This window comes from Pasteurella atlantica, from assembly GCF_963693435.1.
Lineage (GTDB): Bacteria > Pseudomonadota > Gammaproteobacteria > Enterobacterales > Pasteurellaceae > Phocoenobacter > Phocoenobacter atlanticus.
The window spans coordinates 403,700-1,326,445 of the sequence record NZ_OY856306.1 but is presented as its reverse complement, the minus strand read 5'-3'; the positions used below and the strand labels follow the sequence as shown (position 1 = coordinate 1,326,445).

Annotated in this window: 843 protein-coding genes, 16 tRNA genes, 6 rRNA genes, 6 pseudogenes, 1 CRISPR repeat array and 2 riboswitches (2 of these 874 only partly in view); of the genes and pseudogenes, 398 read left to right on the top strand and 473 right to left on the bottom strand. The window is 34.5% G+C overall.

The window, feature by feature from the left end; all coding sequences use genetic code 11:
- On the bottom strand, positions 1 to 637 hold the 5' portion of the coding sequence (gene asd / locus U9966_RS06225) for an aspartate-semialdehyde dehydrogenase (RefSeq protein ID WP_306347430.1). 473 nt of this gene lie to the left of the window's left edge; the window shows 637 of its 1,110 coding nt (coding positions 1-637); the start codon lies at positions 635 to 637; its stop codon lies off the left edge, out of view.
- Between the two features lie 192 nt (positions 638 to 829).
- On the opposite strand from asd (U9966_RS06225), the gene alr reads away from it, so the two are divergent.
- The 8 genes from alr (at position 830) to rluA (ending at position 11,772) form a co-directional block, all read left to right on the top strand.
- The gene (alr, locus tag U9966_RS06220) at positions 830 to 1,918 is read left to right on the top strand and encodes an alanine racemase (protein ID WP_306347429.1); all 1,089 of its coding nucleotides are present in this window, start codon (positions 830 to 832) and stop codon (positions 1,916 to 1,918) included.
- Positions 1,918 to 2,628: a DNA repair protein RecO gene (gene recO, locus U9966_RS06215; protein ID WP_306347428.1), complete on the top strand. Its 711-nt coding sequence runs from the start codon at positions 1,918 to 1,920 to the stop codon at positions 2,626 to 2,628. The genes alr and recO overlap by 1 nt, the downstream gene beginning before the upstream one ends.
- A 154-nt stretch (positions 2,629 to 2,782) precedes the next feature.
- On the top strand, positions 2,783 to 5,590 hold the full coding sequence (gene ileS / locus U9966_RS06210) for an isoleucine--tRNA ligase (protein ID WP_306347427.1): 2,808 nt from the start codon (positions 2,783 to 2,785) through the stop codon (positions 5,588 to 5,590).
- A gap of 118 nt (positions 5,591 to 5,708) precedes the next feature.
- Positions 5,709 to 7,082, top strand: coding sequence for a CDP-diacylglycerol--serine O-phosphatidyltransferase (gene pssA / locus U9966_RS06205; RefSeq protein WP_306347426.1), 1,374 nt, complete (start codon positions 5,709 to 5,711; stop codon positions 7,080 to 7,082).
- Between the two features lie 33 nt (positions 7,083 to 7,115).
- Complete coding sequence (locus U9966_RS06200; protein WP_211598802.1) at positions 7,116 to 7,376, top strand: YfhL family 4Fe-4S dicluster ferredoxin; 261 nt, start codon at positions 7,116 to 7,118, stop codon at positions 7,374 to 7,376.
- A gap of 19 nt (positions 7,377 to 7,395) precedes the next feature.
- Positions 7,396 to 8,103, top strand: a complete 708-nt coding sequence (locus U9966_RS06195; protein ID WP_306347425.1) for a ribonuclease T2 family protein — start codon at positions 7,396 to 7,398, stop codon at positions 8,101 to 8,103.
- Positions 8,104 to 8,203: 100 nt separating this feature from the next.
- Positions 8,204 to 11,098, top strand: coding sequence for an RNA polymerase-associated protein RapA (gene rapA, locus U9966_RS06190; RefSeq protein ID WP_306347424.1), 2,895 nt, complete (start codon positions 8,204 to 8,206; stop codon positions 11,096 to 11,098).
- A gap of 8 nt (positions 11,099 to 11,106) precedes the next feature.
- On the top strand, positions 11,107 to 11,772 hold the full coding sequence (rluA, locus tag U9966_RS06185) for a bifunctional tRNA pseudouridine(32) synthase/23S rRNA pseudouridine(746) synthase RluA (protein WP_306347423.1): 666 nt from the start codon (positions 11,107 to 11,109) through the stop codon (positions 11,770 to 11,772).
- Between the two features lie 76 nt (positions 11,773 to 11,848).
- Here rluA and era read toward each other — a convergent pair whose 3' ends face one another.
- Genes era through lepB form a run of 3 tightly spaced genes read right to left on the bottom strand, consistent with a single transcriptional unit; the run spans position 11,849 to position 14,456 of the window.
- Complete coding sequence (gene era / locus U9966_RS06180) at positions 11,849 to 12,757, bottom strand: GTPase Era (RefSeq protein ID WP_211598814.1); 909 nt, start codon at positions 12,755 to 12,757, stop codon at positions 11,849 to 11,851.
- Positions 12,758 to 12,777: 20 nt separating this feature from the next.
- Positions 12,778 to 13,458, bottom strand: a complete 681-nt coding sequence (rnc, locus tag U9966_RS06175; protein ID WP_306347422.1) for a ribonuclease III — start codon at positions 13,456 to 13,458, stop codon at positions 12,778 to 12,780.
- A gap of 29 nt (positions 13,459 to 13,487) precedes the next feature.
- Positions 13,488 to 14,456: a signal peptidase I gene (gene lepB, locus U9966_RS06170; protein WP_306347421.1), complete on the bottom strand. Its 969-nt coding sequence runs from the start codon at positions 14,454 to 14,456 to the stop codon at positions 13,488 to 13,490.
- A gap of 319 nt (positions 14,457 to 14,775) precedes the next feature.
- Here lepB and U9966_RS06165 point away from each other — a divergent pair, with 319 nt between their 5' ends.
- Positions 14,776 to 15,441 (top strand): SPOR domain-containing protein, encoded by a 666-nt coding sequence (locus U9966_RS06165; RefSeq protein WP_306347420.1) that lies wholly within the window; start codon positions 14,776 to 14,778, stop codon positions 15,439 to 15,441.
- A 59-nt stretch (positions 15,442 to 15,500) separates the two neighbouring features.
- Here the strand turns inward: U9966_RS06165 and nagB are convergent, their stop codons facing one another.
- From nagB to aspS, 3 genes are all read right to left on the bottom strand, one after another.
- Positions 15,501 to 16,295 carry a glucosamine-6-phosphate deaminase gene (nagB, locus tag U9966_RS06160; RefSeq protein ID WP_306347419.1) on the bottom strand — a complete coding sequence of 265 codons (795 nt, stop codon included), beginning with the start codon at positions 16,293 to 16,295 and terminating at the stop codon, positions 15,501 to 15,503.
- A 20-nt stretch (positions 16,296 to 16,315) separates the two neighbouring features.
- Positions 16,316 to 17,185 (bottom strand): MurR/RpiR family transcriptional regulator, encoded by an 870-nt coding sequence (locus U9966_RS06155; RefSeq protein ID WP_306347418.1) that lies wholly within the window; start codon positions 17,183 to 17,185, stop codon positions 16,316 to 16,318.
- A 214-nt stretch (positions 17,186 to 17,399) separates the two neighbouring features.
- The gene (aspS, locus tag U9966_RS06150) at positions 17,400 to 19,169 is read right to left on the bottom strand and encodes an aspartate--tRNA ligase (protein ID WP_306347417.1); all 1,770 of its coding nucleotides are present in this window, start codon (positions 19,167 to 19,169) and stop codon (positions 17,400 to 17,402) included.
- A gap of 369 nt (positions 19,170 to 19,538) precedes the next feature.
- Between aspS and U9966_RS06145 the strand changes: the two genes are divergently transcribed.
- A complete protein-coding gene (locus U9966_RS06145; protein WP_306347416.1) occupies positions 19,539 to 20,042 on the top strand; it encodes a hypothetical protein in 504 nt (167 codons plus the stop codon).
- 157 nt (positions 20,043 to 20,199) lie between these two features.
- Here U9966_RS06145 and U9966_RS06140 read toward each other — a convergent pair whose 3' ends face one another.
- Both U9966_RS06140 and U9966_RS06135 read right to left on the bottom strand, forming a co-directional pair.
- Entirely contained in the window at positions 20,200 to 22,044 is a 1,845-nt protein-coding gene (locus U9966_RS06140; RefSeq protein ID WP_306347415.1) for a TRAP transporter large permease subunit, read from the bottom strand.
- 84 nt (positions 22,045 to 22,128) lie between these two features.
- A complete protein-coding gene (locus U9966_RS06135) occupies positions 22,129 to 23,115 on the bottom strand; it encodes a sialic acid TRAP transporter substrate-binding protein SiaP (RefSeq protein WP_306347414.1) in 987 nt (328 codons plus the stop codon).
- Between the two features lie 215 nt (positions 23,116 to 23,330).
- Here U9966_RS06135 and U9966_RS06130 point away from each other — a divergent pair, with 215 nt between their 5' ends.
- From U9966_RS06130 to nanA, 3 genes are read left to right on the top strand one after another with little or no spacing between them, the layout of a single operon-like run.
- Complete coding sequence (locus tag U9966_RS06130; RefSeq protein ID WP_306347413.1) at positions 23,331 to 24,020, top strand: N-acetylmannosamine-6-phosphate 2-epimerase; 690 nt, start codon at positions 23,331 to 23,333, stop codon at positions 24,018 to 24,020.
- A gap of 26 nt (positions 24,021 to 24,046) precedes the next feature.
- Positions 24,047 to 24,928 carry an N-acetylmannosamine kinase gene (locus U9966_RS06125; RefSeq protein ID WP_306347412.1) on the top strand — a complete coding sequence of 294 codons (882 nt, stop codon included), beginning with the start codon at positions 24,047 to 24,049 and terminating at the stop codon, positions 24,926 to 24,928.
- A gap of 15 nt (positions 24,929 to 24,943) precedes the next feature.
- Positions 24,944 to 25,822 (top strand): N-acetylneuraminate lyase, encoded by an 879-nt coding sequence (gene nanA, locus U9966_RS06120; RefSeq protein WP_211598836.1) that lies wholly within the window; start codon positions 24,944 to 24,946, stop codon positions 25,820 to 25,822.
- Positions 25,823 to 25,952: 130 nt separating this feature from the next.
- Here nanA and U9966_RS06115 read toward each other — a convergent pair whose 3' ends face one another.
- The 7 genes from U9966_RS06115 to dhaK all read right to left on the bottom strand — a co-directional run bounded on the left by U9966_RS06115 (position 25,953) and on the right by dhaK (position 34,840).
- Complete coding sequence (locus tag U9966_RS06115) at positions 25,953 to 26,693, bottom strand: MIP/aquaporin family protein (RefSeq protein WP_306347411.1); 741 nt, start codon at positions 26,691 to 26,693, stop codon at positions 25,953 to 25,955.
- A gap of 9 nt (positions 26,694 to 26,702) precedes the next feature.
- On the bottom strand, positions 26,703 to 28,196 hold the full coding sequence (gene glpK, locus U9966_RS06110) for a glycerol kinase GlpK (RefSeq protein WP_306347410.1): 1,494 nt from the start codon (positions 28,194 to 28,196) through the stop codon (positions 26,703 to 26,705).
- Between the two features lie 66 nt (positions 28,197 to 28,262).
- Positions 28,263 to 29,825: a glycerol-3-phosphate dehydrogenase/oxidase gene (locus tag U9966_RS06105; protein ID WP_306347409.1), complete on the bottom strand. Its 1,563-nt coding sequence runs from the start codon at positions 29,823 to 29,825 to the stop codon at positions 28,263 to 28,265.
- Between the two features lie 274 nt (positions 29,826 to 30,099).
- Positions 30,100 to 32,370: a class 1a ribonucleoside-diphosphate reductase subunit alpha gene (gene nrdA, locus U9966_RS06100; protein ID WP_306347408.1), complete on the bottom strand. Its 2,271-nt coding sequence runs from the start codon at positions 32,368 to 32,370 to the stop codon at positions 30,100 to 30,102.
- 355 nt (positions 32,371 to 32,725) lie between these two features.
- Entirely contained in the window at positions 32,726 to 33,133 is a 408-nt protein-coding gene (gene dhaM, locus U9966_RS06095; protein WP_306347407.1) for a dihydroxyacetone kinase phosphoryl donor subunit DhaM, read from the bottom strand.
- Entirely contained in the window at positions 33,134 to 33,766 is a 633-nt protein-coding gene (gene dhaL, locus U9966_RS06090) for a dihydroxyacetone kinase subunit DhaL (protein WP_306347406.1), read from the bottom strand.
- A 3-nt stretch (positions 33,767 to 33,769) separates the two neighbouring features.
- Positions 33,770 to 34,840, bottom strand: coding sequence for a dihydroxyacetone kinase subunit DhaK (gene dhaK / locus U9966_RS06085; protein WP_306347405.1), 1,071 nt, complete (start codon positions 34,838 to 34,840; stop codon positions 33,770 to 33,772).
- Positions 34,841 to 35,293: 453 nt separating this feature from the next.
- On the opposite strand from dhaK, the gene prfB reads away from it, so the two are divergent.
- From prfB to U9966_RS06000, 18 genes are all read left to right on the top strand, one after another.
- Positions 35,294 to 36,392, top strand: a protein-coding gene (gene prfB, locus U9966_RS06080) for a peptide chain release factor 2 (protein WP_306347404.1) whose coding sequence is annotated in 2 segments (ribosomal slippage) — positions 35,294 to 35,368 and positions 35,370 to 36,392 — 1,098 coding nt in all. Because the reading frame shifts where the segments join, the coding sequence is not laid out codon by codon here.
- 15 nt (positions 36,393 to 36,407) lie between these two features.
- Positions 36,408 to 37,181, top strand: a complete 774-nt coding sequence (locus U9966_RS06075) for a Fic family protein (RefSeq protein ID WP_306347403.1) — start codon at positions 36,408 to 36,410, stop codon at positions 37,179 to 37,181.
- Positions 37,181 to 39,094, top strand: a complete 1,914-nt coding sequence (locus U9966_RS06070; RefSeq protein ID WP_306347402.1) for an ABC transporter ATP-binding protein — start codon at positions 37,181 to 37,183, stop codon at positions 39,092 to 39,094. The genes U9966_RS06075 and U9966_RS06070 overlap by 1 nt, the downstream gene beginning before the upstream one ends.
- Positions 39,095 to 39,449: 355 nt before the next feature.
- Positions 39,450 to 40,976, top strand: coding sequence for a Re/Si-specific NAD(P)(+) transhydrogenase subunit alpha (gene pntA / locus U9966_RS06065; RefSeq protein WP_306347401.1), 1,527 nt, complete (start codon positions 39,450 to 39,452; stop codon positions 40,974 to 40,976).
- A gap of 12 nt (positions 40,977 to 40,988) precedes the next feature.
- Entirely contained in the window at positions 40,989 to 42,362 is a 1,374-nt protein-coding gene (gene pntB / locus U9966_RS06060) for a Re/Si-specific NAD(P)(+) transhydrogenase subunit beta (protein ID WP_306347400.1), read from the top strand.
- A 486-nt stretch (positions 42,363 to 42,848) separates the two neighbouring features.
- Positions 42,849 to 44,636: a ShlB/FhaC/HecB family hemolysin secretion/activation protein gene (locus U9966_RS06055; RefSeq protein WP_306347399.1), complete on the top strand. Its 1,788-nt coding sequence runs from the start codon at positions 42,849 to 42,851 to the stop codon at positions 44,634 to 44,636.
- 39 nt (positions 44,637 to 44,675) lie between these two features.
- Complete coding sequence (locus U9966_RS06050) at positions 44,676 to 56,150, top strand: two-partner secretion domain-containing protein (protein WP_322631686.1); 11,475 nt, start codon at positions 44,676 to 44,678, stop codon at positions 56,148 to 56,150.
- 2 nt (positions 56,151 to 56,152) lie between these two features.
- A complete protein-coding gene (locus U9966_RS06045; RefSeq protein ID WP_306347137.1) occupies positions 56,153 to 56,623 on the top strand; it encodes an SMI1/KNR4 family protein in 471 nt (156 codons plus the stop codon).
- 108 nt (positions 56,624 to 56,731) lie between these two features.
- Positions 56,732 to 57,205: an SMI1/KNR4 family protein gene (locus U9966_RS06040; protein ID WP_306347136.1), complete on the top strand. Its 474-nt coding sequence runs from the start codon at positions 56,732 to 56,734 to the stop codon at positions 57,203 to 57,205.
- Between the two features lie 112 nt (positions 57,206 to 57,317).
- The gene (locus U9966_RS06035) at positions 57,318 to 57,656 is read left to right on the top strand and encodes a hypothetical protein (protein WP_306347135.1); all 339 of its coding nucleotides are present in this window, start codon (positions 57,318 to 57,320) and stop codon (positions 57,654 to 57,656) included.
- Between the two features lie 139 nt (positions 57,657 to 57,795).
- Entirely contained in the window at positions 57,796 to 58,044 is a 249-nt protein-coding gene (locus tag U9966_RS06030; RefSeq protein ID WP_306347134.1) for a hypothetical protein, read from the top strand.
- A 179-nt stretch (positions 58,045 to 58,223) separates the two neighbouring features.
- Positions 58,224 to 58,376, top strand: coding sequence for a TNT domain-containing protein (locus tag U9966_RS10235; RefSeq protein WP_407675205.1), 153 nt, complete (start codon positions 58,224 to 58,226; stop codon positions 58,374 to 58,376).
- Between the two features lies 1 nt (position 58,377).
- On the top strand, positions 58,378 to 58,626 hold the full coding sequence (locus tag U9966_RS06025; RefSeq protein WP_306347133.1) for a hypothetical protein: 249 nt from the start codon (positions 58,378 to 58,380) through the stop codon (positions 58,624 to 58,626).
- Positions 58,627 to 59,019: 393 nt separating this feature from the next.
- Positions 59,020 to 59,541, top strand: coding sequence for a TNT domain-containing protein (locus U9966_RS06020; protein ID WP_306347131.1), 522 nt, complete (start codon positions 59,020 to 59,022; stop codon positions 59,539 to 59,541).
- A gap of 1 nt (position 59,542) precedes the next feature.
- Positions 59,543 to 60,142, top strand: coding sequence for a hypothetical protein (locus tag U9966_RS06015; protein ID WP_306347130.1), 600 nt, complete (start codon positions 59,543 to 59,545; stop codon positions 60,140 to 60,142).
- 140 nt (positions 60,143 to 60,282) lie between these two features.
- The gene (locus U9966_RS06010) at positions 60,283 to 60,792 is read left to right on the top strand and encodes a hypothetical protein (protein ID WP_306347129.1); all 510 of its coding nucleotides are present in this window, start codon (positions 60,283 to 60,285) and stop codon (positions 60,790 to 60,792) included.
- 300 nt (positions 60,793 to 61,092) lie between these two features.
- A complete protein-coding gene (locus U9966_RS06005; RefSeq protein ID WP_306347128.1) occupies positions 61,093 to 62,406 on the top strand; it encodes a hypothetical protein in 1,314 nt (437 codons plus the stop codon).
- 405 nt (positions 62,407 to 62,811) lie between these two features.
- A complete protein-coding gene (locus tag U9966_RS06000; RefSeq protein ID WP_306347127.1) occupies positions 62,812 to 63,834 on the top strand; it encodes an SEL1-like repeat protein in 1,023 nt (340 codons plus the stop codon).
- A 360-nt stretch (positions 63,835 to 64,194) separates the two neighbouring features.
- On the opposite strand, the gene U9966_RS05995 is transcribed toward U9966_RS06000, so the two are convergent.
- The 10 genes from U9966_RS05995 to U9966_RS05950 all read right to left on the bottom strand — a co-directional run bounded on the left by U9966_RS05995 (position 64,195) and on the right by U9966_RS05950 (position 71,612).
- Positions 64,195 to 65,595: a WG repeat-containing protein gene (locus U9966_RS05995; RefSeq protein ID WP_306347126.1), complete on the bottom strand. Its 1,401-nt coding sequence runs from the start codon at positions 65,593 to 65,595 to the stop codon at positions 64,195 to 64,197.
- A 59-nt stretch (positions 65,596 to 65,654) separates the two neighbouring features.
- Complete coding sequence (locus U9966_RS05990; protein ID WP_306347125.1) at positions 65,655 to 66,323, bottom strand: hypothetical protein; 669 nt, start codon at positions 66,321 to 66,323, stop codon at positions 65,655 to 65,657.
- The gene (locus U9966_RS05985) at positions 66,320 to 66,625 is read right to left on the bottom strand and encodes a hypothetical protein (protein WP_306347124.1); all 306 of its coding nucleotides are present in this window, start codon (positions 66,623 to 66,625) and stop codon (positions 66,320 to 66,322) included. Before U9966_RS05985 ends, U9966_RS05990 begins: the two co-directional genes overlap by 4 nt.
- Positions 66,626 to 66,633: 8 nt before the next feature.
- Positions 66,634 to 67,068 (bottom strand): hypothetical protein, encoded by a 435-nt coding sequence (locus U9966_RS05980; RefSeq protein WP_306347123.1) that lies wholly within the window; start codon positions 67,066 to 67,068, stop codon positions 66,634 to 66,636.
- Positions 67,069 to 67,080: 12 nt separating this feature from the next.
- Positions 67,081 to 67,515 (bottom strand): SMI1/KNR4 family protein, encoded by a 435-nt coding sequence (locus U9966_RS05975; protein WP_306347122.1) that lies wholly within the window; start codon positions 67,513 to 67,515, stop codon positions 67,081 to 67,083.
- Positions 67,516 to 67,604: 89 nt separating this feature from the next.
- A complete protein-coding gene (locus tag U9966_RS05970; RefSeq protein ID WP_306347121.1) occupies positions 67,605 to 68,681 on the bottom strand; it encodes a hypothetical protein in 1,077 nt (358 codons plus the stop codon).
- A 14-nt stretch (positions 68,682 to 68,695) separates the two neighbouring features.
- Positions 68,696 to 69,223: a hypothetical protein gene (locus tag U9966_RS05965; protein WP_306347120.1), complete on the bottom strand. Its 528-nt coding sequence runs from the start codon at positions 69,221 to 69,223 to the stop codon at positions 68,696 to 68,698.
- A gap of 3 nt (positions 69,224 to 69,226) precedes the next feature.
- Positions 69,227 to 69,745, bottom strand: coding sequence for an SMI1/KNR4 family protein (locus tag U9966_RS05960; RefSeq protein WP_306347119.1), 519 nt, complete (start codon positions 69,743 to 69,745; stop codon positions 69,227 to 69,229).
- A gap of 97 nt (positions 69,746 to 69,842) precedes the next feature.
- Positions 69,843 to 70,226, bottom strand: a complete 384-nt coding sequence (locus tag U9966_RS05955) for a hypothetical protein (RefSeq protein ID WP_306347118.1) — start codon at positions 70,224 to 70,226, stop codon at positions 69,843 to 69,845.
- Positions 70,227 to 70,400: 174 nt separating this feature from the next.
- Positions 70,401 to 71,612, bottom strand: a complete 1,212-nt coding sequence (locus U9966_RS05950) for an aromatic amino acid transport family protein (protein WP_306347117.1) — start codon at positions 71,610 to 71,612, stop codon at positions 70,401 to 70,403.
- Positions 71,613 to 71,803: 191 nt separating this feature from the next.
- On the opposite strand from U9966_RS05950, the gene rlmE reads away from it, so the two are divergent.
- The 4 genes from rlmE (at position 71,804) to U9966_RS05930 (ending at position 75,481) form a co-directional block, all read left to right on the top strand.
- Entirely contained in the window at positions 71,804 to 72,430 is a 627-nt protein-coding gene (gene rlmE, locus U9966_RS05945) for a 23S rRNA (uridine(2552)-2'-O)-methyltransferase RlmE (protein WP_306347116.1), read from the top strand.
- Between the two features lie 101 nt (positions 72,431 to 72,531).
- Complete coding sequence (gene ftsH, locus U9966_RS05940; RefSeq protein WP_306347115.1) at positions 72,532 to 74,448, top strand: ATP-dependent zinc metalloprotease FtsH; 1,917 nt, start codon at positions 72,532 to 72,534, stop codon at positions 74,446 to 74,448.
- A 157-nt stretch (positions 74,449 to 74,605) separates the two neighbouring features.
- Positions 74,606 to 74,824, top strand: coding sequence for a cell division protein ZapB (gene zapB / locus U9966_RS05935; RefSeq protein WP_306347114.1), 219 nt, complete (start codon positions 74,606 to 74,608; stop codon positions 74,822 to 74,824).
- Positions 74,825 to 74,899: 75 nt separating this feature from the next.
- Positions 74,900 to 75,481 carry a thymidine kinase gene (locus U9966_RS05930; protein WP_211598403.1) on the top strand — a complete coding sequence of 194 codons (582 nt, stop codon included), beginning with the start codon at positions 74,900 to 74,902 and terminating at the stop codon, positions 75,479 to 75,481.
- Between the two features lie 200 nt (positions 75,482 to 75,681).
- Here the strand turns inward: U9966_RS05930 and U9966_RS05925 are convergent, their stop codons facing one another.
- Entirely contained in the window at positions 75,682 to 76,119 is a 438-nt protein-coding gene (locus tag U9966_RS05925) for a methyltransferase family protein (RefSeq protein ID WP_306347113.1), read from the bottom strand.
- Between the two features lie 67 nt (positions 76,120 to 76,186).
- Positions 76,187 to 78,799: an aminopeptidase N gene (gene pepN, locus U9966_RS05920; protein ID WP_306347112.1), complete on the bottom strand. Its 2,613-nt coding sequence runs from the start codon at positions 78,797 to 78,799 to the stop codon at positions 76,187 to 76,189.
- A 167-nt stretch (positions 78,800 to 78,966) separates the two neighbouring features.
- Here pepN and pgsA point away from each other — a divergent pair, with 167 nt between their 5' ends.
- Positions 78,967 to 79,512, top strand: a complete 546-nt coding sequence (gene pgsA, locus U9966_RS05915) for a CDP-diacylglycerol--glycerol-3-phosphate 3-phosphatidyltransferase (RefSeq protein ID WP_211598397.1) — start codon at positions 78,967 to 78,969, stop codon at positions 79,510 to 79,512.
- A gap of 60 nt (positions 79,513 to 79,572) precedes the next feature.
- Here pgsA and U9966_RS05910 read toward each other — a convergent pair whose 3' ends face one another.
- The 8 genes from U9966_RS05910 to gltX form a co-directional block, all read right to left on the bottom strand.
- On the bottom strand, positions 79,573 to 80,427 hold the full coding sequence (locus U9966_RS05910) for an RsiV family protein (protein ID WP_306347111.1): 855 nt from the start codon (positions 80,425 to 80,427) through the stop codon (positions 79,573 to 79,575).
- An 11-nt stretch (positions 80,428 to 80,438) separates the two neighbouring features.
- A complete protein-coding gene (gene holA / locus U9966_RS05905; RefSeq protein WP_211598393.1) occupies positions 80,439 to 81,458 on the bottom strand; it encodes a DNA polymerase III subunit delta in 1,020 nt (339 codons plus the stop codon).
- Between the two features lie 10 nt (positions 81,459 to 81,468).
- On the bottom strand, positions 81,469 to 81,966 hold the full coding sequence (lptE, locus tag U9966_RS05900) for an LPS assembly lipoprotein LptE (RefSeq protein ID WP_306347110.1): 498 nt from the start codon (positions 81,964 to 81,966) through the stop codon (positions 81,469 to 81,471).
- Between the two features lie 73 nt (positions 81,967 to 82,039).
- Positions 82,040 to 84,625 (bottom strand): leucine--tRNA ligase, encoded by a 2,586-nt coding sequence (gene leuS, locus U9966_RS05895; RefSeq protein ID WP_306347109.1) that lies wholly within the window; start codon positions 84,623 to 84,625, stop codon positions 82,040 to 82,042.
- A gap of 545 nt (positions 84,626 to 85,170) precedes the next feature.
- A tRNA-Leu gene (locus tag U9966_RS05890) sits at positions 85,171 to 85,256 on the bottom strand.
- A gap of 19 nt (positions 85,257 to 85,275) precedes the next feature.
- On the bottom strand, positions 85,276 to 85,611 hold the full coding sequence (gene secG, locus U9966_RS05885) for a preprotein translocase subunit SecG (RefSeq protein WP_306347108.1): 336 nt from the start codon (positions 85,609 to 85,611) through the stop codon (positions 85,276 to 85,278).
- A 602-nt stretch (positions 85,612 to 86,213) separates the two neighbouring features.
- A tRNA-Ala gene (locus U9966_RS05880) sits at positions 86,214 to 86,289 on the bottom strand.
- Positions 86,290 to 86,354: 65 nt separating this feature from the next.
- Complete coding sequence (gene gltX, locus U9966_RS05875; RefSeq protein WP_306347107.1) at positions 86,355 to 87,797, bottom strand: glutamate--tRNA ligase; 1,443 nt, start codon at positions 87,795 to 87,797, stop codon at positions 86,355 to 86,357.
- 171 nt (positions 87,798 to 87,968) lie between these two features.
- On the opposite strand from gltX, the gene U9966_RS05870 reads away from it, so the two are divergent.
- The 3 genes from U9966_RS05870 (at position 87,969) to U9966_RS05860 (ending at position 88,532) form a co-directional block, all read left to right on the top strand.
- Positions 87,969 to 88,044, top strand: a tRNA-Val gene (locus U9966_RS05870).
- A gap of 159 nt (positions 88,045 to 88,203) precedes the next feature.
- Positions 88,204 to 88,279: transfer RNA gene (locus U9966_RS05865), tRNA-Val, on the top strand.
- A gap of 177 nt (positions 88,280 to 88,456) precedes the next feature.
- Positions 88,457 to 88,532 (top strand) — tRNA-Val (locus U9966_RS05860).
- A gap of 192 nt (positions 88,533 to 88,724) precedes the next feature.
- On the opposite strand, the gene U9966_RS05855 is transcribed toward U9966_RS05860, so the two are convergent.
- The 5 genes from U9966_RS05855 to U9966_RS05835 all read right to left on the bottom strand — a co-directional run bounded on the left by U9966_RS05855 (position 88,725) and on the right by U9966_RS05835 (position 93,718).
- On the bottom strand, positions 88,725 to 89,573 hold the full coding sequence (locus U9966_RS05855; RefSeq protein ID WP_306347106.1) for a co-chaperone YbbN: 849 nt from the start codon (positions 89,571 to 89,573) through the stop codon (positions 88,725 to 88,727).
- Between the two features lie 176 nt (positions 89,574 to 89,749).
- Positions 89,750 to 91,396, bottom strand: coding sequence for a chaperonin GroEL (groL, locus tag U9966_RS05850; RefSeq protein ID WP_306347105.1), 1,647 nt, complete (start codon positions 91,394 to 91,396; stop codon positions 89,750 to 89,752).
- A gap of 49 nt (positions 91,397 to 91,445) precedes the next feature.
- Positions 91,446 to 91,736: a co-chaperone GroES gene (locus tag U9966_RS05845; RefSeq protein ID WP_306347104.1), complete on the bottom strand. Its 291-nt coding sequence runs from the start codon at positions 91,734 to 91,736 to the stop codon at positions 91,446 to 91,448.
- Between the two features lie 146 nt (positions 91,737 to 91,882).
- Positions 91,883 to 93,043 carry a chorismate mutase gene (locus U9966_RS05840; RefSeq protein ID WP_322631685.1) on the bottom strand — a complete coding sequence of 387 codons (1,161 nt, stop codon included), beginning with the start codon at positions 93,041 to 93,043 and terminating at the stop codon, positions 91,883 to 91,885.
- 174 nt (positions 93,044 to 93,217) lie between these two features.
- The gene (locus U9966_RS05835; protein WP_249111423.1) at positions 93,218 to 93,718 is read right to left on the bottom strand and encodes a single-stranded DNA-binding protein; all 501 of its coding nucleotides are present in this window, start codon (positions 93,716 to 93,718) and stop codon (positions 93,218 to 93,220) included.
- 165 nt (positions 93,719 to 93,883) lie between these two features.
- On the opposite strand from U9966_RS05835, the gene uvrA reads away from it, so the two are divergent.
- On the top strand, positions 93,884 to 96,712 hold the full coding sequence (gene uvrA, locus U9966_RS05830) for an excinuclease ABC subunit UvrA (RefSeq protein ID WP_306347102.1): 2,829 nt from the start codon (positions 93,884 to 93,886) through the stop codon (positions 96,710 to 96,712).
- Positions 96,713 to 97,001: 289 nt separating this feature from the next.
- Here the strand turns inward: uvrA and U9966_RS05825 are convergent, their stop codons facing one another.
- On the bottom strand, positions 97,002 to 98,705 hold the full coding sequence (locus U9966_RS05825) for a protein-disulfide reductase DsbD (RefSeq protein ID WP_306347141.1): 1,704 nt from the start codon (positions 98,703 to 98,705) through the stop codon (positions 97,002 to 97,004).
- 174 nt (positions 98,706 to 98,879) lie between these two features.
- Between U9966_RS05825 and U9966_RS05820 the strand changes: the two genes are divergently transcribed.
- From U9966_RS05820 to U9966_RS05780, 9 genes are all read left to right on the top strand, one after another.
- Positions 98,880 to 101,312, top strand: coding sequence for a class I adenylate cyclase (locus U9966_RS05820; RefSeq protein ID WP_306347101.1), 2,433 nt, complete (start codon positions 98,880 to 98,882; stop codon positions 101,310 to 101,312).
- A gap of 150 nt (positions 101,313 to 101,462) precedes the next feature.
- On the top strand, positions 101,463 to 102,731 hold the full coding sequence (locus U9966_RS05815; protein ID WP_306347100.1) for a NupC/NupG family nucleoside CNT transporter: 1,269 nt from the start codon (positions 101,463 to 101,465) through the stop codon (positions 102,729 to 102,731).
- 112 nt (positions 102,732 to 102,843) lie between these two features.
- On the top strand, positions 102,844 to 103,617 hold the full coding sequence (deoC, locus tag U9966_RS05810; RefSeq protein WP_306347099.1) for a deoxyribose-phosphate aldolase: 774 nt from the start codon (positions 102,844 to 102,846) through the stop codon (positions 103,615 to 103,617).
- A gap of 78 nt (positions 103,618 to 103,695) precedes the next feature.
- Positions 103,696 to 104,409 (top strand): purine-nucleoside phosphorylase, encoded by a 714-nt coding sequence (gene deoD, locus U9966_RS05805; RefSeq protein WP_306347098.1) that lies wholly within the window; start codon positions 103,696 to 103,698, stop codon positions 104,407 to 104,409.
- 580 nt (positions 104,410 to 104,989) lie between these two features.
- Positions 104,990 to 105,886 carry a helix-turn-helix transcriptional regulator gene (locus U9966_RS05800; RefSeq protein WP_306347097.1) on the top strand — a complete coding sequence of 299 codons (897 nt, stop codon included), beginning with the start codon at positions 104,990 to 104,992 and terminating at the stop codon, positions 105,884 to 105,886.
- A gap of 135 nt (positions 105,887 to 106,021) precedes the next feature.
- Complete coding sequence (locus U9966_RS05795) at positions 106,022 to 106,930, top strand: GTPase family protein (RefSeq protein ID WP_306347096.1); 909 nt, start codon at positions 106,022 to 106,024, stop codon at positions 106,928 to 106,930.
- Positions 106,931 to 106,940: 10 nt separating this feature from the next.
- Positions 106,941 to 107,732 (top strand): GTPase family protein, encoded by a 792-nt coding sequence (locus U9966_RS05790; RefSeq protein ID WP_306347095.1) that lies wholly within the window; start codon positions 106,941 to 106,943, stop codon positions 107,730 to 107,732.
- A gap of 72 nt (positions 107,733 to 107,804) precedes the next feature.
- A complete protein-coding gene (locus U9966_RS05785; RefSeq protein WP_306347094.1) occupies positions 107,805 to 108,458 on the top strand; it encodes a HEPN domain-containing protein in 654 nt (217 codons plus the stop codon).
- 19 nt (positions 108,459 to 108,477) lie between these two features.
- Positions 108,478 to 108,687 carry a hypothetical protein gene (locus tag U9966_RS05780; RefSeq protein ID WP_306347093.1) on the top strand — a complete coding sequence of 70 codons (210 nt, stop codon included), beginning with the start codon at positions 108,478 to 108,480 and terminating at the stop codon, positions 108,685 to 108,687.
- Positions 108,688 to 108,756: 69 nt separating this feature from the next.
- On the opposite strand, the gene tdeA is transcribed toward U9966_RS05780, so the two are convergent.
- The 10 genes and pseudogenes from tdeA to U9966_RS05730 all read right to left on the bottom strand — a co-directional run bounded on the left by tdeA (position 108,757) and on the right by U9966_RS05730 (position 120,583).
- The gene (tdeA, locus tag U9966_RS05775) at positions 108,757 to 110,151 is read right to left on the bottom strand and encodes a toxin/drug exporter TdeA (RefSeq protein ID WP_306347092.1); all 1,395 of its coding nucleotides are present in this window, start codon (positions 110,149 to 110,151) and stop codon (positions 108,757 to 108,759) included.
- A 382-nt stretch (positions 110,152 to 110,533) separates the two neighbouring features.
- Positions 110,534 to 111,460: a tRNA 2-thiocytidine(32) synthetase TtcA gene (gene ttcA / locus U9966_RS05770; protein ID WP_306347091.1), complete on the bottom strand. Its 927-nt coding sequence runs from the start codon at positions 111,458 to 111,460 to the stop codon at positions 110,534 to 110,536.
- A gap of 152 nt (positions 111,461 to 111,612) precedes the next feature.
- Positions 111,613 to 112,143 (bottom strand): inorganic diphosphatase, encoded by a 531-nt coding sequence (locus tag U9966_RS05765; protein WP_306347090.1) that lies wholly within the window; start codon positions 112,141 to 112,143, stop codon positions 111,613 to 111,615.
- Between the two features lie 51 nt (positions 112,144 to 112,194).
- Entirely contained in the window at positions 112,195 to 112,968 is a 774-nt protein-coding gene (locus U9966_RS05760; protein WP_306347089.1) for a Zn-ribbon-containing protein, read from the bottom strand.
- Positions 112,968 to 113,912: a cation diffusion facilitator family transporter gene (locus U9966_RS05755; RefSeq protein WP_306347088.1), complete on the bottom strand. Its 945-nt coding sequence runs from the start codon at positions 113,910 to 113,912 to the stop codon at positions 112,968 to 112,970. Before U9966_RS05755 ends, U9966_RS05760 begins: the two co-directional genes overlap by 1 nt.
- 204 nt (positions 113,913 to 114,116) lie before the next feature.
- A complete protein-coding gene (locus U9966_RS05750; protein ID WP_306347087.1) occupies positions 114,117 to 114,446 on the bottom strand; it encodes a DUF496 family protein in 330 nt (109 codons plus the stop codon).
- A gap of 208 nt (positions 114,447 to 114,654) precedes the next feature.
- Positions 114,655 to 114,943: pseudogene (locus tag U9966_RS05745) on the bottom strand (endonuclease domain-containing protein).
- Between the two features lie 250 nt (positions 114,944 to 115,193).
- Positions 115,194 to 115,343 (bottom strand): DUF559 domain-containing protein, encoded by a 150-nt coding sequence (locus U9966_RS05740; protein ID WP_306347140.1) that lies wholly within the window; start codon positions 115,341 to 115,343, stop codon positions 115,194 to 115,196.
- A gap of 274 nt (positions 115,344 to 115,617) precedes the next feature.
- Positions 115,618 to 118,179, bottom strand: coding sequence for a bifunctional uridylyltransferase/uridylyl-removing protein GlnD (glnD, locus tag U9966_RS05735; RefSeq protein WP_306347086.1), 2,562 nt, complete (start codon positions 118,177 to 118,179; stop codon positions 115,618 to 115,620).
- A 76-nt stretch (positions 118,180 to 118,255) separates the two neighbouring features.
- Entirely contained in the window at positions 118,256 to 120,583 is a 2,328-nt protein-coding gene (locus U9966_RS05730; protein WP_306347085.1) for a DNA internalization-related competence protein ComEC/Rec2, read from the bottom strand.
- A gap of 214 nt (positions 120,584 to 120,797) precedes the next feature.
- Here U9966_RS05730 and sucA point away from each other — a divergent pair, with 214 nt between their 5' ends.
- From sucA to U9966_RS05710, 4 genes are all read left to right on the top strand, one after another.
- Entirely contained in the window at positions 120,798 to 123,614 is a 2,817-nt protein-coding gene (gene sucA / locus U9966_RS05725; protein ID WP_306347139.1) for a 2-oxoglutarate dehydrogenase E1 component, read from the top strand.
- 21 nt (positions 123,615 to 123,635) lie between these two features.
- Positions 123,636 to 124,844, top strand: coding sequence for a 2-oxoglutarate dehydrogenase complex dihydrolipoyllysine-residue succinyltransferase (gene odhB, locus U9966_RS05720; RefSeq protein ID WP_306347084.1), 1,209 nt, complete (start codon positions 123,636 to 123,638; stop codon positions 124,842 to 124,844).
- A 352-nt stretch (positions 124,845 to 125,196) separates the two neighbouring features.
- The gene (locus U9966_RS05715; RefSeq protein ID WP_306347083.1) at positions 125,197 to 126,717 is read left to right on the top strand and encodes an alanine/glycine:cation symporter family protein; all 1,521 of its coding nucleotides are present in this window, start codon (positions 125,197 to 125,199) and stop codon (positions 126,715 to 126,717) included.
- Positions 126,718 to 126,794: 77 nt separating this feature from the next.
- The gene (locus U9966_RS05710) at positions 126,795 to 127,349 is read left to right on the top strand and encodes a hypothetical protein (RefSeq protein ID WP_306347082.1); all 555 of its coding nucleotides are present in this window, start codon (positions 126,795 to 126,797) and stop codon (positions 127,347 to 127,349) included.
- Positions 127,350 to 127,520: 171 nt separating this feature from the next.
- Here U9966_RS05710 and lpxA read toward each other — a convergent pair whose 3' ends face one another.
- From lpxA to rpsB, 16 genes are all read right to left on the bottom strand, one after another.
- Positions 127,521 to 128,315 (bottom strand): acyl-ACP--UDP-N-acetylglucosamine O-acyltransferase, encoded by a 795-nt coding sequence (gene lpxA / locus U9966_RS05705; protein ID WP_306347081.1) that lies wholly within the window; start codon positions 128,313 to 128,315, stop codon positions 127,521 to 127,523.
- 9 nt (positions 128,316 to 128,324) lie between these two features.
- A complete protein-coding gene (gene fabZ, locus U9966_RS05700; protein ID WP_306347080.1) occupies positions 128,325 to 128,783 on the bottom strand; it encodes a 3-hydroxyacyl-ACP dehydratase FabZ in 459 nt (152 codons plus the stop codon).
- Between the two features lie 7 nt (positions 128,784 to 128,790).
- Positions 128,791 to 129,831: a UDP-3-O-(3-hydroxymyristoyl)glucosamine N-acyltransferase gene (gene lpxD / locus U9966_RS05695; RefSeq protein WP_306347079.1), complete on the bottom strand. Its 1,041-nt coding sequence runs from the start codon at positions 129,829 to 129,831 to the stop codon at positions 128,791 to 128,793.
- 13 nt (positions 129,832 to 129,844) lie between these two features.
- On the bottom strand, positions 129,845 to 130,513 hold the full coding sequence (locus U9966_RS05690) for an OmpH/Skp family outer membrane protein (protein WP_306347078.1): 669 nt from the start codon (positions 130,511 to 130,513) through the stop codon (positions 129,845 to 129,847).
- Positions 130,514 to 130,601: 88 nt separating this feature from the next.
- Positions 130,602 to 132,986 carry an outer membrane protein assembly factor BamA gene (gene bamA / locus U9966_RS05685; RefSeq protein ID WP_306347077.1) on the bottom strand — a complete coding sequence of 795 codons (2,385 nt, stop codon included), beginning with the start codon at positions 132,984 to 132,986 and terminating at the stop codon, positions 130,602 to 130,604.
- Positions 132,987 to 133,042: 56 nt separating this feature from the next.
- Entirely contained in the window at positions 133,043 to 134,356 is a 1,314-nt protein-coding gene (rseP, locus tag U9966_RS05680) for an RIP metalloprotease RseP (RefSeq protein WP_306347076.1), read from the bottom strand.
- Between the two features lie 17 nt (positions 134,357 to 134,373).
- The gene (locus U9966_RS05675) at positions 134,374 to 135,243 is read right to left on the bottom strand and encodes a phosphatidate cytidylyltransferase (protein WP_306347075.1); all 870 of its coding nucleotides are present in this window, start codon (positions 135,241 to 135,243) and stop codon (positions 134,374 to 134,376) included.
- A 20-nt stretch (positions 135,244 to 135,263) separates the two neighbouring features.
- Entirely contained in the window at positions 135,264 to 135,998 is a 735-nt protein-coding gene (locus U9966_RS05670; RefSeq protein ID WP_306347074.1) for an isoprenyl transferase, read from the bottom strand.
- Positions 135,998 to 137,188, bottom strand: a complete 1,191-nt coding sequence (gene ispC / locus U9966_RS05665) for a 1-deoxy-D-xylulose-5-phosphate reductoisomerase (RefSeq protein WP_306347073.1) — start codon at positions 137,186 to 137,188, stop codon at positions 135,998 to 136,000. Before ispC ends, U9966_RS05670 begins: the two co-directional genes overlap by 1 nt.
- 96 nt (positions 137,189 to 137,284) lie before the next feature.
- Entirely contained in the window at positions 137,285 to 137,842 is a 558-nt protein-coding gene (frr, locus tag U9966_RS05660; RefSeq protein WP_306347072.1) for a ribosome recycling factor, read from the bottom strand.
- 118 nt (positions 137,843 to 137,960) lie between these two features.
- Positions 137,961 to 138,509 carry a hypothetical protein gene (locus tag U9966_RS05655; protein WP_306347071.1) on the bottom strand — a complete coding sequence of 183 codons (549 nt, stop codon included), beginning with the start codon at positions 138,507 to 138,509 and terminating at the stop codon, positions 137,961 to 137,963.
- Positions 138,510 to 138,523: 14 nt separating this feature from the next.
- Entirely contained in the window at positions 138,524 to 139,414 is an 891-nt protein-coding gene (locus U9966_RS05650) for an OmpA family protein (RefSeq protein ID WP_306347070.1), read from the bottom strand.
- 86 nt (positions 139,415 to 139,500) lie between these two features.
- Positions 139,501 to 140,127: a LysE/ArgO family amino acid transporter gene (locus tag U9966_RS05645; protein WP_306347069.1), complete on the bottom strand. Its 627-nt coding sequence runs from the start codon at positions 140,125 to 140,127 to the stop codon at positions 139,501 to 139,503.
- A gap of 194 nt (positions 140,128 to 140,321) precedes the next feature.
- On the bottom strand, positions 140,322 to 141,035 hold the full coding sequence (gene pyrH / locus U9966_RS05640) for a UMP kinase (protein ID WP_306347068.1): 714 nt from the start codon (positions 141,033 to 141,035) through the stop codon (positions 140,322 to 140,324).
- A gap of 230 nt (positions 141,036 to 141,265) precedes the next feature.
- Positions 141,266 to 142,114, bottom strand: a complete 849-nt coding sequence (tsf, locus tag U9966_RS05635; RefSeq protein WP_306347067.1) for a translation elongation factor Ts — start codon at positions 142,112 to 142,114, stop codon at positions 141,266 to 141,268.
- A 108-nt stretch (positions 142,115 to 142,222) separates the two neighbouring features.
- Entirely contained in the window at positions 142,223 to 142,960 is a 738-nt protein-coding gene (rpsB, locus tag U9966_RS05630; RefSeq protein ID WP_306347066.1) for a 30S ribosomal protein S2, read from the bottom strand.
- Positions 142,961 to 143,341: 381 nt separating this feature from the next.
- On the opposite strand from rpsB, the gene rep reads away from it, so the two are divergent.
- From rep to glnE, 3 genes are all read left to right on the top strand, one after another.
- On the top strand, positions 143,342 to 145,360 hold the full coding sequence (gene rep / locus U9966_RS05625) for a DNA helicase Rep (protein ID WP_306347065.1): 2,019 nt from the start codon (positions 143,342 to 143,344) through the stop codon (positions 145,358 to 145,360).
- A 214-nt stretch (positions 145,361 to 145,574) separates the two neighbouring features.
- The gene (gene queA / locus U9966_RS05620; protein ID WP_306347064.1) at positions 145,575 to 146,660 is read left to right on the top strand and encodes a tRNA preQ1(34) S-adenosylmethionine ribosyltransferase-isomerase QueA; all 1,086 of its coding nucleotides are present in this window, start codon (positions 145,575 to 145,577) and stop codon (positions 146,658 to 146,660) included.
- Positions 146,661 to 146,685: 25 nt separating this feature from the next.
- Positions 146,686 to 149,583 (top strand): bifunctional [glutamate--ammonia ligase]-adenylyl-L-tyrosine phosphorylase/[glutamate--ammonia-ligase] adenylyltransferase, encoded by a 2,898-nt coding sequence (glnE, locus tag U9966_RS05615; RefSeq protein ID WP_306347063.1) that lies wholly within the window; start codon positions 146,686 to 146,688, stop codon positions 149,581 to 149,583.
- A gap of 57 nt (positions 149,584 to 149,640) precedes the next feature.
- On the opposite strand, the gene cspE (U9966_RS05610) is transcribed toward glnE, so the two are convergent.
- Positions 149,641 to 149,850, bottom strand: coding sequence for a transcription antiterminator/RNA stability regulator CspE (gene cspE / locus U9966_RS05610; RefSeq protein ID WP_211598857.1), 210 nt, complete (start codon positions 149,848 to 149,850; stop codon positions 149,641 to 149,643).
- A gap of 335 nt (positions 149,851 to 150,185) precedes the next feature.
- Positions 150,186 to 150,395, bottom strand: coding sequence for a transcription antiterminator/RNA stability regulator CspE (gene cspE / locus U9966_RS05605; protein WP_211599326.1), 210 nt, complete (start codon positions 150,393 to 150,395; stop codon positions 150,186 to 150,188).
- A gap of 318 nt (positions 150,396 to 150,713) precedes the next feature.
- On the opposite strand from cspE (U9966_RS05605), the gene U9966_RS05600 reads away from it, so the two are divergent.
- The 19 genes from U9966_RS05600 to U9966_RS05510 all read left to right on the top strand — a co-directional run bounded on the left by U9966_RS05600 (position 150,714) and on the right by U9966_RS05510 (position 171,323).
- Positions 150,714 to 151,838, top strand: a complete 1,125-nt coding sequence (locus U9966_RS05600) for an ISAs1 family transposase (protein WP_306347859.1) — start codon at positions 150,714 to 150,716, stop codon at positions 151,836 to 151,838.
- Between the two features lie 173 nt (positions 151,839 to 152,011).
- The gene (locus U9966_RS05595; protein ID WP_322631684.1) at positions 152,012 to 153,118 is read left to right on the top strand and encodes an ISAs1 family transposase; all 1,107 of its coding nucleotides are present in this window, start codon (positions 152,012 to 152,014) and stop codon (positions 153,116 to 153,118) included.
- 149 nt (positions 153,119 to 153,267) lie between these two features.
- Positions 153,268 to 153,846, top strand: coding sequence for a 5-formyltetrahydrofolate cyclo-ligase (locus U9966_RS05590; protein WP_306346926.1), 579 nt, complete (start codon positions 153,268 to 153,270; stop codon positions 153,844 to 153,846).
- Between the two features lie 93 nt (positions 153,847 to 153,939).
- Positions 153,940 to 155,403, top strand: a complete 1,464-nt coding sequence (gene guaB / locus U9966_RS05585) for an IMP dehydrogenase (protein WP_306346925.1) — start codon at positions 153,940 to 153,942, stop codon at positions 155,401 to 155,403.
- Positions 155,404 to 155,479: 76 nt separating this feature from the next.
- On the top strand, positions 155,480 to 155,791 hold the full coding sequence (locus U9966_RS05580; protein ID WP_322631683.1) for a type II toxin-antitoxin system Phd/YefM family antitoxin: 312 nt from the start codon (positions 155,480 to 155,482) through the stop codon (positions 155,789 to 155,791).
- Complete coding sequence (locus U9966_RS05575) at positions 155,791 to 156,219, top strand: type II toxin-antitoxin system VapC family toxin (RefSeq protein ID WP_306346923.1); 429 nt, start codon at positions 155,791 to 155,793, stop codon at positions 156,217 to 156,219. The genes U9966_RS05580 and U9966_RS05575 overlap by 1 nt, the downstream gene beginning before the upstream one ends.
- 8 nt (positions 156,220 to 156,227) lie before the next feature.
- Entirely contained in the window at positions 156,228 to 157,799 is a 1,572-nt protein-coding gene (gene guaA / locus U9966_RS05570) for a glutamine-hydrolyzing GMP synthase (protein WP_306346922.1), read from the top strand.
- Between the two features lie 36 nt (positions 157,800 to 157,835).
- A complete protein-coding gene (gene cas2 / locus U9966_RS05565) occupies positions 157,836 to 158,120 on the top strand; it encodes a CRISPR-associated endonuclease Cas2 (RefSeq protein ID WP_306346921.1) in 285 nt (94 codons plus the stop codon).
- 9 nt (positions 158,121 to 158,129) lie between these two features.
- Positions 158,130 to 159,203, top strand: a complete 1,074-nt coding sequence (gene cas1, locus U9966_RS05560; protein WP_306346920.1) for a CRISPR-associated endonuclease Cas1 — start codon at positions 158,130 to 158,132, stop codon at positions 159,201 to 159,203.
- Positions 159,204 to 159,211: 8 nt separating this feature from the next.
- Positions 159,212 to 159,502, top strand: coding sequence for a CRISPR-associated endonuclease Cas2 (cas2, locus tag U9966_RS05555; protein ID WP_306346919.1), 291 nt, complete (start codon positions 159,212 to 159,214; stop codon positions 159,500 to 159,502).
- A gap of 162 nt (positions 159,503 to 159,664) precedes the next feature.
- A CRISPR array of direct repeats spans positions 159,665 to 160,683; the repeat unit is 36 nt; unit sequence GTAGAAATACATGCCCTGTTTTAAAGGGATTGAGAC.
- A 108-nt stretch (positions 160,684 to 160,791) separates the two neighbouring features.
- Positions 160,792 to 163,149: a type III-A CRISPR-associated protein Cas10/Csm1 gene (gene cas10, locus U9966_RS05550; RefSeq protein WP_306346918.1), complete on the top strand. Its 2,358-nt coding sequence runs from the start codon at positions 160,792 to 160,794 to the stop codon at positions 163,147 to 163,149.
- Positions 163,150 to 163,158: 9 nt separating this feature from the next.
- A complete protein-coding gene (gene csm2, locus U9966_RS05545; RefSeq protein ID WP_306346917.1) occupies positions 163,159 to 163,617 on the top strand; it encodes a type III-A CRISPR-associated protein Csm2 in 459 nt (152 codons plus the stop codon).
- 19 nt (positions 163,618 to 163,636) lie between these two features.
- Positions 163,637 to 164,332 carry a type III-A CRISPR-associated RAMP protein Csm3 gene (gene csm3 / locus U9966_RS05540; RefSeq protein ID WP_306346916.1) on the top strand — a complete coding sequence of 232 codons (696 nt, stop codon included), beginning with the start codon at positions 163,637 to 163,639 and terminating at the stop codon, positions 164,330 to 164,332.
- A gap of 9 nt (positions 164,333 to 164,341) precedes the next feature.
- Positions 164,342 to 165,283 carry a type III-A CRISPR-associated RAMP protein Csm4 gene (gene csm4 / locus U9966_RS05535; RefSeq protein ID WP_306346915.1) on the top strand — a complete coding sequence of 314 codons (942 nt, stop codon included), beginning with the start codon at positions 164,342 to 164,344 and terminating at the stop codon, positions 165,281 to 165,283.
- Positions 165,283 to 166,830 carry an RAMP superfamily CRISPR-associated protein gene (locus U9966_RS05530; RefSeq protein ID WP_306346914.1) on the top strand — a complete coding sequence of 516 codons (1,548 nt, stop codon included), beginning with the start codon at positions 165,283 to 165,285 and terminating at the stop codon, positions 166,828 to 166,830. Before csm4 ends, U9966_RS05530 begins: the two co-directional genes overlap by 1 nt.
- A 2-nt stretch (positions 166,831 to 166,832) precedes the next feature.
- Positions 166,833 to 167,747: a CRISPR system precrRNA processing endoribonuclease RAMP protein Cas6 gene (gene cas6, locus U9966_RS05525; protein WP_306346913.1), complete on the top strand. Its 915-nt coding sequence runs from the start codon at positions 166,833 to 166,835 to the stop codon at positions 167,745 to 167,747.
- 51 nt (positions 167,748 to 167,798) lie between these two features.
- Positions 167,799 to 168,209, top strand: coding sequence for a hypothetical protein (locus U9966_RS05520; protein WP_306346912.1), 411 nt, complete (start codon positions 167,799 to 167,801; stop codon positions 168,207 to 168,209).
- A gap of 1,145 nt (positions 168,210 to 169,354) precedes the next feature.
- Positions 169,355 to 169,537, top strand: a complete 183-nt coding sequence (locus U9966_RS10265) for a hypothetical protein (RefSeq protein WP_475737363.1) — start codon at positions 169,355 to 169,357, stop codon at positions 169,535 to 169,537.
- Between the two features lie 187 nt (positions 169,538 to 169,724).
- Positions 169,725 to 171,323, top strand: coding sequence for an ABC transporter substrate-binding protein (locus tag U9966_RS05510; RefSeq protein WP_407675167.1), 1,599 nt, complete (start codon positions 169,725 to 169,727; stop codon positions 171,321 to 171,323).
- Positions 171,324 to 171,490: 167 nt separating this feature from the next.
- On the opposite strand, the gene U9966_RS05505 is transcribed toward U9966_RS05510, so the two are convergent.
- Entirely contained in the window at positions 171,491 to 172,297 is an 807-nt protein-coding gene (locus tag U9966_RS05505) for an alpha/beta hydrolase (RefSeq protein ID WP_306346911.1), read from the bottom strand.
- 270 nt (positions 172,298 to 172,567) lie between these two features.
- Between U9966_RS05505 and U9966_RS05500 the strand changes: the two genes are divergently transcribed.
- Positions 172,568 to 172,708, top strand: a complete 141-nt coding sequence (locus tag U9966_RS05500; protein WP_322631682.1) for a hypothetical protein — start codon at positions 172,568 to 172,570, stop codon at positions 172,706 to 172,708.
- A 14-nt stretch (positions 172,709 to 172,722) separates the two neighbouring features.
- Positions 172,723 to 172,848, top strand: a complete 126-nt coding sequence (locus U9966_RS05495) for an SEL1-like repeat protein (protein ID WP_322631681.1) — start codon at positions 172,723 to 172,725, stop codon at positions 172,846 to 172,848.
- Positions 172,849 to 173,064: 216 nt separating this feature from the next.
- Here the strand turns inward: U9966_RS05495 and U9966_RS05490 are convergent, their stop codons facing one another.
- From U9966_RS05490 to apt, 4 genes are read right to left on the bottom strand one after another with little or no spacing between them, the layout of a single operon-like run.
- Positions 173,065 to 173,829, bottom strand: coding sequence for an ABC transporter permease (locus tag U9966_RS05490; RefSeq protein WP_306346910.1), 765 nt, complete (start codon positions 173,827 to 173,829; stop codon positions 173,065 to 173,067).
- A 1-nt stretch (position 173,830) separates the two neighbouring features.
- A complete protein-coding gene (locus tag U9966_RS05485; RefSeq protein ID WP_306346909.1) occupies positions 173,831 to 174,730 on the bottom strand; it encodes an ABC transporter ATP-binding protein in 900 nt (299 codons plus the stop codon).
- 41 nt (positions 174,731 to 174,771) lie between these two features.
- Complete coding sequence (gene dnaX, locus U9966_RS05480) at positions 174,772 to 176,766, bottom strand: DNA polymerase III subunit gamma/tau (protein WP_306346908.1); 1,995 nt, start codon at positions 176,764 to 176,766, stop codon at positions 174,772 to 174,774.
- Between the two features lie 44 nt (positions 176,767 to 176,810).
- A complete protein-coding gene (apt, locus tag U9966_RS05475) occupies positions 176,811 to 177,353 on the bottom strand; it encodes an adenine phosphoribosyltransferase (protein WP_306346907.1) in 543 nt (180 codons plus the stop codon).
- A 378-nt stretch (positions 177,354 to 177,731) separates the two neighbouring features.
- On the opposite strand from apt, the gene U9966_RS05470 reads away from it, so the two are divergent.
- Genes U9966_RS05470 through rpe form a run of 3 tightly spaced genes read left to right on the top strand, consistent with a single transcriptional unit; the run spans position 177,732 to position 179,459 of the window.
- A complete protein-coding gene (locus tag U9966_RS05470; RefSeq protein WP_306346906.1) occupies positions 177,732 to 178,256 on the top strand; it encodes a hypothetical protein in 525 nt (174 codons plus the stop codon).
- Entirely contained in the window at positions 178,256 to 178,729 is a 474-nt protein-coding gene (gene greB, locus U9966_RS05465) for a transcription elongation factor GreB (RefSeq protein ID WP_306346905.1), read from the top strand. Before U9966_RS05470 ends, greB begins: the two co-directional genes overlap by 1 nt.
- A gap of 55 nt (positions 178,730 to 178,784) precedes the next feature.
- Positions 178,785 to 179,459, top strand: a complete 675-nt coding sequence (rpe, locus tag U9966_RS05460) for a ribulose-phosphate 3-epimerase (RefSeq protein WP_306346904.1) — start codon at positions 178,785 to 178,787, stop codon at positions 179,457 to 179,459.
- 79 nt (positions 179,460 to 179,538) lie between these two features.
- On the opposite strand, the gene lexA is transcribed toward rpe, so the two are convergent.
- The gene (lexA, locus tag U9966_RS05455; protein WP_306346903.1) at positions 179,539 to 180,171 is read right to left on the bottom strand and encodes a transcriptional repressor LexA; all 633 of its coding nucleotides are present in this window, start codon (positions 180,169 to 180,171) and stop codon (positions 179,539 to 179,541) included.
- 147 nt (positions 180,172 to 180,318) lie between these two features.
- Here lexA and plsB point away from each other — a divergent pair, with 147 nt between their 5' ends.
- Complete coding sequence (plsB, locus tag U9966_RS05450) at positions 180,319 to 182,736, top strand: glycerol-3-phosphate 1-O-acyltransferase PlsB (protein WP_306346902.1); 2,418 nt, start codon at positions 180,319 to 180,321, stop codon at positions 182,734 to 182,736.
- A 102-nt stretch (positions 182,737 to 182,838) separates the two neighbouring features.
- On the opposite strand, the gene U9966_RS05445 is transcribed toward plsB, so the two are convergent.
- The 5 genes from U9966_RS05445 to U9966_RS05425 all read right to left on the bottom strand — a co-directional run bounded on the left by U9966_RS05445 (position 182,839) and on the right by U9966_RS05425 (position 187,939).
- Entirely contained in the window at positions 182,839 to 184,176 is a 1,338-nt protein-coding gene (locus U9966_RS05445; protein ID WP_306346901.1) for a replication-associated recombination protein A, read from the bottom strand.
- Positions 184,173 to 184,664, bottom strand: a complete 492-nt coding sequence (mreD, locus tag U9966_RS05440) for a rod shape-determining protein MreD (protein ID WP_306346900.1) — start codon at positions 184,662 to 184,664, stop codon at positions 184,173 to 184,175. Before mreD ends, U9966_RS05445 begins: the two co-directional genes overlap by 4 nt.
- Positions 184,654 to 185,646, bottom strand: coding sequence for a rod shape-determining protein MreC (gene mreC / locus U9966_RS05435; RefSeq protein WP_306346899.1), 993 nt, complete (start codon positions 185,644 to 185,646; stop codon positions 184,654 to 184,656). The genes mreD and mreC overlap by 11 nt, the downstream gene beginning before the upstream one ends.
- Before the next feature lie 75 nt (positions 185,647 to 185,721).
- Positions 185,722 to 186,789, bottom strand: a complete 1,068-nt coding sequence (locus U9966_RS05430; RefSeq protein ID WP_306346898.1) for a rod shape-determining protein — start codon at positions 186,787 to 186,789, stop codon at positions 185,722 to 185,724.
- Positions 186,790 to 187,099: 310 nt separating this feature from the next.
- Positions 187,100 to 187,939, bottom strand: coding sequence for a DUF817 domain-containing protein (locus U9966_RS05425; RefSeq protein ID WP_306346897.1), 840 nt, complete (start codon positions 187,937 to 187,939; stop codon positions 187,100 to 187,102).
- A 231-nt stretch (positions 187,940 to 188,170) separates the two neighbouring features.
- Here U9966_RS05425 and U9966_RS05420 point away from each other — a divergent pair, with 231 nt between their 5' ends.
- Entirely contained in the window at positions 188,171 to 188,938 is a 768-nt protein-coding gene (locus tag U9966_RS05420; protein WP_306346896.1) for an FNR family transcription factor, read from the top strand.
- A gap of 56 nt (positions 188,939 to 188,994) precedes the next feature.
- Entirely contained in the window at positions 188,995 to 189,366 is a 372-nt protein-coding gene (locus U9966_RS05415; RefSeq protein ID WP_211597441.1) for a YacL family protein, read from the top strand.
- 71 nt (positions 189,367 to 189,437) lie between these two features.
- Here U9966_RS05415 and U9966_RS05410 read toward each other — a convergent pair whose 3' ends face one another.
- The 5 genes from U9966_RS05410 to U9966_RS10230 all read right to left on the bottom strand — a co-directional run bounded on the left by U9966_RS05410 (position 189,438) and on the right by U9966_RS10230 (position 191,751).
- The gene (locus U9966_RS05410) at positions 189,438 to 189,716 is read right to left on the bottom strand and encodes a Txe/YoeB family addiction module toxin (RefSeq protein WP_306346895.1); all 279 of its coding nucleotides are present in this window, start codon (positions 189,714 to 189,716) and stop codon (positions 189,438 to 189,440) included.
- Complete coding sequence (locus U9966_RS05405) at positions 189,716 to 189,946, bottom strand: hypothetical protein (protein ID WP_306346894.1); 231 nt, start codon at positions 189,944 to 189,946, stop codon at positions 189,716 to 189,718. The genes U9966_RS05410 and U9966_RS05405 overlap by 1 nt, the downstream gene beginning before the upstream one ends.
- A gap of 64 nt (positions 189,947 to 190,010) precedes the next feature.
- Positions 190,011 to 191,039: a DUF1176 domain-containing protein gene (locus tag U9966_RS05400; RefSeq protein WP_306346893.1), complete on the bottom strand. Its 1,029-nt coding sequence runs from the start codon at positions 191,037 to 191,039 to the stop codon at positions 190,011 to 190,013.
- Between the two features lie 108 nt (positions 191,040 to 191,147).
- Complete coding sequence (locus tag U9966_RS05395) at positions 191,148 to 191,549, bottom strand: hypothetical protein (protein WP_306346892.1); 402 nt, start codon at positions 191,547 to 191,549, stop codon at positions 191,148 to 191,150.
- Between the two features lie 115 nt (positions 191,550 to 191,664).
- Positions 191,665 to 191,751: an ESPR domain-containing protein gene (locus U9966_RS10230; RefSeq protein WP_407675204.1), complete on the bottom strand. Its 87-nt coding sequence runs from the start codon at positions 191,749 to 191,751 to the stop codon at positions 191,665 to 191,667.
- Positions 191,752 to 191,940: 189 nt separating this feature from the next.
- Between U9966_RS10230 and fruB the strand changes: the two genes are divergently transcribed.
- From fruB to U9966_RS05375, 3 genes are read left to right on the top strand one after another with little or no spacing between them, the layout of a single operon-like run.
- Positions 191,941 to 193,044, top strand: a complete 1,104-nt coding sequence (gene fruB / locus U9966_RS05385) for a fused PTS fructose transporter subunit IIA/HPr protein (RefSeq protein WP_306346891.1) — start codon at positions 191,941 to 191,943, stop codon at positions 193,042 to 193,044.
- 1 nt (position 193,045) lies between these two features.
- The gene (fruK, locus tag U9966_RS05380; RefSeq protein WP_306346890.1) at positions 193,046 to 193,990 is read left to right on the top strand and encodes a 1-phosphofructokinase; all 945 of its coding nucleotides are present in this window, start codon (positions 193,046 to 193,048) and stop codon (positions 193,988 to 193,990) included.
- Between the two features lie 32 nt (positions 193,991 to 194,022).
- A complete protein-coding gene (locus U9966_RS05375) occupies positions 194,023 to 195,675 on the top strand; it encodes a fructose-specific PTS transporter subunit EIIC (RefSeq protein ID WP_306346889.1) in 1,653 nt (550 codons plus the stop codon).
- Positions 195,676 to 195,880: 205 nt separating this feature from the next.
- Here the strand turns inward: U9966_RS05375 and U9966_RS05370 are convergent, their stop codons facing one another.
- From U9966_RS05370 to seqA, 28 genes are all read right to left on the bottom strand, one after another.
- Positions 195,881 to 196,165 (bottom strand): hypothetical protein, encoded by a 285-nt coding sequence (locus U9966_RS05370; RefSeq protein WP_306346888.1) that lies wholly within the window; start codon positions 196,163 to 196,165, stop codon positions 195,881 to 195,883.
- Between the two features lie 563 nt (positions 196,166 to 196,728).
- Positions 196,729 to 197,601 carry a c-type cytochrome biogenesis protein CcmI gene (gene ccmI / locus U9966_RS05365; RefSeq protein WP_306346887.1) on the bottom strand — a complete coding sequence of 291 codons (873 nt, stop codon included), beginning with the start codon at positions 197,599 to 197,601 and terminating at the stop codon, positions 196,729 to 196,731.
- A 2-nt stretch (positions 197,602 to 197,603) separates the two neighbouring features.
- The gene (locus tag U9966_RS05360) at positions 197,604 to 198,071 is read right to left on the bottom strand and encodes a cytochrome c-type biogenesis protein (protein ID WP_306346886.1); all 468 of its coding nucleotides are present in this window, start codon (positions 198,069 to 198,071) and stop codon (positions 197,604 to 197,606) included.
- The gene (locus U9966_RS05355; protein WP_306346885.1) at positions 198,071 to 198,613 is read right to left on the bottom strand and encodes a DsbE family thiol:disulfide interchange protein; all 543 of its coding nucleotides are present in this window, start codon (positions 198,611 to 198,613) and stop codon (positions 198,071 to 198,073) included. The genes U9966_RS05360 and U9966_RS05355 overlap by 1 nt, the downstream gene beginning before the upstream one ends.
- 6 nt (positions 198,614 to 198,619) lie before the next feature.
- Positions 198,620 to 200,569: a heme lyase CcmF/NrfE family subunit gene (locus U9966_RS05350; RefSeq protein ID WP_306346884.1), complete on the bottom strand. Its 1,950-nt coding sequence runs from the start codon at positions 200,567 to 200,569 to the stop codon at positions 198,620 to 198,622.
- Complete coding sequence (gene ccmE, locus U9966_RS05345) at positions 200,566 to 201,084, bottom strand: cytochrome c maturation protein CcmE (RefSeq protein WP_306346883.1); 519 nt, start codon at positions 201,082 to 201,084, stop codon at positions 200,566 to 200,568. Before ccmE ends, U9966_RS05350 begins: the two co-directional genes overlap by 4 nt.
- Positions 201,081 to 201,278: a heme exporter protein CcmD gene (gene ccmD / locus U9966_RS05340; RefSeq protein ID WP_090922737.1), complete on the bottom strand. Its 198-nt coding sequence runs from the start codon at positions 201,276 to 201,278 to the stop codon at positions 201,081 to 201,083. Before ccmD ends, ccmE begins: the two co-directional genes overlap by 4 nt.
- A gap of 97 nt (positions 201,279 to 201,375) precedes the next feature.
- A complete protein-coding gene (locus U9966_RS05335; RefSeq protein ID WP_306346882.1) occupies positions 201,376 to 202,368 on the bottom strand; it encodes a PDDEXK nuclease domain-containing protein in 993 nt (330 codons plus the stop codon).
- Positions 202,369 to 202,372: 4 nt separating this feature from the next.
- Entirely contained in the window at positions 202,373 to 203,104 is a 732-nt protein-coding gene (locus U9966_RS05330; RefSeq protein ID WP_306346881.1) for a heme ABC transporter permease, read from the bottom strand.
- Positions 203,105 to 203,118: 14 nt separating this feature from the next.
- Complete coding sequence (gene ccmB, locus U9966_RS05325; RefSeq protein ID WP_306346880.1) at positions 203,119 to 203,784, bottom strand: heme exporter protein CcmB; 666 nt, start codon at positions 203,782 to 203,784, stop codon at positions 203,119 to 203,121.
- Positions 203,774 to 204,430 carry a cytochrome c biogenesis heme-transporting ATPase CcmA gene (gene ccmA, locus U9966_RS05320; protein WP_306346879.1) on the bottom strand — a complete coding sequence of 219 codons (657 nt, stop codon included), beginning with the start codon at positions 204,428 to 204,430 and terminating at the stop codon, positions 203,774 to 203,776. The genes ccmB and ccmA overlap by 11 nt, the downstream gene beginning before the upstream one ends.
- 108 nt (positions 204,431 to 204,538) lie before the next feature.
- Positions 204,539 to 204,760, bottom strand: a complete 222-nt coding sequence (tatA, locus tag U9966_RS05315; protein WP_306346878.1) for a twin-arginine translocase TatA/TatE family subunit — start codon at positions 204,758 to 204,760, stop codon at positions 204,539 to 204,541.
- A gap of 93 nt (positions 204,761 to 204,853) precedes the next feature.
- Positions 204,854 to 205,441 (bottom strand): molecular chaperone TorD, encoded by a 588-nt coding sequence (torD, locus tag U9966_RS05310; RefSeq protein WP_306346877.1) that lies wholly within the window; start codon positions 205,439 to 205,441, stop codon positions 204,854 to 204,856.
- 3 nt (positions 205,442 to 205,444) lie between these two features.
- Entirely contained in the window at positions 205,445 to 207,925 is a 2,481-nt protein-coding gene (torA, locus tag U9966_RS05305; protein WP_306346876.1) for a trimethylamine-N-oxide reductase TorA, read from the bottom strand.
- An 11-nt stretch (positions 207,926 to 207,936) separates the two neighbouring features.
- Complete coding sequence (torC, locus tag U9966_RS05300) at positions 207,937 to 209,085, bottom strand: pentaheme c-type cytochrome TorC (RefSeq protein ID WP_306346875.1); 1,149 nt, start codon at positions 209,083 to 209,085, stop codon at positions 207,937 to 207,939.
- 244 nt (positions 209,086 to 209,329) lie between these two features.
- A complete protein-coding gene (locus U9966_RS05295; protein ID WP_306346874.1) occupies positions 209,330 to 210,373 on the bottom strand; it encodes a HesA/MoeB/ThiF family protein in 1,044 nt (347 codons plus the stop codon).
- A gap of 3 nt (positions 210,374 to 210,376) precedes the next feature.
- On the bottom strand, positions 210,377 to 210,802 hold the full coding sequence (locus tag U9966_RS05290; RefSeq protein WP_306346873.1) for a molybdenum cofactor biosynthesis protein MoaE: 426 nt from the start codon (positions 210,800 to 210,802) through the stop codon (positions 210,377 to 210,379).
- A 2-nt stretch (positions 210,803 to 210,804) separates the two neighbouring features.
- Positions 210,805 to 211,062 carry a MoaD/ThiS family protein gene (locus U9966_RS05285; RefSeq protein WP_306346872.1) on the bottom strand — a complete coding sequence of 86 codons (258 nt, stop codon included), beginning with the start codon at positions 211,060 to 211,062 and terminating at the stop codon, positions 210,805 to 210,807.
- On the bottom strand, positions 211,046 to 211,522 hold the full coding sequence (moaC, locus tag U9966_RS05280) for a cyclic pyranopterin monophosphate synthase MoaC (RefSeq protein ID WP_306346871.1): 477 nt from the start codon (positions 211,520 to 211,522) through the stop codon (positions 211,046 to 211,048). The genes U9966_RS05285 and moaC overlap by 17 nt, the downstream gene beginning before the upstream one ends.
- Before the next feature lie 4 nt (positions 211,523 to 211,526).
- Positions 211,527 to 212,159: a molybdenum cofactor guanylyltransferase gene (gene mobA / locus U9966_RS05275; RefSeq protein ID WP_306346870.1), complete on the bottom strand. Its 633-nt coding sequence runs from the start codon at positions 212,157 to 212,159 to the stop codon at positions 211,527 to 211,529.
- 18 nt (positions 212,160 to 212,177) lie between these two features.
- A complete protein-coding gene (moaB, locus tag U9966_RS05270) occupies positions 212,178 to 212,696 on the bottom strand; it encodes a molybdenum cofactor biosynthesis protein B (RefSeq protein WP_090922710.1) in 519 nt (172 codons plus the stop codon).
- Between the two features lie 4 nt (positions 212,697 to 212,700).
- The gene (moaA, locus tag U9966_RS05265; RefSeq protein WP_306346869.1) at positions 212,701 to 213,708 is read right to left on the bottom strand and encodes a GTP 3',8-cyclase MoaA; all 1,008 of its coding nucleotides are present in this window, start codon (positions 213,706 to 213,708) and stop codon (positions 212,701 to 212,703) included.
- A gap of 8 nt (positions 213,709 to 213,716) precedes the next feature.
- Positions 213,717 to 214,949 (bottom strand): molybdopterin molybdotransferase MoeA, encoded by a 1,233-nt coding sequence (gene moeA / locus U9966_RS05260; protein ID WP_306346868.1) that lies wholly within the window; start codon positions 214,947 to 214,949, stop codon positions 213,717 to 213,719.
- 398 nt (positions 214,950 to 215,347) lie between these two features.
- Complete coding sequence (locus U9966_RS05255) at positions 215,348 to 217,258, bottom strand: DNA topoisomerase III (protein ID WP_306346931.1); 1,911 nt, start codon at positions 217,256 to 217,258, stop codon at positions 215,348 to 215,350.
- A 13-nt stretch (positions 217,259 to 217,271) separates the two neighbouring features.
- Complete coding sequence (gene mepA, locus U9966_RS05250) at positions 217,272 to 218,078, bottom strand: penicillin-insensitive murein endopeptidase (protein WP_306346867.1); 807 nt, start codon at positions 218,076 to 218,078, stop codon at positions 217,272 to 217,274.
- A 213-nt stretch (positions 218,079 to 218,291) separates the two neighbouring features.
- Positions 218,292 to 219,374 (bottom strand): chorismate synthase, encoded by a 1,083-nt coding sequence (gene aroC, locus U9966_RS05245; RefSeq protein ID WP_306346866.1) that lies wholly within the window; start codon positions 219,372 to 219,374, stop codon positions 218,292 to 218,294.
- A gap of 100 nt (positions 219,375 to 219,474) precedes the next feature.
- Positions 219,475 to 220,902 (bottom strand): o-succinylbenzoate--CoA ligase, encoded by a 1,428-nt coding sequence (gene menE / locus U9966_RS05240; protein ID WP_407675202.1) that lies wholly within the window; start codon positions 220,900 to 220,902, stop codon positions 219,475 to 219,477.
- Position 220,903: 1 nt separating this feature from the next.
- Positions 220,904 to 221,473: a replication initiation negative regulator SeqA gene (seqA, locus tag U9966_RS05235; protein WP_306346864.1), complete on the bottom strand. Its 570-nt coding sequence runs from the start codon at positions 221,471 to 221,473 to the stop codon at positions 220,904 to 220,906.
- Positions 221,474 to 221,572: 99 nt separating this feature from the next.
- On the opposite strand from seqA, the gene U9966_RS05230 reads away from it, so the two are divergent.
- The 6 genes from U9966_RS05230 (at position 221,573) to U9966_RS05205 (ending at position 227,651) form a co-directional block, all read left to right on the top strand.
- Positions 221,573 to 222,373, top strand: coding sequence for an alpha/beta fold hydrolase (locus U9966_RS05230; protein ID WP_306346863.1), 801 nt, complete (start codon positions 221,573 to 221,575; stop codon positions 222,371 to 222,373).
- A gap of 172 nt (positions 222,374 to 222,545) precedes the next feature.
- On the top strand, positions 222,546 to 223,211 hold the full coding sequence (locus U9966_RS05225; protein ID WP_306347900.1) for a SanA/YdcF family protein: 666 nt from the start codon (positions 222,546 to 222,548) through the stop codon (positions 223,209 to 223,211).
- A gap of 280 nt (positions 223,212 to 223,491) precedes the next feature.
- Positions 223,492 to 224,496 (top strand): ornithine carbamoyltransferase, encoded by a 1,005-nt coding sequence (locus U9966_RS05220; RefSeq protein ID WP_211599314.1) that lies wholly within the window; start codon positions 223,492 to 223,494, stop codon positions 224,494 to 224,496.
- A gap of 28 nt (positions 224,497 to 224,524) precedes the next feature.
- Positions 224,525 to 225,454: a carbamate kinase gene (arcC, locus tag U9966_RS05215; protein ID WP_306346861.1), complete on the top strand. Its 930-nt coding sequence runs from the start codon at positions 224,525 to 224,527 to the stop codon at positions 225,452 to 225,454.
- A 102-nt stretch (positions 225,455 to 225,556) separates the two neighbouring features.
- Positions 225,557 to 227,074, top strand: coding sequence for a YfcC family protein (locus U9966_RS05210; RefSeq protein WP_306346860.1), 1,518 nt, complete (start codon positions 225,557 to 225,559; stop codon positions 227,072 to 227,074).
- A 109-nt stretch (positions 227,075 to 227,183) separates the two neighbouring features.
- The gene (locus tag U9966_RS05205; RefSeq protein WP_211599311.1) at positions 227,184 to 227,651 is read left to right on the top strand and encodes an Lrp/AsnC family transcriptional regulator; all 468 of its coding nucleotides are present in this window, start codon (positions 227,184 to 227,186) and stop codon (positions 227,649 to 227,651) included.
- A gap of 26 nt (positions 227,652 to 227,677) precedes the next feature.
- Here the strand turns inward: U9966_RS05205 and yacG are convergent, their stop codons facing one another.
- The 6 genes from yacG to U9966_RS05175 form a co-directional block, all read right to left on the bottom strand.
- Entirely contained in the window at positions 227,678 to 227,869 is a 192-nt protein-coding gene (gene yacG, locus U9966_RS05200) for a DNA gyrase inhibitor YacG (RefSeq protein ID WP_211599310.1), read from the bottom strand.
- 20 nt (positions 227,870 to 227,889) lie between these two features.
- Positions 227,890 to 228,498 carry a dephospho-CoA kinase gene (gene coaE / locus U9966_RS05195; RefSeq protein ID WP_306346930.1) on the bottom strand — a complete coding sequence of 203 codons (609 nt, stop codon included), beginning with the start codon at positions 228,496 to 228,498 and terminating at the stop codon, positions 227,890 to 227,892.
- Between the two features lie 268 nt (positions 228,499 to 228,766).
- Entirely contained in the window at positions 228,767 to 229,444 is a 678-nt protein-coding gene (locus U9966_RS05190) for a prepilin peptidase (RefSeq protein WP_306346859.1), read from the bottom strand.
- Complete coding sequence (locus tag U9966_RS05185) at positions 229,444 to 230,634, bottom strand: type II secretion system F family protein (RefSeq protein ID WP_306346858.1); 1,191 nt, start codon at positions 230,632 to 230,634, stop codon at positions 229,444 to 229,446. The genes U9966_RS05190 and U9966_RS05185 overlap by 1 nt, the downstream gene beginning before the upstream one ends.
- Positions 230,621 to 232,018 carry a GspE/PulE family protein gene (locus U9966_RS05180; protein WP_306346857.1) on the bottom strand — a complete coding sequence of 466 codons (1,398 nt, stop codon included), beginning with the start codon at positions 232,016 to 232,018 and terminating at the stop codon, positions 230,621 to 230,623. The genes U9966_RS05185 and U9966_RS05180 overlap by 14 nt, the downstream gene beginning before the upstream one ends.
- A gap of 25 nt (positions 232,019 to 232,043) precedes the next feature.
- The gene (locus tag U9966_RS05175; protein WP_306346856.1) at positions 232,044 to 232,502 is read right to left on the bottom strand and encodes a prepilin-type N-terminal cleavage/methylation domain-containing protein; all 459 of its coding nucleotides are present in this window, start codon (positions 232,500 to 232,502) and stop codon (positions 232,044 to 232,046) included.
- 178 nt (positions 232,503 to 232,680) lie between these two features.
- Between U9966_RS05175 and radA the strand changes: the two genes are divergently transcribed.
- The 3 genes from radA (at position 232,681) to U9966_RS05160 (ending at position 236,340) form a co-directional block, all read left to right on the top strand.
- Entirely contained in the window at positions 232,681 to 234,057 is a 1,377-nt protein-coding gene (gene radA / locus U9966_RS05170; RefSeq protein WP_306346855.1) for a DNA repair protein RadA, read from the top strand.
- A 77-nt stretch (positions 234,058 to 234,134) separates the two neighbouring features.
- Entirely contained in the window at positions 234,135 to 234,785 is a 651-nt protein-coding gene (locus tag U9966_RS05165; RefSeq protein ID WP_211599304.1) for a YchE family NAAT transporter, read from the top strand.
- 7 nt (positions 234,786 to 234,792) lie between these two features.
- Complete coding sequence (locus U9966_RS05160) at positions 234,793 to 236,340, top strand: peptide ABC transporter substrate-binding protein (RefSeq protein ID WP_322631725.1); 1,548 nt, start codon at positions 234,793 to 234,795, stop codon at positions 236,338 to 236,340.
- Positions 236,341 to 236,347: 7 nt separating this feature from the next.
- On the opposite strand, the gene ndk is transcribed toward U9966_RS05160, so the two are convergent.
- A complete protein-coding gene (gene ndk / locus U9966_RS05155; protein ID WP_306346853.1) occupies positions 236,348 to 236,764 on the bottom strand; it encodes a nucleoside-diphosphate kinase in 417 nt (138 codons plus the stop codon).
- 182 nt (positions 236,765 to 236,946) lie between these two features.
- Between ndk and pckA the strand changes: the two genes are divergently transcribed.
- The 6 genes from pckA (at position 236,947) to U9966_RS05125 (ending at position 241,483) form a co-directional block, all read left to right on the top strand.
- Positions 236,947 to 238,554, top strand: a complete 1,608-nt coding sequence (gene pckA / locus U9966_RS05150) for a phosphoenolpyruvate carboxykinase (ATP) (RefSeq protein WP_306346852.1) — start codon at positions 236,947 to 236,949, stop codon at positions 238,552 to 238,554.
- Positions 238,555 to 238,579: 25 nt separating this feature from the next.
- Positions 238,580 to 238,936 carry a hypothetical protein gene (locus U9966_RS05145; protein ID WP_322631724.1) on the top strand — a complete coding sequence of 119 codons (357 nt, stop codon included), beginning with the start codon at positions 238,580 to 238,582 and terminating at the stop codon, positions 238,934 to 238,936.
- 26 nt (positions 238,937 to 238,962) lie between these two features.
- Positions 238,963 to 239,451 carry a hypothetical protein gene (locus tag U9966_RS05140; protein ID WP_306346850.1) on the top strand — a complete coding sequence of 163 codons (489 nt, stop codon included), beginning with the start codon at positions 238,963 to 238,965 and terminating at the stop codon, positions 239,449 to 239,451.
- A 114-nt stretch (positions 239,452 to 239,565) separates the two neighbouring features.
- Positions 239,566 to 239,922, top strand: a complete 357-nt coding sequence (locus U9966_RS05135; RefSeq protein WP_090922653.1) for a DsrE/DsrF/TusD sulfur relay family protein — start codon at positions 239,566 to 239,568, stop codon at positions 239,920 to 239,922.
- Position 239,923: 1 nt separating this feature from the next.
- Positions 239,924 to 240,436, top strand: a complete 513-nt coding sequence (locus tag U9966_RS05130; protein ID WP_306346849.1) for a DUF805 domain-containing protein — start codon at positions 239,924 to 239,926, stop codon at positions 240,434 to 240,436.
- A 906-nt stretch (positions 240,437 to 241,342) separates the two neighbouring features.
- Positions 241,343 to 241,483, top strand: a complete 141-nt coding sequence (locus tag U9966_RS05125; RefSeq protein WP_306346929.1) for an antitoxin VbhA family protein — start codon at positions 241,343 to 241,345, stop codon at positions 241,481 to 241,483.
- 141 nt (positions 241,484 to 241,624) lie between these two features.
- Here U9966_RS05125 and U9966_RS05120 read toward each other — a convergent pair whose 3' ends face one another.
- From U9966_RS05120 to thrC, 6 genes are all read right to left on the bottom strand, one after another.
- On the bottom strand, positions 241,625 to 242,140 hold the full coding sequence (locus U9966_RS05120) for a DUF4760 domain-containing protein (protein ID WP_306346848.1): 516 nt from the start codon (positions 242,138 to 242,140) through the stop codon (positions 241,625 to 241,627).
- A 152-nt stretch (positions 242,141 to 242,292) separates the two neighbouring features.
- Positions 242,293 to 243,216: a TrmH family RNA methyltransferase gene (locus U9966_RS05115; protein ID WP_306346847.1), complete on the bottom strand. Its 924-nt coding sequence runs from the start codon at positions 243,214 to 243,216 to the stop codon at positions 242,293 to 242,295.
- A gap of 24 nt (positions 243,217 to 243,240) precedes the next feature.
- Positions 243,241 to 244,095 (bottom strand): 3-deoxy-8-phosphooctulonate synthase, encoded by an 855-nt coding sequence (gene kdsA, locus U9966_RS05110; protein ID WP_306346846.1) that lies wholly within the window; start codon positions 244,093 to 244,095, stop codon positions 243,241 to 243,243.
- Between the two features lie 26 nt (positions 244,096 to 244,121).
- A complete protein-coding gene (locus tag U9966_RS05105) occupies positions 244,122 to 244,946 on the bottom strand; it encodes a SirB1 family protein (protein WP_211597956.1) in 825 nt (274 codons plus the stop codon).
- Between the two features lie 5 nt (positions 244,947 to 244,951).
- Positions 244,952 to 245,818 (bottom strand): peptide chain release factor N(5)-glutamine methyltransferase, encoded by an 867-nt coding sequence (gene prmC, locus U9966_RS05100; protein ID WP_306346845.1) that lies wholly within the window; start codon positions 245,816 to 245,818, stop codon positions 244,952 to 244,954.
- 97 nt (positions 245,819 to 245,915) lie between these two features.
- Positions 245,916 to 247,190, bottom strand: coding sequence for a threonine synthase (gene thrC / locus U9966_RS05095; protein WP_306346844.1), 1,275 nt, complete (start codon positions 247,188 to 247,190; stop codon positions 245,916 to 245,918).
- Between the two features lie 556 nt (positions 247,191 to 247,746).
- On the opposite strand from thrC, the gene ffh reads away from it, so the two are divergent.
- The gene (ffh, locus tag U9966_RS05090; RefSeq protein WP_306346843.1) at positions 247,747 to 249,129 is read left to right on the top strand and encodes a signal recognition particle protein; all 1,383 of its coding nucleotides are present in this window, start codon (positions 247,747 to 247,749) and stop codon (positions 249,127 to 249,129) included.
- A 118-nt stretch (positions 249,130 to 249,247) separates the two neighbouring features.
- On the opposite strand, the gene lolE is transcribed toward ffh, so the two are convergent.
- The 7 genes from lolE to U9966_RS05055 form a co-directional block, all read right to left on the bottom strand.
- Positions 249,248 to 250,498, bottom strand: coding sequence for a lipoprotein-releasing ABC transporter permease subunit LolE (gene lolE / locus U9966_RS05085; protein WP_306346842.1), 1,251 nt, complete (start codon positions 250,496 to 250,498; stop codon positions 249,248 to 249,250).
- A complete protein-coding gene (gene lolD, locus U9966_RS05080; RefSeq protein ID WP_211597154.1) occupies positions 250,498 to 251,181 on the bottom strand; it encodes a lipoprotein-releasing ABC transporter ATP-binding protein LolD in 684 nt (227 codons plus the stop codon). The genes lolE and lolD overlap by 1 nt, the downstream gene beginning before the upstream one ends.
- Positions 251,182 to 251,468: 287 nt before the next feature.
- Positions 251,469 to 253,040 (bottom strand): phosphoethanolamine transferase, encoded by a 1,572-nt coding sequence (locus U9966_RS05075; protein ID WP_306346841.1) that lies wholly within the window; start codon positions 253,038 to 253,040, stop codon positions 251,469 to 251,471.
- A gap of 70 nt (positions 253,041 to 253,110) precedes the next feature.
- A complete protein-coding gene (locus U9966_RS05070) occupies positions 253,111 to 255,975 on the bottom strand; it encodes a valine--tRNA ligase (RefSeq protein WP_306346840.1) in 2,865 nt (954 codons plus the stop codon).
- Positions 255,976 to 256,211: 236 nt separating this feature from the next.
- The gene (locus U9966_RS05065; RefSeq protein WP_306346839.1) at positions 256,212 to 256,808 is read right to left on the bottom strand and encodes an ATPase; all 597 of its coding nucleotides are present in this window, start codon (positions 256,806 to 256,808) and stop codon (positions 256,212 to 256,214) included.
- On the bottom strand, positions 256,798 to 256,968 hold the full coding sequence (locus U9966_RS05060; protein ID WP_306346838.1) for a hypothetical protein: 171 nt from the start codon (positions 256,966 to 256,968) through the stop codon (positions 256,798 to 256,800). The genes U9966_RS05065 and U9966_RS05060 overlap by 11 nt, the downstream gene beginning before the upstream one ends.
- A gap of 315 nt (positions 256,969 to 257,283) precedes the next feature.
- The gene (locus U9966_RS05055; protein WP_306346837.1) at positions 257,284 to 257,721 is read right to left on the bottom strand and encodes a DNA polymerase III subunit chi; all 438 of its coding nucleotides are present in this window, start codon (positions 257,719 to 257,721) and stop codon (positions 257,284 to 257,286) included.
- Between the two features lie 153 nt (positions 257,722 to 257,874).
- Between U9966_RS05055 and rsmH the strand changes: the two genes are divergently transcribed.
- From rsmH to gntR, 12 genes are all read left to right on the top strand, one after another.
- A complete protein-coding gene (rsmH, locus tag U9966_RS05050) occupies positions 257,875 to 258,816 on the top strand; it encodes a 16S rRNA (cytosine(1402)-N(4))-methyltransferase RsmH (protein WP_306346836.1) in 942 nt (313 codons plus the stop codon).
- 9 nt (positions 258,817 to 258,825) lie between these two features.
- Positions 258,826 to 259,137 carry a cell division protein FtsL gene (gene ftsL / locus U9966_RS05045; RefSeq protein ID WP_306346835.1) on the top strand — a complete coding sequence of 104 codons (312 nt, stop codon included), beginning with the start codon at positions 258,826 to 258,828 and terminating at the stop codon, positions 259,135 to 259,137.
- Between the two features lie 16 nt (positions 259,138 to 259,153).
- Positions 259,154 to 261,130 carry a penicillin-binding transpeptidase domain-containing protein gene (locus U9966_RS05040; protein ID WP_425325396.1) on the top strand — a complete coding sequence of 659 codons (1,977 nt, stop codon included), beginning with the start codon at positions 259,154 to 259,156 and terminating at the stop codon, positions 261,128 to 261,130.
- 2 nt (positions 261,131 to 261,132) lie between these two features.
- The gene (murE, locus tag U9966_RS05035; RefSeq protein ID WP_306346833.1) at positions 261,133 to 262,623 is read left to right on the top strand and encodes a UDP-N-acetylmuramoyl-L-alanyl-D-glutamate--2,6-diaminopimelate ligase; all 1,491 of its coding nucleotides are present in this window, start codon (positions 261,133 to 261,135) and stop codon (positions 262,621 to 262,623) included.
- Positions 262,617 to 263,096, top strand: coding sequence for a tRNA (uridine(34)/cytosine(34)/5-carboxymethylaminomethyluridine(34)-2'-O)-methyltransferase TrmL (gene trmL / locus U9966_RS05030; RefSeq protein ID WP_306346832.1), 480 nt, complete (start codon positions 262,617 to 262,619; stop codon positions 263,094 to 263,096). Before murE ends, trmL begins: the two co-directional genes overlap by 7 nt.
- 3 nt (positions 263,097 to 263,099) lie before the next feature.
- Positions 263,100 to 264,290: a BaiN/RdsA family NAD(P)/FAD-dependent oxidoreductase gene (locus tag U9966_RS05025; RefSeq protein WP_306346831.1), complete on the top strand. Its 1,191-nt coding sequence runs from the start codon at positions 263,100 to 263,102 to the stop codon at positions 264,288 to 264,290.
- Positions 264,291 to 264,602: 312 nt separating this feature from the next.
- Positions 264,603 to 265,097 (top strand): SprT family zinc-dependent metalloprotease, encoded by a 495-nt coding sequence (locus U9966_RS05020; protein WP_306346830.1) that lies wholly within the window; start codon positions 264,603 to 264,605, stop codon positions 265,095 to 265,097.
- A gap of 63 nt (positions 265,098 to 265,160) precedes the next feature.
- Entirely contained in the window at positions 265,161 to 265,961 is an 801-nt protein-coding gene (locus U9966_RS05015) for a class II glutamine amidotransferase (protein WP_211597143.1), read from the top strand.
- A gap of 42 nt (positions 265,962 to 266,003) precedes the next feature.
- On the top strand, positions 266,004 to 266,393 hold the full coding sequence (locus U9966_RS05010; protein ID WP_306346829.1) for a RidA family protein: 390 nt from the start codon (positions 266,004 to 266,006) through the stop codon (positions 266,391 to 266,393).
- A gap of 8 nt (positions 266,394 to 266,401) precedes the next feature.
- On the top strand, positions 266,402 to 267,178 hold the full coding sequence (pgeF, locus tag U9966_RS05005; protein WP_306346928.1) for a peptidoglycan editing factor PgeF: 777 nt from the start codon (positions 266,402 to 266,404) through the stop codon (positions 267,176 to 267,178).
- 147 nt (positions 267,179 to 267,325) lie between these two features.
- A complete protein-coding gene (locus U9966_RS05000; RefSeq protein ID WP_306346828.1) occupies positions 267,326 to 268,153 on the top strand; it encodes a D-hexose-6-phosphate mutarotase in 828 nt (275 codons plus the stop codon).
- Positions 268,153 to 269,151, top strand: coding sequence for a gluconate operon transcriptional repressor GntR (gntR, locus tag U9966_RS04995; RefSeq protein WP_306346827.1), 999 nt, complete (start codon positions 268,153 to 268,155; stop codon positions 269,149 to 269,151). The genes U9966_RS05000 and gntR overlap by 1 nt, the downstream gene beginning before the upstream one ends.
- Before the next feature lie 7 nt (positions 269,152 to 269,158).
- Here the strand turns inward: gntR and U9966_RS04990 are convergent, their stop codons facing one another.
- On the bottom strand, positions 269,159 to 269,647 hold the full coding sequence (locus U9966_RS04990; protein ID WP_306346927.1) for a gluconokinase: 489 nt from the start codon (positions 269,645 to 269,647) through the stop codon (positions 269,159 to 269,161).
- A 308-nt stretch (positions 269,648 to 269,955) separates the two neighbouring features.
- Between U9966_RS04990 and U9966_RS04985 the strand changes: the two genes are divergently transcribed.
- The 14 genes from U9966_RS04985 (at position 269,956) to U9966_RS04920 (ending at position 287,381) form a co-directional block, all read left to right on the top strand.
- A complete protein-coding gene (locus U9966_RS04985; protein WP_306346826.1) occupies positions 269,956 to 270,966 on the top strand; it encodes a TRAP transporter substrate-binding protein in 1,011 nt (336 codons plus the stop codon).
- 61 nt (positions 270,967 to 271,027) lie between these two features.
- Positions 271,028 to 271,558 (top strand): TRAP transporter small permease subunit, encoded by a 531-nt coding sequence (locus tag U9966_RS04980; RefSeq protein WP_211597138.1) that lies wholly within the window; start codon positions 271,028 to 271,030, stop codon positions 271,556 to 271,558.
- On the top strand, positions 271,551 to 272,873 hold the full coding sequence (locus tag U9966_RS04975) for a TRAP transporter large permease (RefSeq protein ID WP_211597137.1): 1,323 nt from the start codon (positions 271,551 to 271,553) through the stop codon (positions 272,871 to 272,873). Before U9966_RS04980 ends, U9966_RS04975 begins: the two co-directional genes overlap by 8 nt.
- Before the next feature lie 131 nt (positions 272,874 to 273,004).
- On the top strand, positions 273,005 to 273,439 hold the full coding sequence (locus U9966_RS04970) for a type II toxin-antitoxin system RatA family toxin (protein ID WP_306346825.1): 435 nt from the start codon (positions 273,005 to 273,007) through the stop codon (positions 273,437 to 273,439).
- Positions 273,429 to 273,722 carry an RnfH family protein gene (locus U9966_RS04965; RefSeq protein WP_306346824.1) on the top strand — a complete coding sequence of 98 codons (294 nt, stop codon included), beginning with the start codon at positions 273,429 to 273,431 and terminating at the stop codon, positions 273,720 to 273,722. The genes U9966_RS04970 and U9966_RS04965 overlap by 11 nt, the downstream gene beginning before the upstream one ends.
- Before the next feature lie 394 nt (positions 273,723 to 274,116).
- Positions 274,117 to 275,121 carry a glyceraldehyde-3-phosphate dehydrogenase gene (gene gapA, locus U9966_RS04960; protein WP_211597134.1) on the top strand — a complete coding sequence of 335 codons (1,005 nt, stop codon included), beginning with the start codon at positions 274,117 to 274,119 and terminating at the stop codon, positions 275,119 to 275,121.
- 169 nt (positions 275,122 to 275,290) lie between these two features.
- Positions 275,291 to 277,018 carry an autotransporter assembly complex protein TamA gene (gene tamA, locus U9966_RS04955; protein WP_306346823.1) on the top strand — a complete coding sequence of 576 codons (1,728 nt, stop codon included), beginning with the start codon at positions 275,291 to 275,293 and terminating at the stop codon, positions 277,016 to 277,018.
- Positions 277,019 to 277,066: 48 nt separating this feature from the next.
- Positions 277,067 to 280,984 (top strand): autotransporter assembly complex protein TamB, encoded by a 3,918-nt coding sequence (gene tamB / locus U9966_RS04950; protein ID WP_306346822.1) that lies wholly within the window; start codon positions 277,067 to 277,069, stop codon positions 280,982 to 280,984.
- Positions 280,985 to 281,018: 34 nt separating this feature from the next.
- Complete coding sequence (cydD, locus tag U9966_RS04945) at positions 281,019 to 282,779, top strand: heme ABC transporter permease/ATP-binding protein CydD (RefSeq protein ID WP_306346821.1); 1,761 nt, start codon at positions 281,019 to 281,021, stop codon at positions 282,777 to 282,779.
- Positions 282,780 to 282,781: 2 nt separating this feature from the next.
- The gene (gene cydC / locus U9966_RS04940; RefSeq protein WP_306346820.1) at positions 282,782 to 284,443 is read left to right on the top strand and encodes a heme ABC transporter ATP-binding protein/permease CydC; all 1,662 of its coding nucleotides are present in this window, start codon (positions 282,782 to 282,784) and stop codon (positions 284,441 to 284,443) included.
- Positions 284,444 to 284,692: 249 nt separating this feature from the next.
- Positions 284,693 to 285,199 carry a YcxB family protein gene (locus tag U9966_RS04935; protein ID WP_306346819.1) on the top strand — a complete coding sequence of 169 codons (507 nt, stop codon included), beginning with the start codon at positions 284,693 to 284,695 and terminating at the stop codon, positions 285,197 to 285,199.
- 10 nt (positions 285,200 to 285,209) lie between these two features.
- Positions 285,210 to 286,184, top strand: a complete 975-nt coding sequence (locus U9966_RS04930; protein ID WP_306346818.1) for a DMP19 family protein — start codon at positions 285,210 to 285,212, stop codon at positions 286,182 to 286,184.
- A 15-nt stretch (positions 286,185 to 286,199) separates the two neighbouring features.
- The gene (locus tag U9966_RS04925) at positions 286,200 to 286,679 is read left to right on the top strand and encodes a hypothetical protein (RefSeq protein WP_306346817.1); all 480 of its coding nucleotides are present in this window, start codon (positions 286,200 to 286,202) and stop codon (positions 286,677 to 286,679) included.
- 321 nt (positions 286,680 to 287,000) lie between these two features.
- Complete coding sequence (locus U9966_RS04920; RefSeq protein WP_322631723.1) at positions 287,001 to 287,381, top strand: hypothetical protein; 381 nt, start codon at positions 287,001 to 287,003, stop codon at positions 287,379 to 287,381.
- An 18-nt stretch (positions 287,382 to 287,399) separates the two neighbouring features.
- On the opposite strand, the gene U9966_RS04915 is transcribed toward U9966_RS04920, so the two are convergent.
- The gene (locus U9966_RS04915) at positions 287,400 to 288,227 is read right to left on the bottom strand and encodes a transferrin-binding protein-like solute binding protein (RefSeq protein WP_306346815.1); all 828 of its coding nucleotides are present in this window, start codon (positions 288,225 to 288,227) and stop codon (positions 287,400 to 287,402) included.
- Between the two features lie 110 nt (positions 288,228 to 288,337).
- The gene (locus tag U9966_RS04910) at positions 288,338 to 289,081 is read right to left on the bottom strand and encodes a LicD family protein (RefSeq protein ID WP_306346814.1); all 744 of its coding nucleotides are present in this window, start codon (positions 289,079 to 289,081) and stop codon (positions 288,338 to 288,340) included.
- Positions 289,082 to 289,140: 59 nt separating this feature from the next.
- Between U9966_RS04910 and U9966_RS04905 the strand changes: the two genes are divergently transcribed.
- Positions 289,141 to 289,503, top strand: a complete 363-nt coding sequence (locus U9966_RS04905; RefSeq protein ID WP_306347869.1) for an IS630 transposase-related protein — start codon at positions 289,141 to 289,143, stop codon at positions 289,501 to 289,503.
- Positions 289,400 to 289,981: an IS630 family transposase gene (locus U9966_RS04900; RefSeq protein WP_322631722.1), complete on the top strand. Its 582-nt coding sequence runs from the start codon at positions 289,400 to 289,402 to the stop codon at positions 289,979 to 289,981. The genes U9966_RS04905 and U9966_RS04900 overlap by 104 nt, the downstream gene beginning before the upstream one ends.
- A gap of 61 nt (positions 289,982 to 290,042) precedes the next feature.
- Here U9966_RS04900 and U9966_RS04895 read toward each other — a convergent pair whose 3' ends face one another.
- Genes U9966_RS04895 through U9966_RS04885 form a run of 3 tightly spaced genes read right to left on the bottom strand, consistent with a single transcriptional unit; the run spans position 290,043 to position 292,467 of the window.
- Positions 290,043 to 290,750: an NTP transferase domain-containing protein gene (locus U9966_RS04895; RefSeq protein WP_306347600.1), complete on the bottom strand. Its 708-nt coding sequence runs from the start codon at positions 290,748 to 290,750 to the stop codon at positions 290,043 to 290,045.
- On the bottom strand, positions 290,747 to 291,661 hold the full coding sequence (locus tag U9966_RS04890; RefSeq protein ID WP_306347599.1) for a DMT family transporter: 915 nt from the start codon (positions 291,659 to 291,661) through the stop codon (positions 290,747 to 290,749). Before U9966_RS04890 ends, U9966_RS04895 begins: the two co-directional genes overlap by 4 nt.
- On the bottom strand, positions 291,661 to 292,467 hold the full coding sequence (locus U9966_RS04885) for a choline kinase family protein (protein ID WP_306347598.1): 807 nt from the start codon (positions 292,465 to 292,467) through the stop codon (positions 291,661 to 291,663). Before U9966_RS04885 ends, U9966_RS04890 begins: the two co-directional genes overlap by 1 nt.
- 253 nt (positions 292,468 to 292,720) lie before the next feature.
- Here U9966_RS04885 and rdgC point away from each other — a divergent pair, with 253 nt between their 5' ends.
- The 3 genes from rdgC to U9966_RS04870 are packed head-to-tail and all read left to right on the top strand — an operon-like array spanning position 292,721 to position 294,832.
- On the top strand, positions 292,721 to 293,629 hold the full coding sequence (gene rdgC / locus U9966_RS04880; protein ID WP_306347597.1) for a recombination-associated protein RdgC: 909 nt from the start codon (positions 292,721 to 292,723) through the stop codon (positions 293,627 to 293,629).
- Positions 293,629 to 294,072: a dihydroneopterin triphosphate diphosphatase gene (nudB, locus tag U9966_RS04875; protein WP_211599353.1), complete on the top strand. Its 444-nt coding sequence runs from the start codon at positions 293,629 to 293,631 to the stop codon at positions 294,070 to 294,072. The genes rdgC and nudB overlap by 1 nt, the downstream gene beginning before the upstream one ends.
- Before the next feature lie 19 nt (positions 294,073 to 294,091).
- Complete coding sequence (locus U9966_RS04870) at positions 294,092 to 294,832, top strand: YebC/PmpR family DNA-binding transcriptional regulator (protein ID WP_306347596.1); 741 nt, start codon at positions 294,092 to 294,094, stop codon at positions 294,830 to 294,832.
- A gap of 216 nt (positions 294,833 to 295,048) precedes the next feature.
- Here the strand turns inward: U9966_RS04870 and U9966_RS04865 are convergent, their stop codons facing one another.
- Positions 295,049 to 295,732, bottom strand: coding sequence for a 2,3-diphosphoglycerate-dependent phosphoglycerate mutase (locus U9966_RS04865; RefSeq protein WP_211597091.1), 684 nt, complete (start codon positions 295,730 to 295,732; stop codon positions 295,049 to 295,051).
- A gap of 159 nt (positions 295,733 to 295,891) precedes the next feature.
- Between U9966_RS04865 and envC the strand changes: the two genes are divergently transcribed.
- Together envC and U9966_RS04855 are read left to right on the top strand one after the other, a co-directional pair.
- Positions 295,892 to 297,082: a murein hydrolase activator EnvC gene (envC, locus tag U9966_RS04860; protein ID WP_306347595.1), complete on the top strand. Its 1,191-nt coding sequence runs from the start codon at positions 295,892 to 295,894 to the stop codon at positions 297,080 to 297,082.
- A gap of 14 nt (positions 297,083 to 297,096) precedes the next feature.
- A complete protein-coding gene (locus tag U9966_RS04855; RefSeq protein WP_306347594.1) occupies positions 297,097 to 297,951 on the top strand; it encodes a divergent polysaccharide deacetylase family protein in 855 nt (284 codons plus the stop codon).
- Positions 297,952 to 298,123: 172 nt separating this feature from the next.
- On the opposite strand, the gene U9966_RS04850 is transcribed toward U9966_RS04855, so the two are convergent.
- The 6 genes from U9966_RS04850 to recB form a co-directional block, all read right to left on the bottom strand.
- Positions 298,124 to 299,914: a BCCT family transporter gene (locus U9966_RS04850; RefSeq protein WP_306347593.1), complete on the bottom strand. Its 1,791-nt coding sequence runs from the start codon at positions 299,912 to 299,914 to the stop codon at positions 298,124 to 298,126.
- Between the two features lie 2 nt (positions 299,915 to 299,916).
- The gene (arsC, locus tag U9966_RS04845; protein WP_306347592.1) at positions 299,917 to 300,285 is read right to left on the bottom strand and encodes an arsenate reductase (glutaredoxin); all 369 of its coding nucleotides are present in this window, start codon (positions 300,283 to 300,285) and stop codon (positions 299,917 to 299,919) included.
- A gap of 103 nt (positions 300,286 to 300,388) precedes the next feature.
- The gene (betA, locus tag U9966_RS04840; RefSeq protein ID WP_306347591.1) at positions 300,389 to 302,059 is read right to left on the bottom strand and encodes a choline dehydrogenase; all 1,671 of its coding nucleotides are present in this window, start codon (positions 302,057 to 302,059) and stop codon (positions 300,389 to 300,391) included.
- Between the two features lie 23 nt (positions 302,060 to 302,082).
- Entirely contained in the window at positions 302,083 to 303,546 is a 1,464-nt protein-coding gene (gene betB / locus U9966_RS04835) for a betaine-aldehyde dehydrogenase (protein WP_306347590.1), read from the bottom strand.
- Positions 303,543 to 304,127, bottom strand: coding sequence for a transcriptional regulator BetI (betI, locus tag U9966_RS04830; RefSeq protein WP_306347589.1), 585 nt, complete (start codon positions 304,125 to 304,127; stop codon positions 303,543 to 303,545). The genes betB and betI overlap by 4 nt, the downstream gene beginning before the upstream one ends.
- A 346-nt stretch (positions 304,128 to 304,473) precedes the next feature.
- On the bottom strand, positions 304,474 to 308,061 hold the full coding sequence (gene recB, locus U9966_RS04825; protein WP_306347588.1) for an exodeoxyribonuclease V subunit beta: 3,588 nt from the start codon (positions 308,059 to 308,061) through the stop codon (positions 304,474 to 304,476).
- A 165-nt stretch (positions 308,062 to 308,226) separates the two neighbouring features.
- Here recB and U9966_RS04820 point away from each other — a divergent pair, with 165 nt between their 5' ends.
- The 5 genes from U9966_RS04820 to U9966_RS04800 all read left to right on the top strand — a co-directional run bounded on the left by U9966_RS04820 (position 308,227) and on the right by U9966_RS04800 (position 313,938).
- Positions 308,227 to 308,769: a hypothetical protein gene (locus tag U9966_RS04820; RefSeq protein ID WP_306347587.1), complete on the top strand. Its 543-nt coding sequence runs from the start codon at positions 308,227 to 308,229 to the stop codon at positions 308,767 to 308,769.
- A gap of 97 nt (positions 308,770 to 308,866) precedes the next feature.
- Positions 308,867 to 309,676: a leucine-rich repeat domain-containing protein gene (locus U9966_RS04815; RefSeq protein ID WP_306347586.1), complete on the top strand. Its 810-nt coding sequence runs from the start codon at positions 308,867 to 308,869 to the stop codon at positions 309,674 to 309,676.
- A 71-nt stretch (positions 309,677 to 309,747) separates the two neighbouring features.
- Positions 309,748 to 311,142 carry a DUF262 domain-containing protein gene (locus tag U9966_RS04810; RefSeq protein ID WP_306347585.1) on the top strand — a complete coding sequence of 465 codons (1,395 nt, stop codon included), beginning with the start codon at positions 309,748 to 309,750 and terminating at the stop codon, positions 311,140 to 311,142.
- Entirely contained in the window at positions 311,135 to 313,051 is a 1,917-nt protein-coding gene (locus U9966_RS04805; RefSeq protein ID WP_306347584.1) for a GmrSD restriction endonuclease domain-containing protein, read from the top strand. Before U9966_RS04810 ends, U9966_RS04805 begins: the two co-directional genes overlap by 8 nt.
- Positions 313,052 to 313,173: 122 nt before the next feature.
- Complete coding sequence (locus U9966_RS04800; protein WP_306347583.1) at positions 313,174 to 313,938, top strand: SpoIIE family protein phosphatase; 765 nt, start codon at positions 313,174 to 313,176, stop codon at positions 313,936 to 313,938.
- 117 nt (positions 313,939 to 314,055) lie between these two features.
- On the opposite strand, the gene ribH is transcribed toward U9966_RS04800, so the two are convergent.
- From ribH to U9966_RS04775, 5 genes are all read right to left on the bottom strand, one after another.
- Positions 314,056 to 314,517 (bottom strand): 6,7-dimethyl-8-ribityllumazine synthase, encoded by a 462-nt coding sequence (ribH, locus tag U9966_RS04795; protein WP_306347582.1) that lies wholly within the window; start codon positions 314,515 to 314,517, stop codon positions 314,056 to 314,058.
- Between the two features lie 121 nt (positions 314,518 to 314,638).
- Positions 314,639 to 315,838: a bifunctional 3,4-dihydroxy-2-butanone-4-phosphate synthase/GTP cyclohydrolase II gene (locus U9966_RS04790; RefSeq protein WP_306347581.1), complete on the bottom strand. Its 1,200-nt coding sequence runs from the start codon at positions 315,836 to 315,838 to the stop codon at positions 314,639 to 314,641.
- Between the two features lie 13 nt (positions 315,839 to 315,851).
- A complete protein-coding gene (ribE, locus tag U9966_RS04785) occupies positions 315,852 to 316,490 on the bottom strand; it encodes a riboflavin synthase (protein ID WP_306347580.1) in 639 nt (212 codons plus the stop codon).
- Complete coding sequence (gene ribD / locus U9966_RS04780; RefSeq protein ID WP_306347579.1) at positions 316,490 to 317,581, bottom strand: bifunctional diaminohydroxyphosphoribosylaminopyrimidine deaminase/5-amino-6-(5-phosphoribosylamino)uracil reductase RibD; 1,092 nt, start codon at positions 317,579 to 317,581, stop codon at positions 316,490 to 316,492. The genes ribE and ribD overlap by 1 nt, the downstream gene beginning before the upstream one ends.
- Positions 317,582 to 317,745: 164 nt before the next feature.
- Positions 317,746 to 317,872: riboswitch (FMN riboswitch) on the bottom strand.
- 34 nt (positions 317,873 to 317,906) lie between these two features.
- Complete coding sequence (locus tag U9966_RS04775) at positions 317,907 to 318,779, bottom strand: DMT family transporter (RefSeq protein ID WP_306347578.1); 873 nt, start codon at positions 318,777 to 318,779, stop codon at positions 317,907 to 317,909.
- Positions 318,780 to 319,028: 249 nt separating this feature from the next.
- Positions 319,029 to 319,155, bottom strand: a riboswitch (FMN riboswitch).
- Between the two features lie 136 nt (positions 319,156 to 319,291).
- Here U9966_RS04775 and U9966_RS04770 point away from each other — a divergent pair.
- The gene (locus U9966_RS04770) at positions 319,292 to 320,152 is read left to right on the top strand and encodes an acyl-CoA thioesterase domain-containing protein (protein ID WP_407675201.1); all 861 of its coding nucleotides are present in this window, start codon (positions 319,292 to 319,294) and stop codon (positions 320,150 to 320,152) included.
- 471 nt (positions 320,153 to 320,623) lie between these two features.
- Here the strand turns inward: U9966_RS04770 and U9966_RS04765 are convergent, their stop codons facing one another.
- The 4 genes from U9966_RS04765 to nfuA all read right to left on the bottom strand — a co-directional run bounded on the left by U9966_RS04765 (position 320,624) and on the right by nfuA (position 325,093).
- Positions 320,624 to 321,637 carry an ABC transporter ATP-binding protein gene (locus U9966_RS04765; RefSeq protein WP_306347576.1) on the bottom strand — a complete coding sequence of 338 codons (1,014 nt, stop codon included), beginning with the start codon at positions 321,635 to 321,637 and terminating at the stop codon, positions 320,624 to 320,626.
- Positions 321,624 to 323,291: an ABC transporter permease gene (locus tag U9966_RS04760; protein WP_306347575.1), complete on the bottom strand. Its 1,668-nt coding sequence runs from the start codon at positions 323,289 to 323,291 to the stop codon at positions 321,624 to 321,626. Before U9966_RS04760 ends, U9966_RS04765 begins: the two co-directional genes overlap by 14 nt.
- A 148-nt stretch (positions 323,292 to 323,439) precedes the next feature.
- On the bottom strand, positions 323,440 to 324,408 hold the full coding sequence (gene dusA / locus U9966_RS04755) for a tRNA dihydrouridine(20/20a) synthase DusA (RefSeq protein WP_306347574.1): 969 nt from the start codon (positions 324,406 to 324,408) through the stop codon (positions 323,440 to 323,442).
- A gap of 103 nt (positions 324,409 to 324,511) precedes the next feature.
- A complete protein-coding gene (gene nfuA, locus U9966_RS04750; RefSeq protein WP_211597107.1) occupies positions 324,512 to 325,093 on the bottom strand; it encodes a Fe-S biogenesis protein NfuA in 582 nt (193 codons plus the stop codon).
- A 372-nt stretch (positions 325,094 to 325,465) separates the two neighbouring features.
- On the opposite strand from nfuA, the gene U9966_RS04745 reads away from it, so the two are divergent.
- The 7 genes from U9966_RS04745 (at position 325,466) to parE (ending at position 333,488) form a co-directional block, all read left to right on the top strand.
- Positions 325,466 to 326,806, top strand: coding sequence for a Na(+)-translocating NADH-quinone reductase subunit A (locus U9966_RS04745; protein WP_306347601.1), 1,341 nt, complete (start codon positions 325,466 to 325,468; stop codon positions 326,804 to 326,806).
- A gap of 1 nt (position 326,807) precedes the next feature.
- Positions 326,808 to 328,040 (top strand): NADH:ubiquinone reductase (Na(+)-transporting) subunit B, encoded by a 1,233-nt coding sequence (locus tag U9966_RS04740; RefSeq protein ID WP_306347573.1) that lies wholly within the window; start codon positions 326,808 to 326,810, stop codon positions 328,038 to 328,040.
- On the top strand, positions 328,033 to 328,806 hold the full coding sequence (locus U9966_RS04735; RefSeq protein WP_306347572.1) for a Na(+)-translocating NADH-quinone reductase subunit C: 774 nt from the start codon (positions 328,033 to 328,035) through the stop codon (positions 328,804 to 328,806). The genes U9966_RS04740 and U9966_RS04735 overlap by 8 nt, the downstream gene beginning before the upstream one ends.
- Positions 328,806 to 329,432: an NADH:ubiquinone reductase (Na(+)-transporting) subunit D gene (locus tag U9966_RS04730; RefSeq protein WP_090919215.1), complete on the top strand. Its 627-nt coding sequence runs from the start codon at positions 328,806 to 328,808 to the stop codon at positions 329,430 to 329,432. The genes U9966_RS04735 and U9966_RS04730 overlap by 1 nt, the downstream gene beginning before the upstream one ends.
- A 2-nt stretch (positions 329,433 to 329,434) precedes the next feature.
- Entirely contained in the window at positions 329,435 to 330,031 is a 597-nt protein-coding gene (gene nqrE / locus U9966_RS04725; RefSeq protein ID WP_090919218.1) for an NADH:ubiquinone reductase (Na(+)-transporting) subunit E, read from the top strand.
- A gap of 12 nt (positions 330,032 to 330,043) precedes the next feature.
- On the top strand, positions 330,044 to 331,270 hold the full coding sequence (gene nqrF, locus U9966_RS04720) for an NADH:ubiquinone reductase (Na(+)-transporting) subunit F (RefSeq protein ID WP_090919221.1): 1,227 nt from the start codon (positions 330,044 to 330,046) through the stop codon (positions 331,268 to 331,270).
- Between the two features lie 286 nt (positions 331,271 to 331,556).
- A complete protein-coding gene (parE, locus tag U9966_RS04715; protein WP_306347571.1) occupies positions 331,557 to 333,488 on the top strand; it encodes a DNA topoisomerase IV subunit B in 1,932 nt (643 codons plus the stop codon).
- A 146-nt stretch (positions 333,489 to 333,634) separates the two neighbouring features.
- Here the strand turns inward: parE and rplI are convergent, their stop codons facing one another.
- From rplI to rpsF, 4 genes and pseudogenes are all read right to left on the bottom strand, one after another.
- On the bottom strand, positions 333,635 to 334,084 hold the full coding sequence (rplI, locus tag U9966_RS04710) for a 50S ribosomal protein L9 (RefSeq protein ID WP_306347570.1): 450 nt from the start codon (positions 334,082 to 334,084) through the stop codon (positions 333,635 to 333,637).
- Positions 334,085 to 334,100: 16 nt separating this feature from the next.
- Positions 334,101 to 334,328, bottom strand: coding sequence for a 30S ribosomal protein S18 (gene rpsR, locus U9966_RS04705; RefSeq protein WP_005598105.1), 228 nt, complete (start codon positions 334,326 to 334,328; stop codon positions 334,101 to 334,103).
- Positions 334,303 to 334,681, bottom strand: a pseudogene (gene priB, locus U9966_RS04700) (primosomal replication protein N). Before priB ends, rpsR begins: the two are co-directional and overlap by 26 nt.
- Entirely contained in the window at positions 334,653 to 335,018 is a 366-nt protein-coding gene (rpsF, locus tag U9966_RS04695; RefSeq protein WP_306347568.1) for a 30S ribosomal protein S6, read from the bottom strand. The pseudogene priB and the gene rpsF overlap by 29 nt, the downstream one beginning before the upstream one ends.
- A gap of 198 nt (positions 335,019 to 335,216) precedes the next feature.
- On the opposite strand from rpsF, the gene U9966_RS04690 reads away from it, so the two are divergent.
- Positions 335,217 to 336,608, top strand: coding sequence for an MATE family efflux transporter (locus tag U9966_RS04690; protein WP_306347567.1), 1,392 nt, complete (start codon positions 335,217 to 335,219; stop codon positions 336,606 to 336,608).
- A gap of 144 nt (positions 336,609 to 336,752) precedes the next feature.
- On the opposite strand, the gene U9966_RS04685 is transcribed toward U9966_RS04690, so the two are convergent.
- Positions 336,753 to 337,568, bottom strand: a complete 816-nt coding sequence (locus U9966_RS04685; RefSeq protein ID WP_306347566.1) for a Cof-type HAD-IIB family hydrolase — start codon at positions 337,566 to 337,568, stop codon at positions 336,753 to 336,755.
- Between the two features lie 113 nt (positions 337,569 to 337,681).
- Positions 337,682 to 338,248, bottom strand: coding sequence for an elongation factor P (efp, locus tag U9966_RS04680; RefSeq protein ID WP_090923181.1), 567 nt, complete (start codon positions 338,246 to 338,248; stop codon positions 337,682 to 337,684).
- Between the two features lie 118 nt (positions 338,249 to 338,366).
- Here efp and epmB point away from each other — a divergent pair, with 118 nt between their 5' ends.
- On the top strand, positions 338,367 to 339,374 hold the full coding sequence (gene epmB / locus U9966_RS04675) for an EF-P beta-lysylation protein EpmB (RefSeq protein ID WP_306347565.1): 1,008 nt from the start codon (positions 338,367 to 338,369) through the stop codon (positions 339,372 to 339,374).
- Positions 339,375 to 339,430: 56 nt separating this feature from the next.
- Here the strand turns inward: epmB and pgi are convergent, their stop codons facing one another.
- Positions 339,431 to 341,071 carry a glucose-6-phosphate isomerase gene (gene pgi, locus U9966_RS04670; protein ID WP_306347564.1) on the bottom strand — a complete coding sequence of 547 codons (1,641 nt, stop codon included), beginning with the start codon at positions 341,069 to 341,071 and terminating at the stop codon, positions 339,431 to 339,433.
- A gap of 256 nt (positions 341,072 to 341,327) precedes the next feature.
- Between pgi and U9966_RS04665 the strand changes: the two genes are divergently transcribed.
- Positions 341,328 to 342,209 (top strand): ORF6N domain-containing protein, encoded by an 882-nt coding sequence (locus tag U9966_RS04665; RefSeq protein ID WP_306347563.1) that lies wholly within the window; start codon positions 341,328 to 341,330, stop codon positions 342,207 to 342,209.
- 57 nt (positions 342,210 to 342,266) lie between these two features.
- On the opposite strand, the gene ubiK is transcribed toward U9966_RS04665, so the two are convergent.
- Together ubiK and der are read right to left on the bottom strand one after the other, a co-directional pair.
- Positions 342,267 to 342,515: a ubiquinone biosynthesis accessory factor UbiK gene (gene ubiK / locus U9966_RS04660; RefSeq protein WP_211599369.1), complete on the bottom strand. Its 249-nt coding sequence runs from the start codon at positions 342,513 to 342,515 to the stop codon at positions 342,267 to 342,269.
- A gap of 93 nt (positions 342,516 to 342,608) precedes the next feature.
- Positions 342,609 to 344,111, bottom strand: a complete 1,503-nt coding sequence (gene der, locus U9966_RS04655) for a ribosome biogenesis GTPase Der (protein ID WP_090923171.1) — start codon at positions 344,109 to 344,111, stop codon at positions 342,609 to 342,611.
- A 166-nt stretch (positions 344,112 to 344,277) separates the two neighbouring features.
- Here der and U9966_RS04650 point away from each other — a divergent pair, with 166 nt between their 5' ends.
- The 3 genes from U9966_RS04650 to U9966_RS04640 all read left to right on the top strand — a co-directional run bounded on the left by U9966_RS04650 (position 344,278) and on the right by U9966_RS04640 (position 350,645).
- On the top strand, positions 344,278 to 347,571 hold the full coding sequence (locus U9966_RS04650) for a YadA-like family protein (protein WP_306347562.1): 3,294 nt from the start codon (positions 344,278 to 344,280) through the stop codon (positions 347,569 to 347,571).
- 273 nt (positions 347,572 to 347,844) lie between these two features.
- A complete protein-coding gene (locus tag U9966_RS04645) occupies positions 347,845 to 349,170 on the top strand; it encodes an NCS2 family permease (RefSeq protein WP_306347561.1) in 1,326 nt (441 codons plus the stop codon).
- Positions 349,171 to 349,343: 173 nt separating this feature from the next.
- On the top strand, positions 349,344 to 350,645 hold the full coding sequence (locus U9966_RS04640; RefSeq protein ID WP_306347560.1) for an ATP-grasp domain-containing protein: 1,302 nt from the start codon (positions 349,344 to 349,346) through the stop codon (positions 350,643 to 350,645).
- 287 nt (positions 350,646 to 350,932) lie between these two features.
- On the opposite strand, the gene rrf (U9966_RS04635) is transcribed toward U9966_RS04640, so the two are convergent.
- From rrf (U9966_RS04635) to U9966_RS04535, 21 genes are all read right to left on the bottom strand, one after another.
- Positions 350,933 to 351,048: ribosomal RNA gene (gene rrf, locus U9966_RS04635) — 5S ribosomal RNA — on the bottom strand.
- 150 nt (positions 351,049 to 351,198) lie between these two features.
- Positions 351,199 to 354,322 (bottom strand): 23S ribosomal RNA (locus U9966_RS04630).
- A gap of 261 nt (positions 354,323 to 354,583) precedes the next feature.
- Positions 354,584 to 354,659: transfer RNA gene (locus U9966_RS04625), tRNA-Glu, on the bottom strand.
- An 87-nt stretch (positions 354,660 to 354,746) separates the two neighbouring features.
- Positions 354,747 to 356,287, bottom strand: a 16S ribosomal RNA gene (locus U9966_RS04620).
- Together the 16S, 23S and 5S rRNA genes with 1 tRNA gene alongside form the textbook arrangement of a ribosomal RNA operon.
- A 373-nt stretch (positions 356,288 to 356,660) precedes the next feature.
- Complete coding sequence (gene ribF, locus U9966_RS04615; RefSeq protein WP_306347276.1) at positions 356,661 to 357,638, bottom strand: bifunctional riboflavin kinase/FAD synthetase; 978 nt, start codon at positions 357,636 to 357,638, stop codon at positions 356,661 to 356,663.
- 12 nt (positions 357,639 to 357,650) lie between these two features.
- Positions 357,651 to 358,076 carry a Holliday junction resolvase RuvX gene (gene ruvX / locus U9966_RS04610; protein ID WP_306347277.1) on the bottom strand — a complete coding sequence of 142 codons (426 nt, stop codon included), beginning with the start codon at positions 358,074 to 358,076 and terminating at the stop codon, positions 357,651 to 357,653.
- On the bottom strand, positions 358,076 to 358,636 hold the full coding sequence (locus tag U9966_RS04605) for a YqgE/AlgH family protein (RefSeq protein ID WP_306347278.1): 561 nt from the start codon (positions 358,634 to 358,636) through the stop codon (positions 358,076 to 358,078). The genes ruvX and U9966_RS04605 overlap by 1 nt, the downstream gene beginning before the upstream one ends.
- Positions 358,633 to 359,370: a 16S rRNA (uracil(1498)-N(3))-methyltransferase gene (gene rsmE / locus U9966_RS04600; protein ID WP_306347279.1), complete on the bottom strand. Its 738-nt coding sequence runs from the start codon at positions 359,368 to 359,370 to the stop codon at positions 358,633 to 358,635. Before rsmE ends, U9966_RS04605 begins: the two co-directional genes overlap by 4 nt.
- A gap of 25 nt (positions 359,371 to 359,395) precedes the next feature.
- Positions 359,396 to 360,235, bottom strand: coding sequence for a GIY-YIG nuclease family protein (locus U9966_RS04595; RefSeq protein WP_306347280.1), 840 nt, complete (start codon positions 360,233 to 360,235; stop codon positions 359,396 to 359,398).
- A gap of 273 nt (positions 360,236 to 360,508) precedes the next feature.
- Positions 360,509 to 362,155, bottom strand: coding sequence for an ATP-binding protein (locus U9966_RS04590; protein ID WP_306347281.1), 1,647 nt, complete (start codon positions 362,153 to 362,155; stop codon positions 360,509 to 360,511).
- Between the two features lies 1 nt (position 362,156).
- Positions 362,157 to 362,612 carry a restriction endonuclease subunit S gene (locus U9966_RS04585; RefSeq protein ID WP_306347282.1) on the bottom strand — a complete coding sequence of 152 codons (456 nt, stop codon included), beginning with the start codon at positions 362,610 to 362,612 and terminating at the stop codon, positions 362,157 to 362,159.
- Positions 362,602 to 363,657 (bottom strand): PDDEXK nuclease domain-containing protein, encoded by a 1,056-nt coding sequence (locus U9966_RS04580; protein WP_306347283.1) that lies wholly within the window; start codon positions 363,655 to 363,657, stop codon positions 362,602 to 362,604. Before U9966_RS04580 ends, U9966_RS04585 begins: the two co-directional genes overlap by 11 nt.
- Before the next feature lie 47 nt (positions 363,658 to 363,704).
- A complete protein-coding gene (mraY, locus tag U9966_RS04575) occupies positions 363,705 to 364,787 on the bottom strand; it encodes a phospho-N-acetylmuramoyl-pentapeptide-transferase (RefSeq protein WP_306347284.1) in 1,083 nt (360 codons plus the stop codon).
- A gap of 9 nt (positions 364,788 to 364,796) precedes the next feature.
- The gene (murF, locus tag U9966_RS04570) at positions 364,797 to 366,179 is read right to left on the bottom strand and encodes a UDP-N-acetylmuramoyl-tripeptide--D-alanyl-D-alanine ligase (protein ID WP_306347285.1); all 1,383 of its coding nucleotides are present in this window, start codon (positions 366,177 to 366,179) and stop codon (positions 364,797 to 364,799) included.
- A 35-nt stretch (positions 366,180 to 366,214) separates the two neighbouring features.
- Positions 366,215 to 368,065 carry an ABC transporter ATP-binding protein gene (locus U9966_RS04565; protein ID WP_306347286.1) on the bottom strand — a complete coding sequence of 617 codons (1,851 nt, stop codon included), beginning with the start codon at positions 368,063 to 368,065 and terminating at the stop codon, positions 366,215 to 366,217.
- A 90-nt stretch (positions 368,066 to 368,155) separates the two neighbouring features.
- Positions 368,156 to 370,801 (bottom strand): PqiB family protein, encoded by a 2,646-nt coding sequence (locus tag U9966_RS04560; protein WP_306347287.1) that lies wholly within the window; start codon positions 370,799 to 370,801, stop codon positions 368,156 to 368,158.
- Between the two features lie 105 nt (positions 370,802 to 370,906).
- Positions 370,907 to 371,359, bottom strand: coding sequence for a ferric iron uptake transcriptional regulator (gene fur / locus U9966_RS04555; RefSeq protein ID WP_211597755.1), 453 nt, complete (start codon positions 371,357 to 371,359; stop codon positions 370,907 to 370,909).
- Positions 371,360 to 371,382: 23 nt separating this feature from the next.
- Positions 371,383 to 371,907: a flavodoxin FldA gene (gene fldA / locus U9966_RS04550; RefSeq protein ID WP_306347288.1), complete on the bottom strand. Its 525-nt coding sequence runs from the start codon at positions 371,905 to 371,907 to the stop codon at positions 371,383 to 371,385.
- Positions 371,908 to 371,934: 27 nt separating this feature from the next.
- Positions 371,935 to 372,219, bottom strand: a complete 285-nt coding sequence (ybfE, locus tag U9966_RS04545) for a LexA regulated protein (RefSeq protein ID WP_306347289.1) — start codon at positions 372,217 to 372,219, stop codon at positions 371,935 to 371,937.
- A gap of 148 nt (positions 372,220 to 372,367) precedes the next feature.
- Positions 372,368 to 373,099, bottom strand: coding sequence for a 3'-5' exonuclease (locus U9966_RS04540; RefSeq protein WP_306347290.1), 732 nt, complete (start codon positions 373,097 to 373,099; stop codon positions 372,368 to 372,370).
- An 8-nt stretch (positions 373,100 to 373,107) separates the two neighbouring features.
- A complete protein-coding gene (locus tag U9966_RS04535; protein WP_306347291.1) occupies positions 373,108 to 374,994 on the bottom strand; it encodes a DUF294 nucleotidyltransferase-like domain-containing protein in 1,887 nt (628 codons plus the stop codon).
- A 239-nt stretch (positions 374,995 to 375,233) separates the two neighbouring features.
- Here U9966_RS04535 and truA point away from each other — a divergent pair, with 239 nt between their 5' ends.
- Complete coding sequence (gene truA, locus U9966_RS04530; protein WP_306347292.1) at positions 375,234 to 376,013, top strand: tRNA pseudouridine(38-40) synthase TruA; 780 nt, start codon at positions 375,234 to 375,236, stop codon at positions 376,011 to 376,013.
- Between the two features lie 59 nt (positions 376,014 to 376,072).
- A pseudogene (locus U9966_RS04525) lies at positions 376,073 to 376,333 on the top strand (hypothetical protein); the annotation flags it as partial.
- Positions 376,334 to 376,410: 77 nt separating this feature from the next.
- Here U9966_RS04525 and iscX read toward each other — a convergent pair.
- From iscX to hpf, 11 genes are all read right to left on the bottom strand, one after another.
- Entirely contained in the window at positions 376,411 to 376,614 is a 204-nt protein-coding gene (gene iscX, locus U9966_RS04520) for a Fe-S cluster assembly protein IscX (protein WP_306347294.1), read from the bottom strand.
- 9 nt (positions 376,615 to 376,623) lie between these two features.
- Positions 376,624 to 376,965, bottom strand: coding sequence for an ISC system 2Fe-2S type ferredoxin (fdx, locus tag U9966_RS04515; protein ID WP_211597744.1), 342 nt, complete (start codon positions 376,963 to 376,965; stop codon positions 376,624 to 376,626).
- A 15-nt stretch (positions 376,966 to 376,980) separates the two neighbouring features.
- Positions 376,981 to 378,834, bottom strand: coding sequence for a Fe-S protein assembly chaperone HscA (gene hscA / locus U9966_RS04510; RefSeq protein WP_306347295.1), 1,854 nt, complete (start codon positions 378,832 to 378,834; stop codon positions 376,981 to 376,983).
- A 26-nt stretch (positions 378,835 to 378,860) separates the two neighbouring features.
- Positions 378,861 to 379,538 (bottom strand): DUF2625 family protein, encoded by a 678-nt coding sequence (locus U9966_RS04505; protein ID WP_306347296.1) that lies wholly within the window; start codon positions 379,536 to 379,538, stop codon positions 378,861 to 378,863.
- 61 nt (positions 379,539 to 379,599) lie between these two features.
- Positions 379,600 to 380,655: a PDDEXK nuclease domain-containing protein gene (locus tag U9966_RS04500; RefSeq protein ID WP_306347297.1), complete on the bottom strand. Its 1,056-nt coding sequence runs from the start codon at positions 380,653 to 380,655 to the stop codon at positions 379,600 to 379,602.
- Between the two features lie 25 nt (positions 380,656 to 380,680).
- Positions 380,681 to 381,202, bottom strand: coding sequence for a Fe-S protein assembly co-chaperone HscB (gene hscB / locus U9966_RS04495; protein ID WP_306347298.1), 522 nt, complete (start codon positions 381,200 to 381,202; stop codon positions 380,681 to 380,683).
- Positions 381,203 to 381,216: 14 nt separating this feature from the next.
- Complete coding sequence (gene iscA / locus U9966_RS04490; protein ID WP_211597740.1) at positions 381,217 to 381,540, bottom strand: iron-sulfur cluster assembly protein IscA; 324 nt, start codon at positions 381,538 to 381,540, stop codon at positions 381,217 to 381,219.
- A gap of 118 nt (positions 381,541 to 381,658) precedes the next feature.
- Positions 381,659 to 382,039: a Fe-S cluster assembly scaffold IscU gene (gene iscU, locus U9966_RS04485; RefSeq protein ID WP_306347299.1), complete on the bottom strand. Its 381-nt coding sequence runs from the start codon at positions 382,037 to 382,039 to the stop codon at positions 381,659 to 381,661.
- 30 nt (positions 382,040 to 382,069) lie between these two features.
- Positions 382,070 to 383,284, bottom strand: a complete 1,215-nt coding sequence (locus U9966_RS04480) for an IscS subfamily cysteine desulfurase (RefSeq protein ID WP_306347300.1) — start codon at positions 383,282 to 383,284, stop codon at positions 382,070 to 382,072.
- A gap of 48 nt (positions 383,285 to 383,332) precedes the next feature.
- Positions 383,333 to 383,749, bottom strand: coding sequence for an Rrf2 family transcriptional regulator (locus tag U9966_RS04475; RefSeq protein ID WP_211597737.1), 417 nt, complete (start codon positions 383,747 to 383,749; stop codon positions 383,333 to 383,335).
- Positions 383,750 to 383,922: 173 nt separating this feature from the next.
- Complete coding sequence (hpf, locus tag U9966_RS04470) at positions 383,923 to 384,243, bottom strand: ribosome hibernation-promoting factor, HPF/YfiA family (protein WP_211597736.1); 321 nt, start codon at positions 384,241 to 384,243, stop codon at positions 383,923 to 383,925.
- Positions 384,244 to 384,560: 317 nt separating this feature from the next.
- On the opposite strand from hpf, the gene glgP reads away from it, so the two are divergent.
- The 5 genes from glgP (at position 384,561) to fbpC (ending at position 392,533) form a co-directional block, all read left to right on the top strand.
- The gene (gene glgP / locus U9966_RS04465; protein WP_306347301.1) at positions 384,561 to 386,960 is read left to right on the top strand and encodes a glycogen/starch/alpha-glucan family phosphorylase; all 2,400 of its coding nucleotides are present in this window, start codon (positions 384,561 to 384,563) and stop codon (positions 386,958 to 386,960) included.
- Positions 386,961 to 387,198: 238 nt separating this feature from the next.
- A complete protein-coding gene (locus tag U9966_RS04460) occupies positions 387,199 to 388,236 on the top strand; it encodes an ABC transporter substrate-binding protein (protein ID WP_306347302.1) in 1,038 nt (345 codons plus the stop codon).
- A 15-nt stretch (positions 388,237 to 388,251) separates the two neighbouring features.
- Entirely contained in the window at positions 388,252 to 389,289 is a 1,038-nt protein-coding gene (locus U9966_RS04455) for an ABC transporter substrate-binding protein (protein ID WP_211597733.1), read from the top strand.
- An 87-nt stretch (positions 389,290 to 389,376) separates the two neighbouring features.
- Positions 389,377 to 391,458 carry an ABC transporter permease gene (locus U9966_RS04450; RefSeq protein WP_306347303.1) on the top strand — a complete coding sequence of 694 codons (2,082 nt, stop codon included), beginning with the start codon at positions 389,377 to 389,379 and terminating at the stop codon, positions 391,456 to 391,458.
- Positions 391,459 to 391,474: 16 nt separating this feature from the next.
- Positions 391,475 to 392,533 carry a ferric ABC transporter ATP-binding protein gene (fbpC, locus tag U9966_RS04445; RefSeq protein WP_306347304.1) on the top strand — a complete coding sequence of 353 codons (1,059 nt, stop codon included), beginning with the start codon at positions 391,475 to 391,477 and terminating at the stop codon, positions 392,531 to 392,533.
- Positions 392,534 to 393,017: 484 nt separating this feature from the next.
- Here fbpC and U9966_RS04440 read toward each other — a convergent pair whose 3' ends face one another.
- The 10 genes from U9966_RS04440 to U9966_RS04395 all read right to left on the bottom strand — a co-directional run bounded on the left by U9966_RS04440 (position 393,018) and on the right by U9966_RS04395 (position 404,549).
- A complete protein-coding gene (locus U9966_RS04440) occupies positions 393,018 to 393,716 on the bottom strand; it encodes a hypothetical protein (protein WP_306347305.1) in 699 nt (232 codons plus the stop codon).
- A gap of 29 nt (positions 393,717 to 393,745) precedes the next feature.
- Positions 393,746 to 396,010 carry a hypothetical protein gene (locus tag U9966_RS04435; protein ID WP_306347306.1) on the bottom strand — a complete coding sequence of 755 codons (2,265 nt, stop codon included), beginning with the start codon at positions 396,008 to 396,010 and terminating at the stop codon, positions 393,746 to 393,748.
- 79 nt (positions 396,011 to 396,089) lie between these two features.
- Positions 396,090 to 396,563 carry a low molecular weight protein-tyrosine-phosphatase gene (locus U9966_RS04430; RefSeq protein ID WP_306347307.1) on the bottom strand — a complete coding sequence of 158 codons (474 nt, stop codon included), beginning with the start codon at positions 396,561 to 396,563 and terminating at the stop codon, positions 396,090 to 396,092.
- 44 nt (positions 396,564 to 396,607) lie between these two features.
- On the bottom strand, positions 396,608 to 398,002 hold the full coding sequence (cysS, locus tag U9966_RS04425) for a cysteine--tRNA ligase (RefSeq protein WP_322631721.1): 1,395 nt from the start codon (positions 398,000 to 398,002) through the stop codon (positions 396,608 to 396,610).
- A gap of 124 nt (positions 398,003 to 398,126) precedes the next feature.
- Positions 398,127 to 398,840: a tRNA pseudouridine(65) synthase TruC gene (gene truC / locus U9966_RS04420; protein WP_306347309.1), complete on the bottom strand. Its 714-nt coding sequence runs from the start codon at positions 398,838 to 398,840 to the stop codon at positions 398,127 to 398,129.
- Positions 398,840 to 399,151 (bottom strand): YqcC family protein, encoded by a 312-nt coding sequence (locus U9966_RS04415; RefSeq protein ID WP_211597728.1) that lies wholly within the window; start codon positions 399,149 to 399,151, stop codon positions 398,840 to 398,842. Before U9966_RS04415 ends, truC begins: the two co-directional genes overlap by 1 nt.
- Positions 399,152 to 399,245: 94 nt before the next feature.
- Positions 399,246 to 400,199, bottom strand: coding sequence for a 23S rRNA pseudouridine(2605) synthase RluB (gene rluB / locus U9966_RS04410; protein ID WP_407675193.1), 954 nt, complete (start codon positions 400,197 to 400,199; stop codon positions 399,246 to 399,248).
- Positions 400,200 to 400,250: 51 nt separating this feature from the next.
- Positions 400,251 to 400,871: an L-threonylcarbamoyladenylate synthase gene (locus U9966_RS04405; protein WP_306347310.1), complete on the bottom strand. Its 621-nt coding sequence runs from the start codon at positions 400,869 to 400,871 to the stop codon at positions 400,251 to 400,253.
- Between the two features lie 17 nt (positions 400,872 to 400,888).
- Positions 400,889 to 402,337, bottom strand: a complete 1,449-nt coding sequence (thiI, locus tag U9966_RS04400) for a tRNA uracil 4-sulfurtransferase ThiI (protein ID WP_306347311.1) — start codon at positions 402,335 to 402,337, stop codon at positions 400,889 to 400,891.
- 160 nt (positions 402,338 to 402,497) lie between these two features.
- Positions 402,498 to 404,549 (bottom strand): hypothetical protein, encoded by a 2,052-nt coding sequence (locus U9966_RS04395; protein ID WP_306347312.1) that lies wholly within the window; start codon positions 404,547 to 404,549, stop codon positions 402,498 to 402,500.
- A gap of 491 nt (positions 404,550 to 405,040) precedes the next feature.
- Between U9966_RS04395 and sbcB the strand changes: the two genes are divergently transcribed.
- The 6 genes from sbcB to U9966_RS04365 all read left to right on the top strand — a co-directional run bounded on the left by sbcB (position 405,041) and on the right by U9966_RS04365 (position 411,461).
- Entirely contained in the window at positions 405,041 to 406,582 is a 1,542-nt protein-coding gene (sbcB, locus tag U9966_RS04390; protein ID WP_306347313.1) for an exodeoxyribonuclease I, read from the top strand.
- Positions 406,583 to 407,776, top strand: a complete 1,194-nt coding sequence (gene sucC, locus U9966_RS04385) for an ADP-forming succinate--CoA ligase subunit beta (RefSeq protein WP_306347314.1) — start codon at positions 406,583 to 406,585, stop codon at positions 407,774 to 407,776.
- The gene (gene sucD / locus U9966_RS04380) at positions 407,757 to 408,629 is read left to right on the top strand and encodes a succinate--CoA ligase subunit alpha (protein ID WP_306347315.1); all 873 of its coding nucleotides are present in this window, start codon (positions 407,757 to 407,759) and stop codon (positions 408,627 to 408,629) included. Before sucC ends, sucD begins: the two co-directional genes overlap by 20 nt.
- 72 nt (positions 408,630 to 408,701) lie before the next feature.
- Positions 408,702 to 408,926, top strand: coding sequence for a YejL family protein (locus tag U9966_RS04375; RefSeq protein WP_211597704.1), 225 nt, complete (start codon positions 408,702 to 408,704; stop codon positions 408,924 to 408,926).
- Position 408,927: 1 nt separating this feature from the next.
- Entirely contained in the window at positions 408,928 to 410,622 is a 1,695-nt protein-coding gene (locus U9966_RS04370) for a DUF3413 domain-containing protein (protein ID WP_306347316.1), read from the top strand.
- Positions 410,623 to 410,690: 68 nt separating this feature from the next.
- Positions 410,691 to 411,461: a Nif3-like dinuclear metal center hexameric protein gene (locus tag U9966_RS04365; protein ID WP_306347317.1), complete on the top strand. Its 771-nt coding sequence runs from the start codon at positions 410,691 to 410,693 to the stop codon at positions 411,459 to 411,461.
- A 5-nt stretch (positions 411,462 to 411,466) separates the two neighbouring features.
- Here U9966_RS04365 and U9966_RS04360 read toward each other — a convergent pair whose 3' ends face one another.
- From U9966_RS04360 to yajC, 5 genes are all read right to left on the bottom strand, one after another.
- Positions 411,467 to 412,045: an ABC transporter ATPase gene (locus tag U9966_RS04360; RefSeq protein ID WP_306347318.1), complete on the bottom strand. Its 579-nt coding sequence runs from the start codon at positions 412,043 to 412,045 to the stop codon at positions 411,467 to 411,469.
- Between the two features lie 283 nt (positions 412,046 to 412,328).
- Positions 412,329 to 413,135: a peroxide stress protein YaaA gene (yaaA, locus tag U9966_RS04355; RefSeq protein ID WP_306347319.1), complete on the bottom strand. Its 807-nt coding sequence runs from the start codon at positions 413,133 to 413,135 to the stop codon at positions 412,329 to 412,331.
- A 94-nt stretch (positions 413,136 to 413,229) separates the two neighbouring features.
- Positions 413,230 to 414,198, bottom strand: a complete 969-nt coding sequence (secF, locus tag U9966_RS04350) for a protein translocase subunit SecF (protein WP_306347320.1) — start codon at positions 414,196 to 414,198, stop codon at positions 413,230 to 413,232.
- A gap of 11 nt (positions 414,199 to 414,209) precedes the next feature.
- Positions 414,210 to 416,054, bottom strand: a complete 1,845-nt coding sequence (gene secD / locus U9966_RS04345) for a protein translocase subunit SecD (protein WP_306347321.1) — start codon at positions 416,052 to 416,054, stop codon at positions 414,210 to 414,212.
- Between the two features lie 29 nt (positions 416,055 to 416,083).
- Positions 416,084 to 416,374, bottom strand: a complete 291-nt coding sequence (yajC, locus tag U9966_RS04340; RefSeq protein WP_090922563.1) for a preprotein translocase subunit YajC — start codon at positions 416,372 to 416,374, stop codon at positions 416,084 to 416,086.
- A gap of 166 nt (positions 416,375 to 416,540) precedes the next feature.
- Between yajC and U9966_RS04335 the strand changes: the two genes are divergently transcribed.
- The 7 genes from U9966_RS04335 to U9966_RS04305 all read left to right on the top strand — a co-directional run bounded on the left by U9966_RS04335 (position 416,541) and on the right by U9966_RS04305 (position 429,994).
- The gene (locus U9966_RS04335) at positions 416,541 to 417,086 is read left to right on the top strand and encodes a YtfJ family protein (protein ID WP_306347322.1); all 546 of its coding nucleotides are present in this window, start codon (positions 416,541 to 416,543) and stop codon (positions 417,084 to 417,086) included.
- A gap of 1,600 nt (positions 417,087 to 418,686) precedes the next feature.
- Positions 418,687 to 419,016: an ArsR/SmtB family transcription factor gene (locus U9966_RS04330; RefSeq protein ID WP_306347324.1), complete on the top strand. Its 330-nt coding sequence runs from the start codon at positions 418,687 to 418,689 to the stop codon at positions 419,014 to 419,016.
- Between the two features lie 10 nt (positions 419,017 to 419,026).
- The gene (locus U9966_RS04325) at positions 419,027 to 420,160 is read left to right on the top strand and encodes an SO_0444 family Cu/Zn efflux transporter (RefSeq protein WP_306348772.1); all 1,134 of its coding nucleotides are present in this window, start codon (positions 419,027 to 419,029) and stop codon (positions 420,158 to 420,160) included.
- Between the two features lie 152 nt (positions 420,161 to 420,312).
- Complete coding sequence (gene hrpA / locus U9966_RS04320) at positions 420,313 to 424,266, top strand: ATP-dependent RNA helicase HrpA (RefSeq protein WP_306347325.1); 3,954 nt, start codon at positions 420,313 to 420,315, stop codon at positions 424,264 to 424,266.
- A 268-nt stretch (positions 424,267 to 424,534) separates the two neighbouring features.
- Entirely contained in the window at positions 424,535 to 429,181 is a 4,647-nt protein-coding gene (locus tag U9966_RS04315) for a BapA/Bap/LapF family prefix-like domain-containing protein (protein ID WP_306347326.1), read from the top strand.
- 191 nt (positions 429,182 to 429,372) lie between these two features.
- The gene (locus tag U9966_RS04310) at positions 429,373 to 429,675 is read left to right on the top strand and encodes a type II toxin-antitoxin system RelE/ParE family toxin (RefSeq protein ID WP_306347327.1); all 303 of its coding nucleotides are present in this window, start codon (positions 429,373 to 429,375) and stop codon (positions 429,673 to 429,675) included.
- Position 429,676: 1 nt separating this feature from the next.
- The gene (locus U9966_RS04305; RefSeq protein ID WP_306347328.1) at positions 429,677 to 429,994 is read left to right on the top strand and encodes a helix-turn-helix domain-containing protein; all 318 of its coding nucleotides are present in this window, start codon (positions 429,677 to 429,679) and stop codon (positions 429,992 to 429,994) included.
- 210 nt (positions 429,995 to 430,204) lie between these two features.
- Here U9966_RS04305 and U9966_RS04300 read toward each other — a convergent pair whose 3' ends face one another.
- Complete coding sequence (locus U9966_RS04300; RefSeq protein WP_306349920.1) at positions 430,205 to 431,437, bottom strand: hypothetical protein; 1,233 nt, start codon at positions 431,435 to 431,437, stop codon at positions 430,205 to 430,207.
- Positions 431,438 to 431,788: 351 nt separating this feature from the next.
- Between U9966_RS04300 and U9966_RS04295 the strand changes: the two genes are divergently transcribed.
- From U9966_RS04295 to U9966_RS04285, 3 genes are all read left to right on the top strand, one after another.
- The gene (locus U9966_RS04295) at positions 431,789 to 433,624 is read left to right on the top strand and encodes an RHS repeat domain-containing protein (protein WP_306354430.1); all 1,836 of its coding nucleotides are present in this window, start codon (positions 431,789 to 431,791) and stop codon (positions 433,622 to 433,624) included.
- 307 nt (positions 433,625 to 433,931) lie between these two features.
- Positions 433,932 to 434,183: a type II toxin-antitoxin system prevent-host-death family antitoxin gene (locus U9966_RS04290; protein WP_306347819.1), complete on the top strand. Its 252-nt coding sequence runs from the start codon at positions 433,932 to 433,934 to the stop codon at positions 434,181 to 434,183.
- Entirely contained in the window at positions 434,173 to 434,460 is a 288-nt protein-coding gene (locus tag U9966_RS04285) for a type II toxin-antitoxin system RelE family toxin (protein ID WP_306347820.1), read from the top strand. Before U9966_RS04290 ends, U9966_RS04285 begins: the two co-directional genes overlap by 11 nt.
- A 154-nt stretch (positions 434,461 to 434,614) precedes the next feature.
- Here the strand turns inward: U9966_RS04285 and U9966_RS04280 are convergent, their stop codons facing one another.
- A complete protein-coding gene (locus U9966_RS04280) occupies positions 434,615 to 436,303 on the bottom strand; it encodes a hypothetical protein (protein ID WP_306349428.1) in 1,689 nt (562 codons plus the stop codon).
- Positions 436,304 to 436,739: 436 nt separating this feature from the next.
- Here U9966_RS04280 and U9966_RS04275 point away from each other — a divergent pair, with 436 nt between their 5' ends.
- A complete protein-coding gene (locus U9966_RS04275) occupies positions 436,740 to 437,741 on the top strand; it encodes a hypothetical protein (protein WP_306347330.1) in 1,002 nt (333 codons plus the stop codon).
- A 223-nt stretch (positions 437,742 to 437,964) separates the two neighbouring features.
- Complete coding sequence (locus U9966_RS04270; protein WP_306347331.1) at positions 437,965 to 439,173, top strand: IS256 family transposase; 1,209 nt, start codon at positions 437,965 to 437,967, stop codon at positions 439,171 to 439,173.
- Between the two features lie 51 nt (positions 439,174 to 439,224).
- On the opposite strand, the gene U9966_RS04265 is transcribed toward U9966_RS04270, so the two are convergent.
- From U9966_RS04265 to U9966_RS04255, 3 genes are all read right to left on the bottom strand, one after another.
- On the bottom strand, positions 439,225 to 440,487 hold the full coding sequence (locus U9966_RS04265) for a type II toxin-antitoxin system HipA family toxin (protein WP_306347332.1): 1,263 nt from the start codon (positions 440,485 to 440,487) through the stop codon (positions 439,225 to 439,227).
- A complete protein-coding gene (locus U9966_RS04260; protein ID WP_306347333.1) occupies positions 440,484 to 440,792 on the bottom strand; it encodes a helix-turn-helix domain-containing protein in 309 nt (102 codons plus the stop codon). Before U9966_RS04260 ends, U9966_RS04265 begins: the two co-directional genes overlap by 4 nt.
- Before the next feature lie 264 nt (positions 440,793 to 441,056).
- A complete protein-coding gene (locus U9966_RS04255; RefSeq protein ID WP_306347885.1) occupies positions 441,057 to 442,226 on the bottom strand; it encodes a hypothetical protein in 1,170 nt (389 codons plus the stop codon).
- A gap of 691 nt (positions 442,227 to 442,917) precedes the next feature.
- Here U9966_RS04255 and U9966_RS04250 point away from each other — a divergent pair.
- Positions 442,918 to 444,912 carry a hypothetical protein gene (locus U9966_RS04250; protein WP_306355451.1) on the top strand — a complete coding sequence of 665 codons (1,995 nt, stop codon included), beginning with the start codon at positions 442,918 to 442,920 and terminating at the stop codon, positions 444,910 to 444,912.
- 243 nt (positions 444,913 to 445,155) lie between these two features.
- Here U9966_RS04250 and U9966_RS04245 read toward each other — a convergent pair whose 3' ends face one another.
- Together U9966_RS04245 and U9966_RS04240 are read right to left on the bottom strand one after the other, a co-directional pair.
- On the bottom strand, positions 445,156 to 445,455 hold the full coding sequence (locus U9966_RS04245; RefSeq protein ID WP_306351674.1) for a Txe/YoeB family addiction module toxin: 300 nt from the start codon (positions 445,453 to 445,455) through the stop codon (positions 445,156 to 445,158).
- Between the two features lie 3 nt (positions 445,456 to 445,458).
- Positions 445,459 to 445,698, bottom strand: a complete 240-nt coding sequence (locus U9966_RS04240) for a hypothetical protein (RefSeq protein ID WP_306354361.1) — start codon at positions 445,696 to 445,698, stop codon at positions 445,459 to 445,461.
- 133 nt (positions 445,699 to 445,831) lie between these two features.
- Here U9966_RS04240 and U9966_RS04235 point away from each other — a divergent pair, with 133 nt between their 5' ends.
- Complete coding sequence (locus tag U9966_RS04235) at positions 445,832 to 445,984, top strand: hypothetical protein (protein WP_306347874.1); 153 nt, start codon at positions 445,832 to 445,834, stop codon at positions 445,982 to 445,984.
- Here U9966_RS04235 and U9966_RS04230 read toward each other — a convergent pair.
- The 3 genes from U9966_RS04230 to U9966_RS04220 form a co-directional block, all read right to left on the bottom strand.
- The gene (locus U9966_RS04230; RefSeq protein ID WP_322631720.1) at positions 445,977 to 447,410 is read right to left on the bottom strand and encodes a hypothetical protein; all 1,434 of its coding nucleotides are present in this window, start codon (positions 447,408 to 447,410) and stop codon (positions 445,977 to 445,979) included. The genes U9966_RS04235 and U9966_RS04230 overlap by 8 nt on opposite strands.
- Positions 447,411 to 447,579: 169 nt before the next feature.
- Positions 447,580 to 448,155 (bottom strand): IS630 family transposase, encoded by a 576-nt coding sequence (locus U9966_RS04225; RefSeq protein WP_306355425.1) that lies wholly within the window; start codon positions 448,153 to 448,155, stop codon positions 447,580 to 447,582.
- Complete coding sequence (locus tag U9966_RS04220; RefSeq protein ID WP_306347869.1) at positions 448,058 to 448,420, bottom strand: IS630 transposase-related protein; 363 nt, start codon at positions 448,418 to 448,420, stop codon at positions 448,058 to 448,060. The genes U9966_RS04225 and U9966_RS04220 overlap by 98 nt, the downstream gene beginning before the upstream one ends.
- A gap of 338 nt (positions 448,421 to 448,758) precedes the next feature.
- Here U9966_RS04220 and U9966_RS04215 point away from each other — a divergent pair, with 338 nt between their 5' ends.
- Positions 448,759 to 449,913 (top strand): hypothetical protein, encoded by a 1,155-nt coding sequence (locus U9966_RS04215; protein WP_322631719.1) that lies wholly within the window; start codon positions 448,759 to 448,761, stop codon positions 449,911 to 449,913.
- A 23-nt stretch (positions 449,914 to 449,936) separates the two neighbouring features.
- Positions 449,937 to 450,488 (top strand): hypothetical protein, encoded by a 552-nt coding sequence (locus tag U9966_RS04210; protein WP_322631718.1) that lies wholly within the window; start codon positions 449,937 to 449,939, stop codon positions 450,486 to 450,488.
- A 170-nt stretch (positions 450,489 to 450,658) separates the two neighbouring features.
- On the opposite strand, the gene U9966_RS04205 is transcribed toward U9966_RS04210, so the two are convergent.
- On the bottom strand, positions 450,659 to 452,491 hold the full coding sequence (locus U9966_RS04205) for a hypothetical protein (protein WP_322631717.1): 1,833 nt from the start codon (positions 452,489 to 452,491) through the stop codon (positions 450,659 to 450,661).
- A 753-nt stretch (positions 452,492 to 453,244) separates the two neighbouring features.
- On the opposite strand from U9966_RS04205, the gene U9966_RS04200 reads away from it, so the two are divergent.
- The 3 genes from U9966_RS04200 to U9966_RS04190 all read left to right on the top strand — a co-directional run bounded on the left by U9966_RS04200 (position 453,245) and on the right by U9966_RS04190 (position 455,361).
- Positions 453,245 to 454,363: a hypothetical protein gene (locus U9966_RS04200; RefSeq protein ID WP_306347817.1), complete on the top strand. Its 1,119-nt coding sequence runs from the start codon at positions 453,245 to 453,247 to the stop codon at positions 454,361 to 454,363.
- A 501-nt stretch (positions 454,364 to 454,864) separates the two neighbouring features.
- A complete protein-coding gene (gene relB, locus U9966_RS04195) occupies positions 454,865 to 455,086 on the top strand; it encodes a type II toxin-antitoxin system RelB family antitoxin (RefSeq protein WP_306347816.1) in 222 nt (73 codons plus the stop codon).
- Between the two features lie 38 nt (positions 455,087 to 455,124).
- The gene (locus U9966_RS04190) at positions 455,125 to 455,361 is read left to right on the top strand and encodes a type II toxin-antitoxin system RelE family toxin (RefSeq protein WP_322631716.1); all 237 of its coding nucleotides are present in this window, start codon (positions 455,125 to 455,127) and stop codon (positions 455,359 to 455,361) included.
- A 153-nt stretch (positions 455,362 to 455,514) separates the two neighbouring features.
- Here U9966_RS04190 and U9966_RS04185 read toward each other — a convergent pair whose 3' ends face one another.
- The 3 genes from U9966_RS04185 to U9966_RS04175 form a co-directional block, all read right to left on the bottom strand.
- On the bottom strand, positions 455,515 to 456,945 hold the full coding sequence (locus U9966_RS04185; protein WP_306347964.1) for a hypothetical protein: 1,431 nt from the start codon (positions 456,943 to 456,945) through the stop codon (positions 455,515 to 455,517).
- 169 nt (positions 456,946 to 457,114) lie between these two features.
- Entirely contained in the window at positions 457,115 to 457,690 is a 576-nt protein-coding gene (locus U9966_RS04180; protein ID WP_306355425.1) for an IS630 family transposase, read from the bottom strand.
- The gene (locus U9966_RS04175) at positions 457,593 to 457,955 is read right to left on the bottom strand and encodes an IS630 transposase-related protein (protein WP_306347869.1); all 363 of its coding nucleotides are present in this window, start codon (positions 457,953 to 457,955) and stop codon (positions 457,593 to 457,595) included. The genes U9966_RS04180 and U9966_RS04175 overlap by 98 nt, the downstream gene beginning before the upstream one ends.
- Before the next feature lie 326 nt (positions 457,956 to 458,281).
- Here U9966_RS04175 and U9966_RS04170 point away from each other — a divergent pair, with 326 nt between their 5' ends.
- On the top strand, positions 458,282 to 460,285 hold the full coding sequence (locus U9966_RS04170; protein WP_306349425.1) for an RHS repeat domain-containing protein: 2,004 nt from the start codon (positions 458,282 to 458,284) through the stop codon (positions 460,283 to 460,285).
- 173 nt (positions 460,286 to 460,458) lie between these two features.
- Here U9966_RS04170 and U9966_RS04165 read toward each other — a convergent pair whose 3' ends face one another.
- Positions 460,459 to 461,868, bottom strand: coding sequence for a hypothetical protein (locus tag U9966_RS04165; protein ID WP_306373344.1), 1,410 nt, complete (start codon positions 461,866 to 461,868; stop codon positions 460,459 to 460,461).
- 291 nt (positions 461,869 to 462,159) lie between these two features.
- On the opposite strand from U9966_RS04165, the gene U9966_RS04160 reads away from it, so the two are divergent.
- The 3 genes from U9966_RS04160 (at position 462,160) to U9966_RS04150 (ending at position 464,556) form a co-directional block, all read left to right on the top strand.
- Positions 462,160 to 463,653 carry an RHS repeat domain-containing protein gene (locus U9966_RS04160; RefSeq protein ID WP_322631715.1) on the top strand — a complete coding sequence of 498 codons (1,494 nt, stop codon included), beginning with the start codon at positions 462,160 to 462,162 and terminating at the stop codon, positions 463,651 to 463,653.
- A gap of 223 nt (positions 463,654 to 463,876) precedes the next feature.
- Positions 463,877 to 464,128, top strand: coding sequence for a type II toxin-antitoxin system Phd/YefM family antitoxin (locus U9966_RS04155; protein WP_306347833.1), 252 nt, complete (start codon positions 463,877 to 463,879; stop codon positions 464,126 to 464,128).
- A complete protein-coding gene (locus tag U9966_RS04150; RefSeq protein WP_306347832.1) occupies positions 464,125 to 464,556 on the top strand; it encodes a type II toxin-antitoxin system VapC family toxin in 432 nt (143 codons plus the stop codon). The genes U9966_RS04155 and U9966_RS04150 overlap by 4 nt, the downstream gene beginning before the upstream one ends.
- Before the next feature lie 167 nt (positions 464,557 to 464,723).
- Here U9966_RS04150 and U9966_RS04145 read toward each other — a convergent pair whose 3' ends face one another.
- Positions 464,724 to 466,697 carry a hypothetical protein gene (locus tag U9966_RS04145; protein WP_322631714.1) on the bottom strand — a complete coding sequence of 658 codons (1,974 nt, stop codon included), beginning with the start codon at positions 466,695 to 466,697 and terminating at the stop codon, positions 464,724 to 464,726.
- A 298-nt stretch (positions 466,698 to 466,995) separates the two neighbouring features.
- Between U9966_RS04145 and U9966_RS04140 the strand changes: the two genes are divergently transcribed.
- The 3 genes from U9966_RS04140 to U9966_RS04130 all read left to right on the top strand — a co-directional run bounded on the left by U9966_RS04140 (position 466,996) and on the right by U9966_RS04130 (position 469,848).
- Positions 466,996 to 468,951, top strand: a complete 1,956-nt coding sequence (locus tag U9966_RS04140) for a hypothetical protein (RefSeq protein ID WP_322631713.1) — start codon at positions 466,996 to 466,998, stop codon at positions 468,949 to 468,951.
- Positions 468,952 to 469,265: 314 nt separating this feature from the next.
- Positions 469,266 to 469,544, top strand: coding sequence for a DNA-binding protein (locus U9966_RS04135; protein WP_322631712.1), 279 nt, complete (start codon positions 469,266 to 469,268; stop codon positions 469,542 to 469,544).
- Positions 469,537 to 469,848 (top strand): helix-turn-helix domain-containing protein, encoded by a 312-nt coding sequence (locus U9966_RS04130; protein WP_306347825.1) that lies wholly within the window; start codon positions 469,537 to 469,539, stop codon positions 469,846 to 469,848. The genes U9966_RS04135 and U9966_RS04130 overlap by 8 nt, the downstream gene beginning before the upstream one ends.
- Positions 469,849 to 469,958: 110 nt before the next feature.
- On the opposite strand, the gene U9966_RS04125 is transcribed toward U9966_RS04130, so the two are convergent.
- The 3 genes from U9966_RS04125 to U9966_RS04115 all read right to left on the bottom strand — a co-directional run bounded on the left by U9966_RS04125 (position 469,959) and on the right by U9966_RS04115 (position 471,903).
- Positions 469,959 to 470,255, bottom strand: a complete 297-nt coding sequence (locus U9966_RS04125) for a HigA family addiction module antitoxin (protein ID WP_306347824.1) — start codon at positions 470,253 to 470,255, stop codon at positions 469,959 to 469,961.
- 8 nt (positions 470,256 to 470,263) lie between these two features.
- Positions 470,264 to 470,539 carry a type II toxin-antitoxin system RelE/ParE family toxin gene (locus U9966_RS04120; RefSeq protein ID WP_306347823.1) on the bottom strand — a complete coding sequence of 92 codons (276 nt, stop codon included), beginning with the start codon at positions 470,537 to 470,539 and terminating at the stop codon, positions 470,264 to 470,266.
- A 212-nt stretch (positions 470,540 to 470,751) separates the two neighbouring features.
- Positions 470,752 to 471,903, bottom strand: a complete 1,152-nt coding sequence (locus U9966_RS04115; protein ID WP_306347922.1) for a hypothetical protein — start codon at positions 471,901 to 471,903, stop codon at positions 470,752 to 470,754.
- 1,042 nt (positions 471,904 to 472,945) lie between these two features.
- Between U9966_RS04115 and U9966_RS04110 the strand changes: the two genes are divergently transcribed.
- The 3 genes from U9966_RS04110 to U9966_RS04100 all read left to right on the top strand — a co-directional run bounded on the left by U9966_RS04110 (position 472,946) and on the right by U9966_RS04100 (position 474,735).
- Positions 472,946 to 473,962, top strand: coding sequence for a hypothetical protein (locus tag U9966_RS04110; RefSeq protein WP_306347959.1), 1,017 nt, complete (start codon positions 472,946 to 472,948; stop codon positions 473,960 to 473,962).
- Between the two features lie 161 nt (positions 473,963 to 474,123).
- Positions 474,124 to 474,357, top strand: coding sequence for a type II toxin-antitoxin system Phd/YefM family antitoxin (locus tag U9966_RS04105; protein ID WP_306347812.1), 234 nt, complete (start codon positions 474,124 to 474,126; stop codon positions 474,355 to 474,357).
- The gene (locus U9966_RS04100) at positions 474,358 to 474,735 is read left to right on the top strand and encodes a type II toxin-antitoxin system VapC family toxin (RefSeq protein WP_306347811.1); all 378 of its coding nucleotides are present in this window, start codon (positions 474,358 to 474,360) and stop codon (positions 474,733 to 474,735) included.
- 137 nt (positions 474,736 to 474,872) lie between these two features.
- On the opposite strand, the gene U9966_RS04095 is transcribed toward U9966_RS04100, so the two are convergent.
- Positions 474,873 to 476,795, bottom strand: a complete 1,923-nt coding sequence (locus U9966_RS04095; protein WP_306347810.1) for a hypothetical protein — start codon at positions 476,793 to 476,795, stop codon at positions 474,873 to 474,875.
- Between the two features lie 421 nt (positions 476,796 to 477,216).
- On the opposite strand from U9966_RS04095, the gene U9966_RS04090 reads away from it, so the two are divergent.
- From U9966_RS04090 to U9966_RS04080, 3 genes are all read left to right on the top strand, one after another.
- Positions 477,217 to 478,743 (top strand): RHS repeat domain-containing protein, encoded by a 1,527-nt coding sequence (locus tag U9966_RS04090; protein ID WP_306354326.1) that lies wholly within the window; start codon positions 477,217 to 477,219, stop codon positions 478,741 to 478,743.
- Positions 478,744 to 478,950: 207 nt separating this feature from the next.
- Positions 478,951 to 479,229, top strand: coding sequence for a type II toxin-antitoxin system RelE/ParE family toxin (locus tag U9966_RS04085; RefSeq protein ID WP_306347842.1), 279 nt, complete (start codon positions 478,951 to 478,953; stop codon positions 479,227 to 479,229).
- Between the two features lie 11 nt (positions 479,230 to 479,240).
- On the top strand, positions 479,241 to 479,561 hold the full coding sequence (locus U9966_RS04080) for a HigA family addiction module antitoxin (RefSeq protein WP_306347841.1): 321 nt from the start codon (positions 479,241 to 479,243) through the stop codon (positions 479,559 to 479,561).
- Between the two features lie 114 nt (positions 479,562 to 479,675).
- Here the strand turns inward: U9966_RS04080 and U9966_RS04075 are convergent, their stop codons facing one another.
- The 3 genes from U9966_RS04075 to U9966_RS04065 form a co-directional block, all read right to left on the bottom strand.
- Entirely contained in the window at positions 479,676 to 479,912 is a 237-nt protein-coding gene (locus U9966_RS04075; protein ID WP_322631711.1) for a type II toxin-antitoxin system RelE family toxin, read from the bottom strand.
- 38 nt (positions 479,913 to 479,950) lie between these two features.
- Entirely contained in the window at positions 479,951 to 480,172 is a 222-nt protein-coding gene (gene relB / locus U9966_RS04070) for a type II toxin-antitoxin system RelB family antitoxin (RefSeq protein WP_306347839.1), read from the bottom strand.
- Between the two features lie 218 nt (positions 480,173 to 480,390).
- Entirely contained in the window at positions 480,391 to 482,229 is a 1,839-nt protein-coding gene (locus U9966_RS04065) for a hypothetical protein (RefSeq protein ID WP_306353498.1), read from the bottom strand.
- A gap of 436 nt (positions 482,230 to 482,665) precedes the next feature.
- On the opposite strand from U9966_RS04065, the gene U9966_RS04060 reads away from it, so the two are divergent.
- From U9966_RS04060 to U9966_RS10225, 7 genes and pseudogenes are all read left to right on the top strand, one after another.
- Entirely contained in the window at positions 482,666 to 484,474 is a 1,809-nt protein-coding gene (locus U9966_RS04060) for a hypothetical protein (RefSeq protein WP_306347927.1), read from the top strand.
- A 274-nt stretch (positions 484,475 to 484,748) separates the two neighbouring features.
- Positions 484,749 to 484,988 carry a hypothetical protein gene (locus U9966_RS04055; protein WP_306354361.1) on the top strand — a complete coding sequence of 80 codons (240 nt, stop codon included), beginning with the start codon at positions 484,749 to 484,751 and terminating at the stop codon, positions 484,986 to 484,988.
- A gap of 3 nt (positions 484,989 to 484,991) precedes the next feature.
- A complete protein-coding gene (locus U9966_RS04050) occupies positions 484,992 to 485,279 on the top strand; it encodes a Txe/YoeB family addiction module toxin (RefSeq protein ID WP_306347926.1) in 288 nt (95 codons plus the stop codon).
- A gap of 208 nt (positions 485,280 to 485,487) precedes the next feature.
- Positions 485,488 to 485,817 carry a UPF0175 family protein gene (locus U9966_RS04045; RefSeq protein ID WP_306347860.1) on the top strand — a complete coding sequence of 110 codons (330 nt, stop codon included), beginning with the start codon at positions 485,488 to 485,490 and terminating at the stop codon, positions 485,815 to 485,817.
- The gene (locus U9966_RS04040; RefSeq protein ID WP_306347861.1) at positions 485,817 to 486,062 is read left to right on the top strand and encodes a PIN domain-containing protein; all 246 of its coding nucleotides are present in this window, start codon (positions 485,817 to 485,819) and stop codon (positions 486,060 to 486,062) included. Before U9966_RS04045 ends, U9966_RS04040 begins: the two co-directional genes overlap by 1 nt.
- Positions 486,063 to 486,097: 35 nt before the next feature.
- Positions 486,098 to 487,205 (top strand): annotated as a pseudogene (locus U9966_RS04035) (ISAs1 family transposase).
- A 25-nt stretch (positions 487,206 to 487,230) separates the two neighbouring features.
- Positions 487,231 to 487,527: a PIN domain-containing protein gene (locus U9966_RS10225; protein WP_407675199.1), complete on the top strand. Its 297-nt coding sequence runs from the start codon at positions 487,231 to 487,233 to the stop codon at positions 487,525 to 487,527.
- 146 nt (positions 487,528 to 487,673) lie between these two features.
- On the opposite strand, the gene U9966_RS04030 is transcribed toward U9966_RS10225, so the two are convergent.
- The 3 genes from U9966_RS04030 to sixA form a co-directional block, all read right to left on the bottom strand.
- Entirely contained in the window at positions 487,674 to 489,425 is a 1,752-nt protein-coding gene (locus tag U9966_RS04030; protein ID WP_306349296.1) for a hypothetical protein, read from the bottom strand.
- Between the two features lie 142 nt (positions 489,426 to 489,567).
- Complete coding sequence (locus U9966_RS04025) at positions 489,568 to 490,845, bottom strand: tyrosine-type recombinase/integrase (protein WP_306346185.1); 1,278 nt, start codon at positions 490,843 to 490,845, stop codon at positions 489,568 to 489,570.
- Between the two features lie 773 nt (positions 490,846 to 491,618).
- Positions 491,619 to 492,104 carry a phosphohistidine phosphatase SixA gene (gene sixA, locus U9966_RS04020; protein ID WP_306346186.1) on the bottom strand — a complete coding sequence of 162 codons (486 nt, stop codon included), beginning with the start codon at positions 492,102 to 492,104 and terminating at the stop codon, positions 491,619 to 491,621.
- A 147-nt stretch (positions 492,105 to 492,251) separates the two neighbouring features.
- Between sixA and pyk the strand changes: the two genes are divergently transcribed.
- The 4 genes from pyk to trxA all read left to right on the top strand — a co-directional run bounded on the left by pyk (position 492,252) and on the right by trxA (position 496,339).
- Positions 492,252 to 493,694, top strand: a complete 1,443-nt coding sequence (pyk, locus tag U9966_RS04015) for a pyruvate kinase (RefSeq protein ID WP_211598008.1) — start codon at positions 492,252 to 492,254, stop codon at positions 493,692 to 493,694.
- 56 nt (positions 493,695 to 493,750) lie between these two features.
- A complete protein-coding gene (locus tag U9966_RS04010; RefSeq protein ID WP_306346187.1) occupies positions 493,751 to 494,782 on the top strand; it encodes a glycosyltransferase family 9 protein in 1,032 nt (343 codons plus the stop codon).
- Complete coding sequence (gene tyrA, locus U9966_RS04005) at positions 494,782 to 495,903, top strand: bifunctional chorismate mutase/prephenate dehydrogenase (RefSeq protein ID WP_306346344.1); 1,122 nt, start codon at positions 494,782 to 494,784, stop codon at positions 495,901 to 495,903. Before U9966_RS04010 ends, tyrA begins: the two co-directional genes overlap by 1 nt.
- Before the next feature lie 112 nt (positions 495,904 to 496,015).
- Complete coding sequence (trxA, locus tag U9966_RS04000) at positions 496,016 to 496,339, top strand: thioredoxin (protein WP_306346188.1); 324 nt, start codon at positions 496,016 to 496,018, stop codon at positions 496,337 to 496,339.
- A gap of 85 nt (positions 496,340 to 496,424) precedes the next feature.
- Here trxA and U9966_RS03995 read toward each other — a convergent pair whose 3' ends face one another.
- From U9966_RS03995 to U9966_RS03910, 18 genes are all read right to left on the bottom strand, one after another.
- Entirely contained in the window at positions 496,425 to 497,405 is a 981-nt protein-coding gene (locus tag U9966_RS03995) for a porin (RefSeq protein WP_306346189.1), read from the bottom strand.
- A 302-nt stretch (positions 497,406 to 497,707) separates the two neighbouring features.
- Positions 497,708 to 498,718 (bottom strand): glycosyltransferase family 9 protein, encoded by a 1,011-nt coding sequence (locus U9966_RS03990; protein ID WP_306346190.1) that lies wholly within the window; start codon positions 498,716 to 498,718, stop codon positions 497,708 to 497,710.
- A 19-nt stretch (positions 498,719 to 498,737) separates the two neighbouring features.
- Positions 498,738 to 499,487 carry an SDR family NAD(P)-dependent oxidoreductase gene (locus U9966_RS03985; protein WP_306346191.1) on the bottom strand — a complete coding sequence of 250 codons (750 nt, stop codon included), beginning with the start codon at positions 499,485 to 499,487 and terminating at the stop codon, positions 498,738 to 498,740.
- A gap of 33 nt (positions 499,488 to 499,520) precedes the next feature.
- Positions 499,521 to 499,952: a type II toxin-antitoxin system VapC family toxin gene (locus tag U9966_RS03980; protein ID WP_306346192.1), complete on the bottom strand. Its 432-nt coding sequence runs from the start codon at positions 499,950 to 499,952 to the stop codon at positions 499,521 to 499,523.
- Entirely contained in the window at positions 499,952 to 501,097 is a 1,146-nt protein-coding gene (locus U9966_RS03975) for an AAA family ATPase (protein ID WP_306346193.1), read from the bottom strand. The genes U9966_RS03980 and U9966_RS03975 overlap by 1 nt, the downstream gene beginning before the upstream one ends.
- Positions 501,098 to 501,114: 17 nt before the next feature.
- Complete coding sequence (locus tag U9966_RS03970) at positions 501,115 to 501,780, bottom strand: NAD(P)H-dependent oxidoreductase (protein ID WP_306346194.1); 666 nt, start codon at positions 501,778 to 501,780, stop codon at positions 501,115 to 501,117.
- A 95-nt stretch (positions 501,781 to 501,875) separates the two neighbouring features.
- Positions 501,876 to 502,520 (bottom strand): lysophospholipid acyltransferase family protein, encoded by a 645-nt coding sequence (locus U9966_RS03965; protein WP_306346195.1) that lies wholly within the window; start codon positions 502,518 to 502,520, stop codon positions 501,876 to 501,878.
- Between the two features lie 11 nt (positions 502,521 to 502,531).
- A complete protein-coding gene (locus U9966_RS03960; RefSeq protein WP_306346196.1) occupies positions 502,532 to 503,467 on the bottom strand; it encodes a phosphatidate cytidylyltransferase in 936 nt (311 codons plus the stop codon).
- Between the two features lie 52 nt (positions 503,468 to 503,519).
- Positions 503,520 to 505,169, bottom strand: coding sequence for a bifunctional UDP-sugar hydrolase/5'-nucleotidase UshA (gene ushA / locus U9966_RS03955; protein ID WP_306346197.1), 1,650 nt, complete (start codon positions 505,167 to 505,169; stop codon positions 503,520 to 503,522).
- Between the two features lie 40 nt (positions 505,170 to 505,209).
- Positions 505,210 to 505,821: a protein adenylyltransferase Fic gene (gene fic / locus U9966_RS03950; RefSeq protein ID WP_306346198.1), complete on the bottom strand. Its 612-nt coding sequence runs from the start codon at positions 505,819 to 505,821 to the stop codon at positions 505,210 to 505,212.
- Entirely contained in the window at positions 505,808 to 506,023 is a 216-nt protein-coding gene (locus tag U9966_RS03945) for a DUF3791 domain-containing protein (protein ID WP_306346199.1), read from the bottom strand. The genes fic and U9966_RS03945 overlap by 14 nt, the downstream gene beginning before the upstream one ends.
- 1 nt (position 506,024) lies before the next feature.
- A complete protein-coding gene (locus tag U9966_RS03940; RefSeq protein WP_306346200.1) occupies positions 506,025 to 506,273 on the bottom strand; it encodes a hypothetical protein in 249 nt (82 codons plus the stop codon).
- A 9-nt stretch (positions 506,274 to 506,282) separates the two neighbouring features.
- Positions 506,283 to 506,408 (bottom strand): DUF3990 domain-containing protein, encoded by a 126-nt coding sequence (locus tag U9966_RS03935; RefSeq protein ID WP_306346201.1) that lies wholly within the window; start codon positions 506,406 to 506,408, stop codon positions 506,283 to 506,285.
- Positions 506,409 to 508,733 (bottom strand): Tex family protein, encoded by a 2,325-nt coding sequence (locus U9966_RS03930; protein WP_306346202.1) that lies wholly within the window; start codon positions 508,731 to 508,733, stop codon positions 506,409 to 506,411.
- Positions 508,734 to 508,950: 217 nt separating this feature from the next.
- The gene (gene apaH, locus U9966_RS03925) at positions 508,951 to 509,772 is read right to left on the bottom strand and encodes a bis(5'-nucleosyl)-tetraphosphatase (symmetrical) ApaH (protein WP_306346203.1); all 822 of its coding nucleotides are present in this window, start codon (positions 509,770 to 509,772) and stop codon (positions 508,951 to 508,953) included.
- A gap of 2 nt (positions 509,773 to 509,774) precedes the next feature.
- On the bottom strand, positions 509,775 to 510,389 hold the full coding sequence (locus U9966_RS03920; RefSeq protein WP_306346204.1) for a TIGR04211 family SH3 domain-containing protein: 615 nt from the start codon (positions 510,387 to 510,389) through the stop codon (positions 509,775 to 509,777).
- Positions 510,390 to 510,448: 59 nt separating this feature from the next.
- Positions 510,449 to 511,708, bottom strand: a complete 1,260-nt coding sequence (locus U9966_RS03915; RefSeq protein ID WP_306346205.1) for an inorganic phosphate transporter — start codon at positions 511,706 to 511,708, stop codon at positions 510,449 to 510,451.
- 13 nt (positions 511,709 to 511,721) lie between these two features.
- Positions 511,722 to 512,402 (bottom strand): TIGR00153 family protein, encoded by a 681-nt coding sequence (locus U9966_RS03910; RefSeq protein ID WP_211597876.1) that lies wholly within the window; start codon positions 512,400 to 512,402, stop codon positions 511,722 to 511,724.
- A gap of 245 nt (positions 512,403 to 512,647) precedes the next feature.
- Between U9966_RS03910 and clpP the strand changes: the two genes are divergently transcribed.
- The 9 genes from clpP (at position 512,648) to cmoA (ending at position 520,438) form a co-directional block, all read left to right on the top strand.
- Positions 512,648 to 513,253, top strand: a complete 606-nt coding sequence (gene clpP, locus U9966_RS03905) for an ATP-dependent Clp endopeptidase proteolytic subunit ClpP (RefSeq protein ID WP_211597877.1) — start codon at positions 512,648 to 512,650, stop codon at positions 513,251 to 513,253.
- A complete protein-coding gene (gene clpX, locus U9966_RS03900) occupies positions 513,253 to 514,512 on the top strand; it encodes an ATP-dependent protease ATP-binding subunit ClpX (protein WP_306346206.1) in 1,260 nt (419 codons plus the stop codon). Before clpP ends, clpX begins: the two co-directional genes overlap by 1 nt.
- Before the next feature lie 80 nt (positions 514,513 to 514,592).
- Positions 514,593 to 515,582: a tetraacyldisaccharide 4'-kinase gene (gene lpxK / locus U9966_RS03895; RefSeq protein ID WP_306346207.1), complete on the top strand. Its 990-nt coding sequence runs from the start codon at positions 514,593 to 514,595 to the stop codon at positions 515,580 to 515,582.
- The gene (locus U9966_RS03890) at positions 515,575 to 515,745 is read left to right on the top strand and encodes a Trm112 family protein (protein WP_306346345.1); all 171 of its coding nucleotides are present in this window, start codon (positions 515,575 to 515,577) and stop codon (positions 515,743 to 515,745) included. The genes lpxK and U9966_RS03890 overlap by 8 nt, the downstream gene beginning before the upstream one ends.
- Position 515,746: 1 nt before the next feature.
- On the top strand, positions 515,747 to 516,511 hold the full coding sequence (gene kdsB / locus U9966_RS03885; RefSeq protein ID WP_306346208.1) for a 3-deoxy-manno-octulosonate cytidylyltransferase: 765 nt from the start codon (positions 515,747 to 515,749) through the stop codon (positions 516,509 to 516,511).
- Positions 516,512 to 516,641: 130 nt separating this feature from the next.
- Complete coding sequence (locus U9966_RS03880; protein ID WP_306346209.1) at positions 516,642 to 517,046, top strand: YidB family protein; 405 nt, start codon at positions 516,642 to 516,644, stop codon at positions 517,044 to 517,046.
- 176 nt (positions 517,047 to 517,222) lie between these two features.
- Positions 517,223 to 518,080, top strand: a complete 858-nt coding sequence (locus tag U9966_RS03875) for a CYTH domain-containing protein (protein WP_306346210.1) — start codon at positions 517,223 to 517,225, stop codon at positions 518,078 to 518,080.
- An 11-nt stretch (positions 518,081 to 518,091) separates the two neighbouring features.
- Entirely contained in the window at positions 518,092 to 519,483 is a 1,392-nt protein-coding gene (locus U9966_RS03870) for a YdgA family protein (protein WP_306346211.1), read from the top strand.
- A 229-nt stretch (positions 519,484 to 519,712) separates the two neighbouring features.
- The gene (gene cmoA / locus U9966_RS03865; RefSeq protein ID WP_306346212.1) at positions 519,713 to 520,438 is read left to right on the top strand and encodes a carboxy-S-adenosyl-L-methionine synthase CmoA; all 726 of its coding nucleotides are present in this window, start codon (positions 519,713 to 519,715) and stop codon (positions 520,436 to 520,438) included.
- A gap of 87 nt (positions 520,439 to 520,525) precedes the next feature.
- On the opposite strand, the gene U9966_RS03860 is transcribed toward cmoA, so the two are convergent.
- Together U9966_RS03860 and U9966_RS03855 are read right to left on the bottom strand one after the other, a co-directional pair.
- Entirely contained in the window at positions 520,526 to 522,397 is a 1,872-nt protein-coding gene (locus U9966_RS03860) for a SurA N-terminal domain-containing protein (RefSeq protein ID WP_306346213.1), read from the bottom strand.
- Positions 522,398 to 522,504: 107 nt separating this feature from the next.
- Complete coding sequence (locus U9966_RS03855; protein ID WP_306346214.1) at positions 522,505 to 523,803, bottom strand: nucleobase:cation symporter-2 family protein; 1,299 nt, start codon at positions 523,801 to 523,803, stop codon at positions 522,505 to 522,507.
- Between the two features lie 145 nt (positions 523,804 to 523,948).
- On the opposite strand from U9966_RS03855, the gene nagK reads away from it, so the two are divergent.
- Together nagK and gloB are read left to right on the top strand one after the other, a co-directional pair.
- Positions 523,949 to 524,875, top strand: coding sequence for an N-acetylglucosamine kinase (gene nagK, locus U9966_RS03850; RefSeq protein WP_306346215.1), 927 nt, complete (start codon positions 523,949 to 523,951; stop codon positions 524,873 to 524,875).
- A gap of 9 nt (positions 524,876 to 524,884) precedes the next feature.
- Positions 524,885 to 525,589 (top strand): hydroxyacylglutathione hydrolase, encoded by a 705-nt coding sequence (gloB, locus tag U9966_RS03845; RefSeq protein ID WP_306346216.1) that lies wholly within the window; start codon positions 524,885 to 524,887, stop codon positions 525,587 to 525,589.
- 416 nt (positions 525,590 to 526,005) lie between these two features.
- Here gloB and mpl read toward each other — a convergent pair whose 3' ends face one another.
- From mpl to malK, 8 genes are all read right to left on the bottom strand, one after another.
- Positions 526,006 to 527,322 carry a UDP-N-acetylmuramate:L-alanyl-gamma-D-glutamyl-meso-diaminopimelate ligase gene (mpl, locus tag U9966_RS03840; RefSeq protein WP_322631729.1) on the bottom strand — a complete coding sequence of 439 codons (1,317 nt, stop codon included), beginning with the start codon at positions 527,320 to 527,322 and terminating at the stop codon, positions 526,006 to 526,008.
- A gap of 136 nt (positions 527,323 to 527,458) precedes the next feature.
- Entirely contained in the window at positions 527,459 to 530,398 is a 2,940-nt protein-coding gene (ptrA, locus tag U9966_RS03835) for a pitrilysin (protein WP_306346218.1), read from the bottom strand.
- Positions 530,399 to 530,878: 480 nt separating this feature from the next.
- A complete protein-coding gene (malT, locus tag U9966_RS03830) occupies positions 530,879 to 533,578 on the bottom strand; it encodes an HTH-type transcriptional regulator MalT (protein ID WP_306346220.1) in 2,700 nt (899 codons plus the stop codon).
- Positions 533,579 to 533,649: 71 nt separating this feature from the next.
- Positions 533,650 to 534,960, bottom strand: a complete 1,311-nt coding sequence (locus U9966_RS03825) for a Na+/H+ antiporter NhaC family protein (protein ID WP_306346221.1) — start codon at positions 534,958 to 534,960, stop codon at positions 533,650 to 533,652.
- A 475-nt stretch (positions 534,961 to 535,435) separates the two neighbouring features.
- Positions 535,436 to 537,475 (bottom strand): alpha-amylase, encoded by a 2,040-nt coding sequence (locus U9966_RS03820; RefSeq protein WP_306346222.1) that lies wholly within the window; start codon positions 537,473 to 537,475, stop codon positions 535,436 to 535,438.
- A gap of 18 nt (positions 537,476 to 537,493) precedes the next feature.
- Positions 537,494 to 538,354 carry a maltose operon protein MalM gene (gene malM / locus U9966_RS03815; RefSeq protein WP_306346223.1) on the bottom strand — a complete coding sequence of 287 codons (861 nt, stop codon included), beginning with the start codon at positions 538,352 to 538,354 and terminating at the stop codon, positions 537,494 to 537,496.
- Positions 538,355 to 538,475: 121 nt separating this feature from the next.
- Positions 538,476 to 539,684, bottom strand: coding sequence for a maltoporin (locus U9966_RS03810; protein WP_306346224.1), 1,209 nt, complete (start codon positions 539,682 to 539,684; stop codon positions 538,476 to 538,478).
- A gap of 67 nt (positions 539,685 to 539,751) precedes the next feature.
- Complete coding sequence (malK, locus tag U9966_RS03805; RefSeq protein WP_306346225.1) at positions 539,752 to 540,867, bottom strand: maltose/maltodextrin ABC transporter ATP-binding protein MalK; 1,116 nt, start codon at positions 540,865 to 540,867, stop codon at positions 539,752 to 539,754.
- A gap of 331 nt (positions 540,868 to 541,198) precedes the next feature.
- On the opposite strand from malK, the gene malE reads away from it, so the two are divergent.
- The 5 genes from malE (at position 541,199) to U9966_RS03780 (ending at position 548,289) form a co-directional block, all read left to right on the top strand.
- Positions 541,199 to 542,383 carry a maltose/maltodextrin ABC transporter substrate-binding protein MalE gene (malE, locus tag U9966_RS03800; protein WP_090922869.1) on the top strand — a complete coding sequence of 395 codons (1,185 nt, stop codon included), beginning with the start codon at positions 541,199 to 541,201 and terminating at the stop codon, positions 542,381 to 542,383.
- Positions 542,384 to 542,480: 97 nt separating this feature from the next.
- Positions 542,481 to 544,037 carry a maltose ABC transporter permease MalF gene (malF, locus tag U9966_RS03795; protein WP_090922867.1) on the top strand — a complete coding sequence of 519 codons (1,557 nt, stop codon included), beginning with the start codon at positions 542,481 to 542,483 and terminating at the stop codon, positions 544,035 to 544,037.
- A gap of 12 nt (positions 544,038 to 544,049) precedes the next feature.
- Positions 544,050 to 544,940, top strand: a complete 891-nt coding sequence (malG, locus tag U9966_RS03790) for a maltose ABC transporter permease MalG (protein ID WP_211597898.1) — start codon at positions 544,050 to 544,052, stop codon at positions 544,938 to 544,940.
- A 10-nt stretch (positions 544,941 to 544,950) separates the two neighbouring features.
- Entirely contained in the window at positions 544,951 to 546,969 is a 2,019-nt protein-coding gene (gene malQ / locus U9966_RS03785) for a 4-alpha-glucanotransferase (protein WP_407675192.1), read from the top strand.
- Positions 546,970 to 547,341: 372 nt separating this feature from the next.
- Positions 547,342 to 548,289, top strand: a complete 948-nt coding sequence (locus tag U9966_RS03780; protein ID WP_306346226.1) for a Kdo(2)-lipid IV(A) acyltransferase — start codon at positions 547,342 to 547,344, stop codon at positions 548,287 to 548,289.
- Between the two features lie 89 nt (positions 548,290 to 548,378).
- On the opposite strand, the gene U9966_RS03775 is transcribed toward U9966_RS03780, so the two are convergent.
- From U9966_RS03775 to lolB, 3 genes are read right to left on the bottom strand one after another with little or no spacing between them, the layout of a single operon-like run.
- Complete coding sequence (locus U9966_RS03775; protein WP_306346227.1) at positions 548,379 to 549,329, bottom strand: ribose-phosphate pyrophosphokinase; 951 nt, start codon at positions 549,327 to 549,329, stop codon at positions 548,379 to 548,381.
- 21 nt (positions 549,330 to 549,350) lie between these two features.
- Positions 549,351 to 550,196 carry a 4-(cytidine 5'-diphospho)-2-C-methyl-D-erythritol kinase gene (ispE, locus tag U9966_RS03770; RefSeq protein WP_306346228.1) on the bottom strand — a complete coding sequence of 282 codons (846 nt, stop codon included), beginning with the start codon at positions 550,194 to 550,196 and terminating at the stop codon, positions 549,351 to 549,353.
- A gap of 1 nt (position 550,197) precedes the next feature.
- Positions 550,198 to 550,833 (bottom strand): lipoprotein insertase outer membrane protein LolB, encoded by a 636-nt coding sequence (gene lolB, locus U9966_RS03765; protein WP_306346347.1) that lies wholly within the window; start codon positions 550,831 to 550,833, stop codon positions 550,198 to 550,200.
- Positions 550,834 to 551,049: 216 nt separating this feature from the next.
- Here lolB and U9966_RS03760 point away from each other — a divergent pair, with 216 nt between their 5' ends.
- The 8 genes from U9966_RS03760 to asnS all read left to right on the top strand — a co-directional run bounded on the left by U9966_RS03760 (position 551,050) and on the right by asnS (position 556,149).
- Positions 551,050 to 551,646 (top strand): opacity family porin, encoded by a 597-nt coding sequence (locus tag U9966_RS03760; protein WP_306346229.1) that lies wholly within the window; start codon positions 551,050 to 551,052, stop codon positions 551,644 to 551,646.
- 209 nt (positions 551,647 to 551,855) lie between these two features.
- Positions 551,856 to 552,125, top strand: a complete 270-nt coding sequence (gene rpsO / locus U9966_RS03755; RefSeq protein WP_090921316.1) for a 30S ribosomal protein S15 — start codon at positions 551,856 to 551,858, stop codon at positions 552,123 to 552,125.
- Between the two features lie 79 nt (positions 552,126 to 552,204).
- Positions 552,205 to 552,792 (top strand): LemA family protein, encoded by a 588-nt coding sequence (locus tag U9966_RS03750; protein WP_306346230.1) that lies wholly within the window; start codon positions 552,205 to 552,207, stop codon positions 552,790 to 552,792.
- A 96-nt stretch (positions 552,793 to 552,888) separates the two neighbouring features.
- Positions 552,889 to 553,335, top strand: coding sequence for a TPM domain-containing protein (locus U9966_RS03745; protein WP_306346231.1), 447 nt, complete (start codon positions 552,889 to 552,891; stop codon positions 553,333 to 553,335).
- A complete protein-coding gene (locus tag U9966_RS03740) occupies positions 553,332 to 554,096 on the top strand; it encodes a TPM domain-containing protein (protein ID WP_306346232.1) in 765 nt (254 codons plus the stop codon). The genes U9966_RS03745 and U9966_RS03740 overlap by 4 nt, the downstream gene beginning before the upstream one ends.
- A 24-nt stretch (positions 554,097 to 554,120) precedes the next feature.
- Positions 554,121 to 554,273, top strand: a complete 153-nt coding sequence (locus tag U9966_RS03735) for a YoaH family protein (protein ID WP_211599408.1) — start codon at positions 554,121 to 554,123, stop codon at positions 554,271 to 554,273.
- 19 nt (positions 554,274 to 554,292) lie between these two features.
- Complete coding sequence (locus U9966_RS03730) at positions 554,293 to 554,724, top strand: hypothetical protein (protein ID WP_306346233.1); 432 nt, start codon at positions 554,293 to 554,295, stop codon at positions 554,722 to 554,724.
- 21 nt (positions 554,725 to 554,745) lie between these two features.
- Positions 554,746 to 556,149, top strand: a complete 1,404-nt coding sequence (gene asnS / locus U9966_RS03725) for an asparagine--tRNA ligase (protein WP_306346234.1) — start codon at positions 554,746 to 554,748, stop codon at positions 556,147 to 556,149.
- A 74-nt stretch (positions 556,150 to 556,223) separates the two neighbouring features.
- Here the strand turns inward: asnS and U9966_RS03720 are convergent, their stop codons facing one another.
- The 6 genes from U9966_RS03720 to U9966_RS03695 all read right to left on the bottom strand — a co-directional run bounded on the left by U9966_RS03720 (position 556,224) and on the right by U9966_RS03695 (position 559,444).
- The gene (locus tag U9966_RS03720; protein ID WP_306346235.1) at positions 556,224 to 556,985 is read right to left on the bottom strand and encodes a phosphotransferase; all 762 of its coding nucleotides are present in this window, start codon (positions 556,983 to 556,985) and stop codon (positions 556,224 to 556,226) included.
- Positions 556,986 to 556,990: 5 nt separating this feature from the next.
- Positions 556,991 to 557,359, bottom strand: a complete 369-nt coding sequence (locus U9966_RS03715) for a DUF1425 domain-containing protein (RefSeq protein ID WP_306346236.1) — start codon at positions 557,357 to 557,359, stop codon at positions 556,991 to 556,993.
- Between the two features lie 17 nt (positions 557,360 to 557,376).
- On the bottom strand, positions 557,377 to 557,730 hold the full coding sequence (locus U9966_RS03710) for an HIT domain-containing protein (RefSeq protein ID WP_211599414.1): 354 nt from the start codon (positions 557,728 to 557,730) through the stop codon (positions 557,377 to 557,379).
- A 10-nt stretch (positions 557,731 to 557,740) separates the two neighbouring features.
- Positions 557,741 to 558,604 (bottom strand): protease HtpX, encoded by an 864-nt coding sequence (gene htpX / locus U9966_RS03705; protein WP_306346237.1) that lies wholly within the window; start codon positions 558,602 to 558,604, stop codon positions 557,741 to 557,743.
- Positions 558,605 to 558,755: 151 nt separating this feature from the next.
- Positions 558,756 to 558,929 carry an anti-sigma factor family protein gene (locus U9966_RS03700; protein WP_306346238.1) on the bottom strand — a complete coding sequence of 58 codons (174 nt, stop codon included), beginning with the start codon at positions 558,927 to 558,929 and terminating at the stop codon, positions 558,756 to 558,758.
- A gap of 2 nt (positions 558,930 to 558,931) precedes the next feature.
- Entirely contained in the window at positions 558,932 to 559,444 is a 513-nt protein-coding gene (locus U9966_RS03695; RefSeq protein ID WP_322631728.1) for a sigma-70 family RNA polymerase sigma factor, read from the bottom strand.
- Positions 559,445 to 559,626: 182 nt separating this feature from the next.
- Here U9966_RS03695 and msrB point away from each other — a divergent pair, with 182 nt between their 5' ends.
- Genes msrB through U9966_RS03680 form a run of 3 tightly spaced genes read left to right on the top strand, consistent with a single transcriptional unit; the run spans position 559,627 to position 561,824 of the window.
- Positions 559,627 to 560,694: a peptide-methionine (R)-S-oxide reductase MsrB gene (msrB, locus tag U9966_RS03690; RefSeq protein ID WP_407675191.1), complete on the top strand. Its 1,068-nt coding sequence runs from the start codon at positions 559,627 to 559,629 to the stop codon at positions 560,692 to 560,694.
- 1 nt (position 560,695) lies between these two features.
- The gene (locus tag U9966_RS03685) at positions 560,696 to 561,346 is read left to right on the top strand and encodes a cytochrome c biogenesis protein CcdA (protein WP_306346240.1); all 651 of its coding nucleotides are present in this window, start codon (positions 560,696 to 560,698) and stop codon (positions 561,344 to 561,346) included.
- Positions 561,347 to 561,356: 10 nt separating this feature from the next.
- Complete coding sequence (locus U9966_RS03680; protein WP_306346241.1) at positions 561,357 to 561,824, top strand: redoxin family protein; 468 nt, start codon at positions 561,357 to 561,359, stop codon at positions 561,822 to 561,824.
- 68 nt (positions 561,825 to 561,892) lie between these two features.
- Here the strand turns inward: U9966_RS03680 and U9966_RS03675 are convergent, their stop codons facing one another.
- The 3 genes from U9966_RS03675 to U9966_RS03665 form a co-directional block, all read right to left on the bottom strand.
- Complete coding sequence (locus tag U9966_RS03675; RefSeq protein ID WP_306346242.1) at positions 561,893 to 562,678, bottom strand: enoyl-ACP reductase FabI; 786 nt, start codon at positions 562,676 to 562,678, stop codon at positions 561,893 to 561,895.
- A gap of 165 nt (positions 562,679 to 562,843) precedes the next feature.
- Positions 562,844 to 563,608: a PDDEXK family nuclease gene (locus U9966_RS03670; RefSeq protein ID WP_306346243.1), complete on the bottom strand. Its 765-nt coding sequence runs from the start codon at positions 563,606 to 563,608 to the stop codon at positions 562,844 to 562,846.
- Complete coding sequence (locus U9966_RS03665) at positions 563,601 to 564,869, bottom strand: DNA cytosine methyltransferase (protein WP_306346244.1); 1,269 nt, start codon at positions 564,867 to 564,869, stop codon at positions 563,601 to 563,603. Before U9966_RS03665 ends, U9966_RS03670 begins: the two co-directional genes overlap by 8 nt.
- Positions 564,870 to 565,164: 295 nt before the next feature.
- Here U9966_RS03665 and gorA point away from each other — a divergent pair, with 295 nt between their 5' ends.
- Positions 565,165 to 566,520, top strand: a complete 1,356-nt coding sequence (gene gorA / locus U9966_RS03660) for a glutathione-disulfide reductase (RefSeq protein WP_306346245.1) — start codon at positions 565,165 to 565,167, stop codon at positions 566,518 to 566,520.
- A gap of 68 nt (positions 566,521 to 566,588) precedes the next feature.
- On the opposite strand, the gene U9966_RS03655 is transcribed toward gorA, so the two are convergent.
- Together U9966_RS03655 and U9966_RS03650 are read right to left on the bottom strand one after the other, a co-directional pair.
- A complete protein-coding gene (locus U9966_RS03655) occupies positions 566,589 to 567,362 on the bottom strand; it encodes a M48 family metallopeptidase (RefSeq protein ID WP_306346246.1) in 774 nt (257 codons plus the stop codon).
- Between the two features lie 86 nt (positions 567,363 to 567,448).
- A complete protein-coding gene (locus U9966_RS03650; RefSeq protein ID WP_306346247.1) occupies positions 567,449 to 568,123 on the bottom strand; it encodes a 7-cyano-7-deazaguanine/7-aminomethyl-7-deazaguanine transporter in 675 nt (224 codons plus the stop codon).
- A 226-nt stretch (positions 568,124 to 568,349) separates the two neighbouring features.
- Between U9966_RS03650 and U9966_RS03645 the strand changes: the two genes are divergently transcribed.
- The 4 genes from U9966_RS03645 to U9966_RS03630 are packed head-to-tail and all read left to right on the top strand — an operon-like array spanning position 568,350 to position 571,902.
- Positions 568,350 to 569,267 carry a heme/hemin ABC transporter substrate-binding protein gene (locus U9966_RS03645; RefSeq protein WP_306346248.1) on the top strand — a complete coding sequence of 306 codons (918 nt, stop codon included), beginning with the start codon at positions 568,350 to 568,352 and terminating at the stop codon, positions 569,265 to 569,267.
- A gap of 1 nt (position 569,268) precedes the next feature.
- Positions 569,269 to 570,045: a HugZ family pyridoxamine 5'-phosphate oxidase gene (locus tag U9966_RS03640; protein ID WP_306346249.1), complete on the top strand. Its 777-nt coding sequence runs from the start codon at positions 569,269 to 569,271 to the stop codon at positions 570,043 to 570,045.
- A gap of 4 nt (positions 570,046 to 570,049) precedes the next feature.
- Positions 570,050 to 571,099 carry a FecCD family ABC transporter permease gene (locus U9966_RS03635; RefSeq protein WP_306346250.1) on the top strand — a complete coding sequence of 350 codons (1,050 nt, stop codon included), beginning with the start codon at positions 570,050 to 570,052 and terminating at the stop codon, positions 571,097 to 571,099.
- Complete coding sequence (locus tag U9966_RS03630) at positions 571,096 to 571,902, top strand: heme ABC transporter ATP-binding protein (protein ID WP_306346251.1); 807 nt, start codon at positions 571,096 to 571,098, stop codon at positions 571,900 to 571,902. The genes U9966_RS03635 and U9966_RS03630 overlap by 4 nt, the downstream gene beginning before the upstream one ends.
- Before the next feature lie 27 nt (positions 571,903 to 571,929).
- Here the strand turns inward: U9966_RS03630 and mnmA are convergent, their stop codons facing one another.
- The 4 genes from mnmA to U9966_RS03610 form a co-directional block, all read right to left on the bottom strand.
- Complete coding sequence (mnmA, locus tag U9966_RS03625; RefSeq protein WP_306346252.1) at positions 571,930 to 573,084, bottom strand: tRNA 2-thiouridine(34) synthase MnmA; 1,155 nt, start codon at positions 573,082 to 573,084, stop codon at positions 571,930 to 571,932.
- 5 nt (positions 573,085 to 573,089) lie between these two features.
- Complete coding sequence (gene nqrM / locus U9966_RS03620; protein ID WP_090919227.1) at positions 573,090 to 573,335, bottom strand: (Na+)-NQR maturation NqrM; 246 nt, start codon at positions 573,333 to 573,335, stop codon at positions 573,090 to 573,092.
- Between the two features lie 20 nt (positions 573,336 to 573,355).
- The gene (locus U9966_RS03615; RefSeq protein WP_306346253.1) at positions 573,356 to 574,396 is read right to left on the bottom strand and encodes an FAD:protein FMN transferase; all 1,041 of its coding nucleotides are present in this window, start codon (positions 574,394 to 574,396) and stop codon (positions 573,356 to 573,358) included.
- Between the two features lie 171 nt (positions 574,397 to 574,567).
- Positions 574,568 to 576,559 carry an LTA synthase family protein gene (locus U9966_RS03610; protein WP_306346254.1) on the bottom strand — a complete coding sequence of 664 codons (1,992 nt, stop codon included), beginning with the start codon at positions 576,557 to 576,559 and terminating at the stop codon, positions 574,568 to 574,570.
- Positions 576,560 to 576,662: 103 nt separating this feature from the next.
- Between U9966_RS03610 and U9966_RS03605 the strand changes: the two genes are divergently transcribed.
- Complete coding sequence (locus U9966_RS03605) at positions 576,663 to 577,502, top strand: DUF5718 family protein (protein WP_306346255.1); 840 nt, start codon at positions 576,663 to 576,665, stop codon at positions 577,500 to 577,502.
- 13 nt (positions 577,503 to 577,515) lie between these two features.
- Here the strand turns inward: U9966_RS03605 and U9966_RS03600 are convergent, their stop codons facing one another.
- From U9966_RS03600 to U9966_RS03540, 13 genes are all read right to left on the bottom strand, one after another.
- The gene (locus U9966_RS03600; RefSeq protein ID WP_306346256.1) at positions 577,516 to 578,313 is read right to left on the bottom strand and encodes a peptide ABC transporter ATP-binding protein; all 798 of its coding nucleotides are present in this window, start codon (positions 578,311 to 578,313) and stop codon (positions 577,516 to 577,518) included.
- Positions 578,314 to 578,395: 82 nt separating this feature from the next.
- Positions 578,396 to 579,475: a class II fructose-bisphosphate aldolase gene (fbaA, locus tag U9966_RS03595; RefSeq protein WP_306346257.1), complete on the bottom strand. Its 1,080-nt coding sequence runs from the start codon at positions 579,473 to 579,475 to the stop codon at positions 578,396 to 578,398.
- Between the two features lie 77 nt (positions 579,476 to 579,552).
- Positions 579,553 to 580,716 (bottom strand): phosphoglycerate kinase, encoded by a 1,164-nt coding sequence (pgk, locus tag U9966_RS03590; protein ID WP_306346258.1) that lies wholly within the window; start codon positions 580,714 to 580,716, stop codon positions 579,553 to 579,555.
- A gap of 125 nt (positions 580,717 to 580,841) precedes the next feature.
- Positions 580,842 to 581,201: a fluoride efflux transporter FluC gene (locus U9966_RS03585; RefSeq protein ID WP_306346349.1), complete on the bottom strand. Its 360-nt coding sequence runs from the start codon at positions 581,199 to 581,201 to the stop codon at positions 580,842 to 580,844.
- A gap of 73 nt (positions 581,202 to 581,274) precedes the next feature.
- The gene (locus tag U9966_RS03580; RefSeq protein ID WP_306346259.1) at positions 581,275 to 583,554 is read right to left on the bottom strand and encodes an NADP-dependent malic enzyme; all 2,280 of its coding nucleotides are present in this window, start codon (positions 583,552 to 583,554) and stop codon (positions 581,275 to 581,277) included.
- A 134-nt stretch (positions 583,555 to 583,688) separates the two neighbouring features.
- Complete coding sequence (lysA, locus tag U9966_RS03575) at positions 583,689 to 584,900, bottom strand: diaminopimelate decarboxylase (RefSeq protein WP_322631710.1); 1,212 nt, start codon at positions 584,898 to 584,900, stop codon at positions 583,689 to 583,691.
- Positions 584,901 to 585,036: 136 nt separating this feature from the next.
- Positions 585,037 to 586,296, bottom strand: coding sequence for a tRNA lysidine(34) synthetase TilS (gene tilS, locus U9966_RS03570; RefSeq protein ID WP_306346260.1), 1,260 nt, complete (start codon positions 586,294 to 586,296; stop codon positions 585,037 to 585,039).
- Between the two features lie 33 nt (positions 586,297 to 586,329).
- Positions 586,330 to 587,058, bottom strand: a complete 729-nt coding sequence (gene fabG, locus U9966_RS03565) for a 3-oxoacyl-ACP reductase FabG (protein WP_306346261.1) — start codon at positions 587,056 to 587,058, stop codon at positions 586,330 to 586,332.
- Positions 587,059 to 587,068: 10 nt separating this feature from the next.
- Positions 587,069 to 588,010, bottom strand: coding sequence for an ACP S-malonyltransferase (gene fabD / locus U9966_RS03560; RefSeq protein ID WP_306346262.1), 942 nt, complete (start codon positions 588,008 to 588,010; stop codon positions 587,069 to 587,071).
- A gap of 178 nt (positions 588,011 to 588,188) precedes the next feature.
- Positions 588,189 to 589,079 carry an archaetidylserine decarboxylase gene (gene asd, locus U9966_RS03555; protein WP_306346263.1) on the bottom strand — a complete coding sequence of 297 codons (891 nt, stop codon included), beginning with the start codon at positions 589,077 to 589,079 and terminating at the stop codon, positions 588,189 to 588,191.
- Positions 589,080 to 589,153: 74 nt separating this feature from the next.
- A complete protein-coding gene (gene crr / locus U9966_RS03550) occupies positions 589,154 to 589,654 on the bottom strand; it encodes a PTS glucose transporter subunit IIA (protein ID WP_306346264.1) in 501 nt (166 codons plus the stop codon).
- 87 nt (positions 589,655 to 589,741) lie between these two features.
- Positions 589,742 to 591,469 carry a phosphoenolpyruvate-protein phosphotransferase PtsI gene (gene ptsI / locus U9966_RS03545; protein ID WP_306346265.1) on the bottom strand — a complete coding sequence of 576 codons (1,728 nt, stop codon included), beginning with the start codon at positions 591,467 to 591,469 and terminating at the stop codon, positions 589,742 to 589,744.
- Between the two features lie 76 nt (positions 591,470 to 591,545).
- A complete protein-coding gene (locus U9966_RS03540; protein WP_306346266.1) occupies positions 591,546 to 591,803 on the bottom strand; it encodes an HPr family phosphocarrier protein in 258 nt (85 codons plus the stop codon).
- Between the two features lie 250 nt (positions 591,804 to 592,053).
- Here U9966_RS03540 and thiP point away from each other — a divergent pair, with 250 nt between their 5' ends.
- Both thiP and thiQ read left to right on the top strand, forming a co-directional pair.
- Positions 592,054 to 593,637, top strand: coding sequence for a thiamine/thiamine pyrophosphate ABC transporter permease ThiP (thiP, locus tag U9966_RS03535; RefSeq protein ID WP_306346267.1), 1,584 nt, complete (start codon positions 592,054 to 592,056; stop codon positions 593,635 to 593,637).
- Complete coding sequence (gene thiQ, locus U9966_RS03530) at positions 593,630 to 594,262, top strand: thiamine ABC transporter ATP-binding protein (RefSeq protein WP_306346268.1); 633 nt, start codon at positions 593,630 to 593,632, stop codon at positions 594,260 to 594,262. The genes thiP and thiQ overlap by 8 nt, the downstream gene beginning before the upstream one ends.
- 23 nt (positions 594,263 to 594,285) lie before the next feature.
- On the opposite strand, the gene rraB is transcribed toward thiQ, so the two are convergent.
- From rraB to U9966_RS03515, 3 genes are read right to left on the bottom strand one after another with little or no spacing between them, the layout of a single operon-like run.
- On the bottom strand, positions 594,286 to 594,684 hold the full coding sequence (rraB, locus tag U9966_RS03525) for a ribonuclease E inhibitor RraB (protein WP_306346269.1): 399 nt from the start codon (positions 594,682 to 594,684) through the stop codon (positions 594,286 to 594,288).
- Between the two features lie 4 nt (positions 594,685 to 594,688).
- Positions 594,689 to 595,327, bottom strand: a complete 639-nt coding sequence (gene yihA, locus U9966_RS03520; protein WP_211597673.1) for a ribosome biogenesis GTP-binding protein YihA/YsxC — start codon at positions 595,325 to 595,327, stop codon at positions 594,689 to 594,691.
- Positions 595,328 to 595,747 (bottom strand): DUF805 domain-containing protein, encoded by a 420-nt coding sequence (locus U9966_RS03515; protein ID WP_306346270.1) that lies wholly within the window; start codon positions 595,745 to 595,747, stop codon positions 595,328 to 595,330.
- 330 nt (positions 595,748 to 596,077) lie between these two features.
- Between U9966_RS03515 and typA the strand changes: the two genes are divergently transcribed.
- The 3 genes from typA (at position 596,078) to U9966_RS03500 (ending at position 598,850) form a co-directional block, all read left to right on the top strand.
- Positions 596,078 to 597,910 carry a translational GTPase TypA gene (gene typA, locus U9966_RS03510; protein ID WP_306346271.1) on the top strand — a complete coding sequence of 611 codons (1,833 nt, stop codon included), beginning with the start codon at positions 596,078 to 596,080 and terminating at the stop codon, positions 597,908 to 597,910.
- A 204-nt stretch (positions 597,911 to 598,114) separates the two neighbouring features.
- Positions 598,115 to 598,681, top strand: a complete 567-nt coding sequence (locus U9966_RS03505; protein ID WP_306346350.1) for an elongation factor P hydroxylase — start codon at positions 598,115 to 598,117, stop codon at positions 598,679 to 598,681.
- Positions 598,682 to 598,773: 92 nt separating this feature from the next.
- Positions 598,774 to 598,850, top strand: a tRNA-Ile gene (locus U9966_RS03500).
- Between the two features lie 25 nt (positions 598,851 to 598,875).
- Here U9966_RS03500 and pflA read toward each other — a convergent pair.
- The gene (gene pflA / locus U9966_RS03495) at positions 598,876 to 599,613 is read right to left on the bottom strand and encodes a pyruvate formate lyase 1-activating protein (RefSeq protein ID WP_306346272.1); all 738 of its coding nucleotides are present in this window, start codon (positions 599,611 to 599,613) and stop codon (positions 598,876 to 598,878) included.
- 133 nt (positions 599,614 to 599,746) lie between these two features.
- Here pflA and lpxH point away from each other — a divergent pair, with 133 nt between their 5' ends.
- Positions 599,747 to 600,481 (top strand): UDP-2,3-diacylglucosamine diphosphatase, encoded by a 735-nt coding sequence (gene lpxH, locus U9966_RS03490; RefSeq protein WP_211597574.1) that lies wholly within the window; start codon positions 599,747 to 599,749, stop codon positions 600,479 to 600,481.
- A 105-nt stretch (positions 600,482 to 600,586) separates the two neighbouring features.
- On the opposite strand, the gene tuf is transcribed toward lpxH, so the two are convergent.
- The 5 genes from tuf to U9966_RS03465 all read right to left on the bottom strand — a co-directional run bounded on the left by tuf (position 600,587) and on the right by U9966_RS03465 (position 602,273).
- The gene (tuf, locus tag U9966_RS03485; RefSeq protein ID WP_090921093.1) at positions 600,587 to 601,771 is read right to left on the bottom strand and encodes an elongation factor Tu; all 1,185 of its coding nucleotides are present in this window, start codon (positions 601,769 to 601,771) and stop codon (positions 600,587 to 600,589) included.
- A 119-nt stretch (positions 601,772 to 601,890) separates the two neighbouring features.
- Positions 601,891 to 601,966, bottom strand: a tRNA-Thr gene (locus U9966_RS03480).
- A 5-nt stretch (positions 601,967 to 601,971) separates the two neighbouring features.
- A tRNA-Gly gene (locus tag U9966_RS03475) sits at positions 601,972 to 602,046 on the bottom strand.
- A 37-nt stretch (positions 602,047 to 602,083) separates the two neighbouring features.
- Positions 602,084 to 602,168: transfer RNA gene (locus U9966_RS03470), tRNA-Tyr, on the bottom strand.
- Between the two features lie 29 nt (positions 602,169 to 602,197).
- Positions 602,198 to 602,273 (bottom strand) — tRNA-Thr (locus U9966_RS03465).
- A 221-nt stretch (positions 602,274 to 602,494) separates the two neighbouring features.
- Between U9966_RS03465 and coaA the strand changes: the two genes are divergently transcribed.
- Positions 602,495 to 603,433 carry a type I pantothenate kinase gene (gene coaA / locus U9966_RS03460; RefSeq protein WP_249111410.1) on the top strand — a complete coding sequence of 313 codons (939 nt, stop codon included), beginning with the start codon at positions 602,495 to 602,497 and terminating at the stop codon, positions 603,431 to 603,433.
- A gap of 73 nt (positions 603,434 to 603,506) precedes the next feature.
- On the opposite strand, the gene U9966_RS03455 is transcribed toward coaA, so the two are convergent.
- The 3 genes from U9966_RS03455 to U9966_RS03445 all read right to left on the bottom strand — a co-directional run bounded on the left by U9966_RS03455 (position 603,507) and on the right by U9966_RS03445 (position 606,800).
- Positions 603,507 to 604,943, bottom strand: a complete 1,437-nt coding sequence (locus tag U9966_RS03455; protein WP_306346273.1) for a surface lipoprotein assembly modifier — start codon at positions 604,941 to 604,943, stop codon at positions 603,507 to 603,509.
- 115 nt (positions 604,944 to 605,058) lie between these two features.
- Positions 605,059 to 605,880: a transferrin-binding protein-like solute binding protein gene (locus U9966_RS03450; RefSeq protein WP_306346274.1), complete on the bottom strand. Its 822-nt coding sequence runs from the start codon at positions 605,878 to 605,880 to the stop codon at positions 605,059 to 605,061.
- Positions 605,881 to 606,065: 185 nt separating this feature from the next.
- On the bottom strand, positions 606,066 to 606,800 hold the full coding sequence (locus U9966_RS03445; RefSeq protein WP_306346275.1) for a transferrin-binding protein-like solute binding protein: 735 nt from the start codon (positions 606,798 to 606,800) through the stop codon (positions 606,066 to 606,068).
- 235 nt (positions 606,801 to 607,035) lie between these two features.
- Here U9966_RS03445 and glnB point away from each other — a divergent pair, with 235 nt between their 5' ends.
- The 10 genes from glnB (at position 607,036) to rne (ending at position 614,955) form a co-directional block, all read left to right on the top strand.
- Complete coding sequence (glnB, locus tag U9966_RS03440; RefSeq protein WP_306346276.1) at positions 607,036 to 607,374, top strand: nitrogen regulatory protein P-II; 339 nt, start codon at positions 607,036 to 607,038, stop codon at positions 607,372 to 607,374.
- A gap of 12 nt (positions 607,375 to 607,386) precedes the next feature.
- Positions 607,387 to 607,878, top strand: a complete 492-nt coding sequence (lspA, locus tag U9966_RS03435; RefSeq protein ID WP_306346351.1) for a signal peptidase II — start codon at positions 607,387 to 607,389, stop codon at positions 607,876 to 607,878.
- A complete protein-coding gene (ispH, locus tag U9966_RS03430; RefSeq protein WP_306346277.1) occupies positions 607,879 to 608,823 on the top strand; it encodes a 4-hydroxy-3-methylbut-2-enyl diphosphate reductase in 945 nt (314 codons plus the stop codon).
- On the top strand, positions 608,820 to 609,068 hold the full coding sequence (locus tag U9966_RS03425; RefSeq protein WP_211597664.1) for an FAD assembly factor SdhE: 249 nt from the start codon (positions 608,820 to 608,822) through the stop codon (positions 609,066 to 609,068). Before ispH ends, U9966_RS03425 begins: the two co-directional genes overlap by 4 nt.
- 25 nt (positions 609,069 to 609,093) lie before the next feature.
- Positions 609,094 to 610,188 carry an A/G-specific adenine glycosylase gene (mutY, locus tag U9966_RS03420; RefSeq protein WP_306346278.1) on the top strand — a complete coding sequence of 365 codons (1,095 nt, stop codon included), beginning with the start codon at positions 609,094 to 609,096 and terminating at the stop codon, positions 610,186 to 610,188.
- A 14-nt stretch (positions 610,189 to 610,202) separates the two neighbouring features.
- Positions 610,203 to 610,475, top strand: coding sequence for an oxidative damage protection protein (locus U9966_RS03415; protein ID WP_306346279.1), 273 nt, complete (start codon positions 610,203 to 610,205; stop codon positions 610,473 to 610,475).
- Positions 610,476 to 611,546 carry a membrane-bound lytic murein transglycosylase MltC gene (gene mltC, locus U9966_RS03410; RefSeq protein ID WP_306346281.1) on the top strand — a complete coding sequence of 357 codons (1,071 nt, stop codon included), beginning with the start codon at positions 610,476 to 610,478 and terminating at the stop codon, positions 611,544 to 611,546.
- A gap of 126 nt (positions 611,547 to 611,672) precedes the next feature.
- Positions 611,673 to 611,748 (top strand) — tRNA-Phe (locus U9966_RS03405).
- Between the two features lie 5 nt (positions 611,749 to 611,753).
- Positions 611,754 to 611,829 (top strand) — tRNA-Asn (locus U9966_RS03400).
- Positions 611,830 to 612,147: 318 nt separating this feature from the next.
- Positions 612,148 to 614,955, top strand: coding sequence for a ribonuclease E (gene rne, locus U9966_RS03395; RefSeq protein ID WP_407675197.1), 2,808 nt, complete (start codon positions 612,148 to 612,150; stop codon positions 614,953 to 614,955).
- 118 nt (positions 614,956 to 615,073) lie between these two features.
- Here the strand turns inward: rne and U9966_RS03390 are convergent, their stop codons facing one another.
- Positions 615,074 to 615,925: a thymidylate synthase gene (locus U9966_RS03390; protein ID WP_306346283.1), complete on the bottom strand. Its 852-nt coding sequence runs from the start codon at positions 615,923 to 615,925 to the stop codon at positions 615,074 to 615,076.
- A 69-nt stretch (positions 615,926 to 615,994) separates the two neighbouring features.
- Between U9966_RS03390 and U9966_RS03385 the strand changes: the two genes are divergently transcribed.
- Both U9966_RS03385 and rho read left to right on the top strand, forming a co-directional pair.
- Positions 615,995 to 616,501: a hypothetical protein gene (locus U9966_RS03385; RefSeq protein ID WP_306346284.1), complete on the top strand. Its 507-nt coding sequence runs from the start codon at positions 615,995 to 615,997 to the stop codon at positions 616,499 to 616,501.
- 257 nt (positions 616,502 to 616,758) lie between these two features.
- Positions 616,759 to 618,018 carry a transcription termination factor Rho gene (rho, locus tag U9966_RS03380; RefSeq protein ID WP_306346285.1) on the top strand — a complete coding sequence of 420 codons (1,260 nt, stop codon included), beginning with the start codon at positions 616,759 to 616,761 and terminating at the stop codon, positions 618,016 to 618,018.
- Positions 618,019 to 618,094: 76 nt separating this feature from the next.
- Here the strand turns inward: rho and U9966_RS03375 are convergent, their stop codons facing one another.
- The 3 genes from U9966_RS03375 to U9966_RS03365 form a co-directional block, all read right to left on the bottom strand.
- Positions 618,095 to 618,772, bottom strand: coding sequence for a 3-keto-L-gulonate-6-phosphate decarboxylase UlaD (locus tag U9966_RS03375; RefSeq protein ID WP_306346286.1), 678 nt, complete (start codon positions 618,770 to 618,772; stop codon positions 618,095 to 618,097).
- A gap of 15 nt (positions 618,773 to 618,787) precedes the next feature.
- Positions 618,788 to 619,264, bottom strand: a complete 477-nt coding sequence (locus tag U9966_RS03370; RefSeq protein WP_090921409.1) for a PTS sugar transporter subunit IIA — start codon at positions 619,262 to 619,264, stop codon at positions 618,788 to 618,790.
- Positions 619,265 to 619,378: 114 nt separating this feature from the next.
- The gene (locus U9966_RS03365; RefSeq protein WP_306346287.1) at positions 619,379 to 621,160 is read right to left on the bottom strand and encodes a PTS ascorbate-specific subunit IIBC; all 1,782 of its coding nucleotides are present in this window, start codon (positions 621,158 to 621,160) and stop codon (positions 619,379 to 619,381) included.
- A gap of 370 nt (positions 621,161 to 621,530) precedes the next feature.
- Between U9966_RS03365 and ulaG the strand changes: the two genes are divergently transcribed.
- The 4 genes from ulaG to araD all read left to right on the top strand — a co-directional run bounded on the left by ulaG (position 621,531) and on the right by araD (position 625,039).
- A complete protein-coding gene (gene ulaG, locus U9966_RS03360; RefSeq protein WP_306346288.1) occupies positions 621,531 to 622,622 on the top strand; it encodes an L-ascorbate 6-phosphate lactonase in 1,092 nt (363 codons plus the stop codon).
- An 86-nt stretch (positions 622,623 to 622,708) separates the two neighbouring features.
- Positions 622,709 to 623,464, top strand: coding sequence for an HTH-type transcriptional regulator UlaR (gene ulaR, locus U9966_RS03355; protein ID WP_211597557.1), 756 nt, complete (start codon positions 622,709 to 622,711; stop codon positions 623,462 to 623,464).
- A 25-nt stretch (positions 623,465 to 623,489) separates the two neighbouring features.
- Positions 623,490 to 624,350, top strand: coding sequence for an L-ribulose-5-phosphate 3-epimerase (locus U9966_RS03350; protein ID WP_306346289.1), 861 nt, complete (start codon positions 623,490 to 623,492; stop codon positions 624,348 to 624,350).
- Positions 624,344 to 625,039: an L-ribulose-5-phosphate 4-epimerase gene (gene araD, locus U9966_RS03345; RefSeq protein ID WP_306346290.1), complete on the top strand. Its 696-nt coding sequence runs from the start codon at positions 624,344 to 624,346 to the stop codon at positions 625,037 to 625,039. The genes U9966_RS03350 and araD overlap by 7 nt, the downstream gene beginning before the upstream one ends.
- A 528-nt stretch (positions 625,040 to 625,567) precedes the next feature.
- Here the strand turns inward: araD and U9966_RS03340 are convergent.
- A complete protein-coding gene (locus U9966_RS03340; RefSeq protein WP_306346291.1) occupies positions 625,568 to 626,281 on the bottom strand; it encodes a tRNA1(Val) (adenine(37)-N6)-methyltransferase in 714 nt (237 codons plus the stop codon).
- A 249-nt stretch (positions 626,282 to 626,530) separates the two neighbouring features.
- On the opposite strand from U9966_RS03340, the gene slyD reads away from it, so the two are divergent.
- The 7 genes from slyD (at position 626,531) to U9966_RS03305 (ending at position 634,402) form a co-directional block, all read left to right on the top strand.
- Complete coding sequence (slyD, locus tag U9966_RS03335; RefSeq protein ID WP_306346292.1) at positions 626,531 to 627,127, top strand: peptidylprolyl isomerase; 597 nt, start codon at positions 626,531 to 626,533, stop codon at positions 627,125 to 627,127.
- Positions 627,128 to 627,137: 10 nt separating this feature from the next.
- On the top strand, positions 627,138 to 628,472 hold the full coding sequence (glmM, locus tag U9966_RS03330) for a phosphoglucosamine mutase (protein ID WP_306346293.1): 1,335 nt from the start codon (positions 627,138 to 627,140) through the stop codon (positions 628,470 to 628,472).
- Between the two features lie 107 nt (positions 628,473 to 628,579).
- Positions 628,580 to 629,239 (top strand): ribose-5-phosphate isomerase RpiA, encoded by a 660-nt coding sequence (gene rpiA, locus U9966_RS03325; protein WP_306346294.1) that lies wholly within the window; start codon positions 628,580 to 628,582, stop codon positions 629,237 to 629,239.
- 61 nt (positions 629,240 to 629,300) lie between these two features.
- A complete protein-coding gene (gene serA, locus U9966_RS03320) occupies positions 629,301 to 630,533 on the top strand; it encodes a phosphoglycerate dehydrogenase (RefSeq protein WP_306346295.1) in 1,233 nt (410 codons plus the stop codon).
- A gap of 50 nt (positions 630,534 to 630,583) precedes the next feature.
- Positions 630,584 to 632,290 (top strand): proline--tRNA ligase, encoded by a 1,707-nt coding sequence (gene proS, locus U9966_RS03315; RefSeq protein ID WP_306346296.1) that lies wholly within the window; start codon positions 630,584 to 630,586, stop codon positions 632,288 to 632,290.
- A gap of 21 nt (positions 632,291 to 632,311) precedes the next feature.
- Positions 632,312 to 633,037 carry a 1-acylglycerol-3-phosphate O-acyltransferase gene (locus U9966_RS03310; RefSeq protein WP_306346297.1) on the top strand — a complete coding sequence of 242 codons (726 nt, stop codon included), beginning with the start codon at positions 632,312 to 632,314 and terminating at the stop codon, positions 633,035 to 633,037.
- A 108-nt stretch (positions 633,038 to 633,145) separates the two neighbouring features.
- Entirely contained in the window at positions 633,146 to 634,402 is a 1,257-nt protein-coding gene (locus tag U9966_RS03305) for a DUF2254 domain-containing protein (RefSeq protein WP_306346298.1), read from the top strand.
- A gap of 133 nt (positions 634,403 to 634,535) precedes the next feature.
- Here the strand turns inward: U9966_RS03305 and U9966_RS03300 are convergent, their stop codons facing one another.
- Both U9966_RS03300 and U9966_RS03295 read right to left on the bottom strand, forming a co-directional pair.
- On the bottom strand, positions 634,536 to 635,828 hold the full coding sequence (locus tag U9966_RS03300; protein ID WP_306346299.1) for an aromatic amino acid transport family protein: 1,293 nt from the start codon (positions 635,826 to 635,828) through the stop codon (positions 634,536 to 634,538).
- Positions 635,829 to 635,927: 99 nt separating this feature from the next.
- Positions 635,928 to 637,067, bottom strand: coding sequence for a trans-sulfuration enzyme family protein (locus U9966_RS03295; protein ID WP_306346300.1), 1,140 nt, complete (start codon positions 637,065 to 637,067; stop codon positions 635,928 to 635,930).
- A gap of 175 nt (positions 637,068 to 637,242) precedes the next feature.
- Between U9966_RS03295 and U9966_RS03290 the strand changes: the two genes are divergently transcribed.
- Positions 637,243 to 637,704: an Lrp/AsnC family transcriptional regulator gene (locus tag U9966_RS03290; RefSeq protein WP_306346301.1), complete on the top strand. Its 462-nt coding sequence runs from the start codon at positions 637,243 to 637,245 to the stop codon at positions 637,702 to 637,704.
- Positions 637,705 to 637,831: 127 nt separating this feature from the next.
- On the opposite strand, the gene hslU is transcribed toward U9966_RS03290, so the two are convergent.
- From hslU to U9966_RS03275, 3 genes are all read right to left on the bottom strand, one after another.
- Positions 637,832 to 639,160 (bottom strand): HslU--HslV peptidase ATPase subunit, encoded by a 1,329-nt coding sequence (gene hslU / locus U9966_RS03285; RefSeq protein WP_306346352.1) that lies wholly within the window; start codon positions 639,158 to 639,160, stop codon positions 637,832 to 637,834.
- Positions 639,161 to 639,166: 6 nt separating this feature from the next.
- On the bottom strand, positions 639,167 to 639,691 hold the full coding sequence (gene hslV / locus U9966_RS03280; RefSeq protein ID WP_306346302.1) for an ATP-dependent protease subunit HslV: 525 nt from the start codon (positions 639,689 to 639,691) through the stop codon (positions 639,167 to 639,169).
- Positions 639,692 to 639,793: 102 nt separating this feature from the next.
- A complete protein-coding gene (locus U9966_RS03275; protein WP_306346303.1) occupies positions 639,794 to 640,402 on the bottom strand; it encodes a YigZ family protein in 609 nt (202 codons plus the stop codon).
- Positions 640,403 to 640,609: 207 nt separating this feature from the next.
- Here U9966_RS03275 and U9966_RS03270 point away from each other — a divergent pair, with 207 nt between their 5' ends.
- The 8 genes from U9966_RS03270 to U9966_RS03235 all read left to right on the top strand — a co-directional run bounded on the left by U9966_RS03270 (position 640,610) and on the right by U9966_RS03235 (position 653,983).
- On the top strand, positions 640,610 to 641,572 hold the full coding sequence (locus tag U9966_RS03270; protein ID WP_306346304.1) for a TAXI family TRAP transporter solute-binding subunit: 963 nt from the start codon (positions 640,610 to 640,612) through the stop codon (positions 641,570 to 641,572).
- A gap of 145 nt (positions 641,573 to 641,717) precedes the next feature.
- Positions 641,718 to 644,330 carry a TRAP transporter permease gene (locus tag U9966_RS03265; RefSeq protein WP_306346305.1) on the top strand — a complete coding sequence of 871 codons (2,613 nt, stop codon included), beginning with the start codon at positions 641,718 to 641,720 and terminating at the stop codon, positions 644,328 to 644,330.
- Positions 644,331 to 644,348: 18 nt separating this feature from the next.
- On the top strand, positions 644,349 to 644,774 hold the full coding sequence (locus U9966_RS03260) for a universal stress protein (RefSeq protein ID WP_306346306.1): 426 nt from the start codon (positions 644,349 to 644,351) through the stop codon (positions 644,772 to 644,774).
- A gap of 470 nt (positions 644,775 to 645,244) precedes the next feature.
- Complete coding sequence (locus U9966_RS03255) at positions 645,245 to 648,340, top strand: TonB-dependent receptor domain-containing protein (protein WP_306346307.1); 3,096 nt, start codon at positions 645,245 to 645,247, stop codon at positions 648,338 to 648,340.
- A gap of 147 nt (positions 648,341 to 648,487) precedes the next feature.
- A complete protein-coding gene (locus tag U9966_RS03250) occupies positions 648,488 to 649,273 on the top strand; it encodes a Slam-dependent surface lipoprotein (RefSeq protein WP_306346308.1) in 786 nt (261 codons plus the stop codon).
- 143 nt (positions 649,274 to 649,416) lie between these two features.
- A complete protein-coding gene (locus tag U9966_RS03245) occupies positions 649,417 to 650,880 on the top strand; it encodes a surface lipoprotein assembly modifier (RefSeq protein WP_306346309.1) in 1,464 nt (487 codons plus the stop codon).
- 95 nt (positions 650,881 to 650,975) lie between these two features.
- Positions 650,976 to 652,835: a DNA mismatch repair endonuclease MutL gene (gene mutL, locus U9966_RS03240; protein WP_306346310.1), complete on the top strand. Its 1,860-nt coding sequence runs from the start codon at positions 650,976 to 650,978 to the stop codon at positions 652,833 to 652,835.
- A 5-nt stretch (positions 652,836 to 652,840) separates the two neighbouring features.
- The gene (locus tag U9966_RS03235) at positions 652,841 to 653,983 is read left to right on the top strand and encodes a glycerate kinase (protein WP_306346311.1); all 1,143 of its coding nucleotides are present in this window, start codon (positions 652,841 to 652,843) and stop codon (positions 653,981 to 653,983) included.
- Positions 653,984 to 654,048: 65 nt separating this feature from the next.
- Here the strand turns inward: U9966_RS03235 and U9966_RS03230 are convergent, their stop codons facing one another.
- The gene (locus U9966_RS03230; RefSeq protein WP_306346312.1) at positions 654,049 to 655,935 is read right to left on the bottom strand and encodes a PTS fructose transporter subunit IIABC; all 1,887 of its coding nucleotides are present in this window, start codon (positions 655,933 to 655,935) and stop codon (positions 654,049 to 654,051) included.
- Between the two features lie 264 nt (positions 655,936 to 656,199).
- On the opposite strand from U9966_RS03230, the gene tehB reads away from it, so the two are divergent.
- A complete protein-coding gene (gene tehB, locus U9966_RS03225; protein WP_306346313.1) occupies positions 656,200 to 657,060 on the top strand; it encodes an SAM-dependent methyltransferase TehB in 861 nt (286 codons plus the stop codon).
- A 176-nt stretch (positions 657,061 to 657,236) separates the two neighbouring features.
- On the opposite strand, the gene aroQ is transcribed toward tehB, so the two are convergent.
- The 3 genes from aroQ to ruvA form a co-directional block, all read right to left on the bottom strand.
- Positions 657,237 to 657,674, bottom strand: a complete 438-nt coding sequence (gene aroQ, locus U9966_RS03220) for a type II 3-dehydroquinate dehydratase (RefSeq protein WP_306346314.1) — start codon at positions 657,672 to 657,674, stop codon at positions 657,237 to 657,239.
- A 2-nt stretch (positions 657,675 to 657,676) separates the two neighbouring features.
- Positions 657,677 to 658,561, bottom strand: a complete 885-nt coding sequence (prmA, locus tag U9966_RS03215) for a 50S ribosomal protein L11 methyltransferase (protein ID WP_306346315.1) — start codon at positions 658,559 to 658,561, stop codon at positions 657,677 to 657,679.
- Positions 658,562 to 658,647: 86 nt separating this feature from the next.
- Positions 658,648 to 659,253, bottom strand: coding sequence for a Holliday junction branch migration protein RuvA (ruvA, locus tag U9966_RS03210; RefSeq protein WP_211597359.1), 606 nt, complete (start codon positions 659,251 to 659,253; stop codon positions 658,648 to 658,650).
- A 141-nt stretch (positions 659,254 to 659,394) separates the two neighbouring features.
- On the opposite strand from ruvA, the gene U9966_RS03205 reads away from it, so the two are divergent.
- Positions 659,395 to 660,975 (top strand): BCCT family transporter, encoded by a 1,581-nt coding sequence (locus U9966_RS03205; RefSeq protein ID WP_306346316.1) that lies wholly within the window; start codon positions 659,395 to 659,397, stop codon positions 660,973 to 660,975.
- Positions 660,976 to 661,053: 78 nt separating this feature from the next.
- On the opposite strand, the gene U9966_RS03200 is transcribed toward U9966_RS03205, so the two are convergent.
- The 3 genes from U9966_RS03200 to hemL all read right to left on the bottom strand — a co-directional run bounded on the left by U9966_RS03200 (position 661,054) and on the right by hemL (position 663,829).
- Complete coding sequence (locus U9966_RS03200; RefSeq protein ID WP_306346317.1) at positions 661,054 to 661,677, bottom strand: ubiquinone biosynthesis accessory factor UbiJ; 624 nt, start codon at positions 661,675 to 661,677, stop codon at positions 661,054 to 661,056.
- Positions 661,678 to 661,686: 9 nt separating this feature from the next.
- On the bottom strand, positions 661,687 to 662,460 hold the full coding sequence (ubiE, locus tag U9966_RS03195) for a bifunctional demethylmenaquinone methyltransferase/2-methoxy-6-polyprenyl-1,4-benzoquinol methylase UbiE (protein ID WP_211597356.1): 774 nt from the start codon (positions 662,458 to 662,460) through the stop codon (positions 661,687 to 661,689).
- Between the two features lie 76 nt (positions 662,461 to 662,536).
- Positions 662,537 to 663,829: a glutamate-1-semialdehyde 2,1-aminomutase gene (gene hemL, locus U9966_RS03190; protein ID WP_306346318.1), complete on the bottom strand. Its 1,293-nt coding sequence runs from the start codon at positions 663,827 to 663,829 to the stop codon at positions 662,537 to 662,539.
- 305 nt (positions 663,830 to 664,134) lie between these two features.
- Between hemL and asnC the strand changes: the two genes are divergently transcribed.
- The 4 genes from asnC (at position 664,135) to nudC (ending at position 666,843) form a co-directional block, all read left to right on the top strand.
- Complete coding sequence (asnC, locus tag U9966_RS03185; RefSeq protein ID WP_370685830.1) at positions 664,135 to 664,623, top strand: transcriptional regulator AsnC; 489 nt, start codon at positions 664,135 to 664,137, stop codon at positions 664,621 to 664,623.
- A 24-nt stretch (positions 664,624 to 664,647) separates the two neighbouring features.
- On the top strand, positions 664,648 to 665,403 hold the full coding sequence (gene udp / locus U9966_RS03180; RefSeq protein WP_306346319.1) for a uridine phosphorylase: 756 nt from the start codon (positions 664,648 to 664,650) through the stop codon (positions 665,401 to 665,403).
- A 186-nt stretch (positions 665,404 to 665,589) separates the two neighbouring features.
- Positions 665,590 to 666,066, top strand: a complete 477-nt coding sequence (gene ybaK / locus U9966_RS03175) for a Cys-tRNA(Pro)/Cys-tRNA(Cys) deacylase YbaK (protein ID WP_211599060.1) — start codon at positions 665,590 to 665,592, stop codon at positions 666,064 to 666,066.
- The gene (gene nudC / locus U9966_RS03170; RefSeq protein ID WP_306346320.1) at positions 666,067 to 666,843 is read left to right on the top strand and encodes an NAD(+) diphosphatase; all 777 of its coding nucleotides are present in this window, start codon (positions 666,067 to 666,069) and stop codon (positions 666,841 to 666,843) included. It begins immediately after the preceding gene.
- Between the two features lie 66 nt (positions 666,844 to 666,909).
- On the opposite strand, the gene pdxY is transcribed toward nudC, so the two are convergent.
- From pdxY to serB, 4 genes are all read right to left on the bottom strand, one after another.
- A complete protein-coding gene (gene pdxY / locus U9966_RS03165; RefSeq protein ID WP_306346321.1) occupies positions 666,910 to 667,773 on the bottom strand; it encodes a pyridoxal kinase PdxY in 864 nt (287 codons plus the stop codon).
- Between the two features lie 49 nt (positions 667,774 to 667,822).
- Positions 667,823 to 668,773: an acetyl-CoA carboxylase carboxyl transferase subunit alpha gene (gene accA, locus U9966_RS03160; RefSeq protein WP_211599063.1), complete on the bottom strand. Its 951-nt coding sequence runs from the start codon at positions 668,771 to 668,773 to the stop codon at positions 667,823 to 667,825.
- A 115-nt stretch (positions 668,774 to 668,888) separates the two neighbouring features.
- The gene (locus U9966_RS03155; protein WP_211599068.1) at positions 668,889 to 669,380 is read right to left on the bottom strand and encodes a YajQ family cyclic di-GMP-binding protein; all 492 of its coding nucleotides are present in this window, start codon (positions 669,378 to 669,380) and stop codon (positions 668,889 to 668,891) included.
- A 16-nt stretch (positions 669,381 to 669,396) separates the two neighbouring features.
- Complete coding sequence (gene serB, locus U9966_RS03150) at positions 669,397 to 670,266, bottom strand: phosphoserine phosphatase SerB (protein WP_306346322.1); 870 nt, start codon at positions 670,264 to 670,266, stop codon at positions 669,397 to 669,399.
- Between the two features lie 119 nt (positions 670,267 to 670,385).
- Here serB and infA point away from each other — a divergent pair, with 119 nt between their 5' ends.
- The 3 genes from infA to recQ all read left to right on the top strand — a co-directional run bounded on the left by infA (position 670,386) and on the right by recQ (position 672,792).
- Positions 670,386 to 670,604, top strand: a complete 219-nt coding sequence (gene infA, locus U9966_RS03145; RefSeq protein WP_211599070.1) for a translation initiation factor IF-1 — start codon at positions 670,386 to 670,388, stop codon at positions 670,602 to 670,604.
- Positions 670,605 to 670,672: 68 nt separating this feature from the next.
- A complete protein-coding gene (gene cyaY, locus U9966_RS03140) occupies positions 670,673 to 670,981 on the top strand; it encodes an iron donor protein CyaY (RefSeq protein ID WP_306346323.1) in 309 nt (102 codons plus the stop codon).
- A complete protein-coding gene (recQ, locus tag U9966_RS03135) occupies positions 670,981 to 672,792 on the top strand; it encodes an ATP-dependent DNA helicase RecQ (RefSeq protein WP_306349834.1) in 1,812 nt (603 codons plus the stop codon). Before cyaY ends, recQ begins: the two co-directional genes overlap by 1 nt.
- Here recQ and rluD read toward each other — a convergent pair.
- A complete protein-coding gene (gene rluD / locus U9966_RS03130) occupies positions 672,789 to 673,766 on the bottom strand; it encodes a 23S rRNA pseudouridine(1911/1915/1917) synthase RluD (protein WP_306346325.1) in 978 nt (325 codons plus the stop codon). The two genes, recQ and rluD, sit on opposite strands and share 4 nt — an antisense overlap.
- 113 nt (positions 673,767 to 673,879) lie before the next feature.
- Here rluD and U9966_RS03125 point away from each other — a divergent pair, with 113 nt between their 5' ends.
- Both U9966_RS03125 and tsaD read left to right on the top strand, forming a co-directional pair.
- Complete coding sequence (locus tag U9966_RS03125) at positions 673,880 to 674,656, top strand: outer membrane protein assembly factor BamD (RefSeq protein ID WP_306346326.1); 777 nt, start codon at positions 673,880 to 673,882, stop codon at positions 674,654 to 674,656.
- 98 nt (positions 674,657 to 674,754) lie between these two features.
- The gene (gene tsaD, locus U9966_RS03120; protein ID WP_306346327.1) at positions 674,755 to 675,783 is read left to right on the top strand and encodes a tRNA (adenosine(37)-N6)-threonylcarbamoyltransferase complex transferase subunit TsaD; all 1,029 of its coding nucleotides are present in this window, start codon (positions 674,755 to 674,757) and stop codon (positions 675,781 to 675,783) included.
- A gap of 9 nt (positions 675,784 to 675,792) precedes the next feature.
- On the opposite strand, the gene U9966_RS03115 is transcribed toward tsaD, so the two are convergent.
- On the bottom strand, positions 675,793 to 676,698 hold the full coding sequence (locus U9966_RS03115) for a 1,4-dihydroxy-2-naphthoate polyprenyltransferase (RefSeq protein ID WP_211599075.1): 906 nt from the start codon (positions 676,696 to 676,698) through the stop codon (positions 675,793 to 675,795).
- Positions 676,699 to 676,804: 106 nt separating this feature from the next.
- Here U9966_RS03115 and tsaA point away from each other — a divergent pair, with 106 nt between their 5' ends.
- The 4 genes from tsaA (at position 676,805) to agaD (ending at position 679,847) form a co-directional block, all read left to right on the top strand.
- Entirely contained in the window at positions 676,805 to 677,557 is a 753-nt protein-coding gene (gene tsaA, locus U9966_RS03110) for a tRNA (N6-threonylcarbamoyladenosine(37)-N6)-methyltransferase TrmO (RefSeq protein WP_306346328.1), read from the top strand.
- A 211-nt stretch (positions 677,558 to 677,768) separates the two neighbouring features.
- A complete protein-coding gene (gene agaB, locus U9966_RS03105; protein WP_090920488.1) occupies positions 677,769 to 678,233 on the top strand; it encodes a PTS galactosamine transporter subunit IIB in 465 nt (154 codons plus the stop codon).
- Between the two features lie 29 nt (positions 678,234 to 678,262).
- On the top strand, positions 678,263 to 679,063 hold the full coding sequence (agaC, locus tag U9966_RS03100) for a PTS galactosamine transporter subunit IIC (RefSeq protein ID WP_218061366.1): 801 nt from the start codon (positions 678,263 to 678,265) through the stop codon (positions 679,061 to 679,063).
- Entirely contained in the window at positions 679,053 to 679,847 is a 795-nt protein-coding gene (gene agaD, locus U9966_RS03095) for a PTS galactosamine transporter subunit IID (protein ID WP_090920479.1), read from the top strand. Before agaC ends, agaD begins: the two co-directional genes overlap by 11 nt.
- A gap of 111 nt (positions 679,848 to 679,958) precedes the next feature.
- Here the strand turns inward: agaD and thrB are convergent, their stop codons facing one another.
- The 6 genes from thrB to U9966_RS03065 all read right to left on the bottom strand — a co-directional run bounded on the left by thrB (position 679,959) and on the right by U9966_RS03065 (position 688,171).
- A complete protein-coding gene (gene thrB / locus U9966_RS03090) occupies positions 679,959 to 680,906 on the bottom strand; it encodes a homoserine kinase (protein WP_211599078.1) in 948 nt (315 codons plus the stop codon).
- An 11-nt stretch (positions 680,907 to 680,917) separates the two neighbouring features.
- Positions 680,918 to 683,359, bottom strand: a complete 2,442-nt coding sequence (gene thrA / locus U9966_RS03085) for a bifunctional aspartate kinase/homoserine dehydrogenase I (RefSeq protein WP_306346329.1) — start codon at positions 683,357 to 683,359, stop codon at positions 680,918 to 680,920.
- Between the two features lie 256 nt (positions 683,360 to 683,615).
- Positions 683,616 to 685,079, bottom strand: coding sequence for a TrkH family potassium uptake protein (locus U9966_RS03080; RefSeq protein ID WP_306346330.1), 1,464 nt, complete (start codon positions 685,077 to 685,079; stop codon positions 683,616 to 683,618).
- 37 nt (positions 685,080 to 685,116) lie between these two features.
- Entirely contained in the window at positions 685,117 to 685,875 is a 759-nt protein-coding gene (locus tag U9966_RS03075; RefSeq protein WP_306348624.1) for an MlaA family lipoprotein, read from the bottom strand.
- A gap of 250 nt (positions 685,876 to 686,125) precedes the next feature.
- On the bottom strand, positions 686,126 to 687,442 hold the full coding sequence (gene srmB / locus U9966_RS03070) for an ATP-dependent RNA helicase SrmB (RefSeq protein ID WP_306346331.1): 1,317 nt from the start codon (positions 687,440 to 687,442) through the stop codon (positions 686,126 to 686,128).
- A 108-nt stretch (positions 687,443 to 687,550) separates the two neighbouring features.
- Complete coding sequence (locus tag U9966_RS03065) at positions 687,551 to 688,171, bottom strand: LysE family transporter (RefSeq protein ID WP_306346332.1); 621 nt, start codon at positions 688,169 to 688,171, stop codon at positions 687,551 to 687,553.
- A gap of 325 nt (positions 688,172 to 688,496) precedes the next feature.
- Between U9966_RS03065 and U9966_RS03060 the strand changes: the two genes are divergently transcribed.
- The gene (locus U9966_RS03060) at positions 688,497 to 689,411 is read left to right on the top strand and encodes a YiiG family protein (RefSeq protein ID WP_306346333.1); all 915 of its coding nucleotides are present in this window, start codon (positions 688,497 to 688,499) and stop codon (positions 689,409 to 689,411) included.
- 51 nt (positions 689,412 to 689,462) lie between these two features.
- On the opposite strand, the gene U9966_RS03055 is transcribed toward U9966_RS03060, so the two are convergent.
- The 8 genes from U9966_RS03055 to U9966_RS03020 all read right to left on the bottom strand — a co-directional run bounded on the left by U9966_RS03055 (position 689,463) and on the right by U9966_RS03020 (position 694,653).
- On the bottom strand, positions 689,463 to 689,945 hold the full coding sequence (locus U9966_RS03055) for a phosphatidylglycerophosphatase A family protein (RefSeq protein ID WP_306346334.1): 483 nt from the start codon (positions 689,943 to 689,945) through the stop codon (positions 689,463 to 689,465).
- A 21-nt stretch (positions 689,946 to 689,966) separates the two neighbouring features.
- The gene (gene thiL / locus U9966_RS03050; protein ID WP_306346335.1) at positions 689,967 to 690,920 is read right to left on the bottom strand and encodes a thiamine-phosphate kinase; all 954 of its coding nucleotides are present in this window, start codon (positions 690,918 to 690,920) and stop codon (positions 689,967 to 689,969) included.
- Positions 690,921 to 690,930: 10 nt separating this feature from the next.
- Entirely contained in the window at positions 690,931 to 691,344 is a 414-nt protein-coding gene (nusB, locus tag U9966_RS03045) for a transcription antitermination factor NusB (RefSeq protein WP_211599085.1), read from the bottom strand.
- A 231-nt stretch (positions 691,345 to 691,575) separates the two neighbouring features.
- Entirely contained in the window at positions 691,576 to 691,782 is a 207-nt protein-coding gene (locus tag U9966_RS03040) for a hypothetical protein (protein ID WP_211599086.1), read from the bottom strand.
- 49 nt (positions 691,783 to 691,831) lie between these two features.
- Complete coding sequence (gene pilQ, locus U9966_RS03035) at positions 691,832 to 692,905, bottom strand: type IV pilus secretin PilQ (protein WP_306346336.1); 1,074 nt, start codon at positions 692,903 to 692,905, stop codon at positions 691,832 to 691,834.
- 4 nt (positions 692,906 to 692,909) lie between these two features.
- Positions 692,910 to 693,269 carry a hypothetical protein gene (locus U9966_RS03030; protein WP_306346337.1) on the bottom strand — a complete coding sequence of 120 codons (360 nt, stop codon included), beginning with the start codon at positions 693,267 to 693,269 and terminating at the stop codon, positions 692,910 to 692,912.
- Positions 693,270 to 693,415: 146 nt separating this feature from the next.
- The gene (locus U9966_RS03025; RefSeq protein WP_306346338.1) at positions 693,416 to 693,928 is read right to left on the bottom strand and encodes a hypothetical protein; all 513 of its coding nucleotides are present in this window, start codon (positions 693,926 to 693,928) and stop codon (positions 693,416 to 693,418) included.
- The gene (locus U9966_RS03020) at positions 693,910 to 694,653 is read right to left on the bottom strand and encodes a hypothetical protein (RefSeq protein ID WP_306346339.1); all 744 of its coding nucleotides are present in this window, start codon (positions 694,651 to 694,653) and stop codon (positions 693,910 to 693,912) included. Before U9966_RS03020 ends, U9966_RS03025 begins: the two co-directional genes overlap by 19 nt.
- Before the next feature lie 109 nt (positions 694,654 to 694,762).
- On the opposite strand from U9966_RS03020, the gene U9966_RS03015 reads away from it, so the two are divergent.
- Together U9966_RS03015 and U9966_RS03010 are read left to right on the top strand one after the other, a co-directional pair.
- Positions 694,763 to 697,342: a penicillin-binding protein 1A gene (locus tag U9966_RS03015; RefSeq protein ID WP_306346340.1), complete on the top strand. Its 2,580-nt coding sequence runs from the start codon at positions 694,763 to 694,765 to the stop codon at positions 697,340 to 697,342.
- 59 nt (positions 697,343 to 697,401) lie between these two features.
- Positions 697,402 to 698,157 carry a class I SAM-dependent methyltransferase gene (locus U9966_RS03010; protein WP_306346341.1) on the top strand — a complete coding sequence of 252 codons (756 nt, stop codon included), beginning with the start codon at positions 697,402 to 697,404 and terminating at the stop codon, positions 698,155 to 698,157.
- A 42-nt stretch (positions 698,158 to 698,199) separates the two neighbouring features.
- Here U9966_RS03010 and U9966_RS03005 read toward each other — a convergent pair whose 3' ends face one another.
- The 10 genes from U9966_RS03005 to U9966_RS02960 form a co-directional block, all read right to left on the bottom strand.
- Positions 698,200 to 698,694 (bottom strand): helix-turn-helix domain-containing protein, encoded by a 495-nt coding sequence (locus tag U9966_RS03005; RefSeq protein ID WP_322631709.1) that lies wholly within the window; start codon positions 698,692 to 698,694, stop codon positions 698,200 to 698,202.
- 91 nt (positions 698,695 to 698,785) lie between these two features.
- Positions 698,786 to 699,079, bottom strand: a complete 294-nt coding sequence (locus tag U9966_RS03000) for a DUF5389 family protein (protein ID WP_306346342.1) — start codon at positions 699,077 to 699,079, stop codon at positions 698,786 to 698,788.
- A 3-nt stretch (positions 699,080 to 699,082) separates the two neighbouring features.
- On the bottom strand, positions 699,083 to 699,976 hold the full coding sequence (gene xerD / locus U9966_RS02995) for a site-specific tyrosine recombinase XerD (protein WP_306346343.1): 894 nt from the start codon (positions 699,974 to 699,976) through the stop codon (positions 699,083 to 699,085).
- A 169-nt stretch (positions 699,977 to 700,145) separates the two neighbouring features.
- Positions 700,146 to 700,261 (bottom strand): 5S ribosomal RNA (gene rrf, locus U9966_RS02990).
- Between the two features lie 150 nt (positions 700,262 to 700,411).
- Positions 700,412 to 703,425, bottom strand: a 23S ribosomal RNA gene (locus tag U9966_RS02985).
- A gap of 326 nt (positions 703,426 to 703,751) precedes the next feature.
- Positions 703,752 to 703,827 (bottom strand) — tRNA-Ala (locus U9966_RS02980).
- 36 nt (positions 703,828 to 703,863) lie between these two features.
- Positions 703,864 to 703,940 (bottom strand) — tRNA-Ile (locus tag U9966_RS02975).
- 73 nt (positions 703,941 to 704,013) lie between these two features.
- A 16S ribosomal RNA gene (locus tag U9966_RS02970) occupies positions 704,014 to 705,554 on the bottom strand.
- 495 nt (positions 705,555 to 706,049) lie between these two features.
- Positions 706,050 to 706,577: a bifunctional 3-hydroxydecanoyl-ACP dehydratase/trans-2-decenoyl-ACP isomerase gene (fabA, locus tag U9966_RS02965; RefSeq protein ID WP_306346606.1), complete on the bottom strand. Its 528-nt coding sequence runs from the start codon at positions 706,575 to 706,577 to the stop codon at positions 706,050 to 706,052.
- Between the two features lie 110 nt (positions 706,578 to 706,687).
- The gene (locus U9966_RS02960) at positions 706,688 to 708,313 is read right to left on the bottom strand and encodes an AAA family ATPase (protein WP_306346607.1); all 1,626 of its coding nucleotides are present in this window, start codon (positions 708,311 to 708,313) and stop codon (positions 706,688 to 706,690) included.
- 85 nt (positions 708,314 to 708,398) lie between these two features.
- On the opposite strand from U9966_RS02960, the gene matP reads away from it, so the two are divergent.
- A complete protein-coding gene (matP, locus tag U9966_RS02955) occupies positions 708,399 to 708,845 on the top strand; it encodes a macrodomain Ter protein MatP (RefSeq protein WP_306346608.1) in 447 nt (148 codons plus the stop codon).
- Positions 708,846 to 708,862: 17 nt separating this feature from the next.
- Here the strand turns inward: matP and fmt are convergent, their stop codons facing one another.
- From fmt to dapF, 5 genes are all read right to left on the bottom strand, one after another.
- Positions 708,863 to 709,813 carry a methionyl-tRNA formyltransferase gene (gene fmt, locus U9966_RS02950; protein ID WP_306346609.1) on the bottom strand — a complete coding sequence of 317 codons (951 nt, stop codon included), beginning with the start codon at positions 709,811 to 709,813 and terminating at the stop codon, positions 708,863 to 708,865.
- A gap of 93 nt (positions 709,814 to 709,906) precedes the next feature.
- Positions 709,907 to 712,237 carry a ribonuclease R gene (gene rnr, locus U9966_RS02945; protein ID WP_306346610.1) on the bottom strand — a complete coding sequence of 777 codons (2,331 nt, stop codon included), beginning with the start codon at positions 712,235 to 712,237 and terminating at the stop codon, positions 709,907 to 709,909.
- A gap of 128 nt (positions 712,238 to 712,365) precedes the next feature.
- Positions 712,366 to 713,127: a biotin--[acetyl-CoA-carboxylase] ligase gene (locus tag U9966_RS02940; protein ID WP_306346611.1), complete on the bottom strand. Its 762-nt coding sequence runs from the start codon at positions 713,125 to 713,127 to the stop codon at positions 712,366 to 712,368.
- Positions 713,124 to 714,149: a UDP-N-acetylmuramate dehydrogenase gene (gene murB / locus U9966_RS02935; RefSeq protein WP_306346612.1), complete on the bottom strand. Its 1,026-nt coding sequence runs from the start codon at positions 714,147 to 714,149 to the stop codon at positions 713,124 to 713,126. Before murB ends, U9966_RS02940 begins: the two co-directional genes overlap by 4 nt.
- Before the next feature lie 12 nt (positions 714,150 to 714,161).
- Positions 714,162 to 714,986 carry a diaminopimelate epimerase gene (gene dapF / locus U9966_RS02930; RefSeq protein ID WP_211597290.1) on the bottom strand — a complete coding sequence of 275 codons (825 nt, stop codon included), beginning with the start codon at positions 714,984 to 714,986 and terminating at the stop codon, positions 714,162 to 714,164.
- Between the two features lie 264 nt (positions 714,987 to 715,250).
- Between dapF and glyQ the strand changes: the two genes are divergently transcribed.
- From glyQ to ubiH, 7 genes are all read left to right on the top strand, one after another.
- A complete protein-coding gene (glyQ, locus tag U9966_RS02925) occupies positions 715,251 to 716,168 on the top strand; it encodes a glycine--tRNA ligase subunit alpha (protein ID WP_306346613.1) in 918 nt (305 codons plus the stop codon).
- A 24-nt stretch (positions 716,169 to 716,192) separates the two neighbouring features.
- Entirely contained in the window at positions 716,193 to 717,383 is a 1,191-nt protein-coding gene (locus U9966_RS02920; RefSeq protein ID WP_306346614.1) for an FRG domain-containing protein, read from the top strand.
- Positions 717,376 to 717,639: a hypothetical protein gene (locus U9966_RS02915; RefSeq protein WP_306346615.1), complete on the top strand. Its 264-nt coding sequence runs from the start codon at positions 717,376 to 717,378 to the stop codon at positions 717,637 to 717,639. Before U9966_RS02920 ends, U9966_RS02915 begins: the two co-directional genes overlap by 8 nt.
- A gap of 33 nt (positions 717,640 to 717,672) precedes the next feature.
- Entirely contained in the window at positions 717,673 to 718,686 is a 1,014-nt protein-coding gene (locus tag U9966_RS02910; protein WP_306346616.1) for a PDDEXK nuclease domain-containing protein, read from the top strand.
- A 57-nt stretch (positions 718,687 to 718,743) separates the two neighbouring features.
- Entirely contained in the window at positions 718,744 to 720,810 is a 2,067-nt protein-coding gene (gene glyS / locus U9966_RS02905) for a glycine--tRNA ligase subunit beta (protein ID WP_306346617.1), read from the top strand.
- Positions 720,811 to 721,071: 261 nt separating this feature from the next.
- Positions 721,072 to 725,505 (top strand): S6 family peptidase, encoded by a 4,434-nt coding sequence (locus U9966_RS02900; RefSeq protein ID WP_306346618.1) that lies wholly within the window; start codon positions 721,072 to 721,074, stop codon positions 725,503 to 725,505.
- Between the two features lie 42 nt (positions 725,506 to 725,547).
- Positions 725,548 to 726,759 carry a 2-octaprenyl-6-methoxyphenyl hydroxylase gene (gene ubiH, locus U9966_RS02895; RefSeq protein ID WP_306346619.1) on the top strand — a complete coding sequence of 404 codons (1,212 nt, stop codon included), beginning with the start codon at positions 725,548 to 725,550 and terminating at the stop codon, positions 726,757 to 726,759.
- Between the two features lie 48 nt (positions 726,760 to 726,807).
- Here the strand turns inward: ubiH and xylB are convergent, their stop codons facing one another.
- Both xylB and mak read right to left on the bottom strand, forming a co-directional pair.
- A complete protein-coding gene (gene xylB / locus U9966_RS02890; RefSeq protein ID WP_306346620.1) occupies positions 726,808 to 728,280 on the bottom strand; it encodes a xylulokinase in 1,473 nt (490 codons plus the stop codon).
- A 48-nt stretch (positions 728,281 to 728,328) separates the two neighbouring features.
- The gene (mak, locus tag U9966_RS02885; protein ID WP_306346621.1) at positions 728,329 to 729,240 is read right to left on the bottom strand and encodes a fructokinase; all 912 of its coding nucleotides are present in this window, start codon (positions 729,238 to 729,240) and stop codon (positions 728,329 to 728,331) included.
- A gap of 190 nt (positions 729,241 to 729,430) precedes the next feature.
- On the opposite strand from mak, the gene U9966_RS02880 reads away from it, so the two are divergent.
- Complete coding sequence (locus U9966_RS02880) at positions 729,431 to 730,168, top strand: response regulator transcription factor (protein ID WP_306346622.1); 738 nt, start codon at positions 729,431 to 729,433, stop codon at positions 730,166 to 730,168.
- Positions 730,169 to 730,220: 52 nt separating this feature from the next.
- Here the strand turns inward: U9966_RS02880 and U9966_RS02875 are convergent, their stop codons facing one another.
- Genes U9966_RS02875 through U9966_RS02865 form a run of 3 tightly spaced genes read right to left on the bottom strand, consistent with a single transcriptional unit; the run spans position 730,221 to position 733,700 of the window.
- Positions 730,221 to 731,150, bottom strand: coding sequence for an ABC transporter substrate-binding protein (locus tag U9966_RS02875; RefSeq protein WP_306346623.1), 930 nt, complete (start codon positions 731,148 to 731,150; stop codon positions 730,221 to 730,223).
- Between the two features lie 41 nt (positions 731,151 to 731,191).
- Entirely contained in the window at positions 731,192 to 732,169 is a 978-nt protein-coding gene (locus U9966_RS02870) for an ABC transporter permease subunit (RefSeq protein ID WP_306346624.1), read from the bottom strand.
- Positions 732,170 to 732,191: 22 nt separating this feature from the next.
- Positions 732,192 to 733,700 (bottom strand): sugar ABC transporter ATP-binding protein, encoded by a 1,509-nt coding sequence (locus U9966_RS02865; protein ID WP_306346625.1) that lies wholly within the window; start codon positions 733,698 to 733,700, stop codon positions 732,192 to 732,194.
- Positions 733,701 to 733,868: 168 nt separating this feature from the next.
- On the opposite strand from U9966_RS02865, the gene U9966_RS02860 reads away from it, so the two are divergent.
- The gene (locus tag U9966_RS02860; RefSeq protein ID WP_306346626.1) at positions 733,869 to 736,442 is read left to right on the top strand and encodes an ATP-binding protein; all 2,574 of its coding nucleotides are present in this window, start codon (positions 733,869 to 733,871) and stop codon (positions 736,440 to 736,442) included.
- Between the two features lie 67 nt (positions 736,443 to 736,509).
- On the opposite strand, the gene U9966_RS02855 is transcribed toward U9966_RS02860, so the two are convergent.
- Positions 736,510 to 737,301 (bottom strand): helix-turn-helix domain-containing protein, encoded by a 792-nt coding sequence (locus U9966_RS02855; RefSeq protein ID WP_322631708.1) that lies wholly within the window; start codon positions 737,299 to 737,301, stop codon positions 736,510 to 736,512.
- Between the two features lie 81 nt (positions 737,302 to 737,382).
- On the opposite strand from U9966_RS02855, the gene manA reads away from it, so the two are divergent.
- The 12 genes from manA to cpdA all read left to right on the top strand — a co-directional run bounded on the left by manA (position 737,383) and on the right by cpdA (position 749,744).
- On the top strand, positions 737,383 to 738,567 hold the full coding sequence (manA, locus tag U9966_RS02850) for a mannose-6-phosphate isomerase, class I (protein ID WP_306346628.1): 1,185 nt from the start codon (positions 737,383 to 737,385) through the stop codon (positions 738,565 to 738,567).
- A 399-nt stretch (positions 738,568 to 738,966) separates the two neighbouring features.
- A complete protein-coding gene (gene rsxA, locus U9966_RS02845) occupies positions 738,967 to 739,548 on the top strand; it encodes an electron transport complex subunit RsxA (RefSeq protein WP_090923003.1) in 582 nt (193 codons plus the stop codon).
- On the top strand, positions 739,548 to 740,144 hold the full coding sequence (gene rsxB / locus U9966_RS02840) for an electron transport complex subunit RsxB (RefSeq protein WP_306346629.1): 597 nt from the start codon (positions 739,548 to 739,550) through the stop codon (positions 740,142 to 740,144). The genes rsxA and rsxB overlap by 1 nt, the downstream gene beginning before the upstream one ends.
- The gene (rsxC, locus tag U9966_RS02835) at positions 740,134 to 742,194 is read left to right on the top strand and encodes an electron transport complex subunit RsxC (protein ID WP_306346630.1); all 2,061 of its coding nucleotides are present in this window, start codon (positions 740,134 to 740,136) and stop codon (positions 742,192 to 742,194) included. The genes rsxB and rsxC overlap by 11 nt, the downstream gene beginning before the upstream one ends.
- Positions 742,187 to 743,284 carry an electron transport complex subunit RsxD gene (rsxD, locus tag U9966_RS02830; protein WP_306346631.1) on the top strand — a complete coding sequence of 366 codons (1,098 nt, stop codon included), beginning with the start codon at positions 742,187 to 742,189 and terminating at the stop codon, positions 743,282 to 743,284. Before rsxC ends, rsxD begins: the two co-directional genes overlap by 8 nt.
- Position 743,285: 1 nt before the next feature.
- Entirely contained in the window at positions 743,286 to 744,011 is a 726-nt protein-coding gene (rsxG, locus tag U9966_RS02825; protein WP_211597278.1) for an electron transport complex subunit RsxG, read from the top strand.
- A gap of 8 nt (positions 744,012 to 744,019) precedes the next feature.
- On the top strand, positions 744,020 to 744,709 hold the full coding sequence (locus U9966_RS02820) for an electron transport complex subunit E (RefSeq protein WP_306346632.1): 690 nt from the start codon (positions 744,020 to 744,022) through the stop codon (positions 744,707 to 744,709).
- Positions 744,710 to 744,803: 94 nt separating this feature from the next.
- The gene (rsmB, locus tag U9966_RS02815) at positions 744,804 to 746,111 is read left to right on the top strand and encodes a 16S rRNA (cytosine(967)-C(5))-methyltransferase RsmB (protein WP_306346633.1); all 1,308 of its coding nucleotides are present in this window, start codon (positions 744,804 to 744,806) and stop codon (positions 746,109 to 746,111) included.
- A gap of 9 nt (positions 746,112 to 746,120) precedes the next feature.
- Positions 746,121 to 747,494, top strand: a complete 1,374-nt coding sequence (gene trkA / locus U9966_RS02810; RefSeq protein ID WP_211597265.1) for a Trk system potassium transporter TrkA — start codon at positions 746,121 to 746,123, stop codon at positions 747,492 to 747,494.
- A 17-nt stretch (positions 747,495 to 747,511) separates the two neighbouring features.
- On the top strand, positions 747,512 to 748,213 hold the full coding sequence (locus tag U9966_RS02805) for a 4'-phosphopantetheinyl transferase family protein (protein WP_306346634.1): 702 nt from the start codon (positions 747,512 to 747,514) through the stop codon (positions 748,211 to 748,213).
- Complete coding sequence (gene nudF / locus U9966_RS02800; RefSeq protein WP_306346635.1) at positions 748,213 to 748,827, top strand: ADP-ribose diphosphatase; 615 nt, start codon at positions 748,213 to 748,215, stop codon at positions 748,825 to 748,827. The genes U9966_RS02805 and nudF overlap by 1 nt, the downstream gene beginning before the upstream one ends.
- A gap of 92 nt (positions 748,828 to 748,919) precedes the next feature.
- Positions 748,920 to 749,744 carry a 3',5'-cyclic-AMP phosphodiesterase gene (cpdA, locus tag U9966_RS02795; RefSeq protein WP_306346636.1) on the top strand — a complete coding sequence of 275 codons (825 nt, stop codon included), beginning with the start codon at positions 748,920 to 748,922 and terminating at the stop codon, positions 749,742 to 749,744.
- A gap of 77 nt (positions 749,745 to 749,821) precedes the next feature.
- Here the strand turns inward: cpdA and hfq are convergent, their stop codons facing one another.
- The 8 genes and pseudogenes from hfq to tatA (U9966_RS02755) all read right to left on the bottom strand — a co-directional run bounded on the left by hfq (position 749,822) and on the right by tatA (U9966_RS02755) (position 755,801).
- Positions 749,822 to 750,112: an RNA chaperone Hfq gene (hfq, locus tag U9966_RS02790; RefSeq protein ID WP_211597261.1), complete on the bottom strand. Its 291-nt coding sequence runs from the start codon at positions 750,110 to 750,112 to the stop codon at positions 749,822 to 749,824.
- Positions 750,113 to 750,203: 91 nt separating this feature from the next.
- A complete protein-coding gene (gene miaA / locus U9966_RS02785; RefSeq protein ID WP_306346637.1) occupies positions 750,204 to 751,136 on the bottom strand; it encodes a tRNA (adenosine(37)-N6)-dimethylallyltransferase MiaA in 933 nt (310 codons plus the stop codon).
- 87 nt (positions 751,137 to 751,223) lie between these two features.
- Positions 751,224 to 752,240 (bottom strand): porphobilinogen synthase, encoded by a 1,017-nt coding sequence (gene hemB, locus U9966_RS02780; RefSeq protein WP_306346638.1) that lies wholly within the window; start codon positions 752,238 to 752,240, stop codon positions 751,224 to 751,226.
- An 11-nt stretch (positions 752,241 to 752,251) separates the two neighbouring features.
- Complete coding sequence (locus U9966_RS02775) at positions 752,252 to 753,388, bottom strand: hypothetical protein (RefSeq protein WP_306346639.1); 1,137 nt, start codon at positions 753,386 to 753,388, stop codon at positions 752,252 to 752,254.
- A 117-nt stretch (positions 753,389 to 753,505) separates the two neighbouring features.
- Positions 753,506 to 754,411 carry a hypothetical protein gene (locus U9966_RS02770; RefSeq protein WP_306346640.1) on the bottom strand — a complete coding sequence of 302 codons (906 nt, stop codon included), beginning with the start codon at positions 754,409 to 754,411 and terminating at the stop codon, positions 753,506 to 753,508.
- Positions 754,412 to 754,463: 52 nt separating this feature from the next.
- A complete protein-coding gene (gene tatC, locus U9966_RS02765; RefSeq protein ID WP_306346641.1) occupies positions 754,464 to 755,183 on the bottom strand; it encodes a twin-arginine translocase subunit TatC in 720 nt (239 codons plus the stop codon).
- A gap of 139 nt (positions 755,184 to 755,322) precedes the next feature.
- Positions 755,323 to 755,610 (bottom strand): annotated as a pseudogene (tatB, locus tag U9966_RS02760) (Sec-independent protein translocase protein TatB); the annotation flags it as partial.
- Positions 755,611 to 755,618: 8 nt separating this feature from the next.
- Positions 755,619 to 755,801 (bottom strand): twin-arginine translocase TatA/TatE family subunit, encoded by a 183-nt coding sequence (gene tatA / locus U9966_RS02755; protein WP_211597255.1) that lies wholly within the window; start codon positions 755,799 to 755,801, stop codon positions 755,619 to 755,621.
- Between the two features lie 234 nt (positions 755,802 to 756,035).
- Between tatA (U9966_RS02755) and U9966_RS10220 the strand changes: the two genes are divergently transcribed.
- The 3 genes from U9966_RS10220 to U9966_RS02745 all read left to right on the top strand — a co-directional run bounded on the left by U9966_RS10220 (position 756,036) and on the right by U9966_RS02745 (position 757,488).
- Complete coding sequence (locus tag U9966_RS10220) at positions 756,036 to 756,122, top strand: hypothetical protein (protein ID WP_407675196.1); 87 nt, start codon at positions 756,036 to 756,038, stop codon at positions 756,120 to 756,122.
- Positions 756,123 to 756,471: 349 nt separating this feature from the next.
- On the top strand, positions 756,472 to 756,825 hold the full coding sequence (locus U9966_RS02750; RefSeq protein ID WP_306346642.1) for a hypothetical protein: 354 nt from the start codon (positions 756,472 to 756,474) through the stop codon (positions 756,823 to 756,825).
- Between the two features lie 18 nt (positions 756,826 to 756,843).
- Positions 756,844 to 757,488: a tetratricopeptide repeat protein gene (locus U9966_RS02745; protein WP_306346643.1), complete on the top strand. Its 645-nt coding sequence runs from the start codon at positions 756,844 to 756,846 to the stop codon at positions 757,486 to 757,488.
- 80 nt (positions 757,489 to 757,568) lie between these two features.
- Here U9966_RS02745 and ubiB read toward each other — a convergent pair whose 3' ends face one another.
- The 4 genes from ubiB to U9966_RS02725 are packed head-to-tail and all read right to left on the bottom strand — an operon-like array spanning position 757,569 to position 762,181.
- Positions 757,569 to 759,191, bottom strand: a complete 1,623-nt coding sequence (gene ubiB, locus U9966_RS02740) for a ubiquinone biosynthesis regulatory protein kinase UbiB (protein ID WP_306346644.1) — start codon at positions 759,189 to 759,191, stop codon at positions 757,569 to 757,571.
- Positions 759,181 to 760,161 (bottom strand): lipopolysaccharide heptosyltransferase RfaC, encoded by a 981-nt coding sequence (gene rfaC, locus U9966_RS02735; RefSeq protein ID WP_306346645.1) that lies wholly within the window; start codon positions 760,159 to 760,161, stop codon positions 759,181 to 759,183. The genes ubiB and rfaC overlap by 11 nt, the downstream gene beginning before the upstream one ends.
- Entirely contained in the window at positions 760,158 to 761,198 is a 1,041-nt protein-coding gene (waaF, locus tag U9966_RS02730) for a lipopolysaccharide heptosyltransferase II (protein ID WP_306346646.1), read from the bottom strand. Before waaF ends, rfaC begins: the two co-directional genes overlap by 4 nt.
- 53 nt (positions 761,199 to 761,251) lie before the next feature.
- Complete coding sequence (locus U9966_RS02725) at positions 761,252 to 762,181, bottom strand: LysM-like peptidoglycan-binding domain-containing protein (protein ID WP_306346647.1); 930 nt, start codon at positions 762,179 to 762,181, stop codon at positions 761,252 to 761,254.
- 236 nt (positions 762,182 to 762,417) lie between these two features.
- On the opposite strand from U9966_RS02725, the gene U9966_RS02720 reads away from it, so the two are divergent.
- Complete coding sequence (locus U9966_RS02720; RefSeq protein WP_306346648.1) at positions 762,418 to 762,768, top strand: ComEA family DNA-binding protein; 351 nt, start codon at positions 762,418 to 762,420, stop codon at positions 762,766 to 762,768.
- A gap of 66 nt (positions 762,769 to 762,834) precedes the next feature.
- Here U9966_RS02720 and U9966_RS02715 read toward each other — a convergent pair whose 3' ends face one another.
- From U9966_RS02715 to murJ, 3 genes are all read right to left on the bottom strand, one after another.
- The gene (locus U9966_RS02715; protein ID WP_306346649.1) at positions 762,835 to 763,398 is read right to left on the bottom strand and encodes a biotin transporter BioY; all 564 of its coding nucleotides are present in this window, start codon (positions 763,396 to 763,398) and stop codon (positions 762,835 to 762,837) included.
- A gap of 89 nt (positions 763,399 to 763,487) precedes the next feature.
- On the bottom strand, positions 763,488 to 764,021 hold the full coding sequence (gene hemG, locus U9966_RS02710) for a menaquinone-dependent protoporphyrinogen IX dehydrogenase (RefSeq protein ID WP_306346650.1): 534 nt from the start codon (positions 764,019 to 764,021) through the stop codon (positions 763,488 to 763,490).
- Complete coding sequence (gene murJ, locus U9966_RS02705) at positions 764,021 to 765,550, bottom strand: murein biosynthesis integral membrane protein MurJ (protein ID WP_306346715.1); 1,530 nt, start codon at positions 765,548 to 765,550, stop codon at positions 764,021 to 764,023. The genes hemG and murJ overlap by 1 nt, the downstream gene beginning before the upstream one ends.
- 274 nt (positions 765,551 to 765,824) lie before the next feature.
- Between murJ and rpsT the strand changes: the two genes are divergently transcribed.
- The 3 genes from rpsT to xerC all read left to right on the top strand — a co-directional run bounded on the left by rpsT (position 765,825) and on the right by xerC (position 767,516).
- Positions 765,825 to 766,088 carry a 30S ribosomal protein S20 gene (gene rpsT / locus U9966_RS02700; RefSeq protein ID WP_090919987.1) on the top strand — a complete coding sequence of 88 codons (264 nt, stop codon included), beginning with the start codon at positions 765,825 to 765,827 and terminating at the stop codon, positions 766,086 to 766,088.
- A gap of 69 nt (positions 766,089 to 766,157) precedes the next feature.
- Positions 766,158 to 766,556: a large-conductance mechanosensitive channel protein MscL gene (gene mscL / locus U9966_RS02695; RefSeq protein WP_211597245.1), complete on the top strand. Its 399-nt coding sequence runs from the start codon at positions 766,158 to 766,160 to the stop codon at positions 766,554 to 766,556.
- Positions 766,557 to 766,595: 39 nt separating this feature from the next.
- Positions 766,596 to 767,516, top strand: coding sequence for a tyrosine recombinase XerC (gene xerC / locus U9966_RS02690; RefSeq protein ID WP_306346651.1), 921 nt, complete (start codon positions 766,596 to 766,598; stop codon positions 767,514 to 767,516).
- 67 nt (positions 767,517 to 767,583) lie between these two features.
- On the opposite strand, the gene U9966_RS02685 is transcribed toward xerC, so the two are convergent.
- The 12 genes from U9966_RS02685 to secM form a co-directional block, all read right to left on the bottom strand.
- The gene (locus U9966_RS02685) at positions 767,584 to 769,083 is read right to left on the bottom strand and encodes a Wzz/FepE/Etk N-terminal domain-containing protein (protein ID WP_306348941.1); all 1,500 of its coding nucleotides are present in this window, start codon (positions 769,081 to 769,083) and stop codon (positions 767,584 to 767,586) included.
- A gap of 62 nt (positions 769,084 to 769,145) precedes the next feature.
- Positions 769,146 to 770,000 (bottom strand): RNase adapter RapZ, encoded by an 855-nt coding sequence (rapZ, locus tag U9966_RS02680; RefSeq protein ID WP_306346653.1) that lies wholly within the window; start codon positions 769,998 to 770,000, stop codon positions 769,146 to 769,148.
- Positions 770,001 to 770,003: 3 nt separating this feature from the next.
- Positions 770,004 to 770,552: a PTS sugar transporter subunit IIA gene (locus U9966_RS02675; RefSeq protein WP_306346654.1), complete on the bottom strand. Its 549-nt coding sequence runs from the start codon at positions 770,550 to 770,552 to the stop codon at positions 770,004 to 770,006.
- Between the two features lie 37 nt (positions 770,553 to 770,589).
- Entirely contained in the window at positions 770,590 to 771,315 is a 726-nt protein-coding gene (gene lptB, locus U9966_RS02670; protein ID WP_211597240.1) for an LPS export ABC transporter ATP-binding protein, read from the bottom strand.
- Between the two features lie 17 nt (positions 771,316 to 771,332).
- Positions 771,333 to 771,833 carry a lipopolysaccharide transport periplasmic protein LptA gene (lptA, locus tag U9966_RS02665; protein ID WP_306346655.1) on the bottom strand — a complete coding sequence of 167 codons (501 nt, stop codon included), beginning with the start codon at positions 771,831 to 771,833 and terminating at the stop codon, positions 771,333 to 771,335.
- An 8-nt stretch (positions 771,834 to 771,841) separates the two neighbouring features.
- Entirely contained in the window at positions 771,842 to 772,420 is a 579-nt protein-coding gene (lptC, locus tag U9966_RS02660; protein WP_211597238.1) for an LPS export ABC transporter periplasmic protein LptC, read from the bottom strand.
- Positions 772,421 to 772,514: 94 nt separating this feature from the next.
- A complete protein-coding gene (locus tag U9966_RS02655) occupies positions 772,515 to 773,540 on the bottom strand; it encodes an N-acetylmuramoyl-L-alanine amidase (protein WP_306346656.1) in 1,026 nt (341 codons plus the stop codon).
- A 4-nt stretch (positions 773,541 to 773,544) separates the two neighbouring features.
- Positions 773,545 to 774,039 carry a tRNA (adenosine(37)-N6)-threonylcarbamoyltransferase complex ATPase subunit type 1 TsaE gene (tsaE, locus tag U9966_RS02650; protein ID WP_211597236.1) on the bottom strand — a complete coding sequence of 165 codons (495 nt, stop codon included), beginning with the start codon at positions 774,037 to 774,039 and terminating at the stop codon, positions 773,545 to 773,547.
- A 10-nt stretch (positions 774,040 to 774,049) separates the two neighbouring features.
- The gene (gene orn, locus U9966_RS02645) at positions 774,050 to 774,610 is read right to left on the bottom strand and encodes an oligoribonuclease (protein WP_306346657.1); all 561 of its coding nucleotides are present in this window, start codon (positions 774,608 to 774,610) and stop codon (positions 774,050 to 774,052) included.
- A 3-nt stretch (positions 774,611 to 774,613) separates the two neighbouring features.
- Positions 774,614 to 775,054 (bottom strand): 8-oxo-dGTP diphosphatase MutT, encoded by a 441-nt coding sequence (gene mutT / locus U9966_RS02640; protein ID WP_306346658.1) that lies wholly within the window; start codon positions 775,052 to 775,054, stop codon positions 774,614 to 774,616.
- An 80-nt stretch (positions 775,055 to 775,134) separates the two neighbouring features.
- Positions 775,135 to 777,813: a preprotein translocase subunit SecA gene (gene secA, locus U9966_RS02635; RefSeq protein ID WP_306346659.1), complete on the bottom strand. Its 2,679-nt coding sequence runs from the start codon at positions 777,811 to 777,813 to the stop codon at positions 775,135 to 775,137.
- 66 nt (positions 777,814 to 777,879) lie between these two features.
- Positions 777,880 to 778,206: a secA translation cis-regulator SecM gene (gene secM, locus U9966_RS02630; protein WP_306346660.1), complete on the bottom strand. Its 327-nt coding sequence runs from the start codon at positions 778,204 to 778,206 to the stop codon at positions 777,880 to 777,882.
- Between the two features lie 120 nt (positions 778,207 to 778,326).
- Between secM and U9966_RS02625 the strand changes: the two genes are divergently transcribed.
- Both U9966_RS02625 and U9966_RS02620 read left to right on the top strand, forming a co-directional pair.
- Positions 778,327 to 778,635, top strand: a complete 309-nt coding sequence (locus U9966_RS02625; protein ID WP_211597231.1) for a DciA family protein — start codon at positions 778,327 to 778,329, stop codon at positions 778,633 to 778,635.
- A gap of 23 nt (positions 778,636 to 778,658) precedes the next feature.
- Positions 778,659 to 779,048, top strand: coding sequence for a copper resistance protein NlpE (locus tag U9966_RS02620; RefSeq protein WP_306346661.1), 390 nt, complete (start codon positions 778,659 to 778,661; stop codon positions 779,046 to 779,048).
- Positions 779,049 to 779,062: 14 nt separating this feature from the next.
- Here U9966_RS02620 and U9966_RS02615 read toward each other — a convergent pair.
- Positions 779,063 to 779,152 (bottom strand) — tRNA-Ser (locus tag U9966_RS02615).
- A 71-nt stretch (positions 779,153 to 779,223) separates the two neighbouring features.
- Between U9966_RS02615 and lpxM the strand changes: the two genes are divergently transcribed.
- Together lpxM and U9966_RS02605 are read left to right on the top strand one after the other, a co-directional pair.
- The gene (lpxM, locus tag U9966_RS02610) at positions 779,224 to 780,162 is read left to right on the top strand and encodes a lauroyl-Kdo(2)-lipid IV(A) myristoyltransferase (RefSeq protein WP_306346662.1); all 939 of its coding nucleotides are present in this window, start codon (positions 779,224 to 779,226) and stop codon (positions 780,160 to 780,162) included.
- Positions 780,163 to 780,239: 77 nt separating this feature from the next.
- Complete coding sequence (locus tag U9966_RS02605; RefSeq protein WP_306346663.1) at positions 780,240 to 781,733, top strand: WG repeat-containing protein; 1,494 nt, start codon at positions 780,240 to 780,242, stop codon at positions 781,731 to 781,733.
- Positions 781,734 to 781,766: 33 nt separating this feature from the next.
- Here the strand turns inward: U9966_RS02605 and yccS are convergent, their stop codons facing one another.
- Positions 781,767 to 783,920 carry a YccS family putative transporter gene (gene yccS / locus U9966_RS02600; RefSeq protein WP_306346664.1) on the bottom strand — a complete coding sequence of 718 codons (2,154 nt, stop codon included), beginning with the start codon at positions 783,918 to 783,920 and terminating at the stop codon, positions 781,767 to 781,769.
- 3 nt (positions 783,921 to 783,923) lie between these two features.
- Positions 783,924 to 784,616, bottom strand: coding sequence for a 5'-methylthioadenosine/S-adenosylhomocysteine nucleosidase (gene mtnN / locus U9966_RS02595; protein WP_306346665.1), 693 nt, complete (start codon positions 784,614 to 784,616; stop codon positions 783,924 to 783,926).
- Between the two features lie 239 nt (positions 784,617 to 784,855).
- Between mtnN and rbsD the strand changes: the two genes are divergently transcribed.
- The 11 genes from rbsD (at position 784,856) to dtd (ending at position 792,033) form a co-directional block, all read left to right on the top strand.
- Positions 784,856 to 785,275 carry a D-ribose pyranase gene (gene rbsD / locus U9966_RS02590; protein WP_306346666.1) on the top strand — a complete coding sequence of 140 codons (420 nt, stop codon included), beginning with the start codon at positions 784,856 to 784,858 and terminating at the stop codon, positions 785,273 to 785,275.
- A gap of 21 nt (positions 785,276 to 785,296) precedes the next feature.
- Positions 785,297 to 786,220, top strand: a complete 924-nt coding sequence (gene rbsK, locus U9966_RS02585) for a ribokinase (RefSeq protein ID WP_306346667.1) — start codon at positions 785,297 to 785,299, stop codon at positions 786,218 to 786,220.
- Positions 786,221 to 786,369: 149 nt separating this feature from the next.
- Entirely contained in the window at positions 786,370 to 786,939 is a 570-nt protein-coding gene (locus U9966_RS02580) for an SMI1/KNR4 family protein (RefSeq protein ID WP_306346668.1), read from the top strand.
- A gap of 165 nt (positions 786,940 to 787,104) precedes the next feature.
- Entirely contained in the window at positions 787,105 to 787,458 is a 354-nt protein-coding gene (locus U9966_RS02575) for a DUF6678 family protein (RefSeq protein WP_306346669.1), read from the top strand.
- Between the two features lie 137 nt (positions 787,459 to 787,595).
- On the top strand, positions 787,596 to 788,153 hold the full coding sequence (locus tag U9966_RS02570; RefSeq protein WP_306346670.1) for a hypothetical protein: 558 nt from the start codon (positions 787,596 to 787,598) through the stop codon (positions 788,151 to 788,153).
- 148 nt (positions 788,154 to 788,301) lie between these two features.
- Complete coding sequence (locus U9966_RS02565; protein ID WP_306346671.1) at positions 788,302 to 789,528, top strand: ATP-binding protein; 1,227 nt, start codon at positions 788,302 to 788,304, stop codon at positions 789,526 to 789,528.
- Positions 789,529 to 789,619: 91 nt separating this feature from the next.
- A complete protein-coding gene (locus tag U9966_RS02560; protein ID WP_306346672.1) occupies positions 789,620 to 790,093 on the top strand; it encodes a DUF1203 domain-containing protein in 474 nt (157 codons plus the stop codon).
- A 39-nt stretch (positions 790,094 to 790,132) separates the two neighbouring features.
- Positions 790,133 to 790,465: a hypothetical protein gene (locus U9966_RS02555; protein ID WP_306346673.1), complete on the top strand. Its 333-nt coding sequence runs from the start codon at positions 790,133 to 790,135 to the stop codon at positions 790,463 to 790,465.
- Between the two features lie 18 nt (positions 790,466 to 790,483).
- Positions 790,484 to 790,690: a chondroitinase family polysaccharide lyase gene (locus tag U9966_RS02550; protein WP_475737352.1), complete on the top strand. Its 207-nt coding sequence runs from the start codon at positions 790,484 to 790,486 to the stop codon at positions 790,688 to 790,690.
- Between the two features lie 63 nt (positions 790,691 to 790,753).
- Positions 790,754 to 791,602 carry a virulence factor BrkB family protein gene (locus U9966_RS02545; RefSeq protein WP_306346674.1) on the top strand — a complete coding sequence of 283 codons (849 nt, stop codon included), beginning with the start codon at positions 790,754 to 790,756 and terminating at the stop codon, positions 791,600 to 791,602.
- Positions 791,599 to 792,033 (top strand): D-aminoacyl-tRNA deacylase, encoded by a 435-nt coding sequence (gene dtd, locus U9966_RS02540; RefSeq protein WP_211597216.1) that lies wholly within the window; start codon positions 791,599 to 791,601, stop codon positions 792,031 to 792,033. Before U9966_RS02545 ends, dtd begins: the two co-directional genes overlap by 4 nt.
- A 58-nt stretch (positions 792,034 to 792,091) precedes the next feature.
- Here the strand turns inward: dtd and recG are convergent, their stop codons facing one another.
- A complete protein-coding gene (recG, locus tag U9966_RS02535) occupies positions 792,092 to 794,185 on the bottom strand; it encodes an ATP-dependent DNA helicase RecG (protein WP_306346675.1) in 2,094 nt (697 codons plus the stop codon).
- Positions 794,186 to 794,526: 341 nt separating this feature from the next.
- On the opposite strand from recG, the gene U9966_RS02530 reads away from it, so the two are divergent.
- Positions 794,527 to 795,582, top strand: a complete 1,056-nt coding sequence (locus tag U9966_RS02530; RefSeq protein WP_306346676.1) for a YadA-like family protein — start codon at positions 794,527 to 794,529, stop codon at positions 795,580 to 795,582.
- Between the two features lie 63 nt (positions 795,583 to 795,645).
- Here U9966_RS02530 and U9966_RS02525 read toward each other — a convergent pair whose 3' ends face one another.
- A complete protein-coding gene (locus tag U9966_RS02525; protein WP_306346677.1) occupies positions 795,646 to 796,038 on the bottom strand; it encodes a YchJ family protein in 393 nt (130 codons plus the stop codon).
- 116 nt (positions 796,039 to 796,154) lie between these two features.
- Between U9966_RS02525 and prfA the strand changes: the two genes are divergently transcribed.
- Complete coding sequence (gene prfA, locus U9966_RS02520; RefSeq protein ID WP_306346678.1) at positions 796,155 to 797,231, top strand: peptide chain release factor 1; 1,077 nt, start codon at positions 796,155 to 796,157, stop codon at positions 797,229 to 797,231.
- A gap of 24 nt (positions 797,232 to 797,255) precedes the next feature.
- A complete protein-coding gene (locus tag U9966_RS02515; RefSeq protein WP_211598689.1) occupies positions 797,256 to 797,768 on the top strand; it encodes a DUF2569 domain-containing protein in 513 nt (170 codons plus the stop codon).
- A gap of 411 nt (positions 797,769 to 798,179) precedes the next feature.
- On the opposite strand, the gene rpmG is transcribed toward U9966_RS02515, so the two are convergent.
- The 3 genes from rpmG to radC form a co-directional block, all read right to left on the bottom strand.
- Positions 798,180 to 798,350: a 50S ribosomal protein L33 gene (gene rpmG, locus U9966_RS02510; RefSeq protein ID WP_090921417.1), complete on the bottom strand. Its 171-nt coding sequence runs from the start codon at positions 798,348 to 798,350 to the stop codon at positions 798,180 to 798,182.
- Between the two features lie 11 nt (positions 798,351 to 798,361).
- Positions 798,362 to 798,598: a 50S ribosomal protein L28 gene (gene rpmB, locus U9966_RS02505; protein ID WP_211598691.1), complete on the bottom strand. Its 237-nt coding sequence runs from the start codon at positions 798,596 to 798,598 to the stop codon at positions 798,362 to 798,364.
- Positions 798,599 to 798,765: 167 nt separating this feature from the next.
- Entirely contained in the window at positions 798,766 to 799,434 is a 669-nt protein-coding gene (radC, locus tag U9966_RS02500) for a RadC family protein (RefSeq protein WP_211598693.1), read from the bottom strand.
- 172 nt (positions 799,435 to 799,606) lie between these two features.
- On the opposite strand from radC, the gene coaBC reads away from it, so the two are divergent.
- From coaBC to crp, 5 genes are all read left to right on the top strand, one after another.
- The gene (gene coaBC, locus U9966_RS02495; RefSeq protein WP_306346679.1) at positions 799,607 to 800,812 is read left to right on the top strand and encodes a bifunctional phosphopantothenoylcysteine decarboxylase/phosphopantothenate--cysteine ligase CoaBC; all 1,206 of its coding nucleotides are present in this window, start codon (positions 799,607 to 799,609) and stop codon (positions 800,810 to 800,812) included.
- A complete protein-coding gene (gene dut, locus U9966_RS02490) occupies positions 800,812 to 801,267 on the top strand; it encodes a dUTP diphosphatase (protein WP_306346680.1) in 456 nt (151 codons plus the stop codon). Before coaBC ends, dut begins: the two co-directional genes overlap by 1 nt.
- Positions 801,268 to 801,276: 9 nt before the next feature.
- Complete coding sequence (gene slmA / locus U9966_RS02485) at positions 801,277 to 801,888, top strand: nucleoid occlusion factor SlmA (protein ID WP_211598699.1); 612 nt, start codon at positions 801,277 to 801,279, stop codon at positions 801,886 to 801,888.
- A gap of 7 nt (positions 801,889 to 801,895) precedes the next feature.
- Complete coding sequence (locus tag U9966_RS02480; protein WP_306346681.1) at positions 801,896 to 802,114, top strand: YheU family protein; 219 nt, start codon at positions 801,896 to 801,898, stop codon at positions 802,112 to 802,114.
- A 69-nt stretch (positions 802,115 to 802,183) separates the two neighbouring features.
- On the top strand, positions 802,184 to 802,849 hold the full coding sequence (crp, locus tag U9966_RS02475) for a cAMP-activated global transcriptional regulator CRP (RefSeq protein WP_306346682.1): 666 nt from the start codon (positions 802,184 to 802,186) through the stop codon (positions 802,847 to 802,849).
- A 93-nt stretch (positions 802,850 to 802,942) separates the two neighbouring features.
- Here the strand turns inward: crp and rplS are convergent, their stop codons facing one another.
- Genes rplS through rpsP form a run of 4 tightly spaced genes read right to left on the bottom strand, consistent with a single transcriptional unit; the run spans position 802,943 to position 804,930 of the window.
- Positions 802,943 to 803,296: a 50S ribosomal protein L19 gene (gene rplS, locus U9966_RS02470; protein ID WP_090921372.1), complete on the bottom strand. Its 354-nt coding sequence runs from the start codon at positions 803,294 to 803,296 to the stop codon at positions 802,943 to 802,945.
- 37 nt (positions 803,297 to 803,333) lie between these two features.
- Positions 803,334 to 804,086 carry a tRNA (guanosine(37)-N1)-methyltransferase TrmD gene (trmD, locus tag U9966_RS02465; protein ID WP_306346683.1) on the bottom strand — a complete coding sequence of 251 codons (753 nt, stop codon included), beginning with the start codon at positions 804,084 to 804,086 and terminating at the stop codon, positions 803,334 to 803,336.
- Positions 804,087 to 804,123: 37 nt separating this feature from the next.
- On the bottom strand, positions 804,124 to 804,651 hold the full coding sequence (rimM, locus tag U9966_RS02460; RefSeq protein ID WP_306346684.1) for a ribosome maturation factor RimM: 528 nt from the start codon (positions 804,649 to 804,651) through the stop codon (positions 804,124 to 804,126).
- 30 nt (positions 804,652 to 804,681) lie between these two features.
- The gene (rpsP, locus tag U9966_RS02455; RefSeq protein WP_115316374.1) at positions 804,682 to 804,930 is read right to left on the bottom strand and encodes a 30S ribosomal protein S16; all 249 of its coding nucleotides are present in this window, start codon (positions 804,928 to 804,930) and stop codon (positions 804,682 to 804,684) included.
- Between the two features lie 583 nt (positions 804,931 to 805,513).
- On the opposite strand from rpsP, the gene glpT reads away from it, so the two are divergent.
- Positions 805,514 to 806,896: a glycerol-3-phosphate transporter gene (glpT, locus tag U9966_RS02450; RefSeq protein WP_306346685.1), complete on the top strand. Its 1,383-nt coding sequence runs from the start codon at positions 805,514 to 805,516 to the stop codon at positions 806,894 to 806,896.
- 553 nt (positions 806,897 to 807,449) lie between these two features.
- Here glpT and rplQ read toward each other — a convergent pair.
- The 33 genes from rplQ to U9966_RS02285 all read right to left on the bottom strand — a co-directional run bounded on the left by rplQ (position 807,450) and on the right by U9966_RS02285 (position 830,066).
- Entirely contained in the window at positions 807,450 to 807,833 is a 384-nt protein-coding gene (rplQ, locus tag U9966_RS02445; RefSeq protein WP_306346686.1) for a 50S ribosomal protein L17, read from the bottom strand.
- 34 nt (positions 807,834 to 807,867) lie between these two features.
- Positions 807,868 to 808,857 (bottom strand): DNA-directed RNA polymerase subunit alpha, encoded by a 990-nt coding sequence (locus U9966_RS02440; protein WP_306346687.1) that lies wholly within the window; start codon positions 808,855 to 808,857, stop codon positions 807,868 to 807,870.
- 35 nt (positions 808,858 to 808,892) lie between these two features.
- Entirely contained in the window at positions 808,893 to 809,519 is a 627-nt protein-coding gene (gene rpsD / locus U9966_RS02435; protein WP_306346688.1) for a 30S ribosomal protein S4, read from the bottom strand.
- Between the two features lie 28 nt (positions 809,520 to 809,547).
- Positions 809,548 to 809,937, bottom strand: coding sequence for a 30S ribosomal protein S11 (rpsK, locus tag U9966_RS02430; protein WP_306346689.1), 390 nt, complete (start codon positions 809,935 to 809,937; stop codon positions 809,548 to 809,550).
- Positions 809,938 to 809,952: 15 nt separating this feature from the next.
- On the bottom strand, positions 809,953 to 810,309 hold the full coding sequence (rpsM, locus tag U9966_RS02425) for a 30S ribosomal protein S13 (protein WP_115316074.1): 357 nt from the start codon (positions 810,307 to 810,309) through the stop codon (positions 809,953 to 809,955).
- Positions 810,310 to 810,454: 145 nt separating this feature from the next.
- Positions 810,455 to 810,568 (bottom strand): 50S ribosomal protein L36, encoded by a 114-nt coding sequence (gene rpmJ / locus U9966_RS02420; RefSeq protein WP_090920061.1) that lies wholly within the window; start codon positions 810,566 to 810,568, stop codon positions 810,455 to 810,457.
- 34 nt (positions 810,569 to 810,602) lie between these two features.
- Complete coding sequence (secY, locus tag U9966_RS02415; RefSeq protein WP_306346690.1) at positions 810,603 to 811,925, bottom strand: preprotein translocase subunit SecY; 1,323 nt, start codon at positions 811,923 to 811,925, stop codon at positions 810,603 to 810,605.
- 3 nt (positions 811,926 to 811,928) lie between these two features.
- Complete coding sequence (gene rplO / locus U9966_RS02410; protein ID WP_211597201.1) at positions 811,929 to 812,363, bottom strand: 50S ribosomal protein L15; 435 nt, start codon at positions 812,361 to 812,363, stop codon at positions 811,929 to 811,931.
- Positions 812,364 to 812,367: 4 nt separating this feature from the next.
- A complete protein-coding gene (rpmD, locus tag U9966_RS02405) occupies positions 812,368 to 812,547 on the bottom strand; it encodes a 50S ribosomal protein L30 (protein WP_211597200.1) in 180 nt (59 codons plus the stop codon).
- Positions 812,548 to 812,553: 6 nt separating this feature from the next.
- A complete protein-coding gene (rpsE, locus tag U9966_RS02400; RefSeq protein WP_306346691.1) occupies positions 812,554 to 813,054 on the bottom strand; it encodes a 30S ribosomal protein S5 in 501 nt (166 codons plus the stop codon).
- 14 nt (positions 813,055 to 813,068) lie between these two features.
- The gene (gene rplR, locus U9966_RS02395; RefSeq protein WP_211597198.1) at positions 813,069 to 813,422 is read right to left on the bottom strand and encodes a 50S ribosomal protein L18; all 354 of its coding nucleotides are present in this window, start codon (positions 813,420 to 813,422) and stop codon (positions 813,069 to 813,071) included.
- Positions 813,423 to 813,434: 12 nt separating this feature from the next.
- Positions 813,435 to 813,968 carry a 50S ribosomal protein L6 gene (rplF, locus tag U9966_RS02390; protein WP_211597197.1) on the bottom strand — a complete coding sequence of 178 codons (534 nt, stop codon included), beginning with the start codon at positions 813,966 to 813,968 and terminating at the stop codon, positions 813,435 to 813,437.
- A 15-nt stretch (positions 813,969 to 813,983) separates the two neighbouring features.
- Positions 813,984 to 814,376: a 30S ribosomal protein S8 gene (gene rpsH, locus U9966_RS02385; protein ID WP_115316081.1), complete on the bottom strand. Its 393-nt coding sequence runs from the start codon at positions 814,374 to 814,376 to the stop codon at positions 813,984 to 813,986.
- A 36-nt stretch (positions 814,377 to 814,412) separates the two neighbouring features.
- Positions 814,413 to 814,718, bottom strand: coding sequence for a 30S ribosomal protein S14 (gene rpsN / locus U9966_RS02380; RefSeq protein ID WP_211597196.1), 306 nt, complete (start codon positions 814,716 to 814,718; stop codon positions 814,413 to 814,415).
- A gap of 11 nt (positions 814,719 to 814,729) precedes the next feature.
- Positions 814,730 to 815,269 (bottom strand): 50S ribosomal protein L5, encoded by a 540-nt coding sequence (gene rplE / locus U9966_RS02375; RefSeq protein WP_211597195.1) that lies wholly within the window; start codon positions 815,267 to 815,269, stop codon positions 814,730 to 814,732.
- Positions 815,270 to 815,286: 17 nt separating this feature from the next.
- A complete protein-coding gene (gene rplX / locus U9966_RS02370; protein WP_211597194.1) occupies positions 815,287 to 815,598 on the bottom strand; it encodes a 50S ribosomal protein L24 in 312 nt (103 codons plus the stop codon).
- 10 nt (positions 815,599 to 815,608) lie between these two features.
- Positions 815,609 to 815,980 carry a 50S ribosomal protein L14 gene (gene rplN, locus U9966_RS02365; protein WP_090920031.1) on the bottom strand — a complete coding sequence of 124 codons (372 nt, stop codon included), beginning with the start codon at positions 815,978 to 815,980 and terminating at the stop codon, positions 815,609 to 815,611.
- Between the two features lie 221 nt (positions 815,981 to 816,201).
- Positions 816,202 to 816,462: a 30S ribosomal protein S17 gene (rpsQ, locus tag U9966_RS02360; protein ID WP_211597193.1), complete on the bottom strand. Its 261-nt coding sequence runs from the start codon at positions 816,460 to 816,462 to the stop codon at positions 816,202 to 816,204.
- Positions 816,463 to 816,654 carry a 50S ribosomal protein L29 gene (gene rpmC, locus U9966_RS02355; protein ID WP_211597192.1) on the bottom strand — a complete coding sequence of 64 codons (192 nt, stop codon included), beginning with the start codon at positions 816,652 to 816,654 and terminating at the stop codon, positions 816,463 to 816,465.
- Positions 816,654 to 817,064, bottom strand: coding sequence for a 50S ribosomal protein L16 (gene rplP, locus U9966_RS02350; protein WP_211597191.1), 411 nt, complete (start codon positions 817,062 to 817,064; stop codon positions 816,654 to 816,656). The genes rpmC and rplP overlap by 1 nt, the downstream gene beginning before the upstream one ends.
- A 12-nt stretch (positions 817,065 to 817,076) precedes the next feature.
- Entirely contained in the window at positions 817,077 to 817,784 is a 708-nt protein-coding gene (gene rpsC / locus U9966_RS02345; RefSeq protein WP_211597190.1) for a 30S ribosomal protein S3, read from the bottom strand.
- 17 nt (positions 817,785 to 817,801) lie between these two features.
- A complete protein-coding gene (gene rplV, locus U9966_RS02340; protein WP_115316023.1) occupies positions 817,802 to 818,134 on the bottom strand; it encodes a 50S ribosomal protein L22 in 333 nt (110 codons plus the stop codon).
- A 10-nt stretch (positions 818,135 to 818,144) separates the two neighbouring features.
- The gene (gene rpsS, locus U9966_RS02335; protein ID WP_115316024.1) at positions 818,145 to 818,420 is read right to left on the bottom strand and encodes a 30S ribosomal protein S19; all 276 of its coding nucleotides are present in this window, start codon (positions 818,418 to 818,420) and stop codon (positions 818,145 to 818,147) included.
- A 30-nt stretch (positions 818,421 to 818,450) separates the two neighbouring features.
- A complete protein-coding gene (gene rplB / locus U9966_RS02330) occupies positions 818,451 to 819,272 on the bottom strand; it encodes a 50S ribosomal protein L2 (RefSeq protein WP_211597189.1) in 822 nt (273 codons plus the stop codon).
- Between the two features lie 18 nt (positions 819,273 to 819,290).
- Positions 819,291 to 819,590 carry a 50S ribosomal protein L23 gene (gene rplW / locus U9966_RS02325; RefSeq protein WP_211597300.1) on the bottom strand — a complete coding sequence of 100 codons (300 nt, stop codon included), beginning with the start codon at positions 819,588 to 819,590 and terminating at the stop codon, positions 819,291 to 819,293.
- Complete coding sequence (gene rplD / locus U9966_RS02320) at positions 819,590 to 820,195, bottom strand: 50S ribosomal protein L4 (protein ID WP_211597188.1); 606 nt, start codon at positions 820,193 to 820,195, stop codon at positions 819,590 to 819,592. The genes rplW and rplD overlap by 1 nt, the downstream gene beginning before the upstream one ends.
- A 15-nt stretch (positions 820,196 to 820,210) precedes the next feature.
- A complete protein-coding gene (gene rplC / locus U9966_RS02315) occupies positions 820,211 to 820,843 on the bottom strand; it encodes a 50S ribosomal protein L3 (RefSeq protein ID WP_211597187.1) in 633 nt (210 codons plus the stop codon).
- Between the two features lie 26 nt (positions 820,844 to 820,869).
- Positions 820,870 to 821,181 (bottom strand): 30S ribosomal protein S10, encoded by a 312-nt coding sequence (rpsJ, locus tag U9966_RS02310; RefSeq protein WP_001181005.1) that lies wholly within the window; start codon positions 821,179 to 821,181, stop codon positions 820,870 to 820,872.
- Between the two features lie 353 nt (positions 821,182 to 821,534).
- On the bottom strand, positions 821,535 to 822,947 hold the full coding sequence (gene glnA / locus U9966_RS02305; RefSeq protein WP_306346692.1) for a type I glutamate--ammonia ligase: 1,413 nt from the start codon (positions 822,945 to 822,947) through the stop codon (positions 821,535 to 821,537).
- A gap of 134 nt (positions 822,948 to 823,081) precedes the next feature.
- A complete protein-coding gene (locus tag U9966_RS02300) occupies positions 823,082 to 824,491 on the bottom strand; it encodes an FAD-dependent oxidoreductase (RefSeq protein ID WP_306346693.1) in 1,410 nt (469 codons plus the stop codon).
- Positions 824,492 to 824,581: 90 nt separating this feature from the next.
- Positions 824,582 to 829,048 (bottom strand): glutamate synthase large subunit, encoded by a 4,467-nt coding sequence (gene gltB / locus U9966_RS02295; protein ID WP_306346694.1) that lies wholly within the window; start codon positions 829,046 to 829,048, stop codon positions 824,582 to 824,584.
- Between the two features lie 303 nt (positions 829,049 to 829,351).
- Entirely contained in the window at positions 829,352 to 829,432 is an 81-nt protein-coding gene (locus U9966_RS02290) for a hypothetical protein (protein WP_322631727.1), read from the bottom strand.
- Between the two features lie 169 nt (positions 829,433 to 829,601).
- Positions 829,602 to 830,066 carry an outer membrane lipoprotein gene (locus U9966_RS02285; RefSeq protein WP_306346695.1) on the bottom strand — a complete coding sequence of 155 codons (465 nt, stop codon included), beginning with the start codon at positions 830,064 to 830,066 and terminating at the stop codon, positions 829,602 to 829,604.
- Positions 830,067 to 830,239: 173 nt separating this feature from the next.
- On the opposite strand from U9966_RS02285, the gene argS reads away from it, so the two are divergent.
- Positions 830,240 to 831,967 carry an arginine--tRNA ligase gene (gene argS / locus U9966_RS02280; RefSeq protein WP_306346696.1) on the top strand — a complete coding sequence of 576 codons (1,728 nt, stop codon included), beginning with the start codon at positions 830,240 to 830,242 and terminating at the stop codon, positions 831,965 to 831,967.
- Between the two features lie 208 nt (positions 831,968 to 832,175).
- On the opposite strand, the gene U9966_RS02275 is transcribed toward argS, so the two are convergent.
- From U9966_RS02275 to lptM, 4 genes are all read right to left on the bottom strand, one after another.
- Positions 832,176 to 832,562 (bottom strand): DUF805 domain-containing protein, encoded by a 387-nt coding sequence (locus tag U9966_RS02275; RefSeq protein WP_306346697.1) that lies wholly within the window; start codon positions 832,560 to 832,562, stop codon positions 832,176 to 832,178.
- Positions 832,563 to 832,655: 93 nt separating this feature from the next.
- Entirely contained in the window at positions 832,656 to 834,938 is a 2,283-nt protein-coding gene (gene pflB / locus U9966_RS02270) for a formate C-acetyltransferase (protein WP_306346698.1), read from the bottom strand.
- A gap of 135 nt (positions 834,939 to 835,073) precedes the next feature.
- Positions 835,074 to 835,898 carry a formate transporter FocA gene (gene focA, locus U9966_RS02265; RefSeq protein ID WP_306346717.1) on the bottom strand — a complete coding sequence of 275 codons (825 nt, stop codon included), beginning with the start codon at positions 835,896 to 835,898 and terminating at the stop codon, positions 835,074 to 835,076.
- Positions 835,899 to 836,172: 274 nt separating this feature from the next.
- Entirely contained in the window at positions 836,173 to 836,280 is a 108-nt protein-coding gene (gene lptM, locus U9966_RS02260; protein ID WP_211597837.1) for an LPS translocon maturation chaperone LptM, read from the bottom strand.
- Between the two features lie 117 nt (positions 836,281 to 836,397).
- On the opposite strand from lptM, the gene hemH reads away from it, so the two are divergent.
- Positions 836,398 to 837,348, top strand: a complete 951-nt coding sequence (hemH, locus tag U9966_RS02255; RefSeq protein WP_306346699.1) for a ferrochelatase — start codon at positions 836,398 to 836,400, stop codon at positions 837,346 to 837,348.
- 145 nt (positions 837,349 to 837,493) lie between these two features.
- Positions 837,494 to 838,114: a TfoX/Sxy family DNA transformation protein gene (locus U9966_RS02250; RefSeq protein ID WP_211597835.1), complete on the top strand. Its 621-nt coding sequence runs from the start codon at positions 837,494 to 837,496 to the stop codon at positions 838,112 to 838,114.
- Positions 838,115 to 838,119: 5 nt separating this feature from the next.
- Here U9966_RS02250 and rsmI read toward each other — a convergent pair whose 3' ends face one another.
- A complete protein-coding gene (gene rsmI, locus U9966_RS02245; protein WP_211597834.1) occupies positions 838,120 to 838,980 on the bottom strand; it encodes a 16S rRNA (cytidine(1402)-2'-O)-methyltransferase in 861 nt (286 codons plus the stop codon).
- A 60-nt stretch (positions 838,981 to 839,040) separates the two neighbouring features.
- Between rsmI and U9966_RS02240 the strand changes: the two genes are divergently transcribed.
- The 15 genes from U9966_RS02240 (at position 839,041) to U9966_RS02170 (ending at position 849,564) form a co-directional block, all read left to right on the top strand.
- Positions 839,041 to 840,804, top strand: coding sequence for a penicillin-binding protein activator (locus tag U9966_RS02240; protein ID WP_306346700.1), 1,764 nt, complete (start codon positions 839,041 to 839,043; stop codon positions 840,802 to 840,804).
- 1 nt (position 840,805) lies between these two features.
- Positions 840,806 to 841,150, top strand: coding sequence for a YraN family protein (locus U9966_RS02235; RefSeq protein WP_306346718.1), 345 nt, complete (start codon positions 840,806 to 840,808; stop codon positions 841,148 to 841,150).
- Between the two features lie 53 nt (positions 841,151 to 841,203).
- Positions 841,204 to 841,782, top strand: a complete 579-nt coding sequence (locus U9966_RS02230) for a D-sedoheptulose-7-phosphate isomerase (RefSeq protein ID WP_306346701.1) — start codon at positions 841,204 to 841,206, stop codon at positions 841,780 to 841,782.
- 24 nt (positions 841,783 to 841,806) lie between these two features.
- The gene (dolP, locus tag U9966_RS02225; protein ID WP_306346702.1) at positions 841,807 to 842,415 is read left to right on the top strand and encodes a division/outer membrane stress-associated lipid-binding lipoprotein; all 609 of its coding nucleotides are present in this window, start codon (positions 841,807 to 841,809) and stop codon (positions 842,413 to 842,415) included.
- A complete protein-coding gene (ruvB, locus tag U9966_RS02220; protein ID WP_306346703.1) occupies positions 842,412 to 843,413 on the top strand; it encodes a Holliday junction branch migration DNA helicase RuvB in 1,002 nt (333 codons plus the stop codon). The genes dolP and ruvB overlap by 4 nt, the downstream gene beginning before the upstream one ends.
- Before the next feature lie 13 nt (positions 843,414 to 843,426).
- On the top strand, positions 843,427 to 843,843 hold the full coding sequence (locus U9966_RS02215) for an Imm6 family immunity protein (protein ID WP_090920164.1): 417 nt from the start codon (positions 843,427 to 843,429) through the stop codon (positions 843,841 to 843,843).
- A gap of 103 nt (positions 843,844 to 843,946) precedes the next feature.
- Positions 843,947 to 844,438 (top strand): hypothetical protein, encoded by a 492-nt coding sequence (locus U9966_RS02210; protein WP_306346704.1) that lies wholly within the window; start codon positions 843,947 to 843,949, stop codon positions 844,436 to 844,438.
- A gap of 27 nt (positions 844,439 to 844,465) precedes the next feature.
- Complete coding sequence (locus U9966_RS02205; RefSeq protein ID WP_306346705.1) at positions 844,466 to 845,173, top strand: SDR family NAD(P)-dependent oxidoreductase; 708 nt, start codon at positions 844,466 to 844,468, stop codon at positions 845,171 to 845,173.
- 112 nt (positions 845,174 to 845,285) lie between these two features.
- A complete protein-coding gene (locus U9966_RS02200; protein WP_306346706.1) occupies positions 845,286 to 846,011 on the top strand; it encodes a hypothetical protein in 726 nt (241 codons plus the stop codon).
- Positions 846,012 to 846,025: 14 nt separating this feature from the next.
- Positions 846,026 to 846,463, top strand: a complete 438-nt coding sequence (locus U9966_RS02195; RefSeq protein ID WP_306346707.1) for a hypothetical protein — start codon at positions 846,026 to 846,028, stop codon at positions 846,461 to 846,463.
- Between the two features lie 245 nt (positions 846,464 to 846,708).
- Entirely contained in the window at positions 846,709 to 847,053 is a 345-nt protein-coding gene (locus U9966_RS02190; protein ID WP_306346708.1) for a hypothetical protein, read from the top strand.
- Between the two features lie 69 nt (positions 847,054 to 847,122).
- Positions 847,123 to 847,623, top strand: coding sequence for a hypothetical protein (locus tag U9966_RS02185; RefSeq protein WP_306346709.1), 501 nt, complete (start codon positions 847,123 to 847,125; stop codon positions 847,621 to 847,623).
- Between the two features lie 91 nt (positions 847,624 to 847,714).
- Positions 847,715 to 848,767: a PDDEXK nuclease domain-containing protein gene (locus U9966_RS02180; protein ID WP_090923133.1), complete on the top strand. Its 1,053-nt coding sequence runs from the start codon at positions 847,715 to 847,717 to the stop codon at positions 848,765 to 848,767.
- Between the two features lie 57 nt (positions 848,768 to 848,824).
- Entirely contained in the window at positions 848,825 to 849,070 is a 246-nt protein-coding gene (locus tag U9966_RS02175; protein ID WP_306346710.1) for a hypothetical protein, read from the top strand.
- Complete coding sequence (locus U9966_RS02170) at positions 849,058 to 849,564, top strand: type VI immunity family protein (RefSeq protein WP_306346711.1); 507 nt, start codon at positions 849,058 to 849,060, stop codon at positions 849,562 to 849,564. Before U9966_RS02175 ends, U9966_RS02170 begins: the two co-directional genes overlap by 13 nt.
- Before the next feature lie 51 nt (positions 849,565 to 849,615).
- Here the strand turns inward: U9966_RS02170 and sfsA are convergent, their stop codons facing one another.
- From sfsA to U9966_RS02140, 6 genes are all read right to left on the bottom strand, one after another.
- On the bottom strand, positions 849,616 to 850,314 hold the full coding sequence (gene sfsA / locus U9966_RS02165; protein WP_306346712.1) for a DNA/RNA nuclease SfsA: 699 nt from the start codon (positions 850,312 to 850,314) through the stop codon (positions 849,616 to 849,618).
- Between the two features lie 44 nt (positions 850,315 to 850,358).
- Positions 850,359 to 853,463 (bottom strand): D-2-hydroxyglutarate dehydrogenase YdiJ, encoded by a 3,105-nt coding sequence (ydiJ, locus tag U9966_RS02160; RefSeq protein ID WP_306346713.1) that lies wholly within the window; start codon positions 853,461 to 853,463, stop codon positions 850,359 to 850,361.
- A 235-nt stretch (positions 853,464 to 853,698) separates the two neighbouring features.
- Positions 853,699 to 861,114: a YopT-type cysteine protease domain-containing protein gene (locus tag U9966_RS02155; RefSeq protein WP_306355507.1), complete on the bottom strand. Its 7,416-nt coding sequence runs from the start codon at positions 861,112 to 861,114 to the stop codon at positions 853,699 to 853,701.
- Between the two features lie 24 nt (positions 861,115 to 861,138).
- Positions 861,139 to 861,315 carry a hypothetical protein gene (locus U9966_RS02150; RefSeq protein WP_306355506.1) on the bottom strand — a complete coding sequence of 59 codons (177 nt, stop codon included), beginning with the start codon at positions 861,313 to 861,315 and terminating at the stop codon, positions 861,139 to 861,141.
- A 674-nt stretch (positions 861,316 to 861,989) separates the two neighbouring features.
- Positions 861,990 to 869,174, bottom strand: coding sequence for a YopT-type cysteine protease domain-containing protein (locus U9966_RS02145; protein ID WP_306355505.1), 7,185 nt, complete (start codon positions 869,172 to 869,174; stop codon positions 861,990 to 861,992).
- Positions 869,175 to 869,198: 24 nt separating this feature from the next.
- Entirely contained in the window at positions 869,199 to 870,914 is a 1,716-nt protein-coding gene (locus U9966_RS02140) for a ShlB/FhaC/HecB family hemolysin secretion/activation protein (protein ID WP_306347271.1), read from the bottom strand.
- A gap of 655 nt (positions 870,915 to 871,569) precedes the next feature.
- Here U9966_RS02140 and glgB point away from each other — a divergent pair.
- The 5 genes from glgB to U9966_RS02115 all read left to right on the top strand — a co-directional run bounded on the left by glgB (position 871,570) and on the right by U9966_RS02115 (position 881,187).
- Positions 871,570 to 873,759: a 1,4-alpha-glucan branching protein GlgB gene (glgB, locus tag U9966_RS02135; RefSeq protein WP_306347275.1), complete on the top strand. Its 2,190-nt coding sequence runs from the start codon at positions 871,570 to 871,572 to the stop codon at positions 873,757 to 873,759.
- Positions 873,760 to 873,769: 10 nt separating this feature from the next.
- Positions 873,770 to 875,734: a glycogen debranching protein GlgX gene (gene glgX / locus U9966_RS02130; protein WP_306347270.1), complete on the top strand. Its 1,965-nt coding sequence runs from the start codon at positions 873,770 to 873,772 to the stop codon at positions 875,732 to 875,734.
- A 53-nt stretch (positions 875,735 to 875,787) separates the two neighbouring features.
- Entirely contained in the window at positions 875,788 to 877,095 is a 1,308-nt protein-coding gene (gene glgC / locus U9966_RS02125; protein WP_306347269.1) for a glucose-1-phosphate adenylyltransferase, read from the top strand.
- Between the two features lie 112 nt (positions 877,096 to 877,207).
- Positions 877,208 to 878,635: a glycogen synthase GlgA gene (gene glgA / locus U9966_RS02120; protein ID WP_306347268.1), complete on the top strand. Its 1,428-nt coding sequence runs from the start codon at positions 877,208 to 877,210 to the stop codon at positions 878,633 to 878,635.
- An 89-nt stretch (positions 878,636 to 878,724) separates the two neighbouring features.
- A complete protein-coding gene (locus U9966_RS02115; protein ID WP_306347267.1) occupies positions 878,725 to 881,187 on the top strand; it encodes a glycogen/starch/alpha-glucan phosphorylase in 2,463 nt (820 codons plus the stop codon).
- 103 nt (positions 881,188 to 881,290) lie between these two features.
- On the opposite strand, the gene dnaJ is transcribed toward U9966_RS02115, so the two are convergent.
- From dnaJ to U9966_RS02015, 20 genes are all read right to left on the bottom strand, one after another.
- Positions 881,291 to 882,415 carry a molecular chaperone DnaJ gene (gene dnaJ / locus U9966_RS02110; protein ID WP_306347266.1) on the bottom strand — a complete coding sequence of 375 codons (1,125 nt, stop codon included), beginning with the start codon at positions 882,413 to 882,415 and terminating at the stop codon, positions 881,291 to 881,293.
- Between the two features lie 128 nt (positions 882,416 to 882,543).
- Positions 882,544 to 884,454: a molecular chaperone DnaK gene (dnaK, locus tag U9966_RS02105; protein ID WP_306347265.1), complete on the bottom strand. Its 1,911-nt coding sequence runs from the start codon at positions 884,452 to 884,454 to the stop codon at positions 882,544 to 882,546.
- Positions 884,455 to 884,791: 337 nt separating this feature from the next.
- Entirely contained in the window at positions 884,792 to 886,030 is a 1,239-nt protein-coding gene (locus U9966_RS02100) for a beta-ketoacyl-ACP synthase (RefSeq protein ID WP_306347264.1), read from the bottom strand.
- Positions 886,031 to 886,039: 9 nt separating this feature from the next.
- Positions 886,040 to 886,768, bottom strand: coding sequence for a 3-oxoacyl-ACP reductase FabG (gene fabG, locus U9966_RS02095; protein ID WP_306347263.1), 729 nt, complete (start codon positions 886,766 to 886,768; stop codon positions 886,040 to 886,042).
- A 15-nt stretch (positions 886,769 to 886,783) separates the two neighbouring features.
- Entirely contained in the window at positions 886,784 to 887,227 is a 444-nt protein-coding gene (locus U9966_RS02090; protein WP_306347262.1) for a hotdog family protein, read from the bottom strand.
- Complete coding sequence (locus U9966_RS02085) at positions 887,220 to 888,440, bottom strand: beta-ketoacyl-ACP synthase (protein WP_306347261.1); 1,221 nt, start codon at positions 888,438 to 888,440, stop codon at positions 887,220 to 887,222. The genes U9966_RS02090 and U9966_RS02085 overlap by 8 nt, the downstream gene beginning before the upstream one ends.
- 1 nt (position 888,441) lies before the next feature.
- Positions 888,442 to 888,933, bottom strand: a complete 492-nt coding sequence (locus U9966_RS02080) for a hypothetical protein (RefSeq protein ID WP_306347260.1) — start codon at positions 888,931 to 888,933, stop codon at positions 888,442 to 888,444.
- Between the two features lie 9 nt (positions 888,934 to 888,942).
- Positions 888,943 to 890,181, bottom strand: coding sequence for an NAD(P)/FAD-dependent oxidoreductase (locus tag U9966_RS02075; protein ID WP_306347259.1), 1,239 nt, complete (start codon positions 890,179 to 890,181; stop codon positions 888,943 to 888,945).
- Positions 890,182 to 890,202: 21 nt separating this feature from the next.
- Positions 890,203 to 892,479 carry an MMPL family transporter gene (locus U9966_RS02070; protein WP_306347258.1) on the bottom strand — a complete coding sequence of 759 codons (2,277 nt, stop codon included), beginning with the start codon at positions 892,477 to 892,479 and terminating at the stop codon, positions 890,203 to 890,205.
- Positions 892,480 to 892,491: 12 nt separating this feature from the next.
- Positions 892,492 to 893,076, bottom strand: coding sequence for a LolA family protein (locus U9966_RS02065; protein WP_306347257.1), 585 nt, complete (start codon positions 893,074 to 893,076; stop codon positions 892,492 to 892,494).
- Complete coding sequence (locus tag U9966_RS02060; protein ID WP_306347274.1) at positions 893,076 to 893,528, bottom strand: acyl-CoA thioesterase; 453 nt, start codon at positions 893,526 to 893,528, stop codon at positions 893,076 to 893,078. The genes U9966_RS02065 and U9966_RS02060 overlap by 1 nt, the downstream gene beginning before the upstream one ends.
- Complete coding sequence (locus U9966_RS02055; protein ID WP_306347256.1) at positions 893,518 to 894,447, bottom strand: LpxL/LpxP family acyltransferase; 930 nt, start codon at positions 894,445 to 894,447, stop codon at positions 893,518 to 893,520. Before U9966_RS02055 ends, U9966_RS02060 begins: the two co-directional genes overlap by 11 nt.
- The gene (locus U9966_RS02050; RefSeq protein WP_306347273.1) at positions 894,444 to 895,166 is read right to left on the bottom strand and encodes a glycosyltransferase family 2 protein; all 723 of its coding nucleotides are present in this window, start codon (positions 895,164 to 895,166) and stop codon (positions 894,444 to 894,446) included. Before U9966_RS02050 ends, U9966_RS02055 begins: the two co-directional genes overlap by 4 nt.
- A 2-nt stretch (positions 895,167 to 895,168) precedes the next feature.
- A complete protein-coding gene (locus tag U9966_RS02045; RefSeq protein ID WP_306347255.1) occupies positions 895,169 to 896,482 on the bottom strand; it encodes an AMP-binding protein in 1,314 nt (437 codons plus the stop codon).
- Complete coding sequence (locus tag U9966_RS02040; RefSeq protein WP_306347254.1) at positions 896,469 to 897,026, bottom strand: COG4648 family protein; 558 nt, start codon at positions 897,024 to 897,026, stop codon at positions 896,469 to 896,471. The genes U9966_RS02045 and U9966_RS02040 overlap by 14 nt, the downstream gene beginning before the upstream one ends.
- Before the next feature lie 2 nt (positions 897,027 to 897,028).
- Entirely contained in the window at positions 897,029 to 897,373 is a 345-nt protein-coding gene (locus U9966_RS02035) for an ApeI family dehydratase (protein WP_306347253.1), read from the bottom strand.
- Entirely contained in the window at positions 897,363 to 897,611 is a 249-nt protein-coding gene (locus U9966_RS02030; RefSeq protein WP_306347252.1) for an acyl carrier protein, read from the bottom strand. Before U9966_RS02030 ends, U9966_RS02035 begins: the two co-directional genes overlap by 11 nt.
- 1 nt (position 897,612) lies before the next feature.
- A complete protein-coding gene (locus U9966_RS02025) occupies positions 897,613 to 897,873 on the bottom strand; it encodes a phosphopantetheine-binding protein (RefSeq protein WP_306347251.1) in 261 nt (86 codons plus the stop codon).
- Positions 897,874 to 897,875: 2 nt separating this feature from the next.
- Positions 897,876 to 898,637 carry a lysophospholipid acyltransferase family protein gene (locus tag U9966_RS02020; protein WP_306347250.1) on the bottom strand — a complete coding sequence of 254 codons (762 nt, stop codon included), beginning with the start codon at positions 898,635 to 898,637 and terminating at the stop codon, positions 897,876 to 897,878.
- A complete protein-coding gene (locus U9966_RS02015; protein ID WP_306347249.1) occupies positions 898,622 to 899,362 on the bottom strand; it encodes a beta-ketoacyl synthase chain length factor in 741 nt (246 codons plus the stop codon). The genes U9966_RS02020 and U9966_RS02015 overlap by 16 nt, the downstream gene beginning before the upstream one ends.
- Before the next feature lie 117 nt (positions 899,363 to 899,479).
- Here U9966_RS02015 and mioC point away from each other — a divergent pair, with 117 nt between their 5' ends.
- Positions 899,480 to 899,917, top strand: coding sequence for an FMN-binding protein MioC (gene mioC / locus U9966_RS02010; RefSeq protein ID WP_211597814.1), 438 nt, complete (start codon positions 899,480 to 899,482; stop codon positions 899,915 to 899,917).
- A 36-nt stretch (positions 899,918 to 899,953) separates the two neighbouring features.
- Here mioC and U9966_RS02005 read toward each other — a convergent pair whose 3' ends face one another.
- On the bottom strand, positions 899,954 to 900,178 hold the full coding sequence (locus U9966_RS02005) for a SlyX family protein (RefSeq protein WP_211597813.1): 225 nt from the start codon (positions 900,176 to 900,178) through the stop codon (positions 899,954 to 899,956).
- A gap of 113 nt (positions 900,179 to 900,291) precedes the next feature.
- Between U9966_RS02005 and fkpA the strand changes: the two genes are divergently transcribed.
- The 5 genes from fkpA to tusB are packed head-to-tail and all read left to right on the top strand — an operon-like array spanning position 900,292 to position 902,775.
- Positions 900,292 to 901,032, top strand: coding sequence for an FKBP-type peptidyl-prolyl cis-trans isomerase (fkpA, locus tag U9966_RS02000; protein WP_306347248.1), 741 nt, complete (start codon positions 900,292 to 900,294; stop codon positions 901,030 to 901,032).
- A 52-nt stretch (positions 901,033 to 901,084) separates the two neighbouring features.
- On the top strand, positions 901,085 to 901,741 hold the full coding sequence (locus tag U9966_RS01995; protein ID WP_211597811.1) for a helix-turn-helix transcriptional regulator: 657 nt from the start codon (positions 901,085 to 901,087) through the stop codon (positions 901,739 to 901,741).
- Entirely contained in the window at positions 901,741 to 902,121 is a 381-nt protein-coding gene (gene tusD / locus U9966_RS01990) for a sulfurtransferase complex subunit TusD (RefSeq protein WP_306347247.1), read from the top strand. The genes U9966_RS01995 and tusD overlap by 1 nt, the downstream gene beginning before the upstream one ends.
- A gap of 1 nt (position 902,122) precedes the next feature.
- Complete coding sequence (gene tusC, locus U9966_RS01985; RefSeq protein ID WP_306347246.1) at positions 902,123 to 902,494, top strand: sulfurtransferase complex subunit TusC; 372 nt, start codon at positions 902,123 to 902,125, stop codon at positions 902,492 to 902,494.
- Between the two features lie 8 nt (positions 902,495 to 902,502).
- Positions 902,503 to 902,775, top strand: a complete 273-nt coding sequence (gene tusB / locus U9966_RS01980; RefSeq protein ID WP_306347245.1) for a sulfurtransferase complex subunit TusB — start codon at positions 902,503 to 902,505, stop codon at positions 902,773 to 902,775.
- 116 nt (positions 902,776 to 902,891) lie between these two features.
- Here tusB and rfaD read toward each other — a convergent pair whose 3' ends face one another.
- A complete protein-coding gene (gene rfaD, locus U9966_RS01975) occupies positions 902,892 to 903,818 on the bottom strand; it encodes an ADP-glyceromanno-heptose 6-epimerase (protein ID WP_306347244.1) in 927 nt (308 codons plus the stop codon).
- 10 nt (positions 903,819 to 903,828) lie between these two features.
- Positions 903,829 to 904,341: a peptide deformylase gene (gene def / locus U9966_RS01970; RefSeq protein WP_306347243.1), complete on the bottom strand. Its 513-nt coding sequence runs from the start codon at positions 904,339 to 904,341 to the stop codon at positions 903,829 to 903,831.
- 94 nt (positions 904,342 to 904,435) lie between these two features.
- On the opposite strand from def, the gene dprA reads away from it, so the two are divergent.
- The 16 genes and pseudogenes from dprA to U9966_RS01895 all read left to right on the top strand — a co-directional run.
- On the top strand, positions 904,436 to 905,560 hold the full coding sequence (gene dprA, locus U9966_RS01965) for a DNA-processing protein DprA (RefSeq protein WP_306347242.1): 1,125 nt from the start codon (positions 904,436 to 904,438) through the stop codon (positions 905,558 to 905,560).
- A gap of 167 nt (positions 905,561 to 905,727) precedes the next feature.
- Positions 905,728 to 905,910: a hypothetical protein gene (locus U9966_RS01960; protein WP_306347241.1), complete on the top strand. Its 183-nt coding sequence runs from the start codon at positions 905,728 to 905,730 to the stop codon at positions 905,908 to 905,910.
- 2 nt (positions 905,911 to 905,912) lie between these two features.
- Positions 905,913 to 906,020, top strand: coding sequence for a hypothetical protein (locus U9966_RS10210; RefSeq protein WP_407675188.1), 108 nt, complete (start codon positions 905,913 to 905,915; stop codon positions 906,018 to 906,020).
- 117 nt (positions 906,021 to 906,137) lie between these two features.
- Positions 906,138 to 906,863, top strand: a pseudogene (gene rhuM, locus U9966_RS01955) (RhuM family protein).
- Positions 906,864 to 906,890: 27 nt separating this feature from the next.
- Positions 906,891 to 907,904, top strand: coding sequence for a virulence RhuM family protein (locus U9966_RS01950; RefSeq protein WP_306347240.1), 1,014 nt, complete (start codon positions 906,891 to 906,893; stop codon positions 907,902 to 907,904).
- Positions 907,905 to 908,434: 530 nt separating this feature from the next.
- Positions 908,435 to 909,391: a magnesium/cobalt transporter CorA gene (corA, locus tag U9966_RS01945; protein WP_211599135.1), complete on the top strand. Its 957-nt coding sequence runs from the start codon at positions 908,435 to 908,437 to the stop codon at positions 909,389 to 909,391.
- 97 nt (positions 909,392 to 909,488) lie between these two features.
- Complete coding sequence (locus U9966_RS01940; RefSeq protein WP_306347239.1) at positions 909,489 to 910,028, top strand: pilus assembly FimT family protein; 540 nt, start codon at positions 909,489 to 909,491, stop codon at positions 910,026 to 910,028.
- Complete coding sequence (locus U9966_RS01935) at positions 909,985 to 910,686, top strand: PilW family protein (protein WP_306347238.1); 702 nt, start codon at positions 909,985 to 909,987, stop codon at positions 910,684 to 910,686. The genes U9966_RS01940 and U9966_RS01935 overlap by 44 nt, the downstream gene beginning before the upstream one ends.
- Entirely contained in the window at positions 910,670 to 911,326 is a 657-nt protein-coding gene (locus U9966_RS01930; protein ID WP_306347237.1) for a DUF2572 family protein, read from the top strand. The genes U9966_RS01935 and U9966_RS01930 overlap by 17 nt, the downstream gene beginning before the upstream one ends.
- Positions 911,326 to 911,619 (top strand): DUF5374 domain-containing protein, encoded by a 294-nt coding sequence (locus U9966_RS01925; protein ID WP_306347236.1) that lies wholly within the window; start codon positions 911,326 to 911,328, stop codon positions 911,617 to 911,619. The genes U9966_RS01930 and U9966_RS01925 overlap by 1 nt, the downstream gene beginning before the upstream one ends.
- Positions 911,620 to 911,671: 52 nt before the next feature.
- The gene (recC, locus tag U9966_RS01920) at positions 911,672 to 914,938 is read left to right on the top strand and encodes an exodeoxyribonuclease V subunit gamma (RefSeq protein WP_306347235.1); all 3,267 of its coding nucleotides are present in this window, start codon (positions 911,672 to 911,674) and stop codon (positions 914,936 to 914,938) included.
- Between the two features lie 12 nt (positions 914,939 to 914,950).
- Positions 914,951 to 915,370 (top strand): hotdog fold thioesterase, encoded by a 420-nt coding sequence (locus U9966_RS01915; protein WP_306347234.1) that lies wholly within the window; start codon positions 914,951 to 914,953, stop codon positions 915,368 to 915,370.
- A 34-nt stretch (positions 915,371 to 915,404) separates the two neighbouring features.
- Positions 915,405 to 917,750: a penicillin-binding protein 1B gene (mrcB, locus tag U9966_RS01910; protein WP_306347233.1), complete on the top strand. Its 2,346-nt coding sequence runs from the start codon at positions 915,405 to 915,407 to the stop codon at positions 917,748 to 917,750.
- 80 nt (positions 917,751 to 917,830) lie between these two features.
- Positions 917,831 to 920,065, top strand: coding sequence for a WG repeat-containing protein (locus U9966_RS01905; protein WP_306347232.1), 2,235 nt, complete (start codon positions 917,831 to 917,833; stop codon positions 920,063 to 920,065).
- A 245-nt stretch (positions 920,066 to 920,310) separates the two neighbouring features.
- A complete protein-coding gene (gene ald, locus U9966_RS01900; protein WP_306347231.1) occupies positions 920,311 to 921,420 on the top strand; it encodes an alanine dehydrogenase in 1,110 nt (369 codons plus the stop codon).
- A gap of 110 nt (positions 921,421 to 921,530) precedes the next feature.
- Positions 921,531 to 922,746, top strand: partial view of a sodium-dependent transporter gene (locus tag U9966_RS01895; RefSeq protein WP_306347230.1) — the 5' portion only. Its footprint extends 146 nt past the window's final position; 1,216 of the gene's 1,362 nt are visible here — the first part of the coding sequence; it begins with the start codon at positions 921,531 to 921,533; the stop codon falls past the right edge of the window.

Here is a 922,746-nt window from a genome sequence, read left to right as displayed (position 1 = left end):
TATCTTGTTGCATTCTTGCGGTTACTTTACGTTCAATATCTAAAATAGCACTGGCTGGATTATCTAATTCATCTGAAACGACATTTTTTAATTCGCCCATTTGAGTTAGTAATTCACGCATATTTTTAGCCCCTGCACCACTCGCCGCTTGATAAGTTGCTACAGAGACCCATTCCACTAAATCTTTTTCAAATAAACCACCTAATGCCATCAACATTAAACTTACGGTACAATTTCCGCCCACAAAGGTTTTCACCCCTTTGTTAACTCCTTCATCGATCACTTTTTGATTGACAGGATCAAGAACAATAATTGCTTCCTCTTTCATTCGCAATGTTGAAGCCGCATCAATCCAATAGCCATTCCAACCTGTTGCACGTAATTTAGGATAAATTTCTGAAGTGTAATCCCCTCCTTGACAAGTGACAACAATATCTAATTTTTTTAATTCTTCAATATCAAAGGCATTTTTTAATTGACCAGCTTGTTTACCACCAAATTCTGGAGCGGATTGCCCCGCTTGTGATGTCGTGAAATAAATAGGATTAAAGCGAGCAAAATCTTGCTCTTGTTCCATTCTATCCATTAACACCGAGCCAACCATTCCACGCCAACCAACTAAACCCACATTTTGCATTTGTTATACTCCTTAAATTTTTTATTGTGTTTGCAACTTTCGATTGTATAAGATTTTTGATTAAAAACAATACTCTTATGTTATTTACAATAAAAATCTTATTTAGTTTGGTTTGTATTTCTATAAAATTTTATTTTGAAGTATAATTCTTTATCTAACCCAAATTCTAAAAATACACAAATGGAATGATAAATGAAATCCGCAATACTTACGCTTAATACAACAGCATTGCATAATAATATAAAACGTATCAAAAGCTTAGCACCAAACAGTAAGCTTTGTTCCGTCATTAAAGCGAATGGTTATGGTCAAACTATTCCTCATTTAATTAACACTTTAAAAAATAAAGTTGATGCTTTTGCTGTCGCACGTATTTCTGAGGCAATGACTATTCGTCAACTTGATTATCAAGGTACGGTTTTATTATTAGAAGGATTTTTTAATGAAAGAGAATTACAACAAGTTGTTAAAAAAAATTTAGATACAGTAGTTCATAATTTTGAACAAATTGAGATGATTGAAAATTTGCAAAAAGTAAATAAAATCATACCGCTTCCTATTAATGTTTGGATAAAAATTGATACAGGAATGCACCGTTTAGGTTTTCAACCTGAAGATGTCGATAACGCCTTTCAACGTTTAGAGAAATGTGAATTTGTAGGTCAAATTCGTTTTATTTCTCATTTCAGTTGTGCTGATGAACCTGAAAATGATTATTCTAAAAAACAAATTTGTTGTTTTGAAAAAGCGACTGAAGGTTATACCAATGAACGCAGTATGGCAGCATCAGGGGGGATTTTATATTGGTCACAATCCCATTATGATTGGATCCGAGCTGGAATTATTCAACAGGGGATTTCACCTAACTATACCCCTATTAAAGAACTCGGTTTTCAACCAACAATGACCCTTTCCTCGACACTGATTGCGGTGAGAAAACACCGTGCGGGTGAGCCAGTAGGCTATGGTAACTATTGGGTCAGTGAAAAAGATACAAAACTTGGTGTAGTTGCCATTGGTTATGGAGATGGTTACCCTCGCAATGCACCTTATGGAACACCAGTTTGGGTGAATGGTCGTAAAGTACCTATTGTGGGGCGAGTTTCAATGGATATGCTTACCGTAGATTTAGGCATTGATAGTACCGACAAAATGGGAGATAAAGTTATTTTATGGGGCGAAGAATTACCCATTGAAGAAGTTGCAAAAGCGATTGGTGTGATTAATTATGAATTGGTGACTCAAATTACCCCACGAGTAGATATTGAGTATAAAGCGTAATGAGTATTGAAAATTGGCAACGTGGGTTTGTCTTACATCGTAGAGAATATAGCGAAAGTAGTTTATTGGTTGATTTTTTTACTGAGCATAGTGGACGTATTACCTTATTAGCCAAAGGCGCAAGACGAGTACGTTCACCATTAAAATCCGTATTACAACCTTTCACTCCTTTATTATTGCGTTGGAGTGGCAAAGGGGAACTGAAAACATTAACCAAAGCAGAACCCGCCTCATTGAGTTTACCAATGCAAACAATGGCTTTATATAGTGGCTTTTATGTTAATGAAATTTTGGTAAAAACCTTAGAAAATCATACCGCTTACCCTGAATTATTTCAGCATTATTTAAGTTGTATTACTCAGCTAGCAGTACAACCTCAACAAATTGAAGCGACTTTACGTACTTTTGAATTTCAACTTTTAAAAGCGTTAGGATATGAAGTGAGCTTTAGTCATTGTGCTGCAACAGGTAAACCGATAGAACCAACGATGAGCTATCAATTTCAAGAAAAAAAAGGCTTTATTGCCTCATTATTACAAAATAATCAAAGTTATCTAGGCAAAGATTTATTAGCATTTAATCAACTTGATTTTAGTGAGCAATCCACTCGACAAGCTGCAAAATATTTCACTCGAACCACACTAAAAGCCTTTTTAGGTTCTGGTCCTCTGAAAAGTAGAGAATTATTTCAACAAATCATAAAAAAATAGTGAAAATTTTAAAATTATTATTTTTCTAAAGTATTGCAAAATCAATCTTTTAATACGAATAAAATTCTGCAAGATATAGATTTTTATTCCATTCTTCTTTACAATGGTCAGATCAATTTTAACTTTTTAAATTTTATATCTACAGGAAAACACAATGACTGATTATAAAAATACTTTAAATTTGCCTGAAACAGGCTTTCCAATGCGTGGCAATCTTGCTAAGCGTGAACCTGAAATGTTGAAAAACTGGTATGACAAAGGTTTATATCAAAAAATTCGCGAGTCAGCGAAAGGTAAAAAAAGCTTTATTTTGCACGATGGCCCTCCTTATGCGAACGGTAATATCCATATCGGACACGCCGTAAATAAAATTTTAAAAGATATGATTATTAAATCCAAAACCGCGTTAGGTTTTGATTCGCCTTACATTCCAGGTTGGGATTGTCACGGCTTACCGATTGAATTAAAGGTAGAAGGTATTGTAGGTAAACCAAATCAGAAACTTTCTGCTGCAGAGTTTCGTAAAGAATGTCGTAAATATGCAACTGAACAAATTGAAGGTCAGAAAAAAGATTTTATTCGTTTAGGTGTATTAGGGGATTGGGATAATCCTTATCTAACAATGAATTTTGACACCGAAGCAAATATTATTCGTGCATTCGGAAAAATGGTGGCAAATGGTCACTTATATAAAGGTTCAAAACCAGTTCACTGGTGTTTAGATTGTGGTTCATCATTAGCAGAAGCAGAAGTTGAGTATGAAGATAAAACCTCTCCGTCAATTTATGTGCGTTTCAGTGCGGTAAACGAGCAAGAAATCGAACAAAAATTTAATGCTAAGGGCGAAGGTAAAATTTCAGCGGTTATTTGGACAACCACCCCTTGGACAATGCCATCTAACCGTGCGATTGCATTAAGTGCAGAGTTAGAATATCAATTAGTACAATTCGGCGATGAGCGTGTAATTTTAGCGGCTGAATTAGTTGAAGAAGTCGCAAAAGAAGTCGGTGTTGAAGAGTATCAAGTACTAGGTTCAGCAAAAGGTAAAGAATTAGAATTATTACGCTTTAACCACCCATTCTATGCCTTTGATGTGCCATTTATTTTAGGCGATCACGTTACCACTGACGGCGGTACGGGTTTAGTACATACTGCTCCTGATCACGGTCAAGATGACTATGTGATTGCTCGTCAATACAACATTGAAATGGCAGGCTTAGTGGGTAATGACGGTAAATTTATCCCTAGCACTGAATTTTTTGCAGGCTTAGGCGTATTTGAATCAAACGGTGCGGTATTAACCAAATTAGACGAAACGGGTGCGTTGATGAAAATGAAAAAAATTCGTCATAGCTACCCACACTGTTGGAGACACAAAACACCGATTATCTTCCGTGCGACACCGCAATGGTTCGTGGGAATGGAAACACAGGGCTTGCGTAAATTAGCCTTAGGCGAAATCAAAAATGTACGTTGGATTCCAGATTGGGGTCAAGCTCGTATCGAAAAAATGGTTGAGAACCGTCCTGACTGGTGTATCTCTCGTCAGCGTACTTGGGGCGTGCCAGTTACTTTATTTATTCACAATGAAACCGAAGAATTGCATCCACGCACAGTTGAGTTGATCGAAGAAGTAGCGAAACGTGTTGAAAAAGACGGAATTCAAGCGTGGTGGGATTTAGATCCAAAAGAATTATTAGGCGAAGACGATGCTCAAAATTACCGTGCAGTAAAAGATACCTTAGATGTATGGTTTGACTCAGGATCAACTTACTCATCTATCGTTCAAAATCGTGCTGAATTTAACGGTAACGAGATCGATCTTTACTTAGAAGGATCGGATCAACATCGTGGTTGGTTTATGTCATCGTTAATGCTTTCTTGTTCAACAGACAATAAAGCACCATATAAACAAGTATTAACGCACGGTTTCACGGTGGACGGCCAAGGACGTAAAATGTCTAAATCGATCGGAAATATCGTGACACCACAAGAAGTAATGGATAAATTTGGTGGCGATATCTTACGTTTATGGGTGGCTTCAACGGATTACACGGGCGAAATGACAGTATCTGATGAAATCTTAAAACGTTCAGCAGATTCATATCGTCGTATTCGTAATACGTCACGCTTCTTATTAGCAAATTTAAATGGTTTTGATCCAAAAACAGATTGTGTGAAACCAGAAGAGATGATCAGCCTTGACCGTTGGGCGGTAAGCTGTGCATTAGACGCACAGAAAGAAATTATTGAAGCTTATGATAATTACCAATTCCATACGGTGGTACAACGTTTAATGCGTTTCTGTTCAATCGAAATGGGATCGTTCTATTTAGATATTATCAAAGACCGTCAATATACAACTAAAGCGGACAGCATTGCTCGTCGTAGCTGTCAAACAGCGTTATGGCACATTTCAGAGGCATTGGTTCGTTGGATTGCTCCAATTCTTTCATTCACAGCGGACGAAATTTGGAATTGTTTACCTGAAATTGAGCGTGCGGAATTTGTGTTTACCGAAGAATTTTACACAGGTTTATTTGGTTTAGATGAAGCAGATCAGTTGGATAATGCTTACTGGCAACAGCTTTTAGCCGTACGAACAGAAGTAAACCGAGTATTAGAACAAGCTCGTAATGATAAAGTGATTGGTGGTGCATTAGAAGCCAAAGTGACCCTTTATGTAAATAAAGGGCTTCAAGAGTCATTGGAAAAACTACGCAATGAGTTACGTTTTGTGTTAATTACATCACAAGTAATTTTGAAACCTCTTGCTGAAGCTGATGTCCAAGTCGGTGAATTAGATGGCTTAGCCGTGAAAGTGGAACGTGCCGAAGGTGAAAAATGTCCACGTTGCTGGCATTTTTCAACAGATATCGGCTCACACGCAGAACACAGTGCGATTTGTGGTCGTTGTGTAGAAAACGTAGCGGGTGCAGGCGAACAACGTCATTTTGCGTAATAAAACTGATAATTATTGTAAAGACGTAGTGTGCTACGTCTTTACATATTTTAATAGATACAAGCGGTCACATTTGATAAAAATTTTACAAATATATAATGATTTATTGGAGAGAAAAATGCTTACGTCATTGAAAATAAACAAGGCAAGATCTCACGTAAAAAATTTAGATTACATACCAACAAAGGCTGAAAACATTGAGTTTCTATTAGAAACCCCTCAATTTAAACAGCATATTCTAAATTTAATTCATCAAGCAAAAGAGCGAATTTATATTACCTCCCTCTACTGGGAAAAAGATGAAGCAGGTCAAGAGATTTTAGACGCACTTTATCAAGCAAAATTATCTCGTCCTGAATTAGATATCAAAGTACTGGTTGATTGGCACCGTGCTCAACGAGGACGAATAGGTGAAAAAGAAGCAGGAAGTAATGCTGACTGGTATTATGAAATGCACCAGAAATATGCCAATGATAAACAAAATGAAATTCCTTTTTATGGCGTACCGATAAATGGTAGAGAACTGTTCGGTGTATTGCATTTAAAAGGTTTAGTCTTTGATGATACCCTGCTATATAGTGGTGCGAGTATTAATAATGTTTATTTACATCAATTAGATAAATATCGTTGCGATCGTTATCACCAAATTAAAAATCAAGCCTTAACCGATTCAATTGTTCATTTTACTAATGAACATATTTTAAGCCAAGAAGCTGTAAATCGTTTAGATGTATTAGAACGAAGAAAAACCACCGAAATTCGCCCTCAAATAAAAGCATTCCGTAAATATTTAAGTCATCAGCAGTACCAACTTTCAAAACCTTATCAAGAAGAGGGATTGGGGTTAGGTATATCTTTGCTATTGGGGTTAAAACGTAAAAAAAATCAATTAAATAAAACCATTGAAGCTCTATTTTGTTTAACAGAACAAAAATTAACAATTTGTACTCCTTATTTTAATTTCCCAATTACTATTAGAAATCGTATTGCGTGGTTATTAAAAGCAGGTAAACAGATTGAGATTGTAGTGGGAGACAAAACAGCCAATGATTTTTATACTAAGCCTGAAGAGAAATTCACTCTAGCTTCTGCATTACCTTATCTTTATGAAAAGAACTTACGTGCTTTTTGTAAGCGTCATCAACGCTACATTGATAATGGGCAATTAATTATTCGTTTATGGAAAAATGAGGAAAATACTTATCACCTTAAAGGCGTGTGGATTGATCATCAATATATTTTATTAACAGGAAATAATTTAAACCCAAGAGCTTGGCGATTAGATGCCGAAAATGCGGTATTAATTTCAGATCCAAAAGAGGAATTAAAACCAAAAGCCGTTCAAGAATTGACAAAAATTCGAGAACATACACAAATTTTAAAACATTATACAGATTTGGAAATAGTGCAAGATTACCCTAAAGATGTACGTAAAGTTTTAAAACGATTTGGTCGTATTAAATTAGATAAAGTAATTAAAATGCTACTTTAAGCGGTCACATCAAATCAAAAATTTACAAATTTTATGGCATTATTGATAACAACAAAATGTACTAACTGTGATATGTGCGAGCCTGAATGTCCCAATCAGGCAATCTCAATGGGCGATGAAATTTATGTTATTGATCCTGCACTCTGTACAGAGTGTGTCGGTCATTATGAAATACCCACCTGTCAAAAGGTTTGTCCTATTTCAAATTGCATAAAAAAAGATCCCGATAATGAAGAAACACAAGAGCAATTATGGGAACGCTTTGTGATGATTCATCATTTTAATGAAATTTAACTCGGCGTAAGGAAATAAAATGAATAAGAAAAAATTAGTAACAAGTGTCGTTTCTCTTGTGATTGGAGCAGGGATTATGTTATTTTCAAGTAAAGAAACTGTGTCAGCAAAATCTCAACACAATAATCAAACAAAAACCACCCAATATTCAAATCAACATTTGGATTATGATACAGATATGCGCCGAGATAAATATGGGCAGAATAAAGTATCTGTTGATTATTATATGCTAGCTCTTTCTTGGTCACCCGGTTTTTGTGAATATAAGAAAAAATCAACACAGGGAAATCTACCAAGAAGTTTACAATATCAATGTGCGAACCCTCATAAATTTGGTTGGGTTATTCACGGATTATGGCCTCAAAATCGTTCAGCTCGTCAAATTGATCAGCATCCTCGTTTCTGTCAAGGAGATTTACCGCCAGTTGATGAGCGTATTATTGAAAAATATATGCGAGAAGCACCTGGAAAACCTTTATTGCAAGGCGAATGGGAAAAACACGGTGCTTGTGCATTTAAACAACCACAAGATTACTTCAATATGCAAAGAGCATTGTATAACGATTTAAAATTACCTAATAAAAAATTAAATCGTAAAGCCTTATTCCGTTGGATGCGTGATAATAATCCCAAATTAAGAAATGTCTATTTAGGTGCATCTCGTAATGAACTTTATATTTGCTACAATAAAAAATGGCGACCAATAAACTGCCCTAAGCATCATTAAATATATTGTAATCACCTATCTTTAGGATGGGCATTTTTACAGAAACTAAAAACATAAGAATAATAGATCAATTTATTATCAATATAGGTAAATAAAAGATATGAGTTTTGTAATTGGACAACGCTGGATCAGTGAAAGCGAAAGTAGTCTAGGACTAGGAATTATAACAGCAATAGATAATCGCACAGTGACGGTGATGTTCCCTGCAGCTGATGAACAGCGAGTATATGCAATCGATGTTGCACCGTTAACCCGTGTGACTTTCAAAAAAGGCGATACCGTAACCAGTGAAGAAGGCTGGATGCTTGAAATCACCGATTTAATGGTTAATCAAGATGTAATCATTTATTTTGGGATCCGTAGCGACACCAACGAAGAAACCGTATTAGCGGAAATGCGATTAGATCATAAAATCAGTTTTAGTCGCCCACAAGATCGTCTGTTTACTGCTCAAATTGATCGTAGCGATCGTTTTGCGTTACGCTATCGTTCGTTACAACATCAACAAGCTCAATACCTTTCCCCGCTACGTGGAATGCGTGGCATTCGTGCCAGTTTAATTCCGCACCAATTACATATCGCCAAAGAGGTCGGTAAACGTCTTGCCCCTCGTGTATTATTAGCAGATGAAGTAGGGTTAGGTAAAACCATTGAAGCGGGAATGATTTTACAACAGCAACTTTTTTCAAGCCGTGTAAACCGTGTTTTAGTGCTAGTGCCTGAAAGTTTACAACATCAATGGCTGGTGGAAATGCTACGTCGTTTTAACTTGAAATTTTCACTGTTTGATGAAGAACGTTGTGGCGACTTCTTCGATGAAGAAATGGGCGTAGAACTTAATCCTTTTGAAAGTGAATCTTTAGTGATTGCCTCAATTAACTGGTTAGAAAAATCGCCTAAACGTTCAAAACAAGTACTTGAAGCTGAGTGGGATATTTTAATTGTTGATGAAGCCCATCACTTAGAATGGAATAATGAAAAGCCAAGCGTAGCGTATCAATTCGTTGAACAGCTTTCTGCACAAGTGCCATCGGTATTATTACTTACCGCCACCCCTGAACAATTAGGGCAAGAGAGCCATTTTGCACGCTTAAAATTACTGGATAGCGACCGTTTCTACGATTATCAAGCCTTTGTACAAGAACAGGCACAATATCAACCTGTGGCAAGTGCGGTTAATACCTTATTGAATGATCAACCTTTAAGTACACAAGAGCAAAATAGCATCAGCGATTTATTGCCAGAAGAAGACGTTGAGCCAATGTTCCGCATTATCAACGCCAAAGATTGCGATAAAGAACAGCAAACCGCAGTTCGCCAAGAGTTAATCAAAGAACTTATCGACCGTCACGGCACAAGCCGAGTGTTATTCCGTAATACACGAGCTGGCGTAAAAGGCTTCCCACATCGTGTGTTCAACCAAATTACGGTGGCAATGCCAGAGATTTATCAACACATCGTTGATGATTTAATCGAGCCAAGCCTTGAAGAATTACTTTACCCTGAAAATATCTTGCTCAATGATGATCCAGAAGCTAAATGGGGCGAACTTGACACTCATATCGAATGGTTAATTTCATTCTTGCAACAACACCGTGATGAAAAAATCTTTGTGATTTGTAAACACGCCAATACAGCGATTGAGCTTGAACAAATCCTCCGAGAAAAAGAAGCAATCCGTTGTGCGGTATTCCACGAGAGAATGTCGATTGTGGAACGTGATCGTGCGTCGGCTTACTTTGCTCAGCAAGAAGAAGGGGCGAATGTCTTAATCAGTTCAAGTATCGGTTCAGAAGGGCGTAACTTCCAATTTGCACACCATTTAGTGCTGTTTAATTTACCAGATAACCCTGATTTATTAGAGCAAAGTATCGGACGTTTAGACCGTATCGGACAGCGTTGTGATATTCAAATTTTCGTGCCTTGTTTTGAAAATTCTGCCCAAGCACGCTTAACCCAGTGGTATCACGAAGGATTAAATGCCTTTGAAGAAACTTGCCCAATGGGAAGTGCGATTTTTGCAGAATTTAAACAAAATCTGACCGCTTATTTACAAAATCCAACCCAAGATGGCTTTGAAGATTTATTAAATCAAACCAAACAACGTCAGCAACAGCTTAAATTAGAGCTAGAAACAGGACGTGATCGCCTATTAGAAATCAACTCAAACGGCGGCGATGAAGCCCAACAATTAGCCCTTGATATTGCCTCAGAAGATAACTCGCCAGAGCTTGTGAGCTTTATTTTGCACCTGTTTGATATTATCGGCTTAGAGCAAGAAGATTTAGGCGAGCAAAGTATCGTCATCAAACCAACAGGGCATATGGTTGTGCCTGATTTTCCAGGATTATCAGAAGAAGGGAACACTGTTACCTTTAACCGTGATCTTGCCCTAATGCGAGAAGAAATCGAGTTCTTAACGTGGGATCATCCAATGGTGCGTAATGGTATCGATCTAATTACCTCAGGGGACATCGGTAAAACCGCCATTTCTCTGCTTATAAATAAACACTTACCAGCAGGCACACTGTTGCTTGAAGCGATTTATGTGGTTGAAGCCCAAGCACCAAAATCCTTGCAATTAACTCGTTTCTTACCACCAACCCCAGTGCGTATTTTAGTGGATAAAAACGGCAAAAATATGGCAGAGCAAGTGTCGTTCTTTGGGCTTGAAAAACAGTTAAAACCATTGAAAAAACAGATGGCAAATAAAATTGTGAAAATGGCACGCAATGACATTGAAAACTTAATCAAATTAAGTGAACAGGCGATCGTCAGCCAAGCACAATCATTGATTGACGAGGCGAAACACAATGCCGATCAAACCCTAACCGCTGAATTGCACCGTTTAACCTCACTTCAAGCGGTTAATAAAAATATCCGTGCCGATGAAGTGCAAGCGTTAGAGCAAATCAGAGAGCAGTCTCTGGCTGAATTAGAGCAAGCAAACTGGCGTTTAGACAGCCTGCGTGTGATTGTCAGCAACCAAGGGTAAGATGAAGAATGGCATTGATCGAATACAATCCCCCACTCGAACCTTATTTAGAAGAAGTGTACCGTGATGATTACATCACGGTTATCAACAAACCAAGCGGACTGCTTTCTGTTCCGGGTGCAAGACCAGAATATCAAGACAGTGCGACTTTTCGAGTGTTGCAAAAATACAAATTCGCCCAGCCAGTACACCGTTTAGATATGGCAACAAGCGGGCTAATTTTATTCGCATTAAGCAAAAATGCAGAAAAAGAACTCAAACGCCAATTCCGAGACCGTGAACCGGAAAAGCATTATCAAGCATTATTATGGGGAAAATTTGGGGAAGTCGGCGAGACAGGGACAATCAGCTATCCACTGATCTGCGACTGGGAAAACCGCCCACGCCAAAAAATTTGCTACGAACGTGGCAAACAAGCGGTCACATTTTATGAAGTTCTTGCACATTACCCAAATAACACCACAAGGGTTAAACTCACGCCCCACACTGGGCGTTCACACCAATTGCGATTGCACTCTCTCGCACTCGGACACCCAATTATCGGCGATAAGTTTTATGCTAATCCCTTAGCTAAAAGCCTCTCCCCAAGATTGTGCCTTCACGCCCAAATGCTGACGATTACCCACCCCGTCACAGGGGAAAGAATGCAATTTGAGAGTGACGTGCCGTTTTAGAATTTGTACCGTAACGTCAAGGCACCCTTGACGAATAAATACATAATAATTAAATTGAACAGGGCATACCCTATTCCTACTGTTCGATGTAACCTAAACTGCGTAATGCTCGTTCATCATCTGCCCAGCCTGCTTTCACTTTAACCCAAAGTTCTAAATAGACTTTAGCATCGAATAAACGTTCCATATCGTGACGAGCTTCTGTACCCACTGTTTTAATTCGGCTTCCACCATTTCCAATGACCATTTTTTTCTGACCATCACGTTCCACTAAAATTAAACCGTTGATTTCATAAATACCACGTTCATTAATATTAAATTTTTCAATCTCTACAGTCACTGAATAAGGTAATTCTTCACCTAAAAAACGCATTAATTTTTCACGGATAATTTCTGATGCCATAAAACGTTGTGAGCGGTCTGTGACGTATTCTTCTGGAAAATGATGAATACCCTCACGTAATGATTTTCTAACAATACTTTTTAACGCATTAACATTTTTTCCACGTTCTGCTGAAATAGGTAAAATGTCTTTAAAATCAAATTTTTGAGAAAGTTCTGTAATATGAGGAAGTAAAATTTCTTTATCTTTAATATTATCTACTTTATTTATCGCCAATACCACTGGAGCTTTCGTCGCACGAAGTTTATTTAATACCATTTCATCATCATCATTCCATTTTGTGCCTTCAACCACGAAAATGACTAAATCCACATCACTAATTGCACTACTTGCGGCTTTGTTCATTAAACGGTTAATAGCACGTTTCTCTTCAATATGAAGCCCTGGTGTATCAACATAAACAGCTTGATACTGTTCTTCTGTATGAATACCTAAAATACGATGACGAGTCGTTTGTGCCTTACGAGAGGTAATAGAGACTTTTTGCCCTAAAATCTTGTTTAAAAGGGTGGATTTACCTACATTTGGTCGTCCTACAATAGCAATAAATCCACAATATGTTTTTGTTTGAGTTTCTGTCATTTTATTTCTTCTATAAATAATTATTTTTTTAATTTTAGCATTTCAATTACTTGATTTGCTGCATTTTGTTCCGCTTTACGGCGACTTGTTCCAGTACCAATAAATTCTTGATCTAAATTTTGAATTTTACAGAGCACTTTAAACGTTTGATTATGTGCCTGCCCTTTAATATCAAAAACTTCATAACTTGGTAGTGATAATTTTCTACCTTGTAAATATTCTTGTAAACGTGTTTTTGGATCTTTTTGTGCATCTCCTGGTGAAATTTCATCGAGTAATGCACTGTACCAATCCCATACTCGTTCAACAACTTTATCCATATTCTTTTCAGAATCAAGAAAAATGGCAGCAATAATCGCCTCCACACAGTCTGATAAAATAGAGTCTCGACGAGCCCCCCCACTTTTCAACTCACCTGATCCTAATTTTAGGTATTCCCCTAAATTAAACTTACGGGCAATAATGGCTAAGGTTTTTTCACGCACCAAGGTGGCTCGCATTCGGCTCAATTCTCCTTCTTGAGATTGAGGGAATTTATTATATAACGCATAGCCAATCGCAAAATTTAAAATTGAATCACCTAAAAATTCTAAGCGTTCATTATTTTTAGCACCTGCACTTCTATGTGTTAGAGCTTGTTTCAAATTGTCAATATTTTCAAATTGATAACCTAACTGCTTTTGTAATTGTTCTAATTTCATTTTACCTTTATGTCTTCCTATAATAAGGGTTATTTAATTTTAGTGAAAAATCTGTTCCATCTTAATCCCGTTGGGTATTTATCTTGTTTTTTGTCTAAACTTAGCCAAATAAATACCGCTTTACCCACTATATTTTTTTCTGGTACAAAACCCCAAAAGCGACTATCTTGACTATTATCACGATTGTCTCCCATCACAAAATAATGCCCTTGTGGTACTTTCCATTCACCATCTGCCATCCCCTCTTGTTTAAAATAATAAGGTTCATAATTAAATGCTTGTGGGTTATTTAAAATTTGATGAGTTATGTCTCCCTGCTCTGTTCTTTCAAGTTGCATAGTGCCATAATAAAAGAACTCAGGATTTGGTGTTCCGCCACTATATTTAAATACGTGTTTTTCTTCCCCTGACTTTTTATCGTGAATAACAGTTAATTGACGAGTCAAAGCATCAAACTTAACGGTGTCCCCACCTACTCCTACAACACGTTTAATATAATCAACATTTGGTTGTGGTGGTGCTTTAAATACAATGATATCCCCACGCTTAGGATGTCCTGTTTCAATTAAAGTATTTTGCCAAATTGGATCTTTAATACCATAAGCAAATTTTTCAACTAAAAGAAAATCGCCTACCCGCAAAGTTGGTTCCATTGAACCAGACGGAATTTGAAAAGGCTCAAAAATAAAAGAACGGAAAATAGTGACTATAGTTAAAACACCAAATAATGAGGCTAAAAATTCGCCTATCATTGATTTTGGTAAAATTGCCTGCTTTTGTTCTTCCGTTAAAGTTGTCCCTAATCGAGTTTCTTCTTGTGTAATTCTAGCTTGACGGCGAGGGGATAAAATAAATGTGTAATAGCACCAAAAAGCACCACAAATCACCACTAATCCAACAAGTATAATTGATATTGTATTAGGAAGTTGCAACGCATCTAACCCTAACCAAACTCCATATAAAACAACAAGAAAAACAATGAGAAAAAGGTTTTCCATTAAAAATAATCTCCTAAAATTTCAAGTGACGGCGATTTTGTAAAAAATAAATAAAATCTTACCGCTATAACCGAACTATTGTACGTTATTTTTGACCTTAGAGAAACATTAGCGTTCATTTTATATTGTGCTAATCTAAAAATAAGTATTATATAAATAACAAAATATCCTCTAATCTTCTCTATCAGATAGATATTATACTACGCTCTTTTCTGCAAATTTTTTATTTAATGTCACCGCCTACCCTACTCATTTCTAGCCAATTTGTTTTTTTTAACGTAGAATAATGAATATTTTCAATTTTCAATAGGTTTTCTCTGTGAAAAAACGTGATTATATTCGCCCTCAAAAAAAAGTAGCTAATAATAAGAAAAATATTATTATCGCCTCAGTTGTTGTAATTCTACTTTTTGCAATCGCATTACTTTGGTTTTTAAAAGAAAAAGCACCAATACAACCTGTTATCCCTATAATATCTCAAAAATCAGAAAACATTCCATCATTGCCGAGTTATCCTGAAAAAAGTTATAGCTATATCAAAGAGTTACAAACTCACGAAATTTCAATTGATAATAGTGAAGCAGCATTAACTGAACAAGCTAAATTAAGTAAGGCTCAGCAGACTCTTTTAAAAGAGAGACAATTACTAGAAATAGAAAAGGAAGAAAAAAGAAATTCTACAGTTCAAAAGGTTCAACAGGCTCAAGCATTAGATAAGCTTATTTTAGAAAAGTCTCAGCCAAAAACACAGGATAAAAAAAATAAAATAGTGAAACAATTTGGTATTCAGTGTGGTGCATTTAAAAATAAAGCTCAAGCAGAAAATATGTATGCGAGACTTACTATGGCAGGATTTGAACCACAAATTACAACCAACTCTGGTTGGAATCGTGTAATTGTAGGACCTTTGGGTAATCGTGATGCAGCAAATAAAGCAATGAAAAAAGCGGGAAAAGTAGCAGATTGTTTGGTTATCGGAATGTAATATTATAGACTCATACATAAACCCCATAATTTGTATTAAATTATGGGGTTTAATCTTATTTAATGTGCAACATTTTCTTCAAGTTGTTTAAAATATTTCACTGTTTTTACTTTAAGCTCTTGCGTTGCTGGTTCATCACAAACCACTACGGCTCTTCTATGCATCTGCAAGCTACTTACCGTCCATAAATGATTAATTGGTCCTTCAACACAAGCCTGTAGAGCTAAGGCTTTATTATAACCTGTTACAAGTAATAGAACCTCTTCAGCATCCAGCAAGGTATTTACCCCTATTGTTAATGCAAATTTAGGTACTTTGTTAATATCATCATCAAAAAAACGAGAATTTGCAATAAGGGTGTCTTCCGTTAATGTTTTAATTCGAGTATAGGATGAAAGTGAAGATGCAGGTTCATTAAAAGCAATATGACCATCAACCCCAACGCCTCCCATAAAAAGATGAATTTTACCATAAGAACGAATTTTTTCTTCGTACTCTTGGCATTCTTTATCAACATCCTGTGCCATTCCATCTAGAATATGGACATTGTCAGGATTAATATCAATATGCTTGAAGAAGTTTTCAAACATAAAGTAGTGGTAACTTTGAGGATGCTCTTTTGGTAATCCCACATATTCATCCATATTAAAAGTCACCACATTTTTGAAACTCACTTTACCCGCTTGATAATATTCAATCAGTTTATTATAAGTTTTTAACGGTGTGCCTCCCGTTGGTAAACCTAATACAAATGGTTTTTCTGCTGTTGGATTAAATTGATTAATGCGATCAACAATATATTTTGCAGACCACTCGCTCACTTCTTCACTGGTTGTTAAGGGTATTAATCTCATAATTTTTCCTTTTTAGTAATTTATTTTATTTTAGTACGCTGTTTCAAAATAACATCTAATGTTTTTTGCTTATTCTTTGTGGCGTTTTTCTCATCTTCTTTCACAATTAACATATAGAGTAAATCTAATACAAATAATTGTGCAATTTTAGTCCGAAGAGAATCACCTTGCAACTGCCCCTGTTTATTTCCGTTAATCAATACTAAATCTGAAACTTTAGTAATTGGAGAACGTAAATTATGCGTAAGAGCAACCGTTTTTGCACCATTTTCCTTAGCTATAGTAAGGGCTTGTACAATTTCTTGCGAAAATCCAGAGTGACTAATACCAATAACCACATCTTTATCATTCATTAATGCTGCTTGCATATACATAAAATGATTATTTGTAATAGCATCAACGGGAAGACCAATTCGCATAAATTTAGTTTTTGCGTCTTCTGCACTTAATCCTGAAGTCCCGACACCAAACAAAAAAATTCGTTTTGCTCTCTGTAATACTTTTACTACTCTCTCTAATTCTTCAAAGTCTAAAAGATTAATTGTCTCTTCCGTCACTCGGTTAATATTATTTTGTAACTTCTTTGCAATTTCAAAATAAGAATCTTTTGCACAAACATCTTCTTCAAAGATGATATTTTTTTCTTTAATTTTTGTTGCTAATTCAATAGCCAAAGCTAACTTAAAATCAGTAAATCCTTTAAAACCTAAAGTTCGACAAAAACGAATAAAAGTAGCCTCGCCAATATTCAAAATATCAGCAATTTCAGATAACGAACATTGTGCTAACTGCTCTGGTGTATGTAGTAAAGTATCCGCTATACGTTTTTCTGTTTTTGTTAAACTGTTATATAGCGAACTAATAATATCCAAAATATTACTGCTAACCATTGATTTTTCTCTACAATTTTATACGAATGACGATTAAGATTAAATAATTTTTGAAGTGTTACTTATTTTATGGATAGTTGAAGTGGAGTCAATTAATCAAAAACAGAAGTGTGATCTAGATCACTTTTATTTGCAAAAAATGACTAAAATGTTACCGCTTAAAATACTATTGTAGAGGCATAATACTATGCCTCTACAAATTCCAAAGATAAAACTACTCCTCTTTAGCTTTAACACGCACACCCAATTCCGCCAACGCTTGTGGATTTGCAAAGCTTGGTGCTTCGGTCATTAAACAAGACGCTGTGGTTGTTTTAGGGAATGCGATGACATCACGAATATTTTCTGTGCCTGTCAGTAGCATTGTTAAACGGTCTAAACCAAAAGCTAAACCTGCGTGTGGTGGTGTACCATATTTTAATGCTTCAAGTAAGAAACCAAATTTTTCTTTTTGATCTTGCTCTGAAAGACCTAACAGATTAAATACCGCTTGTTGCATTTCAGGTCTGAAAATACGCACTGAACCGCCGCCCACTTCGTAACCGTTGATTACCATATCATACGCGTTCGCTACCGCACCTTTTGGATCTTTCATCAACTCTTCTGCGGTTAAATCGCGTGGTGAAGTGAATGGGTGGTGCATTGCTGACCAGTTACCTTCATCATCTTTTTCAAACATTGGGAAGTCAATAACCCAAAGTGGTTTCCATTCGTCTAATTTGGTTAATTCTAAATCACGTCCTACTTTTAAGCGTAATGCCCCCATTGCGTCGGTCACAATATTTGCTTTATCTGCACCGAAGAAAATGATATCGCCATTTTGTGCATTGGTTCTTTCAAGTAAGCCTTTAACCACGTCTTCATTTAAGAATTTAGCGACTGGACTTTGTAAACCTTCAAGTCCTGCTGCAACGTCATTGACTTTTGCCCACGCTAAGCCTTTTGCACCATAAATGCCGACAAATTTAGTGTAATCATCAATATTTTTACGGGTTAAGCTCGCCCCATTTGGTACACGAAGTACGGCTACTCGTCCATCTTCATCGTTCGCAGGACCGCTAAATACTTTGAAATCAACGTCTTTCACTAAATCCGCTACGTCCACTAATTCTAATGGGTTACGTAAATCTGGTTTATCTGAACCGTAACGACGCATTGCTTCTTCAAAAGTCATAATTGGGAAATCACCAAGATCCACATTTAAACGATCTAACCATAAGCCACGAATCATTTTTTCCATCACTGCACGCACTTCTTCGGCAGTCATAAAGCTGGTTTCCACATCGATTTGGGTAAATTCAGGCTGACGATCCGCTCGTAAATCTTCATCACGGAAACATTTTACGATTTGGTAATAACGGTCAAACCCCGACATCATCAACAACTGTTTGAATAGCTGTGGCGATTGTGGAAGGGCGTAGAATTTACCGTTATGCACACGGCTTGGTACTAAATAATCTCTCGCACCTTCAGGGGTTGCTTTAGTTAGCATTGGGGTTTCAATATCTAAGAAACCGTTGTCATCCATAAAACGACGTACAAAGCTGGTAATTTTAGCACGTGCTTTGAAACGCTCAGCGATTTCAGGACGACGTAAATCTAAATAACGGAATTTTAAACGCTGTTCTTCACTGTTGTTTTGGTTAAAATCTAACGGTAAATTAGCTGCATTGTTATAGACTTCTAACTCTTTGACTAAAACTTCGATTTCGCCCGTTGCCATTTCTTTATTGATTTGACTTTCATCACGAGCAATCACATCGCCTTGAATTTTCACACAAGCTTCGTTACGTAAACTTGACGCTTGTTTGAAAAGTGCTTCATTTTCTTTATCAAAAAATACTTGCACAATACCTTCTCGGTCACGAATTTGTACAAAAATAAATTGCCCTAAGTTGCGTACACGATGTACCCAACCACTTAAAGTTACACTTTGCCCAACGTGGCTGGCATTTAATTGCCCACAATAATGAGAACGCATCATAAAAATTATTCCTTTTAAATTAAAAATTAAGTCAGATAACTAAGTTATATAGTTATGATTATAACGGAAAAGCGGTAAGATTTAAGGGAAAATTTGCAAATTTATAGGGATTTTAATGAATTTTTTATTTTAACTAGAATTAGTTATACTGCCATTTTGTAAAAAAGTCTGTTTTTATAAAAAACCAACGATTTAAATTGTAGCGACAAAGCATCCTTTGTCGAATAAATACATCGTTTTGTAGTTTATTAAAATTTTTTCATCAATGTATGCATTAACGCTACATTTTGGGAATATTTTAAATATATAGCTAAAGTAAATCTTATGTCATAATATTTTATAGTCTATTTGTTCATACGGAGATTTTTTATGGATATTAAAAAGTTAATTATTCCTACGATCGCAGCATTAACTATCGGTTATCTAAGTTACTATTACAGTAATTATTATAAACAAGATAAAGTTTCAGATATAGGAAATCAGATTATTGGGCAATGGGATTGTAATCTGCATATTGGAGCAAAAAATGGCAATGTAAAATTTCAATATAACTTTAAAGAAGATCATTCTTTTTCAAATATCATCTCTCTTGCTATATTTAGTAACCCAAATAAATATTATTCCATTAAGGTAACAGGTCATTTTCAAGCTGAAAAAGAAAATTTACGCTTAAATGAAGAAGCTTGTGAGGTTGTAAATCGTAGTACAGATACACAATATACTCCATCTAATATAGAAGAAAAATTATCAGGCTGTGAAAACAATACTTCATCAGATAATGCAAGTGTATTTCCTGTGCTTTCTCTCAATGATACTGAAATGTCATTAAAAGCTACCCCAAAAGGAAGGTGGATTTGTGAGAAGATAAAATAAACTTTATGACTCAAATGTAGATACTATTAAGAAAACAAGCGGTAACATTTCAATAAAAATTGACAAATTGCAAAATTTTATAAAAATCTCACCGCTTAAATAAAAAAATGGTGACCAATTTAATCGATCACCATTATTGATTTTGTTACTCGGAAAATTACGGCATTATCAAATTAGGAATAAAGGTAATAATTTGAGGGAAGATCGTAATCAACACAAGGGTAATAAATATTGGAATAATAAATGGAATTACCCCTTTAGTTACCGTTGATACCGTCATATTTCCGACTCGAGCCACCACAAACAATGCCATTCCCATTGGTGGTGTTAAGATACCAATCATCATATTTAATGTCGTCAAAACTCCGAAGAAGACAAGATCGATTCCAAAATGAATCGCAATTGGAATAAGCATTGGTAATACTAGGAATTGCAACGCCAAAGCATCAATAAACATACCTAGAAATAGCAATAGCAAGTTTATCATCACTAATACACCAAGTTGAGAATCTGCTACTGCAACAAAAATTTCTGCAATTCTCATCGCTACTTGTTCACGTGCAATCATATCTCCAAAGAAAGTAACGGTCATCACCATTAGTACTGTTACCCCTGTGATTGCTATGGTTTCAATACAACCTTCAAAAAGAATTTTTAAGGTTAACTCTTTATAAACAAAGAACCCAATAATCATTGAATATAAGGCTGCAATTACTGCTGCTTCTGTTGGTGTAAAATAACCTGAGAAAATACCGCCAATAATGATAATTGGGGTTAAAATTGCCCAAATAGCACTTTTAAACGCTTCCCAACGCTCTTTCTGACTAGCTTTAGGTGTTGGTTTATAACCACGCTTTTTAGACACAAAGTAGTTCATTATCATCAAAGCGATAGTAATCAATACGCCTGGTACAAAACCTGCAACGAAAAGTTTTGCAATAGATTCATTGGCAATTACACCATAAATAATCATTGCAATAGACGGCGGTACAAGAGGACCGATAATACAAGATGCTGCAGTGATCCCACCACAAATGTCATCATCATAACCCGCATCTCGCATTGCTTTAATTTCAAGTTGCCCTAAGCCTCCTGCATCTGCAAGTGCTGACCCAGACATTCCTGAAAAAATTAAACTTGCTCCAATATTTACGTGCCCCATACCACCAATATGATGACCTAACATTGCTTTGGCAAAATGGAATATTCTTTCTGTAATTCCCCCTGTATTCATTAATACACCAGTAAGAATAAAGAAAGGCACGGATAATAAAGTAAAACTGTTCAAGCTATCAATCAGTTTTGGTGCAGCATCTAAAACAATTTCCCAACGTGTAAGAGAAAAATAAACCACACTTGAGATAAAGAGAGACCAACCTACTGGCACACCTAAGAACATTATGATTAGCCAAAAGATCAGTGCAACATAAACGGCATCTTCACCAAAATCAACATATTGTTGAAAATCTAAAAATGAGAAAATATCAGGTGTTACTACAATAAGAGAAAGTACCAATACACTGATAAGAATAAAAAAGGTACCTGAAATATAAGAAATATTATGTTTAACATTTTGATATTGAATTTCAATAAATCGGATAAGTACTAAAATAGATAAAAATGGCAATGGAGCATAAAGCCATTTTTCGCTAATCCCTAAATCATCTAAGGTAAAAAACGCATCATTAAAGACATAAAATCCAAATTTAATAAATAGAATTAAACAAACCCAAATAATGAATTGAGTACAGGTATAAGTAATTTTACGTACCCTTTCAGACATAAAGTTAGTAATAAAATCAATAAAAATATGCTGTTGTTTTTTTACACCTATACTAATTCCAAGCAAAGAAGCATAAGTAAAAATTAAACGAGATAACTCTTCTGTTCCCACAATTGGCACATTAAAAAGACGAGAAATGATTTGTACCAATAAAATACCAAAAATTACAAGTAATAAGAATGCTCCCGTATATTCTTCTAATTTTTTTATTAAGTTCATAATATCTCCGAGATAAAATCATAAATAAAAGCAATCCCCATCGAAGTGAAGATTGCTTATAAATGCATCGTTAAAATTTTTAAATTATTTTAATTTAAGAATTTCTTCAATCGCTTTTTTACCTTCTTCACCTTGTGCTTTGATATACTCATCATAGAATGGTTTCATCGCATTTTGGAAAGGTTTAGTATCTGGATAAGTAACTTTAATACCTTTAGCTTTAAATGATTCTACAAGTTTTTGCTCATCACCTTGGAATAACTCAGTGTGATATTTAGCCGCTTTAACTGCAGCATCTTTCACAACTTTTTGTAAATCTGCTGGTAATTTATGCATTGTTTTACTACTTGCAAGATACAATTGGTCATTTAAAATGTGATTAGTCATTGCTAAATAAGGTTGAACCTCATAGAATTTTTTCGCATCAATTAATGATAATGGATTTTCTTGAGCATCCACTGCATTAGTTTGTAATGCTAAATAAACTTCAGAGAAAGCCATTGAAACTACGCTTGCACCAGTATATTTACCATAGGCTTTATTTGCTGGAGCACCTGGTACACGAAGTTTTAACCCTTTCATATCTTCAATAGAATTAATTGCTCGGTTTGAAGTTGTTTGACGAGTTCCATTATAACCATCTGCCAACACTGTAATTCCAAGTTTTTTGTTAATTTTTTTCAATAAACCTTGACCAAATTCAGTCTCAAAAACAGCTTTTTTAGAAGTTTCAAAATCTTTGAAAAGGTAAGGGAGTGCAAATACTTGTGCCTCTTCAAATCCTGGGAAAGAAGCGAAACGACCAGATTCAGCAAAAGTGAAATCTAAGCGACCTTTTGAAAGTGATTTCATCATTTTCAAGTCATTACCAAGAACACCATCTGCTAGTAATTTAACTTCAATTTTTCCTTTTGAATTTTTTGCGACTTCATCTGCAAATAATTTTGCTGCTTTATATTCATTAGAATTTGTACCTGCTTGCATACCAAATTGCAGATCATAATCTGCAGCAAATGCAGTACCAACAAAACCAGCACATAATGCAACTAATAATGATTTTTTAAATTTCATTTGTATTTCTCCTTATGGGTTAATGACAGTGCTATTCTATAAACAAAAAATTCATTTTTAAACACAAAAATGAATTTTTATTTCAAAATTGAGAGGTTCATCACAAAATAAAAAATAGATTAGTCGAAATTATAAAAATTCACTACCTTTTTTAAAAGAATTTTATATATAATATGAAGTAATTATTTTTTAGAATAGAAAATTATGGAGTTATAATGTCAAAATTAATAGATAACCCTGTTTTAGCCCAAATCAAATATGGATTAATCGCTTCTTGCCAACCCGTTGATGATGGTCCAATGGATTCACCAGAAATTGTTGCCGCAATGGCTCAAGCCTCAGTAATTGGTGGAGCAAAAGGAATTCGTATTGAAGGCGTTGAAAATCTTAAAGCTGTACGTAAAGTGGTTGATGTGCCAATTATTGGAATTATAAAAAGAGATTTGCCTGATAGCCCTGTGCGAATCACCCCTTTCTTAGAAGATATTGAAGAACTCGCAAAAGCGGGGGCAGATATTATCGCTGTTGATGGTACAAACCGTCCTCGTCCAGTTGAAATTGAGCAAGCTATCAAAAAAATCAAAGAAGTGGGCTGTTTAGCAATGGCGGATTGCTCCAATCTTGAAGAAGGCTTGCATTGTCAGCAACTAGGTTTTGATATTGTGGGCAGTACGATGTCTGGCTACACAGGGGGCGAAATTCCAAAAGAACCTGATTATCAACTTGTTAAAGATCTCAATGCGGCAGGTTGCTTTGTGATGGGTGAAGGACGTTATAATACCCCTGAATTAGCAAGAAGTGCCATCGAAGCAGGGGCGCATTGTGTCACAGTAGGTTCAGCGTTAACCAGACTAGAACATATTGTAAGTTGGTTTGCTGATGAAATTAAATTAGCAAATAAATAATTTATAACAAAATATAAGGATAGTTTATGCGTTGTCTTGCGATAGATATTGGTGGCACAAAAATTGCCTCGGCACTGGTTGAAAATAATGAAATTAGTCAGCGTCAGCAAGTGGCGACACCAACGAAAAATGTTAGTGTAGAGATGCAAAAGACCTTAGCCTCTATTGTAGATAGTTACAGAAATCAATTTGATTTTGTGGCGGTTGCCTCAACTGGTATTATCAATAAAGGTATTTTAACAGCACTAAATCCAAAAAATTTAGGGGGATTAGATCAATTCCCACTGAAAAACGCCATTGCAAATCATACAGACAAACCTGTTTTACTATTAAATGATGTGCAAGCAGCTGCTTATGCGGAGTTTCAAAATGAACGTGAAAACGACATTCAAAATTTTGCGTTTATTACCGTATCCACTGGTGTTGGAGGCGGAATTATTTTAGATAAAACCCTGCTCACTGAACCAAATGGAATTGCTGGACATATCGGACACTCACTTGCTGATCCGAATGGCGAAATCTGTGGCTGTGGACGACAAGGCTGTGTGGAGTCTGTGGCATCAGGGCGTGCAATACAAGCTGCAACAGCAAATTGGGAAACACCTTGCTTGCCAAAACAAGTTTTTGAATTATTTAGACAAAATGAACCAAAAGCAACACAAATTATTCATCGCAGTGCAAAAGCGATCGCTAATTTAGTGGCGGATTTGGTTATCAGTTTAGATATACAAAAAATCGTTATCGGAGGAAGTGTTGGACTGGCAGAAGGCTATCTTCCTTTGGTTAAGAACTATATCAATCAAATGCCAAACATTTATTGTTGCGAGATTGAACCTGCTTACTATCAAGGTGATGCAGGGTTAATCGGTGCTGCAAAATGGGGCGAAAATAAATTACAAAATCACTAATATTTGGAGAAAAAAATGAAAAACTTAAAAGGGTTATTTTCAGCATTACTTGTATCATTTAACGAAGATGGCACAGTAAATGAAAAAGGTTTACGTGAAATTATTCGCCACAACATTGACACAATGAAAGTGGACGGCTTATATGTAGGTGGTAGCACTGGGGAAAACTTTATGCTCTCAACCGCAGAGAAAAAAGAAATTTTCCGCATTGCCAAAGATGAAGCGAAAGATGAGATTGCATTGATTGCACAAGTTGGTAGCGTAAACTTAAAAGAAGCGGTGGAATTAGGTAAATATGCCACTGAATTAGGTTACGACAGCTTATCAGCCGTAACACCTTTCTATTACAAATTTAGCTTCCCAGAAATTAAACATTACTACGACACCATCATCGCTGAAACAGGCAACAATATGATTGTTTACTCAATCCCATTCTTAACAGGGGTAAATATTGGTGTTGAGCAATTTGGTGAGCTTTATAAAAATCCTAAAATTCTTGGTGTGAAATTCACAGCAGGCGATTTCTATCTATTAGAACGCTTGAAAAAAGCTTATCCAAACCACTTAATCTGGGCTGGCTTTGATGAAATGATGTTACCAGCGGTTTCACTTGGTGTGGATGGTGCGATTGGTAGTACCTTTAACGTAAATGGTATCCGTGCAAGACAAATTATGGAATTAACTCGTGCAGGAAAACTGGACGAAGCCTTAGCCGTTCAACACACCACAAATGATTTAATCGAAGGTATCTTAGCGAATGGATTATATTTAACCATTAAAGAAATCTTGAAGTTACAAGGTGTGGATGCAGGTTTCTGCCGTGAACCAATGACATCAACTGCAACACCAGAACAAGTTGCTAAAGCAAAAGAATTAAAAGAAAAATTCTTATAAATTATAAACTTAAGCGGTACGATTTTAATCACAATTTGCAAATTTTTATCAAAATCGTACCGCTTAAAATAAAAAAAATGACGTGATAATCACGTCATTTTTTATTACTTCTTTATTCTAAGTAAATCAATTAAGATAATACTTTAAATAAAAGAGCGGCGATGACACCACCAACAATTGGTGCTGTTAGTGGCACGATACCATAAGCCCAATCTGGTTTTGCTCCCACTTTTTTGCTTAACAATGTTAAAACAATACGTGGACCACCATCACGAGCAGGATTAATTGCATAACCTGTTGTACCCCCTAAGCTTAGACCGATAACCCAAACTAAGATTGCTACAGGTAATGCACCGATTGAACCTAAGCCGATTGGCGCTGCTGTTTCAATATTTGGTAATGTGACTGATGCACCAGTAATATAGAAAATAACGAACATTAATACAAATGTACCAAGTATTTCATTCATATAATTTACTTTCAGATTACGAATAGCTGGTTCAGTTGAGAAACACGCACGTTTTGCACCTTCATCATCCGTCACTTTAAAGTGATCAATAAAGAAACAATACACTAATGTCGCCCCAATCATTGCACCAATAAATTGTGCGATAATATAAGGACCAACGCTTACCCACGCAAATTTACCTGCAACAGCTAAACCAACTGTTACCGCAGGGTTCAGATGAGCACCTGAATAAGGACCTGCAACCACAACACCAATAAATACCGCAAATGCCCAAGCGGTGGTAATCACCATCCAGCTTCCGCCCCCTGTTTTAGTGTCTTTTAAAACACAGTTCGCAACAACGCCATTACCAAGTAAAATTAATAATGCTGTGCCTACAATTTCTGCAACAAATGGACTCATAACTGCCTCCTATTCTTCAATCCAATGACGCGCAGCATTCACTGCTTTGTGCCAATATTTCAACATATGATCAACTTTTTGTTGTTCCAATTCTGGTGTAAATACACGATCTTTTTGCCATTGTGCTGAGATATCATCGGTATCTTTCCAGAATCCAACCGCTAAACCAGCAAGATAAGCAGCACCAAGAGCGGTCGTTTCTAACACTTGTGGACGTACGACATTAAACTGGAACACATCTGACTGAATTTGCATTAACAAGTTACTTGCTGCTGCACCACCGTCCACACGTAATTCTTTGGTTGCAACACCTGAGTCGGCTTCCATTGCTTTTACAATATCATATACTTCAAATGCAATACCTTCTAAGGTTGCACGAGCAATGTGAGCATCGGTTGTACCACGAGTAATACCCATAATCGTACCACGTGCATATTGATCCCAGTATGGTGCACCCATACCTGCTAGTGCTGGCACAAAATAAACACCGCCGTTATCTTCAACCATTGACGCTAAACCATTGATTGCATCTGCGGTACGAATTGTACGTAAACCGTCACGAACCCACTGAATTGCTGCACCACCAACGAACACACCCCCTTCTAGTGCATAAGTGGTTTTACCGCCAATTTGCCACGCCACAGTAGTTAATAGATTATTTTTAGATTCAACGGCTTCTTCACCTGTGTTCATCAATAAGAAACAACCTGTTCCATAAGTGGTTTTAACCATTCCTTTTTGAGTACACATTTGACCAAATAATGCTGCTTGTTGGTCACCTGCAATACCTGCGATAGGCACTTTTCCACCTTGAATATAACGAGAATCTACATAGCCATAAATTTCACTGCTTGATTTTACTTCTGGTAATAATGATTTTGGTATATCAAATAATGCTAATAACTCTTCATCCCATTGCATATCGTGAATATTATAAATCATCGTACGGCTTGCATTAGTTACATCTGTAATATGAACTTTTCCTTCGGTTAAACGCCACACCAACCAAGAATCCATCGTACCAAATGCTAGCTCGCCTTTTTCAGCACGCTCTCTTGCCCCTTCAACATTATCTAATAACCATTTAATTTTACTTGCAGAGAAATAAGCATCGATCACTAAACCTGTTTTTTTACGAATGACTTCGCCATATTCTTCTTTTAAGGTATCACAATAACGAGCAGTACGACGATCTTGCCATACGATTGCACGAGCAATAGGTTCGCCTGTTTTTCTATCCCAAATCATAGTGGTTTCACGTTGGTTTGTGATCCCCACAGCTGCAATTTCATCTTCTTTAATTCTCGCTTTGGTAATCGCTTCACTCATTACCGAAATTTGGGTACTCCAAATCGCTTCTGGGTTATGCTCTACCCAACCTGTTTCTGGGAAATGTTGAGTAAATTCTTTCTGAGCAACATTCACAATTTCACCACTGTGATTAAAAATAATCGCACGAGATGAAGTTGTACCTTGATCTAAAGCAATAATGTATTTTGACATACTGTACTCCTATGTTTGAGATTTAATAAAAGGGCTAACAATATAATATGCCAGCCCTAAATTACATTATAATAAGTACTGTTTAACTAATTGAGTAAATGTACTTACTTCTTGGTTTACACGTTCTTCATTCCAGCCTAAGTGTAATGCCATAAACTCAGCCACACTTTGAGCCACTTCCTCTGCTGCACGAGCGTCAAGGAAGAGTAAACGTATTCTTCTTGCTAACACGTCTTCTAACGTGGTCGCTAATTCATTATCCATTGCCCATTTTACTTGTGCGTAAATATAAGGGTGGTCTTTATGAATTAATTCTGCTAATTTTTTATCACTTTGTGCAAGCGCTTCAATTTCCTTAGCATCTGTTCCATAAGGAGAAAGATGAGAATCATCTAAGTGAATATTTGGATCATAACCGTGCAAAGGTAAATCAACGGTTTTGCAAGATTTTGCAAAAATCAGACCGCTTTCAATCGCTGCATCAACGGTATCTTCCGCCATTTGACGATAAGTTGTCCATTTACCACCAAGAATATGTACTAAGCCTGAATCTGAAACCTCTACTTTATGGCTACGAGATACTTCTTTGGTTGATTTACCTTCTTCTTTTGGTGCAGCAAGTGGACGTAAGCCAGCAAACACACTGCGTACATCAGCACGTGTTGGGGCTTTGGTTAGATAGTCTTTTGCTGTATCTAAGATAAATTGCACTTCTTGGTCGATTGGTTTTGGTTCATAATCCGCATCTTTTACTAATGTATCCGTTGTTCCAACTACGATTTTATTATGCCAAGGCACAGCAAATAACACACGACCATCGCTAGTTTTTGGTACCATTAACGCATCATCATTTGGTAAGAACTCACGATCTAACACCAAGTGAATACCTTGACTTGGTACGATACGTGCTTTGCTACCTGGTTCGTCCATCGCCATAATATCATTCGCAAATACACCCGTTGCATTCACAACCGCTTTTGCTTTTAAGGTATATTCTTTATCACTAATCGTATCTTTACAACAAACACCGCTTACTTTACCTGCTGCATCTTTTTGTAAATCTGTAACACGGCAATAATTTAATACTGTACCGCCATTATCGACAATAGATTGTGCTAATGTTGTTGCTAAACGAGCATCATCAAATTGACCGTCATAATAACAAACACCCGCATTTAATTTACTCGCTTTTACGCCTTTTAAACGTTGACGAGATTCGTCTTTTGATACATAACTTGTATGTCCAATACTTAGTTTGCCTGCCAATAAATCATAAATCATTAACCCAAAAGTATAATAAGGTGCTGTCCACCATTTTTCCCCAGGAATAATAAAAGATTGCGTTTTAAATAAATGAGGGGCGTTTTTTGCTAAACGACCACGTTCTCTTAATGCTTCACGCACTAAGGCTACATTACCTTGTGCTAAATAACGCACCCCACCGTGCACTAATTTCGTTGAACGACTTGATGTTCCTTTTGCAAAGTCATTTGCTTCTAATAATAATGTTGAGTAACCACGAGTAACAGCGTCTAATGCAACGCCTAATCCTGTTGCACCACCACCGATCACAATGACGTCCCAAGCATCTGTTGTTTCAATATTTTGTACTAGCTCTACTCTTTTCATAATGTTATTCTCCCAAAAAACAAATAATTTCTAAAGAATAAAATAATCCATAAAAAAACCAAAAACAACCATCTTTGTTTATTTTTGTGATGTTAATCACAAATAATTTGAGCGTTTTAGAAAATTAATTAGACAATTACTTATGTTATAGCGTTATGCATACATATTTAAGGAAAAAAATATAAAAAAATGCAGTAAAGACAAATCAATATTTATCTTTACTGCATTTTATAAAAATTGTAAATTTTAAGTAAAATGATACCGCTTAAAGTACCTAGATCTTACAGGCTCCACCTTCACAACCATCATCCAGATCATTTTGTTGATCGTCAGCACCATCACGAGTATTCTGATAATATAAGGTTTTTAAACCATATTTATACGCAGTAAGTAAGTCTGCTAAAAGCTGTTTCATTGGTACCTTACCATCTGCAAATTTTTGCGGATCATAATTGGTATTCGCAGAAATTGCTTGATCCACAAATTTTTGCATAATACCTACTAATTGTAGATAACCGTCATTATTTGGCATATCCCACAATAATTCATAATTAGGACCTAGATTTTCATAATCAGGTACTACCTGTTTTAAAATACCATCTTTCGAGGCTTTTATACTGACATAACCACGTGGAGGTTCAATACCATTAGTCGCATTTGAAATCTGTGATGATGTTTCCGATGGCATCAATGCTGTTAATGTTGAATTACGTAATCCAAATTCTTGAATATCCTTACGTAAACTTTCCCAATCATAATGTAATGGTTCCTGAGTTAAAGTATCAACCGTTTTTTTATAAGTATCAATAGGTAAAATACCTTGTGCATAAGTGGTTTCATTAAAATATTCACACGCCCCCTGCTCTTTTGCTAAATTCATTGACGCTTTTAATAAATAATACTGAATTGCCTCAAAGGTACGGTGTGTTAAATTATTGCCACTACCGTTTGAATAACGCACACCATTTTTTGCTAAATAGTAAGCGAAGTTAATCACGCCAATACCTAATGAACGGCGAGCTAATGAACTTATACGAGCAGCTATCACTGGATAATCTTGATAATCTAACAATGCATCTAAAGCTCGTACTGCAAGATCTGCTAGATTTTCTAGTTCATCAAGATTTTCAATTTTACCTAAATTAAAAGCAGAAAGAGTACATAATGCAATTTCGCCTTTTTCATCGTGAAAATGTTCTAACGGTTTGGTTGGTAGTGCAATTTCTAAGCATAAGTTAGATTGACGCACAGGAGCCACTTTTGGATCAAAAGGTGAATGGGTATTACAGTGATCCACATTTTGAATATAAATACGCCCTGTTGAGGCACGCTCTTGCATTAACAATGAAAACAATTCCACCGCTTTAATTGAACGTTTACGAATAGTTGGATCTTGCTCATATTTGGTATAAAGTGCTTCAAATTTATCTTGATCCGCAAAGAATGCTTCATATAAACCTTCAACGTCAGAAGGGCTAAATAACGTAATATTGCCACCTTTAATCAAACGTTGATACATTGTTTTATTAAGCTGTACACCATAATCTAAATGGCGAACACGATTATCTTCAACACCTCGATTATTTTTAAGTACCAACAAACTTTCTACTTCTAAATGCCAAAATGGATAATAAACTGTTGCGGCACCACCACGAACACCACCTTGTGAGCAAGATTTAACGGCGGTTTGAAAATGTTTATAGAATGGAATACAACCCGTGTGGAACGCTTCTCCACCACGAATTTGGCTTCCCAATGCACGAATTGCTCCTGCGTTAATCCCAATTCCTGCTCGCTGTGAAACATATTTCACAATTGCTGAAGAAGTGGCATTAATAGAATCTAAGCTATCCGCACACTCAATCAACACACAGGAACTAAATTGACGAGTTGGAGTACGCACCCCTGACATAATCGGTGTTGGTAGTGAAATCTTAAAAGTGGAAGTTGCATCATAAAAACGTCTCACATAATCCAAACGGGTTTCTTTTGGATATTGGGCAAATAAACTTGCTGCGACTAGCAAATATAAAAACTGTGCTGATTCATAAATTTCACCCGTCACACGGTTTTGTACTAAATATTTTCCTTCTAACTGTTTTACTGCAGCATAAGAAAAATTCATATCTCGCCAGTGATCTAAATAGCTATCCATTTCATCCCACTCTTCACGAGAATAATCCATTAGTAGTGCATTATCATATTTGTTCATTCGCACTAATTTTTTAACGTGATCATATAAACGAGGAGGATCAAAATGCCCATACGCTTTTTTACGTAAATGGAATACCGCAAGACGAGCTGCCAAATATTGATAATCAGGTGTTTCTTTGCTGATTAAATCTGCGGCTGATTTAATAATAGTTTCGTGAATATCTGAAGTACGAATACCTTCATAAAATTGAATATGTGCTCGTAACTCAACTTGAGATACCGACACATTATTCAGCCCTTCCGCTGCCCACGTAATGACACGATGGATTTTGTCTAAATTAATTGGTTCTTGCTTACCATCACGTTTGGTTACCATTAACGTATTTGTCATTTAATTATTTCCTTTTTAATCGCTATTTACATAAATTTATTTATTAAAATCATAAGGTTATAAAAAGCCACAACTTTAAACCATCAGAATATAACTTCAAAATAAGTAGAGTAATATTAGCATAAAATGATGAAAATACTCACGTAAAAATTTAATAAATTTAACTTCTGCTGAAAGATTAATAACTTAACAAAAATCAAGTTTTTTTTGCAAATTTTTCTTACAATCTTACCGCTTAATCTCAATTACAAAAGTAAACAAAATAAAAAAACAAAGCCACTAATTATTTTTTCTTTTTACCTATAGCATTAAAAGAAAAATAAATTAGTGGGCTTATTTAAATATCTGATAAATATTATGCTGTAAAACTCAATTTCAATTCTGCACTTGCATTGGCTTCAGCAATCACTTCATCAATAGAATCACCAGCAGAAGCCGCAACTACAGCGGCAATCGTACCCTCAACTAAAGGGGCATAACAAATTTTTACTTTTTCGCTGATCTCAGGATCAAGTAAATCTAATGCTGTTTCTGCACTTAAAATTGCACTGCCTAAATCAACTAAAACAACAACTCCGCTAGGTGAAGAGACATCTTCAATAGCCTGCATAATTTTTACCGCATCCGTTCCTATCGGATTATGAGGATCATCAATTCCGCCTGCTGCAACAATTTTACAATTCTCTACTTTCATTTGTGATGCAAGCTCCACCACACCTTCAGCAATTTTTATACTATGAGAAACAATGACAAAATTGACCATTTACTCCTCCATAACCTGAGATAATGCTAGAAATAGATAGCTTACTGAGGTTGCACCTGGATCTTGATGTCCAATGCTGCGCTCATTTAAATAACTTGCTCGTCCTTTTTTCGCTTTTAAAGGAATAGTTGCTTCAGCATACTTTTGTGCTTTTTCAGATAAGGTTGCAAAAATGGTCGTTGGATTGCTGTTCTCCTCTATCATTGCTTCAAAATCATCAAGGATAGGAAGCCACACATCGCACATTGTTTTATCATCTCGCACTGCTCGACCTCGACTAACAATGCCCTCAACCCCCGATTTTAACAACTGATGAAATTCACTCAATGAAAGTGTTTCTTTGCCATTAGCAACAAGACTTGCTTTTATGTAAAAACTCCCAAACAATGGACCGCTTGCTCCCCCTACTTGTGATAACAACGTCATTCCAGTAGTTTTTAAAATTGTACCAATATCTTTATCTTCCACCGTTGGCAATTTTTCGAGTACCTTAGTAAAACCACGCTGCATATTCAAACCGTGATCAGCATCGCCAATTTCACGATCAAGCTGAGTTAAGTAATCCTGATGTTGTTCAAACAACTGTTGGCTATTCTTGATCCATTGAATAATCTGCTGTTTTGTTATTTCCATTGACTACTCTCCCCAACGCATTGCTGGTGTATTTACAGGGCTATCCCATAATGCTAAATCATCGTCATCTACTTTTAATAATGTAATCGACATTCCTTGCATATCTAATGAAGTACAATAAGAGCCGACAAGATTTCGTTCAATAGTTAAACCAAATTCTTCACAGCACGCTGCTAATTTATTGTAAACACCATATAATTCAGACAATGGAACCGCACCTAAATTATTTACCAATGCAATCACACGATCACCTTTTTGTAGTGCTTGTTTAGACACTTGCTCTTCTAACCACGTTGTATTTTCACTATCCCAGCGACGAATGGTACGTTCATAATCACCATTTTCAATCAAAGTAGTAAACATCTGTTCAACGGTAGTATCTAAATCTTTATATTCTCGACGTTCAATACCTGGTTCACCGTGAATACCAACTCCAAACTCCATTTCATTCTCTGCTAAAGTAAATGAAGGTTTGCCTGCTGCTGGCACAGTACAAGCCCCTAATGCAATACCCAATGAATGACCATTGTTATTTAATTTCTGCCCTAATGCTTCTAATTGAGCTAATGAATACCCTTTTTCAGCCGCAGCACCTAAGATTTTTTCCATTAGTACGGTATTCGCCACACCACGACGACCAGCCGTATATAAACTATCTTTTACAGCGACATCATCATCAACCAATACTGTTGCAACTTTTGTACCACAATCTGCTAATAATTCAGCGGCTGTTTCAAAATTCAACACATCGCCAGTATAATTTTTAATTAACAGCAATACCCCTTCACCACTATCCACAGCCATACCACATTCAAACATTTGATCAGGAGTTGGTGACGTAAAAATTTCTCCTGGACAAGCGCCATCTAGCATACCTTTTCCAACAAAACCTGCGTGCATTGGTTCGTGACCACTACCACCACCCGAAATAATTGCTACTTTTCCCTGTACAGGACTATCTGCACGCTTCACAAATACTGGCTCTGTATTTAATACGAGTTGAGGACAAGATTTGATTAAACCTTGAATTTGCTCTTTTAAAACGATCTCAACAGAATTGATTAATTTTTTCATAGCAATGCTCCTTTGATTTATATAAATTAGGAAGTAATAAACAGATGTTTTCAATGTCTTTAGTATTACTCTTACTGATATTTTAATCAAATAGAGAAAAATAAAAATGTGAAGTTATACGCATTTTTTTATTACAAAATGAATATTTGTCAAAATTTTCAACAAAAAAGAAACCTAAATTTAGTTAAAAATCCTAATAATGGATTTTTTCGCCAACAAAACATATAACTTTTTTAAATTGTTACTACTGATTTTTTAAAATCAATAATTAAAGTATATACTTCCCATTAATACTTTCTCTGAACAATATATTTTTTATTATAACAATGATAGAATTAGACAGAAATTAAGAAGGCTAAGTCTTACTCAATACGGACTTAATGCAATCTATCATCTAAAAACTCAAGACCGATATATATCGGGTCTCTACCAAATTATTATAAAGGAATAAAAATGTTTGAAGTAAACCCAATTAAAAACCAACTTGCTGATTTAACCGAACGCACCCAAGTTATCAGGGGGTATCTTTGACTTTGATGTCAAAGTTGAGCGTTTAGAAGAAGTAAACGCAGAATTAGAACAACCAGAAGTGTGGAATAATCCTGAAAAAGCCCAAGCCTTAGGTAAAGAGCGAGTTGCCCTAGAAGAAATAATCAATACAATCAAAGAATTAGAACAAGGTGTTGATGATATTGAAGGCTTGATTGAGCTTGCTGTTGAAATGGAAGATGAAGACACCTTCAATGAAGCAACACAAGAAGCGGATACATTAGAACAAAAATTAGCAAAATTAGAATTCCGCCGTATGTTTAGTGGCGAGAACGATCCGAATGATTGCTACATTGATTTACAAGCAGGATCAGGCGGGACAGAAGCCCAAGACTGGACAGAGATGTTGCTACGAATGTATCTACGTTGGGCAGAAAGCAAAGGCTTTAAAACTGAATTGATCGAAGTATCAGACGGCGATGTAGCTGGCTTAAAATCGGCAACAGTAAAAGTCTCTGGCGAATATGCCTTTGGTTGGTTACGTACCGAAACAGGGATCCATCGCTTAGTGCGTAAAAGCCCGTTTGACTCAAATAACCGCCGTCATACCTCATTTAGTGCGGCATTTATTTACCCTGAAATCAACGACAACATCGATATTGACATCAACCCTGCCGATTTACGTATTGACGTTTATCGAGCATCAGGGGCGGGTGGTCAGCACGTGAATAAAACGGAATCGGCAGTGCGTATTACTCATTTACCGACAAATACAGTGGTGCAATGTCAAAACGGACGCTCACAGCACCAAAATAAAGACAGTGCAATGAAACAACTGCGTGCGAAATTATTTGAATTAGAAATGCAAAAACAAAATGCTGAAAAACAAGCCCTTGAAGAAAGCAAATCGGATATCGGCTGGGGCAGTCAAATTCGTTCTTATGTACTTGATGATAGTCGTATCAAAGATTTACGTACAGGCGTTGAAAACCGCAATACCCAAGCGGTGCTAGATGGCGATTTAGATCGCTTTATTGAAGCAAGTTTAAAGGCTGGGTTGTAATTTTTAGGAAATTATATGAATACTATTGCTTACTTAGAAAAATTGAAAAATTTTCTTAATGATCGCAGACCGTTACCGCAATTGGTGTTAAAAAGATTATTTGAAAGTTTAAAGCAAGAATATATCTACCACTCTAATGCGATTGAGGGAAACTCGTTAACATTAAGAGAAACGCAAATTGTGTTAGAGCAAGGGATCACAATCAATGGTAAGCCATTAAAGGATCATATTGAAACCCAAAATCAAAGTTATGCGATTGATTATTTACTTGAAGAAATTGCGTTACATCGAGCATTGGATATTCGCTTGATTAAAGAATTTCATCAGATTGTAATCGGTAGTATTGATCGTGAAATTGCAGGTGTTTTTAGAAATCACGATGTTGTGATTAGCCATAGTAAAACCGAAACTTCTCGTCCTTTTCATATTGAAGAAGATTTGCAGGCACTTTTAGATTGGTATAATCAAAGTGATCGCCATATTATTGAAAAAGTCGCAATTTTTCACGCACGTTTTGAAAAAATCCACCCTTTTTCTGACGGTAATGGAAGGACAGGACGACTTTTAATGAATTTAGAATTGATGAAGCAAGGTTATCCGATCACAATCATCAAGAATGAAGATAGAGAAAAATATTATCAAGTTTTAGAAAATTCACAAATAAATGAAGATTATCAAGAAATTATTGATTTTATTGCGAATAATATTCAAGTGAGTATTGAACGCAATTTAGAAATACTTGATAGAGATTGGAAAGATGCTTTTAACGCTCAGGAATTGACACCATAATGATAACCTTAACAAATTTAACCCTTACTCGTGGTACACAAACACTATTAGACAATGCGAATGCCACGATCAATCCTCAGCAAAAAGTCGGTCTTGTAGGTAAAAATGGCTGTGGGAAATCGTCACTATTAGGTTTACTTAAAAGTGAATTTACCCCCGAAGGCGGCGAGGCGAAATATCCGAGTAGTTGGTCAATAGCGTGGGTAAACCAAGAAACGCCCGCCCTTGATATCTCTGCGTTGGATTATGTGATTTTAGGGGATCGTCAATATACCGAGCTGAACAAAGCCTTAGAGCAAGCAAATTTAGATAATGATGGACATTTAATCGCGACGATTCACGCTCAATTAGATACCATTGATGCGTGGACGATCCAATCTCGTGCCGCAACCTTGTTAAACGGTTTGGGTTTTAGTACCGAACAACTTGATGAGCCAGTGAAGGCCTTTTCAGGTGGTTGGCGTATGCGTTTGAATTTAGCTCAAGCGTTGTTGTGTCGTAGTGATTTATTATTGCTTGATGAACCGACTAACCATTTGGATTTAGATGCCGTCATTTGGTTAGAACGTTGGCTCACGCAATATAAAGGCACCTTGATTTTGATCTCACACGACAGAGATTTTTTAGATCCGATTATCAATCGAGTGATCCATATTGAAAATCAGCAGTTGCACGAATACACAGGGAATTACAGCTCTTTTGAAATTCAACGAGCGACTAAATTAGCCCAACAAAATTCGGCGTATCAGCAACAGCAACGTAAAGTAGAACATTTACAAAGTTTTATTGATCGCTTTAAAGCCAAAGCAACCAAAGCAAAACAGGCACAAAGTCGTATTAAAGCACTCGAAAAAATGGAAATGATTGCACCAGCACATATTGATAGCCCATTTTCCTTTGAATTCCGTCCGCCATTATCTTTGCCAAGTCCGTTGCTTTCAATGGAAAAAGTGAGTGCAGGATATGGCGATAAAACAATTTTAGAATCGGTAAAACTTAATTTAGTACCCGGTTCTCGCATTGGTTTATTAGGACGTAATGGTGCAGGGAAATCAACCTTAATCAAATTACTTTCAGAAGAGCTACCACCTAAAACTGGGAAAATTAAGTTAGCAAAAGGCGTAAAACTAGGCTATTTTGCTCAGCATCAAGTAGATACCTTGCGTGTAGAAGAAAGTGCTTTGTGGCATTTGACCCATATTGCCCCAGAAAAAACGGAACAAGAATTGAGAAACTATTTAGGTGGATTTGATTTTCACGGTGATAAAGTCAAACAAGCGGTAAAAAGTTTTTCAGGGGGCGAAAAAGCCCGTTTGGTGTTAGCCTTAATTGTATGGCAACGCCCTAATTTATTATTACTCGATGAACCGACCAACCATTTAGATTTGGATATGCGACAAGCCTTAACCGAAGCCTTAACACAATATGAAGGCTCGCTTGTGGTGGTATCGCACGATCGCCATTTATTGCGTAGTACCGTTGATGAGTTTTATTTGGTGCATAACAAAAAAGTGGAAGAATTTAAGGGCGATTTAGAGGATTATCAAAAATGGCTCAACGAACAAAATCAGCTTGAACTTGCAAAAAGATCCCAAAATCAGACCGCTTATACTGACACATCAAACAGTGGCATAAACCGTAAAGAACAAAAACGCCAAGAAGCAGAATTGCGTAAACAAACCGCCCCACTGCGTAAGAAAATTGAAAAACTTGAAAAAAGTTTAGAGAAACTGACCGCTACTCTCTCTCAGATTGAACAACAATTAAGTGATAGTTCACTTTATGAAACAGAAAATAAAATCAAACTAAATGAAGTATTAGCTCAACAAGTTAAAACCAAACAGCAACTTGAAGAGGTTGAAATGCAGTGGTTAGAGTGCCACGATGAACTTGAAATATGTCTGAATGAGTAAGATAAGAACTATACGAATAGTACCGAAATGTTCGTATTTACTCTAATATGCAAATTTTTGATAAAAAGATACCGCTTAATCACCGATAAGTTATGAAAGTATCTTAAAAAAATATTTTTACTATTTTTCCGTTTCAGATATTACAAATATCAGAATTTCATAAAATAAATTGTAAATGTTATTCAAAATTAGAGTGTTTAATATATTAATATCATTTTTTCTTTCAATGTTATTATCATTTTCTTTTACAAAATTTTACACTTTCAGTCAAAAAAATGGTAAATTTATACTGTTTTTCTAAAACATTTAGAATGGTTAATTACTAGTCATTTTTTTATTATTATAAGGAGTCTTTATGCTTATTGGTGTACCAAAGGAGCTGTTAAGCGGTGAAAATCGTGTAGCAGCAACGCCTAAAACCGTTGCACAGATCCTAAAACTTGGTTTTGAAGTTATCGTTGAACACGGTGCTGGCTTTAAAGCGAGTTTTGAAGATAAAGCATTTGTACAAGCAGGTGCGTCTGTCGGCGATCAAAAAACAGTATGGAATGCGGATATTATCTTTAAAGTAAACGCACCTACTGACGAAGAAATTGCATTAATGAAAGAAGGAGCGACCCTAGTTAGCTTTATTTGGCCTGCTCAAAATGAAGAGCTAATGAAAAAACTTTCTTCTAAAAAAATTAATGTTCTGGCAATGGATAGTGTGCCTCGTATTTCCCGTGCTCAAGCCTTAGATGCGTTAAGCTCAATGGCAAACATTGCAGGTTATCGTGCAGTGGTTGAAGCCGCTCACGAATTTGGTAGCTTATTCACTGGTCAAATTACGGCTGCGGGTAAAGTGCCACCTGCGAAAGTATTGGTTATCGGTGCAGGTGTTGCTGGTCTTGCAGCCATTGGTGCAGCAAGTAGCTTAGGGGCAATCGTTCGTGCTTTTGATTCTCGTCCTGAAACCAAAGAACAAGTGGAAAGTATGGGCGCTTCTTTCCTTGAAATTGATGTAGAAACAGAAGTCAGTTCTGACGGTTATGCAAAAGTAATGTCTGAAGAGTTCAATAGAAAATCTTTAGAACTTTATGCTGAGCAAGCAAAAGAAGTCGATATTATTATCACAACAGCGTTAATTCCAGGTCGCCCTGCTCCTCGCTTAATCACAAAAGAAATGGTGGATTCAATGAAACCAGGTTCTGTGATTGTAGATTTAGCCGCAGCAACAGGCGGTAACTGTGAATATTCAAAAGCTGATGAAGTGGTTATCACAGATAATCAAGTAAAAGTGATTGGTTATACTGATTTACCTGGGCGTTTACCAACCCAATCCTCACAACTTTACGGAACAAACTTAGTTAATTTATTAAAACTACTTTGTAAAGAAAAAGACGGTAATATCAATATTGATTTTGAAGATGTGGTTCAACGTGGTGTGACTGTGGTGCGTGACGGTGAAATTACATGGCCAGCTCCACCAATCAAAGTATCAGCACAACAGCAACCAAAAGTGAAAGAGCCTGTTGCGAAAAAAGAAGAAAAACCAGCAGATCCTCGTATCAAATATGGTGTAATGGCGGCAGCTGGAGTTGCATTCTTAGGCTTAGCCTCTGTTGCTCCACAAGAATTTTTATCCCATTTCTCTGTGTTCGTGTTAGCTTGTGTTGTAGGTTATTATGTGGTTTGGAATGTCAGCCACGCATTGCACACACCGTTAATGGCGGTAACCAATGCAATTTCAGGGATCATCATTGTCGGTGCATTATTGCAGATCGCACAAGGTGGTGTATTTATTAGTGTCGTTGCATTTATTGCAATTTTAGTCGCAAGTATCAATATTTTCGGTGGCTTTAAAGTTACCCAACGTATGCTTGCAATGTTCAGAAAAGGTTAAGGAGAAAACGATATGTCTTTAGGTTTTGTACAAGCTGCTTATATTATATCGGCTCTACTTTTCATTATGAGCTTAGCAGGACTTTCTAAACACGAAACAGCCAAAGCAGGTTGTTGGTATGGTATTGTGGGTATGGGAATTGCATTATTTGTAACCATTTTTGGACCACAATCTCACGGTGTATTTTGGATCATCATTGCAATGGCAATCGGTGGTGCATTAGGTATCCGTCAAGCATTAAAAGTTGAAATGACTGAAATGCCTGAACTCGTTGCAATCTTACACAGCTTTGTAGGCTTAGCAGCGGTATTAGTCGGCTATAACAGCTACGGTTTACACGAAGCATCAACCCCTGTTTTAGAAAATATTCATAATGTTGAAGTATTTTTAGGTATCTTCATCGGTGCGGTAACCTTCACAGGTTCATTGGTAGCCTTTGGTAAATTAAACGGTAAATTAAATTCAAAAGCGTTAACTTTACCACATCGCCATAAAATGAATTTAGCTGCAATTGTTGTTTCATTCTTATTAATGATTGCCTTTGTTAAGCATCCAGAAAACTTATTCCCAGTGTTATTGATGACAATGATCGCACTTGCATTCGGTTGGCACTTAGTGGCGTCAATCGGTGGTGCAGATATGCCAGTGGTTGTATCAATGCTAAACTCTTACTCTGGTTGGGCAGCAGCAGCAGCAGGTTTTATGCTAAACAACGACTTACTTATCATCACTGGTGCATTAGTAGGTTCATCAGGTGCAATCCTTTCTTACATTATGTGTAAAGCAATGAACCGCTCGTTCATTAGCGTCATCGCAGGTGGATTTGGTAACGATGTTCAAGTTTCTTCTGATGAAGAACAAGGCGAACACCGTGAAACCACTGCAGAAGAAGTGGCTGAAATGCTTAAAAATGCAAGCTCGGTGGTTATTACTCCAGGATACGGAATGGCGGTTGCACAAGCACAGTACCCTGTTGCAGATTTAACACAACGTTTACGTGATTTAGGCGTTGAAGTACGCTTTGCAATACACCCTGTTGCTGGTCGTTTACCAGGTCATATGAACGTGTTATTGGCAGAAGCAAAAGTGCCTTATGATATTGTTCTTGAAATGGACGAAATCAACGACGACTTATCTTCAACAGAAGTAGTATTAGTTATCGGTGCAAACGACACTGTAAACCCTGCGGCAATGGAAGATCCAAACAGCCCAATCGCTGGTATGCCTGTGTTAGAAGTTTGGCACGCAGCGAATGTTGTGGTATTTAAACGCTCAATGGCTGTAGGTTATGCAGGAGTTCAAAACCCATTATTCTTTAAAGATAATACCCAAATGTTATTCGGCGATGCAAAAGATCGTGTCGATGATATTTTAAAAGCCTTATAATCAAAGAGTTTTAAAGTAAAATAAAATGCCGTTATTGGAAGATAGCGGCATTTTTATAGCGGTATGATCAAATCGAAAATTTACAAATTTAATTCTTTAATACAAAGAAAGAAAAAGTATACTTTAATGAAGGGAGATTTTGATAGATTGATATTTGAAAATAATGAATAAATGTAAGAATAGTACAACTGTACAAAACATAAGACAACAAGATATACCCTGCCACCACAATATATTTACATATCAATGAGTTACATAAAAATATGATCAAATATAGCGGTTACATCTAGTTAAAAATTTACAATTTTTATCCTTACTTTTCTTAATGGAGTCTGCATAATAATTATTAATTTATAAAACTCAGTAGATAAAAGTTTACTAAAGCTCTGATAAAAATGTGATCTTCCCTACAAAAGTCACAAAAAATGTGAAAATATGATTTAAAATAAGATAGAATTAAAGTTAATTTTGAAACAGAGTATTGTTATGAAAATAAAACTGCTATTTTTAACCTTATTTTATGGTACTTCTTCACTAGCACAAAATCTTCCAGTATCAGATAATATCTTAAAACAGTCTGAGTTACGGCAAGCAACTATTAATCGTCAATTAGAAAAAACACCAAATAAGCCTACTACTTTATCTGTACCACGCTCTCAACATATCTCTCAAAATAATCATTCAATATGTTTTCCAATTAAAAAAATTGATTTTAATGTGTTAGGTAATACAGCACCTATTTCAGATTTTTATTCTATCATTACTAATGCATTAAATTCACAGAATTTAACATACCAGAAAATAACATCGTTGAAGTTTGAATTATTTGAACAGCCCCATTTTATTCCTTGCTTAAGCCTAAATGATATACGTATGTTAAATACAACTATTCAAAATAATATCATTACCAAAGGGTGGATTACCAGCCGCCTATTTATACCTAATCAATCATTAACTGATCGTACTTTAGAATTCTCTTTAATGCAGGGATTACTGAATAATATTGTTATCGATAAAAATAATATAGAAAAGACTTATGCGAATAGAGCAAATTTATTTACAGCATTTCCAAATGATAAAAATAAACCATTAAATTTACGTGATTTAGAGCAAGGGTTAGATAATTTACGTCGCTTACAAACTGTAAAAGCTGAAATTAATATTATCCCAAGCACACAACAAAATATGAGTGATGTAAAAGTACTTTGGCAACAACAAAAATATCCTATCCGAGTTAATTTTTCTTTTGATGATAGTGGTAGTAAATCAACAGGTAAGTATTTAGGCACAATTTCTATAGTGTGGGATAATCCTCTACACCTTAATGATATATTATCGGTAAGTTATACGCATAATTTAACATCAGGAAAAAAAGCAACAGATCCTAATGGTAAAGTAGACAAAGGAAAAACATCAAGTTATTCCATTGGGTACAGCGTTCCTTTTGGTTATTGGTTAGTTGATATGGGTATTAACCATTATTTTTATGACCAAGCAGTTATAGGAGTTAATCGTAATTATCATTATACTGGTACCAGTAATCAAGCTCACCTTAATTTATCAAAAGTGATATACAGAGATAATCAGCATAAAATAACTGCCCAATTAGGCGGTTGGTTTAAAGAGAATAAAAGCTATATTGATGATGTGGAAATTGATGTTCAACATCGTCGTACAGCAGGTTGGCAAGCAAATATTTCAAGTCACAGTTATTTTAAACTTGGGACACTTATTAGCAGTTTAACTTACAAACGAGGTACTCGAGCATTTAATGCTATTACCGCACCTGAAGAGTTATTTAATGAAGGTACTGCTAAATCTAAAATATGGATAGCGAATATTGATTGGCAAATGCCGTTTAAAGTTGGACATCAACAGTTTAGCTGGCATAGTCAATTACAAGGACAGTTCAATCAAACAGCACTGACCATACAAGACAATTTTAGTATAGGTGGTCGTTACAATGTACGAGGTTTTACTGGTGAACAAACATTATCAGCAGAACAGGGTTGGTATTTAAGAAATGATATTGTATGGCAATATAATGATAATCATCGAGTTTATCTTGGGTTAGATGTTGGAAAAGTTTTTGGAGATAAAAATAAAAATTTAGTAAGTGATACTCTTAGCGGTATGACATTAGGTTTTAATGGACAATACAAACATTATGGTAATTGGCATTATGATCTATTTATTTCCACACCTTTGAAAAAACCAACAAAATTTGACACTGATAAAGTGGTGACTGGTTTTAATATTTCTTATAGTTTTTAATAATTGTTAAAGACCGATCGTCAAGAGAGGATAAAAATAATGAGCAAACGTAAAATGAAATTGAATAGTATATTTAATGGATTAATTATAGTATCACTTTATCTCGCCCCTCAAACTACACTTTCAAGTGATGTGGTTGCAGACTACAATGCACCAATAAAACAACAAGCCATTATTTTGCCAACCAAAAGTGGGGCAATTCAAGTTAATGTTAGAACACCGAGTGCTGCTGGAGTTTCTGTTAGTCAATTCTCTAAGTTTGATGTTGATAATAAAGGTGTGGTGATTGCGAATAACCGTAAAGCTACAAATACAAAAATAGCAGGTTGGGTCTCTGCAAATCCTTATATGGTTCGTGGTGAAGCAGATGTTATTGTTAATCAAGTAAATAGTAACAATCCCTCTCAATTAAATGGTGTAATTGAAGTTGCAGGTAAGCGAGCGGATATCATTATTGCAAATCCTAGTGGTATAGCAGTTAATGGCGGTAAATTTTTAAATACGAATAAAACAATTTTAAGTACAGGTAAAACCCAATTACAACAAGGAAAAGTTGTTGGACATCAAATTCAGCAAGGTCAAATTGTTGTTACTGGTAAGGGATTGGATGTTCAAGAGGGAAATTACACAGCCTTATTGGCTCGAAGCGGTAAGATTAATGCAAAAATTTACAAAAATAAAGGTCAATTAGATATTATCACGGGTGTGAACACGGTAGATACTAAGGGAAACATTGTTAATAGTAATCCAACTCCGAATGATGATAAAACACCTGTTTTTGCAATTGATACTGGTGCATTGGGTGGTATGTATTCAGATAGCATCCGTTTGGTAGGTACAGAACAAGGTATTGGCATAAATAATGCAGGGATCATTCAAGCAAATGAACTTACTTTAACAGCTGATGGCAAGTTAAGTAATAGTGGTAAAATACAATTTAAAAAGTTAAAAACAAATATTAAGAAATTTGAGAATAAGGGTGAAATAGTTAGTAATAACCCACTGAAATTAAAATTAAAACAGTTACATAACAAGGGAAAAATTCGAACTTCGGGTAAATTAAATATTAATACTAAAGAAGGTTTAACGAATAGCGGAGAATTATTTTCTTCAAAAGATATTGAAATTCATAGTAAAAATATAAAGAACACAGGGGAGATTACCAGTACTCAAAATCTACAGCTATCTGCTGATAAACTTAATAATACCGGTAAATTAACCAGTGGCATTAATCAAAAACTAAGTACAACAATATTAGAAAATGAAGGGACTATTCAAAGTATTAGTGATCTAAAAATTGATACTAAAAATATCCTCACTAATAATGGTAAAATTGCTACTGCCAAATCTCTCTCCATTAATAGTAAAAATATAATCAATTCTGGTAACATTATAAGTGATAGAACACAAACAATTACCACCAATCAAATTAATAATAATGGTAATATTCAAAGTGCAGATAATTTAACCATTGAAGCAAAAGATGATCTCATTAGTAGCGGTAAAATTGTTACTGCCAAAACTCTCACTCTTAACAGTAACAATATTATTAACGAAGGGGAAATTGCTAGCGATGAAAATCAAACACTAACTACTGGAAAAATTACTAATAAAGGGGCTATCCAAAGTTCTGGTAATTTAACCGTTAAAGCGAAAGATGATTTAATTAGTAGTGGTAAAGTTGTTACTGCAAAAGCTCTCACCATTAACAGCAAAAATATTGTTAACGAAGGAGAAATTGCCAGCGGTAAAGATCAAACACTAACTACTGGAAAAATTACTAATAAAGGGGCTATCCAAAGTTCAGGCAACTTAACTGTTAAAGCTAAAGATAATCTGACTAGTAACGGGAAAATTATTACTGCAAAAGCTCTCACCCTTAACAGTAAAAATATTGTTAACGAAGGGGAAATTGCCAGTGGCGAAGATCAAACACTAACCACTGGAAAAATTACCAATAAAGGGGCTATCCAAAGTTCTGGTAACTTAACTATTAAAGCTAAAGATGATTTAATTAGTAGTGGCAAAGTTGTTACAGCTAAAGCTCTCACCGTTAACAGCAAAAATATTGTTAACGAAGGGGAAATTACCAGCGGTAAAGAGCAAACACTAACCACTGGAAAAATTACCAATAAAGGGGCTATCCAAAGTTCTGGTAACTTAACTGTTAAAGCGAAAGATGATTTAATTAGTAGTGGTAAAGTTGTTACTGCAAAAGCTCTCACCGTTAACAGCAAAAATATTGTTAACGAAGGGGAAATTACCAGCGGTAAAGAGCAAACACTAATCACTGGAAAAATTACTAATAAAGGTACTATCCAAAGTTCTGGTAACTTAACTGTTAAAGCTAAAGATGATTTAATTAGTAGTGGCAAAGTTGTTACAGCTAAAGCTCTCACCGTTAACAGTAAAAATATTATTAACGAGGGAGAAATTGCCAGTGGCGAAGCTCAAACACTAACCACTGGAAAAATTACTAATAAAGGTACTATCCAAAGTTCTGATAATTTAACCATTGAAGCTAAAGATAATCTCATTAGTAGCGGTAAAATTGTTACTGCCAAAACTCTCACTCTTAACAGTAAAAATATTATTAACGAAGGGGAAATTGCCAGCGGTAAAGAGCAAACACTAACTACTGGAAAAATTACTAATAAAGGGGCTATCCAAAGTTCAGGCAACTTAACTGTTAAAGCGAAAGATGATTTAATTAGTAGTGGCAAAGTTGTTACAGCTAAAGCTCTCACCGTTAACAGCAAAAATATTGTTAACGAAGGGGAAATTACCAGCGGTAAAGAGCAAACACTAACCACTGGAAAAATTACCAATAAAGGTACTATCCAAAGTTCAGGCAACTTAACTGTTAAAGCGAAAGATGATTTAATTAGTAGTGGCAAAGTTGTTACAGCTAAAGCTCTCACCGTTAACAGCAAAAATATTGTTAACGAAGGGGAAATTACCAGCGGTAAAGAGCAAACACTAACCACTGGAAAAATTACCAATAAAGGTACTATCCAAAGTTCAGGCAACTTAACTGTTAAAGCGAAAGATGATTTAATTAGTAGTGGCAAAGTTGTTACAGCTAAAGCTCTCACCGTTAACAGCAAAAATATTGTTAACGAAGGGGAAATTACCAGCGGTAAAGAGCAAACACTAACTACTGGAAAAATTACTAATAAAGGGGCTATCCAAAGTTCAGGCAACTTAACTGTTAAAGCGAAAGATGATTTAATTAGTAGTGGCAAAGTTGTTACAGCTAAAGCTCTCACCGTTAACAGCAAAAATATTATTAACGAGGGAGAAATTGCCAGTGGCGAAGCTCAAACACTAACTACTGGAAAAGTGGAAAATAAAGGCTCTATTCAAAGTTCTGGAAATTTAACTCTTGATGCTAAAGATGATCTGATTAATAGCGGTAAAGTAATTACTAAAAAATTACTTACTATTAACAGTAAAAATATCATTAATGATGGAAATATTGCCAGTGAGTTAGATCAAACCTTAAATGCGGGTAATATTGATAGTATTGGAAATATTCAAAGTTTAGCTAATTTGGTCATCAAAGTTACAGAAAACCTTACAAATAGTGGCAAGATTATTACTGAAAAAGTACTCACTATTAATAGCAAAAATATCATTAATGAGGGTGAAATTGCTAGTGGTAAAGATCAAATACTAACCACTGAAAAAGTTAATAATAAAGGTACTATCCAAAGTATAGGCAACTTAACTCTTGATGCTAAAGATGATCTCATTAGTCGTGGTAAAGTTGTCACTGCCAAAGCTCTCACCGTTAACAGCAAAAATATTATTAACGAAGGGGAGATTGCCAGTGGCGAAGCTCAAACGCTAACTACTGGAAAAGTGGAAAATAAAGGCTCTATTCAAAGTTCTGGTAACTTAACTGTTAAAGCGAAAGATGATTTAATTAGTAGTGGCAAAGTTGTTACTGCCAAAGCTCTCACCGTTAACAGCAAAAATATTATTAACGAAGGGGAGATTGCCAGTGGTGAAGATCAAGCACTAACTACTAGAAAAGTAGAAAATAAAGGCACTATCCAAAGTACAGGCAACTTAACTGTTAAAGCGAAAGATAATCTAATTAGTAGCGACAAAATCGTTACTACAAAAAAACTCACTATTAACAGCAAAAATATCATTAATAACGGTGAAATTGCCAGTGGCGAAGCTCAAACACTAACTACTGGAAAAGTAGAAAATAAAGGCACTATCCAAAGTTCAGGCAACTTAACTGTTAAAGCGAAAGATGATTTAATTAGTAGTGGCAAAGTTGTTACTGCCAAAGCTCTCACCGTTAACAGCAGAAATATCATTAATGAGGGTGAAGTTGCCAGTGGTGAAAATCAAACACTAACTACTGGAAAAGTGGAGAATAAAGGCACTATCCAAAGTACAGGCAACTTAACTGTTAAAGCGAAAGATAATCTAATTAGTAGCGACAAAATCGTTACTACAAAAAAACTCACTATTAACAGCAAAAATATCATTAATGACGGGGAAATTGCCAGTGGTAAAGATCAAACACTAACTACTGGAAAAGTAGAAAATAAAGGCACTATCCAAAGTACAGGCAACTTAACTGTTAAAGCGAAAGATAATCTAATTAGTAGCGACAAAATCGTTACTACAAAAAAACTCACTATTAACAGCAAAAATATCATTAATGACGGGGAAATTGCCAGTGGTGAAGATCAAGCACTAACTACTGGAAAAGTAGAAAATAAAGGCACTATCCAAAGTACAGGCAACTTAACTGTTAAAGCGAAAGATAATCTAATTAGTAGCGACAAAATCGTTACTACAAAAAAACTCACTATTAACAGCAAAAATATCATTAATGACGGGGAAATTGCCAGTGGTGAAGCTCAAACACTAACTACTGGAAAAGTAGAAAATAAAGGCACTATCCAAAGTACAGGCAACTTAACTGTTAAAGCGAAAGATGAGCTAACTAATAATGGCAAAGTTGTTACAGCCAAAGCTCTCACCGTTAACAGTAAAAATATCATTAATAATGGTGAAATTGCCAGTGGTGAAGATCAAGCACTAACCACTGGAAAAGTGGAAAATAAAGGTACTATCCAAAGTTTAGGCAACCTAACTGTTAAAGCGAAAGAGGATTTAGCCAATCACGGTAAAGTTATTACTGCCAAAGCTCTCACCATTAATAGTAAAAATATTATTAATAAGGGAGAAATTGTCAGTGGTGAAACTCAAACACTAACTACTGGTAAGATTGAGAATAAAAACACCATCCAAAGTAAAGGCAACTTAACTGTTAAAGCAAAAGATAATCTGACTAATAGTGGCAAAATCATTACAGAAAAATCTCTCACAATTGATAGTAAAAATATCACTAATGATGTTGAAATAACTAGTGGTGAAAATCAAACGCTAACAACAGGAAAAGTCGAAAATAAAGGTAAAATTCAAAGTTCTGGAAATTTAACTGTTAAAGCGAAAGATGATCTCATTAGTAGTGGTAAAATTGTTACTACAAAATCACTTGCCATTAACAGCAAAAATATGATTAATAAAGGGGAAATTACCAGCGATAAAGATCAAACACTGACCACTGGAAAAGTGGAAAATAAAGGCACTATCCAAAGCTCAGGTAACTTAACTGTTGATGCTAAAGATGATCTAACTAATAGCGGTAACGTTCTTACTGCCAAAGCTCTCACCGTTAATAGCAAAAATATTATTAATGAGGGGGACATTTCCAGTGGCGAAGCTCAAACCCTAACCACTGGAAAAGTGGAAAATAAAAGCACTATCCAAAGTACTGGCAACTTAACTATTGATGCTAAAGATGATCTGACTAATAACGGAAAAATTCTTACTGCCAAAGCTCTCACCGTTAATAGCAAAAATATTATTAATGAGGGAGACATTTCCAGTGGCGAAGCACAAACACTGACCACTGGAAAAGTGGAAAATAAAAGCACTATCCAAAGTTCTGGCAACTTAACTGTTGATGCTAAAGATGATCTGACTAATAACGGTAACCTTCTTACTGCCAAAGCTCTCACCGTTAATAGCAAAAATATTATTAATGAGGGGGATATTTCCAGTGGCGAAGCACAAACACTAACCACTGGAAAAGTTGAAAATAAAGGCACTATCCAAAGTTCTGGAAATTTAACTGTTAAAGCGAAAGATGATCTAACGAATAGCAGTAAAATTATTACAACAAAATCACTTGCCATTAACAGTAAAAATATCATTAATGATGATGAAATTGCCAGTGGTGAAGATCAAACACTAACCACTGAAAAAGTGGAAAATAACGGCACTATTCAAAGTACAGGCAATATAACTGTAGAAGCTAAGGGGGATTTAGTTAATCGTAATAAGATTGCCACGACAAAATTACTTACCGTTAAAAGTAAACATATTATTAATAATGGTGAAATTATTAGTAATAAGGATCAAAAACTGATAACTGAAAAAATTGAAAATACCAAAACTATTCAAAGCACAGGTAACTTAATTTTAAAAGTACTAAATTCTTTAGAGAATAGTGGTCAGTTAATGGCTAAACATTCACTTAATATTGATAGTCAAGACTTAAACAATAAAGGGCAAATATTTAGTGAAGGAAATCAATCTTTAGCGACTAATAATATTGATAATACAGGCATTATTCAAAGTTTAGAAAAATTAAGTGTTAAAGCAAATGCAATTACTAATCAAGGATTGATTAAAGCTAAACAATTAGATTTAAAATCTCGTCAAGATATTACCGTGACGGCAGGTGTTATTGAGGCGGAAAAAGACTTATCAATAATTTCTCAAGGTGCGGTAAATCTTCTTCCTATTTCATCGAAAAAAACAATAACACGCAATACACCTAAAACCTATACAGATGAGCAAGGGCATTCAGTAATTGAAACCTCCTATAAAAAAATCAAAACAAAACATCATCAAGGAAAAATAACAAGTGGTGGCAATTTATCCATTTCTGCTGATAAAACAATCAATATCACGAGTGGTATTGTAAGTGGGAAATCATCAGTAACGCTTGCGTCATCAGGAAATATTAATTTTCTCCCACAAGCAGATTTACTTGTTGAGGAAAGTGAAAGTAAAACAAACTATACAAATGAAAAAGGTCATCAGGTTACTGAAAAAACACATAAGAAAATCATTGAGACTCAATATACTGGTAGTCAAATCCTAAGTGATGGTAATATTACGGTATCCGCAGGAGAAACTTATCAACAAAAAGGTAGCGTAGTAAAAAGCAAAAACGGCACAACTACTATTGGTGCAAAAAATTATGATATTACTCATAGTACCAATAATCATATAGAAATAAGTGAAAAAACAACCATTACAAAAGGGCAAATAACTGAAGAACATAGTGATAAACTTGATTCACAAAAAGAGTTAAATTTATCAAAAGAACTTGCAGGTAAAAGTAGTGAATCTCGTATTAATAAAGTTACTGATGCAAATATTGAACACTTAACCAAAGAAGTGGACACGATTTCAGAAACAAAAGATAAACGTACTATTGTTAAAGATTTTGTTGAAACAACGGTAACAAAAACAGAAACACAAGATGAAACACCTGTTCATTCTGTAATTGCAGGTAACAAAGTTAAATTATTAGCAACTACTGGTAAAGCTAAGTTACAAGGTGTTGATTTTGACTCTAAAACGGATATGGCGTTAGAGCGTAATTTCCATTTTGCAGCAGCAACAGAAATGGATAAAAGTATTACTCATACACGCAAAGAATATGAAGCAACAGGGTCTGTCTCTTATACCGATGGTCGTCCAACAGCAGAGTTAAAAGAATTAGGGTTACATCAATTCAGTGAAGCGAAAACAACAATCACAAAAGGCAGTGATGTTAAAGTAGATTATCATCAACAAACCAATCATCAAGAGCTACAAGCAATATCAGGTGAATTTGGTGGAACAACGGTTAAAGATACCAATATTAAACTAGATAAAACTAAAGACTCCCCTAACTATACGGGAATGATGACCTTAATTGAGCGTTATTTACCTAACTCAGATAACCACATTGTTTCTACAAGAGATAACCGAGTGGGTTATGGTGGTATAAAGGGTGAAGCTGAAGGCAAACAGTTTAATGTAAAAAATCTACTGAAGGAATTAAATACCCAAGCACAGATAACCAAAATTGCAGGAGGTTGGTTACCTCATTCTGTTGCTGAATATGCCGAAAAGCAAATGGCTCTTTATGATAAAGCCGTATTGAAAAAAGCAGAAATTAAAGCATTATTAGAAAAAAACTTGAGATCAACAGATAGAGAAAAACTAGAAACTGCACTAACCAAAATCAGTGCAATAGCAGATGATAAAGCAAGTAATTACGATGCTTGGCAAGAAGGGGGTGAAAAACGAGTACAAATGCACGCTCAAATTGGTTGGTTATTAACAGGGACGGAAGCAGGTGCAAAATCTGCTGCTAAACTAGCCGCTTTAGCGAAGAAATTATCTTCAGAAAGTAAAAAACTATCACCAAGAGAAAGTGATTTATACGATATTAGTAAACCACTAGAGATTAGTAGTGCGGTAATTGAAAGCCCAGAGGGAATAGTTGGAGCAAATATTCACTATAATAATTCTGTGGTTGGTGCAGCTGCTGGTGCAGCTATTGGAGGAGCAGTAGCAGGTCCTGTTGGTGCTGTAGTTGGTGCTGTTGTAGGAGCTATTGTAAGTGGTAGTGGCAGTTCAAGCTCTGGAAGTTCAAACTCAGGTCATTCAAGTTCTGGTGGTCATTCAAGTTCAGGCGGTTCTTACACACCATCTAGACCTAATTATAAAGATGTAGATTATGAAAAATTAGGACTTGAGAAATTTAATGAAAAATCTAATTTCACTGACATAGATATTGATACACCAAATACCAATATCACAGGTGAAATCAGTATTGGCAATGCTAGTTGGGAAATGAGTGAGTTACAAAGTGAAGATGTAGTAGCTAAAAATACTCACACCGCTTCACCAAATGAATTAATGGATTCAGCTAAAAATAATTTAGCCAATCAATCCTCTACTTTAAGTCATTTAAATGTTAATTTTGATGATAGCAAAAAGGACTATTTAACGCCGAGTTTAGCAGATAAAAGAAATGAGTATTTGAATAAAATTTCAGAGAAAGATTATTCATTTAATCATAAATCATCAAAAATAAATTGGTCTTCAAATACTAAAGAGATTAAGATAAAGGCGATACCTTCAACCTCATTCGAGCCATCAAATAACTCGTTACAAAAAGTTGGAAAAATCACAACAGAAGCTATCCCATCAACTTCATTGGAACAATCAACTGATACACAATTAAGTGTCAATATATCATCCACTCATTCTCCAAAATTGGATGGAGTTAAAGCAGATGTCTCCTCTATCGCATCGTTGATTAATACGCCACAAAAAGTGAATTGGTCTTCCATTACTTCACCAAAATTTGATAGCGGTGAGTTGAAGATAAATACATCTAAAATCACTTCTGTTGAAAAAAATAATGGGAATAGTTTATCAATTGATGAAATTTCACCTATTACACCTTCAAAAGATTATATTCCTAATATCAAACTGAATATAGATAACAGTATCAGTATAAATACCAGTTTAGAAAGAAAACTACATCAAAAAATTAATGCTGATATTCATTTTGATAAAAATAATGTTGATAGTATTGATAGTCAAAGTAAAGTAAATGGTTTTAAAGATGACTACTCTGCTGGTCAGAAACAGCCAAAACCAAAGGCTTTTGAAGATATTAATGGAATAAATGTTCACAGCGGATTAGCCACAAGCAATATTAATACTTTTATAAAAAGGCTAAAAGATAAAAAATACAATTATAATGAACTTAAAGATATCACACGAGAAATAGCCACCTTCTCAGATGAAATGACAGCACAAGGAATTAAAGGATTTGAAGAAGGTGGAAAATACCGAGTTGCCTTGCATGAAAAAACAGGTCGATTATTAGCAGGTGAAGGCGGTGCAAAAGGGGCTAAAGCAGTCGCAGAAGCGGCTCCAACATTAAATAAAATAGAGAGCTGGATACCCGGTAGTTTCTTGAAGGGAATTTTTAATGCCATAGCACCAAAAGTGGTTGGTTTTTTTGCAGGTGGTTTTGATGGGGCAAAAGCTGCCACATTGATTGATGAAAATAATCGACAGTTAAATCATCAAGAAGTGAGTGCTATCAGAACGAATGCGAGAAGATATGCAAAAAAACGAGGGATTAGCGAAAAAGAAGCAATAAAAGAATTAACGTCTGAAAGTTTAAGGGGTGTTTCAGATGATTTTGCAGAAGTTGAAAAAAATCAGACCGCTAGAGCGTTTTTAAATGAATTGCAAAAAGAGCAAGATGATAAAACGTTGTTTGCTGAGTTGGATAGAAATTCTGATGAGTATAAAAATAGTTTTATAAATTCAGATACTATTGCAAAAAACCAAGATATTTACAATAGCGTTGTATTGCCTAATAGAGGTAAAGATTCAACAGTACCTTTACTGTATGATGTTATTAATCACGAAATTGGCACAGGTACAACAAAACCGACCTTACCAGAAATGGATCAATATATCAAGGGAGCAGGAGAGGTTATTGCAGGGTATCAAGATAGAATTCATCAGTTGGAGCAAGAACATTTGAATGGAAAAGGAGATAACACTGGAGAAATAGGAAGGTTAAAGAATAAAATTTGGGCAATTGAGTCTTATTTATCGGCAGCAGCTAGTCATTCAAAACATTATACGATTTTTGGTACAGATGAAGGTTCTAGATTATTAGCTCAGGATCTTGCTGTTGCGTTAGGTGGAATGAATGTCCGCATGACTAAGGGAGTTAAACCTGGTCTGATTAAAGGAAAAAGTAATTCAGGTAAGCAATTACCACCTGTTGGAAAAATTACTGATTATGGAAAACCAAAAGCAAAATTATCTGTTGGTGATGATGTTGTTAAAAAGGCGATAGAAAAATCAAAAGGAATATATGAGCCAAAAGAACAGCGTATTAATTTAGAGATTGCTCACGGTAGTGATAATATAACATCAACAAGCATACCAAAGAAACCACATCGGGCAAGTGTTAAGCGAAGTGATGTTATTACTGATACTAACGGTAATAGAGCGGTTAGATTAACACTTGATGATGGTAGTGTAAAACATATTCCTTATGACAAGCGTGGTCTTCCTGTTTTTGATGATGTTGCCGTATTTACTGCAAAAATTGATCATACTAAAAGTTATAAAGATCAAATGAAACAAGCATCAAGAGATATGTGGGAAGCTATTAAAGATGATCCGATTGCGAAAAGTAGGTTTAGTCAGGAGCAGTTAAATGACTTAAGAGAAGGGAGTCAAAAAATAGAGGGATTTACATGGCATCATAATGCTCAGTCAGCCCCTAATAATATGCAACTTGTACCTGAATGGGCACATAAAAAATCTAAAGTACCACATACAGGTCAAAAATCACTAAAAACAGGTAGGTAAATATGAAATTAAACATTTATAGAGATAAAGGAACAATTGATATTTGTGTAATAAATTGTTTTGGAAGAAAATTAGGATATGATTTTCCTGAGTATTTTAAAGAAATTGTTTCTCATCATGATGGATTAAGGCTTAAAAATAACTATTTTGATTTTACTAATATTTACGGTGAAGCTGATGAGAGAGATCTGAATTTTTTGAGTTTTAAAGAAGATGAGATAGAAAATATTTTTGATGAGCAATACGTATCAGATCCCGAATATGCAGGAATACCTCACTTGGTCGCATTTGGTGTTTGTGCCAATGGTGATTATATTTGTTTTGATTATCGAGATGACCCAAAAGGAAATAATCCTAAGGTGGTATTGATGTATCATGACGATCATATAGAAAATGAAGATGGAACAGATTCTATGGTAGTAAACTTTGTCGCAAATAGCTTTGATGAGTTTATGGAAATGTTGTATGAGTAATATTTATTTAAGCGGTAAGATTACACTTAAAATTTGCAAAAAGTGGTTCTTATCTTACCGCTTGGTGACTTGGTGTTACAGGACAACAATCATTAAAAAAGACAATAAATGAAAAATTTAACCCCAAATTGGTATAAAGAGCCAGTATCTTGTAGCGAAATAGAGAAAGTAGAAAGTGATATTGGTTATATATTTCCATATAGATATAAAGAAATAGTGTCTATATATGATCAACTAATGCTTGCAGAAAATATTTTTGATTTTACTAATGTGTACGGTAAAGATGATGAAAGAGATCTTAATTTTATAAGTTTGAGTCAGAAGCAGGCTACTACTATGTATGATTATAAGATAACATCAGATCCTGAATATGCAGGAATACCTCACTTAGTCGCATTTGGTGTTTGTGCCAATGGTGATTATGTTTGTTTTGATTATCGAGAAGACCCAAAAGGAAATAATCCTAAAGTGGTATTGATGTATCATGACGATCATATAGAAAATGAAGATGGAACTTTATCAATGGTAGTAAACTTTGTGGCAAACAGTTTTGATGAGTTTATGGAAATGTTGCACGAGTAATGTTTATTCAAGCGGTAAGATTAAACTTAAAAATTGCAAATTTTAGTTTAAATTATATCGCTTTACACGTATTTTTATTGTAGGTGTCTTTTATTCTATTAAGATAGCTAATATGTTCTTTAAAAACTTAGTAAACTTAACGCTTATTTTGGCTATTTTTTCTCAACATACTAAAACAGAACGAGAGCTATTGGCTAAACAGCAAGCTAAACAAGATCACCCTAATAATATAGGGAAAAATAATCGTGAATTTAATAAAGAACTACATGAAAAAATTAATTTTAGAGGTAGAGTAGAGAAACTATTATTATCAGCCAATAAACCTATTTCTAAAAATGGTCTAAGTGCAGCAGCCCGTAAACTATCAAGTCACGCACAAAGATCAAGAGGAACATTTACAAAACCTATTGGGGGAGTTCAAGCTCAAAATAGGCAAGCAGAGAGATATTAAAGGATATTTTATTAGATCCCCAAGCAGTAGAAATTCCTTTGTCTAGAGGAGGCTTTGAGTTTAGAAAACCTAATGGGCAAGGTGTAAGATTTAATAAAGGTGGAGATTTTAGTGGATTTTTGGATCCTAAGAGGTAAAAATGATTACAGTTGATTATATTAATCAAGGAAATAAGGACTATCTTGGTGCAGAAATTTCTATTAATGATCAAATTATATGTTTAATAGGAATAAGTGATGAATTAACTTTATTTATTGAGTTTTTTCATGAAATACGAATATTAAAAATGAAAGATAAACCTTCTGTTGATTTGAATAATTTTTTAGAAATTATCAAAGAGTGTGAATGTGAACTCAACGATGTAATTAAGTTATTAAAGGAAGAGTAATGACTAAACGAGATATAATTTTGATGGGATACCAAATTCAACAATCCCTCAAGGGGCTTATATAGATCGATATGGATATACTGGTGGTCAGTTTGTTTCTCCTGCTAATTCTCCCTTAAAATCAGATAACTTACCATTTGAGATGAGATCTCTACTATCGAGTAAAAAAGACGGACCTTATAAGGTATAAAGTAGAAAAAGCAATCGAAAACGTTACCGAGGGTAAAGTATTACCATGGTTTGGTCAACCTGGTAAAGGTATACAATATGAACTACCTCAAAAAGTTCAATGGTATTTGGACAAAGGATATTTAAAAGAAATTGGAGATTAAAATGACTAAAGATGAATTGATCAGTAAACTAGATGAGAAAAAAGTTCCTAAATGTGACTATTATTTAGATGGTTGCTTGAACATTTGTTTAAGAAGAATTTATGATGGTTATTGTATTATAGAGGATGATGGAATATGGAGACTTTTATATACGGAAAGGGGGAGGAAAAATTATATTTCAGATTGGCAATCTGCAGAAGAAGCATATGATGCATTATATGAAGAATTTGTATATCAATATAAATGGTAATTTATTCTAATTGAATAAAACTAATTGGAGATGGAAAATGACAAAAGATAAATTAATAAAAAAGCTTGATGAAAAAAACATACATAGAAAATTTTATAGTTTAAGTGGTTGTTTAGACTCATGTTTCAAAGAGGTTTATGAAGGTTTGTGTCATAAAAGATAAAGAAGTTTGGAAGCTTATATATAACTCAAGAGGAAGTGTTTTATATTCTATAGATTGTGAAAGTGAGGGAGATGCATATGATAAGTTGTATAAAGAATTCGCATATCAGTATAAATGGTAATTTATTCTGCCTGAATAGTGTTTACTTGAGACTATAAAATATTGCTAAAAGTCGTGTCGCTCGTAAATCTTCTAACTTTTCTCAACATACTAAAACAAAACGATAGTTATTGGCTAAACAGCAAGCTAAACAACACTACCCTAATAATATAGGGAAAAATAATCGTAAATTTAATAAAGAGTTACATGAAATAATTAATAAACGAGGAGAGATTGAGAAAGCTAGAAATCAAGCAAAAACACAAAATTGGAAGGATGAAAAAGGTTGGGATATATATCCTGATAATACTAAAAATTTTGATGGATTACCAGGTACATATAAGAAGCAGCAATTTCAAGAGGGAGATATATTAACGAGGTATGTTCATAAAAAAAGGAAAAATTATAATCCAATAGAAGATACAGGTAGATATACTGCTCCAGAAGGCGTTCCTTTTGAGAAAAGAGCGATGCCAGGTAAAGAATCTGATTATGAAATTTTTAAATTCAAGGTTAAAAAACCTTTTGATAGTTCAAGAAGTAAGGTAACTCCTTGGTTTGATAAAAAGGGGTTGGGAATACAGGATCATCATACTCCTATTAATAAGTTGGTAGATCCTGATAGAGGTTATTTAGAATTTATAGGAAAGTAGTATGAAAACAGAAGAATTAATGCAGTTTTATTTGCTTGATTTTATGAAAAAATCAACTCAAGAGTGGTATTCAATGGTTGCTAATACCTTATGTATTTTTGATGATGCAGACGAATATGGTTTCTATGATTATGTAAATTGTTTTTTTATAGATGAAAAACAGTTAATTATTAAAAATAAATCTCCTCGAGATAGTTTTCTTTTGCTCTGTTTTCTTGCCCAAAAAGAAAATTGTAAAGCCCCTGATATTATGCAGTGGCTTAGTGGGATATCTTCAAAAGAAGAATATATTCAGCGAGCAAAATATATCAGGAAAAAAATAGCGTACCTTCAGCCTTGTAGCGTAGTATTTGAAGAAGAAGGAAAAGATATTTTTGAAGAGGATATAAGCTATGATTGGTATGGACCGACTCTTTTTGTAAAGGAAAAAGCAGACAGCTATGAAATTTATCATGATTATTACCCAGAAAGAAGTAATCATAGAATACAAGAGACTGTCGCAATTATTTATGATAAATCTTTGCTTTATCCTTACCTATTAAATAAGCAATTTTTTCTGTTACTTAATCGTGCTAGAGGTGAGTTACCATTACTTGATTAATAAACTAAATTATTATGCTTATTTTATGACCCAAAGAGTAGATAATACTATTTTAATAGCGGTTAGATTTACTTTATTTTTTGTAAAATAGAGTGAGTTATTTAACTTAATTATTTCTGATAAATTAGGAGATTAGAGAAATGAAGAAAACACAAATAATTTTATTGCTCGCATTATTTACTACTATTGGTAATAGTGTACAGGCAGTGATAAAAAAATTAACTGATGAGACTATTGATGGAGTTCGTGTAATATCTTTTACAAATGATAAGAATATACCAAAAGAAGAGTATAATAAAAAAAAGGCACATTCAGAGGCTAAGTTTTTGGCAAAAACAAATCTTATTGATATTAGTAATTTGTATGAAATAGATAAAACTAAAATAGGAGGAGGTTATTCTGGGAATATAGTGAAAGTTAGAAATCGGAAGTTTGTATTTTTGTATGCAAAGACAGATTTTTATTTAAAAAATGAAGAGGGAATGATTACAGTTTATAAATCTGCTTTTATCGGTCAGACTCTAAATAAAGCTAATGATTATTTAGTTGTATGTTCTAGTTATGAAGAAATGAATCCTCTAACAGGAGCTTGTTTTAAAAAAGTAGAAGAAGTTTTTGATATTAAGAGAAAAGATATGATTATGGAATAAGAGTATTTTTAGCAAATTCTTTTAGATTTTAATGGTAGTTTTCAAAATTTACTTCAAAAATCTAGGTTTTGAGTATAACTATTCCCTGTTTTTGAGGACAGTTAAAAATTGCAAAATTTTATTTAAATCACACCGCTCTACACGTATCTTTATTATAGATATTTTTTATTCTATTAAGATAGTTAATATGTTCTTTAAAAACTTAGTAAACTTAAAGCTATTCATTTTGCATATTTAGATATTGATACACCAAATACCAATATCACAGGTGAAATCAGTATTGGCAATGCTAGTTGGGAAATGAGTGAGTTACAAAGTGAAGATGTAGTAGCTAAAAATACTCACACCGCTTCACCAAATGAATTAATGGATTCAGCTAAAGATAATTTAGCCAATCAATCCTCTACTTTAAGTCATTTAAATGTTAATTTTGATGATGGCAAAAAGGACTATTTAACGCCGAGTTTAGCAGATAAAAGAAATGAATATTTGAATAAAATTTCAGAGAAAGATTATTCATTTAATCATAAATCATCAAAAATAAATTGGTCTTCAAATACTAAAGAGATTAAGATAAAGGCGATACCTTCAACCTCATTCGAGCCATCAAATAACTCGTTACAAAAAGTTGGAAAAATCACCACCGAGGCTATCCCATCAACTTCATTGGGACAATCAACTGATACACAATTAAGTGTCAATATGTCATCCACTCATTCTCCAGAATTGGACGAATTTAAAGCAGATGTCTCCTCTATAGCATCGTTGATTAATACGACACAGAAAGTGAATTGGCCTTCCATTACTTCACCAAAATTTGATGGCGGTGAGTTGAAGATAAATACATCTAAAATCACTTCTGTTGAAAAAAATAATGGGAGTCGTTTATCAATTGATGAAATTTCACCTATTACTCCTTCAAAAGATTATATTCCTAATATCAAACTGAATATAGATAACAGTATCAGTATAAATACCAGTTTAGAAAAAAAACTACATCCAAAGATTAATGCGGATATTCATTTTGATAAAAATAATGTTGATAGTATTGATAATCAAAATAAGATAAATGGTTTTAAAGATGACTACTCTGCTCGTCAGAAACAGCCAAAGGCAAAGGCTTTTGAAAGTGATGGTGGTGTGGATTATGAGAGTGGGTTGGCCACGAGTAATATAAATCGGTTAGCCATAGATAGGGAACCAAGTGATATAAGATGGAAACAAGCAAAATTTGCTTTTTTTAATCCAATTGAAGCACTAGGAATTAATGGTAATATTACTAGTTCTAAGAATTTTTTATCCCCCGACTTAACCACAATTGCAACAACGTTTCAAATTAATCTAATTAGTAGGCACAATAAAGTCGCACAGGAGTTATACACAAAGGAACAATTGTGGGGTGATGGGGGAAAAGGTAATGCTTATAGACATACTATATTTCAATCATTAATAGCTCAGAAATATGGTAAAGAGATTGCTATTGATGCTGGAGATGCTCATGAAACACGTGTATTAGCATCGGATTTATCAAATATTAAAAAGTGGCAGAATACTTTTTTGATAATAAAAATGATTTTGAAGTGGCTAAGTTTTGCCCTATTGAAAAAGAAATAATTGAGTTTTCACAAGGGCTTCATTGGATTAGTCATCTTGACAGTTTTATTTTTAGTGATTATCCATTAAGATTTTTAATCATGAGACCTGTTTTTACGGAGTATAATTTCTTATATATTTTAGGAGAAGAAAGTTTTATTAGAGAAGTAATCAAGTTTAAACAAGGTTGGTCGATTAAATATTTTGATCAAAAAGCTATTAAGTTATGAAATTTTTGTTAAAATAAAAAGAATTTAAAAAATTCATGAAAAATACTCTTATTGTAAGAACATTTGAATTTAAGTGGCTAGATTTTATTTAGAATTTGCCTTATTGTAATAAGATTAAAATAATACAGATATTTTGAATGCTCTCAAAGTATCTAAATTTTTAAATAACCTTAAGTATAAAAATAAGGAGTAACTAATGAAAAAATATTTTAGTTTAGTAATAATGTTATTTGTGGTGAGTGTAACCACTTCGGTACAATCAAATGCGAATAATATTACTATTGATGAAATACGCGCCAAAGCGAATAAAGGAAGTGTTGATGATCAGTTTCGATTAGGGCTTATGTATTATAATGGAATTGGTGTTGAGCAAAATTATCGTAAAGCAGCTAATTGGTATGAGAAATCCGCACAAGGTGGGTTAGTCGACGCACAGTACAATATTGGAGTTATGTACAATAATGGTGTTGGTGTTAAACGAAATTTTTCTAAAGCAGTAAAATGGTATGAAAAAGCGGCTAAAAAAGGACTAAAAGAAGCACTGTATAACTTAGGGTTGTTATATCAAAAAGGGCAAGGGGTTTCAAAAGATTTATCAAAGGCAATTAAACTTTTTACTCAATCAGCAGAACAAGGCTATCCATTAGCTCAATTAAATTTAGGTTTTATTTACGGTTTAGATGGCTATAATCGGAAAAATTATAAGCAAGCCGTATATTGGTATAAGAAAGCAGCGGAGCAAAATCAACCTATTGCACAATTATATTTAGCGAAAATGTATGAGCTGGGTAAGGGCGTGCCAAAAGATATACAAAAAGCTGTGCATTGGTATACATCTTCCGCTAAATTAGACGAACCACAAGCACAATTTATTTTAGGTGTACTTTATAAAAATGGAGAAGGTGTTAAGAAAAATCCAACCATTGCTCTGAAGTGGTTTTCGAAATCTGCACAGCATAATTTTGTCCCTGCTAAATATTCCTTAGGGTTAGCTTATCGTGATGGAATGGGGGTGAAAACAGATTATAAACGTTCAGTTCATTTTCTAAAACAAGCTTCAGAAAATAATTATACTTTTGCTCAATATGATCTAGCACTTATGTATTACTTTGGAAAAGGAATTAAAAAAGACAGAGCAAAAGCAAAATATTGGTTTGATAAATCATGTAACGGTGGCTATAAAACTGCTTGTGGTCAGTTTGAAAAATTAAAAAAATAGAAAAAAGTCATAGTTATGGCATAGTAGTGATTTTATAAGGGAGATACTCTCTTATCTTACTAACATAGATACTCATCCTAACAAGGTGAGTAAGTATTAACAATCTCAGTTAGAAATGGATGAACTACAAAGTGGAGACGTATTAGCTGAAAATAATCACTTCATTTCACAAATAAACTCATTGATGTATAAATAATGTTGTAGGTACATAAGGACAAGGTAACTTGCACTAGCCCTATTTCCTTGTCTCTTGCCACCAGCTTATCCAGTTAAACTAGTAAATTGGGTAAGCAATGAGTAAAGTAAACTTGGCTTGTCGCTAAAGGCTATAAATATGCTTGATAGGACGAAATCATACACTTACCTATTTTTATCTATCTGTTTTGCAATCACTACATTACCTTGCATATTCACAAATCCCCATTGATCATCAGGCGTATAAACTTTGGCTAACCCATTTGAAAAAGGGCTGATTTTTTCATAAATAATGTCTGTGGTGTGTTGCCCTTGACGATTAACGAAACCTTTTAATCCTTGTTTATTTTCTACGATAAAGAGCTGTTTATTGATAATCTGAACATCTTTATATTGTGGTTTCACTAACTCTTTGCCTGCTTCATCAACAATCCCTTTTTGTTCATCACAACCCATAACAAGAATGGCATTTTCAATACTTTTATCATCATAAGCACAATAATCTAAATTTAACACTTTGCCTGAATAATCCATTAAATTTAGTTTATAATTATCTCGAACCATAAAATAAGGGGCTAACGGTAAGGCTTCAATTTCAACATAAATTGGTTGAGAAAGTTGCTTTCCTTTGGGACTAAATAGAGCCATTCTGTAATCAAGCGGGGGAAGCTCTCCTATAATAAATTGATTTTTGGTGTAGGTGATTTTATAAAATTGTGTAGGAATTAATACTTCCCCTTTTTCATTAATTGCTCCTTCAAGCCTATTCTTTTTAACAAAAATCAGCCCATTATCCTCATCTTTATACAACAGATCATCATAACTATTCGGTGGTAGCACTTGTTGAAATTTATCATTAACAAAAATACGTTCATCCCCTGTTGTTAACATCGCTAAACCTTTAAGTTCATCAGGCATATCATATTTTATCGGAGTGACTTTCTCTCCTTGTAAATTGATATAGCCATAACGTCCTGATTTAACTATTAATAAATCATCAGATAAATTTGAATTGTGAATATATTGATATTTAGCAGGCAAAATTTCATTACCTTGTGGATCTAATAATCCCCACAAATATTCATCAAAATCATCACTTCTAAAGCTGATCATTTTATTTTTATGAATTTTAATTGCAGGGTATTTACGACGAATGGCTTGATAATCAACAGTTGCAACTTCAGGTGAGGTATTTTTGACTATTTTTTGTTGTTGTTTTTGTGGTTGCTCTGTTCTTTTTTCAACAGAATCAAACTGCTTTGGGTCAACCTTTTCCCCTGTTTGATCAATAAACCAATTTTTATATTCATCACCGATTTGCTTTTCTACGTAGATTGCACCATTATCGTCTATTCGCATAAAATCATATTGAGGCTTAATTAACTCCTTTCCCTGAATATCTATCAATCCATAGTTGTAATCCTTATCCACCACCACAGATAAACCTTGCTTAAATTCAGTGACATTCAAATAAGGCAAATACACCACATCATTTTTTGCAAAAAGTTGTGAAGAAGTGACCGCTATTAATAGTGCTATCAATGTATTTGTGAGTTTTTTAAACATTTTAAGTTCCTATACCTCTGTTGGTGATGATTTACGATCTATGATTTTTTAATCAGGTTTTACTGTAAACTATCGATTAGTTTATTCCAAAGTTCAAAAGGAAAGCTACTCTCTTTTGATTGGTGTTGTATATTTCTTAAAGAATAGCAGTTATAATCAGCAGAAAATTCATCACCAACATTAGTTGTTATCCAAGAGTAATCTTCTTGTAAAAAACAGGTAGATAAGAGTTTACTATTTTTAATTTTAAAAGAATCTAAAATATTCTTCGATCTCGTGGTAAGCTCTTTACACTCTCTTTGCTCATCAGATCCAAATCCTACAAAATCCTTTAATAATAACAACGGAACATCTGAGTTTTTCCAATTTGCATCATATTTTTGGATATTTTCTAATAATAAATTCAATTCATCATACTTTAAACAATATGGATGCCACATTGCCAAATCCCACCAGCCCAATAAATATTTTTCTTCTTGATAGCACAGGTATAAATAGTTGCTACAACCAAATCGGCTTTCTATTAATAATTCAAAATTGTTTAATTGAAAATAAAAGTGAACAATATCAGAATGAACCGAAAAATCAGTGGATAATTGTGTCAGAATATTTTTATAAGTTATCTCTTCAATTTCTTTGAGTATATTTCCATTTTCATCATACAACACATTTTCCAAAGTAAGATATAAAACCCAAAAATCTTCATTTCCAAATACATCATTTCTCATAAATATTCCTTATGTATTAAATGAAAATCATCTAACGTAGCGAATAATTTTTCATTTTCTACACTTAATCGACTGACTTCTAAAAGCACTGAAAATGGCACATCTTTTAATGGTTCATTATCATCAAAATCACGATTATGATGTAGTTGAAAAGATTGTCCGTCATACTTATCTCCTACACAATAATAGACACCAAAATATAAACTTTCTCGCTCTTGTAAAGCCAAACCAGATAATATTTCTATTTTCTTTCTCGCCTCAACAATTTCAAGGTTAGTGGCATAAGTTGCGTAAATATTCACAATTTTTCCTATCCTTTAGCTAAAACTCTAAATTCAAAAAAATGCTCAGCCAGATGAATATCAACTAATTTAGGTTGATCTGAAAAAAATAACGTCACATCTCTTGAACTATATATATCATTAAGGCTGTTTAAAAATGCTGAAAATGATGTGATAGAAAAAATAAGATAAAGCTCACCAAAATCTAAAATAAATGTTGTTTGTGGATAAACAATTTCTTGTAATTTTTTAGCAATGGTATTTTTTTCTTCAAGATATGAAATCTCGGCGATAATAGGAATGTTACGTTCTATTTTATTGAATTCATTTCTTAACTCATCATCAAACCACTGTAAAATTTCTGGTTTTTGATAAACAATTTCTTGAATATCAATCCCTTTTATTTCTGATATTTGTTGTTTTATTTTAAGTAGATACAGCTTTTGTTGTAGTGTTTTATTCATTTTATCTTTGCCTTATATTTTTGTGAGTAAAGTTTTTAAACCAATATCATAAAAGAGCAAATCACTTATACTCGTTGAGATTTTAGTTGCTTCTGCCATATCTAAATCTTCTAATCTGCAAAAATAAAGGTTCAATTCATCATCGTTTTTTATATACAACAGTACGCCACCACCGCCATCATCGGCAATTGCCCAAGCCTTTGGTAAATAGTGTTGAATTTTATAGGCTTCATTCATCTCTATACAACCAGCAGCATTCCAAAAGCGTAAATATTTTTCTGCTACTCCAATTTCTATTTCTGCGTTTTCACTTAATAATTCAATATAATCCACAGGAAGAATTATAGGGCAGTGGTTTTTTAATAAAAGAATATCTTGCTCAGATAAATCTATTTTAATTGAATAGATATGGTATGACTGACTTAAATTCTGCCATTTATTTGTCATTTAATAATCCTTATTTATACTTGTACGCTGAATACTTAATTTGTAAATTTTTATGTAAATGTGACCGCTAATAATGTTATAAATACATTTTATTCTATTTCGATCTCAAGTATTTTTGATTTTCTATCATAATAAAGCAATTGAACTTTATACTGTCCTTTTTCTAATCCTTTCTTTTTTAGATTATTATTTTGAAAAAAGGGAACTTCCATTAAATTTATCGTATATTTTTTTGTTTCATTAGGCTTTAATATTACTTTCCTATCTAAAATTTCATCAGCAGTGAAAAATTTTGAAGAATAAAACAATTTTGACGGTTTTTCCGTGATTACCTCATTTTTATCATTAAAAACCAAAGCCCCTAATCCAATAAGACTATTTTTATAATCATATATAAGTATTGTTTCATTTTCATCTGAGTTATTTTTCCATACAAGATCAATATCAATCACTTTACCTTGTTTATATTTCTTTTTGGCATTGATAGAAAACTCTACCTCTTTTGAACTTGGGAATACAAAAAAGTTATGTTTTTCTCTAAAAACTTTGTGATTTTCGAAACTATTCTTTTTACTTTCTAAAAAAAGTGGGTCTTGTGGTTTTGTTATTTCAAACTCCAGCATTTCTGATTTTTTATCAAAATAAAACACTTGGAATTGATATTTTCCTTTTTCTAAACCTAACTCACTCAATTTATAATCAAATTCTGGAATTTTCATTAAATCAAAGGTCTGTTTTTTAATCTCATTCGGTTTTAATATTACCTCTTGATATGCTAATTCACCTTTACTAAATACTTTTGATGATAAAGATATATAGCTATTGATAGATGCAGTATTAATTATTGAATTATTTTCATCTATCACCACAGCACCTAAACCTATCATTCCCTCACCATACGGAAATATCAAAATGGTTTCATCTTTATCAGAATTATTTTTCCAAACAAGTTCAATATTAATGGCTCTGCCTTGTTCGTATTTCTTTTTTGCATTGATAGAAAATGCTACTTTTTCTGAAGTGGGATATTGCCTGCAATATTCGGGGCAATGAACCCCTCTATATTCATAATAATATTTTTCTATATTGTTTTTCATCACCATATCCGTACTCGCATAACAAAAATTGATAAGTGAACTTATTAATAACATTACATATTTTTTCATAATAGCCCTTTTTATTACTCTTTTATATATTCTTGTATATACTCCTGTATATAGTCTTCTAATGATACTCCTCGCTTATATTCATACAGATTATATCCATCAACATAAAGACTAAAACAAAAAATACAATGATTATCGCAAGTATAAGTTATGTATATTCTAAATAACTTTTCCAACTCATAAACCACTAATTTATATTTCCCCATATCATCATTATCTATATGATCGGTTTCACTTAGCTTTGTGGCAATGTTATTTAGATAATCTAGAACCGTCAGTGCGTAACCCTGTTTATTGATTTTTGTTTTATTAAAATATAAATCACCTAAGGACATTACATCAATTCGATAATTAATATCTTCACAATCAAACCAAAAATGCATATTAGAAGTGTTGATAATATTAAATCCATTATCAATTTGCTCTTGAGGAAAATGTTCAAACTTAATAGCATTTTGTTCCAAATACTCAATCAATTCAGTCTTACTTTTACCTAAAAATAGCTTAGGATTTTTCTTTATATCAAAGGTTATATTAAACATCGCTTATCCTAATTTTTCCTCAAAAATCACTTTATACTCTTTTGTCCAAAGTAATGAAAAATAATAGTCAATCCATTCAAAAAGAGTCGTCATTATCACTTCTTCTTGCCAGTTCTCACAAAAAATATCCGCATAAGTAACTGCAAAATTTGGTGAGTCTTGGTTTGTTATATCATAAAGACCAAATCCCGTACCAAGAGCAATTTCAGAAATAACATAAAGTGTATTGGGAAATAAATCTAATTCCAGTTGTTCAAATAACTCATTTGAAAAAGACATAATTTGGTTGGGCGGAATAATTTCAAACGTCATATCACCTAACACCTCAAAATGCCCACAACAACGCCATAACTCTTTTAGGTCACAAGGTAAGATAAGATTATAGGTTGTTTCAAAATCATTAATTTCATCAAGGGTGATTTTTCTTTTTTGTAAAACTTGTATTGATCTGTCATTTACAATAAGAGGGTTATCTTTTGTATATACTATTAATTTATTAATAAGGTCAGTTATTTCTTTCATTTTACAATCCTCTAAGCGGTATGATTTTGTTATTTTTTTGCAAAAATTTGTCAAGATGTGACCGCTAATAATAGCGGTTAAAATAAATATTTTTCTCTTATGAAGTAAATAAAGATATTAAAACAATCATCGTAAAAAATAGCACAAAAAATAAAGAAAAGATAAACACAAAGGTAAAAGGTATATAGGATTTTATGGCACTATATAATTTTGATGAAATAAACATCATTACCAAACTTATACATAGTAAATAAACAAAAATGGGAATAAATATTTCTATGAGCCAATTATCGATGGGGATACCACCAAACAAATATTGTTCTTCTGCTCCATAAGTAAGAATAATACTGTTAAGTAAGGTAACCCCTAAATAACAATACAGTTTTTTATTCCATTTAGAAAAATATTTCTCAATAAAAAAGGCATTACCTATCAAGGCTAAATTTATAAGTAGTAATAGATACAATATAATTTCTTTCATAAATTCTATCTCTAATTGAAGCTATTTTTTATTTGTATAGAGTATCATAGTGAGCTTGAGAATAACGGAAATAAAAAACAAGCAAACTAAATACAAATATATTTTGTTTTCTCATTTTTTATTTTCCTTTTAATTATTTTTCTCAATAATTGATTTTTTTCTCAATCATACTACTTATCCAACAACTTTTGGTAAATAACCTGCTTGAATTAAGAATGGTACACTCATAATCAATAAACCTAAAATCAGGGCTATAACTAATGAAATATTTCCACCAAATACTCGGTATGGTAGATCTGGATAAAGTTTTCTCATTCTCCATACCATTCCGATTGGTAATACCAACCCATAGAAAGTAAACATTTGCCCTGCGTAACCCAATGCCATAATAAAGCCTTCTGGATAAAATAATGCAAATGCAAGTGGGGGTAAGAATGTTAATAAACTTAATACGCTTTGTCCTGCTTTGATATTAACTCGTTTTAACAAATCATCTAAACAATGTAATAAACTTAATGCAACGCCTAAAAATGAAGTGACTAATGCTAATGTGGAAAATAAACGTACCGCTTCACCAATAAAGTTACTACCTGTAATATGTTTAGTGGCATTTACTAGACCATTTAATGTCGGTTCATTGGTTAAAATTTTCACAAATTCTGCTTGGCTTAGCGTTCCGTGAGTCGCCATTTGCCACAAAATATAGGCAACTAATGGAATACCGGTACCAATAATAATAGCGGAACGTAAACGCTTTACATTTCCCTCAAGGTAGCGATTTAAACTTGGAATAACTACGTGAAAGCCAAAAGAGGTGAAAAATACAGGGCTTGCGGAAATAATGACAAAATCTTTTAATGGCATTGCACTTAAATTTGCTGTTGTCACTTTTGGCAACATCATTAATAATACAAAAAAGAAAGCAATTAATTTTATAATAAATAACACTCGAGTAAGAAAATCAACGCTTCTAGTTCCAATGCTGACAAATAAACCTAAAATGATGGTAAATACCACAATTGCAACAGGTGTTGCTTTATCCCCTAAAAAAGGCAATAATCCAGATAGAAGTGAACCGCCACCAGAGACGTAAGCGGCAATAATTGCATACATAAAAACCACTAATGCAATAGTTGCGATCACACGACCAGCTATACCAAAATACTGTTCTGCAAGAGTCGCTATTCCTGCATTTGTTCTAGGTGCTTTTTGATATACTTCCACAAAAAGTAAGCCACTATAAGAGAGTAAACCCCATAATAAAAAAAGCAAAATAAGCGTATAGCTAAATCCCATTTCAGCAGAGGTTAGTGGCATTGCCAACATTCCTGCCCCTATTGTGGTTCCTGCAACAATCAAGGCACTTCCAAATGTATTGCTCTTCATAAATTCTCCCGAAAAATACAAAATATGTAAGTTTTCAACCCTAGCAGAAAATTTTATTTCTCGCAATACTCTGACTGCAACAATTTTTTATTTTTATTGATTAAATTTACAATAAACACTAAATTGTACTTGAATTAAATAATTTCACCCTTATTATTAGGGAATAACTTTAGAAAAAGAAGAAGTAATTAATGAGTAAAAAACGAAGTGCGAGTTCATCACGATGGCTTGCTGAACATTTTAAAGATCAATTTGTCCAAAAAGCACATAAACAAAAGTTGCGTTCACGTGCTTATTTTAAAATTGATGAAATTCAACAAACCGACCGTTTATTCAGACAAGGAATGACTATTGTTGATTTAGGGGCAGCCCCTGGTGGCTGGTCGCAGTATGCTGTTTCTCAAATTGGAGGAAAAGGGCGGGTCATTGCCTGTGATATTTTGGATATGAACCCTATTGCAGGTGTTGATTTTTTACAGGGTGATTTTCGAGAAGAAACTGTTCTCCACGCATTACTTGAAAGAGTAGGTGAAAAGAAAGTGGATGTAGTAATGTCTGATATGGCACCCAATTTTAGTGGTTTACCATCAGTGGATATTCCTCGTTCAATGTATTTAGTTGAACTGGCACTTGATATGTGTCGTCAAGTTTTAACTAAAAATGGAAGCTTTGTCGTAAAAGTATTTCAGGGAGAAGGCTTTGATGAATATTTAAAAGAAATTCGGTCGATGTTTACGAAAGTTAAAGTGCGTAAACCTGAGGCTTCTCGCGGACGATCTCGTGAAGTTTATATTGTCGCAATGGGATACAAAGGATAGGTTTTGTAAATTTTTAAATAAATCTGACCGCTTAGCATAGTTTAAATATGCATTTTGTAGTACCCTTATACATAATTTATTACATATAGAGGAAATTAACCTTGAACGATATGGTTAAAAACGTTTTACTTTGGGTGGTAGTCGCCGTTGTTTTGATGACTGCTTTTGAAGGATTTAATTCTATTAATAGTTCAGCAAATACTGTTGAGTACTCCACCTTTATCAATGATTTAAAAGATAATCGTCTAAAAGGAGTAGATTTTAAATCTAATGATGAAGTAATTTCTGTTACAAAAAAAGATGGTAATACATACCAAACTGTAATGCCAATGTATGATCGTGATTTATTAAATGATCTACTCAAAAAAGAAGTCACTGTCTCTGGGCAACCACAAGAACAAAGAAGTTTCTTATCTCAAATCTTTATTTCTTGGTTCCCAATGATGTTGTTGATCGGCTTTTGGCTATTTTATATGCGTCAAATGCAAGGCGGTGGCGGTAAAGCTATGGGCTTTGGAAAAAGTAAAGCCAAAATGCTTTCACCAGATCAAGTCAAAACAACTTTTGCTGATGTTGCTGGTTGTGATGAGGCAAAAGAAGAAGTGAGTGAAGTCGTCGATTTTCTAAGCGATCCATCTAAATTCCAAAAGCTGGGTGGACGAATTCCAAAAGGTATTTTAATGGTTGGACCACCAGGAACAGGTAAAACCCTTCTAGCAAAAGCTATCGCAGGTGAAGCGAAAGTGCCATTCTTTACTATGGCAGGTTCTGACTTTGTCGAAATGTTTGTTGGTGTAGGGGCATCTCGTGTTCGTGACTTATTTGAGCAAGCAAAGAAAAATGCACCTTGTATCATCTTTATTGATGAAATTGATGCAGTAGGTCGTAAACGTGGTGGTGCAGGTTTTAGTGGTGGACACGATGAACGTGAACAAACCTTAAACCAAATGCTCGTTGAAATGGACGGTTTTGAAGGAAATGAAGGTGTAATCGTCATTGCAGCTACTAACCGTTCTGATGTGTTAGATAATGCCTTAACTCGTCCAGGGCGTTTTGACCGCCAAGTGATGGTTGGGTTACCTGATGTACGTGGTCGTGAGCATATTTTAAAAGTACATATGAGAAAAGTGCCAATCGCTGCTGATGTTGATCCAATGATTATTGCTCGTGGTACACCGGGTTATTCTGGTGCAGATTTAGCAAACCTTGTAAATGAAGCAGCTCTCTTTTCTGCTCGAGCAAATCAAAAAACCGTAACAATGGAAAATTTTGAAAAAGCGAAAGATAAGATCAATATGGGACCTGAGCGTCGTTCAATGATTATGACGGAAGAACAAAAAGAATCGACCGCTTATCACGAAGCTGGACACGCTATTGTTGGGTATTTGATGCCTGAACACGACCCTGTTCATAAAGTAACTATCATCCCGCGTGGACAAGCCTTAGGAGTAACCTTCTTCTTGCCTGAAGGAGATCGTATTAGTATGAGCCATAAACAGATTGAAAGTAAACTTGCAAGTGTTTACGGTGGACGCTTAGCGGAAGAAATTATTTATGGTAAAGAAAATATCTCAACGGGTGCATCTAGTGATATTCAGGTCGCCTCTGGTTTAGCTCGTAGAATGGTAACTGAATGGGGATTTTCAGAAAATCTTGGTCCTATTCTCTATAAAGATGATGAAGGTTTTGGTGCACCAAAAGTTGTCTCTGAAGAAACGGCTAAACTTATTGATGAAGAAGTTCGTAAAATTGTTGAACGTAGCTACGAACGAGCGAGAAAATGTCTATCTGATAATATGGATATTCTTCACTCAATGAAAGATGCATTAATGAAATATGAGACGATTGATATGCCACAAATTAAGGCATTAATGGAACGTCGTCCAGTTGAAGATCCTGAAGGTTGGAATGATGATAATAATTCCACATCATCAAATAATGATTCCGATGAAAAAGGACAATTAAAAGATATAGAAACAGAAGAAAGTTCAGATAATTCTGTACCTAATATGTTATAAGATAATGGTTTTAAAGCCCTAACTAAGTAATTAGTATAGGGCTTTTTATAAAAATTAATCACTTAAACATAATTTTCAGGTCTAAATAAACTTTTAGCTGAAAAGGTAAATTAATTCGATTATAATCCCTAATCATCATCAAACTAAGGAAAAAATTATGTCTGTTGAAATTCTTGATCAATTAGAGAAAAAGATTAGAGAAACGGTTGAAACCATTCAATTGTTACAACTTGAAGTTGAAGAGCTCAAAGGGAAAAACAACGAACTAAATTCGGTTAAAGAAAAACTCTCTCAAGAAAATGAAGAGTTAAAAGCAGAGCAAGACAAATGGCAAGATCGTGTACGCTCTCTACTTGGACAGATTGATAATATCTAATATTATTTACGACTAAACGGCTGATTATTATTAGCCGTTTTTTTACATACAACTCCTTTTTACATACAAATTATTATGGCAAAACTCTATTTTTACTATTCATCAATGAATGCAGGAAAATCAACGACCCTGCTACAATCCTCTTACAACTATCAAGAAAGAGGAATGAGTACCCTTGTTTATACTGCTGCGATTGACGATCGCTTTGGAGTGGGAAAAGTCTCTTCTCGCATTGGTATTTCACAAGAGGCGTTATTATTTAGATCAGACTCTGATTTATTTGAAGAAATTGCTCAATATATTAAAGAAAATCCACTACATTGTGTACTCATTGATGAAGCACAATTTCTAAGTAAAGCACAAGTTTATCAGTTAACAGAAGTGGTAGATAAACTCAAAATTCCTGTTCTTTGCTATGGCTTACGCACCGATTTTCAATCTGAATTATTTGAAGGAAGTCGTTATCTCCTTTCTTGGGCAGATCAACTTAAAGAGTTAAAAACAATTTGTTATTGCGGCTCAAAAGCAAATTTTGTGATCAGAATGAACGAAAAAGGTGAAGCCATTACTCAAGGTGCTCAGATCCAAATTGGTGGTAATGATAGCTATTTAGCGGTCTGTCGTCGTCATTATAAAGAGAAAACAGGTCAGTTATAATATAACTATTCTATTAAATAAATAGGGTAAAATCGTACTTGAAGTTCATCCCCCCCTCCTAACCTCCCCCCGCCAAAGTGGAGGGAAAGAAAGATTGTTATATAAGATCCCCTCCTCCGTTTACGGGGGAGGGTTAGGGATGGGCATAAAGACCCCTATTTTTGCAAATTCTTAAAGTAATGTAACCGCTCTTTTAATCTCTAAATCCAGCGTCTTACTCTTTTTTTGTATTGGCGATACATTTCACCAAATTGTTTTTCTAAATAACGTTCTTCAGGGTAAATCTGAAAATAGGTAATATAAAGGCAAAACAATACAATACCAACTAAGCTTACACTATTACCAAGCCATAATCCCCAAGCAAATAAATACATTGCAAGGCTTAAATACATTGGATTGCGAGTGATACTATAAATACCATAAGTAACTAAAGTTGAGGTTTTATTTGGATTAAAAGGACTCGCCGTTGTTTTTTCTTTGAAAAAGCCCCATAAACTCATTATATCAATTATAATAGCAACACAAATAACCACAATAATTATGCTGATATGACAATTGAATACTCCCCATTTAGGCATAAACTTCATTAATAATGCACAGCTTAAAAATATCACTGGTGGTGGGATTTTTAATTCCATTCTCTTTCCTTAATATTATTATTTTTTAAATATAAAAAAGGAGAATAGATATTCTCCTTTTGGATGATTATTGTTGTAATGCTTTATCTATTTTTTCAAAAAGTGCATCAGATAAGTTATCTATATCCAATAAACGTTTTAAGCCTCGACGCATTAATGTTTGACGTTGAGTATCGTAACGAGAAAACTTAATTAACGGTTCAATCAGACGAGCACCCACTTGAGGGTTAATTTCATTTAGTTTAATTAAAATTTCCACAAGGAAACGATAACCAGAACCATCAATTTTATGGAATGCTTTTAAGTTGTGTGAACTCAAGGTTCCAATAAGCGATCTCACTCGATTTGGATTTTTAAAATTAAAACTACGATGTTCCAGTAAATCTTGAACAATCTCTAATACATTATCATCTGGACGGCTTCCTTGAATAGTAAACCATTTATCCATTACCAAACCATCGTGATGCCATTTTTCTTCAAAATCATTTAATAATTGATCTCTACAATCAAGTTGAGCTTTCGCACTTAAACTTAATGCAGCTAATGTATCCGTCATATTATTGGCTGATTGATAATGCGATAAAACTAGCTTATTTCCCTCTGAAGTAAAGGCTAAATAAGACAAGCACGTATTACGCAATGCTCGTTTTGCAATATCTTGAACAGCAACTTGATAAGCCTCTGTTTTGTTTTGGTGATAAGTATTGATTAATTCATTTCTTAAGTTTTTGGCAATAGTACGCTGCATAAATTGGTGTACCGCTGCAATTCCTTCAGGATCAATTACCGTAAATAACTCGGCAAATTCTGTTTCTTTTGGTAAAGTGAGCATTAAAGCAGTAAGCATTGTATCTTTTTGATCGGCTAAAACTAAATTTAATGCGTCTAATATTGTTTCAGATAGAACTAATTCTTCATCCTGTTGGTAACGAATTAAGTTTTGATGTAATTCATTATTAAACAATGTTTGTATCGTATTCCAACGTACAAAATCATTTTCTGTATATTTTAGCAATGCAATAAGCTGTTCATCAGAATAATTATACTCTAATCGTACAGGTGCTGAAAAATCACAAAGTAGTGCTGGAACTGGCTGATGTTTTACATTATGAAACTCAAATACTTGATGATCTTGAGTGACATCTAATACATCATTTACCCTTTTTCCATTATACTGTAATTTAATTTTTTTCCCTTTTTCTTGGGAGTATAACTGTATTTTAAGTGGAATATGTAAACACACTTTATCCAATTGATCCGCTGTTGCAGGTGTTTTTTGTGTCACTTTAAGGCGATAAATATAATTTCTTTCATCATACTCATCACTAATCGTTAATTCTGGGGTACCAGATTGACTATACCAACGTCGGAATTGTGTTAAATCGATACCTGATGCTCGTTCCATTGCAGAAACAAAATCTTCACAAGTTGCCGCAGTACCATCATTTTCGCTCACATAAAGTTGCATTCCTTTTTGAAATAATTCTTCACCTAATAACGTATGGAGCATTCGAATTACTTCTGCCCCTTTTTCATACACAGTCACCGTGTAGAAATTATTCATTTCAATTACTTTTTCAGGGCGAATTGGATGAGACATTGGGCTAGCATCTTCAGCAAATTGGACTAAGCGTAATAAACGCACATCTTCAATACGTTTCACAGGGCGAGACCATAAATCTGAGGTAAACTCCTGATCTCTAAATACGGTTAATCCTTCTTTTAGACTAAGCTGGAACCAGTCACGGCAGGTAATACGATTGCCCGTCCAGTTATGAAAATATTCGTGAGCAATCACACTTTCAATATCAATATAATCAGTATCCGTCGCAGTTTGCGAATTAGCCAACACGTATTTAGAGTTAAAAACATTTAAGCCTTTGTTTTCCATCGCACCCATATTGAAAAAATCGACGGCTACAATCATATAGATATCTAAATCATATTCTAGTCCAAAACGTTCTTCATCCCATTTCATTGCACGTTTTAAACTTTCCATTGCCCAAGAGGCTCGATCTAAATTGCCACGATCCACATAAATTTCTAATGCAACCTCTCGTCCACTCATTGTGGTAAAAGTATCTTGAAGTAAATCAAAATCCCCCGCCACTAAAGCAAAAAGATAACTTGGTTTTGGATAAGGGTCTTGCCATTCAACCCAATGACGCCCATTCTCTAACTCACCCTGTGCAACACGATTCCCATTTGAAAGTAGGAAAGGAAATTGTGATTTTGAAGCGGTTACTTTTGTCGTATATTTTGCAAGTACATCAGGGCGATCAAGCATATAAGTAATTTGACGAAAACCTTCAGCTTCACATTGTGTACAAATGCCATCACCAGATTGATATAGCCCCTGTAAAGACGTATTTTGTGCAGGGTTAAGTTTGGTTTTAATTTCTAGTTTAAATTCCCGATTTGGGTAATCGGCTAAATCTAATGTAAGAGATTCTTTATCTTGTGTAAACTGTTTAAATTCAGCATCATTATATTTTAATGATAAAAATTCAAAACTATGACCATCTAAACGTAGCTGTATTGCCTGTGTATTTTTACGCTCAATAGTTAAAGTAGAGGTCACGACAGTCTCAATAGAATCAAGTTGAAAATCAAGATAGATTTCATTAATAGTAAAATCTGGATATTGATAATCCTTTCTATGTTTCGCTTTAGGTTGCATACAATTTCCTTAGAAAATTAGATTATATGCCTAGTTTAAATATATTTGAGGTAAATTACAAAAAATTTAATAAAAGTGACCGCTTATTTTTGTTTTTCTCTTTCATCATTCGCTCCGATAGAATAGAATATAGTCAATACTGGTTCCACTTGACTATTGAGCAAAAAATGAAGTTAAACTTACCGACCTACTTAACTATTTTTAGAGTGATTTTAATCCCTCTTTTTATTATTACGTTTTATTTGCCATTCAAATATGCCCCTGAAATTACGACATTACTCTTTTTTATTGCAGGGCTTACAGATTGGTTTGATGGATATTTAGCTCGAAAATGGAGTCAGGTGACTCGTCTGGGGGCTTTTTTAGATCCTGTTGCAGATAAAGTATTAGTTGCTGCAGCACTAGTGTGTGTGGTTGAACATTATCATACTTGGTGGATTACTATTCCTGCGATTGTGATGATTTCCCGTGAAATTATTATTTCAGCATTACGTGAATGGATGGCTGAAATTGGAGAGCGTGCAAATGTTGCAGTCTCTTGGATGGGTAAAGTCAAAACGACGGCTCAAATGCTCTCTTTAGGCGGATTATTATGGCGATACAATTTTGCAATGGAAGTCGCTGCTTTTATTGCTCTGTATATAGCCTCTATTTTAACAATATGGTCAATGATGCAATATTTAAAAGCATCAAAAAATAGTCTAATCCAATAAAAATAAAACGGTGGTCAAATAAGCCACCGTTTTTTTATTCTTCAAACAACCCGTTTCGAACTATTCAGAAATTAATCCTCTCATCACTTTATACTGTTCATTAATTAACGGCATTATATCTGCCCAATGTAATATCAGTTCTTTTTGTCCGTCTGCATACGAACCAATTTCATAAACAGGATAGACTAAATTAAGTCCCACTCCTGAAAAATAGAAATTTTCAGGTAAATATAATTTCTGCTTAGTGGCAAAGAAAAAGCCCATATTCCCATCTGCTTTACGATACTGTGGTTCATAACGTTCCCATAGCATTTCTTTTAATTTAGTTTGATTTTCTTTATTAAATAAATCATCAAGAGAAAGAACTTTTTTACTGTTTAAGTCAAAATTGAGATAGGTCACATTATGTATGCCATGAGCACCACCAATATAATTAAAATCATATAAAGTGAAAGTAGCAATATTTTCTCTTTGTCCAACATAATCAATATTAGAATGATATATCGCACTAAAATAAGTACCGCTAATTTTATCTTGTGGTGTATCTGCAAAAATATCTTTAGCTTCTGTTAATTCACTTTGATATTTTTGTGTAAATTCATCTATTAATTGCTGTTTCGGATTATTTATTTTTAATGTGTCTTTGTTTTTTGAATGATGTTTTAACAACGCAACCAAAAGCTGGTTGTTTAGCCATTCTTTATTGGTTTTAAGTGTAAAGATAGAAAAATCAAGAGGATATTTGGTATCTTTTTTATCAAACACCACTTCATTTTCTACCTTGATCATTTGTGACTTTTCTAACAATTTAATTTGAGATTTAAGATCTTTAATTTCTTGCATTGCTTGTTCATCATTACATCCAACTAAAAAGAATGCCAGTATAAGTAAAGGGCTTAAAAATATTTTTTTCATTTATATCTTCCTTATTTGAATTTAAAAGAAAAACGTTCTAATTCTAACCAAATTTCATCACTAAAATCTTTTTTGATTTTACGCTCAAGTTCGGCTAATTGCTGACATAAGTGAAATAATTGATAATATGTTAATCGACTTATTGCACTTTGATAAAAACTTCTCTTATTTTGCCATATCTTTAAACGATCAAATTCCATACGCAAATTATCACTTATAAGCGGTTGGTTTAAAGCAACATTTTGCAAATTTGTTCCAGTAAGATCAAGTAAAATTAATAATTCTTTTTGAATAATACGCAATAAAATAATAGGAGAGACATCTTCATTTTTTAAATGTGACAGAATACGTAAAGCTCGACTTATTTTTCCTTCCAATAGTGCATCAATCCATTGAAATGGCGTAAATTGAGCAGACTGCTCTATCACTTCTTTGACTTTATTAAAACTAATTTTTCCCTCAGGAAAACGAAGTTGTAATAACTGTAATGCCTGTTTTAATGCTAATAAATTTCCTTCATAGCTATAACACAGCAATTGATTAGCCTCACTATCTAACTGCAAATTCATCACTTTTGCTCGTTGAGTCAGCCACGCTGATAATTTTGTGCCATCAGGCGTTTGACAATTAATCGCAAGAGGAGAAATTTGTGCTATCCACGGCTGTTTCTCAATTGTTTTCGTAAATCGAGGAAAATGAAAAATAATCAATAAATCAGAATGAATTAAAGAAACAAATTCCTGTAATTTTTTTTGATAAGCTGCATTGATATTTTCAGGCAAATTTAAAATAACAATTTGACGATTAAAAAATAGTCCGATTGATTGCATTTTTTCAAATAAATCTTCCCAATTTGTTTCATTAGAGACCGTCATTTCAATTTGCTCGTCAAAATCATTTTTTCGAGCAAATTGAATAATTAACTCTTTTGTTTCATTTACCAATAGAAGATCTTGACCTATCAAAAAATAAACAGGTCTTAATTCTTTATTTAATATAACCTCTAACGCTTCAGGTAAGATTTTTTGCATATTTTTATATTTATTTTATGCTTTTATGTAATGCAACCATCTTTATAGTAATACGACGAGCCGCCTGCTTATACATATCGGTAACCATCATCTCTTGTTCAGCTGATTTTGCAAGCGCTGCACGTGAGTCATCAAAAAAGGTTCTGTGAACAACCACCTCAAGTGGATAAACTCCTTTATTTGGGATATTCAGACTTGCAGAAACTTTTACACTTAAAATCTTCTCAGCTTCACGAGCGTGCTTAAAAACAGAAGCAACGTGAGAACTATTTGAGGTAGAATTCAAGCGTAATACTGGAATATTTTTTTGTAACGAAACTAAATTAACATTCTGTAATAATAACTCATTACGTAATGCTCTTGCCATATCCCCATAAGGATCACTAGTAGCAAACGTAAGCGTTTGTAATTCTTTTGGCAGTACTTCGGTATTTTTAAAGTGCCAACCACAAGCAGTGAGCATTGTTGCCATAAAAAATACAACAATAAACGAAAATTTTTTATACATAATTTTACCTATTTTTAATCCATAATATAGCGACAGGGTTATACTCTGTCGTATGTGAATTTACAAAATTATTTTATGGTTTTACAACCACATTTAATAATTTACCTCGTACATAAATGACTTTAACAATGTTCATACCATCAGTAAAACGTTTTACATTTTCATCGTTTAAGCCAAGCTCTTTAACTGTTTCTTCATCCGCATCCGCAGCAACAGTGACTTTACCACGTACTTTACCGTTTACCTGAACCACAACCAATTTTTCATCTTCCACCATTGCAGATTCATCAAAAGTTACCCACTCTGCATTATCAATGGTGGTTTCATTACCTAAAACTTTCCATAATTCAAAACAGATATGAGGTGTGATTGGGTAAAGCATACGCACCACAGCACTTAATGCTTCGCTCATAATGGCTTTATCTTGTTCATTTTCAAGGGATGCTTTGGTTAATTTATTCATCAACTCCATTACTGCGGCAATGGCAGTATTGAATGTTTGACGGCGACCAATATCATCACTCACTTTTGCAATGGTTTTATGAACTTCACGACGTAATGCTTTTTGTTCTGCATTAAAGGTAGCAGGATCTAATTCTACCGTTGCAGGCGATTGTTGATAGCTAAAGACTAAATTCCAAATACGCCCTAAGAAACGTTTCGCCCCTTCCACTCCAGATTCTTGCCATTCCAGTGTCATTTCAGCAGGAGCCGCAAACATCATAAATAAACGTACCGTATCTGCACCGTATTTTTCTACCATCTCTTGTGGATCGATACCATTATTCTTAGATTTTGACATTTTTGTCATACCAGTATGAACTAATTCACGTCCTTCTTTATCAACAGCTTTAGTTATACGCCCTTTTTCATCACGTTCAACCGTTACTTCTGTTGGGGAAACCCAAATGCGTTCATTATTTGTTCCTGTATAATAAAAAGCGTCCGCCAATACCATACCTTGACATAATAATTTCTCTGCAGGTTCATCACTGGTTACAAAGCCTGCATCACGTAATAATTTATGGAAGAAACGGAAATACAATAAGTGCATTATTGCGTGTTCAATTCCACCAATATATTGATCCACTGGTAACCAGTAATCCGCCTCATCAGGATCAAGCATTCCACTTTCATAATGTGCAGAAGTATAACGAGCGTAATACCAAGAGGATTCCATAAAGGTATCAAAGGTATCCGTTTCACGAGTCGCCGCTTGCCCATTAATGGTCATTTTAGCCCATTCTGGATCGGCTTTAATTGGGCTTTTTACACCGTCCATTACAACATCTTCAGGTAATTCTACTGGCAAATCTTCCATTGGAATAGTGACGGTTTCACCATTTTCTAAAGTTGCCATTGGAATAGGTGCCCCCCAATAACGTTGACGAGAGACACCCCAATCACGTAAGCGGTAATTTACTTGGCGTTTTCCACAGCCTAAGTCTTCTAATTTATCTGCAATGGCATTAAATGCAGCCTCAAATTCTAACCCATCAAACTCACCTGAATTAACCAGTTTACCGTGATCAACAAAGGCTTCGTTATTTAAGTCAATTTCAGTGCCATCAAGCGGTGCGATCACTTGATTTATTTGCAAATCATATTTTTTAGCAAATTCAAAATCACGTTGATCGTGTGCGGGTACTGCCATTACTGCCCCAGTTCCATAATGCATTAATACAAAATTTGCGACCCAAATTGGTACTTCTTTTCCTGTTAAAGGGTGAATAGCATATAAACCCGTTGCCATTCCTTTCTTTTCCATTGTAGCAAGTTCAGCTTCTGCCACTTTGGTATTTTTAATATCATCCACAAATTTTGCAAGTTTTGGATTAGATCCTACCGCTTGTTGTACTAATGGATGTGCTGCCGCTACGGCAACATAACTGACGCCAAAGAAAGTATCAGGACGAGTGGTATAAACAGGTAATTCTTCATCACTGTCTTTTACTTTAAAGGTAATTTCAACCCCTTCTGAACGCCCAATCCAGTTACGTTGCATAGTTTTAACCATATCTGGCCATTGTGGAAGATTGTCTAATCCACCGAGTAACTGCTCTGCATAATTTGTAATTTTAATAAACCACTGTGGAATTTCTTTTTGTTCTACAGGGCTATCACAACGCCAACAACAACCATCGTGTACCTGCTCATTTGCGAGTACAGTTTCATCATTTGGACACCAGTTTACTGTTGAGGTTTTTTTATACACTAAGCCTTTTTTATATAGTTCTGTGAAAAACCATTGTTCCCATTTGTAATATTCAGGACGACAAGTGGCGATCTCACGATCCCAATCATACCCAAAACCTAACATTTTAAGTTGGTTTTTCATATATTCAATATTGCTATACGTCCACGCTGCTGGAGCTGTTTTATTTTTAATTGCCGCCCCTTCAGCGGGTAAACCAAAAGCGTCCCAACCAATAGGTTGTAACACATTTTTACCTTGCATTCGTTGATAACGAGCGATGACATCACCAATGGTATAATTACGCACGTGTCCCATATGTAGACGACCAGATGGATAGGCAAACATTGAAAGACAGTAATACTTTTCTTTTGATGCGTCTTTCACTGCTTTAAATACTTTATTTTCTGCCCAGTAATGCTGAACATTTTTTTCAATTTCTTTTGGGTTATATTGTTGTTGCATAATGATTTACTGCCTTAAAAATTTAATAGAAAAAATTATCTGATAGAATAGCTTAAATTTCGTTTTTTTTAAATAAAAAGCAATGAGTTTCAAGTAATTTTTTAGAATAATGTCAATCTATGGCTTATTGATAATGGAGAATTATACAGTAAAGTTGTTGATTGTATCTAGGATTAAACTAATATTATCTGATCATAAAAAATATTAATTCAAGCACAATTACATCAGTAACCTATCGTTAATACAAAGCAACCACAAACTTTTATCTATTAATTTGTAGAAATTAAAAATTATTATGTAGATACCGTTAAGAAAAGTAAATAAATTTGGGATTTGATCTACCCATTATTTATGCCTAATAGTGTTGTGGAAATGTTTATATAGAGTGAAAAACTGTATTTTCTAACATTCTCCGTGTTAATAAATATGGTAATCTTTTGATTTTTATTAGATTTTACACTGTTCAATTACTATTTTTAAACATTAGTATTTTAAATCCAAACAACGAAAAACGACAATCTATAAAAGATTATCGTTTCTGTATATGGTGCTCTGAGCGAGACTTGAACTCGCACGTCCTACGGACACTACCCCCTCAAGATAGCGTGTCTACCAATTCCACCACCAGAGCATAAATTTATTTATTGAGCCTATTGAGGAATATCGTTATTTTCGTCTTTAGTTGGTAATACTGGCTGAATTTCTACTTTTTGTTGAACATTACTTAAATCTTCAAACTGACTTTGTGATTTTGTGCTGTGTGAATTTAAATTACCAATAACTAAACTAATTCCAAAAAAAACAATAGTCAATAACGCAGTTGTTCTTGATAAGAAATTCGCTGAACCTGCAGAACCAAATACCGTACCTGATGCACCAGCACCAAATGAAGCTCCTGCATCAGCACCTTTACCTTGTTGCATTAAAATAAATCCAATTAGGATGACTGCAACTACTAAATATACAATTGTCAAAATATTAATCATTATTTTTTCTCAAAATTCCATTATAAAAACAAAATTCTGCAACTCTTTAGCTACAGAATCTATCAAACTCTGCGTATGATAGCCGTTTCAAATTTTCCTTGCAAGTAGAAATTTTATTTCTCTCTATGCACTTGCTTTATTTTTCAACATTTTACATTTTTTATTAAAATCTTACTGCCTGTTCAGGAAAGAAATCATTGTATTTCCCCATTTGTATCACCTTACTCTTTTTTTGAGATAAATAACCCCATTTTAGTAACACGGTTTAATAAAAATAAATATTTACATATAAAAAATAAAACGCTACAAGCCACTATTATCAAGAGTTTTAACGTTCATAGTAACTCGCTTATTTTATGCTCCATTTTCACAAAAACTCTGCAGGTATTGATATATAAGGGTTTATAGTGGTTTTAGTAACACAAATTTTCACGTAATATTTAGTAAATTTCGGGATATAGTATCACTGTGTTACTATTTGTGTTACTAAAATCTTGCGTTATGGTGGGTTAGTATGATTTAATTTGAGACAGGTAAAAGGGCTTAAAGCATTGGTATTAAAGGGTTTGTGAGGTAATTTGAGGCAGTATGATTTAAGGATTTGGTGGAGACAATCGGGATCGAACCGACGACCTCTTGAATGCCATTCAAGCGCTCTCCCAACTGAGCTATGTCCCCACGTGGTTTCTGAGAAGAAAACGCTGGGAATAATAATACCCAGCGTTTTTTATGTCAATAGAAAATTAGAGGTTTTGAGCATTAATAAAGCAAATAGCTTTCTGAATACGCTCAAGCGTACGTTCTTTACCCACTAAATAAGCCGTTAAATCCATTGACGGCGATTGTCCTGAACCTGTTACTGCTAAACGGAACGGCATTCCTACTTTACCCATTCCCACTTCAAGCTCAGCAGCTGTTTCATTCATTGCAATATGAATATTTTCCACATTCCACTGGGTTAAAGCGGTCAGTTTTTCTAACAATTTTGCAAGTGGTTCAACCGCCGCTGGTTTAAAGTTTTTATTCGCTGCTTTTTCATCATATTCATTAAAATCTTCAAAGAAGTAACGGCTTGCAGTTGCCATTTCTTTTAACGTTACGCTACGCTCTGCCAAAGCTGTGATCACCTCTTCTAATTTTGGACCATTTGAATAATCAATATGTTGATCTTTCATATGCCAATCTAAATGTTTTGCTACATAGCTAGGATCTAAGGTTTTAATGTAATGTTGGTTTAACCATTGTAATTTTTTGGTATTAAATGCACTCGCTGATTTGCTCACGTGATCCAATTCAAATAAATTGATCATCTCTTCCACAGAGAACACTTCCTGATCGCCGTGTCCCCAACCTAAACGCACTAAATAGTTTACCAACGCTTCTGGTAAATAACCTTCATCACGGTATTGCATTACACTCACTGCACCGTGACGTTTTGATAATTTTTTACCATCATCGCCGTTAATCATTGAAACGTGCGCATAAGTTGGTATTGGTGCATTCAACGCTTTTAAAATATTGATTTGACGAGGCGTATTATTGATATGATCTTCACCACGCACCACGTGAGTAATTCCCATATCCCAATCATCAACAACTACACAGAAGTTATAGGTTGGCGAGCCATCAGTACGACGAATAATTAAATCATCTAACTCACTATTTTTAATTTCAATTGTGCCACGCACCGCATCATCAAAAATAACCGAACCTTCTGTTGGATTTTTAAAACGCACCACGTGAGGCTCATCAACAGAATGATTATGCCCATCTAAACAATGTCTATCATAACGAGGTTTCTCTTTATTCGCTTCTTGGTTTTCACGCAATTCTTCTAAACGCTCTTTTGAACAATAACAACGATAAGCTAATCCTTGCTCGATCATTTGATCAATTACTTGATTATAACGATCAAAACGCTTTGTTTGGTAGAAAGGACCGTGTTCCCACGCTAAATTTAACCATTCCATACCTTCGATGATAGCCGCTGTTGCCTCTGGCGTTGAGCGTTCTAAATCGGTATCTTCAATACGAAGTACAAATTCGCCATTATTATGTTTAGCATAAAGCCAAGAATAAAGTGCTGTTCTTGCACCTCCAACGTGCAAATAACCTGTTGGACTTGGTGCGAAACGAGTTCGCACTTTTACATTTGGATCAAAAGGGAAAAGATTTTCAATTTGCATTATAAATAACCTATTAGTTTCAAATAAAATGTTTTACTATTCTACTACGCAAAATGGCGAATAATAGTAAAAAATTCACTTTTTTGATGATTTTTAAAACAAACAAACTTTTTTTTACAAAAATTGATTGACTGAAAAGATTAGATCTCTATAATTCAACCCCACAACAGCGGGCGATTAGCTCAGTTGGGAGAGCACCTCCCTTACAAGGAGGGGGTCACTGGTTCGAGACCGGTATCGCCCACCACTTTTTTTAACCAACATTAAAGTGCCACTGTTGAGAATTTTAATCTTGAATATTTTTAAGGTTAAATTTTGAAGTTTATGCTAGGAAAATTTATGCAGGCATACATAAGTATGTCAAATAAATTTGACAACGCAGAAACAAGAAAATTTAGAATTAAAAGGGCGATTAGCTCAGTTGGGAGAGCACCTCCCTTACAAGGAGGGGGTCACTGGTTCGAGACCGGTATCGCCCACCACTTTTTTTACCAACATTAAAGTGCCTTTTTATTCTAAATAATTCTTTAAATAACCTAATTTAAAGAATACCTTTGAAATTAAATTTTGAAGTTTATACTAGGAAAATTTATGCAGGCATACATAAGTATGTCAAATAAATTTGACAAAGTAGAAACAAAAAAATTTAAGAATTAAAAGGGCGATTAGCTCAGTTGGGAGAGCACCTCCCTTACAAGGAGGGGGTCACTGGTTCGAGACCGGTATCGCCCACCACTTCTTTATTATTAACACTGCCCTGTTCAATTCATATTTTATTACTGCTACAAGCGGTATGATATTAGCAATTTTTTGCAAATTTTTTATATAATGTACCCGCTATATTATTGTGCTTCTGATAAAAATAATGATCAAAAAAATTTTGACCACTATTTATTATTACCCTAATACTATCCATTAATACAATGATTAATACAACAGCGAATATAGTTGTCGTCTAAATTTTGGCACTAATGGATCATTATTCCCCATTGCGGATAGAATAGATAAAAATTGAGAACGTACATCTCCATTTGAAATAGTCAAATCTTGTTTTAACCAATCAAATAATAGGGTCAAAGCCTCTTCATTTCTTGATACTTGATGTAATTGGATCGCTAATTTAATGGCTATTTCTGGGGTTTTCTTTTTATTATAGTCATTTTGTAGTTGCTGAATTTCTGGAGAGTCTGCGGCTTGCTCTAATAATAAAATTTGATCTTGTAATCCTTGCCAGCGGCTATCTCGATCTTGTAGTGGAATTTGAGCTAAAATATCTTTTGCTGCTTCCACTATTTTCATTGCAATATAAGTTTCTGCATACAGTAATCCAAAATCACTGTTTTTCTTATCTGTAAGTTCCCACGCTGATTTCAATAGAGGTAATGCCTTATCAAACTCTTCATTTTGTAAAAGGGTTAAAGCTTCATTAAATTTTAATTCCTCTTCTTTCGGCAAGATATTGGCTAAACGAATACGTAAATCTTGTTCACTAATAGGTTCTAAGATAGCATCAACAGGCTGCCCTTCATAGAAAAAATAAGTGGTTGGAATGGATTGTAAACGAAATTGAGCAGCAACCATTGGTTGTTCATCACAATTAATTATTGCAAGTATAAACTGATCTGAATACTCTTCTGAAAGTCTTTTTAATGTCCCTTCTAACTCAATAGAATAGGGTTCATTTGAGGAAGTAAAGTGAAAGACAGCAGGAGTTGTTGCTGTCATTTGTAATACTTCTGTTAAGTTGTTTTCATTGATATTGATAATATAATTCATAATATAAGCGGTTAGTTAAATAATATATTTTGCAAATTCTAACAGAAAATCAAAAATGATGTGTAGTTCGATTTTAAATAATTATTTATTCAAAGTATTAGAGACAACAAAAGCCAGTTTTGTATCGCAATACACAACTGGCTTTTTAAGATTTTAAGAAAATTAATAGGGGAAGATTACATCATTCCGCCCATTCCTCCCATACCGCCCATTCCAGCAGCACCTAAATCAGGTGCATCTTCTTTTGGAAGATCGGTAACCATACATTCTGTGGTAATCATTAAACCTGCGATTGAACCTGCAAATTGTAATGCACTACGAGTGACTTTAGTTGGATCTAAGATACCCATTTCTAACATATCACCGTAAGTTTCTGTACTTGCATTGTAACCGTAATTACCTGAACCGTCTTTTACATTACGAGCAACAACAGAGGCTTCTTCGCCTGCATTTTCAACGATTTGACGAAGTGGTGATTCCATTGCTCGTAATGCGAGTTTAATTCCTACATTTTGGTCTTCATTGTCACCTTTTAAGCTTTCTGCGACTTTTGACGCTGCACGCACTAACGCAACACCACCACCTGCAACGATACCTTCTTCAACCGCAGCACGGGTTGCGTGAAGCGCATCATCAACACGGTCTTTTTTCTCTTTCATTTCCACTTCTGTCGCTGCACCCACTTTGATTACAGCTACACCACCCGCTAATTTAGCCATACGCTCTTGAAGTTTTTCTTTATCGTAATCAGAGGTTGATTCTTCAATTTGTTGACGAATTTGAGCAACTCGACCTTTGATTTGCTCTTCATCACCAATACCATCAATAATAGTGGTGTTATCTTTGTTGATCACTACTCGTTTCGCTTGCCCTAATTCTTCAAGACCTGCTTTTTCTAACTCCATACCGATTTCTTCTGAAATTACAGTACCCGCAGTTAGAATAGCGATATCTTGTAACATTGCTTTACGACGGTCACCAAAACCCGGTGCTTTCACTGCTGCCACTTTCACAATACCACGCATATTATTCACCACTAAGGTTGCTAAGGCTTCGCCTTCAAGATCTTCTGCAATAATTAACAATGGTTTGTTTACTTTCGCAACCGCTTCTAATGTTGGCAATAATTCACGGATATTTGCAATTTTTTTATCGACTAAAAGAATAAATGGATTTTCTAACTCAACCGTACCTGCATCTGGTTTATTGATAAAATATGGCGATAAGTAACCACGATCAAATTGCATACCTTCAACTACGGCTAGCTCATCTTCTAAGCCAGAACCATCTTCAACAGTGATAACGCCTTCTTTACCCACTTTTTCCATTGCTTGTGCAATTAATTGCCCTACTGTTGAATCAGAGTTTGCAGAAATTGTTCCTACTTGCTCAATTTCTTTTGATGTTTCACAAGGTTTAGAGAGATTTTTTAACTCTTCGACAACTGCAATTACCGCTTTATCAATTCCACGTTTTAAATCCATTGGGTTCATACCCGCAGCCACAGATTTTAAGCCTTCGCTGATAATTGATTGTGCTAGAACTGTTGCTGTTGTTGTACCGTCCCCTGCTTCATCATTGGCCTTAGAGGCAACCTCTTTCACCATTTGAGCACCCATATTTTCAAATCTATCTTCTAATTCAATTTCGCGTGCTACAGATACCCCATCTTTTGTGATTGCAGGTGATCCAAATGATTTATCTAACACAACATTACGCCCTTTAGGACCTAAGGTTACTTTTACTGCATCAGCTAAAACATTTACACCTTTAAGCATTTTGATACGTGCATCATTTCCAAATTTTACATCTTTTGCTGCCATTGTTTATTCCTTATATTTTGTTTGATTTTATTCTATTTTTATATACCAATTATTCTACAATTGCCAAAATATCATCTTCAGATAAAATTAATACTTCTTCACCATCAATTTTTTCTGATTTTAGGTTATAACCATCATTAAAAATAACAGTATCCCCTACTTTTACTTGCATAGGAAGTACTGAACCATTTTCTAAAATACGACCTGTTCCAACCGAAATCACTTTACCACGTGTTGATTTTTCTGCCGCACTACCTGTTAAAACAATTCCACCTGCTGATTTTGTTTCAACTTCTTCACGCTTTAAAATTACTTTATCGTGTAATGGACGAATATTCATTGATTTTACTCCTAAAAAAGAAAATTAAAATCTACACCTATTGTGTAGCTCTGGATATATGGGGATTATTTTGTTGCTTTCAAGAAAAAAGTCGTCTTTTTTTATAAAATTTCTTTTTATTTCAGTATGTAATGACTTTTTATTAATTACTCAACTTTCGTGGGTTCAATAATTTCACTAGGATAACAACCCAAAATATTGATATAACGAGTAAATTTTTTCAGTTCTGCTAACGCATCTTGAGTTGCTTTATTGTGAATATTTGCTCTTAATTCAATATAGAACATTTCTTCCCAAGGTTTGCCATAAATGGGGCGAGACTCTAATTTTGTCATCACGATATTATGTTTTTTAAATACCATTAACGCATCAACTAACGCCCCCGCTTGCTGAGTGGTGTTCATTAATAATAACGTTTTAGTTTCAATTTGGGGAGACACTTCAATCGGTTCTTTAGCAAAAACAACAAAGCGAGTGATATTATTTTTCTGATTGGCAATATCTTGTTTTAATACTTCTAATCCATAAATACGCCCCCCTTCTTGATTACCTAGTGCAACGATATTAGGATTATTTAAACTCGCTACAAGTTTCATTGCGTGGGAACTGCTTTCACAATATTTAATATGGACTTTATTCAAACGTTGGATAAACTGACTACATTGTTGAATAACTTGTGGATGACTATATAAGGTTTCAATTTTATCTAAATCAACGGGTGTTATACCTAAAATACAGTGGTTAATAGTGTAAACTAACTCTCCGACTAAAGATAAATCCGTATGCTGCAATAAATCATACACATCATTAATAGAGCCTGAAGTTGTGTTTTCTAACGGAAGAATACCATAATCGGCTTCTCCAGATTTTACTCGCTCTAAGACATCTTTAAAAGAATTACAACTAAGCTCAATCAAGGTTTCTTTATGTTGTTTAGCAAATTGTCTCGTTGCTAAATGTGAGTACGAACCACGCATTCCTAAAAAAGCAACGGTTATTGTGCTCTGTTTTGTTTTATTAATTTTACTTTGTAAATAATTTTGTTGTGTTAACACAGAATCTTCCATTATTTTTTGAAATATTTGTGTAATATACAAAGGATCTAAAGCATAATTTTCATTTTCTGCAAAAAGAATTAATTCTTTTAAAACTTCTCTTTCTCGTTCAAGATCTCTTAATGGTGTTTGCGTTAATTCTTTACTTCGAACGACGTCATAAGCTAGCTGATGACGTTCTGATAATAATTTTAACAAATTACGATCTATTTGAGTAATTTGCTGACGAATTTCTGATAAATCTAACGGCATTGCGTTCTTCCCAATAGTATTATTTATAATGATTTTTTTGGCTCAATTTAAATAATAGACCAAGAAAAATATTAGGCTACCAAACATCACTTGAGGTAAATTCAAAATTTAGATGAATGGTACCTCAAGCTTGAATTTACCAATTTAAATTACAACTAATAGATACGATATACGTTAAAATGGAATATCATCATCAAAATTATCCATCGGAGGTGCAGATTGTTGCGGTGCTGACTGAGATGGAGTAGATGATTTTGGAGCAGAACTAAAACTATTTTGTTGCTGTGGTGCGGAGTAACCACCTTGTTGTGTTTGAGGAGCAAAGCCTCCTGCTTGACCATTACGGCTATCTAGCATTTGCAATACATCACCTACAATTTCAGTTGTATAGCGATCTTGCCCTGCTTGATCCTGCCATTTACGGGTTTTTAATTTTCCTTCGACATAAACTTTTGAACCTTTACGTAAATATTCACCCGCTACTTCTGCTTGACGACGGAAGAATACTATTCTATGCCATTCTGTTACTTCACGGCGTTCACCTGTGTTACGATCTGTCCAACTTTCTGACGTTGCAACACTTAAATTTGCTACCGCTTCACCATTTGGCATTGTTCTCATATCTGGATCATTTCCTAGATTGCCAACAATAATTACTTTATTTACACCTGCCATAAAAATTCCTCTTCTTAATTTATTGGTTATTTACAATTCTGTGTATTTTGCCTGAAATTAAAAAGAAAATCACTAGTAAAACTGATTTTTTGTACAGTTATTTTAAAATTATGCGATAATGATCGAATAATTGATTTTTAACCTTTTACTTTTTAAGCTTTTTATATGAAAAACATTGATGTACGTGGGGCAAGAACCCATAATTTAAAAAATATAAATGTGATTATTCCTCGTGATAAATTGATTGTCGTCACAGGTTTATCTGGTTCTGGCAAATCTTCTTTGGCATTTGATACCCTTTATGCCGAAGGACAACGCCGTTACGTAGAATCCCTTTCCCCTTATGCAAGACAGTTTTTATCGTTAATGGAAAAGCCTGATGTGGATCATATAGAAGGGCTTTCACCAGCAATTTCTATTGAGCAAAAATCGACGTCACACAACCCACGTTCAACAGTAGGAACAATCACAGAAATTCACGATTACTTACGTTTACTTTTTGCTCGTGTGGGTGAACCTCGTTGTCCTGAGCATAATACTACTTTACAAGCTCAAACGATTTCTCAAATGGTGGATCGTGTTTTGGAAGAGCCAGAAGGTAAACGTTTAATGTTACTGGCTCCAGTGGTTAAAGCTCGTAAAGGTGAGCATATAAAATTATTAGAAAATCTGACCGCTCAAGGTTATATTCGAGCAAGAATTGATGGCGAAATTTGTGATTTATCGGATCCCCCAACCTTAGAATTACAGAAAAAACATACCATTGAAGTGGTCGTGGATCGTTTCAAAGTACGTACTGATTTAAAAACACGTTTAGCAGAATCCTTTGAAACCGCATTAGATCTTTCAGGCTCAACGGCGATTGTGGCAGATATGGACGATCCAAACGCAGAAGAATTAGTGTTTTCTTCTAGCTTTGCCTGTAAAGAATGTGGTTATTCTTTAACAGAATTGGAACCTCGTTTATTCTCATTTAATAACCCAGCTGGGGCGTGTTCAACCTGTGATGGTTTAGGTATTCAGCAATATTTTGATGAAACAAAGGTAATTCAAAATGCTGAAATTTCATTAGTTAATGGGGCAATTAGAGGTTGGGATCGCCGTAGTTTCTATTATTTCAGTCTATTGAAATCATTAGCTGCACATTACAAATTTGATATTGAAAAGCCATTTAATCAGCTACCTAAAAAGATCCAACATATTATTTTAAATGGTTCAGAAGAAGAGATTAAATTTAATTATATCAATGATAAAGGTGATACCGTTACTCGTACTCATACCTTTGAGGGAGTGTTAAATAATATGGCACGCCGTTATCAACAAACAGAATCTAATTCAGTGCGTGATGAACTGGCAAAATATATTAACAACCGTCCTTGTAAAGCCTGCAATGGTTCTCGTTTATGCAAAGAAGCCCGTAATGTGTTTATTGAAAAAACCAATTTACCTGAGATTTCAGAAAAAAGCATTGGTGAAGCGGCTGAATTTTTTGAAAATCTGACACTTTCAGGTCAAAGAGCCAAAATTGCCGAGAAAATTTTAAAAGAAATTCGTGAGCGTTTACAATTTTTAGTCAATGTTGGATTGAATTATTTATCCCTGTCTCGTAGTGCAGAAACCCTTTCAGGAGGAGAGGCACAGCGTATCCGTTTAGCCAGTCAAATTGGGGCAGGTTTAGTGGGGGTAATGTATGTGCTTGATGAACCTTCTATCGGTTTACATCAACGAGACAATGAACGATTACTTCAAACATTGGTGCATTTGCGTGATTTAGGTAATACCGTAATTGTAGTTGAACACGATGAAGATGCCATTTTAATGGCGGATCATATTATTGATATTGGACCCGGAGCAGGGGTTCACGGTGGTGAGGTGATTGCAGAAGGAACGGCAAAAGAGATTATGCAAAATGAACACTCTTTAACGGGTAAATTCCTTTCTGGTAAAGAAAAAATTGACATTCCAACTAAACGAGTAAAACGTGATCCTAAACGTATTCTCAGTTTAAAAGGTGCATCAGGAAATAACCTTAAAAATGTCAATTTAGAGATTCCTGCAGGTCTATTTACTTGCGTAACAGGTGTTTCTGGCTCAGGTAAATCAACCTTAATTAATGATACCTTATTCCCACTGGCTCAAAATGAATTAAATCGTGCCGATAAACGCAATATTGCGCCTTATAAAAGTATTGAAGGCTTAGCCCACTTCGATAAGGTGATTGATATAAACCAAAGTCCGATTGGGCGAACACCACGTTCCAACCCTGCCACTTATACAGGTGTATTTACCCCAATTCGTGAACTCTTTGCTGGTGTACCAGAGTCTCGAGCAAGAGGCTATAACGTGGGACGTTTTAGTTTTAATGTGCGAGGTGGACGCTGCGAAGCTTGTCAGGGCGATGGCGTAATCAAAGTTGAAATGCACTTTTTACCAGATGTTTATGTGCCTTGTGACCACTGTAAAGGAAAACGCTACAATCGAGAAACCTTAGAAATCCGTTATAAAGGGAAAACCATTGATCAAGTGTTAAATATGACAGTGGAGGAAGCACGAGAATTTTTTGATGCGATCCCCGTTTTAGCACGTAAATTACAAACTCTAGTTGATGTTGGACTTTCTTATATTCGCTTAGGACAAGCTTCAACTACGCTTTCTGGTGGGGAAGCACAACGTGTTAAATTAGCAACTGAATTATCAAAACGAGATACAGGAAAAACCCTTTATATCCTTGATGAACCAACCACAGGCTTACATTTTGCAGATATCAAACAGTTATTAACTGTGTTACACAAATTACGTGATCACGGTAATACCATTGTAGTGATTGAGCATAATTTAGATGTCATCAAAACTGCTGACTGGATTATCGATTTAGGTCCAGAAGGCGGTAGTGGTGGTGGCGAAATTATCGTACAAGGAACACCTGAACAAGTAGCTAAAGATAAAAAATCCTATACTGCACATTTTTTAAAAGCAGTGTTAGAGAAAGGGTAAGGGTAAGAGCAAGATTAAGATCATATATTTGAGTATCCTCCTAGCCTCTCCCCAAAAATGGAGGAAGGATTTTTTATAATTAAGGAAAAATTTTCTTTTGAGTGAAAAGGCTAGAGACTATTCCAATTCCCTCCTCCACTTGTGGGGGAGGGTTAGGGAGGGGGTTAAGGCCAAATGACTGAATCATTTTCATATTTAATAGGAATAACATTATATTCTTTGTTCTTTTGTTGCGTTTGCCATAAATCGTATCGCCACTCTTTACAACTGTCAATTAAGATACCCAATTTTACAAATCATTTAACTTTTTCAAAAAATCTTCAGCATCCATAAATCCGTTAATTCGTTTATGGGGTTGTTCTTGACCTTGTTCATCAAAGAATAAAATAGAGGGTAAGCCTAAAATGTTTAATTTTTTCATTAATTCTTTATTTTTTATAGTATTTTTAGTTAAATCTGCTTTTAAAACAACCATCTGTTGTAATTTTTGTTTTACTTTTGGAGCGGAAAAGGTTTCTTCTTCTAACATTTCACAGGCGACACACCAGTCTGCGTAAAGATCTAACATTATTTTTTGACCTTTATAAGCGGTCACTTTTTGTTGTAAATCTGCAAAACTGTCTACATAAATAACGGATGATGATGATTGTTTTTGTGATGAAATATTGGGATTAAAGAATAAATCTAAATAAGGTTTTGAACTCACTGCTAAACCCATAAATAACAAAATATGTAATAATTTATGCCATATTTTGTTTTTTGGAAGTTGAAAACTTAACCAAGCTAAAAAGACCAAAGCTAATGAAGACCACATAAAAGGTTCAATATACTGTGGCAATATGCGATTTAATAAAAAAATAGGTAAAGCTAACATTACGAAGCCAAAAGCAATTTTTACTTTAATTAACCATTCTCCTGATTTTGGTAGTATTTTATTACCGAATAAGGTAATAAAAATCAATGGGATACCCATACCTAATCCTAATAAATAAAGTGCAGTCCCACCAATAAGAAAATTTCCTGTTTGAGCAACATAGAGCAATGCACCTGAAAGAGGTGCAGAGGTGCAAGGTGAGGCAACTAAACCTGCAACCATTCCCATTACAAAAGCACCTTTTATTGACCCGCCTTGCTGATTTTGACTGATATTATTCAGTTTTTGTTGCCAGTTATTAGGGAGTGTAATATCAAATAAACCAAACATTGAAAAAGCGAATAATATAAAAATAATACTTAAACTAATTAATACAGGAGCACTTTGCAATGCGACTTGAAAAGGTAAGCCAATGCTGACGACAAGCAAGCCCAATAATGTGTAGGTAAGTGCCATTCCTTGCACATAGCTAAAACTTAATAAGAATGCTTTTTTGGTATTGGGTCTATTTTTTTGTCCAATTACGATGGCGGAAAGCAAAGGCAACATTGGCATTACACAAGGAGTAAAGGCTAATCCTAAGCCTAAAATTAAAAACCAAAAGAGAGAAATGGGGTTATTTTCAAGCTGATTAATATCTGTTGAAGCGGTAAGATCTTTTGTGAAATTTGCAAATTTTTGATCAGATGTGACCGCTTCATTTTTTATAAAATGGACAGTTTGTTTTTCAGGAGGATAGCAAAAACCTTTGGTACACCCTTGATATTCAATCGTTAAATTAAAATCAGGTTGTGTTGAAACAGCATTAACATTGATTTCAAGCTGCTTTGTATAAATTTCAGTATTACCATAAAATTCATCAAAATATGGTTCACCTTGAGGAAGTACAATCGGTTTAATTTCACCATTTTCAGGTGTAATACTCATTTTATTTTTATATAGATAATAGTTAGGTGAAATTTGCCACAATAATTTTAATGTATTGGTCTTTTGTTCAGATGAAAAAATAAATGCTTGTTCACTGGGTAAATATTGAGGTTTATTCTGTTTAAATAAATTTGCTGAGCTAGAAAAAGTCAGCACTAAACTTAACATTAAGGTTAAAAATCGAATCAGCATAAGTTTTAAAAGTGTAAAGTTTTTATCAGAAAGCATTTTACTTGGTTATAACATACTTTAGCAATCATTTTATTTGTCCTTAAATTCACCGATAAAAATGGAAAATACTTCATCTAAAACTTTACTTTTTTTCAAAAAATGATACATTGATCACAGTTTTTTATGGAGTGAACTGTGCCTCAATTAAATCTACAATCTCAAGATTATTCGAGTATTTCGCAAATAGATATTGCGATACAGAGAGTTAATGCACTTGATGAATTACGGATAGAGCGTACGCTTACTGCAACCACAAATAATACTGATTTTCAGCACGTTTTCCAGTTACTTACCTTACTTATTCATTGTAATCATCCGAAGTTACCCGCTTATGTACCCTCTGCACCAAAAGGAATTTGGCAATTTTCATTGACCTCTTATCAAAAACAATTTTTAACCAAAAATATTTATGATGATACATTGTTGGAAGTGGATGAACCAAGTTTTGATGCTGTGTATGCAATGGGAAGTACAGGATCAATTTCACAAACCCCTACTTCTGATTTAGATATTTGGGTATGTAGTGAAAAATATTTTAATTTACAACAGCAATCATTAATCGAAAGTAAGTTTAGTTTAATTCAAGAATGGGCAAATAAATTCAATGTAGAAATTCATTTTTATTTAATGAATCCTAATCAATTTAAAAAACAATTTTATTATAATAAAGTAACCAAAGAGAATAGTGGTTCAGCACAACACTTTTTTTTGTTAGATGAATTTTATCGTTCCGCTATTCGTCTTACAGGAAAAAGACTATTGTGGCTTCATCTTTTAAAAGAAGAAGGGCAATCTTATCAAGAAGCCATTGAACAACTTATTTCCGATGGAGTAGATCTTGATGAATGGTTAGATTTTGGGGATTTTTCAGCGCTTTCTATTGATGAGTTTTTTGGTGCGAGTTTATGGCAACTTTATAAAAGTATTAATTCTCCTTATAAATCAGCTATCAAAATTTTATTGCTAGAAAGTTATACAAAAACCTATCCTGAAACAAATTTAATTTCTAAACAATTCAAAAAAATGTTATTGCAAGATAAACGTTCGGATTATCATTTTGACCCTTATTTAGCAATACTTGAGCAAGTTACTGCCTATTTAACTAAAGAACAAGAATTTGAACGTCTTGAAAACATTCGTCGCTGTTTTTATATTAAGGTGACAGAAGGAATACCACAAAATAATGGTAGTTGGCGTTTAAATCAATTACAGGAATTGATTTCAAAATGGCAATGGTCTCCAGAACAGGTGAAAGAATTATCTTGTCGAACAGAGTGGAAAGTTAAACAAGCAATTTTGCACCAACAAACATTGGTTGGTATTTTTATGCAAAGTTACCATAAATTGGTTAACTTTGTGAGACAACAAAATATTACCCCTACTATTCTTTCTCAAGATAGCGACATATTAGTCCGTCAGCTATATTCCACATTTGAAGTTTTACCAGGAAAAGTGACATTATTAAATAATAAAATAAAATGGAATTTAGCGGAGGATGCCCTCACTTTTGTGGAAGCGAAAGCACCTAAAAAAGGATGGTATTTACTGAATCATCCCCCTAAAATTATGTACGATTCTAATTCTCGTTATGTACAACATTTTCCTTATCTTATTCAACTGATTTCTTGGGCGTATTTTAATGGATTGATTACCCCTAAAACGGATTTACATATTATTAGTAAAACCGTTAATTTAGTTCAGTTACGTCAATTTATTGCGGATATTCGTTTAAATATACCTATTAGAGTGCCTTTACCAAGTAGTGAAGCGTGGCATCATCCTAATGAAATACAACATTTAGTGGTAGTCGTTAATTTAACCAAAGATCCGACAAAAGAAATGAATGAGATGTCATTTAAACCTTCATCAAAAGAATTATTTAATTTAGGATATTCTCAACAAAAGGTTGTAGGTAGCATTGGGTTAATTTATCGTAATATGTGGAGTGAAATTAGAACAGAGTATTTTGAGGGTGAAAATGCCGTTTTAGATGCATTAAAGCTTTTATCTAACAAACTTTACCAAAGTACTTTTGCACCTCATTCATTAAATGTATTTTGTTATTCTCGACATTTTAATCAACAATTACAATCTTTAATTAGTACTTTGGTTAACCGTTGTATTGTTATACAAACTGGTGTTAATTATCAAAAACAACTATTAATGCGTTCTGAGATTTCTAATCAAAAATGGCAGTTTTTATTTGAAAATATTGAAGTAGAATCAGAACAAGCGGTAGGATTATCTCAAAAATTTACAGAAAAAGAGCATTTATTAAAAAAACATTTGCTCCCTAAAGAAATTGGAGAGTTTGCGATTGAGGGTTTTACCCAATTCTTTTTTGAAGATCAAACAGAAACTACCTTTAATGTTTATATTTTAGATGAAAAAAATCATTTAGATTGTTATTTAAACTGTAAGGGAAATAAAGATAAAAAAGTGAAACTAATTAATGCCACTTTTGCAGAAAAAAAAGCACAAAAACTCAGCTTTAATTTTCCCCAGTTTTATCAGTTTATTGAAAAGGAGGGAAAAAAACATATTGAACTGTTTGAAAGTATTGCATAATCTTGTAAAATAATTATCATATCGTATTGTTGGAATAACGTTTATTTATAAATGTGAGAAAGTTCACATTTTTGAATATATTTTGAGATTTTTTATAAAAAACTCAGTAAAATTTACACACTTTTAATTTAACTTAATGAGGTCTTATCTATGAATGGTTTATTAAACAGCTTGTTAGGGATTTTTGTCCTTTTAGCAATTGCTTTCGTATTTTCCAATAATAAAAAAGCAATTAATTATCGTACCGTTTTTGGTGCATTGGCAATTCAAATTGGTTTAGGAGCATTAATTCTTTATGTACCAGCTGGACGCGACGCACTAGGAGCTACTGCAACTGGTGTACAACACGTTATTGATTATGGTAACGAAGGGATTAAATTCTTATTTGGTGGTTTAGTATCAGGTAAGATGTTTGAAGTATTTGGCGGTGGCGGTTTTATTTTCGCATTCCGTGTACTTCCAACAATCGTATTCTTCTCTGCATTAATTTCAGTACTTTATTATGTGGGTGTGATGCAAATCGTGATCAAACTACTAGGTGGTTTATTACAAAAAGCATTAGGTACTTCAAAAGCAGAATCAATGTCAGCAGCAGCAAACATCTTCGTTGGTCAAACAGAAGCACCATTAGTGGTTAAACCATTCGTTAACAAAATGACAGAATCAGAATTGTTTGCCGTTATGAGTGGCGGTACAGCCTCAATCGCTGGTGCGGTAATGGCTGCATATGCTGGAATGGGTGTTCCACTAACTTACTTAATCGCTGCGTCATTTATGGCTGCACCAGGTGGATTACTATTTGCTAAAATTATTCTTCCTCAAACAGAGAAATTCCAAGATGAGTTAGAAGCAGTTGATCTAGAAAAACCTGCAAACGTATTAGAAGCAGCTGCTTCTGGTGCAAGCACAGGTTTAGGACTTGCTGCTAACGTGGGTGCAATGTTAATCGCATTTGTTGCGTTAATCGCGTTAATCAATGGTCTTTTAGGTGGTATTGGTGGCTGGATTGGCTATCCTGAGCTTTCATTAAACTTGATCTTTGGTTATGTGTTTAAACCATTAGCTTGGGTAATTGGTGTGCCTTGGAATGAAGCAGCAGTCGCTGGTGAAATGATTGGTATTAAATTAGTTGTAAATGAATTTGTGGGTTATTTAGAATTCCTTAAATATATTGGTCCTGAAACTCCACAAGTATTAACTGATAAAACTCAAGCAATTATCACCTTTGCATTATGTGGTTTTGCAAACTTCAGTTCAATCGCGATTCTAATCGGTGGTATTGGTACAATGGCACCAAATCGTCGTAGTGACATCGCTCGCTTAGGTATGAGAGCAGTATTAGCTGGGTCATTATCTAACTTAATGAGTGCAACAATCGCAGGTCTATTTATCGGACTTGGTGGTGCAATCATTGCTTAATTAGGCGTTTGCATAATTAACATCAACACCACTGCTAGTCAGTGGTGTTGGTATTTTAGGAATTGAAAAAACGATTGCGTTTTTTATTTTTAGTGAAAGTAAGGAAAATAAAATGTCTCAAAAAGAAGTGGCAAAGCAAGCATTATCTTTAATGGATTTAACTACTTTAAATGATAATGATACAGATGAAAAAGTGATGACATTATGTCATCAAGCAAAAACAGAATTTGGTAGTCCTGCTGCTGTTTGTATTTATCCACGCTTTATACCTGTAGCACATAAAACATTAAAAGCATTAGGTTTAGACGTAAAAGTGGCAACAGTGACTAATTTCCCTCATGGTAATGATGATGTTAACATTGCAGTAACAGAAACTAAAGCCGCAATCACTTATGGTGCTGATGAAGTGGATGTCGTATTTCCATATAAAGCATTAATCTCAGGTAATGAACAAATTGGCTTTGAATTAGTCAAACAATGTAAAGCTGTATGTAAGCAGGCGAATGTTTTATTGAAAGTTATCATCGAAACAGGCGAATTAAAAACAGAACAACTTATTCGTAAAGCAAGTGAAATTGCAATCAATGCAGGGGCAGATTTTATTAAAACATCAACGGGTAAAGTACCCGTGAATGCAACCTTAGAATCTGCAAGAATTATGTTAGAAGTTATTCGTGATTTAAATGTGGCAGATAAAGTCGGTTTTAAAGCGGCTGGTGGTGTAAAAACAACCGCAGAAGCTGAACAATATTTATCATTAGCGGCAGATATTTTGGGTAAAGATTGGGTAAATTCAACTCACTTCCGTTTTGGTGCATCAAGTTTATTGGTTAATTTATTAGCAACATTAAATGGAACAGAAGAGCAATCGGTGACAGGTTATTAATTACAAAATAATTTTGTAAATTTATAATGAAATCATACCGCTTAAACTTTTTATTACAAACTAAATGAGGAAAATAAAATGGCAACTCCACATATTAACGCACCAGAAGGTGCATTTGCAGATGTAGTATTAATGCCGGGTGATCCACTTCGTGCTAAATATATTGCAGAAACTTTCTTACAAGATGCAAAAGAAGTAACCAATGTTCGTAATATGCTTGGTTATACGGGAACTTACAAAGGACGTAAAATCTCTGTAATGGGACACGGAATGGGTATTCCATCTTGTTCAATTTATACTAAAGAATTAATCACAGAATACGGAGTAAAAAAAATTATCCGTGTTGGTTCTTGTGGTGCAGTACGTGAAGATGTGAAATTACGCGATGTTATTATTGGAATGGGTGCTTGTACCGATTCAAAAGTAAACCGTATACGTTTTAAAGATCACGATTTCGCTGCGATTGCAGATTTTGATATGACAGTAGCAGCAATTCAAACCGCTAAAGCCAAAGGTGTTAACGTTCGTGTTGGTAACCTTTTCTCTGCTGATCTTTTCTATACCCCAGATTTTGAAATGTTTGATGTAATGGAAAAATATGGCATTTTAGGTGTTGAAATGGAAGCGGCAGGTATCTATGGTGTGGCTGCAGAATTCGGAGCAAAAGCATTATCGATTTGCACAGTTTCAGACCATATTCGCACAGGTGAACAAACTACGGCAGAAGAACGCCAATTAACCTTTAATGATATGATTGAAATTGCATTAGAGTCAGTTTTATTAGACGACTAATTTTTTATTTCATATTTATAATAAGGTATAGTAAACAAAATAGTTGGTAAAAAGTGGGAAAAAGCCTTACATTGTAATGCTTTGCCCCACTTTTCTTAAAAAGAAATAAATAATCCAACTGCTTCAAAATAAGTTCACCCCTTATTTAATCTGACCCACCAGTTGCTTTCAATTAAAAATAATCATATTTGCTTATTCATAATTTTGAATGATAGCATTATTCTCCCCTACTTCTATAAATAGCCTTCTAAATTTTCAAAAAAAACAAAACAACGTGTTCATTTTTATACCTCTTGATTATCTAATAAACAAATAGGTACTTCCAGATAATTTTTTTAATAAAAGTGTGATCTTGATCTCTAATCTACTGATTTTTAAACAAAAAACCCTTGACATCGTGCGGGGGGGGGGGGGGGGGGGGGGGGGGGGGGGTAACATATAATACTGTTTATTGTCAATACATTATTTTTCATTTATTGGGTTATTTTGAAAAATTTTTCAATGCGACACAACCTGACGTGATTAGGTTATTCGCCTTTGTTAAATTATCTTCATTGATTCACAACATAGTGATTATATTATGAATAAAACAGAAAAATTAGCACGAAGAATTAGTCGAATACTTGTTTACCTTAATCAAGGTAAGCGTCTTAATATTGATGACCTAGCGAGTGAATTTGATATAACATCTCGTACTATTCAGCGAGATTTTGAACGCTTAAGTTTCTTAGAATGGGAAGAATATGGCAATGGTTATTATAAAATTAACCGTAATAAAATGGGATTTTTAAGTGATGAAGATATTGACCGTTTTTCATTATTTGCCAGTATTTCTAACCTATTTCCTAAAATTGATCGTGATTTTTTTCAAGAAAAATTAACCCAAAGTGTACAAATTAAAGGCTTTCAATATGAACAAATCAATCATCTTGAAAAAGAGTTTAATTTACTGAAACAAGCCATTGATAATCATCATTTTGTGAGTTTTAAATACACAAAACGTCATCCAAGCGGTCAGATCGAGAACAAATTTTACCAAATTGCCCCTTATAGCTTAATCAATAAAAATGGCGTGTGGTATTTAATTGGTACCGATCACGACAAACAAAAAACATTCTGTTTTACTCAAATCACCGCGTTACAACGGCTAAATAATACATTCACACCAAATAATCAATTATTAAATGAAATTAAAAAGAATGACAGTATTTCATTTGGTAATCAATTATCCGAAGTGGTCGTGCAAGTATCCGCCTTTGCCGCCCCTTATTTTACAAGACGCAAATTATTACCCAATCAAGAATTAGTGCGTAAATTGGAAAACGGCGAATTATTACTAGCGTGCAAAAATGTGCATTCCCTAGATATTGTACCCATTGTGCAATATTGGATTCCTCACTTAACCATCATTAGCCCAGCTGAACTACAAACTGAAATGGTTAAGAAATTACAGCAATATATTGCAGAAAGTATTTAGGAGAATTTGATAACAATTAAATTACAAATTAAAAATCAAAAATATTTAACAAGATTGAATTTCAATCAAAAGACAACAATCAAACTGATTACAAAAAAGAACTAATTTTATTAACTTATCAAAGGAGCAATAACTATGTCCCAATTAAACAAAAGTCAAATTAATGAAACGCTGGATAAATTATTAGAAAGCTTACCTAGTGAATTTCAAGAAGCAATAAAATCAAAACTAGAAGAAACCATTTATTATACTCCCACTATTGGAATAATGGGGAAATCGGGTGCAGGAAAGTCATCACTAATTAACTCCATTGTAGGACAAAAAATTTGTGAAACTAGTGGAGCTGCAGGTTGTACAAGAGAAGATAAAGAAATCATTGTTCCTGTTGGAAATCGAGAATTAAAATTTGTTGATTTTCCTGGTGTTGCAGAGAATAACCATAGAAACAGTGAATATACTCAAATGTATGCTGATCGTTTAAAAGATTTAGATATCATTTTATGGGTAATTAAAGTGGATGATCGTGCAAATGTAAATGATGAACAATTTTATAATTGGCTAACGAAATATTATAAAAAAGAGCAAATTTTATTTGTATTAAGTCAAGTTGATAAAGCGGAACCATCGAGGGGATGGAATTATGATGCTTATCAACCAAGTGAGCAACAATTAAAAATTATTGATGAGAATAAACGCCGAATTGAAATCGATTTTGATGTTTCCCCTAATTTAGTTATTCCTGTTGCTTGTGATTATTATGAAAACAAGTTTGATCGTTACAATATAGAAACCCTAATTTCTCGTATTATTAAACAAGTGCCAAAAGAAGCTAAAAGTAGTTTATTATCAAGTATTGATAAAAAGAATGTTTCAACAGAAGCTAAAAAAGATGCGAAAAGTGGCTTCCGCTCTGTTGTTGAAGATATTATTGATGTTGTCATTGACTATATCCCTGTGCCAACACCTGTAAAAACAGTGGCAAGAGCAGCCAAAGAATGGGTTGCTGAAAAAGCAGAAGCAGTTTGGGATTGGTTCTTCGGCTAGGACAAATATTATGCAAAATTCGATTAAATCAACAGACTTAAAGTCTTACTTAGCAAATGTAACAAAGTATTACTCAAAGCCTTATTTTAATATTGGTATAATGGGAAAGTCAGGTGCAGGTAAATCATCTCTTATTAATGCGTTAATCAGTAAACCTGTTTGCAAAACAGGTTCTGTTGGAGGCTGTACTAGAGAAATACAAACTATCAATTCACAACTTTACTCTACAAGAATTAATTTAATTGATTTTCCTGGAATTGCTGAAAATGAAAAATGGGATCAAAAATATAAAAATTTATACAAAGAACATCTTGATGATTTAGATTTAATTATTTGGTTAATTAAGATAGATGATCGTGCATTATTTGAAGATGAAAATTTTTATAATGATTGTTTACAAGTACACAGCAATAAACTGCTTCTTGTTTTAAGTCAAACAGATAAAACTGAGCCTAAGAGAGAATGGAACAACTATTCTTTTGAACCATCAACTAGTCAACAAGAAAATATCAATCGTAATTTGTATAGAATATTCAGCGAGTTTTATGAAGATAAAATAATTCCGATTGCTCATTATTACGATGGTTCTTCTTATCAACGATACAATTTTGATAAGATTTTTGATCAGATTTTATTTAAAATAGTACAAGATTCAAATGTAACTAATAATATCTCTGTTTCTGAAAATTGGGCTATGATGAAATATGAGATTAATACAAATACTGAGATGCAGAAAATGATTTTTGCTTTTTTGGAAGAGGATACAAATAAGATACTGGAGGAACTTAATTCCTTTTTATAATCATTATCATATAAATCCCAAAAATTAGCTTAAACTTTGGAGAATTTTTCTATATCGTATTAAGGAGTAGTAATGAATATAATGAATCTAGAACAACAATTTAAACAAAATCGTGAACAACAGCATTATTCTGATCATTTTTGTTTACGTATTCATCGTGCATTAAGTTGGCTAAAAAAAGCTGAAAACAGTGAAGATTTAGATACTAAATTTATTACTCTTTGGATTGCATTTAATTCTGCTTATGCAAGAGAAATTAAAGATTTTGGTATCAAAGATCGTATCAGTTTTAATGAGTTTTTATTACGTATTTGTAGCTGTGATAATGACAACGTAATTTATAATTTGGTATGGAAAGAATTTACACAATCTATCCGTTTATGGTTAGACAATAAATTTGTGTTTCAGCCATTTTGGGATTTTCATAATGGAAAAATGACAGAAAATGAATATATCAAGGAAGAAACCAAAGAGCGTGAAAGATTTTTTTCAGCATTAGAAAATCAGAAAACATCTGTTATTTTAGATGTAATGTTTAGCCGTTTATATACACTACGTAACCAAATTATACACGGAGGGGCAACATTTAATAGTTCGGTTAATCGTGAGCAATTAAAAGAGGGCTGTACAATTTTGTCGTTACTTATTCCAGCTATGTTAGATATTATGATGAAAAATCATAATGAAATTGATTGGGGTAAACCGTTTTATCCTGTGGTTAAGTAGTATTAAATAGGGAATAAAAATGTCATTACTAACAGGACAACCACATCTGCAATATTGTAATAAATGTGGTTGGAAAAATAAGAATATTATCGTATCTGATTGTTTGTTTATACGAGATTGTCCGAAGTGTAATTCTCATTTATCTTTGAAACCACTTTCTAGTTTATCTTGGATTGAGAAAACTTATTTGAAAGTATTAAAAACATATAAAGGTAACGAGTTTTTATAAAAATACCAATCAAAAACGGTATGACTTTATTTTGCAAAAAATAAAAAGATCATACCGCTTAAAAATCAACTACTTACTATACTTTCCTGCCATTGCCTGATAAACAAGGTTTTCATATTGTAGGGTATTATATTTGGCTTGAATAATTGCCAGTTTTGAACCATTTTCAGTATTGATTGCATTTAACCAATCTCGTAGTTCAGAGACACCCTCTTTATAGCGGTTTTGATAGTAGCGACTAATTCTCTTGTTGTAGAAATAGGTCTTTTTCAGATTGCTCAAACTTTTTTTCGATTGCTTATAAGTATAGTAATAGGTACTAATTTCATTTAGTGCTTTAGTACCAATTTGTTCATAATTTAGCTTCGCTAATTTATAATTTTGTTCTGAAATTTTGATGTTTAACTTCACTCTATTCCAATCTAAGAAAGGTAAATTAAAAGATAACGTACCACCTAGTAGCTGGTTATTTGCAATATCGCCCACCAATGGAGCTGAACCAGATAAACTCGCCCCTAAACTGAGGGTTGGATACCAACTGTTTTCCGTTGCTTGTAGGCTTTTAAAACCGCTTTGTAAACGGAATAAAGCAGATTTTAGATCAGGACGGTTTGCAATAGTTGAAACAGGTACATCGGTGTTCACTTCTTGTAATTTCACTTTTAATAAATTTGGATATGTAACAGGAATGCTGTCATTTGGTTTTAAATTCAATAAATTACGCAGTGTTTGTTCAGCAGTTTTTTGTGCTGTTTGTAAATTAATTAAACTGTTTCTCGCTTGTAAGACCGCTTGCATTGATTGATCAACATTAAGTTGTGTGATCATTCCTGATTTGTATTTATTATTCATTACTCGACTGATTTTAGTATAATTATTAATACTTTGCTGAGTAATATGAATGGCTTCATTAAAATACGCTAAGTTGTAGTATGTGTTAATCACAGCATTAATTAAAGCCAAACGTGTTGCTTCTAAATCTTCCGCTGTTGCATTTTTTTCCCACTCCGCCGCACTGGCACTGTTTGATAAACGTTGCCATAGGTCGAGGGTATAACTTAAATTGAGATTTGCACTATGTGTCACCACAGAAGTACCTGTTGAGCGTGGATTTTTCGCAGAATGCCCTGCTCCTTTTACGGCTGAAGACTGCCCTGTTGCACTAAAAGTAGGGACTAAATTTGCTCCCAATAGGTTTGCGTTATAAAGGGCTTTATTAACTAAAATTGCACTTTTTGCCAAATTTTTATTATTAGCTAAAGCTGTTTCAATTAATTGATTTAATTGCGAATCTTGATATCCAAGCCACCATTGAGTATCAATTTTATACTGCTTTACGATCTCTTTATAACTGTTATAATTTTTTTGAACTTGTTCAAGACTACCATCTTGGCTCATTTTATTCGCACAACCTGTGATTGCAACGGCAACAAATAAGCTCAATGTGATTTTGGATATTTTCATCATCTGTCCTTTAAATAGCGTATTTAAAAATAATTAAAGCATATTCTAAACAAATATGACTTAAAGGGCTAGTGAAAAATGAACGAACGTTCACAGTAGTGTTGAACAGTGTAAATTTGTGCTTTAATCTACTCGCTATGCTTTGTCAACTTATCGCATAACTCATTGATATATAAATATATTATAGAGGTAGGGTATGCCCTGCATCCACGTAAAAAATTAAATTTGTAAATTTTCAATTTGATCTACCCGCTATATTTATGTCTAATAATGTGTTGTGAGAATTTGATATCGAGCAACGGGCGGATATACACAAACTACGTTTATTAATCCGCACCCTACAATCCATTTTTATAGCTTATTGAATAATATTCTAAAACCCTTAAGAAACCGCTTTAAATTGAATTAGACCACTTTCTACATACTGCTCAACATCATCTTCATTAAAAATAGGTGTAACAACATCTTCTTTATCAAACGCCATATCCCCTTCAATGCCCTCTAATTTTACGCCGTGTTTAATCCCTTTAAAATCAAACAATGAAGTATCACACAAATGCGAGGGTGTAATATTTTGCAAGGCACTAAACATTGTTTCAATTCGACCTGGATATTGACGATCCCAAGTTTGTAGCATTTCTTTTATAACTTGACGTTGTAAATTAGGTTGTGAACCACATAAGTTACACGGAATAATAGGAAACTGTTTTGCATCAGAATACTTAATAATGTCTTTTTCTTTGCAATAAGCCAATGGACGAATAACAATTTGCTTACCATCATCACTCATTAATTTAGGTGGCATAGACTTCATTTTTCCGCCATAAAACATATTTAGAAACAAAGTTTCTAACATATCATCACGATGATGTCCTAATGCGATTTTTGTTGCCCCTAACTCTGTTGCTGTGCGATATAAAATGCCTCGACGTAAACGAGAACAAAGGGAACACGTGGTTTTACCCTCTGGAATTTTTTCTTTCACAATACCGTAAGTATCTTCTTGTACAATTTTATATTCTACTCCGATACCCTCTAAATACTCAGGTAAAATATGTTCAGGAAAGTCAGGCTGTTTTTGATCTAAATTCACTGCGATAATATCAAAATGGATCGGTGCATTAATGCGAAGATTTAATAAAATATCTAGCAAGGTATAGCTATCTTTCCCACCGGATAGACATACCATTACTCTATCGCCCTCTTCAATCATATTAAAATCGGCGATTGCATTTCCCACATTACGGCGAAGGCGTTTTTGTAATTTATTAAAATTATAGGTTTGTTTTTTGTTTAATTCGTTATTCATTGTTTTTCTATTTAAAAATAAAACTTCTCGGATTATAGTCCGAGAAAATCCAAGATATCTCGTATTATAATCCGAGAAAATAAATTTTGTAAAAAAAGAGTACAAACTGACCGCTTGTACTCCTTATATTACTAACATAAAAAACTATTTTTTTATTTATCTTTCCAACGCTGAATGGCTTCTTTAATCACTTTTTTCGCTTCTTCTGCACCACCCCAAGTTGTTACTTTGGTTGTCCCTGCTTTTTTAAGGTCTTTATAGTGATTAAAATGGAATTCAATTTGTGAAATGAGCTGTTTTGGTAAATCTGATAATGTTTTGTACGCATTACCGTTGTTACGATCATCTGCGGGTACACAAACGATTTTATCATCCACTTCATCATCATCCACAAATTTCATTACACCAATAACACGTGCTTCTAAGAAAACCCCTGTTGCTAATGGTTGTTCAGTAACTAATAACACATCTAATTCATCACCATCTTCATCTAAGGTTTGTGGAATAAAACCGTAGTTAGTTGGTTTTGCAAAAATGATTGGTTCAACACGATCTAACTGAAAGCAAGCAAGCTCTCTGTTCCACTCAATTTTATGATTACTACCCGCTGGAATTTCATTTACTACGTTAATAATACCGCTGTTTACATCGCCAGCATCTAAAATTTTATTAAAATCTGCCATAAAAATTATCCTTAAAAAATGATTAGAAAAGTTGTTCAATTATAACAGCTATTACAAAACTTCCCAACTCAAATTAGAAATCAAACGGCATTTATCACACTTAAAATAAAAAATACTGTGCATTGGTTCATTTAATTTCCATTCTTCATTACAATTTGGGCATTTTCGGTTATGTTCAATATCTTCATCTTTCCCTAAACGGTATAAATAATAGTACGTGGGTGTTTGGGTTATTTGTTCTATTCTTTGACAAAGTGTTCTTCCTTGTTGTGCCAATTCACTTGTATGATCGGAAATTTGTTGTAATGCAGATTGTTCAAGAGTTGAACCATTCATTTGTAATTGATCACAAGCCTGCCAATCTTCTTGCCATTTTAAAATATCCGCAGAAAAAGGTTGATTTGATTGTGTAATTTCATAGAGAGGCAAAGGTAAAAAATCAGCACCATTAAAGACCGGTGAGCAAGAATCTAAATGCGTTGTGTATAAAAGTAAAAATTGTCCTTCAATTTGATAGCTGGTGACATCTGCTCGATAATCTTTTCCAACTAATTCAAAACTTGCAAATTTTACACCATAACTATCCGCTTGAGATAAGGCTTTATTCACTTCATCACTATTATATTTTGCCATTAAACTATCTTGACGAGGTATCGATAAATTCACTTGAAAAAAGGCTTCATCAATACACTGAAAATGGGTGATCCCCGCTTCTCGCCCAATCATTTGTCCATTTTCTCGCCATTGATTCACAATTTTAAAAATCAATGACGTAAAGTTTTCATCAAAATAAGGATAACTAAATTTTGCAATAGCTTGATACATTATTTTTTCTGTTCCTTCATTTGTTGCATTTCAACCTCAACAACAGATGTTGGTTCTTGATGAAGAATAACTTCTGAAAGCGGAAAAGCACGTAATAATTTTTTCTCTAAACTATCCGTAATTTCGTGTGCTTTCACAAGGGAAAGATGATCATCTAATTCCATATGTAATTGAATAAAACGAACCGCCCCAGCTTGACGAGTTTTTATATCGTGAATACTCAATACATCAGGATGATGTTCTGCAATATCCTTGATTTTATTAATTTCTTCTTCAGGTAAGGCTTGATCTAACAACATTTGTATTGCTTGCCATGCCACTTTAATTGCATTAATCATAATATAAAGTGCAATCGCAATGGCAAATAGAGCATCAGCATAAACAATGCCATAAAGAGATAATCCCATTGCAATAAGAATAGCAATATTCATTAAAATATCTGTTTTATAATTAAGAATATCCGCCTGAACAATAGGGCTATTTACAACTTTTAACACCTTTTGTTGATATAATACAAGGACGCCAGTTAAAACAATAGAGATAACACTAACGATAATCCCTAGCTCTGTTTGATAAATAACTTGTGGATTATATAAACGCTGTACACCGTGTAAAAGTAGAAATAGTGCTGAACCTGTAATAAAAGCCCCTTGTACTAAAGCCGCTAATTCTTCAGCTTTACTATGCCCAAATGTATGATTATCATCAGCGGGTCGTAACGCAAAGCGTAGCACTAATATATTAGTGACAGACGCAAACACATCCAGTAAAGAGTCGGTCATTGCAGCTAAAATAGAAACCGAGCCAGTAATCCACCATACTATCACTTTTAACAATAACAACATTCCTGCCACAATTACCGCAAAGGTTGTAGCACGATTAACTAAAAGTTTATATTGCTCTGCAACTTGTCTATTTATTTCATTATGATTATTTTTTGTCATCTTTACAGTTTTTTAAGTTAATATTCCTCCTAGCCCTCCCTCCGTAAACGGAGGCAGTATAATTCCCTCCTCCGCTCGCGGGGGAGGGTTAGGGTGGGGGTACAATTTGTTGACTCTATTTCTTAAACCCAAATAAACAAAAATGACTTGTTGAATATGTTTTAATATTCAACAAGTCAGTATTAAAAATTAATCTATTTTAAATTAACTTTCTTTTGTTTGCTTTTTACCTGCGTGAACCGCCATTTTTTGACGAATAATACGACGCTCTTTAGAAAGATCCGCATTACGGATAGTAATATCATCCACACGGCTTTCATAGTCATCACGCATATTTGCAATAATTGCTCGAATTTCCTCAATTGTCATTGAATCCGTAATATATTGATTTAGATTATCAAGTAATAATACTCGTTTTCTGTTATCTCGAATTCTACGATCATTTTCTGCCGTTTCTCGTAATAATTTATTTTTTAAACGATATAAATGAACGTAATCAAGCATATCTTGAAAAGATTGTGTATGTTTTCCCATAATAAACTCCTGTGAGTAAGTTGAAAATAATAAATTCTAAACTGCTGGTAATCCTAAATCCTTTGACTGCTTTCGTCAAAGGATTTTTAATACTTATTTATAATTATTTTTGCAAATGCATATTTTTAATCCTCACCTCTCTAGCACTCTTCTGAAAAAAAATCCTCCCTCCTCTTGCGGGGGGGAGGCTAGGAGGGGGGGAAGGTTTTCATTCTTCAGTTGTTGTTAAATTCCACAATATTTCTAGAACCATATCCATTTCATACACAACCTCAGAGTTCCAAAAACGTACTACTTGAAACCCTTGCTGTTTTAAAAATGAAGTTCGTTTATTATCATATTGAATGTTGACTTCCATCAAGCTCTATAATTAATTTCTTTTCTAATGAAACAAAATCAACAATATAATTCCCAATAACTTTTTGTCTTAAGAACCTTACTCCATTAATTTGTCTCCTTCTTATTTCTTGCCAAAGTAAATATTCTTCTTGTGTCATTTCGTTACGTAATTTTTTTATTGAGAAATGTATGAAGTTGAATTTAGTTTTGGAATGGAGATCGTAAAATTTTGCCCCCTCCCTAGCCCTCCCCCGCAAGCGGAGGAGGGAATTTACAGAAAAATATCTCCATACAAAATCCCTCCCCCGCTTACGAGGAAAGATTAAGAGGTGGGAATTTAAAAAAACATCCTCATAAAAAATCCTCCCTCCGCTTGCGGGGGGAGGCTAGGAGGGGGGGGGGAGGTTTTCATTCTTCAGTTGTTGTTAAATTCCACAATATTTCTAGAACCATATCCATTTCATACACAACCTCAGAGTTCCAAAAACGTACTACTTGAAACCCTTGCTGTTTTAAAAATGAAGTTCGTTTATTATCATATTTCTTGCCAAAGTAAATATTCTTCTTATGTCATTTCGTTACGTAATTTTTTAGCAAATTGTTTTAAACGAGGAGATTCTTTTTTTCTCATTTTTTACCCTTTAATAGTGAAAGGTAAAATTGTAAAGTTTTTATTAAGAAATGTATGAAATTGAATTTAATTTTGGAATGGAGATCGCAAAACTTTACCCCCTCCCTAGCCCTCCCCCGCAAGCGGAGGAGGGAATTTACAGAAAAATATCTCCATACAAAATCCCTCCCCCGCAAGCGGAGGAGGGAATTTATCAATTTTTTAAAATTCTTCCAAAAGTCTTTGCATTAGTAAGGCTTTTTGCTCTTCTGACAAGGCTTTGTTTTCGCTATTCGCCACAACAAAAAAATCTTCTACTCGTTCACCGATAGTGGTAATTTTGGCATTAAGAAGTTGTAAATTAAGTTCATTGAAAATATCACTAATATGAGCTAATAACCCTTCTCGATCAAGCGTTTTAAATTCAAATTCTGTTTGTTCTAAATGGGTATTATCTAGAAATTTAACTTTTGTTTTATGTTTAAAAGGGGGAAATTTAATTGGTTTTTTAATCAATTTAAATCGTAATTTCGGCTGATTTAATATGTTAAATAACGCATTTTTTAATTGTTCACGGCGCGTTTCTGACAATGGTTCGCCATTATATTCTGCCACCACAAAACTATCGAATACCAATTGATTATTGGTTAAAATTTGTGCTTCTAAAATGGTCATTTTCTTTTGTGTTAATAATTGTGCGACAGTAGAAAAGAAATGGGGCATATCCTGACAATGTATGAATAATTGCGTCATATTTTGCTGATTAATATTTGAAACAAGTATTAATGGTAGTTGCATTTCTGCCTGTAAATAACCTTGAATATGCCAATTTAGTTGCTCTGTATTATGGCGAATAAAATAGCTATCAGGACAACTATTCCAAAAAGTATTGATCTGTTTAATTTGTATTTCATCATAGATAGCGGGGAGTTTTTCGGCAACACGTTGTCGATTAACCAAACTTAACTGTTGATAATCGATACACTGCTCTTCTCCTCGTTCTATTTGCTCTTTGGTTGCAGTATAAAGTTGTGTAAAGAGTTGTTCTTTCCATTTATTCCAAAAGGTTTTGTTGGTAGAAGACATATCTGCAAAAGTTAAACAAAGTAACGCAGATAAAGCGGTATGATTTTTAACAGTTTTTGCAAATTCTGAAATTACTTGTGGATCATAAATATCTCGTCGCTGTGCTGTCATTGACATTGTTAGATGCTCTGCGACAAGCCACGTCATTAGTTTAGTCTGTTCATCATCTAAATTGTGCAATTTTGCAAATTGGTAAACTTCCATTGCCCCTTTTTCGCTATGACAACCGCTCTGCCCTTTCGCAATATCGTGAAACATTGCGGCTAAATAAAGTACGCTCGGATCTTTAAAATCTCGAAATAGTTCGGAACACAATGGATAACTTGTTTCATTTGGATCAAGTAATTTCTCTAATTTTCGCATTACTCGAATGGTGTGTTCATCAACAGTATAAATATGCAGCATATTAAATTGCATTAAACCTGTGATATTTTTCCACTGTGGTAAATAGGCTTTTAATACTCCTAGATGGTGCATTGGTTTAATGGCTCGTTCTATACAATTTGGTTGTGAAAAAAGTGAAATAAATCGCTCTCTAGACTGAGAATATTCACAAAGTGGAGTGGTTAATTTTCCTATTGCAAGACGTAAATAACGCAATGCGGATATACTTGGTTTTGCATTAGGATACTGCGTTAAATGGTAAAAAAGATCTAAAATAGAACGAGGTTCATCTTCAAAAAATTGATAGTTATTTGTTCCAAAAATCAGGTTGTTTTGTAAATAAAAATGGTTGTCTAACTGAATTTTATCACTTTTTAATTTTGCTTTCTTTAAGATTACTTTCTCAAAATTTTTTAATAATAGATAACTTAATTGTACAATGGATTGTGTTGCTTGAAAATACTCTCGCATCATTTTTTCAACAGGTTGATTACCTTCTCCTTGATAACCCAATCGTTGGCTTAAAACTAATTGACGGTCAAATCTCAAACGATTGTCATAACGTTTTAGCTGTAAATGTAAGCCAAATCGCATTTTAAATAAGACTGCTTGTGCCTGTTCTAATTCACTATATTCTTCTGCAAATAATAATTGTTGTTCAAAAAGTTCTGATAAGGAATACACGCCATAATGTCTTAACATTACCCACATTAATAAATGTAAATCTCGCAAACCACCTGGACTATGTTTTAAATCGGGTTCAAGGTTATAGCTGGTATTATGATAACGTGCATAACGTTCTGTTTTTTCAGTAATTTTAGCCCGTAAAAAATCTTCTGTTATCCAAAAATCATTTTGATGAATTCGTTCTAGTAGATCATAAAAATCTTGACTATTTCCTGTTAAAAAACGTCCCTCTAACATATTGGTTGCAATAGAAATTTCTGCTTTCCCCATTTCAATACATTCATCAAAAGTACGAATGGCTGAACCAACTTGTAATTTCAAATCCCAAAGTAAGGTAAAAAAAGCATTAAATTGTGTTTGAGTTTCTTCGTCTAACGGCTCTTTTACTAAAACTAAAATATCTAAATCTGACAACGGAAACATTTCACGACGACCATAGCCTCCCACTGCAATTAAAGTGAGATCCTCTCTTTTATCAAAACCAAAATATTGCCATATATCTAATAGTCGCTGATCATAAAAGTCACTGCGTTGATGAATAAGATTTAACGTATCCACTTGTGGAAAATCATTATTTTGAATTTGATTAAATTCTATTAGTTGTTGTTTTAGTTCAGTTAAATTCATCGCTTTAATGTATTTAAAAATAGTTGTTTATACCTTATCACACTCTTTTATAAAATAAAGGCTCTCCTTGCATTTTCTATCTAAAAAAATCATTATACCAACTACTGTTCTCTCCTCTCGCTACTTTAACTTTATATTTTTGATCATAAAAATTGACTGTAATCATTCCCACTTTTGCAGTATCTAACACTTTAATATTTCTCTTTTCTAATCGTTTTATTATATTCTTATTCGGCAAATGCCAAATATTCCAACGCCCTGTTGAAACCATTGCAAATTTAGGTTTTGTGTAGTTAAGTAAAGTATAACTGGTGCTGGTTTTACTGCCGTGATGTGGAACTTGTAAAAAATCGACTCGACCTATTTTTTGTGAAAAATAAGGTTCTTCATTTTGAGTAATATCTCCCGTTAGCAAAATTTTAAAGTTTTGAATTTTCACTAAAATTACGCAAGAATTTGCATTTTTTGCTTTAAATGTCACCGCTTTAGGATAGTAAACTTGTAAATGAAACTTGCCAAATTGCCATTGTTTTCCTTGAATACAAGGCTCTGTTTGCCGATTGGCATATTTTCTGTTACTTGATGAAATTAACCTTGCTTTTGGATAAGCTTTTAAAATATCGACTATTCCCCCTGAATGATCTTTATCATCGTGACTTAAGAATATAGCGTCTACTTTAATACCATTGCGTTTTAAATAAGGCAGAATTTCTAATTTTGCCATTGAATTTTGTGCCTTTCCTTTGCCCCAACTTACTCCTGTATCATATAATACAGCTTTAGTTTGTAAACCGTGTTGATATACTAAGGCATTCGCTAAACCCTGACCTACATCAAAGGTAATCCATTGTGTTCGTGGCTTTGTGAAATAATAGGCATAAAATAGACTATTAAATATCACAGTCGCAATAATAATCTGCTTCCAGTATTGTCTAAATTTATAATTTAACCAAGTGTATAAAATAAGTAGAATAAATAAATTCACGGTAAGATATTGCCATTGTTGATATTGACTTAAGAAAAACCAAGAATGGGAAAGAGGGGTTAATAGATCAAGGCTCATTTGCAATAAATCATCAACGATTTGCCAAGTATCAAAAAGATTATCCGTGACCAGTGAAAACAAAATAAAAGGGACAATGATTAAACTATAAAAAGGGACAATAATTAGATTTGCAATAAAACCAAACGGCGATAAACCTTCAAAAAAATAAAATTGTACAGGTGCAAAAAGTAATAAAATACCGATTTGTAAATGTAACAACTTGAGAATAAAGCGAACACTTTTTGCCTTTAACCATTTATCATTAAAAGGTAATACCTCAAGTATTTTTTTTAATGGAAAATAACGATACCAAATAATCAAACACAGTACTGCCAAGATAGAAAGCCAAAAGCTACTGGATAATAAGGCGATCGGATTACAAATTAACAACACCACTACTATTCGCCACCAAAATTGCATTGGCGTGTAATGACGACGAGCGAATTGGAAACATAAAACAAAACTAATGGCAAGTAACGCTCTTAACGTAGGCGTAGAAAAATTGGCTAAAAAAGCATATCCCAAGGCACAACATAACCCCAATAAGAATGGCAAGCGGTAAGATAATGCTAACTTTTTGCAAAATTTTATAAAAATGTGACCGCTTGTTTTATTCAAAATCAACAATATGACATACTGCCCCAATTTTGCTAACCCAAATCCCAGCCACATTACTAAACCAATATGTAAACCTGAAATGGCAATTAAATGTGCCGTTGCTGTTTGCTTAAAAGGTTGCCACGTTTGATTATTCAACCACGCTCTTTCACCAAAGCTAAGTGCCAACATTAACCCTTGTGTAGCAAATTTCTCCGTTTGTTGTTTTACTCTCTCCAACCATCGTGTTCGAGTTGATAAATGATCACGTGACTTTTGTATTAAATTTGCTTTTTTGACTGTCGCTATTGCATTAATATTATTTGCAAAATACCATTGTTGACGATTAAAATTCCCAGTGTTTAATCGACTTGAAATAGGACGAATTTTTAAACTTGCTTGATAGTTTCTTTCTAATTCTAAGGGCGTATCCGTTTGCCATTTTAAATATAATTTAATACTATTTTCCAATTGAGCAATTGCTGTTTGATAGCCTATCTGGTGCAAAATTTGAATGATCTTAATGTTCTCCGTCGTTTGATAAGCGGTGACATTTTGAGTATTTTTTGCAATTTGTTGTACTTGATAAAAACTCACTGAGAGTATAATAAAAAATGCCCCCCACATTCTTTTTCTAATGCTAAAGACAATTATTGCACCTAAACTACTCCCCCAAATCGCCCAATAAAAATAATCTAAGGGAAACCAGAAAATACTTAATAATAAAAAACAAAATAAAATACAAAATCGGTCTAAATTCATTGCTAAATTTCTATTTTAATAACCATATATTGGATCGTAGAATGCGATTACTTGATGAATTTAGCTAAACATTACTTAAAATTTATCGATCTAGATCACAAATTTTGTTTTTGCTTTGTTAAAAAAATGTATTTTTTGTAATAATTTAAGTTTTTTAATTAAGTTTAAGGCATAATATATGGCACTAAAAAGCTTAAAATCAGGTACAAGTTATATGGCAAATAATACAACTCATACAAATTTTGAAGAGTGGCTGGCATCTTCAGCACTTAATGGAGCAAGCCAATCTTATATTGAAGATATTTATGAACAATATCTCGATGATCCTACTTCGGTAGAAGAAAGCTGGCGTGGTATCTTTGATGCCTTACCTCAATCTCAAAAAATAGAACAAGCACACTCTTGTGTGAGAGATTATTTTCGTCATTTAGCAAAAACTAGCCATCTAAATGGCACAACAGCTATTGCTCCTGATGCAAGTGCAAAATTAGTTAAAATATTGCAATTTATTAATGCTCACCGTTTTCGTGGTTATTTGGAAGCCAATTTAGACCCACTCAATTATTACCGTTGGAAAACATCACAAGTGCCTGAATTAGACTATCGTTTTCACGGCTTTAGTGAATCCGATTTAGATGAAACCTTTACGATTAATCGTTACGTTTATAATCAAGAAACCATTACATTACGTGAATTAGATAAAAAATTAAAAGAGACTTATTGTGGTACTATTGGGCTTGAATTTATGCACGTACAAGATCAAGAACAAAAAATATGGTTACAAAAAAAAATAGAAAGTCTATTAAATAAACCCCTTTTCTCTCCTCAACAACGTATCAATTTTTTAGAAGAATTAACTGCCGCTGATGGATTAGAACGTTATATCGGGGCAAAATTCCCTGGTGCTAAACGCTTTTCTCTAGAAGGAAGCGATGCGTTTATTCCAATGATGAAAGAGATTATTCGCCACGCTAGTCGTCAAGGAATGTCTGATGTCACGATGGGAATGGCACATCGTGGACGTTTAAATATGCTAGTCAATGTACTAGGAAAAAAACCGACTGAACTTTTTGATGAATTTTCAGGTAAACATTCTGGCGATAGAACTGGGGATGTAAAATATCATCAAGGTTTTTCTTCTTATTTTGCCGCAGACGATAAACTAATGCATCTTGTTCTTGCTTTTAATCCTTCTCATTTAGAAATTGTAAATCCAGTGGTTATTGGTTCAACTCGAGCGAGACAAATTCGTAAAAATGACACTAAACACAACAAAGTATTAGCCGTCACTGTTCACGGTGATTCAGCCATTGCAGGACAAGGTGTAGTACAAGAGACATTGAATATGTCTCACGCTCGTGGTTATAGCGTGGGAGGTGCCATTCGTATTGTCATTAATAATCAGATCGGTTTCACTACCTCTAACCCTCTTGATACTCGTTCAACCGAATTTTGCACTGATATAGCAAAAATGGTGCAAGCACCAATTATTCACGTTAATGGAGATGATCCTGAAGCAGTAGCATTTGCAGCCCAAATGGCAGTAGAATATCGTGCTTTATTTAAACGTGATATTTTTATTGAGTTGATTTCTTATCGTCGTCACGGTCACAATGAAGCCGATGAACCAATGGCTACACAGCCAATAATGTATAGCATTATCAAAAAACATCCAACTCCTCGTAAAATTTATGCCGATCGTTTAATTGCAGAAGGGATTGTTACAGAAGAACAAGTGACTGAAATAATCAATCTCTATCGTGATGCCTTGGATAATGGTGAATGTGTTGTTCCTGAGTGGCGTAAAATGGATAAAACAAAAGCGGATTGGGTCTCCTACCTTAACCACGAATGGACAGATCCTTATGAAAGTAAATTTGATCAAGAGCGATTTATCAGCCTTGCAAAACGTGTTGCTAGCTATCCAGAAAGCGTTGTTCCGCAATCTCGTGTTGCCAAAATCTATCAAGATCGCCAAGCAATGGCAAAAGGTGAAAAGTTATTTGATTGGGGTATGGCTGAAATAATGGCTTATGCGACTTTATTAGACGATGGTACGCATATTCGCCTATCTGGAGAAGATGCGGGACGTGGTACATTCTTCCATCGACACAGTGTTATTCATAATCAAAAAGATGGTACAGGCTATATTCCATTAGTTAATCTTCATTCTAGTCAAGGGCATTTTGAAGTCTGGGATTCAGTACTTTCTGAAGAAGCGGTATTGGCGTTTGAATATGGTTATGCAATCACATTACCAAAAACCCTTACTATTTGGGAAGCCCAATTTGGTGATTTTGCAAATGGTGCTCAAATCGTTATTGACCAATTTATTAGTTCTGGTGAACAAAAATGGGGACGTATGTGTGGTTTAGTAATGCTACTCCCTCACGGTTACGAAGGACAAGGACCTGAACACTCTTCAGCTCGTTTAGAACGTTATTTACAGCTTTGTGCTCAACACAATATGCAGGTGTGTATTCCTTCTACTCCTGCACAGGTTTATCATATGCTACGTCGCCAAGCCATTCGTAAAATGCGTCGTCCATTGATTGTGTTATCGCCAAAATCATTGCTTCGCCACCCACTTGCGGTGTCGAAACAAGAAGAATTAATTCACGGTACATTCCAAAATGTGATTGATGAAATTGATGATCTCGATCCTAAAGACATAAAACGAGTGATACTTTGCTCGGGTAAAGTTTATTATGACTTACTCGAACAACGCCGTAAAAACAAACAAAATGATGTGGCGATTATTCGTATTGAACAACTTTACCCTTACCCACTTGAAGATGTGCTGCATATTCTCAAACGCTATAAACACGTAAAAGATTATGTATGGTGCCAAGAAGAACCTCAAAATCAAGGGGCGTGGTACTCAAGCAATCATCATTTTACAGAGTCTATTCCTCCAAAATCAACGTTACGTTATGCAGGAAGAGAAGCGTCTGCATCACCCGCAGTCGGAAGTATGGCTCTACATACACAACAACAGCAGCAACTCGTTGATGATGCATTAACCCTTTAAAAGAAAGAAAAGGAAAATATTATGACTATTGAAATTCTTACTCCTGATTTACCAGAATCTGTTGCAGACGCAATGGTTGCGACTTGGCATAAAAAAGTAGGAGATAAGGTTCAGCGAGATGATATTCTTGTTGAAATTGAAACAGATAAAGTGGTACTTGAAGTCCCTGCTGAAAAAGAGGGAATACTTGAAGAAATTCTTCAACAGGAAGGCGCAACAGTAACCAGCAAGCAACTTCTTGGAAAACTAAGTACGATACAAGATAATGATGGTAAAATAACAACAGCAACAGTCGATAAAAATGAAGCCACGCCATTAGATCGTCGTACTGCAGCCATTGAACACGACAATCATTTAGCCAATGCTCAGGGACCAGCAATTCGTCGTTTATTAGCCGAGCACGACTTAAATGCTGATGAAATTACAGGTTCTGGTGTAGGTGGGCGAATTTCTCGTCAAGATGTTGAAGCAGTTATCAAAACAAAAAATAAACCAGTAAAACCAGAAACGCATTTTTCTGTTGACACAAATCGTAATGAAAAACGTGTTCCAATGACTCGTTTACGTAAACGTATTGCAGAACGTTTATTGGAAGCAAAAAATACTACCGCAATGCTTACTACTTTTAATGAAGTAAATATGCAACCTATTATGAATTTACGTAAAACCTATGGGGATGCTTTTGAAAAACAACATAATGTTCGCTTAGGTTTTATGTCATTTTATATTAAAGCCGTGGTTGAAGCATTAAAACGCTACCCTGAAATCAATGCATCTATTGACGGAGATGACGTAATTTATCATAACTATTTTGATATTAGTATCGCAGTTTCAACCCCAAGAGGCTTGGTTACACCTGTATTACGTGATTGTGATAAGCTAAGTATGGCAGAAATTGAAAAAACGATTAAAGCACTAGCCATTAAAGGACGTGATGGTAAATTAACTGTTGAAGATTTAACAGGGGGGACTTTTACCATTACTAATGGGGGGATATTTGGTTCACTGATGTCCACACCTATTATCAATCCACCTCAAAGTGCCATTTTAGGAATGCATACGATAAAAGATCGCCCAGTAGCAATTGATGGTGAAGTCGTTATCTGCCCAATGATGTATCTTGCCCTTTCTTATGATCATCGTTTAATTGATGGTAAAGAATCTGTTGGATTTTTAGTTACAATTAAAGATTTATTAGAAGACCCAACAAGATTATTGTTAGATATTTAACCTATTAAAAAAACCTAAGCACATATTGTTTTTCCAAATGATGTGCTTGGGTTTTCGTCTATATGACGCAAATCCAAACACCAATAGTATGATATTTAGCAAAATTTCAAAGCATCATAACAAAAAACAAAATGTTACAAAAAAAATAAAAAAGTTAAAAAATAGTTGCAAAATAAATCGAGCTATATAGAATGAAAAGATGACTTTTAAAATTTTAATGGTTTTATTTAATCTAACTTATTGAAAAACATTAGTTTAATTGTCATTGATACGACTAGCTCTACCCTATTTTATAATAAATATTCAATTGTAGATTGCTAGATTTATTTTTTAATTACTTGGAGTGATTTATATGAACTTTAAAAAAATGATGGCATTTTTAGTGCTATTACTTCCCCTTTCTGCTAGTGCAGAATCTTGGCTTACAACATTAAGTCATAATGTTGATAGTACGATGGCTACTGTTTTTGGTCCTTTTGTTAGCACCATCTTCTATTCAGTAGATATTAATGGAACAAGTTTCTTATTAATTGCAGGCTGGTTACTTGTTGCAGCATTGATCTTTTCTTTCTATTTCGGCTTCGTTCAATTTCGTAAATTTGGTTTAGCAATTGATATTTTACGTGGTAAATACACGAATCCAGATAAAAAAGAAGCTGGTGAAGTTAGTCACTTTCAAGCATTAACCACAGCTCTTTCTGGAACGGTTGGTTTAGGTAATATTGCGGGTGTGGGTGCAGCTCTTGCTATTGGTGGTCCAGGTGCAACATTTTGGATGATTATAGTAGGTCTTTTAGGAATGGCTTCTAAATTTGTGGAATGTACTCTTGGGGTTAAATACCGTACTATTTTACCTTCAGGTGTAGTTTCTGGCGGTCCAATGTACTACTTAAGCCAAGGCTTAAAAGAACGTGGTTTTGGTGGTTTAGGTAAATTCCTTGCTGTTGGTTTTGCTATTATGGTTATCTTAGGTTCGTTAGGTGGCGGTAATATGTTCCAAGCAAACCAAGCACACGCAATGTTAAATTATGCCTTTGGCGTTCCTGCTGAATATGGTGTAGTAACTGGTATTATTTTAGCTGCTCTTACATTCTCTGTTATCTTCGGTGGTATGCCATCAATTTCTTCAGTAACTGAAAAGCTTGTACCTTGGATGGCATTTTTATATATCGCGATGTCTCTTTTTGTTATTGGCTCAAACGTCGATCATATTGGTCCTGCTTTCTCATCTATTATTGATGGTGCATTCTCAGCGGATGGTGTAACTGGTGGTTTTATCGGTGCATTAATTCAAGGTTTAAAACGTGCGACATTCTCTAATGAAGCAGGAGTTGGTTCAGCGGCAATTGCTCACTCAGCAGTTAAAACAGATGAACCTATTACAGAAGGATTAGTTTCATTACTTGAACCATTAATTGATACTGTTGTTATCTGTACAATGACTGCTTTAGTTATCACTATTGCAGGACAAAATACAGCACCATTTGATGGTTCTGGTTTAACTGGTGTTCAATTAACCGCTGAATCATTTACTCATACTGCAGATTGGTTTAAATATCCATTAGCTGTTGCTGTTATCTTATTTGCATTCTCAACTATGATTTCGTGGTCTTACTATGGTCTTAAAGGCTGGACTTACTTAGTGGGTGAAGGCGCGAATAAAGAAATGGTTTATAAAATTGTTTTCTGTTTATTCGTTGTTATCGGTGCAACTGTTAAGTTTGGTTTTGTTATCGACTTCTCTGATGCCGCAATTTTTGCAATGTCTATCTTTAACATCATTGGTCTTTACTTTTTAATGCCTGTTGTTAAAAAAGAATTTGTATCTTTTGTCGCTCGAGTGAAATCTGGTGAGATTAAAAAATATAAATAATTCTATCAAATAAAACACAACTATTATAGAATGAGCCTATCCTTTGATAGGCTTATTTTTTATCAGTGAGGTATAGTATGAAAAAAGTAATTCAGCACGAGATTAACTTAAGTAAGCATTTATTAAAAAATGGTCCTAAATTTTGTACTCATTATGCTATCGTTGAAGATGAGTTATTCTATTTCAAACCTACAAGAGAATCCATCGGCTACTCAATGCTCTACTTTGTTTTAGGAGGATTGCTATTTGTTATTGCTTCTATCATTTATTATTACACTTCACAACTTGATCTTTTTTTATTTATTACGCTCTTCGGTATAAGTTTGATTATACTGGGATTTTACGTCTCTAGCGATTATATTGCTAAAATTAAATTTGATAAGAAAATAGGTGTTTTTTCAAAAAAACCATATCGATGTGTTAAATTAGAAAATATTGTAGGGCTACAAATCAATCAGAAACAGCAGCTAAGTTACGTTTGCTATGAGATGAATATGCTCACCAAAGGTGGACGTCGTATTAATATTTTGAATCATAATGGACTAGAACAAATGCGAAAAGATATGCAGATGTTAGCAGACTTTTTAGCATTACCAAGTTCTGCAATTAGAGATTATTCAACACTCAACTAATAGTTTCGTAAACCTTATTTCAATCTTTAAGCGGTAACATTATTGTTGTTTTTTGCAAATTCAGACCAAACCTCAAAAGTTAACCGTAACTTCTAAGGTTTTTATTAAAAATGAGACCCTAGTTAATTAAATCACTCTAATTCTGGGAGTTATCCCTATTTTAAATATAAATTATCGAATAATTCCACGAGTTGAGTTTTTAAAGAAATCTAAAAATAGGCTAATTGCAGCTTCTGTTTTAGCATAATGTTCAATATCCTGTTGCACTTCTTCTACTTTTTTTCCACTGCGATAAATCAATTTATATACATTCCGAATTGCATGCATTGTTGCTTTTTCAAAGCCTCGACGCTTCAAGCCTTCAAAGTTTACACCAAATGGACGTGCGTGATTTCCTTGTGCCATTACATAAGGAGGAATATCTTGAACAACAATAGAACCACCACCAAGCATTACGTGTGAGCCAATTACAACAAATTGATGTATTGCTGACATTCCACCTACAATAACAAAATCATTAAGAGTTACGTGCCCACCAAGAGTAGCATTATTTGCAAGAATACAACGATTTCCAATTTGACAATCATGTGCTATATGAGTATTGATCATTAATAAATTATCATCACCAATCTTAGTCACTCCACCACCTTGTACAGTACCTCTATGAATAGTCACACTTTCACGAATACGATTACGATCACCAATGATTGTTCTAGTGGGTTCATCTTTATATTTAAGGTCTTGATTTTTCTCACCTATTGTTGCAAATTGATAAATTTCATTTTCTTTACCAATCTGAGTATGACCATTAATAATGACATGAGAATGAATTTTAGTTCTTGCTCTAATCTCTACATTCTTACCAATGATTGTATATGCACCAATTTCGACGCTTTCTCCAATTATTGCACCTTCTTCAATAATAGCCAATGGACTAATTTTAGCCGTACGATGAATTAATTGCATAAATACTCCTTAGGATTGACGACGAGCACACATTAATTCTGCTTCACAGACTGTTTTTCCTTCAACGGTTACAGTACCAGTAAAACGAATTACTCCTCGCATTTCTTTTAAAATGTTAACCTGTAATTTCATTTGATCTCCAGGCAATACTGGTTTTTTAAAACGAGCATTATTAATTCCTGCAAAATAAAATATTTCACCACCTTCTAATTGGTGTGTTTTAAATGCTAAAATTCCCATTGCTTGAGCAAGAGACTCCATAATTAACACACCTGGAAAAATAGGTTGTTTAGGAAAATGACCTGTAAAACAAGGTTCATTCGCCGTCACATTTTTTATTGCTGTAATCCATTTTCCTTCTTCAAAATCAATAACTCTATCAACCAATAAAAAAGGGTAACGATGTGGTAGAAGTTTCATTATCTCTGTTGTTTCAATAATTCTAGACTCTCTACTTTGTTGTTCCATATCCAACTCAATTGTCCTCTTCAATACTTAATTTTTGTTTTTCAATACTTTTCAGACGTTTATTTATTCCATCAATATTCATCATTAAAGTAGCTGTTTTTCGCCATTGTGTATTTGGTTGTACTGGCATACCAGATGAGTAAGTTCCTTTCTCAGTGATTGAGCGAATAACCATACTCATACCCGTAATAGTCACACCATCACAGATCTCCATATGCCCATTAATAGCACTTGCCCCACCAATTAAGCAGTAACGTCCTACTTTTAAACTTCCTGCCATTATCACACCGCCTGCAATTGCAGTACCTGTACCAATGTGTACATTATGGGCTATCTGACATAGGTTATCAATAATAACATTATCTTCAATTACTGTTGAATCTAATGCTCCTCGATCAATACAAGTACAAGCACCTATTTCAACATTATTTCCAATAATTACACCACCAGTTTGTGGGATTTTAATCCATTTCCCTTTACTATTTGCATAACCAAAGCCATCACTACCAATTACCGTAGCAGACTGTATTAGACAATTTTCACCAATTTGAACATTATGATAAACCGACACATTTGCCCACAGTTGAGTATTTTTACCAATTTGAGTATGTTTACCAATAAAACAACCAGCACCAATAATTACGCCATCTCCAAGTGTTACACCTTCTTCAATAACGGCATTTGCACCAATTGAAACGTTTTCACCTAAAACAACATTGGATGCAATTACTGCACTAGGTTCTATGCTTTGAGCTGATTTTGGTGTTGTATCCATACATTGTGCTAATAATGCATAGGCAACATAAGGATCTTCAACTATGATTAAATTCTGACTTTCTGAGCAAAATTCAACATCATTTCGGCTAACAATAATTGCACCAGCTTGACTTTCTTTTAACTGAGTACGAAACTTAGGATTTGAAATAAATGTAATATGCTCTTTCTTTGCATTTTTAAAAGGTGCAATACCTGAGATCACCAAATCGGCGTTTCCCCGAAGAGAACCACCGATTTGATTAGTTAAATAACCTAAAAGAAATTTTTCCATTAATTACTCATCATTATTTTTTAGCTGGTAATTTAGGCATTGTTCCACCTACTGCTTTAAGAACTTCTTCATCCAAATTATTTTCTTTTTCAGAAGCAAACACAACCGAATTTGCATTTAAAATTATTGTATAACCTTTGTCTTCAGCTATTTCTTTAATCTTACCATCAATTTGTTTAATAATTTGACTACGAACTTTTGCTTCTTCCATTGCTAGAGTTTGACCAACTTCTTTTGATTTTTTACGGTAATTAATCACTTTTTCTCTAAATGCTACCTCTTTTTTATTAAATGCTTGTGCTTTCTTTTCAAATGCATTGGCTAATGTGGCAATCGCTTCTTGACGTTTTTTAATCTCTTTACTACGAAGTCTTGGCGCTTGTTTACTCAACGCTTCTCTTTTTTCTTTTATTTGTTCAATAACTTTTTTTTCTTCTTTTTTCAATTCTTCTGCTTGAGCAACTAATGATTTCTCTTCTTCAGATAATCTCTGATCTTCAATTTCAAGAGCTTTTCTTTCCTGTTGCACTTTTTTCGAGAAATCAGAAGATTCTGCAAATAAAGGATGGTTTTGAATAACAAACTGTGGTGTAACAAAACCAATCTTATCTTCAGCGCTTGCTGTATTTACTACAATGACTAAGCTTGCTACAACGCTAGCGATTTTAAATACTTTTTTCATTAATAATTCCTTATAAAATTTTAATTAATATCAATAAGCGGTAAGATAATATAATAAATTTACTATCTTACCATTTCTTATTTTAACTTTAGAACGAACCACCAATACTAAATTGGAATTGTTCTACATCATCATTTTTATACTTGCGTAACGGTTTTGAATAAGATAACAATAATGGTCCAATTGGTGAATTCCATTGTAACCCAATTCCCGCAGAAGCTCTAAATCGTTTGTAATCACCATAGTCTGGCACATTTTTATTGAATTTCTTAGCATCCCATTTGGTGTTCCAAACGGTTCCTGCATCTACAAACAATGTCGTTCTTACTCTATGCTGATATTTCTGTGCTACAAATGGCGTTGGCATAATTAGTTCTAAATTCGCCACTGCCATTGCATTACCACCAATGATATCATTAGATAATTGATCAAATTTACCCGTTGTTTTTCCTAAGTAAATTGCATTAGGACCAATAGAACCATAAGAAAAACCTCGAACAGAACCTATTCCACCTGAACTATATGTTTGGAAGAATGGAATTTCCTTACCACTAATACCACTCGCATAACCAAGTTTTAAACGAGAACTAATGACCCAACTATGTTCTCTATTTAATGGATAATAATGTGCAAATTTAGTATTTAATTTATAGTACTTATTATCTGATCCAGGAATAGTTACATTACCACCGAAACTTGCTTGCAAGCCTTCGGTTGGCATAAAGCCTCGATCTAAACTATTATAATTCCAGCCAAAACTAAAGTTAAAATCTGTTGTTTTAATTTTTGCATATTTTTCAACACCATTTGGTATCTTAATATCCATCGCTTTTACATATTTTTCACGTGTAAATTCACGATCAACATTATTAATTTTATCTTTAGTTGCACCAAGACCTAAATAGTAACTATTATATTCATCAACAGGAAATCCTAAAGTACCATCAATTCCTAAAGTTGTTCTTTTATAGCCTGAAGATGATCCATTTTTAGAATAGTCATACTTACTATAATAAACATCTCCCCCTAAACTTACTCCATCTTTCGTGAAATAAGGTTCTTCATAACCAAATCGCAATGTTGTACTATAATCATTACGTGTTCCATCTAGGCTAATTGTTGATCCCATACCTAAGAAATTTTTCTGTTTAATTCCAGCCTGATATGTAAAACCACTACCAGTACCATAGCCAATACTAAAATTAATACTTCCGGTATTACGCTCTGTGATGGTGTACACTACATCCACTTGGTCAGTGGTATTTGGTACATTTACTGTCTTCATTTCTACAGCTTCATAAAAACCAGTTCGCTCTAAACGTGCTTTACCTGTTGCAATGGCACTGGTTGACAACCAAGTACCCTCTTGCTGACGCATTTCACGACGTAACGTTGAATCAGCTGTCACATTATTTCCTTCAAAACGAACACGACGAACATAAATTCGCTTTCCTGCTTCTACGACATAAGCAATGGCAACGGTATTATTTTCTTCATCAAAAGAAAAAGACATCTGTATTTTTGCTGAACCATAACCATCTTCGCCTAAACGATACTCTAGTTTAGATTTTAGTGCATCAATATCTTTTGCTCGAAAAATATCACCCGTTTTATATTCTTTTAAAATTTTATTTAATTCATTATCTAAGTTTGCCGTATCGCCAATAACACGAACCTTACTAACTTTATACTGTTTACCTTCACTAATTTTATAAGTTAATTTAACGTCTTTTTTATTATTGCTAAAGTCAGTTTTAACATCATTAATCGCAAACTTAACATAACCACGATTTAAGTAAAAATTACGTAATGCATCTAAATCTTTTTTAAAAACTTGCTGCTCATATTTACTACTTGAAAAAATATTCCACCAAGAAACATCTGGTTGAATATCTAATATTTTAATTAATTCATCTTCCTCAAAAGCTTTATTTCCTTGAAAATGAATTTGCTTAACATAAGCTACTTCATCTTCTTTAATATCTAATTTTATTTTTATTTGACCATTAGCTAATCGCTGAACAATAGTATTCACTATTGCATTATAGCGACCAACAGAGTAATAGTGTTCAAGTAATCCGTCTTTAAAAGATTTTAATTTTTGAGCATTATAAATTTCACCCTTAACAATTAAATTTGCTTTCAAGTTTTCTTTTAATGCTTTTGTTGGAATAATCTTATTTCCCACTATTTCTATATCAGCAATAAATGGTTTCTCAACCACTTCGATCACTAAAGCATTCCCTTCTCGTTTTGCAATTACATCATCAAAACGTTGTTGAATATATAATTGCTGAACAACATTAGTAAGATCTCTATCCGTTACTCTTTGCCCAACTCTTACGGGCAATTTTGAAAGAATTGAACGTTGAATTTCAGGAGAAACTCCATCAATACGTATATCTTTTACAACAAAAGGTGAGGCAATTACACCATTTGCTAACAAAAGACTTGAAAGTAATAATTTTTTCATTAAAAAATCCCTATGTATTTTATAAAATATTTATCTAAAGTTATCGCTTTATTTAATTAAAAATGAATTAAATCATTAAACAAAGCAAAAACCATTAACCCTATTACAAATATCATCCCTAACTGCTGAAATCGCTCTTGTAAATTTTTTGACGTGGCTTTTCCTCGAATTGCTTCAACACTTAACAAAATAAATTGTCCACCATCAAGAGGCAAAAGAGGAAATAAATTCATTACGCCTAAATTTACACTAATCAATGCCATAAAGCTAAGATAATAAATAAAACCCACTTCTGCACTTGCAACCGCACCCTTAGCCATTGCAATAGGTCCTCCCATATTCTTTATTGAGAGATTACCTGTTATTAAATTTACTATAAATTGAAACACCGTATGAATAAGTGAAGTCACTTTTTCAACACCTTTTTCAAAGGCTTCAAGAATACCATATTCTAGCACAACACGATACTTTTCCGCTAGTGGTTGATACTGTGGAGTAATACCAATAACATATCTTTTACTTTCTTTTGATTGTTGAGGTAACAAATTGAACGTCAGTATTTCTGTATCACGTTTAATTTCTAATTGTAATTGTTTTCCTGTTTGAACGACTTCAATCAAATGATGCCAATCAAAGGGAGCTTGGTTTACCTTACGTATTATATCTTTCGCCTGTAAACCTACTTTTTCAGCAACCGAATCTTTGACTACTGTTTTAATTATTGGTTCAACAATGGCTCTTTTTGGAATAATTCCCAATGCCGTTAGCGGATTGTCTTTATTACCATTAAATTGCCATTGTGATAAATCCAACTGAAAAGATTGCGGATATTGGCTATCAATTAAATGCCCTTTAACTTCTACCTTTTCTGAACCCACATTACCAATAAAAGCTAATGCCACTTCTTCCCAATCTTGTACATTTCTACCATCAATTTGTGTAAATTCAAATTCTGTCGGTATCTTCGCCATTGCCACAATGCTGTTTGGTACTACTTCGCCAACCACTGGTTTTAGTGTTGGTACACCTGAAACAAATACTGCCCAATAAGCAAAAATGGCAAAAATAAAGTTGGCAACAGGTCCAGCTAAAATAATTAACATTCTTTGCCAAACGGCTTTGTTATCATAACGTTCGCTATCCGCAAAGCCTTGTTCATCATTAAGCATTTTGACATAACCGCCAAGTGGAATTAACGAAATTACCCACTCTGTGCCTTTTTTATCGGTTCTTTTCCACAACACTTTTCCAAAACCAATAGAAAAACGTAACACTCTCACGCCACAGGCACGAGCAACGGCAAAGTGACCATACTCGTGTACCGTCACTAACACACAGATTAAAAATAGAAAAGACAATGTCGCTGTCACAATTTACCTACTAAATCCTATAAAAAGAAGAAAAATGCTACGGCAAAGAAAGGCACTGCCGCCGTTAGGCTATCAATACGATCTAAAATCCCACCGTGTCCTGGAATTAAATTACTGCTGTCTTTCACACCCGCTTGACGTTTAAACATACTTTCTGTTAAATCGCCTAAAATTGAGATCGCAACGGTCAGGATAGAAACCACAATAAAGGCAGCCATATTTAATTTAGCACTTAACATATCACTCGGATTCACTTGCAAGAAGATAAATGACACCACCCCAGCAGTCACTAAGCCCCCAATCGCCCCTTCAATCGATTTACCAGGGGATACTTTTGGGGCTAATTTATGTTTACCCAATGCTCGTCCAAAGAAATACGCTCCTGAATCCGCCGACCAAACAAGCACTAATACATAAAGTAATAAAAATGCCCCTTGATAAGGATTTGAATGGTAGTGATAAAAACGTAGTGCTGGCATTGCGATTAAAAATGGGACTAAGGTCAAAAAGCCAAAAATAAATTTAGCACTGATGGATTTTGCCCAAAACTTGGCTGTTTTTGGGTAACCGATCACTAAAAATAACGCTACTAACCACCAAATTACCCCAACAAATAACAATGGCGTGGTAACATCATTAAGAAAATCTGCTTTTTTAATGGAATAAGTGCCAGCCATTATCGGAAATAATAAAATCCCCAAAGTAACTAAGGCAACAATTATTCGTCCAATAGAGCGTTTAATACCCGCAAATTGTGCCCATTCCCACATTCCTAATACGACTAAAACCGATATCGCAAGAAAGAAAGGAAGTGGCGAAAGAAAAAATAATCCCAATAACGCAAGTGGAATCATAATCAGTGCAGAGAGTATTCGTTGTTTAAGCATTTTGTTTCCTTATTTGTTGTTCACGATTCACAGCCACCAAAACGGCGTTCACGCTGTTGGTAAGCCATTATCGCTTGTACAAAAATTTCATCGTTAAAATCAGGCCATAATACAGGGGTAAAAAACAGCTCCGCATAGGCAATTTGCCACAACAAAAAGTTACTAATTCGTTGTTCACCACTGGTACGGATCAAGAGATCTACCTGTGGTTGCTCTGCTGTAATTAAATTCTGTTGTAGCTGTTGTTCAGTAATTTCATTTAAGGCAATTTCGCCCAATTTTACTTGTAACGCTAATTTTTTTGTCGCCTGTGTGATATCCCACATTCCGCCATAATTTGCGGCAATATTAAGAATTAAACCATCATTATTTTGGGTTAATTTCTCTGATTCAATAATTTTTTGTTGTAACTCATCACTAAATGCCGATGTATCGCCGATCACTTTTAAACAGATATTATTTTTATGTAATTTTTTTACTTCACTGTTTAACGCTTTCATAAAAAGTGACATCAAGGCAGACACTTCATCTTGTGGGCGACACCAATTTTCGCTACTGAACGCATAAAGTGTTAGCACCTTAATTTGATGACGAGCGGCAAAATTTACCGCAGTTCTGACCGCTTTCATTGCATTTTGATGACCAAAAACTCGCAGTTTACCCTGCTGTTTTGCCCAACGTCCATTGCCGTCCATAATAATAGCAACGTGTTGTGGCATTCTGTCTAAATCAAAACGTATGTCTAATTCATTCATTATATTTGTAATATCTGTTGTTGTGCTAGCTCTCTCGCTAACTTATCTATATGTAATACGTCCGCAATTTCAGTCATTTTTACTGGTGCAATATTTTCTACAACTGAGCGATTAACCTGTTCAATATCCGTAAAACGAATTTGATTATTTAAAAAAGTCTCCACCGCAATTTCATTCGCTGCATTCATTGCTGTTGTCGCATACTGCCCTTCTCTAAATGCATCAATGGCTAATTTTAAGTTTGGATAACGAGCGAAATCTGGTTCAACAAAGGTTAATTCTTTGAGTTTAAAAAAGTCTAAGGGGGCAACGTTAGAATAGATACGCTCTGGATACGCCATTGTATGAGCAATCGGGGTTCGCATATCAGGATTTCCCATTTGAGCAATCACACTGCCGTCAATATAACGCACCATTGAGTGAATAATGGATTGTGGGTGGATAATAATTTCCATCTCCTCTTCACTGGCATTAAATAACCAACGTGCTTCAATATATTCCAAGCCTTTATTCATCATCGTTGCTGAATCAACGGAGATTTTTTGCCCCATAGACCAGTTTGGGTGTGCGACAGCCTGAGCAGGCGTAATACTTGAAAACTCACTTAACGGTTTGGTTCTAAATGGACCACCCGATCCTGTTAAAACAATTTTACTGATCCCTAATTCTGCCAACGGACAAAATCCGATTTGATTTTGTGCTTGTGGCGGTAAAGATTGAAAAATCGCATTATGTTCACTATCCACAGGCAACAACTTTGCCCCCGATTTTTTCGCTTCATCAATAAAAATCTGCCCACAAGTCACTAACGATTCTTTGTTCGCTAACAGTACTTGCTTACCTGCTTTTACCGCAGCAAGGGTCGGCAACAAGCCCGCCGCCCCAACAATCGCCGCCATTACCATATCCACATCAGCGTGAGCCGACAATTCACAAATCGCTTGGCTACCCGCTAATACTTCGGTTTTAATTGAATGAGATTGCAAAGCGATTTTTAATTGTTGAGCGGCATTTTCATCGTCTAAGGCGACAAATTGAGGTTGGAATTTTAAGCATTGTTGAAACATTAACTCAACATTTCTGCCCCCAACGAGTGCAAAAATTTGATAACGCTCTGGGTTACGTTCAATCACAGAAAGGGTACTTTTTCCGATTGAACCTGTTGAACCTAAAATAGTGATTTTTTTCATAATAGTAAATATAAATGAAGCGGTAAGATTTTATATAAAATTTACAAAAATTTAAAAAATTGCAAAAAACAACTAAAATCCGACCGCTTTAAAAAATTAGAAATCCAATAATTCTTTTTCTTTACCTGCTAACACTTCATCAACTTGTTTAATGAATTGATCGGTAATTTTTTGAATTTCGTCTTGTGCTTTACGCTCTTCATCTTCACTGATTTCTTTATCTTTTAATAATGCTTTGATTTTATCGTTCGCATCACGACGTACATTACGCACCGCCACTTTACCTTGCTCTGCTTCGCCTTTTACGATTTTAATTAAATCACGACGACGTTCTTCTGTTAATGGTGGAAGTGGTACACGAATTGTGGTGCCTGCTGTCATTGGGTTTAAACCTAAGTCTGAACTCATAATTGCTTTTTCAACATCACTGATTAAACTACGATCAAATACGCTTACCGCGAGTGTTCTTGCATCTTCTGCCACCACATTTGCTAATTGGCGAAGTGGGGTTAATGCACCGTAATAAGAAACTTGGATACCATCTAATAAAGCAGGTTGCGCACGACCTGTACGTACTTTAGAAATATGATCTTTAAACGCTTCTAAGCTTTTAGTCATACGTTGTTCTGCATCTTTTTTTATTTCATTAATCATTTAATCGTCCTTTTTGATAAATAGCTAAAAAATTAAGGCAGATTGTACCGAATCTGCCTTAATTTTCCTAGTGTTATTTTATAACTCAAATATTAAAGTTATATTATTTATATGATGATTACTCTTTTCCACCATCAAGTTGATCTTGCCAATCAAATAATTTTTGCCATTCTCCCTCAGCTGCCAATTTTGCTTGACGAGGCCAAGTACCAGGTTTATGAACTTTAAAGCGATCTCCTCCTTTTTTAAGGATTTCTTGACACTCTTCTACGCTAAGTTCTCCAAGCTGTTTCCAAGTTGTAATATTTGATTGGTTAAATAATTCTGCAATCTTAACACCAATTCCCTCAATAATAGTTAAGTCATTTTCCTTAATTCTTTTACCAAAAACAGCTTTTGCTTTATTTGCATCAAATGTAACGCTCGCAGTTTCTTTCTCGGCACTAGAGCTAAAAGCAGTCACTTCAGGTTCTGATGCTGAAACCAAGTCATCAGTTTTAGATGATGCCAAACTTTTCTCACAAGTACTCAACTTTGATTTCAGAGTATTATTTTCCTCAGTTAACTGCTTAATCACTCTGTTATGCTCTTCACATTTGCTTTTACCAATCAGATAACCTAATAAGGCACTAAGCAAACCAACAATTAAAGGAATAATCCAACACATAAATTTTTTCTCCGTTATTGTGACATTTTATCAATAGAAATAGTAACTCGGCGATTTTTCGCTCGCCCCTCAGCACTACTGTTATCTGCAATAGGTTCATCAGAACCTTTAGAATCGATATCAAGTTGTGATTTTTTCAAACCATTTTTTTCTAAGTAATTTGCAACAAATGTTGCTCTTTCTTTACCTATCAAAATATTTTTTTCAGGGTCACCCGTATTATCTGTATGTCCTGTAATTGAAACTTTTGCTGATGGAGAATAATCCAAATAACTCGCAATTTTCAACAATCCTTGACGTTGTAATTCTGATAATTTTAGATTTGTTGCACCTGTTTCAAAATATAACATTAGTGGGTTTTTACTTACATCTTCCAACAATGCTTGCATCATTTTATCACGAGAAGATAGCGCATCTTTATCGAGTTCTTTTACTGAAAATTCTGCCATACCTAAATACTGATTATTTTGACTTTTAACTGCCTCAGGATAAGCTCTACTTGCTATCATAATTTGCTGACTATTTGCACCCAACGAACCAAAATGATCTTTAATTTGTTTAGCTCGAGCGAGTCCTAAATCAGGAAATACTGATGAATTAACTTCATTGGGATTAAATAGACCAGTAACAGTAAGTTGTCTTGCTGAATTATCCTTAAGATAGTTAACTGTTTTAGTTAAATTTGATTGTAATTCTTCTGAATAAGGTTGCACAGGAACATACTCAGATTCAACAAAATTGAACCCATCTTTGCCATCGAGCTCAAAATTATCTCCAACTAAATTGAAGCCTACATTTGTCCCTTGTTTTACATCACTTCCACAACAGACACAACTCTGTAATAAGCAACCAACTATCCATAAGACAATCAGCATTATCAAATACTTTTTAGTCGTCTTTCTCATTTAATTTATACCCTCCAATGATGATGACCTGATTGATAAATCTACTACATACTTTACAAAAAGTAAAGCTACCCAAATAACAAATATTAAGAAATAAACAATTGATACGCAAACAAAAGTAACTTATAGACAATAAAAAACATTAACATTGCAACAATCACATCTAAAATCTTCCACATATAAGCTTTAGCAAATAATGGGGCTAATTTCTTACCACCATACCCCAATCCTAAAAACCATATTAATGATGCGAAAAGAGCTCCTATCAAAAAATAAATTTTTTGTGAAAAATTCAAATTCGCGGCGATACCTCCCACAATAACGACTGTATCTAAGTACACGTGAGGGTTAAGCAATGTAATAGCCAGTGTTGATAGAACTGCCACTTTTTTACTGATATGTGTTTTATCGATCACCACTTCCATCGTATTATTCTGAAATGCACTTTTTAATGAAGAAATCCCATAAAAAAGTAAAAACATCGCCCCTAATAACGACAACCCAAGTTTTGCTATGGTATTATCAATGATTAGCTGCCCCAATCCTAAAACCCCTATACTCATTAATACAAAATCACATAAAAAACAGACTAAAATTGTAATAAAAATATGACTATTACTGATAGCACGTTTTAGAACAAACGCATTCTGAGCACCGATAGCAATAATCAAGGTGGCAGAAGTTAAAAAACCCGTTACAAATATATCAAACATAGGTCAACCACTCCTTTAAAAAATAAATAACAAATTCGAAAGTAACAAGAATATATAACAAGATCAAGGTAATTTAATAGTTGAAATACTGCCACAAAGTTAAATGCAACAATCTAGAAATGGTGTTATTGAAAAAGAAAGGGAGAAACGCAATTGTGTCACTTTTCAGTGACACAATTTTAAAATATTGATACTTAAGAAATTGTTGTTCCTTCTTCTGTACTTAAAACTACTTTTTTCAATGCTCCAGCCTTACCCATATTAAATACACGAATTGGTATTTTATGATCACGAGCTAACGTAAAAGCAGCTAAATCCATTACTTTTAATTCTTTATCAATCACTTCTGCATAAGTTAATGTATTAAACAGTATTGCATTAGGATTTTTTTCAGGATCACAATCATACACACCATCAACTTTAGTGGCTTTTAGCACTACATCCGCTTCAATTTCGATACCACGTAAACAAGCGGCTGAATCAGTGGTAAAAAATGGATTACCTGTACCTGCTGAGAAAATCACAACTCGTCCTTCACGCAACATTTTAATGGCATCTGACCAATTATAATTATCACAAATACCCGTTAAATCAAAGGCAGACATCAATTTTGCATTTACATCTTCACGGTGTAATGCATCACGCATTGCTAAACCATTCATCACCGTTGCAAGCATACCCATATGATCGCCGACTACACGGTTCATTCCTGCTTGAGCCAATTTCGCTCCACGAAATAGATTTCCACCACCAAGAACAATCCCAACTTCAACACCCATTGCAACGAGTTCTTTCACTTCACTTGCCATTCTATTTAAAATAGAAGGGTCAATACCAAATCCTTCATCGCCTTGCAAGGCTTCACCGCTTAGTTTTAATAAAATTCTTTTATAAATTGGCTTGCTCATATCTACCTCTTAATTTATATCATTTCATAAAATGGAATATTTTATATGTAGAAATAGACAGGGCATGCCCTGTCTCTACAATACATAAAAATGTTATAACAAGCGGTATGATTTTTTCAAAAATTTGCAAATTCTTACTCTAATCTTACCGCTTATAATAAAATTCTATTTTATATCCAAATATTATAACCAAACAAAAGGCGAACATTTTGTTCGCCTTGTTTAAGCTATTATGCTTTAGACATTGCAGCAACTTCTGCTGCGAAGTCTGTTTCTTGCTTCTCAATACCTTCACCCACTTCAAAACGGATAAAGCTAGAAACATCCGCACCTTTCTCTTTTAATAAATCGCCGACTGATTTAGAAGGATCCATAACAAAAGGTTGTCCTGTTAATGACACTTCACCAGTGAATTTCTTCATACGACCTTCAACCATTTTCTCAGCAATTTGCTGTGGTTTACCCGATTGCATTGCGATATCAATTTGAATTTGACGCTCTTTTTCAACAACTGCTGCTGGAACATCTTCAGGTTTAACAAAGTCTGGACGACTTGCTGCAACGTGCATAGCGATGTGTTTAACTAACTCATCATCTGCATTTTTAGCTGCAACGATAACACCAATTTTTGCACCGTGTAAGTATGAACCTAAAACATCACCTTCGATGGTAGCAACACGACGAATATTCATATTTTCGCCAATTTTAGCCACTAATGCTGCACGTTGATCTTCAAATTTTGCTTTTAACACTTCAACATCAGATACTTTGTTTGCAACTGCATAGTCAGCAATTTCATTTGCTAAGCTTAAGAAACCTGCATCTTTTGCAACAAAGTCTGTTTCACAGTTCATTTCAAGTGAAAGACCAAAAGTACCATCAATGCGGTTGATAATTACACCTTCAGCTGCAACACGACCTGCTTTTTTAGCCGCTTTTGCTTGACCAGATTTACGCATATTGTCAATTGCTAATTCAATGTCGCCATCTGCTTCAACTAATGCTTTTTTACACTCCATCATACCTGCGCCAGTACGATCACGAAGTTCTTTTACTAATGATGCTGTAATTTGAGCCATTTTTTAATCCTCGATTATAAATAAGTTAAAATAAAGCAGGGATATCCCCGCTTCACTAATGTTTTAAAGACTAACCTATCAATTAAGTTAGTCTTAGCTAACGATGAATTACTCTGCTACTGGAGCTTCTGCTTCAGCGGTGAAAGTTTCTTCACTTACTTTTTCTTGACCACGACCTTCTTTAACTGCTTCTGCTGCTGCAGTTAAATAAAGTTGGATCGCACGAGTCGCATCATCATTTCCAGGAATAATGTAATCAACACCATCAGGATCTGCATTCGTATCAACAATTGCAAATACAGGAATACCAAGATTGTTGGCTTCTTTTACTGCGATGTGTTCATAATCTGCACCGATAACAAAAATTGCGTCTGGAAGACCAGCCATATTTTTAATACCGCCTAAGCTTAATTCTAATTTTTCAAGCTCACGAGTACGCATTAACGCTTCTTTTTTAGTAATTTTATCAAAAGTACCATCTTGAGTTTGAGCTTCTAGCTCTTTTAAGCGTTTGATTGATTGACGAACTGTTTTCCAGTTAGTAAGCATACCACCTAACCAACGGTGATTTACATAGAACTGTTGGCAATCTAGTGCTGCTGCTTTAACTGCTTCACCTGCTGCACGTTTAGTTCCTACAAAAAGAACTTTACCGTTATTACGTGAAATACGAGTTAATTCGTTTAACGCTTCATTAAACATTGGTGCTGTTTTTTCAAGGTTAACGATATGAACGCCATTACGTGCTCCAAAGATGAATGGTTTCATTTTTGGGTTCCAGTAACGAGTTTGGTGACCGAAGTGAACGCCAGCTTTTAGCATATCTAGCATAGAAACTTGTGCCATAAGATTTTTTCCTTTAAATTGTTTGCCCTATTTAATATTACATTATTACATAGAGCGGGGTTTAGCCTCCACATATTCTAATAATTTGACCTAAAAAGTGACGTATCACCTTGTTCAGCACCCCAATTATTAACTAAAAATATGTGTGTGATTTCGAATTAAAATTAAATTGTTTTGTTTGTTTTTTTGAACGAAAGTTTTTCGCACACAAAAAACGCCGTATTTATACCAAAATTTAGGATAAATTGCTAGTATTTTTTCGTATATTAATTAAATTGTATTTACTGATTTTTATGCTAGAATTTTTTATATTCTCTATTACATCATTATTGTAGAGACAGGATATGTTCTGTCTTTATGGTATTCAAACAATGATCATCAATGAAACTAAATACACAACAACAACAAGCCGTAGAATATACCCAAGGGGCGTGCTTAGTACTTGCTGGAGCAGGTTCAGGCAAAACAAGGGTTATAATCAATAAAATCGCTCATTTAATCAGCCATTGTGATTATTCCCCAAAGCATATTGCTGCGGTTACGTTTACCAATAAAGCCGCTCGTGAAATGCGAGAGCGTGTGGCCCATTCAATCGGTAAAGAAAAATCCAAAGGGCTGACGATTTCTACTTTTCATACCTTAGGGTTTGATATTATCAAACGTGAATATAAATCTCTCGGTTTTAAATCTGGGATGACGCTGTTTGATGATCACGATCAGATTGCTTTACTCAAACATTTATTGCCTGAAAATGTCACCGAAGATAAAGATTTACTGAAACAACTAATCAGCCAAATTTCAAATTGGAAAAATAGCCTGTTGTTACCAGAGCAAGTGATTGCACAGACAAATGATGATCGCTCTCGGGTATTTAGTTATTTTTATCAGCAATATCAAAATCAATTACGATCTTATAATGCCCTTGATTTTGATGATTTGATAATGCTTCCAACCTTACTTTTTCAAAAAAATGACGAGGTAAAACAGCGTTGGCAACAGCGTATTCAATACTTATTAGTGGATGAATATCAGGATACCAACACCAGTCAGTATGAACTAATAAAATTATTGGTGGGCGAGCAAGCAAATTTTACTGTTGTGGGCGATGATGATCAGTCTATCTACTCGTGGCGTGGTGCAAAACCAGAAAATATGCAACGCTTAAAAGCCGATTTTCCGAATCTGAATGTGATTAAATTAGAACAAAATTATCGCTCAAGTCAGCGAATTTTACATTGTGCCAATATCTTGATTGATAACAACCCTCACGTTTTTCAAAAACGTCTTTTTTCACAGCTTGCTCAGGGCGAGAAGCTTAATGTAATCGAAGCAAAAGATGAAGAGCACGAGGCAGAACGTATTGTTGGCGAGTTGATTGCACACCGTTTTTCTCGTAAAACAAAATACAAAGAATATGCGATTTTATATCGAGGTAATCATCAATCACGTTTGATGGAAAAAATGCTCGTACAAAACCGCATTCCCTATAAAATTTCAGGAGGAACCTCCTTTTTCTCACGTGTTGAAATCAAAGATATGATGGCGTATTTGCGTTTGTTGGTAAATCAAGATGATGATGCCGCATTTTTACGTATTGTAAACACCCCACGCCGAGAGATCGGGGCGACAACCTTAGAGAAACTGGGTAATCTTGCGAATGAAAAACAAGTGAGTTTATTTGAGGCGATTTTTGATTTTGATTTAATTCAACGGATCACGCCAAAGCCTTATCAGGCCTTGCAAGATTTTGGACGTTGGGTCGTGGAATTATCGGATCAAGCGGTTAGATCTGATCCAATTTTTGCAATAAAAGATATGCTTGCCAAAATTCAGTATGAGGCTTATTTATACGAACACGCTAACAATCCAAAAGCCGCAAAAATGCAAAGTCGCAATGTGGAAACCTTGTTTGAATGGGTAGAGGGAATGCTAGCAGGCGATGAAATCAACGAACCAATGAACCTTGCCCAAGTCGTCACTCGCTTAACCTTACGAGATATGTTAGAGCGTAGCGAAGATGATGACGAGAGTGATCAAGTGCAACTAATGACTTTACACGCCTCAAAAGGTTTAGAGTTCCCGCACGTCTTTTTAGTCGGAATGGAAGAGGGATTACTCCCTCACCAAACCAGTATGGACGAAAATAACGTTGAAGAAGAACGTCGTTTAGCCTATGTTGGCATTACTCGAGCCCAACAGACTTTGACATTTTCACTGTGTAAAACACGTCGTCAATATGGCGAAATTATTAAGCCTGAACCTAGCCGTTTTTTAATGGAATTACCCCAAGATGATTTACAGTGGGAACGAGATAAACCCTCTATGACGGAACAGCAAAAACAGGAAAAAGTGTCGGATAATGTGGCGAGATTAAGGGCTATGTTGCAGGGGAATAAGTAAATGTAAGTGGTATCACAAAAAAGGAATAAAATAGATCTTTTGGGATTTTTTAACTATTAATGTTAAAAAATCAATAGTTAGAATAGTTAAAAATGAGCTATTGTCCTGAATATAAAATTAAATGCCTTCTTTCTCTCATAGTCAAAGTACAGCAAATACGTTAAAATGAGGAAGTATTTTATACTTTTTCATAACACTAAATAAAGGAAATAACGTGTTACTTTCGGATTTTCATTTTGATTTACCTAACGAGTTAATTGCTCGTTATCCAACTAAACAACGTACAGCAAGTCGTTTACTTTATGTTAATGGCAAAACAGGTCAATGTTCAGACCAACAATTTATCAATATTTTAGATCATATTGACGAAGGTGATTTACTTATATTCAATAATACTCGTGTTATCTCTGCTCGTTTATATGGTAAAAAATTAAGTGGTGGCAAACTTGAGGTTTTAGTCGAGCGCGTACTTGATGAACATCGTTGCTTAGCACATATTCGTTGCTCAAAATCACCCAAAGAAGGTTCAACCATTATTTTAGGGGAAGATAAACTAGGAGAAGGAAATGGCTTTAATGCCACAATGGTTGCTCGTCACAACACCTTATTTGAACTTAGATTTGAAGAGGAACAGCCTTTATTTGAATTATTAGATCGTGCAGGTCATATGCCATTACCTCCTTATATTGATCGCCCCGATGAAGAAACCGATCAAGAGCGTTACCAAACCGTATATAGTAAGGAGCTAGGTGCTGTAGCAGCACCTACAGCTGGGCTTCATTTTGATGATGAATTATTAACAAAATTAACGCAAAAAGGGGTTCAAACTGCTTTCGTTACTTTACACGTGGGAGCGGGTACTTTCCAACCTGTTCGTGTAGAAAATATTGAAGACCATAAAATGCACGCAGAATATGCGGAAGTAAGCCAAGAAGTTGTAGATAAAATTTTGACTACTAAAGCGAATGGAAAACGAGTTATTGCAGTAGGAACAACCTCTGTTCGATCTATTGAAAGTGCCGCACAACACGCTGAAAAATCGAATCAATTAATTGAACCCTTTTTCTCAGACACCTCTATTTTTATTTATCCTGGGAAAATATTCCGAGTAATTGATGCGTTATTGACCAATTTTCATTTGCCAGAATCTACTTTAATTATGCTAGTGTCTGCATTTGCTGGATATTCAACCTGTATGAAAGCCTATCAACACGCAGTGGCGAAGCAATATCGTTTCTTTAGTTATGGCGATGCGATGTTTATCGATAAAAATTCCAATGCGATAAATGATGTACCATAATATGATATAAAACAAGGGAATTACTATGTTTATTAAACTTAATAATCAATTTAAACAACAACTTAATCAATTATTCCAACAGCATAGTATTCCTGAAAATTTGCAAAATTCTGAAAAAATCACACCGCTTATAACCAGTATTGCAATGTCTGATTTTGTTTTTAAACAGCTTCAAAAACAACCTGATTTATTACAACATTGGTTGCAGCACCTCCCTATTCTTAAAGTTCAAAACGACTATCACAGCGAACTAACTCAACGCCTTACAACCATTACCGATAAAGCCCTTTTTCATAAAGAATTACGTTTGTTCCGTAATCAAGAAATGGCAAATTTAATCTTTTTACAGTCAAATAAACTCGCTTCTGTAGAGCAAGTCTTTATTGCTTTATCTGAATTAGCAGAATGCTTAATTTTAAATGCCAGAAATTGGTTATTTACACGTTTATGTGAAGAAATCGGTACACCTAAAAATTCACTGGGAGAAACACAAGAACTGATTATTTTAGGAATGGGAAAATTAGGCGGTGGCGAACTCAATTTTTCTTCGGATATTGACTTGATTTTTTGCTATCCCGATCAAGGTCAGACGGAGGGAGGGCGTAAATCACTTACCAATTATCAGTTTTTTACTCGTTTAGGACAGCGTTTAATCCAAGCCTTAGATCAAATTACCATAGACGGTTTTGTATATCGTACCGATATGCGATTACGTCCTTTTGGTGAAAGTGGGGCGTTAGTATTCAGCTTTGACGCACTGGAAGATTATTATCAAGAACAAGGGCGAGATTGGGAACGTTATGCGATGATCAAAGCAAAAATTCTAGGTGAAGATCCAAAGAACCCTGATCATCGCTATCTTGCTCAACTGCTTCGTCCTTTTGTGTATCGCCGATATTTAGATTTTAGCGCTATTCAATCACTACGAGAGATGAAACAAAAAATCAGCCGTGAAGTGATTCGCCGCAACCTAACAGATAATATCAAACTTGGTGCAGGCGGAATTCGTGAGATTGAATTTATTGTGCAAACTTTTCAAATGATACGTGGAGGGCGTAATAAAACTTTGCGTTCTCGTAGTTTGTTACAAAATCTGTGTGAATTTGAACAGCAGCAGGTTCTTAACCAAGAGCAAATCACACAACTTTATCACGCCTATATTTTTTTTCGTCAAATAGAAAATGTATTGCAAGCTATTGATGATAAACAGACTCAAACATTACCGAGTAATGAGACGGATCGTTTACGTCTAATTTTAGCTTGTCAGCATTTTATACAAGGCAAACAGCAGGTTGATTATCCAATTGCCGACTGGCAAAGTTTTATGATAGTTCTAAATCAGCACCAAGCAAATGTTAGAGCTATTTTTAATCAAATTATTGGTGAAGAATCACAGGAAATGGAACAAGAAGATGAACCTCATTTAGTCTTTTGGAAAGATATTTTACACTACCCTATCCCTGAAAAAGAGCTTGATAGCCTTGTTCATCATTATTCCGTTAAAGCTGATGATATTCCTGAAATTTTGCAATATTTAAACAATACCCTTCAAGAATGGCGAAAAAAACCGATTGGGGTGCGTGGCAGAAATGTGTTAAATAAACTAATGCCAAGAGTAATGGACGACATTTTTCAGCAAAGCGAATATTTAATATTACTCCCTAGATTGCTTAATATTATTGACAAAATCACACTTCGTACTACCTATTTAGAATTATTATTAGAAAATAAACACATTTTACCTCGCCTAATTCTACTCTGTGGTAAATCGGTAATGGTTGCAGAGCAAATTGCTCGCCACCCAATATTATTAGATGAGTTTATTTTAAAAGAAAAAATTGGCTGTTTAAATACCAAACTAGCCTATCAACAAGCCTTATCTGAATATCTACTGCGTATTCCAGAAGATGATGAGGAGCAAATTATTGATGCGTTACGCCAATTTAAACAAACTCAAATTTTAAATATTGCCACCGCCGATATTCTAGGGGAATTACCTGTGATGAAAATTAGCGATCAACTGACTTACTTGGCAGAAACAATTGTTTATTCAGTAGTTAATATCGCTTGGAAATTGCTCACGAAACGCTTTGGCTATCCAAATCATCTCACCGAAAATCAATGTGATTTTACCGTGATCGCTTACGGGAAATTAGGGGGTATTGAGCTAGGCTATAATTCTGATTTAGATTTAGTCTTTCTGCATCAAGCTCCGATAAATGGGATAACGGTTAATGGGAAAAGATCTATTTCCAGCCAGCAGTTCTATTTAAAATTAGCTCAAAAAATTAACTCTATTTTCAGTTTAAACACCACTTCTGGTATTTTATACGAAATTGATATGCGATTACGTCCATCTGGCGAGTCTGGATTACTTGTCAGCTCTTTCGAGGCTTATGATAACTATCAACACAATGAAGCTTGGACTTGGGAAAATCAAGCATTAGTACGCAGCCGTTGTGTTTATGGTACGGAGAAAAATAATCAGAAATTTGAGAAAATTCGTCAAAATGTTCTAAAAAAAGCAAGGGTAAGCGGTCACTTAAAACAAGAAATTTGCAATATGCGAGCAAAAATGTATCAACATTTAGCCTCTCATTCAACAGAACAATTTCATTTGAAACAAGATCAAGGTGGAATTACAGATATTGAATTTATTGCCCAATATTTAGTTTTAAATTATGCCAACCAATATCCCAAAATGGCTGTGTGGTCGGATAATGTTCGTATTTTTGATACTGCAATGGAATGTGATATTTTAACGACAGAGCAAGGGGAAAGGCTTAAAGAATGCTACACCACTTTGCGAAATCAAATTCATCATCTTAATTTACAAGGGAAAAATAGTCTTGTTAACGAAAATCAGTTTAGATTAGAGAGAGAATTTGTGATTGGAATTTGGAATAAATTATTTAAAGCATAACCATAAAAAAAGCCCCTTATTAAAAGGGGCTTCTTAAGAAATCTATTTAGTAGCTAATTAGACTAATTTTACATCAATTGCAGATGGTCCACGTTGGCTATCTTGAACGCTGAATTCTACATTATCATTTTCATTTAATGATTTATAGTTATCACCAAGAATTCCAGAGAAATGTACGAATACATCTTTTCCACCATTAGATGGAGTGATGAAACCAAACCCTTTATCAGAGTTAAACCATTTTACGATACCAGTTAATTTAGACATATGTCTTCCTTATTTTTAAAATTTATTTGAATGCTTGAAAATTCAAGCGGCAAAACTAATCACTTTATAAATGGAGATGGATATTAAAAGGACTATCAAGAAATAAAGTAAAAACTTTGAAATGATGAGGAAGAACTATAATAACTAACTTTTTTAAACTGCTCTTAGCTAGGTTTGTATTAGAACATACTTATAAAATAAAAGCAACTACTTCTAACATTTATTTTTGTATTTCTTAAAAATATTAGCTCTCAGTTACATAATAGATAATTTTTCAATCATAAAAAAAGCCCCTTATTAAAAGGGGCTTCTTAAGAAATCTATTTAGTAGCTAATTAGACTAATTTTACATCAATTGCAGATGGTCCACGTTGGCTATCTTGAACGCTGAATTCTACGTTATCATTTTCATTTAATGATTTATAGTTATCACCAAGGATACCAGAGAAATGTACGAATACATCTTTTCCACCATTAGATGGAGTGATGAAACCAAAACCTTTCTCAGAGTTAAACCATTTTACGATACCAGTTAATTTAGACATATGTCTTCCTTATTTTTTAAAATTTATTTGAATGCTTGAAAATTCAAGCGGTAAAACTAATCACTTTATAAATGGAGATGGATATTAAAAGGACTATCAAGAAATAAAGTAAAAACTTTGAAATGATGAGGAAGAACTATAATAACTAACTTTTTTTAAACTGCTCTTAGCTAGGTCTTTATTAAAACACACTAATAAAATTAAAGCAAGCAACTTTTAATATTTAATTTATAGTTACCAGGGCAAGATCATTTTAAATTGAACTAAATACTATTTTTACGATCAGATCAGTAACAAATGTAAAAAAGGTTTACTGATATGACAAATAATTTTATTACTCACTTTTCAATTATCAAAGATCCTAGAATTGAACGATGTAAAAAGCATGCACTTATAGATATTTTATTTCTATCTATCTGTGCAGTCCTATCTGGTGCAGAAGGTTGGGAAGATATAGAAGACTTCGGTCACGTAAAACTAGACTGGTTGAGACGTTATTTACCTTTTCATAATGGAATTCCTAAACATGATACTATAGCAAGGGTAATGAGTCGCTTAGAACCTGAAGCTATTCAAACTTGTTTTATCAATTGGGTTAAAGAACTCATAACAGAAGTAGATGGAGAAATTATTGCCATTGATGGAAAAAGTGCAAGAGGCAGTTTTTCTACAAAAAATAGAAAAGATAGTCTACATATGGTTAGTGCTTGGAGTTGTGAAAATGGCTTAGTGTTAGGACAACAAAAAGTAGAGGGTAAATCAAATGAAATTACAGCAATCCCTAAACTATTAGATTTACTTGATGTAAAAGGAGCCACTATTACACTTGATGCAATGGGATGTCAGCATGCTATTATCAATAAGATTCATTCTAAAGGTGCGGATTATGTGGTGTCATTAAAAGGTAATCAAGGACAGTTAAATAAAGAAGTTAAGGCTTGGTTTCACAAATGTCATAGAGAACAGTTTGCAAATGTTGGTCATTCTATTTATGAGCATATTACTAGTGGTCATGGACGAATAGAAGAGCGAAGATGTATTCAATTAGAAATTGATAAAAATTGGCTTACAGAACATAAAAAATGGGCGAATATCCAAACCGTAATTTGTATAGAAGCTAAATGCCATATTGGTGAAAAAGTGACAATAGAAAACCGTTATTATATAAGTTCTCTTAGCCTTAATGCAGAAAGATTAAATAGTATTATTCGTAATCATTGGGCGATAGAAAATAGCTTACACTGGACTTTAGATATGACTTTCCATGAAGATAATTCAAGGATTAGGCGAGGGAATGCAGCTGAGGTAATGAATGCTTTTAGAAAACTAGCATTAAATATTGTTAAAACTGATACAACTCGTAAAGCAAGTATGAAACGTAAGCTAAAAATGGCTGCATTGGATGATAATTTTAGAGCTCAATTACTTCTAAATATAAATTAAAATGCTCTTGCCCTGATAGTTACTCTTATAGAAAAAATTCGTTTCATTCAACATTAGGTCTAAAAGTAAAAAATGAGAATAAAATATCTTATGAAATAATCAGGGCAAGATCGCACTTTTCTTAAAAATATGATCTAATAGCACCTATTATTCAATAACAAATAGGTGTAAAAATGAATATATTATCAGCTTTTAAAGATTTGGAAGACCCTCGCAAAGATATAAACAAAAAACATGACTTCTTAGATGTTATTTTTCTTGTCGTAAGTGCGGTAATATCAGGTGCAGAAGGATGGAGTGAAATTCATCAGTTTGGTAAATTGAATATAAAATGGTTACGAAAATACCGAGATTTTGAAAATGGTATTCCTGTTGATGATACGATTGCTCGTATTGTAAGACGGATAAATCCTGAGAAATTAAATTATATTTTTATTAATTTTATCAATGAGATACGAAAATCACAAGGCAAAGAGTGTATTGCAATAGATGGTAAAACATTAAAAAACAGTTCACATTTAGAGCCTCATAATGCGCTACATAGTATTACGGCTTGGAGTTGTTCAAGAGGATTAATTTTAGCTCAAAATAAGTCCAAAGGTAAGAAAAATGAGAATGAAAGCATTCTAGAAATGATAGATATTTTAGAGCTAAATCAAGCCGTCATTACGGTAGATGCGATGAATACGCAAAAGAAAATAACGAAGAAAATCATAGAAAAGAAGAGTGATTATGTGATGCCATTGAAAAATAATCATAAGAAATTTAGAAACGAAATAGAAAGTTATTTTCATAAAGTAGTGCGAGAAAAATCAATAAAAATAGATAAGTTTCAAGAAGTTAACTGTGAAAGAAGTCGAATAGATCAACGGTATTATTCAAAATTACCAATAAGTGATTGGCTTTTGGAATCTCAAGGTTGGACAGGAATTAAAAGCCTTATTCAAGTTCATAGGATAAGAGAAGACAATGGCAAGAAAAGTGAAGAAAAAGTATTTTATATCAGTAGCTTAGATGTTCCTTGCGAAGACTTTGCGAAATATATTAGGGGTCATTGGGAAGTTGAAAATAAAGCGCATTGGGTACTTGATGTTGTTTTTAAAGAAGATGATAGTACGATTTATTTGGGGGATGGCGTTGAAAATATGGCAATAATTAGGCGTTTAGGGCTTAATTTAGCACGACTACATCCAGCTAAAAATAGTATGAAAAGCAAGCTGAAATCAGCTGGCTGGTCTGATGAAATGAGGTCTGAGCTTATTTTTGGTGTGTGTGATTAATTTATAGACAAAGTACGCGGTTGCCCTGATGAAATAATTGATTTATATATCTAGCCCAAGTATAGCGGTTACATTTCTTTTAAAATTTGCAATTTTATCTCTTTTTGTTATATTCAAAATAATCTAAATTTATAAATAACAATAAGGTTATGGATAATAATCATATCACTAATCAACGCCAACGATTACGCCAAGAAATGAAAACTAAACGGCTTGAATTATCACAACAGCAACAAAATCAAGCTGCACAAAATATTATTCAGCCAGCACTTAGTTTGATTGAAAAACATTCTGCCACTAGATTGGCGTTTTATCTCCCTTTTAATGGTGAAATTTCTCCATTACCGCTCATTGATAAACTAACAAAACAAGGGAAAAAAATTTACCTGCCTGTTTTACACCCATTTTCAAAAGGTCATTTATTATTTATTGAATATAATAAAAATTGCAAAAAATCATTAAAATCTAACCGCTTTGGTATTCTAGAACCTCAGTTAGATGTCAGAAAAGTGTTACCATTAAATAAATTAGACATTATTTTTACGCCTTTAGTCGCTTGTGATAAACAAGGTAACCGTTTAGGAATGGGGGGCGGATTTTATGATCGTACTCTTGCCCAGAATTCTGAAACATTAATTAGTGTAGGATTAGCTCATCGATTTCAACAATTAAACCAATTACCTGTTGAACACTGGGATATGCCATTAGATTATATTATTTTAGGCTAGTGTTATAATTATCTTTTCAATAACAATAATTATCTGTATAATTCTCTCGCAATCTTTCCAACTCATTTTTTATCTATTATAAGGAATTTTGCAATGTTACGAATTAAACAAGAAGCATTAACTTTTGACGATGTCCTTCTCGTTCCTGCTCATTCTAAGGTATTACCAAATACCGCTAACCTTTCCACCCAACTCACCAAAGATATTCGTTTAAATATCCCAATGCTTTCAGCCGCAATGGATACGGTAACCGAAACAAGATTAGCTATTTCTCTTGCTCAAGAAGGAGGAATTGGGTTTATTCATAAAAATATGTCTATTGAGCGTCAAGCCGATAGAGTCAGTAAAGTGAAAAAATTTGAAAGCGGTGTTGTTTCAGATCCTGTTACTGTAACCCCTGATTTACCATTAAGAGAATTATCTAAACTTGTGACTAAAAATGGCTTTGCCAGTTTCCCTGTTGTAAATGAAAATGGGCTTTTAGAAGGCATTATAACGGGAAGAGATACTCGCTTTGTTGATGATATGAATACCTGTGTTTCAGCACTAATGACACCAAAAGAAAAACTTGTTACCGTGAAAGAAGGGGCAACAACCCAAGAGATTTTCCATTTGATGCATACCCATAGAGTTGAAAAAGTACTGATTGTTGATGATAATTTTAAATTAAAAGGTTTATTTACATTAAAAGATTTCCAAAAAACCGCTGAAAAACCAAATGCGTGTAAAGATGAATTTGGACGTCTGCGTGTTGGTGCGGCTGTTGGAGCTGGCGAAGGTAATGAAGAACGTATTGAAGCCTTAGTTAAAGCGGGGGTTGATGTACTTTTAATCGACAGCAGTCACGGTCATTCCGAAGGCGTATTACAACGTGTGCGTGAAACCCGTGCAAAATACCCAAATTTACCAATCGTTGCAGGTAATGTTGCAACCGCAAGCGGTGCGATTGCCTTAGCAGATGCAGGGGCAAGTGCGGTGAAAGTGGGGATTGGTCCAGGTTCAATTTGTACCACTCGTATCGTAACAGGTGTTGGTGTACCACAAATTACCGCTATTTCAGAAGCCGCAGAAGCATTAAAAGATCGTGGAATCCCTGTGATTGCCGACGGTGGTATCCGTTTCTCAGGCGATATCGCAAAAGCAATCGCAGCAGGTGCGTCTTGCGTAATGGTCGGTTCAATGTTTGCGGGAACAGAAGAAGCACCGGGTGAGATCGAATTATATCAAGGACGCTCATTCAAATCTTATCGTGGAATGGGATCCCTTGGAGCAATGTCAAAAGGCTCATCGGATCGCTACTTCCAATCAGATAATGCGGCGGATAAATTAGTACCAGAAGGTATTGAAGGACGCATTCCTTACAAAGGCTATTTAAAAGAAATTATCCACCAACAAATGGGCGGTTTACGTTCTTGTATGGGCTTAACAGGCTGTGCGACCATTGACGAATTACGCACCAAAGCAGAATTTGTACGCATTAGCGGTGCGGGTATTAAAGAAAGCCACGTTCACGATGTGAGTATTACTAAAGAAGCACCGAATTATCGTTTGGGTTAATATTTAAGAAAATTAAGCGGTTAAATTTTGTATTAAATTTGCAAATTTATTGTTTAATAAACTTATCGTTGCTACAATGCTAAAAATTGTAGCAACAAAAGAGGGCTTTATGTTTATTACAAGTAGAGAATTTAATCAAAATTTAGCGAAAGCAAAACAGCTCGCAGCAAATGAACCTGTTATTATTACTAATCGTGGTAATCCTGAATTTGTGCTAATGCGTTATGATGATTATCAAGTTCAAAAACAGGAAAAAAAACAAAGTGCTTACGAGTGGCTTTGTTCACAAGAAGATTATGGTGAGGCAGATATTGAGTTTGATATTCCGCCACGCTGTAAAGCTAATCGCCCTATTCCATTTGTAGATTATGGTTTAGAGGATGAATAATGTTTTTACTTGATACTAACCTTATTTCTGAAATCCGAAAAATCAAACAAGGGAAAGCAAATCCCAATGTTGTAGATTGGTTTAGAAGCACTTCCATAGAAGACTTTTATACTAATCCAACCGTTTTAATGGAAATACAACGTGGAATTTTAAGAAAAAAGTATAAAGATCCAAAACAATTTACAGCATTAACAAATTGGTATCAAAATAATGTGCTGAAAATGCTTAATGGACGCATTTTAAACATTACGCCAAAAACTGCTGAAATTTGTGCAAAATTGCATATTCCTGATCCTTCGCCTGAAAATGACGCTTGGATTGCAGCGAGTGTGATTGAACACAATTTAATTTTAGTCACACGCAATACCAAAGATTTTGAAGGATTAGGTATAAAATTATTTAATCCTTTTGTAGAACATTCAAAATAGAGAACAAAATGAACAACATACACAACCATAAAATTTTAATTTTAGATTTTGGATCACAATATACCCAACTTATCGCTCGTCGTGTGCGTGAAATAGGAGTCTATTGTGAGCTTTGGGCTTGGGACGTTACCGAAGAGCAAATTCGTGAATTTAATCCAACAGGGATTATTCTGTCTGGTGGACCTGAAAGCACCACAGAGCAAGGTAGCCCACGAGCCCCTGAATATGTATTTAATGCAGGCGTGCCAGTACTTGGTATCTGCTACGGAATGCAAACAATGGCAATGCAACTTGGTGGCTTAACCGAAGGATCAAATCATCGTGAATTTGGTTACGCACAGGTTGAATTAAAAGGACAAGATCAATTATTTGCAAAATTAAATGATGATCTTACCGCTTCAAATCCTCAGCTTGATGTATGGATGAGCCACGGCGATAAAGTGACTCAATTACCACAAGGTTTCCAAGTAACAGGCTTAACCCCAACTTGCCCGATTGCGGCAATGTCAGATGAAAACCGTCAATTTTACGGCGTACAATTCCATCCAGAAGTCACCCATACCAAACAAGGTTTAGGCTTATTAACTAATTTTGTGGTCAATATTTGTGGCTGTGAAACCAAATGGACGGCTGAAAATATTATTGAAGATGCTGTGGCTCGTGTTAAAGCACAAGTGGGTGATGACGAAGTCATTTTAGGCTTATCTGGTGGTGTCGATTCATCGGTAGTCGCATTATTACTACACCGTGCTATCGGCAAAAAATTACACTGCGTTTTCGTGGATAACGGATTATTACGTTTAAACGAAGCCGAACAAGTTATGGAAATGTTTGGTGATAAATTTGGATTAAACATTACCAAAGTTGATGCAGAGCAACGTTTCTTAGATCGCCTTGCAGGGGTTGATGAGCCAGAGGCAAAACGTAAAATCATTGGTAATGTATTCGTGGAAGTGTTTGATGAAGAATCTCACAAACACGACAACGTAAAATGGTTAGCACAAGGTACGATTTATCCTGATGTGATCGAATCTGCCGCAAGTAAAACCGGCAAAGCCCACGTGATCAAATCCCACCACAATGTCGGCGGATTACCTGATTATATGAAACTTGGCTTAGTTGAGCCGTTGCGTGAATTATTTAAAGACGAAGTGCGTAAAATTGGTTTAGCCTTAGGCTTACCTGCACAAATGCTCAACCGCCACCCATTCCCAGGACCAGGTTTAGGTGTGCGTGTTTTAGGCGAAGTAAAAAAAGAATATTGCGATTTACTCCGTAAAGCAGACGCTATTTTTATCGAAGAATTACACAATGCTGATTGGTACTACAAAGTCAGCCAAGCCTTTACGGTATTTTTACCTGTAAAATCTGTTGGCGTAATGGGTGATGGACGTAAATACGACTGGGTTGTGTCATTACGTGCCGTTGAAACTATCGACTTTATGACCGCACACTGGGCTCATTTACCTTATGACTTATTAGGTAAAATCTCAAACCGAATTATCAATGAGGTTGGAGGTATTTCTCGTGTCGTTTATGATGTGAGTGGTAAGCCGCCAGCGACGATTGAGTGGGAATAATTTTTACTTTTTATTAGAGATTTTGAGTATCAAACAATGCAAGTATCAAGGCTACGCTACCTTATTGCTTATGACATTTGTGATTCAAAGCGATTGTACAAGGTACATAAAAAAGTTGAAACTTATGCAATTGGAGGGCAAGAGTCTTTTTACGAGTGTTGGTTAACAGAATCTGAATTAATTACATTTAAACAAGAATTGGTAGAGTTATTGGATCTTGATGAAGATCGCATTTTCATTTTTCAAATTCCGCTGAGTACAAAACCTTTATTATTTGGAAAGGCAGAATTACAATCTATTTCCCCTTTTTTGATTGTATAGTGAGGAATTATGTCTAGTTTATATATTGATCGCAAAGGAGTAGAGCTAAAATTAAGTGGAGAAGTGTTAATTTGTTATGAAAATGAAGAGCGTATTGGCACTATTCCTCTTGTTTCGGTTGATCGTATTTATTTGAAAGGTGATGTAAAGTTACAAGCATCATTACTTGCTAAATTAGGAAAACGAGGTATAGGAATTATTTTTTTATCCGGGAGAAAAAATATACCCTCTTTATTTTTACCTCAACCCCATAATGATGCCCATCGTAGAGTCATACAATATGAACTTTCACATAATGAGCCTTTTTGTTTAGCTTTTTCAAAGAAAATTATTCAACTTAAATTAGAAACACAAAAAAATTGGTTATCACAAGCTTTAAATTTGAGAGAAGATAAACAATCTTTATTAACACCTAAAGTAAAGGAATTAAATGAGTTGATTACAAAGATCAACCAGCAGACTAATCTTGCTTCATTACGAGGCGTTGAAGGACGAGCTGCTTCTGTTTATTTTATGGCATTAAGTCAATATTTACCCAAGTCATTGGATTTTAATGGAAGAAATCGCCGTCCACCACGAGATCCTTTTAATGCGGTACTCTCATTAAGTTATACTCTGTTACATAGTGAAGCCGTCTTAGCTAGTTATGGTGCAGGACTTGACCCCTATATTGGATTTTATCACTCTCTTGATTTTTCTCGAGAGTCTTTTGCATGTGATTTGGTTGAGCCAATTCGTCCACTTGTAGATAATTGGTTAATAGGGTTATTTCGTAGTAAAGAATTGAGAATTGAATACTTTTCAACAACTCAATCAGGATGTATGTTAGGTAAAACAGGAAGAATAAACTTTTATAAAGCGTATGAAGAACAAGCGGAACAATGGCGAAAAATACTTACAGAAAATTGTCATGATATTATTCAAGTATTGAAAGAAGTTGAGTTACCTAATTTACCACAACGTAAAGAAAGTATAGAACCTTCATCTCCTCAGCAACTAACAGAATTACAATGGCAAGAATTGTTAGAACATTATTATTTTAATCAACACACAATGATGCAAAATATTGAATTTTCATTTTGAGGTAACAAATGAAAAAATATTTGATTGGTTATGATATTGCTGATGAAAAACGTTTACAACGTATCTATCGTAAAGTACTCAAATATGCGACTCCTATTCAATATAGCCTTTTTATTTTTGAAGGAGAAGACGTCTTATTACAAAAGTGCATTAATGATATATTGACTGTTTTTGATGAAAAAGAAGATGATTTACGGATCTATCCATTATCCACAAGAGGGTTACAATGGACAATAGGCAAACCATTATTTCCTGAAGGTATTATTTGGACTGGGTTACCTGCTGGATTTATAAGTTAAATTTAGGTAAAATATAACAGTTTTCTATTGTTGCTCTAAACAATACAATAAATATTTTGTGTGTTTTTTATACAATTAAGAGGTTAAGTTTATAATGCGATTAAAAAATTGGAAACGATATTCTGTAAGCATTGTAAAACAAGGCTTAGCGTTATTGCCACAGTAGAAATACATGCCCTGTTTTAAAGGGATTGAGACTGAGATTCATATTGAACATCAACTTACGAGTAATCGTAGAAATACATGCCCTGTTTTAAAGGGATTGAGACATTAAATGTACTTCCTGCACGGTATAGATGTAACCGTAGAAATACATGCCCTGTTTTAAAGGGATTGAGACTGTTTCTCCTATGAGATTAGTTAATAAAAGTGTATGTAGAAATACATGCCCTGTTTTAAAGGGATTGAGACTTATAATACGCAATTTGCTCATTAATGTCACATTCGTAGAAATACATGCCCTGTTTTAAAGGGATTGAGACTACTTGTTATCTATGTCTTTCTCCCATCTTTGTACGTAGAAATACATGCCCTGTTTTAAAGGGATTGAGACTTATCTATATTTAAGATATCTCAAATGTCTAAAATGTAGAAATACATGCCCTGTTTTAAAGGGATTGAGACGTATCTACGTATATTAGGATCTCCATTAGATTCTGTGTAGAAATACATGCCCTGTTTTAAAGGGATTGAGACTTTAATGGTCTTTATTACAAAGAGGGTCAGAGTAGAAATACATGCCCTGTTTTAAAGGGATTGAGACTTTCTTCAGACATATTTTCTCCTCTAATCTAAAAAGTAGAAATACATGCCCTGTTGAAAAGGGATTGAGACTCGTTTTAATGTACTCTTTCATTTCTTTTTGTCGTAGAAATACATGCCCTGTTTTAAAGGGATTGAGACTTAAAACTATACCTACTATACCTTTAGGATTAGTAGAAATACATGCCCTGTTTTAAAGGGATTGAGACTTTCTTCAGACATATTTTCTCCTCTAATCTAAAAAGTAGAAATACATGCCCTGTTGAAAAGGGATTGAGACTCGTTTTAATGTACTCTTTCATTTCTTTTTGTCGTAGAAATACATGCCCTGTTTTAAAGGGATTGAGACTAAAGCTATTCATCATGCTTTTTTATTTTTGTTTGTAGAAATACATGCCCTGTTTGAAAGGGACTGAATTATTTCCATAATAAAAGTGTGATCCATCTCAAAATATAGCCGTATATTTTTGATTTGTTTTTTCTAAGTGATATACAATCTAGCTATCTGTATTAAGAAGAGGATAGTTATGACGACATTAATTTCCACATCTTGCCAAGTGGCTTTTACTGCGATGATTTATCATTTGGAGCAGTTGGCTAATGAAACAAATACTCCCTTTCCAAAAGAACAATTTCAAACAGTATTACTGCCTTTAGAGAATCACGATTTTTTACGGCGAATTATTGATAGGGCACAATCTATTACCTTAGGCTCTGATAATGATAACAATCACCCTTTTACTTATTCTCAAGAAAAATTGTATAGTTTATTTAAAACAGTTAACCTTTCTGAAAAACCTTCACAAGATATAAATAACCAACCTGAATATGCTTATCCTTTAGAACAAATATCGGCAGATAATATTTTTCCTAAAAAAGCAGAAGAAGTGCAGGTGGATTATGCCAATTTATGGACTTCTTTTTTTGAGAGTATCTCTTTGATTCCAGCAGATCCCAAACAAAATATGGATTTATGGTTAGATCATTTTGATACGCTATATCAATGTTTTATGAGTAATATTCCTTCTCGCACTTATGGTGTTCCTTTCTATGATTACAGTAAAACAATAACAGCTTTGGCAACAGCTCTTTGGCGTTGGCATAATGATGATAATATTCAACTTAGTAAGTTAAAAGAGAGAAATAAAAATGGAAATGATGATAATGAAAAACCATTTTTACTTATTTCTGGAGACTTCTTTGGTGTTCAAGAGTTTATTTTTGCAGGGAGTAAGGAAAGTAATAAACAGGTTGCAAAATTATTACGGGGACGTTCGTTTCAAGTATCTCTTTTCACAGAGTTGGCAGCACTTAAAATTTTACAGACATTGGAGCTACCAAGTACAAGCCAAATTTTAAATGCCGCAGGTAAATTTTTAATTATTGCACCAAATACACAGCAAACAGAAGATCATTTAAAAGACATAATAAAAAATTTTAATCAATGGTTTATTCAAAATACCTGTGGTTTAGCAGGTATTGGTATTGCAACAACAATTGCAGGAATTGACGAATTTGAAGGTGAGAAGTTTAAAGCATTACAGGATAAATGCTCTTTAGATCTTGAAAAAATAAAATTACAACGGCTTGGTCTAACTACTTTTAAAAATCCTGTTCAAGATATGCAATATTCTTATGGCTGTTGTAAATTAAATCAATATTTTCCTGCTTTAGAGGAATCAGAAAAATTATCTTTAATGTCAAAATCTCAAATTAAAATTGGTGAAAATTTAGTTAAAAAAGATCGCTTATTTGTATGTGATTGTAGTACAGATATTAAAAAATTTGAAAGCACACAAATATTAGATCTTGACATTTTTGGCTATAAAGTCGTTTTTACTAGTAATAAAGAAGAAACAGGAGAATTGGGAGACGTTAATATTCATCGTTTTTGGGATTTTTCTTTACCAAAAGATTTAAAAACACCAGTTTGGAATGGTTATGCCCGCCGTTATATTAATGGTTATGTATCTGTTTTTGATGAAAATTCACAATTAGAAAAGGATAAATATCAAAATATTGATGAAGAGAATAAAATTGAAAAAGGGGTAATAAAAACGTTTGATTATTTAGCTTGTGAAGATCGTAAAGAGCGTATTTCTGACACTGAAACTAAAAATTATATTGGACAATCAGCATTAATGACACTTAAAGGTGATGTGGATAATTTAGGTTCGATTTTCAAGCAAGGATTAGGAAATACAACTTTAGCGAAAATGACAACCCTTTCTCGTCAGATGAATCAATTTTTTAGTTTGTGGCTACCTGCTTATTGTAATGAGAATAAGGAAAATATTTATACTGTATTTGCAGGAGGTGATGATTTCTTTTTAATTGGTTCTTGGCATAGCACACAAAAAGTTGCTTTTGAAATGCAAAAGCAGTTTAAAAAATATGTGGCTAATAATGAAGAAATTCATTTCTCTGTGGGAATGGTTATGTCAAAGGTGGATTACCCTGTTTCTCGTTTAGGTGAGTTGGCAGAAGAGACACTTGAAAAATCTAAAGAAATGAAAGGAAAAAATGCCGTCACTATTTTTGATCTCTCTGTTTCTTGGAATGAATGGGATGATTTTGTTAAGTTAGAAGATGAAATTAAACAATTAGCAACGGAATATAATATTTCAACGTCTTATTTATATTCTTTAATTCATTTATCAAAACAAGCAGAAATTGCAAAAAGTGATAAAGATCTAACCGCTACAATGTGGCGAAGTCATTTTTATTATAAAACAGCTCGTTATGTGGTGGATAAATTACCAAAAGAGAAAAAACAACAGGCGTTAGAACGTATTTCTAAAAAACTAGGGGAAAGTGGTATTGCCAAATATGATCAAAACTTCCAAATACCATTATTTAATTATTTCTATAAACAACGTAAATAAGGAAATCTTATGGATACAAATAAAATTGATTTCAAAATAGTAGATAGTGAACTTTTTGGCAATATAGCACAAGAAGCCGCTAAATATATTAAACATACTGATAAATGTAATAAACATACATTTTATGATAAAAAATTAAGAAAAGAGAAAAAACAATGTAATGAAAAATCTAATAAACAAACCCAGTTGCGTAAATTTTATGATGAGTTAGCAATGTGGAATGAGAAGGTGCAACTTAATCGTGAAAACCGAGATGAAGAATATAAAAAGCAAGAGGTTTTTATCAAGATGTTAAAAGCGAAGGTTGCCTATGCAGAAGGTAGGGGGCATATAGATATTCATTTTAGTGAGGTTTTTAACCAAGTGATGGATCAAATAGAAAATGCAATAACATTAAAATATGCCAAATTATTTATGGAAGCCGTGATGGGATATTGTAAATATTTTGAAGAAAAAAATAAAAACTAAAATTGTTAAGGAGCAAATTATGAAACTAGAAAAGATTATAGAAATTACAGCAACATTAAGACTTGAAACAGGGCTACACATTGGGGCTGGTGATAGTGAAATGCACATTGGTGGTATTGGTAACTCAGTAATTAAACATCCATTTACTCAATCACCTTATATTCCCGGTTCTAGTCTTAAAGGAAAGATTCGTAGTTTATTAGAATGGCGTAGTGGTAAAGTTCAAGAAACCCCATTATCTTTAAATGATTTTAAAGATGGTAATAAAGATGTAAAACAGATTTTACAGCTATTTGGTATTGGGGCAGATAGTGAAAATGATGAAAAAAAATTACAAGAAATTGGTGTTTCTCGTCTTGCTTTTTGGGATTGTTCTTTGAATAAAGATTGGGAAGATAAAATTCGTGAAGATAATTTACTTTTAACAGAAGCTAAAAGTGAAAATACCATTAATCGTATTACAGCAACAGCAGATCACCCTCGCCAAACAGAGCGTGTGCCAGCAGGAGCGAAGTTTGATTTTAAATTAACAATGCGTAAGTTTGAAAGTGATGATGGTAAAGGATTATTAGAACTTGTTTTAAAAGGCTTACGTTTATTAGAACTTGATAGTCTTGGTGGAAGCGGTTCTCGGGGCTATGGTAAAGTGAAATTTGAAAAATTAATGGTAGATAATGTAGAAAAAGATTTAACTACAATTAATCCTTTTGAATAAGGAGTTGTAATGAAAACTTATCGTATAACGATTGAAACATTAACGGCTTTCGGTACGCCAATAGTGGGCGATACTTTATTTGGGCAAATTTGTTGGGGTATTCGTCATCAATTTGGTAATGAGTGTTTAGAAACTTTGCTACAAGGTTACACACAACATAATCCTTTTCTTGTGGTTTCAAATGCAATGCCAAGTGGTTATATTCCATTGCCGACTATTCCTTCAAATTTATGGCAAGAAGGTGATGAAAAAGATCGTAAAAAACTGAAAAAGAAAAAGTGGTTAGAGATAAATACTATTAAAGAATTTACAAAACTTTGGCAACAAAAAGCAGTGGCTGAAAGTGATATTAAAAATTTCAAAATGGAAAATAGTACACAACCACATAACAGTATTAACCGAGCAACAAGTACTACAGATGATCAAAGTTTTGCACCATTTTCGCAAAGTCAGATTTGGTATGATAAAGACACACAACTTGATTTCTATGTTGTTTTAGATGAACAGCGTTTTAGCATTGATGAACTAAAACAAGTATTAGAGAATATGGGCAAATTTGGTTATGGACGTGATGCAAGTGTTGGGTTGGGCAAGTTTCTCATTGTAGATGAAAGCATACAAGCAGTTCAATTATCACAAGAAAATGCAAATTGTTATTTAACCTTAGCAAATTGCTCGCCTGTGAATAATGGACTAGATTCACAAAGAAGTTTTTATCAAGTTGAAACTCGTTTTGGTCGTCACGGAGATATGGATGCACTGAGTGGGAAGCCTTTTAAAAAACCGATCATACTTGCCAAAATGGGGGCTATTTTTACGCCGTTAAGTTTTGAAGAAAAATTATTTATTGGTAATGGCTTAGCAGGTGTTTCTCATTCAAATGATAAAGCGGTTCATCAAGGTTATGCTCCTGTTATTGCTTTACATATAGACTTTAAGGAAGATAAATAATGAAAGAATTTATGAAAACTCATCAAGTTTATTTAACCCCTTTAACGCCTATCCATATCGGTTGTGGTGAAGAGTTTGAACCGACTAATTATGTGATTGATGATAATGTTTTGTATCATTTTGAGCCGAGTAAACTTCCATTAAATGAGTATCAACAAGATGATTTATATCAAGCAGTTCAACGGAATGATTTATTGTCTGTTCAAAAGTTTTATAAAGATAATGCAAAGCAATATTCTGGTATTTCACATTATTTTTCTAAAATAAGTGATAGCTTTGCAGATGAGTGGCAAAATCTTGGAAAAGTTGCACAGCGTGAAAAAAATGGTAATAAGGTTATCAATAATTTTGTCATTGAGCGTCAAAGTTATTCCAGTCTTTTAAATCAACCTTATATTCCTGCAAGTAGTGTAAAAGGAGCATTAGTTACAGCTTATTTGGATTATTGTCATCAGCAAAAGGGAAATCCTAAATATGTAAATAAACGAGATGATAAAGATTTAAAAAAAGAATATGTGGGTGATTTTGCAAAGAGTCGTTATAGACATCTTTCATTCGGTGATTTTATGCCAACTTATAAGGAAGTAGGAACGAAGATTTACTATGCCGTAAATCACCAAAGAAAATTATCAGATAAAAAAAGAGAAGGCAATCCTTATCAAAGAAGAGAAAGTATTTTAGGTGGACAATATCGTTCTTTTAAAGCTGAAATTAGTATAAAAAATGAAAAATTTAATTTTATTAAAGAGTTAGATATTTTACAAAAATATTCTCTTGATCTTTTTGAAGAAGAATTAAACGTGTTATTTGAAAGAAATCTTATTTCAGTAGATACTAAAAAAGCATTATCAAATATAGTAACTATAAAAAATACTTATTTGGTAAGACTGGGTAAAAATGGTGCTGATAGTAAAATTTATCGTGGTCAAGATGTGGCAAAAATAAATATTCCACAATTAAGAAAATCATTAAATCGTCCACTTACGTGGTGGCTTGCAGGAGATAATAAAACACAGTCTACTGATTTATTACCTTTTGGTTGGGCATTATTAGAAATTGATCCAAATTCTGATAATAATGATCTCAAAGAATGGTGCAATAAGAATAAAGTAAATAGTGTAAATTTTGATGAAATCTACCAAAATCAAAAACAAGTTCAAGAGCAAATTAAACTTATTGAGCAAGAACAACAGCAAAAATTGGTACAAGAGCAACAAGCATTAAAAGAAGAACAAGAAAGACAAGCAAGTCTTTCAGAAAATCAAAGAAAGATTGAGCAAACACTTAAGGCTTGGGACGATTATGAAGTAAAAAGATATACTGATAATTCACAAGTTTTTGTTGAAGCACAAGAACTTGTAAAAACTGCTATTTCGGAAAATTGGGATCAAAATGATAAGGCTCTTTTACGTGCTATTTTTGATTATAGTGACGAAAAAAGTGTATTTAATCGTAAAGTAGAGGGTTTAGATTTAAGTAAAAGTGCTGGTAAGTTAAAAGGCAAAGCAAAAGAATTTAAACAACTTCTTAATCAATTACAAGAGTAATAATGTTATTAAACACAATGCAACTGGCTCGTTATCGCTTTATTTTCAGAGTGACAGAGCCAATTTTCTTGCCTGATTATGCAGGTTCAACATTACGAGGCGTATTTGGGCAGGCGTTACGCAAAATATCTTGTATGACAAAGCAGGATAATTGTAAAGCGTGTCCGCTTTATCAAACCTGTCCTTATACTAATATTTTTGAAACACCTCCTAAAGAGCATCAAATTCAAAAATTTAGTCAAGTGCCAAATGGATATATTATTGAACCTCCACAGTGGGGAAGAAAAACATATCAAATAGGTGAGGAACTTAGTTTTGAGCTAGTTTTATTTGGAAAATTAATCGAGCAACTTCCACTTATTGCATTTGCTTTTCAGCGAGCATTTCAATATTCCGTTGCAAAAGGTAAGGGGGAATTAGTCGATATTCAACATCAATTAAATAATCAGTTTGATTCTATTTATTATGATAAAAAATTATTGGATCATAAAACAGTAATACAAATGATTGGACAACTGTCAGACTCTATACAGTTGATGATAACAACACCTTTAAGGTTACAATCAGATGGTAAACCACTAAATGAAAAAAGTATTACTATTGAACGTTTTTTAATCGGATTAGCAAAGCGGATTTCACTATTAAGTGAATTTCACGCTCAGCCACTTGAATTAGATTTTGTAAGATTACAACAAGAACTGACCGCTATTGATGATCACAAACAGCTTAAATGGTTAGATTGGAAACGTTATTCTTCTCGTCAAAATCAAAAAATGGCACTAGGTGGGGTAGTAGGTAAGTGGACATTACACAATGTGTCAGAAGATTGGTTAAAATTACTTTATTGGGGACAGTGGTTACATTGTGGTAAAAATGCTACATTTGGACTTGGTAAATATGAAATGACAAATTTATAGTTAATAGTTTACTTAATAAATCACTTCAAAATACATAATAGGAGTATAAAAATGTTTAATTTTTGGAATGAAATTCATAATAATTATACCAGTATAATTACATTTTTTGATGATATTGGCATTATTATTACATTTTCAACATTAGTCTTCACTTTATGGAATTTTCTTTCTAATTATAAAAATAATAAGAAGCTGAATAAAAATATTCAAATCAAATTATTATGTGAAGGGAAAAAACCTAAAATTTTGTCACAGACGATTAAAAGAAGATATTTTACACGTTCAGAAGTACAAGGTATTTTAGGAAATTGTTATGCAAAAGCTCAACGGTATGACAGTTCATTCCTATCAACTAGAATTTTTTCAAAACAATTAGAAAAAGTACAAAATGGAGAGAGTGATATTTTAGAAATTACGATTACATCTTCAGAAGAGTTTGATAAATTTCAAAGTAGTGAGTAGTAATAGTTTAATCACTATTTAGGTAAGTAGAAACATAGATAGAGAACGACATCTTTCTAAAGTTCTCTTTAATGCTGTTTTATCATTAAGTTATACTTTATTATATAGCGAAGTGGTATTAACAGCTTATGGTACAGGGCTACCAACTGGATTTATTAGTTAATTTTAGGTAAAATATGACCACTTTCTATTGTAGGAATGGTAAATAAAAGATGAATATTTTTGTTTTTTTAATCAATTTAGGAGTTAAGTCTGCAATGCAATCAAAAAATTGGAAACACTATTTTGAAAGCCTTGTGGCACAACGCTTAGGGATATATCCACAGTAGAAATACATGCCCTGTTTTAAAGGGATTGAGACCAAGCTGCAGCTCTTGGACTTGGTGCAACTATTGGGGTAGAAATACATGCCCTGTTTTAAAGGGATTGAGACGGATTTTATTGCGGATTGTTTTAGTTAAAGTTTTGTAGAAATACATGCCCTGTTTTAAAGGGATTGAGACAAAATTATGAGCTATACTCTCTTTCTTTAATCTGTAAAAACACATGCCCTGTTCATGCCTTGATGAATGGATATTTTGATGGGTTGATAGTCGGAAATGATAAATAAATGTAAAAATAGTATAGTTAGTAAATTAAACTTAAATTAGTACTATGATTTTGTAAGGAAGCATTAGTAAACGTAGTTTACGTATATGTTCCCAAATGCACGGGATAACATATTTTGCAAATTATTCATTTTATTTGACCGCTATCTTTTAGACTTTATAGTGTTTTAGATTATTTTATATCGAGCAACGGGTGGATATACGCAAACTAACGTTTGCTAATGCCACCCCTACGATCCAAATAGCTATTTATGTAAATTATTAGTAAAGGTAAATTACATAAAAAATATGAATTTGGCGTGAAAGCAAGTTTTGTTATAAGCCAAAATGGAAACTGAAACTGGATATTAGGTGCTTTGCATTATTGTCCTGGTAATCCTTATGATGGGAATACACTATTGCCCCAAGTTGAACAAATAGAGAAATTAACAGGCATAGCAGTTAAAGTTTGTAGAGTAAGCAAAGGCTATAGAGGAAAATCAAGTAAAGTTGAAGGTATAGACATTCTTCATACAGGTTTAAACAAGAAGAAGTGCGATTGAACCAATTATTGGGCACATGAAATCTGATGGAAAATTAGAAAGATGCTATCTTAAAGGCTGTCTTGGTGATGCAATGAATATTATTCTTAGTGCAGTTGGACAAAATATCCATAAATTACTAAAGGAGTTCGCTTCCTTTTTGACTAAATGTTTTATTTTATTTTTTCTCACCCAATAGTATAGGTTATACTTTTGGGTGAGTTGTTCAGGGATGGCTATTAATTATCATTTTATGTAATTGAAGGATAAAATAGACAAACCACTACTTATTTATAACTTTTTAACATAAGATAGAACTTTTTATTATTTATAAAATATAGATTGAACAGGTATCCTCAGCTTATCTTTACACTTTGGGAGATTTTATGAAACTAAGTACCAAATTTTCTTTAATGGCAACAGTATTGTTATTTACTGGTGTAGCTCAAGCCTCTGGTAAAACTTTTTATTATTGTACAGATAAAGCACCAAAAGGCTTTAGCCCTATTTTACTAATAGATGGCAAAACCTATAATGCAACATCACAGCAGGTTTATAATCGTTTAGTTGAGTTTAAACGTGGAACAACAGATATTGAGCCTGTATTAGCTGAAAGCTGGGATATTAGCGATGATGGTTTAACTTATACTTTTCATTTACGTCAAGGGGTTAAATTTCATTCTAGTAAAATATTTACCCCAAGCCGTGATTTTAATGCTGATGATGTGATTTTTTCATTTCAACGTATGTTAGATGACAAACATCCATTCCATAATGTTTCAAATGGTATTTATCCTTATTTCAAAGGAATGGGATTTCCTAAGTTAATTAAATCTCTCAAAAAAGTAGATGATCATACTATCGAGTTTGTATTAAGCAAACCAGATTCAACGTTTTTATCTAGTTTAGGTATGGATTTTACTTCAATTCATTCGGCTGAATATGCTGATAAAATGATGAAAGAAGGAAAACCAGAAACTATTGATAAACTTCCTATTGGAACAGGTCCTTTTGTTTTTGCTGGATATAAAAAAGATCAAAAAATTCGTTATTTTGCCAATAAAGAATATTGGAAAGGAAAAGCTGATTTTGATCGTTTAATTTTTGATATTGTCCCTGATGCGACGACTCGTTATGCCAAATTAATGAAAGGCGAATGTGATCTTATTGAGTTTCCAAATCAAAATGATATTCCAGCAATGGATAAAAATCCAAAAATTAATTTATTAAGATATAAGGGTATGAATGTCTCTTATATTGCGTTTAATAATGAAAGACCTATTTTTGATAATGTAAAAGTACGTGAAGCATTAAATTATGCAGTGGATAGAAAAGCCATTATTGATATTGTCTATAAAGGCTTTGGTGTTCAAGCTAAAAATCCATTAGCACCAACTGTTTGGGGCTATAATGATGATATTCAGCCTTACACTCAAGATATTGCAAAAGCAAAACAATTGCTTAAAGACGCTGGTTATCCAGATGGTTTTACAATGAAAGTGTTAATGAATGATCATAAAAAAGGAGCTTCATTACCTGAACCAAGCAAATTAGCAACGCTCATTAAATCTGACTGGGAAAAAATCGGTGTTAAAGTTGAACTAGTCAATGAAGTTCTTGATTATAGAAAACGTGCTAGACAAGGTAATTTTGATGCTATTATCGCAGGTTGGTCTGGTGATAATGGTGATCCTGATAACTTCTTATCACCTCTTCTAGGTTGTGAAAATATTGGCATCAATAATTATGGTCGCTTCTGTAATAAAGAATTTGATGCGTTACTCACCAAAGCAAAAGGTTTATCAAATAAAGAAGAACGAGCAAAACTATATAAACAAGCTCAAGTGATTGTTAGACAACAAATGCCTTGGGTAACAGTTGCGCATTCCATTATTGCAGTTCCAACAAGTACACGAGTAATGGATTATAAAACTAGTCCATTTGGCTATGTTTATTTATATGGAACAAAATTAAAAGATAAATAATTCTTTATAAAAAAGAAAAAAGCATAGATTATTTCTATGCTTTTTTTATTTGGTGAATTCAAATTTTTAATGCAATTTTTTGTCCTTTATACCCATATTACTCATAAAATATGGGCTATTATAGATATATAATAGCCCTAAAATATATGACAAGAAATACAATTTTATTATTTCAATACACGCTCAATAAAGTCGGTTACCCAAGTAAGGACTTCTGCTTTATTTATTTCATTAAAGCTTTCGTGCTGTCCATTTGGATTTAGTTTATGTTCAAAATATTTACCCTGTAATTTATCAAGAGTTGTTTTGGTTTCATTTAATAACACCAATCTATCGTCACTTCCGTGAATCCACAATGTTGGTAATTCACCAAAATTAGATCCCGAATCAATAATAGGAAGTATATTTTGCATCGCTCGTAAAGTAGTATGTTTAAATGCACCATGCCATACTAACGGATCATTTTGATAATCAATACCGACGGCTGGATCACGTGATAACGTCGCTGTATCTAATGGAGTATCAGGAATACTCTCTAATTCTGCTAAATCAGAAATCATTGTTCGTTTTCCAAGTAAAGGAGCAGATAGTATCAATGCATTCACATCATTACCATAACGTTGCACATAACGAGCCGCTATCATTCCGCCCATTGAGTGTCCAATAACAACGAATGGAAGCATTGGATATTTTTGTCGCATCTGTTTAACTACACAATGTACATCATCAACAACAGCTTCATAATCATCAATCAGAACTCGTTCTCCATCAGATAATCCGTGTCCTAGATGATCAGGTCCGAATACTCTTGCTCCATTTTGTGTAAGCGTATCTGCTACGTATTGATAACGCCCTAAATGCTCTCCATAACCGTGTATTAATAACGCCAAATAACGTGGCTGTTCATTACACCAGTCATATACGGCAATATTACTATTACTTCCTTGAATAAAACTCACTTGTTGTTTGCTCATAATTCTTTACCTCGCTTATCATAAAAATCCCCTAAAAAATAGCATAAAAGAGTAAAAAATAAAATGATATTCTTAAGCAAAAATCAGTCAGTTTTTATTCTAATTTGTAAAAAAATCAAACAATCCTACCGCTTGTTTATTACATTATTATTTTATAGAATAATCGTTTTATAAAAAGATAAATTTATCACTTGATCGGAACAAATATTTTTGTCTCTAATTTAAATTAAAGTTTCACCTTTTTTATAAAACATATAACTACTGCACTGATTGGAAATAAGGAGACAATTTTATGTTAAAAAACTTCTTTCAGTTTCTATTATCACACTTTCTGTTTCAACTTATTGTTATGCTACTGATGATTATTCAAAAAAAGTAGAAACATTAACCATACTTGCTCAACAAGGTTAGCTAATCTTGGTTATATGTATGAAATGGGCTATGGCGTGGAAAAATCATACTCGAAAGCAATTGAGCGGTATCGTAAAGCGGCTAGACAAGGCAATGAAACTGCAAAACGAAATCTAAAAGGACTGGGAGAAAAAGAATAATTTAATATTTTATTACTATCAAACGGTTAGATTTTTTTAAAAATTTGTAAATAATCATCCCCCCTCCCTAACCCTCCCCCGCAAGCGGAGGAGGGAGTTTTTGGATTGTATTGTTATTCCTCTTTGTACTTGCAGGGCGAGGTAAGGAAGAAAGAGATAACGAATTTCAAATACAATTTTGCCCTGCCACTCAGAATACAAACTTACTAAATAACCTTAGGTTCTTAACCCTACTCCCTTTTCCAGTAAACGATAAACAATGCTATATAACACTGCTATAAAAATCGCTAAAATTGAAAAAGTATAGTAAATCGAAACATCACTAATTCCTAAAAAACCATAACGAAAACCATTAACCATATACATAATTGGGTTGAATTTTGATACACCTTGCCAGAAATCAGAGAGTAATGAAATAGAATAAAATACGCCGCCTAAATAAATTAGAGGCGTTAAAATAAAGGTAGGGATAAGGTTGATTTCATCAAAACTTTTGGCATAAATCGCATTAATTAATCCTGCTAAAGCAAACATTATGATGGTCATTAGCATAATCGCAATAATCACTAACCACGAGTAAATATCATAAGAAACAAAACACAATGCAACAGTAGTGACAAGAATACCAACAATCCCTGCTCTCACAATACTTCCTGCCACATAACCACCAATAATAGTATGAGTGGAAAGAGGAGAAACCAATAATTCTTCAATATGTTTGGAATATTTACTTAAAAAGAATGACGAGGCTGCATTGCCATAAGCAGAGGTAATGGCAGACATCATTATTAAACCCGGTGCAATAAATTGAACATAATTCACGCCATCCATATCACCAATACGCGTACCGATTAATTTACCAAAAATAAAGAAATAAAGTGTGGTAGTAATCATTGGTGGAATTAGTGTTTGTCGCCAAATTCGAAATATTCGTTTTGTTTCTTTGCGGACTAATGTATAAAAACCTGTTAAATTTTGCATTTTATTCTGCCATATCAATAAATAATGTTTCAAGACGGTTTGCTTTATTTCGCATACTCACAACTTCTACATTTTGTTCATTAAGCTGTTGAAATAATTGATTTAAACCCTGTGTTCTCGTTACTTCTACTTCAATAGTATTGTCATCTACCCATTGAAAAGGATAATTTGGTAGTTCAAGGGAGCATTTTTTATTCAAATCAAGTAAAAATAGTTCACTTTTTAATTTAGTTAATAGTGCTTTCATTGAGGTATTTTCTACAATTTCACCATTTTGCATAATACCAATATTACGACATAAACTTTCTGCTTCTTCAAAATAGTGAGTAGTTAAAATAATAGTGGTGCCTTGTTGATTAAGTTCTTTTAAAAACTCCCACAGTGAACGACGTAATTCAATATCTACCCCTGCTGTGGGCTCGTCTAAAATAAGTAATCTAGGATTGTGCATTAAGGCACGTGCGATCATTATTCGGCGTTTCATTCCGCCAGAAAGGGCATAAGAAAGCGTGTGACGTTTCTCCCATAGTTCTAATTTTTTTAACCAGTACTCTGCTCGTTTTATTGCTTCTTTACGTGGTACACCATAAAACCCTGCTTGATTAACTAAAATATCTTCTACTTTTTCAAAAGTATTAAAATTAAACTCTTGTGGCACTAATCCAATTTGTTGTTTTAATTTCTGTTTTTGAGTATCTAAATCATAGCCAAATACTTTCACAGTCCCACTGGTTTTATTAACCAATGAGCTGATAATTCCAATAGTCGTTGATTTCCCTGCTCCGTTATGTCCTAACAAAGCATAAAAATCTCCCTGTTCTACAGTTAAATCAATACCCTGAACCGCTTTTACACCTGAGGCATATTGTTTAACAAGTTGTTTAATTTCTAATGCGTACATTTTTTCTTTTCAGTAATAAGTAAATGGGAAACCAGTGAGCATTAAGCCACTGGTCGAATGGTCGATTCATCAATTTCTGCATTAAATGTACGGCTTAATAAATTAAGTTTAGGATCATTTATTAATGTACTTTTTGCTTCATTGGTTAATTGCTCAAAGATTTCTCGCTTAATTTCTAAGGCTGTTTGGTGTTTCTGACTTTCAGGAATAGTTTCAGCAATGGTTAATGAATAACTAAGATCTTGTTCTTTCAATGCCTCAATTAATGCTTGATGAATTTCTGGTTTATCTAAATGAGCCATTGCAGGAGTTAATACCAATTGCAGTTTATCCTCTTTTTGGTCAGCGATATAGCAATTTAACGCCATTAAACGCGATAAACCAGAAACTCTTGAATTGTAAATAATTTGACACCAACGATCTCTTTCACAAGAAAGTTGCGTGATTTTTTCGGTTAATTCAGGGGTTCGCTGTTGTAAGATCGCTTGTTTAATATCTGAAGGCTTAGCTGTTTCAATCTCATTACCTAATTCAGGATCGAGCCACTGCCAGCGATAATGTTCATCATCTTCCTGTCTCTCGCCTTGTTTTTCTACAATTTCAGCCGTTGAATTGGCTTGTGTTAAACTGGCTAAACGTTGTTGTAAATCTGATGCGCTTTGTGTTTTTTTCTTTTCTGTAATAGCAGGCTTTACTTCAACCTTTTTTTTTTCTGTTTCGTTTAATTTTGCTTTACGATTTTTAAGTTGTTCACGTGCTTGTAATGCAGCTAACGCAGGTGATAAAGAGTTTTTTTCTATCTTTTTCTCATCAACAAGCTCTACCATAGCGGTAACTTGTTGATCAGAATTTGCAAATTGTTGTGAAGATGTAACCGCTTGTTTTGATACGTTTTCTACGACGGCTATCTGAGATTGATTATTTTGCTGAATAGTTGCAACTGAAATAACTTCATTTTCTATACGTTTTGGGTGAAATGCTAAAGCCCGCAACATCGTCATTTCAACGCCTTCTCTCGGTTCACTGGCAAAAGGAAGATCTTTTTTTCCCATTAGCATTAATTGATAGAAAAATTGTATATCTTCAGGAGAAAGTCGTTTCGCTAAAAAATGCAAAGGCGTTTCTTCCATAGCGGTATTAGGTAGTAATTGTAAGATTGCAATTTGATGGAGAGTTTCTGCAACAGCACTTAATAGCGATTGCCAATCCACTCCTCTATGTGCCACATCATCAATGACTGCCATTAATTTTTCACCATCCGCAAGTGCGAGAGCTTGTACTAATTCTAATGGCTGGTTATCATCTAATAGCCCTAACATTTGTTGCACAATAGGAAGAGTAATATTGGCATTGCTTACCGCAATGGCTTGATCTGTTAAACTCAAGGCATCGCGGATACTCCCCTGTGCTGATTTAGCTAATTTCTCTAATGCTAATTCTTCAAAAGGAATATTTTCTTGATTAAGAATAAAAGCAAGATGATCACTAATCTGATGTTGATCTAAAGCACGCAAATGAAATTGCATACAGCGAGAAAGAATAGTAATCGGTAATTTTTGAGGATCTGTTGTAGCCAATAAAAATTTTACATACTCAGGTGGCTCCTCTAAGGTTTTAAGTAAAGCATTAAAACTATGACGAGAAAGCATATGCACTTCATCAATTAAATAGACCTTAAAACGTCCCACCGTTGGCTTATATTGGACATTATCCAATACTTCCCTAGTATCTTCCACTTTAGTACGAGAGGCTGCATCAATCTCAATTAAATCAATAAAACGCCCCTCTTCAATGGCTTTGCAATTTTCACATTCACTACAAGGTGTCGCACTAATGCCTTTCTCACAATTTAAGCCTTTCGCTAACAAACGTGCAATAGAAGTTTTACCCACACCACGAGTGCCAGAAAAAAGATAAGCGTGATGTAATCTCTCTTCTCGCAATCCATTTTCCAGAGCCATTAAAACGTGTTTCTGCCCTACAACATCTTGAAATCGTTGTGGTCGCCATTTACGAGCTAAAACTTGATAAGACATTTTTTACCTTAAAAGACTGACTTTAATATACAAAAAAATAAAAATTAATGTCCGTCAAAATCGATGATTGTCATTGATTTTACGCCTATTTTTTTAAGACGTTCCGCCCCTTGTAAAGCAGGTAAACCAATCACAAAAGCAGCATACTCTACTCTTCCACCTAAGCGATTAATGAGTTTTACTGTTGCTTCAACAGTTCCTCCCGTTGCCAATAAATCATCAATAACCAAAACATTATCGTTTTCTTTTATCGAATCAGTATGAATTTCTAAAGTATCTTGACCATATTCCAATTCATAAGATTGAGAAATTACTTCACGTGGCAATTTATTTGGCTTACGCACTAAAACAAAAGGTAATTCCAATGCTAATGCCACAGGTGCCCCAAAAATAAAACCACGAGATTCAGTTCCCACAACTTTAGTAATCCCTTTATCTTTAAATTGCTCAACCATAATATCCACTGCGGCTTGAAATGCGGCAGGAACTTCTAAAAGTGATGTGATATCACGAAAAACAATCCCTTCCTTTGGGTAATTTGGGATAGATTTAATCGATGATTTAATTAGTTCTAATTTCTGGTTCATAATTCAACCTAATATTTAGTTATACAAAACCTGCTAAATCTATCAAAAATGAGTAAAATTACAAGGAAAATAATTAATTTATCTCAACAAATTCGATAACAAAATTATAATTGAATAAAAATTAATCAAATATAAATATTATAATAAAAAGAATAGCATCACATTTTCCCCTCTTTTTAATGCCATATAAAACTATACCACCTCAGCAAGATAAACTCATACCCTAATTAGATCAAGGTATCTACAATCGATAACTTTATCATTCTGTGTAAGTTTTCATAATAGAATAAAGTTTTACATTTTGTACAACAATGGGAGTGTGTTAAAATTAAATAATAATTTATCGTCTCCAGCATAGCCTCAAAATAGGAATATATAGTGAAAAATAATTTAGCAATATTATTGCTTTTAAGCCTTAGCTTAGTAGCTTGTAATGAAGAACAGAAAAGTACAGTTAATACTGAACAACCAAAAGTTGAGCAAGCCCAACCACAAATTCAGAAACAAGATAAAATAGAAGCGGTCACTTCTGAACAAGAATTTGCAAAAACTGAAAAACAACAAACTCCTGCAGATTTAACCACTGAAAATAAAACACCGAGCTATGACCAAAAAGTGGAAGAGGCAAAAAAAGCAACACTTGATGCCGCAAATAAATTGGCAGGTGTGATGGAAAGTAAAGTGGAGCAAGTCACAAAACAATTATCAGATAAAATTAATCAAATTGATGTTGCTAAAGCGACTGAAAAATTGACTGATAAAATCAATGAAATTGATATCGATAAAGTAACCGAACCATTAAAAAAGCAAATGGATAAATTCAATCAATTTTTAGATAAATTAGACACGAATAAAGCGCCTGAGCAAAAAAAGAAAACAAAGATTGAGGAAGGCTATTTATAATGGCAAAATCGCCTTATATTACTCGTGAAGGGTGGCATACTTTAGATCAAGAACTTAAATTCTTATGGAAAGTAGAACGCCCTCAAGTTACTCAAGCAGTATCTGATGCTGCTGCATTGGGAGATCGTAGTGAGAATGCAGAATATATTTATGGAAAACGTCGCCTACGTGAAATTGATCGCCGAGTAAGATTTTTAAGTAAACGCTTAGAGGCATTAAAAATTGTCGATTACTCTCCTGCTCAAGAAGGAAAAATCTTTTTTGGTGCTTGGATTGAACTTGAAAATGACGATGCTGAAATTAATCAATATCGTATTGTAGGCTGTGATGAATTTGATCCTGCAAAACATTGGATTTCAGTAGATTCTCCTGTTGCTCGAGCCTTAATTGGTAAGCAGGTTGATGATGAGGTTCAAGTTGAAACACCATCAGGAAAAGTAACCCTTTATGTAAATAAAATTTGGTATAAATAAGTATTAATAAATACTATTTTACCTAAATCCCAGTTTAATTATTTTGGAGAAAAAAATGAACCAAAAACCTTTTTTAATTGCACCTTCAATTCTTTCAGCTAATCTGGCTCGTTTAGGTGATGATGTAAAAGATGTCTTAAATGCAGGGGCGGATGTTATCCATTTTGATGTAATGGATAATCACTTTGTACCTAATTTAACTTTTGGTGTACCGATCTGTAAAGCATTACGTGATTATGGTATTACAGCACCGATTGATGTCCATTTAATGGCAAGCCCTGTCGATCGTTTAATTCCTGAGTTTGCACAGGCAGGAGCAAATTATATTACCTTTCATCCAGAAGCGGCTGTTCATATTGATCGTACCTTACAACTGATTAGAGACAATGGCTGTAAATCAGGCTTGGTATTTAATCCAGCCACTCCTCTAAGCTATTTAGATTATGTAATGGATAAGGTCGACGTTATTTTATTAATGTCAGTCAATCCAGGATTTGGAGGTCAATCGTTTATTCCTGCAACCTTAGATAAACTAAAACAAGCTCGTAAAATGATTGATGAAAGCGGCTTTGATATTCGTTTAGAAGTAGACGGTGGAGTTAAAATTAATAATATTGCTGAAATAGCAAAAGCAGGAGCAGATATGTTTGTTGCTGGATCTGCTATTTTTGACCAACCTAATTATAAAACTGTTATTGATGAAATGCGTCAGCAACTGACAACCATTTAATCTATTTATTTTTCTTAAAAAATCATCTCTTCTAAGAATAATTTAGAAGAGATGAATAAAATAGAAAAGATCAAATACTTTACATCCAAGAATTATTACGAATAATACCTACTGCTAGCCCTTCAATTTCAATATATTGTTGTGAAGGATCGACAACGATGGTTTCAAGCTCATCATTTTCAGGATGCAAATAAAGTATATTACCTTTCTTTTCTAACCGTTTCACGGTAACTTCATCATCAATTCTAGCCACAACAACCTGACCGTTACGGACAGTATTAGTTTTATGTACAGCCAGTAAATCACCATCTAATATACCAATATTTTCCATTGAATTACCATTAACTTTTAATAAGTAATCCGCACTAGGTGAAAACATTTCTCCATTAACTGGATAATGATTTTCAATATTTTCAATAGCTAAAATAGGTTCCCCAGCAGCCACTTTTCCAATTAAAGGTAATCCAATTTCTTCACTTTCTTGCTCTTTTTCATCAACTAATAAACGAATACCTCTTGAAGTACCTGATAAAATCTCAATGTACCCCTTACGAGCTAAAGCTTTCAAATGCTCCTCTGCAGCATTAGGTGATTTAAAACCAATCTCACGAGCAATTTCTACTCGTGTTGGTGGCATTCCTGTTTCTTCAATATGATATTTAACAAAATCAAAAATTTGTTGTTGACGTTGTGTTAAGGGTTGACGTTGCATACTAGTTTTCTCCCTACTGTTTTTATATACAGATAATATTGGCATTATATACAGTATAATAATATTTGCAACCAAGAAATTACAGATCAAAATAAATTTTTATGCTAATATTTACAGGATTTATTTTTATATAAAAAGGATGACTGAATGTCTAAATTATTCACTCTTTATCGTAAAGTATTACAACTACCTCTTTCTTTATTAGTGAAATCTCGAGCAATTCCAGAAGATCCAATAAAGGAACTAGGGTTAAACCTAGAACAACCATTTATTTATGTTTTACCCTATTCTTCTCAAACTGATTTGTTAATTTTACAAAAGCATTGCTTAAGTTTAAATCTTCCAGATCCCTTACAAAATAATAATTTAAAAGGCTTATCTTTACCTCGTTTTGTTTTTTTAGATCAAGGCTGTTCATTTTTTAAAAATAAAGAAAATGTAAAAACACAAGTTATTTTTAATCAATACTTAACTTTACATCAAGATAATAAAGAACTTGATGTACAAGTTTTACCAACTTCAGTACTGTGGGGACGATCTCCAGGTAAAGAAAATGCTGCAAATTTACGTTTTTTAAGTTTCTTTCAACGTATAAACGCAATGCTGTGGTTTGGTCGTGATAACTTTATCCGTTTTTCACAAGCAGTTTCACTACGCTATATGGCTAATGAACATGGTTCTGATACTAAAATTGCCCATAAGCTCTCTCGTGTAGCTAGAATGCATTTTGCTAAGCAACGTTACTCTGCAACAGGACCTCAACTGCCAAATCGCCAAGCAATGTTTAATAAATTATTGCAAACGCCAAGTATTTTAGCGGCAATTGAAGAAGAAGCAAAGAAACCAAAAAGTTCACCTGAAAAAGCACGTAAAGAAGCAGAAAAAATAATGAATGAAATCGCTGCAAAAGTAAACTATAACAGTTTACGAGCTGCAGATCGGTTCTTAAGTTGGCTGTGGAATAAACTTTATCAAGGTATCACTGTGCAAAATGCCGATCGTGTGCGTAAATTAGCCTTGGATGGACACGAAATTGTGTATATTCCTTGCCATCGTAGTCATATGGACTATTTACTACTCTCTTATTTATTATACCACGAAGGTTTGGTCCCTCCGCATATTGCCTCTGGTATTAATCTTAACTTTTGGCCTGCTGGACCACTATTTCGTAGTTGGGGAGCATTCTTTATTCGTCGAACGTTTAATGGTAATCGACTGTATTCTACTATTTTCCGTGAATATTTAGCTGAATTATTCCATAGAGGTTACTCTGTTGAATATTTTATTGAAGGAGGGCGATCTCGTACTGGTCGCTTACTTTCACCAAAAACTGGAATGATGGCAATGACATTAAGAGCGGTTCAAGGTGCGACTCGCCCTATCTCAATTGTACCTGTTTACATTGGTTATGAACACGTACTCGAAGTAGATACTTATGCCAAAGAGTTAAGAGGTGCAAAAAAAGAAAAAGAAAATGTAGCTTTAGTATTTAGAGTAATTAAAAAATTACGTAATTTGGGACAAGGATTTGTTAATTTTGGTGAACCTATTCAACTTAACCATTATCTCAATGATCACCATCCACAGTGGAAAGAAGAGTTTGGAAATGAACGTCCACAGTGGTTCAATAGTGCCGTAACTGATGTTGCAGATCTCGTAATGACTCATATTAATAATGCTGCAGCTGTTAATGCAAAAAATTTAGTAGGAACCGCATTACTTAACTCTCGTCAACGTTCATTAACCAAAGAGCAATTACTAGAACAAATAGAAAGTTATTTACAATTATTACAAAATGCTCATTATTCAACGGATATCACTATTCCTTTAGAATCTGCGACTGAGTTATTAGAACACGTAATTAGTTTACCTCGTTCAGGTATTTTAGTTGAAAAAGATAGTTTTGGAGATATTCTTCGTCTCGATCGTGAGTCAGCCGTATTGATGACCTACTATCGTAACAATATTCAACATTTATTTGTATTACCTTCTTTAGTGGCTAATATCGTATTACACCACGAAGCTGTATCTAAAGATCTTGTTATTCAAATTATCAAACGTATTTATCCATTCTTAAAAGCGGAACTCTTTTTACGTTTTGATGAAATCTCACTGAATGATTATGTTGAAGCTATTATTCGTGAATTTACTCGTCAGGGAGTAATCAGAAATGAAAGTGATATGTTAATGATTAACCGTCATCAAGTTAGAACATTACAGCTCTATTCTGCTGGAGTTCGAGAACAATTACAACGTTACTATATTAGCTTAACAGTATTAATGGAGCAGACAGAAATTAGTCGCTCTGAATTAGAAGCAAAAAGTTGTTCTATTGCACAACGTTTATCTGTATTACATGGTATTAATGCACCAGAATTTTTTGATAAAGCATTATTCTCAACCTTTATTTCCAGTTTAAAAAGACAAGGTTATTTTGATAATGAGAATAAACCTAATTTTAATAAAGCTGAAGAAACCATTACTTTATTACAAGGACTCATTTCAAGTGAAATTCAATTCTCTATTCAAGGAACGATGGCTAAGTTAGATGAAAATAATCAATAAAAAATTCTCTTACTCTATCTTTATTTGAGAGTAAGAGAATATGAGTAAATAAAAATAGTTCAAGCGGTATTATAATATTAGTTAAATTAGAAATGATACCGCTTACTTATAACGCTTTTCATTACTTTGCTGATCTTCTCTCTTCAACCAGTCTAATTTTTCTTTGATTTGTTTTTCTAAACCACGCTCTGTTGGATGATAAAATTGAGTATCTTTTAATTCAATAGGAAAATAGTTTTCACCTGCTGCATAAGCATTAGGTTCATTATGTGCATAGCGATACTCTGCCCCGTAACCAAGGTTTTCCATTAATTTTGTTGGTGCATTGCGTAAATGAGGAGGTACATCGTAGTCTTTCGTTTCCTCAACAAGGCGTTTTGCTTCATTGAAAGCAGTATAAACTGCATTACTTTTTGCAGAAACTGCTAAATAAATAACCGCTTGTGCAATCGCTCTTTCACCTTCATAAGCACCCACTCGAGTATAACAATCCCAAGCATTAATCGCAATTTGCATTGCTCTTGGATCGGCATTGCCAATATCCTCTGAAGCAATTGCCAATAATCGACGTGCGACGTAAAGAGGATCACCGCCTACTGTTAAAATACGGGCATACCAATATAAAGCGGCATCCGGTGATGAACCTCTAATCGATTTATGGAGTGCAGAAATTAAATCATAATAACGATCACCGCCTTTATCAAAACGAGCCTGTCGCTCTCCTAATACTTCTGTTAGCAATATTTTATCTAAAATTTTATCTTTGCCTTGCTGTGTTGCCATATCTGACATTAACTCTAAGCAATTCAATGCAAAACGAGCATCTCCATTTACATAATCAGCTAATAAAGTGAGCACGTCATCTTTAATCAAAAAAGATTGTCCACCGAAACCTCTTTCTTTGTCATTTAAAGCAGTAGTCAATACTTGTAGAATTTCTGTATCCGTAAGAGATTTTAGAATATAAATTCGAGTACGTGAAAGCAAGGCATTATTTAGCTCGAAAGAAGGGTTTTCAGTAGTTGCTCCAATAAAAATAATAGTGCCATCTTCAATATGAGGTAAAAAAGCGTCTTGCTGACTTTTATTAAAACGATGAACTTCATCAACAAAGAGCAATGTTTGTCTACCTGTTTGTTTATTTATTTTAGCTGTTGCTATCGCTTCTCGAATTTCTTTTATACCGCTGGTTACTGCAGAAAGTCTTTCAACTTCAGCATCTAAATGATGAGCTATAATTTCTGCTAAGGTTGTTTTTCCTGTACCGGGAGGTCCCCAGAAGATCATAGAATGAGCATAACCTTTTTCTATCGCTTTATATAAAGGCTTATCTTTATTAATAAGATGAGATTGTCCAATATATTCACTTAAATCACGAGGACGCATTCTTGCGGAAAGAGGACGAAAATCATCTGAAAAATCAAAGGCTAAACTACTCATTCTGTTAACCAAAGACCTCGACGAATTTGTCGCATTAAAAGATAAATCCACGGCCATAGTAAACCACTAATAACAGCACCGAGTAATTCTTGAGAATGAAAACTCACATTATGTAAAATTAATTCTACAAAGAATATCATTATTTTAATAAGAGCCACATAACCCATTACTAGTATTGCTTGAAGTAATAATGACATATTCCGTAGAATAAGATGGTGTTTTGCAATTACATAAATGGCAATAGAAAGTACCAGAGCATGGATGCCAAGTACCGAACCAAGAACAAGATCCCACACAATGCCAATAACAAAAGCAGTACCAATATTAATTTTTTGAGGCAATGCAAGAACCCAATAAATAGTTAATAACACAACCCAAGCAGGTCTAAACCCCTGTAAATTTGTTGGCCATGGCATTATTTCTAGAATAAAAGCTATGATAAAAATAATAAACAATACAGATAACTTAAAAATAATATTAGTTTTCATTATTCGTTATTCCTTGTCCTTTTTCTGGCTCTGGTAATTTCACCTGTATTTTTATTTTTTTTGTTGGTTTTGAATAAGATAGTGGATTAGCGAAAGTACGACGTTCATTAACTACATTTCTTACATCTTGTGCAGAAAGCTTTTTAATGTTGCGTAACTCTTCGTTTGTTGGCCATAAGAGTAATAAATGACGCAAATGATTAAATGAAGCCAATGGACGAGCAACAATTCGGGCAAAATGTGCTTTTCTTGTATTTGAAACTGACTCAATCACCGCAACAGGATATCCTTCTGGAAAACGTCCACCTAAACCTGAGGTGACTAAAATATCACCTTTTACTATATCTACAGTTCGAGGTAAAGCATCAATGAATAATTCGTTATTCTGCCCCGAACCATTAATAATAGTACGCACATCGTTTCGTAATACCTGTACAGGAATTGAATGTAAAGAATCGGTAATCAATAACACTCGACTAGTCGTTTCCCCTACAGAAATCACTTGTCCAACAATACCTAACTCATCAATAACAGGTTGTCCTATAAATACACCACTTTGTCGCCCTTGATTAATCACAACTTGCTGACGATAGGTATCTATTTCAGCTGTAAGCACTTCAGCTACTTTTTTGTATTCATCTTGACGTAGCGGAGAGCTTAAGAGTAACCGTAAACGTTGATTTTCAACTTTTAATTGTTCAAAACGTAATAAACTCGCATTTTTCTCTCGAAGTTGTTCTTTTAACATTTTATTTTCTAGCTGTAATTTGGAACTATCAATAAAATTATTACTGACTCCATCAAGAATAATTCGAGGGGTATTTGCAAAATAATACAACACACTCACTGTTGTTTCCAACACGTTACGTACTTGAATTATCATATTACTACGACCATCAGATACAATTAACGCAATAGAAAAAACAATGGCAAAAAATAAACGAACGCCTAGTGAAGGCAACTTGGAAAATATTAGCTTCATTACAATAGAGAAATGAAATTATAAAAGGAGTTGGTAATGGCGATTTTTCCACTACCAACTACTGTTAATAATAGTTTAATTATCATCAAGGAAAATATCACCACCGTGCATATCAATGATATCTAATGCTTTTCCACCACCAAGTGCAACACAAATAAGAGGATCTTCAGCAACAATAACAGGGACACCACAAGCTTCTGAAAGTAAAATATCTAAGTTTTTCAACAATGCTCCACCACCAGTTAATACCATTCCTCGTTCAAAAATATCTGCAGCAAGCTCTGGAGGGCAACGTTCTAACACGCCTTTCACCGCATCAACAATACCATTTAAAGGTTGCTCAATCGCTTCAAGCACATCTTTAGAGGTTAATTCAAACTTTCTTGGAGCCCCTTCTGCGAGGTTATGACCGTGAACATCTGTGGTACTAATTTGACTACAACCACCATCCTCATCTTTGATAATATAAGCCGTTGCAAGCTCTTTTTTAATTCTTTCAGCCGTTGTTTCACCAATTGCAGAACCAAAATTACGACGAACATAAGCGATAATAGCATCATCAAACTTATCACCACCAATTCTTACTGAAGAAGAATAAACAATGCCATTTAATGAAAGTACTGCAACTTCTGTTGTTCCACCACCGATATCAATAACCATTGAACCCGTTGCTTCGTGAACAGGTAGTCCAGCGCCAATTGCCGCAGCCATAGGTTCTTCAATAAGATGAACTTCTCTTGCTCCCGCTCTAATCGTGGCCTCTTTAATTGCTTTACGCTCAACTTGTGTTGCACCTGCGGGTACACAAACAACAACGCGAGGACTTGGACGTAAAAAATTGCTACTGTGTACTTGCTTAATAAAGTATTGCAACATTTTTTCTGTCACATCAAAATCTGCAATCACACCATCTTTCATTGGTCTAATGGCATTGATACTTTTTGGTGTACGACCTAACATTAGTTTTGCATTTGAGCCCACCGCTGCAATACTTTTAGTTGACATCGCTCTGTCTTGACGCACTGCAACTACTGATGGTTCATTAAGAACAATGCCTTGTCCTTTTACATAAATAAGGGTATTTGCTGTTCCCAAATCAATGGAAAGATCATTTGAGAATAATCCACGAAACTTTTTTAACATATTTTAGCATCCGTTTTAATTAAGAATAGGTAAATAATAACCCGCTAAATATACAGAAATTTAACCATAAATTCAATGAAATAATTGTGTTATCTTGAGCTTAATTAGGGTTGTTCATAAGGTTTTAACTATTGATTTTGAAAAAATTAATAGCAATGACATCGCAAAAGGTACAAGCTCCCCCCTCCCTAGCCCTCCCCCGCAAGCGGAGGAGGGAACTTCGTGAAAAAAATCCTCCCTCCGTTTGCGGGGGAGGGAACTTCGTGAAAAAAATCCTCCCTCCGCTTGCGGGGGGAGGCCAGGAAGGGGGCTAAATTCCTTTAATGGTTTTTTTAATATGTTTTAAATTCGCAACAATAGTAAAAGTCATAATCACTAATAATGCCCACGCTCCCCATTTGCCGATATGTACCATAGACCAATGATTTAATTGATTTGGGTAACGCCATATTCCTGCAAATGTTCCTATATTTTCAGCCAACCAAATAAAAAATCCAATTAATCCAAAAGAGACTAACAACGGCATACTTCGCTGTTTATCATAAGACGTAAAATATACTTTTGTTTGAGCATATAACCCTAATACAAAACAGGCTAAATACCAACGATAATCACCGATATAATGATGAGTGAAAAAGTTAATATAAATACAGACTGAAGCTAACGTCGCTAACCAGTATGGAGGATAATTTATTACTTTAAGATCAAGTAAACGCCACGCTTGAATAATATAACTTCCGACTGCTGCATACATAAAGCCACTAAAAAGGGGGACGCCAAATAATTTGGTATATCCAAAATCAGGATACGCCCAAGATTGGACACTACTTGATGTTTTAAAGACTTCTAAGGCAAAACCGACAATATGAAATATAGTAATCGCTTTTAATTCATCAAATGTTTCCAGTTTAAAAAATAGCATTAATGCTTGTAAACTAATCGCAAAAATCAGCAACAGATCATAACGAGGAATGCCCAGTAATCCAGCTCTTGGAATGATAAATATTGCAATAAAAAATAATCCAGCAAATAGACACGCCCTTAACTCTTTTAAACAAAAAAAGCATAATTCGACAAAAAAACGTTTTATTCCTGTTAACGCTTTGATTTTGTGTGGCATCATTAACCAATGATCAATTTGATTAAGCATTTTTATATCCTAATGAGGGTAATAAGTACGATAAATAAAAGCACCTACAAGAATAATCAATATTATAATAATTTGAATTAATCTTTTCTTTGTTAATTTTTCTGCTGGCATTTTATTCTCCTGAAATAATATTTCATTAAATTAATAAAAATCATACTTTCATTATACCCTAAAATAGTGTTAAAATTTGTTCTAAATCAAATTTTTAGTATTTAGGGAAAGCTTAATTTTATGAAAATTATATCAGAATCGAAAATATCTAAACATAAATACAGCTCGATCCACTGTCAAAATTGTAATATTAGTCAGTTATGTTTACCTTTTACCCTTAACGATCACGAATTAAATCAACTAGATAATATTATTGAGCGAAAAAAACCTATCCAAAAATCTCAAATTATCTTTAAATCAGGCGATCCCTTACAATCACTCTATGCTATTCGTTCAGGTACAATTAAAAATTACACATTAAGCGAAAATGGTGAAGAGCAAATTACCGCTTTTCATCTTCCCGGAGATTTAATTGGTTTCGATGCTATCAATACAATGACTCATATCGGCTTTGCCCAAGCACTTGAAACCTCAATGATTTGTGAAATCCCCTTTGACATTTTAGATGATCTTTCAAGTAAAATGCCAAAAATTCGACATCAAATTATGCGTTTAATGAGTAATGAAATAAGAAATGATCAAGAGATGATTTTATTACTTTCTAGAATGAATGCAGAAGAAAAATTAGCCGCTTTTTTATACAATCTATCTCAGCGTTACTTTGCTCGAGGCTTCTCTGCTCGCGAATTTCGTTTAACAATGACTCGAGGTGACATTGGTAATTATCTTGGCTTGACTATTGAAACCATTAGCCGTTTACTTAGTCGTTTTCAAAAATCAGGAATGATTTCTGTTCAGGGAAAATACATTACTATTAATGAGATGGAACAATTAACTGAGATGGCAGGTTCTACTAAACCTCAAATCCCTATTGTTCAAACTGCATAATAAAATTTGTAAAAAATAACAACAATCATACCGCTTAAAAATATGAGGAATAAAAAATGGATTATCAATTTACTCGAATGGCGTATAACATTGTCGCAAAATGTTCAATGGAATATGAGGCTTTTGCTTCTTGGCTAAATAATGAACTTGAAGAAGCCCATCTTCCCATTATTTTAGATAAAATTACTCAATGTAAAGCAACTTATCCAAGCCCTTTTGAATGGCATTTAATTGGAAAAGAATACAGTCTTTATATTAATGATGATGAAGTAATGGCGAAAGCAAACAGTTTAATGCTTGATAATTATTCTGATGATATTGAAGAGGATTTTCAACTTTATACCCAAGAAAGCATTGCCGTATGCGGGATTGATGATTTTGAAAAGTTTATACTAGATTATCAATCTTTTTTAAATACTTTTCATTAATAAATAGAGAACAAGCGGTATCTTTATTTTTTAAATTTGCAAAAAACTCAAAATAAGTGACCGCTATCCTCTCAATTTTCATAATGTCCATAGGCACTGATTAGAATAACAATCACTTTATCATCTCTAATTTCATAAACTAAACGGTGCTCTTTATCAATTCTTCGTGAATAAATTTCACGTTCACTATAATGTTTTAAACGCTCAACCTGTCCTGTACCAGTTCTAGGGTGAATTGTAATTTCCTCTAAAAAATGTTGAATTTTTTTGAGCAATTTTTTATTACCATATTTTTTATGCTTTTTTAGATCCTTCTCTGCATCAGGTGTAACTATTATTGTATAAGTCATTAACCAAATAATTCCTTTTTATATTCTCCGTTCAATTCTCGACACTGTTCCAAAGGCGTGTTTAATCCTCTGTCAATTTTTGCATAAAAGGCTTCTTTGCTCATTTTGGTCTCACTTTCAGATAGCTTCTTCTCTGCTCGTTCAACGCCAATATTCATTGCTTCTAGCACCCGTACCGCCATTTGATATTGCTCTTCAGAAATATTGTCTTTTAAATATATTGCTTGCATATTTTCCCCTTTTATTACTTATAAGCTAAAAATAATTATACTCAGCTTAATTATTGAGTACAACTTATTTCAATCGTTTAACTTCACTCAAATAACTCGGTAAATCCCAAACACCACCAGGAAAACCACGACACATTCCAGCATAAGAGTCATTACTTAAAACAAACTTTTCACCATTCCAAGCGTACTCATTTGAATACCAACAATCCCCTACGCCACGTCCTTTCCAATAACCTGAAATAATGCCATTCTCATAACCATTCCCCTCACCTACAGTAGCCTGTACTTCATTTAATTGCTTATCAACCACCACATAATAAGCAGAATAATTATAAGCTCCCATCATACAAGGTATTTCTAACAGTGACTGTTTATCATTTAAAGCATAAGCCCAAATATCGGTATTTTTATTTACGAAATCACAAGGAAGTTTATTTAACTGTTTTTTTAGGTTACTTTTTAATAAACCAAACGTTAAGTGTTTTTTAGCTTTTGGCATCACAGGAATAGTAATAATTGGCTTGGCTTTTGGTTGTAAAACTGCTTCTTTACTTTTACCTTTTTTAATTAAGGCAGACGGCTTACCTACTCGTTTCTGATATTCGTCCATTTTTAATAATACTGCTGTTGCCCCTTGATCGGAAAGGATAAAGGTATCTCTCTTTGTTCCAAATTTGATGACACTTACCTTTTTCAACGCATTTAATAATGCTTGAGTTTGCTTTTTATTCAACTTACCAGTACAGGCTTTCGATAGGCGAATATCACCTTGTCCTTTACGATTTATAACAAAATAGACCTCTCTAGGACAAAAATCACCGCCATAAGAAGCAGTTGTCCTAAATTGAATCTCTGCACTTACTTTTTGTTTATTTCCTGCTTTTCGAGTCAACATAACAGAAACAAGATTTTCATATTCACTTTCAGGGTTATACCCTGCTGCTCGACAAGTTCCTGTATTATCACAAGCCAACTCCCAATCTTTATGTTGAAAATTTGGCATTTCTTTAGTAGTTTCATCACTCAATTCATTTGCCATTGTGGTTGGTGAAAAGAAGCATAATAAAACTAAGAGGCTTTGTATTATTTTCATTTGAGATCCTTTTTAAAGGTGTTGCATTTAGAAACTAAGGAAAGTTGGGATTTCTCCATTATAAGAAAGCGGTACGATCTTTGCAAATTTTTGCAAAAATCATACCCTTTAGCTACAGGGCAAAAAATTTTCACCTTTGGTAAAAAAATAATTTCCCATTGCCACAGAAACATTACCTGAAGCTAAAGATGTGTCATGATCTACACCATGTTTTTCAAACTCACTTATAAGATTATGATATTTTCCAGAACTTAAAGAAACAACTCCAGCACCTATTGCTTTACTGCCTTTACCAATAGCGATAGATCCTAATTCTAAAGCCTGTGTGCCTTTACCTGCTGCGATAGGATAAAAGCCTTTTACGTCACCAATTTCACTGTTCATGTTTAAATTGGTGTCATTTCCTGTTTGGGTTTCTGTTTTGGCATTTGTTTGAAAATAGTTTTTCTGCGCTTTAAGTGCTTCTACTTTAAGAACATCAAAAGCTTGTTCTTCTGTAGTGAATGCCATTGCTTATAAAGCATATTTCAAACACAATTAAAAATGCCAAGGCAATTTTTGCAAATTTAAATAAAAATGTACCTATTTGTGATGTTGCGAGGGACGTTGATGTTGTGCCAGTTTGCTATTTTGTTCTTCCTTTGGCTAATTCTGATACAACCGTAAAAGTTTGTGTGCTTTGGTTGAAGACAATTTTATAAATTTTATTCATGATTAAAGTTCCATTAGTTAAATTAGATTAACCTTTCCTTAGGCTTGCTCGGTGCGATAAATTCCTTTTATCATTTGTAATAATTTTTTGAAAAATTTCCCTATTCTCAAAATCAAAGTTTGAATGATTGTTATTTTTATTTTTTTCTACTATACTCGTTGCAATTTTTTTATGATGATTGAGGATCTTATGTTAGCACTTTCAACAAATAATATTCAGCTTAATGCTGCGGTGGACAATAAGGCAGATGCAATTCGTCTTGTTGCATTAGGTTTAACACAAAATGGTTATGTAAACACAGATTATGAAGCGGGTATGCTTGCTCGTGAAACACAAACTTCTACCTACTTAGGTAATGGTATTGCCATTCCCCATGGTACATTAAATACACGTCACTTAGTTCAAAATACAGGTGTTCAGGTATGTCAATTCCCTAAAGGGATCGATTGGGGCGAAGGTAATATTGCTTATGTAGTTATTGGAATTGCGGCAAAATCTGATGAGCATCTAACATTATTACGTCAACTAACAGGTATTTTAGGTGATGATAATGCAGCCGCTCAGTTAGCAAAAACCCAAGATGTTGAAGAATTTATTGCAATATTAAGTGGTAAAAAATTATTACCATCAACATCTGAAGCTCTTATTTCTTTAGATGTTGATACGTCTAATTTATTAACTTTAACTGCAATGAATGCAGAAAAATTACAACAACAAGGTTATGTGGATAATGATTTTATTAGTGAAATATTAGATACAACACCTTTAGCATTAACCAATAACTTATGGTTGAATGATACTAAATCAGGTAATCAAGTAAATGGTATCGCGGTTGCTCGTGCAAAAACAGGACAAACTATTGTAACAGTAGCAAGTGTTGATAGTGCAATGGATTCTCAAGTAGAGAAATTAATTAATGCAGATATACAGCAAAAATTAATAACAGGTTCTGTTGCAGAGATTGTTTCGCTATTTACAGAGGAAAAACCTCAACAAGCAGAAGCTGAAACGGTGGAGGGCGGCGTTGAAGCAACTTTTGTGATTCAGAATGAGCATGGCTTACACGCTCGTCCAAGTGCAGTATTAGTAAATGAAGTGAAAAAGTATGATGCTGAAATTTTAGTGCAAAATTTAGATAGAAACACACCGCTTGTGAAAGCAAAAAGCTTAATGAAAGTCGTAAGTTTAGGTGTTCAAAAAGGACATAAATTACGTTTTGTTGCAACAGGTAATGAAGCAAAGAAAGCTCTAGAAGAAATTGGTTTAGCTATTCAATCTAAATTAGGGGAATAAAATGTCGCAAGCATTGCGTATTTTAACGGTTACATTAAATCCTGCCCTTGATCTTGTTGGGCGAGTAAATCGTATAGAGATCGGTGAAGTAAATACCGTTGAAACATTAGGGCTTTATCCTGCAGGTAAGGGGATTAATGTTGCAAAGGTATTGGCAGATTTAGGTATAAATCTAAGTGTATCTGGCTTTCTGGGTAAGGATAATCAAGGGGATTTTGTACAACTTTTTGAACAAAATAAACTTAATGATCACTTTCAGCGTATTGAAGGTAAGACAAGAATAAATGTTAAAATTACAGAAATAGAAAATGATGTAACAGATCTTAATTTTCTTGGTTTTAATGTGTCTGAACAAAATTGGCAGAATTTTGTTCAGTATTCTCAACAATGGCATACACAGTATGATTTAGTAGCTGTCTGTGGTTCATTACCACAAGGAATTCGTGCAGAGCAGTTTGCTGATTGGTTGAAATCATTAAAAAATCAGGGGCTAAAAGTAGTCTTAGATAGTAGTAATGCAGCACTAACTGCAGGCTTAAAAGCAAGCCCTTGGTTAGTTAAACCAAATCATAGAGAATTAGAAACGTGGGTCGGACGTCAGTTAAATAGCATTAATGAAATTATTGATGCAGCTAAAGAATTACAAGCCCAAAATATTGAGAATGTAATTATTTCAATGGGTGCAGAAGGTTCAATTTGGTTAAATCATGATAATGTTATTCAAGCACAACCACCACGTTGTCAAGATATTGTAAGTACTGTTGGCGCTGGAGATTCTATGGTTGCAGGACTAATCTATGGATTCTCTCAGGGTTTAAATCAAGAGCAAACCTTAGCTTTTGCAAGTGCTACTTCAGCATTAGCAGTTTCACAAAGTAATGTGGGCGTAAAAGATAGAACTAAACTGGACTCAATTTTACAACAAGTAAAAATTACTCAGTTATAACGATTTTTTAATCAAAAAATAAGGAAACTAAAATGAAGTTATCATTTATTTATCCAAGTGATATGGGTAAAGCTCGTCAGCTTGTTATTGATAAAGTATTATCAAATACAGCTCAACAACAAGGTCACAGCATTGTTTCTACAGCAGAAGCAGAGCGTGTGGTGTTATTTAATGATCAAGTGCCAGCAGAAGCTACAGGTAAACAAGGTTGTATCTTAAATTTAAATGAAGCCTTTAACCAGCCTGAACAAGCGATTGCACAAGCGGTTAATTCTTCACAAGTTTTTGCAAAAGCAACAGCGACAGCATCAACAAGTGCCGTTAAAAATGTAGTAGCAGTAACCGCTTGTCCAACTGGGGTTGCTCATACATTTATGTCTGCTGAAGCAATAGAAAAATATGGTAAAACACAAGGCTGGAATATTAAAGTTGAAACACGTGGGCAAGTGGGAACGGGTAATACTATTACGGCTGAAGAAGTTGCAGCTGCAGATTTAGTATTTATTGCTGCTGATGTTGATGTTGATTTATCTAAATTTAAAGATAAACCAATGTATCGTACTTCAACAGGTGCTGCATTAAAGAAAACAGCAGAAGAGTTTGATAAAGCTTTTAAAGAAGCAACAATTTATGAAGGTAAAACACCTGCATCAAGCCGTTTTCAAAAGAAAGAGCGTAAAGGATTATATAAACACTTAATGACAGGGGTTTCTTATATGTTACCCATTGTTGTTGCAGGTGGTTTATTAATTGCTATTTCATTTATGTTTGGTATTGAAGCCTTTAAAGATCCAAATATTGCTTACGGCTTACCAAAAGCATTAATGGATATTGGTGGCGGTGGTGCATTCCACTTGATGATTGCTGTATTTGCAGGTTATGTTGCATTTTCTATTGCTGACCGTCCAGGGCTTGCTGCAGGTTTAGTTGGTGGTATGTTAGCAACAACAGGTGGTGCAGGGATTTTAGGTGGTGTAATTGCAGGGTTATTAGCAGGTTACATTGTTAAATTCTTAAACGATAATATTCAGTTACCAGCAAGTATGAGTTCATTAAAACCAATCTTAATCTTACCTCTTCTTGGTACAGCAATTGTTGGTTTAATTATGGTTTATGCAATTAATCCCCCTGTTTCAGCGATCATGGAATCATTAAAAGCGTGGCTAACTTCAATGAGTGGCACAAATGCGATTTTATTAGGTGCAATTCTTGGTGGAATGATGTGTGTAGATATGGGTGGTCCTGTGAATAAAGCCGCTTATACTTTCTCTGTTGGTATGCTAACTTCTCAAGTTTATACGCCAATTGCGGCTGTAATGGCAGCGGGTATGGTTCCACCAATCGCTATGACTATTGCAACTTTAGTGGCACGTAATAAATTTGATAATGAAGAAAGAGAAGCGGGTAAAGCATCGTTTGTGTTAGGTTTATGCTTTATTTCAGAAGGTGCGTTACCATTTGTCGCTGCAGATCCTTTCCGTGTAATCGGAACATCAATTGTGGGTGGCGCAGTTGCTGGTGCATTATCAATGATGCTTGCAATTGAACTTCAAGCACCACATGGTGGTTTATTTGTGATTCCATTTGTATCGGCACCATTGTTATATATTGGAATTATTGCGTTAGGTAGTGCAATTACTGGTATTACTTATGCAATTATTAAGCCAAAATTAGAAACAATGTAAATTAATGTTATTTTAATCATTGAGTAACCAAAGCACTTTCTTTTACAAGAAAGTGCTTTTTTATTTTGTTTATGTGCGTTAAAAGGGATTATACTAGCAAAGTTCCTAGGTATTTTAATGTTTCTTGAGCTTTAGCATTTTCAAGGTATTCTTTTAGAATACTCACTAGTTTTTCAAGATTTTGAACCGTGTCTCTTGCCACAAATTATTTATAAAAACGTAAGTTATTGATGGTTATTTCAAGAATGATGAAGCTTAGATCATTTAGAAGAACATGTTTACAGCAATCATAACCTAATTGAAAATTATCCACATAATAGCTACAAATAGATAGTTCATAAAATATCCAAAATTGATAAACTCGGAGTGGAACAAATAAGATATCTTTTTCTGGATAAGGGATTGCTTTTTCAATTAAGCATAATTGATATGCCAAGCGGTAATTTTCCTGAATACGTAATAATCTTACAGCGTGATATAAGCATTCCATGCTAGATGGATCATAATCATAACCCATTAACCAAGTGTTTAGCGCTTTCTCTGGGCCTTGTAGTTCTTCATAACATATCCCTAAGTTTTTATAAGCACAAGTTACCTCTTCTCTCCAACTACCGTCTTGAATGCGTTTTTCATACCATTTGGCAGCATTTTCATAATCATCGATATCTCGATAGGAGTTAGCTAAGTAAAACTTATAACGAGAGTTATCTGGTTCATCAATCAGTGCGGTTTCTAATAATATTATATCTCTTTCAAATTTATCCTGTTTACAACCACCATCTTTTAGATCAAGGATAGAGATTGTATTTATTTTTTACTCTATCTAAACAACGCTTTATTACTCTAGATTCATTTCGTACAATCATCACTAAGCATAATGTTCTTTTATCCGTCATAGAAATTTCTTAATATCAAATTAATGAAAGCTTATATACCATTAGTTGTTGTGTCGATGAGCATAATAACGTGAAATTTTGTTTGATTCAAATGTTAGTAAAGCCCTCTCTTAATGAGCAATATAAACATAGTTTACATTTTAATTTATAATTACTTTTATTGTTGCTCTAATTTTTCTTTTGCGATTAAAATACTTTTTTCAATAATACTTACTTTGGGATCATCCTTTGGAAGTAAACGCAACATCATTATCCAGGTTGTCATTGCTCTTTCATAATTCTCTTTTTCAAAATACTGAAAAGCTAATAAACTCAATGCTTCCAGATTAGTATGCTCTACTCTTAATATTTCTTTCAATAATTGCATTCCTTTCACATTCTCCACTTTATCCTGAGAAAACAGTAAAAAACGTACATAAGAAAGTTTATATTTTATATTCTCAGGCTCAAATTTATGGGCTTGTGCAAAGCTATCAAAAGCGAGTTGCCCTTTTTCCTGCACCATTGCAATCTGCCCTAACTTCCACCAGTTCTGTGCATTTTCAGGCTCTTTTTGTAATTTTAAACGTAATGCAATGGTTAATTGTTGTAGTTCACTTTTATCCAGTGGTTTAGTTTCGTCTTTTAACCTTTCATAAAAGTAAGGCAATTTTTGATAGGTCATTTCAAGCATTGCTTGTTGTTGCCACGATCCAACTTGTATATAACTTAAGGTTGCTAAAATAAGTAAAGTTAAAAAACCTGAAATACCCCAAATTTTCCCAAAACTTTTTTTATCTTCAGGAGCTTCTTCCTGCTCTGGAATATCTTGTAATAAAGCTTGCTGTAATTCGGTTTTAATTTGCTTGCTATTATCTAACAACCCCTGCTCTTCATCATCATTTAACTCTCGTAAACGATTAAAATAAAAGGCTTTGTTAAGTTTATTACGATTAATACCTTTATCTTTAGCGGTATGCCAAAATAATGGATAGAAAGCAATCAATCCTATAATTGCAGTAATAACAATGGCGATTATCCAAAAACTCATTTTTATTCCTTTTCTTTAAGTAATGTGGCTAAACGTTGTTGCTCGGAAGCGGTCAGATTTTCATTACTTTTTGCAATTTTTTGTGTTTTACTTTTTCTTGAGTGATGGCTGAAAATAAAAAATAAACCAAATAAAATTAATAGTACTGGTGCAATCCATAAGATTGCTGTTGCCGTTGTAACAGGCGGATCATAAGTTACAAAATGACCATAACGCTCCACCATATACTGAATAATATCTTGTTTCTGTTTACCTTCTTGAAGTAACTCAAATACTTTGGCTCGCATATCTACAGCTATGGTTGCGTTGGAATCTGCAATATTATTATTTTGACATTGTGGACAACGTAATTCCTGTGTTAATAAATGATAATCTTCCTCTTGCTGTGGTGAGGAAAAATCTAACGCATCAATAGCCGCAACAGCTGAAAGGCTAAAACAAAAAAGAAGTAAATAGACTATTTTTTTCATTATTTTTCACTTAATTTATTATAAATAGGTTGTAATTTTTGTTGCCAAACTTTTGAATTGATATCTCCAGTATGACGATAATGAATAATCCCCTTACCATCTACAATAAAGGTTTCAGGTGCACCATATACTCCTAAATCTAATCCAAAAGAACCCTTTTCATCGATAATCACTGTTTGATAAGGATTACCTAATTTTTTAAGCCATTGTCGTGCTTTTTTAGATTCATCTTTATAGTCCACACCAATAATATTAATTCCTTGCTTAGCTAATTGATTTAAATATTGATGTTCTGCATAACACGTTGGGCACCACGTCGCCCACACATTCACTAACAAAGGTTTACCTTGTTTAAAAAGTTCATTGCCGTATATTTTGTCTTCAAAGAGATCGTTTAATTCTTTAGCTGGCACTGGTTTACCAATTAAGGCACTTTCTAATGCCCTAGGATCATCACCTTGAGCATTGTGTTGTAATTGTACAAAAAATGCGATCATTAAAACCAAAAAGAGGATCAGTGGAATATAACGTTTTTTATTCATAATAATTTACTTCTCTTTTAACAAGGTTGAAAAACGATAACGGCGATCAAAAATACACAGCAAACCGCCAAATACCATAAATATACCACCAAACCAAATCCAGCGAATAAACGGCTTATAATATAAACGTAATGCCCACGCACCATCTGAAAGTTGTTCACCTAAGGCTACATATAAATCACGGCTAAATCCCCAATCAATGGCTGCTTCCGTCATCGACATTTTGCTGACCGTATAAAAACGTTTTTCTGCAAATAATGTGGTTTCAAATTGCCCATTTTTGGTAATATCAATTTGAGCCTTACCACCGATATAGTTTGCCCCGTTTGCCTCTGAAATACCTTTTAAAGTAAAATTATAATCAGCAATTTGTACACTTTCACCTACTTTCATTCGCACATCCCGTTCAACGCTATAATTTTGGCTAAATGCGATGCCCCATACTGTCATTGCGACTCCTAAATGAGCCAATATCATTCCCCAATGAGAACGAGATAATTTGGTTATTCCCACTAAGAAACTGTGTCTATGAGTTGATCGTTGATGCAATCCATAAAGACTAAATAACACAATAAATACCGATATCATTGACCCTAATACGGATGTTGCGGTAATTTTACTTTGTAGTACAAGCGGTAACATAAAACCTAAAATTAGCATAATAATTAAGCTGATAATAAAAGGTTTACGAATGGTACAAAATTGATCTCGTCGCCATTTTATTAAAGGACCCACACCCAGTAATAGGGCAAAAGGAATCATAATATAGAGGAACATTTGGTTAAAGAAAGGTGCACCAACCGAAATAGTACCTAATCCTAATTGCTTATGTACTAAAGGTAATAATGTTCCTAAAAAAACCACTGTTAATGCAGTCATTAAGAAAATATTATTTAAAAACAGGGCTGTTTCTCGTGAATAATGTTCTGCATTATGACGAGAGCGAATTTGATTTCCTTTGTAAGCATATAATCCAAAAGATCCTCCCACAACAACGATTAAATAAGCTAAAATATATAAACCACGAGTAGGATCAGAAGCAAAACTATGCACAGAAACTAAGATACCTGAACGTACTAAAAAGGTACCTAATAAACAGAGTGAAAAAGCTAAAATTGCGAGCAACACTGTCCACGCTTTGAATGATCCTCGTTTTTCGGTTACTGCCAGAGAATGCAATAATCCTGTTCCAGCCAGCCAAGGCATTAATGAGGCATTTTCAACAGGATCCCAGAACCACCATCCACCCCAGCCAAGTTCGTAATATGCCCACCAAGAACCTAATACAATTCCTAAGGTAAGAAAAATCCACGCCGCCATTGTCCAAGGTCTTGACCATCTCGCCCACGCAGTATCTAATCGTCCTGTCATCAATGAGGCAATCGCAAAGGCAAACGCTACAGAAAAACCAACATAGCCCATATAAAGTAATGGGGGATGAAAAATTAGTCCTATATCTTGTAATAATGGATTAAGTTCTCGCCCTTCTACTGGAAAATCAGGGAAGGTACGATCAAAAGGATTTGAGGTAAATAATACAAAGATTAAAAATCCAATCGCGACAATACCTAAAATACCTAGCACACGAGCGACCGCTTCTTGTGGTAAAGGTTTACTAAAAAAGGCAACCGCTGCACTCCAAAGAGAAAGTAACCAAATCCATAATAAAAGTGACCCTTCGTGAGATCCCCACACTGCCGATAAACGGTATTCTAAAGGTAAGTTAGTATTAGAATTATTGACAATATATTGTACGGAAAAATCATTAGTCGCAAATAAATAGAATAATGCCCCAAAAGATAAGGTTAAGCTTAAAAATAAGCTGTATGCCATTGGACGAGCCAACGCCATTAGCTGGGCATTACCTTTTTCTGCTCCCCATAGGGGGAAAATGGCTAATAATAATGAAATCGCTAAACTGAGCGATAACGTATAGTTCCCTAATTCAGCAATCATTGAGAACCTTCTTTAGATTGTTGACGATCTCTTTCACTCTCACTCGTTAAATTAGACACGCCCATCGGTTTATGAATTTTTTTCATCTGGTCATTTAATTCAGGTGGTACATAATTTTCATCGTGTTTTGCTAATACTTCTGTTGCTTCTAACACTGTTGGTGCAACAAGCACCCCTTGAGCAACTATTCCCTGCCCTTCACGGAATAAATCAGGCAAGATACCATCATATTTAACCGTCATTGAAGGTCCTATATCATTCAGTTCAAAGGTAACTTTTAAACTTTTATTATCACGTTCAACAGAACCAACCACAACCATTCCGCCCACACGGATACGTTGCCCTACTTTAGGTTTAGTGGAAACATCGTCGTTTTTACCATAAATTACTTCTGATGGTGTATAAAATAAATCAATATTTTGACGCAGTGCATAGAGCATCAAAGTGGACGCAATAGTCACGCCCACTAATACAAAAATAATGATGGTTAGTCTGGATTTACGTCTAGGGTTCATAAGCTCCCTCTTATTGTTTGTTGACGTTGTTTACGCTGTTGTTCTCGTTTTATTTCTTTAAATAGTGCTTTCTTACTGCTAATACTTTGCAAACCTAAAACTAAAATTGCGACAAAAGAAATCCCATAAGCGAGCCAGACATAAAAACCGTAGCCTCCCATATTAAAAAAATCACTCCAAGATTGAAAAAACATTGTTGTTCTATTCTCCATATTTGTATATTCGTAGACAGGGCATGCCCTGTCTCTACAAAAGTATTAAAATGTGTAAATTTTTAATTAAATATAACCGCTATTCGTTATAGAATAACTCATCTAATTTACTTCTTAATAATTTCTTATCTATTAATTTTGTTTCATATTGACTAATAATTGTCGGTGATGTACTTCTATTTAAAGAAATTTCAACAATATTTTCATCTTTTGTCCTGCATAAAATAATCCCAATACTAGGATTTTCGTGCGGTTTTTTGACATATTTATCCAATGCTCCAAGATAGAAATCCATTTTTCCCATATACTCAGGTTTAAAGTCTCCAACCTTTAATTCCAAAGCAACTAAACAATTTAATTCTCTATGATAGAACAATAAATCAATGGCATAATCTTTCGAGCCTACTTGCAATTTAAACTCTTCACCAACAAATAAAAAATCTTTACCAAATTCAAGAATGAAATCTTTTAAATTATGAATAATTGATTTTTTTAATCCAAATTCTGAATAACTATTTTGTAATCCTAAAAATTCAAGTGAATAATAATCTTTAATATGCTCATTAATATTTGGATAGATTTCTCTCGCCAATGGTGAGATATTTTTATCCGAAAGTAATACTCTCTCAAATAACCCACTTGCTAATTGTCTTGAAAGCTCTTTTTTCGTGTATTTTTCTTTTGCAGTGAGATTTAGATAAAATTCTCTTTCTTCATCACTTTTAGTTTGAGAAATAATAAGTATGTTATTTGTCCAACTAATTTCTCTCACCAGCAGTGAGAGTTTTGGATTTTTATGATAAGTTTCATAAAATTGTTTCATTCGCCATAAATTTTGAGCAGAAAAACCTTTCGAATTAAGTTCACTCTGCTTCAAAAAATCAGCCAGATTTTGAACTACTTTATTTCCCCAACCATCTTGTTTAACCTTATTAGTAATGTATTTACCAATATTCCAATAAAGCTCAATTAATTCACTATTAATCGCTTTAATTACATTTTCTCTAGCGCTTTTTATCATTGAGCTTATTTCAGTAAACTCTAATAAATAATTTGGTTGAATACTTGTCATAAATCTACCCTACTAAATTCTGTACCCAAGCACGATTTTTCTCACTTCTCACTAATTCTACTCGGTAACGTACTAAGGTAAACCAAATATAAAGCATCATAAAACCAAAAATACATAAAATTAATGGTATTAACATTGGGGTAGCAATGGATGGTTTTTCAAATTTTGTAATACTCGCTCCCTGATGTAGCGTATTCCACCACTCTACTGAAAAATGAATAATTGGTAAATTAATTACACCCACAATACTTAAAATACCCGCTGCTTTTGCTCCTACCCTTTCATTTTGAAAGGCTGAATAAAGTGCAATTACACCAATATAAAGAAAAAATAAAATAAGTTCAGCCGTTAAACGAGCGTCCCACACCCACCACGTTCCCCACATTGGTTTGCCCCAAATTGCTCCTGTGACCAGTGCAATAAATGTAAAAGTTGCTCCAATCGGTGCCATTGCAATCATTGCAATATGGGCTTGTTTAATTTGCCAAACTAATGCCACAACAGCCGCAATTGCCATTGAACCATAAACAGCCATAGACCAAATTGCACTTGGAACGTGAATATACATAATTCTAAAACTATTCCCTTGTTGGTAATCTGCTGGAGCGAAAGCCAACCCCCATACAATTCCAACGCCTAATAATGCAATACTTAGTACTGCAAATAATGGAATAAATTTTCCACACAAATAATACTGAGTTTCTGATTTAGCATAAGGGTGTAACCATTTCCACATTCTTTGTTATCCTTTTATTGATCTAAACTAATTCTTAATGCAGTGGCAATTGCAAAAGGTGATAAAGTGATTGCTATTGTTAAAAATGCCCCTAAAATAGCCAGTTGACCGTGATAAGGTAATTGTAAATTTGCTGCATCTAATACTGAGGCGGAAAAAATTAATACTGGAATAAAAAGAGGAAGGACTAATAAACTTAATAGTACACCTCCTTTTCTGAGCCCAACAGTTAGTGCTACACCTATTGCACCAATGCAACTTAAAATCGGTGTGCCAAGTAATAATGTAAGTACCAATGCCCACCAAACCTGAATTTCCAAAGAGAGTAATAATGCCGCAATAGGGGATAATAAAATCAAGGGTAAACCTGTTAATAGCCAATGAGCAATCACTTTAGCCAATACGATAATTGGTAATGGTTGTGAAAGTAATATTATTTGTTCTAATGAACCGTCCATAAAATCATCACGAAATAGACGTTCAAACGAGAGTAATGCTGAAAGTAATGCTGCTACCCATACAATTCCAGTGGCTATTTTTGAAAGTAATACAGGATCTGAGCCCATCGCAAGGGGAAACAAAGTTAAAACAATCAGAAAAAACCATAATGGGTTTAGAATTTCTGCTTGCTTTCGCATTGCAATTTGTAATTCTCTTTTAATAATTTGACTAAATATCATCATCATTATCCTGATATTTATACTTTTCTAGTTGAAGTATTTTTAATTTTTCACTCGGAACTTCTTGATGACTGGTTAAAATCACAATGCCGCCTTTTTGAGTGTGTTGCTCAAATAATTGCGTTAAAACCTGAACACCTTGTTTATCAATCGCATTAAAAGGTTCATCTAAAATCCATAAAGGTGCATTTGATAACCATAATCTTGCTAAGGCAATACGTTTTTGTTGCCCCGCTGAAAGCTGGCTTGCGATAATGTCTTCACGCCCAAATAAACCCACTTTTTTTAAAATATCCCAAAGAATATCATCACTCGGCTTACTATCCGTTACTTTTTGATAGAATTGTAAATTTTCCCAAGCGGTCAGTTCTTGCTTAATTCCTGTAAGGTGTCCTAAATAAAGTAAATTATGGTGATACTCTTCTCGATTTTTATGAATTTTGCAATTATTCCAAAAGATCTCACCGCTTAAAGGTTGAGCTAATCCAACTAAAATACGTAATAAGCTGGTTTTTCCAATACCATTATGTCCTTCAACTTGCACAAAATCACCTGCATTCCAGCAAAAATCTAAATGACTGAATAGTCGTTTATTTCCTCTCTGGCAACAAAGTTGCACAACTTTTAATTGATTATTGTTTGACATAATATATTGATTAATCTTTATTTTTTATAAAAATACTAATAACAAGAAACCCTGTGAAAATAAATTTATCACAGGATCTTAAAAATAGCCTTTATTTATAAGAAAATTTTATTTTTTCTCTTGCTTTACTGTATCTTGTTTAACTTCATCTACAATTTTTTCAAATTCTGCATCTTTAGCTTCGGTTTCTTGTCCTTCATCTTTCATTGCCTTTTTGAAATCTTTCATTGCTCCACCAAGATCAGAACCCATATTTCTTAATTTTTTTGTTCCAAAAAGTAATATAACGACAACAACAATTGCTAATAACTGCCAAGGACTAATTCCCATTTTCATCTCCTAAAAATAATACTCTAAATAGAATAAAATGTGGTTGAATGTTTTTATCCAACCACACTTCGTTATAAATTTAACGCTACCTTATTAACTGAATATCGCAACAAGTACCGCTACAATATTTTGGTAAAACATTGTTTTGGTTTTAACTTTTTGTACTTTTTCATTAAATGGAATTAACCATATTAATAAATAATTTTGTATAAAATCTTGCTGTTTTTCAGAATCAGATTCTGTCACTAATTTATTCAAGATTTCCAAATAAACACCAATATGATCGCTGGGTTCTTTACTTTCTTGATTAAATTGCAGTCCAAATTGTGTTAACAATGAATCCATATAGTCAAGGTTCGTTGCTAAATCCTCTTCTTCTAAATAAGCAGAGGCATACGGCAATGCACTACTTTCTCCATCAAGTAAGAAAAGTTGCGTAAAATCAGCAGCTAGCTCTAACTGACCATAAGGCATTTCATTGATTTGAGTTATATCAGATTTAATCTGTTGAACCTGTGATGAAAATCCTCGTTCAGATAACAGCTCAGATAATAATTCAAATAATGGCTCAAACGTACCTTGCTGATATTGTTTAAGCTGCTCTTCTGTAAGCTCGTGGCTTAGCAAACTACCAAACCACGTGCAAAGAAATGCCTTTTCTTCTTTTGCTAAGTTAATCATATTTTATGATAACTTAACTTCTGTTGGACCAGTAAAGCCATTTGGTGCTGGTGCATCACCTTGATATTTTTCAACATTCACAATACAAGTATTTGCCGATACTGCTTGAGCAAGCTCAGATGTACCAATATCTAATGTCATTGTATTTGGTGAACCATAGGTATCAATAGCACCGTCTTCTGCTCCTAATGGAGAGAACCAAGCCCCTTCTTGTAAACGTAATACACCACTTGGGAAATTATCAGATAAATGTGCACCTACAATTGCTTGACCACGATCATTAAATACACGAACCAAATCACCGTGAGCAATACCTAATTTTTTCGCATCTTCTGGGTTCATAAATAATGGCTCACGACCTTGAATTGCGTAAGTTTCACGTAACTCTTTTGATTGACACATTTGTGAGTGTAAACGTTTATCAGGGTGGCAAGATTGTAACCAGAATGGATATTTATCTGATTTAGGACCGCCGTGTGAACGTTCTTCTTTTTCGAACCACATAGGGTGACCTTTACAGTTATTATAGCCATACTCAGCAATCTTATTACTAAATATTTCAATAAAGCCTGATGGTGTACCTAATGCGTGTAATTCTGGATCTTCAATGAAGTCAGCGTGACGTACCCAAGGTTTACCTTCTGGGAATAATACATAACCTTTTTTCCAGAATTCTGCAAATGGAGGCATTTCAAATTTGCCATTATTCTCTTTACGACAATCTTCGTAAAGTGACTCAACCCATTGCATTTCATCCATACCACGCGTATATTCTTTTTCTTTACCAAAACGTTTACAAAGATCTTTAAAGATCTCAAAGTCTGGACGAGATTCATATAATGGCTCAACTAATTTTTCCATTTTAATCACACCACGTGCACTGTATGAACCATAACCATCAATATCGTTACGTTCAAATGGGGTACAAGCTGGTAATACAATATCAGCAAAACGACAAGTTGCAGTCCAAGCATAATCAACAGAAATAACGGTTTCTAATTTTTTGAACGCTTCTTTCATTTTATTATGTTGTGACTGACGGTGCCATTGGTTACAACCTGAGAAAATTACCATTTTATATGGTGCATAAACCACTTTTTTACCATTGTAATTAATGGTTTCGCCAGCGTGAAGAATCGAATCTGTTGCTCTTGCCACAGGAATAACCGCACTATAACCTTTATAATCTTTGTTATCGTAAACAGGTTTTTGACCTTCATCAATATTAAGTGGAAATGCACCTGGCATTGCTGCACCTGAGCTTGATACACCAACAGAACTATAATGGTGTGCATAACTGATACCACCACCAGGTAAACCAATTTGTCCTAGCATTGACGCTAATACCGCAGCCATCCAATATGGTTGCTCACCATGTTGCTGACGTTGAATTGCCCAACCAAAGATAAATTGTGTACGTTTACCCACTAATGAACGCGTAAATTCACGAATTTTATCCGCTGGAATACCACAGATTTTTTCTGCCCATTCTGGTGTTTTCGCTACTTTATCTTCTGTTTTTCCCATTAAGTATGGTACAAAATCTTCAAAACCGACAGTATAAGTATCGATAAAGTCTTCATTGTATAATTTTTCAGTATAAAGCACATACGCCATTGCCAACATCATCGCAACGTCTGTTTGTGGGTTGATATACTGATGTTCACAACCTAAGAAATTTTGTGTTTTTGTTTTAACTGGGTCAACAGAAATAACGTTTACGCCTTTCGCTGCTACTTTTTGTTTTAACTGCTCTAAATAAGCATAAGCTTCGTGAGTTTCACAGTTCCAACCTACTTGTAAGTTTTTAACAGGATCGCTTGACCAGAAAATGATATTTTCACTTTCTTTTAAGATTACGTCCCAAGACGTACCTTGTGAATAAACTTCGGTTGAACCTAATACGTAAGGAAGAATAACTTGTCCTGCACCAGTAGAATAGTCCCCAGCAGAAGTCACACTATGTCCAAACATACCCACAGCACGGTTCATATGGTTACCACAACTGTGGAATTGACCTGTTGAACGCCAACCTACGTTTGCCGTGTGTAATGCCCAAGGACCATAATTTTTTTGAACACGATCTAATTCTTGATAGAAATAGTCTAACGCATCGTCCCAAGATACACGTACAAAACGGTTATCACCACGGTTTTCAACACCGATTAATTTTTCAGGATTTTTACGGTTTTTAAGCCAATCTAAACGTACCATAGGATAGCGAACACGGGCTTCACTATAAATTAAACCTTTGATGCCTTTAAGCATTTCTGTTGGGTTTTTATCATACTCAAATGCTTTAACCGCACTTACTTTTCCATTTTCAACTTTGGCACGAAATGCCCCCCAGTGTGAACCGGTTAATTTCCATTCTGATGACTCTGCATTTGCAAACGCACTTCTTGAAACAAGAAAGCTTGGCATTGAAAGAGTTGCAGCCATTGCCGAAGCACTGGTTAAAAACTGACGACGAGATTGTTGCATAATTTTTCTCCTTATTTAGTAGGATGTTTTTCAAAATCTGATGAGTGCATTTGTAAATAACGTAATACTTGTTTACCAGTCGTTTCATCTATACTGGTAAAGCCAACCATTCCATTAAATAAACCAATCCAAGTATTTGCATCAAAATGTGCAACATCTGGTTGCTTATGACAAACGCTACATTGTGTTTTATATACGCCTTCTGCTTTCGCCCAAAGTGTATCAATATTCTCTATTAACTGTGATTTTGTCACCCACGCTTGTAATTTAATCTTTTGCCATTTTAAGCGAGTAACAGAATCTTTATATTTTTCAATAACTTCATATTGTTTTGGCTTCGTTTTCATAAACGCTTTGGTTAATACCGCATCGGTAATATTTTTACCCATTTCGTGATAACCAATACGTCCAAAACCTTTTGCTTTACGCCATACGGTAAACTCAACTAAGTCAGACTTATCGCCTGATTTAACAAATTTCACAGGTACGGCCGTTTCTAAATAACCAATTTCTTGTTGCATTGCTTCATCAGAAAATAATTTCGCACTTTCTTTTGTGAAATATGTTGTTCCTGCGGTTAAATCACTTACCGCTTCCACTTCTTTTGGTTTTGGTAAATGGTGTGAAATGCCTTTGTGACAATCAATACAACTTTGATCTTTGGCTGCTGCCGCTTTCATTGCTTCACGTGCTGCAGGTTTCATTTCATCAAACTTCATACGATCATAACGGTGGCAATTTTTACACGCTTGAGAACCATTTGCAGACATTCTTGCCCACTCTCTTTCCGCCATCTCTAAACGATGTTTTTCAAAAGAACCTTCTTCATCATATTTACCCGTCACTTCTGCAAACACTTCTTTAAGCGCTTCAATTTTACGAATATATTTGTCAATTTTTTTGTGTGGTACGTGACAATCTCCACAAGAAGCACTTACACCGAATTTATTTGAAAAATGAGATTTTTCTTTCAATTCTTCTAAAGGTTGTTGCATTGAGTGGCAACTTACACAAAATTCTTCGGTACTGGTTTCTTCCATTACCGTATTAAAAACTATCCAAGCAATAATACCTGCAATAGCACCTGTTACTAACAATACGCCTAAACCTAATTTAGACGGTTTAAAGAAAAAATTCTTTAACCAATGAAATACTTTCATTGAACACCCCAACTTAAAAATAAAAAATAAACTTACTGGCTAAAACCAGTAATAAAAAATAAATAATATTAACTTTGCATTATACAGTTATAAGTATAAATATATAGTTAGATACCTTAATAAAAGTTGTTTAAAATCAAATAATCTTTGTTTAATAATAAAGTATCGCTTCTATTATAAGCGGTTACATTTTGAATAAAATTTGCAAATTTTATGGAAAATATTACCGCTTACTCTACAAACTTTACCAATCTTCTTGATAAGTAAACGTTTGACTAAATCCACTATATTGTAAATATTTCACAAGACTTTTACTTCTTGTACCATTGCTACAAATAAAAATATAGGATTTAGACTTTGATAGAAAATCACTTGGATTATCTAATAATTGATCTGGCGTAAAATGGGCTGTCGCATACTCACAAGGATTTACTTTAATTTCATTTTCTCGACGAATATCAATAATTTCATAGCCCTGTTCCAATGCTTCGCTTAATTCCCCTTGAAAAACTAAATTTGCTGTATATCGCTCAACAATCGCTTTATCATTCTGCGAATGACAACAATCGTGATCAAAAGGAATAGTAATTTTATTTAAACTCAACGAATAAAAATCAAAATGATAAAGTGTACTTTCTGCCACAGGATAAAATCCTGAAAGTAGCTTAATCGCTTCTAAGGCTTGCAAACAACCCATCGTACCAGGAACTGGTCCTAATACGCCAAGAATATCGCAACTTCCTGTTACTTCTACACCTTCTGGCCACATACAACGGAAACAGCTAAATGGCTGATCTTGTTGTGGGATCATCGTAAATAGTTGCCCTGTCATTGCAGAGGCATTTGCAAAAATAACGGGGATTTGGCGTAAAATCGCGACATCATTTAGCATATAGCTAAAAGACAACATATCGGTACAATCTAACACCACATCATATTGTGAGATTAAACGTAATAATGTTTGCACATCTAATGACGAACCGATGGCTTTTACATCTAACTGCGGATTACGTGCCAATAAATATTGCTTAACCGTTTCTGCTTTATTGTTACCTAAATCATTTTGGGTAAACAACGTTTGACGGTGCAAATTACTTGGTTCAATATCATCATAATCGACAATCGTAATATGCCCAATACCTGACATTGCTAAATAACTGACCGCCGTTGTTGCTAGCCCTCCAGCACCAATGACTAATACTCGACTGTTATTTAACTTCTGCTGTTTTTCTTGCGTCATTCCTTTTACAAGTAATTGACGAGAAACATCAAGGGTTGAATGTTGCATAAACTAAGGTCGGCTCTCAATATTTGAAACCCACTCGTGCGTTTCTTTGTCTAAATAAAACTCTTTTTTCCAAATCGGCACATCGGCTTTCAAAGTATTGATAATATACTGACAAGCCTCAAAGGTTGCCCCACGATGTTTGGCACTCACGCCAACCCACACCGCTAAATCGCCAATCGCTAATTTACCCACGCGATGAATACAAATTGCCTCTTCAATATCAAATAGCTCTTTTGCTTTGGCAACAATTTTCTCGCCTGTCACAACGGCTAATTCTTCATACGCACTGTATTCCAATCCACGCACTTGATTGTCGTTATTATGATTTCTTACCCAACCTTCAAAACTACAATAACCGCCACATTCATCTAAACGTAGCGCTTTTTTATAGCTTTCAATATCAAATTCTTCGGATTTAATTAAAAACATTGTTAACCCCCTGCTACTGGTGGAATAAACGCTACGATATCATTTGGCATAATTACCGTATCCCAAGGGGTAAACTGATGATTCACGCTCACTCGCACTTGTTTTTGAGATAATTCAACACCTAGCTCTGCACAAATATTGCTAAACAACATTTCAGCGGTTAGGTTGTCACTTAACGGGCGTATTTCTTCTGCTTTATTCGCTTTTTCTTGAAAAACAGCAAAATATAAAATTTTAAAGGTATTATTTGATACAGACATCTTTTTTGCCCCCTGTTTTTTCTAATAAGCGAATATCTTCAATAATCATATTGTGTGTCAATGCTTTACACATATCATAAACCGTTAAAGCCGCCACGCTAGCAGCGGTTAAGGCTTCCATTTCAATCCCTGTTTTATGGGTAACTTCCGCAGAGGTATAAATGGTTAAAACAGGCTCTGTTTCTGAATATTCAAAAGAGACTTCGCATTTTTCCAAAGGTAATGGATGGCAAAGTGGAATTAAATTTGACGTCTGTTTTGCCCCCATAATCCCCGCAATTCGTGCAATACCTTCGATTGAGCCTTTTGGGGTTTGACGATCATTTTCCAAAATAATTTGATAAATATCTTGTGGAAAACGGATTTTGGCCATCGCTTTGGCTGTGCGGTGTGTGGCAACTTTATTGCTCACGCCCACCATATTTGCATTTCCATTATTATCTAAATGCGTAAAATTCATTATTTTAACCTATATTTTTTCTATATTGCGTGTACTGTTGCTTTGCATTCTCAAACTGCTCTGGCGTATTAAAATTACAACATAAACTCACAGAATCTGGCAATTCAATTTCTTTCATCTTAAATTGATCACAAAACGGCATTACTCGACGATTGCCAGCTAACAAATAATCTTTTAAATCCTTTGCCAACGATGTGTGATATAAACCCACCAATGGCAATAATTTGTGATTTTTTAATAAAATGGTTTTAGTTTGCGTATCTTGATTTGCATCGATTTCATCGATCGCTTGCTGAAATAAATCAATAATTTCTGATGGTAACAACAACGCATCACAACTATATACCCACAACCACTGATGATTTGCTAAATAGCTCTGCTCTAACACAGGTTGAATGGCAGATAATGCCCCTGATTTATTCAATAATAGATCAGGGGATAACGTAATATGATGTGTTGCAATTTCTGAATAAGTGTAATCATCAGCACATACAAAAGTGGCTAAGCCTAATTGACGAGCGTCTTGCACCAATCTTGAAAGCAAAGTTTCACCTTCAAAAAGTAGCTGTGCTTTGTTCTGCCCCATTCGGCGGCTGTTGCCACCTGCTAAAATGGCGATATGTGCTAATTTATTCATTATTACTCTTTACGACAATTATTTGATAAATCTAACGTGTGGTACAAAGTTGCAAGGTTTAGTTCTTGCATCTAATTGATTTTCTAAAATATCGCCCCACGCTGTTTTACACGCCCCCGTTGAACCCGGAATGGCAAAAATCAAGGTACGATTTGCCACACCTGCTACGGCACGTGATTGAATCGTTGATAATTGAACGGTATTTTGTGAACATTGACGGAATACTTCGCCAAAGCCATCAACGGTTTTATCAAATAAAATGCTTACTGCCTCAGGGGTAATATCTTTATCGTAAAAACCTGTACCTCCTGTGATAATCACCACTTGGCATTCTTTATCCGCAATCCATTGACTTACGATTGCACGAATATCATAAAGATGATCGGTACACAATTTACGTTCATATAAATTATGCCCCGCTTTCAATAATGACTCTTGCAAGTAATCGCCTGACGTATCTTCCGCAAAAGTGCGAGTATCCGATACCGTTAAAATTGCAATATTTAATGGTTCAAATTGTTTTCCACCATCGTGCATTTTGTTATCCTCCAATCATAGATAAATTTGTAATTAAGCCAGAATTGTTTTCGTGTAAATGGTGCATTTCTGGTTTTTGTGGCATTAAATTTTGTAAATAATTGATCAAATCTGACCGCTTACCATCCGCCAAATAAGGACGAATATTAAACGCACAACTGTCAAACAAGCATAAATGCAAGTTCCCCATTGCTGTTACTCTTAAACGATTACAATTTTTACAAAAATCTTTGCTATAAGGTGCAATCACGCCCATTCTTCCCATATAATCAGGGTGAGCATATTCTACGGCTGGACCTGCGTCTTTGCCTCGTGGCAATGCCGTCCAACCTTCTCTTTCTAAAATTTTTACTATGCGACTCGCACTTAAATGCGAATTTTCAAACAATAAATTATTTTCTGCGGTTTGCATTAACTCAATAAAACGAAAGCTAATCGGTTTATCCTTAATAAATGCCAAAACACTGTGAAGTTGCTGAACGCCACTTTCTTTCAACAATACCGCATTCAATTTAATCGGTAACGGCTTATAATCCATTATCAAATCAATTGCTCTTAAAATCGATCCCAAAGAACGTCGCCCCGTGATCTGCTCAAAGGTATCTTCGTCTAAACTATCCACGCTGATATTGATCTGATTCAGTCCTGAGTCGATCCACTTTTTATAATGTTGCTCCAACTTCCAACCGTTAGTCGTTAAAGCGACTTTTTCAATATTCTCTGGTCGCTGACAAACTTGGATAATCTCGTTAATGTCTTTTCTTAACGTTGGCTCGCCCCCTGTTAAACGGATCTTCTTTGTGCCTAAATCCGCAAAAGTTGAAACCAAATTATCAATTTCAGACACCGTTAATTCATTCTTCGGCTTCTTTCCTTGATAACCATCAGGCAAGCAATAATTACATTTAAAATTACATAAATCGGTTACTGACAAGCGTAAATAACTCAATCTCCGCTGAAATAAATCAGTTAAAGGGGCTGATTTATTATCAGACTCGGTAAGATTTTTCATTTACACCTCTACAAAAATTTGCCGTTTAAAGGGAAAATCTCAACATATTCCTCTTTTTCAAATTCAGCTTTCTCTGCTGGCAAATAGACAAATGCATTTGCTTGGCTTAACTGATAAATACGGTGTGAATCTTGTGAGAATTGCGTGTAAACCACCCAATCATTATTTGCGTCTTTCTCAACAAAACCACGTTGTAATTCAGTACGACCTGAACGACGTTTAATTTCATTGCCTAATTTTGCTTTTACACTTAATTTCGGTAAAGTTACACCAAAATATTGATAAATAGCGGGTAATAAGAATAGGGTTGCACTGATTGTGGTTGAAAGTGGATTACCCGGTAAGCCAAAGTAGCGAGCCTTGCCTAAATGACCAAACACAAAAGGTTTGCCTGGTTTTAATGCAACTTTATATTGCACGATATTACCCAGTTTGCTCACGCAATCTTTTAAGAAATCATAATCCCCAACAGACACGCCACCAGAGGTTACCACGATATCATTTTCGCTCGCTGCTTTTTCTAAAATACGACTGATTTCATCAGGGTTGTCTTTGATAATGCCGTAATCATTGATGATCACAGGGAAAGATTGTAATAATGCTTTCACGGTTGGACGGTTTGAATCGTAGATTTGCCCTTTTTGTAATACTTCGCCCGCTTCACGCAATTCATCGCCTGTTGAGAAAACCGCGATTTTTAATGGCTTATAAACATTGACTGAACCACAGCCCACACTTGCTAATAACGGAATGTCGGTAACAGAAATACAATGCCCTGCTTTTAATACCGCTAACCCCTTAGACACTTCCTCGCCTTCACGACGGATATTATTGCCCAAAGGTTGCGTTTTCATTAGCTTAATTGTGATTTTATTTTCTGTTTCTTCACGCTGAACATTCTCTTGCATTACCACGCAATCAGTATTTTCAGGAATAACCGCCCCCGTCATAATACGTACGCATTCACCAGAACCTAGCACGCCACTAAATGGTTTTCCTGCGATAGATTCTCCAATACACACAAATTCACTTTTTTCTTGAAAATTTTGCTCACTTGAATGTAATGCATAGCCATCCATTGCGGATACTGATGACGTTGGAATATTGATGTCTGACACAATATCTTCGCTTAACACACTCCCAATCGCATTTAACAATGCTACACTTTCTGATTCGGTTTTCTTTGGAATACTGTTTATATCTTCAATAATAATGCGACGCAGATCTTCAACGTGAATCATATTTATTTATCCATATTTGAAATTAAAAAATTTTCTTAGAAACTTGTCTACTAAATCTATTTATTATTTGAGTAAATTAAATCAGCAAACAAAGGAGCATAATTATATCAAATTAGAACAAAATATGTAAGTTCATTGCTAAGGATGTTCAGAACAAGATCATTTTAAATTGAACTAAATGCTATTTTTACGATCAGATCAGTAAATAACATGCCCTTATGGATACCTATTTTTTTCTATCTGTTACAAAAGGCTGGGAATATAAAAAATTTTGGTTATGTAAAATTAGACTGGTTAAAGCATTATTCACCTTTTGAAAACGGTATAATTTATATTATTATCCTTTTTGAAAAGTTACCGCTATTAATCTTAAAAAATAAATAATTAAAAGTATGTATCTACCCTAACCGCTTGTTAGATTTTTTAGTGCTATATCTGGGTTTAGTACGCGGTGTGATTTTACTTAAATTTTGCAAAATTTGTTGATTTGGGCTGTTCAATAAATGAGGTAACTTTTGCGTAAGATCAGACATAAAGTTTTGATAAGTGGTCTGTTTTTTACTTATTCCGTTTAGTTGCATTTCCCAATATGCAGTCATATCAGGAATAGTTGCCACTTCTGGTAAGGCTTGAATTAAAATTCGTCCTGCTTCTGTGCTGTGAATTTGTCTGCCTTTTTTGGTTAAAAAACCACGTTTAAACAATAATTCAATGATCCCTGCTCTGGTTGCTTCTGTGCCTAAACCATCCGTTTCTCGTAAGATTTTTTTTAACTCTTTATCTTGTACAAAACGTGCGATACCCGTCATTGCTGAAAGTAAGGTGGCATCAGAAAAATAGCGTGGCGGTGTTGTCTTCTTACTTAAAACTTCGCCTTTTTCACAATGTAATTCTTGTGATTTTTTAACTATAGGTAACGTATTTTCATTGATTTCATTGTTGTCTTCTTTTCCTTGCAATGCTTTCCAACCTGCTACCACTAAATTTCGTTCTTGAGCAATAAAAGTACCGCCTGCAATTTCTAACGTAATTTTTGCTTTGCGATATTCTGCCTCAGGGCAAAATTGCATTAAGTATTGTCGAGCAATAAGCTGATAAACCTGTTTTTCATTTTCAGTTAAACGAATATTACCCGTACGAGCCGTTGGAATAATAGCGTGGTGCGCTTCTACTTTTTTATCATTCCAACAACGATTTTTAATTTCTAAATCAACTATTTCTGGTAAATTTTGGTATTCAGTCAGATGTTGTGAAATCGCATTAGTCACTTTAAAACGATCACCATAATGCTCTTTTGGTAAATAACGGTTATCAGAACGAGGGTAAGTGATCAATTTATGGGTTTCATACAATTTTTGGCAAATATCAAGTACGGATTGAGCAGAAAGACCAAAACGGCGTGCTGCTTCAATTTGCAATACAGAAAGGGAATAAGGTAAAGGTGCGGTTTCTTTTTCAAGTTTATTTTGATAATCCGTTACTATGGCAGGCTGATTGGCAATACGTTTTACTACGTTTTCAGCTAATCCAAGAGAAAGCACTCGTCCTTCCTCATCTTGATAATCTTCACAGGCTTTACTTGGTTTCCATTGTGCGGTAAAACATTCTTGAGTCTCAGGTACTATCACGTGAGCTAGCACTTCAAAATAGTCTTTTGGTACGAAATTTTCAATTTCTAAATCACGTCGCACAATCAAACCCAATACAGGGGTTTGTACTCGTCCAACTGACAATACTCCTTTATAACCTGATCGTTGCCCTTGAAGGGTATAAGCTCGTGTCATATTAATACCATAAAGCCAATCTGCCCTAGCACGTGCCAATGCTGAAGTTGATAGCGGTATGAAGTGAGTATTATTTTGCAATTTTTCTACGGCTTTCTTAACTGCACTAGGGTTAAGATCGCTGACTAAACAGCGTTGAATTTGTGAGCGTTTTTCAGCAGAAAAATTCATATAGCCAAAAATTTCATCAACTAATAATTGCCCTTCTCTATCAGGGTCACCTGCGTTAACCAAAATATCCGCTTTTTTTACTAGCCTTTCTACCACTTTAAACTGTTTTACGGTATTTTTTTTAGGAAACCATTGCCATTTTTGAGGAATGATCGGCAAATGTTCCATTCGCCATTTTTTATAACGTTCATCGTAAGCATCAGGTTCAGCCTGCTCCAACAAGTGACCGATACACCAAGTAACCACATCATTTTCTCCACACGTAATAAAGCCATCCCCTCTTTTATGAGGCTTAGGCAAGACATCAGCAATGGCTCGTGCAAGGCTAGGTTTTTCTGCTATAAATAAACGCATCATCAAATAAAAACTAATTTAAACCTTTTGAAGATAATACCATTTGACACTGAAATGGTGGTGTTGGTAATGCTCTTTTCTTTTTGTGCTTAGACGGTTTTCGTGGTTTAAACCACGAGTAAAGCGTTGCATCACAACCTTCTCCTGCGGGTATAACTGATTGATTTTTACAATCTTTTGAATTTTCAGGACAAGTTAAACGTACGTGCATATGTGCCGTGTGTCCAAACCAAGGGCGAACTTTACGTAACCACGAACGATCACCTTTTGCGGTTTGACACAGTTTTACTTTAATTGCAGGATTCACAAAAATTCTTGCGACATTACTGTCTTGTGCTGCAAGACGAATTAAGCTTGCTTGATTTTCAGTCCAATTACTATTTACTTGCTTTCCTGTTACCATTACTGTTGCGGTTGGGTGTTGGGCTTCTTTATCACTCAATGCACCAAAACGTAACCAAATATCTGCATCTAACCCTGTTTGATGACTTGCGTGTCCTGAAGAAAATCGTCCTCCTGCAGGCATTCCCATATCACCAACTAAAACAGTTGATAGCCCTTCTTTTTTTGCATTTTTGCCTAACCGCTGAATAAAATTGACTAAGTTTTTATGTCCATAAAAACGATTTTTATAAGAACGAATAACTTGGTAACCCTGCCCTTTTAAGGCAAGAGGAGTGGCACCAATAATGCAACCATTAGAATAACTTCCGATAGATTGCATTTTACCTTGTACTGGTGATGTTATTTTTTCCCAGTCACTCGCATTCACGGAGGTGATCACTGCCATTGTAATGGCAAATATTTTTAATAATTTCATTTAATTTCCTATTGTTCTTCCCCCCTCCTAGCCTCCCCCCGCAAGCGGAGGGAGGAATTTTAAGATCCTTTCCCTCACAAGCGGAGGGAGGAATTTTAAGATCCTTTCCCTCACAAGCAGAGGGAGAAATTTAAGATCTTCTTCTACAATGAGAGAGCGATTTTAAAATCCCCTCCTCCGCTTGCGGGGGAGGGTTAGGGAGGGGGTATATAATTATCTACACTGTGCTTTAAAACGTAATAAATGGTCTAACAATACTATCGCTGTCATTGCTTCTGCAATGGGGACAGCACGAATCCCCACACAAGGATCGTGGCGACCTTTCGTCACTATTTCAACAGGCTGATTATCTAAATTTACGGTATCTCCCGAAATAGCAATGCTTGAAGTCGGTTTTAAGGCAATATGAGCAACAATTGGTTGCCCTGAACTTATCCCACCTAAAATTCCACCTGTATGATTAGATTTAAATCCTTGTGGGGTAATTTCATCACGATGTTGGGTACCTGTTTGCTCAACCACATCAAAACCATCACCAATTTCTACTCCTTTTACGGCATTGATCGACATCAATGCGTGGGCAAGATCAGCATCTAAACGATCAAACACTGGCTCACCTAAACCTACTGGAATATTTTCTGCAATCACCGTTACCTTCGCACCAATAGAATTCCCTTCTTTTTTGAGAGAGCAAATTTGCTGTTCAAACTCACTAATTATATTTTCATCAGGGCTGAAAAATGGATTGCTATTCACTTTTTCCCAATCAATTTTCTCAATATCTGCCACAGATTGCGGATTAATTTTCACTGTTCCCATTTGAGACAAAAAGCCTCTTACTTCAATACCAAACTGCTCTTTGAGATATTTTTTTGCTATCCCGCCAGCCGCCACTCGCATTGCAGTTTCACGAGCTGAAGAACGTCCACCACCACGATAATCACGAATGCCGTATTTATGTTGATAAGTGTAATCGGCGTGATTAGGACGAAAACGGTCTTTAATATTGGCGTAATCTTGTGAACGTTGGTCGCTATTTTTAATTATTAACCCAATGCTGGTACCTGTAGTTTTCCCCTCAAAAACACCTGATAAAATTTGTACTTTATCCTCTTCGTTTCGAGGTGTCGTATAGCGTGAACCTTTCGGTCTGCGACGATCTAAATCAACCTGTAAATCAGCCTCACACAATGCCATATTGGGCGGTACGCCATCTACAATACAACCCAATGCTTCACCGTGAGATTCACCAAAGGTCGTTACTTTAAAAAGTGTTCCAATGCTATTGCCTGCCATTATTTCCTTCCTTTTGTTATATTTTCCCCCTCCCTAGCCCTCCCCCGCAAGCGGAGGAGGGGACTTTAAAATTCCTTCCTCCGCTTGCGGGGGGGGGAGGCTAGGAGGGGCTACTTATAATCCTACCCTGTGCTACATATTCTATCAGTGCTTTGCGAGAAATTTTAATTCCATTTTTCTGTAAGTGTTTTACTTCTTCCAAAGAAAAATATGCAATCGGCTGTTTAAATTTTTCTAATCGATCTTTTGCAAATTTTTGTAAAGATCGTACCGCTTGCTCATTAAATGGTTGCTTAAATTCCACAAATGCAACAGGTTTTGCACCAAATTCTTGATCGTCTACTGGTACAACAAAGACATTTTGCACTAAATCAGACAAAAATAACACTTTTTCTATCTCTTCAGGTTGAATATTTTCTCCCCCTGAAATAAACATATAATCTAATCGTCCTGTCACAATAAGTTGATTGTTCTCTAAAACTCCACCATCTTTTGTTGCAAACCAACCTAATTTATTTGTTAAAGGATGAAGACTATTTTCTATCCAATAACCCAACGCTAAGGTTTTACCTCGTACCCAAATTTCATTATTTACTAGTTTGATCTCACGATTTAACAAAACTTGCCCAACATTATCTGTTTGATTTGTTGCTGCTGTCACTGTTGATGCCATTTCTGTTAAACCGTAACTTGCAAAAGTAGTCATTCCTCTAGCGTTCGCCTGTTCGATAAGGTTAGCTGGAATATTTGCACCTCCTAACAATATTTTTTGATTTACTTTACGATCTTCAAGCCAAGTTAAATAACGTTGTAATTGTATTGGTACAAGAGAGCTGTGAGTGACTTTTGAAAGTGTTTGCCAAAATGATTGTTTATTTTGATCAATATAAAGCGTGGATCCCTGTAACAACCAACGCCATACTATTCCTTGTCCTGAAACGTGAAATAGTGGCAAACTTAATAACCAGCTATGTTGTTGTTTAAAATTCATCAGTTCACATACTCCTTCTGCACTTGCCAGATGGTTTGCTATTGAATGCACCACGGCTTTTGGTTGCCCTGATGAGCCAGAAGTTAAGGTAAAAGTTGCAGGGTTAGTTAAGCTAAAACTGCTTACTATTTTTTGAGAAGTATCAAAACTTGATAAAGATAAAAAATCCTTATCTGTAATAAAAAAATCAACTTGATTTTGTTCTAAGATTTTCTGACGTTGAGACTGTGTTAACAAGGGGTTAAGCATTAAAATTTTTGCCCCCATTGTTAATACCGCACAATAACAAAGTAAATTAATAAATCTATTTTTTCCTGAGTACGCAACCAGCTGTGATGATTGCACACCACAAGCGGTAAGATGTTGAGTAAATTTTGCAATTATTTGATCAAGCAATTGCCACGAAATTTGTTGTGGCAAATTTTTAAAAAAAGGCGCTAAATTCAATCCTCTTATTTCAGATTTATTCCATACCACTGCTATTTGAGAGGTATGTTTTTCAGCCCAAAAGGTGGTAGGAAAAACAGAAAAAGTCATTTTAACGGATAAAAAAAGTTTTAATACGTTCAATGCTCTCTTCTGGAATATCCATTGCTTCCATTAATTTAGTTAAAATAATGCCTTTGCGAGCGGTATTATTGTTAGTGATAACCCAAAATGGTGAACTTGGTATTTGTTTAGCTCGTACACCACTGCCTGTTGCTAAGATAGTCTCCTCATTTTTTGCAAAATAAACACGTTCACTTCCTTGAATATTTTCTGTTCCATAAGTAAAACGATCGGGTGCAGCAAAATAAAGGGCAGATAAAATCATCAAAAAGCGTTTTACCGCTTTTGTTTCATCAACAAATTCATCTGAATTTAACACTTCATCTAAATGTTTTAATAAGAAAGTCAGCTCGTTAACTTGCTCTTTTTTGATATTTGATGTATTTTCAAACTCTTTTTTAATTTTTTTGTTAATATTTTCTTTTGTTGGTACAACAGATTGAGAAAGTTCAGACAGTTTTAATAAACGTCTTAAAATATCAGAGGCTGTTTCACCAATAAATTGTGTTTGACTGGCAATGTAATGATATAATTCATCATCGATTTCAATTTTTTTCATTATTTTTCCTTTATTCTCTTGATTCGCAAAAAATTATTGGCATTATACTTAAGTTTGAGTTTTTTCTCATCTTTAAAGATTACATATTTGGACAAAATTATGACAAAAGAAACAAATAAATCCGTTTTTTTAAATTATAAATTACAAACAGCAAAAAATTGCAAAAACACTGAACAATCACACCGCTTGTTAGTTTTTATCCACGGATTATTTGGTGATCTTCATAATTTAGGACGTATTGCAAGAGCCTTTGAAGATGATTATGATGTTTTGTGTTTAGATTTACGTAATCACGGTCATTCTTTTCATAGTGATGAAATGAATTTTGAGTCAATGGCAACAGATGTAAAAGAGCTACTTGAACATTTAAATCTTTCTCCTGCAATTGTTGTGGGGCATTCAATGGGTGGCAAAGTTGCAATGAAATTGGCGGATATCGCTCCTCATTTAGTAGAACAATTAGTGATTATTGATATTGCCCCCGTCAAATACACGGAAAGTCGTCACGATGCTATTTTTGCTGGCTTATTTGCTGTAAAAAATTCTGATGCTCAAAATCGTATTCAAGCTCAAAAAGCAATGCAACCTTATATCAAGGAGCAAGGTGTCCAACAATTTATGTTAAAATCATTTGCACCCACTGAAGATGAACGCTTTTTATTTAACCTAACTGCACTGCAACAAAATTATGATAATATCAGTGATTGGAGTGATGTTAAGGTAGAGAAACCAACATTATTTATTAAAGGGGATTTATCTGATTACATTAAAAAAGAGCATAAACAAATTGTATTAAATCAATTTCCACAAGCTAAATTATTTATTGTGAGTAATGCTGATCATTGGGTACACGCAGTTAAACCAGAAGCTGTCATTCGTGCGATGAAGAGAGTGTTATAACATACTTAACAAGAATAATATTCATACACTTATTCTTGTCACCAACAAATAGCATATTTGCAAATTTTTATAAGTAAATCACCGCTTAGTGATTGACTATTTTGAAGACTATATTATGCTAGGAAAAGTAATCTAATAACTGAGAATAACAATATTTAGCCGAAACTCAATAATGAAACTATTTAATACCTTTTCGTACATTATCAAAATAATAATAAAAGTTACCACTATAGGTATCTTGTTACTTGTTGCGTTTGTTATTTTAATTGATTTTATGACAGGATATTTGGTAGAAGATAAAATTTATACTGATATTAACACTGTTCCTCAACGTGAATATGCGGTGGTACTGGGTACTGCAAAATACTTTCCTTCAGGGCGAGACAATCTTTATTATAAAAATCGCTTGGAAGCAGCAACAAAACTTTTTAAAAATAAAAAGGTAAAACAATTTTTATTAAGTGGTGACAATACTACTCCCTATTATAATGAACCTAAAAATATGACAAAGGATTTACGTAAAAAAGGCATTCCTCGTCAATTTTTACATCAAGATTATGCTGGTTATAATACTCAATCTTCAGTTATTCGAGCGAATAAAACCTTTCATCTGCAAAACTTTACTATTGTAAGTCAACGATTTCATTGTGAACGGGCACTATTAATTGCACAATTCCATCATATTGATGCGATTTGCTTTGCCGCAGAATATCCCCAAAAACATTACAAAGTAAGAATTCGTGAATACTTTGCTCGAGTAGGTATGTTTGTTGATTTTATTACTGGAAAAATGCCTAAAACATTGAAAAAAATAAAAGAAGCGAAAAAGAATTCCTAGTTTCCATATTGTTTCTGCTAAAAATTATTTATCCCCTCTCATTATTTCATAATAAGTTTCCTCTAAAACAGTAAAATTTTTTCTAAGTTTTTTTTATCTTTTTAGAATTTTATGCGAAAAATTCTTATTTTTAATTGAAAAAAGGTCACAAATTCTAAATGATCTTTTGTATCATTTTACTTGAGCAATAAGCATAAACTTGCTTAACCAGATAAAATGTAACTTACTATTTTTATTACATTTTATTTTTTATCTATACTTCAATTTAGGAGAAAATATTATGGCTTTTAATATGAAAAACAGACATCTTTTAAGTCTTGTTCATCACACTGAACGTGAAATTAAATATTTGTTAGATTTATCACGTGATTTAAAACGTGCAAAATATGCAGGTTGCGAACAACAAGTATTAAAAGGTAAAAATATTGCGTTGATTTTTGAAAAAACCTCTACTCGTACTCGTTGTGCGTTTGAAGTTGCCGCTTATGATCAAGGTGCTCAAGTCACTTATATTGATCCTACTTCTTCACAAATTGGTCATAAAGAAAGTATGAAAGATACCGCTCGTGTATTAGGGCGTATGTATGATGGTATTGAGTATCGTGGCTTTAAGCAAAGTGTTGTTCAAGAGTTAGCAGACTATGCAGGCGTGCCTGTTTGGAATGGTTTAACCGATGAATTCCATCCAACTCAGATGTTAGCTGATGTACTTACAATGATTGAAAACTGCGACAAACCATTAACTGAAATAAAATATGTTTATATTGGTGATGGTCGTAATAATGTAGGCAACTCTTTATTGCTTATCGGTGCTAAATTAGGTATGGATGTACGTATTTGTGCACCTAAATCATTACTTCCAGAGGCTGAATTAGTTGAAATGTGTGAAGGATTTGCCAAAGAAAGTGGTGCGAGAATTACGGTAACAGAAGACATTGATAAAGCAATGAAAGATGTTGATTTTGTTCACACAGACGTTTGGGTTTCAATGGGTGAACCATTAGAAAGCTGGGGCGAACGCATTAAGATCTTATTACCATACCAAGTTACCCCTGAATTGATGGCTCGTAGTGGTAATCCAAAAGTGAAATTTATGCACTGTTTACCAGCATTCCACAATAGTGAAACCAAAGTGGGTAAACAAATTGCTGAAAAATATCCAGAACTTGCAAACGGTATTGAAGTTACAGAAGATGTATTCGAATCACCAATGAATGTGGCATTCGAACAAGCAGAAAATCGTATGCATACGATTAAAGCAGTAATGATTGCAAGTTTAAGTTAAGCCTAATTTTATAATTTAAGGAGTTATAATGAGAATTGTTATAGCACTAGGTGGTAACGCATTATTGCGTCGTGGCGAACCTTTAACTGCTGAAAATCAGCGTCAAAATGTGAAGATCGCTTGCGAACAAATTGCAAAAGTTTACCCAAATAATGAGTTGGTTATTGCTCACGGGAATGGTCCACAAGTTGGTTTGTTGGCTCTACAAGGTGCCGCTTATAAAGATGTCCCAACTTATCCATTAGATGTATTAGGTGCAGAAACTATTGGTATGATTGGTTATATGATTCAACAAGAATTAGGTAACTTAGTGCCTTTTGATGTGCCATTTGCGACTTTGTTATCACAAGTTGAAGTGGATAAAAACGACCCTGCATTCAAAAATCCAACTAAGCCAATTGGTCCTGTTTATAGTAGAGAAGAAGCGGAAAGATTAGCTGCTGAAAAAGGTTGGGCGATTAAGCCTGACGGGGATAAGTTCCGTCGTGTTGTACCAAGTCCATTACCAAAACGCATTTTTGAAATTCGTCCTGTGAAATGGTTACTTGAAAAAGGCAGTATTGTAATTTGTGCAGGTGGTGGCGGTATTCCAACCTACTACGATGAGCAAGGTAACCTTCAGGGCGTTGAAGCGGTTATTGATAAGGACTTATGTTCTGCTTTACTTGCGGATAATCTTGATGCGGATCTCTTTGTAATTGCAACAGATGTTTCTGCTGTGTTCGTTGATTGGGGAACGCCTGATCAAAAAGCGATTGCAAAAGCACACCCTGACGAAATTAGTAAAATGGGCTTTGCAGCAGGCTCTATGGGACCAAAAGTTCAAGCAGCGGTTAATTTTGTTAAACAAACAGGTAAAGATGCTGTGATTGGTTCATTATCAGATATTGTTGATATTGTGAAAGGTAAAGCTGGAACAAGAATTACAACAGATGTATCAGGTATTGAATATTTTTAAATTTTACACATTCAAGTAATACAAAAGGTAATAAGGTGGAGTGAAATTTTGCTCTACCTTATCAAATAAACCTTTTTAATCCTTATAAAAAAGGAGTTTCTTATGACTACGAAGAAAAAAGGGTTCAAATTCCCAACCGCCTTTACAATCTTATTCGCTATTATCATTATAGCAGTTGGTCTAACTTGGATAATCCCAGCAGGTGCTTATTCAAAACTTACTTATGACAAAGCACAAAATGTGTTTGTGATTAAGAAATACCAACAAGAAGATAAAATTCTACCCGCAACCGAAGAAACCTTAAAAGAACTTAATATTAATATTGATATTGGCAATATTACTAGTGGAAAAATTTGGAAACCTATAGCGGTTCCTGGTTCTTATACCCGAGTAGAACAAAATCCAAAAGGTATTCAAGATATCGCTATTAGTATGGTTAAAGGGACAATTGAAGCTGCTGATATTATGGTATTTATCTTTGTACTCGGTGGTATGATCGGGGTTATCAATAAAACAGGATCATTTGCAGCGGGACTTTCAGCATTAGCAGAGCGAACTAAAGGAAAAGAGTTCACTATTGTTTTTGCCGTTTGTGTGTTGATGGCAATTGGTGGTACAACCTGTGGTATTGAAGAAGAAGCGGTTGCTTTTTATCCGATTTTAGCCCCTGTCTTTATCGCTTTAGGGTATGATGCCATTATTACGGTTGGTGCAATTTTTCTTGCTGCATCAATGGGTACTGCATTCTCAACCATTAACCCATTCTCTGTAGTGATTGCATCAGATGCTGCAGGTATTGCATTTACTGAAGGGATTACTTGGCGTTCTATTGGTCTTGTTATTGGCGAAATTATGGTTATTTCTTACCTTTATTGGTATGCGAAAAAAATCAAAGCTGATCCAACTTCTTCTATTGTTTATGAAGAAAGAGAGAAGTTTTATCATACCTATCGTGATGATTCAAATACAGAAATCCCAGCGTTTACATTTAAAAGAAAACTGATTCTAGCACTATTCTGTGCAGGTTTCCCAATTATGATTTGGGGTGTTATGTATGGAGGTTGGTGGTTCCCAACAATGGCTGCATCATTCCTAACCATTACTATCATTATTATGTTCATTTCAGGTCTTTGCGAAGAAGATATTATTAATGCCTTTAATAAAGGTGCGTCAGAACTGGTTGCAGTGTCATTAATTATCGGTTTAGCACGTGGTGTAAATATGATTCTGGATCAAGGAATGGTTTCTGATACAATTCTTGCTTCATTATCTGATATGGTATCTGGAATGTCTGGTAGTGTATTTATTATCGGTCAGTTATTAGTCTTTGTGGTATTAGGACTATTTGTTCCTTCCTCATCAGGATTAGCAGTACTTTCAATGCCTATTATGGCACCGCTTGCAGATACTGTGGGTATCCCTCGTGATATTATCGTATCCGCTTATAACTGGGGACAATATATAATGCTCTTCCTAGCTCCAACAGGATTAGTGTTAGTAACCTTACAAATGCTTCATATTCCATTTAATAAATGGGTTAGATTTATTATGCCAATGGTTGGTGGATTATTCATAATTTCATCAATATTACTCTTAATTCAAGTGCAGTTATACGCATAATTAATCTAAGAATATGTTAATATAATCAAAAGCTAGTTTTCTAGTAAAACTAGCTTTCAAATCAATAAGTCAGAAATTATTTCAAATATTGAGAGAGTGGTAAACTTATATGAAAAACGAAAAATTAGATAACATAGATACTCGTATTTTACGTGCATTACAACGAAATGGACGCTTACAAAATACTGAACTTGCAGAAGAAGTCGGATTATCTAATTCAGCTTGTTTACGTCGAGTCAATATTTTAGAAGAAAAAGGCATTATTGACCGTTATGTAGCCTTACTTAATCCCGCTAAAATAAATTGTAATTTTATGATTTATGTTCTTGGCTCTTTTTTTGAAGAAGATTATAAAAAAAGAGAACGCTTTATTTTTGAAATGAAATTACTCCCTCAAATCGCAGAATGTCACCTTATGGCGGGTGATTATGATTTTATTCTTAAAATCTTTGTGTCCGATCTTGAAGAATTTAACAAACTCAAAGTAAATTATCTCAATAAAGAAATCGGTATTAAAAATATTAAATCAGAAATTATTTTAAATACAATTAAACAATCAACAGAACTTCCTCTTTAAAATATTTTTTAAACTCAATAAGTTGTTTAATGTTGTTCTAACTCTAGGCTCATTACCTCATTTTCATCGTCGCTACCTGCAATATATTTTTGTTCACTTGCCCATTCACCTAAGTCGATCATTTGACAACGTTTACAACAGAATGGTCGATATTGATTTTCTTTTGACCAAATCACTTCTTTTTCACAGGTTGGGCAGTTCACGATAGTTTCTGTCATTTAATTTTCCTTTTATTAAGTTATTGTGCCAATAATAAATATTGTTGATGTAGTTGGCTGACTTGCTGTTCTAAATTTTGACTATTCTCACTTAATTCAAGATTATTTTCAATAACATCCTGAGCATAGCTTAAACGTTCTTCTCGACTAACCTGTGCTTTCATTATATTTTTAATCATTTCAATCTTATTTTTATCTCGTTTTGTTGCTCGTTCAATTTGAATTTCGGGTAACACATCTATGACCAGTATGCGATCACAATATTGAATGAGATTACTTTCAATTAACAAAGGCACAACCCAAAGTACATAAGGTGCCTGCGTTTGGTTAAGTTGTCGTAACATTTCTTTACGAATTGCAGGGTGTAATAAATTATTTAACCATTGTGTATTTTGCTGATGATTAAAAATAATTTGGCGTAATTTAGATCGATCTAACTCACCATTTTGTAATAAAACCTGTTTGCCAAATTTTTCTACAATTTGCTTAAGTAATGGAGAGCCTTTGGCGACGACCTCTCTTGCGACAATATCTGCATCAACAACAGGAACACCGAGTTGTTGAAACATCTCAGCAATTGTACTTTTCCCACTGCCTATTCCGCCTGTTAGCCCTACAATATAATTCATTGTATTAGATTTCATTTAAATCTTTTCACCTTTGCATTACAAGGCAAGCCCCCCTCCTAACCTCTCCCCGCAAGCGGAGGGAGGAATGGTTACACAAACTTCCTCCAAAGAATCCCCTCCTCCGCTTGGCGGGGGAGGGCTAGGGAGGGGGTATATTTATATTTTTCACATTATTTACCATCAACTTAAAAAAATTGACCAATAAAAGTATGTTCTTGCCCCATTACTCCAATCAATCTAAACAGTCTAATTTTGTTACTAAAATTCGTCAATAATTTTTCATCATAAACAAAATAAAAAAGGCACAGCTAATAAATGGAATAAAAGGTAAGCATTGAATTTTGCATTTTTTGATAAAAAAGTAACCGCTTGCAAATAATATTCCTAAAGAACTGGCGTAAAGTAACAGTTGTAATAATTGTTCTAAATTAAAAAGTGGCGATAGTGCAATAATTAATAAGCTATCGCCCATTCCTAACAACTCTTTTCTTAATATTATTTCACTTATAAAATGAAGAGTGAAAAAAAAGATTATGCTAAATAATAGTGAAAATATATTTTCATCTATCTGCATATTTTTGTAAAAAATTAAATAAATCATACCGCTTATAAAAATAATAATGATATATTTAATATCTGTTAAATAATAATTAAGATCTAAAATTGATAAATAAATTAAAATAGATAGAATAAAAATAATAATAAAATGCTCATTTTTAAATACTAAGAGTATTATTGGAAATAATAGATATAGCCATTTAATTGATTTTATTTCTTTATATTGAAGTGTTGAATGCTTGATAAAATCATAAAAAAGAGATTTTTGATTAATCAGTTGATGATACTCTTGAAAAACTTGTTGGTTAATTTTAAAAGGAAATTTTTTTATTTCTTTTGCAAACCAATAAGGTAAAATCATCATTAATAATAATTGAAGAAAGATCATTAGACTAAGGCTCCCATATCAAAAATAGGAAGATAAAGTCCCATAATAATGGTACCTATAATAGAACCAATCACTAACATTAATGTAGGTTCTAACATTTGTGAAAGTATATCTATTTTATGATCTAATCGCTGTTGCGTGATTTCTGTAATATGCTCTAACATTTGAGATAACTGACCGCTCTGCTCTCCTATACTCACCATTTGAATAACTTCATCGCCAAATAACGCGGAATTTAAAGAGTGAGAGAAAGAAAATCCTTGATTTAAACTTTCAATTATTTTGACGATTTCTTGCTGTAAAATAAAATCATTATCTTTGGATGAAATAAAAGAAGAGAGTGCAACATTAAGTGGTACACCAGATTTCTGCATTAATGCAATATTTTGACAAAAGAAAATAATTCTATTATCACTTATTATATTTTTAAAAATAGGAGTAACAGATAATATCTTGGATTTTAATTTAGCGATGATTGTTGTTTTTTTCTTTAAAATAAAAATAATGATAAAGGTTAACAAACTCATACTGATAATCCTATTTTTATCTTGCTGTAAAAAATGAGAACTATCGAATAATAACTGAGTAATAAATGGAAGGGTTTTATCTTTAGCTTGATAGAGTTCTGCAAATTGAGGCACAATAAAAACAAGCAGTAATATAGAAAGAACAATAGAAATAATCAGCACCACAACTGGGTAAAATATAATCTTTTTTACTTTTTTAGCCAATTTTTCGGACTTTTCTTTCGTTTTAGCAATATTGTAAAAAATGGTTGATAACTGACCGCTTTGTTCTGCAATTTTAATTAACTGTATTTCTTGAGGTTTAAAATATTTCCCTAAAATTTCCAATGAATTAGAAAATGAATGCCCTGTTTCAAGCAATTGAATAACTTGTGTTAACCATTGATAAAATTTAATATTAGTAGTTGTTTCTAAAACAATATTTAACGCTTGTTTTAAGGTTATTTTAGCATTGAGTAATAATGATAACTGGCTAATAAATTGCGTAATTTGTTCACTCTTTGGCTGTGTTGCAATAACAAAGTTTCGTTTTATTTTTATATCTTTATAGCCTTTCTGCAAAAGCTTATTTTCTACTTCCTGATGATTAGTCCCTAACAATATCCCTTTTTGACGTTGGGAGAAACGATTAATGGCTTTATATTTAAATTCATATACTTTCATTACCGATCACCCTCATTACTTCGGTTAGATTTGTTTGATTTTGTGCCACTTTCTGTTTTGCACTGTCATATAAAGTTTTAAAATCTAAATAAGCGGTCTCTTTATCAAAGGTTTTTGCATTTTTTGATAAACATTGAAACACCCCAATTCTGCCTTTATAGCCTTCAAAACAATTTTCACACCCTGTACCATTACAATTAGAACATAATTTTCTAATTAAGCGTTGTGCAATCACTAATTGTAGTGAATGCTTAATCTCATACTCTTTAATACCCAGTTGTAATAAACGCTCTATTGCAGAGGGCGCATCATTGGTATGTAATGTCGAAAGTACTAGATGTCCAGTTTGAGCTGCTCTTAATGCGATTTCTGCACTTTCTTGATCTCGAATTTCACCAAGCATAATGATATCAGGATCTTGACGTAAAAATGTACGTAACAATTGACTAAAATCAATCCCAATACTTCTGTTTACTTGAGTTTGGATAATACCCTCAATCACAATTTCAATGGGATCTTCAGCAGTTAAAATATGTTTATCGGTTTGATTAAGATAATTTAATGCACTATAAAGAGTAATACTTTTCCCACTTCCTGTTGGACCTGTAACTAAAATTAATCCTTGTGGTTTATTTAAAGCATTAGTTAAAATTTTCCTTTGAGATTGGGTAAACCCTAAGGTAACAAAATCTAAATTTGTTGGATTATTTTTTTGTAAACGTAAAACTAATTTTTCACCATAATAAGTGGGTAACGTTGAAACCCTAAAATCTAATCGCTCATTTAATTGTGTTTGGAAATAAAATTGCCCATCTTGAGGCAAGCGAGTTTCACTAATGTCTAATTTTGCTAATAATTTAATTCTGGAAATAATTCTAGATGCCATATTTTGAGAAATAGTTTGATAACGCTGTAGAACGCCATCTATTCTTAAACGAATAACCAAAAGATCTTTTTGAGGTTCAATATGAATATCAGATACCTCTTTTTGTAAACTGTATTTAAAAATATTATCTAATAGCTGGATAATAGGATCTTGATAATCAATAATTTCATCACTGTTTTTTTGATTATAAAGTGCAATTTGTGGTTCATTAATTTGATCATTCATCCTATTTGGAGAGAGTTCATTTAAAAAATATTTTAATTCATCAGAGGAAATTAATATTGGTTCAATATGTTTATGAGTTAAAAATGAAAATATTTCACAAGCATTGAGATTGTTTTCATCATCCAGTGCCAACCATAATGTATGTTCATCTTCTTTTAGTGGTAACACAAGATAACGTAATAAAAGCTGACTATCATTGCAATTCTTCTGCCACCTTTGTTCAGAAATAGTCCATACTTTTTCATTGTTCAAATCATAAACATTATATTGCATTATTTATTCCTCTGATAAAGCATCATTAATTTGAACAAAAGCCTGCAGGGAAAATACTAATATCACTATCTTTACCCGTACAACTTGTTGCCCAAGTAATAGTATTATTTGAATAAGTTGGGGTTAGCGTATAGCCATAACCCTCTAATGAACCTTTACCTTGCACAGAAATCACACCCGTGGCAGCTGAAATAGACTTAAGATATTTCATTGTTGTGCTGGTTTTATTGGCTTGAATACCGTTTGAACCACCATTACAGTTAGTTAAAGTACCTTCATTATAAATGCAGATTTCTACATCTGATTTATAAGGTGCAGAAGCACTTAATAACTCTGATAGTGCCGCTTTTTGGGTATAACTGGTATAAGAAGGGATAGCAATAGTTGCTAAAATAGCAATAATGGCTATCACGATCATTAATTCAATTAACGTAAAAGCTTGTGAAAGTTTGAAGTAATTTTTTTGTAATGTACTTTTTGTCATAGATTTCCTTAAGTTTTAAGTGTGATAAATTCCAGATAGATACTCTAGGTTTCTATAATAAAGATCGAACACTTAACCTAATTTTCTCGATCTCGATCGCAAAAATCATTATTAAATACTGTCTATTTAAACAGTGTTTTGATAAAATGTTCGAAAATTCTAAAAATAGAGGTATCGAATGGCAAAAGCCCCTAAAACAGCTTATGTATGTAATGATTGTGGTGCTGACTACTCTCGCTGGTTAGGTCAATGTAAAGCCTGCTTGGCTTGGAATACAATTAGTGAAGTACGTTTAGTTTCTACGAAAGAGACTAAAAATGATCGACTTCGTGGCTATGCAGGTGAAACCACAGGTAAAATTCAAACTCTTTCAGAAATTAGCCTAGAAGAATTACCTCGTTTAAGTAGTGGATTTAAAGAATTAGATCGTGTGCTAGGTGGAGGGATTGTACCTGGTAGTGCTATTTTAATTGGAGGACATCCGGGAGCAGGAAAAAGTACACTATTATTACAAGTAATGTGTGGCTTAGCAGATAAATTACCTACACTATATGTTACTGGGGAAGAGTCATTACAACAAGTTGCAATGCGAGCAAAACGCTTAAATTTACCTACCAACAACTTAAAAATGCTTTCTGAAACCTCAGTAGAACAAATTTGTAATCTTGCCGATCAACAAAAACCTAAAGTGATGGTGATTGATTCCATTCAGGTTATGCACCTTGCTGATATTTCCTCTTCACCCGGCAGTGTATCTCAAGTACGTGAATGTGCTTCGTTTTTAACCCGTTATGCCAAAATGCACCAAGTGGCTATTATTATGGTTGGACACGTGACCAAAGATGGTTCTTTAGCTGGTCCTAAAGTATTAGAACACTGTATTGATTGCTCCATATTACTTGAGGGCGAAGCTGACTCTCGCTATAGAACACTGCGTAGTCATAAAAATCGCTTTGGTGCAGTCAATGAGCTTGGTGTTTTTGGAATGACAGAACAGGGGCTAAAAGAAGTCAAAAATCCCTCTGCTATTTTTTTAAGTCGTAGTGAAGAACAAACAGCGGGCAGTTCGGTAATGGTTCTTTGGGAAGGAACTCGACCTCTTCTTGTAGAAATTCAAGCACTTGTTGATCACTCAATGTTAGCCAATCCAAGACGAGTAGCGGTTGGGTTAGAACATAATCGCTTATCTCTTTTATTAGCAGTACTTCATCGCCACGGTGGTTTACAAATGTCTGATCAAGATGTTTTTGTTAATGTAGTGGGAGGAGTAAAAGTCACTGAAACTAGTGCTGATTTAGCCTTATTACTCGCTTTAATTTCAAGTTTTAGAAATCGCCCTTTACCACAAGACCTTGTTATTTTTGGTGAAGTTGGATTAGGAGGAGAAATTCGTCCTGTCCCCAGCGGTCAAGAGCGTATCAGTGAAGCCGCTAAACACGGTTTTAAACGAGCCATTATTCCTTACAATAATGCTCCGAAGAAAAAGATACAAGGAATGGACGTATTCACGGTTAAAAAACTTACTGACGCATTAGAAATACTAGATAATATTTAAAATTGTATTTATTGATTTCATAGTTATCAAATAGCATATATAATGCCGAAATATTATTAAATTTTAAAATTTACCTTATGGAAATAGTTTTTCACTTTTCAATTTATTTGCAATTTTTTATCGGATTATTTGCAGTAGTTAACCCTGTCGGTTTTCTACCTATTTTTTATAGTATGACAGAACATCAATATGAAGCAGAGCGTAACCACACAACTTTTGTTACCTCTATTTCTGTATGTATGATTCTGCTTGTTTCTCTCTTTTTTGGAAAGCTAATTCTTGATGCTTTTAGTATTTCTCTGGATTCTTTTCGTGTTGCAGGTGGTTTTTTAATTACAACAATTGCGATCACAATGATCAACGGAAAACTGGGTGAACACAAACAAAATAAAGAAGAAAGAAATACTGATGTCTCTGAATATGACAATATTGGTGTTGTTCCTCTAGCAATGCCAATGATGGCAGGTCCTGGAGCAATCGGTTCAACCATCGTTTGGGGAAGTAATCACCATCAATGGACTGATTATATTGGCTTTAGTCTCGCCATTATAGCCTTTGCGATAATTTGCTATATCTCCTTGCGTTTTTCTGCCCCTGTTGTAAAGAAATTAGGAAAAACAGGCACTAATGTTATCACTCGTATTATGGGACTAATTTTGATGTCTCTTGGTATTGAATTTATTGTAAATGGATTAGGAAATATTTTTCCCTCTCTAGTTAATGTTTAAATTTAAAATGAAATATTTTATTAAAAAAATATCAATACATTATTTATTTAAAACGACAAAGTATTGGGGCTGCTTAATAGTGGCTCTGTTACTTGTTGCTTGCGATCAAAGTAATTTTAGTACAACAAAACAAAATAATCGTTCAATGGATACTCTTACCCGTGTAATATATGCTAAACAATTTTATGTTGATCCTATTTTTACTACCTCAGCAAAAGATACTGCCCCATTAAGAGACTTACTCACTGGCTTGATGATTTTTAATAAAAAAGGGGATGTTATCAATGGCGTTGCAGAAGACGGGCAAACTGAAGATGGAAAAACGTGGATTTTCCATCTAAAAAATGAGGCAAGATGGTCAAATAAAGCACCAGTAACCGCTCAAGATTTTGTGGCTAGTTGGCAACGTTTAGCATCCAATCAGAATAACTCTCCTCTTGCTGATTATTTAATTTATATGGGAATAAAAAATGCTCAAGCGGTCACTTCTGGTAAAAAATTTGCAACTGAATTAGGTGTAATGGCAATTAATGAGAAAACGTTAAAAATAGAGCTCAATCGTACTAATTTTCAACTTCCTTTAATGCTCACTCACTCCGCATTGTTGCCAACTTATCAAGGAAAAAGTCCTCTCTTAGATCTCTCTTTTATAAGTAATGGTCAATATCAAATTGAACATATTAATGGTAATAAATTAACATTAAAAGCCACCGATCCCACAGTCAAATTTCAAAATGTGATCTATGTTTTACAAAATGAGATTAAAACAGTGAGCGATTTTGATATTATCGAAAATCCAACACAAACAAATACCCAATATGCTTTCAAGCTACCAAAACTTTGTACCTATTTTTATGAGTTTAATTTTGCTGACCCAATTATCCAAAATAAAAATATCAGAAAAGCCATTAAAGGTATGATTTCTGTAAATGATACAGTCTCAAATTTTGGTATTCCAAATGCCTCTATCTTACCGAGTAGTATGAATATAGAAAGTCAAACTCAATGGCAACCTATTGTTGTTGAGCAACTTCTACACAATGAAGGAATTACCTCCCAAAATCCAATTCACCTTACTCTAACCTATGATAAACAAGGTATTCATCAAGATATAGCAAGCAGTATCATTAGATCTCTTAGTCGTTCAGATCTTTTTAAAGTTAGCCCTCAAACGGTTGAATGGCAGGATTTATTAAAAACAAGAGAACAAAAACAATTTCAAATGATCCGATCTGGTTGGTGTACCGACTACGTTGATCCTGCTCAATTTTTAGTCCAGTTTCATTCAAAGAGTCCTGAAAATAAAATAAGCTATAAAAATGAAAAAGTCGATCAATTACTCGAACAATTAGAACATACCCAACAAAGCAAAAATGAACGACAAGTTCTTATCCACCAAATAATGCAATTGTTGGAAGAAGATGTCGTTATTCTGCCTCTTTTTCAATACCAACGAACAATCTCTCTTAACAATAGTATCAAAGGTATTGACAAAGAGAATGCAAGCGAAGTTATTTATAGTAAAGATTTATATCGAGCTTCAAAAGAGAAATAACCTCCAATTAATCAATAATTTCATCATCACTAAAGAAATAGGCAATTTCTTGTATCGCAGCCTCTTCAGAGTCCGAACCATGTACAGAGTTTTGTGTTTTATCTAAAGCATATAATTTGCGAATTGTACCTTCTGCTGCTCCAGCTGGATCGGTTGCCCCCATCAGTTCACGATATTTACAAATTACATTCTCTCCTGAAAGTACAGCCACCACCACTGGTGCAGAAATCATATAATTGACCAATTTTTCAAAATAAGGTCTCCCTCGATGCTCCGCATAAAAACCTTCGGCTTGTTCTTTTGTAAGTTGAATTTTTTTCAAACAGCAAATAGTGAAACTATTTTTCTCTAAGTAAGCTAAAATTTCACCAATTAAATGGCGTTCTGTCACATCTGGTTTAAGAATAGAAAGTGTTTTTTGCATAAAAGTTTCCTCTGTTAATTGACTTGCTTTATATATTAACCAATATTGTAAAAAAATAATCAAATTTTTTATGATCTATGACAAAATTTTTGTAAAAGTTTGAAGCAGATAACATTTTTTTCTAAAAAAATTATTTATAATTACGCCATCAAAATAATTTAATTAACTATAGGGAGACTTTTATGTCAAATATTATCAAAGAACTAGAACTTGTTGGAATCACTGGTGTATCAGAAGTGATTTATAACCCAACTTATGAGCAACTTTTCGAAGAAGAAATGAAACCTGAATTAGAAGGTTTTGAACGTGGTGTTTTAACAGACACTGGCTGTGTTGCTGTTGATACGGGTATTTTTACAGGCCGTTCTCCAAAAGATAAATACATTGTTTTAGATGATACAACAAAAGATACTTTTTGGTGGACTAATGAAGTTGCGCCAAATGATAACAAACCAATGACTCAAGAAACTTGGGCTAGCTTAAAAGGTTTAGTAACAAAACAATTATCTGGTAAACGTTTATTCGTTATCGACGCGTTCTGTGGTGCAAACCCAGATACTCGTTTAGCTGTTCGTATCGTTACTGAAGTTGCGTGGCAAGCACACTTTGTGAAAAATATGTTTGTTCGCCCTTCTGAAGAAGAATTAAAAGGCTTTAAACCAGACTTTACTGTAATGAATGGTTCTAAATGTACTAACCCTAACTGGAAAGAACAAGGTTTAAATTCTGAAAACTTCGTTGCATTTAACATCACAGAAGGTATTCAATTAATCGGTGGTTCTTGGTACGGCGGTGAAATGAAAAAAGGTATGTTCTCAATGATGAACTACTTCCTTCCATTAAAAGGCATTGCAGCAATGCACTGTTCTGCAAACGTAGGTAAAGATGGCGACGTTGCAGTATTCTTCGGTTTATCAGGAACAGGTAAAACAACGCTTTCAACTGATCCAAAACGTCAATTAATCGGTGATGATGAACACGGTTGGGACGATGATGGTGTATTCAACTTTGAAGGTGGCTGTTATGCGAAAACAATTAATCTTTCTGAAGAAAATGAACCAGATATCTATCGTGCAATCCGTCGTGATGCATTATTAGAAAACGTTGTTGTTCGTGAAGACAGTTCTATCGACTTTGACGATAACTCAAAAACAGAAAATACACGTGTTTCTTACCCAATTTACCACATTGATAACATTGTTAAACCTGTATCTAAAGCAGGACACGCTAAAAAAGTGATTTTCTTAACCGCTGATGCATTTGGTGTATTACCTCCTGTTTCTAAATTAACGCCTGAACAAACTAAATACTACTTCTTATCTGGATTTACTGCTAAATTAGCAGGTACAGAGCGTGGTATTACTGAACCAACACCAACATTCTCAGCGTGTTTTGGTGCGGCATTCTTGTCATTACACCCAGCTCAATATGCAGAAGTATTAGTTAAACGTATGGAAGCAGCGGGTGCAGAAGCATACCTAGTAAATACAGGTTGGAATGGTACGGGTAAACGTATTTCAATCAAAGATACTCGTGGAATTATTGATGCAATCTTAGATAGTTCAATTGATAAAGCAGAAATGAGCAAATTACCAATCTTTGATTTATCAATCCCAGCTGCATTGCCAGGTGTTGATCCTGCAATCTTGGATCCTCGTGATACTTATGCAGATGTTGCACAATGGCAAGAAAAAGCTGAAGATTTGGCAAACCGCTTTGTTAAGAACTTCGAAAAATATGCAACTAACGAAGCAACAGTTGCATTAAAAGCTGCAGGTCCAAAACTTTAAATAAAAGTTTAAATCTAAACTGATTATGCGGTACGATCATATTCAAAATTTACAAATTTTTGAAAAGATCGTACCGCTTTGTTTTGATATGAACTACAAAAACCATTGTGATGTTCCGCTCGTATACGATGCTATTATTTCTAGTGCTTATGACATTGCTATTTGGATGATAGAGGATTTAGGCGTAGAAACGAATGGATATAGCAAAGCAGGTCAAAGTGTTGCTCATTTAGTACAAAGTCAATATAAACGCAAATGGGGTAAAGAAAAACGACAATTAGAGAAAATAATTGAGCTATTAAAAGTACGAGGAGCAAAATTCCCTGCTATTTCACCACCAAAATATAGAAAACGACATAATATTAAAAAGGTATGTTTATAATAGTTCTGTAAACAAGCGGTAAGATAATGTTCAAAATTTGCAAAAAATTAAAAATAGATAAAATAAAAATATTAATCCTTTTATTTTTATTCATTTTTTTATGCTCCTTTTACTATAAAAATCCCAATATTAATAGTATTAAAATTGATAAATTCCTAGCAGATCATCTAAATTATAATACAGTCTTCGGAAATTATAGATTTAAGCAACTCATAGAAAAATCTTTGAATAAAGATATCAATGCATTGATTGAAATAAAAAATGTGGATTGTGGTGGTGGCTCATATTGTTATTCGTTAGGCTATGTTATAACTCAAATTATTAAGCGTATCGGAGAGCAAGAGTTTATTAAAATTTATGAACAAATGCCAAAAAAAGACCAAAAAGAAATCATTCATTTTATCTATGCTGGGCTTGAATATGGAGATAATGACTATGACGGCAAAATGGATAACGAGAAAATAGAAAATGTATATCCTAATTTATATAAAATTGTTCACCAAAATAACGATTAGATAAAAATCAAAATTTGCAAATTTCTAACAAAATCATACCGCTTTACATTTTGATACTTAACGTGTTAGATTGAATTGCAAATTATTCTTATCTGATAACCAAAGAGAGGAAAAATGAAAACATTAATTATCTTTAATCGTGAACCTTATGATAGCACTGATGTAACTTGGAATGGGTTACGTTTGGCTAACACTTTAACCAATAAAGATGTAGAAGTACGTATTTTTCTAATGAATGATGCGGTGGATATGGCTCGTGATAGCTGCACTCCCCCACAAGGCTACGATCAAGATTTATCTCAAATGCTTAAAAACTTAATTGCTAAAGGTGTGCCAGTAAAAGTATGTGGCTCTTGTATGTCTCGTTGTGGTATTTATAAAAACCAACCTTATTTTGAAGGGGCTGAAAAATCCACAATGGATGCTTTAGCTGACTGGGTAATTGATAGCGACAAGGTTCTCACTTTTTAAAATGCTTAATACGATAATAAACCATTATTTACACTCGTTAAAAAATACCTTTAATTATAAAGGTCGAGCCACACGAACTGAGTTATGCTGGTTTAGTGTAATTAGTGGTTTACTATTTATATTACTTCTGCACACAGCATTAGTCACAAATATTTATCTCACTTATTTTATTCTCAGTGCTATTCGCAAATTATATAGTTTTATCATTATTTTTCCGAGTATCAGCCTTGTTGTACGAAGACTACACGACTTAGGAAAATCTGGCTGGTGGCTTTCTGCTGTAGCAATACCATTTTTCGGTAGTTTTTTCTTCTACGCATTAGCCGTTATAAAGCTTGATGATAGTTATGGTACAGATAATTACGATGAAAAAACGGTTTTTTTATATATGGGAGCCTTTCTTTTTATTGCGTTTATCTCTTTTATTTTAAGTCTTTTTCTTTATTTTAAAGGTAGTCAAAAATCACCAAATAAATGGGGAGACTGCCCGACTACATACATTAAAAATAAATAAGCGGTATGATTTTATCAAAAATTTGCAAATTTATATTCACATCATACCGCTTTGTTTTTTATTCCCCTATGGAATAACTAAAAATACCCTTTATTTTTTAGCGATTTAAAATCACTTTATTATCAATAAGTTACAAACACTCTCAAAAAAAGGGTATTTTTGCTAATTTTTCACTTAAGGTATTGCAAAATCAGGGTTTTATGAATAAAATCTCTTGGGTGAACCATCGTGTAGATGGCTTAGAAAATAAGAACAGTACTTGGTGCTTATGCTAGAGCGTGAACCATCGTGTAGATGGCTTAGAAAAAACGTGGAACTGTAGCTCTACAGTCGTTTGCGTGAACCATCGTGTAGATGGCTTAGAAAAAACGTCGACCAATTAGCCCTCCAACTAATGAGTGAACCATCGTGTAGATGGCTTAGAAAAAGTGGAGCGATTGCTGAATGGGTGGTGAACCATCGTGTAGATGGCTTAGAAATTGTTGATAATTGCTAGAATGTGAATAATCTAGTGAACCATCGTGTAGATTGTTTTTCCATTCTGATATCCACATTTATGCGTGAATAATCTAGTGAACCATCGTGTAGATGGCTTAGAAAAGGATTTGATGCGTTAAGACACGCATTACCGAGTGAACCATCGTGTAGATGGCTTAGAAACAAATTCACTAGAACGATAAGTATAACCAACTTGAAATCAAAAATATCAAATTGACTATTGAATAGAGAACACAAGAAAGTGGTAATAATAGTGTAGTTGTGAATAACTTAATATTCTATAATATTATTGCCTCAAAATAACATTGTAATACAACGATATATTTACTATAACCTAAATGTAAAGTACACAAAAGGATATTAAGATGGAAACAACAATTTCATTCGCAGAACAAAAGAGAATAAACTATTGAATACGCAAAAGCTAGCGTAGGTTTAGAGGGGATTTATTTATCTGATGAATTATTAGAGTTATCCGACAACTATATTGCGGGCTACCTAACACCAGATGAATATAAAAAAGTTTTTTTTGAAATAGTTGATCGTTAGAATATATATATTTGTCTAAACAATAATACTCTTGAAGAAAAGAAAAATATGAAATCTTTCTTTAGAATACAGGAATTAAAAATGGCTCCTGTCATCGTGTAGATAGCTCGGAAATCCATTTTTACCTAGTGTAAATTTCGGTTATTTATCTTCTTCTATCCATTTTATAGCTAGCCATTCAAACTCACAAAATAGCTTGTCATTGTTGTTATTAATTCGTCGTAGCTCCATAATATAAGGCTTAAGAGTTTTCCAATCTCTTATTACGCTACTTTTACTCAATCTTTTATAAACAGCCTCATCAAATAAGTTTTCTTTAATTCCAACACAAATAAATTCAATAGCATTGAGTACATCTAATACAATAAAATTTTGTCTTTTTGTTTCATCATTAGAAGGGGAGTTTTGATCTAACGAACAAGCAAGAACTGTAAAATTAACTTTTTGATCTCGCATTTTGATATATGCTTGTCGGCGTTTTCTGTAGTAAGAATTGCTGTTATTACTAATCATTAAATCAATCGTAGATTTCTGTTTATGCTGTCTACGTAACTCTTGGAGCTGAGACCACGCAAAAAAGGCTAGGTAACCCGTAAATAAACACGTTCCCAGCCCTGCTATTAAACTTAATAAGTTAGATTGTTGTTCTAAACCCATTAAATTTCCCAACCTTCATTGAACCTTTTCATAACTAACATTCCCCAACAGTTGTAAAACTACGACTATGATTATACATTTAGTAATTACTAAAGTAAACTTTCCATTTTTGCTAAAAACTTAAATAAACCTCTACTTTTAAAAATTTATTATTAAACCCTATTTAAATGATACCAATGAGAAAGTAGCACACCTGTATTCACCGCAACATTTAAGCCATTTTGTAAAGGATTCACAACAGAAAGTTGGACGGTTGTGTCCTCAATATATTCAATATCATTAGATATCACTTCACTCAATACAAAAACAATTTTATTACCTAAATTAATTTTAGGCAAAAGTGAGGCTTTTTTACTATGGGTTAAATGCACAATTTGATAACCTGCTTTTCTTAATTGAGTAAAAGCGATCTGTTTATGCTTAGTTTCTAGCATTCTAATAAACTCAAATCCACCCTCAGCAACACGTGCTGCACTACTTGAATTGAGCTTATCAGTATTCTCGGTAATCACACCTTTAATTCCATAAAAGCTACAAGTTCGAATAATACCGCCAACATTTTGAGCATTATGAATATTGTCTAAAAATACCAGACAATCATTTTGCTTTGGAGTGCTTAAATAACCTTCCAAACTGAATGTTTTTGCTTTTTTAACTAAAAGACAAATTCCACCATGATGCTCTGTACCTGTCACAGTAGTTAATTCTTCTTTATCCACAATATGGTAAGCTTTTTTATTTTCAGCAAGGTAGCTTAATAACTCTCCCTGCTTTTTTGCCACTTCAATGGTTGCCCATAAACGAACAATCGACTCTGGTCGTTGTGTAAAAAGTGTATGGCAACTATTTTCACCATACACTTTCATCTCTTCATTACGATTTTTACGGATTTTTTCAGGTGCTCTTGGGGATAATGCTCCCGTTTGCGTTTCACTGCCTTTTACTCTGATCTTCACACTCCCCTCTTTTTCACCTGATTTTTTAGCAAAACGTGGATAGACTGCCTGTGGTTTCTTTTCTGACTTTGGTTGAAACGATTTACGTTCAACGGTTTTAAACTTAGGTTTATCTTTCATTTTATTTTCTTTTATTTCTTATCTCTAATGAGAAGTATCTAATTCAGGAAATGATTTTACTAAATCATCAATCGCTTTCATTTGTGCAACAAAAGGTTCTAAGGCGGAAAGTGGTAAAGCCGAAGGACCATCACATTTTGCTTTATTTGGTTCAGGGTGAGCTTCGAGGAATAAGCCCGCCAGACCTATCGCCATTCCTGAACGAGCCAATTCAGTCACTTGATCACGACGACCCCCAGAGGCAGCACCAAATGGATCACGACATTGTAATGAGTGAGTGACATCAAAAATCACGGGGGCTCCTTTTGAGGCTTTTTTCATCACTCCAAAACCTAACATATCTACTACTAAATTATCATAACCAAAGTTTGCACCACGATCACATAAAATCACTTTATCATTACCACATTCTGCAATTTTTTCGACGATATTCCCCATTTGACCAGGGCTTAAAAACTGTGGTTTTTTTACGTTGATAATCGCACCTGTGCGAGCCATTGCTTCCACTAAATCTGTTTGACGAGCTAAAAATGCAGGAAGTTGAATAATATCAACCACTTCTGCGACAGGCTGACATTGATAAATTTCGTGTACATCAGTAATAATTTTTACGCCAAATGTTTCTTTAAGCTCTTGAAAAATCTTTAAACCTTCATCCATTCCTGGTCCACGATAAGAGTGGATGGATGAACGATTGGCTTTATCAAATGAAGCTTTGAAAACGTAAGGTACATTTAATTTTTGGGTTACTTCGACATATTTTTCACAGGTTGCCATTGCCATATCACGGCTTTCTAATACGTTTACACCACCGAATAACACAAAAGGTTTATCGTTGGCAATTTGAATATTATCTAATTGAATAAGTTTATTTTTCATACATAATTCCTTAAATTTTTACAAAATCAATGCAGTTGATTATGATGTGTGTGTTTTAATAATGTTGGCATTTCCAGTTTTAACATTAATGCTGAAGGATCTTCAGGGCATTGCTCAATAAAATAATTAAGATCTTTCGCCGCTGCATCAAAGCAATCCAAACTGGCTAATACCATTCCTCGGTCTCTAATTTCATAAGGATCATCAGGCATAAAAATGAGACGATACTCAATCAAAGCTAACGCTTTTTCATAATTACCTTCACGAGTTAATGCCATTTTAGCAATGGTTTCCAAACGTTCTAATAACTCATTAATTTCAGCAACTTTGGTAAATTCAAGTGATAGCTCTGTTTCAAATCCAAATTCACCCTCTAACCATTTTTGTAATTGCTCCAATGAAAGCGTTTGCCCTCCCCAAGGATTGATAAAACGAGTTTTAGGTTGATTATTATCATCAATATAGTCTGCTCGTAAAATTAATTGTGTTGGGAAATTCACAGGATAAATTGGAAGCTCTAATGCTGCTGCCAAATAAAGAACGACTGCACCAATTGAAACAGGCATTCCTCGTCTATCAGATAGAACATAATTCATCAAAATATTTTCAATATTAAAATAGTCTCGATCACAATAAAATCCCCATTCATTATAAACCAAATCTAATAGTTGATTTATACGTTGCTCCTCTGTTTCGGCATTCACTAATTTTTTTACTTTTCTGACTAAACTAGACATATATCCAAAAACCTGAGGTGAATGAAAACTATCATCAATAACCAATGAAAGTCTTAATAATTCTTTATAGAGAAACTGTTTTAACTCTCTTTCCTGTTTTGTTTGTTTATTCATAATTATTACTTTAATATTGCCCAAGTTACTCGATCATTATTTGCATAATCCTGTTCAGTACAAGGTTTATTCCACAAAGTGAGATCAAATAATTGTTGTACCTGTATTGCTTGTTGCCAACCGTGTTCAAGAAACAAGCCCCCTTTAGATGCTAAATAAAGCGGTGCGTTACTCACAATTTTTTGCAAATCACTCAATCCTTGTTGTTCAGCAACCAATGCTGAAAGTGGTTCAAACCGAACATCCCCTTGTTGTAAATTTTGGTCTTGTTTATCAATATAAGGAGGATTACTTACAATAAGATCAAATTGTTTATTTTGCAAAGAACTAAACCAATCGCTTTGTAAAAAATGTACCTGCTCAAATCCTAAGCTTTTTCTATTTTGTTCTGCTAATTGTACTGCATTTAATGATTTATCAACACCGATAATTTGTACTTTTTTGCCTAATTCACTTGCCAGTGCCAATGCTATTGCACCCGTTCCAGTACCCAAATCCAAAATTTGTAAATTTTCACAAAAATCTAACCGCTTCAAAGCAAACTCTAATGCAACTTCCACTAATCTTTCTGTATCAGGGCGAGGAATTAAGGTAGAGGTTGCCACTTTTAATGGTAACGACCAAAATTCTTTTTTACCAATAATATAAGCTATTGGTTCACCTTTTAAACGACGGGATAATAACACCTTAAGTTGCTGTTGTTCCGCCTCTAGTAATTCTGTTTCAGCAAAGGCAAACAAACGAGACTTAGATTGTCTCGTTACAAATTGCAACAATACCCGTGCATCAGATTTTGGATTAAGATAAGGGTCTTGTTTACAATTCTTTGATAGCAATGCCTCTGCATCATTAAGCCATTGGGCATAGTTCATAATAATATTACATTCAAAAATAGATAAGTATTAAGTATATTGTAACAAACTCTATTTAAATGTTTAGAATTATTTATTCTTGTTTAATAGATAATCTTTATTTCAACAAATAGCCCTTTAACTGTTCAAAATTATTATCCATTTCATCAGAAAGCAATGGCATTTTATTATGCTTATCTAATGCTTCTGGTAATGGAAGATCAATATTTAAAATACGATCGACACTTTCTTTGAATTTAGCAGGATGAGCAGTGCAAAGGAAAACACCTGTTTCATTTTCTGCTAATTGATTTACCAACATTTGATAAGCAATGGCACCGTGCGGTTCGCATAAATAACCTAATTCATTCATTGCTTGTAAACTTTGCTCTGTTTGAAGATCGGTCAACATTCCTGATGCTAATTCTTTAAGTGACCAGTTGTTACGTTTAAACAATTCTTCTACACGAGGCCAGTTATTTGGACGGCTTACATCCATTGCATTAGAAAGAGTTGCAACCGTTGGATTAGGTTGCCATTCTCCTGATTGTAAGTAACGAGGTACAGTATCGTTACTATTGGTTGAAGCAATAAAACGTTTAATAGGTAAACCTAAACTTTTGGCGATTAATCCTGCTGTTAAATTCCCAAAGTTACCACTTGGTACGGACACGACAAGATTTTGTCGTTTTTCTTTTGGAAGTTGTGCCACTGCTTCAAAATAGTAACAAATTTGAGCCAACAAACGGCTGATATTGATGGAATTGGCTGAATTTAAGCCGATGGTTTCTCGTAAATATTTATCATCAAAAGCCTGTTTAACTAAGGCTTGGCAATCATCAAAATCGCCCTTGATTGCAACGGTGCGAATATTTTTACCTAACGTACAGAATAACTTTTCTTGCAGTGGGCTGATTTTTCCTTTTGGATATAAAATAACCACTTCAATATTTTCTAAACCATAAAATGCGTGTGCTACTGCCGCTCCAGTATCACCAGAGGTTGCGGTCAAAATGGTAATTTTTTGATCAGAAGTAACCGCTTTCAAAGCTTGTGCCATAAAACGTCCGCCGAAATCTTTAAAAGCTAAGGTTGGACCGTGAAAAAGTTCTAAGGCATAAATATTCTCTGTGACTTTTTCAAGGGGAGCAGGAAACGTGAAGGCATTTTTAATGACATTATTTAAGGTCTCTGTTGGTAATTCATCGCCGATAATCGCCCCTAAAATCGCTTGGCTACGCTCTACCAACGGCATTGCTAACAGTTCATCAATATTATCTAATTTGGGTAAAATCTCAGGAAAAAATAGTCCTTGATCCTTTCCCAATCCTTGACGCACAGCTTGAGCAAAATTAACATTTTCTTCTGGGTGTTTGATGTTGTATAAATTCATTTCAGTTCCTTTTTGTTTTAACAGTGCAAAGAGCAATTCGCCCCCCTCCTAGCCTCCCCCCGCAAGCGGAGGGAGGAATGATTACATAAACTAAAAATTCTCTCCTCCGCTTGCAGAGAGGAATAGTTCATAAACCAAAAATTCCCTCCTCCGCTTGCAGAGAGGAATAGTTCATAAACTAAAAATTCTCTCCTCCGCTTGCAGAGAGGAATAGTTCATAAACCAAAAATTCCCTCCTCCGCTTGCAGAGAGGAATAGTTCATAAACTAAAAATTCCCTCCTCCGCTTGCAGAGAGGAATAGTTCATAAACTAAAAATTCCCTCCTCCGCTTGCAGAGAGGAATAGTTCATAAACTAAAAATTCCCTCCTCCGCTTGCGGGGGAGGGTTAGGGAGGGGGAATGTTGCATTTCCCTGCTTATTTTAATTTTTACGCTAAAAATGATTTTAGCCATTCAAAGATAACTAGTAAACTGAAAAATGATTATTTTTTATGTATAATGTAGGGATAACCCTATTTCAATTAAAATTTACCATTTTTAAATAACGAGAAAATTATGTTTGAAAATTTATCCGATAGACTTTCCCAAACCCTTAAAACTATTAGTGGCAAAGGGCGTTTAACTGAAGACAATATTAAAGACACCCTCCGTGAAGTGCGTATGGCATTGCTTGAAGCGGACGTGGCGTTACCTGTAGTACGTGAATTTATCAGCAAGGTAAAAGAGCGTGCGATTGGCGTTGAAGTCAATAAAAGCCTTACTCCGGGGCAAGAATTCGTTAAAATTGTTCAAGCTGAACTTGAAAATGCAATGGGTGAAGCCAACGAAGGACTAAACCTTGCAAGCCAACCACCTGCGGTCATTTTAATGGCGGGTTTACAGGGGGCTGGTAAAACCACCTCTGTGGGTAAATTATCTAAATTCTTAAAAGAAAAACATAAGAAAAAAGTCTTAGTGGTGTCTGCCGACGTTTATCGTCCTGCGGCGATCAAACAGTTAGAAACCCTAGCCAGTGATTTAGATATCGCTTTCTTCCCAAGTGAAACCAGTCAAAAACCGACTGAAATTGCGACGGCAGCCCTAAAATACGCAAAATTAAATTTCTTTGATGTGTTGATTGTGGATACGGCAGGGCGTTTGCACATTGATAGCGAAATGATGGACGAAATCAAACAAATTCATCAGGTGCTAAATCCAATCGAAACCTTATTCACTGTGGACGCAATGACGGGGCAAGATGCGGCGAATACGGCGAAAGCCTTTAATGAGGCGTTGCCTTTAACGGGTGTAATCTTAACCAAAGTGGACGGTGATGCACGTGGTGGTGCGGCGTTATCGATTCGTCAAATCACAGGTAAACCGATTAAATTCTTAGGTGTGGGTGAAAAAACCGACGCCTTAGAACCTTTCCACCCTGATCGTATCGCTTCTCGTATTTTAGGAATGGGTGATGTGCTTTCTCTAATCGAAGATTTAGAAAAATCTGTTGATCGTGAAAAAGCTGAGAAAATGGCAAAAAAATTCAAGAAAGGTGATGCGTTTACCCTTGAAGATTTTCGTGAACAACTGATCGAAATGAAAAAAATGGGCGGAATGGCATCAATGCTTGATAAATTACCGGGAGCAAAAAATCTACCTGCTCACGTGAAAGGTCAAGTAGATGATAAAATGTTCCATAAAATGGAAGCCATTATCAACTCAATGACGTTAAAAGAGCGTGCTAATCCATCCATTATCAAAGGATCACGCCGTAAACGTATCGCAATGGGTTCAGGAACGAAAGTACAAGATGTGAATAAATTACTCAAACAGTTCGACGATATGCAAAAAATGATGAAAAAAATGCGTAAAGGCGGAATGAGTAAAATGATGAGAGGTATGCAAGGAATGATGGGCGGTGCTGGCGGAATGGGTGGTATGTTTGGTGGTCGCCGTTAGTTTTTTTTAAATTAATCCCCCCTCCCTAGCCCTCCCCCGCAAGCGGAGGAGGGAATTTTTAATTTATCTGGTCATTCCTCCCTCCGCTTGCGGGGGGAGGCTAGGAGGGCGGGTGAGCTTAATGCCCACTTAACACTTTAGCTGGCTCTAATTTAGAGGCTCTAATGGCAGGATACAAACTAGCAACTAAACTTAATATCACCGTTGCTAATAACACCCATACAATATCTAACCAGTGTAATTCACTCGGTAAAAAATTCACGAAATAAATCCCATCTGAAAGTAATTTTATTCCAATAAAACTTTCTAAACTTTTAATAATAGCGGTAAGATTAAGGGAAATAATTACACCTAAAATAATTCCTGAAATCGCCCCTTTCATTCCTGAAATCAATCCATACCAAAGAAATATTTTTTGAATGAAATAGTTATTTGCACCAAGGGTTCGCTGAATGGCAATATCCCCTTGTTTATCTTTCACTGCCATTACCAAAGTAGAGATGATATTAAAACACGCCACACCGATTACCAAGACCATTGCAATATACATAATAGTTCGGATAAGGTGAATATCGTTATACATATACCCAAATTTATCGATCCACGTTTGTAAATAGAGAGCTTGAGGAAATTGCTCCAATTCAGGCATAGTCAGATTTTTTACATTAAAAGGTGACTTAACAGAGAGTTCAATTCCTGAATACTGAGAAGTACTATAAGCAAGTAACTCTTGAGCTTTTTCAATAGGAATTAAAGCATAACTATGATCAAGCTGACCATCTAAGCGTAAAATACCAGTCACGGTTAAACTAAAATGTTGTGGTTGAGCAAATTTGTTATCACTTTGGGTTTCTGGCAATAATAAAGTAATCTCATCACCAGTATTAATACCTAAATCACGAGCAATGCCTGCCCCTAAAATTAAGCCACCATTTTGCTTGAAGGTTTGCCATTGTGATTGTTCAATAAATTGGTGTAACGCACTGACTTGTTGCTGTTTATCCGCTGAAACCCCTTTTACCTGTACAATTTTTAATTTTGAACCATTTTCAATCAATGCGGTAAAACTGACAAAAGGGGCTGAAGCGGTCACATTTGGATTATTTTTTACCAAATTTTCTAATTCTTTTCCCTTTTCAATCGGCTGTAATTGCCCATTTTGATAAGATAATAATTCAGCGTGAGGAACCACAGAAAGCACTCGCTGATTGAGTTCTCGTTCAAACCCATTCATTGCACTTAATCCAATAATCAACACAGCAACGCCAAGAGCAATCCCAATGCTAGAAAATAATGAAATAAGAGAAACAAGGCGATTTTTTTGTTTGGTTGCTTGGTATCGCCAACTAATAAAAAAAGGCGTATTCATTATAATTCCTCTTTCAACACGCCATCTTGCATACAAAGTTTGCGAGAAAATTGACTGGCAAGATTTAAGTCGTGAGTAACCAATAAAAACGCAATATTTTGTTCTTCATTGAGTTGTTTAATCAACTCAAAAATACTTTCTGTTGTTTTGCGATCTAAATTCCCTGTCGGTTCATCAGCTAGTACTAAAGCAGGTTCATTTACTAACGCCCTCGCTATTGCAACACGCTGACGCTCTCCTCCTGAAAGAGCAGATGGACGATGACTTAAACGATGAGCCAGCCCTACTGCTTGTAGCATCTTTTCTGCACGATCTTTTGCTTCCGTTTTATTTTTTTTACCAATTAACATTGGCATCATTACATTTTCAATCGCACTAAAATCTGCCATTAAATGATGAAACTGATACACAAATCCAAGGTATTGATTACGTAAGCGAGCCAATTTATTACTGTTTAGTTTTTGTAGTAATTCCTCTTTAATAAATACTTTACCACTACTTGGTTGATCTAATCCGCCGAGTGTGTGTAATAAAGTACTTTTCCCTGAGCCTGAACTTCCAACAATCGCCACAAGTTCTCCCTCATTCATTGAAAAAGAGATATTATTTAAAACCTGTGTTTTTTGTTCACCTTCTTGATAAAATTTGCTGATATTTTCACAGTGAAGTAATTGAGTTGTCATTTTAAAATCTAGTTAATAAAACATTACTGCTATTTTGCGGAATTTTGAGCAAAATTACAAATAAAAGCAGCTACTTTCTCTCAACTTTCAAAAAATATCTACTCTTCTTAAAAATAAGGTATAAATTATACTGTTCACAATCTAATTTTTTCCCTCTATGCTCTCCTCTGCAAACAGAGGAGAAAATATTTAGTTTATTTTCTCATTTCTCCTTCCGTTTGTAGGTGGAGATAAGGAGAGAAATGATGAATTTCAAACACTACATCATAAATGAAATTTTATAAAATTTAATGTGAAGGATAAACTTTTTCTACTTTATTCTCAGATATTTTCAAATAACCATCATCTCCGCTTAATGTTTCAGAATTGATCACTCCTGTTTTACAACCACTAATCGGCATATCATAGCCCATAATATTGATCATAAAGGTTGCCAATTGATGATGAATAAGTTTCCCACATTGATTAAAACTTTGATCAACAAACTGTTTTAAAGCTTTATTTGGTGTATAAATGAAAACAGGTACATTATAATTTGCTTCTCTATTGGTACCTTGATGGTAGTTTTCATTGGTAACATATTGACCATGATCCGATGTATAAATTAAAACCCAATCTTTATTTGGTAATGTTTGTAACTTATCAAATACTTTTTTAATTAATAAATCGGTGTTATAAATTGTACTGTCATAGTTATCAACAGGCGTATTTCCTTTAAACATTTTTTCATCTTCAGTTAAATATTCAGCATAGTTCATATGTGAACCACGTTGATGTAAGACAAAAAAATGTTTGTTATTAGTAAAATCAATCTTATCTAAATAAGGCAATAATTTGTGATCATTCATTCCTTGATGTAATGAGCCTGTTTGTTGTGTTGGTAATGTTAAAGTATCTATCCAACGTTTTCCCATAATATCTAAAATACTCATCGCCCACTCTGGCTGTGATGTGTGATAATTGGTTGTATAACCTTGTTCTTTAGCCAATCTAAAGAAATTTGTATTACCACTATCAATCTGTTTAAGTCCATTTGGATAAGGTATAGCATTAAAGAAAGCAGGCAATGATAATGCAGTAAGCAAACCAGTAGAATAACTTGTTTTAAGCATTGCATTTTCATTATTCAGCATTTTATCTAAAAAAGGCGTCGTATTTCTTGGGTAGCCAAAGACGTGAGCATGATTGGCACTAAAACTTTCACCTGTAATAAAAATAATATTATTAATTTTAGGTTTATTCGCTGTAGGCTTAGGATGTAAATACAAAGGAACATCACTTAAATGAAAGAATTCATAAGGTAACGTTCTGCCAAAAAAATTAGTAAAAGCATAAGTATGAACTTTAATTCTAGAGTAATTACTTCTTAACACTGAGCCGTTGTCATTTTTTGTTTTAAAGGCTCGTGCACATAAAAAGATAATAATGGAAAAGAAAAGAATATCAGCAAAAATAAATTTAGTATTTTTACGTCTAAAGCGTGCAATTGAAAGAAAGAACAGCAATTCTACTCCCCCCCATAACATAGGGATTGCAACTTTATCAATCATATTAATACCTGCACTAGCTACTTCTTTAATTTCAGAAAACATCAGTAAATAATTACGACTAGTGAGCCAAGTTTCGTACACTGCGTAGTGAACATTATTAACAACAAGACTAAATGCAACAAAGATACCAATAATGATTTGCGTAAAACGATATTTAGCAAAAAAGAAAAGAGAAAGAATCAAAAAAATAAGCGCAAAAGTTTCTGCCAGTTTTCCTAAAGGAGGAAGATTAAAAAGATAACGATATAAAATCTCACTGGCAAACAAAACCAATGAATAAATAGTTAAAATTAAAAGATTACGTTTCATTTAGTTTATCCTTAAATAATAGATATAAAAAAATAGGCGCACTTTGATACGCCTATCTCGTTCTACTTAATTACAGATCTTCAATTTCTTTATATTGAACTTGTAATTTTTCTAAGCCGGTTTGGTAATCTGCCATTTTGGCTTTTTCTTTTTCAATAACCTGAGCTGGAGCTTTGGCAACGAAGGCTTCATTACCGAGTTTTTTCTCAATACGACTGATTTCGTTATGATATTTCTCGATCTCTTTGTTTAAGCGAGCAAGCTCCGCATCTTTATTGATGAAATCTGCCATTGGGACTAACACTTCGGTATTACCCACTAATTTTGCTACGCTAAGCGGTGCTTTTTCATCAGTATTTAGCAAATTCACTTCATCAAGTTTAGCGATTGCTTTTAGTAACACTTCATTTTCAGCTAACATTAAGCGGTCATTTTCAGTCGCATTTCTGAATAATAAAGTTAATGCTTTGCTTGGTGCAATGTTGCTTTCTGCACGGATGTTACGCACTGCCGTTACCACATCTTTTAACCAGTTCATTGATTTTTCTGCATCAAGATCGGTTAATTCAGATTCCACTTGTGGGAATGGTTGTAGCATAATGGTGTCTGCTTCGATATCCGCAAAACCTTTCACTTTTTGCCAAATTTCTTCGGTAATAAATGGCATCATTGGGTGTGATAAACGTAATAATTTTTCTAAAACGTTAATCAAGGTGTAACTTGCACCACGAATTTGAGCTTGTGTGCCGTTTGCGAAAACAGGTTTAGTTAACTCTAAATACCAGTCACAGAATTGATTCCACGTAAACTCATAAATAGCTGTGGCACATAAATCAAAACGGAATTGTTTTAAGCTATTTCTGAATGTTTCAATAGTGCGGTTAAATTCAGATTCGATCCAACGATCAGCGACTGAATATTCGATCTCGCCTTCACTTAAATCTAATTTTTCATTAGTTAGTACAAAACGGCTCGCATTCCATAATTTATTACAGAAATTACGGTAACCTTCAAGACGTTTCATATCCCAGTTAATATCACGTCCGTTGGTTGCTAAGGCTGAAAGGGTAAAGCGTAAAGCGTCCGTTCCGTGAGCGGCAATACCGTCTTCAAACTGCTTACGAGTTGATTTCTCAATTTTCGCTGCCATTTGTGGTTGCATCATATTGCCAGTACGTTTTTCAACAAGCGACTCTAAATCAATACCGTCAATCATATCTAATGGATCAAGCACGTTCCCCTTAGATTTTGACATTTTTTGACCATTTTCATCACGAATTAAACCTGTTACATACACAGTTTTGAATGGTACTTGCGGTTTGCCATTTTCGTCTTTCATAAAGTGCAACGTCATCATAATCATACGAGCAACCCAGAAGAAAATAATGTCAAAACCAGTGATCAATACGTCCGTTGAGTGGAACATTTTTAGCTCAGGGGTTTGTTTTGGCCAACCTAAAGTTGAGAATGTCCAAAGTGCTGATGAGAACCACGTATCAAGCACATCATCATCTTGACGTAATGCGATATTTTCAGCAATATTGTGTTTTTGACGCACTTCTGCTTCATCACGACCAACGTAAACATTACCTTGCTCATCATACCACGCAGGAATACGGTGTCCCCACCATAATTGGCGAGAAATACACCAGTCTTGTAAATCACGCATCCACGAGAAATATAAGTTTTCATACTGTTTTGGTACAAATTGAATATCGCCATTTTCTACTGCTTCAATTGCAGGTTTTGCTAATTCTTGCACCGCAACATACCATTGATCCGTTAGCATTGGCTCAATCGGCACACCACCACGATCGCCATAAGGTACTTTTAATTCGTGTGGCTCAATTTTTTCTAATAAGCCTAATGCGTCTAAATCAGCAACGACTTTTTTACGAGCCACAAAACGCTCTAAACCACGGAAATCCGCAGGAATTTCAGCGTCAAAATCCGCTAATTCTTTACCGTTTGATCCCACCACTTCTGGCACATCACGGATATCCGCATTGATGGTCATAATATTGATCATCGGTAAATTATGGCGTTTACCCACTTCGTAGTCGTTAAAATCGTGAGCAGGGGTAATTTTAACCACGCCTGTTCCAAATTCTTTTTCTACATAATCATCGGCAATAATTGGAATTTCACGGTTTACTAATGGTAATAATACCGTTTTACCGATTAACGCTTGATAACGCTCATCTTCTGGGTGTACCGCAATCGCCGTATCGCCAAGCATTGTTTCAGGACGAGTAGTGGCAATAATCACATAATCTTTACCGTCTGCGGTTTTCTCGCCATTCGCTAATGGATAGCGGAAATGCCACATAGAGCCTTTTGATTCTTTGTTTTCAACTTCTAAATCTGAAATCGCAGTGTGAAGTTTTGGATCCCAGTTTACAAGGCGTTTACCACGATAAATCAAGCCTTCTTCGTGTAAACGAACGAACACTTCTTTTACCGCTTCTGATAAACCATCGTCCATTGTAAAACGCTCACGCTCCCAGTCTACCGAGTTGCCTAAACGTTTCATTTGTTCAGAAATTGTGCCACCTGATTGTGATTTCCATTCCCAAATTTTATCAATAAAAGCATCACGTCCATAATCGTGGCGTGTTTTGTTTTCTTCCGCTGCGATCTTACGCTCAACTACCATTTGAGTTGCGATACCCGCGTGGTCAGTTCCTGCTTGCCAAAGGGTATTATTGCCTTCCATACGATTAAAACGGATCAAGGTATCCATTAAAGTTTGTTGGAATGCGTGTCCCATATGTAAGCTACCTGTTACATTTGGCGGTGGGATAGCGATTGAAAAACTTGGATTATTTTCCGTCATTGTCGGTTTAAAATAACCACTTTCTTCCCAGTGTTTATAAAGTGCTTGTTCTACTGCGCTGGCATTAAAACGATCTGCCATTTCAAATTTTTGTGTCATTGTGGTTTCTCTGTTTTCTGTTTTTTAAATTATTAGTTTAATCTTGATGGTTTTATAATACAAGGGGAGCATTAGCAAACTTATTTGCGTGTATGCTCCCGCTCGTTAATCTACATTTTTCGGGAGGATATTCCATTCGCTACGCTCATTCAATCCTCCCCTACGGTGTTAGTTTTTAAGCGGTCACATTTTTGTAATATTTTGTAAATTTTTATAAAAAGGTAACCACTTATTATTTAATCTAAATTTAATCCTTTTACTAACAGGATTTTTAGTAAATTCTGACACCAAGTTGGAATAATGTCAGATAGCTGAATAATTGTATTGTCTGAAATATAAAAAATAACTTTCGGTAATTCTTGTGAATTATCATAAATAAAAATTTCATCACATAATGAAATAACCTTTATCAAATTATCATTGCTTATGTCATAACGATTTTTTATTGTTTCTTCATCAATAAAATGGCCACCTAATTGTACCCTTGCTTTAACTCGTTCAATGTTAATGAAATAATTATTTACACCTACATAATTCAATTTAACATTAAATCCTTCATTTTTTGCTTTTTCTATTCGCTTAATAATGGACTTTCCTGAAAGAGTAGATTCCATTGAAAATGGAATTTTCTCTTTTATTGCAAAATTAAATAATTGTATTGCTTTTCTACCTGCTTCCAAATCTGCAAGACGTGGATTATCTGGGTTGATACGTTGAGCAATATGATCAGAGTCAATTAAAATCTGTACGGGATCTTGATTAAAATCTCGTAAAGTTGATTTTCCAGCACCGTTTGTACCACAATAGAAAATTGCACTAATATTATTTTGCATAAGCCACAACTTCAATTTTTCCATTTGGGTAATGTTTTATAATTTCGCCATTATCTCGTTGAAAAGTCAAAACCTCGTGTTTTTTCTTTTCTTTAATAAAAGCAGAAAATAGTACGTTTAGTTGGTGTTGTTTGGCTAGTAACTCTTCTCGTGTTTTCATATTGTTTCTTCATTTTTTTAGACAGGGCATACCCTGTCTCTACGTTATTTTGTAGTAATTTTGCAAATTTTTATAAAAATGTAACCGCTTGTTATTTAATTTATAAATCTATATTTTTAATTTAGAACAATCTGATAAATTATTTTATATAAGCCACAACTTCAATTTTTTATTTGGATAGTGTTTTATAAATTTCTTGTAAATCCTCCACCCTACCCCTCCCCCGCAAGCGGGGGAGGGAATATGTCGTTTCTCTCTCCACTTGTGGGCACTACCATTCCTCCCTCCGTTTACGGGGGGAGGCTAGGAGGGGGGCTATATTTTTTCTGTATCCAACTGCCAACCCATTTGGCGAAGTTGTTTATAGCGTTCTCTTGCTTGTTCTTTTTGTGTTTCTTCAACAGGGACAAAGTCAATAATTTGGTTAAAGCTACTAATAAAATCAGGTACTTGATTTTGTAAGTTAATCAATAAATCTCTGCGTTGTGTATTGCGTTTTTCTTTCCAACTGATTTCAACAGGTGTCGCATAAGTGGTGCTTTCGCCTGATAGATTGTGTGGCACAAACTGGTTGGGATCTCTTTCCCATAACACTTCATCAATATCTAAAGCCTGCTCTTCAGTTTCGCAACTGATTAATACTCGTTTACCTGAACGCCACGCAGTTGCGACTAAATCACAGGCTACAGAAATAACTGCATCATAGTCGCCTATTTTTTGTTGCTGAAGTAGGTAAAACGTTGCTTTTTTCACAGATTTTTTAACCCGTTTAAAATAAAAGAGTAATTTTAACGGAATAGAATAAAAAAGTACATACGCAGATAATGATAAAACCGCTTGTCGTATCTAGTGTAAAACGTTAAAATTTCTAGTTCTGAATTTACTTTTAACTAATTGGTACACAAAATGACGAGCAATGCCCCTCAACATATCACTGTTTTATTAAATGAAGCAGTAGATGGATTAGCAATTAAGCCTGATGGTATCTATATTGATGGTACGTTTGGGCGTGGTGGTCATTCTCGATTAATTTTGAGTCAATTAGGCGAAAAAGGGCGTTTGATTGGTATCGATCGTGATCCTCGTGCGATTGCTGAAGCTCAAACGATTTCTGATCCTCGTTTTCATATTGAACATAATGCGTTTTCTTTTATTCCTGAAATTTGCGAAAAATTACAATTAACGGGCAAAATTGATGGCATCTTACTCGATCTTGGCGTTTCTTCGCCACAACTTGATGAGGCTGAACGTGGTTTTAGTTTTATGAAAGATGGTCCTTTGGATATGCGAATGGATACCACAAAAGGGTTATCCGCAATGGAATGGTTAGCACAGGTGTCTATTGAAGATTTAAGTTGGGTATTAAAAACCTTTGGTGAAGAGCGTTTTGCAAAGCGTATTGCAACAGCGATTGTGAATTATAATAAATCGAATATTGAAAAAATTTCTCGGACTCTACAATTAGCTAAAATTATTGCAGAGGCAGTGCCTTTTAAAGATAAGCATAAACACCCTGCTACTCGTTCTTTTCAAGCAATTCGTATTTATATCAATAGTGAATTGGATGAACTAGAAAAGGCGTTAAATTCAGCGTTAAGTGTACTTAATCAAGCAGGGCGACTTTCTATTATTAGTTTTCATTCGTTAGAAGATCGAATAGTGAAACAATTTATGCGTAGAAATAGTAAAGGAAAAGTGATTCCCAAAGGCTTGCCGATTTTAGAAAGTGAATTGAATAAAGATATTCCATTAAAAACGATTGGCAAAGCGATTAAACCCTCACAGCAAGAAATTAATCTCAATCCTCGTTCACGTAGTGCCGTGTTGAGAATAGCAGAAAAGCGATAAGGTATAAAAATGACAAATAAACATTATCCATTAAGACAGGTGATTTTCGATGATTTAGTCAATAATAATAAATTGGCAATTTTGCTTTTATTATTATTAACAGGAACAGCGGTTATTACCGTTTGGATTACTCACCAAACTCGTTTATTGATTACAGAAAAAGAAAAATTAATTAAACAGCAACATCAATTAAATAACCAATATTTGCATTTACAATTAGAAGAGAATTCAAAAACACAAAAACCTCGAGTTGTGGCTGCAGCAAAAAAATTCGGTTTACAATCAATACAAAAAGAACAAGAAATTATCATCATTGAATAAATATAGAGTTGAATAAATAATGGCATCAGTAAAGTTAAAATCAAATGACCCAGAAAATAAACAAAAAGAAAAGAGCTATTTGCCTTTTCGATTTTATAGTGTTTATTTTACCCTTTTTCTAATGGTATGTGCTTTAATTGGAAAAGTTGCCTATATTCAAATTTTTGATTCAGAAGAATTAATTAAAGAAGCCAATAATCGTTCTATTCGAACTCAAAAACTCAGTTTTACACGAGGACGTATTCTGGATCGTAATAACCGTTTACTTTCTGTCAGTGATCCTCGTTATTCAATCACTTTTGATCCTAAATTATATTTTGATACACAAATTAAACGCAATCGTACTCGTTGGAAAATTCTCGCAATGGAAGTAGGCGGATCAGCAAGTGCCATCCAATCTAATTTAAGTCATTTTTTAAAACCACAGACCAAATCTAAATACAGTCCTCGTGCTATTTTAAATCCTAATGATAATAAGTATTGGACATTACTCGCCAGAGTCACAGGGCTTGATTACAACTTATTATTACAAAAAGTACATAATAACCCTAATTCAGAATTTGTCCGTTTAGATAAAGAAGCCGCAAAGATTGAAAAAATCAAAATGCGGGCATTAGCAAGAAGCCTCCACAAAAGTTATGGGCATTTAATGACTAAAATATATAAATATTCGCATCGTCGTTTTATGTATATCGATCGTCATCGTTCCGAAGCAATAGGTAACTACGCAAAAGATCTCAATATTACCGCCTTATTTTTAAAAACAGAATACCTACGCGTTTATCCACTATCAGAGGCTATTTCTCAATTAGTGGGCTTTACTGATATAAATGACAAACACGGAATAGAAGGGTTAGAAAGAAGTTTTGATCTACTATTAATTGGTAAAAATGGTAAAAAAGTTATTCGTAAAGATTTTAGAGGTAATGTCATTGAAAATATTCATAATGAAAAACAATACGATCCTCAAGATGTAATATTAAGTATTGATGAAGAATTACAAACAATGGTGTATCGAGAAATTAAAACAGCCGTAATAGAAAATAATGCAAAATCTGGTACCGCCGTGTTGGTTGATATTCTTACTGGTGAAGTATTGGCAATGGCAAATGCACCTTCTTTTAATCCAAATAATCGTAAAACATATAAACCTGAATTAGCGAGAAATCGTGCCATTACCGATACCTTTGAACCCGGTTCAACAGTAAAACCTTTTGTGGTATTAACCGCATTACAAAATGGGGTGACTTATAGAGACGAGGTGATTAATACTCGTCCATTTAAAGTAAATGGACATACTATTCACGATGTTGCACCAAGGGATCAGTTATCAATTGAAGGTATTTTACAAAAATCCAGTAACGTCGGAGTAAGCCGTTTAGCGTTAAGAATGTCACCAGCAACTTTAATGAATACTTATACCAAAGTTGGCTTTGGTCAAGATACTGAATTGGGATTAGGTGAAAGACAAGGTACCAATGGTGAGCGTAGAAGATGGTCAGATATCGAGCGTGCGACTGTTGCTTATGGTTATGGCTTACAAGTCACGCCATTACAACTAGCAAGAGCTTATGCCACTTTAGGTAGTTTTGGAATTTATCGACCGCTCTCTATTACTAAAGTGACTCCACCTATTATTGGAGAACGTGTTCTTCCTGAAAAAATCACTAAAGATGTGGTCAGAATGATGGAAAGTGTCGCTAAAAAAGGCGGGGGTGGTGTTCGAGCGGCTGTTGATGGCTATCGAGTGGCAGTAAAAACAGGAACTGCTCAAAAAATTGAAAATAAACAATACGTTAAAAAATACCTTGCTTATACGGCAGGCGTTGCTCCTGCAAGTGACCCTCGCTTTGCTTTAGTAGTACTAATCAATGAGCCTCGAGGTAAAAAATATTATGGCGGAGCAATTTCTGCTCCCGTATTCTCAAAAATTATGGGCTACACATTAAGAGAACGTAATATTAAACCAGATAATTTAGAAAGTGAAAAATAATAATGAAACGATTAATTCATCTCATTCCAGAACTTAAAAAATGTGAGCCAATCACATTAAATCAAATAAGATTAGATAGTCGCCAAGTTCAACAAGGCGACTTGTTTATTGCATTAAAAGGACATCAAGTTGATGGACGAAATTTTATCCCAGTGGCAATATCACAAGGGGCAAAGTTAATTTTAAGTGAAGCAGAAGCAGATCAACAAGCGGTGACATTTTCTGAAAAATTTGCAAAAAATGAAAAAGATCTTACCGCTTGCCCTATCCTTGAGATCCCTAATTTGGCAAAAAAAGTGTCACAAATTGCAGACGAATTTTATGCTCATCCTTCAAAAAAACTCACCTTAGTGGGTATAACAGGAACCAATGGCAAAACAACTGTGGCACAGATTTTAGCTCAATGGCATAACTTAGCAGGGGGTAAATCAGCAGTAATGGGAACAATTGGAAACGGTTTGTATCCTGATATGCAAGAAGCCATTAATACCACAGGTTCTGCGGTAGAAATTCAGCAATACTTATCTCAATTTATGGAACAAAAAGCAGATTTTTGTGCAATGGAAGTTTCTTCACACGGTTTAGTTCAACACCGAGTTGAAGCACTAGATTTTGATGTTGCCATTTTTACCAATTTAAGCCGTGATCATTTAGATTATCACAACACAATGGATGAATATAAAGCGGCAAAATTTCGTCTATTTAATGAATTAACTACACAACATAAAGTTATTAATTTTGATGATGAAGTAGGTAAAAAATGGCTTGAAAATTTACCCAATGCCATCGCTGTTAGTTGTGATCCAACAGTAAAAATAACTCAACAACAATGGTTACAAGCAACGAATATTACCTTTACTCAACAGGGTGCAAGCATTGAATTTTCCTCAAGCTGGGGCAATGGCAAAATTGACAGTAAATTAATTGGTGCATTTAATGTGAGTAATTTATTAATCGCACTAGCAAGTTTATTGGTGCTAGGACATAATTTGCAAAATTTAATTAAAATCGTACCGCTCTTAACAGGCGTTCGTGGACGAATGGAATCTTTTAGTACAGAAGGATATCCAACCGCCATTGTTGATTATGCTCATACACCAGATGCCCTTGAAAAGGCGTTGCAAGCTGCTCGTTTACATTGTGAAGGTGACTTATGCTGTGTGTTTGGCTGTGGCGGTGATCGTGATACAGGGAAACGCCCTCAAATGGCAGAAATTGCTGAGCGTTACGCCGATAAGGTGATAGTGACCGATGACAACCCTCGCACTGAAGATCCTGAAGTTATCACTAACGATATTTTAAAAGGCTTTATTAAGCCAAAAAAAGTAAAAATCATACATATTCGCCAATATGCCATACAAGAAGCCATAGCAAAAGCTGATCCGAAAGATGTCGTACTAATTGCAGGTAAAGGACACGAAGATTATCAAATTATTGGTTTGAAAAAATACCCTTTTTCAGATCAAGAAGAAGTGAAGAAAAATTTATGTTAGATATCGTTTTATTTGAACCTGAAATTCCACAAAACAGTGGTAATATTATCCGTTTATGTGCCAACTGTGGCTTTCGTTTACATATGATCGAACCCTTTGGTTTTACGTGGGATGATAAAAAATTACGCCGTAGTGGATTGGATTATCGGGAATTTGTAGATATTCAAAGATATATTTCCTTTGATGACTTTATGGCACGAGCTAAACCTAAACGTTTATTTGCTTTAACCACCAAAGGTGAACCTAATCATAGCGAAGTAAATTATGAATTGGGTGATTTTTTGATGTTTGGACCTGAAAGTCGTGGCATTCCAAAAATAATTTTAGACAGCTTACCAATGAGCCAAAAAATCCGTATTCCGATGTGTAAAGACAGTCGCAGTATGAATTTATCCAATTCTGTTGCTGTGGTGGTTTATGAAGCGTGGCGACAATTTGGCTATCAGAACTGTGTTCCAAAACAGGATATTTAATTGATGAAAAATGTTGATGTCGTCATTATCGGTGCAGGTGCAGCAGGGCTTTTTTGTGCAAGTCAGTTAGGGCAAGGTGGCAAATCCGTTGTTGTGCTAGACAACGGTAAAAAACTAGGTCGCAAAATTTTAATGTCTGGTGGTGGAAATTGTAATTTTACCAATATGGAAATTTCACCGCACCATTATCTGTGCAAAAATCCCCACTTTGTGAAATCAGCCCTTGCTCGCTATACGCAATGGGATTTTATCTCAATGGTGGCAAGCTACGGCATTGCCTATCACGAAAAAGAGTTAGGTCAACTTTTCTGTGATGAGGGTGCAGAGCAGATCGTAGCGATGTTGAAAGCCGAATGCGATAAAAGTGGCAAAGTGGATATTCAGCTTAGACAAGCGGTAACATTAATTGAAAAATTTGCAAATTTTTATCATATTCATACCGCTAGTGGAACTTATCAAACAGAAAATGTAGTGATTGCAACAGGTGGACTTTCAATGCCAGCCCTTGGGTCGACACCTTTTGGTTATCAAATCGCGGAGCAATTTAATATCCCTGTATTGCCACCACGAGCAAGCCTTGTGCCTTTCACTTATAAAGAAAAAGATAAAATATTGGTTGCTCTTTCGGGGATCGCATTGCCAGTCACCGTGACTTGTGGTGAGCAATCTTTTTCAAATCAAATGCTCTTTACACATCGTGGATTGTCAGGTCCTGCAATGCTACAAATCTCAAATTATTGGGAATTGGGGGACAGTGTTGAAATTGATTTATTACCGACAGCGTCTATCATTGACGTCTTGAATGAACTTCGTCAATCTTCGCCTAAATTACAGTTAAAAAGCGTGTTATGTCGACATCTTCCTAAAAAATTAGTTGAATTATGGTTTGAACAAAAATTATTAAAAGAAAAAATTATTGCCGATTTAAGTAAAGTCGAATTAACTCACTTAGAGCAATTTATCCACCATTGGCAATTTGTCCCAAATGGAACGGAAGGTTATCGCACCGCCGAAGTCACCAAAGGGGGCGTAGATACCGATTTTATCTCTTCAAAAACAATGGAAACCAAACAAACGAAAGGGCTTTATTTTATCGGCGAAGTGCTTGATGTCACAGGTTGGCTTGGGGGCTATAATTTTCAATGGGCGTGGTCATCGGCTTTTGTCTGTGCGAAAGGGATTTTAGGGGATTAAATTTATTGTAATATAATAATCTTGAGGCCCCCCCTCCACTCCTCCCCCCGCAAGCGGAGGGAGGAATGGTTAAATAAGCTAAAAATTCCCTCCTCCGCTTGCGGGGGAGGGTTAGGGTGGGGGCTAACTATTAATTAAAAAAATCAATAGATAAAAGTTTACAGCACCCTGTAAATAACCTAAACATAGGAATATAAAATATTGAAACAACATCAAAAAATTCGCACATTTTCTCATAAGTGGCAACGAGAAAAAAGCCTAACAACAGAAGCAAAGCAATTACTGGCTACTTGTATAAATAGCAATTAAATAATGACAGAATTGCGAATATTAAAAATACAAGTTCAGCGTAAATTAAAGCAAACCCTTGTCTTAGCGAATACGTATTTTGAGAAAGAATTTATTACACCAAAAGTGAATTATAATGTGCGTGGTGCAAAGGCAGGCGTAGCCTATTTGCAACGCAATGAAATTCGCTTTAATCCGATTTTGTTGCAAGAAAACAGCGATGAATTTATCAAAAATGTCGTGCCACACGAACTCGCTCACATTATTGTTTATCAGCAATTCGGCAAAGTAAAACCACACGGCAAAGAGTGGCAAGCCTTAATGGAACAGGTTTTTGGTGTACCAGCTGAAACGTGCCATCAATTTGAATTGGGATCAGTTAGACAAAATTTTCAATATAAGTGTGACTGCCAAACTCATTTATTAACCATAAAACGCCATAATGCGATACAACAAAAAGGACGACGTTATATTTGTAAAAATTGTCGAAAAGCATTGAAATTAATGATTAATGTTTAATTATTCCTGTTGTATAATGCTTTCATATAATAAAAATAAATTTTTAATCAATGGAAACAATAAATGTGTCAATTATTAGGAATGAACTGTAACAGCCCAACAGATATTTCATTCTCTTTTGAAGGATTTAGACTGCGAGCAGGTATAACTGATAAACATTCAGATGGTTTTGGTATTGCTTTTTTTGAAGGAAAAGGAGTCCGTGTATTTAGAGATAATCAACCTGCGGCTTTTTCACCTCTTGGAGATGTCGTCAAAAATTATCGAATTAAATCCTTTAATGTTATTGCACATATTCGTCAAGCAACAGAAGGCGCAGTAAATATTGAAAACACTCACCCTTTTATTCGTGAAATTTGGGGTGAAAATTGGGTATTTGCACATAATGGTACAGTAGAAAATTTAGAAGTATGTGTAAACAATCATTACCAACCTATTGGAACAACAGACTCTGAACGTGCTTTTTGTTGTATGGTTGCTGCACTAAAAAAACGCTTTCCTAACAAACCATCCGAAATGGAAATCTTTAATGCTGTTGTCGAGATTTCTGAAAAAATTGCAGAAAAAGGGGTATTTAATTTTATTCTTTCTAATGGTGAATGGATGATTGCTCGCTGTGCCACAAAATTACATTATGTGACACGTAAATATCCATTTTGTAAAGTATTTCGTGAAGATGATGTTGTGATTGATTTTAGTCAATATACAACAGAAAAAGATAAAGTTACTGTTATTACTACTCAACCGTTAACCAAAAATGAAAATTGGACAGAAATGAAAAATGGCGGTTATGTTTTCTTTAAGGATGGTGATAAACTATTCGAAATTATTGGAACACTGCCACCTTGTAAGTCCCATGTTTAACACATTAATTATTAAAAATTATTTATACTAAGGAGAATTCTAATGACTCAATTTATCCATACTGAAAAAGCACCTGCTGCAATCGGTCCTTATGTACAAGCAGTAGATTTAGGCAATATGATCATTACTTCTGGTCAGCTTCCTATTGATCCTGCAACAGGCGAATTCCCCGCTGATATCGTAAAACAAGCACGTCAATCTCTTGAAAATGTGAAAGCAATTATCGAACAAGCGGGCTTAACGGTTGCTGATATTGTGAAAACCACTATTTTTGTAAAAGATTTAAATGATTTTGCTGCAGTAAATGCTGAATATGATGCTTTCTTTGAAGAAAATAATCATCCACAATTCCCTGCTCGCTCTTGTGTGGAAGTGGCTCGTTTACCAAAAGATGCAGGTATTGAAATTGAAGCGATTGCCGTTAGAAAATAATGACTGATATTCGTGTGATCCAACCTAGTTGGAATATACCTAAACACATTAAGGCTTTCACTACCTTGCGACAAGGTGGCGAAAGCCTTTTCCCTTTTGATAGCTTAAATTTAGGGGATCACGTAGGAGACAATCCTATTGCCGTAGCCAATAATCGCAAGCGGTTAGTTATTGCACAAAATTTACCAAATTCTCCTCTTTATTTAACTCAAACTCACAGCACTCGAGTAATCACACTCCCCTACTCAGACAATAATTTAGAAGCAGATGCAGTCTATACCAATCAACCTAATCAAGTATGCCTTGTAATGACAGCTGATTGTTTACCTGTACTATTTTGTAATAAAGAGGGGACAGAAGTGGCTGCCACTCACGCAGGATGGCGAGGATTATGTGATGGTATTTTAGAAGAAACCGTAAAAAAATTTCACAGCCCTACTTCAGAAATAAATGTTTGGCTCGCTCCTGCCATTAGTCAAAAAGCCTTTCAAGTAGGTAAAGACGTGGTGGAACAATTTTGTGATATAGATCCTAATGCTATTCAATGTTTTAAAAATGACCCAAGTGAAAAAGAAAAATACTATGGTGATCTGTATAAACTTGCGACTCAGCGTTTAAATAAATTAGGTATTACTCAAATTTCAGGTGGAGAGCATTGTACCTATACAGAAAAAGATAAATTTTTCTCTTATCGCCGTGATGGGAAAACAGGTAGAATAGCAACGCTTATTTGGATTTGCCCCCACCCTAACCCTCCCCCGCAAGCAGGGGAGGGAAATTTTTAGTGGTGTATACACAGTATATACTCACTCCTCCGCTTGGGGGAGGAAAATTTTTAATGTATTCATTCCTCCCTCCGCTTGCGGGGGGAGGCGAGGAGGGGGGGCTTGGGGCTTCAAAAATTTGCAAATTAAAAAAGAAGGACAAACAACGTGTTAAACCCTCAACTTAATTTTATTAAACAGATAACACCTGAACTTAGCCTTCAGCAGTGTAATGAAATTCCCATCATTGTATTAAAACACAAGCTGGGGCACGCATTTATTTCATTGCAAGGGGCTCATTTATTAAGCTGGCAACCAAAAGATACTGCTCAAAATGTGCTTTGGTTAAGTGATATAGAACCTTTTAAATTGGGTACTGCAATTCGTGGTGGCATCCCTATTTGTTATCCTTGGTTTGGTGGTAAGCAATCGCCCTCACACGGTTATGCTCGTATTTCATTATGGCAATTAAGTGGCTATGACATTAATGAAGAAAAGGCAAAACTTGAATTTTCCCTTTTTTCTGATGATGATATTATCGAAGCTAAAATAACAATGATATTCTCCGATATTTGTGAGATTACCTTTAAACATTATGGCAATGAGCAAGCTGAAGTTGCATTACACAGTTATTTTAATATTGCAGATATTAATAATATTTCAGTAACGGGTTTACCTACACAATGTTTCAATTCTCTGACTCAACAACCTGAACAAGTCCCTTCGCCACGTCAAATTACAGAAAATGTTGATTGTATTTATAAAATTGTCTCTCCTGCAACACAGCATATTACTGATCCAACTTATCAGCGTAAAATTGAGATTACGCATAATAATGCAAGTAATACGGTATTTTGGAATCCTTGGCATAAAGCAACCAGTGGTATGAGTAAGCAAGGGTATAAAACAATGGTATGTGTTGAAACCGCTCGTCTTGATAAACCACTCTCACAAGGTGATCAAGTTTCAGTGACAATTAAAGTAGTAGATGAATAATGATAAAAAATAAACGCCCAACATTACAAGACATTGCCTCTCATCTTGGCATTACGAAGATGACTGTGAGCCGTTATTTACGAAATCCAAACTCTGTTGCGGTGGCAACTCAACAAAAAATTGCTACTGCACTTGAGGAATTTGGTTATATTCCAAATCGTGCACCTGATATTCTTTCCAATGCCAAAAGTCACGCTATTGGTGTACTGGTGCCTTCTTTAACCAACCAAGTTTTTGCTAATGTAATCAAAGGCATTGAAACAGTCACTGATCCTGCGGGCTATCAAACAATGCTTGCTCACTATGGTTATAGTATAAAAAAGGAAGAACAACGTATTGAGAGTTTGCTCTCTTATAATGTGGATGCGTTAATTTTGTCTGAAAATCATCATAGCCCTCGTACTTTGAAAATGCTTAAAGTGGCAAATATTCCTATTATAGAAATTATGGAATGCAGTGAAATTGGCTCTTATCAAGCAATTGGGTTTGATAATGTAGCTGCGGCACAATCTATGACAGAAACAATGATAAATCGAGGACATAAACAGATTGTTTACTTCTCTGCTCGAATGGATAAACGCACCCAACTAAAAATGCAAGGCTATACACAAGCAATGCAAAAATATGGGTTAACTCCACATTGTATTACAACTGAAGAATCTTCTTCTTTTAGTCTTGGAGCAAAACAGTTACATCAAACTTTAGAAAAATATCCAGATACTAATGGTATATTTTGTACCAATGATGACCTTGCTATTGGAGCATTATTTGAGTGTCAGCGTTTAGGAATTAAAGTACCAGAACAAATTGCTATTGCAGGATTTCACGGTCACAATGTCGGTCAGTCAATGACGCCACAGCTAGCAACAGTCATTACACCTCGTTTGGAAATAGGAAAAGTAGCTGCGACACAGCTATTAGAACGATTAAATAACCAACCCCAGCAAAGCCATATTATTAATTTAGGATATCGTATTCATTTAGGAGAAAGCATTTAACCAGTTGTTAAATCAGAGGTTTTATCTGAGCAATACAATTTTCAACAACTTCTTCAAATGTACAATCAATACTAATATGAAAAACATCATCTTCATCCGCTTGTGGTACTTCTAAGGTTGCAAACTGGCTTTTTAGCATATCCGTTTTCATAAAATGTCCTTCCCTCTGTTGCATTCTCTCCAAAATAAGATCAAAGCTACCCGATAAGAAGATAAATTTTACATTCTGATTACCATCTCGAATTAAATCTCGATACTGTTTTTTTAATGCCGAACAGATGATGATCCCCTTTTCTGATTTCTGCTCAAGACTAAAAGCTGCATCTCGAATACGCTCTAACCAAGGAGCACGATCTTGATCATTTAACGGCTGACCTTGTCCCATTTTTATTATATTGGCTCTTGGGTGTAGATCATCACCATCGATTAACTTTAAGCCAAGTTGTCGTGCAACAGCAGTTCCAACACTAGTTTTACCTGTGCTAGAAACCCCCATTAAAACAAAACTTTTCCCTATGTTCGACACAACTCACCTCCTAGAATTAGACATTCTGAAAATATTCTACCTTTTTATGTTATCGGTAACAAGACATAAAAACGGAAAATATTATCTTAAAAAGAAAATTTTGAATAAAATTAAAGCGATTTTGCGATTAAAATCTTTATTTGTGAGCTATGTCACAAATTTCAAAAATAGCATTTGCAACGAATTACTGTTACTGGTAACTTTTAGTTATCTTAGGTAAGGATAATGAATTATTATTGCTTACTTTCTTTCTAACTACTTTCATTGAGGGTATTCTTATGAACAAAAAGCTAGTTTCTCTTTTAGTTGCAGGTGCATTTTCATTGTCTGCATTATCAGCATCAGCACTTACATTAAAAATACAATCATCAGATCCATCTGGTGACCAAAATTTCCAAATTCAGAAAAAATGGGTGGAAAAACTTAAAAAAGATTCTAACGGTCAAATTGAAATTGATCTATTACCTGTTGGTAGTATTGTAAAACACACCGAAACCTTAGATTCTATCAAAATGGGAATTATTGATGGTCACGTAACGGCATTAAGTTATTTCTCAGGAAAAGATCCTGCCTTTGGTTTACTCGGTAATATGGTGGGAGCGTGGTCTGATACTTCCCAACTACTTGATTATATGAATAATGGTGGTGGTAATGAGTTACTGACTGAATTATATAAACCTTATGGTGTAAAATTTGTTGGAGCATCAACTACAGGTGTAGAATCTTTTGTTTCAAAAATACCTCTTAATGGTGTAGCAGACTTAAAAGGTTTGAAATTACGTGCACCTGAAGGCTTAATTCAACAAGTTTTTGCAGCCGCAGGTGCAGCACCTGTTAATTTACCGGGTTCAGAAGTCTTTACTGGATTAAGCAAAGGAGTTATTGATGCAGCGGATTATACCGTATTCTCAACAAACCATAAAAATGGCTTGAATGATATTGCTCCACACCCTGTTCAACCAGGTTTTCACTCTTTACCTTTAATTGACGTTTCTATTAGTCAGAAAAAATGGGATGAGATGACCAAAGAACAACAAGAATTATTAGTTAAATCGGTAAATGATTTTGCAATAGATATTACTTCAACATTGAAAAAAGCAGATGAAGAAGCGGTGAAAGAAGCAATGAAAAATCCAAAAATCACGATTCATAACTGGTCAGCAGAAGAACGTAAAAAATTCCGTGCTATTGCTAAAACACAATGGGAAAAATTTGCGAAAAGTTCGCCAAATGCACAGAAAGTTTATGACTCTGTAACAAAATATCTAAAAGCTAAAGATTTATTATAATAGCTGAAATAATAGAGGTGGGGAGAGATTTTCCCACCTTATGGATATTAGGAGCAATATTATGGATAACACACCTGAAATTAAAACTCGTTTAGACAAAGTGATTGAGTGGATTGGAGAAAAACTCAGTCTCATTTTTTTATTTATTGTGGCGATTACTTTTTTTGAAGTATTTGTTCGCTATGTACTAAATTCTCCAACCATTTGGGTTCACGAAACCGCAATGTTTTTAGGTGGCTCACTTTTCGTATTTGGTGGGGCTTATGCACTTGCCACAGATAAACACGTGCGTGTTGTACTGATTTACGATAATGTTTCAGTAAAAACTCGTCATTATCTTAATATCTTTCATCATATTATGGGATTGATTTTCTCAGCAATGATGACTTGGGCAGCTTATCAAATGGCAAAAGAGGCTTGGGTCAAACCTTGGGGAGCATTTCAACTTGAAACCTCTGGTACTGCGTGGAATACCAATTTCCCTGCTTATCTAAAAGCCATTATTCTTATCACAATGATCATTGTCTCTATCCAATTTATTCTAAAACTTATTGCAGAAGTACGTTTATTACTCGGAGGTAACAATGTTTGATTTAGCCTCGCTCGGATTGGGCTATGGTAGCCTTTTAATGTTAATAATGATGATTGGATTATTATTAACAGGAATGCAGCTCGCTTTTGTAACGGGTTTTGTTGCTCTGTTTTTCCTTTTTGGTTGGTTTGGAATGGATGCTGTACCACTTATTACCAGTCGAATGTATAGTTTTGTGACCAGCTTTGTTTTCCTTGCCGTACCGATGTTTGTGCTAATGGCGGCAATGCTGGATCGGTCAGGTATTGCCCACGATCTTTTTGATGCAATGCGATTATTTGCCAAACGCTTACGTGGTGGCTTAGCCGTTCAAACCTTAGTGGTTGCTGTGATTTTAGCCTCAATGTCAGGCGTTGTAGGCGGAGAAACCGTCTTACTTGGTATGCTAGCACTTCCACAAATGTTACGTTTAGGCTACGATAAAAAATTAGCGATTGGCACGTGCTGTTCAGGTGGTGCGTTAGGTACGATGTTACCGCCAAGTATCGTACTCATTATTTACGGTTTAACTGCTAGTGTTTCTATCGGTGATCTCTTTAAAGGGGCATTTATTCCAGCATTAATTTTAGCCTCATTCTATATTGTTTATGTTTTAGTACTCTCTTACTTAAAACCAGAGCTTGCTCCACTTCCATCAGCAGAAGAATTAAAAGCAAACGAAGAAAAACCAGTTAATTATTTTAAAGCCTTATTCTTCCCTGTTCTGTCAGTTGTTGTGGTATTAGGAAGTATCTATGGTGGTGTTGCTTCTGTAACCGAAGCCTCTGCACTTGGTGTGGTGGGTATTATGATCAGTGCATTCATTCGTGGTGAATTAAGCTGGGAAATGTTAAAAGAAAGTGCATTATCAACAATGCGAACCTGTGGAATGATCATCTGGATTGGTATTGGTGCAACAGCATTAGTGGGCGTTTATAACTTAATGGGAGGCATTAAATTTGTTGAACAAACTATTCTAACATTAAGTAATGGTAGCCCAATTGGTACATTACTGATTATGATGGTTATCTTGCTTGTTCTTGGAATGTTCCTTGATTGGGTGGGTGTGGCACTTTTAACTATGCCAATTTTTGTACCAATCATTACAGGTTTAGGTTATGACCCAGTATGGTTTGGTGTAGTATTTTGTATGAATATGCAAGTCTCATTCTTATCACCCCCATTTGGACCTGCCGCATTTTACTTAAAATCGGTGGCTCCACCAGATATTTCATTAGGGCTAATTTTCCGTTCATTAGTACCCTTTATCGTACTACAAATTATTGCCCTGTCATTGTTAATCATCTTCCCTGATTTAGCAATTTGGTGGAAATAGTTAAAACAACCAAATAAAAAAACAGCGATTATTCCCTCGCTGTTTTTTTATGGGTACAAGCGGTAACTTTCTATTAATTTTTTGCAAATTTTTGATACAATCATATCGCTTATAATTTTAATATAAAAACTATGCCAATAATCAATCAATCCACTTTAGTGCCTTATAGTGCCAAACAGATGTATGATCTTGTCAATGACTACGAACGCTATCCTGAATTTCTCTCTGGTTGTGTGGGAGCAAAGACCCTTACCACTGCTGAGAATGAATTAGAAGCAGAATTGCATATTCAAAAACTAGGGATTAGTCAGCGTTTTAGTACCCATAACACAATGGTTAAAAATCAAAAAATTGAAATGACATTATTGAATGGTCCTTTCAGCTATTTACAAGGCACTTGGGCTTTTACTCCTTTTGATGAACAAAGTTGTAAAATCGCATTGTATTTAGAATTTGAATTTTCAAATCCCGTCATTGCAATGGTATTTGGAAAAGTGTTTAATGAACTCATTAATAAAATGATCCGTGCATTTAAAAAACGAGCGAAAGAGGTATATGGTGTCTAACAAAATAAGAGTTGAAGTACTTTATGCTTACCCAGAACATTATTTTTTGAAAAAAATAGAATTAAAGTCACCGCTCACTATTGAGCAAGTTATTCTGCAATCTGGTGTTTTAAGTAAGTATCCTGAAATTGATCTTAAGGTCAATAAAATTGGAATTTTTAGTCGCCCAGCTAAGTTAACCGATCTTGTTAATGATGGCGATCGTATTGAAATTTATCGCCCACTGCTCGCCGATCCTAAAGAAATTCGTCGTAAACGTGCTGAACAGCAAAAAAATAAATAGAAGCAGTTAGAGACTGCAGAGCAAGTTCGCACTTGCCCCCCTCCTAACCTCCCCCCCGCGGTGGGAGGAATGATGTACTGTACAACCATAATATAACAAAAAAATCCCCTCCTCCGCTTGCGGGGGAGGGTTAGGGAGGGGGATAAAATATTATTACTTTTAAAAAATCAATAATGTGTGATTATCCTGTTAAAAACTAAACAGAATTAACATATTTATACAAATCAATGAATAACAAAAAATTTGACATAGATCAGCCAATTTTAATCTGACCCCTCTCTTTTCTAACTTTTAGACTTAGAAATAGAAAAAAGTGTGATATAATTCACAGTATCTTTTACACTTTAGGTGTAAAAGTAAAATTTTGTTTAACTTAATATAGGTAAAAAAATCTATGGCTATTAAAATTGGTATTAACGGCTTCGGTCGTATTGGACGTATCGTATTCCGTGCAGCACAACTTCGTGATGATATCGAAGTTGTTGCAATCAACGACTTAATTGATGTTGATTATATGGCATATATGTTGAAATATGATTCAACTCACGGTCGTTTCAATGGAACTGTTGAAGTTAAAGACGGTAAATTAGTAGTAAACGGTAAAGCTATCCGTGTAACTGCTGAGCGTGATCCTGCAAACCTAAAATGGGATGAAGCTGGTGTTGAAGTTGTTGCTGAAGCAACTGGTATCTTCTTAACTGATGAAACAGCACGTAAACACATTCAAGCAGGTGCGAAAAAAGTTGTTTTAACTGGTCCTTCTAAAGATGCAACTCCTATGTTTGTTAACGGTGTTAACTTCAATGAGTATGCAGGTCAAGATATCGTTTCTAACGCATCTTGTACAACTAACTGTTTAGCACCTTTAGCTAAAGTAATTAATGACAAATTTGGTATCAAAGACGGTTTAATGACAACTGTTCACGCAACAACAGCAACGCAAAAAACTGTAGATGGTCCTTCATCTAAAGACTGGCGTGGTGGTCGTGGTGCTTCTCAAAACATCATTCCTTCATCAACAGGTGCTGCTAAAGCAGTAGGTAAAGTATTACCTGCATTAAATGGTAAATTAACAGGTATGGCTTTCCGTGTACCTACGACTAACGTTTCTGTTGTTGACTTAACAGTAAACTTAGAAAAACCAGCAACTTATGAAGAAATCTGTGCAGAATTAAAACGTGCATCAGAAAACGAAATGAAAGGTGTTTTAGGTTACACAGAAGATGCAGTAGTTTCTACTGACTTCAACGGTGCAACTGAAACTTCAGTATTTGATGCTAAAGCAGGTATCGCATTAACTGATACTTTCGTTAAATTAGTATCTTGGTACGATAACGAAGTAGGTTATTCAAACAAAGTGTGTGATTTAATCGCTCACGTTTATAATTACAAAGGTTAATTTGTAAATTTCATTTTAAAAAGCACCGCTTGTTGAGTGGTGCTTTTTTATTATGTTAAAAAATTCAACAAACATCTAAAAAATCATACATTCATATTTAAAATTTTAACATTTCACGCTATCATACCTTACTGTTATTCCTTTTACAGAACTTTAGAGGTTTTTTACTGTGAAAATTAAAATTCGTTTGATTGCTTTTTGTTGTTTAGTGCTATCTAGCTCTTCGTGGGGAGCAAGACAATTAATTAAAACAGAAGTAAAAGGAATTAAAAATTCTGTATTACTCAAAAATATTCAGCTTCACTTATCTCAAATTGATAACGAAGAAGCAGATGGTTCTGATCGTTATAAATATTTAGTTACTCAAAACGTTGATAAAGCCTTACGAGCAGAGGGGTACTATAATTCAACATTTAATTTTACATCTAAAAAAAATAATAAATTAACACTTGATATTAAATTAAATAACCCCGTTAAACTGAATAAAAGAAATATTGATATTAAAGGGAAAGCAAAACAAGATGCTGATTTTATTTCTCTAATAAAGGAAGAGGTACCAAAAAAAGGAACCATTCTTAATCATAGTACTTATGATAATTTTAAAAGTAAACTTGAAAATCTTGCTCAAAATAAAGGTTATTTTGATAGTCACTGGTTATATCACCGCTTAGAAATCTATCCTAGAGAATACCTAGCAAACTGGCAACTTGGTTATGATAGTGGTGAACGCTATCATTATGGAAAAATTAGTTTTAAAAACAGCCAGATAGACCCATCTTATCTTGATAATATATTAAAAATAAAACAAGGTAATCCTTATTTAATGTCCGATTTGTCAGATCTGGCTAATGATTTATCTTCCAGTAAATGGTTTTCTACTGTCTTGGTTGACCCTAAAATGGATAAGACATCAAAATTAGTTAATTTAGATATTTTATTGCAGCCCAAGAAAAAAAATCAAATTGAAATAGGTATTGGTTATGAAACAGATGTAGGACCTCATTTACAATTGAACTGGAAAAAACCTTGGATTAATGACGCAGGTCGTAGTATTGAAAGCAGTATGTATATTTCAAAACCTAAACAAACTTTTGCTGCAGCTTATAATATGCCCATTAAATCTAATCCATTAAATTATTATTCTCAGCTTGCAACCAGTTTGGAACACGAAGACCAAAATGATACTCGATATACTGCTGCAACGCTAGGTTTTCAACGCTTTTGGAATAAACCTCACAGTTGGTCTTATTCTGCAGGGTTAAAACTGCGTTATGATAAATTTGAGCAAGGGAATGATAACTACAAAACTTTTTTAGTTTATCCAACCTCTTCATTTAAACGTATTCGTTCTGATGGGAAACGCTTTCCGAAATGGGGAGACTCTCAGAAAATCACCATCAATTATGGAAATAAAATATGGAAATCTGATGTCAATTTTTACAGTATTAAAGCCTCTAGTGCTTGGGTTAGAACTTATTATGATAATCACCGTATTTATTTGCGTGCTGAATTAGGATATTTAAAAACGAAAAACTTTAATCGCATTCCTTCTGCTTTACGTTTTTTTGCGGGAGGAGACAATAGTGTTAGAGGGTTTAGTTATAAAAGTATTTCTCCTAGAGATAAAGAAAATAAATTAATTGGTGGATCACATTTAGTAACCGCAACAGCAGAATATCAATATCAGGTTTATCCAAATTGGTGGGGAGCTGTTTTTTATGACACAGGCTTTGCTGCAGATAATTTTAATAAAACAAACCTCCGTTCTGGTGCAGGTGTAGGTATTCGTTGGGCATCCCCTATTGGTGCCATTAAATTTGATGTGGCAACCCCCTTAAAATCACCAGATGATAAAAAAGGGATACATTTTTACATTGGATTAGGTTCGGAACTTTAATTAAAAAAGAAAGCCAAATAATATAAAATTAAATAGAATAATCATAAAATGAACAAAATAACAAAATCAGAACAAACTACTTCTGTAGTAAAATCAAAAAATAAAAGTAAATGGCGTTGGCTTTACTACATTGCTGGCTTATTTGCCGTCTTGCTCATTAGCCTTACTCTTGTTTTAAGTACAGGTTATGGGCAACGCTCTATTATTCAACTTGTTGATAAATACCTTGATGAACTTTCTATCGGAAGTGTTTCTGGAAATTTACAAGAAGGGCTTAAACTTAAAAATACTCATTTTTCTATGCAAGGAGTAAATGCTAAGCTTGAAGAAACCCAGCTTAAAATTAAAATAGGTTGTCTTTTAGAACGTAAACTATGTGTGGAAAATATCACAGTAAAAAATCCATTAATTGATATTGATACCTCTCAATTAACAACACAGCAACAGCCGTCAAAAAAAGAGAAAAAACCATTTGAATTACCTTTAGTGATCTCCGCCAATCAATTAGCGGTGGAAAATTTATTATTAAATATTGATGGTACTGCTATCTCTTTAAAACACTTATCTTCAGGTATTCACGGAGAAGGGAAAAATCTACAACTTGCCCCTACAGATCTTGATCATTTAGACATTATCTTGCCACAAGCGGTCACTTCCGAACAAAAAAATGCAAATTCTTCAAATAATGTGACCGCTCAATCTGATAAAATCGATTGGAATGCCATTAAAGATAGATTAAATCAACCATTATTAACCTCTCCAGAAGACTTAGCGCTTCCTTTTAATCTCGCCCTTCCTCGATTTAATGCACAAAATATCGTGATTAAACAGAAGGTAAAAAAAGATAACCAAGTTACTACTGAACCTTTACTCACTATTTCTTCTCTTTTGATAGAAAAAGGTGAATTGAAAGATCAAAAAATGCAATTAGCAAAACTTGTCATTCTTAGTGATAAGGGAAATATCAGTGGTTCAGCAATGTTAAATTTAGTGAATAATTTACCGATTAACGGTAAGTTCAACGCTCAATTACCCTTACTCAAAAAACTTAAAATTCCGAAATCAAACGCAGAGTTAAAACTTTCAGGAGAGTTATTAGGATTAACACAATTAGAGCTGACAACTCAAGGGGTGGCTAATGCACATTTGATTGGAAACCTAAAACTTGCTGAAGCAAAAACACCTTTTAGGGTAACATTAACAAGTGACAAGGTTCACTATCCTTTTATACCTGAAAAAAATCAAAAAGTATTAACCTTAAAAGATATTGCTCTTTCCCTCTCTGGTGATTTATTGAATTATCAATTAAATGCCAAAATGAACGCATCTGGAATGGATTTACCGAAAAGTCAATTAGATGTAATAGGAAACGGAGAACTCACCTCTTTTAATGTTGAAAAGCTTAAGCTTGATGCTCTTAATGGAACAGCACTACTCTCTGGTAACATTGATTGGCAAGAAGGATTAAAATGGCAATCTAATGCTCACTTAACCCATATTAAAACCCATTCGCTATTGCCTCAATGGGCAGCCACACTTTCAGGCAACTTAACCTCTACAGGTTATGTTGGAAAAGGAGAGAAAGGTGAATTGTGGTCAGTCGATATTAGTCAATTAGATTTAAAAGGTAAACTTTTTAATCAAACATTATTATTAAAAGGTGAATTAACGGCTAATAATAAAACACTGCTTGATATTAAAAACACCAAACTGATCTATGGTAAAAATCATATTTCAATGCACGGAATATTAGGAAAAACCTCTCAGTTTAATGCTGATATAACCGCCCCTAATTTAAAAGGACTGATTCCTCATTTAAGTGCAAGTATTAATGGTAAAGTCAATTTAACAGGTGATATTATTAAACCTAATTTAGATATGGATTTAATCGCAAATAATGTCCACTATCAAGATTTAAACCTACAGCACTTAACGGCTAAAGGCACTATTTCAACAGATAAACAAATTAAAGGTGATGTAAAAATTAATCTCTCACAACTTGCTTATGGGGATATTAAAGTACAAAAAGCCGATTTAACCGTAACTGGCGATGAAAAAAATCATCATTTAACTCTCCACTCTTCAGGTGAACCTTTTGCGGCAAATTTGCAAATTTCTGGGACATTTAACCGCTTGTTAGAAAAATGGTCAGGACAACTAAGCAAGGCAACGCTCCAATCTCCTATCGGAGAATGGAAAAATGATAAAAATATTCAAATTAGCTATAATAATAAAAAAATTGAGGCGGATATTTCTGCTCATTGTTGGAAAAATACAAACGCCTCCGCTTGTTTTCCTACTTCCTTTAAAGCTGGAAAAACGGGAAAAGTACCTTTTGAAATACAACAATTGGATCTCTCGTTCTTAAAACAATTTCTAGATAAAAAAACACAATTAGATGGATTAGTAAACCTCAAAGGTGATGCTCAATGGTTTGAAAATAAAGCACCTCAACTAGATCTAGAGGCAAATGCTAATACAATACAATTAAAACAAAAAATTGATTATCGTACATTTCCTCTCACCTTAGAACCTGTAAAACTAACCGTGAAATTAATTAATAATACTTTAAATTTAAATTCATTGGTTAAAATCAAAAATAATGGTCAGTTAGTCAGTCAATTAACTGTTTCTGATATTGTACATAAAAGAGCATTATCTGGTCATATTAATATTGAGAATATTAATATAAAACTACTCAAACCGCTTATTGCAAAAAGTGAAAAAATAGATGGAAATATTAATGCCAATCTGCATCTTGGTGGAACAGCTTTAGCACCATTATTAAATGGCGATTTAAACTTAACTCAACTTAAAGCTCAAGCTTATACTATGCCATTTGATATAACTGACGGAGCATTAAATATTAAATTTAATGGTACTAATTCTACTCTAACAGGACATATTCAAGCACCTAATGGTGAATTAACGCTAACAGGTGATGCAAATTGGCAAGACTTAAATAATTGGCATACTCATATCCAAACTAAAGGTAATAACTTCAGATTAAAAATTCCTAATATAGCTAAATTAGATATTAGTCCTGATATTGAAGTGACTGCTACACCTAATAAATTAATATTAGGGGGAAATATTGATATTCCTTGGGCGGATATTGAAATTGAAGAATTACCTGAGAATACTGTAAATGTAAGTAGTGATGAAGTGATTATGGATGGATCTGCAAAGAAAAAAGGTGATTTTCTCAAAAAATTAGCAAAAACGAATAAAAATAAGAGTATGGTGATTCAAGCGGATGTGAATATTCGCCTTATAGAAGATAAAATAAACCTGAGTGCGTACGGTTTAAAAACACAATTATATGGTTTAGTTAAAGTTTCACAAGGAAGTAAAGGATTAGGGCTGTATGGTCAAATTCATTTGAAGAAAGGCACTTATAATTCTTTTGGACAAAATCTAATTATTCGTAAAGGAAATATTATTTTCTCTGGTATTCCTTCCCAACCAACATTGAATATTAAAGCAATTCGTAATCCTGAAGCGATTGAAAATACCAACATTACTGCAGGTGTACATATAACAGGTGTTGCTGATAGCCCTAAAGTCTCCATATTTTCTGAACCTTCTATGCCAAACGCACAAGCACTTTCTTATATACTTACTGGTCGAGGATTAGAAAATAGTGGTGAAAATGGCTCTCAAAACTCTATTGCTGCAGTCGCTATTGGATTAGGACTCTCTCAAAGTAGTAAACTTATTGGAAATATAGGAAATACTTTTGGTATTCACGATCTTAATGTAACCACTGCGGGTATTGGAGATAACACCAAAGTCGTAGTAAGCGGTAGTTTAACACCGAAATTTAAGGTAAAATATGGGACTGGGATTTTTGCTTCTCTCACAGAATTAACATTACGTTACCGTCTTGCTCCACAACTCTATTTACAATGGGTTTCAAGTATCAACCAAACCATTGATTTGATGTATAAGTTTGAATTTGATTAATTTTTTGCCTTCAATTTTTTAATAGGTTTTTAATATGGATAAACAACGCCAACAATATTTACAAAAATGGCTTAATAAACAACAAAATACAGTTAAAAAATGGATTTATCTTAATATTTTATTAGGTTTTATATGTGGATTACTTATTATTATACAAATGGGCATTCTTGCACATATATTACACAATATTATAAAAGTACAACAATTACCTGAATCTTTTTATTTATTACTTATTACTCTGCTTCTATGTTTTATTGGACGTGCCATTTTGGTTTGGATCCGCCAAAAAATTGGCTTTCAAGCAGGATTACAACTTCGACAACATTTAAGAAAACAAATTATTGATAAACTTAATACTGTTGGTCCAATGACTATTTCACAAAAACCTGCAGGAAGTTGGGCTATATTAATGCTTGAACAGGTTGAAAACCTACATAATTTTTATGCTCGCTATTTACCACAGCAAAAAATAGCAATGCTAATTCCTATTGCTATTCTTGGTGTGGTATTTTCTCTGAATTGGGCGGCTGGAATTATCCTATTTGTAACTCTCCCTTTACTTCCATTATTTATGATCCTTGCAGGAATGAAAGCCGCAGAAGTCAATCAACGTCACATTAGCATTTTATCTCGTTTAAGTGGTCAATTTCTTGATAAACTAAAGGGATTAGAGACGATTCGTCTATTTGGACAAGTAGAACAACAAACTAACCAAATTTATCAAAGTACCGAAGATTTTCGTGTCAGCACAATGGATGTATTAAAAATGGCATTTCTTTCTTCTGCGGTTTTAGAATTTTTTACTGCAATCTCTATTGCTGTTACTGCGGTCTATTTTGGTTTTACCTATTTAGATCAGATCGATTTTGGTGGCTATAGTACAGAAGTGAGTTTATTTATTGGTTTCTTCTGTTTAATGCTCGCCCCAGAATTTTATCAACCTCTACGTGAACTCGGGACTTATTATCACGACAAATCTACCGCTATTGGTGCAGCAGATAGTATTGAAACGTTTCTAAATACTGAAGTATCAACGCAACAATATGGTTCACAATTATTAGAAAAAGATGAATTACAAATCAGTGTTAAAGATTGTATTGTTCTTTCACCACAAGGAACCCCGTTAAGTAAACCATTGAACTTTGACATAATGCCACAGCAACATATTGCGATTGTAGGACAAAGCGGAGCGGGTAAAACCTCTTTAATTAATATGTTTTTAGGTTTTTTACCCTATCAAGGTTCAGTAAAAATTAATGGCATTGAACTAAAAGAATTAGATATCACCCAATGGCGTAAAAAATTAGCGTGGGTAGGGCAAAATCCTCAACTTATCAAAGGATCTTTAAAAGAAAATATTTTACTTGGTAGCCCTAATACCACTGAAGAAGAGCTTAATAAAGCACTCGCACTCTCTAATGCTGATGAATTTGTTAATACCTTAGGGTTGGATTATCAAATCCAAGATCACAGTATTGGACTTTCTGGCGGGCAAGCACAACGTATTGCTATTGCAAGAGCTATTCTTCGCCCTGCTGCATTACTATTACTTGATGAACCCACAGCTAGCCTTGATGGGAAATCAGAGCAACAGGTATTACAAGCACTAAATACATTAAGTGAAAAACAAACAACTTTAATGATTACTCATAGAGTAGAAGATCTCAAACAGAGCCACAATATCTTAGTAATGAAAAATGGGGAAATTGTGCAACAAGGTTCATTTAATCATATAAAAAATCAAGGCTATTTTAGTCAATTGATTGACTCTCAAATTATAGATAAGGAAATATAATAATGCGTTCACTTTTCCCTTTTCTTTCTCTTTTAAAACATCACTATGGTCACCTAGCATTAGGGATCATTCTTGCTATTACGAGTTTAAGTGCCAGTATTGGTTTACTCAGTTTATCTGGTTGGTTTTTAGCAGCTTCTTCTCTTTTTGGATCCGTGCTTACTTTTAACTTTTTCTACCCTTCATCTGGAGTAAGAGGCTTAGCCATTGGGCGAACCGTTACTCGCTATTTTGAACGCCTTGTAACTCACGATGCAACCTTTAGAGTGTTAGCCACATTACGAGTTGCAATTTTTAAAAAAATCATACCGCTTAGTCCAGCACAATTAAATCAATATAGAAACAGTGAGCTACTTAATTTTATGGTTGCGGATGTTGATACATTAGATACCCTGTACCTTAATCTAATCTCTCCGTTTCTCAGTGCTATTGCCGTTATTCTCTTTATGGGATTTGGATTATGGCTTGTTTCACCATTAATTAGCCTTGTTGTTTGCGGTAGCTTAACGGTTCTTTTATTGATTTTTCCTACCCTTTTTTATCATTTAGGAAGAAAAACAGGGAAAGATATTATTCAAGCAAGAAGCCAATACCGTTCACAATTTATTGAGTGGGTACAGTTACATTCAGAATTTTTACTATTTGGCGTTCAGCAACAAGCCACTGAAAAATTACAGAAAACAGAACAGCAATGGTTACAAAGTCAAAGCAAACAGCATCAACTCAGTGATTTATCCAATGCCCTACTGATTGCTTGTAATGGTGTACTTGTTACTGTCACATTATATCTTTGTGCTACTGCAATTCAGCTTCCAAATATTGAAAATAGTGAAGCCCTTATTGCCCTCGTTATCTTCTGTACCCTTGCCTCTCTTGAAATTTTAACCCCTATCGGTGTGGCTTTTTTACATTTAGGGCAAGTGATTACTGCAGCAGAACGTCTCACCAATATTACGACTCAACCGCCTATTGTGTTTGGAAAAGAAGAGTTTTTGCAAAAAGTTGATCCAAAGTCACCGCTTATTCGATTTGAAAATATCTCTTTTAGCTATACAGATCAACCTGTTTTAAATCACCTCTGTTTTGAAATTAAACAAGGTGAGAAAATTGCTATTTTAGGAAAAACAGGTAGCGGAAAAACGACAATTTTTCAATTATTAAACCGAAACTATGCCTCAACAAGCGGTCAGATTTGGTTAAATAATTGCAAAATTGAACGTTATTGTGAAAATGCTTTACGTCAAAATATGATCACACTAAATCAAAGAGTACATATTTTTAGTGCTTCATTACGGGATAATTTATTAATTGCAAAACCTAACGCCACCGAATTAGAACTTATCCACTCATTAACCAAAGTTGGGTTAACTCACCTACTTGAACAGTCTGAAGGATTAAATTTATGGCTTGGTGAGGGGGGGCGTCCCCTCTCTGGTGGTGAACAACGTCGTTTGGGATTAGCCAGAACACTGCTCCACCCTGCTCAAATCGTATTACTTGATGAGCCAACGGAAGGACTAGATCGTGAAACAGAACAACAAATTTTAGAACTTATCCTCAATGAATGTAAAAACAAAACAGTACTTATGATCACACATCGATTAAGCCAACTCTCTCGTTTTGATCATATTTATCATCTTGAAAAAGGGATTATTTTAAAATGAGTATTTACCTATACCATTCAATATATTCATCAATTATGGATTAAATAAGAACAAATTAGATTTAATATAATAATCACCACAATCTTTTCTATTGAGTAATGCTCTTTATAGTGTATAGATAGTTAAACTACAGGGTAAGAATTCACCCTTGCCCTGTATAGTAACAATACTATAATTTCGTATAATCAAGATATTTGAACGCCTTTATAAGTTATAGTATCGTACTAAAAACACTCAAAGGATATAAATATGCATATACAAATTAAAGGCAAAGCAACTTTTGATGAATATTTAGAAGTACAAAAAATCTTAAAAGGAAAAAGAATGCTGATAAGCCAAAGTATTATTTTTGTCATTGGTATCGCTTTATTCGGTATTGCTTTATCATTAGGAGAATTATCTGGATTTTCTATCGCATTTGGATGTATGGGATTAGTTTATATTCTGTATGCCTTGATTTTTATTCAAATCAGATTTCGTTATGCGATTAAGAAACATTGGAAAAATTATCCTAAAATGCATAAAGAAATGAATATGACGATTCTTGATGATGGAGTTCAATCCCTAGATGATAAAAATAACCCGTCACATCTTAATTGGAATAACTTTATCAATATAAAAGAAAGTGAGCATCTTTTCTTACTTTATCTATCACCCTCACTTTGTATTTTTATTCCTAAAAGACTTATTTCACCACAGGAAATAGAACCACTACGCCTATTTCTGTTTTCACAAATTACACCTCAATCTAACTAAGGAGATATTTATGACTGTTATCGGTAAAAGAGATGAAAAGCTTGAAGCGAAATTGCTTGAATTAGATCTGCTCGCAGATGAGCCTTATGAAAATAAAGATTGGGATAAATGTATCGAGATTTATCAACAAATGTATGACTTAATCCCAGAACCCAAAGATGAATATGAAAATGCACATTGGGTTTATAGTGGGTTAGGTAATTTTTATTATGAAAAAGGCGATATCGATAATGCTAAAATTTTTAACCAAAAAACCCTTTCATTAAATGTTTATACGGGTAAATATAAACAAGAAATGAACTCGTCAACAAACTGGGAAATGGGAAAAATTATTTTTGATGAAGGTGATGAAGAAAAGGCATTAGAATATTTTGCAGCAGCGTGGGGATTACGTGATCTAAACAAAAAAGAGAAAAAATATAATGATTTTGTTAAGCGCAATATTGAAAAAGTAAAAGAATTACAAGCCAGCCTTAATAAAGCAACGCCGACTCAAACAGCACAAACGCCGAGTTTAAGCTTAGATTTTTTAAATACCCAATATAAAGATGAATGGGTTGAACTCATTTATGAAAATATTGATAAAAAACTCAAAGAATTTGCCACCAATGAAGATGGATTTAACGCCATTACCCCTGCAGAACGCTTACTTTGTACTGTAAAAAATTTCGATGACCAAAGAAGTGTCGGCGGACTTTATGATTTTTATGAATGGCAATATTATTTAGTAGATCATATAGAAGAAAGCCTAAAAATCATTGGGGCGAAAAAACATTTAACTGTAGTAAAAAAAGCAAACAAAATTTATAAACAAATCCAAAAAATTATCTATGATAATAATTTAGAAGATAATGAATATATCGAAGTAGGTGGTAATTATGAAGAGTTTGACGAAGCACTAGATAAGATAGAAGAAAAACAATTACTTGCAGATATTTTAGATGACTATGTGAAGAAAAATATTGAAAAATTTGTTTGTAGTTAAAAATGGGAAAGAATAATGAAAAATTTATTTTTAAACTTACAAGGAATAATAGGGATAGCTCTTCTATTCGGGTTTATTTTACTTTTTATATCTAATAAAAGGCAAAATAAATCTATCAATAAAGGTATAAAAGCATTAGAAAAACAATTTAATGAAAATCTAGAAAAGTATAATGGACAAAATTTTTTCTGTTATAACGAGAGAAAACAGCAACATTTTTTTATAGAAAATGAAATTTTACCCTATTTAACCCCTAATATTTCTATCATCTATTTGGATAAAAATAAACAAATACATTCAACAAAAAATCAAAATTTAGCATCCAATCTACTCTTTCATTTAAAAAACTATACTAAGTTTCCACATTTATTAAAAATAAGAGAGGGCAAAATAATTGATAAATCTATCAATAATATGTTTTTTAGTGTCGTTAATCAGACGTTAGATAAAAAAGTGTTGTTTAATGAAATAAATGATTTTTATAACGATAAATGAATAAACAAGCGGTAAGATAATGTTCAAAATTTGCAAATTGTATGATTTCGTGAAGAATGAGTGATTTTAAACTTATGATCTCGTGAATTATTAATTGTGTCGGAAAGAAAAAGTTTATAAACAAATACCGAAAAAAGACTAAACAGAAATCATGTATTTTATCTATGCAAGACTTAAATATAGAGGTAATGACTATAACGGTAAAATAGATAACGAGAAAATATGTATCCTCATTTATATAAAATAATTCATCAGGATAGCGGTAAGATAACAATCAAAATTTGCAAAATCAGGGAATAAAAAATGAAAATAAGTAAAAAAATGATAAAAATATACGAAGAGTGTATTGAAGTAATAAATTTTCCTTTTTCATTAGATGAAGTAATTAAAATAATGGAAGCCTATAAAAAAGGTGATAAGAAAGCTATTTTACCATTAATTACTAATATTGGGAGTTATTGTGAATTTAGTTATATAAACGATTTCTTTAAAGCAGGAAAAATAAAAATTGATGTCTATCAGTTAGTTAAAGACACTGAAAATATCGATTTTTTAGGGGTTGTTATAAAAAGTTGTCTTTTTAGTGAAGTTATTGCAGGGGTCATCAATAATAATGATTATTCGGTACTTGATAAATTTAGAGAGTATTATTTACAATCTAATGAACAAGTTACTTTTATTGAATATCTGCCATTTCGCTAAATAACGACCCGCTTACTTTTATTGTTTTTTAGCACCAAACACTGCTCCTTCCATACGCGTTGGATCATAATAAACGCCACCTATCTCAGCTGCTTTATTTCCAAAGAAGTTTCCTTTTACATTCTTACCTTCAAATTGATTTCCTGTGATTTTAGCATTAAAGATCATTACTGGTGTCTTTTCTGCTATAAAATCATAATCTTGCCATTCGGAAAGAGTCCCTTTTAGGGTTTTATTACCAAAATTTACCTCAATATTACTTTTACCTCTAGCAAATTCTCGACTTGCTCCGTAAGCATCACCAATATAGGTTACAGTTCCTGTTTTTGGCATATTATTAGTCACATAACCTTGAACAAAAATACCAAAAGTATGTGGTATTTTTTGAGGTTTACCCAAATAAGGGTCATAATCATCATTAATACCAAAACGAACATATTTATAAGCTAAACCACTGACTACTTTTTGTAAAACTTTCCCTACTTCTGGTCTTCCTGGGGCTTTTTCATTAAGAAATCTTCTTTTTGTTTCGTAGTTTTCTTGTTTATTATATCCATCAGGTAACAGCTTAACATTGACCGTGTTGATTTGAATAGTGTTGATGTCTTGATCATTTGTAATACGTTTCATTTTAAACTCATAGTCATTATATTCCCTGCCAGTATCTGGATCTTTCTTAGGAATAGGGTTGGTATCATCTTTTGCGACAAGAACACCTGCTATTTTGGTTGTATTAATAGGACTAGAATTAGAACTAGAGTTAATGTTGGAATGAGAACTAGAACCACCACTACCACAAGCAGTTAATACCGCTGAAACACCAATGACCCAAAGTATTTTTTGCATAATAATCTCCTTTTAATTAATCTAAGACCAACCGTATTATGCAAAGAAAGAGTACAATTTTGCAACTATAATTTGTGAAGAATGTGAATTTGAGAGCAAATTTTCATTTTTTATTTTTCTAAAATATAAACTTCCGTTGTGTGATGAGGCTTCTGTTCTTCCTCTGGAGGAAGGGTCATATAATCGCCATAATACATTGTTAAATGTTCGTGGTACCCTTTCATTACAGGGTATTTCTTACCCTCAAAGTCAACATAAATTACATCATCAAAATAGTTTTTCGGCATATAAGATTTTTTCCAACCACCATAATCAGATAGCACTAAACCGATATATTCAGCTTTTTCAATAGGATAGGTTTTTTGAAACAGAGTTAAATTTTCTGTCATTTTATTAAACAAATAATGGGATAAAGTTGAAAAGATCTTACCGCTTATAGATCCCTCTTTTGCTCTTTTCCACCTTTTTTTACAAGAAGAAAACCGTAATTTAAGGCGTCTGTGCTTTTTCATCATTTTGTAAAGAATATCTGGATTATTTGGTACAGCATCGTAAATGAAAATATCAATGAAAATACCTGATTTTCTACCTTTAGGATCAACTAAGAGGGTGTTTTCATCAAAAATTTTAGTCATTTCTCCACAAAATTGGCCCTCAATATCTTCCGCAAGAGAAATACTATACTGTTTATGGTCATTTTGACTTTGCCAAATATCCACAAACTTTTGATATTCATCACGACACATATAAACATCAATATCGTCATCCCAAGGAATAAAACCGTTATGACGAATTGCACCTATTAAGGTTCCTCCAGCTAAAGAATAGGTAATATTATTCTCTCTACAAACCATATAGCAAAAGTAAAATTATATGGCATAATATAAACTACCAACTATTTAAGGTATAAAATATGAGCTATTCATTAGATTTCCGCCGAAAAGTATTTGAAATAAAGGCGAAGAAAGGTTTAACCTTTGAAGAAACAAGTCAATATTTTAATATTGGTATCAGAACGTTGTTCCGTTGGAAAAAGAAAATTGAGCCTTGTACAACTCGTAATAAGCCTGCAACAAAGATTGATATGGACGCATTACTCAAAGATGTTGAGTTATATCCTGATGCTTATCAGTATGAAAGAGCGGAACGTTTTGGTGTAACTCAAAGGGCAATTGGTTTTGCCCTTAAACGATTGGGTATTAGCTATAAAAAAAACACTAAAACATCCCAAAGCAAACGAAGATGCTCGTATCAAATTTCAGGAAAAAATGAATGATTTTTCTAAGCAAGGAAAAACAATTATTTACTTAGATGAAAGTGGCTTTGCAAAAGATATGCCTAGAACACATGGCTATTGTAGGAAAGGACAGCGATGTTATGGACATCAAGATTGGCATGCAAAAGGGCGAATTAATGTGATTGGTGCAATTATAGGTTTTACTTTTCTAACGGTATCCTTATTTGAAGGCAATATTAATTCAGACACGTTTTATGCTTGGCTAAAACAGGATTTATTACCTAAAGTGAAACCTGATTCTGTTTTAGTGATGGATAATGCGACGTTTCATAAACGTCAGGATATGATAACAGCTATCCAAGATAAAGGTATAATTTTAGAATTTCTTCCACCTTATAGTCCTGACTTGAATCCCATTGAAAAAAAGTGGGCTCAAGCCAAGTCTATTAGGAAGAAGTTAAGATGTGATGATATTGACTTTTTATTTCAGGAATATTTTAACTATGTCAAATTATAATACTTTAGATATATCAAAATATTTCAATATATCTAATGCAATGAGTTGATGCTCTCTTAAATTAATTTTTTTCATTCTTTTTTCCTACTAAATTATTCAAAATAAAATTATATTGAATTAAATTATCCATTTCATATCCTTCTGATAACGGTATTTGCTCAGTAGTGACATTGAGTTCTTGAATTATTTCCATTGGAATGTTATCCCAATAAAGTTTAGGGTTTAATAAGGTATCTTTTTCAAGATAATTCATAAACTCGTCCTTTATTTTGTCACAATCAGGTTTTGCCCAATAAGAAATACCGAGTAAACTTGGTTCGCACTCGTTGGTTACTTTAATTTGTCTCACCTTGTTTGATGATAATACTGGCACCCATTCTTTATCACTACGATTAGGGCGTTCTATTACAAAATAACAACTTTGCTCTCGTTGTTTTTTAAAGATATTTTTAAATAACACAACATCGGAATCGATCACATAGCTATTATTAAAATAATTCATTGCCTGATAAAAAGAGTAAATATTATTATATTCACGGTATTTATCATTTTTTAACAAGTGGCAACCATATTTATCGGATAAATAACTAAATTGCTCTGCAAGATGTCCTGTAACAATATAAATATCCGTAATTCCTGCTTCGTGTAGATATATAATCGTTCTTTCAATATTAGGAATACCATTGATAGGTAACAGTGCTTTATGTGTTTTTTGTGTAATATCTTTAAAGCGACTGCCTAATCCTGCTGCTAATATAATCGCATTCATAATTTTTCTCGCTTATCTTTGAGGGTAATAGTTGTACCTACAACAACTCCTATTGTGAGCAGTACTATTGATATATTCATTTCTGTTCTTCCCAATATCACACTTAGTAACACAATCCAAAATCCATAAGTGATATTTAACATCATTGCTCTAATTGGTTTAATCAAATAAATGGCTTGATAATAAAGCAAATAAGAGAGCATTGAAGAAGCAAATATAAGACATAACAGAAAAACAAAATGAGACTCTGTAAAGGATTTAAACAGTGTGGCGGTATCTAATTCAAAAAAGAACAACAAAAACAAATAACCTAAACTCGCCCCTAGCTGTCTAAAAAAATACACAACAGTAGAGGGTAAAAACTGCATTACATAAGATGAAAGCACAATCTCTGCTCCCCAACTTAATGCACTAATAAAGGCAAGCCCTACGCCGAATAATAAAATTTGTGAAGAACTCAAATCAAGGCTTAATAAAAGTGTGCAAAATATCGCTATACTAAAACCGATAATTCCCCACTTTGTCATACGCTCTTTTAAAAATAGAAAAGATAATAATGCCCCAAATACAGGATAAAGAGATGAAATAGGGGCTGCATAGCCCACACCAATATAACTAATTGCTTGTAAGTAGCAAAACATTCCAATTGGACCACCGATTAAGCCAGCAATTACTGCTAGTATACTCACTTGTTTATGCGTTATTAATTTACGGTGTTGCGGTACTTTTTTATAGCAAAGCAACCCCGCTAATAGTAAAGAACCACTTTCAATTAAAAAAAGCAGAGATAATATAATCACTAAAGAAGCAACAAAGGGATAATCTTTATTTAATACTTCATATAGAATCCCAGTTACACTCCAGAGCAAGCCTGATAATAGTCCAAATATATAACCTTTATATTTTACCATTAATTATTTTCTCGCTCTTTCCAGTTTTTCATAAATTGAATGGCTCTCTCAATTCTGATTTGTCCATAATCATCAAAAAATTCATTATTTTCTTCTTTTACTAACGTCCAAATAAACCATAAAATATCTTGTGTAAATTGATATAAATGAATTTTTTTCAATAACTCATCATCTTCTTTTCCATCAAAGTAGTGGTGTAAGAAAAAGGCTTGCTCTTCTTCATTTAATTTTGATTCAAGTAAAAAAGCAGCAATATCAAACATAGGATCATTCATTCCTGAATATTCCCAATCAATAAAATAAACGGATTGTTGTTTAAGTAAAATATTTTCAGGCACAAGATCATTATGACAAGGCACCAGTACTTTGTTATTAGTTAAGTAAGAACTAATAGACTTCAAAAATAAAAGTAAATCAGGAATATCTTTACTATATTCATAAAATGAGTGCTTATTTTTTAATAACCCGACATATTTATCCAATTCATTAAAAACATTGAATTCATTAGCAAATATCACAGTGCTACAATGCAATTTTTTTAAAGTTTTGGCAATAAGTTCTAAATTAGAATATGCTTTAATTGTTGAATGATCTAATGCTGTGCTATTTGATAAATATTTAGTAATTTTAATACCTGAATTAGCATCAATAAAGCAGGTTTCAACATTAAATTGTTGTTCTGACATTAATAAACTATTAACAGATTCATAATCTCGTTCAATAAGTCTTTCTGTCATAGCCCCAGGGACACGAAGTACATAATTTAGTTTGTTTTTTGTGCAAACTAGATAATTTTGGTTTGTCATTCCTCCTAAAAAGGAAATGTTTTTTATTGACGATAGTGGTAGAGACAAACATCCTTGTACTATTCTTATAATTTTATCCATATAATTATAATGTTTTTTTGAAATAAAAAATCAGATAATCCTTCTGATACAATCAAGCAGTATAACATAGATATTTTTAATTATATAACCATAATAATATAAATTTTTTATGCGTTATTTCACTAACTTTGTTACTATATATCCCATAAAAAGATAACCTCAAGGAATAAAAATGTATTGGTTTAAAAATGTGATGATTTATCGTTTAACCTCACCGCTTGAAATAAACAGTGATGAGTTGGAAACAAAACTGCAGACAAATAAATATCACCCTTGTTCGCAAAGTGAGATGAGTAAATTTGGCTGGGGAACGCCATTAGTTACCAGTGATTTGTTGCATTTCAATTTACAAAAGCAATTTTTATTAGTTTCACATAAAGAAGAGAAAATCTTACCAGCTCCTGTAATTAAAGCAGAAATGGAAGAACGCATTGCTGTGTTGGAAGAAAAAGAAAACCGTAAATTGAAAAAAACAGAGAAACAAGCAATTAAAGATGATGTAGTCGCAATGTTATTACCTCGTGCATTTAGTAAACATCAACATACGGCAATTTGGTTAGATTTAGAAACCCAATTAGTTTACGTGGATAGTGCTTCAAGTAAGCGTGCGGAAGATACCTTAGCATTATTACGCAAAACCCTAGGTTCTTTACCCGTTGTGCCAATCTCGTTTACTTTACAACCTAGTGAAGTAATGACAAATTGGGTTGCGAAAGGACATACACCAAATTGGCTCACGTTGTTAGAAGAAGCAGAGTTAAAATCCTTTGATACTGAAAGTGTTATTCGTTGTAAACGCCAAGATTTAGAAACTGAAGAGATTGGTTTACATTTAACTGCAGGCAAATATGTCACCAAATTAGCATTGGAATGGGAAGAACATTTTTCTTTTGTACTCAATGATGATGCGACCCTTTCTCGTGTAAAATATGCCGATGACATCAAAGAAAAAAATGATGATATTTTAAAAGAAGATATAGCACAACGTTTTGATGCTGATTTTGTGTTGATGACAGGTGAGTTAAAGCAATTTACTCAAAATTTAATTGAAGAATTTGGTGGCATTAAAGAGCGTTTATAATGGCATATAAAAATAATCAGTCTGTTCTTGTGGTTATTTATGCAACAACGACTAATCGAGTATTAATGTTACAACGCCAAGATGATCCTACTTTTTGGCAATCAGTAACAGGCACGATTGAAAAGGGTGAAGAACCTTTTCAAACAGCATTAAGAGAAGTCAAAGAAGAAACAGGAATTGATATTATTGCTCAAAATTTATCACTTTATGACACAAAAAAGAGTATAAAATTTGAGATTTTTCCTCAATTCCGTTATAAATATGCCCCAGATGTAACGCATTGTACCGAACATTGGTTTTTATTGGCACTTGAACAAGAAATTGAGCCAGCATTAACCGAACATTTGGCTTTTCAGTGGCTAAATATGAATGATGCAATACAATTAACCAAATCGCCGAATAATGCACAGGCGATACAGCAATTTTTAAATCAAAGTAATTAAATTAAAAAAAGGAAAATTTATGGCAGGTCATAGTAAGTGGGCTAACATCAAACACCGCAAAGCAGCACAAGATGCACAACGTGGTAAAATTTTTACAAAATTAATTCGTGAATTAGTAACAGCAGCAAAAATAGGGGGGGGCGATCCTGCTGCCAATCCTCGTTTGCGTGCGGCAGTGGATAAAGCATTATCAAGTAATATGACACGTGATACGATCAACCGTGCGATTGAGCGTGGTGTCGGTGGTGGTGATGACACGAATATGGAAACCAAAATCTATGAAGGTTACGGTGCTGGCGGTGTTGCGGTGATGGTTGAGTGTTTAAGTGATAATGCAAATCGTACCATTTCACAAGTGCGTCCAAGTTTTACAAAATGTGGTGGTAGCTTAGGAACGGAAGGTTCAGTAGGTTATTTATTTACTAAACAAGGCTTAATTTTAATTGCAGAAGCAGATGAAGATAGTTTAACCGAAGCAGCAATTGAAGCGGGGGCTGACGATATTCAGTCACAAGACGATGGCTCTTTTGAAATCTATACAGCGTGGGAAGACGTAAGCTCAGTAAAAGATGAAATTGAAAAAGCTGGCTTTAAAATAGAATCTGCGGAAGTGACGATGATCCCTTCAACCTCAGTGGATTTAGACGCTGAAACTGCACCAAAATTATTACGTTTAATTGATATGCTAGAAGATTGTGATGATGTTCAAAATGTTTATCACAATGGTGAGATCAGTGATGAGGTAGCGGCAACGCTTTAATTTTTACTTGTTGGGATTCCCCCCTCCTAGCCTCCCCCCGCAAGCGGAGGGAGGAATGTAAAGTAATTAATAAAAATTAAAATCCCCTCCTCCGTTTGTAGGGAAGGAATGATTAATAAGATTAAAATCCCCTCCTCCGTTTGTGGGGAAGGAATGATTAATAAGATTAAAATTCCCTCCTCCGCTTGCGGGGGAGGGTTAGGGTGGGGGTAAAAGTTAAAGGTAGCGTTTACTTACTACTTTTAAATCTTTATCTAAAGTATAAACCAATGGTTGACCAGTCGGGATTTCTAAATCCATAATATCTTCATCAGAGATACCTTCAATGTGTTTTGCTAATGCACGTAATGAATTACCGTGTGCAGCCACTAAAACACGTTTTCCAGCAATAATTGCAGGTGCAATTTGATCTTCCCAGAAAGGAAGTACACGCTCTAAGGTTACTTTTAAGTTTTCACCATCAGGGATCACATCGTGTGGAAGGTGTGCATAACGACGATCATTATGGGCTGAATTTGGGTCATTACGATCTTGTAATGGTGGTAAAGTATCGTAAGAACGACGCCAGATATGAACTTGCTCTTCACCGTGTTCTTCAGCCGCTTCTTTTTTATTTAATCCTTGTAAACCACCATAATGACGCTCATTTAAACGCCAAGATTTAATCTGTGGTACAAACAATTGATCAGATTCTTCTAATACAAAGTTACAGGTTTTAATTGCACGTTTTAATACAGAAGTAAACGCGATATCAAATTCAAAGCCTGCTGCTTTTAATTTACGACCTGCTTCTTTTGCTTCTTCAACGCCTTTTTCAGCTAAATTAACATCGTGCCAACCAGTGAAAAGGTTTAATTGGTTCCACTCACTTAAACCGTGACGAATAAATACTAATTCCATAAAGGACTCCTATTTTGTTTATATTTAAATTAAAAACACTGTTATTTTACAACAAAAATTGTTTTTTTTTAAAGATAAAGCCTGAATTATTTAAGAAAAGCTGATTTTTCTCAAAGAACAGATTAAAATAGGTTCTTTTTTTAGGTATTAGGGCTTTTTGTGAAGTTATTACATTTGTATAAAATAGTCATTGTTATTTTATTGGGTGGTTTATGTTTATTTCAGCCAGTGGTAGCAAGTGATCTTTCTAAAATTCAGCATAAAATAAAGAAACAACAAGATAAGATCTATTTACAACGTAAAAAGCGTAATGAATTACAAGCAACATTGAAAAAGCAAGAACTTAAAATAAGTGAAGTAAGCCAGCAATTACAAAAAACAGAAGCAACTCTTATAGAATTAAAGCAAATAATCAGAAAAACAGAACAACAAATTGAGCAACTTGAGAAGCAAGAGAATAAACAGAAAAATCGTTTAAGAGAGCAATTAGATTCAGCATATCGTTCAGGTATTCATCCTTCTGCATTCAAAAGATTATTGTCAAAAGAGGCCAAAGATGCAGATAGAATGGCAAAATATTATGAACATATGAATCAAGCTCGAATAGAACTAATAGAAGATATCCGTCATACTCAAAGTAAACTTATAGAACAGAGAAACTTTTTAGAGAAACAAAAAGAAGAAAATATAGCACAACTTACTGAACAAAAATCACAAAAAAATAAATTAGAAAGAGTGACTTCACAACGAGAAAAGACTATTTCTTCTATTAATGAAATGATTGAAAAAGATAAAACACAATTAATCACATTAAAGAAAAATGCAAAAGCACTACAAGATAAAATTGCAAAAGCTAATCGTGAGGCAAAACAAAGAGAAAATCGTGAAATTGCAGAATTAAAAGTACAAAAAGAAAGATCTGGTAAAGGAACACTGACTCAAGCTGAAATTCAAAAAGTACGTGCAGGTAATGGATTAGGGGTAGCAAGAAAGCAATATCAACAACCTGTGAAAGGACGAATAATACAGCATTTTAATCCAACTCAAAGTTGGAAAGGAATTGTAATCAAAGCATCAGCAGGACAAAATGTGACAGCTATTGCTTCAGGACGAGTGATTTTATCGGACTGGCTACAAGGTTATGGAAATGTTGTTTTTATTGATCACGGAAAAGGCTATTCTTCAATTTATGGCTACAATAACAGTGTTTTAGTTAAAAGAGGTGATAGAGTTGTGAAAGGAGAAGTGATAGCTAAAGTGGGAAATTCTGGTGGGCAAATACAGTCAGGATTATATTTTGGCATTACTTACAAAGGGCAAGCAAAAAACCCATTACTTTGGGTTAAATAGAAGGTAAATATTTAATGTATAAAGTTAAAATAAACAAATATAAGCGGTTAGTTATTATTCTTTTTTTGCAAATTTTTATATGGATGATACCGCTTGCCAATGCAGGAAAGTTAGTTATTGTTATTGATGATATTGGCTATCGCAGTCAAGATCAGGCGATTTATCATTTACCTAAAGCGGTAAATGTTTCAATTATTCCTGCCGCCCCTTATGCAACAGTAAGAGCAAAACAAGCTTTTGAGCAACAACGTGATATTTTAATTCATTTACCGATGCAGCCATTAAGTAATATTCCCATTGAAACAGGAGCATTAAAAATTGGGATGTCGAAAGAAAAAATTAAAAATTTAATTGTGAATGCAAGAAAAAAAGTACCTTATGCCATTGGCTTAAATAACCATATGGGAAGTGCAGCAACAGCGGATAGAACGTCAATGAGCTATTTGATGGATATATTAGCGGAAAATAAATTATTTTTTTTGGACAGTGTAACCAGTGGAAAAACAGTTGCAGCAGATATTGCTAAGAGTTTAGGTATTCCTACTTTAAAGCGTAATGTATTTTTAGATGACAGTAATAAATTAGCAGATGTTCAAAATCGTTTTGATTATGCTGTTCGTTATGCACAAAAAAATGGACTAGCAATTTTAATTGGGCATCCTAGAAATAATAGTATTAAAGTTTTACAACAAGGACTGAAAAATTTACCTGATGATGTACAACTGGTCAATATTGGCAGTTTATGGCGTAATGAAAAAATAGTCACAGAAAAAGATTTTATTTTATTTTTTGAAATAAAACCTTCACAAACGTCAAAAGGAAGCAATCCTACTCATATTCCTTTATTAAGAGGCGTGCCAAAAGAATAATAGCAAGCGATACAAGTTTTAAAAATTTACAAATTAAATATCTAGTATGGAGGCGTAGTATACTACGCCTCTTGTATCTTGCCAGCTTATCCAATTAAACCAGTAAATTGAGTAGGCAAGATGGTATCTACAAATACAATGATTAAGTTATATATCAGCTGTACTGTAAATTTTATTTTGAATTTTCTTCTACCAATTCATCTAATTCATTTTGCTGACGGATTTCTTCATATTCCGCTTCTTGAGCGTGAACTGAACCTTCAGGAGCCTCTGATGTTTCTCCCTCTTCCCAAGGGGCAACATCTGGCACTTCTTCAATATGAATAGTACTTAATGAATAATCAGGTTGATAATATAAATCGTATTTTGCCGCTTTAATTGTTGAAAGCATAATTAATGACATTATCACTAATAGTGGTGCACCCGCAAAAATAGAGGCTGTTTGTAAGGTACTTAAATCGCCGATGAGCATTAAGGTTGCTGGCATAAAGCACAACGTGAATGCCCAAAATAGTCTATTCCAACGTTTTGGCTCATCATCAACTTCGTGTTGTACAACAGATGCTAAAATGTAAGAAATACTATCAAAAGTGGTGGCAGTAAAGATAATGGCTAAAATAGTAAATACGGCAATGGCGACTTTAGCTATTGGTAAGGTATGCAAAATAGCAAAGATAGTTGCTGTTGCTCCTTGAGTATTCAGCACATTAATAACATCTAATTCTCCAGAAAGGTGCATATATAAACCATAGTTACCTAAAACCATAAAGAATACAGAACAACCAAGAGAACCAAAGAAGATTGAACCAATTGCCATTTGACGGATAGTACGACCTCTTGAAATTTTGGCAATAAATAGCCCAATAGTTGGTGCAAATACTAACCACCACGCCCAGTAGAACACTGTCCAATCACCAGGGAAGTTAGTATCTTTAAAGCCTAATTCTGTAAATTCACCAAAGGCTTCTGTCCAAGTCATCATTGAAATAATATTGGTTAATGAGCGACCTAAGGCTTCTAAACCAGTGTCAAACATAAAGACGGTTGGTCCTACGCAGAATACAAAAATTAAGAAACCAATGGCTAAATAGAAATTGATATTAGAAAGGAATTGAATTCCACCTTTTAATCCTTGATAAGCACTGTAAGCAAAAATTAGCGTAGTAACAAAGAGTACAACCAATTGCATTGTTGTGTTATTTGGTGTGTTAAAGAGTTCGTGTAAACCTTGAGTTATCATAGGAGATGCAAGACCTAGTGAAGTCGCTCCACCACCAATCATACCAAAAATAAAGAATACATCGACTAAACGTCCCCAATTACTTTTAGCAAATTTTTCTCCTAATAATGGCATTAAACTTTGACTTACTTTTAAAATAGGGGAATTTCGTACGTGAGCAAAATAAGCAATAGAGACAGCTGGAACTAAATAAATTGCCCAAGCCACAGGTCCCCAGTGGAATAATCCATAAGTACTTGCCCATTTAATCGCATCAGGGGTTGCCGCTTCAATACCAAATGGAGGTCCTTGATAATAGTATGTCCATTCTAAAATACCCCAATAAAGGATACCAGCTCCAATACCTCCACAGAACATCATTGCAGCCCAAGAGCTCGTTTTAAACTCAATGTCATCTTCTGGTTTACCTAACTTAATGTTACCAATATCTGAGAAAGAAATATAAATAACAAAAATAACAGCAAGTACACCAAACATTAAGTAAGCACCACCGAGTTTATCTGTTACAAAACCTTTGATTTCATCAACCCAATAAGCACCTTGCTCAGGGAAGAAAATTAACGGAAGAGTAACAGAAAATAAGATGACTAATACACCAAAGAACGTAAATTTATCAATTCGAGTATCAAATTGTTCTACTTTAGGTTCTGAGGTTTTGTCTGAATTAAAACTACCAATAGATTGGTTAGTTTTTTGTGAATTTTTGTTGAGTGAGTCGTTCATAATTATTTATCTCCATTGTTAGATAAAATACATTCAATATTTTCTAATGGTCGTCCTAATTTTGTACCAAATTCTGTTTGTACAATTGGGCGGTTTATTAAGACTGGATTTTCTACCATTGCTTGAATAAGTTGTTGTTCTGACAGTTTTTTATCTGCAAGATTAAGTGTTTTATAAGGTTCTTCATTGGTACGTAGTAAATCACGTGCAGACATTCCCATTTCAGTTAAAAGTTGTGAAAGTGTATCTGCGTTTGGAGGAGTATCTAAATAGAGAATGACCTCAGTATTAAAACCTCTTTCTTCAAGTATCGCTAATGCACCACGAGACTTACTGCATTTGGGGTTGTGATAAATAGTTGCTTTTTTCATTATTTTTTCCTAATTTAAAATATGTAAAAAATGAAAATAATCTCACCGCTTTAAAATATAGTTTAATATCTAAGCGGTTAGATATCATCAAAAATTTGCAAATTTATTTACTTTTTGGTGGTAAACCATTTGCTTTAAAATAAGGCACTTCTGCACGTGGTAATGGTTCAATGCCACGAATATGATCCGCAATTTTTTCTGCCATCATAATGGTTGGGGCATTTAGGTTACCTGTGGTAATTATTGGCATAATTGAAGCATCAATTACACGCAAACTTTCCACGCCGTGTACGCGTCCAAAATTATCAACAACGGCATCTTCGCCTGAGCCCATTTTATTACTACAAGATGGATGGAAGGCGGTTTCTGCGTGTTCACGAATAAAGTCATCTAATTGTTCATCTGTTTGACAGTCAATTCCCGGTGATAACTCTTTTCCGACATAAGGTTTTAGTGAATCTTGGGTAAAGATATCACGAGTGATACGAATGGCGGATCTAAACTCTTCCCAGTCTTGCTCTGTTGCCATATAGTTGAACAGAATACTTGGGTACTCGTGTGGATCTTTTGATTTAATTCTAATTCTTCCACGACTTGGAGAACGCATTGAACCGACGTGAGCTTGGAAACCGTGACTTTCAATCGCATTCGAACCATCATAGTTTACAGCGATTGGTAAGAAGTGATATTGTAAGTTTGGCCATTCAAAACGTTCATCAGAACGGATAAATCCGCCTGCTTCAAACTGGTTACTTGCCCCTAAACCTGTGCCTTTAAACATCCATTCTGCACCAATCATTGCTTGGTTGTGTAATTTTAAACTTGGTGCAATACTTACAGGTTTTATACATTCAAACTGAACATAAAGCTCTAAGTGGTCTTGTAAGTTTTCGCCCACCCCTTTTAATTCGTGAACAACAGGAATATCTAACTCTTTTAATAACTCAGCATTACCAATACCTGAACGTTGTAAAATGGTTGGCGATGCAATTGCACCAGAGCAAAGTAATACTTCTTTTTTCGCAGACGCTTTAATTGATTGATCGGCTTTTAAATAGCAGACACCAACCGCTTTTTTACCTTCAAATAAAATACGATCGGTGGTTGCTTTTGTGACAATTACTAAATTTTCTCTTGCTCTGACTTCATCAGATAAATAACCACGAGCAGTACTACAACGGCGACCATTTGGGCTGACGGTACGATCCATAGGACCAAAACCTTCTTGTTGATAGCCATTTAAGTCTTCCGTTTTTGGATAGCCTGCTTGCACACCCGCTTCCACCATTGCGTGGAATAACTCATTATTACCAGTTTTTGGGGTTGTTACGTGTAAAGGACCTGAATCGCCGTGATAGTCATTACCGCCAATATCACGAGTTTCTGCTTTTTTGAAATAAGGTAAACAATCCTGATATGTCCAGTTAGCTAATAAAGGATCTTGCTCAGCCCAATTATCGTAATCCATTGCATTACCACGAATATAGCACATACCATTGATCAACGATGAGCCACCCAGCCCTTTACCACGTCCGCATTGCATACGACGGTTATTCATAAATGGTTCAGGATCGGTTTCATAACCCCAGTTATACTGTTTAGTTTGAATAGGAAAGGCTAAGGCGGCTGGCATTTGTGTACGCCAGTCTAAGCGATAATCTGGACCTCCCGCTTCTAATAATAAAACATTAGTTTCTTTATCTTCGGTTAAGCGAGCCGCTAATACACCACCTGCTGAACCTGCACCGATAATAATATAATCAAATTCTCTCATTGTGTTCTCCTTTTTCTTTAAGATTAGAATACAGATTCAAATCTGCCTAATTCAACTTGGATTGATTTTGTCTGGGTATAATGTTTTAAGGTTTCGATCCCATTTTCACGCCCAATACCCGATTGTTTATAACCCCCGACAGGCATTTTAGCGTCAGATTCGCCCCAAGTGTTGATCCAACAAATACCTGCTTCAAGCTGATGAATAATGCGGTGTGCTTTGTTTAAATCTTTGGTTACCACACCTGCTGCTAAACCATATTCCGTATTATTTGCTCGTTCAATGACTTCTTGCTCTGTTTCATAGCTTAAAATACTCATTACAGGACCAAAAATCTCTTCTTTGGTAATCGTCATTTCATCAGTACAATCGGTAAAGACCGTTGGTTTTACATAATAGCCTTGTGGCAAACTCATCTCACGTTCGCCACCAATTAAGCATTTTGCCCCTTCTTTTTTACCAAGCTCAATATAATTTAATACTCGGTTCATATGCGGTTCGCTAACCAATGGACCAAAGTTTGTTTCAGGATTTTGAGGATCGCCTATTTTAAAACGTTGTACACGCTCTAATACTTTTTGCTCAAATTCGGCTTTAAGTTTCGCTGGAACAAAAACACGAGTACCATTCGTACAAACTTGACCTGAACTATAAAAGTTCGCCATTACCGCAATATCTGCTGCTAAATCTAAATCGGCATCATCACAAATGACCACAGGCGATTTGCCTCCTAATTCCATTGTGACTTCTTTTAAATTAGAGGTAATCGCACTGGCACACACTTTTTTACCCGTAGCAGATCCACCAGTGAAAGAGACTTTGTCAATATGTGGATGTTGGGTTAAGAAATCGCCAATATCAGCTCCCGTTCCGTTTACCACATTAAAGACACCATCTGGCACACCTGCTTCGGTTAAAATTTCTGCTAATTTTAAGGTAGTTAGAGGGGTTACCTCACTTGGTTTAAAGACAACGGCATTCCCTGCGGCTAAAGCTGGGGCTAACTTCCACATTGCAATTTGGATCGGATAATTCCACGCACCAATGCTTGCAATTACGCCCAATGGCTCACGGCGAGTGTAAATAAAACTGTCTTCACGAAGCGGAATTTGTGTACCTTCAATAGATGTGGCTAAGCCTGCATAATATTCAATCACATCAGCCCCAGTTACAATATCGACATACATTGTTTCACTGACAGGCTTACCTGTGTCTAAGGTTTCTAAAAGGGCTAACTCATCATTACGTTCACGTAAAATAGCTACCGCTTTATTTAAAATTCTTGCACGCTCTACGGCGGTTAATGCTGCCCATTTTTTTTGAGCTTTAACGGCACAATCTACCGCAAAATCAATATCCTCTTTTGAAGCAACTTGAATTTCTGCTAGGGTTTCGCCTGTGGCTGGATTGATTGTGGTAAAGGTTCGCCCACTTGTAGCCTTGTGGTATTTACCGTTGATATAAAGTTGTTGAGTGGGAAATTTCATTGTTCCTCCAATAATTTGTTTAGAAATTGTTTTGCGATAAATCGAGCCTGATAATGATCAAACTCCTCGCTACGTAAACTACCGTGTAGCCATAAGCCATCAATTAAGGCAGCTAATCCTCGTGCAGCATTTTTTGCTTGTTGATTTGGTAATAATTTTTTGAAATGAAATAATAAATTTGAATGTAAGCGACTGTCATTGATTTTTTGTAAACGATTCAAATCATCTTGGTGCATACTCATCGACCAAAATGAAAGCCATACTTTCATTCTTGCAGAGTCAGTATCGGGGTCAAAATTACAATCAATAATAATTTCAATGGCTTGATAGGGGGTTAAATTAGTTTCGGACTTACTTTTTTCAGTGATGGTGACACGTAATTCTCTCATTAAATCACGCATTGTTTCATACAACAGCCCCATTTTTCCGCCAAAATAATGACTAATTATTCCAGAAGATAAACCTGCTTGTTGTGCGATTTGAACAATCGTTGTATCTGCTACCCCATATTTTTCAACACAAATTAATGTTGCTTCAATAAGTTGTTGTCGCCTAATTTCTAACATACCAACTTTAGGCATAAAGAGATCCTTTAATTGACGGTAATTAAGATTACGTTATTTTAATTTATTTTGATTGAACGTTCAATTAAAATAAAAAGCAGTTAAAAAACAAGCGGTGACTTGTATGAAAAAATTTGCAAGATATTTTTAATAACTATCAACCAAGCTCTATTGTTTCTTGTTACATAGGCAAAAAACTTATTGCACCGATGATTTATGAAAATATCAAGATTAGCACTTCATCTGAAGCGTGGTTTGAAAAAACTGGCAAAATATTAAATGATATTTACGCAAGATACCGCTTAAATTTAGTTTATTTTTGGATGTTTTATTGTCTTATTTTTCATACTTTCTCCTCTTTAATTTATCCAAACAGTTCATCCATTTTTTCAATTAATTCTTTACTTGGTTTATCAAAAAATACCCCATTTTGTGGTGAACCATCCATTGCTCGTAAGAATAAATAGGTTATACCACCAAAATCTCGATCATAATCATAATCTTCTAAACGAGAGTTTAAATAACGATGTACTGCCAAAGTGTAAAGTAAATATTGCAAATCATAACGATATTGCCCTATTACTTTCTCTAAATTTTGAATAGAGTAATCTTCAGCAAAATTGCCTAAAAAATTAGATTTGTAATCCAAAATATAAAATTTTCCATCCACTTTAATAATACAATCAATAAATCCTCGTACAAAACCATTGAGTTTGGGTAAAGATAATGAGGGTAAATCTTTTAATTTTGCGTGTTTTTTTATCAATTCATTTAGTTTTGGTAAGGCATTACTATTTTTTAAGTTTAAGTAAAATTGTAATTCATTTAAGCGTTGTGAATTTGGAATATCTTTTAGGCAAAACTCGTTTTCAATAATTGGCGTCGTTAAAATTTGTTCAAACCATTGTATTGTTGGTTCAATCCAATTTTCCTCTAAATGTAATTGCTCACAGAGTATTGCTACTTTTTCACTGTTAATCGGTTGCGTAAAATCACAATGCTCAAAAAAACTGTGTAAAATTGTTCCTACTTTGGTGCTATGTGGAAAAGTAAAAGGTGAATAAAGGCTTTGTATCTCTTCATTCGGTGTTATTGCAGCATTTTGATAATCATAATCTTGTACTAATTCAGAATGCTTTTCTTCTTGCCATTGATGATAGGAATGCAATGCACTAAAACTCGTGATTTGACCATCACGTTTAATTTTTTGAGTAAAGGTTTTGGCACACAAATTTTGATAGTTTTCTTCATTTGGCGACCAATCACAAGCGGTAGGATTTTTATCTAAATTTACAATTTTTCCAGTAAGTTGTTTTTTCTCTAATAACGTTTTTGTGGGTAATAATTCTAAATTACTCGTTGTCTCACCAATTTCGCCGTTACTTAATAAATATGCCATTGCATTCCAACTATTTGTAGCTTTAAATTGTTGCGGCAAAATAAAGTTTATTTGAAAAACAGCACGCGTAATAGCGACATAAATTAAACGTAAATCTTCCGCAAATTCTTCTTTGGCAATTGCATTTTTGATTTCATCAGAATAATCACCAAATACCCATTGTTGTTGATTATTTTGATCCCGATATACCTGCCCAAGTTTGAAACTGGTTGTTTTACCCACAAAAGGTAGCCAAACAATGGGATATTCCAACCCTTTTGAACCGTGAAAAGTAATAATTTTAATCAATTTTTGCTCTGTTTCTAAACGCAGCACTTGTTCTTCTTGATTATCCTCTGCATTGTCTAATTGCATTTCATACCAACGCACTAAAGCAGTTTCATTTTCTAAACTTGGCATTGCATTTTGTAACAATTCCGCCAAATGTAATAAATTGGTAATTTTGCGATCACCATTGTCTGAGTTTCTTAATTTGGCAATTAAATTTTCACTAATAAAAATATGGTGTAACATAGGTAATACGCCTTGCTTTAACCATATTTCATTGTAGTGAGCAAATTTTTCTAACCATCTATCCCATTTTATTTCATTATTTTTAAGTTCAAAAATTTCACTGGCATTTAGTTGCCATAATGCGGTACCCAGTGAAGTCAAAATGGCTTTTTGATTATTAAAATGTAAACAAGCATTTAGTAGCCATAATACTTGCTGTGCTTCTTCAGAATTATAAACACTGTGTTTTTCTGATAAAAATACAGATTGAATATTACGCTCTTTTAATGCTTCTTGAATAAGTTTTGCTTCTTTGCCACTTCTCACTAAAATAGCAATATCTTGTGGTTTAAGCGGTAACTTATTTTGTTCTTTTTGCAAAAAAAGTTCACCTTGTTGTGCCAGTTTTAATTGTTGCTGAATTTCACTTGCACAATGTTCAGCACTGGCTTGAGCATACAAAGTATCAAATCTCTCTTTTCCTTTTCTTTGACTTTCTACAAATTTATTATCGAGTAAAAAATAATGAATACTATCTTGTCCAATAACCTGCTGTTTTTTATCATTAAATTCAACAGATTGAAATAAAATATCTTGATAGATAAAAGGGGAGAGTTCATTTTTCAAATCAAACAGCTGATTAGTTTCACAGACAATAGTCGGTTGTGATCGCCAGTTTTTATTTAATGTTGCTTGCTCTTGTGCTTGTTTCGATGCTTTAAGATAAGTAAAAATATCTGCTCCACGAAATTTATAAATAGATTGTTTGGGATCGCCAATCATTATAAAGCCCTGATTTTCACTTTTTTGCTCTATAAAAATGGCATTAAATACTTGATATTGGGCAAGGTTGGTATCTTGGAATTCATCAATCATCGCAAAAGGATAACGCTGACGAATTTGAGTGGCTAATTTTTGTCCTTTTTCACTTTGCAAAGCAAGGTTTAATTCATTCGTAAAATCGCTGAAATTTCGTTCTTTATGGGTACGTTTATACTCTGCTAATTTTTGACGTAAGGCGAGTAAAAATTTTAATTCTAAAATAATAACTTGTTGCTTAAGCCAAAGCTCAAATTCTTGTTGATATATATTCCAATATTTTTCATTTTTTACAAAAAATTCACTGTATAAGGGATCTTTTCCTTTTAATGTTTTATTATTAATATGAAACTGACAAAAGCGATCAAAACAAGTAGGAACTCCATTTTGATGAGTATTTGCCCACGTTTCAAGAATAGCCGTCCAAGAATCCACATAACCTTCTTGATAAGAAGTACCATTCAATGATTTTTGTTTATTTTTAGCTAAATCATCATAAATTAGCTGTGCAATCTCTTTTCCATTCTCTCGCCAATATTGTTTAATTTCATTCAAAAAAGATTGATATTTTAAATTATCACTTAAACAATTTTCTAATTGACTTTTTTGTATCTCAGATAAAGAAGGTAAAGTATCATTCAACTGTGTACGAACTTTCTTGAAAATAGTTTGTGGTGATTTAAGCTTATCCAAAATAAAATCAGCTTCCATCTCTGAACAAGAATAAAACAGCTCACGCCATACCTCTTCACTTAAACCTGTTAATAATTCTGTTTCATCGGGCTGTAATTCAATATCAAATCGCATTCCAGAATCAAAGGCAAAACTGGATAACATTTTTTGACAAAAACTATCAATGGTAAAAATGCTCGCTACATCAATCTCTTGTTCTGCAATACGTAAACGTAACAATGCTACAGCTAACTGGTGTTCAATATTTTGGTAAATTTCCCACAAAAACTTATCGCTTGTTAGTGCTTCACACTTTCCTTTTTCGCCATATTCCTGAAAATACTTTGACACTTCCGCCACTTTGACGCGAATACGATCTCGCAATTCTTGAGTTGCAGCACGCGTAAAAGTTACCACCAAAATTTGCTCCACCGTCAAAGGCTGACAGCCCACACCGAGCAATAATCGGAGGTAAAGATTTACCATTGTATAGGTTTTACCCGTACCAGCAGATGCCTCAATTAAAGCGACTTTATTTAAAGGAAGTGAGATAGGATCAAGCGTTTTCATAAGTAACCATTTTTGTTTAATAAGCGGTATCATTTTATAGAAAATTTGCAAGTTTTTATAGAGAAAATAATTTTTAAATTTTGACTTTTAATTTGGGGGATTAGCCTGTTAATATAGATATTAAAAAATAAGTTTTAATCCACTATAACTTTAGGAGAGTTTATTATGAAATATGACAAAAAAATTGAACGAATCAAAAATACAAAAATGACTCGTTCAGAATTAGCAAGACTAAAAGTTAATGCTGAAAATATATATAAAAAGGGAGATTTAGATGCTAAATATGTCATTGATGTAATTGATGCAATAACCCCCACTGATACTCATATTTTATTTATGGGATTTTGCCCTGATGCTAATATTCATAACCGACTTGATCTTGAATGGAAATCAAAAGGAATTTGTGAATTTGATTTTTTTAAAAGTCAAATTCAAATGGAACAATTTTACAGTATATGTAAAGGAGATTTAGTTATATTAAAGAAAAGAGAAAAATTAGGAGAAACAATGAAGTTATATGGTCATGGACGAGTAACAGATATTGCTTATGATGAACATAATGTTAGATATTTAAAAATGCAATGGTCTTCCCAAGAAGAAATTATTGAAGTCCCTTTAATGGGTTGTAATTCAACTGTTAATATTAGAGAAATAGACGTTGTAGAAGCACAAATGCCAGAAGAATTTTACTCTTGGCTAAGTAAATAATAATTATAAATTTTTATTAGAATATAACTACTTATAATAAAATATTATTACTAAAAGTATCTTTCTATATCAACTAGTTATAACAGAATTACTAATAATGACATATACTACAAATAAAAATCTACAATCTATTATCAATTGGGGAATTGAAAATAATATTCCAAATTCTCGTTTGCCAAAAAATAGCAAAAAGTTAGCTCAACTACGCAAACTTAATCTCTCTCATTTAAATATTTACAATTTACCTAAAGAAATCAGTTTATTAAGTTCTGTAATAAAATTAGATTTAAGTACGAATAAAATAACGAATTTACCGAATGCTATAAATAAAATGAAAAGGCTAAAATATTTAGATCTAAGTAACAATCAATTTGATAAATTACCGAATAGTTTGAGGGATCTTCAACAATTAAGAACACTGAATATTAGTCATAATCCTATTTATCAGTTACCGAGTTATATTGAAGAATTGACTAACTTGAAAGAATTTACTGCGATAAATTGTAATATCCCAACACATATTTTGGCTGATTTTATTGAACAAATAAATCCTGAAATAAGACGTAAAAAGGTAATAAAAAGACAGCCTATTAAGAAATCTATCAAAAATGAAAAAGATATAAAATATTTGGCAGAAGAAAAAGCCAAGAAATTAGCTTATTTAAACCATATTATTGATTTTATCAAAGTAAAAGACTCCGTTCATCATTCGCAAGATATTCTGCTAAAAAGTGCGATTGAATGTATCGTTGAATATAACAAGGAATTTGGTGCACCACTATTACAACGTCAGCTATCCATTGGCTTTCCAAGAGCTACTAATATATTAGATCAGCTCACAGGATTGGGAGTGATTTCGTGGGATATTCACAGTGGAAGAAGAAAAATAATCTTTCAAAGTGTATAATTTAATAAGGTTATAAAATAAGCGGTAATATTTTTATAAGAATTTGTAAAATGAAAGGATAGGAATAAGAAATGGCTAACCCAAAAGAAGAAATAGCAACGGTAGAAAAAATAGAGAATATTTTTGAAAAAGAACTTAATATTCCCGATTATCAAAGACCCTATAAATGGCAAACGACACATATTGAGCAACTTTTAGATGATTTAATCACGCATTTTCAAGAAAACAAAGTTTATCGTATTGGTGCAGTGGTTTTTCATGATAATGGAAAATTAGATATTGTTGATGGACAGCAACGATTAACAACTTTAGCTTTAATATTATTTTTCCTAAATAAAGAAAAAATGGATATTACAATTCATCTTAATGAAAAAACAATTAGTATTAAAAATTTTCTTGAACAAGAAGTAAAACATAGTATTAGCCATTTTAATATTGCAAATAATTATAAATTTATTGAGAACAGATTAGAAAACACCAAGAAGAAAGAACAATTTTCAGACTATATTTTAACTCAATGTGAAATGGTCTGTATTACATTAAATGACATTGATGAAGCCTTTCAATTCTTTGATTCTCAAAATTCAAGTGGTAAAAAATTAGAAACTTTTGATTTACTTAAAGCCTATCATTTAAGGGCTTTTTCAGAAAATACTCATACGCCAAAAGTACTAAAATATGTTGAACAATGGGAAGTAGCCGCAGAAAAAGAACCAAAAGATGATTTACCCAATCTAAATACGATTATTGATAATCAATTATTTAGGTTAAGACAATGGCGTAGAAATAAAGATGCTGAAATTTTTACAGGTAAAGATATCAATGTGTTTAAAGGTATTAATTTTGATGAAAATTATCCAAATGCAAATATTTATAAATTTGCACGTTTCTTTTATCAAAATAATCAAAATTTACTACATAGTCTTTCACAAAAAATAACTATGCCATTCAATATTCAACAACCTTTATTTAATGGCGAATATTTCTTTGAATTTATTCAATATTATAGAAAACTATATTCATCGCTATTTAATCCACAAAAAATAAAATATGAAGTCATATTTGAAAGAAAAAATACACATATCCTTAATTTTTTACAGTCTTATAAAGGTGCTTATCGTATCGGTGATCAATATTGCAAAATGCTTTTTGAAACAACCTTATTGGCTTATTACGATAAGTTTGGCGATGAGTTATTAGATATCGCAACAGAAAAAGTATTTAAGTGGGCATATCAAACACGTTTAGAAAATTCCCGTGTTAGCTTTCCAACTATTCAAAATCATGCTTGGAATTCGAATGGATTATTATTTTGGATTGATAATATGAATCACTCAAAAGACATTTTACATTTTCATACAATATTTAATCATACTTACATAGAAAAAAATGCAACTGAAATTACAGATTTAAAATCTGTTTTTAATATTCAAGAAAAGAATGAAAAAGGAAAAAATAATGAGTAACCAAGAAAATTTATCAAAATCACTTACAATCAATGACATATTTAAAGATCGCTACATTATTCCCCTTTATCAACGAAATTATGCTTGGGGAAAAGATGAAATCGAACGATTACTCGATGATATTAGTAAGGCAAGTGAAAATACAGAGAATAACTATTATATTGGCACACTTGTGGTTTATAAAAGAAATGATGATAGATTTGAAGTTATTGATGGGCAACAACGATTGACCACACTCTATATTTTATTATCTTATTTAGGTAAAAATAATATAGATGAGAAATTAGGATTTGAACATCGTGAACAATCAACATCTAGTTTAAAAAAATTAAAAGATAAAACTATTCCTAATGATAATATCGGCAATGCCTATAAAATAATTGAGAATTTCTTTAAAAATAAAGATAAGACTAAATTTCAAAATTTCTTATTAAATAATGTCATTATTATTCGTACTGAAGTACCACCACAAACAGATCTCAATCATTATTTTGAAATAATGAATAATCGTGGAGAACAATTAGAAAAACACGAAATATTAAAAGTTCGTTTAATGAATAAATTAAACAAAGAGGATAAAGCACAAAAACTTTTTGCAAAAATTTGGGATTGTTGCTCTGATATGAATCGTTATGCGGTGATGTCTTTTGTAAGTGATTTTAGAAAAGTAATAATAAATGAAAATCTCGATCTTAATAATGAAGGTATTGATCTTAATGGTCTATTTAAAAAATTACTAGGGCAATATAAAGATGACAGTAACAATAATGAAGATAAATCAATTAGTGAAATCATAAAAAAAGCAGACAAACTTTTAAATAATATAGAAGAAGATAATGATGAGCAAAAAGAACTATTCCATTCTATAATTGATTTTGAAAACTTCTTAATTTACGTATTAAAAATTTACCTTGAAAATAAAAAAAATGAAAATTTTAAAGATATTCCTTTGGATAATAAGAAGTTATTAGAAATATTTAATACATATTTTAAAAATAATGATGAAACATCTAACAATATAAAAGAATTTTCAATTATTCTTCTTAAAACTAGAATTCTTTTTGATAATTATATAATTAAATCAAAAATTGGAGATCAAGAAGATGATTGGTCTTTACAACAGCCTAAATATTACTCTGAAAGTAAAAATAAAAAATGGAATTACATCAATTCTCTCTTTAATCAAAAAACTCAAGAAGATAAAACAGCAAATCATAATCAAATTATTATGTTACTTTCCATGTTCCATGTTTCTTATCCACAAAGAATATATAAAAATTGGTTATATGCTGTTTTAAGAGGATTAACTATAAAGAATTGGGCAGAAACAGAAGAAAATTATATAACAGAGCTTGAAAAATTAAGTGATAAATTTTACATAGACATATGTAAACGCCTCAAAGATCAAAATTCTGATATTATGGAAACTATTTTAGATGCTCAATTTAAATATAATCGACCTGATAATGAATCATTATTTAATAACGGAACATCAGTACAAAACTTTATATTTAATCGTCTAGATTATATTCTTTGGAAAAATAAAGTTAAAAGTAAAAACGGTGAGACAGTTAATCAGCAATATCGTTTTAGAACGAGCAATAATTCTGTGGAGCATTATTACCCACAAAGTTATATCGGAGAAAAAGTGGATAAAGAAAGTTGTAATAATTTTGGAAACTTATGTTTAATCCCTAGAAGTAGAAATTCTAGCTTAAATAACTACTCCATAGAACAGAAACAAGCACATTATAAGCCTAAAAAAGATAAGTCTACAATTCCATATGATAGCTTAAAACAACAAATAATGATGAGCTATGAATTTTGGGGAAAAGACGAAATACTTGAACACGGAAAAGAAATGAAGGAAATTCTCAATAATGAACTAACCAAATATAAAAATGAATAAAACTTAATCTCTTAATAGCGAAATACCCAAAATATTTCGCTATTTTCTTATCATTAACTTTTAATTTCTCCCATAAACCTATTTTAAAGCGAACTATTAACTTTAAAAACACAGGAGAAACTATGAAAAGTTGTCAGCTTATTTTGGCTCAATATTGCAAAGACCCTCATCCATTTTATTTTAGAAATAATGATGCTTTATTTAATGGTGGAAAGGTTTTACAACATAAGTTCTTGGCTACTCATAGTCTAACAAGAACAAAATCTCGTCTTATTTTAGGGGTTGCTGATGCACTTTATGATGAACTTCATTCTTATAAAGCAAGCCATTTCTGGATGGAACAATTAGGAGTATGTCAGAAAAATCAGCAAGCGTTAAATTATCAATGGCTTTGTGAAACTCAGCAAAAATTTAATAAAGCCTTTGCTCAGGAGAATCTGGGGATAGCGACCGTATTTTCCGCCGTTGAAATTGATTTGGAAAATCAAATCGCAACATTATTAAATGTCGGAAATTGTCGTGTTTATCTTGTTAATTCACAAGGAGAATGGACGAAAATCAGCCAAGATCACGTTTTATTACCTAAAAAGAATAATCCTAGAGTAAAATATTTTCAGAACTCAACAGAAAGTTTATCTTCTTACTTAATTGCAAATAATCAACCTTTTCAGACCGCTTATTTTCATCAGAAAATAGACATTCAGGCAGATGATACGCTTTTATTATTTACCGCAGGAATAATGAACGAAACGGCAATTCAACAGTGTAAAGAAATTTGGAATAAATTTAATTGCAATAAGAAAAGAGTCAATTTTATAAAACAAATGCTTATTTCTAAAAAATATATCTGTGATGATTTTTCTATGATCTGTTGTTCGTTTTTATAAAATTTGTAAAATCTACATAAAACGACGGTTGGTAGTTATAGCGAAATATTGTCTATATATTTCGCTATGTTATTTGCTTCAAATAATTAAAAAGAAGAAAAATTTTTAATAAGTACTTCAAACTACCTTTAATAAGTTTACCATCTCAATTGCACTTAATGCACATTCGGCTCCTTTATTGCCCGCTTTAGTACCAGCACGTTCAATTGCCTGTTCAATATTTTCAGTGGTGAGAATACCAAAGATAACAGGTACACCAGTTTGGAGTGAAACATTGCCAATACCCTTTGCCGCCTCGTTACATACATAATCATAGTGAGTCGTTGAACCTCGAATAACAGTACCAATACAAATGATGGCATCATATTTACCACTTTTTGCCATATTATTTGCAACTAATGGAATTTCAAATGCACCAGGTACCCAAGCCGTGTCAATATTTTCTGTGTTTGCTCCGTGACGGATTAATGTATCTATTGCTCCGCTTAATAATTTGTCATTGATAAAGTCGTTAAACCTTGCACATACAATGCCAATTTTCATCTCTGTTGCAACTAAGTTTCCTGTAAATGTTGTCATTTTAAAATCCTTTTTGGTTATAAATGTAATAAAAATTGTTGAGCGTTAAGCGGTACATTTTTTCAAAATTTAGTAAATTTTGATAAAGATCTTACCGCTTGGATAGAGATACCTCTACCATTTATAAATTAAACAAATGCTGCATTTTAGTTTGTTTAACTTTTAAATAATTTAAATCATACTCTGTGGGTTCGATTTGAATGGCTTCACGTTTAGTAATATTAAGACCAAATTGTGTTAATTCTTTGATCTTTTTAGGGTTATTGGTTAATAAGCGGATGTCTTTTACATCAAGTGATTTTAAAATTTGTGCAGCAATATAGTATTCACGCTCATCATCTTTGAAGCCTAATGCTAAATTGGCTTCAACCGTATCCATCCCTTTGTCTTGTAACTCATAAGCCCGTAACTTATTGACTAATCCAATTCCACGTCCTTCTTGGCGGAGATAGAGTAGTATGCCTTGCCCTTCTTTTTCAATTTGAGCCATTGCTTGAGAGAATTGCTGCCCGCAATCACAACGTAGTGAACCAAAAGCATCACCTGTTAAACATTCTGAATGAATACGACATAATATGTCTTGGTTGCTATCAATTTCACCTTTTACCAAAGCGATATGCTCTTTGCCCGTTAGTTTTTCTACAAAACTGTGAGCGATAAAATTGCCATATTTAGTTGGCATTTCTACTATAGAAATACGTTCAATTAAATTGTCGTGCTTGCGACGATAGGCTTGTAGCTGAGCAATGGTAATAAATGGCATATTATGTTTAGTTGCAAAGGCTTGTAGTTCTGGCATTTGCATCATCGTGCCATTTTCTGCCATAATTTCACAACATAATCCTGCTTCTTTTAAACCTGCTAAACGAACCAGATCAACTGTCGCCTCAGTGTGACCATTACGTCTTAGCACTCCACCATTTTTTGCAACTAATGGAAACAGATGTCCGGGACGGCGAAAATCACTTGCTTTTGCAGTATCTTCTACTAGTTTTAAAGCAGTAACTGAACGTTCATAAGCAGAAATTCCTGTTTCCGTATCAATATGATCAATACTTTCTGTAAAGGCTGTTTCGTGATTATCCGTATTATTTGTTACCATTGGTGTGAGCATTAATTTATCGGCAATTTGTTGTGAAATTGGCATACAAATTAAACCTTTGCCGTATGTTGCCATAAAATTGATATTTTCAGGGGTAGCAAATTCAGCAGCACAGATGAGATCACCTTCATTTTCACGATCTTCATCATCTGTTACTAAAATAATTTCACCACGAGCAATTGCGTTTAATGCATTTTTAACACTTGAAAATTGAAACATTTTTTTCCTTTTTTTAAAATCCAACTTTTTCCATAAAGTCTTCGGTTATATTACGTTGAGTAGTTTGTGATAAGAGCAATTTTTCGACATATTTACCGATAATATCATTCTCTATATTGACAATACTTCCTCGTTGTTTTGTTGCTAAATTAGTGTGAGAAATAGTGTGAGGAATAACAGATAGGCTAAAAGTTGTATCATCACAATCTATTATGGTTAGGCTAATACCATCAATAGTAATTGAGCCTTTTTCAATAATATAACGCATTAATTTTGGAGATGTTTTAATTTGATAATAAGTACAATTGTTACCACTAGTAATGTGATGAATTACACCTGTGCCATCAATATGTCCTGAAACAATATGCCCGCCAAAACGACCATTGACTATCATTGCTCTTTCTAAATTGACAGGGCTATTAGGTTGTAATTCGCCTAATGAAGTACGCTTTAGGGTTTCCTCCATCACATCTGCACAAAAATGATTAGTACTAAATTCTGTGACTGTTAAACATACACCATTAACCGCAATACTGTCGCCTAAGTGTATGTCATTGAACAGGGTATTTGCGGTAATTTTTAATTGTGCAAATTGTCCTTTTGTGTGAATTTGAGCTACTTTACCGACTTCTTCAATAATTCCTGTAAACATTATTTTTTCACCTCAAAGGTTAAGCGTATATCTTCGCCAAACATTTCTGTTTTTGTTAATTTTAATTGTGTGGCATCACTTAAAGACACCACGCCTTTACCACCAATTGGGGTTTTTGCTGTTTTACCACCAATTAATTTGGGGGCAATATAACAATGAATTAAATCGACTATACCCATTTGTAAGGCACTAAAATTTAAATTTGAACCTCCTTCTAACAACACACTGTCAATCCCTCTATGACCTAAAATTTGCAAAATGACATTTAAATCACACCGCTTATTTTTATCTGCGGAAACCGTAATAATCTCTACACCCAGCTCTTGATATTGTTGATGACGTTTTAAATCAGTACTAAGGGTAGCAATGATGGTGGGAAATTGTGGAGCGGTTTGTACTAATTTACTGGTTAATGGTGTACGCAATTGACTATCGCATACTATCCGTACAGGTTGTTTGGTATTTTCTAAACGGCAATTTAACATTGGATTATCGGCTAAAATGGTATCTACACCTACCATAATGGCACTATATTGATGACGAGTTTGTTGCACCTGATGGCGTGCTATTTCTCCAGTAATCCATTTAGAATCACCTGTAATAGTGGCAATTTTTCCATCTACGGTCATTGCATATTTCAATAATACATAGGGACGTTTGGTTTGAATATAATGAAAGAAAATAGAATTTAACTCATCACACTGTGCTTTCATTATATTTTCAATGACTTCAATCCCTGCTTCTCGTAGTTTTTTAATTCCCTTTCCAGCCACTAAAGGGTTAGGATCACTTGAACCTATCACAACAGTATTGATTCCTTTTTCGATTAATAGATCACAGCAAGGTGGTGTATGACCAAAATGACAACAGGGTTCAAGGGTGACGTAAGCAGTGGCTCCAGATAGATCTTTAGTACAATTTAAAATGGCATTACGTTCAGCGTGCCATTCACCATATTTTTCGTGATAACCCTCTGCAATAATGTGATTGTTTTTTACAATTATACAACCTACAAGAGGATTTGGATTTGTCCAACCTCGTCCACGCTCTGCCAATTCAATGGCTTTTTTCATATAATCTAAATGTGTCATTGTGTTTATTCTTATAAGTGGAGAGCAGACAGAAATTATTTTTATTTTATCGTTATTTAGAACTAACAATAAAAATAAAAAAGCCTTGAAATCCAGAGATCTCAAGGCATTAGAAAGCACACAGAAAAGCACTTAAGAAAACTCAAGTGTATTTATTTCTATCTGTTTTTCTTCTTCCATCCAGACTTTAACTGTCGGTATAAGAATTTCACTTATTCCTGCATCCGCTTTCGCCTCCGCTCGTGGACTGTCACCACCGATCGGGAATTTCACCCTGCCCTGAAGATTAAATATGTACTAATTTTAGTTTAAAACTTATTTGTTATTACTCTTGCATTTTTTTATTTTTCTCAACACGAGAAACCATTGTAACAGCAAAGATAATCAATAATGCACCAATCCATAATTCTCCTGGTGGAAGATAGCCAAACACTAACCAACCAGCTAATACATTAAATGGTAGTTTTAAATGATCAAAAGGTTGTACAAAAGAAGCATCTGCAAGATTATAGGATTTCGCAATAGCAAATTGTGCCATTGCAGTCACCGCACCTAATAAAATCAAAATTCCCCAAGTGGATAAATCACTCGGCATTAAAATATGAGAATAACCAAATAGGTAATTTACTGGTAGTAATAACACCAATAAATAAGCCACGATAGTAATAGGGTTATCATCTTTTGAGGTATATTTAGTAATAAGTGAAGCAAATGACCAAAATACTGCCGCTGCAATAGGTAAGAACGCATAAATATTAAAATCATCAGACCAAGGGGAAAGAATAATAAAGCCACCTAATAAACCAATTAAGGTTGCAATATAGCGGATTTTACTCACATTTTCTTTTAGGAATAAACCAGACCCAATAGTAGTAAAAAGAGGCGAAAGCATTACTAACGCAATAGCTTGCCAAATTGGTACATAAGCCAGTCCATAAGTCCAAAGTTGCACCCCAAAGACAGAAAATGCTACTCGTACAAAATGCAATAGTCGGTGCTTGGAATTTATGGCTTTTTTACTTCCTCTTATTCCTAGAAAAGGAATAATAAAAATAAAGGCTAACGCATATTGGAAAAAAGCGATAGCAGAGGGATCAATGGTTGCACTTAAATATTGTACACTGGTATTTGTGATAGCAAAAAGAAGACCTGCTAGAACCATAAATAGCCCGCCGAGTAAAGAATTACTGCTTTTCATAATTATTCCTTATATGAAGATAAATTTTTTATGGTTTTTACCATAACCTAAAAATGTCAGTTTTTAATTTAATCGGTTTATGGGCGAGGGATAGCAGATACTATTCTTCTTCGCTTTTACCCATTGCTTTATAAAAACAATTGATAAAAGTTAAGAAAAATAAAAATGCCCTGAAATCCTAAGATCTCAAGGCATTAGAAAGCATACAGAAAAACACTTGAGAGAACTCAAGTGCATTAATTTCTATTTGTTTTTCTTCTTCCATCCAGACTTTAACTGTCGGTATAAGAATTTCACTTATTCCTGCATCCGCTTTCGCTTCCGCTCGTGGACTATAACCACCGATCGGGAATTTCACCCTGCCCTGAAGATTAAATATGTGCTAATTTTGGGAGTATTTTGTTAAAAAGTCAATAATTATGTTGTTAATATATCAAGATAGAATGTGTTCACTATATTTGTTACTATGACAGAAATAAACAGTTTAAAAAATAATTAATACACAAGGATAAATAATGAAAGCATTACAAAAATTAATCGAATTATTAACGTTAAAAAAGCTTGGTAGTCATCAATTTCAAGGCGAAGTAGAAGATTTAGGATTACCAAAAGTGTTTGGCGGGCAAATAATGGCACAAGGATTGTTTGCAGCAATGCAACAAGTTGAATTAGAAAGAATTTTGCACTCTTTTCATTGTTATTTCATTAATGCAGGAGATATCCATTCACCAATTATTTATGAAACAGAAATATTGCGAGAGGGGAAGAGTTTTACTTCTGTGAGTGTATTAGCGAAACAAAAGAATACTTTACTTTGTCGAATAACTGCTTCATTTCAGCTTAAAGAGCAGGGGTTTGATCATCAAAGTGTAATGCCAGAAGTGGCAGAACCGACTGATTATTATTCAGAAAATGAATTAATTAAATCAATGGCAGAACTTTTACCTACTCACTTAAAAGAAAAATTTCAAGCAGAGCGTCCTTTTGAAGTTAGGATTAAATATGCAAATGATCCTTTTAGTGGTGTAAAACTTCCACCTAAGCAATTTGTATGGTTTAAAACCAATGACGAAATAGAAGCACAAAATCAACGTTTACAACAATGTTTATTTACTTATTTTTCAGATTTCCACTGTTTACCAACGGCGTTACATCCACACGAAAAAGGCATAATGCAACAAGGAATGCAATTTGCAACTTTAGATCATGGTATCTGGTTTCATCGTGATTTTAATCTTAATAACTGGACGTTATACGCCTTAGAAACAAATAATGCCTTTGGTGGACGAGGTTTAACAAAAGGACAGGTTTTTGATCAACAGGGGAAATTACTGGCAAGTGTACAGCAAGAGGGGTTAATTAGAGCAAGATAGTATTTAGAATCTAATAAAAATGCCAACAACATCTTATTAGGTACAAATATAGCGGTGTCCTGTCCACACTACGGACAGCTTTTTATTTAACCATAATTGAGTAATTTTCAATCTAAATCTGCCTGTTTTTTACGGACAGTTTAAATTTGCAAATTTTTATTTAAATCATACCGCTTATTTATGCCTGTATTTGTTATTTTGAGACCAAACGTCATTTGGCATTTTTCCCCTTTAAATTTTGGTGAGAGCGTTGGTTGTTGTACCAAAATTTACACTGCGTTAAAAAGCTGTTTAACGTAAAATAACTTTCAATATAATACGTTTTAATCATTGGTTTAAGCGTTCTATTCTACCGTTACACCAAGGTGAAGCTATAGGAGTGTTTTTTTGATATTGACTAATTTAAAAAAGCCTAGATTTACAAATCTTAGTATAAATGAAAGGGGAACAAAACTCCCCTTTTGTTTATTTTTAAAAGTTCAACAACACGACCTCATCACAAATAACCCCAATATCAACCATTGTTCCAATAGGGATATCTTGACGGTGGTAAGCGGTAAGATGTAACTCATTTATTGCAATATTATAGCGATATTGTTGCCCTAGAAATAATTTTTTAATCACTTTCCCTTTGCCTTGAGAATTAAGATTTATCGCAATTTGTTCAGGGCGAACAAGCCATTGATACTTTCCTTTTAGATAAGTAATTTTATCAAAATAGTGTTTATCTAAAATGGTATTTAAGTGATGTTCATCTATCACTTCACAATCTAAATAATTCGTTTCACCTAAAAAATCCGCCACAAACTTATTATGGGGCTTACTATAAAGGGTTGTTGGTGTTTCATATTGTACGATTTTTCCTTGATCCATAATCGCAATTCGATCCGCAAAAGCAAAAGCCTCTTCTTTACTGTGAGTCACAAAAATAGCGGGGACATTTTGAGTTTTTAAAATCGCTTTAATTTCATCAATCATCTCATAACGAGTTTGGGTATCAATATTGGAAAAAGGTTCATCAAGTAACAGTAATTTAGGATTACACACTAATGAACGAGCAATTGCCACTCGCTGTTGTTGTCCGCCTGATAACTCGTAAGGATAACGTTGTTCAAAACCTTGTAATTTAACGGTTTCTAACACTCGCTCAGTAGCAAATTGTTGCTCTTTTTTGGAAAGTTTGCTTAATCCAAATTGAATATTTTCAGCTACCGTTAAATGTGGAAAAAGTGCATAATCTTGAAAAATAAAGCCAATTTGTCGATTTTCCACCGCAACAGTATTCAAATTTTGATTGGCAAGAGTAATAGTGCCTTGCTTAATTTCCAGTAAACCTGCAATGGCTTTTAAAAGCGTTGTTTTTCCACAGCCACTTGCACCAAGCAAACAAATAATCTCATTTTCTTCCACTTGTAAATCTAAGTTTTTTAATACTTCTGTTGTACCAAATTGATAGCTAAGTTGTTGAATATCAAGTAATGTCATTGTGATGCTCTTTTTGTGATTGTGAAATAAGGGAACGAGTTAGCCAAATAACGGGAATGATACCAATAATGACCAAAATTACTGCAGACAGTGCTGCTTCTTCCAGTTGCTCTGTTGAAGTTAAATTAAACAAATAAGTGGCAAGGGTTTCAAAGTTAAAAGGACGTAATAATAGTGAAGCATTAAGCTCTTTCATACACTCAATAAACACCATTAAACCTGCAGTAATAATGCCCTTTGATATAAGGGGGAAATGCACTTTTGTGAGCATTTTTATGCCATTTTTACCCATTGTTTGGCTTGCCATATCTAAGGATGGTGAGATTTTACTTAGGGAGTTATCGATACTCCCAATTGCCATTGCTAAAAATCGGATGACATAAGCAATAATTAACGCAAAAATCGACCCTGAAAAAATTAATCCAACAGGGGGAAGATCTAATAATTTGAGTAACCAATGCAATTTATGATCCGCCAAATTTAAAACTGACAATAACCCTATCGCCAAGACTGTACCAGAAATCGCATAGCCCATTGAGGACACTTGTAATGATAATCGAGATAAATTCTGTTCAACAGGGGTTCTTTGTGAAAACCGTGCAGTAAAATGTAAAATTAATGCCAATATAATCGCAATTATCGAAGCGATAGCGGATACTTGTAAACTATTTTTTGCAAATTCTAAAAAGCCTGAGTTCCAAGACTGCTCAAAATAATGAAATGACCAATAAAGTAAACGTCCAAAAGGAATAAAAAAAGCAAGGCTTAGCAATGAACCACACCATAAATAAGCAAAAAATAACCCTTTACCACGCAACTGTTTTTGATGCACTTTTTGTTCATAACCACGTTGATAAATTTTTTGTTTACGGCGACTGTAATTTTCTACTGAAATCAGTAAAAAAATAATAAATAACATAAATACAGCAATACGACTTGCCGTACCAAAATCACCAAAACCTAACCAAGAATCATAAATGGCGGTGGTTAAAGTGGAAACAGCAAAATAAGAAACAGTGCCAAAATCCCCTAAGGTTTCCATTGCAACTAAACTTATTCCTACCACAATTGCTGAACGAATAAGAGGAAAAGTCACTTTTGTAAATAAACGTAAATTTTTTGCCCCTAAAATTTTAGCGCTTTGTAATAAGTTTTCAGACTGCTCAAGCAGTGCTACTCGTACCACTAAAAAAATATAAGGATACAACACAAGAGCTAAAATAAAACACGCCCCATACATTGTTCTCGCTTGTGGAAACCAATAATCCTGAGCATTTTGCCAACCAAAAATATCTCGCAATAGGGTTTGAATTTCACCTGAATAATCTAATAAATCCGTATAAATATACGCACTTAAATACGCTGGAATAGCAAGAGGCAAACACAGAAGCCATTGTAAACTTTGTTTACCTTTAAATTGGTAACTGGAAACAATCCAAGCAGAGGGAAGAGCAAAAAAAAGTGCAAACCCTACCGTTCCAAGCACTAATAAACCAGAATTAACCACATAAATTCCCAGTGTGGTATTCCATAAGTGAATTAGGTTATCGATCTCACCATCAAAGGAGTTATAAACAATAGCAACCAAAGGTAGCAAAACCATTGTGGTAATAAGAAGAGAGCTAAATTTCCAAATAAAATAGGGGTTTTTCATAGTGTTAAATCACAAAATTTTAAGATACTTGGCTATAAAAGATTCATAGTTTAAAATGAAACTTAATCGCAAAATGACGATTATACTATAAAAATGACTAAAATTTATTTTTCAATATTAAACTTTACTTTGTCAATAAACTTGATTTTCATTTTACAAAATTTAATGCCGTTTCAACCACTTCTATTCCCGCTCCCTGTTTATGAGCATTTTCACTGAGGTGACGTCGCCACTGCTTAGCACCTCGACAACTTTGAAACGCATTTAACATTGGTCGAATCATATGATTTAAAAAAACACCTTTAGAAAGTTGTTGTTCAATATAAGGAAACATTTTTTCTACCGCTTCCATTGGTGTGACAATAGGAGCAGTTTCATCAAAAATAGTTTGATCAATATAACCTAATAAAGTGGGATTTTGAAACGCTTCTCGCCCTACCATTACACCATCAACAAATTGTAAATGGCGTTTGATTTCTTCAATGGTTTTAATTCCTCCATTGATGCTAATATTCAAATGAGGAAACGCTTTTTTGAGTTGATAGACTCGCTCATAATCTAAAGGAGGCACTTCACGGTTCTGTTTGGGGCTTAACCCAGACAGCCAAGCCTTACGTGCGTGAACAATAAAATCATCACAAACAGGCTCTACTTTTTCAATAAAATCACACAAAAATTCATAACTATCTAATTCATCAATACCAATACGGTGTTTAACGGTAACAGGGATAGCAACTTCATTTTTCATTGCTTCAATACATTGTGCTACCAATTTAGCGTTTGCCATTAAACAAGCGCCAAACATTCCATTTTGAACACGATCTGAAGGACAACCTACATTAAGGTTAATTTCAATATAACCTCGTTGCTCCACTAACTTTGCACACTGTACAAGTTGTTGTGGATCACTTCCCCCAAGTTGTAATGCAACAGGGTTTTCTGCAGGATCAAACGCCAGTAAATCGTATTTTGCGTTTAAAATAGCGGGAGCTGTGATCATCTCGCTATAAAGTAAAGCGTGCTGAGTAAATTGTCGATGAAAATAGCGACAATGGGAAGTTGTCCAATCAAGCATTGGTGCAACAGAAAAACGTCCACGATAGTTGTTGTTTAGCATATATTTAGTATTGTGTTTAGTATTGAGATCGATTAAGCGGTGACATTTAATCAAAAATTTGCAAATTTTTATTCAAATGTGACCGCTTGTTTATTCTGAAAAATTAGTAATAAGAATGCTCACCCGCTTGATGTTCAGTCGCATCTTGTACACCTTTGATTTCATCACCAAAAAGACTAATTAGTTGTTTTTCGATTCCTTCTTTTAAGGTCACATCAATCATTGAACAACCGTTACAACCACCGCCAAATTGTAATATAACAATTCCATCATCTGTCAGCTTGACTAACGTTGCCATTCCACCGTGATTGGCAAGTTGTGGATTAATTTGAGTTTGAAGAACATAATCAATACGTTCAATAAGTGGTGCATCATCTGATACTTTGGGCATTTTGGCATTAGGGGCTTTCATTGTAAGCTGAGCACCAAGTTCATCAGTCACATAATCAATTTCTGCATCGTCTAGAAAATTAATACTGATTTCATCAATAAAAGCAGAAAAAGGTGCAAATTTTACTTCTGTATCAGATTTTTCAACAGCATCAGCTGGACAATAAGAAACCCCGCATTCTGCACGTGGTGTCCCTGGGTTGACAACAAAAATACGAATGTTTGTTCCCTCTTCTTGCTGTGCTAATAATTTTTTAAAATGATTTTGTGCGGCTTCCGAGATATTAATATTCATTTAAATTCCATCATTACTTTAAAAGATATATCATTCTACCTGTGAATATTAAATTTGACCAGTATCAAATTTTAAGTATTTTTGTTGATATATTGTTACGTATTGTTAAAATTTTTCATTAAAAAAGAGAAAAAAGTGACTTTTTAAGTGGAACTCTAAGGGCTTTTTTAGGTAGAATAGCGTGTTTATTTTTATTTTATGATTTTATCAGGAATATAAATAGTAAGATAAAAAATCAGAGTTTGAGAAATTAACAGGGTGATTTAAGAGTAAGTGGGGAAATGTTTATTCTTATTTTTAACTTTGGCTCAATAGTGGGATTGCAATTTTGCAATCATTGTATTAACCCAACAAAAAGTAGTGCAAATAATGATGATTACAATTAAACAAGGCTTGGATCTTCCTATTAATGGAAAACCAGCACAGGTAATCCAAGACGGTAATACCGTGAATGAAGTTGCGATACTGGGTGAAGAGTATGTGGGAATGCGTCCTTCGATGAAAGTTCGAGTGGGCGATGTTGTAAAAAAAGGTCAAGTTCTTTTTGAAGATAAGAAGAATTTAGGCGTTGTTTTTACAGCTCCAGCAAGCGGTAAAATCACAGCGATTAATCGTGGTGAAAAACGTGTTCTTCAATCAGTTGTAATTAGCGTTGAGGGTTCGGAGCAGATTACTTTTTCTCGTTATGATGTATCAGAACTTAGTACATTAAATGCAGATCAAGTGAAACAAAATTTAGTAAATTCAGGTATGTGGACAGCATTTCGTAGTCGTCCATTTAGTAAAATTCCGGCAATTGACAGTAAACCTTCCTCAATTTTTGTGAATGCAATGGATACTAATCCATTAGCCGCAAATCCTGAAGTGATCTTAAAAGCACATTGGCAAGATTTTATCAATGGTTTAACTGTATTAGGTCATTTAGATGAGAGCCCTATCCATCTTTGTAAAGCAGGTGGAAGTAATATTCCAACCGTCGATTTACCCAATTTAAAAATTCACGAATTTGAAGGTCCACACCCAGCAGGGTTAAGTGGTACACATATTCACTTTATTGATCCTGTCAGTATTTCTAAATCAGTTTGGTATATTAATTATCAGGATGTAATTTCTATCGGTCGTTTATTCACGAGCGGTGAATTATGTGCTGAACGTATAATTTCTTTGGCTGGACCTCAAGTAAAAGAACCTCGTTTAGTGAAAACGTGTGTGGGAGCAAACCTTTCTCAATTGACTCAAAATGAGTTAAAAGAAGGAGATAATCGAGTTATTTCAGGTTCTGTATTAAGCGGAGCAAAAGCAGAAGGTCCTGTTGATTATTTAGGGCGTTATGCTTTGCAAGTTTCAGTGCTAGCTGAAGGACGTCAAAAAGAATTATTTGGTTGGATTATGCCAGGTAAAGAGAAATTCTCTATCACACGTACAACCTTAGGTCATTTCAGTAAAAAATTATTTAATTTTAATACTGCTTTACACGGTGGTGAACGTGCAATGGTGCCAATCGGTGCTTATGAACGCGTGATGCCATTAGATATCATTCCAACATTATTATTACGTGATTTAGCTGCTGGCGACACTGATTCTGCACAGAACTTAGGCTGCTTAGAGTTGGATGAAGAAGATTTGGCACTTTGTACCTTTGTTTGCCCAGGTAAAAATGAGTACGGTCCTCTCTTGCGTCAGGCGTTAGAAAAAATTGAGAAGGAAGGTTAAGATGGGATTAAACAATCTTTTTGAAAAAATGGAACCTGCCTTTCATAAAGGTGGAAAGTATGAAAAATTCTATACTTTATTTGAAGCAGCTTATACCATTTTTTATACACAAGGAACAGTAACCAAAAAAGATTCTCACGTTCGTGATGCATTAGATTCAAAACGAATGATGATTATTGTTTGGTTAGCTCTGTTTCCTGCAATGTTTTATGGAATGTTCAATGTAGGTGAACAAGCCATTGCTGCTACACATCATTTGGGATCATTAGCAGATAGTCTTGTAAATAACTGGCACTACGGTTTATCAAATATGTTAGGGGCAACCTTAAGCAATGATGCTGGTGTATTTAGTAAAATGCTGTTAGGCGCAACCTATTTTCTTCCTATTTATTTAACCATTTTCTTAGTGGGTGGTTTCTGGGAAGTCGTATTTGCAATGGTGCGTGGTCACGAAATTAATGAAGGTTTCTTCGTTACTTCTATTTTACTCGCATTGATTGTTCCACCAACATTACCATTATGGCAAGCAGCATTAGCCGCAACCTTTGGTGTGGTTGTAGCCAAAGAAGTATTTGGCGGTGTAGGTAAAAACTTTATGAACCCTGCATTAGCGGGTCGTGCATTTTTATTCTTTGCTTATCCAGCTCAAATTTCAGGGGATATGGTTTGGACTGCTGCAGATGGTTTTTCTGGTGCAACTGCTCTTTCCCAATGGGCGGCTGGTGGTCAAGGCGCATTAACGCATTCAGTAACAGGTCAATCTATTACTTGGATGGATGCATTCTTAGGCAACATTCCAGGTTCTATGGGTGAAGTCTCAACCTTAATGCTTATAATTGGTGCCGCAATCATTGTCTTTACACGTATTGCTTCTTGGCGAATTATTGCTGGTGTAATGATCGGTATGATTGCAACATCGACATTATTCAATTTTATTGGCTCAGAAACTAACTCAATGTTTGCAATGCCTTGGTATTGGCATTTAGTATTAGGTGGTTTTGCACTTGGTATGTTCTTTATGGCAACTGACCCTGTGTCTGCATCATTTACCAATAAAGGCAAATGGTGGTATGGAGCATTAATCGGTACAATGTGTGTCATTATTCGTGTAGCAAACCCAGCATACCCAGAAGGTATGATGTTAGCCATTTTATTCGCTAACTTGTTTGCACCATTATTTGACTATGTTGTTGTTCAAGCTAATATCAAACGTCGGAGAGCTCGTAATGTTTAAGAATAAAGATAGCATTGGCGGAACAATTTCAATTGTTGTTCTGTTAAGTTTAGTTTGTTCAATTATTGTAGCTGGATCGGCAGTATTATTAAAATCAGCACAAGAAGAACAAAAAGCATTGGATAAACAAAAAAACATTTTAAATGTGGCAGGTTTGTTAAAAGGCGATGTAACTAAAAAAGAAGTGAAGCAAATTTATACTAAAAACATTGAACCTCGAATTGTAGATTTGGCAACAGGGGACTATGTTGAAGGTATTAAAAACTTTGATGCAAAAGTGGCAGCAAAAGATCCTGCTCAAAATGTTAAAATTTTACCTAATGATGATAAAGCCAGCATTCGCACTCGTGCAAAATATGCAGAAGTATATCTTGTAAAAGGTGAAGATAATCAATTAAACCAAGTTATTGTTCCTATTTATGGAACAGGCTTATGGTCTGTGATGTATGGTTTTATTTCTATTCAACCAGATGGAAATACTATCAATGGTATTACATACTATGAGCAAGGTGAAACACCAGGATTAGGTGGTGAGATTGAAAATCCAAAATGGCAAGCTCAGTTTAAAGGTAAAAAATTACTGAATGAACAAGGTGAGTCTGCTATCACTATCGCAAAAGGTGGTTCATCAGACAAAGAGCACGGAATTGATGCATTATCAGGTGCAACCTTAACGTCTCGTGGAGTTGATGGTACATTTAAATACTGGTTTAGTAAAAATGGCTTCGGTCCATATTTAGCAAAACTCAAAGCAGGAGCTAACTAATGGCAGATAAATCAAATATGAAAAAGTTATTGTTATCACCAGTAATGGATAATAACCCAATTGCATTGCAAATTTTGGGTATCTGTTCTGCGTTAGCAGTAACGACAAAATTAGAAACTGCAGTGGTAATGACATTTGCGGTAATTTTTGTAACAGCATTCTCAAACTTGTTTATTTCAATTATCCGTAACTATATTCCTAATAGTGTGCGTATTATTGTGCAAATGGCAATTATTGCATCATTAGTAATTTTGGTTGACCAAATATTACGTGCTTATGCTTATGGTTTGTCTAAACAGCTTTCGGTATTCGTTGGTTTGATTATTACAAACTGTATCGTAATGGGACGTGCAGAAGCCTTTGCAATGAAATCTGCACCATTAGAAAGTTTTGTGGATGGTATCGGAAATGGTTTAGGTTATGGTGCAATTCTTGTGACTGTTGCCTTTATTCGTGAGCTAATTGGTTCAGGAAAATTATTTGGAATGACTGTTTTCCAAACCATTCAAGATGGTGGTTGGTATCAAACAAATGGCTTGTTCTTACTTGCTCCAAGTGCGTTCTTTATCATCGGTTTTTTAATTTGGGGGCTTCGTACTCTCAAACCTGAACAAGTGGAGAAATAATAATGGAACATTATATTAGTCTATTTGTAAAATCTGTATTTATTGAAAATATGGCACTGTCTTTCTTCCTTGGTATGTGTACATTCCTTGCGGTATCTAAAAAAGTATCAACTGCTTTTGGTTTAGGTATTGCAGTAATCGTGGTTTTAGGTATTTCAGTACCTGTAAACCAATTAGTTTATGTTCACGTACTAAAAGAAAATGCACTTGTTGAAGGGGTTGATTTAACCTTCCTTAACTTTATTACCTTTATCGGTGTTATCGCTGCATTAGTACAAATTCTAGAAATGTTTTTAGATAAGTTTGTACCAGCACTTTATAATGCATTAGGTATTTTCTTACCGCTAATCACTGTAAACTGTGCAATTTTTGGTGGTGTATCATTTATGGTACAACGTGAATATAATTTTGCAGAATCAGTGGTTTACGGTATTGGCGCTGGTACAGGTTGGATGTTAGCCATCGTTGCTCTTGCAGGGATCACAGAGAAGTTAAAATATGCGGATATTCCAGCAGGACTTCGTGGTTTAGGAATTACCTTTATTACCGCTGGTTTAATGGCATTAGGATTTATGTCATTTTCAGGTATTCAACTATAAGGAGCATATCGAATGAGTAATTTTATTTTCGGTATTATCGTATTTACTGCAATCGTATTTGCATTAGCCGCACTTATTTTAGTGGCTAAATCAAAATTAGTAGATTCAGGCGATATTACCATTTCAATCAATGATGATCCTGAAAAAGCAATTACATTACCTGCTGGAGGAAAACTACTAAATGCACTAGGTAGCAAAGGTATTTTTGTTTCTTCAGCTTGTGGGGGCGGTGGCTCTTGTGGTCAATGTGTGGTTAAAGTAAAAAGTGGTGGAGGTGAAATCCTACCAACTGAGCTTTCGCATATTACTAAACGTGAAGCACAAGAGGGTTATCGCTTATCTTGTCAAGTTAGTGTAAAAAGCAATATGGATGTTGAGTTACCAGAAGAGATCTTTGGTGTAAAAAAATGGGAATGTACCGTTATTTCTAACGATAATGAGGCAACCTTTATCAAAGAGCTTAAGTTGGCAATTCCTGATGGTGAAGATGTGCCATTCCGCGCGGGTGGTTACATTCAAATCGAAGCTGAACCACATACTGTGGCTTATAAAGATTTTGATATTCCAAAAGAGTACCACGAAGATTGGGACAAATTTGATTTATGGCGTTATGTATCTAAGGTTGATGAGCCTATCGTACGTGCTTACTCAATGGCTTCATACCCAGAAGAGAGAGGCATTATTATGCTAAACGTACGTATTGCAACGCCTCCTCCTCGTAACCCAGATGTTCCACCGGGTCAAATGTCATCATACATTTGGTCACTTAAAGCAGGTGATAAAGTCACAATTTCAGGTCCATTTGGTGAATTCTTTGCGAAAGACACCGATGCTGAAATGGTATTTATCGGTGGTGGTGCGGGTATGGCACCAATGCGTTCACATATCTTTGACCAACTAAAACGTTTGAAATCAAAACGTAAAATGTCATTCTGGTATGGTGCAAGATCAAAACGTGAAATGTTCTATGTAAATGATTTTGATACGCTTGCAAAAGAGAATGAAAACTTTGAATGGCACGTAGCACTTTCAGATCCACAACCTGATGATAATTGGACTGGTTACACGGGCTTTATTCACAATGTGCTTTATGAAAACTACTTAAAAGATCACGAAGCACCAGAAGATTGTGAATACTATATGTGTGGACCTCCAATGATGAATGCAGCTGTAATTGGTATGCTAAAAGATCTAGGTGTTGAAGATGAAAACATCCTACTTGATGATTTCGGTGGCTAATTAAAAAATAATTATTTATTGAAATTTAATAGTATTATCACAACCCCAAAATTTAAATATTATTTTGGGGTTCTTTGTATCAATAAATAATAAGATAGCGGTAAGATATTTATTATTTTTTGCAAATTCTTACATTTATCTACCCGCTATAGTCACAAAAAATAAGTTTATTACAAAAAATAAAATTTAATAATTAATCAGTAGCAACTAATGATTGTGACTTTTGTCGCAATTCGTTAAAATCGCGTTCTACTTTCAATAATACAAAAATCAGAGAAAATTTTTTATGGCAGAAAAACGTTACGATGCAGATGAGATAACCGTTCTTAAAGATCTTGAACCTGTTCAGCTTCGTCCAGGAATGTACACTGATACCACTCGTCCTAATCATTTAGGGCAAGAAGTGATTGATAATAGTGTCGATGAAGCATTAGCAGGATTTGCAACCCAGATTGATGTTATTCTACATAAAGATAATTCTCTAGAAGTCATTGATGACGGACGTGGTATGCCTGTGGATATTCATTCCTCTGAAAAAATTTCAGGGGTGGAATTAATTCTAACCAAACTTCACGCAGGCGGTAAGTTCTCCAATAAAAATTACACTTTTTCAGGTGGTTTACACGGTGTAGGAATTTCAGTGGTAAATGCCCTTTCAGAACGTGTTGAAGTAACAATCAAGCGTGATGGTAAAGTGCATACTATTGCATTTTCAAATGGTGCAAAAATTGAAGAATTACAAGTGATTAAAAAGTGTTTAAAGCGTGATACGGGAACAACGGTTCGCTTTTATCCAAATCCAAAGTATTTTGATTCTGCTAAATTCTCCGTAAGCCGTTTACGTCATTTATTACGTGCCAAAGCAGTACTTTGTCCTAAACTAACTGTTAATTTCACAGATCATATCAACGATATTCAAGAAACTTGGTATTATGAAGATGGTTTATCCGATTATTTAACCGATGCCCTCAATGAATATGAAACATTGCCAAAAATACCTTTTACGGGAGATATTGTAGAAGAAACGGATGCATTAAGTTGGGCATTAAGTTGGTTGCCTGAAAATGGTGAATTGATTGCAGAAAGTTATGTAAACTTAATTCCAACATTGCAAGGTGGCACACACGTTAATGGGTTGCGTCAAGGATTATTAAATGCAATGGTAGAGTTTTGTGACTTCCGTAATCTTTTACCTCGTGGAGTAAAACTAACAGCAGATGATGTTTGGGGACGTTGTAGTTATGTACTTTCTCTAAAAATGCAAGATCCTCAATTTGCAGGGCAAACCAAAGAGCGTTTATCTTCTCGTCAAGCAGCGAGTTATGTTTCAAATATTGTAAAAGATGCTTTTAGTTTATGGCTTAACCAAAATGTGCAAGCAGGACAACAAATTGCAGAATTAGCCATTAGTTCAGCACAACGCCGTTTACGTGCCTCAAAAAAAGTGGTGCGTAAAAAATTGGTCAGTGGTCCTGCTCTACCCGGTAAACTCGCTGATTGTACCGCTCAAGATTTAACTCGCACCGAACTTTTCCTTGTGGAAGGAGATTCTGCAGGGGGGTCAGCGAAACAAGCTCGTGATAAAGAATTTCAAGCTATTTTACCGCTACGAGGTAAAATTCTAAATACGTGGGAAGTATCACCAGAGCAGGTGTTGGCCTCCAATGAAGTACACGACATTGCTGTGGCGTTAGGAATTGATCCTGATAGTGATGATTTAACTCAACTACGTTATGGCAAAGTGTGTATTCTTGCTGATGCAGATTCTGATGGTTTACATATCGCTACTCTACTTTGTGCCTTATTTTTACGCCATTTTCCAAAATTGGTTAAACAAGGACACGTTTATGTGGCAATGCCCCCTCTTTATCGTATTGATATCGGTAAAAACGAAGTACATTATGCTTTAGATGAAGTGGAAAAAGAAGCAATTTTAACACGTCTGGCGAACAAACGAGGCAAACCTAATGTACAACGCTTTAAAGGATTAGGTGAGATGAATCCAAGTCAATTACGTGAAACCACAATGGATCCAAGTACACGCCGTTTAGTACAGCTTACTTTTGATGAAACAGCACAAGCACTTGACATAGCAAGTGAAATTGAAGATGAACCAAATACTTTTGAGATAATGGATATGCTATTAGCAAAAAAACGCTCAGAAGATCGTAAGCAGTGGTTACAACGTCGAGGTGATGAAGCAGATTTAGCCGTTTAACCTATAAGATAAAGATAGATAAGTATATTTTTTGATACTTATTAAATAAAAAGGTCTAGATGTTTATCTAGACCTTTATCAGAAACCTTAAAACCATCTAGTCTAAACTTAGACAGTTCTTAAAGCATTTTGTTTATTGTTAAAGATTACTCTGCAACAACAACGATAGTCACTTCAGATGCAACTTCTGCGTGAAGTTGAACTTTAACAGTGTATTCGCCCAATGCACGAAGTGGACCTTCGCCTAAACGAACTTCACTCTTCGCTAATTCAACACCTGCTTTAGATACTGCATCAGCAATATCACGCGCACCAATTGAACCGAATAAACGACCATCTTCACCAGCATTAGATGCAACGGTAATTGCTTCTAGTGCATTCATTTGATCTGCTCGAGCTTGTGCTGCTACTAATACTGCTGCTGCTTTTGCTTCTAATTCAGCACGACGTGCTTCAAAATGTTCAATGTTTGCTTTAGTTGCCATAACTGCTTTACCCTGTGGGATTAAGTAGTTACGAGCAAAACCTGATTTAACATCTACTTGATCGCCCACACTACCTAGGTGAGCAATTTTGTCTAATAAAATAACTTGCATTTACTGATTCCTCTTCTTACTGATGATTGTCAGTGTATGGTAACAACGCAAGGTAACGAGCGCGTTTGATTGCACGTGCTAATTGACGTTGATACTTCGCACGAGTACCAGTGATGCGGCTTGGTACAATTTTGCCGCTTTCTGAAATGTAGTTCTTTAATGTAGCGATATCTTTGTAATCGATTTCAACAACATTTTCCGCTGTAAAACGGCAGAACTTACGACGACGGAAATAACGTGCCATAGTGGCTTCTCCTAATCTATAAATTCAATTTGCTCGGTATGTAAAACTAACTGGTTTAAACCGTTATAGTCTTTGTGAGTATGAATAAAACCTTTAATTCTCACTTTACAACCGACCGTAATATGTTTTGTTTGTGTACTAAATTGTTCTCCTGCCAATACTACCTTTATTTTACACCACACTTGGCGTTGTAAATTAACTTCTGTTCGATTAGAACGATGTTCTAAATAAAAACTATAAGTTGGTATTTTAGCTGGACTTAAGTTTTGTTTAACTCCTGTAACAACATTGCCAGTGAGTGTTAAACAATTCTCAACAAACAACTTACTCGCCCGCACCTTCTGGTTTAGCATCAGAAGCTTTACGCTCATCTTTTGCTTTAGCCATTGGAGATGCTTCTGTTACGGCGTGCTTAGTACGAATGATAACGTTACGAAGAACGGCATCATTAAAACGGAAGTTTGTTTCTAGCTCGTCGATTACTGCTTGAGGCGCTTCTACATTCATTAACACATAGTGTGCTTTGTGTAGTTTATTAATTGGGTACGCTAATTGACGGCGACCCCAATCTTCTAAGCGATGAACTTGACCATTTGCTTCTTTAATAGAAGTAGTATAACGTTCGATCATACCTGGTACTTGTTCGCTTTGGTCCGGATGAACCATAAAAACGATTTCGTAGTGACGCATATTGATCCTTACGGGTTAATCAGCCTTCGAGATAGCTCAGTCACAACGCTTTCGAAAGCAAGGATAAAAAATAAAAGTGTGACTGAAGGCAATATTATACGGATTATTTCTTTTTTCACAAGTAAAAATTTTGCAAAATGTTTAGTTAAACTGACCGCTTAGGAGTATAATGCGTCGTCAAATTTAAGGAACATAGAGATGAAATTCAACCGCCAACATTATTTAGAAAATATCCAAAAACTATTCAAACTATCCACCCCCATTTTTATCGCCCAGCTTTCAATGTCTGGAATGGGATTGTCTGATATTATTATGGCAGGATTAGTGAGTGATAATGATGTTTCCGCACTGGCGGTGAGTAACTCCATCTACTTCCCTCTTTTTCTTTTTGTGATTGGCGTAATTTATGCAATCACACCTATTGTTTCATATCTGAACGGCTCAGGACAACGTGAACTTATTGCACAACAAATTCGCCAAGGTTATTGGATTGTTTTTATATTAAGTATTCCTCTTATTATTATTTTTACCCATAGTCATTGGATTTTAGATTTTATGGAAACACCACCTGAATTTTCTATAAAATCACAACACTACCTTACTATTATGGCAATTGGCGTTATTCCTGCATTGCTAATGGTGAATTTACGTTGTTTAAACGATGGACTTTCCACCACCAAACCAGCAATGTTTATTACCTTTATTGGATTATTAGTCAATGTCCTCTTAAATTATATTCTTATTTTTGGAAAACTTGGCTTTCCAGAAATGGGGGCGGTTGGCTGTGGCGTGGCGACGACCATTGTAAACTGGGTTATGTTTTTACTCCTATTACACTATTGCTACACCACACCAAGTCAAAAAGATATTCACTTATTTGATAAATGGTTTGAACGCCCAAATAGCGCTATTTTATGTAAAATCACACGTTTAGGCTTACCTATTGCCTTTGCAACATTTACGGAAGTAATGCTATTTTCTGCCTCTGCATTATTGCTTTCTCCCCTTGGTGCTCAAGTGGTTGCCAGCCATCAAGTTGCCTTACAAACAAGCTCTCTGTTCTTTATGATCCCATTTTCATTTGGTATCGGTGTCAGTATTATGGTTGGGCAAGCTTTAGGTAGAAAAGATGTGGAAGAAGCAAAATATTTAAGCTACTACGCCATCGGTACAGCACTTATCTTAGCAAGTATTACGGCAGTTATTATTATTTTATTCAGTCACTGGATCCCTTATCTCTTTACCCAAAATGAAGTGTCGGTTGCAATGGCATCTTACTTACTTATTTTTGCTGCAATTTACCAACTTCCTGATGCTGTGCAGGCTGTATGTAATGGTATTTTAAGAGGCTATAAACATACTCGCTCTATCACTTACATAACCATATTTTGTTATTGGGGAATTGGAATGCCATTTGGGTATATTCTTTCTCGTACTAATTGGATTGTTGAACCTCTTGGAGCAAAAGGTTTTTGGATGATGTTCTGTGTTTCATTATTGATTGTTGCAGGATTATTTTTTTACCAAATGCGAAAAATTCAACGTATTCCTGCAAATGAACTAATTGATAAGCTAGAAAATATGAAATAAATAGTCAAAAATAAGCGGTTACATTGTAAGAAAAATTTGCAAATTTTTTCATACAAGTTACCGCTTTAATATAGAAACTTTCGCCTTCCACTTTAAATTTTATCCCATTTATCCAGTATTTCATTTCACAGCTTTATACTTTAACTAGCCAAACAATTTCTGTAAATAGTGTGCAACTGCTTCGTCTTTATTTGAACCAATAATTTCGTTTTGAGGGAGTTTGATTTTTAAATTTTGATCTGCATTACTCATAATACAGCCTTTACCTACTCTTGAAAGCATTTCAATATCATTTAATCCATCTCCAAATGCAATACAATCTGCCATAGTATAACCTTTTAATTTAACTAATTTTTCAAGAGCATTGGCTTTACAAACCCCTTTATTCATTACTTCTAAACAATAAGGTAATGAGCGAGTAATTTGTACTTGGTTACTATATTGTTGAATAATATATTGTTCAATTTGGTTTAAGTCATCTGCTTGTTTTGCTAAATAACATATTTTTTCAGTTTGTTTACTATGATGTGTAGAAAAATTGACTACTTTATAGCAGTAGCCAGATTCTATATGAAATTGTTTTAATTCTGGTATATCTTTATTAATAAACCAATCATCTCCTTGATAGGTATTAATACATACTTTTGTTTCATCAAAATCAATATTCATTAATTCAAAAGCAATTGTTTCAGGCAGATATTCGTTAGATAAAACCTCACCAGATAATTTATTTGTTCTCGCTCCATTTGAGGTAATTAACATTGCATCATCAAGATTAATTTTACTAATAATGTGTTTTACATCAGGATAATTTCGTCCTGTTGCTAAAAAAATATCTACACCTTTTTGAGCCAGCTGTTCAAGAATCTCAGTAGTAAAATTACCTATTTTATGATGAGTATTAAGAAGTGTTCCATCTAAATCTGAAACAATAGCTCGGAATGGGAGTGAATTTAACATATAAAATCCTTTTAAAAGGAATCAACATAAAAGAGCACGAATAGAAATACTCGTGCTATATTTTTTTGTTTAATAAAAATAAAGTTGAGTATTTTCATACTCAACCTAAAAAACTATTTTACACGAGATACATATTCACCAGAACGAGTATCTACTTTTATGACTTCTCCAATCTGGATAAATAATGGAACTCGAACTACAGCACCAGTACTTAAGGTTGCTGGTTTGCCACCTGTTCCTGCAGTATCGCCTTTCAAACCTGGATCTGTTTCAATTACTTCTAATTCAACAAAGTTTGGAGGTGTAACCACAATTGGGCTATCATTCCATAAAGTAATCACACAATCAGCTTGATCTACAAGCCATTTGTCATTATCCGCCACAGCTTTTGCATCGGCAGCAATCATATCAAATGTTTCTGGGTGCATAAAATACCAAAAATCTTCATCTTTATATGAATAATTATAGTTAGTATCCATTACATCTGCCGCTTCGACTGTTGAACCTGATTTAAAGTTGATTTCTAAAACCTTACCTGAAATCAATTTACGAATTCTTGTACGAGTAAAAGCTTGTCCTTTTCCTGGTTTTACAAATTCATTTTCAACGATGGTGCAAGGTTCACCGTCTTGAATAAATTTAAGACCTGGTTTGAAATCAGTTGTACTATAAGTTGCCATTTTATCCTCAAAATTAACTATCTAAATATATAAAAATTTATTATTAATACTATCTTAGTTTATACAGCTAGTATAAACTTTATGCTTTTGGAATGAAAGCTAAAATATTAACGTATATATGATACATCAAAATATAAAAATTGGCGAAAAAAAACCGCTATGGTTACAGGATTTAGCACAAGCATTTAATGATCCTATCGATCTCTTAAACTATTTAGAGTTCGATCCTAAAGAGTTTGAACAAGATTTATTAGCTCGCAAACTCTTTGCAATGCGAATACCACGTCCTTTTGCCCAAAAGATGCAAAAAAAAGATAAAAATGATCCACTATTTTTACAGGCGGTCACATCTTTGGAAGAATTTACAAAAATGGAAGGATTTACTACCGATCCACTTGAAGAGCAGGAATCCCCCGCTCCTAATATTTTACATAAATATCAGAACCGCTTGTTATTAATGATAAAAAATAGCTGTGCTATTAATTGTCGTTACTGCTTTCGTCGTCATTTTCCTTATGATGAAGTAAAAAATGGAAAAACGGTATGGGTAGAAAGTTTAAACTATATTCGAGAGCAGAGTGAGATCGAAGAAGTCGTGCTATCTGGAGGTGATCCGATGATGGCAAAAGATGAAGAATTTGATTGGCTAATTACTCAATTAGAAAAGATAACTCACATTAAAACACTGCGTATTCACTCTCGTGTACCAGTGGTTATTCCAAATCGAATTACTGAAAAATTATGCGATATATTTAAACAAACTCATTTAAATATTGTATTAGTTACCCATATCAATCACGCAAATGAAATAGATGAATACTTTGCTGAAAAAATGAAAATGTTACGTGATACGAATGTCACTTTACTTAATCAATCGGTATTGTTGAAAGGAGTAAACGATGATGCAAAAATTCTTAAAGCATTAAGCGATAAATTGTTTTCTATGTCTATTTTACCTTACTATCTACACGTATTAGACAAGGTTGAAGGAGCAAGTCATTTTTATATTGATGATAATCAAGCCTTTAAGATTTATAAGGAGCTACAACGTATTTCATCTGGCTATCTTGTGCCAAAGCTCGCAAGAGAAGAAGCGGGAAAACCAAATAAAACACTACTTGGATAATGAGCATAAAAAAGCCTCAACTATTTTAATATAATTGAGGCTTATTATTTAAATAATTAACGCCAAGCCTTAAACTGATTGATCAAGCCATTGGTTGAACTATCGTGGCTTGCGATCGTTTCATCATTTTCAAGTTCTGGAAGAATACGGTTCGCTAATTGTTTACCTAATTCAACCCCCCATTGGTCAAAGCTATAAATGTTGAAAATAACGCCTTGTACGAAAATTTTGTGTTCATACATCGCAATCAATGCCCCTAAGCTATAAGGTGTGATTTTTTGTACTAAAATTGAGTTGGTTGGACGGTTACCTTCAAACACTTTAAATGGTACGATTTCCGCCACTTCTTCAAGGGTTTTACCTGCGTCTAAAAATTCTTTTTCAACTACTTCTTTTGATTTACCAAAAGCCAACGCCTCTGTTTGTGCGAAGAAGTTTGAAAGTAATTTACTGTGATGATCCGATACTTGGTTGTGTGTTTGTGCTGGTGCAATAAAATCACAAGGAATAATTTTAGTTCCTTGGTGGATCAACTGATAGAACGCGTGCTGACCATTTGTACCCGGTTCGCCCCAAATAATTGGGCCTGTTTGGTGTGTCACCACTTTGCCATCACGTCCAACATATTTACCGTTTGATTCCATATTTCCTTGTTGGAAGTAGGCTGCAAAACGGTGTAAATATTGGTCGTAAGGTAAAATTGCTTCAGTTTCAGCCCCTAAGAAATTGCTGTTCCAAATACCAATTAAGGCTAAAAGTGTTGGGATATTTTGCTCAACAGGTGCAGTTAAGAAATGCTGATCCATTTTATGCGCCCCTTCAAGCAACTGCTCGAAGTTTTCAAAACCGATAGATAACGCAATAGAAAGCCCGATTGCTGACCATAATGAATAACGTCCGCCAACCCAGTTCCAGAATTCAAACATATTTTCAGTATCAATACCAAATTTTGCCACTTCGGTTGCATTGGTTGAAAGTGCCACAAAGTGTTTTGCTACCGCACTTTCATCTTTCGCACTGGCTAATAACCAATCACGTGCTGAATGTGCATTTGTCATTGTTTCTTGTGTCGTAAAAGTTTTTGATGCCACTAACACAAGAGTCGTTTCAGGGTTACATTTTTTCAAGGTTTCTGCGATATGCGTACCGTCCACGTTAGACACAAAGTGCATTGTTAAATGATTTTTATATGGACGTAACGCTTCGGTAACCATATAAGGGCCTAAATCTGAACCACCGATACCAATGTTAATCACATCAGTAATCGCTTTATCTGTATAGCCTTTCCACTCGCCAGAAATTACACGCTCACAAAAACCTTTCATTTTTGCTAATACCGCATTTACCTCTGGCATTACATCGTTACCGTCCACCATAATTGGCGTATTAGCACGATTACGCAATGCAACGTGTAACACCGCACGATCTTCGGTACGGTTAATTTTTTGACCAGAGAACATCGCTTGTTTTGCAGATTCAAGCTGACACTCTTCCGCTAATTTATACAACAAATCTAAGGTTGTTTGATTGAGCGCATTTTTTGAAAAATCCACTAACATTTGATCTTCAAATTGACGTGAATAGCTATCAAAACGCTGATTATCCTGTGCAAATAACTCTGCGATAGTTAAATTTTCCGCTTTATGTTGCTCTAATTGAGCCCATGCAGTTGTTTGAGTTGGATTGATATTTTTCATTTAATTTCCTTATACGAGATTTAATATTGAAATTGGTACTTATATTTTGATAGTGCATAATTTTAGCTGAATTAGCGCATAATTGTAAGGTATTAATTCAATCAATAATTTCAATCAATAATTTCAATCATTATTCTTTTTTGAATGAAATGGCGATCATAATATTAAAAAGTAAAAATGCGATGAGGATCGCAAAAATTAAAAAATATTTATTGTTCTTTTAGATATACTGTCATAAAAAATCAAGGATAATCCAATGAATAAAATAGCTGAGCACTTTGATATCAAATCCAAAATCTACACCATAAGAAATAAACAAGTAATGTTAGATAGAGATCTCGCTTCACTTTATGGTGTAGAACTCAAAAGATTAACAGAACAAGTTAAAAGAAATATTGCTCGATTTCCTGAACATTTCAGATTTCAACTCACTCAACAAGAATATGAAAATTTAAGGTCGCAATTTGCGACCTTAAGATCTGGCGAAGAAAATAATACTTGGGGAACTCACACAAAATATTTACCCTATGTTTTTACCGAACAAGGTGTGTCAATGCTAAGTGCTGTTTTAAGAAGTAGTACCGCAATAGAAGTCAGTATAAAAATAATTGATAGCTTTGTTACAATGAGAAAATTTATTGCTCAAAATGGTGATATTTTTAAACGAATTGAAACACTAGAACAAAGCCAACTTATTACCAACACGAATATCGATAAGATTTTCAAAGCACTAGAAAATAAAGAGCAAATTCAACAACAAGGTATTTTCTTTAATGGTCAAATTTTTGATGCACATAAATTTGTATCTGATTTAATTAGAAAAGCACAAAAACACATTGTACTCATTGATAACTATATTGATGATTCAACTTTGACACTTTTTCAGAAAAACCAACGTATAAATGTCACTATTTATACTCATTCAATGAACAAAACCTTAAAACTTGATTTAGAAAAATATAATCAGCAATACAAAAAAATAGACATTCAAATAAATAAAAATTTTCACGATAGATTTTTAATTATTGATGATAAAGATATTTACCTTATTGGTGCGAGTTTAAAAGATTTGGGTAAAAAAGTGTTTGGGTTTTCATTATTAAAGGATATTGACGTGAATTTTTATAAAAAAATATAGACAGGGCATCCCCATCTATATCTTAAAATTTGTAAATTCTACAAAAAATCTACCCGCTTATTTCTGCTCTGCTGAATTTATTTCATCCAAACGTTTTTCTAATTCATTTAATTTTTCACGGGTACGCAATAAAACCTGTGATTGCACATCAAATTCTTCACGAGTAACCACATCTAACTTTGATAATTGTGCTTGTAAAATTTGTTTGAATTTTTCTTCTAAATCGCTACCGACATTTTTTAGACCTTGTGGTAATGAATTATGAAGTTGTTGTGCGATATTTTCTAATTTTTTAGGATCTAACATTCTTTTCTCCTTACTTAATTTGAGAGATAAGCGGTTACATTCTTGTAAAAATTTACAATTAACGTACCGCTTACCTTTTTCGTTCTTTACTTTTTATTTTTTACTTTTCTTAATAAACTTCATCAAACGCTTACGTTTTCTTAATTGGTTTGGTGTTAATTTATTACGTTTACCTGCAAAAGGATTTTCCCCTTCTTGGAATTGAATACGTATCGGCGTACCAATTACTTTCAGACTTTTACGGAAATAGTTTGATAAATAACGTTTATAAGAATCTGCTAATTTTTCTACTTGGTTGCCGTGTACCACAATGATCGGCGGATTGTAACCACCGGGGTGAGCATACTTTAATTTCACACGGCGACCATTGACCAATGGAGGTTGATGATCATCAATGGCAATTTTTAAGACACGAGTCAGCATAGATGTCGTCATTTTTTGGGTTGCACAACCATAAGCCTCTTTAATTGAACCAAATAAACTACCCACACCACTGCCGTGCAATGCAGAAATAAAATGCACTCGAGCAAAATCAATAAAATTTAAACGGCGATCCAGTTCTGATTTTACAAATTCTTTATCATCGTGGCTCATTCCATCCCATTTATTGACCACAATCACAAGTGAACGTCCTGCATTTAAAATAAAACCTAACAGTGATAAATCTTGATCTGAAATACCATCACGTGCATCAATGGTTAATAACACCACATTCGCATCTTGAATGGCTTTTAAGGTTTTAATAACAGAGAATTTTTCAACCGCTAAATTGACCTTTCCACGCTTACGTACACCAGCAGTATCAATAATAGTGTATTTCTGATCATCGCGTTCCATTGGGATGTAAATACTATCGCGTGTCGTACCCGGTAAATCATAAACCACTACACGATCTTCACCCAAAATTCGGTTAGTTAAGGTTGATTTCCCTACATTTGGACGACCAACAATTGCAATTTTAATATTTTGATCATATTCTTGCTCTTCGTTTAACGCTTCATCTAATAATGCCGTATCTTCTTCATTATTAAAATCAAAATCACGTTCCCATTCATCAATTTCTTGGCTTTCTACTTCTTCCGCTTCAACGCCTTGTTCAACCTTTTCAGCCAAAGGAATAAGTACTTGTTCGATAAGTTGGTTTACGCCACGCCCTTGTGATGCGGCAATTTGTTCAATTTCGCCTAAGCCCAGTTGATAAAATTCGGCACAATGTGAATTTGCATCAATACCATCAACTTTATTTGCTACCACAACAGTCGTTTTTTCACGAGCTCGCAAATATTGTGCGATACCAATATCAGCAGGCACCAAACCCGCTCGGGCATCCACCATAAAGAAAACAACATCGGCTTCATCAATCGCAAGTAACGATTGTTCCGCCATTTTTTCTTCCACGCCCTCTTCCGTACCGTCAATACCGCCAGTATCAATTACGATAAAATCGTGTCCATTGATATGAGCTTGACCATATTTACGATCTCGGGTTAAACCGGGAAAGTCTGCAACTAACGCATCACGAGTACGGGTTAAGCGATTAAAAAGTGTGGATTTTCCCACATTTGGACGCCCAACGAGCGCAATAACAGGTGTCATATAGATTTTTACCTTTAGAGTTTCTTTAATAGTTCGACATTATAACAAAAATCACTAAATTATATACGACCATTTTTAACAAATTGTTTTTAGTTGAATTTTAGACAGGGGGGGTATAATAGTTTGATTAAATTGTCAATACCTAAAATGAAGGAATTTCATATAAATGAATACTAAAAATAACAAGAAAACAACAGTTGCAACACTATTATTTTTATCACTCACAACGAGTTTTGCTTTTGCGGAACCAAGTCAACAAGAACAAATAGATGCTCTTATAAAACAAGTAGAAGGATTGCAAAAGCAACTGCAAAAGCTAACGGCACAACCGAAAATACAAACTTATGCAACTACGACACCTGACAGTACTGATGACCCAGCCAAAAATGGCACAGGCACAGGTTCGATTGTTTTAAACAATGGAACAGCAGAAGGAACAAATTCTATTGTTGGTGGAAGTTCTAAAAACAGTATTGAGGGCAACGATAATATAAATTCTGCTGTTATTGGTGGAAATAAAAACAAGATTATAGGTAGCAAACAATATAATGGTATTTTTGCAGGATATAATAATACCATTACTAATGCCAATCATCGTAATGCTATTATTGGTGGACAAGAATCAGAGATAATAGGGACTGATAATAAGCAAGGCTTTGACAATGTTATTATCGGTGGAGGTAATACTGATGGTGGTGGAAATTCAATTACCGATGGAGATAATAATTCGATTATAGGCGGATACAACAATAAAATTACTGGTGTTGCAGATAGAAATTATCAAGATGATAATATCATATTAGGTGGACATACGAATGCAATAACTAAAACAGCGAAGGACTCTGCTATCTTAGGAGGAGCTGGAAATGTTGCAAGTGGAAAAGCTTCTGTTGTTATCGGCGGTGGCTTTTATGAAAGTGGAAAAGTTGTAGGAAATACAGCCGCAGGATTAAATTCTTCTGTTATGGGTGGTGTTGAAAATAGTGTAAGTGCAACAGGTTTTCGTTCTAGTGTTATTGGTGGTTACAAAAATAGCGTATCTAGTGAGGATTCTATAACTCTAGGTGGGCAGAAAAATACCATTACAAATAGTGGAATATCTAATGCTATTTTTGTGGGAGAAGATAATACTATTGAGAATGTTAATAAAGGAAATGTTATTATTGGAGGAGCAAAATCAAAGATACACGGTGGTACAGGTTATGATAATTTTATTCTCGGTGGTGGTGATAGACATGCTGATGGAAATGAAATTATAAATGGAGATAATAATGTAATTATAGGCGGATATGGAAGTAAAATTGTTAGTGATGGAAAGTACTATGATAATGCTATTATATTAGGTGGACGTCATAATAAAATAGACAAAAAGACTAAAAATGGTTTTATTTTGGGTGGGACAAATAATACTGTTAATGGTTTACTAAGTGGTTCACTTGGTGGAAGAGGAAATAATATAACAGGTAATGGTTCTTATGCTATAGGAGGTTTCAATCCAGAAGATACTAAATCTAAGAGTGTAGATAAAACATACGGTAATACCATTTCAGGAAATAATTCTTATGCTATGGGGAACAAGAATAATATTTCAGGACATAATTCTTATGCTTTTGGTTCAGATAATAAAATAAATTCAGAAAAAATTTATATTTTAGGTTCGGGTGTAGATGCAAGAGGGAAAAAAGATGCAGTAGTTTTAGGAAATAATTCTACAGCTGAAAATTATGCGATTTCAGTAGGAAGTGCGGGAAGTGAAAGATATATAAAACACGTAAAAGCTGGACTTGCTGATACAGATGCTGCAAATACCACACAATTAACTCAGATAGATGAAAATGTAGCTGGAAGTGAGATTGCTGTTAACAAAGAGTTTTTAGATGGGAATGGTGCTAATACTTATAAAGGAAGAAAATATAAGTTAAGTTTAAAAGATAACAGTATTGCAGAAAGAAAACTTACCATTTCGTTAAAAAATAAAATAGATAATATTGAGAAAAATACCACTAAGATTGGTGAAAATACTACTAAGATTGGAGAGAACACCACTAAGATTGGTGAAAATACCACTAAGATTGGAGAGAACACTACTAAGATTGGTGAAAATACCACTAAGATTGGAGAGAACACCACTAAGATTGGTGAAAATACCACTAAGATTGGAGAGAACACCACTAAGATTGGTGAAAATACCACTAAGATTGGAGAGAACACTACTAAGATTGGTGAAAATACCACTAAGATTGGAGAGAACACTACTAAGATTGGAGAGAACACCACTAAGATTGGTGAAAATACCACTAAGATTGGTGAAAATACCACTAAGATTGGAGAGAACACCACTAAGATTGGTCAAAACACCACTAAGATTGGTCAAAATACTACTAAAATTGGAGAAAATACAAAAGCCATCGCATCTAAATTAAGTAAAGATGATATGAAAGGTGTTTTAAGCTCGAAGACTATTTCTGTGACAGGTAATGGAGCAAATCAATTATTAGATAATATCAAAATTGAAGTCAAAACAGACGGACAAGTGGCTGATGGTGATAAAAAAGTAGTTAATGGTGGCACGGTTAAAAAATATTTAGATGATAACCATTACACCAAAACAAAAACGAATGAGTTGCTAGATAAAAAAGTAAATTCTGATGATATGAATAAATCTATCACAGGAAAAGGGATTAAAGTTGGTGGAGCGGGCAGAAGTCAATTATTAGGTGCTGTAACATTAGAAATTGAAGATAATGCAATTACTACTGCAAAAATCAAAGATAAAAATGTGACAAAAGATAAATTATCAGATGATGTTCAAACAACTTTAACACAAGTTGAAACAAACAAATCTGATATTGCAAATAATTCTAAAAATGTGACCGCTAATACTAAAAATATAGCGAGCAATAAAGCAGCAATTGATAAAAAACTTGATGCTGATAAGATGAAGGGTGAATTAACCTCAAATAAAGACAGTATCAAAGTAACAGGTAAAGGCAAGAAAACGTTATTAAATGATGTAAATGTTGAAGTCAACCCAACTCTAACTGGTATGCAAAATATTTCATTTAACAATGGCGTTTCTATTGGTCAAACAGGCTTAAATAATGGTGGACATAAAATTACCAATGTTGCTGCAGGTGAAGTTTCTGCAACATCAACGGATGCAGTAAATGGAAGCCAATTATATAAAATAGCATCACAATTAAATCAGAACAGTAATGAAGCTAAGAAAAGAGCTATTTCAGGTGCGGCTATTGCTGGTGCAATGGCAAACTTACCACAGGAATACTTACCGGGTCGCTCAATGGTAGCAGTGGGTACGGCACATTATCGTGGTACAACTGCCGTTTCTCTAGGGCTATCAACGATTTCGGATAATGGTAAATGGATCTTAAAAGGTTCCGTCAGTTCCGACTTAAGAGAAGAAACAATGGTCGGTGCAGGTGCTGGGTATAGCTGGTAATCACCATTAAAATTTGAGGTATGCACCCCAAAAGTTGAACACAACTTCTGGGGTGTTTTTTATTTATTTTTCACATAGACTGGAAAGCAGATTTGTAGTACTTTTTAAGCGGGTACATTTACGAAAAAATTTACAAATTTTAAACATTCTGTTTATTTCCCAAATAGATATAAAAAATAAGCAAACGTTTACGCAAACGGTTGCTTTTTATTTTTTTTATAGTAAAATTTAACTTTCTTCACTTAATCTTTAACTTAAACAGGAAAAAATGCTATGAATTTTATTAAATCCTATTTTGGTATTGATGGCAAAAATACCACCATTAGAAAAGAAGTTATCGCTGGCTTAACCACTTTTTTAACAATGGCATATATTATTTTTGTTAATCCGAATATTTTATCTACCACTGGAATGGATAAAGGGGCGGTTTTTGTTGCCACTTGTTTAGCTGCGGCAACAGGCTGTTTTATTATGGGATTTGTGGCTAAATTGCCCGTTGCATTAGCACCAGGTATGGGCTTAAATGCGTTCTTTACTTATAGCGTCGTACTGGGAATGGGATACACTTGGCAAACGGCATTAGGTGCTGTGTTCCTTTCAGGCTGTGTATTCTTATTATTGGGGATATTTAAGGTTCGTAAATGGATTATCAATGCTATTCCAAGAGGTTTAAAACAAGGAATTGTGGCTGGGATAGGTGCATTCCTTGCTTTCATTGCAATGCAAAACTCTGGTATTATTGTAGATAATCCTGCCGTACTTGTTGGACTTGGACCATTTACTTTTTCATCATCAATGGCATTACTTGGTTTTCTGCTCATTACGGCGTTAAGCCATTTTCGTGTTACTGGTGCCGTCACTATTGGTGTTATTTCTATTGCAATTATTAGTTTATTGGCAGGTTACACTAATTATTCTGGCGTTATCGCTATGCCACCGTCTATTATGCCAACACTATTACAACTTGATATTGCAGGTGCATTTAATGTAGGAATGATCAGCGTTGTTTTTGCTTTCTTATTTGTTGATTTATTTGATACCAGTGGAACGCTCATCGCCGTTGCCAAACAATCTGAATTGATGAATGAAGAAGGAGAAATCAAAAATTTAGATAAGGCATTATTAGCAGATGCAACCGCAACCATAACTGGAGCATTATATGGTACTTCATCAACGACCAGTTACATTGAAAGTAATGCAGGGGTTGCTGCGGGTGGTCGCACAGGGTTAGTGGCTGTTGTTGTTGGCATACTCTTTCTATTAAGTCTATTTTTTGCACCTCTAGCTGGAATGATTCCTGCTTATGCAACGGCTGGTGCAATTTTATATGTTTCGGTGTTAATGTTGGAATCATTAACTGATCTGGATTGGAAAGATATTAGAGAATTTGCTCCTGCCGTTGTTTGTACAATTACAATGCCGCTTACTTATTCTATTGCAGATGGTATTACTATTGGCTTTATATCTTATACGGCACTACAAGTTTTGACAGGTAGATATAAAGAAATTAATGCTGTCGTGTGGGTATTAACCGCTATTTTATTACTTAAAATTACAGGTCTATTAGATATGCTTTTTGCTACATTAAATGTGATGTAAGCGTAAACAAACACTGATAAAAAACCAAAAAGCTGTTGTAAAAACAGCTTTTTTTATTGCTTAAAATTGATCTTGTTCACATAAATACACTTCACAATGTGCAATTTATACGACTATTTGCTAAACTTCTTTAACGAATTTAAAATTTTTTTAACAATACGAAGGAGTATCTTATGTCTAAACCGCATATTGGATTTTTAGGTCCACAGCCTTATATGAAACAGGCAATCGATGAAATGAATAAACACCTTGTGGTACACGAACTAAATCCAACCACTTGGAAAGATGAAGAAATGGATGCCATTGCTCAGAAATGTCGAGATAAAAATATTACTGCTGTTGCTGGTTTTGCACAGAAAGATGCGTTTCATCATATTTTAATCAACGAACGTTTAGGTAATACCGTTCCTTCTCGTCTTGCGTTTTTATATTGTATGAACAAATATTTAATGCGTACCCTTGAAGCAAATCCATTCTGGTTTGATTATGTTGATCCATTAACAGAAACTGATGAAGAAATTATCGCAAAAATCGCAGAATGGCCATTTATGTTGAAAAACACCTCCCTTTCATTAGGTCGTGGTATTTTCAAAATCAAAAATGAAGATGATTTACGTGCCGTTTTAAAAAGCTACCGTGAAGATACAAAATTACAAGAACTGATTGCTTATCAAAATGAAGAGTATATGAAAGGTATTCCTGAAAGTGAATTACCGCCAGTTATTCCACCATTTATCGCAGAGCATATGGTTGATATGAACGTGGCGATTGAATATTGCTACGAAGGTTATATTACCGCAGAAGGCGAAATTGTTCATTATGCGTTAACTGAAGAAGTGTATTTCTCAAATCATCAAGCATTAGGTTATGTTACCCCACCGATCAGCATTGACGCTGATATGGCAAACAAAATCGAAGCGTGGGTTGATGATTATATGGGACGCTTTGCTGATCTTGGTTATAAAGGTCAATTCTTTAATCTTGAATTCTGGATTATGCCAGATGGCACGATTGCATTAACCGAAATCAATCCTCGTGCAGCACACAGCTACCACTATAACTATCTATATTCATTTGGCGACTCACTTTATGAAGATAACTTAAAACTTGCTGCGACAGGTAAAAAAGTCTCTGATGAAACCCCTTGGACAAAATGGCGTCAAGGTGGTGACTTCCTTTATACCTTAATCGTGTTAATTACCTCAAACGAAATGGGTAACGTAAGTGATATTTTAGATTACGATTATGTTGCACAATTAGAGCAAGAAGGCGTGTTAATTCGTCATACTCGTCAAAAAGATGACGTGCTAACCGCAGAAGATATGACCGCAGCGGGTGTAATGTTGCAACAAATGTGGATTACAGGTAAAACCAAACAAGATGTGATTGCCCGTGAACACGAAATCCGTGCGAAGATCTTTAAAAATAAAGAGAAAGTGGCAGGGTGTGATTATCCAGAGTACTGGTCTTTATAATCTATAACTTTTTATGGTTACAAATCTAGAATTTAGATACTATTCCACACTGTGTAAGTTCTAAAAATAGGGTTTAGGGTTATCTAATAGGCACCCCAAAAGTTGAACACAACTTCTGGGGTCTTTTTTTATGCGTAACCCATAACAGTTAAACTGTTGTGTTATAGCTAAAGTTTCGTAGTTCAAATTATTTAACAAAAATTGATAAGTCATTGTTATTTTTCACTGTCTTTTAAATACAAAAAAGCCGTAACTATTTCTAGCTACGGCTCTTTCTTCTTATAAAACCCTGATGGTGTCCTACTCTCACATAGGGAGACCCTACACTACCATCGGCGTTACAACTTTTCACTTCTGAGTTCGGTATGGAATCAGGTGGTTCCGTTGCACTATGGCCATCAGGAAAATCTGTCGATATTTATATCTAATCTTTTCTTCATTCTTTAAATTAAAAACAAGCTTCTACTTTAACTTTCTTAAACTTCAAACTCCAACCTTACAGTCTTCTGTCTTCCGTCCTCTGTCTTCTGAAACAAAAACACTTGAGCGTTGTATGGTTAAGTCTCTCGGGCAATTAGTACAGGTTAGCTCAACGTCTCACAACGCTTACACACCCTGCCTATCTACGTCTTAGTCTCAAACAACCCTTACAATCTTATAGATTGGGAGAACTCATCTCAAGGCTAGTTTCGTGCTTAGATGCTTTCAGCACTTATCTATTCCGCATGTAGCTACCCAGCAATGCTTCTGGCGAAACAACTGGAACACCAGTGATGCGTCCACTCCGGTCCTCTCGTACTAGGAGCAGCCCCTTTCAATTCTCCAACGCCCACGGCAGATAGGGACCGAACTGTCTCACGACGTTCTAAACCCAGCTCGCGTACCACTTTAAATGGCGAACAGCCATACCCTTGGGACCTACTTCAGCCCCAGGATGTGATGAGCCGACATCGAGGTGCCAAACACCGCCGTCGATATGAACTCTTGGGCGGTATCAGCCTGTTATCCCCGGAGTACCTTTTATCCGTTGAGCGATGGCCCTTCCATTCAGAACCACCGGATCACTATGACCTACTTTCGTACCTGCTCGACATGTCCGTCTCGCAGTCAAGCTTGCTTATACCATTGTACTAACCTCACGATGTCCGACCGTGATTAGCAAACCTTCGTACTCCTCCGTTACTCTTTGGGAGGAGACCGCCCCAGTCAAACTACCCACCAGACACTGTCCGAACACCCGTTTCGGGTGCTTCGTTAGAACATCAAACGTTAAAGGGTGGTATTTCAAGGTTGACTCCACAATAACTGGCGTTACTGCTTCTAAGTCTCCCACCTATCCTACACATTAAAATTCAAGGTTCAGTGTCAAGCTATAGTAAAGGTTCACGGGGTCTTTCCGTCTAGCCGCGGGTACACCGCATCTTCACGGCGATTTCAATTTCACTGAGTCTCGGGTGGAGACAGCCTGGCCATCATTATGCCATTCGTGCAGGTCGGAACTTACCCGACAAGGAATTTCGCTACCTTAGGACCGTTATAGTTACGGCCGCCGTTTACTGGGGCTTCTATCAGAAGCTTCTCTTTCGATTACATCATCAATTAACCTTCCAGCACCGGGCAGGCATCACACCCTATACGTCCACTTTCGTGTTTGCAGAGTGCTGTGTTTTTAATAAACAGTTGCAGCCAGCTGGTATCTTCGACCGGTTCAACCTTCACCCGTAAAGGGCTACAATCTACGCCGGCGCACCTTCTCCCGAAGTTACGGTGCTATTTTGCCTAGTTCCTTCACCCGAGTTCTCTCAAGCGCCTGAGTATTCTCTACCTGATCACCTGTGTCGGTTTACAGTACGATTTATAATAACCTATGCTTAGTGGCTTTTCCTGGAAGCGTGGTATCAGTTACTTCAGCTCCTTAGAGCCTCGTCATCACTTCTCGGTGTTATTCAGAATTCCGGATTTGCCTAGAATTCCCACCTACCGGCTTAAACAGGGATATCCAATACCCTGATAACCTAACCTTCTCCGTCCCCACATCGCAGTTATTACAAGTACGGGAATATTAACCCGTTTCCCATCGACTACGCTTTTCAGCCTTGCCTTAGGGGTCGACTCACCCTGCCCCGATTAACGTTGGACAGGAAACCTTGATCTTCCGGCGAACGAGTTTTTCACTCGTTTTATCGTTACTTATGTCAGCATTCGCACTTCTGATACGTCCAGCAAACCTCTCGATTCACCTTCATCCGCTTACAGAACGCTCCCCTACCCAACAGGCGTATCACAAATAATCCTCAACTTCTACTTTATTCCAACTCAACGTGTTGGAACGCTTTGCCGTCTTTCACTTTGTGAAAGCCGTCAATCGTAAATCCTAAGGCGTATTTGTGATACGCCTGATGCCGCAGCTTCGGTGCTATATTTGAGCCCCGTTACATCTTCCGCGCAGGCCGACTCGACTAGTGAGCTATTACGCTTTCTTTAAATGGTGGCTGCTTCTAAGCCAACATCCTAGCTGTCTAAGCCTTCCCACTTCGTTTCCCACTTAATATAGACTTTGGGACCTTAGCTGGCGGTCTGGGTTGTTTCCCTCTTCACGACGAACGTTAGCACCCGCCGTGTGTCTCCTGAGTATCACTCTTTGGTATTCGGAGTTTGCATCGGGTTGGTAAGCCGGGATGGCCCCCTAGCCGAAACAGTGCTCTACCCCCAAAGGTGTCCGCTCAAGGCTCTACCTAAATAGATTTCGGGGAGAACCAGCTATCTCCCGGTTTGATTGGCCTTTCACCCCCAGCCACAAGTCATCCGCTAATTTTTCAACATTAGTCGGTTCGGTCCTCCAGTTAGTGTTACCCAACCTTCAACCTGCCCATGGCTAGATCACCGGGTTTCGGGTCTATACCTTGCAACTACACGCCCAGTTAAGACTCGGTTTCCCTACGGCTCCCCTATTCGGTTAACCTTGCTACAAAATATAAGTCGCTGACCCATTATACAAAAGGTACGCAGTCACCCCATCACTCAATCACACTGTTTATTTAGCGGTTGACCCACTTATTCATTTCATTCATAAGTGGTTAACTACTTTTGTGTGCTGAATCATCCTCACCACTCAATATGTTTGAGTGATGGGGCTCCTACTGCTTGTACGTACACGGTTTCAGGTTCTATTTCACTCCCCTCGCAGGGGTTCTTTTTACCTTTCCTTCACAGTACTTGTTCACTATCGGTCAATCAGGAGTATTTAGCCTTGGAGGATGGTCCCCCCATCTTCAAACAGGATATCACGTGTCCCGCCCTACTTATCGTTAGCTTAGTTCCACAATTGTATTTTCAGATACGGGATTATCACCCTCTTTGATTGAGTTTCCCAACTCATTCTCTTAATACAAATGCTAAAACTAACTGGCTCTTCCACTTTCGCTCGCCGCTACTCACAGAATCTCGGTTGATTTCTTTTCCTCGGGGTACTTAGATGTTTCAGTTCTCCCGGTTCGCTTCAATGACCTATGTATTCAGTCATTGATAATAGGTTCTTCACCTATTGGGTTTCCCCATTCGGAAATCTTGGAATTATCACGTTTCTTATCAACTCTTCCAAGCTTATCGCAGATTAGCACGTCCTTCTTCGCCTCTGATTGCCAAGGCATCCACCGTGTACGCTTAGTCACTTAACCATACAACCTCAAGTATTCTTAAATTAAAGAAAACCCAACGTTGTTACATTAAACAACTCAAGTTCGTATGTTGCTTTTGTTCAACATACTATTTTTTAGTTTCTTACTCAGACTTCTTCTCAAAAAACAGCCACTTTAACAAATTACAGTTTTAATTCCTGTCATCTGTCTTCCGTACTCTGTCTTCTGAACTTGAAAGTCTTCAGTTTTCAGCTTGTTTCCAATTTTTTAAAGAACAATAAGATAATAAATATCTTTAAATGGCGTCCCCAGGGGGATTCGAACCCCCGTTACCGCCGTGAAAGGGCGATGTCCTAGGCCTCTAGACGATGGGGACAACATTTAGAGATACTCTTATCTCTTTATTTGTCTCTTATATTTCTATCAAACAATCTGTGTGAGCACTCATTGTCGCTTATTCAGGTAAGGAGGTGATCCAACCGCAGGTTCCCCTACGGTTACCTTGTTACGACTTCACCCCAGTCATGAATCATACCGTGGTAAACGCCCTCCCTAAGGTTAAGCTATCTACTTCTGGTACAACCCACTCCCATGGTGTGACGGGCGGTGTGTACAAGGCCCGGGAACGTATTCACCGCGACATTCTGATTCGCGATTACTAGCGATTCCGACTTCATGGAGTCGAGTTGCAGACTCCAATCCGGACTTAGACGTACTTTCTGAGATTCGCTTACCTTCGCAGGTTCGCCGCCCTCTGTATACGCCATTGTAGCACGTGTGTAGCCCTACTCGTAAGGGCCATGATGACTTGACGTCGTCCCCACCTTCCTCCAGTTTATCACTGGCAGTCTCCTTTGAGTTCTCAGCATTACCTGCTAGCAACAAAGGATAAGGGTTGCGCTCGTTGCGGGACTTAACCCAACATTTCACAACACGAGCTGACGACAGCCATGCAGCACCTGTCTCATAGTTCCCGAAGGCACAAGACTATCTCTAGTCTCTTCTATGGATGTCAAGAGTAGGTAAGGTTCTTCGCGTTGCATCGAATTAAACCACATGCTCCACCGCTTGTGCGGGCCCCCGTCAATTCATTTGAGTTTTAACCTTGCGGCCGTACTCCCCAGGCGGTCAATTTATCGCGTTAGTTACGGGCGCCAGGCTTAAAGCCCAACCCCCAAATTGACATCGTTTACAGCGTGGACTACCAGGGTATCTAATCCTGTTTGCTACCCACGCTTTCGCACCTCAGCGTCAGTCTCTCTCCAAGGGGCTGCCTTCGCCTTCGGTATTCCTCCACATCTCTACGCATTTCACCGCTACACGTGGAATTCTACCCCTCCCTAGAGGACTCTAGTCGCCCAGTCTCAAATGCAATTCCCAAGTTAAGCTCGGGGCTTTCACATCTGACTTAGACAACCGCCTGCGTGCCCTTTACACCCAGTTATTCCGATTAACGCTCGCACCCTCCGTATTACCGCGGCTGCTGGCACGGAGTTAGCCGGTGCTTCTTCTGCGACTAACGTCAATGTTTGCACCTATTAGATACAAACCCTTCCTCATCGCTGAAAGAACTTTACAACCCGAAAGCCTTCTTCATTCACGCGGCATGGCTGCATCAGGGTTTCCCCCATTGTGCAATATTCCCCACTGCTGCCTCCCGTAGGAGTCTGGACCGTGTCTCAGTTCCAGTGTGGCTGGTCATCCTCTCAAACCAGCTAGAGATCGTCAGCTTGGTGAGCCTTTACCTCACCAACTACCTAATCTCACTTGGGCTCATCTCGTGGCATATGGTCCGAAGATCCCATACTTTAGTCCGTAGACATTACGCGGTATTAGCTACAGTTTCCCGTAGTTATCCCCCTCCACAAGGCAGATTCCCAAGCATTACTCACCCGTCCGCCACTCGTCAGCAAGAAAGCAAGCTTTCTCCTGTTACCGTTCGACTTGCATGTGTTAAGCCTGCCGCCAGCGTTCAATCTGAGCCATGATCAAACTCTTCAATTAAAAGTTTAATCGCTCAATAAACTGACATAGAATTTTTATTAAATAAATTTTCAGTGACACTTATTAAGACTTCTTTATTTCAAATATTTTTTTCAAATAAGTCAATCAACAAGTGCCCACACAGATTGTCTGATAAATTGTTAAAGAGCAAAAAACAACGACGCACCAGTTAAAACTTCGTTTCACAACAGTGCGTCGTTGTGTGTGGCGTATTATAGAGATTTTTAAAGGTGACGCAAGTACTTTTTGGAAAAATATTTAATTTTTTTGCTATCCGATGTTTTTTAATTCAATTTGAATGTTTTTTGTAAATTTTTATCAAAATGTCACCGCTATTGCTGACAATTTTCACAATAAAACATATTCAATTACTCTATAATTTTAAATTTAATGAATCAAATATCTTTCTTACTTGCTTTACATCTTTCTGAATTTGTTTTTTAAGATTTCCGAAACTAGAAAATTTTACTTCTGAACGAATTTTTTTGAGAAAAATAACCTCCATACTTTTACCATAAATGAATTGATTAAAATCAAAAATATGTACTTCTAATAATGCCGTTGTTCCATTGATAGTTGGTCGATTACCAACATTTGCAATGCCTTGTAATTTTTGTCCATTCAAATTTACTTTAACGGCATACACCCCGTGAATCGGCACCACAAAGCGATCGAGCATTATATTTGCGGTGGGAAAATTGATGGTTCGTCCCAGTTTTTTGCCGTGAACCACTCGTCCACGAATGGAATAAGGCTTGCCGAGTAACTGCTCTGCAAGGTGCAAATTATCCTTATGTAACGCCTCACGAATAAGAGTACTACTCACTCGTTGCTCTTCAAAACAGTGGCTCTGGCTATCTTCAACAATAAAATTAAACGTCTTACCCGCCTGTTGTAAGGTTTCAAAATTGCCCTGCCTTGCTTGACCAAAACGGAAATCATCGCCAATACTTAAATATTTTACCTTTAATTTTTCTACCAAAAGTTGAGAAATAAAATCTTGGGGCTGTAATGAGGCAAAATTTTCATTAAAACGCAAACAAAGGACAAAATCGATCTGTTGCTGTTTTAAATAATGCAATTTATCACGCAAACGCATTAAACGAGCAGGGGCAGAAGCGGTAATGTTTTGATCAGATTTTGCAAATTTTTGTGCAAAAAATTCTCGTGGGTGGGGTTCAAATAACATCACAACGGAAGGTACATTTAACTGTTTGGCTTGTTGCTTTAAGCGTTGTAAAATATGTTGATGTCCGATATGCACACCATCGAAATTACCAATAGTTAATACACAACCCTTTGATAATTCTGTATTTTTATTAAGATTATAAAGTCCTCGAATCAGTCGCATTTTTGTCTTCTTCTAATTATTTTCAAACCAACTTTCTAAAATCAAACACGCTGAAATAGAATCCACTTTGCCTTTGGTTAAGGCTTTATAACCACCTCGTGCAAAGATTTCTTCTTTTGCGGCAACGGTGGTTAAACGTTCATCTTGCAATTCAACAGGTAAATTAAAGCGTCCATTTAAACGGTTCGCAAATTTTTTGGCTCGTTGCGTTAAAGGTTGCTCTGTGCCGTCCATATTCAAAGGCAATCCGACCACTAATAAATCAGGTTTCCATTCTTTCAGTACTTGTTCGATTTGTTGCCAATTTGGTATGCCGTCTTGGGCTTTGAATGCAGGTAAACCTTGTGCCGTGCCAGTAATACTCTGCCCTACCGCACAACCAATACTTTTTGTACCAAAATCAAAGGCGATGATTGTTTGCGTTGCTGTTTGTCCCATTATGCTCGCCCCGCTTTTGCTAAAATACCATCAATTCCGAGTAAGCCTTTCGCCTCGCTCCAACGATCCATATAACCTGTTTCAAACAAGATTTTTTCATCAGCTGGGGTAACTAGCCAATAATTTTTTGCAATTTCGTGTTCTAATTGTTCCGCTTGCCACGTTGCACAACCTAAACAGACTAAAAAATGCTCAGGCGATTTCGGTGTACCGAGTACATCTAAAATATCGCCAGACGTCGTCAGGTAAATATTCGGCGTGATTTCTTGGCTATTCATAAAATCTTGTTGCGTTTTGGTATGCAAAATAAAGCCACGATCCGTTTTAACTGGTCCGCCACTTAATACAATTTGATCTTTGGTATAATCACGTTGATTTGCCATCATAAAATCCATTTTGGCAAGTAATTCCATTACCGATAAATCCGTTGGCACGCTAACAACCAGCCCCATCGCCCCTTCATCGTTATGCTCACAAAGATAAATGACAGTGCGAGAAAAATAGTCATCGTCCATATCTGGCGTAGCAATTAAGAAATGATTTTTGAAATGTGTCGTCATTCGCTGAGATCCCCAAAGCAAAGTTGCAATGCGGTAATTGCAGCTAATGACGCAGTTTCCGTTCTTAGCACTCGCTTACCTAGTAACACTTCGCTAAATCCTTGCTGTTCGGTCATCGCAATTTCGTCCGCCGATAAGCCCCCTTCTGAACCAATCAACAGACGCACACCCTCTTTTGGCACGTTGGTTAATTGCTTAATGCCTTGCTTGGCACGAGGGTGTAAGTTTAATTTCAGCATTTCATCTTGTTCTTGACACCAATCTGTCAGTTTCATTATCGGACGAATTTCAGGGATTGTATTGCGTCCACACTGCTCACAGGCTGCAATCGCAATTTTTTGCCACTGCTGTAATTTCTTGCCTTGACGATCGCCATCAAGCTTGACACCACAACGCTCCGACCAAAGTGGCGTAATCACATTTACACCTAATTCAACGGATTTTTGAATGGTAAACTCCATACGATCGCCACGAGAAATCACTTGCCCCAAATGGATCGGCAAATGAGATTCACGATCATCAAAAGTTTGCGATAAAATCTCAACCTCAACACGTTTTTTAGTGCTTTCCGTAATCACAGCGTCAAAAGTATGATTCGAGCCATCAAATAAAATCAGTTCCTGCCCCACATTCATACGCAACACACGCCCAACGTGATTCGCTGCGTCCTCACTCAAACTACATTCTTTTTTCCCTGCTAATGGTTCAGGGTGATAAATTCTTGGTTTTCTCATTTTTGTCTATTTTTCTCTAAATTTCTTATTTTCTATAAATCTCATCTAAGGTTTTACCGTCACTATTTTTCCACTCAATCCAGCCATTGCTATTACTTCCAATACAGAATGTCGCTGCGGAACTTGGGCTCGTAAAAGTATAATCGACTTTTAATACCCATTCATACCCAGTTTTATCTACAATTTGCTCTATTAATTGATGACGTTTTTCTAATGCGTTTTTATTTTTAAATGATGGTGTTTCCTTCTGAGAAATTATACTCCCTTTCACAACAGTAAACCCATTTTCATCATAAAAGCCTTTTGAACGGCTATTTCTAGCGGTATAAAAATAATCAATATTTGCAATTTTTTGATTATGTTGTTCCGCCGTTTTAAAAAGTGGATAATTTAAAAATTCAGTGATAAATCTGACATCAATAAAAAAATCATTTAACGTATCTTTAACGTGGCGTTGCAGTTTAGGCTCTTTTGGATTTTGTTTATTTTCATTAAGGATATAAGTGCCATTCTCTTTGGCATATTGCAACGCTAAATATTCCAAATACAAAACTTCTGCTTTATTCAGGACTGTTTGACTAATAAAAACAAGGGCTTTATTCCAAAAATCTTTTTTCTGATTATGGTCAATAATACGAGCAAGAAAATCATCGGTTTGTCCAATATAGGCTTGTGGCTCAGCATTTTTCCCTTCGCCAATTAAAATATACAAACTCGGCGAACCAATCAATTCATCTATCTCTTGGGCTTTTTTTAGAGCCACTCTTGGAATTACAAAGCCCATAATGGTTTTATTGCTGATTTGTACACTTTGAATGCCTTTTGGCGTACCTTCTAAAAAGTGTGTGATTATTGTTTTGCCCATTGTTTGTTCCATATTATTATTATAATTTTTTAATTTGAGAATAAGACTATTCCGTTGTCAGCAGTACCTTGTAAGCAGTAAGATTTTTATAAAAATTCACACAACACATCAAGTATTAACACTTCATCATTCTTGTGTGAAAATTTTGTTATTACTTGTTCTAGCTTGGTTTCTGTAAACTTTTTCATTTTTATACTATCTTTAATGAATCTATATCGGACATTCTCTCGGACATTCTCTCGGACATTCTCTCGGACATTAAGCCCTTATTTATTAATTTTTGTCCGAGATGACTAGTTTATATTTAGTCCACCTATGCTGTCCTTCTTTTATAACTTCTCCTTCTAATATCATCTTATCTAATAGTCTCTTTATTTTTTTCTGATTTATCTCACTACCTATTCTTTGATTAATATCTGCTATTGAACAAGGCTGATAAATCATTAAATCTTCTATAATCAAATGCTGTAATCTATGATTTTCTATTTTTTTAAGATCTGTCTGTCCTTTAAAATCAAGTTCTTTAAGTAATTTTGGATTAATGTAATATTCTGTTGCTTTAGTTCTACCTTTCTTTAAAACAACATCATTTTTTAGTAATTTCTTTAACCAAGTAGCCAATACTTCATCATTCCGAATGCTTAATTTATCTTTCAAATTAATTCCTGAAATACTATTGTTCTGTGCAATAATTCCCAATGCAATAATTTCTCTTTGGGTAAGATGTATTTGTTCGTGTACTTTACTCATTAATTTTACAACTTCTTTACTAATAACTGCTTTTTTTACTGTAACAATTACACGATCATCAACTTCTTCAACAAGAGGTTCTTGTTTACCATTAAATAAAAGTATTTCATAAACAGCATCATAACCACTACCTTCTTTTTCCATTAGTTTTAAATCGTAAAATAATTTTGCTAACTGTGTATTTCTATATTCTGATTTACTAATAATATTTTGCGGCGTAACACCAAGAGGCAAAAGACCTGGTGAATGAATTTCTAATTTATCGTGATACATATTGATAAAAATATCACCATTCATTGTATATATTCTATGAACAAGGGCATTGACAACCAATTCTCTAATAACATCAATATGATAATTGGGAATATTTTTTCTAAAAAGACCATCTGATATTTCTATTGATTCTTTCCATTCAGACAGATTAATTATTTCTAACATTATTTCTTTAGGATTTAAGCTATAATCGTCCCATACATACTTATTAACTTTTTTACCTTCTTCATCATATTTAATAAATTGAACAGAGGGTGCATAGTGAATTCTTGCTCTATCTTGTCGTTTCCCTATCCACAAAACACCTAAATTTGTTAATTTGCCTTCATCGACTAAGAAGTAATATTCCAGTAATTCTTCATCAGATTTTTGTTTAACAAACTCACTTACTCTTTCAGATTTTCTGATTTGATTTATAAACTCGTTTCGTTTAACAATATCAACATCTTCTAATGATAATCTTGAATGTCTGACAAGCTCCCAATTAAAAGCATCTTTATCAGCTAAAACTCTTGACATTTGATCAGGGTGAATGGGTTTGCAATTATCAGCAATCCTTATAAAATATTTACCATCAGTGGTACAAGCAAGAGTTTTTGCATTTCTAATAATTCTAAGATTAATAAACTCATCGCCCACATAATTACATACTTTTTCAGCAACAATGGCAACACCAATGGTAAGTTGAGGTATTTTTTTATTTATGTTATCAATGATTTCATCATCCACTCTTTGACCTATAGGGCAATCATCTGCATCATCTTCAATACCAATTAAAATTGTTCCACCTTTACCATTAGCAAATGCCACACAATCTTTTGCTAGTTCTTTCCAATTTGCTGTTTTTCCCTGCACAACTTTCAAGGATTTTTTATCAAGTAACGTATTTTCCTGCATATTATTCACTCCCCATCTTCGCCAACAACAAACCTTTTAATTCTGCTAGCTGTTTATTTTGCTCTGCATTATTTTTTATCAAATTAAAAACAGATTTTACTTGTTGTTCAAACTCTTTAAAAATACTCAAACCTTCTATATCTATAATCCTAAATTGTTTTAAATAACTTGCTTGTACTCTCTGTCTACCATCAGAACCTGTCATACTTAATAAAGCATAGTCTCTAAATAATTTATTTTTAGCAAAGCAATATACAAAATATGGATTACTATGCTCTGTTGCTCTCATAACAATAAATTCCGTAGAACCAAAAGCAACCTCATCATTTTTAAGTTCATTAATAAATGCAATTTTACCATTTTCAAAACAAGGTGTTATTCTAGTTAATAGTGTATCATTATTTCTTACATTAACTGTTTGGATATAGTCGCCTAACTTTTTGTAATTAGTTTTCATTAAACTCCGCCTCTATCTGCTCGATACTAGGAATTGCTGACTGATAGTCCTTCGGCAATACATCAATAAGCTCATATTTACTCACACCAAGTGGCTTGTTAATATCTTTAAGTGCATATTCCACAATAATATCTTTTTTTGATTTACAAATTAAAATACCGATAGTCGCATTGTCTTGTTCGGTTTTGAGTTCATTGTCTATCGCTGTGGTATAAAAACTTAATTTTCCTGCAAATTCTGGCTTAAAATCTACTGCTTTAAGCTCAATAACTACATAACAACGCAACTTTAAATGATAAAACAGCAGGTCTATTCTAAATTCTTCGCCACCTACATTTAATTTATATTGCTTACCCATAAAGGCAAAACCATTGCCAAATTCAAGTAAAAATTTAGTGATATTTTCACACAAGGCATCTTCTAGCTCTTTTTCTTTATAGCTATCGGTAATGGTGAGAAAATCAAAATTATACGGATCTTTGGTAATCTGTTTTGCTAAATCAGACTGTATCGGTGGTAGCGTTGTATCAAAATTCGTAATCGCCTTGCCTGAACGCTGATACAAATTACTTTCTATTTGATGAATGAGAACTGCTCGACTAATGCCATTCTCCAAAGTGTTGGTTACATAAAACAAAGCCTCATCACTGTTTTTACACTTTTGAATAATAGCAATATTATGCCCCCAAGGGATTTGAGTTAATTGCGAAACAACTTGTTTCCCAATTTCATTATCTAATTTGGCAACAAGTTGTTGCCAAAATTCAACCCATTGTTTTATCGCCCTTAAATTACGATATGAAAAACCTTTTACATCAGGAAATTCTGCTGATAAATCTTTACTTAATTGCTCTAAAAAACCACTTCCCCAAGCAAAATCTTTTTGTTTTTGAATTATATCCTTGCCCATTTGCCAATAAAATTCAAGCAAGGTTGTGTTTACTTTAATATGTGCTTTTATTTGGGCTTTATGAAAATCTTGCTTTAAATCTTGTAACCAAATTTTATATTGGGTATTTACAACATTATTATTTTTCGTATCCATTATTCATTCTCCCTTATAAAAGCATAATCAATAAATTTTCAAACAACCTATCTCAACTTCAACGTCACTAACCCCACCAACACCAACATCAGCGTAATAATCCAAAATCGCATAATCACGCGTGGTTCTGGCCAGCCTTTGAGTTCAAAGTGATGATGAATAGGTGCCATTCTGAAAATGCGTTTTCCACGTAATTTAAATGACCCAACTTGTAAAAGAACAGAAAGGGTTTCTACGACAAACACACCGCCCATAATAACAAGTAACAATTCTTGACGAACTAAAATTGCGATAACGCCCAATGCTCCGCCTAATGAAAGTGAGCCGACATCTCCCATAAAGACTAATGCGGGGTAGGTGTTGTACCATAGGAAACCAAGTCCTGCTCCGACAATGGCGGTACAAACAACCGCTAATTCACCACTAAATTTGATAAATGGAATGTGTAAGTATTGTGCGAAGTTGATATTCCCTGTCGCCCACGCAATCAAGCCAAATGCGGCTGCAACCATAATAGTTGGGACGATAGCTAAACCGTCTAAGCCGTCTGTTAAGTTTACGGCATTACTCGTACCCACGATCACAAAATAGCCTAAAACAATGTAAAAAATCCCTAACTGTGGCATAAATTCTTTAAAGAATGGTACGACTAATTGTGTTGCGGCGGTGTCTTTACCGATAGCGTACATACCAAAAATTGCCACTAATGCGATGACTGAAAGCCAAAAATATTTCCAGCGAGCGATTAAACCATCAGTGCTTTGACGTGTGATTTTCCAGTAATCGTCCACAAAACCGACTACGCCATAGCCAAATAACACGAACATCACAAACCACACATAAGGGTTGGCTAAATTTGCCCATAATAAAGTACTTACGCCAATCGTAAACAGAATGATAATTCCACCCATTGTCGGTGTACCACGTTTTTTATAGTGACTTTCAGGACCGTCATTACGTACTTCTTGCCCAAATTTTAAGATTTGCAAACGGCGAATTACCTTTGGACCAATCCATAAACCAATTCCCATTGCGGTTAATAACGCCATAATGGCACGAAATGTGATGTATGAAACCACGTGAAAAGCGGTGTTATATTGCACTAAATATTCTGCAAGCCAAACTAACATTGTTTATCCTTATTTTTCTAATTGTTCAACTAAAAGAGCGATAAGCTCTTCCATCTTCTGACTACGTGAGCCTTTTGCTAATAATACAAGCGGTTGTTTTTGTTGTGATTTTTGCAAAATTGTCGGTATTAAGAAATCACACATTGCTTGTTTATCGGTAAAATGATGTTCTGAATTATTGCTGATTACTGCACTTTCTTTCCCAAAAGAAACCACTAAATCAAGCTCAGCTTCTTTAACAAAATCCGCCACTTGCTGATGACAAGCTTTGCTCTCTGTTCCCAATTCGCCCATATCAGCAACGGCTAAAATTCTAAACGCAGGGTAATTTTTTAATACAGAAACCGCCGATTTTAACGAGCCAACATTTGCATTATAAGTATCATCAATCAACAATAAATCCTCATTGATTTCAATCGGATACAAACGACCTTTTACTTTTGATTGTTGTTCAAGCCCTGATTTAACTGCTTGCAAATCTGCTCCAACCGCCATCGCTAGCGAAGTTGCCGCCAATGCATTGCTGATATTATGTTCGCCTAAATAAGAGGAATGAATGTCAATCTCGCCTTGTGGCGTGCCTAAAACAAAGTTCGCCCCCGTTAAGGTTAATTGAATATTTTTCGCATAAAAATCAGCGGATTGATTATTTGCTGAGAACGTCTGTGTTTTTCTGTTTGCGATCGTTTGTTGCCATAAATTTTGCCACTCTGGGTAATCTAAGTTAACAATCGCTACGCCATCATCTGCCAAGCCTTGATAAATCTCGCCTTTGGCTTTTGCAACACCTTCTAGCGAACCAAAACCTTCTAAATGGGCAGAAGTGATATTGTTAATTAAGCACGCATCAGGTTTGACTAAATTCGTGGTGTAAGCAATTTCGCCCAGATGATTAGCCCCTAACTCAACCACTGCAAATTTATGGTTTTCATTTAGACGTAACAAGGTTAACGGCACACCGAGATCATTGTTTAAATTACCAAAGGTAAACAATACTTCATCAGAACAAGCGGTTACATTTTGCAAGATTTTTGCAACCATTTCTTTCACCGTTGTTTTGCCCGATGATCCCGTCATCGCGACCGTTTTCGGATTGATTTTTGCTTTGAGCCATTTTCCCAACTGACCTAAGGCTAAGCGGGTGTCTTTCACGATAAGCTGTGGGACATCAATTTCTATTTCTCGCTCAACCACAACTGCCACACAACCTTGTTCAACGGCTTGGGCTAAGTAGTTATGGGCATCAAAATTTTCACCTTTTAATGCAAAAAATAGTCCTTTTTCCACCGCTTGACGAGTGTCGGTACTAATGTGTTCAACACAGATATGCTCATCGCCAACCAAACGTGCATTGAGAATATCGGCGAGGGTTTTTAAATTTAGTTTAATCATTACTTTCTTATATTATCCCACTTTATATTTAATATTTATTCTACGTTTTCATCATCTGCTAAAAATCCACCACTTTGATGATTCCACAGTTTGGCATAGACACCTTTTTTAGCCAATAATTCATTATGAGAGCCTTGCTCTATAATTTTCCCTTGATCCAGTACAATTAAACGATCCATTGCCATAATGGTCGATAAACGATGAGCAATCGCTAACACGGTTTTACCTTCCATTAATTCGGCTAAATTCTCTTGAATAGCTGCTTCAACTTCAGAATCTAAAGCACTGGTTGCCTCATCCAATAATAAAATTGGTGCGTCTTTTAACATTACCCGAGCAATTGCAATTCGCTGACGTTGTCCTCCTGATAACTTAACACCACGTTCTCCAACATAAGTATCATAACCCGTTCTGCCTTTGGCATCACTCAGTGTAGCAATAAACTCATCAGCAGCGGCTTTTTGTGCTGCTTTTTCCATTTCTTGTTCCGTAGCCTCTGGTCGTCCATAAAGTAAATTTTCTTTCACTGAACGATGTAATAATGAGGTATCTTGAGTTACTAAACCAATTTGTGATCGTAAACTATCTTGAGTTACATCATAAATATTTTGACCATCAATTTTGATATCTCCATTTTGAATATCATAAAAACGTAATAATAGATTAGTGAGTGTCGACTTACCTGCACCACTTCGCCCAACTATTCCTACTTTTTCGCTCGCTTTAATATGCAGATTAAAATCTTGTAATAGTGGATTTTCTTTATCATAAGCAAAGTCAATATGTTCAAAGGTAATCTCACCCTTAAATACTTTAAGTTCTGTGGCATTTTCTTTATCTTTAATAAAATGAGGTTTTGAAATGGTGTTCATTCCATCTTGAACTGTCCCTAAATTTTCAAATAAACGAGCGGCTTCCCACATAATCCATTGTGATAATCCTTTAATACGTAACGCCAATGCCGTTGCTGTTGCAATGGCTCCAGCTGTCACAAAGCCATTATACCAAAGCACTAACCCCATTGTTGCCGTTGAAACCACGAGCCACATACTATTGATATAATGCAATGCCTCAATTGAAGTGACTAAACGCATTTGTTTATGTACGGTTAGCATAAATTCCTGCATTGAGGTTTTTACATATTTTGCTTCTCTTTGACCGTGCGAAAACAATTTTACTGTTGCAATATTGGCATAAGTGTCTGTTATACGACCAGTCATTAAACTTCGTGCATCTGATTGCTCTTGAGAGGCTTTTCCCAACTTAGGAATAAAATTTCGCATAATGAGAAGCAGTCCAACTAGCCATACGCCAAAAGGCAGTAAAAACCAACTATCAAATTGAACTAAAATAATACTGGAAGTAATCAAATAAACAGAAATTTGAACAATCACGCCTGAAAGCGTAATCACAGAATCACGTACGGCTAAGGCAGTTTGCATTACTTTGGCTGAAACACGACCTGCAAACTCATCTTGATAAAATCCCATACTTTGCCCAAGCATTAAACGATGAAAATTCCATCGTAAACGCATTGGAAATACGCCTTGCAATGTTTGAAAACGTAAACTCGCATTAAAGAAAGTAAACAAAAATCCTAAACAAACCACAAACAACATAAATAAAATCGATGTTTTTTTAGTCTGCCATACTTGGGAAGGAGAAAGGGTGCTGACCCAATCGACTAAGTTACCAATAAATTGAAACAACAATCCTTCTGTGACGCCAATCCCCGCCGTCATTAGCATCATTAAAAAAATATAAATCCGCATACCCTTAGTGGCATCAAAGATAAAAGGTACTAACCCCGACTTTGGTGTTATAGGATCATTTTTAGGATAAGGTTCAATACGATTTTCAAACCACTCAAATAATTGCTTTATCATTGAATACCCTTATAGCGGTATGATTTTTGTAATAATTTGCAAATTTTCATTCTCATCTGACCGCTTGTTACTCTCCCAATTTTACAAATGTTAATATGCACCTTGATTCCACTCTGCCACACCTTTAGGTGGGTTAGGTTGTAGAATAAAATGCTGATTAGCTTTAGCTTTTGAACTCACTATTTTACCTGATGGTGTAGAAAATGAAATACCACCATTCATTAATTGGGACATTGTGCCAGAACTAATGGTTGCTCCATTTAATCCTACGTTCATTGTGTAGCCAGAAGATTCCCAGAACTGACTATTTTTACGCACTAAATGACGATATTTATAACTAATTCGTACATATAAAAAGACACGATCACCTAATTCACTTAATTTTACACGATCAACAATCCCCACTTGTAAGCCTCGATAAAATACAGGCGTATCTACACTCAAACCATTGGCATTACTGGTTTCTAATACAATAGGGAAGCCACCTTGATATTCTGTTTTAGTGACATCATTATCCACTAAGGTAAACCAAGTTTTACGTTTTCCCGTACCTGCATTAACATCAATATAATTTTGTAGTACTGCATCTAAATGCTTAAATCCTGAACTATTAATTTGTGGAGAGATCGCCTTAAATACACTGCCTGATCGTGCCACGATCCCATAATATTTACTCTTAATGGAAGCGGTCACTTTAATACGTTTTTTTGCATTTTCTAATTTTAAGGTTTTAATGTGACCAATGGTTAATCCCATATATTTAATTGGCATACCTTCACTTAATTTAGCGGCATCTTTGGTAATTAAGGTAATATAAGAATTTCCAGCAAAGACTTTATCATAATTTTCATAAAGGGTATTACTTTGCTTACGTCCTTTATTATCAAAACTAATTGCTCCCTTTAAAGTTCGCATAAAAGGAGCAGCTTGAATATTTATGCCTTTTGTTGAAATATCAATCGCTGTGGCAGGCTCAATCCAAAAGCGACTTTTATTAGTAAGTAAATGACGATATTTAGGTATGATAAACAGTCCAATCTCAAATTTCTCTGCTTTTGGTGTAATATCTAATACCTCACCAACCTGAAAATCATTATAAAGTATCACCGAACCTTTATTTATTCCTGATACTTTTTTGGCAGACAATACCTTTGTTACACGCTTTTGTGTATCAATAATCCCTTGTTGTGCATTTTCTCTATTTTCATAAAGAGGATAAGAATCAAGAGGCTTACCTTTTGGTTCTTCAACTAACATTCTAATCCCCCCCTTTAACCATTCTGTTGGTGAAGCGGATTTAAACTGCACGCCATCCATATTAGCAGAGAGATCAAAATGAGAAATAGAGACAAACTGACTGTTTTTAGCAATAAAACGACGATATTCTGGATAAATCATTACTTTAAAACTGACATTTTTCAAGGTGACATTTCGTTCTAAAATTTCACCAATTTGAATATCGTTATAGTAAATACCTTGCCCTTTGTCTACCCCATAAGATTGCGAAGCAACTAAGGTTAAACCCAACACATCTGGACGGCTTAATAAATAATCAGCTTCTTTTTGAATGCTAAATGTATTTAATTCCTCACCCTCACCCACTTTTACAACATCAAAAAAATTGCCTCTCACTAATTCATTTAATTTTGTTATCTGTTGTTTATTTAAACCAAATTTAGGTTCTTTTAATAAAATAGTGGTTCCTGAACGTAATAAGTGTGTATAGTTTGGATTAAGTAATAATTTACCCTTTAATACTTTTTGTTCCATACTAGTATCAATAGGATCTAATTCAGCTAACACCCCAATTTTCGTATTTTGGTAAAAGAGTGCCGTTTCATTAACTTTAACAGAAGAATGAAGAGGCAATAGAACATCCACTTCAATCCCTCTGTTTGCTGCTTTTAAATTTTTATACAAAGTATAATGCTGATTTTGAACAGCTTGTTGTGTATCATCCTTAGGAAAATCAAAGGCAATTGCACCTTGAACAACAGATTGAATACTATCTATTGCAATAGATAATCCTGATAAATCTAATGTTGCATTAATGCCACTAATATTCCAAAAATGGCTATTTTTCTTCACCAAGTTGGCATATTTTTTCTTTATCATTACATCAATCTCAACTTGTTGTTGATCTTCAGTAAAACGATAACTTAAAATACTTCCAACGGGTACTTTTTTAAAATAAACATTTGATCCGATAGAAATAGAGCCTAAATCATCAGAAACTAGCTTAATCAATAAATCTCCTGCCGTAACAGGAGCAACAGGAGGTTCTAATTCCGCAATAAATTCATCTGCCTCATCTCCTGTTCCAGGTAAAAGCGTAATATAATTTCCTGATACAATAGAATCTAATCCAGAAACACCCGCTAAAGAAACAGAAGGTTGAACTAACCAAAACTTAGTATCTTCACGTAATAATGATGATGCTTCAGGTGTAATTTCAGCAATCACATCAACATTTTTCAAATCTTCAGAAAAACTGACTTTCTTTACCAATCCAATTTGCAATCCTTGATACCTAATTGGTGTTTTCTTTGCTGTAATACCTGCACCATCGGTGAAATGAAGAGTGATAATTTCGCCTCTTTCTTTCAAAATCTGAAAAAATAATAATGCACCAATAATAAAGGCAATAACAGGGAGTAACCAAAATATCGAAATTTTACGAGGAGGACGAACTTTGGCTGTTTCAACTTGAGGAGTAAGGGTTGTATTTTCTGACATAAATGGGTACCAAATAAAACAATAGAAGCGGTACGATCTTGTAATTTATTTACAAAATCTCACCGCTTATGCTCAAATAATTAAGTATAAAGAGAATAAAAAATACTATTTTTCTTTATTATCACAATGACTTAGATCACTGCAAGTTCCATAAAGATAAAGACTATGTTTTTCAAGTTCAATACCGTGTTTTTGACTAATTTCTCTTTGACGACGCTCAATCTCGTCATCTTTAAATTCAAACACCTTACCACAATCTTTACAAATAATATGATCGTGTTGATGATCATAATTCAACTCAAAAACGGCTTTATTAGAATCAAAACTATGACGAGTTAAGATACCGACCTCTTCAAATTGATTTAACACTCGGTACACGGTCGCTAAACCAACCTCAGATTTATGTTCTAAGAGAAGTTTATAAATGTCTTCTGCTGCAAAATGTTGCATATTTTCACGAGAATCTTGCATTAATGCAAGAATAGTTAATCGTGGTTCTGTAATTTTCAGACCCACTTTTTTCAGTAGCTCTTTATTTTGTTCAGATTGTTCCGACATTTTATGCTCCTTATTTATAATCATTAAGCTAATGATGAAAGACACATTTCATCATTTAATTGTTCACACCATTTCTGTACTCGTTGTTCTGTTAATTCTGGTTGACGATCTTCATCAATACATAATCCAACAAAGGTATTTTCATCCACTAATGCTTGAGAAACTTCAAAATTATAACCTTCTGTTGACCAATGCCCAACAATAACACCGCCATTTTGTTCAACAACATCACGCACCGTGCCCATCGCATCACAAAAATATTCCGCATAATCTTCTTGATCGCCACAACCAAAAATACCAATGATTTTTCCTGAGAAATCAATTTCCTGTAAAGTTGGCATAAAGTCATCCCAATCCGCTTGAGACTCACCATAATACCAAGTTGGAATACCAATTAATAAGAAATCATAGGCTTCTATATCTTCCTTAGTACTTTTTGCAATGTCGTGTACTGCAACAAGATTTGCACCTAATTGCCCTTGAATCATTTTTGATACGGCTTCAGTATTACCCGTATCACTACCGTAAAATAAACCAACAACTGCCATTTTATTTCCTATTTATTCTATTAACCTTTAATCAACACACTGTTTATCAATATAGTCATTCAAAATATTTTGAATGAGCTGACTACGAGTTACATTTTGCTCATTTGAGAGTTTTTCTAACGCTAAAACAAGATCAGAATGCAACTTTAACTCCACTCGCTTTAAACCACACGAGCGATCTCGTCTCAATTGATTACGTTTATTCACTCTTATTTGCTGCTCTCGACTTAACGAACTACAACGAGGACGTCCTACTTTGGGAGATGATGCAAATAAGTCTAACGTGATACAATCTACATCTTGTTTTGCCATTATACCATAATACTACTTAACTATTCTCATTTACAAATGAAAATGAGAATATTATAAACAATTTTTAAATATACCATATTCTTTATTTATTGAAAATAAAGCATTACAAATTTTTAACTTTATTGATTATTTTATCCACATAAAAAAACTACCGCCACAATTCCCCGACCGTCATATCAGGCGAGAAATGATGGCTGATTTGGGCTTGGAATAATTCGGCGGTGGCGATGGAATCAATTAACGCATTGTGAGCCGTATAGGGCGGTAAACCGTAGCGAGTACGGCTGTTAGCAAGGCGGACTGAGGGCATTTTTTTGCTGAGTAATTTATCCAACCACGTTCTTTTTTCATATTGAACATTACCTTCGATCTGCATAGTATCAACAACGGGAAACAGAATTCCCTCCTTAATTCTCACCATTAAAGCAGAATTAAAAAACTGACGTTCAATTGGACGGTAATGCACCACCACAATTTTATTGGCAAGGATTGTTAGCAAATCATCTAACACTTTGCGTAAATCAGGCGCGTCAGAAATGTCGCTGTGGGTAATGCCGTGAATTACCACTGATTCTTCTTCAAGTTCTTGTTTTGGGCGGACAATCCAATGTTTGGCTTGGTTACAATAAATGCTTTTCAAGTCAAAAGGAATTAAGCCGATACTCACAATATCATCAACGGTGGCATCTAAGCCGGTAGTTTCAAAATCGAGTGCCACAAAATCTACGTCTTTGAGAGGTGTGTTTTCGTCGATTACGCCTGCTTGGTAAAATTCTTTTAGTAGTGGATTTTTTACCTGTTGGGCTTGCTGTTGATAATAATCCTGCCAATTGTCAGGGATTTGGCTATCAGGGATAATCAAGTTTTGTTGTGCTGTCATATTTCCCCTTAATATTTACGTCTTGGCGGATAGCGGAATTTAATGAATTTTTGGGCATTACTTAGCACCAAAAAGGCATCTTTTAAATTACGGCGTTCAAAATCTGACATTGCTTCAGGTTCGATATTATTATCAGGTTCAAGATCTTCTAAGATATCATTGGCTTGATGACGAATACGTACAATTGACAATAATTCTAACGCATTTTGTAAATCTTGCCCTTGATTACGTGGCAAAATACCTGCTTCAATAATATTTTCTAAACGCTCAAAGGAGTTTTTAGCTAATGATCCGATGGATAGAGCGTGAACACGTATTAAGTCTGCCAGTGGGGCTGTGCCTCGACGTTTTAGGTTGATCGATTTTTGATGACGACCGTCATTTTCCATTACAAAATTTTTAAAGAAACCCAGTGGTGGAGTGCGTAGCCCTGCTGTGTGAGCTAATGCCCCTAAGAAAACATTATTTTTTCTGGCACGTTGTACGACGAAGCTATATAGCTGTTCTGCCCACTTAGTACGACCATAAACGCCGTCTAAATCAAAGAAAATTGAGCTATTTAGTAAGGCTTTTGGATTGGGATTATCGATCCAATCGACAAAGGTTTCTTTCCATTCGCTTAGGGTTTTACGCCATTCAGGGTTGGTTGCCATAATATCGCCAGTGCAATAAGTATAGCCACAAGCCGCTAAGCCGTCGCAAATAAAATGTGAGAATTGTTCAAAATAATCATTATGTAATTTTGGATCGTAGCTCTCATCAAGGATCAACGCATTATCTTGATCGGTAACAATAAGCTGTTCATCACGAGCCATTGAACCTAAGGCTAATAGGCAATAAGGAATTGGTGCTGTACCTAATTTTTCTTCGGCAAGTTCAGCTAAACGCTGTTTGAAACTACGTCCAATCACTGCCATTGCAGATCCAACCATATGTGAATTGGCTTCTTCTTGTACCATTCGTACAAAGCAATCTTTCACTTGCCCTGCAATAATAGCTAATTCTTCAATACTATTCTGTTGGAAAATGCTGTTTACAATCAACAGACTATTTTGCGATTCGTGACGGAGTAAATCGGTATTGGAAATAATACCAATTGCCTCACCTTTATTCATAATAGGCAAGTGGTTAATATTATAACGGAGCATTGTCATCATTGCTTCATACACATAAGCATTACCATCTAGACAGTATAAGCTTGGTGATACGACTTCACTAATGGATGTGGCAGGATCAATTTTTTCTGCTAACACTCGAGTACACAAATCTCGATCGGTAATAATACCCACAAATGGATCGATATCATCATCTTCATTCGTCTCTTTAATTGCTGAATTTGCGATTAATACGGCTGAAACATTTTCTTCTTTCATACAAGCCGCGGTATCTGTAATTGATGTATTTTGATCTACAATAACTGCTGGGCGAGTAATTAAGGTTTTTACTTTAGATTGGGTAAGATCATTTTCACTATTAGAAATCACTTGGCTTAAACGCTGAGTACCTTCCACTTCCATAAAATCAGCGAAGACTTCATAATCATTGCAATAGCGATGAAAAATTTCAGCAGGAATGCAATAAGCAAGGGTATCTTCAATCGCCGTAACAGGAAAACGCACTTTATTATTCATAAAGAGTCCCATTTGACCAAAGATTTGTCCTTCTGTCATTCGGTTATACAGTTTGCCACTGCGACGATAAACCTCAACTACACCACTACGCATTACATAGAGTGAGTCAATGTCTGCATTATAAGTTAAAATCGGTGTTTCAGCACGAAAATAACGAATTTCTATATTATGGGCTAATTCATTGAGTGCTTCTTCTGGCAATTCATCAAAAGGAGCGAGCTGTGCTAGAAAGTTTTTGATTTCAAGTAGTTCAATTTCCATCATATTTCTGTCCTAAAAAGTAACAAATAAAGTATAGTATAACGATCTTTTCATAACGAGACTATTTTTAGATTAAATTTAATTTAATGTTGTTTTTCTCAAGACAAGATCGTATGTGAAAGTCGTTATTTCCCCCTCCAATTGGTATACTCAAAAAGTGAGGTAAAAAATTGCAAAAATCTCAAAAAATCATACCGCTTGTAGTACAATATCTTTTATTGTTAATAATTTAATAAATTCAAATGAAAATTGCATTAGGTATTGAGTATGACGGAAGTCGTTATTTTGGTTGGCAGAAGCAACAATCTGTTATCAGTGTTCAAGAACAATTAGAAAAAGCATTATCTATTATTGCCAATTCTCCAATTGAGGTATTTTGTGCAGGACGTACTGACTCTGGAGTTCACAGTACAGGACAGGTAGTGCATTTTGAAACAGATGTGAATCGTCCTTTAAAAAGCTGGTGTTTTGGAACGAATGCTCACCTACCTGATGATATTTCTGTTAAATGGTCTATTGACGTTGAACCCGATTTTCACGCTCGTTTTAGTGCTACAGCTCGCCGTTATCGTTATATTATCTATAATAATAACCTTCGCTCTGCAATCCTGCCAAAGGGGATATCCCATTATAATGTTCCACTTGATCATCAAAAAATGCACCAAGCGGGACAATTTCTGTTGGGTGAAAATGATTTTAGCTCATTTCGTGCCGCACAGTGTCAGTCAAATAGCCCAAATCGTAATATTCATCATTTAATTGTCACTCATAATGGGCAATTTGTGATTATTGATATCCAAGCGAATGCTTTTGTACATCATATGGTCAGAAATATTGTGGGGAGTTTAATTGAAGTAGGTTGTGAAAATCAAGAACCTGAATGGATCAAATGGTTACTTGAACAAAAAGATCGACAATTAGCTGCTCCAACCGCAAAAGCAGCAGGGTTATATTTGGTTGATGTGCATTATCCAGAACAGTTTAATATCCCAAAAACGCCATTAGGTCCATTATTTTTATAAGTTTTTATTACGCAAACCTTTGCTATTTTGTATAACTATTTCAATATGTTACAAATGTCTTTATAATGGTCACCTATTTTTTATTAAGAGAATTAAAAATGAACTATATTGAAATTTTAGGCTATGCGGCAATGCTTACCGTGTCTTGCTCTTTCTTACTTAAAGATGTGACTAAATTACGTTTTGTTAATACTATTGGGTGTATTTTATTTATGATTTATGGGTTACTACTTAAATCTTACCCAGTGGTAGGCTTAAACATTTTTGTTGCCTGCATTAATAGTTATTATATATTTAAAGAATTAAAAGCTAAAAAATAATTCTTTGTAATCACAGGGAGACAGGGTATCGTTATACCCTGTCTCAATACTGAATACTGAATATTGAATTTACAAATTTACTCATCATATTCATCAAGCCATTTTAATAAAATAGACTCTAAAATTTTCTCATTCGATTTTTGTGGATCATCATCAAATCCCTCTAACTCACAAATCCAACGGTGCATATCCGTAAAACGTACTGTTTTTGGATCTAAATCAGGATCGCGTTCATAAAGTTCGATTGCTATGTCTTGTGTATCTTGCCAAGTTAATTTCATTACTCTTCCTTAGTGATCCGCTTCTTTGGCGTGATTTAAGGTATATTTTGGAATTTCTACCACTAAATCTTCATCGCCCACAATACATTGACAACCCAAACGGCTATCCATTTCCAAGCCCCACGCTTTATCAAGCATATCTTCTTCCAGATCGCTGGCTTCATTTAATGAATCAAAGCCTTCACGAATAATCAAGTGGCAAGTAGTACAAGCACAGGATTTTTCACAGGCGTGATCCACTTCAATATGTTTATCTAACATTAAATTGAGTAAGTTATCGCCCTCTTTTGCTTCAATTACATCACCCTCTGGGCAAAGATCTTCGTGGGGTAAAACGACTATTTTTGGCATTTTCTTTCCTTTATACTATTCAACTTCACTAACAGATTTTCCTGTTAATGCTTTATTCACAGACGCATTCATTCGTCGTGCCGCAAATTCTTGCGTGGCTAAATCGACTTTTTTAATTCCCTGAGCAATCAAACTACGATCTTCGCCTTTTTTAATTTCAATCAATTCGGCTAACACCTGTTCAATTTGATGAAATTCAGCTTCACTTAATAATTCCACACCGTCTGCTTTTAATGCGTTAATCACGCTTTCAATCACACGATCCGCCTCTACTCGCTGTTCTGCTAATTCACGAGCCGTAATGTCTTGTTTCGCATTCTCAAAAGACGATTTGATCATCTGGGTGATTTCATCATCGCTTAACCCATAAGAGGGTTTAATTTGAATTGAGGCTTGTACTTTGGTGGATTTCTCCATTGCGGTTACACTTAATAAGCCATCAGCATCCACTTGATAAGTCACACGAATATGTGCTGCACCCGCCACCATCGGTGGAATGCCATGCAATGTAAAACGCCCTAATGAGCGACAATCTGCCACTAACTCACGTTCGCCTTGCACCACATGAACCGTCATTGCAGTTTGTCCATCTTTAAAGGTGGTAAATTCTTGGGCTTTTGCCACAGGAATGGTGGTGTTGCGTGGAATGATTTTTTCCACTAATCCGCCCATTGTTTCAATGCCTAATGAAAGTGGTACAACATCAAGCAATAACATATCCGAATCAGGTTTATTACCCACTAAAATATCCGCTTGAATTGCTGCCCCAAGTGCCACTACTTTATCAGGATCGATGGAGGTTAGCGGTGTTTTTCCAAAAAATTCGCCCACTTTTTCACGTACATAAGGCACACGGGTTGAACCGCCCACCATTACGACTTGTTGCACTTCATCATTAGAAATTTGAGCATCTTTTAACGCACGACGACAAGTCATCAATGAGCGTTTTACAAGCGGTGCGATTAGATCAGAAAATTGCAATTTTAATAATTCGCCTTGCCACGCTTTCCAACTAATCGTTGCGGTTTCTTGCTCACTTAATGCGATTTTAATTTGGGTTGCAAGGGTTAATAAATCTCGTTGTTCAGTATTATTTTGTGGTGCAATCTGAGATTGTTCCACGATCCAATTTGCAATTAGATGATCAAAATCATCGCCACCTAATGCGGTATCGCCCCCCGTCGCTAGCACTTCAAATACGCCACGAGATAGGCGTAAAATCGAAATATCAAAAGTACCGCCGCCTAAATCGTAAACGGCAATCACACCTTCTTGTCCGCTATCCAAACCATAAGCAATCGCTGCTGCCGTTGGTTCATTTAACAGACGTAATACATTTAAGCCTACTAAACGAGCGGCGTCTTTGGTGCTTTGACGTTGTGCATCATCAAAATAGGCTGGCACAGTAATTACCACGCCGGATAATTCGCCCGCTAAACGCTGTTCAGCAATATAATTAAGATGACTTAAAATATCACTTGAAATCTCAACAGGGCTTTTGTTACCTTGACGGGTTTGTAATAACGGTAATCCATTATCGCTTTCTGTAAACTGATAAGGTAATTTAGGGTAACGTTGCTGAATATCGCTTAGACTACGCCCAATCAAACGTTTCACAGAAATAACTGTATTTTGTGGATCGACACTCGCTTTTTCAAAGGCTTCATAGCCAATCAATTTTTTCTCATCCGCATAATGTACGATAGACGGAATTAACGCTCGCTCTTGTTTATCATTTAAAATCGTTGCTTGCCCACTGCGTACACTTGCCACCAACGAATTTGTTGTGCCTAAATCAATCCCCACCGCCAATTTTACTTGATGTGGTTCAACACTTTGACCCGGTTCTGTAATTTGTAATAATGCCATTATTTTCTCTTATTTCTTTTTTATTCTTAACTGACGGAATACGCCCCACCAAATTTATCGTCTGTTTTAAAAGTGGCTTGGTAATGACGTTCAATCGGCACAACCTGTGAGTGACGTTGATTATCGGTTTTAACAGATAATTCAGGCGTAAAAATTAGCACTTGATTACCACTTAACTCGCCCACTTGCTGTTGCCAATTATCCCAAAATAGCCCTTGATAAAAACTATCTAAATCCGCATTTAACGCCCAACCTAAAAATTCTGAATAGCCTAAATTTAAGTCTTTCCATTGTTCTGTTACTGGCGAAAAATAATGAATTTTGCCTAATCCACCGGCTAAACCACCAGAATTTAATGCAAAATAGCCACCAATAACATCATCAGCCACTAATAAATAACTCGGCTTTTCGCCTGATTCAGCAAAGGTTTTGCCATAGTTCCATTCCGTTAAACCACGATCCATTTTTTTTGATCCTGAACCTAACAAACGCAACCAACCATTTTTAACTAAAATGCCACCTGTTTCAAAAATAACTGCACCCAATGGTGTACCAATATTTAGTTGCAAGGTTAATAATTCTTGTGCTGCTCGCTCATCATCTTTTTCTAAAATTTCAAAACTATTTCTTGTCTGTGCAAACCACGTTTCCAAAATATCCCACGCAGGTTTTGGCACGTTAATGAGCTGTTCTAAATCTTGCATTTTAATCCCCAACTTCTAAATTAATTTTATATTTATTTTGGAGACAGGGCATACCCTGTCTCTACGGTGTTAATTCTTTCTCAATTTCTTCTATTGTTGGTAAACTATTTTTCAACTTACTTTCTAAATACTCACTGATTTCATATTCTGCGACACCTATTGGCTGATCAATTCGGTTTAAAGAATATTCAGCAACAATATTATCTTTATCCTTACAAATCAGAATACCAATGGTTTCATTATCGTAATCTGTTTTAAGTTGCTTATTAACCGCTGTAATATAAAAATTTAATTTGCCTGCAAATTCTGGCTTAAACTTCTCTGTTTTAAGCTCGACAACAACATAACAATGTAATTTTACGTGATAAAAAAGTAAACCAATATAAAAATCACTTTCTCCCACTTTTAAATGTACTTGTTTACCAATATAAGAAAAACCTGCACCAAGCTCCAATAAAAATTCAGTAATCTGGCTCGTTAAGGCATTTTCTAATTCCTTTTCATTATGATGTTCTGACAAAGTCAAAAAATCAAAATTATAAGGATCTTTCAGGGTTTGCTTGGCTAAATCCGATTGAACCTCTGGTAATCTATTATCAAAGTTAGTAATTGCTTTACCATTTCTAACATATAAATTACTTTCAATTTGATGTTCTAAAACAGCTCTGCTCCAACCATTATCAATCGTCTTTTGCACATAAAACAAGGCTTCTGCTACTGTTTGGCATTTATACATTATTCTTTGGTTATGTCCCCAAGGAATACTTTTTACCAAGTTTTTTACTTTTTCTAATTCGCTTACAGCTTGTAAGCCAATTAAATATTCACTATAAAAAGAGAACCAATAACGAATACTTCTTAAATTTTGCTCTGAAAATCCTTTCATATCAGGAAATTCTTTTTTCAAATCATTAGAAAGTTCTTTTAAAAAAGCTTCGCCCCATTTATATTCTTTCTGTTTTTTAACAATGAGTTCGCCTAACTCCCAGTACAAATGAAGTAGTTCATAATTAACACTTATTGCTGCTTTAAGTTGTGAATGTTTAATTTTATCTTTTATTTCAACAATAAAATTTTTATATTCACTATCTGCCACACTTAAAAGTTGTTTTTTCATTTCGCTACTCCCTCGCTGATTTCACTTACAACTCAAAAATAATCTCTTCTACTCGCTCGATTTCGACATTTAATTTTTTGATAAAACGTAATTTATCGCATAATGCTTTGGCGTGTTGCCATTGTTCATTTGCTAAGGTTTCTGTAAGCTGATTAAGTATTTCTTTATTTTGTTGTTCAATTTCAGCTGTGAAAGCGGTTAGATTTTCTTCATTTTTTGCAATTTCGATCTGTTCTAAGGTTTCTCGCCACTGCATTTGTTGCATTAAAAATTCGATATCATTATTGCTTTTTTGTTCGATATTCTCTGCTTTTCCTGTGGCAATTTCGATGATCGCTTCGGCACGTAAAATCGGATCTTTTAAGGTTTGCAATGCGTCATTCAGTTGTGCTGATTTTTGCATTGCTTGGCGTTGTTCCTGAGCCGTACCCGTTGCAAAATTATCTGGGTGTAATGCTTTCTGTAAGGCGAGATAATTTGCGGATAATTTTGCATTATCGATCTCAAATTTAACCGCTAGATCAAAGAGTTCAAAAGGATTATTCATTATTATTTTATCCATTACACATAAAAACTTTCGCCACAACCACATTCGTCTTTTACATTTGGGTTAGTGTATTTAAATCCTTCATTTAAGCCTTCTTTGACATAATCAAGTTCTGTGCCTTCTAAATGAATTAGGCTTTTGGGATCAACAATAATTTTGATACCGTGCTGTTCAAACACCTGATCTTCTTCATTTAATTCATCAACAAATTCCAATACATAAGCTAAACCAGAACAACCTGATGTCTTAACACCTAAACGTAAACCAATACCCTTTCCTCGTTTTTCTAAAAATAATTGAACACGGTTTGCAGCTGCTTCCGTTAATGTAATTCCCATTGTTATTCCTTAAAATTCAAATTCTTAATCAATTTTAATTACCAACAAGCGGTAAGATTTTGTTAAAAATTTGCAAAATCCTACCGCTTTATTTTTATTTTTCATAACATTATGAAAATTAACGTTTTTTCTCTTTGTAGTCAGAAATTGCTGCTTTGATCGCATCTTCTGCAAGAATTGAGCAATGCACTTTTACTGGCGGTAATTCAAGTTCTTGTGCAATATCACTGTTCTTAATAGATTGTGCTTCATCAAGGGATTTCCCTTTTACCCATTCAGTAATTAGCGAGCTTGATGCAATCGCACTGCCACAACCGTAAGTTTTGAATTTCGCATCTTCAATAATTCCATCATCGCTGACTTTAATTTGGAGTTGCATTACATCGCCACACGCAGGTGCACCCACCATTCCAGTCCCAACGTGGCTATCTTGTTTATCTAATATCCCTACGTTACGTGGGTTTTCATAATGATCGATCACTTTATCGCTATATGCCATTTTAATATCCTTTTTTATTTAAATTATTGATTAATGTGCAGACCATTCAATGGTACTTAAATCAATGCCTTCTTTGTACATATCCCAAAGTGGCGAAAGTTCACGCAATTTCACCACCGCTTTTTTAACCACTTCAATAGTATGATCTATTTCTTCTTCCGTTGTCCAACGACCCAAAGAGAAACGAATTGAGCTGTGTGCTAATTCATCATTACGCCCTAATGCACGCAATACGTAAGAAGGTTCTAAACTTGCTGATGTACAGGCTGATCCTGATGATACCGCTAAATCACGTAATGACATCATCATTGATTCGCCTTCCACAAAGTTAAAACTGATATTTAACAATGAGCCAATACCTTGTTCCATACAACCATTGATATACACTTCTTCCATATCTTTGAAACCGTCTAATAGGCGATTGCGTAATACTATCAAACGTTCCATTTCTGTTGCCATTTCTAGCTTCGCGATACGGTATGCCTCGCCCATTCCCACGATTTGGTGAACAGGTAATGTGCCTGAACGCATTCCTCTTTCGTGTCCGCCACCGTGAATTAACGCCTCTAAGCGAATACGTGGACGGCGTCCTACATATAAACCACCGATACCTTTTGGCCCGTATAATTTATGGCTTGAAAACGACATTAAATCGATATTCATCGCTTTCACATCAACAGGTAATTTACCCACACCTTGCGTACCATCAACGTGGAAAACGATTTTTTTGCTACGGCAAATTTTACCCATAGTTTCAATATCTTGAATCACACCGATTTCATTATTCACCAACATAATTGAGACTAAAATCGTGTCTTCACGAATCGCTGCTTCAAATTTTGCTAAATCAATCAAGCCGTTAGTTTCTGGCTCTAAATAGGTGATTTCAAAACCTTCACGCTCTAATTGACGACAAGTATCTAACACCGCTTTATGCTCGGTTTTACAAGTGATGATATGCTTACCTTTGGTTTGATAGAAATGTGCAGCCCCTTTAATTGCAAGGTTATCAGATTCCGTCGCACCTGAGGTAAACACGATTTCACGTGAGTCTGCACCAATTAAATCGGCAATGTGATTACGAGCAATATCAACCGCTTCTTCGGCTTCCCAACCAAATTTATGCGAGCGAGAAGCAGGGTTACCAAAGATACCATCCTTAGTCATATATTTCATCATTTCATCTGCAACACGCTGATCCATTGGTGTAGTTGCTGCATAATCCAAATAAATCGGTAATTTCATTTTTTCTCCTAATATAAAAGAGGGATAATCCACTTTTTTAATAAATTTCTAATCCTGACGAGCCAAATGCTCTGACACTAATTCTTCAATTGAGATAGTATAAAGAAAATCAGCAATCTGATCTTCCAAGCGCTCCCAAAGTGAGTGCGTTAAACATCTTGATTCATTATTGCAATTTCCATTACCTTTACATTTGGTTACATCAAGATTTTCATTTACGGCATTTACCACCATTCCAACACTAATATCTGAAACCGCTTTATCTAATTTATAGCCGCCACCCGGTCCTCTCACACTAGATACAATGCCTTCCCTACGCAACTGCCCAAAAAGTTGTTCTAAATAAGATAATGAGATCGCTTGACGCTCTGAAATATCTGCCAAACTAACAGGCTTGGATTTTCCATAAAGTGCAATATCAAGTATTGCAGTAACGGCATAACGACCTCTTGATGTTAATTTCATAAAATGCCCTAACAATTTTTCTATAATTAAGGTGTAATTTTATATACCTGACTATTTTAGTCAAGTAATTTTATATCTATTAGAATGATAGGATTTGAATTATTAACTTGAAAGGTTTAATGAACAGAAAACCCACAATGGAATTGTGGGTTAAAATTATAATACAAAAATATTTATTCTACAGCTAAATTTAAACTGCGATCTGTACGACGTGCTTCTGTTTTTGTTTTCTGTTTATTAAGTTGTACTTCTAACTTATGTTCAACCTCATTGATTGCTTTATAAAGATCTTCATTTTGAGCTTTTGCAAATAAATCCCCATTTGGTGTACCAATAGCCACCTCTACTTCATAATCTTTTGGTAATTTATGGATCATAAAATGGGGATTGATTAACTGAGTATGCCATTTTCTCAATTTTGCTAAGCGATCTTCGATATGGCTACGAATGGCTGGAGTGATATCCATTTGTTTACTTGAAATATTAATTGTCATAGTTGTTACCTCTTTAATGATGACCTTTTTAGGTCGTTTCAAGATAGTCCTAACTTAAGCCTTCTAGTTAAAAATATCAAGAGTAAAACGATAAAAAACTTTAAAAATTTGAAGTAGTTAACATTTTTGTATAATTACGTCCTATTATACTAGTTCAATTTTTTTAGCGATGAATATTATTATGAAACTTTTGAATTAGATAACTCTTAATCCCCCCTTATCATCCTTAAATAGTTTGAATAGGGGGGATTTTTATTACCTTAATATCCTAAATAATGTCATCAACTTTTTTATGATGGACTTTTTAGGAGATGATTATGTCTTTTCAGACGCAATTTAAAACATTATTTGAACAATCATTAGCACAATATTGCCAAACTCGTTATCTCACACCACAACAACTTTCAACAACACAGTGGTATCAACTTATTGCAAAGGTTAGCCAACAGGCAATTTTGCAAAAATCACAAACAAACACACCGCTTACCAATGTTCGCCACGTCAATTATTTATCAATGGAATTTCTGGTGGGTCGTTTACTGGGTAACAATTTGCAAAATCTTGAAGTTTATGATTTTATCGTTCAACAAGTAAAACAATACGGTATCGAACTCGTTGATATTTTAGAACAAGAAACCGATCCTGCCTTAGGAAATGGTGGATTAGGACGTTTAGCTGCTTGTTATTTAGATTCAATGGCGAGCCTTGCACAACCAGCAACAGGCTATGGTTTACATTATCAATATGGCTTATTCAAACAATCTTTTTCTGAGCAAGGCAAGCAAAAAGAGCAAGGTGATGCGTGGGGACGTGATTTTTATCCACAACAACAGCACCATTTAGATTTTACCCAACAAGTGGGCTTTGGTGGTAAAGTAAGCTTGATTTCGAATGATAAATATCAATGGCAACCAGAATGGGTAGTAAACGGCGAAGCCTTTGATCTACCTGTCGTAGGCTATAAAGGCATTCAACAGCCATTACGCTTATGGCAAGGATATAGCGAAAGTAGTTTTGACCTTACAAAATTTGATGCGGGAGAATATCTTTTCTCAGAAGAGAACGTGATTGATGCCTCAAAACTGACCAAAGTGTTGTACCCAAATGATAACCATCAAAATGGTAAGGCGTTACGCCTAATGCAACAATATTTCCACTGTGCTTGCTCTGTAGCAGATATTATCAAACGCCATTTAGCACAAGGGCGTAAACTGGAACAGCTTGCTGAATATGAAGTCATTCAACTGAATGATACCCACCCAGCGATCGCTATTCCTGAATTAATGCGTATATTGTTAGATGATTATGATTTTTCGTGGCAACAAGCGTGGCAAATTTGTAGTAAAACTTTTGCCTATACTAACCATACCTTGCTACCAGAAGCATTAGAGCAGTGGGATCAAAATCTCCTAGCGAATTTATTACCACGTCATTTTATCATAATTGACCGTATCAATAACGAGTTATACCAGCAAGTGAAAGCCCATTTTAGTGATGAAGAATTTTCAGATGTATGGCAACAAACCGCAGTTCTTTTTGGCTATCGTGTCAGAATGGCAAATCTTTGTGTGGTCGGATCTTTTGCAGTTAACGGTGTCGCAAAAATTCACTCAGATTTAGTGGTTAGCGATCTTTTCCCTGCTTATGCTCGTTTATTTAAAGATCGTTTTTATAATGTCACAAATGGAATTACGCCACGTCGCTGGATCCGTCAAGCCAATCCACAATTAAGTGCATTACTGGATAAACATATCAAAGGCGATTGGACGAAAGATTTATCCTTATTACAACAAATTGAAAAATTTGCAAAAAATGAAAAATTTCAGACCGCTTATACACAAATAAAACAAGCGAATAAGCAACGTTTAGCGGATAAAATCAAGCAAGAATTAGGCTTAGACGTGGATACAAATGCAATTTTTGATGTGCAAATTAAGCGTTTTCACGAATATAAACGCCAGCAACTTAATCTGTTAAATATCATTGCGACTTATCAAGAATTAAAGGCAAATCCAAATCAAGAATTCGTACCAAGAGTCTTTATTTTTGCAGGTAAAGCCGCTCCAGGTTATTTTATGGCGAAACAAATCATTCACGCTATTAACTGTGTCGCTGATGTGATCAATAACGATCCTGAAATGAAAGGTAAATTACAGGTTGTCTTCTTACCTGATTATCGAGTGAGCCTTGCGGAAATTATTATTCCTGCGGCTGATGTATCAGAACAGATTTCTCTTGCAGGAAAAGAAGCATCTGGAACAGGAAATATGAAATTAGCCTTAAATGGGGCGATCACCTTAGGTACATTAGACGGTGCCAATGTGGAAATTGCAGACTATGCAGGTAATGAAAATGTGGTTATCTTTGGGCATACGGTAGAGAGCATTAACCAAGTATTAAAAGACGGTTATGAGCCAATGGCATATTATCAAGAAGATAAAGTATTAGCTCAAGCTATAAATTCTCTTGCTAACGGCACATTCTCAAAAGGTGATACCACAACTTTTGAAGCCTTAGTGAAAGAGTTATTAACAAAAGACAGCTTCTGCACTTTGGCGGATTTTGCAAGCTATCGTCAAGCACAACAAAAAATTGCAAATTTCTATCAAAATCGTACCGCTTGGATTGAAGCAACGATTTTAAATACTGCAAGATTAGGGACTTTCAGTTCCGATCGCTCAATTACAGATTACCAAACTCAGATTTGGAAAAAATAATACCTTTCTCCTAAGAAAATACTTCTTATTCTGATTTTACTTTAAACAGTTCATCAGTTTAAGAAGTATTTTATTTTCTATAATTTTTGTGATGATAATCACATTTTTAAACAATTTCAGTTTAAATAAAAACAAAATGTGAGTAAAGTGAGCCATAGCATTTTATTTTATGTTCAATTGTTTTCGTTTTAGAAAATCAATTATCAAGTTCTTTACATATAAAAATGAGGTTCTCACAATGAAAAAATCCAAATTTCAGTTACTCAAAACTGTTTCTGCAGTAGCATTAGGTTTAGCGATTTGCAACACCGTTGCAGCTAAAGGGCGTTTAGTTATCTATTGTAGTGCAACAAATGCGATGTGTGAAAATGCAGCGAAAACATTTGGTAAAAAATATGGTGTCAAAACACAGTTTATCCGCAATGGTTCTGGTAGCACTTTTGCAAAAGTGAAAGCGGAAGCCAGTAATCCACAAGCTGATGTTTGGTATGGGGGTACTTTTGATCCTCAATCTCAAGCGGGCGAAGTCGGTTTATTAACACCTTATAAATCAAAAAATCTTGATCAAATTGTAGAGCGTTTCCGTGATCCAGGTAAGAAAAAAGGCAATTATACCTCTGCTATCTATATGGGTATTTTAGGTTTTGGTGTCAATACAGAACGTCTTGAAAAATTAGGAATTAAGCAAGTTCCACAATGTTGGAATGACTTATTAAAACCAGAATTTAAAGATGAAATTCAGGTTGCCGATCCACAAAGTTCTGGTACAGCCTATACTGCAATTGCGACTTTCGTTCAATTATGGGGTGAAGACAAAGCCTTTGATTATTTCAAAAAATTAGATCCAAATATTTCTCAATACACAAAATCAGGTGTTACGCCATCTCGTAATGCGGCACGTGGTGAAACATTAGTTGGAATTGGTTTCTTACACGATTATATGCTAGAAAAAAGTAAAGGTGCGAAGTTAAAATTAGTTGTACCTTGTGAAGGAACGGGTTATGAGTTAGGCGGTATCAGTATTCTTAAAGGTGCAAGAAACTTGGATAATGCAAAATTATTTGTTGATTGGGCGTTATCAAAAGAAGGGCAAGAATCTGCGTGGCAAAAAGGTCAATCTTTACAAATCTTAACTAACACTACCGCAAAACAACACCCTGCAGCACCAAATCCTGATGAGCTTAAATTGATCAATTATGATTTTGAAAAATATGGTTCAAAAGATGAAAGAAAACGCTTAATTAACCGCTGGGTTGATGAAGTAAAAATGAAATAGTAAGTGGAGGAAAAAATGAAGAAATTTCAAACAAAATTAACCGCAGCTGGTTTATTAATTTCAGGACTTTTAGTCACTGATATGGCGATGGCATCAGGACGATTAACCGTTTATTGCAGTGCAAGAAATACAGTGTGTGAACAACAAGTTAAAACATTCCAAGAAAAATTTGGTGTAAAAACCGCTTTTATTCGTAATAGCTCTGGAACAACACTTGCGAAACTTCAAGCAGAAAAAAACAACCCTCAAGGTGACGTTTGGTATGGAGGTACATTTGATAGCCACTCACAAGCTGCTGAAATGGGATTATTACAACAATATAAATCTAAATATTTAGATGATGTGATCCCTGAATTTAAAGACCCAGGCAAGCTAAAAGGAAATTATAGCTCTGTGGTTTATATGGGAGTATTAGGTTTTGGTGTAAATACAGAACGTTTGAAAAAACTAGGAATTAAAAAAGTGCCGAAATGCTGGAAAGACTTAACCGATCCTCGCTTAAAAGGTGAAGTACAAGTTGCGGATGCACAAAGTTCTGGTACAGCATATACCGCAGTTGCTACTTTCGTACAACTTTGGGGTGAAGACGAAGCCTTTAAATATATGAAGAAATTACATAAAAACATTTCTCAATATACCAAATCAGGTACAGCACCATCAAAAAATATTGCTCGTAATGAAACCACCATTGGTATCGGTTTCTTACAAAACTACTCTTTTGAACGTGAAAAAGGTGCTCCTCTTGATGTCATCGTACCTTGTGAAGGAACGGGTTATGAATTGGGTGGCGTAAGCTTAATCAAAAATGCACGTAATGAGAAAAATGCGAAACTATTTATTGATTGGGTAATGTCAAAAGAATCACAAGAATCTTTATGGAGAGATACTGCAGATCATCACATTTTAACTAATGTGAAAGCAGAAGCTTCACCATTTGCATTAAAACCAAGTGAACTGAATTTAATTAATTATGATTTCAGCAAATATGGTTCTAAAGATCTTCGTGGTCGTTTAATTGATAAATGGTTAAATGAAGTAAAACTTGCTAAATAATAGCATTCATCTCGCCACTGTATTGTTACTTTAAGTGAATGAAATATGGTGGCGAAAATCCATTATTTATAATAAAAAAACAACATTATGAAAAAACAAACAACTTTATCATCAATAACAAGCAATAGCTTTTTTTGGATAGCTTTTGCTTTGGTTGCCTTTGTTTTCTTACCGACTTTTGCCTTATATTACGGCTTTACAGAATCTACTCAAGAAGAAGTATTTGAAGCAATGGGATGGTATGGTGAAAATGGTGGCATTGGATTTAATATTAGCTGGCTATGGTTTACTTCACTTTTTTCTGTGCCTTTAATTTCTCATTATCTTAAGCCGAAAGGTAAAGAAGCACAAGGAATGGGAGAATTATTTGCAATTGTTGGAGTATTTGCCTTTGTATTTATTTCAGCCATTATTGCAAAAATTAGCTTAGGATTTTCTATTTTAGTGCTGGTTTTAGTACTTATTGCTTTAGCAACTAACGCACTAGCAAAATTATCGGTTTTACAAGGTGATAAATTTATTATTGCTTCACTGTTAAGTATTGCTTTAATTATCTTTTTCTTTATTGTCTATCCGATAATTTCTATTTTTATCTCAATGTTCTATGATGGTACCGAGTTCGTACCCAGCCAAGTCATAGATACGATAAAACAACCTTATATTTTACGTATCATTACAAACTCATTAAGTGTTGCAGCGACAATCGGAGTATTAGCCACTTTCTTCGGCTTACTCTTTGCGTTATATACTACTCGTATTGCAAAACGTACTGCCTTTATCGGTAAACTCTTTTCTATTTTGCCTATCGTTACCCCACCTTTTGTGGTGGCATTAGGGATTACCTTAATGCTTGGACGTTCAGGGTATGTTACTGAGTTTTTAGTCGAATATTTTGGTTTTAGCAGTAACTGGTTATATGGTTTTGCAGGAATTGTGATTGCTCATACACTTGCACTAACGCCATTATCCTTTATGATTTTAGAAGGGGCATTAAAATCAATTCACCCTTCAATTGAAGAAGCTTCTTATACAATGCGAGCTAATCGCTATAAAACTTTCTTCAATATCATTTTCCCACTATTAAAACCAGCATTAGCAAACTCTTTCTTAGTGGTTGCAATTCAATCGTTAGCAGATTTTAGTACCCCATTAGTGTTAGGGGGAAGCTTTGATGTAATTTCATCACAAATTTATTTCTATATTGCAGGTTCGCAGTTAGATTATGCTTCAGCAAGTACTTTAGGGACATTATTGTTAATTTTCTCTTTAGGTATTTTTGTTATTCAATATATATGGATCGGTAACCGCTCTTATGTAACAGTTTCAGGAAAATCTTATCGTGGCGAAGTACAAGATTTACCAAAAGCAATGAAATCTATGATTGTGTTTTTCTTAGGTTTTTGGACGCTTTTCAATGCAGTACTATACGGTAGTATTTTCTACGGAAGTTTCACTGTGAACTGGGGTGTTGACTATTCTTTAACACTTAAAAACTATGAATTATTATTTGGTAATGGCTTTGATAGTGGTGCATGGCCATCTTTAATTCAAACGTTCTTATTTGCAATTACTGCTGCACCTATTACCTCAATATTAGGATTACTACTTGCCTATATTACTGTGCGGCGAGAATTTAAAGGGAAGAAAACCTTAGAATTTTTAACCTTACTCTGTTTTGCCGTACCAGGTACGGTAGCTGGGGTGGCATATATCCTTGCCTTTAATAATGCACCAATTTATATTACGGGAACAGGAATAATCATTATTTTATCAATGGTCACTCGTAATATGCCAATCGGTATGCGTGCAGCGATTGCAGGGTTAGGACAACTCGATCAATCTCTAGATGAAGCGTCACTTTCACTAAAAGGTAGCTCATTTAAAACACTGCTCTATGTGGTATTACCACTCTTAAAACCTGCGTTACTGTCGTCATTAGTCACCAGCTTTGTGCGTGCAATGACCACCGTATCCGCAATTATTTTCTTAGTAACCGCAGATACTCGTGTGGCAACCTCTTATATTCTAAACCGTGTAGAAGACGGCGAATATGGTATTGCAATTGCCTATGGTTCAGTGTTAATTGTTGTGATGATGTCAATTATCTTATTCTTTGATTGGATTGTGGGCGATACTCGAATTGCCAAATCTAAGGCGAAAAAACAATAATATTTAGGAATAAATTATGAATAAAACAAATGATAAACAATTTTTAGTATTAAAAAATGTTACCAAAGCCTTTGGTAAAGCGGTGGTTATTGATGATCTAAATTTAGAAATTGAGCGTGGAACAATGACAACTTTACTCGGTCCATCTGGCTGTGGTAAGACAACAATTTTGCGTTTAGTTGCGGGATTAGAAACACCAACCTCTGGACAAATTTTTATTGATGGCGAAGACGTAACAAAAAGTTCTATCCAAACCCGTGATATTTGTATCGTATTCCAATCTTATGCACTTTTCCCACATATGTCTATTGCAGATAATGTGGGATATGGCTTAAAAATGCTGAATGTTCCACAAGAAGAGCGTAAGCAACGTATTGAAGAAGCATTGGAATTAGTTGATTTGGCAGGATTTGGTGATCGTTATGTAGATCAAATCTCTGGTGGACAACAACAACGAGTCGCTTTAGCTCGTGCTTTAATCCTTAAGCCAAAAGTCTTGTTATTTGATGAACCACTAAGTAACCTTGATGCAAACTTACGCCGTAGTATGCGTGAAAGTATCCGTGAATTACAACAACGTTTAGGCATCACCTCACTATACGTTACCCACGATCAAACAGAAGCCTTTGCGGTATCAGATCAAGTTATCGTTATGCACAAAGGTAAAATAATGCAAAAAGGTACTGCTAAAGAGCTGTATTTACGTCCTAATTCATTATTCCTCGCAAACTTTATGGGCGAATCTAGTATGTTTAAAGCCCATTTAAACGGCAATGTGGTCTCTGTAAATGGTTATGATATTACCTTAGATGACGCTACTCAATTTAACGTGCCAGATGGCGAATGTTTAGTTTGTGTTCGTCCAGAAGCAGTATCTTTAAAAGCGGAAGGTACAGAAGCACAAAAATGCCAAATTAAAACTGCAATTTATATGGGAAATCACTGGGAAGTTGTCGCACTTTGGCACGGTGAAGAACTGCTTATTAATTTAAGTCCAGAAGATTTTGAAGATAGTATCACTGAAATATATTTACACTTCTCTGATACAGGTTTGTGTTTATTACCAAGAGAATAAAATCTAACTTAGATTTGTAAATCCCCTCTCCTAACTTCCTTTAATAAATGGAGAGAGGGATTTACAAAAACAACACTATTTCAAACAGTGTTAATGTCATCAAATCATAAATATTCTTGCAAATTTAACTCACTAACTGACCGCTTGTTTGTTTTGATTTTGGATATCTTACTGGGAAAATATAACTTATCAAGACCATTAAAAAGACCAGTAAAATCAATATATCACCACATAAAACCGCCAAAGATATACGGCTTTGTATTTCATTTGGTTCAATAAGATTAATCTTTAATGTCCCCTTTGCTGTTGAAGAAACACTACTGACGACACCTGAAATATTGCCTTTGGCAGATTGTGTTTTTTGGATATTTTCAAAAACACTTTTATAAAAATTATGTGGTACAATTTTATCTAAAATATCTCAGAAAGAGCATAACATCCTGTAACACAGAATGTTGAACTGCCTCTGTAATATTATTTCTATTTATAAATCACCATTATATCTAAGCCTTAATGTATTTATTGCTCTATTTTTAATAGCTTCTTTATGAAAATCTCTTGCTATTCTACAATATGTTGTTTTATCTTTAAGGACATAAGTTGGATCAACCCAAGCTTTAAGGTCATTGCCATAAATAGATACTAACTTCTCAAATATAACTTCTAATTCATCTTTTACTTGTAATTCCGTTGGCAGAGCCATATCTTTATTATAAGTAACTACGACCTCATTCATTAATTGAAATAATTCATCTTCTTTTAAGATTTTTTCATTTACTCCATTTAATGCTTTCAAACAAGCCTCTTCACTTTTTGATTGTGCCAAATCAAATGTTTGAACAGATAAATTAGCAATCTTTATAATTGTTTCATCTGATGATTTAGGGTACTGTTTTACTATCAAATTACTTAAACGCCCCACTAGTTCATCACTATTTTCAATAGACATTTTTTTATTACCAAAAGCATTACATACTTTGTTATATTCTTCTGGTGAATATTTTTTTAGATTAGTAAATACCTTGGGCATTTTATTAGCATTTTCTTCAAAAAAAGTACAATTAACATACTTAGGTAGATCATTTTTAGGAAAAATGAGATGGATAACCTTAGACCCTATAAAATGAGTAAAAAAAACAGTAAAACCAAAAATTACTATATTCCTAAATAATTTTTTATTCATTATAATTTTTCCTTATAATTTTTGAAAATTTAACTCACTAACTGACCGCTTGTTTGTTTTGATCTTGAGCGTGGATAAAAACTTGGTAATAAATACCCAATGAATGTTATTAAGAAAACCAGTAAACTTAAAAGCCCACTAAGAATAATCGCAAAACCTTGACGTTGTAGATAAGGGTATTTTCTATCAGCAATAAAATTAATCACTAATGTATCCTTTTCTTTAGCAATATTCGTTACTACACCTTTAAAGCTTTGAGGTTGCTTTTGGATTTTTGCGATTTCATCACTAATTGTCCAATGTTGCAAACCGTGATAATCAGAGACAAAGCCAGAAGTATAATCAGATGCAAAGGATTGTTTACTGCCTGTTAAAATAACGCCACCACGATTTTTACCTAAATCAAATTTACCATTTTCTTTAATTTGCTCGATATTTTTCTTTGCCCAATATGCAATCTCATATTTAAAGCGGTCAATGGTTCTTGGCATTATTAAAAGATGATCTTGTTGCAATAATTTTTTAAATTCTTCAACAGGAATGGTATTTCCTTGATAGGTTTTATAAAGCCCTGCTAAATAGTTATTTGACGGATTAGAAAATTTCTTTGCTAATTCTTCATATAATTTATCACAAGATTTTGGCAGGGTATCAATACACGCCTGATCCAATAATTTCACTAAACGCTTAGGATTTTTAATCACTGCTACACTTTTATCCTTATTAAAATATTTTCTAAGAAGCTCACTATTTAGCTTTCTTGAATAATCTTCAACACCTGCATACTTTTTCTCAAAATATTCCACAATTTCTTCTGCCACTTGTGCTTCTTTCTGTTTATCATTCGGATAAGTAATTGGGTGTTTTTTGTAATAATCAGGTAAGTAATAAAAGCCCCATACAGCGTGATTTAACATATCAAATTCAGGAATTTGCTCAAATTTATGATTATTTGCCTTAATTAAAACGTCTAAAATTTCAGGCACGACAGGACGAATATATTTTTGAGTAGGATTAAGATGAATTTTATTTTCAACAATATGAAATCTCTTTTTCTTATATAGATTTTGTTCAGATCTTAGAACGACATCCAGATTATCAATATTATACAGTGAAAGCTTATCACCAAATTTTGGAGGTTGAGCAATAAGTTCATCAACACTTTGATAAGTTTTGGTTTCACTATCAAGCAAAGGAACAACCAAAGGTTTGGTGATTTCATTATTTAATAAATAGCTTCTTGCATAAGCCAAATTTTCTAACAAAGTATAATCAGAATTAAAAAATCCAATTGAACCACTCAATGCTATTAGAGTAAATACAATTAAACATTTATGTGGGCGGGGTATTTTATTTTTATAAATATTATCAATGGATTTATCATCTGAAAGTGAAATTAGCTCGTATGGTTGCCCTTTTTTTGTAGGCATTAACTCAACGATTGCCAAATTTTCTGGATAATAAGTATTTTGAGCCAATTCAAGTAATTTTTTATCTTTTACAATATAAGGATGATTTAAACCAATAAAAGCGACTTCCTTTACAATATTGATATTCTGTAATGCGTTTGCAGATACTATTTGTAATGTTCCTTTGACCTTTTCTATATTTTTAAGTGATGAAATTTTAAATTTACGTTTAATAATTGCAAACAGCATTAATACTAGCATTACGCCACTCAAAATCATTGTGCTGTTAAACCACAGTAAATCTTCCATATTACTGGCACATAAAAGAGCAATTAATGTCAGTAAAAAGGCAATCGCTCCTAAAACGTACACTTCTTTGCTTTGTCTTACTTTATATTCTGTTGCGGTTTCATAACGTGTCGAAAGTATTTGTTCATCAGGTTGTGGTTTCCAACGATATATACTATTTGACAACAAATCTTCACCATTAATAGCAATGGCGACCGCAACAATACCCACTCCAAACTTAGCCACAACATACTCAATTGTATTGGAATTGCCACAGAATAAATTTAACGGTTCAGGAATGGAAATATCAATGCCATTTGCACGCATTTTAAAAATTTCTGTGCCACGATAACGATAGCCATCAGCGGTAATTATTGCATTATCTAGCTGATAGACCTCATCAGAAACCAAAGACAAATTAAGGACTCTTAAATGCGGAGCAAGATACTTTTTCTCTTGTGGGGAAATCGTACGAATGGCACTTTCAGGGTGTTTGAGTTTATGACGACTTTTTATATCTCGACCTAAATGCTTAACACCAATATATAAAGCATACAAAGCCAATAATAACGTAACAATAAATATAATATTTTGCATTTTAATTCCTTAGTTATCTGCTGAGGATATCAGTTTCAGTTATTTTTATAAAATAGTTAACAATCCACCCTATTTTGTGCTAAATATAATTACCTCTTACTCTCTGCAACAAAACTTCACAACATTGAGCCAATAATTGATAAGTTTCATCAAAATTCCCTGTGTACCACGGATCAGGAATATGATCGTAAGCTAAATCAGGGCAAAGCGAAGTAACATTAAATAACTTATCTCTATTTTTACCAAATAATCGCTCTAAATCTTTAAGATTTTGGTTATCCATTGCAACAATATAATCAAATTTTTCCCAATCTTGTTTTTGTACTTTACGGCTTACAAAACCAGAGTTATCAATTTGATGTTTAGCGAGTTGCTTTTTTGTTTCTTTGTGCATATCTTCGCCATCGTGCCAGCCTGATGTCCCCGCACTATCCGTAGATATACAATTTTCAAGATGAGCCTGTTTAATTTTGTGTCGCATAATATATTCCGCCATTGGCGAGCGACAGATATTACCCAAGCAGACAAATAAAATATTGGTTTGTGGTTTCATTTGATGTCCCCTAAATTTGCAAATTTATAATCAAATATAACCGCTTATGCTTTACGCCACGTTGTCCCGTTTGCACCGTCTTCTAACACAATACCCATTGCCGTTAATTTATCACGGGCTTCATCGGCTTTTGCCCAGTCTTTATTCGCTCGTGCGTCATTACGTTGTTTAATTAAGGCTTCGATTTCCGCCACTTCATCATCGTTGCTATCGCCTTGTAAGAAGGTTTCAGGATCTTGTTCTAATAGCCCAAGTACGCCTGCTAACTCTTTTAATCTAACCGCTAAATAATTCGCTTGTTGTGGATTTTCTTTTTTCAATTTATTCAATTCACGAGCCATTTCAAACAACACCGCTAATGCTGCTGGTGTATTGAAATCATCATCCATTGCGGTTTTGAAATTTGCAATATAATGATCAAATATAACCGCTTGTTCTTCTGATAAAGAAACAGCAAGATCACAACCACGCAATGCGGTGTATAAACGCTCTAAGGCGGTGCGAGCTAAATCTAGGTTTTCTACACTGTAATCAAGTAAGCTACGATAATGAGCGGTAAGGAAGAAATAGCGTAAACTTTCCGCATCATAGCGTTCTAACATTGTGCGAATGGTAAAGAAATTCCCCAGTGATTTTGACATTTTTTCTTTATCAATGGTGAGCATTCCTGTGTGTAACCAATAGTTCACATAATCGCCACCGTTCGCACAGCAAGATTGAGCAATTTCATTTTCGTGGTGTGGGAACATTAAATCGGCACCGCCACCGTGAATATCAAAATGCTCGCCAAGTTCCTTGCTGTTCATTGCCGAACATTCAATATGCCAACCTGGACGACCTTTACCCCACGGAGAATCCCAGCTCGGTTCATTTTCCTTAGACATTTTCCAAAGCACGAAATCCATTGGGTTGCGTTTGATACTTTTGATTTCAACTCTTGTACCTGCTTGTAATTGCTCTAAATCTTGGCGAGATAATGCCCCGTAATTTTTAAAACTTGGTACGCTAAACATCACATCGCCATCTTCTGACACATAAGCGTGTCCTTTGGCGATTAAGCGTTCCACCATTGCGATAATTTCAGCAATATGTTGCGTGGCGCGTGGTTCAACATCAGGGCGTAAAATATTTAATGCATCAAAATCTTTGTGCATTTCTACGACCATTCTTTCCACTAATTCATCACAGGTTTCGTTATTTTCAAGGGAACGTTTGATGATTTTATCGTCCACATCGGTAATGTTACGCACATATTTCACATCATAGCCTAAATAACGTAAATAACGCACCGCCACATCAAAAGAAACAAAGGTTATACCGTGTCCAAAATGACAAAGATCATAAACCGTTACACCGCAGACATAAATGCCAATTTTATTTGGGTTGATAGGTTTAAATTCTTCTTTTTCACGTTTTAAAGTGTTGTAAATTTTGAGCATAGTATCCTCTTGCTGGTTAGATAAATTATTAAAATAAGATTTGGTACTAAGTATAACAAAATAAGCGGTAACATTTTGAGGATTTTTTGCAAATTTTATCACCCTTCATTTAAATTCTGGTTATTTACGTCCACCCAAAAAACTCAAATGCGTTTTGCCACTGTTGATCAAGCGGGGCGATAATTTCAATTTTTTGCAACGTTTTAGGGTGTACAAAACTTAAAGAATGAGAATGTAGGAAAAGACGATGACAGCCACTGTTTTCTGAAAATGCCCTATTTTGATGTAGGTCACCATAACAGGTATCCCCAATAATAGGATGAAATAAATGTTTTAAATGACGTCTTAATTGATGTTTTCGCCCTGTTTTTGGAAATAATTTAACAAGAGAATAACGAGCGGTTTGATGCTTGCCCGCAGGATAAGGCATTTCAACTTGTTTTAAACTTTGATAGTCCGTTATCGCTTCTTGTGGCTCTTTAGGTTGTGAAAATTTATCTGCAATTTTATCTAATTGTACTTTAAGAGGATAATCAATTCTTCCTTCATCGTGAAGATAACCTCGTACCAGTGCCAAATAACTTTTTTGAACTTGATGTTGTTGAAATTGTTCACTTATTAAACGAGCCATTTCACTGTTTAATGCAAAAAGTAATACGCCAGATGTTGGACGATCTAAGCGATGAATAGGAAATACGTGTTGTCCGATTTGATCTCGTAAGGTTTGCATTGCAAACACCGTCTCGTGTTTATCTAACCAACTACGATGCACTAACATTCCTGCTGGTTTATTGATTGCGACAAGATCATTATCTTGATATAAAATATCTAATTCCATTAACGACTTAATTTCTTTTCAATATGTTGAATTGGCTCACATAGTTGAGTTAAATATTTTTCATTTTTCAATGCTTCTTCTAAGTAAGGAGTAATTGAAAAATTAACAGGTAATTCTGCATTTGCATCAAGTAACGCATTCATTCTTGGAATAAAGATCCATTGTAACCACTGTGTTGCAGACAATGTTCCAATACAAAAAGGTTGATCGTTCGCTAAATCTTGTGGAGAAGGACTGATGCTTTCCCATAGATGATGTAATTGCATCGCAATTTGTAGTTCATTCAAATGTTGGCGAATTTGTGTTTTCATCTTTTTTACCTAATAAAACAAAAAAACAAGCGGTAACATTATTTCAAAAATTTGCAAATTCTTTGAAGTAAGTGACCGCTTATTTATAACTTAATTATTTTCTATATTTTTGATGCTGTTTCACTGATTTTCTAATTTGGCGAATATTCGTTCTACGACGATTTTTAGTCACATCTATTTTTGATTCTGTTTCAGGAGGTAAGCCTACTAACTCACGTAAATAATTGACTTTTTGTAAATCCATTTCCTCCCAACCGCCACGAGGTAAGCCCTTTTGTAATTTAATATTACCATAACGAATACGGATCAAACGGCTCACCTGAACCTCTTGAGATTCCCATAAACGACGAACTTCTCTATTTCGCCCTTCCGTTAGTGTCACATCAAACCATTGGTTGATACCTGCACCGCCTGTTGCTTTGATTTGTTTAAAGTTTGCCATTCCATCTTCAAGTTGAACGCCTTTACGTAAACGTTGTAACATTGCGTCATCCACATTTCCAAACACACGTACTGAGTACTCACGTTCCACTTCTTGGCTTGGATGCATTAAACGATTAGCTAATTCACCGTCGGTAGTAAAGAGTAATAATCCTGAAGTATTAATATCTAAACGCCCAACCGCAATCCATCTTGAACCTGTTAAACGAGGCAAACGATCAAAAACCGTCGCACGACCTTCTGGATCAGATCGAGTACAAAGTTCTCCCTCTGGTTTGTAATACATTAAAACACGGCAAACCTCTTTCTCGGTATTTTTTAAGTAAACAATGTGACCATCCATACGGATTTTTGTACCATTACTTAATTGAACTCGATCGCCTAATTGTGCAATTTTTCCATCGACACTAACTCGCCCCTGCTCAATCACTTTTTCTAATTCACGACGAGAACCCTTACCTGCTCTCGCTAAGATTTTTTGCAGTTTCTCTCCCTCTGCTGCCTTTTCTTTAGTCTTCTTCTCTAATGGCACTTCTACTTTTTTCACTGCTGTTTTTGGTGCAGATCTAAGCGGTCGGTTTGTGGTCTTTTTTTGCAAATTTTTCATTTGTCTTTCCTTTTGGTTGTCGCTTTCACAAGCGTCGGTTATTAATTATTTTTATGCTAAGAAAGGCGTTAAATCGCCCATTCCTTCACGAATAATCATTGGTGTATCGTCTGTTAAATCAATCACTGTCGTGGGGGTTTGTCCTAAATACCCTCCGTGAATAATCAATTCTACTCGACGTTCTAAATAATTTCTGATTTCATCAGGATCAGATTGGGTAATCTCTTCATCTGGTAACATTAGTGAACAAGATAAAATCGGCTCACCCAAGGTTTGTAATAAAGCCAATGCAATATTATTTTTAGGCACTCGAATACCTATAGTTTTACGCTTCGTCCATAAACGACGTGGTACTTCTTTGGTCGCAGGAAGAATAAAAGTGTAGGGATTTGGCACGTTATTTTTAATTAAACGATAGGAAACATTGGTCACTAACGCATAATTTGATAGCTCTGATAAATCACTGCAAACCAATGTAAAATTATGATTTTGAGGTAATTTACGAATTTCTACAATTTTATCTATCGCTCGTTTCTCTCCGATACCACAACCTAATGCATAGCCTGAATCTGTTGGATATACAATTACTCCACCTTGCTTAATAATTTCCACTGCCTGATTAATCAAACGTTGTTGTGGATTATCTGGATGGATATAAAAAAATTGACTCATTGGATTTCCTTTATTAATTAAATGATGAACACTTTCACATTCATAAAACCTTTCTCTTTTAAGTAAAGTGCCTGTAATTTACTCATCACTCCTCTACTACAATAAAGCAAATAGTTTTTAGACTGATCTAACTCACCAAACTGACTTGATAATTTATAAAAAGGTAAATGTTTCACTTCCACACCCTCCAATTCAAAAGCGACTTCATCCACTTCTTCAGGGCTACGAATATCTAAAACAATATCATTGTCACTAAATTCAGAAGTTGTTTCAACCGCCACAACTTCTTTTTCTGTTTGAGCTGCAATTTCTCGAATATCTAACACATCAGCATTCTCAACGGCTTGATTTAAAATCTCAAAATTAAAGTGATTTTCTTCTTCTAAAATTTTACTTTCAATGGCTTTTACGGTTGGATTTTTAGAAATCACGCCACAAAATTCTGGCATACTTTTGGCAATATCATCTGTGCCAATTTGTTTCGCCATTGCAATAATTTGTTCTTTATCGTGAGTGATTAACGGACGCAACACTAAACGCTCGGAGGCTTTATCAATTAAACGTAAATTGGTTAAGGTTTGGCTTGAAACTTGTCCTAAGGCTTCTCCTGTCACAATAGCCTCAATATTAAAACGTTCAGCAACTTTACTTGCTGCTCGCACCATCATACGTTTTAAAATTACCCCCATTTGACCATTTTCAACTTTTTCTAAGATTTCACCGACCACATCTTCAAAATTAACCGCAATAAAACGCACTTTGTGAGATGTACTATAACGGCTCCAAATATGATACGCCATTTGTTTCACTCCGATTTCGTGAGCTACTCCACCTAGATTAAAGAAACAATAATGCACACGAGAACCACGTCTTAATAGCATATAACTTGAAACACCTGAATCAAAACCGCCAGAAATCAGAGAAAGCACATCTTCTTGGGTACCGATAGGATAGCCACCTAGCCCTTGATAGCGTTCTCTAATAAATAGCATTTTATCGTGATCAATATCCACACGAACCGTCACGTCTGGCTTGGTTAATTTTACTTTTGCTGATTCAATACGCTGATTTAATCCACCGCCAATATAACGCTCTAAATCAATCGAACGGAATTCGTGTTTTCCTTTGCGTTTTACACGTACACAAAAGGTTTTATTTTCTAACTGATCTTTTACAGCAAGATACGTTTGTTCAAAAATATCGTGCATATCGGTGAAAGGCGTTTCTTCCACTTCTAAAATATGATGAATACCAGGTGTGCGTTGCAATAAATCTAACACAAGCTGTTTTTTTGTTTCATCTTTGGTGCGGACTTCAATAAAATCCCAATTACGCACAACTGTCACAGTTTCATCGTGTTTAATTAAGGTATTACGGATATTGCTGGTTAAAATTTTGATAAAGCGTTTACGAACCGAATCACTCTTAATCATAATTTCAGGAAAAAGTTTAATAATAAATTTCATAATCTGTTGTTTGTTTTCTAATTGTTGTTCTGTAAATAATAAAGCGGTACGATCCTACCATAAATTTGCAAATTTAGGGGAAAATCGTACCGCTTAAATAGAAAAGAATACCGCTTCACCTCATTCTAAATTTGGTAAATTTATTCAATTAAGTGACCGCTTATTTTTTAATATTGCTTTTAGGATACCTTGCTGGAAAAATATAAGATAAAAGCACCAATAACATTACGATAAAAATCAAACATTTAGCCACAACTATGGTTATAGAATGTCTGTTATATACTTTGGTTGGTTTTATGAGATCAAGAGTTAAAATACCTTTTGTAGTAGAAACCTTACTGATCACGCCTGCAATACTCTTTTTAGTATTCTGCCTCTTTTGTACCTTTTGAATTTTGTCCATTATGGTATCAAAAGAACTATAAGGCACAATTTCATTTAAAATACCTTCTCTTTTTAAAATAATCCCCCCACGATCCTGAGTAAGATTAGCAATATCTTTAATTTGTTTATTTTTTTGTCTATGTTGATTTGCCCAGTGCATAACCGTATTACGTAAAATATTTACAGTTTGTTGTAATGTTAATAATCTTTCATAACCAAAATACTGTTTAAATTCTGCAACAGGAAGTGGCTTATTTTTATAGTCTTGATAAAGATGAATTAAATACAAATTTTGGGGTGTTGAAAATTGTTGTGCTAAATCTTGATATAGCTGTTCACAAGAATTTGTGAGTTTCTCTGAACATACTTTATCTAATAAATTCAGCAGGTTATTTGGTTCAATAATTTTAACCACAGGTGCAGAACCCATTGAATAGCTAGATATAATTTCTTGTTCTGGTGGTTGAGATAAATTATTTTTCAATCCACTGTATTTTCTTGAAAAATAAATATCCTTTAAACGTGAGTAACTGTTTTCTATTTCAAAAAAATCACCTTCTGCTAAAGCAATGAGTTCATCAGAATCTTGTGGTAGTTGTAGTCGCTCTTTAGGGAAAATACGAATAGCATTAGGGTCGAGTTGATTTGAATGATCAATTTCTACATCCACATTATTTGTTAAATCGATAAAATCAACATAATCCCCCCTTTTTGCATTTAATAATTCCTTAGGTTGAGAGAGTATTTTATGATTATTTTTCAATAAATAATGCTCTACAGCAGTAATATTTTCTAATAATGGCGGTGTGGTGAAATAAAATAGAGCAAACCATAACATAGCAAAAAAAGAAAATGCCCCTAAACGATCATTTGGTCTTGGTGGATGTTTTTTATAATGTTCTTCAACGGATAAACCATTTGCAACACTTAATAAGGTGTAATGCTTACTCTTTTCATCAAATACCACTTCTGCTTCGGTACTCTCTTGTTGGCTTTTATTTTTATCATTTAATTGATTTTTATAACCTTCTGTAGTCGGAAAATTTAAACCAACAAAGTAAGTTGATAGGGTTACTCTGACATCTTCTAAGTGTTTAGTTGGCAAAAATTTTGGTGTGCCTTTAATCCTTTTTACTTCTTTTATAACAGCATTTTTGGATTTTGTTTTTAGTACACTATAAATCATCAACACTATGCTAATCACCGCTGCACTTTGCCATATATTTAAAAAAAGCATTTGTTCAGACATTAAACTCATCAAACAAAATAACAACGCTAAACAGAAATAAAACAGCCCCCAACCATAACTTATTTTGCTTTGTCTAACACGATATTCTATTTTGCTTTCATTACGAGTAGATAAAACTTTTGCTTCTGGTTTAAATCCCCATAATTCAATATTTGGTTGTAAAAAATTATGCCCATTCACTGATATAGCGGTCGCATACAGTTCACGCCCAACTTTAGTCACCACGTATTCAATGGTATTTTCTGCTATCAAAAAATTATCTAAAGGATAAGGAAAAAAGATATTAATGCCGTCAGCCTGTATTTTAACGCTTGTTTTCTTCATTCTTGGAAGAAATAATTTTGCAAAGGTAATTTTTGCATTATTGAGTTGATAAATCTGATCAGAAACCAGTGACAAAGAATGAATAGTTAAATGGGAGGATAAAAACACTTTTTCTTGCTCTGTTATTTTACGAATAGGATTAGTTGGATGTTTTAATCGATTTTGGCTTTCTAGAGACAAAGTTAAGTATTTAAGAGCAGAAAATGCCCCATAAGTCGATGTAATAATAACAATAAGTATTAATAAGCTTTGCATTTTAATTTCTCTTATGATCTCTTTTTATATTAACTTCCAACATTTGCGAATTTAACTCCGCTAACTACCCGCTTATTTATTTTAAATATCTTACTGATAAAATATAACTAATCAAGAGCATAAAAATGTAATCATATTGTAGAAGCTGGGGATACCCTGTTTTCTATCTATTTTGCACAATTATAATATCATCACATTTATCCCAAATTTCTGAATATCCATTCGTCAATGCATACTTTGACGCTACGTTTTGTGTATCCACCCTACGTATATATGTGAAATTATTAAATTTGTAAATTTTTGATTTGATCTACCCGCTATATTTATGGCTAATAATATTTTGTGGGAATTTTTATATCAAGCTATGGGAGGATATACGCAAACTACGTTTGCTAATCACTCCCCTACAACAAATATATCAGTTATTTTTATAATTTTTACCGTTATAAATTTATGCTACAATTCCTCCAAATTTACTATCAAAATAAGCAATGAATAAACAGACCTTTTTTATTTACGACTACGAAAGTTTTGGAATTAATCCAGCCAGTGACCGCCCTGCTCAATTTGCAGGTATTCGTACTGACAGTGATTTTAATATCATCGGCAAACCAGTAATGTTTTATTGCAAGCAAACACCTGATTATTTACCTTCACCTGAAGCAGTAATGGTAACAGGTATTACACCTCAACACTGCAATAAAGAAGGCTTGGTTGAACCTGAATTTAGTGAGCGTATTCATCAAGAATTTAGCCAACCGAATACTTGTGTAATGGGCTATAACAATATTCGTTATGATGATGAAATGACACGTTATACTTTCTTTCGTAACTTTTTTGATCCTTATGAATATAGCTGGAAAAATGGTAACTCTCGTTGGGATTTGCTTGATGTAGTACGAGCCTGTTATGCGTTACGTCCTGATGGTATAAATTGGGCGTATGATGAGGAAGGTAATCCAAGCTTTAAATTAGAAAATTTAACTAAAGCCAATGGTATTGAGCATAGTGATGCCCACGATGCGATGGCAGACGTGTATGCAACCATTGGAATGGCAAAGTTGATTAAACAAAAACAACCAAAATTATTCCAATTTTTCTTTGAAAATCGTGGCAAAAAAGCCATTGAAAAAATGATCGACACAGGTGAAATGACGCCTCTTGTTCACGTATCTGGAATGCTGGGCAATTATCGTGGAAATACTGCGTGGGTGGTACCTATTGCGTGGCATCCAACCAATCAAAATGCCGTAATTGTGTGTGATTTAGCGGGTAATGTTGATGATTTGCTTAATGAAGATCCTCGTGTTTTACAAGAACGACTTTATACGAAAAAAGCATTATTAGAAGAACAAGGCTTGTATTCTGTTCCGTTAAAATTAGTGCATATTAACAAATGCCCTATTATTGCACCTGCAAAAACCTTATTACCTGAAAATGCCGATCGTTTAGGGATCGATCGTAGCTACTGTTTAGAAAATTTAAAACGTTTAAAACAACATAAAAATTTAATTCGAGAGAAAGTAAGCGATATCTTCAGTGAAGAGCGAACCTTTGCAGAAGCGACCAATGTTGAACTTACGCTGTATGAATCCTTTTTTTCTAATGCAGATAAAAATAATATGGCAATTTTACGCACCCTTAAACCTGAAGAATTAGCCAATCACGGCTTAAAATTTAGTGATCCTCGTGTAGAAAAATTACTATTCAATTATCGTGCCAGACACTATCCTCACACACTCACTCGTAGCGAACAAATTCGTTGGCAAAAATATTGTGATCAACAAATTAATGAAAAGGCACAACAATTCAGTCAATCAATTAATGAGCTATTTAATCAATATCACGATGATGAAGAAAAGGTAAAATTATTAGAAGATCTGACCGCTTATGCTGAGCAAATTTCACAAATTCAGCCTGTCAGTTATATTAAAGAAGATAAAAATGATGATTTAATTGATAAGTTAAATAAAGTGGCGGAGCAAGATTGTGATAAGCAACAAAAACTTAAAGTATTGAGAGAGTTAATCTAAATGAACTTACACGAATATCAAGCTAAACAACTGCTAGCTCAATATGATATTGCTATTCCTAAAGGAATAGCTTGTCAGAATTTAGCACAAATAAAACAAGCGTTACAACATATTCAATCATCACAATGGGTATTGAAATGCCAAGTGCATACTGGTGGACGAGGTAAAGCAGGTGGAATAAAAGTAGTAAGCAATGAAGCGGATGCATTAACCTTTGCCAATCAAAGATTTGGAAGGCAATTAGTGACTTATCAAACTGCTCCTATGGGGTTGCCTGTACACACCATTTATGTAGAAGAAAATACAGCAATTGAACGTGAAATTTATATCAGTGTTGTCATTGATCGCTCATTACAAAAAATTGTATTTATTGCCTCAAGTGAAGGAGGAGTAAACATTGAAGAGATTGCTCAAGCACACCCTGATTTAATTTATAAAACGATTATTGACCCCTTAGGTGCAATGCCTTATCAAGGACGTGAATTAGCATTTAAATTAGGATTGCAAGGCAATCAAGTTAAACAATTTACACAATTTTTTATGCAGCTCGTGACCTTATTTAAGCAAAAAGATTTATCCTTATTAGAAATTAACCCTCTTGCCATTACTCAAACAGGGGATTTGGTCTGCTTAGATGCCAAAATGATTGTGGATGATAATGCTCTCTACCGCCAAACTGAATTACAACAATTTAATGATCCTACTCAACAAGATCCTCGAGAAGTCATTGCAGAATCTTATCAGTTAAACTATGTTGCCCTCAAAGGTAATATTGGCTGTGTGGTCAATGGTGCTGGGCTTGCAATGGGAACAATGGATAGTATAAAAGCCTTTGGTGGACATCCTGCTAATTTTCTTGATGTGGGAGGTAAAATTACGGCTGAACGAGTAACAGAGGCATTTAAGTTAATTTTATCAGATCACGATATTAACGTTATTTTAGTCAATATTTTTGGCGGTATTGTACGTTGTGATTTAATCGCAAAAGGAATTATTGCCGCAGTCAATGAAATCGGAATTGAAATTCCCGTCATTGTACGTTTAGAAGGTAATAATGCTGAAATTGCTCATCATATTCTTTCTGAATGTCACTTAAATATTATCAGTGCAACAAACCTTACACAGGCAACACAACTTGCCGTAGAGGTTGCAAAAAAAAATAAGGAAATCAATAATGGCAATTTTAATCGATAAAAATAGTAAGGTAATTTGTCAGGGATTTACGGGTAGTCAAGGCACCTTACATTGCACCGATGCACTGGCTTATGGTACACAGCTTGTGGGTGGCGTATCTCCAAATAAAGGAGGAACTACGCATTTAGGCTTACCGGTTTTTAATACTGTGCGTGATGCCGTAAACAATACGGGAGCAACAGTGTCTGTTATTTACGTACCTGCAAGTGGCTGTAAAGATGCTATTTTAGAAGCAATCGATGGCGGTATTAAACTCATTATTTGTATTACAGAAGGTATCCCTGTATTAGATATGCTTGAGGTAAAACAACGTTTGAACCAAAGTGAGACAATGATGATAGGTCCAAATTGTCCGGGAGTCATCACGCCAGATGAATGCAAAGTTGGGATTATGCCTGCTCATATTCACAAAAAAGGCAAAATTGGGATTATTTCTCGCTCTGGAACACTGACCTATGAAGCAGTAAAACAAACCACGGATGCAGGATTAGGGCAATCGACTTGTGTCGGCATTGGTGGAGATCCTATCTCAGGCTCTAGTTTTATTGATATTTTAAAACTCTTTGAGCAAGATCCACAAACAGAAGCAATAGTAATGATTGGGGAAATCGGAGGAACTGCCGAAGAAGAAGCCGCTGAATTTATTAAACAGCATATCACCAAACCAGTGATTGGCTACATCGCAGGAATAACTGCCCCAAAAGGAAAAAGAATGGGACACGCAGGGGCAATTATTAGCGGAGGAAAAGGAACCGCAGAAGAGAAATATCGAGTATTACAAGAAGCAGGTGTCATCACTGTCAATAGCTTAACGGATATTGGAAGAATACTGAAAGTTACCCTCAAAAAATAAGCGGTAAGATCTACATAAAAATTTACAAATTTATGTTATTATTATTCCAATTATCTTACAAAAATTTTTACTATGGCTATAAAATCTAAATATAACAATGAACAATTAGATACACTACTCAATGAATTGATTACTGTATTAGAAAAAAATAAAACCCCTGTTGATCTTTCATTAATGGTGCTTGGTAATATGGTCAGCAATATTTTACTGAATAATATCAATGACCCTGAACAACGTGAACATTTGGCAGACACCTTTTCACAAGCTTTAAAAAACTCATTAATGACTAAACACTGATATGTTTAAATTATTTCAACAACGACCTGAAGCTGAAGCACTTTCTCAACGTATCACGTGGGGACACTGGTTTAGTTTTTTTAATATTGGTATTGTCCTTTTTATTGCTTCTCGTTATGCATTCAATGCTGACTGGCCAAATACCTTGTTAGGAAAATTGTATTTCTTTATCAGTTTATTTGGGCATTTTAGCTTTATCGTTTTTGCTGTTTATTTATTACTACTGTTTCCATTAAGTTTTATTATCAGAAACCAATTAGCTTTCCGAGTTACCTCAGTAATTATTGCCACGATTGGAATGGTAATACTGTTAATTGATACGGAAATATTTAAAACACTCTATTTACATTTATCTCCTCTGGTTTGGAAAATTTTTATTCGCCCCAAAGAACTGACGTCTTTAATTCATTGGCAAATGATCATTCCTATTCTAGCCATTTTAATGGCAGAAATTATCAGTTCTTATTGGATATGGCATAAGCTACGTCGCTTTGCTCGTCAAAGATGGGGAAAATTTGTTGCACTGTTTTTCATTTGTTGTTTTACTGCAACACATCTTTTTTATGCGTGGGCAGACATTACTTTCTATCGTCCAATTACCGCACAAAAATCAAACTATCCGCTCTCTTATCCAATGACAGCAAAAACATTTTTTGAAAAACACGGTTTAGCCAATCATTCTGTTTTAGAGCAACAGATCAAAGAACACGGTCGCCCAGAAGCCTTTTATTTAGATTACCCTAAAAAAATACTAAACGCAGATAAAATAGAAGAGAAAACAAATGTAATTATTGTAAATATTTCGAATTTAAGTAATAAGGCAATTTCTTTAGAAAAGATGCCAAATTTAGTCGATATTCGTCTAAATTCACTTAATTTTACTCAACATTACATTGCAGGTGATAGTGCAATGGCGAGTATTGTTAATTTATTTTATGGATTAACAGGGCAATATGTTGATTCTATTTTAAATGAACAAAAATCATCACCATTAATTGATATTTTAAAACAAAACCAATATAAATTTGGACTGTTTTCCGCCAAAGGATTTAAAGCACCTATTTATCACCGCTCATTATTCAACCAATTAAAATTACATACTCCCCACTCTAATCAGCAAATGATTATTCAATGGAAAAAGTGGATAGAAAATTATCATACCGCTCCATTTTTTAATTATTTAGATCTTAAAGTAGCCAAAGAACAAATTCTTGATAAACAAATTGCTCAGATTTGGAGTACCCTAACAGAACAAAAATTGCTTCAAAATACGGTGGTAATTATTACCTCAGATTTAAGCAAAAAGACGGAAATGAAGAATTCATTTGATAAATTACGCACTCAAGTACCTATGATTATGTATTGGAAAGGGCAAACAGAGTCCTATGAACAGCTATCCAGCCATTTAGATATTTTACCAACACTTTTAAACAATCTCTTTGGCGTAACAAACTCAACGAAAGACTACTCTCAAGGTATTGACCTAATAAATGAAAATAATCATAAGTGGCTATTAAGTGCGAATAGTAAATGGCGAGTGGCAATAATGCCAGATGGTAAACAATACCAGATACAGCCAAGTAAAGGGCGTTTTAAGTACTTTGATATGACTGGAAAACAGCAAAATAACGTAGATATTCCGCTTAATTTATTCTTACAACTTACTCTTGATAGTAATTATTTTATGGAAAAATAGCGGTCACATTTAAATAAAAATTTGCAAATTTATCTCAAAATCATACCGCTTAATAAAGGAAAAAAGTAATGTTAAATAATTTAGAATTAGAACATATTTTAAACATAAAATTAAATAGCCAAGCAATTAAAGACTATGCCCCTAACGGTTTACAAGTTGAAGGAAAATCTAATATTACTAAAATTATTACAGGGGTAACTGCCTGCTTACCTTTAATTGAAGAAGCCATAAAACGCAATGCAGACGCTATATTGGTTCATCACGGCTACTTTTGGAAAAATGAAGAACCTTCTATTCGAGGAATGAAAGGAAAACGTATAAAACAGTTACTCATCAATGATATTAACTTATATGGTTACCACTTACCTGTTGATATTCACCCTGAACTGGGCAACAATACACAGCTGGCACAAAAATTAGGGATTACACAACTACACGGATTAGAAGATACTCCCTACTCTATCCCTGTTTATGGTGAATTAGATACACCCATTTCAGCCAATGAATTAGCGGATAAACTTGAGAAAATATTAAATCGAAAACCAACCCTATGTGGTGACTTCACTGCTGAATATCCTCAAAAATTAATTAAAACTATTGGGATTTGCACAGGTGGTGGGCAGGATTATATTGATCTTGCTGCTCAAAAAGGATTAGACGCTTTTATTTCAGGTGAAATATCAGAGAGAACTTACCATTCTGCCTGTGAACAAGGTATTTACTACTTTGCAGCAGGACATCACGCCACAGAGAGAGATGGCATAAAAGCAGTGGGGGAATGGCTAGCAAAAGAATATAATTTGATTGTTGAATTTGTTGATATTAATAATCCTGCTTAATATCTTTATTTACACAAAATTTGCCAATCTAATTGTTTAAATCGATCTGCAAGTTTAATTATCTCTTTTTTATAAGCGGTCACATTTGGTAAATTTTTTGCAAAATCTAACCGCTTAATTGCATATTGTATTTCACCAAATCCACATTGTGAATTACGTCCTCGAGAAACTTCTAATAAAATATTATGCTCTCTTTCTGTGGGAGGAGAAATAATTTTACTTTGTAATTCCGCATTATTAATGATTAAATCTGCTAATATTTTATGCTGTGACTTATACACATTTTCACGTATATGAATACGCTCTTCTAAAGAAATTGCAGGTCTCACTGCTACACTATTATCTAAAAAGATAAAAATAGCCTGTTGCCAATTTTTAGTATTTACCTTTTTATTGTGAGGTAAATACACAATATGCTCCATACCTTCTAATCGGCTATAATTTGATTTTATATATTCTTGTCCATCAAAAGTGATTTTTTGTGGGACTTGAAAAAACATCGCTCTAGGCGCTGCATAGCTATTCACACAAGCGGTAAGATATAAACAAAAATTTACAAAAATAAAAAGTTTTAATTTTTTCATCTTTTAGGGAAAGCTCGTATTTGAAATCCCCCCCTCCTAGCCTCCCCCCCGCAAGCGGAGGGAGGAATTTTTTGCATCGAAAGAAAAGTTTCTCTCACCTACATTTACATAAAAGAGCGATGACGACCAAAAGTCTGCACATCCTCTTATACAGTCCCCTCCTCCGCTTGCGGGGGAGGGCTAGGGAGGGGGTATTATTTATATTTTTTGTACCTTTTTGAATATTATTACTATTAATTTTTTAAAGTCAATAGTTAAAAGTTTACTGTTGCCCTGTTTCATTTTAACTACTTTTCATTTCTTTATAAGCAAGCGCTTCAATTTCAGTACGTTTAAAGACCCATTCTGTTTCCGTTGAGCTATCTTCATCAAACCAATAGCCACCTAAATTAAATTCTTTTAATTTTTCAACTTCCGTTAATTGATTTTTCAAAATATAACGCACCATCATTCCACGTGCTTTTTTGGCATAAAAACTAATGGTTTTGAATTTTCCCTTTTTTTCATCTAAAAAGATCGGTTTGATTATTGTTGCTTTTAACTCTTTGGTTTTTACTGAATTAAAATATTCGTCAGAAGCAAGATTAACCAAAATATTATCCCCTTGTTTATCAAGGGTTTTCTGTAATTGTTGTGTAATTACACTGCCCCAAAAATCATATAAATTTTTACCTTTAGGGTTAGTTAATTTTGTTCCCATTTCAAGACGATAAGGTTGCATTAAATCTAGAGGTTTAAGTAAACCATATAACCCTGATAAAATAGCTAAATGAGATTGAGCAAACTCAATTTCAGTTGTGGTTAAACTCGTTGCATCAAGTCCTGTATAAACATCCCCTTTAAAGGCAAATAGTGCTTGTTTAGCATTATTCTCATTATGTTCCAACTGCCATTCTGCAAATCGTACTGCATTTAAGGTTGCCAATTTATCACTGATTTTCATTAAACTCGCAACATCTTGAGGAGAAAGCTGTTTACAAATATCAATTAGCTGTTGGCTATAAGCGGTCAGTTGTGGTTGAGTTTTTGCAAAACTAGGGAGTTGTGTTTTGTAATCTAATGTTTTTGCAGGAGAAATAATCGCTAGCATAATATTTTCCAATTTGAATAAACTTTAATAACAATGTTGATAATAAAAGAAAGGCAGAATTAATCTGCCTTAATTACACATTGATCATTAAACCTTAATAATTAATAAAGGCTTCTTGATCTGCACCTTCTTTTTCCACAACAGGTGGGATCATATGATCACGAGTTAAACCTAATCTTAATGCAATGCCAATTGCAATGTAGATTGAGGAATAGGTACCAAATGCGATACCGATTAATAATGCTAATGAGAAGCTATGTAAGGTTGAACCACCCAGCCAAAATAGAGCTAATACCACAACTAAGGTTGTTAATGAGGTCATCAAGGTACGAGATAGCGTTTGGCTTAATGAAATATCAACAATTTCAATGGTATTTGAACGACGTACTTTACGGAAGTTTTCACGTACACGGTCGAATACCACGATACTATCATTCAGTGAGTAACCCACAACGGATAAGATCGCCGCCACAAAGGTTAAATCAATCTCAATTTGTAGTAATGAGAAAAAGCCAATTGTGACAATAACATCGTGGAATAGTGCTGCAATTGCCCCTACTGCTAAACGCCATTCAAAACGTAATCCAACATAAAGCAATAACATTGCTAATGTTGCTAATGTTCCGTAAATAGCACTTTCTGTTAATTCTTTACCCACATTTGGTCCGACAAACTCCGCACTTTTAATTTGTGCTTTTGGATCAATATGTTGATGAATAACATTAATGACATTAGTACTTACTTTGCTGTCTGCTTCCGCAGCAGGTAGACGGATCATTAAATCTTTTGTACCACCTAAAGTTTGTACTATTGCACTACCATAACCATTTTTATCTAACTCTGAACGTACTTTTCCCAAATCTGCTGATTGTGAAAAAGTGGTTTCAATCACTGTACCGCCTGTAAAATCTAATCCCCAGTTTAAGCCTTTAGTCACAATAAAAAATAAGCTAAAAGCAATTACAACCAAAGAGAAGAGATAACCCGTCATTCGGTATTTCATAAATGGGATTAGCTTATAAGGAAGCTTAATCTCTGCTGCATTTTGTTCTTTTCTTGCCATTTTATTCTTCCTTAAATCCACAATTTACTCACTCGTTTACCACCATATCGCCAGTTAACTAGCATACGAGTTCCAATAATTGCAGTAAACATTGAGATCATCACCCCTAACGAAAGCGTGATTGCAAAACCTTTAATTGGACCTGTTCCTACTGCATAAAGAATAACAGCAGTTAAAATAGTGGTTAAGTTTGAGTCAAAAATACTGGAAAACGCACCGCTATAGCCCTCGTGGATTGCGTGTTGAATTGAACGACCATTACGAATTTCTTCTTTAATACGCTCATAAATCAATACGTTAGCATCAACAGACATACCAACAGAAAGCACAATCCCTGCAATACCCGGCATTGTTAAGGTTGCACCAATTAATGACATTAAACCGATTGTTAATACCATATTTGCTAATAAAGCTGCAGTTGCAAATAAACCAAATATTTTGTAATACACTAAGCAGAAAAAGACGGTTAATGCTAAACCAAGTAACGCAGCATTCATACCTTGTGCCACATTATCAGCCCCCAAAGATGCACCAATAGTACGCTCTTGCACGATCACAATTGGTGCAATTAATGCCCCTGAACGTAATAATACGGCTAAGTTTTGCGCTTCTGCTGAAGAGTCAATCCCTGTAATTTGGAATTGACTACCAAAACGTCCTTGAATGGTTGCTACATTAATCACTTCTTCGTGCTTATCCAAAATCACTTTACCATTCGCATCTTTTTTCCCTGAATCTTTGTATTCACGGTAAAGAGTTGCCATTGGTTTTTTTAATGCTCGTTTAGTGGTTTCTGCCATTAAATTACCACCTTCACTATCTAGTTTGATACTAACTTGTGGTAACCCTCTGTCATCTTTTCCAGCCGTAGCATCAATAATATGCTCCCCTCCCACTTCAGCTTTACGATAAAGTAGTACTGGACGATTATTTTTATCTATTTTCAGCTCAGAATTGGCAGGAATAATTCCTTGAGAAACTAAGGCTTGATTGGCTTCTGTATTCACTAAACGAAATTCTAACGTTGCTGTTGCACCTAAAATTTCTTTTGCTCGAGCAGTATCTTGAACCCCTGGTAATTCAACCACAATACGATCTGCACCTTGTCGCTGAATTGTTGGTTCTGACACCCCTAATTCTTCAACACGTTTACGTAAAATTGATAAGTTTTGTTCAATTGCTGCACTACGAGAATCTGCTAACCCTGCTGCTGATGGTTTTAATAACAACACATTAGAAGAAGCATAGGTTAAATCTAAGTTATTATGATAATCACGAATAAAGCGGAATGCTTTATCTGCGGTATCGGAATCCACAAAGACAATCTCTGTTGCAAAATCTTCTAATTTTCTGACCGCTTTATATTTTAATTTTTCTTTACGCAATTCGGTACGCAAGCTGTCTTGCAACATTTCTTGTTGTTTTGCTAAGCTGGTGTTCATATCTACTTCCATTAAGAAGCGAACACCACCTAATAAATCTAACCCTCTTCGCATTGGCTTTCCGCCAATATCGGCTAACCAACTTGGTGTTGCAGGGGCTAAGTTTAATGCGACTGAATAATCATTCCCTAACACATCAGCAATTTTTTCTTTTACTGGAAGCTGTTCATTTTCTTTTTCAAGACGAACTAAAATTGCCCCTTTTTCAAGATTAATGCCTTTTGGATTGATTTTCATTGAAGATAAAACACTTTGTACTTTAGCAAGTGTTTCAGTAGTTGCGGTTTGTCCTCTAGTACCAGAAATTTGTACTGACGGATCTTCACCATATAAATTTGGAAGTGCATATAATGCACCAATGGCGACCATAAAGATCACCATCAGGTTCTTCCATAAAGGAAAACGATTTAACACAATTTAATCCTGTATTAAAATGAAAAAAATTAAAGTGATTTAACTGAACCCTTAGGTAAAGTTGCCACAACGAAATCACGACGAATCGTTACTTCAGTTGTCTCATTTAATGCCATAACGATATTTTCATCAGCAACTTTAGTAATTTTGCCCATCAAACCACCACTAATTAACACTTCATCGCCTTTTGAAAGACTATCTAAAAGTGCTTTTTGTTCTTTTTGACGTTTGGCTTGTGGACGATAAACCATAAAATAGAAAATCCCACCAAAAACGACTAACATTAAAATCATTTGCATTGTGCCACCTTGAGCGCCCATATAAAACTCCTTAAAAAATTAAATTAAAAAATACGGTGCTAAAATATCACAAAATCGACATTTAGACGAGAAAAATCTACCAAGAGGTAAAACCACTCTCCCTATCACACCTTTTAATGCTAAAATGGGTGCTTAATTTCATAATTCAATAGTAAAAGGTTAAAAAATGAAAAAATTATTTGTTTTGCTCGCTCTCTTTTCACCACTCACAATGGCTCACAATATTCAATTAAATCAAGGATTACCGAATGTTACCGTAGTTGAAGATGGTGAACTTATCAAAAAAAATAATGATATTATTTATCAAGAGTGGAACTCTCGCTCTTTAGCGGGGAAAGTAAGGGTAGTCAATCATTTTGCTGGTAGAAGTGATGCTAAAGAGAAAAATAGTGCATTAATTGAAGCAATTCGTAACGCTCACTTTAACCGTTCAACTTATCAAACTACAACTATCATTAACGTTGATGATTCAACCTTTGGTACTGGTGTATTCGTAAAAAGTAAAGCCAAAAAAGGTAAACTAAAAAATGCACATAGTCAGGTAGTGTTAGATCAAAATGGTACTGTTAAGAAAGCTTGGAATTTAAAACCAAAAGATAATTTTGTGGCAGTTCTAGATAAAAATGGTAAGGTTCAATTTGTATTCGATGGAAAACTCTCTGATAATCAAATTAATGAAGTAATTCAATTGGTTAGAAAACTTAGTTACTAGTTTTTTCGTTATATTTAAAAGCCCTTTAAACCTATAAAACTTTGAGGGGCTTGCCTTAGTTATTCCTAAGCAAAAGCATACTTAAGCCCCCCTCCTAACCTCCCCCCGCAAGCGGAGGGAGGAATTTTTTTGTACATAGGAAGAAATGCTCACCTTCATTTGTATAAAAATCCAAATTCCCTCCTCCGCTTCGCGGGGGAGGAATTTTTTTGTGCATAGGAAGAAATGCTCACCTTCATTTGTATAAAAATCCAAATTCCCTCCGCTGCTTCGCGGGGGAGGAATTTTTTTGTGCATAGGAAGAAATGCTCACCTTCATTTGTATAAAAATCCAAATTCCCTCCTCCGCTTCGCGGGGGAGGGAATTTTTTGTACATAGGAAGAAATGCTCACCTTCATTTGTATAAAAATCCAAATTCCCTCCGCTGCTTCGCGGGGGAGGAATTTTTTTGTGCATAGGAAGAAATGCTCACCTTCATTTGTATAAAAATCCAAATTCCCTCCTCTGCTTCGCGGAGGGAGGAATTTTTTTGTGCATAGGAAGAAATGTTCACCTTCATTTGTATAAAAATCCAAATTCCCTCCTCCGCTTCGCGGGGGAGGGTTAGGGAGGGGGGAATACTGTTAATTTCTAAAAATCAATAGATAAAAATTTACAGTTTTCCAGTAATTATCCCTCAATTTATAAATATTATTATTGACTTTATTTAATTAACATTCTATCACTTGAAAGAATGATTGATTATTTAATAACAATGGGGTTAAATTCGATGGAAAACTCTCTGATAATCAAATTAATGAAGTAATTCAATTGGTTAGAAAACTTAGTTACTAGTTTTTTCGTTATATTTAAAAGCCCTTTAAACCTATAAAACTTTGAGGGGCTTGCCTTAGTTATTCCTAAGCAAAAGCATACTTAAGCCCCCCTCCTAACCTCCCCCCGCAAGCGGAGGGAGGAATTTTTTTGTGCATAGGAAGAAATGCTCACCTTCATTTGTATAAAAATCCAATTCCCTCCTCTGCTTCGCGGAGGGAGGAATTTTTTTGTGCATAGGAAGAAATGTTCACCTTCATTTGTATAAAAATCCAAATTCCCTCCTCCGCTTCGCGGGGGAGGAATTTTTTTGTACATAGGAAGAAATGCTCACCTTCATTTGTATAAAAATCCAAATTCCCTCCTCCGCTTCGCGGGGGAGGAATTTTTTTGTGCATAGGAAGAAATGTTCACCTTCATTTGTATAAAAATCCAAATTCCCTCCTCCGCTTCGCGGGGGAGGAATTTTTTTGTGCATAGTAAGAAATGTTCACCTTCATTTGTATAAAAATCCAAATTCCCTCCTCCGCTTCGCGGGGGAGGAATTTTTTTGTGCATAGGAAGAAATGCTCACCTTCATTTGTATAAAAATCCAAATTCCCTCCTCCGCTTCGCGGGGGAGGGTTAGGGAGGGGGGAATACTGTTAATTTCTAAAAATCAATAGATAAAAATTTACAGTTTTCCAGTAATTATCCCTCAATTTATAAATATTATTATTGACTTTATTTAATTAACATTCTATCATTTGGAAGAATGATTGATTATTTAAAACAATGAGGTTAAAAGTGAATAAAACTATGCCATCTTCTCTTTTAAATTCAATATCACTAGAGCAAGCCGCTAAAATGTTTAATGCCTTAGGTGACCCTGCTCGCCTTCAACTATTACTGCATTTACAACAAAAAGAATGCTGCGTAAATGAGTTAGCAGAATTAGAAAACTCTAAGATTGGCACAATTTCTGCACGACTAAAAATTTTATTTGAATCTAATCTCGTTAAAAAAAGACGAGAAGAAAAATATATTTTTTACTCATTAGCAGATCATCACGTTGCACAATTGCTAGATAATATGCTAGCTCATACAAATGAGTGTTCTCACCCAACACCTTATTAAGGATACGACTATGAATAACCTAACCCTTTTTATTCAAAATTTCTTTATGCTTTTATTTGAATCAGCTCCTTGGCTTTTGTTTGGATTTCTAATGTCTGGACTAATAAAATTTGCACTTCCACCTAATTTTCTACATAAACATTTAGGAGGGAAAAATGTGATTTCGGTTGTTAAAGGCGCATTAATTGGTGCACCTATTCCTCTCTGCTCCTGTAGTGTTATTCCTGTTGCATTAGGTATTCGTCGCTCTGGTGCCTCTAAAGCGGCAACAACTTCATTTTTGATTGCTAGCCCTGAAACTGGTGTAGATTCTATTGCCGTTACTTATGCATTATTAGGTCCTTTTATGGCGGTAATTCGCCCAATTGCTGCAGTGACAACAGCAATTATAACGGGCTTAACCGTTATGTTTTTTGAAAAAAAAGAGATTGATAGTAAAGAAACGGAGTCTCATCCCCTTAAGCATTCTCATCATAATAAACAATGTTGTAGCACTAAAGAAGAACCTAAAACACATTGTTGTGCTTCTCAACAAGTGGAGCAACCAAAGAAAAGTTGTTGTTCTTCTAAACAAGAACCTCAAGACGCCCTCTCTTTTTCTAAAAAAGTGTACCGTTGGTTTCAATTTAGTTTAATTGACTTGGTTAATGATACTGCAATGTGGTTATTAATAGGATTAATTATTTCTGCAGCTATTATTACTTGGATACCTTCTGAATTTTTAGAAACTTGGGGAGCAAGTTCTTATGCTTATTTGATTATGGCATTAATGGGTGTGCCAATGTATATTTGTGCAACCTCTAGTACACCTTTAGCAGTGGGACTACTCTTTGCAGGAGTTTCACCAGGTGCAATTTTAGTCTTTTTACTTGCAGGTCCCGCAACGAATGTGGCGACCTTAGCCATTGTTAAACAAGAATTAGGTAAAAAAATATTAGTTATTTATTTAAGCTGTTTGATTTTGATAAGTTTTGTTTTCGGTTGGATTACTGATTATTTAGCCAATTTCTTTCATATAGGTTTAAAAAATCAAATGATTCAAGCGCATAGTATGGCAGCATCTCCTCTTTCAATTGTCTGTGGATTGATCTTATTAATATTAATGGCTTACGTATTATATTTTAGAAAATATTTGAAGAAATAGGTATGTAACAGGGCACCTTTTGGTGTCCTTACTATTTAGAAATAGCGATGAATGGCTAAAATGCGCCATCCAAAAATTCAGATAAAAAAGATATAATTATATATCACAAAGAAATTGTAGAAACGATAATGGAAAAACTACTTTAATTTATTATGAAAAAAAATTTACAACAAAGTCATTTACAACAAAGCCATTTGCAAAAAAACAAAAAAATCCGACCGCTTAGTGATGAACAAAAAGCGTTAATGAAAGAGTTACAAAAAATGACGATTAGTGACAGTCGTCGTTTAAGTGGTCGTATTCGTGGTTTAGCTAATATCCATAAAGAAGACGCAAAACAAGCGGTCACTTCTGAGATAAAAAATGCAATTTCTACAGCACAGGCTTTTTTTAGTCATAAAAAATCATTATTACAAAATTTAAAAATTTCCTACCCTAGTTTACCTGTCAGTAGTCGCCGTGATGAAATCCTAAAAACCATTCAAGAAAATCAAGTCGTGGTTATCGCAGGAGAAACCGGTTCAGGAAAAACAACTCAGCTACCAAAAATGTGTTTGGAATTAGGACGTGGGGTCAAAGGGTTAATCGGTCATACTCAGCCTCGCCGAATTGCAGCACGCTCGGTGGCAAATCGTGTTGCCGAAGAGTTAGAAACAGAATTAGGCGATATTGTTGGTTATAAAGTGCGTTTTAACGATCAAGTAAGCGATAATTCCCTGATTAAATTGATGACGGACGGTATTCTGCTTGCGGAAATTCAAACGGATCGTTACCTTAATCAGTACGATACTTTAATCATCGATGAAGCCCACGAACGTAGTCTGAATAATGATTTTATTTTAGGTTATTTAAAACAAATTCTAAAAAAACGTCCTGATTTAAAAGTGATTATTACCTCTGCGACCATTGACGTTGAGCGTTTTTCAAAGCACTTTAACAATGCACCGATTATTGAGGTGTCAGGTAGAACTTATCCTGTGGAAGTGCGTTATCGTCCTGTGTTGGAAGAAGAGGATCAAGACCAGCTACAAGGTATTTTGAATGCGGTTGATGAACTGCAAGCCGAAGGACGTGGCGATATTTTGATCTTTATGAATGGCGAACGAGAAATTCGTGATACCGCTGACGCACTTGAAAAACAGAATTTGCACTTAACTGAAATTTTGCCCCTTTACGCACGGTTATCGTCTAGCGAACAGCAACGTATTTTTCACCCAAGTAATTTAAACCGCATTATTTTAGCAACCAATGTGGCGGAAACGTCCTTAACCATTCCGAATATCAAATATGTGATTGATACGGGAACGGCTCGCATTTCTCGTTATAGCTATCGCACCAAAGTGCAACGCTTACCGATTGAGCCGATTTCACAAGCGTCCGCCAATCAGCGTAAAGGACGTTGTGGGCGTATTAGTGACGGGATTTGTATCCGTTTATACTCCGAAGACGATTTCAATTCTCGTCCTGAATTTACCGATCCTGAAATTTTACGCACTAACTTAGCGGCGGTTATTTTGCAAATGACTTCGCTTGGTTTAGATGATATTGGGGCATTTCCTTTTGTTGATCCACCCGATTCTCGTAATATCCAAGACGGAATTAAGCTATTAGAAGAATTACAAGCATTCCATTATCGTAAAACTAAGTATGGACAAAAACGTGAACTTACACCTATCGGTCGTCAGCTCGCTCAGTTACCTATCGATCCACGCTTGGCAAGAATGGCTATTGCGGCAAGTCAAAATGGATCGTTACACGAAGTGATGATGATCGTTTCTGCCTTATCGATCCAAGATCCAAGAGAGCGTCCACAAGAGAAACAGCAATCGGCAGACGATAAACATCGCCGTTTTGCCGATAAAGAATCGGATTTTCTCTCTTTTGTGAACCTGTGGCATTTTATCCGTAAAAATCAGAAGGAATTAACTCAAAATAAATTTAGACGCTTATGTCGTCAGGATTATTTGAACTATTTGCGTGTCCGTGAATGGCAGGATATTTATCATCAACTGCGTTTAACGGTGCGTGAATTAAAAATGCCGATCAACAGCGAACCTGCAAATTATGTACAAATTCACACCGCTTTATTGACAGGTTTATTGTCCCATATCGGTATGAAAGAGCCTGAAAAAATGACTTATTTGGGGGCGAGAAATTCCCATTTTTCAATCTTTCCAAGCTCCTCGCTATTCAAAAAGCAACCAAAATGGATTATGGCGTCGGAATTGGTAGAAACCTCAAAATTATGGGGGCGAATGGTCGCAAAAATCGAGCCAGAATGGATTGAGCCGTTAGCCTTGCACCTTATCAAATCCAATTACAGCGAACCCCATTGGGAAAAATCCAAAGGGGCAGTAATTGCCGCTGAAAAAGTCACCCTTTATGGATTGCCGATTGTGGCAAAACGTAATGTCAATTTTGGCGGTATTGATCCTGTTGTTAGCCGTGAGATTTTTATTCGTTCTGCGTTGGTGGAAGGCGAATGGCTGAATAATTACAAATTCTTCAAACAAAATACCCGCTTAGTGCAAGAAGTAGAAGACTTGGAACACAAAACCCGTCGTCGTGATATTTTGGTGGATGAAGAAACCCTGTTTGAATTTTATGATCAGCGTATCGGCACAGAAGTGGTATCGAGCAAGCATTTTGATACGTGGTGGAAAAAAGCCAGCAAAAAAGATCCTGAATTGCTGAATTTTGAAAAGTCCTTTTTGATCAACGAAAATGCCAATAATGTTAGTGAATTAGATTTTCCTAACTTTTGGCATCAAGGCAATCTCAAATTAAAATTAAGCTATCAATTTGAGATAGGTAAAGAAGCAGATGGTGTGACAGTTCATATTCCTCTACCACTATTAAACCAAATTGAACCACAAGGATTTGATTGGCAAATTCCGGGATTACGCCGTGAGCTTGTGATTTCTCTCATTAAATCGCTACCAAAAGCCACTCGCCGTAACTTTGTGCCAGCACCGAATTATACGGAGGCATTTTTAGCAAAAGCCGTGCCTTTTGAAAAGCCTTTGCTTGAAAGTCTAACCTACGAACTGCGTCGAATGACAGGCGTGAGTGTTGATCCTGAACTATGGAATTTAGAGCAACTTCCTGCTCACTTAAAAATAACCTTTAGAGTAATTAATGATAAAGGGAAAAAAATTGCCGAAAGTATGAATTTAGATGAATTAAAATTTATGCTAAAAGATAAAGTACAACGCAGCCTTTCTGCAGTGGCGGATGATCGTATTGAACAAAGTGGCATTCATATTTGGAATTTTGATCAACTTCCACAATTTTATGAGCAAAAGAAACGAGATTTTACCGTCAAAGCCTATCCAGCTATTGTTGATGAAAAAGATGCGGTAGGGATTAAATTGTTTGAAACAGAATACGAGCAACAAGTTGCAATGCAACAAGGTTTACGCCGCTTACTGTTGTTAAACGTACCTTCCCCAATTAAATATTTACACGAAAAACTACCAAATAAAGCTAAACTTGGTTTGTATTTCACGCCTTTTGGTAATGTATTAAGTTTAATTGATGATTGTATTGCCTGTGCAGTGGATAAATTAATCGAAGACTTTGGCGGATTTGTGTGGAATGAAGATGATTTTGATAAACTCAAAGCGTATATTCGTGAAAATCTCAATGAAATGACGGTAGATATTGCCCAACAAGTCGAAAAAATCTTAACCTTAACCTTTGATTTAAACAAACGCTTAAAAGGTAAGTTAGATTTCACAATGGCGTTTGCAATGTCGGACATTAAAAACCAAATCAACCACTTAATTTACCCAAATTTTGTCACGGAAATGGGGTATACCAAACTTGCAAATTTACAACGTTATCTTACCGCTATAGAGAAGCGTTTAGACAAACTTGGTATCGATCCAAACCAAGATCGTGCCAAAATGTTACGTGTCGAACAGGTACAAAATGCTTATCAACAATTACTTGCTAAGTTACCAAAATCAAAAGCCATTCCTAATGAAATTTTAGAAATTCGCTATATGATTGAGGAGTTAAGAGTGAGTTTATTCGCCCAACAGTTAGGTACGCCGTATCCGATTTCAGATAAAAGGATTTTGAATTTGATTAGGGAGTTTTAGCATAAAGATTTTTAAATCAGCTATTAGCGGTTACATTTTAATAAAACTTTGCAAAAAACTTACTCAAATTCTCATTTTGATTATTTTTGGTTACAAAATCGCTTATTTTACAAACAATTTTGTTAAATATTGCACTAGATTGTTATCTTTCGCTTGTTTTTTTTTTTTTTTTTTTACAATGAGTAGTCTTTATTCTATGTTTGGCTTAGTAAATATAATATTTATGGAGAGAAATAGAGCTTTTTATGAATTAATGAGGAAAACTCTTATGAACACAATCAGAAACTTAGGATTAACAAAATACGTTGTTCTTCCATTCAGTAAAGAAAGTATCGCTTCTACCAGTAGAAAGGGCGATGACTTGCTAGTTAAATTACGTAATGGCAAAGAGGTAACAGTTGAAGATTACTTTGATATCCCACGCAATTTACTTTTAAATCCAGAAGAAGGTAAATCAATCTACTTACTTGAAATAGATAATTTCTCAGGCAACATTGTTAACAGTAAAGCACTAACTTACGGCGAAGTATCAGAATTATTAGGTGATGACCTAGCAATGTTAAGCTCACAAACTTCAGAAGATGTATTGTTATCTAACGGTTTATACGTAGATGCAACAAGTGAAGCTGGCGTAGTTGCTGCAGGCGGAGAAGGTACTATCCTTAGTGGTGTTTTATTAGGTTTAGGAGCATTTGGTGCCGCTCTAGGTGTGGCTTCAGCACTTAAACACAAAGATGGTGACGGAGTTGCATACAAACCTGACACAGGTAACGGTAACACAACAACTAATCAAGATGGTACAACAACCGATACCACAAAAACAGATACAACAGGTGATGGTAAATTAGATACCACAACCACAGTAACAAAAGATTCTACAGGTAAAGTAGTTAATACAACAACGACTGTAGATAAAAATAATGATGGTAAACCAGATTCAGTTACAACAACTGTAACAAACAAAGATGGTTCAACCACTACAACAACCAAAACTGACACCAATGGTGACGGTACATTAGATACAACAACTGTAACTACAACTGATTCTACAGGTAAAGTAACTGACGTAACAACAACTGTAGACAAAAATGATGATGGTAAACCAGACTCAGTTACAACAACAGTAACAAACAAAGATGGTTCAACCACTACTACAACTAAAACTGACACCAATGGTGACGGTACGTTAGATACAACAACTGTAACTACAACTGACTCTACAGGTAAAGTAACTGACGTAACAACAACTGTAGACAAAAATGACGATGGTAAACCAGATTCAGTTACAACAACTGTAACTAATCCAGACGGTTCTACTACCACAACAAATAAAACTGACACTAACGGTGACGGTAAATTAGACACTACAACAGTAACTGAGAAAGATCCTAAAGGTGAAACTACAAAAGAAACTGTAACTGTAGATAAAGACGTTGATGGTAACCCAGAAAAAACAACTGAAACAGTGAAAAATGATGATGGTACAACCACCACAACTGTAACAGAAGACAAAGATGACAATGGTAAACCAGATTCAGTTACAACAACTGTAACTAATCCAGATGGTTCTACTACTACAACAAATAAAACTGACACTAACGGTGACGGTAAATTAGACACTACAACAGTAACTGAGAAAGATCCTAAAGGTGAAACTACAAAAGAAACTGTAACTGTAGATAAAGACGTTGATGGTAACCCAGAAAAAACAACTGAAACAGTGAAAAATGATGATGGTACAACCACCACAACTGTAACAGAAGACAAAGATGACAATGGTAAACCAGATTCAGTTACAACAACTGTAACTAACCCAGACGGTTCTACTACTACAACAACTAAAGAAGATACTAACGGTGACGGCATTTTAGATACTGAAACAGTAACTGAAAAAGATCCTAAAGGTAACACTACTAAAGAAACTGTAAAAGTAGATAAAGACGACGATGGTAACCCAGAAAAAACCACTGAAACTGTGAAAAATGACGACGGTTCAACAACGACTACAACCAAAGTTGATGAAAATGACGATGGTAAAGTAGACAGCACAACTGTTGCAGAAGATAAAGACAGTGATGGAAATCCAGAAAAAACAACTGAGTCTAAAGACACAGATGGCGACGGTAAAGATGATACTAAAACAGTAACTGAAGATACCAACGATGATGGAAAAGCAGACAAAGTAACTACAACTGTTGACTTAGATGAAGATGGTAACCCTGAGAAAACGACTGAAACAGTGACTAACGAAGATGGTTCTACTACTGAAACTGTAACTGAAGATACAGATGATGACGGTAAACCAAACAAAGTAACTGAAACAGTAACTAAACCAGACGGTTCAACTGTAACTACAACTAAAGAAGACACTAATGGCGATGGCATTTTAGATACTGAAACAGTAACTGAAAAAGATCCTAAAGGTGAAACTACTAAAGAAACTGTAACAGTAGACGCAGATGACGATGGTAACCCAGAGAAAACTACTGAAACTGTGAAAAATGACGATGGTTCAACTACAACAACAACTAAAGTTGATGAAGATGACGACGGCAAAGTAGACAGCACAACTGTTGCAGAAGACAAAGACAGTGATGGTAACCCAGAAACTACAACAACAGATGCAGATACCGACAAAGATGGTAAAGACGATACTAAGACTGTATCAGAAGATACTAACGATGACGGAACAGCTGACAAAGTAACAGAAACTGTTGACTTAGATGAAGACGGTACACCAGAAAAAATTACTGAAACAGTAACAAATCCAGATGGTTCTACTAAAGAAACTGTAACTGAAGATACAGATGATAACGGTAAACCAAACAAAGTAACTGAAACAGTAACTCAACCAGATGGTTCAACTGTAACAACAACTAAAGTTGATACTAATGATGATGACATTTTAGATACTGAAACAGTAACTGAAAAAGATCCTGAAGGTAACACAACGAAAGAAACTGTAACAGTAGACGCAGATGACGATGGTAACCCTGAAAAAGTCACTGAATCTGTGAAAAATGATGACGGTTCAACAACTACTACAACCAAAGTTGATGCAAATGACGATGGTACGTTAGAAAGTACAACTGTTGCTCAAGATAAAGACAGTGATGGCATCCCAGAAACTGCAACAACAACATCTAAAGATAAAGATGGTAACGATGTAGTAGCGGTAATGACTGATGCTGATGACGATGGTTTAAATCTTGAAACTGTAATTACTACTACAGATAAAGACGGTAATGTTGTATCAACAGTCACTGAACTAGACAAGGATGGAGACGGCACGCCAGAGCTTATAACGACTAAAAAAGATACTGACGGTGACGGCAAAGACGACACAATTACAGTATCAGAAGATATTAACGATGATGGTACCATTGATAAGGTCACCATAACTGTTGATATGAATGAAGACGGTAAACCAGAAAAAGTCACTGAAATAGTGAAAAATGCGGATGGCTCTACTATTACCACAACTCAAGAAGATACAAATGGTAATGGGACGTTAGAAACTAAATCTATTGCAGAAGATAAAGACAGTGATGGAAATCCTGAAAAAACAGTCACAACTATTGAAGACTCAAAAGGTAGAGTTAAGTCTGCAGAAACAACGACAGACCAAGATAGTGATGGACATCCTGAAGAAATAATCACTGTTAAAACTGCTTTTGATGTAAAATCAGGTGTAAACCCTAAAACGACCACTACTGTGGAAAGAGATTCTAATGATGATGGAGAATTAGACAAAACCATTGATGTTACTCATGTTAGTCGAGCTGGGTTTGTAACGACAGAAAAAGGAGAAGTTCTTTATCGTGCAGCAGACGGTTCAAAAGCTATCAAGTATACCAATGACGAAAATAATGAGGTCAGAACAGAGGTTGTAGATAAAAACGGTCACACCACAAGAATTGAAACTGATTATCAGGGTGATGGAAAAATTGATAGTATTACTACAATTGAGCATGATGAAGAAAATCATCAAGTAAAATATCTCCATGATAGTAATGGTAACGGAACAATCGATAAGGATGAAGTTATTGAGGTTTATACTATGGATGAGAATAACGAATACAGAGTTAGTAGAGTTCGTAGTATTGGAACCGAAGAGAATATCAACCAGATAAATGAGTTTACTAATGGTGAATTATGGAATTTACGCACCTATGACTATAATAACGATGGTCAGAAAGATTGGTATAACTTCTCACTTTATAATGAAAAAGGACAATTTGTAGAGCAACGTAGAGGAAAATACTACGACGGACTTGAAGATATTACGGATATTAAAGATGTGGTGGGAACGGATACTATTTCAGTAACAGGTAATACATATGAATATAATGATGAAGGACGTATGTCTGTTCGTTCTAATTATGCATCTGTTAAAGATATAGCTACTGATAAAGTATCTATTGAGCATTTTTATGAGTATGATAATTCAACAGGTCTATTTATAAAAGAAACCGTATATAATGGGCATATAGAAGATAATAAGGTATCAGCTATATCGCATTATGAATACAATAACTCTGAAGAAAAAGTTGCCCGCTATTATGATAATCTCACGGATGGTGAAAATATAGATTACGTAAATATCTATGGAAATCATACAGTATCTGAATCAGAAAAATTTGATATATCTGGAGTGAAAAATATCCTCTTCAATAAAGAGGATGTAACACTCACTATCACTGATGACACACTAGATAAAATTGCCAATGATGAAAATAGTCATAAAGTGATTGTAAAAAGCTGGGTTTCAGGTGATGAATTAAGATTAGAGGGTAACTTCACCAAAACCACTGAAACAGAATCTCACAGCGGTCAAGACTATGTGAAATACACGGACGAGGCTGGCAATGCAATCATTGTAGACCCAGATATCTCTGTCGCTATTGTGTCATAATATTGAATCAACTTCACCTTAAACAAGCGGTAAGATGTTTAGAATATTTTGCAAGTTTGTTTGAGGTTGAATAAGACATTGAAAAACCTGTATTGTTTTTGGCAATATAGGTTTTTTGTTTAACTTATACAGATTTTAGTATGGTATCTAAAAAGATTTGTTTTAATACGGATAACCAGTATAATATAAGTATGAAAACAGTAATTGAATTACCTACCTTTATTAAAACATCTCGCCAAATATGGAGTGATGATGAAATTGATGAGCTCATTAATTATATTGCAATTAATTATGAGGACGGTGATGTGGTTCCACAAAGTGGAGGATTTAGAAAACTACGCTGGGCGAGTAAACATTCTGGCAAGCGTGGGGGTAATCGTGTTATTTATTATAATTCATCTGAATTTGAGGTAACACTTGTATACGCATATAGTAAAAATAAGCAAGAGAATACGACTGCCAAACAATTAAAATATCTTAAAAATGAGGTTTAAAATGGATATTAATAATTTAAATATTGATAGTGTTGTGAAAGCGTGTGAGTTAGATGCAGGACAGTCATTACCAGAGCTTGCAAATGCTTTACAGGAAATGAACGAGGGAAAAGGTGTGAAACATTCCCCTGAAAGCATTTTATTAAAGAGCACTCGTACTAAGCTAACAATGACACAAAATGAGTTTGCTAAATTAATCAGAACACCTATTGGTACTTTACGAGATTGGGAACAAGGTAGAGTCGAACCATCTGGCGTTGCAGTGACCCTTGCAGGGCTTTTAAATAAACATCCTAGTTTGGTTAGAGAAATGTTGTAAATTTAACCGTCAACTTATTTTAGAATGGTATTTTATAGAACATAAACAAAACCTGTATTGTTTTTAGCAATACAGGTTTTTTGAAGATAGGATTCAAGAATAATCTTAAACCCTATTTTTAGAGCTTACACAGTTTATGGAATTCTGTCATTTGGGTGCGTTGCACTTCAAATTTGAATTCTTCATATTGACTATCTATTTAAAGTTTACTTAAATAACATCGATATCAGGTTCAACAATCACAGTCAGTCCTGAGTCATCCGCATATTTAATATAATTTTTACCTTCATAAATTTCTTTTTCACCTGTTTTTATAAAGCTATCACCTAAATCCAAAGTACTATGTTCTCTCGATGTTTTAATAACTAACTTATCTGCTCCATTATTAGTAATGATATTAGTTAATGTCTCATCTGAAATAGTTAATAGATTATTATTTACATCTGAAATCTGGATTTCCTTAACAGTAGCATATTCATCTTGGTAATCTAATGTTAGTGATCTTTGAACAAAAATTTTATCAATAGAACCATCTACATTATCGTCTCTTACATCCATTATTTTACTTGATTTTTCATCATTATATTTATGATAGTCTATGTAAGAACGATTAGCAGATTCATATTGACTAGAAACATGAATATGCTCATCATAATTGTATGTTAGAGAATAATCTTTAGCATCGTTTTGTTTATGATCATAAATAAATTTAACTTTATGCTCCATGTCGTCATAAATATTAATATAGTAACGAAGATCATTGATATCATTAGATTTGATCAAATGTCCATCCTCATTATTATACAGATAGTTCAGATCTTCAATTACTGCACCATCTTTTTTCGATATTTTTGAAACTTTTTTCCCATCCTCAAATATTTGTTCTACTGAGATCTCATTACCATTAGTGTAACTTAAATCATATGATTTTATGAGACCATCTTCAACAATATTATTAGTTTGCACATGATCCCATTTATCATGATTTATATAATCATGCTTTTCAGTTTTTACATCACCTTCAGGAGTATAAGTATAGGTGATTGTTAGATCCCTCTCTTCTCCTACATTATCAATAGATTTTGTTTTAACCATACCATCTTCATATGTATAAGTAGTAACAATCTCTTGTTTAAGACCAGAAAGATCATTATGTTCATAAGTTATAGATTTAGATACATTATCATCGCCATCAATAGTATCAATACGATCTTGAACAAGTTTGCCATTACCATATTTATCTATTTTATAAGTAATAGTTTTCGTACCATCATCATTATATGAAATAGTCGCATTCTCTATAGTAGTTGCTCGAGATTGACCATCATCCTGAGTAAAAATAATATTATCTTGAATTACTTTTTTAAATGTTTCTGGATTACCATCTCCATCCGTATCATTTTCAGTGACTGTTGATACAGCGGAGAAGAGTATGTAACACATTGATTTAAATGCATTTTATTTAAATTTTAAAATTAACTGTAAGTCCCTTTTTTCTCTAAGATGACACTATCTTTGGGAAAATAGTCGTATTAAAAATAAATGAAAAAATACTTAGATTTAAAGAAATAATCAGTATAAATTTAAATATCAAACGCCCTATCATTAGAATATCTCATCCAAATGGATGATTATCTAAATCATTAAAATCCATAAATGACACTAAAAGAATAAAAATTCTACGTATTATTGTTTTTAAAACTCCTTTAAAAAAGTATGTTTTTTACACAAAAATGTACAGCCTACATATTTTAATACTGCAATTAAACAAAACTTAAAAACATAGTTAAATCAATGTGTTACAACCTATCCTCCGCTGTATCAACAGTCACTGAAAACGATGCAGATGCAGACGGTACTCCTGAAGTGATAAAAACCGAGTTAGATACGGATGGAGATGGTAAAGTTGATACCGTCACAGTCGCTAAGGATTTGGATGACGATGGAACTGTTGATATCAGTAGAACTACTGTTGATATGGATGGCAACGATACACCTGAAAAAGTAATTGTGACCACAAAAGATGCTATTACAGGTGAAATTGTTGAAACCACCTACATTGATAAAAACCAAGACGGTAAACCTGAAAGAACCATTGTTTCAGTCGATAAAGACCATGATGGAACCTTTGAAACCGTGACTGAATCTACCACTGAAAGAGATGGAACCAAAATCACTAAAGAGTTTATTAACACAGATGATGAAGGTGCATTGGATGAAGTGGTTGTCACCATTGAACATCCAAACAAAACAGTGACAACAGAAACAGGTAAAATCACTGAAGGTAAAGATGGCAATCTAGTAATCGACTATGACGTAGATAAATACTCGAATGGAAAAGCCATCAGCGGTAGAACCGATACGTTAGATAAAGACGGTAATGTGCTTAAATCAGAATACGATGTGAATAATGATGGTACAACAGACAGCATTACTACACGTGAGTTTGATAAACTCGGTAATAACACTGTTGAAAACATTGATAAAAATGCCAATGGAAAACCTGATGTTATTAAGACTAACAAATTCGATGAGCATGGTAATGCTGTTGAAACAGACATTGATTTAGATGCGGATGGAAAAACAGACCAAATCATTACTCGTGAGTTTGATGAAAAAGGTAATGCGACTAAAGCATCAACAGACCTTGATGCTGATGGTACTCCTGATAAATCTTCTACTTATGAATTTAACGACAAAAATCAGCTCATAAAATCAAATAGTGATAAAAACAATGATGGTAAAGTTGATAGTACATCAGAGTATGAATATGATATTTATGGTAACTTAATTAAAGCATACGATGATAATAATGCTGATGGGATCATAGATAGTGTTAAAACTTATGAACCAAATGATAAGGGTAAAACTATTAAAAAAGACTTTGATAATGATAATGATAATATTACTGATGAAGTCAGATATTATGAATATAATGATAAAGGTCTGCTTATTAAAAGAGAGTTTGACACAGATAATGATGGAGAAATAAATAAATCTGAAATCAGAGAATACAATGACAAAAATCAGCTTATTAAAAGACTGTATGACAAGACTAATGATGGAGAAATAGATAGTAATGAATCATTTGAATACAATGATAAAGGTCAAGTTATCAAAATATCTTTTGATAAAGATAATGATGGAGAAATAGATAGCTATCATATCAGAGAGTTCAATGATAAAGGACAACTCATTAAAAAAGAGTATGATAAAGATAATGATGGTACATTTGATGCCGTATATAATCGAAACTATGATGATTTTGGTAATTTAAGTCAAGAGTCTAGAGACACTAATAATGATGGATATGCTGACAAGTTATATTTTTATGAAAATATAGAAAACGTTGAACCAGAGTATTTGTCTGGTCTTAAAAATATCTACATTCACAAAGATAATCTTTCAGTTACAATTTCTGATAATGTACTAGATGAAATCGCTAATGATAACAATAGCCATAAAGTAATTGTAAATAGCTCAAAATCAGGTGATAAGCTACACCTAGACGGCAACTTCACCAAAACAGCAGAAACAGAATCTCACAGTGGTCAAGATTATGTGAAGTACACAGATGAGGCTGGAAATGCGTTGATCGTAGACCCTGATATCACGGTAGATATTATCTAGTTTGGTAACATCATATTCACCTTAAACAAGCGGTAAGATTTTTCTTAAAATTTGCAAGTTTGTTTGAGGTTGAATAAGAAAATTAAAAACCTGTATTGCCTATGTTATTTTAGGCAATACAGGTTTTAACTTATGTAGAGATAGAATACCCCCTATCTCTATTTGAATACTACATCCAAAATCTGTGTTATTTATGATAAGTAGCACAGATTTTTTATATCAACCAATACAGTTAAAAAAATAGTAATTTAATTTATTTAGTACTATAATAAGCCCTAAATTAAATGCTTTATTAAGGTCTTATATTATGATGAAAGTATTAGCTGAAAATTCAGCCAGCATTTCTGAATTAAAAAAGAATCCTACCGCTTTATTAAATGAAGCGGAAGGTACCGCAATTGCAATTTTAAATCACAATAAACCGACAGCTTATTTGGTGCCTACTGAAATGTATGAGTTTTTAATGGATATTTTTGATGAGTATGAATTATCTCAGATAGTAGATAAACGTAGAGCAGAATTATCCACTGCGATAACGGTAGATATTGATGAGCTATAGTTTAAAGTTTTTACCAATTGCATTAAAAGAATGGAAAAAGACGCCTCCCAATATTCAAGCACAATTTAAACAAAAATTACGGGAACGTCTTGAAAATCCACATGTTCCATCCGCAAAGTTAAGTGGTTATCGTGCAGTTTATAAGATTAAACTGAGAACGGTGGGCTATCGTCTTGTTTATGAAGTAATTGATAATGAGCTTGTTGTTTATGTTTTAGCTGTTGGACGACGAGATAAAAATGCGGTGTATCAGAATTTAAAATCAAGGGTTGATTAGCCTTTGGTGGATTGTTTTTTTTGAGAATATTTGAGACATAAAAAACCTGTATTGCCAAAACAATACAGGTTTTTATTTTCTTATTCAACCTCAAACAAAGTTGCAAAATATTCTAAACATCTTACCGCTTGTTTAAGGTGAAGTTGATTCAATATTATGACACAACAGCGACAGAGATATCTGGGTCTACAATCAATGCATTACCAGCCTCATCTGTGTATTTCACATAGTCTTGACCACCGTGGCTTTCGGTTTCAGTGGTTTTGGTGAAGTTACCCTCTAATCTTAATTCATCACCTGATTTCGAGCTACTTATAACTACTTTATGACTATTTACATCATTAGCAATTTTATCTAGTGTGTCATCGGTGATAGTGAGTGTTACATCCTCTTTATTGAAGTAGATATTTTTCATTCCAGATATATCAAATTTTTCCGACTCAGATACTGTATGATTTCCATAGACATTTATTTGATCTACATTCTCACCATCTTGGAGATTATCATAATAACGAGCAACTTTCTGTTCAGAGTTATTATATTCATAATGCGATATAGTTGATACCTTATTATCTTCTATATGCCCATTATATACGGTTTCTTTTGTAAGTAGATCTGTTGAATTATCATACTCATAAAAATGCTCACTAGATACTTTATCAGTAGCTATATCTTTAACAGATGCATAATTAGAACGAACAGACATACGTCCTTCATCATTATATTCATATGTATTACCACTTACTGAAATAGTATCCGTTCCTACCACATCTTTAATATCCGTAATATCTTCAAGTCCGTCGTAGTATTTTCCTCTACGTTGCTCTACAAATTGTCCTTTTTCATTATAAAGTGAGAAGTTATACCAATCTTTTTGACCATCGTTATTATAGTCATAGGTGTATAAATTCCATAACTTGCCATAAGTAAACTCATTTATCTGGTTGATATTCTCTTCGGTTCCAATACTACGAACTCTACCGATTTCGTATTCGTTATTCTCATCCATAGTATAAACCTCAATAACTTCATCCTTATCGATTGTACTGTTACCATTACTATCATGGAGATATTTTACTTGATGATTCTCTTCATCACGCTCAATTGTAGTAATACTATCAATTTTTCCATCACCCTGATAATCAGTTTCAATTCTTATGGTGCGACCATTTTCATCTACAACCTCTGTTCTGACCTCATTATTTTTGTCATTGGTATACTTGATAGCTTTTGAACCATCTGCTGCACGATAAAGAACTTCTCCTTTTTCTGTCGTTACAAACCCAGCTCGACTAACATGAGTAACATCAATGATTTTGTCTAATTCTCCATCATCATTAGTATCTCTTTCCACAGTAGTGGTTGTTTTAGGGTTTATACCTGACTTTGGACTAAAAGAAGTTTTAACAGTGATTATTTCTTCAGGATGTCCATCACTATCTTGGTCTGTGGCGGTTTCTGTAGACGTAATTCTGCCTTTTGAGTCTTCAATAGTTGTGACTGTTTTTTCAGGATTTCCATCACTGTCTTTATCTTCTGCAATAGATTTAGTTTCTAACGTCCCATTACCATTTGTATCTTCTTGCGTTGTGGTAGTGGTAGAGCCATCCGCATTTTTCACTATTTCAGTGACTTTTTCAGGTTTACCGTCTTCATTCATATCAACAGTTGTGGTGACCTTATCAATGGTACCATCATCGTTAATATCTTCTGATACTGTAATTGTGTCGTCTTTGCCGTCACCATCAGTATCTTTTTTAGTCGTTATAAGCTCTGGCGTGCCATCTCCATCCTTGTCTAGTTCAGTGACTGTTGATACAGCGGAGAAGAGCATGTAACGCATTGATTTAAATGCATTTTATTTAAATTTTAAAATTAACTGTAAGTTCCTTTTTTCTCTATAAAATGACACTGTTTTGAGAAAATAGTTGTGGTAAAAAATAAATGAAGAAGTACTTATATTTACATAAATAATTAGTATAAATTTAAATATCAAACGCCCTATCATTAAAATATTTCATCCAAATACTGATTATCTAAAAAATTAAAATCCATAAACGACATTAAAATAGTAAAAATTTTATTTTTCATTAATCAAGAAAATCCCTTTAAAAAGGATGTTTTTTGCACAAACATATCCAACCTACACATTTTAATACCACTATTACACAAAACTTTAAAACATAATCAAATCAATGGGTTAGGGCGTCTTCTCCGCTGTATCAACAGTCACTGAACTAGATAAGGATGGGGACGGTATTGCAGACACCACAACTGAGATGGCTACTATATTAGATGATGGTGGAAATGACACTATAAAAACTAAAATTTTTACAGACATGGATGATAATGGAGAACAAGACTCTGTAGTGGTGACTATTCAAAAACCTAATGGTGGACGATTAACAACAGAAGCAGGAACAATCATTAATAATTCTGATGGAACGCAAACTATTAAATTTGAAATTGATAAATATTCTGATGGTAAGGTAATTATGTATCGTACTGATACAATAGATGGTTCTGGTAATACTATTAAATCAGAAGAAAGAGACTATCCTTTACAGGCAGATCGTGATATTTATTATACTTATGATAGTAGTCATAAAGTGATCAAAAGTGAGTATGATAAGAATCTTGATGGTAATATTGAGCATACTCATTACCTAAAATATGATGGTAACCGTCAAATAGGCGTTGATGTTGATACTAATGGTGATACCAAAAGTAATTATACTGAAAGCTATCAATATAATGATAAGGGAGAATTGATCAAGGCTTTTATTGATTTGGGAGGGAATGGTTCGATTAATCAAATTCATAGTTATGTATATGAAAAAGGTGAAAGAGTTCAAATAAATTATGATCTCGATGCTAATGATACGGTAGATAAAATGGAGTTCTATAAATATAATGATATAGGCAAACTCACCTATATGAAACAGGATATTGGTGCTGATGGAAGCATAGATAAATTGTGGTTTTATGATGAAATTAAAGTACCAACTGGTAGTGATCTTACTAATATTAATGAATTAATTATTAATAGACCTGATATTTCAGTAACTATTTCTGATCATATATTAGATCAAATTGTTAGTAATAATACGCATAAAGTAGTTGTGAGTAGCCATTCGACAAAAGATGGGCTGAACTTAGAAGGCAGCTTCACCAAAACCACTGAAACCGAAAGCCACGGTGGGCAAGACTTTGTAAAATATACTGATGAGGCTGGAAATGCGTTGATCGTCGATCCAGATATCACAGTAGATATTATCTAGTTTTATAACATAAAATTCACCTTAAACAAGCGGTAAGATTTTTCCAAAAATTTGCAAGTTTGTTTGAGGTTGAATAAGAAAATGAAAAACCTGTATTGCCTATGTTATTTTAGGCAATACAGGTTTTAACTTATGTAGTTTGAGGTATAGTGTAATAATTGAGACTATAAAAATAACTGTGTATCTGCTTTAATATACAAAAAACATTAAGGTGGATACCAATATGAAAAAAGCAAATTTAACCAACCAAATCGATGCACTACTTGAGCAACTAGATTCACAAGAAGATATCGCAAATGCAACTCAGCTATTGCATAAACGTTTCTTTGAGAAATCACTCAATACTGAATTAGATGCACATCTAGGCTATCAAAAGAATGGTACTCGTAAAGGAAGTAACGCTAGAAATGGCGTTACAACCAAAACAGTATATTCTGAAGAGGGTAAGTTTTCTATCGATACTCCACGTGATAGAGAGGGAACTTTTGAGCCTGAAATCATTAAAAAACGACAAACTAGAGTACCGACACTAGACTCAAAAATTATCTATTTATATTCACAAGGAATGAGTACCCGTGAAATCACTGAAACCGTGTCAGACCTGTATGGGACTGAAGTCTCACCTACACTGGTATCACGTGTGACAGATGCACTATTAGATGATGTTATAGAGTGGCAATCTCGCCCGCTTGATGATGTCTATCCTATTGTTTATTTGGACTGCATCGTTGTTAAAGTCCGTCAAGATAAACGTGTGATTAATAAGGCAATTTACCTTGCCTTAGGCATTAATATGCAAGGACAAAAGGAGCTTTTAGGCTTGTGGATGTCTGAAAATGAAGGGGCTAAATTTTGGTTAGGGGTGCTGACTGAATTACAAAATCGAGGCGTGAAGGATATTCTTATTGCTTGTATAGATGGTTTAACGGGCTTTCCTGATGCGATAAATACCGTTTATCCAAAAACCAAAATCCAGCTTTGTATTGTTCATATGGTGCGTAATTCTATGAAATATGTGCCTTATAAGGATTATAAAGCAGTTGCTCGAGATTTAAAGAAAATTTATCAATCTGTGACAGAAGATGAAGCCTTGCAGGAATTAGAGAATTTTGCGAATACTTATGATGATAAATATCCGCAAATATCACGGTCTTGGTATAAACACTGGGATAAGCTGAATACCTTGTTTAACTACCCTGAAGATATAAGAAAAGCCATTTATACGACGAATGCTATTGAGTCTGTAAATAGTGTTATTCGCAAAGTCATCAATAAGAGAAAATTATTCCCAACGGATGACTCTGCGAAAAAAGTCGTTTATCTGGCTATTCAAAATGCCTCTAAAAAATGGACAATGCCAATTAGGGACTGGAAATTAGCACTCAATAAGTTTATGATTGAGTTTGATGATCGCTTAGCTGATTATCTTTAACTAACTTTAATAAAGTGCAGTTACACAGTTTAGGAGACAGTCTCTAATAATTTATTTTATGATAGAAAAATCCTTGTGCAAGCTTTTCCAATGTTGTTGTAATATTTGTTTATGAGAGTCAAGCATTGGTAACTCTTTTAATGCTGTATGCCACTGTATACGCGCTTTATCTAATGTATCTATCAAATGAGGTTTGATTGCTCGCCAAGGAATATCTGCTTTTTTTGACCAATATTCAAAATGAGAGAAATTTACATCATACCAGTATTTAGTCCTACCCAAATTAAGTGCAAAACTTTTTTCATTCTCTATATAGGCTCTTGTCATCACAATATCGTAAGCAGGAGATAGTCTCGGCGTATATTTATTATCATACAGTAAACTCCAGTTCTTTAAATGAGCATCACCATTCGCTAATAAAATATTCACTAACAAACGCCGTGCAAATTGCTGCACATCCGCTAAACCATTACCTGAATACTGATAGAGTACTCTGCCAATTTGTTCATAATTGGCTCCCTGATATTTTTCGTGTGGGTATTTAACGAGAATTTGAGCAAAATCTTCACTGTGAATACGCTTGTCATTATTCCTATCAAAACGTTTAATCATATAAGCAAATTCTTCATCAGGTAAATTAATTGAGGGTAAATTATTAAGTTTTCCGAGTTGAATAAGGCGAACCTCTGGAATATCTATACCAGTTAAGGTGGCTAATTTCATCGTTGAATATTCATTTTGTGGAACAGCCTGATGTTGTATTGAGGGCGTTTTTATAATCCAATCACCACCTTGCTTACCTGAGTGAGTAACAGTATATCGACCGTTAATCTCTTGCATAGAAAATTTCATCTGTACACCAGCGAGGGAAAAACGTTTCTCTAATGTTGTATCCATAGTTGGTGAAATTTGGCAATGCTCACATTGAGAAAGGATATAAGGCGGGACTTCATCAGGATGTAATGGTGTTGCAATTAATGCTCCGGGTAAATCCTGACCCAAGTGGGAGAATAGCATAAACTCATTATCTAGATGAATTTTTAGCGAATGAGAAATTAAACTACGCAATGCTCCTTCTGGTAATAAATTCGAAAACAATGGATGCAATCTTTGATGTTGTTTCCATTGTGTCGAAAGTAACTTACTTGCATTAGGAAAATTGGGATGGGTAATTAAACTGAGAGTAGGACGTTGCTCATTGTGATAAAATACAGGATCGAATATCAGTATATTTTTACCACTTTGAAAACCGATTAAATAACCAACCAATTGATTATGCAGTGATAATTTTAAAAAACCGATGATCTTATTCATTCATCCTCTCCTAATAAATTTTTCCAAGGGTTGTTAATAACATCATCCATTTTTTGTTGAGAAGATGGGATGTCTGCTTCATTATTTAAAATTGCTTTTACTAAAGGTAATTTTTCGTTAGAAATTAACATCAATTCACATTCTAATCCTTCTGCAATCAGTTCTAGAGTATCTAAGCGAGGATTACCTTTTGATTCTAAACGTTGATATTGTTGTCGTGTAATCCCTGCACGTAAAAGCATATCTTTTTGTCGTAAATTTAGTTGAAGACGACGATTTTTGATTTGTGTTAATAGATTATCCATAGTATATATTTAGTTACCCTCTAAATAAGAAACATATTAATTTCTTTTTTATAAATTAGCAACCAATATGTTTCTTTTTAAGATTAAATTAAATGGCTTGATTAACAAACAGAATATGATTTGAGCTAAAGCAGAAACGAGTTGGTGAGTAAAAAAACCTGTATTGCCAAAACAATACAGGTTTTAATTTTTTTATTCAACCCTAAATAAAGTTGCAAAATATTCTAAACATCTTACCGCTTGTTTAAGGCGAATAGTAATTATCTAGACGATATTAACTGTAATATCTGGATCTACAATTAATGCATTTCCAGCCTCATCAGTATATACTCCCGCTCCAGTCTTAGTAAAGTTACCTTCTAAACTAACACTTGCTGAATCAGCATGAGTCGAATAGTATTTATTATAAATATACAATTTATGACCAGAATTATTAGATATTGAGTCTAATGCTTCTTCAGAAATTGTGAGAACATCATCAGTCTGAATCCATAGTTTACTTAATCCTTTAAATACTTCATCCTTAGGTAATGAGAAATCTTCATATGTAAATAGCCAGTCATAGTGCCCATCAACTTCAGCTAAATCTCTACCGATATATGATAGTTCGTGAGCACTATTATAAAAACGCTCTTGTTCCGAGTGCATCGTAAAAGTAGAATCTTCATTACTCGCATCTCTCTTTATCATTGTTACATTTTTAGTATTTTGATCAAATTGATTATATTCAAAGTTATTAATAGCTATAGTATCACTAGATAATATATTATTTTCAACTTTAATCGTACGTCCTTGTTCATCATATTCCTTTTTAACAATATTTGTATGAGTCTCTTCACCATTTTCATTAAGAGAATAATGATTTCTCACTACATATTGATTATGGTCATTATATTCATATTTTGTTAACTTTTCAGGTTGTGCATCACCATCCAAATCTTCATACATCTTAACGGTACGTCCTTTGGAATCCACTTCATAGCTTACAATCTTATTAGGTTGTCCATCACCATCAGTATCAGTAATCGCTTTAGTAACATAATTGTTAGCATCATATTCAAAAGTTTCGACTTTTTCTGGTTTCCCATCATTATTATTATCACTAGATACTGTTTTAATATTTTCACTACCCTCATAATAGGTATAAGTTTTTGATGATTCTGGCACCCCATTATTATCTTTATCATAAAATACTTTATGCAATGTGCCATCATCATTATATACATACATTTCAGATGAAACATCACCTCCTACGGTTTTCGTTTTTTTATAAAGCTCACCATCTTTATATTCATAAGAGATTAATTCTTCAGGAACACCATCTACATTAAGATCAATATATTCCTGTTTAATAGTACCATCATCATTGTATTCATAACTTATTTTTTTATCCTGTGTTCCATCATCATAAAAATCAAATGAAGAATCTAGCACTTCTCCTTTACCATCACGAGTTATTCTATCAGTACGTCCTGAAATACCTTTTCCATCATCAAATTTATCTACGTCAAACTTAACCGTGATTATACCTTCTTCACTAGATAAAACTGTACCTTTCTCAACAGTAGTTTGATTATGCTTATCAACAATAGTGTTGGTTATTGTGTCAGGCGTTCCATCATCATCAGTATCTTCAAGTACCGTTACTATATCAATATTTTTTCCATTTTCATCAGTATCTGTCTTCTTGATAGTTGTGGTGTCTGCAATACCGTCTCCATCCTTGTCTAGTTCAGTGACTGTTGATACAGCGGAGGACAGGTTGTAACATATTGATTTAATTGCATTTTATTTAAAGCTTAAAATTAACTGTAAGTCCCTTTTCTCTCTCTAAAATGACACTATTTTGGGAGAATAATCGTATTAAAAATAAATGGAAAAAATACTTAGATTTGAAGAAATAATCCGTATAAATTTAAATATCAAACTCCCTATCATTAAAATATTTCATCCAAATGGATGATTATCTAAAAAATTCAAATTCATAAACGACACTAAAAGAATAAAAATTCTGATTTTTATTAATCAAGAAAACGCCTTTAAAAGGATATTTTTTACACAAAAATGTACAGCCTACATATTTTAATACTGCAATTAAACAAAACTTAAAAACATAGTTAAATCAATGTGTTACAACCTATCCTCCGCTGTATCAACAGTCACTGAAAACGACGCAGATGCAGACGGTACTCCTGAGGTGATAAAAACTGAGTTAGATACAGATGGAGATGGTAAAGTTGATACTGTCACAGTTGCTAAAGATTTGGATGACGATGGTACTGTTGATATCAGCAGAACTACTGTTGATATGGATGGCAACGATACACCTGAAAAAGTAATTGTGACCACAAAAGATGCCATTACAGGCGAAATTGTTGAAACAACTTACATTGATGAAAACCAAGATGGTAAACCTGACAGAACCATTATTTCAGTCGATAAAGACCATGATGGAACCTTTGAAACCGTGACTGAATCTATCACAGAAAGAGATGGCACCAAAATCACTAAAGAATTTGTAAATACTGATGATGAAGGTGCACTTGATGAAGTGGTTGTAACTATTGAACATCCAAACAAAACAGTGACGACAGAAACAGGTAAAATCACTGAAAATGAAGATGGTAATATGGTCATCGACTATGACGTAGATAAATACTCGAATGGAAAAGCTATCAGTGGTAGAACCGATACGTTAGATAAAGACGGTAATGTGCTTAAATCAGAATACGATGTGAATAATGATGGTACAACGGACAGTATCACTACACGTGAGTTTGATAAACTCGGTAATAACACGGTTGAAAACATTGATAAAAATGCAGACGGTAAACCTGAAGTCATTAACACTAACAAATTCGATGAGCAGGGTAATGCTGTTGAAACAGACATTGACTTAGATGCTGATGGAAAAGTAGATCAAATCATTACTCGTGAATTTGATGAAAAAGGCAATGCGACTAAAGTATCAACAGACCTTGATGCAGATGGTACAGTTGACCGCTCTACCATCAATGAGTTTAATGCTAAAAATCAGCTAACTAAAGCGAGTATCGATAAAGACAATGATGGTAAAATAGATAGTGCCACTGAAAATGAGTATGATATTTATGGTAATTTAGTTATGATTAAAAGGGACAGAGAACATAATGGGGTATCTGATCAAACTATCTATAGAAACTATGATGATAAGGGGTTATTACAGCAACAAATCATAGATGATGATAGTAATGGCACATATGATCGTTTATATACTTATGAATATAACGATAAAGGAAATATGGAAAAAGTCACTTTTGATAGAGGTATAGATGGTTTAATTGATAAAGTTGTTACTAAGGAGTATGACGATAAGAATTTACTGATAAAAGAATCTATTGATAGAGGAGGTGATGGTATAATTGATTCCATACACACCTATAAATATAATGTTAAAGGGCAAAGAATAGAAAATGTTTATGATAAAGATGCAGATGGTACAGCTGATGTTATATATACTTATGAATATAACAGGTCTGGTCAAAATGATATAATACACATAGATAGGGCTGGAGATGGTACAATTGAGGAAATACAATATAAAGAATATAATTCTAAGGGGATCATATCCAAACGAAGTTACGATGTAGACAATGATGGTTCAATAGATAAAATTGAATTTTATGAGTATAATCAATATACTCAACAAAGTAAAATTAGTTATGATACAAATGGAGATGGTGTTTTAGATAAAATAGAATTCAAATCATATGATGGTGAAATACAAAATACATTAGCAAGAGATCTAAAGGCTGATGGAACTATCGACCAATTATTTGTGTATACTGATGTTGAGACTCCTATTCAGGAAAGCTTTATAGGACTTCAAAATATCTACTTCCAAAAAGATAATATTTCAATCACCATCTCCGATGATGTACTAGACAAAATTGCCAATGATGATAATAGTCATAAAGTGATTGTAAATAGTAAAAAGTCTGGTGATCAACTACATCTAGACGGAAACTTCACCAAAACCGCTGAAACAGAATCTCATAGCGGTCAAGACTATGTGAAGTATACTGATGAAGCTGGAAATGCGTTGATCGTCGATCCCGATATCACGGTAGATATTATCTAATTTGATAACAGCAAGTTAAACTTAAACAAGCGGTAAGATTTTTCTAAAAATTTGCAACTTTGTTTGAGGTTGAATTAGACAATAAAAAACCTGTATTGTTTTTAGCAATACAGGTTTTTAATCATCTCAAATTTTTGAATACTAATTATAGCAATAGCATTATAATTTGACATAACAATTCCTCCTCTCTCATTACGAAATAATCTAAAACAAAGTGGCACAGAATTATTTTATTATGCCACTTTATACTATCTTTGCTATATATTTAGAATTGCTACTGTAATGCCCAAATGCTGTCAGTAAAATCACAATAGTTTTATCTTCTAAAATTTCGTAAACAAGTCGGTGTTCTCGGTCAATCCTGCGAGAATATATTTCACGAGTACTATAGTATTTTAAACGTTCGGGCTTTCCTATGCCTGTACGTGGATTTTGTTTTGTATCAATAAGTAAATTATCTATTTTTCGTAGTAATTTCTTATTGGTTTTTTCTATTTTATCTAAATCAGCATTAAATTTATCCGTTACTTTTAGCTGATACATATTTTAACTCCGCAGACGAGTAAATAGTTCATCTTCACTTATATTCAATATTGGCGATTGCAATGCCTTATCAATATGAGCATAAAAATCAGCATCATAATTATCGGTTGAACCATTGTTTAAATAACTTTTCATTAGTTCTCGAAGAACCACGCTGACAGGGATATCCTGACTTTGGCACTTTGATGCAAAGCTATTCCGCAATTGCTCATCCACTCTAAAATGCATTCCTACTTTACTCATTTTTTCTCTCACTTTATATTAAAATAGATTAAATTGTGTATCACAGTTGTATCATATATCTATAATTTATTTATGTCAAATTCACAATAAATCTAGCCACTAAAATTCTCTGTTTTACCTAGGTTTTCGAAAAATGTGGTTACCTAATTCACTAATGCAAAAAACCTGTATTGCCAAAAACAATACAGGTTTTAAATTTTCTTATTCAACCTCAAACAAACTTGCAAAATATGATAAACATCTTACCGCTTGTTTAAGGCGAATTTGGCATCATCAAACTAGATAATATCTACCGTGATATCAGGATCTACAATTAACGCATTTCCAGCCTCATCCGTGTATTTCACATAGTCTTGACTACCATGAGCTTCGGTTTCAGCGGTTTTGGTGAAGTTTCCGTCTAGGTGTAGTTTATCACCTGATTGAGCACCATTAATAATCATTTTATGATTGCTTGTACCATTAGCGACTTTGTCTAGTATGTCATCAGAGATAGTGAGGCTCATATCATTTTTTTGGAAGCTGATATCTCTAAGACCAGTAATATCATACTTATCTGATTCAACAAGCACAAAATCATCATATGTCCATATAATATCACAATGTCCATCGTTATCGATATCGGTAGCTACTGTTTTCTTTATTCCAATCTGTAATTCTCTATTCTCAGCTATTTTGTAGTCATAATATTTTTTATAATCAACACTAACATTGCCATCTATACGTTGAGAATAAACATCCACAGTTCCAACATCATTATAAGTGAAATTTTCTACTTTCTCAAAAGTTCCATCATTATCACTGTCCGTGCGAATTTCACTTACTAAATCCCTCTCATTGTAACTGTATTCCTTCACGACATCAGTACTTCCATTTGCATCTGAATCAATAAGTTCTTTGAGTTTATGATGTTTATTGTCATTATCGTATTCAGCATGAATAATCGTATCAATACTTCCGTCATTGCCTTTATCAATTTTAGTTTCAATAATGTGTCCTTTATTATTATATTTATAGAACTCTGTGTGAATAGGTTTATCATCACCTTTTTTGAACACTACCTCAGATTCTTGACCAAGTTCATTATAAGAATATTCTCTTATTAAAGTAAAACCATCAGGATTATCTACAGGAGTTCTTTTCAAAATATGTTTATCATCAGAATCTTGGGAGAAGTATGTTGTTTCTGTTGTACCATTCATATCTCTATCGTAATACTGATACAATCCACCATCTTTGTGTTCCCATGTCAAAACTAAATTAGGTAAACCATCATTATTATAATCATATTCAGATTTAGTCACTTTTCCATTCTCATCATACTCATAACTGACCGTTCTATTTATTATTCCATTATTGGTGTAATCTTCTTCTGATTTAATTACATTGCCTTTAGCATCAATGGTATCAGTATGAGCAGATGATACATGACCCAGAGAATAAGGATCTACTTCATACTTAATAGTTTGAGTGCCATCACTGTTATGAGTAATTGTTCCTGTTTCTGTTGTTACTCCACCCTGAGGTTTAGCATTTTGGGTTGTTTTCACAATAGAATCTTGTGTTCCATCATCATTACTATCAGTATAAGCCTTAGTAACTACCGTACCATCAGGTTTAGTTATCACTTCTGTAGTAGTGTCTGCAATACCGTCTCCATCCTTGTCTAGTTCAGTGACTGTTGATACAGCGGAGGATAGGTTGTAACGCATTGATTTAACTATGTTTTTAAGTTTTGTTTAATTGCAGTATTAAAATATGTAGGCTGTACATTTTTGTGTAAAAAATATACTTTTTTAAAGGAGTTTTAAAAATAATAATACGTAGAATTTTTACTATTTTAATGTCATTTATGGATTTTAATGATTTATATCTAAAGTATTATAATTTGACATAGTTAAAATATTCCTGAAATAAAAAGTCAATATCATCACATCTTAACTTCTTCCTAATAGACTTGGCTTGAGCCCACTTTTTTTCAATGGGATTCAAGTCAGGACTATAAGGTGGAAGAAATTCTAAAATTATACCTTTATCTTGGATAGCTGTTATCATATCCTGACGTTTATGAAACGTCGCATTATCCATCACTAAAACAGAATCAGGTTTCACTTTAGGTAATAAATCCTGTTTTAGCCAAGCATAAAACGTGTCTGAATTAATATTGCCTTCAAATAAGGATACCGTTAGAAAAGTAAAACCTATAATTGCACCAATCACATTAATTCGCCCTTTTGCATGCCAATCTTGATGTCCATAACATCGCTGTCCTTTCCTACAATAGCCATGTGTTCTAGGCATATCTTTTGCAAAGCCACTTTCATCTAAGTAAATAATTGTTTTTCCTTGCTTAGAAAAATCATTCATTTTTTCCTGAAATTTGATACGAGCATCTTCGTTTGCTTTGGGATGTTTTAGTGTTTTTTTTATAGCTAATACCCAATCGTTTAAGGGCAAAACCAATTGCCCTTTGAGTTACACCAAAACGTTCCGCTCTTTCATACTGATAAGCATCAGGATATAACTCAACATCTTTGAGTAATGCGTCCATATCAATCTTTGTTGCAGGCTTATTACGAGTTGTACAAGGCTCAATTTTCTTTTTCCAACGGAACAACGTTCTGATACCAATATTAAAATATTGACTTGTTTCTTCAAAGGTTAAACCTTTCTTCGCCTTTATTTCAAATACTTTTCGGCGGAAATCTAATGAATAGCTCATATTTTATACCTTAAATAGTTGGTAGTTTATATTATGCCATATAATTTTACTTTTGCTATAGATAATCATCCATTTGGATGAGATATTCTAATGATAGGGCGTTTGATATTTAAATTTATACTGATTATTTCTTTAAATCTAAGTATTTTTTCCATTTATTTTTAATACGATTATTCTCCCAAAATAGTGTCATTTTAGAGAGAGAAAAGGGACTTACAGTTAATTTTTTATTTTAATAAAATGAAATTAAATCAACTAGTTACGCACTCTTCTCCGCTGTATCAACAGTCACTGAATTAGATAAGGATGGAGATGGTATTGCGGACACCACTACAGAAGTGATTACCAAGCCTGATGGTACTGTAATTACCACTGTTCACACAGATAGTAATGATGATGGAACACAAGATTCTGTTGTAAATACAAGTGTAGAACGATGTGGAGTAACTGCTACAGAAACAGGTGCAATTACTAATAATCCTGATGGTACACAGACGATCCAATATGAAGTAGATAAATATTCTGATGGTAAGGCAATCAGCGGTCGTACGGATACAGTTGATGCCGATGGCAATGTTATAAAATCAGAATATGACCTAAACAATGATGGTGTGGTAGATAAAATTATCACTCGTGAATTTGATGATAAAGGTAATGCCCTTAAAGAAACTGTGAATATTGAACCTGATGATACTCAAGATCATATTCTTTCTCATAAATATAATGATAAGGGTGAAGTGATTGAAACTGTTGTAGATTACACAATAGGCGATGAAAACGATAAAACCATTACAAATAAATACAATGAGAAGGGGGAAAATATTGAGTCTATCATCGATTATAAAATTGGTGTCGAAAAAGACTTAACTGCAACAAATGAATTTGATAGTAAAGGACACATCATTGAGAGAGTTGTCGATTATAAAATTGGTGATGCCAAAGACTATACTGCAACAAAAGAATATAATGCTCAATGTGAGCAAAGTAGAGTTGTTGTAGACTATAAGATTGGAGATGAAAAAGACTTTACTGTGAACACCAAATATAATGATCAAGGTCAACCTATTAAGCAAGTTTTTGATTATAAAGAAGGCTATGATAGGGATTATACTGTAACTTTTGAGTATGATGACAAAGGTTCAATGATTAAGAGAAATGTAGATTACTCGCTAGGTGAGAAGAAAGATTACAATGCGACTTATACGTATGATGATTTAGGTCAAAGAACGTCATATACCGTAGACTATATGAAAGATGATAGTCGAGATTTCACCATAAGTTATAAACATAATAGTAATGGTCAACAAACAGATCTTAATATGGATTATAAAAATAGTGATGATAAGGACTACTCTACAGTAGCTACATTCAATGACAAGGGAGAAAAAGCGACATATAGTGTAGATTACAAAGATAATGTCATAATGATTATACTGCTTCTTACACATACAATGAGCAAGGTTTCAATACTTCTATTATTCAAGAATATGTAGAGAATACAAGTAGAAACTTCACTGTGAATAAAGAATACAATGAAGCGGGTCAAGAGGTTAAATACACCATAGATCATCCACAAAATCATGCTAGCGATTATACGGCTACTTCCATCTATGATGAGCAGGGTCTCCAAATTAAAAGAGTTGTAGATTATGTAGAAAATGATAGTAGAGATTTCACTGCTACTTTTGAATATGACAATCAAAATGAAATGGTTAAGCAGTTTGTCGATATGGAAAGTAATGGAGGAGTTGACAAACTATATGTTTATGAACCTACAACTATCTCTAATAACAACAATATTCTTGGTACTACTTTTAAAGATATTTATATACTAGAAGATGATGTTGCAATCAATATCGCTGATACAGTTTTAGATGTCATTGCTAACGACCAGAATGGTCATAAAGTATATGTTAATAGTACTAAGACTGGCGATGTAATTAATCTAGAAGGTAACTTTGTCAAGGCTGAAACAGAATCTCACGCAGGGCAAGACTATGTGAAATATACAGATGAGGCTGGGAATGCGTTAATTGTAGATCCAGATATTACAGTTAATATCGTCTAGATTAATTACGTAAATTCACCTTAAACAAGCGGTAAGATGTTGATCATATTTTGCAACTTTTTAAGGCTGAATAAAAATTTAAAACCTGTATTGTTTTTGGCAATACAGGTTTTGTTTTTGAATGATAGTAAAAAATATAGGCAAGTAAACTCACCTATATTCTTTTGTAGCTAGATAACTTCTACAGTCACATCAGGGTCAACCGTTAATGTTCCCCAGTCTCCAGTATAGGTATCTGCAGCATCCCCACCTTCTACTTTGGTATCAAATAATGCTTGGCTAAGCTTCACTGTATCTTCTTTGCCGCCATTTACAGTGATTGCATGATCTGTTTTACCATTAGCAATAGAGGTCAACACATCATCAGTAATGGTTAACACAATTTTGGTACCGTCATCTAAATTGATAGTTTCAAGCCCTTGTGTGTGCTCATTTGTTAATGTATGTTTACCCGGTTGAGAAGATACATAGGTGATAGACTCATAAATACCATCAGCTTTAGCATCATCTAAGTAAGGCATACCCCAACCTTCTCCAACATATAATCGAACCCAGTCACCAGCATCAATGGTATCATTACCATCATAACTCCATACATCCTTAGATTTTTGATAGTTATTATCATATTCTGTTAGAATGACCTGCTTGATAGAATCATCAGGGTTATAGTCTATTGTCTTAGATACAAAGGTAGTTTTACCGAGATATTCCATTTTAGAATGCATTATTTGTACATCATTACTGGTAGTGATAGTTTCCATTATCCTACCATAATCATCGTACGATTTGGTTAGTTCTGTCACATCAGAGCCATCTGCTTTTTTATCATCGATTTGTTTAGTAATATAACGTGCATCGTTGTACTCATAAGTTGTAATCCAGTCAACCCCTGCTTCTATTTTTCCATCCTTATTCATATCATACTCAGTTTTAGTGTTTACACTGTTTTCATAGTACTTGATTGTATCATAAGCAGTACCAATCATTTTTTGTTGACCACTTACAGTAGGTAAATTCTCGCTAGGTTCAACGATAGTTTCTGAAAGCATTGCACTAAAGTCACCAGGTGTACCATAAACTTTACTTGTATAGCCATTGCTATCAGCCTCATATTCATTATGAGTCTTGAAAAGTTCTTTTGTAGCATCATCAGTATCAAGATAAATTCTATCTACCTCTCGACCTGATTCATCACGATTATACACAATGTCATATTTTGCATTAGGATTACTCAAATCTAGAATGCTAGTATGATGTGTCACATTCCCTTTGCTGTCATACTCAAAGGTAGCCATAATATCATTAACATCATCAGCATTTTTATCTGTATAGACTTTTTGTTGATTACCTGTTTCATCGTATTCGAAAGTTTTAATCGTATCAGGGTTACCATCGTTATCGTAATCAATATACTCTTTAGTTACATTACCATCTTTATCAAATTCACGAGTAGTAGATTCTTCAAACTGATGACCATCAAATTTATTAACTGTTTTAACTCTGTTTCCATCACTATCATAACTATGCTCTAGAATTTTATCAGGTGTACCATCATTATTGTAATCGAAGACTTCCTTCACAATATTACCATCTTTATCTACGGTATCTGTTCGTGTGATTTTCTTCGCTTTTATAACTTCGTCACCCATACCTTCACGTAATTCAAAATTGTCATTTGTAACAGTATATTTTATTTCTTTTGAACCATCAGGATTATGGGTAATATCTCCCTCAGCTGTTGTTACATTACCATTCTGAGAGGTCGTTGTAGCAATAACCTTCTCTGATTTACCATCGCCATTTGCATCCGTTTCTATTGCGACATTCTCATTACTTCTCCAGACTCCATCTTTATCAGGTATCGTGGTGGTAGTTGTAATAGAACCATCATCATTATTTACTGTTTCAATAATTTTCTCTGGATTTCCATCTTCATTCATATCAACAGTCGTAGTTACCTTATCAATGGTACCATCATCGTTAATATCTTCTGATACTGTCACTGTGTCGTCTTTGCCGTCACTATCAGTATCTTTTTTAGTCGTTATAAGCTCTGGCGTGCCGTCTCCATCCTTGTCTATTTCAGTGACTGTTGATACAGCGGAGAAGAGCGCATAACATATTGATTTAACTATGTTTTTAAGTTTTTGTTTAATTGCAGTATTAAAATATGTAGGCTGTACATTTTTGTGTAAAAAATATCCTTTTAAAGGCGTTTTCTTGATTAATAAAAATCAGAATTTTTATTCTTTTAGTGTCGTTTATGAATTTGAATTTTTTAGATAATCACCATTTGGATGAGATATTCTAATGATAGGGCGTTTGATATTTAAATTTATACTGATTATTTCTTCAAATCTAAGTATTTTTTCATTTATTTTTAATACGACTACTCTCCCAAAATAGTGTCATTTTAGAGAGAAAAAAGGGACTTACAGTTAATTTTTTTATTTTAATAAAGCGTAATTAAATCAACTAGTTACGCACTCTTCTCCGCTGTATCAACAGTCACTGAAAATGACAAGGATGGAGATGGTCATCCAGAGAAAATAGTTGCAACAGTTCACAATGAAGATGGAACTACAACTGAAAAAATCACGTATGATCCTAATACAGATGGTACTCCAGATAAAGTTATTGAGAAGTATAGAGATGCTGAAGGTAATCTTACTAAAATAACAACGGATGAAGGAGCTGATGGAGTTATAGAGAAAACACAGCTATTCCTTGAAGAAGAGTTTGAGCGTTCAGCAATAGTGAAACCAAATGAATTAGAAAAGACTCTTTCAAATCCTGATGAAGAGGGAAGACCAACAGAGGAGATTGTTAAGATTATTAGGCCTAATGGCACAGTTACCACAAAAACAGGTACTATAACTTATAATGATGATGGAACTCAGACAATAGAATATAAAGTAGACAAATTCTCTAATGGCACTATTGTTACTAATACTGTCGAGACATTAGATGATCAAGGTCGGGTTATCTATAGAGATAGCACAAATGCTAATGGCACTCATTCTGTTAATGAATATAAGTATGAAGGTAATAGCAACAATGCAATAGAATATATAGATATATCAAAGAATGCTAATGGTTTTGAGACTAAGAAGACTATTTGGACCTATGAATATGATAAAGAGCATCCTCAAGTTAAGAAAGCTTATCAAGATAAAAATGGTGACGGTTCTGTAGAATATGTAAATGATTATAATGAAGGAGATAATTGGAGTATTCATATTTATACTAAAGGAGATGGTACTGATCCAAATGTATCACCTTATTGGTTTACCTTTACTACTTATAATGATAAAGGGGAAGTTTTACAACAAACTCGAGGTAATTGGTATGATGGAGTGAAAGATGTTACTTCTCATGATCAAATAGATATGGCGCTGACTGGTTATAAAACTACTGATATTTATGAATATAATGAGTTTGGTATGTCTGGTCGTAAAGTATTAGATAGAGAAACTGGGGAGTTCACGCTTGATTCTAAATGTATTTATAGTGATTTAGGTGTAAAAGAATTTATTGGAGTAGATCGTTCTAGTAAGGATAAACTAGACGGATTTGTAGATGGAGGATTTGTCTATGATGAGTTTGATCTTAGTTCAGTAGATAACCTTGTAGGAATGCAAGCTCTTACTTTATATGAGGGTGGTAAGGCAATAATCTCAGATGAAACTTTAGATAAGATAGCTAATCCAGAGAATGGAAATCATCTTCTTGTTGCTAAAGCAGGTAAATATGTAGAACTTGTTCTAGATGGCTTTACTGATACAGGCAGAACTGATGCAAATAATAATGTTTATGCTGATGCAGCGGGTAATGAGATAATGGTTTTTCCTGATATAACTGTAACTATGATCTAAATTAGTCAATATAAATATCATGTAGGATAGCTATTTTTTATAAAATACTATTCTACAAACTGTATAAATTCTAAAAAATAGGATTCGAGGTTATCCTTGAATCCTATCTCCCAAAATGGTCAAAAATGGATTCAAAATTACTCCTCAGTCTCTAATTGGTTGTGTTCATTTTTTGTCCCCCTCAAAGATAATAAACTGATTTTATTACTGCTTCATTCGTTGATTAGAAAAAATAGTTTTGGTGAATTTCCTTAATTTTACCATTTCTTTTCAATCAGATTTGTTGTGTAAATGATTGTCCTAATTTCAACAGGATAATCCAAAAGGTCTATCGATTCCTTCCAATTTCGCTCTCAGCTTAAAGCAGCATAAGAATATTCATTGTTCTACTTTTCTTTAAATACTTAAAGGCTGCGCTTAAAATTTATCTCATTTAAATTTGAAAAATTATAAAAACAAGATTACAATGTATTACAAATGTAAGACATTAAGGGGTTTATTATGGCATCTGTTAGTATTAGATTAAACGATAGTGAGAAAGCATTTATTGAAGATTTTGCTAAAATGAACAATAAAAGTATTTCAGAGCTTATTAGGGAGACCGTTTTCAAATCATTAGAAGAGGAATATGATTTGATTGAGTTGAAACAAGCAATCGAAGAATTTAATACAGATAAAAGCACTTACACACTTGAAGAAACATGGGAACAATTAGGAATATGAAGTACCAAATAGTGACCTCAAGGACTTTTATCAAGTCAATGAAAAAATTGGATATTCATACACAAAAACAAATCAAAAGCTGGATTATTAAAAATAATGATTTAATCGCGAGTAATCCGAGAATAATAGGTAAAAACCTCAAAGGAAACTTAAAAAACTATTGGAGGTATCGTATTGGCAATTATCGATTACTTGTACAAATTGAAGATGATAAGTTAATATTGATATTACTTAGCGCAGGACATAGAAAAAATATTTATAATCAACAAAAATAAAATATTATATTAGGTGTTCTGAAACCAGAAAAATAAAACCTGTATTGCCAAATACAATACAGGTTTTTAATTTTCTTATTCCACCTCAAACAAACTTGCAAATTTTTTGGAAAATCTTACCGCTCGTTTAAGGTGAATATGATCTTGCTATAACTAGATAATATCTACTGTGATATCAGGATCGACAATCAATGCATTTCCAGCCTCGTCTGTGTATTTCACATAGTCTTGACCAGCGTGGCTTTCGGTTTCAGTGGTTTTGGTGAAGTTTCCGTCTAAGTGTAGTTTATCTCCGGATTTTAAGCTATTTACAATCACTTTATGACCGTTATTGTCATTAGCAATTTTGTCTAGTGTATCGTCGGAAATAGTTACTTCAAGATTGTCTTTCTTTATGTAGATATTTTCAAGACCTGCAATATCATATTTGTCTGATGCTTGCATCGTATGATCATCATAGATATCGAATCGCTCATACCCATTATTACCCCAATCAATTGCAACTGCAGAAAGAATTCCTGCCTCTACTTCTCCATTTTTAGCGATTGCATATTCTCGATATTGTTTATAGTCAATACTGTGGTCATTACCATCATCACGAGAGTAAGTCACTATATTACCTAAATTATTATAAGTAAAATATTCTACTTTCTCGAAAGTTCCATCATTATCACTATCTGTGCGGGTTTCACTTACTAAATCTCTCTCATTGTAACTATATTCCTTCACAATATCAGTGCTACCATTTGCATCCGTATCAATAAGTTCTTTTAGTTTATGATGTTTATTGTCATTATCGTATTCAGCATGAACAATGGTATCAATACTTCCGTCATTGCCTTTGTCAATTTTAGTTTCAATGATATGCCCTTTATCATTATATTTATAATACTCTGTACGAATCGGCTTATCATCGCCTGTTTTAAGTATAGTTTTAATATTTTGACCTAGTTCATTATAAGAATATTCTCTTATTAAATTAAAATCATCAGGATTATCTACAGGAGTGTTTTTAACAATATGTGTATCATCTGAATTCTGATAGAAATATGTTGTTTCTGTTGTACCATTCATATCTCTATCGTAATAATGATATTCTCCTCCATCTTTAGCTTCATGAATTATTACTAAATTTGGCTTACCGTTATTATCATAATCATAGTTAGATTTAGTTACTTTTCCACTCTCATCATATTCATAAGTAACCGTTCTATTGATTACCCCATTATTGGTATAATCTTCTTCTGATTTAATTACATTGCCTTTAGCATCAATAGTATCAGTACGAGCAGATGATACATGCCCTAAAGAATAAGGATCAATTTCATATTTGATAGTTTGTGTACCATCATCATTATGAGTAATTGTTCCTGTTTCTGTTGTTACTCCTCCTTTAGGTTTAGCATTCTTGATTGTTTTCACAATAGAATCTTGTACTCCGTCATCATTACTATCTGTATAAACCTTAGTAACTACTGCACCATTTGGCTTTGTAATTACCTCTGTAGTAGTATCTGCAATACCATCTCCATCCTTGTCTAGTTCAGTGACTGTTGATACAGCGGAGGATAGGTTGTAACGCATTGATTTAACTATGTTTTTAAGTTTTGTTTAATTGCAGTATTAAAATATGTAGGCTGTACATTTTTGTGTAAAAAATATACTTTTTTAAAGGAGTTTTAAAAATAATAATACGTAGAATTTTTACTATTTTAATGTCATTTATGGATTTTAATGATTTATATCTAAAGTATTATAATTTGACATAGTTAAAATATTCCTGAAATAAAAAGTCAATATCATCACATCTTAACTTCTTCCTAATAGACTTGGCTTGAGCCCACTTTTTTTCAATGGGATTCAAGTCAGGACTATAAGGTGGAAGAAATTCTAAAATTATACCTTTATCTTGGATAGCTGTTATCATATCCTGACGTTTATGAAACGTCGCATTATCCATCACTAAAACAGAATCAGGTTTCACTTTAGGTAATAAATCCTGTTTTAGCCAAGCATAAAACGTGTCTGAATTAATATTGCCTTCAAATAAGGATACCGTTAGAAAAGTAAAACCTATAATTGCACCAATCACATTAATTCGCCCTTTTGCATGCCAATCTTGATGTCCATAACATCGCTGTCCTTTCCTACAATAGCCATGTGTTCTAGGCATATCTTTTGCAAAGCCACTTTCATCTAAGTAAATAATTGTTTTTCCTTGCTTAGAAAAATCATTCATTTTTTCCTGAAATTTGATACGAGCATCTTCGTTTGCTTTGGGATGTTTTAGTGTTTTTTTTATAGCTAATACCCAATCGTTTAAGGGCAAAACCAATTGCCCTTTGAGTTACACCAAAACGTTCCGCTCTTTCATACTGATAAGCATCAGGATATAACTCAACATCTTTGAGTAATGCGTCCATATCAATCTTTGTTGCAGGCTTATTACGAGTTGTACAAGGCTCAATTTTCTTTTTCCAACGGAACAACGTTCTGATACCAATATTAAAATATTGACTTGTTTCTTCAAAGGTTAAACCTTTCTTCGCCTTTATTTCAAATACTTTTCGGCGGAAATCTAATGAATAGCTCATATTTTATACCTTAAATAGTTGGTAGTTTATATTATGCCATATAATTTTACTTTTGCTATAGATAATCATCCATTTGGATGAGATATTCTAATGATAGGGCGTTTGATATTTAAATTTATACTGATTATTTCTTTAAATCTAAGTATTTTTTCCATTTATTTTTAATACGATTATTCTCCCAAAATAGTGTCATTTTAGAGAGAGAAAAGGGACTTACAGTTAATTTTTTATTTTAATAAAATGAAATTAAATCAACTAGTTACGCACTCTTCTCCGCTGTATCAACAGTCACTGAAAACGACGCAGATGCAGACGGTACGCCTGAGGTGATAAAAACTGAGTTAGATACAGATGGAGATGGTAAAGTTGATACTGTCACAGTTGCTAAAGATTTGGATGACGATGGTACTGTTGATATCAGCAGAACTACTGTTGATATGGATGGCAACGATACACCTGAAAAAGTAATTGTGACCACAAAAGATGCTATTACAGGCGAAATTGTTGAAACAACTTACATTGATGAAAACCAAGATGGTAAACCTGACAGAACCATTGTTTCAGTGGATAAAGACCACGATGGTACTTTTGAAACAGTGACTGAATCTACCACTGAAAGAGATGGAACCAAAATCACCAAAGAGTTTATTAACACAGATGATGAAGGTGCATTGGATGAAGTGGTTGTCACCATTGAACATCCAAACAAAACAGTGACAACAGAAACAGGTAAAATCACTGAAGGTAAAGAGGGTAATTTAGTTATCGACTATGACGTAGACAAATACTCGAATGGAAAAGCCATCAGTGGCAGAACCGATACGTTAGATAAAGACGGCAATGTACTGAAATCAGAATACGATGTGAATAATGATGGTACAACAGACAGCATTACTACACGTGAGTTTGATAAACTCGGCAATAACACTGTTGAAAACATTGATAAAAATGCAGACGGTAAACCTGAAGTCATTAACACTAACAAATTCGATGAGCAGGGTAATGCAATTGAAACGGATGTTGATTTAAATGCCGATGGTAAAACAGACAAAATCATTACTCGTGAGTTTGATGATAAAGGTAATGCGACCAAAGTATCAACAGACCTTGATGCAGATGGTACAGTTGACCGCTCTACCACCAATGAGTTTAATGCTAAAAACCAAGTTGTAAAAGCAAGTAATGATAGAAATAATGATGGAACACCAGAAAAAATTACTGAAAATGAGTATGATATTTATGGTAATCTAGTTAAAACAACATATGATAAAGATGCTGATGGTAAATTTGATTCGGTCACATATCGAGAATATGATGATAGAGGTAATACTATTAAAGTTTCATTTGATTTAGATTTAGACGGTAATATTGATAAGTCCGAAACCAGAGAGCATGATGATAAAGGAAATATTATCAAAATTGATGTAGATGACGGCGCAAATGGTAGTATTGATAGTACCACTACTAAAGAGTATAACAATAAAGGGCAAGTTATAAAGTCATTAGTAGATAATAATTACGATGGTGTTGTAGACCAGGTTGATACATACGAATATAATGATAAGGGACAAACAATTTACTTATATCGTGATTTCACAGCAGAAAATAAGGTAGATAAGGCTTATTATTATGAATTTAACAATAAAGGGGAGTTGATAGGATTAAAACGTGATGATGGTTTAGATGGTGTAATAAATTCTGATCAAGAAATGTTCTACAATAGTTTTGGTAAATATCGTACTGTTATGACTGCATACAATTCAAATGGCAAAATTATTAATAAATCAGCTCTGGAGTATAATGAACAAGGAGAATTGTATGAATTCAGTATAGATAAAGGAGGAGATGGCTCAATTGATACTATATATAAATATGCTTATAATTATCTTGGATTAAGAGATTACTTTACTGTAGATGATAATGGAGATGGAAAACCTGAGTATGAAAAGAAATTTTATTATGATGAAAATAATAAGACAACTATGATTACAGTAGACAAGTTAGTTGATGGTAATATTGATAGCGCATTAATTGTTCAGGATATGTCTATAAATAGTAAAAATCTATCAGGCATCGAAAATATCTATTTTGATGAAGATAATCTTTCATTAACAATCTCTGATAAAGTCCTAGCTACGATAGCTAATGATAAAAACAGTCATAAAGTAATTGTAAATAGTACTAAAAAAGGTGATGTGTTAAATATTGATGGAAACTTCACCAAAACAGGTGAAACAGAATCTCATGGTGGCCAAGACTATGTGAAATATACCGATGAGGCTGGAAATGCGTTAATCGTTGACCCTGATATCACTGTAAGTATTATCTAATTTGATAACAGCAAATTCACCTTAGACAAGCGGTAAGATTTTTCCAAAAATTTGCAAGTTTGTTTGAGGTTGAATAAGAAAATTAAAACCTGTATTGTTTTTGGCAATACAGGTTTTGTTTTGAATAACAGTAAAAATATAGGCAAGTAAACTCACCTATATTCTTTTTAGGATTAGATAACCGATACTGTCACATCAGGGTCAACCGTTAGTGTCACGTTACCTGCGGTATAAGTGTCATTACCTGCACCACCATCAACTAAGGTATCAATTACTTCTTGACTTAGTTTTAATGTATCACTTTCATCACCTACTATTTTCAGTTTATGGTTTGTTGCACCTTTACCAATAGTTGCTAATGCATCATCACTGATAGTGAGTTCAGTATCTCCATTTTTTGATAGGCGTATATAAGATAATCCTTCATAAGAAGCATTTAAAGGGGGTGTATCCAGATTGTCCACAAAATCATTCTCATAGTCAACACCATTAATTAGACCATCAGCATCGCTATCGTATGCGCTTTCAACTCTTTGCCCTTTAGCATTTACCTTGTAATACGTGATACGATCAATTTCAGCATCCCCATCCCTATCTGTACTATATTTAACTAAGTTACCTTTAGCATCATACTCACGACTAACAGTCTGATCTATTGTATAATCACCATTTGTATCATAATTAGTCTTTATTTCTTGCCTTTTTTGATTATACTCATAAGTTCTAGTAGCATCAATTTCACCATCGTTATTTTTGTCTAATTCAAGCAGAACCAACAAACCTTTATCATCATACTTATAAGTCTTAATTGCATCAATTTGACCATCATTATCTTTATCATAACTTTGTTTAACCAAATTGCCTCTATCACCATATTCTCTAGTTATTAAACTATCTACAGTACCATCTCCATCCTTGTCAGCATTGAGTTTAATGATTTGATTTTTGTCATTATACTCATAAGTATCAATGGCATCGACTTTACCATCATTATCGCTGTCATAACTTTTTTTAACTACGTTACCTCTATCATCAAATTCACGTGTTACAGAACTATCAGGCTGACCATCTCCATCTGAGTCAGTTTCTGTTTTAATCTTGTTACCATTTTCATCAAAACTATTCGTGTCGATTTTATCTGGAGTACCATCTACATCTAAATCAGTAGAAACTTTGGTTGCATTACCTTTATCATCAAATTCACGAGTGATGACTTTATTTACTACACCTGTATCTCCAGTATCAATTTCTGATTTAACAACATTACCATCTTTATCTACAGTGTCTGTACGAGAATCAATAGATTTTCCATCACTAAATCTATCTATTTCATATTTGATAGTTTGTGTACCATCATCATTGTTGGTAATAACTCCTGTTTCTGTAATAGTAACACCATTAGGTTTTTCAATAGTATTGACAACAGTATCTTGTTTTCCATCATCATTGCTATCAGTATGAACTGTAGTAATTACTGTGCCATCTCTCTCTGTAATCACTTCTGTTGTAGTGTCCGCAACACCATCTCCATCCTTGTCTAGTTCAGTGACTGTTGATACAGCGGAGAAGAGTGTGTAACACATTGATTTAAATGCATTTTATTTAAATTTTAAAATTAACTGTAAGTCCCTTTTTTCTCTAAGATGACACTATCTTTGGGAAAATAATCGTATTAAAAATAAATGAAAAAAATACTTAGATTTAAAGAAATAATCCGTATAAATTTAAATATCAAACTCCCTATCATTAGAATATCTCATCCAAATGGATGATTATCTAAATCATTAAAATCCATAAATGACATTAAAATAGTAAAAATTCTACGTATTATTGTTTTTAAAACTCCTTTAAAAAAGTATGTTTCTTACACAAAAATGTACAGCCTACATATTTTAATACTGCAATCAAACAAACTTAAAAACATAGTTAAATCAATATGTTACAACCCATCCTCCGCTGTATCAACAGTCACTGAACTAGACAAGGATGGAGACGGTATTGCAGACACTACTACAGAAGTGATAACTAAACCTGATGGTACGGTAGTTACTAAGGCTTATACTGATAGTAATGATGATGGAACACAAGATTCTATTGTGAAAACAACCCAAAATGCTAAACCTCAGGGTGGAGTAACAACAGAAACAGGAACAATTACTCATAACAGTGATGGTACTCAAACTATTAAGTATGAAGTAGATCCTTATTCTCTGGGTCATGTATCATCTGCTCATACTGATACCATTGATGCTAAAGGCAATGTAATTAAATCAGAAGAAGATTACACCAATAATGGAATAATAAATAGAACGGTCAGTTATGAGTATGATGAGAATGGAAAAGTGACTAAATCTGAATATGATTATAATAATGATGGTTTACCTAATTTAGTTTTGACATGGGAACACAAAGATGGTGGATTGTATCAGTATTACGATAGAGATATGAATGGTACAACAGAAACAACATACTTCTCCCAAGATTCTGATGATAAACATATTTTGAAAAGAACTCCTGTAGATAATCCTGATGGTTTTACTTTAATAAGAGAATATTCTTATAATGAACTTGGTCAAGAATCTGAGGTAGTGTTCAAAAAAGGTGATGATAAACCTATTCACACAGAGTTCTATAAATATAATAATAAAGGACACATTATTGAAACTAAAATTGATAAAGGCAATGACGGAAGTATTGATACGATTATTCATGCTGAATACGATAATGACAATAAACATCATAAACTCAAAGAACTTATTGATTCAGATGCAAATGGAAGTACTGATGTCGTGAAGGAATACAGTTACAATGAGAGGGATTTAGTAAGTGAAATTCGCACGGACAGTGATAATGATGGAACTTTTGAGAAAGTAGAAAATTTCACTTATAATGATGTTGGAGTTGTGGATGTTTATTCTCAACGTATAGATGGCAATGTTAGTGTTGATTATAAAAAATATTATGACTACAAAATAGCTGAGAATGGAGAATTACAGATTGGAATAAAGAAAACAGTAGCTACCGATATCGATAACGATGGACATTGTGATATTATATGGACATATGATGATTTTGTGCTTGTTGAATCAGATAAGTATGATATTACTGGTCTTAGAGATATCAGCTTCCAAAAAAATGATATGAGCCTCACTATCTCTGATGACATACTAGACAAAGTCGCTAATGGTACAAGCAATCATAAAATGATTATTAATGGTGCTCAATCAGGTGATAAACTACACCTAGACGGAAACTTCACCAAAACCACTGAGACAGAATCTCACAGAGGTCAAGACTATGTGAAATACACGGATGAGGCTGGAAATGCGTTGATCGTTGATCCAGATATCACAGTAGATATTATCTAGTTTGATGATACTAAGTTCATCTTAAACAAGCGGTAAAATGTTGATCATATTTTGCAACTTTGTTTAAGGTTGAATAAGAAAATTTAAAACCTGTATTGTTTTTGGCAATACAGGTTTTTAACTTACACACGTTAAAGTACCTAACCTGAAATTTTAATAGCCAATTGACATATTTTTATCATCTGACTATACTGACTATATTAGGTTGCAAAGGTGAGGAATTATGCAAACATTATGGAAACTACAAGAGGCTAAAGCTAAATTTAGTGAGGTTGTTAATAATGCCATTTCAACTGGACCTCAACATATAACACGTAGAGGTCAAGAAGTTGTTGTGATATTGTCAGCTGAAGAATATAGAAATATTACTTCTCCAAAGCCGACTTTCAAAGAGTTTTTGTTAGATTGCCCAAAGATCGAGGAGGAATTTATTTTTGAAAGACAACAAGATTACTCACGGGATATTGAATTTTGAATTATTTATTAGATACTTGTGTTATATCTGAGTTAGTTAAACATACGCCAAATGAGAATGTAATTACTTGGTTGAATGAACATGCGGATGAAACGCTATTTTTATCTGTGGTAACAATTGGTGAAATTCGCAAAGGTCTAACAAAACTGCCCGAATCAAAAAAGAAACAAATGCTCACACATTGGTTACTGGCTCTCACCGAAAATTACCGTTCACGAATTTATTCTGTTAATTTAGATGTAGCAGAAAATTGGGGGATTATTCAAGGTCAAGCAGAAAAATGCGGCACTCCACTGTCTTCTATTGATAGCTTAATAGCCGCAACAGCACAAACATATAACCTTGTTGTCGTCACTAGAAATGAGAAAGATTTTGTTTCAAGCAATGTTCCTATTCTCAATCCTTGGAAAAGTAACCCTCACGCTTAGTTTATACAAACATAACTCTGGTTCTGTCTCATAGGCGGTGTGAGTTCAAAAAAACCTGTATTGCCAAAACAATACAGGTTTTTAATTTTCTTATTCAACCTCAAACAAACTTGCAAAATATGATCAATATCTTACCGCTTGTTTAAGGTGAATTAACTGTTATCAAACTAGATAATATCTACTGTGATATCAGGGTCTACGATTAACGCATTTCCAGCCTCATCCGTGTACTTCACATAGTCTTGACCGCTATGGCTTTCTGTTTCAGCGGTTTTGGTGAAGTTTCCATCTAGGTGTAGCTGATCACCTTCCTTACTACTATTTATAACTAATTTATGACTATTTTTGTCAGAGGCAATCTTATCTAGAGTAGCTTCAGGAATAGTCAAGGCGATATTATTTTCTACGAGATAAACAGATGAAATCCCAATAAAACTATCATCAGAAGGAAGCTCCATATTCATATAACTTTGGAAAAAATCAATGCTACTATCTGCTTTTAGATCAACACTTGTAGTTTCCCATATTCCATGTTCTGAATAAGTTCTGGTATCAATACGATCAAGATTGCCATCATTATTTGTATCATAGTTAATTTTTGTAACTAAACCAAAATCATTATTTTCATAAGTGTTTACTTGATCAATGGTACCGTCATTACCTTTATCTATTGAAAGTTTAGTTAATGCTCCTTTTGCATCATATTCTCTAATCTGAGAAGAATCTACAACACCATCACCATTACTATCAACATCAAAGTTAGTTAATCGTCCACCTTTATCATACTCTCTAGATGTATAAATAAGATCTGGTTTACCATCGCCATTATGGTCTACAGATTCTGTGGTACTGTACCCTTTATCATCACGAACATAGCTAATTGTTAGTCCCGTATCTTTGGTATATTTAATAATATTTCCTTTATCATCAAATTCACGTATAGCGCTGTTATCAAAGGTTCCATCACCATCATTATCATAATTTGTTTTAATGTTATTCCCGAGTTCATCATACTCACTCGTTTGAATAAGATCAGGCTGACCATCATTATTTTTATCTAATGTCCATTTAGCAGTACGACCTTTATCATCAAATTCTCGAGTAGCAACACTGTCAATCTTACCATCTGCATTCTTATCATATTCAGATTTAATTTGGTTTCCATAAATATCATACTCATTTTCAGTAGTACTATCTACTTTACCATCATTATTCTTGTCGATACTTGCTTTAGTGAGCTGATTTTTAGCATTAAACTCATTGGTAGTAGATTTGTCGATAGTACCGTCAGCATCTAAATCCTCAGAGACTTTAGTCGCATTGCCTTTCTTATCAAACTCACGACTGATGATTTGATCTACTTTTCCATCCGCATCTAAGTCAATGTCTGTTTCAATCGCATTACCATGCTCATCGAATTTATTAGTCTTAATTACGTCAGGTTTACCATTAGCATTTTTGTCAATGTTTTCAATCGTGTTATTGCCGAGTTTATCAAACTCACGTGTAGTGATACTGTCCGTTGTACCATCATTATTTACATCGTATTCTGATTTAAGCACATTACCGTCTTTATCTAACGTATCTGTTCTACCACTGATGGCTTTTCCATTCGAGTATTTATCTACGTCATAGTCGATAACTAGATTGCCATCTTTACCTTCAGTGATTTTACCTGTTTCTGTTGTCACTGTTTTGTTTGGATGTTCAATGGTGACAACCACTTCATCCAATGCACCTTCATCATCTGTGTTAATAAATTCTTTAGTGATTTTGGTTCCATCTCTTTCAGTGGTAGATTCAGTCACGGTTTCAAAGGTACCATCATGGTCTTTATCGACTGAAATAATGGTTCTGTCAGGTTTACCATCTTGGTTTTCATCAATGTAAGTTGTTTCAACAATTTCGCCTGTAATGGCATCTTTTGTGGTCACAATTACTTTTTCAGGTGTATCGTTGCCATCCATATCAACAGTAGTTCTGCTGATATCAACAGTACCATCGTCATCCAAATCTTTAGCAACTGTGACAGTATCAACTTTACCATCTCCATCTGTATCTAACTCAGTTTTTATGACCTCAGGAGTACCGTCTGCATCTGCGTCGTTTTCAGTGACTGTTGATACAGCGGAGAAGAGCACGTAACCAGTTGATTTAATTACGCTTTATTAAAATAAAAAAATTAACTGTAAGTCCCTTTTTTCTCTCTAAAATGACACTATTTTGGGAGAGTAGTCGTATTAAAAATAAATGAAAAAATACTTAGATTTGAAGAAATAATCAGTATAAATTTAAATATCAAACTCCCTATCATTAGAATATTTCATCCAAATGGTGATTATCTAAAAAATTCAAATTCATAAACGACACTAAAAGAATAAAAATTCTGATTTTTATTAATCAAGAAAACGCCTTTAAAAGGATATTTTTTACACAAAAATGTACAGCCTACATATTTTAATACTGCAATTAAACAAACTTAAAAACATAGTTAAATCAATATGTTACAACCTATCCTCCGCTGTATCAACAGTCACTGAAAACGACGCAGATGCAGACGGTACTCCTGAGGTCATAAAAACTGAGTTAGATACAGATGGAGATGGTAAAGTTGATACTGTCACAGTTGCTAAAGATTTGGATGACGATGGTACTGTTGATATCAGCAGAACTACTGTTGATATGGATGGCAACGATACACCTGAAAAAGTAATTGTGACCACAAAAGATGCCATTACAGGCGAAATTGTTGAAACAACTTACATTGATGAAAACCAAGATGGTAAACCTGACAGAACCATTGTTTCAGTGGATAAAGACCACGATGGTACTTTTGAAACAGTGACTGAATCTACCACTGAAAGAGATGGAACCAAAATCACCAAAGAGTTTATTAACACAGATGATGAAGGTGCATTGGATGAAGTGGTTGTCACCATTGAACATCCAAACAAAACAGTGACAACAGAAACAGGTAAAATCACTGAAGGTAAAGAGGGTAATTTAGTTATCGACTATGACGTAGACAAATACTCGAATGGAAAAGCCATCAGTGGCAGAACCGATACGTTAGATAAAGACGGTAATGTACTTAAATCAGAATACGATGTGAATAATGATGGTACAACAGACAGCATTACTACACGTGAGTTTGATAAACTCGGTAATAACACGGTTGAGAACATTGATAAAAATGCAGACGGTAAAACTGAAGTCATTAAAACTAACAAATTCGATGAGCAGGGTAATGCAATTAAAACGGACGTTGACTTAAATGCCGATGGTAAAACAGACAAAATCATTACTCGTGAGTTTGATAAGAAAGGTAATCCAACCAAAGTATCAACAGACCTTGATGCTGACGGTACACCAGATAAATCGACTACCAATGAATTTAATGAGAAAAATCAACTTGTGAAATCAAGCAATGATTTAAACAATGACGGGACACCTGATAATATCACTGAAAATGAGTATGATATTTATGGAAACCGAGTTAAATCTGAATATGATTATAATGCGGATGGTACAGTTGATATGATCGATAACGGTGTTTTTGACGATAAAGGTAATCAAATTAGAATTGTTCGAGATACTGATGGCGATGGTACTATTGATCGTATTTATCATAACTCTTATGATGATAAAGGTATACTTTCTTCTGCAACGTGGGATACGAATGCAGATGGAAAAGCTGATGACCTATATAACTATGTTTATCTTCATAAAGAAAATTCAGAATTATTCAGAATATTTACGTATGATGCTACTCCTGATGATGGTATTAATAATCCTGTATGGTATATTGCCTCACAATTCGACGATAAAGGCAACATTATAGAAGAACGTAAAGGTGCATACTACGAGGGAGTAATGGAACATACTGATATTAAAGAGGTAAGTTCTTATTCCACAACAATCTATGAACGTGATATCTATGGTAATATCACAGAAAGAACAACATACAGAGTCGCTGATGGTGAGACAATACAAAAAGTATCACATGGTCTCAACAGCCTAGGAGCTACTGTTTATGAGGAAATAGATTCTTCCACTCATGACAGGGTTGATGGTAATGCAGATAAACTATTTGTATATAAAGATTTCACAATATCAAATACAGATCATTTAATCGGTCTGCAAAATATTGACGTTAAACAAAATAATATTGAAATGACTATCTCTGACGACGTATTAGACAAAATCACTAATGACGATAACAGTCATAAAGTGATTGTAAATAGTAAAAAATCAGGCGATGTGTTAAATCTTGATGGTAATTTTGTTAAGACTACTGACACAGAAGCTCACGACGGTCAAGACTATGTGAAATACACGGATGATGCAGGTAATGCATTAATTGTTGACCCTGATGTAACCGTTAATATTATCTAACCTGTATTAGATAATCTTCACCTTAAACAAGCGGTAAGATGTTGATCATATCTTGCAACTTTGTTTAGGGTTGAATAAGAAAATTTAAAACCTGTATTGTTTTTGGCAATACAGGTTTTTTGTATATACATAAGAGTACATTACGCATAGCCTTATCCTTGTAACTCTAAATAAAAAACTTTATTACACATATCCTTCACATTATTTTATTAATAATAATTGCACATAAAACACAAAAATACTACAATGCAGTATGATTTTTTTGATTTTAATGTTATATGCTTACACTTAGAGAGACCCCTATTTATTCTAAAATGATTGATTCTTTGTTACCAAAGGATATGCAGGGTGAGTTACATTCTTATATTGCCAATAATGTCACTAAAGGAGATGTCATTCCCCATAGTGGTGGCTGTCGTAAAATACGCTGGACTTTACAAGGAAAGGGGAAAAGTGCGGGGATTAGAGTCATCTACTATAATCAACTTGAAAATGGCGTCATTAATTTGTTATTAGCTTATGCAAAATCAAAACAAGAAAATATCCCGAGCCATATTTTGAAGCAAATTGTTAAGGAGTTAGATAATGATTGATATTGATAATATAGATATAAAAACACACGAATTTACTGGTCAAGAATTGGGTGAATTATTACTACAAAGCGTTAAGCAAATGAAAAGTAATGAGGTTGCTAAAGAGCATACCGTAACAGTTAATAATGCTGTAGAAGCCCGACAAAAAGTTGGATTATCTCAACGTGAATTTGCCAAAATTATGGGCGTTTCTGTAAGAACATTGCAAGCATGGGAACAAGGGAAGAGACAACCGAGTGGCTCTGCAATTACTTTATTAAAGATCGCAACACAAAAACCACAAGTACTTTTATCTGTTTTGTAACCTATTAAAAAATAATATAAATTTTTAAGATAGTTCAAAAAAACCTGTATTGCCAAAACAATACAGGTTTTATTTTTGAACTTTACTTAATTTGAAATTCGTATAGCTATCTAAACTAAAACCATATTATCAAAAATAAAAGGTTTAATTGGGTCACCAACTCGTTTCTGCTTTAGCTCAAATAAGTCATACTCAGTTTGTAAATCAAGCCATAATCTCGCTGTACTAATCCCTGCTTCTTCAAGTTTCAACGCTAAATTAGCGGTCATTGGGGTTTTAGCGTGTAATACGCGTGACAATGTTTCACGAGAAAATCCTAAATGTTGTGATAAATCTTTAATCTTAATATTATTTGGTTCAATAAATCCATCTAATAAAATTTCACCTGGATGTGCTGGTTTACGCATGATTTCTCCTAATGATAATCTTCATAATTTAAAATATAAGCATTGCCATCAATAAATTTAAAGGTAATCCGCCAATTACCACTGACAGTCATTGAATAAATGCCTTTACACTCGCCTTTTAATTCATGACACTTAAATAATTGATTAAAATCTTCAACGGCTTTCGAACGATCTACTAAGGTAAGGATACTGTTTATTTTTCTCACATGATCAGCTCGTAATCCTTTTGTCGTTCCTTTTTCAAAATATTGCTTCAACCCTTTGTGTTTAAAACTTTTTATCATTTTAATCCCTAATATTTGTGATGTAATTATATCACATAAAAGCAGGCTTACAACTATTTTGAAATATTTTATTTTTTCCTGATTAAGTATGTAAAAAAACCTGTATTGCCAAAAACAATACAGGTTTTAATTTTCTTATTCAGCCTTAAACAAAGTTACAAATTTTTGGAAAAATCTTACCGCTTGTTTAAGGTGAATTTGCTGTTATCAAACTAGATAATATCGACTATGAGATCTGGATCTACAACAACTACATGTCCAGCTTCATCACTATATAATTCATAAGATTGATTTTGGCGTATTTCCGTTTCACCTGTTTTTTCAAAACTTCCCTGTAAAACTAATTTATTCTCACGATAAGAATCAACATAAAATTTATGATTATCAGTATTACCCACCATTTTATCTATCATCTCATCTGATAAAGTTAATATTACTGGTTCCTGCTGATGTACATTTAATATTGTCATGTTAGTTAATCCAGAGAATACATCCTTACCTTCAGAAGGGTTATCATCATAAAGGGCTTGTAAATCAGCATCATAATAGAGATAAGATATAAATCTTCCATGACCATTAGTATCCCTAATGATTAGAGCTTGATCTCTCTCCTCTGTAAATGAATAGTAATCTATTTGTTCATAGCCATTGCTTAAATCACCATCTCTATTAAATCCTTGCCAGATCTGTTGTTTAATATCATTAAACTTCAAATCATTAAAAGCTTGGCCATTATTATAATAGAGTTTTTCATATAAATGTTGGTCGTTCATATTATCAAATCTAACAAAACGATCAAAAGGAGTATCTGGATCACCATCCTTATCATAATATCTTTTAATCAGAGTTCCATATTGATCATATTCATTAACTACAAATGAATCAATAGGGGTGCTAGGATCTCCATCATTATCATAACTTACTTTGGTTGTATTTCCTGTTTCATTGTCATGTTCATAATATTCATTTTTAAGACTACCATTTTTTTCTACGGATTTTTCTTCTAGTTGTCCTTTATCATTATATTTATATGTCTCGGTTGATTTAATATTGCCTTCTGAATCCTTAAATATTGTTTTAGCTTCTTTTGTTTGATCTGAAGCATTAGCATACTCTATCTCTTGAGTTTCAAAGATTCTACCAGCCCTAATCTTAGTTAATGTAGCTGTTCCGTTGGCAATATCAAAAATTTTAATATTGCTTGGTTGACTTAATCCACCTATATAAGTACGCTCTTCTTGGATCAATCCATTGTCATCAAAACTTCTCTCTACAATAGTCTCCATTTTCCCATCTAGATTAAGATCATGTTTTTCTTCGGTAATATTTCCTTCAGCATCAAGCTTATCAATCCTAACATGCATATCTTTTCCATCAGAATAATGATCTATATTATAATTTATAACTTGAGTTCCATTATCTTTATGAGTAATTGTCCCTGTTTCTGTTGTGGTAACACCGTTAGATTTTTCAATAATATTGACAACAGAATCTTGTTTTCCATCATCATTACTATCTGTGTGAACCGTAGTAATTACCGTACCATCAGGCTTCGTAATTACCTCTGTTGTGGTGTCTGCAATACCATCTCCATCCTTGTCTAGTTCAGTGACTGTTGATACAGCGGAGAAGAGTGCGTAACATATTGATTTAACTATGTTTTTAATTTTTAGTTAATCGAAGAATTAAAATATGTAGGCTAGATAGATTTGTGTAAAAAACATCCTTTTCAAAGGCGTTTTCTTGATTAGTAAAAATCAGAATTTTTATTCTTTTAATGTCATTTATAGATTTTAATGGTTTAGATAATCATCCATTTGGATGAGATATTCTAATGATAGGGCGTTTGATATTTAAATTTATACTGATTATTTCTTCAAATCTAAGTATTTTTTCATTTATTTTTAATACGACTATTCTCCCAAAATAGTGTCATTTTAGAGAGAAAAAAGGGACTTACAGTTAATTTTTTTATTTTAATAAAGCGCAATTAAATCAACTGGTTACGTACTCTTCTCCGCTGTATCAACAGTCACTGAACTAGACAAGGATGGAGACGGTATTGCAGACACTACCACAGAGGCGACTACGAAGCCTGATGGTACGGTCGTTACTACTGTTCACACAGATAGTAATGATGATGGTATTCAAGATGGAGTAACAATTATCACTCAAGAACCAGGCAATGGAGCTAAAACAACCTCAACAGGAACCATTGTTAATCATTCAGATGGAACACAAACTATTACGCTTGTAAAAGATAAATTCTCAGATAACGGATGTCTTACAAATGAAATTCAAACTCTTAATGAAAATGGGTTAGTGACTAAGACTGAATATGATTTCGATAGAGATGGGAAAGCTGATCAAATAATCTATTATGAACATGATACTGATGGAAATGTCGTGAAGGAATCCCTTGATAGATATGCTTTAGGCAAAATAGATACTGTTAACCGTTATGAAGACTTTAATGAAAATGGACAAGCTAGAGTACGTCAACTTGATAGAGATGCGGATGCTAAGATTGATAATATTTCCTATAGTACTTATGATGAAATGGGACGTGTAACTAGAGTAGATATTGATCAAAATGCAGACGGCAGAATTAATGAAACCAATTTATACAGTGATTTTAATGCACAAAATAGAGCATTGACGGTATCAGTGGATAAGGATCGTGATGTTAGCACTATAGAACGTATTATTCACCGTACGTATGATGATGAAGGCAGACTACTTTCATGGGGTTCTGATAATGATGGCTCTGGTGACAAAATGGATTATGTAGCATACTACAGTGAGTTCACTCCATGCGGTAAAGCACAGCTAATGGAATTAGATAGAGGGAATGACGACAGTATTAACTCAAGAAATAAAGCAACATACGACAAATATGGTCGTGCAGTAGAAGAACTTCTTGACCAAGATGGTGACAATACTTATGAAAGAAGAATTGAAACTCACTACGATAATTATGGAAGAAGAATTGCTTGGAATAGTGATGACAATAATGACGGTACAATAGATCAAGGAAACTACTATAAAGATTTTGATGCCTTTAACAAAGCGACTGTTATATTCCAAGATAAGGGGGATGATGGTAAAGTTGAAAGTATTCAGTATAAAGAATCTTCTATTGGAAGCCTAGAATTAGACAGCTATGAAGGATTTTCTTATGAAAACTTATCTACAATTTGGTTGTCTCAAAAGGATAGTACCGTATTGACTATTAGTGATGATGTTCTAAATTCTATTGCTGGAGACACACTAACAATCAGAAGTAGCACTAAAGATGATGTTTTGAAATTAAGTCAAGAAATTATTGATACGAAAGTTGAAGGAGACACCAATCCAGATACTTATACGATAGGAGATCTATCAATAGTGGTTGATCCAGATGTTATTGTTATTGCTGGATAATAGATAAATTATGGGATCTAAAAGGGGTAATATAGTTACCCCTTTTTTTATGAAAAACCTCTGCTTTTTGTCCTTTATATCCATTTTCCAATTCACAGATTGATTTCTTTTTTATATAGTTTATACTTCAAAATGAAAACTTTACATAGCGGGAGTATTTTATGATAGCAACAGCAAAAGACTTACGGTTTCATTCTAAAAAGCTTATCGAATCAGTCAATCGAGGTGAAGACGTTATAATCACCTACCGAGGACAGCCTTGTGCGAGACTTGTTCCTTATGAAGCCAAAGAAAATATGAATGACAGCCATCAATTATTTGGTATGTGGAAAGACAATGAAATGATGGATGATGTCCAAGCATATGTTCGTCACCTTCGCAAAGGACGGTTTTAAATGCTTATAGATACTGATGTTCTTATTTGGTATTTACGAGGAAACGAAAACGCATATAAGACAATCGAAACAGCAGGGAACTTTCAAATTTCTGTGATAACCTATATGGAGCTGGTTCAGGGTATGAGAAATAAACAGGAATTAGCCCAATTACATAGAGCATTTAAGCTGTGGGGAACCAAAATCTTATATGTTTCTGAAGACATATCGACAAAAGCAATGTTTTATGTTGAGCAATACTACTTAAGTCACTCAATTCAACTTGCAGATTCCCTTATTGGCGCAACTGCAGCCGCTTATAATATTCCTCTTTTAACGGGTAATGACAAACACTATAAAATGATGAAGGATATTGAAATACAAGTATTTAGACCCTAAGGATATTTTGAGACTATAAAAAAACCTGTATTGCCAAAACAATACAGGTTTTAATTTTTCTTATTCAGCCTTAAACAAAGTTGCAAAATATGATCAACATCTTACCGCTTGTTTAAGGTGAATTTGGTGTTATTAAACTAGATAATATCTACTGTGATATCAGGATCTACGATTAACGCATTTCCAGCCTCATCCGTGTATTTAACATAGTCTTGACCATCGTGAGCTTCTGTCTCAGTGGTTTTGGTGAAGTTTCCGTCTAGGTGTAATTGATCACCTGATTTCTTGCTATTTACAATCACTTTATGATTATTATCGCTGTTTGATATTTTGTCCAGAGTCTTGTCTGAAATAGTGAGGCTAACATAACCCTCATAGAAATGGATATATCCAAGACCTAAAAGATGATCAACTGTTGAAATATCGCTATCTTTATAGACGAAAAGTGCCTCCGCATTACCATCAGAATCAGCATCTTCAGTTACAAAAGTGAGATCATTTATATCATATAAATAAGTAAGAACACCATCAATTACATCATCTGCATTTTTATCCTGCTCAATTTTTGCCACCTGAGATTTGTCATTATACTCTTTAATATAAATACCATCTGCCTTTCCATCATTATTGTTATCATAACTAACCTTAACTAACTGACCTTTGTCATTATACTCGTGGATTCTATTACTATCAACTATACCATCAGCATTTTTATCCACATTCGCCTTGATTACTCTACCAAAATTGTCAAACTCTTTAGTAAGAATACTATCAATTTGACCATCACCATTTTGATCAATACTGACCTTATTTATAAGACCTTTTTCATCAAACTCTCTAGCCTCAACACGATCTACCTTCCCATCATTATTGTAATCATAATTAATCTCAACCAATTGATTTTTATCATTAAATTCATAGGTTATATTTTGATTTATTACTCCATCAGCATTTTTATCCACATTCGCCTTGATTACTCTACCAAAATCGTCAAACTCTTTAGTAGTAATACGATCAATCTGACCATCAGCATTTTGATCAACACTGACCTTATTTATAAGACCTTTTTCATTAAACTCTCTAATCTCAATAATGTCCACCTTTCCATCAGCATTTTGATCAATTTTTATCTTGGTTCTATTGCCATAAATATCATACTCATATTCACTGATATTTTCAGGTATGCCGTCATCGTTTAAATCATTACTTGATTTCACAAGTTGATTTTTAGCATTAAATTCATTAGTTGTAGAACGGTCGACTTTACCATCATTATCTAAATCCTCTGATACTTTAGTCGCATTACCTTTCTCATCAAATTCACGAGTAATAATTTGGTCTGTTTTTCCATCAGCATCTAAATCAACATCTGTTTTAACAGCATTACCCTGCTCATCAAATTTGTTAGTCTTAATAACATCAGATTTTCCATCAGCATCTTTGTCAATATTCTCAACAGTATTATTGCCAAGTTTATCAAATTCACGTGTAGTAATGCTGTCCGTTGTACCATCATTATTCACATCGTATTCTGATTTCAGTACATTACCGTCTTTATCTAACGTATCGGTTCTGCCACTGATGGCTTTTCCATTCGAGTATTTATCTACGTCATAGTCGATAACTAGATTGCCATCTTTACCTTCAGTGATTTTACCTGTTTCTGTTGTCACTGTTTTGTTTGGATGTTCAATGGTGACAAGCACTTCATCAAGTGCACCTTCATCATCTGTGTTAATAAACTCTTTGGTGATTTTGGTTCCATCTCTTTCAGTGGTAGATTCAGTCACGGTTTCAAAGGTACCATCATGGTCTTTATCGACTGAAATAATGGTTCTGTCAGGTTTACCATCTTGGTTTTCATCAATGTAAGTTGTTTCAACAATTTCGCCTGTAATGGCATCTTTTGTGGTCACAATTACTTTTTCAGGTGTATCGTTGCCATCCATATCAACAGCAGTTCTGCTGATATCAACAGTTCCATCGTCATCCAAATCTTTAGCAATTGTTACAGTATCAACTTTACCATCTCCATCCGTATCTAACTCGGTTTTTATCACTTCAGGAGTACCGTCTGCATCTGCGTCGTTTTCAGTGACTGTTGATACAGCGGAGAAGAGTGCATAACCAGTTGATTTAATTGCTCTTTATTAAAATAAAAAATTAACTGTAAGTCCCTTTTTTCTCTCTAAAATGACACTATTTTGGGAGAATAGTCGTATTAAAAATAAATGAAAAAATACTTAGATTTGAAGAAATAATCAGTATAAATTTAAATATCAAACGCCCTATCATTAGAATATCTCATCCAAATGGTGATTATCTAAAAAATTCAAATTCATAAACGACACTAAAAGAATAAAAATTCTGATTTTTATTAATCAAGAAAACGCCTTTAAAAGGATATTTTTTACACAAAAATGTACAGCCTACATATTTTAATACTGCAATTAAACAAAACTTAAAAACATAGTTAAATCAATGTGTTACAACCTATCCTCCGCTGTATCAACAGTCACTGAAACTGACGAGGACGGAGATGGTAATCCAGAGTCTACAATTATCAAATCAGATACTACTGATGATGGCAAACTAAACAAAACAACAGAGATAATTGATAAAGAGAGCGATGGAACTCCAGATGCAATAACCAATACTATTATTGACAAGCACAATATAACTACTATTGAAAAAGGCACCATTACTAATGTTGATGAAGAAGGTATCATCACTGTTAAGTTTGATGTAGATAAACGAGGTGATGAAAAAGGTATTAGTGGTCGCACCGATAGAATTACTCGTGATGGTCGAGGAGAAGTGCTAGATTCTGAATATGATTTCTATAATGATGGTGATAAAGATTATAAATCATCTTTTGAATATAATTCCGATGGTACTATCAAGAAAGAGAAAATCGACCTTAATATGGATGGAGCTGACGATAAAGTAATATCTTTTGACTATAATCCTGATGGGTCAGTTGCTAAGGAAATGACTCAGTTTGGTGGTGCTTTATCATCGAAGACTTATGAATATTATGATAATGGCTTGGTGAAGAAAGTACATCATGATAAAAATGATGATGGAGAACCTGATTCATCAACTATTTATACTTATTATGACAATGGCAATATTAAAACAGTTGCAGTAGATAATGATAATGATGGAACTCTAGAAACAACAAAATTACATTTCTACGATGATAATAATAACCTTATCAAGGCAACTACTTTATCTGCAAATCATAAACCAATCAGAAATGACAGATATACTTACGATGAAAATGGGAACCAGGCTACATGGGAAGAGGACTTTAATGGAGATGGAACATACGATCAATTAAGAGAGTATCCAGCTATTAATGATTGGGATCAAACAGTTGAAAGAAAAATATCTAAATTGGATGCAGAAGGAAATAAATCGCCTATCAATAGTATGGAATATACTTATAATGAAGAGGGACGTTTCGTTGAATCGCTTGTTACAAGACCAAGTGGAAGTCAGTGGGGTAACGAAATGTCGTACAATGATCTAGATCAGCTAATTGGCAGAAAAGAATTCTCAATTGATAAACAAGGAAATAAAGTGATAACTTTCTCAGAAGAGAATTTCTATAACAATGCTAATGAGAAATTGTTTATAGCTAGGGATAATAGAGCATCAGACAGTGATGGTATTATTGATGGTAATGCAGATCTCTTATTCATCTATGAGCCGGTGTCACTAACTAAGATAGGTACACTTGCTAGTTTAGATGGTTTAACACATATTTATTTACAGGATAATGAAAAATTTACTTTCTCAGCTGCAGAGATTGACAAAATAGTTAGTGCATCTAAGAATATTAGAGTAACAGACCATTATTATTCTAATCACTCTGAAGAGGCTACTCTTAAGCTAACAGGTGGTTTCACAGAAACAGCTACGAACGATAAGTATGTTACATATACTGATGGTGCTGGAAATAACTTAATAGTTGATGCTGATATTACCGTTAATATTATCTAGTTTGGTAATATCACCGTCACCTTAAACAAGCGGTAAGATGTTGATCATATTTTGCAACTTTGTTTGAGGTTGAATAAGAAAATTAAAAACCTGTATTGTTTTTGGCAATACAGGTTTTTTTATTAGTAATACTGAAATAGACCTCTTGATAAGCGTATCTATACAGCTTACAATAACTCAAATTTAAAAGTAAATAGGTCAACTTTTGTGATTATTTCATTTAAACATAAAGGATTAGAAAAGTTTTTTAAAACAGGTTCTACAGCTGGGATTATCACATCCCATAAAAATAAACTTAATCGTATTTTAACCATTTTAGAGAAAGCAAAAGATGTTCAAGAGCTTAATTTACCTAGCTATAATTTACATAAGTTATCAGGTAATTTACAAGAACATTGGAGTGTCAAAGTAAATGGAAATTGGCGTATTACTTTTAAATTTGAAAATGGTGATGCAGAAATTGTAAATTATCAAGATTATCATTAAGGAATGAAAATATGAGAATGTATAGTCCCGCCCACCCGATGGCAATTATTAGAGAAGATATTTTACCAGAGCTTGGTTTAACAATAACAGAAGCCGCAAGACAGCTCGGGATTTCACGAGTAACTTTATCAAGATTACTTAATGAAAAGTCTGCCATTACCCCTGATATGGCAATTCGTTTACATAAATGGTTAGGACGAGGTCCAACCCCTGAAACTTGGTTACAAATGCAGTTAGCTTATGATTTGTGGCAAGTAGAACAAATGAATAGAGAGTATAACGTTATTCCTGTTAAATACAAAAATGAGGATACGATTTCACGAACTGTGTAAATTTCATATAATCTCAAAATATAGGTGAGTTTACTTGCCTATATTTTTTACTATCATTCAAAAACAAAAACCTGTATTGCCAAAAACAATACAGGTTTTTATAGTCTCAAAACTTTATTTTTGTTGATTGTAAATATTTTTTCTATGCCCTGCACTCAGTAATATTAGGACTAACTTATCATCCTCAATTTGCGTAAGTAGTCGGTAATCGCCAATACGATATCTCCAATAGTTTTTTAAGTTTCCTTTGAGGTTTTTACCTATTATTCTCGGATTACTCGCGATTAAATCATTATTTTTAATAATCCAGCTTTTGATTTGTTTTTGTGTATGAATATCCAATTTTTTCATTGACTTGATAAAAGTCCTTGAGGTCACTATTTGGTACTTCATATTCCTAATTGTTCCCATGTTTCTTCAAGTGTATAAGTGCTTTTATCTGCATTAAATTCTTCGATTGCTTGTTTCAACTCAATCAAATCATATTCATCTTCTAATGATTTGAAAACGGTCTCCCTAATAAGCTCTGAAATACTTTTATTGTTCATTTTAGCAAAATCTTCAATAAATGCTTTCTCACTATCGTTTAATCTAATACTAACAGATGCCATAATAAACCCCTTAATGTCTTACATTTGTAATACATTGTAATCTTGTTTTTATAATTTTTCAAATTTAAATGAGGGGATGTTAAGCTTGATAGATGAATATTTTTATAGTCTCACTGAATAAGAAAATTAAAAACCTGTATTGTTTTGGCAATACAGGTTTTGTTTTTGAATGATAGTAAAAATATAGGTAAGTAAACTCACCTATATTCTTTTTAGGATTAGATAACCGATACTGTCACATCAGGGTCAACAGTTAGTGTCACATTACCTGCAGTATAAGTGTCATTACCTGTGCCACCATCAACTAAAGTATCAATCACTGATTGACTTAGTTTTAATGTATCACTTTCATCACCTACTATTTTCAGTTTATGGTTTGTTGCACCTTTACCAATAGTTGCTAATGCATCATCACTGATAGTGAGTTCAGTGTCACCGCTAGTTGATAGTTTGATTGTAGATAGTCCTTTATAAGAAACTCCAGAAGGTGATGTATTAAGGCTATCAAGTAAATCACTATTGTAAATAAGGGTGTCAATATCACCATTATTATCAAAGTCATAACTTATTTTAATCCTTTCTTCTCGAACATTGAGTTCATAATAACCAACAGAATCTATTTTACCATCAGCATTTTTATCAGATAAGGTTTTAATATGCTGATCTTTATCGTTAAACTTGAGGATATCTATATGATCAACTTTATCATCAGCATTTTTGTCATAACTAAATTTATCTCGTTTACCTTTATCATCGTATTCATAAGTAGTTATAGAATCTACTACGCCATCAACATTTTTATCATACTCTGATCTAACTAGTTGTCCTTTGTCGTTATATTTTTGGGTAATTACACGATCAATATCACCATCATTACCAAAATCATAGTCTATTTTAATTCTTTGATTCATATCATTAACTTCATAATAGCCAATAGCATCTATTTGACCATCACCATTTTTGTCAGATAAGGTCTTAATATGATGGGCTTTATTATCAAACTCCATATAATCTATATGATCAGCTTTACCATCAGCATTTCTATCATATTCTACTTCAGTATTATTACCAAAAATATCATATTTAAAGTCTCGAACTTCATCAATTGTTCCATCATTATTTTTGTCGACACTCGTTTTAGTTAGCTGATTTTTAGCATTAAACTCATTGGTAGTAGATTTATCAACAGTACCATCAGCATCTAAATCCGTTAATACTTTAGTTGCATTACCTTTATCATCAAACTCACGAGTAATGATTTGGTCTGTTTTTCCATCCGCATCTAAGTCAATGTCTGTTTCAATCGCATTACCCTGCTCATCGAATTTGTTAGTTTTAATGACTTCAGGTTTACCGTCTGCATTTTTATCAATAAGCTCTTTGGTGTTGTTGCCTTTATCATCAAACTCACGTGTAGTAATGCTGTCCGTTGTACCATCATTATTCACATCGTATTCTGATTTAACCACGTTACCGTCTTTATCGACAGTATCGGTTCTACCACTGATGGCTTTTCCATTACTGTATTTATCTACTTCGTATTTGATGGTTTGGGTGCCATTTTCATCCGTAGTAATGGTGCCTGTTTCTGTTGTGGTTGTTTTGTTTGGATGCTCTATTGTCACTACAACACTATCAAGCTTGCCATCATCATCGCTATCCACAAAGGCTTTCGTGATTTTGGTTCCATCTCTTTCAGTGATAGTTTCAGTAATGGTTTCTGGGATACCATCCGCATCTTTATCTACCGCGACTGTTGTTTTGTCGATAGTACCATCATCATTTTCATCTTCTGTGGTAGTGGTAACAATTTCACCTGTGAATGGGTCGGTACTGGTAATGGTTACTTTTTCAGGATTACCGTCGTTGTTTATATCAACGGTAGTTTTACTTGCATCTACCTTTCCATCGTCATCAAAGTCTTTAGATACAGTAATGGTGTCGTTATTTCCATCACCATTGGTATCTTTCTTAGTCGTTATGGTCTCTGGCGTGCCATCTCCATCCTTATCTAGTTCAGTGACTGTTGATACAGCGGAGGATAGGTTGTAACACATTGATTTAACTATGTTTTTAAGTTTTGTTTAATTGCAGTATTAAAATATGTAGGCTGTACATTTTTGTGTAAAAAATATCCTTTTAAAGGCGTTTTCTTGATTAATAAAAATCAGAATTTTTATTCTTTTAGTGTCGTTTATGAATTTGAATTTTTTAGATAATCATCCATTTGGATGAAATATTTTAATGATAGGGAGTTTGATATTTAAATTTATACGGATTATTTCTTCAAATCTAAGTATTTTTTCCATTTATTTTTAATACGATTATTCTCCCAAAATAGTGTCATTTTAGAGAGAGAAAAGGGACTTACAGTTAATTTTAAGCTTTAAATAAAATGCAATTAAATCAATATGTTACAACCTATCCTCCGCTGTATCAACAGTCACTGAACTAGACAAGGATGGAGATGGTATTGCGGACACTACAACAGAAGTGATTACAGAGAGAGATGGCACAGTAATTACTACAGTTCATACTGATAGCAATGATGATGGAAAACAAGATACTGTTGTCAATACTATTGAAAAACCTAACGGTGTTACTACAACGGAAACAGGGGTTATTACTCATAACTATAATGGTTCAGATACTATTGTCTATGAAGTAGATAAATATAGTGATGGTAATGCTATTAGTGGGCGTACTGATACATTAAACTCTGATGGTAACATTGTTAAATCAGAAATTGATCTTGATAATGACGGTATTACAGATCAAATCATTACACGTGAATTTGATGATAAAAGTAATGTAACTAAAGTATCTACTGATTTAGATGCAGATGGCAGTGCTGACAAAATTGATACAAACACGTTTGATGAAGACGGTAATAGAGTAAAAACAGAAACTGACCTAGATGCGGATGGTAAAACCGATAGCTCTGTAACACGCGAGTTTAATGATAAAGGTAATGTAGTTAAAGAAAATTTTGACAAAAATAATGATGGTCAAATCGATGCGATTAATACTTATGAGCGTAATGATAAAGGTCAAATTGTTAAAGTTGAGTTTGATAGAGACGCAGATGGAAAAGTTAATAGTTCTGAGACCCGAGAGTATGATGATAAAGGAAATTTAGTTAAACAAAATTATGATTATCATAATGATGGTAAGATTGATGCCATGAAAACTTATCAATTTGATGAAAAAGGTAATCAAATTAAGATGAGCTATGATAAAAATGCAGATGGAAAAGCTGATAGTTCAACTAATTATGAGTTTGATAATAAAGGGAATAAAACCAGAACTAATATTGACAAAGATAATGATGGTGAAGTAGATGCTATTGAAACCTATAAACATGATATGAAGGGACAAATAGTTAAAATTAACTATGATAAAAATGCTGATGGTGAGATTGATGAGGTTGAATATTGTAAATATAATGATAAAGGGCAGTTCATTAAAATTTCATCAGATATCAATAATGATGGTGAAATTGATACAGTTCAAACTCGAGAGTATGATAGTAGTGGTCAATCAGTTAAATGGTCATATGACGATGATAATGATGGTACTATTGATAAAATCTATTTAAGAGAGTACGATGATCAAGGTCGTCTTATTAAATTTTCCAAGGATCTGAATGCAGATGGAAACGTAGATGGTTATAGCACTTATGAGCGTAATGCTAAAGGTAGCTATATTAAAATATCTGATGATAATGATAATAACGGTACAATAGATGATGTTTATTCTTATGTACGAGATGATAAGGATCGAATTATTGAATCTCGTGTAGATAAAGGCAATGATGATATCATTGACAGAATTACTATTTACGAATACGACAATCGTGACAATGCAATAAAAGTCACTAATGATTATAATGGTGATGACAAGGTTGATCTAGTAATCACTACTCAATTTGATGATATGGATGATAGAGTTCTAGTAATGAATGATTCTGATGCTAATGGAACTGTAAATTGGGTAGATGTTCGTAAAACTTGTAACATTCAAACCCCAGATAATTTAGCAGGAGTCCAAAAAATCTATTTTGAAGAGGACAATATTGAACTTACTATATCTGATAAAATCTTAGACAAAATCGCCACTGACGATAACAGTCATAAAGTGATTGTAAATAGTAAGAAGTCAGGTGATCAACTACACCTAGACGGCAACTTCACCAAAACCACTGAAACGGAAAGTCATGGTGGTCAAGACTATGTTAAATACACGGATGAGGCTGGAAATGCGTTAATCGTAGACCCTGATATCACAGTAGATATTATCTAGATGATACTAAGTTCACCTTAAACAAGCGGTAAGATTTTTCCAAAAATTTGCAAGTTTATTTGAGGTTGAATAAGAAAATTTAAAACCTGTATTGTTTTTGACAATACAGGTTTTTTGCATTAGTGAATTAGGTAACCATATTTTTCGAAAAACTAGGTAAAACAGAGAATTTTAGTGGCTAGATTTATTGTGAATTTGACATAAATAAATTATAGATATATGATACAACTGTGATACACAATTTGATCTATTTTAATATAAAGTGAGAGAAAAAATGAGTAAAGTAGGAATGCATTTTAGAGTGGATGAGCAATTGCGGAATAGCTTTGCATCAAAGTGCCAAAGTCAGGATATCCCTGTCAGCGTGGTTCTTCGAGAACTAATGAAAAGTTATTTAAACAATGGTTCAACCGATAATTATGATGCTGATTTTTATGCTCATATTGATAAGGCATTGCAATCGCCAATATTGAATATAAGTGAAGATGAACTATTTACTCGTCTGCGGAGTTAAAATATGTATCAGCTAAAAGTAACGGATAAATTTAATGCTGATTTAGATAAAATAGAAAAAACCAATAAGAAATTACTACGAAAAATAGATAATTTACTTATTGATACAAAACAAAATCCACGTACAGGCATAGGAAAGCCCGAACGTTTAAAATACTATAGTACTCGTGAAATATATTCTCGCAGGATTGACCGAGAACACCGACTTGTTTACGAAATTTTAGAAGATAAAACTATTGTGATTTTACTGACAGCATTTGGGCATTACAGTAGCAATTCTAAATATAATTAGTATTCAAAAATTTAAGATGATAAAAAACCTGTATTGTTTTTGGCGATACAGGTTTTTTGCTTTGAATTTACACTGTTTGAAGAATAGAGCCAAAAAATAAATCATACAAATTTTTCAAAAATCTTACCTATTATTTTATGATTTGAAACGTGATGTTTTTAATTTGTTGTGCTATCATTTTGTGGAACATAAATAGTGAGGTAATGTTATGAAAACGGTAGGTATCAGAAGTTTAAGAGAAAACCCAAGCATACTCAATCAGTGTGCAAGTTTAGGCGAATATGTTTTATTGACTAATCGCAATCAACCAATGTCGTTGTCTATCCCTTTTACTCAAGGGTTGTTAGATAATGGGGTACATATCAGTATGGCTGTTTCTTTGTTTGAACAAGGGCAGATTACCTTAACAAAAGCTGCAAAAATTGCCAAAATGTCAGTGCAAGATTTTTTATTGTGTCTTAATGATTGCGGTGTTACTGTAGTTGAGCAATCACAAGAAGAATTACAAAATGATTTAAAAACATTGGGTTTAGAGTAATGTCTCATATTATTGTTGCAGACACAGGACCTCTCATCGCTTTGTCTATTCTCGATCTTATACCTAAAATGGCAACATTGTTTGATCGAGTTTACATCCCCAATGCAGTACTTACAGAAGCAACTCACGACAAAACAAAGGCAGGTGTAAATAATATTGTGTCTGCAATGGAACAAGGTCTGCTAACCCCTTGTTATGCTAAGCGCACAGGGCAAGATCGCACTTTTCTTAAAAATATGATCTAATAGCACCTATTATTCAATAACAAATAGGTGTAAAAATGAATATATTATCAGCTTTTAAAGATTTGGAAGACCCTCGCAAAGATATAAACAAAAAACATGACTTCTTAGATGTTATTTTTCTTGTCGTAAGTGCGGTAATATCAGGTGCAGAAGGATGGAGTGAAATTCATCAGTTTGGTAAATTGAATATAAAATGGTTACGAAAATACCGAGATTTTGAAAATGGTATTCCTGTTGATGATACGATTGCTCGTATTGTAAGACGGATAAATCCTGAGAAATTAAATTATATTTTTATTAATTTTATCAATGAGATACGAAAATCACAAGGCAAAGAGTGTATTGCAATAGATGGTAAAACATTAAAAAACAGTTCACATTTAGAGCCTCATAATGCGCTACATAGTATTACGGCTTGGAGTTGTTCAAGAGGATTAATTTTAGCTCAAAATAAGTCCAAAGGTAAGAAAAATGAGAATGAAAGCATTCTAGAAATGATAGATATTTTAGAGCTAAATCAAGCCGTCATTACGGTAGATGCGATGAATACGCAAAAGAAAATAACGAAGAAAATCATAGAAAAAGAAGAGTGATTATGTGATGCCATTGAAAAATAATCATAAGAAATTTAGAAACGAAATAGAAAGTTATTTTCATAAAGTAGTGCGAGAAAAATCAATAAAAATAGATAAGTTTCAAGAAGTTAACTGTGAAAGAAGTCGAATAGATCAACGGTATTATTCAAAATTACCAATAAGTGATTGGCTTTTGGAATCTCAAGGTTGGACAGGAATTAAAAGCCTTATTCAAGTTCATAGGATAAGAGAAGACAATGGCAAGAAAAGTGAAGAAAAAGTATTTTATATCAGTAGCTTAGATGTTCCTTGCGAAGACTTTGCGAAATATATTAGGGGTCATTGGGAAGTTGAAAATAAAGCGCATTGGGTACTTGATGTTGTTTTTAAAGAAGATGATAGTACGATTTATTTGGGGGATGGCGTTGAAAATATGGCAATAATTAGGCGTTTAGGGCTTAATTTAGCACGACTACATCCAGCTAAAAATAGTATGAAAAGCAAGCTGAAATCAGCTGGCTGGTCTGATGAAATGAGGTCTGAGCTTATTTTTGGTGTGTGTGATTAATTTATAGACAAAGTACGCGGTTGCCCTGGCTAAGCGCACTCAAATATTCTCTCATCTTTCTCAACTACTTGATTTAGGCGAGGCTGAGGCGTTATCTATTGCTCAGCAGTACAATGCTATTGCTCTTATTGATGAACGCAAAGGACGTCGTGTAGCCCAACATCGCAATATAAAAATTACTGGTACAATTGCGATTCTTATCAAACTGAAAAAAGAAAAACAAATTTCATCTATTCGTCCGTTATTGGAACAGCTAAATACTCATGGTTATCGTATTAGTGATAGTTTAGTTAAACAAGCTCTGGATATTTGTGGCGAATAAAATTTTGCAATCTTTTGATATATAATAAAAAAACCTGTATTGCCAAAGCAATACAGGTTTTTAATTTCCTACTTCAACCTTAAACAAAGTTGCAAAATATGATCAACATCTTACCGCTTGTTTAAGGTGAATTTGGTGTTATTAAACTAGATAATATCTACCGTGATATCAGGGTCTACTATTAACGTATTTCCAGCCTCATCTGTGTATTTCACATAGTCTTGACCACTGTATTTTTCTGTTTCAGATGCTTTTGTGAAATTACCTTCTAATATCAATTCAGAGTTGAACCTAGAACTAACCAAGGTCAATTTATGACCAGTTACTGTATTTAAGCTTTCATCAGAAATAGTAAGCGAGACATCATCGTCTAACCATCCAATCTGTTTAAGAGCTGCAAGATGACCATCACTTGACATTTTATAATCATCATAAAGATACAACTTTTGAATATTATTATCACCAGATTGATGAAATTCTCTTATTTGTAAGAGATGTTTATCGTTATAAATCCAATCATTGTAATGATCAATCGTACCATCATTATTCAGATCAACACTAACTTTAGTTAGCATTTGAGTATCTTTATATTCAAGATAATGGATTCTATCAATATTACCATCATGGTCATAATCATAATCTTCTTGAATTCTATTCCCCATATCATCATATTTTAGATACTGATATTCGTCAATAACATTATCATCATGCTCATCATAGGTTCTCACAATAACCTGCCCTTTATCATTATACTTATAATTGAAGGTTCTATCTATAATTCCATCACCATTATTATCCATCTCAACTTTAATTCTATAGCCATAATCATTATAGTCATAGGTATTAACACTATCTACTATACCATCAGCATTACGGTCAGTAGATAATTTAATGAGATGTCCTTTTTCATCAAATTCACAAGCAGTGATTTTATCTATTACTCCATCAGTATCTGTATCACTTTCTGCTTTAATTCGGTTTCCATAAATATCATACTCATTTTCAGTGATATTATCAGGTGTGCCGTCATTGTTTAAATCATTGCTTGATTTCACAAGTTGATTTTTCTCATTAAATTCATTGGTAGTCGATTTATCTGGTGTACCGTCAGCATCAAGGTCTGTTGATACTTTAGTCGCATTGCCTTTTTCATCAAATTCACGAGTAATAATTTGGTCTGTTTTTCCATCCGCATTTAAATCAACATCCGTTTTAATTGCATTACCCTGCTCATCGAATTTGTTAGTTTTAATGACTTCAGTTTTACCGTCTGCATTTTTATCAATGCTCTCAACCGTGTTATTACCGAGTTTATCAAACTCACGTGTAGTAATGCTGTCCGTTGTACCATCATTATTCACATCGTATTCTGATTTAAGCACATTACCGTCTTTATCTAACGTATCGGTTCTACCACTGATGGCTTTTCCATTCGAGTATTTATCTACGTCATAGTCGATAACTAGATTGCCATCTTTACCTTCAGTGATTTTACCTGTTTCTGTTGTCACTGTTTTGTTTGGATGTTCAATAGTAACAACTACTTCATCAAGAGCACCTTCATCATCTGTGTTAATAAACTCTTTGGTGATTTTGGTTCCATCTCTTTCAGTGGTAGATTCAGTCACGGTTTCAAAGGTACCATCATGGTCTTTATCGACTGAAATAATGGTTCTGTCAGGTTTACCGTCTTGGTTTTTATCAATATTGGTGGTTTCAACGATTTCACCTGTAATGGCATCTTTTGTGGTCACAATTACTTTTTCAGGTGTATCGTTGCCATCCATATCAACAGTAGTTCTACTGATATCAACAGTTCCATCGTCATCCAAATCCTTAGCGACTGTGACGGTATCAACTTTACCATCTCCATCCGTATCTAACTCGGTTTTTATCACTTCAGGAGTACCGTCTGCATCTGCATCGTTTTCAGTGACTGTTGATACATTAGGCTTTATTCATTGCTATTACATAGTTAGTATGGTGTTAATATAAAAAACTTATACTAAAAGCTATACTTGGTTTAACTAAATATTGATGTTACGTAATTAATTTATCTAAATAATTTCCCCAAGTTTGTAGCCATTTTTTACACTCTTTATCGTAAGTATGCAGATTATAAGTTCCTTCTATTCCTTTTTTAGAGTGACCTAAAATAGCCTCACCAACATCATTTGGGCAACCTAATCGGGCCAATCCTGTACGAACAGTTCTTCTTAAATCGTGTGGTGACCAATGTTCAAGATCTATCATTAGCCCTCTTCTTCTGAGACTCCAAGTGCACTCGGTTAAATATTTTTGGTTCATTGGTTCTTCTTTTCTTTTTATTTGAAAAACATATTTACCTGAATTATCTATTGATTTTAGCAATATTATTGCTTGAGAAGATAGTTGTACATATCTTGATGTTCCTGTTTTGGTTTCTTTTAGAAAAATAGTTTTCTTTTTTAAATCAACATCATTCCAAGCAATAGCACATATCTCTCCCGTTCTACAACCAGTGAATAAGGTTAATAAAAAAACATTTTGAATTTTTTGACTAAAACTAGATTGAGGGAGCCATTTCATAAAGAGCTTAATTTCTTTTTCACTAAATGTTCTAGTTGCTTTATTTCCAGTCAATTTAATTGTAGACATTTTTAGTGTTTCTTTGGCGGAAAATGCTGGATTGATAAAAGTTTCTGGAAATTTATTTAAACTGATAGCAAATTTATAAGCTAAATTTAATTCGTTTAATACACGTCCTGCCTGTACTCTAGCTCCTCTTTCATCAACAATATTTTGTATGTGTTTCGTTATTTCCTTTCTTGTTAGTGAAGAAGCAACTCTCTTTCCAAGAGGCTTTACAATATCATAATATAGTGTTCTTCGTGTTTCTTTTTGTCCTTTAAGCTTACGTCTACCTGCAATAAATGTACCATTATCACTATAGTGATCTTCAATATATTGCTGTAAATAAAGATCAATCATTTCTTTAACAGAAAAACAAGCATCTTTTTGCCTTTCTTCTTGTTCTTTTTTAGATTGCTTATACTCGGTTGTAGGGCAACGTCCAAGTGAGCGAATATGTTTTAAGTCTTGTAGTTTTTGCCTTGCATCATTTAGACTTGTTTTTGGAAAAACACCAATTTTAATTTGGAGAAGTTTTTTTTCATAGGAAATAGGACTTCTATAACGATAAATAAATGTTTTTCTGCCTGTTTTACCACAAACTACTCTTAATCCAGAGTTTTCACCAGTATCAATTATATCTTTATCTCCAGGTTTCATCAGTTGGATATCTTTCGTTGTTAATATTTTTTTTGTATTGTTAATCATTAAAATAACCTTGTTATTAAATCTCTTTGTAATGCTCTTTTTATAACTAGCATAAATACCCTCAATTTAAGAATGAAGGGCATTGGATTATACAACAAAAGGGCTTTTTAGTTCTTAAAAAAGCTATACTAAAACTTATACTTTTGTAAAAAAAATATTATTTTCCTATACTATATAATTATTAAAATTTACCTTGAAGAAGATATTAAAATTACCATATAAAAAGTGTATTTTTATAAATTTAGATATATAAAAAATATAACAACTTTAGGAGATAAATTACAGTTCGCATAAATATATTTCAATTGACAGCATTTGATTTTTATGATTGGAGATATTTTCAAATTCCAAGATCTTGATGTGTTTAGTTGTAAATAGATATGAATAAGTGTTAAAGGAAAGAAAACTATGAAACCAAATGATTTGTTTTGAATTTAGAACACTTGATGGAATTTAAAATCTATGAATAATGGTGATAACGCAAATTTGTTTGAATTAACTTTATAGAATATATAGGCATCAAAAGAGTCAGTCTTTATTTTTTAGAAAAAAGAGAAGATAGGTTGGAGAATAAGAGACTATAAAAATATTACATAGATAGAGCATATGCCCTATCTATAAAAAATTAAATTTGTAAATTTTTGATTTGATCTACCCGCTGTATTTGCGTCTAGCTGTATTTACGTCTAAATAATGTAATTCATTTTTTTATTAGATTTCAAGTACTGTCTTGCCTTAGTATGAGTCAATCTTGAACAGTTTAATTAAATAGTTTATGGTCTTTCTGATGTAATCAATTTCCCACAATCAATTGTCCAATCAATTTCTGCAATAACAGCAGGATAAAAATGAACAGAGGATTGGTGTTGTGTTAGGGTTGATACGAGTTCATAGACCAGTGGTAAATGAGAGACAATAAGTAAATTTTTTACATTATTTTCACGTAGTACTCTCATATAATCCAGTACCGTTTGAGGGTGTCCAGCAGGGGTAATTCCATTCCAAGTTTCAACATTTGTAAAAAGTTGATCAGATGTGACCGCTTGAAATCCTTTTTGTACCTCTTGCCAAGTTTGTTGAGCTCGCAAATAAGGACTAACAAGGATATGATCTAATTGATCATTTTGAATAATTAAACGTTTAGCTAACCATTGACCTTGTTGGAAAGTGGTTGTTTTTCCATATTCAGTTAAACTACGTTGATTATCCATTGTTGCGTTAAAAGCAGCTTCACCGTGTCGCATAATCCAAATATTCATATTTTTCCTCTTATTTATCTATAAACTGATTAAAATTAGGTGTATAATGCCTCTCGTTTTATGTAGATGCAACTACAAAAAGAATTTAGAATTTAGAATTTAGAATTTAGAATTTAAATAAATTATATAAAAGTATGGAGTAAATAGATGTTTAGAAAGATCAGAAGAACCAAAATTGTTTGTACAATGGGACCTGCAACTGAGCGTGGTAATAATTTAGAGAAAATCATTGTGGCTGGTGCAAATATGGTTCGAATGAATTTCTCACACGGCACACCTGATGATCATATTGATCGTGCAAATAAAGTTCGTGAAATTGCAGCAAAATTAGGTAAACACATTGCAATCTTAGGTGATTTACAAGGACCTAAAATTCGAGTGTCAACATTTAAAGATGGAAAAGTTTTCTTAAATATTGGTGATAAGTTTGTGTTAGATGCCGATCTTCCAAGAGGAGAAGGAACAAAACACGCAATAGGCTTAGATTATAAAAAATTACCATCAGATGTCGTTCCTGGTGATATTTTATTATTAGATGATGGACGAGTTCAGTTAAAAGTAATTTCTACCGAAGGTGCAAAAGTGCATACAGAGGTTACTGTTGGTGGACCGCTTTCAAATAATAAAGGTATTAATAAATTAGGTGGTGGATTATCTGCGGATGCGTTAACTGAAAAAGATAAAGCAGATATAAAACTTGCTGCACAGATTGGTGTGGACTATTTAGCTGTTTCTTTCCCTCGTTCAAGTGCTGATTTAAATTATGCTCGTGAACTTGCTAAAGAAGCGGGTTTAGATGATGTAAAAATTGTCGCAAAAGTTGAGCGTGCAGAAACGGTTGCAACGCAAGAAGCAATGGATGATATTATTAATGCTTCTGATGTGGTGATGGTTGCTCGTGGAGATTTGGGTGTTGAAATTGGTGATGCTGAATTAGTAGGTGTTCAAAAACGTTTAATTAAGCGTTCACGTCAATTAAATCGTGTTGTTATTACTGCAACACAAATGATGGAATCGATGATTAATAGCCCTATGCCAACTCGTGCTGAAGTAATGGATGTCGCAAATGCGGTATTAGATGGTACCGATGCGGTAATGCTTTCAGGTGAAACAGCAGCAGGTCAATATCCAGCTGAAACGGTTAAAGCAATGGCTGAAGTATGTGTTGGTGCTGAAAAAATGCCAAATGTAAATAACTCTAAACATCGTTTAGATCGTACATTTGATGATTCAGAAGAAGCAGTAGCAATGTCAGCAATGTATGCAGCCAATCATATGGAAGGTGTTTCAGCAATTATTGCTTTAACAAGTTCTGGCAATACTGCTCGTTTAATGAGTCGAATTAGTTCTGGATTACCTATTTTTGCACTTTCTCGTAATGACAAAGCATTAAGCCGTTGTGCATTATATCGTGGTGTCACTCCTGTGCTATTTGAAGAAGATAGTCGTACAATTGAAGGGGCGAGAAAAGCCATTCAATTGTTAAAAGAGAGCGGTAGTTTAATGAGTGGTGATATTGTGTTATTAACACATGGTGATGAACAAAAAACTGGCACAACCAATACAACTCGTATTCTAACGGTGGAATAATTTACAGAGATTCAATAAAATCCACGTTGCGACGTGGATTTTTTATAGGTAAAACAATGAATAAACCCCTTTCTATTTGTGTTCTAAGGTTATCTGCAATTGGTGATGTTTGTCATACATTAGCCGTTATTCAGGCAATTCAGCGATCTTACCCAGATTATAAAATTAGTTGGATTATAGGTAAGACTGAAGCTAAACTAATGAAAAACATTCCTAATGTTACACTGATTTCATTTGACAAACAGCAAGGCTGGAAAGGTTTTTTTTCTTTGTGGAAACAATTAAAAACACAAAAATTTGATGTTTTACTAAATATGCAAACTGCATTTAGAACATCCATTTTATCTTTGGGTATTAAAGCAAATACAAAAATGGGGTTTAATAAAGATAGAGCCAGAGAAGGGCAACAATTTTTTACAAATTGTAAAGTAAAACAAACCACTTCCCCTCACGTATTAGATGGTCAAATGATGTTTGCACAAGCTCTGGGAGTTACAGATTTAACCCCCACTTGGGATCTTGGTATTTTACCAATAGACATTGAATTTACTGCACAATTTATAGATAAAAAAACAAAAAATGTTTTAATCGCCCCTTGTTCTAGTAAAAAAGAAAAAGATTGGTCTCCTGAAAATTATGCTCAAATTACGCAATATTTAATAGAAAAAGGAATGAATGTTATTCTTGCAGGTTCGTCTGCAATATATGAATTAAATACTGCTGCCAAAATTCACGAATTAGCCCCTAAATGTATTAATCTTGCAGGGAAAACAAATTTACAGCAACTTACTGCATTAATTTCACAAGTTGATCTCGTATTATCTTCTGATTCTGGTCCAGCTCATATTTCGACAACACAAAATACCCCTATTATTGGTTTATACGCAATACATAATCCAAGAAGAACAGGCCCTTATAATGATCTTGATAAAGTGATTTCTATTTATGATGATGCAGTTTTGGAAAGTTATGGAAAACCTTGGACAGCACTTCCTTGGGCTACCAAAGCAAAGGGTAAAAATCTAATGGAAAGAATAACTGTTGAGCAAGTCAAACAAAAATTGATTAAAATCTTAGAAATAAAATGATAAATCCACTCGATCCAATTAGAAATAAAATTGATGATATTGATCAACAATTAGTTGAGTTATTTTCACAACGTTTAAAGCTTGTGGAAGACGTAGGTAAAATAAAATCAGAATATGGATTGCCCGTTTATGATCCTGAGCGTGAAGATCAAATGATTTTAGCTCGTCGAACTGAGGCTGAAAAACAAGGTGTCCCTGCTACCTTAATAGAAGATGTATTGCGTCGTTTGATGCGAGAGTCTTATGCTAATGAGCACCATCACGGTTTTAAAACAGTTAATCCTAATATCAAAAAAATAGTGATTGTTGGTGGTAAAGGAAAATTGGGAGGACTGTTTGCTCGTTATTTTGATTATTCTGGTTATAAAGTGGAGATTTTAGATAAAGAAGATTGGCATAATGCAACAATAATACTAGCGAATGCAGATGTTGTGATTGTTTCTGTGCCAATTGCACATACCCTTAATGTGATTGAAGCATTACAACCTTATTTAACGTCAAATATGATTTTAGCTGATCTCACATCCGTAAAAGCAAAACCTGTAGAGAAAATGCTTGAAATTCATAATGGAGCAGTGGTTGGTTTACACCCTATGTTTGGAAGTGATATTACAAGTTTTGCAAAACAAGTTATCGCTTGCTGTGACGGTAGATTAAGTGAAAGCTATCAATGGTTGTTAGAACAAATACAAATTTGGGGTGCAAAAATTGAATTTATTGATGCAAAAGATCACGATCATACAATGACATATATTCAAGCATTACGCCACTTTTCAACTTTTGTAGCAGGTTTTCATTTATCACAACAACCAATAAAATTATCCCAATTATTAGCCTTATCTTCGCCTATTTACCGTTTAGAATTAGCAATGATTGGGCGACTATTTGCACAAGATGCTGAATTATATGCAGATATCATTGCGGATAAGCCTGAGAATTTAATCGTTATAAAGTCTCTTGAAGAGAGTTTTCAACAGTGTTTTGAGTATTTTGAAACGCAAGATAAACAAGGTTTTGTTGATGCTTTTGAAAAAGTACATCAATGGTTTGGTGATTATTCTGATCAGTTTTTGAAAGAAAGTAGTACTTTATTACAACAAGCAAATGATTACAGAAAGTAATCAATATAATAGTTAACAACTATTGCAATTTTGCAGAGAACATTTTATCTTGTACCCCACACATCTTAATTTAGAGATGTTTTATATTTATTAACATAAGGAAAGAAAAATTATGAGTAATTTAATTCAAACAAATGATGCAACATTTGAACAAGATGTTTTAAAATCAGAAGTTCCAGTATTATTAGATTTTTGGGCACCTTGGTGTGGACCTTGTCGTGCGATTGGTTCAGTATTAGAAGAGCTATCAGAAGAATTTGCAGGTAAAGTTAAGATCGTTAAAATGAATGTTGATGAGAATAAAACTACTCCAATGCAATTTGGTGTACGTAGCATTCCATTTTTATTATTATTTAAAAACGGTGAAGTTGTTGCACAGCAAGTGGGTGCTTTACCAAAGGCACAATTAGCAAAATTTGTAGAGCAAGTGCTTTAGTCAATTGGATCGTTAAACAAAAACAAAACCCCATAAGCCTAAGCCTATGGGGTTATTTTAGCAATTAAGTTGCTAGGTAATTAGATTACCATTCAACTTTCATACCAACGCCGAAAGCTTTATCAGCTTTATCAGCATCTTTAACTTTTACATAGTTAAACTCAGCAAATACTTTCGCATTTTTAACTAATTGGTATTCAGTACCTAAGTTAAAGCCATGTTTTTTAGTTTTAGCATCACCTGTTTTTGATTTGTAGTAGTTATAGTTACCATAAACTGCTGCATCACCAAATGCTGCTTTCATACCTGGAGAAACATAGTATGCTTTAGTTTTATCCATTTTCAAATAACCAACATCAAATGCAAATGTTAAGTTATCCATTTGATAAGCTAAACCTAAGTCAAAGGCATTAGTTTTTTTCTGATGTCCATAAGCAAAACCTACAGTTAAATCATTAGCACTATATTTTGCACCAAGATCAAAGGCTGCTTTGTTTTCTTCAAATACTACTTCTCCCGCCGCGTTATAACCTGCAAATTCTTGTGTTTTTAATACATAATCAGCACCAAATTCCCAGTTTTCTAAACCAGTGAAACGGTAAGCAATTGAGTTATCCGCGTCACCTGAAAGGAATTTTTTGCGAACACCCCAGATATTATCAAAAGAAGATTCACCAACATTGTCAGCAAAAGTGTTTTGAAGACCGAAAGTTACTTGGTGTCCTGCATTATTTCCTAATCCTACATACGCTTTTTTCGCTGTAGAACCTAAGAAATCATACTCATAGAAACCTAACGCATAAGCATCACCGAAAGCATATTTTGCTTCAACATTGATTTTAGCATCATGTTTACGCATTTTTGTTTTTTTACCAACATCTGCTTTAGCACCATCTTCGGTAACTCGCTTAGCAATAGTACCTTTAGATAAAGATTCTTTTTGAACAGATAATTTAACAGCACCACCAACTTTAATTGTTGATCCGTTTTCTTCAAATACTGTTAATGCTGAAGCTGAAGTTGCTGTTAAAGCCGCAACTGTTAATGCTACAAGAGTTTTTTTCATAATAATCACCTTAAATTATTTAAATAATTCACTGAAAAGTTGTTTCTGTTAAGGTCTAAAACAACCAGTTAACATCAATAGTTCTAAAATGACAGAACATTGAATACGCAAATGATGGCAAAAATATCAATTTATGTCAAACGACAAAGTTCACACTTTTTACAAAAATCATATAAAAAACGATTGATTGATTGTTTTTTGTCCTACTTTTGGCTATTTCATTATAACAAATCTATCATTCACTCAGCAAGCGGTAATTTATATACAAATTTTAATCAAAATATTACCGCTATATTCATTAATTATTGCCACATTCTGCCAATAAATGGCTGAATTTCTCTCAATGCTTTTTCTATTGAAATCACCGTCAAATCTCTCTCGGTTTCTTTTGTCGCAGGTGGACAAAACGCAATATGACAAGCAGGATCGTTAGTAGGTTGCCAACGAATGGGTAAAGCACTACGACGACTTGGATAAAAGCCAATGGTTGGAATATTTAATGCTCCACTAATATGCAAAGGACCTGTTGAACCTGAAATAAACAAATCGGCACAAGCTAACGATTGTGCAAAATCAACCATTCCCTCATTTTTATCGTATACGACAACGCGTTGATCATTAATTAATTCCGCTAACGCATTCACTCTGTCACTTTCATTCGGACCTGCGGTCAAAATCACTTGGCAATCGTGATGGTTTAATATGGCTGTTATTAACTCGGTGTATTGTTCGAGAGATAAACTATTTGCAGAACCGCCAGTACTCGAATGTACAAATAACCATTTTTTATTTGGGTCAAGATTAAGCTGTAAACATAGCTTCTCTTTTTGCTGTTTGAGTAAAGTATTATCAAAACGTAAAAAAGGGCGTTGTGGCTCAATAATCTGAATGTGATGCTTGGTTAAAAAAGCACGCACTAGATCTAAATTATATTCAAACTCTGCTTTTTCAGAACGTGAACGACGCTGTGTTACACGATGATTATAAAGAAATTGAATTAATTTTGTTGCAGGGGCTAAACGATAAGGAATGTTGGCTTTCCATACCAATTTTGCATTATAAATATCCGAAACAAAACTAATCACCCCATCAAACTGCTCTGCTTTCACTTTTTTAACCGTTTCTGTTAACTCTTTTGTATCAATAATAATATCATCTAAATAAGGGCAAATTTGTGCCATTTTAGCCGTATAAGGTGGTACTAACGCCACTAATTTAGTGTTAGGCATTGATTTTTTTAACATAGCAAAAGACGGCCACGCTAACATAAAATCTCCTAATTTATCATTTCTAATCACCAGTAGTTTTTTCATTATCTTTATATCTTTTTTATTAATTATTTTTAACCACATTCAACGCAGAAAACGACTGTGCTGTTGGCATTACTTCAATAGCATTAATATTCACGTGTTGAGGCTGTTCACTGACCCAAGAAACAATATTGGCAATATCTATCGGTTTGATAAATTCCACATCGTTATAGAGGGCATTGACTTTTTCTGTATCACCTTTAAAGCGTATATGTGAAAATTCAGTATCTCCACATAAACCTGGTTCTATATTGCACACTCGTACACCTGTACCCGCCAAATCAGCACGTAAATTTAAACTAAATTGTCTGGTAAATGCTTTCGTTGCACCATACACATTACCACCCGGATATGGATAAGTGCCTGCTATCGACCCCATATTAATAATTAATCCAAATTTTCTAGCAACCATTTGAGGTAAAATTAAATGCGTCATATAACAAAGTCCTAACACATTGGTATTGATCATTTTTTCCCAATCTTCAAAAGAGGCGGAATGAGCAGGCTCTAACCCAAGCCCTAAGCCAGCATTATTGACTAACACATCAATTTGTTGCAAATGTTCTGGTAGTGAGTTTATCGAATTTTTCGTTTCTTCTTTTGAGCTAATATCAAAACAAAGTGGATAAAATTTATCTCCTAACTCTTCTTGTAATTGAACCAGCTTTTCCTTTCTTCTTGCCGTTCCAATAACACTATGCCCTTTTGAAACCAATACTCGACTAATCTCTGCACCAAAACCTGCACTTGCTCCTGTGACTAGAAATAACATCACCACCTCCTTTAATAATTTAAACTAATTTCTTTACATTCTACTATATAAATCATCAAGCGATTTCATATCTTTATCTTTTGATAAAATCTCTAAATGATTTACTTTAGCTGTTGCAAAATGAAAAGTATCAAAGCGTCTTTTATCAAAATTTCTATCTACACTTTTTTGTTGACTTTCATACATATCAAAACGGTATAGATTTGCTGCAAGCTCTGAAACTTCATTTTCTACATCAAGCATTTCAAAACTATTCAAGATTGCTTTTAGTTCTGATAACTTTTGTTCGTCTTGCCACTCTACGCCACGTAAAACTTCATAAGAAATCAGTGGTGTTGTAAATAATTTTGAATAAGGATCTTCTAAAATACTTTGCATCTCTTTTAAGATTTCTTGTTTATCAGGATCATCATTATTTTTTGATAAATAAATTAAAAAATTAGTATCTAATAAATATCCTTTCATTATTTACTCTCCATCTTATCCAATTCATTTTTAATCAAATTTAATAAGGCTGCTTTGCCTTGCTCCTGATTAGATTGATTTTCTCGATCAATTTTTAACTGATTTAAATCTACACTAAACGCATTTTGCATTAAATCAACAAAAGTAATTTTATTTGGATTTTTAATCTCTTTGCCATAAACAACGCCATCATCAGCACGTTCTAAACGGTAAGCTTCACCTTGCTCTAACTGACTAATCACTAACGATGAATGAGTAGTAATAACAAAAGTGGTATTTGGGAATAACGTTTTTAATAATGGCACTATTTTTACTTGCCACTCATTATGCAGATGGCTTTCAATTTCATCAATTAATACAAATCCACGAACATTTTGAATTTGGGTTTCATTAGTGAAATAACTATAACCTGCAATAATTCCCTGTAATAACTTTAAAATAGCAGTAAAACCGCTGGATAATTCTGATAATTCTCGTTTTTGATTTTCAACTTTAATAAATACTCGATTATCTCCTGAAATTTCTAAAAACGAACCGTCAATACGGTTATCCATTTTATTTAATAAGGTCAATAATGTATGTATTTCAATTTCTCGATTATCTTCTTTAGTTTGATATTTATTGGACGATTGGGCTCGTTGGATAATCCATTCTTCCAAATTAACTTTCATATTTAAATTTTTTAATTTACTTTCTCTATAAGAAAAACAACCTATTAAATATTCTAAATACTCTTCTCGTCTAGTTTGGTTGCTCCCCATATTTTTAACAGATGAGTCAACTCTATCAATATTACTTCGATTAGACGCTGAAAGGTAAACAATAGGAAATGGATTAATTATGAAATTCATAAAATCTTCTTTAGTTGGGCAAAACCCTTCATCATTATTTTTTTTAAATTCTTTCCCATTAATTTTCACCCCGCTAAAAGGTAGGCGTTGATTTAAGATATAAGGTTGTTTTATTAATACTTGCTGATTACTAAGTAGCAAAGTCGTAAATAAACTTTCTAAAAACTTCGTTTTGCCTATTCCATTTTCACCAATTAATACATAAGTATTCTTATCTTTGGCAAAATTAATATCCATTGTGCCTACGCCTTGCATTTTTTCAAAACGTAGGTTTCCTGCAATTAAATTATCCATTCTTGTTACCTCTCAATTCACTCAGCCCAAATCACAATATCGTCCATTTTTTTACGGCTTTTTGCAGGTAATGGTTTATCACTTCGATAACCAAAAGTCACTGCCACAGAAACACCGTACTCATTTGGATTAAATAATCCTGCTTCCACTAAAATATCAGTCACCGCTTTATAATTCATTCCTTCAACTGGGCAAGAGTCAATACCCATCATTGCTGCACCATTCATCATATTGCCAAGTGCAATATAAGTTTGTTTACTCGCCCAATCAAATAAAGTGCGTTCACTGTCTAAAATATCTATATCACTTTGTTGAAAGCGTTTGTAATCTTGTAATTTTTGTTCTAGTTTCTCACCACTTAAACCACGACTTTGCAATTTTTGACGGAAGAAATCAGTGTCATAACGCATATTTTTATGGGCTAATAAAAACACCAAATGACTCGCATTATCCAGCTGTGTTTTCATTCCCCAACTCACAGGTTTGAGTTGTTGACGAAGTTCAGGGTTTTGTATTACTAAAAACTTCCACGGCTCTGAGCCTACTGAGCTTGGTGATAAACGTGCTAACTCTAAAATTACGTTAAAATCTTCTTCGCTAATTTTTTTAGTGGGATCATAATCACGAATTGCACAGCGATACAAAGCTGCATCTAAAATTTGTTGTTTAGTTATTTTTGACATATCTTTTCCTTATCCGTATAGAAATCAAGCGGTGAGATAAAGTAAAAAATTTGCAAATTTTCATCAACATCTTACCGCTTGTTTGATTGATCTTTTTATTTAGTTAAGCAATTCTCTGCAAGTTGATTATATCTCTCAAACAGTATTGTGACAAACTGTTCACTACTATTTTGAGGAGGTAAAGGTTCGCCAATAATTACATCACAATTAAAAGGTACAAATAAGGCTTCCCCTCGTGGTAACGCATTGCCCAAACCTCGCAAAATTACAGGATAGACTTTCACATTGTGCTGACGCTCTTCCAATAAATAATATAATCCTTTCTTGATGGTTCCTATTTTTTCAGGTTCTCCACGACTGCCTTCAGGAAATAAAATCAAAATATCACCGTTATCCAGTGCTTGATGACAATCTTTAAAAATTTGATCATATTGCTGACTTTTTCTCTCTAAGGGAATAATCCCAATGCAATTTAACGCAAACCACGCCATATAGCGATTTTTTAAAAAATAATCCGCTGCTGCGACAGGGCGGACTAAATGTATTTGAGAAAGAGGAAATAAACTCATCAATACCAGTGTATCTAAATGACTATTATGATTAGCAGCAATCACCGCAGATTTGGTGGGCAAAGAACGTTTACCTTGAATATTTAATCCTAATAGAAATAAAACAACAGGTTTTACAATCAAGGCAAAAAATAAGATTTTTGGTAAATATTTAAAATTAATTTTCATCATTGCCTACCTAATCACACAAACAGATAATAGTAAAAATGGAAAAATAACGGGGCTGAAAAGGTCAAACTATCCATTCGATCCAAAATACCGCCGTGACCCGGAATTAAGGTACTGCAATCTTTAATCGATAAATCTCGTTTAACCGATGACATTACAACATCACCTAAGAATCCTGCTACAGCAATCACAATCCCTGCGATAAAACTTAACCAAATTGGCATTGGGGTTAATATCATTCCTAATAGTGAGGCTAATATAGAGGTCGATAATATCCCGCCTAAAAAACCTTCCCACGTTTTATTTGGGCTGACTTTAGGGATGATTTTATGCTTACCAAAGGATTTTCCCCACACATACTGCATTACATCATTAAATTGTGTTAATAAAAGAATAAATAACACTAAACCTAATCCTCCTGCATTGGGGTGTGTTGCTGGTAATCCGACTAACATTGCCAAATGACCAATACAGAAAATGGTGAGCATTGCTCCCCATTGTAATATCCCTACGGAGCGAATAAAGCCCTTTACTTCACCGAGTAACACAAGGCGAATTGGAATAAATAAGAATAGATAAACAGGAATAAAAATTAATGACATTGTGTGCCATTTTATTGCAATAAAATAATATTGAATCGGAATGGTTAAATAGACCCAAAATATCACACGGCGATCAATTAATCTTAATGGCACAATGGAGAAAAATTCTTTTAATGCTAAGAAACTAATCACCGCAAATAAGACAATAGTTGTGGTAAAACCTAAACTAAAACAGATAAACAGAATACCAATCATATACCACCACGAAATCACTCTTTGCTTAAGTTCGGTGTAATCTTTCTCTGGATTTTGGTTAATTTTCTTGGTGGTAATAAAAGAAGCGATAAGTAGGAAAATAACTACTAATCCCATAATTATTAACGCATTTTGAGGTAAATTAAATAGCATAAACTTCTCCTAAAAATACAAAACAGCCTCCCAAAAGGAGGCTGTAATCAAATTATTGATTTTCAAATACTACTTCATTTTTGGGTTCATAATCTGCCACTTTTAATGGAGAGTGTGATTGAATATAGCTTTTTAATACTTCCGCATCTACAAAACCTGTATTAATGAAGTCTGTTAATTTTGGATAACCATCTCCACCAGCAGCATTAAAACTTGGAACGGTAAAGGTATAAACTTTATCATTATCTAATGCTTCCCCGTTAATTTTTACATTATGTATTCCATCATTTTTAACCGTCATTGAAATGCCAGAAAATTGAGGATATGCCCCTGCACCAACGGCTTTAGGTACGGCAATAACTTCAAGATATTTTTTAAGTTCTGCCCCTTTCATATTTGCTTTTACTACCGTATTTGCAAAAGGTTGCACTTTTAACACATCTTTATAAGTAATATCACCTGCTTCAATAGAATCACGCACACCACCAGAATTCATAATACCTACATCAGCCTGTACTTTTTCTTTTTGAGCGGTTGCAATTAAACGCCCTAAATTAGTTTGCTGTGTTCTAACAATATCTCTATCTCCAATTAATTTTGCATCACTTTGACCAATTTTTACATTCAGTGCTTTTTCCCCTTTTTCTTGATATGGAGTGAGGAAACTTAACATTTCTTGATCTTCTTTGATTTCATCCGCCACTAATTGACGTACTTTTTTACCATCAATTTTTACTTTTTTCTTCAAGTTCACAGGAATCAGTTTGTACTCATTGAGTACTAATTTACCCTCTTTAAAATTGAAATCTGCACGCCCTACATATTTACCCCATTCGTGCGCTTGCACAATCCAAGTCCCATTTTGTCTATCAGGACGACAATCTTTGCCTGGTTTAAAGTTTGGATCGTAAGTTTCTAGATTTGGTTCCATACACACAGGATTTTGTGAGTGTCCACCAATAATCATATCTAAATAACCTTCAGGTAATGAACGAGCTAAAGTTACATCACCTGGTGCATTAATACCGTAATTTGCATTTTGATAATGCCCCATATGAGTGACCGCAAAAATTAAATCAGGGTTTTCTGTTTTTTTGATTTCAGGGACTAATTGTTTTACTGTTTCAACAGGATTACGGAATTCTAAACCTGAAATATACTCAGGATTACCTATTTTCATAGTATCTTCAGTCGTTAAACCAATTACCGCAATTTTTACCCCACCTTTAGTGAAGATTTGATAAGGTTTAAATACACGTTCACCCGTTTTCTTATCATAAATATTTGCACCTAAGAAAGGAAAGTTTACCCATTCTTGTTGCTGTTTTAACACACTTAATGGATTATCAAACTCGTGATTACCTAATGCCATTGCATCATAACCGAGTTTTGTCATTCCTTTAAAATCTGGTTCTGCATTTTGCATATCAGACTCAGGAACACCAGTATTAATATCTCCACCAGAAAGCAATAGACTATACCCACCTTGATCTGCCACTTCTTTTCTAATACTGTCAATCAAAGTCTTGCGAGCTGCCATACCGTATTCACCGTGTTTATTACGCCAAAAATGACCGTGATGATCATTAGTATGTAATACGGTTAATTCCACACCTGCATCTTTATCGGTTGCATTTGCTACACCGATAAACCCTGCGGTTAATGCACTAAATAAGAATGAAATTGCTAACTTGTTTTTCATTTTTGGTTCTCCTGATTAAAAAATCATAGTAATAAAAATCTTAATAATTTTTAAGATCTTTAGTTTTAAAGACACTGTAACCTTCATAGTGGTAACTTGCATCAATTCCTTTCATATAAACTTCACGATCGTTAATTTTATCCGTTAATGCTTGTTGAAGTAGAAATTTAATTTCGAGATCTTTCACTGGGCTACGTTCCATCGCCAATAAATAATCCTCTTTATTTACCTTACTCCAATCAATCACCTGCTTTAATTCTTTCTTTAAAATCGTATCAAGCCAAATTCGAGTACTACGTCCATTCCCCTCTCTAAAAGGGTGTGCCACATTCATCTCAACATATTTTTCAAAAATTTCATTGAAATTACTTTGTGGCATTTTGTCAATACTTTTTAAAGCAGGTTCAAGATACATCACAGGTGCAAAGCGAAAATTGCCTTTTGCAATATTGACCTCTCGCATTTTCCCTGCAAAATCATAAATATCATTAAATAAATAATGATGAATTTGACACAAGCCTTGAAAAGTTCCCACTTCAAAAGTGTCTAATACCTTTTCTTCAAAAAGTGCCAGAGCTTTTATTTTAGTTTGCTTTTCTTCGGCTTTTGCTAATTCTAAAATATCTGTGATACCAAGTTTATTTGCTAACATTTTGATCCTTTTTGGCAACTAAATTATCAATATCTTCAAAGGCATTTTCTAATCGCTCACTGTGATACATTTCATACATATCATAAATAAAATCCGTCAGTGCTAATCTATCCCAAGTATGTAATATTTCCGTTGCGGTTGTCCTTTTATAATGTGCATAATGTTCTAGCAAATAAATAAAAAATTGCATTTCTTTTTTCATTTTATGCTCCTTTGATATAAATAGAATGTCTAGGATTACCAGTTATTTTTTCACATTCCCATAAATCAAAAATAATTTTTGGAGAGAAATTCCACATTTTCAGTTCAGTATCTGCAAGCATTTGATAGGTTTCAGATTGAATAAAATCACGCAGTGCTTCCATCTCACCAAAGCCATATTTTTCAACAATAAGTGAAATCACTTCTCTATCATAATAATCAAGAAATCTTACAAAATCTTTATCTGTCATTTTATTATCTCAAATAAGAGTTGCTTGTTGTAAACTTGAAGTCAAATAAAAGCCTGAACCAAAATCAAGTAATCTTTGATTAGTAAGCAACTTTGGTTCTGCCACTTCAATATTACTACCGTGATATAATTTCATTTATCTTCTCTTTAACTTCGCAAAAGCATCTGCCATTGCTGAATTTGTAGCGGTTGTTTTTTGTGAATTTTTTGCAAATTTTGGATTATTTGCTGTTGTTCTGCTTCTTGGCGCTTGTTCATCTCTATTTTGATCTTTTTTAGGGGCAGATTTTTCATCTAATCGCATTGTTAAGGCAATACGTTTACGTGCAATATCCACGTCTAAGACTTTAACTTTAACAATATCGCCCGTCTTAACCACTTTGTGAGGATCGTCCACAAAAGTATTTGCTAACATTGAAATATGCACTAAACCGTCTTGGTGTACGCCCACATCCACAAACGCACCGAAGTTCGTTACGTTGGTTACCGTACCTTCTAAGATCATTCCTTCAACAAGATCTTTAATTTCTTCCACCCCATCCATAAAGGTCGCTGTTTTAAACTCGCCTCGAGGATCACGCCCTGGTTTCTCAAGCTCTTTGAAAATATCGCTTACTGTTGGCAATCCGAATTTATCGTCCACAAATTGTGATGCATTCAGCTGATGAATGCGTGTGCTATTGCCCATTAAGTCGCTTAAACTTAATTCCGTTGCTTGCAAGATTTTTTCTACCACAGGATACGCTTCAGGATGGACACTTGAACGATCAAGCGGGTTCTTTCCGTCTAAAATTCGCATAAATCCTGCACATTGCTCAAAGGCTTTTGGTCCTAAACGAGCCACTTTTTTAAGCTGACTACGAGCCGTAAAACGTCCATTTTCATCACGGTATGCCACAATATTTTGTGCAAGGGTTTTATTCATACCCGCCACACAGGTTAAAAGTGGTGCAGACGCCGTGTTAATATCCACACCTACCGCATTCACACAATCTTCCACCACCGCATTTAATTTACGGGCTAATTGCGTTTGGTTGACATCGTGTTGATATTGCCCCACGCCGATCGCTTTTGGTTCAATTTTCACTAATTCCGCTAACGGATCTTGCAAACGGCGAGCAATAGACACCGCCCCACGCAATGAAACATCTAACTCAGGAAATTCTTGAGCGGCAAATTCAGAGGCAGAGTAAACCGATGCCCCAGCCTCGCTAACCACAACGGTTTGAGCTTTCCAATCGCTATATTTTTTATGGGTTTCTGCCACAAAACGTTCTGTTTCACGAGATGCCGTACCATTACCAATCGCAATCAAATCCACATTGTATTTTTTGCCTAAGGTATAAATGCTGTGAGCCGCTTTATCTGCCTGACCTGTATGCGGATAAATAGTATCCGTTGCTAATAATTTACCCGTATTATCCACCACAGCAACTTTCACCCCTGTTCGTAAACCTGGATCAAGCCCCATTGTATTTCTTGCCCCAGCAGGTGCCGCCATCAATAAAGCGGTAAGATTTCGAGCAAAAACATCAATCGCCTCTTCTTCGGCTTTTTCTCGCAAGGTCGTCATCAATTCTGTTTCTAGATGCAATGATGTTTTAATTTTCCACGTCCACGCAATCACTTGTTTACGCCACGTATCCGAGGCTAAACCATTAAATTGTACTCCTAAATGATCACGAATAATCTCTTCACAATAACTGGTACGGATTGCGTCATCTTGTTCAGGATCGGCATTTAAAGAGACATTTAAAATGCCTTCATTTCGCCCACGTAAAATGGCTAAGGCACGATGAGAAGGAATTTTTTTAAACTGTTCAGAATAGTTAAAATAATCACGGAATTTTGCCCCTTCAACTTCTTTTCCATCAATCACTTTTGCTTCAAGGGTCGCATTTTGGGTGAGATGATGACGTAATTTAGCCAGTAGTTGAGCGTCTTCGGCAAAACGTTCCATTAAGATATATCTTGCACCATCTAAGGCTGATTTCACATCTTTCACTTCATCATTCAGATAAGTTTCTGCAAGGCTTTCAGGTGTTTGATTTGGCTCGTCCCAAAGTGTTGTGGCTAATGGTTCAAGTCCATTTTCAATCGCAATTTGCCCACGAGTTCGGCGTTTTGGTTTATAAGGTAAGTAAAGATCTTCTAATTCTGTTTTGCTTTGGGTATTTTCAATTTTATGGCGTAAATCGTCATCAAGTTTACCCTGTTCTTCAATCGATTTTAAAATGGTTTGACGGCGATCGTTCAATTCTCGTAAATAAATCAAACGTGTTTCAAAGTGGCGTAATTGCGTATCATCAAGTCCGCCCGTCACTTCTTTACGATAACGAGCAATAAAAGGAATCGTATTTCCTTCGTCTAATAAGTTCATTGCAGATAAAATCTGCTTTGGTTGCACCGTTAATTCTGATGCAATAATTTGGCTAATTTGGGTATCTAATTCGTTTGACATTTTTATTTTTAATAATTTTCTAAAACAAAACTCGGTAACTAAATATTATCATAATTATAAAGAGCAACATACTGAATTATATTGATTTAGAGATAGCGGTCACATTCTGACAATTTTTTGCAATTATGTAGATATCTACGACCGCTTATGAAGATGTGTCTTTAACAAAGCATAGCGGTAGGATAATTTGATCTTTTTGCACATTTTAAATGAATAATTAAGTAATTTTATTTAAATGCGGTTGAGTAAATATTTGTTGAGTTTCCCAACAGATCATCGTTAAATGATGCCCCCAAACACAACCTGTATCTAGTGAGTAAATATGAGGAGGAGTACTATAACCAAGTAACGCCGCCCAATGCCCAAATAGAATATTATGTTGTTTATAAAGAGGATTATCCAATAAAAACCACGGTTTCAATGTGGGTGGTGCATCTTGAGGTGAAAGTTTACATTGAAAATCTAATTGTTTTTTTTCATTACAAAAACGCATTCGAGTGAATGCGTTAATAATATAACGATAGCGTTCCATTCCTGATAAATTTTCATTCCAAGCAAGCGGTGAGTTATCATACATATTTTGCAATAAATATTGATAATCCTCACTTTGCAATAGAGTTTCTACTTCTTTCGCACATTGTTGGGTTGTTTTTAGATCCCATTCAGGGCTAATCCCTGCGTGACTTAATAAAAAACCATATTTAGGATGTTGGACAAATAGAGGCTGATGGCGAAGCCATTCGAGTAATTCTTCTTTATCTTCTGCCATCAATAATGTATCTAATTTATCCCTTGCATTGACTTTTTTTATACCAAGATTAGTGGCAAGTAAATGCAAGTCGTGGTTACCTAATACCGTAGTTGCTTTGTCCCCGAGAGATTTAACGAAACGCAAACACTCTAACGATTTGTCTCCCCGAGCAATAAGATCGCCAGTTAGCCATAATTCATCTTTATTAACATCAAAACTTACTTGTTGTAGTAATTGTGTTAATTCATCGAAACAGCCGTGTAAATCTCCTACGATATAGGTCGCCACCGTTAACTCCATCCATTATTTTGTTTTTTTCTTGGCAAAATAAATGGAATTAAGAGCCCTAACAGTAAACCGATTCCTAATACTGTGCCTCCGTACATAAACCATTTGATCATTATTTCACGCTGTTCAACATCTTGCATAATCTCAAGCTCTTTATTTTTATTCTTTAAGATGCTGACTTCTCGTTTTAATTGTGCATTTATGTCTAACAGCGTTCTACTTTGTTGTTCTGCTTGAGTTAATCGACGGCGGATTTCTCCTGTTCGATGTTGCCAATCACTTTCTATCTTATTCAGTTTTAATGTTAATTCCTCAATTTGTCTTTCTAAAACAGGAATTTTTTGTTTTGACGGTGGTTCTGTGGTTAACTTATTATTTAAGATCCAAACCTGACGATTTTTTGTATCTTGAATAAGTGAGTAATTATTTTTTCTTTCCAGAACAATCACTTTTTCACCCGCTTTTACCGTTCCTGCAATTTTATAATCATTCCCCGCACCTTTTCTTACATATTCACTTAGAGCATCGGTAACGTAATAAAAATTTTCTGCCTGCCCAGACAAAGGTAGTAGAGTTCCTAATAATATTAAAATAAATGGTATAATTCGTAAACGCATTGTTTTATTCCTTTATGTAAAAAAGAAAGTGCTAAGCACTTTCTTTTGTTGTTTATATCCTAACGAAAAATAGTATTTAAAATATGATAAATAATAATCGAAATAAACGCACCTGCAGGTAAGGTAATAACCCAAGAAGCAACAATATTTCTAATTACATTTAAGTTTAATGCTGCAATTCCTCGAGCAAAACCAACTCCTAAAATTGCCCCTACTAGGGTTTGAGTGGTTGAAATTGGTAATCCTGTTCCTGAGGCAATAACCACAGTAGTCGCACAGGAAAATTGTGCTGCAAAACCACGACTTGGCGTTAATTCGGTAATACCTGTTCCAATGGTTCCCATTACTTTATAACCTAATACAACTAACCCCACTACAATTCCAGCACCACCAAGAGGTAAAATCCAAGGAGCAAGGGCTGTTTTACCCGCAACTTGACCACCTGTTTCCACAATAGAAGCTACCGCAGATAAAGGTCCTATTGCGTTAGCAACATCATTTGAACCGTGAGCAAATGCCATTGCACAAGCGGTAATGACCATCAAAATGCCAAATACTTTTTCCACACTTTCAAAACTACCATCATCTATTTTATCAAAAGCGGATTTTTTAAAATAAAAATGACAAGCAATTGTTGAAATAATTGCAATAATTAAGGAAATAAGGAAAACCTCTGACCATTCTAAATGTAATCCAATATGCTTTAATCCTTTTTTCATTGTGACCACACACAATACAAATGCAGTTAATCCCATATAATAAGGACCATATTTTTTAGCATTCTCAACAGGTTTTGATGTATCAAAAATTAAACGTTGTGTACTAGAAAAAACAATATAAGCGACAACACCAGCAACAAAAGGAGTAACAAACCAACTACCGACAATTCCTAAGATTTTACTCCATTCAACCGATTCTGTTCCAGCTGTAACACAACCAAAACCAATAATTGCACCAATAATAGAATGAGTAGTTGAAACTGGCCATCCCATACGAGATGCAATTAAAAGCCAAGTTCCTGAAGCAAATAGCGATGCCATCATCCCAAGTACTAATACATCAGGCATATCAGCATATAAACTAACATCAATAATCCCGCCTTTAATCGTTTGTGTAACCTCTCCTCCTGCAAGATAAGCACCTGCAAATTCAAAAATAATTGCAATAAAAATGGTTTGTTTAATAGTTAAAACACCTGAACCAACAGACGTTCCCATTGCATTAGAAACATCATTAGCCCCAATTCCAAACGCCATAAAAAAACCAAAAATAGCGGTAATAATAATTAATATATGACCATATTGTTGAATTAATTCCATTACTTCCTCCGAGCTATGATTTAGCTAACATTAGTTCAATTCGAGAACCAACACGTTGAGCCTGATCAGCTAACACACCAACCCACTCAATAATTTTATATAGGAACATCACATCAATCGGATTTAATTGTGATTCAATCTGTAATAATTCTTTACGTAGAACTCGTTGTAATTGATCTGTGTCGTCTTCAATGGTATCTAACTCTAAAATCATTTTATTAACAAAATTCAATTCTCTCCCTCGAAAGCCTGTTTCAAGTAATTCATCCATTTCGTGAATAACCTTATGAGCTTGATGAACGGCATCAATACTACGCTTAACAAAGTAGTTAAAATCTTCTTGAATCTGTTTAGGTATTAGTAATTGACGACCAATTACACGCCCTGCAATATCCTTAGTAAAATTAGCCAATTTATCTTGTTGTGTAACAAGCTCTAATAAATCAGTACGTTCAATTGGCATAAACAATCCTCGAGGAAGTTTTAAGCGAATTTCTTTTTTTAAATCATCTGCTTGATGTTCAAGTAATCCTATCTGAGCGCGATAATCTTCCGCATTATCCCAATCTTCTTTAAAGGTTTGTTCAAAAAAAGGAACTAATAATTCACAACACTCTGTTACTTTCGTTGAGTGTTTCTGAAGGGGTTTAAGGGGGGATTCAGCGAATAATCCAAGAATATTATTCATAGCCATAAGAACGTCTCCATAGAGGTTAAAAAATTCATTTTTATTTAAAATACAGACACATTTTACTTGAAGTAATACTAAAGATCATCTATTAAAATATAAATGATTAAGAAATCACTTATTATTTCTTTATTTGGAAAGAATGACAATCTATAACTCACTCTCTTTAAAAATTACATAACTCGTTTTTATTCCTTATTAAAGTCTGGTAAAATGAGCTGTTTTTATCAATTTATAAAAAGGAAAAAAATATGATAATTCCTAACAATGCTCTTATTCCAACAGTGGTAGAGCAAACGTCAAAAGGCGAAAGAGCCTTTGATATTTATTCTCGCTTACTAAAAGAACGCATTATTTTCTTAAGCGGTGAAGTTGAAGACAATATGGCAAATTTGATTGTCGCTCAATTATTATTTTTAGAGTCAGAAGATCCTGAAAAAGATATCAGTATTTATATTAATTCACCAGGTGGTTCTGTTACTGCTGGTATGGCAATTTTTGATACAATGAACTTTATCAAACCTGATGTTAGCACTGTGTGTATTGGTCAAGCTTGTTCAATGGGTGCTTTTTTACTTTCAGCAGGAAAAAAAGGCAAACGTTTTGCGTTACCTCACGCTCGTGTGATGATCCATCAGCCTTTAGGGGGCTTTAGAGGACAGGCTTCTGATATTCAAATCCACGCTCAAGAAATTTTAAAAATTAAACAAACCTTAAATGAGCGTTTAAGTGAACATACAGGACAACCGCTGTCTGTTATTGAACAAGATACTGATCGTGATAATTTTATGTCAGCAGAAGCAGCTCAAAAATATGGTTTAGTTGATGAAGTCGTCCACTCTCGAGGGAGTAAATAATGTCTGATTTTGAAAAAATGCCACATTGTAGCTTTTGTGGTAAACAAAAAAATGAAGTTGAAGGGCTAATTGAAGGCACTGAAAGTTTTATTTGTATTGAATGTGTTGAAGATGCTTATGCAGTAGTCAATTCTCAAGGATCTTTTTCACAGGATGAAATAAATGAAAAAGTAAAAGAACAAAGTTTTTTTGAAAATATTCCTACACCAAAAGAAATACATCAACATTTAGATGATTATGTTATCGGACAAGAACACGCTAAGAAAGTACTTTCTGTTGCAGTTTATAATCACTATAAACGTTTACGCAATGCATTAAGTGATAATAAAGAAACTGATGGTGTAGAGCTTGGTAAAAGTAATATCCTATTCATTGGTCCAACTGGTTGTGGTAAGACATTACTTGCTGAAACAATGGCTCGTCATTTAAATGTACCTTTTGCTGTTGCTGATGCAACTACACTGACTCAAGCAGGTTATGTCGGTGAAGATGTCGAAAATGTCATTCAAAAATTATTAATGAGTAGTGACTATGACGTAGAACAAGCAGAACGTGGGATTATTTTTATTGATGAAATTGATAAAATCACCCGTAAATCTGAAAATCCGTCATTAACACGTGATGTATCAGGTGAAGGTGTACAACAAGCGTTACTTAAATTGATTGAAGGTACAGTCGCAAGTATTAACCCTCAAGGTGGACGCAAGCACCCACAAAAAGAAACCATTCCTGTGGATACCTCGAAAATCCTGTTTATTTGTGGCGGAGCATTTGCTGGTTTAGATAAAATTATCGAACAACGAGCAAATAAAAAAGGGGGCATTGGTTTTAAAGCTGAATTGAAAAAAGATAAAGATCGCCAAGCTCTCACTGAATTATTTAAACAAGTTGAGCCTGAAGATTTAGTTAAATTTGGTTTAATTCCAGAGTTAATTGGTCGTTTACCTGTGGTTACACCTTTGGAAGAGTTAGATGAAAAGGCACTAGTACAGATCTTAACAGAACCTAAAAATGCAGTCATTAAACAATATCAAGCTCTATTTAAAATGGAAAATGTGGCGCTTAAATTTACTCGTGATGCTCTGCTTGCTATCGCTAAAAAAGCGATGGATCGTAAAACAGGGGCAAGGGGATTACGCTCGATTGTAGAAGAATTATTGCTTGAAACAATGTATGAATTACCATCTTTAGAGAATAAATCTAAGGTGACTGTTGGTAAAAATTGTGTTGAAAAAGGCGATAAGCCGAAAATTGATTAATCATCAATGTGCGAATTTGTAGAGATGTAGTATGCTACGTCTCTACAGCGTCATCCACCCATCAATTTAAAATTTATAAAATGAAAATCTGGCAAAATCGTTCTACTATTACGTGGATTTTATCCCCCTTATCACTGCTCTTTTACCTAATTAGTCGTCTACGCCATTGGCTTTTTTGCAAAAATCTCTTAACATCTTACCGCTCGCCTGTTCTCGTTTTAATTGTGGGGAATATTAGCGTAGGTGGAAACGGAAAAACACCATTAGTGATTTGGTTAGTAGAACAATTACAACAAAAAGGCATTCGAGTTGGTGTTATTTCTCGTGGTTATGGGGCGAACACAAAAGACTTTCCACAACTCGTTACCCCTGAAAGTTCCGCTGAGCAAATGGGTGATGAACCAGTATTAATTGTGCAACGTACTCAGGTTCCTCTTGCAATATCACCCAACCGCCAACAAAGTATTGAATTATTATTGAAAAATTATTCATTAGATTTAATTATTGCTGATGACGGCTTACAACATTATAAATTACAACGGGATTTTGAATGGGTGGTGATTGATGGTGAGCGTCGTTTTGGTAACGGTTTTGTATTGCCTGCCGGTGGTTTACGCGAACTTCCCAGTCGCTTAAAACGTGTTAATGCATTAATTTGTAATGGTGGAAAGGCTTTACCAAATGAACATCAAATGACCTTGCAAGCAGACTATACGATTAATGTAAAAACTAATCAGAAAATAGCACTAAGTGATCTTAAATCACAACAGATTGTCGCAATGGCAGGTATTGGCTATCCGCCTCGTTTTTTTAATATGCTTGCAAATTTAGGTTTTAATGTGACCGCTTGTCACAGTTTTGCCGATCATCAGCCTTACTCAAAAGAACAACTACTTCCCCTTGCAAATCAAGATCAAATTTTATTAATGACAGAAAAAGATGCCGTAAAATGTCGTCATTTCGCACAAGATAACTGGTTTTTCGTGCCAATTGATGCAACTTTTACACCAACATCAACAAAACAATTACTTAATCCAATTTTAAAAAAGTTAGGAAAAAATGATGAATGAAAAATTACTCAATAACCTTGCCTGCCCAAACTGTAATGCAAAATTAGAGTGGGATAAAACCAATAACCGTTTAATTTGCAAAGAGCAAAACGTGGCTTATCCAATCGAAAATGGCATTATCGTGTTACTGCCAGAAAGTGGTCAATCATTAGAGGAATGTTAAAATGAAATTTACTGTTATTATTCCTGCACGTTATTCCTCTACCCGTTTACCTCGTAAACCATTGCTTGATATTTGCGGTAAACCGATGATCCAACACACGTGGCAACAAGCAATTCAAGCTGGAGCAAGTCGTGTCATTATTGCTACGGATCATAACGAGATTTTACAGGTTGCTGAGAGCTTTGGTGCAGAAGTTTGCTTAACCTCGGAAAAACATAATTCAGGGACAGAGCGTTTAGCAGAAGTTATTGAGAAAATGGCAATTGCTGATGATGAGGTTATCGTTAATGTACAAGGCGATGAGCCTTTAATTCCCCCTGTGATTATCAATCAGATTGCTGAAAACTTAGTAAAATCAAAGGTGAATATGGCAACGTTAGCCGTTAAATTAACCACAAAAGAAGAGTTATTTAATCCCAATGTTGTGAAAACCTTAGCTGACAAAAATGGCTTTGCACTCTATTTTTCACGTGCATCTATTCCTTACGCTCGTGATCATTTTTCCAATTGTGATGATGATTTTGTGGCACAGCAAAATTACTTACGCCATATTGGTATTTACGCCTATAGAGCTGGGTTTATTAAACAATATGTAAATTGGCAACCTACTCAACTGGAACAATTGGAATCTTTGGAGCAATTACGTGCCTTATGGTATGGTGAAAAAATCCATTTAGATGTTGCTAAACAAGCCCCTGAAGTTGGTGTTGACACACAAGAGGATTTAGAAAAAGTGAGACAAATTTTATCCATACTGCCTAAATAACACGCCTTGAGCAATTATTATCATTATGTTAAAGTAAAAAGGCACTCTTGGATATTCACACATAAACGCCTGAAGTAAGTAGATACCCAAGGCTATTTTAATTTCTATCTATTTTAACTAAGGAGAATTTATGTTAAAAGGTATTTTAAGTTCAGTGGTCTCATCTCTAATTGGTGGGAATAAACAAAATCAAGCAATTCCACAACTACTGCAATCACTGCTTTCATCACAAGGTGGTGTTGAAGGGTTAATGGGAAAATTACAGCAAGGTGGTTTAGGTGATGTAGTTTCATCTTGGATTGGTACAGGTGAAAATCAAGAGGTTTCATCACAACAAATTAAAGAGGTCATCGGTGAAGATGAACTTCGCAATGTTGCACAACAAGCGGGTGTTGATGAAAATGAAGTGCCAAATTTACTTTCTCAATATTTACCACAAGTTGTTGATAAATTAAGCCCTAATGGTGAATTAGATACCAATAATTTGGATCTTGAATCTTTAGCAAAATCTACGTTAAGTAATCTATTTAAATAAGAAATAATAGCGGTCAGATGTTGTAAGTATTTTACAACATCTTACGACACGCTATTTTAATTTTAACTAAACCTTTTCTCAACAACACTGTTACCATACCATTATGATTATTTAACTTTGTGTAAATAGACAAAATTAAACATACCGTAAATCACTACCTAAATAAAGAATAAAAAATGCAAAACGAAATTGAATTAAAAATGATGCTTGAGCCTCATAATATTGAGGCAATAAAAAAATGGTTAGTAACCCAACCCATTCTTAAACAACAAACAGATGAATTAATCAACACTTACTACGATACCCCTTCGCTGTTTTTTGCTAATCAAAAAATGGGATTACGAGTACGTAAAGTCAATCAGCACTGTGAAATGACGTTAAAAACCAAAGGAGAAATTGTAGGAGGGCTACATATTCGTCCTGAATACAATATGGATTTACCCAATGATAAACCTGATTTTAAGCGGTTAGATGATCACTTTAATTTGCAATTTTCTGATGTTGAAGATATTCATCACTCCCTTGAAAAAGTATTTAGTACTGATGTCACTCGTACCTGTTGGCTGGTTCAATATCAAAACGCTGAAATTGAAATCGTTTTAGATCAAGGTTGGGTAAAAAATAAATGGGGAGAAGATCCTATTTGTGAAATTGAATTAGAGCTTAAAAACGGTGAATTAGGTGATTTAATGCAATTTCTAAATTATCTACCCATTCTTGATGGAATGTATTTTAGCGCATTAAGTAAAGCAGAAAGGGGATATTTTGTAGGACGTCCTGAAAAAATTGCAAAAAAAGTAAATGATCTTACCGCTTGTGATAGCTCAACAATGACAAAAGCAGAAAAATATCAATTTGAACAAAATTTAGCAGACATTATTCGTATTCTTCCTACTGAAAATGCGATATTATTAGAACAATTTATTACGTTAAGTAATATAGGTATTTTGAATTGGCAACAACTGAAAGACTACTTAAAAAGTCAAGGTTATCTAAAACAAAATATTCGCTTAATTCAACAACTCTATTTATAAAGGATAAAACAATGAAATTATCAAAAATTGCCCTCTCATTAGTTGTGGTAGTTGGTATCGCACAAATAGGCGGTGCGTGGTATACAGGAAAACAAGTTGAAGCTCGTTATGGTGAACTCGTTAATCTTGCCAATAAAGAACTTAAAGTACTTAAAGCATACGGCGTTAATGCCGAGTATAAAGACGTCAAAATCGAACGTGGTTTCTTTAGCTCTGATATCAATTATAACTTAGTCGTTAAAAATTATGATGGTGAAAACTATATCTTTAAAGGTGCCGACACACTTCATCACGGTCCTTTCCCACTAAACCGTTTAATCAAAGGTAAATTATTGCCGGTTATGGCAAGTGATGAAGGCATTTTATATAGCCCAGATTCCCTCAAATCGGTATTTAAAGATGGTGTAGTGCTTACGACTAATATTGATATTGATTACAACACTAATTTAAACGGTAGTGCAAAAACGAATGCGGCTAAATCAACTGACGGAAACTTTGAAATATCAGAAGTGGAAGCAGAATTTGATACAGATAAAAATGGCATTGGAGATGTGAATTTAGCACTTGACTCTGTTGCATTTTTCAATGGAGTAAACGTAAAATTTGCGGCTAAAAATATGGAATATAAATTCACCTCAGAGAAAAGTGAATACCCATATTTAGGATTGGGAGATTATGTTTTTAATGTTGAAAAGTTTTATGTTGGAGATAATAAAAATAAATTTGCTATGAATAATCTTGAAATGGAAGGAAAAGGTTATCTTGATAAAGTATCTTACTCAAGCAACACTAAAATGAAAACAGATATTTCAATGACCAAAAATGAAATAACACAAAATTTTGGTGAAATGAAGCTAAATGCAGATTTTGTTGGAGACGCTAAAATGTGGAATAATGCCATAGAAAAAATGTATGATGATCCTGAAAATTCGGATTATGCCACAAAGTTATTTCTTGAAGCGATCTCAAAAGGTTCATCATTAAAAATTAATGATCTTTCATTGAAAAATAAACAAGGAAAAAGTGATATTAAATTGGATTTAAATGTAAAACCATTTGATCCTGATTTAATACAATCAGAAAATGATGTTATCAATACACTGAGTCAATCATTATTGGATATGAAATTCAGTATCCCTGCAACTCATCTAATGATTGAACAATCAGAATTGCTGAATGGTGAAACAAAACAAGATGCAAAGCAGTTGGCTGATATAAAAATTGGGAATATAACCTCTCAAGCTAAAGAAAGTGACTTTTTTGTCGTAGATGATAAAAATATCAAAATGAAACTAGCCATTGATAATGGCAAAGTGAAACTCAATGATCGGGAAATGTCAGATCGAGAAATAGGTCAAATGCTAATGATCGCTACGTTTATGTTTATGGGTGCAGGTTTTTAATTTCTAAGTATTAAACCTCTAAGTATTAAACTAAAGAAAAACCCCGATATCAATGTGATATCGGGGTAACTTAATCTACTAAGGAAATTATGAAAAAACTACTCACTTCAGTAAAAGCATTTAGCACTTACTCAGACTTTGTCAATTTTAAAAAGTTCAAAAAAAGTATAACTTTTCTAGTAAGTAATTATTCACATTGCCATTTTTCAACTTTTAACTAACAAATTTTATGTCTAAAGATACTTTATTTTCAGCCCCTATCAATAAATTAGGGGATTTTACTTTTGATGAATCTGTTGCAGAAGTCTTTCCAGATATGATTCAACGTTCTGTCCCAGGTTATTCTAATATTATTACTGCTATCGGAATGCTTGCAGAACGCCTTGTCACAGAAAATTCAACTATTTACGATTTAGGTTGCTCTCGTGGGGCGGCTATTTTAGCTATTCGTCGTAATCTAAAATATAACAATGTCAATATTATTGGGGTCGATAACTCACCTGCAATGGTAGAACGTTGTCGTAGCCATCTCAACACTTTTCACTCAATAATCCCCGTTGAAATTTTATGTGATGACATTCGTAATATTGAAATTAAAAATGCCTCAATGGTAATATTAAATTTCACTTTGCAATTTTTACCACCAGAAGATCGTTTACTATTACTCACTAAAATTTATCAAGGATTAAATCCAAATGGCGTATTAGTACTTTCAGAAAAATTTAGATTTGAAAATTCATCGATGAATGAATTGCTGATTGATTTACACCATAGCTTTAAACGAGCCAATGGCTACAGCGAACTAGAAATTAGTCAAAAACGTACTGCGTTAGAAAACGTTATGCGAACAGACACCATAAAAACCCATAAAGCACGTCTTCAGCAAGCTGGATTTAATAATATTGAGTTATGGTTTCAGTGTTTTAATTTTGGTTCAATGATTGCAGTAAAATAAATAACAATAAACAAAGCGGTATGATCTATTTAATTTTTTGCAAATTTATTAAAAGATCATACCGCTTGAATGTTATTATCGAGAACGTTAAGGTTCTTGTTGTCTTAAAAATGCGTCATTATATTCGATCGTTGCTCGGTTACGTAAATCACTTAACATTTCATCACGTAATTGAAGTTGATCAGATTGAGAAAGTACCATTTCAAATGCCTTAAAGCCCTCTTCTTTACCCTCTGTCACTTTATCTAATGCAATAATAACCGCATTGCCCATTCGATCCATTGTAACTTGATAAGTCGTTTTATCTACTGGTTTTGGCATTGCAAATACATCTTTTGTTAGTGTTGGTTGTTGCATTAAATTTTGGATATAAACCAGTGTTTGAGGCTCACTAAAACTGACATCAACGGCTTGTCCTTCATTTAACCCTTTCACAATCGCTTTTGAATTTTCAGCTAACACTTGCTGTGCTTTTTTCGCTTTAATTAAGTTTTGCACCGTTTCTTTTGCTTCTTCAAATGTTTGTGGACGAGCTTCTTTATAGTTAATAACTCGAATAAAGGCTGTTTTTGCATTATTCCCATCAGTTAAATCAATCGCTTCCGACACCTGACGACTACGACGGAAATCGCCTTTCATCAAAGCAGATTGAATTTTAGGATTGCTTAATAATTCAGGGATGGCATTTTGTGAAAATTCTTGTGTCGTTTGTACTTTTGCATTAGCCACTTGTGCCACATCCGTTAATGAATCTGGTGATTCAAATGCTTTATTCGCCATTTCATTGGTCACTTTTCCATAATTTGCCAAACTGGTTGTTTTAATCAACGTTTGCTTAATTGTTGGTGTGGCTTGCTCAAGTGTCATTGCTACATCAGGTTTACGTTCCAATACTTTGATAATATGATAATTTCCGTTAATTTCTACTGGCTTACTTACTTTTCCAGCTTCAAGAATATTGGCTACCTGTTCAAAAATTTCAGGGAATGTCCCTGCTTTAGCCCAACCTAAATCGCCTCCATTTTGAGCTGAGATCATATCTTTTGAATACTCTTTTGCTAAAACAGAAAAATCTTCACCCGCATTTAATTTTGTTTCAACTTCTGCTGCTTTCTCTTTAGTTGCCATTTGAATGTGAGCTAAATGCGTTTCACCTTTAGTGATAAATTTATCTCGATTTTGTTGATAATAATCTTCTACATCTTGATCGGTAATTGAACTAGCATCAGCAAGATCCTCTGGTGTAACAGTAACAATTTCAACTTGCATTCTTTCAGGCTCTACAAACTGTGCCTTATGTTCATTATAGTAGTTTTGTAATTCAGTTTCAGATACTGTCTGTTTTTCCACTTCTTTTGCAAGTGGCAACACAGCGGTTCTAATAGTACGTTGCTGCAATAATAATTTTGCCAATAATGTATTCTGAGCAGGAACACTAAATTGAGAGTCTAAAATACCTTGTTGCACCTGTCCATTTAATATATCCCCTGCTACCATAGAGGCATAATAATCTGGCGATATATTATTGTTTCTTAATACATTTTGATAAAATTCGTTATTAAATTTACCGTCTTGTTGAAAATCAGGCGTATTCACAATTTGCTGTTTAATCTGCTCAGCACTTACCCCTAAATCTAAGGTTTTTATATATTGTTTTAATAATTCATCATCTATCAACCCATTGAGAACTTGTTGATTAAACTGAGCTGCATATTCAGGCGTATCTAATAAATCCCAGAATTTTGCGCCTAATTTATCACTTTGAATACTTTGCTGACGATTTTTAGTATAAGTAAAAGTGCGTTGTGAAATAGATTCACCATTTACTTTCGCCACATAATCATCTTTACTGTACATTAAAGAGCCACCCACACCCCCTAATACAAAAGAGAGTGCGACAAACGCAAAAATAGCTTTAAATGCAAAACTATTTGTTTTCTCGTGCATTTTTTCAATCATTGTAAGTTATCCTAAAAATAAAAAATATCTTACGGATTATACTGAAAAAACCCTTATTCTCAAAACTGTAATTTAATAAATGAGTGAATTCTTAATAAAATCATCTTTTATTCTTCTTTTTCTTTAGGAAGAATTAAATTGAGTGAAAGTGCTAATACTGCGCCTACGGTAATACCAGAACCAAAAATTTCTTTAAAGAATGCAGGTAATTTACCCAATAACTCTGGTCGAGTGGTAACCGCTAATCCGCCACCAATAGCAATCGCAATAATTAAACCATTACGGCTAGTGCGTTCTACATTGTTAAGCATTTGAATACCTGCAGCAATAATCATTGCAAACATAATAATTCCCGCCCCACCTAATACAGGAAGAGGAATAGAAACAATTAACGCACCAAATACAGGGAAAAGTCCTGCTAATACTAACAATACGCCTGTTAATGCCACAACATAACGACTGGCAACCCCTGTTAAGGTGATTAAACCGATATTTTGTGAAAAGGTTGAAAAAGGTGTGGTAGACATAATGGCGGCTAACGCAGACCCTAATCCTTCTGCCAAAATACCTTGTTTAAATTGCTGTGGTGTCACCTCTGTTTTGGTGGCTTCACCCAGTGCAAGAAAGTTACCACTGGACTCCACAATAGTCACCAAATAGGCAATGCTCATTCCAATTATCCCTGAAAGAGGGAAAGATAATCCAAAATGAAGAGGCTGGGGAATAGAAAAAAGTGGGGCTGATTTCACACCTGAAAAATCCACCCAACCTAAACAGAGAGCCGTAATATAGCCAATCATCATACCAATCACAATGGCTGCTGCAGAAAAAATACCTCGTCCCCATTGCACCAATGTCACAACAATAACTAATACAAAGGTTGCCATCATCAAGTTTTTGGGTTCAGCGTAATTAGGATCACCGACTTGAGCACCAGCAAACCAATCTACGGCAACTGGAATTAAGCTAAGTCCAATCATCATTACGACTGTCCCCGTTACCACAGGTGGAAATAATTTACGAATATGTGGCATAAAGAAACTACCAATGATCATTACTAAAGAAGCAACAAGTGATGAACCTAAAATCCCACCCACACCCGCATCACTAAAGCCAATCGCTAATGCTGCCGCCACAAAAGTAAAACTTGTTCCCATTACAGCGGGTAAACGTATGCCAATGTGTCCTATTCCTCGACATTGTATGATAGTAACAATACCAGAAACCAATAAGGCTGCATTCACTAATACAATAGTATCTTCCGTCGATAATTTCAGTACATTACCGATAACCAAAGGAACTGCAACAATTCCACCAATAGCGGCAAGTAAATGCTGCAAAGCCAGTAATAAACTCAACCCTATAGGTGGTTTGTCTTCAATCGCATAAAATAATTTACTGTTCATAAATTTTCCTTAAAAAGTGTGAGATAAAGTAAAGAATCGTGTAAATTATATCTAACGCAAACGTTTGCGTAAATATTTTTTTCACTATTTTTAGATAATTTCTTATATAATTCCTCCATAAAAATATTAACAAGGAGAATTAAGAATGACCTATTATTACGGATTAGATATTGGCGGTACAAAAATTGAGCTTGCTGTATTTAATGAGCAACTTGATAAACTCTATTCTGAACGCACACCCACTCCTCAAACTAGCTATGAAGATTGGTTAGATACCATTAAAACCCTTGTGCTTAACGCAGATAAAAAATTCAATACTAAAGGAATGGTTGGATTAGGTTTACCGGGATTTGTCAATCACGAAACAGGTATTGCTGAAATTACCAATATTCGAGTAGCAGATAATAAACCTATTTTAAAAGATCTCAGTAAATGTTTAGATCGTGAAGTAAAAGCCGAAAATGATGCCAACTGCTTTGCTCTTTCAGAAGCGTGGGATAAAGAAAATCAACAATATTCTACAGTATTAGGCTTAATTATCGGCACTGGTTTTGGCGGCGGTTTGATTTTTGATGGCAAAGTGCATTCAGGCAGAATTGGTATGGCTGGAGAGGTGGGTCATCAACAATTAAATTATCACGCTCTACAATTATTAGGTTGGGATAACGCTCCTATTTTTGATTGTGGCTGTGGCAATAAAGCGTGTTTAGATACTTATATTTCAGGACGTGGTTTTGAAATGTTGTATAACGAGTTAGAGGGTGAGGGCTTATCCGCCAAAACCATTATCGAAAACTTTTATAATCAACAACCACAAGCGGTACGATTTGTTGAAAAATATGTAAAATTAATGGCAATTTGTATTAGCAATCTGATTACGGTGTTAGATCCTGATATGATTGTTTTTGGTGGTGGTTTATCTAATTTTGATTATATTTATGAAGCTCTACCAAAAGCATTACCGCCTTATTTAATGCGTTCTGCAAAAGTGCCTGTGATTAAAAAAGCAATTCACGGTGACTCGGGTGGTTCACGTGGTGCAGCTGCTCTTTTCTTAAAAAAAGACGACTAGGAAAATAAAATGAAAGTGACCCCTATTCCTGTATTATCCGATAATTATATTTGGTTAATTCAAAAAGCGGATAAAGTAATCATCATCGATCCCTCACAAGCGGTCACTTTATTAGATTTTTTTGCAAAAAATCAGTTACAACCTACCGCTATATTATTAACACACAATCACGCTGATCATACTGGAGGGGTTGCAGAATTAGTGGAGCATTACCCTCATTTAACTGTTTATGGTTCTGCAGAACTTTCTCAATTTACCACTCAAATTGTCGAACATAATCAACATTTTGAATGCTTAGGTTATAATATTCAAGTGATTGACAGTGCAGGACATACAGCACAACATATTAGCTATCTGGTTGATGAAAAATACCTTTTCTGTGGTGACTCACTGTTTTCAGCAGGTTGTGGACGTGTATTTACAGGGGATTATGTTGCACAATTTAACACTCTGCAACGCTTTCGATTATTAGCCGATAATGTAAAAATCTACCCTGCTCACGAATATACTTATAGCAATCTTCAATTTGTGGAAAGTGTTCAACCTAATAATCAAACCGTACAACAATATAAACAGCAAGTTGAAAAACTACGCTCTCAAAACAAACCAACACTCCCCTCTTCTATTGCCTTAGAAAAAGAAATTAATCCTTTTTTGATAGCTAATTCGTTAGAGGAGTTTATTGAGTTAAGGAAAGGGAAGGATTGTTTTTGATGGTAGTTAATAGGGTTAAGTAGCATTGACAATCGTTAGATTAAACCTATTCGCAAAAAATATACCATTGAAGAATAATATATTGTAGAAACAGGGCATGTATTTCTACAAATTCAAGATTTCAAAAACATCTACCAAATTGAGGTCTCAATCTCTTTAAAACCGGGGAAAACAATCGTAAACTTTTACTTATTAATTTCAGGAATTAACAATTATTATGTAGATACTATTAAGAAATAGCAAGTATAAAAATCGCAAATTTTGAACTAGATGTAACCGCTATATTTTATCAACTTCTCACATAACTCATTGATGTATAAATATATTGTATCGACAGGGCATGCCCTGTCGCTACGTAAGGAATTAAATTTGCAAATCATCAAATTCTATTTTTAATCCAATTATCACTAAAGCCATTATTTCAACTTCTCTAACAGCTTGTTATGAATTCCACCAAAAGCACCATTACTCATTACTAAAATATGATCCGTTGGTTTTGTTTGTGTGGTAATCATTTGTACCAGTTCATCTAAATTTTCACTCCATTGTGCAGGCTGAGTGAGATTTTTTGTGATTTGTTCAACGTGCCAATCTATATTATCAGGTTGCAAAATAAATACCTGATCGGCATCGGTAAGTGCTGGGGCAATTTCATTTTTATGTACCCCCATTTTCATTGTATTTGAACGTGGTTCTAATACGGCTAAAATACGTTGCTCTTTGCCGACTTTCCCTCGCAATGCCTCAATAGTTGCTTTAATTGCTGTTGGATGGTGAGCAAAATCATCATAAAGAGTAACGCCATTTATTTGTCCTTTTACTTCTAAACGACGATTGGCATTCACAAATGAACTCAACGCATTACAGGCGTCAGCCACACTAACACCTGTATGATAACTACTCGCAATCGCCATCAACCCATTGTGCATATTATGTTTACCCACCACATTCCACTGCACTTCACCTTGTTTCTGTTGTTTGTGGTAAACCGCAAAATGGGAATAATCTTGATTTAATGGCTCGGCATACCATTCTTGCTCTTTGCCCACAAATTGCAATTCACTGTAATTGCCCATACCCAACATTTGCTGGACATTTTGTTCCTCTTTGTGAGATAAAATCACGCCATTTTGTGGCATTGCTCTAACAAGATGATGAAATTGGCGTTGAATGGCTTTTAGATCATCAAAAATATCCGCGTGATCAAACTCCAAATTATTCACAATTAAAGTTTTGGGATTGTAATGCACAAATTTAGATCGTTTATCAAAAAAAGCACTGTCATATTCATCGGCTTCAATCACAAAAAACTTGCTTGATCCCAATCGAGCTGAAATCCCAAAATTTCCTGCAATTCCACCGACTAAAAAGCCTGTATCAATGCCATTTTTGTCTAAAATCCACGTTAACATACCTGTTGTGGTCGTTTTACCGTGCGTGCCTGACACTGCTAAAACCCAACGATCTTTTAATAAATGATCGTGCAACCATTGAGGTGCTGAAGTAAAATTCAACTGATTATTTAACACATACTCTACACAAGGATTTCCACGGCTCATTGCATTGCCGATAATGACCATATCTGGCTTTGGATCAAGTTGTGCCACATCATAATTAGGAATAATCTCAATACCACTCTTCTCTAAAAAAGTACTCATTGGTGGATAAACATTAGTATCTGAACCTGTGACTTTATAACCTAATTCACGGCCAATAATCGCAATACCGCCCATAAAAGTGCCACAAATACCTAAAATATGAATATGCTTTTTCATTAAAAATTCCTAAATATGATTATTTTTTCTTGGTGGTTATTTTACATTGTAATTATTAAAATAGTCAGTAATTTTCATCACTGACTATATAATATTACCAATGTGAAACAGGCAATGTTTTTTGTAACTCTTCAATACTTGTTACTGTTTTGAAGTTATCCAAACTTACCTTATCCTCAGCTTTTGCTTTTGTACCTAATGCTTGGCTTATCAAGACAAAACCCGATTGCTCTATCACTGCTCGTTTATAAAAATCGATAATTTGCTGTTTTGTTATTTTCTTTGTAACTTTAATTAACTCTTCACGACTATCAAAACGTAAATTATTGTGATTAAAATCAGTCACAAAGTGACTAAATTCTTGCTCCAAAGACTCTGGTTTACGTTGTAATTTTTCTAACAAGCTCGCACGATATTGTTCAAATTCTTTATCTGTTAAAGCATTGAGTTTCTGCTCACTTTCCTTAAAAAAGCGTTCATTGTGTTGCATTATCCCTTTTGGTGTTGTATTTGGACTTTGCACCATAAATGATAAGCCAGAAGTTTTTCCAGTATAAATACGTCGAGAAGCAACAACATAACCAAGCTGCTTATCTGTACGCAAATCATTAAAATACCAGCGAGAAATAATGTCATTTAATAACATAGAACGAACATTATCCATTAATCTGTCATTTCCTTTTACCAAATAAATTAATACTAATGCGTTATCTTCATTGGGTACTTGTTGCACATAATTAATCTTTTGTGTGACATCACGAAAATCAACAAAATAATTATAATTTAATGCTGTTTTACTATTGGCTACTATTTTTTCTGCGGTTTTAGTTAAGTTTTTTACCTGCTTATCTGTTAAATTTCCGACAGAAAGCACTTCAATTCCAGTCGTATCATTCAATAAATGATTTCGCATTTGCTTAACATCTTCTAACGACACCTCCGCAAGTGCTTTTTTCTGCTTCTCTCTATCAAAATAAGGATAACTTGCTAACTTGTAAAAAACTCCAGCTGCTTGATTTAAACTATTCTCTTTTTTCTCACGAGCTAACGCCTCTAAAATTTTCTGCTTCCCTTGTTGCAAATCAGCCTCTGTTAAAGCAAAGGTTTTCATTTGTATTAAACCGTCTTGTAATAGTTTTTCAAAATTTTGTGTATAGCCCGATAGATTAGCACCGACTCCATTTTCACCGTAATAAAATGAGGTCTCAATACCCGCCACAGAAGATTGAAATGCTAGCTTAGTTTGAGCTAAGCCATTCATATAGTTTAACAACGCCACCGTCATTTGAGGTTTTAATGCTTTATTTTTAGGGGAAATTCCAAAACTTAAACTAATAATCGCTTTAGGTTCTTTTGGAAAATAATGACTGCCCATTGCATAAATTTTTTCACCTTTATCATATTTCAGTTTTTGTGGTTTTACACGAAACTGTTCCATTTTATTTAGTGAAAAATCTTCCACGAAATAAGGATTCAACTTAGGTAGTTTAATGGTTGGGTTATGACTAAAGTCTAACCATTTTGATTTTTGTTCAGGGCTAAATTTCATCACAGAATAAGGGGCATTCATATAAGGTGTTTGTTTATCTGTTTTCACCTTTTTATTCATCAACAAAATACGTGCATTATCTAATGTCATTTCTGCTAATTTTTCAGCAATTTCTTTTTGATCCATTGCTTGGGTTTCAAAACCTGCATTGATCACATTTTCTAATGGATAAGAAAGCATTGCATCTGTAATTTGTTCCACAAAGCCTAAATGCTTTTCTACCTGTAAATGCTCAAAAGATTGAGCTAAACTTTGCTTCATTTCTTTAAAATAGCTTTCTTGAATGCCTGCTTTTTTAAGCTGTTCAATTTGTTGAAAAATCAATGAAATAATCTGATCTTTTTGCTCTAAACCTTTCTCGGTCAGTTCAACATAAATCGTTAAATCACCACGATTGCGACTTACATTTGGATCAGCCCCTGCTTGAATACCACTTGAAGACAAGCCTTGTGTAATTAAATAATCAGACAATGTGCCTTCTGTATTATTATTTAGCATATAACTAATATAGGTATTTGTTTTAGATTTAAATTTGTCTTCATTATTAGGAAAATCAAAACTCACCGCCAATAATTTACGTGGTTTAATTGGCTTATAAGAAATCATTATCCCTTTATCCTGTTCACGATAAAGCGGTACGTTTATAGTTGGTTTTTGCAAATGTTTGTTTTTCATTAACCCTAATGTTTTAACGGCTAATTGCTGTAATTTTTCGATTGACTGGTCAGAATAAAGCACTGCTTTAACTAAATTTGCAGAATAATATTTTTGATAAAATTGCTGTAATTCATTTTGTAATTTACTTTCTGGTTTATTAGATAAACTCTCTTTATTACCCACTGCAAATTTAGTAATGGGATGGTTCGGATTTGACGTGGCTAAATTCACGCTATACATCAAATAACCATCACTTGATTTGGCTCGAACCATTTCAGCATTAACCGCATTCAATTCTTTTTTTGCATTTACTTCTGACAATAGAGGCTCCGCCAACGCATCCGCTAAGCGAGTAACGGCTTCATTAAAAGCATTATTATTTACTTCTAGATAATAAGCGGTACGAGATTTTGACGTAGAGGCATTATTTCTGCCTCCATTCTTACTTAAAAAATGATCTAACCCATTGGTTTCTGGGAATTTTTTTGAACCCATTAATGCCATATGCTCCAAATAATGAGCTAAACCTTGTTGGGAAACAGGATCTTCCATTGAACCTATTGGTAACGCCGCTGACATTAACGATTTATTCGCTTTTGGATCAGAAATCAACAACACTGTCATTCCATTATCAAGCTGAATGCCTTGATAAGTCGCATTATCTGCTGGGCTTTTTTTAATATTATTACTAATAATTTTAAAACCAGACAGTTGTTGATTTTGAAAAATAGAGCTTTCAGTATTTTTTATTTCATCACTGACTGCTTGTGAAGTCACTGTCACCGCAAATACTGTTGAAATAAGATAACTTAAAAATGATTTTTTCATTATATTTTCCTTAATATTAATATAAACATTAGCTAGCATAAGACAGATAAAATAAAAAATAATTCACTGTTCCACACCTTAAGAACGCCATAAAAACCTTAAATTTCCTTTATCTAGTTTTAAGGATAATCGTAAATTTTAAACTGGATGTAACCGCTATGCTTTACCAGTTTTTTATCTAACTCATTGATATAAATATTAAAGAAACTGGGATACCCTATCTCCACGTAAGTAATTAAATTTGTTAATTTTAGTCCCCCCTCCTAACCTCCCCCCGCAAGCGGAGGGAGGAATTTTTTTGCACAGAGGAGAAATCTCTCCTCCCCATTTGCGAGAGAGCTAAAGACTTATCAAAATTCCCTCCTCCCCATTTGCGAGAGAGCTAAAGACTTATCAAAATTCCCTCCTCCGCTTGCGGGGGAGGGCTAGGGAGGGGGGAACGATTACAGTTGTCTATCTAGATTTAAGGTTTACCTCTTGTTAATGGTATCCCATTAACACCAATAAATTTTTAGTATATTCAATGGCTTCACTGCGATTATTTACCCCAATTTTTTGGTATAAATTACGAATATGGGTTTTAATTGTTGTCATTGCTACTACAAGTTCTTGAGAGATTTGTTCGTTGCTATAACCTGAATAAATTAACCCTAACACTTGCCATTCACGAGCAGTAAGAGGACTAATTTTCAACAGTTCAGGCACTTGTGGATTTTCAAGGAGCCTTTGAACAAATTGTTGATCAAAGTGTGCAAATTTATGACGATTATGTTGATTGATACTGCGTAAAATAAATTGTGTTTTAGGCGTTGAAAACTCATCCAAAATATTCATTTGTAAAAGTTGGCGGATTTGTTGTGCCATCACATCGCCTTCAATCACAAAAGCACTAATAAAATTCGTTTGTTGACTCATTTCCAATGCTCGAATTAAATCTTTTTGAGCTAACTCTTTTTTGTTTTTATGAACAAAAACTAAATTTCTTAAAATTAACGCACGTTGGATATCGCTGGTTAATTTTAAACTTTCTGCCGTATGTAAAATGGTATTTAAGATATCAAGTGCTTGTTCTGGTTTATTTTGTAATAAATAAGCACGTGCAATATTACGAGATTGACGCTGTGTAAAGTGGTTTGAGGATCTGGTTGGTAAAGTTGTTTTTACTAACCAGCTATCTAACTGAGAAGGATCATTGGTCATTTGAGCATAAAGCACCTGAATTTCATCCAATGTGGCAATCCAATCCTTATGCACGGGAAAATGATTAATCGAATGCTGGCACTGTTCAATTAAGCGTTTAGCATTATTGAGATCGCCACGTACTAATGAAATTTTAGTAAGCAAGGCGAGACATTGTAGCTTTTCATCTTCTTTTTCTAAAATATCAATCCCTGCATTTGCCATTGCTTCTGCTTGGTCGAGGTTGTGCCATTCCCATTGAATTTGTCCTTTTAAACGTAATAAAAATTCGTGCATCGGAATTTGATGAAAATTTTCTGCTTGCAGGGTGGTTTCTTTCAATAAATCATAGGCAGATTGTAAAAAGCCTTGAGCAGATAGAATTTCAGCTTGTTGCAACTTAGACCATAACCAATGATGATAAGTACGTTGTGAAAGTGCCATTTTTTCGACTTGCTTCATTTGTATCATTGCTTCTTTTAAATTACCACGACAATGTTGCGCTTCTGCAATAACAGAAATTGCCACAATTCGAGCATAGCTAAATTCTTGAGGAATAGTTAAAAGAGCATTACTTGCCAGTTTATAAGCTAGCTCATCATCTCCTTCATTAATAGCGACTTGTCCTCTTAATGCATAAAATTTTCCTTGATAAGGTTCAGCAAGCGGTGAGTTTGTATTAAATTTTTGCAAAATACCACTGACTTCTTGATGACGATGCTGACTTTGTACTACCCAAGCTTTAAGTAAGACTAACGTTGGATCTTGCCACATTAATTCTGTAGGAAGGTGGTTTAAGCTATCTTCTAATAATTTTAATTGCCCCTGATGAAATAATGACCAGCCATATTGTTGAATAATTTTATATAATACTTGTGTATCAGTAACTTGTTGAGCGTGATAAATCGCCTCTTGGCAGAACCCTAATTTTAGCCATTCCATTGCCGCACATTGATTGAGTTTTTGCCATTCATCGGGTAATTCTAAACGACAACTTTGAGTTAAATAAGAGGATAAAATAGGGTGAAACTTCCACCAGATACCGCCATCATTACTATCTATTCGCTGAATAAATAGTCCTTGTTTTTCTAATTCATCAAGCTTTTTAGCACTATTTTTATCTTGGGTAATCGCAATTGCTAAGCCCTCATTCATAGAATGTAAAATCGCACAGCGTTGCATAAATTGTTTAAGTTCAGGATCGATATAATGAAAAATTTCTTCATTAAGATAATCCGCAATATGATGTTGATTAAGTTTAGCAAACAGTTTTTGTGGTGTTTTGATAAGATCGGTATTTTGTTTCAAAATAAAACTAATTAATTGTAATCCTGTTGCCCAACCTTCAACTTGTTCACATAAAGTAAATATCGCTTCTTGTGAGAAAGTATCATTTAACTTTAATTCAAGAAATTGTTTTGCTTCTTTATGTGTAAAAGCAAGCTGACTCATATTGATTTCTAATAACTGTTCGTGAATACGTAAGTTAGTAATACTAAGTGGTGGCGTTAAACGAGAAAGAATAATTAAATTCATTGTACTTGGCTGATTTTTTAACCAAAATCGTAACGCATTGTGAATTTCAGTGTTTTCAATATGGTGATAATCATCAATAATTAAACTAAAATTTGTGTCGATGTTATTTAATTTAACCAGTAATTGCGAGAAATAATCAGTTAAGTCATTTTGATAGTTTAAATCATCGGTTTCCATTCCACAGGCTTGTACCAATGCTGCAGTAAAATAGCGAGAAAATTGTTCTGTTTTATTATCACTTTTATCCAACGCATACCAACCAGTATGAGATTGACGCTCTTTCCATTGAGAAATTAGGGTAGTTTTACCATAGCCAGCAGGGGCAATAATAAGTGTTAGTGGATAGCGATGAATGCTATCTAGTTCGGTTAATAACAGTGTCCGTTCAATATTATGATTAGAATGAGTTTGGTTTTGTTTACTTGAAATCAGTTTCGTTGGAATCAATTTTGCTAGTGACTGCATTTTACCTCCATTGTATTAATATTATGACTGCAACAAAATACAGCCACTAAACAAGTATAAATTTTTTTAGCTTACTTCTTTCTTTTAATATTTGGCCAACCAATCATAATAAAGAAAATACCAAAGACTAACATTAGCATACAATACCAAACATAGGGAATAATATCTATCGGAGAAATCGAGCATAATCCCGCCATTACCAATAATTGCCCACCAAATGGCGATAAACCACTAAATGCCGAAGAAAAGAGATCTAAAATTGCCGCAATTCGACTTCTATTTATTCCGATTTCCTTACCGATATTTTTTGCGATAGGACCTGAAACAATGATTGAGATGGTATTATTCGTGGTCGCAATATCTAATAAACTGACAAGCGTTGCGATACTAAATTCACCTGCTCTTACACTTTTTACATTTTTGGTTAAGTGATAAAGTAGGTAATCAATCCCACCTAAATATTTCATCAATGCCACCATACCACCAACTAATACGGCAATTAACGCCATATCTTCCATCCAAACCATTCCAGTATGAATTACTTTAAAACTTTCAAGCAGAGTGAAATCTTGATGAATAACACCAATAATTAAGCCTGATAAAATCCCCAATCCCATTACAGGAATCACGTGCATCCCCACCAAAGAAAGTACGATAATAATTGCATAAGGTAGGATATTCAGTAAATTAAAATCAAGGTGTTCCGTAGCAGCAGTTGTATTTACATCAACAAGCAATAATAAGGCAATATTGATAATAATCGCAGGCAGTACCATTAAGAAATTGACTTTAAATTTCTCTTTCATTGTGACTTCTTGGGTTCGAGTTGCTGCAATGGTGGTGTCCGAAATGAAAGAAAGGTTATCCCCAAACATTGCCCCACCAATTACGAGACCCGCAACTAATGGAATATCAATCCCAATTTTAGTTGCTATACCAATGGCAATCGGTGCCAAAGTTGAAACCGTCCCCATTGACGTTCCCATTGCAAAGCTCAGGATACAAGATACCACGAACAAACCCGGTAAAATAATATTTGAAGGCAAGATACTTAATCCAATATTAACAATTGAGTCAACCGCGTGCATTGAATTTGCCACACTATAAAATGCCCCTGCCAATAGGAAAATAATCACCATTAAAATAAGGGTTTCTTCGCCACCACCTTTACAAAAAATAGCAACTTTTTTAGTGAAAGAAATTTTATGATCTTTATCATTTAAGAAAAAAGCAACTAAACACCCAATAGAAATACCGATCATAATCGGCATTGTTTCAAAACTTCCCGAGATTACCCTAACAAGGATATAAGTGATTAAAAAAGCAAATAAAGGAAATAAGCCTTTAATATTACCTTTATTTAGATTTGTGCCATTTGGCATTGTGTTTTTTCTCCATTGATTAAATTTTATTTAAGACTATGCTTAAATCAAACCGTACAAGATAGTCAAAAATGCTATTAAAATCAAGTTGTGATTGTTTATTTTTCAGCAGGTAAGATCTTGAAATTTATGCCCCCCTCCTAGCCTCCCCCCGCACGCGGAGGGAGGAATTTTTTGCATAAAGAGGGATAATTTTCATCTCCACTTGCGTGAAAGTGCTAAGCTTTCAGATCCTCTCCTCCACTTGCGTGAAAGTGCTAGGCTTTCAGATCCCCTCCTCCGCTTGCGTGAAAGTGCTAGGCTTTCAGATCCCCTCCTCCGCTTGCGTGAAAGTGCTAGGCTTTCAGATCCCCTCCTCCGCTTGCGTGAAAGTGCTAGGCTTTCAGATCCCCTCCTCCGCTTGCGGGGGAGGGCTAGGGAGGGGGAATTATTACGATTAATTTTATAAAATCAATAATTAAAAGTTTACGATTGCCTATTTCCCAACCCAAACAACCATTACTTTGTCTTTATCATACTGACGACTAAATGCAAAATAATTTTGAGTTTCAAGTGTGATATTTTTTCCTTTTCCAACTGCAATATGTTTTTTTCTGAAATGGGTTAATTTTTTCCAATGGTTAAATAATGCTTGATGCTCTGGCTTGGTTAGATCTTCCCAGTTCATATCTGAGCGTGTGCCTTGCAATGGATCTGATCCTGTTGCACCAAATGGACGAGCGGTTTCATCACCATAATAAATTTGTACTGCACCCGGAGAGAGCATTAATAAACTGCCTGCTATTTTTTGTTTGTTTAAATCTTGTTTACTCGCTTTATCAAAAAACAGCTCTGTATCGTGGGAAGAAAGATAACTTAACACATTAAAATCGGTTAATTTGTTGCTCATTAATTGATAGGTTTCTCCAATATTTGCAAAACAATCTAAGGATTTTTGAGCTTCATTTTGGAACTCAAAATTGATCATCGCATCAAAGCCATTTTGATAATAATCATTTTTCATTACACCTAAGCCCCACGCTTCTCCTGTCATCCAAAAATTATTACCAAAATTTTTGTGATTTTTTTGCCATTCTTTTAAAGCTTTTGATGAAGCATTTTTTAAAGCGAGCCACGTACTTTTTTCAACGTGTTTCGCCGTATCAACACGAAAACCGTCAATACCATATTCACGCACCCAATCACTTAACCAAGTAATCAGATAATCACGTACTTTGGCATTGTCTAGCTTTTTAGCATTAGTTTCTTTTTTTGCAAAAAATGCAGGTAATGTTACCGCTTGTTCCGCCTCTGTTTTCAAATCAGGTAATGAGGTAAGTGACATTTGCAGATCATTAAATTTTGCTCCATCATAATCGCCAATATCGGAACGCACCCAAGCCTTTCCCCACCAGTTTTTCCAGCCTTCTTTATGACCAAAATGAATATACTCATTAAATTTATGCCAATTTTCATTGGCTTTTGGCGTCCAATCTGTCCATTTTTTACCAAATGTTTTTTCGGCTTCTTGAGCATCTAAATAAAGTTTACCAAACTTAAACTGTTGCATATCCGCCAACGTTGCATAGCCAGTATGGTTCATTACGATATCAAATAGTACACGAATACCTTTTTTATGAGCTTGATCAACAAATGCTTTTAACTCTTGCTCTGTCCCCATATTAGCATCGAGTTTTGTCCAATCTAGATGATAATAACCGTGATAACCATAGTGTGGAAAATCCCCTTGAGAGCCACCACCAACCCAACCGTGAATTTGCTCTAAGGGTGAGCTGATCCAAATAGTATTGATACCAAGTTCTGATAAATAATCTAATTTTTGGGTTAAGCCTTTGAGATCACCACCGTGAAAAGTACCGATTTCCTGCATTCCATCATTTTTACGTCCATAACTATGATCATTGGCAGTATTGCCATTATAAAAGCGATCCGTCAGTACAAAATAAACAATGGCATTATGCCAATCAAAAGTAGGTTTAATCGTCGAATTAGCAAGTTCTAAAAGTAGTAATCCGTTCGCATTTGGATCGGGTAACATTGTTACTTTCCCCTGCTCTACGGTCGCGACTTGCCCTGAATAGAAATCTCGTATTTTTTCACCATTTTTAAAGGTAGAGGATACATCAATAATCACTGGTTTTTTATTCCAGACAGGGCAGGTTTTTACTATTTTTTTAGGTGGTTCGATAGGTTTAACCGTTACTTTTAATGTAGGAGTTGTCGCTTGCATATTGATAGTGGCGATATATTGCCCTTTTCTAAAAATACGCAAATTTACCTTTTTATCCTTACAAGGAACAAGGGATAAAGCGGTATTTAACTTGATATTTTTTTCAGGCTGATAGCACTTTTTATCAAAATGAAATTGTAGTGGATAATTACCTTTTTCCAAATCTGCTCTAGCTTGAAAAACAGACTTTTGCTGTTTTTCAAAATGAGGAAACAGTGTGTTTTGCCATTGTTCAGCATAGGCAATGCTCGATATAACGGCAGGTAATAATAACCATTTTTTCATTGTGCCACTCCTCGAATATTATTTCTTAGCAGCAACTTTTTTAAGGAATATTTTACGTGGTTGCGTTAATCCTAACTGTTCTGCTTCATTCACTAGGTTCATTGCTTTACTAATATCGTTATTTTTCAATGCACTAAGAACGGCATTATTAAAATATTGTTCAGTGCTGTTTTCTACTTTTTGAGTGCGTTTTGGGGTTGCTTTTTGTTGTTTCCCTACAACCGTTGCTTGTGGTTGTTTGGCTTCAAAAAGTGGACCATTTAACCCAATAAATTGGCTGGTTTGTACACCATCAATTTCAATTTTGATTTTTCCAGAATTAGTATGTTTGACTTGAAGATCATTAATTGCTGGCGGTTGATTACCTTTTGCTTTTGCATAAAGTTTGGCTGGGTGAGTAATAGTGGTTGTTTTTTCTAAATCTTGTTTTGTAGTATAGATCAATAAGTAAAGGTAATCTTGATTTGCTGTTGGGGTTAAACTTAATTGTGCCGTTAATTGAGGTTCATCCAAACCACGAGCCTCAGCAAGTTTAAAGGTTGAAGCAGGATAGGTAACAGATGGATTAAAATTTGCATCAAATACTAACATATTAGGCACAAAAATATGATCGTTATCCACCACTAAACTACTGAGATTTACTTTTATTGTTCCTTGATTAGCAGGAATTTTATAGCCAATAACTGCACTATCAAAACCTGCAATAGAAGAAATAAAATGTTTAACTTGATTTGATGTAATATCTGTCACTTGTTGTTGTGATAAATTCACATTTTGCCAATTAAGATTTTGTAACTTAGTTTGATCTAACTGAGAAGGACTTGCTAATACTGATACAGCAAAAAAGGTTGAAATCAAAAGAGTAATTTTATTTTTCATAATATTTCCTATGGTTTTGTAGTATTTATACAAAATAAGCGGTTAGATCTTATCAATTTTTTGCAAAAAAATGGAAGAATGTAACCGCTTATTATTTACTTAAAGGTGTATTGTGGAAATATTACCACCACGCTTCAAATTGAACACCGTAAACAAATTGGTGATCTTTACCATTTAATTTTTTATCATTTGCTTTTGCATAGGTTCCAAATACACGAATTGCTGGTCTTGCCCAAATGCTGTCACCTGCTTGCCATTGTTGTGCTAAAGTTGTTTTAAATAGGCTATCTTTTTTCCCATCTTTTTGTTGTTTAACACGATCATAACCCAATTCAAGCAATGTACTCATTGTTTTATTCCATTTATACATTGGGCGAATACCTGCTGAATACCAAGTATTACCATTATCATTATCTAGATCTGTTTTTTGATAAATTAAGGTATACATTGTTTCAACTTTATCACTAAACTTAACCACTCCTTGATCAATTAGGCGTAACATTGAACCTTTGTTATCAACTCTTGATCCTTGTGAATGACCAGAGTTCCAAGAAGTCATTGCATCTTTTGCATATTGAATAGTAAATTTATTAAAGCCACCGAAGAAATTACCTTGAGTGTGTTCTGCTGTTAGCATATAACCATTTTTAGTGGCTCCATCAACAAATTTAGCACCATCTTTAGCATGAGCTCTACCATAATCAACACCCAATTCTAATGAACCATTTTCATTGGTCTTGATACCTGCCAAACGTACATCAAAAACATCATTATATACATCAGCTTTTTCAGCACCAAGTACAGCACCGCCACTCTCTGTATTACGAGTTACAGCTAAAGAGAGTTTACCAGCACCTACATCAATATTTTCAACCCCTGCACCCGGACCTGAAATATCCCAGTAGTAGAAGTCATTCATGTGGACATCGTGGCGTTGATAGAAACGTTTACCTGCCCATAAGGTTGCACCCGGTAAGCTATCCGCAAAGTTTTTAAATTGTACATTAACTTCACGAAATGCTGGGCTAGTCGATTCCCAATCAACTTTTTGGCTAGTTTTGTAAGCAAGATTAGAGTCAAAATAAATTGATTTTTCACCATCTTTATATAATTCTTGACCTAATTTAAGCTCCATATAAGTATCTGCTTCATTTCCTAAACGGTATTTAGGAGCAAAAGGGTTATTGGTTACTTGTAATAAAGGTTGTCCACCCCCTCCATTTGTCCAGCCAATACCTGAACGAGCATAACCGTGAAAATCTACCGCAAAAGCAGAACTTGACATAATCGCACCAGAAATAACCGCTGCAAGTAAAGTTTTTTTATTCATAACAGACTCCTTATGATTAAGTAAATAGAATAAAGTTTTTGTTTTTGTGATTACTATGAAAAAATACTTACACCCCAAGCTCTTTAAATAATCGCTTGCAAGCTGTACCATCTTCCTTAAATAGATGGCAACGATTTGGATCAATCCCAATAGCCATTTCATCGTCTTCTGAGACTAATACAATATCATTTTGGCGATAAACAAGGTTTTGTTTAATCGGTGGCATTTCAATATGAATTTGGGTTTCATTACCAAGCTGTTCCACCACTTTTACTTTTCCTTTAATACAAATTTCAGCTTGATCAGAAGGTAATAAATGCTCAGGGCGAAGTCCAAGTGAAAGATTATCACCCACTTTTACTCCTGCACTTTCAACTGGCACCCAGAAATTAAGGTGTGTAGAATCTGGTAATTCAATTTTTACGCCACCTTCACGCACATCAATGACTTTCACAGGTAAGAAATTCATTTTTGGTGAACCAATAAACCCTGCCACAAAGCGATTAGCTGGATAGTGATAAAGCTCTAATGGTTTACCGACTTGTGCCACGCCTCCTGCTTTTAAAACGACAATTTTATCCGCAAGGGTCATCGCTTCAATTTGATCGTGAGTAACGTAAATCATTGTGCGGTTTAAACGTTTGTGGAGCTTTGAAATTTCGACACGCATTTGCACACGTAATGCCGCATCTAAATTAGAAAGTGGTTCATCTAACAAAAACACTTCTGGTTGAGAAACTAAGGTTCGCCCAATCGCCACACGTTGACGTTGTCCCCCTGAAAGCTCTTTTGGTTTACGTTCTAATAAGTGAGCAAGTTGCAAGATTTCAGACACTTGATTAACTCTTTTATCAATATCTGTCTTACTTGCTTTCGCTAATTTCAATCCAAAAGACATATTCTCAGCCACACTTAAATGAGGGTAAAGGGCATAAGATTGAAACACCATACCAATATTACGTTTAGCAGGTGGAATATCATTCATTCTTGTATCACCAATAAATAGATCACCTGTTGTAATATCTTCTAAGCCTGCTATCATACGCAGTAACGTTGATTTTCCACAACCAGAAGGTCCAACGAAAACCACAAATTCGCCTTCTTTTATCTCAAGATTTACATCTTTTGAAATATGGATATCGCCATAAGATTTACTTACATTTACTAATCGAACATCAGCCATTGTATTTATCCTCTCTTTTTTTATTGAAAACTAATATAATAATATTATCTAGGGAAAACATCATACTTGGATAAAAAAAATCATAAAATATAAGCGGTCTTTTTTTGTGCAAATAAAGTATTTTTTTGTGATATAGATCACGAAATTAAATTGTTTTTTTGTGATCACTGTCACAAATATTCGATAATAATGTAAGAAGTATGATCAAGTTCACAAAAAAAATAATAGGGGATGAGAGGGGGGGATGAGGTCTTTTAAATATAATTATTTCATTATACCGCTCGAATTATCTTAGTTTCTTTATATATCAACAAACAAAGAGGAAAATGTTATGAGAAATTTAACAAAAACAGCCCTTGCCGTATTAGCAGGTTTATCTGTGGCACAAGGTGTGTATGCAAAAATGGTTGAAGGTCAAATCAACATTTGGATCAATGCAGATAAAGGTTACAACGGATTAGCCGAAGTGGGTAAAAAGTTTGAAGCGGATACTGGTGTAAAAGTTGTTGTCGAGCATCCTTCTAAATTAGAAGAAGTGTATCCACAAGTTGCCGCTTCTGGTGATGGTCCAGATGTGATTATTTTTGCTCACGACCGTTTTGGTGGCTATGCACAAGCAGGTTTGCTTGCAGAAATTCAACCAAGTGCCGAGTTTAAAGCAAAATTATCTGACATTGGTTGGAAAGCAACAAGCTATAAAGGTAAACAAATTGCTTACCCAATCGCAGTGGAATCTTTATCTTTAATCTATAACAAAGATTTAGTACCAACCGCTCCTAAAACGTGGAAAGAAGTCATTGAGTTAGATAAAAAACTTAAAAAAGACGGTAAATCAGCGATTATGTGGAACTTAGCTGAACCTTACTTCACTTGGCCAATTATCTCTTCACAAGGTGCTTACGCGTTCAAATTAACTGATAAAGGTTATGATGCAAAAGATATTGGCGTGAACAATAAAGCAGCACAAAAAGGGTTACAGTTTGTGGTTGATTTAGTGAAACAAAAAGTCATCAACAAAGATACTGACTATGCCGTTGCAGAAGCGGGCTTTAATAAAGGTCAAACCGCGTTAACAATTAATGGTCCTTGGGCTTGGGCAAATATTGAGAAAAGCGGTATCAACTATGGCGTAGCAGTATTACCTAAATTAAACGGTAAAGCAGGTAAACCATTTGTTGGCGTATTAAGTGCTGGGGTGAATGCAGCAAGTCCAAATAAAGATCTGGTTAAAGAGTTTATGGAAAACTATTTATTAACAGATAGCGGTTTAGAAACCGTAAACAAAGATGTTGCATTAGGTGCGGTGGCATTGAAAAGCTATCAAAAAGTGTTAGCCAAAGATCCACGCATTGCGGCAACAATGGAAAATGCGGAAAATGGTGAAGTAATGCCTAATATCCCTGAAATGAGCCGTTTCTGGTATTCAGAAAAAGCAGCGATTACCAATGCGGTAACAGGTCGTCAAAGTGTTAAAGCAGCACTTGATGAAGCACAAGCGAAAATTGAAAAAGAGTAATTAATTTATTCAAATACTAAAAATTTTGCATAGAACTGTAGAGACGTAGCATGCTACGTCTCTACTCCTCATAATAATAAAAATTTAGGACGAAAATATGCTTACTTCCATTGAAACACCACCAACAAATCTTCAAATTTGGGGAAAACGCCTCTGCATTGGTTTGCTTTATTTATTAGCCTTTTATCTTGTTTTTACCATTTATTTACAAGGTGAGATTATATTTGCACTGCTGGTGTTGGTTGTTTTAACCTCTGGTATTTATGTGTTCAGCAATGGCAGAGCATATCGTTGGCGTTATCTTTACCCAGGTGTATCCGCAATTGGAATTTTTATTATTTTTCCATTATTGATGACCGTTATTATTGCATTTACTAATTATAGTGGTGCAAATAGATTGAGCTTTGAGCAAGTTGTTTCACAATTACAATCACAAAAATTTGCTTTTGGAGAGCGTTTTAATTTTAAATTATTAGCAATCGAAAACAATAAATATCAACTCACACTAAATAACAGCAAATTACAAAAAAATTATCTTTCTGCACCACTTGATCTCACAAAATTACCAAAAGAATTATCCGTCAATGAAGTGGCAAAATTACCAGAAGGTAAAGTTGCACCATTAAAAATTATCATAAAAAATCGTACTAATTTACAAGCGGTTAATGTTGTACTACCATCAAATGAAAGCCTAACAATGAGTTCATTACGCCAATTTACGGAACAGAAGAAGCGGTATGATTTTGATCAAAATTCGCAAATTTTAATCAATAATGAAACAGGCGAAAAATATAAAGCAAATAATGAAATTGGTTTCTTTCAAAAAATTGATGAACAAGGGCAGTTTGTTGAACAGCGTTTAGAACCGGGTTATATCGTTGCGGCAGGTTGGAGTAATTACATTAAAATTTTAACTGATAAAGGTGTACAAGAGCCTTTTGTTAAAATCTTTATTTGGACAGTGATTTTTGCTTTCTTAACTGTTATTTTTACTGTATTTTTAGGAATGATTTTTGCCTCACTGGTGCAGTGGGAACCTCTGAAAGGTAAAGCTGTTTATCGCTTATTGCTAATTTTACCTTATGCCGTACCGGGTTTTATTTCCATTCTGGTATTTAAAGGATTGTTCAACCAAAGTTTTGGGGAAATAAACTTAATTCTTAACCAATTATTTGGTATTCGCCCTGAATGGTTTAATGATCCAACTTTAGCCAAATCAATGCTATTAATTGTAAATACGTGGTTGGGTTACCCTTATATGATGATTGTTTGTATGGGCTTACTCAAAGCCATTCCAAATGATTTGTATGAAGCCTCTGCCATTGACGGTGCGACAATGTGGCAAAATTTTACCAAAATCACAATGCCAATGTTATTAAAACCACTGATGCCATTGATGATCGCCAGTTTTGCCTTCAACTTTAATAACTTTGTACTGATTCAATTATTAACCTTAGGTGGTCCAAATATGGTTGGCACAACCACCCCAGCAGGGCATACTGATTTACTTGTAAGTTATACTTACCGTATCGCCTTTGAAGGTAGCGGATCACAAGACTTTGGCTTAGCAGCGGCAATTGCAGTGATTATCTTCTTACTGGTCAGTATTCTTGCCTTGTTCCAAATTCGTTTAACCAAATTACAGCAAGATTAGGAGGAAGATAAAATGGCAATGGTTCAAGAAAAATCCATAAAAGTACGTTTATTTTCAACACACTTATTTTTAATTTTATTTTGTGCATTAATTTTGTTCCCAATGTTGATGATTATCGGCATTTCATTAAGACCGGGTAATTTAGCACTAGGAGAAATTATTCCTAGTACGATCTCTTTTGAGCATTGGAAGTTGGCATTAGGACTTCCTGTGACACACGCTGATGGAACAGTCACGCCACCTCCTTTTCCTGTTTTATTATGGTTATGGAACTCTGTGAAGGTGGCGACAGTGACCGCTGTTCTAACATTAATTTTTTCCACAACATCAGCTTATGCTTTCGCTCGTTTAAAATTTGCAGGAAAAGGTGTATTGTTACAAGGAATGTTGATTTTTCAAATGTTCCCAGCGGTACTTTCATTAGTGGCATTATATGCGTTATTTGACCGTTTAAGTGATTACATTCCATTCTTAGGATTGAATACGCACGGTGGCGTAATTTTTGCTTATTTAGGTGGAATTGCAATGCACGTTTGGACAATTAAGGGATATTTTGAAACCATTGATGTTTCTTTAGAAGAAGCGGCAGCCTTAGATGGAGCAACCCCTTGGCAGACTTTCCGCTTAATTTTATTGCCATTATCAGTCCCTATTTTAGCGGTGGTGTTTATTTTATCTTTTATTTCTTCTATTATTGAAGTACCCGTTGCCTCATTACTATTACGAGATGTGGACAATTATACTTTAGCAGTGGGTATGCAACAGTATTTAAATCCTCAAAATTATTTATGGGGCGATTTTGCCGCTGCTGCTATTCTTTCTGCTATTCCAATTACCTTAGTCTTTATTTTGGCACAACGTTGGTTAGTGGGTGGTTTAACATCTGGTGGTGTAAAAGGTTAGGAGAATAAAAATGATAAAACAACAACACCCATATATTTACCCTTATTTTATTGATGAAAAAGGAGAGCGTAGTTATTCAACGCCAGAAGTGTATCAACGCATTGCCAACTTGTTGGGTGAGCCACAATCTCAACGGGCAGTACCTTTTGTAAAAGTAGTCAAACAAAATCAAGCGGTCACTTTTGATCTTAATTTTACTAAAAATGAAAAAGTGGACGACTATTGGCAACTGACATTAGAAAATGGCGAAACACGTTCAGGTTATATTTTTAATTATTCAGTCAATTTGCCGAGAAATCTTCCATTGGGCTATCACGTTTTAACTATTAAAGCGGAAAAGCAGACCTTTGAATGTCAAATTATCGTTACCCCAGAAAAAGCCTTTCAACCAGTTGAATTGCAACAGGGTAAAAAACTGTGGGGATCGATTTTACAGCTTTATACTTTACGCTCAAAAGAGAACTGGGGAATCGGTGATTTTGGGGATCTGCAACAATTTTTAACGAAAATCGCACAACAAGGTGGCGATTTTGTGGGCTTAAATCCTATTCATTCTTTATTCCCTGCAAACCCTGAAAGTGCCAGCCCTTATAGTCCTTCTTCTCGTTTATGGCAAAATATTATCTATATTGACGTAAACAAAGTGACCGCTTTTCAACAAAGTAAAAAAGCACAAAGTTGGTTTAATTCACAAGAAATTCAGCAACAGTTGGCAGATGTCAGAAATGCCGATTATGTAGATTACACAAAAGTTATACAGCTAAAATTACAAGGCTTAAAACTCGCTTTTGAAACTTTTAAAACCCAAAATCAAGCTGATTTTGAAGGCTTTATTCAACAAAATGGTGAAAATTTGCTTATTCAAGCGACCTTTGATGCACTTCATCAATACCGTTGTGAACAATTAGAAAATCAATGGGGCTGGGATTCTTGGGACAGCGAATATCACGATTATCATTCCCCAGCGGTTGCAAAATTTAAACAAGAACACCCCGATTTAGTACGTTTTTATATGTGGCTACAATTTATCGCCCAACAGCAATTAGCTGAGTGCGATAAATTAGCGAAAAAATTAAAAATGCCGATAGGTTTTTACCGTGATTTAGCGGTGGGCGTTTCAGCCAATGGTGCAGAAACGTGGGCAGATAAAGCACTTTATGTATTAGATGCCTCTGTTGGTGCACCGCCTGATATTATGGCACCACAAGGACAAAATTGGGGATTATCACCAATGCACCCAGATGTGCTACAACAACGTGGTTATCAGCCTTTTATTGATTTATTGCGTGCCAATATGCAACATTGTGGCGCATTGCGAATTGACCATATTTTAGGTTTTGCACGTTTATGGTGGGCAACCAAAGGTGTACCAGCCAAAGACGGGGCTTATGTACGTTATCCACTAGACGATTTACTGGGAATTCTAGCCCTTGAAAGCCAACGTCATCAGTGTTTAATTATTGCCGAAGCATTGGGGATTGTACCTGATGGAATGCTTGAAGCCTTAGAACAAAAAGGCATTTTGGCGTATAACATTTTCTATTTTGAATTTGATGAAAATGGTAGCAAGCGATTACAAGATTACCCTTATCAAGCAATGACAACCCTAAGCACTCACGATTTGCCAACAGTAAAAGGTTACTGGCAAGATTATGATTTTGAATTAGGCGAAAAATTTGGGATCTATCCGAATGAAGATCTACTTAAACAACTAAGAAAAGATCGTGTAGTTGCGAAGCAAAAAATCCGTCACGCTGTAGAAACAAGCGGTCACATTTTAGAAGAAACTTGCAAAAATGTGAGCCAAAATTTCACACATCAATTACAACATTATGTGGCGGATACCAACAGTGCGTTATTTGGTACACAACCTGAAGATTGGTTGAATATGCTTGAACCAGTGAATATTCCAGGGACGAGTGATGAATACCCAAACTGGCGTCGGAAATTGAGTAGAACGATAGATGAAATTTTTGCTGATGAAAAGGTAATTTCTCTGTTAAATAAAATAGATAGTACTCGTCAGTAATGGGGTAAGATTGTATTTCGAAATTCATTACCCCCCCTCCTAGCCTCCCCCCGCAAGCGGAGGGAGGAATAATAGACTAAAAAAGAAGAAAGTTTAACTCGTGACCTAGCCTCCCCCCGCAAGTGGAGGGAGGAATAATAGTGAAGAAAGCCCTTATGATGTGCTGAGTGCCTAGCCTCCCCCCGCCACAAGCGGAGGGAGGAATAATAATATACACCGCAACTCCCCTCCTCCGCTTGCGGGGGAGGGCTAGGGTGGGGGGTAAAAACATACCGTACCCCATATCAATAATAATCTTTCTACATACAATTTATTACAATAATGACGAAATTCAGGTAAAATTGAGGAAATTTTATTTAATAAATAATAAAAATGGCAAATAAAACACAGTTTCCTCCTTTTCAAATGCAATTTTTACACCCCAAATATTGGGGACTATGGCTTGGATTAGGTTTTTTTCACCTAATCTTATTGCTTCCTTATCCTATTTTATTAAAAATCGGTAAAGGACTAAGTGCTATTTTCAAAATTGCAAAATTCGGAAAATATCGTACCGCTATTGCAAAACGTAACCTTGAACTTTGCTTTCCTAATTACTCAAAACAAAAAATCGAACAGCTTGTTGAAAAAAATATTGAATCTGTCGGAATGGCTATCATTGAAACAGGAATGGCGTGGTTTTGGTCGGATAAACGGATTCTAAAATGGTCAAAATTTGAAGGAATAGAACACCTTAAACAAGCTGAAAAAGATCAAAAAGGGATTATTTTAGTTGGCGTACATTTTTTAACCTTAGAGTTAGGAGCAAGAATTATGGGATTACACCATCAAGGTATTGGTGTTTATCGCCCTAATGATAATCCTTTGCTTGATTGGATTCAATTTCGTGGACGAGTGCGTTCTAATAAAGCAATGTTAAACCGCAATGACTTACGAGGAATGATTAAAGCACTGCGTCAAGGAGAGATGATTTGGTATGCACCTGATCACGACTATGGTAGAAAGTCTAGCGTATTTGTTCCTTTCTTCAACGTAAAAAAAACAGCAACAACGACTGGTACGAGAATGTTACTACGTTCTGCTCCCAACGCTGTTGTTATTCCATTTTCACCTATTCGTAATACTGATGGAACAGGTTATACATTAACGGTCAGCCCCCCTGTCGATTTCAGTCACTGTACAGATGATATTGACACAGCTACCTTAATGAATAAGGTGGTAGAAAAAGAAATAATGAATGCTCCTGAACAGTATATGTGGCTACATAGACGCTTTAAAACTCGTCCAAATGAAGAAGATCCGAGTTTGTATAAAGGGTAAAATAAGCGGTATGATTTTGTGAAAAATTTGCAAAAATAAAAAAGTCCGACAATGCTCGGACTTTTTTTATTATGAAGTATCAATCTTCTTTAAGCACCAAACATTGCTGAAATTGACTCTTCATTGCTAATACGACGAATCGCTTCTGCAAGCATTCCTGATAAAGTTAATTGTCTTACTTTACCCAAAGCAAGGATTTCTGGTGTTAAACCAATAGTATCCGTCACCACAATTTCATCTAATGCAGGATTACTTAAATTCTTAACTGCATTACCAGATAGAACAGGGTGTGTTGCATAAGCAAATACTCGTCTTGCCCCACGTTCTTTTAAGGCTTCCGCCGCTTTACCTAATGTGCCACCAGTATCAATCATATCATCAACCAAAATACAATCACGATCGTTAACATCACCAATAATATGCATAACCTGTGCGACATTTGCTTTTGGACGACGCTTATCAATAATCGCCATATCAGTATCATTTAACAGTTTTGCTACTGCTCTGGCACGTACCACACCGCCAATATCAGGAGAGACGACAATTGGATTAACTAAGTCATTTTTCTTTAAAATGTCATCAATTAATACTGGTGAACCAAATACGTTATCTACTGGCACATCAAAGAAACCTTGAATTTGCTCTGCGTGTAGGTCACAAGTTAACACTCGATCGACGCCTACACTTGAAAGAAAGTCTGCCACTACTTTTGCGGTAATTGGAACACGCGCTGAACGTACGCGACGATCTTGTCTTGCATAACCAAAATAAGGGATAACTGCGGTAATACGACCTGCGGATGCACGGCGAAGGGCATCAATCATTACCACTAATTCCATTAAATTATCATTAGTTGGTGCACAAGTGGATTGAACAATAAAAATATCTCCACCACGTACATTTTCATTAATTTGTACTTGAATTTCACCATCACTGAAACGGCTAACCGTTGCATTTCCTAGCGAAGTATAAAGACGGTTTGCAATTCGGTTTGCAAGTTCAGGAACCGCATTCCCTGCGAAAATTTGAAGATCGGACATTGTGTAAGAACCTCTAGTAGTTTAAAAAAATAAATTCAGTTTTTGATGCAAAGGAGAGATGTTTTTCCCCCTTGCAATAAAGCCAGTCACTCCTTCTGGCTTTAATAAAAAGACTTTCTCTGCTGCTTCTTTTGTATCAAATTCAGCGAAAATACAAGCACCTGTACCTGTAAGCCTAGTCGGGGCATATTGTACCAACCAGTTAATAAGATATTCAACCTCTGAATAGTGATCTTTAACAACTTTTTCGCAATCGTTTTCCCATTTTTTTATTAATAATTGATCTAACGTAAATTTTGGGGTATTTCTTGGAAGATTAGGATTACTAAAAATTGTTTTAGTCGAAATGTGTACATCTGGTTTTAAAACTAAATACCACTTTTGTTGGGGTTCACAAAAAGTTAATCGCTCCCCTACTCCTTCAGCAAAAGCTGCTCGCCCTTGCACAAAAATGGGTACATCAGCACCTAAAGTCAAACCTAAATCAGCTAATTCTTGTAATGAAAGCCCTAATTTCCATAAATAGTTTAAACCCACTAAGACTGTTGCTGCATTGGATGAGCCTCCCCCCAATCCTCCACCCATTGGTAACCTTTTAGTAACAGTCATTCTTGCACCCAATTTAGGATTATTGTAAGCGGGATGATTTTGTAATAATTTTGCCGCTTTATAAATTAAATTTTGCTCAGTAGGGACATTTTCAATTTCATTTAGTAATTCAATTTTACCCTCTTGAGTAACCTCTATCTCAATCTCATCACCAAAATCTAAAAATTGGAAAAGGGTTTGTAACTCGTGGTAGCAATCAGGTCGTTGACCATTAATATATAAAAATAAATTTAGCTTGGCGGGGCTTGGTAAAATCATCTTAATATTTCCAGTTATCTATACGAATTTTTAAGGTTTGTTGACTGTTTTGTAGAATGATTAATTTAGGTAAATTCGGTTGTTTATCTTCGTGATATGCCACATAACTCACTTGCCAACGTTGCCCATTCAACGCATAGTTAAATTGAGATAACTGACGTTTTTCATTCACAATATAATCAGAAGTGGCACTTGGTAAGCCTTTTAACCAATCACCAAATTGTTCAATGGGAAAACTAAATCCTACCATATTTTTAATAAGTTGATTTGTATCCTTGCCTGTTCGTGTTCGACCCTTATTATCTGAAATTGTCAGACCTTGTGGGTGACGATTGAGAGAGAGAGATTGACTGGATAAACTTGAAGAAAGAATAAAATTAAAATGTTGAGTATCTTGATATTTCCAATTAAATAAAGAAGAAAAACGTTCTTTCGGCTGTGTTGAAATATACCCAAATTGTCCTTTGGTTTGGTATGATTTTATTTTTTTAAGTTGAGTTAGTTGTGCCTTCCATTGAGAATCGGAATGTGAAATTGTGACTTTATTTTTAACCTGCGTAGGCGCATCTAATATTGATGTACAAGCAGAAATAATCCAAATACTACTAATTAAACTTAACTTTAAAATTGATTGAATATTCATTATTTTTCTAAACAAATGAGAATAACTATAATAATAACAGATTTTTATTTAAAGATCAGCGGTAACATTTTTATAAAATTATGCAAAATACAACGTTCTATCAACCATACGCTGAATTATTATGCTAAATAGCAAAAATTATTGTTGTATGATTAAGATTACTTCTGCATAATGCCTCCGCTTTTAACTTTTAACTAATGGAGTAAACAAATGAAAAAAGCATTTTTAATTACAGCGTTATCTTTAAGTCTAACTGCACCTGTAGTTGCACAACAAGGAATTTATGTGCAAGGTGATTTAGGTTATTCATCAATTAAAATAAAATCTGGTGATTACAAAGAAAAATCAAAAGGTTTATCACCTCGTCTTAGTCTTGGTTATAACTTTGGTGATGTTCGTGTAGCGTTAGACTATACACATTACAAAAATAAAACGGCCTCTGAAAAATTAGATAATAATAGAATGGATAAACTTACTCAAAAATTTAATAGTTTTGGTGTATCTGCTATCTATGACTTTGCTCTTGATCTACCAGTAACACCTTATATCGGTGCAAGAATTTCGTCAAATCATTGGAAATTGATTTCTAAAGAGAGCAATACACGTAACCAAAATATCAATATTTACAAATATAGTAAATCGAAAGTTGGTTTAGGTCTTTTAGTTGGTACAAGTTACAACTTAATGCCAAATTTAGATCTTGATGTAGGTTATCATTACAACTATTGGGGTAAATTTAAAACAGAGAATAGTAAGGTAAAAATTAATAGCCACGAGTTTTCAACAGGTTTACGCTATACTTTCTAATTTTAGTTATTATCACTAATCTAATATTATCGTCATCATATATGGGAATATTAAATTTAATATTTCCATAAATATACGTTTTCAAACTAATTTCAATATTACTCATTGATTTTTTATCATATTACTTTAAAATTAGCTATTCCGTGTCATAGCTGAATTAGAGATCGGCTATTGATGAATTTTAACTTACTTATTTTAGGAGTAAAAATATGTCTCTAAGTGCAGAAGCAAAAGCAAAAATCGTTGCTGAATTTGGTCGTGATGAAAAAGATACTGGTTCATCTGAAGTTCAAATCGCTCTTTTAACTGCTCAAATTAACCATTTACAAAATCACTTTAAAGAACACAAAAAAGACCATCACGGTCGTCGTGGTCTATTGAAAATGGTTTCACGTCGTCGTAAACTTTTAGATTACTTAAAACGTACGGATCTAAATCGTTATGCAGACACTATCGCACGTTTAGGTTTACGTCGTTAATTTCAAAACTTAATACGAAGCGAGCGGTTAAATGCTCGCTTTTTTTCTATGTATTTTCTATATATTGGGAGTTTAATTTATGAAAAAGTGGATTTTAATCGGCTTAGTCGTTATCACTGTTTTGGGTGGTTTTACCTTAAAAAATAGTTATAACGGTTTAGTTACAGCAGAAGAAGATATCAATTCTGTTTGGGGAAATGTGGAGTCAGCTTATCAACGCCGTGCAGACTTAATTCCTAATTTAGTGAATACCGTCAAAGGGCAAGCTAATTTTGAAAAAGAGACCTTAAGTGCAGTGATTGAAGCTCGTGCGAAAGCAACGCAAACTACTATCGACCCAAGCAAAGCAACACCAGAGCAGATGGAAAAATTCCAACAAGCTCAACAAGGCGTAAACTCAGCATTAGCTCGTTTATTAGTTAGTGTAGAAAGATACCCTGAATTAAAAGCACACGAAGGATTTTTAAATTTACAAGCTCAACTTGAAGGTACGGAAAACCGAATTAATGTTGAACGTAATAACTTTAATAATGCCGTAAAAGAATATAATAAAAAAGTACGTCAATTCCCAACTAAATTGTTTGCAGCTTTATTTGGTTTTCAATCAAAACCACAATTTAAAGCAAGTGCAGGTGTGGAAAATGCACCAACAGTAAACTTTAATTAAAATGATTGACTTAGCAAGCGGTAAGATCTGATGAAAAATTTGCAAATTTTTGTAAACATCTAACCGCTTGATGTCATTTATACCAATGGTAACACGATGAAACTCTTTTCTTTTTTTAGTAAAAAATTACCTGTTGATACACAACAAATTGAACAAGCCATTGCTCATTTAGAACAACACACCTCCGCTGAATTACGGGTTGTGGTGGAACGTAAAGCGAAAACCCATTCTGCGATTGAGCGTGCTGAACAACTGTTTAATGAATTAGAAATGTATCAAACGGCACAACACAATGCGGTGTTAATCTATTTATCTTTTAAACCGCATTATGTGGCAGTAATTGGTGATAAAGGTATTCATCAGAAAGTCGGTGATGAGTTTTGGCAAGCAGTGTATGATGCAATGAAACAGCAATGTCAACGCGGTAACTTTACCCAAGCAATTTGCAATGGGATTAAAGAAGTGGAAACTCAACTCATAAAATATTACCCAATTCAAACTGATGATATTGATGAACTTTCAAATGAGGTCATTATAAAATGATAAAGCGTATTTTATTACATATTGGCATTATCTTTGCTCTTTTTATCAGTTTATCTGCTCAAGCAAATTACCCTGATGTGCCTAAACCTTTTCAATATGTCTCTGATTACACCAAAACATTAACCCAACCGGAACAACAACAATTAGAAACTGCCCTTGTCGATTATGGTCAAAAAACCAGTTCACAAATTGCAGTCGTGATTATTCCTTCCACTGAGGGAGAAGACGTTTCTAGTTATAGCTTTAATTTATTTAATAAATGGGGAATTGGACGCCAAAAAGAAAATAATGGCGTATTATTACTGATTGCCAAAAATGATCATAAACTTTTTATTGCAACAGGTAGAGGCTTAGAAGGTGCTTTGCCTGATGCTATTGCTTCGACTATTATTCGCCATAATATTGTTCCCTTTTTTAAACAGAACAAATATGCAGAAGGTATTGCAAGTGGCTTATCTGCCATTATTCAAGCTACAAAGGGAGAATATAAACCACTAGAATCAGAAAAAGAGAAAGCCGATCCTTTTGATGGTTTCTTTATTTTTTTAGGCGTTGCATTCCTATTATTTGTTATTTTTAATAGTATTGGACGTAAAAATCACTATGTAAGTCCAAGCTCACTAGGGGGTATTGGCTCAATGTCTCATCATTCTGGTAGATTTGGTGGAGGCAACAGTGGTTTTGGAAGTGGAGGCTTTGGCGGAGGCGGTGGCTTCGGCGGAGGAAGTTCTGGTGGCGGTGGTGCTGGCGGAAGTTGGTAATACTAGAAAAAGAGGAAAGAAAAGATGTATAATGATACTCAGCTTGAGTTAACCCACGAACAACAGCAACAAGCAGTTGAAAAAATTCAACAACTCGTACAGCAAGGAATGGCACACGGAGAAGCAATTAATCTCGTTGCAAAACAGTTACGTGAACAATCTAGCAAACAAATTTAACTCTATAATGGAAATCACTATGAAAAAATTAAACTTAGCAACACTCATTACTGGTCTTATTTTACTATTTAGTACTCAAACAAGTTTTGCAGAACCGAACGTAAAAATACACATTGATAATTCTTCAGAAACAAATACTATTTCTATTTCAAAGAAAAAGACTCGTTTATGTTGGGATATCAGTGATCTTGAAGCTAATACTCAGTATGACATTGTAGAGGAATTTACCTCTCCTCCAAATGGCTATTTTGATAATGGAACCAGTACAACAGTAACAAATAGTAATAAAACAAAACACACTCTTCTTTCAAAAAAAGAAAGCTCTCAAGATGGTTTTATCAGTAATAACTGTTGGTATTTTTCAAAAGAAGACCCTTTAGGGGACTATACTTTAACAATAAAAGTAAATGGTATGCCATATTCCAATTTTCCATTTAAACTAACAAAATAATTAAAATATATTGAGGTAATAATGTCACAATTTTCTTCTATTTCTGATGTGTTATCAGAAAAAATTACCGTTGGTAAAACAATTACTGTTCGTGGTTGGGTACGTACTCGCCGTGATTCTAAAGCAGGATTATCTTTCCTTGCGGTCTATGATGGGTCTTGTTTTGATCCTATTCAGGCTATCGTTAATAACGATATTGAAAATTATCAACAAGAAGTATTAAAACTTACCGCAGGTTGCTCTGTCGAGGTAACTGGGACGGTTGTTGAATCACCTGCAAAAGGGCAAGCTGTCGAACTTCACGCAACACAAGTTAAAGTGGTGGGTTGGGTTGAAGATCCTGATACTTACCCAATGGCAGCAAAACGTCACTCTATGGAGTATTTACGTGAAGTTGCCCACTTACGCCCTCGTACAAATTTAATTGGTGCGGTGACTCGTGTTCGCCACTGTTTGGCGCAAGCCATTCACCGCTTCTTCCACGAAGAAGGGTTTTATTGGGTAGCAACACCATTAATCACAGCGTCTGACACCGAAGGTGCGGGCGAAATGTTCCGTGTTTCTACCTTAGACTTAGAAAACTTACCTCGTACAGAAAAAGGTGAGATTGACTTTAATGAAGATTTTTTTGGTAAAGAAGCATTTTTAACGGTATCTGGTCAATTAAATGCTGAAACCTATGCTTGTGCATTAAGTAAAGTATATACTTTTGGTCCAACATTCCGTGCGGAAAACTCAAATACCACACGTCATCTCGCTGAATTTTGGATGGTGGAACCTGAAGTGGCTTTTGCTAATTTAGCAGACAATGCAGCCCTTGCAGAAAGAATGTTGAAATATGTATTTAACGCCGTTTTAACAGAACGTGCTGATGATTTACAATTCTTCGCTAAACACATTGATAAAAGCGTTATTGAACGTTTAGAAAGTTTTGTCAATTCTGATTTTGCTCAAATTGATTACACTGATGCGATTGATGTATTATTAAAATCAGGCAAAAAATTTGAATTTGCCGTTGAATGGGGAATTGACCTTTCATCAGAACACGAACGCTATTTAGCAGAAGAACACTTTAAATCGCCAGTGGTGGTGAAAAACTATCCAAAAGATATTAAAGCTTTCTATATGCGTTTAAATGATGACGGTAAAACCGTTGCTGCAATGGATGTTTTAGCACCTGGAATTGGCGAGATCATCGGTGGTTCACAACGTGAAGAACGTTTAGAGGTGTTAGATGCACGTATGGAAGAAATGGGATTAAACCCTGAAGATTACTGGTGGTACCGTGATTTACGTAAATACGGTTCAGTACCTCATTCAGGATTTGGATTAGGGTTTGAACGTTTGATTGTTTATGTAACAGGTTTACAAAATATTCGTGATGTTATCCCATTCCCACGTGCACCACGAAATGCGAATTTTTAATTAAAAGTCACCACTTGGTTGGATTTATAATAATTTACTCCCTCATCATTCTATTAGAAAGATGAGGGATTTTTTTATTTCGCTACTTCTTCCCACACTTGGTTTAATAGGTTAACCACTATTTGGTATTCATTAATTTTTGATTTAAATGCCTGTTGATTAAATTTGGTTAGCACCAGATAATAATCAAAAAAATAATTTTTCTGTTCTATTGTAAGCTCATTAGCATTGAAAAAAAGAGCGATATCCAACGCAGGATCTGAAACAGCGGCATATTCCCAATCAATTAAAAATAATTGACCATCATTTTCTATAAAATTACCTAAATGTAAATCGTGATGACAGATACTCTTTGCAAAAGGTTTGATCGGTTTTAATATAGAGATATCAATACATTGCTTTTGTTGTAAAGTAAGTTGTTTGTATAAAAAATGACAACGCTCTACAATATCAAAATTTGCAAATTTTTGTAAAAATCGTACCGCTTGTGGATCATTAAATTGATGTAACTTAGCAAGATGCTGTGCTAATTGAGAGAGTAAGGGGAGCGTAAATTGAGTAACTTCTGCACCTTGAATATAGCTTAATATAGTGAAGTGTTGATTATGGTAAAGCACGTTAGGGGCAATATTAAGCGGTGTGATAGTATTTAAAATTTGCCATTCTAATCCATAATTAATCCCTAAGTTTGTTGCCCGTTCACTTTGTTGATGAAGAATATAACACTCGCCATTCTCCAGCTCAATTATTTGACTACAAGCGGTTAGATTTGCAGAATTTTTTACAAATGTGACCGCTTGTTTAAAATAGTTTTCAAGCCAATTTTCTAGGTTCATTTAAATTAGTTTTTACGTATATAAATACGATAATAATAACTTTGCTGTGTTGGTTTATTTAGCTCAATCTGTTGTTTTTGGGAAGGCTTTAACGCTAAATTATGCCATTCATCTGTTCCAACTTGGGTTGTACCTCGTTGACTATACCAAAACAATTTATAAGCTAAATTCACTTCTTTAGTTGAGCTATTTTTTATAGCCAAATACTCTACTTCTGCATCTACATCAAGCTGTGAGGCAATATTCTCTGCAATATTAACTAATGGTCGATTGGTTGCCACACCTAGTGAATCGGTATGTTTACTAATACAACCACTTAACACTATCAAAGACGTGAATATGGTGACTATTTTGAATAAGATTGCTTTTTTCACTGAATTTTACCTATTTTTTAAACCATTTTTCCCAGTTGCTCACCACCAATAAGATGTAAATGAATATGAAACACTTCTTGTCCGCCGTGTTTATTACAATTCATTACTAAGCGATAACCCTCTTCTGCAATTCCTTCTTCTTTGGCAATTTTTGCAGCTACCGTCATTAAGCGTCCTAGTACCAACTCATCTTCTGTAGTCACGTGATTGACTGTTGGAATAAATTTGTTAGGAATAATTAAAATATGAGTTTTAGCTTGAGGAGAAATATCTCTAAAAGCCGTGACTAACTCATCTTGATAGACGATATCTGCTGGAATTTCTTTGCTAATGATTTTACTAAAAATTGTTTCTGGATACTGTTTTTCCATTTTATTTTCCTTACTTTGCTTGTTCAAACTGAGATAAATTTCTTAATGCTTCAATTCGTTTTTCTAATGGTGGGTGGCTACTAAATAATTCTTTGCTTGTTACATTAATCATAAAAGCAGACAATGAACCTTGCATTTCTTGTGGTTCGTGAATAGATTGTAACCGTTGCAATGCTGCAATCATTTTTTCTTTCCCAACTAAACTGGCTGAACCTGCATCTGCTCTAAATTCACGATAACGTGAAAACCACATTGCAATCATACTCGCTAATATACCTAATGCAAATTCTAATACCATTGAAACAAGAAAATACATACCTGTACTACGGCTTTGCCCATTTTCTCCTCGAGAAATCACACTCGCAATCACTCTAGAGATAAAAATCACAAAAGTATTTAACACACCTTGTAATAAAGTCATTGTCACCATATCACCATTGGCAATATGCGATACCTCGTGAGCAATCACCGCCTCTGCTTCCTCTTGTGTCATTGTATTAAGTAACCCTGTACTTACTGCAACAAGTGACCCTTTTTTAGTTGCCCCAGTTGCAAAAGCATTCACATCGGCAGAATGATAAATAGCAACATCAACCATTGGAATACCTGCTTGCTCTGTTTGACGTTGTACGGTATCCATTAACCACTGCTCTGCATTGTTGCGAGGGGTTTGAATAATTTCCGCTCCCACAGAACGCAGTGCCATTGTTTTGGATAAAAATAACGAAATAATAGAACCCGCAAATCCAAACATTGTTGCCATTAATAACAAGCCAGTTAAACTGCTACGCTCAATTCCTGTTAAACTTAAAATAATTCCTAAAACAATCATTACACCCATATTGGTTGCTAGGAATAAAAACATTCTCATCATAACTTAATCTCCAACTCTATTTTAAATATATCAATAATAAAACCCTAATATGGGGGGCTTTTCTGTTATTTCAATAAAATGAATACAATAACCCTAGCGGTAAGATAAAACACAAAATTTGCAAATTTTTCTTTTTATCTTACCGCTTGTTTTACTCTTCATTCGCAAATTTTTTCATAATTTCACTCATTTGTTGACAATTTTTTTTAAAATGACGACATTGAGGACAAATAACTAAATGAGCCATCACTCCACACTTTTCATTGAATTTTAATTTTCTTTCGCGGGATTGTGAAACTAATTGCGTGACTTGTAAACATTTCATTTTTAATCCTCCAATTTTAACTTTCTAGACAAACAATGCTGTAATTGTAATCTGGCACGATATAACAAAATATGTAAATTACTCGTTGTGATTTTAACGGTTTCACAAATTTCTTTTGATGGAAAGTCTAAATACTCCCTCATCATAAAGACCTGAGCTTGCTTGGCAGGTAAATAAGTTAAACAGGCTTCAAAAATCAACCAAAATTCTTTTGAGTAAATTTTATCTTCATTATCTTGCCACGACGTTTGGCTATATTGTGGTTTCCAGTGATCTTTTTGATCAAAAAATGTATTTTCATTCTCTTCTGTGATTAAATCACTTTCTAGCACTAAGCGATCTTTTTGACGCAGATAATCAATAATCTTATTTTTTAAAATTGCAAAGATCCATGTCTTAAGTGCTGCTTGACGTTTAAAGTGAGTAATATTATTTAAAGCACCTAATAATGCCTCTTGAACCATATCTTCTGCAATATCACTATTGTTAAGTTGTAAGTAAGCAAATTTTAACATCTGCTCTCGAATTTCGTTTAATTGCTGATCAGAAAAGGAATTATTGATTGCATTATTTATCACTATTTTTACTTCCTTAAAAAATATAAAAAAATGTGTAAGCATTTTGTGATTACTACGACTAACATTATAAAGGATAAAAACTTTTAAGCAGAAATTATTTTTAAATAAAAGGATACTCAATGAAATTAAGCTATTTATTATTCATTCCTTTAACGCTATTATCGTTAAAGGTAACCGCAAATAATGAAAACGAAAAAACAATGGAGCATACAATGATGACGCAAACACAAACGGAAAATCTACAACAGATTTACTTAGCAGGTGGCTGTTTTTGGGGTATTGAAGCCTATATGGAAAAAATATATGGTGTAAAAGATGCGGTTTCAGGCTATGCAAATGGCAAAACATCTCAGACTAACTACCAGCTTATTGGAAAAACCGATCACGCTGAAACGGTAAAAGTCACTTATGATGCTAATAAAATTTCGTTAGAAAAATTATTGAAATACTATTTTCAAGTTATCGATCCAACAAGCGTAAATAAACAAGGCAACGATCGTGGCAGACAGTATCGCACTGGCGTTTACTACCAAAATGAGATGGATAAAGCCGTTGTGTTAAACGTGATTGAGCAACAACAGAAAAAATATCAAGATAAAATTCAAGTAGAAGTTGAGCCGTTAAAAAATTATGTATTAGCGGAAGACTATCATCAGGATTATTTAGCAAAAAATCCGAATGGTTATTGCCATATTGATCTAGAGAAAGCGAATAAGGTCATCATTGATCCAAATGATTATCCAAAGCCAAGCGATAAAGAACTCAAAGCAAAATTAACACCGTTACAATACAGTGTTACCCAAAAGAAAAACACAGAGCATTCGTTCAGTAATGAATATTGGGATAATTTTAAAGACGGTATTTATGTCGATGTAACCACTGGCGAACCGTTATTTTCATCAATGGATAAATTTGAATCGGGCTGTGGTTGGCCAAGTTTTACCAAGCCAATCGATAAAGATGTCGTAAATTATGATGACGATACCAGCTTTAATATGGTCAGAACCGAAGTTTTAAGCCGTAGCGGTCAAGCACACTTAGGGCACGTTTTTGATGATGGACCAAAAGACAAAGGTGGCTTACGCTATTGCATTAACAGTGCCGCAATTAAATTTATTCCATTAGAACAAATGGAAGCCGAAGGATATGGCTATTTAATCAACCAAATAACAGGACAAGCAAAATAAAATGATTGAACAACAATTAGTAATTAGTAGTGTATTTTTAGCGGGGCTCGCCTCTTTTTTATCGCCGTGTATTTTTCCGATTATGCCGATCTATTTTGGTATTTTAAGTAAAGGGGGCAAAAAAATCCTCAATACATTTCTATTTATTTTAGGCTTATCTGTTACTTTTATTGGACTCGGATTTAGTTTTAGTTTTTTAGGTGACCTGCTCTTTAATGATACCACTCGTGTTGTCGCAGGGGTAATCGTCATTATTCTTGGTATTCATCAATTAGATATCATTAAATTCGGCTTTTTAGAAAGAACCAAAACCGTAGAAATTAAAACCTCAGGCAAAAGTGCCTCGATTGAAGCCTTTATTTTAGGACTAACATTTAGCTTAGGTTGGACACCCTGTATCGGTCCCATTCTAGCTTCAGTATTAGCTCTATCAAGCCAAGATAGTTCGGCATTTTATGGAGTAACAATGATGTTTGTATATGTACTTGGACTTGCCACACCTTTTGTGATTTTCTCATTCTTCTCAGAAGAATTATTGAAAAAAGCCAAAGTATTAAATAATCATCTTGGTAAATTCAAAATTTTTGGTGGCGTACTGATTATCTTAATGGGTATTTTGCTGATTACGAATAACTTAAATATCTTTATGTAAGGAACAAAAAATGAAAAAATATTTTTCTATATTGCTGGCACTATTCTCAATCACTGCCAATGCACAAATAAGCTTAGCGGATATTCCACTTAAAGATTTGAATAATCAGCCTATTTCTCTTAATCAATATAAGGGTAAAGACGTTTATGTGAAAGTTTGGGCATCGTGGTGTCCATTCTGTTTAGCTGGATTAGCTGATATTGATAAATTAAGTGCAGAAAAAGGCAAAAATTTTGAAGTAATTACCCTTGTTTCGCCAACTCACAGAGGTGAAAAATCAACGGAAGATTTTATTCGCTGGTATAACGGATTAGATTACAAAAATATCACTGTACTGCTTGATGAACAAGGAGAAATTATTAAACGAGCCAGAATTCGTGGTTATCCTTCAAGTATCATTTTAGATAAAGAGCTTAACATCAAAAAATCTCAAGCTGGGCATTTAACTAATGAACAAATTGAACAGCTCTTTCAATAGTCCTAGTGATATATTTTGATAAAAATTGTGTAAAGACATAGCCTAATGCTATGTCTTTACCCTCATACTTACTCACTTAAATTTGACATTGCTGTAGTACTAAAGCCTGCATCAACGTGTAAAATTTCGCCAGTTACACCAGAGGCTAAATCAGAGCATAAAAATGCAGCTGAATTACCCACATCTTCAATAGTCACAGTACGTTTCAGTGGTGCTGATTTTTCAAAAGTAGAAAGCATTTTTTTGAAATCTTTAATGCCAGAAGCCGCTAATGTACGAATTGGACCTGCTGAAATTGCATTGACACGAATGCCTTCTTTACCTAAATCTGCCGCCATCACACGTGTACTCGCCTCAAGTGACGCTTTTGCTAAACACATCACGTTATAGTTAGGAATTGAACGTTCCGCACCCAAATAAGACAGGGTTAATAATGCTGAATTTGGATTTAACATAGGACGAGCTGCTTGAGCCATCGCAACAAAACTATATGCACTAATATCGTGTGCAATTTTAAATCCTTCACGAGTGGCAGCATTGACATAATCACCCTCTAATTGATCCGCTGGAGCAAAACCAATTGCGTGAACAAAACCGTCAAATTTATCCCAATGTTTATTTAATTCTGAAAAACATTCCGTGATATTTTCATCACTCGCCACATCTAAAGACAATACAATTTTTGCTCCAAACTCTTGTGCAAATTTTTCCACACGAGGTTTTAATTTATCGTTTAGATAAGTGAAGGCTAACTCAGCCCCCTCACGAGCAAAAGCTTGAGCAATACCATAAGCAATAGAACGATTACTTGCTAAACCTGTGACTAAAATACGTTTACCTGCTAAAAAACCCATATTGTTTCCTTAAAATGATGTAGTATAAAATTTTTTGAAATTATAGCTGAAAAAAGTAAAAAAGAGAAAAAAAGCAGTCAGATCTTATAAATTTTTTGCAAAAAAAGAAACAGATCCGACCGCTATCTGATATGGGGTTAACCATAATTAAATAATTAACATTATTTAGTTTAAGGTATTATCTTTATAGATTTGTTCAAAAATTGTCAATTTATTTTTTGTATCCTCATCCATTTTTTCATCAAAATAAATGACTTTTATTCTTGAAGGCTTGCCATCCAATAATTCAAATTTATTTACTTCCTTAATATTAAATCTAGTTTTATCTAAGTTTTTGCCCGCTTTCAATACTCGCTCTTTATAGTGACTTTCAAGCTCTCCATTTGGCATACAATCAATAGTAATTACTAATATATCTAAGTTTTTTCTGTCATAAAGAATAGTAATGAAATAAGATAAACAGATTTTTTGATTTTCCTTATTTTTATTATAGAACGTCGGAAGAGCTGGTTCATACGCTCTAACTTCACCTCTTACAATCATATTACCTTTATAACTATTTTGATTTCTTCCTACAAATATACTTGTTGTAAAGTCACCTATATTATCCTTTTGTACCGTTTTCAAATCTATATGAATATACGCATCTTCAACTTCAAAAAATAAATCAGCACCTACTGGAGATGAATTAGGTTGTCCAATACCTTTCCCATTCAGTAATGAATAAACTATTCTTTCTGCTCCAACCGCAAAATCACTGATGCCTTTTCCATTCTCATCACCATAAAGACCAAACCAATCATCTTTTATGGCTTCTTTTGTTTTGAAACCATAAAACATTTCATCTTCCGCAAATTTTAAGAAATGATAATATTTTTTTAAATATTTTAACTCAAGCTCTTCAATATTTTTTAATGTCTTATCATTCATTATTACACTCCTCTAAATTTAACGTTTGTAAAATAACTTCCCCAATCTTCTTAGCGAGTAAAACAGGAACAGCATTTCCAATTTGTCGATACATTAAATTTAATGAGCCTTCAAAAATGAAATCATCTGGAAAAGTTTGTAAGATTGCACATTCTCTTGCTGATAGTCGTCTTTCTTTATTGATATGTATCTCTGGTGATGTTGCTGTTATAGTATCACTCGCTCTATTCCAATTTGTTATTCTAAGTGATTGCTCAAATTTAATAGGTTTCTCTACAAACTCTGTTACTTCTTTATCATATTTATTATCAAATCCAAGAATTTTTTTTAATTCCCACCAATCAGATGGTTTAGGAATACTGCCTGAGTTATTATCTTTCCTAAACCAATGCCCAGCAGTATGTTTATATCCAAAGTGTTCATCAACTCTTTTCGTTGACCAACCTGATTTATTTCTCCAATATTTTAAATAATCACAAATATCAGCCTGATTTACTTGGTATTTTCTTCCCCAAAATGTATCTTGAACACTAGTACTTGCAATATGATTATATATTTTTCTATCATCAACTTTAATAAAATTATTTATAGTATTATTCTGTAAAGGTATATCTTTTAAAAAACTAATACTTTCTTCGACAGTTACGTAAGGTAATAAGTTAGTATTCTGATATTTTTCAGATGGATTATTATAATTATTTTCCCCTTCATAAATATCTGCGTGAGTAATTTCAGGAAAAGGATTTTCTAAATTAAGTCTATTTCCAATAATGATCACCCTTTCTCTCTGCTGAGGAACCCCATAATCTGCAGCATTTAATAGTTTAATATCTACTTTATAACCTAAACTAGCAAAATCATCTTTTATCATCTTGATAACTTTTCCTTTTTCCAGGTTCAAAATACCTTTAACATTTTCTGCTACAAAAAATTTTGGATATTTATCTTTAATTATTCTTAACATTTCTTTATATAAAAAATTTCTCTCATCTTTAATTGTTCTATTTTTATTTGCAATAGAAAAACCTTGGCAAGGAAACCCGCCAATAATGAGATCAAGTTCTCCTTTTTCAAAGGGAATATCATTACTTTTTATATTTCTAATATCCCCAAGAATAATATGTTTACTTATATTTCTTTTATATGTTTCTACTGCAATAGGTTCAAAATCATTTGCCCAATGTATTTCAAAACCTGCTTGGATCATACCTAAATCCATTCCACCTGCACCAGAGAATAAAGAGATAGCCCTTCTTCTCATATATTTGTAACCCCTATATTTTTTTATAATTTACTTAGAATTTTTATTTATATTTCTTAATAGCCTAAATATCATTAAAATTAATTTAGTTATGTAAAATCTTTGTGAAATTATAGCTGAAAAAACCCAAAAACTAAACTAAACAATTTCATCGTGACTTCCTATACGCTCTATTTTCCATATTCATAATCAATCAATAAATCCTATCAAATTAAAAGGGTTCTTTTCTATTTTAAATTTGGTAAAATCTTTATCAAATGTTACCGCTTATACACTTATACAACAGGAACAAACTATGACAAAACATTATGATTATATCGCTATCGGTGGTGGTAGCGGTGGTATTGCCTCAATTAACCGTGCAGCAAGCTATGGCAAAAAATGTGCGATTATTGAGGCACAAGATTTAGGTGGTACTTGCGTGAACGTGGGCTGTGTGCCGAAAAAAGTGATGTGGCACGGGGTTCAAATTGCAGAAGCAATTAAACTTTATGCACCTGATTATGGTTTTAATGTTGATTTGAAAGACTTTGATTTTTCAAAATTGATCGAAAGTCGTCAAGCTTATATTGGACGTATTCATCAATCTTATAACAATGTGTTAGCAAAAAATAATATTGATGTGATCAATGGTTTTGCGAAATTTGTGAATAAAAATACCATTGAAGTGAATGGCGAACAAATCACGGCGGATCATATTTTGATCGCAACAGGTGGTCGTCCAACACGTCCAAATATTAAAGGGGCGGAACACGGTATCGATTCTAACGGTTTCTTTGAATTAACCAAATTACCTAAACGTGTGGCTGTGGTGGGTGCAGGTTATATTGCCGTAGAACTTGCAGGCGTATTAAATAGCTTAGGTGCTGAGGCTCATTTATTTGTGCGTAAGCATAGTCCATTGCGTACTTTTGATCCGTTCATTGTGGATACCTTATTAGAAGTGTTAGCCCAAGAGGGCATTCAATTACACACCCAAGCAATCCCACAAGAAGTGGTTAAAAATGCAGATGGTTCAGTAACCTTAAAATTAGAAGACGGTCGTGAACAAACCGTAGATTGCTTAATTTGGGCAATCGGTCGTCAGCCAGCAACGGACGTGATCAACCTTGAAGCAACAGGTGTGGAAACAAACGCACGTGGCTTTATCAAAGTGGATAAATTCCAAAACACCAATGTTGAAGGCATTTATGCGGTCGGCGATATTATCGAAGGTGGTGTGGAATTAACTCCTGTGGCAGTGGCGGCGGGACGTCGTTTATCTGAGCGTTTATTCAATAACAAACCAAACGAGCATTTAGATTACAGCTTAATCCCAACAGTAGTATTCAGCCACCCAGCTATTGGTACGATCGGTTTAACTGAGCCACAAGCGATTGAGCAATATAGCGAAGAAAACGTGAAAGTTTATACTTCATCATTTACGGCAATGTACACCGCCGTAACTCAACACCGTCAGCCTTGCAGAATGAAGTTGGTTTGTGCAGGTAAAGATGAAAAAATTGTCGGCTTACACGGTATCGGCTTTGGTGTGGATGAAATGATTCAAGGTTTTGCGGTGGCAATCAAAATGGGTGCAACAAAAGCAGATTTTGATAACACAGTGGCAATCCACCCAACAGGTTCGGAAGAATTTGTAACGATGCGATAATAATTGTATAAAATTAAAATGACAAATAAAAAGCCCTTAGTTAATAAGGGCTTTTTTCATATTAAGAATTATTTTTTTGATGCTTTATAAAGCTTCATCGCTTCAGGTAGCAAGCGTTGTAAGTTAGCTTGACGATCAGCATTGGTTGGGTGAGTTGAGAAAATCGAAGAGCCTGATCCCCCTGTAACTTTACTCATTTTTGTCCATACATTTGGAGCAGCACTTGGATTATAACCAGATTGAGCCATCAACATTAAACCAACTTCATCAGCTTCTGTTTCGTGGTGACGAGAAAAAGGTTTATCTAATGCAAGATCCTTAGTGATATCAACGATATCAAAGCCGCCTACATTTGTTGAAATACCTTGCGTTGAAAGTGCGACCTTACCAATAGTTGCGGCAATACCAGTAACCACACTTACAGAACGAGATGATTTACTATGCTCTTTTAATGCGTGAGCCATTTCGTGCCCAATAACAGTCGCAATTTCAGGATTAGAAAGGTTTAATTTATCAACCAATCCAGTATAAACCATCATTTTCCCACCTGGCATCGCCCAAGCGTTTAGCTCTTTAGATTTGACCACTGTCATTTCCCAACTAAATGGCACACCAGTTTCATTCGCCTTTCTAGCATAAGGTACCATACGGTTAAAAATAGCTTTAATTCTTTTAGCGGTTCTAGAGCTAGTATCCAAAACACCTTTTGATTTAGCTTGTGAAACCACTTTCATATAGCTGTTGGCTGCTTCGTTGTTGATTTGGCTTGTTGATGTACAGCCTGTTATACCAATCGCAGATATTGATAAAGTAGCGATACAAATGTATTGTCTTAATTTCATAAAATACTCCCTTTTGTTTAGCAAAATATATTTATAGTTTATAGATAATATCATAAGCGGTTACTTGTTGTATAATTTTTGCAAATTTATTCCGCTGTTGCTAAATCAAACTTCTTAATAATAATGGTCAATAATACGCCGTAAAGCGGTAAGAAAAGTGCCATACTCACCGAGATTTTGACAAAATAATCGACAATACCAAGATCAAACCAATGCTCTGCTAGGTAAGGATCTGCACATTGATAAAATGCCACTGCAAAGAACACTAAAGTATCAACCAAACTACCAAATAATGTTGATGACGTTGGAGCAATCCACCAGCGTGATTTTTGACGAAGTTTATTAAATATAAAAATATCCATTAGCTGCCCAATAATATAAGCAGTAAAGCTTGCTAGAGCAATGCGAAAAACAAAGAAATTAAAATTAGCTAATGAATTAAAACCTTGAAACTGTGCTTCAAAGAAAATAACAGACATAATGTAACTAACAATTAAAGCAGGAAACATTACTAAGAAAATAATTCGGCGTGCCAAGTTTGTGCCAAATACTCGTACAGTTAAGTCTGTCGCTAAAAAAATAAAAGGAAATGAAAACGTTCCCCAAGTAGTTGGTATCGCTAAATCAGTAAAGGGGATTTTTATTTCAAAGGTAAGTTGTACCAGATAATTACTAATTGCAAGAATAAAAATATGAAAAAGCGATAATAGTAATAATGAGCGACGTTTTTGACGATCTGAAAAGTCAATATTTAAAAGCATAATTGTGTCCTTTTTGATGAAAAATAAATTTGGGGTTAGGGAACCCAAGTGAAAATTAGGAAGCGTATCTTACTTGTTTTTTCAAAAATAGCAAGAGCTGGTTAACGAAGTTGCTTTTACACAAATTATTAACAAATGAAACATTTCCATAAAATTTATTGACACCATAATAGATACAAATGATAATATTTACGGATAATTAAATTTTGAAAAGGAAAGCTAATTTATGTTTATAAAAACACTGATCGCTAATTTACACTCAAAAGCATTGAATAAAAGAAAAATCAGTGCTTTATTTGTTTTAACAACACTTTCTGCATCAATTAATGCAGAGTCTTATCATCGTATTGTCTCTACGACTGGCAATGCTTCTCAAATTATTGCTGAATTAGGGTTGGCGGATGATTTGATTGCAGTGGATACCACAAGTACCTTACCTGCTGATATTATGAAAAATAAACCTAAGATTGGCTATCGCCGAGCGTTATCATCGGAAGGTATTTTAGCAATGCGTCCGGATTTAGTTGTTCTAGTACCTGATGCTGGTCCGCCAAATGTAATTGCTCAACTAAAATCATCAAAAGTAGAAACCATTACAATAACAGATAAGAAATCGCTTGAGGGCGTTGTTGATGATATTCAGTTAATTGCGAAGACTTTGGATGCAACAGAGCAAGCAAAACCACTGATTGAACGTATCAATAAAGATAAAGCAGAAATAACTAAAATTATTGAGAGTTATCCTACTCAACCTAAAATAGCGTTCTTTATGGATGGTGGGGTTGATCGATTTATGGGATTTGGTGATGAAACCGCAGGAGATGGAATGATTGATATTGTAGGCAGTCAAAATATTTTCAAATCACAGTTTAAAAGTGTTAAGCCAGTATCTTTAGAGGCATTATCTGTGAGTGATATGGATATGATTATTATTGCTTCTCATAGTGGGAAAGATCGTAATCCAGCAACACTAACCAAAGCATTAGATAAATATACTAAACTTGCTATAACAAAAGCAGGTCAAAAAGACTGTGTTTTTACTATTGGAATTGTGGAAGGATTAGGCTTTGGTCCTGATCTTACTCAACCAGCAAAAGAGATTACTCAAGCAGCAAAAGAATGTGTCACTCAAGAGGAGAAATAAAATGATGGAATCATCAGAGCCAAAAATTACAGACAAAAATATAAAGCAGCACGACCGTTATAGTACAGGAGATATTGATGCACAGAAGATTTATCTCACTAACTTTGCAGGTGAATTAAGTACAATTAGTCGTGAAGAGAGCAAATCTGCAGGTTATCCAATGGGATCGGTTGCTCCTTTTATTATTGATCATACTGGTTGTCCTGTTATTTATACAGCGACTATTGCAGAACGCACAAAAAATATTACTGAAAATTCAAAGGTTTCATTATTTATGCGTGAAGTAAGACGTAATCATCGTATTGAAACAGGCTGGCGATTAGGGGTAATGGGCGATTTACTGGAAATTAAAGATCAAGAAGATTTAATGCGAGTAAAACACAGTTATTTTCGTCATTATCCAAGAGCAAAAATGTATGAAAAATTTCACGAATTTAAGTTTTATCGTTTAAATGTAAAGATGGCTCGAGTAATTTTAGGGTTTGGACGAATTGCGTGGGTAGAGCCTGAAGTAATAAAAAGAGCATCATCATTTGATGAAGAAACGGAATTAAAAATTATTGAGCATATGAATAAAGATCATATTGAAGCAATGGAAAAATACCTGACTCAAAATGATATCAAGTTACAATTAGGTGTTGTACCTGAAATGGTTGCGGTCAATCAATTTGGTGTCACTATTTCATATCATAATCATCTTCATTTTATTGCTTTTGAAGAAGAGGCTTTAGACGTTAATGCCGCACGAGTTCAGTTAGTTAAAATGACAAAAGCATAGTGTAATGATTGACGAATATTGCTCTAAATATAAAAAAATATTTTTTTCTAGAACATCCATTTTTAGTCTATTTATTTTTTTATTATTATTTAGTATTTATTTAGGCTGTCGTATTGGGGCAATAGAGGTAGAGAATGCCACGATCATCCGCTTGCTCAGTGGTGAGGCGACAACAACAGATAATACAATTTGGCAAGTTTTAGTCAATATTCGTTTTCCTCGTGTGATTGCCGCTGTATTAGTGGGTGGTACATTAGCGATTACAGGGGCAGTAATGCAAGGGTTATTCCGTAACCCCCTTGTTGATCCGGGTATTATTGGTGTAATGTCTGGCGCTTCCTTTTCTGCCACCTTATTTATTGTTTTAGGCAGTTTATTTTTACCTCTCTCCATTGTTTCAAGTAATTTTGCATTACCTTTTTTTGCTTTTTTAGGTGGTTGGGGAATGACGATGTTACTGTATTCTTTCTCTAAACGAGGCGGTGTACTCAATATCTCTTCAATGCTGTTAATAGGTATTGCTTTTGGTGCCTTAACAGGGGCTTTAACTGGTTTACTGACTTATGTCGCCGATGATATTCAATTACGATCCATCGCTTTTTGGGGAATGGGAAGTTTAACCGCTTTTGATTGGGAAAAATTAGCTGTTTTAAGTTTAGTTTGTATTGTTACCCTTCCTCTTTTATGGCGAGATTCCGCAATTTTAAATGCCTTAATGCTGGGTGAAAATGTGGCAGGGCATTTAGGTTTTGATATTGAAAAAGCCAAAAAACGTCAAATCCTATTAGTCGCTTTGCTCGTGGGAGTTTGCGTGGCATTTTCGGGTGGAATAGGTTTTATTGGGCTAGTCGTTCCTCATATTGTGCGTAAATTAGTAGGAAGTGATCATCGAGTTGTACTGCCTGCTTCTTTTTTATTTGGGGCAATATTATTGACCTTATCTGATGTGATTTCTCGTACAATTATAATGCCAGCAGAACTTCCTATTGGTATTTTAACAGCAATGATTGGTGCCCCATTCTTAGGTTTCTTAGTGTGGCGAGGTGCAAGATGAGTATTATTCTAGCGGCTGAAAATTTAACCTTTACTGTACAGCATAAAAATTTAATTGATCACCTAAATTTAGAGATTATTCAGGGCTCATTTAACGCTATTATTGGTCCTAATGGTGCAGGAAAAACCACTTGCTTAAATCTGATCAACGGTGATATTCCCCCTAATAAAGGGACTATTTCATTAAATGGTAAAAACTTACGAACAACTGACCGCTTGGCACTTGCTAAGAAAAGAGCCGTTTTGCCACAACTTATTCATATTCCTTTTAATATTCAGGTTGAAGATATTGTTGATCTCGGACGTGAACCTTATCGCTATCAATGTTGTAAAAAACAAAATCAAGCAGTGGTTCAACACTGTTTAGAAAAAATGGGTATTCTTAATTTAAGAAAGCAAGAATATGCTACATTATCTGGTGGAGAACAACATCGAGTCCAGATTGCTCGAACCCTTGCTCAAATTTTTGCTTATCCGGATGAAGATCTAACGGGTAAAATTCTCTTTTTAGATGAACCTACTAATCATCTCGATATTCATCATCAATATAATCTAATGTATTTATTGAAAGAGCTTCAAGAACAAGGTTTAACCATTATTGCTGTTATGCACGATCTATCCCTTACTTTGCAATTTAGCGATCATATTTTGCTATTAAATAAAGGTAAAAAAGTGGGTGATTTTACCCCTGAAGAGTTAGTTAAAAATAATGCACTATCAGAGGTATATCAAATGGATATGAATATTTTATGGAATGAGCAATTAGCTCGTTATCTGATTGCTCCAACGCCAAAACCTTTATGATATCTAACCAAAACTTATCTAATAAAATTAGATTTTCAATTGTTCCTCAATTACTCCACCACCTAAACAAATTTCATCAAGGTAAAAAACAGCGGATTGACCGGGTGTTACTGCAATTTGAGGCTCATCAAAAATGACTTTAATTGTATCATCATCAATAGGTTGAATTTCACAAGCAACATCAGTTTGACGATAACGTGTTTTGACAGTACAACGTAAATTTTTACGAATAGGTTGACGATCGACCCAATGTAATTGTTGAGCAATTAAACCTGTTGAAAGTAATGCACTGTTATCGTGTCCCTGTGCCACAATCAGCTCATTATTGATTAAATCTTTCTCCACCACATACCAAGGCTCTTCAGATTTATTTTTTAAACCACCAATACCTAAACCTTTACGCTGCCCCAAGGTGTGATACATCAAGCCTTGATGTTGACCTATTACTTCACCATCAATGGTTTTGATATTACCGACTTGAGCAGGAAGATAGCGGGCTAAAAAGTCTTTAAACTTACGCTCACCTATAAAACAGATCCCTGTAGAGTCTTTTTTCTCAGCAGTGACTAAACCTAAATCCTCGGCAATTTGGCGAACAATCGGTTTTTCTAGTTCACCGACGGGAAATAAACTTTGAGCTACTTGATCTTTACTTAAAGTATATAAAAAATAACTTTGATCTTTATTCGCATCTAAACCACGTAATAACTGAGATTGCCCATCAAGATCACGACGACGTACATAATGCCCTGTTGCAATATAATCAGCACCTAAATCTTCTGCAGCGTATTCTAAAAAGGCTTTAAATTTGATCTCTTTATTGCATAAAATATCAGGATTTGGTGTTCGTCCTGCTTTATATTCACTTAAAAAGTGCTCAAAGACATTATCCCAATATTCTGCGGCAAAGTTAATCTTATGTAGTTTAATCCCTAATTTATCACATACTGCCTGAGCGTCGGCTAAATCAGCCGCTGCGGTACAGTAATCCGTATCATCATCTTCTTCCCAATTCTTCATAAACAAGCCTTCCACTTGGTAACCTTGTTGTTGAAGAATAAAAGCAGAAACGGAAGAATCCACACCACCAGACATTCCACAGATAACCTTTTTCGTCGCATTTTCAGTTAACTGACAAGCGGTCACTTGTGAGCAATTATTTACAAATGTTTGTGATTTCATACCCTTTACTTCACTTCATAAAAAGAGGAATTTTGTTTAAAACGCTCAAGTTCTGTTGGATCTGCTTGACCTTTTTCAACCTTATCTTTTAAGTTATCACAAGGCTCTTCACAGTCACACATTTTTTCCATTCCTAATGCAGAGATCCCCCCACAACTTCCTTTAATTGTTTTACCTTTAACAATATAGCCAATTGACATTGCAAAAATGATTGCAAGAAAAAAGCCAAAGGTTAATAAAATAGTTTCCATTTATCACTCCAAATAATCAATTATAAATGTGTTAATTTCTTAAATTCACTCGACATTTTAGTCTCATAGCCATTATCTGTTTTAATAATTAAAAAAATCGCTAAATGTTCTGTTTCTGCAATTTCTAATGCTTTATCTGTACCAAGTACAAACAACCCTGTCGCTAAACCATCTGCTTTCATTGATGTATTTGCTAATACGGTAATAGAGGCAAGATTATGGCTAATTGGTTTTAGCTGTTTTGGATCAATAATATGCGATAAACGATTTCCTTCGTCATCTTCAAAATAATTACGATAACTTCCTGATGTGGCTATACCTAAGTTACTAATAGGCACTAAAATTTGAATTTCTTGCCCCTGTACTAGAGTTGGTTTTTCTATAGCAATTTGCCAATCATCTTTATGTATATTCTTCCCTTTGGCTCTTAACTCTCCGCCAATCTCTACAAGATAATTTTCAATGCCTAGTTGTTCTAAATATTGTGCCAATTTATCAACGCCAAATCCTTTTGCAATCGAAGAAGTATCAATATACACCTTTGAGTGAGTTTTCACTAAACTAAATTGATTATTTTCAGACAAAAGTCTAATTTTATTAATTCCAACTGCTTGTGATTTTTCTGCGATTTGTTGTTCTGTTGGTGCTTGATTTAATCGTTTATCAGGTCCAAATCCCCATAAATTGACTAAAGGTCCAACGGTAATATCTAACGCACCTTGAGTGATTTTATTTAACTCAAATGCACTTTTAACAACTGTTGCAAAGTCTTTAGAAATCACAAAAGGTTTATTTATTTCTATCGATTGATTAAAACGACTAATTTCAGAATCTTTTTGATAGGTAGACATCGCATTATTCACCCCCACCAACAAATGATCTATTTCTTTTTTTATCTCTGCTGGTTTAAGCAATTCTTTGGTATGCTCATCAATATATTTAATATGATAAGTCGTTCCCATCGTTTTTCCTTCAAGACTGATTTGCTCCGACTCTTGATTACACCCACTCAATAAAAACAATGCCAGTGCCAACGCACCAAACAGTTTTAATTTATTCATAGAAAATCCTTAGTAAATTTTAATTTACCAATTTTAACATAAAATACACAATATGAATGATTAATTATTAGTGATTTACCTTTCTTCTAGAATAGAATAAAATTTTTTCTAGACGAGGAGATAAATTCAAAAAATGGTAAATTTTTATCAAAATGTGACCGCTTATAAATATTAATTTTTATTGGAATTTTCCTCTTTGGGTAACTTATATAATTGCTGATTATATAAATAGCTTCCCACTAGTGCATAAGCAAGGGCTTCTTTTTTCATACTTTGAGGTAATTCTTTTTCTTCTAGATGTTGAGTTTGATGATTGTAAGTGTAACCTTTCGCAGTGGTTTTAGGCTCTAGTATCACGACATCATTACCTTTCATCATTGCCTGTGTTTGGTTATATTGCATAAAAGCACGATTTGGATCAATATTTTTAGTTAAATCATAACCAAGCATCGGGTAAGCACCACTAATTCCAGCTAAAGATAATAAAGTTGGAGAAATATCAATTTGACTCACTAATCGTTTATCTTTTTGAATCTCAACACCATTACCTAAAATTAACGCTGGAATATGAAAATGTTGAATAGGCACTAACGATGCTCCAGCTACACGTGAATCGTGATCAGCAATGATTAAAAAGAGGGTATCTTCCCAATATGTTGAATTTTTTGCTAATTTGAAAAATTGCCCCAACGCATAATCTGCATATTTTGCTGCATTATTACGTGTTTGCTTTTCTTCATCATATAAAGCAATTTTTCCATCAGGAAATTCAAAGGGATCGTGATTACTGGATGAAAAGACCAAACTAAAAAATGGTTTACTTTCTTTATGCCACTGACTAAATAAGCTATGTGCTTTCTTAAAGAGATCTTCATCACTCACTCCCCAAGAGCCAACAAACTCAGGGTTAGTATAATCTTTTTCATCTATAATTGTTTTAAAACCATTACCATAAAAGAAACTTGCCATATTATCAAAATGCTTTTCTCCCCCATAAATAAAAGACGTTTCATAACCTTTTCTACTTAATAATTCAGCAATAGTAAAAAAATTACGCTGGCTTTTAGCGAGTTTAACGGTTGAACGTGCTGGTGTTGGGGTAAATCCTGCTATCACCGCCTCAATTCCTCTGACTGAGCGAGTACCTGTGGCATACATATTTTCAAACAACCAACCTTCTTGAGCTAACTTATCAAATTCTGGTGAAAGTGGTTTTCCACCTAATATTCCAATAAACTGAGCACCTAAACTTTCTTCTAAAATAATCACAATATTTTTAGGTTTACCTTTATAAGTTGCTTCATTATAAGAAAGTGTTGGAATGTCTTCTGAAATGTAGTCTGAAAGAGGTCGCTGCTGACTCTGTTTAATAGTAGCAAACATTTCTTTTGCAGACATTTTTCCATATTGTTCAGAAGATGAACTTTCATCTTTTAATTGTTGAACTGCAAATAAAACAGAATAACCCGAATTTAACACTAATGAATTAACTAGCGGATCGCTTGAAAATGCAACCATTGCGGGATTCATTCCTCGATGTGCGAAACTCGAACGTGCACCAACAAAGGTAATTACCGCAACAATTAACGCTATAACTGGACGCCATTTCCAATTTGGATAATAAAGCGATTTAACCACTTTAGCGGATAGTTTCCAATAAAGAATAGCGGCTAAAGTTGTAATAATGGCACTTGATAATACCGCAACAAGATGTCCATTAATCAACATTGTAAACACTTCTTTTGGATAAAGTAAATATTCTATAAACAAACGGTTAGGGCGTATATCATAGGTTTCAATAAACGCAGGAGTAGACAGTTCCATAAATAAGATAAAGGTACTACCAACAGTAAGCCATACTCTTAATATCATCTTGCAAACCTGTCCAACAACGTTTGAAGAAAGAAATAAAACACTTAATAAAGTCGGAATACCAAATAACCAACAGAGTGCTGAAATATCAATACGAAGACCTTGTAATAATAAGGGTAACCAGCCATTGACTGCATTCACTCTCTCTATTTGCCAAACAGATAAACCTACACGGCTGACAGAAAGAATGACCAAATTAATGATGATAAAAAATAAAATAGGAAAGAAAATGGAATGTTTTGATATTTTAGACATAAGTATTTCGTGATGGAAGTTAATTTGTGTCTGCATTATATTTTTTCATTAATTTAAGTCAATAAGAAAGTTTATATTTATCATTGCTTATTTTATTCTTATAATTAAATCTAATTTTATACACAGGGGTATGGTCATTATGAAAAAACAACAATTTATTGGATTGGGTGTAGCGGGTAATTTTGCTGGACATTTGGAACAAGCAGGAGAAGCGGCTGATTTCGTCAAGGTAAAAACTCAAAATGCCATTCAACCAAAAGCCATTTTTCCTTTTTATATTCCGAGTAACAAGTTAAGTCAATCAGAGCAATTTCTCTCTACTTATCCGTTATCAAACGATAAATTAAGTTTTCCTCACTTAGAAGATGCGGATAATCTCCAAATTGAGCCTGAAGTTGCACTCATTTGTGAGTTAGTTTATCGCAATAATAAAGTGGTAGAAATTAAACCCTCTCATTTTGCTGCTTATAATGACTGCTCTATTCGTCGTCCAAATGCACGTAAAATTTGTGAAAAGAAAAATTGGGGGATAAATTCAAAGGGAATAAGTAAAAATTGGATCAAAATTGACCGCTTTGAACGGGGAGGGAATTTAGACCATTATCATATTGCTTGTTTTCATCAACGTAATGGGAAATTAACAGAATATGGTGTAGATAGTCCAACTGTGGGTTATAGCTACTTTCATCAACAGTTATTAACTTGGATTATCGATAGAATGAATAATCAGCCTGATGAAGATCCAATGAATAATATCGCTAATTTATTAAAACAAGCTGATTACCCTACTCAAGCCATTATTAGTATTGGGGCAACTCGCTATACAGAATTTGGTGAAACTCATTTCTTACAGCCACAAGACACAAGTATTGTTGTACTCTATGATCATAACCGTCATACACACGATGATGTAGTCAAAATGATTAATGAGCAACAATTTCCAGAAGATGTCTCAGCATTAATCCAAACGGTTGTTTAAATATTAATTCTTACTACTCTGCCCACGCTTCTTCTGTTAGCTTTTTACCAAAATGGCTATCGATTAAGCGTGACATAAAAGTGGTTTGAGGATTAAGTAAAATATCTTTGGTATTACCATATTCAATGGATTTACCCTCTTGAATAACAAGAAGTTTATCTGAAATATGTTTAGCAATACCGAGATGTTGTCCTACATAAATATAGGCGATACCTTGTTTTTGTTGAAGTTTTAACATTAGATTGATTATTTGAATGCGTAATGAAAAATCTAAAGTACTAAGAGTATCATCAATAACTATAATATCAGGTTCTAATATTAATGCTCGAGCAAATGCGACTCGTTGTTTTTGATTGCTTGACGCTTCACTAATTGGCATTAAGGCATGTTCTGAGTGTAATCCCACAAGTTCTAACGTCTCAAAAATTTTTGTATTACGTGTGACTTCATCAAAGTCTGTGGCAAGTTTAAGAGGAGAGTCCAAAATTTGTCCAATATTATAATTTGGATCGAAAGCACTATTTGGATCTTGAAATAACATTCTGATATGCTTAGCTCGAAATTTGTAATCTCCAAAAGTCAACAGGCGACCCAAAAAATGTATTTCTCCAGAAGTGGGTTTAATCACACCTGCAATCATTTTTACTAAAGTCGATTTTCCTGAACCATTCTCTCCAACAACGGCTAAAGTTTCACCTCGCTCAAGGCTAAAAGAAATATCATTTACAGCACATATTTTCTGATTACGAAATAAGCCTATCGACTCAATAAAACATTTATTGAGACTCTTCACTTCAAGTAATGATGTCATTTCATCCTCTTTCTCTGAAACTATACAATAATAAACAAAGACCGCTTAAACAAGCGGTCTGATTTTGCTTAAAATTTGCAAATTATAGAACGTTTACACAGTTTAAGTCTTCGAAAGATTGCTCTAAGCGTTTAGACATAGATTCTTCCATTTTGCGTAACCAAACACGTGGATCGTAGTATTTTTTGTTTGGTGCGTCAGGACCTTCTGGGTTACCTAATTGTGCTTGAAGGTAAGCTTCGTTTGCTTTATAGAAATCTAAGATACCATTCCAAGATGCCCATTGTGTATCTGTATCGATGTTCATTTTGATTGCACCGTAGCTGATTGCTTCACGAATTTCTTCACGAGATGAACCTGAACCACCGTGGAATACGAAATCTAATGATTTTTCAGGAAGATTACGTTCAGCTGAAACGAATTTTTGTGATTCGCCTAAGATAGATGGTTTTAATTTCACATTACCTGGTTTATAAACACCGTGAACGTTACCAAATGCCGCAGCGATAGTGAAACGTGGGCTGATTTCGCTTAATTGATCGTAAACGTAAAGTACTTCTGATGGTTTTGTATATAATTCTGACTCATCAACATCTGAATTATCCACACCGTCTTCTTCTCCACCAGTGATACCGATTTCGATTTCAAGGGTCATTCCCATTTTATCCATACGAGCTAAGTAATCACGACAGATTGCCATATTTTCATTCATTGGCTCTTCTGAAAGATCGATCATATGAGATGAGAATAATGGTTTACCTGTTTCTGCGAAATGTTTTTCGCCAGCATCTAATAAACCGTCGATCCAAGGAAGTAATTTTTTCGCACAGTGATCGGTATGTAAAATGACTGGCACACCGTATTCTTCTGCTAAGGTATGAACGTGTTTTGCACCTGCAATCGCACCTAAAACATCTGGGCGTTGACCACTTGTTGGTTTGATTCCTTTACCTGCGTAAAAAGATGAACCACCGTTTGAGAACTGAACAATTACTGGCGATTTTACACGAGCCGCTGTTTCTAAAACCACATTTACAGAATCAGAACCTACACAGTTTACTGCTGGGATTGCAAAGTTGTGTTCTTTTGCAAATGCAAAAACTTTTTGTACGTCATCGCCTGTTACAACGCCAGGTTTTACGATGTCTAATAATTTAGCCATATTTTATATTTCCTCTGTGTTTAAAAATTTTTAATATATTTTTGCCCCTACAAGCCATTTATAGGGGCGATATTTGATTATGCTTTGGCACGTTTTTCTAAGATTTCAACCGCTGGTAATACTTTACCTTCAACGAATTCTAAGAATGCCCCACCACCGGTTGAGATATATGAAATTTTATCTTTAATTCCAAATAAATCAATTGCCGCTAAGGTATCGCCACCACCTGCAATAGAGAAACCTTCACTTTCTGCGATAGCATTTGAAATAATTTCTGTACCTCTACGGAAGTTAGGAAATTCAAATACACCCACAGGACCATTCCAAAGAATGGTTTTTGCATTTTTGATGATTTCAGCTAATTGTTCTGCTGATTTATCGCCGATATCAAAGATAGATTCTTCATCTGTTACTTCTGTTACTGATTTTTCAGTGGCTGGTGCAGTTTCAGAAAATTCTGTACCCACACGCACATCAACAGGAACTGGAATATCTGTAGTTTCTGCTAATTTTTGAGCAACTGGCACTAAATCTTCTTCGTAAAGTGATTTACCTACGTTGTGACCTGCTGCCGCAATAAAGGTATTTGCGATACCACCACCTACGATGATTTGATCAGCAATTTGAGAAAGTGAATTTAACACTTCTAATTTCGTTGAAACTTTTGAACCACCTACGATTGCCACCATTGGACGAGCTGGCTCTTTTAATGCTTTGCCTAATGCGTCTAATTCTGCGGCTAATAATGGACCTGCACAAGCAGCTGGTGCATATTCAGCCACGCCATAAGTAGAACCTTGTGCACGGTGTGCTGTACCAAATGCGTCCATTACGAATACATCACAAAGTGCCGCATATTTTTGACCTAATTCAGGATCATTTTTCTTTTCGCCTTTGTTAAAACGCACGTTTTCTAATACAACGATTTCGTTTTCTTTCACATCAACGCCGTTTAAATAATCTTTTTCTAAACGAACAGGCACATCTAATACGTCATTTAAATAATCAACCACAGGTTGTAAAGAGAATTTTTCTTCAACTTCGCCTTCTGTTGGACGACCTAAGTGAGAAGTTACCATCACTTTCGCCCCTTTTTCTAAGGCTAATTTTAAGGTTGGAAGTGTTGCACGGATACGTGCATCAGATGTTACTTTACCGTCTTTAACTGGTACATTTAAATCTGCTCGAATAAATAAACGCTTACCAGCAAGGTCTAGATCGGTCATTTTAGTTACTGACATTATGATTTCCTCTTAATAATTTAAAAATAAAAACATTGGGATTATAGCATTTTCTTAAAAGATTTACTGAATATAGATCAAATTGTTAAGCAATTTTATAGAATTTTGCAAAATTTTATATAAATCTAACCGCTTATTGCCCTACTGATCCATAACCCAAATACAGTTGCGATAATACCCAAAACTAGATGTAACCCTAAAATATTAATGGCATGCAACCATTTATCTTCCAAAATTTTAGTGCTAATTTCGGCTGAAAAAGTAGAAAATGTCGTAAAACTCCCTAAAAATCCAGTAATAAAAAGTAGTTTATGAGAATCGTGTAAGTTTAACCCTAATGCAATGCCAATCAGAAAACAACCTAAAAGATTCGCAATCAAGGTACCAAAATGGAAGTGATTAAAAACAGGTTGTAACCAGACCCCTATTTGCCAGCGAGATAACGCTCCAAACATTGCACCCATAGAAACTAAGATAGCTTGAATAATCATAAAAAAACGCCATTCTATTTAATGAAAGAATGGCATTTAATTTAGCATATTTTAGATTAAATTGCGATTATCCTTTACTATCACTATGTGCTTTTACTGCAGCATAGGCCACCATATTAATTATACGGCGTACTGATGATACTGGATTTAGAATTTGTGCTGACTTATTCATTCCCATTAAGATTGGTCCCACTGTGATTGCAGTAGTTGTTCCTCTCAATAAGTTATAACTAATACGTGCTGCTTCTAAATTTGGCATTACTAATAAATTTGCGGATCCTTTTAATGGGCTATCAGGCATAATATCTTTACGCAATTCTTCAGAAAGTGCTAAATCGCCGTGCATTTCACCATCAATCATTAAGCTTGGATCTGCTTCATTGACTAACTCGAGTGCTTTTCGCATTTTTGGTGCCCCCAGTTGATCTGATGATCCATAGTTAGAGTGAGAAAGCAACGCCACTTTTGGTTGAATACCAAAACGACAGACTTCTTCTGCTGCCATTAAGGTAATTTCCGCCAGTTCTTCTGCGGTTGGATTTGCATTAACATAAGTATCGGTTAAGAATACATTACCTGATGAAAGCACTAAACTATTTAATGCTGCTGGGGTTTTCACACCTTCTTTTAAGCCTAAAACATCTTTAATTGAAGTTAAGTGTTTACTGTATGAACCAAACAAGCCACAAACTAAACCGTCTGCATAACCTAAATCAACTAATGTTGCAGCAATAACCGTTGTATTTGAGGTCATTACACGCTGAGCAATAGCTTGAGTAATTCCTTTACGTTTCATTTTATTATAATAATGTGTCCAACATTCTTCATAATAAGGATTATGATCATTATTAATTAACTCAAAGTCTTTACCTACTTCTAAGTGTAAACCTAGTTTTTGAATTTTTTCCTCAATAACAGCGGGGCGACCAACTAACACTGGATAAGCAAGCCCCATAGATACAATTTCTTGAGTTGCTTGTAAGGCTTTATTTTCTTCTCCTTCCGCTAAAATAATGCGTTTTTTATTCGCTTTTGCTTGATTGAAAATGGGTTTCATAAAGAGATTCGTTTTATACACAAATTGAGATAATTTCTCTTTATAAGCTTCCCAATCTTGAATAGGACGGGTTGCTACGCCTGAATCCATTGCGGCTTTCGCCACAGCAGGTGCAATACGAGTAATTAAACGAGGATCAAATGGACGAGGAATAACATAATCAGCCCCAAAAGTCGCCGCTTCATCACCATAAGCAGAAGCGACCACGTCGCTTTGTTCTGCAAGGGCTAAATCTGCAATCGCATAAACTGCTGCACGTTTCATTTCTTCATTAATTGCGGTTGCACCCACATCTAATGCCCCACGGAAAATGAATGGGAAACAAAGCACGTTATTTACTTGGTTTGGATAATCCGAACGACCTGTACACACTATCGCATCAGGACGCACCGCTTTAGCTTCTGGTGGCGTAATTTCAGGATCTGGGTTAGCAAGAGCGAGAATAAGTGGATGTGCCGCCATTTGTTTAACCATTTCAGGTTTTAATGCCCCTGCTGCTGAACAGCCTAAAAACACATCCGCATTTGGAATGGCGTCTGCCAATGTTCGCCAACCATTATCGTCAATCGCATACGATTTCTTCGTTTCATCCATACGATCATCACGATCTTTATAAATCACCCCTTTTGAATCACAAACGGTAATATTTTCACGTTTCATACCTAATGAAACGAGTAGATTTAAACAAGCAATCGACGCCGCACCAGCACCAGAAGCCACTAAACGCACTTCATCAATTTTTTTATCTACAATACGCAACGCATTGATAACCGCTGCGGCACTGATAATGGCTGTACCGTGTTGGTCATCGTGGAATACAGGAATATTCAAACGCTCACGCAATTTTTGCTCAATATAAAAACATTCTGGTGCTTTAATATCTTCAAGGTTGATACCACCAAAGGTTGGCTCTAATGCAGCAACAATTTCGACAAATTTTTCAGGATCTTTTTCTGCGACTTCAATATCAAAAACATCAATACCCGCAAATTTTTTGAATAGTACGCCTTTACCTTCCATTACTGGTTTACCCGCTAACGCACCGATATTTCCTAAACCTAAAACAGCCGTACCATTAGAAATTACCGCAACTAAATTACCTTTCGCCGTATATTTATAGGCTGTTAAAGGATCTTTTTCAATTTCTAAACAAGGCTCAGCTACACCCGGTGAGTAAGCAAGAGCGAGATCTCGTTGAGTTGCAAGGGATTTAGTTGGAGTAACTTCAATTTTCCCAGGAATTGGAAATTCGTGAAAATCAAGAGCAGCTTGACGTAATTTACTATTCATATTTGTTTATCCTTTCGTATAGTTAAATTTTATAGTTAAATAAATGTTAATTACTTGTTTATTCTAGCACTAAAAGAAAGTTTTTTTTGTGATCAAGTTCTAAATTTAAGAGATTATTCAGCATAATAATTTCACTAAATATCTATTTCTACCCTTTTTTGATGAAGAACCAAATCCTCAAAAGTTTCCTGCTCACGAATAAGATGTCCTTTACCATTGTGCCATAACACTTCTGCTGGACGTAAACGTGAATTATAATTATTAGACATCATAAAACAATATGCACCTGCATTATGAAAACACAAAATATCCTCTTGCTTGATCTCTGCAATACGGCGATTAGACGCAAAAGTATCCGTTTCACAAATATAGCCCACTACCGAATAAAATCTTAGTTTCCCATCAACATTAGAAATATTTGTTATATGATGATACGCACCATAGAGCATTGGGCGTATAAGATGGTTAAAACCACTATCGATTTGTGCAAAAATTGTGGATGTCGTTTGCTTAATCGTATTTACCTTCGCGAGGAAATATCCAGACTCACTCACCAAAAATTTACCGGGTTCAAAAGCAAGTGTTAATTCTCGTCCATACTCAGTACAAAATTTATTAAATCTAGCACCAAGCTCTTCCCCTAAAAGTTCAATATCCGTTTCAATATCATCTTTCTTATAAGGCACTTTAAAACCACTACCAAAATCGATAAATTCTAAATCAGCAAATTGCATTGCTGTATCAAATAAAATTTCTGCAGCTTGTAAAAAAACTTCAATATCTAAAATATCTGACCCCGTGTGCATATGTATGCCATTAATTCGCATTCCTGTATTTTCAACAATACGTAAAATAAGGGGTAACTGGTGAATACTAATGCCAAATTTTGAATCAATATGCCCCACTGAAATATTAGAATTTCCTCCTGCCATAATATGTGGATTAATACGGACACAAACAGGAATGGCTGGATATTTTTCGCCAAATTCTTCAAGCATACTCAAATTATCAATATTAATTTGTACCCCATACTGTGCAACAGTTTCAATCTCTAATAAAGAAACGCCATTGGGTGTAAATATAATCTGCTGAGGTTCAAACCCTGCTTTAAGGGCTAATTTGACCTCTCCAATAGAGACTGTATCAACACAACTACCTAATTTTTTAAGTAACGCTAAAATGGATATATTAGAAAGTGCTTTAACTGCATAATGCACCCTTAATTTTGGGACATTAGAAAACGCATTAGTTAATCGTTGATATTGTGAAATGATTTTGTGTGCATCATACACAAAAATAGGAGCACCAAACTCCTCTGCAACTGCGTATAAATCTTGAAAATTCATTGTGTTTGCTCCATTGTTATATTTTTAATGAAACTCCATTGTAGTAAAAAATAAATTAGGATCAATACTATTCTTTCATTAAATGAAACTTATATTAGCATTTCGTGTATTTTAAACATAAATAAGCGAATATAATTTATTGCAACACCATTAAGAATTGATCTTCAAAAAAAACAACAGGAGTACGAGAACGTAGCCAAGTAGGAATTTGATGTTGTTGCCAAATTTTTTTCATCTCTTCACGTTGTGGTTTATTACGTATTTTTACTTTACCGACACAACCTAATTTTATTTCTAGTGTTTGATTAGCCAATTCTTGAGGCAATAGATAGCGGTCACTTCGTTGTGAAAATTTACAAAAAAGATGATCCCCAAAATGAGTAATTTCTGCAAGGTTATGGGGCAACCTAATTCCCTTATTAGGAGCAAGGTATTCTGAAAAAGGGGGAATATCCACTAATTCGGTAGTAATAAAAAGCTGTGATTGATAACGGCGAATAATATGCTTACCTAATTTTAATTGTGGATTTTTATCTGCTGATATATGAATAAAATTCGTTAATTGCGCTAATTGAGCCACACTAGGGATTATCACATCACATTTTTCTAACCACAACCGTAATAACTGTTGCTGTTTAAGTATTGAAAAGTGAGAGAAAGCGGTCACATTTAATGATTTTTTTGCAAAATTTGCGACTTTATGCAACTCATCATTTAATAATTCTTCTAAGAGTAATTGCTGGTTTTCGCAATGTTTCGCACTACGAGACACCATTCTGGGGAACTGTTTCCAGCGTTGATTTAATAATGGTAAAACCTCTTGACGTAAAAAATTACGATCAAAATCAGTATTAAAATTACTTTCATCTTCAATCCACTTAAGACGATTTTCTTTAGCATAAGCGGTTAGTTCCTGCTTAGAAAATGCAAGTAAAGGACGCAATAATGGGAAATGATGTGAATAGCTAACTTCCTGCATTGCAGATAATCCTTTTAAACCATTGCCTCGTTTTAATGCAAGAAAAAAGGTTTCTGTTTGATCATCTAAGTGATGTGCCGCTACCAACATCTCATCACTTGAAATTATTTCCCTAATGGCTTGATAACGTGCTGCTCTGGCACTATTTTCAATGTTTTTTGTCGCATCAACGGTAACTTTTTTGATAACTAATTCAATACCATATTGATCGCAAAGTTGCTGACAAAAATCCGCCCAATCGTCTGCATTTTTGCTTAAACCGTGATGAATATAAATGGCTCTCAATGTTGATTTATCTTGAGTTTTACAAAGTAAATCTAACAAAACAACAGAATCCACACCACCACTTAAGGCTACAAGTAACTTTTGTGATGGTGTGATTAATTGTTGCAATTTTTGTTGAAATTGAGAAACCATTTTATTTTTATAACAAATTAAAATCAGACTATATTAGCTCATATATAATCCACCGTTAACATTCAAGGTTTCCCCTGTAATGTAAGCGGCATCTTCAGAAGCCAAAAACGCCACCGCTTTAGCAATATCCTGTGCCTGCCCTAATTGACCTGCTGGAATTTGGCTTAAAATAGCATTTTTCTGATCTTCATTTAGCTCTTCGGTCATATCTGTCGCAATAAAACCTGGTGCAACCACATTAACCGTAATACCACGAGCCGCCACTTCTTTAGCTAAAGATTTTGAAAAACCTACTAAACCTGCTTTTGCTGCACAATAGTTAGTTTGACCTGGATTTCCCATTGAACCAACTACCGAACCAATAGTAATAATACGTCCAAAACGTTTTTTCATCATTGCTCGCAATACAGCTTTTGATAAACGGAATACCGACGTTAAGTTTGTTTGCATAATATCAAACCACTCATCCTCTTTCATTCGCATCAACAGATTATCACGCGTGATACCTGCATTATTGACTAATACATCAATATCACCAAATTCAGTTTTAATTTGTTTTAAAACGGCTTCGATAGATTCAACATCTGCCACATTTAGTACTAAACCTTTACCGCTTTCACCTAAGTAATCAGAAATAGTCTTTGCCCCATTTTCAGAAGTAGCAGTACCAATAACAAAATTCCCTTTGGTCACTAATTCTTGTGCAATTGCTCGCCCAATACCACGAGTCGCGCCTGTGACTAATGCAATTTTTTTTGTCATTTTAATTTCCTTATTTTTTAACTGCTTCTAATGAAGCAATATCATTCACAGCTTGAGCATTTAAGGTTTTCACAATACGTTTGGTTAAACCTGTCAATACTTTGCCAGCACCAATTTCATAAAGTGTTTCCACACCTTGCTCTGCCATTTTTTCCACAGTTTCCGTCCAACGAACAGGGCTATAAAGTTGTTCAATTAACGCTAAACGAATACTCGCCACATTAGTTTCAACCGCCACATTTACATTATTGATAACGGGAATTTGCGGAGCTGAAAATTCAATTTTAACTAATTCTTCTGCCAGTTTATCTGCTGCTGGTTTCATCAATGCACAATGTGAGGGCACGCTTACGGCTAAAGGTAACGTGCGTTTTGCCCCTGCTTCTTTACATAATTCAGCCGCTTTTTCTACTGCATCTTTAGAACCTGCAATCACCACTTGTCCAACAGAATTAAAGTTTACCGCAGATACCACTTCACCTGCATTTGCTTGACTTTGAGCCTGCTCACAAGCTTTAATAATCGTTTCATTATCTAAACCAATGATTGCATACATTGCCCCTGTTCCTGTAGGTACCGCTTGTTGCATAAATTGACCACGCAATTCCACCAATTTCACCGCCTCTTTAAAAGGAATAACGCCCGCACACACTAAAGCGGAATATTCCCCTAAACTATGCCCTGCCATTACACTTGGTTTCAAATCTGGATATTGTTGTTGCCATACACGATAAATCGCCACAGAACTCGTTAACAGTGCGGGTTGAGTACGATGTGTTTCATTTAATTGTTCTGCTGAACCGTTTTGAACTAAATCCCATAAATCATAACCCAATACTTGTGACGCTTCTTTAAAGGTCTCTTCTACGATTGTAAATTGGGTTGCAAGTTCACTTAACATCCCAATTGATTGTGAACCTTGACCAGGAAAAACCATTGCAAAATTTGTCATTTTCTATCCTCTGTGTTACCTATTGATTTCACTGGCTATTATAAAATAACTAATGTCATTTTGTGATGAAATAAAAAGACATCAAACCAGTTAATAGTTAAAAAAATCTAAAACAAGCGGTATGATTTTCAATAAATTTTGCAAAAAATTTATATTATCTCACCGCTTGTCAGTAAAATTATAATTGAATACCGAGCTTCTCACCCATTTTTGTTCCACTTCCTTCAACAAGTGAACTATCTAATTCAACTTTACTTGGTGGGAATAAGTTGATCACCGTAGAACCTAAACGGAAAGCACCCATTTCTTGTCCTTTTTTCAATGAAATAGCTTCTTCACCTTCTGCTGAATATTCCCATACTTTTACTTCTTTTGAACGTGGTGGATTAATTACACCAGCCCAAACGGTACTCATACTCGCTGTAATAGTCGCTCCCACCAAAATTTGTACCATTGAACCAAATTCAGTATCAAATTCACAAATGACACGTTCATTACGAGCAAATAAATCAGGGATATGGTTTGCTAAAAATGGATTAACAGAAAAAAGCTCACCCGGTACATAAATCATTTTACGTAATACACCGTCACAAGGCATATGTACACGATGGTAATCTGTTGGTGATAAATAGGTGGTAATAAATTGTCCATTTCGGAATTTTTCAACTAGCCCCTCATCATTGGCAAGTAAGGTTTCTAAAGTAAAGTGATGCCCTTTTGCTTGAAGCAATTGATTATCTTTAATCTGTCCTAATTGGCTTACTTTACCGTCAGCTGGGAAACAAAGAGCGTTTTTCTGTTCAACGATAGGACGGGCATTTGCTTTCAGTGGACGAATAAAAAATTCGTTAAAAGAAGCGTAATCTTGTGGTTTTTCTTTTTCTGCTTCTGATAAATTCACTTTATAAAATTTCGCAAATACATTAATAATCGTATGAGTGACCACTCCCCATTTTTTTTCTGCAAACCAACCTGCAACTTGGGTTAAAGCAAGCTGTGGCAATATATAATGCACTGCAATTTTTAATTTTTGTAAATAACTTGGTGCTGGATAAGATTGGTAATTCATTTTATCTCCTACTGATTAAAACACAAAAACCACGGTATTTACCGTGGTTTGTTTATCCTAAAATAATCGGTAAATTATTTAGTTAACGTTAAAACAACTGTTTTACCTTCAACGACATCACCTGATTTTTTCACTAAATTGCTGATTTCATCCATATTTGAAATCACAACTGGTGTTAATACTGATTTTGCTTTTTCTTCAAGTAGTGCTAAATCAAATTTAATAATAGGATCACCTACTTTCACTTTTTGCCCTTCAGCTGCAATACGAGTAAAACCTTCACTTTTTAACTCAACAGTATCTACACCAAAATGGACAAACAACTCAACACCATCTTCTGATTCAATAGAGAATGCGTGATTAGTTTCAAAAATTTTACCAATGGTACCGTTTACTGGTGCAACTAACGTATCCCCTGTTGGACGAATTGCAACACCGTCACCGACTATTTTTTCAGAGAAAACCACATCAGGCACATCTTCAAGACTGACGATTTCACCAGTAAGTGGTGCATAAATTTTTACTTCTTTGGATTCTGTTTTTTTTGAACCAAATAACTTATCTAAAAAACCCATAATAATCTCCTGTATGTTGGGACTTAATAATATCTAAAATATAAAAACTAAGTATATTCTATACAAAAATAGACCATTTGTAAGTATTTAGTTTAATTTTTCGTAAAAACTATCCACTAGTTGTTCAATCTCTTGGGCTGTTGGACAAGCTAATGCTTTATCGGCTAATATTTTTGCCTCTGCATAATTCATATTACGTACCAATTTTTTAATACGAGGAACTGAAATTGCACTCATACTAAATTCATCTAATCCCATACCCAATAATAATGCTGCAGCACGTTCATCTCCAGCAAGCTCACCACACATACCTGTCCACTTACCTTCTTTATGTGACGCATCAATAATTTGCTTGATTACATTTAAAACTGACGGGGCTAATGGATTATAAAGATGAGCGATATATTCATTTCCACGATCCACCGCTAAGAGATACTGGGTTAAGTCATTGGTTCCAATACTAAAGAAATCCACTTCTTTCGCTAAATGACGAGCATTGATTGCCGCAGATGGCGTTTCAACCATTACACCAATTTCAAGGTTTTCATCAAAAGCCACATTCTCAGTACGTAATTCAGCTTTAAACTCTTCAATTAAGCCTTTCAACATACGAATTTCTTCTACTGAAATAACCATTGGGAACATTACTGCAAGTTTCCCAAATGCTGAAGCACGTAATACTGCTCGTAATTGATCTTTTAAAATATGGCTATATTCATCAGTCAAACCTATACGAACAGCACGCCAGCCTAAAAATGGATTCATTTCTTTAGGGAAGTCCATATAAGGTAATTCTTTATCACCACCAATATCCATTGTACGTAAAATAACACGTTTACCATCCATTGCTTGTACAATTTCTTTATAGGCTTCAAATTGCTCTTCTTCTGTTGGAAGAGCAGAACGATCCATAAATAAAAATTCTGTACGATATAAACCAATAGCCTCGGAACCGTTACGTAACGCACCATCAACATCACGAATTGTCCCAATATTTGATGCGACTTCAATATGATGACCATCTAAGGTTTCAGCAGGTAAGTCTTTTAGTTTTGCTAACTCTACTTTTTCTTGCTCAACTTTTTCTTTTAATGCCTTAAATTGCTCAATTAATTCATTTTCAGGATTAATATGAACCACATTATTTTCTGCATCAAGAATTAACATATCTCCAGTTTTTACCAGAGACGTAATATTATTGGTTCCTACAATGGCAGGTAACTCTAATGAACGAGCCATAATAGAGGTATGAGAAGTACGTCCACCAATATCAGTGACAAAACCAAGTACTTTATCAAGGTTTAGCTGGGCTGTTTCAGAAGGTGTTAAATCATAAGCAACAAGAATGACTTCTTCGTGAATATCTCCCAAATCAACAATTGTCATACCCAAAATATTGCGTAACAGACGGTTACCAATATCGCTGATGTCACCTGCACGCTCTTTTAGATATTCATCATCTAAATCAGCAAGCATTGAAACTTGCATATCAATAATTTTACTTGTTGCGACATCCGCAGTAACAAGATTTTCCTCTAAATAAGCTAAAATTTCTTCTTCAAGCTCTTCATCTTCTAAGATCATTAAATGACCTTCAAAAATAGCTTCTTTCTCTTCGCCAAGCGTTTGTTTTGCTTTTTCTTTAATTGCAATTAATTGAGCGGCGGCTTTGTCACGACCTTCGAAAAACTTCGCTTTTTCCGCTTCAACTTGATCCGCTAAAATTTTATGAGAGTTAAGAACAATAGGTTCTTCTTTTAAGACAAGTGCTTTACCAAATACAACACCTGGAGAGGCAGCGATACCTGAAATCATAATGTATCCTTTGTGTATGTTTAAATGTAACAAAACAACTTTCTGTCTCCAGAAAGCTGTTTTTAAATAGAAATAATTATTCTAAAGTAGGGACAAGTTCTACTAAGAAATCTACTGCTTTTTGTTCATCTTCACCTTCAGCAGAAATAGTAATAACGGTTCCTTGCGTTAATCCTAATGTTTGAAGTTTAAATAAACTTTTTGCACTTGCACTTTTACCTGCAACTGTCACTTCAATTTTTGACTCGAAACCTTTTGCCGCTTTTACAAATTCAGCAGCTGGACGAGTGTGCAAACCATTAGCACCAACGATTTTTACATCTTTTGAATACATAACTAAATCCTCATTGATTTTTTCAAAGTAATAAAATCTGTTTTTGGGTCATATTTACCAAAAATCCTGATAACTTTACTACAAATAGTAAAAAAAAGCATTCAAAAATATATAAATATCTTTAATTAGATCAAGTTTCATCAAAGTTTTCATATAAAAAATAGATTCAAACTAAAATTTGATGATCAATTTACCCTAAATTTGCAAAAAACTGTTAAGATCTGACCGCTTATTTTTCATTGATTAAACTATGTTACGCTATTTTACAACATCTTCTGCTTGGCTCATTTATATTCTGATCTTATTCTTATATGGTATCAGCTTTTATGCTTTTATCTCTCATAGTAATGAAAATACCTTTTGGTCAGTCTCAGAAAGTTTAAAAATTATAAAATATAGTATTATTCAAGCTGGATTATCTGCTGTACTTGCAACTTTTCTTGGTATTTTATTAGCTCGCTCCTTTTTCTATTTGAATTTTAAAGGTAAAGGTTTTCTATATAGACTCATCAGTTTTGTCTGGTCACTTCCTTCCCTTGTTGTTATTTTTGCCGTCGTGGGGATATGGGGGCATTCTGGCTGGGTTGCACAACTCCTTGATTATTCGGGAATACAATGGTCATTTTCTATTTATGGATTACAGGGTATTTTAATTGCTCATTTACTGCTCAACATTCCTCTGGTAACAAAATATACCCTTGAAGGTTTACAACTCATTTCTGAAAATCAATTTAAGCTCGCCTCTCAACTAAGATTAACAGGTTGGAATTATTTTAAAATTGTAGAATTACCTCACTTAAAAGGCATTTTACCCTATGCCTTTAGTAATGTTTTTTTGCTCTGTTTTACTAGCTTTCCAATTGTGTTGATGCTTGGTGGTAGCCCCAAATACAGCACTTTAGAAGTCGCCATTTACCAAGCGGTCACTTTTGAATTTGATTTTACAAAAGCAATAATGCTTATTGGGGTTCAGCTTGTTATAGGCGTATTTTTACAACTTATAATGGATATCACCACACGCTACGCTTTTTCATCCAAAATTATTACTCACCCTACGCAATACTGGTTACCAAAGCCATTGGGTTGGTCTAAATTATTTTTACAAGCGGTATTATTTTTGCAAATTTTTGCAATAATCGTACCGCTTATGAGCATAGTATGGGAAGCTGTTATCGTATCTAATTTTATAGGAAAATTACTTAATCCTGCGTTATGGATTGCATTTGGCTACTCTTTATCTATTAGCATCATCGCCTCAATTAGTGTGATTACGATTACTTATTTATTAATTTTAGAAACGCGTCAATTAGCTTTTCATCATAAAAAATTGGCTCAAAGTTTACTTGCAGGTGTCACAACTTATCCGCTTATTTTACCTGTGTTTTTACTTGCTGTTGGTCTGTTTTTATTTTTTATGGAAACAGAATTGTCTACTTCTCAGCTATTATTAATTGTTGGTTTGTGTAATGGTTTAGTACTCCTACCCTATATCTATCGGCTACTCTTTTCACCAATGTATCAAGCTTTCGCTCGTTACAATAATCTGGCTCAAACCTTGAATTTGAAAGGAGTCAATCGTTGGTGGATTGTAGAGAAGCCTTATTTAATTCGACCGCTTATCAATGCGTTTGCCTTTGCAATGTCTGCCAGTTTAGGCAGTTTTTCTATTATTGCATTTTTTGGTACACCTGATTTTAGTTCACTCCCCTACTTGCTTTATCAACAACTTGGCAGTTATCATACTGAAGATGCTGCGGTGACCGCTTTAGTACTAATGTTATGTGCTTTGTTACCTTTTTTATGTATTAAAGAAAAGAGAATTATTAATGATTAAACTTAACCTCAATTTCGATTATCCACAAATGCCAATGCAATTTAATTTACAGATTGAACAAGGTAAAAAAGTCGCTATTGTTGGTGAAAGTGGTGCTGGGAAAAGTACACTATTAAATTTAATTGCAGGTTTTGAACAAGCAACTTCTGGCGAGTTGTGGCTTAATGGAGAAAATCATTTTTCCACCTCTGTTACACAACGTCCTGTGGCAATGTTATTTCAAGATAACAATATTTTTTCCCATCTTACGGTAATGCAGAATATTGGATTAGGCTTAGTGCCTCGTTTAAAATTAACAACGGAACAAAAGGAAAAAGTCACCGATATTGCCACTCAAATGGGAATTGATGACTTGATAAATCGCCGTTGTGATCAACTTTCTGGCGGACAAAAACAGCGTGTTGCACTGGCGAGAACCTTGTTACAACATAAACCTATTTTACTACTGGATGAACCCTTTTCCGCTCTTGACCCACAACGTCGCCAAGAGCTTCAAAGTCTTGTCGCTAAAGTGTGTGAAACACACCATCTCACCTTGTTGATGGTCACCCACCAACTTAATGAAGTACAAAATCTATTTGATAATGTAATAAAAATCGAAAATGGAAAAACCTGTTACTTATAATCTTTATTGATAATTAAGAACCGTTATTCCTCATCATCATAAAATTGTATATCATCATCGTCTTCATCTGGTGCATTTGGATCTTCAAAATAAGTGCCCCAGCCTTCATATACAGCTCCCGCCTTTTCAATAAGCGGTATAATTTCTTGTTGCTGTTTAGCAATTAATTCTGGTTTCAATTCAATTTCACTGACAACATCACAACAGAATATAGTCGAGCCATCTTCTTCCTCAAACTCTTCTGCATCCGCAATTTCATAGCCTAATTTAAAAATATCAATCACCAGTTTTTCTAATTTATCAAAATTTCTATGGGCAATATGATGCTCTACAATATAAAGTGCATTGGGATCACTGCCATCATTGAATAAATCAGTGATAATTTCATTGGTTTCTTGATCTAATTCTGCTTGGTTATACATAATTTTATTCCTCTGTTGCATCTGTTTGTTCTATCATTATTTCAGCAAACCAACTATTTAGTTTGTTGGCAAGTTTATCGATACCTGTTCGTTTCAGTGCAGAATAACATTCTACTTCAATATTTCCCTGAAAAGGTAAAATAGCTTCTCTCACTATTTTTAATTGTTTATTACGTTCACTTTGATTTAATTTATCTGCTTTCGTTAAAAACAGTAAAATGGGTAAATCAGATGCTACCGCCCATTCAATCATTTGTTGATCGAGTGCTTTAAGAGGGTGGCGAATATCCATTAAAATCACAATTCCCTTCAAACATTCACGTTGCTGTAAATATTCTCCCAAGGATTTTTGCCATTTTATTTTCACCTGCTCTGGCACTGCAGCATACCCATAACCCGGTAAATCTACAATTTTACAATTTGGTTCAACCTCAAATAAGTTAATTAATTGAGTTCGCCCTGGTGTTTTTGAGGTTTTTGCCAGACTTTTTTGATTAGTCAGTACATTTAATGCTGTCGATTTACCTGCATTCGAACGCCCAGCAAAAGCGATTTCAACACCAACATCTTCAGGAAGATGATGAATATCTGGAGCACTCATTAAAAAGTGCGTTTTTTGATAATTTAATTTTATAGTCATAATTTATTCTTTAAATGTAATAGAAAGCCCCTGTTCACCATACTCATTGGCTTCAGGAAAACTTTTAAAACAACCCCACTCTAACAGCAAGGTTGTGGAAATAAACACTGGCATCACAACCCCCAACGCCCACGCCATCTTGCCTTGAGTACCTAAGGAAGTAAAATAACATAAGATTGGCACAACTAAGATAAAAAGAGCTTTCGCTGAACGATTACGATCGTGTAACCGTTTAATAATAATTGCAATAAGACTATACATTGATACTAACAAAGGCAAAACCGTTAATGTTGTCAAGGTCTCCGTGCTTATAATCAAATTTGCCATTATCAATAAAAATAAAAAATTTAATCCAACGCCAATCCAAAATCCCTTACGATTTAAACGACCTTGTAATGAAAATAGAGCTTTATACCAAATCATAATTTTTTCTTTCTTGTTGAAGCGGTCACTTTCTTATAAAAATTTGCAAATTCTTACCAAAATCATACCGCTGATTGTGAATAGTTTATAGAGTTTAGTATTCTACCACTTGCTTTGTGAATAATGCTACCAATTTGCACATTTTAAAACAAATCTTTCTACTATTCAGACATAAAGAACATTCAAATTTGTAACACATCCTTCATCTATTTACTAATTAATTTAACTAATAAAATGACTATCTATTAAACACAATTCACGGTATAATCGCTCGTTATGTAAAAAATATTTTGCACAACTTTTTTAAACAAACAACTTTAAGATAATAAAATGACACAAAATTTAGATATAAATAAATTGCGTAATATCGCAATTATTGCTCACGTCGATCACGGTAAAACAACATTAGTAGATAAGCTTCTTCAACAGTCTGGTACTTTTGGAGAAACACGTGGTGACGTTGATGAGCGAGTAATGGATTCAAATGATCTTGAAAAAGAACGTGGAATTACAATTTTAGCAAAAAATACAGCAATTAACTGGAATGACTACCACATTAATATTGTAGATACTCCGGGACACGCCGACTTTGGTGGTGAAGTAGAACGTGTACTTTCAATGGTGGACTCTGTTCTATTAGTGGTTGATGCTTTTGATGGTCCTATGCCACAAACTCGTTTTGTCACCCAAAAAGCATTTGCTCACGGTTTAAAACCAATTGTAGTAATTAATAAAGTCGATCGCCCAGGTGCAAGACCTGATTGGGTGGTAGATCAAATTTTTGATTTATTTGTCAATCTTGATGCAACAGATGAACAATTAGATTTTCCAATTATTTATGCTTCAGCATTAAATGGTGTAGCAGGTCTTGAACACGAAAGCCTTGAAGCTGATATGACACCGTTATTCAAAGCAATTGTCAAGCACGTTGAACCACCAAAAGTGGAAACAAATGGTACTTTCCAAATGCAAATTTCTCAACTTGATTATAATAGTTATGTTGGTGTTATTGGAATTGGACGTATTAAACGTGGTTCAGTTAAACCAAATCAACAAGTGACGTTAATTACCAGTGAAGGTAAACGTCGTAATGGTAAAATTGGACAAGTATTAAGCCATTTAGGTTTAGATCGTTATGAAGCCGAAATCGCTCACGCAGGAGATATCGTTGCAATCACTGGTTTAGGAGAATTAAACATTTCTGATACACTTTGTGATGTGAATAATGTTGATGCCTTGCCTGCATTAAGTGTTGATGAACCAACAGTAACAATGTTCTTCTGTGTAAACACTTCACCATTCTGTGGTAAAGAAGGTAAATTTGTTACTTCTCGTCAGATTTTAGAGCGTTTACGTAAAGAACTAGTACATAATGTTGCATTGCGTGTTGAAGAAACAGAAGATCCAGATGCATTCCGTGTTTCTGGTCGTGGTGAACTTCATTTATCAGTATTAATTGAAAATATGCGTCGAGAAGGCTATGAATTAGCAGTGTCTCGTCCTAAAGTAATTTTCCGTGAAATTGATGGACGTAAACAAGAACCTTTTGAGCAAGTAACTGTAGATGTGGAAGAACAGCATCAAGGTGCAGTAATGGAAGCATTGGGTATGCGTAAAGGTGAAGTGAAAGATATGTCATCAGACGGCAAAGGACGTACACGTATTGAATATGTGATTCCAAGTCGTGGTTTAATCGGTTTCCGTAGTGAATTTATGACAATGACTTCTGGTACTGGTTTACTTTATGCAAGCTTTAGCCATTATGATGATGTTAAAGCAGGTGAAATTGGTCAGCGTAAAAATGGTGTATTAATTTCAAATGCAACAGGTAAAGCATTGGCATTCGCATTATTTAATTTACAAGAACGTGGTAAATTATTAATTGAACACGCAGTAGAAGTTTATGAAGGTCAAATTATCGGTATTCATAGCCGTTCAAATGACTTAACAGTAAACTGTTTACAAGGTAAAAAATTAACGAATATGCGTGCATCTGGTAAAGATGAAGCTATTTCATTAACGACACCTATTAAGTTTACGCTTGAACAAGCGATTGAATTTATTGATGATGATGAATTAGTTGAGGTTACACCAAAATCAATTCGTATCCGTAAGAGACATTTAACCGAGTTAGATCGTCGTCGTTCGGGTCGTAAAAACTAATATTAGTTTTAATCATTTTGCAAAAACGCTTCTTTTTAGGAGCGTTTTTTTTAAATATCACAGAAAAAATATTCGATAATTTGAGATAATCAAAGTCTTCTTAAATAAAAAATCAATATTATTACAATCTCAATCAAAAAATAACTATTATCTCTTTACAAAAGTTAGGCTATAATCCCCTTTATTTTTATATTCAAATTAATGATGAATCAAGACAACCATAATGTTGAAGATTTAATCCAGATTTTCAATAAAACTTTTTTTAAAGAATATAACGTCAAACTTGATTTTGGTGGTGACTACCCTATTTACCTTCCTCAATTTTTAGAAGAAAATGGTAAACCTTCTGAACGTAATTATAATGTTATTTTGTTTGCTAAAGGTTATTACAGCAGTGCCTTACACGAGATTTCACATTGGTTAATTGCAGGAAAAGAGCGTCATAAATTAGAAGATTTTGGCTATTGGTATGAGCCAGATGGTCGCTCTGAGCAACAACAACGTGAATTTGAAAAATTTGAAGTAAAACCTCAAGCCATTGAATGGATACTTTCAACTGCTGCAAATTTTCGCTATTTTGCCAGTGCTGATAACTTAACAGGAAATGCAGGAGATAATCGTTTATTTAAACAAGCGGTGTATCAACAAGTTAAAGATTATGCAGAAAATGGACTACCGATACGAGCGGAGCAACTTCGTCACGCTTTAAGTAAATTTTATCACACCGTGGATTATATTGATCTCACGCAATTTGATATAAAAAAGATTTAAGAAATAAAGGCTATTTTTTATTCTAACGCACCATAAAAGATAGCTTTTTATGATTTTTTTCACTATAATGCACTCGCTTTTCACATTGAAATCCCCCCGTAGCTCAGTTGGTTAGAGCAGTCGACTCATAATCGATTGGTCACTGGTTCAAGTCCGGTCGGGGGGACCACTTTCACAAAATCTTTATACGATTATCAGAACTTCACAATATGACCATAACCAGTTAAAATTTTTTGAATGCGTTCTAGTTGTTCTTTCGTCGGTGGTTGCACATCGGAAAGTTCATAATCTTCGCCCATTGTTTTCCATTTATGTTCACCTAAACGATGATAAGGAAGTAATTCTACTTTTTCAATATTGTCCATTCCCTCAATAAATTGACCTAAACGGTGTACAGAATCATCATCATCGGTATAACCAGGTACAACAACATAGCGGATCCAAGTAGGCTTTCTCTTTTTGTATAAATATCGAGCAAATTCAAGTGTTCGCTTATTAGAAACACCAATTAAATTTTTATGAATATTATCATTAAGTTGTTTCAAATCTAATAACACTAAATCTGTGACTTCCAGCATTTCATCTACAACTTCATTATAATTTCGAACAAAACCATTAGTATCTAAACAAGTATTAATCCCTTCTTCTTTACAGGCTCGAAACCAATCTCGGACAAATTCCATCTGTAAGACAGCTTCACCGCCTGAAGCCGTTACTCCTCCTCCAGTTGCATTCATAAAATGCTTGTAGGTAACAACTTCTTTCATCAGTTCTTCAACAGTAATTTCTTTACCGCCGTGTAGATCCCAAGTATCACGGTTATGACAATATTTACAACGCATCAAACAACCTTGTAAAAATAAAATAAAGCGAATTCCAGGTCCATCCACTGTGCCACAAGACTCAAAAGAGTGAATACGTGCTATTGTCATTTCTATTCCTTTTCAAAATAATAAGGTATCGTTTGTATTTTTTCTAATTTGTGCTATTTTAACAAAAATTCACTCATAACGGTGACTTTTTCAAAAAATTTTATAACTTTTCAATTTTTTTAATATAACCTATATGCATTATTATTTTATTTCGGATTTACATTTAAGTGAATCTCAACCAGAGATCACCCAACATTTTTTACAATTTTTAGAAAAAAAAGCACCGCTTGCAAAAGCACTTTATATTTTAGGCGATCTATTTGATTTTTGGATTGGTGATGATGAACAATCTGAATTGATCACAACAATTACACAAGCACTGAATAACCTTGCTCAACAGGGGACAAAAAGCTATTTTATTTGTGGAAATCGTGATTTTCTTATTGGAAAGGATTTCGCAAAAAAATCAAAGATAACGCTATTGCCTGATTATCAATTAATTGATTTATTTGGTAAAAAAACCTTACTTTGTCACGGTGATACCTTATGTATTGATGATATTAACTACCAAAAGTTTCGTAAAACAGTCCATCGAAAATGGATTCAAAAATTATTCCTGTACTTACCATTAGGTTTACGTATTAATATTGCCAATAAAATTCGTAATAAAAGCCGTTTGGATAAACAATCTAAAGCTTATGAAATAATGGATGTGAATACACCTTTTACGACTAAAATTGTACAAAAATATCAAGCAGAATGGTTAATTCACGGACATACCCATAAACAAGATATCCATTATTGCAAATTTTCAAATAAATCTGACCGCTTGTTTACTCGTATTGTATTAGGTGATTGGCATAAGGATAGAATATCCATTCTAAAAGTAGATATAACAGGTTTTAAATTTGAGCATTCATTTTCGTAAATTTATATAAAAATCATACCGCTTCAAACCTAGAAATATAAATACAAAAAGGCGCATCTTCCGATACGCCTTCTTTTCGCATTTTACTATTTTAAATAAAACTAATTATTTAACAATTTTAGCAACAACACCCGCACCCACTGTACGTCCACCTTCACGGATAGCGAAGCGTAAACCTTCGTCCATTGCAATTGGGTGAATTAGGCTTACTACCATTTGAATGTTATCACCTGGCATTACCATTTCTACGCCTTCTGGTAATTCGATAGTACCAGTTACGTCAGTTGTACGGAAGTAGAACTGTGGACGGTAACCTTTAAAGAATGGAGTGTGACGTCCACCTTCGTCTTTACTTAATACATAAACTTCTGATGTGAAGTCTGTGTGTGGCGTGATTGAACCTGGTTTAGCAAGTACTTGACCACGTTCGATTTCTTCACGTTTTGTACCACGTAATAATGCACCTACGTTCTCACCAGCACGACCTTCGTCTAGTAATTTACGGAACATTTCAACACCCGTTACAACTGTTCTTGTTGTTTCTTTGATACCAACGATTTCTACTTCATCACCAGTACGAACCACACCACGCTCAACACGACCAGTTACTACTGTTCCACGACCTGAAATTGAGAATACATCTTCAATTGGTAATAGGAATGGTTGGTCAATTGCACGTTCTGGCTCTGGAATGTAGCTATCTAAATGATCCGCTAATTCTAAGATTTTTTCTTCCCATTCTGCTTCGCCTTCTAACGCTTTTAACGCTGAACCACGAACGATTGGTGTATCATCACCTGGGAAATCATAGTCAGAAAGAAGTTCACGTACTTCCATTTCAACTAATTCTAATAATTCTTCATCATCAACCATATCACATTTGTTTAAGAATACGATGATGTATGGAACACCTACTTGGCGACCTAAAAGGATGTGCTCACGAGTTTGTGGCATTGGACCATCAGTTGCAGCTACTACTAAGATAGCGCCGTCCATTTGTGCAGCACCAGTGATCATATTTTTCACATAGTCCGCGTGTCCAGGACAGTCAACGTGTGCATAGTGACGAGTTTCTGTATCATACTCAACGTGTGAAGTATTGATAGTGATACCACGCGCTTTTTCTTCTGGCGCATTATCGATTTGTGCGAAATCACGTGCTTCACCACCTGTTTTTTTAGCTAAAACAGTTGTGATTGCAGCAGTTAAAGTTGTTTTACCGTGGTCAACGTGGCCGATTGTTCCCACGTTTACGTGCGGTTTTGTACGTTCAAATTTCTGTTTAGACATTATAAAGTCCCTCTAAAACAAACACGGTTACAATGGTAGTCACCACATTAACCAAATAAAAATAAATTCGTTGAGTTTCTATTATAACACTAAAATAAGGAAAATAAAAATGGAAAAGATGGTGCTGATAGGCGGAGTCGAACCGCCGACCTCACCCTTACCAAGGGTGTGCTCTACCAACTGAGCTATATCAGCGACACTGGAGCGGGCAGCGGGAATCGAACCCGCGTCATCAGCTTGGAAGGCTGAGGTAATAGCCACTATACGATGCCCGCGGCTAAATTTTATCTGTCCTATTAGCGTAAATAGAAATGGTGGAGGGAGAAGGATTCGAACCTTCGAAGGCTGAGCCAACAGATTTACAGTCTGCCCCCTTTGGCCGCTCGGGAACCCCTCCACAATATAGACTACTTATTTACGTAATAATGGTGCCGACTACCGGAATCGAACTGGTGACCTACTGATTACAAGTCAGTTGCTCTACCTACTGAGCTAAGTCGGCATTGCGTAAGCAAGTGGTGCGTATTATAGAAATTCTGACGAACTGTGCAAGTCTTTTTTTTAAAAAAATCCTTTTTTTTTGTTCTTTTGATTATTTACCGTTCAAAATGTTGCTTTATTGAGAGATTTTTCATCTTTTTACACTATTTTGTCACTTTATCCTGTAAAATCTCTGCCTAAATTTTGATAACCAAATTATCTATAATAGATTAATAAAAAATTATGCTTTCAAAAACAAATAGCAAGACAACACCTTTTTTAACATTTAATCGACAACAGTGGTCAGAATTAAGAAAATCTGTTCCCTTAAAATTAACAGAACAAGATTTAAAGCCACTACTGGGTTTTGATGAAGACTTGTCTTTAGATGAAGTAAGTACGATTTACTTGCCCTTAGCACGTTTGATTAACTATTATATTGATGAAAATATTCAACGTCAGGCAGTATTACATCGCTTCCTTGGTGTTTCTCCTCAAAAATTCCCTTATATTATCAGTCTAGCAGGAAGTGTTTCTGTTGGAAAAAGTACCTCTGCTCGTATTTTACAAGCGTTATTATCTCAATGGCCGAAAGAAAGAAAAGTCGATTTAATCACAACAGATGGTTTTTTATATCCTCTTGCAGAATTAACAGAAAAAAATTTACTAAATAAAAAAGGGTTTCCTGAGTCTTATAATACACAACGCTTAATTCAATTTGTTTCCGATGTAAAATCAGGGAAGCCTAATGTTACTGCGCCAGTTTATTCGCACCTTACTTACGATATCATCCCTGATCAATTTGAAACTGTCGATCAACCAGATATTTTGATCTTAGAAGGGCTTAATGTCTTACAAACAGGAATAAAATCTAATAATGTGTTTGTGTCTGATTTAGTAGATTTTGCTATTTATGTTGATGCAAAAGAAAAATATTTAAAAGAATGGTATATCAATCGTTTCTTAAAATTTAGACGTGGTGCTTTTGCTGATCCAAACTCTTATTTTCATCATTATTCTCAGCTCTCTGAACGAGAAGCCATTGAAACTGCGTCACAAATTTGGGATGAGATCAACGGATTAAATTTAAAGAAAAATATTTTACCTACGAGAGAAAGGGCAAATCTAATTTTAACCAAAGGTATAAACCATCAAGTTGAAACCGTTAAATTACGCAAATAATGATATATAAAGCGGTCAGATGTTGATTGAAATTTGCAAATTTTATCTAACATCTACCCGCTATATTGATAGTTTAAAATGATCTGGAAAACTCAATATTTACTTTACTGTCTTGAGTATTATATAAAAAATGATTACTGCTCGTCTTATTCCAAGATAGCACCAAACGAGGCGTCACACCAAGCCAGTGCCAATTACGATGCCATAGTGACACCTTTGCAGAATACTCTTTGTCAGAGCGTTTAATATTAAAAATATCTACACCTTTATAATCACGCTTTCCCAATGATAAAATCAACTTAGATGACAAACCACCTTGCCACTCTTGTCCTAAACCAATATAAGTTCCCTTACGAATAAAAGCGTCATCTTGATCTCGTGCTTGTTTATTATAAAGATTAATTCCCGCTAGCCAATATTGTTGTGAATTTCGCATAAAAAAGGCGGAAAGCCCCAAAAATTGACGCTGACCATTTAAGTGTTTTCTGGTATCAAATTTTTCGTACTCCCACGACCAATTATTAGACAGTTTAAAACGTGGTGTAAATTGATAACTTTCAAATCCACTTGCTCCATAGCTAACAGAATAAGGATCCGTTGCATAAAAACGTTTTTTAGCAAAGGGTTGAATTTCAGCCGTAAATTTTGCTGTTTGATAGCCTATTCCTACCCCAAGTTGAGCGGAAACATCATCGTATTTATGGTTATTCCAAAATAAGTCACTATTCAAATCTAACTGCAAATTGCTATAAAAATTGCCTTTTAAATTAAAGCGTTTTGATGCACTTAAATCTAAATGTATGCCCTGTGCTTTTTCTGGTTGTGGTGTGGTTATTTTACCGCCTTTATAGTTAATTTCTCGCTCTTTGGGTGCATTGTTAATATTACGTTCATTGCGAACATAAAAATTAGCATTCCACTGCCAATCTTGTTCACGTTCAATGTTCATCATCATCTGACCAACCATTTTCTCCACATTAGGAGGCAAAGGTTCGCTTTGTAATTTTTTAAGTTGATCGTAAGCGGTTTGCTTTTGCTGATTAGTGTATAATGCTGTCGCCAAATCTAAACGTACCACCGACATTTCAGGGTTACTTGCAATAATTTTACGATAATGATTAATTGCCTCATCAAACTGCCCGTTTGAGTGTGCTAAAAGTCCTTTTGCATAAGTGATCAATAATGGATCAGCATCAGCTAATTTTTGATAAATAGGTAATATAACGGAAAGCCCCTCTATCTGCTTAGTCAAAACCACACTTCGCATTGCTCGCTTTAATAAAGAAGGATTAGCCAGTAAGTTTTGTGCATTTACTTTTACAGCATTACTCTTTTTTTGAGGCATTGAAGCGGTTGCTTTATGATCATTTTTTGCAAATTTATCAATTTTATTGATAACCTGAAGATCTGGATTAGTTTCAGACTTATAATCTGCGGGTGTATAATCTTTTGCTAGCATAGAGGTGGAAATGACGGAAAGGGTTAAAATACTCACTAGTGTTTTTTTCATTTAAATTCTTTTATTTAATTAAGCTTTTAATATCATTCATATCGTAGAGACGTAGCATACTACGTCTCTACAACAATGTTTTTTGGTAAATTTTTATATAAATCGTACCGCTTGGTTACGGTCTTTTAGCTCCAAAAATCGCGCCTTCTTTTTTTTGCTTATTATAATAAATACCTCCCACTTCAGCTGCATTATCTCCAAAGAAGTTACCTTTTACATTTTGTCCTTCAAATTTATTACCTTTAATATTGGCACTAAAATGAATAGGTTGTGCTTTATCTTCTTCAGCCAAGAACTTATAATTTTGCCAATCAGACAATGTTCCTTTCAACGTTTTATTTCCAAAGTTGACATCGATCTTACTTTTACCTTTAGTAAGTGCTTCAGTTCCACCATAAGCATCACCTGTATAAGTCACGATACCTGCATCTGCGGTTGGCATATTTTGAGTAGCATAGCCTTGTACAAATATTCCAAATGTTTGTTGATCATCATTATGATCTGCTGGATTATTTGGATCATAATCATAAGTACTATGCTGACCAAAACGCATATATTTATACGTATTACCACTTGTAACAGAACGTAAAACCTGACCCACTTTTACTGTATCCATTCCAGTCTCATCATAATAATCTGTATATTTTTCATCTCCATTAGGCTCTAATTGAATAGATACTGAGTTGATTTGAATGTGGTTAATATCCTTATCTTTAGATAATCGGGTCATTTTTAACTCATAATCGTCATATTCGGTAATATCTCCAGCAGGATCTTTTGATTGCTTCTTAACAGGATTTTGTAAATCATAAGCGAATAAAACACCTTCAACCTTAGCAGATTTTATGTTATCAGCAGAACCACTGTTACCGCCTCCACTACTACCACAAGCGGTTAAAACTAAAGATATCGCTGTTACTAATACTAATTTTTTCATAATAAGCCCTATATTAAAATACACCAAAAACTATCAGTGATTGTACAAAAATAACGAGTTTTATCAATAACTATTTAAAATAAATAAAGGGACAAACTCATTGATGGACAGACAATGACAAAACAAGGGAGCAAGCTCCCCTGTTAATTTATTTGGTAAATTTTGATATAAATCGTACCGCTTGGTTATTGTTTTTTAGCTCCAAAACTTGCTACGATATCACCATCTTTATAAACACCGCTTAGCTCAGCAGCTTTTGAGCCATAAAATTGACCTTTACCTTTTCCTGAGTCAACAGTAAATTGGTTTCCTGAAATTGTACCTTTTGCTGTTTTAATTACTTTATCCGAACCATCTGCAAAGGCATCAATCTTAATATTTTTAAGTCCAAAATTTACATCAATATCAACGGTACCTGTTTCAAATTCCTTATTTTCATAAACAACAAAATCACCAAGATATTTAACGACTGCATTCTTAGTTGGCATATCTTTCACTGCTGTTACTTTACCTTGGCTAAATCCAATAACATCTGCATTATCAGGTGCTAAGATACCAAAACGTGTTTCAGCATATTTTGTACCACTCACAGACTTAGTTAAGGTATCACCATTAAAGCTACCACCACTGTTAGTAAGGAAACGTGCTACATTAAAACCATTAGGCATTAACATAATTGTTTTACCATTAAGCTCAAATTTATTTATATCTGCCTTAGAGATATCCTTTAGCACCACACCTTTTAGGGTTGTATCTTTCTTGGTCGTATCGTTATTAACGATTGGATTTGTCGTTTGTGTATCCTTTTTAGTATCAACTACTTTGTTGTTAGAATTACTTCCACCACTGCCACCACTGCCACCACTTCCACAAGCAGTTAAAACCGTTGATATTGCAATTACTAATAATGTTTTTTTCATAATAAACCTCTGTTATTTTCTTAGATTAAAAATCGATCGGATTGTGCAAAAAAAAAACGATTTGGCAATAGTTACATAATAAATTTTTTAAAAATGTGATCGATACGTCAAAACAGAAATTATAATCTTATAGATTTCTCAACTACTTATATCTAAATTTGGTAAATTTTTATAAAAATCTGACCGCTTATGTATTATAATCCCTCCCGTTAGCCACTAAATGAATGATAAGACGATGAAAAAAATAGAAGCAATAATCAAACCATTTAAACTTGATGATGTGCGTGAATCATTATCTGATATTGGAATTACAGGAATGACGGTGACCGAAGTAAAAGGCTTTGGACGTCAAAAAGGACATACTGAGCTCTATCGTGGTGCAGAATATGCGATTGATTTTATGCCAAAAGTTAAGCTAGAGATTGTGGTAACCGATGATTTAGTTGAACCTTGCATTGAAGCTATTATTGAAACCGCACAGACTGGAAAAATTGGTGATGGTAAAATTTTTATCTCCGATATTGAGCGAGTCATCCGTATTCGTACTAGTGAAGAAAATGAAGAGGCTATTTAATTAATGAATAAAATAACAGAAAAATCAGGCGTTTATTGGCTTTGGTTAAGTGTAGTCGTACTTGTGGTTGATTTATTGACCAAATATTTAGTGGTAAAAAGTTTTGCACTTTATGAGAGCATCACTCTTTTACCTATCTTTAATTTAACTTATGTACGTAACACTGGGGCGGCGTTTAGCTTTTTAGCAGAACATTCAGGTTGGCAAAAATACGTTTTTATTAGTTTAGCGGTCATTATTTCTACGGTGTTGATCGTATTATTAAGCAAAAATCGTTATTCACAAAAGCTTTCAAATAGTGCTTATGCGTTGATTATTGGTGGTGCATTAGCAAATGGAATTGATCGTTTATATAACGGCTATGTAGTTGATTTTTTAGATTTTTATTGGGATATTTATCATTATCCTGTTTTTAATATTGCCGATATTGGTATTGTGATGGGGGCGGGATTGTTGATCCTAGAAAGTTTTTTAGATGGAAAAAAACAGAAAAAGAGTGATTAAATGAAAATTTTATTAGCTAATCCTAGAGGCTTTTGTGCGGGGGTTGATCGTGCTATTTCTATTGTGGAATTAGCCTTAGAAATTCACGGTGCACCAATTTATGTACGTCACGAAGTGGTACATAATCGCTTTGTGGTGGAAGGATTAAAGCAGAAAGGGGCAATTTTTGTTGAGGAACTCGATGATGTACCTGATGATGCGATTGTGATTTTTTCCGCCCACGGTGTGTCTCAAGCCGTACGAAATGAAGCAAAAAGTCGTAATTTAAAAGTGTTTGATGCAACTTGTCCTTTAGTGACCAAAGTTCATATGCAAGTAGCAAGAGCAAGCCGAAAAGGGACGAAAGCGATTTTGATTGGACACGAGGGTCACCCCGAAGTAGAAGGCACAATGGGACAATATGATAATCAAGAGGGTGGAATTTATTTGGTTGAATCTGTCGAAGATGTCGCAAAATTATCTGTAAATGAAGATGACAGTTTGGCTTTTATGACTCAAACCACATTATCCATTGATGATACTATTGATGTAATTGAAGAATTAAAGCAAAAATATCCAGCTATTAAAGGTCCTCGTAAAAATGATATTTGTTATGCCACCACAAACCGCCAGCAAGCAGTTCGAGATTTAGCACAACAATCACAACTGGTGTTAGTAGTGGGGTCTAAAAACTCTTCTAATTCTAACCGTTTAGCTGAATTAGCTTCTCGAATGGGAACACCTGCAAAATTAATTGATGGGGCAGAAGACATTGATCCAAATTGGCTTGAAAATGTGGAAACCATCGGTATTACCGCAGGGGCATCTGCACCAGAAGTGTTGGTACAATCCGTTGTTTCACATTTAAAATCTCTCGGTGCAAATACGATCAAAGAATTAGAGGGCTGTGAAGAAAATACTATTTTTGAAGTACCCAAAGAGCTTAGAATAAAAGAGGTAAAATAATGAGTTTTAATCGTTTTAGAATTGAGTGGGAATGCCGTCGTGGTATGCGTGAATTAGATGAAATGATAATGCCATTTTATAAAAATCATTTTGATAATTTGTCACAAGAACAACAAAATACCTTTGTGGAAATGTTAAAATTTACAGATCCTGAACTGTTTCGTTGGTTAATGAATCAAGAACAAGCACCACAGGAAGCAATGCAACAGATGGTTAAATTAATACAATCTAAGTTAGATACTTAGTTTTAGTGATTAAGTATTTATTCAAATGAAGTCAGATTTTTGTTTTGCAGAACCTGTATTGAAATGGTATCAGCAATACGGTCGCAAAAATTTACCTTGGCAACACAATAAGACGCTTTACAGTGTATGGCTTTCAGAAGTGATGTTACAACAAACTCAAGTTGCCACTGTTATCCCTTATTTTGAGCGATTTATTGCTCGCTTTCCCACCGTTGTTGACTTAGCGAATGCCAATATTGATGAGGTTTTGCATCTATGGACAGGGCTTGGTTATTACGCCAGAGCAAGAAATTTACACAAGGCAGCTGTTCAAATTCGAGATGAATTTGAAGGTCAGTTTCCTACTGATTTTAAGGATGTATTAGCATTATCTGGTATTGGAAGAAGTACGGCAGGTGCAATCTTATCTTCCGTTTTAGGAGAACCTCACCCCATTTTAGATGGTAATGTAAAGCGAGTATTGACTCGTTTTTTTATGGTTGAGGGCTGGAGTGGAAAAAAAGCGGTTGAAAATAAATTATGGGAACTTTCTACACAAATCACACCTAATAAAGGAGTAACTGATTTTAATCAAGCAATGATGGATTTAGGTGCAATGGTTTGTACTCGAACTAAACCAAAGTGCAACCTTTGTCCTGTAGAAAAAGATTGTAAAACAAATAAAATGCAACTTTGGGAGCAATATCCAACCAAAAAACCAAAGAAAGTATTGCCTGAAAAACAGCGTTATTTCCTTATTTTAAAACAAGGCTCAAAAGTTTTATTGGAAAAAAGAGCAGATAAAGGGTTATGGGGTGGATTATTTGCTTTCCCTCAATTTGATACCTTAGCAGATCTGAAGCGGTCACTTTATGACAAAAATTTACAAATTATAATAGAACAGCAGGTTGCATTTCGTCATACATTTAGCCATTTTCATTTGGATATTATTCCCGTTTTGGTTAATTTAGATTTGCAAAAAAATCATCACATCATACCGCTTAAAGTGGCAGAGAAACCTGAAATTTATGGCGTAAATATATCTTTAAAGCAAGATTATTGGTATGATTTGGAAAATCCAAGTGAGGTAGGGTTGGCAACACCTATCAAACGAATTTTAAATGAATTAAAGAATAAATAAAAAGAGGTATAACAATGGCTCGTCAAGTATTTTGTGAGTACTTAAAAAAAGAAGCAGAAGGTCTTGATTTTCAGCTTTATCCGGGAGAATTAGGTCAACGAATTTTTAATTCAATTAGTAAGCAAGCGTGGTCTGAATGGATGAAAAAACAAACGATGTTAGTGAATGAAAAAAAATTAAATATGATGGATATTGAACATCGTAAATTATTAGAACAAGAGATGGTTAACTTTCTATTTGAAGGTAAAGATGTTCACATTGAAGGCTATGTTCCTGAGGATCACTAAATGAAAATAAAAAAGTTTTGTGCTTTTCTGATTATTCCCTTTTTAGTTGCTTGTGGAAGTTCAAATAAAAATAAGACGCAGATTTATACTAAAGATACACGTGGATTAGATATTTTAACTGGACAATTTTCACGTAATATCGATAAAATTTGGGGCGTAAATGAGTTACTTGTTGCCAGTAAAAAAGATTACGTTAAATATACCGACCGATTTTATACTCGTTCACATATTAGTTTTGATGATGGGCGTATTACAATTGAAACATTAGGTAATACAGCTCATTTACGAAATGCGATTATTCATACTCTTTTAATGGGTAATGATGCTTCTGGCATCGATCTTTTTGCTGCAGGAGATACACCAATCAGTAGCAGTCCATTCTTACAAGAACAGGTAGTTGATCACTTAAATCATCCTGTAACAAATATAATGATAGCAAATAACTTTGCTACTTATTTATTACAGAATAAATTAAAGCAACGTCGTTTGAAAAATGGACGAACCGTGACTTATGTCACCATTATGATGATAGCAAATCATATAGAGGCTCGTGCAAGAAAATATCTTCCTATTATTCGCCAAGCATCTCAAACTTATGATATTCAACCTAATTTAATTTTAGCCATTATGCGTACCGAATCAAGTTTTAACCCTTACGCTGTAAGTTATGCTAACGCAATTGGTTTAATGCAAGTTGTACCTCGTTCCGCTGGGCGTGATGTATTTGAACATAAAGGACAGTGGGGAAAACCAAGTCGTGATTATCTCTATAATCCACAAAAGAATATTGATGCAGGAGTACACTATTTACACATTTTGAAAAATGAATATTTAGCTGGTATCACTCATCCCGTTTCAAAACGTTATGCAATGATTTCATCTTATAATAGTGGTGCAGGAGCGGTATTAAAAGTTTTTGATAGAAATAAGTCAGATGCCATTGAAAGAATTAATCATTTATCTCCAAGTGCAGTATATCGAATTTTAACCACTGCACATCCATCTTCACAAGCGAGAAATTATTTATTAAAAGTAAATAAAGCGTATGAAGAATATAAAAAGGTAAGATAAAATATTGTTTTTTTATACAATTTGTATATAAAGCGATCTGTTAAACTGTTTTTTTTGTTTTTTTTAAAAAAAGTATTTGACGAAGGAAAGAAAAAACGGTTTAATACGCTCCGCAAACGACGAGATGCCTCGATAGCTCAGTCGGTAGAGCAGAGGATTGAAAATCCTCGTGTCGGTGGTTCGATTCCGCCTCGAGGCACCATCTATTCCTCCTTAGTTCAGTCGGTAGAACGGTGGACTGTTAATCCATATGTCGCTGGTTCAAGTCCAGCAGGAGGAGCCATATTTTAAACGCTGATTAGAAATAATCAGCGTTTTTTTTGCCTATCATATAAAACATTTCAAAATAATTTATAATGCCCTTGCTTATCAACCACGATAAATGTCATAATTAACCGCTTTTATTTATTTAAAAATTTTATAAAAAATAAAAGAAATTTAACGGTTAATTTTCAACCACCATATGCAATAAATAAAAGATTACGCAAAATATAAATGTAAGACGTAATAATGAGTTTAAAATAATTTATCTCTTTGAACAGTCGTGAGATTGGCATTAAAAAGAGACATAAAAAGATTAAGAGAAAATACAATGAAAAGAATGCTTATTAATGCAACTCAAAAAGAAGAGTTGCGAGTTGCCCTTGTTGATGGGCAACGCCTATTTGATTTAGATATTGAAAGTCCGGGACACGAGCAAAAAAAATCAAATATCTATAAAGGAAAAATCACTCGTGTTGAACCAAGTTTAGAAGCAGCATTTGTTGATTATGGAACAGATCGACACGGTTTCCTTCCTTTAAAAGAAATTTCTCGTGAATACTTTCCTAATGGTTATGTATTTCAAGGTAGCCCAAGCATTAAAAATGTAATCAAAGAAGGGCAAGAAGTTATTATCCAAGTTAGCAAAGAAGAGCGTGGTAATAAAGGAGCTGCATTGACAACCTTTATTTCTTTAGCTGGAAGCTATTTAGTTTTAATGCCTAATAATCCTCGAGCAGGAGGGATTTCTCGCCGAATTGAGGGTGAAGAACGTCAAGAATTAAAAGAAACGTTAAGTAACTTAGATGTACCTAATGATATGGGCTTAATTGTAAGAACGGCTGGTGTTGGAAAATCACCAGAAGAATTACAGTGGGATTTACAAGTTTTATTACATCATTGGGAAGCCATCAAAAAAGCAGCAAGCTCACGTCCTGCACCATTTTTAATTCATCAAGAAAGTGATGTTATTGTACGTGCCATTCGTGATTATTTACGCCGCGATATTGGTGAAATTTTAATAGATAGTAAAAAGATTTTTGAGAAAGCAAAAAATCACATCCGCTTAGTACGTCCTGATTTTATCAATCGAGTGAAACTATACGAAGGCGAAGTCCCATTATTTAGCCATTATCAGATTGAATCACAAATTGAATCCGCCTTCCAAAGAGAAGTGCGTTTACCTTCTGGTGGTTCTATTGTTATTGATGCGACAGAAGCATTAACTGCTGTTGATATTAACTCTGCAAGAGCGACTCGTGGTAGTGACATTGAAGAAACCGCATTAACCACCAATCTTGAAGCTGCTGATGAGATTGCTCGTCAAATGCGTTTACGTGATTTAGGCGGTTTAATTGTTATTGACTTTATTGATATGACACCTATTCGTCATCAGCGTGAAGTCGAAAATCGTATTCGAGAAGCCGTTCAACAAGATCGTGCTAGAATTCAATTTAGTCGAATTTCCCGTTTTGGCTTGCTTGAAATGTCGCGTCAGCGTTTAAGCTCTTCATTAAGTGAGGCTTCTTCACATATTTGTTCTCGTTGTCAAGGAACGGGTAAAGTTCGTGATAATGATTCTATTTCACTCTCAATTTTACGTTTGGTTGAAGAAGAGGCAATTAAAGAAAATTCAAAACAAGTACACGCTGTTGTACCAGTTGAAGTCGCTTCATACTTATTAAATGAAAAGCGTAAAGCTGTGGATAGTATTGAAAAACGTCATAATGTCAATATTATGATTGTACCAAATGAAAATATTGAAACACCGCATTTTAATATTTATCGTTTACGTGAAAATGAAATTTCTTCGACATTAAGTTATGATTTAGCTAAATTCTACCAAGTTAAAGATGACGAAAATACAACACCAACATTCACCACAGAAAATACAGCGATAAATAATGAACCTATTATTACTGTTGAAGCAGTATTGCAAAACAGTGACTTAAATTTACAACCTGCACCAACACCTAAAGTGAAAAAAGTATCATTGCTTAGTCGCATCATTAGTAAGATTAAAGGTATATTTACTGTTGAAGAGGAAAAAGTTACACCTAAGAAAAATAAACATAACAATAATAATAGAGGACGTAATCAGCGAAATCGTCGCAACCGAAAAGAATATCCTGCTCGTAATAATGAGCCTAAATCAACCTCTGATAATGTAAAAACCAAAAAACATAGTAACAATAACACGACGAAAAAAGGCAACAATGTTATTGAAGAAGTTGTTACGGTAGCAGAAAAAAAACAACCTGAGAAAAAAGTTACTAAAGAGCAAAATCAAGTTCAAATTGAAGAACGTCGTCAGCGCCGTGATCTACGTAAAAAAATTCGAGCCACAAATACACCAGAAATCAGTGAAAATAGTAACGTAGATATTGTTCCTGAGATTAAAGAAATGATAGAAGTTCAACCTGTTATAGAAAATGTGGCAACACCGTCACAGCCGCCATCACAAGCAGAGGTTGTAACAGATATTAAGCCACAACAGGATAATAATGACAAAGAGCATTCTCGTCGCCGCTCTCCTCGTCATTTACGTATTGGAAATCAACGTCGTCGTCAATCTAGTAATAATACGACGATGAAATTAACTTCTGCAGTAATGTCACCTGAATTTGCGAGTGGAAAAGTTTGGATTAAAACTGAAAAACCAGCAAAAGTAAAAACAGATGAAAAACCTCGTTTCCTTTCTGTTGATGAGATGTTAGCACAACAAAAAAATGGTTCTTTAACACCGGTCACCCCTGTTGTTGTAGAAGAGCGTAATACAAGTTCTTCCACACCTTTAGGAAATGTGATTTCTCAAGAATCGGAAAGAGATTTAGTTGCAGAAAAAAATGATAGAGTATCTAAATCAAAACCCCAAGATAATATTGTTGAAATTACGCCTAAAACTGAAACTAAAGCATATCAAAGTAGCTATCAATTTGATGGGAAACTTGGCACTATTTCAAGAGTTCAGCATACAACAGCAGTAATGACATTAGCAGAATCATCAAAAGAGTTAAATGATGCTGTTAATGTAACAGAATGGCAAGAGTCTCGTTACTATTTTTATGGTAAAGGATTTGGTGGTCATTCAAGTGCTGTTAGTCACGTACATTCAGCACCAAGAGTTGCGGTGACTGAAGAGAAGTAATTAAATACTTTTTTGATTTGAAAGAGAAAACTTGCAAATTTTGATGAAAATCATACCGCTTGTTTTCTCTTTTTTATATTAAGTGTTTTAGGTAAAAACCAAAATAGCCTTGAGGACACTAAACAGAAAAAGGATATTTGATTGGATCGTAACTTTCATACCCCTCAACATCAAAATCATCTAATGTTACCCAAGTTTCTAAATCTTCTAATGTTTTGATATTAGGGTTTATTTTTAATTTAGGGGCTTTTAAGGGGGACCGTTTTAATTGTACGTCTCTCATTAATTCAAGCTGATCTTCGTAGATATGTGCATTGACAATTTTGTGATAAGCCTGCCCTGCTTGATGTCCTGTTATTTGAGCCATTAAAGCAAGGAAAGTGTAACATTGTACCATATTCCAATTTAAGCCAAGTGGCACATCAGCAGAACGTTGAGTACTATTTAAATAAAGCGTGCCATCAAGTAGTGAAAAGTGATGACTATGCAAACAAGGACGTAAACAGCCTAAATGGAAAGCACCTGGATGATAAAAAGTATAGATTTCTCCTCTGTTATCAATTCCTTGTTTCAGGTCATCAACAATTTGGCGTAATAAATCAACACTACCACCATCTGGTTTAGGAAAGTTTCGTCCCACAGCACCATAAACTAATCCCATATCATCTTCACCTTTACGATGAGGATTTGCTAGCCATTCTGTGTTTTGATTGGCATTCGCATCCCACGATTTAGAGCCTAATTGACGAAAATCGGCAGCACTATCATAACCACGAATATAACCGAGTAATTCTGCAATTGCTGCTTTCCAAAAGCTCTTTCGTGTTGTAACAAGAGGAAATCCCCCCTGTGCTACATCATAGGTTAAATCCGCATTAATGACGGTTAAACAACGCTTTCCTGTCCTTTTGTTTTCAATCCATTTTCCTTGCTCAATAATTCTTTGGCATAAGTCTAAATACTGTTTCATTTTTTATTTCCTCAACAACATTATTTAGGATAGAATAGTAGCAGATTTTTAATAAAAGAGGGTAATACAATGCAAAAAATTATTTCAACAATCTGCTTAATAATGGGATTATTTATTATAACTGCTTGTAATCAATCACCTTATTTTCAATCAGTTGCAAAAGATAAACTTGATCAGAAATCTTATGCTGTTGGATATGGTTCAGCCTCTCAAACCTATCAAGATAGAGTAGATAACACCTATGATATTGACGCTTTTATTAAAGGTGTGACACAATTTTATAATGGCGAAATTACCCAACCAATTAAACAAATTAGAGCAAACACATTAAATAAAATGTTAGATCATAATATTTATGCTTATTACAACGGCATTCTTTTTGCTTCTGATTTAAAACAAAATTTTTATCATTTAAATGCTCAGTGTTGGACACTTACTGATACTCAAAGTATGATACAGGGTATTTATGAGGCAATGAACGATCTTAAAAATAATAATGTTAAACATAATGATTATATATCAAAAGGCTATGATGAAATTTTACATTTGTGTGTCAAAAAAATGGAAAATAAATAGAATAATTTGCCATTTTTTACATAAATTACTTTCTTAAAAGTAAGCTAAAGCCGAAGTTTATCCGTTTATTTAGCATTATTTTAAAAAAAGTACGAAATTGCTCAAAAAACTTTAAAGTAAATCAATAAAAAAATTTGCAAATTGACAAAAATAAAGGTAATCTAGGCAACCTCAATTCTTGGTGAAAACCATTTCTGGACAAAACTTGTTTATTCTGTTCAAACTTTAATTTAAATTATAAAATAAAAAACTTTCCTATGCATTTAACTCAATTAAAAACAATGCCAGTCTCAGAACTTCTGAAATTAGGCGAATCACAAGGCTTAGAAAATCTAGGTCGTTTACGTAAACAAGACATCATTTTTGCGATTTTAAAACAACACGCCAAAAGTGGTGAAGACATCTTTGGCAAAGGCGTATTAGAAATCTTACCTGATGGTTTTGGTTTTTTACGTTCGAACGACAGCTCATATTTAGCGGGTCCTGACGACATTTATGTTTCTCCTAGTCAAATTCGCCGTTTTAATATGCAAACCGGTGATAGTATTGAAGGGAAAATAAGACCGCCTAAAGATGGAGAACGCTATTTTGCCCTTCTTAAAGTCGCCAAAGTCAATGATGACAAGCCTGAAATTTCCCGCAATAAAATATTATTTGAAAACTTAACTCCTCTACATCCTAATTCTCGTTTAAAAATGGAGCGAGGCAATGGTTCAAGTGAAGATTTAACGGCTCGTATTTTGGATTTAGCCGCACCTATCGGTAAAGGACAGCGTGGTCTGATTGTTGCACCACCAAAGGCGGGTAAAACAGTTTTACTACAAAATATTGCTCAAAGTATTACAGCAAACTACCCTGAATGTGAACTGATTGTGTTACTTATTGATGAACGACCTGAAGAAGTAACAGAGATGACTCGTTCTGTAAAAGGAGAAGTCATCGCCTCTACTTTTGATGAACCAGCTTCTCGCCACGTGCAAGTAGCGGAAATGGTAATTGAAAAAGCAAAACGTTTAGTTGAGCATAAAAAAGATGTGGTTATTTTGTTAGATTCTATAACTCGTTTAGCTCGAGCTTACAATACGGTTACCCCATCATCAGGTAAAATCTTATCTGGTGGTGTCGATGCGAATGCACTACACCGTCCGAAACGTTTCTTCGGCGCTGCTCGTAACATCGAAGAAGGGGGAAGCTTAACTATTATTGCAACTGCCCTTGTCGATACGGGTTCAAAAATGGATGAAGTTATCTTTGAAGAATTTAAAGGTACGGGGAATATGGAATTACATCTTTCTCGTAAAATTGCTGAAAAACGTGTATTCCCTGCAATTAACTTTAACCCTTCTGGTACTCGTAAGGAAGATCTGATTACCACTCCTGATGAGCTTCAAAAAATGTGGGTACTACGTAAAATTATTAATCCTATGGATGAAGTTTCTGCAATGGAATTTTTGATTGATAAATTAATGGTAGCAAAAACAAATAATGAATTTTTTGAAATAATGAAACGCTCATAACAAGTTAATTATTCATATAAAAAACCTGCTTATTCAGTGAAAATAAGCAGGTTTTTTTATACCTAATTTAAGTTTCTTAAACCCAGTATTTGTTGATTTCTGTACGAATCGCTTCTGCAGTTTCTTTCCCTTTTTCGCCCACTAATGCACGCCCTGCAATGAATACTTTCGCATTGGTAATCTCTTTAAATAAATGGATTTCTTGTGGCACAATTCCACCAGTGATTGAAAGTTCTAAGCCTAAATCAGCCAATTTTTTCATTTTTTCAATGTCTTCTGCTGTCCAGCCTTTACCTGCTAATTCAGCATCACGAGAGCGGTGGTAAATTGCTTGTTTCACGCCTAAATCTACCCATTCTTGTGCATCTTCAAATGTCCAGTTGCCGTAGATTTCAATTTGAATTTCTTTTTTCACTTTTAAATCTGGATTTGCTGCGTTGAAATCGTCAGCCACTTTTTTACACGCTGCTTTGGTTGCAGGGTGTGCTGCTGCTGAAACGGTTAGCCAGTCTGCACCTGATTCAAATGCCATTTTCGCTAAAATTGCACCACCGTCGGTAGTTTTTAAATCGCACACTAAAATATGATCTGGGTGTAATGCACGTAAAGTTTTTACCGCTTTCATTCCTTCGGCACAAGCTAAAATTGTTCCGACTTCAATAATATCTACGGTTTTTTCCGCCACTTTTGCATCTGCTACTGCTTTTTCAAGACTTAATGAATCTAATGCAATTTGTAATAATGGTTTTGACATTTTATATTCCTTTTATTATTTGTTTAATGCTGCATCTATAACAGCGTAAATTTCTTCATTTGTTTGACACGCCAAGATTTTTGCTAAATCAACCCCTGTTTCACTTTCAGGATCCTCATCTTCTAGCACTTGGGTAATTTCCATAATGCCTTGCATATGTTCGTCAGATGAGCTACCTGACAAAGTAATCAGTACTTTTACACCTTCATCTTCACCATCAAAGAAAACGGGGTCAGTCAATGTGACTAATGCAAAAGCGGTTTTAATTACGCCTTCTTCTGGGCGAGCGTGAGGCATTGCTAGTCCCGGTGCTAAGATGATGTAAGGCCCCATTTCTTTTACTTTATTGATAATGTTGTCATAGTAACGAGGTTCAATCGCACCAGAATCAACTAACATATCGGTACCAATTTTAATTGCCTCTTCCCAGCTAGTGGCGGTTTGGTTTAATTTAATTGAGTTATTCTCAATCAGAGATTGTTTTAAATTCATTTTAAATACCTTTTTAATATTTTTTCAATTTTAAGAACAGAGCCCCTAGAAATTATTCTCTAGGGGCTGTTTTAACTATTTTAGATTCTCTCTAAAATTAATCGCAGTTGATGATTAACTTGCGTTGTGTTTATTGATTAATTCAACCAATTCATCACCAAATGAGTTAGGGTTAAGCATATTTTTAACACCTAATACAGATACTTTGTCGCCACCATCAATTTCATTCGCAAGATGCTGTGAAGAAACGACGATATCTACGTTTGCTAGTTTACCTTTATAATCGGTAACCGCACAAGAATCCATTTCATTTGGAATACCACGTTTATCAAGGTAGTTTTTGATTTTCATTTTCATCATCATTGATGAACCTTGACCAGAACCACATACTGCTAAGATACGAACAGCTTTTGCACTACTTTGAGAATTTGTAAAAACTTCCTCAGAAGTGACCGCTTCATCTTCTTCAATACCAAATCCATAATATTGATCTAATGTTTTACCTTGAGCTTGTGCTACTGCTTCATCTGTACGTAATTGTTTTGATGCAAAGAACATATAAACTAATGCTGCGGCAACAATAACAAAGAAGAAGAATGGGATAGAGATGATACCTTGTAAGATTGGTGGCCAGAATAATGCCCAGTCAGCCATTCCCATCCAACCATTAAAGATTGTACCTTGATCAGCAAGCATTTGGATTACCCAAGCAGAACCTAAGATTTCGATCATACCCATTACAAAACAAACTTTCATAACAGCTTTCCAACCACCAAAGCGGTTTGCAAATACCCCGATTGTTGCGTTAGAGAAGAACATTGGGATAAAGCCTGGAATGATAAGAACACTTGCATCCATACCAAGAAGAATACCAACAGCAACAAACTGACCGATAGCACCCCACATAAAGCCGAATACCATTGCATTTGGAGAGAATGCGTAAATTGCCGCACAGTCAATCGCTAATACTGCATTTGGAATTAAACGCTCAGAAATACCTTTGAAAGCTTCTGAAAGTTCTGCGACGAACATACGTACACCTGTTACGATAATTTGAATAGCGACCGCAAATTTAAGCCCTGTTTCAAGAATATAGATTGTCCAGTGTGTTTTACCCGCCATTACTTGTAAGTTATCTAAACCAAATGACAATAAAATAATACCGAAGAATACGGTCATTACAATCGCTGTTGCTGATACGCTATCGTGGAAAATATGCAACCAGTTTGGTAATTTCATATGTTCAACACTGTCATCTTTATCACCTAATTTAGGTGCAACTTTAACCGCGATCCAAGATGCAATTTGTTGTTGGTGACCAATTGAGAACCCTGCTCCACCTGTAACAGCCTGTGTTGGTTGATACATAATATTAGAAGAGATACCCCAATAAAGTGCCATTAATACACTGGTATAAATAATGGTTTCCCACATTGTTGCACCAATAATCATATAGAATACCGCCACTAAACCTGCTTGTTGGAACATAATGTGTCCAGTAAGCATAATAGTACGAATACCAGTGAAACGTCTAAATGCAACTAAAAGAATATTTAATGCTAATGCTCCAAGTACTGCATAACCTACCCAAGCATAATTATCTGCCATTGTGGTAATGGTCGCTTGCATAGCAGTGTATGGGTCAACAATTGCTCCTGTTAAACCATGTACTTCATTAAGTTTTAAGATAATTGGTTTAAAGCCTTTAACAAGTGTGCCAGCACCTACTTGTACAAGCATAAAACCAGCTATAGTTTTAATAGTTCCTTTAAGAATTGTAGTGGTATCTTTTTTCAATAAAATATAACCAATACAAGCAACGATACCTAATAAGAGCGGTGCTTTAGATAGCACTTGATCTTTTAGGAAAATCAGGATTTCTGTAATAAACTCCATAAGTCATTTCCTTTTTGTGAGTAAAAAATAGTAGTTGAAACGATTAGCGATTTTCAACAATCACTATTATGATATAGAAAATCAAAATTTGCGTAATCATCACTATAATACGCCTTAATAGACGATTAAAAAAGATTAAATTTGATTATTTGTGAACAAGATCACATTTTATATTTAAATATTTTTGATAAAAAAAGATGGTTATTCAGAGAAAATCATAAATAAATCGCTTTTATTCCTTTGAAAAATGAAAAAAATATAAAATTTGACCTAAATCACAGTTTAGGAAAAAAAGATTGAATAAATCAAAATGATTATGTATGATTATTTTTGATTTCTTATTATCGTTTTTTATCAGGAGTAAATTAAAATGTCAAAAGTACAAGAAATAACAAGAGAAAGCTGGATTCTTTCAACTTTTCCAGAGTGGGGAACGTGGTTAAATGAAGAAATTGCTGCAGAGGTAGTGCCAGAAAAAAGTTTTGCGATGTGGTGGTTAGGTAACTGCTCAATTTGGATCAAAACACCCGCTGGGGCAAACGTATGTATGGATCTATGGTGTTTCCGTGGAAAAAATACTAAAAAAGTAAAAGATATGGTGCGTGGACACCAAATGGCAAATATGTCAGGTGTGCGTAAATTACAACCAAACTTACGTACAAGTCCTGTTGTTATTGACCCATTTGCAATTGAAGAATTAGATTTCTTATTAGCCTCACACTACCATAGTGATCATATTGATATCAATGTTGCCGCAGCAGTTATCAATAACCCAAAATTAGATCACGTTAAATTTATTGGTCCAGAATACTGTACTGATATTTGGCAAAAATGGGGTGTACCCGCAGATCGTTGTATTACGGTTAAACCGGGCGATACAGTGAAAATCAAAGATATGGAAATTGTTGCATTAGATGGTTTTGATAGAACCTGTTTAGTCACACTTCCAGTTCAAGGTGCTGATGCACAAGGTGGAGAATTATTAGGTCTTTGCCCAAGTGATGAAGAAATGGGTAAAAAATGTGTAAACTACATTTTCAAAACACCGGGTGGTAATATTTATCACGGTGCTGACTCACACTACTCTGTTCAATTTGCTAAACACGGTAAAGAACATGACATTGATGTTGTATTAAACAACTACGGTGAAAATCCAGTTGGTATTATGGATAAAATGACTTCTATTGATTTACTTCGTATGGCAGAAGCCTTACAAGCAAAAGTAGTTATTCCTGTACACCACGATGTATGGTCAAACTTCCAAGCAAGTACCGATGAAATTTTAGCATTATATAGAATGCGTAAAGATCGCTTACAATATAAATTCCACCCATTTATTTGGGAAGTGGGCGGCAAATATGTTTATCCTCGTGATAAAGATTTAATTGAGTACCATCACCCACGTGGTTTTGATGATTGTTTTGAGCAAGAGCCAAATGTACCATTTAAAAGTATTCTTTAATATACTTTACCACCCCTTAATTGGGGTGGTTTCTTTTTTTGCTGTTCATTATAATTGGCATAAATTTTAATTAGAGAAATAAAAATATGAATGAAAATTATAGACAACAACAACTGCTTAAATTAGTTAATGAACGAAAGTATTTAGCCACAGCTGAAATTATTGATTTGTTGGGTATTTCTCCTGCTACTGCTCGTCGAGATATTACAAAATTAGATCAACAAGGTAGATTAAAAAAAGTACGCAATGGTGCAGAGTCTTTAAATGCGACTTATTATTCAACCAGCTCACCTATTATAAAAAAAAATATCAATAATCTTGAAGAAAAAAAACGCATTGCCATTGCAGCAAATAAGTTGTGCAAAGAGGATACCAGCGTAATCCTTACTTGTGGTTCAACAATGTTGATGCTGGGTGAAAGTTTATGTGGCAAAAATTTGCAAATTATTACCAATTACTTACCGCTTGCAAATACCCTTATTAGTAATGATCATCATAATGTCGTCATTATGGGTGGACAATATAATAAAAATCAAGCCATTATGCTTTCTCTAAATAGTAGTTCAGATGATTATGCTGCGGATATTCTTTTCACTAGTGGTAAAGGGCTTTCACACGAGGGCTTATATAAAAATGATATGTTAATTGCTAATTCTGAACAGAAAATGTTAGAAAAAGTGGAAAAGTTGGTTGTTTTACTGGATAGCTCAAAGTTAGGTAAGCGAGTAGGAATGCTGTTTGCTGAGTTAAAAAATATCGATATTTTAATTACAGGAAAAGAAGCAGACCCAACTATTATTAAAGAATTAACAGAGCAAGGATTACACATTATTCTTGCTTAAAAGCACAATTTAATAGGATAAAAAAATGAGAAAACATAAATTAGGGATCTATGAAAAAGCCTTGCCAAAAAATATCAGTTGGCAAGATAGATTATCTATTGCAAAAGCGTGTGGGTTTGATTTTGTCGAAATTTCTATTGATGAAACCGATGAGCGTTTAGCTCGTTTAGATTGGACAAAAGAACAACGCTTAGAGCTAGTAAAAGCGATTATGACTACTGGCATAACTATTCCGTCAATGTGTTTATCTGGGCATCGCCGTTTCCCATTTGGTAGCCGAGATGAAGCCATTCGCAAAGAAGCTTACACAATGATGGAAAAAGCCATTCAATTAGCCGTTGATTTAGGTATTCGTACCATTCAACTTGCAGGTTACGATGTTTATTACGAAGAGCAAGACGAAGGCACAATCCAACGTTTTCAAGAAGGGCTTGAATGGGCGGTAACGCTTGCAGCAAGTAATCAGGTAACCCTTGCAGTAGAAATTATGGATACCAAATTTATGAGTTCAATTTCTCGTTGGAAAAAATGGGATCAAATTATCGATTCCCCTTGGTTTACCGTTTATCCTGATATTGGCAATCTTTCAGCGTGGAATGATAACGTTGAAGAAGAATTAACCTTAGGTATCAATAAAATTTCAGCCTTACATCTAAAAGATACCTACAAAGTCACCGAAACCTGCAAAGGGCAATTTAGAGATGTCCCATTTGGCGATGGTTGTGTGGATTTTGCAAAATTCTTCAATATTCTAAATAAATTAAATTATCGTGGTGCATTCTTAATTGAAATGTGGACAGAAAAAGCTGAAGAGCCAATCGCTGAAATTATCAATGCACGCCGTTGGATCGAACAAAAAATGAAAGAAGGAGGCTTCAAATGTTAGAAGCGTTAAAAGAAAAAGTTTTAAAAGCAAACCTAGAATTACCAAAACATAAATTAGTAACATTCACTTGGGGAAACGTGAGTGAAATCGATCGTGAGAAAAACTTAGTGGTAATCAAACCATCTGGTGTGGAATATGATGAAATGACTGCTGATGATATGGTAGTAGTAGATTTATTCACTGGTAAAGTGGTAGAAGGCAAACTAAAACCATCATCAGATACGCCAACACACTTAGAACTTTATCGTCAATTCCCTAATATCGGTGGAATTGTGCATACTCACTCACGTCACGCAACCGCTTGGGCACAAGCAGGCGAAGATTTACTCGCACTCGGGACAACACACGGCGATTATTTCTACGGTACCATTCCTTGCACCCGCAAAATGACCCCAGCTGAAATTGCAGGCGAATATGAGTTAGAAACAGGAAAAGTGATCGTTGAAACTTTCCAAAAACGCCATATTCAAGCGGGTCAAGTCCCAGCAGTTATCGTGCATTCACACGGACCATTCGTATGGGGAAAAGACGCCAATGATGCGGTGCATAATTCCGTTGTACTAGAAGAATTAGCTTATATGAATTTTGTGACTAGCCAAATTCGTCCAAATATCCAATCAATGCAACAAGAATTACTGGATAAACATTATCTACGTAAACACGGTGCAAATGCCTATTATGGGCAATAATTATTGCTTAAATAAATTCGATTAAAATAGAAAGGCAGGAATTCAACCCTGCCTTTTTTAAATTTATACTCAATTAAAATAAAACAATAAAGCCACCAAAAATGAACTAAATTTAGGGAGTAGCTTACATAAATATTGTTTAATTTTTTCTCAATAGGGTTCAATTTAGGGGAATAAGGAGATAATGGTAATGGTATGCCCAAATTTCTGAGCTAATTATTGTAAAGCTTTTATCAAACAATTCTTAGATTTACACAAATTTATCCACAGTAAATGGGGATAAAAAAAGAGTAGCGAAAACTAGCCTGATAGAAACAAAATTAACATCCATCGAAAGCATAAGAAATAGCCACATTGTAGATCAATTAAACGAGTTGGTGATCTTTTAACAAATACAAATAATAAATCAGAAAAAGCATATAAAACAACAAATTAATGGAATTTTTCACAGCCTTTCAACAATTATTATGTAGTTATTCACAAAATTATCTACATTTTATGTGAATAAAGATCGCAACTCTCTTTGCATTAAAAATTAAGATAGAATAATTGCGTTATTTTTTTATATTGCTCAGTATATTGATAATTTTTATCATAAATAGTCAAAAACAAGCGGTCACTTTGTTGAAACTTTTTACAAAAAGTCACAATCATTCGTTTCGGTGGGTTACCTTGCTTCGTTGCAATGTCCCAACGCTCAATGCAATAAAGGTTAATTTCTTTTGCCTCCTCAATTAATTTTTCTGCTACATCACAAGGTAAAATAAAGGTAATTTTACCTTCTTCAGAAAGTAAATCTTTGGCGTGCTTTAGCCACACAAAATGGCTTTGAGTAGTCGCACGAGCAAGATCTCGCTCACTACTTTTACTTGCAAGGCTATATTCAAAATAAGGAGGATTAGACACAATAAGGTCAAATTTTTGGGTAACTTGAAAGTCTAAAAAATCACACAATTTAATAGATAAACGATCTTTCCAAACTGTTTGCTGAATATTTTCAACAGCTTGCTGAAAAGCATTTGGTTCGATCTCCAATGCAGTAATTTGGCAGGTAGTATAAGCGGTACGTTGTGCTAACATAATTGCAATTAGCCCTGTTCCCGTTCCAATATCTAAAATAGATGAAATATTACTTATATTCGCAATACTTCCCAATAAAATAGCATCCGTATTTACTTTCATTGCACATTTGTTGTGTGCAATAAAAAATTGTTTAAATTGAAATCCGTTAGATTTGGTCATTTTAGTAAATTTTTTGATAGATCGTACCGCTTTGAAATTTAGTATGTAAGGAAAAATCCTCAATTCAAACTCATAAGCTAAGTAATAAAAACGTATAGTGATTTACTATACTTGAAAGCAAATAGATTATACACAACTATTCAATAGTTAGAAAAATAAAGATTTTTTTCAAATGCCATTTTTTTATTCTCTAATGGTCATTAAAACGTTACAATAGACACAATTTTTACTTAAATAAAGGAATCCCTAATGAAAATTACTAAAAATACCGTACCAAGCATTGCTTACCAAGTTCGTACCCAAGAAGGTGTATTAGTTGATGAAGCACCTGTTAATCAACCGTTAGACTATTTACACGGTCATCAGAACCTTGTGGTTGGATTAGAAAATGCATTAGAAGGTAAAGCGGTAGGCGATACATTTGAAGTGCGTGTAAAACCAGAAGAAGGCTACGGCGAATACAATGAAGATATGGTGCAACGTGTGCCAAAAGATGTATTCCAAGGCGTTGATGAATTAGAAGTGGGTATGCGTTTTATCGCAGATACGGATATTGGTCCATTACCTGTTGTGATTACCGAAGTGGATGAAACCGAAGTAGTGGTTGATGGTAACCATATGTTAGCAGGACAAGAATTATTATTCAGTGTTGAAATCGTATCCGTACGTGCAGCAACAGAAGAAGAAATCGCTCACGGTCATATTCATCAGCACGGTGGTGGCTGTTGTGGACACGATCACGATGAAGAAGAACACGAATGTTGTGGTGGACACGGTCATTGTCACAGTGATGAAGAAAAAAAAGAGAAAAAAGAAGGTAGCTGTGGTTGTGGTCACAAACACTAAGGACTAAAAAATGGCAGAACGTAAATATTTTGGAACAGACGGTATTCGTGGCAAAGTTGGGCAATATCCTATCACGCCAAAGTTCATCTTAAAATTAGGTTGGGCTGCGGGCAAAGTATTAGCCAATCAAGGTTCAAAGCGAATTTTAATTGGTAAAGATACTCGTATTTCAGGTTATATGATAGAAGCGGCATTGGAAGCGGGGCTTTCAGCCGCAGGGCTTTCTGTGGCATTTACTGGTCCTATGCCAACCCCTGCGATTGCGTATTTAACTCGTACGTTTCGTGCGGAAGCTGGGATTGTAATTTCAGCATCTCATAATCCTTATGACGATAACGGAATTAAATTCTTCTCATCAAATGGTGAGAAATTACCTGATGAAGTGGAAGAAGCAATAGAAGCAATGCTTGATGAACCGATGGATTGTGTGGATTCTGCGGAGCTAGGAATGGCAAGCCGAATTACTGATGCTGCTGGACGTTATATTGAGTTCTGTAAAAGTACTTTCCCTTCACACTTAAATTTAAGTGCTTATAAAATTGTGGTGGATTGTGCGAACGGTGCAACCTACCACATCGCACCAAATGTAATGCGTGAGCTAGGTGCAGAAGTGATTGAAATTGGTACTAAGCCAAATGGTATGAATATCAATAAAGGTGTGGGTGCAACGGATATTAAGCAACTACAAGAAACCGTACTTGAACATAAAGCCGATCTTGGTTTAGCTTATGATGGCGATGGCGATCGCTTGATTATGGTGGATCATCTTGGTAATAAAATTGATGGTGACCAAATTATCTTTATTATTGCTCGTGAAGCATTGCGTGCGGGTAAATTAAAAGGGGGCGTTGTCGGTACATTGATGAGTAATATGAGCTTAGAGAATGCACTGCGTACCCTTGCAATTCCATTTGTGCGTGCCAAAGTGGGCGACCGTTATGTTTTAGAACAGTTAAAAGAAAAAGGCTGGACATTAGGTGCGGAAAACTCAGGGCATATTATTATCTTAGATAAAAATACCACTGGGGATGGCATTGTGGCGTCATTAGAAGTACTAGCGGCAATGGCATCACAAAAATTAAGTTTAAATGAATTAGCCGAAGCTGTGCCTCTTTATCCACAAGCACTTATCAATATTAAGTTTAGTGGCGATACTGATCCACTTGCAAGTGAAGAAGTTCAAAAAGTGACACAAGATGTGGAACAACGTTTGAAAGGTAAAGGGCGAGTCTTATTGCGTAAATCAGGGACTGAACCGTTAATTCGTGTAATGGTGGAATGTGCTGATGGCGAGCTTGCTCACAGCTGTGCAACTGAAATTGCAGAAGCAGTAAAACGTAATTAGTCATTTTATTTGGTAGGGGGGCATATTCCATTCGCTTTGCTCATTCAATGCTCCCCTTCATTACGTTTTAATAAAATTTAATTTATTACATTTAGAGATTAGAAATAATGGATCAACTTTCAATGAAAAAACAAGCAGCAAAAACTGCTCTAAAGTATGTCAAACCAGAAACTATTATTGGTGTTGGTAGTGGCTCAACCGTAAATTGTTTTATTGAAGCATTAGGCTCTATGAAAGATCAAATCAAAGGTGCTGTTGCCGCTTCAAAAGAGTCAGAAAAACGCTTACGTGAATTAGGTATTGAAGTCTTTGAGGCAAACCAAGTATCTAGCCTTGATGTGTATATTGATGGGGCTGATGAAATTACCCCACAAGGTTATATGATCAAAGGAGGCGGTGCAGCCTTAACCCGTGAAAAAATTGTAAGCTCATTAGCAAAAAAATTTATTTGTATTGTGGATAAATCTAAACAAGTTGATGTATTAGGTTCAACCTTTGCGTTACCTGTTGAAGTTATTCCAATGGCACGTTCTTATGTTGCTCGTCAGCTTGTTGCTTTGGGTGGTTCACCTGAATATCGAGAAGGTGTGGTAACGGATAATGGTAATGTAATTTTAGATGTCTATAATTTCAATATTATTGAACCGCTTAAAATGGAACATACGATTAACAATATCGCTGGTGTGGTTACGAACGGTATCTTTGCACAACGTTTTGCAAACATCACCATTGTCGGCTCACCAGATGGTACAAAAATTATTGAATAAGCGGTCAGATTATTATAAAAATTTACAATTTCTTTAAATGCAAACAAAACAGGATGTAATAATGACAACTCATATTTCTTTAGATAAATCAAAAATTAAATTTGTGTTACTTGAAGGTGTGCATAAAAACGCTGTTGAAGTACTAAAATCATCAGGTTATCACAACATTCATTATTATAATGAAGCACTTGATGGTGATGAATTAGTTAATGCTATCAAAGATGCACACTTTGTAGGTATTCGTTCTCGAACATATTTAACTGCAGAAGTATTATCTCAAGCGACTAAATTGGTCGCTATTGGCTGTTTTTGTATTGGTACCAACCAAGTGGATATGAATGCGGCAAAAACACTCGGAATTCCTGTTTTTAACGCACCATTTTCAAATACTCGTTCTGTTGCAGAACTGGTACTCGCAGAAATTATTTTATTAATGCGTAAAGCTGCTCAAGCAAATATGGAAGTACATAGAGGCGAATGGAATAAATCTGCCGAAGGTTCAAATGAAGTACGTAATAAAAAATTAGGTATTATTGGATATGGTCATATTGGTTCACAATTAAGTGTAATCGCCGAATCTATTGGAATGCAAGTTTATTTTTATGATATAGAAAACAAACTCCCTCTGGGTAATGCACAACAAGTACATAATTTAGATGAATTATTGTCATTTTGTGATGTTATTTCTCTTCACGTGCCTGAGAACAATTCTACTAAAAATATGATTGATGCTCAGTGTCTTAAAAAACTCAAAGAGGGGGCGGTGTTAATCAATGCCGCACGAGGAACCGTCGTTGATATTAATGCTCTTGCTGAAGCTTTAAAATCTGGGAAATTACGAGGTGCTGCTGTCGATGTATTCCCTATTGAACCCGCATCAAAAGATGAGTGCTTCACTTCACCATTATGCCAGTTTGATAATGTTATTCTTACTCCTCATATTGGTGGTTCAACAACAGAAGCACAAGCCAATATTGGTACAGAAGTTGCCAATAAATTTGTGAAATACTCTGATAATGGCTCTACTCTATCAGCCGTTAATTTTCCTGCTGTTTCCTTACCATCACACAGTGGAGCAAAAAGATTATTACATATTCATACAAACAAGCCTGGTGTAATGAATCAGATTAACCAAGTGTTTGTTAATGCAAATATGAATATTGCAGCACAATATTTACAAACAGATGCTGAAATTGGCTATGTCGTTATAGATGTTGAATCTGATGATGTAACCGAAACACTTGCTCAATTAAAAGCAATTGATGGAACAATAAAAGCAAGAGTATTACACTAGTTAAAATCAATAATAAAATTTTAAATTATACAAATAGGAATAAAAAAATAATGCGTACAACTCAATATTTACTATCTACATTAAAAGAAACCCCTAATGATGCACAGGTGGTAAGCCATCAATTAATGTTGCGAGCAGGAATGATCAGACCCTTAGCATCAGGGCTTTATACTTGGTTACCGACAGGGTTACGTGTATTAAAAAAAGTAGAAAATATCGTGCGTGAAGAAATGAATAAATCGGCGGTAGAAGTGTCTATGCCAGTGGTTCAGCCTGCGGATTTATGGATTGAATCACAACGTTGGGATGACTACGGTCCAGAATTGTTACGTTTTGATGATCGTGGTAATCGTCCATTTGTATTAGGTCCAACTCACGAAGAGGTGATTACCGATTTAGTGCGTCGTGAAATTACCTCATATAAACAGTTACCGTTAAATTTATATCAAATTCAAACCAAATTCCGTGATGAAGTGCGTCCTCGCTTTGGTGTAATGCGTTCACGTGAATTTTTAATGAAAGACGCTTACTCTTTCCATACAACACCTGAGTGTCTACAAAATACTTATGAAGTAATGCACCAAACTTATTGCAATATTTTCAATCGGTTAGGCTTAGATTTCCGTCCTGTTCAAGCTGACACAGGATCAATTGGTGGTAACGCATCACACGAATTCCAAGTATTAGCACAAAGTGGCGAAGACGATATTGTATTCTCAACAGAATCAGATTACGCAGCCAATATCGAATTAGCGGAAGCAGTGGCTGTGGGCGAAAAACAGGCACCAACCAAAGAAATGGAATTAGTGGATACACCAAATGCAAAAACCATTGCCGAAGTGGTAGAACAATTTGATGTGGCGATTGAGAAAACCGTTAAAACTTTAGTAGTTAAAGGGGCAAGCGAAGAGCAACCTTTAATCGCATTGGTGTTACGTGGGGATCACGACTTAAATGAAATCAAAGCCATTAAATTACCAGAAGTAGCTGAACCTTTTGAATTTGCTGATGAAGCAGAGATTAAAGCTAAAATCGGTGCAGGTGTAGGTTCACTAGGGGTTGTAAATATGCCAATTCCTGTGATTATCGACCGTAGCGTTGAGTTAATGAGCGATTTTACCACAGGAGCAAATATTGACGGTAAACACTATTTTAATGTGAACTGGGAGCGTGATGTTGCGTTACCAAAAGTAGCAGATTTACGTAACGTAGTAGAAGGCGATCCAAGTCCAGACGGCAAAGGCACATTATTGATTAAACGTGGTATTGAAGTAGGGCATATTTTCCAATTAGGTTCAAAATATTCAGAAGCAATGAATGCCACAGTGCAAGGTGAAGACGGTCGTCCACAAACCTTAATTATGGGTTGTTACGGTATCGGTGTTTCTCGTGTGGTTGCTGCAGCAATTGAGCAAAATCACGATGAACGTGGCATTAAATGGTCAAATGCAATTGCACCTTTCACGGTAGCGATTGTTCCAATGAATATGCACAAATCTGATGAAGTAAAACAAGAAGCCGAAGCCCTTTATGAGCAATTAAAAGCACTCAATATTGATGTGATTTTTGATGATCGTAAAGAGCGTCCAGGTGTGATGTTTGCAGATATGGAATTAATTGGCGTACCACACACCATCGTGATTGGACAGCGTAGCCTTGAAAATGGTGAGCTTGAATATAAGAGCCGTCATACTGGTGAAAAACAGATGATTGCTAAAAATCAAATGGTCGCCTTTATTCAATCTCAACTTAATTAATTGATAAAAAAGGACGAATTTATGCTCAAAATACTTAGAATTATTATTGTTGTTATTCTCGCTATTGGAATTTGTTTGATTGGCACAGTTTATTCATTATGCCGTTTTAAACATCCGAATAATGTGTGTTTTATCGTCAAAATGTTTGGCTGGTTACATCATTTTGTGGGTATTAAAGTGATTCTTCGTCCTAAAAAAGATTTTACCCAACACGCTATTTATATAGCCAATCATCAAAATAATTATGATATGGTAACGATTTCTGCAATGTTACAACCGAATACGGTTAGCGTTGGAAAAAGTAGCTTAATTTGGATTCCATTTTTTGGTTTAATGTATTGGAGTAGTGGTAATATTTTAATTCAGCGCGAAAATCATAATAGTGCAATTAAAACAATGAGCAAAGTAGCAAAAGTGATTAAAGAAAATAACATTTCTATTTGGATGTTTCCTGAAGGAACACGTAGCCGTGGGCGTGGTTTACTTCCGTTTAAACGTGGTGCTTTTCATACCGCTATCGCAGCAGGCGTACCTATTGTGCCTGTCGTATGTTCAAATACCCATAATAAAATAGACTTAAATCGTTGGGATAATGGTTACGTAATTTGTGAAACCTTAGAACCAATTGATACCGCTGGCTACTCTCGTGAAAATATCAAAGAATTAATCCAACTTTGTTACGATAGAATGGATGCAAAAATTAAAGTGCTTAATCAAGAAGTCGCAGAATTAGAAGCAAAAGCTTAAATTATCGCTATATTTACACACCCTGAAAGTAATAATAATTTTTAGGGTGTTTTTTATACGTTCAATTTAGAGTATGATAGGGTTTTCTAAAATAATTTTATAAATATTATGTACCGTTTTTTACTTTGGTTAAAGCAACCAAGCAATACATTATGGGTTAAGCCTACATTAGGGGCTTTATTAGCTCTAATCATTGCTTTCTCTTCTTATTGGATTGATCGTTGGTTACCTGCTCAAACTCTACCTAAAATTAATATAGATATTGTAGATGACTTATTAAATATTATCGCCTCCAGTATGCTAGCAGTAAGCACCTTCTCTCTTTCAATTATGATTGCTGCCTTTAGTTCCGTCGCCAGTAATGCCACACCTCGAGCAACAGAGTTAATTATTGCCGATGGTACTACTCGAACAGCAATTTCTAGTTTTCTTTCTGCGTTTATTTATGCAGTTATTGCTAAGATATTATTAGGACTCGGTATTTTTGGCACAAATGGGCTGTTTATTCTATTTGGTTGTATTGTTATTTTATTATTATATTTAGTGGTAGTTTTAATTCGTTGGGTACAAACTCTTTCAGGATTAGGGCGTTTAAAAAACACCTTAGATCGTATTCAACAAAAAGCCACTGAATCATTACGTGATTATCGTAATAATCCAAATTTAGGTACTGCCGCCAAAATTACTGAATTAAAACAAGTAAGATCAATTTATTCTCAAAAGATTGGTTATTTAATTAATATAAATCTTTCGGGCTTGCAGCACTGGGCTGAAGATAACGATTGCTATTTACATATTATGGTACGAGTAGGGAACTGGCTAATGCCAAATAAAGCAATGGTATTAGTGCAACGAAATCATTTTGAGGATATTGATTTTGATGAAATCAACCGTTTCTTTATTGTAGATTCACAACGTAAATTTGAACAAGATCCAAGTTTTGGTTTATCTGTTTTAAGTGAAGTTGCACAACGAGCCCTTTCTCCTGCAATTAATGACTCAGGTACAGCATTAACAGTATTAGCGACTCTTACACAATTACTGACTGAAAAACCAATCGAAAAAGATGACGATAGAAACTTTGATCGTTTAAGTATTGTTCCATTGGATGAAGGGATTTTTATTCAAGAATCAATCCGCCCTATTGCACGAGACGGTGCAACAAATATAAATATTGGGATTGCTATTTTAAAAACTCTTGCCACTATTTACCATCAAGCGCCAACCGTTGAGCTTTCACTTGCGGCACAAAAAGAAGCAGAAAATACTTTACAACGTAGTATTGAAGCACTTAATTTTGAAAATGATAAACATCTTATTAATGATCTCTATCAACAACTTTTTGGGTATAAATTAAGCCAGTAAGCGGTCACATTTTAAGAGAAATTTACACAATTGAAAAAAAATAAAAAGTTGCTTAACTCCTTATAAAATAAGAAATTAAGCAACTTTTTTGATTATTTAAAATAGTGAAAAAATTTACTGCTAATCTCCAAAACTAAATAAAAGCAAGAAATGGTGAAATACAAAGGAGTATTCCAGTAAAGATAATCACATTTGTTGCTAAGCCTTTATAGTGGTGTAAGTGTGGCATTTTATATACAAGATATGCAGGGATTAAACAGCCAACTAAACCAAAAATTGGACTACAAATTGAGGTAAAGTTAAGGATTGGGAAGTTGGTAACGATTGTTCCCCAGCAAATAAGAATGATAAACGCAACTACCAGTTTCTCAATTAATGGCTTGTTGATCTCTTCTTCTTTATATTTACGTAGTAACACATTCATTACAAGACCAACACACGCTTCTCTAAAACCTAAAAATACCCCAAAGAAAGAAGTCACAATCGCAAAAATATTAATCACAATGCCTGTAATAGTTGCCCAGCTACCTGGTATAAATTGAGCAATAATGGCTAACGATGAAATATTTTGCTCTTTGGCACTGATGGCTTGTTCTTGGCTGATTGCTAAAGTAAATGAAACTGCATAGAAGAATACCACCACAAATAAAATCACAAACGAAATACGCATTGCTCGTGATGCTTTATAGCGAGCCACTTCAACAGATTTTTCGTGTGATCGATAAGAAATCACCATTGGGCTTAATGACTGTAAGAATAAAATAGACGTTAGAGTAAATGGAAGGGTTATGATGGCATCTTTTATCATTGTTCCCCAGTTTCCAACGGCTGGAAGATTTGAGAGATCCCAACGTGATACAAGTAGCACCCCCATTATCCCCACAAGAGATAATACCGTCACCGCCATAAATCCAGATAATTTAAAGAGTAATTTTTCTCCTTTCGATGCAATAAAAGAAAGTACACAAACCAATCCTAATCCATAAAACATATTATCACTTAACTTGGTTTCAGTAATACCAAAGGATTGCAAGTAAGAGGCACTGTCATTAGTGACGGCTAATGAATAAATTAACACCCAAATGACAAGCATAATAAAATAAAGAATACCTAACGCTACCCCCCAGTTTTTACCAAGATAGTCAGAGATAATTCGAGGATAATCCGTACATTTTTTTGATTCAGCGAGAGTATTTATAAAGAGATTTTGGAAGAGATATAAAGCAGGATAACCAATGATTGCGGAAAGAAGAAAAACCCATATTCCCATTATACCAACTTGGACTGGGAGAAAGACAATCCCTGCACCTATCGCCATCCCGATACTCATCACTATCCAACCGATATCGACACTATCAAACTTAATGGCTTCTTTCCATTGCTGTCTGGTCATACCTGCTTTTTCATAGTTTTTTTGATTGCTCATATATTGCTCCTTATAGGATTTACATTTTAGTCTTGTGAAATTTTATTGAACATCTGTAAATATAGAAACAAATGTTCAATTTACCACCTTATAAAAACACTAGATATGATCCAGTGCATTTTTGATATCATCAATCAGATCGTCTGGATCTTCAATACCGACGGATAAGCGAACCAATCCTGCTGTAATTCCTTGTTTTAATCTCTCTTCTTCAGGTACACTGGCATGTGACATTTTTGCAGGATAAGATAAAATAGATTCCACGCCTCCTAAACTCACTGCAACAATAGGATATTTTAAGGCTTCTGCAAATTTCTTCATATTTTCAATACTACCCAAATCAAAAGAAAGCACTGCCCCACCACTTGATGCTTGTTTTTTGTGAATTTCATAGCCTTCGTGACTTTCTAAACCGGGATAATACACTTTTTTAACTTTAGGATGGATTTCAAGAAGTTGAGCAATTTTTAATGCCGTTTGAGTACTTTTCTCCATTCGAATAGCCATCGTTTTGATACCTCGCATCACCAACCAACTTTCTTCAATACCCGGTAATCCGCCAAGCATAATTTGTTGTTTATGCAATTTTTCATAAAGTTCATCATCATTCACCGCTACTGCACCTAAAATGACATCGCTATGCCCATTTAAGAATTTAGTTGCACTTTGAATAACAATATCTACCCCCATTGTCAGTGGATTTTGATATTGTGGTGTCATAAATGTATTATCAATAGCGGTCAAAATATTATGCCTTTTTGCAATTTCAACCACACCTTGAATATCGGTAATTTTTAAAGTCGGATTAGACGGCGTTTCCATATAAAAGGCTTTGGTATTCGGTTTAATGGCATTTTCCCATTCAGCAAGATTCGTTTCATCAACAAAGTTCACTTCAATCCCAAAGCGTGGTAATGCCTCATTGACTAATTGAAATGTGCCGCCATAAACATCTTTACACATCACAATATGATCACCTTTTGAGAACATCAAAAGTACCGCAGAAATTGCCGCCACCCCAGACGCAAAAGCCACCGCATATTTGCCTTGTTCTAGGCTAGCGATGGCTTCTTCTAATGCAGAACGAGTTGGATTACCAAATCTTGAATACATATATTTCTGCATATTATCAATTTCTTTCTGATGAAAGGTTGATGCTTGGCAAATAGAAATGGATGATGCCCCTGTTTCAGGATCGAGCATATTATAGCCGTGTAAAACTTGTGTTCCAAATTTCATAAAACCACCTCTTTTTGTTTATTAATTATCATAATAGTTGTGATTATACTCTTGAAAAGTAAAAAAAATTTTCTCCATTTTTACTTGATTTCCATAAATTTTAAAATAAAATTCTAAAATATCTTATATAGAAAGAATATTTTTCTACAACTAAACTGACTTGCGAGGTAACAAAGTGTACAAACTTGATAAAATAGATAGACAAATTTTAAGACTATTACAAAAAGATGCCTCTATTTCGATTACAGATTTAGCTGAAAAGGTCAACTTAACCACCACACCCTGTTGGCGACGCATTCATCGTCTTGAAGAACTTAAAATTATTAGTAATCGAGTTGTATTGGTAGATGCAAATAAAGTGGATTTAAGTCTTATTGGCTTTGTTCGGATTAAAACCAGTGATCATTCTGAGCATTGGTATCACAAGTTCTCCAAAACAATTATAGACTTTCCTGAAGTCACGGCTTTTTATCGAATGGCAGGAGAATATGATTATTTAATGCAAGTACGAGTGAAAGATATTCACACTTTTGATATTTTCTATAAAAAATTAGTAAGAGAAGTAGAAGGTTTAACGGATGTCACTTCTACCTTTGCAATGGAAGAACTAAAATATACTTATGAATTACCAATTTAAGAAGCGGTACGATTATTTTCATTTTTTGCAAATTTTTGATCAAATCTTACCGCTATATTTAGCCACTTAGTTCTATATAACGTAACGGACGGATAGTTTGCTAATGCCGCCCCTACAACGTTTTTAATTATAAAATATAACGACTTAAATCTTCGTTCTCAACCACATCATCTAACTCTTTGGCAACGAAGTCTTGGTTGATTACAATTTTATCCCCTGAGCGTTCACTCGCATTGAAAGAAATATTATCCATTAAACGTTCTAATACGGTATGCAGACGTCTTGCCCCGATATTTTCGGTTTTCTCGTTTACGTGGAACGCTGATTTTGCGATTCGGCTGATACCGTCTTCGGTGAACTCAATCTCAACGCCTTCTGTTTTCATTAACTCTCTGTATTGTAAGGTTAATGAGGCATTTGGTTCGGTTAAAATACGTTCAAAATCGTGTTCTGTTAGGGATTTTAATTCGACACGGATTGGTAAACGACCTTGTAATTCAGGCAATAAGTCTGACGGGCGAGCCACTTGGAATGCACCTGAACAGATAAATAAAATATGATCCGTTTTTACAATGCCGTGTTTAGTGTTTACTGAGCTACCTTCAATGATTGGCAGTAAATCACGTTGTACCCCTTCACGAGATACATCGCCACCGCTATGCTCTGATTTTTTACAAATCTTATCGATCTCGTCGATAAACACGATACCGTGTTGTTCCACCGCTTCAATCGCTTGCTGTTTTAATTCTTCTGGATTAACCAATTTTGCCGCTTCTTCGTCAATTAATACTTTAAACGCATCTTTGATTTTCATTTTGCGTTTTTTCTTTTTGCTTGGCGATACGCCTTCAAACAGGGATTGTAATTGCGATGTCATCTCTTCCATTCCGGGTGGTGTCATAATTTCTACACTCACTTGGGCAGCGATATCAATTTCAATCTCTTTGTCATCTAATTGACCTTCACGTAATTTTTTACGGAAGATTTGACGAGTAGAATTACTGCTGTTACTTTCTTCACTATTGCCCCATTGGTCTTTTGCTGGTGGAAGTAATACATCTAAAATACGCTCTTCCGCTGCTTCTTCAGCACGGAAACGATTTTTTTCGATCGCTTGTTCACGCACTAATTTCATTGAAACATCAGCTAAATCACGAATAATCGCATCAACTTCCTTACCCACATAACCCACTTCGGTAAATTTGGTTGCTTCCACTTTCACAAAGGGGGCGTTGGCTAATTTTGCTAAACGACGTGCAATTTCCGTTTTACCCACACCGGTTGGTCCAATCATTAAAATATTTTTTGGGGTCACTTCTTGACGTAGATCTTCTGGTAACTGCATACGACGCCAGCGGTTACGTAATGCAATCGCGACGGCACGTTTAGCTTCTTTTTGCCCGATAATATGAGCGTCTAATTCTGATACAATCTCACGAGGTGTCATTGACATAATCTGTTCCTATTTTTCAATTTCTTCAATAATATGGTTGCTGTTGCTGTAAATATCGATTTCGCCCGCCACTTTTAATGACTCCGCAACAATCTCTTTGGCTGATAATTCACTATTACGCAATAAGGCTAATGCGGCTGATTTTGCAAAATTACCGCCAGATCCAATCGCTAATACGTCACTTTCTGGCTCAATCACATCGCCACTGCCTGAAACTAATAAAAATTCGCTTTCATTAGCGACAATCATCATTGCTTCTAAACGGCGTAATGCACGATCTGAACGCCACTCTTTGGCTAATTCTACGGCGGATTTCACTAAATGCCCTTGATGAAGCTCTAATTTTCGCTCAAACAATTCACGCAAAATAAAGGCATCTGCCGTTGAACCTGCAAACCCTGTGATCACTTTATCTTGATACATTTTACGCACTTTTCTTACTGTGCCTTTTTCCACACAGTTACCGAGCGTGGCTTGACCATCGCCCCCCATCGCTACTTTGCCATCACGACGTACACATACAATAGTTGTCATTGTTATTCCTTATTTTTCAAAAAACTGCTTATTAGATTGTGATTAAATTTAAGATTTCAAGGGGAAGAAGAAATTTTGTAAATTTTAATCAGAAAGTAACCGCTATTCCATCTCAATTAAGTTTAATTGACCAGAAAATCGTTCGGTAATGGCTTGTTGAATTTCATCAAATTCAGTGGGATTAATACCTAATTCTATAACAACTTTATCGCTAAATTGTTGGTCATAAATTTCAATATCCATTGTGCTAAGCAGGTTTTGTAGTGAGTTAAATTGATCGTATTCACATTGTAAGCGGTATGATTTTCTTAAAACTTTGCGAATTTTTTCTACTTGCTTTAAGGCTTGCTGTACACCGTTTCCGTAAGCCCGAACTAATCCACCTGTGCCTAATTTAATGCCGCCAAAATAACGTACTACCACAACACTAATTTCACCCATTCCACTGCCTAACAGATGATTTAACATTGGTTTTCCAGCCGTGCCTTGTGGTTCACCATCGTCAGTAAAACCATATTGTTGACTATCTGTCGGTGAACCAGCCACAGCCGCCCAACAGTGGTGGCGTGCATCAGGATAAGTGGTTCGCATTTCGGTTAAAAAAGCCTTAGCTTCTTCAATACCTTCTGTATGACGAATATAGGTAATAAAGCGACTTTTTTTAATTTCTTCTTCAAAAACAACTTCAAATTTGGGTATATAATATTCCATTTGAGCCTAAAAATATTTCTTCAAAAAATGTTCATTTTTGTGATCATAGCCTAATTTTTGAAAATTATCGACGCATTTAATGGTTCTTTTTACTGTTTTACTTGCAAAACAAATACTTTTTTAGTATACATTTAAATGTTATATTTTTGTAAAAACAGAAAGTGATAATACAACATTATTTTTAAATAAAAAACAGAGGGTAATTTAATGAAAAAATTATTAAAATTTTCTTTAGTAGCAGGACTAGCGATGAGTGCAATTTCTGTTCAAGCTGATGAAAAATTTGTGACTATCGGAACAGGTGGTCAAACAGGTGTTTATTATGTAGTCGGTCAGTCGGTATGTAAATTAGTAAACCGTACCACGGCAAAAACAAATGTAAAATGTAATGCACCATCAACTGGCGGTTCTGTGGCAAACTTAAATGCCATTGCAGGTAATCAAATGCAAATGGGGATTGCTCAATCAGATTGGCAATTCCACGCTTATAATGGTACAAGTTCTTTCAAAGGTAAAAAGAACGATAAATTACGTGCTGTATTCTCAATCCATCCAGAACCATTTACGGTAATGGCTCGTGATGATTCAGGTGTTCAATCATTTGATGATCTTAAAAATAAACGTGTAAATGTAGGAGACCCAGGTAGTGGTACTCGTGCAACAATGAAAGTTGTTTTAGATGCCAAAGGTTGGACAGAAAAAGAATTTAAAGTCGCATCAGAATTAAAGGCGTCAGAAATGGCTTCTGTAATGTGTGATAACAACTTAGATGCGATCACTTATAATGTTGGACACCCAAATGGTGCATTAAAAGAAGCGGCAGCATCTTGTGATGCACATTTAGTACCTGTTACAGGTAAAGCAATTGATAAACTAATTGCTGATAATGCTTACTATGCGAAAGCAACTATTCCAGGTGGATTATATAAAGGTTCTGATAAACCAGTAGATACTTTTGGTGTATATGCAACTTTAGTCACTTCAACAGATGTTGATGCAGACAGTGTTTATGCCGTAGTTAAAGCGGTGTTTGATAACTTTGACCGCTTTAAGCGTTTACACCCAGCATTTGCAAACTTGAAAGAGCAAGATATGATTAAAAATGCTCTTTCAGCGCCTCTTCACGAAGGTGCGGTACGCTATTATAAAGAGCGTGGTTGGTTAAAATAATTCAATTATTTGTTTTATTAAATCATAATTGAGAGTAAAATTCTCATTATCTGAAAATTTCACAAATTTTCTTTCCCCTCAATCTTTAACCAGATTGAGGGTACTCATTTCCCCTTATAACTTGATTTTTACGAGAAAGCATTTTATGTCTGAAATAAATAAAGTAGATTATGACGATCTGCAAGATATGGTAGCATCTAATGATGCTGGTGGTCGTAATCCTTATGGATTTACTAAAAAACTGATTATTGTAACTGCTATTTTATGGTCGGTATTCCAACTTTATTATAGCTCACCTCTGGCTTATACCTTACAGGAGATGGTAAGGGCAGCAGGAATTGATATAAACGTAGTTATTGATGACACCAAAGCACGCTCAATTCACCTTTCTTTTGCACTATTCTTAGGATTTTTAACCTTTCCTGCTTTTGCTACTTCGCCAAAGCACAGGGTTCCTTTAATAGATTGGACGTTTGCCTTAATGGGAGCATTCTTAGGTTCTTATTATTTATTCTTTTATGAAGAATTAGTCACTCGCTTTGGGGCACCAAATTTACAAGATATTATCGCTGGTTGTATGGGGATTGTTTTACTGCTTGAAGCAACTCGCCGTACTTTAGGGCTGCCTTTAGTCATTATTGCTGCAGGTTTTCTACTTTATAACTATTTTGGGCAATTTTTCCCAAGTAGCTGGATTGTCAGCCATCGTACAGGTACGCTTTCCCATATTATTAATCAGCAATGGATAACGCCAGAAGGAGTATTTGGTGTTGCGTTAGGCGTATCGACTAAATATGTTTTCTTATTTGTTTTATTTGGTGCATTGCTTGATAAAGCGGGGGCAGGAAACTATTTTATTAAAACTGCTTTTGCATACTTAGGGCATTTGCGTGGCGGTCCAGCAAAAGCTGCCGTTGTTGCCTCTGGATTAACAGGGTTAATTTCAGGATCTTCAATTGCAAACGTAGTAACTACTGGAACATTTACTATTCCAATGATGAAACGAGTCGGTTTTTCATCAGAAAAAGCAGGTGCTGTAGAAGTTGCCTCCTCTGTAAATGGTCAAATTATGCCACCTGTAATGGGTGCGGCTGCATTTTTAATGATTGAATATGTTAATATGCCATACAGTGAATTGATTACTCACGCTTTCTTGCCTGCATTAATTTCGTATATCGCATTAGTTTATATTGTTCATTTAGAAGCGTGTAAACTTAATTTAACTGGACTTCAAAGAACGGATCCTGCTCGTCCATTATTCGTTGCCATTATACGAGTATTAGCAACATTCTTGAGTGTTTGTATTCTTTATTTTGCCGTTAAATTTGGATTAGGTTGGATAAAAGAGATTGCACCAAATTCTGCCTTTATGATTATAATGGTATTATTAACCCTCGCTTATTTAGGATTAATTTACCGAGTTGCACAATTCCCAGAATTAGAAATTGATGATCCGACTTCTAAAATTGTGAAACTGCCATCAGTTAAACCGACCGTAAATTCAGGGTTACACTTTTTACTGCCAGTAGTCGTATTAATCTGGTGTTTAATGATTGAACGCTTATCACCAGGATTATCTGCATTTTGGGGAACATTAGTACTTAGCTTTATTCTTGTGACTCAAAGAACATTATTAAACTTCTTCAGAAAAGAAGTATTTAACCCACTGTCTTTAAAATTAGGCGTAAAAGATCTCATTGATGGTTTAGAAACTGGAGCCAGAAATATGATCGGTATTGGCATTGCCACAGCAACAGCAGGTATTATCGTAGGTGTTGTATCGTTAACTGGTTTTGGAGTACAACTTTCTGGCATCATTGAAGCTCTTTCAATGGGTAGCGTGTTAATTATGCTGGTTCTTGTTGCTGTCTTTAGTTTAATTTTAGGAATGGGATTACCAACTACGGCAAATTATGTCGTGGTATCCTCACTTATGGCGACGGTTATCGTAGAAGTTGGGCGTCAAAATGGCTTAATTGTACCTTTAATTGCGGTACATTTATTTGTGTTCTATTTTGGAATTATGGCAGATGTCACCCCACCTGTTGGACTGGCTTCCTTTGCAGCAGCGGCAGTTTCAGGAGGAAATCCGATTAAAACAGGGTTGGTTGCATTTTTCTATAGCTTAAGAACCGCCATTTTACCGTTCTTATTTATCTTTAATACTGATTTATTATTAATTAATGTAGGTTGGGCTAAAGGTATACTGGTCTTTATTATATCTACCACCGCAATATTACTCTTTACAGCCGCCACTATGAATTTCTTTATTACAAAAAACAAGAAATGGGAAACAGTGGCGTTAATTCTATCTGCATTTATCTTATTTCGCCCAGCTCTCTTTATGGAGCAAATTTCACCAAGTACAAAAACAATTGAAGCAACTCAGTTTGTACAACAGCTTGAAAACGCATCAGCAGGTGAAAAAATAACACTACAAATTGCAGGGGTTAACCCTTATGGTAAACCAATAGAATTTTTCTCAGAATTGGACATTCCTGATGTAAACGGACAAACTCGTCTTAAAGCCTTAGGATTAGAATTGTTAGAGCAAGAAAATAAAGTGATTGTGGATATGGTTGATGTGGGTTCACCGGCAGAAAAAGCTGGGTTAAGTTGGGATCAGGTAATTTTAAGCGTAAAATTACCACAAGCTTCACTACCAAAAGAACTAATGTTTATTCCAGCATTATTACTCGCTTTATTTGTGGGCTGGAACCAACGACGTCGTAGAAAAAACGCAGTAGCAACAAACTAAAGTAATCAAGGATTAACTATGTATAATAAAATTTTAATTGTTATTGATCTTGGCGATATAGAAAAAGCGTCAGAAATGGTAAAAACTGCACAAGATCTCACCGCTCATAACCCAAATGCTATTTATCGAGTGGCAACCGTGATAGAACCATTTGATGGAAGTTTTATCTCTTCTTTTTTACCACAAGGTTTTGATAAATCAGTGATCTCAGAAGCGAATAAAATGCTACACGAGTTTACAAAACAACATTTTCCGAAAGGAGCAAAAGTGCAACATATTGTTGCTCACGGCACAATTCACGAAGAAGTTAATCGAATTGCTCACGATAAAAGTATTGATTTAATCATTATGTTAGCTAAGAAAAAAAGAACCTCTAAAGGATTAAGCTCTGATACTGTAAAAGTGGCACGTTATAGTGAAAAACCGATGTTGTTATTGCGGTAATATACTTTTTTTTAATTTTATTGATGTGTCTCTAAATAGTACACTAAATATTAGTATCAATAAAAAAAGCAGGGGCTCCCCTGCTTTTATTATATTAAAACCACTATTAAATTAGGTTTGTAATCTTAATTTTGTGTGGTATTTTTATAATAACTAACCCGCTTATTTAGTTTAATTGTTTCCCAATCTATACAATCCAACACATATTCAAAAGAAGAATATTGTTAATATTCCGCCAATATTTTTCTACTAATTGCTATTATTCACGTTATAGTAATATTTACTTTTTACCAGATATCAGCTTATTTAAAGAAAATATTTCTATTTATCAATTCTCATAAACAAATATCACATACTTGATAAGAATAAATATCAATCAAATAATTAGCAAACTCAACCAACGCAATTGACAATGGTTCGCATTAACGTTAATCTCGCGTATCTGTTAAATTGAGATCAAAGAGGATGTTATGAAAAAAAATTTGTGTTTGAATTTTATATCGACTGTACTTATCGTAACAAGTACTTCAGCACAGGCTGTTGATATTCTTAATAACCAATCATCAACACTAGGCACGATAACTGTTACAGATAAAGCAGAAAGTATTGATGAGCAAAAAAAAGATGAAGTTTATCAGCGTGATATTACCAATATGTACGCCGATAAAGAAACCGTTGAGCGTTATAAAGGTGCTGCACCAGCCGATTTATTCCAAGGGTTTAATGGTGTTTATAGTGGTGACGCTCGCAACAGTGGTGCAGTTGACCCCAATATTCGTGGTATTCAAGGGCAAGGAAGAATTCCTGTTACTGTTGATGGTACAGAGCAAGCCGTAACAACGTGGCGGGGCTATAATGGTGCAAATAACCGAAATTATCTTGATCCTAATTTAATTAGCGGAATTACTGTTGAAAAGGGCCCTTCTACTGCTTCTGGCAATATGTCTGGTATTGGTGGAGCAGTTAAAATGCGAACTATTGATGTCGATGATATTGTGAAAGAAGGAGAAAAATTTGGAGCTGAATTAAAGTTAGAAACGAGTAACAATTCTGTAAAAGAAAGAATACCAGATTATCAATGGGGAGAGGATTATCGCTTAACAGGTAATCCTGATATATTTGGTGATTTCTCACCAGTCACGCTTGTGGAACCGAAGAAAAAAGGTAAATTTTTTAAAGATAATGCAGTTCGTTTAGCGGTTGCGGTTAAAGAAGATAAATATGATTTCTTAGCTGCTTATAGCTATCGTTCTAAAGGAAACTATTTAGCAGGGAAAGGTGGTTATCATAAATATGAAGGGAAAATCAATGACAAATGGGGGCGAGAATTATCTCAGATCGAGCCTAATTTACCGTTTGCCGCTTCAGTTTATAAACCGCATACTGAAATTCCAAATACATCCAATGAAATGAAGTCTTATTTATTAAAAGGCTCACTAAAATTAACAGATAATCAAAGAATTAAACTTGGTTATCGTCATACTGATATTAATTATGGCGAGATTATGCCATCACGTTTAGATTTTAAAAGCTTTGTTGGTTGGGTTCCACAATGGCCTTTAGCGCATGTAAAACAAGATGCTGTTAATGTAAATTATAATTTTAATCCTGATAATCCATATATTAATTTAAAAGCAGGAGTTTGGTATAACAAAACCATTAGTGATACCAATACCTCAGGTGGAAATCCACGTGAACCCGCAGGTGAACCAGATTGGGGAAAAGATAGCTGGTTTATAAGAGTTTCAAATGAGTGTTTTCGTGGGTATCACCCTAATAGTGACCCACATCATCAGTTTGATTATGATAAGGAATGCGTAAAAAAAATTGGGGCTGAGGCTGCGAAAAAAAATCCAAATACCAATGGTCAATATAGTTATGTTAATGCTGCAAAAGTAAATGCATATAACACGCGAAAAGGCTTTAATATTAGTAATAAAATGGAGTTAACAGATAAACTGAGTGTAACTGTATCTGGTTCTTTCCAACAAGAAAAATTAACCAGTAATCACTTAAAAGAAACCGCAAATCCAAGCTCAACGTGGGAAAGCCCTCCTCGTTTAGGTCGTCGTCAAGAATGGGATATTACAACTAATTTTAACTATCGCCCAACAGATTGGTTAATTTTAACTGCAGGCGGTCGTTATAATGAATATTGGTCTTATGATGATTATTTAGATAAATTATTAAAAGAAGATAAGTTATACAAAAATGAAGATGGCTCTCCTCGTTATATGACGGAAGGAAAACGCTTTAATTATTCAGAGCTTTTTTCTCAAGAAGATTTAGATAAATACAACGAAATTACAGAAAAACAAAATGAATATAAGTCAATGAAAGGTAAGAATGGTTATTTAGTTATTAAACCTAAAGTTAGAATAAATGGACGTAGAAGAAAGAATCCAGACTTTGATCCTGATATTCATCGTGCATATCGTGATTTAGGTAAGCAAAAACCTAAACTAAATATGGATGATGGTACTTTTTCAAGTAATTCATCAACGATTGACTGGAAATACAGAAAAGATGGTCGTTTACATCGAGAAGATAATCCTTTCTATAATGGTACCTTAAAAAATAAAATGGTTAAAAATTTAGTTACTGGGAAAATGGAACCAAAGTATAAAATTACTGGTGCAAATTCAATGGATAGACCAATTGAAGAAAAGGAACAATTAAAATCAATAAAAAAACAACGTGCTCACGCATTTAGTCCTTCATTTTCTGCTACAGCATTTTTAACAGATCATTCCCGTGCTTGGATTCGTTATATGCAATATAGCCGTATGCCAAGTATTTTTGAAACAACGGTTGGTTTTTCTGCATCCGCAGGCAGTGTGGCAACTTATGATCGAGCATTAAAAGCTGAAAAAGCTAAAAATATTGAAATTGGTTATGCTTATGATTTATCACATTTATTTGATAATGAGGTGAAATCGGATGTTAAATTAAGTTATTACCATAACGTCACTAAAAATGTCATTGATCGTGATACCAATTTTAGTTTTATACAATTTGATAAACGAACTCTAGAAGGTATTGAATTACAAAGTCGTTTTGATAATGGACAATATTTTGCTGATTTTGGGGTTGAATATCATTTAAAAAATAAGGTGTGCGATGCAGATACAGCAAATATGTTAGATCCAATCTTACAACGAGTACCGAATTGTATTACTGCGGGTTTCCCTATGGGCTATTTAAGAACTCAACTTCAACCAAAATACTCTATTACTGCGAATTTAGGCGGACGTTTCTTTGATCGTAAGTTAGAGCTTGGCACTCGTTGGTTATATCACAGCAAAGCGAAGAATAAAGATGAAAATCGCTTGTATGAAATTGATCAAAAAGATGGTTTTGTAAGCGGTTTAGGAATGAATAATCCAATGTATTGGCAACCAGTGTTAACGGTGGATGCCTATGCAAAATATAAATATTCAAAAAATGTAACATTAGAGTTTGTGGGAACAAACTTAACTGATCGTTACTATCTTGATCCTATGACTCGTTCAATGATCCCAGCACCGGGAAGAACCTTTAAATTAGGATTAACCGCAAGTTTTTAAAAAGTCAGCAATGATTTTTTAGAAAAAAAGACAGTAAAACGACCGCTAAATCTATTTTACTGTCTTTAAAAAGAACGCTACTTTTAAGAAAAAGTAGAATCATTTTAACCGTGGAAAATATCCACAAATTTATTATAGGAGATTTTTATGAAGAAATCACTTTTAGCAACTGTTGTATTAAGTTCATTATTTGCTGTTAGCACTGCCAGTGCTGTTGTGACTTCCGATCTTTCAGATAAGACCAAAGGTTTAGAGCTTGGAGCCTCTCCAGAGCATAATGGTTTATTTCATAAAGATAAAGCAGGCTATCCAGGTATTAAAGTTACTGCAGTAAAAGATAAAATTACAAGTTTTAAATCTTTATCTGGTGTGGCCAAAAGAGTGCAATGGATGAAAACTTTTGGTGGTGTGGATCGTAATGATGTAGTTGTTCTTAAAATGAATAATATGCCAGATTGGGTACCAGGATTTCATAATAAATTAGGAAATTATGCTTTTAAACAGGTTGGCTCTCAAGAACTTTACTTTGGTGAGTGGGTGGCAAAAAATGCAAATCCTAAAACTGATCGTGTCGTTTATTACGCAGGTAATGAAAAAACACAAACAATGCCAACCAGTGGTCAAGCAGTGTATTCTGTACAAGGTATTAACCAAAATAATGACTTAAATAAAGCATTATTAAAAGGTGAATTTACCGCTGATTTTGAAGAGGGTCTACTTGATGGAACTATTACAAAAAAAGGCTTAACTATTGAGGTATCAGCAGATATTTATGATGATGCAAGTTTTGATGGTGACGCAACAGCAAATGGTTCAGTAGATGGTTCAGCTAAAGGTCATTTCTTTGGAAAAGATGCTTCAGCTCTAGCAGGTTATACGAAATTTGAAGGTAATAACCAATATGATACGGCTTTTGGTGGTACTAAAAAATAATTTGAGCATTATTTAATTATTGATAGAGATCGAGTTTACTGGATCTCTATTTTTTCATTGCGAATTAAACATATTATAGCGGTCACATTAATAATAAAATTTGCAAATTTATTTTTATTATTGGATTAATACTCGGGGAATATATGAGAAAATATTATTGGGTGCCTTTTTTAGGTGCGATGTTTATACCACAAGCAATTGCACAGCAATATCAAGACAACTCGCATAATCAAGAGAGTATTCAGCTATTACAACAGTACCAACAAAAAGTGCAACAGCAACAACAAGAGTATCAACAGCGTAAAAATGAAACGTCACAAAATGAAATTACTCTCAGCGGTAAAAAGTTTGAGGTAGAAAATAATGTAAATGCTGTTGGACAGGCGTTGTATATTTCGCTAAACCAAGAGTTATGGGATTATGCGGAGAAATTTTTAGCTCAATATCTACAATTTGCCGATCATAAACCACCGCTTGTTTTATTTGCAAAAGGATTGTTAGCAAGGAAGCAAGGAAGTCTTGAACAAGCCGAGCTTTATTATCAGGAACTATTAAAACTGGATCCACAATTTTTACGTGGGCAGTTAGATCTTGCGAGAATTTTATTTGAAAATCATAAAAATAATGAATCGACATCGCTATTTGAAAAAATTACCCAATTAGAATTACCTCAAAATCTATATCAAACCATTGGTGGCTATCAGCAAGCTTTATCCAAACGGGAAAGTTGGCAAGGCGGATTGAGTATCGGTTATCAATATAATCAAAATATCAATCAATCATCACAAAAAGAAGAATGTTTACTTTCTTTGAATAATCAATGTATTGAAAAACAATCTTCTCCAAAGTCAATTAATGCTCAAGGTTGGCATTATGATGCAAATATTCGTAAACAAACTTCATTTGTTGCAAATCACGGTCTAGCATTTTCATTGAATAGTTATGGTCAATTTTATCCTCACTATCGAAACTATAATGAAAATACCGTTAAAACGTCTTTAGGTTATCACTTCCAAAATGCGAAAACAGAATTAACCATTGCACCTATGTTTGAATATAATGTGTTGCAAAATCATCGTAATTATCACGCTTGGGGCGGACGTATTAATTTTTCACAAAATTTGTCACCTCGTCATCATTTAAACTTACAATTTGAACAGAAGAAATTCTATTATAATAGTGAACAACACTCTCTTGAAAATGCTTATTTAAGCACTTTATCTGGAACTTGGTATTATTTACTTAGCCCAAAAACAACCTTATTTAGTGGTTTAGATTTTGCATATCGTCACACGCTACAAAAAGAGAAAAATTATCAAATGGCAGGGCTACGCTTAGGTTTTAATCATCAATTTGATTTTGGATTAAACACCACTTTTTTAGCCTTACTTAAACATTATCGTTATGAGAAAGATTATGGCGTGATATTTAAGGCAAGAAGAGAAAATTTACAAACTTATTTAGCTATATTTAAAATGCCAAAATGGAATTTTAAAGGCATTGTACCGAGTTTATTGATTAAACATAGTCGCAATAAAGCAAATAATGACACGATATTTTCTTATAAACAAAGTGAAGTGCAAGTAAATTTTGAATGGCAGTTTTAGTATCAATTGATTGTTTAAGCAAAAAACAGGGTATGCCCTGTTTCCAGAATTTATGCTAAAATCCAACTAATTATCTTCTGAAATCTAAAAATAAAATGACACAAACACACCTTATCAATATTTTGCCCCCTCAACTTGCCAACCAAATTGCGGCGGGGGAAGTGGTGGAGCGACCAGCTTCTGTGGTTAAAGAATTAGTAGAAAATAGCCTTGATGCAGGGGCGACTAATATTCAAATTGATATTGAAAAAGGCGGATCGCAGTTGATCCGAATTCGTGATAATGGCTGTGGTATTGCAAAGGTGGATCTGGAATTAGCCCTCGCTCGTCACGCCACCAGTAAAATTGCGAGCCTTGAAGATTTAGAGGCGATTTTAAGTTTAGGTTTTCGTGGCGAAGCGTTGGCAAGTATCAGTTCGGTGTCTCGTTTAACTCTCACATCACGCCCTGAAAATCAAACGGAAGCGTGGCAAGCCTATGCACAAGGGCGAGATATGGCGGTGGAAATTCAGCTTGCCTCACACCCTGTCGGCACAACCATTGAAGTGGCAAATTTGTTTTTTAATACGCCTGCTAGACGTAAATTTTTACGTACCGATAAAACAGAATTTAGCCATATTGATGAAGTAGTTCGTCGTATTGCATTGGCAAAACCAAGCATTACCTTTACCTTGACCCATAACGATAAAAAAATTCGCCATTATCGTGGCATTGCTCAGCACAATTTAGAGCAACAGCAAAAGCGTGTGGCGGCAATTTGTGGTGAGAATTTTATTCAAAATAGCGTGCATTTAGATTGGCAACACGGGGATCTTCATTTGCAAGGTTGGATCGGCTCGCCTACGATCGCAAGAACGCAAAATGATCTCAATTACAGCTATGTAAACGGCAGAATGATGCGTGATAAAACCATCAACCACGCTATCCGTCAGGCTTACGGCGATTTACTCGCCAAAGATTGTTACCCAAGTTTTGTGCTATTTTTGGATTTAGATGCAAGCCAAGTGGATGTGAACGTTCACCCTGCGAAACACGAAGTACGTTTTCATCAAGGACGACTCGTACACGATTTTATTTATCAAGGTATTGCAAATGCTCTGCAAGAGCAAGTAAATTTACCCTTAACAGATAATCAAGTGAATGAACCGATTCCAAGTTACACCAAAGATACCAACCGAGCCGCAGCAGGCAAAAATATTTTTGCGGAGCGATACCAAGAGCAGTATCAAGAAAATTATTCACAGGGACTGAGTTTTCAAAGACCGTCAAGTTCTTATACTTCACCAAGTGTAAGTAAATCCTCACAACGTCTTTATGGCGAGTTATTACAAAGTGGCTCGGAAATCTCTCGACCTTCGGAAATGAAGCGGTCGGATTTTAGTGAAAATTTACCAAAAATGGATAATTTGCAAAAAACCGCAGAAATCACACCGCTTACACAATCAAGTTCTGATTATATTCAAGCCCTTGCGATTGTGAAAAATAAAGCCTTGTTGTTGAAGAAACAAGAGTCCTTTTATTTAGTACCGTTAAAAAAATTAGCAGAATTAAAATTACAAGCTGAGCTGAAAAAAACAGAAACCAAAGTCTTGTTGATCCCATTAAGTTTAACCCTCGATGAACCTCAAACTATTGCGTGGCAACAATGTGAGCAACAACTTACTATGCTTGGTTTTGAAATTATTGAAAAACACTGGCAAGGACAAACTCGCTTAACCATCAACAAAGTGCCACAATGTTTACGAGAGCAAAATTTACAACAATTATTACTCAATTTATTCAATCAACAAGCGGTCAGTTTAAGTGAATTTTTTGCAAAAAATTGTGTCAATCACACCGCTTGTAATTTAAGTGATTGCATTACCCAACTCGCAGAAATTGAGCAAAATTTAATGACCAAACAACAGCTAGAACAAAGTTATATTGAAGTGGATTTTGGACAGTTTTTGGAATAAAAAAGATGAAAATTATTATAGCCCCTGATTCATTTAAAGAAAGCTTAACCGCCTTAGAAGTGGCAAATGCGATTGAGGAAGGATTTGCAAAAATTTATCCCAATGCTGAATTTATCAAAATTCCGATGGCAGACGGTGGCGAAGGCACGGTGCGATCCTTAGTTGATGCGACAAATGGCTCAATTATAGAAACCGAAGTTACTGCCCCATTAGGGAATAAAATAACCGCTTTCTTTGGGCTATCAGGGGATCGTAAAACGGCATTTATTGAGATGTCCGCCGCCTCTGGTTTACACCTTGTTCCGCCTGAAAAACGTAATCCCCTTAAAACCACTTCTTTTGGCACAGGGGAATTGATTAGTTCAGCGTTAGAGTATGGCGTAGAAAAAATCATTCTTGGGATTGGCGGAAGTGCGACGAATGACGGCGGTGTTGGAATGTTGCAAGCCTTAGGTGGAAAATTTTTAGATCGCTCAAATCAGCCGATTGGTTTTGGTGGCGAAGCCTTAAAAGAGATTGCTCAGATTGATTTATCGGCGTTAAATCCACGTTTAAACTCTCTTTTAAATAGTGTTCAATTTGAAGTAGCTTGTGATGTGAATAATCCTTTATGTGGCGAGAATGGAGCGAGTGCTATTTTTGGACCTCAAAAAGGGGCAACACCTGAAATGGTTCAGCAATTAGATGAAGCGTTAGCACATTTTGCAAATATTGTTCAGCAACAGCTTCAACTTGAAATTAAAGAGAAAGCAGGTTGCGGTGCAGCGGGCGGAATGGGCGGCGGTTTATTATTGTTGCCTAACGTAACCCTAAAATCAGGTGTGGATATCGTGATTGAAGCCACGTCACTGGCTCAATTTATCGAGCAAGCAGACCTAGTGATTACAGGCGAAGGCAGAATGGACGCTCAAAGTATTGCAGGCAAAACGCCGATTGGTGTCGCAAAGGTGGCGAAACAATTTAATAAACCTGTGATTGCGATTGTGGGCTGTTTACAAGAGGATTATGAAGTAGTATATCAATATGGCATTGATTGCGTCTTTCCGATTATTCGTAATCTAGGCTCTCTTGAAGAAACCTTGCAACAAGGTAAAGCAAATCTAATCTCAACGGCACAGAATATTGCAAGGTTGTGTCGGGTTGTATAAATAAAAATGCTCCTATAAAAAAGCAGACTTTAAAAGTCTGCTTTTGTTTTAGTAATAACGCTATTTTATGCTGTCGCCATTTTAGCCTGACGTACTTTTTTCAGTGCGATACAAACAATTGCGGTTACCACAGCACCTGAAAGCATACAAAGTAGTGCTAATACGGGTTTATTCATTGCACCAAGTAGGGCAACGATTGGTCCACCGTGTGCAACGCTATTGGTAATGCCGAATGAGAAGGCTAATACTGCTGCAACCATTGAACCGATGACGTTTGCTGGAATAACAGATAATGGATCTTGTGCCGCAAATGGAATCGCTCCCTCTGAAATACCCACTAAGCCCATTGCACCTGATGCTTTACCAGCTTCAATTTCAGATTCTTCAAAGAGATTTAGTTTACGTCCCATTACGGTTGCAAGGAACATTCCAAGTGGTGCGACAGGAATAGCGGCTGCCATTGCACCCATAAATTGTGTTTGACCGTTTGCAATCATTCCCACAGAGAAGAGGAATGCCACTTTATTCACAGGTCCCCCCATATCAAAACCAGCCATTCCACCGAGTACGATACCCAGTAAAATCACGTTTCCAGTACTCATTTCTGTTAATACAGCATTTAACCATTGCATTAAATCCGCAATGGGTGCACCGATAACAAAAATAAAAAGGGTGGCGATAAAGACACTTCCTAAGATTGGGGCGATCATAATAGGCACGAGAGGGGCAACCATTTTACTGTAGTTTTGTTGTACGATAAAACGAACAAAGTAACCAACAAGTAAACCCGCAATAATAGCACCAATAAACCCAGTTCCTGCTGATGCACCGTAGAAAGAACCATTATTGGCAATCCAACCACCGATGAAACCCGGAGCAAGGGCCGCACGATCCCCGATCGCATAAGCGATATAACCTGCAAGGATTGGGATCATTAAAGTAAAGGCAACCACCCCAACATTAAAAACGTGATTCCACAAGCTACCGTCAGGAATTTGCATACCTTTGGGTGTCGGTTCACCTCCAAGTGCGAGAGAAAGAGCAATCATTAAACCGCCTGTTACTACGAATGGAATCATATGTGATACTCCATTCATTAAATAACGATATAAGGTGGAACGGTTAGATTTTATGTTAGCTTGTTGGTTAGTTTCTTTACTATCTGCTACAAAAATAGGAGCTTGTAAACCTTGTTCAATCACTTGTTTGGCATTGTTTATTGGTGCTTTTACACCAGTTTGAATGACTTTTTTACCATTAAAACGAGCCATATCCACCTGTTTATCACAGCATACTAAAATAGCAGTGGCTTGTTCGATTTCTTCTTTTGTTGGTGAATTTCGTACCCCAATTGAGCCATTGGTTTCCACTTTAATGCTATATCCCATTTCAGCGGCTGCTTTTTCAAGGGATTCTGCGGCAAGATAAGTGTGTGCAATGCCCGTTGGACAACCTGTTACCCCAATAAGAAAGCCTTTGTTTGCTGATGTTGTTGTGATAGATTTTTTCTCAGAAAGTAATAATGCAAGGGCTTCACTATTAGTTTTTGCATTGAAAAGAGCTTCAACAAAACCGTCTTCAATTAATTTAGAAGAAAGCTCTGCTAATACTTGAATATGATGATCTGCACCATCATCGGGTGAAGCAATCATAAAAAATAATTTAGATAATTCACCATCTTCGGCATCATAATTAATACCACTACGGCTAATCCCTACTACGACAGCAGGCTCAGTAATGGCTGAGCTTTTAGCGTGTGGCATGGCAATACCGTTTTCAAATCCTGTATTACCAATCTGTTCACGTGCATAAACATCTCTTAAAAATTGTTCAGGATTTTTTAGTTTTCCTTGTGAATTGAGTATTTCCGTTAATTCACGGAATACCTCGTCTTTTGTGGTTGCTTTTAGATCCAAGCAAATCAGCTTTTCGTTAATGAGTTGAGTAATCATATTGACCCCTTTTAATGAGTAAGTTTTAAAATAAAAATAAGGTTTTGAATAATAATGTATTTTTATAAAAATTTTTGTGATCTTATTCTCATTTATAAAAATTATAGGATTTGTTTGATTAAAAAATATGAAAAAAAGTGAATGTAGTTTTATTTTATAAGAAAGAAAAAATACCTAATACCTGACTAAAATAGTTGGCTTTAAAGTTTGTTTCATATACACTTATTTTATGAAAATTTTACATTAAGTAATAAGGAAAAAATGATGCAAAACTTAATTTGTTATAAAACTATGCCTGTATGGAATAAAGATTCATTACCTAAAATGTTTCAGGAAAAGCATAATACAAAAGAAGGAACTTGGGGAAAACTGACTGTTTTAAAAGGTAAATTAAAATTTTATGAATTAACAGAAGAGGGACAGGAAGTTAATTCTGTTATTTTATCACCTGAAAATCAAGCAGATTTTGTTACCCCTCAGCTTTGGCATAAAGTAGAAGCGATTTCTGATGATTTAGAGTGTCAGTTAGCATTTTATTGTCAACCAGAAGATTTTTATGCTAAAAAATATAATTTAACCAAAACACATTCTGAAGTATTAAATGCAGTAAATATTGTACCAAAAGGTAAAGTGTTAGACCTTGGCTGTGGACGTGGACGTAACTCACTTTATTTAAATTTATTAGGCTTTGACGTTACTTCTGTTGACCATAATCCTGAAAGTATTGCTTTTTTAAATCGTATTATTGAGCAAGAAAATCTCTCTATTGATGCTCATACTTATGATATTCACAATGCAAGTTTAAAAGAGCAATATGATTTTATTGTTTCAACTGTGGTGATGATGTTCTTACAAGCAGATCGTATTCCTGATATTATTAAAAATATGCAGCAGCAAACAAAAGTGGGTGGGTATAATTTAATTGTCTGTGCGATGGATACTAAAGCATATCCTTGTACTCAACCTTTCCCTTTTGCGTTTAAAGAGAATGAATTGAAAAATTATTATCAAGATTGGGAATTGGTAAAATATAATGAAGATCTTGGAAAGTTACATCGAGTTGATGCAGATGGTAACCGAATTCAATTACAATTTGTGACAATGTTAGCGAAAAAATTACGATAATTTTTTTACTATAACGAGCCTTTTAATTATAGCGGTAACATTTGATCGAAAATTTGCAAAAAAGTAATACCATCCCCCCTCCCTAGCCCTCCCCCGCAAGCGGAGGAGGGAATTTTAGTAGTTAGTTCAAGTTAGATTTGACTCTATCACTCAAAATAATTTTTATCTGAAATATTTTATTTTGCTAATTGCTGTACTGCAAAATCTAGCCCATATTCATAGCCTTTTATCCCACAGCCACAAATAACAGCTTGTGCAATATCGCTAAAATAAGAATAATGGCGAAACGCTTCACGAGAATGGACATTAGACAAATGGATTTCCACAAAAGGAATATCAACAGAAAGTATTGCATCACGCAATGCAACGCTAGTGTGAGTAAAAGCAGCGGGATTAAATAAAATAAAATCGACTTGCTGAAAAGCTTGATGGATACGATTAATCAATGCCTCTTCACTGTTTGATTGGAAATAATCTAACTCAACACCTTGCTCTTTTGCGAGTTGTTGAAGATGTCGTTCAATATCTACAAGAGTTTGTGAACCGTAGATTTCTGGTTCACGTTTTCCTAACATATTTAAATTTGGACCATTTAATAACAGTATTTTTTTCATTTTTACCCTCTTCTAATGCCTGTGATTCGACACCATTCCTCTTTTTCTACCACAGGATCTAACTCATAATCTTGTTGATAAGCTTCACAAACTGATTCCGATTGGGTGGTTAAAATCCCAGAAAGCCCTAATAAACCTTGTGGTTTTACTAAGTTAATAATCAAAGGGGCAAGCTCTTTTAACGGACCTGCAAGAATATTAGCGACAACTACATCCGCTTGTAAATTTTGTGGCTGATCCTCGGGTAAATATAAGGCTAATTTATCTGCCACACCATTTTGCTCTGCATTCATTTTGCTTGCAGTGATTGCTTGTGGATCGATATCAATTCCAATCACCGATTTAGCCCCTAATTTTAAGGCAGCAATCGCTAAAATGCCTGAACCACAACCAAAATCAATCACGGTTTTACCTTCTAAATCTAGGCTATCTAACCAACGTAAACAAAGTTCTGTGGTTGGGTGCGTACCTGTTCCAAAGGCTAAACCGGGATCGAGCATAACATTTACTGCATTTGGATCTGGTACTTCTCGCCAACTTGGACAAATCCACAAACGTTTGCCAAATTGCATTGGATGGAAATTATCCATCCATTCTCGCTCCCAATCTTTATCTTCAATCTGTTCAATTTTATAAGCAAAATCAGGTGCAATAATGCTACTTTGTTGTAGTGCTGTGATGATTGGTTTCATCTCTGTTTCTGCATCAAATAAAGCGACGACATCCGTATTGCCCCATAAACGAGTTTCGCCCGGTAATGGCTCAAAAATTGGGGTATCTTGGCTATCCATATAAGTAATAGATACCGCTCCCCATTCTTCAAAAAACTCACTAAGTTGTTCTGCTTTATCATCTGTACTGTTTAAGCGAATTTGTATCCACGCCATTTTTATTCCTTCAATATTTTGGTAAATTTTTACTCAAATCTGACCGCTTGTGTAATTTAGGTGAATTTTTTAGTAAGTGGCTAATATTATAGCGACTTTTTCAGCGCCTCTCTAATAATTTGTTCACTGGTTAGATCTTGTTGTGATACTTTTTTGAGCATTTTTTCAATTTCTGTTGCTTTATAACCAAGTGCAATTAATGCTTCTTTTGCTTCACCTGTTGGGCTTGGTTTATTGATAGCCGTCATCTCTTGAGAAGATTGCTGCATAAAGAACTCTGTTTGAGCCATTGATTTGAATTTTCCTTTTAATTCAACCAAGAGCCTCTCAGCAGTTTTTTTACCAATTCCTGGAATTTTTGTTAATTTTGTTACTTCTTCGTTTTCTACCGCTGTCGCAAAATCATAAACAGACATTGCAGAAAGAATGGCTAAAGCAAGTTTAGGTCCGACACCATTCGTTTTAATCAGATCTCGAAATAAGGTGCGATCAATTTTCTCAGAAAACCCAAAGAGTAAATGAGCATCTTCTCTAATACTTAAATGAGTAAAAAGCGTGGTTTCTTCACCAACTTTTGGCAAGTTGTAAAAACTAGTCATTGGAAGTAATAATTCATAGCCAACACCCTGTACATCTAATACAATTTCGGGTGGCGATTTTTCAATAATTTTACCTTGTAATCGTCCGATCATTGTTCTATTCCATCTATTAAATATGAGCATTTAGGATACACAAAAACTGGATAAAAAAACAGTAAAATAATGTATTTATTTGTTATAAATAGTAGATAGTGGTAGTATATACGGAGTTTTTATTCAAATTTAGAGGAAAATATGAAACAAAAAAAACATCACGATAAGTACAGTATTCATAATACTGATTACGAAATCGGACAAGATAATATTCAAAAATGGGGTTTTGATATCCATAATGCCGTATTTGGTATTAGTGCAGGATTAATCATTCTTTTCTTAGCCGCTGTGTTGATCGCTGATTCTCACACAGCAAAAGAAGTATTAGATGGGATTAAATGGAAAATCATTGGTAATTTTGACAGTTTATTTATCATAGCTGGAAATATTTTCGTTATTTTTTGTTTAGCGTTAATTGTATTACCCGTTGGACGTATTCGTTTAGGCGGAGCTGATGCAAAACCAGAGCATTCACGAGTCTCTTGGTTTGCAATGTTATTTGCAGCAGGAATGGGGATTGGTTTAATGTTCTGGAGTGTGGCAGAACCTGTAGCCTATTATACTGGTTGGTATAAAACACCACTAAATGTGATTGCAAACACGCCAGAAGCTGCAGATTTAGCAATGGGCGCCACAATGTTCCACTGGGGTTTACATCCTTGGGCTGCTTATGCCTTAGTAGGACTTTCACTCGCATTTTTTACCTACAATAAAGGTTTACCTCTTTCTATCCGCTCAGTATTTTATCCATTATTAGGTGAAAGAACGTGGGGTTGGATTGGACATATTATTGATATTCTTGCAGTGGTTGCCACTTTATTTGGGTTAGCCACATCCTTAGGACTAGGTGCTCAACAAGCTGCCAGTGGTATGCATCACGTATTTGGCTTAGAAAATTCAATAAGCTTACAAATTATTGTCATTATTGCGGTCACTGCTGTTGCCTTATATTCTGTGATAAAAGGTATTGATGGTGGAGTGAAATTATTAAGTAATGTTAATATGGGAATTGCAGTTGCATTATTAGTATTTGTTGCTGCGTTAAATATTGGTATTGTTTCAGATGTTTTACCTAGAACATTAATGTCTTATGTAAAAAATATTATTCCATTAAGTAATCCTTTCGGACGTGAAGACGAAGCTTGGTTCCAAGGTTGGACGGTATTCTACTGGGCGTGGTGGTTCTCTTGGTCTCCATTCGTTGGTATGTTTATTGCTCGAGTATCAAAAGGACGTACCATTCGTGAGTTTTTACTTGCCGTATTGATTGTTCCAACCTTAGTAACCTTAGTTTGGATGTCAACTTTTGGTGGTATTGCACTTGATCAAGTGATCAATAAAGTGGGTGTATTAGGTCAAGAAGGCTTAAAAGATGTCTCTCTTGCTATGTTCCAAATGTTTGATGTACTTAATTTCTCTAGCATTCTTTCTGTAGTGGGGATTATTTTAGTATTAGTCTTCTTCGTAACTTCATCAGATTCAGGTTCACTGGTTATTGATAGTATCACGGCTGGCGGAAAAATGGATGCCCCTGTTCCACAACGTATTTTCTGGGCAACAATCGAAGGTGCCATTGCTGCAGCATTAATTTGGGTTGGAGGTACAGAAGCAATTCAAGCACTCCAAGCTGGAGCAATCTCAACCGCTTTACCATTTACGATTATTCTACTGTTAATGTGTGTGAGTTTGGTATTGGGATTACGTACAGAACGTTATAAATAGAACATAAATCACATTAGGTGAAAAAAAGACCTCATATTTTGGTATGAGGTCTTTTTTTTTGTAAATTGTAAAAAAAATCTAACCGCTATTTCTTACCTTCATTTCTAGCTGATTAGCTTGTTTTTCCAAAGCGGTCACTTCATCACAAAAATTTGCAATTTCTAATTGATGAACTAAGACAGAACGTTCATTAATAAGATTATCGACTATATGTTCACTATTTTTGGCTATTTGTTGTTTAGCTTTATTAAATAAAAAACCAGCAACATCTGTTGAGCTTTGTGCAATAACATCACCGACAAAAGGCGAGAGTAACTCAGCTGGATTTTTTTCCAATTCATCAAGAAGCTGAACAAAATGTTGTAAAACCTGAATATCACCCTCTAAAAGTAAAGTTTTATTATTGATTAGCTCCGTTAGTTTCGTTTTATCTGCTAATTTTGGTAATACCGAGCTTTGTAAACTAAGGCAACAACTTGGGTTTCCTTCATAATGAGAGAGCCAATCTGTTTGGGTTTCACTAAAATTAATGATACATTCAAATTCAGGTTGTAATAATTTGATATGTAAGGTGCTATCTTTCAGTTTTTTTAAGGTTGGCAAACAATGAGGTGAGCGGTTAATTAAATAATTAAAGCCCATTTCTAGCGTACCAATGGTTACTTGAGATAACATAAACTGTTGTTTTAATTGTTCTAACATTAGTCTCTCCTAGAATTTATACCCTCTATGCAAAGCAACAATACCTGCACTTAAATTATAGTAATTCACACTTTCAAAACCCGCCTGTTGCATCATTTCTTTTAATTCATCTTGTTTCGGGTGCATTCGAATGGATTCTGCCAAGTAACGGTAACTGTCACCATCATTCACTACTGCTTCACCAATTTTTGGCAAAATATTAAAAGAGTAAAAATTATAAGCCTGACTAATAGGATCAATAATTGGTTTAGAGAATTCTAATACTAATAAACGTCCACCCGGTTTTAGCACTCGATACATTGAACGCAGTGCTTTATCTTTATCAGTGACATTACGTAACCCAAAACTGATAATAACGCAATCAAAGGTATTATCAGCGAAAGGTAAACTTTCTGCATTGGCTTGCACATAACTCACATTACCCACAACACCTAAATTGCGTAGCTTTTCACGCCCTACTTCTAGCATTGAACTATTAATATCCGCTAATACAACTTCCCCTGTTGAACCAACAAGTCGAGAAAATTTGGCACTAAAATCCCCTGTTCCTCCCGCAAGGTCGAGAACTTTTTGCCCTTGTCTTACTCCACTACAATCTATCGTAAAGCGTTTCCAAATTCGATGAATACCGAAAGAAAGTAGATCATTCATTAAATCATATTTACCCGCTACATTATGGAAAACTTGTGCGACAAGTTGCTGTTTTTCTTCTTTAGCAACCGTTTTAAACCCAAAATGAGTGGTTTCCGTTTGCTGTGAGATAGTTTGATTTTCTTCTTTCATTACTTTATTCCTAATATTAATAAATTTGGGATTTTGCAAATTTTATTCAAGATCATACCGCTTAAATACTATTTTTTTAATTCAGCGTCTTAAGTTCAGCAAAGACTTTATCTACAACCTCTAATGTTTTTGCAATATCTTGATCACTATGGGCTAAAGACATAAAACCAGCCTCGAAAGCTGATGGAGCAAAATAAATACCTTTTTCTAAACATTTATGGAAGAATGCATTGAACATTGCAACATCACACTGCATTACATCTTTATAACTTGTCACCGAAGATTGGTCGGTAAAAAATAAACCAAACATTCCCCCAACATAATTAACCAAAAACGGTACAGAATGTTTATTCGCCAGCGCTTTTAAGCCTTCTGCCAATTGTTTTGTTTTCGATGCAAGTAGCTGCTCATTTTCAGGTTTTGAAAGTTCTGTCAAACAAGCCATTCCTGCTGCCATTGCAATAGGATTGCCTGATAATGTACCTGCTTGGTAAACAGGTCCTGTTGGGGCAATATAATCCATAATTTCAGCTTTACCACCAAAAGCCCCTACAGGCATTCCACCGCCAATAATTTTTCCTAAGGTAGTTAAATCTGGCGTGACATTATAATAGGCTTGAGCTCCACCTAACGCCACTCGAAAACCTGTCATTACTTCATCAATAATAAAAACCGTGCCGTATTGAGTACAAAGCTCTCGAATGCCTTGTAAAAATCCCTCTTGTGGAGGAATACAATTCATATTTCCTGCTACGGGTTCAATAATTAAACAAGCAATCTCATTAGGATATTGCTCAAATGCTTGTTTAACAGAATCGAGATTATTATATTCACAAGTAAGTGTATGCTTAGCAAAATCCTCAGGCACACCTGGTGAACTTGGTTGACCAAGCGTCAATGCACCCGATCCTGCTTTTACTAATAGTGAATCAGAATGTCCGTGATAACAGCCTTCAAATTTAATAATTTTATCTCTATTGGTATAACCTCGAGCAAGGCGAATCGCTGACATTGTCGCTTCTGTACCAGAACTGACCATTCTGACTTTTTCAATAGAAGGGATAAGTTTACAAACTAATTCCGCAAGTTCTGTTTCTAAAGGGCTTGGTGCTCCAAAACTTAATCCGTTTTGAGCCGTTTTAATCACTGCATCTAAAATTTTAGGATGATTATGCCCTAAGATCATCGGTCCCCAAGACCCAACATAATCAATATAATGATTATTTTCACTATCAAAAATATAAGCACCTTGTGCCTTTTCAATAAAAATAGGTGTGCCTCCCACACCTTTAAATGCACGTACTGGTGAATTTACACCACCTGGGATAACTTGTTGTGCTTTTTCAAAAAGAGATTGCGATGATTTCATTTATATACCTTAATTTTGCAAATTTATATTACTATCTTACCGCTTGTTTTGGTAAATATAGTTCATTTTACTGGAAAAACCATAAAATAAAAATTTATTTTAAAAAACGAAATCCTTTGCGTCATTGTTAGAATTATATTAGTTGTAAAATTTTCACTATTTTTCAATAAAATTTGTGATTTTCCTCACATTTATTAAAATGAGATCTTCTCATTATTAGTATATTAGCGATATAATTGGAATATATTTAAAAATATGAGATATAGATAGATATATTTTAATAGCACCACAAATTGTAGGATGAAATGATGAAAAATTACCAGAACTTAGTATCTACAGATCAACTTGATCGACAAATTCTGCGAACATTAACCCTTGATGCTCGAACGCCTTATGCTGAAATGGCAAAAAAATTTGAAGTGAGTGCTGGTACTATCCACGTTCGAGTTGAAAAAATGCGTCAATCAGGCTTAATTAAAGGCACTCAGATTTGTATTGATGAACAAAAGCTGGGTTATGATGTTTGTTGTTTTGTTGGTGTGATCTTAAAAAGTGCGAAAGATTGCAGTGCAGTTATTCAAAAATTACACCAATTTGATGAAGTGATAGAGGCCTATTATACCACTGGAAATTATTCCATTTTCTTAAAAGTAATGACTCATACCATTGAGGAACTTCATCTATTACTTTCCACAAAAATTCAATCTCTTGATGAAATTCAATCAACAGAAACCATCGTTTCTATGCAGAATCCAATTAAGAGAAATATTAACCCCTCTAAAGTAGATTTATAATTACATAAAATAAGGAGAAATAAAATGTCTGAAGTTTTCCATTTAGGTTTAACTAGAGCAATGTTAGAAGGTGCAGAATACGCTATCGTACCTGGAGATCCAGCACGAAGTGAGCGTATTGCTAAATATATGGACAATCCAAAATTCTTAAATTCAACTCGCGAATATACCTCTTGGTTAGGTTATATTAATGGCAAGCCTGTTGTGGTTTGTTCAACTGGTATTGGTGGTCCATCTGTATCTATCTGTGTTGAAGAATTAGCACAACTTGGTGTACGTAACTTTGTACGTATCGGTACAACAGGGGCAATTCAACCACATATCAACATTGGTGATGTTCTTGTTACAACTGGTGCTGTACGTCTTGATGGTGCAAGCCAACATTTTGCACCATTATGCTTTCCTGCAGTAGCTGATTTTGGGTTAACTCAAGCGTTATATGACGCAGCAAAAGAGTGTGACTATCCAACTTATATCGGTGTAACAGCATCATCAGATACTTTCTATCCAGGTCAAGAACGTTATGACACATATACGGGTAAAGTATGGAAAGATTATCAGGGTAACCTTGAATTATGGCAAGACCTTGGTGTAATGAACTTTGAAATGGAATCTGCAACGCTTTACACAATGTGTCACGCATTAGGATTAAAAGCAGCGATGGTTTCAGGTGTTATTGTAAACCGTACTCAAAAAGAAATTCCAAACGAAGAAGATGCTAAAACCGTTGAAGTTCGCAGTGTAACCGCCGCAATTGAAGGTTTGAAAAAAGTATTGTAATTTAAAATTTTAACTCAAAGCCGTTATAAGCAATTATAACGGCTTTTTGTCTATAATCAGCCTAGGTTAAATTTATATTGCACAATATAGAGACAAATTTCAAAATACGAGCTTACCTTATACTCTTTTTTGCAAAAAAGTATTAAAATCATACCGCTTCATTTCATTTTTGAGGATAATAAAATAATGACACCCGCTGTAAATTTACTTAAAAAGCACAAAATACCCTTTATACTTCATCCTTATGATCACGATCCTAATACATCTGATTTTGGACAAGAAGTGGTAGATAAGTTAGGATTAAATCCACAACAAGTGTTTAAGACATTATTAGTGGCTCAAAATGGTGATCAGAAAAAATTGGCGGTGATGATTGTTCCTGTTTCTTCTCACCTTAATTTAAAGAAAGCGGCACAATCATTAGCAATTAAAAAAATGGAAATGGCGGATAAAACCGTAGCACAAAAAACAACAGGTTATTTGCTGGGAGGTATTAGTCCATTGGGGCAAAAGAAACGCCTAGCCACCATTATTGATAGCTCAGCACAGCAATTTAATACTATTTTTGTGTCAGGCGGAAAGCGAGGGCTGGATATTGAACTTGCTCCACAAGATTTAGCCCAACTCACAAATGCAAAATTTACTGATATTAAGGATAATTAGATGAAATTATTACCTCAACATCAACAGTGTTATTGGTTACACGTTTACCAATCTCAACTTTATTTACCCAATAATAACATTCCCTTTGGTACTGCTCAATCCTGTGGTTTAGAAGGAAAAAAAGGAATTGAAATTGCTCAATATAATGGTTTTCCTGTATGGCTTATTCCCACACAAGAGAATGAATTAAATGAACATTTTGTTACTCTTCGTTCACAACTGTTTCAATCAGAACAACATTTTTATTTATTAAACAAAGCGGTCAGTTTAAATCATTTTTTTACAAAAAATCGTTTTTGCGGTAGCTGTGGAGAACCTTTTTATAAAGCAAGTGATGAAATGGCATTACATTGTGATGCTTGCGGTAGCCGTGTTTATCCTAAAATTAGCCCCTCAATTATTGTCGCAATAAAACGAGATAATCAAATCTTATTGGCAAACCATTTACGCCATAAAGGCACCATTTATACCAATTTAGCGGGTTTTGTTGAAACAGGGGAAACCTTAGAACAAGCCGTGGAACGTGAAGTATTTGAAGAAACAGGAATAAAAATTAAAAATATCCGTTATTTTGGCAGCCAACCTTGGGCATTTCCCGATTCTTTAATGTTAGGGTTTTTAGCGGATTATGAGAGCGGCGAAATTACCTTACAAGAAGAGGAAATTTTTGATGCAGGATGGTTTGATTATGATAAACCGTTACCTCAATTACCGCCAAAAGGAACCATTGCGTTAAGGTTGATTGAGGAAACATTAACATTATGTCGTCAATCATAGAATGATAAAAAATTAAAGGATACTGTTTCATTAAACGTATCCCTTAATATTTAATTTAGCCCATATTTAGCTAATTTTTACCGCTTTATACTGGCTTATTGGCTGAGCAATAAACTCACGAGCAGAGATAATTTGTAATTCATATTTACCACTTTTTTGAGTGACCGTCATTACATCATTTACAGCATTAGCAGTATGTTCAAAAGCCTCTAAATCAGATTTTCCGTTTAATAAATTCGCTAAAAAGATACCACTGGTCAAATCACCCACTCCCACGGGATCTTTTGCTTTAAAAGTATGCAATGGACGACTAATGTGCCAAATACCTTCTTCGTTTGCTAATAACATTTCAAATTGATTAGGATCTTGCCCTACTTTGCTTAAATGCTTAACTAAGACTTTTTTAACCCCTTTCGATTGAATAGCTTTAACAGCTCTTAAGGCTTGATCAAAATTTTCTACTTCCAATCCTGTTAACTCACGTAGTTCTACAAGATTTGGGGCAATAATATCTGCCTTTACCATTGCTTCATCTCGTAAAAACTCTGCAACACCATCAGCCACAATACAGCCCTTATCAGGATGTCCCATTACGGGATCACAAAAATAAATTGCATTTGGATTTTTGGCTTTAATTTTAGCCACAGCCTCTAAAATTGCACTACCTTGACTAGCCGCACCAATATAACCTGAAAGCACCGCATCACACTCAGCTAAAGCATTAATATTATCAATACCTTGTACAATTTCTGTAATTTGTTCTTGGGGTATAACCATACCTGTCCATTTACCATATTGAGTATGGTTGGAAAATTGTACAGTATTTAATGCCCAAGTATCAATACCCAACATTTGCATTGGAAATACAGCTGCTTTATTACCCGCATAACCGTAAACAACGTGAGATTGAATGGACAAAACATTTTTCATAATAAACCTTTTTTATAATTAAATTCTTTCATCATCTTACCACTTAATTTTAAGCACCATAACTCATTAATCGAGCATAACGACGCTCTAAAAGTTCTTCTGTAGACATTGTATCAAGATCGTCTAAATCTTTAAGTAAACACTGTTTTACATTTTGAGCGATTTCATCGAAATCCTTTTGAGCTCCACCAAATGGCTCTTCAATAACACTATCAATCAATTTTAATTCTTTTAATCGCGTCGCTGTTAAACCCATTGTTTCTGCTGCGGTTGAGGCTTTTTCAGCATCTTTCCATAAAATAGACGCACAACCTTCAGGAGAAATCACAGAATAAATCGCATATTGCAGCATATTAATTTTATCGCCCACACCAATGGCTAACGCACCACCTGAACCACCTTCACCGATTACCGTACAAATAACAGGTACAGATAATTTTGACATTTCACGAAGATTATGGGCAATGGCTTCAGCTTGTCCACGTTCTTCAGCACCTACTCCTGGATATGCTCCTGGGGTATCAATAAAAGTGATAATCGGCATATTAAAACGCTCTGCCATTTTCATTAAACGTAATGCCTTACGATAACCTTCAGGTGCTGGCATTCCAAAGTTGCGTAATACTTTTTGTTTTACACTACGTCCTTTTTGGTGCCCAATAATCATTACAGGACGTCCATCAAGACGAGCCATTCCACCTACAATTGCACGATCATCTGCATAAGCACGATCTCCTGCCAATTCATCAAACTCAGTAAAAATACGCTCAATATAATCAAGAGTATAGGGGCGGTTTGGGTGGCGAGCCATTTTGGTGATTTGCCACGCATCTAAATCACCAAATGTTTTTTTTGTAAGTTCATTACATTTTTTTTGAAGACGTTTAATTTCATCATCAATATTAATTTTATCATCAGAATTTACAGTTGAACGTAACGCTTCAATTTTTGCTTCAAGTTCTGCAATAGGTAACTCAAAATCTAAATATTCTTGTGTCATTTTGTTTCCTTTTTAAACATAATCGACCAAACCTCGTTATTCTAGTATGTTTAGCCTAAAAAGTGAAAAACTATTTAATGATGACCTAATCAGATAGTTTCTTTATTAGAATGACTTAATCTCTAAAATTCTCAAACTGAAACGGTTGTCCTAATTCAGCACCTTTTACAAGTTGAATCGTTTTTTGTAAGTCATCGCGAGACTTTCCAGTTACTCGAACTTGTTCACCTTGTATTTGGGTTTGTACTTTTAATTTTGCGTCTTTAATTAATTTAATAATTTTTTTCGCCATCTCTTTTTCAATTCCTTGTTTCAGCGTGACTTCCTTGCTGTACATTTTTCCGCTGTGTTCATAATCATCAGGAATTTCTAATGATGAGGGTTCAATGCTACGTTTAATCATTGCATTGCGTAAAATATCCAGCAACTGTTCTACTTGGAAGTCGGACTCAGAGGTTAGCTTAATACTCTCTTTCCCTTCATTGAGTTCAATAGTCGCAGTAACATTACGAAAATCCCAACGGTTAGTTAATTCACGATTGGCATTTTCTACAGCGTTACGTACTTCGTGCATAGTAATTTCAGATACAATATCAAAAGATGGCATTTTATTTTCCTTCTATTTATAAAGATGATTGATTAAATAAGTGCTTTGCATTTAATAATAATGCAATGGCGGCTAAGTCCCCAAAGTTTACCACAAATTGTGCCTGTTCTTGAACCTTTGGTTTAGCGTGTAATGCAATACCTAAACTGGCAGTGTTGAGCATTGGTAAATCATTTGCCCCATCCCCCACTGCAACCCATTGAGTTGGCGGAATATTAAATTCTTGAGCAAGACGTTGTAGGGTTTCTGCTTTATATTGTGCATCCACCACTTTGCCTAATACTTTACCTGTCAATTTCCCATTTTGTATTTCAAGCTGATTAGAAACGGCATCATCAAGCTGATATTTCTGTTTTAAGTAATCCGCAAAATAATCAAAGCCCCCTGAGGCGATAGCCATTTTCCAATTGGCTTGTTTTAATGTGTTAATCAGCGTTTCAAAACCGTCCATAAGCGGTAACATTTGACGAACTTTTTGCAAAATTTCTTCTGGGGCATTTTCTAATGTAGCAACTCGTTGACGTAGACTTTGTTCAAAATCTAATTCGCCTCGCATTGCACTTGCGGTAATTAAAGAGACTAATTCCCCTGTGCCAGTCAGTTTGGCAATTTCATCGATACATTCTATTTTAATGGCGGTGGAGTCCATATCCATTACCAATAATCCTTGTTGTGCTAAGGTTGGTGTAATATCTAATGAACTAATATCACACTCAATTTGTGTGGCAAGTTGTTGCAAGGAAGCGGTAAGATTTGCATTAAAAAATGCAATTTTATACGCTAAGTAATCTAACTTTTTCAGTATTTTTAACCCTGATTTTTGCTCAAACTGTACTATTTTTTCTGTTGTCAGATTTTTTGAGTAGATAAAAATGATGTTTTGCATAATAACCTTTATATTGTTGGCTTAAATTGTTATTTTTTAATGATTGAAATTCGGTCGGTTGAGAGTATAATAACGAAGTTTTATTATTTTATAAAGTCAATCAAACAAAAGAGGAATAAATGGCAAAAGAAGATTGCATTGAAATGCAGGGTACAATTTTAGAAACCTTACCAAATACGATGTTTCGTGTTGAATTAGAAAATGGACATATTGTGACTGCTCATATTTCTGGAAAAATGCGTAAAAATTATATTCGTATTTTAACAGGAGATAAAGTCACTGTTGAAATGACCCCATACGATTTACAAAAAGGTCGTATTACTTTCCGTGCAAAATAATTTATTTATGGTTAAAAGACGGAAGCTCAACGCTTCCGTTTTTTATCTGTTAATTTAGGAATAGTTAAATGAATACTCAAGAATTTCATCAAATTGTTGAACAAACTTGGCTCACCATTGAAGAACAACTTGAAGAACAAGATTGTGATGTAGATTGTGAAATGCACGGTTCAGTGATGGAAATTATATTTGCTGATAATTCACAAATAGTCATTAACAAACAAGAAGCGATGTTAGAGCTATGGCTAGCGAGTAAATTGGGTGGTTTCCACTTTAAATATCAAAATGGACAATGGATTGATCGTGAAGGTCATTCTTTTTGGACTCACCTTGAACAAGCTGTGAAAAAACACGGTGAAATCGTTTCTTTTCAATAATGACTAATCCTTTAATGGTCAAAGCCAAAAATATTTTACATAATGTTTTTGGCTACCAATCTTTTAGAACTGGGCAACAAGAAGTTATTGAGGCAGTATTATCTAATAAAGATTGTTTGGTTATTATTACCACAGGTGGAGGGAAGTCCCTTTGCTATCAAGTGCCTGCATTATGCTTAGAGGGAATCACCTTAGTGATCTCACCTTTAATTTCATTGATGAAGGATCAGGTCGATCAACTTTTAACAGACGGTATTGAAGCCGCTTATCTTAACTCAACTCAAGGCTTTGAAGAACAACAACAAATTGAACAAAAAGCAATATCTGGAAGACTAAAATTACTTTATATTTCTCCAGAAAAAGTGATGACCAATAATTTTTATCACTTTATCTCTCATTGTAAAATTAATTTAATTGCGGTTGATGAAGCCCATTGTATTTCACAATGGGGACACGATTTTCGTCCTGAATATACCTTGCTTGGCGGTTTGCGAAAAACTTTCCCAAACATACCGCTTATGGCACTTACCGCAACAGCGGATCCAGCCACTCGTGCCGATATTATTACCCATTTACAGCTTAACGATCCTCATACTTACTTGGGTAGTTTTGATCGCCCTAATATTCGTTACACTATTCAAGAAAAATTTAAGCCACTTAATCAGTTAGCTAAGTTTTTAGACAAGCAGCAAGGAAAAAGTGGCATTGTTTATTGTGGTAGTCGTAAAAAAGTAGAGAGTATTACGGAAAAACTAGCCTCTCGTGGTATCAAGGTAATGGGCTATCACGCGGGAATGTCAGTGCTTGAGCGATCTACCGTACAAAATGCCTTTCAGCGAGATGATATTCAAGTGGTCGTTGCAACGGTAGCTTTTGGAATGGGAATTAATAAATCTAATGTGCGTTTTGTGGTACATTTTGATTTACCTCGTAGTATAGAATCTTACTATCAAGAAACAGGGCGTGCAGGACGTGATGACTTACCCGCAGAGGCAATGCTATTTTACGATCCTGCGGATTATGGTTGGCTACAAAAAGTCTTATTGGAAAAACCTGAAAATGAACAACGTAAGATCGAACAGCATAAACTGAATACCATTAAAGATTTTGCAGAATCACAAACTTGTCGCCGCTTAGTATTACTCAACTATTTTGGCGAATTACGTCAAGAACCTTGTAAAAACTGTGATATTTGTTTAGATCCACCTAAAAAATACGATGGCTTAGTCGATGCTCAAAAAGTGATGTCTGCAATTTATCGAACAGGTCAAGTATTTGGATTACATCATATTGTGGGCGTGCTACGAGGCTTAAATAACCAGAAAATTAAAGATCATCACCACGATCAACTTTCCGTATTTGGCATTGGTAAAGAAAAAAATCAAGAATATTGGATCAGTGTTATTCGCCAGCTTATTCATTTAGGGCTGATTAAACAAAATATAATGGAGCATTCTTCACTACAATTAACCAAAAATGCACGTCCATTTTTACGAGGCGAAGAACCACTTGCTCTTGCAATGCCTCGCTTAGGTATTTCAAGTAGTACGATACTATCAACCAAAGCAACTAATCGTCGTTATGATAAAGATCTGTTTGCCCGTTTACGCTTTTTACGTAAACAGATTGCCGATAGGGAAAATATTCCGCCTTATATTGTGTTTAACGATGCCACCTTACAAGAGATGGCAGAATTCACACCTCAAACCCCTAATGAAATGTTAGCCATAAATGGAGTCGGGGAACGTAAATTAGAACGTTTTGGTGAGGCGTTTATTCAGTTGATTAAAGCACATCTAGATAATCGCTAATAATCTAACTCTTCTTTATACAACTCATAATCCGTTTTCAGAGCCTCTAGTAATTCTACAAAATCATCAGGCAATGGTGCGTGCCACTCCATTATTTCTTTCGTTATTGGATGCTCTAAGCGAAGCATTGCTGCGTGCAGTGCTTGACGTTGGAAATTACGTAATATAGTTAAAAATTCTTCACTCGCACCTTTTGGTGGGCGTGGACGTCCGCCATAAACTTGATCGCCTAACAATGGATGAGCAATATGTGCCATATGCACACGAATTTGATGGGTTCTCCCCGTTTCTAAGCGTAAACGTAAACGTGTATGATTACGGAACTTTTGCATAATACGATAGTGAGTAACCGCAGGTTTTCCCATTGGGTGTACCGCCATTGCAATACGTTTGGTTGGGTGACGAGCCATTGGTTCATCAACTTTTCCACCTTGTGTCATCACACCACTGGCGATAGCTTCATATTCACGCGTAATACGGCGTTTTTGTAATGCTGCGACTAAATGAGTTTGTGTGGGAATGGTTTTTGCAACCACCATTAAGCCTGTGGTATCCTTATCTAAACGATGTACAATACCTGCACGAGGGACTTCAATAATCGCAGGGTGATGATGTAACAGTGCATTTAACACCGTACCGTCTGGATTGCCAGCACCAGGATGAACGACAAGACCTTTAGGTTTATTAATCACCAAAATATCTTCATCTTCATAAACAATATCAAGTGCAATATTTTGTGCTTCAAAACGAACTTCATCTTCCATTTCAGCAAGAATTTCAATCTCTTCTCCACCAAAAACTTTTTCACGTGCTTTATTTACAATTTTACCATTCACTTTTACACGATCATTATCAATCCACGCCTTCAAACGAGTACGAGAATAATCGGGAAAACTTTGTGCTAATGCTTGATCTAAGCGAGAACCGATTAAATCTAATGAGATTTCAGTTTTTAATGTAATTTCTTGAGCCATTTAAATTCCAATTTATTGTATTATTAAGTGATGTTCTATAAAATAGAACAAATGAACTTAGCGAATAATAGCAAGTCTAACAAAATTATACATTAACTTTAGGTAAATTTATTATGCAACAATTAAAATCATTGTCTTTCATTATTTTAGCAGGAGTATTGCTAACAGGCTGTTCAAGTTCAAAAAAAGACTTTGAAACTCTTCCTTATCAAACTCTTTATAACAAAGCACAAACTTATTTAAAAGACGAAAATTACAGTTCTGCTATTCGGTATTTAGAAGCCATTGATGGTAATTTTAAATATAATACTCATCGAGCACAAACACAATTAGATTTAATGTACTCTTATTATCAAACTAAAGAATATTACAAAGTCATTGAAGCTGCAGAGCGTTTTGCTCGCAACAATCCAAATAGTACAAAAATGGATTATGTTTATTACCTTGTAGGATTATCGAATGTGCGTTTAGGCGATAATTTTATTCAAGATTTCTTTAAAGTTAATCGTTCTTCTCGAGCCATTAAATCTACACGTGATGCCTATGGAAATTTCCAAGTTATTGCGAATAATTTCCCTAATAGTAAATATGCTGCTGAAGCAAAACAGTGGATGGTCTATTTAAAAAATCGTCTTGCAGAACACGAGCTCGAAATTGTTAAATACTACCAAAAACGTGAAGCTTATGTTGCTATTGTAAATCGTATTGAAGAAATGCTTCGTTATTTCCCTGATAGTAAAGCAACCATTGATGCACTTCCTTATTTAAAAAATGCATTTGAGAAAATGGGAATTAAAGACTCCGCACAAAAAACAGCAGACCTAATTAAATCTACTGAAAAACAAAAATTTAAAACGCCAAAAAAACCAGCATATAGAGAAAGTTTTTAAGCGGTCACATTTTTAAACTTTTTTACAAATTTTTATTTACACTCCCCCTCTTTCATTAATGAAAGAGGGCTTTATTTTTTAGGAATAACAAACTGACAATGAGAATTTTAGGAATTGAAACCTCGTGTGATGAAACCGGCATCGCCATTTATGATGAACAACAAGGGTTGATTGCCAATCAACTTTATAGTCAAATTGAAATGCACGCTGATTATGGTGGCGTTGTACCGGAACTTGCCTCACGGGATCATATTCGTAAAACATTACCTTTAATTCAAGCCGCTCTTGATGAAGCCAATTTAACGGCTGATCAAATTGATGGTATTGCTTATACGGCTGGACCAGGTTTGGTCGGTGCATTATTAGTGGGTTCAACCATCGCTCGTTCATTGGCTTATGCGTGGAATATACCTGCACTTGGCGTACATCATATGGAAGGACATCTACTCGCTCCAATGCTCGAAGAAAATCCTCCTGAGTTTCCTTTTATTGCATTGTTAGTTTCAGGGGGACATACTCAATTAATTAAAGTTGAAAATGTGGGAAATTACGAACTGCTTGGTGAATCTATTGATGATGCTGCAGGTGAGGCCTTTGATAAAACAGGGAAATTGCTTGGATTAGACTATCCAGCAGGTGTTGCACTCTCAAAATTGGCAGAGCAAGGTACAGCAGAACGTTTTAAATTTCCTCGCCCTATGACAGATAGACCTGGATTAGATTTTAGTTTTTCTGGTCTAAAAACAGCAACCGCTAATACTATTCATAAACAGATTGCTGAACAAGGTACATTAAACGAACAAACTCGTTGTGATATCGCTTATGCCTTCCAAGATGCCGTTGTAGATACCTTGATGATTAAATGTCGCCGAGCATTGAAACAAACAGGTTATAAACGTTTAGTGGTCGCTGGTGGAGTTAGTGCCAATAAACAACTTCGTCACAACCTTGCAGAATTGATGAAAAAGCAACAAGGCAACGTTTTTTACCCTCGCCCTGAATTTTGTACAGATAATGGTGCGATGATTGCTTACGCTGGTTTTTTACGCCTTAAAAATGGTGAGCAAAGTGATTTAAGCATTAATGTAAAACCACGTTGGTCAATGACAGAATTAACATCAATCTGATTCTTTACGCTATAACATTATTCCTAAGCTAAAAATAAAGTTAGTGATTAAAGCTAAGCCTGCCATTTGCCCCAATAAAGGACGAAGTTCGCAAGGATCTTGATGACGATAAACGGTTAAAGCGTGCTTAACCAATAACGGTGTGGTGATAAGGAAAAGAAAACCTTGCCAAGATTGTTGCGTTAAAATTGCAAAAATTAAGTAACAAGTGACCGCTAGTGTTAATAATAAGATATGATAAATACAGCCTTTTTTTGATCCTAAACGTACAATAATCGTATTTTTCCCTGCCACTTTATCTTGATGAATATCCCTTAGATTATTGATATTGAGTACTGCAACTGAAAGTAATCCACAGCTAAAGGCAGGAAGAAAAATAATCATTGATAAAGAATGAACCTGTAAATAGAATGTTCCAGATACGGCTAAAAAGCCAAAGAAAACCAATACAGAAATATCGCCTAACCCCATATATCCATAAGGTTTTCTACCAACAGTATAAGTAATTGCACAAATAATCGCCAGCACACCCAATACACCAAAAACAACCAGATCCTGCCACGACTGATAAGCATAAATAATTAATGTTAAACCGCTAAGTAAAGAAAGCCCTATTAGTATATAAATCGCTTTTTTCAGTTGCTCTTTGGTAATTTCACCTTGTTGAATAGCTCTTAATGGCCCTATACGCTCAGCGGTGTCAGAGCCTTGAATATGATCACCATAATCATTTGCAAAGTTAGAGAGAATTTGCAATAACAGGGTGGTTAAAAAAGCTAAAAAAGTGGTAATACCATTAAATGCACCAACCGATGACGCTAATGCTGAGCCAACTAAAATAGAGGCTAAAGCTAAAGGCAAGGTTTTTGGACGTGCGGTGCTAATCCAAATAGAAAGTGTAGAGAGTTTATTCATCGTCATTGTAGGTTAAAATTTTATTTATGATTTAGTTTCCTTATAATGAGCTATTTTATTATAAAATGACATATTATTTTTTAATTTTTTAAAGGAAATTGACGATATGATGGAACTTCAACCAATTACGTGCTATCCCGTGGGAATTATTCATACGCCTTACGGTGAAAAATTTTCTGTACCACGCCAACCTAATTTAGTGGCTGAGGGTAAAGGGATATTGCGTTTACTCCCTCCTTACAATACAGAAGAGAGTGTTCGAGGACTCAGTGAATTTAGCCATTTATGGTTATTATTTCAATTTCATCATATTCCACAAGGTAAAGTACAAACCACAGTGCGACCTCCTCGTTTAGGGGGTAATCAACGAGTGGGTGTATTTGCAAGTCGCTCTACACATCGCCCCAATCCCATTGGTTTATCAAAAGTGAAATTAGAAAAAATCGACTATAAAAATGGAGACGTGTTGCTTTATTTAGGCAGTGTGGATTTAGTTGACGGCACACCAATTTTAGATATTAAACCCTATCTCGCCTATGCTGATAGCGAAGTCAATGCCAAATCTGGTTTTGCACAACATAAACCTACTCCAAAATTAACCGTTACCTTTACGCAAGAGGTGAAACAAGCGGTTACATCTTGTCAAAAATTTGCAAAATATCAAATTGATGATCCCATTGCATTTATCCGAGACGTTATCGCACAAGATCCTCGTCCAGCTTATCAACAAGGTAAACTGACTGATCGAGTATATGGAATGTTACTGGCTGAGTGTAATATCCGTTGGAAAATCGATAGTAAAAACTCTCATAAAGTGGTGGTTTTTGAGATTGAAAGTGCAAAAAATATCAAAAAATAAAATTTTATTGTTATTTTCTGTGGTATTTTTAATAAAAAATGTGATCTTGATCTAATAATTAATAATTAATAATTAATAATTAATAATTAATAATTAATAATTAATAATTAATAATTAATAATTAATAATTAATAATTGTAATTTAACAATTTCGATCTACAATAAGTCAATCTTTTTATTTATGCTTTACATAATCAAATAGGGAGAGACTATGCCTATCTTACTCACTCGTATAGACAATCGTTTAATTCACGGACAAGTTGGAATGACTTGGGTAATGACCCTTCAATCTAATCTTGTTGTGGTCGTTGATGATGATGTCGCAGAAGATCCACTTCAACAGCAACTTATGGCAAGTGTTTTGCAAACCTCAGGGGCTGGTGTGCGTTTTTTCAGTATTGAAAAAATGATTAACGTTATTCATAAAGCTTCAGATCGACAGAAAATTTTTATTGTTGTTCCAACTCCAGAGGTTGCTTGGAAGTTGATTGAAGGAGGTGTACCGATTGAAGAGGTGAATATTGGTAATATGCACTTTTCAAAAGGCAAAACTCAATTAAGTAAAAAAGTCTATGTTGATGAAACAGACTTAGATTATTTACACAAAATCCGAGACTATGGCGTTGAGCTGTATATACAGGACGTTCCCGGAGATAGTAAGGAATTTATTAAATAATTTTAACTCATCAGATTAAGGAGAAAATTATGGAAATTACTTTGTTACAAGGAATTGGAATTGCCATAATGGCTTTAATTGTTGGTATTGATTTTTGGTTTGAGGCACTTTTTATTTTTAGACCAATTATCGTTGCCACTTTAACAGGTGCCATTTTAGGTGATTTACAAACAGGTTTAATGGTTGGTGGTTTAACTGAACTTGCTTTTGCAGGTTTAACACCAGCAGGAGGTGTGCAACCACCAAATCCTATTTTGGCAGGTGTAATGGGAACGGTACTCGCTTATACCACAGGATCAACCCCACAGGCTTCTATGGCTTTGGCTTTACCATTTAGCTTTTTAATGCAATATATCATTTTATTCTGCTACTCGGCATTTACTATTTTTATGGTTAAAGCTGATGAAGCGGCTGATAACGCAGATGTACAAAGTATTGCAAAAATAAATATAACCACTACTGCAATTATTGGATGTATTTATGCCATTGTTGTGTTCTTATGTGTTTATATTGCTCAAGAACCAATGAAAGTGTTTGTGAATAGTTTACCTCAATGGCTTACTCACGGATTTGAAGTAACAGGAGGAATTTTACCAGCAGTTGGTTTTGGTATGTTATTAAAAGTATTACTCAAACTGGAATATGTTCCTTACCTCATTATTGGATTTGTAATGGCGAGTTTCTTAACCTTCTCAAACTTACTTCCAGTAGCAGCAGTAGGGTTTGCTCTTGCAATGTTAATGTATAACATTGGTAAAGAGCGTAGTCAGATATTATCCAGTATTAGTACAATCACACGAAAAGTGGAGGACGAAGAAGATGGAATCTAATAAAGTTATTACCAAATCAGATATTACCAAACTTGCTATTCGTTCATCATTTTTGCAAGCAAGTTTTAACTATGAAAGAATGCAATCTTGTGGTTTTCTATACTCACAATTACCTTTGTTAAAGAAAATTCATAAAGATAAAAAAGATCTTTCTGATGCAATGAATGATAATTTGGAATTTATCAATACCCATCCAAACCTTGTTGGCTTTTTAATGGGCTTGCTGGTTTCATTAGAAGAAGCAAAAGAAAAAAGAGCCACAATCAAAGGGCTGAAACTGGCATTATTTGCTCCTTTAGCAGGGATTGGTGATGCGATATTTTGGTTCACCTTGTTACCAATTATGGCAGGGGTATGTGCTTCTTTGGCAATGTCAGGTAGCGTACTTGGACCCATTTTATTTTTTGCGGTTTACCTTGCCATTTGGCTATTACGCATTCCTTTAACCCATCTTGGGTATAATTTAGGAATAAATGCTGTTGAACGCATTAAGAAAGAGTCCGATATTATCGCAAAAGGGGCAACTATTTTAGGGGTCACTGTAATCGGTGGTTTAATTGCGTCCTATGTCCATATTAATGTTATCAGTGAGATAGTGGTCAATGCTCAAAAAACCGTTTCTGTTCAAACAGACTTTTTTGATAAGATTTTTCCAAATATTTTAGGATTAGGCTATGTATTAAGTATGTATTATCTGCTTACTAAAAAACGTTTTAATCCTATTATGTTGATTGCCATTACATTTGGGCTTTCTATTCTATTATCCTTTTTAGGTATTTTATAATTAAGTTAAGTAAAATTAAAGTAAGTTAGTAATAACTTTCATCAAAGCAAATCCGATTTATAGGGCAGTCTCCCCTATAAATCGGATTTATTTTTCATCCCTTTGTATTGATTACCCTAACGCTCTCGCTCCCTCGCTATCAACCTTACAAATATGTACAAAACCCGAATCATTTTGTAAATAGTTATTTTCAAGGTAACTGGATAATCTATAAGCATCTTCAAGGCTTGAAGCAATTGCATACATCGTAGGACCAGAGCCTGAGATACCCACAGCCAATGCGCCGAGATCTTTAGATTGTTGGCGTATGGTAGCAAAGTTTGGTAATAGTTGCTCACGGTAAGGCTCAGCAATCACATCTCGCATCATTTCTGTGGCTAAAGCCTCCTGTTTAGTATGGCAAGCGTGGATAAAGCTCCCTAAATAACGAGCTTGAGCGACGATATCTTGACGTGAATAATTTTCTGGTAAAATGGCTCGTGCTTTCGCCGTAGAAACCTTTATTCCGGGATAAGCGAGTATCCAATACCAATTTTCAAAAAAAGGTAAAGATTGACAAATACTCCCTTGTCCGTCAACCATTAGCTGTAAACCACCTAAATAACAAGGTGCAACATTATCATAATGAATACTGCCTGAAATTCGTCCTTCTAACTGCCCCATCATTTCCAATAATTCCATTTCAGTAAATGGATTGTGATGAAATTGGTTAAGCGCCACTAATGCCGCAACAATAGAACAGGCACTCGACCCTAATCCTGAACCAATTGGCATATTTTTTTCTAAGGTTAAACGTAGTTTTTTAACCTTTCCACCTCGTAATTTTAACCTTTCACTAAATAAAACATAGGCTTGATAGACAATATTTTTTTCTCGCTCTTTAGGTAATTTTTTAACAAATCGCCCAACACTTTCAAATTCAAAGAGAGTGTGACAATCATCAATTTCGACCATATCTCCAAGTAATGAACCATCTATTGGAGAAACGGCAGCACCTAATAAATCAAATCCTACACTGATATTTGCACTGGTTGCAGGTGCATAAATTCGTAATGCCATTGCTTTGCTCCTTATCTTAATGTACGTAAAATATCGGCAAAAATACCTGCTGCGGTGACATCATTACCCGCTCCATAGCCACGTAATAACAATGGAATTGGAGAATAATAGTGGGTATAAAATGCCAGTGCATTCTCACCATTTTTCACTTTAAATAGTGGATCATCACTATCTACTGCTTTGATTGACACTTTACATTTACCGTTATCTATTGATCCAACATAACGCAATACTTTATTACAAGCGGTGGCTTGTTCAACATTTTTTGCAAATTTTTGATCAAGTTCGGGTAATAATTGTAAAAACTCTGGCGTTGATTTTCCTTGTGCAAAACCTTGTGGTAGCACACCCTCTACTTCAATATCTGCCAGTTCTAAAGGTAAGCCAATTTCACGTGCTAAAATTAATAATTTACGTGCAACATCCTCACCCGACAAATCATCACGAGGATCAGGTTCTGTAAATCCTTTTTGTTTTGCCAATACCGTTGCTTGCGAAAGGGTTAAACCTTCTTCAAGTAAACCAAAAATAAAAGAGAGTGAGCCTGACAAAATACCCTCAAAACGTTGTACTTCATCACCTGCTGCAAGTAAATGTTGTAAGTTCTCAATTACGGGCAACCCTGCACCCACATTCGTTTCATACAAAAATTTATGATGGCTGCGACGTGCATTTTCACGTAATTGTTGATAGTACGCATAATCTGATGTATTGGCTTTTTTATTTGGTGTCACCACGTGAAAGCCCTCTTTTAATGCTTTTGCATAGAGATTAGCCACCACTTGCGAAGTGGTACAATCCACAAAGACGGGATTAACAATATGGTGTTGTTTCACAAAAGCTAATAAGGTATCAAAATCTGATGATTGTGTCGCATTAGCAAGTTGTGATTGCCAATTTGTCAGCGCCACACCATCTTTATTAAAAATGGCTTTGCTTGAATTTGCCAACATACAGAGATTAATTTCAATATCTTTATTCGCAAGGTAACTTTGCTGATTTTTAATTTGTTCAATTAAATTTGCTCCTACTCCCCCTACACCAAATAAGCAAAGGTTAATCACTTTTTTATTGCTAAACAGAATTTGATGCGTAGCTTTTACCGCTTCAACGGCTTTATTCATTGGTACAACCGCAGAAATAGAACGTTCTGATGAACCTTGAGCAATAGCAATAATATTGATATTTACTTGAGCAAGTGCAGAGAAAAAGCGAGCAGCTAATCCTTTGACGGACTGCATTCCATCTCCAACGACTGACACAATAGATAGATTTTGCATTACCTCAATAGGATCGAGTAACTGTTGAGATAGCTCTTGTTCAAATTCACTTTCTAATGCTGATAAGGCGTTATTTGCATATTTATCCGCCACACAAAAACTAATACTGTATTCTGAAGAGGATTGAGTGATTAAAATAATAGAAATCCCTGCACTAGACATCACAGAAAAAATACGTGCAGCCATTCCCACCATTCCTTGCATACCAGAACCTGAGACGTTAAACATTGCCATATTATCAAGATTAGTAATCCCTTTTACCATTACATTATCATTGCTAATATGCCCAATGGAGGTGCCTTTTCCTTCAGGGTTTGCGGTATTTTTAATCACACAAGGAATTTGCTGGGCAACCAATGGTGCAATGGTTCTTGGGTGGATCACTTTTGCACCAAAATAGGCTAATTCCATTGCTTCTTGATAGCTCATTGTTTCTAAGCAAATCGCATCAGGTACCAGACGAGGATCACAAGTATAGACACCATCAACATCTGTCCAAATTTCGCAACGCTCTGCGTTTAAACAAGCACTTAAACAGGCAGCGGAATAATCTGAACCATTGCGTCCTAATAAGACCAGTTCTCCCTGCTCATTGCCTGCAGTAAAACCTGCCATTAACACTAAATTTTTATTAGGAATAGCCTTAACATCAATACGTTCCATTGATTTTGCAATATCCACAGAAGATTCTAAATAATCACCTCTTGCAAGCAAGTTTTTAACAGGATCAATATTTGTGACCCCATACCCTTTCGCTTCAAACCAGCCTTGCATTATCGCAATAGATAATTTCTCACCTCGACAATGTACTGTGGCACTCATTTTATCTTCACATTTTCCTGTTTTGATAATTTCATCGGCTAAGTGCTTAATTTGAGTTAATTCCGTATTAACCAAAGAAAGTAATGCTTCACGATCTAATTTTGCATTAGCTTGATATAATCCTTCAATAATCGCAAAAAATATGACCTCTAACTCTGTTAAACAAGCGGTCACTTGTTGCTGATTTTTTGCATTTTCTATAATTGCGACTAAATGATTAGTGACTTTTGCTGGTGCGGATAATACAACTGCAGCTTGATCACTTAAATGTGCATTTTCAATAATATCAGCAGCTTGCATAAAACGTTGTGCATTAGCCAGTGATGTGCCCCCAAATTTAAGAACTCGCATATTTTTTCCCTCATTATTTTTTATAAATTTAGTTATAAAAAAACCCGCTTGTTAGCGGGTTTCTTATTTATTGTTTTGTGTAATTTTTTTATTCAATTATTAAAACGCAACAACCCGCACTATGTTTCCATAATGGTAATGGTGGTGGTAATAATTGTCATAAATTTATTCATTTTAAAATTGTTGTAAAAATTAAAGTGGTTTAAGAATGAAACAAAGCGGTCACTTTGTCAATACTTTTTACAAAAATATTTGTTTATGTCTTCCAAAATGCAGGAGTAAATAACACTAGTAAAGAGAAAAATTCTAAACGCCCCGCAACCATTGCAAAAATAAACACATATTTTGCCCCATCTGGGGTATCAGCAAAACCCAAACTCGTCATTCCAATCCCTGGACCTGCATTTGTAATAGTCGCCCACACGCCTCCAAGAGCATCAAACGCTTCCATTCCAAACAACATTGCAACAAAAGTACAGCCGAAGAAAACCAGTATAAATACAATAAAGAAAGCCCAAATACTTTCTATAATACGTATTGGCAAAGCACTTTTATCCAATTTAATGGAATTAACTAAACTAGGATGAACCAGTTGTTTTAATTCACGTTTAACTTGTAGCCATAACACAAGTACCCGAATGGCTTTTAATCCACCAGAGGTTGAACCTGCACAACCGCCCACAGCGGCAGAAAATAATAACAATATCCCTAAAAATGGAGATAATTCATTAAAATCAAAAATGGTGAAACCTGCTGTCATTGACATTGAAACTAATTGTAATGACCCTAGCTCAAAAGCTTTAGCAAACGAATAATCTGACGTCGTTAAATATAATCCAATTGAAAATAATGAGATAAAAAAGAGTTGTGATAATACAAAAAAACGAAATTCAGGATCACCAAAGTAGATTTTAGAAATCTGACCTTTTCGCCAATTCATTGCAGCTAAAATATGCAGTGAAAAGTTACAACCTGCAATCAGCATAAAAACAGTGGCAATAATATGAATTGATGAATTCTGGAAAAATCCCATATTCGCATCGTGGGTAGAAAACCCCCCATTTGAGATAGTCGAAAAACTATGTCCTATGGCATCAAAGACAGACATTCCTGCTAACCAGTAAGATAACGCACAAGCTAAAATCATAAAGGAATAAAGCAACCATAATAATTTTGCAATTTCAGCAATTCTGGGTAGAATTTTTTGATCTTTTAAAGGACCTGAAGACTCCGCTTTATAGAGTTGTGTTCCTCCAACCCCAAGTAAAGGAATAACGGCAACCGCTAACACGATAATTCCCATTCCTCCAACAAACTGGGTAAACTGACGGTGAAATAAAATCGCTTTAGGTAATTCATCTAAACCAGACATTACCGTTGCACCTGTTGTTGTTAAAGCAGAAAAGGATTCAAATAACACATCTGCGGTACTCATATCAAGGCTATTTGCAAGAAACAAAGGCAATGCTGCAATACAGCCTAGAACAAACCAAAATGCAACAACAATTAAAAATCCTTCACGAGAACGTAACTCATCTTTGTGATAACGGCAACTCCACCAAAATAAAAAACCGACAGAAATACTGATTAGAAATGATTTAACAAAGGTTGTTCCTTCTCCATCTCCATAAATCAGCGCAACCACTGCAGGAACAAGCATAGTGAGTGAAAAACACATCACTAAAATTCCCATAATACGAATAATTGAACGTAAATGCACTTATCTGTCCTTTATTAAATAATCATTAATACACTGATTAGTCTATCCCTTCCAATTCGGCTTCTGAGAATTGTCTCTCTTTCACTTCTTCTTGCTTTGGCTTTCCATCTCTTAATTCAAAGTTTTTATGCTGGAAATAAGCCTCACGAACAATGATATAAGGATCTTGAGATTGTTTTAATATTTCATCTTGCTCTAATAATTTGGCTCTTTGATCTACGCCATCCACCACTTTCTTACCAATTGTTGCAGGGAAAGTGAGTAAAGATAAAATAGGATAAGTGTAATCTACTTCAGACAAGAGATCCCTTGGTGATTTAGGTCCAAGAATTGGTAACATAATATAAGGTCCATCCCCCATTCCATATTTACCTAACGTATGAGAAAAAGTGCGTACTTCTTTTAATTTTAAAGGCTCACTAGAACTCGCAAAGTCAATTAATCCCCCTAAACCAAAAGTACTATTTATTAAAAAGCGATTAAGATGTACGACCGCTTTTTCTGCATCACCTTGCAATAAGCGATTTAAAAAACTAGCAGGTTCTGCCAAATTACTTGACACATTTGTTAAGCCGGTTTTTATTGGACTTGGCATATAATCACGCCACCCTTTTGCAACAGGTTTTAAAATATAAGGATCTAATACTTTATAATTCACTGCCCACATCGCTCGATTAAATCCTTCTAACGGATCTTTTCTTGCTCCTGTTTCAGGATCGATAGAAGAACAAGCCGTTAAACTGATCATTGCGAATGCAACAAGCCATTGTTTTAAATTCTTTTTAAATTTCATCATAAATAACGCTCTATTTTCTCTCATTGTAATGTTTATATTGTACTCAACTTTAGTATAAACGCCATCATTTATTTGTAACATAATTTAGGTTTGCTGAATATATTGCCCCCCTCCTAGCCTCCCCCCGCAAAGCGGAGGGAGGAATTTTTTTTGCATAGTCGGGAGAAAATTCTCACCCTAGTTTTCAAAACAAAGAACTACCCAAATTCCCTCCTCCGCTTGCGGGGGAGGGTTAGGGAGGGGGTATAATTTATGTTTTAGGAATTTCCGCCTTAGGTTTTCTACGTTTACCAATATTTTTGGTATCCTTCGTTCGAATTTTGACTTTTACTTTTTTCTCGTCTTTTTTAGTCTCTCTCTTTTTCTTTATTCTTGCTTTCTCTTTTTTCGATTTTGAGGCTGTTTCACCGTCTTTTGGTGCTTTAGTGCGAGGCTCTAACCCTTCAATAATACGTGCTTTCAACACTTCATCAGTATAACGTTTAATTTTTCCTAATAATTTATAATCGTGGGCTTCAACCAGTGAAATAGCACTGCCTTTTTTACCTGCTCGAGCAGTTCGCCCAATTCGATGTAAATAAGCATCAGCGTTATAAGGCAAATCAAAGTTAATCACAAAATCTATATCATCGATATCAATCCCCCGTGCAGCAACATCTGTTGCAACCAATATATTTACTACACCCTCTTTCAAACGCTCAATCGCTTGAGTACGCAAAGTTTGCGCCATTTCCCCCTCAAGGTAAGTTGAACGTAAACCACGCTTACGTAAAATATCACTCAATTCACGGGTCATTTCACGACGACGTACAAATACAATCGCTTTCTCTACATTATTTTCACTAATAAAACGGGCTAACTGCTTAGTTTTATGCTCTAAATTATCACTATGATAATACCATTGGGTAATTTTCTTACGTTCACGACGACTCGGATCTGCATCAATATGTTCTGGTTCAGTCAAAATACGATCTGCAAAATCTGTGAGCAAATCACCTTCAAGGGTGGCTGAAAATAACCACGTATGTTTACGCCAACGTGTTTCGGCAGCTATGGTTTCTGCATCTTGTCCATAGCCCATTTGTAACATTCTGTCGGCTTCATCAAAAATTAAGATTTCAACCGCACGACAATCAAAATTTTCTTCTTTAATATATTGTAATAATCGACCAGGGGTTGCTACCACAATATCTTGATTATGGTTAAACACTTCACCGTGATTTTGATACGCCACACCACCTGTAATAGTGGCAATATCTAAATGAGTAAATTCCGCTAACTCTTTTGCCTGCCCTGACACTTGCATTGCTAATTCACGGGTTGGCGTTAAAATTAAAATACGTGGTGGACCTGAATGTCTACGAGGATAATCTAATAAATGTTGGATCGCTGGCAATAAAAATGCCGCTGTTTTCCCTGTTCCTGTTGGGGCTGAACCCAGCAAATCACGTCCTTCCATAGCTACTGGAATGGTATTTTGCTGAATGACCGTTGGTGTTTTATACCCTTTTTGCTTTACCGCTTTTAATAATTCTGGCGCTAAATCGAGTTCTTCAAATGTTATCATTTTAATTTATTTCCTAACTTGTTTGCTTTGTTTCGATCAAATAATTTTTTATTTAACAGACTAGTTTAACACTCTTTAACTATTATTAGGTAAATTTTATTTATTTCTTTAAACAAAAAACAGTAGTCCATTATAAATCAAATTCAACCCAAAAAAGAGGAAAACTAGCCCCGCTACATTATCAATATAGCGGTTATATTTTGCATAAAATTTACAAATAACTTGACGAGAGAATAATAGTGCAACGAGGGAAAAATAGATTAAAGTACTAAAAAACAAAATGGCTAATACTGAAAAATAATCTTCAATATTAACAAGTTGTGCAGTATAACCAGATAATATACTACTAAAAAAAACCACCGCTTTTGCATTAGCAAGATTAATCATAAATCCATCTAAAATTTCTTTTTTTGCAGATGTTTTTTCAGTAAAAGCTCTTTCATCAAATTGAGCATTTTCTTTGACCCTTACCATTTTAAAACCCGTATAACCTAAGAAACTTCCCCCTAAAATCATAATAAGGTAGTTCAAAAAAGGCACATCCTTGACCAAAAGTCCTAAGCCAAAAATAACCACAATTGCCCAAAAAGCCACCCCTAAGGAGATACCAATTGCCGCAAATATGGCATTACGACTATTACTACTCGCCGCTCGACGACTAATATAGAAAAAATCAGGACCTGGGCTTACTAATCCTGCTAGCTGTACAAAGAAAAGGGTTAATAGCATATCAATTTTCCTATCAAAAAATCTAAGTTTGTTAAAGCATATATTACAATCTAAGTATTCTCAAATACTATTTTTATCATAATACTAAAAATAGTATTATCGTAAAGAAAGACCTCTGACAGTCTCCACTGCATATTTGTTTTATATGAAAATTTATACTAGAATGTTAGACAGTAGTATAATTTTTGTTACAAAAACTAATGGAAATTAGCTACAAGATTGTAGCTATTGTAGCTATTGTAGCTATTGTAGCTATTGTAGCTATTGTAGCTATTGTAGCTATTGTAGCTATTGTTAAATAGTTTAAATCTGAAAAGGATAAAAAATGAAAACATTATTCAAAACCATCGTAATTGCTACAGTAGCAATGTCGTCTCAAGCATTCTCTCAAGACCTATCAGTAAAAACCAATGCCTATATTAAATGTTATAACGGAATTTCAGGTCGAGCTATCGACAGCATAAATCGTTATGAAAGCTGGGTTAAAGATATGAAAAAAGGTCCAACGGGTAAAGAAAGAATTGTTTATGGACTTTATACTTTACATGATCACGTTATCAAAGACTGTAAAGAAAATATACCAGTAGCCGTTGCAGTGGAGCCTAAGCAAGAAGAGTTAGATCAAGCGGCAGATAATTATTTAAAAGCAACATTGTCTTTAAATGAAAAAATTAATGAAGCAAATCGTTATTATGATCGTGAAAACTATAAAGATGACAATTTTGCCAAAGGTAAAAAAATGCATAAGCCATTAGCTACCGCTATGGAAAATTTTCTTAAAGCTCACGATGAACTTTCTAAACAGCTAGAAGAAGTTAATAATAATGCAATGAAAGCCCAGTTGGTAGAAATAGAAAAAAACTACGGCAAAAAATTTAATTATTGGATGCTTTCAACGATGATAGAAGCAAAACCAGCAGTTAACCTTTTATCTAAAGAACAATTTGATGTAGAAAAAGCAAAATCATTGATAAGTGCTTATGAAGACAGTGCTGATAAATTAATTGAGCAAATCAAAGCGGATACATCTGTAGAAATGGCTCGCTATGCGACTTTACCTATGACGATTGATAACTATCGCAAAGCACTTAAAGAACGTATGCGTCGAGTAAGAGATAAAAAACCTTATTCCACTGGCGAAAAAATGCAATTAAACCCAAGTTCTGGTTGGATGGTAAATGGAAGTCCTTATAAAGTAATGGATACCTATAATAAATTAATTGAAGCAGTTAATCGCTAATTTTAATTAATAAGCACCACAAAAATTAACAACAATTTTTGTGGTGTTTTTTTATAGGGAAAATAATACAAAATGGAAAATATAAAGTGTCACTAAAGAATAAACAGCCGCTAAAATATCATCAACCATAATTCCTAATCCCCCTTTTAGGGTTTGATCAAACTGTTTTATCGGATAGGGTTTAACAATATCAAAAAAGCGGAATACCATAAAAGTGAGCCCATAAAAGATATAATCGTATTGAGGTAAAAAAGCAAAAATTAAAAAGATGGCAACAATTTCATCCCATACAATACGCCCATCATCGTGAATACCTAGGTCTTGACTGGTTTTTTCACAGATATAGCAACCTGAAATAAAAGAAATTACAGTAAAGATCATAAAAAAAAGCGGGGAAGCGGTAAGATTCCATAACAAAATTGCAAAAATCATACCAACTAATGTTCCCCAAGTACCTGGGGCGGGCTTGATTAAACCTGAACCAAAACCAAAAGCGAATAAATGAATGGGATTTTTGAGATTAATCGGTTTCATTATTTTGTTACCTTTTATTTTTTATGAAAAATGGTCAAATCCTGCTTGTACAGGAAACGGCTCTTCTTTACCCTCTCTTAATAAAGTTAAGCCAGATTGGGTGATTTTACCAATACAGCTACATTTTATGTTTAAGTGAGCAATGGCTTGCTTAAAAGCCTCTACCTTGTTAGGAGAAATAGTAAAGCAAAGTTCATAATCTTCCCCTCCCGTTAAAGCAAAAGTTTCTGCTAGTCGTGGATATTCATTTACAAGCGGTAATGACAGGGGTAAATCTTGCAAATTCAGTTCTGCACCACATTGACTACGCACTAAAATATGCCCTAAATCTGCCAACAGTCCATCTGAAATATCAATCGCACACTGCGAATATTGATTAAGTAACAGACCTAGTTCTATCCTAGGAGTAGGGTTTAAATGACGTTGTAATAAGTATTGTTGTTGCTCTGTGTCATTTTTAGTTTGATTAAATAATAGTGCTAAACCTGCTTTACTGTCACCGAGTGTTCCTGATACAAAAATCAAATCATTCAGTTGTGCTTTATGACGATATAACCCCGTACCTTTGTCTAATACCCCTTGAGCGGTAATTGTAATGGATAATGCACCTTTGGTTGTGTCACCGCCAATTAATTCTACATTGTAGTGATCTAAAATAGCAAATAACCCTTTGCTAAATTCGGCTAACCATTGATGTTCCACCTTTGGTAAGGTTAAAGCTAATGAAATCCATTTGGGTATTGCCCCCATTGCCGCCAAATCACTTAAATTGACAGCAACAGATTTATAGGCTAAATCATAAGGAGAGATCTCAGGAAGAAAATGTGTTCCAACAGCTAAAGTATCTGTGGTAATGGCTAACTGTTGTTGTGATGCTAATTCGATGATGGCACAATCATCGCCAATCGCTAATACAGAAGATTGTTTTGCTTTCTGACGATTAAAGTAGTGCTTAATTACATCAAATTCATTCATTTTAGAAATCTTATTTACGCCCTAATGCAGGTGCTAATTTATCTAAAATACCGTTTACATATTTATGGCTATCATCAGAACCAAATACTTTAGCCACTTCAATCGCTTCATTGATCACCACTTTATAAGGTACATCAAGTTGGAATTTTAATTCATAGCTTGCTACTCGTAAAATGGAATATTCAATAGGATCAAGATCATCTTGGCTACGATCTAAATAAGGTTGAAAAGCTGCATCAACCTCTGTGATATGTTCAACTGTACCACGTAATAATTTAAGAAAATAAGGAACGTCAACACCTTTCATATCTTGATCTGTCATAAACGAGACTTCAACTTCTTCAATTGAATTTTTAGATATAAACCAAGAATAAAGTGCTTGTACCGCACATTCACGAGCTCGACGACGTGGAGAAACTTTCATATAACCTCTATAAAGTATAATTTTGCAAAATTTGTTAAAGATCTAACCGCTTGCTGTATTATTTTTAAACAGGCGGTGGAACGGTAGCGAATTCTATCATAAATTCAACGGATAGGGGAAAATATTAGACTGAGAGAGTGACCGTCTTTTATAAATCATTTAGTAGAAAAATGCACATATAATGCAAATAAAAGACCAAATAATGCAATAACACCTGATACAATCGTTAAACTATCCATTTTTTGCTCCTTTGTTTATTAAATATAAACCTGTAACCATTGAAATACTTGCAGATAGAAAAGGAAATACCTCAACATTATTATTTTGTACAAATGGCGTAATCACTGCAATAGCAACAATAATTTTGGTAAAATCAAGTAATAATTTACCCGCTTCTCTTATTGTTTCTTTTTTTATTTTAACTAACTCTGATTTCATTTACAAACTCCATAATAAGTAAACTATAAAAACTTTTCAGCCAATATTACTACTGAGGATTAATTATATGTGGCGTGACAAAAATGACGAGTTCACGTTTAGCCACCTTATCTTTGGTATGACTAAATAAATGCTTTAATATCGGTAGGCTTCCTAATAAAGGTACTGCATCTTTTTCCTTAGAAAGCATATTTTGAAAGATCCCTCCAAGTACAATCGTTTTACCATTTTGAGCTAAAACCTGTGTTTTAATTTCTTGTTTATCTATAGTCACCCATTGCTGACTACTTGCTGTTGCTGTATTTGGTGCGTTTTGAGTAACTAATAAATCCAGTAAAATTTGATCATTTTGAGAAAAATGAGGAGTAACTTCAAGCCCTAAAACTGCATCACGAAATTCAACATCAGTAATATCCCCTTTAGCATTACGCTGTGGATAAGCAACCTCTGTTCCTTGCTTGATACTCGCTTTATTCTCATTTGTTGTAATTAAACTTGGACTAGCAATAATTTCCACACTATTTTCTTGTTCTAATGCTGTTAATTCTAGATCTAATAATCTATTGTTCAAACTCGCAATTTGAATAACTGCAGAAGCTGCATTGCTGACCACTGGAAAATTAACATTTAAATTATTTGCTGAAAACCCATTCCCTTCTAATTTTCCACCAAATTGATGAGAGTTTGCAGTTGGACTAAACATTCCCCATCGAACACCTAATTCTTGTAAATGTTCACTACTGATAGTCACTACTCTTGCTTCAATAGCAACTTGCCTAATGGGTTTATCTAATTTTTTTACTAATGCGGTTAATTTATTTAAAATCCGATTACTTCCTTTTAAAATCAATGTATTTGTTTGTTGATCAAAATGAATATAACCGCCATCTAACAAGGTTCCTTGTCCTTTAGTTAAACTTTCAATAATATCTTTTGCTCTCGCATAATTTAAATGAATGCTTTTTACTAAACCCTCTTTATCAACAATATCAGGTTCACTTTCATCTATATTATATTCTTCAACTGTGACTTTGTTATCCATAATTTCTTTTTCTTTATAAAAAGGATCAGCATAAATATAACAACTCAAAAACAAACACATTAACAATACTAACTTTTTCATTATTTTACCTTTCTAATATGGATAAACTTAGTACACACTGCACTAAATGATTTTCATTTATTTTTATTAAGTTAATTTCATTAAAATAAATATTTTGGGCATTACTTATTTGAATAATCACATCGACAACATTTTTAAATTTTTGATTAAAAACAACATCAATAATATTATTTTCTTTATTCCATAAAATACTTTCAATATTCATTTTGTTTTTAACTAAAATACGTTTAACTTTTTGATTAATTTCTAAAGGAGAATGATTATCCATAGAAACCACTTTTAATTGTTCCAATTTTTTATCAAGACTTGAATTCTTTGCTTTATATTTTTGAAAAGTATCAAACTGTTTTTGTTGATATTGCATATTATGAAAAATATCATATAGAGGGTAACTTATAATCAACAATCCTATCAAAATAGAGATTTGTATCTTGTGTATTAAGGTCGCCTCAATAAAAAGATAAATATAACTACTTGGTTGAAAATAATACTTTTTTATTTTATTCATCTTTATATAAAACTCACTTTAATAATAAATTCTAATTGATTATCACTGTTAGTTTGTAGCATATTAATACTAAAATTTGTATTTTTAATACGTTTTAAATAAGCTGATATTTTTTCAAAATCTTCTTGTTTATTTAACTTTCCTAAAATCAAAAAATAATCTGTTATATTATGTTTAATATTAATTTCATTCACTGTACCTTCAATGGGTAGATTTTGAAGTTTATCCAGTATCAATTTTATATTTTGAGCATTAAGAAGATTTTTTTGCATTTTTTTGTTATTAAGAAAATTATTTAATAATGCTTCTTTGTTTTTAATTTTAAGATTAAATTTATTATTTTGCTGTTGATAATATAATCCATTTGTATAAAAGTTATTACTGTATATTTTTATCATTACCGCCAATATAATAAAAATAACAATCAAAACCATATAATAAAAATATCTTTTTTTAATCTTATTTAGCCAATTTGTTTGATGATAATTTGTTAAATTTATACCTTGCCATTCCATAAGCAGGCTCCTAATGCTATTATATATAAATAAGGATCAATAATTTTCTGATCACTAGGTAACGCCAGTGTAATAATTTTTTCTTTTTCTATTTGTGATAAATTTTGTATTTTTTCAATAGTAAGTAACCGCTTATAACCAGTGAGTTGTGATAATTTTTCAATAGATATCTGGAAAAGCTCTGTTTGTTTAAACTGAATAAGTTGATTTTTAAATAAATAAGTATCTTCTCTACTACTTTCCCCCTTGTTATCTAATTGTTGATGGACTAAATAATCGATTCCCCTACGATAACAATAAAGTTCGCTGTCTAAAACCATCTGCTTATTGAGACTAAAATCTGTTTCATTATTTTTAATAAGTGCATAAATAATCACTCTATAAATATTCTCTGATTCTTGTAATGCTATTTGATAATCAAAATAGATCTCCTCAATAGAAACAGGAACCTCTTGTTTTAATACCTCAATAATTTGGCGATATATCATTGCCTTATTATAATAATGAGGGAAAAAAAGGTATTTTCTCCAAATAAAGCGGTCACTCATACTTTGAATTATACAAATTTCTGATTTCTCTCTCTTTAAAATATCTAATAATCTATTACTGTCTTTTTCATACCATTTTGTACAAATTACTTGATCTTCAATGGAAACCACACAAAAGTATTGCTCATTTTGGCTTAATCCCAATTTTTTATTCTGTAATTTTGTTTGAAATAACATCTATTGTTTTTCCTTTTTAGTGCATTTTAAGGTATGATCGTAAAATTAAAATAGGCACTATTATTGTGCTAAAATTACTTATTCGTCATTAACAAAAAGAGTTTTCTCGATGAAGATCACAAAAATAATATTAAGCACTTTACTTTCTCTTATTATTCTCGCTGCTATTGGTGGGGGAATAACCTATGTTCAGCTAAAAGCAGACCTACCTGAAATTAATTCCTTAAAGGATTTTAAACTGCAACAACCAATGCAAATTTATACCTCTGATGGAAAATTAATTGGAGAAGTAGGTGAAGAACGCCGTATTCCTGTTAAATTAGCAGATATTCCACAGCAACTTATTGATGCCATTATTGCCACTGAAGATACGCGTTTTTATGAGCATAGTGGATATGATTTAAAAGGTATTGCACGTGCTGCTGTAGCCCTATTAAAAGGTGGGCGAAAACAGGGGGCAAGTACTATTACTCAGCAATTAGCTCGAAATTTTTTCTTAACACCAGAGAGAAGGCTTGCTCGTAAATTAAAAGAGTTAATTTTAGCAACAGAAATTGAAAAGGTAATGAGTAAAGATGAAATTTTAGAATTATATCTAAATAAAATTTATTTAGGATACCGATCTTATGGTGTTGCAACTGCGGCTCAAACTTATTTTGGAAAAGAATTAGATCAACTGACTCTTTCCGAAGCAGCGATTATTGCAGGACTTCCAAAAGCCCCTTCTACAATGAATCCTATTTACTCTGTGAAACGAGCAGAAAAACGCCGCAATACCGTATTATGGCGAATGCTACAAGTAAAAAAAATTACTCAAGAACAGTATGAAAAAGCTAAAGCAGAACCAATTCTTTCTAAATTTCATAAAACAATTTTAGATTTTCGTGCTGAGTATGTCACTGAAATGGTGCGTAAAGAAATGGTAAAACGTTATGGTGAAGAAGCGACTTATACCAAAGGTTTTAAGGTTTTTGCAACTGTTTTATCAAAAGATCAATTTGAAGCACAGAAAGCATTAAGAGAAAATTTAATTAAATATGATAAACGTCACGGTTGGAGAGGTGCGGTAACACTTTGGAAGGAAAATAGCGCAGCGTGGAATGAAGAAGATATTATTGAACATTTGAGTAAACTCCCTATTTCTGAGCCTTTTGTAAGTGCTGCTGTCTTGAATGTTACCCCAAATAAAGCACATATTTTGTTAGCTGATGGTGAAGAGGCAGACCTTCCATTATCTGGAATGAAATGGGCAAGAAAATTTATCCATAAAAATAAAAAAGGATCATCTCCTACTTCTGTGAAGCAAGTATTAAAAGTCGGTCAACAAATTTGGGTGAGAGCAATACAAAATAAACAAGGCTCTACTGATTGGGAACTTGGACAAATTCCACAAGTTAATTCAGCATTAGTTTCGTTAAATAGTAATAACGGTGCAATTGAAGCTGCTGTCGGTGGATTTAGTTTTGCACAAAGCAATTTTAATCGTGTCACACAATCAATGGTGCAAGTCGGTTCTTCTATTAAACCCTTTATTTATACTGCTGCGATGAACAAAGGATTAAGCCTTGCAACAACACTAAATGATACACCAATTACTATTCGTAAAGCAGGTCAAGAACCTTGGGTTCCTAAAAACTCACCAAATATTTATGAAGGAAAAATGCGATTACGTGTTGGATTAGGAAAATCCAAAAATGTAATGATGGTAAGAACGGTGAGAATGGCGGGCATTGATTACATTGCTGAATATTTACAACGTTTTGGCTTTAATCGAGATCAGTATAAAGCAACTGAAGCTTTAGCTTTAGGAGCTGCATCATTTACACCATTAGAGATGGCTCGTGGCTATGCTGTATTTGATAATGGAGGATATTTGATTGATCCTTTTATCATCGAAAGAGTTGAAGATTATCAGGGCAATGAACTCTATAAAGCAAATCCCCGTATTGCTTGTATTTCTTGTAATGATATTCCTGTTATTTACCCTGAACCGACCTATTTTGATTTTGTAAAAGAGGATGAGGATGAAGTTGTGGATTCACTTTCAACATCAGATGATAATAATATTACTGACCTACAAATAGAGCCTACAACAAAGAAAGAAGATCCTAGCTTAATGGCAACCGCCTCTGAAACAGAGCAGACTATTCGTTATGCTCCTCGTGTCATTAGTGGAGAACTCGCATTCTTAATGCGTAGTGCATTACATTCAGCCGCTTTCGGTGAGAGAGGGCAAGATTGGAGAGGTACAAGTTGGCGAATAGCGCAGCAATTACCTCGTAAAGATGTTGGTGGAAAAACAGGAACAACTAACAATTCTAAAGTAACTTGGTATGCGGGTTTTGGCTCCGATATTGTAACGACTGTTTATGTTGCTTCTGATGATAATAAAGAACTCGGTAGAGGAGAAGCGGGTGCAAGTACAGCACTTCCAGCTTGGATTAAGTATATGAAAGTCGCACTTTCTGATAAACCACAACGTGCTGAAACTATACCACCCAATATTATTAAAGTAGGAATTGATGCTCAATATGGTTTACTAGGTGATGATTTAACAGAATATTTTATTAAAGGTACAGAACCTAAAAATAAATATATTATTGAACAAGGTTATCAAATTCCAGTAACCAATCCAAATTCTCAATCAGGTTTAGATTCACCAGAGATAAAAACCAAAGAATTATTCTAATTAATCATTAAAGCGAGTGTAAAAACTCGCTTTTCTCATTTATAACAAAAATACTTATTATGAAAACAAGCATTTACGATAAATCTGTATTCTTTGAACGCTATCAACAATTAAGAACCAATCCAATGAGTTTGAATGAAGTTGTGGAAAAACCGACAATGTTCTCACTCCTTCCAAATTTAAAAAATAAACGAATATTAGATTTAGGCTGTGGAACAGGTGAACATTTACACTATTATCTTCAACAAGGTGCAAGTTATGTGTCTGGTGTAGATTTATCTCAATCAATGCTAAATCAGGCTCAACAAAATTTTGCAAAAAATAAAATAAATCCTACCGCTTATAAATTACATTGTTTAGCAATGGAGCAACTAAAACAACTTGATGAAGGTAATTTTGATTTAATTACCAGTTCTTTTGCCTTTCATTATATTGAGAATTTTCCACAGCTTTTACAGGATATAAAAACAAAGCTTAACTTAAAAGGCTCACTTATTTTCTCACAAGAACACCCAATAGTTACTGCTCATAAACAAGGAAATCGCTGGGAAAAGAATATGGATAATCTACAAATAGCATATCGCTTAAACCATTATAGAGATGAGGGAGAAAGAGAGAGAAATTGGTTTAAACAACCCTTTAAAACTTATCATCGCACAATGGCAACAATTTTAAATCAATTAATCCAAACAGGATTTGAAATTGAACAAATAGAAGAACCAATGCTAATAGATCAACCACAATGGCATAATGAATTTAAAGATCTCACACACCGCCCACCATTACTTTTTGTTAAAGCAAAGTGGAAAGACTGAGTTTTATTTTATAAACCCAGTCTTTTTAAGTTATGACCATCGTTATCTTTTATTTAAATACTTCTCTAATTGACGTTTTTCCCACTCCACACCTAAAGGGGGTAACCAATCAAACGTTTTTAATCCTCGAATTATTAACCCCAATCCCCAGCCTAAAAAGACCCAGTGTACCCACCAACTATTAGGTGTAGCGGTTAAATTAATTATCAATAAGATACTCATCACAATAACAAACACAAATAGTTTGATATAAAAACGCTTAATATTACGTACTTTTTGATAAGCTAACTGTTCATCACGAGTAAGTATTAACTCATTGCTATTGTTTGAAGACGATAGTGTTTCAGTTTTCATTGTTAATGCTCCTTTTAAAGTTGAAAAATCCACTTCAAAAACAGAGGCTAATGATTTTACTGATTCGTTACTGGCTGTCTTACCATTTTCAATACGCTGAATTGTTCGAGTACTTAAACCGCTCATTTCAGCAAGCTGTTGTTGAGACCAACCTCGTTCTAATCTTAATTTCTGTATAATCATTATTCTTCTCCATTCATTAAGTGGATTTTCATATTAACAACAAAGTTCAGAAGAAAGAACGACACAGGGACGACATCTATATGACACTCTCTTAAATTAAGCTAAAAATATAACCCCAATACCCATAAGCACCGATAAACGCCACCAAAAGTAATTGCTTTGCTAACTTAACATTGGTTTTATACAATTTAAATAAAAGATAAGCGATAGTAAAAAGAATAAACGGATAAACCCAAAGGGAAATAGATAAGAGATTAAGTTGTAAAGAACTAAATTGAATATGATTAGATAATGCAGGTGTAAGTAATAATGCTAACGGCCATAAAGCACAAGGTAAACATAAGCCACCTAATGCCCAACTAAATTTTGAAAATGACGAATTCATTGCTTATCCTCTTGGATGATATTTTTGATGAAGTGATTGTAACCGAGATTTTGCCACTTGGGTATAAATTTGCGTAGTTGAGAGGTCACTATGCCCTAATAACATCTGTACCACCCTTAAATCTGCACCATAATTCACTAAATGTGTCGCAAAAGCGTGCCGTAAAATATGGGGGGATAATTTATCGCTCTCAATATCAGCAAGCAAAGCATAGTGTTTAATACGATGCCAAAAAGTTTGACGAGTCATTTGTGTCCCTCTACGACTTGGAAATAACACATCAGACTGCTCATTTTTTAGTAATAAAGGACGTCCATACAGAAAAAACTCATTAATCCAATAATTTGCTTCTTCACCAATGGGAACAAGTCGCTCCTTATCCCCTTTACCAATCACACGAACCACACCTTGTCGTAAACTCAAATTTTCCAATGTTAGCGAAACTAATTCTGTCACACGCAATCCTGTTGCATATAACAGCTCTAACATCGCCTTGTCTCGTAACTCAATTGGATCCAGGGTATTAGGTGCATTTAATAAATCTAACACCTTCTCTTCACTCAAAGATTTAGGTAGCCGTTGAGATTTTTTAGGAGACATCAAGGTTGCAGTAGGATCATCACTACGATAATTTTCTAAATATAAAAACCGAAAGAATTTACGTAAACAACTTAACATTCTCGCAGAACTAGACGCTTTATACCCCTGCTCCAAACGTTGTCCTAAGAAACTTTGTAAATCAAAATGATCTAAAGTCAAAAAATTGTGTTTATCAGATAGCCACTGACTAAAAAGTTCTAAATCTTGTCGATAAGAAGCAATAGTATTCTCTGACAATCCGTGTTCTTGCCATAAACTATCTAAAAACAACTCAATAATGGGGTCAAGTTTCTTCACAAGCGGTAAGATCCTGTTAAAAATTTACAAATTACAGAAGATTATAATATAAAACTATTTAGTAATACTATTTTGATTGTAATATTTGAGCGTTTTTTTATTTTTCACTGTCTTTTAAATACAAAAAAGCCGTAACTATTTCTAGTTACGGCTCTTCCTTCTTATAAAACCCTGATGGTGTCCTACTCTCACATAGGGAGACCCTACACTACCATCGGCGTTACAACTTTTCACTTCTGAGTTCGGTATGGAATCAGGTGGTTCCGTTGCACTATGGCCATCAGGAAAATCTGTCGATATTTATATCTAATCTTTTCTTCATTCTTTAAATTAAAAACAAGCTTCTACTTTAACTTTCTTAAACTTCAAACTCCAACCTTACAGTCTTCTGTCTTCCGTCCTCTGTCTTCTGAAACAAAAACACTTGAGTGTTGTATGGTTAAGTCTCTCGGGCAATTAGTACAGGTTAGCTCAACGTCTCACAACGCTTACACACCCTGCCTATCTACGTCTTAGTCTCAAACAACCCTTACAATCTTATAGATTGGGAGAACTCATCTCAAGGCTAGTTTCGTGCTTAGATGCTTTCAGCACTTATCTATTCCGCATGTAGCTACCCAGCAATGCTTCTGGCGAAACAACTGGAACACCAGTGATGCGTCCACTCCGGTCCTCTCGTACTAGGAGCAGCCCCTTTCAATTCTCCAACGCCCACGGCAGATAGGGACCGAACTGTCTCACGACGTTCTAAACCCAGCTCGCGTACCACTTTAAATGGCGAACAGCCATACCCTTGGGACCTACTTCAGCCCCAGGATGTGATGAGCCGACATCGAGGTGCCAAACACCGCCGTCGATATGAACTCTTGGGCGGTATCAGCCTGTTATCCCCGGAGTACCTTTTATCCGTTGAGCGATGGCCCTTCCATTCAGAACCACCGGATCACTATGACCTACTTTCGTACCTGCTCGACATGTCCGTCTCGCAGTCAAGCTTGCTTATACCATTGTACTAACCTCACGATGTCCGACCGTGATTAGCAAACCTTCGTACTCCTCCGTTACTCTTTGGGAGGAGACCGCCCCAGTCAAACTACCCACCAGACACTGTCCGAACACCCGTTTCGGGCGCTTCGTTAGAACATCAAACGTTAAAGGGTGGTATTTCAAGGTTGACTCCACAATAACTGGCGTTACTGCTTCTAAGTCTCCCACCTATCCTACACATTAAAATTCAAGGTTCAGTGTCAAGCTATAGTAAAGGTTCACGGGGTCTTTCCGTCTAGCCGCGGGTACACCGCATCTTCACGGCGATTTCAATTTCACTGAGTCTCGGGTGGAGACAGCCTGGCCATCATTATGCCATTCGTGCAGGTCGGAACTTACCCGACAAGGAATTTCGCTACCTTAGGACCGTTATAGTTACGGCCGCCGTTTACTGGGGCTTCTATCAGAAGCTTCTCTTTCGATTACATCATCAATTAACCTTCCAGCACCGGGCAGGCATCACACCCTATACGTCCACTTTCGTGTTTGCAGAGTGCTGTGTTTTTAATAAACAGTTGCAGCCAGCTGGTATCTTCGACCGGTTCAACCTTCACCCGTAAAGGGCTACAATCTACGCCGGCGCACCTTCTCCCGAAGTTACGGTGCTATTTTGCCTAGTTCCTTCACCCGAGTTCTCTCAAGCGCCTGAGTATTCTCTACCTGATCACCTGTGTCGGTTTACAGTACGATTTATAATAACCTATGCTTAGTGGCTTTTCCTGAAAGCGTGGTATCAGTTACTTCAGCTCCTTAGAGCCTCGTCATCACTTCTCGGTGTTATTCAGAATTCCGGATTTGCCTAGAATTCCCACCTACCGGCTTAAACAGGGATATCCAATACCCTGATAACCTAACCTTCTCCGTCCCCACATCGCAGTTATTACAAGTACGGGAATATTAACCCGTTTCCCATCGACTACGCTTTTCAGCCTTGCCTTAGGGGTCGACTCACCCTGCCCCGATTAACGTTGGACAGGAAACCTTGATCTTCCGGCGAACGAGTTTTTCACTCGTTTTATCGTTACTTATGTCAGCATTCGCACTTCTGATACGTCCAGCAAACCTCTCGATTCACCTTCATCCGCTTACAGAACGCTCCCCTACCCAACAGGCGTATCACAAATATTCCTCAATCCTTACTTCATTCCAACTCGACATTTGGAACGCTTTGCCGCCTTTCACTTCGTGAAAGCCGTCAATCGTAAATCCTAAGGCGTATTTGTGATACGCCTGATGCCGCAGCTTCGGTGCTATATTTGAGCCCCGTTACATCTTCCGCGCAGGCCGACTCGACTAGTGAGCTATTACGCTTTCTTTAAATGGTGGCTGCTTCTAAGCCAACATCCTAGCTGTCTAAGCCTTCCCACTTCGTTTCCCACTTAATATAGACTTTGGGACCTTAGCTGGCGGTCTGGGTTGTTTCCCTCTTCACGACGAACGTTAGCACCCGCCGTGTGTCTCCTGAGTATCACTCTTTGGTATTCGGAGTTTGCATCGGGTTGGTAAGCCGGGATGGCCCCCTAGCCGAAACAGTGCTCTACCCCCAAAGGTGTCCGCTCAAGGCTCTACCTAAATAGATTTCGGGGAGAACCAGCTATCTCCCGGTTTGATTGGCCTTTCACCCCCAGCCACAAGTCATCCGCTAATTTTTCAACATTAGTCGGTTCGGTCCTCCAGTTAGTGTTACCCAACCTTCAACCTGCCCATGGCTAGATCACCGGGTTTCGGGTCTATACCTTGCAACTAAACGCCCAGTTAAGACTCGGTTTCCCTACGGCTCCCCTATTCGGTTAACCTTGCTACAAAATATAAGTCGCTGACCCATTATACAAAAGGTACGCAGTCACAACTCGAAGTTGCTCCTACTGCTTGTACGTACACGGTTTCAGGTTCTATTTCACTCCCCTCGCAGGGGTTCTTTTTACCTTTCCTTCACAGTACTAGTTCACTATCGGTCAATCAGGAGTATTTAGCCTTGGAGGATGGTCCCCCCATCTTCAAACAGGATATCACGTGTCCCGCCCTACTTATCGTTAGCTTAGTTCCACAATTGTATTTTCAGATACGGGATTATCACCCTCTTTGATTGAGTTTCCCAACTCATTCTCTTAATACAAATGCTAAAACTAACTGGCTCTTCCACTTTCGCTCGCCGCTACTCACAGAATCTCGGTTGATTTCTTTTCCTCGGGGTACTTAGATGTTTCAGTTCTCCCGGTTCGCTTCAATGACCTATGTATTCAGTCATTGATAATAGGTTCTTCACCTATTGGGTTTCCCCATTCGGAAATCTTGGAATTATCACGTTTCTTATCAACTCTTCCAAGCTTATCGCAGATTAGCACGTCCTTCTTCGCCTCTGATTGCCAAGGCATCCACCGTGTACGCTTAGTCACTTAACCATACAACCTCAAGTATTCTTAAAATAAATTAAAGAAAACCTAACGTTGTTACATTAAACAACTCAAGTTCGTATGTTGCTTTTGTTCAACATACTATTTTTTAGTTTCTTACTCAGACTTCTTCTCAAAAAACAGCCACTTTAACAAATTACAGTTTTAATTCCTGTCATCTGTCTTCCGTACTCTGTCTTCTGAACTTGAAAGTCTTCAGTTTTCAGCTTGTTTCCAATTTTTTAAAGAACAAATATAACAAAACACTTAACGTGCTTCATCATTGCTAAATTAACTTATAAATATATTTACAAATTCACTTAGCAATGATGAATTGGTGGAGATAAGCGGGATCGAACCGCTGACCTCCTGCGTGCAAGGCAGGCGCTCTCCCAGCTGAGCTATATCCCCAACACATCACTATCATTTCTAACCACACTCAATGAGTGGTGGGTCTGAGTGGACTTGAACCACCGACCTCACCCTTATCAGGGGTGCGCTCTAACCACCTGAGCTACAGACCCAGAAATGATGTCTTTTGTCTCTTATTATTTCTATCAAACAATCTGTGTGAGCACTCATTGTCGCTTATTCAGGTAAGGAGGTGATCCAACCGCAGGTTCCCCTACGGTTACCTTGTTACGACTTCACCCCAGTCATGAATCATACCGTGGTAAACGCCCTCCCTAAGGTTAAGCTATCTACTTCTGGTACAACCCACTCCCATGGTGTGACGGGCGGTGTGTACAAGGCCCGGGAACGTATTCACCGCGACATTCTGATTCGCGATTACTAGCGATTCCGACTTCATGGAGTCGAGTTGCAGACTCCAATCCGGACTTAGACGTACTTTCTGAGATTCGCTTACCTTCGCAGGTTCGCCGCCCTCTGTATACGCCATTGTAGCACGTGTGTAGCCCTACTCGTAAGGGCCATGATGACTTGACGTCGTCCCCACCTTCCTCCAGTTTATCACTGGCAGTCTCCTTTGAGTTCTCAGCATTACCTGCTAGCAACAAAGGATAAGGGTTGCGCTCGTTGCGGGACTTAACCCAACATTTCACAACACGAGCTGACGACAGCCATGCAGCACCTGTCTCATAGTTCCCGAAGGCACAAGACTATCTCTAGTCTCTTCTATGGATGTCAAGAGTAGGTAAGGTTCTTCGCGTTGCATCGAATTAAACCACATGCTCCACCGCTTGTGCGGGCCCCCGTCAATTCATTTGAGTTTTAACCTTGCGGCCGTACTCCCCAGGCGGTCAATTTATCGCGTTAGCTACGGGCGCCAGGCTTAAAGCCCAACCCCCAAATTGACATCGTTTACAGCGTGGACTACCAGGGTATCTAATCCTGTTTGCTACCCACGCTTTCGCACCTCAGCGTCAGTCTCTCTCCAAGGGGCTGCCTTCGCCTTCGGTATTCCTCCACATCTCTACGCATTTCACCGCTACACGTGGAATTCTACCCCTCCCTAGAGGACTCTAGTCGCCCAGTCTCAAATGCAATTCCCAAGTTAAGCTCGGGGCTTTCACATCTGACTTAGACAACCGCCTGCGTGCCCTTTACGCCCAGTTATTCCGATTAACGCTCGCACCCTCCGTATTACCGCGGCTGCTGGCACGGAGTTAGCCGGTGCTTCTTCTGCGACTAACGTCAATGTTTGCACCTATTAGATACAAACCCTTCCTCATCGCTGAAAGAACTTTACAACCCGAAAGCCTTCTTCATTCACGCGGCATGGCTGCATCAGGGTTTCCCCCATTGTGCAATATTCCCCACTGCTGCCTCCCGTAGGAGTCTGGACCGTGTCTCAGTTCCAGTGTGGCTGGTCATCCTCTCAAACCAGCTAGAGATCGTCAGCTTGGTGAGCCTTTACCTCACCAACTACCTAATCTCACTTGGGCTCATCTCGTGGTATATGGTCCGAAGATCCCATACTTTAATCTTTCGATATTACGCGGTATTAGCTACAGTTTCCCGTAGTTATCCCCCTCCACAAGGCAGATTCCCAAGCATTACTCACCCGTCCGCCACTCGTCAGCAAGAAAGCAAGCTTTCTCCTGTTACCGTTCGACTTGCATGTGTTAAGCCTGCCGCCAGCGTTCAATCTGAGCCATGATCAAACTCTTCAATTAAAAGTTTAATCGCTCAATAAACTGACATAGAATTTTTATTAAATAAATTTTCAGTGACACTTATTAAGACTTCTTTATTTCAAATATTTTTTTCAAATAAGTCAATCAACAAGTGCCCACACAGATTGTCTGATAAATTGTTAAAGAGCAAAAAACAACGACGCACCAGTTAAAACTTCGTTTCACAACAGTGCGTCGTTGTGTGTGGCGTATTATAGAGATTTTTAAAGGTGACGCAAGTACTTTTTGGAAAAATATTGAAAAATCCATTCGAACGATTAAATTTAGCTCAAATTGTCGTTTTTTTCTAATTTTTTAGCATAACATTAAAAATATTATTTTCTGAATTTTCCGTAAAATTACTTTTTCTTAGCGAAATATCGAAGCAATACTACTCGTTAGTAGATGGTGGGAAACTTCATTATACAAATAAATAACTTTTAAAAAATTTACTCTTTAAGGCAAGATCATACTTTAATTGAAGATATCACGAAGTTAAAATGATGATGTATCTCGAAATAGCCCAACTTTTAAATTAGTAGCAATATAGATAATTTTACCATCAACTTCTACTTCTCCATCTGCCACACCCATCACTAATTTACGATTAATCACTTTTTTCATATTAATACGATAAATTAATTTTTGAGCTGTAGGTAAAACTTGTCCTGTAAACTTCACTTCACCAACACCTAATGCACGACCTTTTCCTTTTCCGCCAATCCAACCAAGAAAGAAACCGACTAATTGCCACATTGCATCTAATCCTAAACAACCTGGCATTACAGGATCTCCAATAAAATGGCATTTAAAAAAAGGTAAATCAGAATGAATATCGAGTTCTGCCTCAATATATCCTTTGTTGAAAGCTCCACCTTGATCAGATATTTTAGTAATACGATCCATCATTAACATTGAAGGTGCAGGTAGTTGAGGACCTTCACTACCAAAAAGTTCTCCACGCCCTGAAGCTAAAAGATCTTCGTAATTATAATTGTCTTTAATATTTGCTAGACTACTCATTTTTATCCCTTATTTAATTGTCCCAAAATAAACATATCTTCCTTATTTTATTACTCTCATAATATCAAACTGTAAAATAAGCGAGTATAAATTAATTGATGGTCAGACCATTAAGAAGCTATTAATTTTTTGCAAATTTTTGATAATATCGTACCGCTTGTAGGTTGCTGTTCTTGTTCATTTTCTAAGTTTTCTTTAATAATTGAAAAAATAGAATTTTCTGCTTCATCTTTATTGTAAAAAGCGGTGTTGAATAATAGTTCCATTGTTTGGAAAATATCTGAAACAGCCCAAATATGAAATTGACCTTCTGCAACAGCATTAATTACATCTCTGTGTAAACTCAAATGAGATATACAGCTTTCAGGAATAATGACCCCTTGTTTGCCAGTAAGGGTTCTTTTCTGACATAAAGCGAAAAAGCCTTCTATTTTTTGGTTTACGCCTCCTACACTTAATACTCGACCAAATTGATCAATAGATCCTGTAACAGCGATGGATTGAGGGAGAGCCAGTTTAGCCAAGCTACTTACTAATACACAGAAAATAGCCAGTGATGAGCTATCTCCATCAATTTCACCATAAGACTGTTCAAAGACCAAAGAAGCAGAAAAAGGAAGTTGTGTAGGTAATTCTAATAAATGAGCAAGACAAGACTCTGCAATCATAATGCCTTTTGCGTGTACATTGCCTCCTAATTCAACTTTATGTTCAATATCAACAATTTCTCCATCACCTAAACGAGTATTACAGCTAATTCGTAATGGTTCACCAAAGGCGTAAGGAACCCCCTCAAATTCAACCACAGAAAGCCCATTAATTTGTCCAATTTGTTCTTTTTCAGTGCCGATATACACTTGATTATTGAGCATTTCTAATTGTGTGTAATTGTTCAATGTTGCTGCCTGTTTTTCTAACAATTCAAAATAGCCATCAATATTATCAAACTGTGTTTGAGATGCACAAAATACAGAAATGCCTAAAATATCTTTTTTTATTTGAGTAGGTAAAATTGAAATCAGCTGCTGATTTTCACTTTCTCGAATATAGTGATTGAGTAATTGCAATAATCCTTTGTTAGAAAATATTTTAGTGGTTAAGTTTTTAGACAAATACTGAATATAGTTTCCCCATTGTGTTAATGAGTATTCATTAAGTGATAAAGCCGTTTCTACTTCTGTATAATGTGCAAATTGATGTAAACTTTCGTCATAGTTAGTTAGTGTTGCAATATCTTTACGAGAGCCAGCTAAAATTAATTTAAAGGTTGTTTTAATAGATAATTTTTGCATTATCATCTTTTTATTTGGTTCTAAATAAAATTCACCAAATAATAATGCTTGCTTTAACTTATCCCATAATGAAAGATCTTTTAACAACGAATGTACATTTAGTAATAAAACACCATTATCCAGTTGTGAAAGTATCCCCTCTACTATTTCTGCTTGCTGAGTTTCTTTAATGTAACCGATATAACCGAACAATTGATCGCCATTAAATTCCGTACAGAGTTTTAGCTTTTGATTTTTTTGTGTAAAATAAGTTGTAATTTCATCAACAATTTCAGGTAGAATATCTGTTTTTAAGATCAATAATGATCCAGATTGTTGTTGCTGAAAAAGTGATAAACTTTGTTGTAAATTAAATTGAAAATCTAAAAAAGTCACTTTCTCATTATTTAGATAAAAAGTATGCTCACAAGAAAGTTGCTTAAAAGAAAGTGGAGTAATTTTCACAAATTATGCCTCATAATATAAATTTGATTTATTATAACGTGATTTTCGATATACTTCTGTATAAATTCTAAAAAAGGATAAATGAATGAGATACCAAAGATTAGATATTCAAGAAGCAAATTGGAAATGGCAATACTTGTTAAAGAAACATCAAACAGGTGAAGCCATTACCAAACATCAAGAACAAAGCCTTATTGAATTAAAAATTGAAACACTTATTTCTTTACAGAACTGCCCAGAAGAAATTGAACTGTGGGTTAAAACTGAGATGACACCAGAACAACGAAAAAAAATGCGTCAATCAGTTCGAGCTAAGAGAAAACGTTTTTTTAATGCTGAAAAACAGACAACCAAGAAAAAATCAATTGATTTGGAATATTCAAGTTGGTTAAGATTATCTGAAAAATCAAAAGAATTAGAGATGACTCTGTCGGAAACTATCGAACATCTTATTGATGAATTAGATAATAAACAAATTTATATTGATCAAATTGCTAGGATGAAACAAAATTTAAAAGATCTATTAAAATAGGGGCATTTTCTTAGTAACTAAAGTTTATCCCCTACTTTAAACCAATTACCACGACCATTTAAAAAATCTTGGGTCATCATTGGCTTTTTCCCTTGTGGTTGCAATTGAATAATATTTAACACACCTTGTTGCGTTGCAATTTGAATACCTGTTTTATCTACGGCTAAAATCGTACCAATTTCTTTTTCTTGATGTTCTAATACCTCTGCTTGATATATTTTTACTCGCTCTTCTTTGCCATTGATATCAAGAGTTAAATAAGCCACAGGAGCAGGGTTAAAGGCTCGAATATTACGCTCCAACTGACTAGCAGATAAATTCCAGTCTAATTTCGCCTCTTCTTTAGTGAGTTTTTCCGCATAATTGGCTAACTCATCTTGTTGTTTTTGAGGTGGAAATTTCCCACTTTCTAAATTATCTAATACTGTTAACAATGCTTGAGGAGCAATATCTGCTAACTTTTGATAAAGAGATGCTGAGGTTTCATCATCAGCGATATCAGTAGTCACTTTATATAGCATATCGCCAGTATCCAGCCCTTTATCCATTTGCATAATGGTGACGCCTGTTTCTTTATCACCCGCCCAAATTGCACGTTGAATAGGAGCTGCACCACGCCAACGAGGAAGTAATGAACCGTGTACATTTAAACAACCTAAACGAGGGGATTTTAATACTTCTTCAGGGAGAATTAACCCATAAGCAACCACAACCATTACATCCGCATTGAGTGTTTGTAATTCAGTTAAAGCCTCTTCATTACGCAATGATTTTGGTTGATAAACTGTTAAATGATGTTCAAGAGCCAATTTTTTTACAGGGCTTGCTGTTAGTTTTTTACCACGTCCTGCAGGTTTATCTGGTTGTGTGTAAACCGCCACAATATTATGTTGTGAACCAATTAATTGTTGTAAATGTTGAGCAGCAAAATCTGGCGTGCCTGCAAAAATAATATTTAGTTTTTTCATTGTCTTCTCATACTTGCTAAGCGGTACGATCTTGATCAAAATTTGCAAATTTTTAGCTAGATCTTACCGCTATTCATTTCATCAATGTTATTTTTATACTGTCTTTTTGTTACGATTTTTTACCGTTTTCTGTGCTTTTTTCTTCTTCGTTTTTACCGTTGAAGTTTCTTTGAAAACAGCTTTTTTAGTTTTACTTTTTGGTTTCTTCTTGGTCGGCTTTTTAGCTTTGCCATCCCCCAATGAACGACCTTTTGAATCAAGTAGGACAAAATCAATTTTTTTATCATCCAAATTTACACCAGCGACCTTGATTTTCACTTGATCCCCTAAACGATAAATAATTCCACTTCCACCAACTAGACGCTGACGATCAGCATCATAACGGTAATAATCATTATCTAAGGTGGAAATATGTACTAAACCATCGATCATCAATTCGGTAATTTTTACGAATAACCCAAAACCAGTTACGCTAGTAATCACGCCTTCAAACTCTTCACCGATGTGATCCTGCATATATTCGCATTTCAGCCAATCCGCCACTTCACGGGTTGCATCATCAGCACGACGTTCCGTTGCTGAACATTTTTCGCCGAATTGATCGATATCATCAATTTTATAATGATAACCGCCACCGTCAGTATAATAACGTTTATTACCTTTCTCTTTTTCCACCAAATATTTAATCGCACGGTGTAATAATAAGTCAGGGTAACGACGAATTGGCGAAGTAAAGTGAGCGTATTCCGTTAAGGCTAATCCAAAATGCCCCACGTTATCCGCCGAATAAACCGCTTGTTTTAAAGAACGTAACAGCATTGTTTGAATTAACTCAGCATCAGGACGTTTACGCACTTTTTCCAATAATTTGGCATAATGTTTTGGTGTTGGCTTTAAGCCACCATCTAATAATAAGCCGTGTTCTTTTAAGAAAGTTCTAAAACTTGTCAGTTTTTCTTCACTTGGCAACGCGTGAACACGGTATAACGACGGTTCATTGGCTTTTTCGATAAATTTTGCCGACGCAACATTGGCTAAAATCATACACTCTTCGATAATTTTATGGGCGTCATTGCGAATTAACGGTTCAATACGTTCAATACGCCCTTCTGGGTTAAAAATAAATTGACTTTCTATGGTATCAAACTCTATTGCACCACGATTTTGACGTGCTTTTGTTAGCACTTTGAACATATTATTTAATTCTTCTAAATGTGGCACTAGCGGTGCGTAGCGTTCACGTAAGTCTTCGTCGCCTTGTAGCATTTTCCATACTTTGGTATAGGTTAAACGTGCGTGAGAATTCATTACCGCTTCATAAAACTCATAACCCGTTAATTTCCCTTTTTCTGATACCGTCATTTCCGCCACTAAACAGAGACGATCTACCTGTGGATTTAATGAACAAAGTCCATTTGAAAGCACTTCTGGTAACATTGGCACAACACGATTTGGGAAATAAACCGAGTTACCACGCTGAATAGCCTCTAAATCTAGGGCTGTTTTAGGGCGAACATAATAACTTACGTCGGCAATCGCCACCCACAAACGCCAGCCGCTGCCTTCTTTTTGACAGAATACCGCATCATCAAAATCTCTGGCACTTTCGCCATCAATAGTAACCAGTGGTAATTCTCGCAAATCAACACGCCCTAATTTTGCTTCTTCTGGCACGTCTTCTCTGAGTTTTGCAACCTGTTTTTCAACTTCTTTTGACCATTCATAAGGAATATCGTGGTTTCGCAAGGCGATCTCAATTTCCATTCCCGGTGCTAGGTTTTCACCTAAAATTTCAGTGATCACACCGATTGGGCGTTTAAAACTGGCAGTGCGTTCTTTTAATTCCACCACCACGATTTGCCCCATTCTCGCCCCTAAGCGATGTTCATCAGGGATTAAAATATCTTGGGTAATACGGCTATCATCAGGTACGACAAAGCCCACACCTGATTCTAGGAAAAAGCGTCCTACAAGCTGTTTCTTACGTGCTTCAATCACTCGCACAATACGAATTTCTTTACGCCCACGACGATCTCTGCCATTCGGTTGAGCTAATACATAATCGCCGTGTAGCACTCGGCTCATTTGTCCATTTGGAATAAACCAATCGTCATCTTCACCTTCTACGTTTAAAAAACCGTAGCCATCTCGATGTCCAACTACCGTACCTTTGAGTAAATCCATTTTTTCAGGTAACGCATAACGCTTACGTTTGGTAAAAATCAGTTGCCCTGAATTTTCCATTGCTCGTAATCGGCGACGTACGCCTTCCATTCGTTCTTCATCGTCGATATTAAAAGCATTAAGCAACTCATCACGACTCATTGGAGCATCATATTGACGAATGGTATCTAAAATAAATTCTCGGCTGGGTACGGGATTATCGTATTTTTCAGATTCTTGTTGATAATTTGGGTCTTGCATAAGGCGTTCCTTCTTCTTTCTAGCGGTAAGATGTTGGTAAAAATTTACAAATTTATTATGTTCTTACCTAATAATTGTATTGTTGTTAATTATATTATAATACTTTTTCACTATTAAATGAGTATTTATTATACTTTTCTTAATGATACTTCTCCAACGGAAAAGTAAAGAAAACTATTTTGCTGTTGTAATATAAGCTCTCCTTGTTCATTAATACCTTGTGAAATACCTTTATATATTTGAGTATCTGTGATGATCGATACCTCTTTTTGTAAAAACAGGTCATAATTTTTCCACAGACTAAAATAAGGCTTAAAGCCTGTTTGAGGATAATTGATTAACATTTGTTGTAACTTTTTAGTTAAACAAAGAACAAGTTGATTAGGATTAATATCATACCCAAAGAGAGTACTGACAGGTTGATCAATCGTATTTTCTTTTGATATCGGAGCTAAATTAATACCAATACCCATTACTAAATAAATATGGGGGGGCATAGTTTTAAGTTCAATAAGAACTCCTGCCACTTTTTTACCTTTATGATAAATATCATTTGGCCATTTAATTGTTAAATCTTGGATACCTTGCTGTTGTAAACTCTCAATCACGATTAACGCAACAACTAAACTTAGTGGAGGTAAGATTAAATTAGAATTAATAGGATAAGACCATATTAGTGAGTAATTTAAATTTCCCTTTGGTGCAATCCAGTTACGCCCACGCCGACCACGTCCAGCAGTTTGTTTTTTTGTAATACAAACAGAACCTTGAGATAAGGTATTACAATTAGTCAATAAATATTCATTGGTAGAATTTAATTCATCAAATAGATACAATTGACCCATTGTTAGTTGTGATTGAATAACTGATGTGCTCAACGCTTTATTCATCGTGTTATTTCTTCACTATCTGCTTCGCCATTTGAAGCAATAAAACGAACTTCAGGTAAAATTTCCACCCCAAATTTTTCACGAACTTGCTTACGAACAGCTTTAGCTAATGCAACAATATCAGCACCTGTAGCATTACCGTTATTGATAATAACAAGGGCTTGTTTGAGGTGTACCATTGCCCCCCCCATTTTGAACCCTTTTAAATGGCATTGATCTATTAACCATCCAGCAGGTAATTTTACTGTACCATTAGGTTGTGGGTAGTGTGGGATTAATGGGTAAGCGGTACGAAGTTGTTCAAATTTTGCAAACTCTATAACTGGATTTTTAAAAAAACTTCCTGCATTACCAAATTCTTCAGGGTTAGGTAATTTTTCCATCCGTACTTTACAAACTTCATCAAAAATCTGTTTAGCTGTTACAGTTTCAGGATCAAATTGACTTAATGACCCATATTCTAATTTTGGTTGCCACATTTTAGCTAATTTAAAACCAACAGTAATAATGGCAAAATTATCTTTATATTGATGTTTAAATATACTGTCTCGATAACCAAATTGACATTCATCATTGGTTAAACGAAAAGTTTTTCCGCTGTTTAAATCTAATACTTCCACATAATCACATACTTGCTCTAGCTCAACCCCGTAAGCACCAATATTTTGAATAGGTGATGAACCAACACATCCCGGAATTAAGGCTAAATTTTCTAATCCAGCAATATCACGATCGAGCGTCCATTTGACAAATTGATGCCAATTTTCGCCACCTGAAACTTGTAAATAGTGAAAATTATCGTCTTCATAATGATGAATACCTTTTAAACAATTGATAAACACCGTTCCCTGGAAATCATCTAAAAATAGAACGTTGCTACCTTGCCCGAGTAATAGTTTGGGGGGTAAAGTATTTCGCCATTCAACAATTAATTGTTTAATCGAATAAATTTCAACAATATCTTTTGCCTTTACGTCTAAGTGAAAAGTATGGAAGGGGTTTAAATTTTTTGTCATTATCATTAACCTTGCAAATTAAAAATGGATATAACCATCATAAATGTGGGTAGCACTACCTGTCATAAAGAGATCCTGTCCTTCACCTTGCCATTCAATTTGTAGTGAACCACCTCGTAATTCTACTTTCACACTATGATCTAACACACCCTGCATAATGCCTACTGCAACAGCTCCACAAGCACCACTTCCACAGGCTTGAGTTTCCCCTACACCTCGCTCAAAAACTCGTAACTTAATATGATTACGAGTAAGTACTTGCATAAATCCAACATTCGTTTTTTCAGGAAAACGTTCATGGCTTTCGAGTAATGCACCCAATTTATTTACGTTTGCTGTTTCTACATTATCTACTTGCAATACACAGTGAGGATTACCCATTGATACCACCCCACAAATAGCGGTTTGAATGTCAGTCAAAAGTAAATAATTTTTCTCAAATTTATTTGCAGTGAAAGGAATTTTAGCAGGTTCCCAAATAGGTTTACCCATATTGACTCGTATATTACCATTATCTTGTAAAAATAAAGTCATCTTTCCTTTTGCTGTACTGACTTTAATTTCTTTTTTATTTGTTAATCCTTTAAGGTTAACAAAACGGGCAAAACATCTTGCACCATTGCCACATTGTGAGACTTCTGTTCCATCTGCATTAAAAATACGATAATGAAAATCTAACTCAGGACTATAAGGTGGCTCGACTAATAAAAGTTGATCAAACCCAATTCCACGACGACGATCAGCCCATTTACGAATAAGATCAGGGCTTAGATACACATTTTGTGTCACCCCATCAATTACCATAAAATCATTACCTAATCCGTGCATCTTTGAGAATTGCATAACTTTTCCTATTGAGATATGTAAATATGTCTAACTAGAATTATAGAGTTTCAATCTGCTGATTGCTATCTATAAATAAAATAAATCTTTATAAATTTTAACAGTAAGAACGCAAATATGTATAAAAAAATAATATTTTAGCGATTGAAGTAAATATAAGCGGTATGATTTTAATAAAAATTTGCAAAAAATCTCCAATAAGTGACCGCTTAAAGGTATAATAAAAGCAATTTTCTATTCACTTTTAAGAATTAGGTACAAATAATGACAACAGCAACAACCAAATTCAATGTAAAAACATTCCAAGGTATGATTTTAGCCCTACAAGATTACTGGGCAGAGCAAGGTTGTACTATCGTACAACCGTTTGATTTAGAAGTTGGGGCAGGTACATCGCACCCAATGACCTGTTTGCGTGCAATCGGACCTGAGCCAATGGCATCGGCTTACGTGCAACCATCACGCCGTCCAACTGACGGTCGCTACGGTGAAAACCCAAACCGTTTACAGCACTATTATCAATTCCAAGTGGTCATCAAACCGTCGCCAGATAATATCCAAGAATTATATTTAAACAGCTTAAAAATGCTCGGCTTTGACCCATTAGTGCACGATATTCGTTTTGTGGAAGATAACTGGGAAAACCCAACACTAGGTGCGTGGGGCTTAGGCTGGGAAGTGTGGTTAAACGGTATGGAAGTGACGCAATTTACCTATTTCCAACAAGTAGGCGGATTAGAATGTAAACCTGTAACGGGCGAAATCACTTACGGTTTAGAGCGTTTAGCAATGTATATTCAAGGCGTGGACAGCGTTTACGACTTAGTGTATTCAGACGGTCCATTAGGCAAAACTACCTACGGCGACGTATTCCACCAAAACGAAGTGGAACAATCAACGTATAACTTTGAACACGCAAATGTGGACTTTTTATTCCAATGCTTTGAAGAATACGAAAAAGAAGCAAAGTATCTAATAGAATTAGAACAGCCATTACCATTGCCAGCTTATGAGCGTATCCTAAAAGCAGGGCATTGCTTTAACTTACTCGACGCACGCAAAGCGATTTCTGTAACCGAAAGACAGCGTTATATTTTGCGTATTCGTGCGTTAACCAAAGGTGTGGCTGAAGCGTATTATGCAAGTAGAGAAGCGTTAGGGTTTCCGATGTGTAAGAAGTAATTTTTTGTAAAATCAGGTAGTTAGATGAATAAAAAAAATAAACAATTTATTTCTGATTCTAATAATGAAGGAAAAAATAAGAGGGTTTCTGAAATTATAAATAATGAAGAAAAAGATAAGTGGGTTTCTGAAATTATAAATAATGAAGAAAAAGATAGGTGGCTTTCTGAAATTATAAATAAGGAAGAAAAAGAGAGTTTAGACGCTTTTGAAAATAAAGAAGTATCTCCTGTTTCCAAAATATTAAATAAAATTCCTAAAGGGAAAGATGGAAATAGGTACACACGTTTTTTTCGAGGAGTATCAAATGAAACTTTTGAACAAGTTCCTAGTATATATCGCAATAAAGGATTGATTGAAAATGAAGAGCAAATACTACATGATGCATTGCTGAATAGCCCACAAGATTTTATAAATGATAAATCATTATTTGATAAATTAGTTAAATTACAGCATTACGGTTTTCCTACAAGATTATTGGATATTACTTCAAATATATTAGTTGCATTATATTTTGCTGCTCAAGGTAGTAAGAATGAAGATGGAAATATAATAATTTTTGATATTCCAAATGAACATGTTAAGTATTCTTCAGATGACAAAGTTAGAATACTTTCATGTCTTGCTATTAACAATTGTAATTTTAATATAGATGAAAAGTCATTACTTCTAAATGCAATTACTAAATTAGTAAATGAGGATGATCAAGCCAAAAGAGAGCTTCAGAGTAAATTAAATTCATCAGAAAACACTTCATTGTCTAGTGAATTTGTAAATAAATTAAATGAAATTTATATAAATATAAAAGATTCAAAAGAAGATCAATTTAATCTTCAGAAAGACACTTTACAGTTGATTTCTGATATTAAATACGATAAGAATGGTTGTGATATTAAAGTTTCTTACGAAGATATAGAGAAAGTTTTATGCGTAAAGGCAAAAATGAATAATCCTAGAATTATTAGACAACAAGGAGCTTTTTTATTATTTGGTTCAAATCTATCAGAAGAAAATAGATTAAGTGCAGTAAATGTAAATCCAGATTGGATGATGAAAATAAAAATACAAGGAAAGGATAAAAAAGAAATTTTAGAAGAACTAAGATCATTAGGTATTAGTAAACAAGCCTTATTTCCTGAATTAGAAACTCAAGCTGAAGACATAAAAAAGAAATATGAACAACTTTCTGCGGATAAAAAGACTAAAAATGAATAAACCAACACTTTTTTACACCGACTTATGCCCTGATACCATTCCATTTAAGCAAGAATTAGAACGCTTAAATGTTGAATATGAAGGTGTAAATATTTTTGAATCAATGGCGAACTTTAAACGCTTTTTAAAATTACGTGACAATCATTCAGCGTTCGATATGCCAAAAAGTTTAGGAAATATTGGTATTCCTGCTTTGGTGTTAGAGAATGAAAAAGTGATTTTAGATCGTGAAGAATTACAAAATATTTTTGGTTAAAGCGGTTAGATTTTAGAGAGAATTTGCGAATTTATGAATAATCTTCCAACAGAAAATAAAGACTTAACTCAAAGCATTGCTCAAATTATAGAGCAAGCGAGAAAGCAAGTTAAACAAACGGTCAATTCTGCAATGGTTCAATGCTATTGGGATATTGGGCGTTTGCTTGTGGAAGATGAACAGCAAGGACAACAGCGTGCTGAGTATGGTAAATATGTATTACAGAATTTATCAGAACGTTTAACAACAATGTATGGTAAGGGTTTTGATGTTCGTAATTTACGAAATATGCGTCAATTTTACCTTGCTTTTCCAATTCGGAACGCACTGCGTACCGAATTGAGTTGGACGCATTATAGAAGTTTAATCCGCATTGAAGATCCACAAGCAAGAGAATGGTATTTAAAAGAAGCGGTTGAGCAAAGTTGGTCTTCTCGTGCATTAGATCGTCAGATTTCAGTGCTTTATTATGAACGTTTATTAGCAAGCCAAAATAAGCCTGTTGTTGTTCAAGAAGCAGAAGAAAAAACGGAAGTATTAAAAGAAACAATACAGGATTATTTGCGTGATCCTTATATTTTAGATTTCTTAAATTTACAAGATAAAACCTATCAAGAAAGCAATGTTGAGCAAGCGATAATCAATAATTTACAGCAATTTTTACTTGAATTAGGCAAAGGGTTTGCTTTTGTTGAACGTCAAAAAAGAATTCGCTTTGATGATGAAGATTTTTATATTGATTTAGTTTTTTATAATTTCAAACTGAAATGCTTTTTATTGATTGACCTAAAAATTGGCAAGTTAAAGCACCAAGATATCGGACAAATGGATACTTATGTTCGTTTATACGATGAGCAATTTAAAGGCGAAGATGATAATCCAACTATTGGTTTAGTGTTGTGTAGTGAGAAAAGTGAGGCGATTGCCAAATATTCTGTACTTGCTGATAGAAAGCAGATTTTTAGTGCGAAATATTTACCTTATCTACCAACAGAATTACAGTTACAGCAACAAATTGAAAAAGTGAGAGCGTTGAATAACGTTTAGAAAATTTAATATTACATTATTCACGCACTGCGTGAACAGTCTAAAAGAGAGAACAAAATGACAACAAAAAATTTCCTTGCCGAGATTGGCACAGAAGAGTTACCACCAAAGGCACTTAAAAAATTAGGGCTGGCGTTTGCGGGCAATGTGGAGCAAGAGTTAAATCAAGTGGGTTTGACTTTTGATAAAGTGGAATGGTTTGCTGCACCACGTCGTTTGGCGGTTAAAGTTTTAGGGCTTGCGTTGGTGCAACCAGATAAAAATATTGAAAAACGTGGTCCTGCGGTGAAAGCAGCCTTTGATGATCAAGGTAATCCAACCAAAGCAGCAGAAGGCTGGGCAAGAGGTTGTGGAATTACGGTTGATCAGGCGGAGCGTATCGCAACGGATAAAGGCGAGTGGTTAGTACATCGTGCGGTTATCAAAGGGCAAGAAACAAAATACTTGTTAAATGAGATTATCAACAATGCGTTGGCAAAATTACCGATTCCAAAAGCAATGCGTTGGGGCGATAAAACCGTACAATTTATCCGTCCTGTGCATACGGTAACGATGTTGCTTGGCGATGAGTTGATCGACGGCGAAATTTTAGGTGTGAAAAGTGGTACAACTTTACGTGGACACCGTTTCTTAGGACAGCAAGAAGTTGAGATCGCAAATGCGGATCAATATCCTGAAATTCTACGTGAAAAAGGATCGGTTATTGCAGATTTTGAAGAGCGTAAAGCGATCATTTTAAAAGATTCACAAGCCAAAGCCGAAGCGTTAGGTGGTATCGCAGATATTGAAGAAGACTTACTTGAAGAAGTCTCATCATTAGTTGAGTTCCCTGTGGTAATGGCGGCGAAATTTGAAGAACGTTTCTTAGAAGTGCCAGCAGAAGCCTTAGTTTACACAATGAAAGGGGATCAAAAATATTTCCCTATTTATGATAAAGCGGGCAACTTATTACCAAACTTTATTTTTGTGTCGAATATCAACCCAGAAGATCCCACTTTTGTGATCGAAGGAAATGAAAAAGTGGTGCGTCCACGTTTAGCCGATGCAGAATTTTTCTTTAAATCAGATTTAAAACAGCGTTTAGAAGATAATTTACCACGTTTAGAAACCGTATTATTCCAACAACAGCTTGGTACAGTGCGTGATAAAACCGCTCGCATTGAGCAACTTAGCGGCGAAATTGCAAAACAAATCGGTGCAGATGAAATCAAAGCAAAACGTGCAGGTTTATTATCAAAATGTGATTTGATGACAAATATGGTGTTTGAATTTACCGATACGCAAGGCGTAATGGGAATGCACTATGCACGTCACGATGTCGAAGATGAAGAAGTAGCGGTGGCATTGAATGAACAATATATGCCACGTTTCTCAGGCGATGAATTACCGACTTCATTGGTGGCGTGCAGTGTTGCGTTAGCGGATAAAATCGATACTTTAACAGGTATTTTTGGTATCGGTCAGTATCCAAAAGGGGATAAAGACCCATTTGCATTGCGTCGTGCGGCATTAGGTGTGTTACGAATTATCGTTGAGAAAAAATTACCATTAGATTTAACGGATTTAATCCAAAAATCAGCACAATTATTTGGCGATAAATTATCAAATAAAAACGTGGTTGATGAAGTAGTTGATTTTATGCTGGGACGTTTCCGTGCGTGGTATCAAGATGAAGGTATTTCAGTTGATGTAATTCAAGCGGTATTAGCTCGTCGCCCAACAAAACCTGCGGACTTTGATGCACGTGTGCGTGCGGTAGCTTATTTCCGTACCTTAGAAAGTGCTGAGGCATTAGCGGCAGCGAATAAACGTGTTGCAAATATCTTAGCTAAAGCAGAAAATAGTGTTGGCGAGATCGATCTTTCACTTTGTGAAATTGACGCTGAAAAAGTGTTGGCAGAGAAAATCATTGCATTAAATTCAAGCCTTGCACCGCAATTTGCGAATGGCGAATATCAAGCGATTTTAGAACAGTTGGCAAGTTTGCGTGATGTGGTGGATACCTTCTTTGATAAAGTAATGGTAAATGCCGAAGATGAAAAACTGCGTAATAACCGTTTAGCAATTTTAGGCTCGCTACAACGCCTATTCTTAAATGTGGCGGATATTTCAGTTTTACAATAAATTGTGATGATGAAGCGGTAAGATTTAGTAAGAAATTTGCAGTATTATCTAGCAAATACACAAGGACTTATCTTTTTGTATTTGCTAGATTTTTTCTATCTTGGATATCATTTTAGAGAAAACTCAAATGGCTAAATGAAAAATGATATATCGCTTATCAATCAAATATCATTTAAGGTAAAATCTAGATTTGAGGGCGTTGCACTTCAAATTTGAATCTGCCATAATGTTGATAATAAATATTATACATTTGCATTAAAAATGAAAAAATTACAATTTTCTTTCCTTGCTTTATTCGTAGCAAGCTATGTTCATTCTCAAACCTTAGACTTAAATAACTTTACTTATCGTGATTACCTTGACTTTGGGCAAAATAGAGGAAAATTTATTCCTTCACAAATTCCCCTTACCTATGAAGGAAAAAATGGTATTACACAACTGTTTGAAAAAATTCCTGATTTTTCTCATCGCTCTCGCTCTGGTGCAACAACTTCACTTGGGCGAAATTATGTTACTACGGCTTATCACGTTGTTGTATCTGCATTTAAAGATAGTAAGCAACTTACAGGAGAATTTAAAGAACCAAATGCGTATTTACCTTTAATGCAAACTTGGGGGCTCTCTCAATATGACTTTGGTGTAAAAAATAATAAGCCTCGTAATCATAAGGAATATGGCATAGATACTTCTTATTTTAGAACCTCAAAATATATTATTGAAGGTAAAGTCGATCCTGCTTTTGTAGAAGATAATATTGAGCAAAATAAAAATATTCAGAAAAGAAAAGATTTATATGCAAAATGTGACGCTATGCCATTTAATGATACCAAAAGAAAATGCTGGGAAGAATATGATGAACCAAATAGTGATATCAATAATTTTAAACAAACCTCAAAAGAAAAATTAAAAAAATATTACAGCAAATTTAATGAAGCGTATCAAAGTGGACGTGGTGCGTTAACCCTTAAAAAAGAGGGGGTTATTTGTCAAAAAGAAGGCGAAGATTGTGTTATTTCTAATATGACAAATGCGTTAAGTGGAGGTGTTTGGAAAATTGTAACCGATGTTCCAGAAAATTTTGGTGATCTTAATTTTTACTCATTTTTTAATTTTAAAGAATATGGTGGGAAAAGAGAGGGCTTTATTTTTAGACCTTTTATTATCAAACCTAACACTAAAGATGAACAATTAGTAACATTTAAATCAGGTCTATTTAGAGGAGATAGTGGTTCTGGAATTGTTGCTTGGGATGAAAATAAGCAAAAATGGGTACTTCTTGGAGTTACTAGTGCTGGTGGGATTACAAATGGTCACGCTGATTTTTCAGTAACAATCCAAGAAGAATTTAATGATTATAAAAAGAATTTTGAGCATAGTTTTAATCAATCTGTAAATCAAAGTGATTTACAACCGAATAAAGATAATATTTTTAAAGTAGCACAACACTTTTCTTTAAATAGTGATTTAAACCTTGCAACTGGTGGGTTAGTTTTTACTACTGGGAAAAATATATTAGATGGAAATAACCATAATATTAGTGAAATAGCAGGCGTTGATGTTGAAAAAGGGGCAGAGCTAACCCTTAATAATGTTGTTCTAAATAAAAAAGATTTACACAAAGTTGGTGATGGTAGCTTAATTGTAGATGCTCGAACTAATGGAAATCTACGTTTTGGAAGCGGTGAAGTTGTACTTAAAAATAGCAATGCTTTTGATAAAATTTACAATACTGGTGGTAAGCTAAAACTTGACTCTCATTTTAATGTTCAAGATAACCTATTCTTTGGTGATCGTGGCGGTATTCTTGATCTAAACTCGCAGAGTTTAAGCATTAAAAATTTCTCGGTAAATAATAATCGTGCTTTAATACAAAATTCTCATAATATGCCAAGTACTCTAACCATTGAGAATAGCGAAGATAATAAGAATCTTATTCACGCATTTATAGGCGGTGAGATTTATAACAAAATTAGCAAAATTGATATTAACCCAAATAATGATAATAATATTTTTGATGGTGGATTTAATATTGATGGCGATGTGAATGTACTTGCAGGAAAAACGCTAAACCTTCAAGGACACCCAACACTTCACGCTTATTTTAAAGAGGTAAACAGTAAACAAGATTTTACGGAGATTATTAAAAATCATCCTGATTTTGTACTACCTAAAAAACCTGCTAATCCTTGTTCACCAGAGGCAAGCACTAACAAGTTAGAACAATATTATGTGAATAGTAATCAAAGAGAAAAAGTATGTTTGAATTATTTATCATTAAAACTTGATGGTATTGATTTATCTCGCCCAAATAGATTAGAGCAAACCGACTGGGATTTTCGAGAGTATAAAGCAAAAAATATTACCCTTAAAAAAGGGGCAACGCTTAATTTGAGTAAAAGTTCAGCAACCACAGCTAATATTACTGCAACTAATGCAACGGTAAATATCGGTGGTGATTTAACGCACTATATTGATAAATTTGATGGCGAAAATACTTATAAAAATGGTTATTCATTCCAACAAGATGTTGAAAGTAAAAATATTGATGCTGGCACAGTGATTTTTAACGGAAATATTACTCAAAAGAGCGGTAATATAAATGCAAATAATGCTCAAATGGTGGTTGATAGTTTTATACTTGATAACGGCGTATTTAATACTCAAAATAATACGCAAAGTACCATTAAAAACTTTACCTTACTCAATAATAATACCGTGACTACTGACGCAAGTATTCTTAATATTGAAAACTTAAATATTGATGCGGTAAGTAATAATCAACTTTCTGCAAATATGAATATTAGTGGCATTTTAGATTTAAAAAATGTCGGTAAAGATGATAGTACATTAAAAGATACTGAAAATGATTTAGTTGCCGTGAGAAATAATAAAAAGATCACGTTTAAATCAAATTCAAAAATTAGTGTTACTTTTTCTGAGTTTTTAAAAGCAAATAGTCAAAAATTAAAACTTGATACTGTTTATAAACTTATTGTTACAAATGATTTAGACGATCAAAGACAAGTAAGAGAAATCAACTTTAAAAACCAGTTAGATCAAGACATAAAAAGTTATAACAAAACTGAGGGTAATGCTATTTATGTGATTTTTAAAAATAAAAACTTACCTGATGCAACAGAAAATAAACCTACACCAACACCTGATGTTATTGTAGAAGATAAACCTACACCAACGCCGGATATTATTGTAGAAGAAAAACCTGCTCCAACACCTGATGTTATTGTAGAAGAAAAACCTGCTCCAACACCTGATGTTATTGTAGAAGATAAACCTACACCAACGCCGGATATTATTGTAGAAGAAAAACCTGCTCCAACACCTGATATTATTGTAGAAGAAAAACCTGCTCCAACACCTGATGTTATTGCAGAAGAAAAACCAACTCCAACACCTGATGTTATTGCAGAAGAAAAACCTGCCCCAACACCTGATGTTATTGTAGAAGAAAAACCTGCCCCAACGCCTGATGTTATTGTAGAAGATAAACCTGCTCCAACACCTGATGTTATTGTAGAAGATAAACCTGCTCCAACACCTGATATTATTGTAGAAGAAAAACCTACACTAGCACCAAAGAAACCTGATATACAAATAAGCTCAAAATATCAAGCCATTTATGAGGCTTTTGATAAAAGAGGAATTGATAAATTAGCATTAAATAGTGCCTATAAAAATAATTTTGATAAGGCAATTTTTGCCTACCAAACTGGCGAGAAAAATGCACAATCACAATTAGATAATATATTAAAACAAGCGGATGATTATTTACAAAAATTTGCAAATATACCAAATACGATTGCTCCACAAATTTTATGGAATAACTATACCAAAATAAATCAGCGTATGCAGACAATGTGGCAAGATAAGGTATTAGATAATGATCTTTGGGTTGATGTAAACGGAATAATAACTAAAAATAGTTATCATAATTTAAACTTAGGTGGGATTACCCTTGGCTATGATCATAGAAGAAATCTAGAAAAAGGGAACTCTTTAATTGGTGGTTTCTTATCATATCAAGGTGGCATTGCAAATAATGATTTTTATAATAGCGATATTCATACTCTAAGTTTGGGAGGCTATGCAAATTATATTTATCATAATTTATTTGAAGTAGGTGGGCAGGTAAATGCAATCTATGAAAATCATTCCCCAACGTATAACAAACTATCATTCTTACAACAAGATCTTTCATCTCGTTATAGTGCGTATAGTGTTGGGTTAAACTTGCATTACAAACATAATGTATATCAAAATACCATTGCAAACTATACTCATACTTTAAAACCTGTTGCAACACTCGGCGTTCTTTATAGTAAAATCGGAACGCAAAAAACGGCTGTATTAAAACAACAGAAAAGCAATGTAATTCATACTCGTATTGGTGGCGGTTTAGAATATAGTATAGCGAATGAAAACACGTACTATAATCTCAATGCAATGGTTAAAAAAGAGTTTAATTATCAAGATGATAAATCAATATCATTTGCAAATATAGCAAGATTTGAATCTTATAAAATGAGTCTTTCAAACCCTATTCGTTTTGAATTAAATTTTGATGCTGGAATTAAGTTAAATAAACAAACCTCTCTTCAATTATTGTTAGGAGGATTTGTGACAGATAAAAAAGATTTGGGTTTAAATAGTACATTAAAGTTTAATGTTGAATTTTAATGTTTCGTGCATTTACTAAATAATAAAAAATTGAGGTGGTATATGGCTCAGCAATTTGATGTTGTGATTGTCGGTGGTGCGATGACAGGGTCGATTTTGGCATTGGCATTGAGTAGTTTTACGGATCACAAAATGCAAATTGCGATTGTGGAAAAGATCAAACCAGACTTTAAAAGTCAGGGGGGATTTGATGCGAGAAGTATCGCATTGGCACAAGGAAGTTTGCAAAAATTACAAAAAATTCAACCGCTTGGTACGACAAATTTAAGCGATGTGGTACGTCGTATTAGCACCTCAATTCAAAAAATTCAGGTTTCAGATCAACATCATTTTGGTAAAACCACCTTAAAAGCCACCGAAATGCACTTGCCACAACTGGGCGTGGTGGTTGAGTTAGCTAAACTCGGTTTTGAACTTTCTCAACTTATTCAAAAACATTCTAATATTCAGCTTTTCTGTCCAGACACCGTTGCAAATATTGAACGAAATCAGACCGCTTGTGAAATCACGTTAAGCTCGGGAACGCAGTTAAAATCGGCGTTAATTGTGGCGGCAGACGGTATTCAATCACAAATTGCTAAACAGTGTGGTGTAGAAACGGTACAGCTGCGAGATTATAATCAATCGGCAATTATTGCGAATGTGGAAATTTCTCAACCCCACCAACAACAAGCTTTTGAGCGTTTTACCTTGCAAGGACCTTTGGCATTATTACCATTGTGTGAAACGGCAGAGATCAAAAATCAGATGTCGTTAGTATGGTGCGTCAATGATCCAAGCGGATTATTGAGTTTATCTGATGAAGAATTTTTGGCAAAACTGCAACAAAATTTTGGTTGGAAGTTGGGTAAATTCTTACGTACAAGTCGTCGTTTTAGTTATCCATTACAATCCCAAAAAGCCACTTCCCATATTCATCATCGCTTGGCAATTGTCGGCAATGCGTCCCAACTTTTACACCCTGTCGCTGGGCAAGGTTTTAATTTGGGAATGCGAGATTTATTTGAATTAGCCAAATTGCTTTCAGGAGCTTTTGAGCAAGGCAATGATTTAGGCGATTATGCGTTATTAAGTCAATTTGAGAAAAATCGTTTGGCGGATCAAAATAAAATTATCCGTTCTACTAGCGGTTTAATTTCTATTTTTTGCTGTGAATTTTTACCTGTTCAGCTCGCGAGAACCTTAGGATTGATCGGTTTAGACCATTTCAAAATAGGGCGAGAATGGGTCGCTAATCGTGCGTTGGGTTGGTAAAATTTAAAAAGTTGCAAATTTTAATAAGGATCGTACCGCTTAGCTGTTTTAAAAGTATTGTTGATTTAATGCACTTAGATAACGTTGATAAACCAGATTATACTTTTCCACATTTTCACGTTTTGGATAAACTGTTGAACTTTCATCAATATGAACAAAATTATCACAAAGAGACGTTAAATCCCCCTCATTATTTATCCACATCACTTGAATGGCACTCCCTAATGCAGCCGCCTCACTCTCCTTTAAGCAAACAACGTTAACATTCATAATATCAGCAATCATTTGTCGCCAGACAGCACTTTTTGCCCCACCACCGATTAGACGAATTTCAGAGGTATCCAGCCCTGCTCGTCTAAATAAATTCAGTCCATAGCACAAAGTAAAACTCGCACTTTCCATTGTTGCTCTTGCTAAATTTGATTGAGTACAATTAGTACTATCCAATCCTAAAATAGTTCCTTTAGCATTTGGTAAAGCAGGCACTCTTTCTCCATTAAAGAAAGGTAACATCGTGATACCTCCAGCCCCAATGTCTGCTTGTTCCACAAGATCATTAAATGTTTGAATATCAAGATCAAATAATGACATTATGGTGTTATTCGCAGAGGTCATATTCATTACACAAACAAGAGGCAACCAACCATCAGAACTAGAACAAAAATTGGCAATCATTGGAGGTAAGGTGGTTAATGGTTTATCAGTATAGGCATAAAGTGTACCTGATGTACCTAAGCTCATTGTTACAATACCTTGTTTGATATTGCCTGTGCCAATGGCTCCCATCATATTATCGCCACCACCAGTAGACACCACCACCTGCTCACTTAAGCCTAACAATTGAGCAATTTCTTTTCTTACTATACCCAATTTTTGATGAGAAGAGATTAACTGTGGTAAAACCTGTTTAGGGTCTAATTCTGGAGCAATAATATTAAATGTTTCATAATCCCATTGGCGATTGATCACATCAAAATAGCCCGTACCAGAAGCATCGCCGTATTCCGTTGCAAATATTCCTGTTAGCCAATAGTTAAGATAATCGTGGGGAAGCATTATTTTGGCAATTTGGGTATAGATTTGAGGATGGTATTTTCTTAACCAACTAATTTTAGATGCTGTATAGCCTGTCTGACAGAGAATACCTAGTTGTTCAAATGCACGCTTTGAACCACCCAACGCCTGAATCAGTTCATCATTTTCTGTTGCGGTTTCAGTATCACACCATAATTTAGCGTTATATAAAGGTATATCATTTTTATCTAATATAACTAAACCGTGCTGTTGTCCTGATATACCAATACCTTTAACTAATTTGGGGCAAATATTTGCAGAATGAATGGCAAGTTTAAAGGCTTGTAACAGAGCCTCAATCCACCAATTAGGTTGCTGTTCTCTTCGTCCATTACCATTCTCAATAATTTGGTGTGGAGCATAGCCTTCGCCAATAACACGTTTTTGCTGACTATCAACAACGATAACTTTCGTACCTTGTGTACCACAATCAATTCCCAAATACATTGCTTTATCCTCTACGCTTTTAAGCGGTATGATTTGAATGAAAATTTACTATTTTTCCAAAGGCCATAACCAAGCAGCCCCTCGAACCCCACTAGAATCACCGTGCATTGCTTTTTTGATCGGTGTTTGGAATTCTCGACCAAAGATATAATCATTCATTAAGCGTGGTACGTTGGTATATAAACGTTCAATATTACATACCCCACCCGCAAAGATAACCACATCAGGATCTAATACATTAATGTATTCCGCCAATGATTTTGCCAAACGTCTTTCATAAGCTTGCAGAGATTGTTCCGCAATCGGATCACCTTGTTCAGAAAGTTGAACAATTTCATTCCCTTTTAAACGAGTACCTGAGCGTCTTTCATAATCAGCACATAAGCCTGTCCCTGAAATAAATTGCTCAATACACCCCGCGCGACCACAATGACAAGCTTTACTTTCCATTACTGCTTTTTCTTCTTCATCTGCCCAAGGTAAAGGATTGTGCCCCCACTCTCCACCAATACCATTAGCACCATTATGAGGTTTGCCATTGATCACGATACCTGAACCACAGCCAGTACCTAAAATTAAGGCGAGAACAATATCTTTTCCAGCTCCTGCTCCATCTGTTGCTTCTGACACTGTCATACAGTTAGCATCGTTGGCAATACGAATTTCACGTCCTAATAATTTTTCTAAATCTTTATCTAAATATTGCCCATTTAACCACGTAGAATTGGCATTTTTTACTTTACCTGTAAAAGGAGAAATCGTACCTGGAATACCCATTCCTACTGTACCTGTTTGCCCTGTTGCTGCTTCGGCATCATCAACTAAACCTTTAATTGCTTGCAATGTATCTGGATAAGAGCCTTGTGGTGTTGGTACACGTTTTCTAAATAACTCTTCACCTTGATCCGATAGTGCAATTACTTCAATTTTTGTACCGCCTAAATCAATCCCAATTCGCATAATGTTCTCCTTATGTTCAAATAATTATTCAAAACATTTTATCTAGTAAGCGGTCACTTTTAGTTTATTTTTTGCAAATTTTTATAAAAATTAGACCGCTTGTTTGCTTTGAGTAACTATTTGTAATTATGGTTATTTTATATATACTATATTATCAATTCTTAACTTAATTATTATATGGATTTTGCTTATGCAACAAGATATTTCTATCCTGATCATTGATGATGACCCACAAATTTGTGAGTTATTATGTGATACCTTTGATGACTACGGTTATAAGGTGATCACTGCATCCAATGGGAAAGAGGCTTTATCTTTACTTTCTCAACATCCATCGATTACGTTAATTTTTCTCGATCTTATTCTACCAGATATTAATGGTTTAGTTTTATTACAACAATTAAAATCTCTAAGTTCTGCCCCTATTATTATGTTAAGTGGTTTAAATACGGAATCTGATGTAGTGGTTGGTCTTGAAATGGGGGCGGATGATTATATTGCTAAGCCTTTTTATCCACGAATTGTCGTAGCTCGAGCAAAAGCTGCCATTCGCCGTTCTCAACCTCAAACGTTTACACCTAATTCTCTTTTTTCTCCAACAATTCAACAAGGGTTCAGATTTGATAACTGGTTATTAGATACTGAAAATCATAAACTTTTTTCGCCTTCTCAAACCGAAGTTATTTTAACCCAAGGGGAATATATTTTACTCAATGCGTTGGTGTGTAATGCTCGTAAAGTATTATCTCGTCAGAAATTATTAGAGCTTACTCATAATGAATCCTTTGAGATTTTTGACCGCACTATTGATGTATTAATTATGCGATTACGCAAAAAAATTGAGCCTAATCCCAAAGCACCGACTTATATTAAAACCATTCGTGGTGTTGGTTATCTGTTTGATATTTGCTGCACGCCTATCAAATAACCTTTCCCCACTCTTAAAAACTAAAAGTAGGGAAAGGATCTGTTAGATCAGATTATTTTACTGTCCAACCTTTATAGTCTTTGATATTAGTTCTATCAATTAATTTCACAGGAATTAACACTGGTTCTTTTGGTGCTTCTTTACCTTGTAAAATGTCATAACCAATTCTCACCGCTTCAGATGCCATTACTTGTGGATCTTGTGCTGGCGTTCCGACGAATAAACTACCTTCTTGCACTAAAGCTTTTTCAGACTCAGGATTACCATCAACACCCATAATAAAGAACTCTTTACGTTGCATTTGGCGAGCGGCTAAATCTGCACCAATTGCACTTGGATCGTTAATTGCAAATACTGCATCGATTTTAGGATATGCAGTTAATAGGTTTGTCATTACTTCTAAACCACCTTCACGGCTACCTTTACCATTTTGGTTATCAGAAAGAATTTTAATATCTTTGTGTTTAGCAAAAGCTTCTTTACAACCTTGAACACGGTCTGCTACTGCTGATACTGGTGGACCATCGATAATAATTACATCACCTTTACCCTCTAGTTTCTCTGCAATTGTTTGACACGCTAGTTCACCTGCTTGATAGTTATTTGAGGTTACTGTTGCATTTGCTCCATCTGCTGCCACATCAACAGCAACAACAATAATACCTGCATCTCTTGCTCGTTTAACCGCAGGACCAATACCTTTAGAATCTGCCGCATTTAAGATAATCATATCTGTTTTAGCTGCAATAAAGTTATCAATTTGAGCCACTTGTTGCCCTAAATCATAACCGCTCGAATTTACAGTTACTTGAACATCATTACCTGCTAATTCTTTCGCTTTTAACTCTGCCCCTTTTGCAATCTGCACAAAGAATGGATTTGATAAATCACCAACAGTAATACCAATTGATTTTAACTCTTTTGCTTGTACAAATGGTGCTGCAGCTAACATCAAAGATGCGGCTAATGTTTTTAATTTCATAGTAAAGTTCTCCTAATATTTGAGAAATAATTAAGCTTTTATCAAGCTGAACGGGTACGATATTTGTCGATTAATACAGCGACAATAATTACCGCACCTTTAATAACGAGTTGCCAAAAATATGACACCCCCATTAAAGTCATACCATTATTTAAGGTGGCAATAATCAATGCACCGATAAGTGTACCGACAATGGTTCCGATACCCCCAACAAAGCTTGTTCCACCTAAAATAACGGCTGCGATTGCATCAAGTTCGTATCCCATACCAAGATTTCCGTTAGCACTGAATAAACGAGATGCACTCATTACGCCACCTAAGCCAGATAATAATCCGCTAGCAGCGTAAACGAAGATTAAAACAACAGATACTTTAATACCTGTTAAGCGAGCAGCTTCTAAATTACCACCCACTGCGTAAATATGTGTGCCTAGTGTAGTTCTGCGTAAAATAAACCAACAAACAGCAATGACAGCAAAAGCTATTACCACTAACCAAGGCACAGGACCTAAATAGTTATTACCAATCCAACTAAAAGAAATATTTGAATTAATGACAGTTGTACCATCTGCGACAAGATAAGCCGCACCACGTAATGCAGTATAAGTACCTAAGGTCACAATAAAAGGAGGTAAACCTGCATAAGCAACTAACAGACCATTAAAGACCCCCATACCTAAACCTGCTAATAACGCAATAGGTACAGCAAATTCAGAAAGTGCGGGGTTTAATGATGAAACAAGTCCCATTACCGCTGTTACCCCTAAGATTGAACCAACCGAAAGATCGATACCACCAGTTAAGATAACAAAAGTCATACCCGCGGCTAAAACAATATTAATTGATGCCTGACGAGTAATATTCATTATATTTGCTTCACTCATAAAATGAGGAGCAACAAATGAAAAGACTATCACGATAAGTATTAAAATCGGTAAAATACCAACCGCTTGCATTGTATCCGCAAGTACAAATTTTTTAAGACTTGCTTTTTTTTCTACTTGGGTAGCATTACTCATTTTTTTATCTCCTTTTAATTTTTTATTCTGTTTCAGCACCACATGCGAGTGCCATAATTTTTTCTTGATTGATATCATTATCTTTTAATTCACCGACAATATGACCTTCTTGCATCACATAAACTCGGTCGCTCATTCCCACAATTTCAGGTAATTCACTTGAAATCATCAAAATTGCTACCCCTTGTTTTGCCATTTCCGTCATCATTTTATAGATTTCACTTTTTGCCCCAACATCTACGCCTCGTGTTGGTTCATCTAAAATAAATAATTTTGGATTGATCGCATACCAACGAGAAAGTAATACTTTTTGTTGATTTCCTCCTGAAAGACCACCAACAGTAACATTTGCATTCGGTACTCTAATTTGCAATCCTTTAATCGCTTTATCTGCTTCCTGTTTTGCTTTTCCTTGATTCACCACCATCATTGAAGCATCTCTCTCAATGGTTGCCATTGTAATATTGTTAAATACATTCATATCAAGGAACAATCCTTCTTCCTTACGGTTTTCAGGTAGTAATGCAACATGGTGAGCGATCGCATCTCTTGGGGTTTTAAAGCTAATTTCTCCCCCACTCAGATACATTTTACCTTGTGTTGGTTGAGCCGCACCAAATAATAGATGAGCTAATTCAGAACGTCCTGCACCAACAAGTCCTGATAAACCAACAATTTCTCCTTCTCGGATAACCAATGATGCATCTTTAACTTTGTGACCGTCAGATAAATGATTAATCCGTAATACTTCATTACCCACAGGCACTTTTTCTTTATTAAACAAATCTGTTAATGGTCGTCCTACCATCATTTGTACTAATCGACTTGACTCTATTTCTTCTCGCACTAATGAACCGACATATTTTCCATCACGCAATACACTCACTCGATCAGCAAGTTCATAAATTTCTGCCATACGATGGCTAATGTAAATAATCGCCATTCCTTCATCACGCAACTTCTTAATTAACGCAAATAAACGTTCTGTTTCACGAGAAGAAAGAGCAGCTGTTGGCTCGTCCATTACCAAAACACGACTATTACGATATAACGCACGAGCAATCTCAACCTGTTGCTGTTCCGCAATAGTTAATGAAGATACTTTTTGCCACGCATAGAATTGAGCCCCTAAGCGATCTAAAGCTTTTTGGGATTCTGCTTCCATTGTTTTACGATCAAGACCAAACATTGTTTTGAGTTCTTGTCCTAAAAAAATATTTTCATAAACCGTTAAATTAGGAGAGAGTTGGATTTCTTGATAGATTAGCGTGATACCTGCTTTAATCGCATCTTTAGGTGAGGAAATAGAAAAAGGTTGTCCCTCAATTTTGATTGAACCAGAAGTTAGGGTATAAGCCCCCGCAAGAATTTTCATTAAGGTACTTTTACCTGCACCATTTTCACCCATTAGTGCGTGAATTTCGCCTTTATAAATAGCCAAATTCACATCTTGTAAAGCATAAAAAGAACCAAAGCGTTTTGCGATGTCTTTCATCTCTAATAGAGGTAATGTATTTTTTGTTTGAGCCATTTTATCCTCCAATAATAAAAACTAGGCTAATTAAAGCATAAATTTATGAATAAAATATTTTTTCACTCATTCATAATTGTCATAATTTAAGGCTATACTATCCTTTAAACTAGCTTATAAGCGGTTATAAAAATATAATTTTTTACCAAATTTTGCTAAGGAATAATTGTGAAAAAATCTTTATTTACAAATGGTTACAATGTTAAATTCCGATTGGTCGTCTTTATCATTTTAACGATTATTTTTATTTCTTTTATTAGTATTACCGCCATTTTAGGGCTAAATAATACTTATGACTCTTTGTCAGATTTGAGAAGTAGATCACAAAACCAAATCTTTTTTTCAATGACATTAGGGGTAAAAACAGCAGAAATTTCGTCTTATTCCACACGTTTAATTCAAACAATGAATGCTTTAGAGTATAAAGAACAATCTCAACAACTTTCTCTATACGCTGATGAATTACGTCAATTTTTATCTCAATTAAAGTTAGATGTATCAAACAGTGAAAATCAACCTTTGATACAAGTCGTCAATCAAATTCACTTATTAGAAAACACCATTCAAAAATTATTATTAAACAGTCACCAACGTCATATTTTAAATAATTTATTATTAAGTGCATTACATCAAGTTCAGGTACATATCCGCCAAATCAAGCAATTAGAAAAAGAAAATCCGACCTCCCCTTCTTTTATATATCGCTTAGAAAAACTAGAAAAATCATCTCAAAAAGCAACGAAAAGTCATTTTTCACCCGCTGTATTTTTAGAATTACACGCGATATATTCTTCTTTACCTCAATTTAATAAACATATTAAGAAGAACACAGAACTTAACAAAATAAAAATTCTGTTACAGAATAATATTACTCAGGCAGAAACACTAAAAAATATCCATTTAAAAATTAAGTCATTAACCTATCAAATTAACGCATTAGTAAAGAAAATAAATACTGATTATGCCAATGTTGTGTCCCATAAATTTACAGATCTAAATACGCAATCAGAACAAATACAACAAAATATATCAACAAAAACAACCTATATTTCTGTTGTTTCTTTTATTGCCATTCTATTGCTTATTTTCATTGGTTTTTATTTTTATAGCTTAATTGGAAAACGTCTTTATTCCATTACTCAAGCATTAAAAAAACTTTCACAAGGTGATAAAACCGCTCAAGTACCACAACAACAGACACAAGATGAAATTGGTGATCTCGCCCGTGCTTTTCACCGTTTTTATCAAAATGTCGTTAAACTGGAACAAGCCGATGCATTGTTGAAAGAAAAGAGTGAATTATTAGAGCAAACGTTCTCTACAATGCGTGATGGCTTTGTTATTTTTGATGAAAAAATGCAGATAATTTCTTGTAATGAAGAATTTAAAGAACTACTCAATGAGTTTATGAGTAATCCAACACAGCCACTAAATATTGAAACATTAGCGGTCTTTTTTAATCAAAAAAATGCAAATTTATACGGAAAAAATACCGCTATTACTCCAGAAATATTAACCACGCCGAATCGAGCTCAAGAGTTATTAGAAATTGAATTTAATCACCAAATTTTAGAGTGGCGTTCTACCACCCTAGAAAATGGCTTAGTGGCATTTTTAATTAACCGCACTGAACGTAAAAAATTAGAAAGTGATCTTGCCCATAGTCAAAAAATGCAAACTATCGGGCATTTAACGGGGGGCATTGCCCACGATTTTAATAACTTCTTAGCCGTAATTATTGGAAATTTAGATCTTATTGACCCAGAAACACTATCAGAAAAACAGCAAAAACGTTTACAGCGAGCGTTGAAAGCGGCTGAAAATAGTGCAGAGCTAACCCAACGTTTATTAGCTTATGCGAGAAAACAACCCTTACACCCAAAAGATTTAGATCTTAACAAATTAATCTTAGAATTTAATGATCTCATCAAGCATAGCGTTCCCCCTAATATTAGCATCCAACTAGACTTAGCTGAAGACTTACCTTTCATTTATATTGATAAAAATCAGCTAGAAACCGCATTAATGAATCTTATTGTAAATGCAAAAGATGCCTTAGCTAATGGGGGAGAAATTGTTATTCGCTCTACTGTCCAAGTCATTAAACGAACCCATCATATAGAAAAAATGGTGCAACTTTCTATTATTGATAATGGGTGTGGAATGGATGAAGCAACCCGAAAACGTATCTTTGAACCATTTTTTACCACCAAAGGGCAACGACGAGGTAATGGTCTTGGGTTATCAATGGTGTATGGTTTTATTCGTCAATCAAAAGGGCGAGTTGTTGTTCAGTCTAAAATAAATGAAGGCACAACAATTCACCTACAACTGCCCATTACTCAAACGGCATCACTACAAAATATAGGCAATCAAGAATATCAATTATCGAATAATAAACAGTCTAAAATTCTAATTGTTGAAGATAAAGATGATTTACGTTTAACTCTTTTTGAACAACTTTATAATCTAGGTTACACACCACTCGTGTGTACTTCTGGTGAAGAGGCAATCTCTGTTTTAAATGATGAAAAGGGAATTTGTTATTTACTTTCTGATATTGTACTAACAGGAAAAATGACAGGAATAGACATTGCTAAATTTGTACAAGAAAACTATCCTAAAATAAAAATTCTGCTTATGACAGGGCATACAGAACAGCTTGAAAAAACCAAAGATTTTCCTGTTTTAACTAAGCCTTTTAGACAACAAGATCTCGTGACTGTATTACAACATTTATAGCTTAATAGCGGTAGGATAAGTGCGATAATTTGCAAATTTTCATCACAATCATACCGCTTACTTTAATTTAACATATCGAATATAACGCAATATAAAGTAATACTTTATTTGCTGTATTTGATAAATTAAGTCCTGTAATCTGAGCAATTTTGTTTAATCTATATTCCAAAGAATTACGATGAATATTTAAAATATTCGCTGTACTCACCGATTGCATATTGTTTTCAAACCACGTAAACAACGTGTTTCTTAGTATGCCGTTTTCGTCTGCCTCTTTTAATTTTTGCATAATACAATCTAATTCTTCTTTCTCCCAACCTTGTTTTAATTTCTCAAATAAAATAGGAAGAATAAGATCCTGATAAATATATATTTTTTTATTAGGGCATCGAATTTTACCTGCTTGTAATGTCGCTTTAGCTGTTTGATAAGAAGTGGCTATATGATGAGGATTATATTGTGCCACATAACGACCTATCGCAACAGTGACAGTAAAATGTGGCTCTTCAATATAATTAATTAACTGTTGCATAGAAGCGATATGTTGTTCCAAATCCCATTTCTCATCACTCTCTAATGCTGGCGTTAATAATACTAATTGAGAAAGAGATCGTTGAATAACAAGATTTTGCTTATTTTGTGCCATTAACCATTCTTGAATCATTTGAATTCTATCTACCATCACCTCAAGAGAATCACTCTCCATTTCAATGATACAAGCTATACGAGGAGAAGTTAAATCAATATCTAAATAGTCCGCCCACTTTAGTATTTCAGACGTCATCTCTTTAGAATGTAATAACGTTGAAATTAAAGTTTCCGTTAAACAGGTTTTATGGGTAAACATTTTTAAACTCATATGATGGAATAATAGGCTGATTATATTATATAATCTGATTAAATACAGAAAATTAATACATTTATTTATAAGGTAAATATTATGAGTGAGCTTTTATTTAAACTGAATAATGTTATTCAAAATTACGCTTGGGGAAGTAAAACATCGTTAAATCAGTTATTTGACATTCCTAATCCTGATAACAAACCACAAGCGGAACTATGGATGGGAACACACCCAAATGGCTGCTCTAAAAATGCAGAAACTGGGGAGTTGCTCTCAACACTAATTAACCAGAATATTGCAAATTTTTTAGGTAATCGTACCGCTTCACAATTTGGAGAATTACCTTTTTTATTCAAAGTATTATGTGCAGAAGAACCACTCTCTATTCAAGTTCACCCTAATAAAAAGAAAGCTGAATTGGGTTTTGCTAAAGAAAATGAAAAAGGGATCGACTTAAAAGCCCCTAATCGTAATTATAAAGATCCTAATCACAAGCCTGAACTCGTGTATGCCTTGACCCCTTACAAAGCAATGAATGGATTTCGCCCTATTGAGCAAATCATTAGTTTGTTTAAAGAAGCTAACCTACTGAGCCTTAAAAAAGAAATTTCAGCCTTAAAACAATCACAAACTAGTGAAGGATTAAAACGCTTTTTCAGTGCCATTATGTCATTAAATAATGAACAAAAAGACCAAATCTTAACAGAACTTTATACTCAACTAGAGAAAGGGGCTAAAACAAAATTAGGCAAAGAGGCTTTTGATTATATCCAACATTTTCGTCAATATTATGATAATGATATTGGGTTATTATCGCCATTAATGTTAAATACGATTGAACTTCAACCTAACGAAGCAATGTTTTTATATGCTGAAACACCTCACGCTTATGTACAAGGAACAGGTCTTGAAATTATGGCAAATTCCGACAATGTATTACGTGCAGGTTTAACCCCTAAATATATTGATGTTGCAGAATTAATTGATAACACAAAATTTGACTCTATTTCACCTGAGAATATCAAAATAGAACCAAATAATAACAATGAATATCCTATTCCTGTGCCAGATTTTAAATTTGCAATTATGACGGTAACAGAAAATGTAAAAACACACTCGTTAAACAGTGCGGAAATTTTATTTTGTACAAAAGGGGAAATTATAATTCACTCTCACAACAAACAAATTATTCTTCACAAGGGAGAATCTGCTTTTATTGGTTACGGTTTAGAAAAGTATCAATATAGTGGTAATGGTTTGATTGCAAGGGCTTACGTATAATTATTCCAAATTAAGAAATTAGTTTTATGTTAAAAAAGCGAGAAATTTGAATTCGTTATCCCCCCTCCTAGCCTCCCCCCGCAAGCGGAGGGAGGAATAATAGCATAAACTAAAAATTTCCTCCTCCACTTGCAGAGGTGGAATAATAGTATAAGCTGAAAATTCCCTCCTCCACTTGCAGAGGTGGAATAATAGTATAAGCTGAAAATTCCCTCCTCCACTTGCAGAGGTGGAATAATAGTATAAGCTGAAAATTCCCTCCTCCGCTTGCGGGGGAGGGTTAGGGAGGGGGTTACTCAATTGCTTATTTTTATACCAAATGAAAATATCGGTAAAACCTACCCCAATCCCTTAAAAAATGCGATAATGGTCACCATTTTTGGAAAGTATTGTGGGAATATGGTTGATTATCTTTTATTAATTATTAGTACAGCCTTAATTAATAACTTTGTATTAGTAAAGTTTTTAGGGCTTTGCCCTTTTATGGGTGTATCTAAAAAAATAGAAACAGCGATTGGTATGGGGTTAGCGACAACCTTTGTGCTAACCGTTGCGTCACTTTCTGCCTATTTAATTGAAAGCTATATTCTTGCCCCTTTTAATGCACAATTTTTACGAACCCTTGCCTTTATTCTGATTATTGCGGTCGTCGTACAATTAACAGAAATGTTAGTACATAAAACCAGTCCCGCTCTTTATCGCCTATTAGGTATTTATTTACCCTTGATTACCACAAATTGTGCCGTGTTAGGGGTGGCTCTATTAAATGTGAATTTATCCAACAACCTAGTGGAATCAGTATTATATGGTTTTGGTGCAGCAGCGGGTTTTTCATTAGTCTTAGTGTTATTTGCTGCTTTACGTGAACGTTTAGCCGCAGCAGATGTTCCTCATATTTTTCAAGGATCTTCTATTGCATTAATTACCGCTGGGTTGATGTCCCTTGCCTTTATGGGCTTTACAGGGTTGGTTAAAATCTAATGCTGACCTATTATGTTATCGCCATTTTAACCATTATTGCTCTTATTGTAGGAGCAATTCTTGGTTACGCCTCAATAAAATTAAAGGTTAAAGCCGATCCTATTGTTGAAAAAATTGATGCAATCCTGCCTCAAAGTCAATGTGCTCAATGTGGTTATCCAGGCTGTAAGCCTTATGCGGAGGCGATTGCCAACGGCGATGATATTACGAAATGTATACCGGGTGGACCTCCTTTAGTTATTAAAATAGCTGATTTAATGGGCGTTGAACCGCCTGAAATGGAGGGGGAAGCACCTGAAGAAATGGTGGCTTTTATTGAAGAAGATATGTGTATTGGTTGTACTAAGTGTATTCAGTCTTGCCCTGTTGATGCGATTATTGGTACAAATAAAGCAATGCACACCATTATCCCTGAGTTATGTACTGGCTGTGAGCTTTGTGTTGCACCTTGTCCAACGGATTGTATTAAAATGATAAAATCAAAACAAGCAACACCAAAAAGAAATTGGACACTGGATGAAAACTTGATTATTCCTATTGTCAATACCACAGAAATACAAAAAAGAATAGTGGTGGGAGGCGATAATGAAAAATGATGCAGTAAGTCGTATCCGCCAAAATAAATTGTGGGATTTCCCCGGTGGCATACATCCACCAGAGATGAAATCACAATCAAATCAAACGCCTATTAAACATTTGGCATTGCCAAGCCATTTTTATGTGCCAGTGGTGCAACACTCTGGTTCTGCGGGGGATTTAATCGTTAAAGAGGGGGATAAAGTCTTAAAAGGACAACCTTTAACTCAAGGAGAGAATTTTAGACAATTACCTGTTCACTCTCCAACGTCAGGGCGAGTGATTGCCATTGGTGAGCATATTTCAACCAATATCAATGCGTCACCTGAATTAACGGTGGTTATTCAAGCCGATGGTGAAGATAAATGGTTTGAGCGTTATCCAATCACTGATTATACTCAATATGATAGCGGTACGATTATTGATAAAATTTACCAAAAAGGTGTTGCAGGGTTAGGCGGAGCGGTATTTTCCACTTCATCAAAATTACATTATGCGGATACGCGTTGTGAACTGTTGATTATCAATGGTGCAGAGTGTGAGCCTTATATCACTTGTGATGATCGCTTAATGCAAGATTATACCGCTGAAATGATTGAAGGCATTGAGATTTTACAATATGTATTACAACCTCAAGAAGTGGTTATTGCGATTGAAGATAATAAACCCAACGCAATTAAAGCGGTACGATCTGCCTTAAAAAATGCAAAAAATATTCAACTGCGTGTTATACCAACTAAATATCCATCAGGATCATCGGATCAGCTAGTCCAAGTTTTAACAGGACTTGAAATTCCACAAAGCAAACGTACGATTGAAATGGGTATTGTTATGCACAATGTGGGAACAGCTTATGCCGTAAAACGTGCGGTGATGGATGATGAAGCCTTGATTGAACGAGTGGTGACATTAACAGGTAATCGCATTGGGCAAAAAGGCAATGTGTGGGCGAGATTAGGTACGCCATTAAATTATTTATTGGAACAAGTACAATTTGAAGAAAGTAAATGTTTCCCTGTTCTTATCGGTGGACCTTTAATGGGTTTTAGTGTACCAACATTACAAGTGCCGGTAACCAAAACCGTAAACTGTGTGATTGCACCTAATGTGGATGAATATAGCGATGAAGAGTTAGAGCGTAATTGTATCCGTTGTTCAAGTTGCTCTGATGCCTGCCCGATTGGTTTGTTGCCACAACAACTATATTGGCATTCTCGAGCTAAAGATCACGATAAAGCAAAAGCTTATAATTTGGACGCCTGTATTGAATGTGGAATTTGTGCTTTTGTCTGTCCGAGTAATATTCCTTTGGTACAATATTTTAGAGATGAAAAAGCCGAAATTGCTGAAATTGAGCGTAAAGAAAAACAATCGTTAGAGGCAAAACAACGCTTTGAGGCTCGTGAAGCTCGTTTACAAAAAGAAAAAGAAGCACGAGAAAAACGTATTCAAGAAGCGGCTGATAAACGTCGTGAACAGATATCAAAACAGCAGGGAGAAGATCCTGTTCAAGCGGCTCTCGCTCGCTTAAAAGCAAAAAAAGAGCAAGCTCAAAAAGTAGGAATTAAAGCAATTAAAACAACGATTGCAGGTGAGCCAGATAACAGTGAGTTAATGGCACTACGCAAAGCTAGACGCTTAGCCAAACAGCAACAAGCGGTGACTTCTGAGCAACAATTTGCAAAAAATGAAACTTCACAAACAGAACAAGATCCTCGTAAACTGGCTGTTGCACAAGCCTTAGCAAGAGCCAAAGCGAAAAAAGAAGCACAACAAAAAGAACAGCAAGCGGTCACTTCTGAGCAACAATTTACAAAAAATGAAACCTCACAAACAGAACAAGATCCTCGTAAACTTGCTGTGGCACAAGCATTAGCAAGAGCTAAAGCGAAAAAAGAAGCTCAACAAAAAGAACAGCAAGCGGTCACTTCTGAGAAACAATCTGCAAAAACAGGCACGACACAAACAGAACAAGACCCTCGTAAACTTGCTGTCGCACAAGCAATAGCAAGAGCTAAAGCAAAAAAAGAAGCACAAAAGAATAATAGAAAGGAAGATGATAATGTTTAAAATGGCAAGCTCTCCACATACTCACTCCAGCAATCTCACTGCAAAATTTATGCTATGGGTAATGGGGGCGATGTTACCTGCATTGGCAGTGCAGTGTTACTATTTTGGTTATGGTGTACTTATTCAAATAAGTATTGCATTGAGTTTGGCAACTTTTATTGAATTGGCTGTTGCAAAATTACGCCATAAACCAACCGCTTATTATTTAGCAGATTTGACGGGGTTAGTCACAGCAATGATGCTGGCAATGGCAATTCCACCTTATGCACCTTACTGGATTATTGTGATTGGAACCTTAGCGGCATTGTTGTTAGCGAAACATTGTTATGGTGGTTTGGGGCAAAATATTTTTAATCCTGCAATGGTAGGCTATGCGTTGTTGTTAGTTTCTTTTCCAGTACAAATGACTTCGTGGGCAGTGCCTGTTGAACTATTGAAACATTCCCTTAATTTTAGTGATCATTTATCGTTAGTTTTTTCAGGGGTGACTACTCAAGGTGTTGATTTATACCAATTAATTAGTCAAGTTGATGGTATTTCTCAAGCAACGCCATTAGACAGTGCAAAAACCTTTTATGCTAGTTTATGTTCTGATTGTAATCCTGATTTCGCTTATTATGATCTTGTAAAATCGCCAATTTTTATTAAAGGAAGTTGGGATGTCGCACAAGGTTGGTGGCAAGTAAATGTGGCATTTTTATTGGGTGGATTGGTGTTACTCTATAAACGTATTATTCATTGGCAAATTCCTGTTGCAATGTTAAGTGTGTTCACGTTGTGTGCATTCTTAACTGATATGCTCCTTGCTGATGTGACTTCTCACTTAAGTTTTTATGCTCAATTACTCAGTGGAGCAATGATGTTCGGGGCGTTTTTTATTGCAACGGATCCTGTCACTGCCTCTACTACTCCTCAAGGTAAGTTAATTTTTGGAGCCTTGATTGGGTTATTACTTTATATCATTCGTTATTATGGAAATTACCCTGATGCGGTTGCTTTCTCTGTTTTACTAGCCAATATTTGTGTTCCATTAATAGATCATTATACTCAACCACGTTTATATGGCACTAAGTTAGGGAAAAGGAGATAAGATGAAACCGTTTAATATTTCAATGCGTTATGCTTTTATCTTAGCAACAGTTGCATTGGTTTGTACTTCTTTTTCTGTGGGTATTTATTGGCTGACAAAAGATAAAATTGATAATGTTATCGCACAGCAACAGCGTCAATTTTTAAATGAAGTTATTCCTCACAACATAATGGATAATGATATTTTAGCCACTTGTAAAAAAATACAATTAGCAGACTATCCTTTCTTAAATAGAATATATTTTGCAAAAAAAAGGAATAAAGTGACCGCTTATGCTATTCAAAGTACCGCACCCAATGGCTATGCTGGTGATATTGTATTACTGGAAGGCTTTCAACTTGATCGTTTAGAAAAAAGTGTAAAAGTACTCGGAGTACGAGTACTAACTCATAATGAAACACCGGGATTGGGAGATAAAATTGATATTAGAATATCAGATTGGATCCTCTCCTTTAATGGAAAAAAACTCAGTTTAAATGAGATTTCCGAAAATAAATACGGTGGTAAATATGATCAACTGACAGGAGCAACATTAACGGCCTATCTGTTAGAAAATAATGAAAAACAGTGGTTCGTTAAGAAAGATGGCGGTACTTTTGATCAGTTTACTGGTGCGACAGTTACACCAAGAGCGGTAGTTAATAATGTACGAGAAAGTGCGAAGTGGTTTGTAACAACCTTACTGTTGCAACCCAAATTAATTAGAACATTTCCAGATTGTAATTAGGAATAAAAATGACAGAAAATCAAATTCCCATTAAACAAATTGAAGATACACCAGCCCCCTCTTCAGAATGGAAAAAATTACTCAAAGATGGTGTGTGGAAAAATAATGGTGCATTAGTACAATTATTAGGATTATGCCCTTTATTGGCAGTATCTAATAATGTGACTAATGCCTTAGGCTTAGGAATAGCAACCTTAATGGTGTTAATTTGTACTAACACCCTTGTTTCACTGTTCAAAAAATTTACGCCTCACGATATCCGTATTCCTATTTATGTAATGATTATCGCCACAATGGTAACGGCAATTCAATTATTGATGAATGCTTTTGCTTATCCTATTTATCAATCGCTAGGTATTTTTATTCCATTGATTGTCACTAATTGTATTGTAATTGGACGAGCTGAAGCCTATGCCTCTAAAAACTCGGTTATACACTCTGCTTTTGATGGCTTTGCAATGGGATTGGGAATGACCCTTGTGTTGGTGGTATTAGGTGCGATGCGTGAGTTAATCGGCAGAGGCACCTTATTTGACGGCTTAGATCTATTGCTGGGTGACTGGGCAAAAGAATTGCGTTTAGATATTTTTAATTTTGACTCAGGTTTATTACTCGCAGTACTTCCACCCGGTGCATTTATTGGGTTAGGAATTTTACTTGCCGGGAAAAATTGGATAGAAAAAAATGGTAAAAAATGATTGAAATCATACCGCTATAATTCCCCCCAAAAAAATGGTAAAGTTAGCGGTTAATATTTAGAGAAAAATTACAACAAATTTAGATCGAGTTTTAATGAAAAAACAATCATCTCGTGCTGTGGCAGCACAACTTATTTTACAAGTACTAGACAAAGGGCAATCCCTCTCGGCGTTAATGGTGGAGGTTCAGCCTAAATTAGCGGAAAAAGATATCCCTTTTGTTCAGGAAATTACCTTTGGCGTGTGTCGAGTGTTGCCTCGTTTAGAGTGGATTATTCGTTTGTTGGTGGCAAAGCCATTGAAAGGGAAAACACGTTTAGTACATTGTTTGTTATTAGTCGGTTTATACCAAATTTTATATATGCGAGTACCTACTCACGCAGCAGTTGGCGAGGTAGTTAATGCGAGTAAAGAATTAAAGTTAGAAAGTTTTAAAGGATTAATCAACGGTGTGTTACGCCAATTTTTACGTGAACAAGAGAGCATTTTGGCGATCGTTGACAAAAACTGGCAAACCAATCACCCTGAATGGTTTGTGAATAAGTTGAAAAAAGCCTATCCAAACTGGCGAGAGATTATTGATGCCAATAATGATCGTCCACCGATGTGGTTGCGAGTAAACGCTCAGCATTCTACGAGGGACGAATATGCGGTCAGATTAGGGGATAATTTTGCAAAAAGTTCGCAAGATGTGACCGCTTGTTGCGTGCCTGATTGTGCGATTATGCTCAATAATCCTGTGGTGGTGTCAAGCTTACCAGATTTTGAGAAAGGCTTTGTGACAGTACAAGACGGACACGCGCAATGGTCAGCGAAATTGCTTGAACCACAAAATGAGGAACTGATTTTAGATGCTTGTGCCGCACCGGGTGGCAAAACGACCCATATTTTAGAGCAAACACCGCAAGCTAACGTGATTGCCTTAGATATTGAAAAAAATCGCTTAAAACGTGTGAGCGAGAACTTACAACGTTTAAATCAAACCGCAACTGTGATTTGTGGCGATGCAAGTCAGCCTGATTTATGGTTAGAAAAAGAGCTAATGTTTGATCGTATTTTATTAGATGTGCCTTGTTCCGCAACGGGAATTATTCGCCGACACCCTGATATTAAATGGTTACGTAAAGAGAGTGATATTGCGGAGTTAGTGAAATTACAGACGAAAATCCTCAATGCAATGTGGCAACGTTTAAAACCAAACGGCACGCTACTTTATGCAACCTGTTCGATTTTACCTGATGAAAATAGCGAACAAATTCAACGTTTTGTAGAAAATACCGCTAATGCTAAACTGGTTGAAATGGATTTTAATGGTGAAAAGGTTACAATGAAACAGTTTTTCCCGAACGCACAAGGTGGCGATGGTTTCTTTTATGCGAAGTTAATAAAAACAGATAATTAAAGAGTTATTATGAAAATTATAATTTTAGGTGCAGGACAAGTGGGTTCAAGCCTTGCGGAGAACCTTGTAAGAGATAATGAAATTACCATTATTGACGATGATGAAACGATGTTAGCAGGCTTACAAGCTAAACACGATTTGCAGGTTATTCAAGGCAACGGTGCGTCACCTCGTATTTTACGAGAAGCTGGGGCAAGCGATGCGGATTTGTTGGTGGCGGTGACGAATAGTGATGATACCAATATGATTGCGTGCCAAATTGCTTATACGCTATTTAAAATTCCGACTAAGCTGGCTCGTATTCGTAATCCTGATTATGTGCGTGAACGTGATATTTTATTTAGTAACAAAGTATTACCTATCGATCATATTATCGCACCAGAATTATTGATTACCGAGCAAATTTTCCAACTAATTGATTATTCTGGGGCATTACAAATCGCTCATTTTGCGGATAATAAAGTGTCACTAGTCAGTATTAAAGCCTATTATGGTGGTCCTTTGGTTGGTTATCCAATTTCTGCACTAAAAGAGCATTTACCTCATATTGAGGCACGTATTGTTTCTATTATTCGTCAAGGACGAACCATTGTGCCACAAGCAACCACGATTATTGAAGCGGATGATGACGTTTTCTTTATGTGTGAAAAAGTGCATATAAAAGCAATAATGAGTGAACTACAACGCCTCGAAAAACAACCAAAGCGTATTATGATTGTGGGGGGAGGTGATATTGCGACCAAGCTCGCCAATTCCCTAGAAAATCAATGTAGTGTAAAACTGATTGAAGAGAATCCTGAAAAAGCGGAATTGCTTGCTGAAAAATTATCAAAAACATTGGTATTAAATGGTAAAGCCTCCGATCGTGAACTTTTATTTGAAGAACATATTGAAAATATTGATCTTTTCCTAGCCTTAACAGAAGACGATGAAACCAATATTATGTCAGCATTGTTGGCAAAACGAATGGGGGCGAAGAAAACCCTTGTACTCGTGCAACGCAATGTGTATTTAGACTTAATTCAAGGTGGTGCAATTGATTTGGTGATCTCGCCACAGCAAACCACCATTTCAACCTTGCTCACTCATGTAAGACGAGGTGACATAGTGAAAGTCGCCTCACTTAATCAAGGAATGGTTGAGGGTTTAGAAATTATTGCTCATGGTGATGAAGAAACCTCAAAAGTGGTTGGCAAAGAAATTAAAGAGCTGAAATTACCATCAGGGGCAGTGGTTGGGGCGATTGTGCGTAATGATGAAGTATTGATTGCTCATAAATCGATAAAAATTGAGGCAGAAGATCATTTAATTTTATTCTTAAATGATCAACGTCAAGTGGAAGATATTGAAAAACTATTCCAATTAAGTGCGACTTTCTTGTAAAAATAGGTAAAAACTCAATGAAATCTGACCGCTTGGAAATTGTCTTTGCTCGTAATGATGAATATTTATGGGGAAGTAATGTTCCAGCGGTTAGTTCAAATCTTAATTCTCGTCAAATTCAAAAATGGAAAAGTCGCCAAACAGCACGTTTTCTTTTGACACAACTCTTTGAAAAAGATCAATTAGATCTCAATTTGCTGAATAATATTCAAAAAACATCAACAGGTCGTCCTTTTGTGACAGATGAACGTATTGATTTTAATATTAGTCACTCAGGGGATTGGGTCGCTGTTATTTTTAGTTATGCCAAATCAAAAAAAAGGGTTGGCATTGATATTGAAGCCCCAAAAAAAACACGTCGCTATAAAGCCTTGTTAGACTATTATGCGAGTGAATTAGAAAAAGACTATTTATTAAAAGATCCTGATAAGTTAGTTGAGCATTTTTATCTCAGCTGGTGCTTACGAGAAGCAATCTTGAAATCACAAGGCGTGGGCATTGTTAAATTACGAGAGGTCAGTCATTCGCCTACTCAGAAAACTATTGAGTGTAAATATTGTCCCACAGGAAGATTACACTTTTTCAACCAGTTACCTTTTTATTTGTGCTATTTTTTTGAAGGTTCAGCTGTGCCTGAAATCTCACAATATCATCAAGGAAATTTGCAAAAAATAGAAAAAATATTACCGCTTGTATATCAAGTTAATAAGGAGAAATAATGAGTAAAGTTTTACAATTTAATCAAAAAGATATTGAAATCTTACGTGAAGAAACTGTTTATAAAGGGCATTTTGAACTCAAAAAAGTGTTCTTTCGCCATAAACTTTATGCAGGTGGAATGAGTGGTGAAGTGTGTCGAGAACTTTTAATGAAAGGTGCAGCCTCTGCTTTAATTGCTTATGATCCCGTTAAAGATAATGTGGTCTTAATTGAACAAGTTAGAATTGGTGCTTATGAACCTGAAAGTAAAAAATCACCGTGGTTATTAGAATTGATCGCAGGAATGATAGATACCGATGAAAGCCCTGAAGAAGTCGCTATCCGTGAAAGTAAGGAAGAAGCTGGCTTAACAGTAGAAAACATTCAACACGCCTTAACGGTTTGGGATAGCCCAGGGGGAATGGCAGAAAAATTACATATTTATTTAGGATTAGTAGATACAACTAATGTCGGTGGAATCTATGGCTTAGAAGAAGAAAATGAAGATATTTTGGTGCATATTGTCTCGCGTGAAATAGCTTATCAATGGATAGAAGAAGGCAAGATCGATAATGTAATTGCTGTTCTAGGATTGCAGTGGTTACAGTTAAATTATCACAAATTTAAAAAATAAATAAGATTTAGTTCACAAATTTAAACATTTCTTGCTGATTTTTTTTATAAAATAGGTAAAGTAGTTACACTTTATTTTTAATGAAATCAGTAATGGATTATTTTTATCAACCACTTCAAAAAAATGAAAGTATCCGTATTTTACAAATTACGGATACGCATTTGTTTTCGAAAAAAAATGAACAATTGTTAGGAATGAATACAACTAACAGTTTTCAAGCTGTGCTGGATGCTATTTTAGATAACCCGTTTCAGTTTGAGCTTGTGTTAGCAACTGGAGATTTAGTACAAGATCATAATGAACAAGGTTATCACTGCTTTGCAAAAATGGTAGAACCACTAGAGAAACCTATTTTTTGGTTACCAGGTAATCACGATCAAGCTCAAATGGAAAAACCATTACAACAGTATTCACAAATTAACCCACAAAAACAAATTTTAATTGGAGATAAATGGCAGATTTTAATGCTAGATAGCCAAGTATTTGGTGTACCATACGGCAAATTAAGTTCACACCAATTAGATTGGTTACACACAAAATTAGAGCAAAACAAAGAGCGTTATACTTTGATCGCATTACATCATAATATCTTACCGACTTATTCTGCTTGGTTAGATCAACACAGTTTACGCAATGTCCACGATTTTGCCCAAATAATAAAACCTTATCACAATATCAAAGCCATTATTCACGGACATATTCATCAAGAAATGGATCAAATATGGAAAGGTATACGTATTTTATCTACGCCTTCAACTTGTATTCAATTCAAACCCAATAGCAATAATTTTACTTTAGACTTAATTCCACAAGGTTGGCGAGAAATAGTTTTACATCCAGATGGTTCAATAAATACAGAGGTTAAACGTCTTGCAACAAATGAATTCTTACCTGATTTTAGCGCAGAAGGGTACTAGATCCTTTTGAATAAACGAAAAAAAACCAAACGAATTTAGTTTTCACTTGGTTTTTATAAGAAATTTCAGCCTTAAAACTACTCTGTACCGACACTTTCAACTTGAGACTCTGCTTGATTACAAGATTGAGGGGTAGCTTGTGGATGATTATTGTTATTATGAGATATTGCTCGTGCAGGAACAATAGTCGAAATAGCATGCTTATATACCATTTGACTCACTGTATTTTTTAATAAAATAACAAACTGATCAAATGATTCAATTTGACCTTGTAACTTAATTCCATTAACGAGATAAATAGAAACAGGAATCCTTTCACGGCGTAGTGAATTTAAATATGGATCTTGTAAAGATTGACCTTTTGCCATAACAATCGTTCCTTTTAATTATTGTTTTATACGAAAGAATAGTACGATTAAAAGTAATAAAAATACAATCAATCGATAAAATTATACCCTTTTATAATTTTAACTCAATGATCTTTTTCATTTTAATATAAGAATTATCTAGTTCTAGACTATCCAACCATTCTATCTCACTTTTCCATCCTCGCAACCAAGTTATTTGACGTTTAGCAAGCTGTCTTGTGGCACAGATACCTTTAAAAATTGCGTCATCAAGAGAAATATCACCTTGTAAGTGCTCCCACATTTGGCGATAACCGACACAACGGATTGAAGGCAAATCAATATGTAAATCTTTACGTTCAAATAACCGCTCAACCTCTTGTTTAAAACCAAGATCTATCATTTTATGAAAACGCTGTTCTATTCGTTGATGTAATATAGCTCGATCTTGAGGAGAGATTGCAAATTGCAAAACATCATAGGGTAATACCTCTCCTTTTTGAGCGATTAACTCTGTCATTGTTTTACCTGAAATATAAAAGACCTCTAAGGCTCGTCCAATTCGTTGGTTATCATTTTCATTAATACGTTGTCCTGCAACAGGGTCAATACTTAATAACTCTTTATGTAATTCTACCCAGCCTATTTTTTCCGCTTTAGCTTGAATTCTTTCCCTTATTTCTGGTTGCGAAGAAGGTAAGGGTGAAAGCCCTTCTACCAAGCCTTTGTAATACAGCATTGTACCTCCAACTAAAAGAGGAATTTTCCCTGCTATCGTAATTTCAGCCATTTCTTGTCGTGCATCTTCACAGAAATTTGCAACAGAATAGGATTCTGCAGGATCGATAATATCAATTAAACGATGTGGTGCCTGAGCCAACTCTTGTTTAGTTGGCTTAGCTGTGCCAATATCCATACCTTTATAAATTAAGGCTGAATCAACGCTGATAACTTCAATGGGTAAATTTTTTCTTAATTGGATAGCAAGATCTGTTTTTCCTGAAGCGGTAGGACCCATTAAAAAAATAGCGAGAGGTTTTTGCATAAAAATAGCCTTTTGTAGAAAATAAACAAGCGGTCACTTTTGCAAATTTTTTTACAAATGTGACCGCTTAAATTCAAATTATTTTATTTAGCGGTATTGATCTTCATATAACCATTGTGCAACTTGTTTCGCAAAATAGGTTAAAATTCCATCCGCACCTGCTCGTTTAAAACAAAGTAGTGATTCCATTATACACTCTTTTTCTTTAAGCCAACCATTTTGAATGGCAGCCAGATGCATTGCATACTCACCAGAAACTTGATAAGCAAAAGTAGGCACACCAAACTGCTCTTTAACACGCCATACCATATCTAAATAAGGCATTCCCGGTTTAACCATTACCATATCAGCCCCTTCTTGAATATCAAGAGCAACTTCGTGTAACCCTTCATTTCCATTAGCAGGATCAAGCTGATAGGTCTTTTTATCACCACCTTTCAAATTACTTGATGAACCCACCGCATCTCGGAAAGGTCCATAGTAATTTGAGGCATACTTAGCAGAATAAGCCATTATTTGTGTATTAATAAAGCCGTGCTGTTCGAGTTCTTGGCGTATAGCGCCAATACGTCCGTCCATCATATCACTAGGAGCCACAATATCTGCTCCAGCTTGTGCATGAGAAAGAGCTTGTTTCACTAAAATATCTTTGGTGACATCATTTAAAACATAGCCACTATCATCAATAATTCCATCTTGACCGTGAGTGGTAAAAGGATCTAATGCAACATCTGTTATGATGCCTAATTCTGGATATGCCTGCTTTAATGCTCGAACAGTGCGTTGTACTAACCCATCAGGGTTATAAGCCTCTTCTGCCATTAATGATTTTTTGTCTTGTTCTACTACTGGAAACAATGCGATGGCAGGTACACCATATTTTACAAGTAACTTTGCTTCAATTAATAGTTGATCAATAGTTAATCGTTCTATATTTGGCATTGAAGGTACAGATACTCGCTGATTTTCTCCTTCAATCACAAATACAGGATAAATCAAATCATTCACTGTTAGTTGATTTTCTGCCACCAGACGACGACTAAAATCGTGCTTACGCAAACGGCGTAAGCGACGATTTGGAAAAGATGAATAACAAATATGCATAATGATTATAGTTAGTTACAGTTAAAACTTTTATTTTGACACAACTTACCCTTCATTTCTAAAATTTTATTTGAGATCATTTCAATATTCATTTTTTCATTTTTTAGAAAAGATGGTAATTTATCTACCCCTTTGATTTTATTAAAGTAATCTCTATTCTTTCTATAATCATTCGCCACATTATTATATGATTCAACCAACACTTTTTTAGTTACCAAAAGACCTTGTAGTAATTTTTTATATTTTAACAAATTATCTTGTGTTGGTGATTGTAATGTCAATTTCAACGCATTATTGGTTTTGTTATAAGAATCAATAAGCTTCAATTTATTATTCTGATATATTTTTATTTTTTTATTAAAGTCTAATACCAACGCCTTTTGTGGATTAAGTGGTTGAGTACTATTTTTTAACTTCTTAGGCATAGTTTTTTGAGGCTTAACCTGTTTTAATTTTACTTTTGAAGTCACTTTCATTTCTTTATTTAGTTTTTTCGCTGTTTTACTTGCTTTTAGAACCGTATTATTACCACTTTTAAGATTAACCGTTCTATATCTTCTCGTAGAGCAGAAACTATCCTGTGGAATTTTTCTTTGAGCTTTCCATTGTTTTAAAATTTTATTTGATTGTTGTTTGTTAATTTTTGCAACAGAAACAAAATACCATTCCTTATTCTTTAAAATAGAAGCATTTTTAAAATGTTTATATTTAAGAATTTCTTTTCTCGTTGTTTGAAGAGACTTACTAGTATGGATAATAACATTACAAACTTTACCCTTAGCAGTGCTAGACTGTTTTCTCTCAACTTTCGTTACGGGTGTCACTTTCTTTGTTGCTTTACTGTGAACCCTTGTATATTTTTTTGTTAAGCAGAAACTATTCTTAGGAATTATTTTCTCCTCTTTCCATTCTTCTAATATTCTCTCAGATAATGCTTTATTAACATCTGCAACAGAAACGAGATAGTTCCCGTTATTTTTTAAAATAGTGACATTATCAAAATGTTTATATTTCTGAGCGACTAACATTACTCCTTTTGCCATTTTAAGAGATGTACTAGAATGGACAATTATATTACAAGTCCTAGCTTGAATATAACTAGGCAACAAAGAGATAATGCCAACAAGTAAAATAACTAACTTTTTCATATTTGTATCCTTAACTTTAAATATCTATTAATAATTTAATAGGTTATTAGATCATCTTTTTAAAAAAATACGATCTTATCTTGAACAATGAATAACAAATTTGCACAATAACTATAATTAATTGCAATTAAAACTTCCACTTTGACATAACTTATTATTCATTTCTGAAATTTTGTTTGAGGTCGTTTCAATATTCATTCGTTCACTTTTCAAGAAAGAAGGTAATTTATCCAACTCTTTAATTTTATTAAAATAATCTTTGTGTATTTTATAATCATTCGCCACATTATTATAGGATTCGATTAACTCTTTTTTAGTCACAAAAAGATCCTGTAACAATTTTTCATATTGTGACAAATTATCTTGTGTTGGTGATTGTAATGTTAAATTTAAGGCATTATTAGTTTTATTATAAGAATCAACAAAATTCAATTTATTTTTCTGATATTTTGTGATTTTTTTCTTAAACTCAAAGATAACTGATTTAGCCTGAGGATCTATATCACCTCTTGTTACCATTTTTTCTGCTTGCTGTTGAATATTTTCATTCTTTGCTTTTTCATTAGTAACATTTACATCTTTTTGAGGCATAGGTTTCTTAATGCTTTCATTCTTAACATCATTATTTTTTTGAACAACGTTTTTCTCTGGTTTTATTGCTGGCTTTTTCTCTTTTTTAATGATGTTCTTGGCTTTAGTTGTCTTTTTATTGTAAGGAGAATTTTCAAATAACGGATATCTTACCGAAGAACAATAACTGTCATCAGGAATTTTTCCTTGTGCTTTCCATTTGTTTAATATTTTCTCAGATGCTTGTTTATTCAGATTTGCAACAGAAACTAAAAACCACCCCTGTTTACTTTTTAAAATCGTTACATTATTAAAATTCTTATATTTACGTACTTCATCTCTAGTCGTCTGAAGAGATTTACTAGAATGTATAATAACATCACAAATAGAAGCTTGAGCATACACGGGTAAAAAAGTGATTATGCTAGTAAGTAAAAAAACGAGTTTTTTCATTTTTAGATCCTTAGTTAAAATAGTAATAGATTACAATTATATATGTTTATGCTTATTTTTTCTCATAAAATTGAGAAAAAATCAACCCAACTTCAAATAATAGAACCATTGGAATAGCCAACAATGTTTGTGAAAACATATCTGGAGGTGTAAGTAACATTCCAATAACAAAAGCAATCACAATAATATAAGGTCGTTTTGCTTTTAAATCTTTTACTGTCGTTACCTCTGCCCAACACAATAGAATAATAGCAACAGGGACTTCAAAACACACACCAAAAGCTAAAAAAATAGTTAAAATAAAATCGAGATAACTGGCAATATCCGTTGCCATTGTTACCCCTTCTGGGGTGGTACTGGTTAAAAAACCAAATACTAATGGAAAAACCACATAATAAGCAAAAGCAACCCCAACATAGAACAGTAACGTGCTAGAAACAAGTAATGGATAAACCAAACGTTTTTCATGTTTATAAAGAGCGGGAGCCACAAATGCCCATATTTGATACAAAATATAAGGAACAGATAAGAATACAGCAACCACAAGTGTTAATTTAATTGGTGTAAAAAAAGGTGTCGCTACATTGGTCGCAATCATTGTTGCACCAGAGGGTAAACGTTCAGTTAAAGGTGTTGCTAACAATGAATAAATATCATTTGCCCAAAATACCAATAAAACAAAAACAATACCAATACAAGCAAGTGCATGTAACAAACGACTACGTAATTCAACGAGATGACTAATTAAAGGTTGTGACTGTTCAACTGACATTCTCTTTCCCTCTTATCTCTTTTTTCTCTTGAGGATAATTATCTTCATATATTTCTTCAATATCCTCATCATCTTCCGCCAATTCGGCTAACTCATCTTCATAAGGTGTATTTTCATCTCTTTGAGGTATGTCTTTTTTGATACTCTCTTCTAATTCCTTCGCAGAACGTTTTAAATCACTTATTGTTTCAGAAAGTTCGGGAGATAAACTCTGTAAATTCATTTTTTCTGCTTTTTTGATACTTTCTTGTAACTCTTGTAATCTCAATTCTTCAGATAGTTCATCTCGTACATTATTTGCAAGATTTTTAATAGCACCGACCCACCCCATTACCGTTTTTATTGCAAGAGGAAGACGTTGAGGACCTAAAACCACTAATCCAATAATAAAAATAAGCAATAATTCAGAAAAGCCAATATCAAACATATATTAACCTATTCTTGATCGGATTTTTTTGAAATTTGATTCTCTTCAGACTGTTCATCTTTCATTGCTTTTTTAAAGCCTTTGACAGACTCACCTAGATCAGATCCTAGCGAACGTAATTTTTTAGTACCAAAAAGTAATACCACAACCACGACAATTAATAGTAACTGCCATAAACTAATTCCACCCATAATTTTTTCCTTTTAATTAAAATTCAACTGTTTAATTATACGAGTTTTTTAATAAAAAAACAGTAAGCGGTGACATTTGTTTCAAAATTTGCAAAAATTTTGCATAAAGTAACCGCTTATTTTTTATAATAACTTTAATAACAAGCCAAATTCTAAAATTAACAAAGGCACGCTAACCCAAATCGATAAGCTTTCAAACTTCCAAAGAGAACCAATCAAGGAAATAGAGCAATAGTGCTGTTTGCCATTTTACATTCAGAAATAAATTCCTTTCAAGTAGTAGAACAAATCGACCCTAAATATGCCAAATCGCACAATTAAATGGCGTGCAAATGCTTTGTTATAAAGCGAGATTGTTATGTCAAAATGGTGAGCCTATGACAATGGAGTTGATTGAGCCTATTTTATTTGCATAACAATGTTTTTTTTTACAGCTAACAAAATCACTAAAATCAATTTAACTCTTTGTTTTAAGTTGACTTTATTGTATAATTAGCACTCTAAAATATTTCAATACCCCACCAAAAATTAGCTAAAAAATAGCTAGACGGATCGGATAAAATTGTGTCCCGTATAAATTCAAGTGCAAGACTTTTTGGAAAAAAACATATTAAGTGCTGAGAATTTATACATTTTTATTTTAAATTCGAATTTAATAAAAGGACGCTTTATGACTAAACAAGATGAAGATCTCAATCCTGAATTAAAATGGTATAAATTAAATGTAAATAAAAAAAATATTAGTAGTTTTTTTATATTTCTAACAATTATCATTATGTTAGATATTGCATTCTTATCAATTCCCTTTTTATCTACATTTCAGAATATTACAAGTGAACTGAAAATATTGATATTTTCATTAGATATTATTTCTATCATATTTACTATAATTTCCTGCTCACAACTGAGTAATTTTCAAGGAGGCTACAACTTACCAAAACATCCTACCATACTATTTTTATTTGCTTTTCTTCCTACTATGATTATCGTAGGAATATTACTTTGCTTAATATTTAACAGCTAAAAAATAAGGAACAATAAAATGAAAAAACTTATATCTTCAATCGCAATTTTAACCTTATCTCTTTCTAGTGTTAGTTTTGCAAATAGTACTGAAAAAGATCCGTTTTATCTTGGTATGCAATATTATGAGCAACAAGATTATAGTCAGGCTATTAAATGGTTTACAAAATCTGCTGAGCAAGGTGATAGCGTTGCTCAATATAATCTTGCTTTGATGTATGAGACAGGTAAAGGTGCAAAACAAGATTATCCTCAAGCTGTTAAATGGTATACAAAAGCAGCTGAACAAGGAGATGCTAATGCTCAACTCAATCTTGCTGTAATGTATGCGAGAGGTAACGGTGTAAAACAAGATTATGCTCAAGCTATTAAATGGTTTACAAAAGCAGCTGAACAAGGAGATGATTATGCTCAATACAACCTTGCTCTTATGTATAATGATGGAAAAGGGGTCAAACAAGATTATACTCAAGCTGTTAAATGGTATACCAAGGCGGCTGAGCAAGGAAATGCTGTTGCTCAATACAGCCTTGCTGCTATGTATAACAAAGGACACGGAGTTAAAGAATCAGGAAAAAAAGCACTTTATTGGATAAAAAAAGCTGCAAAAAATGGGCATAAAAAAGCTCAAAAACTTCTTAAAGAAATAGGAGTTAAATACTAATTTCTCTTAATCAAAAACCTGTTGTAAGACATTGCAACAGGTTTTTGTTTTGAAATGTGTAGGAGAGAATTGCATTCACCCTATTTCATCAATATCCATAACTCAGCCACTAACAACGGCACACTAACCCAAATCGGTAAACTTTCAAATTTCCAAAGTGTACCTAATAACGCTAATCCTACAATAATCCAACGTGTGCGTTTTTCACTGCTTTTGGCTTGTTTTTCTAGGCTTTGATTGATTGCTTGCAAATGTTTGTTAATCTGTTTTTGTTGCTGAAACGCATTAAACATTGCCTCTGGGAATTCGGCAAAATGTTCTCTAAATTGCGGTAAACGTTGCTGAATATCTTTAAACATTGCTTTGACACCGATTTGTTCGTTAAGCCAGTTTTGTAAAAAGGGTTTGGCGGTTTGCCATAAGTCTAATTCAGGGTAAATTTGTCTGCCTAAGCCTTCAATGTAAAGCAAGGTTTTTTGGAGCAACACCAACTGTGGTTGCACTTCCATATTAAATTCACGAGCGACTTTAAACAGGTTTAACAGCACGTGTCCAAAGGAAATTTCGGATAACGGTTTGGCAAAAATCGGTTCGCATACTTCTCGGAATGCTTGTTCAAAAGCATCAATATCGGTATCGGCAGGTGTCCAACCTGATTCCACGTGCATTAAGGCGACACGGCGATAATCACGGTTGAAGAATGCCACAAAACTTTCTGCGAGATAGCGTTTGTCGTGCTGATTAAGTTGTCCGACAATGCCGCAATCAATGCCGATATATTGTGGATTTTCAGGGTGGTTTGGGTTTACAAAAATATTACCAGGGTGCATATCGGCGTGGAAAAAGCTATCCCTAAACACCTGTGTGAAAAAGACTTGCACGCCACGTTCAGAGAGCAATTTCATATCCGTGCCATTCGCTTTCAATTCCTCAATATTCGCCACAGGAATGCCATAAATACGCTCCATTACAATCACATTTTTATGGCAAAAATCAGGGTACATTTCTGGAATATACAGCTCTTCGCTCTCGTGAAAGTTCGCTCTTAAACGAATAGCATTATCCATCTCACGGCGTAAATTCAGCTCGTCCGCTAAGGTTTTTTCATACTCTTGCACCACTTCAACGGCACGTAGTCGCTTACCCTCTGGGGATAATTTGGGGATTAAATGGGCAAGGCGATACATCAATGCAATATCAGATTTGATGATCGGTTCAATCTCAGGGCGAATGACTTTTAGCACCACTTCTTTACCTGCAAGGGGCTGATTTTGATTGAATTTTGCAGTGTGAACCTGAGCAATAGAGGCAGAAGCTAAGGCATTTTCATCAAAATCATCAAACCATTTTTCTAATTTATCCCCTAAGGCGGTTTCAATAATTTGGCGAGCTAATTTACCGTCAAAGGCTTCCACATTGTCTTGTAATAATGCAAGCTGATCCGCTAATTCAGGCTCAAACAGATCACGGCGAGTGGAGAGCATTTGCCCTAATTTTATCCAAACTGGTCCTAATTCTTGCAAAGCTAAACGCAATCTTTCCCCAAAAGGCTTATCCATGTGTTGATTTTTAATCCAAAATAGCCCTTTGCGAGCGATACCTAACGAATTCGTCAGACGATGATCAGGAATTGCCTCATCAATGCCGTAGCGTAAAAAGGTTTCAATAATTCGATAAAAACGACGTGAATTTTTAAATTGCATTTTCTGCTCTCAATTTGTCTAAAACTTGGCTTGGCTGAATGTTTTGCATTGAATCTGCCTGTAAATAATGCTGATTTTGACCGTAAGCCCCTATCAATTTTGGATCAGTTGCCCCATAAAGAATAATATTAGGCTTGTTTAAGGCGGCGGTCAAATGGCTTAACCCAGTATCTACTGAAATCACACTTTGGCTGTTCGCAATATGTTGAGCGAGTTCTGTTAAAGTGAGTTTTGGCAACACTTTTGCTAAGGGCGATACTGTGGCTAAACATTCCGCTCGGGCTTTTTCCGTTAAATTTCCCCAAGGTAAATGGATTTCAATTTGCTGAGCTGTAATTTCTTTAATAATTTCAATCCAATAATTTTCATTCCAATGTTTATCGGCTCTGGTCGTGGAGTGGATTGCTACAATATAAGGATTATAAGCGGTTGAATTTTGTGAAGAATTTGCAAATTTTGCTAAAAATCTGTCCGCTATACCATAATCACCGATTTGTGTCGGTTCAGGATAGCCTAAACTTTTTGCGAGTAACTGACGTATCCGTTCAACGGCGTGTTGCTGATAAGAAATAGTAAATTTTTCATCATAAAACAGACTGCTTAATCCTTCTCTGGCACTTTGATTATCATAGCCATATTTTGTGCCTTTGGCGAGATAAGTCACTAAACAAGCACTTTTAATCAACCCCTGTGCGTCAATCACAGCGTCATATTGTGTGCTTTGTAATTGCTTTTTATAAGCCTGCCATTCCAGCCACGTTTGTCGCTGAAACAGATTTTTACGCCAGTGACGAATTTTGATAGGGATAACCTGATTGACCGCACTGTGCCATTTGGGAATTTCAGCAAAAGCCTGCTCAACCACCCAATCCACCTGTAAATTAGGAATGGCATTTTGTGCGTCGGTTAAAGCGGGCAAGGTGTGGATCACATCGCCCATTGATGACGTTTTTACAAGACAGATTTTCATTCTGTTAATAATTTATTCAATTCATTCAATACCGTTTCAGGCTGAATATCAATTAGACTTTGATGATAACCTTGCTCGGCATCGCCTTTACGAACTTTGATCAACCCCCCTTCAATTAAGCGAATGATTTTCACTTTTTCAGAAAGTGGTGGCGTGTATTGTGGGCTTGTTGGACCATAAAGGGCAACGAGCGGTTTACCCAAAGCAGCCGCAATGTGCATTAAACCTGAGTCATTACTCACAACAGCACGACAGGTGGAAATCAGATCAACGGCTTGGTTTAAGTTAGTCTGTCCTGCAAGGTTAATACAGTAACGTTGCTGTTTTTCGGTCAGAGTGGAACGAATTTCTTCCCCAACTGCATTGTCTTTGGCTGAACCAAAAATACTGATCGAGTAGCCTTTTTCAATCAAAAGTTGGGCTAATTTTGCATAATGATAATGTGGCCAACGTTTTGCAGGACCAAATTCCGCCCCTGGGCAAAATCCGATGGTTTTTCTATTTTCTGCATAAGCAAATTGCTTTTCAAATTGTGTAAGTGATTGCTCAACTTGTTGTTTTTCAACGTTTAAATAAGGATAGTCAATATTGATTTTCTCAGCGTTTGGAATTTGCCCTTTTTCATAGGCAAGGGCAACATAGCGTTGCACCATCATCGGATAATCATTCTTGTTGTTGCGTAAATCATTTAATAATCCATAACGCATTTCGCCTTTCCAACCACGTCTTACAGGAATTTTTGCAAAAAATGGTACAAACGCTGATTTTAGTGAATTAGGTAACACTATCGCCATATCATATTGATTTTGCAAATCTTTTCCTAAATCATACCGCTTACGTAATTCAAATGCACCGTGTCCGAGTGGCATTGTAATGGCTTTGCGAATTTCAGGCATACGAGATAATAAAGGACGACACCAGTCGGGTGCCATTACGTCAATTTGACAATTTGGATAGTTTTTTTTGAGTTGTTGATAAAGGGAGTGGGACATCATCATATCGCCCACCCAAGAAGGTCCAATAATTAAAATATTCATCTTTTTCTCACAAAATAAAAGAGTGAGTAAAAACTCACTCTTTTGATTTTAAATTATCTTTTATAAATATATGTGCCATTTGATTGACGGATAAAGCGTCCACCTTTTACATCCATCATAATAACTCTTCGTTTATCATTTAATTGAACGATAACTTTATCCCCAACATTTAAATGTTGAAATATTTTGCTTCCATCTTTTACTCTTGCCATTTCATTCACATCAGCAATACTTAAATGATTATCTCGGAAAAGTTGCATTAATGAAACACCCCTTTTCATCGTTAAGGTTTTTGTGGTAGATGTTACTAATGCATCATTATTTTTAATTGTTACTTTAGGTTCTTGAGCCTCTACTATAGGATCTAAGTTTGATTGAGGAAAAGTCTCGGGTTCAGAAATAACCTCAATATCTACTACCGTTGGTACTTTTTCCTCTGATGGAAGATTTACCTGTAATACTTTAGGTTCTACTGTCTGACTTTTCTGTGCTTGTAATAACTGCTCTTCTTTCTGTCGCTTAGCCTCATTTTCATCAATAGGATGAAATTCAATAGGTAAATTATTACTTTGCTGGGTTTGTAACTCTTTCATTTTTTGAGGCTCATTTGGTTTTAATAACCAAAATACGACGCCTAATAACAGTATAATTAAAAAAACAATTGCCCAGCGAATATATTTTACAGATGAGTTTCTTTTTTTCATATGTAAATCTGATGCAGTAACTATTTTTTCAGAAGTAACATCACTGAAAGAAGGAGCTTGCTCAAATGTTTCTTCTGTTTGAGTACTTGGTTGTGTTTTAACCTGATTAATCAATTCTTTTTGCATTTTTTTATCCATATCTTTAATAGAAAAACGAGTGCCTGAAAATTTTATCCCTCGATAAGAAAGTGATGGTTTAGGATAAGTAAGTAATACTCTAGATCTTTTCTTTGCCACATCTCTCTCATCTTGATTAGCACAAGAATAATTAGCTAACATATTTAACCTCCATTGCTAAACTACAGGCAGATACCTATAGTTTAAAGGATTTTTATTTAATCATCACGCTTTTTTATCTTATAAGCACAGACTTTTCTATTTTTATAAAAAATAACGGCAACATAAATTATTATTTCTCGATCTAGATCGAGAAAATAGTTGCTTATCATTGAATCAAAAGAGAAGTTTCCATAATGTACAGCTTCTATTTAACAAGCTCTGTAAGGGAGAAATTTATGAAAACACTAAAAATCTGCGGATTTGGATTATTATTAGGTTTATTGACCACAACGGTTACTGCCAAAGAAAACTCAAATACAAATCACCAACCAACAAAGAATAATCAACAACTTGCTGTAAAAAAAGTAACCACTGTAAAAACTAATTTAAATGCAGTAAATATTAACACAGCTACTGCGGCTGAATTAAAAGATAAATTATCTGGCATTGGGATAAAAAAAGCACAAGCTATTGTTGAATATCGTCAAAAAAATGGTAAATTCTTGACTGTGGAGCAAATTACGGAGGTTTCTGGTATTGGTAAAGCGACATTAGAAAAAAATCGAGAAAGAATTTTCGTAAACTAATCTTGATTATTAAATATTAGAATTTAAATCAGCCCTAATATTAGGGCTGAGTATTGCTTACTTATATTATAATTTTGAGAAAAATTTATATGTTGGGATAACTAATGCACTAGCCAATACAGCCTTGATAACACCGCCCAAAATAAAAGGATACAAACCGTAAGCTAATACTTTATCTGCAGGTACAAAGAAAGAGAGTTGAGCCAGTCCAAACGCAAAAATAAGTACACTCGCAACAAAAACTACAACTAAACTTTTAGTAAATGAATTTAATACACCTTTATCACTAAAATAACCTAACAAATAAGCACTTGGTACAAATCCTATTAAATATCCACCAGAGGGACCTAATAATGATGCTAACCCCATACTACCATTAGCAAATACAGGTAATCCGATTATCCCCTCAAACAAATATAATAATACAGCTGAAGCACCTGCTTTTCTACCTAATCCTAAACCAACAACTGTAACTGCAAGCGTCTGTCCAGTAATAGGAACTGGGTACATTGGTACTGAAATCTGAGCAAATAATGCAATTAAATTTGCGCCAATAAAGGTTTTAATCCAAAACGCAGCCTTTTGATTAACTGCTAACCATTGTTTTGTTTGAGAAAGTTGTGAAATCATAATCTTCTTTCCTTAAATTAATTTAAAATATAGTGGAGATGAAATATACATTATTTTTAACGAAACGCAATAAAATTGCAAACTTTTCATTACATCTTACCGCTTATAATATTAAATTTTTGTGCAAAATCATTAACCCGCTGCCAATCGGTATATTCCACCTCTTTTGAGGTATCTGTTTCTCCACCTGTTAACCTCATAATAAATTGAATAATCAGTCGGTCATACCAAGAGTATTTAGGATAAAGTAAACTACCTGCAAAAACGGCAACCCAATTTGGTTTCCATTGAATACTTTCTAATAGCTTACGAGTATAAGCATTTGTTTCAGGCTGATTTTTATTCTCTTTCCTAGCGGTAAGATTTACACTAAAAAATGCAGATTTTTTTTGATTTAGTATCAAATGATGCTGTTGAATAAATTTTTTCAGCAAAGAATCAAAGCGACCATAACGAATGGACGCACCAATAATGATATTATCAAAACTGGCTAGCTCGTCCGATGTTATGGTATTTTCTCTTAATGAGCATAAACTCACTTCACCTTGAAGCACTTGTCCGATCTGTTTGGCAATTTTCTGTGTTTGACCATCTGTGGTCAAATATAAAATGATTGTTTTCACTATTCCACCTTGAAATCTTGTTTACGTAATCCTAATAGAACTAGACAACTAAAATAAATCGTTGCTGCCAATAACACTAACCAACTGAGCCAATGAATACGTTGCAATAATGTTAAACTATACCATTCTTGTAAATTTGGAGAAAAATAATTTACTACCCCTCCCATAACCAGTGCTGCAATCAATAATTTTAGGGTAAAAATGATAGTTTTCAATGATATTTTATATATGCCTCTTCGTGATAATCCTCGATATAGTAGGCTTGCATTTACTGCGGCTGATAATGCAGAAGCCATAGCTAATCCAACATAGCTAAATGGAATCGCAAGTAATCCAAAACAAATATTACTAACAGCTGCAATAATACCGATTTTTACGGGGGTTTTTGTATTTTGATTGGCATAAAAACCATTCGCTAAAATGCTGATCATCATATAGCTAATTAATCCAAAACACATTACTAACAAAGACTGTGAAGACGCAATCACATCAGAGAGTTGGAATTTACCTCGCATAAAAATCGTCATTAAAAGCGGCTTTGCTAATAATCCAATTCCAAACATTGCTGGAATACCTAACAATAGCACCATTCTAACGCCCCAATCCATTGTTTGACTAAATTCTGCTTTTCTTTGTATTTCATCAATATCTTTCTTTTTCGCAATTATAGATAAATTAGGAAGAACCACAGTAGAAATTGCAATACCAAATAATCCTAAAGGAAATTCAATTAAGCGATCTGAATAATAGAGCCAACTAATTGAACCTGTCACTAAAAAAGAGGCGATGACTTGATTTAATAATAAATTCACTTGTGTTACCGATACACCAAATAACGCAGGGATCATTAAGTTTCGGACTTTTGTCACACCTTTGTCTCGCCATGCCCATTTAGGCTTAACCAGTAACTTTTCTTTTTTAAGGAAAGGAATTTGGAATAAAAATTGTAATAACCCTCCTAAAAAAACACCAAACGCAAGTGCAATATCCGTTGAAGGGAAATAATCTACAGCAAATAGTGCAACGCCAATAATAGCCACATTCAATAAAACTGGGGAAAAAGCCATTACACCAAATTTACCAATTGTATTTAATACTGCACCAGATAAGGCAACAAAAGTGATAAACCACAAATAAGGAAAAGTAATTTTAAGTAATAATGAAGCTTGAGTAAATTTTTGAGCATCTGCACCATCATTTAACCAATCAATAAACCATCCTGTACCAAATAGCGCCGCAACAACAGGAGAGGCGATCATCGCAACAAGAGTAACTATGGTTACTAACCCACCTAATGTTCCTGATACTTTCGCAACAAACTCTCGTGTTTTATCTAACTCACCATCTGCATTATATTCTGCTAATACAGGTACAAAAGCTTTAGAAAAAGCCCCTTCTGCAAATAAGCGACGTAAAAAATTAGGTATTCGATTAGCAAATAAAAACACATCAGCAGATACACCAGTACCCAAAATATTTGCCACAACAATATCCCTAACCAAACCTAATATTCGAGAAAGCAGTGTCATACTACTCACAATTATTCCCGATTTTATTAATTTTTTACTCAAAATAATGGTTCTCTTCATTTGTTTTTAAAAATTGATCGGAATTTTAACAGTTTATTATGGGAAAAACATAAAAAAACTGTTAGAATTGCTCCCTATCTTTTCCACGAGAGTTTTTTTGTGTGAAATGGTTCTATTTTCAAGCCCGTGTCTCATTGAAAATGACAGATTTAGTAGTAGCATGAAGTCTATTTGTGCTTTTTATTTTACATAGATATTTTTTAGGAGTTTGACCTTGGCTAATATCAAGTCGGCAAAAAAACGTGCGGTACAATCTGAAAAACACCGCCAACACAATGCAAGTTTACGTTCAATGATGCGTACTTACATTAAGAAAGTTTACGCAGCAGTTGAAGCTGGTGATAAAGCAGCGTCTCAAGCAGCATTTTTAGAAATGCAAAAAATTGTGGATCGTATGGCGTCAAAACGCTTAATTCACAAAAATAAAGCAGCTAATCACAAAGCGAAACTAGCCGCTCAAATCAAAAAATTAGCATAATTGCAAATTTTTATAAGAAACCCACCGCTTGGTGGGTTTTTTATTTCTAAATCTAAAGAGGAAAAAACGATGAGTATATTAAAAGAGTTTAAACAGTTCGCAATTAAAGGTAATGTGGTTGATTTGGCTGTCGGTGTTGTTATTGGTAGTGCTTTTGGAAAGATTGTCGCTTCTTTTGTAAAAGACATTATTATGCCTCCACTCGGTGTTTTAATTGGAGGGGTAGATTTTAAAGATTTAGCGATAGTTTTAAAAGCTGCTACTGAAAAAACGGCGGCAGTTACAATGAATTATGGTATTTTTATTCAAACTATTTTTGATTTTTTAATTATTGCTGCAGCGATCTTTATGGTAGTTAAAGTAATCAATAAAATGAAAAAAGCAGAAATAGAAGAGGAAGAGAAAAAACCAAAAGCTCCAACTCAAGAAGAATTACTGACTGAAATTCGTGATTTATTGCAAAAATAATCTATTTTCTATTTTAATATTTTATTCTATACTGCAAGTATGTCTGAAATAATAAATCTTGAAGTACAAAGGCTTCTCGCTCAAACACAACCTTACTGGGATTTTCTACGTATTGAGCGACAAGCCAGCATACATACTGTTACCAATTATCAACGCCAACTTAAAGCAGTGGCAGAGTTGCTTGTGCAAGCACAAATCACTCAATGGCAAGATATCCAACCTAGTACAGTGCGTTGGATTTTAACACAAAGTCATAAAGCAAATTTGGGAGCAAAAAGCATTAATCTTCGTCTTTCAGCACTCCGTCAGTTTTTTAACTATTTAATACGCAGTGAAAAAATGACGGTCAATCCTGCACAAGGTATTAAAGCACCTAAACAAGGAAAACACCTTCCTAAAAATATAGATGCTGAACAACTTTCCCATTTACTGGATTTTACTCCTGAAAAAGCCACAGATTGGCGAGATCTTGCAATGATGGAACTAACCTATAGTTCTGGACTTCGCTTAGCAGAATTACAAGGCATTAATTTAGGCGACATTGATTTTAAGACTAAAGAAGTGCGAGTATTAGGAAAAGGAAGTAAAGAGCGAATTTTACCTATTGGTTCAAAAGCGATAGCAGTATTACAAAAATGGTTAGAGGTACGTCTTCAATTTAAACCTACAGAAGAGGCATTATTTTTAAATACTCGAGGTACTAGAATTTCACAACGTGCAATTCAACTTATTATGAAAAAATGGGGACAAAAGCAGGGGTTAGAAACACACTTACATCCTCATAAACTCCGCCACTCTTTTGCTACACAGATGTTAGAAGGAAGTGGTGATTTAAGAGCAGTACAAGAACTTTTAGGACATTCAAGCCTTTCCACAACTCAAGTCTATACACACTTAGATTTTCAACATCTTGCTAATGTTTATGATGCCGCTCACCCAAGAGCTAAGCGTAAGAAGTAGTGGTAATATGTTTTCTACACAAAATTGAGGTATAAAAGACATTTTGTCCTTTATACCTACCTAAATTTTATTTTTTATTTGATAAAAATGCTGAACGCAACAAAGCAATTCCCATTCCAATAAATAATCCCATAAAGGTTGATGCAAATAGAATAATTAATGATTTTTTCAAATTAAAACCAAATGAATTTGCGATATAAGGTTCTGCTACAGTACTATAAAGAGAACTACTCTTATTCATAGACAACTTTTTATATTCATTTAATAATATCATAAAGATTTTCTGTGATTCATTCACTTTTTTTACCGTATTTTCGAAAATAGTTGGTATCATAGCAATGGTTTTTTGTTGATTTTCAGTATCACTTATGCTACTTATGCTACTTATGCTACTTATGCTACCAGCAATCATATCGATTTCTTTTTCCAATGAAAATAATTTTTCTGAAGCTGCAATTCTTTTATTAATAATTTCTTTCTTAAGCTCTGATGATGATAATTGTGAGCCTAAATGTAATAAATCATTTAGCATACTTTTATCCATACTTGCTTCAATAGATGGATTTTTCAATGGTTGCTGTACCGTATTACTACTCTCTATATTTGTACTCAATTTACTTAAAATAAAATCATAAGCGGCTATTTTTTTATTTATTTCGGCTCTATCTAATTCTTTTACTCTAAGTTGTGAAAAAATTTGCATCTCTAGTAATTTATTATTCTTAACTAATTCTGGTGAAATGGAATAGGTATAAGATCGCATTACATTAATATCATTATCAATCACATCTTTTATTGTACGAGTAAGATCATTAAGGTTATGGTTATTTACAGAAATAGAATTACTTCCATCGAGCATTGATAGTTTTTCCAATGCAACCTCTACGCCTTTACTATAATTTAATAACTTATCATAATTATCAATAATCACCGCATTTTTATCATAAACAAATGCTTCTTGCGGATAAGAAATATTTGGGCTAACTAACCCCTTAGTTACCGCATTTTTAGACCATTCTGTTGTCACCGCTTTAAGTAATTTTTTTGCATCATTTTCAGAAAGTTTGATCTGAGATAAGTCCAAACTTAAAGTTACATACGTTTTCGCATTATTTTTAAGTAAATCTAAGGATGCTTTTGTTTCTTCTACTTGGTCTTTCGTGATTTTTTTATTCGATAAATTATTTAATAAGGTATTTTCTGCAATTTTTATTAAAGAATTTGTTGCTTCAATTGATATAGCCTTAGATACTCCTCGAATATCAGCATCTATATTCGTATCTTCTAGTGCTAGTTTTATGTTCTCTGGCACAATGATATCTTCTGGAGAAAATTTTACGCCATTAGGATAACGACTATCACTAGAAGAAATAAACTCAATTGCAATAGGGTAATTCACTGTTTTTGGTGTGTAAAATGCTAACTTTGAAAATTGAAAAGCTAACGCAAATAAAAAGAAAGCGAGTGTGAAAGCAATAATTAGCCCTCTTTGTTTAAAAAGGTTTTTAAACATAGCCAGTAAATCAATTTCATCATTGGCTATTACATTTGTATTTTCGCTGTTCATAATTTTTCCTTGATTATATTTAAATATTGACGACGCATTATAACAAATAGTTTTAATTTTGTTTATACATTTAGTGACTCTAACTGACGATGGCGAATTTTCACATTATGATTTTTACATTTAAACTCTTCAAATAATTTTTCTGCCACAAAAACAGAACGATGTTTACCGCCAGTACAACCAATTGCAATAGTAAGATAACTACGATTATTCTTTTTAAGATCAGGTAACCAAGTCAACAGATAATCGGTGGTTTGATGGATAAACTGATTTACAATTTGATGATCTGATAGAAAATTTTGAACGGGTTTTTCAAGACCAGTCATTGGGCGAAGATGAATATCCCAGTGTGGATTTGGAAGAAAACGCACATCGAAAACATAATCTGCATCTGTCGGAATACCATATTTAAAACCAAAAGATTCAAAAATAATATGCAATTCTTTTGTTTCATCACCTCTTAATAAATTTCTTAATTTATCCGCCAGTTGATGAGTGGAAAGATGCGTGGTATCTATTATGTCATTCGCATATTGATATAAAGGTTCAAGAATTTTATTTTCAAATTCAATTGCACCAGTTAAAGACAAATTTTGTGTAGAAAGGGGATGTAACCGACGAGAATCGCTATAACGTTGAACTAAAACCTGAGGATCACAATCTAAAAAAATGAAACGAGTATCTAAATACGTCGGCAATTCCGCAAAAATTTGATCAGGTTTAGCAATATGATTAGGGAAATTACGAATATCTAAACTAATGACAATGGCTGTTTCAGTTTTAGATAAAATATTGACTAAATTTGGAATTAAAGAAAGTGGCATATTATCAACACAATAGTACCCCATATCTTCTAATACTCGTAAAGCAACAGATTTTCCTGAACCGGATCTCCCGCTCACTATAATTAATTCCATCTTTTACTCCTCACTACTCATACTCTTTATTTGATCTTGGTTTTCTACATCCTGTAGAGCTGTACACATTTCTGAATCTGCTGTTTCAAGTATATTCCAGACATCTTCCTCTGATTCAGCCGTTCTAAGTGATTTTGCAAGTTGCTTATTATTTAATATAGTGACAATTTCCTGTAAATCTTTTTTATATTCATCATTTTCCTTATCAGGGAAAATCATTGCAAAAATAAGGTCAATTTCCTTATTTTCTATAGTTTCATAATCAATTGGATTTTCTAATTGTAAAAAAACAGCGATCGGCTCATCACTATTCCAATTTGGTAATTTGGTATGGGGAACTGCAATGCCATAATTAATGCACGTTGAACCTAATTTTTCACGCTTACATAGACAAGAAAAACAGTCTATTGCAGAAACATCATAATTTTCTGAAAAATGCTGTATTAAATAATCTGTTACTACAGAGCCTACTATTTCTAATGCTCTTTTTTTACTTGAAATATGAACGCCTACACGAATCAATTCAGGTTTAAGGTATTTTGTTAATTTCATTATTTATACTTATATGTATACGACTTAATAAATCAATTTATAATCTAAATTGATCACCCAAATATATTTGTTTCACATCTTTATTTTCTAAAATTTGTTGTGGAGAACCTGTTGCAATCACTTCTCCACTACCGACAATATAAGCTCTCTCACAAACATCTAAGGTTTCTCTTACATTATGATCTGTAATTAATACTCCAAGCCCTCGGTCTTTTAAGCTCACAATAATTTTTTTTATATCAATTACAGAAATTGGATCAACGCCAGCAAAAGGTTCATCTAATAAAATAAATTTAGGGCTTGCGGCTAATGCCCGAGCAATTTCAACTCGACGACGCTCTCCACCAGATAATGATTGACCTAAATTATGGCGAATATGTTCAATATTAAATTCGGTAATTAATTCATTCGCTCGCGCTTTACGTTGTTCATTATTTAAATCTTTACGAACTTGTAATACCGCCATTAAATTATCATAAACACTCAAACGACGAAAAATAGAGGCTTCTTGAGGAAGATAACCAATCCCTTTTGTTGCTCGATTATGCATTGGTAACAAACTGATTTCTTCATCATCAATTTTAATTTTTCCTCCATCGTGACGAACTAAACCAACAATCATATAAAATGTTGTGGTTTTTCCCGCACCATTTGGACCTAGTAACCCAACAATTTCACCCGAATTTACATTTAAACTCACATCTTTAACAACGTTACGGGCTTTATAACTTTTTGCTAAATTTTCAACATAGAGTGTTGACATTATTTTCCTTACTTAAATTATTTATCTTTTAACTGGAGAGGAATAAGTACTGTTTTAACTCGATTTCCTTTCCCTTGTCGAACAGCTTTTAATTGCTGTTTTTTTACATCATAGGTAATTTTCTCTGCTTTTACTGAGCTATCTAATTGCTTTAATTGTGCATTATCAATTAAAGTCAAAAACTCTGTACCTAAGTCATAATGGACTCTATTAGCTTGTCCATCAACTGGTTTTCCTGAATCCAATATTTGATGAAATCTAACAGGAGAACCACTCGCTTTAATCACTTCTTTTTTACCTTCTTGACGAAAAATCGTGACCTTATCAGCAGCAATTTTAATGGAACCTTGCGTAATTAATACATTGCCATTTAATGTAATGGTATTGGTTTCCATATCAAATTCTTGACTACTTGATTCAATATCAATAGGCTTATTTGAATCATTCTCCAAAGAGTAAGCTGATAAATTTACACCTAAAAATAATGTAAAAATAAAAGAACGTATTATAAATTTCATTTGTATCCTTAATTTCTTTCGTTAACTTTTGTTGGTTCAATATGTGTTTTAACATCCTTCTGGAATTTAGCTGATTGTTTTTTCAAATTACCTTGCAATCCTGTTCCTGTTGAATTGAAACCAATTCCTCTAGCACTTACTACACTGTCAGAAAAAATATCATGATTTTTTAAATTCACAAAAAGTATTTCTGCTTCAATTTGCTGTAATTTAGATAATGGATTAAGATTTTGTATCTTTACATTACCTCTTAACTGCAATATTTTATTTTTTGTAATTTCAGCCTCATCTGAGGTCAATTTCCATTCTTTTAATGCTTTTACGGTATCAAATAAGTTAAGTAACGGATTAACTAACTCCACTCTTCCCGTTGTTTCATAATGTTTAATTTCATCTGCTTGAGCAAAATATTGAGGTTTACCTTCCACATCGTAAACCTCTGTAGTAATTTTATCTCCTACATACTCAGGTTGTCCATCTCGCTTTATTAAGCGTTCTAGGTCTTGTCCTTCTTGTTGTAAGCTAAAATACCACCCTGCTAGCACACTAACGACAATAACAAGCACAATATTTAAACGTAAATTCATATTATTAAGCTATCCATATAAAAAATCGACTGTAATCATATCACAATTCCAACATTAACAATTTGGTAACAACCCTAAAATAAGAAAAATAGTCTTATTTTAGCTTCAGTTTTTGTCCCACAAAAATCTTATTATTTTTTATATGGTTTAACTTACTTAACTTCTCTGAAGTTGTACCATATTGTTTAGCCAAAGAATAGAGCGTTTCATTTTTTTTCACAATATGGATATTTTTTGATAAATGTTTTTTTTCCTTAACCACTAATATTTTTTGTTTACTGATTTTACTGTATTCTTTTTTGACCTTTTTAACTTCCTCTTTTTTTGGCTTTGTTATTAAACTTGCATAATTCCGTTTACTATAAATCACTAATCCATTATATATTGCTTTTGCAATTTTTTTCTGATAATTGATTTTTGATAAATTTTTCTCTTCATTTGCATTAGATAAAAAACCTGTTTCTACCAAAATAGAAGGAATATCAGGAGAGCGTAATACCGCCAAACTTGCATGTTGTGGAGTACGTCTAACTAAAGGTACAACTCGGTTTAATTCCTTTAATACACTTTTACCTAGATCATAGCCTGCTCGCTGTACGTGTGAAAATTGTAAGTCTAATACCGTTGTATCCAAATAACGTTCATTATTAGAAGATAAAACAGAACCAATCCCGCCAAGTAATTCAGATTGCTTTTCGTGATCTTCTAACCATTTCCCCATTTCATCATTAGCTCGACGGTTTGAAAGTACCCAAACGGAGGCTCCTTGTACATTATTGGAAACAGGAGACACATCAGCATGAATAGACACTAGAAGACTGGCTTTATGTTTACGAGCGACTTCAGAACGTTTATTTAGACCAATATAATAATCAGAACGACGAGTGAGAACACCTTTAAAATTAGGATCTTTATCTAATAACAATTTCAATTGCTTTGAAATCGCCAATGTAATGTCTTTTTCTTTTATTTTGAATACTTTTCCTACTGCTCCAGGATCTCTCCCTCCGTGGCCCGCATCAATAGCAATAACAATTTGCTTTTTTGCCTCTGCAATACTTGATACACTGAAAATAAAACCCATTAACCCAATGAAAAAATAATTTGTCCACTTATTCATTCTTTTATCCATATATCCCCATTAATGTCGGTAATACCTTCACCATTTCTGATTTTTTAGGTAATAATTTAATCATTCTTCCTTCACCGTTATAATCAATCTGAATTTCTAAATCAGCCTCTGCAATCATACCTTTACCTTTTTCTGCCCACTCTAACAAGCATAATGAATGAGTTTGAAAATAATCTCTTATTCCCATAAACTCTAATTCTTCAGGATCACTTAAACGATATAAATCAAAATGATAAATCGAATAAGGTGGTAAATGGTACTCTTCAACTAAAGTATAAGTGGGACTTTTTACATTCCCATTATACCCAAAAGCTTGCACAATACTTCTTGTTAGTGTCGTTTTTCCAGCTCCAAGTTCCCCATTTAAATAAACAACCAGTGAACTATCACTATTTTTTGCAAAAATTTGTTTAAATGTGACCGCTAATTTCTGACCAAATTTTAGCATTTCAGTTTCATTTTCAAATGAGAAAGTTAAATTTTGCATTTTTAATCACTTATAACTGTATAAAATGAGTACGATAAAATTTTAATTCTTCGATCGATTCACGAATATCATCTAAAGCTAAATGGGTATTTTTTTTCTCAAACTGCTTTAAAATATCAGGTTTCCAACGACTGGCTAATTCTTTCAAGGTGCTTACATCTAAATGACGATAGTGAAAATACTCTGCAAGATCTGGCATATAACGATATAAAAAACGTTTATCTTGTGCCACGCTATTGCCACAAATTGGGGATACCCCTTTTTGTACCCACTGTTTCAAAAATGAAATGGTTTGTAACTCCGCAGCTCGTTCCGTTAATTTACTTTGTTTTACACGTTCCACTAAACCATTTGCCGTATGGGTTTTGACACACCAATCGCTCATTTTACTTAATAATTCATCACTTTGATGAATGGCAAGAACAGGACCTTCCGCTAAAATATTGAGATCTTTATCCGTCACTATCGTTGCAATTTCAATAATACGTTCCTTTTGAGGATCAAGCCCCGTCATTTCAAGATCAATCCAAATTAAATTTTGCTGACTTAAATTATGATTATTCTGTGACATAAATTATTCTGAAACCTCTGATTTTAATCGTTTAATAAGCTCTTCATTTGCAGGAGGGAACTGCTCAGAATCTAATTCAGACTGTTCAATCCAAAACCCTTCTTGTCCTTCCCGTCCAAATGGTTCACCGACCCAATCTTCAACTAAATAAAAGAAAAACTCAATAATTTTAGTTGGATATTCAAAAGAAAAATGTTCATAAGGAAAAGCACTTAAAATATGAATGCCCACTTCCTCTTCAATTTCTCTTACCACTGCTTCTTCTGGTGTTTCACCTTGATCTACTTTTCCTCCAGGAAATTCTAAAGATTGGGCAAAATCTTGCCCTTCTAAACGTTGGGCTAAATAAATTTGCCCAAATTCATTACGAATAATCGCAGCGGCCACTTGAACGAGTGGTTTTAATGCAGTTTCAAGTTTGGGGTTAGGCTTATCACTCATCATATTTTCCTCAGTTATAAGACAAGCGGTATGATTTTTGTAAAAATTTGCAAATTTTGTTTAAAATCTTACCGCTTACTTTATTAAACAACACTACCGTGACAATGTTTATACTTCTTACCAGATCCACAAGGACATTGTGCATTACGTGAAATTTTTTGTTTTGAGAAATCCTGTTCTTCTTCATCGCTAGTATGATAACCAGCGGTTTCTTTTTCTGCAATAGCTCGACGCTGACGTTCCGCTTCTTCCACTTCTTCTTGGCTACGTACTTGAATACGACTTAAAATGCTGATGGTGTTAAATTTCAAAGTTTCTAACATCGTGGTGAACATTTCAAAAGATTCTTTTTTGTACTCTTGTTTTGGATCTTTTTGTGCGTAACCACGTAAGTGAATACTTTTACGCAGGTAATCCATTGCAGATAAATGCTCTTTCCAAAGCTCATCAAGATTTTGCAACATTACGCCTTGTTCAAAATGACGCATTGATTCTTCGCCAACAAGGTGTTCTTTTTGTTGGTAAATTTCTTTTGCTGTTGTAACAATACGTTCACGTAAGGTTTCTTCGTGTAATTGATTGTCTTCTTCAAGCCATTGTGCAATAGGTAAATCTAACGAGAAGTCTTGCGATAAACGTGTCTCTAACGCTGGAATATCCCACATTTCTTCAATAGATTGTGGTGGAATATATTGACTGATCACATTATTAAACACATCTTCACGGATATTTTCAATCATATCGGAAATATCATTCGCCTCTAACAACTCATTACGTTGTTCATAAATGATTTTACGCTGATCGTTTGCGACATCATCATATTGTAATAAATATTTACGTCCATCAAAGTTATGTGCTTCTACTTTTGCTTGTGCTGACGCAATTACTTTAGTAAGAAGTTTAGACTCCATCGCTTCACCTTCTTCACTGAACGCTTTACGCATCATATTTAGTTTTCCTTCATTTAGATAAATACGCATTAAGGCATCATCTAATGAAAGGTAAAAACGTGATGAACCAGGATCACCCTGACGACCTGAACGACCACGCAACTGGTTATCAATACGACGAGATTCGTGGCGTTCTGTACCAATAATATGCAAACCACCTGCCGCAATGACGATATCGTGTTGTTTTTGCCATTCAGCTTTGATTTCGTCAATTTGTTCTTGAGTTGGATTTTCAAGTTTCTCAATTTCAGCTTTCCAATTTCCCCCTAAAACAATATCGGTTCCTCGCCCTGCCATATTAGTTGCAATGGTCACAGAACCTGGATAACCCGCATTTTCAATAATATGAGCTTCTTGTTCGTGGAATTTCGCATTTAAGACCTTATGTTCAATGCCTGATTTTGTTAATGCGTTAGACAGTTCTTCTGATTTTTCAATAGACACAGTCCCCACTAGGACAGGTTGATTACGTGCGATACAATCTTTAATGTCTTCAATAACGGCTCCAAATTTTTCGGTTTCTGTTTTAAACATTAAATCAGTACGATCATCACGGATCATCGGTTGGTTTGTTGGAACAACAACGGTATTTAAACCATAAATATGTTGAAATTCAAAAGCTTCAGTATCTGCCGTTCCTGTCATTCCTGCTAATTTTTCATATAAACGGAAATAATTTTGGTAAGTAATCGACGCTACGGTTTGATTTTCTGCCTGAATTTCGACTTTCTCTTTGGCTTCGATTGCTTGATGTAAACCATCAGACCAACGACGTCCTGCCATTGTACGCCCTGTATGTTCATCAATAATCACTACTTCGCCATCTTTGATAATGTAATCAACATTCTTTTCAAACAATTTATGAGCACGCAATGCTGCATAAGTATGGTGTAATAAACCGATACGAGCAGGCGAATAAAGTGTTTCATTCTCGTGCATTAAGCCCATTTTGGTCAGTAATTCTTCTACTTTAACCTGACCACGTTCTGTTAAATGCGCCTGTTTATTTTTAAGATCTAAGGTGAAATCGCCTTCGCCAATATATTCTTCAGTATCTTCTTTTTCTTGGAAGATTAAGTGTGGCACGATTTGATCCACCGCTTGATAAATGTGTGTCGCATCGTCCGCTTGCCCTGAAATAATCAATGGAGTACGGGCTTCATCAATTAAGATAGAATCCACTTCATCCACTAATGCGTAATAGAGATTTTTCTGAAAACGATCTTCTTTTGCATTCGCTAAATTATCGCGTAGATAGTCAAAACCTAATTCGCTGTTTGTTGCGTAAGTAATATCCGCATCATAAGCCGCTTGCTTTTCCGCTGGCGATAAACCCGGAACATTAACTGCCACGCTCATTCCTAAAAATTCAAATAATGGACGGTTGGTTTCCGCATCACGACGTGCTAAATAGTCATTCACTGTGACCACGTGAACGCCTTTGCCTGTTAGTGCGTTTAAGTAACAAGGTAAGGTTGCGGTTAAGGTTTTTCCTTCCCCTGTACGCATTTCTGCGATATTGCGTTCCGTTAACACCATTCCACCGATAAGCTGCACATCAAAAGGACGTAACCCCAGCGTACGCTTACTTGCTTCACGAACAGTTGCAAAGGCTTCGTGTAATAGACTATCTAAAGTTGCACCGTCAGTAAGACGTTGCTTAAATTCAGCCGTTTTTGCTTGAAGTTGCTCATCCGTTAATTGTTCAAATTCTGCTTCCAATTTATTGATTTGGTACACTCGTTTTCTTAAACGGCGTAAAATACGATCATTACTACTTCCAAAAATGGCAGTGGCTAATTTTGTAATCATTATGTTTTCCTCTAAAATAAAAAATAGCGTTTTATATAACGCAAAATAAAAATAGCTTGTTGTTTTTTAGAGGAATATTGGACCCGCACGAATAGGATTTGCTTCAATCTCAATAAATTGATATTTTTTTGCAAAAAATGCAATTAAAGTGACCGCTTGTAAACGTTGAATAAATTTATTTCTTAATTGACTAAAATGTTGTAAATTTTTAGTTGAAACTGACCGCTTATTTGAGGCAAATTGATAAAATGGTATAACTTGTTGGATACTAATGGACTTAGTTTGATTATCACTCGAAACTGTTTGAATAGAGGGCAATACACAAATCGCCACAATTCCCAAAAGTAAATGTGATAAGCGAGTAGATTTATAAATATGTTTAAAAAGTCCCATTATGAATTTAGTTATAACTATGTCTCTTTTATGATAAAGTACTATTATACGGTAATTTACTTCAATATGGAAAAATATTAGGACAAAGTTGGAAAATTCAAGCAGAGGATATAATATTAGATGAAAAATTCAACAACTAAAAATATTAGTGAATTATTAAAACAAACAAAACTTAGCTATATTGTTGAGCGAGCAAATCTATTAAATAATCTAAATTATAAAATTCAACAACGTTTACCCCAAAGTTACAGAGAGTTTTATCGCATTGCAAATTTAGAGGATAATCAACTTGTATTTGAAGTTCAAAGTGCTACTATAAAAAGCGGATTGCAATTGCAACAAAAAGAATTATTGAACTTAATAAAAATTGACTTTCCTAATGTAACGGATTTATCATTTCGCATAAACCCAAATTTAAAAAATTCTTAATTTTATAAACAAGAGGATAAATTATGATGAGAAAACTGACAATTCTTGGTAGTGTTGTATTACTTAGTGCTTGTTCAATGACCAATAATGTAACAGGAACTTATTCTGGTATTTTACCTTGTGCTGACTGTGACAAAATTGATGCAAAATTAGTATTGAATAAAGATTATTCTTACGTGTACGAAACAACCTACTTTAAAAATAAAAAAACTCATGATTATATTGAGCAAGGTAAATTTTCTTGGGATAAAGAAAAAAGTGATATCATTGTATTAGATGATAATGCTGGCAATCTTAGATTTAAAGCAAATACCAATTATGTAGAAATGTGTGATAAAGACGGAAATGTTGCAACAACAAGTAATTTAAACTACAAATTACTACGTGTAGCCACAAAGCAAAAAATAAAATAAGCATTTAAATAGAATGGCGGTGAGAGAGGGATTCGAACCCTCGATGCACTTTCGCACATACACGCTTTCCAGGCGTGCTCCTTCAACCACTCGGACATCTCACCAGTCTGAGTGGCAAAATTCTATAGAGTTTCAGTGACTTTAGCAAGTTTTTTATTACAATGAATAGAAATTTATGACACGTTTAACAGCTCGTAAAGGTTATCACCATCAATTTTCTTGGACTTTTCTTCACCCTAAATATTGGGGAGTGTGGATGGGTGTGTTTGGATTAATCCTTCTCGCCTTTATTCCTTTTCGTTTAAGAGATAAATTTGCGTCTTTCGTTGGGAAAGTAGCGTGTAAAAAAGCACAAAAACAACGACATAAAGCAGAAATCAATTTACGTTATTGCTTTCCAGATTGGTCATTAGAAAAACAAAGAGTAGTCATTGAAAATATGTTTATCTGTGTGGCTCAAACAATGCTTGCCACAGGTGAAATGGCAATTCGCTCACCTAAATATTTACAATCTCGGATACAATTCAATGGTATAGAACATATCGAAGCGGTACGATCTCAAGGAAAAAATGTAATTTTACTTGTACCTCATACTTGGTCAATTGATGTTTCTGGTACGGTTCTTACCACGATGAAAATGCCAATGACCTCAATGTATAACCCACATCGTAATCCATTGGTAGATTGGTTATGGAATATAACTAGAGAGCGTTTTGGGGGTAAAATGCATACCCGCCAAAATGGTATAAAACCCTTTTTAAATGATATCAAACAAGGCAAGCTCGGTTATTTTTTACCTGATGAAGATTTTGGTGAAAAAGGCAGTGTTTATGTTGATTTCTTCGCCACAGAAAAAGCCACCCTACCCGGCTTAACAAAAATGGCAAAGCTGACTAATGCGGAAGTTATTCCTTTGTTTCCTATTTATAACGCCAAACAAGGCTGCTACCAAGTTGAAATATTATCCCCAATGACATTCTCAGGAGAACCAGAACAAGCCGCTCGTGAAATGAATAAGGTGATTGAATATTTTGTGACTAAAAATCCTGAGCAATATGTATGGATCTTAAAATTACTTAAGACTCGCCGTGATGGAAAAGATATTTATTGTTAAAAATAACTCTGTACACGACAATTTTTTAAATTATCCGTTTTCAATATTTTTCATAGATATTTTCTAAAGGGAATAAAATGATGAAAAAACTTACATTATCTATGATAGCAGTTTTAGGGCTACTCCATAATGCTAACGCCAATATAAATGGCTTGTTAGGATTTTGCCTTAAAGATACAGCACAACAACTGAAATGCGGTCTTATGGATAACAAAGCCAACCTTGTTGTAGCACCAGAACTTGATTACATTGCTCCCTTTCCTAGCAAGAAAATGCCTCTTATCCCACACAGATATGCCTATAAAGAATACTTTGATGATAATGGTTTTACAACAGCTCATAAGAATGGAAAATCAGGCATAATTAATACCAAAGGACAATGGGTAATAAATCCACAATTTGAGATAATCGGTGAGTTTGCTAAGAATGGACTTGCATTTGCAACCAAAAATGATCTTTATGGCTATATAAATACAAAGGGAGAATGGGTTATTCCTCCTCGTTTTAAACGAGTATCCGATTTTTCTGCTAATGGTCTAGCAAGAATGGAAGAAAAGGGTAAATATGGTTTTATTGATAAACGAGGTAAATGGGTAATCCCACCACAGTTTTGGTTTGCTGAAGATTTTGGTGATTATGATGTGACCCCTGCAAAAGAGCGAGAAAATGGATTATATGGACTTATTGATCGTCGTGGGCAATGGGTTGTACAACCACAATATCGATATATAGGGGCTTTTAATGAAGAAAGCTTAGCTGAAGTTTATACCAAAGATGGAAAGTTTGCTTATATTAATAAAAAAGGAAAAATTGTTACAGCGTTATTTGATTCTCAAACCATATTTTATGAAGGTTTAGCAGAAAGGAAAAAAGATAAATGGGGTATGCTTAACACCAAAGGTGAATGGGTAATACCACCTGAGTTTGATTATATTCATAATAGTTATAATGGCTATGTAATTGTTGAAAAAAATGATAAATATGGTGCGTTTGATCGCAAAGGAAAATTAGTTATTCCACTAACATTGGAGTGGATTCAGAGCTTTAGTAATAATGGTTTAGCAGAAGCAAAAAAGAATACTAAATACGGCTATATTAATACTAAAGGCGAATGGGTAATTAAGCCACAATTTGATGAAACACATTTTTTTGATAGCAATGGTCTTGCCAAAGTTGTATATGATGGGAAATATGGCTATATCAACGAAAAAGGTGAATTTATCGTGCCTGCAAAGTTTGGCTATTTATCTAATTTCAAGAAAAATGGTTTAGCCCGAGCAATGCCTTACGTATCAACAATAACATTTTTACTGGATCCAAAAGGAAGCACTAAACATGGCTTTATAAATAAAAAAGGACAATGGATAATAAAGCCAAAATTTAATGAAGCCAGTGAGTTTTATCCCAATGGATTAGCGGTTGTAAGAGAAAATGGGCAATATGGATATATTAATGAAAAAGGGGATTATGTTGCTAAGATTATGACGACTAAGTGTGGTGCAGAGCAACTAGTGACATCTAGTGGTAAACCGATTTATCCTAAAATGTCCGTAGAAGAATTATGTAAATAGCGCTCAACTTATGGAGTAAATTTTATTACAAAATCACAGCTTATTCACATAACAATCAAGTTCTGGCAATAACTGCACAATTAAAGATAATTGTTGCACTAGTAACCTTGCTTTATCTTTTTCGTGGTCTAAATAATCTTGCTCTAAATATTGTAACTGTGTGATTAAATCATTGAGCTGTGTGCTACGCTGTTTTGTTTCTGAATAGGTGGAATCCAATAATCGTGAAATAAATTTTCCTTGTTGAAAGAAAACAGTTGAATATTCAAATTGGTGATTGATTGTATCGCTCTCTTTACGGTACACCCCTAATGCAGAAATATAGCTTAATAACGTGTAATTTAATTCTAATAATTGTGGTGCAACCGCTAAGCTATTTTTATATTTCTTTGGTTCTTCCTGCATTGCAGAAACGGTAGTACTCAATTTTGCAACATTATGATAAGCCATTCGGCGAGCTAAACGATACCCAAAATGGTCTCGATAACCAAATTGTAATTGTGCCATTATATGACGTAAATATAAGGAGCTACTTTTTAGTGTTTCTTCCAAATTTTGACGTAAATTAAGATATCGCCAATCCGCCCAAAGGAAAGAAACCGCAAACCACGCAATGCCTGCTCCAATAAAGGTATCTAAAATTCGAGGTAATATCGCCATTTCTTTACCCAAACCAATGACATCAAAACTCACTAATACTTGAATGGTAATAAAAAAACTGGCATAGCTGTATTTTCTTTCCATAAAAAAGAAAAATAAGCTACTTGTGGCAACAATAATCCCCAACTGAGCTTCTAGCGTTGGAGATAAATATCTTAATGATAGCCCAACAAATACCCCTAAAAGTGTGCCTAAAATACGCTGAACCAGTCGTTTTTTGGTTGCTGAATAATTTGGTTTACATACTAAGATAGCAGTTAACAAAATCCAATAACCCAATTCCAGATGAAATATCTGTACAATCGAACAGCATACAAATACCACAATGGAAAGGCGAATAGCGTGACGAAAGAGTTCAGATCCTAAATAACACTGTTTTTTTATTGTATAAAAAATATTGCCTATGCCTGAAATATTTTCAGATAACAAGCGGTAGGTTTGTTGATTATTTTTACCAAAATCATTACAAATATTTTCTTCATATAAAGCTTCAAATAACAAGGTAATATTCTTTAAATTTTCAATCATTGACGATAATTGATAAAAAGATGCCTTTGTTTCCTTTTGATGATACTGCAATGAGTTTTGTAATCCCTTTAATACTCTTTGCATTTTAAAATTGGGTTTATAATCCAAATTATGGCGTAACGCTTTTGCAATATATTGGCACTCTATTGCTTGTAATTCTAATAAACGGCGTAATCGAAAAACCAAATCAGTGTGCTGAAACTCTTCCAATAAATCTTGATATTGAGAATGGCTTGAACTGGTTCTTTCCCAAATTTCTTGCCCTGTTAAATAGTAACGTAACATTTTTTGCGTATGAAAATGACGATGTTGTTGATCTAAACGACTAAACAACACTTCTCTTACTTCATCAAATGAACGCATTACTGCAGTATTGGCTCGTGCTAACGCTAATTTTTTATCAGACAGGCGATTAATATCATCAAAATCAAAAAATGTTGATTTTTGCTGTAAATAGTTTCCTAAACTATCAAAATAAGAGGCTAAACTCTCCTGTGTTGCTCGATTAGGTAAACACAAATAAATCAATAATGAGATAAAGCTATAAATCAAGGTACCTAATAAAATTAACGTTGTGTTGATATACCACACCACATTAGGGGTATAAACCAGTGCAGTATAAACAGCAACCAGCAAAGTACAAAATGCAATCTTGCTATAACGCCCGCCTACTGCACCAAGCATTACTACAATAAAAGTAATGATGGTTAGTAAAGGAACAAAAATCCATCCTTTTGTCAAAAAGAATTGTGAGATAAGAGAGACGGTACCAAATGCTATCAGCATTAAAATAAGATCTTTGAAACGCCCTGTTAAACGGTTACTTTGCTCTGATAATGCTGTCGCAATAATGCCTAAAACTAATGGCATTGCAAGATGAGAAATCTCTAATTGCCAAATAACAATAGCGGCAATATTGGTTGAAATAAATACCGCCAATACATTAAGCATATTGATATTCAACCATTGTAATCGCAAACTATTGAATACGTTTTTCATCAATTAACCTAAGTGTTCAATCATCTTTAATACAATTGCAGAGGATTTTTGTGCAGCAAGGGGTAAAAATTCATCAAAAGATAAATGGGACTCTTTATCCGCCACATCTGAAATCGCTCGAACAACGACAAAAGGCACACCAAAAGCGTGACAAACTTGAGCAATAGCCGCTGCTTCCATTTCAACCGCCACCACTTGCGGAAAATTTTTGCAAATTTTTGTGATCATCTCACCGCTATTCACAAATAAATCGCCACTACAAATCAACCCTGAAACAGCATTTTCACCTAGTTGTTGTGTCAAAGAAAAAGCTAATTCAGCGAGTTCTTTATCTGCCACAAATCCAGCTGGATTGGCAGGAAGTTGCCCTATTTCATAGCCAAAAGCCGTCACATCAACATCGTGATAGCGAGCTTCTGTTGAGATAACAATATCTCCCACATTTAAGTTTTTATCCAATCCACCCGCTGAACCTGTATTGATCACATAATCAGGTTTAGTTAATTGCAAAAAGAGAGCGGTGCCCATTGCAGCCGCCGTTTTTCCAATACCTGATTGTAGTAATGCTACCTCTTTATTATTAATTTTTCCTTCAAAAATTTTACAGCCTGCAATTTCAGTTATTTTTAAATCTTGTAGGGTATTTTTCAAAATCTCTACTTCTTGTGCCATTGCACCAATAATGCCTAGTTTCATTGTTTGTCCTTTGTATTTTTATTGATTGTATTCTATCCTTAAAACTAAAAACCTTAAAGAATTTATTATCTTGAAATTATAAAACAAGCGGTTACATTTGTTTAATTTTTTGCAAATTGCAGTAAAAGTTTGATCTCCATAGCAAATAACTAAAATAGATTTTTACATTTAAGATAAATTTATATAGTATTTTTTAATTACATTTATTCTTACCGCTTATGGACAATAGGAGTGTTCCAATGAAAAAAACATCATTACTTAATGCCCCTCTTTCACAACTGATTGCAAAAATAGGGCATACTGATGGAATAACACTTTGTGATGCAGGATTACCCATTCCTGAAAAAGTAAATCGCATTGATCTTGCTATAACCAAAGGCATTCCAAGTTTTTTAGATCTCTTTAATGCAACCATTACAGAACTATTTGTTGAACGGGTTTTACTCGCAGAAGAAATACAAAAGATAAACCCAAGCATACATTCAATGATTTTAGAGAAACTCTCAGAATTAGAAAAACAGCAGGGTAACCAAATTCAAATTGACTATGTTTCTCACGAACAATTCAAACAAAAAGCGAATGAAAGTAAGGGGATTGTGCGTTCAGGTGAATGTTCACCTTATGCCAATATAATTTTATATTCTGGTGTTCCATTTTAAGAAAATATGAAGGAAGTAATTATGTCAAAACCTCATTTAGTTGTTTTAGGCAGTATTAATGTCGATCACGTTATTTATGCAGAACGCTTTCCTCAAGCAGGGGAAACCTTGTTTGGTAAAAAATATCAACTGGCTTATGGAGGAAAAGGTGCTAATCAAGCAGTTGCAGCCGCTCGTTTAGGTGCCAATGTTGATTTTATCGGTTGTATTGGGAATGATGCAATTGGTCACGAAATGAAAACGGCTTTTGAAAAAGATAACATCAATACTCAACATATTTTTGAGATCTCACAAGAAACCACTGGTGTTGCAATGATCCAAGTCACCGACAGTGGTGAAAATAGTATTGTGATCTCAGCAGGAGCAAATGCTCACCTCACGACTGAAAAATTAGCTAGCTGTAAAGACACACTTTCGCAAGCTGAAATGTTATTAATGCAACTTGAAACTCCTTTAGAAACGATTATTAACGCCACTCAAATAGCCTATCAAAATGGTGTTAAAGTGGTATTAAACCCAGCTCCAGCAAGAACATTACCTGATGAATTATTACAACATCTCTTTATGATTACCCCAAATGAAACTGAAGCGGAATTATTAACAGGCATTAAGGTAACCGATGAACAATCGTCTCAACAAGCCGCTCAAGTATTTCATCAAAAAGGCATTAAATATGTGCTGATAACCTTAGGTTCTAAGGGCGTTTATTGTAGTCATCAAAATCAAGGTGAAATTATCAAAGGGTTTAAAGTGAATGCAATTGATACCACCGCCGCTGGGGATACCTTTAACGGTGCATTATTAACTGCATTACTCGAACAAGAATCAATGACAGAAGCGATCACTTTTGCTCACGCAGCCGCTGCCCTTTCAGTGACTAAGAAAGGAGCACAATCTTCCATTCCTAGTCGAGAAGATGTGATGAAATTTTTACAATCTCAATGATTGTAAAATAAGATAATAGGGCAAACACTTAACTGAAAGTGTCGATTATTTGGTGCATAACCGAAAAATATTGTATATTTATCTGCAACAGCGTTAAAACTTACTTGTTATGTGTCATTCGGAGCAACTAACTTAAAAGAAAGGAAAAAATGAAAGAAAAATATAAAGATTTTTGGATGGATTGTGAATGGGCAGAGAAAGAATATGTTTCTAAACCCGTTACAGAAGAATTAGTTGTTGAGATTGAGAAGGAATTAGGTTATAAACTTCCGTTATCTTATATTGAATTAATGAAAATTCAAAATGGAGGAATCCCAAATAGAGCTTGCTATCCAACAACAGAAGCAACAAGTTGGGCAGAAGACCATATAGCGATAACAGGTATGTTTGGAATAGGTAAAGAAAAAAATTCATCACTTTGTGGGGAATATGGGAGTGAATTTTGGAGTAAAGAATGGGGGTATCCTAAAATAGGTGTTTATATATGTGATTGCCCTTCGGCAGGTCACGATATGATTGCATTAGACTATACAGAATGTGGTAGTCAAGGAGAACCCAAAGTTGTTCATATTGATCAAGAACACAATTATAAAGTTACATTTTTAGCAGAAAGTTTTGAAGAATTTATACAGAATCTTAAAAGTGATGAAGAATTTGAGAACAATGATAGTGACGAAAATAGTGGTTCAATATCTGAATCGTTTAGTGATGATTTTTAATAAAAAATGAACACATAAGTTCTTATGCTATTGCGGATTAGGTTCTTAAACGAAAGTTTAGGTTATTTAATAAAGTTTGGTGCATAACCAAAAAAATCGTATATTTATCCACAACAGCGTAAACACCTTGTCATTAAGAAATTTCATAAAGAAGAATTAAAATAAATGAATACACCGTTTGATAAAATTTTAAAAGTAATAGAATTGTATGAACAAGAACCTTTTAAAGTTAAATTCAGAATACAGACTAAACCAAATGTTGAAGAATATAAACATTATGTAAAAGGTAGTCATTGGAACGAGTGGATAAGTAATCCAACTAGCGAATATATAGATTTTGGTTTAGAACCAACGCCATACAAAGCGATAAAGCAAATACAAATAAATCCTATTGAAGAAAAAGAAATAGGAAAATTAATGCCAAGTAAATTAATCAATCACACAAAATCAGTTTGCAAATTTCTAACGGAATTAAAAATTAATTATGAAATTGAAGATGTTTTAATATGTATAAAATAAAAACGAACACATAAAGAGAAATATAAACACAATAGTGTTTATTCTTTATATTTGGAGTATAAATGCTATTGTGTTTGTACAATCGTTACCTACTATTAAAGCGAACGAAATTTAAAAACTAAATAAGGAAAAATATTATGTATATTACAGCAACATTAAATGCAAAATTGCAACCAATGCACCGACACGAATTAGAAGACATCATAAATGAAATTTTTGAACAACAAAATATTAAAGCAGAAATTACAGGCGGCGGAACAGGGCAAGAAACAAATGGTGAAATTGCTTATTGTGATATGGAAATTAAGCTAAATGAAAAAGAGTTTAATGAAGAAATTATTGATATAATTGAATTTGTCCTTGCACCCAAAGGTTCAAAAATAACAATCTATCCTGAAAATGAAACAGATGAACCCAAAGTAATTCCATTTGGAAAACACGAAGGATTAGGGTTGTATTTAAGTAATGATTTAGATGATAAAATATATGAAGAATGCGATGTGAATGTAGTTTATAAGGAAATTGATAAACTTTTAGAAGAGAAAGAAGCTGGTCGTATTGAAAGTTATTGGGAAGGAGAAGAAACCTCTTTCTATCTTTATGGTAAAAGTTTTGATGAAATGCACAAAATTATTCTTCCATTTTTAAAAAAATATCCATTATGTAAAAAATGCCGAATAGTGAAAATTGCATAATTTGTGAAATAAAGAAAACTGAAAACAGCAGATAACACAGTTTTATATCCAATCAAAGAAAATCATTGCAAAAAAGTCATAGAAGAAATAAAATAGCAAAACCTGTAATTTCTGCAAGTTTTGCTATTTTATTTTATATCTTTGTCTTATGAAAAATTATACTAATAGAAAAGAATACATAGATAAATTACTGTCTTATAAGGATAAAGACCTCATAAAGGTAGTGAGTGGATTGCGTAGATCTGGGAAATCAACACTTTTGGAATTGTATCGTGAACAATTGCTTAAGTGTGGTACTGGAAAACGACAAATTCAGTTTTATAATTTTGAACTGCCCGAGAATTTTGTAGGAAAGAATTGGGACGATATTTATTTTGATATAAAAAAGAAGTTACAAGCAGATAAACAGAATTATATTTTTCTAGATGAAGTACAAAATATTCCGTCATTTGAAAAATTAGTCGATGGGCTTTTTGCTACTAAAAATGTAGATGTTTATATCACAGGTTCAAATGCTTTTTTATTATCAAGCGAATTGGCAACGTTGTTAAGTGGTCGATATATTGAAATCTCAATTTTACCCTTTTCTTTCAATGAATATCTAATCGCAAGAAATATTGACACAAATAACAAATATTTGAATTACGAAGCGTTGTTTTTCGATTATGTAAATGAAACATCTTTACCCAAAGGTGTAGAGTTACGAGAGTTGGGATTTGATAAAATTTACGAATATTTGGAAGCAATTTATACAACTATTGTAGAAAAAGATATTACACAACGACATCAGATAAATGACAAACGAGCATTTGCAAATATCGTTAAATTTATGGCTACAAATGTTGGCAATGCTGTTTCGCCAAACAATATTTCAAATATGTTAAAACAAGATGGGCAAAGCATACATCGAGATACGGTTGAAAAATATTTGAGATATTTGACAGGAAGTTTTGTGTTTTATAAAGTCAACCGTTTTGACTTAAAGGGAAGAAAACAATTAGCAACACAAGAAAAATATTACTTGGTAGATATGGGCTTTATCAATATTTTACAAGGTAAAGAACGTACGACTGACAGAGGACATATTTTGGAAAATGTTGTTTACTTGGAATTACTTCGTAGAGGTAATAAAATATGGACAGGCACAAGTCGAAATAGTGAAGTGGATTTTGTTTGTAAGACCAAAACAGGCGATATAGAATATTATCAAGTTGCTTGGCAGATGAACAGTGAAAATACCATAGAACGAGAGTTTGGAGCATTGGAAAAAATAAAAGACAATTATCCGAAATATTTGCTTACAACAGATGGATTTACCCAAAATAGAAACGGAGTAAGGCATTTGAATGTATTTGATTGGTTGTTGGGGAAATAATAACTGGCTATGATACGCTATTACGATTGCATATATTGATTTTTGCAATATGAAATACAAGTTCTAAATCAAATTAAAAGGTAATAAAATTATGCGTGTAAACTTTAAAATTTCAGCTATTGAAAACAACTTTAATCATTTATTCGATTTAAGTAAAGAAGAATTAGCTTCACAAGGAGCTATAAAAATGATTGTAGACAATAAACCAGGTTACCCTTGTCGAGTAAGTCTTGAAGATGCGGAAATAGGAGAAGAAGTAATTTTACTACCGTTCCAGCATCATAAAACAGCATCCCCCTATCAAGCAAGCGAACCAATATTTGTGAGAAAAAATGTAAAAAGAGCAGATATTGGCATCAACAAAATACCGAAAATGCTATTACATAGACTTTTATCTCTAAGAATTTATGATAATCAAGGTATGATGATTAACGCAAGGACAATCGAAGGCATTAAGCTTGAAAATGAGATAGAAAATATTTTCAAAGACAATTCTGCTAAATACATTCAAATTCACAACTCAAGTCCAGGCTGTTATAACTGTCAAGTTAATAGAATAAAATAATAACGTGGCGTAATACGACAATATTTTCCATTATGGAGAATGTGTCGGGTTACGCTAAGGCTAACCCGACCTACAAAATCTTTTCAGAAAATAAAGTCAAAAAAGCGTGTAAATTCTTATAAAGAGGTTGCCTTTATCGGTGTTTTGGTTGATTATTTAAACCACAATCCACAAGATGAAAAAATCAGGAAAAAGGTCAATAAAACTATAAAATTAACTTATGAAAGTTTGTGCAATAGCACATTAAAGGTTGATAATCGTGGTTATACATTTAGAAAATTTTCACGAAAAGGTGTTTTTAGTATTGAGTTTTTGACCGAAGCTAACCAAAAACGACTGCTCTATATCGTTGGTAAGGAATTATCAAATTAGCGAGCCTTTCGGCAATATATTACAAGATTTATGTCGGTTTACACCGTTGGCACGGAAAACAGCTTAAAGCCTGATAGCAGTGGCTATCATCATCACAATAATTATGAGCTATATATGTACGCTTATAAAAATTTGATTGATATTTTAATGCTGTTAGAAAATACCGATTTTCAAGTGGATAAGTCTGCTTATTTGGTGTTTCGTGATGCGATTATGCACCATTAATTTGCAAAAAAGTAAACTAATCATACCGCTTACGTTATAATAAAGTAAGTGATAGGAGAATTTATGCAACAATTTTTATTATTTATTAAAGTTTTTAAATTACGTTTTATTGAAAATAAGTTAACAATGGCTGCAGGGCATTTAACCTATAATACAATGCTTGCCATTGTGCCATTAATTATGGTGATGTTCTCTATTTTTGCGGCATTTCCTATTTTTAATGAAGTGACGGGTGAATTAAAAGCCTTTATTTACAATAACTTTGCTCCAAGCATAGGAGATGTAGTACAAACCCATCTTGATAATTTTGTCAATAATTCTCGTAAAATGAGTGCTGTAGGTACAATGGTATTAATTGCGATTGCACTGCTACTGATTTCAAATATTGATAATACCTTGAATGCAATGTGGCACAAAACTCAAAAACGTCGTTGGCTGATTTCTTTTGCTATTTACTGGATGATTTTGACACTAGGACCATTACTTGTTGGTGTAAGTATTTCGGTAAGTACTTACATACTTTCTTTAGAAATTTTAAATCCAGAAGGAATGCTCGCGGTAAGTACCCCATTCCTTTCTCTGGTTCCATTTTTTATAACTTGGTTGTTGTTTACTTTAGTTTATACCATTGTGCCTAATACTACCGTGTTGTTTAGGCACGCTGCTATCGGAGCATTATTGGCTGCCATTTTTTTCACTCTTGGTAAACAAGTCTTTATTTGGTACATCACCACCTTTCCATCCTATCAAGCTATTTATGGTGCTTTAGCCGTATTGCCCATAATGATAGTATGGATTCATTTAAGTTGGTTGGTTGTGTTAATTGGTGCTCAAGTTTCAGCAGTATTTAAGGATATAATGCTGATTAACGTGGGTGTTTTAGAGATTGAAAATAATGAGGAATTAAAATGATTGCATTAATTCAACGAGTAAAATGGGCAAAAGTCGAAATAAACGAGCAAACCGTAGGTCAAATTGAAAGTGGTTTATTAGTTTTATTAGGTGTCGAAAAAGAGGATGACCAAACGAAAGCAGATCGATTGTTGGATAAAGTATTAGGTTATCGTATCTTTGAAGATGAACAGGGAAAAATGAATTTAAACGTACAACAAGCAAATGGGCATTTACTTATCGTTTCACAATTTACGCTTGCGGCAGATACTCAAAAAGGATTACGACCAAGTTTTTCTAAAGGTGCAAATCCCGTTGATGCAGAAGCGTTGTATGACTACTTCTCACAACAAGCAAAAAGCAAAATAAACACTCAGACAGGAAAGTTTGGCGGGGATATGCAAGTCAGCCTCCAAAACGATGGACCTGTCACTTTCTGGTTACAAGTTTAGGTTTAGAAGCGGTAGGATTATTTTCATTTTTTGCAAATTTTGAATAACATCGTACCGCTTAAGCATTGCCATACGTAGTACGATTATCAAGCCAGCGATCAATGAGCTGTTGAGCAATAGCAGGATCTTGTAAAATAAGTTGTTTTGCATAATGTTGCACTAACGGAATCATTTTACGATCTCGCATTAAATTAGCAATTTTAAATTCTGCCATTCCTGTTTGTTTCGTACCCAATACTTCACCCGGCCCTCTGATTTCAAGATCTTTTTCAGCAATAAGAAAACCGTCTTGGCTATCTCTTAATACTTGCAAACGTTTTTTAGAAATTTTACCTAGTGGCGGTTTGTACATTAGCACACAGTGAGAAGCGGTTGCCCCACGACCGACACGCCCACGCAACTGATGAAGTTGCGCTAAACCTAAACGCTCTGAGTTTTCAATAATCATTAAACTGGCATTTGGCACATCAACCCCTACTTCAATTACCGTTGTCGCCACCAATAAATCTAAATTTGCTTGCTTAAACTCCATCATAATGGCTTGTTTTTCTTGGGGTTTCATTCGACCGTGAACTAAACCAATACGTAAATCAGGCAAGGCTCGGCTTAAATCTTCGGCGATAGATTCAGCCGCCTGTGCTTCTAACACTTCGGATTCATCAATCAAAGTACACACCCAGTAAGCCTGACGTTTTTCATTTTTACAGGCTTGATAAACACGCTGAACAATTTCCGCTCGGCGATCTTCGGAAATTGCCACTGTGGTAATCGGGGTTCTACCTGGCGGAAGTTCATCAATAATGGAGGTATCTAAATCCGCATAAACGGTCATCGCTAAGGTTCGAGGAATGGGGGTTGCTGTCATAATTAGCTGATGTGGGTAGATATTTTCGCCGTTAATCATTTTGGTGCCTTTTTCTCGCAAAGTTAACCGTTGATGTACTCCAAAACGGTGCTGTTCATCGATAATCACAAGGCTAAGATCCGCAAATTCCACTTCATCTTGAAACAGAGCGTGGGTACCCACAATCATTTGTACTTTGTTATTTTTAATCGCTTCCAGTTGTACTTTGCGAGCTTTTCCCTTCACTTTTCCAGCAAGCCACCCCACTTCAATGCCAAAAGGATTGAGCCAATTTGCAAAATTGATGGCGTGCTGTTCTGCTAGAATTTCAGTCGGTGCCATTAACGCAACCTGTTTGCTATTATCAATCGCCAATAATGCCGCCAATGCTGCGACTAAGGTTTTACCTGATCCCACATCGCCTTGTACTAATCGCATCATCGGTTGGGGTTTCGCCAAATCTTGCTCGATTTCTTGGGTAACTCGGCTCTGTGCATTGGTCGGCGAGAAAGGTAGGCTTGCTAAAAAACGCTGTTTGAGATCACTTTGATAATGTAAACTTTCCGCTAAATGTTGTTTTGCCCCCACTTTCAGCTGCTGCATTGCTAAGTTGTGTGCCAATAATTCCTCAAAAATTAAGCGTTTTTGAGCAGGGTGCTGTCCTTTTTCTAGCTCTTCGGCAGAAATGCTTGGCGGTGGACGGTGTAACAATTTTAAGGCTTCTTTTAAACTGTATTGATGAGGATTAAATTGGTCAGGCAATAATTCAGATACCTTGACACGATCCAATAATACTAATGCTTGATCCGTTAATTTCCGCAACGCATTTTGTTTTAATCCTTCGGTGGTGGAATAAACAGGGGTTAAACTTTCAGCGAGTACAACAGGTCGATTATTATAAATAATTTGATATTCAGGATGATGAATTTCCGCCATAAAACGTCCACGTTTTACTTCCCCAAAGGCTTTTACCCTTGCCCCAACCGTAAAACTATTTTTCATTCCCATATTAAAATTAAAGAATTTCAATGCGATTTTGCTGGTGCTATCGGAAATAACCACATTCAACATTCTGCGTCGCCCAAACTGAATTTCAGCTAACTGAACATAGCCTTCAACCGTCACATAACTTTCAGGGCGTGCGTCACAAATTGGTGTAATGCGAGTACGATCTTCATAGCGAAACGGCAAATGAAATAACAAATCCTGCAAGTTGTTAATTCCAATTTTACTCAACCGCTCCGCAATTTTTACGCCAACACCTGCCAATGCAGTTAAAGGTACACCGTCTAATAATTCATTATTCATTTTGTAAATTCTTATAAAGATCTGACCGCTTTAGTTTATTCGATTTTAAGGAAAATAACGAAAATAAGAAAGTAATAATCTTAAAAAGATGATTATAATTTAAATATTATGAAGTTTTAATAGGATAAAAATTAATAAAAAATGTCTATATATAGATTAAAGTGTACAAAAAATATAACATTGGACAAAAAAATAGCACAAAATTTAAATTATTAAATAATTTCACAGTATTTAGTATAAAAATACAAAATATAGATATATAATCGCCAGCCTATTTTATAGCATTGGGCTATAAAATATATGGAATCGTTTTTTAGCGAAATTTATGTAAGGATACATATATGACAAAAATAAATAAACTTTCATTAGTTATACTAATGAGTTTCTCTCTCTCAAATACCTCTTTTGCAGTTGAAGCAGCCAAACCAAATATTGCATTAAATATCTCAAATATTATTTATCATACTGCAAATATTCCAGCCACTTTATACCGTCATAAAGAAACAATCGGGGAACTATTAAAAGGTGATATCATTAATCCTAATAGTGGTTTCATCGGTGGAATATTTGGTTTAGGAGCAAGTCTTGCAAATGGGAAAATTAGTAAAGTGATAAAGTTATCTTCTGATTTAGGAAAAGAAGTAACAAGTATTATTGATAATGCTGCTCAAATTAGAAATATTTCAGAAGAGAGCCTTCCTGGTGCATTTATCAATACTATTTATAATATACCTAATGAAGTAGTAAAAGCAACAAATAATATACTTGAAAAAACAGCAGATACTGTTGTTGAAAGAAGTTCAAATTATAAAGAAGCAAAAGAAACAATCGCTAAAAACAAAAAGGAAATTGAGCAAGATAAGAAGCAAATCGAAATTATAGGAAAAAATAATCAAGGTTTGCAAAAAGAAGTAAAAAATATAACTCAAAAAGTGAATGATTATGGAGTAGAAATCAATCAAGTTAAAGAAAAAACAAAACTTGTTGAGAAAAGTACTCGTGATGTACTAGAAAATGTAAGAGGTACACAGCAATTGCTCTCTACAAATACAAATCAAATAATACAAAGTACGAATCTTATTAGAAATAATACTAATGAAATTAACCATATTAAAACTGATCTAAATAACCGTTACAATCAAGTAAATAATAAAGTGAAGCATAATCGTAATACCAGTAGTAGAGGTATTGCAAGTGTTGCTGCTATGTCAAATATCCCTCTTCCTGCTATTGTAGGGAAAACGACTGTTGGTATTGGTATGGGTCATTATGATCAGAAAACAGCACTTGCAGCAGGTGTAGGACGTTATTATGAAAATGGAACCGCAATGAAACTTTCAATAGGCTTAGCTGGCTCACAATTATCAGTAGGTGGCGGTGTTTCTTACTCATTCTAAATAATATTGTATTTATTTAAAATTTTATACCTCTTAGGACTATTTTTAGTGTTAAGAGGTTTTTTATACATTCGGATCCACAAAATACCATTTATTCCCTTTATAAATAAAAAGCGATAATTCGTGGTGTTCTGCTATTTTTTGCTCAGTTTTGAAATAAGCCTTAAATTCTACCGTTGCTCTGTTTTTAGCAAACGTAGGATTATGCGCCACAATCTCTAAACCACACCATTTAGTCATTTTAGCCCATTGTTCCATTGCGGATTTATCTAAGTGTTTTTGCTGACTTGGTAGGGTGGTTTCTACAATATAATTAATATTGATCAGCGTATAAGCACTGTAACGTGAACGCATTAGCTGTTCGGCGGTGAGTGGTGTTGCGATGTGTTGATGAAAAGGTTCGCAACATTCGGCGTAACTTTTGTTTGATTGACAAGGGCAAGGTTTATGATTCATTTTCGATTTTATCCACAGTAAAAAGTAATATTATACAAGCAATTTAGGTGATTTTCCGTTACAATAAGCGGTCATTTTTATATTAAATTTTACAAAAAATAGCTGAAAATAAAATTATGAAACAATCAATTATTACAAAATTAGAAAGCCTAACGGAACGTTATGAAGAATTACAAGCTTTGTTAGGTGATGCGGGTATTATCAGTGATCAAGACAAGTTTCGAACCTATTCAAAAGAATATTCACAGCTTGAAGATGTGGTTAAAACTTTTTCTCAATGGCAACAATTACAAGAAAATATTGAAGAAGCAAAAATCTTGTTAAACGATCCAACAATGAAAGAAATGGCGGAAGAAGAAATTGCCGAAAGCGAAGCACAAATTCCTGAACTTGAACAGCAACTGCAAATTCTATTATTACCAAAAGATCCAAATGATGAATATAATTGTTACTTAGAGATCCGTGCAGGAACGGGTGGCGATGAAGCAGGGATTTTTGCGGGGGATTTATACCGTATGTATTCTCGCTACGCAGAAAACCAACGCTGGCGTGTCGAAGAAATGTCGGCAAGTGAAAGTGAGCAAGGCGGATATAAAGAAATCATTGTGAAAATCAGTGGCGATAGCGTTTACGGTAAGTTGAAATTTGAGTCAGGCGGTCATCGTGTGCAACGTGTACCAAAAACCGAATCGCAAGGACGAATTCATACTTCGGCTTGTACAATTGCGGTTATGCCTGAGTTACCTGAATCAGAATTGCCAGAAATCAATCCATCTGATTTGAAAATTGATACTTTCCGTGCGTCGGGGGCAGGTGGTCAGCACGTTAATACCACCGATTCTGCGGTGCGTATTACTCACTTACCAACAGGTATCGTGGTTGAGTGTCAAGACGAACGTTCACAGCACAAAAACAAAGCCAAAGCAATGTCGGTGCTTGCCTCTCGTATCGTTCAAGCTGAGCAAGAACGTCAAGCTGCACAACAAGCAGACACTCGCCGTAACCTGTTAGGTTCAGGGGATCGCAGTGATAAAATCCGTACTTATAACTACCCACAAGGACGAGTAACGGATCATCGTATCAACTTGACGTTATACCGTTTAGATGAAGTAATGAATGGCAAAATGGAAGAGTTAATCCAGCCGATTATTACTGAATATCAAGCGGATCAGTTAGCGGCATTGTCGGAATAATTACTTTCAATAAAGAAGGAATATATGTCTTTAGAAGTTAAGAAAAAGAGAACACAAGAGATTGGTGGCTGGTTAGTTTTATTAGGAATAACCATTATTCTTAGCTTTCTTAAAATAATTTATTTTATTTCACAAAATCTTTACCCTTTTCTAAATGACGGTTATTTAGAGTTATTTACATCTACAAACTCTGAATATTATATTCCTTACTTTATGCCTTTATTTATTTTTGAATTAACTTTTAATATTATATTTCTACTTTTGTGGTTTTATGTATGTGCTTTATTTTTTTCAAAAAATTATAAATTTCCAAAGTATTATATTTATATATTACTAGCTAACTTAGGATTTGTTACTTCAGATACTTTTTTAAGTTTTTCTGTTATGAATGGTTTTATGCCTAATAGTGAATTTTTTGATAAAGAAACTATAACACCTATTATCAAGCTAATTATTAGTTGTGCTATATGGATTCCATACCTTAAGTACTCAAAAAGGGTAAAAAATACCTTTGTAGAAAAGAAACCTATTGAATAAATAACTCTGTGTTTGAAAACTAATTATTACAAGCGGTCACTTTATTCACCCAATTTGCAAATTTTTGAATAAATCCTACCGCTTATTTTTTATAAAAATCAATAGATTACATTATTAATGTAGGGGCGTGATTAGCAAACTTGTTTGCGTATATCCGCCCGTTGCTCGATATAAAAATTATCACAAAACATTATTAGGCATCAATATAGCGGGTAGATCAAATCGAAAATTTACACATTTAATATTTTACATATAGACAGGGCTTGCCCTGTCTATACAATATATTTATACATCAATGGGTGGTTATATTAAAAAATGAATGAAATTCGCTTAAACAGAAAATCTTATCATCCTAATGCCATAAAAAAACCCAGCAAAAGCTGGGTTTTAAATTTTGATATATAAAGCAAATTATTTGATTTTTGCTTCTTTATACATAACGTGTTTACGCACAACAGGATCATATTTTTTGATCTCCATTTTACCTGGCATATTACGTTTGTTTTTATCAGTAGTGTAGAAGTGACCTGTTTCAGCACTAGACACTAATTTAATTTTTTCACGATTACCTTTAGCTGCCATTGTTTAGCTCCTTAGATTTTTTCGCCACGAGCACGAATATCAGCTAAAACTGCATCGATGCCTTTTTTATCAATAATACGCATACCTTTCGCTGTTAAGCGTAAAGTTACGAAACGTTTTTCACTTTCAACCCAAAAACGGTGAGAGTGAAGATTAGGTAAGAAACGACGGCGAGTCGCATTCATTGCGTGTGAGCGGTTATTCCCCACTGCAGGACGCTTGCCTGTTACTTGACAGACTCTAGACATTGTTATTCTCCAATAATTTGCTTAAGCTTAAGTTAAATGGTTCGGGTATCAAAAACATATTAATTATGCTTTTGTTACCTCGTCAGGCATATACCCAATCCACCGACTACTATAAAGACTGGCGATTATACTTTGTTTATTTACTGCATTCAAGTATTGTTCATCTTTTAGGTTAATTTTTCCTCTTCAAAAGAAAAATAACTTCCTTTTCCAATAATAATATGATCAAGAAAGCGAATATCAACTAATTCACAGGCCATTTCAATTTTATTCGTAAGAATTCTGTCTGATTCACTTGGCGTGCAATTACCTGATGGATGATTGTGTGCAACAATAATGGCAGCGGAGTTACATTTTAACGCTTCTTTAATTATTTCACGAGGATGAACACTTGCTTGATTAATTGTGCCATAAAACATTTTTTCAGCTTTAATCACTTGATGTTGATTATCTAAAAAAATAACCATAAAAATTTCTCTCTCACTCTCTTCTAATTCAGATTGAAAATACATTACTGCAAGATAAGGTTCACTAATCACTTCTGTAAATTTAATTTTTTGGTTGAGATAACGTTTTGTCATCTCTTTTGTTGCTTGAAGTTGAATAAATTGCGTTTGTCCTAAGCCTTTAATTTCACAAAATTCTGTTAAATTTGCAGTAAGTAATCCTCTCAAAGAACCAAATTTATTTAGTACATTTTCTGAAAGTTGCATCACGGGTAATCCTTTAATGCCAGTACGTAAAAAAATGGCAAGAAGCTCACTATCTGTTAATGTTTCAGCACCAAATTTTAGAAGTTTCTCTCGTGGCATCAATGGTTCTAGTAACTTAGTCATTATTATCCTATTAAAATGGAACAAATAAAAAAATAATAATCTGAGTAATAAATAGATACAAAAAAGAAAATATAATCTTTCGATCAAGATCGCAAAAATAAACTATTGTGAGTAACTCCTTATTTTCGTAGAATACTCACTCTGACGTTTGTTTAAATAGGTAAATAGCTTAATGTTGAAATCAAAGAAAATTGTTGTAGGAATAACGGGTGGTATTGCTGCTTACAAAACAATAGAACTTATTCGTTTACTTAAAAAAGCCAATGCTGAAGTTCGTGTTGTATTAACCTCTGCAGCAGAGACTTTTGTGACGCCATTAACTTTACAAGCAATTTCAGGTAATACTGTGGCAACGTCATTATTAGATCCACAAGCTGAATTGGCAATGGGGCATATTGAATTAGCAAAATGGGCTGATGCGATTGTTATAGCCCCCACAACGGCAGATTTTATGGCTCGTTTACGAATTGGAATGGGTAATGATTTGCTTTCTACACTCTGTTTGGCAACCACTGCTCCTATTTTTATTGCTCCAGCAATGAATCAGCAGATGTATAAGCGGTCAGTTGTTCAACAAAATTTACAAAATTTAATCCACGAACAAGGTGTTTATTGCATTGGTCCAAATAAGGGTGAACAAGCTTGTGGGGATAATGGCTTTGGGCGAATGTCAGAGCCTACTGAAATTTATTATCACCTTGAACAATTTTTTACAAAGAAACAAGATTTACAACACTTAACTATTACAATTACGGCAGGCCCCACCCGAGAGCCAATTGATCCAGTACGTTATATTAGTAATCATAGCTCTGGTAAAATGGGGTTTTCCATTGCAAAAGTGTTTGCAGATCGGGGAGCGACAGTTACTCTAATTTCAGGATCTGTAAATTTGAATACTCCTGATAATGTGCAACGAATAAATGTCATTTCTGCAATAGAAATGGAAAAAGAAGCAATTACGTTTGCTCAACAAAGTGATATATTTATTGGTTGTGCTGCTGTTGCTGATTATCGAGTAGCAGAGGTAGCGACACAAAAAATCAAAAAAACAGATAAAAATAATGAAATAACCCTCAAGTTAATCAAAAATCCTGATATTATTTCAAATGTTGCTAACCTTAAAGAAAATAGACCTTTTGTCGTCGGTTTTGCTGCAGAAACGCAAGATGTTGAGCATTATGCAAAAAGTAAATTAGAACGTAAAAATTTGGATTTAATTTGTGCAAATGATGTTTCAAATGGACAAGTTTTTAATAGCGATCAAAATAGCTTGCATTTATTTTGGCAAAAAAATGATAAAATCTTACCGCTTACCGATAAATTAATATTAGCAGAACGATTAGTGGATGAAATAATAAGTATATATAAGGAAAAGTAGTGAAACAGATTGATTTAAAAGTGTTAGATAAACGTATTGGAACAGAATTTCCATTACCGAGCTATGCAACTGAAGGTTCCGCAGGACTTGATTTACGTGCGTTAATTGAAGAAAAAATGATTGTTGAAGCGGGGCAAACAGTGTTAATTCCAACAGGAATTTCTATTTATGTCGCAGATCCTAATTTGGCAGCAGTCATTTTACCTCGTTCAGGATTAGGGCATAAAAATGGCATTGTATTGGGAAACTTAGTTGGGTTGGTTGATTCAGACTATCAAGGTCCTTTGATGGTGTCTTTGTGGAATAGAAGTAATCAACCATTTACCGTTGAAATAGGTGATCGTATTGCACAATTAGTCTTTGTTCCTGTTGTTCAAGCCAGTTTTAATGTAGTAGAAGAATTTAATCAAACAGAGCGTGGTGAAGGTGGCTTTGGTCATTCAGGAAAACAATAGGATGTTATTATGATAGAACCAATAATAAAAATGCCTAAAAAATCAGTAAAAGAACGTCAACAACAAGTTTTAGAAGTTTTATTAACATTATTAAACTCTGAGGAAGGAATGCAGCGTATAACAACAGATCGCCTTTCCAAAGCTGTAGGTGTGTCTGAAGGGGCTTTATATCGCTATTATCCAAGTAAAACTAAAATGTTTGAAGCATTATTAGATAGTATTGAAGCTGCATTAATCAGTCAAATCAAAACTGTTATCCAGAGAGAAGAGAGTACACTATCACGGATTAAAGTAATTCTTTACACCATATTAGAATTTGCTCGAAAAAATCCAGGCGTAACACGTATTTTAACAGGACACGCATTGATGTTTGAAGATGATTTACTGAAAATGCGAGTAGCCAAATTTTTTGATGGTTTAGAATTACAATTTACAAATATTCTACAAATGAGAAAATTACGAGAAGGGCGTGCTTTTGACACCGATATTAGAATACTTTCTGTTTTTCTTATTAATTTTTGTGAAGGGCAATTTTTACGCTTAGTTCGTTCAAATTTTCGCTATGATCAATTCCAAAACTTTGAGAAACAATGGCGATTAATTAAACCTCTTTTTGAGTGAGAAATCAATGATAATTCCTTGGAAAAGTATTCCCTCAGAGACTTTAGATAATATTTTAGAATCCTTCATTATGCGAGAAGGGACAGATTATGGTGAAGTTGAACGTTCAATGGAAGAAAAAAAAGAACGTTTATTACAATTAATTTATTCCGAGCAAGCTGTTATTGTATGGTCTGAATTACATCAAAGTTTAGATATTAAAGATCGCCAATCTTTTTTAGGTTAAAATATAATGGCTGTGTTAGACTAACCCATATAATATTTTTGTTTTATTCAACCAATAGAGACATTATTTATGCAAGATATTTCACTTGTTATACCTCAACCAGTTCCAATAAAACCATCAGATGTTTCAACGTTGGAGTGGTTTTTAACTTATTGTCACGTACATCGTTATCCTTCAAAAACAACGTTAATTCACGCAGGTGAAAAAGCAGACACACTTTATTACATCGTTAGTGGTTCAGTTTCTGTTTTTGTAAAAGATGAAGAAGGCAAAGAGATGATTTTATCTAACCTATGCGAAGGTGAATTTGTTGGTGAAATCAGTCTATTTGAAGAGGATATCTCTAGACGAACCGCATCGGTTAAAACAAGAGGAGCTTGTGAAATTGCTGAAATTCCTTATACAAAATTCAAACAATTAATTCATTTAAATCCAGATATTTTGATGTATCTTTCTGCTCAGATGGCTCGTCGTTTACGCCAAACCTCTATGCAAGCAAGTAATCTTGCCTTTTTAGATGTAACAGGGCGTATTGCTCAAACACTAATGAGTTTAACAAGACAGCCAGATGCAATGACTCACCCCGATGGAATGCAAATTAAAATTACCCGTCAGGAGATTGGGCAAATGGTCGGCTGTTCACGTGAAACTGTTGGACGAATACTGAAAATGTTAGAAAATGATGGATTGATCTCAGCGCACGGTAAAACTGTTGTGGTTTATGGTTCGAGATAGTTTATGAAATAATCTTTGGATTATAGAGAGTAAAGATAGAAAAAAGGCTTGGGAAATCCCAAGCCTTTTGTTTTCTGCATTATTAAGCAAAAATTATTTTTTACCCAAACGCTCTTTGATACGTGCAGAACGACCACTACGCTCACGTAAGTAGTAGATTTTCGCTTGACGTACATCACCTTTACGTTTAACAGCAATGCTGTCAATTACAGGTGAGTGAGTTTGGAATACACGTTCAACACCTACGCCATTTGAGATTTTGCGTAGTGTGAATGCTGAATGCAAGCCACGGTTACGAATTGCAATAACCACGCCTTCGAACGCTTGCAGACGGCTTTTACTACCTTCTTTAACCCATACCTTAACTTCTAAAGTGTCACCAGGACGGAAGCTTGGTAAGTCTTTCTTTAACTGTTCTTCTTCAATTTGTTTAATGATGTTACTCATAATAATAAACCTTATATAATTCTAGAAATAACTGAATCTATGTATAACGCTGTTTAATTTTCTTTAACAACGTCGCTTGTTCGTCAGTCAGAGCTAGATCGTCTAATAGCTCAGGGCGTCTTAACCACGTTCGTTCAAGGGATTGTTCTAATCGCCATTTACGAATATTTTCGTGATGTCCAGACATCAACACATCGGGTACCGGTTTACCATCTAGCACTTCAGGGCGAGTGTAATGTGGACAATCTAATAGTCCTGTCGCAAAAGAATCTTCTTCTGCGGAGGCTTGTTTGCCTAATACTCCTGGAACAAATCTTGCAACAGCATCAATCAATGTCATTGCAGGCAGTTCGCCCCCTGTTAAAACGTAATCTCCAATCGACCATTCCTCATCAACTTCTGCTTGAATTAAGCGTTCATCAATGCCTTCATAACGACCACACACCAAAATCATTTTTTGATTTGTGGCTAAGGTTTTAACACCTTGCTGATCAAGTTTACGTCCTTGCGGTGAAAGGTAAATGACCTTTACTTCCGCATTTTCATCTTCGCTTAATGCGGCTTGTTTCGCTGCGTGAATAGCATCTCGCAACGGTTGCACCATCATTAACATACCCGGTCCACCGCCATAAGGGCGATCATCAACGGTATTATGCTTATCAAAGGTAAAATCACGAGGATTCCAACATTGAATTTGCAGAAGATTGTGCTTTACGGCTCTTCCTGTTACGCCATATTCCGTAATTGCTTGAAACATTTCAGGAAATAAGCTAATAATTCCTATCCACATAAAAAGCTCTTTTGATTACGGTTATGCATACCTGAGGTTAGAAACCTGCGTCCCATTCCACTTCAATTGTTTTAGTGGTGAGATCGACTCTTTTAACTACTTGTTCGTATAAAAACGGAATTAACCGCTCTTGCTTTTTGAAAGCATCTTTACTTTTTGCTTTAACGACTAAAACATCATTTGAACCTGTTTCCATAATCTCGGTTACTGTACCCATTTGGTAGTTATCCGTATTAACAACTTCACAACCAATTAAATCGTGCCAATAAAAATCGTCTTCCTCTAATTGAGGGAAGACACTTAAATCCACACCGATTTCCGCATTTGTCAGTAACTGAGCAGATTCACGCTCATCTGTGCCTTTTAATTTTACAATTAAATCATTTTTATGATAACGCCAGCTTTCAAGTTCGACTGGTTTCCATTGATCTTTAACTTTTAAAAACCAAGGTTGATAGTCAAAAATACTTTCTTGTTGTTCTGTCGATGAATAAAGGCGTAACCAGCCACGGATACCATAGGTTGATCCTAATTTCCCCACTACTGTCATTTTTTGTTCGCTCATATTATCCACCTACATAATTTAAATTGTGAATTAAGCGTCTTTACGTGCTTCTTTCACTAAGGTCGCAACACGAGTAGAAAGTGAAGCACCCTTAGCAACCCACGCATCAACACCTTCAAGGTTCACGCGTAAACGCTCTGCTTGACCTGCTGCCATTGGGTTGAAAAATCCTAAACGCTCGATGAAACGACCGTCACGTGCACAACGGCTGTCCGCTGCAACGATTTGATAAAATGGGCGTTTTTTAGAACCGCCACGAGATAAACGAATGGTTACCATAACCTTCCTCTAAATAATTGATAGTAAAAAGAAACCCTCGTTCGAGGTGAGGGCGTGTATTTTGTTTGTCTAAAAAATAGAAAACAAGCGATGGAATTATAATGATTTTTTGCAAAAAAGCAAGAAAGATATCAGCACTAAACTTAGTTACACGCAGGAAAAATCATACTTTAATGGAATAACCTTGATTTATGATCAAATATTCCCTTTTATAAAGAAAAAGTCATATTTAAGTCATTTTTGTTCAAGTATTCTTTTACTTCACTTGATTATATAAGGAATATAAATGTTAACATTTTACACAAAAAACCATTAACGAAAAAAATTAGAGTAAAAATAATCTCTTATCAAACATTTTTATTTATAAAATAAGCGATATCAATCATATTTTTATAAAAATAATCGATCAAGATCACACTTTTAACAAAAACTGATTGTTATTAACATTAAAATTTTTACAATGTACCAACAATTTCTAGATTCTTATTAGCAGTTTTATCTTTGTAAAATTTACAAAAAATCCAACCGCTTTCAGAAATAATTTGATTATAAAAAACGTAAACTTAACTATGGAGAATTCATTATGATCGGTTTCTTAAAACCTGCACCGCATAAAGAACAGTTGCCAAAAGAACAAATTGACCCAACGTATCGTAAATTACGTTGGCAAGTCTTTATGGGTATTTTCTTTGGATATGCGGCATATTATTTTGTGCGTAAAAACTTCGCCTTAGCGATGCCAGGTATGATTGCCGAAGGGTGGTCAAAAGCTGACTTAGGTTATGCTTTGGCATTTGTTTCTATTGCTTACGGTATTTCTAAATTCCTTATGGGATCAGTATCTGACCGTTCTAATACACGTGTTTTCTTACCTCTTGGTCTTTTCCTTTCTGGATTGATTATGCTCTCAATGGGACTTTTCCCTTGGGCAACCAGTAGTGTAACAGTATTAGCGATTTTACTTTTCTTAAATGGTTGGTTCCAAGGTATGGGCTGGCCGCCTTGTGGTCGTACAATGGTTCACTGGTGGTCTAAAAAAGAACGTGGCACCATTGTTTCTATTTGGAATACCGCACATAACTTAGGGGGTGCAGTACCTGCATTGTTACTAATGTTAGCATCAAGTGTTTATGCTTATACTCATAATATCGATCGTGATTCTGTACAATCTATTATGGTTTGGCGTGAAGCACTTTACTATCCAGGTATTGCTGCAATTATTGCTTCTTTTGTTATTTTCTTTATTATGCGCGATACTCCGCAATCTTGTGGCTTACCGCCAATCGAAGAATACAAAAATGATTACCCAGATGACTACAACCCAGAAACTTATGAAAAAGAATTAACGGCAAAACAAATCTTTGTTGAGTACGTATTCAAAAATAAATTGTTATGGTACATCGCAATCGCTAATGTATTTGTTTATTTAATTCGCTACGGTGTATTAGACTGGGCACCAACTTATTTAAAAGAAGTGCGTCATTTTGGTATCGATAAATCATCTATTACTTACGCATTATATGAAATTGCCGCAATTCCAGGTACTTTATTCTGTGGTTGGGTGTCAGATAAAGTTTTCCAAGGTAAACGTGGTTTAACTGGTTTCATCTTTATGGTGGCAGTTACAATCGCATTATATGTTTACTGGCAAACCACTTCACAAGACCTTGCGATGATTATGATGGTTGTGTTAGGTTTCTTAATCTATGGTCCTGTAATGTTAATCGGCTTACACGCATTAGAATTAGCCCCTAAAAAAGCAGCAGGTACAGCCGCAGGCTTCACTGGTTTATTCGGTTACTTAGGTGGATCAGTAGCAGCAAGTGCAATCATTGGTTGGACTGTTCAAAACAACGGTTGGGACAGCGGTTTCTATGTAATGTTGGGCGGTAGTGCATTAGCCTGTGTATTATTATTCTTAACAATGATTCAAGAAGCAAAACATAAAAAGGCAATGGAAGGTTAGTTTTTAAAATAACACCAAAATAAAACAAGTCCTTAGTACTCTTATACTAAGGACTTTTATTGTTAGGGTATATTCTCAATTCAAACAGCTCACTATTAATAGATAAAAAACTTATTACACCAATGATTTATAAAGATACTATGATTAGCACTTTCTTTGAGGCGTAGTTTGAAAAAAGTTTATTACCTACATTAAAAACCAAATCAGTCATTATTATCGATAAAGCACGATACCCTATAAAAGTCTTACAAGAATTCGCCCCAAATTTGGGCATATAATTTTACCTTTATCTCCTTATTCTCCTGAATTAAACCCTATTGAGAGAAATTGAGGAAATATTAAACGATATTTACGTAAGGTACTACCTAAATTTAGTTGATTTTGGGAAAGCTTTATTGTCTTTAATTGAGTATAATTATGTCAGATTATAGTGCTTTTATCATAGTTAAGATTTAAAAAATATTTGCAACTTTGACACTATTATTTTCACTTTTTACAAAAAATAAAACCTAGCATATTACTATACTAGGTTTTAATTTCTAAACTAAATTATTTATTCAGCTGCTTCTTCTGCAACTTCTGGACGATCAACTAACTCAATGTAAGCCATTGGTGCGTTATCGCCTGCACGGAAACCACATTTCATAATACGAGTATAACCACCCGCACGTTCTTTAAAACGTGGACCTAATTCGTTAAATAATTTTGCCACAACATCTTTGTTGCGCGTACGAGCAAATGCTAAACGACGATTTGCTACGCTATCTACTTTTGATAAAGTAATTAATGGTTCAACTACTCGACGTAGCTCTTTCGCTTTAGGTACAGTTGTTTTAATAATCTCATGATTAACTAAAGAACCTGCCATATTACGAAACATCGCTTGGCGATGACTGCTATTACGATTTAGTTGACGGCCACTCTTACGATGACGCATACCTTATTCCTTCTAGAAATCTAATGTCTGAAAATCAGTCTTCAGCAATACTTGCTGGTGGCCAATTATCAAGACGCATACCCAGTGATAAACCACGAGAAGCAAGCACATCTTTAATCTCTGTAAGTGATTTTTTACCAAGATTAGGTGTTTTCAATAACTCTACTTCTGTACGTTGTACTAAATCACCGATATAGTGAATTGTCTCTGCTTTTAAGCAGTTAGCTGAACGAACTGTAAGTTCTAAATCATCAACAGGACGAAGAAGAACAGGATCAAATTCCGGTTTCTCTTCTTTTACTTCTGGTTGACGAACATCGCGTAAATCTACGAATGCAGCTAATTGCTCTGCTAAAATTGTTGCAGCTCGACGAATAGCCTCTTCAGGATCTAATGTTCCATTAGTCTCCATCTCAATAAGTAGCTTATCTAAATCTGTACGTTGTTCCACACGTGCTGCTTCCACATTGTAAGCAATACGGTCAACTGGACTAAAACGTGCATCAACTAATAAACGACCAATTGGACGATCATCACTTTGAGTGTGAATTCTCGCAGAAGCTGGTACATAACCTCGACCACGCTGTACTCGAATGCGCATACTAATAGACGCATTTTTATCTGTTAAATGACAGATCACGTGTTCAGGGTTAACTATTTCCACATCACCATCATGTGTAATGTCAGCTGCAATAACAGGGCCAATTCCAGACTTATTCAGTGTCAAAACAATATCATCTTTGTCTTGCACTTTTACCGCTAAACCTTTTAAATTTAGTAACACTTCAAGAATATCTTCCTGAACACCTTCTTTGCTGCTGTATTCATGTAATACACCATCAATCTCAACTTCTGTAACCGCACAACCTGGCATAGAAGAAAGTAATATACGACGAAGGGCATTCCCTAGTGTATGGCCAAAGCCACGTTCTAGTGGCTCTAATGTCACTTTTGCGTGAGTTGAACTAATTTGTTCAATGTTCACTAAGTGCGGTTTTAAAAATTCTGTCACAGAACCCTGCATTTTATCCTCTCTTTTCTTTTAAGCTTTATCAATTATTATTTAGAGTAAAGCTCAACGATCAGACTCTCATTAATATCTGCTGATAGATCTGAACGTTCAGGAGTACGTTTAAATACACCTTCCATTTTAGCCACTTCAACTTCTAACCAAGTTGGTTTTTCTCTTTGAGTAGCTAATTCTAATGATGCTTTAATTCGTGCTTGTTTCTTAGATTTCTCACGAACAGCGACCACATCATCAACAGAAACTTGATAAGAAGGAATGTTTACCACTCGACCATTTACCACAATAGATTTATGGCTAACTAACTGACGTGCTTCAGCACGAGTCGTAGCAAATCCCATACGATAAACAACGTTATCTAAACGACCTTCTAATAATACTAATAAGTTCTCACCGGTATTACCTTTTAAGCGATTAGCTTCTTTATAGTAATTACGGAACTGACGTTCTAAAATACCATAAATACGGCGAACTTTTTGTTTTTCACGTAACTGACTACCATAGTCAGATAAACGTGCTTTACGTGCACCATGTTGTCCAGGTGCTACATCAAGTCTATTTCTACATTTTGATTCAATCGTGCGAACGCCTGACTTTAAAAATAAATCAGTACCTTCACGACGGCTTAGCTTGAGCTTTGGACCCAAATATCTTGCCATTTTCTTTCTCCAATTATCCTAACGTCAATTAAACACGACGTTTTTTAGGTGGACGACAACCGTTATGAGGAATCGGAGTCACATCTACAATACTCGTGATACGAAATCCTGCTGCACTTAATGCACGGACTGTTGACTCACGACCTGGACCCGGACCTTTAACCATAACTTCCAAATTCTTCAGACCGAACTCTTTAACAATTTCAGCACAACGTTCAGCTGCAACTTGTGCTGCAAACGGCGTTGATTTACGAGAACCTCGGAAACCTGAACCACCAGCAGTAGCCCAAGCGAGAGCGTTACCTTGACGGTCAGTAATAGTTACGATTGTGTTATTGAAAGAGGCGTGGATATGTGCTACGCCATCTGCAATCTGTTTTTTTACACGTTTGCGTGTACGAACTGGTGTTTTAGCCATTATAATTTACTCCGACTATTTCTTGATCGGTTTACGTGGACCCTTACGAGTACGCGCATTTGTTTTAGTACGTTGTCCACGTACCGGTAAGCTACGACGATGGCGTAAACCTCTGTAACAACCTAAGTCTAAAAGACGTTTGATACTTAAAGTTACTTCACGGCGTAAATCACCTTCAACAGTAAATTTACCAACTTCTTCACGCAGTTTCTCAATCTGCTCTTCAGACAATTCTCTGATCTTAACGTCTTCAGCAATACCTGTTAAAGCACAAATCTCTTTTGCTCTAGTTTTGCCAATACCGTAAATAGCAGTTAATGCGATTACAGTGTGTTTTTGATCAGGAATGTTAATGCCTGCAATACGGGCCACTATGCACTCCTATTTTTTAAAATTAAAATTCATTGATACACTGATCTTGAAAAGCCCGTTTCAGGATACTCAAACAGTATATCAGGACGAAATGAGCTGAGTAGTATAACCACTCAGCTGGTTCTTTGCAAGAAATAATACTTAATTAACCTTGACGTTGTTTGTGTTTTGGTTCTGAACAAATTACTCGAACCACACCTGAACGTCTAACAATACGGCAATTACGGCATAATTTCTTAACTGAAGCACGAACTTTCATTGCTTATCCTTTTTCTATAAAGTACAAGATTATATTATCTTGAACCTTTTAAATTGGCTTTCTTCAACACAGAATCATATTGTAAAGACATTAAATGACTTTGGACTTGTGCGATGAAATCCATAATAACTACCACAACAATCAATAGCGATGTACCACCTAAATTAAATGGTACTTTCCATAATGATGTTACGATATAAGGAACCAAACAAACAAATGCAATATACAAACCACCAATCATTGTAATTCGTGTCATTACTTTGTCAATATAACGAGATGTTTGTTCTCCTGGTCTATAACCTGGTACAAACGCACCTGATTTTTTCAAATTATCCGCAATATCACGTGGATTATTTTGCATACTTGTATAGAAGAAAGCAAAGAATATCACAGCCATTGTAAATAATGCAATATACAACGGTTGACCTGGTTGTAATAATAATGAAATATCAGACAACCATTCAAAACCTTCATTCTCTCCAAACCATTTCACAACAGTGGCAGGAAAAAGAATAATACTTGATGCAAAGATAGCAGGAATTACACCTGCCATATTTACTTTTAATGGTAAATGTGAAGATTTCGCAGGCATCATCATTCGCCCTTGTTGACGACTTGCATAATTGACCACGATTCTTCTTTGCCCACGTTCAACGAAAACAACAAAATATGTTACTGCAAAAGCAACAACCATAATTAAAAGCAGAACAATCAAAGATATTTCACCTTGACGAGCTTGTTCTACTGTCTGTCCAATAGTACCTGGTAATCCTGCTACAATCCCAGCGAAGATAATGAGAGAAATTCCATTTCCTACGCCACGTTCTGTAATTTGCTCACCTAACCACATTAAGAACATTGTTCCAGTTACTAAACTAATAACTGCTGTAATATAAAACAGCATATCAGGATTAGGAACAAGTCCATTAATCATATTTGGTAAGGCAAAAGAAATACCGACAGACTGAATAAATGCTAATAAAAGAGTAGAGTATCTTGTATATTTACTAATTTTGCGCTGTCCTGCTGCTCCTTCTTTCTTCAATTCAGCTAGTGCCGGATGAATGGCTGTAAGTAACTGAATAATAATAGAAGCAGAAATATAAGGCATAATACCTAACGCAAAAATAGATGCTCTACTCAATGCACCACCAGAAAACATATTAAACATGTCAATGATGGTACCTTGTTGTTTTTGAATTAATTCGGATAAAACAGAAGCATCAATACCAGGAACAGGAATAAAAGATCCGATTCTAAAAACCACTAATGCAAACAAAACAAATAGTAGTCTAGATTTTAGTTCACCGGAGCTTTTTTGTGTATTATTTCCTTGATATCCTGGTTGCTTTGCCATTGATTATTCCTCGATTGAACCGCCAGCAGCTTCAATAGCAGCTTTTGCACCTTTAGTAACACGTAAACCTTTAACAGTTACCACTTTTTCAATTTTACCTGATAAAATTACTTTTGCAGATAAAATATCTTTTGTTACTAAATTAGCGGTTTTAAGTGTGTCTAAAGTGATAATATCACCTTCAACTTTCGCTAATTCATCTAAACGAATTTCAGCAGTACGTAAAGATTTTAATGACGTGAAACCAAATTTAGGTAAACGACGGTATAAAGGCATTTGTCCACCTTCGAATCCACGACGAGCACCGCCACCAGAACGAGATTTTTGACCTTTATGACCACGTCCACCAGTTTTGCCTAAGCCAGAACCGATACCACGTCCTAAACGTTTACTGCTATGTTTAGCACCTTCTGCTGGAGATAGAGAGTTTAAACGCATTCTATTACTCCTCCACTTTAACCATATATGAAACTTGGTTGATCATTCCACGAACTGATGGAGTATCTTCAAGTTCCACTGTGTGTCGAATATGACGAAGGCCTAAACCTTTTAACGTTGCTTTATGCTTCGGTAAACGGGCAATTGAGCTACGAGTTTGAGTTACTTTAATCGTTTTTGTCATATTCAATTACTCCAAAATTTCTTCAACTGTTTTACCGCGTTTAGCAGCAACCATTTCTGGAGATTTCATATTTTCTAATGCATCAATAGTTGCACGAACCACATTAATTGGATTCGTCGAACCATATGCTTTAGAAAGTACGTTACGAACACCTGCAACTTCTAACACTGCACGCATTGCACCACCAGCGATGATACCAGTACCTTCACTAGCTGGTTGCATAAATACGCGAGAACCAGTATGAGTACCTTTAACAGGATGTTGTAATGTACCTTCATCTAAAGCTACATTAACCATATTGCGACGGGCTTTTTCCATCGCTTTTTGGATTGCTGCTGGAACTTCACGAGCTTTTCCGTAACCAAAACCAACACGACCGTTACCATCGCCTACTACTGTTAAAGCAGTAAAACTCATAATACGACCACCTTTTACGGTTTTTGATACACGGTTAACCGCGATTAGCTTTTCCTGCAGTTCACCAGCTTGTTTTTCGATGTTTGACATCTCAAATTCCTCTATTAGAACTGAAGACCAGCTTCACGAGCAGCGTCTGCCAATGATTGCACACGTCCGTGGTATTTGAAACCAGAACGATCAAATGCAACCGCTTTAATACCTTTTTCTAAAGCACGTTCAGCGACAAGTTTACCAACCATTACTGCTGCGTCTTTGTTTCCAGTATATTTTACTTGCTCTTTAATTACTTTTTCAACAGTTGAAGCTGCTGCTAGTACTTCTGAGCCATTAGGTGCAATTACCTGCGCATAAATATGGCGTGGTGTACGATATACAACCAGACGGGTTGCACCTTGCTCTCTCATTAAATGACGTGCACGGCTGGCACGACGGATACGAGCTGTTTTCTTATCCATAGTTAACCTACCTTACTTTTTCTTAGCCTCTTTTGTACGTACTACTTCATCAGAGTAACGTACACCTTTACCTTTATAAGGCTCAGGACGGCGGTATGCACGAATATCGGCTGCTACTTGACCAACTAACTGTTTGTCCGCACTTTTTAAAACAATTTCTGTTTGCGATGGACATTCAGCAGTCACGCCTGCAGGCAACTGATGATCAACCGGATGTGAGAAACCTAAGCTAAGTGCAACTGTGTTACCTTTTACTTGTGCTCTATAACCAACACCCACTAATTGCAATTTCTTAGTAAAGCCTTCTGTAACACCGATAACCATAGCATTAACTAATGCTCTAGCAGTACCAGCTTGAGCATTTGCATTAACCATACCTTCTTTAGGTACAAATGTTAATACGCCTGCATCTTGGTTTACTTCAACTGCATTATGAATTGTACGAGACAACTCACCATTTTTTCCTTTCACTGTTAATAACTGTCCGTCAAGTTTTACCTCAACGCCGGCAGGAATATTAACAGGTGCTTTTGCGACACGAGACATTCTTCCTACCCCTTATTAAGCGACATAACAGATGATTTCACCGCCCAATCCTGCTTTACGAGCAGCTCGGTCAGTCATAACACCTTTTGATGTAGAAACAACAGCAATACCTAAACCACCCATTACTTTTGGTAATTCGTCTTTACGTTTATAAATACGAAGACCAGGACGGCTCACACGTTGAATTTTTTCTACAACTGGTTTATTTTGGAAATATTTTAAAGTGATTTCCAATTCAGGCTTAACGCCTTCTAAAATTTTGAAGCTCTCAACAAAACCTTCTTCAGCCAAAACGTTAGCAATAGCAACTTTTAGCTTGGATGAAGGCATACTGATAGCAACTTTGTTCGCAGCTTGCCCGTTACGAATACGAGTTAGCATATCTGCGATTGGATCTTGCATGCTCATGTATTTACTCCCATGATTCCAATATAAAAGAGGTGATTACCAACTAGCTTTTTTAAGGCCTGGGATTTCTCCACGCATTGCTGCTTCACGAACCTTAATACGGCTTAAACCAAACTTACGAAGTACCCCATGAGGACGACCAGTTTGGCGACAACGGTTACGCTGACGGCTTGTACTTGAATCACGAGGAAGACCTTGTAATTTTAATACCGCATCCCAACGCTCTTCATCAGAAGAATTAACATTAGCAATAATGTCTTTCAATTCTTGACGTTTTGCGTAGAACTTATCAGCTAATTTAGCACGTTTAACATCTCGTGCGATCATTGATTTTTTTGCCACGATAACCTACCTTATTTACGGAATGGGAAATTAAAGGCAGCTAATAACGCTTGACCTTCTTCATCATTGTTCGCCGTTGTAGTGATAGTGATATCTAAACCACGTACACGATCAACTTTATCATAATCAATTTCTGGGAAAATGATTTGTTCACGAACACCCATACTGTAATTACCACGTCCATCAAAAGATTTTACGCTTAAACCACGAAAATCTCGAACACGAGGAACGGCAATCGTAACCAATCTTTCAAAGAATTCCCACATACGTTCACCACGTAGGGTCACTTTACATCCGATTGGATATCCCTGACGGATCTTAAAGCCAGCAACTGACTTACGAGCCTTAGTAATTAAAGGTTTTTGACCGCTAATCGCTGTTAGATCTGCTACTGCATTCTCTAACAATTTTTTATCGGTCAATGCTTCACCCACACCCATATTCAGGGTTATCTTTTCGATTCGTGGGACTTGCATGACAGACGAGTAGTTGAATTTTTCTTTCAATTCATTAACTACTTGCTCTCTGTAATAATCATGCAGTTTCGCCATCGCATTACTCCAATTAGTTAAATAATTTCATTATTAGATTTGAAGAAACGAACTTTTTTGCCGTCTTCAATTCTAAAACCTACACGGTCAGCTTTGTTTGTTGTTGGATTAAAGATAGCAACATTTGATGCTTGAATTGCAGCTTCTTTCTTCACGATACCACCCTCTTTATTTAAAGCAGGGACTGGTTTTTCGTGTTTAGTGATCATATTGATCCCTTCAACAAATACTTTACCGTTTGGTAACACTTTTGTTACCTTACCACGCTTACCTTTATCTTTTCCGGTAAGAACAATAACTTCATCATTTTGACGGATTTTTGCAGCCATTTTATTCTCCTTACAGTACTTCTGGTGCTAAAGAGATGATCTTCATAAACTTCTCAGAACGAAGTTCACGAGTCACAGGACCAAAAATACGAGTACCGACAGGTTGCTCAGTTGTATTGTTTAATACTACACAAGCATTACCATCGAAGCGAATAACTGCTCCATCTGGGCGACGAACACCCTTCTTGGTGCGCACCACAACTGCTTTTAACACATCACCTTTTTTTACTTTACCACGAGGAATTGCTTCTTTTACGGTAATTTTAATGATGTCACCTACTGCAGCGTAACGACGGTGCGATCCACCTAGAACCTTGATACACATTACGCGGCGAGCTCCTGAATTATCAGCAACATCAAGCATAGTCTGTTCTTGGATCATATTAGTGCTCCGCTAAATTAAAAAACACCCTTCCGGGACGAACTTACCCTAGTAATAGGATAAGGTGGAGCATTATATCACTACTTCTCTATAAATAACAACTCAAATTTGTAAAAAGCGTAGAGAATGTAACCGCTTTTTTCTATAATTAATGGAATTCAAAAATAAAAAAAAGACCTAACACAAGTGCTAGGTCTTTTTATTTTTTCATAGTTTAGAAATTAGTCAACAATAACTGCTTTCTCAACTACACGAACTAAAGTCCAAGATTTAGTTTTAGAGAGTGGACGACACTCTTTAATTTCAACTAAATCACCTACTTTTGCTTCGTTATTTTCATCGTGTACGTGAAGTTTTGTAGTACGACGCATAAACTTACCATATAATGGATGTTTTACGGTACGTTCAATTGCGATTGTGAATGATTTATCCATTTTATCGCCAACTACTTTACCTTGTACTGTACGAATTTTATCAGTCATTTACTCACCCGCCTTTTCAGTCAATACAGTTTTTACTTGTGCAATACTACGACGCACTTCTTTTAACTGATGGGTTTGTTGAAGCTGACCGGTGGCTGCTTGCATACGCAACTTGAATTGCTCACCTAACAAGTTAACCAATTCAGCATTCAGCTCTTCAACACTTTTACTACGGAGTTCTTGAGCTTTCATTACATCACCGTCTTAGTTACAAATGCGGTTTTCATAGGAAGTTTTGCTGCCGCTAATGCAAATGCTTGGCGAGCAACTTCTTCTGGAACACCGTCCATTTCATATAATACTTTACCCGGTTGGATTAAGGCTACCCAGTACTCTACGTTACCTTTACCTTTACCCATACGGACCTCTAGTGGTTTTTCAGTAATTGGTTTATCTGGGAATACACGAATCCAGATTTTACCTTGACGTTTAACTGCACGAGTCATCGCACGACGTGCTGCCTCGATTTGACGAGCGGTTAAACGACCGCGTCCAACTGCTTTTAAACCATAAGTACCGAAGCTTACATCAGTACCAACCGCAAGTCCACGATTACGACCTTTGTGAACTTTACGGAATTTTGTGCGTTTTGGTTGTAACATTCAGTGATCTCCTTATTTACGACCTTTGCGAGAACCCTTGCGAGGTTTCTGCTTTTCAGGTTGTTTTTCTGATTCCATCACTGCAGTCATTCCACCAAGAACTTCACCTTTAAAGATCCACACTTTAACACCGATAATACCGTATGTTGTGAGAGCTTCTGCAGTGTTGTAATCGATATCTGCACGAAGTGTATGTAGAGGCACTCGACCTTCACGATACCACTCAGAACGTGCGATTTCTGCACCACCTAAACGACCACTTACTTCAACTTTGATACCTTTAGCACCTAAACGCATTGCGTTTTGTACTGCACGTTTCATCGCACGACGGAACATTACACGACGTTCTAGTTGAGAAGCAATGCCATCTGCAACTAATTTTGCATCTAGCTCTGGTTTTTTCACTTCAGCGATATTGATCTGAGCTGGAACACCTGCGATTTTCGCAACTGCACTTCTCAATTTTTCAACATCTTCACCTTTCTTACCAATTACGATACCTGGGCGAGCTGTGTGAATAGTTACACGAATGCTTTTTGCTGGACGTTCAATAGTGATACGTGAAACGGAAGCATTTGCTAACTGTTTGTTTAAATATTTACGGACTTTAAAATCGCCTTCTAAATTATCAGCGAAATCCTGTGTATTCGCGAACCAAGTAGAGTTCCAAGGCTTAACAATGCCAAGGCGAATACCATTTGGATGTACTTTTTGACCCATTGCTATTCTCCTACTGATTAACGATCTGACACAACCACAGTAATGTGGCTAGTACGTTTTAAAATACGATCTGCGCGACCTTTTGCTCGTGGCATTACTCGCTTCATGCTAGGACCTTCATCTACAAAAATCTTCGCAACTTTTAGATCATCGACATCTGCACCGTCATTATGCTCTGCATTTGCAATAGCAGATTCTAATACTTTTTTCACTAAATCTGACGCTTTTTTATTAGTGTAAGTTAAAATCTCTAATGCTTGTGCAACGCTTTTACCGCGAATTAAATCAGCAACTAAGCGAGCTTTTTGTGCAGAAGTACGAGCGTAACGATGTTTTGCTATTGTTTCCATCTTCTACCTCTTATTTCTTAGCTTTCTTATCTGCGACGTGACCGCGATATGTACGAGTCGGGGCAAATTCACCTAGTTTATGACCGATCATTTCATCGGAAATAAACACAGGAACATGCTGACGACCATTATGGACTGCGATGGTCAATCCGATCATTTGTGGAATGATCATTGAACGACGGGACCAAGTTTTAATTGGTTTTTTATCCCCGCTTTCCACCGCCTTCTCTACCTTCTTCAACAAGTGTAGGTCAAGGAAAGGACCCTTCTTGAGAGAACGTGGCATGGCTTACCTCTTTATTTAATTAAAAAAATATTACTTGCCACGACGACGTACAATATATTTATCTGTACGTTTGTTGTGACGAGTTTTCTTACCTTTGGTTTGAACGCCCCAAGGAGTAACTGGGTGTTTACCGAAGTTACGACCTTCACCACCACCATGTGGGTGATCAACAGGGTTCATTGCTGTACCACGAACTGTTGGACGAATACCTCTCCAACGGCTTGCACCAGCTTTACCAAGGACGCGAAGCATATGCTCTGAGTTACCTACTTCACCGATAGTCGCAGAACACTCAGCTAATACTTTACGCATTTCACCTGAGCGAAGACGTAAAGTAACATAATTACCTTCACGAGCAATAATTTGTACGTAAGTACCAGCAGAACGTGCGATTTGACCACCTTTACCAGGTTTTAATTCTACGTTATGTACTGTTGTACCTACTGGAATATTACGCATAGGTAATGCATTACCAGCTTTAATTGGTGCTGAAACACCCGCTTGAACTTGATCACCTGCAGAAAGACCTTTAGGTGCTAAGATATAACGACGTTCACCATCTTTATAAAGCACTAATGCGATATTCGCAGAACGATTTGGATCATATTCTAAACGTTCAACTGTACCAACGATATCAAGTTTGTTACGTTTAAAGTCAATAATACGATAGTGTTGTTTATGTCCACCACCGATGTGACGAGTAGTAATACGACCCAAATTATTACGACCACCTGTTTTAGATTTAGTATCTAAAAGAGGTGCATAAGGTTTACCCTTATGAAGCTCTGCGTTAACAATTTTAACTACGTGACGACGACCAGCGGAGGTCGGCTTACATTTTACTATAGCCATAATATTTTATTCCTCCGTTTACTCTGCACTACCTGCGAAGTCCAATTCTTGGCCTTCTTCAAGTGTTACATAAGCTTTTTTCCAGTCACTACGACGACCCATTTTAGCACCACGGCGTTTAGTTTTACCTTTAACTACCACAGTACGCACAGAATCCACTTTAACTTCGAAAAGTTGTTCAACCGCATTTGCAATTTCTACTTTATTAGCATCTAATGCAACTTTGAATACGATTGTATTTGCTTTTTCTGCGTTGTTTGTCGCTTTTTCAGAGATATGAGGTGCTCTAAGCACTTTTAGCAAACGTTCTTCTTGCATCATGCTAACATCTCCTCAATTTGCTTAATAGCATCAGTAGTGATAACCACTTTTTCAAAAGCGATTAGGCTTACTGGATCGATACCTTGCACATCACGTACATCAACTTTATATAAGTTGCGAGCCGCTAAAAATAAATTCTCACTTACTTCTGCTGTGATGATTAAAACATCGTCTAATGCCATTTCTTTTAATTTTTGTACTAAAACTTTCGTTTTAGGTGCATCTACATCAAATTTTTCAACAACTACTAAACGTTCTTGACGAAGAAGTTCAGAAAGAATGCTTTTGATTGCACCACGGTACATTTTTTTGTTTACTTTTTGACTATGGTCTTGTGGTTTAGCTGCGAAAGTAACACCACCAGAACGCCAGATTGGCGACTTAACATTACCTGCACGAGCACGACCAGTACCCTTTTGACGCCAAGGTTTTTTCCCTGAACCAGACACTTCAGCACGAGTTTTTTGTGCACGAGTTCCCTGACGAGCACCTGCTGCATACGCAACAACTACCTGATGAACTAGTGCTTCATTAAACTCACGTCCGAAGGTAGTTTCAGAAACAGTCAATGCACTTCCTGCATCTTTAGTTACTAATTCCATCTCTATCTCCTAGACTTATGCTTTAACAGCTGGTTTGACAATAACGTTACCATTAATAGCACCAGGAACAGATCCTTTTACTAATAGCACGTTACGTTCAGCATCTACACGAACAACTTCAAGTGATTGAACAGTTACACGTTCAGCCCCTAAGTGTCCAGCCATTTTCTTACCTTTAAACACACGACCTGGCGTTTGGCATTGACCAATCGATCCAAGAACACGATGTGATAAAGAGTTACCGTGAGTAGCATCTTGAGTACGGAAGTTCCAGCGTTTAACACCGCCTGCAAATCCTTTACCTTTTGATGTACCAGTAACATCTACTTTTTGAACATCTGTGAAAATGTCCACTTTGATTTCTTGTCCTAAAGTGAACTCTTGAGTTTCACCTTCAGTACGAAATTCCCATAAACCGCGACCAGCTTCAACACCTGCTTTTACGAAATGACCTGCTTCTGGCTTAGTTACTCGGCTTGCTTTTTTAGCACCAGTTGTAACTTGAATTGCACAGTAGCCGTCTGTTTCAAGGGTTTTAACTTGAGTCACACGGTTGGCTTCGATTTCGATAACTGTAACTGGTACTGAAACGCCATCTTCAGTGAAGATACGAGTCATACCAACTTTACGACCGATTAAACCAATCATTGTAATAACCTCTTTAAATTTCCCAATTAACCTAGACTGATCTGTACATCAACGCCAGCAGCTAGATCTAAACGCATTAGTGCATCAACAGTTTTTTCTGTTGGCTCAACAATATCAACCAAACGTTTATGTGTACGAATTTCATATTGGTCACGTGCATCTTTGTTTACGTGAGGAGAAATCAATACAGTAAAACGCTCTTTACGAGTTGGTAAAGGAATTGGACCACGAACCTGTGCACCAGTACGTTTAGCCGTTTCTACGATCTCCGCTGTTGATTGATCAATCAAACGATGATCAAATGCTTTTAAGCGGATACGGATTCTTTGGTTCTGCATTAGACCAGAGCTCCATTATAAATTTAGCTAATAAAAAAACCGAACTACCAATCTTAAGCTATCAAAAACTTAAGGGAGCACGATTAACCTCTTTAGTTTCCAAATCGGAAACATTTTATATTTCATTACAAAATTTGTAATGACACTTGATAAATGATTACATCAAGTGACTTATTCCATAACAGAAAAGCCTCGCAATGTTACCTGACTATAAAATAAAAAGCAAGTTAAAAGTTAGATAAAAACAGACTAATCATTATAAAACAATAACTCGCTGATAAATTTCTATAGCAAGTGAGTGCTAAAATAAAATTTATCAACGAGTTAATACTATTTTGTTTGTTAAATAAAAATTAATAATACATTTCAAATTCTAGTGGATGTGGGGTCATATTCAAACGCTCAACTTCTTTACGTTTTATTTCAATAAAGGTATCAATAAAGGTTTTTGAGAATACCCCACCTTGAGTTAAGAATTCATAATCTTGCTCAAGGGCGTCTAATGCTTCACCTAGTGAACCCGCTACTGCTGGAATACCTTTAAGCTCTTCTGGAGGAAGATCGTAAAGATTTTTATCCATTGCATCCCCTGGGTGGATTTTATTATTAATTCCATCAAGCCCTGCCATTAATAACGCAGAAAATGCTAAGTATGGATTTGCTAATGGATCAGGGAAACGTGCTTCAATACGTGTTGCTTTAGGGCTTGTGACCGCTGGAATACGGATAGAAGCAGAACGATTACCTGCTGAGTACGCCAGTAATACTGGCGCTTCAAAACCCGGAACTAAACGTTTGTATGAGTTAGTTGTTGGGTTAGTAAAGGCATTTAATGCTCTGGCGTGTTTGATAATACCACCAATGTAATACAATGCGGTTTCTGAAAGACCTGCATATTTATCCCCCATAAAGATATTTTGTCCATCTTTACTTAATGACATATTACAGTGCATTCCTGAGCCATTATCACCCGCTAATGGTTTTGGCATAAAGCAGGCTGTTTTACCGTGTTCTAATGCGACATTTTGTACCACATACTTATAAATTTGAGTTTCATCTGCTTTTAATACTAAGGAGTTAAATTGAGTGGCAATTTCATTTTGCCCTGCGGTTGCGACTTCGTGGTGATGTGCTTCAATTACTAAGCCCATTTCTTCTAATAACAAACACATTTCAGAACGAATGTCGTGTCCAGTATCATTAGGTGCTACAGCACAGTACCCTCCTTTAACAAGAGGACGATAAGCATTGTTCCCCTCTTCATATTTTCTATTGGTATTCCACGCCCCTTCAATATCATCAATCGCATAAGAATTGCCATTCATTTTATTACTAAAACGTACATCATCAAATAAGAAGAATTCAGGCTCTGGTCCAAATAATACGCTATCTGCAATACCTGTTGATTTCAAATAAGTTTCTGCTCGCATTGCGATAGAACGAGGATCACGATCATAAGATTGCATTGTACTTGGTTCATAAACACTACAACGAATAGAGAGCGTTGGAATTTGAGCAAAAGGATCAACAACAGCACTTTCTGCAATTGGCATTAATAACATATCGGCTTTATTAATAGCTTTCCAACCTTCTACTGATGAACCATCAAACATTTTACCTTCTTCAAAAAGGTCTTCATCTACGGCACTAATAGGTAAAGAGACGCCGTGCTCTTTCCCTTGGATATTGGTAAAACGAAGAAGAACAAATTTGATCTCATTTTCTTCGATTAATTTAAATACATTTTGCACTGCTGCATTTGACATAATTACGTCCTTATTGGTTAGTTTTAATATAATTTATTCATTATTGTAAATAAAATCAAGTCTTTGTTAATAAGCGGTCACTTTAATGCAAAAATTTGCAAATTTTTGTGTTTATCTGACCGCTTGTTTTTTTATCATACCTCTAAATAATCTAGAATAGAGTGGGCGGCATCTCGTCCTTCTGCGATCGCAGTGACAACAAGATCTGAACCTCTGGTAATATCTCCTCCTGCAAAAATTTTCTGATTGGATGTTTGTTGCTTATGATTTCCTTTTGCTTCAATTCTACCGTAATCATCTATTTTTACACTGACTTGCTCTAAAAAAGACATTTTTGAAGGAGAAAAACCAAAGGCAACAATCACGACATCACAATCAATGATTTTTTCACTGCCTTCCACAATCTCAGCTCGCTGACGACCACTACTATCTGGTTTTCCCAGTTGGGTATGTACAATTTCAATACCTGTTACTTCACCTTTTTCATTGGTTTGAATTGCCGTAGGTTGTACATTAAATTGAAATTTAACCCCCTCTTCTTTTGCATTAACAAACTCTTTTTTAGAACCCGGCATATTGGTTTCATCACGACGATAAGCACATATCACTTCCGTTGCTTGTTGACGAATAGCAGTACGCACACAATCCATTGCCGTATCACCGCCACCTAACACAACCACTCGCTTACCTTGTAATGAAACAAATTCGTCGGTCTCTAAGCTCATCACATTCTTTGTATTGCCAATCAAAAAAGGAAGGGCAGAATAGACTCCTTGAGCCTCTTCATTAGGAATATTCGCTTTGATACTTTGATACGTCCCTATCCCTAAAAAAACGGCATCATAGTCATTGACAATTTCCTCCAACTGAATATCTTTTCCAATTTCAATATTCAATTTGAACTCAATCCCCATTTCACTAAAAATTTCACGGCGACGGCTCATCACACTTTTTTCTAACTTAAATGATGGAATACCAAAAGTGAGTAATCCGCCAATTTCAGGTTGACGTTCATACACCGTGACCGACACACCATTTTTAATCAGTTGCTCAGCACAGCCTAAGCCAGCAGGTCCTGAGCCAATTACTGCGACTTTTTTACCTGAATGAGGAATGTTTTTTACTTGAGGTCGCCAGCCCATTTCAAAGGCGGTTTCTGTGATATATTTTTCAATACTGCCAATCGTCACGGCACCAAATTCAGGATTTAAAGTACACGCTCCTTCACATAAGCGATCTTGAGGACAAACTTGTCCGCAAATTTCAGGTAATGTATTCGTTTCGTGTGCCAATTCTGCTGCTTCAATAATTCGCCCTTCATAGGTTAGTTTCAGCCATTCTGGAATATTATTATGTAATGGGCATTTATGTTGACAATAAGGGTTACCACAGGCTAAACAACGATCTGCTTGGGACTGTGCCTGTGGTTCACTAAACACTTCATAAATCTCAATAAAATCCTCTTTCCTTTGTATTAAGGGAATTTTAGGTGGATCATTACGATTTACATCGATAAATTGATAAATATTGCCTTGTCTTGTCATATTCTTTCCTACTTTAATTTGGTGATAGCGGTGACTTAGTGATAAAAATTTGCAAATTTTGATCTTTATCCTACCGCTTGTTATTGCTCACTATTGGGTAATTACACCAAGTTCATTGATGGTATGGCGATCTTGTCCTAGCAAGCCATCAACATCATTCGATCTGGGTTTAACAAGCACAAAACGTGCAATATATTCTTCCCAATTCTCTAAAATAACTTCTGCTAATGGACTCATTGTCTGCTCAAGATATTGAGAAAGTAAACTCTTTAAATGTACTTGATGCCTTGTTAAATCAACGATAGATACCCCTTCCACTAACTCACCATTGATACGCTCTTGAAGTCGATCATCCACATCCAATACGTAAGCAAAACCGCCAGTCATACCTGCACCAAAGTTAATACCCGTTTTACCTAGCACACATACCACACCGCCAGTCATATATTCACAACCATTATCACCAATACCTTCAACAACAGCGATTGCACCTGAGTTACGAACCGCAAAACGTTCTCCCACTCGCCCTGAAGCATAGAGTGTTCCACCTGTCGCACCATATAAACAGGTATTCCCCGCAATGGTTGAATGCTCTGGTTGGAATGACACGCCAGTATGTGGACGAATAACAATGCTTCCGCCTGCCATACCTTTACCGACATAATCGTTAGTATCGCCAATCAGAGAAATATTCACGCCACCAGATAACCACGCCCCTAAACTTTGCCCTGCTGTTCCCACTAAATTAAGGTCAAAGCGTTGCTGTGGATTGCCTTTATTACCATATTTCTGTGCAATTTTGCCTGAAAGTGTCGCCCCAATAGAACGATCTAAATTGCTGACATCAAAATTCATTTCTAAATGGCAAGGCTCGTCAGATTGCAATACGCTCTCAGCTTCTTTCATTATCGCTTTATTGAGTAAACCTTGATCCATCGGTGGATTACTTTCAATACAATGTGTTGCCCCACCTTTTGGTACTTGCGGTTTATAAAGTAAACTCGTTAAATCAAGTTGTGAGTGCTTCGCCGTTTTACCTTCGATCACCGCCAAAAGATCCGTCCGCCCAATCAGATCCGTTAATTTTTCAACACCGAGTTGTGCCATAATTTCACGTACATCTTGGGCGATAAATTTAAAATAGTTCATCGCTTTTTCAGGTAAGCCGTGATAATGATTTTGACGTAACGTCTCATCCTGTGTGGCAATACCTGTCGCACAATTATTTAAGTGACAAATACGCAAATAACGGCAACCTAATGCAATCATAGGACCTGTACCAAAACCAAAACTTTCTGCCCCTAAAATCGCTGCTTTAATCACATCAAGACCAGTTTTTAAGCCACCATCAATTTGTAAACGGACTTTATGACGTAAATTATTTTCAACCAATGCCTGCTGAGCCTCTGCTAAACCAAGTTCCCACGGTGAACCCGCATATTTGACACTCGTTAGAGGGCTTGCACCTGTGCCACCGTCATACCCTGCAATAGTGATTAAATCTGCATAGGCTTTTGCCACGCCTGTTGCGATGGTGCCAACGCCTGGTAAGGAAACCAGTTTTACTGAAATTAATGCCGTTGGATTGATCTGTTTTAGATCAAAAATTAATTGTGCCAAATCCTCAATAGAATAAATATCGTGATGAGGCGGGGGGGAAATTAAGGTTGAACCCGGTACGGAATAACGTAATTTTGCAATATAAGGCGTCACTTTATCACCTGGAAGTTGCCCCCCTTCACCGGGTTTTGCCCCTTGTGCTACTTTAATTTGAATCACATCAGCACTCATTAAATAAGCAGGCGTTACCCCAAAACGACCTGAGGCGACTTGCTTAATACGAGACACTTTTTCTGTGCCATAGCGAGCAGGATCTTCCCCTCCTTCCCCTGAATTTGAGAAACCACCTAAACGGTTCATTGCAGTTGCTAATGCTTCGTGGGCTTCTGGGCTTAATGCTCCGATACTCATTGCCGCACTATCAAAGCGTTTATATAAATTTTCTGCGGGTTCAACCTGTTCAAGAGGAATAGGCTGTTGTAAGTCTATTTTCAGATGTAATAAATCTCTAATATTGGTAACAGGGCGATTATTTACCACTTCGGTATATTTTTTATAAATCTGATAATCCCCTGAATTCACGGCTTGTTGTAAATAATTCACTACATCAGGATTATAAGCGTGATATTCACCTTGTGGTTTATATTTAAGCTCTCCTCCCATTGGTAATGGTTGGCTAACACGCCACGCTAAGCGGTTGAGCATTATATTATCTTGGTTTAAATGCTCAAAGGAAGCACCACCAATACGACAAGTAATACGAGGGAAACATAAATTGGTAATTTCTTTACTTAATCCTACCGCTTCAAAAAGATGAGCACAACGGTAAGAGGAGATAGTCGAAATACCCATTTTAGACATTATTTTATACAGCCCTTTATCAATCCCTTTACGGAAATTCGCAATAACTTCTCGTAATGGTTTATTCATTGCACCTAGTTTGACTAGCTGCCCTAATGTTTCATAAGCTAAATAAGGGTAGACCGCTGTTGCTCCTAACCCAATTAACACAGCAAAGTGATGAGGGTTACGTGCTGAGCCTGTTTCCACAATAATATTGGCATCACAACGTAAATTTTTCTCAACTAAACGTTGCTGTATCGCCCCCACTGACAATGCCGCAGGAATAGGTAAATTTGTTTTACTAATCAAACGATCAGATACCACAATTAAACCACAACCCTTTCTTGCGGCTTCTTCCGCTTGATCACACAAATCAGCAATGGCACTTTTTAAATCGGTAATATCACGATTATAAGTCGCATCTAAAAATATATGTTTATACCACTGCTGAGGCAATGCCAATATTTGTTGCATATCAGAATAAACTAATATTGGCGATTTAAAATTCACTCTATGGGAGGTACTTTCTGTTTCAAAAAAGACACTCACCTCTTGCCCAATATTTGTGGCAAGGCTCATCACGTGGGCTTCTCGCAAAGGATCGATCGGCGGATTGGTAACCTGTGCAAAATATTGACGAAAATAATCATAAATAACACGAGGCTTTTCAGACAATACCGCAAATGGGGTATCATCACCCATCGACCCTACTGGCTCTTGTCCGTTCTCACCCAATACTTGAATGATATTTTCAAGCTCTTCTTTTGTATAACCAAACTGCTTTTGATAAGTGAGTAGTTGCTCAGGCGTAACCTCAATATCACCAACTTCAGTATCAGACACCTTTTCAAAAGGGGTTAAACGTAATACATTTTTCTCTAACCACTCTCGATATGGGTGGCGATCTTTAATTTCAGCATCAATTTCTGCGGAATGAATTAAGCGACCATTATCAGTATCTATCACTAACAATTCCCCTGGTCCAACACGCCCTTTTTCAATCACTTCATCAGGGGCATAATCCCAAATCCCTACTTCACTGGCAATGGTAATTAACTTATCTTGCGTAATCACATAACGAGCAGGGCGTAAACCATTACGATCCAAATTACAAGCAACGTGACGACCATCACTTAACACAATCCCAGCTGGTCCATCCCAAGGTTCCATATGCATTGCATTAAAATCATAGAAAGCTTTCAAGTCCTCATCCATATCAGGATTATGTTGCCACGCAGGTGGAATCAATAAACGCATTGCTCGAAATAAATCCATTCCCCCATTCACAAAGAGTTCTAACATATTGTCTAACGAACTAGAATCCGAGCCTGTTTCATTGATAAAAGGTGCAATAGTTTGCAAATCAGGGATCAACGGCGTGCTATATTTATATGCCCTTGCTCTTGCCCACGCACGGTTTCCTGAAATGGTATTGATTTCACCATTATGGGCTAGATAACGAAAAGGTTGTGCCAATTTCCATTGAGGTAGCGTATTGGTAGAAAAACGTTGATGAAAGAGACAAATCGCACTTTCCATACGTAAATCCGCCAAATCTAAATAAAATTTAGGCAAATCTTTAGGAATACATAGCCCTTTGTAGATAATAATTTGCGAAGAGAGGCTACAAATATAAAAATCATTATGTTCAATGCGTTTTTCAATACGACGACGTGCCATATATAAACGGCGTTCCATATCCTTAATGCCCCAACCCGGTGGTACATTAATAAATACCTGTTTAATCGCAGGTAAACTGGCTAAGGCAATAGATCCTAAAATAGACCTATTGATCGCTACATCACGCCACGCACTGATGGTTAAGGTTTCTTTGGTTAATTCTTGTTTAATAATCTGTGTATATTGCTCGATTAATTCAGGCTCTGCAGGAAAAAAAATCTGCCCCACCGCAAACTCTTTTGCCAATTTAAACCCTTGCTCTTCAGCAATAAAACGAAAAAAGCGTTTTGGCATTTGCAAGTGTAACCCACAGCCATCCCCTGTTTTTCCATCTGATAACACCGCTCCACGATGTTGCATACGAGAGAGACCTAAAATGGCATTACGCACCACTTTATGGCTTTGTTCACCCTCAATATTTGCGATTAACCCAAACCCACAGTTTTCTCGCACTTCATTTTTATCATATAACATAACACCCCTTCCCACTTTTATATTTCAAAAAAGCCAATTTATTTTGATTTTTATCTCAATTTATATGAAATATAGAATTAACTTTATTATTTTAGATTAGAATTATAAATGATAACAATAAAAAATACTAATGATTGATAAGGTTAATTTGGTTAAAAAGGGATTTTTTTGTGATGAATATAGATTATTTGCTCTATTAAAGAATAAAAAACACACTATTTATGGTTGGCTAAATAAAAAATCGTCTTTCTAATTTGTAAGCTAAAGGGGAAATTACTAATAAGAAAAAACAAGCGGTCACATTCAATCAAAAATTTGCAAATCAGCATTTTTCCACGTTTGTAAACCCATAAATTCTTTGTTGGTATCTGCTTTCTTATAAATTAAGTCAGCGACGGTTTGTCCGTGAATTGCATAGGGGAATTTATGAGCTCGCCCTGATATTAGGGCAAAAAATTAGAACACCACAAGAGTGTTCATAACTTGTATTTCTCTATCTCTTAGTGTTAGTAGAATTAACGAGTATCGCTAACCCTACATATTTTAATAATATTTAAAGTAATGAAACATTAAGATCAGAAGATGAGCCAACTATTCTTACTCGTTTACCTGGTACAAAACCAGCTTCTTTTTTCTGAACCACGACAATTTCTTTACCATTATCTTTGCGAATCACCATTTCCATAGAAACAACTTGATTCATTTTTTGCTCTGTTTTATTACCAAGCACAGCACCTGCAATTGCCCCAACTGCGGTGGCAATTTCTTGACCTTTTCCACCACCGATAGTAGAGCCAAGTACACCACCAAGTGCACCACCACCAATTCCGCCGATAACACCATCACTTTTTGCTTGAATAAGAACGTCACGTACAGAAACAATTTTTCCATAGCTAATTGAACGAGCTTCTTTTGCTTGAGATCCAGTATATACATTTCCGCCATATACATCTTGATTAGCACAACCCACCAAACCTAAACTGATGGCTAAGGCAAATGTTAAACCTAATTTCTTCATTTTATATTCTCCTAAAAATTGAATTTCTTCCATTATTGCACTATTTAAGACAATAATCACTCAAAAGAGTTCTTTTATCAAAAAACAAGCGGTAAGATTGTCGAAAGTTTTTGCAAAATTTAGTATCATCTTATCCATATTTAATACGATTACATTATTAACAGGTTATAAAAATGAATATTCAACAAATTTTATCTAAACAAATTCAGCAAGCAATGGTTTTAGCTGGTGCTGAAGCAAATTGTGAAGCATTGGTGCGTCAATCGGGAAAACCTCAATTTGGGGATTATCAAGCCAATGGTATTATGGGAGCAGCGAAGAAATTAGGGGTCAATCCTCGTGAATTTGCTCAAAAAGTACTGGATCAAATTAATTTAGTGGGTATTGCAGAAAAATTAGAAATTGCAGGACCGGGCTTTATTAACATTTTTTTAGATCCTAAGTGGTTAGAAAAGAATGCAGAATTAGCATTAAAAAGTGAAAAATTAGGCATTGAACTCAACCAAAATCAAAGAGTGGTAGTAGATTACTCTTCACCAAATGTTGCGAAAGAGATGCACGTCGGACATTTGCGTTCAACTATTATCGGCGATGCAGTGGTTCGCTCATTAGAGTTTTTGGGTAACAAGGTTATTCGAGCTAATCACGTGGGAGATTGGGGAACACAATTTGGAATGTTGATTGCTTATCTTGAAAAAATAGAAAATGAGAATGCAACGGCAATGGAATTAAGTGATCTTGAGGCTTTTTATCGTGATGCAAAAAAACATTATGATGAGGATGAAGAGTTTGCAATCAAAGCACGTAATTATGTGGTTAAATTACAAAGTGGAGATGAATATTGCCATAGAATGTGGCGTAAATTAGTTGATATCACAATGCTCCATAACCAACAAAACTATAATCGTTTGAACGTTACTTTAACGGAAAAAGACGTGATGGGAGAGAGTTTATATAACCCGATGTTACCTGAAATTATGGAGGATTTAAAAGCGCAAGGCTTAGCGGTTGAAGATGATGGTGCTTATGTCGTTTATCTTGATGAATTTAAAAATAAAGAAGGGGAGCCTTTAGGTGTAATAGTTCAAAAGCGTGATGGAGGCTTTCTTTATACTACTACAGATATTGCCGCTGCAAAATACCGTTACCATACTTTAAAAGCAGATCGTGCATTAGTTTTTTCAGACTCTCGTCAAGCTCAGCATATGCAACAAGCATGGTTAATTACTCGTAAAGCTGGATATGTACCAGATAGTTTTAGTCTTGAACATCATTATTTTGGAATGATGTTAGGTAAAGATGGTAAACCATTTAAAACACGTACAGGTGGTACGGTTAAGTTAGTTGATTTGCTTGATGAAGCAAAAATTCGAGCAGATAAATTAATTTCAGAAAAAAATCCTGATTTAACACCAGAAGAGAAACAGGCTGTAATTGAAGCTGTGAGTATTGGTTCTGTTAAATATGCCGATTTATCAAAAAACCGTACTACAGATTATATTTTTGATTGGAATAATATGTTAAGTTTTGAGGGCAATACGGCACCTTATATGCAATATGCTTATACTCGAGTAAGCTCTATTTTCAATCGTGCTAATATTGATCCAAAAACATTGGCGGGTAAACTGCTGCTAACAGAGGACAAAGAACGTGCTTTAGCCTTAAAATTATTACAATTTGAAGAAGCCGTGATTATGGTTGCAAAAGAAGGGACGCCACACGTGTTGTGTCAGTATCTTTATGAATTGGCAGGTACCTTTTCAACATTTTATGAGGCTTGTCCGATCCTAAATGCGGAAGAAGATGTAAAACAAAGTCGTTTAAAATTAGCTTATTTAACTGCTCAAACCTTAAAACAAGGATTAGATTTATTGGGTATTAAAACCGTTGAAAAAATGTAGTTTTTACTAAATTGGTATAGGTCTATTTTAATTTGATCTTTGATATATTTTAATGATCAATAACATTAATAAATAGGGTTAGACTTTTAATCCTTTATGCCTATTATTCAATAAGTTAAAATAATAAAAATGGTCAAAAGACTCTTTGCTTTGACCATTTTTTATATTTCATTTATTTTGGCTTCTAAAAGCTCCACCATTGTAAATCTCATTGTAATTTTTTAATTTTTATAAACTCCATATCATTTGGCTTTTCACCATATTTATTTGGTTCTGGTGAGCCTTCTTTATCGCTCAATCTTATTAAATCTAATGTTGTTATATCTATAATATTCCATCCGCTTTTGCCTAAATCGTGTAAACGTCTAGTCATCACTGCAAGCATTGGAAATAAACTGATAAAAAAATAAATAACAAGAATTTCCACAAAAACTTTTTCATCAGAATACTCGGCTAATCCCATTAAGCAGAAAAAAATAATAGCGTAAATTCTTATAAATGAACGATAATATTCAATACTTGCTCTGCCTTTAAAATTAGCATAGTACCTAAATTCATGTAGATAAACACACAACATTATTTTAATTTTATTCATAGCAATAAAAACAAAAAGGACTAAGTCTAATTATATTAAACTTAATCCCTTATTTTGACAATCTTACCTAAAAAATATTAGGTAAGATTTTTATTACATAGATTGTGTAAATGTACGAGTAATGACGTCTTGTTGTTGCTCTTTAGTTAAAGAGTTAAAACGTACTGCATAACCTGAAACACGAATAGTTAATTGTGGGTATTTTTCAGGATTTTCCATTGCGTCTAATAACATTTCACGGTTCATTACGTTTACGTTTAAGTGCTGACCGCCTTCCACTTCTGTTTCGTGGTGGAAGTAACCGTCCATTAAGCCTGCTAAATTACGTTTTTGAGCAAGATCATCTTTACCTAACGCATTTGGTACGATTGAGAAAGTATATGAAATACCATCTTTTGCATACGCAAATGGTAATTTAGCCACAGAGGTTAATGACGCTACCGCACCTTTTTGATCACGTCCGTGCATTGGGTTTGCACCTGGACCGAATGGTGCACCTGAACGACGACCGTCTGGGGTGTTACCTGTTTTCTTACCATAAACCACGTTAGAGGTGATAGTTAATACTGATTGAGTTGGCACAGCATTACGATAAGTTTTAAGTTTTTGAATTTTCTTCATAAAACGTTCAACTAAATCACACGCAAAATCATCTACACGAGAATCGTTGTTACCAAATTGTGGGTATTCACCTTCGATTTCAAAGTCAACGGCGATACCGTCTTCATCACGAATTGGTTTTACTTTTGCATATTTGATTGCTGAAAGTGAATCAGCGGCAACTGAAAGTCCTGCGATACCACACGCCATTGTACGATATACATCACGATCGTGTAATGCCATTAGTGATGCTTCATAGCTGTATTTATCGTGCATATAGTGAATGATATTTAACGCAGTCACATATTGTTTAGCTAACCAGTCCATAAAGGTATCCATACGATCCATTACTTCGTCAAAGTCTAATACTTCAGAAGTAATACGATCAAATTTAGGACCTACCTGCATTTTACTGTTTTCGTCAATACCACCATTGATGGCATAAAGCATTGTTTTCGCTAAGTTTGCACGAGCACCAAAGAACTGCATTTGTTTACCTACGATCATTGGGCTTACACAACACGCAATTGCATAATCATCACTTTGGAAATCTGAACGCATTAAATCATCATTTTCATATTGAACAGAAGAAGTATCAATTGATACTTTTGCACAGTATTCTTTAAATGCTTTTGGTAACTGCTCAGACCAAAGAATAGTTAAGTTTGGCTCTGGAGAAGGTCCCATTGTGTATAATGTGTGTAACATACGGAAGCTGTTTTTAGTTACTAATGTACGACCGTCTAAGCCCATTCCCGCAAATGTTTCTGTTGCCCACATTGGGTCGCCAGAGAATAATTGATCATATTCTGGTGTACGTAAGAAACGCACCATACGTAATTTCATTACTAAGTGATCCATTAACTCTTGTGCGTCTTGTTCTGTAATTTTACCTGCTTTTAAATCACGTTCGATATAAATATCTAAGAATGTTGAAGTACGACCGAATGACATCGCTGCACCATTTTGTGATTTTACTGCAGCAAGATATGCAAAGTATAACCATTGAACCGCTTCTTGTGCATTTTTTGCAGGACCTGAAATATCGTAACCATAAGTGGCAGCCATTTGTTTGATTTGAGAAAGTGCTTTGTATTGCTCTGCAATTTCTTCACGTAAACGGATTGTACCTTCTAAATCTTCCCCATTTTCTAGACGCTCTTGTAATGAATGGAATTGATTTAATTTATCTGCCATTAAGAAGTCAATACCATATAATGCTACACGACGGTAGTCACCAATAATACGACCACGACCATAAGCATCTGGAAGACCTGTGATGATACCTGATTTACGACAACGTAAAATATCTGGAGTATAAACGTCAAATACCCCTTGGTTGTGTGTTTTACGGTATTCAGTAAAGATTTTTTTCACTTGTGGATCTAATTCACGACCATAAACTTTACAAGAACCTTCTACCATTTTAATTCCACCAAATGGAATAATGGCACGTTTTAATGGTTTATCTGTTTGTAAACCAACAATTTTTTCTAACTCTTTATCAATATAACCTGCTGGGTGAGATGTAATTGTTGAAGGAAGATCGGTATCAAAATCAAGAGGTTCGTGAGTACGGTTCTCTTCTTTGATGCCTTCCATTACTTTTGCCCACAACGTTGTTGTTGCTTCTGTTACGTCTGCTAAGAAAGATTCATCACCTTCATAAGGCGTATAGTTTTTTTGAATAAAATCACGTACATTTACGTTTTCTTGCCAATCACCGTGAGCAAAGCCTTGCCACGCTTGTTGCTGAACTTCTGTCATTTGAGTCATCGTTAAATCCTCTATAATTAAAGATAAGTTAAAATTGAAGCGGTTACATATTATAAAAAATTTGCAAAAATTATTTTAAATCTAACCGCTTGTTAATTTGAAATTCCAAAATTTATCAAACAAATAGTGTGCTAATTAATGTTTTCTAATATGTAAAAACCATTGAACCAAACCGATAAAGAATGATCCGCCTACAATATTTCCTAATGTTACTGGAATAAGATTGCTACTAATAAAATGTCCAATAGTTAAATCTGCAAACTGTGCAGGATCAATACTAATTGCACTCCAAAATTCAGGACTTGCACAGTGTTGAATTAAAATTCCCATCGGTACCATAAACATATTTGCCACACAGTGTTCAAAACCAGATGCCACAAACATAGCGATAGGTAAAATTAAGATGAGGGTACGATCGGTTAAACTTTTACCTGCATAGGACATCCAGACACCTGCACACACCATTACATTACACATAATGCCAAGACTAAACGCTTCTACCCAAGTATGATGTAGTTTATGTTGTGAGACTTTTAAAATGGTTAATCCCCATTGACCGTGATCTGCCATATATTGTCCTGCAAACCACATCAATGTCACAATAATTACGCCTCCAACTAAATTCCCTACATACACAATTCCCCAGTTTTTAAACATTTGAGAAAAAGTAATTCGACCACTTGCTTTAGCGATAATGGTAAGTGTTGTAGAGGTAAAGAGGTCTGTGCCAAATACGACACATAACATTAATCCAAGTGAAAAGACGATACCACCAACAAGGTTGGCAATGCCCCAAGGCATACTACCAGCCCCTGTTTTAACAGTGGTATAAAAAACGAATGCAATGGCAATAAATGCACCAGCAAGGATCGCAGAGATAAACGCATATAATGGTTTTTTTAATGCTTTATATACTGCACCTTCTTGTGCAATTTTTGCCATTTCAACAGGAGAATACATCATCATAATTCAACTAAAATTTGAAAGTTTATAAAATTTGTTGAATTATAATCCTTTCATCTCTCTGATTCAAAATGAATTTTGTAAAGTTGAGCTATATCAATTAAATAATCTTTTGTATGTTAATGCATTGTTAAAATTGTGTGTTTTAAATTAGTTTTCATTAACAACCATCATTAGAATTAACTTTAGTTCTTGTGATATTCATTAAAGTTAATTCAAAACGATAGGGGTTATTTTTGTAAAAAATAAAGAGAATGATACCGCTTATTTTTTATTTTGTTTGATGTTGGGTTGGTTCAGTTGGAAAATACAGAGAGCCTTTTACACCACAAGCTGTTAAGCCCATTACAAACATTAAAATGATGATCCACTTTTTCATAATTACCTTAATTTAAAAAATAATGAGGAATTTTATCCAAGATATGCCATAATTTCTAGGATTATACAGTAAATTATATACATAATAAGACAAAAAGAGTAAATTTTGAGGATATAAATGAAAGTTGGAATTTTATTAGCAAATTTAGGGACACCAAATGCACCAACGGTACCTGCGATAAAGCGTTATTTAAAAGAATTTTTAAGTGATCCTAGAGTGATTGATCTACCTAGATTAAAATGGTTACCTATTTTAAATGGCATTGTGTTACCAAAGCGAGCCCCTAAAATAGCAAAACTGTACCAAAGAATATGGTCAGAGCAAGGTTCCCCTCTTTTAGCCATTTCTCGTCAGCAACAACAAGCCATTCAACATTCGTTTAATTTAGAAAATCAAGATGTGGTTGTTGAATTAGGAATGACTTATGGCGAGCCTTCAATCAGTGATGGCGTCACTAGTCTATTGGCTCAAAATGTTGATAAAATAATAGTATTACCTCTTTATCCACAATATAGTAGTACCACCACAGCACCTGTGTTTGATGCTTTTGCTAAAGCACTAAAACAGCATAAAAAAATGGTGCCTTTTGATTTTATTCATAGTTATCATAATCACCCTCTTTATATAAAAGCCCTTGCTACATCAATTCAATTAAAAGAAAGTGAACACTTACTTTTTTCTTTTCACGGTATTCCAAAACGTTATGAAAATGAAGGAGATTTTTATTCGGATCATTGTCGAGAAACCGCTTCTCTGGTTGCTTCATCATTAAATTTAGATGAAAGCAAGTGGTCACTCAGTTTTCAGTCTCGTTTTGGAAAAGAGGAATGGTTGATGCCTTATACTGACAAAGTTTTAGAAAATTATCCTAAAAAAGGTATATCTGAAATAGCCGTGATTTGTGCAGGATTTTCAGTAGATTGTTTGGAAACTTTGGAGGAAATAGCGGTAGAAAATCAGGATGTTTTTTGTAAAAATGGTGGAAAATCTTACCGCTATATTCCAGCATTAAACACGAATAGTGAACATATCCATTTGCTTACTGAATTAATTAAAGAAAGAATTTAAATTCAATTTTTCAATGGGTTAATAATCATTTTGCGATCTAGATCGCAAAAATTTCTTAAAATCGAGCTTACTTATTTATTTCATTTTATAGTAGATATTAAAATTAATTTTAATATTCATCTTTATGTATTTATAGGAGCTTATGATGAATAAAATAGATAACAAGACAAAAGAAATTAGAGAATTATTGGCACCCATAGTTGAAGGTTTAGTGATCAAAACTTATTTTTCTTATTATGGTTTATTCAAAGATAATTTAATGTTTGGATTATATAAAGACAATAAATTGTATTTGAAGATATCTAAGGAATTTATTCGGGATGAACATTATTCTACTTTTTTTAATGAAAATTCTGTTTTAATGTGTGATTTTTATTTTGTTGCAGAAAATCAATGGGATAAATTTTTTAAAGATGCAGATTGGTTGCTTTCTCTAATTCAATCACTTAAAACAGAGAGAGAAAAAGTAACTGCAAAGAGGTTAATTCGTCATCTACCTAATATGAATATTAATTTAGAGCGATTATTGCAGCGAAATGGAATAAAAACAGTGGGTGAATTACATCATTTAGGTGAAGTTGATGTTTTCGTTAAACTCATTGAAAAAGGGTTTGATGTTACAGAACCCCTATTGTTCAAATTACACGGAGCATTGAATAATCAACTTGTATATACTTTAAATAACAAACAAAAAGAGTATCTGCTTGAAGAAGCAGATACAGCCTTATACAATGCTGGACTACGAAAACGTTTTACGAAAAAATGATGTCGTTATTTAAGAAATGCTAAGCCATATTGGTATAATGCATTCTTTTTATAACCAAAAATATCAGCAACAAGAGACGCTGCTTTTTTTAATGGTAATTCTTGAGTTAATAATGTCAATGCTTTAATGGCTTGTGGAGAGAGCTCTTCGGTTTCTTTAGTTAGTTTTCCTTCTACGATGAGTACAATTTCTCCTCTTGTACGATTATTTTCTTCTTTTAACCAGTTTGTGAGTTGTGACAACGTGTTGCCATAAATGGTTTCCCACGTTTTTGTGAGTTCTCTTGCTATAACAATATAACGTTCATCTCCCCATATATTTTGCATATCTTGGAGAGTATCCAAAATACGGTGAGTAGATTCATAAAAAATAAGTGTTCGACTTTCATCTTTTAATTCTTGAAGTTTATCACAGCGAGCTTTTGTTTTAGCAGGTAAAAAACCTTCAAAACTAAATCTATTTGAAGCAACGCCAGCAGCACTTAATGCAGTAATAGCTGCACAAGCACCTGGAATGGGGATTACTTGGATGTCATTTTTTTTGCATTCACGCACCAAATGAAAACCTGGGTCACTTATAAGGGGGGTTCCTGCATCAGAAATAAGGGCAATATTTAAACCTTGTTGTAGTTTTTCAACTAATGTTGTCGCTTTTTGCTGCTCATTATGATCGTGTAATGCAAAAAAAGGTTTTTTTATTCCATAGTGGCTAAGTAGTAATCCACTATGGCGAGTGTCTTCTGCTGCAACGAGATCAACTTGCTCAAGTGTTGTAAGTGCTCGTTGAGTGATGTCATTAAGATTTCCAATTGGTGTGGCAACAATATATAATTTACCATATTGTTGAGAATTTTGATTGTTTTTCATTTGCTTTTTGCTCATTAGCTCAGTAATATCTTTAAATAATTTGTTATGAAGGAATTTTATATGTCTATTTTAGTACAAAAACATACACGACAACAGCTAACTTTAAAACAAAAAATAAGAACCATTTTAATGCCAATAATAATGGTTGTTTTTTTATCAGCTTGTACAGGCGTGGGGCTTTTTAAAAATGAAGTCACTGAATCACTAAAAAATGATGCTTATTCAAGCTCAGAATTTTATGTTAATAAAATGGTACACAGCAAAGATGCTGAAACCAAACAGAGTTATCGTTTATTGGCTATTCGTCAATTATTAAATGAAAATAAAGTTGTAGAAGCAAAAAATATGTTTAAACGACTTGTTATATTGGTTGATGCACAGAGAATAGAGTACAAATTATTAACCGCTAAACTGATGGCGATGGAACATAAAAATATTGAAGCAAACCATTCTCTTAAAGCAATATCTTTATCGCAATTAAGTCACTCTCAAACTAAACGTTATTATAATGTTTTAGTAAAAATTGCAGAAAATAAAAAAAATATTATTGAAGCAGTAAGAATGCGTATTTTATTGGAGAAATATTTAACAAATATTCCTGAATATCAACAGAATAATAACAATATTTGGGCATTGTTAAGAAGTGCTAATAAACAAATGCTTTCTCAAACAGATATAAAATCAGGGGAATATTCATTAGCGGGATGGTTATCGCTTATCGAACTTTATAATGATAATCTGGGTGCACCAGAAGTGCTGCCACAAGCAATTAATAATTGGAAAATGCAATATCCAAATCATAGTGCAAGTAAAGTATTACCAACGGAGTTGAAGGCAATTACAACATTTAAACAAACAACCTTTGATAATATTGCGTTGTTATTGCCATTAAGCGGTGATTTGCAATTTCTTGGTGACATTATTCAACAAGGATTTAATGATGCTCGTGGTACAGAAGATATGACAACGGTAAATATTTTTGATACGAGTGCTGAATCATTATCATCTTTGATACAAAAAGCACAAGAATCAGGTGCACAAGCTATTGTTGGACCGTTACTAAAATCAAAAGTAGATGAAATGTTTAGTCAATCTAATATTGATGGATTAAGTATTTTAACATTGAATGCAACGAAAAACTCCCGAGTAAGAACGAAGGTCTGTTATTACGGATTAGCGCCAGAAACAGAAGCACATTCTGCAGCAAATAAAATATATAAAGATAATATTGACCAAGTGATTGTATTTGCTCCAAATAATGATTTTGGACGACGTTCCGCAAATGCGTTTGTTTCTCAATGGAGAAAATTAACCAATAATGATGCTAATGTACGGTACTATGATCAAGCAGCAGATATTGTAAATAAATTACAAAATGAAGAAGGAAAAGCTCTTTACTTTTTGGGTACTGCTGATCAATTATTAGAGGCAAAAGAATCACTGAGTAGTTCTCATTTTGCAAATCAATTTGCGATTTATAGTTCTTCTCGTAGTCATTCTCCAAATAGTAATGCAGATTTTTATATTACAATGAATGGTGTTAAATTTAGTGAAATTCCATTATTAACGGATAAATCTTCACAAGAATATAAAAAAGCACGTAAAGTTGCTAAAAATGACTATTCGATGATGCGTTTGTATGCGATGGGAGCTGATGCTTGGACGTTAATTCATCACTTTAACGAATTACGTCAAATTCCAGGTTTTACCATTTCAGGATTAACAGGAGAATTAAAAGCCAGTGTTGATTGTCATGTAGAACGAGGTATGAAATGGTTACAATATAATGGTGGTTCTATTTCAGAAATGAGTGCTTCAGAATAAAATGCGTCATCAAGGTGCTATTTTTGAACAAAAAGCTCGCTTATTCTTAGAACAAAAAGGATTGCTCTTTGTTGCGGCAAACCAAACGTTTAAGTGTGGCGAGCTTGATTTAATTATGAAACAAAATACCACCTTTGTTTTTGTAGAAGTTAGACAACGTAAAAATGCAAATTTTGGTAGTGCTGTAGAAAGTATCACTTATACTAAACAACAGAAATGGTTGAATGCGGCAGATTTATGGTTAGCAAGACAAGGATTAAGTCTCGATAGTGCAGATTGTCGTTTTGACGTGATTGCTTTTGAAGGAACAAATGAACCTCTTTGGATCCCTAATTTTTTAGATTAAATTTGCAAATTTTTTTAATAATGTTACCGCTTACTTTTATATAAGAATAAAAAATGTTACAAAAAATAAAAGATCGATTTCAGGAAAGTATTCAAATCCAACTTGCTTCTTCTGAATTATTGCCTCAAGCAATAGAGCAAGCAGCAAAAAAGATAGCTGAATGTTTATTAAAAGGTAATAAGATTATTGTGTGTGGTTCTGGGCGTTCTTACAGTAATGCACAACTTTTAGTGAGTCATTTATCAAATCGTTATGATTTAGCTCGACCAAGCTTTCCAAGTGTATTGCTGAGTTTTGAAGGTGTTTTAGCCACAATGTCAGTGCAGGATGATGATATTCATTCACTCTATAAAAAACAACTTCAAGCAGTGGCAAAAGAAGGGGATATATTGATTGTATTTTCTCCATTTGGTAATGAAGACATTGTTTTAAATGCAATTTATAGTGCGGTTAATGAAAATTTAGGTATTATTGCATTTACAAGTAGTCATAATCATCATACCGCTGGGTTATTAGCAAAAACAGATACAGAAATCGCCATTGCGTCTAATAATGAAATGCGTATTATTGAAGGACATTTATTTAGTTTAAATTTAATGTGTGAATCAATAGATACGTTGCTCTTTTCTTAATTAATATTTATAAGGAATATTATTATGTTTAATTTAACGTTAAAAAAAATAAGTGTAATTACTTTGCTTTCAGCTAGTTTACTATCCTTACAAGGCTGTGTAACTGCTGCTGTTGTAGGTACTGTTGGAGCGGTTGCGGCGGCAACTAAAGTGGCAACAGATCCTCGAACAGCAGGAAGACAAATAGATGATGAAACCTTAGAAGAAAAAATTAATTATCGCTTAAATAAAGATGCACAATTAAAAGAAGAAGCAAGAGTTGTGATAGTGTCTTACAATGGTAAAGTTTTATTAGCAGGTCAAGCACCTAATAAAATTGCGGCAGATACTGCAAGAAAAATTACTTTAGGGCAACAAGGTGTGAGACTGGTTTATAACGAAATACGTATTGCGAAAAAAATAGGTGCTGGGCAGATCACAACAGATGCGTGGATAACAACGCAAGTTAAAACGCAGCTATTGGCTAACGTATATGTAAAAAGCAATAATGTTAAAGTTCTCACTGAAAATGGTGAAGTTTTCTTAATGGGACACGTTACGCCTAAGCAATCACAAGTTGTGATAAATATTGCTCGCCATACAAAAGGGGTGAGAAAAGTTATTCCAGCTTTCAGTTATATTAAAACACAATGATAGAAGCAGATAGAATTATCAGTGCCTCTTCTCAGCCAGAAGAAGAGGTTATTGATCGTGCAATCCGACCAAAATTATTGGCTGATTATGTGGGACAACCTACGGTTCGAGAGCAGATGGAAATTTTTATCCAAGCCGCTAAAATGCGTCAAGATGCCCTCGATCATCTATTGATATTTGGACCTCCGGGGTTGGGAAAAACTACCCTTGCTAATATTATTGCCAATGAAATGGGCGTGAATATTCGTACCACTTCAGGACCAGTACTTGAAAAAGCAGGGGATTTGGCGGCAATGCTCACTAACCTTGAGCCTTATGATGTCCTTTTTATTGATGAAATTCACCGTCTCTCCCCAATGATTGAAGAGATATTGTATCCCGCAATGGAAGATTATCAGTTGGATATAATGATTGGTGAAGGACCTGCTGCTCGTTCCATTAAGTTAGATCTCCCTCCTTTTACATTAGTTGGTGCAACCACTCGAGCTGGTTCTCTTACTTCGCCATTACGAGATCGTTTTGGTATTGTGCAACGTTTAGAATTTTATTCTGTAGAAGATCTAACTTCCATTGTTACACGAAGTGCCAATTGCTTAAATTTAGCCTTGTCTAATGAGGCTGCAATTGAAATTGCTCGCCGTTCACGAGGTACACCTCGAATTGCAAACCGTTTATTACGTCGAGTACGAGATTTTGCGGATGTTAAAAATAGCGGTGTGATTTCTAAAGAAATTTCCCAACAAGCCCTTAAAATGCTGGATGTCGATCCAAAAGGGTTTGATTTTATGGATAGAAAATTATTACTTGCTGTGATTGAACGCTTTGATGGAGGACCTGTTGGGCTAGACAACTTAGCAGCAGCCATTGGCGAAGAGCGAGATACCATTGAAGATGTATTAGAACCTTACCTTATTCAACAAGGCTTTTTACAACGCACCCCAAGAGGACGTATCGCAACATCAAGAACCTACTCTCATTTTGGTTTTAGTGAAAATTAATGAGTAAAAAGTTATGCAAAAATCTGATTTTTTAACATTAACAGATATAGAAAAATGTAAAGCGGTGTTGAAAGTTTGTGAGCAAGTTATTCCCTTATTAAAAGATAATCAAAATATTTATACAGCAGTAAACCCTGCCACAACTAAAGCAAAACAGTTTGTACTACAACAAGATATTCAAGCAAGTGCTATCAGTGTATTTTTGGATAATATTGATGAAGATAATGATTTAGGAATGTTAGTTTATCAAGTAAAAAATGATAAAGAAGAGCAGGCATTAGATATCATAATCTATATTATTGGTTTTATTGCAAATATTGCCCATAAAATGGAAAATACAATTTCTTTGATGCCAGCACCTGTTATTGAAGCAACTGATGAGGTTGTATTTGAAATTTTTGCTTTATATGAAAAATTACAAGTACAATAGTCAAATATAAGGTTACTTTATTTTTAGATAGAGTGACGGTATATTTTAACATAACATATTGATATAAGGCAGGGCATTCCCTGTCTCCACGTAAGGAGCTATTATGAAATCAATAATGACTAAACAAGAAACAATAAGAAGTGAAAACTTATTTCATTTATTAGAAGATTATAGTGAAGATCTCCCTCAAGAGAAAAAAGAATCTATTTTAGAGCAAGTAAATAAAATCGCAGTAATGCATACAGATATTGATACCTTAGATAACTACTGGTGCTCGATGAGTTTAGACGAGTTTTGTGATAGTTTAGCTATTCAGCCAATTGAGGTTGGCACGATAAGTGAAGCAGAAATAAATGAGGGTTTACGGTTAATTTGGGAAACAGAACCACCAGAGCAAATGTATTATTTAGAAAAATATACTAAAGTTATCGAAGATTATTATAAAAGATCAGAGGGAACGATATCAGATATGTTATTTTGGTCTAATTATAGTGAAGAGGATATAAATACTGTTATTAACGCATTGAAAAGTAATGAAGAATTAATTTTTGAATTTGATGGCAGCGTTTATGGTAAGTCAATAAAGTTACAATAAATACATATCTACAAGGAGAAGGAAAAAATGGAATTATCCAATAAAATTATTGTTATAACTGGGGCAAGTACAGGCATTGGTAAGCAATTAGCGTTAAGACTGGCAAAAGAAAAATGCCAATTGGCATTAATTGCTCGCAATGAAAAACAGTTAGTAGAAGTGGTAAAACAAGCCAAGGAGCTCGGTGCTGTTAATACCAACTATTATATCTGTGATATTTGTGATACTGAAAAATTAGAATTAACGTTACAATCCATTGTTTCCGATTTTGGTACTGTTGATGTTCTTATTAATAATGCTGGAATTTGGCAAAAATTAATGCCTGTGGATGAGATGGATGCCAAAATGGTTGACGATATTATTCAAACTAATTTGTTGGCGGTTATTCATACCACACGCTTATTGCTTCCTGTTTTAAGACAACGTGAAGAAGCTCGTATCATTAACATTGTTTCAAAGTCAGGGGTTGTTGCACAACAGAACCAATCGGTTTACACCGCAAGTAAATATGGAATTCGAGGTTTTACTGAAGTATTAAAGCAAGATTTAGCAGAGACCAATATAAAAATTGCAGGTGTTTATCAAAGTGGTACTAATACTGAGATGTTTGCCAAAAGTGGTGATAATTTTGATACACAAAACTTTACTAATCCTGAAGATTTGGCTGACGTTATTGCTTATATGCTTTCTCAACCAGATAAAATATGGTTACACGATGTTCGAGTGGGTAAATAGTAAATTATTTTTGAAATAGCAGATAATATTATAAAAAATGTTATCTGTTTTCATTTTGTCCTAAATCTACTATTATGGGAAAGCCTTTGAATATAAGAACATAGGAAAAAAGATGAAAAAACACATAAAACAAAGTTTTGCTTTAGTTAGTTTGTTGACACTGACTGCCTGTGATTTTCACACTTCAGTTATTACTCCTCTCTCCTCTCAATATGTTGATATTAGCAAATCACTTTTACCAGAAAAAATATTTAAGGGGTCTGATAGCCAAAATAAAAAGCAAAATAGTGCAAAATTGACCTTTGAAGAAGAGCAGGAAGCAATAAGACAATTACTTCTTAATTCAAAACCTAACGAAAATATAAAGTCTAATCCTATACTGCAAGATTTGTATATTAAAGGTCTTGTAAAACAAATAGATAATAAAATTCATTTTAACATTCCTTTTAATCTTCACGACCTTGATTGTGGTGCCCCTGATTGTTATTCCAGTGATCTAACCTTTGAAATTATCGAAACAACGCCCATTCAATTTCCTAAAAAAATAGATTTTACGCTATTAGAACACGGTTGTGGAATTGAAAATGCGATACTAAAAAAAGGGGTATTTGAACTTGTAGAAGCCTCTCCTAAATATGTTAATTACTATTCTAAACAACAAAACAGTCATTTAGTTATTCAAGAAAGAGCGGTTTATTACTTCCCTGATACAAAACCAAATGAAATAAAAGTAAAGTCAATTAAGAAAATATTTAAAGAGGGAGATGAGGATAAAATACCCTATCAATCCACTATTATGAATGCAACTTATAGCGAGTTTGAATTTCTCTTAAATTAAAAAGGATAAACCAAATGAAAAAAATATATATTTATTTAAGTTTACTTATACTCACCGCCTGCGATCTGCGTATGCCTTTTGTTGCTGAACCCTACTACCAACCAACAAATATTAGTCACTCATACTTAGTGGGGAAAATATTTAAAAGCCCTAGAGATCAAATAACCCTCAAATTTTATGATAATAATAAAGTAGAATTGAGCAAAATCATTAAAAATGCTAAAGCTAAAATAATAGATAAAGTTGTCTTTACAGGTACATATTCTTTTGAATACCGTGATTATGATTACAGTAAATATATATATACAGAAAAAAAGCAAGAGCAATATATTAAAATTAAAGATAATAAGGGGATTTATGAGGTCGTCTTCTTTGTTTATCGTCCTCACCGTTTAATTTCTGAAAAAGGGAATATTGGGGAACACCGAGGGTATGATTTGTATTTAGAATAAGAGAAGTAAAAGGGTAGTAATGATAAAAATTATCCATATATGGATTTTGTATATACGAGAATACTTACATTAGCAGGTAAAACAAATAATCATATTAAAAAAGAAAGAATTAAACAAGGACTTGAAGAAACCCCTAAAAAATCAAAAAAGTCAGATAATATTGTCAATTGGTTTTTAAATAGTAAATAGTTAATAAAGCGGTAGGATTTTTATAGGAATTTGCAAAGATTAACTTTAAGGAAAATATGAATATGTTTAAAAATAAACTGTATATTTACAATATATTAACTATTCTTTATGTCGTGTGTTTTTCTGTGTGGATTTTTGAAACCGAACTATCAACAGATATAGGTCAATATTTGCTCTATTTATTATGGGTAGTTATTCCTGATGATAAAGAGATGATAGGATTGTTTATTTATACACCATTAATCCCTTTTTGTATTCAAATGTATTTTAAAATACGACAAAAAGGATTTAAACATCATACTTATATTATGCTTAGTATCAACTTAATTTTAATGTTTGTTATTTCATACCTTATCTTTTATTGTATTTTCTTTGGTTTTTATCATGCAGGTGAGGTATAAAGCAAATAATAAGCGGTAACATTCCATCCCAAATTTACAAATTGTACCTACAACAAAAGGAAGAATAATATGGTAAAACATTACAATATTTCTACACAATCACAAGCAAATATAAAAGACAGTATTTGGCTTATTTGCAATGACGGTATAAATACTATTCAAATAGCTCTATCTATGCTAGGTAAAGAAAGAATTTTTGTAAATAATAAATTGGTCGTAGAAAAAAGAAATCTGAAGCTAACAAGTACGAGTGAATTTACAGATGATAAGGGTAATGCTTATAAAGTTACATTTAAGGTATTGAGCCTAGTAAAAGGAATTTACGAATGTGTAGTACAACGAAATAATGAAGTGGTTAAGGTTTTTAGCATAAAATATCAACACACAAAAAGTAAACGTCTTTCAGTAATAAGAATTTTAATTTTGCTTTTAATCGGTTTTTCTTGTGGACTTTTACAGGCTATATATGGTTTTTCACACATTATATCTGTTATTGTTATCGTATTGAGTATCATTCTTTTAAATAAAAACAAATGTACTAAAAGTAAGTATATTATTGAAGAGTTGTAGTAGGATAAATAGCGGTAACATTTTTATAGGAATTTACGAAAACAAACCTAACTTTGTTATACTTTAAGTGGTTAAATTATAAAGGTAAAAAATGAGCAACATAATTAAAAATACTAAAAATAACTTTTTACAGTCTGTGAGTGAATTACTTATTCAGTCTAGACAAAAAGTAACAACAGCAATCAATATATCAATGGTTTATACTTATTTTGAGATAGGTAGAATGATTGTTGAAGAAGAGCAAAATGGTAAAGAAAAAGCGGGTTATGGGCAAAATTTAATTACAGAATTATCAGAGCATCTGACTTCTCAATTTGGAAAAGGATTTTCTAAAACAAATATAAAACAAATGAGGAAGTTTTATCTAGAATATAGTCAAAAAGCAATTGGTCAGACAGTGTCTGACTTATTGGGTGAAAAATCTACAAATACTAAAAATTATGACTTTTCATTAAGTTGGTCGCATTATTTAAAACTAATGAGAATTAAAAATATTCAAGAGCGACAGTTTTATGAAATTGAAGCAAGAGAAAACAATTGGAGTTTATCAGAATTAAATCGTCAATTTGATAGTTCGTTATATGAGCGTTTGGTTTTAAGTAGAGATAAAGAAAAAATAAAAGAATTATCAATAAAAGGGCATATTGTAGAAACACCAAAAGATATTTTAAAAGAGCCTTATGTTCTTGAATTTTTAGGTTTACCTGAATTAAGTTCATATTCTGAACAAGATTTAGAAAGTAAGATAATAGATAATTTGCAAAAATTTCTTTTAGAATTAGGTAAAGGGTTTACTTTTGTTGGAAGACAGGTACGCATCAGTTATGATGAAGAACATTTTTTTATAGATTTAGTGTTTTATAACCGTCTATTAAAATGTTTTGTGTTATTTGATTTAAAAATTGGGAAAATTAAACATCAAGACATAGGGCAGATGCAGATGTATGTAAACTACTATGACCGCAAAATAAAATTAGATGATGAAAATAAAACCATTGGTATTTTACTCTGTAAAGATAAAAAACAATCATTGGTAGAAATGACACTACCTGAAGATAACGAGCAAATGTTTGCTGTAAAATATGAAACCGTTTTACCAAGTAAAGAAGATTTACAGAGATTAATTGAAATTGATAAATCATAATCTCAATATTGGGATTATCGCCGTCAATTATCGTTAGAGTCAGATGTACGAGAATCAATGTCTGATATTGCCTTTAAGTTTGATGCTTTTAATTCGCCAAAAATACCTGATTATGTTGGAGCTATTCGTTTAATGCTTCCGTATAATACCGTATCAGAAATGGGTGCTTCTGAATTTATTTCAAAAGTATTAGATTTATGTAGTGAAATGAAATTTTTATCAGGAAATGTTGGTTTTACGGTTAATCGAGATTACGCACATACCAACTATCCAAATAAATGGAGTAAATTATGGCGAGAATAAAAAAATATTTACTCTTAGACCCTACTAAATTTGAAGGTTTTTGGAATATGTTTCAATACTGTAATCAAGAAACTAATGAAAGAAAGTTTCTTCACGTATTAAAAAGAATTGATTGGCTTACCTTTATAAATCATAGATTGATTGATAAGTTAGGCGGTATTGACACCTTAACAAAAAATTTAACAATAGATTTTGACGGTAGTATTATTAAAGATGTTATTTTACATAAGTTACCACACGGCATTTGCGTACAAGCAGGGGCTGAACCTATCATTGGCGACATTAGCAACCTTGATTATAAGGCTTTATCCCCTTATAGGCATATTGGTAGTGCATTAAAACCTGTAACGATATTGCAAAACGAGTATGGTTATGATGTAAAAGAATTTAATTTTGGTGGTATGTCAGGCGGTGGAATTAGTTCTAATTTTTGGATCGAAAAAGCTTTTCCTTTATTGATAAAAAGATATAAACAACTCAGTAATCGTAAATAAAGCGGTACGATCTTGATAAAAATTTGCAATTAAAGTGTCTAACTATAAATATCAAACTACTCTCTGAACAAGCTCCATCGCAACAGGAACCCCATTATCAATAGTAAATTTTGCTTTGTAACAGACCGCTTGTATACCTTTTTCAAGGGCTTGCTGAAATAGCTCAGCATATTTAGGATCAATCTGTTTGGCAACCTCAAAAGTGTGAATGCCAGAATGCAAAATAGCAAAGAAAATAACCGCTGAATAACCTTGTTGTGCCATTATGGTCAGTTCCCTTAGGTGTTTTTGACCTCGTAAGGTTTGGGTATCAGGGAACATTCCTATGCCATTTTCTGTTAATAGCGTGGTGGATTTCACTTCGACAAAGCAGCTTTCATCAAGTAAAAAATCAATACGACTCTTTTCTTCGCCATATTTTACTTCTGCTTGAATATGTTGATATTGAGCCAGTTCCTCAATCCATTTATGTTGCAATGCCTCATTAACTAATTGATTGGCTCGTTGTGTATTCACACAAATAAAATCGCCTTGTTGTGTTTCAGTGAGTTCCCAAGTGTGGGCATATTTACGTTTTGGATTATCTGAGGTAGAAAACCATACTCGATCGCCCTCTGTTGCGCAACCTGTCATTGCTCCAGTATTAGGGCAATGAATAGTAATTTGCTCTCCATTAGGCAACATTATATCTGCTAGAAAACGTTTATAACGTTTGATTAATATACCTTGTTTTAGTGGTGGAAGTTGCATCGTTGTCCTTTAAGCGGTCAGTTGTTGATTGATTTTTGCAAATTTTAAGTATGGGATACTAATACACTCAATAACGCTTGAATAGGGTGTTTTAATATCACTTTTTCCATACGCTTGACTTGGCTACGGCAAGAGTAACCTGTGGCAAGACATTGTTCTATCGGTTTATCTTTAAATTTAGTTTGCCACGATTGTTCGTAAATTGCTTTAGACATTGCTATATGCTGGGTTTCGTGACCAAAAGTCCCTGCCATTCCACAGCAACCGACATTTTCACTGTTCAGTGTTTGGTTGAAATACTCAAAAATCCGTTGCCACTCTTTTGTGCTATTTGGTAAAGCAGTGGTTTCTGTACAGTGTGAAAACAGATACCATTGTAAGCGGTCACTTATTTGTAAATTTTTGCAAACATCTAACCGCTTGTTTTTAATCTGATCATTTAACCATTCGTGTACTAATAGAACTTCAAACTCACCTCGTTGTTCTTGCAACAGATGATTATATTCATCTCGATAAAGCAATACCAAAGCAGGATCGACTCCTACCATTGGGATATTTAATTTTGCGACACGGTTTAAAAAGTCTGCCTGATTTTTCGCTGTTTTAGAAAATTGATTTAAAAAACCTTTAATATGCGCCGCTTTTCCAGTTGGTTTGAAGGGTAATACAATAGGCTTAAAACCAATTTTTTGACAAAAATGGACAAAATCTGCGATAACTTTTGCATCATAATAAGAAGTAAAAGGATCTTGTATCACAAAAATAAATTTGCAAAAATCATTAGGTAAGTGACCGCTTGCAACCCAATGTTCAATGGTTTCTAACTTTTCCCCTTGATAATTTATTTTCACTAATTGCTGTTGTAAATTAGGTGTTGAAAGAGCAGGTAAGTCGGTCATTCCAATGGTTTTATTTGCTATTTTTTCTGCTATTTTCGTGGTACTAAAGAAATTATAGAAGTGTGGTGTTTTTGCCATTAAAGGGACAACAAACTCAAGATTAGACACTACATAATCTTTCACTGGACGAAAATAACGTTGATGATATAAATGATTAAATTGACTACGGAATGTTGGCACATCAATTTTTATTGGGCATTGGCTAGCACAGGCTTTACAAGCTAAACAAGTATCCATTGCCATTTTGACTTCGTGAGAAAAATCATAACTAGTATTCTTATTCCATTGGTGACGAAGCTTAGCAACAAAATCTGTTAATTTTAGAGGATATTTTTTATCCTTAAAAATTACATCATCAGGGCTAATCCCTTGTTCCGCAAGAAGTCGTAACCATTCTCGAATTAGTGTTGCACGCCCTTTGGGTGAAAAAACTCGATTGCCCGTTATTTTCATAGAAGGACACATCACACTATGCACATCAAAATTAAAGCATAATCCATTACCGTTACAACTCATTGCTCCTTTAAATTCGTTTTTTACCTCGAGGGGAATTTGGTGGTCAAAATCAGCACGCATAGGGGAATCAATCGGATACAACTTATCTTTACTGTCTAAAGGCGTACAAATCTTACCCGGGTTTAAGCGATTTTGAGGATCAAACAGTTGTTTAATATAACGTAGTTCGTGCCACAATTTTTCTCCAAAGAAATGCTGACCATAATAAGATCGCATACCTTTGCCGTGTTCTCCCCAAATTAAACCGCCGTATTTTGAGGTCAGTTTTACTACTTCATCAGAAATCGTTTTAAAGGTTTTAACTTGTTGTTTATCACATAAATCTAATGCGGGGCGAACGTGTAACACCCCTGCATCAACGTGTCCAAACATACCATATTCTAATTGATAAGAATCCAATAATTGACGAAATTCTGTAATGTAATCCGCTAAATTTTCAGGGGGAACGCAAGTATCTTCGACAAAAGGAATGGGTTTTGCCCACCCTTTCGCATTACCTAATAACCCCACCGCCTTTTTACGCATTGCATAAATTTTTTCGATAGAAGCTAAATCATTGCAAATTTGATAACCAATGATACCGCTTGTTTTATTTGCTATTTTTTGCTCGAGGGTTTGACACAAGTCATTAATCAGTTTTTGATTTTGTTCTTCATCATTAGAGGCATATTCCACAATATTAATACCAAGGATAGGATTATTTTTATCTTCTAATAATAAATCTGAAACGGAGTGCCAAATAATATCTTGTTTGGCTAAATTTAATACCTTTGAATCAATGGTTTCAACAGAAAGTGCTTTTGCTTCTAACATCATTGGAGCGGAACGCAGAGCAGAATCAAAAGAATTATATTTAATATTAATTAAGGTACGATATTTAGGAATAGGCAATAAATTAAGTTTTGCCTCACAAATAAAAGCTAATGATCCTTCTGAACCTGTCAGAATACGAGTTAAGTTAAATTCTGACTCATCATTATTAAAGACGTTTTTGAGATCGTAACCCGTTAAAAAACGGTTTAATTGTGGTAGATCCTTTAATACCTGTGGACGAATTTCTTTACAACGAGTGAAAATAGCAGAATGCAGTTGTTTGGCTGTATCAGATAAATTTAATTTATCTAAATTTGCAAAAAATTGATCAGATCCTACCGCTTGAGTTTCTAATATTTCCCCATTCATCAACACTGATTTTATCTCTAGTACGTGTTGTGAGGTTTTACCATATTGTAACGAACCCTGCCCTGAAGCATCAGTATTGATCATTCCTCCGATGGTCGCTCGATTACTGGTTGAAAGCTCTGGAGAGAAAAATAGTCCGTGAGGTTTTAAAAATTGATTTAGTTGATCTTTTACTACACCAGCTTGCACCCTGACCCAACGCTCTTTGACGTTTAATTCTAGAATATTTGTCATATAACGAGAGAGATCAATAATGATGTTATCATTTAATGATTGACCATTGGTTCCCGTTCCCCCACCTCGAGGTGTAAAAGTCAGGGATTGAAATTCAGCTCTTTGAGTAATTTGAGTGAGAATTTGTACATCTTCTACCGTCTTTGGATATAAAATCGCAGATGGAAGAACCTGATAAATACTATTATCTGTCGCTAAACTCAGACGATCGGCATAATTTGACGCAATATCACCTTTAAAATGGCGTTTTTTTACTTCATTTAGGTAACAAATCACATCATTGCTTAATTTTGGTATATCTGAAAGTTGTGGAAGCATAGTGTTATCAGTATTTATATTAATTATTGAATAATGATTATCTTAACAAGATTTTTCCATAAAATGAAAGAGAAAATAAAGAATGGTTTTTTACATTGAGGTTTAACTGAGTGCTCAACATAATTTTTTTAGATTATTTAATGCTAATTTTTAACTATCTTGAGCGATAGGATTCAAGGATAACCTTGAACCCCATTTTTAAAGTTTACACAGTTTGTGGGATAATGTTTTCAGATTATTCCTTATCATTTAGATGATAATTTACTACATTAAAAACTCTGTTTTTACTATTATCTCCAGCATAACCACTTTGTTGCCAAAATGCGTTTTTAAACCAATGATCAAATTTTTCACGACTAGGAAAACTTAATTCACCAAAATTAGGATCGAAGAAAACAACGTTTTCACCTTGAATAGCGGCTGAAACAGTATGAGCACCATCTTTCAAGCTAATTGATATTTTCTTTATTGCTGAATTTTCTTTGCCTGTATCTAAAATAGCTTGAGTGAAAGCATTTAGATTCTTGTCAGAAAGAGAGCCTTCTACTTGATCTTTACGACGTTGAGATCCAAATTGTCGTTCTTTTGCTGTAACACCTTGTTCTGATAACCAAGATTCCATTAATGTAAATTGTTGAGTTGCCGTATTACCATTATTTATGAATTCAGTTTGTAATTGCTTAATGACTTCAAAATATTTTTTATTTAGCTTTCCATTTTTTCCATCTTTAGGTTGATCATAAATATCCTCCCATAAACTTTGCTCATTTACTTTTTTTGTGATCCAAGATGCACAGACCGCCTCACAAACACCATTTTGGGTTTCAATATGTTTGATTATTTCGCTATATACTTCTCCCTTAAGTTGAGAAAATGTAAAATTAACTTCTCCATCAAATTGTTCAACAGTTTTACGAACTTTTCTAATTTCACTATCTTGTTTTACAGATTTAAAATTATCTCTTAACTTTTGTAATACTGAACGAGTTTGATCTTTTAATACAATATCTTTTATACGATCTGTTATAGGAGTATGATTTTCTTCTGTTGATGAACTACTTTTTCGCAAAGTACGTAAGAACTCTTGAACCATTTCACTATTCGTTGCCAGAGGAACTCTCTCATTATCATGAGGAGTAATTCGCATTTCAAATGTTTTATCAAACTTTGGAAAAGCGGAATAACCTGCATCTAGTAATAATTTATTAGTGATTACACGTGTAATTCTTCCATTACCATCGGCAAAAGGATGATAATCAATTAAACGCTGATAAACAAGAGCAGCTAGAACGCTTGGCTCAACACCTTTATTCTTGGCATTATTAATAAAATCTACTGTCTGTGCTAACTGTAATTGAGAAGCTTCTATACTAGAAAAAATAGCATCACCTTTAGTCAATGACTCATTTTTATATAAAATACGGTTCTCTCCTTCTTCTGGTCGTAAGTTATAATTTAGTTTCTCAATCATCGCTACAGTTAAGGCTTTATTTTTACTTTCGGTTAAGAATTCTTCAATAACGCTATGAAGCTGTTCTTTTAACGCTGGACTCTTTTTAATGGTTTCTGATGTTGTTGCTAATGTATTTAAGATATGAAGCGTTTGCTCTGGAATATCTAGTGGTAAACCTTTAGGTAAAGTTTTGACTAAATTCTGAATTTCGTTAAATTCTTTCTCAGTAGGTTTGAACGTTACTGCATCATTAATACGTTTTTCCATATCTTTTGCACCCTCTGTTAAGATTTCATCAAAACCGGGAGTGTTTTTCATTTGTTCAAAGACTGATTCTGGAACTAATCTTTTTGCAGCTACACGAGCACCATCTAGAAATACTGAATCATTTAAGATACTTTCTTCAAAATTATCATTACGTATATTTTCTAAGATAATTAATTCTTTTAAATTTAAATTATCTTCTAGATTGTCATAATTTATATTTTTTAATTTTTCATCTATTGTTTCTGGCTGCTGTCTAGAACTAAAGATATTTCGTATACGTTGAAATAGTGATTCTCTAACATTTTCTTCAACTACTTTATTTCCATTCCCTGCAGAATTTTTTAGTTCTGGTCGAGCAGGTAATAGAGGTGCAAAATCTTCTTCAGATTCAGTAGCGGTATGATCAGATAAGTTTTTTACAATTTCATCTGCTTTAGCGTTCGCTTTTGCTATAGCTTCTGGTGATTTATCTATCTTTGCATAAATAACGTCACTTTCTTTTTCTGATACTCCCTCTGCTTCTTTGGGTATTGAAGGTAATGGGCGTTTGCTATAGTCAATACTTGCTTCATCACCTAATGATTTAGTTGGTTTATTTAATGTATTAGGATTATCTAGTATCTCTTCATAAATTGGTTCTTCAACGACTTTATCTAAAAATTTAGTATTGATATGATCTGTTTTGGGCTTAGTTTTATTGGCTATATATTCTGAACCTTTATTCGCTAATCTTGATATATCTACTGTTTCAAAAGAGAAATGTGTTTTTGCAACGGTATCATCTTGAGTTACTGTTTTAGAATCAGATACATTATGTTTTATTTTATCATCCACATCTTGTTTATTATTTATTCCTGATATAGTGGAATGCTCTGTTGCTTCATAATGTTTTTGTTCTACCCTTCCTCCATTGATATTAAGATGTGATAGGCTATCAGAACTCATTCCAATATTTATACCAACATTTCCTCCATCCTTATGATGAGAATCAAGAACATCTTTACTATTTATTTTGCCATCAATCTTTAATAAAGATTTACCACTACTATCAACAAGATAGCCACCTTCTAAGTTAACATCTTTTAAATTACCTTCGATATGTTTTCCAGTAATTCCTGACTGTTTATTGACTTCCTTACCTTCTTCTTTTTCATAGCCAATCCCAACGCCGACATTTACATTTGGTTTTATGACTAACTCTGTATTTATAGAAGCACCTAGTCCTAAACTAGTATTTACTGAGGTTGTTTCACTTTTTACTTCATCTTGTACAGATTTTATATTGGTTTTACCATTTACGTCCAGATGCAGTTTATTGGCATCAATATTTGCTCCAGAAAGATTAAGGTTACCACCAGCTTTTATATTTAAATCATCTGATTTTAATTCAGTGTTTTTATGAATAGTTGAGCTAGTTTGAGAATTGCTTCCACTACCTTCTAACGAGTAATCTACACCTATTGCACAGCCTTCAGACATTACACCACAATGAACACTACCTCCAGCAGAGATTTTTGCACCAAGACTATTCGTTGTTTCAGAACGTATTGTTTCTCCTGCAATCAAATTTACATCACCTTTTGCATTTAAAGATAATTTACTTTTTTCATCACTTTCTACATTTTTTAAATCAAGATCGGCATCTGAAGAAAGAGTTACTTTACCATTAATGTGACTACGAACATCTGAGGATTCATGAATGTTATATTCAGTATGGGATATTTCAGCTTTTTCTTTTACACTCCCTCCAATGATATCTCCTGTTACAGTATTTATAACATCACTGGCAACTTGTAAAGTAGTAGTAATATCTTGCTTTAAGCCATTTTTTGAATCACGAACTTCACGAGCAGTATCATTGATTAAATCTCCAACAGCAGAATGCATTTCTCCTTCTAATCCAACTTTAACAGTTGTTTCAGTCATTGACTTATTTATTTCATCTTTCTCTTTTGTAGATAAAATATGCTTAGCATCTAACTCAAATCCTTCCTTATTTGTATTTGTGGGGTTAGGTTGAGTTGCATCTATATCTAAACCACCAATATCTGCAGAACCCAGAATATTTAATTTTCCACTATGAGTAGAAAGATGACTATTATTATGTTTTAAATCCGTCTGTTGATCTTGTTTTTTCGTATAGGCTATACCAACTTCTCCATTTAAACCAAATCGTTCACTTTCGGTTATACCAGTTTTAGTGCCATCTTTTTCATTAACAACAACACCTGCTTGATAACCTCCACCACTTGCTGATAAGCCAAGTTCAAGCTGAACAATATCCTCAGTTTTTTCGGAATGAGTGATATTTTTACCAGAATGAGTATTGTAGTTACCTTGTACTACACCAGAAATACTATCAGCACTCATATCACTGCCAGTTTGATTAAGATCTCCTTGTAAATTTAAATCTATATGATCAAATTTTAATGTTGATCCTTCTGATTTTACACTTGATTCTTTTTGTGTATGTTGACCAATAACTCTACCAGATAGTTTTGAATGAATATCCTCTTCTAAACTTATACTTGTTGTTGAATAAGTATCTTTAATATTTAAATCTTTTGTATTAATCGAACCTGTTGCCCCTCCAATGTTTGAGGAGATTATATCAATACTCTTATTTAAATCTGTTTCTAGATTGAGATTTCCTTTCGAAACAATATTTGATTTATGTACTGATGTACTACCATCTGCATTTGCAATAACACGACCTTCGGTTTCAATTCCTTTTGAGGCTTTCAAATGAGTTTCTTTTTCACTTAAAATATCTCCTTGATTTTTAATTTTTCCATCTGAATCAATATTTACAGTCTCTCCATAAATTGTGCCATCATTGTAAGTTTCGTGAGTTTTTAGCTCTATATCTTTAACATTTAGTACAGCATTTTCGGAGTTAGAGGGTAGATTATCATTATGAGAATGAGTAACAAGTGCTTTGATTGTATCAATATCAGTTAAATCATATTTGATTAGTGGTTTCTCTTCTTCTCCACCGTCAATTTTACCTAATAATTCTCTGTCTTTATCAGTCAATTCTTTTTCTAAATTTAAATTAGATTGTTGAAAAGAGCGATCAATAAGCAAATTTGTTTTTCTTAATAATTGAGTTAAATGAGAAAAATCAATCTCAGTATCTTTTTCTGTTTCATTTAATAAGTTTTCAAAATTTATATCAGGGACAGGGATGGAGTATTTTCCAATTACAATATCTCTTTGATAATTATTATGTTCAAATAGATGACCATTTTGTAAAGATGTAATATTTCCTGTTAATTTATCAGCAAATAATTGTGCCTTATGATGAGAAGGATAAAAAGAGATCATTGGCTTATTTTCTTTAAATTTTTGCCAATTTTGTTTTAATGCAGAGTGGTCTTGATTTGCCCAATTTTGCCCAAATGTGAGTAGCATTACTTTCTGAAAATCAGAGGATTGTATCCCTTGAAGGGCATTAATTATTTCATTACTACGAGCATAATACAGAGAACTACTTAATGGATATTCATCATTAAGTATAATATCAAAAAAATCATATAAATTATTTCTACTTAAATCTGCTGTTCCACTTAAATCTGTTTTAAATAGGGAAGAGCGAGGGGTATAGGCCACTCTTATATGTACTTTGGGGTTTTTTAAATAATTTTCTATAAGGTCAAACTGTTGATTTCTTGGTTCATTAACAATTTTTGTTGTGCCATTATTCTCAAAATTTCCTTGAATATTAATAAGGCTATAATTAAAGACACCGCTATCTTTATTTTGAATCTCTATAGGGGTAAATAATAATTTAACATCATAAGTAGGGTTAACCGATTTTCTAGTATTTATTAACATATAATTTAAACTAGTATTTATAATATTCTTTTGTATAAATGAAAAACCCGCTTCTCCAATAACAATTCCTGCATTTTTAATTTTTAAATTATTCACAAATTCAGGGACTTCTAAAGATATATAATAATTGTCATATTCTAAGTTATAATATTTACTATGCAGATGTTCTTTAAATGTATTTGAAATACTAACATTACTTTCTAATTTTGCATCATTAGTAAATTTTACAGCAGAAGCTGTAATTTTTTCTTTAGCAAAAATATCCCCTAAATTATAGATATTATTCTGAGCTTCTAAAAAAAGTTGACCTTCTGAATAAATAATTGAATCAGAATAATTATTAATGTCTCCTATAGTTGAACTTAGATATACTCCTTTTTTTGCAACTAAATCGCCATAATTTTGAATATTATCATTAGTAATAATTCCTAATTTTTTGGCAGAAATAATAGCTCCTTTATTTTTAAAGGAATGACTTTCAATTATAATATTTGCAAGAGATGTAAGTTGGTGATTTTCGTTTATATTAAAATCATTTGTTTTAACTGTAATATTATATTGTGCCTCAGGTAAATTATGGTTCTCTGAACTAAAATTGGTATTATCTTTAAAAATTAACTCAGCATCTCCTTTACTTGATATTTGTCCACTATTTTTATAACCATTAATTTTCCCTTCACTATCATTACCCTTAGTAATAATTTTGAGTGATTTTACGGCTAATATTTTTCCATTATTATTTAAATTATTACTGTCTATTTGAGTAGAATGTCCATAAATTATTCCTTTATTATCAATATCTGAACTATTTACTACAATATTTTTCCCTAACAAAACAGCGTTTTCTGTTAATTTTAACTGTTTTGCTTTAGTTTGAACGCTAACACCAGAAAGTTTACTATTATTTTCTAAATTAATACTCTCAGTCATATTTAGTTGTACTTTGTTAGCATTTACTTGTGCATTTGTTTTTATATTTGTAGTTTGACCATCTAATAAAATAGTTTTTGTATTTATTTCATTATTCAGTGTAATTTGATTTGCTTTTTTTATTTCAATACTATTTTTTGAATGCACTGAGTGGAGATCAATACTACCATTGTCAGTGATAAATTTAATATCAGATTCAGATAAAATTATATTACTATGCTTTATCCCTGCTCCTGAATCAGTGGTGACAAATTGGATATGTTTGCCGTGCATTGCACCTAATTCTTCACCACTAATGATCACTTCATCCACTATTTCACCTTTAGAAGTAATTTTTTGTTGTACAACATCATAAGAAGTTGAACCAGCAATTAAATTGATATTAGTTTCTGAAGAACTATCATCATTATGATTTTTGATAGCGCCCTTTTGTGTGATCTTTTTTGCAACAATATCTAAATATTTTAATCCATCAGTAGCCAAACCATTTTCTTCAATAGTAATTGTCCCTTTATCTACATCAAGATTTAACCCCTTTTGAGGAGCAATAACATTACTTGTTGATATAACAAAATGCTCAGTATTGCGAGTTTGTACACCATTAATATTAATACCATTAGGGTTTATGATTAACAGATCTGCTTTTTGACCAAGTACTTCTAACCCCCCTGTTAGTTGCGTTGAATTATGTCCTGTTACCTGATTTAAAATGACTTTTGCGGCCTCTCCTTCAAGTGAAGCATTTCCTTTAACATAACCAACCAAATGTGAATTACCATCATTAGTACTATTATTAAATACAGCACCATTTGTTACATTAAATTCTTTAAAGCGGTTATCAGAAATACCGTCGAACTCTGGTTTTGCAATATCAATGAGTAGTATGTCATTACCAACTGTCGTAATTTTGGTTTTAATGCCATCCACTTCTACACTATTCGCAAATGAATGTGTTGAAAGAAGGGATACTGCAAATATTGGTAATAATGTTGATTGAATAAATGTAGAAATTGCATTCAGTTTAAAATTAAATACAGACTTTTCTTGACTAGAAGTATCAGTATCTGATGAACTATTATTGATCGCAGATTGAACATTTTCTGCGACGGGGATTAAACAAGATTTAGATTTGCTAAAAATTAATTTATATTTGTTTTTATTCATAATAATTTTCCTTAATTATTTATGTTAAAAATGAATTGCTCCATTGAAATGGGGCACTCCTAAATTCCCTTTAGGATAATTTTCGGTACTTCTTAATGGTTTGGCATAAGTTACAGATAATGAAACATTTTGGGCTTGCATTTTTAGTCCTAATGCTACTCCTACTAATGTATTATGCTGTTTTGACGCTTTTTGATACACTTGTCCCCATCGACACCTATAAAAAATGAAACGACAGGTTACTTTTAGCTCTTTTCGGGGAAGTAAACAACAATTGTTCTGATTTTTTTATTTTCAGTTCACTGTTATTTATTTTTTCTTCTTTGTAGCTCTTCTATAAGTACATTTTTGCTATTACATTTGAGCAGTAGACTATGAAATATAGAAAGAGAATGGTTAGATGTATTTTTTGTAATTATTAACGGCATTTTCCATTTAAAATTCCTGATATTCTTATTGGCAAGGATAATTGATTATAGGATAAAAACAGGATATGTACATAAAAAAGGAAGAGTAAAATAGCTGGTCTGATGAGTTTATAATTTCAGGGTAAAATCATACGTAATTAGAGAAAAATAGTATCTAATAATAAATCAATGAGAGACTATTCAACAATCTTGATACCTTTAATAGGATTATTTATATTAACAAGATTGAGACTATAAAATTAAAGGCTGATTTTTCACATAGGAGATAATTGAATACTTTGTGCCTAGACGTTTCATAATTATAATTTTTTTAGATTATTCGATGCTAATAATTATCGTTAATGATAGGATTCAAGCAAATACTTGAATCCTATTTTTTTAGGACTTACACAAATTTAAATATAGTGTTTAAATTTAATTGTTTTTTTTACTTTATTTTTTCTCAGATTATTCCTTATCAGTTATATGATAATTTGTAACATTAAAAACTTTGGTTTTATTGTCATTTTCAGCATAACCACTTTGCTTCCAAAATGAGTTTTTAAACCAATTATTAAACTTTTCACGACTTGAAAATTCCATTTCTCCAAAGTTTGGATCAAAAAATGCTACTTTTTCTCCAATTATGGTCGCTGAAACAGTATGCACACCATCTTTTATATTGATTGAAATTTTCTTCGCTGCTGATTGTTCTGAACCAGTATCTAGTATTGTTTTAATTAACGTGTCAGTATTATCTCTAGATACTCCTCCCTCAACTTTATCTTGACGACTTAGAGTTCCAAAGGTTTTTTCTTTTGGTACAACACCTTGTTCAGATAACCAAGAATCTGTTAATGTGAATTGTTCAGTTGCTGTACTTCCACTATTAATAAATTCAGTCTGTAATTTCTTAATATTTTCAAAGGCATCTTTATTCAATTTACCTTTTTCTCCATTTTTAGGCTGATCATAAATCTCGTCCCATAAATTTTGAGTATTCACTTTTTTAGCAATCCAATTGGTACAAACCGCTTCACAAACACCATTCTCTGTTTCAATATGTTTGATAATTTCGTTATACACTTCACCTTTTGATTGAGAAAATTTAAAGACAACGTCACCACCAAATTGAGATACAGAACTCCTAACTTTACTAATTCTCGAATCTACTTTAAGAGGTTGAAAAAGAGCACTTAGTTTTTGTAGAGAAGAACGAGGTTGTTCCACAAGAGTACGATCTTTAACACGATCTGTTACTGGAGTATTGCTTTTAGTAACAGAAGACGTTAATAGATCCCTATTTTCTTCAGATGGTAAATGATTTCTTTGTAGAGTGCGTAAGAACTCTTGAACTACTTCACTGTTTGTTGCTTGAGGCTCGCTCTCATTATCACGAGGAGTAATTCGCATTTCAAATCGTTTATCAAATGTTGGAAAAACGGAATAGCCAGCATCTAGTAATAATTTATTTGTTATTACACGTGTAATTCTTCCGTTACCTTCGGCAAAAGGATGATAATCAATTAATCGCTGATAAACAAGAGAAGCCAAAACGCTCGGTTCAACCCCTTTACTCTTAGCATTATTAATGAAGTCCACTGTTTGTGCTAACTGTAATTTAGAGGCTTCTACACTAGAAAAAATAGCTTCATCTTTAGTTAATGATTTATCTTTATATAAAATACGAGATGGTCCCTCTTCCGGTCGTAAATTGTAATTTAGTTTTTCAACCATCGCTACAGTTAACGCTTTATCTTTACTCTCAGTCAAAAATGCTTCAATAACATTGTGAAGCTGTTCTTTTAACTCTGGACTTTTTTTAATGGTTTTTGATGTTGTTGCTAGTGTATCCAAGATATGAAGTGTTTGCTCTGAAATATCTAATACTGTTCCTTTAGGTATAGCTTGAACTAATCTCTGAATTTCACTAAACTCTTCAATAGTTGGTTGAAAAGTTACCGCCTCGTTAATACGTATTTCAATTTTTTTTGCTCCTTCCGTAAGAATTTCATCAAATTCTGGAACATTTTTCATTTGTTCAATTGTTGCTACGGATATTATTTTTTTAGCTGCTTCACGTGCCTCATCTAAGAATTTGTCATTTTCTAGTATCGTTTTTTCAAAATTCTGATTACGTTCATTTTCTAAAACAATTAATCCTTTAAGATTTAGAGAATCTTCTAAATGTTCATAATTCGGCTTGAGCGGTAGACTATCTGCTGATTTTTCTACTTCTGATGACTTTCCTGCAAATAGTTTACGTATAGATTGCAGTAATGAGCGTTCACTTGCTGCACCTGTTTTATCACCTCTTCTCCCCGCTGCATCTTTTAACTCAGGTCTAGCGGGTAATAATGGTGCAAACTCTTCTTCAATTTCAGATGTAGTTGCAACATTATTTGCTTTGGCAATGGCTTCTGGAGATTTATCGATTATTGCATAAATCTCTTCCGTATAACCTGTTGGTTGATCAGGGGTATTATGAATACTCGCATCCTCCGGTATTGGAGGTAATGGTCGTTTAGCTAACGGATTATCATTTGTTGCTATTGGAGGCAATATTCTTCCATTTTCACCAATTTCTTCATAAATAGGATCACTCTCTTCATTAACCGTATCGCTACTCTGCATTACTTTCGAAGTATAATCTTTCCCTTTATCGGAGAGTTTTTTTAGATCAAGAATTTCAAAATTAAATGAAGTTCTAGCAACCGTATCATCTTGACTAATGGTTTTTATTTCTGAAAGGGATGTTTTAACCTCTCCCTCAACTTCTTTAATATTGGTTACGCCTGATACAGCAGAATGTTGAGTTGCTTCATAATGCTTTTGCTCTGAACGACCACCACGAATATCAAGTTGTGATAAACTACTTCCATCAGTACCAATACTTCCACCAAAAGTACCACCATCTTTGTGATGAGAATCAGTAAGTTCTTTGCCTGTTACTTTTCCTTCAACTTGTAATAGAGTAGCATCTCCCTTATTAATCAGATGTCCAGCAGATAGATTTACCTCTTCAAGATGTCCTGTAAGATGTTCACTTGTTATTCCAGACTGTTTATTTACCTCTTTTCTGTGTTCGCTTTCTGTACCAATATCAAATCCAACACTGAGACTTGGTTTAACCCTTAATGCGGTTGTGATTGAAGCACCAATGCCTAAATTTGCACTTTGTGATGTGGTTTTACTGTTTAATTCATCTTGTACAGATTCAATATTGGTAGAACCTTTTACTTCTAATTCTAGGGATTTACTATCAATATTTGCCCCTGCAAGATTAAGATTACCACCTGTATCAATACTAAGATGAGTTGCTTTTAGCTCAGTATTATGGAATTTTTTAGAATTCTGATGACTATCACTACTGCTTCCATCGAAAGAGGCACTTACTCCAACCTCACAACCATCAGACATAATGCCACAACGAGCATAATTTCCACTGGTAATAGTAGCACTAAAGCTTGTTGTACTTTCTGTTCGATCTGTTTCTCCTGCTACTAGGTTTACATCACCAACTGCTTTTAAAGATAATTGACTTTTGTCACTACTACCCACATTTTTTAGCGTAATATCTGAATGTGAAGAAAGTACTACCTTACCTTCAATATGAGTGGCAATATCAGCATTTTGATGTGAAGAGTGTTCAGTCTGAGTAATTTCCCCCTTATTTTTTATACTTCCACCGATAGCATCTCCAGTTATTAAATGTAATACATCACTTGTAGCCTGTAGACTTACTGTACCATCTTGCTTCAAACCTTTGTTTAAATCATTAATTTGGCGAAGGGTACTATTAACAGTATCTCCTATAGAAGAGTGTAGTTCAGCATCTATTCCCAGTTTAATACTTGTTGTACTCAAATATTCATCAATTTGGTCTTGCTGTTTTGTTGATTGAATACGATCTGCACTTAATTCAAATCCTTTTTCCTCTGTTAAAGGAGATGTTGCATCAATATTTACTCCTCCAATATCAGCAATACCCTGTACATTTAAGCGACCTTCTTTTACAGAAAGGCGACTATTAGTATGTGTTAATGCAGTATGTTCTTCTTGTATTTTAGTAAATTTAATAGCTAGATCTGAATGCAATCCAAATCGATCATTATCTGTAATACCTGTATTTATACCCTCTTTTTCATTGATATTTAACCCAGCTTGATGCCCATTACCACTTGCTGTTATAGAAAACTCAAGCTGTGCAACATTTTCACTACTTTCAGAGTGTTTGGTATTAATACCTGCTTCAGTGTTATAATTACCCTGCACTACACCAACAATGCTATCCGTTGTTATACTACTTCCTTTTTGATTTAAATCCTTTGTTAAATTTAAGTCTAAATTATCCGCTTCTAAAGTAGAACCTACAGATGTCACACTAAAATCTTGTTGTGAACTTTGTCCAATAACCTTTCCTGAAATCCGAGAATAAATATCCTCTTCTTTAAGGCTGCTATTCGTTGTTGCATCATCTTTTAAATTTAGATCCTGTGTTTTTATTGAAACACTATGTCCTTTAACTTCGGAAGCGGTTAGATCAATTTCACTATTTGCATCCGTTTCTAGTTTAATGTTTCCTTGTGATTCAATATGTGCTTGATGAACAGAAGAACTACCATCACCATTGAAGATAACTTTATTTTCTACTTCAATTCCTTTTTCTCCAGTTAAGTGCGTTTCTTGTGTACTTATAATATCCCCTGAGCTTTGGATTTTATCCTCTGCTTCAATATTAATTTTTTCAGCGACAATCGTACCGCTATTGTAGGTATTGTGTGTTTTTATATCGATATCTCGGACTTCAATTTCGGCATCACTTGATAAACTTTCTGATGCCGTTGTAGTATGAGAAGAGTGATCTATTATTGTCTTAATATTATTGATATCAGGTGTATATTCTGATAATAAATCATCTGTATCTGTTGGATCAACTTGTTGAAAAGACCGATCAATAAGTAGGTTTATTTTTCCTAATGAGAGTTTTAAATTAAGAAACTCAACATCATTTCCTAACATTAAGCCATTGTGTAGACTTTTAAACTCCACACCAGAAGTGCTGTTTATTATTTGTTCTTTAGCGTTAATATGCTTTTGATAAGAATTGGATTCACTTTGTTCACTATTTGCTAATGTATCAGTCATTCCTGTTAATCTATCGGCAAATAATTTAGCTTTATAATTAGATGGGTGAAAGATAATGGATGGTTTATTTTTTTTGAAATCTCCCCAACTCTGTTGTAATTTTTGATAATCTTGATCTGTCCAATTTTGACCAAAAACTAATAACATTACACGTTGGAAATCTGGAACATTTACACCTTGAAAGGTTGTCATTATTTCTTTAGTACGACCATAATAAAAAGCACTACTAATGGCATATTCATTTTGAAATATATTATCAAATAATTCATATAAACTTTCTTTTTTTAATGTTGTTCTAACACTTAATCCAGTATTTAAAGATTGTAATTTAGGCATATAAGATATTTTGATATCTACCTTTTTTTTCAAATAATCATTGATAAGATCAAAAGATCTTCCTTTAGAATTATTAACAAAGTTTATTGTATTATTATTTTCAAATTCTCCTTTAATATTTATAACACTATAATTAAAAATACCTGCATTTGTGTTTCTCGTTTCTTTTTGAATAAATGTCAGTCCTGATTCACCTTCAATAAATCCAGCATTTTTAATTCTCAAATTATTTATAAATTCTGGAACATTGAGCTCAATAGAGTAATCATCGAATTCTACATCATAATATTTTTGATGAGTATGTTGTTTAAATGTTGTAGGAGTATCAATACCTCCAGATAATTCAACATCATTAATAAATTTAACTGCTGATATTGTTATTTTATCTTTAGCGAAGATTTCACCTAAATTATAAACAGTCTCATTACTGTCTAAATTTAATTTTCCATCAGTATAAATAACAGAATTATCATAGTTATCGGTATTTTTTGAAATTAAAGACATCCCTTCTTTGGCGGCAATAAGACCATTATTTTTAATATAATCCGCCATAATATTTAGTTCTTTTGCACTTGTTAATAGTCCTTTATTTTTAAAAATTTTACTATGAATATGAACATTCGCATTGGAGCGTAATCTAGCATTGTCTTCAATGTAAAAAAGATTTGTTGTCAGCATTAACTTATTATGTGCTTCTGGTAAGCTGTGAATATTAGAATTAAAATTAGTATTGTCAGTAAAAATTAATTTAAGATCGCCTTTACTTGATATTAGCCCACTATTTTTATAGCCATTAGTTTGTTTACTTTTATCACTACCTTTAGTTATAATTGTCAATAATTCATTTGCGGATAACTCTCCACTATTATTAATTTCAGAGCTAGTTATCACACTATTGATAGCAAAAAAAGTTGCATTATTTTCAACATTGAGTTGCTTGCTTTGTGAGTGAATATCAATTGCTGTAATGATGCTATCAGATTCTAAGTTAATGTTTTCTTTGGCATTGAATTCAACCCTTTGTGCTTTAATCTTTGCTTTGTTTTTTACATTTATAGATTGAGCATTTAATACAATAGATTGAGACGTGATACCTTTATTTAAATTAATTTGATTAGTTCCATCTACTTCCACTTTATCTTTAGAATGTACAGTTTGGAGATCAACATTACCATTATTTGTCGTAAATTTAATATCAGATTCAGATAAAATTATATTACTATGCTTTATCCCTGCTCCTGAATCAGTGGTAACAAATTGGATATGTTTGCCGTGCATTGCACCTAATTCTTCACCACTAATGATCACTTCATCCACTATTTCACCTTTAGAAGTAATTTTTTGTTGTACAACATCATAAGAAGTTGAACCAGCAATTAAATTGATATTAGTTTCTGAAGAACTATCATCATTATGATTTTTGATAGCGCCCTTTTGTGTGATCTTTTTTGCAACAATATCTAAATATTTTAATCCATCAGTAGCCAAACCATTTTCTTCAATAGTAATTGTCCCTTTATCTACATCAAGATTTAACCCCTTTTGAGGAGCAATAACATTACTTGTTGATATAACAAAACGCTCAGTATTGCGAGTTTGTACACCATTAATATTAATACCATTAGGGTTTATGATTAACAGATCTGCTTTTTGACCAAGTACTTCTAACCCCCCTGTTAGTTGCGTTGAATTATGTCCTGTTACCTGATTTAAAATGACTTTTGCGGCCTCTCCTTCAAGTGAAGCATTTCCTTTAACATAACCAACCAAATGTGAATTACCATCATTAGTACTATTATTAAATACAGCACCATTTGTTACATTAAATTCTTTAAAGCGGTTATCAGAAATACCGTCGAACTCTGGTTTTGCAATATCAATGAGTAGTATGTCATTACCAACTGTCGTAATTTTGGTTTTAATGCCATCCACTTCTACACTATTCGCAAATGAATGTGTTGAAAGAAGGGATACTGCAAATATTGGTAATAATGTTGATTGAATAAATGTAGAAATTGCATTCAGTTTAAAATTAAATACAGACCTTTCTTGACTAGAAGTATCAGTATCAGATGAACTATTATTGATCGCAGATTGAACATTTTCTGCGACGGGGATTAAACAAGATTTAGATTTGCTAAAAATTAATTTATATTTGTTTTTATTCATAATAATTTTCCTTAATTATTTATGTTAAAAATGAATTGCTCCATTGAAATAGGTCACTCCTGAATTCCCTTTAGGATAATTTTCGGTACTTCTTAATGGTTTGGCATAAGTTACAGATAATGAAACATTTTGGGCTTGCATTTTTAGTCCTAATGCTACTCCTACTAATGTATTATGCTGTTTTGACGCTTTTTGATACACTTGTCCCCAATCTACACCTATAAAAGGTGAAATCACAGACAAGACACTTTTTTGTGGATAAAAAGGTATTGTGAGTGTTTGTGAAATAAACACACCTTTGTCTCCAGAAACTATACCACCTTTGAAACCTCGTACGGTGTACTCATCACCAATCGCAAATTGATTATCAGAGAGTAATCCTAATGAACTATATTGAGCTCCAGCTCTAAATTGATAACTTAAAGGACGTATCATAGTGAAAGGCTTGTGCCAATTAACACTACCTGAAATAACTTGCATTGTTTTGAGCTGATCATTTAAATAAGCTGAATGTTGAGAATTAAACCAATTTAACCCATTGCTAAAATTAAGATCACTATGTAATTTACCATTCCAAAATGTTGAAATATGAGATAATCCAATATTAAATTTGCTGTAAAGATTATCTGTTATTAAACGATTAACAACATAATTATTCTTTTTCTTAAATTCTAACTCTCCATAAGCTGTTAAAATACTTTCTCTATTGCGATTGAGAATACGAGAGACTTTTACACTAGCCGTTTGAGTTTTTCCTTCACTCTTATAATTATCATTATTTCCACGTAATTCTTTTTCATACCCTAAATGTGCCAATTTCAGATCTAAAGTGTAAAAACCGAGAGGTTGACTATAATTTATTGCATAGTTTTGCTGACTATTTTCTTTTGAATTTTTATAAAAACGATAATTGGTTGAAAAAGACCAACTATCATTTATACCAATGAGATCACTTACTGATAGGGTTGCTGTCAGTTGATTACGACCATTTGCATTATTTTCTGATCCTGAGTTATTAAACCCAATAGAAAAAGCTGGCATTACAGAACGTTTGGTTTCAATATTAATATTTGATTTAGACATTTCTTGGCTTGCAATAATTTGTAATCGTGTAGATTTGTTGACATTATTGGTTATTTCTACAATTTGGTCAGCATCAAAAATATTAAATGGCTTATTGTTTAAATTAGGTAAAGTGCTTAACATTGCTTTATCTTTAAAGCTTTGTGGGATTTGACCATTTACATAGTAATTATTTACCCCTCCCCAATGAATAATAAATTTTAAATGTCCATCTGAAATGTTTGTTTCTTTTAATCCAATAGCACTAGTTATATACCCTTGTGAATATAAAACTTCTGTTAATTCTTTTACTAATTCTAAAATTTGTGGCGTTGTTAATTTCTTATTTTCATAATGCTGGATAATAGATTGAAAATTTAGTGAGATTGACTGATTTACAAGATCAATACTAATTTTATTTATTTTTTGAGCTTGTTCCTCTTTATTAACTAAACTTTTTGCTACTTTTAGCTTTTTTGGGGGATTGGTAAATAAAAATTGTTCTGCTTTTTTTATTTGCAGTTCACTGTTATTTATTTTTTCTTGATTTTTTATTCTTTGTTGCTCTTCTATAAGTATATTTTTGCTATTTGCTATTACATTTGAGCAGTAGAGTATGAAATAGAGAGAGAGAATGGTTAGATGTATTTTTTTGTAATTATTAACGGTGTTTTCCATTTAAAATTCCTGACGTCCTTATTGGGAATAATAATCAATTATAGGATAAAAACAGGATATGTATATAAAAAAGAAAGAGTAAAACAACTGGTCTAATGAGTTTATAATTTCAGGGAAAAATCATACTTAACTAGAGCAAAATAGATACTAAAACCTAATGTAAATCAATGAATTACGTTAATTAACGTAGCGGCGAATTAGTAAGCGTTAGTTTGCGTATATTCGCTCGTTATTCGATATAAAAATCCTCACAAAATATTATTAGGTATAAATATAGCGGGTAGATCAAATCGAAAATTAACAAATTTAACACCTTGCGTAGATACCTTGTGCCTACAATATGTTTATACATTAATTGGTTATGTGAAAAATTGATAAAATATAGCAGTTATATCCAGTTCACAATTTACAATTTTTATGCTTGCTATTTCTTAATAGTATCTAAAAAAATAATAGGTAAAAGGTTACGTTTCTCTTGTTTATAATTTAAACTTTTTTAGATATTCTATTTATGAAAAGATCAGGAAAAAATATTTTTGATAGAGATCACAAGTTACAATGAAACCAATTGCTTTTTAACTGTAACTCTGTATATTTTTGTTAATACCAACCAAATATTTCAATATACAAAAAACAAAAATAGGCAGAATTTATGATAACAGAATTAGTATCCCAAGCAGAAATTAATGCTTTTTTTAATGGGCAGTGTTCTGTCCCTTTCTCTGTTTTAGGTATGCACGAAACCGATAATGGCATAGAAATTCGAGTATTGTTACCTGATGCCACACGAGTATTAGTGATTGAGCGAGAAAATCAGCAAATTTTATTTGAATTATCGCCGCTTGATGAGCGAGGTTTCTTTGCTGGTATAACACCAGATACCCATTCTTTTTATGATTATCAGTTACAGGTATTTTGGGGTAATGAATCTCAAATTATTGAAGATCCTTATCGTTTTCATCCTATGGTGGATGAATTGGATAATTGGTTGCTTTCAGAAGGTTCACATCATAGACCTTATGAAATTTTAGGTGCTCATTTTGCGGAGTGCGATGGCATTTCTGGTGTTGTTTTCCGTTTGTGGGCACCAAATGCTAAACGTGTTTCTGTGGTGGGGGATTTTAATTATTGGGATGGGCGTCGTCATCCAATGCAAAAACATTTTTCAAGTGGTATTTGGGAACTATTTTTACCAAAAGTATCCCTTGGACAATATTATAAATTTGAACTGATTGATTGTAATGATCAATTACGTTTAAAAGCTGATCCTTATGCGTTTAGCTCCCAACTTCGTCCTGATACGGCATCACAAGTGAGTATGTTGCCTGAAATAGTAGAAATGACAGCACAACGTCGTAAAGCGAATCAATCTGATCAACCGATTTCTATCTATGAAGTGCATTTAGGTTCGTGGCGTCGTAATGTCGAAAATAATTATTGGCTTAATTATGATCAGCTTGCTGATGAGCTAATTCCTTATGTAAAAGAAATGGGCTTTACTCATATTGAGTTTTTACCCCTTTCTGAGTTTCCTTTTGATGGTTCTTGGGGCTATCAACCTATTGGATTATATTCTCCAACCAGTCGCTTTGGTTCACCAGAAAGTTTTAAACGTTTAATTGATAAAGCACACGAAGCAGGATTAAATGTCATTTTAGATTGGGTGCCTGGACATTTCCCAAGTGATACTCACGGCTTAGTCGCGTTTGATGGCACGGCATTATACGAACACGCTGATCCAAAAGAAGGCTATCATCAAGATTGGAATACCCTTATTTATAATTATGGTCGTAATGAAGTGCGTAATTTCTTGGTCAGCAACGCGTTATATTGGTTGGAACGCTTTGGCTTAGATGGAATCCGTGTTGATGCGGTGGCGTCGATGGTTTATCGTGATTATAGCCGTAAAGAAGGGGAGTGGATCCCAAATCAATATGGTGGGCGTGAAAATCTAGAAGCGATTGAATTTTTAAAACAAACGAATTACTTAATCAATAAAGAGATGAATGGTGCGGTGTCTTTTGCCGAAGAATCTACTTCTTTTACTGGTGTAACACATCCTTTAGAAAATGGTGGACTTGGTTTTAATTTTAAATGGAATATGGGATGGATGAATGACACTTTATCCTATATGCAAAAAGATCCGATTTATCGTCAGCATCATCATAATCAAATGACCTTTGGAATGATGTATCAATACAGCGAAAACTTTGTGTTACCGCTTTCACACGATGAAGTGGTTCACGGTAAATCCTCTTTATTGGGTAAAATGCCGGGAGATACGTGGCAGAAATTTGCGAATTTACGTGCTTATTATGGTTATATGTGGGGACATCCAGGTAAAAAATTACTCTTTATGGGTAATGAATTTGCACAAGGGCGTGAGTGGGATTATCAAGAAAGTTTAGATTGGTTCTTATTAGATGAAAATCACGGTGGTGGTTGGCACAAAGGGGTACAAGATTTTGTAAAAGATCTTAACCATACCTATCAACGAAATGCCCCATTATTTGAATTAGATTGTGATCCTAATGGGTTTGAATGGTTAGTTGCAGATGATCATCAAAATTCTGTTTTTGCCTTTGAACGCCGTACTCACAGTGGCGAGCGTATTATTGTCATCAGTAATTTTACCCCAGTGCCACATAATGAATATCGTATTGGTGTCAATGAAATGGGGACATATACAGAGATCTTAAACTCTGATTCAGCACTTTATATGGGATCGAATATGGGTAATTTAGGGAAAGTAGAGGCTGAATCTATTGACTCTCACGGAAAAGCACAATCTATTAAGGTTGCTGTTCCGCCATTGGCAACCATATATTTAAAATTAGACAAATAATAGATAGCAAATGAATAAGATAAATAAAGGTAAACCTTATCCACTAGGTTGTACAAAGCAAATTCAAGAGAATATTGATGGATTTAATTTTGCAATTTTTTCATCAAAAGCCACCGCTATTGAGTTGTGTATTTTTGAAGATGATGAAGAAACCCGATATTTGATGCACCAAAGTGAAGATATTTGGCATATTTGGTTATCCAATGTAAGTTGTGGTATGAAGTATGGTTATCGTTTGTATGGCGATGGCTTAAATCCAAATAAATTGATTCTTGATCCTTATGCAAAAGAAGTTGTTGGAAAGCCAGATCTGAGTAATGCAGAAAAACGATCGTGGTTTTTATTAAATGATCCAAGAGATAACGCTCACCTTGCCCCGAAAGCGGTCATTTTTGAAGATAAATTTGCGTGGCAAGATGATCAATCCCCTAATATTGCTTGGGCAGACACCATTATTTATGAAGCAAATGTGAAAGGCTTAACCAAACTACGAGAAGATTTACCTGAAAATATTCGAGGCACTTATGTGGGTGTGGCTCACTCTAAAATGATTGCTTATTTAAAAGAGCTAGGGATTACGACCTTAGAGCTATTGCCGGTTAATTACCATTTAGATGAACCGCATTTACAAGAAAAAGGCTTGCATAATTATTGGGGATATAATCCTTTGGCAATGTTTACGGTTGAGCCTAAATATTGGTCAGGACGAAAAGGGACGTCGCCACTTTCTGAATTTAAAGAAATGGTTAAGGCGTTACACAAAGCAGGAATTGAAGTGGTGCTTGATGTGGTGTTTAACCACAGTGCGGAATCAGAAAAAGATTTTCCAACTTTTTGTCAGCGTGGTATTGATGATGAAACCTATTATTGGCGGAATGATCAAGGAGAATATATCAATGCAACAGGCTGTGGAAATATGCTCAACGTGTCTTCTGAGATTGGTCGCCGTTGGGTAATAGATTGTTTAAGATATTGGGTGGAAGAGTGCCACGTCGATGGTTTCCGTTTTGACTTAGCCCCAACCTTAGGACGAGAAACACCAGCATTTAATCCCAAAGCAAAATTATTCGAAGAGATAGCAGAAATACCGAGTTTACAAAAATGTAAGTTTATTGCAGAACCTTGGGATATTGGTGAAGGGGGTTATCAAGTGGGTAATTTTCCTGTTTATTTTTCTGAATGGAATGATCGTTTTCGTGATGATATGTGCCGTTTTTGGTTATGGAAAAGTGGTGAACTAGGTGCATTTGCACAGCGTTTTTCAGGGTCGAGCGATATTTATCAGCGCGAAGGCTATTTACCCCATAATTCGATTAATTTTATTACAGCACACGATGGTTTTACCTTAAAAGATTTGACCTGTTATAACCAGAAACATAATTTAGCCAACGGCGAAAATAACAATGATGGACGGAATGAAAATTATAGTTATAACCACGGCATTGAAGGGCTTGATGACATTCCAGAAGCGGTGAAATTAGATCGATTTTTTACAAGTTGTGGATTGTTATGTAGTTTGCTCTTAGCAAATGGTGTTCCAATGTTATTGGCGGGCGATGAATTTGGTAATTCTCAATATGGCAATAATAATGCGTATTGCCAAGATAATCAAACCGCTTGGTTAAAATGGAATACCTTTGAGAAAGAGTTATTTGATGTAACTAAAAAGATAATTGCGATACGCAAACAGATATTAAGTTTATCAAAAGATAAGTGGTGGAATGAAAATAATGTGAGCTGGCTAAATGTGAATGGTCAACCGATGAGAGAAGCTGATTGGCACAATAATGAAACGGAAGCCTTTCAAATATTATTAGATAATCAATGGTTATTGTTAGTGAATGCTAAATCACAGCCACAGACCTTTTTACTATCCAAAGAGAAATGGGAGACAGTATATAGTAATACAGATGTAATTTTACAAGAAGATGTATTAAAAGTTGATAATCTTACTTTTTGTATTTTACAGAAATAGTTTAATTAACAGATTAAATTCAATAATGAATTTAATGGAAATAAGGAGTAACTATGAGTAGTATGACAAAATCCCCAAATAAATACGAAGTGGTAAAAGACACATTAGTACTTATTTTGGCAGGTGGGCGAGGTTCTCGTCTTCACGAACTAACAGATAAACGAGCAAAACCAGCACTTTATTTTGGAGGTAACCGCCGTATTATTGATTTTGCATTATCTAATTGTATTAACTCGGGATTAAACCGTATTGGTGTAGTAACCCAATATGCTGCCCATTCCTTATTACGTCATTTACAACGTGGTTGGTCATTTTTACCACAAGAAAAAGGTGAATTTGTCGATATGTTGCCAGCTCGTCAACAAATTGATAATTCAACTTGGTATCGTGGTACGGCTGATGCGGTTTATCAAAATATGGCAATTTTACGTAATCATTATCGCCCCAAATACGTATTAATTTTGGCAGGGGATCATATTTATAAACAAGATTATAGTCAAATGTTACTTGACCATATTTCAAGTGGTGCAAAATGTACGGTTGGCTGTATTGAAGTTGATCGTAAAATTGCATCTGAATTTGGTGTGATGGCGGTTGATGAAAATTTAAAAGTAAAATCTTTTGTAGAAAAACCAGAAAACCCACCAGCAATGATTGGCAGACCTGATATTTCATTAGCATCAATGGGAATTTATGTGTTTGATGCCGACTATTTATATGAAGTATTAGAAAAAGAGGTTGAAACGCCTTACACTTCTCACGATTTTGGTAAAGATATTTTGCCTCGTACTTTAAAAGAAGGTGTATTGTACGCCCATCCGTTTAGCCGTTCTTGTATGGGACGTAATACTGAAGGTGAAATTTATTGGCGTGATGTGGGTACATTAGATAGTTTCTGGCAATCAAATATTGATTTAGTTTCTGAAAACCCACAACTGGATATTTATGATCAACGCTGGCCAATTCGTGGTAATCCAATTCAGACCTATCCATCTAAGTTTTTTTATAAGAAATCAGATAGTAAACCTGTAGATAATTCATTAATTGCTGGTGGTTGTGTGATTACTGATGCAGGTATTAGTAATTCTGTATTATTTGACCATATTACTGTAAATGAAGGTTCAATGGTTGAGTACTGTGTTGTTCTGCCAGAGGTCACTATTGGTAAGAACTGTACATTAAGAAATTGTATTATTGATCGTAATGTAAATATTCCTGATGGTACAGAAATAGGATTAGATTTGGAATCGGATCGTCAGCGTTTTAGAGTGAGTAGTACAGATAAGGTAGTATTAGTCACTAAACCTATGATTGAAAAGTTACTAGGTAAAGAAGTGATTCATGAAGAACACTTAGATTAAAGTAAATGTGACTATTTATTGTAATAGTTAATTTTGTAGAGGCAGGGTAGGATATTATCTGCCTCTACAATACTAATTTTTATTAGTATTGTATATTGAAAAGGATAATTAAATGAGAGTTTTACACGTTTGTTCGGAATTATATCCACTGTTAAAAACTGGTGGGTTAGCCGATGTTCTTGGAGCATTGCCCTTTGCACAAAAAGAAATTGGTATTGATGCAAGAGTAGTATTACCAGCTTATCCTGCAATTATTGCAGGTATAACAAACACTGTTATTGTTAATGAATTTGATAATTTTGCAGGGCATATCATATTACGTTACGGTGAGTATAATGGTATTGGTGTTTATTTGATTGATGCACCCCATTTATATGCTCGTGAAGGCAATCCTTATTATGATGAAAATTACAATGATTATCTTGATAACTACAAACGTTTTGCATTACTAGGCTGGGTAGGGGCAGAGTTAACAACAGGTTTAGACAGCTGGTGGAAAGCTGAGGTGGTACACGCTCATGATTGGCACGCAGGTTTAACCAGTGCTTATTTAGCTCATAAAGGTCGCCCTGCAAAATCCATTTTTACTATTCATAATCTGGCTTATCAAGGTAATTTTTCTGCAGATCATTTATATGAAATTGGATTACCAAGTGAAATGTTTAATATCAATGGATTAGAGTTGAATGGGCAAATTTCTTATTTAAAATCAGGACTCTATTATTCTGATAAAGTAACAGCGGTGAGCCCAACTTATGCAAAAGAGATTACAACGTCAGAATTTGGCTATGGATTAGAAGGTTTGCTTGCAACATTAGAGCAACAAGGTAAATTATTTGGTATTTTAAATGGTGTAGATGAAAATATTTGGCATCCAAATAATGACCCATACATAAAAGATCATTATAAACTTAAATTTATGACCAAGAAGCGTAAGAATAAAGAAAAGCTACAATCTTATTTTAATTTACCACAGCAAGCTGATGCATTGTTATTTGTAATGGTTACACGTTTAACTGAGCAAAAAGGCGTAGATTTAGTTGTTGATAGTGCCGAAGAAATTGTTAAACAAGGTGGGCAATTAGTTATTTTAGGTTCTGGTGCAACAGAGTTAGAGCAGAATATTAATGAATTAGCTATTCGTTATCCAGAAAATATAGCGGTTAGAATTGGTTATGATGAGGCATTATCACATTTGATTATTGCGGGTGGCGATGTGATTTTAGTACCAAGTCGTTTTGAACCTTGTGGGCTAACTCAATTATATGGTTTAAAATATGGTACTTTGCCATTAGTTCGCTCGACGGGTGGATTGGCGGATACAGTAGTGAATAGTACATCGGAAAATATAAAAGCTCGTACAGCAACAGGTTTTGTTTTTGATGATGCTAGCTCAGAAGCATTAAGCCAAGCAATTTGCAATGCATTCACATTATGGCAAAAACAACGTTTATGGTTTAGTGTTAGAACTGTAGCAATGGAGCAAGATTTTGGCTGGAAAATATCTGCTAAACATTACCAACAATTGTATCAGTCTTAGTAAAAAGATAAAAAGCGTTTTATTTTTAGCATAAAAAAGTATAGTATCTGCTCTTTTATGTATATTAGTATTTGGAGTAAAAGCAAATTATGACAAGAGATATTCAGTTTCCTTTTTTATATGATCATTTAAAAGATAACTCAGAAACGTTAAAAAATATGATCGTTTATAAGTTGATTTTTCTAATCGGACGCTCGCCTGAAGAGGCAAGTCAAAGAGATTGGTTAAATGCAACGTTATATGCAGTACGAGATTTAGTCACAGAAGGATGGATTTCTACTGCACATCAAGCTAGAAGTAAAGAAACCAAACGAGTTTATTATCTTTCTATGGAGTTTTTGATAGGACGTACTTTATCTAATGCTTTAATTGCTGAAGGAATATATGAATTAACAAAAGAAGCATTGGCTAAATTAGATGTTGATTTAGAAGATGTATTAGAAAAAGAAGTTGATCCAGGATTAGGTAATGGTGGATTGGGTCGTTTAGCAGCTTGTTTTATGGATTCTATCGCCACTTTAGGTATTCCAGGAATGGGGTATGGTATTCGTTATGAATACGGTATGTTCCAACAAGTTATTGATGATGGACGCCAAGTTGAAACGCCAGATGCTTGGCTTGAAAAAGATGCCCCTTGGGAATTTATTCGTCCTTCTAAACGTTTTAATATTCGTTTTGGTGGACATATTTATTTTGAAGGTAAAAAATGTATTTGGAAAAATGATGAAGAATTAACTGCTTTGGCGTATGATCAAATGATCCCTGGTTATCAAAATGATTCAGCTGCAACTTTACGTTTATGGAGTGCAAATGCAGGGGATACTTTTGATTTAAGTGATTTTAATAAAGGTGACTACTTCGGAGCGATAGAAAAACGTTCAGCGATCGAAAATGTTTCTCGAGTACTTTATCCTGATGATTCGACTTGGGCAGGAAAAGAATTACGTTTACGTCAAGAGTATTTTTTAGTTTCAGCATCACTACAAGATATTTTAAAACGTCATAAACGCACACATAAAACATTAGATAATTTGGCAGATAAAATTGCTATTCATTTAAATGATACTCATCCAGCTTTAGCAATTCCTGAATTAATGTATATTTTAATTGATCAAGAAGGTTATGAATGGGAAGATGCGTGGAAAATGTGTTGCAGTATATTTTCTTATACTTGTCATACCTTAATGTCTGAGGCGTTAGAAACTTGGCCTGTAGAAATGATGGCAAAAATCTTACCTCGTCATTTACAAATCATTTTTGAAATTAATGAGCATTTCTTAGATTACGTAAGAGCAAATGTGACTTCGGATGATGATTTCATTCGTCGAGTTTCACTTATTGAAGAAGGGCATTATAGAAAAGTGAGAATGGGATGGCTATCTGTTGTTGGATCACACAAAGTCAATGGTGTAGCAGCCATTCATTCTGACTTAATGGTAAGTTCTACTTTTGCTGATTTTGCTCGTATTTATCCAGAGCGTTTCACTAATGTTACAAATGGTATTACGCCTCGTCGTTGGATTGCTGTGGCAAACCAAGATTTATCTGCACTATTTGATAAATATATTGGTACAGAGTGGCGACGTGATTTAGGACAACTTGAAAAATTAAAAGAGCACCTTCACGATTCTGAACTTAAACAAGCGATTCCACAAATTAAACGAGCCAATAAAGAGCGTTTAGCAAATTATGTTAAAAAAGAGTTAGGCATTGAACTCGATCCAGATGCTTTATTTGATGTTCAAGTAAAACGTATTCACGAATATAAACGTCAAATTTTAAACGTATTACATATTGTTACTCGTTATAATGAAATGATTGCTAACCCTGAAAAAGATTGGACACCAAGAGTGTTTATTCTCGCAGGTAAAGCCGCATCAGCTTATTATGCAGCGAAACAAACCATTAACTTAATTAATGATGTTGCAAAAGTGATCAACAATGATGAACGTTTAAAAGGTCGCTTAAAACTTGTCTTTATCCCGAACTACAGCGTAAGCCTTGCACAAATTATTATTCCTGCTGCAGATATTTCAGAACAAATATCTCTTGCTGGAACAGAAGCATCTGGAACAAGTAATATGAAGTTTGCATTAAATGGTGCATTAACATTAGGTACACTCGATGGTGCGAATGTTGAAATCTTAGAGAATGTAGGTGAAGATCATATTTTTATTTTTGGTAATACCGTTGAGCAAGTTGAGACACTACGTGAAAATGGCTATCGTCCTTTTGAGATTTATCAGTCTGATGAGCAACTACGTACTGTTATTGATCAAATTGCAAATGGAAGTTTCTCACCTGAAGAGCCTAGTCGTTACCAAGATTTATTAAATGGATTAAAATCTTACGATTATTATCAAGCCTTTGCTGATTTCAGAAGTTATGTTGAAACACAGAAATTAGTGGATCAAAAATATCAAAACCAACAAGAATGGGTTGATAGTGCATTACAAAATATTGTGAATATGAGTTTCTTCTCATCAGATCGTACAATTGCAGAATATGCAGAAAAAATTTGGAAGACAACACCATTAATATCAAAAAAGTAGAGATATTTAAATAATCAAAATCGCTCTAAGATAAAAATCTTAGAGCGATTTTTTTATAATATGACAGAATAATATGATTATTTACCTTTAATTTTTTATTAAATTACTTACCTAGCGTATCAAAAAAACGTTTTACGCCGTCAAAAAAACCATCGTGTTTTGGGCGATGTTTTTTATGCCCTTCAAGGGTTTCTTCTAATTTTCTAAGTAACTCTTTTTGCTCGTCCGTTAATGAAACAGGAGTTTCAATGGTCACTTTACAAATTAAATCACCTGCATACCCACCACGAGGAGACACTACACCTTTACCACGCACTCGGAATAATTTCCCCGTTTGGGTTTCTGCTGGTATTTTTAATTTTACTCGGCCTTCAAGGGTTGGTACTTCAATTTCACCACCAAGAGCCGCCATTGTAAAGCTAATCGGTACTTCACAATAAAGGTTTGAACCATCACGTTCAAAAATATCGTGTGGTTTAACGTGAATGACAACGTATAAATCGCCCGCTGGTGCACCATTCTCTCCTGCGGCACCTTCACCAGATAAACGTAATTGATTGCCTGTATCCACTCCCGCAGGAATAGAAACTGAAAGGCTTCTTGGTTTATTAACTCGCCCTTCACCATAACAAGATTTACATTTTTTCTCGATTTTCTTACCGCTTCCATTACAGCTTGGGCAGATGGCTTCGGATACAAAGAAACCTTGTTGACGGCGAATTCGTCCATTACCGTGACAGTGCGAACAGGTATATACTTTAGAGTCTTTCTCAGCACCACTACCGTGACAGTTATCGCATTGCACAAGCGTCTGAATGCGAATATCTTTTTTTACACCTTTAACGGCTTCTTCAAGAGTAATTTCAAGGTTATATTGCAGATCATCGCCACGCACTACGCGTGAACGTCCACGACCACCGCCGCCGAACATTTCGCTGAAAATATCTTCAAAGCCACCAAAACCACCCCCGAATCCACCTGATCCGCCACCAAACCCGCCTTGTTCAAAGGCTTGATGACCGTATTGATCGTACATTGAGCGTTTTTCTTGATCGCCTAACACTTCATAGGCTTCTTTGATCTCTTTAAATTTTTCTTCTGCTTCTTTACTGCCTTGGTGTTTATCAGGGTGGTGCTTGGCTGCCAAACGTTTATAGGCTCGTTTGATCTCTTGCTCACTCGCCCCTTTGTTTAAACCAAGGATTTCGTAATAATCTTTTTTTGACATTGTTTTGACCTAATCATAAGCGGTTAGATTTTTATAAAAATTTGCAAATTTTATCTAAAATATGACCGCTTGTTTTATACGGTAAAGGGGCGTATTTAATACGCCCCTACAATTTGAATTAAATAAAATTATTTATCTTTTACTTCTTCAAACTCTGCATCAACAACATCGTCGTCTTTTTTCGCAGATGATTGCTCTTGACCTGCACCTTGTTGAGCTGCTTGTGCCTGAGTTTGGGCTGCTTGCATTAAAGGTTCTGCCGCTTTCACTAATGCTTCAACTTTTGCATCAATTTCAGCTTTGTCTTCACCTTTAGCCGCTGTTTCTAACTCTTTTGCAGCTTCTTCAATTTTTGCTTTATCGTCAGCACTGATTGCATCGCCTGCTTCTTCAACCTGTTTACGAGTTGAGTGAACTAAGTGATCTGCTTGGTTACGCGCTTGAACTAACTCTTCAAACTTACGATCTTCTTCCGCATTCGCTTCTGCATCACGTACCATTTGTTCAACTTCTTCATCACTCAAACCACTTGATGCTTGAATTTTGATTTGTTGCTCTTTACCCGTATTTTTATCTTTCGCAGATACGTTGATGATACCGTTCGCATCAATATCAAAAGTTACTTCAATTTGTGGCATACCGCGAGGTGCAGGGTTAATGCCTTCAAGGTTGAATTGACCTAATGATTTATTTGCTGACGCTTGTTTACGTTCCCCTTGTAACACGTGGATTGTTACCGCACTTTGGTTGTCTTCCGCTGTTGAGAACACTTGTGATTTCTTCGTTGGAATCGTGGTGTTTTTCTCAATTAACGTAGTCATCACGCCCCCCATTGTTTCAATACCTAATGATAATGGGGTTACGTCTAATAATAATACGTCTGTTACATCGCCTGCTAATACACCGCCTTGAACCGCTGCACCGATTGCCACTGCTTCATCAGGGTTTACGTCTTTACGTGGTGCTTTACCGAAGAACTCTTCTACTTTTTTCTGTACAAGAGGCATACGAGTTTGTCCACCCACAAGGATGACATCGTTGATTTCAGACACGCTTAACCCTGCGTCTTTTAATGCGATTTTGATTGGCTCTAATGATTTCGCCACTAAATCTTCTACTAATGATTCTAATTTCGCACGAGAAATGGTAATCACTAAGTGTTTAGGACCTGTTGTGTCCGCTGTAATATAAGGTAAGTTTACTTCGGTTGATTGTGCAGAAGAAAGCTCGATTTTCGCTTTTTCAGCGGATTCTTTTACACGTTGCATTGCCATTGGGTCGTTGCGTAAATCAATGTTTTGATCTTTTTTGAACTCATCAACTAAGTAATTGATTACACGGTTATCGAAGTCTTCACCACCTAAGTGAGTATCCCCGTTTGTCGCACGCACTTCAAACGTTTGCTCGCCATCAAAGTTATCCATTTCGATGATTGATAAGTCAAATGTACCACCACCTAAGTCGTAAACAGCTACAATTTGGTTTTCTTTTTTGCTGTCTAAACCGTAAGCTAATGCCGCGGCTGTTGGTTCATTGATGATACGTTTTACCTCTAAACCTGCGATACGACCTGCGTCTTTGGTTGCTTGACGCTGTGCATCGTTAAAGTATGCAGGCACAGTGATAACCGCTTCTGTTACTTTCTCGCCCAAGAAATCTTCTGCTGTTTTTTTCATTTTTTTCAATATTTCAGCAGAGATTTGTGGTGGTGCTAATTTATCATCATTTACAGAAACCCAAGCATCGCCATTATCAGCTTTAACAATGCTAAATGGCATAATACCAATATCACGTTGTACTTCGTTATCTTCAAAACGACGACCGATTAAACGTTTGATTGCAAATACGGTATTTTTTGGATTTGTGATAGCTTGACGTTTTGCTGGTTGTCCAACTAAAGTCTCTTTATCTGTATAAGCGATGATTGAAGGTGTTGTTCTTGCCCCTTCTGCATTCTCAATTACACGTGGCTTATCGCCATCCATTACCGCTACACAAGAGTTAGTTGTTCCTAAGTCAATACCAATAATTTTTCCCATTTTTATTCTCCAATAAGATTTTAAATTTTTAAATGTTACAAAAAAGAGTGAGGGTTTGATTCCTCATCCTGACGTTCTATTAAATAGGGGTTAATTTTTGAGGATCAAGGGTAAAATGAAAAAAATTTTAGATTTATTGTAATTTTTTGCATAAAAGGTAGATACGAGGTTAAAAAGTTTATTGAAGCCTTATTTTATTAAACTCTTATATTGTTTAATAAAATGGCTTCAGTATTTATATTGATTGTATATTTGTTGTGAGCAAAAAACAATTTTAAGTGAGAGTGACTAGATTTAGTCATTTTTGTAAATTCTTAAAAAGATCATACCGCTTTAACTACTCTTTCCAGCGTTTAAAAATCAACGATGTATTTACACCACCGAAAGCAAAGTTATTATTCATTACATAATCAGTATGAATTTCTCTACCTTTTCCAATAATGTAATCTAACTTACCACAACGCTCATCAATATTTTCAAGATTTAAGGTTGGAGCAAACCAGTTATCACGCATCATTTCAATAGAAAACCACGATTCTAATGCACCACAAGCACCAAGTGTATGCCCTAGATAACTTTTCTGTGAGCTTAATGGAATTTGACCAAAGACGGTTTCTGTTGCGAGTGTTTCTGCAATATCTCCTTGTTCTGTGGCAGTGCCGTGTCCACTTACATAGCCAACTTGTTGTGGTTGTAAATTAGCATCTTTTAAGGCTAATTCCATACAACGTTGCATTGTATCTTTTTGTGGGCGAGTAACGTGAGAACCATCACTATTTGCACCATAACCTACAATCTCTGCAATAATGTTAGCACCGCGAGCTTTAGCGTGTTCAAGTTCCTCTAATACAAAAATACAACCGCCTTCGCCAATCACTAATCCATCACGGTTTTTATCATAAGGACGTGGGGTTTTATTTGGATTTTCATTATTACGGCTTGCCGCATAAAGAGAATCAAAAACATAAACTTCTGAAAAACAAAACTCTTCGCCACCGCCAGCGAGCATTGTATCAATCAATCCATATTTAATAGACTCGTAGGCATAACCAATCGCTTGAGAACCTGATGAGCAAGCACTTGAAGTAGGGATAATTCGTCCTGTAAGTCCGAAAAAGATCCCAATATTTGCAGCTGTGGTATGTGGCATCATTCTGACGTAAGTATTTGCATTAAAGCCATTTGATTTACCTGTTAATAATAGCTCGCCAATATCGCCGATATCTTTAGGGCTACCCGCAGAAGAGCCACAGGCCACGCCCATTTTTCCTGTTTGATATTCTGGTAGAATCTTATCGTCTTTTAATAATCCTGCATTTTCAAGGGCAAGTTCAGCAGCATTAGTACAAAATTGGGCAACTTTTCCCATTGAACGTAGTTGCTTGCGTGTCCAATGTTTTGGTGGGGTATAATTTGGAATTCTTGCACCAAGTTGTGCTTCTAATTCAGGGAATTTATCACTTACATCAATGAATTCGACGGCATTTTGTCCCTTTTTAAAAGCCGTTTTAACATCTTGCCAATTATTCCCAAAGGCGGTGATACTTCCAATTCCTGTGATTACAACTCTTCTCATTTTATTCTCCTAACACAATCCGCCATTAACAGGGATAACTTGACGAGTAATATAGCCCGCTTTCTCGTCCATTAAAAAATTCACAGCGTGAGCGACTTCTTCTGGTGTTCCCATTCTTGAAACTGGGATCATTTTTAATATTTCATCAATAGGGACATTTTCATCTAAAATATCGGTATCAATTAAACCTGGGGCAACACAATTTACGGTTATTTTGCGTTTTGCTAATTCAATTGCAAGAGCTTTTGCGGCACCAATAATCCCCGCCTTAGATGCACTATAATTGACTTGACCACGATTTCCAATCAGCCCTGAAACCGAAGTAATACACACAATGCGTCCTGCTTTTCTACGACGAATCATCGGCATCATAATTGGGTGTAATACATTATAAAACCCATCTAAATTAGTACGTAAAACCGTATCCCAATCTTCATCTGTAAGAGCTGGAAACGCATTATCTCGTGTTAATCCTGCATTTAATACTACGCCATAGTAAGCACCAAATTGCTCTACATCGGCGAGTAGTTTTTCTGCGGTTTCGGCGCGATTACTTACATCAAATTGTAAAATTCTTGCATTTCTTCCCAAAGATTTGACCGCTTGTGCCACTTGTTCGGCTTCTTCAATACGACTACGGCAATGTACAACAATATCAAACCCTGCTTGAGCTAAATTTAATGCAATTGCTTTACCAATCCCTCTGCTTGATCCCGTAATTAAAACACTTTTTGTCATTATTATTCCTTATTTTTATTCTTTTGGGCTAAATACATTTAATGCTGCTTCAAGTAATACCTGATTGGTTTTTTTATCAATAAGTTTACAATCAAATACACTAAATCCCGTTGCATCTTGAATAGACATTTTTGCTTTTATGATTAAGGTTGTGCCTATTGCAATTTCCTGACTATGAATAGTTAATTTACGTGTGCCTAATAGATAGCCTAAACGAACTGGCTCATTTGCAAGAGTACTCATACAACCAGACCACGCACCAACAGTTTGTGCCATAATTTCAATGCCTGAATAGGTTGCAAATTGGTTATGCTTAATCAGTAAATTATCCGCTTTGATAGTGCTTTCAGCAATGATAAAATCATCGCCAAAATCACAAATTTTATCTAATAGCACCATCTCTCCACTATGAGGTAATAGCGGTTCAACATCGTAGATTGGGCAGTTTAATTTAGTCATTTTGCTCTCCCAAAATTAACACGCTATTATTTCCGCCAAACGCAAAAGAGCTACTTGCAGCAATACGTCTCGTTTTTTGCCACTGAGTATTGTGAGTAATGGCAATATTAGGTAACTGAGGATCGGTTTGTTGATCCCATAATTGAGTTGGTAAATTACCTTCTGGATTGTAAGAGCGATTTATCATTCCCCAAGAAATAGCGGCTTCCACAGCACCTGCTGCTCCGAGTGTGTGTCCAGTATAAGGTTTTGTTGTAGTACAAGGAGTATAATCGCCAAAGACTTTTGCAATAGCGATACTTTCCATTTGATCGTTATGAACAGTACCAGTACCGTGTAAATTTACCCAACCGATATCCTCTGGATCTAATTGTGCGGATTTTAAGGCTTCCTCAAATGCACAAATTGCCCCTTTTCCTTCTGGGTGTGGCGATGACATATGGTAGGCATCGCTGCTTGAACCATAACCTAAAAATGCAATTGCTTGTTCTTCTAACTTTTCTTTTGTCATTACAAAAACAGCTGCACCTTCGCCAATATTGATCCCCTCTCTATTTTCAGAGAAAGGATTTGTTCGATTTGATGCAAGAACAGAAAGTGAGTTGAAACCACTAATGGTTAAAGGCGAAAGTGTATCAACACCGCCACAGATAACGGCATCACATAGATCACTCTTTAATAATCTAGCGGCACTAATTAAAGCTCTCGCACCTGATGTACAAGCAGTTGAAATACCATAGCATAAACCTTGTAATCCATATTGATGAGCGACAAAATCGGCAGGAGCAGAAAATAATTGTTGATGATGATTAAAAGGTATTTTAGCCCAATCATTATTTTTAACAGCTTGTCTAAAAACAGGAATATTTTCATCCACACCTGTGGTTGAAGTACCTATCACAACAGCAATTCTTTGTTTACCAAATCGAGAAATTACTTGCTCAATTTGAGGTTCAATTTGTTGTAAAGCGTGCCAAAGAAGTTGATTGTTTCGGCTATGATGTTGTGGATCAAGATTTTCATCAAATTCACGCAATGGCTGATTTATCGCACCAAAAAATTGTATTTTCCCTTCAATTTGATGTTCATTAAAAATAGCTTTTGATTTTTCAATCGGCGAATTTCCACCAGCAATTAACCGTTGGATATGCTCTTTAATTCCATTACCTAATGCAGTTACAATTGCAGGGGTGCTTAAAAATAGTTGCTCCACTTTATCCTCTATTGATTTCTTCTACTTTCCAATAGCTATTATCTGCTAGCGTGATGTAAAGAATATGTTTTTTTTGTGAAATTTTCCATACTTTTTTGTTTTTTATCCAATAAATCTGACCACTTGATGTTCTCTGAATTTGACTAAAATTCAGTAGTGGCTGGTTTGGATTTAATCCTGTTGCAATCGCATAAAAAAGCTGTTGAGCTTGGCTATTTGGCATAATAAAACCATCATTTTGCCAACCTTGTTTAGACAACAGCACACGAGCAATAGGCGAACCAAGTGGATCAACCTGAACCCATCGCCATTGCTCGTTTTCAAACTGAATGGAAAGTAAACTGCTTCGGATAATATTATTTTTATTGTCTTGTTGTTCTATTTTAAATAAACGACTGTCTTGTGCTTGTTTGGGTAAATCAATAACTTTAAAAGAGCTAGAACACGCCGTAATAAATAATATAACGAAAATAAAGCAGTATTTTTTTAACATTGAGTATTCCTATTCATCTTGTGTTGCTGTGCCACATAATCCAGCTAAGGCAGCGAGCCTTTGCGTTGATTTGTTTACTAATGGATTTTCAGTATCCCACGCATAGCCTGCCAAAATAGAAGAAATCATTTGACGAATTTCTGGCTGTGGATTTCTTGCATAGATCACATCTTGGAAACTGTAATCATACCAACCTAGCACATAAGTTCTAAACGCATTCACGCCAATCATCAACGGATCTGCAAATTCTTGTTGCCAATTAACCGCTTCGCCGTTTAGCTGACGAGTAACCAAATGGCAAGCTAAATGCGCAGAGTGTAATGCAATCGTTACCCCAGATGAAAATACAGGATCTAAAAATTCAGCCGCATTGCCCAACAAGGCAAACTGTTTTCCATATAAAGCTTTGACGTTAGCAGAATAGCCACAAATTTCACGATAAGGTACGTCATTATCCCAATTTGCATTATTTAAAATACGTTTTAACATCGGACATTCAAACACAAATTGTTTTAATACCGCTTCACTATCGCCCTCTAAAATCTCTGGCAATCCAACCACACCAATAGAACAACGATTATCCGCAAAAGGAATTAACCAAATCCACACATCTCGATGAATTGGGTGAGTGGTAATCAAAATTTTATTACGGTCAAATTGAGGATCGATAATATTGTCATCAATATGGGTAAATTTAGCGATACGAGCAGGTAAATGAGAGGGCTGTTCTAAGTCTAATAAGCGAGGTAAAACACGTCCATAGCCACTTGCGTCTAACACAAATTTAGCTTGTAATTGATATTGTTCGCCACTTTCTTTTTTCACATCTAATAAGGCAAATTCGCCATCATTATTGAAATTGATCAATTCATCGCCAAAGCGAACATCAACGCCTTTTTTGATGGTTTCATCAATTAAAATTTTATCAAATTTATCACGGCGAACTTGAAATGTTGTACCAGCACCAGCGGTAAATTTATCCGTAAAATCAAAATGAGTATAACGGTTTCCCCAAGTAAAAGCCGCACCATTTTTAAATTGAAAACTAGGTTCTTTATTAACCGCCTCAACAAGCTCAGCTTCTTTTAAGATTTCCATACAATAAGGCAATAAACTTTCGCCAATCACAAAGCGAGGAAAATGTTGTTTTTCCAAAACACAAACATTCAAGCCTTGTTTTTTCAATAATGATGCAGAAACCGAACCAGAAGGTCCAGCACCGATAATCACAACATCAAATTGTTCCATTTTTATCTCCTAATATAAAATTTATTTTAAAATTCGTAACGTAATTAAAATACTCATCGCAATGCCAATGCTAACACTCATTCCAAAACTTGCCACGGCAGGTGTTGAGCTTAATCCTAGTAAAATAAAAGAAATTAAGGTTGTTGTACCAGCCAGTGAAATCGCAAAGGCTTTCTGTTTAAAAGACTCTTTTACTGTGAGCATATAGGACGTGTAATCAATACCTATGGCGGACACTAACAACAAACCAAACATTGTAAACAAGCTTATAGGCATTGCTAACCAACCAAAAATACCTATAGTTATAATAATCGCAGATAAGGGAATAACTAATATTTTTGTGGTATTTTTAATGCCAAAAAATCGATAAAGTAATAAAAAAGCCAGTATGAATGAGCATAATTTTAACCAAGCTGCTTGATCACGAGTTTGCTCAAATGCCATATTTAATGAGGTTCTTTTATCCTGCCAAAAAATATCTTTGTCATTGGTAAGCGGTAATATTTTTTGTATATTTTGCAAATTTGAGATTTTAATGATAGACGCGACTTTTTGTGTATCTAGTTTTCCTAAATATAAAGTTCTCCGAGCCTTGCCTAAATCGGTATTCAATGCTTGGTAAAGTGAAACCTCTGGTGTTTGTTTAAGGGTTGCGATTGCTTTTTGAATATTCTCTAATGGAATACCAATCTGTTCAAAAATCGCGTAATCCTGTGGCTTCATTTGAGTAAATAGTTCAACTATTTTTCGTTGTGTGTGAGCCGTTGTTACCCACTGCGTTAAAGATTGAAAATCGGTAATTGATTGTTCTTTTACCAATTGATTGAGTTGTTCTGTGAGTTTTTGATCTTTTCGTAATAAATCATCATCGTTATCCGCAATAATTAACAGATATTGACTACCGAAATTAAAACCTGTGATTGTGGCAATCTGCTGGGCTTGTTGTAACATTGCTGGCGGTAAAGCAACCCATTGGCGAATATCATCTTGCCATTTACTTTTATAAATCCCTACTGCGACAAAAATAATAGCAAAAATTAGCCCCATTTTTTCTATTTTAGTTGGAATAGAAATAGGTAAATTTTGCAATAAAAATGTCCGCTTATGAGCTTGATAATTTGTAAAAAATGTCGGTAAAAACAAAACTGTACTTAAAATTGCACTCACTAATGCCATTGCGGAAAAAAGTGCGGTTTGTTGTAACACTGGTAATGAAGTAAAAGCTAATAAGAGGTAGCCAATTAAGGTAATGATTAAACTGATGAAGAAAGGAAAACGCAGTTTATCCATTTCTTTTTGCGGATTCCAATCTTTATGAAAGCGTGACGAAGCGAGCCAGTGCAATGGAAAATCAATCAATACGCCGATTAAACTTGTACCAATCACAATGGTTAAGATATGAATTTGTCCAAACCAGAGAACCGTTGTAGCAATACCTAATAGTAATCCTATTCCAATAGGTAAAAAAAGCCATAATGAACGAAATGATCTAAATACCACTAATAATAGTAACAAGGTTAAACTTATGCCTAAGCTACTCATTAAAGTCATTTCTGTTTCAGCTTGTTGCTTTGCATTTGCGGCAAAAAGTGCAGAGCCTGTGCTAATAAGTTGCGCTTTTTGAGTTTGGGCTAATTGTTCACTTTGTTTAATTAACCTTAATAAGGTTTTATTTGGATTGATAAAACTATGCTGTGTGAGCGTTGCGTGTAATAAGACCCACGTTTTATGGGACTGTTTGACATAAAGCATTCCATTTTCACTGTTATATTGTACCGCTGAACTTATTTGTGATTGCGGTAGAACAAAACGTCCTAAGCCTAGCCAGTCTTGTTCTAAACTTAAAATATTATTTTGTGAAAAAGGATCAACAATTTGTTGAGCATATTGATTGAAATACGCTTGTGGATTTTGTTGTAATTGTTGTTGAATATGTTTGGGTAAGGTTGCTAATTTGAGATAATTAACTTCTTTTCTAAGTTTTGCTAAATCAGGTGTTGTCTTTAAATTTACATCGGAAAAGAGCTGGCTTTGTTGCCATAATTGAGCAATTTGTTCTGCTGTTTTAAAGACATTATGATCATCGCCTCCAACGAGTGCAACGATTTGTTGATTTAGCTGTTTTTCTTGTAAAGCATCCGCTTGTTTTTGTTCTGTTGTCCAACTTTGATTTGTAGGTAAAAGTGCTTTTAAATCCGTTTCTAACCAATGTCCATTTTTGACGAAAAAAGCAAAAAAAATCAGCACCAAGATAATAAAAAGTGAGTATAGATAACGATAAGCGGTGTGATTTTTCATTATTTTTACCAATTAGTTTAAAGCCTGTTGAGTAAAAGAAGAAAGTGGCGTATTGATTTGAATATTTTCAAATTGAATGACAGTTTTATCACCTTGTTTTTCATCTAAAATAATTTGTGTAACAACATCATTACCTTGTAATTGAATCGTTTTAAAAATTTGTTTCATTAAAAAGGCATTAGGAATGAGATCAAGTTGCCACGCTGATTTTTTACCGGTTAATTTAAGATCAAATTGCTGTTTAAGCGTAGAAATATCCCCTGATAATAGTCCTAAAAAAAGCTGAATTTGTTGCTGTTGAGCAAGATTATTATTCCCTACCCACTCTGTGCCGTTATATTGCATTATCCCTTTTGAGGTTACTCGCAAATTATTTTCAAAAGGTTTTTTCATTTGCCACAATAAGCCCTTTTTTGCCACAAGGGTAAATTGTCCGCTAGTTTGAATGGGATTTTTTAATGCTTTTAAAAAGCGTTGCTGAACAAAGTTACCTTGTACATTTTGCGGTTTTTGTAGTTGTGAAATCAGTTCTTGCTGTGTAATAGCCAGTGTTAAAGGGCTAATAAATAGCAGAAAAAGGGTAAAATATTTTTTCATTATTCATCTCTTAATTTAGTAAAATGTTTAAAATTTTCAACCGCTTGTTTAAATGAATCTGGCGTTTGAAATTGCATTTGTTCAGTTTGCATATCAACGGCAACTTGGGTGGTTGAGCCTTGTGTGAGTTTTTCGCCTGTTTCGTTATCGCAAATGATATAATCAATACGTAAACAACTTTCATATTCAACAACGCTCAAATCAACCCGTATTTTTTGGCGAAATTTTGCAGGTTTAACATATTTTAAGTTGAGTTGAACAATCGGCCAACCAAAACCATATTGTTGCATAATATCATAAGTATAATGAATTTCTTCTAAAAAGGCACAACGTGCCATTTCTAAATATTTGACATAATGTCCGTGCCACATAATATTCATTGAATCAACGTCAAAAAATGGAATTTCATATACACTTGAATGTTGGCAATAGCGGTGTTTTTTAGCTCTCATCATTTTCGTCCCAAAAATCGTAAAAATTAAACCATAGTAATGGATTTTGCTTGCACTCTTGGGCAAGTAAATCGGCATATTGTTGCATTGCTATCGCAATATTTTGTTTACGTTGTTGTCCGCTTCCTTGTAAGGCTTCGGAAAAGCGACGTAATTTTAATATGTATTTTCCGTTTTCTTTAAGACAGAAAATGGTATTGATCGGTGCTTTGAGTAAACTAGACAGTAGCCACGCACCCTGTGGAAAATCTGCTTTTTTACCTAAAAAATCAACCGCGAGTGATTTATCGCCTTTAAGTGGAATACGATCGACGGCAATCGCAATCCATTCGCCTTGTGCTAATTTATTGTGTAATTCAAGCATTTTTACTGTATCCAATTCCGATACTTCAATTAACGAAAGTTCGCTTGCTCCCGCTTTCACTAAGGCTTTATTAAAAGCCACTGCATTTTTATGATGAACTAAAATATTCAACTTAAAGTTAGCGTGGTGTCCGCTGTTCACTAAGGCTCGGCAGATTTCTATATTTCCAAAATGGCTACATACTAAAATTTGTCCACGCTGTGATTGTTCCATTTGAGAGTATAAATTATCTTTGTCATCAACCAGAAGATCGTTATAACTCATTTTATTTTGCCATACCGCAAAGCGATCTGTTAATGCTTCGCCAAAACAGAGTAATTGACGAAATATCACAAATTTTGGTAATGAAATATCCGTGAATGTGGCGGTTAAATGATGATGATAGGCACGAATATTTTTTCTTACTTTGGCGGAGGTAACAAAAAAGTAGCAAACCACAAGCATTGTCGTAATTTTAATCGCCCATAAAGGTAAATATTTGACAATTAAACGAGTAATATCTAAAAATAATACTGTTCCTCGTTCATTTTGTTTTGCCCAATGTTTGGTATTCATACGGTTTTACCTGTAAATTTACGTTGCAACATTTTAAAAAATAATCGTGCGTGCATTTTACTGATTAACCAGTTATCTCTAAAACCTTGAAAATGCGAAATACCATCTTCGGCATATTTAACAGGCGTCTCCACCCAAAGCATAGGGATTTGATACCAATGGGCTTTCACTAAAATTTCCGTATCAAAATCCATTCGGTTACCAATTTGTTCATTGGATAAAATTGGAATAATACTATTTAATGGATAAATGCGAAAACCACACATTCCATCTTTTATATCCATTGAAAGGGTGTTGAGCATATTCCAAAAATCCGTGATTTTTCTACCATATAAACGTGCTTTCGGTGCATCTTCGCCATAAACAGGTTTTCCACAAATAATAGCGGTCGGATTTTGTGCGAGTTTTGCAAAAAATTGAGGAATATCGTCAAGATTATGTTGCCCATCAGCATCAACCTGCAATGCATACTGAAAGCCTTGTTCAAAGGCAATATTCAATGCGTCTTTAACTGCTGCACCTTTTCCACCATTTTCTGCACGATATATGACTTGCACATTTTGTAATAATGCTAGTGAAGATAAATTTTCTTTTTCTTGTGGGGTTGAACCATCATCAACCACAATAACCGCTAATTTTAAGGCTGTTAATTTATTTACCACATTACTAATCGTTTTTGAATGGTTGTAGTGGGGAATTATGGCGACAATTTTTTCAATGTTCATTCAAAGTGATCCTTCTGTTGTTTAAAGCAAATCGTTTCAAAATCAATACGGCTGATTTTAGATTGCGAATTACGAGGTAATTGAGAACAAAATCGCCAAAAACGAGGTAATGCAAGGGACTCTTGGGTTTGCATTAAAAATTGACGTAATTCATTGATAAATTGTTTACGATCTTGTAATTGAAATTGTGAAATTCCTAATGAATTTAATGCCACCCACGCCACTGGACGTTGTTTTTCAGGGTGTTGAGCAATATAGCAATCACTAATCCATTGATGCTTTAATAAGTCTTGTTCAATTTTAGCCAGTGAAATGCGTTTATCGCCTAATTTTACAATGCGATCAATACGCCCTAATAACTGAAAACCATTATTTGAGAATTCGACGGCATCTGCAGTTTGCTCTCGCCCTGTAATCCAATTTCCTTCCACCCATAACGCGCCTTGAACATTTAAACCTAATCCAACGCTCGGCATTGCTGTCCAATTTCCTGTTTCACGAGATGCGATTGCCCCTGTTTCAGTGCTTCCATAAATCTCAATCACAGGCTGTTTTATTAACTCACGAATATCTTGGGCGACTTGTTCAGGCAATGGACCGCCTGATGAAATAATACCTTTAATTTCGCTGTTTTGTAGCTGTTTGTTTGCAAGGTTAAGACGACTTAATAATGCAGGGCTACTTACCCATAACGTAGGTTTAATTTGGCGACTTTCTTCCAATAAATATTCAGGATAATGCAACTGATGACGTCCAATCGTCCAGCCCATTGCTAAGGGTAAAAAAATCCTAAAACTTAGCCCATAACAATGTTGAACTGTTACACTGCTAATTAAATGTAGTTTGTCTTCAGGCTGAAAAGGAAGGGCTTGCATTAAAGCGGCTGCCTCTTGCCACATTTGTTGTGCTGTTTTTTTGATGATTTTTGCAGATCCACTACTTCCAGAAGTTTTCAACCAAATTTCAGTCTGATTTTGCTCATCAATAAGCGGTAACATTTTGTCCACTTTTTGCAAAATGCCAAAATCAGCAAAGATTTTATCATCAATGAGTAAGTCACTATTTTGTTCAACCCATTGCTTATTTTCATCTAATAAATTTGGCGGAATAAGTACATTCACATTGGCATTAAAACAAGCAAGTAGCGTACAGGCAAAGTTTACCGCATCGTCAAACCACAAACTGACTTGTTTAATCTGTTGCTGTTTTAGTTGTGAAGTAATTTGCAATGAACGATAATTAAATTCGTTATAGCTAAGCTGCGGATTAAATGCGATTGGCATTTGTGAATTAAAATCAGTGGTTATCATTGTGCTTTCTCATTACTTTTTGACGAATTAACCATTCGCCAATCATCAATATTCCCATTAAAAGATAAGAAATAACGCCCGTATAAATTGCCCAAAGCGTTTCATTTTTTTGCCAAATAAAAAAAAGTGTAATTGCAATATTGATAATAAAAAATCCGCACCAAACTTGAGTGACTTTTCTGGTATATAAAATCGCAACTTGGGGTAAATCAGGGGTTTTTAAACGTGCAAAGCGTTCAATAATGGATTGTTTGCTAAATAAACTGCCACCAAAAATGACCAACATTAAACCGCTAATTAAAATAGGATAAAAATACATTGTTTCTATGGAACGCGTTAATCCTACAATGATCAATAATATTGCCATAAAAAATGCAAAAAAACGTTGAAATCCAACCGCTTGGGTTACACCTTTAAACAACCATAAAATGCCCATTATATAAGGAAACACAAATAACAAATCAGTATTGCCTTTAAATAACCAAATAATTGGATAGGCAATACTGGTTAGGGTTAGCAGAGTATTGATGATCAATTTCAGCATAATTAAATTAGCATAATGCCACTACTACACATTTCATTGTCTGTTTTAAAGGTAAAAATAATGCGATTTTTATCTTCTTCCCATTTAAGGGTTAATTCAAATACATCATTTGGGCGAAGAAATTTTTGGAATTTTAATTTATTGATCGCTTTTATTTCTATTTTACGATCAAAAAATTGCGTCACTTTATCCATTACCCATTGCAGTTCAATCACACCTGGAACAAGTGGAAAATCAGCAAAATGATCTTTTAAATAAACAAGATCAAGCGGTACTTTTCCAATAGAAATTTGCTTATTTTCCAGTTGTTGTTCTTCAAGCCAAATCGGATCTTTTTTACTGTGCATTTTGAATTTTAAGGATTGCTTGAATAACGTCAGATACGGTTCTTACACTACGAAAATCATCAGCTTGTAATTTGTGTCCTGTTTTTCTTTTGATGTAGTCAATTAAATCAATCGCATCAATGCTGTCAATTTCAAGATCTTCATACAGATTGGTTTCAAGCGTGATATCTGCTGGATCAATTTCAAAAAGTTCTTCTAATGCTTCGCTTAATAGGGTTTGGATTTGTTGTTCTGTCATTTTATTGCCCTTGTTTTGTACGGATAAAATTAGCTAAGGTTGCCACACTCTCAAAATGGTTGCGTAAATCTTGTTGATCGCTTTCTAATTGTAAATTAAAGGTTTTTTGAATTGCTAAACCTAATTCTAACGCATCAACAGAATCTAATCCTAAACCGTCATCGCCAAAAAGGGGAATATCAGTTTCAATATCAGAAATATCCATATCTTCAAGTGCTAAACTATCAATAATTAACTGTTTAAGTTGCTGTTCTAGTTCCATTTTCATATCCTTGTTTGAGTATTAAAATAATTTTCTAAATCTTTATTAAGTAAACGAGATGCAATAGGCAACGGTTTTTTTGCCAAATAAGTTTGAGGATCGATATCTTCTCCCACCGTTAATTCGTATTGAATACGACAAGGCGGTATTTTATACCAAGCTTGCCCTTTTTTAAAATTAAGAGGTGACATTTTTATCACGATAGGGGTAATTATTTTTGCACTGCGTAATCCAAGAGATGTCGCACCACGATTAAATTTGATTACGCCGTCCCAATCGGTTCTTGTTCCTTCTGGAAAAAGCAATAAAGGTTGCTCTTTTAATACTTCATTTGTTTTTATTAACAATTCTTCTGATTCGGTATTTGGCAGAAAGCCACAAGATAAAATAGGGCTAGTCATTGTTGGATTATGTAATAAATCTTTTTTAACAATACAGTTAAAGCGATGTTGCTGGCTAAAAATCAGCACCACATCAAGCAAAGAGGGATGGTTTGCAATCACTAATTGCCCTGCTTTTCCTAAACGCTCAAAGCCTGTGTATTTCACTTCCAATACACCAGACCAAGTTAAATATTTAACAAAAAATAGCCAAATATTACTCACTATTTTGCGTGCTTTTAATTGCGTTGTGAGGGAATTATTTTTGTGATCTTTTACATAAGGATAGAGGATTACTTTAATTAAAATACCCGCTAAGCCAAATAATACAAAGCCAAACATTGTACCTAAAAAACGGCGTAACCAATCTAATTTTTGTGCCATCTCCAATATCCTCCACTACTACTCGGTGTTTGCCAAGAAGTTGAATTTAATTGCTTATTTTTCACAAAACTTAATGCGTTATCTAAATTATCATTTTCTGTCGATTGATTATGTAAAGACAGATGATATTGATCGCCTTTTTCTATCACTAACGCTAATGCATAGCCAAAAGGCAAGCGTGAAATAGGTTGCACATTATATTGTTCATCTAGGGGGAATTCACACACAGCAACCAATACTTTTTCCGCCCCTTCATTTAGCATTAAGTAAGCTTCCATTATTGCGGTTTCTAAATTATCTTTTAAGGCACATAAAGCGGTCATTTCTTGGGTTACTTTTCGCAACTCAGACCATTGTCCAATTAATGCATTATGTACTGAAAGACTAAATGAAGTTGGGGAAATATCCCCCTCTTTTAATAACTCTTGCCAAAGTGCAAAACTACGATTAATTTCACTATTTAAAGAAGCATATACCACAGGAATATTTGGATCTTCTGCAACTAAATCCCACGCAGCTTCAAAGAATAGACGTGTTGCAGGGCTTAAACGACGACGTTTTAATGGAGGTAAAAAGGCTAATTTAGGTTGAAAATCATCCCAGTTGTCACTGTGTTTAATCCAATGATATTCACCAAGTTGCCAATCTTCTGGTGACAATATTTTATTGCTCACCATTCGCCAATTGCAAATATTAATAGAAAAATCACAAATCATTGTTTTCATTATATTATAATTACTAGTCTATGTATGAAATTGATGTTATATTTTATACTAATTTTAGATGTGAGAATACCGTAATTTTTTCATTAAATATGTTTACCAAAATATAAGGATCCAACAATGTCAATTTGTATTATTACAGGAAGTACGTTAGGTGGAGCAGAATATGTTGCTGACCACATTGAACAAGTACTTATTACTAAAGGATTAAATGTTGAATTATTTAATAATGCAACATTAGATGATATAAAGGATAAACAGTCTTTATTGGTTGTGACATCTACTCACGGTGCAGGAGATTTACCTGAAAATATTCAGCCATTATTTGAAGAATTAGCACAATCAACGTTAAATTTAACGGGAATGAAATTTGGTGTGATTGGTTTAGGAAGCTCTGATTATGATACTTTTTGCTATGCCGTCGATACTGTTGAACAAATTTTGCAACAAAAAGGGGCAAAACAACTTTGCAATTCGTTAAAAATTGATGTTGTAGAAAACTTTGATCACGATGAAACGGCAGAAGCGTGGTTGCCCAACTTTATTGATAAGCTATAATTTATATACGGAACTTCCACTCTACTATTTTGTCTTCTAATAATGCGGTGGAGGAGTTTCTTCTGCTAATGAGGCTATATTACTTGGTTGTGAATTTGTCAATTTTTCTGCAAGATGACGAACCTGTATTTGAAGTTTATCTAAGATAAACTGCTGTTGAATAATAGCTTGATTTAAATCTTCTATTGCCAGTTCTTGAAAAGCAATTTTTGTTTCAAGTTCTGCAATATAAGTTAATAATTGATGAGGAGTTGTATTCATTTTATAATGACTATTGTTTATTAAAAGGATATACTTTACTCTATCTTTTCTTGTGTTTAAACCCTTTGGCTACATTTATCTTACAAATAGTGCCAAAATTAAAGGAATATATAATGTTAAAAACTAAACTTTCAGCCGTTGCTTTTTCAGTAACATTAATGGCAACAACTCTGGTTGCTTCACAATCTGTAATGGCAGAACAAAAAGTAGATACTAAATTTATTAACGACTCTTCTTATGCCATTGGTACATTAATGGGTAAGAAAATCGAACAAATAGTAGAATCTCAAAAAGAAATGCTTGTATACAATCAAGATGAGATTTTAGCAGGTGTAAAAGACACCTTGAAAAAAACAAGTAAGTTAAAAGAAAAAGAGTTAGAAGCCCATTTAGATGCGTTAGATAAGTATCTTTCTGAAAAAGAAGCAAAAATTGTAGAAGCTCATAATAAAGAAGTTCTTGAAGCGGGTAAAAAATTCCGTGAAGATTATGCTAAAAAAGACGGTGTAAAAACGGCTAAATCAGGTTTAATGTATAAAATTGAAAAACAGGGTAAAGGAAAATCACCAAAAATAGAAGATACTGTTAAAGTTCATTATGAAGGAACGCTTACTGATGGTACTGTTTTTGATAGTTCATACAAACGTGGCGAAGCAATTGAGTTTCAATTAAGCCAACTTATTCCAGCTTGGAAAGAAGCGATCCCTATGCTTAAAAAAGGTGGAAAAATGGAACTTGTGGTACCTGCTGAATTAGGTTACGGCGCTAATCAAGTGGGTAATATTCCAGCAAATTCAACCTTGATTTTTAAAATTGAATTGTTAGATTTCCAACCAACGAAAACAAAAAAATAAGAAACATACTTGAGAATACAAGTGGCTAAAATACTAGCCACTTATTTATATTATGACGATAGATTCACAACCATTTACCCTTGAAGATTATGCCATTATAGAATCTTATATTCCCGTTGTTGATGGGTTAGCCTCGTTACTTGGTGAATATTGTGAGATTGTTTTACATTCTCTTGAAAGCCTTGAACATTCCGCTATTTATATCGCAAATGGGCATAATACTGATCGTAAAATAGGCTCTCCTATTACAAATCGAGCATTGCAGTCGCTACATCAAATGAGTAATCAAGAAAATGCTCAACCTTACTTTACCAAAGCAAAAGGTAATGTATTGATGAAATCAAATACCATTGCTATTCGTAATAGTAAGCAACGTATTATTGGTTTGCTCTGTATTAATTTAAATTTAGATGTTCCACTGTCACAATTTTTTAATAGCTTCATTTTGCCAACTGAAGAACCTGAAGTTGAAGAAACCTTTGCCAGCTCAGTTGAAGATTTAGTTGCACAGACTATTGAAAAAACCGTTGATGAAATTTCCGCAGATAATTCTGTTGCAAATAACAATAAAAACCGTCAAATCGTGGTTTCTCTTTTTGAAAAGGGAATTTTTGATATTAAAGATGCGATCAATCAAGTGGCTGAACGCTTAAATATTTCACGCCACACCGTTTATCTTTATATTCGTCAGATTAAACAGGAACAGTAATGCGTTATGTCGTTGCAGTTAAATCACCCGTTTATGGTTCTCAAGGCAGTGCTTTAGCTTATCAATTTATCAAAACATTATTAGAAAATAATTACTCTATTTCTCAAGTTTTTTTCTTTCAAGAGGGTGTTAGTAATGCAAATAGATTGGTTAACCCTGCCACAGACGAGATCAATTTGGTAGAAAAATGGCAATATTTAGCAACATCATACCGTTTATCACTCCATTTATGTATCGCTGCAGCACAACGTAGAGGAGTAGTAGATGAAACGACTACACCACTTCATACTCAAACTAACCTTGCTGAGGGCTTTGTTTTAGCGGGATTAGGGGAGTTTTCTCAAGCGGTATTAACAGCGGATCGTTTGGTGACGTTTTAAAATGAAAAAATATAAAATTGCTTTTCTTTTTACTCAGCCCCCTTTTGGTTCAAGCGTAAGCAGAGAAGGACTTGATGCCCTGCTCGCCGCCAGTGCCTTTTGTGAAGAAGAGAAAATCTTAATTTGCTTTCTTAATGATGGGGTGTTTAATCTTATTGCAAATCAAAAGCCACAGTTAATTCTACAAAAAGATCATATTTCTACTTTCAAACTGATTGAATTATATGAACTTTCACACTGTTTTATTTGTGAAAACTCCCTTGAAGAGAGAGCTTTAAACAAAGTTGATTTCGTCATTTCCAATTATCAAATAGTTCCTCAGAAAACACTATTTACGCTTTTAAGACAAGCAGAAAAAATACTCACTTTTTAGGATGAATTATGCTCTATACTCTTTCTAAAGCACAATATGATACCAGTGAACTTGAAAATATACTTATCAATGTTACTGAACAAGATGCTGTTTTACTTTGGCAAGATGGCGTTCTACAAGCGGTACGATCATCACAACTTTTTGCAAAAATTACGCATTTATTTGTATTAGATCAAGATGTTGTTGCACGAGGATTAACTTTGTCATCTCATTTTAAACGAGTTAGTTTACAAGAAGTTATCGCTATTGCGGATAAATATTATCCACAAATAGCATTATAGCTATTTTAACTCATCAAAAAGCATTTAATAAAAGCAACAAGCGGTAAGATATTTGAAAAAATTTGCAAAAAGTTTCAAGTATCTTACCGCTTGGGTATTTCTATAAATAGTAAAAATTATTTATTCAACCATTCCATATAAGCTTTAACCCCTTCAGCAACAGTTTTAAACGGTTTATCGTAACCTGCGTTGCGTAAAGCGGTAATATCCGCTTGGGTATAAGCTTGATAGCGAGATTTCAAATGTTCAGGGAATGGGATTGTTTCAATTTTGCCTTTTTGGTGGAAATTGATTACCGCATTTGCGACTTCTTGGAATGACTCTGCATTGCCTGTTCCTAAGTTATAAATCCCTGAAATATTGTTTTGCCACGCCCAGATATTGACATCTGCCACATCTTCCACATACACAAAATCACGTAAAAAGGTTTCACTACCCGCGAATAATTTTGGATTTTCGCCTTTTTGAATTTGGGTATTTAAGTGGAATGCCACACTTGCCATTGAACCTTTATGTTGTTCACGTGGACCGTAAACATTAAAATATTTGAAGCCACAAACAGGCGAAGTTGCTTCTGGTAATAATTTGCGAACATACTCATCAAATAAGAATTTTGAGTAGCCATACACATTTAATGGAGATTCAAATTCACGTTTTTCGATAAAATTATCAGTACGTCCACCGTAAGTGGCGGCACTTGAAGCATAGAAAAAAGGAATCTCACGATCTAAGCAATAATGCAATAACTCTTTTGAATATTCGTAGTTATTGTGCATCATATATTTGCCATCCCACTCGGTGGTTGCCGAGCAAGCTCCTTCGTGGAAAATCGCATCAATGTGATCAAATTCATCACCTGCTACAATAGAAGCAATAAAATCTTCACGATCGCAATAATCTGCAATATCTAAATCAACAAGGTTGATAAATTTTTCGCCTTTTTTAAGGTTATCTACTACTAAAATATCTTTACGACCGATTTTGTTTAGTGCTTTAATGATATTGCTACCAATAAATCCCGCACCACCAGTTACTATAATCATTGTTTATTCCTTATTTACTACGAGCAAGTTGTTTTTTGATTTTTTCCATTTTTTCTTTAATACGTTTGCGTTTTAAAGGGGAAAGATAATCGACAAATAAAACACCATTCAAATGGTCAATTTCGTGTTGAATACAGATGGCAAGTAAATCATCGGCTTCTAAAATAAATTCTTCACCATTACGATTTAAGGCTTTTACTGTGACTTTTTCTTTACGAGGAACAAAACCTCTAAAACCGGGAATAGAAAGGCACCCCTCTTCAATACCCGTTTCACCACTACTTTCAATAATTTCAGGGTTTACTAATACGATTTGGTTGGTTTTATCCCCTTCAATATCCATTGTGATCACACGTTTTAATACATTGACTTGAGGGGCTGCTAAACCGATACCTTCATCTTCATACATTGTATCAAACATATCATCGATAAATTGTTGTAATTCATCATTAAATTCTGTTACAGGTTCGCATACTTTTGTCAGGGTTTCATCGGGGTAAAGTACGACATCTAATTTTGCCATTTTTGGGATCTCTATCGAAAAATTAATATAAAAAGTTCTTCATTCTAACGTTTTTTGATTATAAATAAAAGCCATTACAACAAAGGATGAAAGAATGAATAAAATAGAACAATTATTAAAATTAATCCAAATTCCACAACTTGGCGCTCAACGTATTGGGCGATTATTAAATGAAGTCAATTTCAATGAATTTTGTGATTATGATAAGACACAATTGCGTCAAATAGGTTGGAATGAAAAACAAATTCAGCGTTGGTTTCATCCTGATAGAAAAAAGATAGAGGAAGTTTTAGCGTGGCAAGAAGATGACAATAATCATCTGCTAACATTATTTGATGAAGATTATCCTTTTCTGCTTAGACAAATTAGTACAGCTCCACCATTACTTTTTGTAAAAGGCGATCAAGCGGTGCTTTCCTCACCACAAATTGCCATTGTGGGCAGCCGTGATTATTCCCATTATGGCGAATATTGGGCAAAATATTTTTCATCGGAATTAGTGAAAAATAATATCGTGGTCACCAGTGGTTTGGCGATTGGTATTGACGGTTTTTGTCATCAGCAAGTCGTGAAAGAAAAAGGTAAAACCATTGCAGTATTAGGCAGTGGTTTAAATAAAACCTACCCAGCTCGCCATAAAAAACTGTCTGAACAGATTTTAGAACAGGGCGGAGTATTAGTTTCTGAGTTTTTTCCTAATCAGCCACCGCTAGCTGAAAATTTTCCACGTCGTAATCGAATTATTAGTGGTTTATCATTAGGTACATTAGTGGTTGAAGCCACTATTAAAAGCGGATCATTAATTACCGCACGCTATGCCTTAGAACAAGGGCGAGAAGTGTTTGCTGTTCCAAATTCCGTACAAGATCCTTATGCACAAGGTTGCCATCAGTTGATCAAAGAAGGAGCATTATTGGTGGATTGTGTCGAAGATATATTAAATGCAATCGAACGACAATTTCAGCCGACCACAAAACCTGTAATTCAAAACACACTATTTGAAAATTCAAAAGTAGAAAATCTTGCAAAAAATGATCCAAATCTTACCGCTTGCCAACAACAAATTTTATCAAAACTAAGTCTTGAGCCGATTAGTGCCGATGATTTAGCGGAAGCGTGTGAAATGAGTATTGAAACTTTGTTGATTGAGCTTTTAACTTTGGAATTAGAGGGTATTGTTAAGCAGGTTTCAGGGGGATATGTGAGAGATAAGCGGTAGGATTTTGATAAAAATTTGCAATATTTCAAATACTAAGTATCGATTAAAGTGTAATTTTAATATTAAATTGAAAACTAAATCTTATTAACATAGTATATTTTATGAAAAATTTAAGGTTTGAAGATTTTAAGAGTTAGAACCTAAATGACTGATTAAGGAGATACAAGATGGGAAAACTAAATAAAGATGAACAAGAATTAGTAGATTCAATGGTTAATCCTATTTCAAATGGAAAAGCAAAAGCCCTTAATGAGCAAGGTGAAATTTTTATCAATAATATTATCGCAGATGATATTGTTAAAGAAATTCAAGCGGAAAAAATGGAAAACAAACAGTACAAATTTCATTAAGCTTGAAAAAGTCATCACTTAATAAGATCAAAAAATATGCAAAAGAAATGAATGTGCCTTATCAAACTTTTTTGCGTACTTATATTGATAAAATAGCCCTTTCTCTTTAGTTAAAAATTTATGGTTGCCCTGAGGTAAGTGGCGGGACTTTGATAAGAATCTTAGATTTACTGAATTTTGTAACGGTATGATATGATTAATTCTTAAAATAGCAATGGAGTAGTATCGTGAAAGAGCAAGATAATTTTATTATTTATAATACCGAAGATGGTAAAGTTAATGTGGCTTTATATGCAAAAGATGGTGATATTTGGTTAAGCCAAAATCAGCTTGCAGAACTTTTTTCCACCTCTAAACAAAATATTGGGCAACATATAAATAATATATTATTAGACAATGAGTTAGATAAAAAATCAGTAGTAAAGAATTACTTTACTACTGTTTGATAAAACAGATAAAGCGACACAAATGTTTTTTGCAGACACACAAAATAAGCTATTGTTTGCTGTAACGAAAAAAACAGCAGCTGAGCTTATTGTTGAACGAGCTGATGCAACTAAACCTAATATGGAACTCACAACTTGGAAAGGCAGTATTGTACGTAAACAAGATATTTTTATTGCTAAAAACTATTTAACTGAGGATGAAATAGATTCACTTAATCGTTTAGTTGTTATCTTTTTAGATAATGGCAGAATTAAGAATTAAGAGTTAAAAGTCATAAAGATATTACAATACAATTTTGGCAAGATAATGTTGATAAAATTTTGTTGTTCAATGATCGTCCATTATTATCAGGAAAAGGTTCTATATCCCATAAAAATATGGAAATTCGTATTCGACAAGTTTATGCAGATTTTGATAACCGTCGTAAACAATATGAAGCACAACTAGCCGATGAAGATGATTTAAAAATCATTGAAAATGCTATTAAAAAAGTGAAAAATCGTTAATTAAGGGCTAAAAAATTAGGAATAAAAATGACAACAACAGTAGCAAATAATTTCAATAACTTTCTACTTTACACGGCACCAAATGGTACAGTAAAAGTAGATGTTATTTTACAAGATGAAACCGTATGGCTAACACAAAAAGCAATGGCAAATTTATTTAACGTTGATGTTCGTACTATCAATCATCACTTAAATAATATTTATAAATCCAGTGAGTTAGATGAAAAAGCAACTATCCAATATTTTCGGATAGTTCAAAAAGAGGGTAATCGCCAAGTAACCAGAGATATTGCTCATTATAACCTAGACGCCATTATCTCAGTTGGTTATCGTGTAAATAGTGTGGAAGCAACTCAATTTCGTATTTGGGCAACAAAAACTCTTAAAGAATACTTACTTAAAGGTTTTGTAATCGATGATGAACGCCTAAAACAAGGCGAACAGTTTGGTAAAGACTATTTTCGTGAATTGTTGGAACGAGTACGTTCTATTCGAGCCAGTGAACGCCGTATTTACCAACAAATTACCGATATTTTTGCGGAATGTTGTATTGATTATAATCCTAAATCGACCACAACAAGACATTTTTACGCCACTGTACAAAATAAATTCCACTATGCGATTCACGGACAAACCGCCGCTGAATTGATTTATAAGAAAGCAGATGCCAATAAAAAATTTATGGGCTTACAAACGTGGAAAAATGCCCCAGCAGGACGAATTTTAAAATCAGATAGCGTGATTGCCAAAAATTATTTATCCCCTGATGAAATTAAGCGTTTAGAGCGTACTATTTCTGGTTTTTTTGACTATATAGAACGCATTATTGAAACTCGTAATACCTTTACAATGAAAGCTTTTGCAGAAAGTGTAAATAAATTTCTTGATTTTAATGAATATAAAATTCTAGTGGATAATGGCAAAGTTTCAACGGAACAGGCGAGGCAGAAAGCCTTTACGGAGTATGATAAATTTAATAAAACACAACGCATAGTTTCTGATTTTGATCGCTTGTTGGAAAGGGTTGAAGAGAGTAAATAACCATAGATTTGAGTAGTATCCATCAATAACCTGCCTTGTATTCGAGTTTGTAAACTAAAAGTTCAACTGTTCGGTTTTTTCGATGAAAATTATTCACGCCTACACTACAAAACGAGTTTTAACTCTAGAGACGTTCAAGCTGTAAATAACTTTATATTTTATGTTGCTAATATACTATAATTTTTTATATACAAGAGATATGACATATTAAACTCCCATAAATACACTTAAAAATCAGCACACTATAAAAAAACAAAAAGGTATGAATAATGAATTTTTAGTATGATCTTACCCTGTGCTACTATCTTAAAATATATTTGTTTATCTTGACTAACCCTCTCTTAATCGTTACCATTTACGCAATTTTTTATTTGAGGAAACACATTTTGGACAGTCATAGGGACTTTTCTAGTCAATATCATATCTCTTACCTAAACTAAATACACTTCGTCCAACTGCCTCAAGGCTTGCCGACGAGTGTCGGGTAAGTCTGTTCCATTCTATGTTCACTCCCCAACAAGGAGTATGAAATGATTAAAGCTTTTGCATTAGAAAATAATAATTCTCGCTTAATTCGAGTAGATAATAATGATCAACATAATTTAAATAATGCGATTTGGATTGACTTGGTTGATCCGAGTGATGAAGAGCGTAGTGTACTTGAGCAAGGATTGTCACAAACTCTTGCTGAAGAGCGAGAACTGGAAGACTTAGAGGCTTCTGCTCGTTTTTTTGAAGATGAAGATGGTTTACACTTGCACTCCTTTTTCTATTGTTTAGATGAAGAAGATTATGCAGATATGGCAACCGTTGCATTTACGCTTCGTGATGGTCGTTTGTTTACTTTGCGTGAACGTGAATTACCTGCTTTTCGTTTATATCGAATGCGTACTCGTACAGCAAAACTAACAGATGGTAATGCCTACGAGTTATTATTAGATCTTTTTGAAACTAAAATTGAGCAACTTGCTGATGTGATTGAAGATATTTATGCTGATTTAGAAAAATTAAGCCGTGTCGTATTGGAAGGAACTCAAGGCGAAGATTTTGATGAGGCGTTATCTTCTCTAACAGAATTTGAAGATGCAAGCTCTAAAGTTCGTCTATGTTTAATGGATACACAACGAGCATTAAGTTTCTTGGTACGTAAAACCCGTTTACCTGAAAATCAATTAGAACAAGCTCGTGAAATTTTACGAGATATTGAATCACTACAACCTCATAATGAATCACTTTTCCAAAAAGTAAACTTTTTAATGCAAGCTGCAATGGGTTTTATTAATATTGAACAGAACCGTATTATTAAACTCTTCTCTGTTGTGTCGGTAATGTTTTTACCGCCAACATTGGTTGCTTCTAACTATGGTATGAACTTTGCGAATATGCCTGAACTTAGCTTTGCTTATGGCTACCCTTTAGCAATTGGTTTAATGGTGATGGCAGCGGTTGCTCCTTATTGGTATTTTAAACATAAAGGTTGGTTATAATTTTAGTTTTGCGATCTTGATCGAGAAATTAATTTAATATCATTTACTCTTTTTCAAAACATCCTAGTATTGTGTCTTCATAGTACTAGGATTTTTTATGCCCAATATTTCGATTTTTAAAGCATTTACATTAATAGAAACCTTAATCACCCTTACTATTTTAGTGATAGCACTCTATTTTCTTTCTCCCTCTATTTTCAAATTACAGGATAAAATGAAATTAGAGAGCGAATTAACACAATTAAAATCCTTTGTTTATCAAGTACAAACAAAAGCACGTTACCATAAAAAACGCTATTCCTTATTAATCTCTCAAGACTTAAACCGCCAAAAATGGTGTGTAATTGCCATAAAGAAGAAAAGCAGAAGAAAAGTCAGATGTGATTGCCTTAATTTATCTAGTTGTGCAAAATTTAAAGAATATTTATTGTATAACAACAGCTACCCAGAAACTCAAATAAAAAGTTCTCTGCTTTATCCTAAAAGCTTTATCAATATCGATGGTGTAGCTGCGACATCAGAATCAAAATGCTTAAATATTGCCATTAATCAACAAAGTGAAATTTTACAATTTCATCAATATGGAGTAATCAATGTTATTGCGAAGAATAAAACAAGTCAATGTCGCTTTCGTTAAAACCATTCAAGCGGTCACATTAGTTGAGCTTTTAGCAAGTTTATCCCTTATGGTAATCTTAATTTTTGCTTTATCCAATTTCTATTCTGGTAGCTATAAAAATCAACATAAATTACAAACAACGCTCTCCTTACAGCAAAATGCTCAACAAATAATGCATTTTTTTAAACAACATATTCAACACATTTACTATCAAGGTATTGATCGAGAAAACAGTAATTATTTTGCTTTTACGCATAATAAAAGTTCTGTAGCAATAAAGCCTCAATGTTTAGTTTTTTTCTATGATATCAATAGTGATGGTTGTGTAGGTAATCGAAAAAAGAAAAGTGCTTGCTTTGTTAAAGGAAAAAATAATACCAGTGATGTCGCAAAAGAAGTATTTGGATTTAAAGTCGATCATCAAGAACTGTATATTTATCAAGATAGTTCTATTAGTAAATGCTCACTCATACAATGTAAACAACTACTTGCTCAATGTGATCAAGGAAAATGGGGGAAATTAACACAATACAATAACTATAAAATCTCTCAACTCTCTTTTTCTTGGTTGAAAGAGCATAAAGTAATGCAGGTTTTATTATCTTTAACTAAAAATAATCAAACTTATTCCACTCAATCTTATATTTATATTTTAAACAATGAAAAAATTATTTAATGCCTCAGTCGGGCTAGTTTCGATTATTTTATTAATGGGTATTTTATCGGTAATTTTTTTAGCGAAAGATCGCTGGCTGAATACAGAAAAAATCACTCAATATTACTATTCTGATTATCTAACAAAAAAATTTCAATTAGTGGATTATCTTCATCAAGATAAAAATGCGTTATGTAATTTATATAAAAAAGAAAAAGTAGAAATTGAAATAAGCGGTATGATTTATCAGCTTTTTTGCAAAAATATTAATATTTTCAAAATAGAACCCACTAAAAAGAAATATGTGCCTTTTAATGATATTCAGCAGTACCTTGATATTGAGCATTATCAAGAGCAAATTATTCATATTCAATCTTTAAAAGATTTACCCAAGACCTCAAGTCGTCATCCAAGTGTTGTAATTGCAGATAATGCAATTGATGAAAGTTTAAAAAAGAATTTTTACGGTATCATTATTACTGACTATCACTTTGATATTAAAGGTAAAAAATTCTATGGAAAATTATATTCTTCTTACGATAATGAGCGTGAAGAGCGTAACTTATCTTATAAAAAAAGTGTCATTAAATATTTAAAAAGTAAATATGGGGCTTGGTTTTATATCCCCAACTCACAAAATTTATTAAACGGAAAAAAATAATGCAACGTCAATTTAAAGCAGAAACTTTTATCAGCGTGATAGTTGCGATATTACTTTCCTCGATTATATTTTTAAGTTATAGCAAATGGCAAAAACACCAAAATAAAAAAGAAGTCTTAATTTATCAGCGTTTACAAGCAATGCAAATTGCAGAAAACCAACTTAGTTTAAAAATGGCTAAATTACCCTGCCAATCATCAATCAAACAAAATGAGATCACTTTTATAGTAAATTGTCGTCATAATGAAATTAAAGTGACTTTTCCTCTAGGAGAATTTTATTTAAAACCTTGAAACTCGTTGCAAGTTAGAGGAAAATCTCTCTAAATTCAACAGAGAGAATACAATGTTTACGGTATATTATGCTAACCAGCTAAAAACTCACAAAGAGCTACTGCTAAAATTACTGAAAGTACAGCCTAATAATGATCCTTTTCAAGCAGAAATCATTTTAGTACAAAGTGGTGGAATGGCACAATGGTTGCAAATGGAAATTGCACAACAAGAGGGAATTGCTGCAAATTTTGAGTTTCCTTTTCCAACCAGTTTTTTATGGCAACAATACCGCACATTATTACCAACACTCCCGAAAGAGAATATTTTTGCTCAAAAACTCACTGTATGGCAATTGATACAAATTATTCCTGACTTATTACACTATGAGGCGTTTAATTCATTACGTCTTTACTTAGGAGAAATGCCTGAACAACAAAAGTATTATCAACTAGCGAAAGCAATTGCAGAATTATTTGATCAATACTTAGTTTATCGCCCTCATTGGCTAATTCACTGGGAAAATAATCAAAATGAATTAGTGTTAAAGGAGATTTATCAACAAAGTGGTCATTTAACAGAAAGTATTAAAGCTCATATTGAAACAGAAGTTCAATGGCAAAGTATGTTATGGAATGCTCTGGTTGAAAAATTAAAAAAAGAGAGTAATACAGAAATTTTTAATACGTCACATCGGGCTTATTTCCAACAACATTTTTTTGAAAAATTGGAAAATTTAAATCAATTAGAACAGCAAAAATTACCAAAACGAGTATTTATTTTTGGTATTTCGTCGTTACCCCCTTCACAGTTAGTTACCTTAAAAAAATTAAGTGAATTCTGCGATATTCATCTTTTCTTTCTGAACCCAAGCCAGCATTATTGGGGTAATAGTTTAGAACAAAAAATGATCGATAAAATCACACTGTATAACGAAAAAATAACACAAGAAAATGATGATTATTCCCTTACTGCAAACCCATTACTGACCACTTGGGGAAAACAAGGGCGAGATTTTTTAAATACATTATTAGATTTTCAAGATAATGAAATCTCCGCCTATATTGAACCATTACAACATAAACAGCATTTACTGGCACAAATACAACAGAGTATTTTAGAGTTAAGTAATGAATTTGACTTTAATACTGATGAAAATGATCACTCATTACAAATCCATTCTTGCCATAGTCCATTGCGTGAAGTTGAGGTATTGCACGATCAACTCCTTTATTTATTTGAACAAGATCCAACCCTTTGTCCAAAAGATATTCTGGTAATGTCACCAAACATCGATCTTTACGCACCTTATATTAGGGCAGTTTTTGAACGAAAAGATCCTTGTGCTATTCCTTATAGTGTTTCTGATCAACGCATTCAAGAAATTGATCCTATTATTAATAGTTTTCTGAACTTGCTTTCAATGAGAGAAACAAAATTTAGTGCCGAACAAATTTTAGATCTATTAGATATTACCGCAATTCAGAAAAAGCATCATTTTGTCCCCTCTCAAATTGAACAATTACGCAATTGGATTACTCAGGTTGGTATTCGAGCAGGTTTAAAATTAGAAAATCCACAATGGAAAAATTATAATTCGTGGGAAAATGGTCTCAATCGTTTATTACTAGGTTGTGCCTTAAAAGAAGAAAATGGGATTTGGGAAGAAACCATCGCATTTAATGAAAGTTATGGTTTGAATGCTGAACTAAGCGGTCACTTAAATGCATTTATTTGCAAAATTATGGATTGGGTTGATTTTATTCATCAATCGCATTCAATTCAACAATGGAAAATAAAACTGCTCCAATTGATTGATGATTTCTATTTAGAAGATGAAACCAATGCTTACAGTTTATTACAGTTACATAATGCCATAGATGAAATTGTCAAAAATATAACTGAGGGGCAATTTGATCATAAAATTAATGATGAAATTATCATTAATCTACTTAATGAACAACTTGAAAATAATAAAAGTCATCTCAATTTCCTTGCTGGACGAGTCAATTTTGCGACTCTTTTACCAATGCGAGCAATTCCATTTAAAGTTGTTTGTTTGCTTGGAATGAATGAAAAAGATTTTCCTCGTCAATATAATATAAACAGTTTTGATTTAATGCAGTATGCACCACAAAAAGGTGATCGAGCGAAACGGGATGACGATCGTTACCTATTTTTAGAAGCTTTACTTTCAGCTCAGGATATTTTTTATATTAGTTACGTTGGACAAAGTTTAACGAAAAATCAAACAGAGCTACCTTCTGTTTTGGTTTCTCAACTTTGTGATTATTTACCTAAAAATGGTGAAAAATCCTTTTTTGAGGAAAAGGTCATTCAACATTCAATGACGGCTTTTAGTCCAACTAATTTTATTCCAAATAGTCCTTATCAATCTTATGCAACAACGTGGTTAGAAACCCTTAACTCTCACCAATCTACTGGTGATTTCTTAACAAAACTTGAACATTATTCTGAAATTGACACTATTGAAATTGAAGATTTAATCCGTTTTATACAACATCCTATTAAGTTTTTCTTTAACAATCATTTAGGTATTTATTTTTCTCAAAAAGAAAAACCTCTGGAAGATTCTGAGCCTTTTTCTCTATCACCATTAGAAAAATATCAATTTTTAGATCAGTTGCTTATCAACGAACAAGATCAATTTAATGATTTTTTTGAAAAAGAACAATATAAAGGGAAATTACCTGTTAATGCCTTTAAAGATGTCGCTCAACATAATTTAATTAATGAATTACAAACACTTTATAATGAAGTATATCCTTATACGAGACAAGACACTCAATATTTAACCTTTAATTATCAAAGAGAAAACATCACGCTTTGTGGTAATTTAAATTATTATCCAGAGCATAATCAAGTTATTTTATACCGTGTAGGTAATTTACGAGATAAAGATATTATCCAATGCTGGCTCTATCATCTACTGTTACAAATTCACTATCCAACTATCTCTATTTCACTATATTTTAAAAATAAAGACCAAACAGTAGGAAAACTAACCTTTGAAACCGTAGAAAAAGAAAATGCGACTCTACTACTAGAACAATATATTAATGATTATTTAATCTCTTTTAATGAGCTACAATGGGGTATTTACCAAAACTTAGAGACTTTCTTTAAAAAACAACCAAAAGAAAATGATAATATTGATGACTTTATACAAGAACAGTTAGATCTTCTTATTCAAAAAGATCGAGAAAATATTTATTTACAACGAATTCTAAACCAAACAAGCGGTATCATTTGTCATAAAATTTGCAAAAAAACATTCGATTGGTTTGAATTAATGTGGGAAAAAAGAATTATCCAATAAGGTAAAAATAAAATGTCAATTTGGAAAAAAGAACCAAATATTGAAGAGCTTAATCAACTTTGCAAAAATTGTGCGGTAGCTCATTTAGGAGTAACCTTCAATGATTTTGGTAATAACTGGTTAAGTGCTAAATTAACAGTAGATCATCGAACTCTACAACCTTTTGGTTTACTACACGGGGGCATTTCAGCATTTATTGCCGAGACGCTTGGCTCTGCTGCTTCGTTATTATGTTGCTCAGCAAATCAAATTCCAGTAGGTAAAAAATTAACAATTGAGCACTTAAAACCAATAAAAAGTGGTTATGTTAATGCGGTTGCTCGTCCAGTCAAGTTAGATGAGAATCAGCATATTTGGGAAATATCACAATACAATGAACAAAAAGAATGTTGTGCTATATCACAGCTTGTTGTTAAAATTATTGAAAAATAATGCCATTATTAGTGGATAAAATAGGAATAAGATAATGTCAAAAAAAGACAAAAATAAAGCAGATAAAAAAGAAAAGACAAAAAAAGTAACAAGTAAAAAAAACTCAAAATTTAAAAAATACTTTTTTGTTACCTTCTTGAAGGTTTTATTTACAGGCTTTGTTTGTCTTTGTTTTTATGGAATCTATCTTGATAGTAAAATTCGTACCACTATGGATGGTCAAGTTTGGCAGTTACCTGCTGAAATTTATGCAAAAATAGATCATATCCGTGTTCAAGATAATAAAAGCTTAGCAGAAATAAAATTTATTTTGCTTGAAAATGGTTACCGTGAAGTCCCTCAAATTGTTACTCCAGGTGATTTTAAAATAGAACAAGATCGTCTCGTATTACTACGTCGAGCATTTTCATTCCCCCAAAAACCAGAACCACAACGATTAATAAGATTACATTTTAAACAGAACCATTTAACTCATATTGAAGATTTAGTGCAATCTCGTTTAATTCAAGAATTTCAAGTTGATCCTAATTTAATTGCAATGCTACATTCAGATAATGATGAAGATCGTCAAGTTCTTCGATTACAATATTATCCTCGATTACTAATAGAAGCATTACTATTGACGGAAGATAAACACTTTTATGAACACGAAGGTGTACGCCCTTTGAGTATTATACGTGCCTTAATTGCAAATTATAAAGCAGGTCGTCATATACAAGGTGGAAGTACTTTAACTCAACAACTCGTTAAAAATATATTCTTAACACGTAAAAAATTACTGATTAGAAAAGCGAATGAATTTTTTATGTCTATAATTTTGGACTACCGTTATAGCAAAAATCGTATTTTAGAAACTTATTTGAATGAAGTTTATTTAGGACAAAATGGAAGCTATCAAATTCACGGTTTTGCATTAGCCAGCCAATTCTACTTTGGACGCCCTATTCAAGAAATCAGTTTAGATAAATTAGCTCTCTTGGTTGGTATTATTAAAGGACCATCATTATATAACCCTTGGAGAAATCCTCAATATGCTCTCAATCGCCGTAATGTTGTGCTTAAAATTTTATTTAAAAATAAAATGATTAATCAAGAACTCTATGAGCTATTGATTAAACGTCCATTAGGCGTAAAGAAAACAAGAAAAATTTATCGTAAACAGCCTGCTTTTATGCAAGTACTAAATAGAGAATTAAAGCAAAAATATGGAAAACATATTGCCGCCAAATTATCAGGCTCTAAAATTTTTACGACTCTTGATAAACAGCAACAACGAGCAGCTGAAATAGCGGTTATTAATGGTATTGCACAACTAGAAAATAACCATAGCAAAGTAAATAATTTACAATCTGCTATTGTCATTACTGAATATAACACAGGAAAAGTTCGAGCCGTTGTTGGAGGAACAGAAACACAATCTTTTGGTTTCAATCGTGCAATTCAAGCAAAACGCCAAATAGGGTCACTGGTGAAACCATCAATTTATGCCATTGCACTCTCTGATCCAACAAAATTTCGTTTAAATACACCAGTTGAAAATAGCCCTATTACTATTAAGTCTCAAGGTAGCCCAGATTGGAAACCTCGTAACTACAATAATAAGTTTAGTGGTTCAGTAATGTTAATGGATGCACTTGTACATTCAAAAAACATACCAACAGTTAATATTGGAATGCAAGTTGGATTACAAAACGTAATTAAAAAACAAAAACAGATGGGATGGGATAATGCAAAAATACCTCCTTATCCATCCACGTTACTCGGTTCTTATACTATTTCACCTTATGAAGTAACAAAATCCTTTCAAACATTGGCAAATGCGGGTCAAAGCATACCATTAACAACGATCGAAGCAATTATCACAGATAAAGGAAAGTTACTTAATAAACCTAACAAAAATAATATAAAACAAGTATTACCTAAAGAAGCAGCTATTCAAACCCTTTATGCAATGCAACAAGTGGTCAAAAGAGGCACTGGACGACGCTTATATAAAGATTTTGGCTACCTACAATTAGCTGGAAAAACTGGAACAACTAACGATGCTCGTGATACTTGGTTTGTTGGGATTGATGGTAAAAACCTGACAACAGTTTGGTTAGGGAAAGACAATAATGCCAATACTCACTTAACGGGTTCAAGTGGTGCATTATTTATTTATAAACAATATCTAAAACGAGCCATACCTACTCCATTTAAATTACCAAACTCTAAAAATATTCAGTGGGTTGGTATTAATAGTTATGGATCTTGGGATTGTGAAAGTAATATAAAAATTCCTGTATGGATAATCCAAAATAAATACTTATGTACTAATAAAGTGTCTAATAGTAAACCTAAACCAAGTGTTTGGGATGTGCTTTTATTAAATAAAAATTAAGTATATTTGATCCATATATGTGACCGTTAACGATAAAATAGCGGTCACATTCTAATAAAAATTTACCAAAAAGAAAAACAATGAAAAAATATCTAGTTATACCTAAATTATTATTACTCTGGTTAGTAATGGCAACCACAGTGTTCGCTGAACCTATTTCATTGCCTTATGATGATGTGGATTTTTATTGGGATAAGGTTGCGATTATTCAGAAAGATCATCAATATGGCTTAATGAATATGCAAGGGAAACCTTTAACTGAGGTTAAATATGATGATTTTTATTGGATTTCTGAAGATCTATTAGCTGTTAAAAAAGCAAAATTTTGGGGATTGCTTGATATAAAAGGAAAGGAATTATCAGCATTTAAGTATGACAAGATACGGATACTCTCGTGTGGTTGTAGTAGTGACAGTGATTTAAATAAAAATGCTTTAAAAGTGACAGTTAATGGAAAATTAGGGCTTATTGATAAAACAGGTAAAAAATTGACAGAATTTATCTACGATAAAATTGAGTATTTTCGTGGTGATTTTGCCGAAGTGACAAAAGGCGATAAAAAAGGCTTTTTAAATAAGTATTATAAGGAAATAACAGGCTTCAAATATCCTAGAATACGGCGTATCGAAGACCTTTTTATAGTAAGTAATGTTGACCATTATACGAGTAAAAAAGGGGTATTAAATACTAATGGGGCACTTATTTATCCCGTAGAATATGATTATATTAAGATCTTTTATTCAGATTTTGTTGCATTCAAGAAAAACAAGCTCTGGGGCTTTGGTAATAATAAAGGTGAAATTATAGTCAACACACAATTTTCTTATTTGACTAGTTTTGAAAATAATCTTTTTTTAGTTGAAAAACCACGTTTAGGTAGGGGAATTATTAATACTCTTGGAAAAGAGATCGTTTCTATAAAATATGATGGTTATATTCGTTACCTTACACCCAATCGTTTTATTGTTTCTCGCAATAACAAAACATACTTAATAGATGATAAACATAATATTATTCGTACATTTGAAAATATAAGAATTAACAAACACTGGTGGAACTATATAAATATAGAACAATATCAAGATACACTACTTTCAGGTGTTATAGATTTTAATGGCAAAGATATTATTCCACTAGAATATACAGAGATTGATTCACCAAAAGCGACTGAAAAAGTGAATATTATTACAGTTAAAACACCACAAAATAAATATGGTGCTTATATCTTCCAAAATAATAAAATAGAGCCATTATTAGCACCCGTTTATGATAATTTAAAAGCATTATCTGAACATTACCTTCTTTTTGAAAAGGATAACGTCAAAGGCATAATGAATACCCAAGCTAAAGTATTGGTTACAGGTTATGATAATGCTAAATTATTATTAAATAAGTATCTCGCTATATCAAAAAATGGCTTATATGGTCTTTTTAATGCAAATGCAGAACAAGTAGTAGATTACAAATATAACCATATTAGTCGTGATCGTTCTGGTTATATTTATATTGAAAAAGGTAGCAAAAAAGGGGCTTTAGATCCTAATTTCAACATAATTTATCCACCTATTTATGACAGATTATATATACGTAAAAACTATGTTATTTTTGAAAAAGATGGCATAACTGGATTAGGTGATCTACACGGAAATATAACCGTTTATGACAAAAAATACTTATATATTTCTGATATTTTTCTTAATTCTGATAAGTATTTTATTGTCACTACCCGTGATTATTCAACAGGTTTAATTGATTTATATGGTAATGTTTTAATAAAACCGATGAAAAAGATCTATGATATTCAGTTTGTAAAAGATAATAACTCATTTTATGAAATTAGAAATTATCGCGGTAAAGTTGGCTTAATGGATCTGAATGGAAATATTTTATTAAAACCACGCTATTCCAAAATTTCTACTTTAAGTCCTAAGAGATTGCGTATTTACAAACACAGACGAGTGAACATATATGATATTAATTCCAAAAAATTAATTCCTACAAATTATTCATACGTAACAGAAATCAGTAATGATTTGCTTGTAGCTGAAACAATAAATAGAAAAACAAGAGGAACCGACTATCCCAAAGCATTATTAAATAACCAAGGGGTCGTATTGGGAAAATTAGTTGATACCTTAAAAAGAGCAAATCCTTTTGATATGGCAAAATATGGCAAGGTATCATCACACTATCCAGAAATGATAAGCAGAGGAAATAATGCAATGAGACAACGCTCTTATCTAATTACAGCATACACTCGTAGTGGTTGGAAAGTGTATGATAAAAAAGGAAATGTTGTGTTTAAGCAAGATTAATTACATTGAACTTTGTTGTTGAATCTAAATATTATAAAAATTAATACCTATCATAAATATTTTTTAATTATCACTTATTAAAATTGTGAGTTCCATCACAGACTTGAGAATGATTAATAAATAGAATACAGAACGAATATCGAGTATAAAAGAAGGAGGATCATCAGCTCTTATTTTTTTATTTTCTACCTATTTATCAAAGTTATTATATTTATATGTAATCAATCAAACTAAGGAGATATAAAATGATTATTGGTTGTCCAAAAGAAGTTAAAGTTCAAGAATATCGCGTTGGTTTAACACCAGCAAATGTAAAATCTTATGTTGAAGCTGGTCACACAGTTTATATTGAACATAATGCAGGGACTGAAATTGGTTTCCCTGATGTAGAATATGCAGAAGCGGGTGCTATTCTAACTGATAAAGCGACTCTTTTTAAAAATAGTGAAATGATCATTAAAGTTAAAGAGCCAATTGAATGTGAATATGATTATTTCAGAGAAGGTCAAATTCTTTATACCTACCTACACTTAGCTGCTGATAAACCTCTTACAGATATGCTACTTGCTAAAAACATTCAAGCCATTGCTTATGAAACAATAAAAACACCAACAGGATTACCTTGCTTGGCTCCAATGAGTATGATTGCAGGTCGCTTAGCAACATTAGAATCTGCTAAATATATCCAAAAAACTTTTGGTGGTGCAGGCGTATTATTAAGTGGTACAGCGGGTACACCAAAAGCAAAAGTCGTTATTTTAGGTGGTGGTGTAGTTGGTTTAAATGCGGCACAAATCGCAATGGGTATCGGTGCTGATGTTACAATTTTAGATATTAATGCAGCGCGCTTAGCTTATATTGATCAAATCTTTGATATGAAAATTAAAACATTAACCAGCTCACGTGGTAATATCTTGAGTTGCTTAAAAGAAGCTGATGTTGTAATTGGTGCGGTATTAATTCCAGGTGCAAAAGCACCTCATTTAGTACGTCGTGAAGACTTAAAACTAATGAAAAAAGGTGCAATCTTAACTGACGTTGCGATTGACCAAGGTGGTTGTTTTGAAACTTCTCATCCAACAACACATAATGATCCAATCTATGAAGTTGATGGCGTAATTCACTACTGTGTAGCAAATATGCCAGGTTGTGTTGCTCGTACTTCAACCCTAGGTTTAACAGATTCAACGTTAGAATATGGTCTAAAAATTGCAAAATTAGGTGTGAAAGAAGCTTGCTTAACTGAACCTGCATTATTGGATGGTTTAAATACTTACGCAGGTAAATGTACTTTCAAAGGTGTTTGTGATGCATTTGATATGGAATATACTGATCCAAAAGTAGCATTACAATAAAGCTCAATCAAATTTGAATTATCTGTTAGATAATTTATCTTATATAACATATCTTCCCATTGAATAAAATGGGAAGATATGTCTTCTAAAATTAGAAAGAGAGGTATGTAATGTCAAACACACAAACTGAACCACGCCAATCTTGGTCAAATCGTTTAACTTATGTTCTAACTGTAGCAGGAGCAACGGTTGGTTTTGGTGCTACTTGGCGTTTTCCTTACTTAGTAGGTGAAAATGGTGGGGGTGCCTATGTTTTATTATTCTGTATTGCTATGATTGTTATCGGTATTCCAATGATCTTAGTTGAAAATGTTATCGGTCGTAGAATGCAAGCTAACTCTATTGATTGTTTTAGCGGTACAGCAAATGGTAAAAAAATTCACACTGGTTGGAAAATTTTGGGCTATATGGGATTATTAGGATCCTTTGGTATTATGGCCTATTACACTGTTCTTGGTGGCTGGGTGATAAACTTTATTGCTAATTTAGTGGGTGGAAATCTAGATTTATCACAACCAGTTACAGCAGAATTAACAGGGCAATTCTTCACAGACCATATTACAAATGATCCTATTGCAATTTTAATTTCTTCATTTGTATTCGCTCTTGTCAATTATTTTATCCTTGCAAAAGGTATTATGGATGGTCTAGAAAGAGCAGTACAATATTTAATGCCTATTCTTTTTGTTTGTTTACTTGTAATGGTAGTACGTAATGTCACTTTACCGGGAGCAATGGAAGGGATTAAATTCTATCTCATTCCTGATTTTTCAAAAATTAATAGTGACTTATTTATTTTAGTATTGGGTCAAGTTTTCTTTGCATTAAGCTTAGGTTTTGGGGTGCTCATTACACTTTCAAGCTACTTAGATAAAAAAGAAAACTTAGTACAAACCGCTTGTATTACAGCTGTCATTAACACTCTAATTGCTATTGCTGCTGGTTTTATGATTTTCCCTTCATTATTTACCTTCGGTATTGAACCAAGTTCTGGACCAACATTAGTATTCCAAAGCTTACCTATCGTATTTAGTCATATGCCTGGTGGTACTATTTTTGCAATTATTTTCTTTAGTTTATTAATTGTTGCTGCATTAACCACTTCATTAACTATTTACGAAGTATTAGTAACTGCAATGCAAGAAAAAACTAACTTAAGTCGTAAGCAAGCTATTGTTGTAACTATCGGAGGCATTTTTATTCTAGGTAATATTCCATCAGCATTATCAGATAATGTGTGGAATTCTATTACTATTGCTGGTCGTAGTATCTTCGATACCTTTGATTACGTGAGTGGAAATATCTTATTCGTATTAACTGCTTTAG

Coding starts and splice junctions, on each gene's coding strand:
- U9966_RS02880 (WP_306346622.1), top strand. CDS start 729,431: ATGCAACAAGATATTTCTATCCTGATCATTGATGATGACCCACAAATT.
- U9966_RS06075 (WP_306347403.1), top strand. CDS start 36,408: ATGAATACTATTGCTTACTTAGAAAAATTGAAAAATTTTCTTAATGAT.
- iscX (WP_306347294.1), bottom strand. CDS start 376,614: ATGAAATTAACTTGGCAAGATACACAAGACATAGCAATCGAACTTTAT.
- U9966_RS05950 (WP_306347117.1), bottom strand. CDS start 71,612: ATGAAGAGCAATACATTTGGAAGTGCCTTGATTGTTGCAGGAACCACA.
- U9966_RS03650 (WP_306346247.1), bottom strand. CDS start 568,123: ATGCTTTTAAATATTGACTTTTCAGATCGTCAAAAACGTCGCTCATTA.
- U9966_RS04120 (WP_306347823.1), bottom strand. CDS start 470,539: ATGATAAAAAGTTTTAAACACAAAGGGTTGAAGCAATATTTTGAAAAA.
- U9966_RS04185 (WP_306347964.1), bottom strand. CDS start 456,945: ATGCGTTACAACCTATCCTCCGCTGTATCAACAGTCACTGAACTAGAC.
- rpsP (WP_115316374.1), bottom strand. CDS start 804,930: ATGGTAACCATTCGTTTATCTCGTGGCGGTTCTAAAAAACGCCCATTT.
- U9966_RS05135 (WP_090922653.1), top strand. CDS start 239,566: ATGAAAACATTAATTATCTTTAATCGTGAACCTTATGATAGCACTGAT.
- U9966_RS05495 (WP_322631681.1), top strand. CDS start 172,723: ATGTATGAAATGGGCTATGGCGTGGAAAAATCATACTCGAAAGCAATT.
- U9966_RS04335 (WP_306347322.1), top strand. CDS start 416,541: ATGAAAAAATTATTTGTTTTGCTCGCTCTCTTTTCACCACTCACAATG.
- rfaC (WP_306346645.1), bottom strand. CDS start 760,161: ATGAAAATCTGTCTTGTAAAAACGTCATCAATGGGCGATGTGATCCAC.
- U9966_RS03200 (WP_306346317.1), bottom strand. CDS start 661,677: ATGTTAGAACAATTAAAACAACAGTTTATGTTATCTCAAGTAACCATT.
- U9966_RS05230 (WP_306346863.1), top strand. CDS start 221,573: ATGACAAAAGAAACAAATAAATCCGTTTTTTTAAATTATAAATTACAA.
- ubiE (WP_211597356.1), bottom strand. CDS start 662,460: ATGAAAGAAGAAAATCAAACTATCTCACAGCAAACGGAAACCACTCAT.
- fic (WP_306346198.1), bottom strand. CDS start 505,821: ATGTTAGCAAATAAACTTGGTATCACAGATATTTTAGAATTAGCAAAA.
- U9966_RS05025 (WP_306346831.1), top strand. CDS start 263,100: ATGAAAAATGTTGATGTCGTCATTATCGGTGCAGGTGCAGCAGGGCTT.
- lptE (WP_306347110.1), bottom strand. CDS start 81,966: ATGTATAAAAAATTTTCGTTTATTGTTGTATTTTTTATGGCAACAATG.
- U9966_RS03735 (WP_211599408.1), top strand. CDS start 554,121: ATGTATAATGATACTCAGCTTGAGTTAACCCACGAACAACAGCAACAA.
- gltX (WP_306347107.1), bottom strand. CDS start 87,797: ATGCAAATTGAAAATCTTTTCCCTTTTGATCCAAATGTAAAAGTGCGA.
- fabG (WP_306347263.1), bottom strand. CDS start 886,768: ATGACAAAAAGTGTTTTAATTACGGGATCAAGCAGAGGGATTGGTAAA.
- trkA (WP_211597265.1), top strand. CDS start 746,121: ATGAAAATTATAATTTTAGGTGCAGGACAAGTGGGTTCAAGCCTTGCG.
- U9966_RS03780 (WP_306346226.1), top strand. CDS start 547,342: ATGGCAAATAAAACACAGTTTCCTCCTTTTCAAATGCAATTTTTACAC.
- rplR (WP_211597198.1), bottom strand. CDS start 813,422: ATGGATAAGAAAACAGCTCGTATCCGTCGTGCCAGCCGTGCACGTCAT.
- U9966_RS03935 (WP_306346201.1), bottom strand. CDS start 506,408: ATGAAATTATATCACGGTAGTAATATTGAAGTGGCAGAACCAAAGTTG.
- gltB (WP_306346694.1), bottom strand. CDS start 829,048: ATGTTATATGATAAAAATGAAGTGCGAGAAAACTGTGGGTTTGGGTTA.
- U9966_RS02675 (WP_306346654.1), bottom strand. CDS start 770,552: ATGAAATTAACAAAATACCTTAAACCTGAATTGATTCGTGTAGGCGTT.
- U9966_RS02560 (WP_306346672.1), top strand. CDS start 789,620: ATGCGTGTAAACTTTAAAATTTCAGCTATTGAAAACAACTTTAATCAT.
- U9966_RS06125 (WP_306347412.1), top strand. CDS start 24,047: ATGCGTTGTCTTGCGATAGATATTGGTGGCACAAAAATTGCCTCGGCA.
- moaA (WP_306346869.1), bottom strand. CDS start 213,708: ATGAAAAATCTTACCGAGTCTGATAATAAATCAGCCCCTTTAACTGAT.
- U9966_RS03540 (WP_306346266.1), bottom strand. CDS start 591,803: ATGTATTCAAAAGATGTAAAAATCGTTGGTGCTAATGGTTTGCACACT.
- U9966_RS02285 (WP_306346695.1), bottom strand. CDS start 830,066: ATGAAGAAATTAGGTTTAACATTTGCCTTAGCCATCAGTTTAGGTTTG.
- dusA (WP_306347574.1), bottom strand. CDS start 324,408: ATGCTAAACAACAACTATCGTGGACGTTTTTCTGTTGCACCAATGCTT.
- pssA (WP_306347426.1), top strand. CDS start 5,709: ATGCTTACGTCATTGAAAATAAACAAGGCAAGATCTCACGTAAAAAAT.
- dprA (WP_306347242.1), top strand. CDS start 904,436: ATGAATAAAATAGAACAATTATTAAAATTAATCCAAATTCCACAACTT.
- U9966_RS04535 (WP_306347291.1), bottom strand. CDS start 374,994: ATGATGGAAATTGAACTACTTGAAATCAAAAACTTTCTAGCACAGCTC.
- U9966_RS03975 (WP_306346193.1), bottom strand. CDS start 501,097: ATGGATAATTTAATTGCAGGAAACCTACGTTTTGAAAAAATGCAAGGC.
- mtnN (WP_306346665.1), bottom strand. CDS start 784,616: ATGAAACTAGGCATTATTGGTGCAATGGCACAAGAAGTAGAGATTTTG.
- U9966_RS05420 (WP_306346896.1), top strand. CDS start 188,171: ATGAAAATTATATCAGAATCGAAAATATCTAAACATAAATACAGCTCG.
- U9966_RS05295 (WP_306346874.1), bottom strand. CDS start 210,373: ATGCAACATTCAACCCTTGATGTTTCTCGTCAATTACTTGTAAAAGGA.
- U9966_RS02720 (WP_306346648.1), top strand. CDS start 762,418: ATGAAAACACTAAAAATCTGCGGATTTGGATTATTATTAGGTTTATTG.
- U9966_RS04080 (WP_306347841.1), top strand. CDS start 479,241: ATGAGAATGTATAGTCCCGCCCACCCGATGGCAATTATTAGAGAAGAT.
- U9966_RS05765 (WP_306347090.1), bottom strand. CDS start 112,143: ATGGCAGATTTTAATAAAATTTTAGATGCTGGCGATGTAAACAGCGGT.
- U9966_RS03970 (WP_306346194.1), bottom strand. CDS start 501,780: ATGTCAAAAATAACTAAACAACAAATTTTAGATGCAGCTTTGTATCGC.
- U9966_RS02625 (WP_211597231.1), top strand. CDS start 778,327: ATGAAAAATTCAACAACTAAAAATATTAGTGAATTATTAAAACAAACA.
- U9966_RS04585 (WP_306347282.1), bottom strand. CDS start 362,612: ATGAAAACTAATTACAAAAAGTTAGGCGACTATATCCAAACAGTTAAT.
- glgX (WP_306347270.1), top strand. CDS start 873,770: ATGAATAAGATAAATAAAGGTAAACCTTATCCACTAGGTTGTACAAAG.
- rpsD (WP_306346688.1), bottom strand. CDS start 809,519: ATGGCAAGATATTTGGGTCCAAAGCTCAAGCTAAGCCGTCGTGAAGGT.
- U9966_RS01905 (WP_306347232.1), top strand. CDS start 917,831: ATGAAAAAATATCTAGTTATACCTAAATTATTATTACTCTGGTTAGTA.
- U9966_RS03675 (WP_306346242.1), bottom strand. CDS start 562,678: ATGGGTTTTTTAGCAGGTAAACGTATTTTAGTCACAGGTTTAGCAAGT.
- rsmH (WP_306346836.1), top strand. CDS start 257,875: ATGACGAGCAATGCCCCTCAACATATCACTGTTTTATTAAATGAAGCA.
- nudF (WP_306346635.1), top strand. CDS start 748,213: ATGAGTAAAGTTTTACAATTTAATCAAAAAGATATTGAAATCTTACGT.
- rdgC (WP_306347597.1), top strand. CDS start 292,721: ATGTATTGGTTTAAAAATGTGATGATTTATCGTTTAACCTCACCGCTT.
- betB (WP_306347590.1), bottom strand. CDS start 303,546: ATGAAATTTCCCACTCAACAACTTTATATCAACGGTAAATACCACAAG.
- tatC (WP_306346641.1), bottom strand. CDS start 755,183: ATGTCAGTTGAACAGTCACAACCTTTAATTAGTCATCTCGTTGAATTA.
- uvrA (WP_306347102.1), top strand. CDS start 93,884: ATGAAAAACATTGATGTACGTGGGGCAAGAACCCATAATTTAAAAAAT.
- sixA (WP_306346186.1), bottom strand. CDS start 492,104: ATGAATATTTGGATTATGCGACACGGTGAAGCTGCTTTTAACGCAACA.
- U9966_RS04040 (WP_306347861.1), top strand. CDS start 485,817: ATGTCTCATATTATTGTTGCAGACACAGGACCTCTCATCGCTTTGTCT.
- ruvX (WP_306347277.1), bottom strand. CDS start 358,076: ATGGGACAAACAGCAACGCAAACAATCATCGCCTTTGATTTTGGTACA.
- U9966_RS03985 (WP_306346191.1), bottom strand. CDS start 499,487: ATGTTATTTCTAGTCACAGGAGCAAGTGCAGGTTTTGGTGCAGAGATT.
- sucA (WP_306347139.1), top strand. CDS start 120,798: ATGGCAAATAATACAACTCATACAAATTTTGAAGAGTGGCTGGCATCT.
- pflB (WP_306346698.1), bottom strand. CDS start 834,938: ATGACTCAAATGACAGAAGTTCAGCAACAAGCGTGGCAAGGCTTTGCT.
- rnr (WP_306346610.1), bottom strand. CDS start 712,237: ATGCAAGACCCAAATTATCAACAAGAATCTGAAAAATACGATAATCCC.
- leuS (WP_306347109.1), bottom strand. CDS start 84,625: ATGCAACAACAATATAACCCAAAAGAAATTGAAAAAAATGTTCAGCAT.
- rpsK (WP_306346689.1), bottom strand. CDS start 809,937: ATGGCTAAAACACCAGTTCGTACACGCAAACGTGTAAAAAAACAGATT.
- U9966_RS03710 (WP_211599414.1), bottom strand. CDS start 557,730: ATGGAAAAACAGTATCCAGAAACAATTTTTAGTAAAATCATTAGCAAA.
- U9966_RS02920 (WP_306346614.1), top strand. CDS start 716,193: ATGAATAAAAAAAATAAACAATTTATTTCTGATTCTAATAATGAAGGA.
- U9966_RS04440 (WP_306347305.1), bottom strand. CDS start 393,716: ATGAATAAAAAATTATTTAGGAATATAGTAATTTTTGGTTTTACTGTT.
- U9966_RS05815 (WP_306347100.1), top strand. CDS start 101,463: ATGAATGGTTTATTAAACAGCTTGTTAGGGATTTTTGTCCTTTTAGCA.
- mutL (WP_306346310.1), top strand. CDS start 650,976: ATGACACAAACACACCTTATCAATATTTTGCCCCCTCAACTTGCCAAC.
- hscB (WP_306347298.1), bottom strand. CDS start 381,202: ATGAATAATCCTTTTGAACTCTTTGATCTAGCGGTTAAATTTGAGATC.
- lexA (WP_306346903.1), bottom strand. CDS start 180,171: ATGCAACGTCAACCCTTAACACAACGTCAACAACAAATTTTTGATTTT.
- asnC (WP_370685830.1), top strand. CDS start 664,135: ATGATGAAAAATTACCAGAACTTAGTATCTACAGATCAACTTGATCGA.
- U9966_RS05445 (WP_306346901.1), bottom strand. CDS start 184,176: ATGAGTAGTTTAGCCTTTGATTTTTCAGATGATTTTCGTCCTCTTTCC.
- U9966_RS02250 (WP_211597835.1), top strand. CDS start 837,494: ATGAATAAAATAGATAACAAGACAAAAGAAATTAGAGAATTATTGGCA.
- U9966_RS04455 (WP_211597733.1), top strand. CDS start 388,252: ATGAAGAAATTTCAAACAAAATTAACCGCAGCTGGTTTATTAATTTCA.
- U9966_RS06050 (WP_322631686.1), top strand. CDS start 44,676: ATGAGCAAACGTAAAATGAAATTGAATAGTATATTTAATGGATTAATT.
- U9966_RS02725 (WP_306346647.1), bottom strand. CDS start 762,181: ATGTTAGCTAATTATTCTTGTGCTAATCAAGATGAGAGAGATGTGGCA.
- argS (WP_306346696.1), top strand. CDS start 830,240: ATGAATATTCAACAAATTTTATCTAAACAAATTCAGCAAGCAATGGTT.
- rplX (WP_211597194.1), bottom strand. CDS start 815,598: ATGGCTGCAAAAATCCGTCAAAATGATGAAGTTATTGTTCTTACCGGA.
- U9966_RS03825 (WP_306346221.1), bottom strand. CDS start 534,960: ATGCCAAATGGCACAAATCTAAATAAAGGTAATATTAAAGGCTTATTT.
- U9966_RS02100 (WP_306347264.1), bottom strand. CDS start 886,030: ATGAGAAGAGTTGTAATCACAGGAATTGGAAGTATCACCGCCTTTGGG.
- U9966_RS04105 (WP_306347812.1), top strand. CDS start 474,124: ATGATAGCAACAGCAAAAGACTTACGGTTTCATTCTAAAAAGCTTATC.
- coaA (WP_249111410.1), top strand. CDS start 602,495: ATGCTTTCAAAAACAAATAGCAAGACAACACCTTTTTTAACATTTAAT.
- radA (WP_306346855.1), top strand. CDS start 232,681: ATGGCAAAAGCCCCTAAAACAGCTTATGTATGTAATGATTGTGGTGCT.
- U9966_RS02140 (WP_306347271.1), bottom strand. CDS start 870,914: ATGGAAAACACCGTTAATAATTACAAAAAAATACATCTAACCATTCTC.
- U9966_RS04870 (WP_306347596.1), top strand. CDS start 294,092: ATGGCAGGTCATAGTAAGTGGGCTAACATCAAACACCGCAAAGCAGCA.
- ccmD (WP_090922737.1), bottom strand. CDS start 201,278: ATGTTTTTTCAATCTTGGAGTGATTTTTTTAATATGGGAGGCTACGGT.
- cyaY (WP_306346323.1), top strand. CDS start 670,673: ATGAATACTCAAGAATTTCATCAAATTGTTGAACAAACTTGGCTCACC.
- U9966_RS04430 (WP_306347307.1), bottom strand. CDS start 396,563: ATGAAACCACAAACCAATATTTTATTTGTCTGCTTGGGTAATATCTGT.
- U9966_RS03630 (WP_306346251.1), top strand. CDS start 571,096: ATGAGTATTATTCTAGCGGCTGAAAATTTAACCTTTACTGTACAGCAT.
- U9966_RS04115 (WP_306347922.1), bottom strand. CDS start 471,903: ATGCATGTTAGGATTGATAAGCTTGATGCTGAAGGAAATATTACCGAA.
- U9966_RS03370 (WP_090921409.1), bottom strand. CDS start 619,264: ATGAATTTAAAACAATCTCTGATTGAGAATAACTCAATTAAATTAAAC.
- tilS (WP_306346260.1), bottom strand. CDS start 586,296: ATGGTTTCTCAATTTCAACAAAAATTGCAACAATTAATCACACCATCA.
- ybaK (WP_211599060.1), top strand. CDS start 665,590: ATGACACCCGCTGTAAATTTACTTAAAAAGCACAAAATACCCTTTATA.
- rpmB (WP_211598691.1), bottom strand. CDS start 798,598: ATGTCTAGAGTCTGTCAAGTAACAGGCAAGCGTCCTGCAGTGGGGAAT.
- rsxG (WP_211597278.1), top strand. CDS start 743,286: ATGAAACCGTTTAATATTTCAATGCGTTATGCTTTTATCTTAGCAACA.
- U9966_RS02605 (WP_306346663.1), top strand. CDS start 780,240: ATGATGAAAAAACTTACATTATCTATGATAGCAGTTTTAGGGCTACTC.
- U9966_RS03275 (WP_306346303.1), bottom strand. CDS start 640,402: ATGGAATATTATATACCCAAATTTGAAGTTGTTTTTGAAGAAGAAATT.
- rpmC (WP_211597192.1), bottom strand. CDS start 816,654: ATGAAAGCTCAAGAACTCCGTAGTAAAAGTGTTGAAGAGCTGAATGCT.
- lpxH (WP_211597574.1), top strand. CDS start 599,747: ATGCATTATTATTTTATTTCGGATTTACATTTAAGTGAATCTCAACCA.
- efp (WP_090923181.1), bottom strand. CDS start 338,248: ATGGCAACTTATAGTACAACTGATTTCAAACCAGGTCTTAAATTTATT.
- orn (WP_306346657.1), bottom strand. CDS start 774,610: ATGTCACAGAATAATCATAATTTAAGTCAGCAAAATTTAATTTGGATT.
- U9966_RS03600 (WP_306346256.1), bottom strand. CDS start 578,313: ATGACATCATTACTTGAAGTGAAGAGTCTCAATAAATGTTTTATTGAG.
- U9966_RS03265 (WP_306346305.1), top strand. CDS start 641,718: ATGTCTGAAATAAATAAAGTAGATTATGACGATCTGCAAGATATGGTA.
- U9966_RS05750 (WP_306347087.1), bottom strand. CDS start 114,446: ATGGGAAAACATACACAATCTTTTCAAGATATGCTTGATTACGTTCAT.
- groL (WP_306347105.1), bottom strand. CDS start 91,396: ATGGCAGCAAAAGATGTAAAATTTGGAAATGATGCACGTATCAAAATG.
- glnB (WP_306346276.1), top strand. CDS start 607,036: ATGAAAAAAATAGAAGCAATAATCAAACCATTTAAACTTGATGATGTG.
- U9966_RS01925 (WP_306347236.1), top strand. CDS start 911,326: ATGCAACGTCAATTTAAAGCAGAAACTTTTATCAGCGTGATAGTTGCG.
- U9966_RS04075 (WP_322631711.1), bottom strand. CDS start 479,912: ATGAAAAAATTGGATATTCATACACAAAAACAAATCAAAAGCTGGATT.
- U9966_RS04560 (WP_306347287.1), bottom strand. CDS start 370,801: ATGTCAGAAAATACAACCCTTACTCCTCAAGTTGAAACAGCCAAAGTT.
- U9966_RS05370 (WP_306346888.1), bottom strand. CDS start 196,165: ATGGAATGCTTATATCACGCTGTAAGATTATTACGTATTCAGGAAAAT.
- U9966_RS05335 (WP_306346882.1), bottom strand. CDS start 202,368: ATGACAAGTATTCAACCAAATTATTTATTAGAGTTTACTGAAATAAGC.
- U9966_RS05910 (WP_306347111.1), bottom strand. CDS start 80,427: ATGAAAAAAATATTTTTAAGCCCTTTACTTATACTGGCATTCTTTTTA.
- U9966_RS04025 (WP_306346185.1), bottom strand. CDS start 490,845: ATGATTAACAATACAAAAAAAATATTAACAACGAAAGATATCCAACTG.
- U9966_RS05360 (WP_306346886.1), bottom strand. CDS start 198,071: ATGAAAAAAATAGTCTATTTACTTCTTTTTTGTTTTAGCCTTTCAGCT.
- U9966_RS05925 (WP_306347113.1), bottom strand. CDS start 76,119: ATGGAATTAAAAATCCCACCACCAGTGATATTTTTAAGCTGTGCATTA.
- U9966_RS04050 (WP_306347926.1), top strand. CDS start 484,992: ATGTATCAGCTAAAAGTAACGGATAAATTTAATGCTGATTTAGATAAA.
- U9966_RS06070 (WP_306347402.1), top strand. CDS start 37,181: ATGATAACCTTAACAAATTTAACCCTTACTCGTGGTACACAAACACTA.
- secF (WP_306347320.1), bottom strand. CDS start 414,198: ATGGCAAGAAAAGAACAAAATGCAGCAGAGATTAAGCTTCCTTATAAG.
- U9966_RS03300 (WP_306346299.1), bottom strand. CDS start 635,828: ATGAGCAATCAAAAAAACTATGAAAAAGCAGGTATGACCAGACAGCAA.
- U9966_RS04130 (WP_306347825.1), top strand. CDS start 469,537: ATGATTGATATTGATAATATAGATATAAAAACACACGAATTTACTGGT.
- U9966_RS05120 (WP_306346848.1), bottom strand. CDS start 242,140: ATGGGTTTAGAACAACAATCTAACTTATTAAGTTTAATAGCAGGGCTG.
- U9966_RS02915 (WP_306346615.1), top strand. CDS start 717,376: ATGAATAAACCAACACTTTTTTACACCGACTTATGCCCTGATACCATT.
- U9966_RS03255 (WP_306346307.1), top strand. CDS start 645,245: ATGAAAAAAAATTTGTGTTTGAATTTTATATCGACTGTACTTATCGTA.
- coaBC (WP_306346679.1), top strand. CDS start 799,607: ATGTTGAAATCAAAGAAAATTGTTGTAGGAATAACGGGTGGTATTGCT.
- mltC (WP_306346281.1), top strand. CDS start 610,476: ATGAAAATAAAAAAGTTTTGTGCTTTTCTGATTATTCCCTTTTTAGTT.
- cydD (WP_306346821.1), top strand. CDS start 281,019: ATGGATAAACAACGCCAACAATATTTACAAAAATGGCTTAATAAACAA.
- U9966_RS03730 (WP_306346233.1), top strand. CDS start 554,293: ATGAAAAAATTAAACTTAGCAACACTCATTACTGGTCTTATTTTACTA.
- yajC (WP_090922563.1), bottom strand. CDS start 416,374: ATGGGCGCTCAAGGTGGCACAATGCAAATGATTTTAATGTTAGTCGTT.
- ushA (WP_306346197.1), bottom strand. CDS start 505,169: ATGAAAAACAAGTTAGCAATTTCATTCTTATTTAGTGCATTAACCGCA.
- U9966_RS05835 (WP_249111423.1), bottom strand. CDS start 93,718: ATGGCAGGTGTAAATAAAGTAATTATTGTTGGCAATCTAGGAAATGAT.
- U9966_RS02750 (WP_306346642.1), top strand. CDS start 756,472: ATGACTAAACAAGATGAAGATCTCAATCCTGAATTAAAATGGTATAAA.
- def (WP_306347243.1), bottom strand. CDS start 904,341: ATGGCAAAATTAGATGTCGTACTTTACCCCGATGAAACCCTGACAAAA.
- U9966_RS04315 (WP_306347326.1), top strand. CDS start 424,535: ATGAACACAATCAGAAACTTAGGATTAACAAAATACGTTGTTCTTCCA.
- accA (WP_211599063.1), bottom strand. CDS start 668,773: ATGACACAAGAATATTTAGATTTTGAGTTACCTATTGCAGAACTTGAA.
- lptC (WP_211597238.1), bottom strand. CDS start 772,420: ATGAATTTACGTTTAAATATTGTGCTTGTTATTGTCGTTAGTGTGCTA.
- thiI (WP_306347311.1), bottom strand. CDS start 402,337: ATGAAATTTATTATTAAACTTTTTCCTGAAATTATGATTAAGAGTGAT.
- U9966_RS03940 (WP_306346200.1), bottom strand. CDS start 506,273: ATGACAGATAAAGATTTTGTAAGATTTCTTGATTATTATGATAGAGAA.
- U9966_RS04605 (WP_306347278.1), bottom strand. CDS start 358,636: ATGACGACACATTTCAAAAATCATTTCTTAATTGCTACGCCAGATATG.
- U9966_RS02870 (WP_306346624.1), bottom strand. CDS start 732,169: ATGAGTAATGCTACCCAAGTAGAAAAAAAAGCAAGTCTTAAAAAATTT.
- U9966_RS05970 (WP_306347121.1), bottom strand. CDS start 68,681: ATGAAAAAATATGTAATGTTATTAATAAGTTCACTTATCAATTTTTGT.
- U9966_RS05075 (WP_306346841.1), bottom strand. CDS start 253,040: ATGAAACGTAATCTTTTAATTTTAACTATTTATTCATTGGTTTTGTTT.
- hemH (WP_306346699.1), top strand. CDS start 836,398: ATGAAAGTTGGAATTTTATTAGCAAATTTAGGGACACCAAATGCACCA.
- U9966_RS03645 (WP_306346248.1), top strand. CDS start 568,350: ATGTTTATAAAAACACTGATCGCTAATTTACACTCAAAAGCATTGAAT.
- U9966_RS05600 (WP_306347859.1), top strand. CDS start 150,714: ATGACAAATAATTTTATTACTCACTTTTCAATTATCAAAGATCCTAGA.
- pgsA (WP_211598397.1), top strand. CDS start 78,967: ATGAAGTTAAACTTACCGACCTACTTAACTATTTTTAGAGTGATTTTA.
- U9966_RS02820 (WP_306346632.1), top strand. CDS start 744,020: ATGACAGAAAATCAAATTCCCATTAAACAAATTGAAGATACACCAGCC.
- U9966_RS03700 (WP_306346238.1), bottom strand. CDS start 558,929: ATGAAATGTTTACAAGTCACGCAATTAGTTTCACAATCCCGCGAAAGA.
- U9966_RS03025 (WP_306346338.1), bottom strand. CDS start 693,928: ATGGAATGGCAAGGTATAAATTTAACAAATTATCATCAAACAAATTGG.
- ulaR (WP_211597557.1), top strand. CDS start 622,709: ATGAATGAAAATTATAGACAACAACAACTGCTTAAATTAGTTAATGAA.
- U9966_RS06015 (WP_306347130.1), top strand. CDS start 59,543: ATGAAAACAGAAGAATTAATGCAGTTTTATTTGCTTGATTTTATGAAA.
- U9966_RS04815 (WP_306347586.1), top strand. CDS start 308,867: ATGACATATACTACAAATAAAAATCTACAATCTATTATCAATTGGGGA.
- rho (WP_306346285.1), top strand. CDS start 616,759: ATGCATTTAACTCAATTAAAAACAATGCCAGTCTCAGAACTTCTGAAA.
- U9966_RS02020 (WP_306347250.1), bottom strand. CDS start 898,637: ATGGCACAAAAATTAGATTGGTTACGCCGTTTTTTAGGTACAATGTTT.
- U9966_RS02565 (WP_306346671.1), top strand. CDS start 788,302: ATGAAAAATTATACTAATAGAAAAGAATACATAGATAAATTACTGTCT.
- U9966_RS06035 (WP_306347135.1), top strand. CDS start 57,318: ATGTTCTTTAAAAACTTAGTAAACTTAACGCTTATTTTGGCTATTTTT.
- dnaK (WP_306347265.1), bottom strand. CDS start 884,454: ATGGGAAAAATTATTGGTATTGACTTAGGAACAACTAACTCTTGTGTA.
- U9966_RS03065 (WP_306346332.1), bottom strand. CDS start 688,171: ATGCTATTAACCCTTTTCTTTGTACAGCTAGCAGGATTAGTAAGCCCA.
- epmB (WP_306347565.1), top strand. CDS start 338,367: ATGATACATCAAAATATAAAAATTGGCGAAAAAAAACCGCTATGGTTA.
- rapA (WP_306347424.1), top strand. CDS start 8,204: ATGAGTTTTGTAATTGGACAACGCTGGATCAGTGAAAGCGAAAGTAGT.
- cspE (WP_211599326.1), bottom strand. CDS start 150,395: ATGTCTAAATTAACTGGTATCGTAAAATGGTTTAACTCTGAGAAAGGT.
- U9966_RS05490 (WP_306346910.1), bottom strand. CDS start 173,829: ATGCAAAATTTAACAGGTTTTTATACATTAGTCCGCAAAGAAACAAAA.
- yccS (WP_306346664.1), bottom strand. CDS start 783,920: ATGAAAAACGTATTCAATAGTTTGCGATTACAATGGTTGAATATCAAT.
- srmB (WP_306346331.1), bottom strand. CDS start 687,442: ATGATAACATTTGAAGAACTCGATTTAGCGCCAGAATTATTAAAAGCG.
- glnD (WP_306347086.1), bottom strand. CDS start 118,179: ATGAATTTAACTGAACTAAAACAACAACTAATAGAATTTAATCAAATT.
- U9966_RS04405 (WP_306347310.1), bottom strand. CDS start 400,871: ATGAGTCAATTTTTTTATATCCATCCAGATAATCCACAACAACGTTTG.
- U9966_RS05010 (WP_306346829.1), top strand. CDS start 266,004: ATGACTCAATTTATCCATACTGAAAAAGCACCTGCTGCAATCGGTCCT.
- U9966_RS02275 (WP_306346697.1), bottom strand. CDS start 832,562: ATGAATAAAATTAAAATAATGTTGTGTGTTTATCTACATGAATTTAGG.
- pgk (WP_306346258.1), bottom strand. CDS start 580,716: ATGTCAGTAACTAAAATGACCGATCTAGACCTTGCTGGTAAGCGTTTA.
- U9966_RS05165 (WP_211599304.1), top strand. CDS start 234,135: ATGGAAATAGTTTTTCACTTTTCAATTTATTTGCAATTTTTTATCGGA.
- U9966_RS05960 (WP_306347119.1), bottom strand. CDS start 69,745: ATGAAAGAAATAACTGACCTTATTAATAAATTAATAGTATATACAAAA.
- hrpA (WP_306347325.1), top strand. CDS start 420,313: ATGAAAAAAAATTTACAACAAAGTCATTTACAACAAAGCCATTTGCAA.
- rplW (WP_211597300.1), bottom strand. CDS start 819,590: ATGCAAGAAGAACGTTTGCTAAAAGTGCTTAGAGCACCTCATATCTCT.
- U9966_RS05330 (WP_306346881.1), bottom strand. CDS start 203,104: ATGTGGAAATGGTTACACCCTTATGCTAAATCAGAAACTCAGTATTAT.
- pckA (WP_306346852.1), top strand. CDS start 236,947: ATGTCAAATATTATCAAAGAACTAGAACTTGTTGGAATCACTGGTGTA.
- U9966_RS05065 (WP_306346839.1), bottom strand. CDS start 256,808: ATGCAAAATAATATTAGTGCAATTTTCTATTGTGGTACAAACGGTGCT.
- U9966_RS02060 (WP_306347274.1), bottom strand. CDS start 893,528: ATGAGAGCTAAAAAACACCGCTATTGCCAACATTCAAGTGTATATGAA.
- U9966_RS02175 (WP_306346710.1), top strand. CDS start 848,825: ATGTCTGATATTGCCTTTAAGTTTGATGCTTTTAATTCGCCAAAAATA.
- U9966_RS05415 (WP_211597441.1), top strand. CDS start 188,995: ATGGATTATCAATTTACTCGAATGGCGTATAACATTGTCGCAAAATGT.
- nagK (WP_306346215.1), top strand. CDS start 523,949: ATGACCTATTATTACGGATTAGATATTGGCGGTACAAAAATTGAGCTT.
- U9966_RS05840 (WP_322631685.1), bottom strand. CDS start 93,043: ATGCCGTTAGATTTATCAGAAATTCGTCAGCAAATTACTCAAATAGAT.
- U9966_RS04690 (WP_306347567.1), top strand. CDS start 335,217: ATGAAATTCAACCGCCAACATTATTTAGAAAATATCCAAAAACTATTC.
- U9966_RS02170 (WP_306346711.1), top strand. CDS start 849,058: ATGGCGAGAATAAAAAAATATTTACTCTTAGACCCTACTAAATTTGAA.
- U9966_RS03910 (WP_211597876.1), bottom strand. CDS start 512,402: ATGGCTATGAATAATATTCTTGGATTATTCGCTGAATCCCCCCTTAAA.
- rplV (WP_115316023.1), bottom strand. CDS start 818,134: ATGGAAACAATAGCAAAACATCGTTACGCTCGTACTTCTGCACAAAAA.
- U9966_RS03305 (WP_306346298.1), top strand. CDS start 633,146: ATGTACCGTTTTTTACTTTGGTTAAAGCAACCAAGCAATACATTATGG.
- U9966_RS02030 (WP_306347252.1), bottom strand. CDS start 897,611: ATGACAGAACAACAAATCCAAACCCTATTAAGCGAAGCATTAGAAGAA.
- U9966_RS03230 (WP_306346312.1), bottom strand. CDS start 655,935: ATGATTACTCAACTCATTAACGAAAAGCTGATTTGCTTGGATCTAAAA.
- U9966_RS03250 (WP_306346308.1), top strand. CDS start 648,488: ATGAAGAAATCACTTTTAGCAACTGTTGTATTAAGTTCATTATTTGCT.
- xylB (WP_306346620.1), bottom strand. CDS start 728,280: ATGTATTTGGGAATTGATTGTGGTACACAAGGTACGAAAGTTATCGTT.
- moeA (WP_306346868.1), bottom strand. CDS start 214,949: ATGATTCACGTTGAAGATCTGCGTCGCATTATTATTGAAGATATAAAC.
- betI (WP_306347589.1), bottom strand. CDS start 304,127: ATGCCTAAAGTTGGTATGTTAGAAATTAGGCGACAACAACTTATTGAA.
- U9966_RS02080 (WP_306347260.1), bottom strand. CDS start 888,933: ATGTTAAAAAAATACTGCTTTATTTTCGTTATATTATTTATTACGGCG.
- U9966_RS03680 (WP_306346241.1), top strand. CDS start 561,357: ATGAAAAAATATTTTTCTATATTGCTGGCACTATTCTCAATCACTGCC.
- U9966_RS05955 (WP_306347118.1), bottom strand. CDS start 70,226: ATGAAAGAAATTATATTGTATCTATTACTACTTATAAATTTAGCCTTG.
- recG (WP_306346675.1), bottom strand. CDS start 794,185: ATGAATAATGAATTATTAGACGGTGTACCTTTAACTGCATTGGCAGGT.
- dtd (WP_211597216.1), top strand. CDS start 791,599: ATGATTGCATTAATTCAACGAGTAAAATGGGCAAAAGTCGAAATAAAC.
- nusB (WP_211599085.1), bottom strand. CDS start 691,344: ATGAAAGTTTCTCCACGTCGTCGAGCTCGTGAATGTGCGGTACAAGCA.
- agaD (WP_090920479.1), top strand. CDS start 679,053: ATGGAATCTAATAAAGTTATTACCAAATCAGATATTACCAAACTTGCT.
- glnE (WP_306347063.1), top strand. CDS start 146,686: ATGTTTATTAAACTTAATAATCAATTTAAACAACAACTTAATCAATTA.
- fdx (WP_211597744.1), bottom strand. CDS start 376,965: ATGCCAAAAATAGTCGTTTTACCCCACGAAGATCTTTGCCCAGAGGGT.
- U9966_RS06130 (WP_306347413.1), top strand. CDS start 23,331: ATGTCAAAATTAATAGATAACCCTGTTTTAGCCCAAATCAAATATGGA.
- rsxD (WP_306346631.1), top strand. CDS start 742,187: ATGTTTAAAATGGCAAGCTCTCCACATACTCACTCCAGCAATCTCACT.
- ubiH (WP_306346619.1), top strand. CDS start 725,548: ATGGCTCAGCAATTTGATGTTGTGATTGTCGGTGGTGCGATGACAGGG.
- mraY (WP_306347284.1), bottom strand. CDS start 364,787: ATGTTAGTTTGGCTTGCAGAATATTTAGTGCAATATAACACCGCTTTT.
- U9966_RS04935 (WP_306346819.1), top strand. CDS start 284,693: ATGCATATACAAATTAAAGGCAAAGCAACTTTTGATGAATATTTAGAA.
- U9966_RS03635 (WP_306346250.1), top strand. CDS start 570,050: ATGATTGACGAATATTGCTCTAAATATAAAAAAATATTTTTTTCTAGA.
- kdsA (WP_306346846.1), bottom strand. CDS start 244,095: ATGAAAAATAAACTTATTCAATTAGATAATATTCAAATTGCCAACGAT.
- typA (WP_306346271.1), top strand. CDS start 596,078: ATGACACAAAATTTAGATATAAATAAATTGCGTAATATCGCAATTATT.
- U9966_RS04985 (WP_306346826.1), top strand. CDS start 269,956: ATGAACAAAAAGCTAGTTTCTCTTTTAGTTGCAGGTGCATTTTCATTG.
- U9966_RS02145 (WP_306355505.1), bottom strand. CDS start 869,174: ATGAATAAAAACAAATATAAATTAATTTTTAGCAAATCTAAATCTTGT.
- U9966_RS05645 (WP_306347069.1), bottom strand. CDS start 140,127: ATGTTTGATATATTTGTAACGGGTTTTTTAACTTCTGCCACCTTGATT.
- ispH (WP_306346277.1), top strand. CDS start 607,879: ATGAAAATTTTATTAGCTAATCCTAGAGGCTTTTGTGCGGGGGTTGAT.
- rsmB (WP_306346633.1), top strand. CDS start 744,804: ATGAAAAAACAATCATCTCGTGCTGTGGCAGCACAACTTATTTTACAA.
- fabG (WP_306346261.1), bottom strand. CDS start 587,058: ATGACAAAAAAAATTGCATTAGTCACAGGCGCGACTCGTGGTATTGGG.
- murF (WP_306347285.1), bottom strand. CDS start 366,179: ATGATTAAACTAAATTTAAAAACCCTCGCCGATATTCTCAATGCACGT.
- U9966_RS04365 (WP_306347317.1), top strand. CDS start 410,691: ATGTTAAATAATTTAGAATTAGAACATATTTTAAACATAAAATTAAAT.
- udp (WP_306346319.1), top strand. CDS start 664,648: ATGTCTGAAGTTTTCCATTTAGGTTTAACTAGAGCAATGTTAGAAGGT.
- U9966_RS04230 (WP_322631720.1), bottom strand. CDS start 447,410: ATGCGTTACAACCTATCCTCCGCTGTATCAACAGTCACTGAACTAGAC.
- U9966_RS04090 (WP_306354326.1), top strand. CDS start 477,217: ATGTGTTACAACCTATCCTCCGCTGTATCAACAGTCACTGAAACTGAC.
- ispC (WP_306347073.1), bottom strand. CDS start 137,188: ATGAAAAAAATCACTATTTTAGGTTCAACAGGTTCAATCGGAAAAAGT.
- U9966_RS02230 (WP_306346701.1), top strand. CDS start 841,204: ATGTTACAAAAAATAAAAGATCGATTTCAGGAAAGTATTCAAATCCAA.
- U9966_RS02480 (WP_306346681.1), top strand. CDS start 801,896: ATGATAATTCCTTGGAAAAGTATTCCCTCAGAGACTTTAGATAATATT.
- murJ (WP_306346715.1), bottom strand. CDS start 765,550: ATGACACTGCTTTCTCGAATATTAGGTTTGGTTAGGGATATTGTTGTG.
- prmA (WP_306346315.1), bottom strand. CDS start 658,561: ATGGCGTGGATACAAATTCGCTTAAACAGTACAGATGATAAAGCAGAA.
- U9966_RS04500 (WP_306347297.1), bottom strand. CDS start 380,655: ATGAAAAAACAACTTTTAAGTGTGGCAGATAGTGAATATAAAAATTTT.
- U9966_RS04820 (WP_306347587.1), top strand. CDS start 308,227: ATGAAATATGACAAAAAAATTGAACGAATCAAAAATACAAAAATGACT.
- U9966_RS04760 (WP_306347575.1), bottom strand. CDS start 323,291: ATGAAAAACCCCTATTTTATTTGGAAATTTAGCTCTCTTCTTATTACC.
- U9966_RS05845 (WP_306347104.1), bottom strand. CDS start 91,736: ATGAATATTCGTCCATTACACGATAAAGTAATTTTAAAGCGTGAAGAA.
- rpsF (WP_306347568.1), bottom strand. CDS start 335,018: ATGCGTCACTACGAAATCGTTTTTATGGTTCATCCGGACCAAAGCGAA.
- U9966_RS04665 (WP_306347563.1), top strand. CDS start 341,328: ATGAATAAAATAGCTGAGCACTTTGATATCAAATCCAAAATCTACACC.
- rpmG (WP_090921417.1), bottom strand. CDS start 798,350: ATGGCAGCTAAAGGTAATCGTGAAAAAATTAAATTAGTGTCTAGTGCT.
- guaA (WP_306346922.1), top strand. CDS start 156,228: ATGAACAACATACACAACCATAAAATTTTAATTTTAGATTTTGGATCA.
- U9966_RS03350 (WP_306346289.1), top strand. CDS start 623,490: ATGAGAAAACATAAATTAGGGATCTATGAAAAAGCCTTGCCAAAAAAT.
- dnaJ (WP_306347266.1), bottom strand. CDS start 882,415: ATGTCAAAAAAAGATTATTACGAAATCCTTGGTTTAAACAAAGGGGCG.
- U9966_RS05710 (WP_306347082.1), top strand. CDS start 126,795: ATGAAAAAAGTAATTCAGCACGAGATTAACTTAAGTAAGCATTTATTA.
- fbaA (WP_306346257.1), bottom strand. CDS start 579,475: ATGGCTAAATTATTAGACATCGTAAAACCTGGCGTTGTAACAGGCGAT.
- U9966_RS01995 (WP_211597811.1), top strand. CDS start 901,085: ATGACGATAGATTCACAACCATTTACCCTTGAAGATTATGCCATTATA.
- rpmD (WP_211597200.1), bottom strand. CDS start 812,547: ATGACAAAAACGATTAAAGTAACTCAAACTCGTAGCTCAATTGCCCGT.
- U9966_RS05145 (WP_322631724.1), top strand. CDS start 238,580: ATGCGGTACGATCATATTCAAAATTTACAAATTTTTGAAAAGATCGTA.
- U9966_RS05995 (WP_306347126.1), bottom strand. CDS start 65,595: ATGTTTAAAAAACTCACAAATACATTGATAGCACTATTAATAGCGGTC.
- U9966_RS04305 (WP_306347328.1), top strand. CDS start 429,677: ATGGATATTAATAATTTAAATATTGATAGTGTTGTGAAAGCGTGTGAG.
- rplI (WP_306347570.1), bottom strand. CDS start 334,084: ATGCAAGTTATTTTATTAGACAAAATTGCTCACCTAGGTAGTGTGGGC.
- U9966_RS01940 (WP_306347239.1), top strand. CDS start 909,489: ATGCCCAATATTTCGATTTTTAAAGCATTTACATTAATAGAAACCTTA.
- U9966_RS05780 (WP_306347093.1), top strand. CDS start 108,478: ATGTCATTACTAACAGGACAACCACATCTGCAATATTGTAATAAATGT.
- rsmE (WP_306347279.1), bottom strand. CDS start 359,370: ATGAGAAAACCAAGAATTTATCACCCTGAACCATTAGCAGGGAAAAAA.
- U9966_RS04925 (WP_306346817.1), top strand. CDS start 286,200: ATGAAAAATTTATTTTTAAACTTACAAGGAATAATAGGGATAGCTCTT.
- rpsB (WP_306347066.1), bottom strand. CDS start 142,960: ATGGCACAAGTTTCTATGCTAGATATGCTAAAAGCTGGCGTTCACTTC.
- rplS (WP_090921372.1), bottom strand. CDS start 803,296: ATGAGTAACATCATTAAACAAATTGAAGAAGAACAGTTAAAGAAAGAC.
- cas2 (WP_306346921.1), top strand. CDS start 157,836: ATGCAAGTATCAAGGCTACGCTACCTTATTGCTTATGACATTTGTGAT.
- U9966_RS04745 (WP_306347601.1), top strand. CDS start 325,466: ATGATTACAATTAAACAAGGCTTGGATCTTCCTATTAATGGAAAACCA.
- U9966_RS03720 (WP_306346235.1), bottom strand. CDS start 556,985: ATGAACCTAGAAAATTGGCTTGAAAACTATTTTAAACAAGCGGTCACA.
- thrA (WP_306346329.1), bottom strand. CDS start 683,359: ATGCGAGTTCTTAAATTTGGGGGCACATCACTGGCTAATGCACAACGT.
- arsC (WP_306347592.1), bottom strand. CDS start 300,285: ATGAAAAAAGCAACTATTTATCACAACCCCAAATGCAGTAAGTCTCGT.
- gapA (WP_211597134.1), top strand. CDS start 274,117: ATGGCTATTAAAATTGGTATTAACGGCTTCGGTCGTATTGGACGTATC.
- U9966_RS03040 (WP_211599086.1), bottom strand. CDS start 691,782: ATGAAATCAGAGTTAGTTAAAATAAAAAAAGAAACAATAAGAGAAGCG.
- kdsB (WP_306346208.1), top strand. CDS start 515,747: ATGAAATTTACTGTTATTATTCCTGCACGTTATTCCTCTACCCGTTTA.
- U9966_RS04920 (WP_322631723.1), top strand. CDS start 287,001: ATGATAAAAATATACGAAGAGTGTATTGAAGTAATAAATTTTCCTTTT.
- U9966_RS04415 (WP_211597728.1), bottom strand. CDS start 399,151: ATGAAAACACAAATTCGCCAACATTTGAATGAACTACAAATTGCGATG.
- tusB (WP_306347245.1), top strand. CDS start 902,503: ATGCTCTATACTCTTTCTAAAGCACAATATGATACCAGTGAACTTGAA.
- U9966_RS05190 (WP_306346859.1), bottom strand. CDS start 229,444: ATGATCTTTCTTCAATTATTATTAATGATGATTTTACCTTATTGGTTT.
- tehB (WP_306346313.1), top strand. CDS start 656,200: ATGCAAAACTTAATTTGTTATAAAACTATGCCTGTATGGAATAAAGAT.
- sucD (WP_306347315.1), top strand. CDS start 407,757: ATGGCAATTTTAATCGATAAAAATAGTAAGGTAATTTGTCAGGGATTT.
- parE (WP_306347571.1), top strand. CDS start 331,557: ATGGCAGAAAAACGTTACGATGCAGATGAGATAACCGTTCTTAAAGAT.
- U9966_RS02240 (WP_306346700.1), top strand. CDS start 839,041: ATGTCTATTTTAGTACAAAAACATACACGACAACAGCTAACTTTAAAA.
- rpsJ (WP_001181005.1), bottom strand. CDS start 821,181: ATGCAGAACCAAAGAATCCGTATCCGCTTAAAAGCATTTGATCATCGT.
- glpK (WP_306347410.1), bottom strand. CDS start 28,196: ATGTCAAAATACATTATTGCTTTAGATCAAGGTACAACTTCATCTCGT.
- U9966_RS02005 (WP_211597813.1), bottom strand. CDS start 900,178: ATGAATACAACTCCTCATCAATTATTAACTTATATTGCAGAACTTGAA.
- U9966_RS02940 (WP_306346611.1), bottom strand. CDS start 713,127: ATGAATAAAGCGTTGAGCACATCAGTTATTCAATCACAACTAACAATG.
- betA (WP_306347591.1), bottom strand. CDS start 302,059: ATGAGAGAATTTGATTATATTATTATCGGTGCAGGTTCAGCAGGTGGT.
- ftsL (WP_306346835.1), top strand. CDS start 258,826: ATGACAAATAAACATTATCCATTAAGACAGGTGATTTTCGATGATTTA.
- gloB (WP_306346216.1), top strand. CDS start 524,885: ATGAAAGTGACCCCTATTCCTGTATTATCCGATAATTATATTTGGTTA.
- U9966_RS04175 (WP_306347869.1), bottom strand. CDS start 457,955: ATGAGCTATTCATTAGATTTCCGCCGAAAAGTATTTGAAATAAAGGCG.
- U9966_RS05580 (WP_322631683.1), top strand. CDS start 155,480: ATGCTAAAAATTGTAGCAACAAAAGAGGGCTTTATGTTTATTACAAGT.
- hscA (WP_306347295.1), bottom strand. CDS start 378,834: ATGGCATTATTACAAATTACAGAACCGGGTCAAAGTGTTGAACCACAT.
- U9966_RS03075 (WP_306348624.1), bottom strand. CDS start 685,875: ATGATGAAATTTAAAAAGAATTTAAAACAATGGCTTGTTGCATTCGCA.
- pepN (WP_306347112.1), bottom strand. CDS start 78,799: ATGCAACCTAAAGCGAAACATAGAAAGGATTATCAATATCCAGATTTT.
- U9966_RS04055 (WP_306354361.1), top strand. CDS start 484,749: ATGAGTAAAGTAGGAATGCATTTTAGAGTGGATGAGCAATTGCGGAAT.
- U9966_RS02575 (WP_306346669.1), top strand. CDS start 787,105: ATGAATACACCGTTTGATAAAATTTTAAAAGTAATAGAATTGTATGAA.
- secG (WP_306347108.1), bottom strand. CDS start 85,611: ATGATTAATATTTTGACAATTGTATATTTAGTAGTTGCAGTCATCCTA.
- U9966_RS04280 (WP_306349428.1), bottom strand. CDS start 436,303: ATGCGTTACATGCTCTTCTCCGCTGTATCAACAGTCACTGAACTAGAC.
- U9966_RS05400 (WP_306346893.1), bottom strand. CDS start 191,039: ATGAAAATAATACAAAGCCTCTTAGTTTTATTATGCTTCTTTTCACCA.
- U9966_RS05520 (WP_306346912.1), top strand. CDS start 167,799: ATGTTTAATTTTTGGAATGAAATTCATAATAATTATACCAGTATAATT.
- U9966_RS05980 (WP_306347123.1), bottom strand. CDS start 67,068: ATGAATAAAACACTACAACAAAAGCTGTATCTACTTAAAATAAAACAA.
- ptsI (WP_306346265.1), bottom strand. CDS start 591,469: ATGATTTCAGGTATCGCTGCCTCTCCAGGTGTTGTATTTGGTAAAGCA.
- U9966_RS05590 (WP_306346926.1), top strand. CDS start 153,268: ATGGATAATAATCATATCACTAATCAACGCCAACGATTACGCCAAGAA.
- U9966_RS02300 (WP_306346693.1), bottom strand. CDS start 824,491: ATGACAAGACAAGGCAATATTTATCAATTTATCGATGTAAATCGTAAT.
- tsaA (WP_306346328.1), top strand. CDS start 676,805: ATGATGGAACTTCAACCAATTACGTGCTATCCCGTGGGAATTATTCAT.
- slyD (WP_306346292.1), top strand. CDS start 626,531: ATGAAAATTACTAAAAATACCGTACCAAGCATTGCTTACCAAGTTCGT.
- nrdA (WP_306347408.1), bottom strand. CDS start 32,370: ATGACAAATACGTTAATGGTAACCAAACGTGATGGTAAGCAAGAACCA.
- U9966_RS05160 (WP_322631725.1), top strand. CDS start 234,793: ATGAAATATTTTATTAAAAAAATATCAATACATTATTTATTTAAAACG.
- U9966_RS05975 (WP_306347122.1), bottom strand. CDS start 67,515: ATGACAAATAAATGGCAGAATTTAAGTCAGTCATACCATATCTATTCA.
- fldA (WP_306347288.1), bottom strand. CDS start 371,907: ATGGCAGTTGTTGGTTTATTTTACGGTAGTGATACGGGTAATACTGAA.
- yaaA (WP_306347319.1), bottom strand. CDS start 413,135: ATGCTAGCGATTATTTCTCCTGCAAAAACATTAGATTACAAAACACAA.
- sbcB (WP_306347313.1), top strand. CDS start 405,041: ATGAATAAACAGACCTTTTTTATTTACGACTACGAAAGTTTTGGAATT.
- glyS (WP_306346617.1), top strand. CDS start 718,744: ATGACAACAAAAAATTTCCTTGCCGAGATTGGCACAGAAGAGTTACCA.
- moaC (WP_306346871.1), bottom strand. CDS start 211,522: ATGAATTTTACGCATTTAGATAATAATGGAAATGCAAATATGGTGGGC.
- U9966_RS05070 (WP_306346840.1), bottom strand. CDS start 255,975: ATGACACAAAAATTTGAAATGGCAGATCGTTTTAATGCCAGCGCAGTA.
- pyrH (WP_306347068.1), bottom strand. CDS start 141,035: ATGAGCAAGCCAATTTATAAAAGAATTTTATTAAAACTAAGCGGTGAA.
- U9966_RS04260 (WP_306347333.1), bottom strand. CDS start 440,792: ATGGATAATCTATTAACACAAATCAAAAATCGTCGTCTTCAACTAAAT.
- U9966_RS02190 (WP_306346708.1), top strand. CDS start 846,709: ATGAATATGTTTAAAAATAAACTGTATATTTACAATATATTAACTATT.
- U9966_RS10230 (WP_407675204.1), bottom strand. CDS start 191,751: ATGAATAAAATTTATAAAATTGTCTTCAACCAAAGCACACAAACTTTT.
- U9966_RS03880 (WP_306346209.1), top strand. CDS start 516,642: ATGTTAAAAGGTATTTTAAGTTCAGTGGTCTCATCTCTAATTGGTGGG.
- U9966_RS04975 (WP_211597137.1), top strand. CDS start 271,551: ATGTTTGATTTAGCCTCGCTCGGATTGGGCTATGGTAGCCTTTTAATG.
- U9966_RS06045 (WP_306347137.1), top strand. CDS start 56,153: ATGAAATTAAACATTTATAGAGATAAAGGAACAATTGATATTTGTGTA.
- ruvA (WP_211597359.1), bottom strand. CDS start 659,253: ATGATCGGACGATTACAAGGTAAAATTATTGAAAAATCGCCACCCGAA.
- U9966_RS04565 (WP_306347286.1), bottom strand. CDS start 368,065: ATGATAAAGCAATTATTTGAGTGGTTTGAAAATCGTATTGAACCTTAT.
- lolD (WP_211597154.1), bottom strand. CDS start 251,181: ATGACAACTCAATTACTTCACTGTGAAAATATCAGCAAATTTTATCAA.
- U9966_RS03445 (WP_306346275.1), bottom strand. CDS start 606,800: ATGAAAAAAACATTATTAGTAATTGCAATATCAACGGTTTTAACTGCT.
- U9966_RS02065 (WP_306347257.1), bottom strand. CDS start 893,076: ATGAAAAAATATTTTACCCTTTTTCTGCTATTTATTAGCCCTTTAACA.
- U9966_RS05575 (WP_306346923.1), top strand. CDS start 155,791: ATGTTTTTACTTGATACTAACCTTATTTCTGAAATCCGAAAAATCAAA.
- menE (WP_407675202.1), bottom strand. CDS start 220,902: ATGACTTTTTCTGTTTTTCCTACCACCTTTTGGGCTGAAAAACATACC.
- relB (WP_306347816.1), top strand. CDS start 454,865: ATGGCATCTGTTAGTATTAGATTAAACGATAGTGAGAAAGCATTTATT.
- deoD (WP_306347098.1), top strand. CDS start 103,696: ATGGCAACTCCACATATTAACGCACCAGAAGGTGCATTTGCAGATGTA.
- U9966_RS03945 (WP_306346199.1), bottom strand. CDS start 506,023: ATGAAAAAAGAAATGCAATTTTTTATTTATTTGCTAGAACATTATGCA.
- araD (WP_306346290.1), top strand. CDS start 624,344: ATGTTAGAAGCGTTAAAAGAAAAAGTTTTAAAAGCAAACCTAGAATTA.
- U9966_RS02715 (WP_306346649.1), bottom strand. CDS start 763,398: ATGATTTCACAACTTTCTCAAACAAAACAATGGTTAGCAGTTAATCAA.
- U9966_RS06005 (WP_306347128.1), top strand. CDS start 61,093: ATGAGTGAGTTACAAAGTGAAGATGTAGTAGCTAAAAATACTCACACC.
- U9966_RS02075 (WP_306347259.1), bottom strand. CDS start 890,181: ATGGAACAATTTGATGTTGTGATTATCGGTGCTGGACCTTCTGGTTCG.
- pilQ (WP_306346336.1), bottom strand. CDS start 692,905: ATGAAAAAGTTAGTATTGTTAATGTGTTTGTTTTTGAGTTGTTATATT.
- U9966_RS04125 (WP_306347824.1), bottom strand. CDS start 470,255: ATGCGTAAACCAGCACATCCAGGTGAAATTTTATTAGATGGATTTATT.
- glgC (WP_306347269.1), top strand. CDS start 875,788: ATGAGTAGTATGACAAAATCCCCAAATAAATACGAAGTGGTAAAAGAC.
- U9966_RS06025 (WP_306347133.1), top strand. CDS start 58,378: ATGACTAAAGATGAATTGATCAGTAAACTAGATGAGAAAAAAGTTCCT.
- cas2 (WP_306346919.1), top strand. CDS start 159,212: ATGAAAAAATATTTGATTGGTTATGATATTGCTGATGAAAAACGTTTA.
- U9966_RS05395 (WP_306346892.1), bottom strand. CDS start 191,549: ATGGCATTCACTACAGAAGAACAAGCTTTTGATGTTCTTAAAGTAGAA.
- mioC (WP_211597814.1), top strand. CDS start 899,480: ATGTCAATTTGTATTATTACAGGAAGTACGTTAGGTGGAGCAGAATAT.
- glpT (WP_306346685.1), top strand. CDS start 805,514: ATGATCGGTTTCTTAAAACCTGCACCGCATAAAGAACAGTTGCCAAAA.
- bamA (WP_306347077.1), bottom strand. CDS start 132,986: ATGAAAAAATTATTACTTTCAAGTCTTTTGTTAGCAAATGGTGTAATT.
- dnaX (WP_306346908.1), bottom strand. CDS start 176,766: ATGTCTTATCAAGTTTTAGCTCGTAAATGGCGACCACAACGATTTCAA.
- U9966_RS02515 (WP_211598689.1), top strand. CDS start 797,256: ATGTCTTTAGAAGTTAAGAAAAAGAGAACACAAGAGATTGGTGGCTGG.
- U9966_RS04220 (WP_306347869.1), bottom strand. CDS start 448,420: ATGAGCTATTCATTAGATTTCCGCCGAAAAGTATTTGAAATAAAGGCG.
- rlmE (WP_306347116.1), top strand. CDS start 71,804: ATGAGTAAAAAACGAAGTGCGAGTTCATCACGATGGCTTGCTGAACAT.
- aroQ (WP_306346314.1), bottom strand. CDS start 657,674: ATGAAAAAAATACTGTTATTAAATGGTCCAAATTTAAATATGTTAGGA.
- U9966_RS03375 (WP_306346286.1), bottom strand. CDS start 618,772: ATGTCAAAACCATTATTACAAATTGCATTAGATTCATTAAGTCTTGAA.
- ybfE (WP_306347289.1), bottom strand. CDS start 372,219: ATGGCAAAACAAGATGTAGATTGTATCACGTTAGACTTATTTGCATCA.
- U9966_RS04460 (WP_306347302.1), top strand. CDS start 387,199: ATGAAAAAATCCAAATTTCAGTTACTCAAAACTGTTTCTGCAGTAGCA.
- clpP (WP_211597877.1), top strand. CDS start 512,648: ATGATAATTCCTAACAATGCTCTTATTCCAACAGTGGTAGAGCAAACG.
- U9966_RS03665 (WP_306346244.1), bottom strand. CDS start 564,869: ATGAGAAGAAGGGCTATCTCTTTATTCTCTGGTGCAGGTGGAATGGAT.
- U9966_RS06200 (WP_211598802.1), top strand. CDS start 7,116: ATGGCATTATTGATAACAACAAAATGTACTAACTGTGATATGTGCGAG.
- rraB (WP_306346269.1), bottom strand. CDS start 594,684: ATGTATAACCAAGCAGAATTAGATCAAGAAACCAATGAAATTATCACT.
- der (WP_090923171.1), bottom strand. CDS start 344,111: ATGACACCTGTTATTGCGCTCGTTGGGCGTCCAAATGTGGGAAAATCC.
- rpsH (WP_115316081.1), bottom strand. CDS start 814,376: ATGAGCATGCAAGATCCAATCGCAGATATGCTAACTCGTATTCGTAAC.
- U9966_RS04475 (WP_211597737.1), bottom strand. CDS start 383,749: ATGAAATTAACATCAAGAGGTCGTTATGCCGTTACTGCAATACTTGAT.
- rsxC (WP_306346630.1), top strand. CDS start 740,134: ATGAAAAATGATGCAGTAAGTCGTATCCGCCAAAATAAATTGTGGGAT.
- gorA (WP_306346245.1), top strand. CDS start 565,165: ATGACAAAACATTATGATTATATCGCTATCGGTGGTGGTAGCGGTGGT.
- U9966_RS04275 (WP_306347330.1), top strand. CDS start 436,740: ATGGCTACTATATTAGATGATGGTGGAAATGACACTATAAAAACTAAA.
- U9966_RS05505 (WP_306346911.1), bottom strand. CDS start 172,297: ATGAGCAAACAACAAGTGAGTTTTATTCAAGGAAGTAATAGTAATATT.
- cspE (WP_211598857.1), bottom strand. CDS start 149,850: ATGTCTAAATTAACTGGTATCGTAAAATGGTTTAACTCTGATAAAGGG.
- U9966_RS05795 (WP_306347096.1), top strand. CDS start 106,022: ATGTCCCAATTAAACAAAAGTCAAATTAATGAAACGCTGGATAAATTA.
- U9966_RS03640 (WP_306346249.1), top strand. CDS start 569,269: ATGATGGAATCATCAGAGCCAAAAATTACAGACAAAAATATAAAGCAG.
- rpe (WP_306346904.1), top strand. CDS start 178,785: ATGAACCAAAAACCTTTTTTAATTGCACCTTCAATTCTTTCAGCTAAT.
- lpxA (WP_306347081.1), bottom strand. CDS start 128,315: ATGCAATTAATTCATCGTACGGCTAAAATTAGTCCATTGGCTATTATT.
- tsaD (WP_306346327.1), top strand. CDS start 674,755: ATGAGAATTTTAGGAATTGAAACCTCGTGTGATGAAACCGGCATCGCC.
- corA (WP_211599135.1), top strand. CDS start 908,435: ATGATTAAAGCTTTTGCATTAGAAAATAATAATTCTCGCTTAATTCGA.
- tusC (WP_306347246.1), top strand. CDS start 902,123: ATGAAAAAATATAAAATTGCTTTTCTTTTTACTCAGCCCCCTTTTGGT.
- U9966_RS01935 (WP_306347238.1), top strand. CDS start 909,985: ATGTTATTGCGAAGAATAAAACAAGTCAATGTCGCTTTCGTTAAAACC.
- serB (WP_306346322.1), bottom strand. CDS start 670,266: ATGCAAAACATCATTTTTATCTACTCAAAAAATCTGACAACAGAAAAA.
- aroC (WP_306346866.1), bottom strand. CDS start 219,374: ATGGCAGGCAATAGCATTGGAACACTTTTTAAAGTAACGACCTTTGGT.
- tdeA (WP_306347092.1), bottom strand. CDS start 110,151: ATGAAAATATCCAAAATCACATTGAGCTTATTTGTTGCCGTTGCAATC.
- cas1 (WP_306346920.1), top strand. CDS start 158,130: ATGTCTAGTTTATATATTGATCGCAAAGGAGTAGAGCTAAAATTAAGT.
- lepB (WP_306347421.1), bottom strand. CDS start 14,456: ATGGAAAACCTTTTTCTCATTGTTTTTCTTGTTGTTTTATATGGAGTT.
- torC (WP_306346875.1), bottom strand. CDS start 209,085: ATGAAAGTATTTCATTGGTTAAAGAATTTTTTCTTTAAACCGTCTAAA.
- tatA (WP_306346878.1), bottom strand. CDS start 204,760: ATGGGAATTAGTCCTTGGCAGTTATTAGCAATTGTTGTTGTCGTTATA.
- rep (WP_306347065.1), top strand. CDS start 143,342: ATGAAACTAAATACACAACAACAACAAGCCGTAGAATATACCCAAGGG.
- U9966_RS03270 (WP_306346304.1), top strand. CDS start 640,610: ATGAAAAAATTATTAAAATTTTCTTTAGTAGCAGGACTAGCGATGAGT.
- U9966_RS04240 (WP_306354361.1), bottom strand. CDS start 445,698: ATGAGTAAAGTAGGAATGCATTTTAGAGTGGATGAGCAATTGCGGAAT.
- nudB (WP_211599353.1), top strand. CDS start 293,629: ATGGCATATAAAAATAATCAGTCTGTTCTTGTGGTTATTTATGCAACA.
- clpX (WP_306346206.1), top strand. CDS start 513,253: ATGTCTGATTTTGAAAAAATGCCACATTGTAGCTTTTGTGGTAAACAA.
- U9966_RS04270 (WP_306347331.1), top strand. CDS start 437,965: ATGAAAAAAGCAAATTTAACCAACCAAATCGATGCACTACTTGAGCAA.
- U9966_RS04290 (WP_306347819.1), top strand. CDS start 433,932: ATGATGAAAGTATTAGCTGAAAATTCAGCCAGCATTTCTGAATTAAAA.
- plsB (WP_306346902.1), top strand. CDS start 180,319: ATGTCTAAATTATTCACTCTTTATCGTAAAGTATTACAACTACCTCTT.
- U9966_RS03610 (WP_306346254.1), bottom strand. CDS start 576,559: ATGCAGACACAAATTAACTTCCATCACGAAATACTTATGTCTAAAATA.
- U9966_RS05140 (WP_306346850.1), top strand. CDS start 238,963: ATGTTCAAAATTTGCAAAAAATTAAAAATAGATAAAATAAAAATATTA.
- mscL (WP_211597245.1), top strand. CDS start 766,158: ATGAGTATATTAAAAGAGTTTAAACAGTTCGCAATTAAAGGTAATGTG.
- U9966_RS05205 (WP_211599311.1), top strand. CDS start 227,184: ATGAAAAACGAAAAATTAGATAACATAGATACTCGTATTTTACGTGCA.
- U9966_RS05510 (WP_407675167.1), top strand. CDS start 169,725: ATGAAACTAAGTACCAAATTTTCTTTAATGGCAACAGTATTGTTATTT.
- U9966_RS05175 (WP_306346856.1), bottom strand. CDS start 232,502: ATGACAAAAAGTACATTACAAAAAAATTACTTCAAACTTTCACAAGCT.
- U9966_RS06135 (WP_306347414.1), bottom strand. CDS start 23,115: ATGAAATTTAAAAAATCATTATTAGTTGCATTATGTGCTGGTTTTGTT.
- murE (WP_306346833.1), top strand. CDS start 261,133: ATGAAACGATTAATTCATCTCATTCCAGAACTTAAAAAATGTGAGCCA.
- agaC (WP_218061366.1), top strand. CDS start 678,263: ATGGAAATTACTTTGTTACAAGGAATTGGAATTGCCATAATGGCTTTA.
- U9966_RS05015 (WP_211597143.1), top strand. CDS start 265,161: ATGTGTCAATTATTAGGAATGAACTGTAACAGCCCAACAGATATTTCA.
- U9966_RS06105 (WP_306347409.1), bottom strand. CDS start 29,825: ATGAAAAGAGTAGAGCTAGTACAAAATATTGAAACAACAGATGCTTGG.
- U9966_RS03685 (WP_306346240.1), top strand. CDS start 560,696: ATGATTGAACAACAATTAGTAATTAGTAGTGTATTTTTAGCGGGGCTC.
- U9966_RS03990 (WP_306346190.1), bottom strand. CDS start 498,718: ATGAAAAAACTACTGGTGATTAGAAATGATAAATTAGGAGATTTTATG.
- greB (WP_306346905.1), top strand. CDS start 178,256: ATGGCAAAATCGCCTTATATTACTCGTGAAGGGTGGCATACTTTAGAT.
- U9966_RS04730 (WP_090919215.1), top strand. CDS start 328,806: ATGGCAGATAAATCAAATATGAAAAAGTTATTGTTATCACCAGTAATG.
- U9966_RS04435 (WP_306347306.1), bottom strand. CDS start 396,010: ATGCAAAATATTATATTTATTGTTACGTTATTATTGGCTTTGTATGCT.
- nqrM (WP_090919227.1), bottom strand. CDS start 573,335: ATGGAAACTATTTTATTAACCTTTGGCTTTTTTCTTGCAATCATTTTT.
- U9966_RS03365 (WP_306346287.1), bottom strand. CDS start 621,160: ATGGAGTTTATTACAGAAATCCTGATTTTCCTAAAAGATCAAGTGCTA.
- rpsE (WP_306346691.1), bottom strand. CDS start 813,054: ATGTCAAACATCGAAAAACAAGCTGGTGAACTGCAGGAAAAGCTAATC.
- rsxB (WP_306346629.1), top strand. CDS start 739,548: ATGCTGACCTATTATGTTATCGCCATTTTAACCATTATTGCTCTTATT.
- waaF (WP_306346646.1), bottom strand. CDS start 761,198: ATGAATATTTTAATTATTGGACCTTCTTGGGTGGGCGATATGATGATG.
- ispE (WP_306346228.1), bottom strand. CDS start 550,196: ATGATTTTACCAAGCCCCGCCAAGCTAAATTTATTTTTATATATTAAT.
- ccmI (WP_306346887.1), bottom strand. CDS start 197,601: ATGAGTTTTTGGATAATCGCCATTGTTATTACTGCAATTATAGGATTG.
- U9966_RS05655 (WP_306347071.1), bottom strand. CDS start 138,509: ATGTGTTGGATTATTCCTTTAATTGTTGGTTTGCTTAGTGCCTTATTA.
- U9966_RS03295 (WP_306346300.1), bottom strand. CDS start 637,067: ATGAAATTTGGAACACAAGTTTTACACGGCTATAATATGCTCGATCCT.
- U9966_RS03875 (WP_306346210.1), top strand. CDS start 517,223: ATGCAAAACGAAATTGAATTAAAAATGATGCTTGAGCCTCATAATATT.
- U9966_RS05760 (WP_306347089.1), bottom strand. CDS start 112,968: ATGTATCAAGCTATTGCAAAATTTAGTTATCCTTATTTTGATGAAAAC.
- U9966_RS04505 (WP_306347296.1), bottom strand. CDS start 379,538: ATGCAAGATTTAGAACAGCTCATTAACGTGCCAAAACCTGCGTGGGAT.
- moaB (WP_090922710.1), bottom strand. CDS start 212,696: ATGCACGATGGTGGAAAACAATTTGAACCATTAAATATTGCAATTTTA.
- cpdA (WP_306346636.1), top strand. CDS start 748,920: ATGGATTATTTTTATCAACCACTTCAAAAAAATGAAAGTATCCGTATT.
- U9966_RS04245 (WP_306351674.1), bottom strand. CDS start 445,455: ATGTATCAGCTAAAAGTAACGGATAAATTTAATGCTGATTTAGATAAA.
- U9966_RS03860 (WP_306346213.1), bottom strand. CDS start 522,397: ATGATTGAAAAAATGCACGAGAAAACAAATAGTTTTGCATTTAAAGCT.
- U9966_RS05670 (WP_306347074.1), bottom strand. CDS start 135,998: ATGAATGAATTAGACATACGTTTTGATTTAGACAGAATGCCACAACAC.
- msrB (WP_407675191.1), top strand. CDS start 559,627: ATGAAATTAAGCTATTTATTATTCATTCCTTTAACGCTATTATCGTTA.
- U9966_RS06010 (WP_306347129.1), top strand. CDS start 60,283: ATGAAGAAAACACAAATAATTTTATTGCTCGCATTATTTACTACTATT.
- lpxD (WP_306347079.1), bottom strand. CDS start 129,831: ATGGAAAAATTTCTTTTAGGTTATTTAACTAATCAAATCGGTGGTTCT.
- rne (WP_407675197.1), top strand. CDS start 612,148: ATGCTTATTAATGCAACTCAAAAAGAAGAGTTGCGAGTTGCCCTTGTT.
- U9966_RS02620 (WP_306346661.1), top strand. CDS start 778,659: ATGATGAGAAAACTGACAATTCTTGGTAGTGTTGTATTACTTAGTGCT.
- ribE (WP_306347580.1), bottom strand. CDS start 316,490: ATGTTTACAGGAATTATTGAAGAAGTCGGTAAAGTAGCTCAAATTCAC.
- rplP (WP_211597191.1), bottom strand. CDS start 817,064: ATGTTACAACCAAAACGCACAAAATTCCGTAAAGTTCACAAAGGTCGT.
- csm2 (WP_306346917.1), top strand. CDS start 163,159: ATGGATACAAATAAAATTGATTTCAAAATAGTAGATAGTGAACTTTTT.
- U9966_RS02015 (WP_306347249.1), bottom strand. CDS start 899,362: ATGAAAACAATGATTTGTGATTTTTCTATTAATATTTGCAATTGGCGA.
- U9966_RS03455 (WP_306346273.1), bottom strand. CDS start 604,943: ATGAAAAAAACACTAGTGAGTATTTTAACCCTTTCCGTCATTTCCACC.
- malE (WP_090922869.1), top strand. CDS start 541,199: ATGAGAAATTTAACAAAAACAGCCCTTGCCGTATTAGCAGGTTTATCT.
- U9966_RS02530 (WP_306346676.1), top strand. CDS start 794,527: ATGACAAAAATAAATAAACTTTCATTAGTTATACTAATGAGTTTCTCT.
- U9966_RS04910 (WP_306346814.1), bottom strand. CDS start 289,081: ATGGTTTGTAGAGAGAATAATATTACCTATTCTTTAGCTGGAGGAACC.
- U9966_RS04235 (WP_306347874.1), top strand. CDS start 445,832: ATGTGGTTACCTAATTCACTAATGCAAAAAACCTGTATTGCCAAAAAC.
- U9966_RS04865 (WP_211597091.1), bottom strand. CDS start 295,732: ATGGAATTAGTATTTATTCGTCACGGTTTAAGTGAGTGGAACCAATTA.
- iscU (WP_306347299.1), bottom strand. CDS start 382,039: ATGGCATATAGCGATAAAGTGATCGATCATTATGAAAACCCACGTAAC.
- U9966_RS05350 (WP_306346884.1), bottom strand. CDS start 200,569: ATGATTGCTGAATTAGGGAACTATACGTTATCGCTCAGTTTAGCGATT.
- secM (WP_306346660.1), bottom strand. CDS start 778,206: ATGGGACTTTTTAAACATATTTATAAATCTACTCGCTTATCACATTTA.
- U9966_RS03960 (WP_306346196.1), bottom strand. CDS start 503,467: ATGCTATTTAATTTACCTCAAAATGCGTTAATAATTATGGGATTAGTA.
- U9966_RS03760 (WP_306346229.1), top strand. CDS start 551,050: ATGAAAAAAGCATTTTTAATTACAGCGTTATCTTTAAGTCTAACTGCA.
- tsaE (WP_211597236.1), bottom strand. CDS start 774,039: ATGCAAAATTTAACTTTCTCATTTGAAAATGAAACTGAAATGCTAAAA.
- U9966_RS04325 (WP_306348772.1), top strand. CDS start 419,027: ATGAATAACCTAACCCTTTTTATTCAAAATTTCTTTATGCTTTTATTT.
- U9966_RS02040 (WP_306347254.1), bottom strand. CDS start 897,026: ATGCTGAAATTGATCATCAATACTCTGCTAACCCTAACCAGTATTGCC.
- U9966_RS02855 (WP_322631708.1), bottom strand. CDS start 737,301: ATGAGTTTAAAAATGTTTACCCATAAAACCTGTTTAACGGAAACTTTA.
- U9966_RS04965 (WP_306346824.1), top strand. CDS start 273,429: ATGGTGTCTAACAAAATAAGAGTTGAAGTACTTTATGCTTACCCAGAA.
- recC (WP_306347235.1), top strand. CDS start 911,672: ATGTTTACGGTATATTATGCTAACCAGCTAAAAACTCACAAAGAGCTA.
- U9966_RS03745 (WP_306346231.1), top strand. CDS start 552,889: ATGAAACTCTTTTCTTTTTTTAGTAAAAAATTACCTGTTGATACACAA.
- U9966_RS03995 (WP_306346189.1), bottom strand. CDS start 497,405: ATGAAAAAAACTCTTGTAGCATTAACAGTTGCGGCTTTAACAGCAACT.
- U9966_RS03260 (WP_306346306.1), top strand. CDS start 644,349: ATGTATAATAAAATTTTAATTGTTATTGATCTTGGCGATATAGAAAAA.
- zapB (WP_306347114.1), top strand. CDS start 74,606: ATGTCTGTTGAAATTCTTGATCAATTAGAGAAAAAGATTAGAGAAACG.
- dhaK (WP_306347405.1), bottom strand. CDS start 34,840: ATGAAAAAATTAATCAATTCTGTTGAGATCGTTTTAAAAGAGCAAATT.
- U9966_RS05210 (WP_306346860.1), top strand. CDS start 225,557: ATGACTACGAAGAAAAAAGGGTTCAAATTCCCAACCGCCTTTACAATC.
- fur (WP_211597755.1), bottom strand. CDS start 371,359: ATGTCGGAACAATCTGAACAAAATAAAGAGCTACTGAAAAAAGTGGGT.
- slmA (WP_211598699.1), top strand. CDS start 801,277: ATGATAGAACCAATAATAAAAATGCCTAAAAAATCAGTAAAAGAACGT.
- pntB (WP_306347400.1), top strand. CDS start 40,989: ATGTCTTTAGGTTTTGTACAAGCTGCTTATATTATATCGGCTCTACTT.
- U9966_RS05690 (WP_306347078.1), bottom strand. CDS start 130,513: ATGAAAAAAGTATTTAAAATCGCTAGCGTTGTAGCAAGCTTAGTCATT.
- crp (WP_306346682.1), top strand. CDS start 802,184: ATGCAAGATATTTCACTTGTTATACCTCAACCAGTTCCAATAAAACCA.
- matP (WP_306346608.1), top strand. CDS start 708,399: ATGAGATACCAAAGATTAGATATTCAAGAAGCAAATTGGAAATGGCAA.
- U9966_RS03015 (WP_306346340.1), top strand. CDS start 694,763: ATGAAGATCACAAAAATAATATTAAGCACTTTACTTTCTCTTATTATT.
- U9966_RS02090 (WP_306347262.1), bottom strand. CDS start 887,227: ATGACTAAATTAAACTGCCCAATCTACGATGTTGAACCGCTATTACCT.
- recB (WP_306347588.1), bottom strand. CDS start 308,061: ATGAAAACGCTTGATCCTATCTCACTTCCTTTAAATAAAGTCGCTTTA.
- U9966_RS05180 (WP_306346857.1), bottom strand. CDS start 232,018: ATGCAATATAATGTTTATGATTTGAACAATGAAAAAGTATGGACTATT.
- U9966_RS03030 (WP_306346337.1), bottom strand. CDS start 693,269: ATGCAATATCAACAAAAACAGTTTGATACTTTTCAAAAATATAAAGCA.
- ndk (WP_306346853.1), bottom strand. CDS start 236,764: ATGCAAAAAACACTTTCTATTCTTAAACCAGATGTGACAGAACGCCAT.
- U9966_RS02200 (WP_306346706.1), top strand. CDS start 845,286: ATGAAAAAACACATAAAACAAAGTTTTGCTTTAGTTAGTTTGTTGACA.
- nanA (WP_211598836.1), top strand. CDS start 24,944: ATGAAAAACTTAAAAGGGTTATTTTCAGCATTACTTGTATCATTTAAC.
- U9966_RS02185 (WP_306346709.1), top strand. CDS start 847,123: ATGGTAAAACATTACAATATTTCTACACAATCACAAGCAAATATAAAA.
- relB (WP_306347839.1), bottom strand. CDS start 480,172: ATGGCATCTGTTAGTATTAGATTAAACGATAGTGAGAAAGCATTTATT.
- hpf (WP_211597736.1), bottom strand. CDS start 384,243: ATGACAATTAATATTTCAAGTAAACAAATGGATATCACTCCAGCCATT.
- dolP (WP_306346702.1), top strand. CDS start 841,807: ATGTTTAATTTAACGTTAAAAAAAATAAGTGTAATTACTTTGCTTTCA.
- nagB (WP_306347419.1), bottom strand. CDS start 16,295: ATGAGATTAATACCCTTAACAACCAGTGAAGAAGTGAGCGAGTGGTCT.
- U9966_RS02215 (WP_090920164.1), top strand. CDS start 843,427: ATGCAAAAATCTGATTTTTTAACATTAACAGATATAGAAAAATGTAAA.
- ffh (WP_306346843.1), top strand. CDS start 247,747: ATGTTTGAAAATTTATCCGATAGACTTTCCCAAACCCTTAAAACTATT.
- recO (WP_306347428.1), top strand. CDS start 1,918: ATGAGTATTGAAAATTGGCAACGTGGGTTTGTCTTACATCGTAGAGAA.
- U9966_RS02035 (WP_306347253.1), bottom strand. CDS start 897,373: ATGCACAGTAAAAAAGATCCGATTTGGCTTGAAGAACAACAACTGGAA.
- U9966_RS04100 (WP_306347811.1), top strand. CDS start 474,358: ATGCTTATAGATACTGATGTTCTTATTTGGTATTTACGAGGAAACGAA.
- U9966_RS04190 (WP_322631716.1), top strand. CDS start 455,125: ATGAAAAAATTGGATATTCATACACAAAAACAAATCAAAAGCTGGATT.
- U9966_RS04155 (WP_306347833.1), top strand. CDS start 463,877: ATGCAAACATTATGGAAACTACAAGAGGCTAAAGCTAAATTTAGTGAG.
- U9966_RS05825 (WP_306347141.1), bottom strand. CDS start 98,705: ATGCTGATTCGATTTTTAACCTTAATGTTAAGTTTAGTGCTGACTTTT.
- malT (WP_306346220.1), bottom strand. CDS start 533,578: ATGCAGTCACTAGCAAAATTGATTCCAACGAAACTGATTTCAAGTAAA.
- guaB (WP_306346925.1), top strand. CDS start 153,940: ATGTTACGAATTAAACAAGAAGCATTAACTTTTGACGATGTCCTTCTC.
- manA (WP_306346628.1), top strand. CDS start 737,383: ATGAGTGAGCTTTTATTTAAACTGAATAATGTTATTCAAAATTACGCT.
- U9966_RS03055 (WP_306346334.1), bottom strand. CDS start 689,945: ATGAAACCGATTAATCTCAAAAATCCCATTCATTTATTCGCTTTTGGT.
- mrcB (WP_306347233.1), top strand. CDS start 915,405: ATGTCAAAAAAAGACAAAAATAAAGCAGATAAAAAAGAAAAGACAAAA.
- U9966_RS04645 (WP_306347561.1), top strand. CDS start 347,845: ATGAATTTTATTAAATCCTATTTTGGTATTGATGGCAAAAATACCACC.
- U9966_RS04970 (WP_306346825.1), top strand. CDS start 273,005: ATGCCAATAATCAATCAATCCACTTTAGTGCCTTATAGTGCCAAACAG.
- truA (WP_306347292.1), top strand. CDS start 375,234: ATGAAAATTGCATTAGGTATTGAGTATGACGGAAGTCGTTATTTTGGT.
- U9966_RS04810 (WP_306347585.1), top strand. CDS start 309,748: ATGGCTAACCCAAAAGAAGAAATAGCAACGGTAGAAAAAATAGAGAAT.
- U9966_RS03235 (WP_306346311.1), top strand. CDS start 652,841: ATGAAAATTATTATAGCCCCTGATTCATTTAAAGAAAGCTTAACCGCC.
- proS (WP_306346296.1), top strand. CDS start 630,584: ATGCGTACAACTCAATATTTACTATCTACATTAAAAGAAACCCCTAAT.
- rplB (WP_211597189.1), bottom strand. CDS start 819,272: ATGGCTATAGTAAAATGTAAGCCGACCTCCGCTGGTCGTCGTCACGTA.
- U9966_RS04395 (WP_306347312.1), bottom strand. CDS start 404,549: ATGCAAAGCTTATTAATACTTATTGTTATTATTACATCGACTTATGGG.
- U9966_RS04010 (WP_306346187.1), top strand. CDS start 493,751: ATGAATAAACCCCTTTCTATTTGTGTTCTAAGGTTATCTGCAATTGGT.
- U9966_RS05410 (WP_306346895.1), bottom strand. CDS start 189,716: ATGACTTATACAATAATAGTTACACCTGATGCAGAGAAGGATCTAAAA.
- era (WP_211598814.1), bottom strand. CDS start 12,757: ATGACAGAAACTCAAACAAAAACATATTGTGGATTTATTGCTATTGTA.
- U9966_RS03965 (WP_306346195.1), bottom strand. CDS start 502,520: ATGATGAAAATTAATTTTAAATATTTACCAAAAATCTTATTTTTTGCC.
- rpsS (WP_115316024.1), bottom strand. CDS start 818,420: ATGCCACGTTCTCTCAAGAAGGGTCCTTTCCTTGACCTACACTTGTTG.
- U9966_RS04990 (WP_306346927.1), bottom strand. CDS start 269,647: ATGGGGGTTTCTAGCACAGGTAAAACTAGTGTTGGAACTGCTGTTGCA.
- miaA (WP_306346637.1), bottom strand. CDS start 751,136: ATGCAAAAACCTCTCGCTATTTTTTTAATGGGTCCTACCGCTTCAGGA.
- U9966_RS02655 (WP_306346656.1), bottom strand. CDS start 773,540: ATGAATAAGTGGACAAATTATTTTTTCATTGGGTTAATGGGTTTTATT.
- U9966_RS01915 (WP_306347234.1), top strand. CDS start 914,951: ATGTCAATTTGGAAAAAAGAACCAAATATTGAAGAGCTTAATCAACTT.
- ccmB (WP_306346880.1), bottom strand. CDS start 203,784: ATGATATTTAGTCAAATTATTAAAAGAGAATTACAAATTGCAATGCGA.
- U9966_RS04065 (WP_306353498.1), bottom strand. CDS start 482,229: ATGTGTTACAACCTATCCTCCGCTGTATCAACAGTCACTGAACTAGAT.
- rbsD (WP_306346666.1), top strand. CDS start 784,856: ATGAAAAAAACATCATTACTTAATGCCCCTCTTTCACAACTGATTGCA.
- malK (WP_306346225.1), bottom strand. CDS start 540,867: ATGGCTGATGTTCGATTAGTAAATGTAAGTAAATCTTATGGCGATATC.
- U9966_RS05965 (WP_306347120.1), bottom strand. CDS start 69,223: ATGTTTAATATAACCTTTGATATAAAGAAAAATCCTAAGCTATTTTTA.
- U9966_RS04595 (WP_306347280.1), bottom strand. CDS start 360,235: ATGGGCAAAACAATAATCACACACTTTTTAGAAGGTACGCCAAAAGGC.
- U9966_RS05290 (WP_306346873.1), bottom strand. CDS start 210,802: ATGTTTTTAATTAAATCCGAAGAATTTGATATTGAAAGCTATAAAAAA.
- rpsR (WP_005598105.1), bottom strand. CDS start 334,328: ATGGCACGTTATTTCCGTCGTCGTAAGTTCTGCCGTTTTACAGCGGAA.
- tsf (WP_306347067.1), bottom strand. CDS start 142,114: ATGGCTCAAATTACAGCATCATTAGTAAAAGAACTTCGTGATCGTACT.
- ptrA (WP_306346218.1), bottom strand. CDS start 530,398: ATGAAAAAATCATTTTTAAGTTATCTTATTTCAACAGTATTTGCGGTG.
- lptA (WP_306346655.1), bottom strand. CDS start 771,833: ATGAAATTTATAATACGTTCTTTTATTTTTACATTATTTTTAGGTGTA.
- U9966_RS03615 (WP_306346253.1), bottom strand. CDS start 574,396: ATGAATAAATTAAAACTGTTTGGTGCGTTGGCACTGGCATTGTTTTTA.
- U9966_RS05855 (WP_306347106.1), bottom strand. CDS start 89,573: ATGAATTATATTATCAATATCAATGAAAACAACTTAACAGAAGTATTA.
- mobA (WP_306346870.1), bottom strand. CDS start 212,159: ATGAATAAATTAGCACATATCGCCATTTTAGCAGGTGGCAACAGCCGC.
- U9966_RS02570 (WP_306346670.1), top strand. CDS start 787,596: ATGTATATTACAGCAACATTAAATGCAAAATTGCAACCAATGCACCGA.
- rplC (WP_211597187.1), bottom strand. CDS start 820,843: ATGATTGGTTTAATCGGTCGTAAAGTTGGTATGACTCGTATCTTCACT.
- malQ (WP_407675192.1), top strand. CDS start 544,951: ATGATAAAACAACAACACCCATATATTTACCCTTATTTTATTGATGAA.
- U9966_RS05790 (WP_306347095.1), top strand. CDS start 106,941: ATGCAAAATTCGATTAAATCAACAGACTTAAAGTCTTACTTAGCAAAT.
- nqrE (WP_090919218.1), top strand. CDS start 329,435: ATGGAACATTATATTAGTCTATTTGTAAAATCTGTATTTATTGAAAAT.
- arcC (WP_306346861.1), top strand. CDS start 224,525: ATGAGAATTGTTATAGCACTAGGTGGTAACGCATTATTGCGTCGTGGC.
- U9966_RS03855 (WP_306346214.1), bottom strand. CDS start 523,803: ATGAACAGTAAATTATTTTATGCGATTGAAGACAAACCACCTATAGGG.
- secA (WP_306346659.1), bottom strand. CDS start 777,813: ATGATTACAAAATTAGCCACTGCCATTTTTGGAAGTAGTAATGATCGT.
- U9966_RS02865 (WP_306346625.1), bottom strand. CDS start 733,700: ATGGCTCAAACAAAAAATACATTACCTCTATTAGAGATGAAAGACATC.
- U9966_RS04790 (WP_306347581.1), bottom strand. CDS start 315,838: ATGTTTCAATTTTCAAGTGTTAAAAATGCATTAAACGCAATTGCTCGT.
- rpmJ (WP_090920061.1), bottom strand. CDS start 810,568: ATGAAAGTTCGTGCTTCAGTTAAGAAATTATGCCGTAATTGCCGTATT.
- U9966_RS04885 (WP_306347598.1), bottom strand. CDS start 292,467: ATGACAAACCAAAATTATCTAGTTTGCACAAAAAACAAACTAAATTAT.
- secY (WP_306346690.1), bottom strand. CDS start 811,925: ATGGCAAAGCAACCAGGATATCAAGGAAATAATACACAAAAAAGCTCC.
- mreC (WP_306346899.1), bottom strand. CDS start 185,646: ATGAAGCTAATATTTTCCAAGTTGCCTTCACTAGGCGTTCGTTTATTT.
- mreD (WP_306346900.1), bottom strand. CDS start 184,664: ATGAAAACTAATATTATTTTTAAGTTATCTGTATTGTTTATTATTTTT.
- U9966_RS04135 (WP_322631712.1), top strand. CDS start 469,266: ATGATTGATTCTTTGTTACCAAAGGATATGCAGGGTGAGTTACATTCT.
- U9966_RS05255 (WP_306346931.1), bottom strand. CDS start 217,258: ATGCGTTTATTTATAGCAGAAAAACCTAGCCTTGCACGAGCCATTGCT.
- U9966_RS04165 (WP_306373344.1), bottom strand. CDS start 461,868: ATGTGTTACACACTCTTCTCCGCTGTATCAACAGTCACTGAACTAGAC.
- rplF (WP_211597197.1), bottom strand. CDS start 813,968: ATGTCTCGTGTCGCAAAAGCACCTGTTAATATTCCTGCCGGCGTTGAG.
- lpxM (WP_306346662.1), top strand. CDS start 779,224: ATGACACGTTTAACAGCTCGTAAAGGTTATCACCATCAATTTTCTTGG.
- cas6 (WP_306346913.1), top strand. CDS start 166,833: ATGTTATTAAACACAATGCAACTGGCTCGTTATCGCTTTATTTTCAGA.
- U9966_RS06040 (WP_306347136.1), top strand. CDS start 56,732: ATGAAAAATTTAACCCCAAATTGGTATAAAGAGCCAGTATCTTGTAGC.
- coaE (WP_306346930.1), bottom strand. CDS start 228,498: ATGAATTATATTGTAGGGCTAACAGGCGGAATAGGCAGTGGGAAAAGT.
- U9966_RS04735 (WP_306347572.1), top strand. CDS start 328,033: ATGTTTAAGAATAAAGATAGCATTGGCGGAACAATTTCAATTGTTGTT.
- rluB (WP_407675193.1), bottom strand. CDS start 400,199: ATGAAAAATTTGCAAAAAAAGACCACAAACCGACCGCTTAGATCTGCA.
- fabA (WP_306346606.1), bottom strand. CDS start 706,577: ATGAGTAGTCTAGCAAATATTAAAGACAATTATAATTACGAAGATCTT.
- U9966_RS05675 (WP_306347075.1), bottom strand. CDS start 135,243: ATGCTTAAACAACGAATACTCTCTGCACTGATTATGATTCCACTTGCG.
- U9966_RS02685 (WP_306348941.1), bottom strand. CDS start 769,083: ATGAACAGCGAAAATACAAATGTAATAGCCAATGATGAAATTGATTTA.
- U9966_RS03820 (WP_306346222.1), bottom strand. CDS start 537,475: ATGAAAAAATGGTTATTATTACCTGCCGTTATATCGAGCATTGCCTAT.
- U9966_RS04775 (WP_306347578.1), bottom strand. CDS start 318,779: ATGAAAAGCAGTAATTCTTTACTCGGCGGGCTATTTATGGTTCTAGCA.
- U9966_RS05430 (WP_306346898.1), bottom strand. CDS start 186,789: ATGTTAAAAAAGTTTCGTGGATTATTCTCAAATGATCTTTCCATTGAT.
- U9966_RS02180 (WP_090923133.1), top strand. CDS start 847,715: ATGAGCAACATAATTAAAAATACTAAAAATAACTTTTTACAGTCTGTG.
- U9966_RS05130 (WP_306346849.1), top strand. CDS start 239,924: ATGCTTAATACGATAATAAACCATTATTTACACTCGTTAAAAAATACC.
- U9966_RS04300 (WP_306349920.1), bottom strand. CDS start 431,437: ATGTGTTACATACTCTTCTCCGCTGTATCAACAGTCACTGAAAATGAT.
- lysA (WP_322631710.1), bottom strand. CDS start 584,900: ATGAATTTTCAAGATTTATACGCAGTTGCAGAGGAGTTTGGTGCTCCT.
- U9966_RS03870 (WP_306346211.1), top strand. CDS start 518,092: ATGAAATTATCAAAAATTGCCCTCTCATTAGTTGTGGTAGTTGGTATC.
- rplD (WP_211597188.1), bottom strand. CDS start 820,195: ATGGAATTAGTAACTAAAGATGCAGGAAGTGCATTGACTGTTTCTGAA.
- U9966_RS04905 (WP_306347869.1), top strand. CDS start 289,141: ATGAGCTATTCATTAGATTTCCGCCGAAAAGTATTTGAAATAAAGGCG.
- U9966_RS04250 (WP_306355451.1), top strand. CDS start 442,918: ATGTGTTACAACCTATCCTCCGCTGTATCAACAGTCACTGAAAACGAC.
- U9966_RS02115 (WP_306347267.1), top strand. CDS start 878,725: ATGACAAGAGATATTCAGTTTCCTTTTTTATATGATCATTTAAAAGAT.
- U9966_RS03450 (WP_306346274.1), bottom strand. CDS start 605,880: ATGAAAAAATTAGTATTAGTAACAGCGATATCTTTAGTTTTAACCGCT.
- glgA (WP_306347268.1), top strand. CDS start 877,208: ATGAGAGTTTTACACGTTTGTTCGGAATTATATCCACTGTTAAAAACT.
- U9966_RS03890 (WP_306346345.1), top strand. CDS start 515,575: ATGAATGAAAAATTACTCAATAACCTTGCCTGCCCAAACTGTAATGCA.
- U9966_RS05115 (WP_306346847.1), bottom strand. CDS start 243,216: ATGAAAGATAAACCTAAGTTTAAAACCGTTGAACGTAAATCGTTTCAA.
- rplO (WP_211597201.1), bottom strand. CDS start 812,363: ATGCGTTTAAACTCTCTATCTCCAGCAGAAGGTGCTAAACATAGCAGT.
- tusD (WP_306347247.1), top strand. CDS start 901,741: ATGCGTTATGTCGTTGCAGTTAAATCACCCGTTTATGGTTCTCAAGGC.
- U9966_RS03915 (WP_306346205.1), bottom strand. CDS start 511,708: ATGGAATTAATTCAACAATATGGTCATATATTAATTATTATTACCGCT.
- murB (WP_306346612.1), bottom strand. CDS start 714,149: ATGATAATGACAAAAAATTTAAACCCCTTCCATACTTTTCACTTAGAC.
- focA (WP_306346717.1), bottom strand. CDS start 835,898: ATGTATTCTCCTGTTGAAATGGCAAAAATTGCACAAGAAGGTGCAGTA.
- rsxA (WP_090923003.1), top strand. CDS start 738,967: ATGGTTGATTATCTTTTATTAATTATTAGTACAGCCTTAATTAATAAC.
- ulaG (WP_306346288.1), top strand. CDS start 621,531: ATGTCAAAAGTACAAGAAATAACAAGAGAAAGCTGGATTCTTTCAACT.
- htpX (WP_306346237.1), bottom strand. CDS start 558,604: ATGATGAGAATGTTTTTATTCCTAGCAACCAATATGGGTGTAATGATT.
- U9966_RS04895 (WP_306347600.1), bottom strand. CDS start 290,750: ATGAATGCGATTATATTAGCAGCAGGATTAGGCAGTCGCTTTAAAGAT.
- fabZ (WP_306347080.1), bottom strand. CDS start 128,783: ATGGAACAACAAAGTAGAGAGTCTAGAATTATTGAAACAACAGAGATA.
- U9966_RS03385 (WP_306346284.1), top strand. CDS start 615,995: ATGCAAAAAATTATTTCAACAATCTGCTTAATAATGGGATTATTTATT.
- ccmA (WP_306346879.1), bottom strand. CDS start 204,430: ATGTCAAACAATAATCAATTAAAAGTTGTGCAACTTTGTTGCCAGAGA.
- mnmA (WP_306346252.1), bottom strand. CDS start 573,084: ATGAAATCACAAACATTTGTAAATAATTGCTCACAAGTGACCGCTTGT.
- hslV (WP_306346302.1), bottom strand. CDS start 639,691: ATGACAACTATTGTATGTGTACGTCGTGATGGCAAAGTAGCGATGGGG.
- U9966_RS03750 (WP_306346230.1), top strand. CDS start 552,205: ATGAAAAAGTGGATTTTAATCGGCTTAGTCGTTATCACTGTTTTGGGT.
- ubiK (WP_211599369.1), bottom strand. CDS start 342,515: ATGTTAGATCCTAAAAAATTAGAAAATATCGCACAACAACTTCATAAT.
- yacG (WP_211599310.1), bottom strand. CDS start 227,869: ATGACAGAAACTATCGTGAACTGCCCAACCTGTGAAAAAGAAGTGATT.
- prmC (WP_306346845.1), bottom strand. CDS start 245,818: ATGAACTATGCCCAATGGCTTAATGATGCAGAGGCATTGCTATCAAAG.
- U9966_RS05650 (WP_306347070.1), bottom strand. CDS start 139,414: ATGAGAAAGACGACTAAAAAGTATTTGATAATGCTGATTGTCTTATGG.
- U9966_RS02440 (WP_306346687.1), bottom strand. CDS start 808,857: ATGCAGGGTTCTGTGACAGAATTTTTAAAACCGCACTTAGTGAACATT.
- U9966_RS03980 (WP_306346192.1), bottom strand. CDS start 499,952: ATGAAAGGATATTTATTAGATACTAATTTTTTAATTTATTTATCAAAA.
- infA (WP_211599070.1), top strand. CDS start 670,386: ATGGCAAAAGAAGATTGCATTGAAATGCAGGGTACAATTTTAGAAACC.
- U9966_RS03310 (WP_306346297.1), top strand. CDS start 632,312: ATGCTCAAAATACTTAGAATTATTATTGTTGTTATTCTCGCTATTGGA.
- U9966_RS01930 (WP_306347237.1), top strand. CDS start 910,670: ATGAAAAAATTATTTAATGCCTCAGTCGGGCTAGTTTCGATTATTTTA.
- pntA (WP_306347401.1), top strand. CDS start 39,450: ATGCTTATTGGTGTACCAAAGGAGCTGTTAAGCGGTGAAAATCGTGTA.
- U9966_RS02205 (WP_306346705.1), top strand. CDS start 844,466: ATGGAATTATCCAATAAAATTATTGTTATAACTGGGGCAAGTACAGGC.
- hemB (WP_306346638.1), bottom strand. CDS start 752,240: ATGCATATTTGTTATTCATCTTTTCCAAATCGTCGCTTACGCCGTTTG.
- U9966_RS05800 (WP_306347097.1), top strand. CDS start 104,990: ATGAATAAAACAGAAAAATTAGCACGAAGAATTAGTCGAATACTTGTT.
- U9966_RS06030 (WP_306347134.1), top strand. CDS start 57,796: ATGATTACAGTTGATTATATTAATCAAGGAAATAAGGACTATCTTGGT.
- U9966_RS03010 (WP_306346341.1), top strand. CDS start 697,402: ATGAAAACAAGCATTTACGATAAATCTGTATTCTTTGAACGCTATCAA.
- ydiJ (WP_306346713.1), bottom strand. CDS start 853,463: ATGCTTCCACAACTTTCAGATATACCAAAATTAAGCAATGATGTGATT.
- U9966_RS04980 (WP_211597138.1), top strand. CDS start 271,028: ATGGATAACACACCTGAAATTAAAACTCGTTTAGACAAAGTGATTGAG.
- tatA (WP_211597255.1), bottom strand. CDS start 755,801: ATGGGTGGAATTAGTTTATGGCAGTTACTATTAATTGTCGTGGTTGTG.
- dhaL (WP_306347406.1), bottom strand. CDS start 33,766: ATGGAAATAACAAAACAGCAGATTATTCAATGGATCAAGAATAGCCAA.
- U9966_RS05355 (WP_306346885.1), bottom strand. CDS start 198,613: ATGAATAAAAAACGTTATATTCCACTGATCCTCTTTTTGGTTTTAATG.
- tamB (WP_306346822.1), top strand. CDS start 277,067: ATGAACAAAATAACAAAATCAGAACAAACTACTTCTGTAGTAAAATCA.
- U9966_RS04800 (WP_306347583.1), top strand. CDS start 313,174: ATGAAAAGTTGTCAGCTTATTTTGGCTCAATATTGCAAAGACCCTCAT.
- glyQ (WP_306346613.1), top strand. CDS start 715,251: ATGACAACAGCAACAACCAAATTCAATGTAAAAACATTCCAAGGTATG.
- rplN (WP_090920031.1), bottom strand. CDS start 815,980: ATGATCCAAGAACAGACTATGCTTGATGTTGCTGATAATTCAGGAGCT.
- malG (WP_211597898.1), top strand. CDS start 544,050: ATGGCAATGGTTCAAGAAAAATCCATAAAAGTACGTTTATTTTCAACA.
- rnc (WP_306347422.1), bottom strand. CDS start 13,458: ATGAAATTAGAACAATTACAAAAGCAGTTAGGTTATCAATTTGAAAAT.
- fruK (WP_306346890.1), top strand. CDS start 193,046: ATGTCGCAAGCATTGCGTATTTTAACGGTTACATTAAATCCTGCCCTT.
- U9966_RS05220 (WP_211599314.1), top strand. CDS start 223,492: ATGGCTTTTAATATGAAAAACAGACATCTTTTAAGTCTTGTTCATCAC.
- U9966_RS04265 (WP_306347332.1), bottom strand. CDS start 440,487: ATGAATAAGATCATCGGTTTTTTAAAATTATCACTGCATAATCAATTG.
- U9966_RS05185 (WP_306346858.1), bottom strand. CDS start 230,634: ATGAAAGTATATGAATTTAAATATAAAGCCATTAATCGTTTCTCCCAA.
- U9966_RS02775 (WP_306346639.1), bottom strand. CDS start 753,388: ATGAAAAAGTTAGTTATTTTACTTGTTGGCATTATCTCTTTGTTGCCT.
- pdxY (WP_306346321.1), bottom strand. CDS start 667,773: ATGAAAAATGTTTTGTCCATTCAATCTCACGTTGTTTACGGTTATGCG.
- U9966_RS05060 (WP_306346838.1), bottom strand. CDS start 256,968: ATGAAAACACGAGAAGAGTTACTAGCCAAACAACACCAACTAAACGTA.
- mepA (WP_306346867.1), bottom strand. CDS start 218,078: ATGAAATTATTAAAAATATTTGCCATTACAATGGCAGTGATCACCTCC.
- rpiA (WP_306346294.1), top strand. CDS start 628,580: ATGGATCAACTTTCAATGAAAAAACAAGCAGCAAAAACTGCTCTAAAG.
- U9966_RS05225 (WP_306347900.1), top strand. CDS start 222,546: ATGAAACTATTTAATACCTTTTCGTACATTATCAAAATAATAATAAAA.
- trmD (WP_306346683.1), bottom strand. CDS start 804,086: ATGTGGATAGGAATTATTAGCTTATTTCCTGAAATGTTTCAAGCAATT.
- U9966_RS06115 (WP_306347411.1), bottom strand. CDS start 26,693: ATGAGTCCATTTGTTGCAGAAATTGTAGGCACAGCATTATTAATTTTA.
- malM (WP_306346223.1), bottom strand. CDS start 538,354: ATGAAAAATAAAATTACTCTTTTGATTTCAACCTTTTTTGCTGTATCA.
- trmL (WP_306346832.1), top strand. CDS start 262,617: ATGTTAGATATCGTTTTATTTGAACCTGAAATTCCACAAAACAGTGGT.
- U9966_RS02910 (WP_306346616.1), top strand. CDS start 717,673: ATGAATAATCTTCCAACAGAAAATAAAGACTTAACTCAAAGCATTGCT.
- cmoA (WP_306346212.1), top strand. CDS start 519,713: ATGTCTAAAGATACTTTATTTTCAGCCCCTATCAATAAATTAGGGGAT.
- U9966_RS04765 (WP_306347576.1), bottom strand. CDS start 321,637: ATGACATTACTTGATATTCAACAACTTAGCTATCAATTTGGTACAACA.
- xerC (WP_306346651.1), top strand. CDS start 766,596: ATGTCTGAAATAATAAATCTTGAAGTACAAAGGCTTCTCGCTCAAACA.
- ccmE (WP_306346883.1), bottom strand. CDS start 201,084: ATGAACCCTAGACGTAAATCCAGACTAACCATCATTATTTTTGTATTA.
- dhaM (WP_306347407.1), bottom strand. CDS start 33,133: ATGGTCAATTTTGTCATTGTTTCTCATAGTATAAAAATTGCTGAAGGT.
- U9966_RS04370 (WP_306347316.1), top strand. CDS start 408,928: ATGTTTAAATTATTTCAACAACGACCTGAAGCTGAAGCACTTTCTCAA.
- lptM (WP_211597837.1), bottom strand. CDS start 836,280: ATGAAAAAGTGGATCATCATTTTAATGTTTGTAATGGGCTTAACAGCT.
- pgi (WP_306347564.1), bottom strand. CDS start 341,071: ATGAAAAATATCAATCCAACTCAAACAACTGCATGGGCTCAATTAGAG.
- U9966_RS02055 (WP_306347256.1), bottom strand. CDS start 894,447: ATGAATACCAAACATTGGGCAAAACAAAATGAACGAGGAACAGTATTA.
- U9966_RS02555 (WP_306346673.1), top strand. CDS start 790,133: ATGTGTCGGGTTACGCTAAGGCTAACCCGACCTACAAAATCTTTTCAG.
- U9966_RS04540 (WP_306347290.1), bottom strand. CDS start 373,099: ATGACAGCACAACAAAACTTGATTATCCCTGATAGCCAAATCCCTGAC.
- gntR (WP_306346827.1), top strand. CDS start 268,153: ATGATAAAAAATAAACGCCCAACATTACAAGACATTGCCTCTCATCTT.
- rplQ (WP_306346686.1), bottom strand. CDS start 807,833: ATGCGTCATCGTAAGAGTGGCCGTCAACTAAATCGTAATAGCAGTCAT.
- U9966_RS01950 (WP_306347240.1), top strand. CDS start 906,891: ATGACAACAACAGTAGCAAATAATTTCAATAACTTTCTACTTTACACG.
- lptB (WP_211597240.1), bottom strand. CDS start 771,315: ATGTCAACACTCTATGTTGAAAATTTAGCAAAAAGTTATAAAGCCCGT.
- lpxK (WP_306346207.1), top strand. CDS start 514,593: ATGAAAATCTGGCAAAATCGTTCTACTATTACGTGGATTTTATCCCCC.
- frr (WP_306347072.1), bottom strand. CDS start 137,842: ATGATTAATGAAATAAAAAAAGATGCAGAACAACGTATGACTAAAAGC.
- U9966_RS03000 (WP_306346342.1), bottom strand. CDS start 699,079: ATGAATTCGTCATTTTCAAAATTTAGTTGGGCATTAGGTGGCTTATGT.
- U9966_RS04740 (WP_306347573.1), top strand. CDS start 326,808: ATGGGATTAAACAATCTTTTTGAAAAAATGGAACCTGCCTTTCATAAA.
- csm3 (WP_306346916.1), top strand. CDS start 163,637: ATGAAACTAGAAAAGATTATAGAAATTACAGCAACATTAAGACTTGAA.
- U9966_RS03060 (WP_306346333.1), top strand. CDS start 688,497: ATGAAAACATTATTCAAAACCATCGTAATTGCTACAGTAGCAATGTCG.
- U9966_RS02770 (WP_306346640.1), bottom strand. CDS start 754,411: ATGAAAAAACTCGTTTTTTTACTTACTAGCATAATCACTTTTTTACCC.
- U9966_RS06195 (WP_306347425.1), top strand. CDS start 7,396: ATGAATAAGAAAAAATTAGTAACAAGTGTCGTTTCTCTTGTGATTGGA.
- U9966_RS06000 (WP_306347127.1), top strand. CDS start 62,812: ATGAAAAAATATTTTAGTTTAGTAATAATGTTATTTGTGGTGAGTGTA.
- U9966_RS02875 (WP_306346623.1), bottom strand. CDS start 731,150: ATGAAATTAAAAACATTAGCCGCATCTTTGATGTTAGCTGCAGCACCA.
- tuf (WP_090921093.1), bottom strand. CDS start 601,771: ATGTCTAAACAGAAATTTGAACGTACAAAACCGCACGTAAACGTGGGA.
- U9966_RS02235 (WP_306346718.1), top strand. CDS start 840,806: ATGCGTCATCAAGGTGCTATTTTTGAACAAAAAGCTCGCTTATTCTTA.
- U9966_RS03020 (WP_306346339.1), bottom strand. CDS start 694,653: ATGTTATTTCAAACAAAATTACAGAATAAAAAATTGGGATTAAGCCAA.
- alr (WP_306347429.1), top strand. CDS start 830: ATGAAATCCGCAATACTTACGCTTAATACAACAGCATTGCATAATAAT.
- torA (WP_306346876.1), bottom strand. CDS start 207,925: ATGCAACAATCTCGTCGTCAGTTTTTAACCAGTGCTTCGGCAATGGCT.
- U9966_RS03740 (WP_306346232.1), top strand. CDS start 553,332: ATGATAAAGCGTATTTTATTACATATTGGCATTATCTTTGCTCTTTTT.
- U9966_RS03125 (WP_306346326.1), top strand. CDS start 673,880: ATGCAACAATTAAAATCATTGTCTTTCATTATTTTAGCAGGAGTATTG.
- agaB (WP_090920488.1), top strand. CDS start 677,769: ATGCCTATCTTACTCACTCGTATAGACAATCGTTTAATTCACGGACAA.
- aspS (WP_306347417.1), bottom strand. CDS start 19,169: ATGATGCGTTCTCATTATTGTGGGCAATTAAATGCCAGCCACGTTGGG.
- cysS (WP_322631721.1), bottom strand. CDS start 398,002: ATGCTCAAAATTTACAACACTTTAAAACGTGAAAAAGAAGAATTTAAA.
- rbsK (WP_306346667.1), top strand. CDS start 785,297: ATGTCAAAACCTCATTTAGTTGTTTTAGGCAGTATTAATGTCGATCAC.
- torD (WP_306346877.1), bottom strand. CDS start 205,441: ATGATTAACTTAGCAAAAGAAGAAAAGGCATTTCTTTGCACGTGGTTT.
- U9966_RS06155 (WP_306347418.1), bottom strand. CDS start 17,185: ATGGTTAGCAGTAATATTTTGGATATTATTAGTTCGCTATATAACAGT.
- U9966_RS03930 (WP_306346202.1), bottom strand. CDS start 508,733: ATGTCAAACGAATTAGATACCCAAATTAGCCAAATTATTGCATCAGAA.
- U9966_RS04375 (WP_211597704.1), top strand. CDS start 408,702: ATGGCTATAAAATCTAAATATAACAATGAACAATTAGATACACTACTC.
- csm4 (WP_306346915.1), top strand. CDS start 164,342: ATGAAAACTTATCGTATAACGATTGAAACATTAACGGCTTTCGGTACG.
- hemL (WP_306346318.1), bottom strand. CDS start 663,829: ATGAAATCATCGCAATCTCTTTTTGAAAAAGCACAACAAGTTATCCCA.
- U9966_RS02525 (WP_306346677.1), bottom strand. CDS start 796,038: ATGAATCATAAACCTTGCCCTTGTCAATCAAACAAAAGTTACGCCGAA.
- U9966_RS05285 (WP_306346872.1), bottom strand. CDS start 211,062: ATGTCTGTATCAAATAATACCTTTAAAATTTTATATTTTGCTGTTTTT.
- U9966_RS05020 (WP_306346830.1), top strand. CDS start 264,603: ATGACAGAATTGCGAATATTAAAAATACAAGTTCAGCGTAAATTAAAG.
- U9966_RS03505 (WP_306346350.1), top strand. CDS start 598,115: ATGAATCAAGACAACCATAATGTTGAAGATTTAATCCAGATTTTCAAT.
- U9966_RS05425 (WP_306346897.1), bottom strand. CDS start 187,939: ATGCTTAATCAAATTGATCATTGGTTAATGATGCCACACAAAATCAAA.
- U9966_RS05485 (WP_306346909.1), bottom strand. CDS start 174,730: ATGTACGCATTAGAAATTAAACAACTTGTTAAACAATATGCCTCAGGT.
- U9966_RS03775 (WP_306346227.1), bottom strand. CDS start 549,329: ATGTCCGATCTTCAAATTTTCGCAGGGAATGCGGTTCCTGAACTTGCA.
- pflA (WP_306346272.1), bottom strand. CDS start 599,613: ATGACAATAGCACGTATTCACTCTTTTGAGTCTTGTGGCACAGTGGAT.
- dapF (WP_211597290.1), bottom strand. CDS start 714,986: ATGCAATTCTCAAAGATGCACGGATTAGGTAATGATTTTATGGTAATT.
- U9966_RS04480 (WP_306347300.1), bottom strand. CDS start 383,284: ATGAAATTACCGATTTATTTGGATTATGCAGCAACTACACCAATGGAT.
- U9966_RS03670 (WP_306346243.1), bottom strand. CDS start 563,608: ATGAATGATAAGACATTAAAAAATATTGAAGAGCTTGAGTTAAAATAT.
- rsmI (WP_211597834.1), bottom strand. CDS start 838,980: ATGAAAAACAATCAAAATTCTCAACAATATGGTAAATTATATATTGTT.
- U9966_RS02805 (WP_306346634.1), top strand. CDS start 747,512: ATGAAATCTGACCGCTTGGAAATTGTCTTTGCTCGTAATGATGAATAT.
- nqrF (WP_090919221.1), top strand. CDS start 330,044: ATGAGTAATTTTATTTTCGGTATTATCGTATTTACTGCAATCGTATTT.
- seqA (WP_306346864.1), bottom strand. CDS start 221,473: ATGAAAAAAATTGAAATCGATGATGAATTATATCATTACATTGCCAGT.
- ribD (WP_306347579.1), bottom strand. CDS start 317,581: ATGACACATTTAGATTATATGAAAAAAGCCATTGAATTGGCAGAGCGT.
- U9966_RS03515 (WP_306346270.1), bottom strand. CDS start 595,747: ATGATTTGGTATAAAGCTCTATTTTCATTACAAGGTCGTTTAAATCGT.
- U9966_RS04915 (WP_306346815.1), bottom strand. CDS start 288,227: ATGCAAAAAATACTTTGGGTCATTGGTGTTTCAGCGGTATTAACTGCT.
- ribF (WP_306347276.1), bottom strand. CDS start 357,638: ATGCGACTGATTCGAGGACTTTATAATCTTAATAAAAATACAGAATTA.
- U9966_RS03340 (WP_306346291.1), bottom strand. CDS start 626,281: ATGACCAAATCTAACGGATTTCAATTTAAACAATTTTTTATTGCACAC.
- U9966_RS02900 (WP_306346618.1), top strand. CDS start 721,072: ATGAAAAAATTACAATTTTCTTTCCTTGCTTTATTCGTAGCAAGCTAT.
- U9966_RS04685 (WP_306347566.1), bottom strand. CDS start 337,568: ATGTTAAATTCACTCCCATTCCGAGCTATTGTTTCAGATTTAGATGGA.
- mutY (WP_306346278.1), top strand. CDS start 609,094: ATGAAGTCAGATTTTTGTTTTGCAGAACCTGTATTGAAATGGTATCAG.
- glmM (WP_306346293.1), top strand. CDS start 627,138: ATGGCAGAACGTAAATATTTTGGAACAGACGGTATTCGTGGCAAAGTT.
- rpsO (WP_090921316.1), top strand. CDS start 551,856: ATGTCTCTAAGTGCAGAAGCAAAAGCAAAAATCGTTGCTGAATTTGGT.
- pyk (WP_211598008.1), top strand. CDS start 492,252: ATGTTTAGAAAGATCAGAAGAACCAAAATTGTTTGTACAATGGGACCT.
- U9966_RS03245 (WP_306346309.1), top strand. CDS start 649,417: ATGAGAAAATATTATTGGGTGCCTTTTTTAGGTGCGATGTTTATACCA.
- serA (WP_306346295.1), top strand. CDS start 629,301: ATGACAACTCATATTTCTTTAGATAAATCAAAAATTAAATTTGTGTTA.
- U9966_RS02210 (WP_306346704.1), top strand. CDS start 843,947: ATGAAATCAATAATGACTAAACAAGAAACAATAAGAAGTGAAAACTTA.
- rapZ (WP_306346653.1), bottom strand. CDS start 770,000: ATGGAATTAATTATAGTGAGCGGGAGATCCGGTTCAGGAAAATCTGTT.
- U9966_RS05930 (WP_211598403.1), top strand. CDS start 74,900: ATGGCAAAACTCTATTTTTACTATTCATCAATGAATGCAGGAAAATCA.
- rluA (WP_306347423.1), top strand. CDS start 11,107: ATGGCATTGATCGAATACAATCCCCCACTCGAACCTTATTTAGAAGAA.
- thiP (WP_306346267.1), top strand. CDS start 592,054: ATGTTACGCTATTTTACAACATCTTCTGCTTGGCTCATTTATATTCTG.
- U9966_RS04930 (WP_306346818.1), top strand. CDS start 285,210: ATGACTGTTATCGGTAAAAGAGATGAAAAGCTTGAAGCGAAATTGCTT.
- U9966_RS06145 (WP_306347416.1), top strand. CDS start 19,539: ATGGATATTAAAAAGTTAATTATTCCTACGATCGCAGCATTAACTATC.
- U9966_RS04045 (WP_306347860.1), top strand. CDS start 485,488: ATGAAAACGGTAGGTATCAGAAGTTTAAGAGAAAACCCAAGCATACTC.
- apt (WP_306346907.1), bottom strand. CDS start 177,353: ATGAACCAGAAATTAGAACTAATTAAATCATCGATTAAATCTATCCCA.
- glgP (WP_306347301.1), top strand. CDS start 384,561: ATGTCTTTTCAGACGCAATTTAAAACATTATTTGAACAATCATTAGCA.
- U9966_RS03580 (WP_306346259.1), bottom strand. CDS start 583,554: ATGAATAGTAAATTACGTCAAGCTGCTCTTGATTTTCACGAATTTCCA.
- U9966_RS05785 (WP_306347094.1), top strand. CDS start 107,805: ATGAATATAATGAATCTAGAACAACAATTTAAACAAAATCGTGAACAA.
- U9966_RS03205 (WP_306346316.1), top strand. CDS start 659,395: ATGAAACAAAAAAAACATCACGATAAGTACAGTATTCATAATACTGAT.
- U9966_RS04855 (WP_306347594.1), top strand. CDS start 297,097: ATGTATAAAGTTAAAATAAACAAATATAAGCGGTTAGTTATTATTCTT.
- prfA (WP_306346678.1), top strand. CDS start 796,155: ATGAAACAATCAATTATTACAAAATTAGAAAGCCTAACGGAACGTTAT.
- U9966_RS02745 (WP_306346643.1), top strand. CDS start 756,844: ATGAAAAAACTTATATCTTCAATCGCAATTTTAACCTTATCTCTTTCT.
- thrC (WP_306346844.1), bottom strand. CDS start 247,190: ATGAATTTATACAACATCAAACACCCAGAAGAAAATGTTAATTTTGCT.
- U9966_RS05755 (WP_306347088.1), bottom strand. CDS start 113,912: ATGACAAAAAATAATCATAATGAAATAAATAGACAAGTTGCAGAGCAA.
- iscA (WP_211597740.1), bottom strand. CDS start 381,540: ATGGGAATTACATTAACGGAAGCAGCTGCAAACCGTGTTCAATTATTT.
- U9966_RS04295 (WP_306354430.1), top strand. CDS start 431,789: ATGTGTTACAACCTATCCTCCGCTGTATCAACAGTCACTGAAAACGAT.
- U9966_RS04850 (WP_306347593.1), bottom strand. CDS start 299,914: ATGAACGACTCACTCAACAAAAATTCACAAAAAACTAACCAATCTATT.
- U9966_RS04580 (WP_306347283.1), bottom strand. CDS start 363,657: ATGGATACGAAAAATAATAATGTTGTAAATACCCAATATAAAATTTGG.
- fkpA (WP_306347248.1), top strand. CDS start 900,292: ATGTTAAAAACTAAACTTTCAGCCGTTGCTTTTTCAGTAACATTAATG.
- mpl (WP_322631729.1), bottom strand. CDS start 527,322: ATGGGCGGTATTGCGATTATTGGCCGTGAATTAGGTTATAAAGTCACA.
- fabD (WP_306346262.1), bottom strand. CDS start 588,010: ATGACAAATTTTGCAATGGTTTTTCCTGGTCAAGGTTCACAATCAATT.
- U9966_RS04640 (WP_306347560.1), top strand. CDS start 349,344: ATGTCTAAACCGCATATTGGATTTTTAGGTCCACAGCCTTATATGAAA.
- U9966_RS06055 (WP_306347399.1), top strand. CDS start 42,849: ATGAAAATAAAACTGCTATTTTTAACCTTATTTTATGGTACTTCTTCA.
- U9966_RS05530 (WP_306346914.1), top strand. CDS start 165,283: ATGAAAGAATTTATGAAAACTCATCAAGTTTATTTAACCCCTTTAACG.
- U9966_RS04805 (WP_306347584.1), top strand. CDS start 311,135: ATGAGTAACCAAGAAAATTTATCAAAATCACTTACAATCAATGACATA.
- ruvB (WP_306346703.1), top strand. CDS start 842,412: ATGATAGAAGCAGATAGAATTATCAGTGCCTCTTCTCAGCCAGAAGAA.
- fruB (WP_306346891.1), top strand. CDS start 191,941: ATGTTAGCACTTTCAACAAATAATATTCAGCTTAATGCTGCGGTGGAC.
- U9966_RS04650 (WP_306347562.1), top strand. CDS start 344,278: ATGAATACTAAAAATAACAAGAAAACAACAGTTGCAACACTATTATTT.
- fbpC (WP_306347304.1), top strand. CDS start 391,475: ATGAATAAAACAAATGATAAACAATTTTTAGTATTAAAAAATGTTACC.
- rpsQ (WP_211597193.1), bottom strand. CDS start 816,462: ATGACTGATAAAATTCGTACAGTACAAGGTAAAGTAGTTGGCGATAAA.
- U9966_RS03655 (WP_306346246.1), bottom strand. CDS start 567,362: ATGAAATTAAGACAATACATTTGTATCGCTACTTTATCAATATCTGCG.
- ttcA (WP_306347091.1), bottom strand. CDS start 111,460: ATGAATAACGAATTAAACAAAAAACAAACCTATAATTTTAATAAATTA.
- malF (WP_090922867.1), top strand. CDS start 542,481: ATGCTTACTTCCATTGAAACACCACCAACAAATCTTCAAATTTGGGGA.
- U9966_RS04450 (WP_306347303.1), top strand. CDS start 389,377: ATGAAAAAACAAACAACTTTATCATCAATAACAAGCAATAGCTTTTTT.
- U9966_RS05730 (WP_306347085.1), bottom strand. CDS start 120,583: ATGAATTTAGACCGATTTTGTATTTTATTTTGTTTTTTATTATTAAGT.
- odhB (WP_306347084.1), top strand. CDS start 123,636: ATGACTATTGAAATTCTTACTCCTGATTTACCAGAATCTGTTGCAGAC.
- U9966_RS03810 (WP_306346224.1), bottom strand. CDS start 539,684: ATGAATAAAAAAACTTTACTTGCAGCGGTTATTTCTGGTGCGATTATG.
- U9966_RS03390 (WP_306346283.1), bottom strand. CDS start 615,925: ATGAAACAGTATTTAGACTTATGCCAAAGAATTATTGAGCAAGGAAAA.
- U9966_RS05375 (WP_306346889.1), top strand. CDS start 194,023: ATGAAGTTATCATTTATTTATCCAAGTGATATGGGTAAAGCTCGTCAG.
- U9966_RS02545 (WP_306346674.1), top strand. CDS start 790,754: ATGCAACAATTTTTATTATTTATTAAAGTTTTTAAATTACGTTTTATT.
- mak (WP_306346621.1), bottom strand. CDS start 729,240: ATGCGAATTGGGATTGATTTAGGCGGTACAAAAATTGAAGTAATTGCA.
- trxA (WP_306346188.1), top strand. CDS start 496,016: ATGAGTAATTTAATTCAAACAAATGATGCAACATTTGAACAAGATGTT.
- sfsA (WP_306346712.1), bottom strand. CDS start 850,314: ATGCAACTTCCACCACTAAAACAAGGTATATTAATCAAACGTTATAAA.
- asd (WP_306346263.1), bottom strand. CDS start 589,079: ATGAATTACCAATCTTATCCAGCACCAAGTTATTTACAAAAATTAAAA.
- U9966_RS03115 (WP_211599075.1), bottom strand. CDS start 676,698: ATGAATAAACTCTCTACACTTTCTATTTGGATTAGCACCGCACGTCCA.
- holA (WP_211598393.1), bottom strand. CDS start 81,458: ATGCAAAAAATCTTACCTGAAGCGTTAGAGGTTATATTAAATAAAGAA.
- thiQ (WP_306346268.1), top strand. CDS start 593,630: ATGATTAAACTTAACCTCAATTTCGATTATCCACAAATGCCAATGCAA.
- glnA (WP_306346692.1), bottom strand. CDS start 822,947: ATGTCAAATGCAGCAGTGCAAAATGTATTTAAATTAATCGAAGAAAAT.
- thrB (WP_211599078.1), bottom strand. CDS start 680,906: ATGGCATTACGAATTTATGCACCTGCAACCAGTGCAAATATCAGTGTA.
- U9966_RS04590 (WP_306347281.1), bottom strand. CDS start 362,155: ATGCAGGAAAATACGTTACTTGATAAAAAATCCTTGAAAGTTGTGCAG.
- ileS (WP_306347427.1), top strand. CDS start 2,783: ATGACTGATTATAAAAATACTTTAAATTTGCCTGAAACAGGCTTTCCA.
- U9966_RS04310 (WP_306347327.1), top strand. CDS start 429,373: ATGAAAACAGTAATTGAATTACCTACCTTTATTAAAACATCTCGCCAA.
- U9966_RS04890 (WP_306347599.1), bottom strand. CDS start 291,661: ATGGTAAAATATAAAGGTTATATATTTGGACTATTATCAGGCTTGCTC.
- cas10 (WP_306346918.1), top strand. CDS start 160,792: ATGACGACATTAATTTCCACATCTTGCCAAGTGGCTTTTACTGCGATG.
- U9966_RS03155 (WP_211599068.1), bottom strand. CDS start 669,380: ATGCCATCTTTTGATATTGTATCTGAAATTACTATGCACGAAGTACGT.
- U9966_RS04160 (WP_322631715.1), top strand. CDS start 462,160: ATGTACAGCCTACATATTTTAATACTGCAATCAAACAAACTTAAAAAC.
- sucC (WP_306347314.1), top strand. CDS start 406,583: ATGAACTTACACGAATATCAAGCTAAACAACTGCTAGCTCAATATGAT.
- ubiB (WP_306346644.1), bottom strand. CDS start 759,191: ATGCAATTTAAAAATTCACGTCGTTTTTATCGAATTATTGAAACCTTT.
- U9966_RS05405 (WP_306346894.1), bottom strand. CDS start 189,946: ATGCAAGCAATATATTTAAAAGACAATATTTCTGAAGAGCAATATCAA.
- U9966_RS02070 (WP_306347258.1), bottom strand. CDS start 892,479: ATGAAAAATCACACCGCTTATCGTTATCTATACTCACTTTTTATTATC.
- recQ (WP_306349834.1), top strand. CDS start 670,981: ATGACTAATCCTTTAATGGTCAAAGCCAAAAATATTTTACATAATGTT.
- hfq (WP_211597261.1), bottom strand. CDS start 750,112: ATGGCAAAAGGTCAATCTTTACAAGATCCATATTTAAATTCACTACGC.
- U9966_RS05715 (WP_306347083.1), top strand. CDS start 125,197: ATGAACTTTAAAAAAATGATGGCATTTTTAGTGCTATTACTTCCCCTT.
- nudC (WP_306346320.1), top strand. CDS start 666,067: ATGAAATTATTACCTCAACATCAACAGTGTTATTGGTTACACGTTTAC.
- truC (WP_306347309.1), bottom strand. CDS start 398,840: ATGGAATTAGATATTTTATATCAAGATAATGATCTTGTCGCAATCAAT.
- crr (WP_306346264.1), bottom strand. CDS start 589,654: ATGGGTTTTTTAGATAAGTTATTTGGTTCAAAAAAAACAGAATCCAAA.
- mutT (WP_306346658.1), bottom strand. CDS start 775,054: ATGATGAGTGATAAGCCTAACCCCAAACTTGAAACTGCATTAAAACCA.
- rfaD (WP_306347244.1), bottom strand. CDS start 903,818: ATGATTATAGTAACTGGTGGTGCGGGATTTATTGGTAGCAATATCATT.
- U9966_RS03605 (WP_306346255.1), top strand. CDS start 576,663: ATGAAAAAACAACAATTTATTGGATTGGGTGTAGCGGGTAATTTTGCT.
- rluD (WP_306346325.1), bottom strand. CDS start 673,766: ATGGCTCAAGAAATTACATTAAAAACTGAAATCTCATTAGATTTAATC.
- radC (WP_211598693.1), bottom strand. CDS start 799,434: ATGACTAAGTTACTAGAACCATTGATGCCACGAGAGAAACTTCTAAAA.
- U9966_RS04360 (WP_306347318.1), bottom strand. CDS start 412,045: ATGAAAAAATTAAAACTTTTTATTTTTGTAAATTTTTGTTTATATCTT.
- thiL (WP_306346335.1), bottom strand. CDS start 690,920: ATGAATGAATTTGATGTAATTAAGCACTACTTTAATCGTCAGAAAGCA.
- U9966_RS03695 (WP_322631728.1), bottom strand. CDS start 559,444: ATGTTAAAATTTGCTTACTTACAACTTAACAATAGTGATATTGCAGAA.
- deoC (WP_306347099.1), top strand. CDS start 102,844: ATGTCTCAAAAAGAAGTGGCAAAGCAAGCATTATCTTTAATGGATTTA.
- nfuA (WP_211597107.1), bottom strand. CDS start 325,093: ATGAATATTAATATCTCGGAAGCCGCACAAAATCATTTTAAAAAATTA.
- lolE (WP_306346842.1), bottom strand. CDS start 250,498: ATGAATACGCCTTTTTTTATTAGTTGGCGATACCAAGCAACCAAACAA.
- rpsC (WP_211597190.1), bottom strand. CDS start 817,784: ATGGGTCAAAAAGTACATCCAAATGGTATTCGCCTTGGCATTGTTAAG.
- U9966_RS05595 (WP_322631684.1), top strand. CDS start 152,012: ATGAATATATTATCAGCTTTTAAAGATTTGGAAGACCCTCGCAAAGAT.
- U9966_RS04140 (WP_322631713.1), top strand. CDS start 466,996: ATGTACAGCCTACATATTTTAATACTGCAATTAAACAAACTTAAAAAC.
- U9966_RS02580 (WP_306346668.1), top strand. CDS start 786,370: ATGAAAGAAAAATATAAAGATTTTTGGATGGATTGTGAATGGGCAGAG.
- rplE (WP_211597195.1), bottom strand. CDS start 815,269: ATGGCGAAACTGCATGATTATTACAGAGAGCAAGTAGTTAATGAATTG.
- U9966_RS02155 (WP_306355507.1), bottom strand. CDS start 861,114: ATGAATAAAAACAAATATAAATTAATTTTTAGCAAATCTAAATCTTGT.
- U9966_RS01960 (WP_306347241.1), top strand. CDS start 905,728: ATGGGAAAACTAAATAAAGATGAACAAGAATTAGTAGATTCAATGGTT.
- ald (WP_306347231.1), top strand. CDS start 920,311: ATGATTATTGGTTGTCCAAAAGAAGTTAAAGTTCAAGAATATCGCGTT.
- cydC (WP_306346820.1), top strand. CDS start 282,782: ATGCGTTCACTTTTCCCTTTTCTTTCTCTTTTAAAACATCACTATGGT.
- U9966_RS02195 (WP_306346707.1), top strand. CDS start 846,026: ATGAAAAAAATATATATTTATTTAAGTTTACTTATACTCACCGCCTGC.
- rimM (WP_306346684.1), bottom strand. CDS start 804,651: ATGAGCGAACAAAAAATGACAGTAGTGGGGAAATTAGGATCAACCTAT.
- U9966_RS03415 (WP_306346279.1), top strand. CDS start 610,203: ATGGCTCGTCAAGTATTTTGTGAGTACTTAAAAAAAGAAGCAGAAGGT.
- U9966_RS02045 (WP_306347255.1), bottom strand. CDS start 896,482: ATGATAACCACTGATTTTAATTCACAAATGCCAATCGCATTTAATCCG.
- U9966_RS05990 (WP_306347125.1), bottom strand. CDS start 66,323: ATGAGAAATGATGTATTTGGAAATGAAGATTTTTGGGTTTTATATCTT.
- U9966_RS03005 (WP_322631709.1), bottom strand. CDS start 698,694: ATGATTATACAGAAATTAAGATTAGAACGAGGTTGGTCTCAACAACAG.
- U9966_RS04285 (WP_306347820.1), top strand. CDS start 434,173: ATGAGCTATAGTTTAAAGTTTTTACCAATTGCATTAAAAGAATGGAAA.
- asnS (WP_306346234.1), top strand. CDS start 554,746: ATGTCACAATTTTCTTCTATTTCTGATGTGTTATCAGAAAAAATTACC.
- U9966_RS05105 (WP_211597956.1), bottom strand. CDS start 244,946: ATGAATAAACAAACAAAACAGGAAAGAGAGTTAAAACAGTTTCTCTAT.
- U9966_RS02025 (WP_306347251.1), bottom strand. CDS start 897,873: ATGGAACTAGAACAGCAACTTAAACAGTTAATTATTGATAGTTTAGCA.
- U9966_RS06140 (WP_306347415.1), bottom strand. CDS start 22,044: ATGAACTTAATAAAAAAATTAGAAGAATATACGGGAGCATTCTTATTA.
- ribH (WP_306347582.1), bottom strand. CDS start 314,517: ATGACAACATTTACAGGAAACTTAGTTGCAACAGAGATGAAAATTGGC.
- fmt (WP_306346609.1), bottom strand. CDS start 709,813: ATGAAAAAACTAAATATTATTTTTGCAGGCACGCCAGATTTTGCTGCT.
- U9966_RS03920 (WP_306346204.1), bottom strand. CDS start 510,389: ATGCGTTTACGAATTATACCATTTATTTTAATATTATTAGGAACTCTA.